The organism is Wolbachia endosymbiont of Drosophila innubila (genome assembly GCF_021378375.1).
Classification (GTDB): domain Bacteria; phylum Pseudomonadota; class Alphaproteobacteria; order Rickettsiales; family Anaplasmataceae; genus Wolbachia; species Wolbachia pipientis.
In genome coordinates, this window is the sequence record NZ_CP076228.1 from 461372 (window position 1) to 1290587 (window position 829216).

General features: G+C 35.2%; 770 protein-coding genes, 25 tRNA genes, 1 rRNA gene, 3 other RNA genes and 129 pseudogenes. 446 read left to right on the forward strand and 482 right to left on the reverse strand.

The genetic code is table 11. The features are described 5' to 3' along the window. Positions 1–255: 255 nt before the first annotated feature. Positions 256–1341, reverse strand: a pseudogene (locus tag J4T77_RS07510) (IS3 family transposase). 577 nt (positions 1342–1918) lie between these two features. Here J4T77_RS07510 and J4T77_RS02320 point away from each other — a divergent pair. Continuing rightward, positions 1919–2830 carry an Rpn family recombination-promoting nuclease/putative transposase gene (locus J4T77_RS02320; RefSeq protein ID WP_015589128.1) on the forward strand — a complete coding sequence of 304 codons (912 nt, stop codon included), beginning with the start codon at positions 1919–1921 and terminating at the stop codon, positions 2828–2830. A 9-nt stretch (positions 2831–2839) separates the two neighbouring features. On the opposite strand, the gene J4T77_RS02325 is transcribed toward J4T77_RS02320, so the two are convergent. From J4T77_RS02325 to J4T77_RS02335, 3 genes and pseudogenes are all read right to left on the reverse strand, one after another. Beyond that, positions 2840–3658 carry a hypothetical protein gene (locus J4T77_RS02325; protein WP_233641165.1) on the reverse strand — a complete coding sequence of 273 codons (819 nt, stop codon included), beginning with the start codon at positions 3656–3658 and terminating at the stop codon, positions 2840–2842. Then, positions 3586–4521 (reverse strand): ankyrin repeat domain-containing protein, encoded by a 936-nt coding sequence (locus J4T77_RS02330; protein ID WP_233641098.1) that lies wholly within the window; start codon positions 4519–4521, stop codon positions 3586–3588. Before J4T77_RS02330 ends, J4T77_RS02325 begins: the two co-directional genes overlap by 73 nt. Before the next feature lie 145 nt (positions 4522–4666). Then, positions 4667–5497, reverse strand: a pseudogene (locus tag J4T77_RS02335) (IS5 family transposase). 50 nt (positions 5498–5547) lie between these two features. Between J4T77_RS02335 and J4T77_RS07515 the strand changes: the two are divergent. Then, positions 5548–6243: pseudogene (locus J4T77_RS07515) on the forward strand (IS3 family transposase); the annotation flags it as partial. 46 nt (positions 6244–6289) lie between these two features. Here the strand turns inward: J4T77_RS07515 and J4T77_RS02350 are convergent. The 3 genes and pseudogenes from J4T77_RS02350 to J4T77_RS02360 all read right to left on the reverse strand — a co-directional run. After that, a pseudogene (locus tag J4T77_RS02350) lies at positions 6290–6670 on the reverse strand (IS4-like element ISWosp8 family transposase); the annotation flags it as partial. Positions 6671–6891: 221 nt separating this feature from the next. Further along, a complete protein-coding gene (locus J4T77_RS02355) occupies positions 6892–7755 on the reverse strand; it encodes a gamma-glutamyl-gamma-aminobutyrate hydrolase family protein (RefSeq protein ID WP_190321222.1) in 864 nt (287 codons plus the stop codon). 218 nt (positions 7756–7973) lie between these two features. Further along, positions 7974–8046, reverse strand: a tRNA-Phe gene (locus J4T77_RS02360). A gap of 79 nt (positions 8047–8125) precedes the next feature. On the opposite strand from J4T77_RS02360, the gene coaD reads away from it, so the two are divergent. Then, positions 8126–8632 (forward strand): pantetheine-phosphate adenylyltransferase, encoded by a 507-nt coding sequence (gene coaD / locus J4T77_RS02365; protein ID WP_006279325.1) that lies wholly within the window; start codon positions 8126–8128, stop codon positions 8630–8632. A 68-nt stretch (positions 8633–8700) separates the two neighbouring features. Then, positions 8701–8892 (forward strand): zinc-finger domain-containing protein, encoded by a 192-nt coding sequence (locus J4T77_RS02370; RefSeq protein ID WP_006279326.1) that lies wholly within the window; start codon positions 8701–8703, stop codon positions 8890–8892. A 16-nt stretch (positions 8893–8908) separates the two neighbouring features. On the opposite strand, the gene J4T77_RS02375 is transcribed toward J4T77_RS02370, so the two are convergent. From J4T77_RS02375 to rpsB, 7 genes are read right to left on the reverse strand one after another with little or no spacing between them, the layout of a single operon-like run. Next, entirely contained in the window at positions 8909–9535 is a 627-nt protein-coding gene (locus tag J4T77_RS02375) for a phosphatidate cytidylyltransferase (protein WP_190321221.1), read from the reverse strand. Beyond that, positions 9525–10220 (reverse strand): polyprenyl diphosphate synthase, encoded by a 696-nt coding sequence (gene uppS / locus J4T77_RS02380; protein WP_006279327.1) that lies wholly within the window; start codon positions 10218–10220, stop codon positions 9525–9527. Before uppS ends, J4T77_RS02375 begins: the two co-directional genes overlap by 11 nt. A 6-nt stretch (positions 10221–10226) precedes the next feature. Continuing rightward, complete coding sequence (locus J4T77_RS07360; protein ID WP_010962657.1) at positions 10227–10490, reverse strand: hypothetical protein; 264 nt, start codon at positions 10488–10490, stop codon at positions 10227–10229. Positions 10491–10495: 5 nt separating this feature from the next. Further along, positions 10496–11053 (reverse strand): ribosome recycling factor, encoded by a 558-nt coding sequence (frr, locus tag J4T77_RS02390; RefSeq protein WP_010962658.1) that lies wholly within the window; start codon positions 11051–11053, stop codon positions 10496–10498. Between the two features lie 7 nt (positions 11054–11060). Then, on the reverse strand, positions 11061–11798 hold the full coding sequence (pyrH, locus tag J4T77_RS02395) for a UMP kinase (protein WP_369800793.1): 738 nt from the start codon (positions 11796–11798) through the stop codon (positions 11061–11063). Between the two features lie 16 nt (positions 11799–11814). Further along, complete coding sequence (gene tsf / locus J4T77_RS02400) at positions 11815–12675, reverse strand: translation elongation factor Ts (RefSeq protein ID WP_070356839.1); 861 nt, start codon at positions 12673–12675, stop codon at positions 11815–11817. Beyond that, the gene (rpsB, locus tag J4T77_RS02405) at positions 12656–13504 is read right to left on the reverse strand and encodes a 30S ribosomal protein S2 (RefSeq protein ID WP_190321220.1); all 849 of its coding nucleotides are present in this window, start codon (positions 13502–13504) and stop codon (positions 12656–12658) included. Before rpsB ends, tsf begins: the two co-directional genes overlap by 20 nt. 191 nt (positions 13505–13695) lie before the next feature. Between rpsB and J4T77_RS02410 the strand changes: the two genes are divergently transcribed. The 11 genes and pseudogenes from J4T77_RS02410 (at position 13696) to J4T77_RS02460 (ending at position 20110) form a co-directional block, all read left to right on the forward strand. Continuing rightward, positions 13696–13772, forward strand: a tRNA-Asp gene (locus J4T77_RS02410). Positions 13773–13909: 137 nt separating this feature from the next. Continuing rightward, the gene (gene yajC / locus J4T77_RS02415) at positions 13910–14281 is read left to right on the forward strand and encodes a preprotein translocase subunit YajC (RefSeq protein WP_190321219.1); all 372 of its coding nucleotides are present in this window, start codon (positions 13910–13912) and stop codon (positions 14279–14281) included. A gap of 80 nt (positions 14282–14361) precedes the next feature. Further along, positions 14362–16182, forward strand: a complete 1821-nt coding sequence (gene glmS, locus J4T77_RS02420; protein ID WP_190321233.1) for a glutamine--fructose-6-phosphate transaminase (isomerizing) — start codon at positions 14362–14364, stop codon at positions 16180–16182. Between the two features lie 227 nt (positions 16183–16409). Further along, positions 16410–16655 (forward strand): annotated as a pseudogene (locus J4T77_RS02425) (PD-(D/E)XK nuclease family transposase); the annotation flags it as partial. A 26-nt stretch (positions 16656–16681) separates the two neighbouring features. Further along, positions 16682–16855, forward strand: coding sequence for a hypothetical protein (locus J4T77_RS02430; protein ID WP_233641023.1), 174 nt, complete (start codon positions 16682–16684; stop codon positions 16853–16855). A gap of 248 nt (positions 16856–17103) precedes the next feature. Then, a complete protein-coding gene (locus tag J4T77_RS02435; RefSeq protein ID WP_173862902.1) occupies positions 17104–17247 on the forward strand; it encodes a hypothetical protein in 144 nt (47 codons plus the stop codon). 37 nt (positions 17248–17284) lie between these two features. Then, on the forward strand, positions 17285–17524 hold the full coding sequence (locus J4T77_RS02440) for a reverse transcriptase N-terminal domain-containing protein (protein WP_233641101.1): 240 nt from the start codon (positions 17285–17287) through the stop codon (positions 17522–17524). Between the two features lie 155 nt (positions 17525–17679). After that, on the forward strand, positions 17680–18006 hold the full coding sequence (locus J4T77_RS02445; protein ID WP_233641102.1) for a reverse transcriptase domain-containing protein: 327 nt from the start codon (positions 17680–17682) through the stop codon (positions 18004–18006). A gap of 32 nt (positions 18007–18038) precedes the next feature. Further along, positions 18039–18827: a group II intron maturase-specific domain-containing protein gene (locus tag J4T77_RS02450; RefSeq protein ID WP_233641103.1), complete on the forward strand. Its 789-nt coding sequence runs from the start codon at positions 18039–18041 to the stop codon at positions 18825–18827. Next, positions 18824–19570, forward strand: a pseudogene (locus J4T77_RS02455) (Rpn family recombination-promoting nuclease/putative transposase). The gene J4T77_RS02450 and the pseudogene J4T77_RS02455 overlap by 4 nt, the downstream one beginning before the upstream one ends. Then, the gene (locus J4T77_RS02460; RefSeq protein ID WP_010082266.1) at positions 19571–20110 is read left to right on the forward strand and encodes a pyrimidine dimer DNA glycosylase/endonuclease V; all 540 of its coding nucleotides are present in this window, start codon (positions 19571–19573) and stop codon (positions 20108–20110) included. Between the two features lie 702 nt (positions 20111–20812). Here the strand turns inward: J4T77_RS02460 and J4T77_RS02465 are convergent. Then, a complete protein-coding gene (locus J4T77_RS02465) occupies positions 20813–23005 on the reverse strand; it encodes a TomO hydrophobic C-terminal domain-containing protein (RefSeq protein WP_233641104.1) in 2193 nt (730 codons plus the stop codon). A gap of 360 nt (positions 23006–23365) precedes the next feature. On the opposite strand from J4T77_RS02465, the pseudogene cifA reads away from it, so the two are divergent. From cifA to J4T77_RS02480, 3 genes and pseudogenes are all read left to right on the forward strand, one after another. Further along, a pseudogene (cifA, locus tag J4T77_RS02470) lies at positions 23366–24790 on the forward strand (cytoplasmic incompatibility factor CifA). 75 nt (positions 24791–24865) lie between these two features. Further along, a pseudogene (gene cifB / locus J4T77_RS02475) lies at positions 24866–28365 on the forward strand (cytoplasmic incompatibility factor CifB). A gap of 1117 nt (positions 28366–29482) precedes the next feature. Beyond that, on the forward strand, positions 29483–32374 hold the full coding sequence (locus J4T77_RS02480; RefSeq protein ID WP_223823063.1) for an ankyrin repeat domain-containing protein: 2892 nt from the start codon (positions 29483–29485) through the stop codon (positions 32372–32374). 121 nt (positions 32375–32495) lie between these two features. Here J4T77_RS02480 and J4T77_RS02485 read toward each other — a convergent pair whose 3' ends face one another. The 8 genes and pseudogenes from J4T77_RS02485 to J4T77_RS02520 form a co-directional block, all read right to left on the reverse strand. Continuing rightward, positions 32496–32711, reverse strand: coding sequence for a hypothetical protein (locus J4T77_RS02485; RefSeq protein WP_190321182.1), 216 nt, complete (start codon positions 32709–32711; stop codon positions 32496–32498). A 134-nt stretch (positions 32712–32845) separates the two neighbouring features. Continuing rightward, positions 32846–34336, reverse strand: coding sequence for a recombinase family protein (locus J4T77_RS02490; protein WP_190321181.1), 1491 nt, complete (start codon positions 34334–34336; stop codon positions 32846–32848). Then, complete coding sequence (locus tag J4T77_RS02495) at positions 34330–34770, reverse strand: DUF2924 domain-containing protein (RefSeq protein ID WP_190321180.1); 441 nt, start codon at positions 34768–34770, stop codon at positions 34330–34332. Before J4T77_RS02495 ends, J4T77_RS02490 begins: the two co-directional genes overlap by 7 nt. A gap of 12 nt (positions 34771–34782) precedes the next feature. Continuing rightward, the gene (locus J4T77_RS02500) at positions 34783–35235 is read right to left on the reverse strand and encodes an ankyrin repeat domain-containing protein (RefSeq protein ID WP_190321179.1); all 453 of its coding nucleotides are present in this window, start codon (positions 35233–35235) and stop codon (positions 34783–34785) included. A gap of 38 nt (positions 35236–35273) precedes the next feature. Further along, complete coding sequence (locus J4T77_RS02505) at positions 35274–35993, reverse strand: ankyrin repeat domain-containing protein (RefSeq protein ID WP_190321178.1); 720 nt, start codon at positions 35991–35993, stop codon at positions 35274–35276. 168 nt (positions 35994–36161) lie between these two features. Further along, complete coding sequence (locus J4T77_RS02510; protein WP_190321177.1) at positions 36162–37319, reverse strand: phage tail protein; 1158 nt, start codon at positions 37317–37319, stop codon at positions 36162–36164. Beyond that, positions 37319–38104: a baseplate assembly protein gene (locus tag J4T77_RS02515; protein ID WP_190321176.1), complete on the reverse strand. Its 786-nt coding sequence runs from the start codon at positions 38102–38104 to the stop codon at positions 37319–37321. The genes J4T77_RS02510 and J4T77_RS02515 overlap by 1 nt, the downstream gene beginning before the upstream one ends. Before the next feature lie 2 nt (positions 38105–38106). Further along, positions 38107–38220 (reverse strand): annotated as a pseudogene (locus J4T77_RS02520) (GPW/gp25 family protein); the annotation flags it as partial. A gap of 60 nt (positions 38221–38280) precedes the next feature. Here J4T77_RS02520 and J4T77_RS02525 point away from each other — a divergent pair. After that, positions 38281–39109: pseudogene (locus J4T77_RS02525) on the forward strand (IS5 family transposase). A gap of 333 nt (positions 39110–39442) precedes the next feature. On the opposite strand, the gene fsa reads toward J4T77_RS02525, so the two are convergent. Both fsa and J4T77_RS02535 read right to left on the reverse strand, forming a co-directional pair. Continuing rightward, a complete protein-coding gene (gene fsa / locus J4T77_RS02530) occupies positions 39443–40084 on the reverse strand; it encodes a fructose-6-phosphate aldolase (protein ID WP_007552982.1) in 642 nt (213 codons plus the stop codon). Positions 40085–40123: 39 nt separating this feature from the next. Then, positions 40124–40465 carry a hypothetical protein gene (locus J4T77_RS02535; RefSeq protein ID WP_190321175.1) on the reverse strand — a complete coding sequence of 114 codons (342 nt, stop codon included), beginning with the start codon at positions 40463–40465 and terminating at the stop codon, positions 40124–40126. A 270-nt stretch (positions 40466–40735) separates the two neighbouring features. Between J4T77_RS02535 and J4T77_RS07520 the strand changes: the two are divergent. Further along, positions 40736–41831 (forward strand): annotated as a pseudogene (locus J4T77_RS07520) (IS3 family transposase). Positions 41832–42311: 480 nt separating this feature from the next. Here the strand turns inward: J4T77_RS07520 and folD are convergent. From folD to J4T77_RS02570, 5 genes are all read right to left on the reverse strand, one after another. Beyond that, positions 42312–43190 (reverse strand): bifunctional methylenetetrahydrofolate dehydrogenase/methenyltetrahydrofolate cyclohydrolase FolD, encoded by an 879-nt coding sequence (gene folD / locus J4T77_RS02550; protein ID WP_010082295.1) that lies wholly within the window; start codon positions 43188–43190, stop codon positions 42312–42314. Then, a complete protein-coding gene (locus J4T77_RS02555; RefSeq protein WP_010082294.1) occupies positions 43174–43749 on the reverse strand; it encodes a UbiX family flavin prenyltransferase in 576 nt (191 codons plus the stop codon). The genes folD and J4T77_RS02555 overlap by 17 nt, the downstream gene beginning before the upstream one ends. After that, complete coding sequence (locus tag J4T77_RS02560; protein ID WP_010082293.1) at positions 43742–44008, reverse strand: DUF2312 domain-containing protein; 267 nt, start codon at positions 44006–44008, stop codon at positions 43742–43744. The genes J4T77_RS02555 and J4T77_RS02560 overlap by 8 nt, the downstream gene beginning before the upstream one ends. Positions 44009–44021: 13 nt before the next feature. Next, positions 44022–45305, reverse strand: coding sequence for an HlyC/CorC family transporter (locus J4T77_RS02565; RefSeq protein ID WP_010962674.1), 1284 nt, complete (start codon positions 45303–45305; stop codon positions 44022–44024). Positions 45306–45393: 88 nt separating this feature from the next. Beyond that, positions 45394–46572: an aspartate aminotransferase family protein gene (locus J4T77_RS02570; protein ID WP_190321174.1), complete on the reverse strand. Its 1179-nt coding sequence runs from the start codon at positions 46570–46572 to the stop codon at positions 45394–45396. Positions 46573–46847: 275 nt separating this feature from the next. Here J4T77_RS02570 and J4T77_RS02575 point away from each other — a divergent pair, with 275 nt between their 5' ends. Then, entirely contained in the window at positions 46848–48020 is a 1173-nt protein-coding gene (locus tag J4T77_RS02575) for an NADH-quinone oxidoreductase subunit D (protein ID WP_010962676.1), read from the forward strand. A gap of 759 nt (positions 48021–48779) precedes the next feature. On the opposite strand, the pseudogene J4T77_RS02580 reads toward J4T77_RS02575, so the two are convergent. The 5 genes and pseudogenes from J4T77_RS02580 to J4T77_RS07530 all read right to left on the reverse strand — a co-directional run. Continuing rightward, positions 48780–48974, reverse strand: a pseudogene (locus tag J4T77_RS02580) (IS256 family transposase); the annotation flags it as partial. Between the two features lie 84 nt (positions 48975–49058). Further along, positions 49059–50390, reverse strand: a complete 1332-nt coding sequence (locus J4T77_RS02585) for a DNA recombination protein RmuC (protein ID WP_190321173.1) — start codon at positions 50388–50390, stop codon at positions 49059–49061. Between the two features lie 173 nt (positions 50391–50563). Next, a pseudogene (locus J4T77_RS07525) lies at positions 50564–51546 on the reverse strand (IS3 family transposase). Between the two features lie 209 nt (positions 51547–51755). Continuing rightward, the gene (locus tag J4T77_RS02600) at positions 51756–52685 is read right to left on the reverse strand and encodes an AEC family transporter (protein ID WP_190321172.1); all 930 of its coding nucleotides are present in this window, start codon (positions 52683–52685) and stop codon (positions 51756–51758) included. Between the two features lie 304 nt (positions 52686–52989). Next, a pseudogene (locus tag J4T77_RS07530) lies at positions 52990–53132 on the reverse strand (N-acetyltransferase); the annotation flags it as partial. A gap of 16 nt (positions 53133–53148) precedes the next feature. Here J4T77_RS07530 and J4T77_RS02605 point away from each other — a divergent pair. Continuing rightward, a complete protein-coding gene (locus J4T77_RS02605) occupies positions 53149–54312 on the forward strand; it encodes a multidrug effflux MFS transporter (protein ID WP_233641107.1) in 1164 nt (387 codons plus the stop codon). Between the two features lie 27 nt (positions 54313–54339). On the opposite strand, the gene prfA is transcribed toward J4T77_RS02605, so the two are convergent. Then, entirely contained in the window at positions 54340–55419 is a 1080-nt protein-coding gene (gene prfA, locus J4T77_RS02610; protein WP_007548640.1) for a peptide chain release factor 1, read from the reverse strand. A gap of 98 nt (positions 55420–55517) precedes the next feature. Between prfA and yihA the strand changes: the two genes are divergently transcribed. The 5 genes from yihA to J4T77_RS02635 all read left to right on the forward strand — a co-directional run bounded on the left by yihA (position 55518) and on the right by J4T77_RS02635 (position 58597). Next, on the forward strand, positions 55518–56111 hold the full coding sequence (gene yihA / locus J4T77_RS02615; RefSeq protein ID WP_010962460.1) for a ribosome biogenesis GTP-binding protein YihA/YsxC: 594 nt from the start codon (positions 55518–55520) through the stop codon (positions 56109–56111). Positions 56112–56115: 4 nt separating this feature from the next. Continuing rightward, on the forward strand, positions 56116–57027 hold the full coding sequence (gene argB / locus J4T77_RS02620) for an acetylglutamate kinase (RefSeq protein WP_010962459.1): 912 nt from the start codon (positions 56116–56118) through the stop codon (positions 57025–57027). A gap of 392 nt (positions 57028–57419) precedes the next feature. Continuing rightward, complete coding sequence (dut, locus tag J4T77_RS02625; RefSeq protein ID WP_190321170.1) at positions 57420–57881, forward strand: dUTP diphosphatase; 462 nt, start codon at positions 57420–57422, stop codon at positions 57879–57881. A gap of 63 nt (positions 57882–57944) precedes the next feature. Further along, positions 57945–58199: a hypothetical protein gene (locus J4T77_RS02630; RefSeq protein ID WP_223823062.1), complete on the forward strand. Its 255-nt coding sequence runs from the start codon at positions 57945–57947 to the stop codon at positions 58197–58199. Beyond that, on the forward strand, positions 58196–58597 hold the full coding sequence (locus J4T77_RS02635) for a hypothetical protein (RefSeq protein ID WP_223823061.1): 402 nt from the start codon (positions 58196–58198) through the stop codon (positions 58595–58597). The genes J4T77_RS02630 and J4T77_RS02635 overlap by 4 nt, the downstream gene beginning before the upstream one ends. A 121-nt stretch (positions 58598–58718) precedes the next feature. Here the strand turns inward: J4T77_RS02635 and J4T77_RS02640 are convergent, their stop codons facing one another. The 5 genes and pseudogenes from J4T77_RS02640 to yidC all read right to left on the reverse strand — a co-directional run bounded on the left by J4T77_RS02640 (position 58719) and on the right by yidC (position 62623). Then, on the reverse strand, positions 58719–58886 hold the full coding sequence (locus J4T77_RS02640) for a hypothetical protein (RefSeq protein WP_167471207.1): 168 nt from the start codon (positions 58884–58886) through the stop codon (positions 58719–58721). Between the two features lie 32 nt (positions 58887–58918). Then, positions 58919–59853 (reverse strand): annotated as a pseudogene (locus J4T77_RS07535) (IS5 family transposase). Between the two features lie 172 nt (positions 59854–60025). Then, positions 60026–60508: a transcription antitermination factor NusB gene (nusB, locus tag J4T77_RS02660; RefSeq protein WP_190321169.1), complete on the reverse strand. Its 483-nt coding sequence runs from the start codon at positions 60506–60508 to the stop codon at positions 60026–60028. After that, complete coding sequence (locus tag J4T77_RS02665) at positions 60508–60936, reverse strand: 6,7-dimethyl-8-ribityllumazine synthase (protein WP_006279647.1); 429 nt, start codon at positions 60934–60936, stop codon at positions 60508–60510. The genes nusB and J4T77_RS02665 overlap by 1 nt, the downstream gene beginning before the upstream one ends. Further along, the gene (yidC, locus tag J4T77_RS02670) at positions 60914–62623 is read right to left on the reverse strand and encodes a membrane protein insertase YidC (RefSeq protein ID WP_095742636.1); all 1710 of its coding nucleotides are present in this window, start codon (positions 62621–62623) and stop codon (positions 60914–60916) included. Before yidC ends, J4T77_RS02665 begins: the two co-directional genes overlap by 23 nt. A 134-nt stretch (positions 62624–62757) precedes the next feature. On the opposite strand from yidC, the gene J4T77_RS02675 reads away from it, so the two are divergent. Beyond that, positions 62758–63273: a TIGR02281 family clan AA aspartic protease gene (locus tag J4T77_RS02675; protein ID WP_006279648.1), complete on the forward strand. Its 516-nt coding sequence runs from the start codon at positions 62758–62760 to the stop codon at positions 63271–63273. 6 nt (positions 63274–63279) lie between these two features. Here the strand turns inward: J4T77_RS02675 and secF are convergent, their stop codons facing one another. From secF to J4T77_RS02735, 13 genes and pseudogenes are all read right to left on the reverse strand, one after another. After that, a complete protein-coding gene (gene secF / locus J4T77_RS02680; protein ID WP_190321168.1) occupies positions 63280–64155 on the reverse strand; it encodes a protein translocase subunit SecF in 876 nt (291 codons plus the stop codon). A 200-nt stretch (positions 64156–64355) separates the two neighbouring features. Further along, a complete protein-coding gene (locus J4T77_RS02685; protein WP_070356769.1) occupies positions 64356–64559 on the reverse strand; it encodes a hypothetical protein in 204 nt (67 codons plus the stop codon). Between the two features lie 181 nt (positions 64560–64740). Next, positions 64741–65004, reverse strand: coding sequence for a hypothetical protein (locus J4T77_RS02690; protein WP_233641109.1), 264 nt, complete (start codon positions 65002–65004; stop codon positions 64741–64743). Between the two features lie 67 nt (positions 65005–65071). Then, positions 65072–66052: a group II intron reverse transcriptase/maturase gene (gene ltrA / locus J4T77_RS02695; RefSeq protein ID WP_233641110.1), complete on the reverse strand. Its 981-nt coding sequence runs from the start codon at positions 66050–66052 to the stop codon at positions 65072–65074. Continuing rightward, positions 66015–66140, reverse strand: coding sequence for a hypothetical protein (locus J4T77_RS07015; protein WP_255717880.1), 126 nt, complete (start codon positions 66138–66140; stop codon positions 66015–66017). The genes ltrA (J4T77_RS02695) and J4T77_RS07015 overlap by 38 nt, the downstream gene beginning before the upstream one ends. A gap of 353 nt (positions 66141–66493) precedes the next feature. After that, positions 66494–67411: a S49 family peptidase gene (locus J4T77_RS02700; RefSeq protein WP_223823098.1), complete on the reverse strand. Its 918-nt coding sequence runs from the start codon at positions 67409–67411 to the stop codon at positions 66494–66496. A gap of 14 nt (positions 67412–67425) precedes the next feature. After that, complete coding sequence (locus J4T77_RS02705) at positions 67426–68829, reverse strand: phage portal protein (RefSeq protein ID WP_190321272.1); 1404 nt, start codon at positions 68827–68829, stop codon at positions 67426–67428. Beyond that, positions 68830–69054, reverse strand: coding sequence for a gpW family head-tail joining protein (locus tag J4T77_RS02710; protein ID WP_077188541.1), 225 nt, complete (start codon positions 69052–69054; stop codon positions 68830–68832). After that, the gene (locus J4T77_RS02715) at positions 69044–70879 is read right to left on the reverse strand and encodes a phage terminase large subunit family protein (RefSeq protein WP_190321273.1); all 1836 of its coding nucleotides are present in this window, start codon (positions 70877–70879) and stop codon (positions 69044–69046) included. Before J4T77_RS02715 ends, J4T77_RS02710 begins: the two co-directional genes overlap by 11 nt. Beyond that, positions 70876–72357, reverse strand: coding sequence for an ankyrin repeat domain-containing protein (locus J4T77_RS02720; RefSeq protein WP_190321274.1), 1482 nt, complete (start codon positions 72355–72357; stop codon positions 70876–70878). Before J4T77_RS02720 ends, J4T77_RS02715 begins: the two co-directional genes overlap by 4 nt. 3 nt (positions 72358–72360) lie before the next feature. Next, a complete protein-coding gene (locus tag J4T77_RS02725) occupies positions 72361–72840 on the reverse strand; it encodes a hypothetical protein (RefSeq protein WP_190321290.1) in 480 nt (159 codons plus the stop codon). 13 nt (positions 72841–72853) lie between these two features. After that, positions 72854–74081, reverse strand: a pseudogene (locus J4T77_RS02730) (DNA modification methylase). A 113-nt stretch (positions 74082–74194) separates the two neighbouring features. Next, entirely contained in the window at positions 74195–74644 is a 450-nt protein-coding gene (locus J4T77_RS02735) for a crossover junction endodeoxyribonuclease RuvC (RefSeq protein WP_038228276.1), read from the reverse strand. Between the two features lie 583 nt (positions 74645–75227). On the opposite strand from J4T77_RS02735, the gene J4T77_RS02740 reads away from it, so the two are divergent. From J4T77_RS02740 to J4T77_RS02860, 24 genes and pseudogenes are all read left to right on the forward strand, one after another. Continuing rightward, positions 75228–75722, forward strand: a complete 495-nt coding sequence (locus J4T77_RS02740) for a sigma-70 family RNA polymerase sigma factor (protein WP_190321275.1) — start codon at positions 75228–75230, stop codon at positions 75720–75722. Positions 75723–75816: 94 nt separating this feature from the next. Further along, positions 75817–76638 (forward strand): annotated as a pseudogene (locus tag J4T77_RS02745) (ATP-binding protein). Positions 76639–76649: 11 nt separating this feature from the next. Continuing rightward, positions 76650–77438 (forward strand): annotated as a pseudogene (locus J4T77_RS07205) (AAA family ATPase). Between the two features lie 37 nt (positions 77439–77475). Next, entirely contained in the window at positions 77476–77976 is a 501-nt protein-coding gene (locus J4T77_RS02760; protein ID WP_190321276.1) for a hypothetical protein, read from the forward strand. A gap of 17 nt (positions 77977–77993) precedes the next feature. Continuing rightward, entirely contained in the window at positions 77994–79211 is a 1218-nt protein-coding gene (locus J4T77_RS02765; protein WP_233641111.1) for an AAA family ATPase, read from the forward strand. 17 nt (positions 79212–79228) lie between these two features. Further along, positions 79229–81277: an AAA family ATPase gene (locus tag J4T77_RS02770; RefSeq protein WP_190321277.1), complete on the forward strand. Its 2049-nt coding sequence runs from the start codon at positions 79229–79231 to the stop codon at positions 81275–81277. A gap of 82 nt (positions 81278–81359) precedes the next feature. Further along, positions 81360–82061 (forward strand): hypothetical protein, encoded by a 702-nt coding sequence (locus J4T77_RS02775; protein WP_233641112.1) that lies wholly within the window; start codon positions 81360–81362, stop codon positions 82059–82061. Positions 82062–82077: 16 nt separating this feature from the next. Beyond that, on the forward strand, positions 82078–84006 hold the full coding sequence (locus J4T77_RS02780; RefSeq protein ID WP_190321279.1) for a DUF4815 domain-containing protein: 1929 nt from the start codon (positions 82078–82080) through the stop codon (positions 84004–84006). A gap of 9 nt (positions 84007–84015) precedes the next feature. Continuing rightward, positions 84016–85194, forward strand: coding sequence for a hypothetical protein (locus J4T77_RS02785; RefSeq protein ID WP_070356855.1), 1179 nt, complete (start codon positions 84016–84018; stop codon positions 85192–85194). A gap of 4 nt (positions 85195–85198) precedes the next feature. Next, positions 85199–85393: a hypothetical protein gene (locus tag J4T77_RS02790; protein ID WP_010962688.1), complete on the forward strand. Its 195-nt coding sequence runs from the start codon at positions 85199–85201 to the stop codon at positions 85391–85393. Continuing rightward, a complete protein-coding gene (locus tag J4T77_RS02795) occupies positions 85390–86820 on the forward strand; it encodes a hypothetical protein (protein WP_190321280.1) in 1431 nt (476 codons plus the stop codon). Before J4T77_RS02790 ends, J4T77_RS02795 begins: the two co-directional genes overlap by 4 nt. Positions 86821–86826: 6 nt before the next feature. Then, on the forward strand, positions 86827–87387 hold the full coding sequence (locus tag J4T77_RS02800) for a hypothetical protein (protein ID WP_155968663.1): 561 nt from the start codon (positions 86827–86829) through the stop codon (positions 87385–87387). Then, positions 87380–88571, forward strand: a pseudogene (locus J4T77_RS02805) (phage tail sheath subtilisin-like domain-containing protein). Before J4T77_RS02800 ends, J4T77_RS02805 begins: the two are co-directional and overlap by 8 nt. Before the next feature lie 11 nt (positions 88572–88582). Further along, positions 88583–89080, forward strand: coding sequence for a phage major tail tube protein (locus tag J4T77_RS02810; RefSeq protein WP_010082216.1), 498 nt, complete (start codon positions 88583–88585; stop codon positions 89078–89080). A 61-nt stretch (positions 89081–89141) separates the two neighbouring features. Further along, entirely contained in the window at positions 89142–89342 is a 201-nt protein-coding gene (locus J4T77_RS02815; RefSeq protein WP_007303020.1) for a hypothetical protein, read from the forward strand. After that, on the forward strand, positions 89326–89607 hold the full coding sequence (locus J4T77_RS02820) for a type II toxin-antitoxin system RelE family toxin (RefSeq protein ID WP_010082215.1): 282 nt from the start codon (positions 89326–89328) through the stop codon (positions 89605–89607). The genes J4T77_RS02815 and J4T77_RS02820 overlap by 17 nt, the downstream gene beginning before the upstream one ends. An 83-nt stretch (positions 89608–89690) precedes the next feature. Further along, positions 89691–89801: pseudogene (locus J4T77_RS07540) on the forward strand (phage tail assembly protein); the annotation flags it as partial. 51 nt (positions 89802–89852) lie between these two features. Continuing rightward, positions 89853–91842, forward strand: a pseudogene (locus tag J4T77_RS07545) (phage tail tape measure protein); the annotation flags it as partial. Continuing rightward, a complete protein-coding gene (locus J4T77_RS02835; RefSeq protein ID WP_022626303.1) occupies positions 91842–92189 on the forward strand; it encodes a phage tail protein in 348 nt (115 codons plus the stop codon). The pseudogene J4T77_RS07545 and the gene J4T77_RS02835, both read left to right, overlap by 1 nt. Further along, positions 92186–92395: a tail protein X gene (locus tag J4T77_RS02840; protein WP_010081876.1), complete on the forward strand. Its 210-nt coding sequence runs from the start codon at positions 92186–92188 to the stop codon at positions 92393–92395. The genes J4T77_RS02835 and J4T77_RS02840 overlap by 4 nt, the downstream gene beginning before the upstream one ends. Then, the gene (locus tag J4T77_RS02845) at positions 92396–93340 is read left to right on the forward strand and encodes a contractile injection system protein, VgrG/Pvc8 family (protein WP_095742647.1); all 945 of its coding nucleotides are present in this window, start codon (positions 92396–92398) and stop codon (positions 93338–93340) included. It abuts the gene before it with no gap. Positions 93341–93396: 56 nt separating this feature from the next. Next, positions 93397–93918: an ankyrin repeat domain-containing protein gene (locus J4T77_RS02850; protein WP_190321281.1), complete on the forward strand. Its 522-nt coding sequence runs from the start codon at positions 93397–93399 to the stop codon at positions 93916–93918. A gap of 54 nt (positions 93919–93972) precedes the next feature. After that, positions 93973–94188: a hypothetical protein gene (locus J4T77_RS02855; protein ID WP_022626301.1), complete on the forward strand. Its 216-nt coding sequence runs from the start codon at positions 93973–93975 to the stop codon at positions 94186–94188. Positions 94189–94203: 15 nt separating this feature from the next. Further along, on the forward strand, positions 94204–95112 hold the full coding sequence (locus J4T77_RS02860) for a patatin-like phospholipase family protein (RefSeq protein WP_010962679.1): 909 nt from the start codon (positions 94204–94206) through the stop codon (positions 95110–95112). A gap of 92 nt (positions 95113–95204) precedes the next feature. Here the strand turns inward: J4T77_RS02860 and J4T77_RS02865 are convergent. The 4 genes and pseudogenes from J4T77_RS02865 to J4T77_RS02880 all read right to left on the reverse strand — a co-directional run. Beyond that, positions 95205–95540 (reverse strand): annotated as a pseudogene (locus tag J4T77_RS02865) (WO male-killing family protein Wmk); the annotation flags it as partial. Positions 95541–95558: 18 nt separating this feature from the next. Next, a pseudogene (locus tag J4T77_RS02870) lies at positions 95559–96886 on the reverse strand (IS4-like element ISWen1 family transposase). 118 nt (positions 96887–97004) lie between these two features. Further along, positions 97005–98237: an IS256 family transposase gene (locus tag J4T77_RS02875; protein ID WP_190321282.1), complete on the reverse strand. Its 1233-nt coding sequence runs from the start codon at positions 98235–98237 to the stop codon at positions 97005–97007. Positions 98238–98253: 16 nt separating this feature from the next. After that, positions 98254–98907: a helix-turn-helix domain-containing protein gene (locus J4T77_RS02880; RefSeq protein WP_190321283.1), complete on the reverse strand. Its 654-nt coding sequence runs from the start codon at positions 98905–98907 to the stop codon at positions 98254–98256. An 81-nt stretch (positions 98908–98988) separates the two neighbouring features. On the opposite strand from J4T77_RS02880, the pseudogene J4T77_RS02885 reads away from it, so the two are divergent. Next, a pseudogene (locus J4T77_RS02885) lies at positions 98989–99819 on the forward strand (IS5 family transposase). A gap of 321 nt (positions 99820–100140) precedes the next feature. Beyond that, positions 100141–101073, forward strand: coding sequence for an Rpn family recombination-promoting nuclease/putative transposase (locus J4T77_RS02890; RefSeq protein WP_190321284.1), 933 nt, complete (start codon positions 100141–100143; stop codon positions 101071–101073). A 341-nt stretch (positions 101074–101414) separates the two neighbouring features. On the opposite strand, the pseudogene J4T77_RS07550 reads toward J4T77_RS02890, so the two are convergent. Beyond that, positions 101415–102258: pseudogene (locus tag J4T77_RS07550) on the reverse strand (IS5 family transposase). Between J4T77_RS07550 and J4T77_RS02905 the strand changes: the two are divergent. The 6 genes and pseudogenes from J4T77_RS02905 (at position 102154) to J4T77_RS02930 (ending at position 105222) form a co-directional block, all read left to right on the forward strand. Further along, a complete protein-coding gene (locus J4T77_RS02905; RefSeq protein WP_233641175.1) occupies positions 102154–102639 on the forward strand; it encodes a hypothetical protein in 486 nt (161 codons plus the stop codon). The pseudogene J4T77_RS07550 and the gene J4T77_RS02905 sit on opposite strands and share 105 nt — an antisense overlap. Beyond that, positions 102599–102772 carry a hypothetical protein gene (locus J4T77_RS02910; RefSeq protein ID WP_233641023.1) on the forward strand — a complete coding sequence of 58 codons (174 nt, stop codon included), beginning with the start codon at positions 102599–102601 and terminating at the stop codon, positions 102770–102772. Before J4T77_RS02905 ends, J4T77_RS02910 begins: the two co-directional genes overlap by 41 nt. A gap of 248 nt (positions 102773–103020) precedes the next feature. Further along, on the forward strand, positions 103021–103164 hold the full coding sequence (locus tag J4T77_RS02915; protein ID WP_173862902.1) for a hypothetical protein: 144 nt from the start codon (positions 103021–103023) through the stop codon (positions 103162–103164). 37 nt (positions 103165–103201) lie between these two features. Continuing rightward, on the forward strand, positions 103202–103546 hold the full coding sequence (locus tag J4T77_RS02920) for a reverse transcriptase N-terminal domain-containing protein (protein ID WP_233641113.1): 345 nt from the start codon (positions 103202–103204) through the stop codon (positions 103544–103546). Continuing rightward, positions 103452–104366, forward strand: coding sequence for a group II intron reverse transcriptase/maturase (ltrA, locus tag J4T77_RS02925; protein ID WP_233641166.1), 915 nt, complete (start codon positions 103452–103454; stop codon positions 104364–104366). The genes J4T77_RS02920 and ltrA (J4T77_RS02925) overlap by 95 nt, the downstream gene beginning before the upstream one ends. A 27-nt stretch (positions 104367–104393) precedes the next feature. Beyond that, positions 104394–105222, forward strand: a pseudogene (locus tag J4T77_RS02930) (IS5 family transposase). Between the two features lie 23 nt (positions 105223–105245). On the opposite strand, the pseudogene J4T77_RS07555 reads toward J4T77_RS02930, so the two are convergent. Together J4T77_RS07555 and J4T77_RS02950 are read right to left on the reverse strand one after the other, a co-directional pair. Beyond that, positions 105246–106296 (reverse strand): annotated as a pseudogene (locus tag J4T77_RS07555) (IS3 family transposase). A 142-nt stretch (positions 106297–106438) separates the two neighbouring features. Then, positions 106439–107959, reverse strand: a complete 1521-nt coding sequence (locus tag J4T77_RS02950; protein WP_190321293.1) for an HlyD family type I secretion periplasmic adaptor subunit — start codon at positions 107957–107959, stop codon at positions 106439–106441. A gap of 265 nt (positions 107960–108224) precedes the next feature. On the opposite strand from J4T77_RS02950, the gene fabG reads away from it, so the two are divergent. From fabG to J4T77_RS02965, 3 genes are all read left to right on the forward strand, one after another. Continuing rightward, positions 108225–108959: a 3-oxoacyl-[acyl-carrier-protein] reductase gene (gene fabG / locus J4T77_RS02955; RefSeq protein WP_190321294.1), complete on the forward strand. Its 735-nt coding sequence runs from the start codon at positions 108225–108227 to the stop codon at positions 108957–108959. Between the two features lie 95 nt (positions 108960–109054). After that, entirely contained in the window at positions 109055–109390 is a 336-nt protein-coding gene (locus J4T77_RS02960) for a TrbC/VirB2 family protein (RefSeq protein WP_070356877.1), read from the forward strand. Between the two features lie 180 nt (positions 109391–109570). Continuing rightward, a protein-coding gene (locus tag J4T77_RS02965; protein WP_233641116.1) for an IS5 family transposase occupies positions 109571–110399 on the forward strand; the annotation gives its coding sequence in 2 pieces (ribosomal slippage) (positions 109571–110085 and positions 110084–110399; 831 coding nt in all). Here the strand turns inward: J4T77_RS02965 and J4T77_RS02970 are convergent. The 36 genes and pseudogenes from J4T77_RS02970 to carA form a co-directional block, all read right to left on the reverse strand. Continuing rightward, complete coding sequence (locus J4T77_RS02970; RefSeq protein ID WP_190321295.1) at positions 110374–111606, reverse strand: M48 family metalloprotease; 1233 nt, start codon at positions 111604–111606, stop codon at positions 110374–110376. The genes J4T77_RS02965 and J4T77_RS02970 overlap by 26 nt on opposite strands. 71 nt (positions 111607–111677) lie before the next feature. Continuing rightward, a complete protein-coding gene (ribB, locus tag J4T77_RS02975) occupies positions 111678–112331 on the reverse strand; it encodes a 3,4-dihydroxy-2-butanone-4-phosphate synthase (RefSeq protein WP_038198925.1) in 654 nt (217 codons plus the stop codon). A gap of 6 nt (positions 112332–112337) precedes the next feature. Then, on the reverse strand, positions 112338–112832 hold the full coding sequence (greA, locus tag J4T77_RS02980; RefSeq protein ID WP_010962740.1) for a transcription elongation factor GreA: 495 nt from the start codon (positions 112830–112832) through the stop codon (positions 112338–112340). 9 nt (positions 112833–112841) lie between these two features. Then, on the reverse strand, positions 112842–114383 hold the full coding sequence (gene atpA / locus J4T77_RS02985; protein ID WP_190321296.1) for a F0F1 ATP synthase subunit alpha: 1542 nt from the start codon (positions 114381–114383) through the stop codon (positions 112842–112844). Continuing rightward, positions 114380–114940: an ATP synthase F1 subunit delta gene (gene atpH / locus J4T77_RS02990; RefSeq protein WP_010962742.1), complete on the reverse strand. Its 561-nt coding sequence runs from the start codon at positions 114938–114940 to the stop codon at positions 114380–114382. The genes atpA and atpH overlap by 4 nt, the downstream gene beginning before the upstream one ends. A 41-nt stretch (positions 114941–114981) precedes the next feature. After that, positions 114982–115332, reverse strand: a complete 351-nt coding sequence (locus J4T77_RS02995; protein ID WP_190321297.1) for a YraN family protein — start codon at positions 115330–115332, stop codon at positions 114982–114984. 23 nt (positions 115333–115355) lie between these two features. Beyond that, positions 115356–115784, reverse strand: coding sequence for a 50S ribosomal protein L17 (gene rplQ, locus J4T77_RS03000; protein WP_007550873.1), 429 nt, complete (start codon positions 115782–115784; stop codon positions 115356–115358). Positions 115785–115791: 7 nt separating this feature from the next. Then, positions 115792–116859 carry a DNA-directed RNA polymerase subunit alpha gene (locus J4T77_RS03005; RefSeq protein ID WP_190321298.1) on the reverse strand — a complete coding sequence of 356 codons (1068 nt, stop codon included), beginning with the start codon at positions 116857–116859 and terminating at the stop codon, positions 115792–115794. Positions 116860–116880: 21 nt separating this feature from the next. Next, positions 116881–117267: a 30S ribosomal protein S11 gene (rpsK, locus tag J4T77_RS03010; protein ID WP_015589137.1), complete on the reverse strand. Its 387-nt coding sequence runs from the start codon at positions 117265–117267 to the stop codon at positions 116881–116883. A gap of 24 nt (positions 117268–117291) precedes the next feature. Next, positions 117292–117660, reverse strand: coding sequence for a 30S ribosomal protein S13 (gene rpsM / locus J4T77_RS03015; protein ID WP_010962745.1), 369 nt, complete (start codon positions 117658–117660; stop codon positions 117292–117294). 59 nt (positions 117661–117719) lie between these two features. Then, complete coding sequence (locus tag J4T77_RS03020; RefSeq protein ID WP_007550178.1) at positions 117720–118361, reverse strand: adenylate kinase family protein; 642 nt, start codon at positions 118359–118361, stop codon at positions 117720–117722. After that, complete coding sequence (gene secY / locus J4T77_RS03025; protein WP_010962747.1) at positions 118358–119686, reverse strand: preprotein translocase subunit SecY; 1329 nt, start codon at positions 119684–119686, stop codon at positions 118358–118360. Before secY ends, J4T77_RS03020 begins: the two co-directional genes overlap by 4 nt. Before the next feature lie 3 nt (positions 119687–119689). Further along, on the reverse strand, positions 119690–120160 hold the full coding sequence (rplO, locus tag J4T77_RS03030; protein ID WP_006279863.1) for a 50S ribosomal protein L15: 471 nt from the start codon (positions 120158–120160) through the stop codon (positions 119690–119692). Between the two features lie 3 nt (positions 120161–120163). Further along, positions 120164–120676, reverse strand: a complete 513-nt coding sequence (gene rpsE, locus J4T77_RS03035; RefSeq protein WP_190321299.1) for a 30S ribosomal protein S5 — start codon at positions 120674–120676, stop codon at positions 120164–120166. 12 nt (positions 120677–120688) lie between these two features. Next, positions 120689–121060: a 50S ribosomal protein L18 gene (gene rplR / locus J4T77_RS03040; protein ID WP_006279867.1), complete on the reverse strand. Its 372-nt coding sequence runs from the start codon at positions 121058–121060 to the stop codon at positions 120689–120691. Between the two features lie 5 nt (positions 121061–121065). After that, positions 121066–121611, reverse strand: a complete 546-nt coding sequence (rplF, locus tag J4T77_RS03045) for a 50S ribosomal protein L6 (RefSeq protein ID WP_007551152.1) — start codon at positions 121609–121611, stop codon at positions 121066–121068. A gap of 16 nt (positions 121612–121627) precedes the next feature. Then, positions 121628–122023 carry a 30S ribosomal protein S8 gene (gene rpsH, locus J4T77_RS03050; RefSeq protein WP_007551150.1) on the reverse strand — a complete coding sequence of 132 codons (396 nt, stop codon included), beginning with the start codon at positions 122021–122023 and terminating at the stop codon, positions 121628–121630. Positions 122024–122044: 21 nt separating this feature from the next. Continuing rightward, complete coding sequence (rpsN, locus tag J4T77_RS03055; RefSeq protein WP_038249595.1) at positions 122045–122353, reverse strand: 30S ribosomal protein S14; 309 nt, start codon at positions 122351–122353, stop codon at positions 122045–122047. Between the two features lie 16 nt (positions 122354–122369). Next, positions 122370–122903: a 50S ribosomal protein L5 gene (gene rplE, locus J4T77_RS03060; protein ID WP_190321300.1), complete on the reverse strand. Its 534-nt coding sequence runs from the start codon at positions 122901–122903 to the stop codon at positions 122370–122372. A gap of 6 nt (positions 122904–122909) precedes the next feature. Continuing rightward, positions 122910–123227, reverse strand: coding sequence for a 50S ribosomal protein L24 (gene rplX, locus J4T77_RS03065; protein WP_190321301.1), 318 nt, complete (start codon positions 123225–123227; stop codon positions 122910–122912). After that, positions 123227–123586 carry a 50S ribosomal protein L14 gene (rplN, locus tag J4T77_RS03070; protein ID WP_190321302.1) on the reverse strand — a complete coding sequence of 120 codons (360 nt, stop codon included), beginning with the start codon at positions 123584–123586 and terminating at the stop codon, positions 123227–123229. The genes rplX and rplN overlap by 1 nt, the downstream gene beginning before the upstream one ends. 13 nt (positions 123587–123599) lie before the next feature. Beyond that, entirely contained in the window at positions 123600–123836 is a 237-nt protein-coding gene (rpsQ, locus tag J4T77_RS03075; protein ID WP_007549925.1) for a 30S ribosomal protein S17, read from the reverse strand. After that, complete coding sequence (gene rpmC / locus J4T77_RS03080; protein WP_006279350.1) at positions 123829–124032, reverse strand: 50S ribosomal protein L29; 204 nt, start codon at positions 124030–124032, stop codon at positions 123829–123831. The genes rpsQ and rpmC overlap by 8 nt, the downstream gene beginning before the upstream one ends. An 11-nt stretch (positions 124033–124043) precedes the next feature. Then, positions 124044–124457 carry a 50S ribosomal protein L16 gene (gene rplP / locus J4T77_RS03085; RefSeq protein ID WP_190321303.1) on the reverse strand — a complete coding sequence of 138 codons (414 nt, stop codon included), beginning with the start codon at positions 124455–124457 and terminating at the stop codon, positions 124044–124046. A gap of 14 nt (positions 124458–124471) precedes the next feature. Further along, entirely contained in the window at positions 124472–125086 is a 615-nt protein-coding gene (gene rpsC / locus J4T77_RS03090) for a 30S ribosomal protein S3 (protein ID WP_010962753.1), read from the reverse strand. Positions 125087–125125: 39 nt separating this feature from the next. Next, the gene (gene rplV, locus J4T77_RS03095) at positions 125126–125473 is read right to left on the reverse strand and encodes a 50S ribosomal protein L22 (protein WP_007549821.1); all 348 of its coding nucleotides are present in this window, start codon (positions 125471–125473) and stop codon (positions 125126–125128) included. A 5-nt stretch (positions 125474–125478) separates the two neighbouring features. After that, positions 125479–125763 (reverse strand): 30S ribosomal protein S19, encoded by a 285-nt coding sequence (rpsS, locus tag J4T77_RS03100; protein ID WP_006279181.1) that lies wholly within the window; start codon positions 125761–125763, stop codon positions 125479–125481. A 3-nt stretch (positions 125764–125766) separates the two neighbouring features. After that, on the reverse strand, positions 125767–126591 hold the full coding sequence (gene rplB, locus J4T77_RS03105) for a 50S ribosomal protein L2 (protein ID WP_015589143.1): 825 nt from the start codon (positions 126589–126591) through the stop codon (positions 125767–125769). 1 nt (position 126592) lies between these two features. After that, positions 126593–126880, reverse strand: a complete 288-nt coding sequence (locus tag J4T77_RS03110; RefSeq protein WP_010962755.1) for a 50S ribosomal protein L23 — start codon at positions 126878–126880, stop codon at positions 126593–126595. Beyond that, positions 126877–127491 carry a 50S ribosomal protein L4 gene (gene rplD, locus J4T77_RS03115; RefSeq protein WP_012673183.1) on the reverse strand — a complete coding sequence of 205 codons (615 nt, stop codon included), beginning with the start codon at positions 127489–127491 and terminating at the stop codon, positions 126877–126879. The genes J4T77_RS03110 and rplD overlap by 4 nt, the downstream gene beginning before the upstream one ends. A 2-nt stretch (positions 127492–127493) precedes the next feature. Beyond that, on the reverse strand, positions 127494–128216 hold the full coding sequence (gene rplC, locus J4T77_RS03120; RefSeq protein ID WP_190321304.1) for a 50S ribosomal protein L3: 723 nt from the start codon (positions 128214–128216) through the stop codon (positions 127494–127496). Between the two features lie 9 nt (positions 128217–128225). After that, positions 128226–128546 (reverse strand): 30S ribosomal protein S10, encoded by a 321-nt coding sequence (gene rpsJ / locus J4T77_RS03125; protein ID WP_190321305.1) that lies wholly within the window; start codon positions 128544–128546, stop codon positions 128226–128228. Positions 128547–128560: 14 nt separating this feature from the next. Further along, positions 128561–129732 (reverse strand): annotated as a pseudogene (gene tuf, locus J4T77_RS03130) (elongation factor Tu). Between the two features lie 78 nt (positions 129733–129810). After that, positions 129811–129881, reverse strand: a tRNA-Gly gene (locus tag J4T77_RS03135). Positions 129882–129885: 4 nt separating this feature from the next. Then, a tRNA-Tyr gene (locus J4T77_RS03140) sits at positions 129886–129968 on the reverse strand. A 114-nt stretch (positions 129969–130082) separates the two neighbouring features. Further along, positions 130083–131282, reverse strand: coding sequence for a glutamine-hydrolyzing carbamoyl-phosphate synthase small subunit (carA, locus tag J4T77_RS03145; protein ID WP_190321307.1), 1200 nt, complete (start codon positions 131280–131282; stop codon positions 130083–130085). Between the two features lie 205 nt (positions 131283–131487). Between carA and J4T77_RS03150 the strand changes: the two genes are divergently transcribed. Further along, the gene (locus tag J4T77_RS03150) at positions 131488–131982 is read left to right on the forward strand and encodes a hypothetical protein (protein ID WP_010962761.1); all 495 of its coding nucleotides are present in this window, start codon (positions 131488–131490) and stop codon (positions 131980–131982) included. Positions 131983–132104: 122 nt separating this feature from the next. Here J4T77_RS03150 and J4T77_RS03155 read toward each other — a convergent pair whose 3' ends face one another. From J4T77_RS03155 to glpX, 7 genes and pseudogenes are all read right to left on the reverse strand, one after another. After that, positions 132105–132350 carry a hypothetical protein gene (locus J4T77_RS03155; protein WP_233641117.1) on the reverse strand — a complete coding sequence of 82 codons (246 nt, stop codon included), beginning with the start codon at positions 132348–132350 and terminating at the stop codon, positions 132105–132107. Between the two features lie 52 nt (positions 132351–132402). Continuing rightward, positions 132403–132606, reverse strand: coding sequence for a hypothetical protein (locus tag J4T77_RS03160; RefSeq protein WP_223823107.1), 204 nt, complete (start codon positions 132604–132606; stop codon positions 132403–132405). Between the two features lie 140 nt (positions 132607–132746). Continuing rightward, positions 132747–132871 (reverse strand): annotated as a pseudogene (locus J4T77_RS03165) (Rpn family recombination-promoting nuclease/putative transposase); the annotation flags it as partial. Then, on the reverse strand, positions 132868–133302 hold the full coding sequence (locus J4T77_RS03170) for a group II intron maturase-specific domain-containing protein (RefSeq protein ID WP_233641118.1): 435 nt from the start codon (positions 133300–133302) through the stop codon (positions 132868–132870). The pseudogene J4T77_RS03165 and the gene J4T77_RS03170, both read right to left, overlap by 4 nt. 126 nt (positions 133303–133428) lie before the next feature. Next, complete coding sequence (locus J4T77_RS03175) at positions 133429–133884, reverse strand: reverse transcriptase domain-containing protein (protein ID WP_233641119.1); 456 nt, start codon at positions 133882–133884, stop codon at positions 133429–133431. Further along, positions 133881–134709: pseudogene (locus J4T77_RS03180) on the reverse strand (IS5 family transposase). The gene J4T77_RS03175 and the pseudogene J4T77_RS03180 overlap by 4 nt, the downstream one beginning before the upstream one ends. 168 nt (positions 134710–134877) lie before the next feature. Next, positions 134878–135795, reverse strand: a complete 918-nt coding sequence (glpX, locus tag J4T77_RS03185) for a class II fructose-bisphosphatase (protein ID WP_190321310.1) — start codon at positions 135793–135795, stop codon at positions 134878–134880. Between the two features lie 123 nt (positions 135796–135918). Between glpX and J4T77_RS03190 the strand changes: the two genes are divergently transcribed. Further along, entirely contained in the window at positions 135919–136356 is a 438-nt protein-coding gene (locus tag J4T77_RS03190; protein ID WP_223823108.1) for a hypothetical protein, read from the forward strand. Positions 136357–136406: 50 nt separating this feature from the next. Beyond that, positions 136407–137207 (forward strand): ankyrin repeat domain-containing protein, encoded by an 801-nt coding sequence (locus tag J4T77_RS03195; protein ID WP_223823109.1) that lies wholly within the window; start codon positions 136407–136409, stop codon positions 137205–137207. Between the two features lie 84 nt (positions 137208–137291). On the opposite strand, the gene ppdK is transcribed toward J4T77_RS03195, so the two are convergent. After that, entirely contained in the window at positions 137292–140027 is a 2736-nt protein-coding gene (gene ppdK, locus J4T77_RS03200; RefSeq protein ID WP_190321311.1) for a pyruvate, phosphate dikinase, read from the reverse strand. 210 nt (positions 140028–140237) lie between these two features. Between ppdK and J4T77_RS03205 the strand changes: the two are divergent. The 7 genes and pseudogenes from J4T77_RS03205 to J4T77_RS03235 all read left to right on the forward strand — a co-directional run. Beyond that, positions 140238–140483, forward strand: a pseudogene (locus tag J4T77_RS03205) (PD-(D/E)XK nuclease family transposase); the annotation flags it as partial. 26 nt (positions 140484–140509) lie between these two features. Then, on the forward strand, positions 140510–140683 hold the full coding sequence (locus J4T77_RS03210) for a hypothetical protein (RefSeq protein ID WP_233641023.1): 174 nt from the start codon (positions 140510–140512) through the stop codon (positions 140681–140683). A gap of 248 nt (positions 140684–140931) precedes the next feature. Beyond that, on the forward strand, positions 140932–141075 hold the full coding sequence (locus J4T77_RS03215) for a hypothetical protein (RefSeq protein ID WP_173862902.1): 144 nt from the start codon (positions 140932–140934) through the stop codon (positions 141073–141075). An 84-nt stretch (positions 141076–141159) separates the two neighbouring features. Further along, a complete protein-coding gene (locus tag J4T77_RS03220) occupies positions 141160–141495 on the forward strand; it encodes a reverse transcriptase N-terminal domain-containing protein (RefSeq protein WP_233641120.1) in 336 nt (111 codons plus the stop codon). Between the two features lie 112 nt (positions 141496–141607). Next, positions 141608–141832, forward strand: a complete 225-nt coding sequence (locus J4T77_RS03225) for a reverse transcriptase domain-containing protein (RefSeq protein WP_233641121.1) — start codon at positions 141608–141610, stop codon at positions 141830–141832. A 32-nt stretch (positions 141833–141864) separates the two neighbouring features. Then, positions 141865–142653 carry a group II intron maturase-specific domain-containing protein gene (locus J4T77_RS03230; RefSeq protein ID WP_233641122.1) on the forward strand — a complete coding sequence of 263 codons (789 nt, stop codon included), beginning with the start codon at positions 141865–141867 and terminating at the stop codon, positions 142651–142653. Then, positions 142650–142775, forward strand: a pseudogene (locus J4T77_RS03235) (Rpn family recombination-promoting nuclease/putative transposase); the annotation flags it as partial. The gene J4T77_RS03230 and the pseudogene J4T77_RS03235, both read left to right, overlap by 4 nt. On the opposite strand, the gene J4T77_RS03240 reads toward J4T77_RS03235, so the two are convergent. The 3 genes from J4T77_RS03240 to J4T77_RS03250 all read right to left on the reverse strand — a co-directional run bounded on the left by J4T77_RS03240 (position 142764) and on the right by J4T77_RS03250 (position 148795). After that, on the reverse strand, positions 142764–143471 hold the full coding sequence (locus J4T77_RS03240; RefSeq protein WP_233641123.1) for a tetratricopeptide repeat protein: 708 nt from the start codon (positions 143469–143471) through the stop codon (positions 142764–142766). The pseudogene J4T77_RS03235 and the gene J4T77_RS03240 overlap by 12 nt on opposite strands. A gap of 13 nt (positions 143472–143484) precedes the next feature. Then, the gene (locus J4T77_RS03245) at positions 143485–146238 is read right to left on the reverse strand and encodes a tetratricopeptide repeat protein (protein ID WP_233641124.1); all 2754 of its coding nucleotides are present in this window, start codon (positions 146236–146238) and stop codon (positions 143485–143487) included. 181 nt (positions 146239–146419) lie between these two features. After that, on the reverse strand, positions 146420–148795 hold the full coding sequence (locus J4T77_RS03250) for a hypothetical protein (RefSeq protein WP_190321313.1): 2376 nt from the start codon (positions 148793–148795) through the stop codon (positions 146420–146422). Between the two features lie 508 nt (positions 148796–149303). Here J4T77_RS03250 and J4T77_RS03255 point away from each other — a divergent pair. From J4T77_RS03255 to J4T77_RS03295, 9 genes are all read left to right on the forward strand, one after another. Next, a complete protein-coding gene (locus J4T77_RS03255; RefSeq protein WP_233641125.1) occupies positions 149304–150329 on the forward strand; it encodes a leucine-rich repeat domain-containing protein in 1026 nt (341 codons plus the stop codon). Continuing rightward, positions 150299–150688: an ankyrin repeat domain-containing protein gene (locus tag J4T77_RS03260; protein WP_233641126.1), complete on the forward strand. Its 390-nt coding sequence runs from the start codon at positions 150299–150301 to the stop codon at positions 150686–150688. The genes J4T77_RS03255 and J4T77_RS03260 overlap by 31 nt, the downstream gene beginning before the upstream one ends. Before the next feature lie 34 nt (positions 150689–150722). Beyond that, positions 150723–151619 (forward strand): ankyrin repeat domain-containing protein, encoded by an 897-nt coding sequence (locus J4T77_RS03265; protein WP_233641127.1) that lies wholly within the window; start codon positions 150723–150725, stop codon positions 151617–151619. Beyond that, positions 151568–151972 carry a hypothetical protein gene (locus J4T77_RS03270; RefSeq protein ID WP_233641128.1) on the forward strand — a complete coding sequence of 135 codons (405 nt, stop codon included), beginning with the start codon at positions 151568–151570 and terminating at the stop codon, positions 151970–151972. The genes J4T77_RS03265 and J4T77_RS03270 overlap by 52 nt, the downstream gene beginning before the upstream one ends. A gap of 8 nt (positions 151973–151980) precedes the next feature. After that, positions 151981–152127 carry a hypothetical protein gene (locus J4T77_RS03275; protein ID WP_010962492.1) on the forward strand — a complete coding sequence of 49 codons (147 nt, stop codon included), beginning with the start codon at positions 151981–151983 and terminating at the stop codon, positions 152125–152127. Positions 152128–152315: 188 nt separating this feature from the next. Further along, on the forward strand, positions 152316–153167 hold the full coding sequence (locus J4T77_RS03280) for an ankyrin repeat domain-containing protein (protein ID WP_233641129.1): 852 nt from the start codon (positions 152316–152318) through the stop codon (positions 153165–153167). A 195-nt stretch (positions 153168–153362) separates the two neighbouring features. Beyond that, entirely contained in the window at positions 153363–154430 is a 1068-nt protein-coding gene (locus J4T77_RS03285; RefSeq protein WP_233641130.1) for a hypothetical protein, read from the forward strand. 99 nt (positions 154431–154529) lie between these two features. Further along, the gene (locus J4T77_RS03290) at positions 154530–154811 is read left to right on the forward strand and encodes an ankyrin repeat domain-containing protein (RefSeq protein WP_233641131.1); all 282 of its coding nucleotides are present in this window, start codon (positions 154530–154532) and stop codon (positions 154809–154811) included. 9 nt (positions 154812–154820) lie between these two features. Continuing rightward, the gene (locus tag J4T77_RS03295) at positions 154821–155033 is read left to right on the forward strand and encodes an ankyrin repeat domain-containing protein (RefSeq protein ID WP_233641132.1); all 213 of its coding nucleotides are present in this window, start codon (positions 154821–154823) and stop codon (positions 155031–155033) included. A 330-nt stretch (positions 155034–155363) separates the two neighbouring features. On the opposite strand, the gene J4T77_RS03300 is transcribed toward J4T77_RS03295, so the two are convergent. The 17 genes and pseudogenes from J4T77_RS03300 to J4T77_RS07560 form a co-directional block, all read right to left on the reverse strand. Beyond that, a complete protein-coding gene (locus J4T77_RS03300) occupies positions 155364–156359 on the reverse strand; it encodes a WD_0033/WD_0034 family tandem repeat-containing protein (RefSeq protein ID WP_233641133.1) in 996 nt (331 codons plus the stop codon). Between the two features lie 397 nt (positions 156360–156756). After that, entirely contained in the window at positions 156757–157050 is a 294-nt protein-coding gene (locus tag J4T77_RS03305; protein WP_233641134.1) for a hypothetical protein, read from the reverse strand. Next, a complete protein-coding gene (locus J4T77_RS03310) occupies positions 157050–157229 on the reverse strand; it encodes a hypothetical protein (protein WP_233641135.1) in 180 nt (59 codons plus the stop codon). The genes J4T77_RS03305 and J4T77_RS03310 overlap by 1 nt, the downstream gene beginning before the upstream one ends. Before the next feature lie 295 nt (positions 157230–157524). Next, positions 157525–157716, reverse strand: a complete 192-nt coding sequence (locus tag J4T77_RS03315) for a hypothetical protein (protein WP_233641136.1) — start codon at positions 157714–157716, stop codon at positions 157525–157527. Positions 157717–157749: 33 nt separating this feature from the next. After that, a complete protein-coding gene (locus J4T77_RS03320; protein WP_233641137.1) occupies positions 157750–157995 on the reverse strand; it encodes a recombinase family protein in 246 nt (81 codons plus the stop codon). Positions 157996–157997: 2 nt separating this feature from the next. Continuing rightward, positions 157998–158425 (reverse strand): annotated as a pseudogene (locus tag J4T77_RS03325) (DUF2924 domain-containing protein). A gap of 33 nt (positions 158426–158458) precedes the next feature. Next, entirely contained in the window at positions 158459–158671 is a 213-nt protein-coding gene (locus tag J4T77_RS07215) for a hypothetical protein (RefSeq protein ID WP_369409704.1), read from the reverse strand. Then, positions 158655–159050, reverse strand: a complete 396-nt coding sequence (locus J4T77_RS03330) for an ankyrin repeat domain-containing protein (RefSeq protein WP_369409705.1) — start codon at positions 159048–159050, stop codon at positions 158655–158657. Before J4T77_RS03330 ends, J4T77_RS07215 begins: the two co-directional genes overlap by 17 nt. 260 nt (positions 159051–159310) lie before the next feature. Further along, positions 159311–159679, reverse strand: coding sequence for an ankyrin repeat domain-containing protein (locus J4T77_RS03335; protein WP_233641139.1), 369 nt, complete (start codon positions 159677–159679; stop codon positions 159311–159313). Then, a complete protein-coding gene (locus tag J4T77_RS03340; protein WP_233641140.1) occupies positions 159661–159909 on the reverse strand; it encodes an ankyrin repeat domain-containing protein in 249 nt (82 codons plus the stop codon). Before J4T77_RS03340 ends, J4T77_RS03335 begins: the two co-directional genes overlap by 19 nt. Positions 159910–160082: 173 nt before the next feature. Further along, positions 160083–161242, reverse strand: a pseudogene (locus tag J4T77_RS03345) (phage tail protein). Beyond that, positions 161242–162003 (reverse strand): annotated as a pseudogene (locus J4T77_RS03350) (baseplate assembly protein). Before J4T77_RS03350 ends, J4T77_RS03345 begins: the two co-directional pseudogenes overlap by 1 nt. A 40-nt stretch (positions 162004–162043) precedes the next feature. Further along, positions 162044–162382, reverse strand: a pseudogene (locus tag J4T77_RS03355) (GPW/gp25 family protein); the annotation flags it as partial. A 122-nt stretch (positions 162383–162504) separates the two neighbouring features. Further along, positions 162505–162831, reverse strand: coding sequence for a phage baseplate assembly protein V (locus J4T77_RS03360; protein ID WP_410543713.1), 327 nt, complete (start codon positions 162829–162831; stop codon positions 162505–162507). A gap of 9 nt (positions 162832–162840) precedes the next feature. Next, positions 162841–163316: pseudogene (locus tag J4T77_RS03365) on the reverse strand (hypothetical protein). A gap of 40 nt (positions 163317–163356) precedes the next feature. Continuing rightward, positions 163357–163818, reverse strand: coding sequence for a phage tail protein (locus tag J4T77_RS03370; protein ID WP_233641141.1), 462 nt, complete (start codon positions 163816–163818; stop codon positions 163357–163359). Beyond that, positions 163819–163962 carry a head-tail joining protein gene (locus J4T77_RS07560; RefSeq protein WP_010962478.1) on the reverse strand — a complete coding sequence of 48 codons (144 nt, stop codon included), beginning with the start codon at positions 163960–163962 and terminating at the stop codon, positions 163819–163821. A 180-nt stretch (positions 163963–164142) separates the two neighbouring features. On the opposite strand from J4T77_RS07560, the pseudogene J4T77_RS03375 reads away from it, so the two are divergent. Then, a pseudogene (locus J4T77_RS03375) lies at positions 164143–165171 on the forward strand (IS110 family RNA-guided transposase). Positions 165172–165356: 185 nt separating this feature from the next. On the opposite strand, the gene J4T77_RS03380 reads toward J4T77_RS03375, so the two are convergent. The 11 genes and pseudogenes from J4T77_RS03380 to J4T77_RS07380 form a co-directional block, all read right to left on the reverse strand. Next, on the reverse strand, positions 165357–165617 hold the full coding sequence (locus tag J4T77_RS03380) for a head-tail joining protein (RefSeq protein ID WP_010082171.1): 261 nt from the start codon (positions 165615–165617) through the stop codon (positions 165357–165359). A gap of 86 nt (positions 165618–165703) precedes the next feature. Next, complete coding sequence (locus J4T77_RS07220; protein ID WP_369409706.1) at positions 165704–166012, reverse strand: major capsid protein; 309 nt, start codon at positions 166010–166012, stop codon at positions 165704–165706. Continuing rightward, positions 166009–166173 carry a major capsid protein gene (locus tag J4T77_RS07225; RefSeq protein WP_369409707.1) on the reverse strand — a complete coding sequence of 55 codons (165 nt, stop codon included), beginning with the start codon at positions 166171–166173 and terminating at the stop codon, positions 166009–166011. Before J4T77_RS07225 ends, J4T77_RS07220 begins: the two co-directional genes overlap by 4 nt. After that, positions 166145–166438, reverse strand: a pseudogene (locus J4T77_RS07230) (major capsid protein). Before J4T77_RS07230 ends, J4T77_RS07225 begins: the two are co-directional and overlap by 29 nt. 7 nt (positions 166439–166445) lie before the next feature. Next, positions 166446–166643 carry a major capsid protein gene (locus J4T77_RS07235; RefSeq protein WP_369409708.1) on the reverse strand — a complete coding sequence of 66 codons (198 nt, stop codon included), beginning with the start codon at positions 166641–166643 and terminating at the stop codon, positions 166446–166448. Between the two features lie 118 nt (positions 166644–166761). After that, positions 166762–167156, reverse strand: a pseudogene (locus J4T77_RS03390) (head decoration protein). Positions 167157–167179: 23 nt separating this feature from the next. Then, positions 167180–167989 (reverse strand): annotated as a pseudogene (locus J4T77_RS03395) (IS110 family transposase). A 468-nt stretch (positions 167990–168457) separates the two neighbouring features. Next, positions 168458–168598: a hypothetical protein gene (locus J4T77_RS03400; RefSeq protein ID WP_233641142.1), complete on the reverse strand. Its 141-nt coding sequence runs from the start codon at positions 168596–168598 to the stop codon at positions 168458–168460. Positions 168599–169037: 439 nt separating this feature from the next. After that, positions 169038–169329: pseudogene (locus tag J4T77_RS03405) on the reverse strand (transposase); the annotation flags it as partial. 539 nt (positions 169330–169868) lie between these two features. Then, positions 169869–171106: pseudogene (locus J4T77_RS07375) on the reverse strand (hypothetical protein). A 1517-nt stretch (positions 171107–172623) separates the two neighbouring features. Then, positions 172624–173809, reverse strand: a pseudogene (locus J4T77_RS07380) (DNA mismatch repair MutL family protein); the annotation flags it as partial. A gap of 195 nt (positions 173810–174004) precedes the next feature. Between J4T77_RS07380 and J4T77_RS03420 the strand changes: the two are divergent. From J4T77_RS03420 to J4T77_RS07385, 3 genes are all read left to right on the forward strand, one after another. Continuing rightward, the gene (locus J4T77_RS03420) at positions 174005–174163 is read left to right on the forward strand and encodes a reverse transcriptase N-terminal domain-containing protein (RefSeq protein ID WP_233641143.1); all 159 of its coding nucleotides are present in this window, start codon (positions 174005–174007) and stop codon (positions 174161–174163) included. Between the two features lie 152 nt (positions 174164–174315). Further along, positions 174316–174522, forward strand: a complete 207-nt coding sequence (locus J4T77_RS07020; protein WP_255717902.1) for a reverse transcriptase domain-containing protein — start codon at positions 174316–174318, stop codon at positions 174520–174522. A 13-nt stretch (positions 174523–174535) separates the two neighbouring features. After that, positions 174536–175366 (forward strand): group II intron maturase-specific domain-containing protein, encoded by an 831-nt coding sequence (locus tag J4T77_RS07385; protein WP_255717907.1) that lies wholly within the window; start codon positions 174536–174538, stop codon positions 175364–175366. A gap of 173 nt (positions 175367–175539) precedes the next feature. On the opposite strand, the gene J4T77_RS07030 is transcribed toward J4T77_RS07385, so the two are convergent. The 11 genes from J4T77_RS07030 to J4T77_RS03480 form a co-directional block, all read right to left on the reverse strand. Further along, positions 175540–175674: a hypothetical protein gene (locus J4T77_RS07030; protein WP_255717903.1), complete on the reverse strand. Its 135-nt coding sequence runs from the start codon at positions 175672–175674 to the stop codon at positions 175540–175542. Next, complete coding sequence (locus tag J4T77_RS03435; RefSeq protein WP_233641144.1) at positions 175640–175927, reverse strand: tetratricopeptide repeat protein; 288 nt, start codon at positions 175925–175927, stop codon at positions 175640–175642. Before J4T77_RS03435 ends, J4T77_RS07030 begins: the two co-directional genes overlap by 35 nt. Then, on the reverse strand, positions 175891–176061 hold the full coding sequence (locus tag J4T77_RS03440) for a hypothetical protein (RefSeq protein WP_233641145.1): 171 nt from the start codon (positions 176059–176061) through the stop codon (positions 175891–175893). The genes J4T77_RS03435 and J4T77_RS03440 overlap by 37 nt, the downstream gene beginning before the upstream one ends. A 93-nt stretch (positions 176062–176154) precedes the next feature. Beyond that, entirely contained in the window at positions 176155–176520 is a 366-nt protein-coding gene (locus J4T77_RS03445; protein ID WP_233641146.1) for a tetratricopeptide repeat protein, read from the reverse strand. A 59-nt stretch (positions 176521–176579) separates the two neighbouring features. After that, positions 176580–176771, reverse strand: coding sequence for a hypothetical protein (locus J4T77_RS03450; protein WP_233641147.1), 192 nt, complete (start codon positions 176769–176771; stop codon positions 176580–176582). Positions 176772–176841: 70 nt separating this feature from the next. Next, entirely contained in the window at positions 176842–177000 is a 159-nt protein-coding gene (locus J4T77_RS03455; protein WP_233641148.1) for a hypothetical protein, read from the reverse strand. A 906-nt stretch (positions 177001–177906) separates the two neighbouring features. Next, the gene (locus tag J4T77_RS03460; protein ID WP_233641149.1) at positions 177907–178137 is read right to left on the reverse strand and encodes a hypothetical protein; all 231 of its coding nucleotides are present in this window, start codon (positions 178135–178137) and stop codon (positions 177907–177909) included. Between the two features lie 791 nt (positions 178138–178928). After that, complete coding sequence (locus tag J4T77_RS03465; protein WP_233641150.1) at positions 178929–179246, reverse strand: hypothetical protein; 318 nt, start codon at positions 179244–179246, stop codon at positions 178929–178931. Beyond that, on the reverse strand, positions 179243–179422 hold the full coding sequence (locus tag J4T77_RS03470) for a hypothetical protein (RefSeq protein WP_233641151.1): 180 nt from the start codon (positions 179420–179422) through the stop codon (positions 179243–179245). Before J4T77_RS03470 ends, J4T77_RS03465 begins: the two co-directional genes overlap by 4 nt. A gap of 123 nt (positions 179423–179545) precedes the next feature. Next, positions 179546–179743, reverse strand: coding sequence for a hypothetical protein (locus J4T77_RS03475; protein ID WP_233641152.1), 198 nt, complete (start codon positions 179741–179743; stop codon positions 179546–179548). A gap of 443 nt (positions 179744–180186) precedes the next feature. After that, the gene (locus J4T77_RS03480) at positions 180187–180333 is read right to left on the reverse strand and encodes a hypothetical protein (RefSeq protein ID WP_233641153.1); all 147 of its coding nucleotides are present in this window, start codon (positions 180331–180333) and stop codon (positions 180187–180189) included. 630 nt (positions 180334–180963) lie between these two features. Between J4T77_RS03480 and J4T77_RS03485 the strand changes: the two genes are divergently transcribed. From J4T77_RS03485 to J4T77_RS03530, 11 genes and pseudogenes are all read left to right on the forward strand, one after another. Continuing rightward, positions 180964–181458 carry a leucine-rich repeat domain-containing protein gene (locus J4T77_RS03485; protein WP_233641154.1) on the forward strand — a complete coding sequence of 165 codons (495 nt, stop codon included), beginning with the start codon at positions 180964–180966 and terminating at the stop codon, positions 181456–181458. Between the two features lie 44 nt (positions 181459–181502). Then, positions 181503–181592, forward strand: a pseudogene (locus tag J4T77_RS07270) (hypothetical protein); the annotation flags it as partial. A 171-nt stretch (positions 181593–181763) separates the two neighbouring features. Beyond that, positions 181764–182897 (forward strand): ankyrin repeat domain-containing protein, encoded by a 1134-nt coding sequence (locus tag J4T77_RS03490; RefSeq protein WP_233641155.1) that lies wholly within the window; start codon positions 181764–181766, stop codon positions 182895–182897. After that, on the forward strand, positions 182894–183367 hold the full coding sequence (locus J4T77_RS03495) for a hypothetical protein (protein WP_255717904.1): 474 nt from the start codon (positions 182894–182896) through the stop codon (positions 183365–183367). The genes J4T77_RS03490 and J4T77_RS03495 overlap by 4 nt, the downstream gene beginning before the upstream one ends. 222 nt (positions 183368–183589) lie before the next feature. Next, positions 183590–183736 carry a hypothetical protein gene (locus J4T77_RS03500; RefSeq protein ID WP_010962492.1) on the forward strand — a complete coding sequence of 49 codons (147 nt, stop codon included), beginning with the start codon at positions 183590–183592 and terminating at the stop codon, positions 183734–183736. 187 nt (positions 183737–183923) lie between these two features. Further along, a complete protein-coding gene (locus J4T77_RS03505; RefSeq protein ID WP_233641156.1) occupies positions 183924–184247 on the forward strand; it encodes a hypothetical protein in 324 nt (107 codons plus the stop codon). Positions 184248–184504: 257 nt separating this feature from the next. Further along, positions 184505–185029 carry an ankyrin repeat domain-containing protein gene (locus J4T77_RS03510; protein ID WP_233640957.1) on the forward strand — a complete coding sequence of 175 codons (525 nt, stop codon included), beginning with the start codon at positions 184505–184507 and terminating at the stop codon, positions 185027–185029. A gap of 74 nt (positions 185030–185103) precedes the next feature. After that, on the forward strand, positions 185104–185520 hold the full coding sequence (locus J4T77_RS03515; protein ID WP_233640958.1) for a hypothetical protein: 417 nt from the start codon (positions 185104–185106) through the stop codon (positions 185518–185520). Continuing rightward, the gene (locus tag J4T77_RS03520) at positions 185517–185852 is read left to right on the forward strand and encodes a hypothetical protein (protein WP_233640959.1); all 336 of its coding nucleotides are present in this window, start codon (positions 185517–185519) and stop codon (positions 185850–185852) included. Before J4T77_RS03515 ends, J4T77_RS03520 begins: the two co-directional genes overlap by 4 nt. Positions 185853–185856: 4 nt before the next feature. Continuing rightward, positions 185857–186039 (forward strand): hypothetical protein, encoded by a 183-nt coding sequence (locus J4T77_RS03525; protein WP_233640960.1) that lies wholly within the window; start codon positions 185857–185859, stop codon positions 186037–186039. Positions 186040–186138: 99 nt separating this feature from the next. Next, on the forward strand, positions 186139–186813 hold the full coding sequence (locus tag J4T77_RS03530; RefSeq protein ID WP_223823112.1) for an ankyrin repeat domain-containing protein: 675 nt from the start codon (positions 186139–186141) through the stop codon (positions 186811–186813). Between the two features lie 239 nt (positions 186814–187052). Here J4T77_RS03530 and J4T77_RS03535 read toward each other — a convergent pair whose 3' ends face one another. The 15 genes and pseudogenes from J4T77_RS03535 to J4T77_RS07565 all read right to left on the reverse strand — a co-directional run bounded on the left by J4T77_RS03535 (position 187053) and on the right by J4T77_RS07565 (position 196104). Continuing rightward, positions 187053–188186 carry a WD_0033/WD_0034 family tandem repeat-containing protein gene (locus J4T77_RS03535; RefSeq protein WP_233640961.1) on the reverse strand — a complete coding sequence of 378 codons (1134 nt, stop codon included), beginning with the start codon at positions 188184–188186 and terminating at the stop codon, positions 187053–187055. Then, complete coding sequence (locus J4T77_RS03540) at positions 188111–188302, reverse strand: hypothetical protein (protein ID WP_233640962.1); 192 nt, start codon at positions 188300–188302, stop codon at positions 188111–188113. Before J4T77_RS03540 ends, J4T77_RS03535 begins: the two co-directional genes overlap by 76 nt. Before the next feature lie 69 nt (positions 188303–188371). After that, positions 188372–189874 carry a recombinase family protein gene (locus J4T77_RS03545; RefSeq protein ID WP_190321318.1) on the reverse strand — a complete coding sequence of 501 codons (1503 nt, stop codon included), beginning with the start codon at positions 189872–189874 and terminating at the stop codon, positions 188372–188374. 2 nt (positions 189875–189876) lie between these two features. Further along, positions 189877–190305, reverse strand: coding sequence for a DUF2924 domain-containing protein (locus J4T77_RS03550; RefSeq protein WP_015588926.1), 429 nt, complete (start codon positions 190303–190305; stop codon positions 189877–189879). Between the two features lie 32 nt (positions 190306–190337). Beyond that, on the reverse strand, positions 190338–190799 hold the full coding sequence (locus J4T77_RS03555) for an ankyrin repeat domain-containing protein (protein WP_233640963.1): 462 nt from the start codon (positions 190797–190799) through the stop codon (positions 190338–190340). 389 nt (positions 190800–191188) lie between these two features. Next, entirely contained in the window at positions 191189–191791 is a 603-nt protein-coding gene (locus J4T77_RS03560; protein WP_010962484.1) for an ankyrin repeat domain-containing protein, read from the reverse strand. Between the two features lie 173 nt (positions 191792–191964). Continuing rightward, positions 191965–193126: pseudogene (locus tag J4T77_RS03565) on the reverse strand (phage tail protein). Continuing rightward, complete coding sequence (locus tag J4T77_RS03570; RefSeq protein WP_233640964.1) at positions 193126–193941, reverse strand: baseplate assembly protein; 816 nt, start codon at positions 193939–193941, stop codon at positions 193126–193128. Before J4T77_RS03570 ends, J4T77_RS03565 begins: the two are co-directional and overlap by 1 nt. A 2-nt stretch (positions 193942–193943) precedes the next feature. Further along, positions 193944–194279: pseudogene (locus J4T77_RS03575) on the reverse strand (GPW/gp25 family protein). Beyond that, positions 194276–194530 carry a PAAR domain-containing protein gene (locus J4T77_RS03580; protein ID WP_190321319.1) on the reverse strand — a complete coding sequence of 85 codons (255 nt, stop codon included), beginning with the start codon at positions 194528–194530 and terminating at the stop codon, positions 194276–194278. The pseudogene J4T77_RS03575 and the gene J4T77_RS03580 overlap by 4 nt, the downstream one beginning before the upstream one ends. A gap of 2 nt (positions 194531–194532) precedes the next feature. Continuing rightward, a complete protein-coding gene (locus J4T77_RS03585) occupies positions 194533–194997 on the reverse strand; it encodes a phage baseplate assembly protein V (RefSeq protein ID WP_015588920.1) in 465 nt (154 codons plus the stop codon). Then, positions 194984–195457, reverse strand: coding sequence for a hypothetical protein (locus J4T77_RS03590; protein ID WP_015588919.1), 474 nt, complete (start codon positions 195455–195457; stop codon positions 194984–194986). Before J4T77_RS03590 ends, J4T77_RS03585 begins: the two co-directional genes overlap by 14 nt. Before the next feature lie 6 nt (positions 195458–195463). Then, positions 195464–195796 (reverse strand): phage tail protein, encoded by a 333-nt coding sequence (locus tag J4T77_RS03595; protein WP_233640965.1) that lies wholly within the window; start codon positions 195794–195796, stop codon positions 195464–195466. Then, a complete protein-coding gene (locus tag J4T77_RS03600) occupies positions 195793–195960 on the reverse strand; it encodes a hypothetical protein (RefSeq protein ID WP_233640966.1) in 168 nt (55 codons plus the stop codon). The genes J4T77_RS03595 and J4T77_RS03600 overlap by 4 nt, the downstream gene beginning before the upstream one ends. Next, the gene (locus J4T77_RS07565; protein WP_010962478.1) at positions 195961–196104 is read right to left on the reverse strand and encodes a head-tail joining protein; all 144 of its coding nucleotides are present in this window, start codon (positions 196102–196104) and stop codon (positions 195961–195963) included. A 180-nt stretch (positions 196105–196284) separates the two neighbouring features. Between J4T77_RS07565 and J4T77_RS03605 the strand changes: the two are divergent. After that, positions 196285–197307 (forward strand): annotated as a pseudogene (locus J4T77_RS03605) (IS110 family RNA-guided transposase). Positions 197308–197492: 185 nt separating this feature from the next. On the opposite strand, the gene J4T77_RS03610 reads toward J4T77_RS03605, so the two are convergent. The 6 genes and pseudogenes from J4T77_RS03610 to J4T77_RS03635 form a co-directional block, all read right to left on the reverse strand. Beyond that, positions 197493–197753 carry a head-tail joining protein gene (locus J4T77_RS03610; protein WP_010082171.1) on the reverse strand — a complete coding sequence of 87 codons (261 nt, stop codon included), beginning with the start codon at positions 197751–197753 and terminating at the stop codon, positions 197493–197495. Between the two features lie 90 nt (positions 197754–197843). Then, complete coding sequence (locus tag J4T77_RS03615; RefSeq protein ID WP_010962476.1) at positions 197844–198845, reverse strand: major capsid protein; 1002 nt, start codon at positions 198843–198845, stop codon at positions 197844–197846. Positions 198846–198921: 76 nt separating this feature from the next. Next, on the reverse strand, positions 198922–199293 hold the full coding sequence (locus J4T77_RS03620) for a head decoration protein (protein ID WP_070356777.1): 372 nt from the start codon (positions 199291–199293) through the stop codon (positions 198922–198924). Positions 199294–199316: 23 nt separating this feature from the next. Beyond that, positions 199317–200329 (reverse strand): IS110-like element ISWpi14 family transposase gene (locus J4T77_RS03625; protein ID WP_076611893.1). Its coding sequence is split into 2 segments (ribosomal slippage): positions 199317–199441 and positions 199441–200329, totalling 1014 coding nucleotides; the frame shifts between segments, so codons are not numbered across the junction. Positions 200330–200758: 429 nt separating this feature from the next. Next, positions 200759–201307, reverse strand: a pseudogene (locus J4T77_RS03630) (S49 family peptidase); the annotation flags it as partial. Between the two features lie 18 nt (positions 201308–201325). Further along, positions 201326–202156 (reverse strand): annotated as a pseudogene (locus J4T77_RS03635) (IS5 family transposase). 111 nt (positions 202157–202267) lie between these two features. On the opposite strand from J4T77_RS03635, the gene J4T77_RS03640 reads away from it, so the two are divergent. The 3 genes and pseudogenes from J4T77_RS03640 (at position 202268) to J4T77_RS03650 (ending at position 203925) form a co-directional block, all read left to right on the forward strand. Then, the gene (locus J4T77_RS03640) at positions 202268–202837 is read left to right on the forward strand and encodes a reverse transcriptase domain-containing protein (RefSeq protein WP_233640967.1); all 570 of its coding nucleotides are present in this window, start codon (positions 202268–202270) and stop codon (positions 202835–202837) included. Beyond that, entirely contained in the window at positions 202815–203015 is a 201-nt protein-coding gene (locus J4T77_RS03645; RefSeq protein ID WP_233640968.1) for a group II intron maturase-specific domain-containing protein, read from the forward strand. Before J4T77_RS03640 ends, J4T77_RS03645 begins: the two co-directional genes overlap by 23 nt. A gap of 182 nt (positions 203016–203197) precedes the next feature. Further along, positions 203198–203925 (forward strand): annotated as a pseudogene (locus tag J4T77_RS03650) (Rpn family recombination-promoting nuclease/putative transposase). A gap of 106 nt (positions 203926–204031) precedes the next feature. Here J4T77_RS03650 and J4T77_RS03655 read toward each other — a convergent pair. Continuing rightward, positions 204032–205420 carry a phosphomannomutase/phosphoglucomutase gene (locus J4T77_RS03655; RefSeq protein ID WP_190321321.1) on the reverse strand — a complete coding sequence of 463 codons (1389 nt, stop codon included), beginning with the start codon at positions 205418–205420 and terminating at the stop codon, positions 204032–204034. Positions 205421–205514: 94 nt separating this feature from the next. On the opposite strand from J4T77_RS03655, the gene J4T77_RS03660 reads away from it, so the two are divergent. The 3 genes from J4T77_RS03660 to J4T77_RS03670 all read left to right on the forward strand — a co-directional run bounded on the left by J4T77_RS03660 (position 205515) and on the right by J4T77_RS03670 (position 208877). Then, positions 205515–207599: a coiled-coil domain-containing protein gene (locus J4T77_RS03660; protein WP_223823114.1), complete on the forward strand. Its 2085-nt coding sequence runs from the start codon at positions 205515–205517 to the stop codon at positions 207597–207599. A 521-nt stretch (positions 207600–208120) separates the two neighbouring features. Continuing rightward, on the forward strand, positions 208121–208372 hold the full coding sequence (locus J4T77_RS03665) for a hypothetical protein (RefSeq protein WP_010081945.1): 252 nt from the start codon (positions 208121–208123) through the stop codon (positions 208370–208372). Next, entirely contained in the window at positions 208362–208877 is a 516-nt protein-coding gene (locus J4T77_RS03670; RefSeq protein ID WP_022626334.1) for an IS110 family transposase, read from the forward strand. The genes J4T77_RS03665 and J4T77_RS03670 overlap by 11 nt, the downstream gene beginning before the upstream one ends. Before the next feature lie 352 nt (positions 208878–209229). On the opposite strand, the gene tsaD is transcribed toward J4T77_RS03670, so the two are convergent. From tsaD to J4T77_RS03690, 4 genes are all read right to left on the reverse strand, one after another. Beyond that, entirely contained in the window at positions 209230–210237 is a 1008-nt protein-coding gene (gene tsaD / locus J4T77_RS03675) for a tRNA (adenosine(37)-N6)-threonylcarbamoyltransferase complex transferase subunit TsaD (protein WP_010962772.1), read from the reverse strand. Between the two features lie 156 nt (positions 210238–210393). Then, entirely contained in the window at positions 210394–210558 is a 165-nt protein-coding gene (locus J4T77_RS03680) for a hypothetical protein (RefSeq protein ID WP_022626335.1), read from the reverse strand. A gap of 118 nt (positions 210559–210676) precedes the next feature. Continuing rightward, a complete protein-coding gene (locus J4T77_RS03685; protein WP_010081987.1) occupies positions 210677–211414 on the reverse strand; it encodes a WD_0702 family putative metalloprotease in 738 nt (245 codons plus the stop codon). Between the two features lie 528 nt (positions 211415–211942). Next, entirely contained in the window at positions 211943–213079 is a 1137-nt protein-coding gene (locus J4T77_RS03690; RefSeq protein ID WP_010081988.1) for a cysteine desulfurase family protein, read from the reverse strand. Positions 213080–213234: 155 nt separating this feature from the next. On the opposite strand from J4T77_RS03690, the gene J4T77_RS03695 reads away from it, so the two are divergent. Continuing rightward, a complete protein-coding gene (locus tag J4T77_RS03695) occupies positions 213235–213933 on the forward strand; it encodes an alpha/beta hydrolase (protein ID WP_010081989.1) in 699 nt (232 codons plus the stop codon). 238 nt (positions 213934–214171) lie between these two features. Here J4T77_RS03695 and J4T77_RS03705 read toward each other — a convergent pair whose 3' ends face one another. Further along, positions 214172–214846: an ABC transporter ATP-binding protein gene (locus J4T77_RS03705; RefSeq protein WP_010962776.1), complete on the reverse strand. Its 675-nt coding sequence runs from the start codon at positions 214844–214846 to the stop codon at positions 214172–214174. A 39-nt stretch (positions 214847–214885) separates the two neighbouring features. Next, the gene (locus J4T77_RS03710) at positions 214886–215347 is read right to left on the reverse strand and encodes a HesB/IscA family protein (protein WP_141456915.1); all 462 of its coding nucleotides are present in this window, start codon (positions 215345–215347) and stop codon (positions 214886–214888) included. Positions 215348–215394: 47 nt separating this feature from the next. Here J4T77_RS03710 and J4T77_RS03715 point away from each other — a divergent pair, with 47 nt between their 5' ends. The 3 genes and pseudogenes from J4T77_RS03715 (at position 215395) to tnpC (ending at position 219135) form a co-directional block, all read left to right on the forward strand. Continuing rightward, a complete protein-coding gene (locus tag J4T77_RS03715; RefSeq protein WP_190321322.1) occupies positions 215395–216594 on the forward strand; it encodes a deoxyguanosinetriphosphate triphosphohydrolase in 1200 nt (399 codons plus the stop codon). After that, entirely contained in the window at positions 216594–217676 is a 1083-nt protein-coding gene (ribD, locus tag J4T77_RS03720; RefSeq protein ID WP_190321323.1) for a bifunctional diaminohydroxyphosphoribosylaminopyrimidine deaminase/5-amino-6-(5-phosphoribosylamino)uracil reductase RibD, read from the forward strand. Before J4T77_RS03715 ends, ribD begins: the two co-directional genes overlap by 1 nt. A gap of 112 nt (positions 217677–217788) precedes the next feature. Next, positions 217789–219135 (forward strand): annotated as a pseudogene (gene tnpC, locus J4T77_RS03725) (IS66 family transposase). 146 nt (positions 219136–219281) lie between these two features. On the opposite strand, the gene rpe reads toward tnpC, so the two are convergent. Then, positions 219282–219959 (reverse strand): ribulose-phosphate 3-epimerase, encoded by a 678-nt coding sequence (gene rpe, locus J4T77_RS03730; protein WP_038198978.1) that lies wholly within the window; start codon positions 219957–219959, stop codon positions 219282–219284. A 94-nt stretch (positions 219960–220053) separates the two neighbouring features. Next, on the reverse strand, positions 220054–220482 hold the full coding sequence (locus J4T77_RS03735; protein WP_233640969.1) for a zinc-ribbon domain-containing protein: 429 nt from the start codon (positions 220480–220482) through the stop codon (positions 220054–220056). Positions 220483–220555: 73 nt separating this feature from the next. On the opposite strand from J4T77_RS03735, the gene dapD reads away from it, so the two are divergent. After that, positions 220556–221386, forward strand: coding sequence for a 2,3,4,5-tetrahydropyridine-2,6-dicarboxylate N-succinyltransferase (gene dapD, locus J4T77_RS03740; protein ID WP_010962782.1), 831 nt, complete (start codon positions 220556–220558; stop codon positions 221384–221386). Between the two features lie 6 nt (positions 221387–221392). Here the strand turns inward: dapD and J4T77_RS03745 are convergent, their stop codons facing one another. Continuing rightward, a complete protein-coding gene (locus J4T77_RS03745) occupies positions 221393–221677 on the reverse strand; it encodes a DUF2610 domain-containing protein (protein WP_010962783.1) in 285 nt (94 codons plus the stop codon). Beyond that, entirely contained in the window at positions 221678–222049 is a 372-nt protein-coding gene (locus J4T77_RS03750) for a hypothetical protein (protein ID WP_022626336.1), read from the reverse strand. A gap of 101 nt (positions 222050–222150) precedes the next feature. Between J4T77_RS03750 and J4T77_RS03755 the strand changes: the two genes are divergently transcribed. Next, positions 222151–223200 (forward strand): class I SAM-dependent methyltransferase, encoded by a 1050-nt coding sequence (locus tag J4T77_RS03755; RefSeq protein ID WP_010962785.1) that lies wholly within the window; start codon positions 222151–222153, stop codon positions 223198–223200. Between the two features lie 192 nt (positions 223201–223392). Here the strand turns inward: J4T77_RS03755 and terL (J4T77_RS03760) are convergent. From terL (J4T77_RS03760) to J4T77_RS03790, 5 genes and pseudogenes are all read right to left on the reverse strand, one after another. Then, positions 223393–223917: pseudogene (gene terL, locus J4T77_RS03760) on the reverse strand (phage terminase large subunit); the annotation flags it as partial. Positions 223918–223937: 20 nt separating this feature from the next. Then, positions 223938–224769: pseudogene (locus tag J4T77_RS03765) on the reverse strand (IS5 family transposase). 57 nt (positions 224770–224826) lie between these two features. Further along, a pseudogene (locus tag J4T77_RS07390) lies at positions 224827–225753 on the reverse strand (phage terminase large subunit); the annotation flags it as partial. A 739-nt stretch (positions 225754–226492) separates the two neighbouring features. Next, entirely contained in the window at positions 226493–228067 is a 1575-nt protein-coding gene (locus J4T77_RS03785) for a penicillin-binding transpeptidase domain-containing protein (protein WP_006280388.1), read from the reverse strand. After that, on the reverse strand, positions 228022–228861 hold the full coding sequence (locus J4T77_RS03790) for a polysaccharide deacetylase family protein (protein WP_190321325.1): 840 nt from the start codon (positions 228859–228861) through the stop codon (positions 228022–228024). Before J4T77_RS03790 ends, J4T77_RS03785 begins: the two co-directional genes overlap by 46 nt. A gap of 122 nt (positions 228862–228983) precedes the next feature. Between J4T77_RS03790 and J4T77_RS03795 the strand changes: the two genes are divergently transcribed. From J4T77_RS03795 to J4T77_RS03810, 4 genes are all read left to right on the forward strand, one after another. Then, positions 228984–230492 carry a YifB family Mg chelatase-like AAA ATPase gene (locus J4T77_RS03795; RefSeq protein WP_190321326.1) on the forward strand — a complete coding sequence of 503 codons (1509 nt, stop codon included), beginning with the start codon at positions 228984–228986 and terminating at the stop codon, positions 230490–230492. 83 nt (positions 230493–230575) lie between these two features. Next, positions 230576–231037, forward strand: a complete 462-nt coding sequence (locus tag J4T77_RS03800; protein ID WP_233640973.1) for a hypothetical protein — start codon at positions 230576–230578, stop codon at positions 231035–231037. Positions 231038–231282: 245 nt separating this feature from the next. Then, a complete protein-coding gene (ftsZ, locus tag J4T77_RS03805) occupies positions 231283–232479 on the forward strand; it encodes a cell division protein FtsZ (protein ID WP_010962790.1) in 1197 nt (398 codons plus the stop codon). Continuing rightward, positions 232479–232877: an EVE domain-containing protein gene (locus tag J4T77_RS03810; RefSeq protein ID WP_190321328.1), complete on the forward strand. Its 399-nt coding sequence runs from the start codon at positions 232479–232481 to the stop codon at positions 232875–232877. Before ftsZ ends, J4T77_RS03810 begins: the two co-directional genes overlap by 1 nt. Positions 232878–232910: 33 nt before the next feature. Here the strand turns inward: J4T77_RS03810 and J4T77_RS03815 are convergent, their stop codons facing one another. Beyond that, positions 232911–233090, reverse strand: coding sequence for a hypothetical protein (locus J4T77_RS03815; RefSeq protein ID WP_022626337.1), 180 nt, complete (start codon positions 233088–233090; stop codon positions 232911–232913). 15 nt (positions 233091–233105) lie between these two features. Beyond that, the gene (locus tag J4T77_RS07395) at positions 233106–233237 is read right to left on the reverse strand and encodes a hypothetical protein (protein WP_255322244.1); all 132 of its coding nucleotides are present in this window, start codon (positions 233235–233237) and stop codon (positions 233106–233108) included. 24 nt (positions 233238–233261) lie between these two features. Here J4T77_RS07395 and ybeY point away from each other — a divergent pair, with 24 nt between their 5' ends. Together ybeY and J4T77_RS03825 are read left to right on the forward strand one after the other, a co-directional pair. Continuing rightward, positions 233262–233714: an rRNA maturation RNase YbeY gene (gene ybeY / locus J4T77_RS03820; protein WP_010082473.1), complete on the forward strand. Its 453-nt coding sequence runs from the start codon at positions 233262–233264 to the stop codon at positions 233712–233714. Positions 233715–233800: 86 nt separating this feature from the next. Beyond that, a complete protein-coding gene (locus tag J4T77_RS03825) occupies positions 233801–234589 on the forward strand; it encodes a succinate dehydrogenase iron-sulfur subunit (protein ID WP_010082472.1) in 789 nt (262 codons plus the stop codon). A gap of 3 nt (positions 234590–234592) precedes the next feature. On the opposite strand, the gene J4T77_RS03830 is transcribed toward J4T77_RS03825, so the two are convergent. Genes J4T77_RS03830 through J4T77_RS03845 form a run of 4 tightly spaced genes read right to left on the reverse strand, consistent with a single transcriptional unit; the run spans position 234593 to position 238026 of the window. Continuing rightward, entirely contained in the window at positions 234593–235729 is a 1137-nt protein-coding gene (locus J4T77_RS03830; RefSeq protein ID WP_070356889.1) for a transcriptional regulator, read from the reverse strand. 42 nt (positions 235730–235771) lie between these two features. Next, positions 235772–236551, reverse strand: a complete 780-nt coding sequence (locus J4T77_RS03835) for a GNAT family N-acetyltransferase (protein ID WP_010082453.1) — start codon at positions 236549–236551, stop codon at positions 235772–235774. Next, entirely contained in the window at positions 236541–237023 is a 483-nt protein-coding gene (locus tag J4T77_RS03840) for a phosphatidylglycerophosphatase A family protein (protein WP_190321329.1), read from the reverse strand. Before J4T77_RS03840 ends, J4T77_RS03835 begins: the two co-directional genes overlap by 11 nt. Positions 237024–237042: 19 nt before the next feature. After that, positions 237043–238026: an NAD(P)H-dependent glycerol-3-phosphate dehydrogenase gene (locus tag J4T77_RS03845; RefSeq protein WP_010962796.1), complete on the reverse strand. Its 984-nt coding sequence runs from the start codon at positions 238024–238026 to the stop codon at positions 237043–237045. 325 nt (positions 238027–238351) lie between these two features. On the opposite strand from J4T77_RS03845, the gene J4T77_RS03850 reads away from it, so the two are divergent. After that, positions 238352–239122, forward strand: coding sequence for a response regulator transcription factor (locus J4T77_RS03850; RefSeq protein WP_010962797.1), 771 nt, complete (start codon positions 238352–238354; stop codon positions 239120–239122). Between the two features lie 51 nt (positions 239123–239173). Here the strand turns inward: J4T77_RS03850 and rnpB are convergent. Together rnpB and J4T77_RS03860 are read right to left on the reverse strand one after the other, a co-directional pair. Next, positions 239174–239523, reverse strand: an RNA gene (gene rnpB / locus J4T77_RS03855) — RNase P RNA component class A. A 157-nt stretch (positions 239524–239680) separates the two neighbouring features. Beyond that, positions 239681–241807, reverse strand: coding sequence for a hypothetical protein (locus J4T77_RS03860; protein ID WP_190321330.1), 2127 nt, complete (start codon positions 241805–241807; stop codon positions 239681–239683). 224 nt (positions 241808–242031) lie between these two features. Here J4T77_RS03860 and nuoE point away from each other — a divergent pair, with 224 nt between their 5' ends. The 3 genes from nuoE (at position 242032) to J4T77_RS03875 (ending at position 244256) form a co-directional block, all read left to right on the forward strand. Next, on the forward strand, positions 242032–242532 hold the full coding sequence (nuoE, locus tag J4T77_RS03865; RefSeq protein WP_010962799.1) for an NADH-quinone oxidoreductase subunit NuoE: 501 nt from the start codon (positions 242032–242034) through the stop codon (positions 242530–242532). Continuing rightward, a complete protein-coding gene (gene tgt / locus J4T77_RS03870; protein ID WP_010082445.1) occupies positions 242533–243747 on the forward strand; it encodes a tRNA guanosine(34) transglycosylase Tgt in 1215 nt (404 codons plus the stop codon). A 191-nt stretch (positions 243748–243938) separates the two neighbouring features. Next, positions 243939–244256, forward strand: a complete 318-nt coding sequence (locus tag J4T77_RS03875; protein WP_190321331.1) for a WD_0736 family protein — start codon at positions 243939–243941, stop codon at positions 244254–244256. Positions 244257–244262: 6 nt separating this feature from the next. Here J4T77_RS03875 and J4T77_RS03880 read toward each other — a convergent pair whose 3' ends face one another. Together J4T77_RS03880 and J4T77_RS03885 are read right to left on the reverse strand one after the other, a co-directional pair. Then, complete coding sequence (locus J4T77_RS03880) at positions 244263–245534, reverse strand: M16 family metallopeptidase (protein ID WP_190321332.1); 1272 nt, start codon at positions 245532–245534, stop codon at positions 244263–244265. Then, complete coding sequence (locus tag J4T77_RS03885) at positions 245531–246151, reverse strand: superoxide dismutase (RefSeq protein ID WP_190321333.1); 621 nt, start codon at positions 246149–246151, stop codon at positions 245531–245533. Before J4T77_RS03885 ends, J4T77_RS03880 begins: the two co-directional genes overlap by 4 nt. A gap of 1002 nt (positions 246152–247153) precedes the next feature. Between J4T77_RS03885 and J4T77_RS03890 the strand changes: the two are divergent. From J4T77_RS03890 to J4T77_RS03930, 9 genes and pseudogenes are all read left to right on the forward strand, one after another. Next, a pseudogene (locus J4T77_RS03890) lies at positions 247154–247906 on the forward strand (cytochrome ubiquinol oxidase subunit I); the annotation flags it as partial. A 48-nt stretch (positions 247907–247954) separates the two neighbouring features. Then, a pseudogene (locus J4T77_RS03895) lies at positions 247955–248786 on the forward strand (IS5-like element ISWpi1 family transposase). Continuing rightward, positions 248783–249478, forward strand: coding sequence for a cytochrome ubiquinol oxidase subunit I (locus J4T77_RS03900; protein WP_233640974.1), 696 nt, complete (start codon positions 248783–248785; stop codon positions 249476–249478). The pseudogene J4T77_RS03895 and the gene J4T77_RS03900 overlap by 4 nt, the downstream one beginning before the upstream one ends. Next, positions 249471–250493 carry a cytochrome d ubiquinol oxidase subunit II gene (cydB, locus tag J4T77_RS03905; protein WP_010962802.1) on the forward strand — a complete coding sequence of 341 codons (1023 nt, stop codon included), beginning with the start codon at positions 249471–249473 and terminating at the stop codon, positions 250491–250493. Before J4T77_RS03900 ends, cydB begins: the two co-directional genes overlap by 8 nt. Positions 250494–250743: 250 nt before the next feature. After that, positions 250744–251628, forward strand: a complete 885-nt coding sequence (era, locus tag J4T77_RS03910) for a GTPase Era (RefSeq protein WP_190321334.1) — start codon at positions 250744–250746, stop codon at positions 251626–251628. Then, complete coding sequence (locus tag J4T77_RS03915) at positions 251621–252445, forward strand: 3'-5' exonuclease (RefSeq protein WP_190321335.1); 825 nt, start codon at positions 251621–251623, stop codon at positions 252443–252445. Before era ends, J4T77_RS03915 begins: the two co-directional genes overlap by 8 nt. A 202-nt stretch (positions 252446–252647) precedes the next feature. Continuing rightward, positions 252648–254627 carry a WD0745 family porin gene (locus J4T77_RS03920; RefSeq protein ID WP_233640975.1) on the forward strand — a complete coding sequence of 660 codons (1980 nt, stop codon included), beginning with the start codon at positions 252648–252650 and terminating at the stop codon, positions 254625–254627. A gap of 436 nt (positions 254628–255063) precedes the next feature. Then, positions 255064–255870 carry a DUF2163 domain-containing protein gene (locus J4T77_RS03925; RefSeq protein ID WP_010962809.1) on the forward strand — a complete coding sequence of 269 codons (807 nt, stop codon included), beginning with the start codon at positions 255064–255066 and terminating at the stop codon, positions 255868–255870. 31 nt (positions 255871–255901) lie between these two features. After that, positions 255902–255988 (forward strand) — tRNA-Ser (locus tag J4T77_RS03930). A gap of 106 nt (positions 255989–256094) precedes the next feature. Here the strand turns inward: J4T77_RS03930 and J4T77_RS07570 are convergent. Then, positions 256095–257021: pseudogene (locus J4T77_RS07570) on the reverse strand (IS5 family transposase). Between the two features lie 359 nt (positions 257022–257380). On the opposite strand from J4T77_RS07570, the gene J4T77_RS03945 reads away from it, so the two are divergent. Genes J4T77_RS03945 through J4T77_RS03955 form a run of 3 tightly spaced genes read left to right on the forward strand, consistent with a single transcriptional unit; the run spans position 257381 to position 260794 of the window. Next, positions 257381–258490, forward strand: coding sequence for an outer membrane protein assembly factor BamB family protein (locus J4T77_RS03945; protein WP_038228167.1), 1110 nt, complete (start codon positions 257381–257383; stop codon positions 258488–258490). Then, entirely contained in the window at positions 258483–259862 is a 1380-nt protein-coding gene (gene lpdA / locus J4T77_RS03950) for a dihydrolipoyl dehydrogenase (protein ID WP_010082459.1), read from the forward strand. The genes J4T77_RS03945 and lpdA overlap by 8 nt, the downstream gene beginning before the upstream one ends. Positions 259863–259864: 2 nt before the next feature. Then, a complete protein-coding gene (locus J4T77_RS03955; protein ID WP_190321337.1) occupies positions 259865–260794 on the forward strand; it encodes a tyrosine recombinase XerC in 930 nt (309 codons plus the stop codon). Here the strand turns inward: J4T77_RS03955 and J4T77_RS03960 are convergent. From J4T77_RS03960 to grxC, 7 genes and pseudogenes are all read right to left on the reverse strand, one after another. After that, positions 260791–260943, reverse strand: a complete 153-nt coding sequence (locus J4T77_RS03960) for a hypothetical protein (RefSeq protein WP_190321338.1) — start codon at positions 260941–260943, stop codon at positions 260791–260793. The two genes, J4T77_RS03955 and J4T77_RS03960, sit on opposite strands and share 4 nt — an antisense overlap. Beyond that, positions 260940–261767, reverse strand: a pseudogene (locus J4T77_RS03965) (IS5 family transposase). Before J4T77_RS03965 ends, J4T77_RS03960 begins: the two are co-directional and overlap by 4 nt. 27 nt (positions 261768–261794) lie before the next feature. Then, a complete protein-coding gene (locus tag J4T77_RS03970; protein WP_223823116.1) occupies positions 261795–263339 on the reverse strand; it encodes an ankyrin repeat domain-containing protein in 1545 nt (514 codons plus the stop codon). 91 nt (positions 263340–263430) lie between these two features. Beyond that, positions 263431–264378 (reverse strand): thioredoxin-disulfide reductase, encoded by a 948-nt coding sequence (gene trxB, locus J4T77_RS03975; RefSeq protein ID WP_190321339.1) that lies wholly within the window; start codon positions 264376–264378, stop codon positions 263431–263433. Beyond that, positions 264365–264964, reverse strand: a complete 600-nt coding sequence (locus J4T77_RS03980) for a peroxiredoxin (RefSeq protein WP_012673206.1) — start codon at positions 264962–264964, stop codon at positions 264365–264367. Before J4T77_RS03980 ends, trxB begins: the two co-directional genes overlap by 14 nt. Before the next feature lie 948 nt (positions 264965–265912). Further along, the gene (locus tag J4T77_RS03985; protein WP_190321340.1) at positions 265913–266782 is read right to left on the reverse strand and encodes a hypothetical protein; all 870 of its coding nucleotides are present in this window, start codon (positions 266780–266782) and stop codon (positions 265913–265915) included. A 115-nt stretch (positions 266783–266897) separates the two neighbouring features. Beyond that, entirely contained in the window at positions 266898–267236 is a 339-nt protein-coding gene (gene grxC, locus J4T77_RS03990) for a glutaredoxin 3 (RefSeq protein ID WP_065094576.1), read from the reverse strand. Positions 267237–267304: 68 nt separating this feature from the next. Between grxC and ribF the strand changes: the two genes are divergently transcribed. From ribF to J4T77_RS04010, 4 genes are read left to right on the forward strand one after another with little or no spacing between them, the layout of a single operon-like run. Next, complete coding sequence (ribF, locus tag J4T77_RS03995; protein ID WP_190321341.1) at positions 267305–268237, forward strand: riboflavin biosynthesis protein RibF; 933 nt, start codon at positions 267305–267307, stop codon at positions 268235–268237. Next, positions 268234–268710 carry a signal peptidase II gene (gene lspA / locus J4T77_RS04000; protein WP_006279329.1) on the forward strand — a complete coding sequence of 159 codons (477 nt, stop codon included), beginning with the start codon at positions 268234–268236 and terminating at the stop codon, positions 268708–268710. Before ribF ends, lspA begins: the two co-directional genes overlap by 4 nt. 29 nt (positions 268711–268739) lie before the next feature. Further along, on the forward strand, positions 268740–270080 hold the full coding sequence (locus J4T77_RS04005; RefSeq protein WP_190321342.1) for a M16 family metallopeptidase: 1341 nt from the start codon (positions 268740–268742) through the stop codon (positions 270078–270080). Continuing rightward, positions 270067–271386 carry a M16 family metallopeptidase gene (locus J4T77_RS04010; RefSeq protein WP_010962819.1) on the forward strand — a complete coding sequence of 440 codons (1320 nt, stop codon included), beginning with the start codon at positions 270067–270069 and terminating at the stop codon, positions 271384–271386. The genes J4T77_RS04005 and J4T77_RS04010 overlap by 14 nt, the downstream gene beginning before the upstream one ends. Positions 271387–271395: 9 nt before the next feature. Here the strand turns inward: J4T77_RS04010 and purN are convergent, their stop codons facing one another. After that, positions 271396–271956 carry a phosphoribosylglycinamide formyltransferase gene (gene purN / locus J4T77_RS04015; RefSeq protein ID WP_190321343.1) on the reverse strand — a complete coding sequence of 187 codons (561 nt, stop codon included), beginning with the start codon at positions 271954–271956 and terminating at the stop codon, positions 271396–271398. A gap of 304 nt (positions 271957–272260) precedes the next feature. Between purN and J4T77_RS04020 the strand changes: the two genes are divergently transcribed. After that, a complete protein-coding gene (locus J4T77_RS04020; protein WP_190321344.1) occupies positions 272261–272677 on the forward strand; it encodes a hypothetical protein in 417 nt (138 codons plus the stop codon). On the opposite strand, the gene J4T77_RS04025 is transcribed toward J4T77_RS04020, so the two are convergent. Then, positions 272670–273200 carry a Na+/H+ antiporter subunit E gene (locus J4T77_RS04025; protein ID WP_010962821.1) on the reverse strand — a complete coding sequence of 177 codons (531 nt, stop codon included), beginning with the start codon at positions 273198–273200 and terminating at the stop codon, positions 272670–272672. The two genes, J4T77_RS04020 and J4T77_RS04025, sit on opposite strands and share 8 nt — an antisense overlap. A 68-nt stretch (positions 273201–273268) precedes the next feature. On the opposite strand from J4T77_RS04025, the gene J4T77_RS04030 reads away from it, so the two are divergent. The 6 genes and pseudogenes from J4T77_RS04030 (at position 273269) to J4T77_RS04055 (ending at position 280061) form a co-directional block, all read left to right on the forward strand. Further along, entirely contained in the window at positions 273269–274597 is a 1329-nt protein-coding gene (locus tag J4T77_RS04030) for an ankyrin repeat domain-containing protein (RefSeq protein WP_233640976.1), read from the forward strand. A gap of 26 nt (positions 274598–274623) precedes the next feature. Next, positions 274624–275453 (forward strand): annotated as a pseudogene (locus J4T77_RS04035) (IS5 family transposase). A 275-nt stretch (positions 275454–275728) separates the two neighbouring features. Next, complete coding sequence (locus J4T77_RS04040) at positions 275729–277141, forward strand: hypothetical protein (protein WP_223823118.1); 1413 nt, start codon at positions 275729–275731, stop codon at positions 277139–277141. Continuing rightward, a complete protein-coding gene (locus J4T77_RS04045; RefSeq protein WP_223823119.1) occupies positions 277108–277251 on the forward strand; it encodes a hypothetical protein in 144 nt (47 codons plus the stop codon). The genes J4T77_RS04040 and J4T77_RS04045 overlap by 34 nt, the downstream gene beginning before the upstream one ends. 122 nt (positions 277252–277373) lie before the next feature. Beyond that, the gene (locus tag J4T77_RS04050) at positions 277374–277568 is read left to right on the forward strand and encodes a hypothetical protein (protein ID WP_010962871.1); all 195 of its coding nucleotides are present in this window, start codon (positions 277374–277376) and stop codon (positions 277566–277568) included. Positions 277569–277601: 33 nt separating this feature from the next. Then, complete coding sequence (locus J4T77_RS04055) at positions 277602–280061, forward strand: hypothetical protein (RefSeq protein ID WP_233640977.1); 2460 nt, start codon at positions 277602–277604, stop codon at positions 280059–280061. Positions 280062–280262: 201 nt separating this feature from the next. Here J4T77_RS04055 and uvrB read toward each other — a convergent pair whose 3' ends face one another. Together uvrB and J4T77_RS04065 are read right to left on the reverse strand one after the other, a co-directional pair. After that, on the reverse strand, positions 280263–282170 hold the full coding sequence (gene uvrB, locus J4T77_RS04060; RefSeq protein ID WP_233640978.1) for an excinuclease ABC subunit UvrB: 1908 nt from the start codon (positions 282168–282170) through the stop codon (positions 280263–280265). A gap of 394 nt (positions 282171–282564) precedes the next feature. Then, positions 282565–282837 (reverse strand): annotated as a pseudogene (locus J4T77_RS04065) (transposase); the annotation flags it as partial. A gap of 133 nt (positions 282838–282970) precedes the next feature. Here J4T77_RS04065 and J4T77_RS07280 point away from each other — a divergent pair. The 5 genes and pseudogenes from J4T77_RS07280 (at position 282971) to J4T77_RS04075 (ending at position 284043) form a co-directional block, all read left to right on the forward strand. Further along, positions 282971–283144 (forward strand): hypothetical protein, encoded by a 174-nt coding sequence (locus tag J4T77_RS07280; protein ID WP_010082315.1) that lies wholly within the window; start codon positions 282971–282973, stop codon positions 283142–283144. A gap of 167 nt (positions 283145–283311) precedes the next feature. Further along, positions 283312–283467 carry a transposase gene (locus tag J4T77_RS07285; protein WP_369408983.1) on the forward strand — a complete coding sequence of 52 codons (156 nt, stop codon included), beginning with the start codon at positions 283312–283314 and terminating at the stop codon, positions 283465–283467. Positions 283468–283472: 5 nt separating this feature from the next. Next, positions 283473–283654, forward strand: a pseudogene (locus J4T77_RS07290) (transposase); the annotation flags it as partial. Continuing rightward, positions 283631–283783 (forward strand): transposase, encoded by a 153-nt coding sequence (locus J4T77_RS07295; protein WP_369408987.1) that lies wholly within the window; start codon positions 283631–283633, stop codon positions 283781–283783. The pseudogene J4T77_RS07290 and the gene J4T77_RS07295, both read left to right, overlap by 24 nt. Before the next feature lie 11 nt (positions 283784–283794). Next, positions 283795–284043 (forward strand): IS110 family transposase, encoded by a 249-nt coding sequence (locus J4T77_RS04075; RefSeq protein ID WP_049749685.1) that lies wholly within the window; start codon positions 283795–283797, stop codon positions 284041–284043. Positions 284044–284387: 344 nt separating this feature from the next. On the opposite strand, the gene J4T77_RS04080 is transcribed toward J4T77_RS04075, so the two are convergent. The 4 genes from J4T77_RS04080 to recG form a co-directional block, all read right to left on the reverse strand. Next, positions 284388–284765 carry a cytochrome c-type biogenesis protein gene (locus tag J4T77_RS04080; protein ID WP_010962876.1) on the reverse strand — a complete coding sequence of 126 codons (378 nt, stop codon included), beginning with the start codon at positions 284763–284765 and terminating at the stop codon, positions 284388–284390. After that, positions 284749–285789, reverse strand: a complete 1041-nt coding sequence (locus tag J4T77_RS04085) for a hypothetical protein (protein ID WP_190321346.1) — start codon at positions 285787–285789, stop codon at positions 284749–284751. Before J4T77_RS04085 ends, J4T77_RS04080 begins: the two co-directional genes overlap by 17 nt. Positions 285790–285791: 2 nt before the next feature. Next, a complete protein-coding gene (locus J4T77_RS04090) occupies positions 285792–286151 on the reverse strand; it encodes a ferredoxin family 2Fe-2S iron-sulfur cluster binding protein (protein ID WP_010082412.1) in 360 nt (119 codons plus the stop codon). 938 nt (positions 286152–287089) lie between these two features. Next, complete coding sequence (recG, locus tag J4T77_RS04095; RefSeq protein ID WP_038199133.1) at positions 287090–289111, reverse strand: ATP-dependent DNA helicase RecG; 2022 nt, start codon at positions 289109–289111, stop codon at positions 287090–287092. 296 nt (positions 289112–289407) lie between these two features. Here recG and J4T77_RS04100 point away from each other — a divergent pair, with 296 nt between their 5' ends. Next, positions 289408–290235, forward strand: a complete 828-nt coding sequence (locus tag J4T77_RS04100) for a hypothetical protein (protein WP_190321383.1) — start codon at positions 289408–289410, stop codon at positions 290233–290235. Between the two features lie 3 nt (positions 290236–290238). On the opposite strand, the gene miaA is transcribed toward J4T77_RS04100, so the two are convergent. Next, a complete protein-coding gene (miaA, locus tag J4T77_RS04105; protein WP_010082478.1) occupies positions 290239–291132 on the reverse strand; it encodes a tRNA (adenosine(37)-N6)-dimethylallyltransferase MiaA in 894 nt (297 codons plus the stop codon). Between the two features lie 75 nt (positions 291133–291207). On the opposite strand from miaA, the gene J4T77_RS04110 reads away from it, so the two are divergent. The 5 genes from J4T77_RS04110 to J4T77_RS04130 all read left to right on the forward strand — a co-directional run bounded on the left by J4T77_RS04110 (position 291208) and on the right by J4T77_RS04130 (position 294822). Further along, positions 291208–291678, forward strand: a complete 471-nt coding sequence (locus J4T77_RS04110; RefSeq protein WP_190321348.1) for a hypothetical protein — start codon at positions 291208–291210, stop codon at positions 291676–291678. A 118-nt stretch (positions 291679–291796) separates the two neighbouring features. After that, a complete protein-coding gene (locus J4T77_RS04115; RefSeq protein ID WP_190321349.1) occupies positions 291797–292384 on the forward strand; it encodes an L-threonylcarbamoyladenylate synthase in 588 nt (195 codons plus the stop codon). 17 nt (positions 292385–292401) lie between these two features. Further along, entirely contained in the window at positions 292402–293223 is an 822-nt protein-coding gene (locus tag J4T77_RS04120; protein ID WP_190321350.1) for an AAA family ATPase, read from the forward strand. A 73-nt stretch (positions 293224–293296) separates the two neighbouring features. Continuing rightward, positions 293297–294091, forward strand: a complete 795-nt coding sequence (locus tag J4T77_RS04125) for a hypothetical protein (protein ID WP_190321351.1) — start codon at positions 293297–293299, stop codon at positions 294089–294091. Positions 294092–294159: 68 nt separating this feature from the next. Further along, positions 294160–294822: a hypothetical protein gene (locus J4T77_RS04130; protein ID WP_010082435.1), complete on the forward strand. Its 663-nt coding sequence runs from the start codon at positions 294160–294162 to the stop codon at positions 294820–294822. Here the strand turns inward: J4T77_RS04130 and J4T77_RS04135 are convergent. The 7 genes from J4T77_RS04135 to J4T77_RS04165 form a co-directional block, all read right to left on the reverse strand. Further along, positions 294819–296315 (reverse strand): proton-conducting transporter transmembrane domain-containing protein, encoded by a 1497-nt coding sequence (locus tag J4T77_RS04135; RefSeq protein WP_010962853.1) that lies wholly within the window; start codon positions 296313–296315, stop codon positions 294819–294821. The two genes, J4T77_RS04130 and J4T77_RS04135, sit on opposite strands and share 4 nt — an antisense overlap. Before the next feature lie 114 nt (positions 296316–296429). Next, positions 296430–296615, reverse strand: coding sequence for a hypothetical protein (locus tag J4T77_RS04140; protein ID WP_187470113.1), 186 nt, complete (start codon positions 296613–296615; stop codon positions 296430–296432). An 80-nt stretch (positions 296616–296695) separates the two neighbouring features. Beyond that, positions 296696–297067: a holo-[acyl-carrier-protein] synthase gene (locus tag J4T77_RS04145; protein ID WP_010082456.1), complete on the reverse strand. Its 372-nt coding sequence runs from the start codon at positions 297065–297067 to the stop codon at positions 296696–296698. Continuing rightward, entirely contained in the window at positions 297064–298332 is a 1269-nt protein-coding gene (proS, locus tag J4T77_RS04150) for a proline--tRNA ligase (RefSeq protein WP_190321352.1), read from the reverse strand. Before proS ends, J4T77_RS04145 begins: the two co-directional genes overlap by 4 nt. A gap of 102 nt (positions 298333–298434) precedes the next feature. Then, positions 298435–298782 carry a hypothetical protein gene (locus J4T77_RS04155; protein WP_095742754.1) on the reverse strand — a complete coding sequence of 116 codons (348 nt, stop codon included), beginning with the start codon at positions 298780–298782 and terminating at the stop codon, positions 298435–298437. Beyond that, entirely contained in the window at positions 298779–299423 is a 645-nt protein-coding gene (locus tag J4T77_RS04160) for a hypothetical protein (protein WP_190321353.1), read from the reverse strand. Before J4T77_RS04160 ends, J4T77_RS04155 begins: the two co-directional genes overlap by 4 nt. A gap of 412 nt (positions 299424–299835) precedes the next feature. After that, the gene (locus tag J4T77_RS04165) at positions 299836–300000 is read right to left on the reverse strand and encodes a hypothetical protein (RefSeq protein ID WP_162829040.1); all 165 of its coding nucleotides are present in this window, start codon (positions 299998–300000) and stop codon (positions 299836–299838) included. 181 nt (positions 300001–300181) lie between these two features. Here J4T77_RS04165 and J4T77_RS07400 point away from each other — a divergent pair. The 4 genes and pseudogenes from J4T77_RS07400 to J4T77_RS04180 all read left to right on the forward strand — a co-directional run. Then, positions 300182–300879 (forward strand): annotated as a pseudogene (locus J4T77_RS07400) (transposase); the annotation flags it as partial. A 51-nt stretch (positions 300880–300930) separates the two neighbouring features. Then, a pseudogene (locus J4T77_RS07405) lies at positions 300931–301437 on the forward strand (transposase); the annotation flags it as partial. A 440-nt stretch (positions 301438–301877) separates the two neighbouring features. Continuing rightward, positions 301878–302405, forward strand: coding sequence for a c-type cytochrome (locus J4T77_RS04175; RefSeq protein ID WP_190321354.1), 528 nt, complete (start codon positions 301878–301880; stop codon positions 302403–302405). A 1-nt stretch (position 302406) separates the two neighbouring features. Then, positions 302407–303168, forward strand: a complete 762-nt coding sequence (locus tag J4T77_RS04180; protein ID WP_010082470.1) for an alpha/beta hydrolase — start codon at positions 302407–302409, stop codon at positions 303166–303168. A gap of 175 nt (positions 303169–303343) precedes the next feature. On the opposite strand, the gene trpS is transcribed toward J4T77_RS04180, so the two are convergent. The 5 genes from trpS to J4T77_RS04205 form a co-directional block, all read right to left on the reverse strand. Then, positions 303344–304342, reverse strand: a complete 999-nt coding sequence (trpS, locus tag J4T77_RS04185; protein WP_190321355.1) for a tryptophan--tRNA ligase — start codon at positions 304340–304342, stop codon at positions 303344–303346. 17 nt (positions 304343–304359) lie between these two features. Continuing rightward, a complete protein-coding gene (locus J4T77_RS04190) occupies positions 304360–304929 on the reverse strand; it encodes a nucleotide exchange factor GrpE (protein ID WP_182282656.1) in 570 nt (189 codons plus the stop codon). 61 nt (positions 304930–304990) lie between these two features. Beyond that, positions 304991–305977, reverse strand: coding sequence for a polyprenyl synthetase family protein (locus J4T77_RS04195; protein ID WP_010962840.1), 987 nt, complete (start codon positions 305975–305977; stop codon positions 304991–304993). Positions 305978–305987: 10 nt separating this feature from the next. Then, a complete protein-coding gene (gene rpsP, locus J4T77_RS04200; RefSeq protein WP_006279266.1) occupies positions 305988–306308 on the reverse strand; it encodes a 30S ribosomal protein S16 in 321 nt (106 codons plus the stop codon). A 401-nt stretch (positions 306309–306709) separates the two neighbouring features. After that, complete coding sequence (locus J4T77_RS04205; protein WP_095742751.1) at positions 306710–308518, reverse strand: peptidylprolyl isomerase; 1809 nt, start codon at positions 308516–308518, stop codon at positions 306710–306712. Positions 308519–308849: 331 nt separating this feature from the next. On the opposite strand from J4T77_RS04205, the gene J4T77_RS04210 reads away from it, so the two are divergent. Then, positions 308850–309452, forward strand: a complete 603-nt coding sequence (locus J4T77_RS04210; RefSeq protein ID WP_190321356.1) for a cell cycle transcriptional regulator TrcR — start codon at positions 308850–308852, stop codon at positions 309450–309452. A gap of 199 nt (positions 309453–309651) precedes the next feature. Continuing rightward, positions 309652–311055, forward strand: coding sequence for a transcription termination factor Rho (rho, locus tag J4T77_RS04215; protein WP_190321357.1), 1404 nt, complete (start codon positions 309652–309654; stop codon positions 311053–311055). Between the two features lie 166 nt (positions 311056–311221). Here rho and J4T77_RS04220 read toward each other — a convergent pair whose 3' ends face one another. Both J4T77_RS04220 and J4T77_RS04225 read right to left on the reverse strand, forming a co-directional pair. After that, the gene (locus J4T77_RS04220) at positions 311222–311698 is read right to left on the reverse strand and encodes an RDD family protein (protein WP_010082496.1); all 477 of its coding nucleotides are present in this window, start codon (positions 311696–311698) and stop codon (positions 311222–311224) included. 22 nt (positions 311699–311720) lie between these two features. Continuing rightward, complete coding sequence (locus tag J4T77_RS04225; RefSeq protein WP_006279799.1) at positions 311721–312257, reverse strand: RDD family protein; 537 nt, start codon at positions 312255–312257, stop codon at positions 311721–311723. A 145-nt stretch (positions 312258–312402) separates the two neighbouring features. On the opposite strand from J4T77_RS04225, the gene icd reads away from it, so the two are divergent. The 3 genes and pseudogenes from icd (at position 312403) to nth (ending at position 315874) form a co-directional block, all read left to right on the forward strand. After that, complete coding sequence (gene icd, locus J4T77_RS04230; RefSeq protein WP_010082497.1) at positions 312403–313821, forward strand: isocitrate dehydrogenase; 1419 nt, start codon at positions 312403–312405, stop codon at positions 313819–313821. Positions 313822–313903: 82 nt separating this feature from the next. Continuing rightward, positions 313904–315205: pseudogene (locus tag J4T77_RS07575) on the forward strand (molecular chaperone DnaJ). Between the two features lie 30 nt (positions 315206–315235). Then, on the forward strand, positions 315236–315874 hold the full coding sequence (gene nth / locus J4T77_RS04245) for an endonuclease III (protein ID WP_010082499.1): 639 nt from the start codon (positions 315236–315238) through the stop codon (positions 315872–315874). Between the two features lie 117 nt (positions 315875–315991). Here nth and dapE read toward each other — a convergent pair whose 3' ends face one another. Further along, positions 315992–317188, reverse strand: coding sequence for a succinyl-diaminopimelate desuccinylase (gene dapE, locus J4T77_RS04250; RefSeq protein ID WP_010082500.1), 1197 nt, complete (start codon positions 317186–317188; stop codon positions 315992–315994). Positions 317189–317230: 42 nt separating this feature from the next. Here dapE and J4T77_RS04255 point away from each other — a divergent pair, with 42 nt between their 5' ends. Next, on the forward strand, positions 317231–318487 hold the full coding sequence (locus J4T77_RS04255; protein ID WP_190321358.1) for an iron-containing alcohol dehydrogenase: 1257 nt from the start codon (positions 317231–317233) through the stop codon (positions 318485–318487). Positions 318488–318657: 170 nt separating this feature from the next. On the opposite strand, the gene J4T77_RS04260 is transcribed toward J4T77_RS04255, so the two are convergent. The 8 genes from J4T77_RS04260 to gltX all read right to left on the reverse strand — a co-directional run bounded on the left by J4T77_RS04260 (position 318658) and on the right by gltX (position 327252). Beyond that, positions 318658–318730 (reverse strand) — tRNA-Met (locus J4T77_RS04260). Further along, entirely contained in the window at positions 318730–320022 is a 1293-nt protein-coding gene (gene purB, locus J4T77_RS04265; protein WP_010962833.1) for an adenylosuccinate lyase, read from the reverse strand. The genes J4T77_RS04260 and purB overlap by 1 nt, the downstream gene beginning before the upstream one ends. Beyond that, on the reverse strand, positions 320019–320252 hold the full coding sequence (locus J4T77_RS04270) for a hypothetical protein (protein WP_233640980.1): 234 nt from the start codon (positions 320250–320252) through the stop codon (positions 320019–320021). The genes purB and J4T77_RS04270 overlap by 4 nt, the downstream gene beginning before the upstream one ends. 6 nt (positions 320253–320258) lie before the next feature. Then, a complete protein-coding gene (rplI, locus tag J4T77_RS04275) occupies positions 320259–320813 on the reverse strand; it encodes a 50S ribosomal protein L9 (RefSeq protein ID WP_190321359.1) in 555 nt (184 codons plus the stop codon). A 7-nt stretch (positions 320814–320820) separates the two neighbouring features. Further along, positions 320821–321096: a 30S ribosomal protein S18 gene (rpsR, locus tag J4T77_RS04280; protein WP_007548890.1), complete on the reverse strand. Its 276-nt coding sequence runs from the start codon at positions 321094–321096 to the stop codon at positions 320821–320823. After that, the gene (locus J4T77_RS04285) at positions 321096–321869 is read right to left on the reverse strand and encodes a 30S ribosomal protein S6 (protein WP_190321360.1); all 774 of its coding nucleotides are present in this window, start codon (positions 321867–321869) and stop codon (positions 321096–321098) included. Before J4T77_RS04285 ends, rpsR begins: the two co-directional genes overlap by 1 nt. Before the next feature lie 48 nt (positions 321870–321917). Continuing rightward, the gene (dnaE, locus tag J4T77_RS04290; protein ID WP_190321384.1) at positions 321918–325247 is read right to left on the reverse strand and encodes a DNA polymerase III subunit alpha; all 3330 of its coding nucleotides are present in this window, start codon (positions 325245–325247) and stop codon (positions 321918–321920) included. Positions 325248–325929: 682 nt separating this feature from the next. After that, on the reverse strand, positions 325930–327252 hold the full coding sequence (gene gltX, locus J4T77_RS04295) for a glutamate--tRNA ligase (protein ID WP_190321361.1): 1323 nt from the start codon (positions 327250–327252) through the stop codon (positions 325930–325932). A 214-nt stretch (positions 327253–327466) separates the two neighbouring features. On the opposite strand from gltX, the gene ligA reads away from it, so the two are divergent. Further along, positions 327467–329455, forward strand: a complete 1989-nt coding sequence (ligA, locus tag J4T77_RS04300) for an NAD-dependent DNA ligase LigA (RefSeq protein WP_010962827.1) — start codon at positions 327467–327469, stop codon at positions 329453–329455. Positions 329456–329493: 38 nt separating this feature from the next. Here the strand turns inward: ligA and dapA are convergent, their stop codons facing one another. The 16 genes and pseudogenes from dapA to hflK form a co-directional block, all read right to left on the reverse strand. Continuing rightward, positions 329494–330375: a 4-hydroxy-tetrahydrodipicolinate synthase gene (gene dapA / locus J4T77_RS04305; RefSeq protein WP_190321362.1), complete on the reverse strand. Its 882-nt coding sequence runs from the start codon at positions 330373–330375 to the stop codon at positions 329494–329496. A 9-nt stretch (positions 330376–330384) separates the two neighbouring features. Further along, a complete protein-coding gene (gene ssb / locus J4T77_RS04310) occupies positions 330385–330867 on the reverse strand; it encodes a single-stranded DNA-binding protein (protein WP_010082448.1) in 483 nt (160 codons plus the stop codon). Between the two features lie 67 nt (positions 330868–330934). Further along, positions 330935–331008 (reverse strand) — tRNA-Arg (locus J4T77_RS04315). 13 nt (positions 331009–331021) lie between these two features. Continuing rightward, positions 331022–331837 carry a hypothetical protein gene (locus J4T77_RS04320; RefSeq protein ID WP_010082449.1) on the reverse strand — a complete coding sequence of 272 codons (816 nt, stop codon included), beginning with the start codon at positions 331835–331837 and terminating at the stop codon, positions 331022–331024. Positions 331838–331841: 4 nt separating this feature from the next. Further along, a complete protein-coding gene (locus J4T77_RS04325; RefSeq protein WP_010082450.1) occupies positions 331842–332450 on the reverse strand; it encodes a hypothetical protein in 609 nt (202 codons plus the stop codon). A gap of 4 nt (positions 332451–332454) precedes the next feature. Beyond that, positions 332455–333894, reverse strand: a complete 1440-nt coding sequence (locus J4T77_RS04330) for a hypothetical protein (RefSeq protein WP_190321363.1) — start codon at positions 333892–333894, stop codon at positions 332455–332457. Positions 333895–334255: 361 nt separating this feature from the next. Then, positions 334256–336001: a type I secretion system permease/ATPase gene (locus J4T77_RS04335; protein ID WP_095742748.1), complete on the reverse strand. Its 1746-nt coding sequence runs from the start codon at positions 335999–336001 to the stop codon at positions 334256–334258. A gap of 690 nt (positions 336002–336691) precedes the next feature. Further along, a complete protein-coding gene (lgt, locus tag J4T77_RS04340; protein ID WP_010962823.1) occupies positions 336692–337483 on the reverse strand; it encodes a prolipoprotein diacylglyceryl transferase in 792 nt (263 codons plus the stop codon). A 6-nt stretch (positions 337484–337489) separates the two neighbouring features. Beyond that, on the reverse strand, positions 337490–337939 hold the full coding sequence (gene smpB / locus J4T77_RS04345) for an SsrA-binding protein SmpB (protein ID WP_007548863.1): 450 nt from the start codon (positions 337937–337939) through the stop codon (positions 337490–337492). Between the two features lie 120 nt (positions 337940–338059). Next, positions 338060–338257 carry a hypothetical protein gene (locus tag J4T77_RS04350; RefSeq protein WP_010082486.1) on the reverse strand — a complete coding sequence of 66 codons (198 nt, stop codon included), beginning with the start codon at positions 338255–338257 and terminating at the stop codon, positions 338060–338062. 40 nt (positions 338258–338297) lie between these two features. Then, a complete protein-coding gene (locus J4T77_RS04355) occupies positions 338298–338837 on the reverse strand; it encodes an ankyrin repeat domain-containing protein (protein WP_223823124.1) in 540 nt (179 codons plus the stop codon). Further along, a protein-coding gene (locus J4T77_RS04360) for an IS5 family transposase (RefSeq protein ID WP_399464107.1) occupies positions 338834–339665 on the reverse strand; the annotation gives its coding sequence in 2 pieces (ribosomal slippage) (positions 338834–339308 and positions 339307–339665; 834 coding nt in all). The genes J4T77_RS04355 and J4T77_RS04360 overlap by 4 nt, the downstream gene beginning before the upstream one ends. 206 nt (positions 339666–339871) lie before the next feature. Then, positions 339872–340601: pseudogene (locus J4T77_RS04365) on the reverse strand (hypothetical protein); the annotation flags it as partial. Between the two features lie 116 nt (positions 340602–340717). Further along, the gene (locus J4T77_RS04370; protein WP_233640981.1) at positions 340718–342211 is read right to left on the reverse strand and encodes a DegQ family serine endoprotease; all 1494 of its coding nucleotides are present in this window, start codon (positions 342209–342211) and stop codon (positions 340718–340720) included. Positions 342212–342214: 3 nt separating this feature from the next. Then, entirely contained in the window at positions 342215–343087 is an 873-nt protein-coding gene (gene hflC / locus J4T77_RS04375; RefSeq protein ID WP_190321365.1) for a protease modulator HflC, read from the reverse strand. A gap of 2 nt (positions 343088–343089) precedes the next feature. Then, positions 343090–344124, reverse strand: a complete 1035-nt coding sequence (hflK, locus tag J4T77_RS04380) for an FtsH protease activity modulator HflK (RefSeq protein WP_190321366.1) — start codon at positions 344122–344124, stop codon at positions 343090–343092. A gap of 453 nt (positions 344125–344577) precedes the next feature. Between hflK and walE1 the strand changes: the two genes are divergently transcribed. The 4 genes from walE1 to J4T77_RS04400 all read left to right on the forward strand — a co-directional run bounded on the left by walE1 (position 344578) and on the right by J4T77_RS04400 (position 347537). Continuing rightward, entirely contained in the window at positions 344578–346101 is a 1524-nt protein-coding gene (gene walE1 / locus J4T77_RS04385) for an actin bundler (protein WP_233640982.1), read from the forward strand. A 441-nt stretch (positions 346102–346542) separates the two neighbouring features. Further along, the gene (cutA, locus tag J4T77_RS04390; protein ID WP_006279213.1) at positions 346543–346878 is read left to right on the forward strand and encodes a divalent-cation tolerance protein CutA; all 336 of its coding nucleotides are present in this window, start codon (positions 346543–346545) and stop codon (positions 346876–346878) included. After that, positions 346869–346943: transfer RNA gene (locus J4T77_RS04395), tRNA-Gln, on the forward strand. Before cutA ends, J4T77_RS04395 begins: the two co-directional genes overlap by 10 nt. A gap of 135 nt (positions 346944–347078) precedes the next feature. Beyond that, entirely contained in the window at positions 347079–347537 is a 459-nt protein-coding gene (locus J4T77_RS04400; RefSeq protein WP_022626355.1) for a hypothetical protein, read from the forward strand. 15 nt (positions 347538–347552) lie between these two features. On the opposite strand, the gene J4T77_RS04405 is transcribed toward J4T77_RS04400, so the two are convergent. After that, positions 347553–347840, reverse strand: coding sequence for a hypothetical protein (locus J4T77_RS04405; protein WP_010962862.1), 288 nt, complete (start codon positions 347838–347840; stop codon positions 347553–347555). A 270-nt stretch (positions 347841–348110) separates the two neighbouring features. Continuing rightward, positions 348111–348311 carry a hypothetical protein gene (locus J4T77_RS04410; protein ID WP_190321368.1) on the reverse strand — a complete coding sequence of 67 codons (201 nt, stop codon included), beginning with the start codon at positions 348309–348311 and terminating at the stop codon, positions 348111–348113. A gap of 638 nt (positions 348312–348949) precedes the next feature. On the opposite strand from J4T77_RS04410, the gene J4T77_RS04415 reads away from it, so the two are divergent. From J4T77_RS04415 to J4T77_RS04425, 3 genes and pseudogenes are all read left to right on the forward strand, one after another. Continuing rightward, entirely contained in the window at positions 348950–350503 is a 1554-nt protein-coding gene (locus J4T77_RS04415; protein ID WP_190321369.1) for a Mur ligase family protein, read from the forward strand. Positions 350504–350509: 6 nt separating this feature from the next. After that, positions 350510–351100: a COQ9 family protein gene (locus J4T77_RS04420; RefSeq protein WP_010082414.1), complete on the forward strand. Its 591-nt coding sequence runs from the start codon at positions 350510–350512 to the stop codon at positions 351098–351100. Positions 351101–351122: 22 nt separating this feature from the next. After that, a pseudogene (locus J4T77_RS04425) lies at positions 351123–351398 on the forward strand (hypothetical protein); the annotation flags it as partial. On the opposite strand, the gene rsmD reads toward J4T77_RS04425, so the two are convergent. The 8 genes from rsmD to J4T77_RS04465 form a co-directional block, all read right to left on the reverse strand. After that, positions 351395–351943, reverse strand: a complete 549-nt coding sequence (gene rsmD / locus J4T77_RS04430) for a 16S rRNA (guanine(966)-N(2))-methyltransferase RsmD (protein WP_010082416.1) — start codon at positions 351941–351943, stop codon at positions 351395–351397. The pseudogene J4T77_RS04425 and the gene rsmD overlap by 4 nt on opposite strands. 122 nt (positions 351944–352065) lie before the next feature. After that, positions 352066–352698, reverse strand: a complete 633-nt coding sequence (locus tag J4T77_RS04435; protein WP_010082417.1) for a WD_0853 family protein — start codon at positions 352696–352698, stop codon at positions 352066–352068. Then, the gene (locus J4T77_RS04440; protein WP_190321370.1) at positions 352688–356416 is read right to left on the reverse strand and encodes a TrbL/VirB6 family protein; all 3729 of its coding nucleotides are present in this window, start codon (positions 356414–356416) and stop codon (positions 352688–352690) included. The genes J4T77_RS04435 and J4T77_RS04440 overlap by 11 nt, the downstream gene beginning before the upstream one ends. Before the next feature lie 142 nt (positions 356417–356558). After that, the gene (locus J4T77_RS04445) at positions 356559–359483 is read right to left on the reverse strand and encodes a TrbL/VirB6 family protein (protein WP_190321371.1); all 2925 of its coding nucleotides are present in this window, start codon (positions 359481–359483) and stop codon (positions 356559–356561) included. Then, positions 359480–361867: a TrbL/VirB6 family protein gene (locus J4T77_RS04450; RefSeq protein ID WP_190321372.1), complete on the reverse strand. Its 2388-nt coding sequence runs from the start codon at positions 361865–361867 to the stop codon at positions 359480–359482. The genes J4T77_RS04445 and J4T77_RS04450 overlap by 4 nt, the downstream gene beginning before the upstream one ends. 9 nt (positions 361868–361876) lie before the next feature. Next, on the reverse strand, positions 361877–364441 hold the full coding sequence (locus tag J4T77_RS04455; protein ID WP_190321373.1) for a TrbL/VirB6 family protein: 2565 nt from the start codon (positions 364439–364441) through the stop codon (positions 361877–361879). Next, entirely contained in the window at positions 364434–366839 is a 2406-nt protein-coding gene (locus J4T77_RS04460; RefSeq protein WP_010962886.1) for a VirB4 family type IV secretion/conjugal transfer ATPase, read from the reverse strand. Before J4T77_RS04460 ends, J4T77_RS04455 begins: the two co-directional genes overlap by 8 nt. Positions 366840–366848: 9 nt before the next feature. After that, positions 366849–367145, reverse strand: a complete 297-nt coding sequence (locus J4T77_RS04465) for a type IV secretion system protein VirB3 (RefSeq protein WP_038199158.1) — start codon at positions 367143–367145, stop codon at positions 366849–366851. 108 nt (positions 367146–367253) lie between these two features. On the opposite strand from J4T77_RS04465, the gene J4T77_RS04470 reads away from it, so the two are divergent. Next, positions 367254–368789 (forward strand): lysine--tRNA ligase, encoded by a 1536-nt coding sequence (locus tag J4T77_RS04470; protein ID WP_010082403.1) that lies wholly within the window; start codon positions 367254–367256, stop codon positions 368787–368789. A gap of 621 nt (positions 368790–369410) precedes the next feature. After that, on the forward strand, positions 369411–369572 hold the full coding sequence (locus tag J4T77_RS07410) for a hypothetical protein (RefSeq protein ID WP_010962888.1): 162 nt from the start codon (positions 369411–369413) through the stop codon (positions 369570–369572). 167 nt (positions 369573–369739) lie between these two features. Here the strand turns inward: J4T77_RS07410 and alaS are convergent, their stop codons facing one another. Then, positions 369740–372373 (reverse strand): alanine--tRNA ligase, encoded by a 2634-nt coding sequence (gene alaS, locus J4T77_RS04480; protein WP_010082404.1) that lies wholly within the window; start codon positions 372371–372373, stop codon positions 369740–369742. 165 nt (positions 372374–372538) lie between these two features. Between alaS and J4T77_RS04485 the strand changes: the two genes are divergently transcribed. From J4T77_RS04485 to gpmI, 7 genes are all read left to right on the forward strand, one after another. Next, positions 372539–372982 (forward strand): PAS domain-containing protein, encoded by a 444-nt coding sequence (locus J4T77_RS04485; RefSeq protein ID WP_065094412.1) that lies wholly within the window; start codon positions 372539–372541, stop codon positions 372980–372982. 98 nt (positions 372983–373080) lie between these two features. Then, positions 373081–373287: a 50S ribosomal protein L35 gene (rpmI, locus tag J4T77_RS04490; RefSeq protein WP_007548610.1), complete on the forward strand. Its 207-nt coding sequence runs from the start codon at positions 373081–373083 to the stop codon at positions 373285–373287. A 20-nt stretch (positions 373288–373307) separates the two neighbouring features. Beyond that, positions 373308–373673: a 50S ribosomal protein L20 gene (gene rplT, locus J4T77_RS04495; protein ID WP_006279340.1), complete on the forward strand. Its 366-nt coding sequence runs from the start codon at positions 373308–373310 to the stop codon at positions 373671–373673. Positions 373674–373685: 12 nt separating this feature from the next. Beyond that, positions 373686–374585 (forward strand): methionyl-tRNA formyltransferase, encoded by a 900-nt coding sequence (gene fmt, locus J4T77_RS04500; RefSeq protein WP_190321376.1) that lies wholly within the window; start codon positions 373686–373688, stop codon positions 374583–374585. A gap of 80 nt (positions 374586–374665) precedes the next feature. Beyond that, entirely contained in the window at positions 374666–376177 is a 1512-nt protein-coding gene (purH, locus tag J4T77_RS04505) for a bifunctional phosphoribosylaminoimidazolecarboxamide formyltransferase/IMP cyclohydrolase (protein ID WP_010082407.1), read from the forward strand. Between the two features lie 805 nt (positions 376178–376982). Continuing rightward, a tRNA-Asn gene (locus tag J4T77_RS04510) sits at positions 376983–377054 on the forward strand. A 33-nt stretch (positions 377055–377087) separates the two neighbouring features. Continuing rightward, positions 377088–378656: a 2,3-bisphosphoglycerate-independent phosphoglycerate mutase gene (gene gpmI, locus J4T77_RS04515; RefSeq protein WP_190321377.1), complete on the forward strand. Its 1569-nt coding sequence runs from the start codon at positions 377088–377090 to the stop codon at positions 378654–378656. Here the strand turns inward: gpmI and fabD are convergent. Continuing rightward, complete coding sequence (gene fabD / locus J4T77_RS04520; protein ID WP_190321378.1) at positions 378648–379628, reverse strand: ACP S-malonyltransferase; 981 nt, start codon at positions 379626–379628, stop codon at positions 378648–378650. The genes gpmI and fabD overlap by 9 nt on opposite strands. Positions 379629–379756: 128 nt before the next feature. Here fabD and rpmE point away from each other — a divergent pair, with 128 nt between their 5' ends. The 3 genes from rpmE (at position 379757) to J4T77_RS04535 (ending at position 382223) form a co-directional block, all read left to right on the forward strand. Next, a complete protein-coding gene (gene rpmE / locus J4T77_RS04525) occupies positions 379757–379960 on the forward strand; it encodes a 50S ribosomal protein L31 (protein ID WP_190321379.1) in 204 nt (67 codons plus the stop codon). A 38-nt stretch (positions 379961–379998) separates the two neighbouring features. Next, positions 379999–380793, forward strand: a complete 795-nt coding sequence (locus J4T77_RS04530) for an NAD kinase (RefSeq protein ID WP_190321380.1) — start codon at positions 379999–380001, stop codon at positions 380791–380793. A gap of 83 nt (positions 380794–380876) precedes the next feature. Then, on the forward strand, positions 380877–382223 hold the full coding sequence (locus J4T77_RS04535) for a hypothetical protein (RefSeq protein WP_190321381.1): 1347 nt from the start codon (positions 380877–380879) through the stop codon (positions 382221–382223). 197 nt (positions 382224–382420) lie between these two features. Here J4T77_RS04535 and J4T77_RS07580 read toward each other — a convergent pair. The 3 pseudogenes from J4T77_RS07580 to J4T77_RS04560 all read right to left on the reverse strand — a co-directional run. Then, a pseudogene (locus J4T77_RS07580) lies at positions 382421–383510 on the reverse strand (IS3 family transposase). Positions 383511–383582: 72 nt separating this feature from the next. Beyond that, positions 383583–384227: pseudogene (locus tag J4T77_RS04555) on the reverse strand (IS630 family transposase); the annotation flags it as partial. A 42-nt stretch (positions 384228–384269) separates the two neighbouring features. Beyond that, positions 384270–384544, reverse strand: a pseudogene (locus J4T77_RS04560) (transposase); the annotation flags it as partial. On the opposite strand from J4T77_RS04560, the gene J4T77_RS04565 reads away from it, so the two are divergent. Next, positions 384440–384739, forward strand: a complete 300-nt coding sequence (locus J4T77_RS04565) for a hypothetical protein (RefSeq protein ID WP_156768666.1) — start codon at positions 384440–384442, stop codon at positions 384737–384739. The pseudogene J4T77_RS04560 and the gene J4T77_RS04565 sit on opposite strands and share 105 nt — an antisense overlap. Positions 384740–385646: 907 nt before the next feature. On the opposite strand, the gene J4T77_RS04570 is transcribed toward J4T77_RS04565, so the two are convergent. Continuing rightward, positions 385647–385719, reverse strand: a tRNA-Gly gene (locus J4T77_RS04570). 180 nt (positions 385720–385899) lie between these two features. On the opposite strand from J4T77_RS04570, the gene J4T77_RS04575 reads away from it, so the two are divergent. From J4T77_RS04575 to radA, 9 genes are all read left to right on the forward strand, one after another. Further along, complete coding sequence (locus J4T77_RS04575) at positions 385900–386520, forward strand: ribonuclease D (protein WP_190321410.1); 621 nt, start codon at positions 385900–385902, stop codon at positions 386518–386520. Between the two features lie 127 nt (positions 386521–386647). After that, positions 386648–386971 (forward strand): thioredoxin, encoded by a 324-nt coding sequence (gene trxA, locus J4T77_RS04580; protein WP_010962901.1) that lies wholly within the window; start codon positions 386648–386650, stop codon positions 386969–386971. A gap of 42 nt (positions 386972–387013) precedes the next feature. Continuing rightward, a tRNA-Ile gene (locus J4T77_RS04585) sits at positions 387014–387090 on the forward strand. Between the two features lie 70 nt (positions 387091–387160). Next, on the forward strand, positions 387161–387817 hold the full coding sequence (locus J4T77_RS04590) for a CADD family putative folate metabolism protein (RefSeq protein ID WP_190321409.1): 657 nt from the start codon (positions 387161–387163) through the stop codon (positions 387815–387817). Positions 387818–387856: 39 nt separating this feature from the next. Then, entirely contained in the window at positions 387857–388243 is a 387-nt protein-coding gene (locus J4T77_RS04595; RefSeq protein ID WP_007548841.1) for a dihydroneopterin aldolase, read from the forward strand. After that, positions 388240–389520, forward strand: a complete 1281-nt coding sequence (gene folP, locus J4T77_RS04600; RefSeq protein WP_138317886.1) for a dihydropteroate synthase — start codon at positions 388240–388242, stop codon at positions 389518–389520. Before J4T77_RS04595 ends, folP begins: the two co-directional genes overlap by 4 nt. Beyond that, entirely contained in the window at positions 389517–389996 is a 480-nt protein-coding gene (locus J4T77_RS04605) for a dihydrofolate reductase (protein WP_190321408.1), read from the forward strand. Before folP ends, J4T77_RS04605 begins: the two co-directional genes overlap by 4 nt. Before the next feature lies 1 nt (position 389997). Continuing rightward, positions 389998–390735, forward strand: coding sequence for a putative folate metabolism gamma-glutamate ligase (locus J4T77_RS04610; RefSeq protein WP_190321407.1), 738 nt, complete (start codon positions 389998–390000; stop codon positions 390733–390735). A gap of 697 nt (positions 390736–391432) precedes the next feature. Beyond that, positions 391433–392776, forward strand: coding sequence for a DNA repair protein RadA (gene radA / locus J4T77_RS04615; protein ID WP_190321406.1), 1344 nt, complete (start codon positions 391433–391435; stop codon positions 392774–392776). Here the strand turns inward: radA and ftsY are convergent. Then, positions 392763–393674 (reverse strand): signal recognition particle-docking protein FtsY, encoded by a 912-nt coding sequence (ftsY, locus tag J4T77_RS04620; RefSeq protein ID WP_010962907.1) that lies wholly within the window; start codon positions 393672–393674, stop codon positions 392763–392765. The two genes, radA and ftsY, sit on opposite strands and share 14 nt — an antisense overlap. Positions 393675–393865: 191 nt before the next feature. Between ftsY and iscU the strand changes: the two genes are divergently transcribed. From iscU to hscA, 4 genes are read left to right on the forward strand one after another with little or no spacing between them, the layout of a single operon-like run. Next, positions 393866–394249 (forward strand): Fe-S cluster assembly scaffold IscU, encoded by a 384-nt coding sequence (gene iscU / locus J4T77_RS04625; RefSeq protein WP_007548853.1) that lies wholly within the window; start codon positions 393866–393868, stop codon positions 394247–394249. A gap of 12 nt (positions 394250–394261) precedes the next feature. Next, positions 394262–394675, forward strand: a complete 414-nt coding sequence (locus J4T77_RS04630) for a HesB/IscA family protein (RefSeq protein ID WP_038199190.1) — start codon at positions 394262–394264, stop codon at positions 394673–394675. Then, positions 394668–395126, forward strand: coding sequence for an iron-sulfur cluster co-chaperone HscB C-terminal domain-containing protein (locus J4T77_RS04635; RefSeq protein ID WP_010962909.1), 459 nt, complete (start codon positions 394668–394670; stop codon positions 395124–395126). The genes J4T77_RS04630 and J4T77_RS04635 overlap by 8 nt, the downstream gene beginning before the upstream one ends. Next, entirely contained in the window at positions 395104–396852 is a 1749-nt protein-coding gene (gene hscA, locus J4T77_RS04640; RefSeq protein ID WP_190321405.1) for a Fe-S protein assembly chaperone HscA, read from the forward strand. Before J4T77_RS04635 ends, hscA begins: the two co-directional genes overlap by 23 nt. Positions 396853–396859: 7 nt before the next feature. Here the strand turns inward: hscA and lepB are convergent, their stop codons facing one another. The 3 genes from lepB to J4T77_RS04655 all read right to left on the reverse strand — a co-directional run bounded on the left by lepB (position 396860) and on the right by J4T77_RS04655 (position 400671). Next, on the reverse strand, positions 396860–397606 hold the full coding sequence (gene lepB / locus J4T77_RS04645; protein WP_010962911.1) for a signal peptidase I: 747 nt from the start codon (positions 397604–397606) through the stop codon (positions 396860–396862). A 948-nt stretch (positions 397607–398554) separates the two neighbouring features. Next, complete coding sequence (locus tag J4T77_RS04650) at positions 398555–399442, reverse strand: aspartate carbamoyltransferase catalytic subunit (protein WP_006280416.1); 888 nt, start codon at positions 399440–399442, stop codon at positions 398555–398557. 203 nt (positions 399443–399645) lie between these two features. Then, on the reverse strand, positions 399646–400671 hold the full coding sequence (locus J4T77_RS04655; RefSeq protein ID WP_010082338.1) for a Fe(3+) ABC transporter substrate-binding protein: 1026 nt from the start codon (positions 400669–400671) through the stop codon (positions 399646–399648). A gap of 497 nt (positions 400672–401168) precedes the next feature. Between J4T77_RS04655 and J4T77_RS04660 the strand changes: the two are divergent. Continuing rightward, positions 401169–401709 (forward strand): annotated as a pseudogene (locus tag J4T77_RS04660) (DUF6444 domain-containing protein); the annotation flags it as partial. Positions 401710–401733: 24 nt separating this feature from the next. Here the strand turns inward: J4T77_RS04660 and J4T77_RS04665 are convergent. Then, positions 401734–402564, reverse strand: a pseudogene (locus tag J4T77_RS04665) (IS5 family transposase). Positions 402565–402957: 393 nt separating this feature from the next. Here J4T77_RS04665 and J4T77_RS04670 point away from each other — a divergent pair. The 6 genes and pseudogenes from J4T77_RS04670 to J4T77_RS04690 all read left to right on the forward strand — a co-directional run. Continuing rightward, the gene (locus J4T77_RS04670) at positions 402958–404397 is read left to right on the forward strand and encodes a hypothetical protein (protein ID WP_190321404.1); all 1440 of its coding nucleotides are present in this window, start codon (positions 402958–402960) and stop codon (positions 404395–404397) included. Next, entirely contained in the window at positions 404390–404647 is a 258-nt protein-coding gene (locus J4T77_RS04675) for a hypothetical protein (RefSeq protein WP_190321403.1), read from the forward strand. The genes J4T77_RS04670 and J4T77_RS04675 overlap by 8 nt, the downstream gene beginning before the upstream one ends. A 383-nt stretch (positions 404648–405030) precedes the next feature. Further along, on the forward strand, positions 405031–405156 hold the full coding sequence (locus tag J4T77_RS07040; RefSeq protein WP_255717880.1) for a hypothetical protein: 126 nt from the start codon (positions 405031–405033) through the stop codon (positions 405154–405156). Next, complete coding sequence (gene ltrA / locus J4T77_RS04680) at positions 405119–405997, forward strand: group II intron reverse transcriptase/maturase (protein WP_233640985.1); 879 nt, start codon at positions 405119–405121, stop codon at positions 405995–405997. The genes J4T77_RS07040 and ltrA (J4T77_RS04680) overlap by 38 nt, the downstream gene beginning before the upstream one ends. Positions 405998–406097: 100 nt before the next feature. Next, a complete protein-coding gene (locus J4T77_RS04685; RefSeq protein WP_233640986.1) occupies positions 406098–406433 on the forward strand; it encodes a hypothetical protein in 336 nt (111 codons plus the stop codon). Between the two features lie 109 nt (positions 406434–406542). After that, positions 406543–407433: pseudogene (locus J4T77_RS04690) on the forward strand (hypothetical protein); the annotation flags it as partial. Here J4T77_RS04690 and plsY read toward each other — a convergent pair. The 6 genes from plsY to recA all read right to left on the reverse strand — a co-directional run bounded on the left by plsY (position 407424) and on the right by recA (position 413563). Then, positions 407424–408002 (reverse strand): glycerol-3-phosphate 1-O-acyltransferase PlsY, encoded by a 579-nt coding sequence (gene plsY, locus J4T77_RS04695; protein ID WP_190321430.1) that lies wholly within the window; start codon positions 408000–408002, stop codon positions 407424–407426. The pseudogene J4T77_RS04690 and the gene plsY sit on opposite strands and share 10 nt — an antisense overlap. A 12-nt stretch (positions 408003–408014) precedes the next feature. Beyond that, complete coding sequence (locus tag J4T77_RS04700) at positions 408015–409481, reverse strand: alanine/glycine:cation symporter family protein (protein WP_190321431.1); 1467 nt, start codon at positions 409479–409481, stop codon at positions 408015–408017. Position 409482: 1 nt separating this feature from the next. Next, a complete protein-coding gene (locus tag J4T77_RS04705; protein ID WP_233640987.1) occupies positions 409483–410826 on the reverse strand; it encodes an alanine/glycine:cation symporter family protein in 1344 nt (447 codons plus the stop codon). A 22-nt stretch (positions 410827–410848) separates the two neighbouring features. After that, positions 410849–411619 (reverse strand): CDP-alcohol phosphatidyltransferase family protein, encoded by a 771-nt coding sequence (locus J4T77_RS04710; RefSeq protein WP_010963007.1) that lies wholly within the window; start codon positions 411617–411619, stop codon positions 410849–410851. After that, complete coding sequence (locus J4T77_RS04715; RefSeq protein WP_007548750.1) at positions 411616–412308, reverse strand: phosphatidylserine decarboxylase; 693 nt, start codon at positions 412306–412308, stop codon at positions 411616–411618. Before J4T77_RS04715 ends, J4T77_RS04710 begins: the two co-directional genes overlap by 4 nt. Before the next feature lie 187 nt (positions 412309–412495). Then, entirely contained in the window at positions 412496–413563 is a 1068-nt protein-coding gene (gene recA / locus J4T77_RS04720) for a recombinase RecA (RefSeq protein ID WP_010963008.1), read from the reverse strand. Between the two features lie 624 nt (positions 413564–414187). Between recA and J4T77_RS04725 the strand changes: the two genes are divergently transcribed. After that, positions 414188–415150, forward strand: coding sequence for a J domain-containing protein (locus J4T77_RS04725; protein ID WP_010963009.1), 963 nt, complete (start codon positions 414188–414190; stop codon positions 415148–415150). Here the strand turns inward: J4T77_RS04725 and J4T77_RS04730 are convergent. Together J4T77_RS04730 and J4T77_RS04735 are read right to left on the reverse strand one after the other, a co-directional pair. Then, positions 415118–416407 carry a bifunctional folylpolyglutamate synthase/dihydrofolate synthase gene (locus J4T77_RS04730; RefSeq protein ID WP_022626401.1) on the reverse strand — a complete coding sequence of 430 codons (1290 nt, stop codon included), beginning with the start codon at positions 416405–416407 and terminating at the stop codon, positions 415118–415120. The genes J4T77_RS04725 and J4T77_RS04730 overlap by 33 nt on opposite strands. Further along, positions 416404–416994 (reverse strand): MlaC/ttg2D family ABC transporter substrate-binding protein, encoded by a 591-nt coding sequence (locus J4T77_RS04735; protein WP_010963011.1) that lies wholly within the window; start codon positions 416992–416994, stop codon positions 416404–416406. The genes J4T77_RS04730 and J4T77_RS04735 overlap by 4 nt, the downstream gene beginning before the upstream one ends. A 116-nt stretch (positions 416995–417110) precedes the next feature. Here J4T77_RS04735 and ssrS point away from each other — a divergent pair. From ssrS to J4T77_RS04750, 3 genes are all read left to right on the forward strand, one after another. After that, positions 417111–417271: non-coding RNA, 6S RNA (gene ssrS, locus J4T77_RS04740), on the forward strand. A gap of 19 nt (positions 417272–417290) precedes the next feature. Further along, positions 417291–417752, forward strand: a complete 462-nt coding sequence (locus J4T77_RS04745) for a type II toxin-antitoxin system RatA family toxin (RefSeq protein WP_190321432.1) — start codon at positions 417291–417293, stop codon at positions 417750–417752. A 54-nt stretch (positions 417753–417806) separates the two neighbouring features. Then, positions 417807–418511, forward strand: a complete 705-nt coding sequence (locus tag J4T77_RS04750) for a DsbA family protein (protein ID WP_233640989.1) — start codon at positions 417807–417809, stop codon at positions 418509–418511. Positions 418512–418540: 29 nt separating this feature from the next. Here the strand turns inward: J4T77_RS04750 and J4T77_RS04755 are convergent, their stop codons facing one another. Continuing rightward, on the reverse strand, positions 418541–418819 hold the full coding sequence (locus J4T77_RS04755; RefSeq protein WP_006279425.1) for a DUF2671 domain-containing protein: 279 nt from the start codon (positions 418817–418819) through the stop codon (positions 418541–418543). A 249-nt stretch (positions 418820–419068) separates the two neighbouring features. Between J4T77_RS04755 and J4T77_RS04760 the strand changes: the two are divergent. Continuing rightward, positions 419069–419718: pseudogene (locus J4T77_RS04760) on the forward strand (O-methyltransferase). A gap of 1 nt (position 419719) precedes the next feature. Here J4T77_RS04760 and J4T77_RS04765 read toward each other — a convergent pair. Further along, positions 419720–420373 carry a glutathione S-transferase family protein gene (locus J4T77_RS04765; protein WP_010081992.1) on the reverse strand — a complete coding sequence of 218 codons (654 nt, stop codon included), beginning with the start codon at positions 420371–420373 and terminating at the stop codon, positions 419720–419722. A 107-nt stretch (positions 420374–420480) separates the two neighbouring features. After that, positions 420481–420597, reverse strand: a pseudogene (locus J4T77_RS07415) (WPE palindromic element domain-containing protein); the annotation flags it as partial. A gap of 232 nt (positions 420598–420829) precedes the next feature. On the opposite strand from J4T77_RS07415, the gene ffs reads away from it, so the two are divergent. The 7 genes from ffs to dnaN all read left to right on the forward strand — a co-directional run bounded on the left by ffs (position 420830) and on the right by dnaN (position 427168). Continuing rightward, positions 420830–420929, forward strand: an RNA gene (gene ffs, locus J4T77_RS04775) — signal recognition particle sRNA small type. Between the two features lie 15 nt (positions 420930–420944). Further along, complete coding sequence (dnaX, locus tag J4T77_RS04780) at positions 420945–422546, forward strand: DNA polymerase III subunit gamma/tau (protein ID WP_010963016.1); 1602 nt, start codon at positions 420945–420947, stop codon at positions 422544–422546. A 3-nt stretch (positions 422547–422549) separates the two neighbouring features. Next, positions 422550–422882, forward strand: a complete 333-nt coding sequence (locus J4T77_RS04785) for a YbaB/EbfC family nucleoid-associated protein (RefSeq protein WP_010963017.1) — start codon at positions 422550–422552, stop codon at positions 422880–422882. Positions 422883–423471: 589 nt separating this feature from the next. Continuing rightward, on the forward strand, positions 423472–424185 hold the full coding sequence (locus tag J4T77_RS04790; RefSeq protein WP_233640990.1) for an acyloxyacyl hydrolase: 714 nt from the start codon (positions 423472–423474) through the stop codon (positions 424183–424185). Positions 424186–424503: 318 nt separating this feature from the next. Then, a complete protein-coding gene (locus tag J4T77_RS04795; protein ID WP_190321435.1) occupies positions 424504–425397 on the forward strand; it encodes an RNA polymerase factor sigma-32 in 894 nt (297 codons plus the stop codon). After that, on the forward strand, positions 425390–425887 hold the full coding sequence (locus J4T77_RS04800; RefSeq protein ID WP_006279310.1) for an invasion associated locus B family protein: 498 nt from the start codon (positions 425390–425392) through the stop codon (positions 425885–425887). Before J4T77_RS04795 ends, J4T77_RS04800 begins: the two co-directional genes overlap by 8 nt. 123 nt (positions 425888–426010) lie before the next feature. Next, entirely contained in the window at positions 426011–427168 is a 1158-nt protein-coding gene (gene dnaN / locus J4T77_RS04805) for a DNA polymerase III subunit beta (RefSeq protein WP_190321436.1), read from the forward strand. A 79-nt stretch (positions 427169–427247) separates the two neighbouring features. Here the strand turns inward: dnaN and truA are convergent, their stop codons facing one another. Beyond that, entirely contained in the window at positions 427248–427985 is a 738-nt protein-coding gene (truA, locus tag J4T77_RS04810; protein ID WP_010963021.1) for a tRNA pseudouridine(38-40) synthase TruA, read from the reverse strand. A 71-nt stretch (positions 427986–428056) separates the two neighbouring features. Beyond that, positions 428057–428179: pseudogene (locus J4T77_RS04815) on the reverse strand (IS630 transposase-related protein); the annotation flags it as partial. Between the two features lie 47 nt (positions 428180–428226). Between J4T77_RS04815 and J4T77_RS07585 the strand changes: the two are divergent. Continuing rightward, positions 428227–428325 (forward strand): annotated as a pseudogene (locus J4T77_RS07585) (IS5 family transposase); the annotation flags it as partial. 138 nt (positions 428326–428463) lie between these two features. Here the strand turns inward: J4T77_RS07585 and J4T77_RS04820 are convergent. From J4T77_RS04820 to J4T77_RS04830, 3 genes are all read right to left on the reverse strand, one after another. Continuing rightward, positions 428464–429222: a cytochrome c1 gene (locus J4T77_RS04820; protein WP_010963022.1), complete on the reverse strand. Its 759-nt coding sequence runs from the start codon at positions 429220–429222 to the stop codon at positions 428464–428466. 368 nt (positions 429223–429590) lie between these two features. After that, positions 429591–430820 carry a cytochrome b gene (locus J4T77_RS04825; RefSeq protein WP_006280242.1) on the reverse strand — a complete coding sequence of 410 codons (1230 nt, stop codon included), beginning with the start codon at positions 430818–430820 and terminating at the stop codon, positions 429591–429593. Positions 430821–430924: 104 nt separating this feature from the next. After that, entirely contained in the window at positions 430925–431095 is a 171-nt protein-coding gene (locus J4T77_RS04830; protein ID WP_010082675.1) for a J domain-containing protein, read from the reverse strand. Between the two features lie 68 nt (positions 431096–431163). Here J4T77_RS04830 and J4T77_RS04835 point away from each other — a divergent pair, with 68 nt between their 5' ends. Continuing rightward, the gene (locus J4T77_RS04835; RefSeq protein ID WP_223823148.1) at positions 431164–432693 is read left to right on the forward strand and encodes an N-acetylmuramoyl-L-alanine amidase; all 1530 of its coding nucleotides are present in this window, start codon (positions 431164–431166) and stop codon (positions 432691–432693) included. Positions 432694–432712: 19 nt separating this feature from the next. On the opposite strand, the gene J4T77_RS04840 is transcribed toward J4T77_RS04835, so the two are convergent. Next, on the reverse strand, positions 432713–432964 hold the full coding sequence (locus J4T77_RS04840) for a J domain-containing protein (protein ID WP_223823149.1): 252 nt from the start codon (positions 432962–432964) through the stop codon (positions 432713–432715). Between the two features lie 169 nt (positions 432965–433133). Between J4T77_RS04840 and J4T77_RS04845 the strand changes: the two genes are divergently transcribed. Continuing rightward, positions 433134–433697, forward strand: a complete 564-nt coding sequence (locus J4T77_RS04845; protein ID WP_022626407.1) for a NifU family protein — start codon at positions 433134–433136, stop codon at positions 433695–433697. Beyond that, complete coding sequence (hisS, locus tag J4T77_RS04850) at positions 433694–434920, forward strand: histidine--tRNA ligase (protein ID WP_010963026.1); 1227 nt, start codon at positions 433694–433696, stop codon at positions 434918–434920. The genes J4T77_RS04845 and hisS overlap by 4 nt, the downstream gene beginning before the upstream one ends. A 20-nt stretch (positions 434921–434940) precedes the next feature. On the opposite strand, the gene surE is transcribed toward hisS, so the two are convergent. After that, the gene (gene surE, locus J4T77_RS04855) at positions 434941–435693 is read right to left on the reverse strand and encodes a 5'/3'-nucleotidase SurE (RefSeq protein ID WP_190321437.1); all 753 of its coding nucleotides are present in this window, start codon (positions 435691–435693) and stop codon (positions 434941–434943) included. 579 nt (positions 435694–436272) lie between these two features. On the opposite strand from surE, the gene J4T77_RS04860 reads away from it, so the two are divergent. Beyond that, entirely contained in the window at positions 436273–436488 is a 216-nt protein-coding gene (locus J4T77_RS04860; protein ID WP_190321438.1) for a hypothetical protein, read from the forward strand. A 272-nt stretch (positions 436489–436760) separates the two neighbouring features. On the opposite strand, the gene ffh is transcribed toward J4T77_RS04860, so the two are convergent. From ffh to rseP, 7 genes are all read right to left on the reverse strand, one after another. Further along, entirely contained in the window at positions 436761–438104 is a 1344-nt protein-coding gene (gene ffh, locus J4T77_RS04865; protein WP_095742798.1) for a signal recognition particle protein, read from the reverse strand. Beyond that, positions 438089–439648, reverse strand: a complete 1560-nt coding sequence (locus J4T77_RS04870) for a proton-conducting transporter transmembrane domain-containing protein (RefSeq protein ID WP_038228212.1) — start codon at positions 439646–439648, stop codon at positions 438089–438091. Before J4T77_RS04870 ends, ffh begins: the two co-directional genes overlap by 16 nt. Positions 439649–439951: 303 nt before the next feature. Continuing rightward, the gene (locus tag J4T77_RS04875) at positions 439952–442834 is read right to left on the reverse strand and encodes an FAD-dependent oxidoreductase (protein ID WP_010963032.1); all 2883 of its coding nucleotides are present in this window, start codon (positions 442832–442834) and stop codon (positions 439952–439954) included. A 45-nt stretch (positions 442835–442879) separates the two neighbouring features. Beyond that, entirely contained in the window at positions 442880–443311 is a 432-nt protein-coding gene (gene fabZ / locus J4T77_RS04880) for a 3-hydroxyacyl-ACP dehydratase FabZ (RefSeq protein ID WP_010082082.1), read from the reverse strand. 4 nt (positions 443312–443315) lie between these two features. Further along, positions 443316–443867, reverse strand: a complete 552-nt coding sequence (locus J4T77_RS04885; RefSeq protein ID WP_190321439.1) for an OmpH family outer membrane protein — start codon at positions 443865–443867, stop codon at positions 443316–443318. Continuing rightward, positions 443868–446204, reverse strand: coding sequence for an outer membrane protein assembly factor BamA (bamA, locus tag J4T77_RS04890; protein ID WP_190321440.1), 2337 nt, complete (start codon positions 446202–446204; stop codon positions 443868–443870). An 8-nt stretch (positions 446205–446212) separates the two neighbouring features. Next, positions 446213–447331: an RIP metalloprotease RseP gene (gene rseP, locus J4T77_RS04895; protein ID WP_190321441.1), complete on the reverse strand. Its 1119-nt coding sequence runs from the start codon at positions 447329–447331 to the stop codon at positions 446213–446215. Positions 447332–447430: 99 nt separating this feature from the next. On the opposite strand from rseP, the gene J4T77_RS04900 reads away from it, so the two are divergent. Continuing rightward, complete coding sequence (locus J4T77_RS04900) at positions 447431–447709, forward strand: FAD assembly factor SdhE (RefSeq protein WP_006279484.1); 279 nt, start codon at positions 447431–447433, stop codon at positions 447707–447709. Here J4T77_RS04900 and J4T77_RS04905 read toward each other — a convergent pair. The 3 genes from J4T77_RS04905 to J4T77_RS04915 all read right to left on the reverse strand — a co-directional run bounded on the left by J4T77_RS04905 (position 447684) and on the right by J4T77_RS04915 (position 450042). After that, the gene (locus J4T77_RS04905; protein WP_190321442.1) at positions 447684–448010 is read right to left on the reverse strand and encodes a cell division protein ZapA; all 327 of its coding nucleotides are present in this window, start codon (positions 448008–448010) and stop codon (positions 447684–447686) included. The genes J4T77_RS04900 and J4T77_RS04905 overlap by 26 nt on opposite strands. A 72-nt stretch (positions 448011–448082) precedes the next feature. Beyond that, on the reverse strand, positions 448083–448361 hold the full coding sequence (locus tag J4T77_RS04910; protein ID WP_190321443.1) for an HU family DNA-binding protein: 279 nt from the start codon (positions 448359–448361) through the stop codon (positions 448083–448085). A gap of 28 nt (positions 448362–448389) precedes the next feature. Beyond that, positions 448390–450042: a 30S ribosomal protein S1 gene (locus J4T77_RS04915; protein ID WP_190321444.1), complete on the reverse strand. Its 1653-nt coding sequence runs from the start codon at positions 450040–450042 to the stop codon at positions 448390–448392. A gap of 139 nt (positions 450043–450181) precedes the next feature. Between J4T77_RS04915 and trmB the strand changes: the two genes are divergently transcribed. After that, complete coding sequence (gene trmB, locus J4T77_RS04920; protein ID WP_012673367.1) at positions 450182–450847, forward strand: tRNA (guanosine(46)-N7)-methyltransferase TrmB; 666 nt, start codon at positions 450182–450184, stop codon at positions 450845–450847. Between the two features lie 476 nt (positions 450848–451323). Here the strand turns inward: trmB and J4T77_RS04925 are convergent, their stop codons facing one another. Further along, positions 451324–451971: a heme exporter protein CcmB gene (locus tag J4T77_RS04925; RefSeq protein WP_010963039.1), complete on the reverse strand. Its 648-nt coding sequence runs from the start codon at positions 451969–451971 to the stop codon at positions 451324–451326. A gap of 106 nt (positions 451972–452077) precedes the next feature. On the opposite strand from J4T77_RS04925, the gene J4T77_RS04930 reads away from it, so the two are divergent. The 3 genes and pseudogenes from J4T77_RS04930 to J4T77_RS04940 form a co-directional block, all read left to right on the forward strand. Then, positions 452078–452470 carry a TraR/DksA family transcriptional regulator gene (locus J4T77_RS04930; protein WP_010963040.1) on the forward strand — a complete coding sequence of 131 codons (393 nt, stop codon included), beginning with the start codon at positions 452078–452080 and terminating at the stop codon, positions 452468–452470. 296 nt (positions 452471–452766) lie between these two features. Then, positions 452767–453727: pseudogene (locus J4T77_RS04935) on the forward strand (transposase); the annotation flags it as partial. Positions 453728–453865: 138 nt separating this feature from the next. Next, positions 453866–454050: pseudogene (locus J4T77_RS04940) on the forward strand (IS4-like element ISWosp8 family transposase); the annotation flags it as partial. A gap of 9 nt (positions 454051–454059) precedes the next feature. On the opposite strand, the gene J4T77_RS04945 reads toward J4T77_RS04940, so the two are convergent. Then, positions 454060–454269, reverse strand: coding sequence for a hypothetical protein (locus J4T77_RS04945; protein WP_010081834.1), 210 nt, complete (start codon positions 454267–454269; stop codon positions 454060–454062). Between the two features lie 130 nt (positions 454270–454399). On the opposite strand from J4T77_RS04945, the gene der reads away from it, so the two are divergent. From der to J4T77_RS04960, 3 genes are read left to right on the forward strand one after another with little or no spacing between them, the layout of a single operon-like run. After that, positions 454400–455725: a ribosome biogenesis GTPase Der gene (gene der, locus J4T77_RS04950; RefSeq protein WP_190321445.1), complete on the forward strand. Its 1326-nt coding sequence runs from the start codon at positions 454400–454402 to the stop codon at positions 455723–455725. After that, positions 455722–456243: a disulfide bond formation protein B gene (locus tag J4T77_RS04955; RefSeq protein ID WP_010963042.1), complete on the forward strand. Its 522-nt coding sequence runs from the start codon at positions 455722–455724 to the stop codon at positions 456241–456243. Before der ends, J4T77_RS04955 begins: the two co-directional genes overlap by 4 nt. Next, positions 456218–456760, forward strand: a complete 543-nt coding sequence (locus J4T77_RS04960; protein ID WP_006279362.1) for a demethoxyubiquinone hydroxylase family protein — start codon at positions 456218–456220, stop codon at positions 456758–456760. Before J4T77_RS04955 ends, J4T77_RS04960 begins: the two co-directional genes overlap by 26 nt. A 498-nt stretch (positions 456761–457258) precedes the next feature. Here J4T77_RS04960 and J4T77_RS07590 read toward each other — a convergent pair. After that, positions 457259–458109 (reverse strand): annotated as a pseudogene (locus tag J4T77_RS07590) (IS5 family transposase). Between J4T77_RS07590 and J4T77_RS04975 the strand changes: the two are divergent. Together J4T77_RS04975 and J4T77_RS04980 are read left to right on the forward strand one after the other, a co-directional pair. Then, positions 458005–458394 (forward strand): hypothetical protein, encoded by a 390-nt coding sequence (locus J4T77_RS04975; protein ID WP_179943772.1) that lies wholly within the window; start codon positions 458005–458007, stop codon positions 458392–458394. The pseudogene J4T77_RS07590 and the gene J4T77_RS04975 sit on opposite strands and share 105 nt — an antisense overlap. Positions 458395–458419: 25 nt before the next feature. After that, positions 458420–459402 (forward strand): annotated as a pseudogene (locus tag J4T77_RS04980) (IS4 family transposase); the annotation flags it as partial. Positions 459403–459592: 190 nt separating this feature from the next. Here the strand turns inward: J4T77_RS04980 and J4T77_RS04985 are convergent. Beyond that, positions 459593–460526 (reverse strand): annotated as a pseudogene (locus J4T77_RS04985) (IS110 family RNA-guided transposase). 219 nt (positions 460527–460745) lie between these two features. On the opposite strand from J4T77_RS04985, the pseudogene J4T77_RS04990 reads away from it, so the two are divergent. Together J4T77_RS04990 and J4T77_RS04995 are read left to right on the forward strand one after the other, a co-directional pair. Next, positions 460746–461150 (forward strand): annotated as a pseudogene (locus J4T77_RS04990) (IS4 family transposase); the annotation flags it as partial. 72 nt (positions 461151–461222) lie between these two features. After that, positions 461223–462053 (forward strand): annotated as a pseudogene (locus J4T77_RS04995) (IS5 family transposase). A gap of 22 nt (positions 462054–462075) precedes the next feature. Here the strand turns inward: J4T77_RS04995 and J4T77_RS05000 are convergent. Continuing rightward, a pseudogene (locus J4T77_RS05000) lies at positions 462076–463003 on the reverse strand (phage terminase large subunit); the annotation flags it as partial. Positions 463004–463859: 856 nt separating this feature from the next. Between J4T77_RS05000 and J4T77_RS05010 the strand changes: the two are divergent. Next, positions 463860–463933: transfer RNA gene (locus tag J4T77_RS05010), tRNA-Arg, on the forward strand. 8 nt (positions 463934–463941) lie between these two features. On the opposite strand, the gene J4T77_RS05015 is transcribed toward J4T77_RS05010, so the two are convergent. Together J4T77_RS05015 and J4T77_RS05020 are read right to left on the reverse strand one after the other, a co-directional pair. Next, positions 463942–464892 carry a complex I NDUFA9 subunit family protein gene (locus J4T77_RS05015; RefSeq protein ID WP_190321452.1) on the reverse strand — a complete coding sequence of 317 codons (951 nt, stop codon included), beginning with the start codon at positions 464890–464892 and terminating at the stop codon, positions 463942–463944. 50 nt (positions 464893–464942) lie between these two features. Next, a complete protein-coding gene (locus J4T77_RS05020) occupies positions 464943–466472 on the reverse strand; it encodes a UDP-N-acetylmuramoyl-tripeptide--D-alanyl-D-alanine ligase (protein WP_190321451.1) in 1530 nt (509 codons plus the stop codon). Positions 466473–466655: 183 nt separating this feature from the next. On the opposite strand from J4T77_RS05020, the gene J4T77_RS05025 reads away from it, so the two are divergent. Genes J4T77_RS05025 through mdh form a run of 7 tightly spaced genes read left to right on the forward strand, consistent with a single transcriptional unit; the run spans position 466656 to position 470470 of the window. Next, positions 466656–467423, forward strand: coding sequence for a hypothetical protein (locus J4T77_RS05025; protein ID WP_070356981.1), 768 nt, complete (start codon positions 466656–466658; stop codon positions 467421–467423). Between the two features lie 16 nt (positions 467424–467439). After that, positions 467440–467697 (forward strand): hypothetical protein, encoded by a 258-nt coding sequence (locus J4T77_RS05030; RefSeq protein ID WP_010082357.1) that lies wholly within the window; start codon positions 467440–467442, stop codon positions 467695–467697. Positions 467698–467700: 3 nt separating this feature from the next. After that, positions 467701–468069 carry an HIT domain-containing protein gene (locus tag J4T77_RS05035; protein WP_010082356.1) on the forward strand — a complete coding sequence of 123 codons (369 nt, stop codon included), beginning with the start codon at positions 467701–467703 and terminating at the stop codon, positions 468067–468069. A gap of 18 nt (positions 468070–468087) precedes the next feature. Beyond that, complete coding sequence (locus J4T77_RS05040; protein WP_006279576.1) at positions 468088–468441, forward strand: NADH-quinone oxidoreductase subunit A; 354 nt, start codon at positions 468088–468090, stop codon at positions 468439–468441. A gap of 3 nt (positions 468442–468444) precedes the next feature. Then, positions 468445–468951: a NuoB/complex I 20 kDa subunit family protein gene (locus tag J4T77_RS05045; RefSeq protein WP_006279574.1), complete on the forward strand. Its 507-nt coding sequence runs from the start codon at positions 468445–468447 to the stop codon at positions 468949–468951. Beyond that, positions 468944–469516: an NADH-quinone oxidoreductase subunit C gene (locus J4T77_RS05050; RefSeq protein WP_006279573.1), complete on the forward strand. Its 573-nt coding sequence runs from the start codon at positions 468944–468946 to the stop codon at positions 469514–469516. The genes J4T77_RS05045 and J4T77_RS05050 overlap by 8 nt, the downstream gene beginning before the upstream one ends. A 3-nt stretch (positions 469517–469519) precedes the next feature. Beyond that, positions 469520–470470: a malate dehydrogenase gene (gene mdh / locus J4T77_RS05055; protein WP_190321450.1), complete on the forward strand. Its 951-nt coding sequence runs from the start codon at positions 469520–469522 to the stop codon at positions 470468–470470. A gap of 33 nt (positions 470471–470503) precedes the next feature. Here the strand turns inward: mdh and J4T77_RS05060 are convergent, their stop codons facing one another. From J4T77_RS05060 to J4T77_RS05070, 3 genes are read right to left on the reverse strand one after another with little or no spacing between them, the layout of a single operon-like run. Further along, positions 470504–471265, reverse strand: a complete 762-nt coding sequence (locus J4T77_RS05060) for a TatD family hydrolase (RefSeq protein WP_190321449.1) — start codon at positions 471263–471265, stop codon at positions 470504–470506. Then, positions 471262–471708: an RNA pyrophosphohydrolase gene (locus J4T77_RS05065; RefSeq protein WP_007548581.1), complete on the reverse strand. Its 447-nt coding sequence runs from the start codon at positions 471706–471708 to the stop codon at positions 471262–471264. Before J4T77_RS05065 ends, J4T77_RS05060 begins: the two co-directional genes overlap by 4 nt. A gap of 34 nt (positions 471709–471742) precedes the next feature. Then, positions 471743–472360, reverse strand: a complete 618-nt coding sequence (locus J4T77_RS05070) for an AAA family ATPase (protein ID WP_022626414.1) — start codon at positions 472358–472360, stop codon at positions 471743–471745. 179 nt (positions 472361–472539) lie between these two features. Between J4T77_RS05070 and rsfS the strand changes: the two genes are divergently transcribed. The 9 genes and pseudogenes from rsfS (at position 472540) to J4T77_RS05125 (ending at position 479542) form a co-directional block, all read left to right on the forward strand. Then, positions 472540–472857, forward strand: a complete 318-nt coding sequence (gene rsfS / locus J4T77_RS05075) for a ribosome silencing factor (RefSeq protein WP_006279567.1) — start codon at positions 472540–472542, stop codon at positions 472855–472857. Continuing rightward, on the forward strand, positions 472848–472991 hold the full coding sequence (locus J4T77_RS05080) for a hypothetical protein (RefSeq protein ID WP_190321448.1): 144 nt from the start codon (positions 472848–472850) through the stop codon (positions 472989–472991). Before rsfS ends, J4T77_RS05080 begins: the two co-directional genes overlap by 10 nt. A 96-nt stretch (positions 472992–473087) precedes the next feature. Continuing rightward, positions 473088–474338: a tyrosine--tRNA ligase gene (tyrS, locus tag J4T77_RS05085; RefSeq protein WP_007548582.1), complete on the forward strand. Its 1251-nt coding sequence runs from the start codon at positions 473088–473090 to the stop codon at positions 474336–474338. Positions 474339–474736: 398 nt separating this feature from the next. Next, positions 474737–475677: pseudogene (locus J4T77_RS07595) on the forward strand (IS5 family transposase). A 724-nt stretch (positions 475678–476401) separates the two neighbouring features. Further along, complete coding sequence (ruvA, locus tag J4T77_RS05105; RefSeq protein ID WP_010082382.1) at positions 476402–476974, forward strand: Holliday junction branch migration protein RuvA; 573 nt, start codon at positions 476402–476404, stop codon at positions 476972–476974. Continuing rightward, entirely contained in the window at positions 476971–477951 is a 981-nt protein-coding gene (ruvB, locus tag J4T77_RS05110; RefSeq protein ID WP_010963048.1) for a Holliday junction branch migration DNA helicase RuvB, read from the forward strand. The genes ruvA and ruvB overlap by 4 nt, the downstream gene beginning before the upstream one ends. A gap of 65 nt (positions 477952–478016) precedes the next feature. Beyond that, positions 478017–478490, forward strand: a complete 474-nt coding sequence (locus tag J4T77_RS05115) for a hypothetical protein (protein WP_223823150.1) — start codon at positions 478017–478019, stop codon at positions 478488–478490. Then, positions 478487–478942, forward strand: coding sequence for a hypothetical protein (locus tag J4T77_RS05120; protein WP_209472508.1), 456 nt, complete (start codon positions 478487–478489; stop codon positions 478940–478942). The genes J4T77_RS05115 and J4T77_RS05120 overlap by 4 nt, the downstream gene beginning before the upstream one ends. A gap of 60 nt (positions 478943–479002) precedes the next feature. Next, the gene (locus tag J4T77_RS05125; protein ID WP_038199418.1) at positions 479003–479542 is read left to right on the forward strand and encodes a DNA-3-methyladenine glycosylase; all 540 of its coding nucleotides are present in this window, start codon (positions 479003–479005) and stop codon (positions 479540–479542) included. Here the strand turns inward: J4T77_RS05125 and purF are convergent. From purF to J4T77_RS05140, 3 genes are read right to left on the reverse strand one after another with little or no spacing between them, the layout of a single operon-like run. Continuing rightward, positions 479524–480909 carry an amidophosphoribosyltransferase gene (gene purF / locus J4T77_RS05130; protein WP_010082377.1) on the reverse strand — a complete coding sequence of 462 codons (1386 nt, stop codon included), beginning with the start codon at positions 480907–480909 and terminating at the stop codon, positions 479524–479526. The genes J4T77_RS05125 and purF overlap by 19 nt on opposite strands. Positions 480910–480934: 25 nt before the next feature. Next, the gene (gene rodA, locus J4T77_RS05135; RefSeq protein WP_010963045.1) at positions 480935–482038 is read right to left on the reverse strand and encodes a rod shape-determining protein RodA; all 1104 of its coding nucleotides are present in this window, start codon (positions 482036–482038) and stop codon (positions 480935–480937) included. Between the two features lie 53 nt (positions 482039–482091). Continuing rightward, the gene (locus J4T77_RS05140; protein ID WP_038199409.1) at positions 482092–483558 is read right to left on the reverse strand and encodes a proton-conducting transporter transmembrane domain-containing protein; all 1467 of its coding nucleotides are present in this window, start codon (positions 483556–483558) and stop codon (positions 482092–482094) included. Positions 483559–483622: 64 nt separating this feature from the next. On the opposite strand from J4T77_RS05140, the gene J4T77_RS05145 reads away from it, so the two are divergent. The 3 genes from J4T77_RS05145 to virB9 all read left to right on the forward strand — a co-directional run bounded on the left by J4T77_RS05145 (position 483623) and on the right by virB9 (position 485363). Beyond that, on the forward strand, positions 483623–483937 hold the full coding sequence (locus J4T77_RS05145) for an NADH-ubiquinone oxidoreductase subunit NDUFA12 family protein (RefSeq protein WP_007548590.1): 315 nt from the start codon (positions 483623–483625) through the stop codon (positions 483935–483937). Positions 483938–483939: 2 nt separating this feature from the next. Then, positions 483940–484395 carry an outer membrane lipid asymmetry maintenance protein MlaD gene (gene mlaD / locus J4T77_RS05150; protein ID WP_190321447.1) on the forward strand — a complete coding sequence of 152 codons (456 nt, stop codon included), beginning with the start codon at positions 483940–483942 and terminating at the stop codon, positions 484393–484395. Positions 484396–484580: 185 nt separating this feature from the next. Further along, positions 484581–485363 carry a P-type conjugative transfer protein VirB9 gene (virB9, locus tag J4T77_RS05155; protein ID WP_010082330.1) on the forward strand — a complete coding sequence of 261 codons (783 nt, stop codon included), beginning with the start codon at positions 484581–484583 and terminating at the stop codon, positions 485361–485363. A gap of 3 nt (positions 485364–485366) precedes the next feature. On the opposite strand, the gene J4T77_RS05160 is transcribed toward virB9, so the two are convergent. Genes J4T77_RS05160 through J4T77_RS05170 form a run of 3 tightly spaced genes read right to left on the reverse strand, consistent with a single transcriptional unit; the run spans position 485367 to position 487344 of the window. Then, on the reverse strand, positions 485367–485963 hold the full coding sequence (locus tag J4T77_RS05160) for a ribonuclease HII (RefSeq protein ID WP_010082329.1): 597 nt from the start codon (positions 485961–485963) through the stop codon (positions 485367–485369). A 6-nt stretch (positions 485964–485969) separates the two neighbouring features. Next, positions 485970–486950, reverse strand: coding sequence for a phospho-N-acetylmuramoyl-pentapeptide-transferase (gene mraY / locus J4T77_RS05165; RefSeq protein ID WP_010963043.1), 981 nt, complete (start codon positions 486948–486950; stop codon positions 485970–485972). A 58-nt stretch (positions 486951–487008) separates the two neighbouring features. After that, entirely contained in the window at positions 487009–487344 is a 336-nt protein-coding gene (locus J4T77_RS05170) for a hypothetical protein (RefSeq protein ID WP_233641173.1), read from the reverse strand. Here J4T77_RS05170 and J4T77_RS07600 point away from each other — a divergent pair. Continuing rightward, positions 487240–488089: pseudogene (locus J4T77_RS07600) on the forward strand (IS5 family transposase). The gene J4T77_RS05170 and the pseudogene J4T77_RS07600 sit on opposite strands and share 105 nt — an antisense overlap. 348 nt (positions 488090–488437) lie before the next feature. Here the strand turns inward: J4T77_RS07600 and J4T77_RS05180 are convergent. The 4 genes from J4T77_RS05180 to rlmB form a co-directional block, all read right to left on the reverse strand. Then, positions 488438–489415, reverse strand: coding sequence for a quinone oxidoreductase family protein (locus J4T77_RS05180; RefSeq protein WP_038199239.1), 978 nt, complete (start codon positions 489413–489415; stop codon positions 488438–488440). Positions 489416–489585: 170 nt separating this feature from the next. Continuing rightward, positions 489586–490122 carry a cytochrome c oxidase assembly protein gene (locus J4T77_RS05185; protein ID WP_010082343.1) on the reverse strand — a complete coding sequence of 179 codons (537 nt, stop codon included), beginning with the start codon at positions 490120–490122 and terminating at the stop codon, positions 489586–489588. Then, positions 490123–490845: a Bax inhibitor-1/YccA family protein gene (locus J4T77_RS05190; RefSeq protein WP_190321412.1), complete on the reverse strand. Its 723-nt coding sequence runs from the start codon at positions 490843–490845 to the stop codon at positions 490123–490125. A 79-nt stretch (positions 490846–490924) separates the two neighbouring features. Beyond that, positions 490925–491689, reverse strand: a complete 765-nt coding sequence (gene rlmB, locus J4T77_RS05195; RefSeq protein WP_038199241.1) for a 23S rRNA (guanosine(2251)-2'-O)-methyltransferase RlmB — start codon at positions 491687–491689, stop codon at positions 490925–490927. 92 nt (positions 491690–491781) lie between these two features. On the opposite strand from rlmB, the gene J4T77_RS05200 reads away from it, so the two are divergent. Continuing rightward, positions 491782–492282 carry a Smr/MutS family protein gene (locus tag J4T77_RS05200; protein ID WP_010082340.1) on the forward strand — a complete coding sequence of 167 codons (501 nt, stop codon included), beginning with the start codon at positions 491782–491784 and terminating at the stop codon, positions 492280–492282. Between the two features lie 348 nt (positions 492283–492630). Here the strand turns inward: J4T77_RS05200 and J4T77_RS07045 are convergent, their stop codons facing one another. Together J4T77_RS07045 and J4T77_RS05205 are read right to left on the reverse strand one after the other, a co-directional pair. Beyond that, on the reverse strand, positions 492631–492762 hold the full coding sequence (locus tag J4T77_RS07045; protein ID WP_010962944.1) for a hypothetical protein: 132 nt from the start codon (positions 492760–492762) through the stop codon (positions 492631–492633). Positions 492763–493164: 402 nt separating this feature from the next. Further along, positions 493165–494199, reverse strand: coding sequence for an aspartate-semialdehyde dehydrogenase (locus tag J4T77_RS05205; RefSeq protein WP_233640994.1), 1035 nt, complete (start codon positions 494197–494199; stop codon positions 493165–493167). A 140-nt stretch (positions 494200–494339) separates the two neighbouring features. Between J4T77_RS05205 and J4T77_RS05210 the strand changes: the two genes are divergently transcribed. Together J4T77_RS05210 and J4T77_RS07605 are read left to right on the forward strand one after the other, a co-directional pair. Further along, positions 494340–494792: a hypothetical protein gene (locus tag J4T77_RS05210; protein ID WP_190321413.1), complete on the forward strand. Its 453-nt coding sequence runs from the start codon at positions 494340–494342 to the stop codon at positions 494790–494792. A gap of 320 nt (positions 494793–495112) precedes the next feature. Further along, positions 495113–496073: pseudogene (locus J4T77_RS07605) on the forward strand (IS110 family transposase). Between the two features lie 213 nt (positions 496074–496286). Here the strand turns inward: J4T77_RS07605 and J4T77_RS05225 are convergent. Beyond that, positions 496287–497561, reverse strand: coding sequence for an APC family permease (locus J4T77_RS05225; protein WP_190321399.1), 1275 nt, complete (start codon positions 497559–497561; stop codon positions 496287–496289). 135 nt (positions 497562–497696) lie between these two features. Between J4T77_RS05225 and J4T77_RS05230 the strand changes: the two genes are divergently transcribed. Continuing rightward, positions 497697–499088, forward strand: a complete 1392-nt coding sequence (locus J4T77_RS05230; RefSeq protein WP_223823140.1) for a hypothetical protein — start codon at positions 497697–497699, stop codon at positions 499086–499088. 5 nt (positions 499089–499093) lie between these two features. Here J4T77_RS05230 and J4T77_RS05235 read toward each other — a convergent pair. The 3 pseudogenes from J4T77_RS05235 to J4T77_RS07610 all read right to left on the reverse strand — a co-directional run. Further along, positions 499094–499923, reverse strand: a pseudogene (locus tag J4T77_RS05235) (IS5 family transposase). Between the two features lie 54 nt (positions 499924–499977). Next, positions 499978–500806, reverse strand: a pseudogene (locus tag J4T77_RS05240) (IS5 family transposase). Positions 500807–501108: 302 nt separating this feature from the next. Next, positions 501109–501285 (reverse strand): annotated as a pseudogene (locus tag J4T77_RS07610) (WPE palindromic element domain-containing protein); the annotation flags it as partial. A 135-nt stretch (positions 501286–501420) separates the two neighbouring features. Here J4T77_RS07610 and J4T77_RS05250 point away from each other — a divergent pair. The 4 genes from J4T77_RS05250 (at position 501421) to J4T77_RS05260 (ending at position 503603) form a co-directional block, all read left to right on the forward strand. Further along, positions 501421–502587, forward strand: a complete 1167-nt coding sequence (locus J4T77_RS05250; RefSeq protein WP_010962950.1) for an aspartate kinase — start codon at positions 501421–501423, stop codon at positions 502585–502587. A 91-nt stretch (positions 502588–502678) separates the two neighbouring features. Further along, positions 502679–502882, forward strand: coding sequence for an IS5 family transposase (locus J4T77_RS05255; RefSeq protein ID WP_007549940.1), 204 nt, complete (start codon positions 502679–502681; stop codon positions 502880–502882). A gap of 193 nt (positions 502883–503075) precedes the next feature. Then, complete coding sequence (locus tag J4T77_RS07305) at positions 503076–503297, forward strand: hypothetical protein (RefSeq protein WP_022626388.1); 222 nt, start codon at positions 503076–503078, stop codon at positions 503295–503297. A 162-nt stretch (positions 503298–503459) separates the two neighbouring features. Continuing rightward, positions 503460–503603 carry a Putative reverse transcriptase gene (locus J4T77_RS05260; protein WP_022626389.1) on the forward strand — a complete coding sequence of 48 codons (144 nt, stop codon included), beginning with the start codon at positions 503460–503462 and terminating at the stop codon, positions 503601–503603. A 223-nt stretch (positions 503604–503826) separates the two neighbouring features. Here the strand turns inward: J4T77_RS05260 and J4T77_RS05265 are convergent, their stop codons facing one another. Continuing rightward, positions 503827–505743: an ATP-dependent helicase gene (locus J4T77_RS05265; protein ID WP_233640995.1), complete on the reverse strand. Its 1917-nt coding sequence runs from the start codon at positions 505741–505743 to the stop codon at positions 503827–503829. Positions 505744–505870: 127 nt separating this feature from the next. Continuing rightward, positions 505871–506299, reverse strand: coding sequence for a WD_0964 family protein (locus tag J4T77_RS05270; protein ID WP_010082321.1), 429 nt, complete (start codon positions 506297–506299; stop codon positions 505871–505873). Positions 506300–506511: 212 nt separating this feature from the next. On the opposite strand from J4T77_RS05270, the gene J4T77_RS05275 reads away from it, so the two are divergent. Genes J4T77_RS05275 through ccmE form a run of 8 tightly spaced genes read left to right on the forward strand, consistent with a single transcriptional unit; the run spans position 506512 to position 513628 of the window. Beyond that, positions 506512–507099, forward strand: coding sequence for an NADH-quinone oxidoreductase subunit J (locus J4T77_RS05275; RefSeq protein WP_010962952.1), 588 nt, complete (start codon positions 506512–506514; stop codon positions 507097–507099). Beyond that, complete coding sequence (gene nuoK, locus J4T77_RS05280; protein WP_010962953.1) at positions 507090–507398, forward strand: NADH-quinone oxidoreductase subunit NuoK; 309 nt, start codon at positions 507090–507092, stop codon at positions 507396–507398. Before J4T77_RS05275 ends, nuoK begins: the two co-directional genes overlap by 10 nt. Before the next feature lie 4 nt (positions 507399–507402). Continuing rightward, positions 507403–509250: an NADH-quinone oxidoreductase subunit L gene (gene nuoL / locus J4T77_RS05285; protein ID WP_190321401.1), complete on the forward strand. Its 1848-nt coding sequence runs from the start codon at positions 507403–507405 to the stop codon at positions 509248–509250. Between the two features lie 3 nt (positions 509251–509253). Beyond that, positions 509254–510696, forward strand: coding sequence for a complex I subunit 4 family protein (locus J4T77_RS05290; protein WP_010962955.1), 1443 nt, complete (start codon positions 509254–509256; stop codon positions 510694–510696). Beyond that, complete coding sequence (locus J4T77_RS05295; protein ID WP_095742783.1) at positions 510693–512057, forward strand: NADH-quinone oxidoreductase subunit N; 1365 nt, start codon at positions 510693–510695, stop codon at positions 512055–512057. Before J4T77_RS05290 ends, J4T77_RS05295 begins: the two co-directional genes overlap by 4 nt. Before the next feature lie 17 nt (positions 512058–512074). Beyond that, on the forward strand, positions 512075–513118 hold the full coding sequence (locus J4T77_RS05300; protein ID WP_190321402.1) for a biotin--[acetyl-CoA-carboxylase] ligase: 1044 nt from the start codon (positions 512075–512077) through the stop codon (positions 513116–513118). Continuing rightward, a complete protein-coding gene (locus J4T77_RS05305; protein WP_010962957.1) occupies positions 513115–513252 on the forward strand; it encodes a CcmD-like small membrane protein in 138 nt (45 codons plus the stop codon). Before J4T77_RS05300 ends, J4T77_RS05305 begins: the two co-directional genes overlap by 4 nt. Further along, positions 513236–513628: a cytochrome c maturation protein CcmE gene (gene ccmE, locus J4T77_RS05310; protein WP_010082373.1), complete on the forward strand. Its 393-nt coding sequence runs from the start codon at positions 513236–513238 to the stop codon at positions 513626–513628. Before J4T77_RS05305 ends, ccmE begins: the two co-directional genes overlap by 17 nt. Positions 513629–513700: 72 nt before the next feature. Here the strand turns inward: ccmE and J4T77_RS05315 are convergent, their stop codons facing one another. From J4T77_RS05315 to J4T77_RS05355, 11 genes and pseudogenes are all read right to left on the reverse strand, one after another. Continuing rightward, the gene (locus J4T77_RS05315; protein ID WP_010082372.1) at positions 513701–514075 is read right to left on the reverse strand and encodes a hypothetical protein; all 375 of its coding nucleotides are present in this window, start codon (positions 514073–514075) and stop codon (positions 513701–513703) included. A 97-nt stretch (positions 514076–514172) separates the two neighbouring features. Beyond that, the gene (locus tag J4T77_RS05320) at positions 514173–514658 is read right to left on the reverse strand and encodes a hypothetical protein (protein ID WP_010082371.1); all 486 of its coding nucleotides are present in this window, start codon (positions 514656–514658) and stop codon (positions 514173–514175) included. 41 nt (positions 514659–514699) lie between these two features. After that, positions 514700–516175, reverse strand: coding sequence for a magnesium transporter MgtE N-terminal domain-containing protein (locus J4T77_RS05325; protein WP_038199255.1), 1476 nt, complete (start codon positions 516173–516175; stop codon positions 514700–514702). Positions 516176–516387: 212 nt separating this feature from the next. Then, positions 516388–516463: transfer RNA gene (locus J4T77_RS05330), tRNA-Ala, on the reverse strand. Positions 516464–516799: 336 nt separating this feature from the next. Further along, positions 516800–517606 carry a reverse transcriptase domain-containing protein gene (locus J4T77_RS05335; RefSeq protein ID WP_255717882.1) on the reverse strand — a complete coding sequence of 269 codons (807 nt, stop codon included), beginning with the start codon at positions 517604–517606 and terminating at the stop codon, positions 516800–516802. Next, positions 517576–517788, reverse strand: coding sequence for a reverse transcriptase domain-containing protein (locus J4T77_RS07055; RefSeq protein WP_255717883.1), 213 nt, complete (start codon positions 517786–517788; stop codon positions 517576–517578). The genes J4T77_RS05335 and J4T77_RS07055 overlap by 31 nt, the downstream gene beginning before the upstream one ends. Beyond that, positions 517788–518111, reverse strand: a complete 324-nt coding sequence (locus J4T77_RS05340) for a reverse transcriptase family protein (protein WP_233640996.1) — start codon at positions 518109–518111, stop codon at positions 517788–517790. Before J4T77_RS05340 ends, J4T77_RS07055 begins: the two co-directional genes overlap by 1 nt. Then, the gene (locus J4T77_RS07060; RefSeq protein WP_255324786.1) at positions 518074–518202 is read right to left on the reverse strand and encodes a hypothetical protein; all 129 of its coding nucleotides are present in this window, start codon (positions 518200–518202) and stop codon (positions 518074–518076) included. The genes J4T77_RS05340 and J4T77_RS07060 overlap by 38 nt, the downstream gene beginning before the upstream one ends. Before the next feature lie 403 nt (positions 518203–518605). Then, positions 518606–519592, reverse strand: a pseudogene (locus J4T77_RS07615) (hypothetical protein); the annotation flags it as partial. Positions 519593–519644: 52 nt separating this feature from the next. Then, positions 519645–520541, reverse strand: a complete 897-nt coding sequence (locus J4T77_RS05350) for a cation diffusion facilitator family transporter (RefSeq protein ID WP_006280506.1) — start codon at positions 520539–520541, stop codon at positions 519645–519647. A 26-nt stretch (positions 520542–520567) separates the two neighbouring features. Further along, positions 520568–520640: transfer RNA gene (locus J4T77_RS05355), tRNA-Val, on the reverse strand. 250 nt (positions 520641–520890) lie between these two features. Between J4T77_RS05355 and J4T77_RS05360 the strand changes: the two genes are divergently transcribed. Further along, positions 520891–524274 (forward strand): peptidase M2, encoded by a 3384-nt coding sequence (locus J4T77_RS05360; RefSeq protein WP_190321429.1) that lies wholly within the window; start codon positions 520891–520893, stop codon positions 524272–524274. 28 nt (positions 524275–524302) lie between these two features. Further along, entirely contained in the window at positions 524303–524449 is a 147-nt protein-coding gene (locus tag J4T77_RS05365) for a hypothetical protein (RefSeq protein WP_190321428.1), read from the forward strand. A gap of 377 nt (positions 524450–524826) precedes the next feature. Here the strand turns inward: J4T77_RS05365 and J4T77_RS07070 are convergent, their stop codons facing one another. The 5 genes and pseudogenes from J4T77_RS07070 to J4T77_RS05385 form a co-directional block, all read right to left on the reverse strand. Further along, positions 524827–524952 carry a hypothetical protein gene (locus J4T77_RS07070; RefSeq protein ID WP_010962996.1) on the reverse strand — a complete coding sequence of 42 codons (126 nt, stop codon included), beginning with the start codon at positions 524950–524952 and terminating at the stop codon, positions 524827–524829. A gap of 436 nt (positions 524953–525388) precedes the next feature. Then, positions 525389–526666, reverse strand: a complete 1278-nt coding sequence (glyA, locus tag J4T77_RS05370; protein ID WP_233640997.1) for a serine hydroxymethyltransferase — start codon at positions 526664–526666, stop codon at positions 525389–525391. A 40-nt stretch (positions 526667–526706) separates the two neighbouring features. Next, the gene (locus J4T77_RS05375) at positions 526707–527927 is read right to left on the reverse strand and encodes an MFS transporter (RefSeq protein ID WP_190321426.1); all 1221 of its coding nucleotides are present in this window, start codon (positions 527925–527927) and stop codon (positions 526707–526709) included. A gap of 135 nt (positions 527928–528062) precedes the next feature. After that, positions 528063–529292, reverse strand: coding sequence for an MFS transporter (locus J4T77_RS05380; protein WP_010962993.1), 1230 nt, complete (start codon positions 529290–529292; stop codon positions 528063–528065). 75 nt (positions 529293–529367) lie between these two features. Next, a pseudogene (locus J4T77_RS05385) lies at positions 529368–530581 on the reverse strand (MFS transporter). 488 nt (positions 530582–531069) lie between these two features. On the opposite strand from J4T77_RS05385, the gene J4T77_RS05390 reads away from it, so the two are divergent. Next, positions 531070–531558: a hypothetical protein gene (locus tag J4T77_RS05390; protein ID WP_006280043.1), complete on the forward strand. Its 489-nt coding sequence runs from the start codon at positions 531070–531072 to the stop codon at positions 531556–531558. Between the two features lie 45 nt (positions 531559–531603). Here the strand turns inward: J4T77_RS05390 and J4T77_RS05395 are convergent, their stop codons facing one another. Next, entirely contained in the window at positions 531604–532797 is a 1194-nt protein-coding gene (locus J4T77_RS05395) for a pyridoxal phosphate-dependent aminotransferase (protein ID WP_012673336.1), read from the reverse strand. 68 nt (positions 532798–532865) lie between these two features. After that, complete coding sequence (hemE, locus tag J4T77_RS05400) at positions 532866–533882, reverse strand: uroporphyrinogen decarboxylase (RefSeq protein ID WP_010082013.1); 1017 nt, start codon at positions 533880–533882, stop codon at positions 532866–532868. 402 nt (positions 533883–534284) lie between these two features. On the opposite strand from hemE, the gene J4T77_RS05405 reads away from it, so the two are divergent. Further along, positions 534285–535103 (forward strand): transporter associated domain-containing protein, encoded by an 819-nt coding sequence (locus J4T77_RS05405; protein WP_007549273.1) that lies wholly within the window; start codon positions 534285–534287, stop codon positions 535101–535103. A gap of 66 nt (positions 535104–535169) precedes the next feature. Here the strand turns inward: J4T77_RS05405 and J4T77_RS05410 are convergent, their stop codons facing one another. Together J4T77_RS05410 and J4T77_RS05415 are read right to left on the reverse strand one after the other, a co-directional pair. Continuing rightward, entirely contained in the window at positions 535170–535544 is a 375-nt protein-coding gene (locus J4T77_RS05410) for a histidine phosphotransferase family protein (RefSeq protein ID WP_158246746.1), read from the reverse strand. Beyond that, a complete protein-coding gene (locus J4T77_RS05415) occupies positions 535529–535822 on the reverse strand; it encodes a hypothetical protein (RefSeq protein ID WP_233640998.1) in 294 nt (97 codons plus the stop codon). The genes J4T77_RS05410 and J4T77_RS05415 overlap by 16 nt, the downstream gene beginning before the upstream one ends. A 133-nt stretch (positions 535823–535955) precedes the next feature. On the opposite strand from J4T77_RS05415, the gene purM reads away from it, so the two are divergent. Next, entirely contained in the window at positions 535956–536993 is a 1038-nt protein-coding gene (gene purM, locus J4T77_RS05420) for a phosphoribosylformylglycinamidine cyclo-ligase (RefSeq protein WP_007549277.1), read from the forward strand. On the opposite strand, the gene purC is transcribed toward purM, so the two are convergent. Next, entirely contained in the window at positions 536990–537712 is a 723-nt protein-coding gene (gene purC / locus J4T77_RS05425) for a phosphoribosylaminoimidazolesuccinocarboxamide synthase (RefSeq protein ID WP_010081959.1), read from the reverse strand. The two genes, purM and purC, sit on opposite strands and share 4 nt — an antisense overlap. A gap of 74 nt (positions 537713–537786) precedes the next feature. On the opposite strand from purC, the gene trmD reads away from it, so the two are divergent. Further along, positions 537787–538497: a tRNA (guanosine(37)-N1)-methyltransferase TrmD gene (trmD, locus tag J4T77_RS05430; RefSeq protein WP_007549279.1), complete on the forward strand. Its 711-nt coding sequence runs from the start codon at positions 537787–537789 to the stop codon at positions 538495–538497. Next, positions 538481–538858, forward strand: a complete 378-nt coding sequence (gene rplS / locus J4T77_RS05435) for a 50S ribosomal protein L19 (protein ID WP_190321424.1) — start codon at positions 538481–538483, stop codon at positions 538856–538858. The genes trmD and rplS overlap by 17 nt, the downstream gene beginning before the upstream one ends. Here the strand turns inward: rplS and J4T77_RS05440 are convergent. Then, positions 538851–539087: a hypothetical protein gene (locus J4T77_RS05440; protein ID WP_233640999.1), complete on the reverse strand. Its 237-nt coding sequence runs from the start codon at positions 539085–539087 to the stop codon at positions 538851–538853. The genes rplS and J4T77_RS05440 overlap by 8 nt on opposite strands. A 48-nt stretch (positions 539088–539135) precedes the next feature. Here J4T77_RS05440 and pstA point away from each other — a divergent pair, with 48 nt between their 5' ends. The 3 genes from pstA (at position 539136) to terL (J4T77_RS05455) (ending at position 543455) form a co-directional block, all read left to right on the forward strand. Beyond that, on the forward strand, positions 539136–540386 hold the full coding sequence (gene pstA / locus J4T77_RS05445; protein WP_007549491.1) for a phosphate ABC transporter permease PstA: 1251 nt from the start codon (positions 539136–539138) through the stop codon (positions 540384–540386). A 6-nt stretch (positions 540387–540392) separates the two neighbouring features. After that, on the forward strand, positions 540393–541190 hold the full coding sequence (locus J4T77_RS05450; RefSeq protein WP_006279487.1) for a phosphoribosylformylglycinamidine synthase subunit PurQ: 798 nt from the start codon (positions 540393–540395) through the stop codon (positions 541188–541190). Positions 541191–541991: 801 nt separating this feature from the next. Further along, positions 541992–543455, forward strand: a complete 1464-nt coding sequence (terL, locus tag J4T77_RS05455) for a phage terminase large subunit (protein ID WP_233641000.1) — start codon at positions 541992–541994, stop codon at positions 543453–543455. A gap of 353 nt (positions 543456–543808) precedes the next feature. Here the strand turns inward: terL (J4T77_RS05455) and J4T77_RS05460 are convergent, their stop codons facing one another. Then, positions 543809–544786: an LD-carboxypeptidase gene (locus J4T77_RS05460; protein ID WP_010081984.1), complete on the reverse strand. Its 978-nt coding sequence runs from the start codon at positions 544784–544786 to the stop codon at positions 543809–543811. Next, entirely contained in the window at positions 544786–545403 is a 618-nt protein-coding gene (lipB, locus tag J4T77_RS05465; protein WP_010081985.1) for a lipoyl(octanoyl) transferase LipB, read from the reverse strand. The genes J4T77_RS05460 and lipB overlap by 1 nt, the downstream gene beginning before the upstream one ends. Positions 545404–545653: 250 nt before the next feature. Here lipB and J4T77_RS05470 point away from each other — a divergent pair, with 250 nt between their 5' ends. The 3 genes from J4T77_RS05470 to J4T77_RS05480 all read left to right on the forward strand — a co-directional run bounded on the left by J4T77_RS05470 (position 545654) and on the right by J4T77_RS05480 (position 547555). Continuing rightward, positions 545654–545887: a hypothetical protein gene (locus tag J4T77_RS05470; RefSeq protein ID WP_190321423.1), complete on the forward strand. Its 234-nt coding sequence runs from the start codon at positions 545654–545656 to the stop codon at positions 545885–545887. A gap of 65 nt (positions 545888–545952) precedes the next feature. Further along, positions 545953–546126, forward strand: a complete 174-nt coding sequence (locus J4T77_RS05475; protein ID WP_231115917.1) for a type II toxin-antitoxin system RelE family toxin — start codon at positions 545953–545955, stop codon at positions 546124–546126. 235 nt (positions 546127–546361) lie between these two features. After that, a complete protein-coding gene (locus J4T77_RS05480; RefSeq protein ID WP_190321422.1) occupies positions 546362–547555 on the forward strand; it encodes a phage portal protein in 1194 nt (397 codons plus the stop codon). A 54-nt stretch (positions 547556–547609) separates the two neighbouring features. On the opposite strand, the gene J4T77_RS05485 is transcribed toward J4T77_RS05480, so the two are convergent. Then, positions 547610–550153 (reverse strand): AsmA family protein, encoded by a 2544-nt coding sequence (locus tag J4T77_RS05485; protein ID WP_190321421.1) that lies wholly within the window; start codon positions 550151–550153, stop codon positions 547610–547612. 3 nt (positions 550154–550156) lie between these two features. Continuing rightward, the gene (murJ, locus tag J4T77_RS05490) at positions 550157–551644 is read right to left on the reverse strand and encodes a murein biosynthesis integral membrane protein MurJ (RefSeq protein WP_010962984.1); all 1488 of its coding nucleotides are present in this window, start codon (positions 551642–551644) and stop codon (positions 550157–550159) included. Positions 551645–551794: 150 nt separating this feature from the next. Here murJ and J4T77_RS05495 point away from each other — a divergent pair. The 9 genes and pseudogenes from J4T77_RS05495 (at position 551795) to J4T77_RS05550 (ending at position 563141) form a co-directional block, all read left to right on the forward strand. Next, positions 551795–551870 (forward strand) — tRNA-His (locus tag J4T77_RS05495). A gap of 187 nt (positions 551871–552057) precedes the next feature. Further along, positions 552058–553992: a tRNA uridine-5-carboxymethylaminomethyl(34) synthesis enzyme MnmG gene (gene mnmG / locus J4T77_RS05500; RefSeq protein WP_010962983.1), complete on the forward strand. Its 1935-nt coding sequence runs from the start codon at positions 552058–552060 to the stop codon at positions 553990–553992. Between the two features lie 8 nt (positions 553993–554000). Continuing rightward, the gene (locus tag J4T77_RS05505) at positions 554001–555668 is read left to right on the forward strand and encodes an aminopeptidase P family protein (protein ID WP_070356957.1); all 1668 of its coding nucleotides are present in this window, start codon (positions 554001–554003) and stop codon (positions 555666–555668) included. A gap of 120 nt (positions 555669–555788) precedes the next feature. Continuing rightward, complete coding sequence (locus J4T77_RS05510) at positions 555789–556154, forward strand: hypothetical protein (protein WP_190321420.1); 366 nt, start codon at positions 555789–555791, stop codon at positions 556152–556154. A gap of 397 nt (positions 556155–556551) precedes the next feature. Then, positions 556552–557196, forward strand: a complete 645-nt coding sequence (locus J4T77_RS05515; protein WP_010962980.1) for an alpha/beta hydrolase — start codon at positions 556552–556554, stop codon at positions 557194–557196. Between the two features lie 5 nt (positions 557197–557201). Beyond that, positions 557202–558008, forward strand: a complete 807-nt coding sequence (locus J4T77_RS05520; protein ID WP_010082068.1) for an SDR family oxidoreductase — start codon at positions 557202–557204, stop codon at positions 558006–558008. A gap of 232 nt (positions 558009–558240) precedes the next feature. After that, positions 558241–559326 (forward strand): annotated as a pseudogene (locus J4T77_RS07620) (IS3 family transposase). Between the two features lie 171 nt (positions 559327–559497). Next, positions 559498–562074, forward strand: coding sequence for a DNA polymerase I (polA, locus tag J4T77_RS05545; protein ID WP_190321419.1), 2577 nt, complete (start codon positions 559498–559500; stop codon positions 562072–562074). Between the two features lie 50 nt (positions 562075–562124). After that, the gene (locus J4T77_RS05550; RefSeq protein WP_233641002.1) at positions 562125–563141 is read left to right on the forward strand and encodes a hypothetical protein; all 1017 of its coding nucleotides are present in this window, start codon (positions 562125–562127) and stop codon (positions 563139–563141) included. Positions 563142–563167: 26 nt separating this feature from the next. Here the strand turns inward: J4T77_RS05550 and J4T77_RS05555 are convergent, their stop codons facing one another. The 4 genes from J4T77_RS05555 to J4T77_RS05570 all read right to left on the reverse strand — a co-directional run bounded on the left by J4T77_RS05555 (position 563168) and on the right by J4T77_RS05570 (position 565560). Further along, on the reverse strand, positions 563168–563947 hold the full coding sequence (locus J4T77_RS05555) for an exodeoxyribonuclease III (RefSeq protein WP_010962977.1): 780 nt from the start codon (positions 563945–563947) through the stop codon (positions 563168–563170). Further along, complete coding sequence (locus tag J4T77_RS05560) at positions 563947–564654, reverse strand: uroporphyrinogen-III synthase (protein WP_010962976.1); 708 nt, start codon at positions 564652–564654, stop codon at positions 563947–563949. The genes J4T77_RS05555 and J4T77_RS05560 overlap by 1 nt, the downstream gene beginning before the upstream one ends. A 253-nt stretch (positions 564655–564907) precedes the next feature. Beyond that, on the reverse strand, positions 564908–565405 hold the full coding sequence (locus tag J4T77_RS05565) for a hypothetical protein (RefSeq protein ID WP_010962975.1): 498 nt from the start codon (positions 565403–565405) through the stop codon (positions 564908–564910). 70 nt (positions 565406–565475) lie between these two features. Continuing rightward, a tRNA-Leu gene (locus tag J4T77_RS05570) sits at positions 565476–565560 on the reverse strand. A gap of 62 nt (positions 565561–565622) precedes the next feature. On the opposite strand from J4T77_RS05570, the gene tldD reads away from it, so the two are divergent. The 3 genes from tldD to J4T77_RS05585 all read left to right on the forward strand — a co-directional run bounded on the left by tldD (position 565623) and on the right by J4T77_RS05585 (position 568575). Continuing rightward, entirely contained in the window at positions 565623–567041 is a 1419-nt protein-coding gene (gene tldD, locus J4T77_RS05575) for a metalloprotease TldD (protein WP_010962974.1), read from the forward strand. Between the two features lie 55 nt (positions 567042–567096). Continuing rightward, positions 567097–567237, forward strand: a complete 141-nt coding sequence (locus J4T77_RS05580; RefSeq protein WP_153296798.1) for a hypothetical protein — start codon at positions 567097–567099, stop codon at positions 567235–567237. A gap of 90 nt (positions 567238–567327) precedes the next feature. Next, complete coding sequence (locus tag J4T77_RS05585; RefSeq protein ID WP_190321418.1) at positions 567328–568575, forward strand: IscS subfamily cysteine desulfurase; 1248 nt, start codon at positions 567328–567330, stop codon at positions 568573–568575. 34 nt (positions 568576–568609) lie between these two features. On the opposite strand, the pseudogene J4T77_RS05590 reads toward J4T77_RS05585, so the two are convergent. From J4T77_RS05590 to J4T77_RS05605, 4 genes and pseudogenes are all read right to left on the reverse strand, one after another. Beyond that, positions 568610–569481: pseudogene (locus J4T77_RS05590) on the reverse strand (Rpn family recombination-promoting nuclease/putative transposase). Next, positions 569478–569867: a group II intron maturase-specific domain-containing protein gene (locus J4T77_RS05595; RefSeq protein WP_233641003.1), complete on the reverse strand. Its 390-nt coding sequence runs from the start codon at positions 569865–569867 to the stop codon at positions 569478–569480. Before J4T77_RS05595 ends, J4T77_RS05590 begins: the two are co-directional and overlap by 4 nt. Next, complete coding sequence (locus J4T77_RS05600; protein WP_233641004.1) at positions 569845–570498, reverse strand: reverse transcriptase domain-containing protein; 654 nt, start codon at positions 570496–570498, stop codon at positions 569845–569847. The genes J4T77_RS05595 and J4T77_RS05600 overlap by 23 nt, the downstream gene beginning before the upstream one ends. Next, positions 570491–571320: pseudogene (locus J4T77_RS05605) on the reverse strand (IS5 family transposase). Before J4T77_RS05605 ends, J4T77_RS05600 begins: the two are co-directional and overlap by 8 nt. Positions 571321–571378: 58 nt before the next feature. On the opposite strand from J4T77_RS05605, the pseudogene J4T77_RS07625 reads away from it, so the two are divergent. Beyond that, positions 571379–572088, forward strand: a pseudogene (locus J4T77_RS07625) (transposase); the annotation flags it as partial. A gap of 119 nt (positions 572089–572207) precedes the next feature. On the opposite strand, the gene J4T77_RS05615 reads toward J4T77_RS07625, so the two are convergent. Then, positions 572208–575006, reverse strand: coding sequence for a WPE palindromic element domain-containing protein (locus J4T77_RS05615; protein WP_190321397.1), 2799 nt, complete (start codon positions 575004–575006; stop codon positions 572208–572210). Positions 575007–575105: 99 nt separating this feature from the next. Here J4T77_RS05615 and J4T77_RS05620 point away from each other — a divergent pair, with 99 nt between their 5' ends. The 6 genes and pseudogenes from J4T77_RS05620 to J4T77_RS05645 all read left to right on the forward strand — a co-directional run. Next, positions 575106–578204, forward strand: coding sequence for a phosphoribosylformylglycinamidine synthase subunit PurL (locus J4T77_RS05620; RefSeq protein WP_233641006.1), 3099 nt, complete (start codon positions 575106–575108; stop codon positions 578202–578204). A 95-nt stretch (positions 578205–578299) separates the two neighbouring features. Continuing rightward, positions 578300–578812, forward strand: a complete 513-nt coding sequence (locus J4T77_RS05625) for a hypothetical protein (RefSeq protein WP_022626376.1) — start codon at positions 578300–578302, stop codon at positions 578810–578812. A gap of 47 nt (positions 578813–578859) precedes the next feature. Next, on the forward strand, positions 578860–579003 hold the full coding sequence (locus J4T77_RS05630) for a hypothetical protein (RefSeq protein WP_182309107.1): 144 nt from the start codon (positions 578860–578862) through the stop codon (positions 579001–579003). Between the two features lie 425 nt (positions 579004–579428). Beyond that, positions 579429–582224: an excinuclease ABC subunit UvrA gene (uvrA, locus tag J4T77_RS05635; protein WP_190321394.1), complete on the forward strand. Its 2796-nt coding sequence runs from the start codon at positions 579429–579431 to the stop codon at positions 582222–582224. A 54-nt stretch (positions 582225–582278) separates the two neighbouring features. After that, positions 582279–582593 (forward strand): hypothetical protein, encoded by a 315-nt coding sequence (locus J4T77_RS05640; protein WP_010082388.1) that lies wholly within the window; start codon positions 582279–582281, stop codon positions 582591–582593. Positions 582594–582820: 227 nt separating this feature from the next. Further along, a pseudogene (locus tag J4T77_RS05645) lies at positions 582821–583081 on the forward strand (double zinc ribbon domain-containing protein); the annotation flags it as partial. Positions 583082–583106: 25 nt separating this feature from the next. Here J4T77_RS05645 and J4T77_RS05650 read toward each other — a convergent pair. Further along, a pseudogene (locus tag J4T77_RS05650) lies at positions 583107–583934 on the reverse strand (IS5 family transposase). 55 nt (positions 583935–583989) lie between these two features. On the opposite strand from J4T77_RS05650, the pseudogene terL (J4T77_RS05655) reads away from it, so the two are divergent. From terL (J4T77_RS05655) to topA, 3 genes and pseudogenes are all read left to right on the forward strand, one after another. After that, positions 583990–584514, forward strand: a pseudogene (gene terL / locus J4T77_RS05655) (phage terminase large subunit); the annotation flags it as partial. Positions 584515–584616: 102 nt separating this feature from the next. Then, positions 584617–584703: a hypothetical protein gene (locus J4T77_RS07630; RefSeq protein WP_458695080.1), complete on the forward strand. Its 87-nt coding sequence runs from the start codon at positions 584617–584619 to the stop codon at positions 584701–584703. 87 nt (positions 584704–584790) lie between these two features. Then, a pseudogene (topA, locus tag J4T77_RS05660) lies at positions 584791–587240 on the forward strand (type I DNA topoisomerase). A gap of 164 nt (positions 587241–587404) precedes the next feature. Here the strand turns inward: topA and trhO are convergent. Continuing rightward, a complete protein-coding gene (gene trhO / locus J4T77_RS05665; RefSeq protein ID WP_010963056.1) occupies positions 587405–588232 on the reverse strand; it encodes an oxygen-dependent tRNA uridine(34) hydroxylase TrhO in 828 nt (275 codons plus the stop codon). A 129-nt stretch (positions 588233–588361) separates the two neighbouring features. Here trhO and J4T77_RS05670 point away from each other — a divergent pair, with 129 nt between their 5' ends. Beyond that, on the forward strand, positions 588362–589960 hold the full coding sequence (locus tag J4T77_RS05670; protein ID WP_190321395.1) for an ABC transporter permease: 1599 nt from the start codon (positions 588362–588364) through the stop codon (positions 589958–589960). A gap of 2 nt (positions 589961–589962) precedes the next feature. On the opposite strand, the pseudogene J4T77_RS05675 reads toward J4T77_RS05670, so the two are convergent. The 11 genes and pseudogenes from J4T77_RS05675 to J4T77_RS05725 all read right to left on the reverse strand — a co-directional run. Continuing rightward, positions 589963–590825, reverse strand: a pseudogene (locus tag J4T77_RS05675) (Rpn family recombination-promoting nuclease/putative transposase); the annotation flags it as partial. Next, on the reverse strand, positions 590822–591178 hold the full coding sequence (locus J4T77_RS05680; RefSeq protein ID WP_233641008.1) for a hypothetical protein: 357 nt from the start codon (positions 591176–591178) through the stop codon (positions 590822–590824). The gene J4T77_RS05680 and the pseudogene J4T77_RS05675, both read right to left, overlap by 4 nt. Beyond that, entirely contained in the window at positions 591126–591398 is a 273-nt protein-coding gene (locus tag J4T77_RS05685; protein ID WP_233641009.1) for a group II intron maturase-specific domain-containing protein, read from the reverse strand. The genes J4T77_RS05680 and J4T77_RS05685 overlap by 53 nt, the downstream gene beginning before the upstream one ends. Continuing rightward, positions 591379–592368, reverse strand: a complete 990-nt coding sequence (locus J4T77_RS05690) for a reverse transcriptase domain-containing protein (protein ID WP_233641010.1) — start codon at positions 592366–592368, stop codon at positions 591379–591381. The genes J4T77_RS05685 and J4T77_RS05690 overlap by 20 nt, the downstream gene beginning before the upstream one ends. 37 nt (positions 592369–592405) lie before the next feature. After that, positions 592406–592549: a hypothetical protein gene (locus J4T77_RS05695; protein WP_173862902.1), complete on the reverse strand. Its 144-nt coding sequence runs from the start codon at positions 592547–592549 to the stop codon at positions 592406–592408. A 248-nt stretch (positions 592550–592797) separates the two neighbouring features. After that, entirely contained in the window at positions 592798–592971 is a 174-nt protein-coding gene (locus tag J4T77_RS05700; protein ID WP_223823152.1) for a hypothetical protein, read from the reverse strand. Between the two features lie 26 nt (positions 592972–592997). Continuing rightward, positions 592998–593243 (reverse strand): annotated as a pseudogene (locus tag J4T77_RS05705) (PD-(D/E)XK nuclease family transposase); the annotation flags it as partial. A 283-nt stretch (positions 593244–593526) separates the two neighbouring features. Then, positions 593527–594690, reverse strand: coding sequence for a 1-deoxy-D-xylulose-5-phosphate reductoisomerase (gene dxr / locus J4T77_RS05710; protein ID WP_070356952.1), 1164 nt, complete (start codon positions 594688–594690; stop codon positions 593527–593529). Positions 594691–594762: 72 nt separating this feature from the next. Beyond that, the gene (locus J4T77_RS05715) at positions 594763–595260 is read right to left on the reverse strand and encodes a hypothetical protein (RefSeq protein ID WP_190321471.1); all 498 of its coding nucleotides are present in this window, start codon (positions 595258–595260) and stop codon (positions 594763–594765) included. Positions 595261–595580: 320 nt separating this feature from the next. Further along, complete coding sequence (locus J4T77_RS05720) at positions 595581–596282, reverse strand: ABC transporter ATP-binding protein (protein WP_015589314.1); 702 nt, start codon at positions 596280–596282, stop codon at positions 595581–595583. After that, positions 596275–597057: an MlaE family ABC transporter permease gene (locus tag J4T77_RS05725; RefSeq protein ID WP_038199265.1), complete on the reverse strand. Its 783-nt coding sequence runs from the start codon at positions 597055–597057 to the stop codon at positions 596275–596277. Before J4T77_RS05725 ends, J4T77_RS05720 begins: the two co-directional genes overlap by 8 nt. Before the next feature lie 910 nt (positions 597058–597967). Here J4T77_RS05725 and rpmF point away from each other — a divergent pair. The 4 genes from rpmF to J4T77_RS05745 all read left to right on the forward strand — a co-directional run bounded on the left by rpmF (position 597968) and on the right by J4T77_RS05745 (position 600429). Continuing rightward, positions 597968–598150 (forward strand): 50S ribosomal protein L32, encoded by a 183-nt coding sequence (rpmF, locus tag J4T77_RS05730; protein ID WP_010962967.1) that lies wholly within the window; start codon positions 597968–597970, stop codon positions 598148–598150. A 10-nt stretch (positions 598151–598160) separates the two neighbouring features. Then, entirely contained in the window at positions 598161–599198 is a 1038-nt protein-coding gene (plsX, locus tag J4T77_RS05735; RefSeq protein WP_038199264.1) for a phosphate acyltransferase PlsX, read from the forward strand. Beyond that, a complete protein-coding gene (locus tag J4T77_RS05740) occupies positions 599191–600147 on the forward strand; it encodes a beta-ketoacyl-ACP synthase III (RefSeq protein ID WP_010962965.1) in 957 nt (318 codons plus the stop codon). Before plsX ends, J4T77_RS05740 begins: the two co-directional genes overlap by 8 nt. A 111-nt stretch (positions 600148–600258) precedes the next feature. Next, the gene (locus tag J4T77_RS05745) at positions 600259–600429 is read left to right on the forward strand and encodes a hypothetical protein (RefSeq protein WP_010082311.1); all 171 of its coding nucleotides are present in this window, start codon (positions 600259–600261) and stop codon (positions 600427–600429) included. A 560-nt stretch (positions 600430–600989) separates the two neighbouring features. Here the strand turns inward: J4T77_RS05745 and J4T77_RS05750 are convergent. The 3 genes from J4T77_RS05750 to mnmE form a co-directional block, all read right to left on the reverse strand. Next, on the reverse strand, positions 600990–602006 hold the full coding sequence (locus tag J4T77_RS05750; protein WP_038199260.1) for an NAD(P)/FAD-dependent oxidoreductase: 1017 nt from the start codon (positions 602004–602006) through the stop codon (positions 600990–600992). A 168-nt stretch (positions 602007–602174) separates the two neighbouring features. Then, positions 602175–602262: transfer RNA gene (locus J4T77_RS05755), tRNA-Ser, on the reverse strand. A 47-nt stretch (positions 602263–602309) separates the two neighbouring features. Then, positions 602310–603836: a tRNA uridine-5-carboxymethylaminomethyl(34) synthesis GTPase MnmE gene (gene mnmE, locus J4T77_RS05760; RefSeq protein ID WP_233641011.1), complete on the reverse strand. Its 1527-nt coding sequence runs from the start codon at positions 603834–603836 to the stop codon at positions 602310–602312. 131 nt (positions 603837–603967) lie between these two features. Between mnmE and nuoI the strand changes: the two genes are divergently transcribed. The 4 genes from nuoI (at position 603968) to infC (ending at position 607278) form a co-directional block, all read left to right on the forward strand. After that, on the forward strand, positions 603968–604450 hold the full coding sequence (gene nuoI, locus J4T77_RS05765; RefSeq protein WP_038199316.1) for an NADH-quinone oxidoreductase subunit NuoI: 483 nt from the start codon (positions 603968–603970) through the stop codon (positions 604448–604450). Between the two features lie 115 nt (positions 604451–604565). After that, the gene (locus tag J4T77_RS05770) at positions 604566–604853 is read left to right on the forward strand and encodes a hypothetical protein (protein WP_010962961.1); all 288 of its coding nucleotides are present in this window, start codon (positions 604566–604568) and stop codon (positions 604851–604853) included. Continuing rightward, complete coding sequence (thrS, locus tag J4T77_RS05775; RefSeq protein ID WP_010962960.1) at positions 604846–606747, forward strand: threonine--tRNA ligase; 1902 nt, start codon at positions 604846–604848, stop codon at positions 606745–606747. The genes J4T77_RS05770 and thrS overlap by 8 nt, the downstream gene beginning before the upstream one ends. A 12-nt stretch (positions 606748–606759) precedes the next feature. After that, on the forward strand, positions 606760–607278 hold the full coding sequence (infC, locus tag J4T77_RS05780) for a translation initiation factor IF-3 (protein ID WP_006279610.1): 519 nt from the start codon (positions 606760–606762) through the stop codon (positions 607276–607278). Between the two features lie 28 nt (positions 607279–607306). Here the strand turns inward: infC and nuoF are convergent, their stop codons facing one another. Next, complete coding sequence (gene nuoF, locus J4T77_RS05785) at positions 607307–608560, reverse strand: NADH-quinone oxidoreductase subunit NuoF (RefSeq protein WP_010962959.1); 1254 nt, start codon at positions 608558–608560, stop codon at positions 607307–607309. Positions 608561–608579: 19 nt separating this feature from the next. After that, positions 608580–608652: transfer RNA gene (locus J4T77_RS05790), tRNA-Lys, on the reverse strand. Between the two features lie 519 nt (positions 608653–609171). On the opposite strand from J4T77_RS05790, the gene J4T77_RS07075 reads away from it, so the two are divergent. Genes J4T77_RS07075 through ltrA (J4T77_RS05800) form a run of 3 tightly spaced genes read left to right on the forward strand, consistent with a single transcriptional unit; the run spans position 609172 to position 610719 of the window. Then, complete coding sequence (locus J4T77_RS07075; protein WP_255324786.1) at positions 609172–609300, forward strand: hypothetical protein; 129 nt, start codon at positions 609172–609174, stop codon at positions 609298–609300. Continuing rightward, the gene (locus J4T77_RS05795; protein ID WP_233641012.1) at positions 609263–609403 is read left to right on the forward strand and encodes a hypothetical protein; all 141 of its coding nucleotides are present in this window, start codon (positions 609263–609265) and stop codon (positions 609401–609403) included. Before J4T77_RS07075 ends, J4T77_RS05795 begins: the two co-directional genes overlap by 38 nt. An 11-nt stretch (positions 609404–609414) precedes the next feature. Beyond that, positions 609415–610719, forward strand: coding sequence for a group II intron reverse transcriptase/maturase (gene ltrA / locus J4T77_RS05800; protein WP_410543714.1), 1305 nt, complete (start codon positions 609415–609417; stop codon positions 610717–610719). 94 nt (positions 610720–610813) lie between these two features. Here ltrA (J4T77_RS05800) and J4T77_RS05805 read toward each other — a convergent pair whose 3' ends face one another. The 3 genes from J4T77_RS05805 to J4T77_RS05815 all read right to left on the reverse strand — a co-directional run bounded on the left by J4T77_RS05805 (position 610814) and on the right by J4T77_RS05815 (position 612488). After that, on the reverse strand, positions 610814–611701 hold the full coding sequence (locus tag J4T77_RS05805) for a replicative DNA helicase (RefSeq protein WP_233641014.1): 888 nt from the start codon (positions 611699–611701) through the stop codon (positions 610814–610816). Between the two features lie 263 nt (positions 611702–611964). Then, positions 611965–612264, reverse strand: a complete 300-nt coding sequence (locus J4T77_RS05810) for a type II toxin-antitoxin system RelE family toxin (protein ID WP_138265064.1) — start codon at positions 612262–612264, stop codon at positions 611965–611967. Next, positions 612240–612488 carry a hypothetical protein gene (locus J4T77_RS05815; protein WP_233641015.1) on the reverse strand — a complete coding sequence of 83 codons (249 nt, stop codon included), beginning with the start codon at positions 612486–612488 and terminating at the stop codon, positions 612240–612242. The genes J4T77_RS05810 and J4T77_RS05815 overlap by 25 nt, the downstream gene beginning before the upstream one ends. A gap of 152 nt (positions 612489–612640) precedes the next feature. Between J4T77_RS05815 and J4T77_RS05820 the strand changes: the two genes are divergently transcribed. Together J4T77_RS05820 and J4T77_RS05825 are read left to right on the forward strand one after the other, a co-directional pair. Then, complete coding sequence (locus tag J4T77_RS05820) at positions 612641–615163, forward strand: hypothetical protein (protein WP_190321390.1); 2523 nt, start codon at positions 612641–612643, stop codon at positions 615161–615163. Positions 615164–615195: 32 nt separating this feature from the next. Continuing rightward, on the forward strand, positions 615196–615453 hold the full coding sequence (locus tag J4T77_RS05825; RefSeq protein WP_233641016.1) for a hypothetical protein: 258 nt from the start codon (positions 615196–615198) through the stop codon (positions 615451–615453). Here J4T77_RS05825 and J4T77_RS05830 read toward each other — a convergent pair. Beyond that, a pseudogene (locus J4T77_RS05830) lies at positions 615428–616257 on the reverse strand (IS5 family transposase). The gene J4T77_RS05825 and the pseudogene J4T77_RS05830 sit on opposite strands and share 26 nt — an antisense overlap. A 58-nt stretch (positions 616258–616315) precedes the next feature. Here J4T77_RS05830 and J4T77_RS05835 point away from each other — a divergent pair. Continuing rightward, a pseudogene (locus tag J4T77_RS05835) lies at positions 616316–616783 on the forward strand (ComF family protein); the annotation flags it as partial. 67 nt (positions 616784–616850) lie between these two features. Continuing rightward, positions 616851–617705 carry an ankyrin repeat domain-containing protein gene (locus J4T77_RS05840; protein WP_182282677.1) on the forward strand — a complete coding sequence of 285 codons (855 nt, stop codon included), beginning with the start codon at positions 616851–616853 and terminating at the stop codon, positions 617703–617705. 1 nt (position 617706) lies between these two features. Here J4T77_RS05840 and murE read toward each other — a convergent pair whose 3' ends face one another. The 5 genes and pseudogenes from murE to J4T77_RS05865 form a co-directional block, all read right to left on the reverse strand. Next, entirely contained in the window at positions 617707–619281 is a 1575-nt protein-coding gene (gene murE, locus J4T77_RS05845) for a UDP-N-acetylmuramoyl-L-alanyl-D-glutamate--2,6-diaminopimelate ligase (protein WP_070356941.1), read from the reverse strand. Further along, positions 619256–620489, reverse strand: a pseudogene (gene metC / locus J4T77_RS05850) (cystathionine beta-lyase). Before metC ends, murE begins: the two are co-directional and overlap by 26 nt. 7 nt (positions 620490–620496) lie before the next feature. Further along, positions 620497–620781 carry a BolA family protein gene (locus J4T77_RS05855; protein WP_190321396.1) on the reverse strand — a complete coding sequence of 95 codons (285 nt, stop codon included), beginning with the start codon at positions 620779–620781 and terminating at the stop codon, positions 620497–620499. A gap of 79 nt (positions 620782–620860) precedes the next feature. Further along, a complete protein-coding gene (dnaK, locus tag J4T77_RS05860) occupies positions 620861–622783 on the reverse strand; it encodes a molecular chaperone DnaK (RefSeq protein WP_010962930.1) in 1923 nt (640 codons plus the stop codon). An 86-nt stretch (positions 622784–622869) separates the two neighbouring features. Beyond that, positions 622870–624633 (reverse strand): Rne/Rng family ribonuclease, encoded by a 1764-nt coding sequence (locus J4T77_RS05865; RefSeq protein ID WP_190321392.1) that lies wholly within the window; start codon positions 624631–624633, stop codon positions 622870–622872. Between the two features lie 149 nt (positions 624634–624782). Here J4T77_RS05865 and rpmG point away from each other — a divergent pair, with 149 nt between their 5' ends. Next, positions 624783–624983, forward strand: coding sequence for a 50S ribosomal protein L33 (rpmG, locus tag J4T77_RS05870; RefSeq protein WP_010082633.1), 201 nt, complete (start codon positions 624783–624785; stop codon positions 624981–624983). A gap of 25 nt (positions 624984–625008) precedes the next feature. Then, positions 625009–625284, forward strand: coding sequence for a helix-turn-helix domain-containing protein (locus tag J4T77_RS05875; protein ID WP_010082632.1), 276 nt, complete (start codon positions 625009–625011; stop codon positions 625282–625284). Between the two features lie 188 nt (positions 625285–625472). Here J4T77_RS05875 and J4T77_RS07635 read toward each other — a convergent pair whose 3' ends face one another. Continuing rightward, on the reverse strand, positions 625473–625601 hold the full coding sequence (locus J4T77_RS07635; protein WP_264374075.1) for a hypothetical protein: 129 nt from the start codon (positions 625599–625601) through the stop codon (positions 625473–625475). Here J4T77_RS07635 and J4T77_RS07640 point away from each other — a divergent pair. After that, a pseudogene (locus J4T77_RS07640) lies at positions 625593–625796 on the forward strand (IS5 family transposase); the annotation flags it as partial. The gene J4T77_RS07635 and the pseudogene J4T77_RS07640 sit on opposite strands and share 9 nt — an antisense overlap. Positions 625797–625818: 22 nt before the next feature. Here the strand turns inward: J4T77_RS07640 and J4T77_RS05885 are convergent. After that, positions 625819–626597, reverse strand: a pseudogene (locus tag J4T77_RS05885) (IS5 family transposase). Between the two features lie 110 nt (positions 626598–626707). Between J4T77_RS05885 and J4T77_RS07645 the strand changes: the two are divergent. Continuing rightward, positions 626708–627419: pseudogene (locus tag J4T77_RS07645) on the forward strand (transposase); the annotation flags it as partial. 223 nt (positions 627420–627642) lie between these two features. On the opposite strand, the gene J4T77_RS05895 reads toward J4T77_RS07645, so the two are convergent. Next, a complete protein-coding gene (locus J4T77_RS05895; RefSeq protein WP_010962934.1) occupies positions 627643–628524 on the reverse strand; it encodes a zinc ABC transporter substrate-binding protein in 882 nt (293 codons plus the stop codon). On the opposite strand from J4T77_RS05895, the gene J4T77_RS05900 reads away from it, so the two are divergent. Both J4T77_RS05900 and ubiB read left to right on the forward strand, forming a co-directional pair. After that, the gene (locus J4T77_RS05900) at positions 628516–629256 is read left to right on the forward strand and encodes a metal ABC transporter ATP-binding protein (RefSeq protein WP_038199232.1); all 741 of its coding nucleotides are present in this window, start codon (positions 628516–628518) and stop codon (positions 629254–629256) included. The two genes, J4T77_RS05895 and J4T77_RS05900, sit on opposite strands and share 9 nt — an antisense overlap. Continuing rightward, the gene (gene ubiB, locus J4T77_RS05905) at positions 629253–630683 is read left to right on the forward strand and encodes a 2-polyprenylphenol 6-hydroxylase (RefSeq protein WP_190321416.1); all 1431 of its coding nucleotides are present in this window, start codon (positions 629253–629255) and stop codon (positions 630681–630683) included. Before J4T77_RS05900 ends, ubiB begins: the two co-directional genes overlap by 4 nt. Before the next feature lie 416 nt (positions 630684–631099). Here ubiB and J4T77_RS05910 read toward each other — a convergent pair whose 3' ends face one another. From J4T77_RS05910 to J4T77_RS05930, 5 genes and pseudogenes are all read right to left on the reverse strand, one after another. Next, entirely contained in the window at positions 631100–631435 is a 336-nt protein-coding gene (locus J4T77_RS05910; protein ID WP_190321415.1) for a transposase, read from the reverse strand. Between the two features lie 167 nt (positions 631436–631602). Continuing rightward, complete coding sequence (locus J4T77_RS05915) at positions 631603–631950, reverse strand: IS630 transposase-related protein (RefSeq protein WP_022626382.1); 348 nt, start codon at positions 631948–631950, stop codon at positions 631603–631605. A gap of 177 nt (positions 631951–632127) precedes the next feature. Next, positions 632128–633279 (reverse strand): hypothetical protein, encoded by a 1152-nt coding sequence (locus tag J4T77_RS05920; protein WP_223823144.1) that lies wholly within the window; start codon positions 633277–633279, stop codon positions 632128–632130. A 2-nt stretch (positions 633280–633281) separates the two neighbouring features. Further along, positions 633282–633809 carry a hypothetical protein gene (locus tag J4T77_RS05925; protein ID WP_223823143.1) on the reverse strand — a complete coding sequence of 176 codons (528 nt, stop codon included), beginning with the start codon at positions 633807–633809 and terminating at the stop codon, positions 633282–633284. A gap of 157 nt (positions 633810–633966) precedes the next feature. Further along, positions 633967–634371, reverse strand: a pseudogene (locus tag J4T77_RS05930) (IS4 family transposase); the annotation flags it as partial. A 218-nt stretch (positions 634372–634589) separates the two neighbouring features. Here J4T77_RS05930 and J4T77_RS05935 point away from each other — a divergent pair. After that, positions 634590–635520 (forward strand): annotated as a pseudogene (locus tag J4T77_RS05935) (IS110 family RNA-guided transposase). A gap of 193 nt (positions 635521–635713) precedes the next feature. Here the strand turns inward: J4T77_RS05935 and J4T77_RS05940 are convergent. Further along, a pseudogene (locus J4T77_RS05940) lies at positions 635714–636694 on the reverse strand (IS4 family transposase); the annotation flags it as partial. 106 nt (positions 636695–636800) lie between these two features. Here J4T77_RS05940 and J4T77_RS05945 point away from each other — a divergent pair. The 6 genes and pseudogenes from J4T77_RS05945 to J4T77_RS05970 all read left to right on the forward strand — a co-directional run. After that, complete coding sequence (locus J4T77_RS05945) at positions 636801–636962, forward strand: hypothetical protein (RefSeq protein ID WP_233641019.1); 162 nt, start codon at positions 636801–636803, stop codon at positions 636960–636962. Beyond that, positions 636949–637847 (forward strand): annotated as a pseudogene (locus tag J4T77_RS07650) (IS5 family transposase). The gene J4T77_RS05945 and the pseudogene J4T77_RS07650 overlap by 14 nt, the downstream one beginning before the upstream one ends. A gap of 32 nt (positions 637848–637879) precedes the next feature. Then, entirely contained in the window at positions 637880–638197 is a 318-nt protein-coding gene (locus tag J4T77_RS05955; RefSeq protein WP_233641020.1) for a hypothetical protein, read from the forward strand. Between the two features lie 12 nt (positions 638198–638209). Then, entirely contained in the window at positions 638210–638482 is a 273-nt protein-coding gene (gene rpsO, locus J4T77_RS05960; protein ID WP_190321287.1) for a 30S ribosomal protein S15, read from the forward strand. A gap of 14 nt (positions 638483–638496) precedes the next feature. Continuing rightward, positions 638497–640770 carry a polyribonucleotide nucleotidyltransferase gene (gene pnp, locus J4T77_RS05965; RefSeq protein WP_233641021.1) on the forward strand — a complete coding sequence of 758 codons (2274 nt, stop codon included), beginning with the start codon at positions 638497–638499 and terminating at the stop codon, positions 640768–640770. Between the two features lie 248 nt (positions 640771–641018). Next, positions 641019–641360 (forward strand): annotated as a pseudogene (locus tag J4T77_RS05970) (DUF6444 domain-containing protein); the annotation flags it as partial. Between the two features lie 28 nt (positions 641361–641388). Here J4T77_RS05970 and J4T77_RS05975 read toward each other — a convergent pair. From J4T77_RS05975 to apaG, 7 genes and pseudogenes are all read right to left on the reverse strand, one after another. Next, positions 641389–642241: pseudogene (locus J4T77_RS05975) on the reverse strand (IS630 family transposase). A gap of 89 nt (positions 642242–642330) precedes the next feature. Next, positions 642331–643161: pseudogene (locus J4T77_RS05980) on the reverse strand (IS5 family transposase). Between the two features lie 26 nt (positions 643162–643187). Beyond that, complete coding sequence (locus J4T77_RS05985) at positions 643188–643781, reverse strand: reverse transcriptase N-terminal domain-containing protein (protein ID WP_233641022.1); 594 nt, start codon at positions 643779–643781, stop codon at positions 643188–643190. Positions 643782–643818: 37 nt separating this feature from the next. Beyond that, positions 643819–643962, reverse strand: a complete 144-nt coding sequence (locus tag J4T77_RS05990; protein ID WP_173862902.1) for a hypothetical protein — start codon at positions 643960–643962, stop codon at positions 643819–643821. A 248-nt stretch (positions 643963–644210) separates the two neighbouring features. Next, on the reverse strand, positions 644211–644384 hold the full coding sequence (locus tag J4T77_RS05995; protein ID WP_233641023.1) for a hypothetical protein: 174 nt from the start codon (positions 644382–644384) through the stop codon (positions 644211–644213). 26 nt (positions 644385–644410) lie between these two features. Further along, positions 644411–644656, reverse strand: a pseudogene (locus J4T77_RS06000) (PD-(D/E)XK nuclease family transposase); the annotation flags it as partial. 296 nt (positions 644657–644952) lie between these two features. Beyond that, a complete protein-coding gene (gene apaG / locus J4T77_RS06005; protein WP_007549064.1) occupies positions 644953–645354 on the reverse strand; it encodes a Co2+/Mg2+ efflux protein ApaG in 402 nt (133 codons plus the stop codon). Positions 645355–645450: 96 nt separating this feature from the next. Between apaG and J4T77_RS06010 the strand changes: the two genes are divergently transcribed. Beyond that, positions 645451–646515: a 5-(carboxyamino)imidazole ribonucleotide synthase gene (locus J4T77_RS06010; RefSeq protein WP_190321454.1), complete on the forward strand. Its 1065-nt coding sequence runs from the start codon at positions 645451–645453 to the stop codon at positions 646513–646515. A gap of 958 nt (positions 646516–647473) precedes the next feature. Here J4T77_RS06010 and J4T77_RS06015 read toward each other — a convergent pair. Next, positions 647474–648667, reverse strand: coding sequence for a bifunctional 2-C-methyl-D-erythritol 4-phosphate cytidylyltransferase/2-C-methyl-D-erythritol 2,4-cyclodiphosphate synthase (locus J4T77_RS06015; protein WP_010963060.1), 1194 nt, complete (start codon positions 648665–648667; stop codon positions 647474–647476). 263 nt (positions 648668–648930) lie between these two features. Between J4T77_RS06015 and J4T77_RS06020 the strand changes: the two genes are divergently transcribed. The 7 genes from J4T77_RS06020 (at position 648931) to J4T77_RS06050 (ending at position 654545) form a co-directional block, all read left to right on the forward strand. Next, positions 648931–649995: an AI-2E family transporter gene (locus J4T77_RS06020; protein WP_010963061.1), complete on the forward strand. Its 1065-nt coding sequence runs from the start codon at positions 648931–648933 to the stop codon at positions 649993–649995. A 129-nt stretch (positions 649996–650124) separates the two neighbouring features. Further along, the gene (locus J4T77_RS06025) at positions 650125–650760 is read left to right on the forward strand and encodes a DnaA ATPase domain-containing protein (RefSeq protein ID WP_190321455.1); all 636 of its coding nucleotides are present in this window, start codon (positions 650125–650127) and stop codon (positions 650758–650760) included. A 205-nt stretch (positions 650761–650965) separates the two neighbouring features. Next, on the forward strand, positions 650966–651136 hold the full coding sequence (locus tag J4T77_RS06030; RefSeq protein WP_007549057.1) for a hypothetical protein: 171 nt from the start codon (positions 650966–650968) through the stop codon (positions 651134–651136). After that, positions 651126–652112: a tyrosine recombinase gene (locus tag J4T77_RS06035; RefSeq protein ID WP_190321456.1), complete on the forward strand. Its 987-nt coding sequence runs from the start codon at positions 651126–651128 to the stop codon at positions 652110–652112. Before J4T77_RS06030 ends, J4T77_RS06035 begins: the two co-directional genes overlap by 11 nt. A 55-nt stretch (positions 652113–652167) precedes the next feature. Beyond that, on the forward strand, positions 652168–652893 hold the full coding sequence (locus J4T77_RS06040; protein ID WP_010963063.1) for a lysophospholipid acyltransferase family protein: 726 nt from the start codon (positions 652168–652170) through the stop codon (positions 652891–652893). A 51-nt stretch (positions 652894–652944) separates the two neighbouring features. Next, a complete protein-coding gene (gene rpsT, locus J4T77_RS06045; protein WP_010081981.1) occupies positions 652945–653214 on the forward strand; it encodes a 30S ribosomal protein S20 in 270 nt (89 codons plus the stop codon). An 80-nt stretch (positions 653215–653294) separates the two neighbouring features. Further along, positions 653295–654545, forward strand: a complete 1251-nt coding sequence (locus J4T77_RS06050; protein WP_010081982.1) for a citrate synthase — start codon at positions 653295–653297, stop codon at positions 654543–654545. A 16-nt stretch (positions 654546–654561) separates the two neighbouring features. Here J4T77_RS06050 and J4T77_RS06055 read toward each other — a convergent pair whose 3' ends face one another. The 3 genes and pseudogenes from J4T77_RS06055 to J4T77_RS06065 form a co-directional block, all read right to left on the reverse strand. Continuing rightward, complete coding sequence (locus J4T77_RS06055) at positions 654562–654735, reverse strand: hypothetical protein (RefSeq protein WP_179943778.1); 174 nt, start codon at positions 654733–654735, stop codon at positions 654562–654564. After that, positions 654735–654919, reverse strand: a pseudogene (locus J4T77_RS06060) (IS4-like element ISWosp8 family transposase); the annotation flags it as partial. The pseudogene J4T77_RS06060 and the gene J4T77_RS06055, both read right to left, overlap by 1 nt. 137 nt (positions 654920–655056) lie before the next feature. Further along, positions 655057–656015 (reverse strand): annotated as a pseudogene (locus J4T77_RS06065) (transposase); the annotation flags it as partial. A 154-nt stretch (positions 656016–656169) separates the two neighbouring features. Between J4T77_RS06065 and J4T77_RS07080 the strand changes: the two are divergent. The 4 genes from J4T77_RS07080 (at position 656170) to J4T77_RS06080 (ending at position 658653) form a co-directional block, all read left to right on the forward strand. Then, entirely contained in the window at positions 656170–656304 is a 135-nt protein-coding gene (locus J4T77_RS07080; RefSeq protein WP_255324782.1) for a hypothetical protein, read from the forward strand. A gap of 32 nt (positions 656305–656336) precedes the next feature. Beyond that, entirely contained in the window at positions 656337–656552 is a 216-nt protein-coding gene (locus J4T77_RS06070; RefSeq protein WP_233641024.1) for a hypothetical protein, read from the forward strand. Positions 656553–656716: 164 nt separating this feature from the next. Then, positions 656717–657019 carry a hypothetical protein gene (locus tag J4T77_RS06075; RefSeq protein WP_010963066.1) on the forward strand — a complete coding sequence of 101 codons (303 nt, stop codon included), beginning with the start codon at positions 656717–656719 and terminating at the stop codon, positions 657017–657019. Positions 657020–657126: 107 nt separating this feature from the next. Further along, on the forward strand, positions 657127–658653 hold the full coding sequence (locus tag J4T77_RS06080) for an acyl-CoA carboxylase subunit beta (protein WP_015589410.1): 1527 nt from the start codon (positions 657127–657129) through the stop codon (positions 658651–658653). Positions 658654–658706: 53 nt separating this feature from the next. On the opposite strand, the gene J4T77_RS06085 is transcribed toward J4T77_RS06080, so the two are convergent. Beyond that, a tRNA-Thr gene (locus J4T77_RS06085) sits at positions 658707–658779 on the reverse strand. A gap of 247 nt (positions 658780–659026) precedes the next feature. On the opposite strand from J4T77_RS06085, the gene mutM reads away from it, so the two are divergent. Together mutM and pdxH are read left to right on the forward strand one after the other, a co-directional pair. After that, on the forward strand, positions 659027–659842 hold the full coding sequence (mutM, locus tag J4T77_RS06090; protein ID WP_010963068.1) for a bifunctional DNA-formamidopyrimidine glycosylase/DNA-(apurinic or apyrimidinic site) lyase: 816 nt from the start codon (positions 659027–659029) through the stop codon (positions 659840–659842). A 16-nt stretch (positions 659843–659858) separates the two neighbouring features. Then, positions 659859–660452 (forward strand): pyridoxamine 5'-phosphate oxidase, encoded by a 594-nt coding sequence (gene pdxH, locus J4T77_RS06095; protein ID WP_151807635.1) that lies wholly within the window; start codon positions 659859–659861, stop codon positions 660450–660452. A gap of 3 nt (positions 660453–660455) precedes the next feature. Here the strand turns inward: pdxH and J4T77_RS06100 are convergent. Then, positions 660456–660532 (reverse strand) — tRNA-Met (locus J4T77_RS06100). 62 nt (positions 660533–660594) lie between these two features. On the opposite strand from J4T77_RS06100, the pseudogene J4T77_RS07310 reads away from it, so the two are divergent. From J4T77_RS07310 to J4T77_RS06115, 3 genes and pseudogenes are all read left to right on the forward strand, one after another. After that, a pseudogene (locus tag J4T77_RS07310) lies at positions 660595–662777 on the forward strand (ComEC/Rec2 family competence protein). A 61-nt stretch (positions 662778–662838) separates the two neighbouring features. Beyond that, positions 662839–664536 (forward strand): hypothetical protein, encoded by a 1698-nt coding sequence (locus J4T77_RS06110; RefSeq protein WP_190321459.1) that lies wholly within the window; start codon positions 662839–662841, stop codon positions 664534–664536. Beyond that, positions 664527–665471 carry an RluA family pseudouridine synthase gene (locus tag J4T77_RS06115; RefSeq protein WP_038227940.1) on the forward strand — a complete coding sequence of 315 codons (945 nt, stop codon included), beginning with the start codon at positions 664527–664529 and terminating at the stop codon, positions 665469–665471. Before J4T77_RS06110 ends, J4T77_RS06115 begins: the two co-directional genes overlap by 10 nt. An 11-nt stretch (positions 665472–665482) precedes the next feature. Here the strand turns inward: J4T77_RS06115 and J4T77_RS06120 are convergent, their stop codons facing one another. The 3 genes and pseudogenes from J4T77_RS06120 to J4T77_RS06140 all read right to left on the reverse strand — a co-directional run bounded on the left by J4T77_RS06120 (position 665483) and on the right by J4T77_RS06140 (position 667956). Then, on the reverse strand, positions 665483–665833 hold the full coding sequence (locus tag J4T77_RS06120) for a diacylglycerol kinase (protein WP_007549043.1): 351 nt from the start codon (positions 665831–665833) through the stop codon (positions 665483–665485). Between the two features lie 97 nt (positions 665834–665930). Beyond that, positions 665931–666710 (reverse strand): annotated as a pseudogene (locus J4T77_RS07655) (EndoU domain-containing protein). Between the two features lie 49 nt (positions 666711–666759). Further along, positions 666760–667956 (reverse strand): phosphoglycerate kinase, encoded by a 1197-nt coding sequence (locus J4T77_RS06140; protein ID WP_190321460.1) that lies wholly within the window; start codon positions 667954–667956, stop codon positions 666760–666762. 825 nt (positions 667957–668781) lie between these two features. On the opposite strand from J4T77_RS06140, the gene J4T77_RS06145 reads away from it, so the two are divergent. The 16 genes from J4T77_RS06145 (at position 668782) to petA (ending at position 684491) form a co-directional block, all read left to right on the forward strand. Next, positions 668782–669303 carry a cytochrome b gene (locus J4T77_RS06145; RefSeq protein WP_190321461.1) on the forward strand — a complete coding sequence of 174 codons (522 nt, stop codon included), beginning with the start codon at positions 668782–668784 and terminating at the stop codon, positions 669301–669303. Positions 669304–669308: 5 nt separating this feature from the next. After that, positions 669309–670337: an NAD(P)H-dependent flavin oxidoreductase gene (locus J4T77_RS06150; protein ID WP_010082023.1), complete on the forward strand. Its 1029-nt coding sequence runs from the start codon at positions 669309–669311 to the stop codon at positions 670335–670337. A 122-nt stretch (positions 670338–670459) separates the two neighbouring features. After that, complete coding sequence (locus J4T77_RS06155) at positions 670460–671677, forward strand: hypothetical protein (protein ID WP_190321462.1); 1218 nt, start codon at positions 670460–670462, stop codon at positions 671675–671677. Between the two features lie 101 nt (positions 671678–671778). Then, positions 671779–672153: a hypothetical protein gene (locus J4T77_RS06160; RefSeq protein WP_190321472.1), complete on the forward strand. Its 375-nt coding sequence runs from the start codon at positions 671779–671781 to the stop codon at positions 672151–672153. Between the two features lie 44 nt (positions 672154–672197). Next, entirely contained in the window at positions 672198–674552 is a 2355-nt protein-coding gene (locus J4T77_RS06165) for a VirB4 family type IV secretion/conjugal transfer ATPase (protein ID WP_233641026.1), read from the forward strand. Beyond that, the gene (locus J4T77_RS06170) at positions 674533–677394 is read left to right on the forward strand and encodes a hypothetical protein (RefSeq protein ID WP_233641027.1); all 2862 of its coding nucleotides are present in this window, start codon (positions 674533–674535) and stop codon (positions 677392–677394) included. Before J4T77_RS06165 ends, J4T77_RS06170 begins: the two co-directional genes overlap by 20 nt. A 526-nt stretch (positions 677395–677920) precedes the next feature. Beyond that, complete coding sequence (locus tag J4T77_RS07090; protein ID WP_255324786.1) at positions 677921–678049, forward strand: hypothetical protein; 129 nt, start codon at positions 677921–677923, stop codon at positions 678047–678049. Continuing rightward, positions 678012–678548, forward strand: coding sequence for a reverse transcriptase domain-containing protein (locus J4T77_RS07095; protein WP_255717892.1), 537 nt, complete (start codon positions 678012–678014; stop codon positions 678546–678548). Before J4T77_RS07090 ends, J4T77_RS07095 begins: the two co-directional genes overlap by 38 nt. Beyond that, positions 678518–678811 (forward strand): reverse transcriptase domain-containing protein, encoded by a 294-nt coding sequence (locus J4T77_RS07100; protein WP_255717894.1) that lies wholly within the window; start codon positions 678518–678520, stop codon positions 678809–678811. Before J4T77_RS07095 ends, J4T77_RS07100 begins: the two co-directional genes overlap by 31 nt. A gap of 32 nt (positions 678812–678843) precedes the next feature. Then, positions 678844–678990, forward strand: coding sequence for a hypothetical protein (locus tag J4T77_RS06180; protein WP_233641028.1), 147 nt, complete (start codon positions 678844–678846; stop codon positions 678988–678990). 169 nt (positions 678991–679159) lie between these two features. Beyond that, on the forward strand, positions 679160–679324 hold the full coding sequence (locus J4T77_RS06185) for a hypothetical protein (RefSeq protein WP_233641029.1): 165 nt from the start codon (positions 679160–679162) through the stop codon (positions 679322–679324). 266 nt (positions 679325–679590) lie between these two features. Continuing rightward, a complete protein-coding gene (locus J4T77_RS06190) occupies positions 679591–680466 on the forward strand; it encodes a tetratricopeptide repeat protein (RefSeq protein WP_010082043.1) in 876 nt (291 codons plus the stop codon). A gap of 290 nt (positions 680467–680756) precedes the next feature. Beyond that, a complete protein-coding gene (locus tag J4T77_RS06195) occupies positions 680757–680957 on the forward strand; it encodes a hypothetical protein (protein ID WP_152550490.1) in 201 nt (66 codons plus the stop codon). Positions 680958–680971: 14 nt separating this feature from the next. Next, positions 680972–681044 (forward strand) — tRNA-Val (locus tag J4T77_RS06200). 52 nt (positions 681045–681096) lie between these two features. Continuing rightward, positions 681097–683799, forward strand: coding sequence for a DNA topoisomerase (ATP-hydrolyzing) subunit A (gyrA, locus tag J4T77_RS06205; RefSeq protein ID WP_070356997.1), 2703 nt, complete (start codon positions 681097–681099; stop codon positions 683797–683799). Between the two features lie 92 nt (positions 683800–683891). Beyond that, entirely contained in the window at positions 683892–684491 is a 600-nt protein-coding gene (petA, locus tag J4T77_RS06210) for a ubiquinol-cytochrome c reductase iron-sulfur subunit (protein WP_190321465.1), read from the forward strand. 18 nt (positions 684492–684509) lie between these two features. On the opposite strand, the gene priA is transcribed toward petA, so the two are convergent. After that, positions 684510–686852, reverse strand: a complete 2343-nt coding sequence (gene priA, locus J4T77_RS06215) for a replication restart helicase PriA (protein ID WP_190321466.1) — start codon at positions 686850–686852, stop codon at positions 684510–684512. 144 nt (positions 686853–686996) lie between these two features. Here priA and J4T77_RS06220 point away from each other — a divergent pair, with 144 nt between their 5' ends. Further along, on the forward strand, positions 686997–688781 hold the full coding sequence (locus tag J4T77_RS06220) for a hypothetical protein (RefSeq protein ID WP_010963093.1): 1785 nt from the start codon (positions 686997–686999) through the stop codon (positions 688779–688781). Positions 688782–688853: 72 nt separating this feature from the next. On the opposite strand, the gene thyX is transcribed toward J4T77_RS06220, so the two are convergent. The 3 genes from thyX to J4T77_RS06235 all read right to left on the reverse strand — a co-directional run bounded on the left by thyX (position 688854) and on the right by J4T77_RS06235 (position 691924). Beyond that, a complete protein-coding gene (thyX, locus tag J4T77_RS06225; RefSeq protein ID WP_010082033.1) occupies positions 688854–689708 on the reverse strand; it encodes an FAD-dependent thymidylate synthase in 855 nt (284 codons plus the stop codon). Positions 689709–689717: 9 nt separating this feature from the next. Beyond that, the gene (gene murA, locus J4T77_RS06230) at positions 689718–690995 is read right to left on the reverse strand and encodes a UDP-N-acetylglucosamine 1-carboxyvinyltransferase (RefSeq protein ID WP_010963092.1); all 1278 of its coding nucleotides are present in this window, start codon (positions 690993–690995) and stop codon (positions 689718–689720) included. A 155-nt stretch (positions 690996–691150) separates the two neighbouring features. Next, positions 691151–691924, reverse strand: coding sequence for a CPBP family intramembrane glutamic endopeptidase (locus tag J4T77_RS06235; RefSeq protein ID WP_416635899.1), 774 nt, complete (start codon positions 691922–691924; stop codon positions 691151–691153). Between J4T77_RS06235 and J4T77_RS06240 the strand changes: the two genes are divergently transcribed. Beyond that, a complete protein-coding gene (locus J4T77_RS06240; protein WP_010082031.1) occupies positions 691833–692057 on the forward strand; it encodes a hypothetical protein in 225 nt (74 codons plus the stop codon). The genes J4T77_RS06235 and J4T77_RS06240 overlap by 92 nt on opposite strands. A gap of 40 nt (positions 692058–692097) precedes the next feature. Here J4T77_RS06240 and J4T77_RS07105 read toward each other — a convergent pair whose 3' ends face one another. The 3 genes from J4T77_RS07105 to acpP are packed head-to-tail and all read right to left on the reverse strand — an operon-like array spanning position 692098 to position 693772. After that, positions 692098–692223: a hypothetical protein gene (locus tag J4T77_RS07105; protein WP_255322260.1), complete on the reverse strand. Its 126-nt coding sequence runs from the start codon at positions 692221–692223 to the stop codon at positions 692098–692100. A 3-nt stretch (positions 692224–692226) separates the two neighbouring features. Continuing rightward, on the reverse strand, positions 692227–693498 hold the full coding sequence (fabF, locus tag J4T77_RS06245) for a beta-ketoacyl-ACP synthase II (RefSeq protein WP_010082030.1): 1272 nt from the start codon (positions 693496–693498) through the stop codon (positions 692227–692229). A 13-nt stretch (positions 693499–693511) separates the two neighbouring features. Further along, positions 693512–693772, reverse strand: coding sequence for an acyl carrier protein (gene acpP / locus J4T77_RS06250; RefSeq protein ID WP_006279836.1), 261 nt, complete (start codon positions 693770–693772; stop codon positions 693512–693514). Positions 693773–693917: 145 nt separating this feature from the next. Between acpP and J4T77_RS07425 the strand changes: the two genes are divergently transcribed. Continuing rightward, complete coding sequence (locus tag J4T77_RS07425; RefSeq protein ID WP_010082029.1) at positions 693918–694925, forward strand: polyprenyl synthetase family protein; 1008 nt, start codon at positions 693918–693920, stop codon at positions 694923–694925. After that, positions 694918–695859, forward strand: a complete 942-nt coding sequence (locus J4T77_RS06260) for an FKBP-type peptidyl-prolyl cis-trans isomerase (protein WP_010963087.1) — start codon at positions 694918–694920, stop codon at positions 695857–695859. The genes J4T77_RS07425 and J4T77_RS06260 overlap by 8 nt, the downstream gene beginning before the upstream one ends. A 68-nt stretch (positions 695860–695927) precedes the next feature. Here J4T77_RS06260 and hslU read toward each other — a convergent pair whose 3' ends face one another. Both hslU and hslV read right to left on the reverse strand, forming a co-directional pair. Beyond that, positions 695928–697418 carry an ATP-dependent protease ATPase subunit HslU gene (hslU, locus tag J4T77_RS06265; protein WP_190321467.1) on the reverse strand — a complete coding sequence of 497 codons (1491 nt, stop codon included), beginning with the start codon at positions 697416–697418 and terminating at the stop codon, positions 695928–695930. A gap of 1 nt (position 697419) precedes the next feature. Then, positions 697420–697974, reverse strand: a complete 555-nt coding sequence (hslV, locus tag J4T77_RS06270; protein ID WP_006280198.1) for an ATP-dependent protease subunit HslV — start codon at positions 697972–697974, stop codon at positions 697420–697422. A gap of 115 nt (positions 697975–698089) precedes the next feature. On the opposite strand from hslV, the gene gshA reads away from it, so the two are divergent. Beyond that, positions 698090–699250, forward strand: a complete 1161-nt coding sequence (gene gshA, locus J4T77_RS06275; RefSeq protein ID WP_010963085.1) for a glutamate--cysteine ligase — start codon at positions 698090–698092, stop codon at positions 699248–699250. Positions 699251–699253: 3 nt separating this feature from the next. Here gshA and J4T77_RS06280 read toward each other — a convergent pair whose 3' ends face one another. The 3 genes from J4T77_RS06280 to J4T77_RS06290 form a co-directional block, all read right to left on the reverse strand. Beyond that, on the reverse strand, positions 699254–700051 hold the full coding sequence (locus J4T77_RS06280; protein WP_190321468.1) for a hypothetical protein: 798 nt from the start codon (positions 700049–700051) through the stop codon (positions 699254–699256). A gap of 70 nt (positions 700052–700121) precedes the next feature. Continuing rightward, positions 700122–701069, reverse strand: a complete 948-nt coding sequence (hemH, locus tag J4T77_RS06285; RefSeq protein ID WP_010082099.1) for a ferrochelatase — start codon at positions 701067–701069, stop codon at positions 700122–700124. After that, complete coding sequence (locus J4T77_RS06290; protein WP_182282735.1) at positions 701070–701891, reverse strand: hypothetical protein; 822 nt, start codon at positions 701889–701891, stop codon at positions 701070–701072. Between the two features lie 113 nt (positions 701892–702004). On the opposite strand from J4T77_RS06290, the gene ndk reads away from it, so the two are divergent. The 3 genes from ndk (at position 702005) to J4T77_RS06305 (ending at position 705687) form a co-directional block, all read left to right on the forward strand. Further along, entirely contained in the window at positions 702005–702424 is a 420-nt protein-coding gene (gene ndk, locus J4T77_RS06295) for a nucleoside-diphosphate kinase (RefSeq protein ID WP_010082097.1), read from the forward strand. A 1433-nt stretch (positions 702425–703857) separates the two neighbouring features. Beyond that, positions 703858–704451 carry a recombination mediator RecR gene (gene recR / locus J4T77_RS06300; protein WP_190321469.1) on the forward strand — a complete coding sequence of 198 codons (594 nt, stop codon included), beginning with the start codon at positions 703858–703860 and terminating at the stop codon, positions 704449–704451. A 15-nt stretch (positions 704452–704466) separates the two neighbouring features. Then, entirely contained in the window at positions 704467–705687 is a 1221-nt protein-coding gene (locus J4T77_RS06305; protein WP_010082095.1) for a KAP family P-loop NTPase fold protein, read from the forward strand. Positions 705688–705732: 45 nt separating this feature from the next. Here the strand turns inward: J4T77_RS06305 and J4T77_RS06310 are convergent, their stop codons facing one another. Both J4T77_RS06310 and J4T77_RS06315 read right to left on the reverse strand, forming a co-directional pair. Continuing rightward, positions 705733–706557: a hypothetical protein gene (locus J4T77_RS06310; RefSeq protein WP_007550761.1), complete on the reverse strand. Its 825-nt coding sequence runs from the start codon at positions 706555–706557 to the stop codon at positions 705733–705735. Positions 706558–706626: 69 nt separating this feature from the next. Continuing rightward, complete coding sequence (locus tag J4T77_RS06315) at positions 706627–707991, reverse strand: pyruvate dehydrogenase complex dihydrolipoamide acetyltransferase (protein ID WP_190321473.1); 1365 nt, start codon at positions 707989–707991, stop codon at positions 706627–706629. A gap of 70 nt (positions 707992–708061) precedes the next feature. Here J4T77_RS06315 and J4T77_RS06320 point away from each other — a divergent pair, with 70 nt between their 5' ends. Further along, on the forward strand, positions 708062–708553 hold the full coding sequence (locus J4T77_RS06320; protein WP_007551030.1) for an SH3 domain-containing protein: 492 nt from the start codon (positions 708062–708064) through the stop codon (positions 708551–708553). On the opposite strand, the gene J4T77_RS06325 is transcribed toward J4T77_RS06320, so the two are convergent. From J4T77_RS06325 to J4T77_RS06340, 5 genes are all read right to left on the reverse strand, one after another. Then, the gene (locus J4T77_RS06325) at positions 708550–709017 is read right to left on the reverse strand and encodes a WBM0748 family T4SS-associated protein (RefSeq protein ID WP_190321474.1); all 468 of its coding nucleotides are present in this window, start codon (positions 709015–709017) and stop codon (positions 708550–708552) included. The two genes, J4T77_RS06320 and J4T77_RS06325, sit on opposite strands and share 4 nt — an antisense overlap. 124 nt (positions 709018–709141) lie before the next feature. Further along, positions 709142–710455 carry a group II intron reverse transcriptase/maturase gene (gene ltrA / locus J4T77_RS06330; RefSeq protein WP_190321099.1) on the reverse strand — a complete coding sequence of 438 codons (1314 nt, stop codon included), beginning with the start codon at positions 710453–710455 and terminating at the stop codon, positions 709142–709144. Beyond that, a complete protein-coding gene (locus J4T77_RS07110) occupies positions 710418–710546 on the reverse strand; it encodes a hypothetical protein (protein WP_255324786.1) in 129 nt (42 codons plus the stop codon). The genes ltrA (J4T77_RS06330) and J4T77_RS07110 overlap by 38 nt, the downstream gene beginning before the upstream one ends. A gap of 414 nt (positions 710547–710960) precedes the next feature. After that, positions 710961–711350 (reverse strand): DUF1284 domain-containing protein, encoded by a 390-nt coding sequence (locus J4T77_RS06335; protein WP_010082044.1) that lies wholly within the window; start codon positions 711348–711350, stop codon positions 710961–710963. Beyond that, entirely contained in the window at positions 711347–711874 is a 528-nt protein-coding gene (locus tag J4T77_RS06340) for a biotin transporter BioY (protein WP_015589442.1), read from the reverse strand. The genes J4T77_RS06335 and J4T77_RS06340 overlap by 4 nt, the downstream gene beginning before the upstream one ends. A gap of 132 nt (positions 711875–712006) precedes the next feature. Here J4T77_RS06340 and J4T77_RS06345 point away from each other — a divergent pair, with 132 nt between their 5' ends. Together J4T77_RS06345 and dapF are read left to right on the forward strand one after the other, a co-directional pair. Further along, the gene (locus tag J4T77_RS06345) at positions 712007–712564 is read left to right on the forward strand and encodes a nitroreductase family protein (RefSeq protein WP_190321389.1); all 558 of its coding nucleotides are present in this window, start codon (positions 712007–712009) and stop codon (positions 712562–712564) included. After that, on the forward strand, positions 712545–713333 hold the full coding sequence (gene dapF, locus J4T77_RS06350) for a diaminopimelate epimerase (protein ID WP_006279822.1): 789 nt from the start codon (positions 712545–712547) through the stop codon (positions 713331–713333). The genes J4T77_RS06345 and dapF overlap by 20 nt, the downstream gene beginning before the upstream one ends. A gap of 8 nt (positions 713334–713341) precedes the next feature. Here the strand turns inward: dapF and sucD are convergent, their stop codons facing one another. The 9 genes from sucD to hemF form a co-directional block, all read right to left on the reverse strand. Continuing rightward, positions 713342–714217, reverse strand: a complete 876-nt coding sequence (gene sucD, locus J4T77_RS06355) for a succinate--CoA ligase subunit alpha (RefSeq protein ID WP_190321388.1) — start codon at positions 714215–714217, stop codon at positions 713342–713344. Positions 714218–714220: 3 nt separating this feature from the next. Beyond that, positions 714221–715372, reverse strand: coding sequence for an ADP-forming succinate--CoA ligase subunit beta (gene sucC, locus J4T77_RS06360; RefSeq protein WP_006279820.1), 1152 nt, complete (start codon positions 715370–715372; stop codon positions 714221–714223). 37 nt (positions 715373–715409) lie between these two features. After that, positions 715410–715610, reverse strand: coding sequence for a 30S ribosomal protein S21 (gene rpsU / locus J4T77_RS06365; RefSeq protein ID WP_006279819.1), 201 nt, complete (start codon positions 715608–715610; stop codon positions 715410–715412). A 199-nt stretch (positions 715611–715809) separates the two neighbouring features. Beyond that, a tRNA-Pro gene (locus J4T77_RS06370) sits at positions 715810–715883 on the reverse strand. A 218-nt stretch (positions 715884–716101) separates the two neighbouring features. Then, complete coding sequence (locus tag J4T77_RS06375) at positions 716102–716788, reverse strand: 16S rRNA (uracil(1498)-N(3))-methyltransferase (RefSeq protein WP_006279818.1); 687 nt, start codon at positions 716786–716788, stop codon at positions 716102–716104. 28 nt (positions 716789–716816) lie between these two features. After that, a tRNA-Glu gene (locus J4T77_RS06380) sits at positions 716817–716888 on the reverse strand. A 68-nt stretch (positions 716889–716956) separates the two neighbouring features. Beyond that, positions 716957–717403, reverse strand: a complete 447-nt coding sequence (locus J4T77_RS06385; protein WP_233641030.1) for a hypothetical protein — start codon at positions 717401–717403, stop codon at positions 716957–716959. Continuing rightward, positions 717387–718199 (reverse strand): hypothetical protein, encoded by an 813-nt coding sequence (locus J4T77_RS06390; protein ID WP_223823128.1) that lies wholly within the window; start codon positions 718197–718199, stop codon positions 717387–717389. Before J4T77_RS06390 ends, J4T77_RS06385 begins: the two co-directional genes overlap by 17 nt. Before the next feature lie 48 nt (positions 718200–718247). Further along, positions 718248–719072, reverse strand: a complete 825-nt coding sequence (gene hemF, locus J4T77_RS06395) for an oxygen-dependent coproporphyrinogen oxidase (RefSeq protein ID WP_190321387.1) — start codon at positions 719070–719072, stop codon at positions 718248–718250. 160 nt (positions 719073–719232) lie between these two features. On the opposite strand from hemF, the gene J4T77_RS06400 reads away from it, so the two are divergent. From J4T77_RS06400 to J4T77_RS07660, 4 genes and pseudogenes are all read left to right on the forward strand, one after another. Beyond that, the gene (locus J4T77_RS06400) at positions 719233–721713 is read left to right on the forward strand and encodes an ATP-binding protein (RefSeq protein WP_190321386.1); all 2481 of its coding nucleotides are present in this window, start codon (positions 719233–719235) and stop codon (positions 721711–721713) included. 90 nt (positions 721714–721803) lie between these two features. Beyond that, positions 721804–722646, forward strand: a complete 843-nt coding sequence (locus tag J4T77_RS06405) for a ParA family protein (protein WP_006280226.1) — start codon at positions 721804–721806, stop codon at positions 722644–722646. After that, complete coding sequence (locus tag J4T77_RS06410; RefSeq protein ID WP_190321385.1) at positions 722643–723494, forward strand: ParB/RepB/Spo0J family partition protein; 852 nt, start codon at positions 722643–722645, stop codon at positions 723492–723494. Before J4T77_RS06405 ends, J4T77_RS06410 begins: the two co-directional genes overlap by 4 nt. A 235-nt stretch (positions 723495–723729) precedes the next feature. Further along, positions 723730–723813 (forward strand): annotated as a pseudogene (locus J4T77_RS07660) (WPE palindromic element domain-containing protein); the annotation flags it as partial. 559 nt (positions 723814–724372) lie between these two features. Here the strand turns inward: J4T77_RS07660 and J4T77_RS06420 are convergent. Further along, positions 724373–724987 (reverse strand): hypothetical protein, encoded by a 615-nt coding sequence (locus J4T77_RS06420; protein WP_010963111.1) that lies wholly within the window; start codon positions 724985–724987, stop codon positions 724373–724375. A 153-nt stretch (positions 724988–725140) separates the two neighbouring features. Between J4T77_RS06420 and J4T77_RS06425 the strand changes: the two genes are divergently transcribed. From J4T77_RS06425 to J4T77_RS06465, 9 genes and pseudogenes are all read left to right on the forward strand, one after another. After that, positions 725141–726645, forward strand: a 16S ribosomal RNA gene (locus J4T77_RS06425). 100 nt (positions 726646–726745) lie between these two features. Next, a complete protein-coding gene (gene sdhC / locus J4T77_RS06430; protein WP_010082037.1) occupies positions 726746–727123 on the forward strand; it encodes a succinate dehydrogenase, cytochrome b556 subunit in 378 nt (125 codons plus the stop codon). Next, positions 727120–727476, forward strand: a complete 357-nt coding sequence (sdhD, locus tag J4T77_RS06435; protein WP_010963113.1) for a succinate dehydrogenase, hydrophobic membrane anchor protein — start codon at positions 727120–727122, stop codon at positions 727474–727476. The genes sdhC and sdhD overlap by 4 nt, the downstream gene beginning before the upstream one ends. Positions 727477–727560: 84 nt before the next feature. Continuing rightward, positions 727561–727854, forward strand: a complete 294-nt coding sequence (locus J4T77_RS06440; protein WP_233641031.1) for a hypothetical protein — start codon at positions 727561–727563, stop codon at positions 727852–727854. A gap of 122 nt (positions 727855–727976) precedes the next feature. Next, positions 727977–728798: a hypothetical protein gene (locus J4T77_RS06445; protein WP_233641032.1), complete on the forward strand. Its 822-nt coding sequence runs from the start codon at positions 727977–727979 to the stop codon at positions 728796–728798. A 112-nt stretch (positions 728799–728910) separates the two neighbouring features. Then, a pseudogene (locus tag J4T77_RS06450) lies at positions 728911–729462 on the forward strand (sugar phosphate nucleotidyltransferase); the annotation flags it as partial. 57 nt (positions 729463–729519) lie between these two features. Beyond that, positions 729520–730349, forward strand: a pseudogene (locus tag J4T77_RS06455) (IS5 family transposase). 26 nt (positions 730350–730375) lie between these two features. Continuing rightward, positions 730376–731119, forward strand: a pseudogene (locus tag J4T77_RS06460) (cupin domain-containing protein); the annotation flags it as partial. Between the two features lie 128 nt (positions 731120–731247). Next, positions 731248–731424: a hypothetical protein gene (locus J4T77_RS06465; protein ID WP_182282794.1), complete on the forward strand. Its 177-nt coding sequence runs from the start codon at positions 731248–731250 to the stop codon at positions 731422–731424. Here the strand turns inward: J4T77_RS06465 and J4T77_RS06470 are convergent. Then, positions 731404–732235: pseudogene (locus tag J4T77_RS06470) on the reverse strand (IS5 family transposase). The gene J4T77_RS06465 and the pseudogene J4T77_RS06470 sit on opposite strands and share 21 nt — an antisense overlap. A 41-nt stretch (positions 732236–732276) precedes the next feature. Here J4T77_RS06470 and J4T77_RS06475 point away from each other — a divergent pair. The 14 genes from J4T77_RS06475 (at position 732277) to rnc (ending at position 747381) form a co-directional block, all read left to right on the forward strand. Next, positions 732277–733374 (forward strand): hypothetical protein, encoded by a 1098-nt coding sequence (locus tag J4T77_RS06475; protein WP_233641034.1) that lies wholly within the window; start codon positions 732277–732279, stop codon positions 733372–733374. 280 nt (positions 733375–733654) lie between these two features. Next, a complete protein-coding gene (locus tag J4T77_RS06480; RefSeq protein ID WP_070357005.1) occupies positions 733655–734884 on the forward strand; it encodes a lipoprotein-releasing ABC transporter permease subunit in 1230 nt (409 codons plus the stop codon). Further along, positions 734877–735608, forward strand: coding sequence for a hypothetical protein (locus tag J4T77_RS06485; protein WP_038199598.1), 732 nt, complete (start codon positions 734877–734879; stop codon positions 735606–735608). The genes J4T77_RS06480 and J4T77_RS06485 overlap by 8 nt, the downstream gene beginning before the upstream one ends. After that, the gene (locus tag J4T77_RS06490) at positions 735605–736825 is read left to right on the forward strand and encodes a hypothetical protein (protein WP_007548692.1); all 1221 of its coding nucleotides are present in this window, start codon (positions 735605–735607) and stop codon (positions 736823–736825) included. Before J4T77_RS06485 ends, J4T77_RS06490 begins: the two co-directional genes overlap by 4 nt. An 88-nt stretch (positions 736826–736913) precedes the next feature. Then, positions 736914–737745 (forward strand): IS5 family transposase gene (locus J4T77_RS06495; protein ID WP_399464107.1). Its coding sequence is split into 2 segments (ribosomal slippage): positions 736914–737272 and positions 737271–737745, totalling 834 coding nucleotides; the frame shifts between segments, so codons are not numbered across the junction. 196 nt (positions 737746–737941) lie between these two features. Next, on the forward strand, positions 737942–738814 hold the full coding sequence (atpG, locus tag J4T77_RS06500; protein ID WP_010081973.1) for an ATP synthase F1 subunit gamma: 873 nt from the start codon (positions 737942–737944) through the stop codon (positions 738812–738814). 18 nt (positions 738815–738832) lie between these two features. Then, a complete protein-coding gene (locus J4T77_RS06505; protein WP_190321057.1) occupies positions 738833–740167 on the forward strand; it encodes a TldD/PmbA family protein in 1335 nt (444 codons plus the stop codon). A gap of 174 nt (positions 740168–740341) precedes the next feature. After that, a complete protein-coding gene (locus tag J4T77_RS06510) occupies positions 740342–740593 on the forward strand; it encodes a cold-shock protein (RefSeq protein WP_006279919.1) in 252 nt (83 codons plus the stop codon). Positions 740594–740628: 35 nt separating this feature from the next. Further along, positions 740629–741855, forward strand: coding sequence for a DEAD/DEAH box helicase (locus J4T77_RS06515; protein ID WP_038199603.1), 1227 nt, complete (start codon positions 740629–740631; stop codon positions 741853–741855). Positions 741856–742058: 203 nt separating this feature from the next. Next, a complete protein-coding gene (locus J4T77_RS06520; protein WP_070357007.1) occupies positions 742059–744365 on the forward strand; it encodes an AAA family ATPase in 2307 nt (768 codons plus the stop codon). A 64-nt stretch (positions 744366–744429) separates the two neighbouring features. After that, complete coding sequence (locus J4T77_RS06525; protein ID WP_038228077.1) at positions 744430–745326, forward strand: class I fructose-bisphosphate aldolase; 897 nt, start codon at positions 744430–744432, stop codon at positions 745324–745326. A 5-nt stretch (positions 745327–745331) separates the two neighbouring features. Then, positions 745332–745403, forward strand: a tRNA-Cys gene (locus J4T77_RS06530). A 121-nt stretch (positions 745404–745524) separates the two neighbouring features. Next, positions 745525–746592: a quinone-dependent dihydroorotate dehydrogenase gene (locus J4T77_RS06535; RefSeq protein WP_190321058.1), complete on the forward strand. Its 1068-nt coding sequence runs from the start codon at positions 745525–745527 to the stop codon at positions 746590–746592. Positions 746593–746682: 90 nt separating this feature from the next. Further along, positions 746683–747381, forward strand: a complete 699-nt coding sequence (gene rnc, locus J4T77_RS06540; protein WP_006279914.1) for a ribonuclease III — start codon at positions 746683–746685, stop codon at positions 747379–747381. Between the two features lie 338 nt (positions 747382–747719). Here rnc and J4T77_RS06550 read toward each other — a convergent pair whose 3' ends face one another. The 3 genes from J4T77_RS06550 to J4T77_RS06560 form a co-directional block, all read right to left on the reverse strand. Further along, complete coding sequence (locus J4T77_RS06550) at positions 747720–748262, reverse strand: hypothetical protein (RefSeq protein ID WP_006279913.1); 543 nt, start codon at positions 748260–748262, stop codon at positions 747720–747722. Positions 748263–748371: 109 nt separating this feature from the next. Continuing rightward, positions 748372–748902 (reverse strand): phospholipase D family nuclease, encoded by a 531-nt coding sequence (locus J4T77_RS06555; RefSeq protein WP_010963125.1) that lies wholly within the window; start codon positions 748900–748902, stop codon positions 748372–748374. An 835-nt stretch (positions 748903–749737) separates the two neighbouring features. Continuing rightward, the gene (locus J4T77_RS06560) at positions 749738–750562 is read right to left on the reverse strand and encodes a hypothetical protein (RefSeq protein ID WP_022626161.1); all 825 of its coding nucleotides are present in this window, start codon (positions 750560–750562) and stop codon (positions 749738–749740) included. Between the two features lie 167 nt (positions 750563–750729). Here J4T77_RS06560 and J4T77_RS06565 point away from each other — a divergent pair, with 167 nt between their 5' ends. From J4T77_RS06565 to J4T77_RS06580, 4 genes are read left to right on the forward strand one after another with little or no spacing between them, the layout of a single operon-like run. Further along, positions 750730–751368, forward strand: coding sequence for an HAD family hydrolase (locus tag J4T77_RS06565; RefSeq protein ID WP_010081930.1), 639 nt, complete (start codon positions 750730–750732; stop codon positions 751366–751368). Then, positions 751368–751865, forward strand: coding sequence for an RDD family protein (locus tag J4T77_RS06570; RefSeq protein WP_010081931.1), 498 nt, complete (start codon positions 751368–751370; stop codon positions 751863–751865). Before J4T77_RS06565 ends, J4T77_RS06570 begins: the two co-directional genes overlap by 1 nt. A 59-nt stretch (positions 751866–751924) precedes the next feature. Next, positions 751925–752401, forward strand: coding sequence for a bacterioferritin (gene bfr, locus J4T77_RS06575; RefSeq protein WP_010081932.1), 477 nt, complete (start codon positions 751925–751927; stop codon positions 752399–752401). A 1-nt stretch (position 752402) separates the two neighbouring features. Next, positions 752403–753020, forward strand: a complete 618-nt coding sequence (locus J4T77_RS06580; protein WP_190321059.1) for an SURF1 family protein — start codon at positions 752403–752405, stop codon at positions 753018–753020. Between the two features lie 30 nt (positions 753021–753050). Here the strand turns inward: J4T77_RS06580 and J4T77_RS06585 are convergent, their stop codons facing one another. Then, positions 753051–754769, reverse strand: a complete 1719-nt coding sequence (locus tag J4T77_RS06585; RefSeq protein WP_190321060.1) for a monovalent cation:proton antiporter-2 (CPA2) family protein — start codon at positions 754767–754769, stop codon at positions 753051–753053. A gap of 5 nt (positions 754770–754774) precedes the next feature. Continuing rightward, complete coding sequence (locus J4T77_RS06590) at positions 754775–755347, reverse strand: thioredoxin family protein (RefSeq protein ID WP_190321061.1); 573 nt, start codon at positions 755345–755347, stop codon at positions 754775–754777. A 108-nt stretch (positions 755348–755455) separates the two neighbouring features. Between J4T77_RS06590 and tmk the strand changes: the two genes are divergently transcribed. Beyond that, the gene (gene tmk / locus J4T77_RS06595) at positions 755456–756046 is read left to right on the forward strand and encodes a dTMP kinase (RefSeq protein WP_010081998.1); all 591 of its coding nucleotides are present in this window, start codon (positions 755456–755458) and stop codon (positions 756044–756046) included. Here the strand turns inward: tmk and J4T77_RS06600 are convergent. The 4 genes from J4T77_RS06600 to J4T77_RS06615 all read right to left on the reverse strand — a co-directional run bounded on the left by J4T77_RS06600 (position 756039) and on the right by J4T77_RS06615 (position 760675). Next, complete coding sequence (locus J4T77_RS06600; protein WP_010081999.1) at positions 756039–756707, reverse strand: hypothetical protein; 669 nt, start codon at positions 756705–756707, stop codon at positions 756039–756041. The two genes, tmk and J4T77_RS06600, sit on opposite strands and share 8 nt — an antisense overlap. A 154-nt stretch (positions 756708–756861) precedes the next feature. Next, positions 756862–758703: an ATP-dependent zinc metalloprotease FtsH gene (gene ftsH / locus J4T77_RS06605; RefSeq protein WP_190321062.1), complete on the reverse strand. Its 1842-nt coding sequence runs from the start codon at positions 758701–758703 to the stop codon at positions 756862–756864. A 12-nt stretch (positions 758704–758715) separates the two neighbouring features. Then, positions 758716–760011 carry a tRNA lysidine(34) synthetase TilS gene (tilS, locus tag J4T77_RS06610; RefSeq protein ID WP_190321063.1) on the reverse strand — a complete coding sequence of 432 codons (1296 nt, stop codon included), beginning with the start codon at positions 760009–760011 and terminating at the stop codon, positions 758716–758718. 184 nt (positions 760012–760195) lie between these two features. After that, positions 760196–760675 (reverse strand): OmpA family protein, encoded by a 480-nt coding sequence (locus J4T77_RS06615; protein ID WP_010081889.1) that lies wholly within the window; start codon positions 760673–760675, stop codon positions 760196–760198. Positions 760676–760950: 275 nt separating this feature from the next. On the opposite strand from J4T77_RS06615, the gene J4T77_RS06620 reads away from it, so the two are divergent. From J4T77_RS06620 to J4T77_RS06665, 10 genes are all read left to right on the forward strand, one after another. After that, a complete protein-coding gene (locus J4T77_RS06620; RefSeq protein ID WP_010963135.1) occupies positions 760951–762372 on the forward strand; it encodes a gluzincin family metallopeptidase in 1422 nt (473 codons plus the stop codon). Positions 762373–762395: 23 nt separating this feature from the next. Further along, positions 762396–763472, forward strand: coding sequence for a rod shape-determining protein (locus J4T77_RS06625; RefSeq protein WP_190321064.1), 1077 nt, complete (start codon positions 762396–762398; stop codon positions 763470–763472). Positions 763473–763674: 202 nt separating this feature from the next. Next, positions 763675–764787 carry a tRNA 2-thiouridine(34) synthase MnmA gene (gene mnmA / locus J4T77_RS06630; protein ID WP_038199627.1) on the forward strand — a complete coding sequence of 371 codons (1113 nt, stop codon included), beginning with the start codon at positions 763675–763677 and terminating at the stop codon, positions 764785–764787. A 1075-nt stretch (positions 764788–765862) separates the two neighbouring features. Next, the gene (locus J4T77_RS06635; RefSeq protein ID WP_233641035.1) at positions 765863–767089 is read left to right on the forward strand and encodes a WD1261 family protein; all 1227 of its coding nucleotides are present in this window, start codon (positions 765863–765865) and stop codon (positions 767087–767089) included. A gap of 59 nt (positions 767090–767148) precedes the next feature. Further along, positions 767149–767655: an inorganic diphosphatase gene (gene ppa, locus J4T77_RS06640; RefSeq protein ID WP_010082061.1), complete on the forward strand. Its 507-nt coding sequence runs from the start codon at positions 767149–767151 to the stop codon at positions 767653–767655. A 44-nt stretch (positions 767656–767699) separates the two neighbouring features. Continuing rightward, on the forward strand, positions 767700–767852 hold the full coding sequence (locus tag J4T77_RS06645; protein ID WP_179943781.1) for a hypothetical protein: 153 nt from the start codon (positions 767700–767702) through the stop codon (positions 767850–767852). A gap of 202 nt (positions 767853–768054) precedes the next feature. Further along, positions 768055–768145, forward strand: a tRNA-Ser gene (locus tag J4T77_RS06650). 176 nt (positions 768146–768321) lie between these two features. Continuing rightward, positions 768322–769467, forward strand: a complete 1146-nt coding sequence (locus J4T77_RS06655) for a SurA N-terminal domain-containing protein (protein WP_190321066.1) — start codon at positions 768322–768324, stop codon at positions 769465–769467. A 97-nt stretch (positions 769468–769564) separates the two neighbouring features. Further along, positions 769565–770185 carry a ferredoxin reductase domain-containing protein gene (locus tag J4T77_RS06660; RefSeq protein WP_190321067.1) on the forward strand — a complete coding sequence of 207 codons (621 nt, stop codon included), beginning with the start codon at positions 769565–769567 and terminating at the stop codon, positions 770183–770185. Continuing rightward, positions 770169–770720 (forward strand): 5-formyltetrahydrofolate cyclo-ligase, encoded by a 552-nt coding sequence (locus tag J4T77_RS06665; protein ID WP_010963143.1) that lies wholly within the window; start codon positions 770169–770171, stop codon positions 770718–770720. The genes J4T77_RS06660 and J4T77_RS06665 overlap by 17 nt, the downstream gene beginning before the upstream one ends. Positions 770721–770756: 36 nt before the next feature. On the opposite strand, the gene J4T77_RS06670 is transcribed toward J4T77_RS06665, so the two are convergent. Together J4T77_RS06670 and J4T77_RS06675 are read right to left on the reverse strand one after the other, a co-directional pair. Then, the gene (locus J4T77_RS06670; RefSeq protein WP_223823035.1) at positions 770757–771065 is read right to left on the reverse strand and encodes a hypothetical protein; all 309 of its coding nucleotides are present in this window, start codon (positions 771063–771065) and stop codon (positions 770757–770759) included. 21 nt (positions 771066–771086) lie between these two features. Next, positions 771087–771791, reverse strand: coding sequence for a hypothetical protein (locus tag J4T77_RS06675; protein WP_223823036.1), 705 nt, complete (start codon positions 771789–771791; stop codon positions 771087–771089). A gap of 136 nt (positions 771792–771927) precedes the next feature. On the opposite strand from J4T77_RS06675, the gene elbB reads away from it, so the two are divergent. Then, entirely contained in the window at positions 771928–772623 is a 696-nt protein-coding gene (gene elbB / locus J4T77_RS06680; RefSeq protein WP_190321068.1) for an isoprenoid biosynthesis glyoxalase ElbB, read from the forward strand. A gap of 175 nt (positions 772624–772798) precedes the next feature. Next, the gene (locus J4T77_RS07335; protein WP_010081942.1) at positions 772799–773107 is read left to right on the forward strand and encodes a hypothetical protein; all 309 of its coding nucleotides are present in this window, start codon (positions 772799–772801) and stop codon (positions 773105–773107) included. A gap of 2 nt (positions 773108–773109) precedes the next feature. Here J4T77_RS07335 and J4T77_RS06690 read toward each other — a convergent pair whose 3' ends face one another. Further along, positions 773110–774657 carry a peptidoglycan D,D-transpeptidase FtsI family protein gene (locus J4T77_RS06690; RefSeq protein WP_190321069.1) on the reverse strand — a complete coding sequence of 516 codons (1548 nt, stop codon included), beginning with the start codon at positions 774655–774657 and terminating at the stop codon, positions 773110–773112. A gap of 20 nt (positions 774658–774677) precedes the next feature. On the opposite strand from J4T77_RS06690, the gene ispH reads away from it, so the two are divergent. The 5 genes from ispH (at position 774678) to hemA (ending at position 783103) form a co-directional block, all read left to right on the forward strand. After that, positions 774678–775607: a 4-hydroxy-3-methylbut-2-enyl diphosphate reductase gene (ispH, locus tag J4T77_RS06695; RefSeq protein ID WP_190321184.1), complete on the forward strand. Its 930-nt coding sequence runs from the start codon at positions 774678–774680 to the stop codon at positions 775605–775607. A gap of 645 nt (positions 775608–776252) precedes the next feature. Beyond that, entirely contained in the window at positions 776253–776522 is a 270-nt protein-coding gene (locus J4T77_RS07435) for a hypothetical protein (protein WP_233641036.1), read from the forward strand. 608 nt (positions 776523–777130) lie between these two features. Beyond that, a complete protein-coding gene (gene htpG, locus J4T77_RS06705; RefSeq protein WP_095742876.1) occupies positions 777131–779026 on the forward strand; it encodes a molecular chaperone HtpG in 1896 nt (631 codons plus the stop codon). Between the two features lie 38 nt (positions 779027–779064). Further along, entirely contained in the window at positions 779065–781830 is a 2766-nt protein-coding gene (locus tag J4T77_RS06710; RefSeq protein ID WP_190321070.1) for a host RNA manipulator TomO, read from the forward strand. Between the two features lie 64 nt (positions 781831–781894). After that, positions 781895–783103, forward strand: coding sequence for a 5-aminolevulinate synthase (gene hemA, locus J4T77_RS06715; RefSeq protein ID WP_190321071.1), 1209 nt, complete (start codon positions 781895–781897; stop codon positions 783101–783103). A 118-nt stretch (positions 783104–783221) separates the two neighbouring features. On the opposite strand, the gene J4T77_RS06720 is transcribed toward hemA, so the two are convergent. The 4 genes from J4T77_RS06720 to J4T77_RS06735 all read right to left on the reverse strand — a co-directional run bounded on the left by J4T77_RS06720 (position 783222) and on the right by J4T77_RS06735 (position 786251). Beyond that, complete coding sequence (locus J4T77_RS06720; protein WP_006279720.1) at positions 783222–783917, reverse strand: inositol monophosphatase family protein; 696 nt, start codon at positions 783915–783917, stop codon at positions 783222–783224. 8 nt (positions 783918–783925) lie between these two features. After that, a complete protein-coding gene (efp, locus tag J4T77_RS06725) occupies positions 783926–784492 on the reverse strand; it encodes an elongation factor P (RefSeq protein ID WP_006279719.1) in 567 nt (188 codons plus the stop codon). Between the two features lie 62 nt (positions 784493–784554). After that, positions 784555–785061, reverse strand: a complete 507-nt coding sequence (gene rimM / locus J4T77_RS06730; protein ID WP_190321072.1) for a ribosome maturation factor RimM — start codon at positions 785059–785061, stop codon at positions 784555–784557. Between the two features lie 14 nt (positions 785062–785075). After that, a complete protein-coding gene (locus J4T77_RS06735; protein WP_190321073.1) occupies positions 785076–786251 on the reverse strand; it encodes an aspartate aminotransferase family protein in 1176 nt (391 codons plus the stop codon). 65 nt (positions 786252–786316) lie between these two features. Between J4T77_RS06735 and J4T77_RS06740 the strand changes: the two genes are divergently transcribed. The 3 genes from J4T77_RS06740 (at position 786317) to recF (ending at position 789515) form a co-directional block, all read left to right on the forward strand. Further along, on the forward strand, positions 786317–787744 hold the full coding sequence (locus J4T77_RS06740; protein ID WP_190321185.1) for a sensor histidine kinase: 1428 nt from the start codon (positions 786317–786319) through the stop codon (positions 787742–787744). Between the two features lie 189 nt (positions 787745–787933). Then, a complete protein-coding gene (gene bcp / locus J4T77_RS06745) occupies positions 787934–788401 on the forward strand; it encodes a thioredoxin-dependent thiol peroxidase (protein WP_010963157.1) in 468 nt (155 codons plus the stop codon). A 16-nt stretch (positions 788402–788417) separates the two neighbouring features. After that, a complete protein-coding gene (gene recF / locus J4T77_RS06750; protein WP_138264925.1) occupies positions 788418–789515 on the forward strand; it encodes a DNA replication/repair protein RecF in 1098 nt (365 codons plus the stop codon). Between the two features lie 667 nt (positions 789516–790182). Here recF and J4T77_RS06755 read toward each other — a convergent pair. The 3 genes from J4T77_RS06755 to J4T77_RS06765 form a co-directional block, all read right to left on the reverse strand. Continuing rightward, positions 790183–790527, reverse strand: coding sequence for a TrbC/VirB2 family protein (locus J4T77_RS06755; RefSeq protein WP_038198436.1), 345 nt, complete (start codon positions 790525–790527; stop codon positions 790183–790185). Positions 790528–790745: 218 nt separating this feature from the next. Next, positions 790746–791099 (reverse strand): TrbC/VirB2 family protein, encoded by a 354-nt coding sequence (locus J4T77_RS06760; protein WP_010081965.1) that lies wholly within the window; start codon positions 791097–791099, stop codon positions 790746–790748. Between the two features lie 17 nt (positions 791100–791116). Beyond that, a complete protein-coding gene (locus J4T77_RS06765) occupies positions 791117–791443 on the reverse strand; it encodes a TrbC/VirB2 family protein (RefSeq protein ID WP_190321074.1) in 327 nt (108 codons plus the stop codon). 136 nt (positions 791444–791579) lie between these two features. On the opposite strand from J4T77_RS06765, the gene J4T77_RS06770 reads away from it, so the two are divergent. After that, positions 791580–792395 carry a YihY/virulence factor BrkB family protein gene (locus tag J4T77_RS06770; RefSeq protein WP_233641037.1) on the forward strand — a complete coding sequence of 272 codons (816 nt, stop codon included), beginning with the start codon at positions 791580–791582 and terminating at the stop codon, positions 792393–792395. Beyond that, positions 792382–793137, forward strand: coding sequence for an SDR family oxidoreductase (locus tag J4T77_RS06775; protein WP_022626173.1), 756 nt, complete (start codon positions 792382–792384; stop codon positions 793135–793137). The genes J4T77_RS06770 and J4T77_RS06775 overlap by 14 nt, the downstream gene beginning before the upstream one ends. 124 nt (positions 793138–793261) lie before the next feature. Here J4T77_RS06775 and J4T77_RS06780 read toward each other — a convergent pair whose 3' ends face one another. Continuing rightward, positions 793262–793435 (reverse strand): hypothetical protein, encoded by a 174-nt coding sequence (locus tag J4T77_RS06780; RefSeq protein WP_167471214.1) that lies wholly within the window; start codon positions 793433–793435, stop codon positions 793262–793264. Between the two features lie 138 nt (positions 793436–793573). On the opposite strand from J4T77_RS06780, the gene carB reads away from it, so the two are divergent. The 3 genes from carB (at position 793574) to J4T77_RS06795 (ending at position 798000) form a co-directional block, all read left to right on the forward strand. Beyond that, positions 793574–797029, forward strand: coding sequence for a carbamoyl-phosphate synthase large subunit (gene carB / locus J4T77_RS06785; RefSeq protein ID WP_190321076.1), 3456 nt, complete (start codon positions 793574–793576; stop codon positions 797027–797029). A 376-nt stretch (positions 797030–797405) separates the two neighbouring features. After that, the gene (locus tag J4T77_RS06790; RefSeq protein ID WP_010082049.1) at positions 797406–797666 is read left to right on the forward strand and encodes an IS110 family transposase; all 261 of its coding nucleotides are present in this window, start codon (positions 797406–797408) and stop codon (positions 797664–797666) included. Next, a complete protein-coding gene (locus tag J4T77_RS06795; protein WP_223823039.1) occupies positions 797617–798000 on the forward strand; it encodes a hypothetical protein in 384 nt (127 codons plus the stop codon). The genes J4T77_RS06790 and J4T77_RS06795 overlap by 50 nt, the downstream gene beginning before the upstream one ends. A 174-nt stretch (positions 798001–798174) precedes the next feature. Here the strand turns inward: J4T77_RS06795 and J4T77_RS06800 are convergent, their stop codons facing one another. The 9 genes from J4T77_RS06800 to J4T77_RS06840 form a co-directional block, all read right to left on the reverse strand. Continuing rightward, positions 798175–799155 (reverse strand): SGNH/GDSL hydrolase family protein, encoded by a 981-nt coding sequence (locus J4T77_RS06800; RefSeq protein ID WP_190321077.1) that lies wholly within the window; start codon positions 799153–799155, stop codon positions 798175–798177. A 140-nt stretch (positions 799156–799295) separates the two neighbouring features. Then, positions 799296–801248, reverse strand: a complete 1953-nt coding sequence (gene rpoD, locus J4T77_RS06805; protein WP_190321078.1) for an RNA polymerase sigma factor RpoD — start codon at positions 801246–801248, stop codon at positions 799296–799298. Positions 801249–801386: 138 nt separating this feature from the next. Further along, the gene (locus J4T77_RS06810) at positions 801387–801698 is read right to left on the reverse strand and encodes a cation:proton antiporter subunit C (protein ID WP_006279706.1); all 312 of its coding nucleotides are present in this window, start codon (positions 801696–801698) and stop codon (positions 801387–801389) included. After that, positions 801695–802114 (reverse strand): Na(+)/H(+) antiporter subunit B, encoded by a 420-nt coding sequence (locus J4T77_RS06815; RefSeq protein WP_006279705.1) that lies wholly within the window; start codon positions 802112–802114, stop codon positions 801695–801697. Before J4T77_RS06815 ends, J4T77_RS06810 begins: the two co-directional genes overlap by 4 nt. Continuing rightward, positions 802107–802634 (reverse strand): DUF4040 domain-containing protein, encoded by a 528-nt coding sequence (locus tag J4T77_RS06820; protein ID WP_015589497.1) that lies wholly within the window; start codon positions 802632–802634, stop codon positions 802107–802109. Before J4T77_RS06820 ends, J4T77_RS06815 begins: the two co-directional genes overlap by 8 nt. A 1-nt stretch (position 802635) precedes the next feature. Continuing rightward, positions 802636–802923 (reverse strand): monovalent cation/H(+) antiporter subunit G, encoded by a 288-nt coding sequence (gene mnhG, locus J4T77_RS06825; protein WP_006279703.1) that lies wholly within the window; start codon positions 802921–802923, stop codon positions 802636–802638. A 6-nt stretch (positions 802924–802929) separates the two neighbouring features. Further along, positions 802930–803175, reverse strand: a complete 246-nt coding sequence (locus J4T77_RS06830) for a monovalent cation/H+ antiporter complex subunit F (RefSeq protein ID WP_007548527.1) — start codon at positions 803173–803175, stop codon at positions 802930–802932. Positions 803176–803203: 28 nt separating this feature from the next. After that, positions 803204–803611 (reverse strand): DNA-directed RNA polymerase subunit omega, encoded by a 408-nt coding sequence (rpoZ, locus tag J4T77_RS06835; protein WP_190321079.1) that lies wholly within the window; start codon positions 803609–803611, stop codon positions 803204–803206. A 60-nt stretch (positions 803612–803671) separates the two neighbouring features. Continuing rightward, positions 803672–803968 carry a helix-turn-helix domain-containing protein gene (locus J4T77_RS06840; protein WP_010081926.1) on the reverse strand — a complete coding sequence of 99 codons (297 nt, stop codon included), beginning with the start codon at positions 803966–803968 and terminating at the stop codon, positions 803672–803674. A gap of 436 nt (positions 803969–804404) precedes the next feature. Here J4T77_RS06840 and purE point away from each other — a divergent pair, with 436 nt between their 5' ends. The 4 genes and pseudogenes from purE to J4T77_RS06860 all read left to right on the forward strand — a co-directional run bounded on the left by purE (position 804405) and on the right by J4T77_RS06860 (position 811474). After that, positions 804405–804896, forward strand: a complete 492-nt coding sequence (gene purE, locus J4T77_RS06845) for a 5-(carboxyamino)imidazole ribonucleotide mutase (protein ID WP_190321080.1) — start codon at positions 804405–804407, stop codon at positions 804894–804896. Between the two features lie 7 nt (positions 804897–804903). Beyond that, positions 804904–806729 (forward strand): annotated as a pseudogene (gene mutL / locus J4T77_RS06850) (DNA mismatch repair endonuclease MutL). Between the two features lie 1235 nt (positions 806730–807964). Further along, positions 807965–810619: a 2-oxoglutarate dehydrogenase E1 component gene (locus J4T77_RS06855; RefSeq protein ID WP_190321082.1), complete on the forward strand. Its 2655-nt coding sequence runs from the start codon at positions 807965–807967 to the stop codon at positions 810617–810619. 243 nt (positions 810620–810862) lie between these two features. Further along, on the forward strand, positions 810863–811474 hold the full coding sequence (locus tag J4T77_RS06860) for a hypothetical protein (protein ID WP_233641038.1): 612 nt from the start codon (positions 810863–810865) through the stop codon (positions 811472–811474). Here the strand turns inward: J4T77_RS06860 and J4T77_RS06865 are convergent. Beyond that, positions 811449–812279: pseudogene (locus tag J4T77_RS06865) on the reverse strand (IS5 family transposase). The gene J4T77_RS06860 and the pseudogene J4T77_RS06865 sit on opposite strands and share 26 nt — an antisense overlap. Before the next feature lie 124 nt (positions 812280–812403). Between J4T77_RS06865 and J4T77_RS06870 the strand changes: the two are divergent. After that, complete coding sequence (locus J4T77_RS06870) at positions 812404–812568, forward strand: hypothetical protein (RefSeq protein WP_223823041.1); 165 nt, start codon at positions 812404–812406, stop codon at positions 812566–812568. Between the two features lie 130 nt (positions 812569–812698). On the opposite strand, the gene J4T77_RS06875 is transcribed toward J4T77_RS06870, so the two are convergent. Together J4T77_RS06875 and J4T77_RS06880 are read right to left on the reverse strand one after the other, a co-directional pair. Then, a complete protein-coding gene (locus tag J4T77_RS06875) occupies positions 812699–813295 on the reverse strand; it encodes a TIGR02217 family protein (RefSeq protein WP_138265061.1) in 597 nt (198 codons plus the stop codon). 190 nt (positions 813296–813485) lie between these two features. After that, on the reverse strand, positions 813486–814244 hold the full coding sequence (locus J4T77_RS06880; RefSeq protein WP_190321083.1) for a DsbA family protein: 759 nt from the start codon (positions 814242–814244) through the stop codon (positions 813486–813488). Positions 814245–814500: 256 nt separating this feature from the next. Between J4T77_RS06880 and J4T77_RS06885 the strand changes: the two genes are divergently transcribed. From J4T77_RS06885 to J4T77_RS06895, 3 genes are all read left to right on the forward strand, one after another. Continuing rightward, positions 814501–814653: a hypothetical protein gene (locus tag J4T77_RS06885; RefSeq protein WP_010081826.1), complete on the forward strand. Its 153-nt coding sequence runs from the start codon at positions 814501–814503 to the stop codon at positions 814651–814653. Between the two features lie 16 nt (positions 814654–814669). Then, a complete protein-coding gene (locus J4T77_RS06890) occupies positions 814670–815743 on the forward strand; it encodes a Fic family protein (RefSeq protein ID WP_233641039.1) in 1074 nt (357 codons plus the stop codon). 87 nt (positions 815744–815830) lie between these two features. Next, positions 815831–817309: a UbiD family decarboxylase gene (locus tag J4T77_RS06895; RefSeq protein WP_038198474.1), complete on the forward strand. Its 1479-nt coding sequence runs from the start codon at positions 815831–815833 to the stop codon at positions 817307–817309. A gap of 697 nt (positions 817310–818006) precedes the next feature. On the opposite strand, the gene ubiA is transcribed toward J4T77_RS06895, so the two are convergent. From ubiA to J4T77_RS06920, 5 genes are all read right to left on the reverse strand, one after another. Next, complete coding sequence (gene ubiA / locus J4T77_RS06900; protein WP_190321085.1) at positions 818007–818864, reverse strand: 4-hydroxybenzoate octaprenyltransferase; 858 nt, start codon at positions 818862–818864, stop codon at positions 818007–818009. Positions 818865–818867: 3 nt separating this feature from the next. Further along, positions 818868–819266, reverse strand: a complete 399-nt coding sequence (locus J4T77_RS06905) for a ribosome-binding factor A (RefSeq protein ID WP_006279769.1) — start codon at positions 819264–819266, stop codon at positions 818868–818870. Positions 819267–819275: 9 nt separating this feature from the next. Further along, positions 819276–821600, reverse strand: a complete 2325-nt coding sequence (gene infB, locus J4T77_RS06910) for a translation initiation factor IF-2 (protein WP_190321086.1) — start codon at positions 821598–821600, stop codon at positions 819276–819278. A 9-nt stretch (positions 821601–821609) separates the two neighbouring features. After that, entirely contained in the window at positions 821610–823172 is a 1563-nt protein-coding gene (gene nusA / locus J4T77_RS06915; protein ID WP_070357032.1) for a transcription termination factor NusA, read from the reverse strand. A gap of 88 nt (positions 823173–823260) precedes the next feature. Continuing rightward, on the reverse strand, positions 823261–826335 hold the full coding sequence (locus J4T77_RS06920) for an efflux RND transporter permease subunit (RefSeq protein ID WP_190321087.1): 3075 nt from the start codon (positions 826333–826335) through the stop codon (positions 823261–823263). 207 nt (positions 826336–826542) lie between these two features. Here J4T77_RS06920 and J4T77_RS06925 point away from each other — a divergent pair. Next, positions 826543–827373, forward strand: a pseudogene (locus tag J4T77_RS06925) (IS5 family transposase). A 54-nt stretch (positions 827374–827427) separates the two neighbouring features. Then, positions 827428–828150, forward strand: coding sequence for a hypothetical protein (locus J4T77_RS06930; protein WP_190321088.1), 723 nt, complete (start codon positions 827428–827430; stop codon positions 828148–828150). A 3-nt stretch (positions 828151–828153) separates the two neighbouring features. Here J4T77_RS06930 and J4T77_RS06935 read toward each other — a convergent pair whose 3' ends face one another. Further along, positions 828154–828891 carry a type I glutamate--ammonia ligase gene (locus J4T77_RS06935; protein WP_010963182.1) on the reverse strand — a complete coding sequence of 246 codons (738 nt, stop codon included), beginning with the start codon at positions 828889–828891 and terminating at the stop codon, positions 828154–828156. Positions 828892–829216: the final 325 nt, after the last annotated feature.

The following is an 829216-nucleotide window of genomic DNA, read 5'->3' on the forward strand; positions in this document are numbered from 1 at the left end:
GGTCTTTGGCATCTCTTAGCATAGATCCCTTACTTAACCATCATACCGCGATTCATTCGCAGTATCTCAAAGCATAGATCCCGCTAACACGTAGCGGGATGACGATTGTCGTTTAGCCATAAACATTAAGAAATTTACCAAATAAAAAAAAGGCAAAAGAAGCCCCGTGGTGGTTGGCTATTTACTATGTACTAAAATATCGGCGTTTTTTTTGACCTTATCCAGAAAAAGTGGAGAGAAAGTTTGGAATGTTTTTCACAAAGAGAATGATGAATCAAAATGCTCAGGAATGCAATAGTTAATAGTGACGTTGTTTGTTATAAAAAATTTCTATGTATTCAAATATTGCAGTTCTAGTTTGTTGAGCAGAGTGTTGTGAAGTATCAATAAGTATTTCTCTTTTCAATGAGCTAAAGAAGCTTTCCACAACAGAATTGTCGTAACAACAACCTTTATGACTCATCTATGTTTTTTATGGATAAGAGATATTGATAACCTTGCAAAGTATATTGTGAACCTTGATCACTATGTAATAGTAGATTTTTGGCAGGTTTACGCTTGTTAACGGCCATTAATAAAGAGTCCATAACCAATTGTTTATTTATTGAACTGCTCATTAACTACCATGCGTGAATATAGATCGATTATTGTTGCCAAATATAGCCATCCTTCTTTGGTTTTTATATAAGTAATCCCATACTTTATTTGGTTGATCAACAATAAAGTTTTGATCTAGTATATTGGGAGCTACAGCTCTATTATCTGTTTGTTGTTTTTTAATTTTAAACTTTCTTCTCAGTATAGCCCTGATGTCATTTTTCTGCATAATACTTTGCACCGTTTTCAAATTGCAACTTTTACCCAAAGCCTTCAATTCAGCATGAATTTTAGGAGCTCCATATCTACATTTAGAAACTTGATATATTTTTTGAATAGCTGCGAGTAGCTCTTTATTTGCTGATTCTCTACTGCTTATTTTTCTTGTGGTCCACTTATAGTAGCCACTAGCAGAAAATCCTACATAATTCCTGTACTTTATAGCAGTTACTATATAAAAAAATATTTTACTCTTTTTGACTGGCCAGGGCTTTTTTTTTAATGTCTCTTTCCCTTGTTACTCTTGCTTTGTAAATCAAACCTCTCTTTGTCATAAGGTGCTACATCTGGAAATGCATTTGCCGCCGACTTTTTTTCGTTGTGTTTCTTTATCCATTTTCCTAATACACTATCCCTTATTCCTAGATCTCTTGCTACTTTTGCAACTGGTTGACCTACCTTTCTTTGTTCATTTGCCAGTTTAACAGCTTCCAATTTGAATTCTGCTGTATATTCTCTTACCATTTCTAATCCTCCAAAATTTTATTTTACCCAAAAAAACTCTTTTCTTTCTCTCCACTTTTTCTGGGTAAGGTCAATTCGGAACTCTATTTCTTTTTTACGATCTTTACTTTTATTCTTATTGTTCATATAATATACCCTTCACTAATAATAAATTATTTTTAAATGTTTACTGTTATTTTCTTAGCAGTATTGGCATAAAGCCATAGCTTTTGGGTGAAGTCAAATCAAATTTTCAATTTTTTTTTTGTTTATTTTTATGAAAAGGTAGAAGATATTAATAGCTGCTAATTTCTTTAAACGATGTTGTCGTAGATTCGTATTTTTATACACCAAAAAGGGTATCTTTGATGTCTCCTACAGCTCCAAACTCATAGCATCCATTTGCCGGCCTTTTAAGGCGCTTTATAGAAGGGTTAATAAAAGATGTAAAAGGACGTCTAAGGTGCGTAGTAGCATTCTAAAGCCATCTATGGGAAACATTTTTTTCATCAACGCATTCAAAACTTAAAAAAATAAAAAACTTGAACATTTCTTCAGAATTATGTATAATTATTAATGCTTTTTAAGGTTCTTTCTTATGACTTTTTCTAAGTTTCTTGATCCCAAAAATGATGTATCGTTTAAGCGTATCTTCGGTACTGAAAAAAATAGAGATATCCTTATTCACTTCCTCAATGATATTCTTGGCTTTACTGGTAAAAATGAAATAAAGGATATAGAGTTTTTAAGTACTATTCAAGACCCCGATATCGCCGCTAAAAAGCAAAGTATTGTTGATGTTCTCTGTAGAGATTCTACAGGTGCTCAATACATTTGCGAAATGCAGGTCGCTAAAACTAAAGGCTTTGAAAAACGTGCCCAATACTATGCTGCTAAAGCTTACTCAAGGCAAGCTGATAAAGGTGACCAGTATCATAACCTTAAGGAAATTATCTTCATTGCTATAGCAGATTGTGTACTGTTTCCTAATAAATCTGAGTACAAATCAAAGCATACTATTCGAGATGAAGACACTAATGAGCATGATCTAAAAGATTTCTATTTTATATTTATTGAGTTGCCAAAATTTCCAAAGAATAAGGAAGATCAGTTGGAAAATATAGTTGAAAAATGGGTTTATTTTTTTCGATATGCAGATGAGACTAGTGAAGAAGAGCTGGAAAAAATAATAGGTAGTGATGTAATAATTAAAAAGGCCTATGAAGAGCTAAATAGATTCAACTGGTCAGAAAAAGAATTTATTGCCTATGAACAGGAAATAAAACGTATTCTTGATGAACAGGCTGTCCTCGCTCAAAAACTTGATGATGCTACTGAAAAAGGTAGAGAAGAAGGTAAAGAAGAAGGCATCCAAATCGGACATGAAAAAGGCAGAAAAGCAGAGAAAATCGAAGTGGCAAAGAACTCACTTAAGGCCGGTGTCTCTATTGATGTTATCGCTCAAATTACCGGCCTTTCGATAGATGAAATTCAAAAATTAAGGAATTAATACTTTACCTTAACCTCTAGCTTGAGTTAAATGACATTGAACAGAAGTATTATTTAGATAACTTTTAGGCTCCAAGCTTATTTGTTGTTCTTTTACGTCACTCACTTCTAATCTGCTTAACATTTGTTGCATTAATTGATTTATTACTGGGTCTATTCTTCTATTAAATTCAGCCATAAACTTATCAAACTTTTTCGGACTTAATCTACCGGGATCTCCGGGTTCTCTACCAGGCAATGCTTCCTCTGCGTATGATTTTAAAATCCCTGAAATTTCATTAAATTCACCACTCCTAATTTTTTCATTAATCTTCTCAAATAATTTCTCAAAATTAATATCTAAGCAGTGCATTTTTATACCACCTTTCGATTCAGCTTGCTTCTCTAATACTTCCTTGAACGACTTTATAATATCCGATGTGTAAAAAAGAGCCTTTACAGGATTAACATCAGAAAACTTAGGAAGAGGACACTTTTTATCTAGAAAAGCTTGTAACAAGAAAAACATCAAGCTAGCATTATTACTCGCACAAACTTCACGACTAAATTGGCTAGTATATTGGATATTTGGGTTTCTTACTGTATCAGAATGATTGGAGCTACTTCCTGCTGTACCAGAACGGCTAGAGCTATTTTCTGAAAATGAAGGCAACGCAGCCCTTAAAGGGGAAGAGATAAACTGAAAAACACCTTTAACAGCATCTATCCATGAAGACGGCTTACTTGCTCCGCTTGTAGCTCCTATTTTGTTATAGCCTATTTCGTCACTTTGCGATGAATTGTCTGATGCATTATCATAAGATAGATCACACTTAGCTTCTTTTGTAATACTATATTGTACATCACGCTTCTTGCGAGTAGATCCACAATCCTCAATTTTCCATTGACATGGACTATCTTTGCCCCTGGCCTCCAAGTAAATACTCTCCTTCTATCCCTATCATGGCTAAGATAATCACTAGCAGGATATAAATACTCATTAAAATAAGTGCTTTTTATATATATGTTGTTATCTTCAGGTTCAAATTTCCATTGACATGAACTATCTTTGCCCCCTGGCCTCCAAGTAAATACTCTCCTTCTATCCCTATCATGGCTAAGATAATCACTAGCAGGATATAAATACTCATTACTATAGTAAACACTTTTAATACATACCTCCGATGAAAATACTGCATTCTTTACTGACTCTGGTAATTCTCCTTTTATCCTTTCAAGCTCAGATTTTTTTTCCGAATGAACATTATGGTAATTACTCATCTCCATAATTCTTTTTACATAACGGGCTAACCTAAACTCCGCATTCTCTACACCTTTAACTTCAATACTAGCTCCAATATTGAGAAGATTTGTAACTTCACTAATATTCCCACTTTCTACAGCAGCAAATAAAAGTCTATCATACTCACTTTGCTTTGGTCCTAAAAAGTTTACTACTTCTGACTGACGAGAGGTATTTGCTACATCTAAAGGTTTTCCACCATCCTTATTTTTAGCTCCAATGTTAGCCCCCTTATCTATAAGAAATCTAATTATCTCTAAATGACCTCCTTCAGCAGCCCTATGCAAAGATGTGTAACCATCACTATCTCTAGCTTCAATATTAGCCCCTTTCTCAAGAAGTTCTCTAACGTCACTAAGGCGTCCTGCTCCTGCAGCACTAACTAATAAATCATCATTGTTTAAAGTCATTTGTCCCTCCACATTTATAAAAACTTACCTAACTTAACTAAGCAATCACACTATAACAAGCCACTCTTACCCTGAGCTTTTTTCTTTCCTCAAGCAACACAGAAAGGACCATCTTCCCTCAGAGGTTGTCCGGAAACTAGTAAATTCAAGCATATTCCCTCTTTAACATAACCCTACTCATAGCTAGGTATATGAAATTCTCAGTGGATGTTGTGAGTAAATCATACTCCTTCGATAGCCTTCTATTCCTATTAACCCAAGCAAAAGTCCTTTCTACAACCCATCTTCTTGGCTGTACTTTTTAAACCCTTGTTCTCTTGTTGGTAGTAGCTCAGGTGGCGTATCTTTGTGCACCCAAAATCTACATGGAGGCCTTTTAACAATTTCAATATCTATGTCATATTCTTCCTTTATGTGATTCTTTAAATTTCTTCCTTGGTATCCCATGTCAGCCCACATTTTTTAACTTTAGTATATTTTGTTCTCATATTGTTTAATGCTATTTTAATACCATCTCTATCATTTTCGTTAGCAGCGCCTACGTAACAACCTAGTATAAAACCCTGAGTGTCTGTAATTATATGCCTTTTTCTACCCTTTACTTTTTACTTCCATCATAGCTTTGATCCCCCTTTTCTGTAGTCTTTACAGATTGACTATCTACTATACAGGCACTCGGCTGCTCATTCTTTCCTATTTTTCTTCTACTATATTTTGTAATTTCATAATTCATTTTCTCAAAAATTCCCTGCTTCTTCCATTGCCTGAACTGCTCATACACAGTCTTCCATAGCGGAAAATCATTTGGTAAATACCGCCATTGACACCCTGTACGCAATACATAGAAAATTGCTTCTAATATTTCTTTTTTGCTATACTTTGGCAGCCTTCCTCCTTTCTTGTATGATACTCTGAAGTGTTTTTCTATTCTTGCCCATTCCCTTTCGCTTAGATCTGTTGGATACTTTTTTCTCATCTTTACCCCGTACTAAAATTTCAGATATTATAGCCTTTTACTTGTTTCCGGACAACCTCTTAGCAGATATTCAAAAAATATATCAAGCTTCTAAATGTAGATATGGAGCTCCTAAAATTCATGCTGAATTGAAGGCTTTGGGTAAAAGTTGCAATTTGAAAACGGTGCAAAGTATTATGCAGAAAAATGACATCAGGGCTATACTGAAAAGAAAGTTTAAAATTAAAAAACAACAAACAGATAATAGAGCTGTAGCTCCCAATATACTAGATCAAAACTTTATTGTTGATCAACCAAATAAAGTATGGGATTACTTATATAAAACCAAAAGAAGGATGGCTATATTTGGCAACAATAATCGATCTATATTCACGCATGGTAGTTAATGAGCAGTTCAATAAATAAACAATTGGTTATGGACTCTTTATTAATGGCCGTTAACAAGCGTAAACCTGCCAAAAATCTACTATTACATAGTGATCAAGGTTCACAATATACTTCGCAAGGTTATCAATATCTCTTATCCATAAAAACATAGATGAGTCATAAAGGTTGTTGTTACGACAATTCTGTTGTGGAAAGCTTCTTTAGCTCATTGAAAAGAGAAATACTTATTGATACTTCACAACACTCTGCTCAACAAACTAGAACTGCAATATTTGAATACATAGAAATTTTTTATAACAAACAACGTCACTATTAACTATTGCATTCCTGAGCATTTTGATTCATCATTCTCTTTGTGAAAAACATTCCAAACTTTCTCTCCACTTTTTCTGGGTAAGGTCAGTTTCCATTTGGTTCAAACTCGGATACAATTTCCCCAGAGCTGGGTAATCTCATACCAGAACCATCTGCTGCAATAAGTCTATAGCCTCTCCAACTCAGGTTCATCCTGATAGGCTGTTTGGATGCTTAAATTCTTGAAAAAGCCTGTATGGCAAATCTTATACCTTGCTTTAGAAAAAGCTTGCTTTGAGGGTACATGTCAATGGCTCCATAAGTTCACATTCTATTCCCAAACTTTTTTTAACTAACTTTAAAATCATAGAAAATACTGTCGAAAAAGGAAGTTTTCTTGTTCGTGTAAAACTCAACACAATGGATTTTCTGAAAAGTTTTCGAGTATATTGCATTTTTAATTTGTAAGATAAGATCTTTTCCTTTTTGCATGCCTCACCTAAAAAAGACACATTTTAAACTTTTTTGTTGCAATAAAATAGAAACAAAAGTGCTGTCCCTTGCACTCTTTGGATAATTTAATGATAAAAAATTTGGAGAGAAATTTTATACACTATCGCTGATATTTTTCCTTAAGTTGACGCCATTGCCTGAACGGATACATGACAAATCTATCGTTTATCAAATCGTCGGTAAGCCTAAAGCTATAGCCATTAAGCACGATAAAGAAAATCATTCATAATCGCTATAGCAACTAGTGTAGACACTTGACGTTCCTTGTGATTTGATAAATAGAGGTTTTTATCTGACTTCACAACAAGGGCTTCTGGATGACTTTGAAAGTGAACATTACCATGCTTATCTTCAATAGCCTCTATTACCCCCTCACTGGAAAATGCTGCAACTTTATATCCAAGTGACTCCAATTTTCTTCTATTTTCTGGTGTATTACTTACTGCTCCTGAATGAGCATCTGGAAAATATGTTGAAAACCAGCCATTTTCATTAGGTATTAGGAATTTGGCTACTACTTCTGCTAAACGACTATTTGGAACGATCTTTATCTGCTGGAGAGGTAGATCCTCTTTCTGTGGATTAGGTGCTGATTTTAAATGAGATCTTCGTTTCTCTTCATCACTCACAACACTCACTACTTCAATTCCCTTTGCATTCATTATGCCTTCACATATGCCAAGTAAATGAATTGCAGGGTTATCATCCACTATTTTTACAATTGCTTCAGTAACAAGCTGGCGACAAGGAGTGGGTGCTGAGTGTAAATTATCCGGAATAAATATTCTATTTATTTTGTGCTCTTTAACAAACTTTGCAACTTCAACTTTTATTCGGTCTAATGTTAGCTTCTTTGCCAATGTTTCATCTTGTTTTGCAAAGATAAGCGACTTTTCTTGGATTTCTTTTAAGTTAATTATTTTATTGCAGTCAATGAGTACGGTTTTAACTCCAAAGTTATTAAACATCTCGTAGATATTTTGAGATAGCCCAAGCTCATGTGCTTCTTCCGTTTTCAACAAACCAACAACTATGTCATTATTTACTGTATTTTCTGCCGTCAAGACAGTTGACGCTGGTTCTTCTTTTCTGGTTACATGTTGAGATGCCGGTTTTTCACTAACGCCAGCATAAGTAATATTGCTTAATAATAGAACTATAATTAATAAGATATTAAATAGTTTATTATAATATTTATATACTATGACTTGCCTCCCTAATATTTATATTACGATATAGAGTATTTTATAACAAAAAGGCAAGTTTGCCAAGAAAGAGAAGGTGGCCTGAGCAGGAATCGAACCAGCGACACAAGGATTTTCAGTCCTTTGCTCTACCAACTGAGCTATCAGGCCAACTGTATACTTTTATTTTTAGATAAAAAATGTTATCATGTCTATCAAAAGTTTTTAAAGTAGTTTATAAAAATAAAGGATGAACATTAATGACAAAATAGGAATCTACCCTGGCACATTTGACCCTATAACTTTTGGGCATCTTGACATAATCAAAAGAGCGTGTAAACTAGTCGATAAATTAATAATAGGAGTTGCAGAAAACGTTAATAAGCATACTGCCTTTGACACAAAGCTACGCACAAGCATGGCTGAAAATGAAATCAAAGGGCTAGGAATTGATGCAGATGTTATATCTTTTAATGGGTTGCTAGTGAAGTTTGCCAAAGAGCAGAATGCTTCTGTTATTATTAGGGGATTAAGAGCAGTATCGGATTTTGATTACGAGTTTCAAATGAGCTGGGTAAATTATAAACTTCTTCCTGAAATCGAAACCATATTTCTTCCTGCTTCTGAAGATACTCAATTTATCTCATCAAGCTTTGTAAAGGAAATAGCAAGATTAGGAGAAGATGTTAGCAAATTTGTATCAAAAGGTGTTCAAAACGAATTGATTAACCTGAATAGGATAAAAAATGGAGAATAGTGCTTGTTGTTTTTTATTTCTGAATGGGTATATTCAATATATAAAATGTTATAAGCTAAAGGAGCAGCATGTCAAAAGTGAGGGTTAATAATAGAAAAGTTTGTTGTCATGGTGATGAGAATGATGAGGGTTCCGGCCATCCATTAATATATTTAGATATGGGAGAAGAAGAGGAAATAGCCTGCCCTTATTGTGAAAAGACGTTTGTCCATGACTGCACTGTAGAAGCGGTTGGGGAGCTGACTAGGGATGAGCTCTAATGGCACTTCTGCAGACTTAGCTTATGTAAATAGCAATAAGAGGGGCAGTAAAAATGAAACTGTCCATACGGTCGAGCACTCCCCCATGGCCAGGTATCATATTTCCACTATCTTTAACACCGTAAGCTCTTTTAACAAGCGACTCAGTGAAATCGCCAAGTTGCGCTAGAATAGCAATTGCAAGGCCAATGATTGGAGAATAAAAAATTGAAAATAGACCAAAAAATATTGATCCAAAAATTGTGCACACTACTCCAGCTAAAATCGCACCAAGAAGTCCTGCCCAAGTTTTTCCAGGGCTAATAATTGGGCAAATTTTAGCTCCACCAAAATTCTTGCCAAACAGGTAGGCAGTAACGTCAATTCCCCAAATGGTTAAGACGAACCATACTAATGCGTATTTTCCCTGTGGTAGATTATATAAATATATTAATGAGGCGCTTGGTAGTGCAATCAATAATAATGCAAAAACGTATAAAATTTTGTTTCCCTGGGTTAGATTATACCATTCAAAAGAAGATAAAACTGCTATCGAAAAAATCAATAGGTAAAACGATAAATCACTGAAATATGTAGCAAAGAAAAATATGAATAATATTACTATTGAGGACAACATTCTAATTATAAAATTATTATCTACCATATTTTTTCTCTCTTTTTGTATAATCTTCTAATGCTTTACTCAAATCTTGACAAGAAAAATCAGGCCATAAAGTATCACAAAAATACAATTCAGCATAAGCTGCTTGCCATAATAAAAAGTTGCTTAACCTTTTTTCGCCGCCAGTGCGAATTAATAAATCCAATTTTGGCAAATCTTTAGTATATAGAAATTTTTCAAATTCCTCTTCTGATACATAAGCAATATTTTCTTTTATAATATTGCTTATAGCTTGTGTAATTTCTTGCTTTGCTCCGTAACTGACTGCCACAGTGAGTAATAAACCATCGTTCTTATGTGTCATTTCTTCTGCTTTTTTAATTTGATCCAATATTTTACTGGGTAACAGACTTAAATTGCCAATAAAATTCAACTTAATGTTACAATTGTAAATGAAATTGACTTTATCTTCATTAGTTAAAACGGAGTAAAATAAATCAAATAGACAGTCAGTTTCGTTTTTAGGTCTAAGCCAATTCTCCATAGAGAATGCATACAAAGTTAAGTAGGGTATAGTTAAGTCCGTACAATACTTGGCAATATCGTATGCAACTTCACTGCCCTTTTTATAACCATCAATTTTTACCCTTCCTTGATTGTTCGCCCATCTACCATTACCATCCATAATAATTGCTAAATGTTTCGGTAAAGATTCTTGATTCAACATTTAAATTTAACCTAATTTTGACTTGAGTGAAATTTTTTGGATTTCAATGGACACCTGGAAGGTGTCAGCTACTTGCATGACAGGAAGAGAGTTACTGTAGTGACACCAATAGTTGATACTTGAATGCAAAATTGGTGTCATCCCAGTGCTCCGACACTGGGATCCAGGAAATTTGATTTCAAACAAGTGCATCAGATAGTTGTATAGTAAAGACTGGATTCCAGTGTCAAACACTGGAATGACATCATTTGCTATGTAAGCTTTCTCCATATCATTTAGTGATTCAGTATATCCTTTTCTTTGATGGACAATTCACCATCAATCTTTTTTATATTATCATCAGTAATATTTTGTATTTCCTTCTTAGCACCATGAAAATCATCTTCTGAGATTTCTTTATTTTCCTTCATTTTTTCTGTTTCTTCCATAATATCTCTACGTATATTTCTAATGGCAATCCGTGCATTTTCAGCAAACTGATGCAATAATTTCACTAATTTTTCACGGGTTTCTTGTGTCAAGTCCGGAAGAGCTATACGTATGGTGCTACCCTCGACAACAGGATTTAAATTCAGGTTAGCATTTAATATAGCGTTTTTCACTTCACCTACAACACTAATGTCCCAAACTTTAATTGATAGGGTTTTGTTATCTATAACCGAAACGCCTGCAACTTGATTTAACTTTTGATGCCCACCATAGATGTTTACAACTATACCATCAAGCAAAGATGCACTAGCTCTACCAGTGCGTACGCCTTTAATATCATCATGAAAGGACTGAATAGTTTTTAGCATTCTTTCTTTTGTTTTAGCTTTTATTTCATTTAACATAAATTACCTACTGTTTACAATCTGAAACTATAGTATAAGTACCTTGACCCTTAATAATATTGACTATTTTTTCTCCCTTCAAAGAAAAAACTATAATTGGAATAGAATTCTCACGAGCAAGTGAAATTGCTGATGCATCCATAACTTTTAAATCACGAGTCAATAAATCCGTGTAAGAAAGCCTATCATACATTACAGCATCCTCATTTTTTTTCGGATCAGCGGAGTATACACCATTTACTTGCGTACCCTTTAGAATAACATCACAATTCATTTCAACAGCACGTAAGGCTGCAGCTGTATCTGTAGTAAAAAATGGGTTGCCTGTGCCTGCTGCAAAAATTACCACTCTACCTTTTTCTAAATGACGAATAGCTTTCCTTCTGATGTAAGGTTCGCATACAGTGGCCATGGGTATTGCAGATAATACCCTAGAAGCTACTAAATTTTTTTCTAAAAAGTTTTGTAAAATTAAAGCATTGATTATAGTTGCAAGCATTCCAATATAATCACTGCTTGCTCTTTCACAACCACTTAAAGACGCAGATGTGCCACGAAAGATATTACCACCACCAACAACAATACATACCTGAACTCCAAGATTACAAACTTCAACTATGCCTTTAGATAACTCACCTATAGTCTCCATATCGTGACCAAATTGCTTTGATCCCATCAAAGCCTCACCAGAGATTTTAAATAACACCCTGGAATATTTTATTTCGCTTTTTTCATTTGTTGAAATAAACATTTTTTGCTATTTAATCTGCATCACCCAAAACAAGTAACTTGTAATTAGAGAGTTTAACAGCACTCAACTCGCTTGATTTTATAAAATCAGAAATCTTCATCTTATCATCCTTTATAAATTTTTGCTCCAGTAAAACAACTTCTTCATAGTACTTAGCCATTCGTCCATCTACTATTTTTTTTGCTACTTCTTCAGGTTTATTTAAGCTCCTCACTTGCTCTTCAATTATAGAACGTTCGTTGTTCAACTTCATTTGATCTAAATCATCTATAGACAAAGCTTCAGGCTTCATAGCAACTACATGCATAGCTATTTGTTTCCCAATCTCTTGTAGCTTCGCCTTATCACCAGATGATTGCAATGCAATTAAAGCACCAATCTTACCTAAGCCACACACATCACCATGTACGTAGCCAGCAATAACTCCATCCTTAGCTTCTAAGTAACAAAGCTTGCTTAACTCTAGCTTCTCACCAAGAACTGACGTACCATTCATAATAGCTTCCTGCACTGTGCCAATGCTTTCATACTTGGCATTTTTTAACTCATCAACGCTAGTACAGCGTTCTTGATGAGCAATGGATGCTAAATTTAAAACTAACTCTATAAATTTCTCATTCCTTGCGACAAAATCGGTTTCGCAATTGAGTTCAATCAATACACCACAATTTTCAGTCAAACACATAGCAACGAGCCCATCTGAAGCTACTCTATCAGATTTTTTGTCAGCTTTAGCAAGACCTATTGTACGTAACTTATCAACGGCTTTCTTAATGTCACCATCACATTCTTCTAATGCTTTTTTACAGTCACTTAAGCCAAGCCCTGTTCTATCACGTAATTCTCTTATATCATCTGGATTCATCTTCATTTGTTACTACCTCCCTTTCTTCTTCTTTGTAAACTTTACTACGTCTCCTTTTAGTTTGCACAATACCATCTTCTTTTTCTTGAATAAACTCATCACCCCTTATATCATCAATCTTAACTCCAGATTTTGCTAGACTAGACTCTATTCCAGCTAATATAGAGTCGGTAGCTAATTTACAATAGAGCTCTATTGATTTTCTTGAGTCATCATTTCCAGGTATTAGATAAGTAATACCATCTGGATCAGAATTAGTATCAAGTATTGCAACTATTGGAATTCCTAACTTCTTAGCCTCCTTAACCGCTATATGCTCTTTATTAGTATCAATGATGAATAAGATATCAGGAATTGCTCCCATTTCTCTAATACCGCCAAGCGCCTTATCAAGCTTTTGCTTTTTCTTTTCAATGTTTCCCAATTCTTTCTTTGTTAAAATGCTATCCTCGTCATTTAATATTTTCTCATATTGCATCAAGGTTTTTATCGAAGAAGAAACAGTGCCCCAATTAGTAAGCATACCACCAAGCCAACGATGATTCACATAATATTGACCACAACGAATCGCTTCACTTGCAATAATATCACAAGCTTGAAACTTTGTACCAACAAATAGAATGCGACCACCTTGAAATGCAACGTCATATAAAGCCTTCATGGCCACCTGTAGCAATGGTAGTGTTTTTCGCAAATCAATTATATGTATACGATTTTCTCGATGCACTCCATATATGTATGGAGCCATTTTTGCGTTCCAGCGACTAATTTTGTGACCAAAATGTACACCAGATTCAGCTAAATCACGCACAGTGACTTTAGGCAAATTTGTCATATATCATTCCTCCAAATAGTTTATCTTCCATGGCATAACCCTAATGGGACTACTTGTACAAGCCATGTGTGAAATTAAATTATTTACATAGTAATAGAAAAGACAGCAAAGCGCAAACAAAAAATATTGACAAAGGGCAACATGTTTATTAGCTTTAAAGTTGAAGCCCGAAAATGCTAAAAAGAAATTAGGGGGGTGTAGCTCAGTTGGTTAGAGCGCATGCCTGTCACGCATGAGGTCGTGAGTTCAAGTCTCATCACTCCCGCCATATTAGTTTTAGCATAACTTGGAATTCGCAGTATTATTGCCGGTATTGAGAAACGCCTTCACCAAACTTGACATGGCATGGTATTGTAATTAATACTTAAATAGGTTTGTTTTTATCATTAACAATTAGGATTAAATATGCTCATTTCTGAAGTTTTTGCAGCAGATGCAACTAGCAATACATCAAGTATCGGCGCATCTTTTGCTAGTTTTATTCCACTGATTTTAATATTTGTGGCATTTTATTTTCTCATTATTCGCCCGCAACAAAAAAAACTAAAAGAACATAGAAAGATGATAGATCAAATAAAACGTGGTGATACAGTCATTACTTCTGGTGGAATAATAGGTGAAGTTAATAAAGTTGATGAGGCAAATGCACAATTTATAATAGAAATAGCACCAAAAGTTGAGATAAAAGTTCTAAAGTCCGCTATATCTGAGGTTTTAAGCAAAGAAACTCAAAAAGTAGCAGCTAAACCAATTAAAAAGGTAAAATCGAAAGAATGATAAAAAGAATATAAATCAACCAGTAATAAAGGCAAAAATGCTTAACATGTTTAGAAAAAAGTTTGTTTGGTGATCCATTTGTGTGCGGAATATTTGGTGTAGTAAGTAGCGGTGATTCAGTAATACCAACCTTACTAACTGGGTTACAAAAATTGGAATATAGGGGATATGATTCCTCAGGTATAGCAATCATAAATAACGAAGGTAAGATAGAAGTCAAAAAATCAGAAGGTAAAGTCGAAAGGTTATGTGAAGTTGTTGATGACAGCAAGATGTCTCACAGTACAGTTGGTATAGCACATACTCGCTGGGCTACACATGGAGTCCCAGGCCTTAAAAATGCTCACCCCATTCGTACAAATAATGTTGTTGTTGCTCATAACGGCATAATTGAGAATTACAATCTGCTAAAAAAGGGTCTAGAAGAAAGGGGCATGTCATTCCATACTGACACTGACACAGAGATCATACCAAACATGCTAACCTTATATCTTGATGAAGGATTGTCGCCAATTGATTCTCTATCTAAGTGTTTAAACAACTTACATGGCTCATTTGCCTTGGTCTTATTATTTGCAGAATATCCAGACGCCTTATTTGTTGCGAAGAGAAATTTGCCTTTAGCAATAGGCTATAACTGTAACACAGTGTTTGCTGCATCTGACTCTAATGCTTTAAGTGCATTTGTGGAAAGAATATCGCATTTGGAAGATGATGACATTGCAGTGATAAAATCTAGTGGAGTTAGTATATACAACAATGGTACACAAGTTAAACGCAGTATAGAAAATAGTAGTCCAAGTGATTTTCTAATTAGCAAAAATGGTTACCCTAGCTTCATGTTAAAAGAGATTTTTGAGCAACCGCGTGCATTAAACAAAACAATAAATCAATTTTACAAGCAATATAAAGAGGTAATATTTGCTAACAAAAAATTGTTTTCTGAGCTGAGTTACATTACTATAGTTGGATGCGGGTCATCTTATTTTGCTGGGCTAATAGCAAAGTATTGGCTGGAAAATGTCGCTCAAGTTCGAGTATATCTAGAAATCTCATCAGAATTTAGGTATAGCAACGTCAAGCTGGAAGAAGGCAGCATTGGGTTATTTATCTCTCAATCTGGTGAAACTGCAGATACCATAGAAGCGCTGCGTTATGCAAAATCACAGAAGCAAACAATCATTAGTATAACTAATACATTTAGCAGCAGCATTGAAAAGATCTCAGATATTGTGTTACATACTCTTGCTGGGCCAGAAATTGGTGTTGCTTCAACAAAAACCTTTTCTGCGCAACTTGCAACTTTAGCATGCTTTGCCGTGGAGCTTGGAAAAATAAAAGGTGTACTGGGTGGAGAGAGAATAAAACAGCTAAGCAACGCTATTAACTCTATTCCCGAGTATGTTGAGCACGTTTTGAATGTGATGAAAATACAACATATATCGGACAGTATATTAGAACACAATAACGTTATTTTAATCGGCAGAGGAAGTTCATACGGAGTTGCAATGGAAGGCGCATTGAAAATAAAAGAGCTTTCATATATCAATACAACTGGTATTGCAGCGGGAGAAATGAAGCATGGTTCTATTGCTTTAATAGACTCTACTGTGCTTGTTATAGCAATTATCCCTTATGATGATTTATTCTTTAAAACGCTATCTAATATACAAGAGATTATTGCAAGAAAAGGCAAAGTAATTGCCTTCAGTGATAAACAAGGAGCGCCATTCCTAAGGGGAGTTTGCGCAGATGTGGTGCAACTTCCAGACACTGATAATTTTATCTCTCCAATCATCTACAGTGTTGCTATGCAATTCCTTGCTTACTTTACTGCAGCAAAAAAAGGGTTAGATGCAGATTGTCCAAGAAATTTAGCTAAGTCTGTCACGGTTGAGTAGTCCATTTAAAGTTAAAGCTAAACTTCTAATTAAGGTGACCAGACTGCATTCTGTGATTTTTAGCAAAACACGATACACAATCGTCATTCCGCTACTTGTTAGCGGAATCTATGCCGAGATACCGCGGCGGTATGACGGTTCGCGGCGGCATAGCTATCTTCAAAAATATGGTTGAATAGTTGTTAATAATAGTGTATAATTATTAATCTTTTCTCAGTATTTTTACTATGGCTCTTTCTAAATTTCTCGATCCAAAGTTAGATTTAACATTTAAGAAAATCTTTGGCACTGAAAAAAATAAGAATATTCTTATCCATTTTTTAAACGATATTTTAGGATGTACTGAAGTCAACACTATACAAGAAGTAGAATTCTTAAGCACCATTATGGACCCTGAAATTGCTTCTGATAAACAAAGCATTGTTGATGTTCTTTGCAGAGATTCTAGTGGGAACAGGTATATAATTGAGATGGTGCGACCTGAAAGCCTTCGGTCATATTGTTTATAAAAGGAGAGGAATTCATTCAGAAAGAAACTGAAAGGATTCTAAAGCTTATTGAGCCAGATGTTTTGCCATCTGAGTCTACGCATCAGTGCGAATTGGGTAACCAGTTGGTGCTGAGCGACGCGGACAATGAACCTCCTCTTGATAAAGAAGATGCTCAATCGTGAGAGAAAGCATAAACTACAAGCATCATGTGGTTGGAGGGCTAGGCTTAGTGGTATGGTGAACGTAAGTGAAGCTTCATAAGTATCGTAACGATTAAAGAGCTAAAGATGCTGATAAGCTCCGACCAAAAGGTAATGTGACATTTTTCATTTCTGGATGTACGCAAATAATAATTCCACCGGTATAGAGAAGCCACCTAACCCACTATTGTATGACAAAAGGAACAGGATAAGCCTGTATTTTCGCCTATATGGCAGGCAACCCGCAAGGAATGCTGATGGATGTGCAGGTAAAGGATAATGGAGAAAGCGAATGCCATTTTGTAACGAAATGGATAGAATTTGTAACATTAATTCGCGTGAAAACGAGCAGACTTCCATTTGGTCCTTCATGACAAGAAACTTTGTTAACCACTTAAGGTAGGAAAGCAGATGATTACAAGTACAACTGTAAGTGCACCTACCAATAACTCCGAAGCATGGAACCAGTTACCCTGGAAGAAATGCCAAAAAGTTGTTATGAGGCTACAGAGGCGTATTGTTAAGGCTGTCCAACAAGGCAGATGGGGTAAGGTGAAAACTTTACAACACCTTCTCACACGCTCTTTTAGCGGCAAAGCTTTGGCGGTTAAGAGAGTAACTGAAAACCAAGGAAAAACACAGCAGGTGTAGATCGTCAAATATGGTCAACTTGCAACACAAAATTTCAAGGAATAAAGCTATTAAAACAAAGAGGATACAAACCTTCTCCGCTAAAACGGATATACATCAGTAAGTCTAATGGCAAAAGAAGACCTCTTGGAATCCCTACGATAAAAGATAGAGCCATGCAAGCATTATACTTGTTTGCTTTGGAACCGATAGCTGAAACGATCAGTGATCGTCACTCTTATGGTTTTAGACCAAAAAGATCCTGCGCAGACGCTACTGTGGCTTGCCACTTGTTACTGGCAAGCCGTAACCAACTACAATGGATACTCGAAGGTGATATTAAAGGGTGTTTTGATAACATTAACCATGAATGGCTCATGAAGCATATTCCTATGGAGAAGAAAATTCTTCATAGCTGGTTAAAAGCTGGCTTCCTAGAATCAAAAACTCTGTATTCCACAACTGCAGGTACCCCACAAGGTAGTATCATCTCTCAATACTAGCAAATCTAGCCCTAAATGGACTTGAAAAATCATTGGAAAGTCAATTTGGTAAACTTGGCAGTAAAAGAAGAAGCAAAATCAGAAGTGGAGTAAATGTAATCAGGTACGCAGATGACTTTATCATTTCAGGAATCACACGTGAAGTACTGGAAAATGAAGTAAAACCTCTAGTATCGTCCTTTCTTCAGGAGAGAGGTCTTATCCTTTCCGAAGAGAAAACAAAAATTACATCTATTACAACAGGGTTTGACTTTTTTGGTTGTAATGTACGCAGGTATAATAAGAAGTTAATTATAAAACCTTCAAAAGAAAGTATTAAGAAACTTAATAAAGCACGTACATTGATAAAGGCAAACATAGCGAACACTCAGGCCGTACTAATCAAGTTGCTCAATTCCCTATTAAGGGGATGGGAAAATTACTACAGCCATGTGTGTGCGAAAAGAGCTTTTAACAAAATAGACCATGAAATTATGTGTGCTCTATGGAAATGGGCAAAGAAAAGACATCCTCGTAAAGGATTACGTTGGATAAAGAATCGTTACTTCAAGGTAATGAAACAACGCCAATGGGTCTTTGCTGCACCCATATGCAAGAACAAACCGAAAGAGATAAGGTATTTAAGACTGCTTAGGTTGATTGATATACCTATCAGACGACATGTTAAAATCAGGGCGGATGCAAATCCACTTGACTTAAAATGGAAAAAGTATTTTGATGAAAGAGTGAAACAAACAAAAATGTTAGCAAGCTCTTTCTCAAGAGAAGGTTCTCTGCTGTTGGTGTCACCATTAAGAATGATGTTTTCTGAGGAATCATGAAGGACAAGCCGGTTCGAGAAAAGAAGGACTTAGATAAGGGGCTCAAGCGTAGTGTGGAGAAACCTGCATGCTGCGTTTCTAAGGGAGGGAGTAGTAGCAATACTACTTCCTTACCTAACCAGGTCGCTAAAACTAAGGGCTTTGAAAACGCGCACAACTTTATGCTGCTAAGGCTTACTCAAGACAAGCTGATAAATCTGGTAAATACGTTGATTTAAAGAAGATTTTCTTTATCGCGATTTCAAATTGTACCTTATTCCCTGATAAGCTTGACTATATATCTAGCCATACCATAAGAGATGAAAACCAATGAGCATGACTTAAAAGATTTTCAATTTATCTTCATAGAGCTGCCAAAATTTCCTAAGAGTAGAGAAGAACAACTAGAAAGTGTAGTAGACCGTTGGCTATTTTTTTTCAAATATGCAGATGAAACAACGGACGAAGATCTCAGAAAAATTGCGGAAAAATCACCAATAATAAAGCTAGCATATGATGAATTAGATAAGTTTCACTGGAATGAAAAAGATCTAATAACTTATGAAGAAAGAATAATGGATCTGCGCAAAGAAGAAGCCATTCTTGAATACAGACTTGATCTTGCTAAAGAGGAAGGTAGAAAAGAGAGGGAAATTGAAGTCGCAAAGAATCTACTTAAAGCAGGTGTTTCTATTGATATCATAGCTCAAACTACTGGTCTTACAGCTAATGAAATTAAAGACTTAAGCTCTTTGGATGTTTAGATGAACATCTTTGTACTAGATGAAAACCCAGAGATTGCGGCAAAAATGTTATGTGATAAGCATATAGTAAAAATGCTATTAGAAACTGCTCAGTTACTGAGTAATGTTTTTTCAATAGCATTAAAAGTGCCAAATCCTTTAGTCAGCATCACAGACCAGAATATAGAAGTTCCATATAAACTTACTCACAAAAACCACCCTTGTTCTCTATGGGCTAGACAATCCAAAGGGAACTTTTTCTGGTTAATAAAATACGGAAGGGAGCTGTGCAAAGAGTATACTTGGCGATATAAAAGAAAACATAGATCAGAAGAAGTTATAGATTGGTGTGATAGTAATAAGAATTTGCTTGTTTTTCAATCAACCGATATAAAGCCTTTTGTACAGGCGTTACCAGATCAATATAAGTCTAGTCATTCAGTAAAAGCTTACAGAGAGTACTACCTAAAAGAAAAGATGAGGTTTGCTAAGTGGGAAAAGGGTAGAGAAGTACCGGATTGGTTGCTAAGCAGAATCGTACGTCTGAAAAGCCGCAAATAAAAAGAACGCCTTAATTAGTAGAGAGGAAGGTGCATAAAAACTAAAACATCTTCTCACTTTAACTCTTAATTAGATTTGAGGTAAATCATTAAAATCTCCACTCTTTTAACTGAGTCTGATAAAATTTAAAAACGGCAGTTTATTGAATACTTTACATGATTAAACCATTAAAACTCTTCAATTTTACTGAATTGATGGTAATTTCAAGGTATTTGCTGCTCAAATTTAGATACATGCTAATTTCTCTATTATAAATACTTAAATTATAAACTATTTACTCTTTAATTTTGGTTATTAGTACTGCGATCCAGAGGTATTCCAACATCACTCACTTCAGAAGAGCAAAGTACTCTGATAATCTGGAATTTCAAAGTAAGGTCTCGATATTACTTCTTTTATAACCTAACGAAAATCTGAGTTCAGAACATAAAACCAGTCCCTTAATATAACTACTTTGCTGTTCCCTTACTATCATTTACAAAGAAGCCCTTATATTTTTCTACTAAATCTGGTCTTTTCTTCATCTATATCTCCTTCTACACCTAGAACTCTATTCGCCAATTCCCTATTCTCTAGAGAAATAAGTAATGCTCTATATCACCGTCAGAAATTAATCTGCCGCACCGAGAACTGATAGACCTTTTTATCTTTCCCATTATCTCTTTTCTTGGGGTGAGTAAAACAATATATTTTTCCACATAGTTATAAGCTGGGAACCATAAAAACAGCTTCATGATCAGCCATTTTAAAAGTTCGATCAAGTTCAATATTCCTAAGCGTTGTACTTGCCTTATATGAACAATAACATCCCAATGTAAGGAAAGTTAATGCAGTCAAAGCAAGTGAAATAGATATTCCTAAATGAGACATTGTTAAACTTGTGCCAACAGCAAATACTCCAGATAATATAAGAGAAGCAGAGGCATAAATTATTTGCTTTCTACTCTGAGCTCTTGCTTCTGAGAATTGAGATTTTACTGCTGAACTTTGTTCAGAGACTCGAGATAGGTTGCTAGTCCTTTTACTATAACCTTGTTTTACATTAACACCCACAGACTCAGTGGCAACTTTTGAATCCATCTCATCCTGGATTGATATATCAATATTTTCCGGCTGTTCATTAGCTAGAATAAGCTCATCATGCAAATTTTTTACAGAGCAAAAATGTAAGAGATCGATACTAAAGCTTTCTTCAATGCCTTTTAATCGTTTATTCTCTCCCTTTAATTGTTTTATATTTCCTCGTAATATACTATTTTCTAATAGCAATTCCTCACATTGTTCCCCTTTTGCATCTATCTCTTGTTCCAGCTTTACTAGTTTAATTTCACAGTCTTTACATAACTCAGCTTTTCCTTCCGGTACATCTGCATCCTCCACTTGTATACACGAATCTTTGGTTTCTCTTTTTGTCTTTTCCGCTCTTAACAAAGACCCATAATCATCTTTTAACTCATTTATTCTTTGCATTAATCGTTGATTGCTCTCATTCAGCCCATTTATAACTCCCTGCATCTTTTCTTCTTTATTAAGTAGCAATTCCTTTTCTTCTTTCGCTGTAGCAAATTTTTCCTTAAGTTCATCATTTTTTGCTAGAAAATCTTTATTCTCTTTTTCAAGTTTATCTACTTTTTTCTCTAACTCTTGAATACTGTTATCTAAGGATTCATTCGTCTTTTCAAATCTCTTCAATCTTTGTTCAAGATACATGCTTTTAGAATCACTTTGTAGTAATCTTGTACCAATATCTACGAGCATTTCTTCTACAAAATCCATAAACTTTTTGAAATGTCTCTCATGAACTATCACTTCTGCACTTAGTGTAGTATTACCCAGCTTTTCCACAATTTCTTGGATTTTTTTTAAACTATTGGATAATAGCTCCATTCGTTCAAAAATTTTAGTTACTTTACTTACGTTCAATTCATCACTCAGATCTGCATTACTAGTATAATTCTCACCAGTGGTAACTAGGTTAGAAAGTGTTCTATCACCACTAGAGGCAACTTGCTCTTGTCTATAATTTGTAGAAGTTCCTGTTGGACTAGTACCATTTTTCTGATCTTCTCTACTGCTTTCATTCGTAAAGCGCTTCACTCCCATTACCCTCCTAACATTCTCTCCAAGTTCTTCTCTTTCGATTATAATACGAGATTCATTTTTTTCATAGTTAATTTTATCATATAATTGTTCACATTCTTTGTAGGACGATATTGGTTGTAGCGTCTTCTTCTTTACTTCTTCATCGTAGAAAGCTCTCAGCTTATCATTTGATAATATTGCTATAGCTTCTTTTACATCAGGATGCAATTGAGAATGCCCATTTTTGCATGAATGAACACGGTTCAGTAGAAAAATCTTAACAGAGTGTTGCTTGTATTCCATAATTTCCTCTAATGTAATCCCCATAACTTTTTCTTGTGATTCTATGTATCCTAGAGCTTCTTCAAAGTCTTGTCTGTTAGAGGTGAGAGGTTGAGCTTTTTTTAACTTTTTGATCTCACTATCTTTTGGATGCACACCATTAACTTCAATAACAGGGATAACACTTGCAGAGTCAATCGCATTTAACACAATACTACAATCATCTTGATTTTTTAGGAAAGCTTTTAGCTGTTTTTTAAAGTTCAATAAATTACTTAATTTATCTTCATTAGTTTTAGATTTTTTGATTTGATCATAAACGTTTCTGGCTGCTTGGTTATTCTCTTTATCAGTCCTTATTTTACTTTCTAACTTACCAAGGAGTTTGCTCAGTGGTTTTTTAAGTTTCTTATAATCGTTAACAAGCAGTTCTCTTATCCGTCTTTCAAAATCTCCTTTTTCTTTGAATCTCAAAACAGTATATAGATCATCTTCAGCCCTCTGCTGATCGGATTTTGTATTTACAACCATAACCTTACACTAACAGATACTGCTGAACAGAACTTAAGGGCGAAGTTAAAACACACTTAGTTAAAGTCATAAGCACTTCTCCAATTAATCTTACTAATATTCTTCTGGAAAACAACATATCTACTGACCTTATTCTTGGGAATATAAATAGAAAAAGTGCATCACCTATAGTCTCCAGAAAACCTGGTGTTAGCTGTCAAATTAAGATTTCTAGAAAATACTCAATAATTCCAGACAGATTTCTCTAGGCCTGACCAGAACGTTTGGGTATCAAATAGGTCTTTCTGGAGTAATTAGGTGTTGTAACTTAGTTACAAATTTAGTACCATAGCGTTGTTTTCATGATATAGGGAGGTTTAAATGCCAATAGAAACAAAACGTCAGGCTGAAGTGCTTAAAAAGCTACAAGATGTGATAAAACATACAGATCGTGACATTGCGGCTGGAAGAAAGTTAGCTATTAAAAGGTGAGTCGAGACCTATATAGAGTATATCAAACTTTTTAAGGATGATAAGCTGGAATTCTTATATAATGTTTTTCGAGATGAAGGTTGTTGGTTAGGTACAAGGTTAAATAATACTGTTTTAGGTCAGAAATTGACTGAAGAGAAAATAGGAGAAATCGATAACCCATTACCAAGGTATGGTATGGCATCTAGGTACTGTATAACGGGCAAGATAGGTGATTTTTTCAACAAACAGTTTGTACTCTCTAGAGGTCAATTTACTTCAGAAGAGGTAGATAGTCAAGGTAATCCGATCAGTGATCAATATGTAAGAAACATTCTGCTATCATCCATGAAGAGAAATGGTCCTGTGTTTGATTTCTGGATCGATAGAGAATCTGGGGAATTAAAGAAGTATGATGCAGTAGAAGGTTTTGACAGTGCTGTAAAACTTAAGTGGAGCGAAGGGGTAGAGTATTTTTATAATCAGTTAGAGGAAAAAGATAAGGAGAAGAAGCTTACAGAAGCTATTGTTGCTCTTTCTCGTCCTCAATCTGTTGAGAAAGACGCTCCTATTTTAGATTTTTGTGTAAGGAATATAGGCGATAAAGATACTCTTTTACAGAAATTATTGCAGAAAGATAAGGGAGTATATTCCCTTCTTGCTGAATTAATAGAGTCATGTTTTTTTGATACGGTTCATGATTTGGTACAGTGCTGGTGTTATAAAGGCGTTTCAGCAGGAGGAGACTGTTCGGACAAGATATTCTCACAGCAAGACTATGAACTTTTTCTTTATTCACTTTCAAATGTGATGTTGAAAAATCCTGAGTTAAGTGTTCAAGCTAGATCCCTTATTATGGAGATTTGGAAATGTGAACGCTTTGCTGAATACAGAGAGACCTCTGTTAATACTTCTAATTATACAGTTCCTATAAAGAGTGTACTTGGGGGATTAATCATTAATTGGAAACGAGAAGATGTTTGTAAGCCCGATAGGGAAATAGAGAAAGAAGAAATATTAGATATGATTTCATTTGCCAAAGGTTGCTTTCCTGAAAAGTTTGACCTTTTTAAAGAAGTCATGATAGAAAATCTTAGAATATGTGGTAGGGAAGGAAAGAGGAAAGGTGTAGATTACGGCAAGTTTGCAGAAGAGTTATTTCTTCAGTTAGAGAAAGTAACTTTACCTTCTGTAGGTGATGGTCCTTGGAATAATTTGCGGTCTCAATCTAAGGTATCTTTGCCACTTGATGGTTCTGGTGATGGCCCACAGTCTGAGTTTGAAGCTCCTAGTGTGAGTGGTATTTCTGGTTCTCATAAGAAAAGAAGAATCTAGTCTACTCATTAATGTGAGTGGTTTTTCTGGTCTTAGCAAATAGAGAGGTGCTTTGTGTCTTTAATAAGAAGTTTAGTGGATGGAGATCTTGATGGTTTTAGACAAGAGTTTGAATCCTTTTTAGATCAATGTCCATTTTTCTTGTATCATGTAAGTACAGGACGTTTCCTTCCTGTATTCTTTTTCAGTATGTTTGCTACTGCTCATGATGCTAATATCTTAAAAGCAAATGAGAGAGTGTATTTTCGTTTTGATAATCATGGTATTGATACAGGTGGTAGAAATAGAAATACAGGGAACCTAAAAGTCGCTGTTTATCGTGACGGACAGCAAGTTGTCAGATGCTACAGTATTTCTGATCGTCTTAATAGTGATGGGTTAAGGTTCAGTACAAGGGAAAGAAATGCTCTAGTGCGAGAGATTAGAGGGCAAAATCCAAATTTAAGGGAAGAAGACCTAAATTTTGAGCAATACAAAGTATGCATGCATGGAAAGGGCAAGAGTCAGGGAGAGGCGATTGCAACAGTATTCGAGGTGATTCGTGAAAAAGATTCTCAAGGTAGAGATAGATTTGCTAAATATTCAGCGTCTGAGATTAGCCTTCTTAGGCATATAGAACGCAATAGGCTTAATGGGATTAATGCGCCTGCGCCACGCAGTTTGTTGACAGTTAAGGAAATAGGAAGTATACGACTCAATCAAGATCAGAGAGTACAGCTTGGTCATTTGGTCAATTTTGTGCAAGTTGCACCGGGTCAGCAAGGGATTTTCAGTTTTATGGAAGTGCTAGCAAGTAACCAAAGAATAAATATAGAACGTGGAATAAATGAAGGAATTTTGCCATACATAACTCGAATCTATCGTAGTTACCTAGGCAGCCTACAAAATGACATTCAAAATCGCAGTCAAAAGTTTGAGAGTCACGGATTTTTCTTAGGTTTGTTGGCAAATTTTATTCATCTCTACACAATAGATATTGACCTTGACTTGTCTCCTGGAAATTCATATGTTGCTTTTCTTATATGTCATCAGGCAGAGAGAGAAAACATTCCTATCGTTATTAATGTTACTAGATGGAGGACATCGTCTGATATTGCATTAAACCGCGCTAGAGCTGATGCTAAAAGATTACATGCTTCTTCATTTATATCTATTCACACTGAATCAAGAAATGCTGTTTGTATTGGATTAAATTTTAATCTGAATATAGATCCTTTTAGTATTGATACAGTAGAGTTTTTAGAGAATAGATTTCCTTTGGTACAAAGATTATTTGAGTGTTTGGAGGATGAAGGAATTAGAGAAAATATTAGAGATTTCTTGCTTCAACATCTTCCTAACGAAATACCAAGAAATGCAGAGAATTATAACAGAATATTTGATTGCATAACTGGTTTTGCTTTTGGGAATAGTATTTTAGAAGAGTTCAGATTAGTAAACGCAGTTCAACAACGTGTAAGAAAGTATATATTTAGATATGGTGATGAGAATCATGCTTTAACCATGGTCTTCCATACTCAAGGTTCTGATATAGTTATACTTCATATTAGAGATAACAACGCTGTACAACAAGGAGCCATCAATTTACAAGATCTTAATGTTGACGGAAATAATGTTCATGTACGGGAAGTTTCATGCACACTTAATAATCAACTTGGCCTTAATATTCATACAGATAACCTTGGTTTATATCACAATTACCAAAATAATAATCAAATAATTTTCTTGGTGGTAATCTTGTGCAAGTGCCTAATGCTGGAAATGTGCATAATGCTTTAAATCAAGTTATGAATGATGGCTGGCAAGATAGATTTCAGCATCAAGAATTATTTAGAAACATTTCTGCAGTATTAATGCCAGAAGATACGCATGGCAATATGATAATAGATGTAAATAGCAAAGATAAGTTTCGCTCTATACTACATGGTACATTTTATGCTAGTGATAATCCTTATAAAGTGCTTGCTATGTATAAAGTTGGTCAAACATATAGTTTAAAAAGGTGGCAGGAAGAAGAAGGAGAAAGGGTAATACTTACAAGAGTTACAGAACAGAGACTAGGTCTTCTATTATTAAGACAACCTACAGCAGATACTCACCCAATTGGATATGTATTAGGATTTGCTGATAATGCAGAAGAAGTAGAACAGGAGCAAGACGAGGCAAGGTACAAAATAACAGAATTGATGAGCAAACAAAGGGGATATTTGCCTATTACTTCTGGAAATGAGGTGGTTTTGTCTTATGCTGTATTTAATAGAGGTGCACAGAGAGCAGAAGACTTTATATCTCTTCCACAACAAGCAGTGTATGTACATAGACTTGATCGTCGTGGTCATGACTCAAGACCAGAAGTATTAGTGGGACCTGAAAGTGTTATTGATGAAAATCCACCAGAAAATCTATTGTCAGATCAAACTCGTGAAAATTTCAGGCGCTTTTACATGGAAAAAAGACCAGGACAGAACTCGATTTTTTTGCTTGATATAGATGATAATCTGCACGTTCCATTTAGTTACTTGCAAGGTACTAGAGCACAGGCAATAGAAACATTAAGGTCAAGAATAAGGGGAGGTGGTACTTCTACAGCACAAGGAATATTACAACAAATAAACACTATCCTTCGTAGAAACAACGCTCGTGAAATAGAAGATGTGCATAATCTACTTGCACTAGACTTTGCAACAGAAAATCAAAATTTCCGTTATTGGCTACAAACTCATAACATGTTTTTCGCTGCACGACAATATACTTTCCATGATGATCGATCTAATCCAACTAATGATCGTCATGATTTTGCAATAACTTCAGTAGGAGTCGATGGAAATCAAAATGATCCAACAGGTAGGGACTTATTAAGTAGTAACATAGATAACTTTAAACAAAAAGTAGATTCGGGTGAAAAAGATAGATTAACTGCTATTATTAATGTAGGTAATCGTCATTGGGTTACATTAGTTATTGTCCACCAAAATGGAAATTATTATGGGTATTATGCTGATTCACTTGGTCCAGATAGTCGTATTGACAATAATATTCGAGGAGCTTTAAGAGAATGTGATATTAGCGATGATAATGTCCATGATGTTTCCGTTCATCAGCAAACAGATGGCCATAATTGTGGCATATGGGCATACGAAAATGCTAGGGATATTAACCAAGCTATTGATCAAGCTTTACAGGGAAATAGTAACTTTGGAGAGAAAGGCGAAGGTATTATAGGTTATATACGTGGTCTTCTTAGTGCAGGAATTGGAAATGACACTAGACAACCTCAAAGAAATGAACAATACTTTAGAAATCGGAGAAGAAATATTTCACAATTATTCCAAAATGATTCTCTATCTTCTCCTAGGGGTAGGTTGATTCAAGGTCGTCCAGGAATTCAACATGAAATTGATCCATTACTATTACAATTTTTAGAACTCCAATATCCACAGCGTGGAGGTGGGGGAGCATTGCAATTAGGCGGAGAAAGAGTGATATCAATTGATTTTGGTCCGCAATCTGTATTGGATGAAATTGATGGAGTGAATAGAGTTTATGATCATAGCAATGGTAGAGGCAGTAGGTAGAGGTTAATAGGTGAATGAAGTATTTCTTTACTCCATATTTACGCGTTGGTTGTAATGGGTCTTTTAATTTATTTCTGCATATTTTTTTTGGGGGGTTGTTTATTAACAATAATATAGAAAATATTAATAAAGCTTTTGTCCATAAAGCACATTCATGAGAGCGATATTTTCTTAAAATCAGCTAGCTTTAGATGCTGAAGTTGTGTACCGTTTAGAATAACTTCCTTAATTTTGGATATAAAATAATTTAAACGTAAGATCCACTGTAAAAGATAAGATTTAATTTGGAAGAAAAATTGATGTGATTAGAACTTGACCTTACATAGTATAGGAATATTTTTTATAAAAAGAACAATATCCATTTGAAATGTAAAATTATCATAAATTTTTCTTTTTGTTCTCAAATGAATTACTATTAATTTAGTATTATATATTGCTAATAACTTAAATAATCCAACCATTTCCAGCAACAAAAACCGCTACCCGTGAGAACATTTTTCTTTGGGATGGGATGGTCTACCATATGTACCATACGAACTTTTTAATATAACAATTTAACTATACGCTAAAACTAGCTATATTAGCCCATTTCATCCATATCTACATACGAACTTTTTTGCCTAAGCTTATTGAAATAATTTAAATCTTCTATTTTTATAACCTTATTTTTACGCGGCTTGTTCTCACAAATATACGACCTTTTTTGCAATCTTAGGAAGAGTCAATAATTCAATTCCTTATAACACTAGCTAGCATGGTATCTTCACTAAAATATTTTTTTAAAAAGTTAGTTGACTTATAAATAATTCTCTACTAATACTAGCATATGTTTGTTTATTCTGCTGAAGTGGCTCCGCAGGTTACTGTATAAGCTTCAGCAGTTTTTGTACTCCTTTAAAGCATCATATTCCTATATATTAAATATAGCTGGTGTTCTCAATTTTGTTGATCTATAGTAAAATTGGCTAAAACTTCCAGTAATAAACAACTTTTAACCTAGCAGTACTCACCATAAAAACTTAACAAAAATATGTAGTAAAAAGATTATGTTGAAATTAACTTGACACATACTACACATTCTATATAATATATTCTATATCTAGAGCTAGGATGTAATATGGATACAGGGTCAGTAAAATATATTGCAGAACCTATCAGTGAACAAAGCAAACACACTGATGAGCAAAAACTGAAGTGTGACCTAAGTGCTGGACAAGAGTTTTCAGAAATAGGTAGCCCAAAAACAGAAGCAACTGGATTACCAGTAGATAGTTATTATGAATTCATTAAGCGAGGTTTATTTTCGGCTGATAGAAGTTTGGTAGATGATAAAAAATACTTAGAGGATTTAATAGATGAGTGGCTTATTCATGCACCTAACTTAGGACTGGAAGAGAGTCAAAAAAAGTTAAATCAAAAATTACTCAATAGTATTATAAAAGATTTTAATATGGGAAATTATGACTCATTTTCAAATCTTAAGCAGTTTTTAGAAAGTAACGGGAAAAATAAAGACCTGAAGTACGTTCTTAATCTAAAAAGAGGGCATCTAGGAACAACAATATTGAACGTGTTTCTCGAATACGACGAAATTATTCCTTCTCTTCTCAAAGCTGGTGCTGATCTAAATATGCAGGATAATAAAGGTAAAACACTTTTGCATGATACTGCTATTTATTCTAGTGGATATGAAGATCTTGGGTATCTCTTAGATGCAAAAGCTGATCCAAATATACAAGATGAAAAAGGTAACACACCTTTACACTATTATGCTGCTAAGTGTAGTGATCAAAGCAGAAAAACTATGGATTTGCTCATAAGCAAAGGAGCTGATTTAAGCATAAAAAATAACGATGGAAAAACTCCACTGCAAGTTGCAATTGATAATAACAACATTATAGGATGTTTATTAACTAATAGTCAAAAAAAATTAAGAGAGCAACTAGGTAAAATGCTTCTCGCTACAAGTTCTGATGAAGATTGGGATAATGCTTATGATCCAGAGGTTGAAAATCTAAGAAAGTTTTTAAATCAATATGAAAATGACAACGACTTAAAGATAGTTTTAAATGTTAAGGATGATAGTTCAGTACTTCTTGATTCGCCATCTCGTCAATTTCCTAATGTAAAAGCCTTGCTCTTAAAAGCAGGAGCAGCTGATTTTATAGGTAAAAAACAAGACAATTATGAAAAATGCGATAGTTTTTTATCAGAGATTTATCAAATAAATTACCTTGCTAAACGCAATGAGTTTTTAAGTAAGGTAGTAAAAGCTAAAAGCATGATTGAATTACAAGAAGTTGTAAATGAGATTATAGCTTCTGGAATGAGATTAAATTTTGCTAAAGACAAAGATTATTACTTTGCAGATCACGTACTAGAAAAAATTGCTCAGCTAGAAGGAAGCTATGGAATTGCCAGTGATATAGTATGTACATTAATATCAAGAGGAGCAAAGTTAAAAAGGTCAGAAAGTTTAAAAGTCATTGATACAACAGAATTAAAGTTCAAAGCTCATAAGGCTAATATGATCAGTGCTCATTTAGAGTATGTTAGTAATACTGAGGAATTTTTTAGAATTGCAAAGGCTGCTACCAGCGGTCAACTATATGATGGAAAAATCGATAATAATGTATTTTACTTAGAATACTCAGAGGATAGTATAATAGATGTTGCAAGAATCACAGATAGAACAAGAAATCTGGAACTAATTCAGGAATCATATAGAAGGGATATAATAAAAATTGGCAAAAGTAAGATGGAAATTATAACCGAAAACGGCATAAGGTATTACACAGATCTTACAGAAGGCAGCGATATAGTATTAACTTTCTATACTAGTTTGGGAAATGTAGATGTTAGACTGTATCCTGACGTACAGGATAAAAGCAAAATTATAGTAAAAGTGAGTAATAGAGAGGAAATATTAGAAAAATTCAAAGGTTGCGAAGAAGAGTTAGGCAATGATTGCGCGCTTGGCAACTACTGGGTCTACGATGCTATTGAACAGGGATATTTTGAAAGGTCTGGAAAACTTTGTCAATATTCCCAAACAGTTAGTTCATCTGCTAAAACTGTAAATAAAAAGCAACAACTATTACAGGATTTACGCAATATTGAGTCTAACATTGTAAAAAAGGAGAAGAATTTTGACATAAAAACCCACCTGATAGACATCTTTAAAACTTTATCTAGGTTCTATGAAGAAAAAGGGGATATTTCTAAAACAGACTTAGCTAAAGTAGCAGAAAAGGAAAGTAAAAAATTGGGGTTAGAAGGTAAATACAACTGGAGTAAGATTTTTGGTTTAGAGGGAGGAATTATTGAAAAGGCAGAAAAACAAGGTGATAAAGAGCAAAAATCAAACATACCTTATGACTTCTATTTAGAGCACGCAATCAATAATGGAAGCTGTTTTTTTGATTCATTCAGGCAAAGTCTAGAACAACAGAAGGGAATCAAAGTTACTGTAGAGCAGTTAAGGAATGAGTGTAAGAGATTTGCGCAAGACAATCCTCCAGAGTGGTTTATAAGTAAAATTGGCAATGACTTTGATGAGGTTGAAGGTGAGTTCGTAAATCGTAGAATTACGTGTAACCAATATATCAATAGCATTGGAAAAAATGAATTTTGGGGACGTTCCGATATCGAGGGCAGAGTACTTTGTGGTAAGTATGGTGTGAAATTGCATGTTGCAGAGAGTAATCCATTAAATGCTACTGGTGAGCAACAAGATCCATACTTGCATCAACTAATAGATAGTTCAGGATCAAGAAGTTCAGGTGAGTATAATAGGATAGATTATGATGACAATAATGTCTTACATATAGTAAATGGAGGCCATGATCATTTTCAACCCCTACTTTATAGAAATAAGGTCTTGGCAAAACAAACGCAAGAACAAAAATATTCCTTATGCTATTCAAGCTTGCCAAGCTGTAGTATGGATGAGTTAAAGATAGAAAAAGTATCTCATCAACAGAAGGCACTGCTTGTAAGTAGACCATAGCTTTGTATACAAATTGTTACACAGCAATGATGGGAGAAATTTATTTAATAAGTTAAAAAGGAAACTATTTTATTTAAAAAGTTTACTTAATGTTTATGGATTTTTAAGTACACTCTCAGATTCAAAAGGGGCTATAGATTGCTCCACATGTACTACTTTCTGGAGTTGTGTGCTGAAGTTTAGAGTATTGCCTTTTTTGATGTTTAAAGAATTTTCCTCCAGATCTACTATTAAAATATGCAGCTAAAATTGGATCATTTTCTACCATTGTTGCACCTAATATGCTAAAATCTTCATCACTTGTATTGATATTTTTACACAATTGATTTTGTAACATTTATTTGCTCTTCTATATCAATTTCAACATCTTTTTATGTGGCCCTTTGTAGTAGCTCCTTTTGCAATAACCTTTTTTAATTTTCTGTCACATACTTTTTTCGATGTTTTTTCATATTGTTGTTTTTATAAACGTTACGACGCTAAGCCGTAAAACTTCTCCATCTGCTCACTCCACAGCATCGGTATTTCTCTTAAATCAATCAATTTCAAATCTCTTGGCTGCTTTCCATTTACTATGTCTTCTTTAATCTTCGGCGCTAAATAATTTAACCTTAAAATTTGTTGTATTCGTCTTGTACCTATATTAATTTTGGTACTCAGCTCCTTCACACTTGCATATTTTCCCTCTTCTAGCTGACGTTTCCACAAATGAGCTCTTACCACTGCTTTCAGTAGCGCATTGTTTGTTTTTGCTTCTGGTTCTACTACTGTGCATTTGTTTCCTTTCTTTTTTAACCACATCGATATAAATTCTACCTTATCCTCTGAACTCATTTCTATTCCATCTTCTTTTACCATTACTCCTTTTATTAACTTTTTCACTACTTCTTTCTGTTTTCCAAAACTTAAATTTTGCCACTCTTCCGCTTTTTCTCCCAATTTTCCATATAGCTGCTCTGTCCTCCTAATTACTTCTTTTTCTACTTCTCCAGCAACTATTGTTCTATTTACTGATTCACAATTCTTTCCTCTTAAATGATTGTTGCATACGTAATATCGATATCTCTTATTCTCTTTTTTTGCATACGTCAACGTCATGTTTACATTACAGCTCTTGCACTTAATTATTCCCCTAAGTAGCGCTTCCTCGTATTTCGCCTTTCTATATGGTTGATTCTTTATCAATTCCTGCGCTTTTTGCCATTTTTCTCCCCCTATTATTGCTTCATGCTTTCCTTCATACTCTTTCTCATAATGTCTTATCTTTCCCATATATATTGGGTTTGTTATTATTCTTCTCACCGTCGCTTTTTTAAAGATATCTGCTTTCGTTCTGTAACCTTGACTATTTAGCTCCCTTGCTAGTTCTGCCATTGACTTCAGCTCCAAATATCTTTCAAATATATGCCTTACTACTTTCGCTTCTTTCTCATTTATTATTAATTCCTTATCTTTTACATCATATCCAAGCGGCAAAGTTCCTCCCATCCATAGACCTTGTTCCTTTGATGTCGCTATTTTATTTTTTACTCTCTCGACTATCATCTCTCTTTCTAGTTGTGCTGCACCTGATAACACTGTTTGTACAAATTTTCCCATTGGCGTATTATTGTCAAATATCTGCGTTACTGCTACAAAATTTACTCGATGCCTTCTAAAAAATGATGTTACTTCGATGCTGTCTTTTGTTTCCCTTGATAGTCTGTCTAGTGTGTACACTACTACACAATCTACTTCTCCTCCTTTAACATCTTCAAATAATTCCTTTATCGCTGGTCTTTCTAAATTTTTCCCTGAATAGCCACCATCATCGTACCTTTTTACCAATGCTACCCAGCCTTCTTTGCTCTTTACGTACTTCTCACATGCTACTCGTTGCGCATCTAAACTGTTAAACTTCTGCTCTAGTCCATCCTCATTTGATTTTCTCGTATATATCGCACATCTTACCTCTTTCAGCACTCTTTCTCCTTATCTCTCATTCCAAATAGAAGCGGCCCATTGTAGCTCATTCCCATTATTTTTCCGGCTACTGCTGATAATGATGTGAAAAATTCTTCTCGGTAGATTAAACCCTTATCTGTTACCATTACTGCATGCGTCTCTTCTCCTCTCTCTAGTATTAATTCTGTCCCTTCTACTGGTAATTTATCGCTACTTATTCTTTTTCCTTTCTCTAGCCGATCTGCCAGATACTCTAGTCTTTTTGTCCCCTTTCTTGACATTTCTCCATATACTTTTTCCTGCATTCTATAAGCTAATCTTGGTATCAGATATTTCTTTGAATGTTTAGGTGCTTCTTCCCCATATACCTTTTTCCATATTTTTCTCAGCTCATCCAAAGGTTTTCTCTCTAAATTCATTACTTTCTTTTCTATTTCTTCCTTTCTTTCCATATTTTCAGCCTCTCATAATTTCTCAAATAACTTTTCTATTCTGTCTGTTTCTTTCTCCAATACTTCAGTTACTTCTTTACTATTTTTCGCATAATCCATTGCTGTCATTCCGAACTTATCTTCTTGCTCTATTTCTGCTCCTGCTTCCACTATTTCTTTTTCTTCTACCATACATGCAAGGTGCAGCGGTGTGCATTTATTTCCATATTCTTCCGCATTTACATTCCCTCCTGATTTTATCAATTCTCTCACGATTTCTAGACGTTTCTCCGTTACCGCTAGGTGCAGTGCTGTATATCCTCCTACATCTGCTGCATTTACATTCACTCCTTTTTCAACTAATACCCTCACTGTTTTTGCGTCTACTGCATAATGCAGAGCTGTTCTGTCTCTTGCATAAATATTTTTATATGAGTTCTCTAATAATTCTTTTGCTGATTTATTAAATTTTCCAAGCTTTAACATAATCCACCTCACCTTTTCTTTAAAATCAAGTCACCTTTTTAAGCCTTTCTTCCTACTACATTTTCTGCCTCATCTATCATTTCGTTCACTTTGCTTATTATCTTGCTTGCTAAATTTTTACATTCTTCCTTTATTAACGATTTGTCTCTCTTCCTTATTTCTTCTATCTCTATTATTTTTAACTCTGGTAAATAACTCCCATTCAACATGTCTGCTATTTCTCCCACTAGCTTCTCTATTCCATAGCACGTCAGTTCTCTACTTTTTGTTACTCCTCCTTTTTCTCTCAGAAATTTGCTCGCCTTTTCACTCTCTTTGCTGTCACATAGACAATACTTTTCACTTTCCCATATGTAATACATTGGTGTTGCACCGTACTTATTCAGTTGATTAACTTCAGCTCCCGCTTTTACTAGCTCTTTTATTATTTCAACTTTTGCTCCTCCTATTTTGCACGCAGAGTGGAGTGGCGTACATCCACTGACATATTGAGTGGCATTTACTTCTGCTCCCGACCTTAGCAGCACTTTTACATTTTCTAAACTCTTTGCGAATACTGCACAGTGTAGAGGTGTATAACCATTTTTATCTCTTGCATTTACCTCTGCTCCTTTTTTTATTAATAATCTCACTGTTTTGTAATCAGAGATTTCTACTGCTTGATGCAAGATCGTCTCTCCTTCTTCATTTCTTTTATTAATGTCTTTAAATCCGTTACTTGATACTTCTTTAAAAAACTTACTCTTGCTAAAACTCATTTCATACCTCACAAAATTAGCTTTTCTAGCGTTAGATAAATTTCTTATGTTTACCTGCTGCTATTCAAGTCATGTCCTTTTTAGCATAAGAAAGCAAGTCTTTTTCTTTTTATTTCATACACTTTTACCTATTATTAATATAATATATGAGGATCTAAATATAAGTATTTAACTTATTACACATATTGCTTGACTATCTTTCCAACTTCTGTGCAAATGTCGATGTTCGTGCCACTTCAGTACTCCCGGGTAAAATACTAAAATGTAATTTTCTAATTCGTGTATTGAGTCTTTTTGCTCTAAATCTAATTCACTTTCAAAATGAATATTGTGCTCTGCTATACCAAATCTTATAACTTTTTGATTGGTAAAATCTTCTACCTTGTAATGGTGAGTAACGCTAAACCTTTCTAAAATTGGCTTGTGTTTTAAATTCCAATATTGCCCTGAAAGTTTATCGCTTCCCAATACAAATTTATTTCCTCTTTCCTCTACACTACCAACTGGAAAACATGCGTTTATTTCTCCTAAATTCCAACTGTTGTCTGATAAGACTATCTGTGCTTTTGCAAACTTTATTTCTGGCAATAAGCTCTGTGGTAATGGATGTAGTGCTTTTAAGTTATACCACTGATGATTTCTTTCATAGATGCCTTTGTAATCCTTCGTGTGAGGCTCTGTTTCCCCAAGCACTGCTACATCTAACCGATATATGTCATTACTAAATGCTTGCTCATAATGGTTACGTAGATAACTCTCTATAACCTTAATTGATTCACCACTAAACCTGAAAAAATTTACTCTTCCAAACGATAATACTGGTCCATCTTTTTCAATTTTTATCCCTGAGTAATCCGATAACAAACTTCCAAAAAAGCTTTCATCTAAAATAAATCTGCTAACATTATAGTGATTATTGAAAATCCTCATTAGCCGCGATCTTGCTGGTAGTGACAATTTTGCTAGCTCTACTACTGCATCTACAAAAAAGTCATTAGGTACATCTTTTATTCCTATCTGTAATTCAAAAAAGTGCTTGCCAGGTGGTTCTTCGATAATTGTAATGTCTTCTATATTTGCCCATTTTAGCGCTATTTTTAGTGATGCGGGTGTTCCTCTCAGTCTTTGAAATTTTACTCCTTCTACTACGGCTTTTCTTCTATCTTTTACCCAGCGCAGTATTCCTTCTAAGCCATATTCTTCTATTATCCACGGCAATGTTTCTTCTTTAAGACTAAACTTAAATCCTTTTTGGATATCAACCTTATAATCTGTTGCATCTACTAGCGCTTTTTCCTGTTTTGTTGCATTTGGTGGCAATAACATTACTCAACCTTTAAATTTCTCAAATTTGCACATTCATTTCCCATAATCACAACATCTTCTTTTGGCTCGATTAATTCTACGTTTTCTACACCCTCTACAAATAGGTTTGCTATTATCCAAGATCTTGTCACACTCCACCCTAATCTTTTTGCTAATTCAAACTTCTTAATAAGCTGCTTCTTGATTTCCTCCTTCGATATTATAGGACTTATGCTCATTCTGCTATGAATATCTATTTCCATAATATTGCAGCCAATTACTGTTATCGTATCGGTTAAAACCCTTATATCATCTCTAGTAACCTGCTTTTTTACAATTTCAAGTAGTTCTTCTGACACCATGCCAGTTGTTGTTGATAAGATTGAAATTTGTACTTTCCCTGGTATAGGTGATTCTACTAATGCATCTTTTACTCTACTATCTGCCGACAGTGCATGATAACGATAATACTCTTTGCTTCCTCCTGTTGACCACCCCTTTATTTTTGCTTTAATTCTTTTTCTAAATCGTTCGTCCTCTTCTTCTTTCTGCCTCTCCACTCCATAAAACTCAGCTAAATTATCAAGATCTTCTCCTGTCGCAAACTTAAGTAAATTACTCTTTACTGCTTCGTTTATCCTTTGTCTCAGCAAAAGCTCTCTCCAGGCTGCTACTTCTAATACCTTCATCGCTGAGTCACTTTCTACTAATGCCGTAAAACTTTCATCTCGACTTATTAATTCTTCTTTCATACGTGAAAAGATTTCTTCGAAGTTCAGTGGCTCAATAATGTTAGTCTGCTGCATCTTTATACTACAACCTCATCGAAGCGAATCTTTTTCCCCATTGGTACGTACAACCCTTCCAGGTCAAGCGTTACTTTTCCCTCTTTTACTTCTGTCATTTTTACTTTTTCTAATTTAGAGGTTGTCCGGAAACAAGTAAAAGGCTATAATATCTGAAATTTTAGTACGGGGTAAAGATGAGAAAAAAGTATCCAACAGATCTAAGCGAAAGGGAATGGGCAAGAATAGAAAAACACTTCAGAGTATCATACAAGAAAGGAGGAAGGCTGCCAAAGTATAGCAAAAAAGAAATATTAGAAGCAATTTTCTATGTATTGCGTACAGGGTGTCAATGGCGGTATTTACCAAATGATTTTCCGCTATGGAAGACTGTGTATGAGCAGTTCAGGCAATGGAAGAAGCAGGGAATTTTTGAGAAAATGAATTATGAAATTACAAAATATAGTAGAAGAAAAATAGGAAAGAATGAGCAGCCGAGTGCCTGTATAGTAGATAGTCAATCTGTAAAGACTACAGAAAAGGGGGATCAAAGCTATGATGGAAGTAAAAAGTAAAGGGTAGAAAAAGGCATATAATTACAGACACTCAGGGTTTTATACTAGGTTGTTACGTAGGCGCTGCTAACGAAAATGATAGAGATGGTATTAAAATAGCATTAAACAATATGAGAACAAAATATACTAAAGTTAAAAAATGTGGGCTGACATGGGATACCAAGGAAGAAATTTAAAGAATCACATAAAGGAAGAATATGACATAGATATTGAAATTGTTAAAAGGCCTCCATGTAGATTTTGGGTGCACAAAGATACGCCACCTGAGCTACTACCAACAAGAGAACAAGGGTTTAAAGTACAGCCAAGAAGATGGGTTGTAGAAAGGACTTTTGCTTGGGTTAATAGGAATAGAAGGCTATCGAAGGAGTATGATTTACTCACAACATCCACTGAGAATTTCATATACCTAGCTATGAGTAGGGTTATGTTAAAGAGGGAATATGCTTGAATTTACTAGTTTCCGGACAACCTCTGAGGCATATGAAGTGGATTATGTCAATGAAGAACTAAGAAACTGGTTCTTCTTTTTTTCTATAGCTTTAGGTTTACCTACAATTTGAAAAACAACAAATTCGTCATTCCGCTACTCGTTAGCGCCGCGGCGGTATGATGTAGGGAAACCTTTCTTGGGTTAGCTATAAAGTTAAAATTCGACCAGGGCAGCCGCAATAAGGTAGCAAACGCCATCATGTCTTTAGGAGAGTTTGCTAATGAAGGCTCTTAAGTTGACGCCATTGCCTGAACGGATACGCCAATTTTTATGTTCATTTGTAACCGTCTATTATTTTACACCCCAGTCTTTTTCAAATATTGCTAGCCCTTGGTCAGTAAGTGGGTGATTAATTAATTGTCTAAGTACTTTTGCTGGCACAGTAATTGAATCAGCACCAAGCCTTGCAGCTTCTATTACATGCGCTGGGCTTCTCACTGATGCAACAAGAACTTTAGTATCAAAACCGTAATTAGAATATATAGTACATATATCTTCTATTAGCGATAAGCCATCATAGCTTATATCATCAAGGCGACCAACAAAGGGGGAAATAAAACAAGCACCGACCTTAGCGGCAAGGAGTGCTTGTCCAGGAGAAAAACATAATGTGATGTTAACAGGTATTTTATGCTCTGTCCATAACTTTTTACAAGAAATTAATCCTTCATGTGTAAGAGGTAATTTGATCACAACATTATCAGCAATTTTTGCTAAATTCAGACCTTCTGTGATCATCTCTTCATGGCTATCTGCAACAACTTCAACACTAACAGGCCCTTTTATAATAGAGCATATTTCACGCACTAAATCCTCGTATTTATCTTTACGCCCGGACTTTGCTATTAAAGAAGGATTAGTTGTTATGCCGTCAATGAACTCCTTTAGTCCTTTAATTTCATTTAAATCAACGCTATCAAGAAAAATTTCCATATTAATCTCCTATAAAAAAAATACCCTTGCAAAATCTTGTCATCCTACCGCTTGACTTACAACCTTATGAACTTTCTGCGTTGTAAACATCAAACAGCCGATAACACAACTGTACAAATATTGAGACATAAGAGTAATTTGTACCAAGAAAAAAGATGTCATCCCAGTGCCCAGACCCCTTAGACAATGTACCATCTTTTGATTTTGTCTATTCTGGGCGGGGTTTTCAAGTTCTTTGATCTTAAATACTACATCTACTTTATCAAGAGCAATGTTGACTTCTTTTACTAATGTTCTAATAAGACTACGTTTGGCTTGCCAATCTAGGTCCGATTTAACACTAGAATAAAAGCCCTTTATGCTATTTGTAATAAGATTCATTTTCTGCCGTATTCCCTTTTACCTTTTTCTTCTCTCCTTCAATCTCTTTTAAACGTTACTTCATTTTTTTTATTGCCTGCTTAAAGTCTTCCTTACTTATAGTTAGTGCATACTTTGTTGCCGTAAAAACTTCTGGTACCCAAACAATTGTAATAAGTATACACAATCTTTGTCAACTATTTTCGGCACTGGTATATTGACCTTACCCAGAAAAAGTGGAGAGAAAGAAAGGAGTTTTTTCGGGTAAAATAAAATTTTGGAGGATTAGAAATGGCAAGAGAATATACGGCAGAATTCAAATTGGAAGCTGTTAAGCTGGCAAATGAACAAAGAAAGGTAGGTCAACCAGTTGCAAAAGTAGCAAGAGATCTAGGAATAAGGGATAGTGTATTAGGAAAATGGATGAAGAAATATAACGAAAAAAAGTCAGCGGCAAATGCATTTCCAGGTAGAGGTAACATGGCTCCTTACGACAAAGAGAGGTTTGATTTACAAAGCAAGAGTAACAAGGGAAAGAGACATTTAAAAAAAAGCCCTAGCCAGTCAAAAAGAGTAAAATATTTTTTTATATAGTAACTGCTATAAAGTACAGGAATTATGTAGGATTTTCTGCTAGTGGCTACTATAAGTGGACCACAAGAAAAATAAGCAGTAGAGAATCAGCAAATAAAGAGCTACTCGCAGCTATTCAAAAAATATATCAAGTTTCTAAATGTAGATATGGAGCTCCTAAAATTCATGCTGAATTGAAGGCTTTGGGTAAAAGTTGCAATTTGAAAACGGTGCAAAGTATTATGCAGAAAAAATGACATCAGGGCTATACTGAAAAGAAAGTTTAAAATTAAAAAACAACAAACAGATAATAGAGCTGTAGCTCCCAATATACTAGATCAAAACTTTATTGTTGATCAACCAAATAAAGTATGGGATTACTTATATAAAAACCAAAGAAGGATGGCTATATTTGGCAACAATAATCGATCTATATTCACGCATGGTAGTTAATGAGCAGTTCAATAAATAAACAATTGGTTATGGACTCTTTATTAATGGCCGTTAACAAGCGTAAACCTGCCAAAAATCTACTATTACATAGTGATCAAGGTTCACAATATACTTCGCAAGGTTATCAATATCTCTTATCCATAAAAAACATAGATGAGTCATAAAGGTTGTTGTTACGACAATTCTGTTGTGGAAAGCTTCTTTAGCTCATTGAAAAGAGAAATACTTATTGATACTTCACAACACTCTGCTCAACAAACTAGAACTGCAATATTTGAATACATAGAAATTTTTTATAACAAACAACGTCACTATTAACTATTGCATTCCTGAGCATTTTGATTCATCATTCTCTTTGTGAAAAACATTCCAAACTTTCTCTCCACTTTTTCTGGGTAAGGTCAGATACTATAAACTATAAAAAAATTTCTCCGATAGTTCATATAGCAAGTAAATTCACAAAATGAAGACTATTATTTTTATTACAGGTGTATCTACGGTTGGAAAATTAAGTTTGGCTCATATATTAGGTTCAAAGCTTTTTATGCCTAGAAACTTTGCAATTCCACTAACTATAGCTAACCCAAGAAAGGTTTCCCTACGTCATACCGCCGCGGTATCTCAGCATAGATTCCGCTAACGAGTAGCGGAATGACGAATTTGTTGTTTTTCAAATTGTAGGTAAACCTAAGCCATTTTAGCTATACTTGTAGAGAAAAAAGAATAGATGATGATCCTAAATATTTAATAAATTTGACTACTGAGGAATTTCAAAAATCTCAATTTTTTATTAATTGTGATATGGTACATTCTATCTTCATATAGCTTTCCTCTTCATACCTCAACTAATGAAATCAGAAGCATCAACTCCCTTTTGCAAGCAAGCAGCAATAACAGTGTTCATCATTAGAAATGCAATGGTCATTGGGCCAACGCCCCCGGGTACTGGGGTCATAGCTTTGGCTTTCCCTTTTATTCCTTCAAAGTCAACATCACCTACAAGCTTTCCTACGTTAACGCTATTTATGCCAACATCGATCACTATTGCACCTTTCTTTATCCAGTCTGCTTGAACAAAATTTGGCTTTCCGACTGCTGCAACTACTATATCCGCTTTAGAGCAATATTCAGCTAAATCCTTGCTTTGTGAATGCAAGATGGTGACAGTGCAGTTTTCTTGCAATAGCAGGTAAAACATTGGCTTGCCCACGATATTTGACCTACCAATTACCACTGCGTTTTTACCGGAAAGGTTCTCTTCAATTGACTTAATTAAATGCAAAGAACCTTTAGGAGTGCAAGGTATAAGGCAGTTTTTTTCACCTTTAACTAATTTGCCAACGTTTTCATCATGAAAGCCATCTACATCTTTTTCAACACTTACTGTATTAATTACTCTGCTTGCACTAATATGATTTGGTAAAGGCAATTGCACTAAAATGCCATGCACAGATGGATCTTCATTTAATTCATTGATTTTTTCAATTAATTCATCTTCTAAAATATTATTAGGCAAAACAATGGTCTCAGAACTTATGCCTATTGATTCTGCTTTTTTCTGTTTGTTGCGAACATAAACCTGACTTGCTGGATTGCTACCTATGAGAATTACTTTCAGGCAAGGAAAAATGTTATACTCTCTCTTTAAAATATCAATTTTTTGTGATAGCCTCTCACATAGGTCGTTTGCTATTTTTTTACCATCAATAATAATTGTCACTTCCTTGCCACTCCTTAAAGTCGGGTAATTTGATATCAAATAAATCCAATACTTTGCCAACAGAATGATTAATAATATCATCCAACGATTTCGGTTTAATATAAAAAGCAGGCACTGGTGGAGCAATAATTGCTCCCATCTCCGTTAATTTTAACATATTTTGTAAATGCCCAAGATGCAGTGGTGACTCTCGCACCATAAGAACTAACTTTCTTCTTTCTTTTAGCGTTACATCTGCAGCCCTTGTCAATAGATTGGAAGTAACACCTGATGCGATTTCAGACATTGTCTTCATAGAGCATGGTGCTACAATCATCCCTGAGGTTTTAAATGAGCCGCTTGCTATTTTTTCTCCAATCTTTTCTTCAGAATAGTAAAAATCTGCAAGTGATGTAATATCTTCAAGTTTTTCTTTAATCTCGTGAGCTAAAGTTACTTTCCCAGCACGACTTATCACTAAATGAGTTTCATAATCGACGTCTTTCAACGCTTCTAAAATACGCACACCGTAAATAGAACCAGATGCTCCACTTATTCCAATTACAATTCTGCTATTCACTTAACTCTTCTTCGTAGCTCATTCCCAATGCACGTTTATAGGTATCAAGCAATATTTCTTGTTCCTCTCTGTCATCATCATCCATCTTCCTCAGCCTAATAATTTGTTTCATCACTTTTATATCCCAACCTTCATCTGCGGCTTTTGCATATACATCACGAATGTGATCTTGCACATCCCTCTTTTCTTGTTCAAGTTTTTCGATTCTCTCTATGTAACCCTTCAACTCTTCAGCCGTTATTTTTACTGTATCTTCCATGAAACTCCACTAATTAATTGCTGCCACTAATATTACCAATTTTTACTTGCACTTCAACAACAGTAATAATATTTTTATCTTTTTTTAAAATCTTAAAGCGAAAACCATACATGGAAAACTCCTCGCCTTCGTCAGGAATGCGCTCTATTTCATTCACAATCATACCTGCTAGAGTTGTAGCTTCTTCATCAGGGAGATTCCAGTATAACTGCCTGTTAATGTCCCTAATAGTAGATTTTCCTTCTATGTGATACATATTATCAGATATTTTCTTTATAAAATTCTCCGTAATCAAATCATGTTCATCCGAAATTTCTCCAACTATTTCTTCCAGTATATCCTCAAGAGTTACAATTCCCTGCAGTGCTCCATACTCATCAATAACAAATGCAAGGTGTTTCCTGTTCTTACGGAAGTTGTGAAGTTGCACGCTGAGCGGTGTACTTTCTGGTATGAACCAAGGCCTTGACATAACTTGGGTAATGTCAACTTCTTCCGCTTTATTATTCTTTTCACGCAAAGCATTTATTAGAGCTTTCACGTGAATTACACCTACAATGTTATCTGGTTCCTTCTGCCATAAAGGTACTCTACTGTGACTGCTGGTTAAAATCTCTCTTATTAACTCTTCTTTATTCCGATCTATATCAAGAGAAAATAGGTTTCTTCTATGGGTCATAATTTGTGATATCTCTGTCTCAGCCAAATCAAGTATGCTGCTTAGCATATCTAAATCCTGTTGCAACATAGTTCCTTCACTGCGGTGAAGAGTAATCATATTACGCATTGCATCCGCTGCAGATATCACTTCCTTATCTTTATGCAGCCCACATAATTTTAGGATGAGGTTAACAATAAATTGAATACCTAGTGTCAATGGAGAAAAAATCTTTACAAAAAACAATACAAAATAAGCAGAAAATGATGCAAATTTTTCAGGATTTTGAATAGCATAAGTTTTTGGTAGAACTTCGCAGAACAATAAAATACAAAATGTCATTATAATTGTTGATAGGAGAATGCCCTCATTTCCAAAAAGATTGATAAATATTGCTGTAAATAAAGCAGAGCAAGTAATATTAATAATTGTATTGCCGAGCAATACCGTTCCTATTGTCAATTCTTTCCTATTTAATAAGCGATCTATTACCCTGGCTTTTTTGTTACCGTCTAGCTTTAGCTTATTAACTCGAGAACGGCTAATTGAGGTTAAGCCTATTTCTGCTCCTGAGAACAAAAACGATAAAACTAACAAAACAAAAATTGCTGATGATACTAAGACCAATAACCAATCCATTAAAGTACGATGTTATTGTGATAAAAAATAAAATTAATTTTACATGTTATGAGAGGCATTTGCAAGCCTGAATTTATATTGCCGAATTTTATATACCTTTAATCTTAAAAAACAAATCATAAAGCATATTACACGCTGCGTTCACATGCTCATCCTCAATGATAAGTGGTGGGGTTACCCTTACTACTTTGTTGTTTAAAACCCTAGTTATTATTAAACCTTTATCAAGAGATCGACTAATAATTTTATCAGCTACAAGAGTTGCTAGTTCTATTCCTATTAGTAACCCTTCTCCACGAACTTCTAAAATCATCTCAGGAAATTCTTTAGCTAAAAGCAACAGCTTTTCTTTTAAATATTTACTAATTCTTTTAACATGATCAAAAAAGCCTTCTTTTAGCATTATATCGAGCACTGCATTACCAACAGTCATGGCAAGTGGATTGCCACCATAGGTTGATCCATGAGTTCCTGGAGTAATTGCTTCTGCTATATAATCTTTCACTAAACATGCAGCTACAGGAAAACCGTTACCCATAGCCTTCGCACAGGTTAGCATATCAGGTTCAATGCCGACATTTTGATAATGAAATAAAGAACCGATGCGTCCATATCCGCACTGCACTTCATCAAAGCACAAAATTATTCCTTGAGCTTTTGTTATTTCCCTTACTTTTTGAAGATATTCTACGTCTAGTGGATATACTCCACCTTCGCTTTGTATGGGCTCTAAAAATACAGCAGCTATTTCATTGTTGATTTTTTCTTCTAATGCTTTAATGTCATTTCTTGGCACTTTATCAAAACCAGAAAGGAGCGGAGCAAAACCTTCGCGTGATTTTTCATTGCCTCCAGCAGAAATTGCAGCAATACTGCGGCCATGAAAGCCTCCTTCAATTGTAATAATACGATTACGTTTTGCTTGCCCTTTTGAATAAAAGTAACGACGAATAAACTTAATTGCAGCTTCTGTTGCTTCAAGCCCACTTGAGCAGAAAAAAACTTTATCTGCAAAAGTAAGGGTTGTTAAACGCTCGGCAAGCCTTTCTTGCTCGGGAATAGTGAAAATGTTAGAGCAGTGCCATAATGAGCTCGATTGCTCTTTCAGCTTATCTGTAATGTATGGATGACAATGCCCTAAAGAAGTTGTAGAAATACCTGCAGCAAAATCTAAATATTTTTTACCATCTTTATCAAAAAGATATGCCCCTTCTCCCCTGACTATAGGAGTGTCAAGTCTATTATACGCATTAACAACATGATCCATTTTATAAGTATTGTGGTATTATCTATACTATACCTGAAATGAATCCATTAACACAAAGCTTTTCCTTTAACCTCTTATGCTACTTCAACTAAAAATTTGGCTAATGCAAACCTTTTTTGTCATTCTATAGCTAAAGTGACTTGGTTTTATCAACACTTATTAGCCATTGTAAAAGTTTTTGTTTCTATTGAATGATAGTTGTAGCCTATGCAAGAAGTTTATTGACTTTGAGCGCACTTTAGCCTATACAATTTTAATATCTTAAACTACTGGACATGCCCGATCTAAAGACAATGATGTTAAATTTTGGACCTCAGCACCCAGCTGCACATGGAGTGTTGCGTCTTGTTTTAGAGATGGATGGTGAAGTGATCGAGAGGGCAGATCCCCATATTGGGCTTTTGCACCGCGGTACTGAAAAATTAATAGAACATAAAACGTATCTTCAAGCTTTGCCTTATTTTGATCGCCTTGATTACGTATCACCAATGTCACAAGAGCATGCATATTCACTTTGTGTGGAGAAATTGTTGCAATGTGAAGTGCCAATTAGGGCAAAGTATTTACGTGTCTTGTTTTGTGAACTGACGAGAATACTAAATCATTTACTGAACGTTTCTTCTCAAGCACTTGATGTTGGAGCAATGACCCCTCTTTTATGGCTCTTTGAAGAAAGAGAAAAAATACTGGAATTTTACGAAAGAGCTTCAGGTGCAAGGTTTCACGCAGCTTACATCAGGCCAGGTGGAATTGCAGCAGATGTTCCAGAAGATTTGATTGAGGATATTGCAAAGTTTATAGAGCAATTTCCAAAATATATAGACGATGTTGATGAACTTTTAACAGAAAATAGGATATGGAAGCAACGCACTGTAGGAATTAGTGAAATATCAATTAAACAGGCACTTGATTGGGGCTTTAGTGGCCCAATGTTGCGCGCTGCTGGGCTTGCTTGGGATTTGCGAAAAAGCCAGCCATATGAGATATATGATCAACTAGATTTTGATATACCGATCGGCCAAAATGGCGACTGTTATGACCGTTATCTAGTTAGAATGGCAGAGATTAGGCAATCTATCAGTTTGGTGAAGCAGTGCATAGAGAAAATGCCTGAAGGGCAAATAAAAACTGAAGATAGAAAAATTTCTCCACCGTCAAGAGCAGAGATGAAAAAATCTATGGAAGCTCTGATTCACCATTTTAAGCTCTATTCAGAAGGATATCACGTACCAGAAGGTGAGGCTTACGCAGTTGTTGAGGCACCAAAAGGTGAGTTTGGAGTGTATATAGTTTCAGATGGTACCAATAGACCTTATAGGTGCCGAATAAGAGCACCTGGCTTTGCGCATTTACAAGCCTTAGACTTTATGGCAAAAGGACACATGCTTGCTGACGTTGCAGCAATTATTGGCTCACTCGATATAGTTTTTGGTGAGATTGATAGGTAATCATTGGTACCCGTTCAGGCAATGGCGTCATGCAAGTAGCTGACACATAACTGTACGAACATTTGTTTGCAAAGGCAGTATGTTAAGTGTTATAGCCGATTTTGCCTCAAACACAAAGGCAGTGCCTTGACTACTTGGATCCAGAAAAATTGATTGTGTACTATACAACATTTTTGATCAAAAGCGTAACCGTTCACTGTTAGACTGCATTCTGTGATTTTTAGCAAAACATGATCTTTCATTTGAGCTTCCTTCAATTTAAAATAAATACAGAAAATTGCTGCCTATAGCTAAACTGACTTAGATTTACCAACAATCGTCATCCCGCTACTTGTTAGCGGCTAAGAGATACCGCGGCGGCATAGCTATCTTCAAAAATATGGTTGAATAATTGTGTGTATAATTATTAATATTTTAAACACTTTGGCTATGGCTTTATCTAAGTTTCTCGACCCTAAGCTGGATTTAACCTTCAAAAAAATATGTAAGGTCAAGAACTGGCGCGCCTACTTTAGGGTTTGGTGGCTGATCCATTGTTTTCACAATAGGCCTCAATCCAAATTCCCATGTTAACGTTTCCAGCTCCCGCCTCGTCAAACGCAGCATCCGCACTACGCTTTCCTAGCAGATTCTTTACCAAAGTTTATAACATATTGTGCTGGTGATGCTTTCGGTTTGTAATACCTTATTCTATAGTCTGAATATAGACCCAGCGTTTTGTATATCCATTCGCTACTCCACTTCTTCCAACCAAACCCTCTCTTCACTTTCAGTTAATAAGTGATTTTCTATTTCACCTTCCAAACTTGCCTCCAGCAGCTTTTTTATAAATGGTGTAAATGCTCCATCCCTTCCTGTTAATGGTCTGCCTTCCCTTATTGATGACAGTATATTTGCTTCCAGTTCTTTGTAATCTACCAAACCGGTAGTTCTGTTTACTACTTTCTGACTCATTGTCAAACCTCCATTTTTTTTATATCAATTTATTACTTTTTTTTTGGTTTGACACACTTTTTTGAACATTCCCTGTTAAGATGCCTAATCTACTTTCAGCTCCTCAGTATGTAAACTGCGTGGTAAAGACTCTAATTCCTTTGCAGCACTTAAACTTTTATTTTTTGCATGTATACCAAGCTTATTGAATTCTCGAGCAGCAGGAAACACCCTTGCTTCAAGAGAGCCAGCAGTTTTATTATAATGATCAACAGCACTTTTTAAGCTCCTGCGCAAATTATCAAAGTTTTCACCCATTGTGCAAATGCGCTCATATAAAATATGACCTAGTTCACTGATTTTCTTTGCGTTTTCAGCTATCATCTCTTGCTTCCATCCATACGCTATTGCTCTCAGCAACGCAATTAGAGTGATCGGTGTTGCAATGATCACTTTTTTTTCCACTCCAATCTCTATCAAAGCAGGCTCATATTCCAGTGCTGCGCTAAAAACCCCCTCCCCTGTTAAGAAAAGCACCACAAGTTCTGGCGTATTTTCAAATTGATTCCAATACTCTTTTTTACCCAAATCATTTATGTGTTTTTTTATTGCCAGGGAATGATTCTTTAATTTCTCCTTTTGTATTTGCAAATCATTTTGTGATATAGCATCCATGTAAGAATCAAGCGGCACTTTAGCATCTATTATTATTTGCTTTCCAGATGGCATTTTGATTATTAAATCAGGACGCAATAAATTATCCTCGTTTTTATCAACCACTGACGGCTGAGTAAAAAAATCGCAATATTCAATCATTCCCGCCATTTCTACCACCCTTTTGAGTTGCATTTCACCCCACTTTCCTCTGATGTGAGGCTTTCTCAAGGCATTAGCAAGGCTGGAAGTTTGGTTCATCAGCGCTCCAATTTGCTCCTTTAAACCTTCATAGGCCCCTACCCTCTCTTTTTCCAGCTCGCGTATTTCATTATCAAATTTTTCTAATTTTTCTTTTATTGGAGTTACAACTTCGTTGATCGTTGCTTGTCTTTTTTTGAAATCGCTTTCCGTTTCTTTTAATTTACTATCGATTACTTCCTTTGCTAAGTTCAGAAAATTATTGTTATTTGTCTGCAAAGCATCAAGAGAGAGCGCTTTAAAAGTGTTTGTTAATCTCTCCTCTGCTTTTGTTAGTAATTCTATTTCCTTTTTCTTTTCCTCACGTTCTTTTTGCAGAGTTACTTCAAGTTCTGCTTTTTTGACCCTTAAATCAACTATTTCTTCATTCTTCGTAAGCAAAGTTTGCTTTGTTTCTTGAAGTTCTTGCTCTAATTTACATAAATTACCCTCAAGGTTTGCTTTCTTTTCGCTCAGTTTTTTTACGATAATGTAGAAAAATAGTAATAGAGAGACAACCAGAGCTATAGTATTGAAAAGCATCAGAATAAAAAAGCTGTATTTACAATTCTATATGATTTTTGTGTGTATAAGAAAGAAAAAAGGAGCACCTAAAGAGGTGACCTTACCCAGAAAAAGTAGAGAGAAAGTTAAGACGTTTTTATCATGAGAATAAATTGTGCAGGAATGCAATAGTTAATAGTAGAATGTCTACGTTATTTGTTATAAAAGATTTCTATGTATTCAAATATGGCAGTTCTGGTTTGTTGAGCGAGAAGTATCAATAAGCAGCTCCCTTTTAAGTGAACTTTTCTGCAACAGAGTTATCGTAACAACAGCCCTTATGGCTCATGCTGGAAATGATGTTTTTTGTATTCAATAGAAATTGGTAATTTTGAGAGGTATACTGTGACCCTTGATCGCTATGTAACAGCAGATTTTTATCGGGTTTGCGTTTATCAACGGCCATCAATAAAGAATCTATAACTAATTATCATGTTACTCATTAACCACCATGCGTGAATATAGGTCAATTATTGCCGCCAACAACCTTCTTTTAGTTTTATGTAGGTAATCCCAAACTTTATTTGGCTGATCAGTAGTAAAATTTTGATCCAATGTGTTCGGAGCCACAACTCGGTTGCTTATTTGCTGTTTTTTATTTTTTGAACCTTCGTCTAAACTTGGCTTTAATGCCATTTTCTTGCATAACACTTTGTACTGTTTTAATTTTTGCCTAAAAGCTTTTAATTCAGCGTGAATTTTAGGGGCTCCATATCTGCATTTAGAAGCTTGATGTATTTTTTGAATATCTGCTAGAAGCCCTTCTTTTGCTAATTCTTTACTGCTTTTTTCCTTAGCAACCCATACCACCAGTACAAAACCCTACATAGTTCCTGTGTTTTATAGCAATTTCTATATAAAAGAATACTTTACTCTTTTTCTTTGCCCAGGGCTTTTTTTAAGATGTCTCTTTCTCTTATTAGCTCTTTTTTTAGATCAAATCTTTCTTTGTCATAAGGAGCCTTTGCCTGGAAATGCGTATGCTCCAGACATTTTTCCATTATATTTTCTTACTTAACATACTGCCATCTATACCTAGATCTTTTGCTATTTTTGTACTTGCTTGACCTGTTTCTTTAACCAGCTTAACAGCTTCTAATTTGAATTCTGCTGTATATTCTCTTCTATTTGTCATATTTTGAAAAAACGTTTTATTTTACTCCAAAAACGTCTTAACTTTCTCTCTACTTTTTCTGGGTAAGGTCAATTTACCGCCGCGGCGCTAACTAGTAGCGGGATGACGGGTTACCAAATTGTAGAAGTTGCTTTAGCTATAAATTCAAGTTTTATCAATGTCTTGTGTTGTTACCCAAATAATGGTTGTGCAAGCGCTTAATTTTTTGATCAAAAAGGAACAAGTTTAGTAAAAAATAATGATATTATTAGTGGAACATAAAACAGTCCCACTGCAGTACTGATTAGAAGCAACAGAGTAGCTTTATCTGGTTGATAATTCAAAATATTAGCAAGTATTATACTGGACCCAGAAACTGGAATAATAGCCAGCAACATCAGTGCTTTATATATGCTCTCATCGTATATACCTATAACATGCTTGTCTAAAAGGACAATTCCTAAAACAAACAGTGGCCAGAATACGTACTTTGCTGTAATAGTGATCAAAGCAAGCTTCCAATCTATTTTAAAGCTTGCAATATTCGCAATGCTCACTCCAAGTAGCACCATTCCTAATGTGACAAATGTACTTCTAATATTCATCATAACATCTGTTAAAAAAGTAGGTATTTGTATATCGTATATACTTAAAAAGAAGCCCAGAACCATCGCATAAAGCGAAGGAAGTTTGAACAACTTTAATATGCATTCTTTTGCGGTATAAATACCATTTGCAGCTATGTAAAATCCTAAGCTGTTTTCAAATAGCGCCATTCCTATATAACAAACAACATATACAGATACTGAATCTTCATCAAATAAAGCCATGGCAATCGGCAGGCCAAAATAACCCATACTTGTGCTGCCCGAGCTAAATGCTAATATGTTTCTTGTGTTATCCTTAAATAAAAAAGAAGAAAGATAATACACTGATAAGGACATAGTGCTACCTATAAACCATATCAAAATCGGCAGAGAAATTACTTTTAAGTTAACTTCTGTATGAGAGACTCCATATAAAATCACTATTGGATTAGCTATATAAAAAAGTATTTGAGATATAGTGTTTCTATCAACTTTAAGATATTTTCCTGCTAAGTAACCAATAAATATTGTAATATAAATAGGTAATATTTTGAGAAAAAGAGTAAGGAACATACTAGCCTATTGTAATATTTTTGATTGATAAAGTGACATTAGATCTTAAGGTGTTGTAAAAGTAAACAAAATTTATTTTCCAATTTATCCAGCTCATAGTTAATTAAATTAGTGCCAAAATTTGTTTTTACATAGGACTTAAGAATGACATTTGTATGATAAAATTATGTTAAGTTTCTGTAAAGCTTCTTGCATATTTTTGAATAATGACATATTTACTAAAAATTAAACTGCTTGTAGTAATTTAGACGGACTGTTGAAAAAGTAAGAGGAAATAAGTAAAGTTAGGACAGAGAGTAAGAGCTTTAACATAGTTGTCATATTTTTCTTTAATTAACCCTAGTGTCCAATTTATCCACCATTCCTTCACATGAGGTGTTTCTAACCATTTTAATAACAGTAAAAAATGTTTTCTTTCAACGCTTTAAATGTGATATTTTTATTCATTAATTAAAAATCTCAAATGTTACTACCATTTCTGTTAATCCTGTCTCTCATTGCCAAGTTCATTGAAATTGACATTTCCGTACCTAGTTTTCCTGATATGGTGCACTATTTTAACGTACCGGAAGGCATAATTCAATTAACTATTGCTTATAATTTCCTAGGCTTTTGCATAGGAGGGTTGTTTTTTGGTCCATTGTCTGAATGCTATGGCAGAAGGAGAATTATGATCATAGGTAACACTTTGTTATTAATCGGCGCTGTTGGTTGTGTTTTTGCACCGTCGATTTTTTGGCTTTTAATCTCTCGCTTTGTTCAGGGCATTGGTGTTAGCACATCTGTAGTTGTGTTTGCAATCGTTGCAGACAGCTACAAAGGCGACGAAGCGGTGAAATTTATTGGAATCATGAATTCTGTTCTTACAGTTGTCATGGCAATTGCGCCAGTGTTAGGCAGTTTCATCAATGAAATTGTAGGATGGCGTGGTAATTATGCAACTGTTGCAATACTTTGTTTGATCTCTTGGGTTTTGCTGCTTTTAGCGTTACCAGAAACAAAAAAGAGCCGCGATATTTTCAGTTTGAAAAAAACGATGAAAGATTACAGAAAACTACTATCTAATCCGAGGTTTGTTACGTTGTCTTTGATGTCAAGCCTCTTTTCTGCTGCGTATATGTCATTCATTACTTGTGGACCTTTTCTGTATATGAAGACTTTTGGTTTATCTAGCACTATTTATGCACTACATCAAGGTGCAATAGTTGGGTGCTTCTCACTCATCAGTCTATTTGCTGGCAAAATCTTGCAGAAACTTGGAGCAATAAAGTGTGTAATTTCTGGTACGAGCGTGGGTGCTATTGGGTCTCTATTGCTTGTAATATTCAGTATAATTGTACCCCACTCTTTCTACTTAGTAACACTGTCTATGATTATTTTTTCTATCGATTGTGCAATTTTCCAGCCAGTGATTTTTAATGCATCAATAAATGTTTTCCCTGAAATTAAAGGCACAGCTTCTTCTGCAGTCTCGTTCATTAGAGCTTTTATCATGGCTATTTTTATCGGCTTAACAAGCTACATTTACAATGGTCAAACAATTAGTGTAGCTGTTCTTGTTTTATCCGCGATAGTACTAGAACTTGTTTTTACTGTCTATCTATTGCGTTTAAAAGATCCTATGTAATTAATAAAGATATTCCATTGTAGGCTGCTAACTTTCCCCTGCCAATCTTTCTGCTTCATTACGTGAGATTAATGCCTCAATAAATTCATCTAGTTCGCCTTCTTTTATAATCTGCTCTAGCCGATGTGAAGTTAGATTAATTCTGTGGTCTGTTATTCTTGATTGTGGGAAATTATATGTTCTTATGCGCTCGGAACGATCACCAGAGCCAATCTGACTTTTCCTCATTGTTGACCTTTCCATTTCTTTTTTTTGTCTTTCAATTTCGTATAGCCTTGCCCTCAATACTTTGAGCGCTTTAGCTTTATTTTTATGCTGCGATTTTTCATCTTGCTGTATCACAACTATCCCTGTTGGCAAGTGGGTGACCCTTACTGCGCTGTCAGTTGTATTCACTGATTGCCCTCCAGGACCACTGGATCTATAAACATCTATTCGTAAGTCTTTTTCTTCTATTTTAAAGTCAACTTCTTCTACTTCAGGTAATATCGCAACAGTAGCGGCAGAGGTATGCAACCTTCCTGAAGATTCAGTTTCTGGCACTCTCTGTACTCTGTGCACTCCTGATTCAAATTTCAACCTTGCAAAAACTTCTGTTCCATTAATGAGTGCAGAAGCTTCCTTATATCCACCTATACCTGTATTAGAAATGCTTATTGGCTCGAACTTCCAATTTCTTCTTTCTGCATATTTTTGATACATACGAAATAACATTGCTGCAAATAATGCTGCTTCTTCTCCGCCTGTACCTGCTCTAATTTCTAATATTGCATTTCTTGAGTCATCTTCATCTTTGGGCAATAATGCTAACTTTAATTTTGCTTTTATTTTTGGTAATAATACCTTGTGCTTTTCGAAAAATTCTTCTTTTGCTAACTCTTTTATATCACCTTCGCTGTTTTCATCTTTCATTATTTCTTCTAAGTCTGAAATTTCCTCTTTCAGCGTGTTATATTCATCAATTATCTTGATTATTGGCCTGAGCTCAGAGTATTCCTTTGAAAGGGTAATGAATTCTTTTTGACTTAAATTGGTAGGATTTTCCAAATTCCTCTCTATATCATTAAATTTTTTCTTTAAGTCTTGTAAATTATTTTCCATATCCATATAGCACAGATCTAGCTAAGTAATATATACTGAAATAAAAAATTTCTTATATCAAGCAATAACACTATAATATACCTACTACCTTCTAGTTGAATATAATGGCAAAACAGATAACATCAAACTGCAATTTCATATTTGGAGCTTCGGATATAAAATCATTACCAAATGAGTCGGCTCCAGAGATTGCGTTTGCTGGTAGATCAAATGTAGGAAAATCCAGTCTGATCAACTTACTGATAAACAGCAAAAAAGCTGCCAGAGTTTCCTCTAAACCTGGATGCACTAGACAAATAAATTTTTACTCTATGTACGATGATAAGTTCAGACTTGTTGATCTACCAGGGTATGGCTACTCTCATGCAGGCAAGGAGGAAATTATACAATATTTAAACTTAATTGAGTATTATCTAATTCAAAGAGAAAATCTAAGAAGAGTGTTTGTGTTGATAGATAGCAAGGTAGGATTAAAAGAAATAGACAAAGACTTCATTTATTGGTTAATATATAATAACATTAACTTTAACATTGTGCTAACAAAAATAGATAAAGTAAGTCAAAAAAGCTTAGGTGCTGTTATAGAAGATATTCAAAAATGGATTAATAATGAGAATGTGTCAATTCATCAAATGAGCATCCGTGTTAAGCATAAAATAACCAAGGTAAGAGATGAGTTTTTCAAGTTTACAAGATAAAAAAATGAAGAGTAGTGAATTTTTAAAGGGTGAGGTGTCATTTGAACAAAAAGCAGAAATATTACTTGAAGTGCTATCTAACATACCTAGCTTTGTAGGCGAGACTTTTGTCATTAAATGCGGTGGTACAATAATCTTAGATGAAACACTATTTAATACTTTTGTGCATAATGTTGTCTTGTTGAAGCAGCTTGGTATAAATCCGGTAATAATTCATGACGGAGAATATGAAATTAACTCAGTGTTAAAAATGCTGGATATGAACAGTAAGTTTGTGAATGGTATCAGACTTACAGACAAAGACACTATGAAAATCATTGAAATGGCACTGTGTGGTTCAGTTAATAAAAAAATTGTTCAGTATATAAATTCTGCTGGTGGTTCAGCTATTGGATTATGTGGAAAAGATGGTAACTTAATTAAAGCCGAAAAAATAACCGCTACGCTTAGAGAAGATAGATCAAATAATATCGAAAAGATATTAGACATGGGGTTCATCGGTAGACCCACTGAAATCAATCCTGATATATTATTTTTTATTGAAGAATCAGATTTTATACCAGTTATTGCACCAATTGGTCATGGAAAAGATGGGGAAACATATCATATTGATGCCGATAGCACTGCAAGCGCAATCGCAATCGCAGTTTCTGCATCTAAAATGATAATCTTGAGTGACACAGATGAAGAAATAGATAAAATTGGTGGCAGGAAGATATCTGTTAAAAATTTAAATGCATCGATTGATTGTGGGAAAATTAAAGGGGAAAAATTTATTGAAAGGCTTATGGCATACGTTAAAATGGCGGAGGAATGTGCTGGAGTTGTTCACATAGTTGATGGTAGAATATCTAACATTATGCTTGATTTATTTACTGAGAGTAATTCAAGCATATCGATTGTGAGTGATTTATAGCTATACTGCTTGCAACTACACGAATACCAAGAGGGTGTCATTCAAGTAGCTGACACTGGAATGACAACAATCTACGTCATACCGCGATTCATTCGCGGTATCTCTAGATCCCGCTAACAAGTAGCGGGATGACGGTTGTCAGGGTGTCATCCCAGCGCCCAGACACTGGGATCCAGAAGACTTAATTTCAACCAAGTGGCTGCATAATAAGGACTAGATTCCAGACTGGAATGACATCATAGAGGCACTGGGATGACAAAAAAAGGAGCACTGAACTTGTCAAGGAATTTTATGGCCTAGCGTCACGCGCTGGAATGACATCATTTACATTTATCACTTTTGCAGATACAATTTACATGCTATAATTGAGTCTTCATAGATGGTAAATTGGAGTGCAAAGAAGTAAAATTAAAGTAGAAATAAAAAGATTATCACACGGAGAAGGCTTGTCTCTTCCATGTTATGCAACTACGCAGAGTGCTGGCATGGATCTTTATGCTGCATTGAATGATTCTGCTGTTTTAAATCCACTTGAAAGATTACTTATTCCAACTGGAATTGTGATTGCAATACCAAACGGTTTTGAGGGGCAAATCCGCCCACGTTCTGGTCTTGCTGCAAAACATGGAATCACTGTCTTAAATTCTCCGGGCACTATAGACTCTGATTATCGAGGTGAAGTTAAAATTTGTCTAATTAATCTAAGTAATCAGCCATACGAAATAAAAAGAGGAGATAGAATCGCACAAATCCTTATTTCTCCTGTATCTCAGGTAATTTGGGATGACAGAGAAGAATTCTGCGCAGAAGAAACCGGTCGCAATGCAGGGGGCTTTGGCTCAAGCGGCAGGTAGCTTACGAAAAAGCTTGACTATGACAGTTTTTTTATTTAAGCATATTAATATTTGAGGTCGTTTATGCTAACTTTCAAAAATCACTGTGGTCAATTCCACAAAACAAATACTGCACTTGTTGCACTTACTTCTTTGTATGTCATAGGCGCAGCAGTAGCACTTTCAGCACCATATTGGGTGTCTTCAACTTGCACGCTTGCTCCACTTGCAGCTTTTGCAGCTACACCACTTGGAATCGGTATATTAGCAATTGTTGCTGTTGCACTGGTTAGTTCAGCAATTACGCTATCAGCAAAAACAATGAAATATCTGAGTTGAGAGCTCCGAAGATTGTTGTTAATAACGATAGAAAAAACGGTAAAGAAACAGCATTGCTAGTAACAAAAGACACATTTAAGGAAATGGCAAGGAATAACCAAGTTAAAGATGAAGAAGGTAAGGTAGAAAAGGGTAAACATTATATAGCCTTCAGCTTAGAAGGCAAGAACTACCGTATTATTGTTGATATTAATCAGCTTACCAATACGCTAGGCAATACTTTACTCTTCGAGATAGGTTCACTAAAAGAGAAAAACGATGAAGGTAAGTTCGAGGCAGTAAATGAAACAAAGTGGAATAAAACATTAGGTTTAGACAAAGATGGTGCTAAAGGGGTTAACACTTATTTAGGCTCACTTATTGTTGAACAAGTTGCTTCTCAACAACAGACAGTATAGCCAAGTGAAATAAAAGAGGTAGATTAAGTCTGCCTCTTTGTTTTTTTTGATTTTTAGTGTTACGCGCATAACTGCATGGATGTTGCGATTCTCAAGGCAACGTATCTGTTTAGATGCATGGCTAATGCTGAAACAAAAATTCCAGTGTTCCCTTTCTTGTCATCCCAGTGCTTGACACATAACTGTACAAACATTCATTTTTGAAGGTAAATTGCACAACAGATAATGTCATTCCAGTGCTCCCTTTCTTGTCATCCAAGTAGCTGACACTGGGATGGCTTTGTTGCATCACACTTTATGAGATGGTGATTTATGGTAAATTCATGTAACTATCTCAAATTTAGCCATACCAATATCAGTGAATTTATTAAGCAAATAGCATTTAGTTCTTTTTCTCGATTTATCTCAGATTTATTCCTAAAACTAAATCCGAATATTTGCTTTAATCTTGAGAAAAACCCTTCAATATAAGATCTTTTCCCATAATTTACTTCTTTTTTTCCATTCTTTCATGCCATCTTCACCGTATAATTTTATTAACCTAATAGCAGCATTCCTGTCAGACATATAATCTATTTCTGGATGTTCTGCCGCATTGTTTATTGGTGGAATTTTTGTCTTTATATCATATTCGTTACACAACTTATAAAACTTGTGCCTATCACATGCCCTATCTGCATATAGTACTTTTATGACATACTGAAAATCGACTTCTTTTAGCAAATCACAAGCTCCATAGTGATCAGCCGTTACTGTATTTTACAGCTATGGCTTTTTTGCTGTTTGTATTCAACATTACATGCAATTTTCTTGTCTGTTCATAGCTGCGATACTTTCTATCTTCGCTATTTTCTTTGCTATGACCAGGAGTGTTGTTGTATATACTAATTCCTGTACTGTCTATAGCAATTTCGATATCTTCCATATTATTTTCTGCAATCATTGATCTTAATATTGAGTTTCTTAAACCTTCTTGATGATTGTGAATAGCTGATAACTTGCAAATTTTTCCCAATTTGCTCAAGGTATCCTGCTATAAACCCAACTGTTTGCCTCAGGCCTATTCTAAATAAACAAGTTATTATGTGCACCAAAATTACAACTTTATCGCTATAAATATTGTTGCCACCTGGTATTTTTGGACCATTCTCGTACCACTTTTCTATGGCTTCGTTGATATAATGAAAAATATTTCCTCTTTTTTCTAGAAATTTGTTATATTCGCTATGGTTACTGACCCTCATTTTTTGTGGCATATTTTTTCTTTCAAGGTTAAATGGCTATTTTATAATGAATTTTGTCAGTAGCCACCAGATTTTTTCAGTTGCTATGCAACAAAGCCATCCCAGTGTCAAGCACTGGGATCTGGTAGACAATGTTCATACAGCAGCTACTCGGATGACACCTTGTGCTTGCTGGCTATAATTGCTAAGGATTTTTATTTAATTTAACTGCATCTTTTGCCTTATCCAATAACCCATTAATAAAACCAATTTCGCTTGGTTTATCAAGTAAATCAGATGCAATGTTAGTATATTCATTAATGACAACTGGAACTGGCGTATCACAATTAGCTAACTCACATATTGCAACACGCAAAATAGATAAGCTTATAAGATTTAACCGTGAAAGGGACCAACTTTGGTGTAAATAAGACTCTATTATTTTATCATATTCTTCACTGCTTTTTATAACCTTATATAACAAGTTTTCTAAGAACTGATGTTCAAATTCTTCACATTCAAATATATCTTTCAACTTATTTATGTAGTCCTTAAGCTCACAATTTTCCAGTTTAAAAGTGCTTTTGTTGTAACCTACGAAAATATTTGAATAAGCAATTTGTACAGCAAGAAATCTTGCCGTGCTTCTTTTTATGCGCCACTTTTTATCTACTGGTTTTTCCTCCATTATTTTAATTTATTGTGTAAATCTATCATACGCAAAACAGTTGAGGCTGCATGGCCACCAACGTTCTTTTTGTTTTTATCAGCTCTAACTAGTGCTTTATCTTTGCTGTCAGCGGTAATTACACCCATACCAAGGGGTATTGCATAATGCATAACAACCTCATTTAAGCCTTCAATTACTCCTTTACAAACATATTGATAATGATCGGTTTCACCGCGAATTACGCACCCAAGAGCTAAATAACCATCATAATTAGTATGCCCACTCTTGACTGCAAAAAGAATTGTAGCTGGTATCTCAAATGTACCAGGAACCTCAACTACATCGTAACTGGCATTACTGCCTTTTAATTTATCAATTGCACCTTCAAGCAAAAGGTTCGCTATTTCAGTATAATAAATCGAATTAACTATTAGTATTCTCGACATTTACTACCACTTTTTTTGTTAAAAACAACTTTATTAATGACTGTTGAATTAGAGTTATAATATTACTAAATATCCAATATATTACCAGGCCGGCAGGAAAAGAAGAAAAAATAAAGACAGAAATGTAAGGTAAAAACTTCATAACATTTACTTGAATATCATCTTTACTGGTTTGATCTTTCTCACTTAGCTTCTGCTGAATTATCATGGTGGCACCGAAAATTATAGGTAAAATGCCTATAGAAATAGGAAAGTTATAATTAAACAACCCAAATAATGTAAAGATGTTCGTTGGGTCAGGAGCTGAAAGATCCTTAATCCATAAAAAAAAAGGAGCATGCCTCATCTCTATAGTAACAAATAATACTTTATATAGAGCAAAAAATACCGGTATTTGTATTAGCATGGGAAAAATGCTCGACATTGGATTTACGTTGTTTCTCTTAAACAATGCAATTGTCTCTTTATGCTGCTTTAAGCTGTCATTTTTATACAACTCTTTTATACGAGTTAATTCAGGCTGCAGGCTTTTTACCTTAAACATCGAAATATATGATCTATTAAATAAGGAAAGCATCAAAAGTTTGATTACTAAAGTCAGCAATAATATTGCTAAGCCAAAATTTTTTAAAACGAAGTTAAAATATTCAAGCAGTAAAAACACTGGTTTAGTTATAAAGTAAAGAACACCAAAATCTACAGCTTTATCAAACAGGGGTATATTGAGAGTGTCCTTATAAGAATCCAGTAAATTCAACTTTTTTGCTCCAGCAAAAAAATAATTCACATTAGAAACGCTTGCACCAGGAAGTATGCTCTTGTAAGGTTTGACAAAATCTACTTGGAATTTATCAGTATTATTAACGTTTGTGTGTTTAATGCTTACATTTATTTTATCAGATTTTTCAGGTATGATGGCTGTGAGCCAGTATTTATCAGCAAAACCAAACCAATTTTTTTCACTCGTGCTTGCTTTTATTAAATGTTTTTTGGAAATATCCTTATATGTCCACTCCTCTAGTTTATTATCAAATGCACCCAGTACTCCTTCATGGGATATCCAATAAGATTCGTTGATATTGTCACGTTTACGGTTAATTTTACCATAAGGAACCAAAACTACATTATCCTTTGTATTATTTTCAACAACTTGCTCAACTTTAAACATGTAATTATCGTCGAGGTTAATTTTCATTCTAAATAAAATGCCATTCTCATTGTCCCAAGATAAATTGACCTCTTTTTGATTAAGTTTATCTGCTCGCCAGACTGCTTTAGAATCTGGAACTTTAATCTTGTTACTCGGATCGAGCCACCCAAATTCTGCAAAATATACATCTTTTGATTCTGCAGGTGACAGTAACACCACTTGTGGAGAAGAAGAACTCGGTTCTAAGTGGTAATTAGTTAAAATTAAGTCATCAAACCTTGCACCTTTCAGAGAAATTGATCCTTTAATCATGTTATTGGTTAAACTAACCCTCTGTTCTCGAGTAGAATTAATAATTTCAGAACGATTTTGGTATATTATAGGAGCAAGGTCGTTAAAAGATTCGATATGTTCAATATTTTCAATCAATGGCTGGTTTTGGTTTGTACTAAAAAAATTATCATAAATAATACGCCAAGACACCATGATTAACATGGAAAGGATAGCTGCCAAAATTAAACTTTTTGCTTCTGACATGAAATTAAATCAAACATATCTTCTTAAAGTGTATACTAAATATTGTACTAAAACAATGAAATTTACTTATTTTTAATAATAACTTTTAACGCTGATCTTTAAAATTTATTTTAATAGCTTCAAATTTTAACAATATGAACGCGGTGAAAAATCTAGTTATTTGGTTGCTAATAATAGCCACTACTGCAATGCTTATTGATTCACAAAGGGACAAACTAAGCGACAGATTTCTCAGTACTTTTTTACCATATAAAGGAAGAATTCAAAATAGCGGTCAGAATAGTGGAAGTATTGAATTTACGAAGTCATATGATGGACACTTTTATATTCAGGCTCAAGTCAATGATCGCAATATAACGTTTTTGCTTGATACTGGAGCAACCGATATTGTTCTATCACAAAAAGACGCATTACATGTTGGTATTAACTTACAAAATGTTCAGGATTTTAAAATATATGAAACTGCGAAAGGTCAAATAAAAGCTGGAGTGGTTCAAATACCTCAAGTTAAAATAGGAAATTTTTTGATTAATGATGTACAGGCAAGCGTTAACACTCATTCTATGTCTCATTCACTACTTGGAATGAGCTTTTTAAGGTATTTTCATTTCACTATAAGAGATAATAAGTTGATATTATACCGCGACTAAACACTTCTACAATCTACTTATCAAAGCTCTGTAGGTCAATATAGGAGCAGAAATAAATATTGCAGAACAAGTGCCAATCAAAATACCAAAAAAAATGATCAAGCTGAAGTCTCTCACTGCATCTGTGCAGATTAATACCAAAGGAAGAGCAGCAAGAAGGGTTGTACCAGAAGTTAATATAGTGCGAAATAATGTAGCGTTGATACTTGCATCTACTACCTCACTCATCCGCCCACTTTTACCACTCCTGCGATACTCTCGAATCCGATCATATATAATTACTGAGTTATTGATTGAATAACCAATGACAGTAAGGAGAGCTGCAACTGATGAAATATTAAACTCAATGCCAGTTAAGCTAATAAAACCAACAGTTAAAATCACGTCATGAATCAGTGCTGTTATTCCACTGAATCCACATTGCCAATTAAATCTAAACCAAACGTAAAAAAATATTCCAACAATCGCGATCAACATGGATAACATTCCTTCAAATATATGTGTTGAGCTTATTTGTGGGCCAACATAGTCTATTTTACGACAGCTTATTGAGCTCCCCAGCTTTTCTTCTAGTATGCTTTTTATCTTTTTGATTTTATCTTCATCTCCTTCATCTTTAAAACGCATGACTAAATTATCACCCGCTTTTGAACTCTGCACTGTAAAACCATTTTCTTTTAATGCATCGAGAATAGAGTGATTCTCATCTGAAGATTTTATCTCTATCAAAATTCCGCCTGCAAAGTCTATGCCTAAGTTCACTCCACGCAGCACAACAGTGAATATTGAAAAGATGATAAGAATAATGCTAATTAATGCAGTCAAATCCCTATATTTACTAAACTTGATATCGAGGTTGTCTGGAATGAGTCTAAGTGCCATGCTATTTACTTAAACTTGAATTTTATATACTTTTCAAAAAATTCACTAGTTTATTCTGTGATTGTTTGATTATGTCAATTTTTCCATCAGTTAATTCTTGTCTGTCAATTAAGTTCTATCTAGCTTGCATACTACCATTTTGAAGTACATTACAAAAGCGAAATACTGCCAATTTGGCCCATCATTTTATCTCTGCAAGCTTATCCCCCCCTTGCTATGTTAGCAACGCAACCTAAGCTAGGTTCCTTCATAGCAGTGTTAGGTACACTGCCATATCTTTCAAAACTTTCATGCTCTATAGCTTCCTCAACACTTTTTCCTCCTAAAAGACAGTTTTCCCCTAAACTTTTTCCCCTATTTTTTAACTCATTAAGCCTTGCTCTGTTTTCCCCATCAATCTCCACTTTTATTTTATTGCTGCCTTTCTCACTAGGACTTAGATAAATACTTATCTCTCCTACCTCAGTAGTAAAAGGTCTGGTAGAGACTCATGACCTTGAAACCAGCGATTTGGTCTCATAACCATAGTCTCCCCAAAAGAACCGTGCTTGCGGATTTCCCGCACACGGCTCCACAATACAGCGTTCACACTAGTGCTCCTGTGTATAAAACATATACCTTTGGTTTTGGTAATGGATTTACTTTTAAATAGTGTATAAATTGTTCCCAATCCATACTTTTCTTTTGACTACGTCGGTTTATCCACTTAAATGCTAACTTTGTTACCGGTCGATAGAATTGAATCAAACACCGATAATTTCCGCTAACTCCGAAGTAGCTATAGTGTCCTGTTAGTTTGGCTTTAAGTTTCTGCCACCAATCTTTGAAACAGATACGACTTCGTACCATCTTCAACCATTCTTTGATTTCTTTAATCTTTCTGGCTAGGCTTATTTTTTTGAAGTTTTCTGCTTCATCATAAGTTTACCATTACGACTTTTCCACAATAATGTGTAAATCCTAGAAAGTTGAAGCTAGCCGTCCTACGTTTCTCTCTTTCTGCTTGATACCATTCTTTCTTACCAAACTTTACTATTTTTGTTTTATTTTCAGCTATTTCCAACCCAAATTTACTTAGTCTTTGTTTCAGTAATTCTAGAAATTCTTTTGCGTCTTCTTCCCTCTCGCAGCCAACTACAAAATCGTCGCAAAACCTTATTAGCTGTAAATATCCTCTGGCTTTTGGCTTAAATTTCTTTTCAAACCATAAGTCCAGCACATAGTGTAAGTATATATTAGCTAATACAGGGCTTACTATACCACCTTGTGGTGTGCCTTGATCGGTTGCTTTATAACATCCAACTTCGACTATTCCTGCCTTTAGAAATCGTTTTATTAACCACAATAAATTTGGGTCAGCTATTCGTTCCCTTAGACAATTCATTAGCCATTTATGTTGAACATTATCAAAGAACTTCTTGATATCCACTTCTACAATATAGTTAATTGGTTTGTGCATAACTGCTTTATCTAGAGCGTTTATCGCCTGATGACAATTTCTTCCTGGTCGAAATCCATACGAGCTGTCCATAAAGTTTGCTTCATAAATATTTTCTAATATCTTCTTTAGCATTACCTGTACCAACTTATCTTCCGTTGATGGTATTCCGAGACCGCGCTTCTCTTTGCTCCCGGCTTTGGGTATGTATACCCTTTTCACTGGTAGCGGTTGATATTGTTTTCTCTTCATACTATCCACTAGTGTTTTAAGTTTCTCTTCTAGATTTTCTCCATAAGCTTCCACTGTCACACGATCTATACTACAAGCCTTGTTGCGTTTTAGTTCCTTATAACACTCTGCAAGATTCTCTTCATTAATCAAATGAACTAATGATGTAAATTTTACTCGCTTATCTTGCTTAGCCCTTACTGCTATCTGGTTTAGTTTTCCTTGCATACTCCTCTAATCTCTGTTGTATTGGTATAGCAATCCCTATACCAGTCACTATATTGCTAACCGCTTCCCTTGTATGTGGCTTTCCCACACTCCGAGTACTATCAATTAGTCCGACTTCCTTTGCATCTTCCTCCAGTCCTCGCCTTTATTGACTTGTTCCAGAGTACCCTTACAGGAATACAAAGGATCTCCCAAGTTCACGTAAGGTCCATCTCAACACATGACGCGGCCTTCGATCCCGATGAGGTGAGTAATATCTTGCCTTAGCGTTATTACCCATGTTGCCTTCCACCAAATGTAAAGTGTCAGCCCCCATGACGCGTGAATTACGGGACTCAATACCTTCACTTTCGTTGCACCCTATGTTGTCCATTCCATTAGCTTTACTACGCTCGTTACCTTACGCAGCATAATGGTTTGTTCCAGGTTGCCGGCTAAGCTTTACCCGTGTTGGATTTTCACCAACTGTTCCTTACGCACTTCTTGGCGCACACATAATAACCCTCCTTTTTCAATTAATTCACTTGAGTCTTGAATTGGCTGTTCTTGTTTATCTGTTGTGTTTAAATTCATACTGTAACTCCTATATTGATTGATAAATTCAGAATATATCATAATTCCATCGGCAAGCCCTACTTCTGTTGCATTTTCTCCAAAATATAGCCCTGCCTCTGTTGATCGAATCTTTTCAATTGAAAGACCTCTGTTCCTTGCTATTAGCTGCACAAACATTTCATATAGTCGGTCTACTTCTTTTTGTAAGCTTTCCAGACTTTCAGACGTCATTGGCTCATGCGGATTTAAATCATTCTTTCGACTACCAGCAAAGATTGTGGTGTACTTAATACCTTGCTTTTCATCAAACCTACTTTGATCTATATGACTTGCTATTACTCCTATACTACCAACACCAGAAGTTCTGCTCACAAATACCTTTTCGCTACTCGAAGCAATTGCATACGCAGCAGAATACGCATCGTCATTTGCTATCGCTATTATCCTCTTTTTTCCTCTTGCACTATAGATAAAATCAGCTAAGTCAAATACACCGTTTACCTCTCCTCCTGGACTATCTATATCAAGCAGAATAGTTTCTATATCTTTGTTTGATAATGCTTCTTCTATTTCTTCTTGAATTTTCTCATATGATGTCATTCCCAGAAAATCGTCAAAAGCTCCTGGTTTTTTGGTCAAAATTCCATGTATTGCTATTACTGCTGTTTTTTCTATATTCTGATTTACTGCATGTTTTATATTTTTAAAGATAGGTTGTTTTCCTTTATATAGTGACAACAAGTCAAAGCTTTTTTGCTCTATCATCATCGGCCTACATAGCCAATTGGTTTGTAAAATTTCCATAAAGTAAACGAGATTTATTTTTTTTGTGTCCTGACATCAGAATCAAAGAAAAGGTTGAGAGAATCAGCACGCTTTTGATCTTCTGCTATTTCTTGATCAATTTCTTCTACATCGTAACCCATTTCTGACACTACTTCTGACCTACTCTTAAATCCATTTCTTACTGCCATTTGCTGTGCTTGCTGGTCTTTCAGTGGATCTACCCAATCAAATCCCTGTGGTATCCATTTTACATCTTTAAATATTTGATTATCTGTTGTAGAAAGCTCTCCAGATAAAGTGGCAAGTTCTAGCCATCTACTCCATACTGGTCTGCAAAATTGGAATACTATAATGTTATGTTGCAGCATAGCGCATCTACGACGAAACTCTATTAATCCTGCTCTGATTGATGAATAATTAACTCCTGTTAAATCTCCTGTTAGCTGTTCATATGTTATCCCTGTACCAATCGCTATTGCCCTCAGTTGCTGTCTCATAAATGCTTCATAACTTCCCCCAACATCAGACGGCTCTGAAAATTTTATGTCTTCTCCTGGGTCTAAAAGCTGCATTGTTCCAGGTTCCAGTCCAGATAGTGCTACTCCTTGCTCATTACTTTCACCTTCTCCTAAAATATTTGCTTCTGGATCAAGTCTCGTAATAAACCCTGCAAACATCGCTGCTGTCTTTTTTCTCACTAATTCTGCATCATCGTATTGATCAAGCTCATAAAGCTTTAGCAGTATATTAGAAAGCCATGGCTCTCCTCTAATTTGCCCAGATCTTAAAGGTTTGTAGATATGTAAAACATCATTTGCCGGTACTCTCACTGATTCTCCAAACGTACTTTCACCAGGGTGTTCTTTAAATAGGTAGTATGCTTCTCTTTGCCCAAGCCTGTTAAACTCAATCCCGTTTCTTATTACATTACCATTTCCTAAAGTTTGATTTGTTTTATTATCTAAATGTTCAGACTCAAGTACTTGCAGTTGTAATGGTACAGAAAATCTATCTTCCAGCTTTCTCGTTCTTAAACGTACAAAACATTCTCCTCCCTCTATCATACTTCTGCATACTAGAGCTTGTAATCCATAAAAATCACTCACTCCGCTACTGTCTGCTTCATCTGTCCATTTCAGCCATAATTCTTGCACCTTCTTTCGAAATTCTCCATCCCTTGCTTTTGATTGCGGTTTTATTCCTGTTCCAATAGAGTTACTTACTATTGTATCAATGATATTTGCTGCATATGGGTTTTTTCTCACCATATCACGTGATCTACTACGTAAAGTTTCAAGGCTTTGAGACAGCAAATTGTTTATACTTCCTAACTCTGGTTGAAAGTGAAAAAATCTTCTTCCTGAGCCTGCTGCATCCCATGCTGAGCTTTTTATCTTTGGTTTGTTAAATAATTGCTTGAAGGTTTTTAGCAGCATTTATAAAATTCCTTTACTCGTTGAAAAAACAATTTTCCTCTTTGGCCTCATGCCTGCAACTTTTAACTCAGCCTTAATTCGTTGTCTTAAATTCAATAAATCCTTTATTTGAACTTCCCCGTACCGCACAACATGGTCACCATATGCAATTGATACCACTCGTTCTCCGCTTTGCAGTTTTTGAATTGCTTTCTCAACTTGAGTTAAATATTCTTCACTGTACATTTTGACTACTAAGCCATTTACTCTGTCTTAATTTTTTGGGCTTTTTGCTTTCCATTTTTCCACTCAAACTATTCCATTTACTCTCTGGCCATCTATCTATTCCCAGTGCTATCGATGCTGCTCTTGCGTAAATTCGGCAATCTAGTACTTCATTTCTTTCTCTTACCTTTTGCCACTCTTGTTTGGTATAACCTTTTACTACTTTGCTGACTAATTGCTCTGCCGTTAGCTGCTTAAAATATTCAGGTGCATACTCGGGAAAATGACAATATCCTGGCGGTGTTTCTTCACCATCTTTTAAAATATTAAGTAATTGAAAAAGCTCTGACTTTAATATTGATACTCCTACTGGCCAGAGCTTTATTCCTCTTTTTAGCTTTTGACCACCAACTGTTATATCTACTCTACTTGGGCTGCTAAGTGGTACTAGTGCTTTATTTACACCTTTGACTGCCATTACTCTTCCAGAGCCTTGATGACCTCTTACCCAATTATACACTTCCTGCGTTGCATACCCGGCATCAACTGCCATCATACTTATCATATATTCAAGACCATTTTTACCGATAAAATGATGATTGAGGAGCTCCGAAAGCTTTTTCCATACTTCTCCACTTCCTGTATCTCCTTCAAATACTTGGTAGTCTATTGACCAATTTTCACGGCTTTTTCCCCATGCTACAACTTCTACTTCTAAGCGGTCTTTTTGAACATCTACTCCTGCTGTCAAAACTACTTCGCCTTTTGGTACTGTGCCAATCTGAAAAAATTCTCTCCTGTTAAATAATTGCTTCCAGTCTGGTACTTCTCCTTTATCTACCCAGGTTTCTCCAAGCGTTGTGTTGATCCAAACTTTCAGTAATTGTTCACTTTCCTTTGCATGCAGAAAATCCTCTACTGCTTGTTGCCAACTATACCAGCCAACTGGACTATAAAGACTTGAAAGATGAAATCCTTTTTTCTCACCTTTTACTCTATTAGTAGGTCTCCATTCTCCACGCTCAAGCATCTCTGTCTTTTGATGATTTTCTATTTTGCCGCTACATTCAGTGCAGACATAATGTGCTGTTCTTGAGTCGTTGTTTTCCCATTTAATTTGTGACCATTTTAGAACTTGATAGTAATTACAATACGGACATGGTACAAAAAAGTACTGCTTATCTGTTGCTTCAAATTCTTTCTCAATTCTGCTTATTCCATGAATCGTTGGTGTTGATACTAAAAAAATCTTTCGCCGTGCAAATGTATTAGTTCGAGCAATACTGAGCAGCACTGGATCTCCTTCACCACCTGAATCTCCTGGATAGGCGTCTATTTCATCAAGAAAGAGATATTTTACTGGCATAGATCTCAGTGCTACACTGCTATTTGCTCCGGTTATTACTACTATTCCACCTGGAAATTCCTTACTTTGTACAGTATTGCCTGAGTCTCTTGACCTTGGGTCTTTTACTTTACTCTTTAAACATGGCGTACTCTCTATTAACGGCGCAAATCTTCCTTTTGACCAACGCTTTCCCATTTCAACTGTTGGCTGCACAACTAACATTGGACCAGGAGTCTGATCTATAATATAGCCTATCCAATTGTTACCAGCTTCTGTTCCTCCAATCTGCGCTCCTTTCATGAATACTACTTTTTCTGCTGGTGAGGACGGAGAAAGTGAATCCATGATTTCTTTTAAATAAGGAGTTCTTTCTGTTCTCCATTTACCTGGCTCTGATGCTGCAGTTGGCGCTAAAACTCGATACTCATTCGCCCACTCTGACACTTTAAGTAGTGGATCTGACTTTAAACCTTCAGAAAAAGATGTAGCATATATCATATCGCTAGCTCTTCACCATCATTAGATGATACCTCAACATCACTTAAAATAGAACTGCACTCACTTGTTTTCTCACTTTCGAATTCAATAAACATTTTCTTTTCAAGTGCTTCTTCTATGTACTTCTGAGTTAAATTACTCATTGCTATTGCAGCTATGAGCGCAACTATTCCCACCATTACCGCAGCTATAATGTTAGGGTAAATTCCCACTATCACTATTGCACATACTGTTATAGAAACACAGACGATATTGATATATTTCTTTATTTTTTTGTCTGCTATTTTCCTTTCTTCAAAATATTTATTGCTCAATAAATGAAATGTTGGAAAGTTCTTCTGTCTTCCAAATAACACTATTTCCTTCTCTTTGCTCAGTAATTTTATTAATTTTGCGTTGTTCGTTATTATTGCATACTGAAAAACATCCGTGGCATCTGCTCCTCTCTTTAGCAACAACTTTACTACGTTAAAGTGACCATGCTTTACAGCAACATAAATTCCCGTTTTTCCACTCTCATCTACAGCATCTATTTCAACTCCTTCACCAAGAATACCGTCTATTAGGTCTTCATATCCTTTTCTGGCAGCTAAATGAAGCAAACTGTTTTTATCAGCTCTGTATCTATTACTTGCTAAAATCTTTACTATATCTAATCTATTTGCTTCTTTTGCATAACAAAATGGTGTCTTGCCATTATCATCCTTAATTAAAGGATCTATATCTTCTCGCGTTAGTAAAACTTCTATTGTTTTCAGCCTTTCAGCATAATGTAGTGGCGTTTTATTTTCATAATCTTGTAAGTTAACCCCAGCATTAGGAACATTTATTAAGCATCTTACAATATCTAAACATAAGTCCCTTTCGTCGTAATTACTACTACTTATAGCTACGTGCAAAGAAGACAATTTCATTGCATTTCTGCCGCTGCCAACTACATTAACATTCGCACCAAGATTTGAAAGTAATTTTACTACTCCTAGCTTCTTGTTGTTTACTGCATAATGAATTGCTGCATGATTTCTCGCATCAAGAACATCTTTGTCCGCATTTCCTTCTCTAATTAAAATTTCTACTATTTGTTCATGCCCAGCTCCTGCCGCTAAGTGTAACGGTGTATGTAGTAAAGCATTCTGCTCATTAACATTAGTCCCTTTGTCGAGTAAAAACCTTACAGCATTTGCTTCATTCAACATCGCAGCTAAGTGAAGTAAGCTATCTTTCTCCAATCCATATTTGTGATTGATTAGTGCTTGTAATATCTCTTCTCTTGCACAATCCAGCGCACTTTTACCATTATCATCAGTGATCAGTAGATTAATATTTTTCCTATTTAGTAAGAGAGCAACCATACTAAGCTCGTTAATTTCTACTGCATAATGTAGTGGGGTTTTCCCATTTAATCCTCTAACATTTACATCCACTCCTGGTTGATTAATAAGACACTTTATTAATTCTAAACTTAAGTTAGCAGACATTATTTAAAACTTAATATTAGATAATTCTTGTAATGAGTTTGTAATCTCTTCGGTTAGCGCCATATGAATCTTTTCAGTGTCACTCAGTGATGCAAGCAGTGCTGAAACTCTATTTGGAATATTAAGCAAATTATTACGTATAACTCTTGCTACATTAAATGCATCGCGCTTTACTTCCTCTACTGCTACAAGTTCACCAATCTCAGCCTTAGCTTTCGCCTCAAGAAGTTTACCTCGTTCCATTTCATTTTTTATTCGAGTTTTTAGCAACATCGTGGAAAGGTTACTTGTATTTTCGTTTTCTGGATTTTTCCTCCTAAGTGGCTGACTTGGATCTCTTATTGCCGCTACTGCTTCATTTGCTTGTTCTCTATTTACCAAACCATTCTCCAACTCAATTATTCCTTTTTTTACTAAATAACAGACATATTGCTTTGAAACTCCTATCTCTCTTGCCCATTCCGTTTGTGTGATCTTTTCCACTTCTTTTGCCCCTTTATTGCTGTTTTTCTTCTTGAATTTGTGCAAAAGTTTTGCCAGTACCAGAAAGAATTGCTTCCCTACCTGTGTATACTTGCCAACGTTTTATCGTTACATCTACAAATTTTGAATCTAGCTCTATTGTTCTGCAAATTCTTCCTGTTCTCTCACATGCAATCAGTGTGCTGCCAGAACCGCTAAATGGATCAAGTACAGTATCCCCAGGTCTGCTGCTATTAACTATTGCTTTCTCCATTAGCTCTACTGGCTTCATTGTTGGGTGCAGTGAGTTATGTATTGGCTTATCATAAAACCATAGATCACTTTGATTTCTACCTCCATGCCACTCACGTTTAATTGCCGCTTTTCCATCCATAGAGCATTGCTTCGTATTGTCTTTGATAATCAGACCTGCCTAGCGTAAAATGATTCTTTGCCCAAATGATAAATGTTGACCATTTTCCTCCTGCTTCCTCAAATGCTTTTTGCAGCGTTGAAAACTCTGATGATGATATGCAGATGTAAATTGCTCCTTTCGTATATGCTAAAATATTGGAACAGATGTCGTAGAGAAAAAGCTCATACTTTTCACCTTGATTATCATTCAATATTTTTTTATCTTCTCTCTCCCGGCTACTACCATAATCAACGTTATATGGAGGATCACAAACAGTAATATCTGCCATTTTATCATCTAATACTGCTTTAAATGATTCAACTACGCAGCTATCACCGCAATAGATTCTATGATCACCTAAAATCCATAAATCCCCTGGTTTTGCTATTTCTACCTTTTTATCAATTAACTCCAAAACTCCTCTTTCTACTTCTTCTTTTCCATCAAAATCATCGAGAAAACGTTGAACTTTTTCCAATTCAAATCCAGTCATTTTAAGATCAAACTGCAAATCTTCTAACTCTTGAATTTCCACTTTCAAAAGCTCATCGTCCCACTTTGCCCAGTTAGCTGATTGATTTGCCAGTAACCGAAAAGCTTTAGTTTGTGGTTCATTTAAATTATCACTTAAGACCACTGGAATACTCTCCATACCAAGTTTTCTTGCTGCTTTAAGTCTTAAATGACCATCAACCACAGTTCCATCGCTTTTTGCAACTATTGGTATACGAAAGCCAAATTCCCTGATTGAAGCGCACATTCTATTTACTACATCATCATTTTTACGAGGATTACGCTTATATTCGACGAGGTTTTCAACAGGATAGTAGTGGATTGCTAAATTCATATAACTTAAATCCTTAATAATTAAAAAGTTAATATTCAAAATATCTCTGACGCTAAAGAAGGCCTGGGGTTGAACCCACCAAATCCGCCATTCTGGCTGAAAGGACCCACTTTTTATGGATTTTTCGTCTTATTAATATCTTTACTAATATAGAACATTAATGCCAAAGCATCGGCCTCATTATCATCTCTAGGTGAAAAACTTTTTTCACGTATCGCTTCAATAACTTCACTCTTACTTGCATTGCCTTTGCCTGCTATAAAGCGTTTTATAGTTTTAACATTAACACCTTGGTAGGGAATATTGTTCTCTTCACACCAAGCAGACAGCACTGCAAGAAACCCACCGTAGCAATGGGCTGCATCAGTTCCTAAATGTCTTCTCACCTCCTCAAAGTACACTGCAGAAATGTCTTTCAAAGAATTGAGCCAATTGCAAAAGTTTAAGAAACACATTCCACCTCCGCTGAAACGACTACCATGAAAGCTTTTGCTCCCACTTTCAATTATTCCATCTGTTAGAATTGCCCAGCCTGTTTGCTTGCCGAGATCTAGCGTTAAGATTGACGTACAAAAACTCCTTTGTGTAATTAAAGTTCAATGCCCTGTATAATATATATGTACGATGACTCGCAAATTCGTCCGCAATTTTGAAAAAAAAATTAAAAAAAATTTCATATCCTGCCATTTGAGTTTTTACTTATCTTAATAATTATTTTACATAACTTATATTACGCCAATATTTATATTATTATATTATCATATATTATATTTTACCTGTATTTAAATATATATATAATATATATAAGACTTCAGTAATCCGTAAATCCTCTTCACTGGCCGATTTTAGCCACTTAACTTTAGAAACGGCTTTTAGGAATAGAACATAAAAAAGACAATATTATCAATAACTTAACGATTACTGCTTTCTGAAATACTAATTAGTAATTCAGAAATTAGGTACGAAATTGGTAGTTTTTTACCTATGAAAAAGTAGCTTCAGTAGTGTATCAAAACGTTTAAATCTTATTTTAATTTTTAAAGATTTTATTCTTTTAGATAAAAAAATTATTACTACTTTTTTATAATAAATTAGTCATACAAAGTCTTGGTAAAAATCTCTATTCATGAAACTTTTGGAGTTTTTATGAAGAATTCTTATCAAGGAATCGATTCTACAATTGTTAAACATGTGAGATTTCAAGCTTCGCGCCTTAAATCCAAAAGCTGTTTTATTAACGAAAGTCTCGAAGATATAGAACAAGAGCTTTTTTGTCAGGTTTGGCAATATCTTAACCGGCACGATGAGAAAAGAAGTAGTTTTAGTACTTTCGTTGCTAGATTAGCTAATTATTGTGCTCGCAATATGTTACGCAATCAGTTATGTCTAAAACGTAATATAACTTTTGATGATATAAACGACGATATTCCAGATCATAGGAACTCGGAAATCGAAGCGATAATTCGCACTGATATAAATAATATAATTTCAACTTTGTCTGAAAAAGATAGTAATTTATGTCAATTACTTAAGGTATTTACTATTACTGAAGTTTCTGTAATAACCAAAATACCAAAGACAACTATCTATCGCACACTAGAACGAATACGCAATAAATTCTCAGTTTTAGAGAAGTTATAAGCTCTCGATTATATTTGCTCAAAAATTTTTTTTTGCAAATTGCGGACGAATTGCCTAGGTCATCGTACATATATATTTAGGTACTGGGAGAAAAATGAAAATAATGAACAGCAATGAACGGCTAAAAGTTCAAACAGGTATAAAAATGGTCATCTTTGGTCCTTATGGTATAGGTAAAACTAGTCTCTTAAAGACCATAAATGAACCAACACTTTGTCTTGATTTTGAGGCAGGTTTACTTGCCGTTCAAGATTGGCAAGGGGATTCTGTAAGTATTCGTACTTGGAATGAGGCAAGAGATATTGCATGTCTCATAGGTGGTCCTAATCCTGCGTTAAAATCTGACTCAGCGTATAGCCAAAGACACTATGAGCATGTATCCAGTAAATACAAAGAGCTTTCTTCAGAGTTTCTCAAGTATCGATGTGTTTTTATCGATAGTATTACAGTAGCCTCTCGTTTATGTCTATTATGGGCAAAAATGCAACCTGAAGCTTTTTCTGAAAGATCAGGAAAACAAGATATGAGAGCTGCTTACGGGTTACTTGCTCAAGAGATGATGGCTTGGCTCAATCAGTTTTAACATATTCCAAATAAAGACATCATTACAGTTGGAACTCTTGGACAATACCTCGATGATTTCAATCGCTCGACTTGGCTACCTCAATGTGAAGGAGCTAAAACTGCAAGTGAAATTCCTGGGATAGTTGACGAAGTAATTAGTATGGTTGGAATCAAGAAAGATGATGGTACAGAGGTTCGTTCATTTGTCTGTCAGACGATTAATTCTTGGGAATATCCTGCTAAAGATCGAAGTGGTTGCCTTAATATGGTTGAAGAACCGCATCTAGGAAAACTTCTTAAAAAAATTAAAACTAAAGCTTTTGCAATTCAACCTGTCACGCCCAACATATAGGAGGTTATTATATGCTACAAAACTTTTTAACTATTGGTCAAAAAATTCCTTTTTTCAGTGTGAAAGAATACTTGGACGATCGATCGCCAACACCAGAGGATATAATCTCACCAAGAATTTTAACAAAAAGAGGCTTATTGGTACTGGGTGGCCCACCTAAAATCGGCAAAAGCGACTTTTTGATTTCATGGCTCGTTCATATGGCTGCAGGTGTTTCTTTTCTTGGTATGGCTTCAAATAGACCTTTAAAAATTTTCTACATGCAAACTGAAATTGAATATGAATATATGAAAGAACGTTTGCAATAACTTGATAATGAACTTTTGAATGTAGCTGCTAACAACTTAATCATTACGCCAAAAGTGCACTTATCATTTAATCATGATGAAATAAGTGAAATTAAGGAGATTGTAAATGAACGCTTTAAACCTGATGTTTTGGCCATAGATCCATTACGTAGCATCTTTAGCAGTGAATATGGGAATGAAAATGATAATAGTGCTATGCTGTTCTTTCTGCAAAAGACTCTTGAGAAGCTACGCAGTGCTGTCAATCCAGATGCTTGTATTGTACTCACTCATCATACAAAAAAATTATCGAAAAAGATGCTCGAAGAAGATCCATTTCAAGGCCTAAGTGGTGCTGGATCTTTACGTGGATTTTACAGTACTGGTATGGTGATGTTTGCTCATGATGAAGAAAGCAGTGCACGCCAGATAGTATTTGAGCTTCGCAATGGTGAACGCGTGCCAAACAAACTTGTCGATAAGATAAATGGTCATTGGCAGCTAATGGAATAGCTAACTTTCACTTTAAAGTCAACTTATAGGAGAGCGTATGCTACAAGATTTTTTAACTGATTTTAATAATGCAAAACTGCAGAACAATTTAATACCGAAAGGTACAATAGTCAAGGTAAAAATGGCAATAAAGCCTGGAGGTTATGAAAATTGGTTCACTAAAAACTACACTACTGGCAGTATCTATTTAAATGTAGAATTTACCGTCACTGAAGGCTCATATGCAAAACGCAAGATTTTTCAGATTATAGGTATCAAAAATGGCAAAGCAGAAGGTGAAGAAGACATCTGGGGAGAATCTGGACGTTCTATGCTGCGTAGTATTTTGGAATCATCCAGAAATATTCATGCAAATGACACTTCAGAGAAAGCAGTGACTGCTAGAAGAATAAACTCTATAGCTGATTTCAACGATTTAGAGTTTACAGCAAAAGTAGGCATTGAAACTAATAATACATACGGAGATAGAAATAGGATTACTACAGTTATTACTCCAGAATTACAAAAAAGTTTTCAAGATGATTGGTTGCCATTTTGAAGTATGACGAAGGAAAGTTGTGGGCTGCTGTTATTACTAGAGCTATTCAGGATGCAGCAGGAAAAAACCCTAAACTTAAAAAAGAGGCTTGTCAATGGATTCGCTCACGATCTTTTGAAACTGTTTGTGAGCTGGCTAATCTTGACTTTAAACGTCTAAAAAATATGTTGAACAAATTTGGAATAAACAAGGAGAATTTTATGGATTTTTCATCTAAAAATGCTTTGAAAATAAAATCATTATTAATTAATAACATCAAAGATTGTTTATCTTATTTGTTACCTGAAGGCAAATCTTACCAAGATAAATTCTATATTGGCAGTAGAAATGGAAATAAGATAATAGTTGAAATGGAAGGAGAAAATGCAGGAAATTGTTACAACCTGATCGAAGAAAAGAAAGGAAATATAATAGACCTTTGGACTTTAGTTAAAGGTAATATAGATTCTGCTGAAACATGGTTGAACGGTAAAGATGAAAGAAGTTCCATATTACAAGAAAAACAAAACGAAGAAAAAGCATTTTCTGTAAACCATTACTTAAACGATAAATCACCAATGCCAAAAGATATAATAGGCCCAAGAATTTTGACACCAGGTGGTCTTTTGGTCATAGGTGGTACTCCAAAGATTGGCAAAAGTCATTTTCTTCTTTCTCTATTAGTACATCTGGCAGCAGGAAGATCATTTCTTGGCATGAAGCCTACAAGACCACTAAAAATATTCTATCTACAAAACGAAATGGAATATGATTACATTAGAGAACGTATACAACAACTCAACAAACTTCCTCATTTAGCAACAGAAAACTTAGTTGTGACGAACAAGATGAATTTGACCTTAAATGAAGAAGGTATAGAAAAAATAAAAAATATGGTAGAGGAAAAGTTTGATTTAGTTGTGATTGATTCTCCTTATAATTCCGTTAACTATGGTCTGCAGCATGCAATAGAAAAACTGCGTTCCAAGATTAATCCTATGGCTGGAATAATCATCATAAATCACACCAAAAAAGTATCTACCTCTACATTGGAAAAGAATCCATTTCAAGCTCTCGTTGGTGCTAACGCTTTAAGAAGTTTTTATACATCTGGAATAGTAATATTTCAACCCAATAAACGTACAAATATCTTACAAGTAGTATATGAACTTAGAAACGGTAGATCTATACCAACAAAATTCATCAATAAGATTAATGGATGTTGGAAAACTGCTAACGTTATAGCTAGAACATAAAAATTCTTCAGGTAGGTATGGATATTTATTGTTCACAAAGAAATGGACATTATAAATTATTAGGGAAGAAAGAACAATTAAGAACTCAACTCCTATCAAATATAAGGTCATGTCTTTCTTATTTACTGCCAAGAGGAACTTTTCGTGGTGATAAGTTCTATGTAGGTGATCTACAAGGCAATAAAGGACAAAGTATGATAGTGGAGTTAACTGGCAGTAAAGCCGGATTATGGCATGATTTTTCTACCGAAGAAGGAGGAGATATTTTTGATCTTTGGGCTGCTGTTACTGGAAAAAATCAATTTACTGATACGATAGAAGATATTGCTAAGTGGATTGGTTATTCGGAAAAAAATAACACTCTGGGGCAACCAACGGCATCATGGAACTATTACGATGAAAGTGATCAAGTGATTGTTACAGTTTATCGTTATAACACTGATTCAGGAAAAAGATATCTTCCTTTTGATGTAAAAAGGTCTAGTTTTACTCTACCAGAGACCAGGCCTTTATATAATATTCCAGGTATCGTGAAATCTGATAAGGTGATTTTAGTTGAAGGTGAAAAGTGTGCAGATGCTCTGATAGAGCAAGGTATGACTGCCACAACTGCAATGTTAGGAGCAAATGCACCAATAGAAAAAACAGACTGGTCACCACTTAAGGGCAAGCATGTTATTATTTGGCCAGACAATGATGAACCAGGTAAACAATATGCTGAGAAAGTTGTGAAAAAGCTTACTTTTCTTAGTGTTTTATCACTTACTCTTCTTGAAATACCGGAGAATAAACCAAAGGGATGGGATTCAGCTGATGGTATAGAAGAAAAGATGAATATTCCTGAATTCATTGAAAATAACTCGAAAAAAATCATCGTTAAGCAATTGCTTAATATTCAAGAATGGAGCGTAGAACGTTTTATAGGTCCAGTACCGGAGCAAAAGTTTCTTGTTGAAGGGTTATTTCCTTTAGGAGTGACATCTATTCTAGCTGCAATGGGAGATACTGGTAAAGGTATGCTTCTGCTTGATTTAGCACTGAAAGTTGCGAGTAGAAAAGATCAGCCATGTGGTTTTGGTCCTTTAGTTACTGAACATGGATCTGTTGTAATATTCTCTGCAGAAGATGATATGAGTGAAATACATCGTCGTTTAGAGCGTCTTGACTCACAATGCGAGAGATTAAAATATAAGGATAGGCTCTTTATTGTACCATTACCAAATGTTAGTGGATCACTTACAATCATAAAGAGTGTTTCAGGTAAAGTTATAGAGACTTCTCCTGAATTTGAATTGATAACAAAACAACTTAATAAAATAAAAAACTTAAAATTAATCGTATTTGATCCACTTGCATCATTTGTGCACGCTGATTTAAATACTGACCCAGCCGTAGGCGATTATTTGATGTCTTTATTATCTGATTTAGCAGGTAGCACTGGAGCATCAATAATTACTGCTCATCATATGAGAAAGCCAAAAAGTGAAAAACCTATATCGACTGTTGAGCAAGCACGTGATGCCATTAGAGGTACATCTGCTCTTGTTAATGGTGTTAGGTGTTCATACGCTTTTTGGTCTGTGGAAGATGCAGCTAAACCGACAATTTTTAAATCAATAGGAGAATCTGTAAGACAGAACGCATTATTTTATGGAGCAATTGTTAAAGCAAACGGTTTGGCTGATCGCACTTTACGCACTTATTTAAGAAATGAAGAAACAGGATTGTTAGAGGACATAACTGAAAGATTAAGAATAAAAAATATGAACGAAAAAGATTCAAAGCAGCATCTTATAACTGCAATTACACGAGCAGCAATTTCTGGACATCCATTTACCCATACAGGAAGTACAGGAGTGTATAAACAGCGGCATAGACTACCTGAGGAGTTTCACAGTATAGGAAGAGATAGAATGGAGCGTATAGTTCAAGAGCTGTTACAAACACGGAAGCTGGTTAAGGGAATGGCTACTGGTTCAAAAGAAGATAAATGGCTTGACATTCCTAGCGGACCATTTGCTCGCGGCGTTGGAAAGTTTAGCTGTAGAGCTGAGCTATTCTCCTAAAAAATTTTTCTGATATAAAAAAATATTTTGATTTTTGCGGACGAATTTTGAACTCACCGTACATATATAATATAGGGGGAAAATGTCAATACTCACACAGTCAGGAAGAGCAGCAATAGCAGCCAGCATCAAAAAGCAATCTATCTATCTTGCTTGGGGAACAGGTGATTCAAGTTGGGAAAGTAGCCACAAAGTAGAAAAAACTTTCGTTAAGGGTGAAATAAAATTTGATCATCAACCTATTTTTGATCGTCAACCTATTAAAGATGTGAAGGTTTTTACAGGGCAAACAACTTATCAGCCAAGTATTGACTATACAGTTAATGGCAGTACTGGTGTAATAAAACTTACGGAAAATAGCTCTATTCCAGTAAGTGATAAAGTTACTGTAGAGTATAGTGAAAGCACACCACCAGAGCTGATAACTTCTGAAAAACTGCTCAATGAACTTGGCAGATGTACTGCAGACGAAGTGCTATTCTGCACAGGTGATGAAAACGGTGAACTTATAACTCCATCTGGAAGGTTTAGGCCCTCAAATGTACCAACTAATAATCTCTATCTCAAATTTACTTTCGATTTCACGGATGCAGCAAATCAAGTAATCAGAGAGCTAGGGGTTATGGTTGGTACTAAAATAAAAGAAGAATTACCTGAAGGACAGAGATATTTTGAACCTCAAGATATAGAAGAACATGGGATTTTATTGATTTTGGAACATACCGTACCACTTATCAGAACTGCTGCAACTCGGGAAACTTTTTCATTTGTTGTAACTTTTTGAATTTTTCTAGCATTAAATGACTTTAAACGCCTATTATAACCGCTTTAATCCTGACAAAGAATACGAAAAAAGCTTGTTTCTAGCAGGAAGAGGTCTACAGTCTGCAGAACTAAACGAGACTCAGGAGTATGCTCTCTCTAAGATTAAAGGCATAGGCGATGCAATATTTCGTGATGGTGATGTTATAACAGGAAGCAATTGTATTATAGATAGAGAAACTGGTAAAGTTACACTTGAGGGAGGAAAAATCTATCTGCGCGGTGCAGTTAGAAAGGTTGAAAAAGAAGAATTTGTTATTCCACTGAGTACCACAGTTCGCATAGGTGTTTATTATGTAGAATCTACGATTACAGAACTTGAGGATGAAAACCTTCGTGATCCTGCTATTGGTACAAGAAATTATCAGGAAGTAGGAGCTGCAAGGCTTAAAGTTTCCACCATTTGGGGTTATCAAGCAGAAGGTCTTTCTCCACGTTTTTCTGAAGGAGAGTTTTATCCAATCTATAACATTGAAAATGGAGTATTAATAGAACATTCACCACCTCCACAAGCAAACATAGTAACTACTGCTCTTGCTCGTTATGACAAAGAAGCAAATGGTTCCTACGTCGTAAATGGTCTTGAAGTAATGTTCCTGCAAAAGGAAGAGGGAGAAGGAGGAAAAAAAATATTTGTGATTAATGAGGGCAAAGCTCATGTTGATGGCTATGAGATTGAACTTCCTCACAGTATTCGTGTTTCTTTTGATGAAGATCCGGATATAAAATCAGTTGAATCAGAACCACATACTTTTCAGCCAAATAGCCAAAGAGTAATGGAACTGAAGGTTAATGATTTTCCAATAAGTGAAATTAAAAAAGTAGATATAACTGTTCAGAAAACCATTACTGTTACTCATGGTTCATACTCTGGAGCTATTGATCCGATACCTGACTCTGCAGTACTTGAGATTATTCAAGTTAAACAAGGCAATGTTATTTATGAAAATAGTATAGATTACAAATTAAACGCAGGAAACGTTGATTGGTCATTACCAGGTAAAGAACCAGCTCCTGGAAGTAGTTATCAAATAACCTACCGCTGTCGTACTCATGTAAGCCCTGAAGATATAAGTGAACAGGGATGCAAAGTAAAAGGAGCAGTTGATAACAGCTTGGTTCTGATTGATTACACCTGGAAAATGCCCCGCTATGATTTAATTACTATCGATAGCAAAGGAGTGGTAAGAAGAATAAAAGGAATTTCTCACCCTTGGCGACCATCAATGCCTAGAGCGCCTAGTGGACAACTTTTGCTCTGCTACATTCATCAGACGTGGAAAAAAGGCGAAGGGGTAAAAATAGTGAATAATGCTATTCATGCTGTACCGATGAATGAGCTTGAAGCAATGAAAAAAGGAATAAATGATCTTTATGCGCTGGTTGCAGAGGAACGTCTACGCAATGATGCAAATTCAAGAGAACCTACCACCAAAAAAGGAGTATTTGTTGATTCATTCTTTGATGATGATATGCGCGATCAAGGAATTTTGCAGTCTGCAGCAATAGTAAATAAGGAACTAATTTTACCAATAGATGTAACGATTGCTGATATTGATGGAGGAGAAAAAACTTATTTGTTGCCATATGAACTTGAACCGGTACTGGAGCAGCTTTTACAGACCAAAGGAGAAAAGATCAATCCATATCAAGCTTTTGACCCAGTCCCGGCAAAAGTTACCATGAACAAAAATATAGATCACTGGACGGAGGTTACTACGAATTGGAAAAGTCCAGTAACCAGAGTGTTTAATGTTAAAGAAACAACAGAGCTGCTGTCAAGTACCTCATACGAAACTGAATTTATGCGAGAAGCAACTCAAAATTTTGAGATTGAAGGTTTTGCAACTGGTGAAAAGCTTAAGGAAGTAAAATTTGATGGCCTAAGCATTCAACCCATACCATAGAGGAAAAAAGTGGAAAATCAAGGACGAATAAGTGGAAAGATAAAAATCCCAGCAAACATTCCAGCAGGTACTAAATTAGTACAGTTTTATGGGGATAAAGGAAGCTATGGAGAGGCAACTTATACTGGTAAAAAAACTATTACCATAGAAGAAAGAAGAAGAGTGATCGCAGCAAGACGAGTTGATCCTTTAGCCCAAACATTTACGCTAAATGAGAGCAGACACATAGGAGGCGTGGAGCTATGGTTTGTAAATAAAGGCAAAAAACGTGTTGTTGTTCAGATTAGAGAAACAGCAGTGGGAATGCCCTCGCAGACTGTCATTGCTGAAAGCTATATTGAGCCAAAAGATATAAAGATAGATGGCACAGCAACACGTATAACTTGGTCTCCTGTCTGGTGTGAATCTAGCAGAGAATATGCAATAGTTTTGCTAACCGATGATGCAGATACAGCAGTAAAAATAGCAGAGCTTGGCAAATATGATGTAGTAAATAGCCGCTGGGTAACGAGTCAGCCATATCAAGTAGGAGTATTACTATCATCAAGTAATGCAAGCACCTGGACTCCGCATCAAAATTTAGATTTAACGTTTCGACTACTAGCTGCAAAATTTAGTGAAAATTCTCATGTTATTGATCTTGGTAAAGTCACTGCAAACAACGTATCAGATTTAATAGTTTTAACAAATGTTGAAAAAGTAGCATTTGATACCAATGTAGAATTTATCTTAACAGATGAAGAAGGGAAAGAAAACTTTTTGTCTGATAATTTGCCGCTCGCGCTGCGTGAAAGACTATCTGGAGAGTTAACAGTAAAGGCAAATTTAAAAGGTGCAAAAGAAAAAAGTCCTGTTCTCTATCCTGGGTTACAGCTAGTTCTAGGTAATCTTTCAGAGTCCGGAGATTATGTTACAAGGAGCATTACAGCAGGTGCTAACACTAAGATAACAATTACCTATGATGCGCTAATACCTGGCACTGCAGATGTTAAAGCATATGTGGAACAAAGCGTCAAAGGATGGCAATTAGTAAATTTAACATCAGGAAAACCTATTGGGGAAAATTGGGTGGAGAGAACTCATGTACTAACAAACTTTAATAGCAATGAAACAAGGGTAAAATTGGTTTTAAGTGGAACGGTTATTTATCGGCCAAAGGTAAAAAACTTGCGGGTTGTTATAACGTAAGAAAATGCCAAATGATGAAACGAGGCGCGGATATCCTTTGCCACACCCAGAGAATATTGCAGTGGAAGATGTAGTACGTATTCGCAGAGCTATAGAAAAAGTAGATGAGGATATGAGTAATAGAGAAAATAAACATAATCAACTTAAAAGTAATTTTGAACGATTTAGATTTGAAACTTTTTTGAATTTTTGGGAATGAAAGAAGCAATAGAAGCGTTACATCAAAGGATAAAGGATTTAGCAGTAAGTAGCACACCTGATCAACTGGCATATCTTGCAAAATCGCTGGAATTGATAGCAGATAAAAAAGCTATTTCTGATATTGCGCAAATGACTAAAGTAAAAGAAATAATTGATGCACTACAAAAGAGGCTTAAGGATTTAGCAGAAAACAGTACACCAGATCAATTAGCATATCTTGCTAAAGCATTGGAATCAATAATCGACAAAAGTGCAGTTTCTGAAATTGTACAGATGACAGATGGTAAGCTAAAAGAACTTCTTGATAGTGCAAAAAAACACTTAACTGATCTGGATAATAAAAAAGCTAGTTCTTTAGCAGTGATCTCTGAATCAGAGAAGCAGTTATTAAAGAGAATTGATGAAAAAGGAACAACAAATTTATCGCTACTTGATACGAGAAAGAATGCCAATATTGCAGCAATAAGTAGCATTAGTAACAGTCATAAAGATGGTCTTAAAGGTTTAGTGAATAACTTCCGTACTGTTAATGATGTGCCAAGTGGCTCATCAATTATTAGGGAAATAGAAACTCGAATTGAAAACATCCTGAATGAGGTAAAAACTCGGGATGAACAGTTAAAAGCGTCTCTTATAAATGAAATAAGAAAGCGCAACATGGTTGAACCAGGGTCATTACCTTTCTTATTTGGTGTACTTGGCAGAAAAAATAATTATTTTGGCCACGGAACTTTTACGACAGAGCTTGGAAAGTGGAGTAGTGATATAACAAAAACTGACTATATGTTACAACTACTAGCAGGTAGCCATACGTACAATACAGATTACGTTAGTTTTTATCGGCCAAGACAACTAAGTTTTATAGAGGGAAGTAAAGGAACATTTATTTACGGAGAGTTATGCACAAAAAGTTTTTCGGGTAGTTATGATGAGATATACTATTACCCGTATGCTGCACTTGGAGTAGTATTTGTAAAAAATACAACCAATGTGAACATAAATAAGACAATGGAATTTGTTGGATCATCGTATTCGAGTACGGAGTATGGGGGAGCAGGATTATTTGTGGGAACTCCTGATAACACTAATTCTAATAAATCAAGTATTTCAAAAATAGTATGGAAAAATGTTTACCAATACACGAGTTCTGGTAGCAAGTTAGCCGGATCTGGTAATGTGGAGATTCCAGCAGGAAAAACAGTTGCAATATTACTTTACACATCATCTTATCTGTATTCCAGAACACAAGTTAGTCAAGGTATGCTTGCATCAAATTATGTACACAACTATGGTCAATTTATTCAGTGGGGAATTTATAACATACGTAGCAATTTTCTCACCACAGAGCTTGAGGTAGATGTGGAAAGGACGCTCAGGGGTTGGCAATGTCCAGGATTATCTAACACGTATGAGATTTGGAGGTAACAAACAATGTCTATCTACATTAGATTTGAAAATGATAAACAAGTAGAAACAACAACACTTGAAAGCAAGCCAACTGAAAATGATTGGTATGAAGCACCAGAAGATTTTGATTGGCAAAAAAGCTATTGTTTAACAGAAGGAGGAAAAATTGCTCAGCGTACTAAAGAAGATATACAAAAGGAGTTACTGGATAATGCGAAGCTTTGTGCATTTGATAGTATGCGTTTCTATTATGATAATCATACTCACCAATATGCAGGTCATTCTCACCAAAAAGCTAAATCTTATGAGATTCAAGCGGAAGCCGCAAAAAGCATTCTAGCAGCACCAGAATCTATAGATGAAAAGGATAAAGAAATTATAGAACCTTTAGCAAAAGTCCGTGGTATTACGGTTATTGAAATGGCAAGAATAATTGAGGAAAAAGTGAAAAAAGCAGTAAAAGCAATAATTAAATGTGAAGAGCTTGAAGATTTAGCCAAAAGAAAGATTGAAGAAGCCAAAAGTGAAAATGAGCTACAGACTTTGCTAGATGATTTCAGGAAAAAAATACAAAGAAATGGCTGAAGAATTTTTACATGGCGTAAATGTTATTGAGGTAACCTCAGGAGCAAAGACAGTACGTACACAGCTAAATCATCAGTGATAGGTGTAATTGGTACTGCACCTGAAGCAGATGAGCAAAAATTTCCGCTAAATAAAAACCAGTGTTAGTTGCAGGAAGCTTAAAGGAAGCAGCAAAGCTCGGAAAGAGTGGCAGTTTACCTTCTGCAATAAATGGAATATTTTCCCAGATTGGTGCAACAGTAGTAGTTATTCGAGTTAAAGAAAGTGAAAACAGCGATCCAAAGCTCAAAGAAAGTGAAACTATTCAAAGTATAATCGGTGGAGTTGATAAAGAGACTGGAGAATATCAAGGGATAGAGGCATTCCTCAGTAGTGAAAGTATAGTTCATGTTGCTCCAAGAATATTAATTGCACCTCAGTTTACTCATCAGTTACCTGAAATAGATGGAGTAAATTCAGTAGTGAGTGCTTTAATTTCCATAGCAGAAAAATTAAGAGCAATTATTGTTGCAGACGGACCAAATACTAATGATGAAGAAGCAATAAAATGGAGAAAAAGTGTAGGCAGCTCAAGAGTTTACGTTGTTGATCCATGGGTTAAGGTATTTATTGAAGGAAAAGAAGGAACCTTGCCAGCAAGCCCATTTGTAGCTGGTTTAATAGCAAAAGTAGATAGCGAACAAGGATTTTGGCACTCACCTTCAAATAAAGAGATAAATGGTATTGTTGGAACAAGCAGGCCTATTGATTTTAGCTTAGGTTATGCAAATTGCAGAGCAAACCACTTAAATGAAAATGAAGTAACAACGATAATTCATCAAAACAGCTATAGGCTTTGGGGAAATAGAACATGTTCAAATGACTCAAAATGGGCTTTTCTATCAGTAAGGCGCACTGCAGATTTAATTAACGATAGTTTACTTCGAGCTCATCTCTGGGCAGTTGATCGCAATATCACCAAAACTTATATAGATGATGTGATTGAGGGGGTGAATTCTTACCTTGCAAGTTTAAAAGCGCAAGGAGCAATTATCAGTGGAAAATGTTATGCAACTCCCGAACTCAATACACCGGCAAATATTGCAAGCGGAAAAGTGTCTTTTGATTTTGAGTTTACACCGCCATATCCAGCTGAGCAAATAATATTCAGATCCCATCTTGTAAATAATAGTGTAATAAGTTAGGAGAAAGCGAAGTGTTACCCAAAATACTGAGAAATTTTAACGTATTTGTAGATGGTCGTGGTTATGCAGGAAAAATAGATGAAATAACCTTGCCGAAGCTTACCATAAAAACCGAAGAGTACAGAGCTGGTGGTATGGATATTCCAATAAATATTGACATGGGCATGGAAAAGCTTGAAGCAGACTTTACTTTTGCTGAGTATGATTCAGAACTATTTAGACTTTTTGGCTTGATAGATGGAAACTCAGTATCTTTAACGCTCCGTGGAGGAATGCAAGGTAATGATATTGAAGCAGTAATAATCAATTTAAGAGGCATTTTTAAAGAGTTTGACTTTGGCAACTGGAAACCTGCTGAGAAAGCAACGCTGAAGTGTACTGTAGCTGCCCATTATTATAAACTTACTATAGGTGGTAATGAATTAATAGAGATCGATGCTGAAAATATGATTAGAAAGATAAATGGCGTTGATCAAATGGCCTTGCTACAAACGATTCTAGGGATCTAATATGATTGACAAAATTACATAAAAATGTTAAAATATAAGAAGTTGTAGGTATATAGTTAATATGGATTCTAAAGCTCATACAAATTCCATAGAGCAGCTAACTGGTTTACTTGTTAGTGTAGCACAATCTCAAGACAAGTCCGTTTTAAAGTTATTAACTGAATTAATGGAAGAAGAAATTGAAGATATGGAATTATCTAAGATTGCTGACGAACGCTATAAAGAAAAGAGGGTTAAACATCAAGATGCCTTCTGGGATTAAGCCTTACAATATAGACTATTCAGAATCTGTTATAAAGAAAGACATTCCGGCTCTTCCAGCAAAAGTAAAGTTAATGATTAAGAAGGCAATAATGGAGCGTCTAACAGTTGATCCAATTGGACTTGGAAAGCCATTAAAGCATAACTTAAGTGGACAACGTAGTCTACGGGTGAGTACCTATCGTATACTTTATTATATAGATGTACCAGAACATACAGTAGTTATTACTTCAATTGAACACAGAAAAGATTCTTATCAAAGCTAATCCTATTTATAGCACCATACAAAGAAATTAGTTATGTAAAAGCCGATATAGACTTTTATTTAATTAACTTTTTAAGGAGGAACATGCAAGCTATAACACTTAATAACCCAATAACAGTTGATGGAATTTCTGTCTCAGAACTTACTGTTAGACGTCCAAAAGTTAGAGACTATCTTGCAATTGAACGCTTAAATGGTAGTGACCTTAGTAAAGAAGTAACTTTGACTGCCAATTTGACATCAGTTGCAAAAGAAGCATATTTGAAAAAGAGAGATGCTTTGCATTCATTTAATGAAGAAGTAAGAAAAAGTGGAAGAAATATTAAGTACTTAGTAAGTGACCAACATAAACTTGGCTCTTCTATTGAAGTATTAAAAGGTAAGTATGGTAAGCTTGGATCTGCAATACGTAGTCACCAAAGTTTTTTAGCAAGCAAAGCACATTTTAAGTCACAAATTATAGAGACTATTGGGCTAGGGCTAACGCTTGCAGCTCCAGTTAAAGTTGCAATTGACTTTGAAAGTGCTATGGCTGATGTTACAAAAGTGGTAGATTTTAAAAAAGGAACGGATGAAGCAACTAAATTTGCAAAGAAGTTAAAAGAGATGTCACGTACTATACCATTATCAGCCGCAGAACTGGCACAAATAGCTGCAAGTGGTGGTCAACTTGGTATCAAGAAAGAAGATCTTTTTATGTTTACAGAAACAGTGGCAAAAATGTCTACAGCATTTGATATGTCTGCAGAGCAAGCAGGTGATTCTATAGCTAAACTCTCTAACGTTTATGGAATTGATGTTAGTAAAATGGAATACGTTGGTAATGTAATCAATCACTTATCAGATAACACTGCTGCCAAAGCAAAAGATATGGTTGAAGCTCTAGCAATAGTTGGTGGTACTGCAAAACAATTTGGTCTTGACATCAAGGAAACAAGTAGTTTAGTAAATGCCTTCGTTAGTTTAGGTAAACAACCAGCAAAAGCTGCAACTGCTATAAATGCTCTACTTAGTAAACTTCAGACTGCTGAAGAACAAGGAGGGGATTTTAAAGCAGCATTAGAGCAAATGGGCATAACTGCAGAAGAAATAGTACAAAGAATAAGCGAAAACGGCGAAGAAGCATTACTCTACTTTTTTCAAGCTCTAAAGAAAATGGATAACCAGGAACGTTCTACAATCCTTATGAAACTTTTCGGTCAGGAATATCAAGATGATATTGCATTATTAGCTGGAAGTTTTAACAAATACGAAGATGCTATAAGGTTACTATCTGACACAGAAGAGTACAAGAGCTCGTTGCAGAAAGAATTTCAAAACCGTGTAAACACCACAGCCAGTAAATTACGACTTCTTCGCAACGCAATAGCTGAAGTTGGTATGAACCTGGGTTCAGTGATGCTGCCTACTTTAAAATCTATAGCTGAATTTTTACAAGAAAAAACTAGAAGCATAGCGTTATTTGCAGAAAAATATCCAACTTTAACCAAAGCAATCATGGGTACTGTAGCAGCCTTGATAAGTTTAAAAGTTGTAGCAGTGGGACTAGGATACGGATTTACATTGCTAGGAAGTACGATTTTTAGTCTGAAAGCAAACCTACTTGGAGTATTTTCATTTTTATCAGCTACAGTTTTTCCTGCAGTAGTAACAGGACTAAGAGCAGTAACACTCGCTATAATGAGTAACCCTATAGGACTTTTTAATTACTGGACTTGTCACTGGCGCAGCACTTGTTATAACTAACTGGCAAAAGGTAAAAGACTTTTTCTCTAGCTTTTGGAAATCGATAATAAAACCCATAGAAGAAGCTTTTTCATGGATAGGTGAAAGTATATTTGGAAAAGTATTGGGAAATAGCCCACTGAAAGAGTTTGAAAAAAGAAAAACTGAAGTAAAAGCAGTGCACACTCCCCTAAAAAGTAATATTCTCAACAGTGGAAATCCTGTGCTAGGTAACAGTATAATTAAAGAATTTTCAAAGAGAAATAAAAATAGCTTCAGAGTCAAAAGCCTTATTGAGGAGAAAAAGTTTACAGAGAGCGATAAGATATTTGCAAGGAGTAAGTTTGAAAATAAAGAACAAAATAAAACTCAGAACATCACTAATAATTACACTATCAGCATTAAAGCAGAACCTAACCAAGATGTTCGTAGTCTTGCAGATGAAGTAATAAAAAGGATAAGAGAAAAGTCACGTGATGTTTTATTTGATACGGTAGAGACATTTTATTGATGCTATCTCTTGGTCCGTATAAGTTTGCTCCCACAAGTTTAAAGTATAGCAGAGAAAATCGTTGGAGCACGATTGAGTGTATTGAAAATATGCCACTATTACAAAATATCGGTCAAGGTGTAGAAAATATAGATTTAGAAGGAATGATTTATCTGCATAATCTCAACGTGCTAAATCAATTAAAGAGTGTGAAAGAAACTGAAAAACCACATATTTTAGTAGATAGTTTAGGTAATATTTTAGGACAATTCGTAATTACTAGGTTAGAAGAAAAGCAGATGTATTTTTTACCTAATGGACTACCGAGAAAAATTGAATTTAGTTTGAGTTTAAAAAGCTATAGATGACTATATACTATGTGAGTAAAGAAAATGAGATGTTAGATCTGATTTGCTGGAAACATTACGGATTTACTGATGGAGTAGTGGAATTAGTACTAGCAGAGAACTTGGGTTTGGCAGAATACGGAAGCTTTTTGCCCGCAGGATTAAAGATAAAGCTTCCTACTATTAAGAAAATAGTACAAAAGTCAAAATTAAAGGTCTGGGAATAAATGCAGCCAGATTTTATAATAGATAAATGTGAATCAATTAAAGATAGAGTTATATCATTGCACCTTACAGATGAATCAGGAATAATAGATGATGTAGTTGAAGTGTGTGTTGATTACAGGGATGAAGACATAGATATTCCGAATGAATTGAACATAGCACTAGGTTATAAGGAATTTGGAATCTTTCCAATGGGTATATATACAGTCAACGAAGTGACTATACAGGGTCCACCTAAGACTCTACTAATCAAAGCTCATGCAACAAATTTAAGAATATCTTTGAAGGCAAAAGTATCAAAAGAATGGCGCCAAATTACCATAGAAAACTTAGTAAAAGAAATAGCCCAAAAACATGGATATGGATACAAAGTCGCTGAGGAATTTAAGGATGTATTGATACCCCATATTAATCAGGCAGATGAAAGTGATATAAGTCTGTTAACAAAGATCGCAACAGAGCGTGAAGCAATGGCAAAATTAGCTGGTGGGTATATATTATTTATTTCAAAAAACATGGCAAAATCAGCCACAGGAAAAGCTTTAGGAACAACGACTATTAGACCTCAAGATACAATTAACTGGAAAGTGCATTTTACCGTACGTGATAAGTATAATTCAGTAGTGGCAAAGTGGCATAGCTATGAAAAGGGCGAAACTATTAAAGAAACAGTTGGTAGCGGTGAGCCAAGTTATATTATGCTGGAACTTTACTCAAATGCAGAGTCAGCACTAAGTGCAGCAAATGCCAAGTTGAAACAATTGAAGCGTAACAATGAAACTTTAGATGTAACTATGCCTGGTAATCCTCAAATTTTTGCAGAAGCTAAACTTAATCTTCTAGGTTTTAATCAAGCGTTAGATGGTGAATGGATAATTAATAGAGCGGAGCATACTTTAAATAGCTCGGGTTACCTTACTATGTTGTCAGCATCTTTGAGTAAGTAATGTTAAGAAAAAAATGAGTAATGATCTATTTAATATTAAGAAACTGTGTGCCAAATATGAAAAAAATAAAGTATAATGAAAGAGATAAACTACATTTCGTATGGTTCATACTATTAATAGTATGCGTTGTTATTACTTATTGCTATCAAAAATCTAAAGCTACAGATAATTATAACAAAACATTACAAGTGGCTACTAGTAATTGCAACTTAGGAATAGTAAAACTTTTAGTAAAGGATATGGCTCCAAACTTGAGTGGAACAACGTTACATTGTGCAGCAAGAAAAGGATGTTTAGACATTATCAGATTTTTAATAGAAGAGGAAAAAGTAAATATAAACGCACTTGATAGAAATGCATTTAAAAGAATAGCTTTACATCACGCTGCAGGTAAAGGACACCTAGAAGTTATTAAGTTTTTATTGGAGAAAGGCGCAAATCCTAATATTAGAGATATAGATGGAAAAAACCCAAGAGATGTAGCTGTGCTAAGATCACGGCACAATAAAGATAAACCATACGATGAAATTATACACTTGCTCTATAATGCTGAAAAAGAACATGAATCTGAGCAGTAATATTTCGTAACCGGAAACAAGAAGTAGTTGAAAGATTACACAGTTAGGAGAAACATGCAAAATCAAAAAATCCCACTAGCAGTAATTATCACTATGGTAATACAGACCGTAGCAACAATTTGGTGGCTCGCTAAGCTTGATTTAAGAGTACAAATTCATGATCAATTTATAGAACGAAATCACGGACTAATGGAAACAGTTTATCGCCTCGAGGAGCGGGTAAAAAACCTCATTGAAGAAGTTAATGAGCTTGAGCAAAAACACAAATAACAACTAAATTTCACAGTGGTAAAATACATTTTATCCGTTGATGGAGGTGGAATTAGAGGAATCATTCCTGCCATTATTCTCGCAGAAATAGAGCAAAGGACAAGAAAAACGATTGCTGAAATCTTTGATCTTATGGCAGGTACTTCAACCGGTGGGATTGTTGTAGCAGGATTATGTAAAAAAGATAAACCTCAATATTCTGCTAATGATTTAGTCGAGTTCTATCGGGAATATGGACCATATATTTTTAAGTCTTCATTTTTTAGGCGATCAATACTATCTTGGTTTAACTGCGCACAATATCCACATAAAAATATTGAATCTGTACTGGATAAATATTTTGGAGAGGATATTCTAAAAAACACTTTAAGTAATGTGTTGATTACGAGTTACGATATTCAGAATAACTGCCCATTTTTCTTTAAAAGCTGGAAAGAAGGTAATATTAAGCTGAAAGATGCACTCAGAGCTGCAACTGCAGCACCTACTTACTTTGCACCTAAATATTTAAAAGTCAACCAAAAGGAAATGGTATTAGTGGATGGAGGGGTGTTTGCCAATAATCCAGCAGCTTGTGCATATGCAAGTGGTAAGAGGTTATTTCCAAATGATGATATTCTACTGTTATCGATAGGTACTGGAAGAACAGATAGAAGCATAGCTAATTCAAGGAGATTTGGAAAGATAGGTTGGATAAAACCTCTGTTGAACGTAATGTTTGCCTCAAGTTTAGATGCAGTAAATTACCAACTTGATCAAGTTATAGCTGATAAATATATACGCATACAATCGCAATTGAAAATAGCATCACCTGACATGGATAATATTACATCAAAAAATATCAAATCTCTTCAGCAAGAGGCAAATGCAATGATAGAGGACAATCAGGAACTGATAGATAAATTCTGTGATGTTTTATCTTGATACGTAGAAATGCCAAAAAAATTCTGCAGAGCTAAATAAGGGTTTAGAATAGTTAATATATTAACTACTTTTACTTATATCTTAAACACAATTCAATTTTCACACTCACCTAACTCATCAACAGTTAGGCCACTTGCTCGCAAAATAACATCAGTAGAAACACCCGCCTTCACTAGATTTTTTGCAACCCTGATTTTCTCTGCTTTTTTAACTTTTTCCTTGCCACTTTTCATATCTTCAGATAGAGATTTGACTAATGATTCTTGTTCTCTGTACTCATCCATTAAACTCAATAGCTTTTTGCTTTCTCTTGTTTTAGGTAGCAGAACTTTAATATTCACTGATAATCCTTCTGCTATTTGATATAATTTATCAAATGATATGGCAGTGTATCCTATTTCATATTCGTGTATTTCGGGAACGTTCAAAGAAGCATACGCGTCAAGTTAAGAGATTGTAAGTAAATTCAGGGAAGTTAAGGTAGATACTCTAGTTTTTCTGTACTTGTCTTTTAATGAAAATCGAGACCAAGTTATGGTAAGCTTTTTAAGAAAAACTTTCAAACTATTAACTTTATTCTTTAGTGCTAAAAATAACTCTATAACCCGCCTTTTTAGCTCAATAAATGCCTTTGTTAAGCTAAGTTCTGTATTCTTTTTCACTTCTGTGCAACCAACTATGCCGTGAAATATAAGAATTGCGCACAATTTAGCATATAGTTCACATAATACTCTGCATGGCTTTCCTTTTAGCTTATCAAGTCTGATATGGCTTTTATACAATTTAAATAATAACTCAATTTGCCACCTTACTCTGTAAATCGTTAATACTTGCTCAGCACTAATTTTATTTTCTGGAACATTAGTTATAAATATTGACCAGTTCAACAATTTTTGATTTCTTTTAGAGGATGTATATCCCTGCGATCTTGCTAATCTATTAGCTTTCCTTCTTCTGGCCATAGACTGTTCTTCAGTTAGTTTCTGACATATAATTCTTACTCTAATTTTTGCTTCTTTTCCTAACAATACCTCGTTTTCTAAAAATAACTTATCCTCTAAACATTCTAATAACTCCATTTTTTGATTTGTTTCTACATCATATATGTTGGTATCGGATTTATAACGACTTATGAAATAAGCTCCTATTTCATTGATTTGTTTAAAAGAACTTGGCACAAAATAACCGAGATCAGATATTAGCAAATCATTGCTTAATATATTACTTAAATGTTTCCTATATCCCTGGTCTGATCTTACTCCCTCCGTTAAATTAAGTTGGTCTATTATCTGATTCATGTAGTCGAAAACTAATTGTAACTTTATTCCAGATTTAGTATTGCTTTCATAGCCACTGTAGCTAGTACCATAACCTTTATACATCTCTTCCATACTGTTAGGTAGAGTAATATAGCTACTGTCCAATAATTTAACACTATTAAATTGCTGTAAGATTTTGCAATCAACTTGCAAGATATTTTTGAAGAGAAGCACAGATTCATTATACATCCTTTTCATAAATTCCACTGCTTCTTCAGTAAATCTAAAATCAAACCTTGTTTTGTTATATCTATCGAGTCCTCGTTTAGTAATTGACACATTGTTTCTACGCTACAATTATCAACCCCTATATTACCCAAGACCATGGCTTTTACGAACGATGAACCTTTTAGCTTTCTCTTTCTTTTTATAAACCTTGTTGTAATTGAGATTTTGTCTGCTTTTTCATTAAAAAATTCTTTGAGCTTTTTTGATAAGCTAGTTATTTTATTCATTGGTTCTCTCACTAAAAGTATTTCTGGGAGAACTTATACCTTATTATTCTATCTCTTTCATACCTTTATTTCCTTAACTTGACGCGTATGGTTCAAAGAAGTGTGTCAAACGGCATTTTTAATTCAACTCAATTTTTAACCTACCAGGAAAAAAGATATCAAGTTGAGACATAGTTAAAGCCCAATTAGGGAGAGCCATAATCCACTTTTGCTCTACTTTTTTTATAGCACAATATACCTGTTTGTACAAGGCATTTGTGCTGGTAAATGAACCCTTAGTTTTAGTAAATTTCCTGATTTGTCTATGCAACCCTTCAATTGGATTAGTGGTGTAAATCAGCTTCCTAACTGGCCCAGAATACTTAAAATAACTGGATAAGTTTTCCCAATTGTTCTGCCAGGATTTTATAACTAAAGGATACTTTTCTCCCCATTTTTCTTCCAGCTCAAGCAGATAATTCTCAGCAATTTCTTTACTTGAAGCACGATATATTTTTTTCAGATCATTCATGAAAACTTTTACATCTTTACTGGATACATATTTCAGTGAATTCCTTATCTGATGCACTATACATAGCTGCACTTCTGCACTGGGAAATACACTATTTATAGCTGTAGGAAAGCTTTTTAGTCCATCAATGCAGGCAATTAGAATATCTTCTACTCCTCTTTCTTTGAGGTCATTTAGAACTCCCAACCAGAAGGTAGCTCCCTCACTTTCAGCCAAATAAAAACCTAATACTTCTTTTCTGCCATTTTGATTTATACCCAATATATTATACATGCATTTACTTACGCAATGTCCGTCCTCCTTGACCTTAAAAAACATGCCATCCATGAACACTATTGGATACACTGATTGCAGTGGACGGCTGTGCCATTCATTGATTATTGGTAGCAGTTTATCAGTAATACTGGATATCTCTGCTGCTGATATTTTATGGTCATATATTTCCTCAACGTGTGAAGCTATGTCTCTGTATCCCATGCCACTGGCGTATGTACTTAAGACCTTTGCTTCAAGTTCTGGATGTAGGCTTGTTTGCCTTTTTTTGACTATTTGCGGTTCAAAGTTTCCCTCCCTATCTCTTGGTGTTAGCAGCTCAAATGAACCTGCACTCGTGCGTAAAGTTTTTGCATTTCTCCCATTTCTTCGGTTATTTTCTTCACTTTTAGCTGACATGTGGCTTTCTATTTCACCTTCCAGACTTGCCTCTAGCAACCTTTTTATAAACGGTGTTAATGCTCCATCTCTTCCTGTCAATGGTTTTCCTTCTCGTATAGATGACAGGATATTTGTTTCTAATTCTTTATAATCTACCAACCCATTAGTTCTATTTGCTTGACTCATATCAAACCTCCTTTTTTTATATCAATTTATTACTTTTTTTTTCGGTTTGACACACTTCTTTGAACGTTCCCTGTATTTCCTTGAGTGTTAAACCAACTTTGTTTGCTAAATCTTCCTGAGTATACCTTTTTATCAATCTCCATTCTCTTATTCTTTGTCCTATTCTGTAATATATAGAATCAGTGCAGATTTCTCTCTCTGTACTATCATACTCGTAAATAGATAAGCCCGTTGCTTGGAAAATTATTTCAACAGAAACTCCTGCTTTAACTAGATTCTTTGCCACCTCTATTCTTGCCACTTTTCTACTATTTTCCTTGCTAGCTTGTGCAGATGTAATTAATGAATAAACTACATCTTGATTCCCAATTTTCTCATACTTTTCTACTAGATCTAATATCTCTTTCCCCTCACTCTCGAGATAACTGTCTTCATTTGATACAGGAATAAGATCCATAATGCTAACTGATAGTGCTTCTGCGATGCTATATAACCTTCTGATTGAAATTTTATGCTTTCCTTTTTCGTAATGGAGTATTACCCAGTATTTTACCCCGATTTTCTCCGCTAAATCTTTTTGAGTATACCCTAGCTTTAACCTACGATTTCTTACTTTCTCTCCTACTTTGCGGTCTAAAGAATCAGTATAGTTATCGTTGCTAGCGGTCATTCTTTTGCGTAACCTGCTATAAGAGGTTGTCCGGAAACAAGTAAAAGGCTATAATATCTGAAATTTTAGTACGGGGTAAAGATGAGAAAAAAGTATCCAACAGATCTAAGCGAAAGGGAATGGGCAAGAATAGAAAAACACTTCAGAGTATCATACAAGAAAGGAGGAAGGCTGCCAAAGTATAGCAAAAAAGAAATATTAGAAGCAATTTTCTATGTATTGCGTACAGGGTGTCAATGGCGGTATTTACCAAATGATTTTCCGCTATGGAAGACTGTGTATGAGCAGTTCAGGCAATGGAAGAAGCAGGGAATTTTGAGAAAATGAATTATGAAATTACAAAATATAGTAGAAGAAAAATAGGAAAGAATGAGCAGCCGAGTGCCTGTATAGTAGATAGTCAATCTGTAAAGACTACAGAAAAGGGGGATCAAAGCTATGATGGAAGTAAAAAAAGTAAAGGGTAGAAAAAGGCATATAATTACAGACACTCAGGGTTTTATACTAGGTTGTTACGTAGGCGCTGCTAACGAAAATGATAGAGATGGTATTAAAATAGCATTAAACAATATGAGAACAAAATATACTAAAGTTAAAAAAATGTGGGCTGACATGGGATACCAAGGAAGAAATTTAAAGAATCACATAAAGGAAGAATATGACATAGATATTGAAATTGTTAAAAGGCCTCCATGTAGATTTTGGGTGCACAAAGATACGCCACCTGAGCTACTACCAACAAGAGAACAAGGGTTTAAAGTACAGCCAAGAAGATGGGTTGTAGAAAGGACTTTTGCTTGGGTTAATAGGAATAGAAGGCTATCGAAGGAGTATGATTTACTCACAACATCCACTGAGAATTTCATATACCTAGCTATGAGTAGGGTTATGTTAAAGAGGGAATATGCTTGAATTTACTTGTTTCCGGACAACCTCTAAAATCTCCTTTAGAAGTTTGAGATAGAAATTTTGCTAGCATATTGTCACCTTTGTTGAAAACTAGTATATTAAATGCCTATGCTGTGACAAGATAAAATGGCACATCTAAAATAGGAGACCACCAAATTCATGGCATCCATTTCCTGAGGCGCTTTACAGAAGGGTTGATAAAAAAGGACGTAAAGTAGAGGATGCTATTCTAAGATGATCTCTAACAGCCGTTTAAAAAATAAAAAACTTGAACATCCCTTCAGAATTGTGTATAATTGTTAATGCTTTTTGGGTTTTCTCCTCATGGCTCTTTCTGAGTTTCTTGATGCACGCAACGATTATGCTTTTAAAAGAATATTTGGCACCGAGAAGAATAAGGATATCCTCATGCATTTCTTGAACGATACTTTAGGCTTTACTGGTCTGGCTGCTATTCAGGATGTTGAATTTTTAGCTACTATTCTAGACCCTGAGATTGTTGCTAAAAAGCAGAGCATTGTTGATGTTCTTTGTAAAGATTCTCAAGGCTCCAGGTACATTATAGAGATGCAGTTCACTAAGACCAAAGGCTTCGAAAAACGTGCCCAATACTATGCTGCTAAAGCCTACTCGAGTCAGGCAGATCAAGGTGATGATTATCACAACCTCAAGGAAATTATCTTCATAGCTGTTGCTGATTGTATTATTTTTCCAGATAAAGCTGAGTACAAATCAAACCATACTATTCGCGATGAGAATACTAATGAACATGACTTGAAGGACTTCTATTTTGTATTCATTGAACTACCAAAGTTTACAAAGACGAAAGAAGACCAACTAGAAAATGTAGTAGAAAAGTGGTGTTATTTTTTTCGGTATGCAGCAGAAACAAGAGAAGAAGACCTAGATAAAATAGTTGGTAGTGATGTAATAATAAAACGAGCTTATGAAGAGATGAATAAGTTTAATTGGTCAGAAGAAGAATTACTAGCATATGAGCAAAGGAAAAAACGTTTAATGGATGAGATAGCTGCTTTCGCTCAAAAATTTGATGAGGGTGTTAAGGTTGGCGAAGAAAGAGGCATTAAAATCGGTCATCAAAAAGGCAGAGCCGAAGGTATTCAAATCGGTGAAGAGAAGGGCGAACAACAGGCTAAAATTGCTGTGGCTAAAAATTCACTTAAAGCCGGTGTCTCTATTGATGTTATAGCTGAAATCACCGGCCTTTCCATCGATGAAGTTCAAAAGTTAAAATAGTCACACTTCACCTTAGTCTTAAATCTCTAGTTCTTTAAATTTCCCCATGAATGGCTACTCAAGAGTCTAAAGAACTATCTAAAATAGCAATAAAAATCACGCATAATATTATACAAACTAACACCATAATAAAATCCTCATACTCAGCCTTCCACATCAAAGCTACAATTTGATACGCAAAACACATTATCTATGTTTTTCATCTCTTCCACGACCATTCATTTTCCTCTCTTTTCTTCTGCTCTTGAGAAGCATATTTACCAAGGACAGAATTTCCTGTAGTATCAAACCCACTCGGCTTTGTTGCATCACGCTTTATGAGATGGTGATTTATGGTAAATTCATGTAACTATCTCAAATTTAGCCATACCAATATCAGTGAATTTATTAAGCAAATAGCATTTAGTTCTTTTTCTCGATTTATCTCAGATTTATTCCTAAAACTAAATCCGAATATTTGCTTTAATCTTGAGAAAAACCCTTCAATATAAGATCTTTTCCCATAATTTACTTCTTTTTTCCATTCTTTCATGCCACCTTCACCGTATAATTTTATTAACCTAATAGCAGCATTCCTGTCAGACATATAATCTATTTCTGGATGTTCTGCCGCATTGTTTATTGGTGGAATTTTTGTCTTTATATCATATTCGTTACACAACTTATAAAACTTGTGCCTATCACATGCTCTATCTGCATATAGTGCTTTTATGGCATGCTGAAAATCAACTTCTTTTAGCAAATCACAAGCTCCATAGTGATCAGCCGTTACTGTATTTTACAGCTATGGCTTTTTTGTTGTTTATATTCAACATTACGTGCAATTTTCTCGTTTGCTCATAGCCACGATATTTTCTGTCAGTGCTATTTTCCTTGCTGTGTGTTGTTGTATATACTAATTCCTGTACTGTCTATAGCAATTTCGATATCTTCCATATTATTTTCTGCAATCATTTATCTTAATATTAAGTTTCTTTTGATGCTTGTGAATAGCTGCAAATCTCTTCCTATTTGTTGCAAATACCCTTTTATAAACCCGACTGTTTGTCTTAAACCAATTCTAAAGAAACTGACGATTATATGCACCAAAATCACAACTTTATCACTATAAATATAGTTGCCGCCCTGCATTTTTGGACAATTCTCGTACCAATTTTCTATGGCGTCATTGATATAACAAAAAATGCTTCCTCTTTCTTGGAGAAATTTGTTATATTCATGGCAGTTACTGACTCTCATTTTTTGTGGCATATTTTTTCTTCAACAGTTAAATGGCTATTTATAATGAATTTTGTCAGTAACTGCCAGTTCTTTTCACTTGAGCGATGCAACAAAGCCATCCCACTCTCAGAAGATAATTCCATACTAGGGTTGTGTTGCTCTGAAGCATGCGCTTCACCATTTTTGTTAACTGACATGTTATCTAGACTACGCTTAGCAATACCTAGATCATTCTTAGCTTTACCTAAAGCCAGTAAAATATCAGGATCTTCGAGATGGTGCGACCTGAAAGCCTTCGGTCATATTGTTTATAAAAGGAGAGGAATTCATTCAGAAAGAAACTGAAAGGATTCTAAAGCTTATTGAGCCAGATGTTTTGCCATCTGAGTCTACGCATCAGTGCGAATTGGGTAACCAGTTGGTGCTGAGCGACGCGGACAATGAACCTCCTCTTGATAAAGAAGATGCTCAATCGTGAGAGAAAGCATAAACTACAAGCATCATGTGGTTGGAGGGCTAGGCTTAGTGGTATGGTGAACGTAAGTGAAGCTTCATAAGTATCGTAACGATTAAAGAGCTAAAGATGCTGATAAGCTCCGACCAAAAGGTAATGTGACATTTTTCATTTCTGGATGTACGCAAATAATAATTCCACCGGTATAGAGAAGCCACCTAACCCACTATTGTATGACAAAAGGAACAGGATAAGCCTGTATTTTCGCCTATATGGCAGGCAACCCGCAAGGAATGCTGATGGATGTGCAGGTAAAGGATAATGGAGAAAGCGAATGCCATTTTGTAACGAAATGGATAGAATTTGTAACATTAATTCGCGTGAAAACGAGCAGACTTCCATTTGGTCCTTCATGACAAGAAACTTTGTTAACCACTTAAGGTAGGAAAGCAGATGATTACAAGTACAACTGTAAGTGCACCTACCAATAACTCCGAAGCATGGAACCAGTTACCCTGGAAGAAATGCCAAAAAGTTGTTATGAGGCTACAGAGGCGTATTGTTAAGGCTGTCCAACAAGGCAGATGGGGTAAGGTGAAAACTTTACAACACCTTCTCACACGCTCTTTTAGCGGCAAAGCTTTGGCGGTTAAGAGAGTAACTGAAAACCAAGGAAAAAAACACAGCAGGTGTAGATCGTCAAATATGGTCAACTTGCAACACAAAATTTCAAGGAATAAAGCTATTAAAACAAAGAGGATACAAACCTTCTCCGCTAAAACGGATATACATCAGTAAGTCTAATGGCAAAAGAAGACCTCTTGGAATCCCTACGATAAAAGATAGAGCCATGCAAGCATTATACTTGTTTGCTTTGGAACCGATAGCTGAAACGATCAGTGATCGTCACTCTTATGGTTTTAGACCAAAAAGATCCTGCGCAGACGCTACTGTGGCTTGCCACTTGTTACTGGCAAGCCGTAACCAACTACAATGGATACTCGAAGGTGATATTAAAGGGTGTTTTGATAACATTAACCATGAATGGCTCATGAAGCATATTCCTATGGAGAAGAAAATTCTTCATAGCTGGTTAAAAGCTGGCTTCCTAGAATCAAAAACTCTGTATTCCACAACTGCAGGTACCCCACAAGGTAGTATCATCTCTCCAATACTAGCAAATCTAGCCCTAAATGGACTTGAAAAATCATTGGAAAGTCAATTTGGTAAACTTGGCAGTAAAAGAAGAAGCAAAATCAGAAGTGGAGTAAATGTAATCAGGTACGCAGATGACTTTATCATTTCAGGAATCACACGTGAAGTACTGGAAAATGAAGTAAAACCTCTAGTATCGTCCTTTCTTCAGGAGAGAGGTCTTATCCTTTCCGAAGAGAAAACAAAAATTACATCTATTACAACAGGGTTTGACTTTCTTGGTTGTAATGTACGCAGGTATAATAAGAAGTTAATTATAAAACCTTCAAAAGAAAGTATTAAGAAACTTCTTAATAAAGCACGTACATTGATAAAGGCAAACATAGCGAACACTCAGGCCGTACTAATCAAGTTGCTCAATTCCCTATTAAGAGGTTGTCCGGAAACAAGTAAAAGGCTATAATATCTGAAATTTTAGTACGGGGTAAAGATGAGAAAAAAGTATCCAACAGATCTAAGCGAAAGGGAATGGGCAAGAATAGAAAAACACTTCAGAGTATCATACAAGAAAGGAGGAAGGCTGCCAAAGTATAGCAAAAAAGAAATATTAGAAGCAATTTTCTATGTATTGCGTACAGGGTGTCAATGGCGGTATTTACCAAATGATTTTCCGCTATGGAAGACTGTGTATGAGCAGTTCAGGCAATGGAAGAAGCAGGGAATTTTTGAGAAAATGAATTATGAAATTACAAAATATAGTAGAAGAAAATAGGAAAAGAATGAGCAGCCGAGTGCCTGTATAGTAGATAGTCAATCTGTAAAGACTACAGAAAAGGGGGATCAAAGCTATGATGGAAGTAAAAAGTAAAGGGTAGAAAAAGGCATATAATTACAGACACTCAGGGTTTTATACTAGGTTGTTACGTAGGCGCTGCTAACGAAAATGATAGAGATGGTATTAAAATAGCATTAAACAATATGAGAACAAAATATACTAAAGTTAAAAAATGTGGGCTGACATGGGATACCAAGGAAGAAATTTAAAGAATCACATAAAGGAAGAATATGACATAGATATTGAAATTGTTAAAAGGCCTCCATGTAGATTTTGGGTGCACAAAGATACGCCACCTGAGCTACTACCAACAAGAGAACAAGGGTTTAAAGTACAGCCAAGAAGATGGGTTGTAGAAAGGACTTTTGCTTGGGTTAATAGGAATAGAAGGCTATCGAAGGAGTATGATTTACTCACAACATCCACTGAGAATTTCATATACCTAGCTATGAGTAGGGTTATGTTAAAGAGGGAATATGCTTGAATTTACTAGTTTCCGGACAACCTCTAATAGTGACGTTGTTTGTTATAAAAAATTTCTATGTATTCAAATATTGCAGTTCTAGTTTGTTGAGCAGAGTGTTGTGAAGTATCAATAAGTATTTCTCTTTTCAATGAGCTAAAGAAGCTTTCCACAACAGAATTGTCGTAACAACAACCTTTATGACTCATCTATGTTTTTTATGGATAAGAGATATTGATAACCTTGCGAAGTATATTGTGAACCTTGATCACTATGTAATAGTAGATTTTTGGCAGGTTTACGCTTGTTAACGGCCATTAATAAAGAGTCCATAACCAATTGTTTATTTATTGAACTGCTCATTAACTACCATGCGTGAATATAGATCGATTATTGTTGCCAAATATAGCCATCCTTCTTTGGTTTTTATATAAGTAATCCCATACTTTATTTGGTTGATCAACAATAAAGTTTTGATCTAGTATATTGGGAGCTACAGCTCTATTATCTGTTTGTTGTTTTTTAATTTTAAACTTTCTTCTCAGTATAGCCCTGATGTCATTTTTCTGCATAATACTTTGCACCGTTTTCAAATTGCAACTTTTACCCAAAGCCTTCAATTCAGCATGAATTTTAGGAGCTCCATATCTACATTTAGAAACTTGATATATTTTTGAATAGCTGCGAGTAGCTCTTTATTTGCTGATTCTCTACTGCTTATTTTTCTTGTGGTCCACTTATAGTAGCCACTAGCAGAAAATCCTACATAATTCCTGTACTTTATAGCAGTTACTATATAAAAAATATTTTACTCTTTTTGACTGGCTAGGGCTTTTTTTAAATGTCTCTTTCCCTTGTTACTCTTGCTTTGTAAATCAAACCTCTCTTTTTGTCGTAAGGAGCCATGTTACCTCTACCTGGAAATGCATTTGCCGCTGACTTTTTTTCGTTATATTTCTTCATCCATTTTCCTAATACACTATCCCTTATTCCTAGATCTCTTGCTACTTTTGCAACTGGTTGACCTACCTTTCTTTGTTCATTTGCCAGCTTAACAGCTTCCAATTTGAATTCTGCCGTATATTCTCTTGCCATTTCTAATCCTCCAAAATTTTATTTTACCCGAAAAAACTCCTTTCTTTCTCTCCACTTTTTCTGGGTAAGGTCAAGAAGCCTATTGTCTAATTATGTACCTAAATTTTATTACGGCACTTTCACTACTACTTTAACGAGTGAGCTACCTTTCTATAAAAGACCTATCGACTGTTGCAATTATAGGCGTAAACAAGAATGATAAAAGAGTACGAGATTGAGTAACTATGTACACTTCTGCTGGCATACCAGGGTATAGGTATACGTTTTTAAACTGAGCAAGCTCTGGTTTTGGTATCACTACACGTACTGAATAATAACGCCCTAGTCTTGGATCATCAAGAGCGTCAGGAGAAATATGGCTTACTATACCACTAATTAAACTTAAACGACGTGCACTGTAAGCACTTAACCGGACTTTAACCTTTAGCCCTTCTAGCCCATCAATAGAGACTATGTTGCTATCTTTCTTTTGTGCCGACAGTACCTCTTCTATGTTTCTGGTCTGAATTTTAGCATCTATTATTAGGTCATCATCCGATGGCACTACGCTCATGATCGGAACTCCAGATTGTATAACACCACCTTCAGTATGGTATCTTATATCTGTGACTATCCCATCTTGAGGCGATTTAATTATTGTACGTGCTAATGAATCTTCAGCAACCATCAGCCTCTCTTTCAAGTCTGCAATAGACGTACTAACTTCCTTAAGTTCAGCGTTTGCTCTTTCTTGAGAATCGTTTCTCACGTTTATAATTTCTAATTCGTTCTCTCCAATTTTTTGCTGCACTTGAGATATTGCAGAACGGTAATGTCCAACTCTGCCTTCAATTTCAGCAAACTGCTTTTCTAAAGCTAAAATGTGTGGTTTGCTTATATGGCCACTATCAAGTAATTGTCTTTTTGTTTCCAACTCCTCAGTTATCAAGTCATATTGCTTATGAGCTGCATTTAGTTGAAAGTTTAGCCCCGCTAATTCATCATTTAACTGCTTTATACGTTGTTGCAGTATGTCTGTTTTTCCCAATATGCTCTTTCTCTGAGAGTTGAACAACTTTACTTGATTCTTTATCGCTTTATTTACAAGTTCATCGTGAGATAATTTTTTAACCTCATCAGGAAACTCGAGCGTGTCCAAATCTACTCTGATTGCAAGAAGCCTTGCTTCTGTTGCTAAAAATGATAAGAGCTTCTCTTTGATAATACTTAAATTCGCCTTCTCGTTAACATCACTCAACAAAACTAGAGGCTCATCTTTTTTAACTGCTTGGCTCTCTTTGACTAAAATTTTGCTTATTATTCCTCCACCCAAGTGTTGAACTATTTTCTTATTTGAAGATACAATAACTTCTCCACTTGCATGCACCGCACCGTCAATTGGAGCTATAGCCGACCAAATACCACCTATCCCAAAAAAGATAAGTATTACTACCAGACCAAAAAATAGTGGTCCCCATGTTACTCTCAGAACTTCATTTACGTTATTACTTTCACGTTTTAAAATAAAATTTATCATCGCATCAATCAATGCGAACGTCTTATCCAAAAATTTTGGGTACTTCTTCTTTTTATTTTTTGCTCCTTGCATATTTATATTATCACTATGGCCAATCAAGCCTGTCAAAGAAAACCCAGTGCTAAGCTTTTTTAACTTACTGATCATAATACTACTGTGAATTTGTGTTAACTCAAGATAACACACAAAAACAAAGAATCTATAATTTAAGCATTCCATTTAGACTGTAGAGCACCAGAATAAACTATTTAGTAACAATTCCTGCATAACTATGTTTTTAAAATTTTTTGACGTTTAACTTTATTATAACTTTTCCTTTATTTTGTGAATATCTGAGTTACTTATATTATGTAAGAAATCTATTGCCAACTAGTCAATATTCTGTTAGGAATTAAGATAATATAAAGTTATTATGTTTGGATTGGAAAGCAGAAAGTTCCTGATTACTGGTGCATCAGGCGGAATAGGGCAAGCAATTGTAAAAATTATGCACAAAGCCGGAGCAACTTTATGTGTTTCTGGCACAAAAAAAGAAGCACTCGAAGAAGTTGCTAAACAATATGAAAAAAATATGCACGTACTCCCTTGTGATTTATCAAATGCTGAGGAAGTAAATCAACTAGTAAACAGAGCAAGTGAGTTGATGGAAGGCTTTGACGGACTTGTATGCAACGCGGGCATTACGCAAGACAGTTTATTATTGAGAATGACAGATGAAACATGGCAAAAAGTAATTGATATTAACTTGAGTTCTACATTTAAGCTGAGTAGAGAAGCATGCAGGAAACTAATTAAGAATAATTGGGGAAGAATTATAAATATTTCCTCAATAATAGGGCTGACAGGAAACGCCGGGCAAGCAAATTATGCAGCGTCTAAAGCTGGAATAATAGCTATGAGCAAATCTATAGCAAAAGAAGTTGCAAGTCGTAATATAACAGTAAATTGTATTGCTCCTGGGTTTATAGATACTAAAATGACTGAAGTTTTAAATGAAGTGCAAAAGGGAAAAATATTAGATAATATTCCAATGAAAAGAATGGGAACAGGGGAAGAAATAGCAGCAGGGGTCTTATTTTTAGCAAGTGATGAAGCAAAATATATAACAGGGCATGTGCTTAACATTAATGGTGGGTTATTTATGTAGCAACACTTATGTATGGACAAATTATAATTTTTACTTTAAAATAAAAATATGTGTAGGTGTAGGTTTACGTTAATTTATTATTTAGAGGCAAAAAAATGAGCTCTATAATGGAATTTTTTAGTGTTTTTTGCGTAGTATTGCTTTTCTCTTTCTCAGGTTATGCAGCTGACCCTGATATGGATGACACAACTAAAGTAATATGCAATATTATTGGTTATGTTTGGGGGATAGGCGGTCCACTTATGACGGTAGTAATAATTGGTGCAGCTTTGCTTGCAATATTTGGCAGGATGCCGTGGCCAGCCCTCTTTGCTCTTGGCATGTTCTGTGGTGTATTTTTTGGCGCTAAAACTATCATAACGAAAATTATGCCCAATGTAAGCGATGAAGCAAAAGCTATGTTGGAAAATTGTGGAAAGAGAAACCCATAAAAGTACAGAAATGCTTTTTTGTTATCCATTAAATCGCTTCATATCTTCAACTTGCAACAAATAAGGGCTATCTTTTGGTAAAGTTTTAACAGCTAGCTCAGCATATTTTGTAAATTGCTTTAGAGGTTGTCCGGAAACAAGTAAAAGGCTATAATATCTGAAATTTTAGTACGGGTAAAGATGAGAAAAAAGTATCCAACAGATCTAAGCGAAAGGGAATGGGCAAGAATAGAAAAACACTTCAGAGTATCATACAAGAAAGGAGGAAGGCTGCCAAAGTATAGCAAAAAAGAAATATTAGAAGCAATTTTCTATGTATTGCGTACAGGGTGTCAATGGCGGTATTTACCAAATGATTTTCCGCTATGGAAGACTGTGTATGAGCAGTTCAGGCAATGGAAGAAGCAGGGAATTTTTGAGAAAATGAATTATGAAATTACAAAATATAGTAGAAGAAAAATAGGAAAGAATGAGCAGCCGAGTGCCTGTATAGTAGATAGTCAATCTGTAAAGACTACAGAAAAGGGGGATCAAAGCTATGATGGAAGTAAAAAAGTAAAGGGTAGAAAAAGGCATATAATTACAGACACTCAGGGTTTTATACTAGGTTGTTACGTAGGCGCTGCTAACGAAAATGATAGAGATGGTATTAAAATAGCATTAAACAATATGAGAACAAAATATACTAAAGTTAAAAATGTGGGCTGACATGGGATACCAAGGAAGAAATTTAAAGAATCACATAAAGGAAGAATATGACATAGATATTGAAATTGTTAAAAGGCCTCCATGTAGATTTTGGGTGCACAAAGATACGCCACCTGAGCTACTACCAACAAGAGAACAAGGGTTTAAAGTACAGCCAAGAAGATGGGTTGTAGAAAGGACTTTTGCTTGGGTTAATAGGAATAGAAGGCTATCGAAGGAGTATGATTTACTCACAACATCCACTGAGAATTTCATATACCTAGCTATGAGTAGGGTTATGTTAAAGAGGGAATATGCTTGAATTTACTTGTTTCCGGACAACCTCTAAAATCTCCTTCAATACAAGCCTTTTTTGTCAAAGCAAAATAATGCATTGCCGTATCAGCGTCACATTTATATGCAACGCTTAAATATTTCCAGACAAAAGCGTTATTTGGTTCTACATTCAAAATCTGCTCCAGGTAAAAAATTGCCTTTTTTGCATCACCGTGTAATAATAAAGTATGAGATAATGCAAGTTTCACTAAATAACTGTTTTTCTCAGATAAATACCTAAGCGATTCCTCATACATTTTTATTGCTTCACTTAAATTTCCAGCCTTGTATAGCATTTCTGCTTTTAATTCATATAGGTATGGGTCATTGCGTGACTCTTGAATCAATGAATTAACTTTAGCAATAGCCTCCTCTATCTTTCCTTGCCTATAGCAAACTATAGCATTTACATACTCAGAATTATCTTCATATTTATTAGATAACACATGAATAGGAGCAAAGAAAGAGTCTAGCTTTGCAACCACACGCTCAAACTTTAGTAACTTATCCGCAAAAATTGGTTTTACGTTGTTTTTGACCTTATAATTCTGTACAGCAAATATACGTTTCTCACTAAGTGGGTGAGTACGGAAATATTCCTCGGTATTCTCATGCTCAATACTTTTAAAATAATCAAAAATCTCTTTCATACCTGAATTATCATAGCCAGATTCATCAAGGTACCTTAAAGCATAGCTATCTGCTACACTTTCTTGCTCTTGAGAATAGTTAAAAAATAGCCTTGAACTGAGTGCTACACCACTAAGCAAAATTGCACCAGCAACCTGAGGGTTAATGATAATACTAGAAACTAATCCTACCATATAACTAATCATTGCTATCGATTGAAAATAACCCATAGCACTACTCATTTGCAATATATGACCAGCAGATATGTGAGCAATCTCATGTGCTAATATACCAAGCAAGACATAAGGTTTAGCCGAATATCGTAAAAGCCCTAAATGAATGAAGATACTGTTATTGTTAATTACAAAAGCATTAATCGAACTGTCATTAATTACAAAAACTTTCACTTGATCATGATCAATATCTGCAGCAGAAAATAAAGGTTGCGCTAGCTCTTTCACTATTGCTTCCACCTCACTATCTCTAATAATGTTAATAGAGTAAGCATTATTATAATATGCAAGAAAGAACAATAAGGTCAAAAACTTAGCAATTCTAAACATGAAAATTCTGTGCTTGTATAATTTACAGGAATTTTATATTTTAACACTTAAATTATACAAATTTATAAACGCTAGTTTAATTTTTTAACGTAACTGATAAGTTTGTCGATGGTAGTTAACTTAATTTTATGTTGTTCAGCAAATTTAAGCAACTGAGGTAAGCGCATCATAGAGCCATCATCATTCACTAATTCACACCCTACAGCTGCATGATTAAGACCAACCAACTTTGCTATTTCAACACTTGCTTCAGTGTGACCATTGCGTGCTAAAACCCCGCCTTCATTTGCAATAATAGGGAAAACATGCCCTGGAGTAATAATATCGTCCTTAGTACTCTTTTCATCAATGGCAGTAAGTATCGTATGCGTTCTATCATGAGCAGAAACACCTGTTGTAATGCCATAACGCGCATCAATTGACGTAGTAAATGCAGTATGAGGAGTAAGCTTTTCATCTACATTGCTCTTCCTCATAAACTCAAGATTTAGTTTACTCATATGAAGCTTTGTCATAGCTAAAAATACAATACCAGTACCGTATCTAACCATAAAAGCCATATGTTCTGGTTTTACTTTTTCAGCTAAGACAACCAAATCACCTTCATTCTCTCTACTTTCATCATCAACTAAAATGAACAATTTACCGGAACGAGCATCCTCTAATACATCTTCCACAGAAGAAATACCGGGTAGACTCATTGAAGCATAAGTGGCCTGTACCATAATAATTTACTTAAATTCAATCTTAACTATTTTATACAATTTCTCTCCATTTGGCACTGTCACTTCCACATACTCACCGACTTTTTTGCCGATTAAGGCACTCCCGAGTGGTGAACTAGTAGATATTAACTGCTTTGAAACATCAGCTTCATATTCGCCTACAACCTTATAAACATATTCCACTTCACCGTTATTATCACTTAACATTCTTAATGTCACAGTTGCACCAAATATTACTGAATCACCAGACAAATTTTTTACTTCTATTACTTCCGCATGTGAGAGCTTACTTTCTATCTCCATTATACGGCCTTCAATAAAACCTAACCTTTCCCGTGCAGCATGATACTCTGCGTTTTCAGACAAATCACCTTGATCACGAGCATCAGAAATAGCTTGTATAACAGAAGGCTTTTCTTCCTTTAATTTTTCAAGTTCGGCTTGCATATTCTCAAAACCTTCCCTCGTCATAGGAAATTTATTAATAATAGATGAAGCCATAATTACCACCTAAACGCAATTAAATTGAGTAACAAAATTACTCACAATATTAAAAATATCACCTTTTATATCACCATTCATGTCATTTGACAACTTTTTTAAAACCCCAGGGTGTACAGTACGAAAATAATTAACAAGATCATGTTCAAATTTATTAACGTTACTTATTTGTATTTTACTTAACTGATTATACAGGTTAGAAAAAATATACATCAGCACTACTTGCTCTTCTATTGACATAGGTAAATGTTGTTTTTGCTTTAATAACTCAACAAGATATTTACCCTTATTCAAGGATAATTGAACACTAGCATCAAGATCAGAACCAAATTTTGCAAAATCTTCTAATTCTCTATACTGAGCTAAGCTTAGCTTTATAGAACCAGCAACTTTTTTCACAGACTTTAATTGTGCAGCAGAACCAACCCGCGAAACCGACAAACCTATATTTACTGCAGGTCGAAATCCTTTATAAAATAATTCAGACTCAAGAAAGATCTGCCCATCGGTAATTGAAATAACATTTGTTGGCACATATGCGGATACATCACCAGCTTGAGTTTCGACAATTGGCAAAGCAGTTAAAGAACCCTGCCCTTTTTTATCAGACATTTTAGCAGCTCTTTCAAGCAAGCGAGAATGTACATAGAATATATCTCCAGGGTAAGCTTCACGACCAGGAGGACGTCTGAGCAATAAAGACATCTGCCTATATGCCACAGCATGCTTAGATAAATCATCATATATAATCAAACAATGCATTCCATTGTCACGGAAAAATTCCCCAATAGTGCAACCAGCATAAGGTGCTAAAAATTGCATAGGCGCGCAGTCAGATGCACTAGCCACAACTACAGTTGTATACTCTAATGCTCCGCTTTCTTTCAGCTTATTTACCACTTTTGCTACTGTTGAAATTTTTTGCCCAATAGCAACATAAACACAGTAAACTTTTTGACTTTCGTTTACCTCATCGTTAATCTTCTTCTGATTGATAATAGTATCAAGCGCAATAGTAGTTTTACCAATTTGTCTATCACCAATAATTAATTCACGCTGCCCTCTACCTATTGGAATTAGCAAATCTATAATTTTAATTCCTGTTTGCAGTGGCTCATGCACAGACTTACGATCAATAATGCCTGGCGCTTTAGATTCTATATCCATTCTGTTTTTGGCTCTAATTTCCCCACCGTCGTCCATAGGATGGCCCAACGCATTTACAACTCTCCCTAACAATTCATGCCCTACAGGCACCTGCACAACATCACCACTACATTTTACAACGTCCCCTTCTTTCACATCACGGTCATTACCAAGCACAACTATTCCAGCCGTATTATGATCTAAATCGAGAACTATTCCTTCTACACCACTTGCAAAAAATACCTTTTCACCGAATTTTGCTTTTTCCAGCCCATAAACCAATGCGATACCATCTGTTACTGAAATTACTTCACCTATATTTTCCCGCTTTATAGGATTATCAAACGTCTCAACCTTTTCTCTTATTATACTTGCTATCTCAGAAACATTCATACTGTTCTTCATACAAAATTCCTTACTTTTAATATTTCCATTTTACTTAAGTCAACTAACCTATCCAAGTAACTTTTTAGCGAAGCATCGATCAAATTAAAACCATACCTAACTACGAAGCCACCTAGTATAGAAGGGTCAACCACATTGCTTACTTTTATTATTTTACCAAGAAAGCTCAAAGATTCAGTAATTATTTTTATATCAGATTCCTTTAAAGTTTCTGCTGACTTTATAGTAATTTCGAATTCATTTTCATTTTCTCTTGCAAGACTTAAGAATTTTTCTAATATAAGGATCAATAAACTAGAGCGTTTATTTGCAAATATAACCATAATAAATTTTACTAAATTCTCACTTAAGTGCTCATTTATAGAAAGCATCACTTCTTTTTTGTGTGCAAAAGAAATCATAGGATGAGATAGGTACACAAAAACATCACGTTGATCCTTAAAAAAAGCCAACAAAAATTCTACTTCTTTCCTTATAATACCTAACCTGCTTCCTGAGACATGAAATAGCACTCTAGCGTAAGATGAAACTAAATTATTGTATTGGGTCTTTTTCATATTAAATCCAGTAAATCTAAATTAATTCAGCTACAAATCTTTCATTCTTCAATCCAAGCATTTTTTATATAAACAGGTCTTCTCTTTAAGGAAAGAAAATATAAATCATATCTGACTGAATAATCTAAAAAACTAAGGTTTTTACTTAAGAAATACTTAGAAGAATTTATAATAGACTGACATTGAAGATGAGATATCGGTATTTCTTTTCCAAGTAAACTTGTTTTAACTTCTATAAAAATCAGCTCCTTTTTTTTAGATACAATTAAGTCAATTTCACCGAACTTACAACGGTAACGGCGTTTTATAACATTATACCATTTCAGTTTTAAATATACTAAACCTAATAACTCGCCAAAGTAACCTACAAAGTAGCGTAACCTACTTACCACAAGAAGAACAATTATGATAACAATTAACTTTGTGTAACTACTTTGCCTCCTTCTTTATTTTTACTATAAACCTTACCTCTTGCTGCAATATCCCTATCAACCAGTTCTATCACTGCCATTGAAGCGCAATCACCCTTTCGAGTGCTAAATTTTATTATTCTAGAATACCCACCTTTACGATCTTGATAACGGCTGGCTAAGACGTTTAATAACTTATCAACTGCTAACTTACTATTATGAAGGCGTGAAAGCAAAAGTCTTCTACCATGTAAAGTATTCTTATTCTTAGCAATTGTAATAAACTTTTCGACATATGGACGAAGTTCCTTAGCTTTTGGTAAAGTAGTTACAATCTGCTCATGGTTAATTAATGAGATAGATAGATTCTTTAACGTCGATAATCTATGTTCAGTACAACGAGATAGTTTACGTTTTTTTATTCCATGTTTCATATATCACCTAATCTTCATCAGTATGTTGTTTAGCCAACTCATCTATATCCTTAGGTGGCCAGTTTAGCACATTCATACCCAAAGACAAGCCAAAATTAGTCAAAACTGCCTTAATCTCATTCAAAGACTTTCTGCCAAAATTAGCAGTTCTTAACATTTCACCTTCTGCCTTTTGTACAAGATCACCTATATAAGTGATGTTTTCGTTTTTCAGACAGTTATGAGACCTGACAGATAATTCCATTTCATCTACCTTACGCAATAAGACAGGGTCATAACCCAAATCTTTAGCACCACTAGACGAAGAAACCTGCGATTTTTTATAACTTACATCAGAACTAATAAAGGGCTGAAGTTGCTCCTGTAATATTCTTGCAGCAGAGTCAACAGCTTGACTCGGAGAAATTGTACCATCAGTTTCAATTGACAATATCAGCTTATCCTTATCAGTCACTTGGCCAACACGACTGTTCTCTACCCTGTACGAAACCCTGTTGACAGGGCTATACAAAGCATTAACTGGAATAAAACCAATTAAATCCTGTTCACTCATAAGCTTCAAAAGTTCATTTTCTTTATATTTAGTTACAGGAAGATAACCTTTTCCGCTAGCCACATATATGGTCATGTTAAGCTCCACATTTTGCCCCAGCGTACATATTAACAAATCTTTATTAACAATAGAGCATTGATCATCAGTTTCTATCATCCCAGCTAATACCTGGCAAGGCCCTTTAGCGTTTAAATTTAAGCATTTATTAGAAGCACCATTTAATTTACACCTCAACATACCCATATTTAATACTATATCAGTTACGTCTTCTCTTACCCCTTGAATTGAAGTGAACTCATGAGTTACACCTTCAATTTTTATTCCATAAACAGCACTACCTTTAAGAGAAGATAACATTACACGTCTTAATGCATTGCCTAATGTTAAAGCAAAACCACTTTCCAACGGTTCTAGCACTATATCACTTTTTTCACTTGAATCATCTGATATTACCTTAACTGAACTAGGTTTAATCAATTTATCTAAATTGCTACAGAGAGAAACATCATTATTATAATACATAAAACAACCTTTTCAAATATCCTATACTCTTCTTTTTTTTCTTAACCTGCACCCATTATGAGGAATTGCGGTTTTATCTGCAATTGAAGTCACAGTCAACCCACAGCTCTGAAGTGCTTTAACCGCAGCTTCGGTACCAAAGCCAGGGCCGCGAATTATTACAGAGACAACCTTCATACCAAATCTCTCCATTGCGTTCTTCGCAGCAGACTCCGCAGCCTTACCTGCAGCATAAGGTGTGGATTTTCTCGAACCTGAAAAACCACATGCACCCACAGAAGTTTGACATAGCGTATTACCATGAACATCAGTTACATTTACGAAAGTATTATTAAAAGTTGCACGAATATGGACAACACCAGTAATAAACTCCTTCTTACTCTTACTAACCGTTTTGACTTTTTTCATTAAAACTCACAATAATAATAAATTTTATTTTTTCCCAGCAATAGGCAACCGAGATCTACCTTTACGAGTCTTAGCATTAGTATGAGTCCTTTGCCCTCTCACAGGTAAACCTTTTCTATGTCTCACCCCTCTATAGCATCCCATTTCCACTAAAGATTTTATGTTCATAGCCACTTCTTTTCTGAGCTCACCTTCTATAACATAATTTTGTCTAATGAAACCGCTGATCTTTTCTATATCTTCATCTCGTAATTCTGAAACACGTTTGCGCTTATCAACTTCGCAAGCGTGACAAATTACATTCGCAGTAGCAATACCTATACCATATATATAAGTTAATGCAAAAGGAACACACTTCCTCACTGGAATATTTATGCCTGCAATACGTGCCACTGATACCTCGATACTTTATTAATAACAACTCTTAATTTATACCATAAAACAACTCAGAGTCAAACCAAATTACAAGAAATTTTACTTTCAATCTCTTGCGTCACCTCATCAACACTCAAATTAGCGTCAATTGTTAATAATTTGCCTTTATAATACTCGCGTAAACCTTTCATTTGAAGGTGATATTCACTTATTCTCTTATTAATTGCAGACATATCAGCATCATCAATTCTTTTCTCTAACCTCGTACTTTTACATTTAGCACAAGTAGTACTCTTAAAAGAAGATACACTATATATGCTTTTACAGTCCAAACACGCGAGACGATTTTTTAACCTATCGATTGCAATATTATCGTCAAGCTGCAGCTCAACTACAATGTCAACATCCCTATTATATTTTTCTTGCAAAACTTGAGTCAAAAAATGAGCCTGGTTTAAATTTCTCGGAAAACCATCTAATAAGCAATTATCATCCACTAATGCAAGCTGGTCACGTAATAATCCACATATAATTTCATCTTGAATTAAATTACCAGATTCCACGGTACCCTTTATTTTTTTACCTAACTCACTACTGCTAGATATAATATTCCTTAATAAATCCCCTACTGAAATTAATTTTAAATTATATTTTGCTATTAACAAGCTTGACTGAGTACCTTTACCAGAACCTGGAGGACCAAAAATCGTAATGATCATCTTACTTTCCTCGTTTTAGACTCATATTTCTTTATCCAGTTGTCGTACCTATTTGAAAAAATATAAGATTGTATTTGCATAATAGTATCAGTAATAACGTTCACTATAATCAGTAAGCTCGTCCCACCAAAAATAAATGGTATATCATAATAATATCTCATAACTTCAGGTACAGTACATATGACTACCAAATACGCAGAGCCAATGAATGTCAACTTAAAAACTATATCTTGAAGGTAATCAGAAGTATGTTTCCCAGGTCTTCTACCAGGTATAAAACCACCATTTTTTTTAAGAAAATCTGCGTTTTCCTCTGGATTAAATATAAAATTGGTATAGAAAAAATTAAAAAATACTATCAGCACCAAATAGGCTACAATATATACTACTTTATTTGCCATAAAGTAATTCAAAATAAAATCAGAAAAAGCGTGCCCCTTATAGAAATTTGCAATTGAAATAGGTGTCAATAAAATTGCATTAGCAAAAATGGTTGGTACTACACCAGATAAATTAATCTTCAATGGAATATAAGTAAAATCGTCATTATGTAATCTTTTAAATTGCTTTTTAGGATGTTGAACAATAACCTTTCTATAAGAAGACTCTACAAAAATGACTAAGAGTAGCAGCAAAAAAAACAATACCAAAACAAAAAGGATAATAAATAACGATACGCTACCGTTTTTATTTAACGTTAACAAAGATGACAAAGCGCTGTGTAACTCTGATATTATACCCGTGAAAATGATTAATGAGATACCATTGCCTATACCGCTAGCGCTAATTCGTTCACCAAGCCATATTAAAAGCATAGTTCCACCTAAAAGGCTGAAAACACCTATTGTACGAAACATAACACCAGGTTCGATTACAACCAATACCCCTTCCCTATTCATCCCTTCCAATCCAACCAAAATTGGAATTGATTGAAATACACAAATTACTATGGTCAGATAGCGTATATAAGAATTCATCTTTCTACGGCCTGACTCTCCATCATTCTTAACTTCCTTCATTCCTTTAATCGCAGAAGAAAGTAACTGAATAATGATAGAAGCCATTATATATGGCATAACGTTCAATGCTAGAATTGTCATTCTAGCCAATGCACCACCAGAAAATAAATTAAATACTCCAAAAACGCCTGAGCCATCTTTGGGAAATATATCATTAATTACATCAAGATTAATTCCAGGAATAGGCACATAAGTACCCAAGCGATAGCAAATTAAAGCTATTAGCGTAAAAAATATACGCTTTAATAAATCGCCTTTATATAACAACGTAGGATCCAAGCTATTAAATGCTGATTTATTGCCCATGACTTACGATAGTATTTCCACACTACCACCAACTGAAGCTACAGATTTTTTTGCAGCTTCTGACGCAAAATCAACATGAAACACAAATTTTTCGCTCAACTTACCTTTATTAAGAAGTTTAATTTTATCCTTAATAGACTTTATAAAACCTAATTTATACAGCCTCTCCTTATCTATAACAGAGTCTTTCACTATTTTTTTAGCTTCCATTAAGCGCTGTATATCGCCAACATTAATTATAGAGTATATGCTCCTACGTATAGGCTTAAAACCTCTTTTAGGCAAACGAGTATATATAGACTGTTGTCCACCCTCAAAACCATTTATAGAAACTCCACTTCTAGCCTTCTGCCCTTTATGCCCTCTACCGGATGTTTTACCTTTACCACAACCGATACCTCTACCCAGCAACTTAGGCTTCTTTTTCTTAGATAATTTAGTAAATATAGAGTTTAATTTTACAGCATTATTCATACTTTACCTGTTTCCAACTATCTCGCTAATCTTTTTGCCTCTTTTGCTTGCTACCTGACGAGGAGATAACATACTATCAAAAGCCTTAAACACCGCACATATAACGTTATGAGGATTACTTGATCTAGTGGATTTAGCTACCACATCCTTTATACCTAACACCTCAAAAACTGATCTAATCGCTCCACCAGCAATAATACCTGTTCCGGCTCTTGCGGTTCTTAAAACTATCTCACCAGAACAAAATTTAGCTTTAATATCATGATGCAAAGTTCTACCTTCACGCAAGTACACTCTAATCATTGATTTCTTTGCAGCATTTACAGCTTTGACTCTTGCTTCAGCAACTTCTGCGTGCTTACCTATTCCACACCCTACCCTACCCTTCTCATCGCCAACAACAACCAAAATTGAAAATGAAAATCTTCTACCACCTTTGGTAACCGTTGTCACTCTTCGTACCGAAACTAAAAGCTCTGATAAATCATTATTATTTTGTAAATTCTTTATAGCCATATTCAAAACCTTCTAAAATTCAAATCCAGAACTTCTTAAAGCCTCAGCAAATTGAGAAACTAATCCTGTGTATTTATACGCTCCACGATCAAACGTAAGCTGCTGCTCTAATTTCATGCCAGACAGACGCTCAACCATTAAAGAAGAAACCTGTTTTATAGTTTCAGCGTTGACTTTCCCTTTACATACATCCTTAATTTTAGCATCCAAAGTAGAAGCTGAAGTGAGAGTTATTCCTTTTACATCATTAATTAACTGGACATAAAAATGCCTATTAGATTTAAATATGGATATACGTAAACGTTCAGCGCTCTTGTCAAGCTTCGCTCTATTACGTAACTTCCTTTTTTCAGAATTACTTAAAAAATTATACGATCTTTTCATTTTTATTACTTCTTTTTACTTACAACCTTACGCAGCATAAATTTGCCTTTTATTACAACACCCTTACCTTTATAAGGATCATATTTTCTAATTTTGCATATATCAGACGCCACCATATAGACCTTCTGCTTATCCATACCACTAACTACTAAGTGAGTTGGCTTTATGCACTTAATCTCAACATCTTTAGGCACTTTATATTTAACATTATGGCTATAACCAAGATATAAAGTCAAATACTTACCATCACACTCTGCCTTATATCCCACACCGTTAATCTCAAGATTAACAGAAAAACCATCAACCATGCCGTTAATGATATTATTAATATTACTCCTATAAGTGCCCCACATAGGCTTTATTTTATCATAATTATCTTTATCTTGATCAACAGAAAGCAATAGCTGATTATCAATAATCTGACACACAACATCCCTGATCAAGCTAACTTCCTTTTCAGCCTTAGCACTCTTTATTAACATACTACCATTATTATATTCAACTGAAACACCAGCAGGAATATTGATAGGAGCAGCACCTATACGAGACATGAATTTCTCCTATTATTTAAAATACACGACACAAAACTTCTCCACCAACCTTTAATTTATGTGCATTATAATCAGTCATCACTCCTTTGGGTGTCGATATAATAAAAATACCAAGACCATTATATGCTTTAGAAATGTCCTTATACTTAGAATAACGACGACAACCAGGCTTTGACACCCTAACTATGTCACTAATTACAGGTGACTTCTCATAATACTTCAATTTTACAATGAAAGAAGGTAAGTTATCTACAACTTGCTTTTCATAATCAAGGATATACCCTTCCTCTTTTAAAATCTCCAATATAGAAGAATTCATCTTAGAAAATAGTACCCTTGTTGCCCTATGCATTGCCAATTGAGCATTACGTATCCTTGTTAAAAAATCACCAATACTATCAGATAACGCCACAATATACTCCTTATATTATATTTACCAACTAGACTTTGTAACTCCTGGAATTTGCCCAAAAGAACATAAATCACGCAAAACAATTCTACATAAACCAAATTTTCTATATACTCCTCTTGGTCTCCCAGTTAAAGCACACCTATTTCTAATTTTGGTTTTAGAAGAATTTCTAGGCAATTTTTTAATTAATTTATTTTGAGCTGTAAACCTTTCTACAATAGACAAATTCTTATTATTTATTATAGATTTCAATTTTTCTCTTTTTTTTTTATATTGATCGCACAACTTTATTCTGCGAAGATTTCTTTCTATCATAGATTTTTTTGCCATATATTTCTCCTCTCAATTAATCAAAAAAAGGAAATTTAAGAGCCAGTAATAATTCCTTTGCTTCCTTATCACTAACTGCACTTGTTATAATATTAATATCCATACCTCTAATTTTACTTATTTTATCATAGTCTATTTCTAAAAACGAGATATGTTCCTTTATACCAAAGGAAAAATTACCATTACCGTCAAATTGCTTCACACTAAATCCTCTAAAATCTTTTTCCCTTGGCAAAGCAATATATATCAATCTTTCTAAAAACTCATACATTTTATCTCTACGCAAAGTTACTTTGCAACCTACTGTAGCACCTTTTCTGATCTTGAAGCCAGAAATAGATTTTTTTGCAAAAGTTGATAAAGGCTTCTGCCCAGCAATCAAATATAGGCTATCAAGTGGTTCATTTATTGCTTTACTATCTGTAGCAGCATCTCCAATGCCCATATTGATACACACCTTGACAAGTTTAGGCACTTGCATTATATTGCCGTAATTAAACTTATCCTTCAAGGACTTTACTATGCTATCTTTATACAATTCTTTAAACATATCAACCTAATCTATCACTTCTCCAGAAACTTTTGCAAAACGCACTTTTCTACCGTCTATAACCTTAAACCCCACTCTAGTTGGAGTTTTATATTTAGGGTCCAATGTTGCAACGTTGGATATATCAATAGCTAACTCTTTATTTAATATATCACCACTACTACCAGCTTTTGGTTTAGTATGTCTCTTATGCACATTCACTCCAGAAACAATTACTTTCTTTTTAGCATCACGTGCTATAACTTTGATTACCTTACCAATTTTTCCCTTATCTTTACCAGTTAAAACTATAACGTCGTCACCACTTTTTATTTTAGCACTCATTATAAAACCTCAACAGCTAATGACATTATCTTCATAAAAGAACCAGATGATAACTTTTTTACCGGACCAAACACCCGAGTGCCAAATGGTTCACCTTGATCGTTAATCAAAACTACAGCATTGCTAGAAAAACGAATTACAGAACCATCAGATTTCCTAATAGGGCTTTTCACCCTCACCACAACTGCTCTATATACTTTTCCCTTCTCAACTTTCCCTCTTGGAGTAATGGATTTAGTAGATACAATAACTGTGTCACCTATAGATGCAGACTTTCTACCACCCAATAAACCAATACAAAGCACTGCACGCGCGCCAGAATTATCAGCTACTTCCAACAATGTATTTTTTTGAATCATATAAATATCCTATTCAATGTGAGCTATTAACAATAACCCATTTTTTAGTAGTAGAAATAGGCTTGTGTTCTTGTATTAAAACCTTGTCCCCTTCTTTACAACTATTATTCTCATCATGTGCTGTATACTTCTTGTATTTTTTTATAACCTTTTTATACAGCTCATCCTTATACACTTGTAATACCGAAACCTTTACAGTCTTATCACACTTAGCCTTAGTTACAGTACCACAAAAAACCTTTTTAGGCATTCTTTTCCTCTCTTCTTCTTTTATTTAATGTAGTTAAAATACGAGCTATGCTCTTTCTTATTAAGCTAAAACGCGAAATATTGTTGCACTGGCCCAGCTTCTTTTGAAAAACCAAATTAACAAACTCTTTTCTCAAATTCACAAGAATTTCATGCAATTCTTGCGAAGACCTCGATTCAATGTCAGCTATATCCATTGCAACTCCATTTAATTATGATTAGATACAAATTTACACTTCATAGGAAGCTTAGCAGTTGCCTTTTCAAGCGCCAATCTTGCTAAATGCATGGGAACATCACTGCTAATTTCAAACAACATTCTACCGGGCTTAGCTTTAAATACCCAAAACTCAACACTACCTTTCCCTTTACCCATACGCACATCCGCCGGCTTTTTACTAACAGGGATATCAGGAAAAATTCTTATCCACACTTTACCAGAGCGTTTTAATGTTCTAGATATTACACGCCTTGCAGTTTCAATATGCTTAGATTGAATCCTACCTGCTTCCATAGCCTTTAGACCATAATCCCCAAAAGATAATGTGCTACCACCTTTCGTGTTACCCTTAATTCGTCCTTTAAATACTTTTTTATATTTACTTTTTTTAGGAATAAACATTTCAATATACCTAATTAGTTACCAATATAAACCCAGACCTTAACTCCTATGATGCCATATATAGTTTTTGCTTCAGCAAAAGCATAATCTATATTAGCACGTAAAGTATGCAAAGGCAAACGGCCTTCTTTATACCACTCAGTACGAGCTATCTCAGCTCCGCCAAGGCGCCCAGAACAACTTACTTTAATACCTCTAGCACCCATCCTCAAACAACTTTGAATAGCTTTTTTCATCGCTCTTCTAAATGAAACCCTTTTTTCTAACTGCTGTGCAATGCTGTTTGATATTAAAACTGCATCTATTTCAGACCTTTTAACCCCTACTACATTCACTTCCACATTATTTTTTACTTTTTCAGCTATCTTTTGCTTTATCTTCTCAATATCCGAGCCTTTCTTACCTATTATCACTCCAGGTCTAGAAGAATGTATTATTACAGATACCAAATCGATCGTACGCTCTATAATTACTTTAGAAACACCAGCATGCTTAAAAGATTCATTTATATAACTGCGAATAGATAAATCTTGATGCAACCCTTGTTTATAACCCTTCTCAGCATACCAAATAGATGACCAAGTATTAATTATTTTTAACCTAAATCCTTTAGGATTAACGTTTCCCATATTTTTGCACTTTCCTTATTAATTTTCTATTTTTATGAATCATATAATTTCCCCCAACTTTACAGTTATATTACTATAACGTTTACTAACTCTATTAGCTCTACCCATAGCTTTTGGACATACCCTACGCAAAGTAAGAGACTTACCTATTAAAATTTCTTTTATATATAAATTATCGATATCCAATCCATAATTTTGAGCATTAGCAATCGCAGAATTTAATACCTTCCTTATAAGACCTGCAGCTTTCTTTTCACAAAATCTTAATTGCACAGTGGCAAAAGAAACTTTTTTATTACGTACTAAACCAGCAACCAAATTCAATTTACGAGGAGTTGATTTTAAAACCCTAGAACCAGCTTTAACTATTACATCTCTGTTTTTCATATCAATTACCTTCTTGTCGCCTTTTTATCACCACTATGCCCAGTAAATTTACGAGTGGGTGAAAACTCACCAAACTTATGACCTATCATATTCTGATCATTAACATTCACAGGAATGTAATCCTTACCATTATAAACAGCAAACTTTAAACCTAAACAATTAGGAAGAATTACAGAGGCCCTGGAATGAACTTTTATAGCCATGTTAACAAACCCCTTGTTTAAAGCATTATTCACCGACTTTAATATAGAAGGATGACAAAAAGGAGGCTTCCATGCAGATCTACTCATAAACTAACCTTTCAATTGTTTTATATACTTATCACTAGATTTATTTCTCCTTCGAGTTTTCTTTCCTTTTGTTGCAACACCCCAAGGAGTAACAGGATGACGACCACCAGAGGTTTTTCCTTCCCCGCCTCCATGAGGATGATCAACTGGATTCATTGCAACTCCACGTACAGTAGGTCTAATCCCAAGCCACCTACTTCTCCCAGCTTTACCCAACTTTCTATTCTTATGGTCAGGATTAGATACTACACCAATAGTAGCCTTGCAAGAAGATAAAATCAACCTAATTTGACCAGACCTGAGTCGTAATAAAACATATTGGCCATCACGACCAACGATTTGTGCATAACAACCAGCAGCTCTAGCAATCGCAGCACCATTACCTGGCTTCAGCTCAACATTATGAACGAAAGAACCAACAGGTATATGCTTGAGTAGTAAACAATTCCCTGGCAAAATATCAGCATCATTCCCAGCTGTAACAACATCACCTGGCTTCATACCTTGAGGAGCTAATATATAAGACTTAATATCATCTTCCTTATATGATATTAACGCCAAAAACCCACTTCTATTTGGGTCATACTCTATTTTTTCAACTATACCTTGACCACTTCTATTACGCTTAAAATCTATCACTCTATACTTCTTTTTGTGACCACCACCCCTATGACGAGTTGTAATTCTACCATGATTATTTCTTCCACCACTGGACTTTTTACCGGATGTAAGAGACTTTTCTGGCTCATCTTTTGATAAACCAACTTTACTTACTAACACAGTCCCACGAGAAGACGGAGTAACAGGATTAAAAAATTTCATACCCATACTAAACGCTCATTATATCTAATTTTTGACCATCCATCAAAGAAAAATAAACTTTCTTTTTCTGTTTTTCACAACCAACCACACCCCTAAAACGCCTATATTTAGGCTTAATTCTAACAACATTTATAGAAGAAATTTTAACATCAAATAGAGACTCTATTGCCAACTTTATTTGACGCTTATTTACATTTACAAAAACATACAAAGAATATTTATTAAACTTCTCCCTCAAAAAAGAGGCCTTTTCTGTAATTATAGAAGATTTTATTATATTATTATATTTGATCATAACAATCTACCTTCAAGATGCTTTAAAGTATCTTTTGTCAACATCACGCATTCGTGATTCAATATATCAAAAACATTTAACCCAATAGGTTTGATTAAGTCTACATAGTGCAAGTTTTTAGCCGCACGCAACAAATCATCTCCATAATCACCAACTATCAAAAAGGAAGAAAATTTAAAATTTTTAATACATTTACACATTTCAGACGTTTTCTTCACATCAATATTTAAATTATCCAGAATAATTACTTGATTATTTAAATACTTTAGAGATAAAGCAATTTTTAAACCAAATTTGCGTACCTTCTTATTAAGAGAATAAGTATGACTCCTCACAACAGGGCCGAAAATAATCCCACCACCTCTAAATTGAGGAGATCGCAAGCTCCCTTGTCTTGCCCTACCGGTACGTTTTTGACCATAAGGTTTAGCTGTTGTACCAGAGACATCACTAATACCTTTTGTTTTATGAGTACCAGCTCTTCTCTTCGCTAATTGCCATCTCACTATATCATGCAAAATACTCAATTTTTGCTTAGCAGAAAATATCAAAGGATTGAGCTGAGCAGTACCTACATTATCATTAGATAGATTAACTAAATTACATTCCATAACTAACTTACCAAATTACTAGCATCATCATTTATATCTAACAGTAAACCTACCGGAAAAGGAACATCTTTATGTAAAGATTTTTTAACTGCATCTCTTACAAAAACATAGGAATTTTTAAACCCAGGAACATTATTACCCTTCACAGCAATTATACTATTTTCATGATCAATGGATAATATCTTCATATTTTGTGCAGTTATCCTGCTGTTACCTAAATGACCAGCCATTTTCTTTCCTTTGAATACTCTACCAGGATCCTGACATTGGCCAGTGGAACCTTGTGATCTGTGAGCAATAGAAACACCATGAGATGCCCTAAGCCCACTGAAATTATGCCGCTTCATCACACCAGCAAATCCTTTACCTATAGAATAACCCGTAATATCAAGATATTGACCAACCACAAAATGATTGATTCCCACTTTTTTACCACATTCTATTCCCGACAGGTCATTTAATCTACTTTCGTATAACTTACATTTATTATTTATACCCTTTTTCTTTAAATATTCCAACTGAGGTTTTGCTATATTTTTAAAATCTCCTGTGCCTAAAATGACTGAATTATAGCCACATTTATCTTGTCCTTTTATATCAATAATATGAGTTTCGCTGAGATGCAATAAAGTTACAGCCATGCGACTATTGTCAGAATACATAGCAGTATGACCAATATTCATCATTAGCAAACCAATTCTCCTCAGCGAATTTATTCTCTTCATTTCCTTCTCCTAAACCTTAACTTCCTTGACTTTTAAATCCACTTCTACGCCAGCAGAAAAAGATAAACCTGTAAGCATCTGCATCATAGTAGGAGTAAGATCATGTAAAACAATCAAACGCCTAGAAGTTCTCATTTCAAACTGTTCACGAGATTTTTTATCAACGTGAGGAGATCTATTAACAATAAATTTAGAATCTTTCCTTGGCAACGCAATCGGACCAGATAATTTTGCACTGGACCGCTTTAATTCATCAACAAATTTTCGAATACACTCCTCCAATAAAGAACAATCGAAAGCCTTAATGTTAATATATATATCTTGCTTCATCTTAGTTACTACACTCACTCCAAAATTTCAGAAACAACACCAGAACCAACAGTTCTACCGCCTTCTCTTATCGCAAAACGCAATCCCTTATCCATTGCTATCGGTACTTGCAATTCTACTTCTACACTCACATTATCTCCTGGCATTACCATCTCCTTCCCATCTAGCAATTTTATGCTCCCAGTTACATCCGTTGTCCTTAAATAAAACTGTGGCTGGTAATTCGCAAAAAATGGTGTATGCCTTCCTCCTTCCTCTTTCTTTAATATATAAACCTCCGCCTTAAACTTTCTATGCGGTGTTATCGTCCCCGGTTTCGCTAATACTTGCCCTCTCTCCACTTCTTCTCTTTTTGTTCCTCTTAACAATATTCCTACATTGAGTCCTGCACTTCCCTTATCCAGCAACTTCTTAAACATCTCAACACCTGTGCATATCGTCTTTTGCGTCGCTTTCAGACCTATTATCTCTATCTCTTCTCCCGTCTTTATCTCTCCCTTCTCTATTCTTCCTGTTACCACTGTTCCTCGCCCCGATATCGAAAATACATCTTCGATTGGCAATAAAATGGTAAATCCACAGGCCTTGGTGGAACCGCTACATATTCATCTAACTTTTCCATCAATTTATCTATTGATTTCTTTCCATATTCGCTGCTGTCATCCTCCAGCGCCTTGAGCGCTGAACCAACCACCACAAGCACTTCATCCCCTGGAAATCCGTATTTACTCAGTAATTCCCTCACTTCCATTTCTACTAAATCTATCATATCAGCATCAGCAACATCAGCTTTATTTATATACACCACGATATATCCAACACCTACCTGCTTCGCCAGCAATATATGCTCTCTCGTTTGTGGCATTGGCCCATCAACCCCCGACACTACCAATATCGCCGCATCCATCTGTGCTGCACCTACTATCATGTTCTTTACATAGTCAGCGTGTCCAGGACAATCAACGTGTGCATAATGCCTTTTCTCTGTCTGATACTCAACATGCGCTGTTGCTATCGTTATCCCCCTCTTCCTTTCTTCTGGCGCTTTGTCTATCTGATCGTACGCTACAAAATTTCCATAATGCTTCGTTATCGCCGCTGTTAACGTCGTCTTTCCATGATCCACATGTCCTATTGTTCCCACATTTACATGCGGCTTTCCAAATGCTTCCACTATTGCTGTCATAATTTAAACTTTTCTACCTAAAATACAAATACATCAATAAATAATATGTTGATTTTATAAAAATACAACAAAAAAAAGAGCGGATAGTGGGAATCGAACCCACGTCACTAGCTTGGAAGGCTAGAGCTCTACCATTGAGCTATACCCGCACAATGGAGGAGGTAGGATTCGAACCTACGCACGCTCACGCGGACAGATTTACAGTCTGTTACCTTTAACCACTCGGTCACTCCTCCGCAAAAATTTGTTAAGAGAATACTATTTTAGCATCTTAACTTAAGCTCTTATTGTATTTAATACTAAACGCCTAAAATTAAAAAATCAAGCAATAAAACCTACCCTGATTAAAATCATGCAGATTTCATTTTATATAACACAATATTGCCAATAAAACGCCTAAACAAATAATGCGAATCATGCGTACCTGGCGCTTCTTCTGGATGATATTGCACAGAAAAGACTAGGTAATCTTTCATCATTATTCCCTCTACACTATTATCAAATAGAGAAATGTGAGTAATTTCAACATTACTTGGAAGAGAAGCTGAATCAACAACAAAACCATGATTTTGGCTAGTGATCTCAACTTTTCCACTAATTACATCATAAACTGGATGGTTACTCCCTCGGTGACCTATATCCATCTTGATGGTCTTTGCCCCCAAAGTAATCGCAAGTAATTGATGGCCCATGCATATGCCAAAAATTGGTATTTTAGATTTTATAATAATGTCTATTTCTGAAACTACACTTTCTCCTATTTCTTGCGGATCACCAGGACCATTTGAAAGCACTATACCATCTGGATTCATACTCAACACTTTTTGAGCAAAACCTGTGCTTGGTCTGATTAATTCAACTGTACAACCAAGTTCTATTAAGCGTGAAATTATACTGATTTTTACGCCAAAATCAACGATTACAATCCTATATTTTGCATTAAGGTCAATAGCTCTATCTGATGTCATTCCAGTGCGTGACACTGGAATCCATATATTTTTTGCTGGATCCGAGTAGTCAGCTACTTGGATGACAAAGTGCTCCGCTAGTCTATTATTTTCAAAACTGTTATTTAAACTAACCTTATTAGTTATTTCTATCCCATTTACAGGTTTGTATTCCTTCAATTTGTCTAATGCATGCGCCTTACTCGATGAGCATATCATTCCATTTTGAGATCCATGTTCTCTCAAATGTCTTGTTAAAGCTCTAGTATCAACTCCTGATATCCCAATCACGTTATTTTTCTCTAACCAATCATTTAAACTGATATATGAAGAAGGGTGGGACATAGAAGAAAGTTCACGCATAACCACACCACTTGCAAAAATTTTCTTTCCTTCATTATCTTTATGATTTATTCCAATGTTACCAATATGAGGAAAAGTGAACGTTATAATTTGATCGGCAAAAGAAGGATCAGTTATAGTATGCTGATAACCGGTCATACCAGTGGTAAAACAAACCTCGCCTATGCACTTGCCTTTTTTACCTACTGATTTTCCCCAAAAGCACTTGCCATCTTGTAAAATTAAAACTGCGTCCTGCACTTCATTATCTATTTAACTGATTCAAAACAGTATACAAGAATTTCAAATAATACGTAACTCTTTCTAAAATTCCAAATTTAACCACGAAGCAGCAAAAAATAACATGAAAAACTTTTAATACAATCTTTCATATAAAATATATAGTTGACTACCTTCATATTTCGTATTAGATATAGGTAAATCATAAGTAAAGTGGAGGGTAATAATGAACACTGGTACAAATCAATCAAAAAAAATAAATGAGAAGTGGTTAGCTGGAGGAATTGGCGCGCTATTATTTGTAATGATGCTACCGTCGATTCTTCTTTTAGCAAAAATAGCTATAGGGCTAATTATGGTTTCAGTTGCAGCAATAGCGATAAAAGTTGCCTTAAAAACAATATCTAATGCTTTAGAGGATAAACAGGCAGATCAAAGCCAAGCGACGCAACAAACAACACAAAGTAAAATTATAAACCTGGCTATTGGATTAACATCTATATTCGTAGGAGGATTATCACTATTCATTATAGCACAAACTGGCTTAATTGCAGCATGTGCAGCTATAACTGCTTTAGCTCTACACGAATATGTTAAAAATCAAGAAATAGGAAAAGAGATAAATGATAAATTCGATAAGGTAGCTGACGATACAATCAATTTTATTGTTAGCAGTGTTGAAAAACTTATTCCAACAAAGCCGCCAGGCATAACAGCCTAAACTGTCTCCGTTCAGGGCATAAGTGTTACAAGTAGCATTATATAAAGCGATTAATGGCATCCTCCTGATAATAGAATAATTGTATCTGTTCAGGGGCATCGCAAATATTGAAGCAAAAGTGGTCAGTACTTACTATACGAATATTGTGATTTGAATCCACTAGGGAGGATGTCATCCCAGTGCCCAGACACTGGGATCCAGGAATTTTGATTAGAGATTAAATTGGTGAGTATAAAAGTAGCTAATCCTACGTTAAAATACAACGTTTTTAATGGGACTGCGTAAAAGGGCTGGATTCCAGTGTCAAGCACTGGAATGACACCTTTGTGTTTGAGGCAAAACCTGCTATAACATTTCTTCGCAAACAAACGTTCGTACAGTTATGTATCAGCTACTTTCATGGCACCATTTGTTGTAAACTCACATTTCTCTATGATTATCTTTATTTGCCGCTTTCCCGAACGGATGCTCTACAGTTATTTCCTCATTAATAGAGCGAGGTGCACCGGAACCAGGTACAACGATATTCTCGTGCGATTGCATATCCTTCTTTTCCTCACATGGTGTTTGCTTAATGAAATGTGCTGCTAAAACTTCATGTAAAGCTTTACCTTTTATAAGCACAGCCTCGTTTTGCTTAGCTAACTCTAAAATTTTCTTTGGTTCAACATCTTTACCGTCAATAGTTGATTTTTTAATACTAACTTGACCTAAATTTATATTTAGAACAACAGTACAGTTAAGGTCTTTTCCAGATTCATCTTTTGGTTAGGTAAGGAAGTAGTATGCTACTACTCCCTCCCTTAGAAACGCAGCATGCAGGTTTCTCCACACTACGCTTGAGCCCCTTATCTAAGTCCTTCTTTTCTCGAACCGGCTTGTCCTTCATGATTCCTCAGAAAACATCATTCTTAATGGTGACACCAACAGCAGAGAACCTTCTCTTGAGAAAGAGCTTGCTAACATTTTTGTTTGTTTCACTCTTTCATCAAAATACTTTTTCCATTTTAAGTCAAGTGGATTTGCATCCGCCCTGATTTTAACATGTCGTCTGATAGGTATATCAATCAACCTAAGCAGTCTTAAATACCTTATCTCTTTCGGTTTGTTCTTGCATATGGGTGCAGCAAAGACCCATTGGCGTTGTTTCATTACCTTGAAGTAACGATTCTTTATCCAACGTAATCCTTTACGAGGATGTCTTTTCTTTGCCCATTTCCATAGAGCACACATAATTTCATGGTCTATTTTGTTAAAAGCTCTTTTCGCACACACATGGCTGTAGTAATTTTCCCATCCCCTTAATAGGGAATTGAGCAACTTGATTAGTACGGCCTGAGTGTTCGCTATGTTTGCCTTTTTATCAATGTACGTGCTTTATTAAGAAGTTTCTTAATACTTTCTTTTGAAGGTTTTATAATTAACTTCTTATTATACCTGCGTACATTACAACCAAAAAGTCAAACCCTGTTGTAATAGATGTAATTTTGTTTTCTCTTCGGAAAGGATAAGACCTCTCTCCTGAAGAAAGGACGATACTAGAGGTTTTACTTCATTTTCCAGTACTTCACGTGTGATTCCTGAAATGATAAAGTCATCTGCGTACCTGATTACATTTACTCCACTTCTGATTTTGCTTCTTCTTTTACTGCCAAGTTTACCAAATTGACTTTCCAATGATTTTTCAAGTCCATTTAGGGCTAGATTTGCTAGTATTGGAGAGATGATACTACCTTGTGGGGTACCTGCAGTTGTGGAATACAGAGTTTTTGATTCTAGGAAGCCAGCTTTTAACCAGCTATGAAGAATTTTCTTCTCCATAGGAATATGCTTCATGAGCCATTCATGGTTAATGTTATCAAAACACCCTTTAAGAGGTTGTCCGGAAACTAGTAAATTCAAGCATATTCCCTCTTTAACATAACCCTACTCATAGCTAGGTATATGAAATTCTCAGTGGATGTTGTGAGTAAATCATACTCCTTCGATAGCCTTCTATTCCTATTAACCCAAGCAAAAGTCCTTTCTACAACCCATCTTCTTGGCTGTACTTTAAACCCTTGTTCTCTTGTTGGTAGTAGCTCAGGTGGCGTATCTTTGTGCACCCAAAATCTACATGGAGGCCTTTTAACAATTTCAATATCTATGTCATATTCTTCCTTTATGTGATTCTTTAAATTTCTTCCTTGGTATCCCATGTCAGCCCACATTTTTTAACTTTAGTATATTTTGTTCTCATATTGTTTAATGCTATTTTAATACCATCTCTATCATTTTCGTTAGCAGCGCCTACGTAACAACCTAGTATAAAACCCTGAGTGTCTGTAATTATATGCCTTTTTCTACCCTTTACTTTTTACTTCCATCATAGCTTTGATCCCCCTTTTCTGTAGTCTTTACAGATTGACTATCTACTATACAGGCACTCGGCTGCTCATTCTTTCCTATTTTTCTTCTACTATATTTTGTAATTTCATAATTCATTTTCTCAAAAATTCCCTGCTTCTTCCATTGCCTGAACTGCTCATACACAGTCTTCCATAGCGGAAAATCATTTGGTAAATACCGCCATTGACACCCTGTACGCAATACATAGAAAATTGCTTCTAATATTTCTTTTTTGCTATACTTTGGCAGCCTTCCTCCTTTCTTGTATGATACTCTGAAGTGTTTTTCTATTCTTGCCCATTCCCTTTCGCTTAGATCTGTTGGATACTTTTTTCTCATCTTTACCCCGTACTAAAATTTCAGATATTATAGCCTTTTACTTGTTTCCGGACAACCTCTTAATAGATTTACAATACTAGAAAACATTTCACACCTCTATTGTTATAAGTAAACTTGATTATATCTTAATGCTAAATGTTGTAAAGCTAAAATTAGAAACTAAAAAAGCTAACATAAGTTCTGCATTGTTTGCAGCTTTATCAGCTTATTAGGTAGAATTATTAAAGAACTAGTTGAACATATGTTATCAACTCCATCCACAAGTTCTCCGCTTGTTACTCCAGTTGCAATAAACACTGATTCACCTCTTGCCATATCTTTTACGGTGTAGATTTTTTCTGGGTCATGGATATTTAAATTTTTTGCTCTTTCTTTTAATTGATCCGTGTCAAATATTAATCTTCCCTCCATCTGCCCACCGATTGAACTCAGCGCTGCAGCCGCAAGCACCCCTTCTGGTGCCCCTCCTATTCCGATATACATATCATGATTGCCATTTACTAGTGAAACTACGGCTGCAACATCGCCATCATCTATTAGTTTAATTTTTGCTCCTAATTTCCTGATTTTCTCTATTAATTCATTGTGCCTTTCACGTTTAAGTACAGTTACCACGAGATCATTCACTTTGCATTTTTTTGCCTTGGCTAAATTGTCTAGATTCTTTTCAATGCTATTTTTTAGTGAGACTACACCCTCTGGAAGATTTTTTCCTACTGCTATCTTTTCCATATAAACATCAGGTGCATGTAAAAAATTACCTTTTTTCGTTGCAGCAAGAACGGACATTGCCCCTGATTTGTAATGAGCACAAATCGTAGTGCCTTCAAGTGGGTCAACGGCAATGTCGATTTCAGGACCATTTCCAGTGCCAACCTTCTCGCCAATATATAGCATCGGCGCTTCATCTCTCTCACCTTCACCAATTACGATAGTACCATTTATTTCCATTGAATTTAATACTGTACGCATTGCATCAACTGCAACCTGATCAGCCTTTTTTTCATCGCCGAAGCCTGCTAGTTTATATGCAGCAAGTGCTGCAGCTTCGGTCACTTTAACTAATTTACAAGCTAAATCTTCCATCATTTGCTCGAGAATCATAAATAAAGAATCCAATATATATCATGCAACTTTAGACTGCAATATGTCTTGACTGGTTGTGGGAAAGTTGCTGTAATAAACTAACATATAGTAGTAGGTTTAGTTATGGTATATAGTAATGATGATATTAGAGAGTTGTATCGAAAGATAGCTACAATTGTAAAATATGATGATAAGGGAATTGCTAGTCTTAAAGATTTGCAAAAGGAACCAAAGTGGAAAGAAGTTAATTTCCAAGATAAATGTGAAGGAGACAATTCATTAGAAGACTTACTTCTAAAACATGCAACCAAAAATAACAACACACGCGTTAAGGATTTTCTCCTCCAAAATGGGTGTAAACCCCTTCAACAAGAGCAAATAACCGCAGCGATAAACAAGGAAGAAGAGGCACCTAATGTGGAAGAGAATAGAGCAGACAGTAATGAAGTAGATTCTAGTAACTCCATAAACCCTGGTATGACTGCTGAAGTACTTTACGGGCAACTAATACAAGGAAAAAAACAAATTCGGCAATTTTTGACTCGTTTGCAAATGCTGTAAGAGAGTCCAATATTACCGGCGATCGTAGCGTATTTCTAGATGTTGTAAAATTGTTTACAGATTTAGATGCTGTAATCCATCTTACAGATACTGCTTCCAGGACTATATTGGATATAGCTGCAATAACAAAACAAGCTGACGTTGTTAAGGTACTTTTGGATAGTGGCAAATTTAATGAAGAAGAAAAATTGCATGCCTTGAATTCTGCTATTGTTCAAGGTAATGTCCAAGAAGTTGAGCTAATTTTAGGTTACGTGAGTCCTGCAAACAGGAAAGAGGCTTTAGAAGTGGCCATACAGGTAGGTAAAACTGAAATTGTTAATGCGTTCTTGAATAGTGGTAAGCTTAATGAAGAAAACAGAGCAAAACCTTGCAGCAGTAATGGGAACATTGGTAGTAGACCTATAGCAACAGTTCCTCTAACCAGTACCAATGGTGATAATCATAATAACAAAAACAAAACGCCTGTAATACCAGAGGAAACAAATACTAAGCAAACTGCCACACCAAATAATGATAATAAAGCTAACGGCTTCGTAGATGCTCAATTTTCTATGCCAAATGAACAAGAAACTAAATATAAAGAGAGCAAAAAGGATTTTTACACCTCATTGACAAAAGATGTTGTTGGAGTTGTTATTACAGGATTATTCATTACTGCTGCTGTAATGGTTCCATTTGTAGCTGGTGCAGTAGTTTGCAGTGTCATAGCTGCTTTGGTTGCAATATACACCGGGTTGCATGTAAAAAATTCTACATTATCAAGTTATAGGGAGATGAGAGAGAATGAAGTTGAACGTGTAACAGGATGTCATCCCAGTGCCCAGACACTGGGATCCAGAAAGCCATAATAAAAACTAGATCCAGCGTCACGCGCTGGAATGACACCCTCTGGTGGGCTCAAACCATATGAGTAGCCAACACTGCCACTATACTTACCTAGCAAATTTAGATCTAACACTAAACTGTGCTGCCACTAACTTTGCAATCGGTACTCTATAGGGTGAGCATGAAACATAATCCACCCCTGATTCGATGAGAAACTCTATAGATTTTGGATCTGCTCCATGCTCTCCACATATACCCAGTTTTATTTCTTTTCGGGTTTTTTTGCCTCTTTCAATGGCCATCTTGATTAACTCCCCTACCCCTTCGATGTCCAGCACTTCAAATGGGTCGTTTTCGAATATGTTGCTTTCCTTATAAGAATCGAGGAAATTAACTGAATCATCTCTTGAAAGTCCCATGGTTGTTTGCGTTAAATCATTAGTGCCAAAACTAAAGAACTCTGCATGTTTTGCTAACTTATCAGCAATCAGTGCTGCTCTTGGTAGTTCTATCATCGTTCCAATTGAATAAGCCTTGTCTGATGTCATTCCAGCGCGTGAAGCTGGAATCTGCGTCTGGATCCCAGCTGAGATAACAGAGGATTCTTTCTTTGCTAGCTCGCATATCAGAATAAATTCTTTCTCGCTCATGATAAAAGGAATCATGATTTCAGGCTCCACTTCTATCTTCTTTTCTTTCTTTAATTCACTTGCAGCACTAAGTATTGCCCTAATCTGCATGCTATATATTTCAGGATGAGAAATAGCAAGTCTACAACCTCGATGGCCAAGCATTGGGTTCTTTTCTGATAACTGTGCTATTTTATTTTTTACTGACTCAACTGACTTACTAAGTGATTTGGCAATTTTTTCTATAGTAGACTGATCATTGGGTAAAAATTCATGCAAAGGTGGATCAAGCAACCGTATAGTGACTTCCCTGCCCTCCATAATAGAAAATATTTCTTTGAAATCAGACTTTTGCATTTCTTCTAGTTTAATGAGCGCATTTGCCCTTTCATTTTCATCGTCAGCTATTATCAACTTTTGAATGAATTCGATTCTATCACTAGCGAAAAACATATGTTCTGTGCGACATAAGCCTATACCTTCTGCACCGAATTCTTTTGCAATTTTTGCGTCTTTTGGAGTATCAGCGTTCGCTCTCACTTTGACCGTTTTGATTTCACCTATCCAGTTGATTACCGTTTTGAATTCTTGCGATAATTCAGGTGAAATTGTAGGGAGAATGCCAAGCATAACCTCCCCTGTTCCTCCGTTGATGGTAATTGGTTCACCTTTATTTACTTTTGTATCCCCTACAGAAAAGAAAGTTCCATCTTTATCGATATAAAGTCCACTCACACTGCAAATGCATGGCTTACCCATTCCACGGGTTACAACAGCAGCATGCGAGGTCATCCCTCCCCGTGCTGTTACTATGCCACTTGCAGCATTCATTCCATTAATATCTTCAGGACTCGTTTCTGACCTTACTAAAATCACTTTTTTGCCCTGCTCTGCAGCTTTTTCAGCATCACTTGCACTAAACACTACATATCCAGAAGCAACCCCTGGAGAAGCCGGCAGCCCCTTCCCTATTACTTTTTGGTCACTCTTAACGTCAAGAACTGGATGCAATAAATTGTCAAAGGTTTTTGGATCAATTCTCAATATTCCTTCTTCTTTTGTAATCGTTCCTTCGTTTACCATATCAACTATTATGCGAATAGCAGCTTCAGCCGTGCGCTTGCCAGACCTAGTCTGCAAAATCCATAACTTACCGTCCTGCACAGTAAATTCGATATCCTGCATGTCTTTATAATGCCTTTCAAGTTTTTCACATACCACGCATAATTCTCGGTAGACACTTGGCAGCAACTTCTCCATGGTGTTTTTTTGCTCTCCGTCAATTGGCATAGGAGTATAAACACCAGAAACCACATCCTCACCCTGAGCATTAATCAGAAATTCACCAAAGTATTTTTTTTCTCCAGTTGAAGGATTTCGTGTAAATATCACACCAGTTGCAGAATTATCATTTAAATTACCAAAAACCATTGCTTGCACGTTGACCGCTGTTCCAAGGTTTTCAGGAATATTATGTATTTTTCTATAGGAAACAGCCCTATCATTTTTCCAAGAAGCAAATACTGCATTCACTGAGCTGAGCAATTGCTCTTCAACGTTCTGCGGAAAATGTTTTCCTGTTTTTTCATGTACTATCCTTTTGAAATTGTTAACAATTTCTTTTAAAACATCAACATCAAGATCAGCTAAGCTTTTTGCTCCACTCTTTTGCTGCTTATTATCAACAACATCTTGAAATAGGTGATGATCAAGCTGTAGTACAACATTGGAGTACATCATGATGAAACGGCAGTAGCTATCGTAAGCAAAACGTTCGCCACTTTTTTTTGCAAGCCCAACAACGGTTTCATCATTTAGACCAACATTTAAAATAGTATCAAGCATGCCCGGCATTGAACTAACACTACCAGAGCGTATGGAAACTAATAAGGGATTATTTAAATCCCCAAATTTACAACCGATGTCATTTTCAAGCATCGCCATGTAGTTTTTGATTCCACTACATATGTCATTCCAGTGCGTGACCACATTTTTTTCTGGATCCGAGTAGTCAGCTACTTGGATAACAGAAGATCTATTGTCTTGATAATAGACTTTGCAAGCAGAGGTGGAAATTGTGAAACCAGGTGGAACAGGAATGCCAACATTGCACATTTCTGCTAAATTTGCCCCCTTTCCTCCCAGCAGATTTTTCATTTCTGCATTGCCTTCGCATTTACCCTGGCTAAAGTAATGTATTAACTTTTCCCCCATCATTTTCTCCGGATTTTCACTGATAAACACATTGTACATATAGCTCCAATAAACCTGTGAGAACTTGAAACCTTAGGATAATAAATTTTACAAAATTTTGCAACAACGTTCCTTACAACAACATCAGTAAAGTTAACAAAAAAGACGACAAATTATTGAATTATTATTAATAAGAATATATAATATAAAGATACATTTAAAAATTTTTTTATGGCTCTTTCTAAATTTCTCGACCCCAAGAATGATGTTGCGTTCCGGCGTATTTTTGGTACTGAAAAAAATAAAGACATCCTCATTCACTTTCTCAATGATATTTTGGGGTTCACTGGCAAAGATGAAATAAAAGAAATAGAATTCCTCAGCACTATTCAAGATGCTGAAATTGCCTCTAAAAAACAAAGTATCGTTGATGTTCTTTGCAGAGATTCTAGTGGGAACAGGTATATAATTGAGATGGTGCGACCTGAAAGCCTTCGGTCATATTGTTTATAAAAGGAGAGGAATTCATTCAGAAAGAAACTGAAAGGATTCTAAAGCTTATTGAGCCAGATGTTTTGCCATCTGAGTCTACGCATCAGTGCGAATTGGGTAACCAGTTGGTGCTGAGCGACGCGGACAATGAACCTCCTCTTGATAAAGAAGATGCTCAATCGTGAGAGAAAGCATAAACTACAAGCATCATGTGGTTGGAGGGCTAGGCTTAGTGGTATGGTGAACGTAAGTGAAGCTTCATAAGTATCGTAACGATTAAAGAGCTAAAGATGCTGATAAGCTCCGACCAAAAGGTAATGTGACATTTTTCATTTCTGGATGTACGCAAATAATAATTCCACCGGTATAGAGAAGCCACCTAACCCACTATTGTATGACAAAAGGAACAGGATAAGCCTGTATTTTCGCCTATATGGCAGGCAACCCGCAAGGAATGCTGATGGATGTGCAGGTAAAGGATAATGGAGAAAGCGAATGCCATTTTGTAACGAAATGGATAGAATTTGTAACATTAATTCGCGTGAAAACGAGCAGACTTCCATTTGGTCCTTCATGACAAGAAACTTTGTTAACCACTTAAGGTAGGAAAGCAGATGATTACAAGTACAACTGTAAGTGCACCTACCAATAACTCCGAAGCATGGAACCAGTTACCCTGGAAGAAATGCCAAAAGTTGTTATGAGGCTACAGAGGCGTATTGTTAAGGCTGTCCAACAAGGCAGATGGGGTAAGGTGAAAACTTTACAACACCTTCTCACACGCTCTTTTAGCGGCAAAGCTTTGGCGGTTAAGAGAGTAACTGAAAACCAAGGAAAAAACACAGCAGGTGTAGATCGTCAAATATGGTCAACTTGCAACACAAAATTTCAAGGAATAAAGCTATTAAAACAAAGAGGATACAAACCTTCTCCGCTAAAACGGATATACATCAGTAAGTCTAATGGCAAAAGAAGACCTCTTGAATCCCTACGATAAAAGATAGAGCCATGCAAGCATTATACTTGTTTGCTTTGGAACCGATAGCTGAAACGATCAGTGATCGTCACTCTTATGGTTTTAGACCAAAAGATCCTGCGCAGACGCTACTGTGGCTTGCCACTTGTTACTGGCAAGCCGTAACCAACTACAATGGATACTCGAAGGTGATATTAAAGGGTGTTTTGATAACATTAACCATGAATGGCTCATGAAGCATATTCCTATGGAGAAGAAAATTCTTCATAGCTGGTTAAAAGCTGGCTTCCTAGAATCAAAAACTCTGTATTCCACAACTGCAGGTACCCCACAAGGTAGTATCATCTCTCAATACTAGCAAATCTAGCCCTAAATGGACTTGAAAAATCATTGGAAAGTCAATTTGGTAAACTTGGCAGTAAAAGAAGAAGCAAAATCAGAAGTGGAGTAAATGTAATCAGGTACGCAGATGACTTTATCATTTCAGGAATCACACGTGAAGTACTGGAAAATGAAGTAAAACCTCTAGTATCGTCCTTTCTTCAGGAGAGAGGTCTTATCCTTTCCGAAGAGAAAACAAAAATTACATCTATTACAACAGGGTTTGACTTTCTTGGTTGTAATGTACGCAGGTATAATAAGAAGTTAATTATAAAACCTTCAAAAGAAAGTATTAAGAAACTTAATAAAGCACGTACATTGATAAAGGCAAACATAGCGAACACTCAGGCCGTACTAATCAAGTTGCTCAATTCCCTATTAAGGGGATGGGAAAATTACTACAGCCATGTGTGTGCGAAAAGAGCTTTTAACAAAATAGACCATGAAATTATGTGTGCTCTATGGAAATGGGCAAAGAAAAGACATCCTCGTAAAGGATTACGTTGGATAAAGAATCGTTACTTCAAGGTAATGAAACAACGCCAATGGGTCTTTGCTGCACCCATATGCAAGAACAAACCGAAAGAGATAAGGTATTTAAGACTGCTTAGGTTGATTGATATACCTATCAGACGACATGTTAAAATCAGGGCGGATGCAAATCCACTTGACTTAAAATGGAAAAAGTATTTTGATGAAAGAGTGAAACAAACAAAAATGTTAGCAAGCTCTTTCTCAAGAGAAGGTTCTCTGCTGTTGGTGTCACCATTAAGAATGATGTTTTCTGAGGAATCATGAAGGACAAGCCGGTTCGAGAAAAGAAGGACTTAGATAAGGGGCTCAAGCGTAGTGTGGAGAAACCTGCATGCTGCGTTTCTAAGGGAGGGAGTAGTAGCAATACTACTTCCTTACCTAACCAATTCCTTAGCTTCTTCACACAACTTTATAGCTTCTCCATAAAGAAGAATTCTCTCATTAGGACCATTAGTAGCATTACCTAGATTATGCTTAGCTTTACCTAAAGCCAGTAAAATATCAGGATCTTCGAGATGCAATTCCTTAGCTTCTTCATACAACTTTATAGCTTCTCCATAAAGAAGAATTTTCTCATTAGAACCATTAGTAGCAATACCTAGATTACGCTTAGCTTTACCTAAAGCCAGTAAAATATCAGGATCTTCGGGACGCAATCCCTTAGCTTCTTCATACAACTTTATAGCTTCTTCATAAAGAAGAATTCTCTCATTAGAACCATTAGTAGCAATACCTAGATTATGCTTAGCTTTACCTAAAGCCAGTAAAATATCAGGATCTTCGGGACGCAATTCCTTAGCTTCTTCATACAACTTTATAGCTTCTTCATAAGGAAGAATTTTCTCATTAGAACCATTAGTAGCAATACCTAGATTATGCTTAGCTTTACCTAAAGCCAGTAAAATATCAGGATCTTCGGGACGCAATTCCTTAGCTTCTTCATACAACTTTATAGCTTCTTCATAAAGAAGAATTTTCTCATTAGAACCATTAGTAGCAATACCTAGATTACGCTTAGCTTTACCTAAAGCCAGTAAAATATCAGGATCTTCGGGACGCAATCCCTTAGCTTCTTCATACAACTTTATAGCTTCTTCATAAGAAGAATTCTCTCATTAGAACCATTAGTTTTCTCAAAATTAGAACCATTAGTTCTTCATACAAGATAGCTTCTTCATAAGGAAGAATTTTCTCATTAGAACCATTAGTAGCAATACCTTTACCTAAAGCCAGTAAAATATCAGGATCTTCGGGACGCAATTCCTTAGCTTCTTCATACAACTTTATAGCTTCTCCATAAAGAAGAATTTTCTCATTAGAATCATTAGTAGCATTACCTAGATTATGCTTAGCTTTACCTAAAGCCAGTAAAATATCAGGATCTTCGAGATGCAATTCCTTAGCTTCTTCATACAACTTTATAGCTTCTCCATAAAGAAGAATTTTCTCATTAGAACCATTAGTAGCAATACCTAGATTACGCTTAGCTTTACCTAAAGCCAGTAAAATATCAGGATCTTCGGGACGCAATCCCTTAGCTTCTTCATACAACTTTATAGCTTCTTCATAAAGAAGAATTCTCTCATTAGAACCATTAGTAGCAATACCTAGATTATTCTTAGCTTTACCTAAAGCCAGTAAAACATCAGGATCTTCGGGACGCAATTCCTTAGCTTCTTCATACAACTTTATAGCTTCTCCATAAAGAAGAATTCTCTCATTCGGATCCTTAGCTTCAACACCAAGATTAAAATAAACTTGACTTAGAAAAAAATTCATAGAGCTATCCTCACCTAGATAAGAAGAATCTCTTTGTAGCAGTTCCTTTCTATCTTTTAAAGACTTACTTATCAGACTAAGAATAGATTCTAAATCTTTTCCTTCAACAGCTTTTAATTGTGAAGATAACGTATCGTGAATTGTTGCACCTTCGCCATTAATAATAATTTGTAAAATTTCTATTGCCTTCATAACGTGTTCCTGGTTCTCTTTTGCAATCTTAACACCCGTAGAAAAAAATGACTTTGATAAAGAAACAATACTCTCTATTTTAGATCTTTTATCCCAATTTAGACATATTCTGGTAATGTCTTCATGTTCTGAATTATTAAGATATCCTTCCAGCTGCTTCGCAGCTTCTTTCAGGCTACCATGATGTTTTAGCTCAAACGCAGCCACTACAACCTTTTTTTCTAAATCATATATAATCAAATCTATCCGATCACCTAGTATATTACTTTCTGATGAAACCAGATAGTTACTCTTATTTGTAATAAATAGACCTTGAATTAACGCTTTAAAGGTAGCTTCATTTGTTATCACTGTAATAGTGTTTTGCTGTTCTATACGACGACTATCATAGTCAATTGATTGTACAGTTTCTTGTAATTTATTGCATATTTCCTCTATGGATTGAGTATTGCCCTCTATGAATTGACCCAACTTCCCTGTATCAATGGTGTTAAGTATTTGTGTAATTACATGCTCAGAACACTTCCCATCTACCCCCTCGTTTAGGCTAATATCAGCTCTAATCTTTCGGCAATTACTCGGATCTCCTCTGTTTACTACTATATCAACTTTTAACACAAAATTAACACCATGGCTAGTTAAATTAGGAAATATATAATTTTCTCCTGAATTGCGGGTTTCTTTTCTTGGAACATCAACGATATTTAACATGATAGCTTTATTACTCCTATTCATCTTAAGAAGAAGTGTGACACCCCCATTACTTTGACAAACCGAAGCGTACATACTTAACGTCCTAATATCTTCCTTAATTATGTGATCTTTAAGTAAGTGATTTGCCAATATTAACCGACTGAAGGAATAGTGATTTTTGCTTTCACAGTTAGAAATAGAATAATACAGACTTTCTGCTGATTTCTCTAAGGATGTAGTAAACTCTTCGCCTTTTTTTTCAGCCTCGTAGACTTCATAAAGAATTTGTACGATACTCCCCGGTCTACTAACTTCCTTCTCGTATACTAACACTGTCTCTGTATCATGAAGAAAGCTTATACATGCTACTATGACATTTTGCTTCTCAGATCTTAAAATGGCAGGATGATAAAAATAGCCCTTGTCTTCTACTTGCTTTCTGGCCCCATCGGGACTTATATCTCTCGATTTGAACTCAGCAATCACTGAAATCGCCTCAGAATCTTTTTTACGTAGAAACAGTATTAAATCCGCATATCCTCGACCAGCTGTAGGCTCAATGTAATAATCAAGTATATATCTTTTACAACATAACATTAGGACACCACAAGCAAAGCCGTGCTGTGCCGCTTCTGTTTTATATTCGGGATTATTCATATCAATTTTACGATATAACTCCTTAAGACACTTAAATAGTTTCTCTACTCTTTCAACATCTTGAACCTCTCTACCACCAGGCTCTTCCTGCTCCTTTAAGATTTCTCCCAGTAAAATTTGCTGATCTATGTGACCAACTTCATACCAACATTCTAACTCATTTGGACCCATCCTTTCAAATTCAAATTTAGCTTCACCATCAAACATTTTAACACTAGCCCTAATACTTACTGCATCGCTCCCTATGATTGAAAAACAAAAATCCACTGTTAAATTTGTAAAATCAAAATCCCATTGTGCTGCACTAACAACTTCACCCCACAAATTAGTGTAAGGCAAAGCAGCAACTCCACCAATAAGAGAATAAAGAAAAAACAACGACTTACTAGTAGAGTTAACCTTAGGAATTGTTTTTAAAATTTCATTAAACTTTTTCTCAAACTCTTCTGGTGTTGTGACCAATAATTCTATTAATTCACGTTCTGATTGCTGTGAATCAGCAGCCGGTACAGGATTTCCTACTAACATAAAACCTCCCTATTTATATAAAAACTTAGACTGTATTAAATTCTTTGTATACTGACAGATAACAGTACTTTTCGGTAAGTATATACCTCCACAATTTTTATCATTAACACTATCACTTTTATGGTATACAATTCCAGACATGACAGACAAGCTCAACATATAGACTGTGTTCACCGATAACTCACCTATGCATACTAGAGCTTTCCTCATTTGACAGTGATTTACTATCATCATACCTGGCATCTTCCGCTCTCACTGCTTGCATACTACCATCAGGATTACCAGACGATCTAGACAATTTTACTTCTGGCTTCTCTATACATCCATCACTAACTCTTGGTCTTTTTTTTTGCCGTTCCTCATTTTCCCCTTCTACAGGATTAAGAGCCCTTTCTAGTTCATTGTAGATAACATTATCTTCTTCATCCTTTTTCAGTATATTTCGACACTGACTTAGGAATTTATCACGTTGTTTCTCAGGTAAATTAAGCCACTCTAAAAAACTTTCAACTACTTCCTGCTTTCCATCTCGCATACCACTAACGCAAAAATTTCTTCCCCACATCCCTCCAAATACTAATTTCAGTTTGAGTTTGTCGATTTTACCTTTTTTATCCTTATCATCAGGCAAGCACCAATTTAAAAATTCATCAGCTGAAGTACTATTTCCTTCACGAATAAATCTAGCACAAATGTTGCATCCCCTGCGATCGATAATTCGTTCCTTAAATTTAACTTTCTTATCATCAGGCAAACTAACCCATTCAAAAATGTCACCAAATTTCGCAACCAATTCACCATGAGCGCAACTATTCAAGATGATATCAGTTATTTCTTCTACATTATCAAGTAACATCAATTCTCGTGATTTGTTGATTTTTTCCTGATTTTGAGGAAAACACAAATTCACAAATTCATCAGCCAATTCCTCGCTACCTTGAACAATAAGACTAACACAAATACCGCACCCCTTAGAAGAGAATAACTCTTCCATTAATCTCTTTCTTTTTTCCTCATCAGGAAGGCATTTTTCAATAATAAGTTTTAAATCCAATCTATCCTTTCCATTCCAAGAAGTTACTAATGAGTAAATATTATTCCTAATATAAAAAATTATAGCTTGCTTTTCTTCAAGGGTAAAAGAATCGAAAAGTCTTTTAATGTTATCTTCACTTAGTTGAAATAAAAACAGTAAAACATTTTTTTCTAATCCGTTAATACGCTGCAAACCCTTATCTTCTTTGAGATCTAAAAATCCTATAAAAAGTTGCTCATCCTCTTTTGCAGCAATGTCCAACAACAGACGCTGATAATCGCGCTGTAACAGATCATCAGGCACTTCCTCCAAAAAACAATTGTGCTTATGATTTAAAAAGTAGCTTAAAAAATAATAAGGAAATCCCTTTTTTATTCTGGAAGAATCAAACTCCCTGTTTTCTACTTCTTGAAGTAGTCGATCAAAAATATTAGTATAATTCATAGTCGGCTCAGTATTAAAACAATTTTTACCTGCAACAACTACTGCTAAATTTACTAAAACTCCTCCCAAATTTTCTGTTTGTTCTTCTGTTAATCCGCAAGTGGGTAAATTATCTAAAAAGTATTTTATTGCTGACTCAGTTCCATATTCTACTGCTAACTCAAGCCCAGATATGTAATCTACTACTCCCATCACACTACCAATCGTAGAAGCCCAGAATTTTGCCAGATGTGGTACATCTCTCTTTTCACCATACTCTCCTTTTTCTTTTTCTCCTAAACTCCCCCATGACTTTTCTACACAATCTTTAAGACAATAAAGACACGCTAGCTCGTACATTTGCTTAGCACCTAAAAAGTCACCATCTATGAGAGATTTTGCTGTTTCTTTTTTATCAACCATTACATCTTCCGTCCAACGCAAAAAATCTTTCCCAGACAAAACACTACCTAAATTTGAAACATCGAAAAAATAAATATGCTGCTCGAACCACTCTAATACTTGCAGATATGAGGGTCTAATTAATTCCATCAATTTAGTGCTTCCTGATGGATCCTGTTCTTGCTTTACAGCACTTGGCAACCCCTGCGTTACTTGAACAGCCTTCTCCTTAATCTTCATTGGATTTGATGGCTCTGGCTTCACTTTACTAGGCTCAACACCTTGTTCATCAGTCTTCATTGGACTTGATGGCTCTGGCTTCACTTTACTAGGCTCAACACCTTGTTCATCAGTCTTCATTGGACTTGATGGCTCTGGCTTCACTTTACTAGGCTCAACACCTTGTTCATCAGTCTTCATTGGACTTGATGGCTCTGGCTTTATGCTATCAGATATATCTTTCATGATCTTTTTATAGATGAACTCAATTCGCGATTCTTCTAAAGATTTAACTTCTTCCTTCAATTCTTCAAGTAGTTTGACTGAAAGACCCTGCTTGTTTATTTTCACAATGAGCCAATCCATAAGCGTAATAACACAACCCTTCATAAATGGAGTTGATAATTCTTGTTTAGTAACTTCCGAACTAATTCTTACTTCCTCTGAGCAGCTCCCTGAAGACTGTGTTTTTGGCATATAAACCCCCCTTTTATTTTAACACTCGCATTAAGCTTACGTTCATTATGATAGTAAAAAAAATCAGTAAAACAAGTATTTTTTATGAAAGAAACAATTGTTTTAATTGGTATATATTTCAATACTCTTTATTATTAAATTAATAATACGATCATTTTTGCTTAATGAAAAACAACCACCGTGAGAACTAGTTTTCTTGGAATGCATTGGTCTACCGCTAGATCCGTGCGAACTTTTATTTATAATAATTTTACTATATCGCAAAGTCAGCTATTTTAGCCTACTTTTGCCACATTTAGGTACGAACTGATTTGCCTAACTTTGTTGTAACAATTTTACGCTTTTATTTTTGAAACACCCCTTTTACGTAAAAAGCTCTCACAAATATACGTACTATTTTATGTTTTTAGAAAAAGTCAATAATTAGATTTTTTGTGATGCTAATTGGCTTACATTTTTATTGAAAATATTTTTTAAAAAAGTGGTTGACTTATAGTTTAGCTGTCTTATGCTAGTATTAGCATGTTTGTTATGTAATGTTTATATGTTACATGATAGTATTAATATGGAGGGTAAAATGGACTTTTCTCAATATGTCGAAGGTGACGCTTTAGCATTATCTCACACCACAATAAATACAAGCGAATTGGTAATCTTTTTACGGAGTAGGACATACATTACAAAGCTTTCTTTACGGTATTGCAATATTGATGACACAGATGCAGAGGTCTTAGCTGGTGGGAGTCTTTCACATCTTACTTTACTTAACTTAAATAGTAACAATATTGGTGACAGAGGTGCAGAGAACTTAGCTAAAGATAATCTTTTAAATCTTACTTCACTTGACTTACAGTTTAACAAAATTAGTGACGGAGGTGCAGAGGCCTTAGCTGACGGTAATCTTTCAAATCTTACTTCACTTAACTTACAGTCTAACAATATTGGTGACGGAGGTGCAGAGGCCTTAGCTGATGGTAATCTTTCAAATCTTACTTCACTTAACTTACAGTCTAACAATATTGGTGACGGAGGTGCAGAGGCCTTAGCTAATGGGAATCTTTCAAATCTTACTTCACTTAACTTAAGTGGTAACAATATTGGTGACGAAGGTGCAGAGGCCTTAGCTAACAGTAAGCTTTTAGGTTGTACTAAAATTAACTTAGATGGTAACAATATTGGTGACAAAGGTGTAGAGGCCTTAGCTAACAGTAAGCTTTTAGGTTATACTAAAATTAACTTAGATGGTAATATTGGTGGCCAAGGTCCAAATGGCTTAGTAGAGTTCTTAGCTGGCGGTAAGGCTTTAACTCTTGCTTTACTTAACTCAGATGGTAACAATATTAGTAACAATATGAAGGACTTAGTTAACGTACCAAGAAATAGACAGGGATGGACTTCTTTACATTATGCTGTTAAAAATGGCAATGTAGGTAAAATAAATGATCTAATAAAAGGAGGAAAAATGTTGATGCACAAGATGAACAGGGATGGACTCCTTTACATTTGGCTGCTACCGGAAGTTATACAAAGGTAGTAAATGCTCAAATGTACGGGGATGATATTCATGCTAGAGAAATCGGAAGTGAGGAACCTATATATATTAAAGCATGCAAAAATATTATAGAGTCTTTCCTAGACAAACTATTAAACATTAAAGTAGTAGGAGCTTTAATAAAAGGAAAAGCAGAGATTAATGCAAAAGATAATCAGGGAATGGCTCCTTTACATTGGGCTGTTAAAGTTGGTCATATAAATGTAGTAAATGGTCTAATAAAAGGAAAAGCAGAGATTAATGCAAAAGATAATCAGGGAAGGACTCCTTTACATTGGGCTGCTCTAATTGATCGTACAAGTGCAGTAAAAGCTCTAATAAAAGGAAAAAGCAGAGATTAATGCAAAAGATAATCAGGGAAGGACTCCTTTACATTTGAGTATTCAAATTGGCAGGACAGATGTAGTAAATACTCTAATAGACAAAAAAGCAGAGATTAATGCAAAAGATAGACAGGGAAGGACTCCTTTACATTTGAGTGTTCAAATTGGCAGGACAGATGTAGTAAATACTCTAATAGACAAAAAAGCAGAGATTAATGCAAAAGATAATCAGGGAAGGACTCCTTTACATTTGAGTATTCAAATTGGCAGGACAGATGTAGTAAATACTCTAATAGACAAAAAAGCAGAGATTAATGCAAAAGATAGACAGGGAAGGACTCCTTTACATTGGGCTGCTAGCAAAGGTGGTATAGAGGTAGTAAATGCTCTAATAGAAAAAGGGGCAGATGTTAATGCAGTGAATAAGTATGGAGATGCACCTCTGCGTTTTGCTGCTCGAGATGGCCATATAGATATAGTGAAAGCTCTAATACAAGGAGGTGCTAATGTTAACGCAAGAAATAGTGACGGTACTCCATTACATACAGCTTATGGCCATGAAGAGATAGTAAAACTTCTAATAGAAAAAGGGGCAGATGTTAATGCAGTGAATAGTAATGGAGATACACCTCTGCGTTTTGCTGATCGAAATGGCCATATAGATACAGTGAAAGCTCTAATAAATTACGTAACAAAACTAGAAGCTGCTGATCTGTATGTTAGTCAAAAGAACTTAGAAGAAAAGAATAGATTGATAGGTGATTTGCACGATCTACACAGTAGTTATCCACAACATCTTCAAAACTGTAAAAAAGAAGTCAAAAAGATTGAAAAAGAAAGTCAGGAACTACATTCCTTTTTGAAAAAAAAAAGTGATATTAATGAACTAATTAGTGTGTGGAAAGGAATGCAGACATACAGAATCAGATTGATAATCACGATAACCTAAAAGAGCAATATCCAGAATACGCTCATATTTTAATTAATAAAGCTAATGAAGTGAAAAAAGAAATTTTTCTGCACAATCATAAGCCGCTAATTGATGCTTTATCAGCACATTATAAATGTGATATAAAAACAATGACATTTGCTGGTATAGAAAACTTTTTTAAAGTTGTTCACAGGGATGATTTTAAAGAAAAGCTAGGAAATGGAGGAATAACTCTGAAAAACTTTGTAGATTTAAAAAATGTTAAAAAGAGAGATGATGTTCCTAAGTTAGGAGTAATTGCATTTAAGCATGGGTGTCAATTAAGTGAACCAAGGGTAACAAGAGTAATTGATCAGGCTCTTTCTCTCTAATAGGATCATTGAGCAAACTGTGGGTTCATGGTAGGAAAAAATTGACCTTACCCAAGAGAAGAAGAAAGAAAAATTTTCATAATAAAAGTGTTTTTTTAGAAGGAGCAGTAATGACACAAGGAAATTGGGACTCTGACAAAAATTTTGCAGGGTAGCTTGTTATATAGCTAAAAAGAACCAAATAGCAGATTCACAATGTCAGTGAAGTTTATGAAGTTAGAATGGGTATAGAAGGAAAGAAAACACAGATCTCTAAAAAATATCAAAGTTAGAAAAATTATTCTTGCATTAGTTTTTATTTGTGCTATGTGTTGTACATAACATCTTTGTAGAATGGGGGGGTATGTTAACTAGAGATATTTCAAGTCCTGAGCAGGTTTTTAGTGGAGCAGAAATAAGCGAAAAAAAAGAGCTATTAAAAAAGCTAGAAGAGAAATCAAATACTCGACAAGGGCAGTCAGAAATAGGCGGATCGTTTGATGATCAATATGAGTTGATTATAGAATATCTGTTGCAGATTCCACCATCTAATGATCGGTTAGAAATTTTACGAAAGCAAGGACATTCACAGAGTAACATAGATGAAATGCTTAGTCAGGGGGATTCTTGGTATACTCAATCAACCATATCGTCATTTCGAAGTTATAATAGTCCACCGTCTTTAATGGATAGTAAACATTCACTGAGTAAACAGGTACCTGTTTGGTCCGCTTTAGATCATAATCTCACAGAAAGTCAAAAGAAGTTAAACATAGAGTTACTAAATGTTTTAAAGTATCTAGAATGGCATGATGAAGGTGCTCTTTTTGATTATGATAATGGTCAGATCGATGAGCTTGAAGAATTTTTAAAAAATAATAGAGGCAATCCAGATCTAAAAGCCGTTCTAAATGTCAAAAGAGGAGAATCTGGGTCAACAGTATTGCATGCGATTGCGGGAGCTCATATAGGTGCATCTTACCGTCAAGAAGACCGACCTATAAATTTACTCTTAGAAGCAGGAGCCAGTCCAAATATACAGGATGATAAAGGAGAAACACCTTTGCATCGCGCTTCTGCTATGGGCTATGATAAAAATATATATTCTCTCTTAAGGGGAAATGCTGACCCCAATATATGTGATGGACAAGGGAAAACTCCACAACAAACTGCAGTTGATAATCATAATTACCATGTTGAAAGGTGTTTTTACTGACAATCAAAAAGTTGCGAAAAAGAATTAAATAATATACTTAATGAACATCGCTACAAAGAAGGCAATTTAGGCTATATTGTTACACTCACTCTATTTCAGTTTCTCAAAGATCTAGAGGAGTTTTTACATGAACATAAGAATAATAAAGACCTAAAAGTAGTTTTAAATACTCGGGACATAGCAGGAAAGTCAGAAGTGCTGGAACATGTAAAAAATGCTTTTTCCGGCTTTCAAGCTGCTGATGAAATAAAGAAATTACTTTTGGAAGCGGGAGCAAAAGAGTTCACGTATGAAAGGAAAAAATGCTTACCTAAATCTGGGGTTTTGTGGGGTAATATAATACCAGCTCAGAAGGAAAAGCTAAGTAGATCCTTAGGTATTTTATCTGAAATTCAAGACATAAATCAATTGGAAAAATTCGTGAAGATAGCTATCAAGTCTGGAGTGCGACTTAATTATCGTTTCACCGTTCCTTCACCTTTTGAAGGTTATAGTTTCACAGATTATGTGATAAAAAGAATTAGTGAATTAGAAAAGTATCCTAAAGTTGCTAGTGGTATAATATGTCAATTGGTATCAAAAGGAGCAGTGTTTGGTAGCCCAGAGAGCATTGATGTAATTGATGAACTGGGATTAGAATGCAAAGATCACAAAGCCAATATGATAAAAGCTTTTGAAGGTTACATTAATGATGCCCATAGGTTTATTAAAGTTGCGAAAAGTGCAACCACTAGTAAATTGAATGATATAGCAATAGGTAATACTACTCTTTACTTAGAATATTCGGAGGAGAGCAAAATAGATATTGCAAAGATCACCGATGGAGCGAGAAGTTTATGGTTAACTCATGAAAATGCAGGATATGAAAGAAATATAGTAAAGATTGGTGAAAGTGAGGTGGAAATTATAACGCAAAATGGTAAAAGGCATTACACAGACCTTACAGCCAATAGTAATATAGCATTGATTTTCTGTACCTCTTTTGGAGAATTAGAAGTTAGATTGTATTCTGATAAGCAAAATGAAAACAGGATTAGGGTAGAAGCAAGAGATCAAGGGATGTTGAAAAAATTAAAAGATTGTGGAGAAGAAATAGGAAAAAATTGCTCACTTGGTTATCACTCAGTTTATGATGCTATTGAACGTGGGTACTTCGAAAAGCCTGCTCCATCTTCAAGAATTGTCCAGGAAGAAAAATTACAAAATGGTAAATGGGCAGATCAAGTACGATATACAAGAAAAAATGGAGCACAAATTCGATAGTACTAAGCTTTGTAGACAAAAACGTTGGTATGGTTTTTACTGCTTCAAAAAGGTTTTACTTTATTTTTTATTTTAATAATAATATTTTTAGGAGGGTTTATGCACACATCTAAACTTACTGCAGCAGAGAAAGATTTAAATAGCAAGCTATTTTATGCTGTAGAACAAAATAACCTTGATAAGGTTAAAGAGCTTATTAGAAATGGGGCTGATATTCATGCTAGAGAAATTAGTAGTAAAAAAGCTATACACATTGCTGTTAAGAAAGGGAACAAAAATATCGTAGAGTTTTTCTTAAATGAAGGGATAAGCGTTAACGATACCAATAACAGCGGTTGGACACCTCACACTATGCTGCCTTTGGTGGTGAGTTGGAAATAGCAAAACTTTTTGGTTGCTGATGGGGCTAATGTTCGTGCTGAAAACGCTTATGGTCAAAAGCCTATAGATTTAATTCATTATGGTAAAGATGATGGATATAAAGGCATTATGGAACTTCTTCTAAATAAAAGAGGAGGAAAGGTTAATGATATTGATAAAGAGGGTTGGACACTCCTACACTATGCTGCCTTTAATGGTAATTTGGAAACTGTAAGGTTTTAATTGACAAAGGAGCTAGCATTCATACTAAAAACAATCGACGTGAAACGCCTTTAGATCTCGCTAGAGAAGGAGGAAGTACGGAAGTTGTAAATATGTTAAGCAGTATAAATACAAAAGTGACAGATGTATCGGTATCTCAACTCTCTATACCAAGAAAAAGGACTGTATGAATTGATATAAGCAAAAAAGGGAGGATGTTTCTATAGGTTATACACGTCAAGTTATTGTTAAAAATAGCAGTAGGACTAACGGAGGTAATTCTTAGTTAATAGTTTAAGAAATCTTCTAAAGAGGTTATCTTGTTGTTTATGATTTTTTGAGCATAGCCTTTTATGCTAGATTCAAAGAAGACTGAATAGGCTGCTCCACACTTTCCACTTTTTCTAGCTTCGTGCTGGGCTTTAGCACATTATACAACGCAAAGCTCAGACACACCAATCCAGCTATTCCCACAACCGCTGCTATTACAGGCATTTTCATGATATACAATGCAACACCGCTTGCCAATAACACTGCACCAACAACACCAGCTACAATTGGTTGAATTGCCTTTTTTGATGATTTTTCGTCTACAGAATTTCCTTTACTATCAAAATATAGTTCAGTTGGAGATGGGATATCAGGCTCTTCTTCTGTTAAAGCATTTTGAGCTTTCTCACTGGTTTCAAATATTAGCTCGCTATCTTTATTAATATCTCCACGCAATTGAGCTGTAGCTTTACTTTCCCATGTTAAATTATCTGTCAACTTCTCTCTTGATTCTGTATCAGTTTTGATTAATTTTCTTTTATGCTTTATTTCTGTTAATGATTTTCCGTTCTCAGCACTTCTAGATTTGCTATGAGAGCACGATTGCGTTTGATCTCTTTTCACAACTTCAGTAAAAGTGGTTGTAGAAATACTGGAACTTTGTGTCTGATCTATATCATCTTTTGTTAAAATATTTTTAGCTTCTTCACTGCTTGCAAGCATAGGTTCATGTATTTCAAGATCTTCACAGTCTTTATTGATATCTTCACAGCTAGTTTCAGCATTACCACTTACAGGTTTAACTTCTATATTAAGACTTTCTTTAAATTCCTTGAGAGTTGCTACAATTTCTTTACAATTTTGTTTATTAGCATAATCAATTAGTGTATAGCTTATCTTCTGGCTATTTGCTTTTTCTTTTATCATTTTCTGGTCGAGGATTTCTTTCAAAATACCGTTTTCTTTAGAAACTTCTAAAACTGCCCTAACAGCTTTGCTATTTCTGAAATACAGTATGCTAGTACCGTGTAGGTTGTTTTTTTGAACACCCAGAATTTCTCCGGTTAAATTCGTCATTCAGAAGATCTTTTAAAATTTTTCGTTTTGCTGCTTCTTGTAAAACGTCTCAAAAGCTTGATTATTCTTAGAGATATAGCATAACACGGTAGCGTAAATACTCCCTTCCTCCCTTCTTCACTATAAAAGGTATTTTTGTTGTTAAAATTTTCTGTAATGTATCATCATTAAATTTTCAGCAATGCTATTCTCATTTTCGTCCTTCTCCAGAACATAAAGGACTTTTTTCCCTAGATTTTCTATTTCTTGCTTCAGGTATCAAACTTACCTTTCTCTTTTTCTGTTAATCCACATAATTTATCAGTACGCTCTTTTTCTTTACTGGCATAGTATTTCCCTTCGTATAATGTTTGTTTTATAAGTTAGTTGCGTTAATAACGTATTAATTGTGTGATTTTTAAGACGCTAATTTGTAAAATTTTTCCATTTGCTCACTCCATAGCATCGGTATTTCCCTTAAATCAACTAACCGCAAATTACTCGGTTGTCTCCCATTTACTATGTCTTCTTTGATCTTTGGTGCTAAATAATTTAATCTTAAAATTTGTTGTATACGTCTTGTACCTATATTAATTTTAATGCTCAGCTCTTTCACACTTCTATATTTTCCTTCCTCTAGTTGACGTTTCCAAAGATGGGCTCTTACCACTGCTTTCAGTAGCGCATTGTTTGTTTTCCTTCTGGCTCCCACTACTGTGCATTTGTTCCTTTCTTCTTTAAATTCATTGGTATAAATTTTTCCTCTGACTCAGAACACACCTCATTCCATCTTCTCTTACCCACACTGTTTTTTATTAATTTCTTCACTGCTTCTTTCTGTTTTCCAAAACTTAAATTTTTCCATTTTTCTTTTTTTTGCCTTTTTCCCAATTCTCATATAAGCATTCCGCTCTCTTCATTACTTCTTTTTTCCACTTCTCCGGCTACTACTGTTCGGTTCATCGACTTGCAACCTTTTCCTCTGAAATGGTTATGCATATATAATATCGATACCTTTTATTTTCTTTTTTTTGAGGTAATAATCAGCGTCATGTTTGCTTTGCAGCATCTGCATCTTATCATCCCCTTTAGTAGCGCCTCTTCATATTTTTACACTTCGATATGATTCGCTGTGTTCTGTGCTTTTGCCATTTCTTCTACTACTATTATTGCCTCATGCTTTCCTTTATACTCTTCTCATAATGTATTTTTCCATATATATCAGTTTGTTATTATTCTCCTCACTGTGGCCTTTTAAAAGGTATATACAGTTTGCTTTCGTTCGATATCCTTCTCTGTTTAACTCTCTGCCAATTCTGCCATTGATCTCAGCTCCATATCTCTCAAATATGCTTTTATTACTTTTGCTTCTTTTCATTTATTATTAATTCCTTCTCTTTTACATCATACCCTAGTGGCGCATTCCTCCATCCACCAATCCTACATCTTCAAATAATTCCTTTATCGCTGGTCTATTTAAATTACTTCCTGAATAGCCTCCATCATCATACCTTTTGGCTAATGCTACCCACCCTTCTCGGCTTTTTATATATTTTTTACATGCTACTCGCTGTGCATCAAGACTATTAAACTTCTGCTCTAGCCCGTCTTCATTTGATTTTCTCGTATATATCGCACACCTTACCTCTTTTAGCATTCTCAACTTACCTTTTTATCACGCATCCCAAATAATAAAGGACCGTTGTAGCTCATTCCCATTATTTTTCCGGCTACCGCTGATAATGACGTAAAAAATTCTTCTCTGTAGATTAAACCCTTATCTGTTACCATCACTGCATGCGTTTCTTCACCTCTTTCTAATATCAACTCCGTTCCTACTGCTGGCAGTTTATCGCTACTTATCCTTTTCCCTGTTCTAGCCGATCTGCCAGGTATTTTTAGTCTTTTTGCTCCTTTTCTTGATATTTCTCCATACGCTTTCTCCTGCAACCTATACGCCAATCTTGGTATCAAATATTTCTTTGAGTTTGTAGGCGCTTCTTCCACAAAGACCTTCCTCCATATTTTTCTCAGCTCTTCCAACGCTTTTTCTCTAAATTCAATACTTTCTTTTCTATTCCTTCCATCCCTAGCTTCTGAATTTAAAAAAAAGTTGCGGCTCATAGCACTTTTTCATCCATAGTTTCTAGCTCTTTCACCTCTTCTTTTGCTACTATCACGCCTGCTGCTGTACTTTCCGATACAACTCTTATTCTTTCTATAAATTCCCTCTGTTTATTTGCCATTTTTACGTTCTCTAACACTTCTTTTATCTCTTTATTATTTCTCACATAATCCATTGGGGTCTTGCCAAATTTATCTTTTTGTTCCACATTCCCTCCCGCTTTTACTAGCTCTTCTACTATTTTTTATCTCTGCTACCATGCACGCAAGGTGTAACGCGGCAAATTTGTTACTTCGTTCCACTGCGTTTACATCGACTCCTGCCTTTATCAGCTCTTTTGTATTTTCTAGACGTTGCCCCATCACTGCTAGGTGTAGTGGTCTATATTTCCCGGCATCTGCTGCATCTACATCTGCTCCCTTTTTGATTAATAATTTCACTTTTTTCGGATCTGGCATTCCCACCGCGTAATGTAGTATCGTCCTTCCTTTTGTGTCTTTTTTGTTAATATTTTCTATTGAGTTATCTAATACTTCTTTCCACGACTTATTAAATTCTTCTCTTTCTTTCTTACTAAATTTTACCATAAGTTCCTCAGCTATTAATGCAATATAAAGTGGCTCCAATTTGGCTCACTTTAGCGCTTAGCAAACTTTGTTTGTTTACCAGCTACTTTTTCACTTAGGGCTATTTTGGCATAAAAAGCAAGTTTTTTTTACAAAATATACACATTTTTTCAGCATATTATATTAAGATATAAATCTATATATTTAATCTGTTAAATAATAGCAATTCCTCTCCTGCTGTTGCCAGCTTTTCTCTTCTATTTTTCCATATATTTAGCCTCTTATTTCCTCACAAAAAGTCTGCAAACATCTACAGCCCTTTCCTCCACATCATTTAGCTTCTTTCCACCATTTACCACCTGCTTTTCCGATACCTTACTTATTTTTTCCATTAACTCCCTCTGTTTGTTCACTATTTTTCCTCCTTTTTTCTTTAATACCTCCCTTGTCTCTTCATCACTTGCGTAATACATTGGGCTAAATCCTGATATACTTACCAGGTTTATTTCTGCCCCTGCTTTTATTAACTCTTCTACTATCTTTTTTCCACCTACCATACACGCTAGATGTAGTGCCGTATTTCCATCTTCTTCGGTTGCGTTTATATCTGCTCTGGCTTCTATTAATTCTTTTACGTTTTCCAGACGCATTCAAGCGCTGCTGAGTGCAGTGGTGTATAACCTTCGTTATCTCTTGCATCTACATCTGCTCCTTCCCATATCAGCCAGTTTACTTTTTCTCGTCGACATTTTGCTGCTCGGTGCAACATTGTTTCACCGTTTTCATTTTTTCTATTTATATGCTTTTTAGACAATTTGCCTGCAAGCAACTCTTGAAATAATTCATTAAAATCATCCCTTTCTTCTTGACTAATCCACATGATGTACCTCACTATAAAACTTCCTAACTTCTAGCGTTTGGTAAATCTTTTTTGTTTACCTACACCTACCTAATTTATAGCTGTTTTGGCATGAAAAAGCAACTTCTTTTTTTCAAAAAACACACATTTTTACCGAATATTAATGTAGTGTATGAAGATATAAGTATATGTATTTAACTCATTAAACATACGACCTGTTTTCTTCCCAACTTCTGTTCAAATGTCGATGTTCGTGCCATGTTAGTACACCTGGGTAAAACACTAAAATGTACCTTTCTAACTCATGTATTGAATCCTTTTGCTCTGAATCTAAATCGCTTTCAAAATGAACATTGTGTTCTGCTAAACCAAATCTTATAACTTTCTGGTTGGTAAAATCTTCTACCTTGTAGTGGTGAGTAACGCTAAACCTTTCTAAAACTGGTTTATATTTTAAATTCCACAGTTGTTCAGATAGTTTGCTACTTCCCAATAAAATTTATCCCCTTCCTCTTCTATACTAGTAACCGGAAAACATGCGTTTATTTCCCCTAAGTTCCAGCTATCTGATAATACTATTTGTGCCTTAGCAAACTTAATTGCCGGTAATAAGCCCTGTGGTAGCGGATATAGCGCTTTGAAGTTATACCACACATGATTCCTTTCATAAATACCGTTATAGTTCTTAGTATGAGGCTCGGTTTCTCCAAGTATTGCTACATCTAGGCGATATATATCATTGCTCAAAGCTTGTTCATAATGATTGCGTAGATAGTTCTCTATAATCCTAACAACTGGACCACTAGACCTGAAAAAATTTACTCTCCCAAATGATAACACTGGTCCATCTTTTTCGATCTTTGTACCAGAGTAGTCTGATAATAAGCTGCCAAAAAAGCTTTCATCTAAAATAAATCTTCCAATATTATAGTGGTCATTGAAAAGCCTCATTAGCCTCGATCTTGCTGGCAATGATAGTTTTTGCTAGTTCTACTACTGCATCCACGAAGAAGTCGTTCGGAACATCTCTTATCCCTACCTGCAACTCAAAAAAGTGTTTTACCGGGTGGCTCTTCAATGATCGTAATATCTTCTATATTTGCCCACTTTAATGCTATTTTCAGTGAGGCAGGTGTGCCACGCAGTCTTTGAAATTTTATTCTTCTCTTATCGCCTTTCCTTTGTCTTTTACCCAACGCAGAATTTCCCCCAATCCATATTCTTCTATTATCCACGGTAGTATTTCATCTTTAGAATTAAACTTAAATCCTTTTATCCTGCTTGGATCAACTTTGTAATCGATAGCCTCTACTATGGCTCTTTCTTCTTTTGTGCTATTAGGTGGAAGTAACATTAGCTTTTGCCCATTAATTCGATTTCTAGCTTGCCTAAACAAACGCACTCATTCCCCAGTACCACACACACAACATCTTTTCTTGGCTCTATTAATTCCACGTTTTCTACCCCTTCTACAAATAGATTTGCTATGATCCATGATTTTGTCACCTTCCATCCCAATCTTTTCGTTGCTTCAAATTTTTCGATAAATTTCTTCTTCACCGTTTCAATAATATCCGGTCTTTTAATGCTAATTTTGCTGTGGATATCTATTTCAATAATATTGCAACCAACTACTGTTATCGTATCTGTCAATACCCTTATATCATCCCTGGTGACTCGCTTTCTTACAATATCAAGTAGTTCTTCAGATGCTATGCCATTTGTGGATAACTCCGTGGATAAAATCGAGATCTCTACACTCCCTGGCACTTTTTGATTCAACCAGCGCATCCTTTACTCTTCTATCTGCTGAGAGTGCATGATATCGATAATGTTCTTTACTTCCTCCAGTTGACCAGCCTTTTATTTTGCCTTGATTCTTTTTCTAAATCGTTCATCTTCTTCTCCATCTTGCCTCTCTGCTCCATAAAACTCAGCTAAATTATCAAGTTCTTCCCCTCTTGCAAACTTCAGTAAGTTGCTCCTTGCCGCTTCGTTTATTCTTTCTCTCAGCAAAAGTTCTCGCCATGCTGCTACCTCTAAAATCTTTATTGCTGGGTCACTTTCTACTAATGCCGTAAAACTTTCATCACGACTTACTAATTCTTCTTTCATCCGGGAAAAATCTCTTCAAAGTTCCTCCATCTCTATACCATAATCCCATCAAATGAATATTTTTCCCATTTGGTAGATAAATACCATCTAATGAAATATTGACCCTTTCCTTCTTTCACTTCTGTAATTTTTACTTTTTCTAACTTAAATCTTTGCTCCAACTTTTGTAGAGCTTCTGCTATACTGCTGCATAGATTTCCAAGTTCAATCCTATTAATTGGCTTATCTACTAATTCAAATGCGTCTTGACTCATAATCCTTCGCATAACACGTGATCTATCGGCGTGGTCAGTATGTCAACTATCGATTGCTTTAGATGGTTTAATCGCTCAATTCGCTTTCCCGTGCTAGCATTCGGCCTCTCATTCTGCAAATACATTTTTGCTATCACCCCATCACATGAAACCACACGATACCCAGTCACCTGCTCTTGTTATGCCAATATCATTAACAAATACATATTTGATTCTCCTACTTTCAACGTTATTTTATCCACTACATCTATCTTAAGATGGTTGATTCTTTTCTTTGCTCATATGATAACTTTGTCCCATCTTGAAATTTTACACTATTTATTTCCTTTTTATTCTCCGGAGGGATATTTCTCCCTGATATAATGACAACTCTCCATATGGCGATAATACTATTTTGCTCATCAATATTCGGCGCAAACCAACTTCTATCTTCTCCTGCTCTTGCCGTTACCCACGGAAGCCAATCCGTTAAAAATTCCCCTATTTTTACCCGCACTCTTGCTTTTTCATAATCTACTTCTTTAACTAAACCTATACGAATAATGTTCGCTAACTTCCTATTCAGCTCTGAAATTGCAAAAAATTATGCTCTAACATTTTCGCCAACACTTATTGTATGTGGTATGATACCAGTTTCTAACCACATTGATTGACCTGTATGTAGCTCGTGAACCCATTCGACCAACCACACCAAATATGCATCCAACTCTGGTTTAAAAATCATCCCCCTCCTGCTGATATAAATTCACCTGCTGAAACATTTTCCACGTCCCAAGTATTCTTATTCACTACCCTTGCAATTTCCGCTGCCAGTGACCTTACCACTACCTGAGAATCCTCAACTGTTCCATCAACTACCACTCTTACCTCAAATCTTGCCCTCAACGCTAATTCCTCAGTCCCCGGATCTTTCCCTGGTTCTAAACTTGCAAGCTCTACAAATGCTGCTGGCGCTATTATTTCCCTACGTATTGCTGGATACACTTCGCACGTTTGTATTGCTGGGATTTCTTCTTTTAGCGTTTTACAAATCTTCTGATGTAGATCTCTCCAAAACATACGCTCTTAAATAAAATTAAGTTCATGGTCAAAATACTTCTCAAATACTCTCTACTTCATTAGAGACTAACTCTTTCATTGTTTCCCGAGCATGGGTATTTATTTTAATTTCATCTATTGGCAAAGACGTGGTATACCTTCGTCTGAAGATTCCTATATGACCATTTTTCATTGTTGCTATAAATGCTCCTTCATACGTACGGCTTCCTACTTTTGCTCCTATCTTTGTCTGTTTTATACTCCCAAGTTTTGCTACTCCTATCCACTGCGAACTGAGCTTTACTACTGACCATAAGCGCTTTCTATTTGCTTTATCCACACTTAACTTTTTTCTCATTGCTTTTTTTGGTATTTGTTTTTCTTCGCTAACTTGTTTGACAGTTTGTGACCTTACCCATAGTGCTGTTTTGTTTAGTGCCCTCACCGTTGCTTTTTCCACTTTTTTCCTTTCAGCATCTATACTTTGTATAATACTACCGGTGACTTCGATGTTAATACGCATCTACACCCCTGACGCTTGAATTTTCCATAGCATTCCCGAATTGTCCCTAAGTGGTGGTGAATATACTTTGTACTTACGCTTATCAATAATAAAGATATCTCCTTGTATCTTGTCAAAAGCATCTGATGTTTTAAGCTTAAGCATTAGGTGGAGAAGGGAAGAACTTTGAATATCTCCTTAGATATAAAATCTGTGTGGTAGACAAGAGTTCCCTTCTCAAAAGTATAGGCTGAACGGTATCGTAGAAAGACCTAAATGGTTATAATTCTGTACCCACAAGGTTAGCCTTACTTTTCATTTTAATAGTAACGTATGGAGTTATATATGATCAACAACTTTTGGGTATAGACATATCAAAAAGATCGCTTTGATGTTTCTCTTTCATTCATAAGCAACAAAGGAAAACGTGAAACCAGGAAAAGGAGTTTCAAGAATAATGATCATGGGTTTCAAGGTTTACTGAGCTTTCTACAAAAGCATAATGTAGAACAAGTAAAAGCCTGCATGGAAGCTACTGGTTGTTATAGTGAAGCCTTAGCTGAATTTCTACACAATACTGGACATTTTGTGAGTGTTGTTAATCCAGCTTGTATAAGATTTTATGCAAAAAGTAAGCTTATACGACAAAAGAATGATCAGACTGATGCAGAGATAATTGCCGATTATTGCCAAAGACAGGAACCTATTCGTTGGGCACCACCTTCTCCTGAGTTAAAGAAATTAAAAGCATCTTTATCGTTGCTCGGCTGCGTTAAAAGATGAATTGACATTAGTAAATAACCACTTAGAAAAAAAAAAAGAGAGACTGCCTAAAGAAGTTGCAAATGCTTGGGAAGACCTTGCAATGAACATAAAACAAAAAATAGAAAGAATAAAAAAACTCCTTACGTGAACTATTAAATAAACACAAAGAATTGTTGGAAAATTTTCAACTTCTATTGACCATTCCAGGAATAGGAGAAGAATCAGCAGTAGCTATTTTGGCTGAAGTTCCTAACATAAAAGCTTTCAAGGATGCCAGGCAATTGGCAGCATATGCTGGAGCTATACCACGAAATATAACGTCAGGTACGTCTGTACATGCCAAGCCCAGATTAAGTAAATCCGGTTCACGAACATTATGTAAGGCAATGTACTTTCCTGCCATAGTAGCTAAGAATCATAATCCTACTATTATGACTTTTTGCAAAAGGTTAAAAGAGAAAGGCAAGCATAACATGGCCATTGTGGGAGCTGCAATGCGTAAGTTACTCCATATTGTTTTTTGGTGTTTTAAGGTCAAAGAAGGCTTTTGATCCAGATCATATCAAAAACTACAGAGCTAGGAGTTTGGCTGAAAGTTTAGTGCTTTAAAATCAAAAAACGCTCCAATTATGTAAAATAGTATCTTACACAAATTTTGTAACTGGTTAGTGAATATGTTGATAAGTAAATTAATTTTATACGTACAAAAAAGCGGAAATTTACTTATCAACATATTCACTAACTATAATCTGTGTACCGTTACACAAAATGTGAATTGGAAGTATTTTTTAATTTTATGATACAGCTTGAACAATTTTTGTAATTTTTTTGTTGACTTGCAAGACGGTATCTACTACTGGCTGCAATACATCGAATATACTCACCTCCAAAATCAATATCTCCCCTACAAATTGTCCTTCACCAATCTCGTATAATTTATCTGGCTGTTGTTTTAATATTTGCACCATATATGACTTATCCTTTGATTCATACAACGCTTGCTGCCCTAGATGTGCAAAACAATCTGCAAATAATCTTTTAATATCTCTAAACATAATTTTTAGTTGCTTTTATTCTTTAGTTGATATAATGCTTCCTGTTCGGGTATTAAAACAATCTGCACTTAGCTTTACCTCACCTGTTATGCAGCAAGTTTTACAAGTATACCTGGGCGATGGCACATTGGTAGAGGGTTTGATTGGGTATGAAGGTCAGTCCCTCTATCAAATCTTCTTGGCTCTTGTTTTGCATAGAGCGGTTGTCCTAGTGTATTTACCGTTTCATTAAAGTCCGCTGGCGCAAAGTAAGTAGTAAATGTGCTTGCTGTACCAAGTGGAAAACAGTGACCTGTATCTTTCTCAATAAATCTTCTCACGGTTCCTTCAGGATCAGTTGCTTGTCCTCTGTATTCCTCAAATGTTATTCCACAAAACGTAAATCCTGATCTCATATCATTCCGAAGCGCTGCTCCTTCTTGCCATCTTTCATATGCTTCTTTTTTACTTTACTATGCGAAGTTAATGCATCAAAAAATTCAGGGCTTACCAAAGCATGTACTCCTGTCATATATTCACCACTTAGATTATCTTCTATATGCCGGAGTACTTCCATACACCCGCTTTACATCTGTTGTTGCTATTCCCAGTGCAAAATTTACTACTTTTGGCGTAATTTCAAATTCGTTGTAAAGATTTAACAATTCACTGCCATCAGCGTCCAGAATAATCCCCTTTCAACGCCCCCATTCGCAAATGTTCTAACGTTATCGCGTGCTTGTTCCTCATCAATTCAGATGATCTGTTACCACGTTAGCCAACGCTTTCAGTTCATTCTCTGACCCAAATGCCCTTATCCCTTGCACTTCCTCAGGTAACACTACGTCATCATGGGGGAATATGTGGTATCGTAAACGTTCTTATTTTTCGTTTTCCACGTTTTCCCCACTGTTGCTGGTGCTCCGGAACTTGCGTTGGTAATAGGCTCAAAACACCGTTTTGCTCTTCTATCGTAATATGTCGGAATCTTACCGATCTACTTGGAAATAAATTTAAGCTTTCTGTTCGACCATAATTTATCGGCAATATGTTTATTGCTTTAGTTAGTCCGTCATACTAAATGCTGAATTTGTAAATGGATTTTGCATGTTTTTCCCCTTTAATGCTGTAGATGTTTGTTGGCTTTTAAGCCCTTTGCGAATGATTAAGATGTTTGCTGGGCTTCTAAACCCCTTTTGCGGATAATGATGCCTCGTGCTTCAAAGTTGCTTTATTGCTGCAGCTTTCTGCTCTTCTGTTATATTTGCTGGCCACACAACTGCATGATCTGCTAGCATTGCTATACGTGTAATGATTACTGCTTTGGTATTTTCTTTCACGTTTTTTACATCACTTGCTATCACTCCTATAGCTGTTTGCGTACCATCTGTTGCAGTTGGATTGATAACTAATTACATTATCTTCAATATTACAGCCAAACTTCTGTACCCAAGCTTAGGTTTTGCCCTTTGTTACTGTTATTTGGTCTCTTGAGTATAGATTTGATGCCTCATACTTTAATAGGTCACCAAGGTTATTTTGTTCGGTTATACAACTCATAAATGTTTCTCCTATGATTGTTGTCAATAAGAAATTTCATATTTTGTAAAATCTTTGAAAATCCAGTTGTTTTAAGAGTATAGAAAATAGTTGTGAGAAACTTCCTAGCAGTAGCAATAATAGCCTTAGCAGAACCACGCTTTTTTCACACGCTCGTAAAAACTTTTCAGATAAGGACTATAACGTATAGCAATCCAAGTACACTGTACTAAAGAAGTACGCCCAATTTTTGATCCACGTTTAGTAATTCTTCCAATTGTGCATTGTTGATTGGATTGAAAACTCGCGGTACAACTCCAAAATAAGCTGTAAGTTTTTCAGGATTACTAAAATCATTAATATCACCAATTGTTTTTCAAGTGACTTCCTGTTTTTCAAATCTTTATTCCGTGGTTTTAATCTTTATTCCGTGGTGAAAAGTCCATGTATTTTTATTGATTAAGATACCCGTGATTTTACTAACTGATCTCTTGTTTTAAGAAGAGAAGCTAACTGTTGGCATTGTTTGCTCTTGCATTTTGCTTCAGGCAACATATCTTTGCTGAAAAAAAAGCAATAGCTCTTGCATCATGTTTATCTGTTTTTGTTCACAGAACGACGAACCTTCAAATTACGAGGCAAGCACAACAACGCTTAACGTAGACACTTCATCATAAAAAGAAACAGCTATTTCCCGTTGCCTCTAAGGCTGCTTCATCTGTTTCTTGAAGATTTTGATAAAATTACCTAAATCCTGTAAGCGAAAACGTTTTAACATACTCTGGTTTTTCACCAATTTCTAAGTAGCAAGCAGTGAAACTATTAGTATGTAAATCAACACCTATGTAACGCATAAATCTTCTCCCCTTATTGAATACTCCAACATATCAGAGTAGAATATTACCGGTTGGTCCATTCTCTATACGCGGTCACTAAATTTTATAGGCCGCACGATGGTTTTCGGTGGCAGGGGCGATTAATCCTCCTTCACGAGGTCTTTTTCCTATACTGCAAAAAAGCAGAAAGGGCCTCTAGAAACATTTTCAATCTGCCACCTATCCACTCTGAAAGGTATTATCTTCTCATGCTTCCAACCAAGCAATAACTATTCATACCATCTCATGGTGTTTACCGCCGCTTTTGTTAGTGTTATATACGGCGGTTACAAGATTTGTTTACCGCGGTGTTTAAAGTTGCTATACGTCGCGGTGAAGCTTTTATAATTGGCTATTCTGGCCCGGACTTGTTTACCGCGGCATTTGTAGTGCTGGTACCTAAATTTCTCAAATGCCAGATTGCGCTCGGTTCTTGCTACCGCATCATTAAAATCTTCTGATGAACTTTGTGGTATTGTGCTGCAGTATCTCTGTCTTCTTCGTTCTCTCCGCCAGTATCGACATTAATATCTCTTGCTTGTTTGCGTTTACATCCTGCTCAATAAATTCTCCTATCTTCTCTGGCATCTTTGACAAATTACACAATCTTATTACCTCTAATACTTCGCTTGGGCACCTCTCATAACCTTATTCGTTTTGATTCTTCCATTAACTCATCAGCATCGATGGTGGCCCTTATAGTTAAATTCAGCTTTACTCATATTGTTTCTCCTATCTATAAATTCAGAATATGTTATCACTTCATCAGCAAGTCAATCTCTATTGCTTTCTCACCAAAATATAGCCCTGCTTCCGTTGATTTGATTTTTTTTTGCTACAAGCTCGACGAAATAGATTCCTATTTCTTTGCGGCTCATGCGGAAAGAGGTTGTTCGACAAAATTCCGGCATATTCCCTCTTTATATCGCCCAGGGCGGGATGTTGTGAGTAAATCATACTCCTTCATCCTTCTGTCCCTGTGCTTAAGCAAAAGTCCTCCACATCTTCTTGGCTGATTCTATCATTTTTCGTTAGCAGCGCCTATGTAACAACCTATAAAAACCCTGAGGTGTCTGTAATTATATGCCTTTTCTACCCTTTACTTTTTTTTACTTCCATCATGGCTTTTGATCCCCTTTTCTGTAGTCTTTACAGATTGACTATCTACTATACAGGCACTCGGCTGCTCATTCTTTCCTATTTTTCTTCTACTATATTTTTGTAATTTCATAATTCATTTTCTCAAAAATTCCCTGCTTCTTCCATTGCCTGAACTGCTCATACACAGTCTTCCATAGCGGAAAATCATTTGGTAAATACTATAGAACCAACTTTTCAATACATTCATCAGCAGACCAATTGTTTTGCAACAATATCCAACCGAGAAACTCCTGCTTTAACCAAACCAGCAATTTTTTTTTTTCTGATTTTTACTTTTTTTTTTGACTAATTTTGGATAAATTTACAAAAACATCCTACGTAACTCTGGGATCATTAATCTTTTTATATTCTAGCACTAGATTTAATATTTCTCGGCCTCATTTTTAAAGCCGATTTTTCTCCTTTGATGCAATGAGATCGGTGGTAATACCCACTGACAATGCACCTGCTATAGCGTACAACCTTTTGATTGAAATTCTACGATTCCCTTTCTCATATTGCAGTATTACCCAGTATTTTTACACCAGCTAAATCTTTCTGAGTATACCCCCTCTCTAACCTCCAATCTTTTTCACTTTTTTCCCTACTTCATAGTCTAGAATTTTTCCACGCAAAGAACCATACATATAATATTTTCTACTATAGCTCAAAGGGCTCCAGATATAATAGCCAGACTCTGAACCTTTAAATTGATGAATTAAAGTGCCCTACAAGTTTCTTTACTATTTTTCACGTACTTTGTCTGCCCATGAAAACAATTTTTTCACTTACTTCCCTTCTGCTTTTCAATCCATATGTTGCACCTAGTGAAATTACCTCTCTACTGCTTCTTTAAGTTTACTCCTCAAAGAGACAGTTTTTCCTATTTCTTCTCTTTTTTTGTAATTCAGCCCACATTTCCTTGTTTTCTACTCTCAATTGTACTTGATCATATTTTTTACATCGTGGTACAATATAATATTTAGCTTACCAATGCTTGTAGGGAAATTCTAATATAATAGAGCTTTCATCTGACATATCGATATAGTTTCTTATACCTTCTTCCTTTCTCACTTTTAACCTCAACTGCATCATTTGCCAATTTTTAAAATATTACTTCCCAATTTACTTCAGTATTTTGGCTACCTCTACCTTGCTATCATCAGAAAAATTCTATATACGATGTTGTTGTATCTATCTCAACATCTATTAATTCTCTTCTTGCACAGCACTCACCAGCCTCTAGTTCTTCCCCAGTCTCTATCTATCTGTGGCTGAACTTCACGCTGTAGCTCATTATAGATTTCACCTATTAGTTTATTCTGCAATAAAAGTATCATGAAAATCTGCACCACTTAGCATTAATTTGACGCATTATCTTTTTTCGATCAGTCTTATCAAATTTATGAAAATGCACCAATACTACATACTCTGCAATGCTCCATTCCCCATCGTTATATGCATTTATTCTTGCTCAAGAGGCTAGTACTTGGTCTATAAGTTTTGTTGCAATTCATTTATGTTCTTTGCCTCTACCACAGCACTCTTAAACCAGCTCAACTTTTCACTTTCGCTTGCACTTGGCTTTATTTTTTGCAAAGATGAAGCAAATGGGTTTAACATTTCCGGATAATCTGCTTGATCGCTCACAGGTTTTGTGCCATATATGTAATCAAGTCCTTTTCCGTAGTTGATTTTGTTTTCGCGAACGTTTTTGTAGGAAAAGGCACCTCTCCAAGCTTTTAGCCTTATTAATTTTGCTTACAAAAGCTATTACAACTAAGACCACTTAATATTCCCGACTTATCGCTTGTAGAAGTGAGTTGCTGGCTAGTACGACCAATTCCTACAATAGCATTTAACATCTCACCTTTTGATAATTTATCAAGATCAACGTTTAACTCATAGATGCCTCCTTCCTTATCACCAAAAAGGTACAATTATTTTATTAACCATATTAGCCTCCGCTATTAAATATACTTTCTAAGTGTATAACGAACTTTATTACTCAGTTGTTATACACTATATTACTTATTATAAATTATAGTGGTAAAGATTTGCAAATATTTTCTTCCATAACAATCCACTTTCTTAAAACTAAAATAGCCCCAATTTTGTGATGATAATGGTCAAAACAATTTAACGCTTACTAGGCTCTTTTGTTACTGGCGATCTTCTTTTGACGGCTCTAAACTTCCTCCAGGGTTGGTTGTGTGACATTATTATTAATGTTGCATTTTTATTAATGCTTTTCTTATAATCTCCTTTCACCTCAATATGTACACCGATTTGCTTTTTCCATTTCACCAATTTTACGTTCAAGTACTTCACTTTCAGTCTCTTTGTAAGTCCTCATTATTGGCTCTCCTGAGCTTTCTCTCAAAGCAACTTCTATGTTTCCTTAACACACATACAATCATTGCTACTGCAGAATCGCTACCCTTCTATAACTTCTCAGGATCATCCATTTCTCTACCTAAAAATCCTTCCTACTCCTGCATGCACTGTGATTTTAGCAATTCCCTGAGCTTGTGGCCTTCATGTACTGCACTTAGAAATGTTTCCATTATTTCAATGATCAAGTAGAGCTTTGCCTTTGCTTCATCATTCCTGGAATTTATTTTTCTTTACTTTTATTATTCATATAATTTACCCCTTCACTAACAACAAACTTTTCTTAGATATTTACTGCTGTTTTCTTATCAGCATTGGCATAAAGCCATAGCTTTTTGCGTGAAGTCAAATCAATTTTAAATCTTTTACATCAAAAAAAAAAGATAATATATAACTATTTTTATTTTAAACTTGTTGAATTTCTGTCCAAAAGAGAGGGGCCCTGTTATTTGCAAAATAATATCGGTAGAAATTCCTTTTTAACTAAATCTTTTGCAATTTTCATCTTTCGTTTTCACTTTCTTTTCAATTTGTATGCTTTTCACAGAGATTTTATTAGCACATACTGCAATTTTGACTCTCAATTTCTTTTGTATCAATTAAATTCGGTAATTCATTTTCCACTTTATCATCTGCATCCTCTGTTAGTTCAAGTAGGTCCATGATATTAATCGATAATGTTTCCGCTATTGCATACAATTTTCCAGTGGAATAGCCACACGTCCTTGTTCATAGTTGCTTATTTCGTCACGTGTTGTACTCATTTTCTTGCTAAATCTTTTGAGTATACCCTCCTCACACTATCCTCCACTCTTATCTTCTTTTCCTATTTTGCAATTTCTCAATCGAAATTTTTTCGTGTTCCTTTTTCATATTGTAGTACTATTTGATATGTTACGCCGATTTTCCCGCCAAATCTTTTGAGTATATCTCTTCGCTAATCTACGATTTCTTACCCTGTCCTATTGCTTTGTAGTCTAAAAGCTAGAGCAGTTATTCTTCTTTTCTCACATCTTATACTTCATAATCAGAAGAACTATTACGTATACTTAATTGGGAACCTTTTTGACAAACTGAATTCATCTCCTTTCAAACAATTTTTCTATATCACTTAGTTTCATTTCTATGTAAGTTGGTCTTCCATGGTTGCATTGCCCAGCATACGGTGTTTCTTCCATTCGTCTCAGTAGCTCATTCATTTCCTCTAACTTCATTTTTCTCCTGCTCGAATCGATCCATGACGCGACCGTGGCCAGCATTTTGTTCACCTTATCCTCTATTGGCAACATATCTTCCATTTCTGTTAATCTATCTACTACTTCAATTAGCATCTTTTTATATCTATTGTTCCAAGATTGCAGGTATTTTCTTTCACCCTTACTTTATCTTCTGATTCTATTTCAATGCAAAACCCATTTCAAAAGCTTATCTTTATACATTTCAACCATCTCCATTCCTGCTTGGTTTTAATCTCAACTATTTCAGGAAGAAGAAGCTTTTGCCTTTTATGCTTGATTTTTGTTTTAAGCACTCATAGATCAACCTCTCATGGGCTTGCGTGCTGGTCTACTATAATTAATTTGCCTTTAGCCTCAGCAATAATGTAAGTATTGTAGACCTGACAGCGTGCATATCCTAGAGGATAATCCTCTATAAAATCAATTTGCTCCTTTCTAGGGCAATAGTCTCCGCTTGTAGTAGGAATCTCTGTGTATCAGTATAGTCAAAATGATTCTGACCGTTCTGATAAGCCTTTTTCTCCTGCATTTGGCAAGTTGAATTCTTTCATTAGCTGATTCTCAAAAAGGACTTGGCCTCCTTCCGTAAAATTCTTTTTGACCCTTTACTTCTCTGCTTTTTCCATTATTACACACTCATTATTCCTTTGACTTTCACTAACATCAAAAGGTGAACCACTCAGTTCTTCTCCAATACCTTGACACCCCTAGATTCATTAATATCACTCACTGAAGAGGTACCCTATTCTCATTAACAACGCTTTTATTATCCCTCTTCTCACTATTTCATATTAACCTTTTATTCTGAAATCTTACTTGATTTATTTGGATGCACATTTACATCTAATACTTGATCGTATGGTATACCTAAGTGCAGCACTGCCAAAAGGATACCTCCCACTTGAATAAAAATCTTGATACGCATATCGAATTGCACCAATAACGTAGATTATCCTTGATTGGCCTTCCATTAACAAACGTATAGATCTGAGGTTGACTTACCGCGGTTGATAGTTGGTTTGAAGTGCGACCTTGAAAGCCTTCGGTCATATTGTTTATTAAGGAGAGGAATTCATTCAGAAAGAAACTGAAAGGATTCTTAAAGCTTATTGAGCCAGATGTTTTGCCATCACTGGAGTTCACGCATCAGTGCCGAATTGGGTAACCAGTTGACTCCGAAGCATGGAACCAGTTACCCTGGAAGAAATGCCAAAAAGTTGTTATGAGGCTACAGAGGCGTATTGTTAAGGCTGTCCAACAAGGCAGATGGGGTAAGGTGAAAACTTTACAACACCTTCTGCAACACAAAATTTCAAGGAATAAAGCTATTAAAACAAAGAGGATACAAACCTTCTCCGCTAAAACGGATATACATCAGTAAGTCTAATGGCAAAAGAAGACCTCTTGAATCCCTACGATAAAAGATAGAGCCATGCAAGCATTATACTTGTTTGCTTTGGAACCGATAGCTGAAACGATCAGTGATCGTCACTCTTATGGTTTTAGACCAAAAGATCCTGCGCAGACGCTACTGTGGCTTGCCACTTGTTACTGGCAAGCCGTAACCAACTACAATGGATACTCGAAGGTGATATTAAAGGGTGTTTTGATAACATTAACCATGAATGGCTCATGAAGCATATTCCTATGGAGAAGAAAATTCTTCATAGCTGGTTAAAAAGCTGGCTTCCTAGAATCAAAAACTCTGTATTCCACAACTGCAGGTACCCCACAAGGTAGTATCATCTCTCCAATACTAGCAAATCTAGCCCTAAATGGACTTGAAAAATCATTGGAAAGTCAATTTGGTAAACTTGGCAGTAAAAGAAGAAGCAAAATCAGAAGTGGAGTAAATGTAATCAGGTACGCAGATGACTTTATCATTTCAGGAATCACACGTGAAGTACTGGAAAATGAAGTAAAACCTCTAGTATCGTCCTTTCTTCAGGAGAGAGGTCTTATCCTTTCCGAAGAGAAAACAAAAATTACATCTATTACAACAGGGTTTGACTTTCTTGGTTGTAATGTACGCAGGTATAATAAGAAGTTAATTATAAAACCTTCAAAAGAAAGTATTAAGAAACTTCTTAATAAAGCACGTACATTGATAAAGGCAAACATAGCGAACACTCAGGCCGTACTAATCAAGTTGCTCAATTCCCTATTAAGGGGATGGGAAAATTACTACAGCCATGTGTGTGCGAAAAGAGCTTTTAACAAAATAGACCATGAAATTATGTGTGCTCTATGGAAATGGGCAAAGAAAAGACATCCTCGTAAAGGATTACGTTGGATAAAGAATCGTTACTTCAAGGTAATGAAACAACGCCAATGGGTCTTTGCTGCACCCATATGCAAGAACAAACCGAAAGAGATAAGGTATTTAAGACTGCTTAGGTTGATTGATATACCTATCAGACGACATGTTAAAATCAGGGCGGATGCAAATCCACTTGACTTAAAATGGAAAAAGTATTTTGATGAAAGAGTGAAACAAACAAAAATGTTAGCAAGCTCTTTCTCAAGAGAAGGTTCTCTGCTGTTGGTGTCACCATTAAGAATGATGTTTTCTGAGGAATCATGAAGGACAAGCCGGTTCGACTAACCAATTCCTTAGCTTCTTCACACAACTTTATAGCTTCTCCATAAAGAAGAATTCTCTCATTAGGACCATTAGTAGCATTACCTAGATTATGCTTAGCTTTACCTAAAGCCAGTAAAATATCAGGATCTTCGAGATGCAATTCCTTAGCTTCTTCATACAACTTTATAGCTTCTCCATAAAGAAGAATTTTCATTAGAACCATTAGTAGCAATACCTAGATTACGCTTAGCTTTACCTAAAGCCAGTAAAATATCAGGATCTTCGACGCAATCCCTTAGCTTCTTCATACAACTTTATAGCTTCTTCATAAAGAAGAATTCTCTCATTAGAACCATTAGTAGCAATACCTAGATTATGCTTAGCTTTACCTAAAAGCCAGTAAAATATCAGGATCTTCGGACGCAATTCCTTAGCTTCTTCATACAACTTTATAGCTTCTTCATAAGGAAGAATTTTCTCATTAGAACCATTAGTAGCAATACCTAGATTATGCTTAGCTTTACCTAAAGCCAGTAAAATATCAGGATCTTCGGGACGCAATTCTTAGCTTCTTCATACAACTTTATAGCTTCTTCATAAAGAAGAATTTTCTCATTAGAACCATTAGTAGCAATACCTAGATTACGCTTAGCTTTACCTAAAGCCAGTAAAATATCAGGATCTTCGGGACGCAATCCCTTAGCTTCTTCATAAACTTTATAGCTTCTTCATAAAGAAGAATTCTCTCATTAGAACCATTAGTAGCAATACCTAGATTATGCTTAGCTTTACCTAAAGCCAGTAAAAATATTTGGATCTTCGGGACGCAATTCCTTAGCTTCTTCATACAACTTTATAGCTTCTTCATAAGGAAGAATTTTCTCATTAGAACCATTAGTAGCAATACCTAGATTATGCTTAGCTTTACCTAAAGCCAGTAAAATATCAGGATCTTCGGGACGCAATTCCTTAGCTTCTTCATACAACTTTATAGCTTCTCCATAAAGAAGAATTTTCTCATTAGAATCATTAGTAGCATTACCTAGATTATGCTTAGCTTTACCTAAAGCCAGTAAAATATCAGGATCTTCGAGATGCAATTCCTTAGCTTCTTCATACAACTTTATAGCTTCTCCATAAAGAAGAATTTTCATTAGAACCATTAGTAGCAATACCTAGATTACGCTTAGCTTTACCTAAAGCCAGTAAAATATCAGGATCTTCGGGGACGCAATCCCTTAGCTTCTTCATACAACTTTATAGCTTCTTCATAAAGAAGAATTCTCTCATTAGAACCATTAGTAGCAATACCTAGATTATTCTTAGCTTTACCTAAAGCCAGTAAAACATCAGGATCTTCGGGACGCAATTCCTTAGCTTCATACAACTTTATAAGCTTCTCCATAAAGAAGAATTCTCTCATTCGGATCCTTAGCTTCAACACCAAGATTAAAATAAACTTGACTTAGAAAAATTCATAGAGCTATCTCACCTAGATAAGAAGAAATCTCTTGTAGCAGTTCCTTTCTATCTTTTAAAGACTTGCTTATCAGACTAAGAATAGATTCTAAATCTTTTCCTTCAACAGCTTTTAATTGTGAAGATAACGTATCGTGGTGTTGCACCTTCGCCATTAATAATAATTTGTAAAATTTCTATTGCCTTCATTAACGTGTTCCTGGTTCTTTTAGACATATTCTGGTAATGTCTTCATGTTCTGAATTATTAAGATATCCTTTCCAGCTGCTTCGCAGCTTCTTTCAAAACTACCATGATGTTTAGCTCAAACGCAGCCACTACAACCTTTTTTCTAAATCATATAATCAAATCTGTCGATCACCTAGTATATTGCTTTCTGATGAAACCAGATAGTTACTCTTATTTAATAATAAATAGACCTTGAATTAACGCTTTAAGGCCTTGGCTTCGTTTGTTTATCCACTGTAATAGTGTTTTGCTGTTCTATACGACGACTATCATGTAGTCAATTGATTGTACAGTTTCTTGTAATTTATTGCATATTTCCTCTATGGATTGGTATTGCCCTCTGTGAATTGACCCAACTTTTCCTTATCAATGGTGTTAAACCATTTGTGTATTACATGCTCGAACACTTCCCATCTACCCCCTCGTTTAGGCTAATATCAGCTCTAATCTTTCGGCAATTACTCGGATCTGTTTACTACTATATCAACTTTTAACACAAAATTAACACTATGGCTAGTTAAATTAGAAATATATAATTTTCTCCTGAATTGCGGGTTTCTTTTCTTGGAACATCAACGATATTTAACATGATAGCTTTATTACTCCTATTCATCTTAAGAAGAAGTGTGACACCCCCATTACTTTGACAAACCGAAGCGTACATACTTAACGTCCTAATATCTTTCCTTAATTATGATCTTTAAGTAAGTGCGATTTGCCAATATAACCGACTGGAAGGAATAGTGATTTTGCTTCTCACAGTTAGAAATAGAATAACATGTAAGACTTTCTGCTGATTTCTTAAGGATGTAGTGGGAACTCTCTTTGCCTTTTCAGCCCGTAGACTTCATAAAAGAATTTTGTAATGATACTCCCCGGCCCAATAACTCTCCCTTCTCGTATACTAACACTGCCCCTGTATCATGAAGAAAGCTTATACATGCTACTATGATATTTTGCTTCTCAGATCTTAAAATGGCAGGATGATAAAATAGCCCTTGTCTTACTACTTGCTTTCTGGGTCCATCGGGACTTATATCTCTCGATTTGAACTCAGCAATCACTGAAATCGCCTCAGAATCTTTTTACGTAGAAACAGTATTAAATCCGCATATCCTCGACCAGCTGTAGGCCCAATGTAATAACTCACATATATCTTTTACAACATAACATTAGACACCACAAGCTAAAAGCCGTGCTGTGCCGCTTCTGTTTTATATCTTCGGGATTCATATCAATTTTACGATATAACCCCCCAAGACACTTAAATAGTTTCTCTACTCTTCAACATCTTGAACCTCTCTACCACCAGGCTCTTCCTGCCCTTTAAGATTTCTCCCAGTAAATTTGGTTGATCGTGACCAACTTCACCAACATTCTAACTCATTTGACCCATCCTTCAAATTCAAATTTAGCTTCACCATCAAACATTTAACAAACAAAAATCCACTGTTAAATTTGTAAAATCAAAATCCCATTGTGCTGCACTAACAACTTCACCCCACAAATTAGTGTAAGGCAAAAGCAGCAACTCCACCAATAAGAGAATAAAGAAAAACAACGACTTACTAGTAGAGTTAACCTTAGGAATTGTTTTTGCCGTTCCTCATTTTCCCCCTTCACAGGATTAAGAGCCCTTTCTAGTTCATTGTAGATAACATTATCTTCTTCATCCTTTTTCCGGTATGTTCGACGCGGCTTGCGATTTATCACGTTGTTTCTCAGGTAAATTAAACCACTCTAAAAAACTTTCAACTACTTCCTGCTTTTCCATCTCGCATACCACTAACTTACCAAAAATGAGCGCAACTATTCAAGATGATATCAGTTATTTCTTCTACATTATCAAGTAACATCAATTCTCGTGATTTGTTGATTTTTCCTGATTTTGAGGAAAACACAAATTCACAAATTCATCAACCAATTCCTCGCTACCTTGAACAATAAGACTAACACAAATACCGCACCCCTTAGAAGAGAATAACTCTTCCATTAATCTCTTTCTTTTTTCCTCATCAGGAAGGCATTTTTCAATAATAAGTTTTAAATCCAATCTATCCTTTCCATTCCAAGAAGTTACTAATGAGTAAATATTATTCCTAATATAAAAAATTATAGCTTGCTTTTCTTCAAGGGTAAAAAGAATCGAAAAGTCTTTTAATGTTATCTTCACTTAGTTGAAATAAAACAGTAAAACATTTTTTTTTCTAATCCGTTAATACGCTGCAAACCCTTATCTTCTTTGAGATCTAAAAATCCTATAAAAAGTTGCTCATCCTCTTTTGCAGCAATGTCCAACAACAGACGCTGATAATCGCGCTGTAACAGATCATCAGGCACTTCCTCCAAAAACAATTGTGCTTATGATTTAAAAGTAGCTTAAAAATAATAAGGAAATCCCTTTTTATTCTGGAAGAATCAAACTCCCTGTTTTCTACTTCTTGAAGTAGTCGATCAAAATATTAGTATAATTCATAGTCGGCTCAGTATTAAAACAATTTTACCTGCAACAACTACTGCTAAATTTACTAAAACTCCTCCCAAATTTTCTGTTTGTTCTTCTGTTAATCCGCAAGTGGGTAAATTATCTAAAAAGTATTTTATTGCTGACTCAGTTCCATATTCTACTGCTAACTCAAGCCCAGATATGTAATCTACTACTCCCATCACACTACCAATCGTAGAAGCCCAGAATTTTGCCAGATGTGGTACATCTCTCTTTTCACCATACTCTCCTTTTCTTTTCTCCTAAACTCCCCATGACTTTTCTACACAATCTTTAAGACAATAAAGACACGCTAGCTCGTACATTTGCTTAGCACCTAAAAGTCACCATCTATGAGAGATTTTGCTGTTTTTTTTATCAACCATTACATCTTCCGTCCAACGCAAAAATCTTTCCCAGACAAAACACTACCTAAATTTGAAACATCGAAAAAATAAATATGCTGCTCGAACCACTCTAATACTTGCAGATATGAGGGTCTAATTAATTCCATCAATTTAGTGCTTCCTGATGGATCCTGTTCTTGCTTTACAGCACTTGGCAACCCCTGCGTTACTTGAACAGCCTTCTCTTGATGGCTCTGGCTTTATGCTATCAGATATATCTTTCATGATCTTTTATAGATGAACTCAATTCGCGATTCTTCTAAAGATTTAACTTCTTCCTTCAATTCTTCAAGTAGTTTGACTGAAAGACCCTGCTTGTTTATTTTCACAATGAGCCAATCCATAAGCGTAATAACACAACCCTTCATAAATGGAGTTGATAATTCTTGTTTAGTAACTTCCGAACTAATTCTTACTTCCTCTGAGCAGCTCCCTGAAGACTGTGTTTTGGCATATAAACCCCCTTTTATTTTAACACTCGCATTAGCTTACGTTCATTATGATAGTAAAAAATCAGTAAAACAAGTATTTTTATGAAAGAAACAATTGTTTTAATTGGTATATATTTCAATACTCTTTATTATTAAATTAATAATACGATCATTTTGCTTAATGAAAACAACCACCGTGAGAACTAGTTTTCTTGGAATGCATTGGTCTACCGCTAGATCCGTGCGAACTTTTATTTATAATAATTTTACTATATCGCAAAGTCAGCTATTTTAGCCTACTTTTGCCACATTTAGGTACGAACTGATTTGCCTAACTTTGTTGTAACAATTTTACGCTTTTATTTTTGAAACACCCCTTTACGTAAAAAAGCTCTCACAAATATACGTACTATTTTATGTTTTTAGAAAAAGTCAATAATTAGATTTTTTGTGATGCTAATTGGCTTACATTTTTATTGAAAATATTTTTTTAAAAAGTGGTTGACTTATAGTTTAGCTGTCTTATGCTAGTATTAGCATGTTTGTTATGTAATGTTTATATGTTACATGATAGTATTAATATGGAGGGTAAAATGGACTTTTCTCAATATGTCGAAGGTGACGCTTTTAGCATTATCTCACACCACAATAAATACAAGCGAATTGGTAATCTTTTTACGGAGTAGGACATACATTACAAAGCTTTCTTTACGGTATTGCAATATTGATGACACAGATGCAGAGGTCTTAGCTGGTGGGAGTCTTTCACATCTTACTTTACTTAACTTAAATAGTAACAATATTGGTGACAGAGGTGCAGAGAACTTAGCTAAAGATAATCTTTTAAATCTTACTTCACTTGACTTACAGTTTAACAAAATTAGTGACGGAGGTGCAGAGGCCTTAGCTGACGGTAATCTTTCAAATCTTACTTCACTTAACTTACAGTCTAACAATATTGGTGACGGAGGTGCAGAGGCCTTAGCTGATGGTAATCTTTCAAATCTTACTTCACTTAACTTACAGTCTAACAATATTGGTGACGGAGTGCAGAGGCCTTAGCTAATGGGAATCTTTCAAATCTTACTTCACTTAACTTAAGTGGTAACAATATTGGTGACGAAGGTGCAGAGGCCTTAGCTAACAGTAAGCTTTTAGGTTGTACTAAAATTAACTTAGATGGTAACAATATTGGTGACAAAGGTGTAGAGGCCTTAGCTAACAGTAAGCTTTTAGGTTATACTAAAATTAACTTAGATGGTAATATTGGTGGCCAAGGTCCAAATGGCTTAGTAGAGTTCTTAGCTGGCGGTAAGGCTTTAACTCTTGCTTTACTTAACTCAGATGGTAACAATATTAGTAACAATATGAAGGACTTAGTTAACGTACCAAGAAATAGACAGGGATGGACTTCTTTACATTATGCTGTTAAAAATGGCAATGTAGGTAAAATAAATGATCTAATAAAAGGAGGAAAAAATGTTGATGCACAAGATGAACAGGGATGGACTCCTTTACATTTGGCTGCTACCGGAAGTTATACAAAGGTAGTAAATGCTCAAATGTACGGGGATGATATTCATGCTAGAGAAATCGGAAGTGAGGAACCTATATATATTAAAGCATGCAAAAATATTATAGAGTCTTTCCTAGACAAACTATTAAACATTAAAGTAGTAGGAGCTTTAATAAAAGGAAAAGCAGAGATTAATGCAAAAGATAATCAGGGAATGGCTCCTTTACATTGGGCTGTTAAAGTTGGTCATATAAATGTAGTAAATGGTCTAATAAAAGGAAAAGCAGAGATTAATGCAAAAGATAATCAGGGAAGGACTCCTTTACATTGGGCTGCTCTAATTGATCGTACAAGTGCAGTAAAAGCTCTAATAAAAGGAAAAGCAGAGATTAATGCAAAAGATAATCAGGGAAGGACTCCTTTACATTTGAGTATTCAAATTGGCAGGACAGATGTAGTAAATACTCTAATAGACAAAAAAGCAGAGATTAATGCAAAAGATAGACAGGGAAGGACTCCTTTACATTTGAGTGTTCAAATTGGCAGGACAGATGTAGTAAATACTCTAATAGACAAAAAAGCAGAGATTAATGCAAAAGATAATCAGGGAAGGACTCCTTTACATTTGAGTATTCAAATTGGCAGGACAGATGTAGTAAATACTCTAATAGACAAAAAAGCAGAGATTAATGCAAAAGATAGACAGGGAAGGACTCCTTTACATTGGGCTGCTAGCAAAGGTGGTATAGAGGTAGTAAATGCTCTAATAGAAAAAGGGGCAGATGTTAATGCAGTGAATAAGTATGGAGATGCACCTCTGCGTTTTGCTGCTCGAGATGGCCATATAGATATAGTGAAAGCTCTAATACAAGGAGGTGCTAATGTTAACGCAAGAAATAGTGACGGTACTCCATTACATACAGCTTATGGCCATGAAGAGATAGTAAAACTTCTAATAGAAAAAGGGCAGATGTTAATGCAGTGAATAGTAATGGAGATACACCTCTGCGTTTTGCTGATCGAAATGGCCATATAGATACAGTGAAAGCTCTAATAAATTACGTAACAAAACTAGAAGCTGCTGATCTGTATGTTAGTCAAAAGAACTTAGAAGAAAAGAATAGATTGATAGGTGATTTGCACGATCTACACAGTAGTTATCCACAACATCTTCAAAACTGTAAAAAAGAAGTCAAAAAGATTGAAAAAGAAAGTCAGGAACTACATTCCTTTTTGAAAAAAAGTGATATTAATGAACTAATTAGTGTGTGGGAAAGGAATGCAGACATACAGAATCAGATTGATAATCACGATAACCTAAAAGAGCAATATCCAGAATACGCTCATATTTTAATTAATAAAGCTAATGAAGTGAAAAAAGAAATTTTTCTGCACAATCATAAGCCGCTAATTGATGCTTTATCAGCACATTATAAATGTGATATAAAACAATGACATTTGCTGGTATAGAAAACTTTTTTAAAGTTGTTCACAGGGATGATTTTAAAGAAAAGCTAGGAAATGGAGGAATAACTCTGAAAACTTTGTAGATTTAAAAATGTTAAAAAGAGATGATGTTCCTAAGTTAGGAGTAATTGCATTTAAGCATGGGTGTCAATTAAGTGAACCAAGGGTAACAAGAGTAATTGATCAGGCTCTTTCTCTCTAATAGGATCATTGAGCAAACTGTGGGTTCATGGTAGGAAAAAATTGACCTTACCCAAGAGAAGAAGAAAGAAAAATTTTCATAATAAAAGTGTTTTTTTAGAAGGAGCAGTAATGACACAAGGAAATTGGGACTCTGACAAAAATTTTGCAGGGTAGCTTGTTATATAGCTAAAAAGAACCAAATAGCAGATTCACAATGTCAGTGAAGTTTATGAAGTTAGAATGGGTATAGAAGGAAAGAAAACACAGATCTCTAAAAATATCAAAGTTAGAAAATTATTCTTGCATTAGTTTTTTATTTGTGCTATGTGTTGTACATAACATCTTTGTAGAATGGGGGGGTATGTTAACTAGAGATATTTCAAGTCCTGAGCAGGTTTTTAGTGGAGCAGAAATAAGCGAAAAAAAAGAGCTATTAAAAAAGCTAGAAGAGAAATCAAATACTCGACAAGGGCAGTCAGAAATAGGCGGATCGTTTGATGATCAATATGAGTTGATTATAGAATATCTGTTGCAGATTCCACCATCTAATGATCGGTTAGAAATTTTACGAAAGCAAGGACATTCACAGAGTAACATAGATGAAATGCTTAGTCAGGGGGGGATTCTTGGTATACTCAATCAACCATATCGTCATTTCGAAGTTATAATAGTCCACCGTCTTTAATGGATAGTAAACATTCACTGAGTAAACAGGTACCTGTTTGGTCCGCTTTTAGATCATAATCTCACAGAAAGTCAAAAGAAGTTAAACATAGAGTTACTAAATGTTTTAAAGTATCTAGAATGGCATGATGAAGGTGCTCTTTTGATTATGATAATGGTCAGATCGATGAGCTTGAAGAATTTTTAAAAAATAATAGAGGCAATCCAGATCTAAAAGCCGTTCTAAATGTCAAAAGAGGAGAATCTGGGTCAACAGTATTGCATGCGATTGCGGGAGCTCATATAGGTGCATCTTACCGTCAAGAAGACCGACCTATAAATTTACTCTTAGAAGCAGGAGCCAGTCCAAATATACAGGATGATAAAGGAGAAACACCTTTGCATCGCGCTTCTGCTATGGGCTATGATAAAAATATATATTCTCTCTTAAGGGGAAATGCTGACCCCAATATATGTGATGGACAAGGGAAAACTCCACAACAAACTGCAGTTGATAATCATAATTACCATGTTGAAAGGTGTTTTTTTACTGACAATCAAAAAAAGTTGCGAAAAGAATTAAATAATATACTTAATGAACATCGCTACAAAGAAGGCAATTTAGGCTATATTGTTACACTCACTCTATTTCAGTTTCTCAAAGATCTAGAGGAGTTTTTACATGAACATAAGAATAATAAAGACCTAAAAGTAGTTTTAAATACTCGGGACATAGCAGGAAAGTCAGAAGTGCTGGAACATGTAAAAAATGCTTTTCCGGCTTTCAAGCTGCTGATGAAATAAAGAAATTACTTTTGGAAAGCGGGAGCAAAAGAGTTCACGTATGAAAGGAAAAATGCTTACCTAAATCTGGGGTTTTGTGGGGTAATATAATACCAGCTCAGAAGGAAAAGCTAAGTAGATCCTTAGGTATTTTATCTGAAATTCAAGACATAAATCAATTGGAAAAATTCGTGAAGATAGCTATCAAGTCTGGAGTGCGACTTAATTATCGTTTCACCGTTCCTTCACCTTTTGAAGGTTATAGTTTCACAGATTATGTGATAAAAAGAATTAGTGAATTAGAAAAGTATCCTAAAGTTGCTAGTGGTATAATATGTCAATTGGTATCAAAAGGAGCAGTGTTTGGTAGCCCAGAGAGCATTGATGTAATTGATGAACTGGGATTAGAATGCAAAGATCACAAAGCCAATATGATAAAAGCTTTGAAGGTTACATTAATGATGCCCATAGGTTTATTAAAGTTGCGAAAAGTGCAACCACTAGTAAATTGAATGATATAGCAATAGGTAATACTACTCTTTACTTAGAATATTCGGAGGAGAGCAAAATAGATATTGCAAAGATCACCGATGGAGCGAGAAGTTTATGGTTAACTCATGAAAATGCAGGATATGAAAGAAATATAGTAAAGATTGGTGAAAGTGAGGTGGAAATTATAACGCAAAATGGTAAAAGGCATTACACAGACCTTACAGCCAATAGTAATATAGCATTGATTTTCTGTACCTCTTTTGGAGAATTAGAAGTTAGATTGTATTCTGATAAGCAAAATGAAAACAGGATTAGGGTAGAAGCAAGAGATCAAGGGATGTTGAAAAAATAAAAGATTGTGGAGAAGAAATAGGAAAAATTGCTCACTTGGTTATCACTCAGTTTATGATGCTATTGAACGTGGGTACTTCGAAAAGCCTGCTCCATCTTCAAGAATTGTCCAGGAAGAAAAATTACAAAATGGTAAATGGGCAGATCAAGTACGATATACAAGAAAAAATGGAGCACAAATTCGATAGTACTAAGCTTTGTAGACAAAAACGTTGGTATGGTTTTTACTGCTTCAAAAAGGTTTTACTTTTTTTTTTATTTTAATAATAATATTTTTAGGAGGGTTTATGCACACATCTAAACTTACTGCAGCAGAGAAAGATTTAAATAGCAAGCTATTTTATGCTGTAGAACAAAATAACCTTGATAAGGTTAAAGAGCTTATTAGAAATGGGGCTGATATTCATGCTAGAGAAATTAGTAGTAAAAAAGCTATACACATTGCTGTTAAGAAAGGGAACAAAAATATCGTAGAGTTTTTCTTAAATGAAGGGATAAGCGTTAACGATACCAATAACAGCGGTTGGACACCTCTACACTATGCTGCCTTTGGTGGTGAGTTGGAAATAGCAAAACTTTTGGTTGCTGATGGGGCTAATGTTCGTGCTGAAAACGCTTATGGTCAAAAGCCTATAGATTTAATTCATTATGGTAAAGATGATGGATATAAAGGCATTATGGAACTTCTTCTAAATAAAAGAGGAGGAAAGGTTAATGATATTGATAAAGAGGGTTGGACACTCCTACACTATGCTGCCTTTAATGGTAATTTGGAAACTGTAAGGTTTTTAATTGACAAAGGAGCTAGCATTCATACTAAAAACAATCGACGTGAAACGCCTTTAGATCTCGCTAGAGAAGGAGGAAGTACGGAAGTTGTAAATATGTTAAGCAGTATAAATACAAAAGTGACAGATGTATCGGTATCTCAACTCTCTATACCAAGAAAAAGGACTGTATGAATTGATATAAGCAAAAAAGGGAGGATGTTTCTATAGGTTATACACGTCAAGTTATTGTTAAAAATAGCAGTAGGACTAACGGAGGTAATTCTTAGTTAATAGTTTAAGAAATCTTCTAAAGAGGTTATCTTGTTGTTTATGATTTTTTGAGCATAGCCTTTTATGCTAGATTCAAAGAAGACTGAATAGGCTGCTCCACACTTTCCACTTTTTCTAGCTTCGTGCTGGGCTTTAGCACATTATACAACGCAAAGCTCAGACACACCAATCCAGCTATTCCCACAACCGCTGCTATTACAGGCATTTTCATGATATACAATGCAACACCGCTTGCCAATAACACTGCACCAACAACACCAGCTACAATTGGTTGAATTGCCTTTTTGATGATTTTCGTCTACAGAATTTCCTTTACTATCAAAATATAGTTCAGTTGGAGATGGGATATCAGGCTCTTCTTCTGTTAAAGCATTTTGAGCTTTCTCACTGGTTTCAAATATTAGCTCGCTATCTTTATTAATATCTCCACGCAATTGAGCTGTAGCTTTACTTTCCCATGTTAAATTATCTGTCAACTTCTCTCTTGATTCTGTATCAGTTTTGATTAATTTTCTTTTATGCTTTATTTCTGTTAATGATTTTCCGTTCTCAGCACTTCTAGATTTGCTATGAGAGCACGATTGCGTTTGATCTCTTTTCACAACTTCAGTAAAAGTGGTTGTAGAAATACTGGAACTTTGTGTCTGATCTATATCATCTTTTGTTAAAATATTTTTAGCTTCTTCACTGCTTGCAAGCATAGGTTCATGTATTTCAAGATCTTCACAGTCTTTATTGATATCTTCACAGCTAGTTTCAGCATTACCACTTACAGGTTTAACTTCTATATTAAGACTTTCTTTAAATTCCTTGAGAGTTGCTACAATTTCTTTACAATTTTGTTTATTAGCATAATCAATTAGTGTATAGCTTATCTTCTGGCTATTTGCTTTTTCTTTTATCATTTTCTGGTCGAGGATTTCTTTCAAAATACCGTTTTCTTTAGAAACTTCTAAAACTGCCCTAACAGCTTTGCTATTTTTCTCTGAAATACAGTATGCTAGTACCGTGTAGGTTGTTTTTTGAACACCCAGAATTTCTCCGGTTAATTCGTCATTCAGAAGATCTTTTAAAAATTTTCGTTTTGCTGCTTCTTGTAAAAACGTCTCAAAAGCTTGATTATTCTTAAGAGATATAGCATAACACGGTAGCGTAAATACTCCCTTCCTCCCTTCTTCACTATAAGGTATTTTTGTTGTTAAAATTTTCTGTAATGTATCATCATTAAATTTTTCAGCAATGCTATTCTCATTTTTCGTCCTTCTCCAGAACATAAAGGACTTTTTTTCCCTAGATTTTCTATTTCTTGCTTCAGAGTATCAAACTTACCTTTCTCTTTTTCTGTTAATCCACATAATTTATCAGTACGCTCTTTTTTCTTTACTGGCATAGTATTTCCCTTCGTATAATGTTTGTTTTATAAGTTAGTTGCGTTAATAACGTATTAATTGTGTGATTTTTAAGACGCTAATTTGTAAAATTTTTCCATTTGCTCACTCCATAGCATCGGTATTTCCCTTAAATCAACTAACCGCAAATTACTCGGTTGTCTCCCATTTACTATGTCTTCTTTGATCTTTGGTGCTAAATAATTTAATCTTAAAATTTGTTGTATACGTCTTGTACCTATATTAATTTTAATGCTCAGCTCTTTCACACTTCTATATTTTCCTTCCTCTAGTTGACGTTTCCAAAGATGGGCTCTTACCACTGCTTTCAGTAGCGCATTGTTTGTTTTTCCTTCTGGCTCCACTACTGTGCATTTGTTTCCTTTCTTCTTTAAATTCATTGGTATAAATTTTTCCTCTGACTCAGAACACACCTCTATTCCATCTTCTCTTACCCACACTGTTTTTATTAATTTCTTCACTGCTTCTTTCTGTTTTCCAAAACTTAAATTTTCCCATTTTTCTTTTTTTGCCCCTTTTTCCCAATTCTCATATAAGCATTCCGCTCTCTTCATTACTTCTTTTTCCACTTCTCCGGCTACTACTGTTCGGTTCATCGACTTGCAACCTTTTCCTCTGAAATGGTTATTGCATATATAATATCGATACCTTTTATTTTCTTTTTTTGAGTATGTCAGCGTCATGTTTACTTTGCAGCATCTGCATCTTATCATCCCCTTTAGTAGCGCCTCTTCATATTTTTTGCCTCGATATGGCTGATTCTTTATTAATTCCTGTGCCTTTTGCCATTTTTCTTCTTCTATTATTGCCTCATGCTTTCCTTTATACTGCTTCTCATAATGCCGTATTTTTCCCATATATATCGGATTTGTTATTATTCTCCTCACTGTGGCCTTTTTAAAGATATCTGATTTTGCTTTCGTTCGATATCCTTCTCTGTTTAACTCTCTTGCCAATTCTGCCATTGATCTCAGCTCCATATATCTCTCAAATATATGCTTTATTACTTTTGCTTCTTTTTCATTTATTATTAATTCCTTCTCTTTTACATCATACCCTAGTGGCACATTCCCTCCCATCCATAATCCTTCCTCTTTCGATGTTGCTATTTTATTTTTTACTCTCTCTACTATCATTTCTCTTTCTAGCTGTGCCGCTCCTGATAACACTGTTTGTACAAATTTTCCCATTGGTGTGTTGTTATCAAATATTTGCGTCACTGCTACAAAACTTATCCGGTGCCTTCTAAAAAATGACGTTACTTCTATGCAATCCTTCGTTTCCCTTGATAACCTGTCCAACGTGTATACTACCACGCAGTCTACCTCTCCGGCTTTTACATCTTCAAATAATTCCTTTATCGCTGGTCTATTTAAATTACTTCCTGAATAGCCTCCATCATCATACCTTTTGGCTAATGCTACCCACCCTTCTCGGCTTTTTATATATTTTTTACATGCTACTCGCTGTGCATCAAGACTATTAAACTTCTGCTCTAGCCCGTCTTCATTTGATTTTCTCGTATATATCGCACACCTTACCTCTTTTAGCATTCTCAACTTACCTTTTTATCACGCATCCCAAATAATAAAGGACCGTTGTAGCTCATTCCCATTATTTTTCCGGCTACCGCTGATAATGACGTAAAAAATTCTTCTCTGTAGATTAAACCCTTATCTGTTACCATCACTGCATGCGTTTCTTCACCTCTTTCTAATATCAACTCCGTTCCTACTGCTGGCAGTTTATCGCTACTTATCCTTTTTCCCTGTTCTAGCCGATCTGCCAGGTATTTTAGTCTTTTTGCTCCTTTTCTTGATATTTCTCCATACGCTTTCTCCTGCAACCTATACGCCAATCTTGGTATCAAATATTTCTTTGAGTTTCTAGGCGCTTCTTCCACAAAGACCTTCCTCCATATTTTTCTCAGCTCTTCCAACGCTTTTTTCTCTAAATTCAATACTTTCTTTTCTATTCCTTCCATCCTAGCTTCTGAATTTAAAAAAAAGTTGCGGCTCATAGCACTTTTTCATCCATAGTTTCTAGCTCTTTCACCTCTTCTTTTGCTACTATCACGCCTGCTGCTGTACTTTCCGATACAACTCTTATTCTTTCTATAAATTCCCTCTGTTTATTTGCCATTTTTACGTTCTCTAACACTTCTTTTATCTCTTTATTATTTCTCACATAATCCATTGGGGTCTTGCCAAATTTATCTTTTTGTTCCACATTCCCTCCCGCTTTTACTAGCTCTTCTACTATTTTTATCTCTGCTACCATGCACGCAAGGTGTAACGCGGCAAATTTGCTACTTCGTTCCACTGCGTTTACATCGACTCCTGCCTTTATCAGCTCTTTTGTATTTTCTAGACGTTGCCCCATCACTGCTAGGTGTAGTGGTCTATATTTCCCGGCATCTGCTGCATCTACATCTGCTCCCTTTTTGATTAATAATTTCACTTTTTTCGGATCTGGCATTCCCACCGCGTAATGTAGTATCGTCCTTCCTTTTGTGTCTTTTTGTTAATATTTTCTATTGAGTTATCTAATACTTCTTTCCACGACTTATTAAATTCTTCTCTTTCTTTCTTTACTAAATTTTACCATAAGTTCCTCAGCTATTAATGCAATATAAAGTGGCTCCAATTTGGCTCACTTTGGCGCTTAGCAAACTTTGTTTGTTTACCAGCTACTTTTTCACTTAGGGCTATTTTGGCATAAAAGCAAGTTTTTTTTACAAAATATACACATTTTTTCAGCATATTATATTAAGATATAAATCTATATATTTAATCTGTTAAATAATAGCAATTCCTCTCCTGCTGTTGCCAGCTTTTCTCTTCTATTTTTTCCATATATTTAGCCTCTTATTTCCTCACAAAAAGTCTGCAAACATCTACAGCCCTTTCCTCCACATCATTTAGCTTCTTTCCACCATTTACCACCTGCTTTTCCGATACCTTACTTATTTTTTCCATTAACTCCCTCTGTTTGTTCACTATTTTTCCTCCTTTTTTCTTTAATACCTCCCTTGTCTCTTCATCACTTGCGTAATACATTGGGCTAAATCCTGATATACTTACCAGGTTTATTTCTGCCCCTGCTTTTATTAACTCTTCTACTATCTTTTTTCCACCTACCATACACGCTAGATGTAGTGCCGTATTTCCATCTTCTTCGGTTGCGTTTATATCTGCTCTGGCTTCTATTAATTCTTTTACGTTTTCCAGACGCATTCCAAGCGCTGCTGAGTGCAGTGGTGTATAACCTTCGTTATCTCTTGCATCTACATCTGCTCCTTCCCATATCAGCCAGTTTACTTTTTTTCTCGTCGACATTTTTGCTGCTCGGTGCAACATTGTTTCACCGTTTTCATTTTTTCTATTTATATGCTTTTTAGACAATTTGCCTGCAAGCAACTCTTGAAATAATTCATTAAAATCATCCCTTTCTTCTTGACTAATCCACATGATGTACCTCACTATAAAACTTCCTAACTTCTAGCGTTTGGTAAATCTTTTTTGTTTACCTACACCTACCTAATTTATAGCTGTTTTGGCATGAAAAAGCAACTTCTTTTTTTCAAAAAACACACATTTTTACCGAATATTAATGTAGTGTATGAAGATATAAGTATATGTATTTAACTCATTAAACATACGACCTGTTTTTCTTCCCAACTTCTGTTCAAATGTCGATGTTCGTGCCATGTTAGTACACCTGGGTAAAACACTAAAATGTACCTTTCTAACTCATGTATTGAATCCTTTTGCTCTGAATCTAAATCGCTTTCAAAATGAACATTGTGTTCTGCTAAACCAAATCTTATAACTTTCTGGTTGGTAAAATCTTCTACCTTGTAGTGGTGAGTAACGCTAAACCTTTCTAAAACTGGTTTATATTTTAAATTCCACAGTTGTTCAGATAGTTTGCTACTTCCCAATAAAAATTTATCCCCTTCCTCTTCTATACTAGTAACCGGAAAACATGCGTTTATTTCCCCTAAGTTCCAGCTATCTGATAATACTATTTGTGCCTTAGCAAACTTAATTGCCGGTAATAAGCCCTGTGGTAGCGGATATAGCGCTTTGAAGTTATACCACACATGATTCCTTTCATAAATACCGTTATAGTTCTTAGTATGAGGCTCGGTTTCTCCAAGTATTGCTACATCTAGGCGATATATATCATTGCTCAAAGCTTGTTCATAATGATTGCGTAGATAGTTCTCTATAATCCTAACAACTGGACCACTAGACCTGAAAAAATTTACTCTCCCAAATGATAACACTGGTCCATCTTTTTCGATCTTTGTACCAGAGTAGTCTGATAATAAGCTGCCAAAAAAGCTTTCATCTAAAATAAATCTTCCAATATTATAGTGGTCATTGAAAAGCCTCATTAGCCTCGATCTTGCTGGCAATGATAGTTTTGCTAGTTCTACTACTGCATCCACGAAGAAGTCGTTCGGAACATCTCTTATCCCTACCTGCAACTCAAAAAAGTGTTTTACCGGGTGGCTCTTCAATGATCGTAATATCTTCTATATTTGCCCACTTTAATGCTATTTTCAGTGAGGCAGGTGTGCCACGCAGTCTTTGAAATTTTATTCCTTCTCTTATCGCCTTTCCTTTGTCTTTTACCCAACGCAGAATTTCCCCCAATCCATATTCTTCTATTATCCACGGTAGTATTTCATCTTTAGAATTAAACTTAAATCCTTTTATCCTGCTTGGATCAACTTTGTAATCGATAGCCTCTACTATGGCTCTTTCTTCTTTTGTGCTATTAGGTGGAAGTAACATTAGCTTTTGCCCATTAATTCGATTTCTAGCTTGCCTAAACAAACGCACTCATTCCCCAGTACCACACACACAACATCTTTTCTTGGCTCTATTAATTCCACGTTTTCTACCCCTTCTACAAATAGATTTGCTATGATCCATGATTTTGTCACCTTCCATCCCAATCTTTTCGTTGCTTCAAATTTTTCGATAAATTTCTTCTTCACCGTTTCAATAATATCCGGTCTTTTAATGCTAATTTTGCTGTGGATATCTATTTCAATAATATTGCAACCAACTACTGTTATCGTATCTGTCAATACCCTTATATCATCCCTGGTGACTCGCTTTCTTACAATATCAAGTAGTTCTTCAGATGCTATGCCATTTGTGGATAACTCCGTGGATAAAATCGAGATCTCTACACTCCCTGGCACTTTTGATTCAACCAGCGCATCCTTTACTCTTCTATCTGCTGAGAGTGCATGATATCGATAATGTTCTTTACTTCCTCCAGTTGACCAGCCTTTTATTTTTGCCTTGATTCTTTTTCTAAATCGTTCATCTTCTTCTCCATCTTGCCTCTCTGCTCCATAAAACTCAGCTAAATTATCAAGTTCTTCCCCTCTTGCAAACTTCAGTAAGTTGCTCCTTGCCGCTTCGTTTATTCTTTCTCTCAGCAAAAGTTCTCGCCATGCTGCTACCTCTAAAATCTTTATTGCTGGGTCACTTTCTACTAATGCCGTAAAACTTTCATCACGACTTACTAATTCTTCTTTCATCCGGGAAAAAATCTCTTCAAAGTTCAGTGGTTCGATAATATTTGGCTGCTCCATCTCTATACCATAATCCCATCAAAATGAATATTTTTCCCATTTGGTAGATAAATACCATCTAATGAAATATTGACCTTTCCTTCTTTCACTTCTGTAATTTTTACTTTTTCTAACTTAAATCTTTGCTCCAACTTTTGTAGAGCTTCTGCTACTGCTGCATAGATTTCCAAAGTTCAATCCCTATTAATTGGCTTATCTACTAATTCAAGTAGTCTTGACTCATAATCCCTTCGCATAACACGTGATCCTATCGGCGTGGTCAGTATGTCAACTATCGATTGCTTTAGATGGTTTAATCCTTCCAATTCCTTTCCCGTGCTAGCATTCATGCCTCTCATTCTGCAAATACATTTTTGCTATCACCCATCACATGAAAACCACACGATACCAAGTCACCTGCTCTTGTTATGCCAATATCATTAACAAATACGCTATTTGATCCCTGAGTTAGTTTCTCCCCTAGAGTTAAGATATCTCCTTTTCGACACACAGATCTACCGTTTACAAAAACATCGCTGCTTCCACTCATACAAACATGTGCTGGTATTCCACTGCAATAATCCCCTATACAAACCACAGCTTTAGCCATACTTAATTAAGGTCGATTCTCTTTGCTTTGAGTTTTATGCCTCTCTTGGTAATCTTCATACTTGATTCTCCTACTTTCAACGTTATTTTATCCACTACATCTATCTTAAGATGGTGCTTTTCTTGCTCATATGATAACTTTGTCCCATCTTGAAATTTTACACTATTTATTTCCTTTTTATTCTCCGGAGGGGGATATTTCTCCTGATATATTGCTGGTAATACTACCCCTAATGACAACTCTCCATATGGCGATAATACTATTACTTGCTCATCAATATTCGGCGCAAACCAACTTCTATCTTCTCCTGCTCTTGCCGTTACCCACGGAAGCCAATCCGTTAAAAATTCCCCTATTTTTACCCGCACTCTTGCTTTTTCATAATCTACTTCTTTAACTAAACCTATACGAATAATGTTCGCTAACTTCCTATTCAGCTCTGAAATTGCAAAATTATGCTCTAACATTTTCGCCAACACTTATTGTATGTGGTATGATACCAGTTTCTAACCACATTGATTGACCTGTATGTAGCTCGTGAACCCATTCGACCAACCACACCAAATATGCATCCAACTCTGGTTTAAAATCATCCCCTCCTGCTGATATAAATTCACCTGCTGAAACATTTTCCACGTCCCAAGTATTCTTATTCACTACCCTTGCAATTTCCGCTGCCAGTGACCTTACCACTACCTGAGAATCCTCAACTGTTCCATCAACTACCACTCTTACCTCAAATCTTGCCCTCAACGCTAATTCCTCAGTCCCCGGATCTTTCCCTGGTTCTAAACTTGCAAGCTCTACAAATGCTGCTGGCGCTATTATTTCCCTACGTATTGCTGGATACACTTCGCACGTTTGTATTGCTGGGATTTCTTCTTTTAGCGTTTTACAAATCTTCTGATGTAGATCTCTCCAAAACATACGCTCTTAAATAAAATTAAGTTCATGGTCAAAATACTTCTCAAATACTCTCTCTACTTCATTAGAGACTAACTCTTTCATTGTTTCCCGAGCATGGGTATTTATTTTAATTTCATCTATTGGCAAAGACGTGGTATACCTTCGTCTGAAGATTCCTATATGACCATTTTTCATTGTTGCTATAAATGCTCCTTCATACGTACGGCTTCCTACTTTTGCTCCTATCTTTGTCTGTTTTATACTCCCAAGTTTTGCTACTCCTATCCACTGCGAACTGAGCTTTACTACTGACCATAAGCGCTTTCTATTTGCTTTATCCACACTTAACTTTTTTCTCATTGCTTTTTTTGGTATTTGTTTTCTTCGCTAACTTGTTTGACAGTTTGTGACCTTACCCATAGTGCTGTTTTGTTTAGTGCCCTCACCGTTGCTTTTTCCACTTTTTTCCTTTCAGCATCTATACTTTGTATAATACTACCGGTGACTTCGATGTTAATACGCATCTACACCCCTGACGCTTGAATTTTCCATAGCATTCCCGAATTGTCCCTAAGTGGTGGTGAATATACTTTGTACTTACGCTTATCAATAATAAAGATATCTCCTTGTATCTTGTCAAAAGCATCTGATGTTTTAAGCTTAAGCATTAGGTGGAGAAGGGAAGAACTTTGAATATCTCCTTAGATATAAAATCTGTGTGGTAGACAAGAGTTCCCTTCTCAAAAGTATAGGCTGAACGGTATCGTAGAAAGACCTAAATGGTTATAATTCTGTACCCACAAGGTTAGCCTTACTTTTCATTTTAATAGTAACGTATGGAGTTATATATGATCAACAACTTTTTGGGTATAGACATATCAAAAGATCGCTTTGATGTTTCTCTTTCATTCATAAGCAACAAAGGAAAACGTGAAACCAGGAAAAGGAGTTTCAAGAATAATGATCATGGGTTTCAAGGTTTACTGAGCTTTCTACAAAAGCATAATGTAGAACAAGTAAAAGCCTGCATGGAAGCTACTGGTTGTTATAGTGAAGCCTTAGCTGAATTTCTACACAATACTGGACATTTTGTGAGTGTTGTTAATCCAGCTTGTATAAGATTTTATGCAAAAAGTAAGCTTATACGACAAAAGAATGATCAGACTGATGCAGAGATAATTGCCGATTATTGCCAAAGACAGGAACCTATTCGTTGGGCACCACCTTCTCCTGAGTTAAAGAAATTAAAGCATCTTTATCGTTGCTCGGCTGCGTTAAAAGATGAATTGACATTAGTAAATAACCACTTAGAAAAAAAAGAGAGACTGCCTAAAGAAGTTGCAAATGCTTGGGAAGACCTTGCAATGAACATAAAACAAAAAATAGAAAGAATAAAAAAACTCCTTACGTGAACTATTAAATAAACACAAAGAATTGTTGGAAAATTTTCAACTTCTATTGACCATTCCAGGAATAGGAGAAGAATCAGCAGTAGCTATTTTGGCTGAAGTTCTAACATAAAAGCTTTCAAGGATGCCAGGCAATTGGCAGCATATGCTGGAGCTATACCACGAAATATAACGTCAGGTACGTCTGTACATGCCAAGCCCAGATTAAGTAAATCCGGTTCACGAACATTATGTAAGGCAATGTACTTTCCTGCCATAGTAGCTAAGAATCATAATCCTACTATTATGACTTTTTGCAAAAGGTTAAAAGAGAAAGGCAAGCATAACATGGCCATTGTGGGAGCTGCAATGCGTAAGTTACTCCATATTGTTTTTGGTGTTTTAAGGTCAAAGAAGGCTTTTGATCCAGATCATATCAAAAACTACAGAGCTAGGAGTTTGGCTGAAAGTTTAGTGCTTTAAAATCAAAAAACGCTCCAATTATGTAAAATAGTATCTTACACAAATTTTGTAACTGGTTAGTGAATATGTTGATAAGTAAATTAATTTTATACGTACAAAAAAGCGGAAATTTACTTATCAACATATTCACTAACTATAATCTGTGTACCGTTACACAAAATGTGAATTGGAAGTATTTTTTAATTTTATGATACAGCTTGAACAATTTTTGTAATTTTTTTGTTGACTTGCAAGACGGTATCTACTACTGGCTGCAATACATCGAATATACTCACCTCCAAAATCAATATCTCCCCTACAAATTGTCCTTCACCAATCTCGTATAATTTATCTGGCTGTTGTTTTAATATTTGCACCATATATGACTTATCCTTTGATTCATACAACGCTTGCTGCCCTAGATGTGCAAAACAATCTGCAAATAATCTTTTAATATCTCTAAACATAATTTTTTAGTTGCTTTTTATTCTTTAGTTGATATAATGCTTCCTGTTCGGGGTATTAAAAACAATCTGCACTTAGCTTTACCTCACCTGTTATGCAGCAAGTTTTACAAGTATACCTGGGCGATGGCACATTGGTAGAGGGTTTGATTGGGTATGAAGGTCAGTCCCTCTATCAAATCTTCTTGGCTCTTGTTTTGCATAGAGCGGTTGTCCTAGTGTATTTACCGTTTCATTAAAGTCCGCTGGCGCAAAGTAAGTAGTAAATGTGCTTGCTGTACCAAGTGGAAAACAGTGACCTGTATCTTTCTCAATAAATCTTCTCACGGTTCCTTCAGGATCAGTTGCTTGTCCTCTGTATTCCTCAAATGTTATTCCACAAAACGTAAATCCTGATCTCATATCATTCCGAAGCGCTGCTCCTTCTTGCCATCTTTCATATGCTTCTTTTACTTTACTATGCGAAGTTAATGCATCAAAAAATTCAGGGCTTACCAAAGCATGTACTCCTGTCATATATTCACCACTTAGATTATCTTCTATATGCCGGAGTACTTCCATACACTTACGCTTTACATCTGTTGTTGCTATTCCCAGTGCAAAATTTACTACTTTTGGCGTAATTTCAAATTCGTTGTAAAGATTTAACAATTCACTGCCATCAGCGTCCAGAATAATCCCTTTCAACGCCCCCATTCGCAAATGTTCTAACGTTATCGCGTGCTTGTTCCTCATCAATTCCAGATGATCTGTTACCACGTTAGCCAACGCTTTCAGTTCATTCTCTGACCCAAATGCCCTTATCCCTTGCACTTCCTCAGGTAACACTACGTCATCATGGGGAATATGTGGTATCGTAAACGTTCTTATTTTTCGTTTTCCACGTTTTCCCACTGTTGCTGGTGCTCCGGGAACTTGCGTTGGTAATAGGCTCAAAACACCGTTTTGCTCTTCTATCGTAATATGTCGGAATCTTACCGATCTACTTGGAAATAAATTTAAGCTTTCTGTTCGACCATAATTTATCGGCAATATGTTTATTGCTTTAGTTAATTCCGTCATACTAAATGCTGAATTTGTAAATGGATTTTGCATGTTTTTCCCCTTTAATGCTGTAGATGTTTGTTGGCTTTTAAGCCCTTTGCGAATGATTAAGATGTTTGCTGGGCTTCTAAACCCCTTTGCGGATAATGATGCCTCGTGCTTCAAGTTGCTTTATTGCTGCAGCTTTCTGCTCTTCTGTTATATTTGCTGGCCACACAACTGCATGATCTGCTAGCATTGCTATACGTGTAATGATTACTGCTTTGGTATTTTCTTTCACGTTTACATCACTTGCTATCACTCCTATAGCTGTTTGCGTACCATCTGTTGCAGTTGGATTGATAATCTTAATTACATTATCTTCAATATTACAGCCAACTACAGTACCCAAGCTTAGGTTTTGCCCCTTTGCTACTGTTATTTGGTCTCTTGAGTATAGATTTGATGCCTCATACTTTAATAGGTCACCAAGGTTATTTTGTTCGGTTATACAACTCATAAATGTTTCTCCTATGATTGTTGTCAATAAGAAATTTCATATTTTGTAAAATCTTTGAAAATCCAGTTGTTTTTAAGAGTATAGAAAATAGTTGTGAGAAACTTCCTAGCAGTAGCAATAATAGCCTTAGCAGAACCACGCTTTTTTTCACACGCTCGTAAAAACTTTTCAGATAAGGACTATAACGTATAGCAATCCAAGTACACTGTACTAAAGAAGTACGCCCAATTTTTGATCCACGTTTAGTAATTCTTCCAATTGTGCATTGTTGATTGGATTGAGAAACTCGCGGTACAACTCCAAAATAAGCTGTAAGTTTTTCAGGATTACTAAAATCATTAATATCACCAATTGTTGCAACAAAAACTGCTGCAGAAATCGCACCAATACCTTTAATGCTGATGAGATTATTAAATCCAGGAAGCTGCTGAGCAAAAGCTATAATTTCCTTTTCAAGTTTTTTGAGACTTTCTCGAATGACTTCCAGATTACTGCTAATCACTTCAATCTCAACCTTTTCCAAGTGACTCCAATCATGTTTACCAAGAGAGCATTCAAATCCCGCTTTGATTGTCAGTACTTCCTTTTTAATCTTTATTCCGTGGTAATTGAAAAGTCCATGTATTTTATTGATTAAAGATACCCGTGATTTTACTAACTGATCTCTTGTTTTAAGAAGAGAAGCTAACTGTTGGCATTGTTTGCTCTTGCATTTTGCTTCAGGCAACATATCTTTGCTGAGAAAAAAAGCAATAGCTCTTGCATCATGTTTATCTGTTTTGTTCACAGAACGACGAATAACTTCAAATTGCAAGGGAGCAACCACAACAACGCGCTTAACGTAAGGTGACACTTCATCATAAAAGAAACAGCTATTTCCCGTTGCCTCTAAGGCTACTTCATCTGTTTCTTGAAGATTTTTGATAAAATTACCTAAATCCTGTAAGCGAAACGTTTTAATATACTCTGGTTTTTCCTGTTCTAAGTAGCAAGCAGTGAAACTATTAGTATGTAAATCAACACCTATGTAACGCATAAATCTTCTCCCTTATTGAATACTCCAACATATCAGAGTAGAATATTACCGGTTGGTCCATTCTCCTATACGCGGTCACTAAATTTTATAGGCCGCACGATGGTTTTCGGTGGCAGGGGCGATTAATCTCCTTCACGAGGTCTTTTTCCTATACTGCAAAAAGCAGAAAGGGCCTCACAAACATTTTCAATCTGCCACCTATCCACTCTGAGAAGGTATTATCTTCTCATGCTTCCAACCAAGCAATAACTATTCATACCATCTCCTTAATTGTTTTACCGCCGCTTTTGTTAGTGTTATATACGGCGGTTACAAGATTTGTTTACCGCGGTGTTTAAAGTTGCTATACGTCGCGGTGAAAACTTTATAATTGGCTATTCTGGCGGACTTGTTTACCGCGGCATTTGTAATTGCTGGTACCTAAATTTCTCAAATGCCAGATTGCGCTCGAGTTCTTGCTACCTGCATCATTAAATCTTCTGATGAACTTTGTGGTATTGTGCTCAGTATCTCTGTCTTCTTCGTTCTCTCCGCCAGTATCGACATTAATATCTCTTGGGCTTGTTTTGCGTTTACATCCTGCTCAATAAATTCTCCTATCTTCTCTGGCATCTTTGACAAATTACACAATCTTATTACCTCTAATACTTCCTTGCGGCACCTCTCATAACCTATTCGTTTTGATTCTTCCATTAACTCATCAGCATCGATGGTGTGGCCCTTATAGTTAAATTCAGCTTTACTCATATTGTTTCTCCTATCTATAAATTCAGAATATGTTATCACTTCATCAGCAAGTCCAATCTCTATTGCTTTCTCACCAAAATATAGCCCTGCTTCCGTTGATTTGATTTTTTCCGTGGAAAGATTCCTATTTCTTGCTACAAGCTCGACAAACATCTCATATAGGCGGTCTACTTCATCTTGTAAGCTTTCCACACTTTCTGATGTTATCGGCTCATGCGGATTTAAGAGGTTGTTCGGAAACTAGTAAATTCAAGCATATTCCCTCTTTAACATAACCCTACTCATAGCTAGGTATATGAAATTCTCAGTGGATGTTGTGAGTAAATCATACTCCTTCGATAGCCTTCTATTCCTATTAACCCAAGCAAAAGTCCTTTCTACAACCCATCTTCTTGGCTGTACTTTAAACCCTTGTTCTCTTGTTGGTAGTAGCTCAGGTGGCGTATCTTTGTGCACCCAAAATCTACATGGAGGCCTTTAACAATTTCAATATCTATGTCATATTCTTCCTTTATGTGATTCTTTAAATTTCTTCCTTGGTATCCCATGTCAGCCCACATTTTTTAACTTTAGTATATTTTGTTCTCATATTGTTTAATGCTATTTTAATACCATCTCTATCATTTTCGTTAGCAGCGCCTACGTAACAACCTAGTATAAAACCCTGAGTGTCTGTAATTATATGCCTTTTTCTACCCTTTTTACTTTTTACTTCCATCATAGCCTTTGATCCCCCTTTTCTGTAGTCTTTACAGATTGACTATCTACTATACAGGCACTCGGCTGCTCATTCTTTCCTATTTTTCTTCTACTATATTTTGTAATTTCATAATTCATTTTCTCAAAAATTCCCTGCTTCTTCCATTGCCTGAACTGCTCATACACAGTCTTCCATAGCGGAAAATCATTTGGTAAATACCGCCATTGACACCCTGTACGCAATACATAGAAAATTGCTTCTAATATTTCTTTTTTGCTATACTTTGGCAGCCTTCCTCCTTTCTTGTATGATACTCTGAAGTGTTTTTCTATTCTTGCCCATTCCCTTTCGCTTAGATCTGTTGGATACTTTTTTCTCATCTTTACCCCGTACTAAAATTTCAGATATTATAGCCTTTTACTTGTTTCCGGACAACCTCTAAAGGGTGTTTTGATAACATTAACCATGAATGGCTCATGAAGCATATTCCTATGGAGAAGAAAATTCTTCATAGCTGGTTAAAAGCTGGCTTCCTAGAATCAAAAACTCTGTATTCCACAACTGCAGGTACCCCACAAGGTAGTATCATCTCTCCAATACTAGCAAATCTAGCCCTAAATGGACTTGAAAAATCATTGGAAAGTCAATTTGGTAAACTTGGCAGTAAAAGAAGAAGCAAAATCAGAAGTGGAGTAAATGTAATCAGGTACGCAGATGACTTTATCATTTCAGGAATCACACGTGAAGTACTGGAAAATGAAGTAAAACCTCTAGTATCGTCCTTTCTTCAGGAGAGAGGTCTTATCCTTTCCGAAGAGAAAACAAAAATTACATCTATTACAACAGGGTTTGACTTTCTTGGTTGTAATGTACGCAGGTATAATAAGAAGTTAATTATAAAACCTTCAAAAGAAAGTATTAAGAAACTTCTTAATAAAGCACGTACATTGATAAAGGCAAACATAGCGAACACTCAGGCCGTACTAATCAAGTTGCTCAATTCCCCTATTAAGGGGATGGGAAAATTACTACAGCCATGTGTGTGCGAAAAGAGCTTTTAACAAAATAGACCATGAAATTATGTGTGCTCTATGGAAATGGGCAAAGAAAAGACATCCTCGTAAAGGATTACGTTGGATAAAGAATCGTTACTTCAAGGTAATGAAACAACGCCAATGGGTCTTTGCTGCACCCATATGCAAGAACAAACCGAAAGATAAGGTATTTAAGACTGCTTAGGTTGATTGATATACCTATCAGACGACATGTTAAAATCAGGGCGGATGCAAATCCACTTGACTTAAAATGGAAAAGTATTTTGATGAAAGAGTGAAACAAACAAAAATGTTAGCAAGCTCTTTCTCAAGAGAAGGTTCTCTGCTGTTGGTGTCACCATTAAGAATGATGTTTTCTGAGGAATCATGAAGGACAAGCCGGTTCGAGAAAAGAAGGACTTAGATAAGGGGCTCAAGCGTAGTGTGGAGAAACCTGCATGCTGCGTTTCTAAGGGAGGGAGTAGTAGCATACTACTTCCTTACCTAACCAGGTCGCTAAAACTAAGGGCTTTGAAAAACGCGCACAACTTTATGCTGCTAAGGCTTACTCAAGACAAGCTGATAAAGGTGATCAATATCAGGGTCTTAAAGAAATCATTTTTATAGCTATTGCTGATTGTATTCTCTTTCCTAATAAATCTGAGTATAAGTCAGATCATGTAATGTTAGACAAAGATAGCTATGAACATGATTTAAAAGATTTTTATTTTACATTTATTGAGTTACCAAAATTTCCTAAAACTAAAGAAGACCAATTGGAGAGTATAGTTGAAAAATGGATCTATTATTTTAAATATGCAGATGAAACTAGCGAAGAAGAATTGGAAAAGATAATAGGTAGTGATGTAATAATTAAAAAGGCATATGAAGAACTAAATAGATTCAACTGGTCAGAGAAAGAATTTATTGCCTACGAACAGGAAATAAAACGTATTCGTGATGAACGGGCTGTTCTTTAACAAAAACTTGATGATGCTAAAAAGGAAGGAAAAATTGAAGTTGCAAAAACAATGCTAGCTAATAATGTTGATGTCACCACTATTGTTAAGTTTACTGGCCTCTCCATGAGTGAGATCAAAGAATTGCAGAATTAAGTGGACCCGCAAACGGTTACACGAAATAATGCTGCAGCCTGACCAGGTGATAAGTACATTTAGCCTATTTATCTTTATACTTTCATGTCAATTTTATAAATCAAATTTATTTCTGTGAGTAGCTACAATTTAAAGACCTTGCTTCATCAATGTAATGGAACAAAACCTTTTTAGTAAGTTCAAAACCCTCTAAAGTCTCTCCTTCGCATCTTGCTGTAATGCAGTTTTGCGTATTTGATACCCTAAGAAGCCACCAACCTTTATTATCGGTTACCTTAACACCATCAAGATCTGAAAATACAATATTTTGCTGCTCCAGTGTTTTCTTTATTGACTCAATTATTTGAAACTTTTTCTTATCTTTCACTACAATCTTCACTTCATGAGTGATATATAACTTCGGTAAATCCTCAATCACCTGAGATAGGCTTTGGTTTTTCTTAAGCAAAATGTCAACTGCTTTAACAGCAGAATATAGCCCATCATCAAAACTTAGCTCAGAAAAGAAGAAGTGCCCGCTTAATTCACCAGCAAACTTTGCCTCTTCCTCTACCATCTTCTTCTTAACTAGTGAATGTCCAGTAGCACAGGTGATAACTTGCCCTCCTAACTTGCTAACAAAATCATGCACTTTCATACTCATTTTTACGTTAGCAATAACTTTGCTTTCTGGATATTCCTCCAACACTTCACGTGCAAAAATTATAAATAAATGGTCATTGGAAACAACGTTGCCTTTATTATCAATTAAGCGCACCCTATCGCTATCGCCATCTAGCGCAATGCCAAGATCACATCCATATTCCTTCACAATGTCAATTAATTGAGCAAGATTTTTTTCCTCTATGGGATCTGGATCATGCAGTGGAAATGCCCCATCTATAGAGTTATTGGTTACGATGTGCGTATGACCAGGCAAGATCTTTTCAATATACCTTATAATTCCACTTGCTGGACTATTTCCACAATCCCAGGCTATTTTTAATTTCTGTGTAGTATCGTTCTTCACTGCACTTTTCAATATGCTAATGTACTCACTATATATATTTATGTTAATTAAGCTTCCAATTCTTGTGCTGTTTTTAATTGGACTGCTTATAATTTCCTTCATTTCTTGATCTGAGAAGACTTTTTTATTACTAAAAAATTTAAAGCCATTATATTCGCTGGGGTTATGAGAGGCAGTTATTATGATACCAAGATCCGCCTGTGTGATTTGTGTTGCAGCGTAAAGCATAGGTGAAGAGCATAGCCCAACGCGTATAACATTTGCACCGGATAAAGTTAAGCCCCTAATTAATTCTCTTTCTATACCTGGTGAATCTATTCTGCTGTCGTAGCCGACACAAACACTAGCTACGGTTTGGCCAAACTTTCTACCTATCTCGTACCCATCATTAATCTGCAAATCTTTGCCTACTATACCTCTAATATCGTATTTTCTTATAATGGTATTGTCCATACTGTACTTCTTGAAGTGACTACTATATAACATTTTGGCCAAATGCTCAAGTTTATTTATTCAACAATTAGTTGATTTTTTAAAGAAATCTGTTAGTATTATAGTATATTTTTTAAAATGTAAAATTATGCCACAGGAAAACGAAAATGTATTTATAGCTGAAAGTCAAAGTTTAGATGTAGATGAACAAAAGAAAAATGATACTTTAAATGTCATTGAATCTTGCAACGATCTTCAGGATTTTATCAAAAGACTGGAGGAAGAAAATTTAATCTGGTACTTTATTGGTCCTTTACGCAAAGATGAGAACATTACAGGACAGATAAATTTAAAGTGGGAAAAGGAGTTCCAAAAATTTGAGCAATCAATAGACGCAATGCATAAAGAACTTAAGTCGTCTCTGCCTGGTCAAAATTTCTTAGTGTATCCAACAAAGGATAATGACTTCAAAATTAGATTTGAAAATGAAGAAAAACCAATAGAAATTAGCAATATTTTTAGGACCAGCAGTGAAGGTAAGGTTTATAACATATCTTCAGGGAAAGATAGTCAAATAACTGCAACCAAAAAAGGCAGCGAAAGGCACTATGATTTTACTAGTTCAAGCTCATGTGAAATGACCATTAATTGGCAGGCTAAGGATTCTGAAGGTAACAGCATAGACTGTAGCATGACCGTAAAATTGGATTCTGGTGGTATACAGAGTGTTATTGGTGAGCCAAAATTTGGAGGAATAACGAGTTCAGAAGAAGTATTAAAGTTAGTTGGACAAAATAAAGAAGTTTTTATCAACGGAAAAACTCTGTATCAAGCTTTTACTGGCATATCCAAGAGTGTAGACGATCAGCAAGTACCAGCAGAGGAAATATTTACAAAAGATCTACATATATCACCACAGTCACCTACATCAAGCAGCAGTGGGTATTCCTCTCCTAGCACACCTTCTTCACGTAGAAGTTCTATATCCACCAGCAGTGAATTTAGTGATGAAGATGAAATATTTGAGGATGATATGTCTGGTGATGAAGAAGAGTATGAGCAAGAAGGATTAAAAGATGAAGTTGAGGAATTAGAGGAAGAAAAAGAAACATTTGCTAAATATTTTGCAGTGCAGGCAAAGCAGCTTGAGGATCTAAGATTAGAACGTGACTCCTTGAGAGATAAAATCAATGAACAACAGCGAGCGATATTTGAAAGAGGTCAAAGAATAAAGGAACAAGAGGAAGAACTACAGGATAAAAATGATGTAATAAAGAACTTAAATGATCAGTTGAAAGATAAGGAAGGTGAAACAAATGAGGCAAATAAAGAATTACAGAGAAAATTGAAGCAAAGTGAAGCTAATTTAACTGTACTAAAGGAAAAGAATGCAAATTTGGAGAATGACCTGAAGAAAATAGTGGAAGGTTTAAAGGATGATCATAAAAAGCAGTTGGCAGAACAGTTAATGGAAACAAAAAAGGAAAACAATACATTGGCTGAAACGGCGAGCCAATTGTCTAAAGAATTAAATGAATTACAGAGAGAAAAGGAAGATTTAGAGAGGGAAATTCGACAACTTGAACCTGGAAGATCACTTGCAGATGAGCTAAGCGAAGAAAATACGAAGAGGGAAATAGAAAAACTTCAATATCAACTTAAGGAAAAGGAAGGGATGTTAACGTGTACACAGGAAGAGCTGGCATCTGTCAAAGAGAGTCTAGAGCAACTGCAGAACATATTACAGCAGGAAAAAGGTCAGGCAACTCAAACTGAAGTTGAATATGAAAGTAGAGGAACAAGCATGCAGCAGCAAGACCAAGGTATACAAGCTGTAAACAACAACTCAAGCAGAACAGCTAGTGGGTTAAGACAAGAAAACAAAAAATTGACTAGAGACAAACTAACTATATCTGAACAATTAAAACAAAAAATAAGAGAGATTGACGAGTTAAAGAAAAATTTAAAGCAACTGCAAGAAGAAAATAAACAACTAAAACAAGAAGTTACCAAAAATGCAGGAGTTGATGCATCATCTTCAACAGGTCAAAAAGAAGCTAAAGAAGCAAAAGTTATACCGCAAAACATTATGGATTGGCCTGTTCCAATTCCAGATGATAAACCGGAAGAGCAGAAAACTCCATTAGAGCCAATCAAGGTAAATACAGAATTATCAGATCCAAAATCAATCCCTGCTGAGGGTCCGGAAAAATCTCCTCCTCTTTCAAAATGATGAGTTTTGCTTCTATAGCTGACCCAAGCAACACGTCATCCCGCGATTTATTCGCGTTATCTCAGCCGCTAACACGTAGCGGGATACTTAACCGTCATACCGTGATTTATTCACAGTATCTCTTAGCCACTAACAAGCAGCGGGATGACAGCAATCCTACGTCATGCCGCCGCGGTACCTCTAGATCCCGCTAACTAGTAGCAGAATGACGAATTTTTGTTTTTCAAATTATAGCTAAACATACTGTAATTGCTATTGAATGATGGAGAGACATACTCCATTATTTTAGCACGAAGTAACAAATTCAATGAATTGGTTCTTCAAAAATAATTTAAACTTTTACAGTAGGTCATGAAATATTATAGCGATCTCATTAAAAGAAACTTTTATAAGTATCGTTGATGAGAAAGGAAAAGTTGTTAAGGAAGAAGTTGTTGCAAGCGAAAGTAAGGCAATAGCAAATTAGCCAAGGCAAAAAATACGAACCCATAGGAATAGAAAGTGGATAGTTGTCAATATCAATGTGCAAAGAGTTAAGGAGTTTTGGATTACCAGTAATTTGTGTAGATGCAAGGCATATGGCAGCAGCGTTGTCTGCAAGAATCAATAAGAATGATAAAAACGATGCGAGGGGTATAGCGCAGATGATGAGAAGTGTTAGTAAAATCAGTTGTCAAATTAAAATAGCGCTTGGAAGCAGAAGACAGCTAATGTGTAGCAAACAGCAGGTTATTGGAACAATAAGAGGGTTGTTGAAGATACATGGTCGGTAAAGGATCAAAATTTGAAACTTTCGCTTTAAGAATACAAGAGGCAATAAATAATTTGGATGAAATCAGTAGGAGTTCAATTGAAGCGTTAGTTTGTAGTTTAGAAGCAATAGAAAAGTCATTAAGAAAGCTTGACAAAATGCTTTCAGAACAAGGTGAAAAAGACGATGATTGTAAATTGTTAACTACTGTTCCAGGAGTGGGGATTATAGTAGCAATGACGTATAAAGCTGCAATTGATAACCCACATAGGTTTGAGAAATCTGATACAGTTGGAGCATATATAGGGTTGACACCAAGGCAATATTCTTCTGGAGAAGTTGATCGGCATGGCAGCATATCAAAGATGGGACCAGCGGAATGTAGAAGTATGTTATATGAAGCTGCACAAACAATGCTTACAGTTACCAAGAGGACATTTAAATTAAAAAACTGGAGTTGCGAAGAAAAAAGGAATGAAAAAAGCAATTGTAGCAGTAGCAAGAAAATTAGCTGTAATTATGCATAGGATGTTGGTTGATAAAACAGAATTTTATTATCAATAAACATCAAAAGAGCATAGGACAATAATTTTATTGAAAATAAAGATAGCAATGCCGATGGAAGGGACAAGCAAGAACTTAGTTAGACTTCGTGGTAAACATGTTACCGTCCACTTCCGCCTAACAAGTATAATGCGGCTTGACAAGTTTATTGTCATCTCAGACCGCGGAGAGAACCATATGCTACTTTTCACTTATGTAAAATTACCAAGGATTATGGAGAAGATATGCTGTTTTGATTTGTGTGAAAATTATTGTTGACTTATGTGCAATTAGAGAACCTAAGTCACTTTAGCTATAATTCAGAATTGAGAGCTTTTAATAACTCTCTAACTCCCACTTAGGTCTTGGTGCAAAATTAAGTGGATCTATATAATTTTTCTGTAACCTTTCAATTCCTGTCCATCCAACCATAATTGCATTGTCTGTACATAGGTCGTTAGGGGGAAAAAATATGTTTAAGTTTATGTGTTGTTTTAATTTTTCTCTCAAGAAATTATTTGCTGCAACTCCGCCGGTAATCACAAAGTCATTGATTTTGATATTTAAAGATTCGGCCATAATAATTGCATTACTAACCCTGTCCAGCAGTATGTCACTAATACACTCTTGAAACGAAGCACATACATCACACACATCTTGCTCGCTCATTTTAAGTTCTTGTACTAAGTTTTTTACTGCTGTTTTAATCCCAGAAAACGAAAAGTTACATCCAGAACGTTTTATCATTGCCCTTGGCAGTTTGAATCTTGTGCCATTGCCTTTTTTAGCCAACTTTTCAATTAATGGGCCTCCTGGGTAGCTTAAACCCAGCATCTTAGCAACTTTATCAAATGCTTCTCCTAGTGAATCATCGAGCGTTTCTCCAAGTTTAATGTATTTACCTACATCCTGTGCAATTAAAAATTGACAGTGACCACCTGATATTAGTAGGACTAAAAATGGAAATTTTACCTCATGCAGTAACCTAATAACCAATGCATGCGCTTCTAAGTGATTCACTGCAATGAATGGTTTTTGTGCTACATGCGCAATTGCTTTAGCCATCATTGTACCAACTATTAATCCACCTATGAGTCCTGGTCCTGATGTTGCTGCAATTGCATTGAGGTCACAAAAGTTAAGGTTAGATTTTTCCACGGCGCTTTTTATTAGACCACTTAAATGCTCCATATGAGCACGTGAAGCTATTTCAGGGATCACCCCACCACGTTTTTTGTGTTCTGCTTGGGAGAGAATTTCGTGAGCAAGGACTTGCTTGTCACTATTTACAATCGCTACTGCAGTTTCGTCGCAGCTTGTTTCAACAGCTAAAATGGTTTTCATGTATATTTAGTTACTGTATTACCAAAACTATACTTTGAAACGCTGTAGAAGTTAACTGCAAAGTTAACTTCTATAGCTAAAAGATTTACCGACAACCGTCATTCCGCTACGTGTTAGCTGATGAGATACCGCGCACAACTGTACGAACATTCATTCTTAAAGGTAAACTGCACAGCAAATGGTGTCATTCCAGTGCTTGACACTGGAATCCAGCCTTGCCGTAATCTCATCAAGAACGTTGTGTTTTAACATAAGATCAGCCACTTTTATGCTCACCAACTTAGTGCCCAATCCAAATTCCTGGATTCCAGTGTCAAGCACTGGAATGACACCATCTACTACTCAAATTACCTGCAAATTGCAATGTTCGTACACCAAAAGAATGAATTGCGGTATGACGGTTCGCGGCGGCATGACGTAGGAAAACCTGCACTATAAGCTAATCATCATCTCCAAATATAGAGCTAATTTTTTTGCCCCCAGGAGAAAATTTATTAGTCCAACTGCTTTGCACTTTGGTTACGTCTTTAGTGGCAGTTTTATTGCTGTATTCCTTGATTTCCTTATCTATTCTCTCCATCATTTGTGAATCAAGGTAGCTCTTTTTCCATTGGCCAGTAGCAAGGAACACTTTGTTTAAGTCTTGAGTGCGGATTAAGTATTCTTTATCTTTAGGGTAAACCTCCTGCGCCCAAGCAAATAGCTCAAAATAGCGTGCAAATAATTCAGATGCACGTGATTTTGCAGTTTGATAAGCCTGTATCTCCTTAAATATAACTTGGCCGATAATTTTCTGCACAAGAATATTTGCTTGCTTTAGGTTCTGCTCAATATCCTGGTAAACTTTATGGAGAAATTCCTGTTCCAAACTTAAGTTCAGTTCATTTTCAACCATGTGTGAAAGTTCATGCACTATAATGTATGGGTTTGACTTCCTCAGTACAATAACATATCTATTTACACTGGAAGACCTGATTGTCTTACACACTCCCTCTTCCATATCCACTAATCCCTCTTGGTATATTTCAAATGAGAGCCTGTTTTGCTTTATTAGTGATAAAGTGAGGTTTAATGTGTTTCTAAACTTCTCAAATTGATAGAGATATTCGACATACCGTATTGCATTTTCACTGCTTCCTACTTGAGTTGCTTGTTTTATTAAATTCCTGATTAGCATACCTTATTATTAAAGGAATTCTTTTTATACTCAAGAATTGATTGGCTACAAAGTGTTTTTAGGAAGCCTGATTGCATAGCTAAAGTAATTCATGTTTACTGATAACCGTCATACCGCTGCTTGTCAGCGGGATCTATGGTGAGATACCGCGAATGAATCCATAGCTGTACGAACATTCATTTTTGAAGGTAAATTGCACAGCAAATGGTGTCATTCCAGTGCTCTTTTTTTGTCATCCCAGTCTGGGATCTATTTTGCATGTAACTCCAATTGTGTTTTGGCATAAAACGCGACACTTATTAGACTTATTTGCAAGCAAAGTTTGCTAGATCCAAGTAGTCAGGACACTGGAATGACACCATAGGGGCACTGCCGTCATAAAGGAACCAGTGTCAGCTACTTGGATGACAGCTAGCCTAACAACCGTCATCCCGCTGCTTGTTAGCGGGATCTAGAGATACCGCGGGGTTGTAAAGTAATTTTTTACATCTAATGCTCGGCCAGTGCCTGCATGATACCACGTATTATCTATACCAAGGTGTTCTGCTTGTAGATATTATACCAACAATCCACTATTTTTTTTATGTCTTGTGGTTTAGTTTCTGGACCTATACTGATTCTAATTGAACACTCTGCTTGCTCTTTTGTTGCCCCCATTGCAAGCAAAACATGGGAAGGCTCAACTTTTCCAGAAGAACATGCGGAGCCATTACTAACTGCAATATGATTCAAGTCAAAATGCATAAGCTGCACATCACTCTTTACTCCTGGCATATAAATAAAACTTGTGTTTGGCAGCCTCTTAGAGTTTTTACCGAAGATTCTTATGTCACTGGCAAGATTTAATAATTCACACTCTAATTGATCACGTAGCTCCTTTACTTCATCCATTTTTGATAGAAGGTCTGGAATATTTTGCAGTGCAGCAGAAAGGCCTGCAATCGCAACAATATTTTCCGTACCACCACGAAATCCCTTCTCTTGTCCACCACCTATTATAATAGGTTCTATCGCAAGTTCTTTATTGAATATTAAAACTCCACTGCCTGCTACACCGCCAAATTTATGGGCGGATAAAGTGAGTAAATCCACTCCTAAATCTTCCATATTAACTTTAATTTTCCCAACACTTTGAGCAGTGTCAGTGTGGCAAATTGCTCCAAATTTGTGGGCTATTTCAGCTATTTCCTCAATAGGTTGAATAACTCCGGTTTCGTTATTTGCCATCATAACTGAAACTATTGCTTTGTTTCCTTTAAGTTCGCTTAGAATTTTTTCTAGCTCTAAAAAGTCAACAATGCCCTCCTGATTAACAGGTATTATATATGGATTACATGCAGAATTAAGAATTGAAGGATGCTCTATAGCTGAAATTATATGCAGGTAGCCTGCTATTCCTCTCATAACAAGGTTATTCGCTTCAGTTGCACCAGACGTAAAAACTATTTCTTTATCACTTGAGACGCCAATAGCACCACGTACGTTATCTCTTGCATCCTGAAGAATCTTCCTCGCTTCTTGTCCTCTTTTATGTAGTGATGATGGATTGAGCGTTTGTTTTAACAAGACCTCAAATATACTTTTTTTTACATTTTCACTAATTGGAGCAGTTGCATTGTAATCAGCATATACGCAACCACTATTTTCTAAAGAGAATGGACTCATCTGTCACTTAAATAAGTTTACCATCAACTATAGCCATAACTATGTACGTTAGCTTTAACACGATAAAAAATTTATTGCAAAAACAGCGAAATTAATACATAATTAATAACTCACGTCATTAATACCTGTCAAGCGGGTTCTTATTAGGGGTTACCATGGTTGAAGTTTTTTTGAATAATGCAACAAGAAAGATAGAAGGTGAATACCACCAAAGCAAAGATGCCAACGCGCCGGTTGTGCTGGTTTTACATCATCATCCTCAATATGGTGGTAATATGGATAGTAAAATTGTACATAGTACATATACGTCTTTTATCGATAACAATTTTTCTGCATTGAAAATTAACTTTCGTGGTGTGGGAAAATCTACCGGAACTTTTGATAAGGGTATAGGAGAATTAACTGACGCTGCGGTAGCCATTGATTGGCTTCAGGAACATAATCCTAGCAATGTTCCAATTTGGATCGCTGGTTTTTCTTTTGGAGCATGGGTGGCTATGCAGCTAACAATGCGCCGCCCTGAGATAGTGGGTTTTATTGCTCTTTCTCTTCCGGTAACTAAGTACGATTTTTCTTTTCTTTCTCCCTGTCCAGTTTCTGGGCTTATAATACAAAGCAGTAATGATACAATCTCAGAAGAAAGCGATGTAACAGAATTAGCAAAAAGGTTGATAAATTCAGTAAGAAGTGATCACATGAAATACTATATAATAGATGATACTAATCACTTTCTAAAGGATAAAGAAGAGGAAGTGACTCAAATCGTGGACAATTATATAAAACTGCGCTTGAATAGTGCAACTATTTCTTTTCAAAAGGTCAAAAAAGAGGTAAGGGTAAAAGAATATGCCTAATCTTTACAAACAAGAGAAATGAGTGTAGTAATATAAATGAAAAGGTTTTGTTATGTTTAAAAAGCTATTATTTTTTGTTTTAGCTGTGTTTATGTTATCGGGGTGTTCCCTAAGTAAACAGCGTAAGTTAAAAAGTCCGTGTATAAAAAGCAATGAAAGCATTTCATGCGAGTTGTACTCTGTTAATGATCATTGGTTAGATAAGTATAAGGCATAGAAATTGTGCTATTTTTCCTATTCACAACTTCACTAATGATCGATCTCTCAATTGGAAAATGCAGTCTGCCTTTTCTGCAAGGAGATGATTGTGTGTTACTATAAGCATAGAGCTGTTATTTTCCTTTACGTATGAATGTAGCAGTAAAAACACGTTAAAAGAATTTGTTGGATCTAAGTTTCCTGTTGGCTCATCTGCAAGTAAAAGCTTTGGAGAATTTACAATGCTTCTTGCAATTGCAACTCTCTGCCTTTCCCCACCCGAAACTTCAGATACCATGCTACTTGCTTTGTTTTCCAGACCAAATTTTTCCAACATTGCTTGCGAATTTTTTTTTGCTTCAGCTTTGCTTTTTCCTGCAATGAGTTGAGGAAGCATAATATTTTCCAACACCGATAACTCTTGTAACAAATAGTGAAATTGATAAACAAAACTAAGAAAATTTCTTCTTACATGAGTTTTATGCTTATTACTGGCTTGTGTGCAATTTATTCCATCTATCGTAACTATACCTGAAGTTGGCTTGTCCAACAAGCCTGCGATTTGCAATATAGTTGTTTTCCCTGCACCTGAATCGCCAATCAGCGCTACTACTTGCCCTCTTGTGACACTTAAGTTGATATCCTTTACAACAGCAGAATTGTTCTTGAAGCTTTTATCTACGGAAGTTAGTTCTAGTGCTACATTACCACCCATGTTTAAAAAATCCAGAAGGCATCTAAGTTTTAGTAATAATTAAACCGAAAAACTGTTACCACAGCCACATTGAGACTTAGCAAAGGCATTCTTTATTTGAAAACCAGAACCACTAAGATCCTCAGTATAATCTATAACTGAGTTATTTAAAAATTTTGCTGAACAATTATCAACCATTAATACAGGGTTTCCATTTTCATCATTAATTACTATATCTTTACCTTTTTTGCTAAAACTGGAGTGGCTTCTATAGTCCTCACTTTCTTCATAGTCATCATCTTCGTCTTCGTCATCAAACTCATCATCGTAATCATCGTCTTCATCATCCAAAGATAGATTTTTATTCATTTGATCCATAAGAAAATTGTATTTGAAGCCAGAACATCCACCACCTGAAACTGCAACCCGTAAAATGGAACTCTTATCCCCTTCCTGCTCTGCAAGAGAGTGGATTTTTTTTAGTGCATTATCAGTTAAGTTGATGTTGTAATTTGTTGACATAGTAACCATCGTTTATTATTGATAACTTATTATAGTAGAAATTTTACATGTCAAACAATAACTTTCTATTAAATTATGCATGTTTTCCAAGCAAAACAAAAGGGAGATACTTCAAAGAGCCAGAAGATGAGAATCGCAGCTGCTTTCAGCGTGATAGGGACCGTATCATTCACTCTAATGCGTTTAGAAAATTGGAGTACAAAACACAAGTTTTTATCAATTATGAGCACGACTACTATCGCACTCGGCTTACTCATAGCCTTGAAGTTGCACAAATTGCAAGGTCCATTGCGCGTAGACTTGGCTTAAATGAGGATATCACTGAATGCATAGCGCTCGCACATGATCTTGGTCATCCTCCATTTGGTCATGCAGGTGAAGATGCTCTAAAGAAATCAGTTCAAGATTTGAATCTTGATAACGAGAAGTATGAGTTTGATCATAATGTTCAAGCTATAAGGATTTTAACTTACCTCGAACAAAAACATGCTGATTTTGATGGTATGAATCTAAGTTGGGAGGTGATTGAAGGAGTTGCAAAACATAACGGTCCCTTGCTTGGTCAAAACGCGGAGTCTTCTACAAATAATCAGCTGTTATTAGAATACAACAAAAAATATGATCTAAAACTTGAAGAATTTTCAAGCATTGAAGCGCAAATTGCTTCAATTGCCGATGATATTGCTTACAGTGTTCACGATCTTGATGATGCACTCAGGGCGAATTTAGTAACCATCGAAGATTTGCTGAATGTTCCTTTAATTGAAAAAATGTTTAAAGACATAAGGAGCAGATATTCAGAATTGCCTCAGAGCAAACTCATACATGAATCACTGAGTGGAACTATAGGAACTATGATAAGTGATGTTGTTTCTCAGACTGAAAGAAATATTGAAGATCACAAAATAAAAAGCGTAGAAGACGTAAGAAGTCTAAATAAAATGCTAGTCACATTTTCACCAGAAGTTGCGAATGCTACAAAAGAAATGAAAAGATTCAACATGGAGAAAATATACAGAAGCTATAAACTGAGTAGAACGATGAACAAAGCAAAACGCATAATACAGGAACTCTTTCAATGTTTTTATGAAAACCCAGGATTACTTCCCACAGAGTGGAGCAAACTCGCTTGTGAATCTCAGCGTTCAGTAATAATATGTGACTATATCTCAGGTATGACAGATAGATTTGCTATACACGAGCACAGAAGAATTTTTGATACCTCATACGAAATGACTTCTTTCTAATGACTGATGATCATTTCATGTCAATTGCATTAAGGCTTGCAGAAAAAAATCTTGGAAATGTTGCACCAAATCCTGCTGTCGGGTGTATTATTGTAAAGGATGGTACAATTGTTAGTGAGGGATACACAGGGATTGGTGGGCGTCCGCATGCGGAGGTAGTCGCTTTGCAAAACGCTAAAGATTCAACTCATGGCGCAACTATATATATCACTCTTGAGCCATGTTGTCATCACGGAGTCACGGGGCCTTGCACTGCAAAAATCATAAAAGCTAGCATAAAAAGAGTAGTAATTGCAACTATTGACCCAGATAGTAGAGTTTCAGGCAGAGGCATGAAAGCTCTGAAAGAAGCAGGAATTGAAGTTGAGCAAGGTATTATGCAAAAAGAGGCAAAAGAACTGAATGTCGGTTTTTTCACCACTAAAGAATTACATAGACCATTTATAGCTTGCAAAGTCGCAACAACTCTTGACGGAAAAATCGCAACATTTACAGGCGATAGCAAATGGATAACAAGTGAAAATACGAGAAACTGGGTGCATGAGCTCAGAACGAAATATGATGCAATTATGATTGGCAGCAATACTCTTATTAATGATGATCCACTCTTAACTTGCAGATTACCAGGACTCGGAAGTAGATCGCCAATAAGGCTAATTATAGATAGTCAAGGGAGATTAAAGGAAGAGCATAACATTGCAAAGACTGCAGACAAAGTAATAACTTGGGTCATCACAAATAAAGAAGTAGAGAAAAAAATAAAAAACATTAACTACTTAGTAGTTAATTCAAGCAACGCAGGTAAGGTTTGCCTAAAGGACATGGCATTAAAACTTGTTTCAGAAATTGGTATAACAAGATTATTAGTTGAAGGTGGAGGAGTGTTAATCACAGAACTATTAAAGTGTAATTTAATCGACAGGTTGATAATATGCCGCAGTGGTAAAATTTTAGGCAATGATGCCACTCCTTTTGTAGGAGATTTAGGGATTCAATTCATTAACAACTGTTATCAGTTTAAAAAAACAAAGATAATAGAGTTTAGTGAGGATATAGTTGAGGTTTGGGATAGGTTGTCATAATCCTTACATACTCAAACAGTAAAAAAAAGGTATCCGTTCAGCGGAGCGGTAAAATAAAAAGTAGACAAGGAGTGCTAAAAACATAATATCACAAGTAGTATGTGTGGTAAATATGTCTGATCTACTAGCTAGTCTTCTCAAGCTCTGTGAAAGCTTTAAAATAGAGATAGAGCAACTAAAAGCAGAGATAAAGAGGTTAGAGATAGAAAACGAAAATTTTAGATCTGAGAATAAGGCGCTAAGAATCGAAAATGCTGAATTGAAAGAAAGACTAGGTCTGAATTCACAAAATTCATCGATACCGAGCTCAAAAGAGTTATACAAGCTAAAGAAGAAAAAGAAAAAAAGTGACAGGAAAATAGGGGCACAGATTGGGCATGAAGGAAAGTATCGCCCTAAAATGGAAGCAGATGAAGTGGTGAAAATAGAGTTCTTGCGAGTGCGGAGGAGAAATTGCGATATCGAAAGAGCCATACATTCATCAAAAAGTTGATTTGCCAGCTTATGTTGTGGAATACCAATGGCCGCTGTTGCAAGTGTGGAAAAAGAAAAAGTAGCAGGCTACCAGAAGGTGTTACTGCGGATACATTTGGTCCAAAAGTTAAGTCAACAATTGCGGCGCTGAGCGGATTTTACAAGAACTCGAAAAGAGAAGTAGCAAATATTATAAAAAATATTTTCAACCTGGGCATCAGTGTTGGTAGCGTGTCAAATAGCGAGGCTAGAGTTGCAGAAAAATGCCAAGAAGCATATGAGCAAATCGAGCAAGAAGTAAGTAAAAGTGAAGTTCTGCATATCGATGAAACGAGCCGTTATAACAAAGGTAAACTTGGTTGGTGCTGGATGTTTGCCAGTAATACAGCAAGTTTTATAAAATTGACAGAGTCAAAAGGAATGAAGGTTTTACAAAATAGTAAGTTCTGCAATCGCAATAGCTTACGACAGGTACGCAGCATACAACTACTTTGCCGATAAGAATAGGCAAATCTGTTGGGCACATTTATCAAGAGATTTTGAAAGATTAGCACATAGTTGAAGTTAAAGTTCTGGGCTGTTACTTAAGAAACGTAGCCACTGAATTATTTGCACTAAAAAAGGCCTTGCTAAAAAATGAGATAGATGTTTTTAGATTTACCAGACGTGCCAGAAAATTGCGAAAACGTACAAGGTATTACTTGAAGCCGTTTACCTGAAGCAATTGGAGCTTCTCGAGTTGCAAAGAATATTTTGAAATCTGAAAGAATGATGTGGAAATTTTTAGATGACCCAGAAAACATTCCGCTGACAAACAACCATGCTGAACAGCAGATACGGCATTATGTCGTTTATCGCAAAAATTCATATTTTACCCAATCGAAGTGGGGAACTTGAACGGATAATTTCATTATACTTGACATGGAAACAAAGGGGTCTCAATCCTTTCCAAAACCTCTTATCTATCATCTCTCACACCGCTTAGCTGAACGGATACAACCCAAGAAAGGTTTTTCTACGTCATACCGCCGCGGTATCTCAGCATAGATTCCGCTAACGAGTAGCGGAATGACGAATTTGTTGTTTTTCAAATTGTAGGTAAACCTAAGCCACTTTAGCTATATAGGATTACTACGATGGATTTTTAAGATAGTTTATGGCCTTCTTAATATCTTCAGCCTTGAATATCGCCGATCCCGCAACTAAAATATCTGCACCTGCTTTTATTATATCAGCTGCGTTAAAAAAGTTAATTCCACCATCTACTGAAATTTGTGTTTTAAGGTTACGCTCTTGTATCATTTTTTTTATAGTAGATATCTTGTTCAACTGTGAATGAATGAATTCCTGCCCTCCAAAGCCAGGGTTGACTGTCATAATCAGCACAATATCTAGCTCATGTATTATATATTCAAGCACACTTGGAGAAGTTGAAGGAACAATTGAAACTCCAACTTGAATCGGTTTTTTTTCGTCGTTTACATTTTTGTATGACTTTATCTTTCTTATCAACCTCTCAAGGTGTGTCTCTGCTTCTGCATGTACAGTGATAATATCAGCACCAGCATTTATAAAGCTTTCAATGTGGTTACCAGGAGATTTGACCATTAAATGCACATCAAAAGGAAGATTGCTATATTTACGTATTGCAGAAACAACGCTAGGACCAATTGTAATATTTGGAACGAAATTCCCATCCATAACGTCTATGTGTATGTAATCCACACCTAAATCGCTAATTTTTCTTACTTCTTCCCCTAATTTTGCAAAATCTGCTGAAAGTATAGAAGGTGCAATTTTAATACTCATGAGCTGCCTTTTTTGCTAAAAAATAACTTATTTTCAAAACTCTGTCACCCTAAGCACCATCTGAGTAGCTAGAGACCGATATCGGTATGCCTATTTAACTAGATCTTAAATTAGATAAAAAAAGGTAGTCTTGATAAAACTTATTTACAGCAAGTTTTTTTACATTTGGACTTTCTGTTTGTTCTTTTTTGTACCCTAATTTATAGCTTATTGAATCCTTGTATAAATTGATCGTTTTGTATGCTTTGTTCATCTCTCTAGGAAAGATGCCGTTAGCAATTACGACGCATAACCCTGTAGCTGTTGCAAAAGCTAGAGTGGTAAATGCTAGATTTTGTAAAAAATTCCTTCCACTAACTTTTTTTTCCTGTATATTAGCAGAGTGCGATTTGTTTGACACTTCTTCTAGATATTCATGCCATATGTGATTGCAGTTCGTACATTTTACCTTTCTTCCAGACGCGCCAATTTGCTTAGGAGATACCAAGTAAGTTTTAGTACAACTATTACATTGTATTTTCATAGCACTTACATATAAGTAGTAACAAGCCCAAATGATACGAGCTACAAATTTAATATCAATATATATATAACAAATGGAAGGTTTGCAACTAAAAAAAACACAGAGTGAGATAAAAGATATTTGGAAAAATAGAGAAAAATTTAATGACTGTAATCTAAAGAAAACAGCAAGAATAGCAATTAAAGAGGTAATTGAGCTCCTTGATAGTGGCAAAATTAGAGTAGCAGAAAAGCTATCAAGTGGAGAATGGGTAGTACATAAGTGGATAAAGCAAGCAATATTATTACATTTTCTCACCGAAGAAAATAAAATAATAGATAATACCAATTGCTGGTTTGATAAGATCGGTAACAAGTTTAGTGAATGGAATGAGGAGAAATTTCGCCGGTTAAAAATTAGAGCAGTTCCTGGGTGTTTTGTTCGCCGATCTGCTTATATAGGTACAAATGTTGTTCTAATGCCAAGTTTTATCAACGTTGGTGCATATGTTGATTCAGGAACAATGATAGATACCTGGTCAACGATTGGTAGCTGTGCGCAAATAGGAAAAAACTGTCATATTTCTGGTGGAGTGGGAATAGGTGGAGTTCTTGAGCCTATTCAAGCTTCACCTGTCATTATAGAAGATAATTGCTTTATTGGAGCACGTAGCGAAGTGGCCGAGGGTGTGGTAGTGAGAGAAGGATCAGTCCTTGGCATAGGCGTGTTTATTGGGGCATCAACAAAGATTATTGATAGAGAAACTAGCAAGGTATTTTACGGCGAAGTGCCACCTTATTCTGTAGTGGTACCAGGATCTATTCCATCTAAAAATAATATTTCAACCTATTGTGCAGTCATAGTAAAAAAAGTGGATGAAAAGACGAGATCGAAAATCTCTATAAATGAAATATTGAGGGATTAAACTATCTTACTCCTTGTCGTCACTTTTTTTATCATTATTACTAACCACAGTAATGGCATACGCGCATAACTCTGAGAAAGAGACTCCATTTTCTTGAGATAGTTTATATAATTTTTGTAGACTTTCTTTTACTTTATTAGGGATATTCCCTCCACGTTCTTTTACAAGCCAGGAATCTTGATGATGAATTGGATGAGCATCGCTTTTTGGATTTCCTATATATATTGCAAAAGGTGAACTTTGCCCTTTGAAGTCACATTGTACAGTAAATTTTTTTATAGATTCGGCCATTTAAAGACCTCTACTTTTCTTTTTGGTCGATTTTATAGCAGGTGGAAGAGGTGGTTTCTTTATAAAATCTTGTCTATTGACAACACTTTCTCTACCTTCCAAAGCTCGGCGAACATCAGCTCTGCTTAATTGCGACTCTTTTGCTACCTTCATTCCATGCTTTGCCATAATATTAGCACATGCTAGTACTTTTTTTACCAATTCTAGATCACCATTTAGCATTTGAACTAGCACTTGAAACACTTCCGCTAAAGTTAGCCCATCAGCATTTATAACCTTGTTTTCTATAAAATTGACAGCTTCTTCAAATTTGTATTCAATACTATCATCTTGAGGTATAAGGGCAACATAATCGGTGTTTTTGTCGTCCATAACTGAAGCACTATTACTCACAAACTTAAGTTTATACTATATATATAAATACTCTACTATTTTATATTATGGCACGCTATAGTTAAACATTTATTAATAACATGCTCACTTATATACACGAATTAATTGACAAAAGTCAAGGATCAATATCCATCAGTGATTTCATGAATGCCGTTTTGTACCATGAAAAATACGGCTATTATACAAGTAAATTACCGCTTGGTAAGGATGGTGATTTTACTACCGCACCTGAGATCAGCCAATTATTTGGTGAAGTAATTGCAGTTTGGATAATGCATACATGGGAAAAATTAGGAAAGCCATCAAAATTTTCTCTAGTTGAACTTGGGCCAGGCAAAGGAACACTCATTCACGATATAATAAGAGTCACTAAAAAATACAGCAGCTTTTTTAATTCAATGTTGATCCACTTAGTTGAAATAAGCCCTACTTTACGGAAGATACAAAAGGAAAAATTAAAAAGCTTAGATGTTAATTGGCACAAAAATATTGACAACCTACCAGAACAACCAACCATTTTTTTAGCAAATGAGTTCTTTGACGCTCTTCCGATAGATCAGTTTGTATATCATGATGAGGGGTGGTATGAAAATATGGTGACAAAACAAGATGATGGCAGTCTCTTGGTGTCATGCCAGTGCGTGACACTGGAATCCAGAAAAAAAGAATCATGGATTCCAGTGTCAGCTACTCAGATGACAAATGGAAAATTTTTTAATGGTGCAGTGGTGGAAATATGTTCAGTTGGGGTTGAAATATTAAAAAAACTTGAGAAGAAGATATATAATAATAAAGGAGCTGCTTTGATTGTAGATTACGGTTATGTATACCCCGCATATAAGAGCACTTTGCAATCGATAAAACAACATAAGTATGCTAATTTTCTTGAGAATGTTGGTAATAGTGATATTACCGCACTTGTGAACTTTCAAGCGTTAAGAGATCCATTAAAGCATGTAGATTGTGAGATTTTAACTCAAAGGGAATTTTTATATCTTTTTGGCATAAAAGAAAGAACCCAGGCTTTAATGAAAAGCGCAAGTGATGAACAAAAGAATAGGATCTTTAGTGAATTCTTAAGGTTGACTGAAAATATGGGCACTCTTTTTAAAGCAATGCTATTGATATAGCTAACCCAAGAAAGGTTCCCCTACATCATACCGCCGCGATATCTCAGCATAGATTCCGCTAACGAGTAGCGGAATGACGAGCTTATCGTCATGCCGCCGCGAACCGTCATACCGCTGCGGTATCTCAGCCGCTAATAAGTAGCGGGATGACGGTTGTCTCCTAGCTGTCATCCCAGTACTGGTAGACTCAAATCACAATGCTCGTATAGCTGCAACCCTGGAGGTACTGTTTCTCACCCACTGCAAATATTGCACGGTACTGTCCACTTGGTCGTCGTGGCGCGTTTCAGGAAACATTAAAATCTCATACTCAAAATCGTTCAGCCATACTGCTTGATGTGGCAGAAAAACCTTGCCAGACTCTATAATCGGAACAATTTGATGAAATCGAGTGAGCTTGTCATCATGTGGCACTATTTCAATAATCGGTAAATCACTGTTTGTCTTTAGCTCTTGCACCAATTGTTGACCACTTGTTTTTGCTTCGATTAAAATTGCGTGTGGCGTCCATCTTGCAGCTAGTGACAAAACCTGTTCTTTAAGCTTTGGATACTCAAGCTTTGCGCGATATACGTCGAGTAAATAGAATTTATTATCTATTTTTGCCCAGGTGGTGCAGACACTAAAGTTGCTCATGTTACTTGTTGAAACCGCAGTATCCCAACTTTGTGTTATATGCGAGAGATTATCAGGAAATTTTTTATAGCGTTTCAGAGGTTGTTCGGAAACTAGTAAATTCAAGCATATTCCCTCTTTAACATAACCCTACTCATAGCTAGGTATATGAAATTCTCAGTGGATGTTGTGAGTAAATCATACTCCTTCGATAGCCTTCTATTCCTATTAACCCAAGCAAAAGTCCTTTCTACAACCCATCTTCTTGGCTGTACTTTAAACCCTTGTTCTCTTGTTGGTAGTAGCTCAGGTGGCGTATCTTTGTGCACCCAAAATCTACATGGAGGCCTTTTAACAATTTCAATATCTATGTCATATTCTTCCTTTATGTGATTCTTTAAATTTCTTCCTTGGTATCCCATGTCAGCCCACATTTTTTTAACTTTAGTATATTTTGTTCTCATATTGTTTAATGCTATTTTAATACCATCTCTATCATTTTCGTTAGCAGCGCCTACGTAACAACCTAGTATAAAACCCTGAGTGTCTGTAATTATATGCCTTTTTTCTACCCTTTACTTTTTACTTCCATCATAGCCTTTGATCCCCCTTTTCTGTAGTCTTTACAGATTGACTATCTACTATACAGGCACTCGGCTGCTCATTCTTTCCTATTTTTCTTCTACTATATTTTGTAATTTCATAATTCATTTTCTCAAAAATTCCCTGCTTCTTCCATTGCCTGAACTGCTCATACACAGTCTTCCATAGCGGAAAATCATTTGGTAAATACCGCCATTGACACCCTGTACGCAATACATAGAAAATTGCTTCTAATATTTCTTTTTTGCTATACTTTGGCAGCCTTCCTCCTTTCTTGTATGATACTCTGAAGTGTTTTTCTATTCTTGCCCATTCCCTTTCGCTTAGATCTGTTGGATACTTTTTTCTCATCTTTACCCCGTACTAAAATTTCAGATATTATAGCCTTTTACTTGTTTCCGGACAACCTCTCAACCACTCTGGTTTAATTATACCACTTGAAAGCGGCAGAGGGTTTTGTTGATATTGAGCAGCAAAAGCGTAACTCCCAAGTTCAGCTTTTATTATCTCAACTTCTTCTTTTCCTCCATCGAGGGGATATAACAACTGACCTTCTTCTCTTGAATATAATATCCTTACAGGTGACGCTGGTTTATTATATAATCGCCTGGTCGCACAGTGCTGAGCTACTCGGATGACAGGAACGGGAGGCATTGGCTTTTGATTGAATAAATAACCTGCTTATTTTCAGAAATCATTGGCAAACAAATATGATGCCATATGTTTTTTGGCTTGGAGAGAAGGTGTCCAGTTAAGTCCTCCTGGTGTAGCCTGTGCATTACAAGAACGATGACTCCTTTTTTTCTATCGTTCAGCCTGGTTACTAAAGTCTGATCAAACCAGTTTGTGGCACGCTTTCTAAGCGTTTCACTCAAAGCTTGAGCAGAACTGAGCGGATCGTCCACAATGATAAAATCACCACCTTCACCAGTTAGTGTTCCACCAACTGATGTTGCGATTCTGTATCCTCTCTGCACTGTTTGAAATTTATATTTGGTATTCTGGTCTTTGGATAGTTCTATCTCTGGAAATAGCGCTCTATACCAACTAGACTGCATCACGCACCTGGTGTCGAGCGAGTGCTTTTCGCTGAGCCGCTGAGAATAACTTGCAACTATTATTCTCGCAGTTGCCCAGTATCCATGCGGGCCACGCAACGCTTATGCACATGGACTTCATCGAGCGCGGAGGCATATTGAATATTATTCGTTTCACTTCACCAGCGCTCGCTGCTTCCAGCCTGTCTGCTATGACTTTTATATACTGATAATCGTTATACTCACACCCCGGCACTACCGTTTGAAAGCACAGTTCAATGAATTTTAGAAAGTTCATGATATAATGTTGAAACCAACGCGTGACGCTGGGATGACAAAAAAAGGAGCACTGGAATGACACCTTACTTAACCGTCATACCGCGATTCATTCGCGGTATCTCAAAGCATAGATCCCGCTAACACGTAGCGGGATACTTAACCATCATCTACACCGTCATACCGCGATTCATTCGCGGTATCTCAGCCGCTAACAAGAGATCCCGCTAACAAGCAGCGGGATGACGATTGTCGTTTAGCTGCAAACGTTAAGAAATTTACCAAATGAAAAAAAAGGCAAAAGAAGCCCTGGGGTTATTATCCGCTTTAAAATATTGGCGTTTTTTATGTTTTAAACGCTTGACAAGCAAGATTAAGCTGCTTTTAATTGCAACTAACTTACGCTGCAAATGTTTAAGAAATTTACTAAGCAGAAAAAAAGACAAAGAATCCCCGAGTTAGCTAGTCTTTTACTATCTCTGTCGAGTATTGGCATTTTTTGATGTCTTGTAACGCTTTATAAGCGCGTTCAGCTTATTTAGATAAAAATCTAGATGTAGATGAAGTTTTGTAAAGACATACAGTATCTATACACTGCAAAAAATTGAACATAAGACGCCGATACATTAAGTAATCCTTACCTTTTAATCTGCAGATTGGCGAAAGCAAATACAATAGCTTCACTATCATGATAAGGGCGCTGGCGAAGGGTGTTAAGTAAGTTTTTTCGTTTCTATTCCCAATAAAAGTTTGTTATATGGTTATGCAAGAAGTTTAATACTCATAGTTTCAAGCATATACTGAAATATTTCATTAGCTATAGCAACATCTTGGCGTGGGGCTTTGCCGTGTTCTATAAACACAGAGATTGCATAGCGCGGGTTATGGTAAGGGCCATAGGCGATAAATAACTTATGACTTTCGCCCTTAGAGTTTATTTCTGGTGTACCGGTTTTGCCAGCAATTTGTATACCGCTTAGCCCTTTCTTATAGGTTCCAGTTTTAGAATTCACCACGTCAAACATAGCTTTTCGAACTATGCTAAGATGCTCACAATCCACATCAATATCGGGAAAATCTTGTATCGTTTCATTCATCTTAATGCGGGGAATTACCTCTTTTCCTGTTGCAATCCTCGCTGCAAGAACTGCAAGCTGTAGTGGTGTTGTAAGCATATACCCTTGTCCTATAACTAAGTTGATAGTGTCACCTAAATACCACTGCGAATATAGCTTTCGTGTACGCCAATCTCTATCTGGCAACAACCCTGGAGCTTCTTCTTTAAACGTTCCAATCAGTGGCCCACTTCCAATACCAAATTTTCTGGCCATTTCTACTAGAGAGTCTACACTTATTTTTTTCCCTATATTATAAAAGTAAGTGTTGCATGATAATGCCATTGCCTCATTTAAAGATACATACCCATGGACTTTGCTTTTCAGACAACGAAATTTCCGCTCACCTATTTTCATATAGCCCTTGCACGAGAATTTCTCTTCTGGTGTTATTATCCCGTCTTTTAAACCCGCAAGCGCAACTATTACTTTAAATATTGAACCAGGTGGAATTTGATATGATAACGCACGATTCACGAGCGGCAATGAAGGAGCATTCAAGCTCTCCCAAGTCTCATTTGATAGCCTGCTAGCAAAAAGATTATTATCGTAAGAAGGTGAATTATATAATGCTAAAATTTCTCCATTATTTACATCAATTACCACTGCGGAGCCTTGGTGATCTTTAAATACCTCTGCGGTTTTCTCTTGCAGATTAATATCAATTGTCAGTTGTACATCTTGTCCGTCTTGTTGTGGTATGCTTGATAATTCTTTTATGACGCGTTTTTTAGAATTTATTTCCTGCTCAGATTTTCCTGACTTGCCTTTCAATATATGATCATATGTATATTCAATACCGCTGATTCCTACTTCGCTTATGCCTTGCTGTCTTTTTGTATATCCGATTACATGAGAACACATTGAACCAAACGGGTAATAACGTTTATAAAGAGCAGTTATTTTTTCTGACGATTTTGCTATTTTAGACTCGACTTCTGATAATGTCTGCAAATCAACTTCCTTACCAGAACCATCAAACAAAACAACATACGAAATTTTGTTTACCGCAAGTTCAATGCTATTCCTATCTAAAATTTTGCCCCGCTTAGGCATAATAGTAGCAACTCTTATTCTATTACTATTAGATAGTGCTTCGTACTTTTGTCTGTTTCGTATTTGTAAATTATATAACCTGCAACTAAAAACCGCAGAAATGGTAAGCTGAATACCACCTAATATGAATGCTCTGCGGTTAAAGACTTTGTTTTTTGTCCACATAACATTCCTTCAAAACACACTTTTTTCCCCTCTTTTATTGTTACACTTCTGGCTTTTACCGTATTACAAACCCTTTTTTCCCACTCACTTAAGGTCACAAACTTATAACCTGATTTTTTTAGTATTTTAATAATATGAGGTAAAGCTTCAATTGTGTTTGACCTGTTATTGTGATCATGAAACAGTATAACTGCTCCATTATGTACATTACTTAAAACTCTTTCAACTAAAGTTTCTGGCTTATCACCTTGCCAATCTAGCGAATCAACTGTCCATAATATTGAATACATATTTAATTGATCAGTATTTTCAATCAGATTATCGTCATAACATCCATATGGCGGACGAAACCATTTTACATCTTGTTTTATTGCATTTTTAATTGCTGTATTTGTCTTTTCCAATTCTTGCAATTGTTCCTCACTTGAAAGTGATGTCAACTTCCTATGCGACCAAGAGTGATTGCCTAACTCATGACCTGATTCATGAATTTTCTTTACTATTTTAGACGTTTTTTCATTTATACGTTCACCAAGCACAAAAAATGTTGCTTTTGCTTCATAGCTTTCCAGAACATTAATAATATCGTTTACTCTATTGTTAGACGGTCCATCATCAAACGTAAGCGCAACAAACTTATCGTCGTTATTCAATAATTTTTTTATATTACTTAAATTTCTATATGATAGATCTAGATTACAACTGAGCCCACAGTATGGTAAATTAAAATTACAATCACTACAAAAAGCCGTACTTGAATATAGTAAGAAAAAAGTGATTATCCTTATAAACATTTGTAATCAGCAAAGTGATAGAATACTACACTTTTTTGCTAAGTTAAGCCATCTTTAATTGCTGTAGCCTTTACTTCATCGCTTCTTTAATATATTGTATTAATAATTTTATATAATATATTATGATTGCAAATATAAATACCGTTGCGCTTCAGGGAATTAGCACAGTAAATGTCAATGCACAAATTCATATGGCAAATGGTATTCCAGCTTTTAATATTGTTGGATTGCCAGATAAAACTGTTGCGGAATCCAAAGAACGCATCAGAGCAGCGTTAAATTCAATCAATCTACTACTACCTCCAAAAAGAATTACAGTTAATCTCTCCCCTGCGGATTTACTGAAAGAAGGTAGTCATTATGACTTGGCTATTGCTATTGGACTACTTGTTGTAATGAATGTGATACCAGTTGAAAAAGTTCAGTCTTATATCATTATGGGTGAGCTTGCCCTTGATGGCAGAGTTATTCCAGTTTCAGGAGTGCTGCCAACAGCGATCAATGCAAAACAGGCAAATAAAGGAGTAATTTGCCCAAGGGGAAATGGAGTAGAGGCTTCATGGGTAAAGAATGTTTCAATTCTAGCTATAGAGAAATTAACTGATATTATCAGACACTTTAAGGGTGAGCAATTAATTCAGCCAGTAATTTTTAAATATAGTGATGCACCCAAAGAAAAAAGATTGGTTCCCGATATGAAGGATATTAAAGGCCAAGTTGTTGCAAAAAGAGCAGCTGAAATTGCAGCAGCAGGTGGGCATAATATGCTTCTTGTTGGCCCTCCTGGTACTGGAAAATCAATGCTTGCTAAGCGCTTTATAGGATTGCTGCCTGATTTAACCGAACAGGAGATGATTGATGTTAATATTATTTCCAGCATAACAAAAACTGGTAATGAAATATTCAAAGTAACTCGCCCCTTTCGTGAACCTCATCACTCATGTTCCATGCCAGCAATGATAGGAGGAGGAAAGAATGCAAAACCCGGAGAAATTACCATGGCTCACAATGGCGTGTTATTTCTTGATGAGCTACCTGAATTTCCAAGACTCGTGCTTGATTCTCTGCGCCAACCACTTGAAGATAGAAAAGTTACCGTTGCAAGGGCAAATGCTCACATAACCTACCCTGCCAATTTTCAACTGATAGCTGCAATGAACCCTTGCAGGTGCGGTTATTTAGGTGATGCAAGCAGATCGTGCAACAAAGCTCCAAAGTGTGGCACAGATTACAAAAACAAAATATCAGGCCCATTGCTTGATAGAATAGACATATGCATTGAAATGCCAAACGTTAGCATACTCTCTCCTGAAATCTCTGTGGAGGGAGAAAGTACTAAAATTATAAGAGAAAGAGTGATAGCAGCAAGAAAAGCTCAAACTGAGCGCTATAGTGAATTAAATATTCGTTGCAATTCAGAAGTAAGCGGTGAAGCATTTAATAAATTTACTGAACCAGATCAGGCAGGGTTAGAATTGCTAAAATACGTACTGAAAGAAAATTACATTTCCAATCGAGGCTACACACGCGTATTAAAAGTTGCAAGAACTATTGCAGATCTTGCAAAAAGTGAAGAAGTAAAAAGAGCACACATTGCTGAAGCGCTCAATTACAGAATAAAGGTATATTAAAAAATCAGTTTACTTGACAGGCAATTTTTTTTACTATATGCTTCCTTAATGAAATTTTAACATTCTATTGAAGGAGTAGAGTTATGGCATTAACAAGTTATAAGTATGGAAAAGAGGATAGCATTTTTCATGCTATTTCAAAAGGATATATACAAGCTGAAAAATACTGGAAAATTCCTGGTGCTGCTGGTGGAGCTGGTCAGTACGCTATGCATAATAAAGGGAGAACAGCATTATTTTCGCTTGCAGTTGCAAGTGTTGTCTTTACAGCAATGCATATGAAAGCAGGCTTTGTTAGTGCAGCAGAAGCTTCTGGGTTTCTTGCTAAGACTGCCAGTTACTTTGTTGGAACAAATCAAGCAATAGCTGCTTCATTACCTGGATTTATCAGAACAGGTGTTGCTGGTCAGATAGTTGCGGGTGCCATAATGGCAATTGCTGCAGTTGCTGCAGTTGCTGCTGTTTATGGAACATATCAAGTTGCCTCAAAATTAAAAGATGTTGCAGTTGAAGAATCGAAAGAGAAAGATCAGATAACACAATAATCTTCAACAAAATAAAAAGGGATAGGTTTCTGTCCCTTTTTATAAACGTTTTCTATTTTTTGCATCGGTTAAGTGATGTCATCTAAGAATCTAGTTATTATAATTAACGGCACTTATTAGTATAAATGTTAAGAATAAGTAAATCCCGTTTACTATTTACGCCTATAGAAGTGAAAAGTATTTGCATATTATTAAAAAAGCGGTAACTTATTATCAAGTGAATTCGCTAAATTTGAGTAATTTAAATGTCTATTGATCTTAGTCTGCCGGAGTTGCCTATATTACACCCAAGGATTACCGTTGTGGGAGTGGGTGGTGCTGGTGGAAATGCTGTGAATAACATGATCCAATCTAATTTGCAAGGAGTGAATTTTGTTGTCGCAAATACCGATGCTCAAGCACTAGAAAAGTCGTTATGTGATAAAAAAATTCAGCTTGGCATTAATTTAACTAAGGGGCTTGGTGCTGGTGCTTTGCCTGATGTTGGCAAAGGTGCAGCAGAAGAGTCAATTGATGAGATTATGGAGCATATAAAAGATAGTCATATGCTTTTCATCACAGCAGGAATGGGCGGTGGTACTGGAACCGGTGCAGCACCGGTAATTGCAAAAGCAGCCAGAGAAGCAAGAGCCGCAGTTAAGGATAGAGCGCCAAAAGAAAAAAAGATATTGACTGTTGGAGTTGTAACTAAACCGTTCGGTTTTGAAGGTGTGCGCCGTATGCGCATTGCAGAGCTTGGACTTGAAGAACTGCAAAAATACGTGGATACACTTATTGTCATTCCAAATCAGAATTTATTTAGAATTGCAAATGAAAAAACTACATTTTCTGATGCATTTAAACTTGCTGATAATGTTCTGCACATTGGCATCAGAGGAGTAACTGACTTGATGGTCATGCCAGGGCTTATCAATCTTGACTTCGCTGATATAGAAACAGTAATGAGCGAGATGGGCAAAGCGATGATCGGCACCGGAGAGGCAGAAGGAGAAGATAGAGCAATTAGTGCTGCAGAGGCTGCAATATCTAATCCATTGCTTGATAATGTATCAATGAAAGGTGCGCAAGGAATATTAATTAACATTACTGGTGGCGGAGATATGACTCTGTTTGAAGTTGATGCTGCAGCCAATAGAGTGCGTGAAGAAGTAGATGAAAATGCAAATATAATATTTGGTGCTACTTTTGATCAAGCGATGGAGGGAAGAGTTAGAGTTTCTGTTCTTGCAACTGGCATTGATGGTCGCAATAATAAATCAGAAACTTCACCTATAAGTCAGAGCGAAGACTCAGAGAAAGAGAAATTTAAGTGGCCATATAGTCAAAGTGAAAGTACACAAGACAAAACACTGGAAACAAAACCAGCTGAACAGGTAAGCGAAGGAGCTAAGTGGGGCAGCAATATCTATGATATACCAGCTTACTTAAGAAGAAAAAAATAATGCAATTTTGGCTACTTAAGTCAGAGCCAAGTGAATACTCATGGCAAAAAATGGAAAAGGAGCAGGTAGTTGAGTGGGATGGTGTGCGCAATTATCAAGCTCAAAATTACATGAAAATTATGAAAGCAAGCGATCTTGCGTTTTTTTATCATACAGGTAAAGAGAAAGCAATACTTGGAATCGTTGAAGTATTTAAAGAGTATTATCATGTTAATGATCCCAAGTTCGGATTAGTGAATGTAAAGTTTTTGAAACTTTTAAATAACCAAGTAACGTTAAATAATATAAAACAAAACCCACTTTTGAAAAATATGACTATATTAAAACAACCACGTTTATCAATTGCCCCAGTTTCGGAAATTGAATGGAATGAAATAATAAGGATGAGTGATGTGTAATACCTGTCATTTCAGTTCCTAAATGATGTCATCTCAGCACACAACGCACAGCTGTATGAATATTTGTCTCGAAGGCAGTGCATTAAACGTTATAGCCGATTTTGCATCAAACACAAAGGTGTCATTCCAGTGCTTGACACTGGAATCCAGCCTTAATGCAACCACATTAAAGCCGTTGTGTTTTAATATAAGATTAGCTACTTTTATATTCACTAACTTGATGTCTAATCAAAATTCCTGGATCCCAGTGCCTAGACACTGGGATGACATCCTTCTAGTGTACAATATTCGTACAGTTGTGTACATGACACAAGGGTCTATAACTCTTCTTTTTTGGATTCCAGTGTCAGCTATTTGCATGACACCCTTACTGATGTGTCACTCATGTTAGAAGTAAATATTCTTGACAAGAAATGGTGCAGCATTATAGAAAATCCTAAAAATTTTGTATTAGGTGTCATCAATGCTTCTCTAAAAGAATTAAAAATAGACCACTATAAACCAAATATATCAATAGCTCTGGCTGATGATGACTTGCTACATCAACTTAATTTAAAATTTAGAGAAATGGATAAGCCAACTAACGTACTATCATTTCCGTATGAACAATTGTCTAATGAGTGCGATTTAGGAGACATAGCAATTTCAATAGACACAATAAAAAGAGAATCGCATGAGTATTATATACCCATTCTTGCTCACATTGCACACATGTTAGTGCATGGATTACTGCATTTACTTGGTTATGATCACCAAAAAAAAGATGAAGAAATTATAATGAAAAATCTAGAAAGAGAGATTTTAGCTTCGCTTGGCTACAATATGTGTGCGATTTAAAAGGAATTTAATAAAAATATAGTAGATGATAATAAAATATGTTATCTACAAAGGGTTTTAGCTATAAACAATAAAAGGTAAGTGATATGGTTCAGTTTTCTTTGCCAAAGAATTCTAAAATTAATCAAAAGGGCAAAATTTATCCTATTCCTGCTAGAGCAAAAAACATCAGAAGATTTCAAATTTACCGTTGGTCTGCTGATGACGAGAAAAACCCTAGAATAGACACATTTTTTATTGATATGGATAGTTGTGGCCCTATGGTACTTGATGCATTAATAAAAATAAAGGATGAAATAGATTCGACTTTAACTTTCAGACGTTCTTGTAGAGAAGGCATATGTGGATCTTGTGCCATGAATATTGACGGAACCAATACTCTTGCATGTACTAGATCTATACATGATATAAAAGGTGACGTAAAAATATATCCATTACCTCACATGTATGTAATAAAGGACCTAGTCTCGGATTTGAGCCAATTTTATGAGCAATACAAATCAATTAAACCTTGGTTACAAGCAGATAAGCCTGCCCTACCAAATAAAGAATACTCTCAATCTTCTGAAGATAGAAAAAAATTAGATGGCTTGTCCGACTGTATATTATGTGCTTGCTGTTCGACTGGTTGCCCAAGCTACTGGTGGAATAGTGATAAATTTTTAGGACCAGCAATACTATTACAAGCTTACAGATGGATTGCTGACAGCCGTGATAATAAGACAGGTGAAAGACTTGATGTTTTAAACGACCCATTCAAGTTGTATCGTTGTCATACAATAATGAATTGCACAAAAACTTGTCCTAAAGGACTTAATCCAGCAAGAGCAATAGCGAAAGTAAAACAGCTCATGGTAGAGAGAGAAGGAGTTTAAGTATTATCTTTTGCATTCTTCGTAAGAGAACAGCAAACCTTCCGAAGCGTAGGGTATTGTTAATACCCTGAACGCTTTTCCGTTTGTGAAGTGCATCGTATCATCGTACGATTCAAATAATTTTTTGAACAACTCATGTCTTTGGTTACTAATAGTTTGAAAATCCTCTTTTTCTAAAAGCTTTTTAGATTCGAAGAGGTAAAGCATAACTTCGTGATAAGTTGGGTAAGATGCCAAAAATTTTGGGTCAAATTGAAAGGTTTTTATAAAAGCATTATTATAAAATTTTAGCTTTTGATTCTTACTATATATTACTATAGCAACCGGTAACCTCTCAAGCAAGTTTTTCTGTGTAGCTAAATAACTGTTTAATTCAGTATATAATTTCTCTGCATCACTAACATCTTTCCCATACATTACTATGCTACCAGAAACTTGTATTGGAATTTTAACAAAATCGAAAACCTTAGGTTCGTTCTTATAAGTTATGACATGTCTTCCTGGTTTTGTGCTATGAGCGCTACCGGTAATAGCAAATTTCTTAGAACCATCTACATATTTATCATAAAACAAGTTATAAAATTCCACCTTTCTACTCTTGTTATATCTTAGTATTGGAAATGGTAAAGAGTTGAAAACGTTTTTATAGCTCTCCACTTCCTGTGTAAGCTTACTATTTTCTAACTCAAGTCCGTTAGCCTTTATCTTACAGTCTGAGACATTCCTTATCCATAACAGCACACCTATCACATTGTTAGAATCATCTATTATGCTTCTACCGTAACATATGCAATAAACCTCACTGTCTTTTGACTTTAAATCTAGAGTAAAAGATTTATTTATTTCCTTTGCCTCAACAAAATTTTTGATTAAGCTTTCTGATTGCTCAAAAAAATTCACAAACTCATTAAATGAGTAAAAAACAGTATTAAGCAAAATTAGTAAATTGGGAGAGAACTTTTCTATACGTTTTTTTGCATCCCAAATATAAAACCCATCATTCACAGTATCAATTAAATTATTTATGATAACATTTTGATGCTGTAAGTTCTTAATCTTATTACTAATTTTTAATTTAGAATAAGAGAGAAAGAATAATATTAGAATCAATATTAAAACCACTTCATACAAAAAAAACATAGCACTTTTAAAACAAATGTAAAAATTTGTAACCGCTCAGAATTATGCTGAAGAGGTATATAAGTAAAGATTGCCTAACATTTGAAAGCCCAATCTCTTATAAAGGTTCACAGAAGATTTCATACAATGTGCTACTATATATTTGCATTCAAGCTGTTTAGCTATCTTTATTCTTTCTAAAACCATTTGGGTACCTATTCCACGATTCCTGTAAATTGGTAAAACTCCATCACTATAAAAACCAGCTACGCTATCTTGAACATAAAGACCGCATGTCCCAATAATTTCATTATTTAGTGTTACAAGAAAAAATCTTAATCTTGAGTTCTTATCATCATAATTTGATAATCCGCGAAAAAATGTGCTGACAATTCCAACGCCATGATAAAAAATTTTAGAAGTGTGTAGATCTAACTGTTCTAAGAGGTTGCTACCATTCACAGCATTTAACCTCAAGTTTGGAATAACATCAGCAGGTAAAAAGTAATTTTTCATATTAAGTAAAGCTTTTTTTTGTGTGCTAACGTGTTTTATTTCACACTTTTCTAAAATATCTCTTATTTTCATATGTGAATTTATTACCCATGTTGCTTCTATATCTCTTGTTCTGAGATAATCTAGAGTTTTTTGTATAGAAAGCTCGGTACATTGATCTCCACAGAACACAAAATTAAATAATGACTCCCTGGTACCATTTATTGTAAATATGATGTTATCAAATTCATCGTGTACTTCCCACTCAGATAAATTCGCTGTGTACAGTATATAATCCTTTAGATTTTGAACAATTAAGCTTGAATAATAAATTTTTTTATCCTGCATACACCAACAATAAACAATAAAAGGCTCCTATAAGAACACAGGCTAAAATTGCAGCTATAACGTCATCTAGCATAATACCTAAAGGACCTTTGGTATTTTTATCGATTAAATTTATAGGCCACGTTTTTATTATATCAAAAAACCTAAAAGAAAAAAAGCACAACAACAATGAAGAACAATTCATCTCTTGGCTTAACAATATCGAAACTAAAAGTATCGTCAGCAATTGACCAACCACTTCGTCAATTACTACCTCTTTTGGATCACATGAAGTCTTGTAATGTTTTATATAATTACCTGTAGACCATAATCCAATTAAGAATAAAAAAGAAATAATTGCTGCACCTAAAATTTTGTTGCTCAGGATTACAGGAACAAGCGGAAAAGAAGCCAAACTACCCACAGTACCTGGCATTTTTTTTACTGTTCCAGACAGCCACCACGTTGACATTAATTTATATAAAAATTTCACAATATATCCAAATACAAAATTAACTTATAAGCACAGAAAGAGTATCCTCTATAGAGGCGCTTTCATACAATAATCTATAGACCGCTTCACATATAGGCATTTTTATCTTTAGCTTTCCTGCTAAATTAAATATGGACTCAGCAGTGCTAAAACCTTCAATCACTGACTTGCCTTCTGACAAAATCTGCTGAACATTAAAGCCATTGTCACTATTACCTATTTTAAACCCAAAAGATAAGTTTCTTGAATTCAAGGATGTGCATGTCATAATTAGGTCACCCAGACATGCTGGCCCAAGTAGTGTATTTATATCCACACTACCGTCACCAATTTTTGCTGAGTATAAAGCCTTAATTTCGCTCATACTTTTCGTAATCAATGCTGCATGAGCATTAAACCCAAGTTTACTACCTAGAACAATCCCACACGCTATAGCAAAAACGTTCTTTAACGCTGCACAAATCTGTACTCCTATAATGTCGTTACTAAACTCCAATTTAACATTTTCTTGTTGCAGCTCTGATACTAGCTTTGAACCTAATGTGTTATTTTGGCATGCAAGAACCATTGAATAGGGTAATTTTCTTGCAACTTCTACAGCAAAGCTAGGACCTGAAAAAATAGCAATAGGATTGTTAGGTAAAATTTCATTTACTATTTCACTAGGTAATTTTAATGTAGACTTTTCTATTCCCTTACAAGCTAAAATTATTGCTACATCTTTTTTCAGATTACAATTATGCAATTGCTGACATACCTTCCTCAGAGACTGAGTGGGAACAGCGAGGATTGTTACTGAAGCATTAATTATGTCTTCAATAGCCAATTTTACTGACACATTATCAGAAATTCGACAACCGGGTAGCTTGTCACTTTCTCTTTTCCCGTTGATTGATTCAAATGTAGTTTCATTGTGAGTCCACAAAATCACATCTTTCTTACTACCTAATGAAATTGCGATTGCTGTACCCCATGCACCAGCACCTAAAATTGATATTGCCACACAATATTCCTGAAAATATTACTTATACTTTAAAATAGTAGGATAAGTAAATTAAAAATATAACACAGACATATAGAATAGTTAAATATTTATTAACCGAAGTATTCTTTTAATAATAGTAACTTTAATTCAATATTTACTAAAAATATTATTACTATCATGGTATGTCTATTATATTTTAGATCTATTTATATAACTTTGGAACAATATATTTACTATTAATTAATAAGTGTAATTTTGATCATTTGTTAATAAAAATTTGATTTATTACTTTCCTTAGTTATATATATTACTAAAATTATAAATTATTTATGGGGTGTAAAATATGCGTATATTATTAATTGAAGATGATCAAGTAAGTGCAAAGACTGTAGTTAACGCCTTAACTTCTGATGGACACTTCTGTGACGTTGTTACTTCTGCACAAGATTATAACAATAATATGGTTTCCTCAAACGGAGATTACTATGACCTAGTTATTTTAGATATACACTTACCTGGTGATATTGACGGATATGATATATTGTTAAGACTAAGAAGTGCAAAAATCAAAGTTCCTGTCTTAATACTTTCATGCATATCCGCTGTCAATCACAAAGCTAAAGGACTCGGGTATGGTGCCGATGATTACTTAACCAAGCCATTTCATAAAAGCGAGTTATTAGCTCGAATTAAGGCCATAGTGCGTCGTACTAAAGGCCATCCTGAATCGGTGATAAAGATTGGTAATATAAATATCAATTTTGATCACAGGGTTGTTGAGGTGAAAGGTAAAACGGTTCACCTTACTAATAAAGAGTATTCTATGATAGAATTGCTAGCACTGCGTAAAGGAACAGTACTAACAAAAGAAATGTTCTTAAATCATCTTTACAATGGCTTGGATGAACCTTCAGATAACAAGATAGTTGATGTTTTTATGTGCAAATTACGTAAGAAACTTGAAAGTGCAAATGATGGAAAAAGCCACATAGAAACCGTTTGGGGCAGAGGGTATGTTCTGAAAGAGTATATTGATGATGATGAATATTCTAATGTTAATGTAGGCGAAAGTAGTGATGGCTATCAAGCAGAACAAGTGAAGGACAACGCATGAAATGCCTACACATTTAAATATAGCATGGCTTATATCGCACGTATCATGTGAACGCCTAGGTGAAATATAAGCCGAGTTCTGTTTATGTAGCTATTTATCTGGAGTAAATGTTACCATTTACCGCATGCGATTTACCCGAGTAGATATGAGGAAAACATAAAATCTACTTCTATTTAATCTTGCTCCTAGTGTTGGTTACTCGACTACCAATGTTGCCATTGCCATGGTGTGCTCTTACCACACCTTTTCACCCTTACCTAAAAATATTTTAGGCGGTAATTTTCTGTAGCCCTATAACTGGAGTTACCTCCGGCGGGCATTACCCGTCACTATTTTTCCTTGGAGCCCGGACTTTCCTCTGCTATGTTTATCACACAACAGCAGCTACTTATTTCACCTAGGAATTATACTTTAACATGAAAATCACAAAAGCAAAAGACAATTTCCTAACAGTCTACATATTAAAAACATTTAGACAAATAGCTAAAGGTGATATTCCGGCACATCATCACTATCCCAAGATAAGCTTTTTTCACTTTTAGACTCCGCTTCAGTTAGTCAAGAGCCTGGTCCACCGCTTGAAGACGATGAGCTACTTCTTGATCGACTACTACTTTCTACTGATATACTATTTAGCACTGTTTCAGATTGATATATAGTTCGCATTCTGTTACCAGTGGTAAAAATTTCTTCATCGCTACTTGAAGATGATCGCCTTCTATAACCCAAATCAGTTAGTTCTAATACAGGAGCAGCATTACGACCCTTAACATATCTATATGCTATGAATCCTATAATTCCAACAATACCTATTGCTCCAACCAAAGATCCCCCTATCATTCCTGCCTTATTAGACCCTATAGCAAGTTGAGTAGGTTGTGGTGAAGAAGTAGACTGAGGAAGTAAAGTCGTGGTGAATATAGGAGTTGTTGACTCTTTTGTTCTAGTACTTGGTATACTAAATACTGTTTGTGTAGTTTTCTCTGAGCTTGTTGTTGGCGCAGTTGGTTCCACTGTTACTGTGCTTGTTTGAGTCGTTGACTCTGTTGAAGGTTTATTCGTTGTAGAAGTAGGTGCAACGGCTTCTGTTGTTGGCTTCACTGTTACTGTACTTGTTTGAGTCGTTGACTCTGTTGAAGGTTTACTCATCGTAGAAGTCGACGCACCAGTCGCTGCTGTAGATTTTACAGTACTTATTTCAGTTTCCGAAGGCACATTAGTTGACGTTGCAGTAATCGTGGTTGCTTGTGAAGTAGCAGTTGTTTTTGTTGCTGTTGTTGGCTCCACTGTTACTGTACTTGTTTGAGTCGTTGACTCTGTTGAAGGTTTATTCATTGTAGAAGTAGGTGCAACGGCTTCCGTTGTCAATTTAGTAGTCTTCACAGCGTCGGTTTCTGCTGTGCTAGTAATTGCAGCAGTCGGCGTCTTCTTAGAAGTCACAACCGTTTCTGCAACAGTTATAGGAGCCACGGTACTACTAGAAATAATATCTGGCGTTAATCGACCGTTAATGATATTAACAAAATCACTGAGAGTTTTGATGCTATTTGCCGGTATTATTGTTGCTTCAGAAGATTTTCCAGAGCCGTTTTGATTAAAAGTTACAATATTTTCTCCACTTACCGCAGTTACGATAAAACCACCCTGACCGTTGCCTTTAATATATAATTGCTCTATAGGATCTGTAAATTGATAGATAGGAAAATCTGACACTGATCCATTTTTAAGTAGAGTTGCTATATGTAACCTCTGCTCATTAGCTGATTGGTCATTTTCAAGAAAAGCAACTAGATCATTTCCTTCCGTTTGTTCAACATACTGCAAAAAGCTTATTTCATGTTCTCTAGAAAGAGATAGTGCTTTATTATCTATTTGACCTTTTCGATTACCAAGTAAAAAGCCATTAACTCTATCCTTCAGACCCTGAATCACTTTAGCCATATCAAATTTAAAAATACGTGTTTTTCTCACCTCTTGATTTTCCTTAGTAATCCTTTTGCTCACTTGCGAATAAAGCATCGTGTTTCCATTTAATGCCAATTGCCCCTGATTATCAAAATTGAACAATTTTCTTTCTGTAACACCTTTTTCTCCAGTCAATACCTTAAATTTTCCGCTCTCGCTTGACTTTAAGTACCAAGAAACTAAAGTTTGATCCTTTAAGTTATGGGCGATTACAATTACGTCACCATTACCAACTTTCACTGCTCTTGGTTGAAAGTAACTATTGCCCACATTTGCAAGACTATTATTATCAATATTCTTTTGTAATTTTCTTTTATCTAAATGTTCAACTGAAGGAGTATTAACTGATTGTTTAATTCCGTAAGTGTTAAAAGATAAGCCTTTAACGCATTTTTCTCCTTCTTCGCTAATTCCTTCTTCAGGAAAGATAACTCCAACTTTATCTATTTCAGCTGAATCTTCTATTAATGTGAGAGATAATTGATCTTTGAATTCATTTGCTACGCTGATATTTGTACCACATTCGTATGTTTTTGATTGATATAATGGACTAATAAGTAATTTTACTTTACTGCTCCCATTACCATTATCTTGATAGCTGAGTCCGTAAGCAACTCCATTCCCCTCAATTAATTCTACGTTTGTTGGATTAAAACCTATCGCTTCTTTAATTTCCGGTGTATTTGAGTTGATCCCGAGCAATCTTCTTAATATAGACATAATTTTATTTAAAATATTAATAAAATGCTATTATGATTACTCCTGTGTGTTAATGTCAATGAAAATTTTAACTAAAATTAAAAAATTAATATAATATTTTATACTAAAAGGTAAATATAAGCTTGAAGAGGGCTAAGAAGCTTTATGCTATTTCTCAAAAAACCAACAATTGCAATCATTGGTTCTACAGGTATAATCTGTTAAAGTTCACACGAGTCTCATGAATGATAGAAAAAGAAGAGCAGTTTAGTTTTACATCAGAAAACCTCAAGAAAGCGGGAAAGTTTATAGAGATGTATCCCAAAGGTAGAGAAGGTAGTGCTGTTATGCCTTTACTATATCTGGTTCAAGAGCAATGCGGATGGGTTTCTGAATCTGCTATGCGTTATGTTGCTGATATGCTGCATATTCCACATATTCGTGTATATGAAGTGGCAAATTTTTACACCATGTATAATTTAAAACCAGTAGGCAAATATCTAATACAAATTTGTAGAACAACTCCTTGCTGGTTGTGCAATAGTGAAGAAGTTTTAAATACCTTTAAAAAAAAACTTGGAATCAATATCGGTGAGACTACTAAAGATAATTTGTTCACTTTAAAAGAAGTTGAATGCCTAGGTGCATGCGTTAATGCTCCCGTTGTGCAGATCAATAATGACTTCTATGAAAATCTTACTCCTGAGAAAGTAGAAAACATCATAACAGAACTTTCAGGCAAATAGATGAAAGAAGAATTTTCATTCAAGAGAATCAAGCAATCAGGTTCTGCAAGAGTTGGAACAATTAAAACTCCAAATGGAAGCGTAGAAACCCCCGCTTTTATATTCTGCGCAACAAAAGCTGCAATTAAAGCTGCAGATATTGAAAGAATAAGTGAAGCTGGTACCCAAATCATACTTTCCAACACCTATCACCTAATGCTTCAACCAGGAGAGAATACTGTTGCAAAACTTGGTGGTTTGCGCAAGATGATAGGATGGAATGGGCCAATGCTAACTGACTCAGGTGGATATCAGATATTTAGCTTAGGCCACGGATCAGTTTCGGAAGAGATAAAAGGAATAAGAAAAAAACAAAAAACTTTGATCAAAATTAATGAGGATGGGGCAATTTTCCGTTCTTACATTAATGGTAAAATTTATTGCTTAACTCCTGAAAAATCTGTACAAATTCAACAGAAATTAGGTGCAGATTTAATCCTAGTTTTAGATGAATGCACTCCATTTCACGTAAGCAAAGAATACACAGCAAAATCAATGCTCATGAGCCACAGATGGGCTGAACGTTCTTTAAATGAATTTGAAAAAAACAATAATGGCAAGCAGGCACTGTATGGAATTAGTCAAGGCGGAGTGTATCAAGATTTACGTAGAGAAAGTTGTGATTTTATCAACGATTTGCCATTTTTTGGTCAAGCAATAGGTGGATCACTTGGTCAAAGTAAAGAGCAGATGCATGATGTAGTTTCTTTCACTATGGACCACCTGAAAAAAGACAGGCCTACTCATTTGCTTGGTATTGGTGGAATTGTGGACATCTTTCGCGGAGTAGAGCTTGGAATTGACACGTTTGATTGCGTGCATCCAACCCGCTTAGCAAGGCATGGTGGCGCACTTGTTAAAGTAAAAAACAGAAATTCTATTTCTTCAAAGTGCAAAGAGCATATTAATTTGCGGAATCAACGATTTGAGCTGGACAACAACCCAATTGAAAGTGACTGTTTATGTTTTACCTGCAGAAAACATTCAAGAGCTTATATACACCATTTACTGAAAGCTAAAGAGCTCCTGGCTTACACGCTCGTTACCATTCATAATATTTTCTTTATGAATAAGTTAATGGCATCAATAAGGCAGGCTATATTAGATGATAGGCTAGATCGGGAGAAAAATAATTGGATTAGTGAGACACCACTACACTGTGAATTATACACCTAGTTCATATTTTTCTACGCTTATTTTATATTCCCTAAAACAGAAAAAGCCTTCCTCTTCCTACTCTTTCTTCCTTGGCTAATCCATAGTTAGCGTTTTTTGCACATGTGCGTTGCATTTGTTAATCTTCTTTAAAAACTTGACAATACATGACAACACTGGTATGTTAAAAATATAGTTTTTGTGAGATATTTATGGCTAACAATAAAGAAAAACATCAAATAGCGTTTTGCGTTTCAGCCGTTACATTCTTAGCTGGGTTATCATTAATCGCAACTGCAATTGCAGTGGGTACCGTACCTGCTATAGCTGCTTGTCTAGTGATAGGAGGAATTTTGACTGTCTTGTCTGGTGTGCAAGCAGTAGAAAGCTATTTATTTTTACGAAACAGCGAGAAAACTTTGAATAAACTGATAAGTAATATACGCGATGAACCAGAAAGCAAACTTTTTATAGAAAGGATTTTGCAACCGTTCATTGAATTTTTTAGTGAGCTTAAGCAACATAATTAAAGTACACTAAGCTTTAAGCATAGAAACCACTTTATCGTAACTTGGCAATGATTCAATTTCTCCAATTGCAGCTAGAGTGGTTTTTTCATGCTGAGATAACAATTCTTCTGCTGCTTTTTTTACGTTAGCAGTGGTAATTGCACTAATTTTTTCTATTAATTCATTTTTACTGATGTACCTATTATAGTTACCGTAGTAGTGTCCCAATGTTTCAGCACGTGAGCTAACACTTTCGCGTGACATTAAAATTTGGGATTTTACTCGCTCTTTCACTCTATTTACTTCTTCTTCCTTCAGATCATCTGTAGACAACTTCTTCAACTCTGTCGTTATAGATTTTAAAAGCTTATCTAAGTTACTACTGTCTGTACCAGCAAAAATGGAAAATATTCCTGTATTAGTATAGCTGGAATTAAATGAATAAACAGAGTAAGCTAATCCCTGCTTTTCCCTTACTTCCTGAAATAAACGTGATGACATTCCGCTCCCTAATATAGAATCAAGCACTTGAAACGTGTGATATTTATCGTCATGGCGAGAAACACTAGGTAGACCAATTAGCAAGTGTACCTGATCTAATTTACGATGTTCTAAATACTCACCACCAGTACAGCTCGCATTTTGGCTTTTTTTCAGCTTTTTAGAATGAATCTTTGAGAGAAAATCTTTGGTTAATGCAACAACTTCTTCATGTTCAACATTTCCTGCAACGGCAAATAGCATATTCTCACCAAAGTAATGCTCATTTATGTAATTATCTAGATCTCCTCGAGTAAAAGATTTTACAGTATTTTGCGTGCCTAAGATTGACCTACCAAATGGTTGGTCTTTATAAGCTGCCTCAAAATATTTGTCGAAAATAATGTCACTTGGTGAATCATTAGTTTGAAAAATCTCTTGTATTACAACACCCTTCTCACGTTCCAATTCATCTTCTGGAAACGTGGAATTCATCAATATATCTATTAATATATCAATACCAGTTTTTATGTCTTTCTTGAGGACTTTTGCATAATAGGTGGTGCTTTCCCTACCGGTGCTAGCGTTGAAAACTCCACCTATGTCATCAAAAGCTTTTGCAATTTCAAAGGCAGTTCTTGTCTTCGTCCCTTTGAAAGCCATGTGTTCTAAAAAATGGGATATTCCATTTTGCTTTGCACTTTCTGCTCTACTGCCAACACCAACTCGTATGCTTAAAGCTACGGAATCAATATCACGCACCTGCTCAGTTATTATGCGCAGACCATTATCTAATTTTGTTACCCGGGGTATATTCATCTCATATATTCTTCTAAGTTCTCTTCTGCAAAATCCCAATTAATCAAATGATCAAGGAAAACTTTTATGTAGTCAATTCTACGGTTTTGACAATCTAAATAATAGGCGTGCTCCCACACATCCATAGTGAGTAGTGGCACTTGGCCATAAATTATTGGCAAATCTGCATTTGGAGTCTTGGTGATTTTGAGCTTTCCTAACCTACCTTTTTCGAGCACTAACCATACCCATCCACTGCCAAACTGGCTTACTCCATGACTCGAAAATTCTTCATAAAATTTATCAAAGCCACCGATATCGTCTTGAATTTTTTTTGCTAGAAGACTACCATCTTTAGGCTTACCACCACCATTTTTTTTCATTGAATTCCAATAAAAAGTATGGTTCCAAACTTGTGCTGCATTATTAAATATAGGCAAGTTGCCGCTATTACCATGCACTTTTGTTATTAATTCCTCAATTGTTACATGTTGATAATCCGTATTTTCAACTAGCTCATTGAGTTTATTTAAATATCCTTTATGGTGCTTATCATAATGAAAATTTAAGGTTTTTGCAGATATATAAGGCTCCAAAGCTGTTTTATCGTATGGTAATTCAGGTAAAGTAAAACTCATAAAAACCTCTTTATTTCTAACCTACTTGGATGGTAGGGCAATATATGCTTTTGTGCAACATATAATTAATAGCTAAAACATTTAGATATCTATTGCATTATTCTAAATTATACTACAATAACGATTATCATATAAGCCATAGAAATGGATTAAATACAAAAGTTACTTAACACCCTTCGCCAACCCCCTTATCATGAAACTGAAGCTATTGTATTTGCTTTCGCCAATCTGCAGATTAAAAGGTAAGGATTACTTAATGTATCGGCGTCTTATGTTCAATTTTTTACAGTATATAGATACTGTATGTCTTTACAAAACTTCATCTACATCTAGGTTTTTATCTAAATAAGCTGAACGCGCTTATAAAGCGTTACAAGACATCAAAAAATGCCAATACTCGACAGAGATAGTAAAAGACTAGCTAACTCGGGGATTCTTTGTCTTTTTTTCTGCTTAGTAAATTTCTTAAACATTTGCAGCGTAAGTTAGTTGCAATTAAAAGCGGCTGAATCTCGCTTGTCAAGCGTTTAAAACATAAAAAACGCCAATATTTTAAAGCGGATAATAACCACGGGGCTTCTTTTGCCTTTTTTTCATTTGGTAAATTTCTTAATATTTATGGCTAAACGACAATCGTCATCCCGCTGCTTGTTAGCGGGATCTATGCTTTGAGATACCGCGAATGAATCGCGGTATGACGGTGTAGATGATGGTTAAGTATCCCGCTGCTTGTTAGCGGCTAAGAGATACCGCGAATGAATCGCGGTATGACGGTGTAATGATGGTTAAGTAATTCGTCATTCCGCTACGTGTTAGCGGGATCTAGAGATACCGTGACGGTATGACAAGGGAGAACAGTTGTATTCCTGCACAATTTATTCTCATGACAAAAACGTCTTAACTTTCTCTCTACTTTTTCTGGGTAAGGTCAATTTTGTGAAAAAATGGATTGAATTATAGGTAGATTTGGCTATTATTTGTAATACATGGGTATTGGATAAAATGTTTGAATTTAGTTCTGTGCTGCTAGCTCGAATTCAGTTTGCCTTCACAATAGGCTTTCACATTATATTTCCTGCTTTCACGATCGGGCTTGCAAGTTTTCTAGCCTTTTTGGAATGGTGTTGGCTTAAGACTGGTGATACACGTTTCCGTGATGTTTATAAATTCTGGATCAAGATTTTTGCCGTTGCTTTTGGCATGGGAGTGGTATCTGGAGTTGTAATGTCATATCAACTTGGTACCAATTGGTCGATTTTTTCTGACCGCATAGCCAATGTTCTCGGCCCTCTATTTTCCTTTGAGGTTTTAACAGCCTTTTTTCTGGAGGCATCTTTTTTGAGTATTATGCTATTTGGATGGAATAGAGTAAGTTCTCGTATGCACTTTGCTTCTACTTGTATTGTTGCAGTGGGAACGCTTATTTCAGCTTTTTGGATTATTGCGGCCAACAGTTGGATGCAAACACCCGCTGGATTCACGATTGGTGAGAATGGTCTCCTATATCCAACCATGTGGTTAGAGATTATTTTTAATCCTTCTTTCCCTTATCGCTTTATTCATATGGTAACAGCAGCCTATCTTACAACAGCTTTTGTGGTTGGTGGTGTAGGAGCATTTTATCTTTGGAGAAAACGACATGCTCCTCAAGCAAGAATTATGCTTGGTATGGCAACCATTATGGTAGCTTTAGCTGCACCATTTCAGCTGTTCATGGGAGATAGGCATGGATTAAATACACTAAGAGGTTGTCCGGAAACAAGTAAAAGGCTATAATATCTGAAATTTTAGTACGGGGTAAAGATGAGAAAAAAGTATCCAACAGATCTAAGCGAAAGGGAATGGGCAAGAATAGAAAAACACTTCAGAGTATCATACAAGAAAGGAGGAAGGCTGCCAAAGTATAGCAAAAAAGAAATATTAGAAGCAATTTTCTATGTATTGCGTACAGGGTGTCAATGGCGGTATTTACCAAATGATTTTCCGCTATGGAAGACTGTGTATGAGCAGTTCAGGCAATGGAAGAAGCAGGGAATTTTTGAGAAAATGAATTATGAAATTACAAAATATAGTAGAAGAAAAATAGGAAAGAATGAGCAGCCGAGTGCCTGTATAGTAGATAGTCAATCTGTAAAGACTACAGAAAAGGGGGGATCAAAGCTATGATGGAAGTAAAAAGTAAAGGGTAGAAAAAGGCATATAATTACAGACACTCAGGGTTTTATACTAGGTTGTTACGTAGGCGCTGCTAACGAAAATGATAGAGATGGTATTAAAATAGCATTAAACAATATGAGAACAAAATATACTAAAGTTAAAAAAAATGTGGGCTGACATGGGATACCAAGGAAGAAATTTAAAGAATCACATAAAGGAAGAATATGACATAGATATTGAAATTGTTAAAAGGCCTCCATGTAGATTTTGGGTGCACAAAGATACGCCACCTGAGCTACTACCAACAAGAGAACAAGGGTTTAAAGTACAGCCAAGAAGATGGGTTGTAGAAAGGACTTTTGCTTGGGTTAATAGGAATAGAAGGCTATCGAAGGAGTATGATTTACTCACAACATCCACTGAGAATTTCATATACCTAGCTATGAGTAGGGTTATGTTAAAGAGGGAATATGCTTGAATTTACTAGTTTCCGAACAACCTCTAAAGCATCAACCTGCTAAGATTGCTGCAATGGAAGGTATATGGGAAACCGAAAAAGGGGCTGGCTTACTTTTATTTGCTTATCCGGATCAGCAAAATGAAATTAATCACTACGAGATAAAAATTCCTAATCTTGCCAGCTTGATCTTAACACATGATTTTTTAGGAGAAGTAAAAGGATTAAAGGAATGGAAAAAAGAAGATAGACCACCTGTAGTATGGGTATTCTGGTCCTTCCGTATAATGGTTGGAGTTGGAATTTTAATGATCATAATTGGGTCAGTAAGTGTTATACAGTATCTTCGTGGCAAATTATTCCAAAGTTGTTTCTTACATGGATGGTGGATATCAATGATGCCGTCTGGGTTCATAGCGTTACTTGCAGGTTGGTTTACTACTGAAATTGGCCGTCAACCTTACACTGTATATGGAATTATGCGCACAATTGAATCATTTTCATCTGCGATTACCGGTCCTCAGGTTGCATGGTCTTTGATTGCATTTATCGTTATGTATACCCTTATATTTGGAGCAGGTAGTTACTATATTCTGAAACTTATATACAAAGGAATTCCTGTCATTAAAGAAGAAGAGCAATTTTATAAACACGGTATTGGAGCTTCAGTGATTGATGCTGGTACATCTGGAAAGGACAACAATCATGTTTGATTTTTCTTCCTTAATTAATTTACCCCTAATCTGGGGATTACTAATTGCCATAGCTGTTTTACTGTATATTTTAATGGATGGGTTTGATTTAGGTATTGGTATTTTACTTCCTTTTGCACCGTCAGATAAATGCCGTGATCACATGATAAGCTCAATTGCACCATTTTGGGATGGAAACGAAACATGGTTGGTATTGGGTGGTGGAGGGTTGTTTGCTGCTTTTCCTCTTGCATATTCAATATTAATGCCTGCTTTTTATATTCCAATCATTATTATGCTGCTTGGCCTTATAGTGCGCGGAGTATCCTTTGAGTTTCGTTTTAAGGCAGAAGGAAAATACAGGCGATTATGGGATTATGCCTTTCATTTTGGGTCACTTGGTGCTGCATTTTGCCAAGGCATGATTTTAGGTGCATTTATACATGGTGTAGAAGTAAACGGACGCAACTTTTCTGGTGGCCAATTTGATTGGGCAAGTGCTTTTAGTGTAATGACAGGCATTGCTGTGATATTTGGATATGCACTTTTAGGTTCTACATGGCTCATAATGAAGACAGAAAATATAACACAAGAATGGGCACGCAAGGTTGCTTCTTATACGCTTGGTTTTGTAGGTATTTTCATGGGACTAGTGAGTGTAGTGACACCATTTTTAAATGAACGTATTAAAAACTTTTGGTTTAGCATGCCAAATTTTTATTATTTATTTTCTATTCCATTACTCACATCTTGGCTATTTTTCATGCTGTGGTTTGATCTTCAGAATACTAAACGGGAGTACCGTCCATTCTTTCTCAGTATTGCTATTTTTTTTATGGGATATTTAGGTTTAGGAATTAGTATCTACCCATGGATTATACCTTTTCAATATACCATTCTGGATGCAGCTGCTTCTGGGCCAAGTTTATCTTTAATGCTCATTGTTATAATACCGCTTTTACCAATCATTTTAACTTACACTGGTTATTGCTATTATGTCTTTCGTGGAAAATCAAATTATGAACACACATATTAAGGAGTTAGTGACCTTATGGTTAAAACGTTACCCTTAAATCAAGCAGTTGTTCAGGCAATGGCGTCAACTCAAGAGCCTTCATTAGCAAACCCTCTTATGGATTTTCTGAAAAGTTTTTGAGTATATTGTATTTTTAATTTGTAGAATAAGTTTTTTTCCTTTTTGCATGCTAACCAAAAAGGGTTCTGTCATCCTTCTTGTCATATAAGTAGCTTGACGCGGGCATTCAGTTTTCTTTATAATTTTCTTTGTGAAAGAACAAAGATGCTTATTTGTAACCATAGCTGGCTTACCAAATGCTGGGAAGTCTACATTAATTAACAGCATCATAGGCAAGAAAATTGCAATTGTCACCCCTAAAGTGCAAACAACAAGGACGCAAATAAGGGGTGTTGCAACATGCAACAACACACAAATTGTCTTTACTGACTCCCCAGGAATTTTCTCAGCAGAAACAAAACTTGAAAAAGCTTTAGTCAAATCTGCATGGTCGGCAGTTAAGGATAGTGACATCACTTTGTTGCTTGTTGATGTAAGCAATTATTTGAAAAATATAGAAAGAATTAAGACTATATTTATGCGGCTGCAGCGCACAAAAGGCAGATGCATTTTGGTTATCAATAAAACTGATTTGGTAAAAAGGCCTGAATTAAAGATGGCGCATGAGCATCTGAATTTGCTTTATAAATTTGAAAAGGTTTTTATGATATCAGCATTAAAGAATGATGGACTTTCTGATTTGATGAATTACTTGTCTGAAGTTGCATCGGTGAGCCCCTGGTTTTATGAAGAAGATCAAATAACCGATTCCTCGACAAATTTTTTATCAGCAGAAATTACGAGAGAAAAATTATTCTTGAACTTGCGTGAAGAATTGCCATACTCTACAGCTGTTATAACTGAACAATTTGAGGAAAAAAAAGATAAGAGTTTAGTCATCAAACAGATCATATTTGTGTTGAAAGATAGTCATAAAAAAATAGTACTAGGAAAAGATGGCAGTAATATTAAAAAAATTAATATCGAAGCGCGTGCTGAACTAGAAAAATTATTTGAGTGCAAGGTACACCTCTTTTTATTTGTGAAAGTGCGACCTTGGATCGACCGTCCGGAGGAGTATATAGGCAATGCTTAATTCTTTATTGGTATTTGATATTGAAACTATACCAGATGTAAATTCCTGCAAAAATTTACTCAATATTAGTGATGATAGTAGTGTAGAAGAGAAGAGGGATGCATTAACAAAATATCATCTTGAAATAACAAACGGGCAAAACTCTTTTCTGCGTCAGCCTTTTCACCTTGTTGTAGTTATTAGTTTTTTACTTTGCAATATAAGCTACCAGAGTGGTTATGAGGTGTTCACACTGCAAGAAATAAGATCTGGAGGCACACTAAATTCCAGTGAAAAGGAGCTAGTGAAAGGATTTTTTAACTACATATCAGAGAAAAAGCCAAGATTAGTTTCGTTCAACGGACGCACTTTTGATATACCAGTGCTGAAGTATCGTGCTATGGTCCATGGCATTCAAGCAGAATATTTTCATAAAGCTGGCGATAAGTGGAATAGTTACAATCAGAGATATAGCAGTGATTGGCATTGTGATTTGCTTGAATCCCTCTCTGATTTTGGAGCTTCTGCGAGAGTAAAAATGAACGAAGTTTGTGCAGCATTTAATCTTCCTGGTAAGGTTGGAGTTGATGGGTCACAAGTTATGGACTTATACGATAGCGGCAAGATACAAGAGATTCGAGATTATTGTGAAACAGATGTAATTAACACTTATTTGATTTACTTAAGGTTCATGCATCATCAGGGAAGGATTACTACTGAAAGCTACAACAAAAGTGTGGAAGAGCTACTTTTAGAGTGCGAAAAAAAAGAATACCTAAAGAAATTTAAAGAAGAATGGCAAATAACTTGTGGTGGAAATTTTACTTCCATAGAATAAATAGTCGAGTTATAATGCACTAACAAGCGAACCTCTCTACTAAATTTTGGTTAATATACACGTTGAGCATATTAAGAAAGTTGCTTTTAAGGTATTGCATTTTACTTTTATTTTTGTTATAAGGTTGCTTTAAGTTGAATTTTCAACATTTTTATACTATTTACATTTAAGATATGATTTCGAAATTTTTTGGGGGCACTTCATGAAAAAGTCTATGTATACTAGAACTGCTCTAGTTTCTTTATTAACTTTATGTTCTTTCAGCAGTTTTGCAGCTGACTTTCCTGATGAGAGTATGAAGGAAATAAAAAAGCAAGAGAGCACAAAAACTTCTGGAAAAGTGGAAGTTATGAAAACATCAAATAAAAAACTGAAAGAAAAGATGGACAGAATATGTAATGCTGATCCAAGAAAAAAAGCTGAAGAGCTTAAGAAAAAAGAGGAGCTAAGATTAGCAGCCGAGCAGAAGAAAAAAGAGGAGATCAGGCTAGCAAATGAGAAAAAAGCAAAGCTTATAGAGGATTCAAAAGCGAAAGCTCTAAACGCTAAGAATTCTAATATAGAAAAAGGTAAAGTTTCAAAAACTAAGCGTTCTAAAACTAAGAATGCTAAAGTTGAAGCTAAAGATGTAAAGAAGGATATAAAAGTTGTTAACAAAAATACAGAGGAAAAAGGTAAGGCAAGTCCTGTTGTTTCAGTTGGTGGAGTTGATATTATCGATACCAATCAAGGGCAAAGTAATTTAAGAATAACTTTTGGTGGTGTTGTTGATGCTCAAGGTTATGGCAAAGCTGGACCAAGTGGCGCAGATTATAAACGTTATAACGTTATGCCAAACAGATCTACAGAGTATTATAATGCCACTTCAGATATAACAAGAGGAGCAAATCCAATATTCTATAAAGGAATAGGAAATATTGGTGATTACAGCAACGATATGGGTATGATTGCTGATGCAATATTGCACCTCAGAGCAGAAAATAAGAATGAAGATTTAGGTCTTCTTTATGGTGCTGACGTGCAGTTTCATGTTCCAGTGACCGAAGGTAAGGGAGCTTCACAGGGTGTTTATGCTGCAAAAGGCAGAAGTGCGCATGTGTTTGTTAACTCAAAATATGGTGACGTGAAGCTTGGTTACCAATTTGGTCCTGAGGCTCTGATGAGGCTTGATGCAACAAGAATTGCGACTGTTGACGGAGCTGCAGATAGTGACTGGTTCAGAAAAGTGAACTTAGAAGGAAGCGCTGCTAGCTTTCCATTTTATGTAACACCACGTCTTTACACTGAAAGTTTTTCGAGTGAAAGTGAAAAATTCTCTTTCCGCATGGCAGGGAAATATAACAAAGGCGTTATGACTACACTGCCATTTAGAGTTGCTTACTACTCACCAAATTATATGGGCGCAAGATTTGGTATCAGCTACTCACCTCGTTATGATAGTGGTTTGTTTACTGTAAAAGAAACAGTTTCAGAAGATAAAGGCGATAAGATAGAACATAAGGAAACGATAAAGCATGTCGGCCCAGACTATGAGCACATAGTAAGTGCTGGTGCATCATATGAATATGACTTTGATAAACATAACATAAAAGTTAAAACTTCTGCAGTTGGTGAATATGGCTTTCCAAAGCAACCAAGTAAAGATAAGCATCTTTATAAGGAATTTGTGGAGTATAATGACCTGATGGGTGTTAATTTTGGTGTAAGCGCTGATTATAAGATTAATGAAGATCAAGGCGTAAAGTTTGCTGCCTCTTTTGCATACTTGGGCAAATCTGGTCAACCGAAGGGTATTAAAAAATTAATTGGTAATACCTACACGGAAATTGATAGTAAAGATGATACTGATGGCAAAAGAGTGGAAGGGCTGAAAGCTCAATTTGGTAAAGATAGTATAGATACCATGTATTGGACTGTAGGAGCTGGGTATCAACATGAGAATATCTACACAAGTTTGACGTATTTTGGCAGCAGAATGAATGACAAAGATATGCTTCATGATGGTGCACTTGGCGTTCAATATGATCTGTCTCCTGCATGCAGTAAGAGCAAATTTGTTCCTTACGCAGCTCTCCATTATTTTATGACTAACGAAACAGGTAAGCTGAAAGATGAGTCTGATGCTGATGTACCTTCTAACCAAGGAATTCTCCTTCTTACTGGTGTGAAGTTTTCTTTCTAACCAGCCAGTACACACCACAGTTAACTGTGGTGTATTCTTGTCTGTTAGTGTTTATTTGTCGATCAAATAAACATATGGTGTCCTCTCTCCTGTCATCCCAGTGCGTGACACACAACTGTACGAACATTGTGATTTGAGGACACTCCACCAAGAAGGATGTCATCCCAGTGCCCAGACACTGGGATCCAGCTTTCCATGCAACTTCATCAAAAGCGTTTGTTCAGCATAAGATCAGCCACTTTTTATGCTCACCAAATCAGTTTGCTTACTTACAAGCAAAATTTCCTGGATTCCAGTGTCAAGCACTGGAATGACACCCTATGGTCACCGGAATGACGCTTTATGGCTACTTAGATGATGAGAAAAGAACACACTGCCCTTATTCTACTGGCCGTATAGCTACTTTCAAATTTAATCAATTAAGCAGGAGGCCCCTATGCAAACCACACTAAAAAATCATTTAGCTGGAGAATTACTTACCACCGCTACGTGCTGGAAATTAAAGCTCGCAGGTGGAGAAGTAATGGGATTCACTGACTATGATGAAGATTTAAATATTGATAATATACTCTATAAATCTTCAAGTGGATTTACAGCCAGTAGTATAATATTAAACAGCGATTTGAAAACTGATAATCTAGAAATTGAAGGGATATTAAATAGTGCTGATATTAAAGAAGAAGATGTTTTATCAGGAAAGTACGACTTTGCAAACATTGAAATATTTCTTGTGAATTATAAAGACTTGACCCAGGGAACAATGAATCTACATTCAGGAATTTTTGGTAAAGTGACATTAAGTAGTGGAAGATTTATTGTTGAAATTAGAGGGCTTTCAGCAAAGCTTGAGAGAAGCATAGCAGAATTATACTCTCCTGCATGCAGAGCACAATTTTGCGATGATAAATGTAAAGCCGATACTAAAAAATTTAGTAAAATAAGTACAATCACTAAAGTAATAGACGAAAGAAGATTTGAAGACACGAATTTAACTGAGAGTGATGAATATTATAAGCACGGAGTAGTAAAATTCTTTGGCTCAATAGCGTTTGAAGGTGTAGTAAAAGAATATAAAAATAAAGTAGTTACGTTGTTTACTTCGCCTCCATACCAAATTTTTGCTGGAGATAAATATTCAATACTCGCAGGTTGCGATAAAACATTTCCAACTTGCAGAAGCAAGTTTAACAATACTGTGAATTTTCGTGGTGAACCCTATATACCAGGTTTTTATATTGTTTAGCAGTACAATTTTCAATATTATGAATAAGCATGGAAAGGTGGCTGAGTGGTCTAAAGCACACGCTTGGAAAGCGTGCACATATGAAAATATGTCGGGGGTTCGAATCCCCCTTTTTCCGTATGTTACTTCTAGAATAGTATAAAACCCCCGGTCGCGCACACAACTGTACGAACATTGTAATATGGTACAATGTTACAACTATGCGGTGGTAATTTACGATAAATTCATGTAGCCATTTCAAATTTAGCCATACCAATGTCAGTAAATTGATTAAGCAAATAACACTTGAGTAGCAGTTCCTTCCCACGATTAATTTCAGATTTGTTCCGAAAATTAAACCCGAATGTTTGTTTCAGTCGCGAGAAAAAACTTTCTACATAAGATCTTTTTCCGTAGTTTGTTTGCCTTTTCCACCTCTTCATTCCATCTTCGCTGTATGACTTTATTAGTCTAATTGCAGCATTTCTCTCTGCCATACTTTGGATGCTCTGCTGCATTGTTTTTTTGGAGGAATTTTTGTCTTTATGCCGCATTCATCACACAATTTATAGAGTTTATGTCTGTCATATGCTCTGTCTGCATATAGTGCTTTTATGGCATGCTGAAAATTAACTCCTTTAAGTAAATCGCAAGCTCCATAGTGATCAGACCGTTACTGTATTTTGCAGCTATGGCTTTTTTGCTGTTTATATTCAACATTACATGCAATTTTCTTGTCTGTTCATAACCACGATATTTTCTGTCAGCGCTATTTTCCTTGCTGTGTGTTGTTATAAATGCTGATGCTTGTGCTATCTATGGCAATTTCGATATCTTCCATATTATTTTTATCAATTCTGCAATCATTGATCTTAATATTAAGTTTTTTTTGAAGCTTGCGAATAGCTGATAACTGCTAAATCTCTTCCTATTTGTTGCAAATATCCTTTTATAAACCCGACTGTTTGTCTTAAGCCAATTCTAAAAAGATTAACGATTATATGCACTAAAATCACAACTTTATCACTATAAATATAGTTGCCGCCCTGCATTTTTGGACTATTTTCATACCAATTTTCGATAGCTTTATCGATGTAACGAAAAATATTTCCTCTTTTTTCTAGAAATTTGTTATATTCATGGCAGTTACTAACTCTCATTTTTTGTGGCATATTTTTCCTTAAGCGGTTAAATGGCTATTTTATAATGAATTTTGTCAGTAGCCACCAGATTTTTTCAGTTGCGATGCAACAGAGCCATCCCAGTGTCAAGCACTGGGATGACAGGAAAAGAGGCTATTTGGATGACATCTTTCTTCTTGGTATAAATTACTTTTATATCTCAATGTTCGTACAGCTATGCACGTTGCCGCATAGTGGATGAGGTGTACTACCTCTAAGAGTATACATTATCTCACATAATAATATAATATTTCGTTCATAAATCAACGTTTTTAACATGCAGCAAGAACATTTCCGTTGTAATTAAGGTTCTTAAGATGTATATTAATGAATCTTGTTTTCAATAAATAATGAAAGTAATAATTGTCATGATAATGTTATTGTGTAGCAGTTACACAATGGCAAGCGAGAGAATAAGTCTAGTGGATAAAAAACTATCTCAAGGATATGTAGCTCCAGTGCTTACAGAAGATAGCGTTATTTTATCAGACAAGCACGGCGCTTTATATTCCTTTGATATTGATAACTCAAAGGCTATGAATTGGAAATTACACCTCTCACACAGAAAAAAAATTAGTAACATGAGCCTATTGCGTCACAGAGGAAACGTTTTCTTTATAGTGGATAACGTTCTACACACAATAGATGCAAAAACCGGCGAGATTCAGTGGGAAAAAGAATTGAGAGCTCCAGTAAGAGGGAAAGCAGCAGTAATAAACAATAAATTGGTAGTATTGACTATTGATAATTATCTGTACGTGTTTGATATAAAAGATGGCAGCTTCGTTTGGACTTATCAAAACGGCATCAATGAGGTTCGAGGTTTGTATTCCATATCGCCAGCAATTTCTAATGATAAAATAATAGCACCATTTTCAAATGGTGAGTTAATAGCTTTTAATGAAGACGGTAAAAAATTGTGGAGCCAAAAATTGGCTACAAACCTTTTGGATACACAGCTCACAGATGTAACTACTACACCGAGAGTGCTTGGCGATACTTTAATAGCTACAAATAATTCTTATATTTATAGCATTGACGTGAAATCAGGAAATATTTTATGGTCAAAGTCACTGCAAGTAAAAAGTGTATCAGACATTGAGTCATATTATAGTCCTCTTATTCCTGCAGAGAAACAAAAAGAAGGCGGAAGAATTTTTATAGTTACTAAAGACGATAAAATAATTGGCCTGGATATAAAAAATGGAGAAACAGTCTGGGCATCTGATTTAATAGAAAATACGCAATTGTTTGCTCCAATTATGCATGCCCATACACTGTGGGTGACAAGCAATAAAGGTTCAATGTTTGCTTTTCCGGGATCTGAAAGTGCAGGAAAGGTAGTCAAAGTACCTGGTAATGTGTTTCACACTCCAGTGTTTACTCGCAATAAGATATATGTAACAACTGAGGGAAAAGGTGTTTATTCTTTAGAAAATAGGTTTGTTTTTTATGACTGATTATGATTTAATTGTTATAGGTGGTGGCCCAGGAGGCTATAAGTGTGCTATCGCTGCTGCAAAACTTGGATTGAAAGTTGCCTGCATAGATAAAAATAGCATTTTTGGTGGTACATGCTTGCGAGTTGGATGCATACCTTCCAAAGCACTACTTCATTCTTCCTATCAGTATGCTCACACGAAAAATGATCTGTCGAAGCTTGGCATAAAAATTAAGGATGCAAGTTTCGATTTAAAAGAAATGCTAGGCTATAAGGACGCCAGAGTTCAGGAACTTGGAAAAGGTATAGAATATCTGTTTAACCTTCACAAAATCACTAAAATCAATGGGCTTGCTTCTTTTGACCAAGGTAATCTTGAAGTTTCAGTTGAAGGTAAGGTGCTGAAGACAAAAAATATAGTAATTGCAACCGGTTCTGACGTTATTTCTTTGCCAGGAATTAATATCGATGAGAAAAGTATTATTTCATCAACTGGTGCATTATCTTTAACTGAAGTACCAAAAAAACTTGTCGTAATCGGAGCCGGGGCAATAGGGCTTGAAATGTCTTCTGTATGGAGGAGGCTAGGGTCTGAAGTCACTGTAGTAGAATTTTTTGACAGAATCGCTGCAGCAATGGATGGAGAATTAAGTAAGTCTCTACTTTCTAGTCTACAAAAACAAGGAATAAAATTTTTACTTAGCACTAAAGTTGAGGAGATAAAACAAAGTAGTAATTCTTTGAGTGTGAAAGTTTGCTCTGTAAAAGATAATCAAACAAACACTATAGAGGCGGATAAGGTATTGGTGGCAGCAGGACGCAAACCATGCACTGAGAATCTTGGTATTGATGAAAAAATAGAAAAAGATAATCGCGGTTTCGTTCAAGTTAACAACAGATATGAAACTAATGTGAAAGGAATATTTGCTATTGGTGATGTGATCGGTGGAGCAATGCTTGCTCATAAAGCAGAGGAAGAAGGAGTGGCAGTTGCAGAGATAATAGCAGGACAGTCACCTCACGTTGATTATGGAATCATACCATCTGTCATTTACACTCACCCTGCGGTTTCTTCGATTGGTAAAACCGAAGAGGAACTCAAAAATGCTGGCCGTAAGTACAAAGTTGGTAAATGTCAATTTGCTGCAAACGGCAGAGCAAAAATCACTGATGATGCTGAAGGATTCGTGAAAGTGCTGACTTGTAGCAGAGCAGATACAATACTAGGTGTGCATATCATAGGAGCATACGCTGATACGCTAATCAACGAAGCAGCAGTTGCAATGGCATATAGCGCAGCAGCAGAGGATATATACAGAATTTGTCACTCTCATCCTGATATAAATGAAGCCTTTCGAGATGCGTGCATCGATGCTTTCTTTAAAAAATAATTGTGGACCTCGGTTCAATCATTGAAAAATGGTATGAGTGGCTGAGGTGCAACAGATCTTATTCACCAAACACTTTAGAGTCATACATGAGGGACTTGAAGGATCTTATAAGTTTCCTAAATACTCACATTGGTGGAGAAGTAAATGTCGGCACTTTGGAAAAATTGAGCGTACCTGAGTTAAGAAGTTGGCTTACCTCTCGTTACGCAAGAGGTGTAAACGCAAGATCCAACACTCGAGCACTCTCAGTAATCAGAAATTTCTTCAAGTACATAAAAAATAACCACAATATAGACAATGAAGCTGTATTTTCCTTATCAAGGCCAATTCAGAGAAGAACTTTGCCCAAAGCATTATCAATACCTGATATAAAAACTTTATTGAAAGAAATGAAACTATCCGATCTGGGCGAATCTTGGGTGGTAAAAAGAGAAATTGCGATTATCGTCCTGCTATATAGTACAGGCTTAAGAATCAGCGAAGCGTTGAACCTTAGGGTTAGTGATATTAGCAATGAAAGTTTAATAGTAACAGGTAAGGGAGATAAACAAAGGCAGGTATTCATTCTTCCGGTAGTAAAAAAGTGTATACAAGAATATGTAAAAGCCTGTCCTTATCTTGGCACTAATAATGAAACACAATATCTTTTTTTGGGAGTAAGAGGAAAAAAATTGGGAAGAACTTATGTGGCCAATCGTTTGCAAAAAATAAGGAGAATGTTAAATTTACCAGAAATTTTATCTCCACATGCATTTCGCCATAGTTTTGCTACTCATTTGCTTCAGGAAGATATTGACATAAGATCAATACAACAACTGCTTGGTCACTCAAGCCTGGAAACTACTCAAATTTACACTCACCTCAATTATCAAGATGTTTTTAACATGTACAAAAATTTTCAGCAGGGCCTGGAGAAGAAATCAAAACTTTAACTTCGTTCTAAACCACCAAGCTGAGTGCTTTCAACATCACTAAGTATTGTGTTTGCTTTATATAAACTACAACATCCTAATAAAAAAAAAGCCAGTGCAACTGCTGTAAAGAAAGCACTTAGAGGTTGTCCGGAAACTAGTAAATTCAAGCATATTCCCTCTTTAACATAACCCTACTCATAGCTAGGTATATGAAATTCTCAGTGGATGTTGTGAGTAAATCATACTCCTTCGATAGCCTTCTATTCCTATTAACCCAAGCAAAAGTCCTTTCTACAACCCATCTTCTTGGCTGTACTTTAAACCCTTGTTCTCTTGTTGGTAGTAGCTCAGGTGGCGTATCTTTGTGCACCCAAAATCTACATGGAGGCCTTTTAACAATTTCAATATCTATGTCATATTCTTCCTTTATGTGATTCTTTAAATTTCTTCCTTGGTATCCCATGTCAGCCCACATTTTTAACTTTAGTATATTTTGTTCTCATATTGTTTAATGCTATTTTAATACCATCTCTATCATTTTCGTTAGCAGCGCCTACGTAACAACCTAGTATAAAACCCTGAGTGTCTGTAATTATATGCCTTTTTTACCCTTTACTTTTTACTTCCATCATAGCTTTGATCCCCCCTTTTCTGTAGTCTTTACAGATTGACTATCTACTATACAGGCACTCGGCTGCTCATTCTTTCCTATTTTTCTTCTACTATATTTTGTAATTTCATAATTCATTTTCTCAAAAATTCCCTGCTTCTTCCATTGCCTGAACTGCTCATACACAGTCTTCCATAGCGGAAAATCATTTGGTAAATACCGCCATTGACACCCTGTACGCAATACATAGAAAATTGCTTCTAATATTTCTTTTTTGCTATACTTTGGCAGCCTTCCTCCTTTCTTGTATGATACTCTGAAGTGTTTTTCTATTCTTGCCCATTCCCTTTCGCTTAGATCTGTTGGATACTTTTTTCTCATCTTTACCCCGTACTAAAATTTCAGATATTATAGCCTTTTACTTGTTTCCGGACAACCTCTTATTATCCCTGGATAATCTTCTATTACTAAACATGCAACAACAGTATATACTCCAAGCAATATAAAACATGCAGAAGCGTAGTTGCTCAGTTTTCTACCAGAAGAAATTGCTTGCGAGGATTTTTCGTTTTTATTACTACGGAGCAGTCTATTTTCTGATGAAAGCCTATCTCTTTCTTCCCTTACTTGTTTCAAATCTCTTTTTAATCGTGAAATTTCGACAGTGTCGCTTGCTCTTCCATACACAATTCTATTAAGTCGAGTTACTTCACTATTTAGATCATTGATTTTTGTTTTTTGAGCCGATTTTTCCTGCCTTAAATCTTCTTCTAACTGTGAAATTTTGTTAATGCCTCTCGTTCTTTCGCGTACGACCCTATCCAGCTCTCGTTCTTTTTCTATGAGTTGAGCTTTCGTTCTTTCAAGTTCACCTTTAAGTTCTTGTATAACTTGCTCAGAACCTACCGGTATATCATTCGTACTTGCCAAAGGTTGTAATGTATTTGCAGGAAATTTTTCATTTAGATAATTTGTAATAGATTCGATTGGATTATTAACACCCCTCAATGCAGCAGTAACAATTGCATGACTCATGAAGCAATTATCTTCTACTAATTTTTTTACATCATCTAAATCTTTTTTATTAATAGTAGCGGTTAATCGCTCTGTAATGGCTTGTTCAATTATTTGCTTCACCCACGAATTTTGCTCTATAGCTTGTATTGGCTTTATTTGACTAAAATCTAGCTCTTCATGTTTTAAAAGTTTTGTCAATACTTCTTTGTTATCTGATGTTATTCCTTGTAAACATGATTGAATAATTAAGCTAAGCGGCGTTTCTATTTCTTCATTTTGGCTTCTTTTCCAGCAATTAGGGTTAAACTCTTGATTTAATGGTCTTTTCGCTTGGTAAATGTTTCTGCTAGAAAGAGCACCTAACAACTCGTTTGCTTTTTGTGCTTTTTTAAATTCTAATTTTATTACGCGCTCAAATCCTCTTGTAATACAATCTTTAGAGCTTTTATATTCATAATTTTTGATATCAGTTTTTATATCTGGGTGCGTGAGCAATATTTTTACCACATCTTTAGCCCCAATTTGACAAGCAATATGTAAAGCTGTGTCTTTGCGTATATTAGATGTTGTTATAAATCCTGATATTTGAATTTGTGTACTAAGATCATATCTCGTCCGTGTTGTAGACACAGATTGCTTACTCTGAGCATTAATATTGATACTTCTGTTTTGTATAAGCAATTTAGCCATTTTCTCTAACGTAGCCTGTCCATTACCGCTGACAGCGCAGACATTGACAATAGACATCAAAGGTGTCATGCCCTCCTTATCAAACGCATTAACATCCGCACCTTCTTTCAGAGCTTGTTTAAAAGCTTCCGGGTTTTCGTTATCAATAGCCTTAAATAACTTTTGTGTTGGTTCATCGAGCTGTCTTGAAGTTGTCTGATTATATCTATAACCATTAGTATTTATCCCATCCCCTCTATAAAGCATATTAAACCTACCTAATAATTTACTAATATAATTATGAAAAAGAAAAGGAAAAGGAAAATTGCAAGCGATTTATTCAAAATCCTAGAATTAACTACGACTCTAAAAACTTTTCTGCATCAAGCGCAGCCATGCATCCTGTTCCTGCTGCAACTACTGCCTGACGATATACCTTATCTTGAACATCACCTGCAGCAAACACTCCTGCCCTACTAGTTAAAGTTGTTCCAGGTTTTGTAATGATGTAACCCTGCTCATCCATTTCAACAAAGCCTTTAAAAATACCCGTATTTGGTGCATGCCCGATTGCAATGAACACTCCATCCACTTTTAATTCTTGGGTTTTATCGATCTCTGCTGATTGAATCGCAATACCAGCAACCCTTTTTGGATTTTCTTCTCCAAGAATCTGCTCTACGGTATGGTTCCACATTACTTTTATTTTATCATTTTTAAAGAGCCTATCTTGCATTACTTTTTCCGCTCTTAATTTATCACGCCTGTGTATTAATATCACTTCTTTGGCAAATCGAGTTAAAAATATTGCTTCTTCAACAGCAGTGTTTCCACCACCAATCACAGCTACAACTTTATTCCTAAAAAATGCACCATCGCAAGTCGCACAAGCTGAAACCCCATAACCCTGAAATTTCTTTTCACTTTCTAAACCAAGCCACTTCGCTTGCGCACCAGATGCAATGATAATTGCATCTGAATAGTAGTCATTGATATTACCAGAAGATCTAAATCTATACTCATTAAAGTCCTCAAGTTGTTCAACGCTTTTTATCTCATCATCTATTATTTTTGCTCCAACCTTTTCTGCATGAAACCTCATTTGCTCCATTAGTTCTGGACCCTGTATTGAAACAAAACCAGGATAGTTTTCAACATCTGTAGTAATTGTAAGCTGACCACCAGGCTGCATTCCCGTTACTACAATTGGCTCTAAGTTTGCACGTGCTGCATATATAGCGGCAGCATAACCCGCTGCCCCAGATCCAATAATAAGAACTTTTGTACTAAATTTATAATTCTTCACTGTATGAGTTTAGATAATCAGCTACTCCTTCATCGCTTGCCTGCATTGCTGGCTTACCTTTCTTCCACCCTGCTGGACATACTTCACCATGCTCCTCATTATGTTTAATTGCATCAACGATTCTAACGAATTCATCGATATTACGCCCTAAAGGCAAATCATTTATCGATTGATGACGTACAATAAATTTATCATCAATAACGAAAGTTGCTCTCAGCGCAATTGAGTCATCATATAAGACCCCATAGTCTCTTGATATAGACTTTTTGATATCAGACACTAAAGTGTAGCTAATCTCTCCAATACCACCATCATTAACTGGAGTGTTTCGCCATTTATAATGTGAAAATTTTGAATCTACACTTATTCCTATCACTTCAACACCACGCTTTGCAAACTCATTTATTCTATTATTGAGCGATATCAATTCAGTTGGGCAAACAAAAGTAAAATCAAGTGGATAGAAAAAAAGGACAGCATACTTATTTTTTATGCGCTTACTCAGACAGAAATCATCAACAATTTCTCCGTCAGAGAGAACAGATGAAGCAGTAAAATCGATAGCAGATTTTGTTACAAGATTCATAATTAACCTATTCTTTTAAAATAACTTTAATTTTACATCTTGATAAACTTATATGCAAGTTTTCTTTGGTTTTAGTCCTATAAAAACTTCCTAAAATAGCTCTTCTTTTTTACCGATAAGATACAATCCAGGTTGGAATACTGAGTTGGTGAGTATAAAATTCTACGTCATGCCACCGCGAACCGTCATACCGCCACGGTATCTCAGCCGCTCACAAGTAGCGGGATGACGAGCTTATCGTCATGCCACCGCGAACCGTCATACCGCCACGAACCGTCATACCGCGATTCATTCGCGGTATCTCTAGATCCCGCTAACAAGTAGCGGGATGACGGTTGTCGTTTAGCTATAAATGTTAAAAAATTTGCCAAACGAAAAAAAAGGCAAAAGAAGCCCCGTGGTTGGCTAATTACTTACATTATACTTTCAAGTATGGCGTTTTTTTATTCTAAACGTTTAATAACCGCGATTCAGTTGCTTTTAAGCCGCAACTAATCTAAATTATAAACATTAAGAAATTTACTAAACAGAAAAAAAGGCAAAAGAAACCCTAGGGTAGCTAGTTATTCACTATCCATTTTTTAAGTTGGCGTTTTTTTATGTTTTAAATGCTTTATAAGCGCATTTTAGCTTATATTAGGTAAAAACCTAGAAGCTTTATAAAGACATAAGGTGCACATAGTGCAAAAAATTAAACATGAGACGCCAGATACGTGAGTTTTTTTGTCATTTAATCTGTACAGAGAAGATAAATAAATAGCTTCAGTTTTATGATAAGGGAGTTGGCGGAGTTTGTCAAGTAAGTTTTTCGCTTCTGCGGGCTACTTGAATAACGGCTACAATGTTCATACAGCTATGTACATAGCTGGAATCCAAAAAAAGAACCAAGTAGCCAAGCTACTTGGATGACAGAAGGTAATATAAGAAGTCTATTGGCTCTCGTATACCTTAGTGAAACTTAACAAGTTTATCTATAGTTTTAGTGATGATTCTTGGAGTATCCGGAGAAACTGCTGAGCTCAGCCTATTTAGTCGCTCTATAGCAAACTCGCTGTTCTCATTTGTTATGAAATCACATAAAATATTTTCTATATCCTTAGTAACACTTTCATGCTTCCTCAGAGGATGATTATGTGGATACCTATTGATGGTTCTGATGCTAGAATACTCAACAAAAGCTTGATCCTTAAAAGCAAGTTGTCTCAATTTCTCTTTGAATTTTCCTTCTTCCTCTTTTGCTAAAAGGCGAGACTTTATCAGTGATTTTATAATCAAATTTATAGCTTGATGCATTTCAGAATGCACTATAACTTTAATGGTATTTTCTTCTACTATACAATCATAAATACTTTTTTCGCTCTTTAGTGACTCTATAAGCGTTCTGCTATTTTGTGAATTCAATTCCAAATTCTCTTCACTCATAGGAGTTATTATGAAGGTGTTCTTACTCACTCTGATGTTAAATTGTGGAGAGCCTTCAGAAAAGGAAGCTACATCCTTAAATTCAAGTGCATGATTGTATGCAGCAAAAAGGGTGTGTGCTATAACACTACTGGGCACCTTCATTCCATGTTTACTCAGGTGGTTCAATACATTTTCAACCTCATGATATGTAAAGTCTGTATCTTTTAGCAATTCAACAGCTTCTATGCCGTTGTGTTGTTTATACTCTATTCTCACTTCTTCTGTAAAAAGTGTTTTAGCTGCTATATGTTTATCAAGCACTGTGAAAATCTTGATGAAATTCTCTAAATCTTGTTTGTTAACTAATTCGATACTAATTAAGTTTCTGCTAATAATTGAAATATTTTTTGTCATTTTTTCCCACTAAAAAAACTCACTGAATGAATTGTATTTTTAATTCATTAAGAATTGTTTAAAGTGAGCATACTAGTTTTCATTTACGTATTACACGACAAAACAAGATAAAAAGTTACATAAAATCATCATGTGGTATAACACACTCTCCACATTCATCATTGCTGTTTGTGTAGGTTGTGACATCAGTGTGATTGTCATTATTATTTAGCATATCATCCAACTTTCCTTCTTTTTCAAGATCCATCAATTTGTCACACCCCCCCATGTGCTTATCGTTGATAAAAATCTGTGGAACTGTTCTAACGTTATACTTTGATTTTATGTCGTTAAATAGATCTGAGTTTTTGAGCACATCAATTTCTTCATACTTCACACCTTTTTTATCTAGTAAATCCTTTGCCCTTATGCAGTATGGACAGCCCTTCTTTACATATATCACAACATTTTTCACAATTTATCTCCGTAGCTTACTAAAATATAGTTATTATATATAAGAAACATGTAAAAACATCAAATTGTATGAAAATTATTTATAATTGTGAGCAAGGAATAGAAAATAATATAGCACTAACCTTCGGAAATTTCGATGGCATTCATTTAGGACACGAGTTTGCAATTTCTACTCTAAAGAAGGTAGCACAAGAAAGAGGATTACCCTCTGCAGTTTTAACTTTTGAGCCTCACCCATCAACTGTTTTATTTGGTAGAAACAATTTTAGGTTAATAGACCAAGAACAAAAAAAGGAACTAATCAGCAGCTATGGTATAGATTACTTATATATTATTAATTTTAATAGAGGTTTTTCTGAGGTTAGCTGCGATGACTTTATCAGTGAGATTTTAATAGATAAATATGGCGCTAAACACATAATTGTCGGAGAAAATTGCACTTTTGGTCATAAACGATTGGGTAATATATTAACTCTAGAGAAATATTCTGAAATATATGGATACTCTTTGACTAAATCAGAGCCATTAACAATTGACGGCAAAATTTGCTCTTCTTCTTCAATAAGGGAGTATGTACAAAGGGGCGAAATAGAAATTGCTAATAAATTGCTCGGCAGGCCTTATCAAGTTTCTGGTGTTGTGACAAAAGGTGCATGTAGAGGTAGAGAAATAGGATTTCCAACCATAAATATTCCTATAGAAGATTGCATGATAAAACCTAAGTTTGGCACATATTACGCTAGAGTGACTTTTCCTGATAGTAATCCAAATTGGTTATATGGAGTAGTCAATATTGGTATGAGACCTACTTTTAAGGATCTGAAAAAGCCTATAATAGAAATGCACATATTCGATTTTGATGAAGACGTATATAGTCATAAAGTCAATATACAACTTTTAAAATTCATAAGGTCAGAAAAAAAATTCCATAGTATTGAGGAGTTAACAAAACAGATAAATTATGATATACTTAAAGTTTATAGGTTAAAGGCAAATTTATGAAAAAGTTATGCTTAGTTGTTATATTAATTATAGTATTGATTGACCAAACGAGCAAATTGTACATAAACTCATTGATTGATGAAGGAGAATCAATTGAGATCGCTAGTTTTATAAAACTAGTTGAAGTTTGGAATTCAGGTATTAGTTTTGGAATGTGTAGCGCTTTACCACATGGCGGTTTCTTTTTTTCAGCATTTTCAATACTAATAATTGGTATACTTGCATATTTGATATACAAGTCTGACGATCAGTCAACTTACCTTGGTTTTTCTCTGATGATTGGTGGAGCAATCGGAAACGTAGTTGATAGGATCTATTGGGGAGCTGTATATGATTTCATATATTTTCATATTGATGATTGGTATTGGCCAGCCTTTAATTTAGCAGATTTATCTATAGTTTGTGGAATGTTTACATTGTTATATAAGTGGTATATATACGATATGCTTATTTCTAAACAAAATGAGGAATAAAATAATTGTTTTTATATTAGGTCGAAATAATGCTTCATAAGTTTTTTAGTTTTCTTATACTACCTGTACTTTTTTTTACTTACCCAATTTCTTCGAATGCTTTAAACATAGAGCACAACATAAAATATACTAAACTCAGTAACGGACTAGATGTTTATGTTGTTTCTAATCATCGGATTCCAGCCGTTTTACATGCAGTAATATACAAAGTTGGGGGAATGGATGATCCAATCGGCAAAGCAGGATTGGCTCACTACTTTGAACATTTAATGTTTGAAACTACAGGGAAGTTCACAGATATAGAAGCCACTATGAGTAGCATTGGGGCTCAATTTAACGCATTTACCACTAAAGAATATACCTGTTATTTTGAGTTGATCCCCAAAAAAGATTTACCACTTGCAATGGAAGTTGAAGCAGATAGAATGGGCAGCTTTAATGTTACTCAAGACAAAATAGATAGAGAAAAAAACATCGTATTAGAAGAAAGAAAGATGAGATTTGATAACCAACCTCATAACTTGTTATGGGAAGAAATGGATAGTGCATTTTACCGTACTGGCTATGGTAGGTCTGTTATCGGCTGGGAGAGCGATATCAAAACTTACAATTTGGATGACATAACGAGGTTTCATGATAACTATTATCACTCCGGCAATGCAATATTACTGATTGTGGGTGATGTGGAACTTGATGAAGTAGTGAAATTAGCAGAAGAAAAATATGGCGAAATTAAAGCTAAGCCTGTAATGAGAAATTACCCAAATCAGGATCCAGTGCATAATGCAGATCTATCGGTGACCTTAGAGAGCACTGAAGTAAAAGAATCAGTTTTATATTTTCGTTATCGTGTTCCCTTATTTGATCACATAAATGAAGCCTCTGCTGCTCATTTAGCGGTTGACATTTTAGGTGGCGGCAAATCCAGCAAACTGTATAAAGATTTGGTTTTAGATAAAGATGTGGCAGTATCAGTGTTTGCTTATTATAATAGCCTAGCTTTTAGTGATGGCTACATTGATATTATGATAATTCCAAAAAGTGGCGCTAATTTAGATATTGTTGAAAGAGAGTTAGATAATGCTATTAATGGCTTCGTATCTAAAGGGGTGACGAGCGAGGAATTACAAAGCTCAAAATATAGGTATAAGGCAGCACAGTTTGATAATCTATCTGACTTAACTCATATAGCGATGTTCTATGTGCCACACCTTGCACTTGGTATTCCACTTGATGAAATAGATATTTCATATAGCAAGATTAATGATGTCAATCTAGAGGATGTAAATAATAAAATCCGTGCTATTTTTTCTGCTAATAAGTTAATTGGTCGTTTATTACCAAAAAGAGATAATAATGAGAATAAGTAAAATTATATTTCTATTTTTTTTCTGTCTAGGCTTTAATTTACAAGCAAGTGGTAACCTAAATATAGAGGAGGTCACTACCCGTAAAGGATTTAAGTTTTTATTTGTAGAAAATCATGATTTGCCAAAAGTTTCACTAAATATATCGTTCAAGGATGCAGGTTATGTGTATGAGAATAAGGAAAAACAGGGGCTTGCTTGGTTTACTTCTCTTGTAATCCAAGAAGGGGCAGGAAAAAATGATGCCAAAGATTTTGCGAAAAAGCTTGAAGATAAAGGGATTAGTTTAAATTTTATTGCTGATTTAGAAGCATTTAGGGTTTCATTAAATACTTTGTCTGACAATCTAGAGGAAGCAATTTCATTACTGAGCGATACTATAATGCGTCCTAAAGTTGACCCTGAAGGGTTGAATAGAGTTTTCGAGAAAGCCAAAGTTGATTTTAATAATCTTGAAAAAAATCCTTATTTTGTTGCTGGAAAAGAATTAGATACGTTATTGTTTAAAAAACATCCTTACTCAAAAAGTGTGTACGGTACTCTTGATACTATAATGAGCATTACTAGAGACGATGTTTTAACATACATAAAGCGTAATTTTGCTAAAGATAACATAGTTATCAGTGTTGCTGGTTGTACAAAAAAAGAAGAAATTATTACGCTATTAGATAAATATTTATCTAAATTGCCGTCAAAAAGATCAAAAGTTAGAAAAATACCTGTAAAAAATAATTTTGGTTCTGCAGAAAGTAAGAATATTTTTATGGATATACCACAGAGTGTGATACTTTTTGCTCAAAAAGGTATAGCTTATGAAGATCCTAATTATTATAACGCTGGTGTCTTAATTGATGCACTTGGTGGCATGAGGCTGAATTCAATATTAATGACAGAACTGAGGCAAAACTTGGGTATTACTTATGGTGTTTATGCAAGTATTATTTCCAATAAACATGGAAATATTATATCTGGATTTATAAGTACTGATAGTTCTACTGCTGGCAAAGCTATATCAGCAGTAAAAGATACATTTAGCAGAATAAAAAAGCAAGGAATTGACGAACAATTGTTCAAGGATGCAAAAATTGGCTTGGTAAATAATCTTGTCCTTTTCCTGTCCAATAACACAAATACAGCAACGCTGCTAGATAATATGCAGATAAATGATCGTGATGTTAACCGTATAAATAATTATGCGAATATCATTAATGATGTTAAATTAGAGGAAGTAAACGAACTGGCAAGTTCTTTACTGGAACCTGAAAATTTATTTTTTGTTGAAGTTGGAAAAAACGCTCAAGGTCAATAATTATTACAGTCATATATCTTCTGCTATTGACCTTACTGCTTCTACATAACACTTATGCTCCTCAGCTAGAATGCGTTCTGAGAGGCTTTGAATATCATCAGCTGGTAACACTGGTACAACAACTTGAGCAATTATGGCTCCAGCATCAACTTCAGGAGTGACATAATGTACAGTACAACCTGTAATTTTTACACTTGCTTTTAGAGCTTGCTCTTGAGCGTTTAGGCCTTTAAAAGACGGAAGTAAAGAGGGATGAATATTTATCACCTTGTTATGCCATTTACTCAGAAAATCAGCTTTGAGAATTCTCATAAACCCTGCAAGGCAAATTAAATCAACCTTATGTTGAACAAGTATTTCGTGAATTTTACCAGCATCAAGCGGTTTATCTTTAACAATAAACGCTGAGATTCCTGCTTGCTCTGCTATTTTCAGACCAGCAGCTTCGCTATTATTTGTGATAACACATGCAACTTCTGCGGAAAAATTCTGATCTTGACATGCTTCTATTAAGGCCTGCATATTCGACCCCCTACCTGAAATTAGTATTCCGAGTTTTATCTTTTTCATTATAGCACAGTTAGTTTAGAATTTAGTTAATACTAACAAAACAGCTCAAAAGGAAAACTTATTTTATAGCAAAGAAGGCAGACTAAACTCTTTACATAAGTGGACCTCTAATTTTGGACCTCACTGGACAACACAAAATAACGAATAGCCCCATGTACCCAGCTAAAACTAGCTTTAATGCTTAGATATTGTGCTATTTTTGTATAATATACTATTATAAGTATATATTTTTGTAATCGCGTTATTATTTATTTAACAAAGTATTAGTATAATTTATTACACTGGATTAAATGGAGAAAGTTCAATGAGTAAATTACCGAACAATGCAAAAATAGGTAAATCTCAGGTTACTCAGTGGGAGGTAATAAAAAATTGTGAATATGCTGATAATTGCTTGTCAAAAATAGTAACTTTGTACGTTATTAGAATAACTCAGCTATCAGATTTTTATACGAGTGACGAACCTGAAATTAACACTGTTTTAGCAAGAATAAGCGTGACAAGTGAAAATGTATTTTTAAACAAGGCTACTACTATTGAAGTTATGGAAGGTATTTTTCCGTATAAATTCAACAGCAAGAAGAGAAATAACGTATTAAGGTTAGAAGATTTGTATAATTATTTATGTTCTATTGTTAACAATAGCCTTCCAAAAGAAATGCTTGAAAGTCTTGTAAGGGAATATAAGGATGCTATTAACTTATTTAAAGCAATTACTTAACTGAACGTAGTATTTTTAAGATTTTATTTTCTATTTCAGAAATGCCGCTTTCAAGATCTTTATCTATCAAATACATGGTAGAGAAATATGTTTTCTGCTTACTTTCAACATTGATAGTTAAAGTTCCGGGAGTTATTGTGACTGAATTGGCAAATAACGCAATGCTTTCATCATTATGCCCTTTGCATTTTCTTAGAATAATGATTGGCTCAAGCTTAGATTTGAGTTGTAGCACCTTTTTTGTTACATAAACACTTGATAAAATGATTTGGTACATTAACCATGGTATATAACTTACTAACTTATAAAACGACAGTCTACTCGTACTATTTAAAATCTGGCTAAGAGCTCTTTCAGCGTTTATCAACCTTCTAAAGATAAACGATGTGAATATAGAGGAAAACACTCCACAAAAAATAAAAAACGGCTCAAAATAACCAGACAATACAGTCCATAGAACAAATAAAATTATAAATGACAGAGAAAAAAACTTGATTTCCTTCCTAAAGTTGAGGTTTTTCATAGTCTGTAATATAACTTAAATGACTCTTTAAGGAAAGATAATAACGAATATTTAGGTTCTTGACTTCTATGTTAAAAGATATAACAACTAAGTTATGTATTTTAAGTGAGGAAGTTATGAAATATGACAAATTTATGGAAATATTAAAAAAAATAAATGACCTTTCAGATTTGAGCAAGGACAATATAGTTGAAAAAATAAAAGCTAAGTTACAAGAAGAAGATCCAAATTTATGTCAAGAGTGGGAAAAGAGTAAACCTGACAACGATAGTGGATCTGGCATAAATTACATATTTACTATATCTCGTGGTCAAAATTCTAAGGAAGTCAAATTGTTACATCTTGCTTCTTATTGGAACTGTGCAAATGTAGCAAAAGCTCTGATTGAAAACGGGGCAGATATTAATGCAGAACATGATAATAAAATTACTCCTTTACATATTGCTGCTCACTATGGCCACGAAGATGTAGTAACCATTCTAACTGGAAAAGGAGCAATTGTTGATGCAAAAAATGGTGATGGATGGACTTCTTTACATTTTGCTGTTGAAAAGAACCACGAAAATGTAGTAAACACTCTAATTGGAAAAGGAGCAAATGTTAATGCAGAAAATGATAAAGGATGGGCTCCTTTACATCTTGCTATTACAAATGGCCACAAAGAGATAGTACAAGTTCTATCAAAAGCAGAAGGAATCAACGTTGATGCAAAAAATAGTGATGGGTGGACTCCTTTACATCTTGCTGCTGCAAATGGCCGCGAAGATATAGTAGAAACTCTAATTGAAAAAGGAGCAGATGTTAATGCGAAAGATCATTATAAATGGACTCCTTTAACATTTGCTTCTCAAAAAGGCCATGAAGTGGTAAAAGGAGCTCTATTAAAGGCACAAGAGAACATCAAAGCTTTGCATTCAGCTGTTAAACATAATAATGAGGAGGAGGTGAAAAACCTATTAAATAAAGGAGTAAACGTTAATGCAAAAGATGATGATGGATGTACTCCTTTACATCTTGCTGCCAGAGAGGGCTGCGAAGATGTAGTAAAAACTCTCATTGCAAAAGGAGCAAATGTTAATGCAGAAGGTATTGTGGACGAGACTCCTTTACATCTTGCAGCCAGAGGGGGCCATAAAGATGTAGTAGACATTCTAATCGCAAAAGGAGCAACGGTTAATGCACAAAATAATAAAAGATATACTCCTTTACATATTGCTGCTGAAAAGAACCACATAGAAGTAGTAAAAATTCTAGTTGAGAAAGCAGATGTTAATGCAGAAGATATTGAGGACAAGACTCCTTTACATCTTGCTGCTGCAAAGGGCCATAAGGATGTAGTAGAAACTCTAATTGCAAACAAAGTAAGAGGTTGTCCGGAAATAAGTAAAAGGCTATAATATCTGAAATTTTAGTACGGGTAAAGATGAGAAAAAAGTATCCAACAGATCTAAGCGAAAGGGAATGGGCAAGAATAGAAAAACACTTCAGAGTATCATACAAGAAAGGAGGAAGGCTGCCAAAGTATAGCAAAAAGAAATATTAGAAGCAATTTTCTATGTATTGCGTACAGGGTGTCAATGGCGGTATTTACCAAATGATTTTCCGCTATGGAAGACTGTGTATGAGCAGTTCAGGCAATGGAAGAAGCAGGGAATTTTTGAGAAAATGAATTATGAAATTACAAAATATAGTAGAAGAAAAATAGGAAAGAATGAGCAGCCGAGTGCCTGTATAGTAGATAGTCAATCTGTAAAGACTACAGAAAAGGGGGGATCAAAGCTATGATGGAAGTAAAAAGTAAAGGGTAGAAAAAAGGCATATAATTACAGACACTCAGGGTTTTATACTAGGTTGTTACGTAGGCGCTGCTAACGAAAATGATAGAGATGGTATTAAAATAGCATTAAACAATATGAGAACAAAATATACTAAAGTTAAAAAATGTGGGCTGACATGGGATACCAAGGAAGAAATTTAAAGAATCACATAAAGGAAGAATATGACATAGATATTGAAATTGTTAAAAGGCCTCCATGTAGATTTTGGGTGCACAAAGATACGCCACCTGAGCTACTACCAACAAGAGAACAAGGGTTTAAAGTACAGCCAAGAAGATGGGTTGTAGAAAGGACTTTTGCTTGGGTTAATAGGAATAGAAGGCTATCGAAGGAGTATGATTTACTCACAACATCCACTGAGAATTTCATATACCTAGCTATGAGTAGGGTTATGTTAAAGAGGGAATATGCTTGAATTTACTAGTTTCCGAACAACCTCTCAGATACTTTACAAGAAAAAGTGGGATAGAGGCAAAAGCAAATATTAATAAGGATAATTTAAGAAAAGCGCATACTAGAGTTTGAAGAAGCAGTAAAAATAAAAAATATTATTGAAAGGTTAAATAGCATATGATATAATATATATATAGTGTAAAAATGTAAATAATTTTATTGACATCTTTACATTAATAGTTCTTAAATATTTAGCACTGTAGAATTAAATTATTAAGTTCTGTGAGGGAAGTAAAAATGGTGGAAAGCTTTTCAGGTAACAACAAAGGCAGTAATTTTATTGAGGAGGCAAAAATAATGGAAAATTTTTCAGATAATAACGGAAACGGTAGCTCAATCTTCCAAGGAAAAATCAGGGAGCAAGATTGCTCTGCAGAGCAGAAGCTAAATGAACTAAAAGCAGCCATAGAGGAGCTTACCAGACAAGATTTGCTCAGGAGGCTCGAGTGTGAGCGTCAGGCTTCTAGTTGTATCGATGAAATATCATCTCAAGGAGAGCTACATATCGGAGAAGGTGATGATGAGGATTACTTCACTGGTGAAAAAGAAAGAGTACTCGGAGATTTCTGGAATTTCTTTGAATCTCTCTTCAACCTTTTTGAAGTAGATGTAGATGATCCGAAAATCTACCAAATGCTCAAGGAGAAGGAAGAAAAAAACCTGATTGCTGCGATAATGAAGTTTTTGCGTGATAAGCTTAAGGAGTTAATCAAGAAGATTTTTGCACGCGATTTAAGTTTCAATCAGAAGTTGGACAAAGAGATAAAAGAATTGCAGGAAAAATTAGGCAGTGGTGAGTTATCAGAAGAAGAGTTTGCAAGGGCGTTAGAAAGATTAACTGCATTGCAAGATCTGAAACTCAGGTTACAAATGGCCGTTGTCGGATGGATTGTTACAATGTTCGCAGAGATGTTTGGAGTTGAGTTGGCGGCTGCGGTAGAGGCATCTACAGAAAAAGAAGATAAAAAAGCAGAAAAAACATCATTAGAAACAACTAAAGAAGTTTGCGAAAACGTAGAAATGAAAGTGGATGAAAGAGAAAAACCTAAAGTGCCAGTTTTCCTTTTTGAAATTTCACCAGGATTTGTAAGACCGGTTGTTCTGAGCAAACCAGAACTTGAAATTGTGTCAGATCCTTTGAAACATCCATTGCGTCTTGCTGAGCTTGAAAGAAAATATCATGAAAATTCACAAAAACCAGAAAAAGTGAATGAAGAGAAAAAAGCGAAGCCTGAACCGAAGAAAGAGGTGTGTCCACCGAAACTTCCAGACAAGAAGCCTGTGGCAAGTGGGATAAAAATTAATTTTAATAAAATAAAGAATATTGGTTTCCGAGAAAGGGATGCGAATACTAGTGTTAATGGAAGAGGAACCACGCCACCCACTAATGGACAAAGAAACAAGCTTGATAATGGGAAGAAAAACGAGTCTGCTAGTTATGCAGCAAGCCGTCTGAATGGTAATGTTAATAAGAAAGAAGCGGATAACCTTTACACCGAACTTGCAAAAGAACTTGCCAATTTTAAAATAGGTGTTTGGAATGGTGCTGAGAATGAAGGTTCTGTGAATGATGCTCAATCACCAAGAGGATTGACTAATGATGTAAAAGTTGAGAAATGTGTAGAAGGTCAATCAGTAAGAAAGACATAATCGTGAAGGTAGTTAGATCCCAGTGTCTGGGCACTGGGATGACACCCTCTTCGATGGAAACCAGCGTCAGCTACTTGGATGACGCCTCACCATGTCATTCCAGTGCGTGACGCTGGAATCCAGGAGTATAAAAATGACGAATAAAATTTATACTAAAAAATATAAAAAAAGTGCTTGCACTACATTTATTTTTAGTATATTAGTTGCATAATATTTTTACTTAAGGGTCAATATGTATAGTAATAATGATAAAAAAGATAGCGATAAAGGGTTTACTCCAAGCAGCAGGTATGAAAAGTATAGCGGTTCTAATCCGGTAATGCTTGAGGCACGTGAAAGACAGAGACGTGAAAGTAGCAAGCCTGGCTCGCAAATGGAGAGTAGTAGCTCTACTAGTGCTGGTAGTAGTAAAGGTAAAAGTAAGTAATGTTGTTTCATCATAATTTTAGTAGGGGGAGTTATGGGTAATTCTACAAAAGAGCTAGTTAACGCATTTAACTTAAATAATTATGGTATCGATAAGGTCAATACTAATTTTACTGTAGAAGGTAAAAGGATTGTTGGTTTATTTGCTAGTGGTACTAATACAAAAGAATATCTGCGAAGAATAAGAGAGGAGATAATAAAGCAGCACTACAGTGATGGAACTGAGGTAGCAAGTGAATATTATAACTTAAACTATTTTCCATTTGTTCTAGATGCTAATCTTGATAAAGAGGATTTAGGTAATGGCATAGTGAAAGTAAAGCTTGCAGATTCTACAGATAATCGAGTAATTCGTAACTTGAAGGTTCATTTTGCTAATGAGTTTGAGGGGGCTGTGAGATCTAAAGTGGCTGCACTTCTACAAGAATTAGTAGGAATAACGAAGGAACAAGCATATGAATGGGTCAATGGAACTGTTGGAACAGGAGCGATAGGTAGTCCTTATCTATACTGTATAGCTTTTAGCAACGAGTACCTCGAAAAAAGGTATAATTCGAGGATTTTTGAGCTATTGAAGAGTCTTTATATCAGTGAATTTAACTCAAGATTAGAGGCGTGTGGTCTTAAGAGTTCAAACTTTTATGAATATAAAGATGGTATGTTATACATTAAAAATGTGAGTGATAAGGTAGTCAGGAGTGTAACAGAATATGTTAAAGGGCGAGTAGCGCTTGATTTTAGAACTCCAGGCAGCGTAGAGTCTAAAGTTAAAAATTGTAAAAATGTTTTGAGTGAACTAATTCTTAAAGCGACAGGAAAGTTTGTTGACGGGTATGATTATGATGACTTTACAAACAAAAACAAAATAAAGAATGGGCATAGTTTTGCTCTTATACCTTTTATAGAAGAGAATGGTCAGTTGAAATCTTTAAGTTCTAGGGATGCATCAAAGATTAAAGGAGGAATATTTAATGATTTTCATTGTATAAGTGATATTAGAGGCAAAACTGCAAATCCACAATTTGCTAATTGTAAAGAGCCAGTTTATGCTTTCTCTAATAAGCAGATTGCTCAGTTACTTCCTAAAATTATGGGGTCTCCAATTGCATATAATCAAATAAACGGACGTTTTGAATTTGCAGTTGATCTTGAGAATTTTAAGAGACGTAGCTCGAGTCGATCCTCCTCAACGGTAACTTCTCCACTCAATTCTCCTACACATGCAGAGCGACCAAGAACACCGCTTGAACAAACTGGAGCTAGGTTTTTTGAATCTAGAGGAGACAGAGATAGTGGTCTTGATGATTCACCTCCACAACTTAAGGATTCTGGTTCTTCAAGTGGTGGTCCAAGTTCTGGCTTAACTGAATTGTCATCACCGACACAGAAGTTTCCCAAGCGAAGTCGTGGTGAAGGGTTAGAGAGGCTTCTCAGGCAAGGATCAGAAAGAGAGGAAGGAAAAGGGGGGCTGTTTCAGTTGGTGCCGGGGGAAATAGATTCAAGTCAATCCACTGGTGATCAATCACAGCTATCTTTGAGTAGATCATCATCGATTTCTTCTCCTATAGCATGGGATGATTCAACATTCTTAAATCCTGAGGTTTCTAATGAGGAACCTAAAAAACAGCAAGTTACTAAGGAAAAGGAAGAAGAAAAGTTGTTTAAAGCATTGCTTTATTGGTTTAACTTAAATAATTATGCTTTGGATCCTCCTCATACTAACTTTATTGTAAAAAATGGGAAGATTGCTAGTTTAATTGATGATAGTGTTGATGTAAAAGAGTATTTAGAGGAGATAATAGATAAAACGAAAGAAGAGTATTGTGTCAATAAGGAAGAAGCCTATGATCTCAATGAGTTTCCATTTCAATTTCTTTCTAATTGTGAGAAAAACCAAGAAACAACAGTTGTTGCTAATATAAGTCGTGGTGCCTTACTTAACTTAAAAGAACTTTTTAGTCGGGAGCATGAGGGAAAAGTAGAAATAAAAGATATCGACATTAACATCGTCGAAAAGGCAGTGAAATCTGAAAAGGACAAATGGGTAAATTTTCAGGTGCAAGAACATGGGTTATCCCCTAAAAAAGCAATTAAAACCTGTTATCCCGATGAAAGCGTATTAGAATATATTTCAATTACAAAAGACAAAGGTGGATACTGGATTAACCGTGATTATGATGGTTCGGAAGTAGAGTCGTTTAGGAAAGAGCAATGGCCTGCTAAAGGTACGTCAAAAGCTGAAAAGATGAAGTCCGAAGATAATAAAGGCAGCGGTATCTCTTCAGCGGAGGCGACTGATGCTGAAAACGTAAGCTCTAAAGCTGAGGCAACAACAAGTGGTTATGAGTCTATGGATTGTGAGAATACTAGAGGAGGATCGCCAAAACGTACTCTAGAGTTGAGTGTGGGAATGGAAGAATTGACAATATCCACAGACCTGTATGCCACTAAGGCCGAGCAGCACTCTTCCATAAAAAAATTTAGAAGCAATTGATCTAATCCACCGCTCTCAGCCACCTAAGCGTTTTATTAGGGTTAGGGCAAAGTCCCTGACCCTAAAGGCACTGGTGTTAGTTTTTCTCATCCATTGTAGATATTGCGCGGTACTAAATGTTTAAAAAGTATTAATATAAAAATATCAATAAAATTATTTATATTTTTATACTATGCACATTACATCATGTGTTATTTAACCTTACAATAATTTTTTTATTCTTGCTGCTTCTTCAAATTCTAAATTTTCAGCATGCTCTATCATTTGCTTTCTCAAATCATCCTTATTAGTATTTACTTTCGGTTCTGCTATTGCCCTCTCCTGTAAGGTGTTTGATATAGGTTTTATTATAGTCTTTGGGACAATATTGTGCAATATATTATGTTCTTCTTGTTTTTTTTTTCTTCTTTCGGTCTCTCTTAATGCGCGGTCCAGAGAACCAGTGATTTTATCTGCATACAAAATTACTCTACCTTCAGCATTACGCGCAGCACGACCAATCGTTTGAATTAATGAAGTTTCCGATCGCAAAAATCCTTCTTTATCAGCATCCAAAATTGCAACCAACCCACACTCTGGAATATCAAGACCTTCCCTCAGCAAGTTAACACCTACTAAAACATCGATTTCTTTAGATCTCAATTTGTATATAATTTCTATTCTCTCCAGCGCAGCAATATCAGAATGCAAATAACTCACTCTCATATTCATTTCACTCATATATTCAGCTAAATTTTCAGCCATTTTTTTCGTCAATGTAGTGATTAAAACACAAAATCCCTTCCCTATTGTCACTTGTGCCTCATGAATTACATCATCAATTTGACTCTCTATTGGTTTTACAATGCAGATTGGGTCCGTAAGCCCTGTTGGACGGATAACTTGCTCTATAAATACATTACTGGTCTTTGCCAACTCATACTTTCCGGGAGTGGCTGAAATGTAAACAGTCTGCGGCCTAACTCCCTCCCACTCTTCAAATTTTAATGGACGATTATCAAAAGCGGAAGGGAGCCTGAAGCCATAGTCAATCAATTTCTTTTTACGCGCCTCATTACCACTGTACATCGCACCAACCTGAGGAACGGTGACATGACTCTCATCAACAAATAAAATTACGTCTTTAGGTAAATATTCAAACAAAGTAGGTGGTGGATCCCCAGCTTCCATTCCATAGAGATAACGCGAATAATTTTCAATACCTTTACATATTCCTGTTGTTCTCATCATTTCGATATCAAAATTAGTGCGTTGCTCGAGGCGCTTTGCTTCAACAATCTTGTTTTGCGAGTAGTAATAATCCAAGCGTTCATGCAGCTCTTTTTTGACTAGTTCAATTGCCTGCAACAAAGCCTCACGCGGGGTTATGTAATAGCTATTTGGAAAAATGGTGATTTTATTTACGCCTTTGGTAACATTGCCCGTTATAGCATCAACTTCAGAAATTTCTTCTATTTCATCGCCAAATAACGATAAACGCCAAGCTTTATTTTCATAATGGGAAGGAAATATATCAACAATATCGCCGCGCACTCTGAAATATCCTCTCTCAAACCTGGCATCAGAGCGCTTGTATTGAAGATCAGTTAAGTTGCTCAGGAAATCATTAATACGAATTTTATTTCCAACACTAAGCGGTATGATCATGCTGCGGTAGCTCTCAGGCGAACCAAGACCGTATATGCAGGAAACACTGGCAACTACGATCGTATCCCTGCGCTCCAAAAGGGAGCAGACGGTGGAATAACGCAGCATCTCAATTCTTTCGTTAATTGCAGAATCTTTTTCGATATAAGTATCAGTTTGTGGTAAATAGGCTTCAGGTTGATAATAATCATAATAAGAAATGAAGTATTCAACAGCATTATGGGGAAACAATCCTTTCATTTCCTCATAAAGCTGTGCTGCTAAAGTTTTATTGTGTGCCATAATTAATGCAGGCCTGTTTGTCCTTGCAATAACATTTGCCATAGTAAAAGTTTTCCCAGAACCAGTAACTCCAAGCAAAACTTGGTCTCTTTTATTGCTATTTAGCCCCGCAATTAAACTATCGATTGCCTGCGGTTGATCTCCAGCAGGTTGAAAATGTGTAGTGATTTGAAATTTCATAGACTTTACTTACTATCTTTGATTCATTGCATAGTGAACACTATATTGCTTTTAAGATAAGTTGTATAGCTATCGTAAAGCCATAAAACATTAACCAACAATGTCATGCAAGTAGCTGACACTGGAATCTTGTTTCAATGTTAAACAAAATACCATAGAATTCAAGAAGACAATTCCTAAAAAATCCCTACATCCAAAAAAAGGCAAAATGCTGCTTGAATAAGCTAAATTTTTTTAGATGCAAAAACAATAAAACATAGTTGATACTAAATTATAGTACTCCTATGACAACGTTACAAAAATTAAGGAAATGGATAGCTCTGATCAATTGGAATAGTATTTTCAGGTACCGGTGGTCAATATGACATTTTTAAAATAAAGATTTAGAACCTGTTTAAAATCTTCTCAATAGAAGAGAAATGAAGGAAAGAACGACCATTTGCAGGCTAGTGTTAAGTTTTCGCTCGCAATTTTTCCACAATCGTCTGCATTTTTCTAACCAAGCGAAAGATCGCTCTACAACCCATCTTTGTGGCAATACAGCAAAGGAATGTAATTCACTTCGTTTTATTACTTCTACAGTTGCTCCAATAATCGTTTTTATTTGAGTTGCAAAATTTTCTCCTGTATAACCTGCATCGACCAGTATATTTTTAACTTCCGAGAGGTTTTCTTTTGCGCTTTCAACCATTCTCACAGCACTGCTAACCCCAGTTGTAAATTAGAAAAAATAGAAAAGGTAAGGAAATAGGGTAAACTCCGAGGTATTTGATATTCATTCCTAAAATAGGAGGTTACCAATGAAAGAGAAAGTAACAGAAATCTTTTGTATAGTCGATGATTTTTGCAATACAGTCGATGAAAATTTTGCAGAAAAACTTCTACCAAGTGGCAAAAAACCAACCAGGACGCCAGAGATTACGCATTCAGAGATTTTTACCATAATATTGCTATATCAAGTGCGACAATTTTAAAATTTTCTATGTGCATTATTTGAAATTATTATACGAATCAGCGTTTCCAAAATTGCCATCCTATAGTAGGTTTATCAGGCTAAAATCGCAGGTTTTATGGTATTTAGCGCTCTTAATGCAATGGTTTTGCGAACAGTCAAAAGTGACAGGGATTTCGTACATAATCTATCGCTGTTTGCCATCCAAAAAGGACCTCGAGAAACAAAGTTTTCAAAGGGTTGGCAAAGATTGGAAAGACTACTTATGGGTGGTTTTTCGGTACATCTAGTAATCAACGAAACTGGCGAAATTCAAGGGGTTACGGTGACAAAAGGCAACGTTGATACCTGTGCCAAATTTAACTCAGAAATTGACTGGATTATTGTTTAGAGATAAAGGATATATCAAAAAAGATCTTTTTCACGAATTATTCGATAGAGGGTTAAAGCTTGTAACCAGTATAAAAAGGGTATGAAAAACTCATTAATGGTGCTAAATGAGAAGATTTTGTTAAGAAAAAGATCGATTATTGAGACAGTTTTTGGCTCTCTGAAAAACAAATTTGAGATTGAGCATACTCGCCACAGATCACCGATAAATTTTTTGGTACACATTTTTTCTACGCTTGTTTCATATTCCATGCAGCCGCTGCATTTCTAAGCTTTACTTCGTTGGCTAATCCGCAACTGGGGTATATAGGGTTGACACCAAGGCAATATTCTTCTGGAAAAGTTGATCGGCATGGCAGCATATCAAAGATGGGACCAGCGGAATGTAGAAGTATGTTATATGAAGCTGCACAAACAATGCTTACAGTTACCAAGAGGACATTTAAATTAAAAAACTGGGGTTGCGAAGAAAAAAGGAATGAAAAAAGCAATTGTAGCAGTAGCAAGAAAATTAGCTGTAATTATGCATAGGATGTTGGTTGATAAAACAGAATTTTATTATCAATAAACATCAAAAGAGCATAGGACAATAATTTTATTGAAAATAAAGATAGCAATGCCGATGGAAGGGACAAGCAAGAACTTAGTTAGACTTCGTGGTAAACATGTTACCGTCCACTTCCGCCTAACAAGTATAATGCGGCTTGACAAGTTTATTGTCATCTCAGACCGCGGAGAGAACCATATGCTACTTTTCACTTATGTAAAATTACCAAGGATTATGGAGAAGATATGCTGTTTTGATTTGTGTGAAAATTATTGTTGACTTATGTGCAATTAGAGAACCTAAGTCACTTTAGCTATATATAAAAGGTTTAAGTGGTTGTATTGATGTATCTTTGTATTAAAAAACACCCAATAAGCAGAGTTGTAAGTGGAATAAACCACAAAATGTAAGTGCTAGGTGGTACGATTATAATTGAATTGCCGTAAGAATTTTTTAACTCTGAGATTATCTCTTCATCAGTGTATCCATCATTGATTTTTTTACGAATTGCTTCTCGCATATCATACGCGATCTGAGATCCAGATTCAGACAATGATTCGCCAGAACATATTGGACACCTTATTATTTCAAATAAACTGGTTGCTCGTTTTTCCATGCTTTTATCTCTGAGTTTATTATCCAGAGTAAAAGCGTTTACGCCTGAGTGGAATATCAATATGAAAAGTAAGCTAATTACTATTCTCATTCTTGGTTAATTGGATTATTTTACTGAGTTGGTTCATAAAATCAGTGATGGATAACTTTCCAATAAAGCTTGACCCTACATCATCATCGTACTTTATTGAAAATCGAATGCCATTATCAGTTGTTTTTTCTGATAAGGAAGGTACTAATTTTTCGAACGCATCTGAAGTTTTTGAGTCACCAATCATAAACGAGATTAATTCTTTATAATTTGATATAGCCACGTTGATTTTGTCTTTAAATGAATATGTAACTAAGTTGTAATTGTTTACCCCACCATCTGCAGCAAAAGAAAAATTATTACTTTGAATCAAAAATTTCTCTATATTGAAATTAATTCTGGAAGCCGAGATGTCGTTTACAAATTCATAATCAAATTTAATGTCGATACTAAGGTAACTTTCAGGACTTGCAGTATTTTTATACCGATAAGTATACAAATCAAATCCTAGCTTAGCATTTCCACTCAGTTCTTTATCGAGGTGAAATTGAATGTAATTGCTTTTATCATTCACTTCAGTTATAACACTTTGCTGATTTTCTAAAACATCACATTTTAATCCATAATCTTCGTAACGAAGTGTATCTATATAGTCTATCACGGTACTATTTTTGTTGAATCGCAATGAAGATGGTAAATCGTTTAGTCTAACAACAAAGTGGCTGCTATCGTTTGTGTGGCATTTTATATTCTTTTTCTCATCACCATGAACAGCAATATTGACTTCATTGCTTGGTATGTAGATATATACTGATTTATCAAACAATCTATTTTTTATCAATAAAGCATCAGATGAGATGGTTAATTGCTCATTGGAAAATTTTGGGTTTGTCACACGAAAAATTAGGTTAGAAGGAAATCCACTAAAATCATGTGAAATATCAAATTTTTCGTCGTTAATGTATAGTATTGTTTCAGCTAAAAGATTTTTTACCTTACATGCAGAAAAATACCAAAAACCAATATACGCTACAGGAATAAACAAAAGTAAAGAGATGATAATATAGATAAAAATCTTACGCATAGCTAATCACTCCCCTGTTTATCCAATGATATATTTCTTGTACCCCTTGGTATGGTTACACACAAGCCGTCGATATCTTTTGTGATTTTTATTTGGCACCCAAGTCTTGATGTCTCTGTTAAGCCGAAAGCTAGGTCTAACATATCATTTTCCTCATCAGATATAGGGTTATGTATTTCTACAGCATTATAAAACTTTGGATCAACAATTACATGGCATGTAGAGCAAGCAAGAGAACCTTCACATGCACCTTCAAGCAGATCTGGATCACTTCTGTGGGCTAAATTGAGCAGAGTTTCTCCCTCTGCAGCTTCATAGCTTTTCTTACTCCCATCAGGTAAAATAAAAGTAACAGATGGCATATTATTCCTATTAAAATCCTTACTAATTTCTCTATATCCTACAGGTAATAACTAATATTTGCAAACTCTTTACAATTCCAGTGCCTATTTTTTGTTATCCAAGTAGCCGACACTGGTTTCCAGAAAAAAGGGTGTTATGCAAGTAGCTGACACTGGTTTCCATCCAAGACGGCAGTGCCCTCTTCTTGTCATCCTAGTGCCTTCTTCTTGTCATCCCAGTGCCCAGACACTGAGATCCAGGAATTTTATTAAGTTAGTAAGCATAAAAGTATAGCTAACGCGAGCTCTACGTCATACCGCCGCGGTATCTCTAGATCCCGCTAACACGTAGCGGGATGACGAACTGCTATACCGCCACGAACCGTCATACCGCGATTCATTCGCGGTATCTCAGCCGCTAACAAGAGATCCCGCTAACAAGCAGCGGGATGACGGTTGTCGTTTAGCTGCAAACGTTAAGAAATTTACCAAATGAAAAAAAAGGCAAAAGAAGCCCTGGGGTTATTATCCGCTTTAAAATATTGGCGTTTTTTATGTTTTAAACGCTTGACAAGCAAGATTAAGCTGCTTTTAATTGCAACTAACTTACGCTGCAAATGTTTAAGAAGTTTACTAAGCAGAAAAAAGACAAAGAATCCCCGAGTTAGCTAGTCTTTTACTATCTCTGTCGAGTATTGGCATTTTTTGATGTCTTGTAACGCTTTATAAGCGCGTTCAGCTTATTTAGATAAAAATCTAGATGTAGATGAAGTTTTGTAAAGACATACAGTATCTATATACTGCAAAAAATTGAACATGAGACGCCGATACATTAAGTAATCCTTACCTTTTAATCTGCAGATTGGCGAAAGCAAATACAATAGCTTCAGTTTCATGATAAGGGGGCTAGCGAAGGGTGTCAAGTAAGTTTTTTCGTTTCTGTGGGCTACCTGGTTTTCCTACTGAAATTTTGAAAAATGTAATCTACTCCTATATTCAAATATATCAAGCAGTAATTCAAAATCAGCCATTGCGCCTTTTGCGTTATTATACGCGAGATTGAGCAGCTCTTTGTCCTGATATAAATCAGCAAATTTAAATTCCATACATCCTGATTGTTTTGTGCCTAAAATATCTCCACTGCCTCTTAGCATCATATCCCTTTCAGCAATGTAAAATCCATCTTGTGACTCACACATGATCTTTAACTTTGAAGATGAGCTTTTACTTAAATTATCGTATAATAATACACAAAAAGATGGCTTGTTTCCTCGCCCTACTCTGCCTCTTAACTGATGCAATTGTGATAACCCAAATTGCTCTGCATTTTCTATAATCATGATGGTTGCATCTGGCACATCTATACCAACTTCTATCACAGTGGTTGCAACAAGCAGAGAAAATTCATTCCTTTTGAAGGAAAACATAACTTGATCTTTCTGCTCCTGAGTCAATTTTCCGTGTATTATCCCGACTTTATCAAGAAATGTTTTTTGTAATTCCTGAAAACGCATCTCTGCTGCAGCAATATTGGTCTCTTCGTTTTCTTCTATATATGGACAAATCCAATATGCTTTTTCGCCCCTGTTTATAGCACCTTTTAGCTTTTCAATAACATCTGGCACCCTACTAATGTTCATAGTTACAGTTTTTATTGGCAATCTGGATTTTGGTTTTTCTTTCAAAATTGAACATTCAACATCACCATACATAGCTTGCTGCAAGGTTCTTGGAATGGGAGTTGCAGTAACGAAAAGTATATCGGCATTTTCTCCTTTTCCTACCAAGCGATTTCTCTGCATCACTCCAAATCGCTGTTGTTCGTCTATGACTGCAAGCCCTAAATTTTTAAATGTAACGTTAGCTTGAAATAGTGCATGAGTGCCAATCACTATATTTAAAACACCACTTGCAAGTTCGTTCATGATAATCTTTCTTTCCTTGCGCGAAGTTTTACCAGTAAGCAGCGCAACTTTTATATCGGTACAGGATAAAACTTCCTCAATCCAATTATAATGTTGCTCCGCCAAGATAGTAGTCGGTGCCATTAGAGCTGCCTGCATGTTGTTTTCTACCACATTTATCATTGCAAAAAGTGCAACTACGGTTTTGCCACTACCAACATCACCTTGCAGCAAGCTTATCATGCGATACTTGGATTTTTGTCTCTCTGAGATCTCATCTATTGCACGAGTTTGATCATTTGTTAATTGAAACGACAATTCATTTAAAACTTGCTCTTTGTATTTACTCAATATTATAAATTCTCTTCCCCTTTCTTTCACATGATTTTTTCTTGCAAGTTTCAGCGCTAGCTGATACGCAAACAATTCATCATAAGCAAGCCTTTTTCTACAAACCTCAGCTTCCACCAATGAGCTTGGTCTGTGCAACTTTATGATGCTTTCCCTCCAACTTAACCATTTTTTTTGCTTGATTAATGTATCATCTATCCACTCTGGTAAATCAGGCAATTCCTTTAGATTAGAGCTTATTATGTTCCCAATGCGCTTATTGGTAATGCCACGGCATAATTGGTAAACTGGCTCTATGCAAGCTATTTCTTTAAATTGGTTGATGTCAAGCGACACGTAATCTGGATGAGTAATTTGCCAATGTTCAGCAAATTTTTCGAGTTTGCCACTGATGATCACATTCGCTCCAATTGGAAATAGTTTATATAAATACTTAACTGAGTAATTAAAAAAGACTATGAATATATACTGACTCTCACTTTCAACGACTATTTTATATGGTCTGCCTCTAAAAGTGGGCGACTGATGCTCATAAACTTTTGCAATGAAAGTTGTAAATTCTCCAACTCGAGCATCAGATAGTAACTTGCTTCTATCCACATAACTAAGTGGCTTATAAAACAGCAGATCCACCACCTTGTCCCCACCACAAAGTTTAGGCAATATTGCGGAATGGAACTTAGGTATATTCTCCAGCCTGCTATTTAGAAAAATCTGATTGCTCATTGAGATTCATACATGTGTAAAACTGTTATAGAGCCTTTTTAAAATCTTGTCACCTTATGGTCAGGTATGCACTATAGCTAGCACAGCTCTCTAACGTTATACCGCGATTCATTCGCGGTATCTCAGCCGCTAACACGTAACGGAATGACGAATTTGTTGTTTTTAAAATCGTCGGTAAGCCTAAGTTACCCCTAACTATATTTGCTATCATAGGGCTTATAGTAGGTATTTTATTGACTAATTAATCATTTTTATGTATTATTATACCGTTAGCAGTCTATATCAAGGTATTAATGATGAACGGCTCTACACCAAAAGAAAAGGAAAATCCAATAGTTACACTAAGAGCTCAAGCAGAAAAGTTTGGTTTTAGCAGGTTGAGGGCTGGTAAAGATAATGCTGAAGCGAATTCTGGTGCAACTATGTACGTAGATCTTCCAAGAATGAAACTTGTTATTCAGAACAAAGTTATAACAAAAGAGCTTGTTGATGAATTATATAATAAACATACCAACCTCATTTCAAATGACAAAAATAAGTACCGCCAATTTGTAAAACAAGTTTTTACAGAGCTATTTGAATATGCTGAAGCAGAAGTTCCAAATGATTCTATTCTAGAAGAACTAATCACTAATTGTAACCAGGCTGCTTATGTGGGTGCATTGTATGGTAAAGGAGGACCTATCCTTCATTTAGCTGAAACATATGGGTTATTGTTTCAGTCTAATCATGTAATACATATTAACTGTAGTGATCCAAGTCATGCGGCAATCAGAATTGAAGAAAAAATTGCAGTTCGCACTTTTGCAGAACTGGAAGAAGAATTCTGTAAATTGGATAGCTCGCTAGAATTCACACTTAAGTCTCAAGGTGATAAAAATGTAACATATGAAGATGGTAAATTGTCACTTACTGTTCCTAAGAGACTGAAGGACTATAATATAGGTGATAAAAACTTGTTTGACGTTATAAAAGAGTGTTTTCAGAAATTTTGCGAGAGGCTTGGATTTTTTAAAATAAAAATAGAGCATGGCTTGGATAAGCCACCAAAAGTGAACAGCCATCTGGAAAATATGGAACCGCCCATTCATAGCAATGAGTATGGAAATACACCTGGAAACTAACAATTAAAATATTTCAAGCGCTGTTAGCTCATTTGCACAATCAATGACTTCAGAACTTGGGAACTGGTTTTTAAACCAAGTGTACTGGCGTTTTGCGTAGTGTCTTGTGTTTGTTTGAGCAATCTGTATCGCTTCGTCTAAAGTAATCTCACCTTTCAAATACTTTACAATTTCTGGCACTCCATGTGCTTTCATAGCTGGCAAATTTGGAGCTAAGTTCATACTAAGTAGCTTTTTTACTTCATCAATTGCTCCATTTTCGATCATTTTGATAAAACGAGAATTTATTTTTTGGTATACATCCTCACGTTTAGGCAAAATTGTATATATCTTAAAATTATCGAATAAAGGAGGCTGTCTATTTTCTTGCCATACAAAGATTGTCTTACCAGTTTCAGTGATAACTTCAAGTGCTCTTGAAAGACGGTGCGAGTCATTAATACAGATTTTATCTTGAACTTTTGAGTCTTTGCTTAATACTAATTTATAGAACTCCTCTTTACTTAAATTTTTCCTGAGCTCACTTACGTTTTTTCTCACTTCCTGACTTATTTGTGGCATTGATGATAAGCCTTTGATGAAACTGCTGATGTAAAGCCCGCTTCCTCCAGTGATGATAGGTATTTGAGCATTTTCTAATGCGTGATTAACTTCTTTTTCTAAATCCTCTAACCATAGACCCACGGAATAATTTTCTTTTGCTGAAACATAACCATATAATTTATAAAATTCTTCTTGCTTTAGTGGTTGAGCAGTAATTATGGGAATTTCTTTGTATACCTGCTTTGAATCACAATTTATTATACTAATATTTCCATATTTTTCTCTCAGGTTATCGCATAATTCTGATTTACCTGAGGCCGTAATTCCTGTAATAATTACTATATTATTTTTCATTTATATTAATTTAATTAACATATGATAAAGTGTAGTAAAAGTTTGGATTCTACAATCTAAAGTTTGGAGATTTTTATGGCAGAAAACAACGACAATAATTCATTTACTAAGCGTTTCACAAACAGGACTCCTGGCGGTACAGGGGAAGGTTTTTCCAGTAAGTATTCGTCTCAAAATACCAAAGAACGGGCATTAGGGGAAAAAGGAAAAATTTCTGAATTAGCAGGCAAAAAAACCGAATCCAAGGAAGCTTTTTCTGAAAGTGGCGGCATAAAAAGTAAAAGCAGAACTGTCAATGAAAGATCTTTTGCTGATGCAACAAAAAGAAGTAGGTCAGATCTTATATACTTAGTCCGTGGTAAAGATCGTGGAAAATCAGCGTGGCATTATGTATTAGTTGATAAAGAGAAAAGAGAAATGTTTCTAGCAAAAAGCAGAACTGGCTCTATAGATGTTGCAAACTATGGAGAGATTTTGTATTCAGGATGGGGAGAGGATCCACCACAGGCAATAATTGATAAAGTCAATGAAGAGTTTGGGTTGTAGCAAATCTGCATAACAAATGGTAAGCTGCGTTGCATTACGTTTACAAAAACTAGCAGTTACTATATAAGATACAGTGCAACAAAACTGATCTAGTTGTTATGAATAAGTTTTTAGCTATATGGTATCTAAAATAATAAATGCAATACAGAACAATTTATTAGTGTGTTTTCCAACAGAAACAGTGTATGCTCTTGCTTGTAATGCACTAGATAATGAATCTATAGGAAAAATATATCAGATAAAGAAACGCTCTCAAAATAAACCACTGTCTATATTTGTTAGTGATATTTACAATTTGACAAAAATAGCAAAGGTAAAGGAAAGATATATTGATTTAATAAACCACTTTTCTCCTGGACCAATTACCTATATTTTACCACTTAAAAACAACAACATATTGCCAAACGAATTCTTTAAAGATAGTATAGGTATCAGAATTCCTGAGCATCCTATTGCAATTTCAATACTAAACAAACTGAAAGTTCCAATAGTTGCAACTAGTACAAATATTTCAGGAAAAGAAAGTGTATGTAAGGCAAACGGTATACCACAATCCATTAAGCAACATTTATCTGTAGTGATTGAAGATGACGAACTAGTTTCTGGTATAGAATCTACTATTATTGACTTAACCGAAGATAAGATTAAGGTTTTAAGGGAAGGTGCAATTTCATTACAAACAGTAAACAACGCATTTTCAAACTAAAATCTATAGGAGAAAGAATGAAAAAAGTAATAGGCCACAACCAAGCCAAAAAAAAAATAATGAACAACTTATCTGTTCAGTCTTGGCTGATCTGTGGTAAAAAAGGTATAGGAAAAGCAACACTTGCAAAATCCTTCTCCAATTGGTTACTCATAAAAAACTATAATGAAGTAGCATTGGACTTACACATTGTTGAAGGTGATACTATCGGAATAGAAAAAGTCAGAGAAATGAAAAACTTTCTACACTTAAGTCCCATTCAATCAGAACACAAAATAGCTATAATAGATAGCTTAGAGGCAATGACTAATAACGCTAAAAACGCAATATTGAAAATATTAGAAGAGCCGCCAAAAAATTCTAAGATATTTATAATTAGCCATAAGCCATATGATATACAAACCACTATCCGGTGTAGGTGCTTTCAGCTAAATTTACTCCCATTAACTTATGATGAAACAAAGCAAGTTGCTTCATCTCAATGTAAATTTGATAATCAAACGTTTGACGAAATGATTACTTTATTTCCTGAAATGCCAGGAATGATAATAAATACAATAAGTAGTGATGCTTATGAAGCATACAAATGCTTTTATAAATTTCTTCATGATTTAAAGAATCCCAATATGATTAATAAAGTAATTAATAGCGAAATCGAACTAGAACTAGCATCATATATAATTCAGGCCTTCATTTTAGAAAGCATAAAGAGAGAGGTAAATGGTGTTGAAATTCTGCTAAGTCAGTGGAAAAAAATAGATGAACTTTTCGTTGCCGCAAAGCAACTCCACTTAGATAAAAAGCATGTTTTAGCTAATGTAGTTAATATCATGACATAAGTTTACAAAGTATAATACTTTTAACATAAATTCATGATAAAATTCTGTTAATTTAATACTCGAAGTATATAATTTGACTGATAATAAATTAACTGTATGGCAATCAATAGAAGTTTTGACGAAAGCCATATTGAACATGCAGAAAAAATTAAGCTTAATTAAGAATATAGCTTCAGATCAAGACATAACCCTAGAAAAAGGAAAGGAGTTGTTAAGTGGCATTTATGAAGCAAATTTTAAGCTAAACAAGACAATCAATATAGCTACTTTGCCAAAAATTGGCTATCATATGCTAAATGGTGAGCTTGTTGTACGTAATCATATTACGGAAGAGGAAGTAAAGATTCTTGGAGATTTTCATTACCTTAAAGTCGTAAAATCCGATCATGATAATTATAAATTAACGTTTTGTAATTTTTTAGGTAATGAGTTTTTTGAATATAAAAAGTATGATCCACAATATTCTGGTATTTCAGATGAATATAAATTTGTGGATTTTGGTAGTGTAAAAAAGACTCATAATCTAAAATTTAAGGAATACATTGGTCATGCACCTAAATTTTTTGCTGCAGAAGGGCCTATTGAGCCTGGATCCCAAAACCATGTAATTGATCTATTTGAGCTAGTCAAAAGTGGTAAAGGTAGAAAAGTGGGAACCTTTGCTGATGAATTTGGTTATTTTGATGATCAAAATAAATTACATTATTATAATTATCACAAAAGTGTAGAAAGTAATACTTATGATCCTGAAAATTTCAGTGTAAAAATGATAAATATAGATGTGAGCAAAATCGATAAATTCTACCTCATTGCAGAACAAGGTGATATAATCATTCATCCTATTTGGGAAAATTTAGACATATTTTAAAGTTTTTTTTAGAGTATCTAAGCTTATTGTTATTATAATGATCCGATTAGGTCTGGTAGTATTGTGTTATGGAAGATAAATTGCTTGAATCAGTAAAAAACAAAAGTTATTTCAGTAAAGCAGTCGAATGGTACTGCCATAGGTATCTGTTTTGTGTAGCAGAAAGATCTTGGATGGCATTAATAGTATCGCTTCTCCTAGTATGCTTATGTTTATTAACATTAAACATATACCTGTTATTTCCTATTAAAAAAGATTTAAATTTTGTGAAGTATATGAATCACACAGAAGATGAGTTCTCTGCAATGCATAAGCTTAGTTTCAGTAAAAAGGAAGATGAATACACTTCCACAGCGAGGTACTTAATAAGTAAATACATTGAAATATACGAGTCCATTAAGATCGTTGAACCGAAGTACCAAGAAAATTTTATAAGAAACAATTCTATACATAAAATCTATCAAGGCTTTCAGGAAAAAACGAATAATGAAGCTGGTAATTTGTCTTTATCTAAAAGAAAAATCGCCAACATAAATGTAATAACATTATCTATTGATCGATCGACCAAGGACTTAGTTACATTTGCTGGAAATGCTACTGTAGTTTTTACAACCGAGCAAAATAAGGAGGATACTGTGGAGATTAGCTTCACTTTGTCGAATATAAAAGCAACTCTGGCTGGTATAATACCATTTAAATTTATTGTTAATGGTTATAAATACAGATTTTAAAATATTACTTGGTAGCTAAAAAAAATAACCAAAGTGCACATAGCAGTAATAACTGGAGGTAAAACTAGAAGAATTGGTGTTTTTTTAATAAAGTAATTCTGAGAAGGTTTTAAGAAAAAGGCGTTGTAAATTATCGGTAAAAAGTACAGAGCGTTGAGTATAGTACTAACAATTAACACTAGAGTTACAAACACAGAAAGTATTACATTGCCAGAGTTGAAAACAGCTTGAAAAATGAGAAATTTACCCCAAAAAGTCGGAGCAGGCGGCACCCCTATCATAGACAATGCACCTATAGCAAATGCTGTCATGCTAATTGGCATACTGCGTCCTATACCGTAAATCTTATCTATATATTTCTCACCTGCTCTCGTTATTATTGCTCCGGCAACGAAAAACAAAGTGATTTTTGCAAATGCGTGGCAAACTAATTGAAAAATTGCAACCCTCATGCTGAGATCACTAAAAATTGAAGCGAATAATATAATATACGACAATTGAGAGATGGTAGAGTAAGCAAGCAATTTCTTTAATTCTTTTTGCTTTAGTGCAATCAATGATGCAGTAATAATAGTAAATCCAGCAGCGTACGGAAGCCACCCTCCAGCAAACCAATTTTGCTGCACAAAACGTTGCATATTATCGACGCCGAAAGTGTATAATATAACTTTTATGATGATGAAAACTCCGGATTTCACAACAGCAACAGCGTGCAGTAGTGCACTCACAGGAGTTGGTGCAACCATTGCTTTTGGTAACCAAAAATGCATTGGCATTAATGCAGCTTTTCCTATTCCGTAAATCAGCATAGCAAAACACACTGCAATGAAAGTGATGAGTGAAGTATCAAATTTGAATATTCCACCGCTTACAAAGTCTAAAGTATGAAATTCATGATATAAAAGGCCTATTGCAGGAAAAAATAATACCAAAGAAGAGAAAAATAGCACGCCAAAGTAATAGCGTCCTGCAATCATTGATTCATTTGTTGAGTTGTAAGTAACCAGAGGGTATGTACTAATAGTTAGAAGCTCATAAAAGACAAATGTAGTGAGCAAGTCTCCAGAAAAAGCAATAAACATTGCACAGCCAATCGATATTGAAAAAAAGCATAGAAAACTTGAGTGATTGCTATCAGCATAGTTATTCTGCATATAACATATTGCATATATACTGGTCAGCACCCATAAAAACGATATTAATAAACTGAATATTACTCCGGTAGACTCTAGCTTTAAACTAATGTGCAAATTATTACCAAAATCCATGAGAATAAATTGAGAATGATCACCATATACCCAATATAAAGTGCACAGACACGTATACGTAAACAGAAGTACAGAAGAAGTGACAGTAATACTATTGTTCACTCCGGGCCATTTACCAGTAAAAAAAATAACTAACGCACTTAAAAGTGGAATCAACGCAGTAATTAATAAATAATTCTCAGTAATTGAAAATGGTAAGGAAAGAGACGTTAAAACACAGTCCATTAAATAATTCATCTTTTTGTTTAGGTAAAGCTAGAATTATACTAAAATCATAGAAAAACCGCTATGTTTTTTTGGCAAACTAGTCGTTTGTGTATGCTATAGCTATACTGCGATTCATTCCACAACTGTACGAACATTTGTTTTTGTTAAACACAACAAAGATGTCATCCCAGTGCCCTGACTACTTGGATCCAGGAAAGTTTGCTTGTGAGCAAGCAAACTAGCATAGAAAAACGTTTTCGATGAGATTGCAGAAAACCAGTGTCTGGGCACTGGGATGACAAAGGAGGACAGTGTCAAGCACTGACCATTTGCTGTGCAGTTTACCTTTAAAAATGAATGTTCATACAGTAAGCCATAAGATGACAAAAGAGTAAACTTTATCTGTGTGAGCTATAGACGCAAATTACAACAAATGCAGTAGCGTAATCTCCATCGTCACTTAAAGAAAGATGAATTTTGGAGATAAAATCCTTGCTAACGGTAAGATATGGCTTGCCTCTTACATCATTGTATATTTCTATATCTTTCATTGTAATACCCTGACCACTACCTCGTGCTTTAACAAAAGCTTCTTTTGCTGCAAAGCGTTTAGCAAAATACCTTGCTCGCATTTCTTGACTATTATACTTTCTACTTAGCTCTATTTCCTTTTCAGTGTAGATTCTATTGAGAAATTTTTCCCCGTATTTTTGTAATATTCTCAATATTCTTGGTATATATACTATGTCAGTGCCGATACCGTGTATCATTTTGCGCTAAAGTGATTTATTGCTTCCTCAATCTGCATTTCCTTTACCTCTCCAGTTGCTCTATTTTTTACTTCAACTATATTTTCACTTACTGCTTTCTTTCCGACAATTATTTGCCACGGCAAGCCTATCAGATCCATTCTAGAAAATTTTACTCCTACACTCCCTTCCGTATCATCGTAAAGCACTTCATCGCTCTTCAAAGCTTTGTATATTTTATCTGCAGCCTCCGTTACTTTCGTTTGTAAATTGATTAAACCAATTCTGAAAGGAGCTACCTCCTCCGGCCAGATAATTCCCTTATCATCATGAAAAGCTTCTATTATCGCACCAACAAGTCTTGAAACCCCAATGCCATACGAACCCATATGTATATTGACATTTTTTCCATCTTGAGAAGTAACACTTGCCTTCATAGGCTTTGAATATTTGTCGCCAAAATAAAAAATATGCCCTATTTCAATACCTTTACTAACATTTAACTGCTCTTGTGATATAGGGCAAGTCTCAGGATCATGCATATCATCTGCAACTGCGTATATACTCTTTAAACTTTCAATATCTTCACTCTCTAGTAGTTCAGAAAATTTATTGTCATAATATAAAGTGCTCTCACCAGTATTTGCCAATATATGAAACTCGTGGCTCAAATTTCCTCCAATTGGCCCCGTATCAGCTCGAACTCCAATTGGAGTAAATCCCATGCGTTTGAAGATTTTTATGTAAGTTTTGTACATCAAATTATATGAATTCAGTGCACCTTCGTAATCTACATCAAAACTGTATGCATCCTTCATCAAAAATTCCCTGCCCCTCATAACACCATAACGTGGTCTTACCTCATCACGGAATTTCCATTGAATTTGGTATAAACAAAGTGGCAAATCTTTGTAACTTTTTACCACATCTCTAATTAAATTAGTTGCTATCTCCTCATGCGTTGGACCAAAAAGCATATCTTCCTCATGCCTATCCTTTATGCGTAGCATTTCCTTACCGTAATCATCGTAACGCCCTGATTCTCGCCAAAGACTTGCTGGTTGCACACAAGGCATTAATGCTTCAATAGCACCGGATTTGTTCATTTCATCTCTGATAATATCTTCAATATTCTTAAGCACTAAGAGACCAAGTGGTAACCACGTATAGATGCCAGATGCTATCTGCTTTATTAAACCTGCACGCAAAGAATATTGATGGGAGATAATTTTAGCATGGGCAGGCTTTTCCTTTAGAGTTGGCAGGTAATATTTGGATAAGCGCATATAATAGATCTGATTGTATTAAGTAACCTTAATACAATCAGACCTGTAGGTAAACTTATTTTGAAAAGGAAGGGAAGTGCATGGCTGACCATTTCATAGTTATCATAGTCCTTGTACAACATTTTCCTTTTGGCATCGCAACGCTTTTCCACCAAACTGTGCTATGCGATCCTCAACAGAAAGAGGAGGTGAATCTTGCACCTCATTATCCACTGAGTCAACATTATTTACTTGTGGTGAATCAACACACGAACTTGGCGGTACCGGTGACTCCTCTTCACTATCTGAGAATTGCATGACTGCTGCTCTCTCCTTAAGTCTCTTTGTCCAATCTGAATCATTATCATCCGACTTCTTTCTCTCTGCTTGCTCCCTATCTATTCTTGCAGCAAACTCTTCTGGTGTTTCTTTTTTGTCAGTGCCCCCACTATTTTCTAATTTTGCTTTCAATTCATTTGTAAAATTTTGTTGCTGCCCACTCTTTTTAACGTAGTACCTCCTCTTATCTGTTCAAACAGAGTAGAATGATTATTATTCTCAGGTTCACCAGCCTTCTTCGGTGCATCATTCTTAGGTTGCTCCGTACGCTTGGAAGCTGTAAAAAAATGCGGAGGCGGGGGTGGTAGTGCAGCATCTTGTGGCAATGGAGGAGGTGGCGGCGGTAGACTTGGATTTGGTTGTGTTCCAAACGTTACTGGAGGTGATTGAGGAGTAGGTACATTTGATTTATTCTCCAGATTAGTACAATTTTTACACACAAATTTTTGTGGTTCTTGAGATGGAGTATGGCCGAATTTCTGTCCATTAAGACCTACTTCTTTCTTATTATCATCTCTAGAAATAGCCAGTTTAACAAGATATGTCACTGAAATAAGTGCAACAACCGTAGGAACAGCAAAAATTGCTAAAGGAACTGCTGCAATAGGACCAGAACCAGAAACTGCTATAATAACATAAGGAAGATATTGACCAGATATGAAACTAAATATAGATAATAATGAAACAGCAATTAAAGGTTTCCATATAGTCTGCTTAGTTTTAGTAAGCTCCTGACTATCTTTTAGCAATGAAGAATTATTGAATATCATCATTTCTTTGCCTCACTTGTTAACGATAATTTAATAATAACCCAATTAATAATTTCTGTCAATAATTAATTATGAAAAACAAAGTTGCAATTTGAATAGATAAGCTATAAGTAATATACGACCAGCAATAGCCATACAATAGACTTCTTGTATAACCCACACTAAGTAGAAAAAAGGTGTCATCCAAGTAGCTGACACTGCTCTCCTTTGTCATTCCAGTGCTTGACACTGGAATGACACCGAAGGGGCTACTGCCGTCTTGGATGGAAACCAGTGTCAGAACTAGTTAACCATGGGGCTTCTTTTGCCTTTTTTTCCATTTGGTAAATTTCTTAAATATTTATGGCTAACATGAAGCTAAGTACGAACTTTGTTAAACATAACAAATGGTGCCATTCCAGTGCTCCTTTTTTTGTCATCCCAGTGCTTGACACTGGGATCCAGTTTTCCATATAATCTCATCGAAAATGTTGTAACCACTTTCTGTGCTAGTTTGCTTGCTTACAAGCAAACTTTCCTGGATCCCAGTGTCTGGGCACTGGGATGACATCATAGGGACACTGGGATTACACCCTGACAATCGTCATCCAGCTACTTGTTAGCGGCTAAGAGATACCGCGAATGAATCGCGGTATGACGGTTCGTGGCGGCATGACGATAACCTCGTCTCACTGCCATTAAGTTAAGGAAAAAAGATAGATTTTATGGGATAATGATGTATACCAATAAGTTTAAAGGTAGTATGAGTAAAAAAGGCAGTAATAAAATTTATTCAAAATGAATTGGCAAGTCTAGAATTTATAGAATCCCATAAATCATCTTCAAAAGATTTTATGAGAAAGAGGAAGTTATCTTTTATTGACATATTTATCTTAATTTTAAGAAAAAGTGTAAAGTCGCTGCAAGTAATACTAAACGAATTTATTTTATATAGGAAAAAAGACTATACCGTTACTGCTAGTGCTTTTAGTCAAGCAAGAAAAAAAATGAAACACAGTGCATTTTCAGAAATTAACGAAGGTGTGGTTTCCTTGTACTACCAAGACCAAAAATTTAAAACTTGTTTTGGCTTTAGAGTGTTAGCTCTTGATGCCTCCAAAATCATTTTACCAACAAGCGTTGAAATAAAAAATGAATTTGGCTCAAGAAAAATACGTAACCAAAAACCAAAAGATTTAGGTGATTATGCAAGTGCAACCTTTGCGGTTTGTTAAGATGTGCTAAATAATGTTGCCATAAGGTCAGTGTTAGATAGAGGTAACACTCATGAAATTAACTTAGCAGATGGAATGCTTAAAGTTGTAAATACTAATGACTTACTGATTTGTATATTTATCTTATAAATTTCTTTCTAGCCTTACAAAAAGAAAAATTGCTTATGTCATTCGATGTCCCAGATCATCTTTTAATGAAGTGAATGCTATGTTTGAAGAAAAAAGCCCATCTAGTGTTGAGGTTACCATATGTGCTCAGCGTAAGATAAAACAAGAAAATAGTGGAATAACGCTTCAAAGTGGTACTGCCATCTGGTGAAATTGAAGTGTTAGCTACATCATTAATGGATGAACAAAAGTTTCAAACTGGAGGATTTAAGGAGTTATATTTTTTACGCTGGGGAGTTGAGACATTTTTTGCAAAACTCAAAGGAAGACTAAGTCTAGAAAATTTTACAGGAAAAAGTGTTGAGTCTGTTAAACAGGATTTTTGGTCAGCTATCTTTATTAGCAACCTAGAAAGTGTTATGACAGAAGATGTAGAAGAAGCGTTGAATATGGACTTAACCGATGATAAGCTTAAGAGGAGCATTAACAAATCTGTCTCATTTAACGCGATCAAAAACTTGGCTTTCGACATTTTTGCTACGGAATCAGATACTGACTGCATTATGGATCAATTATCAAAGCTATTTTTGATGAACACTTTGGCGGTAAGAAAGGGAAGGAAAGTTGATCGTCATAAGGTACCTTATCTTCGTTCGTTCAATTACCAAAAAAGGGTTAGAAAACACATATTTTGACTAGAGGTAGTATTCATATCTTCTGATAATAACTGGGTAGCTTATTGCCATAGCTCCTGTAAAATGACTTCTAAACAAACTATTTCTTAAGTAATTTACACTTCAGAGTTTATCTGCTTTAAAGTTTACTCTATTCTGTTTCAGTATTTGTCATAAATCCTTAATTATTTCTGACTTTTTAGTTCAGTTTTTAACCATTCTTTCCTTAACTTAATGGCAGTGAACCTCGTCATCCCGCTACTTGTTAGCGGGATCTCTTGTTAGCGGCTGAGATACCGCGAATGAATCGCGGTATGACGGTTCGCGGCGGTATGGACGTAGGAAAACCTTTCTTGGGTTAGCTATAGAGACTCTCATCTTTGGCGAGCTTCAAGGTAATTGGTTGCTATTTGCGAAAATATTCGCATAATTTAAGTAACATTACTTAATAAAAATTAACTATGGAGCTTAATAAGATTGCAGCATCGATTTTACTTTCTGGGCTAATCATTATGATAGTTAGTAGTGTAGTTGATATGCTTTACAGTCCAGAAGAATATAAGATTGAACACCAAACGATAGTAGCTGCTGGCAGCAATGAGTTCCAGCAAAAAATCGAGCAAGTGGCGCTTGATATTGGAGCGCTCATGCAGAATGCTAGCTTTGAGAAAGGTAAATCAGCAGCAAAAAAATGTATAGCCTGCCATAGTTTTGAGAAAGGTGGAATGAATAAAGTAGGACCAAACTTATGGAACATAGTTGGAAATAAAAAGGCCCATCTTGGTAACTCATTCAATTACTCAAAAGCAGTGCTTGAAAGAGGTGGAAAATGGGGGTATGAGGAGCTATTTGCCTTTTTAAAGAACCCAAAAGCCTATATAAAAGGTACACGTATGGCATTTGCAGGTATTTCCAATCCACAAGAAATTGCAGATCTAGTTAGTTATTTGCATCAATTGAGTGATAGCCCGGTTGCTTTGCCAAAGTAGTATGGATTATTGTAAATTGTTTGATGGAAATAATGGTCACATAGCATATCGAAAGCTACAAGGAAAGAAAGCTTCTGTAGTTTTTTTCGGTGGATTTGCATCCAATATGGATGGAACTAAAGCAACTGCTATTTACAAATTTTGCCAAGAAAATGACGTAGCACTTGTGCTATTTGATTATTTTGGTCACGGTCATTCAAGTGGTAATTTTATTGATTACACGATAAGTGATTGGCAAAAAAATTGTGCTAAAGTAATGAGTGAATTAACTAGCGATAAACAAATAATTATAGGTTCAAGTATGGGAGGATGGCTGATGTTGCTCACTGCCCTTCAATTTCCAGAAAAAATTGCAGCACTAATTGGTATATCGTCTGCTCCCGATTTTACTGAAGATTTGATATTCAAGCAATTGTCAGGCAAGCAAAAAGAAGAACTAGATTCTAAAGGTGTAATAGATTTTACTTCAGAGCATTGTACATACAAAATAACTAAAAATTTGATCGCAGATGGCAGAAAGAACCTTCTTTTAAACAAAAAGACAATAGATATAAACTGTCCTGTGCGCTTGCTGCATAGCATTAATGATAAAGATGTTCCTTATCAAACTTCATTGAATTTAGCTGAAAAAATTAAGTCAACCGATGTTGAAGTACACTTAATAAAATCAGCAGAGCACAATATGTCTGACAATCATTCACTGGAAGTTTTATTTAAGACCATTAGAGAATTTTGTAACCAGACTGCATTCTGTGATTTTTAGCAAAACACGATTTTTCATTTGAGCTTTCTTCAACTTAAAATAAATACAGAAAATTGCCGCCTATAGCTAAACTGACTTAGATTTACCGACAATTTGAAAAACCGTCATCCCGCTACGTGTTAGCGGCTGAGATACCGCGGCGGTATGACGGTTCGCACCATCACACTTTGGAACCTTACAGATATTGAGCAAATCCAATAATATCCTTGATTTCTTTTATATTATGGGTTGCAATTTCTGCTGCTTTCTTTGTGCCTTTTTTTAATATTTCATGTAAATGGAATTGGTCTTTTAAAAGATCATTCATTTTCTCACGTATGGGTGATATAACACTGATAATTAAATCAGCTAACTCTTTTTTGAAGTGCTTCATGTCATGTTTGTTCACTTCTTCACATACTTTTTTCACATTTACATTACTAAGCACTGAATAAATGTTTATCAAATTGCTTATTTCTGGTCGGCACTCTAAAGTAGCAAAGCCTAGAATTGAATCTGTTTTTGCTTTTTCTATTTTTTTGACAATTAAGTCATCCGTATCATCAAGGTTAATGCACGAATGTTCTGAAGGATCAGATTTACTCATCTTGCTTGTACCATCTCTTAAGCTCATTATCCTTGATGTGCAATCCAAAGTTAAGATTTCAGGTACGATGAAATGATCCAGCTTATAATGATTGTTAAAAGCTGATGCAATATCACGTGCAAGCTCCAAATGCTGTTTTTGATCATCACCAACAGGAACGTATTTAGTTTGATACAACAATATATCTGCAGCCATAAGTACTGGATAACTATATAATCCAAGAGAGGCTTTTTGTTTATCGCTGCCAGCTTTATCTTTAAATTGAGTCATGCGATTAAGCCAACCAATTGGTGTATAGCACCCAAGCAGCCAGCCCAGTTCTGCATGACCATTAACTGTGGACTGATTAAAAATAATGGACTTTTCTGGATCTATTCCACATGCAATATAAGCTGCTGCTGTTTTGAAAATATTACTTTTTAATTCACTTGCGGGAAGCTTATTTGCTGTGATTGCATGTAGGTCGACAATACAAAAAAGAGATTTGTATTTATCCTGTAAGTCTATCCACTGTTTGATTGCACCAAGATAATTACCTAAATGTAGTACGCCACTTGGCTGGATACCTGAAAAGACAATACTTGTCATTATACATTTACCTCACGCTAATCGTTTCCACAATCAGCAGATTTCTTAGAAAGAATAACCATTGCAGGGCGGAGCAACCTATTTTTGATAGTATAACCAGTTTGTAGTACCTCTACAATGGTGCCAGGCTCTTTTTCATTGTCTTCTCTTTCCACAACAGCTTGGTGTAAATTACTATCAAAAAGCTCACCAAGTGGGTCTACTTCCTCTATTCCATGTTTTTTTAGATCATTTATAATTTTTTGATAAGCTACTTTAATCCCCTCATGAACAGGATCACCGTCTTTCAAAATTTCCATTACTCTTTTTAAATTGTCGCACGAGTCGATCATATCACGTGCAAGTTTTGTGACTGCGTAGTCACTTGCATCGCTAATTTGCTTTTGCATTATACGTTTGACGTTTTCATTATCTGCAACAGCACGGCGTAAATGATCTTCAAGCTGAACTGCACGTTCTTTTAATGTATTGAGATCTTCATTTAAATCATCAGTTTGCTTATGGTTATCACTTTGTTGGTCGTCACCTTTCTGCCTACTTACCATATCAGCAAACTTCTTCTTTTTCTCCTTACTGCTATCTGACATATCATTACCCTTAAGAATCTAATAAATATATAACAATTAATCTGAAAATATCAAGCGCCAGCTACATTCGTCTTTCTATGCTTGCATTTAAAAAGTTAATTAAAGTAGTTTTATAAAAAGAATCAGAAAAAGTACTAATATCATTTTGTGCCATATTAATGTAGTGTCTAGCTTTTTCCATAGAAAGCTGAATGGCATTATGGTGATTAATATAGTGTAATGCTTGGTCAAAATTGTGTCTAGCTGAAGAAAAGCATTTTTCCCAGAATTTTTGCTCTGCTGGACTGCCCTTTTCGTATGCTATAATAGCAGGTAAGGTGACTTTACCTTCGAAAAAGTCTTTTCCGACTTGCTTTCCAGAAGTGCCTTGATTAGCAGTATAATCGAGCATATCATCAACTATTTGAAATGCCATACCAAAATTAAAACCAAAATTCTTTAGCCTCTCTGTTTCGTCATTTGTTGCACCAGATACTGTTGATGCAGCTTCACAGCATGCAGAAAATAAAGATGCTGTCTTTTCTCCAATGATATCAAAATAATTTTCCCTGACTGTGTGGGGGTCAAAGCGTGCTGTCATCTGCTTTATTTCACCCTTCACAAGTAAATGCGATGCTTTAGATAAAATAGAGAGAATATTTAAATTTCCACACTCTATAAGCCATCTAAATGCTAGAGTCAACAATAGATCACCAACTAAAATGCTTGATTTATTTCCCCAAATCTTATTCGCTGTTTTAACTCCATGGCGTGCCTCACTTTCATCGAGCACATCATCATGAAGTAAAGTAGCATTGTGTATAAACTCTACCGATGCAGCAACGTTGATCCTATTCTCCCCAGAATAGTTTAGCATTTTACATATAATAAAAACTAGTTTAGGCCTTATTTTTTTTCCACCTGACCTAACAAGATGAGATATAATATCAGTAGCAAGCTTAGCATCTTCATCATTGACATTTTTGAAGACAAAGTCATTCATAGCTGACAAATCAGAAGATACAATATCGTCTAATTTATCGCTGTTTGTTAAATCAGTATTTAGCATTTTAAGAGACTTATGCCTCTTGCCCTTGTGCTTTCTCGTTCTCTACTTTCTTCTTTTCTGTTTTCTTTGGTTCTGTTTCTAAAGTTACTATGCCTTTTTTGATAAACCACAGTACTCTTTCAGTTGCCTGCGCGCCTACACTTAGCCAATGTTTTAATCTATCAGCTTTCACCACAACACGATTTTTATTGTCTTTTGGTAACATTGGATCATATTGTCCTATTTTCTCAATAAAACGCCCATCTCTTGGTGCTCGTGAATCAGCTACAACTATCCTATAAAAAGGGCGTTTCTTTGCGCCAAACCTCGCCAACCTTATTTTAACTGCCATGTTAACCTTTATTCATATATTAGCCACAATTTTATACAATGAGCCGTTTTAAGTCAAATGAATTATACAGCTTTTGCACCTTATAATATAATTACCAATAATGTAGGGCAGTGCCGGGCGCACAGCTATACGAACATTCATTTTTGAAGGTAAATTGCACAGCAAATGGTGTCATTCCAGTGCTTGACACTGGAATCCAGCCTTTTTTTAATCATTAAAACGTTGTATTTTAACATAAAACGGCTACTTTTATGCTTACCAACTTAATAAAATTCCTGGATCCCAGTGTCTGGGCACTGGGATGACATCCTTTCTAGTGAAGATTGCTCTCAAATCGCAATGTTCGTACAGTTGTGTGTCTGGGCACTGGATGCGTTTGAAGCAGCTTATAAGATTTTTGATTATATATCATCAAGTATAGCGTGATTAACTTCGACTTTATACTTTGATTCCAGATAGCTAATTAATTGCTCTTTTAGCGATATCATCACACGTTTTCCGGTGTCAAGCGTGTTTAATTTGCCATTTGATGAATGCATTTCTTTTAGAACACCTATTATAATTTCATTATTGTATTGAATAGGATCTGTCACTGAACCAGTTGTTTTCATATTGAAAATCTCTTCTACAAAAGAAAAGGGGTAGTTTTGTTGATCCACTTTATTGCGGTGCATCTGCTGACCTTTAACTAATTCCACACCTTGAATTTCTTCCAAATCTGTTTTTTCTCTTAGTTGAACTGCAACCTCTTGCCCGAATTTAAACATTCTTTCTTTTATAAACTCACTACGCCAAAGCTCTACCGCTAATGCCTTGCCTTCTTCAAAACTTTGCAATTTGGGTGGAAAGATATCGACGATTTTTACACTAACAACGGCGTCCCCAACGCCCTTAAAATAACCTTTCTGATCCTTTTCTCGCGAAAAAATGAAAGAAATCAAATCACCAGAATCTCCTACGTTATTACCGCTTTGATCTTTTCCACTCGCATCTACTGGACCAATAGTTTGTATAGGTAAATTATATTCACTCAATATTTCTTCAATTTCTGAACCATTGTATATCTTATAGTTCACTTGGTTTATGAAATCATTGACTCTTTCAAAAGACTTTTGGTTAGTTAGAACTGACTTTATGTCTTTTTTTAAATCAACTAAGTCTTCATCAGAGATTTGATGCGCACTTTCCACTTTTACTATGTGCCAACCAAAACTGCTTGCTAAAACTTCACTTACTTCACCTACTTTAAGAGCAAATACCTTCTCTCTCACGTCTTCTGGTAAAAAATCCTTAGTTATATTATTTACTCTAGTTTCCTCAAGTTTTGCTTTGCCAAACTCTTCTACTATCTGTTCAAAGCTTGTTTTACCCTCCTCAAATGCTCTTCTTGCTGTCTCAGCTTCTTCTTTGGTAGAAAATATTGCATTGAATATATCTCTTTGATTTTTAAGTTCTTGTTGTTCTATTATACCATCAACTTCTTCATCTGAGATCTTGATTTGATCTTCAAAATACTTTTGGCCTAGGGAAATATATTGCGCAGTTCGATACTCAGGATAATAAAAATGGGATTTATTTCTTTCGTACAAATCAAGTAAGGCTTGATCATCTGGTTCAGGAATGTTTGTAACTGCATCTTCAGTTATTTTAACAATATCAACTACTCTAGTTTGGTAGCGACTTTTGTATATCTGCTCATCAATTTTCTCGCCAAAAGTTACTGGATAATTATCTTTAAATAATGAAGTCATGAACATCATTGCAGGCAGGACTTTCTCTAGCTTTGCTATATACTCTTTCTCTGTCATATGCAGGTCATTTAGCGTTTCATAGAATTTATTTTTGTCAAATTCACCTTTATCATTTTGAAAGTATTTGGTGTTTTTAATATGGTTTTTTATAGATTCTTCTCCAACTGTCAACCCCAGCTCACTAGTTAGGTTAAACAATAGTTTTTGCTCTATAAGTGCGTTAAGCAAATCATATTTCAGCTTTTTTACTTGTTCTCTACTCGCATCAGATCCAGAAATTTGTTTTCCATAATTTTGATATAGCGACTTATACTCATCTGACGTTATAACTTCTTTTCCAACCCTAGCTACCTCTTCTTTTTCATCATCACCTGATAAAAGGTTGCCAATTCCCATGAAGATTAACAAGCAAGCTAAAAGGACAACGGTTACTTTAGTGAAAAAATTTTTAACATTCATTTTAAACCCAGTTAATTAATGATTAATTATAGAATAGTGATAATTTAATGCTTGTAAACCTGTTGCTTTATTAGCTAATATATATAATATTACAATATATTAACTTAAAATTTAACTCTCTAATCTTAAATAGGAACATATGTTTAACTGAGTTATACTATACCTTAGGAAGGGGAAATATTTTGTTTGAAATATGCTTAAAGGTAAGCGCATTTAATTAACTTAAGAGGTGGGAAGTGACAAACAAAAAGTTATTGAATGACAAAATTAATGCTTTTTTAGTTTTAATAGTTTATATTTTAGCTCTGTATAACAGTAAGGGATACTTTAAATGGGAGATGCTTTTTTGATGTCAATGGAATCTTCTAAGGGCAATAACGATAGAAATAAACAGTTTCTAGTGCAAATAGCTGCTTGGTTAGTAGACAACACTGGTTTAACTTTTAATCAAATAGCACAATGTTGCAGATTGGCCCTTGAAGAAGTACAAGACATAGCTGATGAGGAAATAGAAGTAGAAAAATATAACCCTATTATTTCTGGAATAATTACTGAAAAAGAAATCGATGATTGCAAAAAAAATCCAAATCGTGTACCAAATTTGATTATAAAAAATATAAAAAAAAGGAGTAAAGCGATTGGTAGCATTCTTGGCTTTGCCTCTACGGCAAGACGTAGAGATAAACCTGATGCGATTTATTATTTAGTAAAAAAATTTCCTATCTTGGACAATAACGTTATAGTTAAATTAATTAGTACAACAAATTACACAGTTGAGCAGGTAAGAGATGGATCTCATCATAACATGCAAAATATAAAACCCCAAGATCCTGTACTACTCGGCTTATGTAGTCAAGAAAATTTAGAAGCAGAAGTGGAAAAAGCAAAAGTAGAAGAGGAGAAGCAAGAAAGGTTAAAAAAATATAAAGAATAGCTATTGAAAATCCTCAAATTTTTGTGTTTTGTTAACATTAAATTAACTTGACTTGCTAGTGTTTATTAGTATAATGTAAGTAAAGTACGGGGTTTAATGATAATTAAGCTTAATACGCACTGAAACTAACTCAGCCTAATTTATTATCTTATAGTCACATTTTAGGTTAGTAAGCATCAATTAAAATTTTTGGAGGATTATGACAACAATCAATGAAGATGTTTTGGCAAAAGGAAAGGTTACAGCTCAACCTGAAAAAAGTGAGCAAATTTACAATAACGATACAGTAAAACAGATGGTCAATGAAGGTACTGAGAAAAACAGAAAAACATTAGATCTGAGCAAATTAAAAGAGAAAACAGCAGAAGAATTGTTAGAGTTAGCTGAAGAAAGAAAAATTTCAACTAACGGTAAAAGCAATGGTAGAATGCTAAAGCAGGAAATAATATTCAGCTTAATGAAAAAAATGAGTGAAGAAGGAGGCATAACCACAGGGAGTGGAATAGTGGAAATATTGCCTGATGGTTTTGGTTTCTTACGTTCAGCAAGTGCAAATTATGCCCCAAGTACCGATGATGTTTATATTTCTAACGGGCAAATAAAGAAGTTTAATTTACGTACAGGAGATATGGCATATGGAGAAATAAGGCCACCTGGTGATAAAGAGAGATATTTTACTTTAACTAAGGTTCAAAGTATAAACTCTACTGAAGTAAGTGAATTAAGAAAGTACGTCCATTTTGATAATTTGCTTCCTCTTTATCCTGAGGAAAGCATAGTACTTGAGTGTAATAATGGTGATGATAAAAAAGGCTTAAGCATGCGTGCTATAGATATAGTAGCTCCTCTTGGAAAAGGGCAAAGAGCGTTAGTAGTTGCTCCACCTCGCACAGGAAAAACTGTATTGCTTCAGCAAATGGCTAACTCTATAGCTATAAATCACCCTGAAGTAGAATTAATAGTGTTACTTATAGATGAAAGACCTGAAGAAGTAACAGATATGATACGTTCTGTAAAAGGTGAGGTAGTAAGTTCTACATTCGATGAGCCTGCTTACCGTCACGTACAGCTTGCTGAAATAGTAATAGAAAAAGCTAAAAGAATGGTTGAGCATAAAAAAGATGTGGTAATTCTACTTGACAATATTACTAGACTTGCACGTGCTTATAATGCGGTTATTCCTTCGTCTGGGAAAGTTCTAACTGGTGGTGTAGATTCAAACGCACTGCAGAGACCAAAACGCTTTTTTGGAGCAGCTCGTAATATTGAGAATGGGGGTTCTTTAACTATAATCGCCACAGCTCTTATAGAGACTGGTTCAAAAATGGATGAAGTTATTTTTGAAGAGTTTAAAGGTACAGGAAATGCTGAGATCATACTTGATAGAAAACTTTCTGATAAACGTATATTTCCAGCTATTGATATTACAAAATCCGGAACAAGGAAGGAAGAGCTATTAGTTGATAAGGCTATACTAAATAAAATATGGGTGGTGCGTAGGATACTCAATCCTATGGGACCCGTTGAAGCAATGGAATTTTTACGTGACAAACTACTTTTAACAAAGAGCAATGCTGACTTTTTTAACTCCATGAATCACTAAAAGTAAGCCAGTTATGATGGATATGCTGAGCAAAAAGTAAAACGCTCTTATAGCTAAAATAATTTGGATTTACCAAAATATATTTATAGTTAAGTTGGCAATTTACCTTAAGTTAGCGCGTGACACTGGAATGACACCCTTGGTGGCAGACAGCTAAAGGAAAATATCAACTAGGTTTATAATCTATCACTACCGTGTTTGCAATTTTGTCGTGAAAAGCTTGTTTATGTTCATCACCTACTGCACATACTAAAACTAAGATTAGTATAGCTAAGAATAAAATGGGATTACAAAGTGATATGCAATAAATTATAAAAAGAGCTATAGTCCTTTTCATTGCTTGCATTGTAGTGATTGACTCAAATGTATCTTTGTCTTTTACACGCATGCTAAATAACAAGTGTCCTGGAGTGCCGCCAAATTTTACTAGCATGAATATATGAAATATACATGGTATCATTAAAAATAAAGAAAATACAATCGTGGTGATTACAATTATTGCACCCATGATCCCTTGTATTGCGTGTGTAAGTGAGAAATCCACCGCCATTAAACCAAATGGTATTGCGATAAATAAAATACAATCAACTATAAATGCTAGAGTACGTCTTGTCATCGTTGAGTAGTTTACTTTTTTATCCATGTACTACCTATAAAGAAAAATATCAACTAGATTTATAGTCTATCACTACTGTTTTTGCAATTTTATCGTAAAAAGTCTGTTTGCGTTGATCAAATACTGCAAACAAAAATAAAATTAGCACAATTAAAAGATATAGAAAAGTATAACCATGATAATGCAGATGAAGCAAAAAGCGAAAAATAATCCAGATGCTTCCCTTAGAAATACATCTTATTGTTGCTTGCATAAGGGTAACATTTGTAAATGTATTAGCATCTTTAATATGCATACCACACAATAGTTTTCCTGGGGTACCACCAAGTTTTGTTACCATTAATATTTTGGATATTGTTAGTACTAATGTTGCGACCACTGTAGAAACTATAAATGGTATTTCTGTTGCTAGTTGTGCAAGTTCCTGAAAAGAGTCTTTATCTTGATCTTGTAATGATACGATGAATACACCATAGATAAAACCGAAGATAAAATGAGGGGAAAATATGATGAGGTCAAGTATTTCTGCTACAATACGCCTTGTAAATCCTACATAATTTACTTTAACATTTATTTCAGTATTCATAACCCCACCTATATTTCATAATATCATCATATGATATAAAAATACGTTATTAAATAACCGTAAATATACTAATTTGGGTAATATTAGCTACTTGTGCCACTCTATTATTTAAATTAATATTAAATCATTTATAACTAGGGAAGTTATGTCAACACTAATCACAGTTGCATATGGCGACGGTATCGGACCAGAAATCATGGAAGCGGTGCTGTCGATATTGCGCGAAGCAGAAGCGGAAATCTCAATAGATATTATTGAAATAGGGGAGCGTGTTTACAGTAAAGAATGGTCTCACGGAATTTCTCCAAGTGGTTGGGAATCAATTGAAAGGACAAAAATATTATTAAAATCTCCGACAACAACTCCTCAAGGTAAAGGGCACAAAAGCTTAAACGTTGCACTCAGAAAAAATCTAGGGTTGTATGCAAATATCAGACCATGCATTTCATATCATCCTGTTATAGAAAATAAATTCGATAAGTTTGATATCGTAGTGATACGTGAAAATGAAGAGGACGTTTACACCGGAATAGAGCATAGGCTCACTGGTGACTCTTACCAATGCACTAAAATTATTACTAGATCTGGCTCAGAGAAGATATGCAGGTACGCTTTTGAATATGCAAAAAAACACAACAGAAAAAAAGTAACTTGCCTGACTAAAGATAACATCATGAAAATGACTGACGGAACTTTCCATGCCGCGTTTGATCGCATTGCAAAGGAATACCCAGATATAAAGGCAGAACATTATATAGTTGATATTGGAATGGCGCGTGTTGCAACAGAACCGGAGAATTTTGATGTTATAGTAACCGAGAACTTATATGGCGACATATTATCAGATATAGTCGCACAAACCTCTGGATCTGTGGGGCTTGCCGGAAGTAGTAACATCGGGAATGAATACGCAATGTTTGAAGCAGTGCACGGTTCTGCCCCTGATATTGCAGGAAAAAACATAGCCAATCCTTCTGGTCTTTTAAATGCTGCAGTGCATATGCTAATTTACATAGGTCAAGTGGGTACTGCAAAACTAATCTACGATGCATGGCTCAAGACTTTGGAGGATGGAATACACACTGCCGATTTATATAAGGAGAAAAGAAGTAAACAGAAAGTTGGTACAAAAGAATTTGCAGAAGCTGTTATAGACAATCTAGGAAAAAAACCGAAAACATTATCTGAGCTTATAATTGGCAGTGATCCAAATAGTAAAGTGGATAAAATACAGGATAATTATGAACAGGATTATAAGATTAAAAAACTAGTGGGTAGCGATATAACGCTTGCCTGGAGTAAGCCGGCTGACTTTGACCAAATAGTGAAGTTGTTTGAAACAAGTAATCCGCAGATTATAGCAATATATTCAAAAGGCCTTGCGATTTGGCCAGGAAGTTCAAAGTCTTCAAGTGACCAAATAACCTGCAGGTTCATTGCAAATAATGAAATTACAAATAGTGATGTGAATAACTTGCTAATCAAATTTGAGGAACATAATTTTGATGTGGTGAGAATGGATAAGTTGTATTTGTATGATGGGAAAGAGGGTTTCTTCTCTTAGTGGTTGCTTGATATTTTTATGCTTGTGTGAAACATTAAATATATTATACTAATAGTATCGTGTATTTATGTGAGGTGTAGTAATGAGTCAACATTTTAAGTTAACTGGTCAGGAGTTTTATGATAATAATGATCTGTTTAACGTACTAGAGATAAAAGCTGAACAAATTGTAGGTAAGGATTATCAAGCTCTTAGCAAGTTTCTGAAAAAACAATATAATAAATTGATACTTGTAAACCATCCTGACAAAGGTGGAGACAAAAATAGATTTGATCAGATTTATAAAGCTTATCAAGAGCTAAAAAAGTACATTGAACCTTTAGAGTCAGGAAATCCTTGTGTTAAAGTCAGTGTTGGTGCTGAAAGTGATGGGCGTTTAACGGCAAGAGGAGAGTTTCACTATAGGAGAAGTTTGTTTAATAAGCTAAAAATAAGTTGAGAGAAAGATGCTGTAGGTAAAGATTTTGATGGATTGATTTCTATACTAAAAAGAAGTGACTATTCGTTTAAAAAAGATCTAGAAAAATGCATGAAACTCCAAGCTCAAATAAATAGGATTTTGCAAAATCCAAATTTAGATAATTTTAAGAAGAGTGTAGAAAGTACAAAATTAATGAAAGAGCTGTATCAATATATAACAAAGCCAAGCATATAATTATTCAATTATATTACTCCTCTAGAAGAAAAGAGAAGCCTAGTTAAAGAAGATAAGAAAGCATTAGCGTTGAAATTTATAGAGCGTAAAAATGCTCTACTGCTTGTCCCAAAAATAAGTCTTCTGCCTTTAGCTCTATTAACTACAGTTACTATAGGTTGCTATTTTTCATGGTGGATCATAGGATTTAGTATCATTGCTGGTAATGCCTCTCATTTATTAGTAAATTATTATATGAAAAAGTATAAAAATTCAGAAATTTCCACTGATGAATTCATGAGTAAAATAAACTATATCACGCTAGGCAATAAGCTTCTTATCAACTATCCTTTAGCTGCTTTTTCTGTTTATCTACTTACAACAAATTTCATTGCTAATAGATTAACTGTTGGTGGAACCATACTTGGTTCACTATTGTTATTGGCGGCAGTATTAATTGAAATGTTAGCTCCTGTTTTCTCAAAAGGCTGTGAAATATATGCTGAAAAGCACACAAAAGATTTACTAGAAGAGGATCCAAGAGATAGGGTACAAAAGGAAACTGACCTGTTAGGATGGTATGATCCACGAAAACTGTTAATGCCAATTGTTATGCCTCTTATTAAAAAGTGTTTTGCGGAAGTGGTAAGCGAATTTGCTGAGAGAAATTTTGATGAAGTGAACACTAATGTGTCTGATGTTAATACTGAAGGACTATCTAAGCCTCAAGGAATTGAATTTGCACAGTAACCAGTGTAGTATAGGCTTTTAGCTCTATGCATGGACTCAAAAAAAGTAGAATTGATATTTGAAAAGTTTCAAGAATCAAATTCTGCACCAAAAATAGAGCTAAATTATATCAATCATTATACGCTTCTGGTCGCAATAGTTTTATCAGCACGGACGACCGATGTAAGCGTTAACAAAATTACAAGAGAACTTTTTAATATCGCTGATACGCCAGAAAAAATGCTGAATCTTGGGCAAAACGAGCTAAAAAAACGTGTAAATAGTATCGGTTTATATAATTCCAAAGCAAAAAATATAATCGGGCTCAGCAAAATATTGATTGAGAGGTACAATAGCAAAGTGCCTACTGATTTCGATGATTTGGTGTCTTTGCCGGGAGTGGGAAGAAAGAGCGCTAATGTGTTCTTAAATTCGGGGCTTGGCATTCCAACATTGGCAGTTGATACTCACGTTTTTAGAGTGAGCAATAGAATTGGGCTTGTGAAAGAAAAAGATGTGTTTAAAACAGAGCAATCTCTTTTAAATGTGGTTCCCAAAAAATACCTGCTTTATGCTCATCATTGGCTAGTTTTGCATGGTAGATATGTTTGCAAAGCACAGAAACCTTCGTGTGAAACGTGCATAATTCATGATTTATGTGAATTTGAGTGCAAAAGGTATAAAGTCTAGTATTTCTTCTTTTGTCATCCAAGTAGCTATAGAAACGAAAAAACTTACTTGACACATTTTGCTGGAATGACACCAGTTGTTATTCAGACAACAGTTATGCAAGAGATCTGATTACATCTAAGCTAACAATGGACCACTAGATATATTACTAACTACGTTGACCTGATTCAATATTTTATTAGTGGGATTGAAATAATTTTCTATAAATTCCTTATATATAGCTGTTAACTTGTGTATATCGTTTACTGATACGCATTCGTTTATCTGATGTGCAGTTTTGTTGATTATACCAAATTCAATCACTGGACAAACATCTTTGATAAACGCGGCGTCAGATGTGCCACCACTTGTGCTAAGTATAGCATCAATGTTGGTAACCTTACTTATTGCATCAAGCATAATATCAGTATTTCTATCGGGAGTAGAGAGGAAAACGTCCCTGCTGCTATGCATAGAAAGTTTATAATCGTTAGTTACACTGGAGCATATTTCATCAATCAGCTTATATAAGCCACCCGGTGTTTGTTCATTGTTATATCGAATGTTAAAACGTGTAGTTGCTGAGCCAGGTATTAGATTGCTAGTATTATTTCCAACATCGATAGTAGTAACTTCGCAATGTGAAGGCTGAAAATATTTATTACCATGATCAAAAGTAGTATTTTTTACCTTACTCAATATCGATATTACCTTATATATTGGATTGTCTGCTAGGTCTGGGTAGGCAACGTGCCCTTGTTTTCCATGGCAAATTAATTCAAATGTTACAGAACCTCTTCTGCCTATTTTTATGGTATCACCTAATTTCTCACTACTGGTTGGTTCGCCAACCACACAAAAATCTATCTTTTTCTGCTTATTTTTCATCCATTCCAAAACTGCCTTTGTTCCATATTCTTCCATGCTTTCTTCAGCACTGGTAATCAATGCACTTATTGAACCATTAAATTGAAACTTCTCTGCAATCAAATTTACCATAGCAGCAATAAATGCAGCTACTCCGCTTTTCATATCAGCGGCCCCTCTTCCATATAGCATTCCATCCCTCACTTCTGGTTTAAATGGACCAAATGCCCAATCTTTTAACTGACCCGGTGGTACAACATCAACGTGCCCAGCAAAGCACAAATTTGGTACTCCATTTATATATTTCGCATAAAGATTTTTAACTTTATCACCAAATTCTAAAATCTCACAATCAAAGCCGCTCTTCTTGAAGATTGTTGCTATATACTCTATTGCCCCGCTGTCTTCTGGTGTTATACTCTCAAAAGAGATCAATTTCCTAGTTAGCTCTACAGGGTCAATTTTCATGTCAATCTTAAAATACTTATACTGCTATATTGTAAACACTCTATGCACTATTTAAAACAAATATTACATCAAACCGAACAAACTTTTCTAAGGGAAGTAATAACAGATTACCACCTTGCTGATGATATCTATGAAATATGCACACAACACGGAAATGACATCTTTCTAGTTGCAGATGAAAATACAGCAAAACTTTTAAACAAAAACGTATTTAATAAAATTTCTCATTTAATTATTCCAACCCCACCTGCCATTCCAGTGTCACGCACTGGGATGACATCAAGTAGAGAAATGACACCAAGCAGAGCTGCCTCTCTTGAAACCGTAAATCTAGTGAGAAACAAAGTAAAAGACAGTGACTTAATAGTTGCATTTGGTAGCGGCACCGTTAACGATATCTGCAAATATGCAAGCTACCTCGAGAAAAAAGATTATATATCCTTTCCAACAGCCGCTTCTATGAATGGATATACATCCGCAAATGCTTCAATATTAGTAAATGGATATAAAAAATCGTTCAAAGCACATCTTCCAAGAGCAATATATATAGATATAGACATACTTGCCAATGCGCCACTGCGCCTCACATTAAGCGGATTTGCAGATTTCATTTGTCGTTCAACAGTTCAGGCTGACTGGCTACTATCTCATTTGTTGCTTAGCACAGAATACAATGAATTACCTTTTACACTTGTTCACGATTTGGAGCAAATTTTGCTAAGAGAATATACGGCGCTTACTAAAAGAAGTGGAAAAGAGGTCCTATTACTTATGGAAGTTCTACTAATTTCAGGACTTGGAATGGTGATGTCAAAAGGCAGCTATTCTGCAAGCCAAGGAGAGCATATGATAGCTCACGCAATGGAAATGGTAACAAAAGATTATTCCTCACTACATGGTGAAAAAATTGCTGTCACAACGATTACTATGGCTAATTTACAGGAAAAGATATTATCAATACAAAACCCGATTATCAAACCGACCACTTTAGATGTAAAACATATAACTCAGTACTTTGATAATATCGAATTTGTAAGAACTTTTGAACAGAAGCAAATTATGCAGCAAAAAATCCAAGAGATTATTTGTAAAGAATGGCATAATATTTCCAGTTTAATTAAGCAAAATTTACTACCTGCAAAACACCTGCAAAAAATATTTGAAGATCTATCAATTCCACACTTACCAGAGCACCTCAATTGGAATAAAGAACAATATTGTAAAGTGGTCGATTTTGCGTTTACAACAAGAGATAGATTCACCTTTCTTGACTTAGCTAACTGCATAGAAGAAAGTTAAGTTTTGTAGTGAAATTCTGTCATTTAAAGAGATCATAGGCCAAAAGCTAAACCCTTTTCACAATCTCTTATCCATTGTCTCCTCACCTGAGTGGATATACAACTCATTCCAAGTAACTGACACTGGGTTTCACCAATAGCACTGCTTTGCTAAACATAGTTTAGTTCGAGTGGCTGAGGAGGGACTTGAACCCCCGACCAAGAGATTATGATCCTCCTGCTCTACCAACTGAGCTACTCAGCCTAATTAAAAACCTTATTATACACACGATCTATATGTTTCGTATAATACTTCAAATCAAACAAAGATTCAAGTTTTTCCGAGTTAATAACCTTAAGTAAGGGTTTATCTTGTTTCAATTCGGCCAGAAAATCACTGTTGTTTTGTTTCACTTTCATTGCATTGCTCTGAACAATTTTATACGCCTCTTCCCTCGCCAAACCACTATTTACTAACTCAAGCAATACACGCTGTGAGAAAACTAAACCTTTTGAAGAATTTAAGTTCTTTTCAATGTTTTCCTTATTGATCACCAATTTATCTATCAAATCTGTTAATCGCACTAAAGCAAAATCCATTGTTATACAAGCATCAGGAGCAATGCATCTTTCCACAGACGAGTGTGATATATCACGTTCGTGCCACAATGCAACATTTTCTAACGCAGGAAAAACATAACTGCGTATTAAACGTGAGAGTCCAGTCAGATTTTCACTTAAAATAGGATTACATTTGTGTGGCATAGCAGAGCTTCCCTTCTGCCCAGTGGAAAAATGCTCAGAAATTTCGCCGATTTCAGTTCTTTGCAAATGACGAATTTCAACAGCAACATTTTCTATTGAACTTGCAATTACTCCCAAAACTGAAAAGAACATGGCATGTCTATCACGAGGAATGATTTGAGATGATATGGTTTCAGGTATGAGTCCCATTTCTTTCGCTACATATTCTTCAACAAACGGATCAACATTTGCAAAATTGCCTACTGCACCTGATATTTTACAAATTGAGATCTCTTTTTGCGCGCTAATTAATCTCTGATAATTGCGTTTAAATTCAGCATAAAATCTGGCAAATTTTATTCCAAGAGTTGTTGGTTCTGCATGCATTCCGTGACTGCGTCCAACACAAACAATATCTTTATAGTCCTCAGCTTTTTTTTTCAATGCTGCAAGTAAATTTTTTAGATTCTCGAGCAAAATATCACAGGACTCTTTCAGTTGCACCGCAAGGCATGTATCCAAAACATCAGAACTTGTCATTCCATAATGAAGATAACGAACATCAACTCCCGCTTTTTTAGCAATATATGTCAGAAAAGCTATAACATCATGTTTTACAATGGATTCAATTTCGTTGATACATTCAACATCAAATTCAATAGCACCAGAGAGGTTCTCAGCAATATTATTCGGAATCACTCCTAACTTTGCTTGAGCTTCACACGCTAATTTTTCTATTTTAAGCCATATATTAAATTTATTATTTTCCTCCCAAATGGAAGACATTTCTTTTCTGCTATAGCGGGGAATCATTTTTGATTTATTCCAATAATGGTGTCATTCCAGTGCGTGACACTGGAATCCAGATATAAAAGTATTTGCAAATTATTCAATGGACAACGGATTCTAGAAGCATAAAATAATGTCCATGATGAAATAAACTGGATCCCAGTGTCACGCACTGGGATGACATGAGGGAAGCACTGGGATGACACCAGCTTAGCCATGGCAGAAATTTCTTTACGACTATAACAAGGGATCATCTTTGATCAGCTATCATCACCATCAGTAGCTTCTTTATTCGCATCTTGCTCTGCCTCTTGTTGCTCAGACTTCTGATTTTGCAATTTTACTTGCCTTAGCTCATTTGCATCTGTTTCGGATTTCACGACGTATATAGTAATTGGTACTACTACTTCACTATGTAATTCTACGTTTACTTGGTATTCACCCAAGTTTTTGATGCTTACTCCACCAAAAGATAAACTACGGTGATCTATCACATGTCCTTCTTGTAGTAAAATTTTCGCAATTTCACGTGTTGTTACAGAACCAAAAATTTTACCATCCTCTGAAGCTTGCTTTATTAATACCACAAACTTATCATGTAGTGACAACGCAAGCTCTTTTGCTACATTTAATCTTTTTATATTCTCTTCTTCCAGTAATAAACGTTGCTCCTCTAGCTTTGTTAAATTTTCCTTGGTAACTTTCACCGCTTTTCTTTGTGGAAAAAGAAAATTACGTGCATAACCTGGTTTAACTTTGACAACTTCACCAAGCTTACCTAAAGTCCTTATATTTTCCTTTAAAATTATCAACATAAATTACCTAAACTTTTTTAGTACAGTAAGGAATAAGAGCTAAAAAACGTGCCCTTATGATCGCTAAGCGTAACTTCCTTTGTTTTTTTGCACATACGCCTGTTAATCTTCTAGGTAATATCCTACCATAGTCAGAGGTAAACTTGGATAATAAATCTATATTCTTATAATCTATGTCTTCATCTTTAGACGCAGCAAGAGGGCAAACTTTAGAACGCCTAAAGCCAGTCCTATTATTTACAGATACGTAAGAATTATTAAAACTATTTCGTCTTTTCATCATTATGCGCTTTGCTCCTCAATTTGTTTATTCATCATATGAGATTTACCTTCAAAAATTTTATCAACCTGCACAGGAAAGTGGCGAATAACGTTCTCATTAAGTTTCATTCTACGCATAAATTCATCCAGAATGCTTGCAGTAGAACTTATGCACATTATACAATAATGACCGCTCTTCATTTTATTTTTGTGATATGCAAAATCCAAAAGACCCCAATGTTCATACTTGATTAATCCTGATGCTTCAATGTTTTTCAAAAGCATTTCCAACGCTTTGCTCGATTGAGTTGGACCGTTTATTCTAAAATCTTTCAAAGTATCTTGAAAAATCTTTATTAGATGTTCTGAAATATTTCTCTTCAAAGCATTTACTGCGTTATGGATAAACGCACTTTTAGTACTGCCTCCTAGAAATTTTGTAAAATCTTGCGTTATTCCTAAATCTTTTAGGTCATCTTTCAACTCTTTATCGATTTTTGACTTCACTTCTTTCAAATTTGAAAGATCTTCTTCTAATTCAACCCATAAAATTTTTGTAAGATCTTCCAAGAAATCAGAGTAAGCAACTAGACTTTCTTTAATGTCCTCAGCACGCACTTCTAACTCTTGTTTTGTAAGCTTGTCATTTCCTTTTTTCAGAATATCCCTGATTTGCTGGAACATAATATCTGCTTTAATATTTTTCAATGAAACAGCTAGCTCTTGGACCATCTCCTCTACTTCTTGCTGTAACAATCCTTGTTGTGCTATAAAAGTAAATTCATAAAGATTCACTATATCTTCCTTTAATACCGATTAAATATTTCATTATATAAAGCTTTTTTATATAAGCAAGTTATTTGTATTAATTTCTACGCATTTAATCCAGCTTAAATTAGATATTTCATAAATTACTTGAGGAGCAATTGAGTATGCACCTGGTAATAAGATGCTCACTTTATGTTTTTCGAGAAGAAGTTTTAGCATTATTTTGGTTCTGCCTTCATCTTTCAATATTGTGTTTAATTCCATAGCGGCTTTTTGCGAATCCGTGCACTCAGTGGTGAGAACTAATTCTTTTATTGTAGAAGTGACTCTTTTTGTAAACTCAGATATATCCTTGCCTGCTAATCTTGTTGTATTTTCCGAAGCTTCAAGATCAATTATCACAAATGTTCCTGGTGAAAATAAATCTCTTTTTTCTTCTATTATTTCATTATTGTAGAATGCTATTTCAGAAACGTTATGGGGATCAGAAAGTGTGAGGATAACAAACCTTCCACGCTCTGAAGTTCTCATACGTGCATTTAATATTACCCCAGCAGTTTTTGCTGTTCTATTTTCTCCGATAAACCCAATATTTAACTTTTCCAGAAGAGTTCTAAATTTTTCAAGCGGATGATTAGTTAAATAAAATCCTAGTGAAAATAACTCATGTTCTAATTTTTCCTCTTCATCAAAATCTTCCACATTCTCAAGTTTCGGTTTGAGGACATCAAGACTACCAAACAAAGCAGCTTGACTTGATTCTCTATCCTGTTTGTTTTTATTTGCAAAGTAAATCAGCGTGTCCATTGACTCATATAGCTGCTTTCTGTTCTTATGCACGCTATCGAATGCTCCGGATTTAATCAGGCTTTCTAGCGCTCTCTTATTTATTATATGACCTGAATTTTGAATGAATTCCCATATGTCCTTACAAGCGCTTGAACGTACGTTCACTATTCCTTCCGCTATAGAAAAACCAACATTCCTCAAGGCAGCAATACCATAACGTATGCGTTCATCCTCTATTGAGAATTCAGCTTGAGACTTGTTTATATCAGGTGAAAGAACGGTAACGCCACTAAACTTTGCTGCATGATAAAATAAATTCAGTTTATCTCTATCATCAATATTCAGATTCATTAGTGCTGTAAAAAATTCTAATGGATAATTAGCTTTAAGGTAAGCCGTTTGATAAGATATCACCGCATATGCTGCAGCATGAGATTTATTGAACCCATAACCAGCAAATTTTGCAACAAGGTCAAAGATATAACTTGCCCTGTTGTAATCAACGCCATTCTTCGTTGCCCCTTGGATGAAAAGTTCACGTTGTTTATCCATCTCTTCCTTGATTTTCTTACCCATAGCACGTCTCAGCAAATCTGCTTCCGCTAAGCTATACCCGGAAAGAATACGGGCTATTTCCATCACTTGTTCTTGGTAAATTATTACCCCAAATGTCTCTTTTAATACTTCCTCAAGTAACGGATGAATATAATCTGGCTTTTCAAGTCCGTGTTTTCTTGCAACATAAGTTGGAATGTTATCCATAGGTCCTGGACGATAAAGGGAAATTAAAGCGATAATATCTTCAATGCAGTCCGGTTTTAGTTTAATTAAAGCTTCTCTCATTCCCGAACTTTCAAGCTGAAACACTCCAATTGAATCACCGCTTGAGAGTATCTCATAGGTTTTTTGGTCATTTAAAGGAACTGAAGAAATATCAATCTTTTTTCCATCACGATTAATTAAACGACATACATGATCTATTAGCGTTAGCGTACCAAGCCCAAGAAAATCAAATTTTATTAGCCCAGCTTTCTCCACATATTTCATGCTGTATTGAGTGATTGGCAAAGCCGAATTTGGATCATAGTACACAGGAACAAAATTTTCCAACTTTTGATCACATATTACAATTCCAGCAGCATGAGTTGAAACGTGACGATATATTCCTTCGAGCCTTAGCGATATATCAAGAAGCTTTGCAATTACCTCATCACTATCCCGCTCTTTCTGCAGGTTTTGATCAAACTCTATCGCTTGTGATAAAGTTACAGGATTTACTGGATTAAATGGAACCATTTTAGATATTTTATCCACTTGAGAGTAAGGCATTTGCAATACTCTACCAACATCACGCAATACTGCCCTTGCCTGCAATTTACCAAAAGTGATTATTTGAGCAACATAACCGTACTTTTTCTGAACATAATCAATAACCAGGTCCCTTTTCTCTTGGCAGAAATCGATATCAAAGTCAGGCATCGATACACGATCAGGATTCAAAAATCTTTCAAATATTAGGCCAAACTTTATTGGATCAAGGTCTGTAATCTGCAAGCCCCAAGCAACAATTGATCCAGCACCAGAGCCTCTTCCTGGACCAACTGGAATGCCATTTGCTTTGCTCCAACGAATGAAATCAGAAACTATCAAAAAGTAGCCAGCGTAGTTCATCGAAGTTATCACACTCAGTTCGTAATTCAGCCGATCGTAGTATTGTTTAAGGTCTATGTCTGTCTCATTCGCAATACGGAATTCTAATCCTGCAACTGCCTGCTCCCTCAGTTCTTCATTCTCAGTTTTATTTTCTCGACAAGGAAATTTAGGCAAAATAGGCTGCCTGCTTCTTGGCATGTAAGAGCACCGCTTAGCTATCACTAAAGTGTTATGAATTGCTTCGGGAATGTCGCTGAACAGCTCCTCCATTTCTGCCACAGACTTGAAGTAATGCTCGGTAGTTAACTTCTTTCTGTTATTCTCCAGGGCATAACTCCCCTCCGATATACACGTTAATATATCATAAGCCTCATAGTCAGACCTATTTGGAAAAAACACATCGTTCGTTGCAACTAGTGGTATATTGCGCTGATAAGCAAAGTCTATCAAAGCTTCTTCAAGCTCTAGCTCTTTATTCAGCCCATGACGCTGCAATTCAACATATAAATGACCATTAAATGCTGAAAGCAGTTTTTCAACCGTTTCTTTATCTTGCCCCAACAATAGTTGAGCCAAACATCCACCGGTTAAAGCGATCAGACCCGTACTTAAATTCAATAGCTCATCAAAATCAACGTAAGGAATATCGCTGTTATTCTTGCGCTTTCTAAAAGACTCACTCACCAAAGTGACTAAATTAGTGTACCCTTGCTCATTTTTTGCAAGCAATAATATAGGTAAATTTTGTTCTGAATGTTTAACTATAATATTGCATCCTATTATTAGCTGTATTCCCCTACTTGCCGCATATTCTGCAAATTCAAGTGAGCCAAACAAGTTACCTGAATCAGTAATTGCAACCGCTGGCATTTTATTTCGCAAACAAAGGCCGATCAGCTCCTCAATTTTAACCGAGCTTTCAAGCAGCGAATAAACACTATGAACACGCAAGTGTATGAACATAAAAAACTTTAGATCAACAAAAAAGGATAACATTAATTTACTCATGAGAACATAATTTTCATGAGAACAAAAGCCTATAAAATTCTAAAATTAAAATACAAAAACTTACTTGACAAACTCCGCCAGCGCCCTTATCATGAAACTGAAGCTATTGTATTTGCTTTCGCCAATCTGCAGATTAAAAGGTAAGGATTACTTAATGTATCGGCGTCTCATGTTCAATTTTTTGCAGTATATAGATACTGTATGTCTTTACAAAACTTCATCTACATCTAGATTTTTATCTAAATAAGCTGAACGCGCTTATAAAGCGTTACAAGACATCAAAAAATGCCAATACTCGACAGAGATAGTAAAAGACTAGCTAACTCGGGGATTCTTTGTCTTTTTTTCTGCTTAGTAAACTTCTTAAACATTTGCAGCGTAAGTTAGTTGCAATTAAAAGCAGCTTAATCTTGCTTGTCAAGCGTTTAAAACATAAAAAACGCCAATATTTTAAAGCGGATAATAACCCCAGGGCTTCTTTTGCCTTTTTTTTCATTTGGTAAATTTCTTAACGTTTGCAGCTAAACGACAACCGTCATCCCGCTGCTTGTTAGCGGGATCTCTTGTTAGCGGCTGAGATACCGCGAATGAATCGCGGTATGACGTAGGGATTGCATTAGCTATAATTCTTTAGTTTTCACTTTTCTTTTAACCTTGCAATGATATTTTCTTTGCCGATAAAAATTAATAGTTTAGCGAGCTCTGGTCCTGTTTCTGTTCCTGTTAAAGCTGAACGCAACTGCGTAAATAGGTTTTTTGCCTTTATATCCACTGTTTGTCGAATAGTTTTGACCCATTCTGACAACGTGTTTTCATTACAATCACCTTGGGGCAATGCATTGAACGCAATTTTTATAAGCTCCTTATCAAGAATCACAGGCTCTATATCAGATTTGCATATTTTCCACCACTTGGCCACCTCAGAAAACCTTTCTATATTGTTCCTTATAAAATACCAAAACTCTGAGGAGCCCACTCCAATTTGATTTAAACGGTCTTGCACCATTTCAAATAGCATTTGTTGCAGCACTTTGCTATTTAGCTTATACATTTCACTCAAGCTGAATTGTGCAGATGCTGAGCTAAATTTTTTAATGTCAAATGAATCAATCAAAGATTGCATACAGGCGCAAGCTTCAATTGGATTGGATGTTCCAAGCTTCACTAAATAACTAACTAGTGCCATCGGTTCAATTTCATCTTCTTTTATAGATTTGATATCCAGCCCGCCTTTCCGTTTCGATATCTTGCTATCATCAAAATGTAGCAAAGACAGGTGAGCAAATGTAGGGATTTTCGCTTTTAATGCTTTAATCATTTGGATTTGCACTGCGGTATTAGTTACATGATCTTCCCCGCGTACAATATGAGTTACATTAAAGTCAACATCATCAGTAACAGAAGGTAACATGTATGTGTAAATTCCATCTTCTCTTTTTACCACAGGGTCGCTGACGCTACTGGTTGCAATATTTATTTCACCTTTAACTTCATCATTCCATTTTACAACTTCATTTCTATCCAATTTAAATCTAAAATGTGGTCTTCGTCCTTCTTGCTCATAACGAATTTTCTCTTGCTCAGTTAGAAGTAACGCGCTTCTGTCATATACCGGGGGAAATCCTTGTTTTAACTGCAATTTTCGTTTAATGTCTAACTCTTCTCTTGTTTCATAGCATGCATAAATATGCCCTTCTTTTATTAACTGCAAAAACACCTCATTGTAACGCTCAAAGCGCTCTGATTGCTTAAAACTTGCATCCCAATCTATGCCAATCCATTTTAGGTCTTCTATGATATCATTTATATATTTGACATCTGAACGCTGAAGGTCAGTATCATCAAAACGGAGTAAAAATTTTCCGTTTTGATTGCGTGTGTACATCCAACAAACCAAGGCAGTTCGTACGTTTCCTACGTGGAGGTAGCCAGTTGGGCTTGGAGCGAATCTTGTTAGCATTTAAATAGCAATATTGTTTACTCTAATTTATTTTAATTTTATATAAATATATGGCTAGAGCAAGCGAGATCTGCTAATACAATTGAGCAAGAGAAGAATAAGTATGGCTATAGCATTGTGGCACCTTTGATATTTGATGGATTAAGACCATATGATAAATTCAAGAAAATTCACAGCTTGACGACAAAGGCTAATGTAGCATTATATTGGTATCATGACTAACTTAGAAAAGATGAGAGAAAAACTGCAAGATCAAATAAATTATCATAATGTTTTGTATCACCAAAAAAATAAGCCAGAAATAAGTGATGCTGAATATGATGAACTGAAGAAAAAGTTAGCTGAAATAGAGCCAGAAATTTATGCAACACAAGATAGTGTTGGTGCTCCACCTGATGAGAGGTTTTCTAAGGTGGAACATCAAGAACCTATGCTTTCCCTTGAGAATGCTTATGATGAACAAGGTGTAGAGAAATTTTTGTCTAAAATAAAGAGGTTTTTAATTGAGGACAAAATAGAGATATTATGTGAACCAAAAATTGATGGGTTGTCGTTTTCTGCAATTTATGAGGATGGAAGATTTGTTAAAGCTGCAACTCGAGGTGATGGTTTTGTAGGGGAAGATGTCACTCACAATGTTGCAACAATAAAAGGCTTTCCTAAGTTTTTGCAAGGTGTGCAAGGAAGACTAGAAGTAAGAGGTGAAATATACATCAGTAACAGCGACTTTTTAAAGTTAAATGAAAACGATGAATTTGCCAATCCTCGAAATGCAGCCGCTGGTTCTCTAAAGCAATTGGATGCAAACATTACAGCAAGCAGACCTCTTAGATATTTTGCTTATTCTTTGATTGGTGGAGCAGAGAAAAGTCAAAGTGAGGTACTAAATAAGCTTGAGGCACTTGGTTTTTGCGTAAATGAGCATCAGTCCTTAACGAGTAGTTTAGATGGAATGCTGAAGTTCTATAATGAAGTCTATAACTGTCGCTATAACTTGGATTATGATATTGATGGGATAGTCTATAAAGTAAATGATTTGGTACTACAAAATCGTCTAGGGAATACTCACAAAGCACCGCGCTCAGCACTTGCATACAAGTTTTCTGCGGTTTATGCAAAAACAAAGTTAAACAAGATATTTATACAGGTGGGCAGAACAGGGGTTTTAACTCCAGTTGCAGATTTAGTGCCAGTCAATGTTGGTGGGGTGCTAGTTAGTAGAGCAAGTCTGCATAACCAAGATGAGATAAAACGTAAAGACATAAGAGAGGGAGATATTGTAACAATCAAAAGGGCAGGTGATGTAATTCCCCAGATCGTTGAAGTAAGCAGAGATTCTCGTCTTCCAAATACACCTGAATTTGTGTTTCCTGAAGTATGCCCTGAATGTGGTAGTAAAGTACGTCAGGTTGAGGGAGAGGCAGCAGTAAGATGTCCTGAGGAATTTGCCTGTAAAGCTCAAATGATAGAAAAACTAAAGCATTTTGTATCGAAAGATGCATTTGACATTGTTGGCCTTGGTGATAAGCAGATAGAGTTTTTTTACGACCTTGGTCTGATAAAACAAATCCATGATATTTTTACTTTAGAAGAAAGATTGGATGAATTTAATCTGGAAGAACAGTCTGGTTGGGGCGAGAAATCTATAGCTAATTTGTTAAATTCTATACAAAGCAGAAGGGTAATAACTCTAGATAGGTTTATATTTTCTTTAGGTATTAGATTTATTGGCCAAGTTGCAGCAGAATTGCTTGCAGATTATTATGTTTCTTATAATAACTGGTATAATTCGATGATTGAACTGTCATTAGATAATACTGAGCTAGTAGGTATAGATGGCATAGGAAAAAAAGGGGCTGAATCTTTGGAATCATTTTTTTCTAAGGAACATAACATCAAAATGTTAAATGATCTTACTGCTTGTCTTCAAATTCTTCCTGTGAGCTCCAACTCTAGTAACTCTGTTTTAAATAATAAAATTATAGTGTTTACTGGTAAGCTACTTGCTATGAGTAGAGGAGAGGCAAAAGTAAGAGCCAAAACTCTGGGAGCAAAGGTCAGCTCACATCTTTCTGCTAAAACTGACTACCTAATTGCAGGAGAAAAACCAGGATCCAAATATAAAAAGGCAGTGGAATTAGGTGTAGAAATTTTAGATGAAGACCAGTGGCATAAAGTGATAAGTTTGGGAGTGTTCAAATGAAACTTGGATTGTATATTAAATCAAAGTTGCAAGACTATTTAGAGAGTAGCCAATTCTTTCCATCCAAGAATCATTTTATTGACTTGCCTCAATTTTTCAACAGAAGGCAAGTCTTCTGTGCTGAGCGGTAGGCGGACAGTTTGATGTTCTATGAGCCCAATATCATGCAAAAGTGCTTTAGTGGGTATTGGGTTGCTGGCAATAAATAGGGCTTCGCAAGCCTGTTGCCAGATATCTGCCTGAGGGTTCCTGCCATTGAGGCACTTCTTAACATATTCATGTGCTACATATGGCCAAACATTGGAAGCAACGGAAACCAAGCCAGCCGCACCATAAGCGGCCATATCGGATATCATATTATCATCTCCACAAAAGACCTCAATATTTGGTGCAACTTTCTTATACTGAGCTAAAGTATCAACAGTGCCACTTGAATCTTTGATAGCCCAAAATTTTTCGTGGCTGGATAAGTTGCGTACAGTTTCAGCGTGAAGATTTATTCCTGCTCTTGATGGAATATTGTAAAACATAACCGGCACATGTGCTTTCTCAAGCAGCTTTTCAAACCATAAAGTCTGCCCCATAATTCCGGGCTTTGCATAAATGGGAGTTGTCATTAGATAGCCATGAATAGGCATACCCTTGCAAAAATCAAGCCATTCAAGAGTCTGATATAGATTCACTCCTGGTACGCCAATTATAATTTTCGTATTTAATTTTAGCTTACATACGAATTCAACTAATGTACGCTTTTCAGAATCAGTAAGCGATAGGCTCTCACCTGTGCTACTCAGCAACACTACGCCATTTTCAGCTTTAACTTGCATTGTCAGTAAACGCTGCAAACTGCTATAATCTATACTATCTCCATTGCAATTAAAAGGAGTAACACAAGCAGTCCATAAAAATGTAGATTTCAATTTAAATTGTTAAAATGGTATTTCATCGTCGAGTAGTTCATCTTTTATATCGTTGTCAAAACTTTCGTGTTTATCTTTTTGTTCTGTTTCACCTTGTTTGTATTCACTTGGCTTGTAATCAGAATTTGGCGCACTATTTCGTGAATCCAAGAGAGTAAGAGCGCTATTAAAATTATATAGAACCACCTCTGTTGTGTATCTTTCACCACCGTTTTGGTCAGTCCATTTTCTAGTTCTCAAAGAACCTTCAACATAAACTTTACTGCCTTTACGTGCAAAATCTTTGACGATTTTTACTAATCCTTCACTAAAAATTACGATATTATGCCACTCTGTCTTTTCAGAGCGCATACCGGAAAGTTTGTCAGTCCAACTTTCAGACGTGGCTATTGAAAAACTTGCCATTTCTTTTCCATTTTGTGTAGTCCTAATTTCAGGATCTTTTCCTAAATTACCAACTAGTATGACTTTGTTTATGGTACCACCAGACATAATTATGCTCTAAATAAATCCTTTTATTATCTTATGTGAAAATACTATTGTCAAATTTAATTAAAAGTGCGCTTGGAGGGATTCGAACCCACGGCCTTTGCCTCCGGAGGGCAACGCTCTATCCAACTGAGCTACAAGCGCATATATATTTAAGTTATTTAATAGATAAGCCATCCAAGTCAAATTTTTGTTTTGGATAAAGCGTAAACATAATACTCCCATATCCAAAATATACATTTTGAGAATCATTCGCATGCTTTTTTATTGCTTTTTGATCTACGGTCCATACAAAAGTTACATAATTTTCAGTGACTGAGTGCACTTTTAAATCCTTAGTATTTATAAACAGTTTTCCATTTACCCATATTTTCCATGTATCGGGAGAAAGATATAAAATTGAGTCTAAACTCACTACCTTACCGTTGAAATTATCTGATACTTCCTCTTTTGCAGCTCTTGAAGATCGTAAATTGAACTTTTCCATTTCATTGACCATTCTATTAACTGGCTCTTCATCAAAAAAAATGCTTTTTACGTTACTATATTGTGACAAAACGTCAAAGTCACTTTCCACTGCTTCTCTTATTATATCGTCCCGATCTGTATAGCTTAGTTTTTGATTGTTGATAAAGAAACACTCTTTTGCACGCAAATTTGCTATATCAATAAAATCGTCGATTTCTTGATTGCCAACTTTAAGAATACTTTCAAAATATCTTTTTTCTATCATCATTCCATACTGAGAATGATGACAAACCATTTCATCATTACCTTGTTTTTCTATATATACGCATAAATTTCCACTATTTAATCCTAATATTTTATGCTCAATAAAATCTTCATTGCCAATATATTGTCGGCAAGAATACTCCTTACAAATTTCTATGCTTTCTATGATATCTTCACAACTGCAATATGCATTAACATTGGAAATGAGTAGCGTAAAAATAAAAAACAGCTTTATGTTCATCACCTTATCTACTTAATATAGTATACCAATCAAAGACTATATTAGCTCTCACTATCTCTATCATATTACCATTCAAAATCTGATTCATAGTTGCAGCATCAATATTTCTCTGCTTATTTAAAATAAGAGATTTGATCATAACATAACCTGGCAGATTTGGAATAGACTGTAGAAATAAAAAAATATGCTTATCGCTGATTGAGCTTAAATTTAGGATCACTTCACTTTTTATTACTTTTGTGCGTTCACTTTTGTTGTGGAGCTCAACTTCTTCGGGTATAGAAATTGATATTTCAGGTTCTAATATATAGTACTTTTTATATAACTTGCTAAGCTCGAAATTTAAATTTGCAATGTATCTGCTACTATGTAAATTTGAAGAGGAAATTTTTTTCCATAAATCTAGGTTTTTATTTAGAACAACTTCCTTTTTTTGAATTCCAGTAATCTGTAAATTAATAGAACGTATTTTATCAATCGCAATTTGGTTTTTATTATAAATCTTTTCGTTATAGATAACAACATATGTTAATAACCCTATTAATCCAACAGATAATAACAAATACGATATAAACTGAATTGTAGCTTTTCTTTTTAATTGAGAGATAGTCATTAATCTACATTGCCTCTCCTATTTCAACATCAATAGATAGATTTTGCTCTTTAGCAGCAGGTAAGCTAGAAATATTAATGTCATAGGTACGAAAATTATCGTTTAAATTTTTTCGTAGTTTCTCGTATTGATGAGAAATATTTTTACCGGATTGAAAATTAAACTTTAAAGTTGTGGTAATATAACTTTTTGCCTCATTATAATTCCATTCAAATGATCGAAGCTCTATACCTGGTATTTTTAACTTTTCTACATACTTAACTTGTGTAAGAGGAGAGTATTCTATTTTTGATAAAATATTATTGATATTAATAAAATCATAAATTTCATCTATTTTTTTTACATTATAGCTTTGGCTAAGTTTTGTTAATTGGTTATTTAAGGTGTTCTGCTTTGCTGATAAATTATCAACGACATTGAAATTTGAATACAAATTTAGCAAACAAAGGGTGTTTGTTATAACTAAAACCAGGGCGAAGTATAGAAAAATTCGAGGAGAGTTTAAATAAAGGTAATTGAATAGATAAAATTCTTTAGTTTCCTTTGTATTAAAAATAGCTGCTAATTTATTCTTAAAGCTATGAAACAAAATTATGGTATCGCAAAAGTTATCTTTTTCACTTATAGCTAGTTCTGCTCCTAATAGTTTGCCTAACTCATATGGAGTTAATATGTTCACACTGTTCTCTGAAAAATTTATGACTGATAAACTAGCTTTGATATCTTCTGACACTATGATACAAAGGTCGATAGGGTTATTTTTTTCAAACCCAAACTTAGTTAAGGATCGAATAGTATCTTGCACTTCCTGATATATTCCACCAGCGATAATTCCTGGTAAATTATCATTAGTAAATGATGTTAAGCGCGTAAATACCATTTTATTCTCTTTGAGAACCACTTGTCTATAGCCTCCCGTTTTAGTTGCAGCAACTATAATTTTCCAATTATTAGGATCTTTATGTAGAATCTTTTTTGTTATATTACTTATTTCTATAGGAAACATTAATATTCCCTTAAAGTTGGAGCCTATCTCAATAAACACATTCAACCAATATTCTACTAAATGCTTTGCTTTTGATGAAACAAGAAGATAGCACCAGTTTTGATTGAATTTGTTTGGCTTCTCAACAAAAAAAACTGAACTTATGTCATTATTACGAGAAAAATGCTCCATCTTTGTTTTTGCTGATAGATAGGCACTAATCTTGTTTGCCCTTGTAATAAACTGTAGCGAGTAATTTTGATCTGCATGATTAAGCACCAGGTATAAAGGTGCTTTTTTATCTGACGAAAGACATGAAATTAAATCAGAAACTGCTTTATCGTTTTTGCCCTTAACAAAATACCTTTTATTTAAAGTATTATTTTTAAAATATAGTAACATTATGCCTTCTTCTCCAATAGAAAGCATAAACTTACTTTTGGATTTTGAACTAAACATATTAACAAAGCATATACTTATCTAGAATTAAAAAGGCAATTTATTGAAATTCATTAAACGTTAGAGGGAAATATTGTTATAAATTTTCGCAGCAACATTATTTATATTATAATTTTTTTATAAAATTACCACTAATATTAAGTTATTTAGATAACAAATTAAGAAAATTCATTAAGACGAATTTGTTGTTTTTCAAGTTGTAGGTAAACCTAAGCCACTTTAGCTATATCTGCCGATTGACTTTAATTAATAAGAGTTATTAATCTATTTACTATTCTTGTAATATTATTTCTAATGGTAAAGAAATATATATTTTTCTGGAACAGTTGTTATTTCAGATACAGAATTTATTGTAAGTAAACTAACCATTTGCTGAAGAGCGCTCATCTTCTGTGGTACTTGATGATGGAGCAACTAATTTGCTCAAAATCTCATCTTTTGGTCCCATAGCGTAAATGATACCATCTGACATGAGGATCACCTTATCAACTACGGACAATAACGGTAGCTTGTGAGTGATGATAACAGTAGTAGTATTTTGTTTTCTTGCAATGCCAATTGCATTAATTAAGCATGCCTCTCCATTGCTATCTAAGTTAGCGTTTGGTTCATCAAGTACTAAAAGTTTTGTGTGACCATAAAAAGCTCTGGCAAGTCCAAGAAGCTGTTTTTGGCCGCCAGAGAGCGTTACTCCTCCAGGACCTCCTATTGTTGTATCATATCCATTTGGTAAGCTTAGTATTAGTTCATGTATTCCTGCAATTTTTGCTGCTTTGATTATTTCTTCAGGATTTGGATCTGGCCTCATGCGAGCAATATTAGCTTTGACACTAGTGTTAAATAACTCAATATCCTGAGGTAAGTAGCCAACATAATTACCAAAATTTTCTCGATTCCAAGTATATACATCAGCGCCATCTAGTCTGACTACACCAGATATTGGCTTCCATACACCAACAGTTAATTTTGCGATAGTGGATTTACCAGAAGCACTTGCACCAATAACACCAACTACATCTCCAGGATCTATAATGAATGATATTCCTTTTACTGTCGGCTTATTGCTTCCATAAGGAGTAAAAAATACTCTATCAAATTCCAATTTTCCTTCAGGTTCTGGTAGAGCCATCGTTTGCTCTCTTTTTGGCGATGTTAATATAAGTCTTTGTAGCCTTCCATATGACATTCTAGCCTGATTTAAAAACTTCCAAGTATGAACCGCAGCGTCAAATGGTGCTAATACTCTACCCATTAAAATTGAAGCAGCGATGATGCTACCGGCAGTCTTATGAGCTGTGATTGCAAGTAATGCACCTGTTCCAATTACTGATATTTGCAGAGTTGAGCGCAAAAATTTAGTGATTCCAGTAATTACATTAGAGCGATTTTGTGCTTTAATTTGCATTGCTCGGTTCTGATCATTTCGTTTACACCAATCAGAGACTATGAATTCTGACATGCCCATAGCTTCAACCACTTCTGCATTTCTTGTTGCAACATCTATAGCATTGATATTCCGTATAGTTTCTTCGTTGGTTTCTTGTAATATTCGTTTAGTGGCAAGTTCATTCCATATTGCCATAGAGACTAATATAATAATTCCAGTAATAGCTATAAACCCCGTGGAGGTATGTATCATGAAAATCACAACAAGGTAAATTAACGACCATGGAGTATCAAACAGTGAGAATATACCATTTCCTGTAATGAAATTTTTTATCACTCCGAGATCTCGTATTGCTTCACCACTTGAAGTTGAGCTCTGCACTGACGTTAGCCTGATTGACCTTACTATCAGATCTGGTGTTGCAGTTTTATCGATCCAATCACCTATTTTTGCCATGGCTAAATATCGACAAGTTTCAAGCATTGCAGAACATGCAAATGCAGATAAAGTGATAATTGTCAGCATAGTTAGTGTTGATACACTTTCGCTCGATATCACCCGATCAAGCACTTGAGAGATATAAAGTGGTAGGAATAACATTAATAAATTGATTCCCGCACTAAACCAAAAGATAAACCAAAATGCACTTTTGCATTTTTCTAGGCAAACATATAGAGTACTTTGCTTCAATTCTTTTTTTATTGATGGCGTAATTTCCACAATCTTCCTCTTAATTTGATTACATGCACCATATACAATTTTTATTACAAAAATATTAATAACGGTAGTTAGCTTACTTTAAGTGAGTAAAATATTAATATATGTGAATAGGAAATATAAACAATGGTAAAAAGAAGTATAGTTAATATTTCCTTCATTGCCTATAGCGAAGCTACGTCATACCGCGATTCATTCCATAGCTGTACGAACATTCATTTTTGAAGGTAAACTGCATAGCAAATGGTGTCATGAAAGTAGCTGACACTGGGATGGCTTTGTTGCATCGCTACTTATGAAAGGCTAACTATAATTAGGATTATAAGCAACTTATTGAAAATCTTGTTTTTTTGCAATCAATCTGATCAAATTTAAGAATAGTAATTTGTTATTTATATTAATAAATTTAATTCTATTGAAAATAGCTAAAGCATTGAAATTCTTGAATTTTAGCCAGATTAGTGAGTGGTAGTGAAATTTCTTTTACTCAAAATTAGGTATTCACTGACCGTTCTTGTTATAAATACCAGAATAATAAGCTACTGATATTCTCCACCTTTTTTATCTTTAATCCATCATAGCTAGCGATGCAACAAAGCCCACCGATTCATTCTACTGCAACGCAGAAAATTCGTACAATTGTGCATAATGTGGGGCTTCTGGCTACATTTTTCTATTGAACTCACCTTTTCTCTATGTGACAGATTTCGTATTAAATTTTAAATTTAATGCGCCTAGATATACAAGCATTCCTAGCAAAACCATAGGTATAGAAAGCAACTGCCCCATAGTTAAATCAAGCCACAAATAGCCAATTTGATAGTCTGGTTCGCGAAAAAACTCAACGAAAAAACGTGCTATTCCATACCACATAACTGCAATACCAGTTAACGCACCGTGATACAGTCTTATTCTAGTTAAGAAAAACAGTGAATTTGCAACTGCAAAAAGTAGCAGTCCTTCAAAAAGTGCCTCATAAAGCTGGCTTGGATGATGCAGCAAATTATCACCACTCTCTGGAAATACCATACCCCATGGCATAGTTGTAACTCTGCCAAATAACTCTCCGTTTATAAAATTGCCTATGCGACCTAAAAATAAACCTATGGGAACTCCGCAAGAAACTAGGTCCAGTGCATAAAATGTAGGGATATTATGTCTTTTACACGAAATTATTACTGCAAGCAAAACTCCTATAGCACCACCATGAAATGACATCCCTCCTTCCCAGGTCTTCAATATCTCAATAGGGTTGCTTATATAAAGAACTGGATCATATATCAATACGTAGCCAAGTCTACCTCCAAGGATAATACCTACAATAGTGGCTGTTAATAACGAATCGTAAAAATTCTTAGTAAATATTTTTTGGTCATCTAGCTTATGTAAATACCAATATGCAAACACTATACCCAAAACGTAGGCTAAGGAATACCAATATATAGAAACAGGACCGATGCTGAAAATTACTGGATTTAAAGACATATTTTGCTATAAATTATTCTTAGACAATCTACTTTTTTCACGATCCCACTCTCTCTGTTTTATGGTTGCTCTCTTATCGTAGAGTTTTTTTCCTTTTACAATGGCAATTTTAGTTTTTGCAAATCCTTTATCGTTAAAATAGACCGAAAGCGGCACAACAGTTATCCCAGCAGTCTTGATTTGACCAATTAGTTTATTTATCTCCTTTTTATGCAAGAGTAATTTACGTTCCCTTTTTGGTTTATGATTTTTTCGGTTCGCAGCTTTATATTCTGCAATATGCATATTGTGCAGCCATACTTCGCTATTCTTTTCAACAACGTAGGCGTCGGAAATATTTACTTTTCTTTCTCTTAGCGATTTAACTTCACTGCTTAATAAGACCATACCCGCTTCAAATTCTTCTAAGATGAAATATTCAAACCTTGCTTTCCTATTTTCTGCAATAACTTCCATATCTAAAGATATCTTTAAGCTTCAATATATTACAGAGTTTTTGACTTAATTCATAATAAAACAGTTATCCCAATAAATATAAGGTGCCAGGCTAGTCTGATAGCAACAGGATAACAAAAATCAAGTAAGTGCTTTTTCTGTCTCTCTAGGCACAGGTTCCTTTACTTCTTTCATTTCAGGTTTAGGCTTTGACATTATATATTGACCAGCACCAACTATGAGCGCAGATCCTGCAGCTAGTCCAATTATTGCTGGTACAGATAGGGCAGTAGCAAATGCAAGTGCAACACCAACTATCACTGCAGTTACAAAACACACAATAACACCTTTTACAATTGCATTTTTTGCAGATTGTTCTTTATTCTTTCACAATTGCATTTTTTCCAATTTGTTTTTCTTCCTTTTTCTCTGGAAGCTGCATTACATCTTTATTTTCAGTAAGATCCTTTGGCGTTTTTTTATTCTCATTTTTTAACGTTTGCTTTTTTTCCGCTTCCTCTAAAAGCTGAATTATACCTTGATCTTTAGTGAGGTCTCTTGGCGTTTTTCCATCAACATCTTTTAATGAAGGGTCTGCTCCAGCTTCTAGCAGAACTTTTACTATACCTTCGTGGCCATTTTTAGCAGCAAGATGTAAAGGAGTACGTCTATCACCATTTTTTGCCTTAACCTTTGCTCCTTTTGCGATTAGAGTTTTTACTACATCTTCGTGGCCATTTGCAGCAGCAACATGCAAAGGAGTCCATCTATCAGCATCCTTTATATTAACATCTGCTTTCTCAACTAGAATTTTTACTACCTCTATGTGGTTCCCTTCAGCAGCAAGATGTAAAGGTGTACATCTATCATCATCTTCTGCATTAACATTTAGAGGTTGTCCGGAAACTAGTAAATTCAAGCATATTCCCTCTTTAACATAACCCTACTCATAGCTAGGTATATGAAATTCTCAGTGGATGTTGTGAGTAAATCATACTCCTTCGATAGCCTTCTATTCCTATTAACCCAAGCAAAAGTCCTTTCTACAACCCATCTTCTTGGCTGTACTTTAAACCCTTGTTCTCTTGTTGGTAGTAGCTCAGGTGGCGTATCTTTGTGCACCCAAAATCTACATGGAGGCCTTTTAACAATTTCAATATCTATGTCATATTCTTCCTTTATGTGATTCTTTAAATTTCTTCCTTGGTATCCCATGTCAGCCCACATTTTTTTAACTTTAGTATATTTTGTTCTCATATTGTTTAATGCTATTTTAATACCATCTCTATCATTTTCGTTAGCAGCGCCTACGTAACAACCTAGTATAAAACCCTGAGTGTCTGTAATTATATGCCTTTTTCTACCCTTTACTTTTTTACTTCCATCATAGCTTTGATCCCCCCTTTTCTGTAGTCTTTACAGATTGACTATCTACTATACAGGCACTCGGCTGCTCATTCTTTCCTATTTTTCTTCTACTATATTTTGTAATTTCATAATTCATTTTCTCAAAAATTCCCTGCTTCTTCCATTGCCTGAACTGCTCATACACAGTCTTCCATAGCGGAAAATCATTTGGTAAATACCGCCATTGACACCCTGTACGCAATACATAGAAAATTGCTTCTAATATTTCTTTTTTGCTATACTTTGGCAGCCTTCCTCCTTTCTTGTATGATACTCTGAAGTGTTTTTCTATTCTTGCCCATTCCCTTTCGCTTAGATCTGTTGGATACTTTTTTCTCATCTTTACCCCGTACTAAAATTTCAGATATTATAGCCTTTTACTTGTTTCCGGACAACCTCTGATATAGATTTTATTATACTCTTTGGCATAACATTTGCAACATACTTTATCTATAAATGGAAATTATTATACTTGCAGCTAGACACAATTTGAAATAATTTACACTATAAAGTTAAGGAACGAGATCCCAGATACAAGTGTCTGGGCACTGGGATGACAGGAGGGGGGGTTGGAATGACACCAGTATGGTTATTAATTGAATAAATAACCTCCTTATTTTCAGAAATCATTGGCAAACAAATGTGATGCCATATGTTTTTTGGCTTAGATAAGAGGTGCCCAGTTAAGTCTTCCAGGTGGAGCCTATGCATCACAAGCACAATTACTCCTTTTTTTCTATCGTTGAGTCTCGTTACTAAAGTCTGATCGAACCAGTTTGTGGCACGTTTTCTAAATGTTTCACTCAAAGCTTGAGCAGGGTTAAGCGGATCATCCACAATAATAGAGTCACCACCTTCACCGGTTAATGTTCCTCCAACTGATGTTGCGATTCTGTATCCTCTCTGCACTGTTTGGAATTTATATTTAGTGTTCTGGTCTTTGGATAGTTCTACCTCTGGAAATAGTTCTTTATACCAATCAGATTGCATTATGCACCTGGTATCAAGCGAATGTTTTTCACTAAGCAACTTAGAATAACTTGCAACTATTATTCTTGCAGTTGCCCAGTATCCATGCGGGCCACGCAACACTCATACATATGGACTTCATTGAACGCGGAGGCATATTGAATATTATGCGCCTTACTTCGCCAGCATTCGCTGCTTCCAGCCTTTCTGCTATGACTTTTATGTACTGATAATCATTATACTCACATCCCGGCACCACTGTTTGAAAGCACAGTTCAATGAATTTTAGAAAATTTATATTATCCATATGTGTATTTTAGTGAATGGAATGTAGACTTTAATAGTTTTGATTTGTCTTGTAAGATTGAGGTGTTACAGTGACAGGCTTACAATGCTGCTAATTTAGTAAATAACCTACGAGTGCTATTTCTTCAACTTTATCGAAGTAAAGAATTGATTTCCATTGCGGTAAATGAGCAACATTATTGAATCTTTACCGTTTTTCTTTACTGCTGAATCAACTTGTTTTTGAAAATCATTAGTATTTTCTATATCGGTTCCATCTAATTGGATAATAATGTCTCCTTTTTTAATACCACGCAACGTGGCATTACTGTTACTATCTACATTGGTAACTATCACACCTTTTGTAGGTACATTATTTTTACTTTCTTTTGATTCTTTTGGCAGATTTGAAACAGTTAAACCGGTTACATAATCAGATGTTGATTTATTTTCTTCTTGATTGTTATCTTGGCCATCATTTGTAGATTCTCCGATCACAACTTTAATATTAACCTCTTTGCTCTTTCTAAGTAACTTAACTTGCACTTTTTTCTCAGGTCCAGCTCTTGAAACCATTTGAGGTAATTGTGTCATTCTATCGATTTTTTTACCGTCAAATTCTAATAATATATCACCTACTTTAATCCCACCTTTTTCTGCAGGACTATCCTTTACTATACTTGCAACCAATGCGCCTTTTATATCTTTTAAACCCAAGGACTCAGCAAATTCTTTCGTTATAGGCTGAACTTGCACACCAAGCCAACCATGTTTTATTTTCTTGCCACTTTTTAATGTGTCAATAATTGACATAGCTAAATTAGATGGTATGGCAAAACCTATACCCACGTTGCCGCCAGACTCAGATGGAGAATAGATAGCAGTATTAATACCTATAACTTTTCCATTTAAATCAAATAACGGTCCTCCAGAATTACCCCTATTAATTGCAGCATCAGTTTGAATAAATTCATTCATAGTGCCAATACTAATGTCCCTGGACCTTGCAGATATAATTCCTGTGCTTACAGAGCCACCCAAACCAAATGGGTTACCTATTGCCATAACCGTATCACCAACCCTTGCTTTATCAGAATCACCAAATGCAACAGAAGAAAGATCTTTATTAGAATTAATCTTAAGCACAGCAAGATCAGTTCTTGCATCATAGCCTAAAACTTCTGCTTTGAAATAAGTATTATCGTTCATAGTAACTGTGATATCTTTGGCGTTTTTAATAACGTGATAATTGGTTACTATAGTTCCACCTTTATCTATAATAAACCCAGAACCAAGCAACACCACCTCTTTGTTAACACTAGGGCCCCTATCCATAAAAAACTGATCAAAATGCTCAAAAAACTCTCTAAAATCATCAAAAAAATTATTTCCTGGCATAGATGGAACTCTAGTTCTGCTGTTATTTTCTTGTTTGATGATTTGTTCGCTTGAAATATTTACAACCGCAGGAATGAGTTCTTCCACTAAATCGGCAAGTCCTTGATTACAGTTGCATGCAGTAGTGCTAGCATCAACGACCTTTTTTGCATTCCAATCAAACATATTAGCATACGAAGAAAACGCAATTAGAAAATATGCAAATATAGATAAAATAAATGCCTTACTTTTCATAGACTATTTCCACCCCTTATTTAAAATATCTAAAAAGTTATTGTTTGGTGAAAGTACAAATTTAGTATTATTTTCGGCAAATGATTTACTGTAAGCGCTCATAGAGCGATAAAAGTTAAAGAACTCTTCATCGACCTTAAATGCCTCATTATAAACTCTAGTTGCTTCAGCATAACCACGGCCCCTTATTTCGTACGATTCTTTTACTGCACTGGAGATAATTTCCCTTTTTAATTTATCAGCTTTTGATCTAACTTCCTGCCCAGCTTGCTCTCCTTCTGCTCTAATTTCTTTTGCTTCTTTTTCCCTTTCAGTTTGCATACGGCGAAATATTGCAGAACTATTTTCTTCTGGTAAGTCTGCTCTCTTAATTCTTACATCTATTATTTCTATGCCAAATTTTTCAGCTTCAGAATAAACTCCACGCTGAATCAATTGCATAACCTCTGATCTTTTTTCATTCAACAAGCTAATCAACGAAAATCTGCCTATATTTTCTCTTATGTGTGCTTCTATAACCGGATATAATCTTCTAACCAGACCTGATTCATTCCTCACAGCCTGGTAAAAAGTAACAGGATTTGTTATTTTATATTTTGCATACGCATCTACTATAATACGTTTTTGATCCGCTGTTATCACTTCCCTTGGGATCTTATCAGGACTTAAATCTAAAACTCTTTTATCAAGAAACTCTACACTATTTATGAATGGCAACTTAAAATATAAGCCACTTTCCCTAACATCCCTTACAACTTTACCGAGTTGTATAACTATCGCTTGCTTTGTTTCTTGCACAACAAATATTGAATTAAATAAAACAATCAGTAAAACAACAAATACAGAAACAAAAACAATTTTAATATTACTACTCATGGTTATTTTCCTAAATTTGTAAGAGGTAAATAAGAAAACATACCTTTCAGATCATCAGTTACAACAACTTTGTCTACCTTACTGAAAATATTTTCCATAGTTTCAAGATAAATACGATTCTTAACGAGAGAAGGATTCTGTCTATATTCCTCATAAAGAGATAAAAAGCGATTTGCATTACCTTTTGCTTCATTTATTATTTCATTTTCATATGCTTGTGCATCTAATTTTATCTTTATCGCTTCACCCTTTGCTCGAGGTATAATATCATTATTATAAGCATATGCTTCGTTTATAGTACGCTCTTTGTCTGCACGAGCACTTTGTACATCTCTAAACGAACTGATTACTTTTTCTGGTGGATCAATTTTTTTCATTTGAACAGATAAAATCTCTATACCCATTTGGTATCCATGAAGAATCTGCTGCAATAGAATTCTAGTATCTCTAGAAATTTCTGGTCTGCCTTGACCAAGTGCAAAAGAGATCGTATTTTTACCTATTATTTCTCTCATGGCACTTTCAGCAGCATTTTTAACACTGAAACCGGGTTTGTAATCCCGCACTTTGAATAAATAGTCCTTAGCATCTCTAACGCGCCACTGAACCTCGAAGTTAACGTTGACTATATTTTCATCTCCAGTTAGCATCACGCCTTCACCGCGATCTGTATCTCGCCCATAAGAACTACTTACCCCAATTTCTTCACGATTTACTTCCTTAACGTTCACTTTAAAAACCTTGCCAATAGGGTAGGGGAAGTGATAACGCAAACCAGGTGTTTCTGTATTAGAATATTTACCAAAGGTAAGTTCTATACTTTCTTCACTAGGATGGACAATATAAAATCCAGTGCAAGCATAGAACAGCAAAATAATGAAAATGATGAAATAAGGTTTTTTGCCCCTGTTTCTGGTTAATCCATTAAGAAAGAACCTTATATCAGATACAGCTTTACTTAAAATATCTTCATTATTAGGAGTTTTGTTCCCTACCGGTTTCTTTCCCAAATTCCAAGGATTATTATCATCAAACATAATGATTGATTCTATAATTAATACGCTAATATTACTTCTTTAATAAGAAAATGCAAACATAAATTGCTATTTTATTTACAAATTAATCATCAGGATGGAAAACATGATCGTACACTTCCTTTTCTCTATGTAATATGGTCGACTCTATGGAATTTTCTGGCTTTTTTTTGAATTCTTTGTTGTCACTCTTTAAGTGCACTACGTCTTTGTGAAAATGGGAATTATACCTAAATAGTAAAGCTATTATTATTAAAGTTATAACAGCCAAAAAGATGAGTGTTCTTTTTCTATACTTCATAAATGCTGCAGCTTCTTGACCTAATTTTCTATGTTACCACAAAACACGTCAAGCGAAATTATTTGAAGACAAATAAATACTGGCAATCAATTTAACACTAACTTAAGAATCAAGGAATACAATTATAATATATTTAATTAATAGTGAGGTTTAAAATGTTACATAATGAAAAAAATTCAAATTCTGTTGGAACTCAACAAAACCAACCAGAAGATAGTTTTGATTTGAATAAAACGATGCAAAATCTACCAAATTCAGATATTGCTAATGATCACAAGAAGCTAAAAGAAAGAATGACTGACCTGTTAAAAGGAGATACAGAATTCTCTAAGATGAAACAAGGAGATAAGATTCTTGTAGTAAGTACAGCAAGTGGATTATTTACGGCAGTACTACCACTTTTGGCAGTTGGTGCAACACTTGCTATACCGGGTGCTATAGTTGGTCTTGCTTTATATTTCGCTGTAAAAGTCGCTGTAAAAGCAGTTCAATCTGGATATAAAGGGCTCAAGTGGTCAGCAGAAAAAACAGTTGATGGGGCGAAATATACTGCTGGGAAAGTTAAGGACGCATCAACATACGCTGCCGGAAAAGTTAGAGATGGTGCTATGCATGTTAAAGATAAGGTGAAAGAAGGTTATGAACATTCAGTAGATTCACTGAAAAAAGGCGCTAGTTTTGTAGGCGAAGGAGTGGCAAATAAGTTCCATAAGGCATCTGGTGAGACGGACTATTTAGATAAGGTAAAAAGGTTTACTCCAGATGCAATTAAGAAATCTGACGAAATAAGAAATGATATGAAAGCAATTTTTGCTGATAAAGGAAATAATTCTGGGTTAGTGAAAAATATACTTTCTGGAATATCGTCAGAAATTGATTTAAAAATGGCAGAGAAGGCAAAATCAGGGGAGATTGAACATACTTCTGGATGGCAAGCACAGAAAGAATTCATTAATAATTTAAATGAAAAAAGCTTGCATAACTTGTTAATACAAAGGTCATTACCTAAAGGTAGTTATTTCATCGACAGTGTTTTCTCTGAACATCACGATGAAATTAAGAAGGTTATTAAAGAATGTAGAAAAAATCATTTGTACTCAAGCGTAAGCAATATGTTTGACAGAGCAGAGAAAAAAGCTAACAGGCCTTCTGTCAAAAGTTTAACTAGGTCTGTGTCATCATCATTCTCTTCACTGGGAAGAAAAGGCTCTGAACAATCTAACAGCTTGTCAAAAAGCAATTCACTAAATTCTATAGGAACTGAAAGTACTGCTACTGTCTCTGATTCAGATTCTCAGAACTTTGCAACAGTCCGTAGAAGCAATTCATCTAGTAGCTTAACTCCTAAGCTTACTCCAGTTGCTCCACCAGAACTACCTAGAAGCGCCTCATTGACTAACTTAAATGGACAAAGTTCTTTCAGTGAAGATGTTCTCAGTGATCCTATTGTGGAGCAAAACCTGGATAGTTTGAGTAACAGGACTCTCACTCACAGTAATTCTACTGATAGTGGAATGGGTTCTGGTTCTTCTACGCTAACAAGAAAACAAGCTCTTCCTTTAAAAGAAGAATTTGACAGAGAACTCGAAGAAAAGTTGGCAAAACGACGCGCATCTCTAGATCAACCTAGTGCAGAACCTGTCAACTCAAGAGCTACAGCAACTCCAGGAACAGTGTAATAAGTAAAACTTCTACCTTCTCCAAAAGGATGTTACTCAATGAGTAACGTCCTTTTTTTGTTTTTAAACTATAGAAAAATCCTAGATCCCAGCGGTATGCGTACAACCGTATGAACATTGTGATTTCTCTGCTAGGAAAGGTGTCATCCGAGTAGCTGACACTGGGATCCAGGAAAGTTTGCTTGTTTACAAGCAAACTAGCATAGGAAGTGGTTACAACGTTTTCGATGAGATTATATGGAAAACTGGATTCCAGTGTCAAGCACTGGAATGACATCACAGGGGCACTGGGATGACACCTTTACGTTTGAGGCAAACTAGCTATAACACTTAACATACTACCTTTGCAAACAAATGTTCATACAGTACGCGCTGGCGTTATTTTCTCTTGATGAATAAATCTCGGTAGAGTATAGTAGCAATGCATTTATGTAGCTACTAATGAATAATTTAGTTTTGGTTTATACAACTTTTTCAAATTTTGAGGAGGCTAAAACTGTTTCTGAAGAATTGTTAAACGAGAAATTAATTGTATGTGTAAATATATTTCCCGAAGTGAATTCTCTGTATTTATGGGAAGGTAAAATTAGTAATAGTTGTGAAGTAGTGGCAATTATGAAGAGCAGGAATGATCAAGTTGATAAAATTGTAGAAAAAATCGAAGCAATGCATTCTTATGATCAGCCAGCTATTGCTGTGATGCCCATAGAAAAAGCAAATAAATCTTTTACTAATTGGGCTAATAGTGTTATTGATGTAAGTAGTATTGGGGTGTAGCCAAGTGGTAAGGCAGCGGTTTTTGATACCGCCACGCGAAGGTTCGAATCCTTCCACCCCAGCCATATTGAAGTGGGTGTGAAATGATATCACTTTTCTATAAATTAAGATTATTGAATTATATATTAGGTAGTCTAAAAGATATAATTGTGAAACTGTTTCTCTTCACAATGTATCTTTACACATTCAGCATTGTGCTCATGTTTCTCAGCAATGGTTTTTGGTATGCTGTAGAATTTTGCTCTTTCAAAAATGCGTTTTACCGTTTGTTTCAATATTGCAAGTGGTATTATGAAAATAGGGAAGATCTCGGTTACGGAATTTCTATTCGAATATTAGTGGCGTTTCTTACTCCGCATTTTCTCTATAAATTATTACTTGGCACAGGCTGGAAGTCCTTTTTAAAGGAAAAGATAATACAGATACTCAACACAAGAAGAAAAAAGGGTAGTGAGTTCAGTAACAGTAGCAAACCAAGTGGCAGTAGTTATAGTGATAAGAATAATTACAGCAATAACAGTGGTAACAATGAGCGTCAAGCTCAAGATGCAAAGCGAAAAGTAAACATGATAAAGCAGCTATTAATCAAAGATATAGAGGCAACTATAGATAGGAGATTGAATTATATTTTTTTCGGTAAAAGGAGTAAACCTCATTAAGTATATAAAAAGGCTTTATCTAGTAAGGCTTTTTAAGGTTGGCTGTATTTTATTTTTTACGTATACCGGATCACAATCAGCCAATATACATGTGTGCACAAAATCTTGACTAAAGTCTGACAACCAAGAAATTGCCTTACGTTTTTCTACCAAGCTTTCTGTTTTTTTACAGTTACTTGCTGCATCAATCATTGCCTGCGCTATTACTGATTTCCACAGCAAATAATACCTTTGTATATCATCTGACGTACTATTTGTTTCATAGTGGTTAAAAAATTCTTTAAAATTGAAATTGTTTGACATAATGATACCTCTTTGGATTGAAATTTGAAATGATTTGAGTTTATGTCGCCACAGCAGATTCCGCTAACAAGCAGCGGGATAACGAATTACTTAACCGTCATTACACCGTCATACCGCGATTCATTCGCGGTATCTCGCTAACAAGCAGCGGACCGTCATACTGCCGCGGCGCTAACAAGCAGCGGGATGACGGTTGTCAGGCCAGCGCCCCCATGATGTCATTCAAGTAGCTGACACTGGTTCCTTTATGACGGCAGTGCCCCTATGGTGTCATCCCAGCGTTCCTATGATGTCATCCCAGTGCCCAGACACTGGGATCCAGGAATTTTGATTGGACACTGGGTTGGTAAGCATAAAAGTGTTATGTAAAATACAACATTCTTGATGGGATTGTGTGAAATGCTGGATCCCAGTGTCTGGGCACTGGGATGACACCATAGGAGGCTGCTTGGATGACAAAAAAAGGAGCACTGGAATGACAGCAATCTACGTCATACCGCGATTCATTCGCGGTATCTCAGCCGCTAACAAGAGATCCCGCTAACAAGCAGCGGGATGACGATTGTCGTTTAGCCATAAATATTAAGAAATTTACCAAATGAAAAAAAAGGCAAAAGAAGCCCTGGGGTTATTATCCGCTTTAAAATATTGGCGTTTTTTATGTTTTAAACGCTTGACAAGCAAGATTAAGCTGCTTTTAATTGCAACTAACTTACGCTGCAAATGTTTAAGAAGTTTACTAAGCAGAAAAAAAGACAAAGAATCCCCGAGTTAGCTAGTCTTTTACTATCTCTGTCGAGTATTGGCATTTTTTGATGTCTTGTAACGCTTTATAAGCGCGTTCAGCTTATTTAGATAAAAATCTAGATGTAGATGAAGTTTTGTAAAGACATACAGTATCTATATACTGCAAAAAATTGAACATGAGACGCCGATACATTAAGTAATCCTTACCTTTTAATCTGCAGATTGGCGAAAGCAAATACAATAGCTTCACTATCATGATAAGGGCGCTGGCGGAGTTTGTCAAGTAAGTTTTTTGTTTCTATTGAATGACAGTTGTAACCTACGAAAGAAGTCTGTTGTAATTTGTACGATATCTTTATAAAATGGTTCGCATAAGTTATCTAGCAGTGCAACTAAACAAATACAAAAATCAAAACGTCGCGGTTTTTGGTCTTGGTAAAACTGGTTTATCCGCCATTAACGCTCTAACAAAGAGTGGTGCAAGAATATATGCATGGGATGATCATGAAGAGCAAATAGCAAATGCAAAAATGATGTATAAAAAATGTAATTTTATTCATCCCAAGGAATACAATTGGCATGAGATCAGTGCATTGGTTTTAAGCCCTGGAGTGCCAACAGAGCCACATTGGATAGTAAAACTTGCAAGGAGATTTGATTGCAAAATAAAATCAGACATTGAGCTATTTCTTGAAGCTAAAACTACGAACCAGAAGGTAATAGGCGTCACAGGAACAAATGGTAAATCAACCACTACATCACTAATAGGGCACATATTAAAATCTGCAGGGAAAAAAGTAGCTATTGGTGGAAATTTAGGCATTCCTGTTTTGGATCTAGAAAGAGATGCAGAAATTTATGTAATCGAACTCTCCTCTTTTCAATTGGAGTTGATGAATGAAATTAACGTGGACATTTCAGCACTGCTCAATATTACACCAGATCACATAGATAGGCATGGAAGTATGGAGAACTACATAGCAACTAAATTAAAACTGATAAACGGTAGTGAGGTTGCCGTAATAGGATGTGACAATGAGATTACTGCTGATATATTCAACAAATTCACTGGAGACAAAATTCCAATCTCAGTAACATATTCCCCGATGTCATTCCAGCGCGTGACGCTGGAATCCAGAAAAGAAAAACCATTGCCAACTACTCAGATGACAGAGGGTGGTGCAAGAGATCTAATATCATTGGCAGGTAACAATTTGCTTGATTATAGTGAACAGATTACTGGTATAGATCGAAATTATCTGGATCCCAGTGTCAGCTACTTGGATGACAAAAGGGGCACTGGGATCCAGAAGATCTCGTTAAAACTAGAGAATCATAGCTTATCAGTAAGCGACGTGAAAATAAACCTAATATCCAACGCAGAAAACATAGCAGCCACATATGCCGTATGTAAGGTACTTGGAGTAGATAGCAACACTATTATCAATGGAATCAAGTCCTTTTCAGGACTGAGGCATAGGAATGAACTGCTTGGGAAAATAAGAAATGTGTTTTTCGTGAACGATAGCAAAGCAACTAATGCAAAATCGAGCGAAAAGGCGATCTTATCTTATGAAAACATAAATTGGATCGCTGGTGGAAGAAGCAAAAAAGGTGGAATAGAATCATTAAGCAAGCATTTTACAAGGGTTAGAAAAGCTTTTCTTATTGGAGAATCAACCGAAGCTTTTGCAAATGTTATGGAGAATAAAGTAGATTATGTTAAATGTTGCAATCTAGAAGATGCATTCAGATTGGCTTTTGAAGAGGCCTTAAATAGCGCAGAAGAAGTAACAATATTACTTTCTCCCGCGTGTGCTTCTTTTGATCAATGGAAAAATTTCGAGGAACGTGGTGAAGCATTTTGTAGAATGTTTGAAAATCTCAGGTACAATCACACATGCTGTTTAGTATGATGTTGCGTGGAACAAAAGTTAATAATAGATAAGCTAATTAGGGTTATTCCATTTGAAGGGATAAGCGATGAAACCCTATTAAAGGTGTGCACTGACCTTAATCTAGCTAATAGCTTTTGCAAATTTCAGAATGGAATATATAGCGCTTTGGAGCACATAGCAGAGGACTTAAATAGCTCAATGGAAGCTGAATTAAGAAATTCTAATTTAGAAGATATGAAAGTGCGAGAGCGAGTAAAGTTAGCTATTCAAATACACCTTTCAAACTATGCTAAGCTACCGAATTATAGAGAACTTTTAAAAAATGTTTTATCATTCTCCGTATCACCAAAAAATACATATTTTTCTAGTAAACTTTTATACAGAACTATTAGTGCGATTTGGTATGGCATTCATGACCAATCAACAGATTTTAACTACTATACAAAAAGAGCAATATTAGCTGGAGTGTACTTAAGTACGATACTTTTTTTTATCAATGATTATTCAGAAGATTTTGTGGATACTTTATCGTTTCTTGATAACCGTATCAACAATGTCATGACATTTCAAAAATTCAAAACTCGCTTAAAAGGAATCATAGGAAATTTCTTATAAGCTATTGATTGTTGGTAGAAAAGTACTTGAGCACGATCCTGAAAAGGTTTGTGAAAATAAAAATATTCATGCTGATCATAAAGAACATTTAGTTTATTGTGAGGATAATAATGGTACAACAAAATACACCAGTTACGAAGAAAAAGAAAATAAATTTATTGAAGAAGCACATGAATATTTAATAGACTCTGAATTTAATAAAAATTTTGATCTAGGGCAGTACAGAATAAGTAATTTCTCCGGAAACTTGACGAAAATAGAACTGGAACTCATCAATGAAAAGTATATGCAAGTTTAAGTTGATAGAGAAAGAAAAATTATTCTTGCTATACCGTAAATACGTTCCAAGATTATACTAAAGTCTTTATTGCACTCAAAACCTTCGTTTTTCCTAATCTCTAGAATTATCAATGCATCATCACTTAACCAGCCTGAGTTAGCTAGTCCATTCAACGTTGATTCAACTAGATTGCTATTGTAAGGTGGGTCTATAAAAACTATGTCGCATTTTGAAATAGGTTTTGGTAAGCAGTTAGCACTGCAGCAAATTAGCGTAACATTGTCCGTAATTCCAAAATCTTCTGCTGTTTTTTTAGGCAGTTGCAAATTGTAATAATCTGAATCCACCATGAATGCATGTTTAGCGCCGCGAGAAAGCGCTTCAAATGAAAAAGAGCCACTTCCGCAGAACAAATCAAGTACATTCAAGTTATAAATAGGTTTTCTTGAGGAAAGTATACTAAATATTGCTTCTCGAACAATACTCATAGTTGGTCGTGCAGCTAAATGCTTACCTGTAGTTATTTTTCTTCCGCGATATTTGCCTGCAATGATGCGTAGCATATTAAATAAGCTCCAAAATAATTAATTATTTATACTATATGATTAATGTCAATATGGCTTTAGCAGTTTAATAGAGAGAAGCTATCGAGTCGCTTGTAAGAAAAACACAAACACAAGACTCATCAGTTATCTTTTTCTGATTTGCCTGCTGCATTAATTGCTTGACCAATCTCATCTTGTAAATCATCATGATCATTTTTTTCATCATGATTTAGCCCTTCAATTCTGCTTTCTAACTCTAACTTAATTATAGTATTGATTTTATCTATATTATCAAGAAAGCCTCTACACTCTTCTTCACTATACTCTTCACCAGATGCTTTTTTTTCAATAAATAGGTTTTTAAATCCTGCTAGATCAGAATTCTGATCGGTATTTAGTACAACATTTCTCTCTATGAAGCTAAGATCTGACAGCAGTAAGCTAACCTCTAACAGATCTTCACTTTTCACGCTTTTAAGGTCTTCAAGACTTTCTAAAATACTAAACACCTTAATCCTTTCTTGTACAATCTCTTTGTCTTCCTTATCAAATTCAGACAATAAACTATGATTATCTACAAATTTCTCACTCAAAGCTTTATTCAATTTAGCAAAATTGACATCCTTGTCAAGTGATGTGTTATCCCGCAACAAGTCTACCCTTGCCCTACGCGCATTTAAAATGTCGTCGTAGTCATTTAACTTTATGTTGCCATCTTTGTCTTGCTGCAATTTATAATAATCAAGGCCTTTGAAATTTTTATTAGTCTTCATCTTCAATCCTCTTCTCATCTCCTTTTGCATCTGGTTTCCTCATTGGTTTCGGTAATTTCCTTTTACTGTCTTCTCGATTTCTTTTTTCCTCTCTTTCAGCACGTTTTTTTATAGCTTCCTGGGTATTCATTTCAAAAAGTGCCTTAACGTACTCTTCTGGATTTTTTGGTTCTTTAAATAAAGGCTTAAGATTATAAATTTCGTCTTTTCGATCTCTTTCTTCTTTTCTTCTAGCTCTTTCAGCACGTTTTTCTACAGCTTCTGGAGTGTTCATTTCAAAAAGTGGTGAGAGGTTGTAAACTTTATCTTGATTTCTTCTGCCTTCTCTTTCAGCACGTTTTTCCATACCTTCAAAAGCAGATCCAAAATCATCAATTTCATCTGAACCTTTTGGTTCCGTGCCTAAATTTCGTGTCACTTCATTTGATTGATCAGGCTTATCTTCTTCTGTTGGCTGATCATGCTGTAGTTGATTAGGCTTGTCTTCTTGTTCTGTGCTTAGTTCTCGTACTACCTTATCTGGCTGACCTCCCCCTCGTAGTCGAAGAGGGTCGCCTTCTTCTAGTGGCTGATCATGGTTATCTCTTACTAGTTCCGTGCCTAACTCTCGTTCTACCTTATTTGATTGATCAGGATTGTCTTTTTCTGGTTCTTTCTTACGGCCGATAGTGTAATCATGAAGCTTCTCTAAGAAATCTCGCCTATATTCTTTTGCTCTATAGAGTAGGTTATGATCATAGCCATGCTTTCCTATAGAGTCAAGACCATGCTCCCAAGTAAACTTCATAGCATCTTCTATTGTATAGCCCAAATGTGATCCTACGTATCCTTTATAATAATCTAAATATTTACCGATCCTTCTGTGTGTAATATCTTCCTTATCAACTCCAAATGCCCTGTAAATTTTTTCCTCGAGCTTATCAACATCATTTTCAGGCGATGTTGCAAACTTCGTTGCTTCAATAGTAGCACCTACAAATTTACGTGGCACATCAATAGCGTATTTCAGCACTCCTCCAACTCTTGGTACTCTCCCCAGCAGATTAGCTGCACCTCCGGCTAATCTATCCGGTAAATGAGTAGCCCAACTGCCTAAAGACTCAAGTCCTCTACCAGCAAAATTTTGCCACTGCTGTTTGAATCCTTCCATTATGCCAGTCAAAGGCGATGCCTGATACATACTAGATATATTGTAAACGCTGAATCCACCACCAGCGATACTTGAGCCCATTTGTTGTACGAACGTGCGTAAGGAGAACATTAAAAATGAAAGCAAGAATAGTATAAAGATTTCCCCTGCATTGATTAAATAACCTCTCTGTATGTCTTGCACCCTTTGGTAATCGCTATTTTCTTGATAATTTTTGCAATCCTCACAATCTTTACATTTCTGACAGTATTCACTGTTGGGATCCTTATATAAATCATGAAGTTTCAGTATTCTACAACCTTGTTTTTCTACCGCACTCCGCACTAAAGATCTTATTTCATTAATTATTTCCCTATAACTATTGCATTTATTTATATCTTGACAGTAGCGTTTTATTATTTCACTAACATCACCTATCCTTTTCTCTATATTGTTGATCAGTAATATAATGTCAGCCCTCTCTGATGCATGAGATAAACTATTTGTTAAGCGCACTAGATCTTTTTCACTACAGCCATTACTAACTACCATATCACTTTCTGCAATATAGTGGTCTGCTGGATTATCTTTAGTTCCAGGAATTGGATTAAAGAAAGGATAATCTATATAACGAAACCCTTTTATATGTTCACCATTTTTATCTTTAGGGTAATCTGGTGGAAGCGGGATATATCCAGCACCACCAGTAAATTTTATTGTACCACCTTCTCTGCTTATCTTTTCTATACCTTCTATACTTTTATCTATGTTAAGAGAAGAAGCTTCTCCAAGAGTGTAAGGTACAAAAATTTGCCCTGGGGTCCAACCAAAGTACTGCTTATCAACGATACAAAAACCGCCAAACACCCATTTTGGAGCACATAACTTTACCTCGAACCATTTATTGTAGCATACAGTAAAACCTAGTTGTCTATAAAAGGTGTTCATTATCATTGAAGCCAACAATGACAAGAGAGTAAATATCATAATCGATTGTAAACAAAAACTGATGCAGAATTTTATCCAACCTTCAAATAGACTTTTCAGCGGTGAAAATAAAATAGAAATTAGAAACAGTGGCATGATAGCTATAAGAAAAGCTATACCCATAAAGCCAGAGAGAAATATTATGTAAGCATACACGCACAACAAGAAGTATAGTACAATCCCTATGAAAATTGCCGGTATCATAAGAAGGCTTGCCCACATTTGGTAATGTAAAAACGCTGCAAACTTTTTCCAAACAGAATAAGCAAAAAATTTATTGAACATGTCCTCCATGAAGCTAAACAACTTAGCTTCATCTCCTTGAGCAATACTTCCGGTGTTCATGTTGGGAGCAAAGTTAGTAATTACACTTATCAATTGTTCAAGACCTTTAACGAATAAAACAAGAAAATGATCATAGAAAAATCTAAAACTTCCAGGAGATATAAGCACTATTACTAGAGTGATTTTCATCATTCTGATGAGCATATCATGCTTAGTTTCTCGTATCATGCCAAAAAGATAAAGAAGCGATGAAATCATTACAAATAGAACAAGCAAGGAAAGAACAAAATTGTGAAAGCTCGTACTTTTTTCAGCTATATTTTCGAACATAGCTTGTGCAACTGCAGGATCATTGCTATTAAAATGTTCTTTGCAATTTTCGTTAATCAATAATACACATTTTAGATAGTTATAAATGTAATCAAAAAACCCAAAACTACTTGGCTGCTGCACTCCACTTAAGAACTCAAAAGAGTAGCCACCTACATTATCTAAGTAATATCTATCTAATATTTTTACATATATTTTCCATCCCTTTTTTAACTTCAACTCATTACAATTTCTGTCCTTTAATTTAGTGTTATCTCTGTCTAAAGTAAAAAATCCATTGTCGCCCTCTGCTGTGGAGTTATAACCTAGATGTACAGTAGGATATTGAGGATCGCGCATTAACTTTAGATTTTCGTTAGGATCATCTTTCCCCGTTTGAAACAAAAGATAAGCACCATGACCGTTGGTAAACCAACATGGAGCACCACGTGATACTGTATTTGCACTATCATCTTCATTAATGCACTTGCAATTTACAGTGCAACTTGCATTAGGCTTACTTGAAAATTTTTGTATGCTAGGTTTATAATCATTACAAACTAAGTGAAAATTAGGTAAACTATTATCACTTTGTTTACCTTCAAATTTAGTTGCATATTTTAACTGCTCCAAGCTTTGTAAGGTATAACTGCCTTTTTTAGATTCCTTCTTGTTATTATTACTCCAAGATGTCCATGTACCATTAACTCGCACTTTTAAACTATCTCCATTGGTTTCGAGTCCGGTATCCTCCCACTTCACCACTTGGTTATGGTGAAAACCATAATTAATTTCGCCAGTTTCAGGATCAATAACTTCTCCATCTCCTGGAATAAACGCATCGTGGTCGCTTGAAAAATGAGCGCTTACTGCAATAGGTTTAGGACCAAAATAGTCAGCAGATATACACCTTGGAAAAGGCATATCGTTTTTACTACAACCTGTGATCAGCACATAAGCTGCAAGAAGTAATACCCTAAACCAACATTTGCCTAAACGTGATTGCATATCTAAACTTTTTCCAAATACAGAATAAATTTCTAAAACTTTACTTAAAATATCTTTTTAATTAGTTACTCCATAATATCATTTATATCTTACTCCTCTCCATTTTCTTCCTTGTTTTTAGCTTTAGCACTAGGATCACTTCTTATTGTTTCATCAGAATTTTTTGCTGATCTGATTGTTTTAATGTTTCAGGTCTATCACTCGTTGTTTTATCAGAACTTCCTTTAGAATCTTCTTTTTTGTCTGGTTGCTTTGGCGTGTTAGGTAATTTAGCCTCAATTTTTCCCCGATCTTTACTCATTTTCTGCTTGATACTCTGTATCATACTTTGGGTCTTATCATCAAGGCCAACGGTTGACAGCATAGCTTGCGATGCGCTCTTAGCAACTGTACCAACACCGCCAGTAACTCCATAACCAGAGCTAAATAGTGTTTGTACCATAGTTTCCGATATAGAAACAAAAGCTTCCATTGCACCGGCAATAATGAGGTATATAAACGCCTGGATTAGGTCTATAGGTAATGCTGCAAAGTGTCCACCAGCCCTTTCTCCGGTACTGAGTGCAACATCAACGCTAGTGCCAGGACTGTATCCAAGAGGCAGTATTGATTTCATCAAGCACAGATCATACGATAAGAAATTTACGCTAATTAAACATTGATAGCATACAGAAAAATTTGTGAGGTTATATAAAACTGAATACATCAACTGATTTAAAAGAGATAAAAATGAAAATAAAATGACTGGTTCTAATGAAACATGAGCCAACGTTTTTATCCAATTATCAAACAAGGGTTTAGTCTTTTGAAATAGAATAAATACGATAAATAAAGGTGTTAATGACAGTAAAAACGCCACTAGAACAGTAGATATTACATATTTAAACGTAGCGCTAATAATGCATTTTAAGAACATAAAAGTAGCGTAGAGTATTGCCAAAAATGCAATAAAGCCAAAAGGACCAGAGAGCATCAATGATAAAAACTTTAACCAAGTTTCTGCTGTGAATAATACTCCTACTGTCAAGTCTAAGAATGCAAATTTTCTCCCCCCTTCCCCTATATAGCCAGAAAAGCTATCAACCAAATAAGTGCTACCATCTATAAAAAGTCTGGATAAAGTTGTACCAAAAAGTTCCCAGCTTCTATCGCTAAAGGCAAAAGCTATAAATGCTATCTTGAACATTCTTACAATGAAATCAAATTTACTTAGCTGTATTGTTCCAAGCATATAGCCAATGACAGTAAATATAACGTATAGAGTAAGTAAAGCTCTTACCCCCTGAAGAAGACCTCTTGCATATCCTTTGTATGAATCTTTAACGCTGTCCCCAATTACTTCTTCTTTTATAAATTTAAATACCCCGTTTACATTCGATGAAATAAAATCATTAATTTTTCTTTTGACAAATAAAGTTACACTATACTTATTGTTTTCGTAATATTTGCCATTTTTGTCCGTAATGTCATCTTTCTCTACGTTGCTTACATTGATGCCGAAATATATCTTCTTAGGTTTGCATTCATCTGTTATAGGTTTTTTGTCTTTGCATTCATCTGTTAAAAGACCTCCATCTATTATATAATATACCTTATCCTTTGTTTTATCTAAGTGCTCTACTTTTTTGAAATCATTAGTCTTTGGAGCAGATGGATCCCCTGGCGGGTTATCACCCAAATACACATACAGTTTTTCACCATTGATATATTCACACGATCTAGTCACTTTAACATGGTACCCGCCCCTATTAGCTCCATAGTAACCATAATCTGCTATAGCAAGCATCACACTACTACCATATTTTACATTGTCATTTACTGCATAGTCACTATTTAATTTCAGAGAAAAATCCTCGAAATTGTCACTAATTTGCGAACACACATTATCCTTTCTTGCACCTACTTCATTATCTGGAAGACATTGCATACCTTTATCAGTATCTTGATCACCAAGATCACCAATTTTTGCAACAAGAGCCTCAGCCCAAGATTTATCATCTTCAGTAAAACTACCTGCTTTAACATTCCCTTCCATTTTTTCTAGATAAGAATACATATCACATTTATTTCCTTTATCGTACTTCTTATACCTTATAGAGGAGACACAGTTCCGTTCTCCTGCTCGACCTGAATCATAGTTCCATATACCTTTTCTAGTATAGCATATATTCTGATAGTAACAATTAAGCTCATAAGAACTGTACTTTTTTTTCTCATCCAAACTACAGTTTTTTCCATCACATAACTCATTCAATCCTATTTTAGCTCGGCGTAAATCGAACAGCGAGCCATGTATCCATGGTTCGTTGTTTTTAACATAACCTTTATTAAAATGTACCTTATTATCATATGGAGTGTACCCATTGCCAACTAGCACTTTGCTTTCCTTTGCTTTTGTTTTATCAAGAGGTAAAAATTTTATTTTATTTCTCTTTCCATCCTTGCCCTCACAAAAAAATTCCTCTCCCTCTTGCTTGCTAACATTCAATATTTCACTTTCTGACACTTTTTCACCTCCTTCTTCAGCTCTATAACAATTGTCATCAAAGCTGATACCTTTCCCTCCTGGATTGTCATAATCAATTGTTATTTTTCTGGGAACTAAGCTAAAGCTTAACTTATCACCAGGATTTACTTTAATTCCAGTGTCTACATAACGTCTATTGCTGCCAAATCCTTTACCACCGCACAATTCGTTTTTATTTACGCCTTTTTCATCAACGCCATAATTATTAGGCACATCGTTAATATTTGCAGCTTTACTATAATTTGGTTCTGAGCCATCAGCACAAAAGCTAACTGGCACAAGTACTTTCCTTGGATTTTTGTCTTCTTTAAAAGGGCAAAAATTTACTGATCCATCGAGGGTGAATTTGATTTCCTCACCCTTACTAATTACTTGACCAGAATCAACCCAATGAATTTTAACTTCTTCACCAGCTTTATGAACTGGAACATCCACGTTAACACTAGTGTTTCTGCTCTGCAACCCAGGTTCGACACAATCCATGTTACAACCAGTGATTGCAAGACACAGTATCAACAATAGTGATCTTTTACTTATCATTGCTGTCTTCCTGGTGGTGGTATCTGAGGCGTTGACCTTTGAGTCCCTTGTGGTATTTGAGGTCTTGACGTACCTGACTGTTGAGAAGCACCTCCTCTTTCTCTTCTTTGAACGCTTTGTTCATCTAACCCTACTGTTCCCATTAAGCTTTGTTGATACTGTCTTCCAGGTTCGCTTGCTACATAAGCACCAAACAACGAGTCAGATATTGTCGAAGAAGCTTCAACTAAAGCTTTCATAGCGTGTCCCAAAATAACAAAAGCCATCATAGCGGTAATATTAGGTGTATATTTGGAAGCATAACCATAAAAAATACAAGGGTTAAAAATCTTTAAGTTAATATTAAGTATACATGTAGAGCAGACCTCAAAATCAAATATTGAATACACAATATAATCCATAACCTGGCTTATCAGTGATATAAAAATTAAAAGCACTACTGGATGAATCGCAAATCTTGCTAAATTTTTAACCCAGTTGTGAAACATCTGCCTAGTATACGCAAATAAAAGACAAATAATAAAAATAGGTGCTAAAGAAAGCAATAACGCAACTATTGCTATAGATGTAATAAAAGAAAATAAGGCATTAAAAATAGATAAGCTCACTGTGATTAAACCCCAAATCACCAAGCAAAAAGATACAATGCCCAAAGGGCCAGAAAATATAAGAGATACTATTAACAATACTGAATGCGATGACAAGAACCTATTGAGCGGCAAATCAAGAAACTCAAAAACATTTGAAGTAGTGCCTCTAAAATTTGCTATTTCTATTAGTTGTTTTGGAGTGTTAATAAATATAGAGAATGCGTTGTTATAAAAAAAGTCCCAGCTATTATCCTGCAATAGCTGGGCGATGATTCCTATCTTTACGCATATAATTAAAAACTCATATATAGAAATATGAGTTAATCCAAAAAAGTAATAAAGAGTATATAAGATTATATATAGTACTAATAGTGATATTATAGTAGATCTAATGGTATTTGTTCTGCTTGATTTTATAAAACTTTCGTAAAGAGACTTTACAGGACTAGTATCAGAGTGAATTGCGTTAGGGTCTTTATAATTAGAGCCGAAAAATGCAGTTTTCACTTTTTCATCAAAGAAATTATATATTGCACTAAAAGTTTTTGTAGGTGGCTCTTTAGTTGTTAGGTTAATACTAAATTGACCTTCATTTTTGTAATCGCAGCCATGGTCTCTTATTCCGTAATATATGGTGCCTGTTTTGTCTTTTAATTTTCCTTTCAAGTTTTCCATGTCATGAACTTTGCTGATATCTACAGATATATCCGCTTGATTTTCACCAGGCTTATGCTCAGGGAATTTATCGGAAACACTTATATACAAGCTATTTTCCAGACTATGGTTCTTCGTTACTCTTATGTTGAACCCGCCTTTGTCATTTGTATTGTAGCAGCTCTTGTCATTTCTGCTACATAGACTAAAAGTTAAACTTGGTATTTGATGGTCATTCTCCATCCTATGATCACAACTAGTACATAAACCACCACCTGGAATGTGTTCAAGAGTTTCATTATCCATACCAACTTTTAGAAATGTAATGTCAGTTTTTACCTGTTTTCCCTTTAATACGTTACTAATAATTTCAGCAACAACAGATTCACCACTAGAATTTAAAGCATTGAATAGCTCAATTTCTATATTATTATATTCAATATACACGCAATCCTCGCCTCTACGACCAGAAGAAAATTTACATATACGTCTACAGAGTGAATTTAAAATGTGCGTATCTATCTTACTTGCACTGCTCTCTGAAAGCTTACTGCAATCTATATTCTCTCCTTGTTTTATAGAGTTAATAATATTTTCAATTTCCTTTTTTCTTTCATCTTGATCTAACTTCGAAAACCAGTACTCTCTTCCACTCAACCATTGCGCATCGCCTATTATATATTTATTAGGACATATCTCATCCTTGCCACCTTGGCATTTCTCTTGATTTAAAACATGTGCAAAATGTTCCGTTTCTTGCTCGCTACACTTTTCGTCGATTTTCAAATACCTGATTTTTGTCTCACTCTCTTTATCTTTACACACTTTACTTCCAATCACACTAAAGCTTATCGTATCGCCTTTTTTAAGTGCAAATGGTAATGCAACGTCATTTCTCCCAGGCCCAATTGCAAAATCTGCATACTGCTTAGGACAAAAATTAACCTTACTAGGCACTATATCAATCTCTGTTACTCTTATTCTATCTGAGATATTAACACCAGAATCAACCCATTTCTGCTCTGTTGACACTATATCTAGTTTTTCACGCAAACCTGATAAATTTTCTGGCTTAATACAGTGATGTTCCCCGCAGCCTGACAGAAAAAAAAACGGTATTATCAGCAAAAATTTTAGCATAAATCCAACTCATTCAGTGCTTTTGTTAACACTCTCGGAGCTACTAGAACCAGAACCTCGAGATTTACTCTTGTCTCCACCACTCAACTTCTTAGCAGCAGCATCAGCAACTCCAGCAACACCCCCAGCAGCAGCTTTGGCAGCAGATAAAGCTTTGCCCACTATTTGTCCAGGTGTCTGACCTGAGCCAAGTGCTGCTCTATGGTTACCAGCAAGTTCAGCAGCCATGCCAGGAAGAATGTTTAAAAAGTGGTAAAAGAGGAATAATACTAAACACAATTTTAATAATTCTCCGATGAGAGAGCTGCCAAACTCCATGTATGTAAAGTCGAATAGACCAAGTATGCTGCTCTTTTTAAAGCTATAATTTTGCATCATACATGCAAGAGTAGTTTCATTTTTATCACATTCCCCATCTTTCAATTTAAACCACTGTTTTTTCTTACTATATGAGATTTCTGCTTGTTTCTTTTCATATGACTTGTCCGGTTGTTCATTTTTATATGACTCGTCCAGTTCAAAATTTAAATTTTTAAAATAGATTTTATCACATGCTATGAACATAAAGGACAAAAACGCAAAAAGGATAACCGGGTATAAGCTATAGGTAATCAACTCTTTCACCCAGCCTTCAAAATATCCTTTGGTGTGTTGGAATAAAACCATAGGAATGAACAAAGGTGATAAAATGATGATTACACTTAAAGCAACTAGAGATAAAATAAATACATAGCACAGCCACAAAATAGCCATCATCATCAGAACGGCCATAAATATACAGACAAGAGCTACTAAAATTTGTCCACCAGCAAAAATAATACCGATTACCGAACCTGCAACTAATAAGACAGGAGCAGCACCAAGCAAGACTGCTAACGTTGCAACACCTCCAGTACCAATTTTGCCACCAATTCCATCTAAAGGGGCACCTAAATAAAATAAAATTCTACAATCAAGCCTATCCCAAGGTGCAAGATAACTGTAAGATACCCTCTTTCCTGCACGAGTATATTCATAATCTGTACCTGCTTTATAATTACATATGCCTTTACTTTCAGATGATGCTTTTAGCACTATCTCTGACAAACCATTTGAGAGACGAGTTAATTCTCCATAATAATGAGACATGGTACTGCCTGTTGTGAAGTAAATCACTAAAGCGAATTTTATGATCAACATATACATTTCTTGAGGCCTCTGAACTCCACCAGACATGGCTTTTATAGAGAACAGTATTAAAGCTAAAACTAAAACAGCAGTTACAGTGTTTTTCAGCCTTTTCTGTGCTACAGATATAAAACTCTCACCATTTGGTGCACCTTTACCTGCAACTAAATTATCTAACGATTCCTTAATGCATTGCACTATCATAGAAGTTACGGGAATAGGAGCTAATGATTTACTCCCTGCCTGGTTATAACAAGCTTCAGAAACATACGAGCTAAAACAGCCAGCATTATCATAACCTACAAAAATTTTCCCCCCTTGTCCGTTGAGTCTTTTTTCTTTAGATCTGATAATAGTTTTATAGTCATCATTATTACCAATAGGAACTTTTTCCTCTCCTGTACCATCTTTATTTTTGAATATCATCACAGATTTTTCACACATAGGAGCAAGTGGGTCAGGTGGCAATTCCGTGCACCCCATATCAATCCCTTGCGGCCAAGGAGTCATTTCGATACCAAGCATGCTAACACTGGCTAACTCCACACATAATCTGCCCGTTTTTCTCACTGCTTTGAATGTAGCTCCATGTATGGGTTCGCTCTGTCCTGCTTTGAGAACTCTACATTCCAGACCACCATCAACCTTCGAGGACCATGACCCATCTACGTATCCCGTGTCTTTCTCCCTGACATCAAAGTCTATGTATCCAGGTTTTCCTCTGGAATTAAAGTCTACCTTATTAAAAAGATTACCAAAAGTTAAAGGGTTTCGATGACATACTTCTATATATTCACTGTATTGCACACCATTTTTTGGCCAGTAATAACTCTCTGTACTCTCCTGAACGTTAGAATTTAAGGCTTCTTTTTCTGCTCTTTTCCCGTCATAATCTTTTTTGTTCACGTCTTCCCGAGCTTTATTTTGCAAACAAGAAAAATATTCCTCTTCTGTTTGGTAATTTTCATTGGTGCAGCCACTATAACCTGTGTCTTCTAATTTAAAATTTTTGTATTTTCCATCATGATCACGTGCAACTGGGTGTTTAACAAAACTATGTTCACAAACAACAAGCCCTCCTATCGCTTTCCAGACTCCAACAATTGCAGCTATCATTCCAACAATAACAAGAGCGGTAAACAAACCAGCAGAAGAAACGATCAAAACAATGCCAGTAAATATTGCGCCAACAGCAATCGCTATTCCAGCAAGTGCTGCAGCTGTTTTAAACGCTCCACAATCAGGATTAGAGGCACGACTAAAACTGCCAGTGGAATTAAATCTGCTAACAAATTCTGTCTTGTCAGTACCACTTACTCCATCTGCAAGCACTGGATATGAGAGTAAAAAGTCTATATTTAGTAAAAATATCGCAATTAATAGCAATGACAGCTTAGTCTTAAACATTTTTTACCTTCTGATAAAATATAGGCAACCATACTTTTGGGTTGTCCCCAACTTCATTTAATATATCGTGTAACAATAGAACACTTTCTGCACGTCCGGATAATACGTTGATTATATCATCCAGGCCTTTTAAGTCTATTCTAGCTACTACAGCATTGACTCCTTGTTTCACCAAAAAGAATCTAGTACTCGGATCTGTGTGCTTAATTAATATATATTCACGTTCAGTTAACATAAAAACATCCCGATAGACACTAGTAGCTTTCAGATTTGGTAAAAAAATCTGTGTCGCTGTTTGTTGTACAAGCGTATCGCTAATAGTACTTTTACTTGCATCCTCAACACTCTGAGTAGCAAAAATCACAAAAGCATTTAGTTTTCTCAGTACCTTCAACCAGTCTTTTATCTTGGGTGCAAAAACTGGATTATCTATTAACGCCCATGCCTCATCAAGAACGATAATAGATGGAGTGCCATCAAGAGATATACTAATCCTATGAAATAAATAAATCAAGACCGGTCCAAGAGCAACAGGATCTTTGAGCAAGCTAGCCATCTCAAAACCAAATACTCTTGCTCGTGAAAAATCTAGCAAATCTTCTTTATTGTCAAATATTGCAGCATGAGAACCATTATCATGCCACATAGATATTGCCCCAGCTAGAGTATCAGGACCTGCAAGCCCTAAAAACGGTACGAGGTTTCTCAAGAATCTGTCTTCTTTTCTTAATTTAAAATTTCCTTCAATTGCATCATTAATTCGTGCAATATCTTCTGAAGTAAATTTATCATTATATACCGAAATTAAAGACTTTATCCACTCCATTAAAAATGTTCTATTATCAGAGGTATCATCAAGTTGTAAAGGATTAAAATTTGTTTTAGTTCTTGGTTCTATTACAGTATAGATACCACTAAGTGCTCTTAAGAAAATCTCTGCACCGCGATCTTTATCAAAAAAGAATATCCTTGGAGAAAACTTCATCGCTTGGGCACACAGGAAATTCATTAAAACAGTTTTACCAGCACCAGTTGGGCCAATTATCATAGTGTGTCCAACATCCCTTATATGAAAGTTGAAAAAAAATGGAGTACCAGATGTCGTGTCAAAAACTGTAACGGCATCTCCCCAGTGGTTATTGAATTTATTACCAGTAGGATAATTATGTTGAGATGCAAATCCAGCCAAATTAAGACTACTTATTGTAGCTTTTCTCACTATATAATCGAAATTACCAGGAATTTGCGCCCAAAATGCTGGTTCAAGGTTAACTCTCTCACGTATAGGGTAAACACCGCAATTAGAAAGCTCTGATTCTACCAACGACAGAGCGTTATCCAATGATTTAGGACTTTTTTCTATACATAAAATAGTCAGGTGATGTTGACCAAACGCAATCTTACCACTCATTGCGTCATCAAGCGCTTGAGAAATTTCTGCTATTTGAGAAATAGCTTTATCTGCAGACTGTATCATTCGATTTTGCTGTATCTGCATTTTTCCAATCGCCATTTGCCTGTTTATAAATTGAAAAGATTGCGTAATTATAAACTCGTAAGGAAGTTGTAAAAACGAATCAAGCATTCCTGCAGAAGTATGATTTCCATATTCTTTGATACTAATTATTCCAGCATATTTACTCTCATTATGAGTCACAACCTGTATCATCTTACGGCCAAAGAATAACCTATGTACTGGTAAGTACCTTGATATTTCAGTTCTTAGCGGAAAAAGCGTATTTGTAACGAATCCACAATTTACGATTCTAGATAGAAACTCCATTATTTCGCAGAACAAACCATCTGGAGTTTCTTTTACTCCAAGAATTTTAGGCGAATAATTTCTAAGGCTTGTCACTACACGATTTGTCGTTTCCTCTAAATCTTCATACGTGGCACGTATATCACTTTCCCAAGCATGTTTTGAAGTTACATGTCCGAATTTTTTTAGTAGATGTGACAAAAATTCTACTCCTTTTGTGTCCGCTCTACGGATAATCGTAATGTATAGGTCATTAATAAATGATTGCCTTGTTGCGTGTTTTTCTCTCCATTTTAGATTTACGTGATTAGCGAAAAAATTCGGCAAACCTTGACTTGCAAATTCATCAGAAAAAATATTTTTCTTACGTCTGATAGTATGAAAATACAAACTAAATGCCGGAGATGAAATGCTTCTTAGCATCTGATTCCTGATGTTGTTCTGTATGACTAAATCCTCGTCATCGGCAGTTTCAAATGCAAAACCACTTAATTTTATAACCTTAACCAACCAGTTTTCTTTTGTCATCAAGGTTGTGCTATTCCAATAGCAAGAATAAGGAATAAATTCAGCAGCGTGAACTTCCCTGTTCAGAGTAGATTTATTCTTTGATTGAATAGCCCTAAACCTCAGCATCACACAACGTTAAGCAATATCATAAGAATTGGCTCCATGGTAAAAACGATTTAAACATTTCGAGCACTTTTCCAATTTTACCATAAATAATTCAATAAACAACGGTTCTTTTGCAGAAGCTATATAACCAAGTCCATGTATACCTGGTAACATTAAGAGAATCACTCTTAAATCATTTGAATTAATGAAAATTAGCATGCAAATCAGGACGTTTAATATTGCAAACATATAACTCACACCAAAGAGCATTGCAGGTCTTGTAAGACCTTTAAATAATTGATCTGTTTGTATACTACCTGTGGACATATCTTTAACCTTCTAATAATAGCTCTAACACTAATACTATATCATTATATTAAAAATCCATTGAAACTAGTAGCACTTTAAGTTAAGATACATTATTTAATCCCGATAATGACAAATTGGCCATTTCAAGAAGCAGAAAAAATATTGCAAGAGTTTCCTAATAAAAAAGAAATAATATTTGAAACTGGTTATGGACCCTCTGGTTTACCCCACATAGGAACCTTTGGAGAGGTTTTCCGCACTACAGTTATTGTAAATGCATTAAAAAAAATAGCTCCTGGTATAAAAACCAAAATCATTGCAGTTTCAGATGATATGGATGGTTTGCGAAAAATACCAGATAATGTGCCAAATCAAGAGATGCTAAGAGAGCACTTAAATAAACCATTGACTATGATACCTGATCCATTTGGCACTCATCAGAGTTATGGTCATCATATGAATTCATTGTTGTGTAAATTTCTTGATATGTTTGAATTTGAATACGAGTTCAGGAGTGCAACAGAGTGTTATAAATCTGGCGTTTACGATGAAAAACTTTTACTCTTACTGAAAAATTATGATAAAGTGATGGACGTAATGCTTCCATCATTTCGGGAAGAAAGACAGCAGACTTATAGTCCATTCTTGCCAATATGCCCAAAAACTTCTCAAGTTTTACAAGTTCCAGTAATTGAAACAAATACAGAGAAAGGAACAATCACATATGAAGACCCAAACGGGGAAAAAATAGAAGTTCCAGTGACAAAAGGAAAATGTAAACTGCAATGGAAACCTGATTGGGGAATGAGGTGGGCCGCATTTGGAGTAAATTACGAAGCTCACGGAAAAGATTTAACTCCATCTGCTGTGCTTTCAAGTCAAATATGTGAAATACTTGGAGAAAAGCCACCACTTCTGTTTTGCTACGAGCTTTTCCTTGATAAAGAAGGAAAGAAAATATCAAAATCAAAAGGAAATGGCATTTCAATTGAAGAGTGGCTAACTTACGCACCAACAGAGAGCTTAGCATTGTACATTTTTCAGAGTCCTAAAAAAGCTAAACGTTTATATTTTGATGTGATACCAAAATCAACTGATGAATATTTAGAATTTGTAAAGCGTTATCATGAGAACAAAGAAAAGGATATAAATAATCCTGCTTGGCACATTCACCAGGGCAATGTTCCCAGTATAGAAACTTCAGGCATAAATTTCTCACTACTTTTAAACCTAGCAGCAGCTTGTAATGCTGAAAACAAAGAGATCCTATGGGGTTTTATATCCTCTTATGCACCAAACGTTACACCAGAAAATAATAAAATGCTTGATAGACTTTCAGACTTTGCAGTAAAGTATTATCACGATTTTATCAAGCCAACAAAATCATATAAAACTCCAAATGAAAAAGAAAAAGCAGCGTTACTAGATTTGAAGGACACTTTACATTCTCTATCTACAACTGCTACTGCTGAAGAAATTCAATCTCAGGTATTTTCTATTGGAAAAAAATATGATTACACCAACTTACGTGACTGGTTTCAGCTATTATATGAAACGTTACTTGGCCAAAAAACCGGTCCAAGAATGGGATCTTTCATAAAGCTTTACGGAATAGGTAATACGATTTCTCTCATAGAAAGCGCTACTAAATGTATACTTTAGAGTTTACCTCCTTTCATTTGAGCTCTTTAGTTTTAATAAGAATTCCTTGACAAACTCCGCTAGCCCCCTTATCATGAAACTGAAGCTATTGTATTTGCTTTCGCCAATCTGCAGATTAAAAGGTAAGGATTACTTAATGTATCGGCGTCTTATGTTCAATTTTTTGCAGTATATAGATACTGTATGTCTTTACAAAACTTCATCTACATCTAGATTTTTATCTAAATAAGCTGAACGCGCTTATAAAGCGTTACAAGACATCAAAAAATGCCAATACTCGACAGAGATAGTAAAAGACTAGCTAACTCGGGGATTCTTTGTCTTTTTTTCTGCTTAGTAAACTTCTTAAACATTTGCAGCGTAAGTTAGTTGCAATTAAAAGCAGCTTAATCTTGCTTGTCAAGCGTTTAAAACATAAAAAACGCCAATATTTTAAAGCGGATAATAACCACGGGGCTTCTTTTGCCTTTTTTTTCATTTGGTAAATTTCTTAATGTTTGTGGCTGAACGACAACCGTCATCCCGCTACTTGTTAGCGGGATCTCTTGTTAGCGGCTGAGATACCGCGAATGAATCGCGGTATGACGGTTCGCGGCGGCATGAGAAGATAAGGTTTATACCTTGTCATCCCAGTGCTTGACACTGGGATCCAGCTTTCTTTATAAATTCACCAAAAGTGCTTCATTCTATAACGCAAAACCCATACTCACCAAATCCAATGCATTACTTGCAATTAAGTTTCCTGGATCCCAGTGTCTGGGCACTGGGATGACACCATCATAAAGGAATCAGTGTCAGCTACTTTCATGACACCATTCTTTTTCCTGGATCCAAGTAGTCGAGCTACTTGGATGACAGCTAGCCTGACAACCGTCATCCCGCTACCTGTTAGCGGGATCTATGCTAAGAGATACCGCGAATGAATCGCGGTATGACGGTGTAGACGATGGTTAAGTATCCCGCTGCTTGTTAGCGCCGCGGCGGTATGACGGTTCGTGGTGGTATGACGTAGAGTGCTTAGAAGCTGTTATTTTGCTATAAATGGCTGTAATGGCATCATCTATTTTATTGCTATCACAGCCTGTTTGTGCAAGTTCAGCATTCCCACCACAGTTCTTTTTAACTGCTATGGATATTAGTTCTTTTGCGCTAATCTTATTGATTAAGTCTTTACTTACTTTAATAATCAAGACTGTTTTATCTTTTTCTGTTGCCGTAAAAGCTATTACCGTTTTTGGTTTTTGTTGCTGCAAAACAAACTCTCTTATTACATTTGCTGGAATATCAGTGAAAGTGTGGCTTATAAAATTTATTCCATTTATTTCGGTGCTTTTTATATTCTCTGCACTCACAAGCTTTTTATATAGGTTTTTTATTTTGGTTTCGGATTTTTTGTGTTCTTGACTTAAAATACTTAATCTGCTTGTTATTTCACTCACTGGCGCTTTTACGAATTCTGCAACTTTTTTTAAGTTAATTTCATTATCACGTACATAATTGATTGCTTCCTGACCAGTTAAAGCTTCAATTCTCCTCACTCCAAAAGCAACAGAACTCTCTGTTACTATCTTAAACAAACCAATTTCTCCAGTATGTTCAACGTGTGTGCCACCACACAGTTCCCTTGAATCTCCAATCTTCACTACTCTTACTTGGTTGCCATATTTTTCACCGAATAACGCCATAGCTCCTTCGTCTATTGCCTGATTCATGCTTTGAATTTTTGTAGATGCGGAAAGATTTTCTCTGATTAGAGAGTTTACCATATCCTCTACCCAAAACAACTGATCTTGAGTCATTTGAGTGTTATGGCTGAAGTCGAATCTCAGTCTATCTGGTGCAACTAGGGAACCTTTTTGAGTGACATGATCACCTAGAATTTTTCTGAGTGTAAAGTGCAGAAGATGTGTAGCTGAATGATTTCTTCTTAAGGTTTGCCTTCTTTCCTTGTCAATGCTTGCTGCAACTGTGTTACCTTTACAAATTGAACCGAACTTAACTATGCATCTGTGCAAATATAGGTCATTAACCTTATTGGTATTCTCGACTATAATAATACTTCTATCAGATTTGATCAGACTGCCAGTATCTCCCACTTGTCCACCTGACTCGCCATAAAAAGGTGTTTTATCAAGTATAATGGTTATCTTTTCTCCCTCCTTTGCAGAATCAATTACTTCATTTTTAGAGGAAACTATAGCTAGTATTTTCGCATCACTTACTTCATTGAACTCATAACCAACAAATTTTGTTTTGCCAAATTTATTGATCAAATCAAACCATACTTGCTCAACAGATTTTTCACCAGATCCAGCCCATTTAGCACGTGCTCTCTCTTTTTGTTCTCCCATTGCATCATCAAAACCCTTCTGGTCAAAATTTATTTTTTTCTCTTTTAAAATATCAAGTGTAATATCCAAAGGAAATCCGTAGGTGTCATATAGCTTAAACGCTGATTCTCCAGGCAAAGTATCGCCCGATTTTAAATCTGTAGTGAATTTCTCCAGGAGATTGATACCTTTCATCAAAGTGTCTTTAAAGTTTTCTTCCTCTGATTTTAACGTCGTTTCTATTAAGCTTTTAGCTCTGACTAATTCAGCTCCCATATAAGCCGAACTCGTGCTATCTATCAACACTGGAAAAATACGATGGAGTAGGGAATCATTATATCCAAGCAGGTGAATATAACGTGTGGCTCTCCTAATTAATCTGCGTAATACGTAATTCCTGCCCTCATTTCCAGGAAGCACTCCTTCTGCGATGAGAAATGCAGCCGCGCGAAGATGATCTGCTATGATCTTATGCGCTATTTTATTTTCCGTTCTTCCACAGTACTCTTGTGATTTACTTATCAGAGCAGAAAATAGATCAATATCATAGTTATCATGGACGTTTTGCATAACAGCCGCTATTCTTTCAAGGCCCATTCCAGTATCGATGCATTTTTTTGGCAATTTGTGTAAATTACCTTCTTCATCTTTGTTAAACTCCATGAATACCAGATTCCAGATTTCAACAATTCTATCGCCCTCTTGTAAATTAGGACTCCCATGGTCATAAAAAATTTCAGAACATGGACCGCACGGACCAGTGCTTCCCATACTCCAAAAGTTATCATCCGTTGTAATTCTTATGATTTTATCACTTGAAAAGCCACTTATCTTACGCCAAATCTCGTACGCCTCATCATCAGTATGGTAGACGGTTATGGATAGTCTGTTTTTATCAAGAGATAACTCTTTAGTGATAAATTCCCACGCAAATTCTATCGCAGTTTCCTTAAAGTAATCACCGAAGCTAAAATTTCCGAGCATTTCAAAAAATGTGTGATGCCGAGTTGTATAGCCAACATTTTCCAGATCATTGTGTTTACCGCCTGCTCTTAGGCACTTTTGACTTGAGACAGCACGTTTCATTTCAGTTTTTTGAGCACCAGTAAAAATATTTTTAAACTGCACCATACCAGCATTTGTGAACATGAGCGTTGGGTCATGTTCTGGAATCAAAGGAGAAGAAGAAACCTGCTCGTGGTCATTATTTACAAAAAATTTTATAAATCTTTCTCTGATTTCGTTTAGCTTCATCGTTTTTATTGAGGTTATCTATAAATAATAAGTTGTAATGGAAATAAAATCAATACCACTCTCTAGATCTCAGAACTTCTAGTGACATGCACCTTGTGGTAAGAAAAAATCAATATATTCACGATAAATTTACCTCATATCTGTGTTTTATATGTGGAAATTGGAATGGAAATTTATGTAGGCAAAGAAAAAAGAATAGCAAATGTGGTGACTCAACACTGGAATGACATAAAAAGATCAGACAGAGATTGGCCAGAAAGGCATGAAATAGACACTGCAGAAATAATGGAATCATGGCAGCATTGTTTTGTCATTGAAGTCAAGGATCAAGGTTATATTTGTGAAAATGCAGGAGAAAAGGCTGTTGAATTCTATGGTTTTGAGAAAAAGACGCGCATTGATAATAAGTATGCAATTGATGCACCATTTTTGCGACTATATAAAATAGATGCAGTTATTGATAAACTTGATACTGTAATAGAGAGTAAATGCCCGATCAATGAAGAGGAAGAAAGTGAAAGTGTTAAAATGAGGCAAGTATTGTTGCCACTTGGGAATAAAGAAGGTATAACACACATATTGGGCGTAATTACTTTTAAACTCCTTTAATATACAATTTTAATTTGATTCTTTAATAAAATTATTTATACTAATGCTTAATTACTATTAAAGAACTCAATAGTAGTGCTTGTAAATTTATTTGGAATATGAAGAAAATAAAATTAAAAACCAAATCTTCTGTGAAAAAGCGCTTTCACCTTACAGCTAAGGGTAAAGTTATTTCTACTCAGTCAGGCAAAAGGCATGGCATGGTAAAGAGAAGTAAATCTAATATTCGTAATCAGCGCGGTACAACGATTCTTGGTAAATCTGACTCGCGTATAGTTAAGCTTCATATGCCTTACGGTATTTAACAAAATGGAGGTAAAATAAAATGGCTCGGGTAAAACGTGGAGTCACTACTCACGCTCGTCATAAAAAAATATTGAAACTGGCAAAGGGTTATAGAGGGCGTGCAAAAAGCTGTTATAGAATTGCATTACAAAGAGTTGAAAAAGCACTGCAATATGCTTACAGAGACAGAAGAACCCGTAAACGTGATTTCCGTAGCTTATGGATAATACGTATTAATGCAGCAGCAAGAGAGCATGGGCTTACTTATGGTAGGTTTATGCATGGTCTTACACTTGCCGGCATTGATTTAAATAGAAAAATTCTTGCTGAGATGGCAGTTAATTATAAGGATGATTTTGCCAAATTAGTAGAAACTGTAAGTGGTAAATTAGCGGAGAATTCTTAAAGCAAAAACACCATGAGAATTATTTTCATGGGATCACCAGGATTTGCTGTTAATTCTCTGAGCTTGTTACTGAAATCAAAGAGCGAAGTGGTGGTAGTATACACCAAGGCTCCAAAACCTTCGGGGCGTGGACAGAAGCCAACGAAATCTCCAGTACATGTTATCGCTGAAGAAAGTAACATAGAGGTATGTACTCCTATCTCTCTAAAGTTCTCGGCAGAGCAAGAAAAATTTAGAAATTTCAAGCCAGACGTTGCGGTTGTTGCCGCGTATGGATTGATACTTCCAAGAGAAATTTTGAATATTCCTAAATATGGTTGTATTAATATTCATCCTTCATTACTACCAAGGTGGCGTGGTGCAGCCCCGATACAGCACACAATTTTAGCAGGAGATCAAGAAACCGGGGTTAGCATTATGCAATTGGATGAAGGATTAGATTCCGGCACTATTTTAAAACAGGAAAAATTTCTTATCGAAAAGAACGATAATTACAAGACATTGCATGATAAATTATCTAAGCTAGGCAGTGATTTACTGCTGAAAGTGCTAAACGAAATTGAAAAACAGCTTCCCTTAAAACAGAACGATAACGATGCATGTTACGCTGACAAAGTGGAAGACTATAAAATTTATGCAAGTGATGCTTGTGAAGTTGCTTATAGAAAAGTTAAAGCGTTTTACCCAAAAGCATTCATTAAGATAGAAAATAAACGTATCAGGATACTTGATGCTGACTTTGAAGCTCTCGCTTCAGAACAAGGTAAGATTGTTAACGATAATATGCACATAAGTTTAAAAGGTGGCACTTTAATTCCTAAAGTTGTACAAATGGAAGGGAGAAATCCTTGCAGTATTGAAGATTTTATTCGTGGCTTGAAATCAAGCATGGTAAAAAAATTTATAGAATAGGCTGCTTTAAATTAGTGTAGAAATGTAATAGCTAAATTTCCTTTTCTTAGATATAATCTTAAAAAACTTTCCATATAAAAATGAAAATAAAAAGAGCTTTAATATCAGTATACGATAAAACGAATATAATTGATCTTGCATCGTTTTTAACGCAGCAACAAATAGAAATTCTTTCAACGGGCAATACTTATAAAGTGCTATCTAGTGCAGGAATAAAAACACAAGAGGTCTCAGATTACACACAATTTCCAGAGATACTGGGTGGTAGAGTAAAAACTTTACACCCCAAAATTCATGGAGGCATACTTTGCAATAGAGAAAAACACAAAACGGAAATACAAAATCTAGGTATTGAGCCAATAGAACTGCTTATAACTAACCTATACCCATTTTGGGAGACAGTAAGTAGCGGCTCAAATGAAGAGCAAATTATAGAACAAATTGATATCGGCGGAGTGGCGTTAATTAGAGCTGCAGCAAAAAACTTTCGTTTTACTTCAGTTATTTCTAGCATTCAAGACTATGAAGCACTGAAAGCTGAGATGATAGAAAATAACAATAAAACAACATTGGAATATAGAAAACACTTAGCAACCAAAGCATTTGCTCTCACTGCACACTACGATTCTAATATTCACAGTTGGTTTTTATCCCAGAGTAAAAATAATGAGTTACCAGAGTTTTTTGCTCTATACGGGCATAAAGTACAAGAACTCAGGTATGGTGAAAATCCCCATCAAAAAGCTGCATTTTATAGTAATCAATTTACAGAATATCCGTTGGAAAAACTACATGGAAAAGAGTTGAGTTATAATAATATAGTAGATATAGAATCCGCACTTAACATAACTTCTGAATTCGAAGAACCTGCAGCAGTGATAATCAAGCATAATAACCCATGTGGCGCTGCTATTGGTAATAATGCTTTGGAGGCATATGAAAAAGCTCTATCGTGCGATGAAGTAAGCAGTTTTGGTGGTATAGTTGCCTTAAACCGGGAGATAGATTTAAAGCTAGCAGAAAAATTAAACGAGATATTTTTGGAAGTAGTGATAGCACCATCGGTAAACAATGAGGCACTAAAAATTTTACAAAGAAAGAAAAATTTAAGAGTGATTATTCATAAATCTTTTCAACAAAATGTGAAATACCAAACTAAAAATGTTGTTGGTGGGTTTTTGGTGCAAGAAAATAATGACCACACAATAAAAGCAGAACAAGTAACAGAATGCACTGCAACAGACAAAGAAAAAAAAGATCTTATTTTTGCCTGGAAAATATGTAAGCATGTGAAATCCAACGCAATAGTTATAGCAAAAGATGGTTGTGCTATTGGCATCGGTGCAGGGCAAACAAGCAGAATAGATAGTGTGAACATTGCAGTGAAAAAAGCAGGTGAAAAATGTAAAGGTGCAGTGCTTGCTTCAGATGCATTTTTTCCATTCCCAGATAGCATAGTAGAAAGTGCAAAACATGAGATTACAGCTATAATTCAGCCCGGCGGCTCGCTGAAAGATCAAGATGTGATAAAAGCTGCAAATGAAAATAAAATTGCTATGTTTTTCACTGGCGTTCGCAGTTTTTTCCATTAGGCTTTGTGTCTTATCGTCATACCGCCACAAACCGTCATACCGCGATTCATTCGCGGTATCTCTCAACATAGATCCCGCTAGCGGGATGACAAATATACCGCCGCGGCGCTAACAAGAGATCCCGCTAACACGTAGCGGGATGACGAGCTTATCGTGCTGCCACGAACCGTCATGCCTCTGCGAACCGTCATACCGCGATTCATTCGCGGTATCTCAGCCGCTAACAAGCAGCGGGATGACGGTTGTCGTTTAGCCATAAATATTAAGAAATTTACCAAATGAAAAAAAGGCAAAAGAAGCCCTGGGGTTATTATCCGCTTTAAAATATTGGCGTTTTTTATGTTTTAAACGCTTGACAAGCAAGATTAAGCTGCTTTTAATTGCAACTAACTTACGCTGCAAATGTTTAAGAAGTTTACTAAGCAGAAAAAAAGACAAAGAATCCCCGAGTTAGCTAGTCTTTTACTATCTCTGTCGAGTATTGGCATTTTTTGATGTCTTGTAACGCTTTATAAGCGCGTTCAGCTTATTTAGATAAAAATCTAGATGTAGATGAAGTTTTGTAAAGACATACAGTATCTATACACTGCAAAAAATTGAACATAAGACGCCGATACATTAAGTAATCCTTACCTTTTAATCTGCAGATTGGCGAAAGCAAATACAATAGCTTCACTATCATGATAAGGGCGCTGGCGGAGTTTGTCAAGTAAGTTTTTTTGTTTCTATGGGTCAGTTGGACTTAAAGTCTACACAAAAAACGTTTACAACCAACGTTCAACATGGTAAATTAAAAACGGTTTATTCCTCGGTAGCTCAGTGGTAGAGCAGTTGGCTGTTAACCAATTGGTCGCTGGTTCGAATCCGGCCCGGGGAGCTCTTCTCTGTGAAATTCTAGTGTTGATTTTATATGAACATTAAATCAGTGGTTTTATGTATACTAGATGGCTGGGGAAATGGAATAGAGAATAATAAATACAACGCTATCAGCAACGCAAATCCACCCTGTTGGCAATATATTAGCTCTAATTATCCAAAATGCAGTTTATCCGCCTGTGGAGCTGATGTGGGGTTACCTGGTGGTCAAATAGGTAACTCAGAAGTTGGCCATATGAATATTGGCAGTGGTAGAGTGGTAATACAAAGCCTTCAGCGCATTAATCAAGAGATTGGAACAATAGAAAACAATGTAAATCTACAAAGTTTTATTAATGATCTAAAAAGTAAGAACGGAGTATGCCATATAATGGGATTGGTGTCCGATGGTGGTGTTCATTCGCATCAAAAGCATATTTCAACTTTAGCAAATAAAATATCACAGCATGGAATAAAAGTGGTGATACATGCATTTTTAGATGGCAGAGACACATTGCCAAATTCAGGAAAAAAATGCATTCAAGAATTTACAAAGAGTATAAAGGGAAATGACACAAGAATTGCTACTGTTTCTGGGCGTTACTATGCTATGGACCGTGACAACAGGTGGAAGAGAACAATCGAAGCTTATGAGGCTATCGCATTTGCAAAGGCACCTTGTCATGATAATGCAGTATCGTTGATTGAGAATAACTATCAAAATAACATAACTGATGAGTTTATCAGGCCCGCAGTAATAGGTGATTATCAAGGTATAAAACCAGAAGATGGAGTGCTGTTGGCTAACTTTCGTGCTGATCGAATGATACAATTAGCAAGTATTTTGCTTGGCAAAACAGATTACGCTAAGGTAGCAAAATTCTCTTCAATTTTAAGTATGATGAAGTATAAAGAAGATCTCAAAATTCCTTATATTTTTCCTCCTACTTCTTTCGCTGATACTCTAGGACAAACAATAGAAGACAATAAATTACGACAATTACGTATCGCTGAAACCGAGAAATACGCTCATGTGACTTTCTTTTTCAATTGTGGAAAAGAAGAACCTTTCTCTGGTGAAGAAAGAATACTCATTCCCTCACCAAAAGTTCAAACTTACGATTTGCAGCCCGAAATGTCAGCCTTCGAGCTCACAGAAAAGCTTGTAGAAAAAATTCACTCCCAAGAATTCGCACTGATAGTTGTAAATTACGCTAATCCTGATATGGTAGGGCATACAGGTAATATAAAAGCAGCCGAGAAAGCTGTGCTAGCTGTAGATGATTGTCTTGCGAAAGTGCTGAATGCTGTTAAAAAGTCAAGCAACACCGCATTAATTGTTACTGCAGACCATGGTAACGTGGAATGTATGTTCGATGAAGAAAATAATACACCTCATACAGCACACACTCTAAATAAAGTGCCATTTATTGTGTCTTGCGATAATCTAAAACTAAGAGACGGAAGGTTATCTGACATTGCCCCTACTATTTTACAGCTACTTGGAATTAAAAAACCAAACGAAATGACAGGCAGTTCGTTGATTTCTTGCATTACCCTCTGTCATTCCAGCCAGGCAGCGTTATGCACCGGAATGACATCAAATAGATGTGTTTTAACTTAATCCAACTTTTAAATTTTTCGCTGTTAGTACTAATGATTCATTAAAGAAGCTGTCAATATCACCAATACTATCTATATTTTTTGTACTGATAGATTGGTCAATTCTTTTGACCAAATTAGATAAAACTTTATTAGGGCCAATTTCAACAAATTTGTTAATGCCACGGCTTGACATATACAAAACCATTTCTCTCCATTTCACTCTGCTTACAACTTGCTTGGGGAGTAAAGTTTTTATAACTTTGGGATCACTCTCCTCTTTAGCTGTAACATTTGATATCAAAGGAACTATAGGACGGGTTATTTTAATACCCTTCAAAAACTCCAAAACTTTTTCATCAGCAGGTTTCATAAGAGATGAATGAAAAGGCCCACTAACCTGTAATTTAATTAGTTTCCTCACACTCGAGTTTTTGAATAAATCGGGTAACATTTCAAGAGCTTCTCTAGTGCCACTTATAACCACTTGTCCGCCACCGTTATCGTTTGCAATTTCACAAATTCCGTCAATTTGAACTGATTTCAATATATCTTCCACTTCATTTATCTCTGCTCCAAGCAACGCAACCATTCCGCCTTTACATTTCAGTGAAGCTTCATGCATTGCTTCGCTGCGAACTTTCAGCAGCTTGATTGCAGACTCAAGCGTTAACGCTCCTGCAGCACACAGCGCTGTATATTCGCCAACTGAATGCCCACAAACATATTTAACATTGTGATCAGTGAAAAGAGATTTGCCAAACACATGCTCCATAACACGTAGCATTGCAATTGATACTGCCATTATAGCTGGCTGAGCGTTTTCTGTAATGGTTAATTCTTCAATAGGACCGTTGAAGATTAAATGAGACAGCTTTCCATCCAATATGCTATCTACTTCATTAAATACTTGTCTTGCAACAGAAAACTCACTACATAAGCTCTTTCCCATTCCTACAAACTGAGAGCCCTGACCGGGGAAAGCAAAAATCATGATAGTTATTATTTATTCCTTATTAAATATACTACTTTATTTATTTTTTGTCAATATTTTAGAATAATGATTGACTTAGTGAATTAAGTTCACTAGAATATTAGCTGACTAAAAGTTTATAAACAACAATGAATTATCATAAAATTATTATAGTTATGACAGACGGTCAAGAGTTTGAAACTCGTTCCACTTATGGAAAGGAGGGAGATAGGGTAAAACTTGATAGAGATCCTCTTACTCACCCTGCATGGACTGGAAGTTTGACAAGCGGGTTAACAAGTAAAACTAGCAAATTAGCTAAGTTTAACGGTAAATATGGAAGCATTTTCTAATTCTCCTCCTCTTTAAGTTTTAGAGAGTTTACTGAAGCATGCATAAATACAAAAATATAGGCTATGTTGCTTTTCCATCACCAAAATCGCAGGAAGTATCTAAACTATTAAAGAAACTTAATTTTATCAATATAACAGAAGAAAATAAGTCCGAAATCGATCTATTGATAGTTGTTGGCGGTGATGGCTTTATGCTACGCACTTTGCACAATTACGTCATAGAAAATAAAAACATGCATGTGTATGGGATAAACACTGGCAATGTTGGGTTTTTGATGAATAAATGCTTTAGCTGCAGTGAAGATTTAATTGATCATATAGAGCATGCAACTTCAACTCAGTTAACTTTGCTAAAAATGGAAGCAACAGACACAAGTGGCAAGAGATATCATTACATAGCAGTAAACGAAGTATACGTTTTTAGAAAAGCGAACCAAATAGTAGAGATGAATATTACTATTAATGATAAGCTAAAAGTAGAAAAATTTAGAGGGGACGGAGTAATATTATCTACCCCCACAGGCAGCACTGCATACAACTTCTCTGCCGGTGGCCCAATCTTGCCGCTAAATTCAAATTTACTTGCACTCACTTCTATCAATAGCTATTACCCAAGGCATTGGAATGGAGCGTTAATATCAAACGATACAATCGTACAAATTGACATTAACGACACAAAAAACCGTCCAGCACTTGTAGTATCAGATTACAAGGAGTTTCATAATATATCACAGATAAAAATACAAAAAGACCACGAAAACACAATAACTTTGCTTTTTGACAAAGATTACCCTCTGAATGAAAGAATCTTTGATAGACAATTTCTATACTAATAATTATCCGTAAATTGGTATTTACTATATCTTAATAATTATAGCGTAATCAATGCAGCATAGTAATTAATTTTGGAGTGAATATGCCTGGACCAGTAAATGAAGAACAAACAGTAACATTAATTTCTTCCACATCAATAAGTGAAGATGACAAGATAACACCAGGAATTTTACCAACACCAGCACTTAGGACAAGTACTCCGAAAAAAAATGATGAAAATACAGCTTTAGAAGCTTTGTTAGAGGAAGAATTTAAAGAGAAAAAAAACAGCAATGCTAATTCAAGAGATCCGTTAACTCTTGAGATTCAAGTATCACCTCCTTCCCTAGAAGAAACAAAAGGTGAAGAAACTCATGTTGACGTGCCACAAAATTCAACTCTAAGCAGATCCCCTTCTCAAGAGACAGTATTTGATGATCCTGATAAAACATTTACACGGTTAAGCAGAGAATCAAGTAACAAACTTAGCAATGTACCTTCAACTTCTCCACCATCATATAAGACAGATGACTCTGAAGAGTCTTTGTCACTAAATTCTGATGTAGGTGGCACAACAAATAAAAAAACAAACAGATTCTTGCCAAGAGCAAAGTATTCCATGCAGCAGAAGGGCTTTATAATTTTTACTGCAAGTGCTATTATACTCAGTATATCTGCAGCTTTATTATATTTACAAGATAAAGCAAAATTTATTGCATTTTTTACAAACAGCCCAAAATATATCACTATACCAGTTATCGCACTTGCTGCATTGCTTGCAATTGGTCCAATATTTTTTGCAACAAGGCAATTTATAGATACTGAAGAACATTCCATTCAAAAAAAAGATGCGGATAAAATTTTAGCTGAGGTGTTGGAGCACCAGCCAAAAGATAAAGCTATAAAATCTGTAAGACTGGAATATAGCAATAGCACTCATTCAAATTTTGTACTTAATGCTTGGGAAGCTAAACAAGGCTTCACTAACATTGACGAAAAAGTAATTACTAGAACTAATAAAATAAAATCAGTAATTAACGACAGACCAATATTTACTGCATTATTTACTGGTGTAGTTGCTGCAAATATAGCGTTTCCTCTAGGGCTACTTGCAACACATGGTGTTAATGGTGTACAAAAATTTTACCAAAACCCTTTGACTAATAACATAGGATTATCATTACTTATAGGTTCTGGTATACTTGCATTATCAATTATATGTCTTGGCGTGCATTATTATAGAAAAATAAATTGCACTAACCTTATATATTCTGAAGAAGAGATTGATCCTAAAGATGTTAATGGGAAATTCATTGAGGAAATAAAACGAGAAAGAACAAATGTTCTTGGGGAAAATCACAATAAAGACGCTAAACGCAGCAGCTTAACGCTTGAGCAAGTTGTGGTTCAATCTCATAATTGTAAGGATATTGTTTATAGTGTCGGTTAATAAAATGCATGATATAGCTAGTGCAGCCCTACGTCATACCGCTGCAGACCGTCATACCGCGATTCATTCGCGGTATCTCTAGATCCCGCTAGCACGTAGCGGGATGACGATTGTCAGGGTAGCACCTCCCTCCCCTGTCATCCAAGTAGCTGACTGACCTTACCCAGAAAAAGTGGAGAGAAAGTTTGGAATGTTTTTCACAAAGAGAATGATGAATCAAAATGCTCAGGAATGCAATAGTTAATAGTGACGTTGTTTGTTATAAAAAATTTCTATGTATTCAAATATTGCAGTTCTAGTTTGTTGAGCAGAGTGTTGTGAAGTATCAATAAGTATTTCTCTTTTCAATGAGCTAAAGAAGCTTTCCACAACAGAATTGTCGTAACAACAACCTTTATGACTCATCTATGTTTTTATGGATAAGAGATATTGATAACCTTGCGAAGTATATTGTGAACCTTGATCACTATGTAATAGTAGATTTTGGCAGGTTTACGCTTGTTAACGGCCATTAATAAAGAGTCCATAACCAATTGTTTATTTATTGAACTGCTCATTAACTACCATGCGTGAATATAGATCGATTATTGTTGCCAAATATAGCCATCCTTCTTTGGTTTTTATATAAGTAATCCCATACTTTATTTGGTTGATCAACAATAAAGTTTTGATCTAGTATATTGGGAGCTACAGCTCTATTATCTGTTTGTTGTTTTTTAATTTTAAACTTTCTTTTCAGTATAGCCCTGATGTCATTTTTCTGCATAATACTTTGCACCGTTTTCAAATTGCAACTTTTACCCAAAGCCTTCAATTCAGCATGAATTTTAGGAGCTCCATATCTACATTTAGAAACTTGATATATTTTTGAATAGCTGCGAGTAGCTCTTTATTTGCTGATTCTCTACTGCTTATTTTTCTTGTGGTCCACTTATAGTAGCCACTAGCAGAAAATCCTACATAATTCCTGTACTTTATAGCAGTTACTATATAAAAAATATTTTACTCTTTTTGACTGGCTAGGGCTTTTTTAAATGTCTCTTTCCCTTGTTACTCTTGCTTTGTAAATCAAACCTCTCTTTGTCGTAAGGAGCCATGTTACCTCTACCTGGAAATGCATCTGCTGCCGACTTTTTTTCGTTGTGTTTCTTTTATCCATTTTCCTAATAAACCACCCTTTATTCCTAAATCCTTTGCTATTTTTGTAATTGTTTGACCTGCCTTTCTTTGTTCATTTGCCAGTTTAACAGCTTCCAATTTGAATTCTGCCGTATATTCTCTTGCCATTTCTAATCCTCCAAAATTTTATTTTACCCAAAAAAACTCTTTTCTTTCTCTCCACTTTTTCTGGGTAAGGTCAGTCTGTCCAGGTTCCAAGATCGGTGTCAAAAATTGCTCAAACCATCCATTAAAAACATCCATATTACAGTGGCCTTCAAAGGTTAACGGAACAACTATCTTTCTTCCACTTAAGGCTGCAACCATACTGATTCGTTGAGTTTTCTTTCCAGATTTTAAGGCATAAAACCGCTGTCCTTTCTGGCAATATCCGTAGTTCGGTGTTATCAATGCCAGACTCATCTATATACACTAAGTTTTTAGGTTCTTTTGTCGCTATAATTTTCAAAAATTCAGCACGTTTTTCTTCGTTTCTTTCCTTGTATCCATATGTCTTTTTTTGCGCGTAAATCCAATTTTTTTAAGGGCTCGATAGATCGTTTGGATACTAACGTTGTTCCAAAGTTTAGCCATTTCCGATAGAGTCTTTCCTCCGTGTTCTCTGGCAAATTTGGCAAAGGTATCCCAGTCGGTAATTTTGTGATTGTAACCCCCATTTCCAAGTTTTTTTGATTGAAAGTCTCCTGTTTCTTTTCTTCTTTGCTGCCACTCCCATAAAGTAGTTCGTCCAATCTTAAATCTTGCTGCCACTGTTTCTCTGCTTTCTCCTTCGTCTAGCGCTTCCATTGCTTTTTTTCTTAAATCATAACTATATGCTGCTGGCATTCAACCTCCTTATCATCATCTACCCTTATCCTATCACATCCGGACTTTTATGGAAAGAGCTATATTTTTATCAATTCTGCAATCATTTATCTTAATATTAAGTTTCTTTTGATGCTTGTGAATAGCTGCAAATCTCTTCCTATTTGTTGCAAATACCCTTTTATAAACCCGACTGTTTGTCTTAAACCAATTCTAAAGAAACTGACGATTATATGCACCAAAATCACAACTTTATCACTATAAATATAGTTGCCGCCCTGCATTTTTGGACAATTCTCGTACCAATTTTCTATGGCGTCATTGATATAACAAAAAATGCTTCCTCTTTCTTGGAGAAATTTGTTATATTCATGGCAGTTACTGACTCTCATTTTTTGTGGCATATTTTTTCTTCAACAGTTAAATGGCTATTTATAATGAATTTTGTCAGTAACTGCCAGTTCTTTTCACTTGAGCGATGCAACAAAGCCCACTGGGATCCAGGAAAGTTTGCTTGTAAGCAAGCAAACTAGCATGGAAAGTTTATACTAAATGAATGTTTTTGATGAGGTTGCACAGAAGCTGGATCCCAGTGTCAAGCACTGGGATGACATCATCCTTTTTTGGATTCCAAACTGGAATGACAGCAGTCCTACGTCATACCGCCGCGGTATTTCCAGATCCCGCTAACACGTAGCGGGATGATGGTTGTCAGGGTGTTGTCCAAGTAGCCTCCTTCTTCTGTTATCCAAGTAGCCTCTTTCTTGTCATCCCAGTGCCCAGACACTGGGATCCAGGAAACTTAACTTTACACCAGGTAATAAGAACTGGATTCCAGCGTCACGCGCTGGAATGACAGCAGTCCTACGTCATACCGCGATTCATTCGCGGTATCTCAGCCGCTAACAAGAGATCCCGCTAACAAGCAGCGGGATGACGGTTGTCGTTTAGCCATAAATATTAAGAAATTTACCAAATGAAAAAAAGGCAAAAGAAGCCCCGTGGTTATTATCCGCTTTAAAATATTGGCGTTTTTTATGTTTTAAACGCTTGACAAGCGAGATTCAGCCACTTTTAATTGCAACTAACCTACGCTGCAAATGTTTAAGAAATTTACTAAGCAGAAAAAAAGACAAAGAATCCCCGAGTTAGCTAGTCTTTTACTATCTCTGTCGAGTATTGGCATTTTTTGATGTCTTGTAACGCTTTATAAGCGCGTTCAGCTTATTTAGATAAAAATCTAGATGTAGATGAAGTTTTGTAAAGACATACAGTATCTATATACTGCAAAAAATTGAACATGAGACGCCGATACATTAAGTAATCCTTACCTTTTAATCTGCAGATTGGCGAAAGCAAATACAATAGCTTCACTATCATGATAAGGGCGCTGGCGGAGTTTGTCAAGGGATTTTTGACGAAATGATTTTGAAAGCAAAGAGCGGGAGAAGGGGTTCGAACCCTCGACCTCAACCTTGGCAAGGTTGCGCTCTACCAACTGAGCTACTCCCGCAATTAAATTAACCTAAATTTACTTAATTATAGGCATATACAGCGATTTGTAAACCCTGTGTACACGAAAAATGTGAGAGCCCATAAATTTGCGTGGTTCCTTCTATGATCTTTTCGTATACTTAAGACTCATTTTTGATTATCATAGGTTTTCAATTGTGCCAAAAAATGTATTAATTTTATGGGAATATTTTTATATAAAGACGACTTGCCAGCTAGTTCAATACCAGATGATATAAGGTCTATAGCTGTTGATACCGAGGCAATGGGGCTACTTCATAGCAGAGATAGATTATGCCTTGTGCAGCTCTCTTTTAATGATGGCAACGCTCACTTAGTTCAACTCAAGAACGATTATACAGCGCCAAATTTAAGAAAAATATTAGAGGATAAAAATATAACTAAAATATTTCACTTCGCGCGATTTGATGTGAGCATAATACGTTATTACTTGGAAACTTGGGCACTTCCGTGCTATTGCACAAAGATAGCTTCACGTTTAGTTCGCACTTACACAGATAATCATAGCTTAAAAGAGTTGTGCTTAGAGCTGCTTGATACCAAACTAAATAAGCAGCAGCAATCTTCTGATTGGGGAAATGAAAATTTAACAGACAAACAAAAAAGTTATGCTGCATCTGATGTTTTGTATCTCCACAGTATAAAGGAAAAGCTAGACTTAATGCTGGAGCGTGAAAATAGAAAAGAATTGGCCCAAAAGTGCTTTGAATTTCTTCCTACTCGTATTGAATTAGACTTAATGGGTTGGGAAAACGTGGATATCTTTAACCACCAGATGTAATAGAAGTTTTTTGTTTGTGCAAAACACTTTAGGGCAATTTTTCAAGCTCTGCGGTAAGAATTTAGTTGATTAACTGCTAATAGATACGCTATATTTTACAAGCAATCGTTTTAAGTTTAGGTATTTTATGAGTGATGATATTACACCGGTAAATGATCAAAATTTCAAATCTGAAGTCACTGACTATAAAGGGTTTGTTCTGGTAGATTTTTGGGCAGAATGGTGTGGGCCATGTAAAAGTCTAATGCCGCGTATTGAACAGTTGGCTAAAGACAGAAAAGGCAAGATTAAGATCTGCAAGTTCGACATAGATGAAGGGACTGAAGTGCCAAGTAAGTATGGGGTTCAATCTATACCTACTTTGATTATATTTCAAGATGGTAAGGAAATTGCACGCAAAATTGGTGCAACAAATGATCTGCTAAGTTGGGTTGATAGTGAAATAAGCTAATAGACAAATTTGCTTTTGTGTGTATTATAAATATTGATAAAAGGGATTGTAGCTCAGTCGGTTAGAGCAGTTCGCTCATAACGAATTGGCCGTAGGTTCGAGTCCTACCAATCCCACCATTGTTAGCATGATCGTAACAATGAGAAAACTATAGTATATGAACTATATATTAATGTAATGGGGGAAATGATGGAATTTACTAAGTCTCTAAATAACAAGTTAGATGAATTGCACTTACTAAATCATCCATTCTACCAATCATGGAATACAGGAAGCTTAAGCTTGCAAGCTTTACAAACCTATGCTAAAAAATATTATCACCATGTTGCTGCGTTTCCTCGTTACATCAGTGGTATACATTTTCTGTGCCCAGATCTAAAAATGCGACAGGTTTTACTTGGTAATTTAATAGAAGAGGAACAAGGTGATGAAAATCATCCAGAGTTATGGAAACGTTTTGCTGAAGGGCTTGGCGTTGCGCGATCTGATCTTCGTGAAAGTGCACAGATTAAGGAGACACAAGAATTAATTGATGGTTACTTTGACATTGTAAGATCAGGTTTTGCAGCAGGTCTTGGAGCCTTGTACGCTTACGAACGTCAAACTCCAGAGGTTTCCAAGTCTAAAATTGAAGGTTTAAAAAAACACTATTCAATAAGTGATGAGCGTTCTCTTCAATTTTTTACGGTCCATATGCATGCTGATGAATGGCATTCTGAGGAATGTGCAAATCTTATTGAAGATCTAGATGAAAAAGAGCAAGATAAAGTTATGCAGGGTGCTCAAAAGGGAGCAAGGCTCTTGTGGGGTTTTCTTGATGGAATGATGAATGCTAGCGTGTGTTAGTAGTTGTAAGTAGCTCAAACTCAGTGATGTTGGAATGCAATGTCTGCATGTAATCTTCTTATATCTGACTTACGGCTTTGGGTTCATTTAGGCTATAGTGCAGAAGAGAAGTATCATTCTCAATTAGTTAGTGTTAATATTGATTTTACCTTTAAATCCCCCCCTTTAGGACTTACAACTGACCGGCTTGAGGATACTATATGCTACTTGGAGGTAGTTCAGAGTATTCAATCTCTCGTTCAAAGCAAGCAATTCAACTTAATCGAGCATTTAACTCATGATATATACAGGACCATTAATAACCTTGTGATGCAAAAAAAGCTTATTATTTCTTCTATAGGCGTAACTATTCACAAAGTTGCACCACCTGTCCCCAGTGTGCATGGAGGTGTTTTCTTTACTTATCGTAATGCGTTGCAAGAATGATTTACATTTCTGTTGGCTCAAATATAGGAAATCGCTTTTCCCATTTACAAAAGGCTGCTCAGTTACTGCAGGAGCGCTATTTTAAAAATTTAAAATCTTCAATTATTCTGGAAACTAAGGCTATTTTACCAAATGATGCTTCACCTGGGTGGGACAGGCCATTTCTAAATATGGTTGTGTATGGAAGTTGTTCTTCTTCTCCTGAAGAGCTGTTAAAGGGCCTTAAACAAATTGAATGTGACATTGGCCGTCTGCAGGTCTATGAAAAATGGGCACCTCGCGTTATTGATTTGGATATTTTGTTATGGGATGACCTGACACTTGATACACCCTACCTTAAGATTCCTCACCCAGAATTGATAAACAGACCATTTTTGCTTCACTTGATGACAATGCTGAACCCTATGGCAGTAGTTAACAAAACGTTTGGTACTGTTAACCCTAACATTAAGGATTGCTTTTTAAGGAGTTTTACGCTTTCACCAGAGCTTGTAGGTATTGTCAATATTACTCCTGATTCATTTTCAGATGGTGGTCTTTATTATGATGCAGATCAAGCAACCAAGCAGGCACTGCGGCTGTTATCAGATGGTGCAAGCATAGTTGAACTTGGTGCTCAATCAACAAGACCTGGCTCCTCAATACAAACTCCAAAAGCAGAATATGCACGCTTAAAACCAGTGCTTGATAATCTCAATCAGTATATGAAAGTTGGTGACATTAAAGTCAGCATTGATAGTTTCTGGCCAGATGTTATTTTGAATGTTTTGGAGCACTACAACATTGCCTGGGTAAACGATCAGAAGGGAGATCTAGATGATAATACCTTAAAAGCGATTGCTAGCAGTGGATGTAGTATCGTTATTATGCATTCACTCTCCATACCACCACATAGTGACAACATTATCCCAAGTGACATTGATCCAATTGATACCATAAATAATTGGGCAGAAAGGAACATTAATAGATTACTAGCTCTAGGTTTTGATCAAAGCTCGATCATTATTGATCCTGGTATTGGTTTTGGCAAATCTATGTACCAGAATATCCAGATTTTACGCAGTATAGAAACGTTACAAAATTTTGGCTGCAAAGTTCTGGTTGGCCATTCTAGAAAGTCATTTATTTCTTCTTTTTCTACAGAACCTGTCTTTAACCGAGATTTAGAAACAATTGCTACATCATCTGTATTACACAACAAGGTTGATTTCCTTCGAGTGCATAATGTGCGTGATCACATGCGATTTTTTGTAGCTCAAGCTGCTTTACAGGGATGATAGTTATCGGAATTATGGCTGTTGATCCCAAGGGGGTAATTGGAATAAATAATGGATTGCCCTGGCATTATCCAAGTGAGTTAGATCATTTTCGTCAGGTGACTGAAAAACAAGTTATTGTTATGGGGAGAAAGACATTTGAAACTATGCCTCAAGACATATTAGGGAATCGTATCCCTGTTGTTTTTTCTCGTGACAAATTAAATTCTTGTTTTAACAGAGGAGTAAAATGCACTATTATTTCTTCTATGCAAGAGTTTTTGTCAATCCAAAGTAATTCTAAAGTCTTCATGATTGGTGGAGCACAAATAGCGCATCTTTTTTTGGAGTATGATCTAATCTCAGAATTTACCATAACAGAAATTCACAAACCCTATAAAGGTGATGTATATTTCAACTTAACACTTCTTGATGGATGGCATAAAACTATTCTCACCAAAACGAAAGATTATACTATATGCAAGCTGACACGTTAATATGCATGTTGAAGCAATTTATACCCACCGCATTGAATGTGGAGAAGTATTAGAGCAGGTTCTTGATCGCTATGTTTCAGAGTTGCTAAGAGAGGAAGTTGTTCTTGCTATCACATCAAAAATCATTTCTATTTGTCAAAAACAAGTGGTTTGCAAAACTGCTTGTTCTAAAGAAGAGCTAATCAAAAGAGAAGCTGATGCAATTGTTGATGTAGACCATAATTCTTACGGCATCTATTTAACAATCAAAGACAATATCTTAATTCCATCTGCTGGTATTGATGAATCAAATGGTAATGAAATGTATATTTTATACCCAAAGGATGTTCAGAAAACAGCTCTATCAATATGGAACTATCTCAAGACAAAACACTGCATAAAATATCTTGGTATTTTGATTACAGATAGTAACATAACACCTATGCGCCTTGGGGTTACGGGCGTTGCTCTTGGTTGGTGTGGATTTGAACCATTTTATTCCTATATAGGCAAGCCAGATCTTTATGATCAACCACTGCAAGTAACACAAGTCAATCTTCTTGATGCGCTGGCAACGTCTGCTGTTTTAGTTATGGGAGAAGGGGCGGAGCAAACACCAATGGCAATAATTAGTGGCGCACCAAAGATTCACTTTCTTACTCGTCCGCCAACTACAGAAGAAGAAAAAAGTGTGAAGATATCTATGGAAGAGGACCTTTACTCTCCTCTCCTCATGCGAGCCCGCTGGTTAAAGAGTTAAAGAGGAACTTAAAAATTTGCTATTAGACTTCTTACATAACCATATAACATTGGGAATAGAAACAAAAAACTTACTTGACACCCTTCGCCAGCGCCCTTATCATGATAGTGAAGCTATTGTATTTGCTTTCGCCAATCTGCAGATTAAAAGGTAAGGATTACTTAATGTATCGGCGTCTTATGTTCAATTTTTTGCAGTGTATAGATACTGTATGTCTTTACAAAACTTCATCTACATCTAGATTTTTATCTAAATAAGCTGAACGCGCTTATAAAGCGTTACAAGACATCAAAAAATGCCAATACTCGACAGAGATAGTAAAAGACTAGCTAACTCGGGGATTCTTTGTCTTTTTTTCTGCTTAGTAAACTTCTTAAACATTTGCAGCGTAAGTTAGTTGCAATTAAAAGCAGCTTAATCTTGCTTGTCAAGCGTTTAAAACATAAAAAACGCCAATATTTTAAAGCAGATAATAACCACGGGGCTTCTTTTGCCTTTTTTTCATTTGGTAAATTTCTTAACGTTTGCAGCTAAACGACAACCGTCATCCCGCTACGTGTTAGCGGGATCTATGCTTTGAGATACCGCGAATGAATCGCGGTATGACATAGGGAACCCTTTCTTGGGTTAGCTATAGATTTACTTCGCATATTCAGCTAATTTTTATTACAATTACAACAAAATAATTTTGGCTTTGATGAAAACTGTATATGTATGTCAATCCTGTGGTCACAGCACTGGTAGGTGGGTAGGGAAGTGCATCGCATGTGACAATTGGGATACAATTGTTGAGGAAATAGCAGTAAAAACGGGCAAAAGAAGTATATCTGCACCAATTTTAATAAAGACGTTATCGGGTAGCGAAATTATCACTCCAAGTCGTTTTTTAACAGGAATAGAAGAATTAGATAGAGTTTTTGGTGGGGGTATCGTTCAAGGTGCTAGCATTTTAATTGGTGGCGAACCTGGTATTGGAAAATCCACCCTTTTGCTTAGAATTGCAGCTAATGTTGTGCAACTTTCCTCTTTTGAATGTCTTTATGTATCCGGCGAGGAGTCTTTAGAGCAGGTGAGTCTCAGAGCAAAGCGTCTTAAGATAAATGAACCTAAAATTAAGCTTTTATCTACAGTGTCTTTAACTGATGTAGTAGCAACAATAAAGGAAAACAAAAGTATTAAATTCTTAGTAATTGATTCTATACAAACAATGTATGATAGCAGAATTACATCGGCACCAGGAACTGTAACTCAGGTTCGTACTTGCGCACATGAATTAACTATTCTTGCGAAACAATATGGTGTTTCTCTTTTAATAGTTGGTCATATAACTAAGGATGGACAAATAGCTGGACCCAAAACTCTGGAGCATATGGTGGATACGGTATTATATTTTGAAGGTGAAAATAGCAATCAATATCGCATTTTGCGTACTATTAAAAATAGATTTGGCCCTGCAAATGAAATTGGTGTTTTTGAGATGTCTGAAGCAGGACTTGTGCCTGTTGATAATCCATCATCATTGTTTCTGATGGCCCATGACAGAGAAGTAGTTGGCAGCGCCGTATTTGCAGGAATTGAAGGTTCAAGACCAATTTTAATGGAAGTGCAAGCATTAATAGCAGGGACTAATATGGCAACCCCAAGAAGGGCAGTAGTTGGGTGGGATATTAATAGATTGGCTATGATCATCGCGGTGCTAAATGCTCGTTGCAAAATATTTTTGCATGATAAAGAGGTATACCTAAACATTGCAGGGGGACTCAAAATACAGGAACCATCGGCTGATCTTGCTGTTGCTGCTTCCCTTATTTCAAGTATAGTAAATTTACCGCTGCCAACTTCTTCAATAATCTGCGGTGAAGTTGCACTTTCAGGAGAAATTAGGAACATCTCGCATGCTGATCTCAGACTAAAAGAAGCACAAAAGTTAGGATTCAAAAAAGCAATTATGCCTAAAAATGGTAACTATTCTTCTCATGATATTGAAATAATCAAGCTTGGTCACGTAAGGGAATTAAGAGAAGTCTTTAATTACAATTAAATAACGCTTCAGCAAATTCTTTGCTAGTAAACTCCCTTAAGTCCTCTATATTTTCGCCAATTCCTATAGCATGTAACTTTATCTTATAAGCTTCTGCAAGTCCAATTACCACTCCGCCCTTAGCAGTGCCATCTAACTTTGTTACGATTAGCCCGGTAACATTAACCATTTTGCTAAATGCTTCTAATTGGCTATAAGCATTTTGGCCGGTAGTTGCGTCAAGAACTAAAATAACGTCATGAGGGGCAGTGTCATCCAATTTCTTTATCGTTCTATATATTTTTGATAACTCCTCCATAAGGTTCACATTATTTTGCAGCCTTCCTGCTGTGTCAATTAGAACAACATCAACGTTATCTTTTATAGCTTGACTTACAGCTCTATATGCCACACTTGCAGAGTCGCTACCGTACTCTCCAGTAACAATCAAGCAATCAGAACGTTCTGCCCAAATGTTTAATTGTTCACTAGCAGCAGCTCTAAATGTGTCGCATGCAACAAGCATAACGGATTTTCCCATTTCCTTATATTTATATGCGAGCTTACCTATAGTCGTGGTTTTACCGTTACCATTTACTCCGCATACCATTATTATATGTGGTTTTTTGTTTAAAATTAGCGGTTGCACAGCAGGGTTCAATATCGATTCTATTTCGCTCATTAGCTGCTGTGTGATGGTATTATACTCAACTTCCTTGTCAAATTTGATGCTTGTGAGCCTATCGATAATCAACTTGGAAGTTTTATGACCAATATCCATACTAATTAGCAATTCTTCTAATTCATCTAAAAGTGACTGATCTAATTTTTTTTTGCCAGAAAAAATACTTTTCACCCCGTCGCTAAAGCGAGAAGAAGTTTTTAACAGGCCCTGATAAAGGTTACTAAACAAACTCAAGGGATACTCCTTTTTAAATTATAAACTTAATTACAATATAAAGAATGACATGCACTACGCGAATTTGTAAAGTAAAATGCACTCAAAAACTACAATTTTACCTTACAAAAATTACACTTTTTGAGTGTATTTTACTTTAGTTTTTAACCTAAATATGTTATAATGTAGAATAGCGGTTCACAGGTAATTTTATGAGTTATAATGAGAAAATTTTAGATCATTACGAAAATCCAAGGAATGTTGGCTCTCTGGATAAAAATGATCCAAATGTTGGTACTGGCCTAGTTGGTGCACCATCGTGCGGTGATGTAATGAAATTGCAGATAAAGGTCAATGACAAAGGTGTTATTGAAGATGCAAAATTTAAAACTTTTGGTTGTGGTTCTGCCATTGCTTCAAGTTCCTTGTTAACAGAGATGATAAAAGGAAGAACCATCAGTGACGTTACACAGATAAAGAATACTCAAATAGTGGAAGAGTTGTCTTTACCTCCAGTGAAGATACACTGTTCGGTACTTGCTGAAGATGCTATAAAGGCTGCTATTCATGACTATCAAAGTAAACAAAAGAATTAAGAAGCTACGAACATGGGTGAATATCAAGAAGTAGGCGGAGGTGAAACTGTAAAAAAGAATAAAAAACTTATCACTATAACTGCGGAAGCAGTAGAAAGGATAAGGTATTTATTGGACCAAAAGAAGCATACTAACCTTGAGAAACCGGAAGAAGCAATAGGAATAAGAGTGCTAATTAAGCAAAAAGGATGTTCTGGTTTAAAATATGATATTGAATATGCATATGATACTCGTCCTTTAGAGTCGGTAATTGAAGAAAACTGTAGTGATGGCCAAAAAGTTAAAGTGTTGATCGACCCAAAATCCGTCATGTTTATTCTTGGCTCTGAAATGGATTATGTAGAAGAAAAATTTTCATCGGGTTTTGTTTTCAAAAATCCTAATGAGAAAGGAAAATGTGGTTGTGGAGAGAGTTTTCATGTCTAGCAACTATTTTGCATTGTTTGAAATTGAACCAGCTTTCAATATCAGCTTTGATGAGTTAGAGAAAAAATATATTGAGCTAAGCAGGACTGATATAAATGAAAGACAGTCCCAAAACATGGAAAATATTAACAGAGCTTATCAGATACTAAAGTCACCGCTAAAACGTGCTGAGCATTTGCTGGATTTTTTTAATGTGAAAAGCCAAAAGGACCACTTAAATTCTGAAATATTAAGTGAATCAATGGAAATAAGAGAGTACTTACTAGACTGCGACGATCTACAATTTGCAAGTAGGATGATCGATGAAAAAATAAAAGGTTGCATTAAAAATCTAATTAACACTTTTGCTGTAAAGAATTTTGATAGAGCTGCTACACAAGTCTTAAGATTGAAATATTTATACAAGTCATTTGAGGAGATGAAGAAAAATGCAACCAATTCAAATTTCTGAACCAAATTCAAATGAAGTAGTTTTTGGTATAGATCTTGGCACTACCAACTCTTTAATTGCTATGGTAAATAAAGCTGGCAACGTGGAGATATTTAAAGATGAACAGGGAAGAGAGCTATTACCTTCTATCATTTCATGTGAAAATAATACATTGAAAACTGGCTATGATGTTGGCTCAAATGCAATCCACTCAATAAAACGTTTAATGGGTAAAAGTGTTAAAGATTTGAACAAGATGGGTGTTTATTTTGAAATAGATAACGAAAGTGAAAAAGTTATTAGAGTAAAATATTCGGAGGAAAAGTATCTTACTCCTGTTGAGATTTCTGCTGAGATATTAAAAGCTTTATGTGAGAGGGTAAAAAAGTCTAAGGGGCTGGAAGTAAAAAAAGCAGTAATTACTGTGCCAGCTTACTTTGACGATTCAGCACGTAACGCAACTAAATATGCAGCAAAATTAGCTGGCATAGAAGTTCTTCGCCTCGTTAACGAGCCAACCGCTGCAGCGCTTTCTTACTCCATTGAAAAGAACAATAACAGTGGAATATATGCAGTTTATGACCTTGGTGGTGGAACATTTGATATTTCGATATTGAAATTGCATCAAGGAGTGTTTCAAGTTCTTGCAGTTGGTGGTGATACCAAACTCGGCGGTGATGATTTTGATCATTTGCTGAGTTCAATTGTGATTGATAAGTATAGAGAAAAGACGGCTAAGCAACTAAATTCCTTACTTATCGAATCACACTCTGTGAAAGAGTACCTAAGCAATCACACTATAGGTATCTTCGAATTTAATGTTAACGGCAAGCCATTTGAGTGCGAAATTACCAGAGAAGAATTCGAGCAGGCAATCAGTTCTTTGGTCAATAAGACTATCAATATAGTCACTCGTACTATAAGTGATATAGATCTTAAAATTGATGATATAAAAGGAGTAATTTTAGTTGGTGGTGCAACTAGAACACCATTGGTTCAAAATTCACTAGTCAAACTCTTTGGAAATAAAGTACTAAATGACGTGGATCCAGATAAAGCAGTTGCCATTGGGGCAGCTCTGCAGGCTCATGATTTAACTTCGAGCTCAAAAGATAGGAATATTCTCCTGGATGTTTTACCTCTATCACTTGGCATAGAAACTATGGGAGGCATAGTTGAAAAAATCATACCAAGAAATACGCCACTGCCAGTTTCAGAAACAAAAGAGTTTACAACTTATATTGATGGGCAAACAGCAATGAAAATTCATGTTTGTCAGGGAGAGCGTGAAATGATAGAGGATAACAAATCTCTAGCGCAGTTTGAACTAAAAGGTATACCGCCACTGCCTGCAGGTTCTGCAAGAGTTGAAATAGAATTTACAGTTAACGTTGACGGAATCTTGACTGTTACTGCAAGAGAAAAAACTACTGGAATTGAGCAGACAGTTAAAGTAAATTCAAGTTTTGGCTTGAGTGAAGCTGATGTTCAAAATATGGTTAACCAGTCAATAAACAGTTTTGACGAAGATATGAAGGCTCGTTCCCTTGCAGGTGCTAAAATTAATGGAAATAAACTCATACACTTGGTTGAAAACAATAATAACCTTTCCACTGATCAAAAGTTGAAAAACCTATTACAAAATGCAAAAAACGCTTTACAAGGCAATGACTTGAATGAAATTAACAACACTATCGCCGAGTTAGAAAATTCTTCTTTAGAGTTGTGTGAATTAACAAATAGGTAGAAAAAGCTTACACAACCTTGTGCAATACCCTATTTAATCTCAAAGCAACAGGTAACCTGAAATTAAATGGTAACCAATCGACCTTTCCTAATTTAAATGATAAACCAACTATGCTTACACGCCCAATGATATTTTCCATTGGTACAAAACCAACTTCAGGAAACCTACTATCTAAAGAATTATTTCTATTGTCTCCCATAACGAAAAATTGATCGTTAGGTACATAATAAACCGGAGTGTTATATGATAGCTTATTAGAAATGTCATCTACCAAAATCTCATGTTCCTTGCCACTTAAAAGCGTTTCTATATATCTTGGTATGTTACGATTTGACTCATAATCAAAAAAACTTTCAATTTGCCTTCGCTCTACTTTCTGATCATTTAGGTATAATTCTCCCTCTATCATTTGCACTTTGTCACCTGGTGTTCCTATTACTCGCTTAACAAACCTGATGCTGTCATTTCTTGTGGGTTTGAAAACTACTATGTCGCCACGCTTTGGAGGGGTATAAAAAATCCTGCCGCTAAAAATGTTTGGAGAAAATGGAAAGGAGTGTTTACTGTAACCGTATGAATATTTACTAGTAAAAATGTAATCCCCTTCAAGTAGGGTGCTTTTCATTGAACCAGAAGGTATATGAAATGGCTCGAATAAAAAACTACGTATTGATAGCGCAATCAACAGTAAAAAAAACAATGAAGATAAAAATCTTCCCGTTCTTATCACCCAGTTTTTGCTTAGTTCTTCCAACTTTTCCAACTTTGTTTTGCTTATAGATTAAGCTTATTATAATACATAAATTAAAAAATGGTAATATGAAATTTTACTTGTGAATGTTATTCCTCTATTCAAAACAATTTTGAAAAGGCGGTTCATTTCTTTCAACGGTGTCATCCAAGTAGCGTGACACATAACTGTACGAACATTGCAATTTGCAGGTGGCAGATGAAAGTAGCTGATGCACATCTGTACGAACATTTGCTTTTGTTAAGGTAATATGGTGTTATGAAAGTAGCTGACACTGGAATGGCTTTGTTGCATCGCTACTTATGAAAGGCTAACTATAGTTAGGATTATAAGCAACCTATTGAAAATCTTGTTTTTTGCAATCAATCTGATCAAATTTAAGAATAGTAATTTGTTATTTATATTAATAAATTTAATTCTATTGAAAATAGCTAAAGCATTGAAATTCTTGAATTTTAGCCGGATTGGTAAATGGTAGTGAAATTTCTTTTACTCAAATTTAGGTATTCATTGACCGTTCTTGTTATAAATACCAGAATAATAAGCTACTGATATTCCCTATCTTTTTTATCTTTAATCCATCATAGCTAGCGATGCAACAAAGCCCACTGGAATCTAGGTTGTAACCGTTCACGGATTGTGAGAATGAATAAAGAACTAAGCAGTCGTAACTTTTGGAAGGGATTTTGGCCATTGAGACGTGATGTCAAAAATATCGACAACATTCTTTCCACAAATCTTTCTCCATGTTCCGACCAGGTGAAAAAGCTGTTTTTACGATAGCCGTCTAATTTGCCGTTCTGCAAGGTTGTTGATTGACTTCAGGCTTTCGTAAAAACTTCCACACCATATCCTCGGCCTTAACATCTTAATGGCCATTCTCAAACCATTTACAAGCCTTGTCATTTCATGCCCCCCCTTTTTGCATTAGTTGTGTAGCATCTTTTAATATTAGCAAGGCCTATAATAGTGCAACACTGCCTTACGTATTGCCAATCCAAATTCTACTTGCTGTAAAATAACACAATCTGCTACATCGCTGCTAATCTCAATCCCTCTGTTTATTGGCCCTGGGTGCATAACAATCGCATCTGGTTTTGCGTATGATAGCTTTTGTGAATCAAGTCCATACAAATAAAAATATTCTTTCTCTGAAGAACTATTATTCATGCGCTCTTTCTGCAATCTCAAAAGCATAATTACGTCAGCATCCTTTATACCTTCAATTAATGAATAATGGACTGAATCTACTTCAGGAAAATGCTTACAAATCAAAGTTGGTGGTGCGACCAAGTTTATCTCTGCTCCAAACATTTTTAGCAATCTTATATTTGATCTTGCAACTCTACTGTGCAGAATATCTCCACATATCACAACTTTGAGGTCCTTTATTTGCTTTTTGTGATTGCTGATTACAAGATAGTCTGCAAGAGCTTGAGTTGGATGTTCACTACTTCCATCGCCTGCATTGATTAGCGAGCAGTTAACATACTTTGCCAGTGTATTAATGATACCACTACTTTTATGCCTGATTATTATGTAATCAGGATTCATTGCATTTAATGTTTTGATCATGTCTTTTAGATCTTCTCCCTTGTTAATAGAAGAAGATCTTATTGGCAAAGTTACAACATTTGCTCCAAGGCTTTTTGCTGCTATTTCAAAAGACGCAAGTGTACGCGTTGAATCTTCAAAGAATAAATTTATTACTGTCTTATTTTCCAAGATATGACTATTTGCAACTTCTTTTTTAAGGTACTGGTTGGCCAACTTAGTTATATTTTCTACATCATCGACTGTAAGGTCTGAGATGTTTAACAAATTCCTTCTCTTGTTCATAGTTTCCTTTTCAACTACTTGAACCTATTCTACTTTCTTATTACCTTTTTTCAATAGACTTCTTGTGCAGCAATTGTTTTGGTGAAAGAACGGAAAAAGATAGTAAAGTCAAAATTAAGTTAGAAGGAAGAAAAAGTTCAGCGAGTCAAGAGTAAGGTATATTAGCATAAATCTTTCATCCCAATGTTTAGTGGCGCTGGGGATTACTTCCACTTACACTCATCCGCTATCATAACAGCCTCAAAAAGATGCTTCTCAAGTTCACTTAGAGGCAAATCACTTTGTGAATAATTTCCCCAAGATTTTAGTATATCGGAAGTTTCAACGCCTTCAATAATAGGATATTCTTGGTTTTTTTTAGCGTATAACTCTTGAGCCTGCTTGCTTACTAAAAATTCCAATAAGACTATAGCATTTTCCCTGTTTTTTGCGTTTTTTGTTACTGCTGCACCACTGATGTTTACCATTACACCGTGATCGTTGCGATTAGGAAAAAAAGCCCCTAGCTTGTCTGCAACATTCTTTTTATTTTCTGATGAAAGAATTCTCGCAAAGTAGTAGCTGTTTACTATTGCAACATCTCCCTCACCCGCTGCTACGGCGTAAATTTGATCAGTATCACCACCACTTGGTTTTCTTGCCATATTGCTCACAATTCCGCTTACCCATTCTTTCGTCTTTTCAAAACCATTATTTGCAATCATAAAAGCAATTAACGATCTGTTATATGGACTTGTAGAAGAACGCACTAATATTTTTCCTTTCCATTTTTCATTTGCTAAATCTTCATAAGTACTTAAGTCCTTAGGGTCTACTGACTCTTTATTGTAAACCAATATCCTAGCTCTTTTTGTAAGACCAAACCAATAATCTTCACTGTCTCTAAATCTTGCAGGTATAACACTTTTTAAAACCTCTGAATCTACTTGAGATAAAAGTCCTCTTTTTTTTGCTAGAATTAAGTTGATTGCATCAGCAGTCAAAAATAAGTCAGCTTCACCACCGTTTTCCATTCGTGAAAGTAGCTGAGAATAATCATCAATGATGTAACGTACTTTAATACCTGTATTTTTCGTGAATTCATCAAACAAAGTACGTACTAATTCTTCTTTGCGCGATGAATAAACATTTACCACTTGTGAGTCATTAGTTCCGTCGTTTCTGTATAAATAAGTAATAACTATCAATATAATTGCTATTAAGGATGTGAATATAAAGGCTTTTTTCATATTGGATAAAAAATAACTTCTTTCAGTTAAAGTTACCAAGATGGTACAACTTTAGCAAGTGTAAAGTTCGTTAGATAAATCATAAAAACTTCCTTGACAAGCTTCGCCAGCCCCCTTATTATAACACTGAAGCTATTTATTTATCTTCGCAATCTCTGCAGTGGATTAATGACAAAAAACTTAATGTATTTGGCGTAAATCATGCTTAATTTTTTGCACTATGTGCACCTTATTTCTTTATAAAATTTCTAGGTTTTTACCTAATATAAGCTGAAATGCGCTATTTAAAACATTAAAAAACGCCAACTTAAAAAATGGATAGTGAATAACTAGCTACCCTAGGGTTTCTTTTGCCTTTTTTTCTGTTTAGTAAATTGTATCCGTTCAGCGGAGTGGTAGAATAAGGTAGACAAAGCAAGATAATAAAGATAATCATAGAGCAAAAGTGAGGTAATGTGGTAAACCTTTGAGAACTTTGCAAAAATTTACAGCAAAAAATAGAAAAACTGAAAGCAGAGATAGAAAACTTAAAAGCAGAAAATAAAGCTTTAAAGATAGAGAACGCTGAATTAAAGGAAAGGCTCGGTTTAAATTCAAAAAACTCATCCCTGCCCAGCTCAAAAGAGCTATACAAAATAAAAAAGGACAAGCCAAAAAGCGAAAGGAATGTTGGCGATCAGGTTGGGCATAAAGGAAATTTTCATGCCACAATGGAAGCGGATAAAGTAGTAAAAATAGAGTTGCCTAATATTTGCGAATGCGGAGGAGAGCTTGTAATATGCGAAAAACCTTATGTTCACCAAAAAGTTGATCTTCCGGAAATTAGGCCTTATGTAGTAATTGGAACATGGTCGTTGTTGGAGATGCAGAAAAAGAAAAAGTAGCAAGTTACCAGAAGGTGTTACGCCAGATACATTTGGTCCAAGGGTTAAGTCTATAATTGCAGCACTCAGCGAATTTTACAAAAACTCAAAGCGTGAAGTGGCTAGTATCATAAATGACATTTTTAATTTGAACATAAGTGTTGGCAGCATATCAGAGGTTGTCCGGAAACTAGTAAATTCAAGCATATTCCCTCTTTAACATAACCCTACTCATAGCTAGGTATATGAAATTCTCAGTGGATGTTGTGAGTAAATCATACTCCTTCGATAGCCTTCTATTCCTATTAACCCAAGCAAAAGTCCTTTCTACAACCCATCTTCTTGGCTGTACTTTAAACCCTTGTTCTCTTGTTGGTAGTAGCTCAGGTGGCGTATCTTTGTGCACCCAAAATCTACATGGAGGCCTTTTAACAATTTCAATATCTATGTCATATTCTTCCTTTATGTGATTCTTTAAATTTCTTCCTTGGTATCCCATGTCAGCCCACATTTTTTAACTTTAGTATATTTTGTTCTCATATTGTTTAATGCTATTTTAATACCATCTCTATCATTTTCGTTAGCAGCGCCTACGTAACAACCTAGTATAAAACCCTGAGTGTCTGTAATTATATGCCTTTTTCTACCCTTTTTACTTTTTACTTCCATCATAGCTTTGATCCCCCTTTTCTGTAGTCTTTACAGATTGACTATCTACTATACAGGCACTCGGCTGCTCATTCTTTCCTATTTTTCTTCTACTATATTTTGTAATTTCATAATTCATTTTCTCAAAAATTCCCTGCTTCTTCCATTGCCTGAACTGCTCATACACAGTCTTCCATAGCGGAAAATCATTTGGTAAATACCGCCATTGACACCCTGTACGCAATACATAGAAAATTGCTTCTAATATTTCTTTTTTGCTATACTTTGGCAGCCTTCCTCCTTTCTTGTATGATACTCTGAAGTGTTTTTCTATTCTTGCCCATTCCCTTTCGCTTAGATCTGTTGGATACTTTTTTCTCATCTTTACCCCGTACTAAAATTTCAGATATTATAGCCTTTTACTTGTTTCCGGACAACCTCTAAGTGGTGAAGACTATCAGGATCTACAAGATTTTTGTGATACGCTCACTGTAAGTAAAGTTCGTTATATTAATGAGCAGATAGCAAAAGGAAAGAACAAAACTTCTTTTGTTAAAAAACTAGCTGATATTGCAAAAGACGATCAATTAGCTCAGGAACTGCGCAATAAGCCACTGTCTAAATTTAAAGAAGAAGTTGGTGGATTGAAACAGGGACTGCATCGAAGTAATAAGGCAACTGCGATACCGACCAATTATCAATACAGCGATGTTCCGAGTGACTTCGAAGCAGAATTTAAACAAGTACAAGATTATTTCAGAACTAGGGGATATTGATGACTATTAAGACAAGTGCAACATATTACAGAACAACATTATTGTCGCAAAGGCTGATTGAAACTGTTTTGTTTTCAAGTCCACTCTTAGCTTATACTGGCCCTGGTGCTAATGATATTCCAAATCGCTATTCTGGACAGGATCATTTTTTAGTCCAGCCTCCTTTTATTCCTACAGCAGGAGGGTTAATCGATGATTTGGAATTTCTTACACATCATGATGACTTAAAAATTCACAAAGTTAAGCAAAAAACTATGAGAATTGACTATAAGAGAGTTTCTGGCTTGGCTGAAATTTTTGTCGATGACGTCAAATTTTTATTTAACCGCGATCAGTTCCCTAGCAATGTACCAACCAGTTTAACATCATTCATGGAGCGCGGTGAGCGCGTTTATCAGGAATTATTAATGCAGGTGATTAGGTCAATAAATGATTATCAATTTAAGACGATAGCATCACGTGGGTTTATCTGCGCTGGCTCTACTGAAGATAGTATGTATGACTGCATAGAAGGAGAGGTACGTACACTTATCGATTATATGATTCGTGTTAATGGTGGTGTACTTAGAACTTCAAGACTTGTAGGTTCAATGCCAAACTCTGCAATTGGAGTTTTGCGTACGAAATCAGGATTAAATTACACGCAAGCGCCGAAAAGCGATATGTTTCTTAGCGACACTAAAAACATGCTATCACCACTGACATTTGATTGTGCTGATATTTATATCGATACGTCAACTTATTTTCATAAGGCAGGTCCGGCATCTAAAGACAAGTTAACAATAAAAGAAATTGTTAAAGAGATGGATGAATATTGTTCTATGACTGTGACTTTTGGTTTTTCTGGGTCAGTAGACATAGAGGTAGATAATCGTTTCAATCCTGTCTTTAAAAAAGGAGATATCATTCAACTAGAGGGCAAAGAGTGGCTAGCACGAGATAGGGATGAAATACCATCAGGAGTGCCAATAGCATTCACTGTAATGAAGGATAGCACGAATGCTACTGTACAGGTGTCACCAGGTATCACCTATGGTGTTGATGTTCCGGAGAAAGAGTATTTAATAGGCGCTAAAGGAAAAGTTGTCGGAAATCACTGTAAAGCATTCTTCTGGTGGCAACCGGCTTCAATATTTAAGATTGGACCAGTGCCTGCACCTTCAACTAACAAATATCTTTACAAGGAAATATCTGCTCCAAATGCTGCTTTTGGACCGACAAAAAATAATGCAATGTCGTTTTTGGTAGACAGCCAATATGTACTCATGAATACCCCATATGAATATGGTGAACTAATGGCTTACATGTATTCAGATTTCTTTCCGTTTTTTGTTGGAACTTTGATATTACCACCGAAATCACCAAAACCAGAAACTTATATTAAGACGATCAAAAATCTTTCTACTGCTGATAAGAAAGACGATAAAAAAGATGAGTGAGATAAAGACTTATGATGATAATTTCTCCAATTTACTTGTGGAAATACAAGGAATGCTTGGGATTAACTCGCGCCGTGATGCTTCTGAGCATCATGGTACGCTCGATTTGGTAAAGAGGCTTTTTTGGGAAGCTTTTGATCAGTTGCATGAAAATTACTATTGGCTGGGCTCTGATGTTATCCGGGAGTTTGAATTAGAGCCCGGTCAAACAGTTGGTGGTGGCTATTTGTGTGCGCCAAGAAGTGCGTAAGGAACAGTTGGTGAAAATCCAACACGGGTAAAGCTTAGCCGGCAACCTGGAACAAACCATTATGCTGCGTAAGGTAACGAGCGTAGTAAAGCTAATGGAATGGACAACATAGGGTGCAACGAAAGTGAAGGTATTGAGTCCCGTAATTCACGCGTCATGGGGGCTGACACTTTACATTTGGTGGAAGGCAACATGGGTAATAACGCTAAGGCAAGATATTACTCACCTCATCGGGATCGAAGGCCGCGTCATGTGTTGAGATGGACCTTACGTGAACTTGGGAGATCCTTTGTATTCCTGTAAGGGTACTCTGGAACAAGTCAATAAAGGCGAGGACTGGAGGAAGATGCAAAGGAAGTCGGACTAATTGATAGTACTCGAGTGTGGGAAAGCCACATACAAGGGAAGCGGTTAGCAATATAGTGACTGGTATAGGGATTGCTATACCAATACAACAGAGATTAGAGGAGTATGCAAGGAAAACTAAACCAGATAGCAGTAAGGGCTAAGCAAGATAAGCGAGTAAAATTTACATCATTAGTTCATTTGATTAATGAAGAGAATCTTGCAGAGTGTTATAAGGAACTAAAACGCAACAAGGCTTGTAGTATAGATCGTGTGACAGTGGAAGCTTATGGAGAAAATCTAGAAGAGAAACTTAAAACACTAGTGGATAGTATGAAGAGAAAACAATATCAACCGCTACCAGTGAAAAGGGTATACATACCCAAAGCCGGGAGCAAAGAGAAGCGCGGTCTCGGAATACCATCAACGGAAGATAAGTTGGTACAGGTAATGCTAAAGAAGATATTAGAAAATATTTATGAAGCAAACTTTATGGACAGCTCGTATGGATTTCGACCAGGAAGAAATTGTCATCAGGCGATAAACGCTCTAGATAAAGCAGTTATGCACAAACCAATTAACTATATTGTAGAAGTGGATATCAAGAAGTTCTTTGATAATGTTCAACATAAATGGCTAATGAATTGTCTAAGGGAACGAATAGCTGACCCAAATTTATTGTGGTTAATAAAACGATTTCTAAAGGCAGGAATAGTCGAAGTTGGATGTTATAAAGCAACCGATCAAGGCACACCACAAGGTGGTATAGTAAGCCCTGTATTAGCTAATATATACTTACACTATGTGCTGGACTTATGGTTTGAAAAGAAATTTAAGCCAAAAGCCAGAGGATATTTACAGCTAATAAGGTTTTGCGACGATTTTGTAGTTGGCTGCGAGAGGGAAGAAGACGCAAAAGAATTTCTAGAATTACTGAAACAAAGACTAAGTAAATTTGGGTTGGAAATAGCTGAAAATAAAACAAAAAATAGTAAAGTTTGGTAAGAAAGAATGGTATCAAGCAGAAAGAGAGAAACGTAGGACGGCTAGCTTCAACTTTCTAGGATTTACACATTATTGTGGAAAAAGTCGTAATGGTAAACTTATGATGAAGCAGAAAACTTCAAAAATAAGCCTAGCCAGAAAGATTAAAGAAATCAAAGAATGGTTGAAGATGGTACGAAGTCGTATCTGTTTCAAAGATTGGTGGCAGAAACTTAAAGCCAAACTAACAGGACACTATAGCTACTTCGGAGTTAGCGGAAATTATCGGTGTTTGATTCAATTCTATCGACCGGTAACAAAGTTAGCATTTAAGTGGATAAACCGACGTAGTCAAAAGAAAAGTATGGATTGGGAACAATTTATACACTATTTAAAAGTAAATCCATTACCAAAACCAAAGGTATATGTTTCTTTATACACAGGAGCACTAGTGTGAACGCTGTATTGTGGAGCCGTGTGCGGGAAATCCGCAAGCACGGTTCTTTTGGGGAGACTATGGTTATGAGACCAAATCGCTGGTTTCAAGGTCATGAGTCTCTACCAGACTAGACAGGTTAAAAAACAAGAAAAACAATAAAGAAATTCTTAAGGCTTGGTATGACGTTCAAAATGGTTATGAAGACGATGAAAGTCAAAAAATAGTTGATGATTTTATTTCAGAAGTAAGTATTCCTTTAATGAGAAAATTATTGAGTATTACTTCTCAATATAGTGAACAAATTGTGCTGACGTTAATGAAAAATATTAGCTCTATAAAGTTAAATAAATTACAATGTTGTGAGCTGGTTCAGCACATGAGAAATAAACTGCAGGAGCATGATTTAGATGACCAAGAAAGTTTACTCGAAAACATCGGAAAAAAAGTATTCTTAGAGCTATTAAATCGAGATCTACTCGAGACAGATTTTTCTCTCAAGGATTCATCTTTGGATGGAGCTAAGAGAATAGCTAATAAGATAATAGAAGAAGAAGTAGCAGAATTTAAATTAAAGGCTGAGAAGACTATTGAAGGTCAGATAATTAGCATGTTAGATGGGTTAAGAATGCTCCCAAGAGAAAAAAGATGTTATAGGGTATATGTAGAACTCAGTAAAAATAACGAAAATGATAAGGAAAAAATAAAGAAAATTTTGCAAGAAAGGTTAAAAGTAACAAAAGCAGCAATGGATGAAATGTTAAAAAAAGGAGCTTCACATAAGCTAGAGTTAGAAATTGAAAGTGTATATGAAGGAAATAAAGATCACGTTACTCAACTTTATGAAAAAATAAGAGAAACAAAAAAGGAATTCATTGAAGATGGTCTTTTAACACCTCAAGAAGTAGAGAATATAACAAAAGCAAAAATCATAGACTTAAACAAAGAGGACAAAATCATACCGTCAAGCAATTTGTCTCGTAGTTTAAGTGTCAATAATTTGGCAGTACATTATCTATAAAATTTATACTCTTTACCTTGCAGAAGATTCACAATATTTCTGTGGTGTTTTAGGAAGACCAGTGCTCCTATAATTAGTAATGTTAAGAACAAATTCCTCTGAAAAAAAAAGGACCATGCTACAGCCGTTGAAGTAGCACTGAGTGAAGCAAGGGAAGAGTATCTAAAGGCAAGAAAGACTATTATCCAAATTATTACGAATACTAAAGTAATATCGATGTTAAATGCTATCAGTATCCCTAGAGTGGTTGCAACGCCCTTTCCTCCACTGAATTTTAGCCAAATAGGAAACATGTGTCCTAAAACTGCTAAAATTGCAGATACATATATATAAAAATCGTTATTATCACAAAATTGTTGTGCTATATAAACGGCAATAAATCCCTTAAAGGAATCCAGAAATAATGCCAAAGCAGCAAGAAATTTATTTCCCCTCCTTGCAACGTTTGTAGCACCAATGTTTCCTGAACCTACTTCTCTTAAGTTTATCCCTTTTATTCTTGTAATGATTAAGCTAAACGGTATTGAACCGAGTATGTAGGACAGTATAAGGACTACATACTTTTCCATTATACCAAGAACCTAATTAATTTTATTATTCCTCAGCCTTTTTAGGTAGCACTGAACTTCATCGTTAATCTGATTACTAAACAGTATAAGCGCTGTCATATTGATGAGAGCTAAACAAGAGAATAAAGTTCCACCGATATTGGCAATAGCCATTATATCTTTAGAAAGACCAGAGAAAAACGCCACAATTATTACCGCTATGCGGTATATCACTATACTTTTTGCACCGAATAAATATAGCCACCCCATTTCACAACAATATACAAACGAAATTACTGAAGAAAATGCAAACAAAGGAGCAGCTACTGTTAGAAGGATAGGAAACCATGGAGAAACTGTCTCAAATGCTTTGTGAGTAATTAATATTCCCTCACCAACACCTGTTTGGTATGCACCTGTTATTACTATTGTTATTCCTGTTAAACAGCAAATTAACATTGTGTCAAAGCATGGTTCTATCATAGCGACTAGACCAGTTCTTACTGGTTCTTCATCTTTAGTTGTTGCATGAGTAATTGAAGCAGAACCAACACCTGCTTCGCTGGCAAAGATTGCCCTTTGAATTCCAGCAACAAATGCTCCTACCATCCCTCCGCCAACAGCATTGAAATCTATCATAGTGGAAAATAATATTTTCAACGTATAACCAAGGTTATGAATATTAAATGCAATAATAATAATACAACTCAAGATATATATAAGTGACATAATAGGCACTAGTGCAGAAGATACTCTAGCTATCCTTTTAATTCCGCCAATAATCACTAGAGCAAGCAGCGCAGAAATTATGGAAGAAAGAAACCAAGAGTGACCATCTACCCAACTTGAATAGCCAGATAATATTGAAACCATTTGGTTGGTTTGAAACGCTACACTTCCACCAAGACCTGATAATACAAAGAATACTGCATACATGGCAGCCAGCACAATACCAAGTTTTTTAAATCCAAATTCCTCCAGACCATTCCTTATATACTGAAAGGGACCACTAAACAATTGGTCCTGATCTTCTGTTCTATGTCTAAACGCCAACGTTACCTCAGCAAATTTTGTTGACATACCAAAAAAACCTGTAATCATCATCCAAGGCACCGCTCCTGGTCCACCCATTGAAACTGCAATTGCGACTCCAGCAACAGTTCCAAGGCCTACTGTGCTTGAAAGTGCAGTCATAAATGCCTGAAAATGCGTAATATGACCATCATGGTGATTCGTGTCATATTTTCCACATAAAATAGCAAACGCATGCTTAAACATTCTTATGTTGAGAAATCCAAAACGTAATGTTAGAAACACATAACCAAAAACTAGTAGAAGGATTATAAATGGCACGTAAAGGATCTTGAAAAACAGTACTTCATTCATGAAGTTATTTATTCCATTCAACACAGCGTCATAACTTTCGTAAAAACCTGAAACAGCGTACACATCATTAAACAATAGGCAAAATAACACCATACAAAGCAATCTATAAATCATGTTAATACCCTTTAGAATTGTAATAAGAATCTATTGTATTCAAAACTTCCCTTCTTAGTAGATATATTGCAACAGCATTTGGAATCATAAGGCACATAAACAAACTGTCACCTAGATAAGATATAAATTCTATATTCTTTGACATACAGCTGATATACACTGAAACCACTATAAGAATTTGGAACGGTATCAGTATTTTTTTACTACCAAATAAATACAGCAAAGCAACTTCACAGTAGTAACAATAAGCTATTATTGTGGAAAATGCAAAGGAAAACATCATTAGCGGAAAAACTAACTTGCTGAACAAGGGCAAAGCTGTTGAAAATATCGAACTAATTAGTGTAATATCACCCACGTTATCAGTGCTATGCATACCAGTGATAATTATCACAATACCAGTCAAAAATGAGATTAATATTGTGTCTATAAGTGGTGCAATCATTGCAACGCACCCAACTTTAATTGGATCTTCTTCTTTTACAGCTGAATGTGCTATAGCTGCTGTTCCGGTACCTGCTTCGTTAGCAAACACTGATCTTCTCACTCCGGCTATTAATCCGCTCAATACTCCGCTTCCTATAGCTGATTTATTGAAGATATCTTGGAATATTATGGATAGAGCATTCAGCAAATTACTTCCGTTTACATAAATTAAATATATACACATACCCACATATAGCACTATCATAATTGGTGCTAAGCTCGTTGAAACGAAAGCAATGCGCTTTATCCCTCCCAATATTACAATAAAGACAAGCAGGGATATAATAATGGATGCGTTGTATTCTAGGAGGTTATTTGATAGTACTGCTATTTGATTTGCTTGAAATGGTATACCGCCCAAAATCATTGCAATAAGTAGCATAATCGCATAAGTGAAGGCAAGAAATCTACCAGTTTTTGCAAATCCAATTTTTGCAAGCCCGTACTTCATGTAATAAAAAGCCCCGCCAGTTGTATTTTCAGAGCGATAAGTAAATGCAAGCACCACCTCGGCAAACTTTATCGACATACCAAGTATTCCGGTAATTACCATCCAAAAAACTGCACTTGGGCCCCCTATTGTGATAGCTATTGCAACTCCTGATATTGTTCCAAGACCAACTGTTCCTGAAATTACTGTTGCAAACGCTTGAATATGAGTGATTATGCCATTGTTGCTGTTATTACACTTTAGATTGAATAGCGTCTGTATTCCATATTTAAGTAACCTAAAGTTAATGAATTTGAACTGGGCAGTACAAAAGATTCCAGTTGCAATTACCCAAATAATTATAAATGGAATGTTGAATATCTTTATATACAGAAATGAATTTAATAGTTCACTTATCTTCAAAATCATGCAGTTTTCTATTTTTTGTTAGCTAACGAGTTTTATATGTAAAATATATGTAAAACCCGATGCTTATTGGAATAGTAAGTGTATACACTATACCTAAAATTGGTAGAGTCATCCAGGGCTTACTGATGAAAAATACAATAAGTACTCCAAAAAATGACACAAATATATAGGATAGGCTTTTGGGAATATAAATATATTTTGCAGAGAAAGTTGGAATGTGACTTATCGAAAAAAATGAAATGGCCAGAAAGTAACAAGCTACGTTTCTTGTGTTAAAAAATCGCTCTATGAGAAGTAAGTATTCACTCTCATGAGATTGAAAGGTAATAATTATTGGTAACAAAGAAAGTAAAGCACACACTGGAGCTGGAACACCAGAAAAGAAAAATTTTTCCCAGTATGGTTGTTCTGAGTGTAGCGAAACATTAAATCTTGCAAGTCTTATTGATATGCAGATTACGTATATCATTACTAAAATCCAACCTATGACTTTGATTTCGTTTAGCTTCCAAAAATACAAAAGAAATGCAGGCGCTGCACCAAAATTTAGAAAATCTGCAAAAGAATCAAGCTGGGCTCCAAAATCGCTAGTTGATTTTAGAATTCTAGCTATTCTGCCATCCATTCCATCTATTATTGCTGCAATGATGATAAAAATTACTGAGAATTCCCATTGTTCATTAAATGTAAATTTAAGTGAAGTGAGACCAGAACATAAACCCAATAAAGTTATAAAGTTTGGGAATAATTTAGTAATAGGTAAGAATCTACTGTTACTTCCCTCGTTATTCATATAACGTCAAAAGTAAGCTTCTCTTGAACGTTTTCCTTATTTAAGTTTGCTATAATTGTTTCACCACCAATAACAGTTTGCCCTTCTGAAACTCTGACTTCTGTATCAGCAGGAACATAGATATTCACTCTACTGCCAAACCTTATAATTCCAAACCTTTCACCTGCTTTTACGTTCTGGGATATTCCTAAATTACAAACGATACGACGTGCAATTAATCCAGCTATTTGCTCCACAATAATTTCTTTCCCCTTTTCGTATTCAATTACAATAACCTGCTTTTCATTTTCATTACTAGACCTATTGCTCATTGCGGATACAAACTTGCCTTTTTTATAACTCATTTCCTTTATCGTACCAGATATTGGTATACGGTTCACATGGACGTTCAAAACACTTAAAAATATGCTAACAAGCGTAAACTTCTTCTCCTCTCCGTTTTCTGCTGATAAAGGATAATTAACTTCTTCAATTTTTGAAATCACACCATCAGCAGGACTTAATATAAGATTCTTATTGTTTGGCACAGCTCTTGCTGGATCACGAAAGAAATAAGTACACAATAATGTCGGAAACAAGCACGTAACGCCAAACCCCCAAGATATAGAGAATGCTATACACGTTACTATAAAGGAAACTACTATAAATGAATAACCTTCCCTGTTTATATTAGGTAAACCAAAACACATAATCTTATTAACAATAACCTATTGTTAACAATTTATCATTTATAATTTCTCATGAAAAGCTTTTTTTAACTGCTTCAGCAAAGTCTTTTTGATACAAGGTAACATTACAGATTGTTATATTAGCACATAGAATTACCGTCATACTGTAACAACCCGTCCAACACAAAATCTAATGCCTAAGTTTAGATCAGAAAACTGATTCTTCTAAAAGTTGCTCACTATCCTCGTCTATTATGATAGAATTATCATGATTTCTGAGTAAATCTCTGATTTTCGTTTCTATTTCATTTGCGACTTCTTTGTTTGTTTTTAGGTAAGTTTTTACATTCTCTCTTCCTTGCCCAAGACGTGTGTTGTTATATGAATAGTAAGCGCCTGCTTTTTCAAGCACACCAAGCTTTGCTCCCATATCTATTATTTCTCCGAGTTTTGATATACCTTCATTGTACATTATATCAAATTTCGCTTCTCTAAATGGAGGAGCAACTTTATTTTTTACAACTTTAACTCTTGTTTCATTACCTGTAATATTTTCTTTGTCTTTTATTACACCAACTTTTCTTATATCAAGCCTTACAGAAGTATAGAATTTTAATGCATTTCCACCCGTGGTAGTTTCAGGATTTCCATACACTACTCCTATTTTCATACGAATTTGATTAATAAATATCAATATACAGTTCGCTTTTGAAACGGCAGAGGTTAGTTTCCGTAGCCCATGACTTAGAAGCCTTGCTTGCAGCCCCATATGTTGATCACCCATATCACCTTCAATTTCAGCTCTTGGAGTTAATGCTGCGACAGAGTCAATAACTATCACATCAACCGCACCAGAACACACTAAATACTCAACAATATGCAACGCCTGCTCTCCAGTGTCTGGTTGTGAAATCACTAAATCATCAGTGCTTACCCCAAGTTTACGAGCATATAAGACATCCAATGCATGTTCTGCATCGATAAATGCGCATGATCCTCCTTTTTTTTGTGCTTCAGCAATCACGTGCAAGGCAAGAGTGGTTTTACCAGAACTCTCGGGGCCAAATATTTCAATTATACGCCCTTTTGGCAGACCTCCAACACCTAGAGCCGAATCAAGCGCAATTGATCCTGTGGATATTGTGTCTATTTTTTCTACAGGGTTTTGCTTCAACTTCATTATTGCACCTTTACCGAATGCTTTTTCAATCTGGCTTATTGCGTTATCTAGCGCTTTTTGTTTATCACTATTTCTTTCTTCTGGGTTACTTGCCATAGATCATTTATTAATTTATATAATTCTCTATGATAATCAAACGCGAATAACCTGCCAAGGTTTTTCTAGTATTTATGTATTATTTCAATGAAAAATATTAACGTTTTCATAAAGCAGATATTTGTTTGCCTTCGTTAGTAACACACTATACTTTAGTGTACGAACGTTGCAATTTGCAGCATAGCAGGTGATGTCATCCAAGTAGCCAACACTGAAATGACTAAATTCGAAATGGCTACATGAATTTATTGTAAATTACTACCGTATAAGGTGCGATGCAACAAAGCCATTCCAGTGTCAGCTACTTGAATGACACCTCTTAGATGGGTCAGCTACTCAGATCTGCCATGAAAACTGCAACCCTAAATGTTGGAGCACTGTCGTACACTAAGCGCTGTAATGACAATTTTAGTCGCTTCATACACTTATCATGCTAGTCATAACAGAAATAATTTTTACCAAAGATATTTATGAAATAATTGACATAGTTTGGAAATATGTATATTATAGAACATTAATAGTTAGTTAATTTGTAGGTGTAATGTAGCTAGAAATGTTTTGAATGAAAATGAGTACCACGCTTTAAAGCAGTTGTTTTTAACATTTAATATTCAAAAGGAGGATGTGGTAAATTCTGACATTAAGAATATTAAGAAAAAGCTTAGTCAACAATACCGTAAATTATCGTTAAAATATCACTCAGATAAAAACCCAAACAATAAAGAAGCGGAGGAGAAATTTAAGGTTATTGCATTAAATAAGCCATTTTTTGAAGAATTTATAATAGAGCCATTGGAGAAAGGTCTCAATAAAAGAAATAATTTAATAAAAGAATTACGCGGTAAGTTGTGGAGTCGCAGTTATGAAGAATTGCAAAAATACTTAGATGATAAGTGCAGAAATAAACTCTATAATAAGCAGCAGTCAATTAACAATAATGTAACTGCTTATGTAAAATATTCTTCTTATTCAAATCTCTTAGGAGTTCTTTTAGTATCCTTCACATCAATTGCATTTTTAATAATTAATGGTATTTCTTCTAATGTACCAATAGCAGTAGATTTTCTTGCTCCCTTGTTAGCAGGATCTATTTTAAATCTAGCTGTTAAGAGCATTTATACTAGAAATGGGAAAGAGTTTAATCATCAGACTAATATTTTATTATTGTTTAACTTTGACCAAGAATGCGAAAATTTTTCAAAGAGTGATAGGACTAAATTAAAGTGGCTAAAAAATTCAGTTATTTTGAGCAACACAATCTGTACATCTTTAATGTTTTTCGGTATGGGATTAGATTTAGTTGCCAACGGCTTTGGTATAACTAACTCTATGATGTTATCCGGCTTATTACTTTCATTACCATTCACGCTTTTAATTGTTACTTCACCTATTTTAAATGCTGCAAGTAATTATATTCTCAAAAAGACAGCTATAAATTCAATTGAGGAGCAATTTAAAGGTGATGATCAGTTTATAGAAGTCGATAACGAAAAGCCAAGCAGTACTATGAGCAATCAAAGTTATTTCCCCATCGATCAGTTAATATCATCAAAGTTAGCTATTCTCCATAGCGAAGTCTCTAGCTAGGAACAATGAGCCACAGATTAGTATGGTTTTGACGTTTTGGGTAGAGGCTTTTAATATGTGATTTGATATTGCATCGCCAATTGATTCACATTCAACTGCTTTTATTCCTATGTTATTGGCTTTTTCCCTAATCAAATTTGTATTTGTTGCTTTAGGTTCAGACTTAACACAAACCGCACATAGTAGCTTGATATATGGCTTTAAGTGCTCTAAGAACTCTTCCACATTTCTGTTACTAGTAACACCAAAAACCATATAAATACCTTCAGCAAAATTATCTTTTACCCACTGAGATAGTACTCTAGCACCATCATTATTGTGTGCACCATCTAAAAATAATTGCCAATCTTTCGGTAGTAGGAAAATTAAATTACCTTCTTTTATAGACTCTAGCCGTGCAGGCCAATAAGTGCACTGTAAACCTGAAGTGATATCCTCTTCTCCAATATCAAATTCATACTTTCCACTTAAAATACTACATGCTGCAATAGCATTGCCTGCATTAATCACCTGATGATCACCCTTTAAAGATGGCAAAGGAAATTCTATTGATTGAATAGCTGATTGAAAAACCATTTTGTTGTTCTTTTTTTTGCAATTCCATTCAAGACCTCCTCTATACAAGGGAGATTTCTTATTTATTGCGTGGTGTTCTAGCGTGTTCACTATAGATTTTTCTTGCGGTGCTATTACGCAAGGAACATTAGGTTTCATTATTCCAGCCTTTTCACCTGCTATAATTTCTACAGTAGGGCCAAGATATTCCGTATGATCAAGTGCAATGGAAGTAATTATTGTTAAAATCGGATTATCTATAACATTTGTTGCATCAAGCCTTCCACCCATACCCACTTCAACTAAAGTTATATCGGCTTTATGACGAGAAAAAGCTAAAAAAGCTGCAATAGTTGCAGCTTCAAACAGAGTGATAGGTTGTTCTGCAATTACTGCACGACATTCTTCTAATAAGCTATATAATTCATTATCGTCGATATAGCTGCCGGCTATCACTATCCTCTCATTAAAACTCACTAAATGTGGAGAAGTGTATGCGTGTACCTTATACCCTGCTGCTTGCATTATATATCTTATAAATGCTAGTGTTGAGCCTTTCCCATTAGTTCCAGCTATATGAATTACGGGAGGCACTTTTTTCTCGGGGTTATCTAGTTTGCTAAGAAAGCCTTTTATGCGATCAAGAGAAAAATCATTCGGCCTGCTACCAAGTGGCTTAGGCCAATGAGGCATATATATCATGGATTGTTATTGCATTTTAATTCAGCTATAACGCTTGCTATGCCATGCGTGTCGATTTTTTCACTAAATTGATAACGTTGATTAATAGCAATACTTATTCCACTCATTACAACATCACTTATCAAGAAAGAACTGTTATTTTTAGTAACTTTAAAATCAATATTTGTAAATTCTTCATCACCGTAAGAAAATCTTGTACCAATTAAGCAAGTTTCATCGTCAACTGCTTTTGTACTCATTATGATCATTTCACTATCATGCATGTATTTATATAAAATTTTAACGCACAAACGCGTAAGATACACTTCATACTCTCTTAAAAAATCTTCTTTTTCTTTTTGTTTAACTAAAGCCCAATGTTTTCCTATGACGAATTGCGATATTCCTTTGAGGTTAACATTGTTTTGAATGACCTCCTGAAGCTTTTTTTGCACACATTCCCGGTTTTTTTTATTCTCCTTTGTAGATATACCATCCACTTGTTGCTTCATAGTATGCACAAAAATTTTGTGATCTGTACAATTAGTGTAAGCACTTGAAGAAATTACAATAAAAACAATGATAGTTAAAACTTTAGTAATGTTCATAAGATATATTTATTAGCTATGATACTTAGAATGCAAAGTTTAATAAAGATTAAATAATAATCGCTAGCTTTAATATATCTATAGACACACCTTGTATAAATCATCTACAATTAATTAAGGGTCTGTTCTATGCGTTATGAGTTAAGTTAAATTTCCCGAGAGATAATTTCTAGTCGAGGGAATTGCCTCTATTAATTTCGTTGAAATTGATACGTGATGCCCACCTTAACTTTAGTCTCAGGAATCTACTAAGGCTGACGGTAGATACGGATCCTATTTTGATTGGTTTAACATTTATGCTTCATCAATACAAAGAACAGGGTGTTTTCCTATGTTTGCCTAATGAAGTATTCCAAATTGTAATTGATGTTGAAAGGTATCCTGATTTTGTTCCTTGGTGCAAAGCCGTTTATATAAAAGAAAAAATTAACAACCAAATGGTTGTGGATCTCCTCGCAGCTTTTCATGGAATTAAAGGTAGATATACATCAGAAGTTACTTCTCTTTCTCCAAGTGGAACAAATGAAGGTTGGATAAAAGCTGTATCATCAAATGGAATATTTAAACATCTATACAATGAATGGCAATTCATTCCCATAGATGAAAATAAAACTATGGTAAAGTTTTATATAGAGTTTAAGTTTAAGTCCAACTCATTTTCCACTTTATTAAACTCAGTATATAAGTATACACAAAGTAAAATAATTGCTGCATTTAAAGATAGGGCTGAAAGCCTTGCTAAACAAAAGTTATTTTGACATTATTAATATAAATGTATAATTTTTTTTAGTAAGTTAAGTGTTTATATTGTAATGATTTTTAGACTATTGTTTTTATTAATTTTCATAAGTGTTAATTCTTATGCAGTTGTTAAGCAAGATTTATCCGATAACCAATACATTCAAAAAAAACCCAATGAAATAACATCAAATGAGCTATTATCGCTATTACCTAATGATAAATTATTAGGAGATCCAAAAGCACCAATTCTAATGATAGAATATGCTTCATTAACTTGTTATCACTGCTCTCTTTTTCATAGGAATGTTTTTCCTAAAATTAAAGAGAAATATATAGACACAGGTAAGATGTTATATATATTTCGTCATTTTCCTTTGGATTACAGAGGGCTAAAGGCTGCAATGCTAAGTCATTGCTACGAAAAACAAGAAGACTACTTTAATTTTAACAAAGCTGTTTTTAACTCAATAGATTCGTGGAATTACTACAATTTAAGTGATTTGACTTTACTACAAAGAATTGCTGCACTAAGCAACTTAAAGCAAGATGCATTTAACCAATGCATTAATGATAAGAAAATAATGGATAAAATCGTAAATGATAAATCACTGGCAATTAATAAACTTGATATCACAGCCACTCCAATATTTTTCATCAAGCTTAACGATGATAAATCATATATAGAGCATAATAAAGTTAAACATGGAGGGTATAAAGAGCTGAAATATTTCACTAATGTGATAGATGAATTATATGGAAAAGCTATAGTGAAGTAATATCACTGTAGCTTACCATATAAAAGACTCTATGCTGAGTCATTGTTTTTCACTACTGTTTGTTGTTTTTTACGCTCAAACTCTCTTTTTTTACTGTGCCAAGTGTAGTAATACATAGCGATTTTATTCTCTATTAATACTATTGTCCCATCATAAAACTGAACCATATCCATAACTTTTCTCTGAGCTTCATCAAAACGTTCTTTATACTTTTCACGATAAGCTGGATTATGTAGTAACATAACCCCTTCATTCTTGTTAGATTTTTTGTTTAACGTTTCAACTTCACCAGCAATAGTATAAGACATATAACCCCCTCTAATTGATTATAAAAATTATATTTTAAAAAGAGAAATGCGCATAAACAATCCCTTTAATTCTAGCATAATAATCGACTGTTTATTATACTAGTTAACTATAGTACGATATATAATAATTTTGTCACTTAAAATTTTATACTATGAAATAATAACTTAAAATAAATGTTTTTATTATTTTAAACTATATTATTATATTTATAAATTGTGTATGAATTAAGTCTCCCTAATTTATAATATATGCGTAATAATTTTAGTATAAAATTGTCATACATAAGAAATCTATTTGCAAAAGAATATAAAAAAAAATAGAAGAATATTGTATTCTTGAAAAAAAGCAACATATTCAAATTGGCCCTGAAGAAGGAAAGCTATTAAGTTTATTTATAAAAATCCAAAAAATCAAAAGTATTGTTGAGATTGGCACGTTATACGGTTACTCGTCGATTTGCATGGCAAAAGCTCTACTAAAAGACGGTCATATATATACAATAGAAAATAATCCTCAACACTCAAGAATAGCAAAAAAAAATTTTAGTGCTTTTAATCTAAGTGATAAAATTACTCTAATAGAAGGCGATGCACTGGAAAAAATTAATGAATTATCAGCAAAAGCACCATTTGACATGATATTTATTGATGCTGACAAAAGTAGTTATCCTAAGTATTTAGATTGGGCAGAGTCATACATTAAACAAGATGGGCTAATCGTTGCAGATAACACTCTACTGTTTAACACAGTATTTTTAGAATCGCCTCCAAAAGAAGTATCAGAAAAATCATGGCATGCCATGAGGGAGTTTAATAATAGATTATCAGATGAAAAAAAATATTTCTCTATATTGATTCCAACTGATGAAGGAATGACTGTAGCTTTAAAGCTAACATAAGTTAAAAATCAAGGTCAGCATAATGTTTAGGAGGGATTAAACCAGAAATCCTCTCTAATAATATCTCACGAAAACAAGGCTTTGATTTAACAATGGAGTACCATTCTTTTAAAATTTTACTTTTTTCCCATGGAAAACTACTTACATAATCCATTACGGAAATATGCGATGCTAAAGTAATATCAGCTAAAGTGAACTTATCAGTTGCAAGCCAAACGTTCTTGTTAATTAAGTGTTCGGTGTATTCCATATGGCAAGGCAGGTTATGCTGAGCTGCATGAAGAAATCTAGAGTCAGGGCTGCGGTTAGTAATTACTTTTTCATTCATAATATACTTAGTAACTTCATTGTAAAATTTGTTATCGAACCAATTGATTAGAGCGCGTATTTTAGACTTAATAATAGTGGATGAACCAAGTAATTTGACGTCGCTATTGTAAGTCTCTTCTATATATTCACAAATGGCATTACTATCCGCTATTACAAAGTTATTATCTATTAACACTGGTACTTGCCCGGTTGGATTGATCTCCATAAATTCATTCCGCTTTTCCCACGGATTTTCATACACTAGATCACAGCCTAATTTTTTTTCTTTTAGAAAAGCTCTAACTTTTCGTGAAAATGGACAAAGAGGAAAATGATATAAAATTATAATGTTCCTCTTTTGTTATACCAATATCCTTTTTTTGTTACTCTATGGCTTGACCTACAACTGTACGAACTTTCTTTGTAGTCCACAGAAGTTTGCGTAGCAGGTAGTGTCATGCAAGTAGCTGACACTGGAATCCAGTTCTTGTTATACAATTGCCTAGTGCGCTCATTTACAGTTAAGTTTTCTGGATCCAAGTAGTCAAGCACTGGGATGACATCCTTTTCGGTAAAAATTGCTCTTATATCACAACATTCATACAGCTGTATGCCTAGGCACTGGGATGACATAAATAAGCGCTGAAATGACATAAATAAACATTGGAGTGACAATCTTGTAGTGACTTGCATGACAACTAACTTTTTGTTTACTTCAAAATAGCACTGTAAAAAATTTAACATATCAAATTATAGAGCTAATATAGGATATACCTTGCTAAATAAAAAAAAAAGTATAATATTTTATAAGGTATGCAGGCAAAAACTCTGTAATTTGGTCAGATCAGAAATGAAGCAGCCATATCAGAACCTTTTTGGGTTGCATACCTATTTCATTATTTGTTTTATCCGAGGCTATGAATATAGCATTAAAACATCGTCCTAGTAGCTTCAAAGATCTAGTAGGTCAAGATATATTAGTGCGTGTATTAGAAAATGCTTTTATTTTAAACAAAATCCCACAATCTATACTGCTCTCTGGTAGTAGTGGAGTTGGTAAAACCACCACTGCAAGGATAATAGCTTTATGTTTGAATTGTTCCCTGGGGCCAATTTTTGAACCTTGCGGATCATGTGAAAATTGTCTAGCAATAAAAAATTCAAGCCATCCAGATGTAATTGAAATCGATGCAGCAAGTCACACTAGCATTGACGATATTAAAGTAATCCTGGGAGATATTTGCTATTCACCTATAAGCTCTAAATTCAAAGTCTACATTATAGATGAAGTACACATGCTATCTAGCAGTGCATTTAACGCATTACTTAAAACCCTAGAAGAGCCACCATCTAGTGTAAAGTTCATTTTAGCAACTACGGAAATAAAAAAGATACCAATAACTATTATTGCACGTTGTCAAAGATTTGATTTACACAACATTCCTGTAGCTAAAATAGTGGAACGTTTAAATGATGTTGCACAAAAAGAGAGTTATTCCATTGAAAAGGGAGCATTAGAATTAATTGCACGACACTCTGGAAATTCAATGCGTAACGCCTTGTTTTTGATGAATCAAGCAGTGCTATATAGCAAAGATGGTGCAATATCCACTAAAAATGTGACAGACATACTTGGCCTAGTGGATAAAGATATTATATTCGATCTATTAGGGGCAATATTAGAAGGTGATTTACAGAAAGCTCTATCAGTGTTTGACAAGGCGGTAAAAACAGCAAACCCACTTAGTATTTTTGAAGGTCTATTGCAAACAATTCAGTTAGTATGCCGTTTTTTGATTACAAAAGAGATTGATAATGCAGTTACAGAGCATGAAAAGAATAGGATAAAAGATTTAAGTATAAAGAGATCTTTAATATTTTTTTCGAGATTGTGGAAGATGTTGCTTAAAGGTATTCAAGATATAAAAACTTCAACATGCAACGATGTTGCTGCTGAAATGATGTTAATTAGCCTCTGTTATCTTTCTGATCTGCCTTCTCCGGAACAGGTGATCAAAAAAGTTCTTTCGCAGAATGTAGAGCAAGGAAATAGACAGGGCAGACCTGTTGCACCTTCCCCCTCTGTCATCCAAGTAGCTGACTACTCGGATCCAAAAAAATATGTGGAAAGTAAACAACAACCCCACTCTGTCATCCCAGTGCGTGACACTGGGATCCATGTGGAAAATAAACAACAAAATTACGATTTTGATAAGATTTTGCAACTATTAAGGCGAAGTAACCAAATTTATCTTTACAAACAACTGTGTAATAATCTACAATTAATAGATTGTAAACCTGGATATTTAAAATTAAAAGCTGTATCTAAGTTGGATAGTAATTTTTGCAATGATTTAAAAAATTACTTAAACCAGGTGACTCAGCAAGAGTGGGTTGTTGCAGTTGATACAGGTTATATAAACAGGGAAGTGAGTAATTTAAATTATGCACCTGCAGTTAAGGATATCCTTGACACGTTTAAAGGTGCAAAAGTAGTTAATATAGAAAATAAGGAGTAAGTTGTGGATTTTAGTCAAATAATGAAACAAGCGCAAGAGATGCAAAAAAAGCTTGCAGAAGCTCAAGAAAAATATGTTGGAAAAGAGTTTCAAGGTATTTCTGGTGGTGGCAAAGTTTCTGTATTAGTGGAAGTCATAAAAATAGGTAGCTATAAAGCTAAAAAGGTGAACATAGACTTAGAACTTATGAGAAATGAGGAAAAAGATATAGTAGAGGATTTAGTAACAGCAGCGTTTAATGATGCCGTTAAAAAAGCAGAAGAAGATATGGCGAATGCAACTTCTGATCTTGCAGGTATGATGGGTTTACCATCTGGGTTTAAACTTCCTTTTTGAATTTACTACTGAAGTTTCTTTTAGTGTAAGTATTTTTTTTCTAATATTCCCAACGCTAGTACTTCTTCATATAATGTACCTATACTAGCATAGCCCTACGTCATACCGTGATTCATTCCACAACTGTACAAACATTGCAATATGGCACATAGTAAACGATGTCATTCCAGTCTGGAATCCAGCCTTGCCGTAATCTCATCAAGAACATTGTGTTTTAACATAAAACGGCTACTTTTATGCTTACCAACTTAATAAAATTCCTGGATCCCAGACTGGGATGACAAGAAGATGGTACTTGGATAAGAGGCATTGCCCTCCTGGTAGGCCCAAATTGCAATGTTCGTACAGTTGTGGATTTCTCATCCGCTAACAAGCAGCGGAATGACGAGGTCTTTCGATAGTAAATCTTACCTGTGTTAGCTATACCAAAAAATCAAAAGTCGTATTTATTCATTAATAAAATCTTTGTCTTTTCCTAAAAATTAGTTAAAATGTAGAATATTTTGTGTTATTAAGTTAGCACTTGACTTAACTTTAGTTGTTACTTAGACTGCTAAAGTGGAATTTTAATTTTTTTACGAGGACAATTATGCATTATAAAAAGTTTTTTTCAGCAGCCGCTTTAGCAACGTTGCTAAGTTTATCAAATTCTGCTTTTTCAGATCCTGTTGGTCCAATAAGTGATGAAGAAACTAGCTACTACGTTCGTTTGCAATACAACGGTGAATTTTTACCTCTTTTCACAAAAGTTGATGGTATTACCTATAAGAAAGACAAGAGTGATTACAGTCCATTAAAACCATCTTTTATAGCTGGTGGTGGTGCATTTGGTTACAAAATGGACGACATCAGGGTTGATGTTGAAGGAGTTTATTCATACCTAAACAAAAATGATGTTAAAGATGTAACATTTGACCCAGCAAATATTATTGCAGACAGTGTAACAGCAATTTCAGGATTAGTGAACGTGTATTACGATATAGCAATTGAAGATATGCCTATCACTCCATACATTGGTGTTGGTGTTGGTGCAGCGTATATTAGCACTCCTTTGGAACTCGCTGTGAATGATCAAAAAAGTAAATTTGGTTTTGCTGGTCAAGTAAAAGCTGGTGTTAGTTATGATGTAACTCCAGAAGTCAAACTTTATGCTGGAGCTCGTTATTTCGGTTCTTATGGTGCTAATTTTGATGGAAGAAAAACAGATCCTAGAGATGCAACCAAACAGGTTATTGATGCAGGCGCATACAAAGTTCTTTACAGCACTGTTGGTGCAGAAGCTGGAGTAGCGTTTAATTTCTAGTCTATCTCAGTCTTGTTATCCCAGTGAGTTTTTTCTTGCCATCTAAGTGGCATGACACTGGGATCTAGAAAAAAGAAATGTGGATTCCAGTGTCAAGGCACTGGAATAACACTATTTGCTATGTGTTTAAGCTATAACGTTTACCATTGTACTGGTAGAATATCATCTAAGGTTACATAATGTTATCCAATTAGCTAACACTGCGGCCTACTGTCTCCAAGAAATTAGATGGAAAATTTGTACTTTTTTCAAATCAAAGCTTGAATTTTTGCTGGAAAATCAATATATTATATGCATGAAGTTTTGATTTAAGTTGTTATGTTGACCTCAATGGCAAACTTATGTGTCGATAGCAGAACCAATCTCATGCAATATATTGCTAAGGTGCAAAAATTTCCTATGCTGTCTCAAGAGGAAGAGGTACGATTAGCAAAAAATTGGAACCAATATAAGGATGTTTCTTCTGCTCATAAATTGATTACCAGCCATTTGAATTTGGTAGTGAAAATTGCAATGAAATTCAAAAATTATGGGCTATTGTTGATGGACCTGGTTATGGAAGGAAATATGGGTTTAATGCACGCAGTGAAAAAGTTTAATCCTGATTTAGGGTTTCGTTTTTCAACTTATGCAGTGTGGTGGATTGAAGCTTCAATAAAAGACTTTATATTGAAATCTTGGTCGTTTGTGAAAATAGGCACAACGCAAGCACAAAGAAGATTGTTTTTTAGTTTACGTAAAATAAAAAAAAGAATTTTACAGTATACAAACAGGGAAACTTTAAATAATGAAGAAATAAAAGCAATATCTAATGAGCTTTCTGTATCCGAAGGAGACGTTCTGCAGATGAATTACCGTATGGCTTGTAAGGATCAGTCGCTAAACGATTGCATAAAAATAGGTGATGACTCTAAAAGGGAGTTGCAAGATATGATCCCATGTAACTTGGTCAGTCAAGAAGTAACCTATCAGAATCATGAAGAAAAAGAATTAAAAGAAACAATTTTAAACAATGCACTAGCGAGTCTCAACGAAAGGGCAAGAGACATTTTTATCAGTAGATATTTGTCTGAAAATATTCAAACTCTGGATGAACTTAGTAAAAAATATTGTGTTTCAAGAGAAAGAATAAGGCAGTTGGCTGAGCAGGCGATGGCTAAGGTAAAACAATATATACAATCTGAAAGTTTGAAATTTGGTTTGCATGCGTAGTTTTTTTATATTTCTAATATTTTTTTCGATAGGCGCTTTTGCATCGGTTAGTGATGTACAATTGAAGGAAAAATATAAAGATTGGCTCGTGTATACTGCATTGGAAGATGGAGAGAAAGTATGTTATATTGTATCCTATCCTAAAAAAAAAAGCGAATATTATACAACCAATCGCAAGCCGTATGTAATGGTTAGTTATGTTGATAAAAAAGCAGATGAGGTAAGCGTTACCTCTGGTTTTCAGTATGATAAGGAGCCTGTAGCTCTCAATATCGACAAAAAAATTAAATATACACTGCCCATAATACAGGGAAGTTTTGCGTGGGCAGAGCATACAAAAATAGATCAAGATCTCATTCTAAAAATGAAGCAGGGATTATCAATGGTAGTTAATGGAAAAACAAAAACAGTGACCATTGATGATACTTATTCCCTACTTGGTTTTCAAAAAGCGTATCAAAAAATGCATGATTTATGCCATACAAAGTAAATTATTGTAACAGAATACCCAGCTATAGTATAAACTAGACTACTCTTTCAATGGAAATATAAATAGCACTTTACTTTATATGGGATGTGGATATCATTTAAAATATATTTTTGAGAGTTAGCAATGTCAGAGGTTGCAGGTGTAGATACAGAAATCAAAAAGCAAAATTCTGTGTGCGAGCAGATGCGTTTTAGCGTGAGCCGCACAAGTCTTTTAAATACATTATCCAGAGTAAGTAGAGTGGTTGAAAGGCGTAATGCAATAGATGTTTTGGCGTGTATAAATATCAAAGCACAACACGGCAGCATAAAATTAATGGCAACTGATCTTGACATTTCAATGTTTGCCTCACTTGCTGCAACCGTATTAACAGAAGGAGAAGTAAAAATTTCAGCGCATACTTTACATGACATAGTGAAGAAGTTACCCGCTGATTTGGATGTCAATTTTGAAGTAAACAACCAAGGAAAATTATTGATGTCTTGCGGAAATGCAAACTTTTCTTTACCGAATGTAGTTTCAAGCAGCTTTCCTGCTCTTGAAGAAGACAATTATAAACATGATTTTACTCTACTAAATACAGACCTGATAGACTTATTAACTAAAACAAAATTTGCTGTATCACTAGATGATACAAGGTATAATTTAAATGGAATATATCTACATACAGATGAGCAATTTCTGTACTGCGTTGCAACTGATGGCCATCGTTTATCATGTATAAAGAGGCCAAAGCCTGGGAACATCAATGGCGAATTTGGTGTGATCATTCCACGTAAAACTGTTATGGAGCTGTTAAAAATATTGGACGATTGTAATGAAATTAAAGTAAAACTCTCAGACAGAAAAATCAAGTTTACATGCGGTGAATATATTCTAATATCAAAATTAATAGATGGAACTTTTCCAAATTATAAAGCAGTTATTCCAGCATCTCAAGATAAGCATATGATTATTGAAAGTAAAAAACTTTCAGACGTTATAGATCGAGTTTCCGTTGTTGTATCTGATAAAGTAAAATCTATTAAATTCTCACTACAAGAAAAGCTGCTAACTCTGCATTCAAACTCCCAAGAGTGCAGTGATGCAACTGAATCCATAGAAGTGGACTACAATGAAGCCCCTATAGAAATAGGGTTCAACTCGCGTTATTTACTTGATGTTCTATCCTGCATAAAAAATAAATGTAAGTTTAGCTTAGCCGATGGTAATAGTGCTATAATTATCACTGATGAAGACGATTCAAGTGCATTATATGTAGTAATGCCAATGAGAACTTAAACTCGTCATCTCGCTGCTTGTTAGCGGAATCTGGAGATACCGTGGCGGTATGGCACTTATTTCACTAGCTTTTATTAAATTAGTAATCTATCTTTACCAAATATAAGCCAAAAGGTGGTGCAGTAACTCCAGCGGCACTTCTTTTGCATTGGTTTAATATATTTAGCATTTCTTGCGGATTGGTTCTATTTTTTCCAAATTCAACTAAAGTACCCACAATAATCCTCACTTGGTTATGTAAAAAGGAAATAGCAGATATTTTGATGTGTATATGATTCCCATTTTGTATTATATCGATATCATCAATTGTTCTTATCGGATTTGCGGCTTGACAATCTTTTGAACGGAAACTTGAAAGGTCATGTTTTCCAAGTAGATGTTTAGCAGCTTCACGCATAATATTTACATCAAGTGGGCTAAACACTTGCCATACATAACCCGTCTCCAGAGCGGCAGGAGCATAGCGATTAACTATTCTATATTCGTAATATCTTTTTTTTGCTGAAAACCGTGCGTGAAAAGCATCATCTACAACTTCTGCATTAAGCACGACTATAGGAATTGATTTTAAATGATAGTTTATTGCATTCCTTATTCTATAAAGCTCAAATTCCTTTTCCATATCAAAATGAGCAACTTGTCCTAAAGCATGAACTCCTGCATCAGTCCTGCCACCACAGTACAAAGTAACTTTCTCACCACTAAAATTAAATATAGCATTTTCTATCTTCTCCTGGATTGAGTTAGCAGAGTGTTGCTGTTTTTGCCAACCAGAGAAATTACTACCATTATATTCTACCGTTATTTTGTATCGCACTGCATTATATCAAGCTCTATCTAAAATAGTCATTTTCTATCTTAACATAATTTATGGTCAAGCCTACAGTGCTGCCACTCCCATAAAGTAGTTCGTCCAATCTTAAATCTTGCTGCCACTGCTTCTCTGCTTTCTTCTTCGTCTAGCGCCTCCATTGCTTTTTTTCTTAAATCATAACTATATGCTGCTGGCATTCAACCTCCTTATCATTATCTATCCTTATCACATCCGGACTTCTATGAAAAGAGCTATAAATCGTGAAAAAGAACTGCTCATTAAGTGCTGTTTGCTTAATAAATTTACTGACATTGGTATGGCTAAATTCGAAATGGCTACATGAATTTATCGTAAATTATTACCGTATAAGGTACGATGCGACAAAGCCATCCCAGTGTCAGCTACTCGGATGACACCGTCATAAAGGAACCAGTGTTAGCTACTTGGATGACAACCATTGTGCTTGAGGCAAAATTGACTATCACTTCTTTTTATAGAGCTTGCTCCAAACTTTGTTGTTAGTTAATACAAAAAACACTGTTAAAATTATAAAATACGCCACTACTTTTAATCCAAGTTTATGCCGGCGCTCTAATTCTGGCTCTGCTGCCCATTGTAAAAAATTTATCACATCATACGCCATATTTTCAACTGTGGCTTGCCTTGCACCATCATATTCCACCATTCCTTCAGAAAGTGGTGGCGCCATAGCTAATCTGCCTGTTGGAAAATACGAATTAAAATATAAATCATTTTCATCGTGTTCGCCGTTTTGATAGCCTGTTAACAATGAATAGACATAATTTGCACCATCATGCCTTGCTTTAATAATTAATGATAAGTCTGGTGGGACTGCACCATTGTTGCTTGCTGCAGCTGCTTCTTTTGTATCAAAAGGCGCAATAAAATAATCCGAAGGTACTCCAGGTCTGTCAAACATTTCACCCAAATCATTCGGACCATCTTTAACTTGATAAGAAGCTGCTATTTGTTTTACATCTTCTTCAGAAAAACCGACATCTTGCAAATTACGAAATGCTACCCTATTCATTGAATGACAAGCAGCACAGACTTCTTTATACACTTTATAGCCACGCTGAATTGACTCTCTATCGAAAGATCCGACAATTCCATCAAATTTCCAGTCTATTTTCTTATTTGGTGATGATTTAAATTCTTCTGCAGATATAAGACTAGATAGAAATAACATGCAGAAGATTGCAAATACATTAGATCCCATGCATAACCACTGTTTTAGTAAATTTCGAATTGATGTCATGCAAGTAGCTGACACTGGAATCCAGCTTATTTCATCACTGACATTATGGTTATCATGCACTCCTAGAATCTGTTGTCCATTGCATGATTTGTAAGTATTTTTATACCTGGATCCCAGTGTCAAGCACTGGGATGACAACGGAAGATAGTGGAATGACACTGTGTGTTGTATACAACGTTCATACAATTGTGTACATGATGCTGGAATCCATTTATTTTTTTTCTGGATCCCAGTGTCAAGCACTGGGATGACAAAAGAGGGCTCTGGGATGACAGAAGAGAGCTCTGGGATGAAAGAGAATTTTGTAAGAGATCTGCTTTGAATTGACATCACCTCATCTCCGGCACAGAATCACTTAAGGTTTTTGGTGGTTCTTTTGGCTTTTCATACTTACTAAGCAGTGGTAAAACTATCACAAAGTATGCAAAGTAATAAAGAGTAGATAGCCTACTCATAGTGATGTAAGGCTCTTTTACCTCTTGTCCTCCAAGCCAGGCAAGAAGTACAAAATTTATTGCAAAAACCCAAAAAAATTTCTTAAACACCGGGCGATAAGCACCACTTTTAACTTTTGATTTATCAAGCCAAGGTAACAAAAACCACACTAAAATAGACGCAAACATGGTAAGCACACCAGTAAGTTTATCTGGAATTGAACGTAGCATTGCATAAAAAGGTAAAAAATACCACTCTGGCACTATATGTACCGGAGTGACCATAGAATCAGCTTCTATATAATTGTCTGGATGCCCAAGATAATTGGGAGCATAGAAAACAAATGCGAACAAAACTACAAAAAACAGACCAAAAGTTATGCAATCCTTGACTATATAATAAGGATAGAGAGGGATGGTATCCTTATCTGATTTTACCTCCACTCCACTTGGGTTACCAGAGCCAAACCTATGCAGAGCTATCACATGAAGCATAGCTAAAGCAATAATAACAAAAGGCAGAAGATAATGCAGAGCGAAAAAACGGTTAAGTGTTGGGTTATCCACTGAAAAACCACCCCATAACCATATAACTATTTTATTGCCAATTAAAGGTATAGCAGAAAATAAGTTGGTTATAACTGTTGCACCCCAGAAACTCATTTGTCCCCAAGGCAATACATATCCCATAAAGGCAGTTGCCATCATTGCAAAAAATATAAATATTCCAATAAACCACACCATCTCTCTCGGTCTTTTATAAGATCCGTAATATAATCCACGCATTATATGAACATAGACTACCATAAAGAAAAGCGATGCTCCAACAGCGTGAGTGTAGCGTATTAACCACCCGTAATTCACATCTCGCATTATGCGCTCTACACTATTAAACGCATAATCAACATGCGGAGTGTAGTGCATAGCAAGAAATATACCTGTTATTATTTGTAAAATCAGCGCTATACCAGCCAAAGAGCCAAAGTTCCAAGCATAATTTAAGTTTTTTGGCACTTGGTAAGAAGCAGTGTGTCTTAGAAAAGAAAATATAGGCAATCTATATTCTATCCATCCTAATATGCCTTTTTCTTCTTTTATTGTTTCTTTTTTGTTATCTTCCTGCATAACTTAAACCTTTCTGAACACATGTCCATTGCTACTTTTATCTTATTTTTTTATTGTAGCAACTTATCCTTTACGCACAAATAAAAACTTTAAAGCAATATTAATTACCTCTTCAGCAACCTGTCACGTGCTGCGTTTAATTTTTGTGCAAAATATTCCGAGCCTCCTTTATCTGGGTGAACTAATTTCATTAAATTTTGATATGCTTTATTGATTTCATTTTGGTTCGCTCCAGAATCTATTCCTAGCACTTTAAATGCTCCATCTCTGAACATGTTACTACTACCAGACTAGTATGATTTTGTCTTGTAAATTTATTCAACAACCCTATTCTAACTATATAATGAAAAATTATCTACAAAGTGTTTATGAAGATGGTATGAAAATCCAACTATCTAAAGTCAACAAATATTTATTAGTTTTACTGATTACTGTCTCAGCATTTCTCATATCTGGGCAAGTATCCAGTTCAAGCAATATCGAGAATGATTTTCAAGATTTACAAGAAAAATTACCATTATTGAAAGATCAGGATTTGTTATTTTTAGATCCAGCTTCAGCTTTAAATTATGGTGATAGGGCAGGTAAAAAAGTGTTAATGGTTATAGTTCACCATACTGAAACATCAACACTAAAAGGTACAAAAGATACGCTGAATGCTAGAGGATTGTCAGTTCATTTTATTGTCGATAGGGATGGCAGCATCACCTTAATGGTTCCATTAGAGAAAGAAGCATGGCATGCTGGTATTAGTTATGCAAGAGTTAAGGTAGATAGTAAGCTTGAAGAGTTACGGAAGCTTAACAACTATTCTGTAGGTATTGAAATTGTAAACACAGGACTTGAGCCTTTTCCGGAAGAGCAAATGAGATCTGTTAAAGAGCTGATTTTATACCTTATGGAGCGTTTTAAAATTAAAAGGGATATGATATTTAGTCATTCTGAAATAGGAACTATAGTGTATGATCCAGAGCTTGGCTATACAATGCGTAAACCAGATCCACACAAATTGTTTGATTGGGAGTTATTAGAGAAAAATGAAATTGGATTGCACATAAGTGACAGAATAAACCCTAAAGATGCTAAACACAAAATGGGCAAAACATTGTATAAAGCAGGTGATAGAAATGAAGGTATTTTGAAATTAAAACAAAGGCTGAACAGATTTTTCTATAAGATAGAACCTTGGAATGATAAGAAAGGTAATGTAATTTTTCCTGATAATAATGCTGATTACTCAGATGAGTTTGATGAGAATTTTGTATGGGTTATTTATCAGTTTTCAATACATAATTTACCAAGAGAAATTAGAAAAGATCTACCTCTTAAACTAGAACAAGCAGATATATTTCCTGAATTCTTTAGTGAATATAGTCATGGCATTTCTTCTAGTTATCTAACCTTTAGTGAAAAAATTAAATCGACTCTACAACCATGTTTAAGCAAAGTAGATTATGAGAATTTATTATCTTCTCTTGCACAATATGAGAATAACATTTCTCCTGATGCATCTACCACTTTAATGTACAAAATTAAGTTATACTATGATTCTTATTTAAGATATCGCATATGGTCTTCACTCTATAAACCATTTAAGCTTAATGTATTGGAAGAGTTAGAGATTTTAAAGAGTGGAGTGTTATCTTTAAAATCACTAGATAGCTCTAAAGCTGCAGAAGTTTCCAGTTTAATTGATAGCTTTAAAGTAGATATTTCTTTAGAATTTCAGGGTTTTGAAAAACAGTGGTTTCAGGAGTTTAAGAATGCTTGGAGACAAGAATTTATACCTTCCCTGGAAGAACAGATAACATGGACTGCACTACATGAAGCAATATTGGAGTATTTAGAAAAAGCAAAGGAAGAAATTCGTTAAACGAAAACTTTTTTTAAGATCACTTTTTTAACAATTTATCACGTGCCGCATTTAGCTTTTGCGCAAAATATTCCGAGCCTCCCTTATCTGGGTGAACTAATTTCATTAAATTTTGATATGCTTTATTGATTTCATTTTGACTTGCCTCAGGATTCAGCCCCAGTATCTTTAATGCTTCATCCTTGGACATGTTATCACCAGTGTAATTTTCAGTATAACTTCTACTGCTACTAAATTCGTTCAAAAACTTACTCAATATAGAGTTCATCATGAAACTCATATTATTTTTTTTTGTCAGGAAAAGAAAAAATATAACAACGCTAGGCAAGACAAATGTAATTACTATGAATACTAAAAAAAGAAAAAAGATGAATGACATGTATATTTTTTTATCATTTTATGATTAAATAGTAACAATTATAATTGTCATGGTAAATAACATGTTCATCCAGATTGAAGAAACACCAAACCCAAATACGCTAAAATTCCTTCCTGGATTTGAAATTTTAAACGAAGGAGAAACTGCTGATTTTTCAAATGCGAATGAGATAAAAAATTCTAAACTAGCAGCAAATCTTTTTCAAATAGAGCATGTGGTAAGAGTATTTTTCGGTCATGATTTTATTTCAGTAACAAAATTGGATGGAATTAATTGGGATATATTAAAAGTAGAAGTTTTAACTACAATCATGAATCACTTTACTTCTGGTGGAAAAGCACTAGATAAAGAAGAAGTGAATGATCCAGATGAAGAATTTTTTGATAAAAATGATATAGAAATTGTAAATAGAATAAAAGAATTGATGGAAAGTCATATCAAACCTGCAGTTGCTCAAGATGGTGGCGATATCAAATTTCGTGGCTATAAAGATGGAATAGTTTATGTTGAGTTGCAAGGAGCTTGCTCTGGATGCCCAAGTGCTGCAATTACTTTAAAGCAAGGAGTGCAAAATATGCTGAGCTACCACATACCAGAGATTGCAGGTATAGAGACCACACTATGACTAATCAAACGGTTAGAGGAACAAAAGATCTCCTGTTTGATGAATGGTACAAGTTTAAATACATAGAGCAAACAGCAAACAGAATCTCAAGTTTATACGGCTTTTTGCCCGCCCAAACTCCAATATTTGAGTGCACGGAGGTTTTTACAAAAACCTTAGGTGATAGCTCAGACATCATCACTAAAGAGATGTATAGCTTCAATGATAAAGGGGGAAAGAGCATAACTTTACGTCCTGAGTTCACTGCAGCGATTGTCAGGCTACTCATTGAAAAAAAACTGCAAACACCGATAAAATTATTCTCAACAGGACCTGCATTTCGCTATGAAAGACCGCAAAAGGGAAGACAAAGGCAATTTCATCAGATAAATTTTGAGGTTTTTGGCATAGAAGATCCAAAAGCTGATATTGAATTGATATCACTCGCTCAGCACTTACTAACTGAATTTGGCATCAATAAAAATGTAAAGCTGGAAATCAACTCTTTAGGTGATGGTGAAACAATAACTAAATATAGAGAAGCTTTGATCTTATACTTTACAAAGTATCAAAATGATCTATCAGAAGATAGCAAAAATAGGTTGATCAAAAATCCACTCAGAATACTGGATTCCAAGGATGAGAAAGATAAATCAATAATTTCTGATGCGCCTAAAATCAGCAATTATTATACGAAAGAGTCCTCAGATTTCTTTGAACAAATACTAAATGGATTAACAATTCTTGATATACCTTATACCGTAAACAATAAACTAGTTCGAGGTTTGGATTATTATTGCCACACAGTGTTTGAGTTTGTTACAGAGGATTTAGGTGCACAAGGGGCAGTTTTTGCCGGTGGAAGATACGATAATTTAGTATCTTCAGTAGGTGGAAAACACACTCCAGCAATAGGATTTGCAGGGGGTATTGAGCGCATAATGGAGTTAATCAATTATTCTCCGAAAGAAGAGCGACCTATTTACCTAATTCCAATCGGTAGAGAGGCTGAAAAACATGCTTTAACACTTGCAAATGAATTGCGCAGAAATGGTTTATATGTAATCTATGAATATAGCGGAACGCTCAGAACCCGAATGAAAAAAGCAAATCAAGCAAATGCTAAAGCTGCTTTAATCTTTGGCGATGAAGAATTGAGTAGTAAAACTTTAAAGATTAAAAACATGGATACAGGTGAAGAAAAAATAATTGCTCGCGATAACACAATAGAAAATATCTATTAGGAGCAATGCAAATGTTTTTCTCAGTCAGCTATAGAAGAAAATTCGTCTGCACAAGAATTTTTCATAGTATTCAAAGTATCATAATCTGTAAAATCTAATTTTACCGGTGTAATAGTAATAAATCCTTCTTTTATTTTATTTATACTACCACTGCCTGAGTGCTCTCGAGACCAATTTAAGCTAAAAGAGCCATTCGAATTTTCAGTAAAAGTTAAATCCCCATCAATGTTATATTCACCTTGTTCAGCAAATTCTACTCCTTTTACTTTTTCCGTAGCAGGAAAATTTACACTCATCACTATGTTTTTAGGCCAACCAACCTTAACTAGCTTGGCAATAACCTTTGGTGCAAAAACCTTTGTATTGTGCCAGTCTATTTTATCATGATAAACTTGGCTCAGCGCAATAGAAGGTATAGACCTTGCAGCACCTTCCATTACAGCACCAATTGTTCCTGAATAACAAATATCGTCCCCGACATTTGATCCAATATTTACTCCGGACAATATTAAGTCTGGTTTTTTATTCATAACTTTATTTAGCGCAATAATGACACAATCTGCAGGAGTACCAGACACACTAAATTCCCTTTCACTATGTTGTTTTATTCCAATAGATTGTTTCACTGGATAATCAAGAGATCTTGCAGCTCCGCTTCTATCAGTATCTGGTGCCACTATCCATATTTCTGACGCAAAATTCCGTGCAACCTCTTTGAGTAATTTTATTCCTTCACCTCCAAAGCCATCATCGTTTGTTATCAATATTATCATATACAATACTCAGCTATACAGCTCCAAATTATGTAAACCACTGGCTGTAAATAAACTCATGAGGCTTTAAGTTTCTTTGCATAACTGTGGACTGTAACAAAGAACCTGCTGTAAATCAATAGATTTCTTGCACAGGCCATAACTGTCATTACAATAGAAACGAAAAAACTTACTTGACAAACTCCGCCAGCCCCCTTATCATGAAACTGAAGCTATTTATTTATCTTCTCTGTACAGATTAAATGACAAAAAAACTCACGTATCTGGCGTCTCATGTTTAATTTTTTGCACTATGTGCACCTTATGTCTTTATCAAACTTCTACCTACATAAGCTGAAACGCGCTTATAAAGCGTTTAAAACATAAAAAAAACGCCAACTTAAAAAATGGATAGTGAATAACTAGCTACCCTAGGGTTTCTTTTGCCTTTTTTTCTGTTTAGTAAATTTCTTAAATATTTATAGCTAAACGACAACCGTCATCCCGCTGCTTGTTAGCGGGATCTAGAGATACCGCGAATGAATCGCGGTATGACGTAGGACTGCTGTTATTCCAGTCTGGAATCCAAAAAAAAGGATGATGTCATCCCAGTGCCCTGACTACTTGGATCCAGTTTTCTTTACAAATTCACAAAAAGTGCTTCATTCTATAACGCAAAACCCATACTCACCAAACCCAATGCATTACTTGCAATTAAGTTTCCTGGATCCAAGTAGTCAGGGCACTAGGATGACAAGAGAAAGAGGCTACTGGGATGACAGCTACCCTGACAATCGTCATCCCACTACGTGTTAGCGGGATCTAGAGATACCACGGCGGTATGACGGTTCGCAGCGGTATAGTAACTCGTCATCCCGCTGCTTGTTAGCGGGATCTCTTGTTAGCGGATGAGATACCGCGAATGAATCGCGGTATGACGTGTTGCTTGGATCAGCTATAGTATTTCTTAAAATTAATAATAAATTTCTTGGCTAGCAAGAAGCTGTAAATTTTTTTGCGAGACCTAAGCCGCTTTTGATATAGCTAAAGGTTTACTGATGATTTGTCTCATTCCACTACCTGCTGACTTACTTTCTGCTTAGCATATCCATCAAATCAGATTCTTTGAGTTTACTATGGTCAACTTTACTGAACTTATTTACCATAGAGCTCATTTGATTATACTGCTTAATTAGAAGATTAATGTCAGTTACAGTTGTTCCGGACCCCTTAGAAATTCTAAGTCTTCTTTTGCCATTTAAAATATCTGGATTTTGCCTTTCTTTTTCAGTCATTGAGTTTATGATGGCTATATATTTTTTCACTTTATTGTCATCTGGCACACTGCTACTTAGCTTTTTTGTAAATGAACTAGGAATGAATTTCATTATGTTGCTAATGCCATCCATTTTACTCAGAGTTTTTAACATTCCCACTAGGTCGTTTAGGTCGAATTTACCTTTTTTCACTTTCTTTTGTAACTTATCAATTTCTTCCTGACCAACAATCTCAGCAGCTTTTTCAACCAATGAGACAACATCACCCATGCTAAGTATCCTTTTTGCAATTCTATCGGGATAAAAATCATCGAGGTCACTTAATTTTTCACCACAAGCAATAAATTTAATTGGACAATCGGCGATCATTTTCATAGAAAGAGCAGCACCACCACGTGCATCACCATCAACACGGGTGAGAATAATGCCGGTTACACCTATTACCTCATTGAATGATTTGGCAATGTTGACCGCATCCTGGCCTATCATTGCGTCGGCTACTAAAATAACTTCTGCAGGTGAAGCTATTTCCTTTACGGCTTTCAACTCATTCATCATATTATTGTCAATATGAAGCCTGCCTGCAGTGTCTAGTATTAATACATCATAATTATCGTTCTTTGCTATTGCTATTGCCCTTTTTGTAATTGTAATGGGCTTCTCATCTATTACTACAGGTAAAGTTTGCACATCTATTTGTTTACCTAGCACTTCAAGTTGTTTCTGGGCAGCAGGCCTATAAATGTCTAAAGAGGCAAGCATCACTTTTTTCTTTTGCTTTTTTAGTTTTAAAGCAAGCTTTCCTGAGGTAGTTGTTTTACCTGCACCTTGTAAGCCCACCATCATAATCACAGCAGGGGGTTTAACTGCTAGATTTAAGTCACTTTTCTCTGATCCGAGAACTGCAACTAAATTATCCTGTACAATTTTAATTATCATTTGTGCTGGAGAAACACTTTTTATGACTTTTTCCCCAATCACTTTATCTTTAATGTCGTTGATGAATTTTTTTGCAACTTCAAGTGAAACGTCAGCTTCAATTAAGGCTATGCGTATTTCACGCATGGCAAGATTAAAATCATCTTCAGAAATGATTGACTTTCCTCTCAGTTTACTAAATACAGAATTTAAACTTTCAGTTAACGATTTAAACATAATAGCATTAGTAGAATACTCATTAAAAAGAGAGAAGAAGCTGAAACAAAACTCACTGAGTTATAACTCAGCACTTCTTTAAGTTTAGTAATATTATTAAAGTATAAACCAACAAGTGGATTAGTCAAGTTTTGCACTACGCTGGCAAACATTTCTCTAGTTTTAGAGACTAACTGATTGAACAGCAAGATAATATAGGGTATGAAAGCTCTAAAAATCCAATCAACATCCATTTTAAAATTTACTCTCGGGTAAAATAACTTGCGTAAAGGAATAAACAATAAAGTGGTACATAGTAATAAATTAAATTGCGACCAAATATTTTTTGTGTTGTACACAAAATCGAAAATCGAAGGTTTATTGTAAATAGGTAAGTAAGGATTGCCAGCGATTACGCATATAAATGCTAAAATAATCATAGTCATTTTGCTTCCTCTCTCTGCTAAAGGTTTTGACTTACTTTTTGCAATAAATAAGTAATAAAGAAACTTTAGCCCCACGCTTAAATGAAGCAGCAAATTTAGAAGCTTATATAAATTTTTATACCCTTTTAAGGCAACAGTGTTCATTTCAATTTCAGCTGTGATATATGATTTACTGATAAATCCAACGGTTCCAGGAAATGCAGCCATTGTAAGTATTGCGATTATAGCACACATGCCTTCCACTGACATCAGTTTACCCACTCCATTAAAACTAATTGTTTTTGTTTGTGAAATAATCGAATTACTGACCACAAACAATAATGATTGATAAACAAGAGAGAAGATTATATGCAGTATCAAAATTGGTATTGCTTTTTCCGAAGGACTGAGCAAACTTCCTGCAATAATCAGCAAGCCCATTTGTCCTACAACGTTATAGCATAAAAATCTGCGAATATTTTGCTCAAGAGAAGCAAATATAATGCTGTAAATTGCAGTGATGGCGCCTACAAGCGCTAATATTTCAGTACAATCTTGCCATAGGTTATAAGTGTGTAAAAGCATCACTAAAAAAGAGACTTTAGTGGTAAATAAAGAGAGATATGTGGTGCCATGTAGCGATGCAGCAGGATATGCATCAACAACCCAAAATGAAAAAGGAAAACAAGCGCAGTTTATCAATAAACCCAAAATTATCAGGTTAGTGCTTTGAAGTGCCAATCCTGCTATTAATATAACTCCAACGAAAAAGTGTACACAAGCGTACCTTATTGCAGGTCCACTATCTCTACAGCTAGCTGCGATAATAAAAAATGCACTGATGGTCATTAATTCACAGAATATTATAACCAATATCATATGTTCAGATAAAACTGCATAAAGTGAACTAATAGTGTAAGCAGCAAAAGATAGCATCTCTGAAAAAGTCAAATTTTGTGCTGGTAGAACAGCTAAAAATGCAACTGATAAAAAAGATATTAGTATGGTACGAAAAGATAAATCAAAATCTAGAATTGGGAGAGACCAATTTACTGCAATGCTCAAATTTTCAGGTAATTTTAGGACTATAACTATTAATACAGTCAGTAGAAGTAACAGTGACGATTTATAAAGTTGCACAATAATTAAAACCAATATGGTTTATGCTATCTCAATATATGAATAAAATCAATTTGCATATTAACCACTAATTAAACTAATTATCATATAATTATATCAGAGTTTAGAGGGTTATAGAGAAACCGGTCAGATTAGGTTTTTAATCTAATCTGACCGACAGCTTTAATAGTGAGGTAAGCTTTAATATAGCACTCCTAATTCATAACGCTACACTCGTGCATAATTTATTTTTAATTTGTGCACGAGCGTTAGTAAATTATTTACTTTTTGAAATAAAATTTGGCATCACTTTAATATTGAGACTTAGTAAACCTCAGTAGGTCTGCCAGTTGGGCCCATAAGAATTATTTGCTCGCCTTCTCTTAAGTGTCTGCATAAATTAGTGGAGCCGCCGATTTCCAGCACAATAGTGGAAATAATTCCTTTTTTTTTGTCTACTTCAGTGCCGGTTACGGCTATACCTTCCATAGCAAGGTTTGTATTATTGGCTTTTCTGCCATTGGTTTCAAAATTTTGCAATCTAAAGAATTGCCCAGGCTTAAAATTCTTTGCCGCAAGTGGTGCTTTGATCACTATTTCCACAACTTTGTCTGTTAAATATTGAACTTTTATAACCTTTGCAGTGAATTGCTCTTTGATTCTATTAAATAATTCTTTATTAGCCAAGTCTTCAACACTTGACCACGCATTTTTTTTCTGGCCCACAACATCACACACTGGAATGACAGAAACGAAGCTATTAACTCCACTCAAAAGCTGAGAAATAATAGGGTAGCCGTTTTTAGCACTTGCCATAGCTTTCACGACGCTGCCACTATACGAAGGGTGAAGATCACCAAAAAAGCTGATTGTTTTATTGCCTTGCTTATACACTAATATTCTATCTTTATTTTGCATTTTAGGAGAAAATATTGGGTCTATTTCTTTTCCTGATGAATTCAAATGAGTAAAATACCCATTACTTAATTTAAAATGCTTTTTATCTTCTGTTGCAATAACTGTATTTGGCTCAGTACCTGCTGCTATAAAAATAGAACGTGCTTTTATACGTTTGATTTCGCCGGATTTTGTGTCTATCAGTTTTATTAATTCAGCATGGTTATATTTATCCGTCACAACTTCAACTGGCTCTAAGTTTTCAATAAAGTAAATTCCTTCTGACAGTGCATTTTGCACCTCTTCGCTATTTAATCGATAACTTGGTGAATCTTTTAGCTCTTTTCTATATATAACTTTCACTCCCCCGAGGCTCTGCATTAACTCTAATATTTTTATTTCTCTATTCTCTTTTTTTGCTAACTTTTGCTTTTCTCGGATCAATTGTGCGTGCGATATAAACTCATTCGCAATTTCGCGCTCTTCTTCTGTCCAATCTTTTTCAACACAGTCCTTTCCATACTTATCAACTAATATCTCATAACGAAGAAGAAATTTTTCTACTTGAATTGGATAATACGCTAAAGCTTCAGTGGCAGTGTCAATCGCAGTAAGCCCCGCCCCTATGACAACTATCGGCATACGAACTTGCAGATTTGCTATAGAATCAAATTTAAGAGCGCCAGTCAGTTGTAACGACATCAGAAAATCAGATGCCATGCGTACTCCACGAGCTAGTATGTTTTTTATTTTGATCATTCGTGGCTTACCAGAGCCAAGTGCTAGGGCGATGTGATCAAAACCCAAGTTGAACGCGTCATCAGCATTAATCGTGCCACCAAAACGAATGCCTCCATAAAGTACGAAATTCTCACGTCTTTCCAGCAGTAATCTAATAATCTTTAAGTAATTCTTATCCCACCGAGAAGTAATGCCATATTCTGCCACCCCACCAAACCCTCCTGCCGTGCGTTCACTCAATTTTTCGTGTTTGAAATCTTTAATTAGCTGGAAATTATCGATCAAAGGTTCAATCTTTAGTCCATCAATGGTGATAACGTTATGCCCATCATTCAACAAATGATGAGCTAAATTAAAACCAGCAGGACCAAGGCCTACAACTAGAACGTTTTTTCCGGTGTTTTCTCTTGGCAATGAACGCTGAAAATTTAAAGGATTCCAACGGCTGAGCAGAGAATATATTTCAAATCCGTACGGTAAACTGAGCACATCATCCAGAATCCTTGTTTCAATTGCTGGCACATTTACGGGTTCTTGTTTTTGATATATGCACGAATTCATGCAGTCATTGCATATTCTGTGTCCAGTAGCCGCGCATAATGGGTTATCTATCATCACAATTGCAAGACTTGCTATGCTGTACCCTTCGCTTTTCACCAGATTCATTTCTGATATTTTCTGCTCTAGTGGGCAGCCGTGCAGTTCAACTCTAAGTGGAGACTTTTTGAAAGTATTGTCATCATTAATTAGCCCCTTTGAGCAGCTATCCTTACTTTGCTTATGACAAAATATGCAGTAGTGAGCATTATCCAATGCTTTATCTAAACTAGCCTTTTCACTTGTTAGGTCAAAACCGTATCGTCTTTTTACTTCATTTGAATACAGCACTTCAACTTTGTCTACTTCTTTTTTAGAAAATGGTATGAGGTTTTCGTGGTCAATTTTTTTATGTATGCTAAATAATATACTCTGTTTATTTTTTACTCTCCACACTGCATATTGTGCCGCAAGTTCTATTTCCTCTTTGTGATTTTCTTTATCTTCAAACCAATGCATCACCTGCTCAGCAAAATTTTTTTCTGTTGTTGGCAAAGTGAGAAAATGACTTAGTTTGTTAGTAATATCTATATTCGCCACATTAGTGTATTTCTTCAATGCATAGCGTTGGACAAATAATCTTTTGCACTTATATATTACAGCAAAGTCGTTGTGCTTTTTCTTTAGCTCCTCTATTTCTTTTTCAACATTAAAAAGTTTTGCAATAAATTCATCAAGTAAATATGAGAGGTCTATAATGAGCTGGCTATCTGTCATCCAAGTAGCTGACCGTTCTTCTTGTTTTCTAGATCCCAGTGTCAAGCACTGGGATGACGGGGGGTGACACTGGGATGATGGGAGGTGACACTGGGATGACATCGAAGAAGAAGCTGCTTTTTCTCTTGCTTCAATTAATGAACAAAACAAGCTCTCATCACATGATTTAATATAATTCAAAAATGTCTCATCTAATTTTGTTAATCCATTGCGAGTATATAGATTCGAAAATGAGATTTTGAAATTCAGCTTCATTGCTATACTATAAAGTGTACATGCTGTTTCTTACAGATGAAGATTTTATTTATTTTGCAATACTGCTGAGATTGTTGCTTCTGCAACTTTTTCTTCGCTAACAGATGCAATACACCTAAATTTGTATACACCTAAACACACACTTTGAATGTTAGCTTGAAGAATCAATGTGTCCCCTGGAGTAACTAGCTTTCTGAATTTTGCATTTTCAATGGATCTCAAGTAAACAACTTTATTTTCTATTGTTTCTTTACCTAGAACACATATAGCAGATGCCTGAGCTAGAGATTCAATTATCAAGACTCCTGGCATTATCGGATGACCAGGGAAGTGGCCAATAAAAAATGGCTCATTGAAAGTCACATTTTTGATTGCTTTTATACTTTTACCAGGATCACACTCTATAACTCTATCTACTAAGAGAAACGGATAAGAATGTGGTAGTGTTTTTATAATATCACTGATATTAAATTGCATAAGTCTATTCAATGCCTTTTAAAGCAAATTCAGGTATTTCCTTGTTTATATTGTTTAATACCACATCTGATAAATCAACTTCATCCATGGAGTATAAAACTTGGTTCTTTTTTGAAATAAATAGTACCAAATCTATGTTGTTTTTTTCTGCCGTTTTTTTAGTGACTTCTTTTATCTTGTTAAAAACACTCTCTACTGCTTCTCTATAGCTTTCTTCTAAATGTAACATTTTTTTAGCATAATTATCTCTAACATTTACAGTGTGCTTATTAAATTGTCCTGTCTTTTCCTTTTTTGCTTCTTCTGACAAAAGGTCAAATTCTTCTTTTGATGGCTTAAGTTTTTCTAACTCATTTTCAAATTCTTGTTGTAATCTAGAATTCTGCTCCTTTATTTGTTGTTGTATATTTTGCAGAGCAAGAGATTCATTGATGACTTTTTCACTATCGATAATTGCAGCCTTTGTGTTCTGAGGTTGATATCCTACAAACTTATACCCCACAAATAAGGAAATAATTAAGGCAATAACTGATATAAATAACTGTATATATTTCATTCAAATCCCCGCTTCAATAGAAAATTTAACATTTGGTGATGGTATTATATCATAAGATTCCTTTACTAAAGGAAACCCGAAATCCAATCTAAGTCTACCAAAAGGAGAAAGCATTGAAAAGCCAAAACCTGGTGACACTCTCACAAGCTTGCTATCATAGTATTTCCCTTCATACTTCTTATTTTTATCATCTAAGCCAAAAAGTGTTGCATAGTCAACAAATAGTGAGCCTTTGATACCAGCATAGTCATATAGTTTTGGTAGAGGAAAATCCACTTGCTGTGTTAGATTAAAATAAGTTTTGCCTCCTAATGAGCTTTTATTTTTGTCTTCTGCTCTTGGTCCAATACCGGAAAGGTCAAACCCTCTAATCTCATTACCCCCTTTAAAAAAGTGCTGGCCAATGTTTAGATTTTCATCAGTATAAGAAAAAATATGACCTGCCGCCATCTTAAAGCGTAGCGTTATATCATCGTCAATTTTGCTTAATATAGGGTGCGTATAAAAAGATAAGAATTCAGATTTCAGGAAATTCACGTTTCCTCCCAATCCTGAAATATCCTGACTTAAGCGCAGTAAATACCCTTCTTTTGGAGTATAGAGGTTATCCAGTTTATTATATGCCAACGTGTATCCCACTGATGAAATCTGATGTTTACCTTTTCGGTCCAGTATTATTTCAGAGATATCGGTGTCTTGTCCACCCTTATTATCCATGTGTATATGATTATACTTATAAGAATAGCGAAGGGAATTAGTTAAGTTCTCTGTGACTTTATATGATAACTTTGTAAAAAATCCCATATCGCAACTATCAAAAGTAGTGTTTGGTTTATCTTGTTTTTCATAAAATACACCCATGCCTAGTGACGTATCAGAATCGTTAAAATTATTTTCAACAAACTCTAAATCAGTAGAAAATACGTATTGACTTTTTTCAAGAGCAAAAGAGAGCTCTTTTCCAGTACCAAATAAATTACGGTCTTTGAGGTCAATTTTAATCAATGCTCCACCAGGAAGAGACACACCTCCTCCCAAATACAACGAAGTAGTGTTTTTTTCTTTAACACTTAAGTCAAGATTTACTGCATTATCATTAACTGCATAACTATTTACTTTCACTGTTTCAAAAAAATCACTACTCATTAGTTTTTTACGTGACTTTTGAATCTCAGATATATTGTACGCATCACCTTCTGCTACACTTAGCTTACTTCTGATCACTTTATCTAAAGTGCGATCGTTACCATCAATTGTAATTTGATTTATATAAATCTTTTTACCCGGCAGCACTCTGTAGGTTACATCTACAACATTGTCACGTTGTGCATACTCTGGATTAACTTTTGCAAATATATATCCTTTCTCATTTAAATATTTGTTTATTTTTTCTACTGTATTATTAATTTTAACTCTATTAAATATCTTACCGTTTTCCTCTGTTATAAAATCCAATATTTCTTCTTTTAGGCTCAAATCCTGAATTTCAGTTTCAATATTAACCTCATTATTTCCAAATAAATACTGCTGTCCTTCGTCAATCAAAAAAGTTAACTCTGTTTGATTGTTATTATCAATCTCAACAATTGGTTGAATATTATTTTGAATATATCCTTTAGATGAATAAAAATGATCGAGCAATTCTGTGTTAATCAATAGATATTGCGGTGAATAATGATTTCCGCCTTTAAAAATAGCTCTAAATAACTTACTAAATATGTCATTACTATGTCTTTTGATAACTTGCTCTAGCTCATTTTCAGAAAAGTTTTTGTTGCCTATAAATCTTATATCCTTAATTTTAGAGGTTTTGCCTTCTTTTATTTTAAAAATTAGATTGACTCTATTGCCATCAAGCTTATTCAGGTCATATTCAATTTTAACACCAATCTTACCGTTATTTCTATAAGTAGTGACTAAATTCACTAAATCGTTTTGCAATTTTGTTTCAGTTAAAATAGTTAGCGACTTTGATTGAATCACATTACTTAGCAGCTCTTTGCTGTTAAATAACTTATTGCCTTTTAACACTACCTTGTTAATCAGTGGATTTTCTTGAATTTTTATTACTAAATTTTTTTTATCATCTATGTAAGCATTAACACTAGCAAATAACTTTGTTTTATATAGATCTTTTATAATTGAGTCTATATCATCGTCGTTTATATAATCACCAGATTTTAGTTTTATATAGAACCCTATTGTCTGGTTGCTTACCCTCTCATTACCAATACATTTGACATCTTTCACCTGCACTTTTTCCGCAGTTCCTAAAGCAACAAGCAGGGCAGGAAAAGAAATAAAAACCACTACCAGTATATAAAATAGCTTTTTCATATTTTATTTCAAAAAAGATCCCTAATATCATTTGACATTCCAGTTGCCATAAGCAAAAACAACACTAAAGCACCAAAAATAGCTGCATATTTTTGACATTTCAAGCTTAAATCCCTACGTATAACCGCTTCTATGATATAATGAAATAAATGCCCACCATCTAGCAGTGGTATTGGCAGCAAGTTAATTGCAGCTAAATTAGCTGAAATGATTGCCATAAAATATAGAACCATAATAAATCCCTTTTTAGCTGATTGTCCTGAATATTTTGCGATTTTTATTGGTCCACCTATTTCACTTGCACTCCTCTTACCAACAATAATTTGAAAGATAGCTTTAATCGTTAAGCACATAGTGTGGTAAGTTTCACTTACTGATAAGCTCACAGCCCCAAGAAAAGACGACTGCTTTAATGTATTGACTGAAATAATCCCTATAGTTTCTCTTTCTATTGTGTTGCCAAAAACGTCTTTGCCCTTGATTATTAATGGAGTTAAACTGGTCCTGTGCTTCTCATTATTTCTGCTATACTCAATCTCCATTCTTGTTTTAGGATTCGACATTATCACACGTGAAATATCTTCAAAGTATTTTATTTTATGCTCATTGATTTGTGTAATAGTGTCACCTGGCAACAAACCAGCTTGCTTAGCTGCACTACCTTCGATTACATTTTCAATCACCGGTGGAGTGCGATAATAACCTGCTATGCTAAAAAATATTGTAAAAGCTATAACAGCAAATACCATGTTTGCAAAAGGCCCTGCAAAAACTACTGCTGCTTTTTTATGACGCGGTTTTGTATGAAATGAATACAATTTTTCTTCTTTCGTTAATTCTTGTTGATCAGCTGGGACACTCGCTGCATTAGTATCTCCTAGCATTTTAACATAACCACCCAATGGAACAACGCTTAATTTCCATCTAGTTCCAGACTTATCGTTAAAACCAAAAATTTCAGGACCAAAACCTATGGAAAAAGATTCAACTTTAACTTTGCATGCTTTGGCAACAACATAATGCCCATATTCATGCACGAATACTATGACAGAAATTATTAAAGAAAATGATAAAAAATAATATATTCCATCGCTAAATTGATGGATAAGATTAGAAATTAATTCCACCTGTATATTTAGATCTTAACAAAATGTTAAGTATATTAAAATGCGCCTCGCTTGACAAGTATTTAGTTTAACTTTTAAATTAAAAAAAGTTTAATTGTAATGACAGATACCTCACTACTCAGAAGAAAATTAATATATAGAAGCTGGCATAGGGGTTGCAAAGAAACCGATATACTTTTAGGGCATTTCGCATTGAAATATCTTGATAAATTTTCCTTAAGCGAACTAATCGAATACGAAAAAATAGTTGATCTTGATGATTACGAATTATATTGTTACATAACTCGTAAGACAAACCTCCCTCCTGGCTTGAATAGTCAGATAGTCAATTTAATTGCTTGCTTTATTGAAGCTAATCCTTTATGCACTCAAGATTAGTGATAATCTTATTTACCTTATCTAGTACCTCAGTATATTCTATTCTTTTCTCGTTTCTATACTTTTCGCGCTCTTGATTTACTTCATCTAATCGCTTTGTTAATTCTAAAATTTTATCCTCAAGAATTAGTGCTGCAAGTAAGAAATTTAATGCATCCGAACCCTTACCTCCAGTTTTTTGAGATACAGAACTAACTAACTTGTCAAAACTATTAGCAAGGCGTAATAAATGATTCTCCTTCCCACTTTCGCAAGATATTTTATATGTGTTATTACGTATAACTATTTCTACTACTTGCATATGGTGCTAAAAATTTCTATCGTACAGTATAAACTCAAACCCCTACTTTCATCTTATTTATGGTATAAATTTTTATTCATTTATCAAATCAGATAATTTTTTACTGCTACGAAAATATGTTTTAAAGTATTGATTCTTTGTAAACTTCTGTAACATTAAATGGCTTGTTTCTTTCAAGTTATAACTTCTAACTGAAAAAGAACCAAACCCCCTAATTTCAACTCTATTATGATGTTTCAATGTGCTTGAAAGTATCCCAAAAAATCTATCAACTATAGCTGCTATAACAATCTTATCTAAAAAAAGATGTCTTTTTGCTACCCTCGCTATTATATCAGACTTTGTTGCCATTTATATGAACCAAAATAAGTAAACCTTATCACTTAGCAGATAATGCTATGTTATATTCTTCAACACCCAATACTTCAACTTCTATTTTTTCTGATATAGAGAATTTTTTATTCTCTGGTAAATGCTCTTGATCTATTAGAAGGGTTACATCGTTCTCAACTTCAACGACTAGTCCATTATCTTCTCTCTTATCTACAATAACCTGTATTTTATCACCTACCTTAACTTTCTTTATCAGTTCTTCAAGAGGATCATACTCTATTTGTTTTATTCCAAGATAAATTCTTGCCCGATTCACGTTAGCCCTTATTACTTTTGCTTCTATTTTATCACCTACATTATACTTCTTTATCTCATCTGAACCATTTTTAGACCAACTAAAATCTTTCACATATATTGTCCCTTCTACGTTCTCATCTATTTCAGAAGCACCGAAAGCAACAGATACATATGAGCCGGTATTATTCTTCACTTCACCAGAAACAATAGAACCAGGAGGATATTTATTGATAAATACTTGCCAAGGGTTGTCTACACACCTTTTCATGCTTAAACTCATCCTACTCTTAGCAATGTCAATACTGAGAATTTTTACATATACTTCTTGTCCCCTTGTTACGAGACTACTAACTGGTAAATTACTCTTAACCCAAGTTATTTCTGACGAGTGCACTAAACCTTCAATTCCAGATCTAAGCTCAACAAATAATCCATAATCTTCTATGCTTGTTACATAACCCTTATGCACACTATCAACTAGATATTTTGACTCTGCATCTTGCCAAGGGCTATCTTCTAGCTGCTTCACACCCAAGGAAATTTTAGCATTTTCCTTATCTATTTTTATAATTTTAACTTTTATAGTCTGACCACAAGTAAAAACTGCAGACGGATGACTTACCCTACTCCAAGAGATATCTGTAATATGTAACAATCCATCTATAACTCCCACTACATCTGATTCATGAATACCGACAAATACACCGTAATGAGTGATACTTTTTATTTTCCCTTCTATTATATCGCCTTCATTTAAAGATTCTAAAAATTTAATTTTTTCACCAGCGTGCAATTTTTCTAACACCAGCTTTCTTGATACTACAATATTGCCCTGCTTCTTATCCATTTTAAGCACGATGAACTTTTGTTCAGTTTCAATAAGGTGCCTCGCATCTTTTACTTGCTTCAAATCCACATGACTCAGCGGTAAAAAAGCGCTTATTCCGTCACCAAGATCAACAATAAAGCCACATTTAATTGAGCGTTTAATAACTCCGCTTACTTCAGCCCTTGTAACTGTATCTTCTTCCAACTTATTCCATTTTTCGTCCCTAATTGCTTTTTCACGACTAAGAACAACATTACCATGATAATCTTCAATTCTTTCCACATAAACTCTGATTTTCGAGCCAATAATGACCTCATCATTACAACCGAGTTCCTTGATCAGAATTCTCCCGTCAGATTTTAAACCAATATCAACCACAACGTCGTTAGGGTTTATTCTTGTAATTACACCTTCTACCACATCTCCTTCTTTAATTTTGTTAACAAAAGAATCTTCAAACAAGGTATTATCTTGATCCTCAAATTGGCCTTGACATATCTCTTCTATAAATTTGTTTGATGATAGCTTTCTGATAGTAACCGGTAGATTTACGACTGGATTATTATTATTCATACCTTTAACTTAAACTTTATTAGAACTCATATATTATATAATATTAACAATTATTGACAAGTAATTTTTCATTAACTCATTTCGAGAATTGTTTAAGCTATATAAAATATAGTGAGAAAATTATATATGTATCAAGAATATGCTATTTAAGAATAGCAAGTGGATTAGATCGTTCTCCAGAAGGTCCAGGCTAAAACCTGATGTTGATGAAATATTGGAAAAATATTCTATTCAAAACAGCAAGGAATCTATAGAGAAAATTGTAAATTCACAAAAAAGAATATGGGTAGAAATAGGCTTTGGCAACGGTGAAAATATGCTTTACCAGGTGCTCAATGAACCTGATCTATTATTTATAGGATGTGAGCCCTACTTAAAGGGGGTTTCTCGCTTGCTAACAAACATAGAAATACAGAACATAAAAAATATTTTAATGTGGACAGAAGATGCAAGAGAATTGATTGCAAATTTTCCTGATAACAGTGTTGAAAGATTCTTTATTCTCTTTCCAGATCCATGGCCAAAAAGAAGTCACAATAAAAGACGATTAATTAATACGGAATTTTTAAATTTATTAGCAAAAAAAATACTTATAACAGGGGAAATATTCATTGCAACCGATCATCAGGACTATGCAGAGTGGATAGCATCACATATAAAGCAGTGTAACTCTTTAATCTATAGGGAAGACGATTTCACAAGTTATACTCTTACAAAATACCACAGAAGAGCGCTCAAAGATCAGCGTAAAGTGAGGTTCTTTAAAGTAAGTGTTATTAATAATTTGCAGACTATGGATCAATAGAGTTTTTGCATATCTCTTTTACGTTAACTATAGATTAAAAATAATAAAAAAAGAGGGAGAAATAGAGTAAATTCCTTTAACTACTTCTCCTTATGAAGGAATAGACTTCTTGCATAACCCAAACTAAGTAGAAAAAAGGTATCATCCAAGTAGCCCCTTTCTCGTCATGCCGCTGCGAATCGTCATACCGCCGCGGCGCTAACACGTAGCGGGATGATGAGGCTTATCGTCATGCCACCGCGAACCGTCATACCGTCACGGTATCTCTTAGCCGCTAACAAGTAGCGGGATGACGGTTGTCAGGTTAGCTGTTATCCCAGTTTTTGACACTGGGATGACAACGAAGGGCTACTTGGATGACAGGGAAGGATGCTGGAATGAAGGTTTTTCAAATTGTCGATAAACCTAAATCTATAATAACTATTTGCCTTTTTTCTAGGTTATGCAAGAAGTCTACTGAATAACAGTAAGATTTTTCAATCCTGTTCCACAGCAAATTTTAGTGCCATGTGAGTAGTTATGGTGCTGTTAACAATCAAAATAACAAAAACTAAGATGGTGATTAGTAGTGTATAAATATTCAAGGATAAATTTTCAAATTGAGTTAGCATTTTAAAATACACAAAGGTTGGCATTATCATTGGCAAAACAAGAATTTGCGATACTCCTGATGCTAAGTTGTTTTGACCAATCATCAATGCATTTCCAGTAGCTGAAATATTAGTGATTATCAGCGTATTAAATAATAAAGACACTCCAACTGCTATTGAGTGTTCAATACTATTGCCTAGAATTGCAAAGCTGAATATGGAAGAAATTACTGAAATCGGTAATCCAAATAATAACCAGTGAGCGAAAATTTTATAAGCAACTATAAGCCTAGAAGAGAGTGGCTGTACAAAGATTTGCTCTAATATTCCATCATGATAATCAGATGTAAACAAATTATTTGTAGAAATCTGCAAAACAAATGTAGCACATATCCATGTTAATGTTAACATAACTTCTTGTTTATTGTTGTTTTTAAGTGTAAATGAAGATAAACTTAACATTATGATAAAAATACATACTATATAGGTAAAGTTCTTATCATCTATTACTAATTTTTTTACTGAGTCGATCATACTAGGCTTTTAAATGTTTATTATAAATTATAGTGTTTACTTTGAGGTAGTATAATTTTTTGTTCATAAATTATATAGGTTTTATTATTTTTTTGATAATGCAATTATGGAAAAGTTACCAAAAATAAAGTCACCAGAAGATTACACTCCTTCAGAAGATGAAGAATATATGAGCGTAAAACAACTGGAATACTTCAGCTTAAAGTTACAATCAATACTCGCTGAGTTAGAGAAACAAGAACTAGAAGATAATAGTATTGATACATACTATTCTGATGAAGATAGTGGAAACGAGGAATTAATCAAGCGTCGAAAAGATAGAAAAGAAAAAATTAAGGAGGCGTTAGAAAAAATAAAATTAGGCACTTATGGTTACTGCGATGGAACAGGAGAAGAAATAGGAGTCGAAAGACTTAAAGCTAATCCGCTTGCTATATATTGTATTGAAGAGCAAGAGAGAGTAGAAAAAGAAAAGAACGTGTACAACATTAACGATTAATTTACACATAAGTGGTGAGCCCATTGGACTTCAAGAGGAGCAAGAGGCGCTGAAGTATGTTATGCTATAAAGAAAGTGGAAAATTGGACATTCTCAACTTGACTCCTGCAGATTAAAAATTAAGTTGTATCCGTTCAGGCAATGGCGTCAACTTAAGGAAAAATATCAGCGATAGTGTATAAAATTTCTCTCCAAATTTTTTATCATTAAATTATCCAAAGAGTGCAAGGGACAGCACTTTTGTTTCTATTTTATTGCAACAAAAAAGTTTAAAATGTGTCTTTTTTAGGTGAGGCATGCAAAAAGGAAAAGATCTTATCTTACAAATTAAAAATGCAATATACTCGAAAACTTTTCAGAAAATCCATTGTGTTGAGTTTTACACGAACAAGAAAACTTCCTTTTTCGACAGTATTTTCTATGATTTTAAAGTTAGTTAAAAAAAGTTTGGGAATAGAATGTGAACTTATGGAGCCATTGACATGTACCCTCAAAGCAAGCTTTTTCTAAAGCAAGGTATAAGATTTGCCATACAGGCTTTTTCAAGAATTTAAGCATCCAAACAGCCTATCAGGATGAACCTGAGTTGGAGAGGCTATAGACTTATTGCAGCAGATGGTTCTGGTATGAGATTACCCAGCTCTGGGGAAATTGTATCCGAGTTTGAACCAAATGGAACAACAGGCACCATTGGCAATTTGTTTGTTGATTTGTGTACTTCATTGATTTGCAGTGCTCGTCTTGCAGCTTGGAATATAGGTGAACAAACGTTGGCGGCAGAGCAATTACCCGAAGTTATCACTCAAATGCGTTTATTAAATCAAGAGAAATTATTATTTATCTATGATCGTCTTCAGTAAAATTCATTCAGCAGCATTATAATTTGGAAGTAGATTTTATTTTTCGCTTGCAAAAAAGAAATTATAGTAAGCTATGGGAACGCTGGCGAATTAGATTTTGATTTTATATTAGAAAATGAAAAGCTAAAAAATAAAATGAAAGGACAGAAAGTAAGAGTTATAGTGCTGACATTAGCCAACTGAGAAACAGAGTTTTTGACCGAGACTTTGGAGCAAAGCTTATGTGTTAAGGTGGCACATAGAGGAGTGCTATAAACGACTCAAAGTAGGAGCAGAGTTAGAGAATTTTTCTGGAGAGGCTGTATTACAAGAATTTTGGGCAAACTTGGTCATGTGCAATATATTATCGCTTCATATGTGTGATGCACAAGGGCCTTGGAACCCAGATCAAATTACTGATACCAATTCCCACTGCACAATAAACGGATAGATAACAATGGAAAAAAAAGCCATACTATTGCCTTTCTTTCTCACTCCACAATTAAATAACTCTACAATATCGCTTATTTGATTCACTAATAATGAGAATTGGTATGAGTATCGTTTAAATTTTTCAGTTTTATTTGGTGTAATGAGGCAGAAACTCTATCAGGTACTTATTGCGCCAAAAAACTTTCAAGCCCTTTTTAAGTATACGCGCTAAAGTTAAAATCCGACCGGGACAGCCGCAATAAAGTAGATAAGCCTAAACGCCATCATGTCTTTAGGAGAGTTTGCTAATGAAAGTTCTTAAGTTGACGCCATTGGCTGTTCCGATTCGTTATATGACATAAGAGCATCATATATTTCATGCAATGTATTTGAGATGTTTTTTTCCATATGTTGATTAATATGCCCATATATTGTCGTCTCTTCCGAATACTCTGTATCTTTATGTATATGATTTTGTTGCTTTAATTCTTCTCTATCTACACTCTCTATTTGCTCTGACACTAGCATAACTACCCCATATTTTACATAACGAAATAAAAAATTCTAACTGTAGTATGCTTATATAATCTACGAAGTCGATAGTTAAATTGAAAAGTTTCGGTTATAATTTACTTCATATAGAACATGCCCTTGAATTATGCTAAAAATCGCCATAGTAGGCCTACCAAATGCTGGAAAATCGACCCTATTCAACAGATTAGTAGAAAGAAAAGCAGCAGTAGTGAGTAACATTCCAGGAGTGACAAGGGATAGGCAAGAGGGAATGGGGAGAATTAGCGATTTGGAGTTTAAAGTTATAGATACAGGAGGATGGAACGACCAAACTAATTTTTCACTACAAGTTATTGAACAAATCGAATTTTCTTTATCCAATTCAAACATAATTTTCTTTCTTGTTGATGCAAAAGTGCAAAATGAGCGAAATGAAGAGTTTGCAAAGTGGCTGAAGAGAAAAATAAATAAACCTGTAATACTAGTAGCAAATAAATGCGAGAGTCATAAATCCGAAAATGTTGATTATTTGCAGTTTTTTGATTTTCTTGGCCCGGTGTATATCTCTGCCGAGCATAATCTTGGCATGGTTGATCTTTATGATGCATTAGCTGGTGTTATTGAAAATTTTAACGAGAACACTGAGTTACCTAACAATGAACTGAGTAGGCTGAGGATCGCGATCATCGGCCGTCCGAATGTTGGAAAATCAACTTTTTTAAATGGTTTACTTGCAGAAAACAGACTAATAACAAGTTCAGAGCCAGGTACCACACGTGATTCTGTGGATATTACATATGATCATGATGGAGAGTTAATTACTCTAATTGACACTGCCGGAATCCGCAGAAAGGCGAATGTTGTAGATGGCTTAGAATCAAGATTTGTTGAGAAAAGCATGGAATCAATCAAGCGCTCTCATGTGGTAGTTTTAATGCTAGACTCCCTAGTTGGTATTGAGCAGCAGGATTTATCAATTGGTGAAGCTGCAATTAAGGGAGGGAAAGGGATTATTGTTGTTTTAAATAAGTGGGATTTAATAGGTAAGGATGACAGAAGCAGGTTAATAAAATTTGTCAAACAACAGGAAGTAACCAGGTTATTCTTGGAAGTGCCAACTATAACAATTTCTGCGTTAAAAGGCATGCGCTGCGGTGATGTGATAGATAAGTGTCTTGAAGTGAGTGAATCCTTGAACAAGAAGATCAGCACTGCAAAACTGAATAAGTGGCTCATAGATGCTGTAGGAAAACATTCTCACCCTCTTGTAAAAGGCAAAGCAGTTAAAATGAAGTATATCGCTCAAATTGGTACTAAACCTCCAGCTTTTTCTTTGATATGTAACATACCTGAAAGTGTTGATGAAAGTTACAAACGCTATTTAATTAACGATCTCAGAAAAAATTTCTTTGCAGACGGTGTGCCAGTTAGATTGCTTTTGAAAAAAAATAAAAATCCCTATGTAAAATGAATACTTTGCTTTATACTTTCAGGGATAATTTACTTAAAGTTATGTGTAATAATTCCAGAATTCCTGCAATCTTTCTGCTGTCGAGTGCCGCTGCTCTAATTTTTGCATATGTGCTAGAATATTTTTTCAACATGCTGCCATGCAAGTTATGTACATACGAGCGAATAGTTTACTATATCGCTGGATTACTTGCAGTAGCGTGCATGCTTAAAGACAACAAAATTCTAATCTATGCAATGTTTTGCAGCTACCTCATAGGTGCAGTAATATCTTTTTATCATATAGGTCTTGAACTTCACTTATTTCATGATGTTTTAGGTTGTACAGAGCAAGCAAGTAGTAACGTTAGTATAGAAGAGCTCAGAAATAATCTACTAAATCCTAATTACTCTCCATCTTGTGACAGACCTCATTACGTTCTAGGTGTTTCCTTAGCAACATGGAATCTAATTTATCTCATAGTAGCTCTGTTCGTATCAGGTAAGGTGTATTGTGGAGAAAGAAAGAAATCTAAATAATTTAAGGTACAGCAACAATCAGTTCTTGCAACAGGCAATTAGAGTAGATCACGCTGGAGAATATGGAGCTATTTGCATTTATTCTGGTCAAAAATTTATTCTTAAGAAATCTTCTATAATCAATGAAATAATTGAAATGGAAGAGCAGGAAAAAAAGCATTTTCACTATTTTAATGAGAAAATCAAAGAGCAAAAAGTTCGTCCTACTGTTTTGTTGCCTGTTTGGCGTGTTTTAGGAGTGTCGCTTGGCGTTGCAACTGCCATTATGGGCAAAAAAGCTGCTATGGCTTGCACTGCTGCAGTTGAAGAAGTTATCGGGGAGCACTACAAAGAGCAAGTTTCACATTTAGAAGATGGGGAATTAAGAGAAACTATAAGTAAATTTCGCGACGAGGAGTTAGAGCACAAAGATATTGCAATTCAGCACAATGCTGAAAGCGCATTTGGCTACAACATTTTATCATCATTCATAAAAACAGGCTGCAAAACTGCTATTTACTTGTCTAAGTTAATTTAACTAAGCAGCTTTCTTAAAGTGTTTTAAATGTTCTGATAACAACAGAAACCAGGAAGGAATTCAAGTGTAACAATTATTTTATAACTATATTTACATATCACCATTATTAATAAATAATTAGTATTTGTAAATTAAATACATCTAAAGTATAGACTGCAAAGGAGGCAAAAGTGCGTTTTAATTTAGAAGAGGGAAATGCTCTTATGTAATACCTGCCACAGGTTCACAACTGTACGAACATTCATTTTTGAAGGTAAATTGCACAGCAAATGGTGTCATTCCAGTCTGGAATCCAGAAATTTTGCTTATAACTGAGCTGATAAGCTAAAGGTAATTGTCTTACACTAAAACAAACGTTTTTAATTAAGTTGCATAGAACCAGTGTCTGGGCACTGGGATGACACCCCACTGGTGGTCCAAACTACAACGTTCGTACAGTTGTGGATTCCAGACGGCTTTGTTGCATCACGCTTTATGAGATGGTGATTTATGGTAAATTCATGTAACTATCTCAAATTTAGCCATACCAATATCAGTGAACTTATTGAGCAAATAGCATTTAACAAGTAGTTCCTTCTCTCTATTTGTCTCAGATTTATTCCTAAAACTAAACCCGAATGTTTGTTTCAGTCGCGAGAAAAAACTTTCTATATAAGATCTTTTTCCATAACTCATCTCTTTTTTCCACTTCTTTATACCATCTTCATCATATGACTTTATGAGCTTGACTGCAGAATTTCTCTCAGCCATATAGTCTAACTTTGGATGCTCTGCTGCGTTGTTTTTCGGAGGAATTTTCGTTTTTATACCATATTGATTACACAGCTTATAGAGCTTTTCTCTGTCATATGCCCTATCTGCATATAGTGCTTTTATGGCATGCTGAAAATCAACTTCTTTTAGCAAATCACAAGCTCCATAGTGATCAGCCGTTACTGTATTTTACAGCTATGGCTTTTTTGTTGTTTATATTCAACATTACGTGCAATTTTCTCGTTTGCTCATAGCCACGATATTTTCTGTCAGTGCTATTTTCCTTGCTGTGTGTTGTTGTATATACTAATTCCTGTACTGTCTATAGCAATTTCGATATCTTCCATATTATTTTCTGCAATCATTTATCTTAATATTAAGTTTCTTTTGATGCTTGTGAATAGCTGCAAATCTCTTCCTATTTGTTGCAAATACCCTTTTATAAACCCGACTGTTTGTCTTAAACCAATTCTAAAGAAACTGACGATTATATGCACCAAAATCACAACTTTATCACTATAAATATAGTTGCCGCCCTGCATTTTTGGACAATTCTCGTACCAATTTTCTATGGCGTCATTGATATAACAAAAAATGCTTCCTCTTTCTTGGAGAAATTTGTTATATTCATGGCAGTTACTGACTCTCATTTTTTGTGGCATATTTTTTCTTCAACAGTTAAATGGCTATTTATAATGAATTTTGTCAGTAACTGCCAGTTCTTTTCACTTGAGCGATGCAACAAAGCCCACTGGGATCCAGTTTCACCTTGTGATGGTGTCATGAAAGTAGCTGACACTGGTTTCCATCCAAGACGGTGTCATTCCTTACTATTACCCACAAATATAAATGGACTAAAAAGTAAAATATTACAATATTAAAGTTTGCAAATATTGAGGGTGTAAAATGGCAAGTAAAAGTAGTGAATGGGCTAAAAATGAATTTGGAGATAAAAGGTTAACTGAGCGATTAGTAAAGATTGCTGATATGTTTGACAAAATTACCTGAAAGTTAGATTAATCAAGCATGTGAAAGTTGGTCAGAAGCAAAAACAGCATAACGTTTTTTTTTCAAAATGAGAATGTAAAAGAAAGTGATATTTTAGCTACACATATTAATAAGACGGTTGAGAGAACAAAAGCTCACAAGAGGGTTCTTGTCATTCAAGATACCAGTTACATTGTATATAATAACCATAAAAAAACAAGCGGATTAGCAAATTTGTCCAGTTATGATACTGCAAAAGGTATTATAATGCATACAGCTCTTGCCGTTAGTATAGAAGGTTTGGTACTAGGGATACTAGATCAAAAAGTTTATTCAAGACCTGAAGAAACTGAGAACCTTAAAAAAAAGAGCGATCGCATTGAAGATAAAGAAAGCGTAAAGTGGTTGGAAACTTTAAGAAAAACAAATAATATTATTGATCCAACTCAAACTGAGACTATAACTGTATGCGATAGAGAAGCAGATATATATGACTTTTTTGAGCTTGCACATAATCTTAATTCGGCAGTGCTAGTTAGAGCATGCAGAGATAGAGCAGTAAATAGAAAATCTCGATATCCTGAAAAAGGTGAGCAGAAGTTATGGGCATTTATTAAATCCTCTCATTGTGCAGGTACGGTAGAAGTTGAAGTTCCTGTAAAAGATAATAAGCCAAAAAGAACAGCACGTTTGGAAGTTAGATTTGGAAAGTTTATGATGAATCCATCTAAGAATAATATTAGGCATAAGACGGAAGAACTACCTAAATTACCACTTTATGCAGTTTATGTTGTTGAGAAAACTCCCCTCCCTTAAAAAAACCGCTAGAATGGATGCTATTAACGAATCTTTCAGTTAATACTTTCGATGAAGCTGTTGAAAAAATTAGTTGGTATCAACTATGTTTTTAAAAATTTTTTATTTGTGTAATTTTGCAAATTATATGGGCAATAAAACCCGTTTGTCATAGAAATAGAATTTTATATCAAACAGCTACCACAGCAATTTCTGCTTAAGCTAATGAATATGTGCTTTAAGTCTGTGTGGACGCACATATTCATTAGCCAATTTCAGTTACCGTTGTGAAGATTTTTAAGTATGCAAATTAATTGCTTCTTTAAGTCTTGTATTAGCAATTACTATAATTTTACGCATTAGGGCTGTTATAGCCACCATCTTCTTCTTACCACTTTCAACAAGCTTAGAATAAAAGGCGCCAAGTATAGATTTTGACCTTGTAGCAGCCATAGCGGCTGTAAAGAGCTTTGAACGAACGTTACTTCTACCACCTGTAATCCTTCGGTAACCAACAGCTTTACCACTTTCTTTTGGATGCGGTGCAACTCCGGCAAGACTTGCTACTTCTTTTCTATTTAAGTAACCAAGCTCTGGCATTAAACACAAAAAAATCTTGTGATAACTTTTCCAGGAACTGTTTTAAGAATTTTTTTGGCGTTGTTGTAATTCGCGGCTTTCATCAATAATCTTTTGTATAGTATCATTGAGTTCGTTTATTTGACTATCGAAAAACTCAATGGTCTTTTGACAGCTTTCTTTTATATGATCATTTTCCGGTGCTTCAAGTCTGCATTTTTCTTGAGTTCTCATTTGCGTAATATCATCACGACGTTGACAAAGTGCAGCCAAAGTTGATTGTTCTGTAGAGGTAGGTACAAATAGAGAGATAGTTCTATGGCGTTCAAATCCATATTGAGCAAGAGCTCTTGCATCTAGACTTTGCTAAAGTTCCGTGAGATAAAATAAAGCTTTTTACTTTACGAGTATTAGCTCGATGCACGGCAATATTTTTGTCGGTAAGAAAATGTGATAAGCCAAGCTCATATTTCCCTGTATTTTCTAAAGTCACTAAAGCATTAGGTAGAATATCTGAAAACTCTTGAAATAATTGTTGCCAACCAGAAGCATTATTATCAAATTCGACAGCATTCTTCTGTTTGTGAATTGCAACGATATTTTTAAATTTTCCGATGTCAATGCCAATAAAATTTTGATAAGATGTAACCATAATAAACCTCGATAGTTTTAGTTAATTTAAGATTGTAAACGGGTGCATATATATGTCCCAAGCAACTATTCAAACGTATCGAGAGATAGGGCTAGCGTACCTTGATACCAACGGTTGTAATACCAATTTCCTTTCGGTCGCGCCCGCCCGCTATTCCTAGTGAGCAGGGTTATCTTTCTCTCTTATCTCTTTTATATCACGTTTTTAACTTACAATTCCCTTAGATGGAAAATAGAGATATTACATAAAATTTTAAATCCGGTCTCAAAGTTGAAGAATGTAGGCTTGGAATAGCAGAAAGACTAATGAGATATCTAACAGTTATGAGTATTATTGCTTGGAGGATCTTCTTTATTACATCAATTGCAAGAGCTAACCCAACATTACCATGTACTACCTTATTAGCTGAAGAAGAATGGAAAGTTTTATACGTTAAAATACACAGAAAACCATGTCCAAGTGTAGTTCCCAACATAAAAGAAGCTGTTTCATGAACTTGGAGGCCATTTAGCAAGAAAAAATGACCCAAAACCAGGACCAATTACTCTTTGGAAAGGATATAAACGTCTCTTTGATTTAGCAGAAGGATGGCGACTTGCTCACGAACTTTATATTTGTGGGTAATAGTAAGATTTGAGAGGTTGTCCGGAAACAAGTAAAAGGCTATAATATCTGAAATTTTAGTACGGGGTAAAGATGAGAAAAAAGTATCCAACAGATCTAAGCGAAAGGGAATGGGCAAGAATAGAAAAACACTTCAGAGTATCATACAAGAAAGGAGGAAGGCTGCCAAAGTATAGCAAAAAAGAAATATTAGAAGCAATTTTCTATGTATTGCGTACAGGGTGTCAATGGCGGTATTTACCAAATGATTTTCCGCTATGGAAGACTGTGTATGAGCAGTTCAGGCAATGGAAGAAGCAGGGAATTTTTGAGAAAATGAATTATGAAATTACAAAATATAGTAGAAGAAAAATAGGAAAGAATGAGCAGCCGAGTGCCTGTATAGTAGATAGTCAATCTGTAAAGACTACAGAAAAGGGGGATCAAAGCTATGATGGAAGTAAAAAGTAAAGGGTAGAAAAAGGCATATAATTACAGACACTCAGGGTTTTATACTAGGTTGTTACGTAGGCGCTGCTAACGAAAATGATAGAGATGGTATTAAAATAGCATTAAACAATATGAGAACAAAATATACTAAAGTTAAAAAAAATGTGGGCTGACATGGGATACCAAGGAAGAAATTTAAAGAATCACATAAAGGAAGAATATGACATAGATATTGAAATTGTTAAAAGGCCTCCATGTAGATTTTGGGTGCACAAAGATACGCCACCTGAGCTACTACCAACAAGAGAACAAGGGTTTAAAGTACAGCCAAGAAGATGGGTTGTAGAAAGGACTTTTGCTTGGGTTAATAGGAATAGAAGGCTATCGAAGGAGTATGATTTACTCACAACATCCACTGAGAATTTCATATACCTAGCTATGAGTAGGGTTATGTTAAAGAGGGAATATGCTTGAATTTACTAGTTTCCGAACAACCTCTCAACCACTCTGGTTTAATTATACCACTTGAAAGCGGCAGAGGGTTTTGTTGATATTGAGCAGCAAAAGCGTAACTCCCAAGTTCAGCTTTTATTATCTCAACTTCTTCTTTTCCTCCATCGAGGGGATATAACAACTGACCTTCTTCTCTTGAATATAATATCCTTACAGGTGACGCTGGTTTATTATATAATCGCCTGGTCGCACAGTGCTGAGCTACTCGGATGACAGGAACGGGAGGCATTGGCTTTTTGATTGAATAAATAACCTGCTTATTTTCAGAAATCATTGGCAAACAAATATGATGCCATATGTTTTTTGGCTTGGAGAGAAGGTGTCCAGTTAAGTCCTCCTGGTGTAGCCTGTGCATTACAAGAACGATGACTCCTTTTTTTCTATCGTTCAGCCTGGTTACTAAAGTCTGATCAAACCAGTTTGTGGCACGCTTTCTAAGCGTTTCACTCAAAGCTTGAGCAGAACTGAGCGGATCGTCCACAATGATAAAATCACCACCTTCACCAGTTAGTGTTCCACCAACTGATGTTGCGATTCTGTATCCTCTCTGCACTGTTTGAAATTTATATTTGGTATTCTGGTCTTTGGATAGTTCTATCTCTGGAAATAGCGCTCTATACCAACTAGACTGCATCACGCACCTGGTGTCGAGCGAGTGCTTTTCGCTGAGCCGCTGAGAATAACTTGCAACTATTATTCTCGCAGTTGCCCAGTATCCATGCGGGCCACGCAACGCTTATGCACATGGACTTCATCGAGCGCGGAGGCATATTGAATATTATTCGTTTCACTTCACCAGCGCTCGCTGCTTCCAGCCTGTCTGCTATGACTTTTATATACTGATAATCGTTATACTCACACCCCGGCACTACCGTTTGAAAGCACAGTTCAATGAATTTTAGAAAGTTCATGATATAATGTTGAAACCAACGCGTGACGCTGGGATGACAAAAAAAGGAGCACTGGAATGACACCTTACTTAACCGTCATACCGCGATTCATTCGCGGTATCTCAAAGCATAGATCCCGCTAACACGTAGCGGGATACTTAACCATCATCTACACCGTCATACCGCGATTCATTCGCGGTATCTCAGCCGCTAACAAGAGATCCCGCTAACAAGCAGCGGGATGACGATTGTCGTTTAGCCATAAATATTAAGAAATTTACCAAATGAAAAAAAGGCAAAAGAAGCCCCGTGGTTATTATCCGCTTTAAAATATTGGCGTTTTTTATGTTTTAAACGCTTGACAAGCGAGATTCAGCCACTTTTAATTGCAACTAACCTACGCTGCAAATGTTTAAGAAATTTACTAAGCAGAAAAAAAGACAAAGAATCCCCGAGTTAGCTAGTCTTTTACTATCTCTGTCGAGTATTGGCATTTTTTGATGTCTTGTAACGCTTTATAAGCGCGTTCAGCTTATTTAGATAAAAATCTAGATGTAGATGAAGTTTTGTAAAGACATACAGTATCTATATACTGCAAAAAATTGAACATGAGACGCCGATACATTAAGTAATCCTTACCTTTTAATCTGCAGATTGGCGAAAGCAAATACAATAGCTTCAGTTTCATGATAAGGGGGCTAGCGAAGGGTGTCAAGTAAGTTTCTATATAGTATTTTCTAAAATAAATAGACTTCTCGCATCCAATTTTGGCAGCGCGCGACACACAACTGCAATGACAAGGTGTCGCAAGATAAACATCATATTCACACGAAGTACTTGACTTCACTTGTACTAAGAAGCATTTTATATATGTTGTGTGCCCGTAGCTCAGCTGGATAGAGCAACAGCCTTCTAAGCTGTGGGTCGTAGGTTCGAATCCCACCGGGCACACTCTTTTATCAATACTTTCTATAAATCTTCAAGTACTCTGGCACCACATTTTCAATTGCTAATGGTCGAACCTTCATTGTTTCAAGGTCAACTGACTTTTCGATTGAACTATTCATCATAACTTTCACCTGATCTTGAGTAAGCATAGGGTTCGTATCTCCGGTTATTGGTTTTAGCAGCATAGAAATAATTTTATTTTCTAAAAAGAAAGCTATTAACTTTGCCATTGGAAAAGATACATTGATCAACAAACACTTTCTGTTAGTAACATTCAGAATAAACTTCAATAAGCTTTTGAAAGAGTAAACCTTTGGTCCACCCATGTTATAAATTTTCTTGTCTTGCTTATTAAAACTGATAATACGATATACCACTTCAGCTAAGTCTGTTACACATATTGGCTGAAATTTAGTTGTTCCATTGCCAATTAGTGGTAAGAAAGGAAGAATAGTTGCTAATCTTGCAAATTTATTAAAGAAGTTGTCTTCTTTACCAAATACAAGGCTTGGCCTAATTATTATTGCTTTTTGAAATGCTGAAGTTACAGCTTTTTCACCTTCCAATTTACTTTTGGCATATTTTGACAACTTGCTATTTTCTATTCCCATAGCAGAAAAATGTATCATCATAGGTACATTTTTCATTTTTGCAGCTTTTGCTATCCTTTCAGCTATTTTAACGTGAACAGCGTAAAAATCGTGCTTTTTTGCTTCATATAATATTCCCACTAAGTTTATAGCTACATCACATTCTTCCATACCATCCAGAATTGATTTTTCATCAAAAAAATCGCCTTTAAATATTGATATTTGTCCTAAATTGCCACACAATTTTAAACAAGCAGCTTTTTCCTGATTACGAGTGAATATCTTTATTAAATATCCTTCTGCTGCCAAGCGTCTTACGATGTGTTTCCCTATAAACCCCGTTCCACCAAAAATAATTACACGTTTTGTCACAATTAAAGTTCCTAATAATTTGTTACTGTAAATTAATACAATGATTTCGCTTAATATTTTATTACGAATTCCCGTACAATAAGATCCATTTTCATTCTTCGTGAGCCTTTAACTAGAATTGCGTCATTATTCTGAATAATGTTAGCTAAATCACTTTTCAATTGATTAGAATCATTAAAATGCGTGCCTCTTATATTATCTGGCAAAAGCTCATGCAATTCTAACATAAATTTACCAACTGTATAAACTTTATCTATATTATTTTCTGTGATAATCTTAACCAAATCTGTATGAAACTCTATGCTTTCATCACCAAGTTCCAACATATCACCAAGCAAAGCTACTTTTCTCTGATTAGAATATGTACTCAAAGTTTTTATTGCAGTTTTCATCGAAGCAGGGCTGGCGTTATAGGAGTCATCAATTAAATGTATATATTTTTTATTGCATTTGACCTTATGAATATTGCCTCTACCTTTCGCTACACTAAAATTCTTAAGTGCAAGTGGTAATTTTGATAAATCAAGTCCAAGGCTTTGCACAACTGCTGCAACAGCAAGTAGCGAATAAGCAAAATGCTCACCTTGTACACGTAAATTACAGTTTATAATTTGATTATCACTCAGCCTGATTTTTAAACTTAATCTATTAGCAACTCGGTTTGATGTCATTCCAGCGCGTGACGCTGGAATCCAGTCTTTATTATACAACCGTCTGATATGCTCATTTGCAATTGAACTTCCTGGATCCAAGTAGTCAAGCACTGGGATGACAGAAGATAGTGCTGAAATGACAGAAGATTCATCGTTTCTTATTAAGTTTAGTAAACAAACTTCAGCATTTTTATCTTTACCGAAGCTTATTACATTTCTATTGGCGTGTGATGAGAGATAATCATAATATTTATTATCTCTGCTTAAAACCAAAGTACCGTTATTTTTCATACCATACAGAATTTCTAACTTCGCTTGTGCAACGTCAAATAGTGATGAAAAATTTTCAGTATGTGCAGGTTCGATGTTGGTAATAACTGCAATATTCGGATTACTAATTTTTGATAATTCTTTTATTTCACCAGCTTTATTCATTCCCATTTCAAGAATTAAGTACTGGCAGTTTTTTGGAGCTTTCAGAATTGTCAAAGGCAATCCTATATTATTATTTAAGTTACCTTCGTTTGCATGGGACACTCCATATTGCGATAAAACAGTGTGTAGCATATCCTTTGTAGTGGTTTTTCCGACACTACCTGTAACTGCAATAACTTTAGCATCAATAAGAACATTTCTAATGTAATATGATGCCATATCGTGCAAAGCTTTCAGGGTATCTTGTACAATAATGAGAGGGAAACTTTTATATTTACCCTCACTCACTATTGCAGCGATAGCCCCTTTTAAAAACGCTTCATGCAAAAAATTATGGCCATCAAAATTCTTTCCCTTGAGGGCAATAAATAAATCACCTTTTTTTATGCTTCTTGTGTCCGTTGAAATATTTGAGCTATGTATCCAATTACAACCATTTACGTCTCTTCCGCCAGTTGCATCAATGATATTATTTGTGTTCCATTTAAACATAATTTAGAGTATTCTTTATAATAAATTGAACAATAAAAGTAGCGAAAATACTACATGTTTTAGACAATGTGCAAATAATGGTTGCAATTCCTATAATTCTATCTTATAATGGATATAGAAGTTTAAATTTTTTCGTCTATAATTAAAATGTATTTAGTTGTAGAAAGTACCTTGGGGGTATGTATGTTCACAGGAAAAAATGAAAAATCTACTTCTATACTAGCTAAAGTTGGTAATGCAGCTTCGGGAGTAGGAAGTTTTCTGGGTAGAGGTGTAAAAGTTCTAGTCAAGGGTGCAGTGTACCCTATATGGCCAAAGAATTGGTTTAAGTCCTGGGATGAAATGCGGCATGACATAAAAAATGGCGGACGTTCTATTATTGGCAACCCACTTGAAGAATATGATCCACCTATAGAAACCACACAAGCTAGTGAGGATCTTGGTGTCCAAATAATGGAGCAAAAGAAAGGAACAGGAAAGGTAACTTTTTTAGCATCAAGGACTCTGACAGGGGATATACCCTATTTGACGCCAGAACGATTAGGTGAAATAAAGCAAAACCTGCCAAATGTAACTATCTTTAAAGAAGAAAATAAAATTGTAATTGAAGTTGATGTTAAAAAAATAATTGAAGACATTAAATATAAAGGAAAGAGTCCAGAGGAGATAAAAAAGCTTGCTATTGAAGAAATTAAACAAAAAGTTGACGGTAACCTTAAAGATCTAGCAAAAATTACTGGTGGAGAATTTAAAGTTCACACAGACTTAAAATTGCTGTATGGTATTGCAGAAAAATTGTATAAGGAATATGATAATCAAAAGCAGTCATCAGACAAAGTTGTGAAGTCTGATGTTGGTCAGCCTTCAGAAACTATAGCTTCAGGTGAGAAAAAATGGGCGCAAGAAGCTATAAAAGCAGGTAAGTCGCAAAGTTGTGGAATGCAAAAATAAGTTATAGGGGAGTATTATGAGTGAAGCTAAAAAAATAGAGGAAAGACATCATAGTCTAACTGTTCCTGGGGATATGTATCACTTACAACCAGGAGTTATTACTGGAAAAAGGGTAAGTGGAATAGAACCCTTTTTGAAAGAACAGCAGGACATGGTAAAAGTAAGGGAACTTGTAAGCTCTTTAAATCTTGAAGATGCTTCTGGTGATGCGATAAAACCACTATCTACACCTAATGTAGAGAAAAACGAAGAAAGAGGGAAAGGTCGCTCTTAAAATATGAGCAATGAAGTTTATGATAGCGATAACATCTTTGCTCAAATATTAAGAGGTGAGTTACCTTGTGAGAAGGTACATGAAAATGAAAATGTACTAGCTTTTCATGATAAGTACCCTGACGCACCAGTTCATATTTTAGTTATATCAAAAAATCAATATATTTCATATGATGATTTCATTCTAAAAGCTCCTGAAGAGGAAATAGCGGATTTCTTCAAAACTGTAAGAGAGATAGCACACAAATATAATCTAGAAAAAACAGGATATAGATTAGTCACTAACTACGGTGAAAATGGAGAGCAGGTTGTACCACACTTTCACGTGCATATTTTAGGTGGTAAAAAGTTAGGAAAGCATGTAAACTCATAGTGTTATATGTTTTGTTAAATGAGCGAATATTTAACCATAGTAATCTTTATCTGCGTATCAATTGTAGTATCTTTTGCTTTAGGTATATTGCCTATGTTTCTTGCAGTGAGTAAGCCAGATGGTGAAAAGCTTTCCACATATGAGTGTGGCTTCAATCCACTATCCAGTGCAAGGAAAAATTTTGACATTAAATTTTACCTAGTTTCAATATTATTTATAATATTTGACTTAGAAATTGCTTTTCTTTTTCCTTGGGCTGTTTCTTTATCTAAGATAAGCTATGGTGGATTTTGGTCTATGATGGTATTTCTTGCAATACTCACTATAGGTTTTATCTATGAATGGTGTAAAGGTGCATTAGAGTGGGAGTAGTTTATGACAAATCAAATTCTATCTAATGATGACTGGGGTCGTTATAAAAAAGAAGGGTTTCTTGTCACTAAATTTGGTGATTTAACAGATTATGTAATGAATTGGGCAAGGTCTGGTTCATTGTGGCCAATGACATTTGGTCTTGCATGTTGCGCAGTTGAGATGATGCATACTGCATCCAGCCGTTATGATCTTGATAGATATGGTATAATGTTTCGTGCAAGCCCACGTCAATCAGATGTGATGATTGTTGCTGGCACACTAACTAATAAAATGGCAGCAGCATTGCGCAAGGTTTATGATCAAATGGCAGACCCGAAGTATGTTATTTCCATGGGAAGTTGTGCAAATGGTGGTGGTTATTACCATTACTCTTATTCAGTAGTCCGAGGCTGTGATAGAATTGTGCCAGTTGACGTGTATGTCCCTGGATGCCCACCAACCGCTGAGGCGTTGCTATATGGAATGCTATGCCTACAAAACAAAATAAAACGGACTCGGAATGGATAAAACTGCAAAGTATATACAAAAAAAGACCAAATGCGAGTGCATTCAAAAAGATGATGGCATTATTGTAATATATTCAACTTTAGATGAAATTGAAAAGTACCTATTCTTTCTACGTGATGATGAAAAGTGTAGGTTTGAACTATTAGTTGATATTTTTGGGGTTGACTATCCAAATAGAGAGAAGCGTTTCGAGCTAATATACAATCTACTCAGCATTGTGCATAATATTAGAGTACACATAAAGCTTCAGTTATGTGAAAGCGACATGCCTCCAAGTGTAGCGAAGATATTTAGTACGGCTTTGTGGTTTGAGCGTGAAGTGTTTGATATGTATGGAATAGAGTTTTCTGATCACCCTGATTTGCGTAGGATTCTAACAGACTATGGATTCAAAGGTCATCCAATGTTAAAAGATTTCCCTCTCACTGGTTATGAGGAAGTAAGATATGATATAGAGACAAAAAAGGTTGTGTATAATCCTATAGATTTACCGCAAGATTTTCGTATGTTTGATAGCTTATCGCCTTGGGAAGGTAAAACCATAAAAGTAAATACAAAGGAGTAGAAAATGACAGTACAAAGAAAAAAAATATCTTTAATCGGTGCAGGAAATATCGGTGGAACTCTCACCCATATGATTGCACTAAGGGAACTCGGTGATGTTGTTTTACTTGATATTAGTGATGGAATACCACAAGGTAAAGCACTCGACATAGCAGAATCATCCCCTATTGATGGATTTAATGTCAATATTACTGGCACAAATAGGTATGAAGATATAAAAAACTCCGATGCAATTATAATAACCGCTGGCATCGCTAGAAAACCTGGAATGAGCAGGGATGACCTCCTGCAAACCAATGCTAAAGTAATGAAGGAGGTTGGCGAAAATATTAAAAAATATTCTCCAAACGCGTTTGTAATAGTGGTTACCAACCCTTTGGATGCCATGGTTTCAGTGGTGCATAAATTTTCAAACTTTCCAACTAATATGATTGTTGGCATGGCAGGAGTGCTTGATTCTTCCCGTTTTCGTTACTTTCTTGCAAGTGAGTTAAATATCTCAGTTGAAGATATATCTGCTTTTGTGCTTGGAGGACATGGCGACACTATGGTACCACTAATCAATTGTGCTTCAGTTGCTGGAGTTCCACTTACTCAAATTATCGATATGGGTCTTATCACACAGAAAAAAGTCGATGAAATAGTTGAACGCACTCGCAATGGCGGTAAAGAAATAGTTGATCTGCTTAAGTCTGGATCTGCATACTACGCTCCTGCATCTTCAGCTATATGCATGTTAGAATCATATTTAAAAGGTAAGAGGCGCATATTACCATGTGCTGCTTACCTTAATGGTGAATATGGTGTAGAAGAGTTGTTTATTGGTGTTCCTGTAATTATTGGAAAAAACGGAATTGAAAAGATCCTAGAAGTTAAAATGAATGATAGTGAACAAGAAATGTTTAATAAGTCTGTAAACTCGGTGAGAGAGCTGGTGAAATCTTTAGGTTCATAAGCAAATTAATGGTTTTATAGAGCTTCTTTATAGCTAAAACAGCCTAAAAAAGTTGCTTGTGGTTACCTTCGCTACTTGTTCTGGTGACTCATTCCACAACTCTGCCAAACAATCAACAACGTATTTCACCATTGCTGGTTCATTCTTTTTTCCCCTATAAGGCTCAGGTGATAGATATGGTGCATCAGTTTCGACTAAAACACGCTCGCGTGGTACATTTTGTGCAATTTCTCTGAGTAAGCTCGCATTTTTAAAAGTAATAATTCCAGAAAATGAAATATATAACCCCAAATCTATAGATTGATAAGCAAGTTCTTTAGAGGAAGCAAAGCAGTGCATTACTCCACTAAAAGCACCGGCTTTCATTTCTGACCTTAACATATCGATCATCTCATTATCAGCGCTTCTTGTGTGAATAACTAAAGGTAGTCCAGTTATTCTTGACGCTTCTATATGTAATGCAAAACTTTTTTTCTGATTGTCTTTGTTGTCAGATTTATAAAAATCTAACCCGGTTTCACCGATACTAATTACCTTTTGGTTCTTGGTAAATTCAACTAATTCATCAACATGTATACACTCACCGTTTTCTATAGCAGCATCAAGCGGATGTATACCAACAGAGGAGTAGACCTGATCATAGGATGAAGAAATTTTTAATAACTTAGGAACATCGTCAATGCTTACGCATATGTTATGCAAAACCTTTACACCATTTTGCTCTGCCCTTGAAATTACTTTTGGTATTTCATCGTCAGAAAAATAAATCAAGTGGCAATGAGAATCTACTATCATGAGCTTATTGTTGAGGCTTTTATTATAGAAGAAAACTCTTCTATCACTGTTTTATAAACTTCTTTTTTAAATGATATAGCACTGGCTACTAAACTATCTATACCTTGCCAACGCCACTCTTTGAACTCTGGATGACCAGTATAATTAATATCAATGTCCTCATCCTCTCCGCAAAACTTCATTAAGAACCACCTTTGCTTTTGACCAGAATATTTTCCATTCCAGCATATTGGTATAACTTCTTCAGGCAAGTTGTAGTATATCCAATCCTTGCTTTTAGTTATAACCTTTACTTTATTAGTACCAACCTCCTCTAGCAACTCACGTAACGCTGCTTGTTCCAGTTCCTCACCATCATCAACACCTCCTTGTGGCATCTGCCAGTAAGAATCGCTATCAAAGCGTTTTCCAATAAAGGCATGTCCTTGTCTGTTAAATAGCATTATGCCAACACAAGGACGGTACTTATCTTTCTGCTCAACCACGAGTACGCTCTGTTTTTAAATGATTTGTTACAGAAGTTTTAATTAATTTTCCATTTTTTTCTTTCTTCATCTCTTCAACAATTTTCTTTGCAACTTCCTTTGCACTCAAGTTCGAGTTATCAATTTCAAGCGAACCCTCAGGTATAAATAGCCTTTTCCCTTCAATTTTCTTTATAGCAAAATCCGGATCAGTAATTTTATTTTCCTGATATCTCTCTTCTGATTGGACACGTCTTACTAGTTTTTCATTATTACAATGTAATACTACAGAAAAAATTTCCATGTCCATTTTTTTACTTAAATTTACCACTGAGTTATATAATCTTTGGTCATAGGGATCACCCTCTATCAATTCATTTGTAAATATATAATGTTTTGATTTTACGTAGTGTTTTTCCAGTATTGCTAATACATTTTCCCTAACTGCAAAAATTTTTTCCCATAGGTCATCTGGAACTTCAGCGTTTTGTAATTTAACAATATCAAATATAATATTATTGAATAGATTATTGCTTACTATTACTGCACCAATGATTTTACACAGTTCCTTTGCAGTAGTAAACTTACCACTGCCTGGAAAGCCGATTAAGTAGATGAGAGTCTTGCCCATAATGAATACTAGTAAAAAGCTATTTTCAATTATATAAAAAGTATATACATTGTACATGCTAAAAACATGATGATAAAATAGATGCAGGTAATACCTTTAACAAGTAGTTGCGTTGAAAATAGTTCATATTTAGAAATTTTGAGTATATAATTATAAATGAATCATATAACCTGTAAACAATGCTTAGCGATATGGAATCGATAAGAAGTACAATTGAAGAGATAATAGATCAAAATAAAGGTCATGATATAGTAACTTTTGATGTGCAGAATAAAACCGTTATTGCAAAATATATGATTATTGCATCTGGTGATTCAAGCCGTCACGTTAAAGCTTTAGCTGAGCACGTAATAAAAAGCCTCAAGCCACATGATAAAATAGATGTAGAAGGTATGGATGAAGGCAATTGGGTAGTTTTGAATTTTCAAGGCATAATGGTTCACATATTCAGGCCGGAAGTAAGGGAGTATTATAAAATAGAAGAGTTATGGAACTGATTGCCTGGATAGCTGGTGCACAACTGCACAAACGTTGTAATTTTGAAGGCAACTCCTGCACAGGTAGTGGTGTCATGAAAGTAGCTGACACTGGATCCAGTTTTTCATGCAATTTCATCGGAAACGTTGTATAGTGTGCTTGTTTATAATTAAGTTCCAGTGTCTGGGCACTGGCTTCTCTATTAGGGTTACCTTCGGCATTAATGACAGGATAGACTGGGGTTTATAAAATGAAACACGCATCTGAATTTTTAAATTTCATCCAAGAAAGAGGGTACCTATACCAATGCACAAACATTGAAGGACTAGATCAATTATTATTGCAGAGCAATTATATAGTTGCATACATTGGGTTTGATTGCACAGCACCAAGTCTTCATGCTGGTCACCTAATTCAGATTATGATGCTCTGTCACCTACAAAAATTTGGTTATAAGCCGATAGTCTTACTTGGAGGTGGCACAACAAAAATTGGTGACCCATCCTTCAAAGATAAAGCAAGAAGCATCTTGCCTGTAGAGAACATCAATCAAAATACATCCAGTATAAGGAGAATATTAGAGAAAATGGTATCTTTTAATGACAGCAAGACTGGTGCAATGATAGTAAATAACGCAGATTGGTTGGATAACATAAAATACATAGATTTTTTGCGTGATATAGGAGCTTATTTTTCTGTAAATCGTATGCTAAGTTTTGATAGTGTGAAAACCAGGCTGGATAGAGAGCAAACCTTAAGCTTTCTAGAATTTAATTACATGCTATTGCAAGCTTACGACTTTATTGAATTAAACAAAAAATATGATTGTCGTCTGCAGATTGGAGGGTCAGACCAGTGGGGAAATATAGTAAACGGAATTGAACTTGGAAAAAAGTTGAATTTACCTGAGCTATTTGGCCTTACCATGCCTCTTTTATTAAATGCACAAGGAAAAAAAATGGGCAAAACTGAAAGTGGAGCAGTGTGGCTTGATGATAATATGCTAAAGCCTTACGACTACTGGCAATATTTTCGCAACGTTGATGATCAAGATGTTGGACGTTTTTTAAGATTGCTCACTGATGTGCCAATTGATGAGATTAGAAAATTAGAGTCTTTAAAGGATCAAGAAATAAATGAAGCAAAAAAGGTCTTGGCAACAGAAGTGACAAAAATATGTCATGGTGACAAAGAAGCGGAACTTGCACAATTTGCTGCAATTTCTGCTTTTGAGAATGAAGATAGCTCACTACTTCCTGATTACATCATAAAAAAAGAACAAGTTGCAAGCGGCATATCCTTAGTAGACCTACTACATGACACCGGTTTTGAACCTTCAAAAGGCGCTGCAAAGCGTTTAATACAGGGCAACGGATGCAAGATTAATGATAATGTTGTAAACAATATTGATCATGTAATAAATTTCGAAAGCTTTAAAGATCAGCCATTTATAAAATTATCTGCAGGAAAGAAACGCCATATAAAAGTTGTGGTAGATTAGGTCTCGAAGTAAGAAAACAAATTTTATACAAGTGAGAAATTAGATATGGAGCAAATTTTCAAAATTCGAGAATTATGTATAAAACAACTGGAAAGATAGTAGAAAGCGAAATTCTATTATATATAGCTAAAGTGGCTTAGGTTTACCTACAATTTGAAAAACAACAAATTCGTCATTTCGCTACTCATTAGCGGAATCTATACCGCGAATGAATCCATAACTGTACGGACATTGCAATTTGGGCCTACCAGGAGGGCAATGCCTCTTATCCAAGTACCCTCTTCTTGTCATCCAAGTAGCCGACACTGGGATGGCTTTGCTGCATAGCAACTGAAAAAATCTGGTGGCTACTGACAAAATTCATTATAAAATAGCCATTTAACCTTGAAAGAAAAAATATGCCACAAAAAATGAGGGTCAGTAACCATAGCGAATATAACAAATTTCTAGAAAAAAGAGGAAATATTTTTCATTATATCAACGAAGCCATAGAAAAGTGGTACGAGAATGGTCCAAAAATACCAGGTGGCAACAATATTTATAGCGATAAAGTTGTAATTTTGGTGCACATAATAACTTGTTTATTTAGAATAGGCCTGAGGCAAACAGTTGGGTTTATAGCAGGATACCTTGAGCAAATTGGGAAAAATTTGCAAGTTATCAGCTATTCACAATCATCAAGAAGGTTTAAGAAACTCAATATTAAGATCAATGATTGCAGAAAATAATATGGAAGATATCGAAATTGCTATAGACAGTACAGGAATTAGTATATACAACAACACTCCTGGTCATAGCAAAGAAAATAGCGAAGATAGAAAGTATCGCAGCTATGAACAGACAAGAAAATTGCATGTAATGTTGAATATAAACAACAAAAAAGCCATAGCTGTAAAATACAGTAACGGCTGATCACTATGGAGCTTGTGATTTGCTAAAAGAAGTCGATTTTCAGTATGTCATAAAAGTACTATATGCAGATAGGGCATATGACAGAGAAAAGCTCTATAAGCTGTGTAATCAATATGGTATAAAAACGAAAATTCCTCCGAAAAACAACGCAGCAGAGCATCCAAAGTTAGACTATATGGCTGAGAGAAATTCTGCAGTCAAGCTCATAAAGTCATATGATGAAGATGGTATAAAGAAGTGGAAAAAAGAGATGAGTTATGGAAAAAGATCTTATATAGAAAGTTTTTTCTCGCGACTGAAACAAACATTCGGGTTTAGTTTTAGGAATAAATCTGAGACAAATAGAGAGAAGGAACTACTTGTTAAATGCTATTTGCTCAATAAGTTCACTGATATTGGTATGGCTAAATTTGAGATAGCTTCATAAATTTATTGTGCGTTACCTACTATCCGAAGAGCGATGCAACAAAGCCCATGCACTGGAATGACAGCAGTCCTACGTCATACCGCGATTCATTCGCGGTATCTCTTAACATAGATCCCTTACTTAACCGTCATACCTTAACATAGATCCCGCTAACAAGCAGCGGGATGACGGTTGTCGTTTAGCTACAAACATTAAGAAATTTACCAAATAAAAAAAAGGCAAAAGAAGCCCCGTGGTTGGCTAATTACTTACATTATACTTTCAAGTATGGCGTTTTTTTATTCTAAACGCTTAATAACCACGACTCAGCTGCTTTTAAGCTGCAACTAATCTAAATTATAAACATTAAGAAATTTACTAAACAGAAAAAAAGGCAAAAGAAACCCTAGGGTAGCTAATTATTCACTATCCATTTTTTAAGTTGGCGTTTTTTAATGTTTTAAATGCTTTATAAGCGTATTTCAGCTTGTGTAGGTAAAAACCCAGAATTTGATAAAGACATAGAGTGCACATAGTGCAAAAAATTAAACATGAGACGCCAGATACGTGAGTTTTTTGTCATTTAATCTGTACAGAGAAGATAAATAAATAGCTTCAGTGTTTATGATAAGGGGGCTGGCGGAGTTTGTCAAGTGGTTTTTTAGCCACGTTTCCCTGTTATAATGTTCGTTTGCTTGACCTAAGATCCAGGAGTATTTAAACTGAACTCTATATAGTGTTAAAAATGATAGGAAATCTAAGCGGAATAGTTGATGAAGTGCGCAGTGATCACATAATCCTGAATGTGAATGATGTTGGCTATATGGTGTATCTTTCAGCCAAAACTTTAAATGCATGTTCCATCGGAAGTAGAGTTAAATTACTTATCGAAACCTATGCAAATAACAGAGAAAATGTCGCTCAGCTATATGGTTTTATAAGCAAAGAAGAACAGCAGTGCTTGAGGTTGCTTGTCAAAGTAAGCGGCGTTAGCTATAAAACTGCAATGTCAATTTTGGGCAAATTAACTCCAGAACAGCTATTTTTGGCAATTATGAATGAAGATAAAGTAGCACTCAAGATGAGCGGACTTGGCCTGAAACTCATAAATCGAATCATCACTGAATTGAGTGGCAAAGTGAGTAAACTAGAAATAAATAACAATAATTTTCATCCAATTAATGAAGATGCCCTTTCAGCATTGATCAATCTTGGGTATGAAAAAATGAAAGCTTATGATACGATAAAAAAATACAGGCCAAATCTGGACACTAAGGATATTATTCGCATGGCGCTTAAGGAGCTTTCAATACTATGAAATCAATATCGTGCGGTAAAGAATATACTGAAGATGTGCGCAATATCAACATCAGGCCTGAACAACTTGATGATTTTGTCGGGCAAAAAGACTTAATACAAAATTTAAAAGTGTTTATAAACGCTGCACAGACGAGAACTGAAGCTTTAGATCACGTTTTATTATATGGTCCTCCAGGGCTTGGCAAAACAACTTTAGCACAAATTGTTTCTAAAGAATTAAGAGTTAGCTTTCGCGCAACTTCTGGTCCTTTACTTAGTAAAGCTGGAGATTTGGCCGCAGTGCTTACCACTTTAAATGCAAAAGATGTTCTATTTATCGACGAAATTCATAGATTAAATCGCAGCATCGAAGAAGTTTTATATACTGCTATGGAAGATTTTTGCCTGGACATATTAGTAGGTGAAGGTCCATCTACTCGCACTTTAAGGATAGATCTACCACCATTTACGCTAATTGGAGCAACAACACGGCTTGGATTACTTTCTGCGCCACTCAGAGATCGTTTTGGCATTCCTTTGCATCTTGAGTTTTATTCCTTTGAGGAGCTGGTTAATATTATAAAAAGAGGCGCAAGAGTTCTTTCTGCTGAAATTGAAGAGGATGCAGCACGGGAAATTGCCTGCCGTGCGCGCGGCACTCCAAGAATTGCTTTGAGGTTACTCAGAAGAATAAGGGATTTTGTTGAAGTGAAAGATGATAAAAAAATTACTTATGAAGTCGCTGATTCTGTATTACTAAAATTGGGTGTAGATAAAATGGGACTCAATAAACTTGATATGAATTATCTAAGATTTTTATTCAACACTTCAGGCCCTGTTGGAATTGACACCATATCTATTGCGCTATCCGAAGATGTTGGCAATATTGAAGAAACAGTAGAACCTTATTTAATCAAAATTAGTTTTGTAAAGCGCACACCAAGAGGGCGCGTTCTAACCGATCAAGCAAAGGAGTATTTGAGCTTTCAACATTAAACATCATAATTTATATTGACTAATTGGCATGGTATCTATATGCTAACATTTATATATTAAAAATAATGGAGGCATATATGTTAACTAATAGCACTGAAACTGTATCTTTAATTGAAACTTCTTCTAATCTAAATATCAGTCCTTCTGATAATAATTCGATTTCGGATACTAAAAATGTACCTAAATCAACACTAGATGAGAACGTACCTAAATACGTCACTCTTAATAATGCAGAAGAATGGAATGAGTTCTTTATAATGCAGAACAACACTTCTACTAATACCACTAATAAAAAGAAACCAAAACCTTATATTCATAAGGATAGTAATGGTATATGTACATATACTGCTCGGGATGAGAATAAATATGGTGGTAAGAACATTATAGGCAAAATTGCTGAACAAATTAAAGAAGAGATATCTAAAAATATAGAAAATAATGATATAGAATTTATAAAACTTAAAGAAAGCAAAAATGAAGATAATATTATTGAGCCTGCCGTAAGAATTGCGATAGGTAGTAATACAAAAGAAGCATGAGTGACATTCTAAATAACGATTTGTGTAAACAATATGGCGTGAAAGCAATTACATTATTGCTACCTCAAAGTAAAGCAAGGGGGCTAAGTTGCCGGGTTGATGAACATGGAACAAGAATTTATGAAGTAGCTAATGGGTCATATCAAATGACTTTAAAGTGGAATGCTCAAGGAAAAGAATGTAATATTAAAATTAATATTCATGATAATGGCTCCGTAGAACTTATTGAGGGTAATGGTGTTACTATGGAGCAATTAGCTGCACACAAAGAAGTAAAAGTAGGAAGGCAATATGAAGCAAAGCCTTTACATGAAGTGTTAGCATCACAATTGCCACAAACACAATTACAACAAAGCTCTGAAGAAGTAAAATTTTTGGAGCAGCATTCAACAAATGTAGAAGACTTGAGCGGCGCATCACAAAAGCATCAAGCTCCTGCTGCTTCAAAATAGGTAAAGTAGTGAAAATTCAGTATAAGTTGCTTGCATCTGCAAGTAACTTATACTTTTATGATGAGCAACACAATACTACCAAGAAATTTCTACGAGCGGCCAACTTTGGTTGTAGCCGGGGAGTTACTAGGAAAGATGCTGAAATTTTCTAACTTTAGTGGAATAATAACCGAAGTTGAAGCCTATATAGGAATGAGTGACCCAGCTTGTCATGCAGCTAAGGGTTATACTAACCGAACCTCAGTAATGTTTGGTATGCCGGGGTTTTCATATGTGTACTTTATATATGGAATGTATTACTGTTTAAATATTGTAACAGAAGCAGAAGGGTTCCCAGCAGCAGTGTTAATACGGGGATTAAAGCTCATTGAACCGCTTGAGGCAAATTTAGGTGGGCCAGGAATATTGTGTAAAAGATTAAATATTACAAAAGAACATAACAAACAGGACCTTACTATAAGCCACGAATTTTGTGTTTATGAATCTCACCTCAAACCAGATTATGTGTGCACTCCGAGAATCGGAATTAGTAAAGGCCAAGAGAAATTTTGGCGGTTTAAAAACTTAAGATCTTGCGTAGACTATTTGCCAATTGGATAATCACCAGTGAAACAAGCATCACAATATTGTGGTGTAGCATTGTTACGCACTTCTCCTTTAACCGCCTGATATAATCCATCAATACTCAAGAAGGCTAGGCTATCTACTCCTATAACTTCCTTAATTTCCTCTACAGATTTATTTGCAGCAATTAAATCTTTGCACTCTGGCGTATCTATTCCATAAAAACAAGAATGCTTAATTGGTGGGCTTGAAATTTTGAGGTGAATCTCTTTTACTCCTGCATCCTTTAGCATAACTATTATATTTGTTAACGTACTACCACGCACTATACTATCATCTATTAAAATTATGTTTTTACCTTTCAAAGTGTGCTTATTAGCATTGAATTTTAATTTTATTCTAACTTTACGTACTTCAGCGGTTGGTTGTATAAAAGTTCTTCCTATGTAATGATTACGAATTATTCCCAGTTCCATAGGTAATCCTGAATGCTTTGCATATCCAATAGCTGCAGGTATTCCAGAATCAGGTATTGGTACAACCATATCTACATTGTTTTTTGGTGGGCTCTCTTCTGCAAGTATTCTTCCTATTTCTTTTCTTGTATCGTATATAGACCTATTCTCCATTATGCTGTCTGGTCTTGAAAAATAAACGTATTCAAAAATACAAAAACTTGATTTTTGCTGTGGGAAAGGAAACATTGAGGCTAGCTTACTACCCGAACTGATGGTAACTAATTCGCCTGGTTCTATTTCTCTAACAAACTCTGCATTTATTATATCAAGAGCACAAGTTTCAGATGCAAGAACGTAAGAACCGTTTAACTTTCCTAAAACAAGAGGCCTGATTCCAGATGAATCACGTACTCCAATAACTACTTCTTGATTGATTGCAACAAAAGAATAAGCACCTTGTATTTGCTTTAATGCATATATAAAACTCTCTAAAAAGCTATCTTTTTCACCGCTTGCTGTCAGATGCACTACTACTTCTGTATCAATATCTGACTGAAAAACGCACTCTTGTTTAATCAATTGTTCGCGTATCGGAGAAATATTAATTAAATTACCATTATGTGCTATGGCGAAATCCCCAAATTTGCCACTTTTGCTAAACATGGGCTGCACTCCAAACTTATTACCACTTGTTGAGTATCGAACATGACCTATTGCACAATCTCCAGGTAAGGATTTCTTTATTTCATCTATATCATCAAATACGCTGCTCACTTGACCTTGAAAGTGATAAGAGTGCAGCTTATCGTTGTTACTGGTTACTACGCCAAAAGACTCTTGACCTCTATGCTGCAAAGCGTGGAGAGCAAGTATAGAGTTAAAAGCAGCACTTTGGTTGCAACTTATGCCAAATACCCCACATTCCTCACGCATTTCATCTAGCATAAAAACTATTAAGTAAAATTTAATTTTACTTTAGCATAGGTAAAATACAAGCATTTTGTTGTTCATCTGCTTTTATTGCCAGCAATAATCCTATGCATATTAAGCTTGCAGCAGTTGTACTTCCTCCATAGGACAGAAATGGCAATGGGTCGCCTATCACAGGTAAGAGGCCCATTGTCATTCCGATGTTTATAAAGAAATGAGCACTAAAAAAGGCGAAAATGCCGATAGATATCGACTTAGAAAAATAATTTTTCGACCTATAAGCGATAGAGAAAATTATGCCAAGTAATGAGGTATAAAGCAAAATTAAAGCCATGCTACCTAAAAATCCCCATTCCTCACTCAGCACTGCAAAAGCAAAATCTGTACGTTTCTCCGGCAAAAATCCAAGTTGAGTTTGACTTCCGTTAACAAAGCCCTTACCAAGCAAACCTCCTGAACCAATAGCTATCTGAGATTGCTGCGCATTATAACCTATTCCAAGTGGATCCACTGATGAATCCAAAAACGACAATATCCTTTGCTTGTGATAAGGACGTAAAAAAGGCCAAATAGCCGGTACTGCAAAAATGCCAAGCGTTCCACATATTACCGAATGAGATCTTTTTATTATTGCTGTGAATATAATTGATATCCCTATAAATAACATTATCACAGCTGTGCCTAAATTAGGTTGCTTTAACACCAAGAACACGGGTAAGAAAATAATTATAAGTGCCTTAAGCAATCTTTTAAATTCCATCATTTTATATACACTCTGCTTATCAAAATAGCGAGCAAGCGCAAGTATTAAGCCTACTTTTGCAAATTCTGATGGTTGCAAACTAATTGATCCAATTCTTATCCACCTTGTTGCACCCATTATGTGTGAGCCAAAAAAATTCACTACTAATAGCGAAATCACTGCTGCTACATAAAAAAAGTAGGCGTGCTTCAAATAAAAATCTAGCTCTATGAATGACATAGCTATAGCAAGTAGGAAAAAGAAGGAGAATATGACCAATTGGTGAATCGCAAATGGCACCCACTTTCCTCCAGCAGAAGAGTATTGAACAACAATGCCAACGCAAAACAGCGCTATCACGTTAATGACTAACAACCAATGAATCTTCTTCAGTCTATCCACAATAAAGACCTTATAACCTTAAAGTATAGTAAAATATGAAACAAAGATAAAAATCAAAAAACCAACTTCTCAACTACTAACCGAATTGGAGTGCTATATATTCCAGTTACTACTGTTAAAACTGCCATAAACAATAGACAGAAAAGCATAGGAAATGGCACATCATTAATTTTGTCCGGTGTCATTCCAGTGCGTGACGTTGCATCATTTTCAAAATACATTTTCTCTACCATCTTCCACATATATATCAATGCAAGGAAAGAGCCAGCAGCAAATGTTACAAGGGAAATCCACGCATGAGATTCGATAATTGCTTTCATTATATACCACTTGCTTACAAAGCCATTTGTTAAAGGCACACCGATTAATGCTAAACTGAGTAGAGTGAACGCAAGTGCTGTATAAGGCATTGATTTCTTGAGTCCCGATAAATTCTCTATTTTTGTTGTATCAAATTTGTAAGAAATACATCCTGCAGCCATAAATAAAGATGTTTTTATTATGCTGTGGTTTACTATGTGAAGAATTGCTGCAAATACACCTGTTTTTGAGTTAAAACTCAGTGCTAAAATTATATAACCAATTTGGCTAATACTAGAGTGAGCAAGCAGTCTTTTTATGTCTTTTGCGGTTATTGCAAATATCGACCCAAATATAACAGCGCAAAGTGCGAGGATAATTATCACGTTGCTTAGTGATGGTTTAAATAAGAAGAAATTTTGATGAAAAACAGTATAAAAGATTCTGATGAAAACATATATCATCACTTTTGTCACTGTGCCTGAAAAGAATATGCTAATGAAACTTGGCGCCTCACTATATGCATTAACCAGCCACCTGCTTAATGGAAACAGTGCCATTTTGATTGAGAGACCAATAAAAATGAACAACGTGCCAAGTTTTATGATGTTGTTATCGTGTAATGGAACTATTCTTTCAGCCATGTCAGACATATTGAGCGTTCCAGTCATTGAATACAAGAGCCCGATGCCAAATAAATAAAATGTTGCGCCTATTGTTCCACTAATTAGATATTCAAATGCTGCAACCAAAGCTTTTTTATCCCTTCCCATTGAAACTAATACATAAGAAGAAAGAGATGAAATTTCCAAGAAAACGTAAAGGTTAAATATGTCGTTTGTTACTAGAATCCCGAGCAGTCCGCTTAAGCACAGTAGAAATAGAGAGTAAAAACCAGTGATTTTGTTTTTGCTAATTTCTTTTTCGTTAATATAAAAGCTATAAAGCACGCTAATCAGCGCTATAAAATTCACCAAAGTTAGAATCAAGGAGTTTAACACGTCGATTCTTAACTCTATTCCATACGGAGGAGCCCAATTTCCAAGGTGATAAGTTATAATTTCACCTTTATATGTTTTAATGAGTAGTATTGATGAAATGATAAGAGTGATTGTTGTTGCAATAAAAGAAATAAACCAAGATACCTTGTGTTTCTTGGCAAGAAAGCAAAACATTGATGCAATTATTGGTATAATAACTTGTAAGATTGGTAATTGCATTAAATTGTTGTTAATATATCGTTAAAGTATTAGTATATATAATACTTTTTGTTTTAATACCCTTATGTTATCTAAAATTTGTAACGCAATAAAACGCCTATTACGAAGAGAAGATAAATTTGTAGGAAGAGATGAAAATGGAAATTCTTACTATGAATCAAGTAAAGGAAAAAGGTGGGTTATGTATAGCAGTGTCTCTGAGCCTACAACAGTGCCTCCGGAATGGCATATATGGCTTCACTATACTGATAATGTAGTACCAGTTAATAATAAAAAAAGAAAAGTAAAACATACTCCTAATTTAACGGGTACAAAAGATGCATACTATCCAAACCAAAAAGTGAAAAATTACTATAAAAGCTGGAGTCCTGATAACTAAAGATGCGAAGGTCAAATATACTTGAAATAACCGCTGGATTATTTGTATTAATTTTCACTATTTTTCTGATTTTCTTTGCTATTGATAAGCTATCTTACATAAAGAAAAACTATAAGGATTGCAATAAAATATATGGTCTTTTTGCTAACGCTAACGATATAGGAGTTGGTGATAGTGTCAAGATCTCTGGTGTAGATGTTGGAAGCATAACTGGTGTATCACTTGACAAAGCTACCTACGTAGCACGAATCGATATGTGTATAAGCAAAGACATAAAATTGCCAATTGATAGTTCAGCTCTGATCACTAGCAGTGGAGTTGTTGGCAGTAAATTTGTTAATATATCACCTGGATCAGATATTAAACTAATCTTGCATGGTGGTAAAATAGAGTATACTCAAGCTGAAGCAAATATGGGTGGAATAATGGATAGAATTCTTGGTATGTTTACAAAGTGAAAATGGCAGGATTCCAAGTATATCCGTTCAGGTAAAGCCTCCTGTAGTTCTAAAGTATTTAAGGAGTTTGCCTTATTTCTTGCCTTTTCTACCGCTTGCTTTGGGGTTTATAGTATAGAAAGTGCCTTAATAGTTGCAGTGCATGTCTATCAATGATAAAATGAAAATTAATTTATTTTGATATTATGATTGGTTTACTGTTTGCCGTACTGTTGTTCCTCTGTGGTAGTGATGCACTTGCAAAACAGGAGCCACGTTCAATAGCTGGAGATAATCACATAAAGGTGATAAATTATAACCCACAAGCTATACATAAGTATACGGGTTTTTATGGTTATCAGTCCAGTATATTGTTTGAACCAGGGGAGGTAATACAAAACCTTTCAATGGGTGATTCAACTGGTTGGCAACTCCTTCCTCAAGGTAATAGATTGTTTATTAAGCCTATAGATGATATTGCCGATACTAATGCAACTATAATTACCAATAAAAGAGTTTATTACTTTGAACTTCATGCTGAAGAAGCAACTGGACTAGATGATCCAAGATTAGCATATGAAGTAAGGTTTCTTTATCCACTATTTAGCAGTGATGAGATTTACACAACAAATAACGGTGATATCTTCGAACAAGCTAGTCATACCATTATTCCTGATATCAATGATATTGAAGTTGTAAAGAAGGGATTAAATTTTAATTATTCCATCTCGCACGTCAAAGGTAGTCAGTCAATAATACCAATTAAGGTTTTTGATGACGGAAAATTTACATATCTACAATTCAATAAAATAAACTCTGATTTTCCGGCAGTTTTTATGGTTGATTCTGCAGGATATGAGTCTTTAGTAAATTTCCGTACAGTTGATAACTACCTGATAATCGAAAGGGTAAGTTCAGTGTTTACCTTAAGGAATGGATCGAGTACAGTTTGCCTATTTAATGAAACCATACCTTTCAAAAAAGGGTAAAGGCTATAATGCCCGAGATATGGGTGCAAAATTTTTTCTATGATGTTCTGTAATTCCATAAAGGCCAATAGCGTTAAGGTGCTCTTTTGTCCCATACCCTTTATTTTTATACCAATTATATTCAGGATGCTTATTATGCAATTCTTGCATAAGCCGATCTCTCGTAACTTTTGCAACGATTGAAGCTGCTGCAATTGATGTACTCAAATTATCACCATTTACTATGGATTTCACTTGCCATTTCACTTCAGGTGGTTGATTACCATCAACTAGTACATAATCTAATTCTAGGTCCAAGTCTATCAACGCACGTTTCATTGAAAGCTTTGTTGCTTGCAAGATATTGTATGAATTTATTTCTTCTACGCTTGCCATTCCTATACCAAATTTTGCAACGGATGTTATTTTTTCATATAGGACTTGCCTACATTGAGGAGTCAACTTTTTCGAGTCGTTGATTCCATCAATAATTGTATTTCTATCAATAAACACTACGGCTGCGGATATTACTGGACCAGCTAGCGGACCTCTTCCAACTTCATCCACTCCTGCTATCACTCCTGATAATTTATTTTCTAATGTAAAGTCTGGGTATTTCATAGGTTTTTATAATAAGAAAGTTATAGTAAAAACTGAACAGATAATAGAAATTATCCAAAATTTCATAACGATTACATTTTCTGACCATCTCTTCTTCTCAAAGTGATGATGTATTGGTGCCATAAGAAAAACTCTTTTTCCTTCTCCATATTTAAACTTTGTATATTTAAAATATGATATCTGAATAATAACAGATAGAGTCTCTATTACAAAGATTATTCCAATAATGGCAAAAAGCATTTCTCTTTTAATTAGGACACTAGTTAACCCTAAAGCCGCACCTACCGACAAGCTACCAACATCACCCATAAATATTTTTGCTGGATGTGTGTTAAACCACAAGAAACTTAGAATAGCTCCTATAAATGCAATGCAGAATAAAGTAATATTCATATCTGCCTGAGTTATATATGCAATTAGCCCCAAAAAAGCAAAGGAAGTGATAACTTGAGTTGCAGCAAGGCCATCCAAACCATCTGTGAGATTCACAGCATTAGAAGAGCCGACAATTACAAACGCAGCAAACGGAACATATAGATAGCCAAAATCTATTATTACTCCTTTAAATAGGGACGTTTTTGTAAAACATTCAGCAGAGTATAGCTTAAGTATAAACACACCAACCAGAGCAACAATAAACTGAATAAGTATTTTGGTTTTTGCACTTAAACCTCGATAGTGATTTGTCTTCAATTTTAAATAATCATCAATAAATCCAAGTAGAGCAAAAAATAGAGTTATCAATATCAGCAGCAAAATTTCTGGTGTTAACTGAGCCCAGAGTAAAATTGGTAATAAAGAAGAAATCAGTATTATTATTCCGCCCATAGGTGGTACATTCTTTTTTGTTATTAAATGACTTTCTGGTCCACATGATCTAATTGGTTGCCCATCTTTGCTTATTTTTTTTAGAAGCTTTATAAAATAGGGAAAAAGAATAAATCCAAAAACAAATGAGGTAAAAAATACTTTTGTAGCTAAGATCATCTGCTTACTTAAATTGACTAAGTGTCATACCACCTATAGCTAATAAAGTCAACTTCTGTCATCCTATAGCCTGACCCACAACTGTACGAACATTGTGATTTGGGCCCATCAGTAGGGTGTCATCCCAGTCTGGAATGGCTTTGTTGCATCGCTCAAGTGAAAAGAACTGGCAGTTACTGACAAAATTCATTATAAATAGCCATTTAACTGTTGAAGAAAAAATATGCCACAAAAAATGAGAGTCAGTAACTGCCATGAATATAACAAATTTCTCCAAGAAAGAGGAAGCATTTTTTGTTATATCAATGACGCCATAGAAAATTGGTACGAGAATTGTCCAAAAATGCAGGGCGGCAACTATATTTATAGTGATAAAGTTGTGATTTTGGTGCATATAATCGTCAGTTTCTTTAGAATTGGTTTAAGACAAACAGTCGGGTTTATAAAAGGGTATTTGCAACAAATAGGAAGAGATTTGCAGCTATTCACAAGCATCAAAAGAAACTTAATATTAAGATAAATGATTGCAGAAAATAATATGGAAGATATCGAAATTGCTATAGACAGTACAGGAATTAGTATATACAACAACACACAGCAAGGAAAATAGCACTGACAGAAAATATCGTGGCTATGAGCAAACGAGAAAATTGCACGTAATGTTGAATATAAACAACAAAAAAGCCATAGCTGTAAAATACAGTAACGGCTGATCACTATGGAGCTTGTGATTTGCTAAAAGAAGTTGATTTTCAGCATGCCATAAAAGCACTATATGCAGATAGGGCATATGACAGAGAAAAGCTCTATAAGCTGTGTAATCAATATGGTATAAAACGAAAATTCCTCCGAAAAACAACGCAGCAGAGCATCCAAAGTTAGACTATATGGCTGAGAGAAATTCTGCAGTCAAGCTCATAAAGTCATATGATGAAGATGGTATAAAGAAGTGGAAAAAGAGATGAGTTATGGAAAAAGATCTTATATAGAAAGTTTTTTTTTCGCGACTGAAACAAACATTCGGGTTTAGTTTTAGGAATAAATCTGAGACAAATAGAGAGAAGGAACTACTTGTTAAATGCTATTTGCTCAATAAGTTCACTGATATTGGTATGGCTAAATTTGAGATAGTTACATGAATTTACCATAAATCACCATCTCATAAAGCGTGATGCAACAAAGCCATCCCAGTGTCAGCTACTTGGATGACAAGAAAGGGAGCACTGGAATGACAGGAGAAGGGGGGCTACTACCGTCATAAAGGAACCAGTGTCAGTTACTCGGATGATACCTTTTTCTACTTAATTTGGGTTATGCAAGAAGTCTATTCGCGGTATAGATTCCGCTAACACGTAGCGGGATGACGGTTGTCGGTAAATCTAAGTCAGTTTAGCTATATGCTTTTAATTCCCCCAAAAGGAGAATTAAATATGTGAAGTTCTAGTTGATATGACTTAATGAATGGTTAGTTTAAATTACTAATTTATTTAAGAGATTTTGATAATATTTAACCCACTCGCTTTTCTATTTTCCATATCACGATGTGCTTGAATTATTTCATCAAATTTATATTTTTTATTGATCCGTACAGTTAAAAGTTTTTTTCTTATCATCTCGAAGATTTCCATTGTGGTAAGCACTAATGTGAATCTATCATGCTTATAATGGTATATTGAGGTTCCAGTTGCAAATAACGAACGTGAACTAAGTAAAGAAAAACTAATAGGAGCGTTACCTGATATCTGCCCATAGGAAACGTATATGCCGAACCTGCCTAAAGATTCAAAAGAAAGCTTGCTTGTAGCGTAACCTATAGGGTCATACACTGCACCTACTCCTCTGTTTTGCGTAATCTCCATAACTTTAGAAACGAAGTCTTTATCATTGTAGTTTATTGCGTATGTGCAGCCACTTTGTAAAGCTATCTTCATTTTTTCATCAGAGCTTACAGAACCTATCACTACACCTTTTTTATCCTTTGCCCATTGGCATATTATTTGTCCTAAACCACCATTAGCCCCATGAACTAGCACGAAAGCACCAGGCCTAACTTTATAAGATTGATTAACTAAATAGTGAGCTGTCATACCTTTAAACAGCACTGCAGCAGCAACTTCATCAGATATGTCATCTGGAATTTTTATCAGATATTTCTGGTGTATAATGCGCTTTTCACAATATGCCCCTGGAGGAGCTGTGCAATATCCAACTCTGTCTCCAACCTTCAATCCATCACTGATTTTTTTACCAAGCTTTTCAATAACTCCCACTGCTTCTACCCCAAGCACTGATGGTAAATTTTTAATTTTGCGCGTACCTTTTCTGTGCTCTAAATCATAACGATTTAAGCCGATAGTTGTGTGACGTACTAAAACTTCCTCGCCTTTTGGCTCACCTATACTCTTATCTACAAATTCTAATACTTCTGGTCCCCCAGTTTTTTTAATTTGTATAGCTCTAACCATGATGAATATTAAGATAAAAACTTTGATTATGTTATCTAACAATTAATATTTTGCAAAGTTATTGTTTTCACAATCAATAGACTTCTTGCGTTACCTCCTGTCATTCCAGTGTTAGCTACTTGGATGACACCCTATTGATTACTGAAATGACACGGTTTGCAAACATTCTGTTACTTAAGCTTAAAGAACGTGTATGATAGTGTTATTTCGCCCAAATCTTTTGTATTACTATCAAGCATTATCTCAGGATCTATATAGAAAGATACGGGCATAGCTGCTTTTTGTTTTGGTAGCAACATTTGCTCTTCAAAACAAAAGCATGCAACTTTATTGAAATACTTACCTGCTTTGAAAGGCGTAACATTATACACCGCCATACCAAATGAAGGCTGATCAGATAGATTTTTTGCGTAATAAAACGCTAAACTTTGTTCTCCTATGTTTACGTCAACGTAGTTAGTTTCTGATTTAAACTCCCAAGGTAGATCGGACATTATATCAGCATTGAAATGGACCCTGATCTTTTGGTTAGTTATATTTGTTGTTGTGTTAGTTACTTTTCTTATTGTGCCACCATACCCAGTAGCTTTACAGAAAATGCTATATAGAGGTACCGATGCATATGCAAGACATATCATCGACACAACTAAAGATACTAAAAAGAAAACTATAGAATTCTTACTGCCTTTCCTTAAAAAGGAAAACATCTAATCCCTATTGTTGAACAAGTTAAGTAACCTGAGTAGATTGAGAAATATATTAATAAAGTCAAAATAAAGATTAGTTGCACCGAGTATTGCCAATTTAGTAGTAGCAACTTCTGATCCGTCATTATGTTTATAATAAACGTCCTTGATTCTTTGAGCATCATACGCAGTCATTAAGGTAAAGACTATTACTGATATGAACGATATTGCAAAGTGGAGAGGACTACTTCCAAGAAATAAATTTACTATAGACGCAATGATTAACCCCCAAACTCCCATAATCAAGAAAGAGCCCATACTTGTAAGATCTCTTTTTGTAGTATTGCCATATAAAGCCATAGAGCCAAACATGATTGATGTAATGAAAAACGCCCTTGCTATATTTTCTGCAGTATAAACTATAAAAACATAAGATAAGGAAAGCCCCATTAACACTGAGAACGAGAAAAATATAGTAACGGCAGACTGAGCACTTAGGTGTTGAATTCTATAAGACATGTAGAACACCAATGCAACCGGAGATAACATTACCACAAGCGATAGAACGGGATTAGAATAAATTGCTTGAAAAAGACCAGAAAATACTGTTAAAAATGCAACAAGCCCTGTGACGCCCAAAGCTAAAGCCATGTAATTATATACTTTAGTTAGGTAACTTCTAAGCCCAGCACTATAATAAACGCCTTGAGAGCGAATATCCTGTTCATTTCTCATATAAGACATAATATAACTCCTTTTATCCATTACTTAACACATTATAATATAAAACCATATTTTTATCAAGTGTTTTTATTATAAACAGCTATGCGCTGGCATTTGTTTTAATATAAATAGAATATAGGCCTATTGCTGCTGCGTTTGAAACATTTAAACTGTTAATTGCATTTGACATTGGGATTTTTAAAAGATAATCACAATTTTCTTTAACTAACCTCCGCATTCCTTTCTCTTCAGAACCAAAAATAATTACTCTTTTTTTCTCAAAACTCTTTATTTCATCTATATTTTCTTTAGCATTGCAATCAAACCCGTAACACCAGTAGCCGACCTTTTTTAAATACTGCATAGTTTTTACTATATTTGTAACGTATATTAGCGGAACAATATCTAAAGCCCCACTTGCTGCTTTTGCAATAGATGCATTTTCACTCGGTGAATGGTTATGTGGTAAAACCAATGCGTCGACATTAAAACAAGCTGAAGTTCTTAAAATTGATCCAATATTGTGCGTGTCAGTGACTTGATCTAAAATGACTATAGTAGAACTGTCGTTTGAGCTTTCAGCTACTTCTTCGATGCTTAAGTTATAAAGAATAGGGGCAACATTTAAAGCAATTCCTTGATGGTTAGCACCTTTGGGTAAAACGTCATTAAGTATTTTGTTTTCTACTAATCGAACTTTAATACCCTTACTATTTGCATATTGCTTAATTTCTTTTTCGTGTTCTCTATAGAAATTTTCTGTTACTAACAGTTCTATACACCGCCTATTTTTATTCTTCAGTGCTGACATGCAGGTGTGCTTTCCATACAGCCAAAAATTCTCATTAGTTTTTGACGATTTCATCGTATTATTGAAAATCGGGTTTTTATAGAATAAGCAACATTTTACTATGTTTGAATATTGTTGTAAAATTATACAATTCGATTAATGCGTTTATGTCGGACGATGAGTTGGATTGGCAAAAAAATGTTAAGCCAATAAAATGTGGAAAAGTTACTTTGAAAGTTGATCATAAAGTAAATATAAAGTCTATGGTTGATAAAGGTACCTCCGACTTACAAGGGAATTTTCTTAATACCAATAATAGTAACTCATCATTTTGTCTTGACCAAAACACAAAATCAAAAGTTGATAGGGGTAAATATTTTATAAGCGATAAGCTCGATTTGCATGGCTATAATATAGAGGATGCTTACTGTAAATTGATAGATTTTATTATCAAAAATTATCGAGCAGGAAATAGATGTTTATTGGTAATTACGGGATACGGCAGTGCAACAAACAAAACAGACACTATAAAGAGTAACTTAAATAAATGGTTAAATGACACTAAAATCCAGCATATGGTTCTATACTACCAACAAGCTACGAAAAAACATGGTGGTAAAGGGGCTTTTTATGTTTTATTAAGAAGGAATAAAAACCTTGAGTCCTGATACTTAAAATTCCTTTTAAGCCTTAATTTTTCTTGTATAACCATACAGTGTTCGGCAGCGCGTGACGCACAACTGTGCGAACATTGTGATTTGGGTCTCCCAGGAAGGATGTCTCCCAGTACCTCTTTTCCCGTCATCCCGCTACGTGTTAGCGGGATCTCATTTCACTTTATGAGGGTGTCATCCGAGTAGCCCCTTTCTCGTCATCCCGCTACGTGTTAGCGGGATCTCATTTCACTTTATGAGGGTGTCATCCGAATAGCTTGACTACTTGGATCCAGATTGGATACTGAGTTGGTGAGTATAAAAGTATAGCTTCTACGTCATACCGCCGCGGTATCTCAGCCGCTAACAAATAGCGGGGTGACGAGTTACTATACCGCTGCGAACCGTCATACCGCGATTTATTCCATAGCTGTACGAACATTCATTTTTGAAGGTAAACTGCACAGCAAATGGTGTCATTCCAGTGCTTGACACTGGAATCCAGCCGGCTTTGTTGCATCGCTAGCTATGATGGATTAAAGATAAAAAAGGCGGAGAATATCAGTAGCTTATTATTCTGGTATGTATAACAAGAACGGTCAGTGAATACCTAAATTTGAGTAAAAGAAATTTCACTACCACTCACTAATCCGGCTAAAATTCAAGAATTTCAATGCTTTAGCTATTTTCAATAGAATTAAATTTATTAATATAAATAACAAGTTACTATTCTTAAATTTGATCAGATTGATTGCAAAAAAAACAAGATTTTCAATAAGTTGCTTATAATCCTAATTATAGTTAGCCTTTCATAAGTAGCGATGCAACAAAGCCATTCCAGCGTCACGCGCTGCCATGTGATATACAATTTCCTTCGAATTACAACGTACGTGCGCTCTATATGCACTTGATTGACAAATGCTCTCTTATCAAAATCTCAAGAATCTGCACTATATTTAATGCTGCGCCTTTGCGCAGGTTGTCAGCCACTATCCACATATTTAATCCGTGCTCAACAGTATTGTCTCTTCTAATACGCGATACATATACAGCATTCTCCTGTACAACATCAATTTGAGTTATGTATTCACTATCTTCACGCCTGTTGTACACTAAAACTCCACTATCTTCGGCTTCACTTAGCACTTCACGAGCTTGTTCTTCAGTGATATGTTGATCAAATTCCACATTTACTGCCATAGCGTGACCGATAAAGACGGGTACCCTTACACAAGTTGCAGTAACTTTTATATCTTCCTCTAAAATTTTTTTTGTCTCCTCTTGCATTTTCCATTCCTCTTCTGTAGAGCCATTTTCCATGAATTCTCCTACATGGGGAATGCAATTGAATGCTATTTGCTTAGAGAATATCTTGGGTTTTTTAGCTTCGTTCATAAAGATTTTTTTTGTCTGGTCATAGAGCTCATCCATTGCTGCTTTGCCTGCACCAGAAGTTGATTGATAAGTTGAAGCAACGATTCTCTTTATTTTTGCTTTTTGGTGTAATAGATGTAGTACTAGCAGCATCTGTATTGTAGTACAGTTTGGATTGGATATTATGTTGTGGTTTTTATATTCCATAATTTTTTCTTTATTAATCTCTGGAATAATGAGTGGCACACCCTCTTTCATTCTAAAATGGGAACTGTTATCTATCACGACGCATCCAGCCTGTGTTGCAATTGGTACATACTCTTCAGAAACATGAGATCCAGCACAGAAAATGGCTACATTAGTTCCAACGAAGTCATAATCCTCAAGGCATAAAACTGTTAACTCTTTGTCACCAAAGCTCACCTTCTTCCCTTCTGATTTTTTCGATGCAAGTGCAATAACGCAATCTATCGCCTCATCTTGAAATTCAGCAAGCGTGCTTAATACCTCACGCCCTACTCTTCCGGTTGCTCCAATAACAGCAATTTTGTATCTCATATAGATGAACCTCTAATTTTAAAGTTCTATTATATTTTTACTGACAAAATTTACAATTGTTTTAATATTTTTACCTTGCAATTAATTGTAATTTAGCTATTATTATGCAATATTAGTAATATTACATAATGAAATGGAAGATGAGTAAGGAATACGATGAAACTAAGGTTAAACCTGCAATGTCTACACCTCAAGGGCCTGAAGGAACCAATGGATCAAAGGCCCAAAGTGTTCTTTCGAATAAAAGAAAGCCTACAATAAATTTTGATGATAAAAAGTATGGTGTAAAAACCTCTAAAATAGACCAACAGTCTCTAAACAAAAGACAAGAATCTTCAAAGCTAAGAGATCCCTTAAGGTCAATACCAATAATAAGGAGATTTTTAGCAAGGATTTTCACACCTGAAAAAATAGAAATCATCAGTAACCCTATATATGACAACATGGAAGCATATAAAAAATCGCAGGAAGATTACCCTAGTAAGATAAAAGATGAAACTAGTATAGATGATGAACACACAAAAGAAGTAGATAGTAAACTTGAGAAGGGTAATGTTGAACAAGTGGACAACAAGAAAAGTCGTAGTTCATAAATATCAATCATTTAAAAATTATCTCTAGTTATAACATTGTATCTGTTCAGATGCATGGCTCATGTACAAATATTGAAACAAAAATTCCAGTGCTCCTTTCTCGTCATCCCAGTGCGTGACACTTGTATCTTTATGATGTGAGGCATTAGAGCTAAAATACCTCACAGGGAGGGTGAAGCTGATGCGACACTAATGCCATTAAGCCAGATTTTGCTTCCCTCCCATAGAGTTAAAGACTGAACAGTATCTTTTGGAATTATATCCCGTATTACAAGGTTAGTCTAAACTCTCAGTTTATTTATAGTCTTGGAGGCAATTTTATGCAAGTAAATGCTATTTTGGGTGTGGATATTTCAAAAAAGAAATTTGATGTTTGTTTGTTAGTGGACAGTAAAAAACGACACAAAGTCTTTCAAAATAATCAAGATGGTTTTGCAAAACTTGTAGTTTGGTGCAATGGCCATGGAGCAAATCTTACTCATTTATGTCTTGAAGCAACTAGTTGGTATGGAGAAGATTTGGCTACTTTTATGCACGATTTAGGACATAATGTCAGTATAGTAAACCCAGAAAGCTTTTGGCAAAAGTGAGCTGCTCAGAAATAAGACAGATAAATCAGATGCAGCTATGATAGCTAGATTTTGTATCGCCAACAAACCTGCTCTTTGGAAGCCCATTGCACCTGAAATGAGGCATTTGAGGGAGCTTTACCGTTGCATGCAATCGCTAAAAGATGATAAGGTGCAACAGACAAATCGCTTGGAAAACAAAAATATGCATTCCAGTTGCAAAGAAGCTATATCTAAAGTAATTTTGGCAATAGAGGAGCAAATTATTGTTCTCGAAAAAGAAATTAATGAGCATATAAATAACTATCCACATCTAAAAAATATGGTGGAAAACCTTAAGACTATAAAAGGTATAGGATATCTTACTGCTGTTGCTGTTGTCGCAGAAATGCCATCAGTTGATAACTTTGACAATGCTAAACAATTTACAGCTTTTGCTGGTCTAAATCCAGGACATTATCAATCGGGATCGTCAGTAAGTAAGAGAAGTTGCATATGCAAAATAGGATCTGAGCGTATTCGAAAAGCTCTTTACATGCCAGCTATAGTAGTCAAAAACCATAATAATCATTTTCAAAAATTTTGTCAGCGTCTAGCAAGTAAAGGCAAATGTCCAAAAGTCATAGTTCTTGCGTTAATGCGAAAATTAATGCATGTCTTTTTTGGTATTCTTAAAAATAATCAACCATTTAATTGTAATTTTGTTGAATAATTTGTTTGACAGCAGAGACAGTATCTGGGATCCAGATTGGGCACTAAGTTGGTAAACACGAAAGCGATTAATCCTTTACAACGTTTTTGATGGAACTGCGCGAAAGAACTGGATGCCAGTGTCACGCACTGGCATGACACCCATTTCTTCCTATAGTTGTCTTTTCTCGTCTACCTTATTTTGCCACTCTGCTGAACAGATACATAACATTTGCTATACAGAAACTCTGCGATACCAAAATAAATAAAGAGGTACGCCACTTGCAGTGAATAAGCTTGCGATCAGCAAGGTATTCACAGAAGTTTCAAATATTACCCAGCAGCAAAAGGTTGTTGCTATACTGCCAATTAAAAATTTGTAACAACTCTTTTCTTGCACAATAACTTTGAGAAAAGCAAGACTGCATGCAAGGTAAACAAATAAAAATGAAACTACAGAAAAGTCGATAATTGATGTGATCTGCTTAGCAAAATTGTTGCTTGAAGTGAGGATTAGTAAAGTTGCAGTTCCAACTGAGCTAGTTGTTATGCCCCAGAAAGGAGAACCGTGCTTGTTTCTTTGAGCAAAAAACTGTGGCATCAGTTTATCTTTTGCAAGGCCAAGGGCCACTTGTCCACTAGCTAGTACCCAAGCGTTTAAAGTACCAACACAAAAAATGAACGCAGTTATAGAAATAATCAAGTGCCAATTGCCAGAGGCCATAATTTTTATTGCGTCAACATATGGTGCTCTTGAACTTGCTAAATCATTGCCATTTATTAATCCCATAATTGCAAGATTGTTGATAAAATACACAACAGCAACAGAGATTGTTCCAAGTACCACAGCTCTTGGTATTGTTCTAGCTGGATTATCAACTGACCCTGCAGGTGCTGTTGCCAATTCAACTCCAATAAAACCCCATAGAGTAATAAGTGTAGAACGGGCAAGAATCTGCGATGTTGTAAGATTTGATATTTCTTCACTTATGATGAAGTTATTTCTATCAAAAAAAAACAATGCTGCTATAGGTATTACAAGCAATACAGAAATTTTTATCACCGTCAATAAAAACTCAACACGTCCAGCAGTAGCTACTCCTCTAAAATTTATTAGTGTAATAATTGTAAGTAATAACATCTCTAAAAACAGATGTACGTTTTGAATATCTTCATGGAAAAATGGTGTAAGATAACCAACACCCACAACTATTACGGCTGTTGTGCTAACCCATGAGCTCACCCAATACGTCCAACCAACAAAAAAAGCTGCAGCAGGGCCAAAAGCATGCTTTACATAGACGTGAGGGCCACCCGTTTCCGGAAATTTTGCGCAGAGTGAGGCAAAAACTAAAGCAAGAGATATAGCACCAAGCCCTGATATTATCCAGCTTATAAGGCTATACATGCCATATGGAGCAAGGCTAATTGGAAGCATAAAAATTCCAGAGCCAATTTGGCTGCTAATCACTAAGGCAAAAATAGCCCAAAAACCTATTTTATTTGACACAATAATTCTTATCTAAATAGATTAACAATATACCCTAAACTCAGAAATTTCAATTGATCTTTTAACATAAAAACTTGCATTTTTTTCAATTTATTCCTAAAATAGATTATATTAACAGATTATTAAGAGGGGGTTATGAATCCGAGATTAAAAGCATTTTTGGTTGTTTGTAGTATTATTGCATTTTTGATTGCACTTTTGTTTCTCGTGTATTATTTAAATCTTCTTGTTAACTATATCCTTGACTCGATTCTAGTTCGTCCCTTTGAAAGATTATACAAAAACTTAATTGTTGATGGTCTTTATGCCTATTTATCTACAAGCACTTCTAGCCCTGCACTAGCATTTTTGGCTACAGGTTTTATTGTTATTGCTGCGTTTATTTGCCTGAATAAAATGCTTCTTCCCTTGCAAGAGAAGATCATAAACAACTATACCTCCTTTAAAAACAACAATATTGATAGCAATAGCATGTTGTTTGAGGTTTATAAAGATCCAACAATAAAATTAAAGGACAAAATCTTATTCTTCAGTATACACTTGATATATTACCTACAGCTTCCATTTTTGTATATTGCATCAAAGGTATCAGCTCTACGTGGGTTTCTTATATTTAATTTTGGTTTATTATTGTTAAATTATGCACTGCTAATTCCAGTAGCACTTCTTGAGTTAATAAAATATCCATCAGTAAAACTCTTTTCACCTTTGGGTTTGAATGTAAAGCAGCTAAGCTTTTTGTTTAATGTAAGTGATGTGGGTACTAGTAGTCAGAGCGTTCATACTAGAAGTTTTCAGCAAAGCGTTATTGAATGTGCCAAAAAATTAAAGGAAGAACATGGTACGCCGTTAAATGAGTTGGATGAAGAGTTTAAAAGTTATATAAGCGGTTTAACAAGTCAGCAAAAACGAATGATAGAACCTTATCTAAGATTGGATGGTTATGAAACTGGGGAGTGGGTAAATTGGGCAGATTCACAAACCGGATTGACATTGACACAGGCTATAAATTTAGTTTTAATTGCGGCAAGAAAGCAAAATGCAGATATAGAATTATTGAAGTCTATATTACTGGTTCGCTTTGAGGAAAGTAATCGCCAATGTGGTCCTGGAATGCTCAACCGTATCATTTATGCATTAAGTGGTCTTAAAGCGGAAAATAATTTTGCAGCTCAACTAGAGCCTCAGCCAATAGGAAAGTTGGCTAGTGATGCTACTAAAAGATTTCTTGAGAAATATGTGGATAAGCACTACCATAAAATAAAAGTTTTGAAAGAAAATTTTGATAATTTGTATTCACCAAGTTCTGGGGTGGATTTGAGCAGCGTGAGTGATGAAGTAAAGGATGGCATTTCTTATACAAGAGATGCTATAAAAGAATTTGTGTTTAAGGAATTATATGTAAAGTTTTATAACGACTATGGAGAACATATTCGGAGAGGGCAAATAAAACAAAGGCTAAGAGAATTAATAACAGATGAAGTCATAGATGCAGCAATATCTTATAAGAGGTTGTTCGGAAACTAGTAAATTCAAGCATATTCCCTCTTTAACATAACCCTACTCATAGCTAGGTATATGAAATTCTCAGTGGATGTTGTGAGTAAATCATACTCCTTCGATAGCCTTCTATTCCTATTAACCCAAGCAAAAGTCCTTTCTACAACCCATCTTCTTGGCTGTACTTTAAACCCTTGTTCTCTTGTTGGTAGTAGCTCAGGTGGCGTATCTTTGTGCACCCAAAATCTACATGGAGGCCTTTTAACAATTTCAATATCTATGTCATATTCTTCCTTTATGTGATTCTTTAAATTTCTTCCTTGGTATCCCATGTCAGCCCACATTTTTTTAACTTTAGTATATTTTGTTCTCATATTGTTTAATGCTATTTTAATACCATCTCTATCATTTTCGTTAGCAGCGCCTACGTAACAACCTAGTATAAAACCCTGAGTGTCTGTAATTATATGCCTTTTTCTACCCTTTACTTTTTACTTCCATCATAGCTTTGATCCCCCTTTTCTGTAGTCTTTACAGATTGACTATCTACTATACAGGCACTCGGCTGCTCATTCTTTCCTATTTTTCTTCTACTATATTTTGTAATTTCATAATTCATTTTCTCAAAAATTCCCTGCTTCTTCCATTGCCTGAACTGCTCATACACAGTCTTCCATAGCGGAAAATCATTTGGTAAATACCGCCATTGACACCCTGTACGCAATACATAGAAAATTGCTTCTAATATTTCTTTTTTGCTATACTTTGGCAGCCTTCCTCCTTTCTTGTATGATACTCTGAAGTGTTTTTCTATTCTTGCCCATTCCCTTTCGCTTAGATCTGTTGGATACTTTTTTCTCATCTTTACCCCGTACTAAAATTTCAGATATTAGAGGTTGTTCGGAAACTAGTAAATTCAAGCATATTCCCTCTTTAACATAACCCTACTCATAGCTAGGTATATGAAATTCTCAGTGGATGTTGTGAGTAAATCATACTCCTTCGATAGCCTTCTATTCCTATTAACCCAAGCAAAAGTCCTTTCTACAACCCATCTTCTTGGCTGTACTTTAAACCCTTGTTCTCTTGTTGGTAGTAGCTCAGGTGGCGTATCTTTGTGCACCCAAAATCTACATGGAGGCCTTTTAACAATTTCAATATCTATGTCATATTCTTCCTTTATGTGATTCTTTAAATTTCTTCCTTGGTATCCCATGTCAGCCCACATTTTTTAACTTTAGTATATTTTGTTCTCATATTGTTTAATGCTATTTTAATACCATCTCTATCATTTTCGTTAGCAGCGCCTACGTAACAACCTAGTATAAAACCCTGAGTGTCTGTAATTATATGCCTTTTTCTACCCTTTACTTTTTACTTCCATCATAGCTTTGATCCCCCCTTTTCTGTAGTCTTTACAGATTGACTATCTACTATACAGGCACTCGGCTGCTCATTCTTTCCTATTTTCTTCTACTATATTTTGTAATTTCATAATTCATTTTCTCAAAAATTCCCTGCTTCTTCCATTGCCTGAACTGCTCATACACAGTCTTCCATAGCGGAAAATCATTTGGTAAATACCGCCATTGACACCCTGTACGCAATACATAGAAAATTGCTTCTAATATTTCTTTTTTGCTATACTTTGGCAGCCTTCCTCCTTTCTTGTATGATACTCTGAAGTGTTTTTCTATTCTTGCCCATTCCCTTTCGCTTAGATCTGTTGGATACTTTTTTCTCATCTTTACCCCGTACTAAAATTTCAGATATTATAGCCTTTTACTTGTTTCCGGACAACCTCTTATAGCCTTTTACTTGTTTCCGAACAACCTCTAAGATAGACGAGATAGAAATTCCTGCAGAACCACTTACTTATCTTGAAAGAGTAAAAACATTTTTTGGAGGTCATGCAAGGTCTTCTGCTGCTTAGTGGTTTAGTTCGTGCTATATAGCTAAACTGACTTAGATTTACTGACAATTTTAAAACAACAAATTCGTCATTCCGCTACTAGTTAGCGGAATCTATACCGCGAATGAATCCATAGCTGTACGAACATTGTGATTTGAGAGCAATTTCCACAAGGGAGGGTGTCATTCCAGTGCTTGGCACTGGAATCCAGCCTTTATTATGCAGCCACTTGGTTGAAATTAAGTCTTCTGGATCCCAGTGTCTAGGCACTGGGATGACACCATTTGCTGTGCAATTTACCTTCAAAAATGAATGTTCGTACAGCTATGGAATGAATCGTGGTATGACGCGTTAGCTATAGCTTTGTCTTCCCTTTTCTGAATGGCTTGCAAGCTGCTATCTCTACAAAAACTATATTTTTCTTCAGAAGAGAGTTATATTGTAACTATGGACAAAATAATCATAAAAAAATTTGGTGGGACTTCGCTAACTGATTTAAACCGAGTTGCAAATTTGATAAAAAACGATATTGAGAAAGGTTGTAATGTAATCGTTGTTGTATCTGCTGTTGCAGGATTTACTGACCAAATGGTTTTTCAGGCTAGGCAAATCTCAAATTTAAGTTATAGACAAGAGTTATCAGAGTATGACGTTATGCTTTCAGCAGGAGAACAAATCTCTTGCGGTCTATTAGCTATCACTCTCCAATCGATCGGAGTTAATGCTAAATCGTGGCTTGCCTGGCAGTTACCAATTGTAACTGATGATTTTTATTCTGAGTCTAAAATAAAAACAATAAAGATTGAACGTGTGAAAAGATCTTTTGCTGAGGGTTATACTGCTGCGATCATTGCTGGTTTTCAGGGTATAAATGATGATAGAATCACTACTTTTGGAAGAGGAGGCTCTGATATATCAGCAGTTGCCTTCGCGGTAGCCTTTGGTGTTAGAACTTGCGAAATTTTTACTGATATTGATGGAATATATACAGCAGACCCGAGAATTGTTCCAAAGGCACGCAAGCTCAAATTTATCTCTTACGATGAAATGTTGGAAATGTCGTCATCTGGTGCTAAAATACTGCATAATCGTTCAGTACAACTTGCAATGAAACATAACATTAAAGTGCAAGTGCTATCCACTTTTAAGGAAGTAGAAGGCACCACAGTGCTACACAAAAGGGATGTACTAGAGAGATACTTAATTACTGGAATAACTTATAGCACTAATGAAGCTCTTGTAACTTTCACTAACCTTGCAAATAACTTGCGTACTTTAAGAGATATAGCAGGAGCAAACGTTAAAATTGATATGATACATGGGTCAAGTTTTGTTATCTCCAAATTTGATATTGATTTAATGGAAAAGTTACTGAATAAGAATGAAAATTATGCTATAAACGATAATGTAGCTAAAATTTCAATAATTGGTATTGGTGTTATGTCTAACACTGAAGTGATGCACCGCACACTCAAGGTTTTAAGCGAAAAAAAGATAGAAATACTTGCTATCACAACATCTGAAATCAAAATCAGTATAATTGTTCAAAAAGAATGCGCTGTAGCTTTAGTCAAAGATTTACATACTGAGTATGAGCTTGATATGCAGCACTAGGATAGGCTTGACGTCCAGTTGTCTAAGAGTATGTCTTAAAAAGGAATGAGGAAAAAAATATGATAGTGTAAGTAAAAAATAGGAGGGAAAATTGTATCCAAGTGATATAAGTGATAAGGAATGGGAAATTTTGGAGCCACATGTTGCACAAGGAAAGATAGGGAGGCCAAGAAAGCACAATATCAGAACAATTATTAATGCAATAAGGTATATAATGAGAGGTGGTTGTCAATGGAGAATGCTGCCGAAAGATTTTCCTCCATGGAAGACGGTGTATGACTATTTTCTCAGGTGACGTAGTAATGGCAAATTGGAAAAAATACATAATATGCTAGTAAAAGAGGTAAGAAAAATGTTTGGTAAAAATGAAACACCTTCAGTAGGAATAATTGACAGTCAATCAGTAAAAACCACTCAAAAAGGGGATCCAGAGGATATGATGCTGAAAAAAAATAAAGGGTAGAAAACGTCATATTGTTGTAGATACAGTGGGCTTAATTATTGCGGCTGATGTTCATAGTGCAAGTGTTCAAGATCGTGATGGTGCTCTAAATCTTTTCACTCAAGCTAAATACAAGGCTCCAACTTTACGTAAGTTTTTTGCTGATCAAGGATACATAGCAAAACCGCTGTTTATTGGAGACAGGATACGATTACCAAGAAAGCTGTTGATGTTACAGGATTTTTCGACAATCTGGACCACAATTTAGCACTGCAGGCTATCAAGAAGCACACAGACTGCAAATGGGTCATACTGTATGTTGAAAGGTGGATGAAATCCCCTATTCAGCAAGCAGATGGCAGTAAGGTAGTTAGGGAAAAAAGGAGTTCCGCAAGGAGGTTCAATAAGCCCAATCATTTCAAACATATTTATGCACCATGCATTTGATATATGGATGAAACAAAATCACCCAACAGTACCATTTGAAAGATATGTGGATGATGCGATAGTGCACTGCAGAACTAAAAGACAGGCAGAATTTATGCGAGCAGCAATTGAAGAAAGATTGGCATAATGTAAGCTAAAATTGCAACCTGATACCAATGCCATTCCAAAACTCCATCATTATACTGCCTTAGTATAACCTTCTCACTTCTATTGTCTATTTGTTTGTTATGTAATAGAAATTGGTATGAGATTGAAGAATTAAGTGTGAACGGTTACAGAATTTTTGCCAGGAGAAACATATAGTTAAAGTAATTCAGATTTGTAAGATATGTTTATCTGCAATTATAGCTTCAACAGTAGGCAATGTTGCTTTTAATTACCTCAACATTTTCTCTTGGCAATTCTTTAATGAACCGAGAAGTGCGCATCGGTTGCCACTGGTTGTTAATTTCCCTCCTATCTGCACATGAAATGATTAACCTTTCTTTGGCTCTGGTTATGCCAACATATGCGAGTCTCCTTTCTTCTTCTAAAGCTTTACCACTTTTGTCATCAAAAGATCTTTGATGAGGAAATAATCCCTCTTCCCAACCAGGTAGAAACACGCACGGGAATTCAAGTCCTTTGGCTGCATGAAGAGTCATAACATATACGGTGTCATCGTTATTCATATTATCCACTTCCATCACCAGACTTATATGCTCCAAGAAAGTTGTGGCATTATCGAAATTTTTTAAAGATGAGATGAGCTCTTTAACATTTTCTATTCGTGCTAAGCCTGTTACCTCATCATTTTCAAGCATTTCAATATATCCTGATTGGTTTGCTACGATTTTAACGAATTCATGCAGTGGTTTTACGCTTACTATTTCTTCCCAAGCTTTAATTTTATTTAAAAAATCGTTGAGTGAGAGTTTAATTCTTTCGGTTACCTGATTACTATTAACTAATATTTTTGCTGCCTCAAAAAAAGAAATTTTGTTATCCTGAGCAGTCGTGTATATTTTCTTTAGAGTTGTAGCTCCTATGCTTCTTTTTGGCCGATTTACTATCCTTTCGAAAGCTAAGTCATCGTTATTGTTTGTAACAAGTCTTAAATATGCAATTATATCCCTGACTTCCTGACGTTCGTAGAATTTTACGCCACTTATAATCTTGTAGGGAATTGAATATTTTATAAAATACTCTTCGAGAACTCTAGTTTGAAAAGTGGCCCTTACCAGCACTGCAATGTCACTAAATCTGTATTTATTGAGTTTCAATATCTGTTCGCTTATGAACCTTGCTTCAGCTTTCCCATCCCATAATTTTATTAGATTTACCTTTTCCCCTTCAATGTTTGTTGTCCACAATTTTTTTTCTAAGCGAGTCTTATTGTGATTGATAACATATGACGCAGTTGCAAGTATGTGAGGTGTTGACCTGTAGTTACACTCTAGTTTAACGGTTTTTGCATTTTTAAAATCATCAGAAAACTTCAAAATATTTTCAACTTCTGCACCACGCCAACTATATATCGACTGGTCATCATCTCCTACACAGCAAATATTTGAGTGCTCTTTTGCAAGGTATTTTAGCCAAAGATATTGTATCGCATTTGTATCTTGATATTCATCTACCATAACATATTTAAACTTGTTTTGGTAGTAGGGCAGAACTTCGGTCTTTTGATTAAAGAGCTGTATGTTATATAGCAATAAGTCACCAAAATCGACAGAATTAAGGAATTTCAACCTTTCCTGATACTGGTGATAGACTTTGAGTGCAGTTACATATACTGGCCTAAATGATTGAATATCTTCCACTTCAGATGGCAATAAGCACTTCTCTTTCCATTGCTGAATAATATTCATAATGGTCTTACATTTTTCTGATAGGTAATCAGGATTTATTTCATTGATAATATTTTTTATTACCTGTAATTGGTCATCCACACCAATGATTGTAAAATTGGGGTTTAAGCCCACAATTTCTGCGTGCAGGCGCAAGATTTTTGCTGCAATTGCATGGAAAGTGCCAAGCCATGGTATGTTTGTGCCCGTTAGCTCAAGTACCCTTGATACCATCTCATTTGCTGCTTTATTTGTAAATGTAACTGCTAATATCTCATCAGAATAAGCGTGACCGTTTCTAATTATGTGTGCTATTCTTGAAGTAATCGTTCTTGTTTTTCCCGTCCCGGCTCCTGCCAGTATCAAAACTGGTCTATCTATGTTAGTTACAGCTGATTGTTGTTCTGGATTTAGCAGTGAGAGATAATCGTTCATCGTAGCCCTATAGATTATAACTTCGTAAAGTTAAACCTATGATTGAAATATTGTAAAGGTTTTATTGAATAGAACAGTTAAAGAATGCTTCACTCAAGTACTACATATTTAAACGTAGGTTTTACATCTATTTTGTTTTAGTAGTTTCAGGTGTATGTCGAGTAACAACAACTTGATTTGAGGTATTGGCACCAGAACTTCTGCTTGTTGGGTGGATAAGTGGAGTTTGGAATGGCTTATATGTACGGTTTAGTTCCTTCATTTCTATTTCTTCAACTTCAACAAGGGGTTTTTCTTTTGGGGTATAGCGATTATGCGTTGCAGGTCGTTCAGTGAGATTTTCATATGTTTCTTTCAACCAAGTTCCGATATCATACATAAATCCATACGCTTTTTCTTTAAATTCTCTCAATGATCTACTGAAACTTGCTAGTGTGTTATTAAAGTAAATTGTCATATAGTCTCTTGTGGTGTATTGATAACTTTCTCCATCTAGTCTGCTACTTTGTGCGTTAGAACTATTGTTGCTTTTAAAATAACCAAATATGTTGTACATTTTGAGTCGCCATTAATTACTAACATACACATATTATATATTGATAAATTAAGGACTTAGTGTATTGATTAAGCACTTAGAAAGCGCTCTGTATAATAATTTAAAATGGAGCTGGAGCTTTGTAGTACAATGTTTTCAAACGTTTAATATAATATTGACTTTACAACGATAGTCACTTTAAATTAGTAACTATTGTTGCAGTTCAAGTATCAATGCCTTTTTTCTTTTATTTTTTTGCAATTCTTAGCATTTTATCTGCTGTATGCGTAATTAGTGTAAGAAATCCTGTGCATGCAGTATTATTTTTAATTTTCACCTTCGTTAACTCTGCAGTGCTTTTCATTCTCCTTGGAGCTGAATTCATCGCTATGATGGTACTGATAGTATACATCGGTGCAGTTGCAGTGTTGTTCCTCTTTGTAGTTATGATGCTCGATATTGACTACATAAGATTGCGCCAGGGTTTTGCGAAGCATTTCACTCTTGGTGCTATATTGTGTGGTGTGTTTTTTTTGATTATCAGTTTTGTAATCCGCAGCTCAACGCTGAATATAAGTAATGTTATAAACTATAATGCCAATAACGTGAAAGCTATCGGTAATTTGCTCTACACTGACTACATGTACGCTTTTCATCTTTCTGGAATTTTGCTACTTGTTGCAATTGTCGGTGCAATTGCTCTTACTTTGCAGGACAAGAAAAAAGGAGTTAAAAAACAGAATGTATTAAAGCAATTGACGCAATCTTCATCTGTAAAATTGGTTAAGGCTAAATTTGGAAAAGGAGTGGAATGGAAATAGGATTAAATCATTTTTTGATAGTTGCTGCTATTTTGTTCACTGTTGGGGTGTGCGGTATTTTCATCAACCGTAAGAGCATAATCAATATATTGTTATCAATAGAAATATTATTGTTGGCGATTAACATCAATCTAGTTGCTTTTTCTGCCTTTATGAATGATATAGTTGGGCAAATTTTTGTGATGTTTGTGTTGACTGTTGCGGCAGCAGAGTCAGGAGTTGGGCTTGCAATATTGGTTGTATATTATAGAAGCCGTGGCAATATAGATGTTGAACAAGCAAATTTAATGAAAGAATGAAAGTATGATGGATATACTGAAATTAATAGTATTTTTGCCACTTTTTGGTTCGCTATTTGCAGCACTTTTTAGAAAAAGTCAGTTAGTTACAACGGCAGGGATTGGAATATCTGCAGTTTTATCTTGGTATGTTTTTCTCACCTTCTCTGAAAATTATCACTTGAGTTTATTTCCTTTGTTTTCATTGAGCATCTTAAAAGTAAATTGGGCAATTAGTGTGGATGCTCTCTCATCCTTAATGCTTATTGTTATTACCACCGTTTCACTGGTAGTACATCTCTACTCTATCGGTTATATGGAGCATGATAAGGGGAAGTCGAGGTTTTTTTCTTACCTATCGCTATTTACGTTTTGCATGATTGTGCTGGTTGTAAGCGATAATTTCGTGCAGCTTTTTTTTGGCTGGGAAGGGGTTGGCCTATGTTCTTATTTACTCATAGGATTTTGGTTCCAAAAATATTCTGCAAATAATGCAGCAATTAAAGCATTTGTTGTGAATAGGGTAGGAGACTTTGCACTATTGATTGGAATCTTTCTTATTTATTATACATTTCACTCTTTGAATTTTACTGAAGTTTTTGACACAACTGATCTTCTTGGCACGCAGAACATTAGGGCATTCTGCTGTGAATTCAAAGTAACTCATATAATATGCATATTACTTTTTATTGGCTGTATGGGTAAATCTGCACAGCTTGGTTTACATGTTTGGTTGCCAGATGCAATGGAAGGGCCAACTCCTGTTTCTGCACTTATTCACGCAGCAACGATGGTAACAGCAGGTATATTTTTAGTAGCAAAGTGTTCTCCATTGTTTGAGTTATCAAATGTGGCACGAGAATTAATAGTTATCGTTGGAGCACTCACTGCTTTTTTTGCAGCCACCGTTGCAATTACTCAGAACGATATAAAGAAAATAATTGCTTATTCAACCTGCAGTCAACTTGGTTATATGTTCATGGCATGTGGGCTTTCTGCTTACAATGTTGCTATTTTTCATTTAATGACACACGCTTTTTTTAAAGCTCTACTATTTCTTGGTGCTGGCAATGCGATTCATGCAATGCATCATGAGCAAAACATTCAGAAAATGGGAAATTGCTGGAAGAAAATCCCTTGCACTTACGCTCTCATGTGGATTGGATCTCTTGCGCTTTCTGGGATATTCCCATTTGCAGGTTTTTATTCAAAGGATTTGATAATTGAACATGCTTATAGCACGGATAGCTTTGCTTTTGTAATAAGCTTAGTTGTTGCATTCTTCACAGCGTTTTACTCTTGGAGGTTATTGCTTCTTGTGTTCCACAGCCAAAAACAAAGTAAAATTAATATACATGAGGCACCAAAGATTATGCTTATACCATTACTGATACTCGCTTTTGGATCAGTATTTTCTGGAATATGGGGAGCAAATATTTTGAACATAACTAGTAATGCGTTTTGGAAATCAAGTTTAGTGATGATTGATGAGCATGGAGTTCATAATTTCTTTATAAAACTACTGCCAACCTTAGCAAGCCTAAGTGGAATAGCACTTGCGTACCTAATTTACCAATATCAAGTAATTAGGCAAATTAAGAGTAAATTTTTACTTAAGTTTTTGCAGAATAAATGGTACTTTGATGAGGTGTATGAGTTTGTTATAATTGCACCGATAAGGTTTATATCTAGGCTTCTATGGAAGTTTGATGTTAAGGCTATTGATTCATTTGGACCAAATGGTGTTGTAAGGTTGGTTAATGAATGTTCAAAAAGTTCTATAAAGTTACAAACTGGTTATATATTTGATTATGCATTTATTATGTTTGTTACTCTAATAATCGGTGCTTTATATATTATTGGAATTAAATAGAAGGTGTTGTTACTTAGTATATTCTTGCTTCCACTGATAGGAGCGTTGATTTTATCCTTAATCAGGATTAATCATCAATCTATACACTTAAGATTCCTTGCTCTATTTTTTGCTGTACTTCCATTTTTGCTTAGCATTGTAGCTTGTATAGAATTTGATTATAACAATGCGGACTTTCAGTTTGTCAGCTACCCAATTAGAAATGTTGGAATAGGGATAGATGGTATATCGTTGCTTTTCCTTCTGCTTACAACTTTCTTGTTTGTAATTTGTATACTCTACAACTGCAAAATGAGTTATACGACCCTAAAAGCCTATATGGCATTGTTTCTACTGCTTGAGAGTTTTGTAGTCGGTTTTTTCGTTTCACTGAATGCTATAAGCTTTTATGTGTTTTTTGAAGCTGTTTTAATACCAATGTTCTTTATTATTGGCATCTGGGGAGGAAAACACAGGGTATATGCAACGTTTAAGTTGTTTCTTTATACATTAACTGGCTCATTATTATTTCTACTTGGATTGGTTTACATCTATAACATTTTTGGAACGTTTAATATACAAAAATTAGCTACATTAGTGCCAAGCCTTGATCTTGAAGTGCAGTCATTGCTGTGGATTGCATTTTTTATTTCTTTTGCAATAAAAGTACCGATGTTTCCATTTCACACTTGGCTTCCTGATGCACATGTGCAATCACCAACTTCTGGATCTGTGATTTTAGCTGGCTTGCTTATTAAAATGGGGGGATATGGATTTTTAAGGTTTTCTATTCCAATGCTTCCTCAGGCAAGTTTGTATTTTTCAAATTTCGTTGTTGTGCTGAGCATTATTGCGGTGATATATGCTTCTCTAGTTGCGTTTGCTCAAGATGATATAAAGAAGTTAATAGCTTATTCTTCAATAGCACATATGGGGATCGTTACTGCTGGCCTCTTTTCATTTTGTGAGGAAGGAGTACTGGGTAGCATATTTCAAATGATTAGTCATGGCCTTATTTCTGCTGCTTTATTTTTATGTGTTGGAATGCTATATACTCGAACTGGAACTTTGGAGATTGCAAAATATTTTGGCATAGTAAACACAATGCCAAAATTTGGTTTTATGTTCATTTTATTTTCAATGGCTTCAATAGGGCTACCTGGAACATCTGGGTTCGCAGGTGAGTTTTTGGCTATGGTTGGAATGTTTAAGAGCATAGGGTTTTTTACAGGATTTATCGCACTTGGCACTATTTTAAGCGCAGTTTATATGCTGAATTTATGTAAGCAAATAATATGGGGGGTTAGCTATTCTAAATTATTAAATAACCGTTTGGATAGCATAGAATTTTCTGTCTTAATTCTGCTTGCAGTGTTTGTTATTTTGCTTGGATTTTACCCAACCCTTGCACTGAATTATTTGAAGCCATGTATGGCAAATTTGTTAGTCAAATATAATGCGCTATGAATTATATACAGATATTGCCGGAAACGTTCTCTATTATCTCCTCGTTAGTGTTGCTGCTGCTTGGGATTATATTTAACCGCAGAACTATCAACTTATTAGCACTTGGCTGCACAGTGGTAACTTTGATTATTTTAATTCTTTCGGCAGAAAACAATGAAATTTTTCTCTTTAATTCGTTGTTAAAACTCAATTTATACATCAGGTCAGCCCAAGGGTTAATTCTCAGCACAGGAATTTTAATACTTTTGATGCTGAATTTATCAAAATATGACTATAAGTATGAATTTTCAATGCTGATTCTTTTTGCGCTATTTGGCATGATAACTTTGGTTTCAGCAAATAGTCTGATTTCTTTTTATTTAGCTTTTGAGTTGATGAGTATATCTTTGTATGTTCTTGCGAGCTTTAATAAAGATTCGATTTATTCATGTGAAGCAGGAGTGAAATATTTTACACTCAGTGCATTATCTTCCTGCATTATGCTATATGGAATGTCGCTGCTTTATGGATATACAGGACAAGTCAATTTCTCTGAGCTCGGTTCATTCTTGCAAAACCATCAGATAACTTATGGAATAGTTTTTGGGTTAGTCTTTGTCCTAATTGGTTTGTGTTTCAAGCTTGCTATTGCTCCTTTTCATATGTGGGCTCCAGATGTCTATCAAGGTGCACCTACCATAGTAACTGCGTTTTTTTCTACGGCCCCAAAAGCTGCACTTGTAACATTTTTAATTCGATTGATGAATGAAGAGTTAGTAAATGTAAAAAGTTATGTTCAGCCTATTTTCTTATACGTTTCAGCATTGTCTGTTCTTATCTCAGCTTTTGGGGCCTTACGTCAGCAAAACTTAAAAAGGCTGCTTGCTTACAGTTCAATTGGTCACATTGGTTTTATATTTGCTTCACTTTCTATTTTTACACAAGCAGGAACAGATAGTGCCTTAATGTATCTGGTGATATATATCATCACAAGCATAGGGCTATTCTCATATCTTGTACAAATTGACGATGAAGATTGTGATATTGCAAATTTATCTGGTATAGGGAAGAAACGCCCAATTGTAGCATTTCATCTTTCTGTACTGTTACTCTCGATGTCGGGAATACCTCCACTTGCAGGTTTTATCGCTAAATTTTTTATATTCAAAAGTTTAATAAATTCTGGCTTTATCAGCCTGTCTTTGACCCTTGTGGTGGCGAGTGTTGTATCGTGTTACTATTATCTAAATATTATAAAAGCTATGTATTTCGATAAAGCTAGTGGTAATAAGGTTGCTTATTCTAAGGGCCTATTCATTATCACTTCGGTGGCTTCGCTGATCAACCTCGTTCTTTTCTTGTACGTTTTACTCACTCATTGAACTAAAGGGCTGACAAGGTGACCCCTGAGGGTTTTCATATTCATCATTACAAAAAAGTTTCAAGCACTAATAAAGAAGCGTTGGATTTAATTGATAAAGGAATATCAAATGAAACTATTATTGTTGCTGATAAACAAACAGAAGGCAGGGGGCGCACCGGAAAAAACTGGATTTCTCCAGAGGGTAATTTTTATGCAAGTTTGGTAATAAACCTTTTTAACGATTATCTGAATGAAAGCCAGCTTTCGGTGTCATTCCAGCGCGTGACGCTGGAATCTAGAAATCAAGAAGAATGGTCAAGCACACAACTGTACAAACGTTGTGGTATTCCCACCAAGGATGATGTCATCCGAGTAGCCTGGCACTGGGATCCAGAAAACTTAATTACAAATGGGCACATCAGGCAACTGTGTAATAAGAACTGGATTCCAGTGTCACGCACTGGAATGACACCACATACCACCTGCAAATTGCAATGTTCGCATAGTTATGTGTCAAGCACTGGGGAAAATACTGGGATGATAGAAAGAGGTTTAATGAATCAAGTTAGCAAATTAACAGAATTGACTTTTGTTACTGCTCTTGCTGTTGGAAATGCTATACTGTCATTTATAAATGGTCTAAATCTCCAGTATAAATGGCCAAATGACATTCTAATCGATGGCAAGAAAATAAGTGGAATATTGCTTGAAAAAAGATCCAATTCGAATTGGCTCATTATAGGAATTGGAATTAATGTCAGTCATGCACCACTTCCAGGAACAACGTGCATTAGCAATTACGGTGAGTCTGTGTCTAACATAGATCTGTTAAAGAAATTAATAATAAATTTTAATAAGCTAAGAAAGCAATGGCTACTTGATGGGTTTTATGCTATAAGAGAAATGTGGTTAAAAAAAGCATTCAAAATGAATGAGCAAATCAGTGTAAAGTTAGCTGACAAATTGTATGAAGGAATTTTTGCTGATATAGATAAAAGTGGTAAATTGGTGTTGCAGCAAAAGGATGGAAGCTTAATTTATTTTGATGTAGGTGAGTTATTTATTGATAATGCATTATGAATACATATGTAATTTTTGCTTACCTTATTAGTTTCACGCTGATTGCTGGAGAGCTAATTTTTACCATTTCTTGTTATACTAAAAGTAAAAAAATTCTAGAAAGCCTGAAAGATAATCATGAAGAAGAAACATAAGCGATTACTTATAACTTCAGGAATTTTCTGCTTTTTAAGTTGTGCAGTTTTTTTTATTTTAACAACGCTCAAAGAAAATATCTCATTTTTCTATACAGTAAGTGAGGCAATAGTTTTACCAAATGGTCAAAAACTAATCCGTGTTGGTGGAATGGTTGTTGAAAATAGCGTGATACGCAACGAAAGTGAAGTGATTTTTCAAATGACAGATTTTAATAAGAGCGTTATGGTGAAATATCAGGGAATACTTCCACCAATGTTTTCAGAAAAAAGTGGTGTTGTTGTGCAAGGTAAAATGTTTGATAATAGTACTTTTCTTGCAGATACAGTGTTTGCAAAACATGATGAGAACTATATGCCGAAAGTTTTAAAATAGATTCCTTAACCTGGCTGTATTGAAACGGTATGTAGAGAGAGTCACAGCCTAGAGACTATTACTCTTTCCAGTTTAACCCCAATCTGGTTCATTAATGGTATTGTTTTCTAATTCCTCTACTTTTGTCTGTAAGTTATTCAGGCTCTGTACTAAACCACTATTTTCATTACCAACCTTTGTAATTAGCTCGTCAAGCTTACTCCTTTCTTCTGTTAGCATGTCATTTAATTGACTGATAGAGTTGCTATTGTTATGCAATACATCATCCAATTCAGGAACGAATTTCGTGTTCAGCTCTGCGATTAATTTATCTAAAGCTTTGTGGACATAACCAAGCTGCGCTGGATTTCGCGCAACTGTTTCATCATAACCTTTAGGTTTGGTGTTAACTTCTATTTTGCTTATTACTTTAAGTTCGTTTTTGCTTTCTTGTTTACTATTATTCATGCTAACTCCTATAAAAAATTATAATTTTAAAATCAATTCAGCTACATTGAAGTGGTATGTGGAAAGAGTAACAGCTAGCAAGCTATTACCTTTTTTATTAAAGCAACCCGTTCTCTTCGCCAGTAGCATGAGGGAATATGGAAGCTTCTGCAATGCCTGGCTGATCATCACGAAATTCCTGAAGCTCATCTCGAAGAGTTTGAAGTTGACTTTTTATTTCAGTTGTATTGTTCCCTATATTTGATATAGTTGTTGACAGTGGCTCCACTATGCCAGTTGTAATGTTACTGCTTAAACTTGTGTTATACTCATTAATACTGTCTATCAAGCCATCATAAACCTTTTTAAGGTATGTTATAGCTGCGGCTGTTTGCTTCATTTCCGCTATAGGTATTTTTTCCAGTGGCTGATTTATATCAAAATCTAACTCCTTAGCACCTTTTTCTTTATTCTGAATTTTTACTGAATCTATACTTGGTTTTACAAAATCTGGTTTTGTAAAAACCGGGCTCTCAAGTTTTAGTAATTTACTTTGGTCTGAAGGCTCGTCACCAAAATATAATTCTACATTGTTTTTACTCATAATAAGTTACCTCCTATAAAAAAATTGATTTTCATAAATTGCTACCATACAAGTAGCATTGAATCGTTATTGTTTTCTACTATTGTAAAATCTGGAGCTTCTGCAATGCCTGGCATATCGTCCTTGATTTGCTTGAGCATCTCAATCATTTCCTTGTTCTGTTTACTCTGCTCGTCAAGTTTCCCTTTTAATGCATCAATAATAGCTTTAGACTGATCTTGATTGCTGAGATCACCGATCACAGCTGTCACTTTCTCATAAGGCAGTTTGTGAATGATGTCTTTAAGCTCTTCTGCGCCTACGTTATCCAAAAGTTCTTTAAACTGCTCATTAGACATATTGCGAGCAAAAGCTTGAAGTTTGTCTGGGTTGTCAACTAAAGACTTAATGATAATCTGAATCTTATTAGAATCAGTTAAATCCTGAGCAATTGCTTCGAGTTTCTCAGGATCAAGCTTATTAACTAAGTCTTTCAGTTGTTCTTCTTGCAGACTATTTACTAAAGCTTTCAACTGATCACCTTCTAATTCTTTGGAGAGTATTGTCAAGTGGTGCTCAGCCAAGTCTTTTGCAAGCACTGTAAATTGCTCGTCATTTAAAGTTTTAATAAGTGCTTTGAACTGATCCACTTTTAAGTGAGGTAAAATTTCTTTTACTTGCTCTGAATTTAATTTTCTCACTAGAGCTTCAAGCTGAGTATCATTTAAAATAGGAACAATTATTTGTAACTTTTCTGGATTTAGTTCCTGAGCGAGGGTTTTTAGCTGGTGATTGGTTAGATGATCCACTAAAGCTTGGAGTTGTTCATCTGTTAAGTTCTCTGCTAAGGCCTGCAACTGGCTTGAGCTCAGTTCAGGAATTATTTTTTGCAGTTGCTCGTTACTAAGAGTATTGGCAAGAGTTTTTAGTTGGCCGTCTGTTAGGCCCTGAATAAAAACTTTAGTAAACGCGTTTGATAGCAACAGTAGCACATCTCTTATATGTCTCTCACCGTAGTATAACATAATGTCTTGTAATACCTCATTGTCAGGTGAATCGATTATATTTCCTGCCTCGTCTGAAAAATAATATTTATTGTTGCCAGTATCTGAATCTTCCCATGTTACATATTTGTATTCCAATTTTTTTGATTTAATAGAACTGCTACACATAGTTTTGAAAGGCTGCACAAGCTCTCTTGTATATGATAACTTAGCCAACTCATTACCGTAATATACAAATGTATGGTTACTTTTTACATAATCTAAGTTAGAATCACTTTTATAATCTTTGGCTACCAGATTTCCTTCATTTTCTTCCTCCAGACATATGTAACTGTCTAGGCAAGAACTGCTGCAAAGTTTTATAGGCAATAAGCCTAGTACTACATCGTTTTTATCATCCAGCGATACAAGCTCAACTTTTTTAATAGGCATTGTAGGATCATTACCTTCAGGCCACTTTATCCTTGTAGTCGGGGTTTTTCTAAACACCTCTTTTCCAGGTATCATCTTAAAAACATGCTTTTTTCCACTCATAGGCGTTACCAATAAATTAATTGTTAGTATTCTAACATTTATTGATTAATTTATTGTTAAGTTAGTATATATTACAATTGTAATAACCAACATTACTTGTGTAGAGAAAAGTTACGAAAAGAAATAGAGATTTTCAGGGAAATAGTATAAAATCCTCATAGATTAAAATAAGCTGCTTTGACAGGTTTTGTGGCGGCTAGAGCTGTATAGACTGGTGGAGGCAAGCGGGATCGAACCGCTGACCTTCTGCGTGCAAAACAGATGCTCTACCAGCTGAGCTATACCCCCAGGTAATTCTTGCTTAAAGCATAAATCACTCAGGCTGAAATGCAAGAAATATTTATCTATTAGGCTATTGCTAAATAGTGTACAAGTTCTGCAGGGTGTATACACTTCTCTATTTTTTTTGTCTCCTTAGCGTTATACGTCACACCATCCAAATAAATCTGTGAACTGAAAATTAACAAGAAGTTTTCCTTTGGAAATTTTTTTAAATTATTCATAGATTTTTTTAGTCTGGTAGAGACTCATGACCTTGAAACCAGCGATTTGGTCTCATAACCATAGTCTCCCCAAAAGAACCGTGCTTGCGGATTTCCCGCACACGGCTCCACAATACAGCGTTCACACTAGTGCTCCTGTGTATAAAGAAACATATACCTTTGGTTTTGGTAATGGATTTACTTTTAAATAGTGTATAAATTGTTCCCAATCCATACTTTTCTTTTGACTACGTCGGTTTATCCACTTAAATGCTAACTTTGTTACCGGTCGATAGAATTGAATCAAACACCGATAATTTCCGCTAACTCCGAAGTAGCTATAGTGTCCTGTTAGTTTGGCTTTAAGTTTCTGCCACCAATCTTTGAAACAGATACGACTTCGTACCATCTTCAACCATTCTTTGATTTCTTTAATCTTTCTGGCTAGGCTTATTTTTGAAGTTTTCTGCTTCATCATAAGTTTACCATTACGACTTTTTCCACAATAATGTGTAAATCCTAGAAAGTTGAAGCTAGCCGTCCTACGTTTCTCTCTTTCTGCTTGATACCATTCTTTCTTACCAAACTTTACTATTTTTGTTTTATTTTCAGCTATTTCCAACCCAAATTTACTTAGTCTTTGTTTCAGTAATTCTAGAAATTCTTTTGCGTCTTCTTCCCTCTCGCAGCCAACTACAAAATCGTCGCAAAACCTTATTAGCTGTAAATATCCTCTGGCTTTTGGCTTAAATTTCTTTTCAAACCATAAGTCCAGCACATAGTGTAAGTATATATTAGCTAATACAGGGCTTACTATACCACCTTGTGGTGTGCCTTGATCGGTTGCTTTATAACATCCAACTTCGACTATTCCTGCCTTTAGAAATCGTTTTATTAACCACAATAAATTTGGGTCAGCTATTCGTTCCTTAGACAATTCATTAGCCATTTATGTTGAACATTATCAAAGAACTTCTTGATATCCACTTCTACAATATAGTTAATTGGTTTGTGCATAACTGCTTTATCTAGAGCGTTTATCGCCTGATGACAATTTCTTCCTGGTCGAAATCCATACGAGCTGTCCATAAAGTTTGCTTCATAAATATTTTCTAATATCTTCTTTAGCATTACCTGTACCAACTTATCTTCCGTTGATGGTATTCCGAGACCGCGCTTCTCTTGCTCCCGGCTTTGGGTATGTATACCCTTTTCACTGGTAGCGGTTGATATTGTTTTCTCTTCATACTATCCACTAGTGTTTTAAGTTTCTCTTCTAGATTTTCTCCATAAGCTTCCACTGTCACACGATCTATACTACAAGCCTTGTTGCGTTTTAGTTCCTTATAACACTCTGCAAGATTCTCTTCATTAATCAAATGAACTAATGATGTAAATTTTACTCGCTTATCTTGCTTAGCCCTTACTGCTATCTGGTTTAGTTTTCCTTGCATACTCCTCTAATCTCTGTTGTATTGGTATAGCAATCCCTATACCAGTCACTATATTGCTAACCGCTTCCCCTTGTATGTGGCTTTCCCACACTCCGAGTACTATCAATTAGTCCGACTTCCTTTGCATCTTCCTCCAGTCCTCGCCTTTATTGACTTGTTCCAGAGTACCCTTACAGGAATACAAAGGATCTCCCAAGTTCACGTAAGGTCCATCTCAACACATGACGCGGCCTTCGATCCCGATGAGGTGAGTAATATCTTGCCTTAGCGTTATTACCCATGTTGCCTTCCACCAAATGTAAAGTGTCAGCCCCCATGACGCGTGAATTACGGGACTCAATACCTTCACTTTCGTTGCACCCTATGTTGTCCATTCCATTAGCTTTACTACGCTCGTTACCTTACGCAGCATAATGGTTTGTTCCAGGTTGCCGGCTAAGCTTTACCCGTGTTGGATTTTCACCAACTGTTCCTTACGCACTTCTTGGCGCACACATAAACTCACGTGCTTTATTTTGTGCTTCTGAGAGCAACATTTCCCTTGGGGGAGTAAATCTAATTTCTGGATCAGGATGAATACCCTCTAGCGTGCTTAACATTCTATAGATAATACCGGTGAAGCAAGTGTTAGGAATTCGCTCTTTTCTAGAGAAAGTTTGGCTATCAATTAAATTAGAAATCAATGCATCCTTTTTACTCTTAACGGCTTCTCCGTCTCCATCATTGCAAGCCCTTAAAACTAAAAGCAGAACCTGCCCACCTGTAAAGCCGGAGCTATGCTTTTGATCATCTTTGCAAAAGTCATCTAAAAATGCAATTACTCTTCCTTTATCCTCATCACTAAACTCATATGAATTGTTTATATATCCAATGAATTGAATATATTCATCATTTTTGATTACGTCTTCAGGTACTTGTTCACTATACTTACCTTTTAATTTATCAATATTTTTAATGATATCATCATTTAATTGATGGGGCAGTCAATGTTCAAGCTTAACATCAAAACTATTAACCATACCACGTAAATTCTCTTTTATACCTTCCAAAAAGAAATTTATAGAAGCTTTAAGCAGCGTAAATGGGTTAAAATCTTTTGGCCTTAGTTCACTCTGCAATAAAATTAATAGCATTGTAAGTGGTATAGTTCCCAGTAACGAAATAAGCAAGAAAGTGGTAGTGAAAGTTAGATATGTTATGAAAGCAGAAAACAAGAGGAAGGCTGCTACCTTGATTGTATTGTTTTTAAAAAATATTTCCCAATATTCCCTTTTGCTCATTTTTTGCTGTTTTGCCGTTTTTATTTCTTTGTAGATATAAAGAGTTTTAATTTCAGACCTGAAGAACATAGTACCAAGAGAAAAAAGAACATTAACAGGATTAGTGATAATGCTTAACGAGACAAAAGCTCCAAAGTAGCTAACAAATTTTAGCTTACTAGAATCCTTTGAAGGAAATTGTATTTGAGAAATACCTATCATAGCTTACCTTCAACATCATTACACTCTAGTAATAGCATAATAATTTAAAACGTCAATGTTTAAGTATCTTATTATCCGCACACTCATCGTATTCGATCTCGACTGTAGAGTGTGCTATCTCGAACTTATCTAGCAATATTTTTTTTATTTCATATAAAACATTGGTGTGCTGCACATTTTGCTTTATTTTAGCATGCATGGTAATTATAAAATAATTATCAGACAGCGACCATGTATGTATGTGGTGCACATCTATCACTTCAGGTAATTCTGATGTGATCTTACTTTTTATCTCTTCAGCAGATATACCCTCAGGCGTACCTTCAAGGAGTATATGGCAAGAATTTTTGAGAATTTTATAGCCGCTATTTAGAATTATCACACTAACAAATACTGATAAGATTGGATCTACTATTTGCCATCCAGTAAGCATGATAATTATAGATGCAAGTATAGCAGCTACAGAACCTAAAATATCTCCTATAACGTGTAGTACAGCACTTTTTATGTTTATATTGCTCTCGCATTTACTATGTAATATAAAAAAGACTATTATGTTAGAGACAAGACCGAGTGTAGCAATTATTAACATTACTTTCCACTCAACATTGACTGGAAAAATAAACCTCTTTATTGACTCAATTATAATGATTACTGCAATGAGGAATAGAGTTAAACCATTAACAAATGCTGCAATTATCTGCAACCGATGATATCCGTATGATCTCTGCAAATCGGATTTCTTAGCTGAAAACCTATGTGCTAACCAGCTTAAAACCAAGGCAAAGAGGTCAGTGAGCATATGCCCTGCATCTGATAATAGAGCAAGCGAATGTGAAATTATTCCACCTACTATTTCCATAAACATTGTTATCGCAACTATTATTATGGAATAGATTAAGCGCTTGGACTGCGCTGCTGAGTGTTTACCGTTATGCACTGCTGTCATATAAAATCTTTTCATAAACAAAAACGTGGGTAACACTGGGTTCGAACCAGCGACCGCTTGCACGTCAAGCAAGTGCTCTACCAACTGAGCTAATTACCCATCGTGGTTTTAGTATAGTGCTTTGGTGGAATGAAAGTCAATAAACCACTTTGCTTTTGTCCTTGTCCAATGTGATTCCGGAATATAGCTGTATAGAATTTCAGCCATATTCTAAATTATACATATTAAGTTAACTATCTATACTTTATTTATTAAGATATAAATTATATTAATACAGAGATTTACGTTTTTTTTAGGGAAATTACTTTATGCTTGATATTGAAAGATCAGCAAATTAGAGGTTAAAATTATGACAATTAGTCAACAAGTAAATAAAAATATAACTAAAGCAGAATATTTCAACAATAACGGCAAAGGGTTTAATTCGCCACATGTTATAGAAGTTGAAGATTTAAATATTAAAGTAGAGGTTTATTCTCACAATTTAAGAGCAAGTAAAGTTGCTAACATTGAAAGTGAGATAAGAGAAACAGCTACTAATTTTAAAAACGCATTCGAGTTAGAACGCGGCAGTTCAGAACAAACATTTAAAATTTACATGTTTGATGACAAGGATGATTACACTCACCTTGGCGGAAGCGAGCGTTTCGGTTCTTACCTTGGAGACGAAGGTGGTAAATGTTACTACAAAGGGAAAGCTGACGTTTTTGCTGAAATGTACGTCTACCAGCAAGGTGGCATTCATAACCTTCAGCATGAATTTGCACATGGTTTAACTTACTTGGCTACAGGAGGCAAATCTTTACCTACAGTATTAATGGAAGGAATTGCAGACTACTTTGAGCATCATTCAGATCATAAATTCAATTCTCAAGGATCAAGTATCGACAAAACTGAAGCTGCAAATTTGGATTTAGATAAAATTTTAAGTTTAGAATACTCAAAGGACAGCGAAGCAAATAGCTTGGTTTATAAAACAGGTCATGCGTTGATAATGTACTTACAGGAAAAAGATCCTAGTTTATTAAGAGACTACCTAGATGCTTTACGTCAAGGTAACTCAGATGAGTCAAAAAGTTTCTTGAAAGACATAAAAGGACACGATACTGACTTCAAAAGTTGGCTTGCTGAGAATGATACAGAAACTGCAATGGAACATCTCAACGCTTTGCAAGTTACAAAAGGAGATTTCATAGCAATTGGTCAAGAAATAGTGGGTGGAGAAATTAAAAACGTATCCTACTATAAAGCAAATATAGAAAAAATGGATGGAGAAAACGTTGGAAGTTTTTCTCCTGTAGAACACGTTGCATTTTATGATGTTGCTCGTGCTATAAATAGGGCAACAAATGATACACTTGATATATCAAAGGAATATCATTTCCTCAAGGTAGTAAAAACTTCCGATGGACAGGATAAACTAACTTACTCTGACCAACAAGGTAATGAGTACCGAAACAGTCTAGAGTATAAAAATCAGGCTTTTAGAATGCTATCAAAGTATGATGAAAATTTAAAGAAAGCTTATGATGATGCATTAAAAAATCTGGATGAGCAGAAGCAAATGGAATATCCCAAGATAAATAAAGAATATAGCGAAGGGAAGATTTCTTACGAAGAGTATTCAGACAAATATTATTCAATTCCCTCCAAATATGAGGAATTAAAAAGTACCTTACTTGATAAAACCATAAACACTGGCTTAGAACAAGTAAAAGCGACTAAGAACATCGACGTAGAAAAGATGTTAGGAGAGATGATCAACATCGATTCAAACTTGAGAGGTACAAATCATATTGATCTACAAGAAGGTAAGATTTTTTCTATGCAAGCTCATGGTCAAGGAGATATGGGTGCACTGTCTATATATGACGGAAATACAAAGCTTGGAGAATTATTGAGCGAATCAGGATTTTTTAAGCAAGTTGAAGGCCAAACTAAAGAAACTTTCGTTTTTGAGGATATATTGCACAACTTAAATGTTTCATACGAAGGCGGTGCTTACATGGCAGTTACAAAAGAAAATGGTCATTATAAAGCTTCCCTAATAGATGGCAGAACAGTTGAACGCGATGAATACTTTGATGAAGCGCATTTACATGAAAATGAATTGTTGCATCCTAGCACTGGACACATCCAAAAAGATTTAGATTCTCTGCTTCTTAGAGGTACCAAAATTTTGAATCATCAGGATTCAGAACATGCACAATATTCTGATGAGCAAAAGGCAAATGGAGTAATCGTGGAAAAAGGAAAATTACTGGATAATAAGGGAACAGATAGGACAGACGATGATGTATATGAAGCTGTCGTAAAGCAAGGAGACGAGCGCTTACATGAATTTAAAAATATGGGCTTTTATATTACCGAGAAAGGTGATCTATTTATTCATGACCATGGAGCAAACGTAAGGTTTCAACTACCACAAAGTATTACTCACCTAAAATTAGTGGAAAAAGATGGAGCATATAAGCTTGTTCCGGTGACGAAAGATGGGAATGAACATCCAGTAGGTATGCCAAATATATCAGACGAATATAGATATATAGATCCAATATTTGCACATGAATATGAAAAGAGAGATTATTCCCATAAACATGTAAATGTGGGCCTTATAAACTTAGAGAAATATGGCTCTGGCAAACTTTTTGCTATAAAGTACGACCCAAATGATTATCACATACAAAGAAACTCCAGCGGTGAAATAGTTAGAATAAAAGATCAAACATATTTCACTAAAGTAAAATTGTTTGATGGTGATGAAGAAATTGGAATGTTGTCTAATAACTTTCACAATTTCAAAGGGAAAATATTCTTTTCTGCTGACTACAACTACAGTTATAACGATTTCCTAGCATCTGTTTCTCCTCAAGTTGAAATTGAAGATATGGGAAATGGAAGTAAAAAAATAACTTTTGATCAAGGCAGTGGCGATATCGGTGATACTAATAGAGGCTACACGGACTATCAGAGAATATTTACAAAAGAGAAACAAACCGAAAGTCCAAAAGGGCAAGTAAGTGAAACTAAGACAGAAGTTCATAGTACTACTAATGTTGTTGCACAAGCTGCTGAAGAGAAAACTGCATCAAACGACAATAGTGAAATGCAGTCTGATCAGCCACAAATTCCAACAAGGGCAAAAAGGTCAGCTTCAGTGGAGGAGAAAGAGCAAGAACAGGTAGTATTAAAAGACACAATTCTCAAAATAGAAAAGAGCTACGAGCAGGACTCAGAAGGGAAGCATAAGGCAAATGTAACGATAAATTATAATGATGTGAAAGCCTTGTATGATAGAGCGGAAGGAGCAGAAAAGCAATCTGTGTTAGATTTTTGGAACAAACTGCACACATCAGATTATAAGGTTGGTGCTTTGCCGGAAGACAAATACTATTTTGAAAAAGGCAAATTCGTAATCCACGATAGTGGCACAAAGAAGCTTATAGTGTTACCTGAAGATAAGGTGTCCATCAAGATAATGAAGGATGGTGATAGTTATAGTTTAGCTATATCAAGTGGTAATGGCAAAGTAATAAACAGCATTAGTAAAATAGATAATCCAAATTACGAATTGCTGTCAGATTCAAGTCATTTCAATTCAGGGGAGCAAGATAATATTGTATTATCAGATCAATATCACGAATATAATCTTTATCTAGAGAATGGTTTTGTGAAAATGTTCGATTGCGCAAGCGATCACATTTATCACGACCACAACTCGGCCTATATCTAATACATACAAGGAGGGCAGTGCCCTCTTCTTGTCATTCCAGTGTCAAAAGCACTGCCGTCTTGGATGGAAACCAGCGTCACGCCATGGAATGACAGGGTTTGTCATCCGAGTAGCCCCTTCGGTGTCATCCCAGTGCCCAGACACTGGGATGGCTTTGTTGCATCGCTACTTATGAAAGGCTAACTATAATTAGGATTATAAGCAACCTATTGAAAATCTTGTTTTTTTGCAATCAATCTGATCAAATTTAAGAATAGTAATTTATTATTTATATTAATAAATTTAATTCTATTGAAAATAGCTAAAGCATTGAAATTCTTGAATTTTAGCCGGATTAGTGAGTGGTAGTGAAATTTCTTTTACTCAAATTTAGGTATTCACTGACCGTTCTTATTATAAATACCAGAATAATAAGCTACTGATATTCTCCATCTTTTTTATCTTTAATCCATCATAGCTAGCGATGCAACAAAGCCCGCTGGAATCCAGCCTTTTCATAATCATTAAAATGTTGTATTTTAACATAAAACGGCTACTTTTATGCTTACTAACTTAATAAAATTCCTGGATCCCAGTGTCTGGGCACTGGGATGACACCCTACTAGCAGAAGTTACTCTCAAATGTTTGTTCATGTTAGCTACAAACATTAAGAAATTTACCAAACGAAAAAAAGGCAAAAAAAGCCCCAGTCATTGTCTATTTTCAGTATTGGCGTTTTTTAAGTCTTAAACACTGCAATTTAGCTGCTTTTAAATGCAACTCATCTTAGTTTAAATGTTTAAGAAATTTACTAAGTAGAAAAAAAGGCAAAAGAAATCCCGTATTAGCTAGTTGTCATTCTCTAATCCTGCAAATTGGCGTGCTATACTGTCTTAAACGCTTTATAAGCGCGTTTCAGCTTATATAGGTAAAAACCCAGAAATGTTGTGAAGACGTAGGGTGCGCATAGTGCAAAAAATTAAAAATAAGACGCCAATTACGTAATACTGTTGTCGTTTAATCTGCACAGATTGAAGATAAATGAATACCTTCAGTTTCATGATAAGAGGGCTGGCGAAGGGTGTCAAGTAAGTTTTTTCGTTTCTACCAGCTACTTGGATGACACCACATAAATTAATAAATAGGAAAATTACTACAAATCCTTTCAACTTTAGCTTTTACTGCTTTTTCGACACTTGAGCTATTTCCGCTGATTAATCCTTGAATTACTTCATTTATTAGACCAGCTATCTCTTTAAAATTTTCTGCCTCAAGTCCGCGTGTTGTCTCAGCAGGGGTGCCAAAACGGAGCCCTGAACTGATGGTCGGCTTTGCTGTATCAAATGGTACAGAGTTTTTATTACAGGTAATACCGGCTCTCTCAAGGCTATCTACAACGTCTTTTCCAGTTAATTTCTGCGATCTTAAGTCAACTAGCACTATATGAGAGTCAGTGCCACCGGTTATAATGTCAAGTCCATGCTTTTGCAATTCTTGAGCCAGCACTTTCGCATTTTCCACGACTTTCTTGCTATAAGTCTTAAACTCTGGTGCTAATGCTTCTTTAAATGCAACAGCTTTTGCAGCTATCACATGCATAAGTGGCCCGCCCTGCAATCCTGGAAAAACTGCGGATTGAATTTTTTTGTGTAATGCTTCATCATTGGTCATCACTATTCCACCACGAGGACCACGCAAAGTTTTGTGAGTCGTGGAAGTCATAACATGTGCATATTCAGCAGGGGATGGATATTCGCCCGCTGCAATAAGCCCTGCATAGTGAGCAATGTCTGCAAGCAAATAAGCACCAACTTTATCTGCAATCTCGCGAAAGCGTTTGAAGTCCATTTTTCTTGGATAAGCAGAAGCACCAGCTATGATCAATTTCGGTTTATGCTCCAGCGCCAGCTTTTCTATCTCATCCATATTGAGCAGATAAGTGTCTTTATTCACTGTATATTGAATTGACTTAAACCATTTACCAGAAAGGCTTGGTGCCGCACCATGAGTTAGATGCCCACCGCAACTCAGTGATAATCCAAGTATTGTATCGCCTGGAGTAAGCAGCGAAGCAAATACCGCCTGGTTTGCCTGAGAACCAGAATGAGGTTGAGCGTTTGCAAATTTAACACCAAACAACTTACAAAGTCTTTCTATAGCCAGACTTTCAATTTTGTCCACATGCTCACAACCACAGTAATATCTTTTACCTGGATAACCTTCTGCGTATTTATTAGTCAGAAAAGAGCCTTGTGCCTCCATTACCGCTTTGCTTGCAAAATTTTCTGATGCAATTAATTGCAATTGTGATTTTTGGCGTTGTAATTCTTTTTCTATAGACTGATAAACCTCGTTATCAAAAGACTTTAAACTATTTTTAGAGCCACAGATTTTTTTTAAAACACTCATCATAGATCAAACCTCGCTTTAATTTTAAGATGCATAAGCAATTTTAAGACTGCTTATCCTGCTTTTTTAACCATAAGAGCCCAAAAACAGCTATCAGCAAACATACAGGAATAATAGATGTTGCTTTTATCAGCAATTCAGCACTATACACAGGATTTCCTTGTATCACTGTCCTATCCCAACACAAATCTATTATTTTTGCGATCCCAGTGTGAAAAAAATAGCCAAAAACCATGACTATCATATTTGACACAGCTGTAGTTAATCCTATTAAGTTATTATTTACATAACTTAATGCTTTGTACAGTGTTACTATTTGATATCCAGAAGCGAAACCTATAACAAGAAGTGCAGGCAATACAATATACAATCCGCCAGCCTGTGTAAAAAGTAAAAGGAAACTAGCAATCATTGCAAAGGAACAGACAATAATAACTTCATAATGTCTATTTGGATATTTTTCTAATATGTGAGCAAAAGAGAGCAATCCAGCTGCAAATCCTACATATATAACAGAAGAAATTGAAGACGCTAGACCACCGGCCATTTGATATACCTCACATAAAAAAGCTTTTGTCCAAGCATCAGCAAAACCTTCTAGTGGACCTACCATTAAGCCACCAAAAAAACTAATTAGAATGATATATTTATTGAAAAGCACAGTTTTTAGATCCTTCATGCTAATTTTTTCTTTTCGAAAGTCGTAAGCATTGTAAGGAATAACTAAAAATAAAGATAAAGCGAGTAAGAAACCAAACCCTGAAAGAATATAAATTACGTAATTCCAACCAAACTCATCAAGCAAAAGTTCTATTGGTAGACCACCATATATTGCCCCTAATAGCCCTATAATAACAGATATGCTTGCCATTTTTGCTGATTTTTCTCGCGGAAAATACATACTGGCAACTTTAAATACTCCTATTACTGACGCAGACGAGCCAATCCCAACAATTATTCTACCTAATACTGAATAATACCACTCATCAAAGCACACAAGAGGTAATGTTCCAATAGATACCAAGACAGCACAAATAGGTAAAACAATTTTTGGACCGAATCTATCAAAACAAAGACCAACAGGGATATGAACTAGTGTAAATCCCACATAGTAGAGACCATTAAATTGCCCTAAATCTGCAATGCTTATATTAAATTTTGTTATTAATACAGGCGCAATTATGTTTGGCATGACACGTAACACATACTGGTATGCATAGAAAAGAGATACTATCAACCATACAAAAAAATTACTTTTCGACATACCTACCACCTAATAAAACCCAATTACAATTAAAACAAAAATATCAAAGTAAAATAAAGTATTATATTTCATAATAACAAGAGCCTTAAATTAGTACATCTAACGATTTTATCATACGAGCCTTCGATAAATTATCTACTTATTACAATCAACTTCTCTAAAATCTTTATTTTTTAACCATAAGAGCCCAAAAACAGCCACCAGCAAACATACAGGAATAACTGATGTTGCTTTTATCAGCAATTCAGCACCATACACAGGATTTCCTTGTATTATTGTTCTATCCCAACACAAATCTACTATTTTTGCGATCCCAGTGTGAAAAAAATAGCCAAAAACCATAACTATCATGTTTGACACAGCTGTAGCCAGGCCTACTAAGTTATTATTTACATAACTTATCGCTTTGTAAATGGTAACTACCTGATATCCAGATGTGAAGCCAATAATAAAAAGCGTAGGTAATACAACATACAAGCCACCAATCTGAGTAAAAAGCAAAAGAAAACTAGCGATCATTGCAAATGAGCATGCAATTATTACTTCATAATGCTTATTTTTATATTTTTCCAATAAATAAGCCAAAGAGAATGATCCTGTTAACATTCCTATCAATATTACGGAAGAGAGAGAAGATGCCAAGTCTTCATTCATTTTATATACTTCAAAAAAGAATGCTTTCACCCAACCATCGGCAAAACCTTGCATTGGACCGACCATGAGTCCACCAAAAAAGCTAATTAGAATAATATGCTTGTTGAAAAGTATGTTTTTTAAGTCTCTAATGCTAACTTTTTCCTGTTGAGCATTGCTTTCAGGCGTTACTAAGAACAGCAACAGAGCAAGTAAACACCCAAATGCTGAGAATGTATAGATAACATAATTCCAGCCAAATTTATCGAGTAAGAAGTCTAAAGGTAACCCGCCACATATCCCTCCCAAAATTCCTATAATTATAGATAAGCTGGCCATTCTTGCTGATTTTTCTTGCGCAAAATACATGCTTGCAACTTTAAAGATTCCAATTGCCGAAGCGGATGACCCAATTCCCACAATTATTCTTCCAATTATTGAATAACTCCACTCATCAAAGCATATAAGCGGTAGTGTTCCGGTAAATGTCAAAACGGTACAAGCAGGTAAAACAAACTTTGGTCCAAATCTATCAAGGAAAAGACCAATAGGTATATGAGCTAGCGTATAGCCTACATAGTATAACCCACCAAACTGGCCAACATCTGCAATACTTATGTTAAATTTTGTTATTAATTCAGGCGCAATTATGTTTGGAATTACGCGTAATATATATTGGTATGCATAAAACAGTGACGTCAACAACCAGATTAAAAAATTCCTCTGCAACATGAATCTCAGCTAAAGTTTAGGATTATAGATACTTTAGTTATAAAAAACAATACTATATTAATCATCTAAATCTGCTTAGCTCTTTTTACAGCTTATAACTTTAAGTAACCAAAAGCCTATCATTCCTATTAGTAGGCATATAGGTATTATTAACATAGACTTAACCATTACATCAGTTCCATAAAATGGCTTTCCATCGATAATTTCACCGTTCCAATAAAAATTCATTATATTTGCAATAATGACGTGAAAAAAATAACCAAAACTCATAACTATGGAATTACCTACAGATCCTGCACTTGCTACTGCTTCGTTTTTTACACAACTTACAACTTTAGCAGTAAAAACAATTTGGTATGCAGAAGCAAGACCAATAATGAATAGTAATATACATGCCAGGAGTTCACTAATATTGCATATAAAAAGTAATAAGAACACAATTATCATGGCCATAGCACAAGAAATTATTATTTCATAGTGCTTGGTTGGATTTTTTGCTAATATGTAAGGAAGTAATAAATGCCCAAAGCCAAAGCCTATTAGTATCCATTTTGAAATGCTATATGCAATGTGTCTATCTACAGCGTAATCTCATGCAAGAATGTTGCGGACCACGCATCTGCAAAGCCTTCTAATGGTCCAACCATAAAACCGCCAAACAAACCTATCAATAAAATATCTTTATTAAATATAACTTTGCTTAAATTTTTAATATTTAATTCTTCGTCTGAGGTGCCAACTTTAGGTATAGATATAAAGGTAGTTAAAGCAAGCAATAATCCAAGCATTATACACACAGTAAATAAATAATCCCACCCAAACTTATCAAGTAAGACATGTAATGGTTTGGTGGCAAATACACCACCTGAAATGCCAATAATAACCGATATGCTGAACATCATGGCAAATTTTTCTCTATGGTAATAGATTCTTATTATTTTAAAGAGTCCAAGTACTGAAGCAGAGGATCCAATACCAGTAATTATTCTTCCAATAATAGAATAACTCCAATCATTAGAACTGACTAAAGGTAAAGCACCTAAAGATGTTAATGCAATACAAATCGGTATAACAACTTTAGAACCAAATCTATCTAAAAGAATACCTACAGGAATATGTGCTAACACATAACCTACATAATACAGTCCACAAAATTGTCCTATTTCTGTTGTTCCTATATTAAACCTTACTACCAATTCAGGAATTATAATATTTGGAATTACGCGTAATATATATTGGTATGCATAAAACAGTGACGCCAACAACCAGATTAAAAAATTCCTCTGCAATACTTTACCCCAAAGCTAGCATTATAGATACTCTGTTTATAGAAAACAATATTTTTATGAATACTTATTTTAATTTACCGGAATTTTATACAGTTGAACTCATAGCCAACATAAGTAGTTTATGCATTAACTAAATTTTCCAGGTTCAAGTTTGGATGATGGAAAAAGTTCACTTTTTCTATTTTTAAAAGAGACCTTTTATTTTACTTATAATTTTTTCTACCATATCTACAACTGGCTCATGAATAAGGTATATGAAAAAAATTACACCACAAATGATAAGTATATTTATGATTTTACCCTTATTCATCTTTATCTTGAGCTTCACTTTTGTTACAAGATCCATTTTATTTATGTTTTTATTTCATGCTGACAATTATATCTTAAATACCATAATTTTCAGTAAAATTTGACTTCAGAAGTATTCTATTAATTCAATATTAACCTTTTTATGTGTAAAATAGTTAATATAATATTAAAGCAGGCTGATGAATATAAGCACGATAGATAATACGCTGCAAAATTACATAACAAAATACATTGAACAAACATTCGCTACACACGTGCTAGGCAATAGATACGACAAATTGTATAGGAAACTTCTAAGTGGTATAGAAGAGATAATAAAGCTTGCTGTAAATGAAGCAAAACACTACGATGAAAATTTAGAAGATCTATATAACGATTCAAGATTTAATAAGAAATTTATTCAAGCTGTTGCTAAACATCAGGTGTCGGAATTTTTAAATACTTATCCGAAAAGAAAAGAAATTGTTGCAGAATTTTACAATGAACATCACATTAACGAAAGTGATTTAAAGACTCTGGAAAAGGGGAAAGATTTAGTAAATAAAATAAATAACATTAACTTACTGCAACAAAATGAAAAAAATGAGGAATTCAATATTAGAAAGACACTTGCTCAATCAATAAAAATGCCTTCCATAGAAAAACACAAGTTAGAACATTCAAAATAACCTTGGCGAAGTATGGCAAAATATACAACTTATGGATAGTCTATTTCATTTTAACTCCTGGCACGCTTTAGTAATACTATCACATCCAATTTCTAATTGTTCCTGAGAGGTTGCATAAGAAATTCTGATAAAATTTTCTAGACCAAATGCAATTCCTGGAACCACAGCAACCAAATGATCTCCCAGTAAGTATTCAGTAAAATCTAAATCATTATTTATTATCTTACCACTTTTTGTGCTTTTACTGAGCAATCCTTCACATGAGACAAATAAATAAAACGCACCTTGTGGAACAGACGCTGATAATCCCGGGGCAGAATTTAGCTCTTTCACCATAAAATCTCTACGACTCTTAAAAATCCTTGTTCTTTCTTTCAAAAAACTATGATCACCGTTTAATGCTGCTGCTGCTGCTGCTTGTGCTATCGAATTTGGATTAGAAGTGCTTTGAGACTGCAGCGTAGAGATAGCTTTTACCACATCACTTCTACCTGCAATATACCCTATTCTCCAGCCTGTCATTGCGTAGGCTTTTGATACTCCATTGACTACAAAAACTCTATCATAAAGCTTCGGCTCAACCTGAGCGATAGTAAAAAACTTTTCGTCGTATATTATATGCTCATAAATATCATCTGTAACGACATTCATATGTGGATATTCAAGCAATATTTGTGCTATGTCTTTCAATTCATCACATGTGTACACAGCTCCTGCAGGGTTGTTCGGTGAGTTAAGAATTAACCATTTAGTTTTTTTAGTTATCCTGCTTTTCAATAATTCCGCTGTCAGTTTAAAATTTTGTTTGCATTCTACTACAACTGGCAAGCCGCCAAAAAGACTTACCATATCAACATATGAAACCCAATAAGGAGCTGGTATAATAACTTCATCTCCAGAGTTAATTGTTGCCATGAACAAATTGAATAACACCTGCTTAGCACCTGTACCAACACAGATTTGGTTAAGCGTGTACTCGAGGTTATTATCCTTTCTTAACTTATTAATTATTGCTTCTTTCAGCTCACGCGTTCCATCAACAGCAGTATATTTAGTCTTACCTTCACTTATTGCTTGAATAGCTGCTTTTTTTATATGATCTGGAGTATCAAAATCCGGTTCTCCTGCAGCTAAAACACAGATCTTTTTTCCTTCATTTTTCAACTTATTTGCCTTATCAGTTACAGCAATCGTAGGTGATGGTTTTATTAGGAACATTCTTTTTGCAAGGTCTGACATATCTTACTGAAGCTAAATTCAAATGATAAACCCCGTACAACAAAAAAGCTAGAATTTTGTGTATTGTATTAGTAGCTTTTTACCAGGTTTACCAATGCAGCAATATTTTCAACTGGAGTATCAGGGAGTACTCCATGTCCGAGATTAAATATGAAGGGTAAATCTCTAAAGCAATCTATTATACGTTTTGCTTCTTTGATTGCTTCCGTTTTATTATAGGCTAAAAGATTAGGATCAAGGTTTCCTTGTAGAGGGATATTTAGATTCGCTTTCGCCCATTTTATTGGAACATTATAATCTATACTTACTGCAGATACACCTGTTTGTTCGCAGTAATCTTTATAAAGATTTCCAGCAGACCTTGGAAAACCTATTATTGGAAAATCAGAAAATCTATCCTTTATTGCCAAGATAATTCTCTTTGTTGGTTCGATAACATATTCTTTAAACAATGGTTCCGATAACGCACCAGCATTACTGTCAAATAGCTGAATAACATCTGCTCCAAATTCTATCTGTTTAATTAGATAAATAATCGTTACTTCCGTTATTCGTTCAATTATTTCCTTCAAACACGAAGGATAAAAATTTAATACTTTGGAAAAAGTTTTGCTGCTCCTACCTTCTATGATGTATGAGGCTACTGTCCATGGTCCACCAGCAAATCCTATGAGAGATTTTTCTTTTGGTAATTGGCTTCTGACTTTTTTTATAGCGTTTAGAATTGGTAAGGTTTTAGTTTCAATTTCTTGTGGACCCTTCAATTCCTTAGGACTTTCCACGGGTTTTATTATTGGACCTACACCGCGTACGAAATTCACGTCACAACCCAAAACATCAGCTATTATTAAAATGTCTGAAAAAATTATCGCCGCATCCATGTCAAATCTTGTCACCGGCTGTAACGTCAATTCTGTCACTAAATCTGTGTTGTAGCATATCTCCATAAAATTATTCATATTTTCTACTGCTTTGCGGTACTCAGGAAGAGACCTGCCAGCCTGACGCATTAGCCAGATAGGCACTCTTCCACCCGGCTCATTTCTCTTAATAATTTTCGCTATTGTTGTTTTGCCGCTTTCCAATCTATTCTATTTATTCTTTTGTATATTAAAGTATAGTAATAATAATAGTTCTATCAATAACTTGTTACTAACTTAAAATTCAGTAAAAATTGGCGTTGTTCAACTTGTGGATAAATATGTGAGTAACTTTCGTATATTATTGATTTTCTGTTATGATTTATGTGTATAAGTAAGGTGTTTAGAGTGTTAGTAATTTTCTTTTATGGAAAATACTTTACCATCATGCATTGTTACACAACTATGTATATGTTGTTGAAAAAGTTGTTGATCAATTGTTGGTATTTTATATCAACAAATAATTCACAAATTAATTTGACATTATTCACATGCTTATTAAACATTTAATAACAGTTTTCTTGATAAATCTAATCTGAAAACGTTTTTGCCATTACAGGGAATAAATTGAGTAAAAAAAGAACCTTAGTAGAAAAAATAGCATATAGAATTTTTCTCTTCCTTTTCAAAAAAGCTTCTGTGTTGAAAAAGTGTGCGACTGAGGCATTAATGAAAGATCTGCCAGACCTTAATATATTTAATGGTCTATTAAAATTCCGCGATTGTGGTATAATGGATATAATGACTCCACGTACAGAGATATGCGCAGTAGACATTGAGTCAAGCGAGCGTGAAATAATAAAGAAGATAAAAAACACTTGCCACACTAAAATACCAATTTATAAAAATAACTTTGATAACGTAATAGGCTTTTTTTATGTAAAAGATGTTATTTTTAATAGGGATAAAAATTTTAATCTGAAACATATTATACAAAGCGTAATATTTGTTCCACCCTCGATGAAGACAACTAATCTTTTTGTTAGGATGAACTCTTCTAAATCATGCTTAGCTATCGTATTGGATGAATATGGTGGAACTGATGGTTTAATTTCAATGACTGATCTTATAGAGGAACTAATACCAAACATTGATAGTGAAAACGAAATAAATTCAGAATATACCATTACTGAATTGTCTCAAAATAAGTTTGAAGTATCAGCAAGGGCTCTTATAAAAGATATAGAAGAGGATCTAAAAATAGAATTACGTGACCCTGAAGAAGACTATGTTACACTTGGTGGTTTGATTCTTTCGATTGCTGGTAAAGTGCCTTCTGTAGATGAAGTCATTAAATATAAAAATGGTATGAAGTTTATCATCAAAGATGCAAATGAGCGCTACATTAATAAAATAGTACTAGACTTAAGTGATTACAAAAATTAGATTTGGTACCCCTTGTCGGGGAATGCCTTGACACGAAGAAAAAGTTGTAATAACCAAATATGCAACTCAAGTTATAGTTAAACCTATTTCCAGCAAATTATTTTCGCAAGTATAATGCATTTCAGTGTTATAGTACTCTAATAATAAAGAGGTCATATAGATATTAATATCTTTTGTATTTAAATTAGTGTCATTTTTTTTGATTAATTTGTCTACTAATGATTTGCTTATTGGTTTGTGTTCATTTAGAATTTTTATAGTTAATAGCATTTTATCTTCTGTTTGACTCAGTAAAACAGATACTAGTTCAACTTCCGCCACTGCACTGGCTATAGTTAGCACCATATTAGAAATTATCTTATTTATCTTTTCAATTAAATCTTCCTTATTTTTTGCAGAGTATGCGTCTATTTTCCACGTAAGCTTTACTTTTTTTTTAATAAATAATTTTCGATATTAGATTTGGTCTTATCAAAGCTATAATTATCCATTGAAGAAGAATATGCCTGCTTCATAACTTTATGTTTATATATTAAATCATCGGAGCTTTCTTTAAGAAACAACAACGCTTCCTTCTGCGCATCAGCGTCATTCTTATCTATTACTTCAAGCTCTTCTACGCCAAACGTTATTCCATTCATAGAGTTAGCAAAGTCATGAAGCAGCCATCCTGATAGCAGTTCCGTTATTAACAGTATGTTTTTGGTATTTTCGTTCATTGGATAATTATAAATGATTTAAGTTACCCTATATTGGTAAGTATATAATAGTCAATTAAGAGAAAGTTTCGTTGCACTTTTTATATCAAGGCATTAATATAGTATTAACAATTTTAAAATTTATAAAAGGATTATGAATACTTATACCAGATCGGGAATAGATATTGAACTATATAATAAGTTAATAAAAGAAGTCAAGCCTATTGCTCAAGAAACTACTAGAGAAGAAGTAATCAGCGAAATAGGTTCATTTTCTGCGTTATTTGATTTTGCTGCACTAAGTAAGAAGTATGACCATCCAGTACTCGTTTCCTCAACTGATGGAGTAGGTACGAAACTGTTGATAGCTCAAGAAGTGAATAAACATGATACTATAGGTATAGATTTAGTTGCAATGTGTGTAAATGACTTACTTGCACAAGGAGCAACGCCTTTGTTTTTCCTTGATTACTTTGCAACAGGCGTTTTGACCAAAGATGTTTTATTATCTGTGGTTAAGGGCATTGCAGAGGGGTGCAAGCAAGCTAAAATAGCATTGGTTGGTGGGGAAACTGCAGAAATGCCTGGAATGTATGGTAATAATCACTATGACCTTGCAGGGTTTGTGGTTGGTGTAGTTGATCGAAAGCAAATTCTTCCAAACTGTAGTATGATGAAAGCAGGTGATTATATAGTTGGCTTAGAGTCAAGTGGAATTCACTCAAATGGGTTTTCTTTAGTGCGCCATGTTTTCAAAAGCTTAGGTATAAATTATAACGATACATCTCTATGGAATAATAAATCTTGGAGTGAAATACTACTTGAACCAACAAAAATATATGTTGATTCTTTGCTGCCTATCATGTCACAAGTAAAAGGTATTGCGCACATCACGGGTGGTGGTTTGGTAGACAATATTCCGCGAATTCTTCCAAAAAACTTATTTGCAAACATAGACATTAATTCCTGGAAATGGCCAGATATATTTTTATGGCTAACAAAGGAGGGTAAAATAGAGAAGAAAGAAATGCTAAAAACATTTAATTGTGGTATTGGTATGGTATTGATCGTAAGTTCTGAGAATATGCAAAACGTGAAAAATCATTTCCAAAAACGTGGAGAAAAAATTGAAATTATTGGAAAACTTGATGAGGCATGTAACCCTCCACTTGATAGAGTAGTATTTAGTTAACCTAACTTTACTGACAGTCTTTTTGCAACTTCTAGGTATGCTTCCTTTAAATCTCCTAAATTCAAACGAAAGACATCTTTATCTAGCTTTTTATAAGTATTTTTATCCCATAATCTGCAGTTATCAGGGCTAATTTCATCAGCTAAAACGATTTTAGTACTGTCATTTATTAATCTGCCAAATTCTAACTTGAGATCAACTAAATATATACTTGCATTTGAAAATAGGTGAACTAATATTTCGTTGATTTTTAAAGTTGTAGTTTTAACTTCATCCATTTCTTTGCTAGATAGCCAATCAAAATACAGTATGTGATTTTCACTTACCATTGGGTCGGCTAGGTCATCATTTTTGTAAAAAAAATCGATTATAGGAGATGCAAGCCTCTCACCTTCTTTGATATTAAAACGTTTGCAAAAGCTGCCAGCTGCGACATTTCTAACTACTACCTCAAGAGGTATTATCTTGAGTTTTTTGACTAGCTGTTCTCTTTCGTTTAGAGTTTTTATAAAGTGTGTGCTAATTTCTGCTTTCTCAAGCTTTTCCATGATAAAAGCACTAATATGATTATTAATTATTCCTTTACCATCGATTATTTCATATTTTTCCTTATTGAATGCTGTAACATCATCTTTAAAGTGCTGTATGACAATTGATAAGTCTTCAGTTTCAATAATGGCTTTCGCTTTACCTTCGTATATCGTTTTATTCAGTGACATGTTTAATTTAACTATATATTATATCAATTTACTATTCTTAGAGTATAGCCCCAAATAACTTAAAATAAACCTTAATGGCATTCAATGTTACAATATTAACCATATTCCCAGAAATGTTCCCGGGGTTTTTGAACTATTCTCTTGCCGGAAAAGCGTTAGAAAAAAAAATATGGAACCTTGAAGTAATAAATATTCGTTCTTTTGCGAAAGATAAACATTCAACTGTGGATGATGTTCCATATGGAGGTGGAGCAGGAATGGTTATGCGTTCTGATGTAGTTGGTGATGCAGTAGATAGTATGCTCTCTGTTCATAAAAACACTAAGTTTATTTACATGACTCCATCTGGAACTAAGTTTAATCAGAATATTGCCAGAGAATTATTAGAGTTTCCTCATATAACAATATTGTGTGGTCGATTTGAAGGTATTGACCAAAGGATAATTGATGCGTATACTCCTTATGAGTTAAGTATTGGAGATTATATACTTTCAGGAGGTGAGCCAGCTGCAATGGTGGTTCTTGATGCATGCATTAGACTTCTTCCAGGTGTAGTAAATAATACCGATAGTATTACTGAAGAAAGTTTTAATTATGGTGGTGGTGTACTTGAATATCCTCAATATACTAGACCTGAGCAGTGGAAGGGATATAAAGTACCTGAGGTTTTGTTATCTGGCAATCACAAAAAAATAAGTGATTGGAGGCAGAAGCAGTCTCATGTTATAACAAAAAAGCGTAGGCCTGAATTATTGAGTGGAGAGATAAATGACAAATTTACTTAAAAAATTTAACGAACAGCAAATGCAAGTGTTAGCTAAAGAAATACCAGAATTTCGTCCTGGCGATGATTTGAAGGTCACTTTTAAAGTAGTTGACGGTACAAGTGAACGTATACAGATATTTGAAGGTGTATGTATATCAAAAAGGAACCGCGGGTTACATTCTTCTTTTGTAGTCAGAAAAGTGAGCCATGGAGAAAGTATAGTGTCTCAGTTTTTTGTTTATTCTCCTGCACTGGTTTCAGTGCAAGTGACAAGAAAAGGAAAGGTTCGTAGAGCAAAACTGTATTATCTGTGCAAACTATTTGGAAAAGCTGCAAGGATCAAAGAGCGTACTACTTATGTTAAAAAGAAATCTAAGTAGATACAATAGGGAGTGATGTCAATTGTGTCATCTCAGAACTCTCTCTTGTCATCCCAGTGCGTGACACACAACTGTACGAACATTGTTTGCCTCCCGCTGTGGTGTCATCCCAGTGCTCCGACACTGGGATCCAGCATTCATTATTCTCCTTTTGGTTTGTGCTTTCATGGAAAATGTAAAAATTATTTGCAGGCAAAGCCTGCTGGATCCCAGTGTCAGCTACTTGCATGACAAAAAAGGGGAAAGTTTTTTCAAATCCTCGTGTAAAGAAAAGTAAATGAGTATAAAGAAAAAATTCCTTAAATTACTTCAGTCAAGGCGTGTACATGCTCGTATAAAAAGGAAAAATAAAAAGAACAGAGCGCTACGCTTTTGTTCTTTCACGGCACTAGTTATCTCACTTGGCTGTCCTGTGTGTATATTGCTCAGTATATTGGTTAACTCTTACAGTGCCTTAACAGTAACGAAAATTTTATTGCCAGTTGAAATAAATGCTGATCTTGCTTTGGCGAGTAATCCTAGTGATTTGCGGTATAAGTCCATTGGCTTACTCAACGATTCTTTACGTAAGGTGTTTGGAGGAACTGATTTTAAAGACGGTGACGAAATTTTAAGTCGTAATTCTTACAAAGAACTAGAGAAATTTTTTCGTAAGAAAGTAAAAGATAGTGGTGAATATGAGATCTGGTTTACCGCGTCAAGTATAATTAATTCAATAAATAAAGATAAATATTTGAATGATCGTTATGCTAAATTACTTGATTGGCTAAAAGAAAAGAGGAGAGTGAAAAAATTTTTTAATAAGTCTTTATTCCTTAAATCTGACTCTCGTGAACCTGAAAATGCAGGGATTTTAGGAGCGTTTATCGGTTCATTAATGACAATTATAGTGTGCCTAGCATTAGCATTACCAATAGGAATTATGTCGGGCATCTGTCTTTACGAATTTATGCCTAAAAATAGGCTAATGACTAATATTGTAGAAATTAGCATAAATAATCTTGCTGCAGTGCCTTCAATAATATTTGGTGTAGTGGGCTTAACTCTCTATCTTGGCATATTTGGGCTACCACGCTCTTCACCACTTGTTGGTGGAATGACTCTTTCATTTATGATGTTACCTAATATTATAATTGCAACAAAAAATGCCTTTGCGAATGTTCCTATTACGATAAAAGATGCAGCGTTTGCGCTCGGTGCACCTCACATCAAGGTGATATTAGATCACTCTTTACCGATTGCGTTACCAAGAATAATACATGGTACTGTGCTTGCAATTGCAAGGATTTTAGGTGAATCTTCTCCTTTACTTATGATGGGTATGGTGGCATTTATTGCTGATACACCTACGTCCTTTTTCGATCCGGCGACTGTTCTACCTGTGCAAATATACATATGGTCAAGCAATCCTGAAATTGCATTTGTTGAACTTGCTGCTATCGCAATTATAGCTTTATTATTGGTGTTATTTGCGTTAAATTTAGTAGCAAATTTTGTAAAAAGGAAATTCGAATTTTTTAATTTTTAGCAATTCATGAAAATCACAGTCCTATCTGGTTATGGCTTAAATTGCGAAAAAGAAACTGCATTTGCATTTATGGAATGCAGCAGAAAACTTGGTATTGGTAATATTGAAGTAAAAATCGTTCACATTAACGATATCATAGATAATCCAGGTGAACTGAAATTAAGCAATATACTTGCAATTCCAGGGGGTTTTTCCTATGGTGATGACACTGGTGCTGGTAATGCGTTTGCTTTACGTATTAAAAACAACTTGTTGGATGAGTTTCAAGAGTTTTTATCTCAGGACAAGCTGATTATAGGAATATGTAATGGTTGTCAGATATTAGTAAAATTAATTCCAGAATTCTCTAGTCTAGCTTTAATCCATAATGATATAGGCAATTATCAATGCCGTTGGATTAGAGTGAGAGTTAATTCAAAGAGTAATTCTGTTTGGCTACGGGGTCTGAGTGAACTATATCTCCCTATTGCTCATGGGGAAGGCAAATTTTTTATGGATCAAGATATTTTGAACCAATTGATTGAGAGCAATTCCACCGCATTACGTTACATTGATAAAAATGGCAACTATGCTAACCTACAATTTCCTTACAATCCGAATGGATCTACATACGACCTAGCAGCTTTATCAGATAAAAGTGGAAGAGTGCTAGCTTTAATGCCCCATCCAGAAAGGGGAATATTTTTTACCCAGCAAGATAATTGGCCCCTTGAAAAAGAAAAGAGCAAGCGTTTAGGTGTTGCTGTGCCAAAATATGGCGATGGAATGCTTATATTTGAAAATGCACTAAAGTATTTTTGTTAAAATTTATTGATAGGGATTTATGGTCGAAATTATCCCTGATATTGCAAAAAACTTGCTTGACAAGCCTTGCCAGTCCCCTTATCATGAAACTGAAGCTATTTATTTATCTTCTCTGTACAGATTAAATGACAAAAAAACTCACGTATCTGGCGTCCCATGTTTAATTTTTTGCACTATGTGCATCTTATGTCTTTATAAAATTTCTAGGTTTTTACCTAATATAAGCTGAAATGCGCTTATAAAGCATTTAAAATATCAAAAAACGCCAACTTAAAAAATGGATAGTGAATAATTAGCTACCCTAGGGTTTCTTTTGCCTTTTTTTCTGTTTAGTAAATTTCTTAAACATTTATGACTAAAGGTTAGTTGCGTTAAAAAGCAGCTAAATCGCGGTTATTAAGCGTTTAGAATAAAAAAACGCCATACTTGAAAGTATAATGTAAGTAATTAGCCAACCACGGGGCTTCTTTTGCCTTTTTTTTATTTGGTAAATTTCTTAATATTTATAGCTAAACGACAACCGTCATCCCGCTACTTGTTAGCGGGATCTATGCTTTGAGATACCGCGAATGAATCGCGGTATGACGGTGTAATGATGGTTAAGTAATTCGTCATTCCGCTACTTGTTAGCGGCTGAGATACCGCGAATGAATCGCGGTATGACGGTGTAATGATGGTTAAGTAATTCGTCATCCCGCTGCTTGTTAGCGGGATCTAGAGATACCGCAACGTCTCACCTATAGCCTTCAGTGCTCCTTTTTTTGCCATCCCAGCGTCACGCGTTGGTTTCAACATTATATCATGAACTTTCTAAAATTCATTGAACTGTGTTTTCAAACGGTAGTGCCGGGGTGTGAGTATAATGATTATCAGTATATAAAAGTCATAGCAGACAGACTTGAAGCGGCAAATGTTGGCAAAATGAGGCGAATAATATTCAATATGCCTCCGCGTTCAATGAAGTCCCTGTGCGCTAGTGTTGCGTGGCCCGCATGGATACTGGGAAATCAGCCAACTGCAAGAATAATAGTTGCAAGCTACTCTCGGCTGCTTAGCGAAAAGCACTCGCTCGATACAAGATGCATAATGCAGTCTAGTTGGTATAGAGAGCTGTTTCCAGAGGTAGAACTATCCAAAGATCAGAATACCAAATACAAATTTCAAACAGTGCAGAGAGGATACAGAATCGCAACGTCAGTTGGAGGGACGTTAACAGGTGAAGGTGGTGATTTCATCATCGTGGATGATCCACTGAGTCCCGCCCAAGCTTTGAGTGAAACGTTTAGAAAGCGTGCTACAAATTGGTTTGACCAGACTTTAGTAGCCAGGCTCAACAATAGAAAAAAAGGAGTAATTGTTCTTGTGATGCATAGGCTACATCAAGAAGATTTAACCGGGCACCTTCTCTCCAAACCGAAAAACATATGGAACCATACTTGTTTACCGATGATATCTGAAAATAAGGAGATTATCTATTCAATCAAAAAGCCAGCGCCTCCTTTTCTTGTTCCTGTCACCCGAGTAACTACAAATGAGTACAAAAGCTGGATTACAGCATCAAGTGCTAGAATGACACCACCCGTAATATTATACTCAAGAGAAGAAGGTCAGTTGCTATATCCCCTCGATGGAGGAAAAGAAGAAGTTGAGATGATAAAGGTTGAACTTGGAAGTTACGCTTTTGCTGCACAATATCAACAAAACCCTCTGCCACTTTCAAGTGGTATAATTAAACGAGAGTGGCTGAAGCGCTATAGAAATTTTTCTGATAGTCTCTCATATGTCACTCAGAGCTGGGACACTGCAGTTTCAACAAGCAGCATGAGCAACTTTAGCGTCTGCACCACCTGGACAAAAGTGGGCAATAAATTCTATTTACTCGATGTATATCGCGCAAAGCTTGAGTATCCAAAGCTTAAAGAACAGGTTTTGTCACTAGCTGCAAGATGGACGCCACACGCAATTTTAATCGAAGCAAAAACAAGTGGTCAACAATTGGTGCAAGAGCTAAAGACAAACAGTGATTTACCGATTATTGAAATAGTGCCACATGATGACAAGCTCACTCGATTTCATCAAATTGTTCCGATTATAGAGTCTGGCAAGGTTTTTCTGCCGCACCAAGCAGTATGGCTGAACGATTTTGAGTATGAGATTTTAATGTTTCCTGAAACTCGACACGATGATCAAGTGGATAGTACCGTGCAATATTTGCAGTGGGTGAGAGATAGTAGCTCTAGGGTCGCAGCTTTACGGGCATTGTGATTTAAGCCTACCAGATCCAAGTAGTCAGCTACTTGCATGACACCCTGACAACCGTCATCCCGCTACGTGTTAGCGGGATCTAGAGATACCGCGAATGAATCGCGGTATGACGGTTCGTGGTGGTATGACAGTTCGTGGCGGTATGACGGTTCGCGGCAGCATGACGATAAGCTCGTCATCCCGCTACGTGTTAGCGGGATCTATGCTAAAAGATACCACGGCGGTATGACGTAGAACTGCTGCTTGTTAGCGGATGAGATACCGCGAATGAATCGCGGTATGACGGTTAAGTACGTGTTAGCGGCTAAGAGATACTGCGGCGGTATGACGTAGAGCTCGCGTTAGCTATAAGATTAGCTAACATTCTGCACGTCCATAAAAAACAAACCTTCTTTTTCGTCTTGAACGCTAATAATAGCGTGAGTGTTAAAAGGTAAAGGATCATTTGTATGTCCATGGCCTACCCCTTTCATAGTAAATACAGGAAAGTTAACACTTTTTGCAAACCTTTCTTTTACAACTTCAACAAGGTTATCGTTATAGCAGTTAACGAAATCCCCAAAGATTACTGCATGTACTCCATCAAAGATGTGAGCTTGTTTTAGGTGATCTAAACTGCGCTCTATTGCGTATGGGTAGACTCTTATGTCCTCTAAAAATAGAATTTTACCTTTCGCATTTATTTGCCAAACAGTTCCTATACTGTTTTCAACTAAAGTCATATTACCACCGATGATTTTAGACTTTAATCTGCCATCTTTTAGTCTAATGCCATTATTTATCATCTTTAGCTTATCAAATCTGATAGAATCCCGCTTGTTAAGAATTAACTCTTTCAATTTTTCAACAGAGCTTTCAGAAACGGAGTTATTTACTATCATTTCCAACATGGTGCCGTGAAGAGTTTGCCAATCATATTTAGCTTGTAGATGGATGTGCAAGGCAGTTATATCGCTATAGCCTATGAGGATCTTTTTGTTTTGAGCAATCCTTTCTTTTTTATCATTGGGTAACTTTTCTAGATAGGGAATTAACCGAGAAGCCCCTTCTCCTCCTCTGATACACCAGATTATTTTACTATCACCGGTTAGTGCACTAACCAAATCATTTGCTCTGAATTCATCAGAGTTGGAATAAAATGGGTTATCATTACTATATATTTTCTCCGAAATATGGGGATTAAAATCCAAAGCTTCTACATATTCTTTTATAGTAGTCAGATCTGATTCTTTTCCCTTGGAGGAAGGAGCAATAATATCAACTTGGTCCATTGCATGAATACCTGTGTTAGCACATAAAGTGAGAATGAAATATAAAAGGTAAACAATCATTAAAATATCTTATAAAACTCTTTTTTTAGTATATCATCCAATTCAGAGAGTGGAACTTTCACTCCTAGTTCTTCCATTGACGTGACGCCATAACCTTGCAACCCACAAGGAATAATACCCTTATAGTGAGAGAGGTCTGGAAAGACGTTAAGCGCTATGCCATGATAAGTTACCCATTTTCTTAAGCGAATACCAAAAGCTGCAATTTTTTTTTCTACTCCGTTATGGTTTACCCAAATGCCTATTCTATCTTCTCTAAACTCTCCAAGTATATTAAATTGCTTTAAAACATTTATGATCCACTTACTTAGATCTCTAATATATAGCTTTATATCGCATTTGTTTCTTTTTTTAAGGTTTAACATTAAATATATAATGCGCTGTCCTGGACCATGATATGTGTGTTTACCACCCCTTCCTGTTTTATATATGGGAAATAGTTTTTCAACAATATCATCAGCTGTTGCACTGATTCCTGCAGTATAAAGTGGAGGGTGCTGGAGTAGCCATACCAATTCGTCTGCTGAATTATTGTGAATTTGTTGAATTTTCTCTTCCATGGATTTTACAGCACAGTTATAATCAATAAGCTGATTAGATATTAGCCATTCTGTCATATTCTATTTCTTTTTTTTAGTATAGCAGTTCGTTTTTTCCTGTTATTCCAGTGTGTGACACTGGGCGCAGCCTTTCTTATTCCTAATATACTTAATACTAACTTCTGTGCTATTTCTCCTTAACAAACATAGTACATGACAAATGTTTAATTATTTGTCAACACAGGTCCTCTTTACGTATAGGCAACTTTTTTTATTGAAAAATTCAGAAAAATGTTGTATAATTATTAGTAGATTTTAGGTAAAATATATGGCAAACTCAAAATTTAGCATAACTTTCAACAACGAAATTTCAGAGTGTCTTGCTGGACTGGCTAAAATAAGAAATAAGTCCATTAAAGAACTAACAGAGAAGCTAATACAAGAAGCAATTGAAAATGAGGAAGATAAAATACTAATTGAGCGTGCTGCTAAACGTAATGTTTCAAGTGTAAAGAAAATTAGAAGTGAGGATGTAGACTGGAATACAATATTATCTTCATAGAAAGCGTTCTTGAGAAAGACCTTCCAGCTCTTCCAAAAACAATAAGATTAAGGATCATAAATGCGATAAATAAGCGCCTTACAGTTGATCCCATTAACCTTGGTGAGCCATTATATTACAGATTTAAAGGACAAAGAAGATTAAGGGTAGGTGATTATCGCGTTATCTATTCCGTAAATATTATAAAATATGAAGTGGTTATCACAGAGATAGGACACAGAAAAGATATTTATAAGTAAGTACATCATATAAATATTAAATATATTTTTACTCCTTCCTGATTCATTTTCTACCTTAGGTGGCTTCGCTCAGCTCAAAAAAAAAGCTCATTCTTTTTGCTACCCCTTATTGTGCCTGCCATTTAACTACTGTGTAGAGATTGCTCTCAAACATAATGTTCGTACGTTAGTATATCCTTCCTGTGACACCAATTGATATAATTCTACCACAAATTCAATTTTTTAGGAGGCATATATGAATCTCAATATTTTTCAAAGAAAAAAAAGCGCAGTATTTACTAAATATTCTGCTTTGCAGCTAATGATGGAGCCAAGTTGGAGTAAGCGTGATTATGTAAGTTTTGCTGAGGAAGGTTACATAAAAAATGTTATTGCCTTTCGAGCAATTAATATGATTGCAAGTGCTGCATCTTCGGTACCTTTTACTCTCTGCCAGCTTACTGAACAGGGAAAATCGCAATTAAAAGCCCATCCATTACTGAAATTACTTTATTCTCCTAATCTAATGACATCAAAATCGGAATTTATTGAGGGGATTGTAACTTATCGGTTAGTTAACGGCAATTCTTATATATTGATGGTTGAGTCACAGAATAGTAGAAAACCACCAACAGAGCTTTATCTTCTGCGCCCCGATAGGGTTGAAATTGTTCCAGGGAGAAATAACGTTCCTTATATCTATCGTTATACCATAAATAACAACAGTTATGACTTTAAAGTTGATAAACTAACTGGATGTTCAGCAGTGTTGCACTTAAAGACCTTTAATCCTTTGAATGATTGGTATGGGTTATCACCAATTGAGGCAGCTGCATATAGCATAGATCAACATAATCAGGCGGGTGCTTGGAATCAAGCGATGTTGCAAAATGGGGCAAGACCAAGTGGTGCAATAGTTGTAAAATCAGCAAAAGATGGAAGTGGTGGAAGTTTAAGTCAAGAGCAGTACCAACGCTTAAAAGCACAGATAAATGATCATTATTCAGGTTCTATAAACGCTGGAAGACCGATATTGCTTGAAGGAGGCTTGGAGTGGAAAGAAATGAGCTTATCGCCAAGGGATATGGATTTTATTGAGTCCAAACACAGCTCAGCTCGTGATATTGCGCTAGCTTTTGGCGTTCCACCGCAATTGCTTGGCATACTGGGTGATAACACTTATAGCAATTTAGTCGAAGCACGCTTATCCCTCTGGGAGCAGACGGTTTTACCAACGCTAGAAAATATTATCTGTCACCTGAATTCTTGGCTGACACCAAGATTTGGTGAAGATCTGTGCTTGTCGTATGACAAAGATGCAATAGAAATTCTCATGGAAAAAAGACAAAAGTTGTGGAAATACGTAGAAAACGCAAGCTTCATGACGCTCAACGAAAAGAGAGAAGCATTTGGCTTGCCACCACTGCCAGGTGGTGATGAGTTAGGTTAAGTTTGTATCCGTTCAGATGAGTTTATTGTCCCCTAAACCGTACACCTAAGTAAATTAACTATTTTTCTTGCCAACCAGAGCGATGAAGATTTGGTCTACATCAAAACTCATCTTAGGACGCCAAATAGGGCCATCCAAATGCATATCGATATAGATTGGATTACTATAATTTGGTGGTATGAAAAAGAACCTGAATATAGAAGCTAAAGCGAAGTTAGATAAGGTTAAATTAGAAGAGATCGATCCTGATGCTTGATCAATCCCGAACTGTAAACTAGTTGAACATATACCACTCTTAATACTTGCTTTTCCGCTAATATTTTCAAAAAATGTCTTGCCATTATATATATCAACATAAGCAAGTGTGGAAATTTCAGATTTATTCTTACTGCTTAACAAATTAGTGATAAATGAATTGAAATCTACATTAGTAACTTCTACTCCTTGCGCTTGTAAGTTTACATCTCCTGATAAGTTACTAGCCCAATCATGAAAACTTTTTCCTTGAGTTTTGATTTCACCATTTAAGCTTACCTGACCATTTACATTGTCAATTCCTATAACCTTACCAATCTTTTTAGTGTCCAAATTTACAATAGAAAATCTTGTATTTATTGAGTCTGATCTTAAATAACCCTGAAAAAACACTTGCCCGCGTTCTAATACGTAACTTGCCTGCCTGATAGTGATAGTGTTGTTTCTCATTACCGCATCCAAATTAAAATCTTTTAAAACATTCTGCTCGGTTTTAAATTCTGCAGTATTGATTTGCACATTTGCATCAAAGCCTTCTTTATCATCCAAAAAATCAAGCTGCTTTGTTGACCATTGAATTTGATCTATCTCATTTCTTGAATTTCTTTTCGTCTCTACTAAATTTGGTAATGTAATAATTTTTCCATTAAATTTACTGCCCGTAAGGTTAACATCTAATAAAGGGTTGGCGTATTTTTGATCTGCTAATATTTTTGCATTACCGGTAATATCGAAATCTTCTCCAGATAGTTTTATTTTATCTGCAACTAGCTTACCTTTTTCCATTTTCAGCAAAAAATCCAAATTTTTAATTTTCGTATCATTCAATGTAAGGTTATTAACACGGGCCTTTATATTTGTATCATACTGAAAATTTTTCAGCCATTGCATTTTAGGTAAACTGCTAAATAATGAATGATCATATTTATCTGCATCAAGATTATGCATGCTAAATTCACCATCGATCACACTGCGTTTTTTTGTGTGGCTTACTCTAATTGATCCTTGCAAGGATTCCTTATTATTTAGCAGTCTAATGTCTGAGATAGATAATATTCTTGGTGCAAGGTGCAGTTTAGAACTTAGTGTAAATTGATTTTTCTGGTTTTCTTTCATCTTTATAGAAGGGAAAAAACATGAAATGAATGACTCAAAATCATTTCCTTCGACTAATAAATCACCGTTGAATTCAGATAGGACATTATTGTTTGAGATCTCTCCTGATAAGTAAGATATATTATTGATTCCAGGAAATTTAAGAAGCGTATTAACTTTTACTTTGCCATCAGTGGATTTTAGTACAGCACGGAAATTGTCCAATATTTTGTTTTGATATTGAATGTTAGAAGCTTCCATATTAAAATTTAAGCTCAAGTTCTTTGGCACAACTGCTCTAAAACATTCCAGAAGATCCTTCATATTCATTGTTCTTTGTGAATCATTTTGTATGGAATCTAAATCAACTTTACTGAAGCTAATATTGAAATTAGTGTGATTGCCTTTTCTATCATTTTGTATTGTACCGCTGGCTTGCATGCTTTTGGAATCAATTTTTAAGTCAGTTGCCGTAAACTCACTTTCATTAAGACTTATATTGGATGATATCTTGATATTTTCGCTAGGAATAACACAAGAGAGAAAGCTAAGATTAATGATTTTTGCTAAATCACTCACAGAACCGGAACTGTTATTAATTGTTAATGTTAAATTACCCTGGAGTTCTTCTTGATTTCTATTACCTGTAAATAGCAAATTTACAAAATTTGATTCAACACTAATGTGTACATTCCTTTTTGTGATATTAACCTTTCCTGAAAAATCGTAATTATTATCACCTACCTTTACTTTACCAAAAAACTGCTTATTTTTTTTTACAGCAACTTCCTTTATGTTAACAATATCAGCGAAATCATTCTTGAAACTTACTTGGCTGTCTTTTATTACTATATCGACTGTGTTACCACTGGCGTTTGTATTTATAATATTAAGTAAATTTTCTTTGTTGCTTTTCATGCCAAACAATGTGATTGACTTTGGTTGCAACGAAAATAAAAACAACGATAGGAATGATGGCCTTATTTCAATTTTTCTTACACTAATTAAATCTGACAACTTTTGCTCTTTATTTTCGTTGTATTGTACGTATACATTATAAATAGTGAGCTTTGGGGTAATCAACGAAACTTTAATTTTTCCCCCAATATGCACTTTAGCATCATACGTCTTCTCTAACTCTTTTATGATATATTTCCTGTAGCCACTCCAATCCTTAAAAGTTGCAGCAACATGCATGAGAATTAATAGCAGTGAGATTGATAATATAGCATATAAAGAAAGTCTCATAATTTACACATGCTTAAAGTTTCCCTTAAATATTAAATAGAGAATACCAAAATAAACAATAACACTCAAAGCTATTAAAGTCGTTAAATAAACAATACGAGCCAACATTTTATCAAAAAATAATCCTGCCAACAAAGAATTAAAAATATAAAGGGCTATTGACATGACTGCCGTTGCTACAAAAATTTTCATGACATTTAACAATAACGCTTGGCTAACCTTATACATTTTATTTATTGTTAAATAACTAATTAATAGAATAGAGTTTATCCAAGTGGAAACGGAAGTAGCAATAGCAATCCCCGTATGCTGATACTCGTTCATTAACAAAAGGTTTAGCACTACATTAATTCCAAGACACATTAGCGAAAATATGGTTGGTATTTTCAGATTGCCTTTAGCAAAAAATGTAGGTAGCAATACTTTATTTATAATAAATGCAGGTAAAGAAAGAGAAAATGCTATTAAAGTGGGAACAGTTTGCTGCACTGCATAATGATCAAACCGGCCGTAAGAAAAAAGGGTAAGTAAAATTATGTCGGGAATAATGATAAAGGCAGCAGTTGTTGGCATAATTAACATTAATCCTATGTTGAGAGCCTTGTTCTGTATTTTGACTATATTTTCAGTATTATCCACCTGTTTTGAAATTAAAGGAAGAAGCACTGTACCAATTGCAGTACCGATTATTCCCTGCGGTAGTTGATTTAGTCTATCGGCATAATATATATAGGACACCGCATTTGGTATAAAACTCGCCATGATTGTATCAATCCATAAGCTTATTTGAGTTACACAATTGTTGATAATTGCAGGTATCACACGCTTAAAAAATAACCTTACTTCATTGCTTAATTCAAGGCTAAAAGAAAAAGCTGCCTTTAACTTGTATGCACTAAATAGTATCAAAAGTAGCTGGAAAATTCCTCCTATAAGGACAGCTATAGAAAGGTTGTGCGCTGGAGTTTTTACGTAAGGCACAAACAAACTGATGATTAAACAGAGATTCAAAACGATTGGTGCAATAGCTGTTGAAGCAAAATGCTGCTTTACTTGCAGCATTCCACCAATAAGTGATGCAATTGAAACAAAGATTATGTAGGGCATCATAATTCTTGATAAAGTAACAGTAAGGGTAAACTTACTTTGGTCAAATCCAGGAGCAAAAATTTGAATCATATAAGGGGAGAAAGTTTGCATGATAAGGCAAAAAATTACTAAGATAATAAACGTAATGGATATTACACTACTTGCAAAATTAAATGCCTTTTTATTATCATATGATTCTGTCGAATATAATGGTATGAATGAGGTAGTGAACGCTCCTTCTGCAAAAAATGCTCGAAATAGATTGGCAAAACGAAACGAAGAAAAAAATATGTCTGCAAGAGAGTTCGCACCAATAACCGTAGCAATCAATACATCTCTTATTAACCCTGAGATCCTTGAAATAGCCGTAAAAAAACTAAATGTGAAAATACTTTTAAACATACCACTACTTCATTAGTGTCAATACAATTAACTATAATGGTAAAAGTATCAATGAAAATATTTATTGGCTAAACTTAAAACCCTCTGCAAAAGGAGAGTTAAATAATCAATTGACTATTTGCGCTCTTATGTTAGAAATTTTATATCTTGGCGGGCGTAGCTCAGTTGGTAGAGCGTCAGTTTGTGGTACTGAATGTCGCCAGTTCGATCCTGGTCGCTCGCCCCACTAAAACCCGATAATTTGAAAAACCGTCATCCCGCTGCTTGTTAGCGGGATCTAGAGATACCGTGACGGTATGACGTGAGTTAGCTATACATTGGCCACTGATGATTGAAATAGTTAATTACTGTAAAATTTGACATTAACCGCTAATAGTTAGAATATTAGTAGAGTAAGAATTACTCAAGAAGGCATGCATAAATATGATGTAGTAGTAGTAGGTGGTGGTCATGCAGGGTGCGAAGCTGCTGCTGCTGCAGCTCGCCTTGGTGCAAACACGCTGCTTATAACTCATAAAATTTCAACTATAGGGGAAATGTCCTGCAATCCAGCAATCGGAGGAGTTGCAAAGGGCGTTGTAGTCAGGGAAGTTGACGCTCTTGATGGAATAATGGGAAGAGCAATCGATCAAGCAAGTATACACTCAGTCATTTTAAATAGCAGCAGAGGTGCAGCAGTATGGGGCCCGCGTGCACAGGCAGACCGAAAATTATACAAGCAAGCAATACAGGAAATTATTCTAAATTATAATAATTTGACGGTAAAAGAAGAGTCGGTTGACGATTTTCTTATAGAGAGTAATAACAATGGAGAATTGTGCATTAAAGCTGTAATAACAAGCTCAGGGGAGCATATACTGACAAGTAAAGTCGTTCTAACTACAGGGACTTTTCTGCGGGGTGTGATTCATATAGGAGAGCAGGTAACTCCTTCAGGGAGAATGGGAGATAAGCCTGCAGTAGAACTTGCAAATACGTTGAAGAAATATAATTTTAAATTAGGTAGATTGCGTACTGGAACTCCACCGAGGCTTGATCGTGGCACTATAAACTGGTCAATATTGCAAGAACAAGTGGGTGATAATCCACCTGTGCCGTTTTCTTATCTCACAGAAAAAATTAACCAACCTCAGGTATCATGCTTTATTACCCATACTAATGAAAACACGCATAAAATAATTAGAGAGAATCTGCACAGGTCAGCTTCTTCGTATTTGGATGATATTATAGCACCAAGATACTGCCCATCAATTGAAGTTAAAGTTAATAAATTTGCAGAAAAAAGTAGTCATCAAATATTTCTAGAGCCAGAAGGCCTGGATGATGATACTGTATACCCGAACGGAATTTCAAATTCATTGCCTATTGAAGTGCAGCGTGAAATGATAAAGAGTATCAAAGGACTTGAAAACGCAGAAATACTAAGGCCTGGATATGCAGTTGAGTATGACTATATTGACCCACGAGAGCTGTTTCATACTCTTGAAACTAAGAAAATTAAAGGCCTATATTTTGCTGGCCAAATTAATGGCACCACTGGATATGAAGAAGCAGCAGGGCAAGGAATTATTGCCGGGATCAATGCAGCACTTTCTGCATCTGAAAAAAAAGAAAGCTTTGTTCTTCATCGCACAGACTCATATATCGGCGTAATGATAGATGATCTAGTCATCAAAGGGGTGATCGAACCTTATAGATTATTTACCTCGCGTGCAGAATATAGGCTAGCTATCAGGTCAGACAATGCAGATAGAAGATTAACACAAAAAGGTTATGATATTTCCCTTGTTTCGCATGAGAGATACTCTGTTTTACAGAATAAACTTGAATCCATTAAGCAGCTTGAAGAGAAGTTAGGGAGTCTGACGATTACTCCTGAGCAGCTTAGGTCTTATGGTATCAAAATATCTTATGATGGGATAAGAAAAACGGCACTAGATTTACTTAGCTATCCAAACATCGACTGGAATAAATTACAAGAAATATGGCCGGAGTTAAGCAGCGTCACGCGCTGGAATGGCAAAATGGGACACACCAAAGCGGATAATAGAGCTAAGAATGAAATATGCGAAGCGGTTGAAATTGAAGCAAAATATAAACCCTACCTAATAAGACAAGAAGCAGATATGAAGTTTTTACGAGAGGAAATTAACACTCAAATTCCAATCAACTTCAACTATTCACAAGTTAAAGGCTTGTCAAGTGAGGTAATAGAAAAGCTACAAACAATAAAACCAGCGACGATTGGCATTGCAAAGCAAATACAAGGCATCACTCCCGCAGCGATAGTGAGCATATTAGTGTATTTGAGAAACAGGAAAACGAAAGTAGCTGCTAGTTTTGCGTGAGGCATTCCATGTCAAAAATCAAAGAATTTCGTTCTTTTATGCACGAAATAAACGTTGATGCATTTGTGTTACATACTAAAGACGAATATTTAAATGAGTATTCAGAGGAGCTAACAAAGCTGTGTGGCTTCACAGGAACAAATGGGCTGCTTATTGTCACAAAAAACAACAAGTGCCAATTTTTTACAGATGGACGCTATATCACACAAGCTCACAATCAGCTCGATCAGGGCAATTTTCAAGTATATAATATACAAGAAGAGGATCCACGCGAATGGATAAAAGCAAACTTAACATCGACTGCCTCACTAGGTTATTATTTGCAATATTTTACCATGGAAGATATAAGAAAGTATGAGAATATCTGTAAATTAATACCCTGTTTAGCTGGAAAAAAAAGTGACTATCGAAAACAAGCAGTGGTTTTACATTCTATTAAATATGCTGGTGAAAGTAGTAAGGACAAATGTGAAAAAGTCGCTAAAAGTATAGATAAAGAAGCTGAAGCAGTGCTTTTAACTGATCCAAATTCAATTTCATGGTTATTAAATTTAAGAAACGAAAATGCTAAATATACTCCATGTATATTGGGTCGTGCTATATTGTATAAAAGCGGTAATGTTGATTTGTTTATTCAAGATAAAGAACATTCAACTATAGAAGCAAATTTAGGCAATCATATAAATATTTTTGATATCAGTGAGCTAGAAAATTCGCTGCACAAGCTAAATTCAATAGTTATAGATCCAAACACAACTCCAATGAGTATCATGGCTGTAATAAAAGATAAACAGGTAGCTGAAAGAGAGGATCCTTGTTTAATTTATAAAGCAGTAAAAAATCAAACTGAAATAGCTGGGGCTATAAATGCGCACATCAGAGATGGAGTGGCAGTTACAAATTTTCTACATTGGCTTGAAAGTAATGTTGGTACAGAGCTTGAAGCTGAAGAAAGGATTTTAGAATACAGAAAAGAGCAGAATTTGTTTAAACAATTGAGCTTTCCAACAATTTCTGCATTTAATGAGAATGGGGCAATAATTCACTATCGTGCAAGCAGTAAGACGAATAAAGTAATTCAGAAAGATGGACTGTATTTGATTGACTCTGGTGGCCAGTACCTTGACGGCACAACTGATGTGACAAGAACTGTAGTAGTTGGTAATCCGACCAATGAGCAAATAACCCACTATACAATAGTACTCAAAGCTCACATTGCTATAGCAAGTGTCGTCTTTCCCCCCGGCACTACTGGTGGAGAATTGGATATATTGGCACGTACGCATTTATGGAAATTTGGAATGGACTATATGCATGGTACAGGGCATGGAGTAGGAAGTTACCTATCAGTACACGAAGGACCACAAGCAATATCAAAAAGTAATAAAGTGAAACTCACGCCAGGGATGATACTTTCCAACGAACCTGGCTATTACATTCCGGGAGAGTATGGAATAAGGATTGAAAATCTGATGTATGTCAACAGACAAGAAAACGGCTTCTTAAACTTCAAACAACTGACCTCTATTCCATATGATAGAAGACTAATAAATGTGCAAATGCTTACTAAGGATGAAATTGAATGGATAAATGGCTACCATCAATTTGTCTATAAAAACTTAGAAAATAGCGTCAAAGATAAGGAGTGGTTAAAGAAAGTATGTGACCCTTTATAAGCAAAGGAGCATTTTTTATTATTTAAAAAGTATTAATGCAATTGTGATGAGTATTATATATTGTTTTTAATTTAAAAACAATATATAATAAAGAACCGGTATTTTCAAGTAGGTGTAATTATGACAAGTAAAGTGCAAGAAGATGAATTTATGAAGCAGTATATGGATACTTGCAAAGAGCAAATAGAAAAATTAGCCAAGGATCCTGAATTGCTTAATCAGACTTTAAAACCATTTATGCAAATGTCTCAGCAGCTTATGGCTGGCGGTATGTTAGAAGGTGATATGCCTAACATGATACCTGATTTGGACAGCATGGATGCTAACAAGATGATTGCTCAGATGAAGGAAATGATTGACTACATAAGAGGTAACTATAAGGAACTAATGAAAGAGCGCAGCTCGCAAATTCAAGAGCTTGATGAATCCAGTAAGAAGCTAAGAGGTTTAGTTAAAAAATTGATAGAAAAGATCGAAAGTAAGTAAATAACATCTGGATTTCTGTCATTCTATATACAACTTTCTAGTTGGACGGTAAGTCGAGGTCAATTGTTGATGTCATGCAAGTAGTGTAGCTACTTGCATAGCATTTATACCAATTTTCGTAAATAAATAAGGTACGTTGCTTAAGGCTGCAGTTATAGTGAGGTATTTTTTCTAGTTTGTTTTCTTATTTCTGAGGTTTATAGCTAAGGTTTTCCCTACGTCATACCGCGATTCATTCGCGGTATCTCAGCCGCTAACGAGTAGCGGAATGACGGTTTTTCAAATCGTCGATGAACCTAAGTCACTTTATCTGTAGTATCGGGAACGTAATTGCACATTGGTTTTACAAATTTGAAAATTAGTGTTAAATAAAAATATAAACGCAAAAGGAAAAGAAATGATTGAACTTAAAGGCCCAGAAATTTGTGCAGGCGGAAATAAGAAAAATTTGATTATTTTTTTACATGGTTGGGGCTCAAGTGGCGATAATTTCATTCACCTTGCTAAAGTTATGAGCAAGTTTTTACTGGGTTCATATTTTACAGTACCCAATGCTCCGTTTGAAAGAGAAATAGGTGATGGTTATCAGTGGTTCAGCTTGGAAGATCGTAGTGAGGAAGCGCTATATAATGGAGTAAAAAATGCTACATCAATTGTAAATCATTTCATTGATACAAAATTAAAGGAGCTTAATTTAAAAGATACGCAACTTTCTTTAGTTGGATTTTCTCAAGGAGCAATGCTTGCAATACATACAGCTCTCACCCGCTCTCAATCCTGTGCATCAGTTGTTGCATACTCTGGTAGGTTTCTTTCACCTTCAAAAACTGCACCAGAGATCAAATCAAAACCTAACATATGTGTTATCCATGGTGATGCTGACGACGTGGTACCTTTTTCGTCCCTCGACTTAGCGGTTAAAGCTCTGAAAGAAAATGGAGTAAATGTTGAAGGACACCCAATTCATGCATTAGGGCATATTATTAATGAAGAGGGAATAAAATTAGGAGTAGAATTTATCAAGAAGAATTTTAAAAATTAATTTTCATGCACTTGTTTTGCTTTGGTTATGGATATGTAGCTAAATTTTTATCGAAAAAATTACTGAACTTAGGTTGGAAAGTCAGTGGCACATCAAGAAGTAAAAATATACAAGATGTAATCCTCTTTAATTATGAGAAAGTTAGTCAAGATCTGCTTAAAAGCGCAACGCACGTTTTAATTTCTATTCCTCCAGATGGCGATGATGTTGTGGAGAGATACGGTGATTGCCTGCAAAATGTAAAATGGTTCGGTTATTTGTCTGCAACTAGCGTCTATGGTGATCACTCTGGTAATTGGGTGAATGAGGAATCTGAAACAAAACCTATAGAAATCAGAGGAGAAAAGCGCCTTAGATCTGAAAAGAGGTGGCTGAATAGCAGATTGCCTGTACATATTTTTCGTTTAGCTGGAATATACGGTCCTGGTAGGAACGTGTTAATTGACTTGCAGCTTGGCAAAGCAAGGAATGTGAAAAAAGAAGGGCATTTTTTTTCTCGTATTCACGTTGAAGATATATCAAATATTTTATTTTCTTCCATGCAAAACATAAAACCTGGTGAAATATACAATTGTGCAGACGATTTACCCACTACACAATCTGAAGTGGTAATATATGCGACCAAACTTCTCAATGTTAGCCCTCCAGAACCAATTGAGTTACCAGATTATGCACAGAGTTTTTATTTAGGATCAAAGAGAGTAAGTAATGTTAAAATTAAAAAAGATCTTAATGTCTCTCTAATTTATCCTAACTACAAGGTGGGATTAGAGAGTTTGCACGTAAACAAAACTGAAATCACATCAGAATGATAGATAGGCTTATTGTCACTGCCATTAAGTTAAGGAAAGAATGGTTAAAAACTGAACTAAAAAGTCAGAAATAATTAAGGATTTATGACAAATGCTGAAACAGAATAGAGTAAACTTTAAAGCAGATAAACTCTGAAGTGTAAATTACTTAAGAAATAGTGACCTTACCCAGAAAAAGTGGAGAGAAAGAAAAGAGTTTTTTTGGGTAAAATAAAATTTTGGAGGATTAGAAATGGCAAGAGAATATACGGCAGAATTCAAATTGGAAGCTGTTAAACTGGCAAATGAACAAAGAAAGGCAGGTCAAACAATTACAAAAATAGCAAAGGATTTAGGAATAAAGGGTGGTTTATTAGGAAAATGGATAAAGAAACACAACGAAAAAAAGTCGGCAGCAGATGCATTTCCAGGTAGAGGTAACATGGCTCCTTACGACAAAGAGAGGTTTGATTTACAAAGCAAGAGTAACAAGGGAAAGAGACATTTAAAAAAAAGCCCTAGCCAGTCAAAAAGAGTAAAATATTTTTTTATATAGTAACTGCTATAAAGTACAGGAATTATGTAGGATTTTCTGCTAGTGGCTACTATAAGTGGACCACAAGAAAAATAAGCAGTAGAGAATCAGCAAATAAAGAGCTACTCGCAGCTATTCAAAAATATATCAAGTTTCTAAATGTAGATATGGAGCTCCTAAAATTCATGCTGAATTGAAGGCTTTGGGTAAAAGTTGCAATTTGAAAACGGTGCAAAGTATTATGCAGAAAAATGACATCAGGGCTATACTGAGAAGAAAGTTTAAAATTAAAAAACAACAAACAGATAATAGAGCTGTAGCTCCCAATATACTAGATCAAAACTTTATTGTTGATCAACCAAATAAAGTATGGGATTACTTACATCAAAACCAAGGAGGGATGGCTATATTTGGCAGCAATAATTCTCACGTATGGTAGTTAATGAGTAGTGCAATAAATAAACAATTGGTTATGAACTCTTTATTAATGGCCATTAATAGGCGTAAACCTGTTAAAAATCTACTGCTGCACAGTGACCAAGGTTCACAATATACTGCGCAAGGGTATCAATATCTCTTAGCTGTAAAGAATATAGATGAGTAATAAAGGCTGTTGTTACGACAATTCTGTTGCAGAAAGCTTCTTTAGCTCATTGAAAAGAGAAATACTTATTGATACTTCACAACACTCTGCTCAACAAACTAGAACTGCAATATTTGAATACATAGAAATTTTTTATAACAAACAACGTCACTATTAACTATTGCATTCCAGAACAATTTGATGCATCATTCTTTTTGTAAAAAACATTCCACACTTTCTCTCCACTTTTTCTGGGTAAGGTCATATGTGTACATCCCCATCATGAATGCTATTTTCGGTAAAATCTCTTACAACGCTCAAAAGCAGAAAAACAAAAACTTGATTTTCTCAGCTAAATAGTGGACCATCAAAAGCACGCATAAATATCTACAATGAAAGAAAAAACTTTCACAATCATCGATGGCTATGGTTTTCTTTTCAGAGCTTACTATGTACTACCTCACTTAATTACCACAACAGGAATGCCAATAGGTGGTGTATATGGCTTTCTGAATATGGTTCTTAAGTACATTGCCCATTCGGACTACTTAACTATAGCACTTGATGCAGGGAAAAAGAATTTTAGGCACAATTTATATCCTGAGTACAAAGCGAACAGAGTAACGCCTCCTGAGGATCTAACTCCACAGTTCACCATACTGAGGGAAGCGGTAGAAGCTTTTAACCTCAGCTATGAAGAGATTGAAGGTTATGAAGCAGATGATATAATTGCAACACTAGCTGCAAAATACGCCAACCACCAAGACTTTAAAGTGGTAGTCGTTTCATCAGATAAAGATTTATTTCAACTCTTGAACCACAATATTTTAATATTCGACCCCATTAAAAATATATATATAGATGAAAAACAAGTAATAGAAAAATTTGGCGTAAACTCACACAAGCTTCTTGATTTATTTTCTCTAACTGGTGATGCATCTGACAACATTCCAGGCGTTCCGGGAATAGGTCCGAAGACTGCAGCTAAATTACTAGATGAATTTGATTCATTGAATAATATTATAGAGAACATTGATAACATCGAGCAAACGAGGATTCGTAATATTCTTGCTGAACATAAGGAAAAAGCGCTAATTTCAAGAGAACTTTTATCACTATGCGAAAAAGTAGACCTTCAACATGATATTGCAAAATGTGAAGTTCGCCCTCCAAAGATGGAAAAACTATTATCCTTTTTAAAGAAGTATGAATTCAATTCCTTGATAGGGAAAGTGGAAAAGCTTTTTTCCTATAGTGGGTCTAGCACAGAAGAAAAAATAGAGTATAGTAGTGAAGAGTTAGAGAAATTTTTAGAGCATTGTAGATATGAAGGCAAAATTGCAATTCATTACCACCTTGAAAACAATGTATTAAGTCTATCTTATAGCGAAAGTAATATTTTTTATATAGAGCAAGACAGCATACAAGATGCACTCATTATAATTAACTTAACTTTGCTCTCAAATGGAGTGCTTAAAATAATACATAACATTAAAGAGATCAGGAAAATCTTCCCTGCAATAGAGAAGATGTTAGATTCAGTTGATGATTTGATGATAATGTCGTATAGCTTGGATACAGGAAAGCATGATCACAGTATTCCAAACATAGTTGCGCATAATTTGAGTGAAAATGCAGAAATTTTCTCGGCAAAAACTTTAATAGCAATTCATGAAAAGCTAAAGCAAAGGTTATTTCAGGAAAAATTGCTCACAATTTACGAGCGCTTCGATAAGCCACTTATGAAAGTAATATTTGATATGGAGAAAAATGGGATATTACTGAACATACAAAAATTACAGGAGCTGTCCGATAAATTTCAGCAGGTAATTGCCGTGCTTGAAGATGAGATATATAATTTGGCAGGAGAAAGATTTAATATTGCTTCGCCAAAACAATTAAGTGATGTTTTATTCAACAAAATGGGGCTTAATAAAAAGAAAAAGTCAAAAAAATCTGGATCGTATAGCACCAATTATGAAGTTCTAGAGGCACTCGAAGAAGAAGGGGTAGAAATCGCAAGTAAAATCTTAAATTGGCGACATTTAAGTAAATTAAAAGGCACCTACACTGATGCATTAATAAAGCAAGTTGATCCACTTGATGGTAGAATACACACAAGCTTTTCAACGACTGCAACTGCAACTGGAAGGCTGAGCTCCAGCAATCCTAATTTACAGAATATTCCTATCAGAAGCGAAGAGGGAAATCTTATCAGACAAGCATTTATTGCGCCAAAAGGGCATAAGATAATTTCTGCTGACTATTCGCAAATAGAATTAAGACTCCTGGCACACGTTGCAAACGTTGCAGCATTTAAAGAAGCTTTTGCAAACGGACAAGATATTCATGAGATCACCGCAAGGCAAGTTTTTGGAGTGCAAGAAATAGATGAGCAATTAAGACGCAAAGCAAAATCCATCAATTTTGGAATTATATATGGCATTAGCCCATTTGGTCTTGCAAAGCGGCTTGGAATTACCATTGCGGAAGCTGCTGAATACATTAATTACTATTTTTCCTGTTACCCAGAAATAAAGGCCTATATGGAAAAAGCAGTGTCTATCGCAAGATTGCATGGTTATGTAGAAACTTTGTTTGGCAGGAGATGCTTTGTAAGAGACATAAACAATACAATTCCTTATATAAGACAATTTGCAGAAAGGGCAGCAATAAACGCACCACTGCAAGGAACCGCTGCTGATATAATAAAACGTGCGACAATTCAGCTTTTTGACCAATTGAAAGTAGGTAAAATAATCCTCCAGGTTCACGATGAACTACTGGTTGAAGTAGAAGACGAAAAGGTGCAAGAAACAGCAAAACTTATAAAAGATATAATGGAAAATGCAATAGAAATTTCTATACCACTTGAAGTAGAAATAAAAATTGGCGACAACTGGGGTCTAAATTCCCTTAATTATGACTTAAACATCGTGAATTCTAGGAGTATAGATTATTTGAATTAATATGAAAAATATGCTACAATTGAAGTATAGTAAATGTGAGTAACTCAGTTATGACAAAAATATTAACTCCACAAACAAAGAATTTGGAACCTTCAAATCAGGTAACTAACAAAGATGAGAAAATTTTTGAAAAAGAGGAACATCAGGTAATCTATGATTACTTTGTAAAAGTATTAGAAGGTAAAGCCGAATTAAAGGAGAACAAAGAAATAACTGATTATTTTATATCAGCTTATAAGGACATACTACTTAATAATGTCAATCCAAAAGATATAAAACCACTCAGTGAAGAGAATTTTTCTCAGTTTTTACTTTCTATGTTTAAAGAAATTAGAGAGCAAGGCTTAGCTAGAGAAGAGAAATTAAATAATGATAAAATACAACAAATAATAACCAAGTGTGTAGCTGATATACGTGGTACAGAAGCTAAAGATTCATCCATAAAGTTTGTATTGGAAATGCTGCTGCTAATTGGAGGGATCAAAATAGACCCGAAAAATATTTCTGGCTCCTTTATGGATGGGATGAAAGAAAAAATACCATTCTTAGGTAAAGACAAGAAAGAAGAGGATGAACCACCACTCAGTGATGAAGAGATGGTAACAACGTTCTTAAGCAAGATCTTTTTTCCTGTCCTTCTTTCCACTATTCCAATGTTAATTTTTGGTCCTACTACACTCGGAGTAGTTTTTACTGCTATCGGCACAATATTTGCCATAAAAGGAGGAGTGGAGGTTCTTTTTTCAAATAACAAAAAAGGTACTTTGTATGACCCTAGCTCACAAGATAAAGATGATACAGAAAAGAGAGCAAAACTGAATGGAAAAATTCTCGAGGGCATTGATGATATTTTAAAAACCCCAGTTACAGAAGTTGAGAAAGGCACCTCTGTTTCTGAACAAATTTCCCAAGGAAAAGAAAAGAGTGAACAACAGCCTGTTCCTGAGCAAATTTCCCAGGTAGGAAACGAAAAAAGTGAGCAGCACGATCAATCTTGGACAGGAAAGGAAAACAAACGAAGGGAAAAACCACAGAGCAGCAAAGGTAAGACTACTCAGGTTTGCTAAAAGTGAATTGTGTAAGAGATCTGCTATTATTCTATAGCACATACAACAGGAGTATGGTCAGACGGATTTTCTAGCTTACGCAATCTATCATCTATGTAGCATGTTTCCAATTTATCTACAGCTTGTGGTGATAACAGCATATAATCTATTCGCATTCCTTGATTATTTCTGAGTGAATTGCCTTGATAATGCCACCAAGTGAATTGTTGCAAATTTGGGTGAGATATTCTAAACGCATCTTTAAACCCAAGATTCAAGATCGCTCTTAACTTCTCACGTTCTCTTATATGAAAGCACACTTGGCCATTCAATAAGTTTGAATCAAAAACATCAATTTCATCCGGTGCAATATTATAATCGCCAGCTATAATAGTTAACTCTTCATTCTTCAACAAAGTGCTCATCCTTTCATATAGGTTATCAAAAAACTTGAGTTTATATTCAAATGCGTGAGAGTCCGGGCTTTGACCGTTTGGCACGTATACACTTCCTACCCTTATCTTACTATTGGTATACTTTATCACGCACTCTATATAACGTGCTTCTTGATGACTTTCCACAATGTCAATTTTAAACTTCTCCAGTATCGGATATTTAGATAAAACACAAACGCCATTTCTTGCAACTTGTCCATAGATAGCATATTCATATCCTAACTTTTCTATCTCCGCATAAGGAAATTGCTCTTCCGTACATTTTATCTCTTGCAGCAAAACTATATCTATCTGACTATCAACTATAAAACTACAAAGTTGGTTAACTCTTTTACGTATGGAGTTTACATTCCAAGTTGCAATCTTTAGCATCAGCAATCCTTATTAATTATATCAATTAAACTCTCCCCAGTAGGCAACCTCGATGTTATAATTTTTTTCCACTTGATTAACTTTAAACTATCAGCAATGTTTTTACTCATGGTATATGCAACTGTATTATTCATCACATGAGATAGCCCACTTTTTAGAACTAATGAACAAAATACCCTTGCTGTCTGTGAGGAAAAAAAAGCAACACTACCAATTTTACCATCCAACAGTAAATTTTTACACCTATTAGTTAGACTCCTTTTAATGATTGTTTTATAGAGTACAACTTCTCTTACGTTAAAATCTTCTTCAGATAATCTCTTTTTTAGGTCACATGATACTTCTTGTCCTCTTATATATAAGAACTTTATTGCACTTGAATAGTGAGCTTTTATGAATGATATCAGACCATCAACGTTGCTGTCTGCTGAGATTATATCAGAAAATCCCAAATTTTTTGCAGCCTGCATGGTTGAATTACCAACTGTAATAATCGGAAAGTCATCCACTTTGCATATTTGACTAAAAGCCTTTACACTGTTTTTACTTGTGGATATTACAACGTCAAATTCGTGTGCAGATATATCAGGATTTAAGTACTTTATTGTGAATACTGGTTCTATATAAACTTTGTATCCATACTTTCTCAATATATTTCTTGTATTGAACGAATCCAATAAAGGCCTCGTTAATAAAATAGACTTCATTCTGATTTATTTCACTACTAGTAAAATAGTACCCTTTATACACAAATTACTGAATAAAAACTTTTATTTTGATAGCTTGAGCAATTATTCAAGTAATTTATGTGGAAGTAGGAGTACTAAGCGCTCCTACCCCAATAAGCCCACAATTTCTGCTTACACTTTTTTGACGCTAATTACATCGAACTCTTTTGAATGGCTTCCTTCAGTGGAATTATATAGCTAATATTCCTGTATAAGTTAAATAAGTTAATACTTAAGCTTGTACTCTTGCAGTATTTGAAGAGAGATTCTCAAGGACGTTTTTTGTCTGTGGTTCACTAATCATAGTTTGAACGATATTAGCTGCCATAATAACACAGCCTAGAATAAAAAAAGGCGTAGAAACAAAATAAATAACAGAAGACTCAAAAAGCGACATAGATGCAATACCTCCTATTAGAAATGAAGCACTGGATGCTATATCAAGATAGATCTTTGTTAACTTTTTTTGTCCTGGAGTGTTTTTTATGCCAGATTTCTTATTAAGATTCTGTTGTCGGGAATGATCATTTAGTGACCATATATTTAAAGCAAACGAAAGTGCACTGAATATAGTGCCGGCAATACTAAAATACAGACTTAAGACAGGAATATTCAAGACCAATGCCGCTATGTATCCAATGAAAGAGATAGTAGATAGTGTAGTAACTAAGCGTTTCGAGTAAGTTCGTACCTTCTTTCTGTAGGCTAACTTATCTTTTTCACCATACATAGCATAAATATTACCTAATATGTTATATTATAACATTAATTAATTCAATAAGCAATATGGAAGCTAAGAGTGCCCGAGAGAAGACTTGAACTTCCACAACTTAAAAAGTTACTAGCACCTGAAGCTAGCGCGTCTACCAATTCCGCCACCCGGGCTTTTTATAGTTTACTATGTTAAAGTTAAATAATATACTTAAACAATTTTTAGTTCAAAGGTAATGCCAAATCTAGATCAAATATTTTTTGCTCAAAACAATGTTAATATTAATAACGTATATAAAATAGTCAATAACGCTTTGAGCAATAGCGATGGTGGTGAGCTGTTTCTAGAATTTTGCCAGTCGGAGTCCCTGGTTTTTGAGGATAACATATTAAAACACATGGACTTGAATACTAGAAGGGGATTTGGTTTAAGGTCTTTTTGTGAAGATAGTACATCTTTCGTTTGTTCTTCTGAGATCAGCGAAAAAGAAATTAGTAATGCTGCTTCTATGGTAAAAAGCTCAGTGTCTTTAAACAAGACAAATTCAATAAATTTAAACGAAGAGACAAAAAGCCTATATTCGAGGATTAACCCTATAAATGAAATGGATCTGAATTCAAAGATTAAGCTACTCAATGAGGTTAATGAGTATGTAAGGTCCAAAAATAACTGCGTGAAGCAAGTAAAAATAACTCTAAGTGGAGAATGGCAAGTTGTACAAATAATAAAGGGTGATCACAGATTAAGCGATATCAGGCCTCTGGTACGTTTTAATGTGCTAGTCATTGTAGAAAAAGATGGCCGTACCGAAAGAGGTTCTGCAGGGCATGGTGGAAGGGACTCTTATAGTAAGTTTATTTCTGAGAAAAAGTGGAAAGAAGTTGCAAACCAAGCGTTAGAACAAGCACTGGTAAATCTTGAAGCAATTCCAACTCCAGCCGGAGAAATGACAGTCGTTTTAGGTCCAGGCTGGCCAGGAATATTGTTACACGAAGCCGTGGGTCATGGACTTGAGGGCGACTTCAATCGCAAAAAAGTCTCAGCATTTTCAAATTCTGTGGGTAAACAAGTAGCAGCTAGTGACATCACAGTAGTTGATGACGGAACTCTGCCCAATTTGCGCGGCTCTATCAGCGTAGACGATGAAGGCACTCCACCCAGTTATAATATATTGATAGAGGATGGGATCCTAAAAGGATACATGCAGGATCATATGAACGCTAAACTCATGGGTGTAAGCCCAACTGGTAATGGTAGAAGAGAAAGTTATAAAGAAGTTATTATGCCGCGCATGACAAACACCTATATGTTGCCCGGAAAGTATACACCGAAGGAAATAATATCTAGCGTAAAGAAAGGTCTATATGCAGTAAATTTTGGTGGTGGGCAGGTTGATATAACGTCAGGAAAATTTGTTTTTTCATCTTCGGAAGCTTACCTAATAGAAAATGGCAAAATTACACAGCCAGTAAAAGGAGCAACACTAATTGGTGACGGTCCAACAGTGTTGAAAAAAGTATCTATGGTTGGTAATGACTTAAAGTTAGATCCTGGTGTTGGCACATGCTCGAAAGATGGACAAAATGTGCCCGTTGGAGTTGGTCAGCCGACACTCAAAGTCGACGCAATAACTGTTGGTGGAACTGAGATATAGATAAGGGCTAAAACGGATTCCAGCGCACGGCGCACAGCTGTACAAACATTATGATTTGGAAGCAATTGCCACCAATAGGGTGTCATCCCAGTGTCTGGGCACTGCCTTTGTGTTTGAGGCAAAACTGGCTATAACATTTAACACACTGCTTTCGCAAATAAATGTTCGTACAGTTATGTGTCAGCTACTTGGATGACACTTTTGTACTTGATGCAAGATTATATCTTGAAAAAATTAAGTTTTAATGCTATAAAATAATTGTAAATTTTGTCTCCGTGGTAGCTTTATGAATGTTGAAAGTAAAAAAATACACGATGTTAAAATAAAATTACCAATATTTCTTGATTATCAATCTACTACTAAAGTAGATCCCCGTGTTTTAGAGGTGATGATACCTTACTTTGGTGAGTTCAGCAATGCACACTCTCGCAGCCATTCATTTGGTTGGACTGCTGAAGAAGCAGTGGAAAAAGCAAGGAAACACATCGCTGATCTGGTGAACGCAGATAGCAAAGAAATTATCTTTACCTCAGGTGCAACTGAGTCAAATAATACGGCAATCAAGGGCGTTGCTCACTTTTATAAAAATAAAGGAAATCATATAATCACTGTCTGCACGGAGCATAAGTGTGTTCTGGATTCTTGTCGGCATCTGGAAAATGAAGGCTTTAAAGTTACATATTTGCCTGTTAAGCAAAACGGAATTATAGATTTATCAAAGCTTGAGGAAGCAGTTACTGATAAAACAATTTTGATTTCAGTAATGATGGTAAATAATGAAATCGGAGTAATTCAGCCTGTAAAAGAGATTGGTAAAATATGCAGAAAGCATAATATATTTTTCCATACAGATGCAGCTCAAAGCTTTGGAAAAGTTCCAATTGATGTTAATGAGATGTGCATTGATCTTATGAGTCTCTCTAGCCACAAAATTTATGGACCTATGGGAATAGGCGCATTATATGTACGTAGAAAGAATCCTCGTGTTAGGCTGATGCCACTAATTAGTGGTGGTGGACAGGAAAGAGGCATGCGTTCTGGAACAGTTCCAACACCTCTTGCAGTTGGTTTTGGTGAAGCGGCACGTATTGCTAGAGAAGAAATGAAAAAAGAAACAACTAGAGTGAAAGAATTAAGGGATATTTTGTATAACAAGATAAAAGAAGCGTTTCCTGATATCGTTTTAAGTGGTGATTATGAAAATAGCATTCCTGGCAACCTAAACTTGAGCTTTCCCTATGTTGAGGGTGAGTCTCTCATCATGGCAATCAAGGATTTAGCAGTAAGTTCTGGTTCTGCGTGCACGTCTGCGTCTCTTGAGCCTTCCTATGTAGTACGGTCGCTAAATAATGGCCATGACCTTGAGCATTCATCAATTAGATTTGGCCTAGGCCGATTTACAACTAGAGAAGAAGTTTTGTATGCAGCAGATCTTGTTGCTAAAAATGTTGGCCGACTGAGAGAAATGAGCCCACTTTGGGAGATGGTACAAGAAGGAGTAGATTTGAACACCGTGAAATGGGACTCTCATTAAATGTATCCGTTCCAACTGCAAATGCACTTTGAAATTACTCTGTACCGTTCACACTTAATTCTTCAATCTCACTAATAGAAAGGCCAGTAAACTTAACAATAGTGTTGACATCAACATTATTAGCCAGCATTGCTTTTGCGACTTCAATTTTCCCTTCAATTTTCCCTTCAATTTTCCCTTCAATTTTCCCTTCAATTTTCCCTTCAATTTTCCCTTCAATTTTCCCTTCAATTTTCCCTTCAATTTTCCCTTCAATTTTCCCTTTCTCTATACCTTTTTGTATACCTTTCTCTTCAGCAAGATCAAGTCTGTATTCAAGAATGGCTTCTTCTTTGCGCAGATCCATTATTCTTTCTTCATAAGTTATTAGATCTTTTTCATTCCAGTGAAACTTATCTAATTCATCATATGCTAGCTTTATTATTGGTGATTTTTCCGCAATTTTTCTGAGATCTTCGTCCGTTGTTTCATCTGCATATTTGAAAAAAAATAGCCAACGGTCTACTACACTTTCTAGTTGTTCTTCTCTACTCTTAGGAAATTTTGGCAGCTCTATGAAGATAAATTGAAAATCTTTTAAGTCATGCTCATTGGTTTTTTCATCTCTTATGGTATGGCTAGATATATAGTCAAGCTTATCAGGGAATAAGGTACAATTTGAAATCGCGATAAAGAAAATCTTCTTTAAATCAACGTATTTACCAGATTTATCAGCTTGTCTTGAGTAAGCCTTAGCAGCATAAAGTTGTGCGCGTTTTTCAAAGCCCTTAGTTTTAGCGACCTGGTTAGGTAAGGAAGTAGTATTGCTACTACTCCTCCCTTAGAAACGCAGCATGCAGGTTTCTCCACACTACGCTTGAGCCCCTTATCTAAGTCCTTCTTTTCTCGAACCGGCTTGTCCTTCATGATTCCTCAGAAAACATCATTCTTAATGGTGACACCAACAGCAGAGAACCTTCTCTTGAGAAAGAGCTTGCTAACATTTTTGTTTGTTTCACTCTTTCATCAAAATACTTTTTCCATTTTAAGTCAAGTGGATTTGCATCCGCCCTGATTTTAACATGTCGTCTGATAGGTATATCAATCAACCTAAGCAGTCTTAAATACCTTATCTCTTTCGGTTTGTTCTTGCATATGGGTGCAGCAAAGACCCATTGGCGTTGTTTCATTACCTTGAAGTAACGATTCTTTATCCAACGTAATCCTTTACGAGGATGTCTTTTCTTTGCCCATTTCCATAGAGCACACATAATTTCATGGTCTATTTTGTTAAAAGCTCTTTTCGCACACACATGGCTGTAGTAATTTTCCCATCCCCTTAATAGGGGAATTGAGCAACTTGATTAGTACGGCCTGAGTGTTCGCTATGTTTGCCTTTATCAATGTACGTGCTTTATTAAGAAGTTTCTTAATACTTTCTTTTGAAGGTTTTATAATTAACTTCTTATTATACCTGCGTACATTACAACCAAGAAAGTCAAACCCTGTTGTAATAGATGTAATTTTTGTTTTCTCTTCGGAAAGGATAAGACCTCTCTCCTGAAGAAAGGACGATACTAGAGGTTTTACTTCATTTTCCAGTACTTCACGTGTGATTCCTGAAATGATAAAGTCATCTGCGTACCTGATTACATTTACTCCACTTCTGATTTTGCTTCTTCTTTTACTGCCAAGTTTACCAAATTGACTTTCCAATGATTTTTCAAGTCCATTTAGGGCTAGATTTGCTAGTATTGGAGAGATGATACTACCTTGTGGGGTACCTGCAGTTGTGGAATACAGAGTTTTTGATTCTAGGAAGCCAGCTTTTAACCAGCTATGAAGAATTTTCTTCTCCATAGGAATATGCTTCATGAGCCATTCATGGTTAATGTTATCAAAACACCCTTTAGAGGTTGTTCGGAAACTAGTAAATTCAAGCATATTCCCTCTTTAACATAACCCTACTCATAGCTAGGTATATGAAATTCTCAGTGGATGTTGTGAGTAAATCATACTCCTTCGATAGCCTTCTATTCCTATTAACCCAAGCAAAAGTCCTTTCTACAACCCATCTTCTTGGCTGTACTTTAAACCCTTGTTCTCTTGTTGGTAGTAGCTCAGGTGGCGTATCTTTGTGCACCCAAAATCTACATGGAGGCCTTTTAACAATTTCAATATCTATGTCATATTCTTCCTTTATGTGATTCTTTAAATTTCTTCCTTGGTATCCCATGTCAGCCCACATTTTTTAACTTTAGTATATTTTGTTCTCATATTGTTTAATGCTATTTTAATACCATCTCTATCATTTTCGTTAGCAGCGCCTACGTAACAACCTAGTATAAAACCCTGAGTGTCTGTAATTATATGCCTTTTTCTACCCTTTTACTTTTTACTTCCATCATAGCTTTGATCCCCCTTTTCTGTAGTCTTTACAGATTGACTATCTACTATACAGGCACTCGGCTGCTCATTCTTTCCTATTTTTCTTCTACTATATTTTGTAATTTCATAATTCATTTTCTCAAAAATTCCCTGCTTCTTCCATTGCCTGAACTGCTCATACACAGTCTTCCATAGCGGAAAATCATTTGGTAAATACCGCCATTGACACCCTGTACGCAATACATAGAAAATTGCTTCTAATATTTCTTTTTTGCTATACTTTGGCAGCCTTCCTCCTTTCTTGTATGATACTCTGAAGTGTTTTTCTATTCTTGCCCATTCCCTTTCGCTTAGATCTGTTGGATACTTTTTTCTCATCTTTACCCCGTACTAAAATTTCAGATATTATAGCCTTTTACTTGTTTCCGGACAACCTCTAAGACAAACAGTCGGGTTTATAAAAGGGTATTTGCAACAAATAGGAAGAGATTTGCAGCTATTCACAAGCATCAAAAGAAACTTAATATTAAGATAAATGATTGCAGAAAATAATATGGAAGATATCGAAATTGCTATAGACAGTACAGGAATTAGTATATACAACAACACACAGCAAGGAAAATAGCACTGACAGAAAATATCGTGGCTATGAGCAAACGAGAAAATTGCACGTAATGTTGAATATAAACAACAAAAAAGCCATAGCTGTAAAATACAGTAACGGCTGATCACTATGGAGCTTGTGATTTGCTAAAAGAAGTTGATTTTCAGCATGCCATAAAAGCACTATATGCAGATAGAGCATGATAGGCACAAGTTTTATAAGTTGTGTAACGAATATGATATAAAGACAAAAATTCCACCAATAAACAATGCGGCAGAACATCCAGAAATAGATTATATGTCTGACAGGAATGCTGCTATTAGGTTAATAAAATTATACGGTGAAGGTGGCATGAAAGAATGGAAAAAAGAAGTAAATTATGGGAAAAGATCTTATATTGAAGGGTTTTTCTCAAGATTAAAGCAAATATTCGGATTTAGTTTTAGGAATAAATCTGAGATAAATCGAGAAAAAGAACTAAATGCTATTTGCTTAATAAATTCACTGATATTGGTATGGCTAAATTTGAGATAGTTACATGAATTTACCATAAATCACCATCTCATAAAGTGTGATGCAACAAAGCCATCCCAGTGTCTGGGCACTGGGATGACACACCCTTTTGGATGGAAACCAGTGTCAGGTACTCGGATGACACCATTTACAACCACTCTCCTACCCTTTCTAGCTGTTTATAGCTGTTAAATCTCAGGAATTTATCAAAATATGGAGAGGCAATAAAGGGTGTGGAATTACTTAAATAGTTAGATAAAAAACCAGGCAGATCATTTTTTAATTCTTGCATTTTGTATCTATAATTTTGTATAGAAATAACTTTTATTTTATCATAATCAAGTTTCCAATAAGCAAGTTCTGAGACTTCTCTTTTTGTTATATGTTCTACCGCTAAGGCTTGTAAAATTAATTGCGGAAAAAATCCCGACATTACTTCTTCATTGGAAGGTGGTGTACCAAGCTTATAGTCTATAATTGCCACTTGCCCACTTGGTAGATACTCAACTCTATCACATCTTGCTATCAGTGAAATTTCTTGTGGCTTATTTGTCATCCAAGCAGTTTCATACTGATCACAAGAACCAGTTTCACGCGCTGGAATATGAAATATCGGACAGGAAAAGTTCTTTTCCAACTCAACATAATTGCTTCGAGTTTCATCAAATTCGACAAAAGATTGAATTATCTTTTGTAGTCTTACCCACCACATATTTGAAAAATTAAACTGACTAGTCGAGAATGCTTCTCGTGCAATGCTCATTGGAGATTTTTTGTTGCGTAAATATCTTGCAAGAATGTTGTGTACCATAGTGCCAAATTCCAATATCGATGGCTTGAAATTCAAGTCTCTTAATTGTTTAAGACCCAGTATATATTCAACGTAAAATGAATAAGGATTACGAATTAGCTTTTCTATTGCACTGCAAGACATCACCTGCATTTTTTCTTTTCTAACTTCGGTTTGAGGTTTTGGCATAGGCTGAGTACATGGAACAGTACATTCAGGCGTATTTAATATCCTTAGCCAATCACGATACGGCTGCTTCCCCTCCTTGAGTAGAATTTCCAAACGCTGCAATAGAATTGGCTTTCTATGGCTTAGCGATCTTGTAATATAAACCTTACTTGCACAAAACAAATTGTGTAAAGTATAAAAAAAATACCCCTGCTCTTCTTGTGCAGAAGGAAGATTAAATTTTTCTCTCGTAAGTGCATTCAAAAGCGGACTTTGAAAGCTTGGCGCTTCATTAAATCCAGCAAGTATTACAACTTTGTTGTGATATAAGCTGAATTTATTCAAGTCACTTGCTACAAAGAAAAACTCTTTCTCTAAAAATAAGGTCAGAATTTGGCTATATAACTCTAAGGAGCATTTAATTCCTACACCCTCACATGCATTTGAGAAATTACAGGTAAAATTACCTATTTCACTATTTAGCTCTGAAAAATTTATACCAGATAATATATTAATACACTGCAAATGAGTTGCTACCACATCGAAAATAGAGCAATTTATAGAACGAAGTAAAGGATTAAATATAACCTCTAACTTACTGATAATAAGTAATATATCTTCTTTGTATTTTAGCTTTTTATGGGCATTGATAGCATTTATAATATCGCTCAGACCATTTGTACTAAAGTTGCGTAATATCTCTATTTCAAATTCAGATAAAATCCGAGTGTACTCTTCTTGAGTGTAACCAAAAGTCACTAGCCTATGTTTAAGGAGCGAAAGTAATGACACACTGCTCCAATTTGAGGTCAAAACTTCGATACTATAAAGCAGAAGCGTTATATAAGGGTAATTTTCCGGTATGGCACTGTGTTGCCTTGATAAACATGCTATACGAGCTGCAAGTAATTTATCAAAGACGACCAAAGAAATGTTTTCATAACCTTCATTTTCTATAATTAATGATGTCACTTGTGCTTCTTCCTCTCTGGAATCACAAGTGATGACTTCAATATTGCCAACATGTCCACTACTAACTTTGCTTAGATCGGCAGTTGTATCAAAGACGTAATCTAGATATTCCTCAGGACTTCCTGTTATCCCAGCCCTTTCTTCTGTCATCCAAGTAGCTGACACTGGGATCCAGTTTTCATTATACAGCCACCTGGTGCGCTCATTTAAAGTTAAGTTTTCTGGATCCCAGTGTCTGGGCACTGGAGAACACGCTTCTGGCAGAAAACTCACATCCCTTCTATCCACTTTTAAATAATCGAGCAGATCTTTCAGGCAATATTGATAATGTTTTTTATCAAGCGATTTCCAGTCTTTCTCTTTAATTTTCAAATTCAAGTTAGGCAAAATTATTTTTCCAAATGGCAGATCATATATAGCCCTAATTAACGACTTATCCTTTCCAATTCCAACAAAGATTATATATTGGTCTTTTTGTAAAGAGATTATCATATTGTTTATGTAATCACTCTTATGTTTTAATATATCTACTACTTCTAAATCTTTTAAAGTTTTACTCCAAGTCTCAGTGAGTAAGCTTATGAAATTCTCTATTTTTTTTGAATGTTCATCAAATTGATAACAATCCGTTGTTTGGGTAGATTGAATTTTATCAAGCAGTGATGGCAGGCTATAAGCTAAATCAATTGGAAAATTATCATTATTTTTTCTATTCCACTCCAATATGAATTGAATGAGTAGCAGTGTCCTTTTTGTTGGCTTGATAACTTTAACCCTATCAAGATTTAATATTAAATCTTCCTCATCAATATTCTCTAGCGAAACTATCTCTGGCAAAATTATGCATTTTTTAGCGTTATGATTCTTGAATGCACTCAGCAGCGCTATCACATCCCTCTTGCAAGGAAGTATGATTTTTACTTCAGGAATTTTTTCTCTTTCATATTCAGAAAATATGTGCTGAACCAGCACATCAAAAAGAGATTCATCCACATTAACGGTAAAAACTCTTCCCACTAACAGTAACAATTAATACAATATTTTATTGTATAGAAATTATTCAAAATATAAACGTGCTTGTATGCTATTATATATTAAAATTTTTTATAACATTACATGGCAAACATTAGAATAGAAGTTTTAAATAAATGCGAGCAAATTGGCTGCAGATGGTTAGTCAACGTTTACTCGATTTACATACGCAAAGAATTACCATCCAAATTATATGAAGAAATTTGCGGGCTATTTTATAATAAAGTCATACAAGACTGCCGTTATTATTCCTACAATGAAAACCTTGAAGAAGTTCCGTATGATTTCATAGAACCACAAGCAAAGTGGGGCTTGGAAATAAGCTTCCTACCTGGCATGACCGATAATGTAGGCAACACAGTGAAACAAATTGTTAGAGAGTATTTAATAAGCAAAGGCTATATCGACCAGCCTGTCATCCCAGCCCCTTCTTTTGTCATCCCAGTGCTTGACACTGGGATCCAGAAAGAGAAAACGCAGATTCCAGCGTCACGCGCTGGAATGACACCAATTGAGATCAAAGCAAGAAGTTCAAAATTGATTCTAAGTCAAGGAGATTTACCAACCGAAGATGATATAAAACAAGAGTTCAACCCCATCACTGAGTATTGCACACTTATCTGTAAAGAAAATAATAACTATAGCTGGGAATATTATGGTAAATATAAATCATTAAATACCCACTCCGGTGTCATTCCAGCGCGTGACCAGGAAAAAAAAGAATGGATCCCAGTGTCAAGCACTGGGATGACAGAAAAAAAGGCTGGGATGACAAAAGAGAGCACTGGAGTGATATCAAGTAGTAATGGGGCTAAATCTGTTGATTTAAATGTAAGTGACCAAGAACTTGAGAAAATCAGCAGAGATGGAATCGATGGTAATGGCACTTTAGGGCTCTCGCTGGCAGCAATGAAAGCTATAAAGGATTACTTTAAAAAACTTGGTAGAAATCCATATGATATTGAACTTGAGTCTCTGGCACAGACTTGGTCTGAACATTGTAAACACAATATTTTTTGCTCCCCTATTGATGAAATAAAAGACGGTCTATATGCTCATTATATTAAGCGTGCAACGCGTGAGATAAATTCTGACATATGCGTGTCAGTTTTCTCCGACAACGCAGGAGGAATAATTTTTGATGACGATTACTTGATTGTAGATAAAGTTGAAACTCACAATAGCCCTTCAGCTCTTGATCCATTTGGTGGAGCAATGACCGGAGTGCTTGGAGTTAATCGCGATATAGTGGGTTTCGGGAAAGGCGCAGAGCCTATAATGAATACCTATTACTTTTGCTTTGCCAAAGAAGCAAAAGGCAAATTTTATAGGGATAAAGAGCGCACTGATGAGATCTTACCGCCAAAATATATAATGAAAGAAGTGATTCGCGGTGTTAATGTTGCTGGTAATTGCTCTGGTATTCCAACACAACTTGGATCGGTATATTTCGACGATAGATTTTGTGGCAAGCCATTAGTTTTTGTCGGAAGCATTGGAATTATTCCACGCAATATAAATAATGCACCTTCACACATTAAAGGACCAAAAAATGGCGATAAGATTGTAATTATTGGCGGAAGAGTTGGAAGAGATGGAATTCACGGTGCAACGTTCTCTTCAGAGGCTTTATCGGGAAATAGCCCTTCAACAATTGTGCAAATTGGTGACCCTATAACACAAAAAAAATTATCCAATGCCGTCATAAAAGCAAGAGATCTTGATCTTTATAATGCAATAACGGATAACGGAGCAGGTGGGCTGTCGTCGTCTATTGGTGAAATGGGAAAAGACGGATTTGAAGTTGATTTGAGCAAGGTTCTCCTTAAAAACGATGGTATGGCTCAGTGGGAAATATGGATATCAGAATCACAAGAGAGAATGACCTTAGCAGTGCCAGAAGAAAATCTCCCTATGTTTAAGCAAATCATGAAAAAACATGATGTGGAGGTTTGTGTGATTGGAGAGTTTAATGAGAGTGGTAAAGCTGTTGTTAAATGTCCTGAAGGGACAGTAATAATGGACATCGAAACTGAATTTCTGCATGATGGTAATCCCAAAGTGCATTTACAGACGAAACCGTGGTCTAAGGGGCTTCCAGCGCTATGCGCTGGAATGACAACAAGTTCGCCTTCTTTAGCAATTGAACTAAAAGAAATGCTGAGCAGACCAAACATTTGCAGCAAAGAGTTCATAGTGGTGCAATATGACCATGAGGTTCAAGGGTCGTCAGTGCTGAAACCACTGCAGGGCAAGGGAAGAGTGTGCAGTGAAGCTATTGTTTCAAGGCCAATCCTTTCTTCAAATAAAGGTGTTGTAAAATCGCAAGGATTTGGCTCAAGTTATGGAGAAATTGACACCTACCACATGGCAGCATGTGCAATTGACACCGCGATACGCAACTATGTAGCCGCAGGAGGAAATATAAATCATCTAGCGTTGCTCGACAATTTTTGTTGGTGTGATGCTTATAATCCAGAAAGGTTGTGGCAACTAAAGAAAGCTGCAGAGGCTTGTTACGACTTCGCAACTGCATTTAAAACACCATTCATATCCGGAAAAGACAGTATGTTCAATGACTTCAAGGGATATGATGAAAATGGCGAGAAAGTGATAATCTCTGCACCACCTTCATTACTCATCTCAGCAATTGGAATTATAGAAAATATTGAAAATGCGGTATCGCTTGATGTAAAAATGCCAGGGGACTTGATATATGTGCTTGGAGAAACACTTGATGAACTTGGTAGATCTGAATATCAGTTATATAGTGGAATAGGTAATAACAACGTACCAAAAGTTGATGCAAAGAGCGCTAGGAAGTTGTATGAGCGTTACAACCAGGCAATAAAAGATGGCATAATTGCCTCTGCAATTGCACCAAACTTAGGCGGATTAGTTATTGCTCTGGCAAAATCGCTAATTGCAGGAGACCTTGGTGCTGAAATCGATCTTTCACTAGTCCCAATAGGAAAAATACAAAATACAGACATAATAAACAAGATAATAATGTTTTCTGAATCGCAAAGTAGAATTTTGGTTACTATTGCACCACAAAATCAGAAGAGGTTTGAAGAATTGTTTGAAGGTGCAGTTTATTCATGTATTGGCAAAGTAACAGAGAAAAAGGTGCTAAACATAAAGGATGTTTTAAAAGTAGATCTGAAAGATGTGGCATGCTAATATAAAATATTTTTCTTATTATGCTAAATAACTCTTTTACTATATGTAATGTTTATTTAGAATGAATGTATGTTATTAATTTTGGGTAGGTAATTATGTCTATTTTATCGATACTCCTGTTTATCAGTCTTTCTTTACTCAACACTTCAAATAAATTGATGATATGTGCTGCCTTATTTGTGGGAGCTGCTTTAGTTGTAAATTCAATGGTTGAATTTTATGGCAGAAGCAAAGCTACGTACAACTTAATAGTGTGTACAGCGCTATGTTGTGTTTTTAAATGGCAAAGTTTTAATTTGATGATATTGATTTCATATACTGCAATTTTAGTATCTCTTCTCTCAAGCATAATTATTTTTGAAAAATTGAAGTCCAAGTTGAATTTTCATATGGCAAATTTCATTACTTTAATTATAGCATCAGTGGTTGATAGTGCCGTTGTATGTGTTGGATTACTATACAAATTTTCTGCAGGTAAATGCCTATCAATATATACTAGAGACTTAATTTTTAAGTTTTCTTATGCGTCAGTATTGAGCATCTGTTTGTTTGTAGGAATGTATTTATTTTGCTTGGCAAACAAGAAGTATTTTAAGATTTCCACATAACCTGTTTTCTGATATAGCTAAACTGACTTTGGGTCCTAGGGGTGTATTTGGTGCGTAACAACAGTTTAGAATTTATAGGTAGCCTAAACCCACAACTGTACAAACATTATGATTTGAGCCTATCAGGGGGGTGTCATTCCAGTCTGGAATCCAGAAAAAAGAATGGTGTCATCCCAGTGCTTGACACATAGCTGTACGAACATTCATTTTTGAAGGTAAATTGCACAGCAAATGGTGTCATTCCAGTCTGGAATCCAGAAATTTTGCTTATAACTGAGCTGATGAGCTAAAGGTAGTTGTCTTACGCTAAAACAAACGTTTTTAATTAAGTTGCATAGAACCAGTGTCTGGGCACTGGCCCACTGGTGGGAATTGCTCCTAAACTACAACGTTCGTACAGCTATGTGCTTGACACTGGGATGACATCATAGGGGCACTGGCCTACTTAACCGTCATACCGTCGCGGTATCTCAGCCGCTAACAAGTAGCGGAATGACGATTTATCAAACGCTGCCTAATTTTCCGTAACAGTTGAAAAAATCCATAGAAAATCAATATATCACTATAAATTCACGTATTTTGAGGCTATAATGGTTAATACGTTATATGGTATAATATGGACGATTTTATCAGAGTTAAGGGCGCAAGGGAACATAATCTGCAAGGTGTAGACGTCAATATACCGAAAAATAAGCTAGTTGTTATAACTGGGCTAAGTGGTTCTGGCAAGTCTAGCCTTGCATTTGATACGATTTATGCAGAAGGCCAACGCCGGTACGTTGAAAGCCTGTCAGCTTACGCGCGTCAATTTCTCAACATTCAGGATAAACCAGATGTTGAGTCGATTACAGGTCTCTCTCCTGCAATATCTATCAACCAGAAATCGATCTCAAAAAATCCAAGGTCAACAGTTGGAACTGTTACCGAAATTTACGATTACTTGCGCTTAGTATATGCACGAATAGGAGTTCCTTATTCACCTGCAACTGGATTACCAATAACAAAACAAACGGTGTCTCAAATTGTAGACACTATAATTGCGTTACCTTTAGAAACTAAGATATATATACTTGCCCCTGTTGTGCGTGGTAGAAAGGGAGAACATCTTAAAGAGATATTGGAAATTAAAAGACAAGGTTACGTAAGGTTCAAAATAGATGGTGAAGTGTACAATGTAGATGACTTGCCTAAACTCGATAAGAACAAGAAACACGACGTTTTTGTGGTTGCAGATAGAATATCAATATTGGGCGATATAGGAAATCGACTGCCAAGTAGTATAGAATCCGCACTAAAACTTGGTAATGGTCTAATGTATGTAGAAATAGTAAACCTACCTGACAACCATAATTCCGAGTATAAAAATGGTCAAATTCTGACTTTTTCAGAGAATTTTGCATGCCCCGAGTCTGGTTTCACTCTTGAGGAAATAGAACCAAGATTATTTTCTTTTAACAGCCCTTACGGTGCATGTGGTTCGTGTAATGGGCTTGGTAAAAAACTAAGTGTTGATATAAAGCTAATAGTACCGGATGAAACTCTTTCAATATCTGAGGGTGCTTTAAAGCCAGTGGGATCAATGTTCCGCCAAGTGCACACAGGTTATGGATTTCTAAAAAGTGCAATTCTATCACTGGCTGAAAACTACAAATTTAACCTTGATATTCCGTGGAAGAACATAGATCAAGAAGTAAAAGATATGATACTCTTTGGCTCTAATAAATTTCAAGGTTTGATCAGTATCTTGGAGAACCAGATGGATTATGATGAAACACTTGTTGAGCGATATTGCTCTGTCACTCACTGCAGAGAATGCACTGGCTATAGATTGAGAAAAGAAGCGCTTACAGTAAAAATTGATAGCAAACATATAGGTGAAATATCAGGGCTTAGTATCGATGAATCCCTTAAGTGGTTTGAAAATTTGCCAGACAAGCTCACAGAACAACAGAAGCAAATCTCAAATAAAATACTAAGTGAAATAATCAAGAGGCTAACATTTTTAAAGAATGTAGGGTTGAATTACCTAACGCTTGATCGAGAATCTAGCACTCTCTCTGGCGGTGAGAGTCAGAGGATCAGACTTGCTTCGCAAATTGGCTCAGGATTAACGGGGGTTTTATATGTTCTTGATGAACCCTCGATTGGCCTTCATCAATGTGATAATGATCGGTTAATTGCCACACTAAAAAACTTAAGAGACATGGGTAACACTGTAATCGTTGTTGAGCATGATGAAGATACAATAATGGCTGCTGATTATGCGATTGATATTGGTCCTGGAGCTGGCGTAAATGGTGGAAAAGTTGTTGCAGAAGGAACACCAGACCAGGTGCAAAGAAATTCAGGGAGCATAACAGGGCAATATTTGAGTGGAGAGAAAAAAATTTTAATTCCAAGGAGAAGAAAGCAAGCAACTCAGTTCATAAAAGTAATAAATGCATGTGAAAATAACTTAAAAAATGTAAACGTTAAATTTCCTATAGGGAATCTTATTTGTGTTACTGGAATATCAGGAGGGGGAAAATCAAGTTTAGTCATAGAAACGTTATATAAATATTCAGCACATAAGATACATCATTCGTCTGCAAGGTATAGTCAGTGTGATAGAATAGAAGGCCTTGAATATATAGATAAAGTTATAGAAGTTGATCAGTCGCCAATTGGTAGAACTCCTGCGTCAAATCCAGCAACATATGTTGGTATGTTCACTCATATAAGAAATTGGTTTGCAGGTCTTTCGGAGTCAAAAGCAAGGGGATATAATATAGGCCGGTTTTCATTTAATACCAGAGGGGGAAGGTGTGAGGCTTGTAAAGGTGATGGGCACTTAAAGATAGAGATGCATTTTCTACCGGACGTTTATGTGAAGTGTGAGCAATGTAAAGGGCGAAGGTATAATCGGGAAACATTGGAAGTTACTTATAAAGAAAAATCAATCTCTGATGTGCTTGATATGACGATAGATCAGGCTTGTGATTTTTTTGAAAACCTTCCAATGGTAAAAGAAAAGTTGGTTTCTTTGCAGGAAGTAGGGCTTGGCTATATAAAACTCGGACAGTCGTCAACAACGTTGTCTGGGGGTGAAGCACAACGAATAAAGCTGTCCAAAGAGCTATCAAAACGATTTACCGGAAGAACATTGTATATTCTTGATGAGCCAACAACTGGATTACACTTTGAAGATATAAATAACTTACTAAAAATACTCCATAGATTAGTCAATCTGGGAAACACTGTTATAGTTATCGAGCACAATTTGCACGTTATAAAAACTGCAGATTATATAATAGACATCGGACCAGAGGGCGGAATAAAAGGCGGAGAAGTGATTGCTACTGGAACTCCAGAAGAAGTGGTAAAAATTCCAGAAAGTGTTACAGGCAGGTATCTTAAAACGTATTTATTATAAACTATTTCTTAATTATATTAGGCTAGGTTGCATATTTATGATTTGGAGATAAGAATGTCAGTATATCGATACTTTAGAAGGTACGTTGAATATGGAGTTGTACCTGCTAAGAAAGCAGAAGATAACACACTAGTTCCAGAAAATAGTTTCTATAAATCTGTACGTTACGTTGATAATGTGCTAGGACCTGTGAAAGATGTAATTTGTGGAGTTGAGAGTAAAGACAATTATAACAAGTATTATCAAGATAATGATAAACGTGGGTCACAGGGCAGAGAAAGTGTATTCATTGTGTGCACTTGGTGCTATTTTAGCAGCCAACATAATATTGCAACCTTTATGTTTGATACTATAACTAAAGTGACTTAGGTTTACCGACGATTTGATAAACGACAAATTCGTCATCCCGCTGCTTGTTAGCGGGATCTAGAGATACCGCGGCGGTATGACGTAGGAAAACCTGACTTGCACTAGCTACAGCACCCAGCAGTGGCTCAGTTTGAACTATATTGAAATGGAATAAAAAGTGAAAGAGTGTAAGCTTAAGTTACTTTAGCTATACTATATAAATTATTTTATAATATATTTAATGAGTTGTGAACCTTCTCTTACTAAAAAAAGCTACAAATCTCATATTTCCAAGCGTATGCGTAAGTTGCGAATGTATCATTGATGAAAATCTTAATCTGTGTAGTGAATGCAACAAAAAAATCAATTTTCTAACTAAGCATTACTGCAATGTTTGTGGCGTAGTAATCTCAGACAATATTTATACGTGTGGTAAGTGCATCATCAATCCTCCACCGTTTAAAGTATTAAGATCAGTTTTTGCTTATGATCAACATAGTAGAAACATGAGAGGTTGTCCGGAAACTAGTAAATTCAAGCATATTCCCTCTTTAACATAACCCTACTCATAGCTAGGTATATGAAATTCTCAGTGGATGTTGTGAGTAAATCATACTCCTTCGATAGCCTTCTATTCCTATTAACCCAAGCAAAAGTCCTTTCTACAACCCATCTTCTTGGCTGTACTTTAAACCCTTGTTCTCTTGTTGGTAGTAGCTCAGGTGGCGTATCTTTGTGCACCCAAAATCTACATGGAGGCCTTTTAACAATTTCAATATCTATGTCATATTCTTCCTTTATGTGATTCTTTAAATTTCTTCCTTGGTATCCCATGTCAGCCCACATTTTTTTTAACTTTAGTATATTTTGTTCTCATATTGTTTAATGCTATTTTAATACCATCTCTATCATTTTCGTTAGCAGCGCCTACGTAACAACCTAGTATAAAACCCTGAGTGTCTGTAATTATATGCCTTTTTCTACCCTTTACTTTTTACTTCCATCATAGCTTTGATCCCCCTTTTCTGTAGTCTTTACAGATTGACTATCTACTATACAGGCACTCGGCTGCTCATTCTTTCCTATTTTTCTTCTACTATATTTTGTAATTTCATAATTCATTTTCTCAAAATTCCCTGCTTCTTCCATTGCCTGAACTGCTCATACACAGTCTTCCATAGCGGAAAATCATTTGGTAAATACCGCCATTGACACCGTACGCAATACATAGAAAATTGCTTCTAATATTTCTTTTTTGCTATACTTTGGCAGCCTTCCTCCTTTCTTGTATGATACTCTGAAGTGTTTTTCTATTCTTGCCCATTCCCTTTCGCTTAGATCTGTTGGATACTTTTTTCTCATCTTTACCCCGTACTAAAATTTCAGATATTATAGCCTTTTACTTGTTTCCGGACAACCTCTGAAACGCTATAAAAAATTTCCTGATAATCTCTCGCATATAACACAAAGTTGGGATACTGCGGTTTCAACAAGTAACATGAGCAACTTTAGTGTCTGCACCACCTGGGCAAAAATAGATAATAAATTCTATTTACTCGACGTATATCGCGCAAAGCTTGAGTATCCAAAGCTTAAAGAACAGGTTTTGTCACTAGCTGCAAGATGGACGCCACACGCAATTTTAATCGAAGCAAAAACAAGTGGTCAACAATTGGTGCAAGAGCTAAAGACAAACAGTGATTTACCGATTATTGAAATAGTGCCACATGATGACAAGCTCACTCGATTTCATCAAATTGTTCCGATTATAGAGTCTGGCAAGGTTTTTCTGCCACATCAAGCAGTATGGCTGAACGATTTTGAGTATGAGATTTTAATGTTTCCTGAAACGCGCCACGACGACCAAGTGGACAGTACCGTGCAATATTTGCAGTGGGTGAGAAACAGTACCTCTAGGGTTACGGCTGTACGGGCATTGTGATTTGAGAGCAATTTCCACAAGGGAGGATGTCATCCCAGCGCTCCTTTTTTTGTCATGCAAGTAGCTGACACTGGAATCTAGCTTCTCGTTGCTGCTGCGATCATATACTATTGTAATGAGCCTTCAAAGTCACTTAAAAATAGCAACGTCCAAGGGTTTTCTGAAAAGGCCCCACAACCCGGTTCGTAAAATTCACAAGAACCATTAAAATATTTTTTTACTTTTCATTGTATATTTCTCAACATATTATCTTTAAGTACTAAAATAATTAACAATATGGCATTATTAATAGTTGAATCACCTGCGAAAGCAAAGACAATAGGTAAATATTTGAGTAAAGAGTTCAAAGTAGCTGCATCCTTTGGACATGTGAGGGATCTTCCAGCAAAAAACGGTTCTGTCGATCCGGATAATGATTTTACTATAAAGTATGAAACCATTGAAAAAGCAGAAAAGTATATAAAAGAGCTAGTAAAAGCCGCAAGCAAAACATCAGATATATATCTTGCAACAGACCCAGACAGAGAAGGGGAAGCAATGGCTTGGCATGTGATAGAGACATTAAAAGAAAAGAAAGCAATCAGTAATGAAAACAACATTTATAGAGTAGTCTTTAATGAGATAACAAAAAGAGCAGTACAAGAAGCAATAAAAAATCCACGTGAAATTAATATGGATTTAGTGCGTGCACAACAAGCACGTAGAGCTTTGGATTATCTAGTTGGATTTAGTTTGTCACCACTGCTGTGGACAAAATTGTCGGGAAGCAAGTCTGCAGGGCGAGTGCAGTCTGTTGCATTAAAGATTATATGCGAACGAGAAGATGAAATTAGTAAATTTATAACACAGGAGTATTGGAGCATAAAAGCAGAAATGCAAAATAGCAAAGATGAGGCTTTTTTTGCTATGCTAAGCCACTATGACAATAAAAAGCTAGAAAAATTTGATATTAAGAATGAAGAAGAAGCAAAGAACTTAGTCAGGGAGATTGAATCAAGGCAATATGCTGTAAGCACAGTAGAACGCAAGCAAGTTAAGAGAAACCCGCTTCCTCCGTTTATTACTTCAAGTCTTCAGCAAGATGCAGTGAATAAACTGTATTTTAATGTGAAAAGTGTTATGCGCATAGCGCAAAATTTATATGAAGGTATCGATATTGGTGGTGAAACTGTAGGGTTGATAACTTACATGCGTACAGATGGGTTTCATATTGCAGATGAGGCTATAAACTCAATTAGAGGGTCAATTAAGTCATTATATGGTGATAAATATTTACCGCAGTCTCCTCGTAAATATGTAAAAAAGGTCAAAAATGCTCAAGAAGCACATGAAGCAATTCGTCCAACTGATATCAATAGAACGCCGGGTAGTATTAAGGATTACTTAACGCCAGAGCAATTTAAATTGTATGATTTAATCTGGAAAAGGACCATTGCAAGTCAAATGGAGTCGGCGATTCTTGATCAAGTGGTAGTCGAAATTAGTTCTACTGACCAGAAAGTAATTCTGCGAGCAAGTGGATCAAGTATATTCTTTGATGGTTTTTATAGAGTCTACCAAGATAACATAGAAGCCGAAAATGAAGGCCTGCTACCTGCCATGAAGGAAGGGGAAGCGTGTAAGCTGATTTCAGTTGAGCCAAAACAACATTTCACTCAACCGCCACCTCGTTATAGTGAAGCAAGTATCGTAAAAAAATGGAAGAAATCGGTATAGGTCGACCATCAACTTATGCAACAATTATTTCGGTATTACAAGATCGTGAGTACGTTTCATTGGATAGCAAAAGATTTATTCCAAGCAGCCGCGGTAAAATCGTTACTATATTTTTAGAAACTTTTTTTCAGCGTTGTGTAGAGTATGATTTCACAGCACAAATGGAAGAGAAGCTTGATTTAATTTCAAATGGACATGCAGATTGGAAAAAAGAATTAGGCCACTTTTGGGTGCCATTTTTTGGTCATGTAAACTCTGTCAAGCAAATGACGCATGATGAAGTTTTCAGCGGCATTCACGATTTGGTAATCGATTGGTTTTGTTCAGAAGAAGGAAGAAAAGAGGTGAATACGAAATGCCCTGCTTGCTTAGGTGGCATATTGAAATTGAACTTTGGAAAAGCCGGGGTGTTCCTTGGATGTTCTAACTATCCTGAATGCAACCATACAAAAGAAATTACAGGTAGTAACGACAATTCAGAATATCCAAAAAGTTTAGGTATAGATGATATAACAAACCAAGAAGTGATGATCAAAAAGGGTCCTTTTGGACTTTATCTGGAGTTTAATAACGAGTTAAAAAAGAAAAAAACGGTTTCCATACCAAAAGATATAAATGTTAATGAGATTGATCTGAGCACCGCTACTCAGTTACTTTCCTTGCCAAAAGTAATCGGAGAACACCCTGAAACCGGAAAGGAAGTAAAAATAGGCCTTGGGCGATTTGGGTACTATATTTTCTATGATGGTAGATACTTTTCTCTTAAGAAAAGCTCCAAAGAGGTGCTGAATACAGAATTGAGCGAAGCTGTACAAATTATTGCAAACAGTCCACGCAAAGAGTTAAAATCTCTCGGGGTTAATGAAAAGGGAAAAGAAGTTTTTATCTGCAACGGTAGGTACGGATTCTATATAAAATGCGGTAAAACAAACGTTGCTTTGGGCAAGAGTGCAGATATTGAGAGTATAGATCTGGAGAAGGCTTTAGAGTTGATTAAGGGTAAGAAATAGACTTCTTGCATAACCATATGCTCTTTATTGTCATTCCAGCGCGTGACGCTGGAATCTAGAAAAAAAGAACCTGGATGCCAGTGTCTGGGCACTGGCATGACACCCTTTCTGGTAGAGGTTGCTCTCAAATCACAACGTGCATACAACTGCAGCAGTATGATGTTTTATTTATTATAGCTATAACACTGAAGTTTACAATCAGAACAAACCACTTGGCCACGTGGAACTGATTTCAGTTTATCAGTTGAAACTTGATTTGAGCAGAATATGCATTTTATTGTGTTGCTTGGAGTAAGTGAGTTATCAACAGCAATTCTATCATCAAAAACAAAACATTCTCCTTTCCAATTACCATTTTTATTATAAGTTTTTTCAAGGTAAGAAAGAATGCCGCCTTTAAGATGGTAAACATCACTAAATCCAAGGCTTTTCATATATGCTGTAGATTTTTCGCATCTAATCCCACCAGTGCAGTACATAGCCACTTTCAGGTCTTTACTCTCAGAAAATGACTCTGTCCACTGAGGAAACTCACGGAAACATTGTGTGTGTGGATTAATTGCATTCTTAAACTTGCCTAATTTCACTTCATACTCGTTTCGTGTATCTATTACTAAAACGTCAGGTTGAGAAGTAAAATCATCCCAATGCTCTGGATCAACATATTTACCCCTAAGGGAAATATCAAGATTGCTTACACCAAGATTCACAATCTCTCTTTTTAATTTTACCTTCATCTTGCTAAATGGTTGATATTCTGCTGCACTCTCTTTCCATGTAAGGTCCCTTAGCCTATAATCAGAACGTAGAAAATCGAATATTTTATCAATTGCGTTTCTTTCACCAGATATTGTTGCATTAACACCCTCTTCTGCAAGGAGTATAGTGCCCTTTAACTCAACGTTGTTGCATGCAGCTTTTATTTCGTCTTTCATGTCATAATAATTAGAGAGTTCTACAAAGTGATAGAAAGTTGCAATGACGAAGCTCATGATTATTGACTTATCAACTAAAAACATGATATACAAAATTATAAAGATATTCAATAGTACGGCTGTTAATTACTGGATATCTTCAGTTTTTACATATAACATTTTAATATAAAATATAGATTCAAATTAATGTTTTTAAGAGTATTTAAAAATATATTCTTATTTTTAGTAAGCATATTATTCGTCTGCCCAATATTATCATTAATATCAATCTTATTTACAGATTCAGCGAATTCCGAATGGGTAATCAGTACACTTTTTCCTGAATATATACTGAGTACGTTAATTTTGATGGTAGGAGTAGGGGGAATATCTTTCATATTTGGAGTAATTCCAGCTTGGCTCACCACATTTTTTTCATTTCCTGGAAGTAAAATTTTTGAGATTGCTTTGTTCTTTCCGATATCGATTCCTGGATATATAGTAGCGTTCGTCTATGTAAATACGCTAGAGTTTTCAGGTCCGGTGCAGAGCTTATTAAGAGACATTTTAGATTGGAGCAAAGGTGACTATTGGTTTCCTGAAATAAAATCCCTAGGTGGTGGAATATTAGTAATGGGATTCAGCCTATATCCATACGTTTATATGTTAGTTCGCTCAAGTCTAAAGAATGTTAGTAACTCAGTCACTATTGCGTCAACGCTTGGGTTCTCCTCATTGAAGAGCCTGTTTTCTGTTATCATACCCTCCATACGCCCATCAATTATAGCTGGGTTGTCTTTGGTACTAATGGAAGTAATTACAGATTTCGGCACACCACAGTTTCTTGCTATCGATACTTTTACGACAGGAATATATCGCACCTGGTTTTTACTGCATGACAAATATTCAACTACTGTTTTAGCAGTTGCAGAATTAATTTTCGTTGTGATACTAATAGCTATCGAAAAAAAACTACAAAAAAAAGGAATATCTTACTCTTCAATCAATACCAATTCGGACTATCACAACAAACGGAGTATAAGTGGCGCTATGCCGTTGATCTTTCCTTATCTTATGTGTGTATTGCCGATCTTAATAGGTTTTATTTTGCCAATGATTCCGCTCATATATTGGAGCATAGAGAAGGGGTTTTTCATATACGAAGCAAGATTCTATAACATAATAGCAAATAGCATTAGTTTATCATTTATCACCGCATTAATCTCAATTAGCATTGCAATAATGATTGGATATACGGCGCGTAAAAATAAGGTAATCAACAATATAGCGCGTCTCATTTCTTTAGGCTACGCAATTCCAAATGCAATTATCGCAATTAGTATAATAATATTTTTAAGCAGAATATCCTCTTTCATTACTCAATATGTTGTGGAAATTAGCTTGGTAGGAACTATTGGCGCATTAGTTTACTCATATTTATTTCGTTTTTTTGCTATATCTTTCAAGGCGGTAGAGTCAGGGCTCAAAAAAACACCAAATGAAATTGAGTGGACTGCATATACTATGGGTCATGGACCTATTTCCACATGTTTGAATGTTCATATCCCTCTCATCAAGAAGAGTATATTATCGGGATTTTTGCTCGTATTTATGGATACTATCAAAGAGCTCACAGCAACACTCATTATAAGACCATTTAATTTTGAAACTATATCAACTAGAATATATGAACTTGTAAGCGATGAGCGCTATAGAGAAGCTGCCCCATTTTCGTTAATAATAGTTATAATAGGCTTAATCTCTACAATAACCTTATTTACACTTGATGATAAGGATAAAAAATAAACGTAACCGTTCACACTTAATTCTTCAATCTCACTAATAGAAAGGCCAGTAAACTTAACAATAGTGTTGACATCAACATTATTAGCCAGCATTGCTTTTGCGACTTCAATTTTCCCTTCAATTTTCCCTTCAATTTTCCCTTCAATTTTCCCTTCAATTTTCCCTTCAATTTTCCCTTCAATTTTCCCTTCAATTTTCCCTTCAATTTTCCCTTCAATTTTCCCTTTCTCTATACCTTTTTGTATACCTTTCTCTTCAGCAAGATCAAGTCTGTATTCAAGAATGGCTTCTTCTTTGCGCAGATCCATTATTCTTTCTTCATAAGTTATTAGATCTTTTTCATTCCAGTGAAACTTATCTAATTCATCATATGCTAGCTTTATTATTGGTGATTTTTCCGCAATTTTTCTGAGATCTTCGTCCGTTGTTTCATCTGCATATTTGAAAAAAATAGCCAACGGTCTACTACACTTTCTAGTTGTTCTTCTCTACTCTTAGGAAATTTTGGCAGCTCTATGAAGATAAATTGAAAATCTTTTAAGTCATGCTCATTGGTTTTCATCTCTTATGGTATGGCTAGATATATAGTCAAGCTTATCAGGGAATAAGGTACAATTTGAAATCGCGATAAAGAAAATCTTCTTTAAATCAACGTATTTACCAGATTTATCAGCTTGTCTTGAGTAAGCCTTAGCAGCATAAAGTTGTGCGCGTTTTTCAAAGCCCTTAGTTTTAGCGACCTGGTTAGGTAAGGAAGTAGTATGCTACTACTCCCTCCCTTAGAAACGCAGCATGCAGGTTTCTCCACACTACGCTTGAGCCCCTTATCTAAGTCCTTCTTTTCTCGAACCGGCTTGTCCTTCATGATTCCTCAGAAAACATCATTCTTAATGGTGACACCAACAGCAGAGAACCTTCTCTTGAGAAAGAGCTTGCTAACATTTTTGTTTGTTTCACTCTTTCATCAAAATACTTTTTCCATTTTAAGTCAAGTGGATTTGCATCCGCCCTGATTTTAACATGTCGTCTGATAGGTATATCAATCAACCTAAGCAGTCTTAAATACCTTATCTCTTTCGGTTTGTTCTTGCATATGGGTGCAGCAAAGACCCATTGGCGTTGTTTCATTACCTTGAAGTAACGATTCTTTATCCAACGTAATCCTTTACGAGGATGTCTTTTTCTTTGCCCATTTCCATAGAGCACACATAATTTCATGGTCTATTTTGTTAAAAGCTCTTTTCGCACACACATGGCTGTAGTAATTTTCCCATCCCCTTAATAGGGAATTGAGCAACTTGATTAGTACGGCCTGAGTGTTCGCTATGTTTGCCTTTATCAATGTACGTGCTTTATTAAGTTTCTTAATACTTTCTTTTGAAGGTTTTATAATTAACTTCTTATTATACCTGCGTACATTACAACCAAGAAAAGTCAAACCCTGTTGTAATAGATGTAATTTTTGTTTTCTCTTCGGAAAGGATAAGACCTCTCTCCTGAAGAAAGGACGATACTAGAGGTTTTACTTCATTTTCCAGTACTTCACGTGTGATTCCTGAAATGATAAAGTCATCTGCGTACCTGATTACATTTACTCCACTTCTGATTTTGCTTCTTCTTTTACTGCCAAGTTTACCAAATTGACTTTCCAATGATTTTTCAAGTCCATTTAGGGCTAGATTTGCTAGTATTGGAGAGATGATACTACCTTGTGGGGTACCTGCAGTTGTGGAATACAGAGTTTTTGATTCTAGGAAGCCAGCTTTTAACCAGCTATGAAGAATTTTCTTCTCCATAGGAATATGCTTCATGAGCCATTCATGGTTAATGTTATCAAAACACCCTTTAATATCACCTTCGAGTATCCATTGTAGTTGGTTACGGCTTGCCAGTAACAAGTGGCAAGCCACAGTAGCGTCTGCGCAGGATCTTTTTGGTCTAAAACCATAAGAGTGACGATCACTGATCGTTTCAGCTATCGGTTCCAAAGCAAACAAGTATAATGCTTGCATGGCTCTATCTTTTATCGTAGGGATTCCAAGAGGTCTTCTTTTGCCATTAGACTTACTGATGTATATCCGTTTTAGCGGAGAAGGTTTGTATCCTCTTTGTTTTAATAGCTTTATTCCTTGAAATTTTGTGTTGCAAGTTGACCATATTTGACGATCTACACCTGCTGTGTTTTTTTCCTGGTTTTCAGTTACTCTCTTAACCGCCAAAGCTTTGCCGCTAAAAGAGCGTGTGAGAAGGTGTTGTAAAGTTTTCACCTTACCCCATCTGCCTTGTTGGACAGCCTTAACAATACGCCTCTGTAGCCTCATAACAACTTTTTGGCATTTCTTCCAGGGTAACTGGTTCCATGCTTCGGAGTTATTGGTAGGTGCACTTACAGTTGTACTTGTAATCATCTGCTTTCCTACCTTAAGTGGTTAACAAAGTTTCTTGTCATGAAGGACCAAATGGAAGTCTGCTCGTTTTCACGCGAATTAATGTTACAAATTCTATCCATTTCGTTACAAAATGGCATTCGCTTTCTCCATTATCCTTTACCTGCACATCCATCAGCATTCCTTGCGGGTTGCCTGCCATATAGGCGAAAATACAGGCTTATCCTGTTCCTTTTGTCATACAATAGTGGGTTAGGTGGCTTCTCTATACCGGTGGAATTATTATTTGCGTACATCCAGAAATGAAAAATGTCACATTACCTTTTGGTCGGAGCTTATCAGCATCTTTAGCTCTTTAATCGTTACGATACTTATGAAGCTTCACTTACGTTCACCATACCACTAAGCCTAGCCCTCCAACCACATGATGCTTGTAGTTTATGCTTTCTCTCACGATTGAGCATCTTCTTTATCAAGAGGAGGTTCATTGTCCGCGTCGCTCGGCACCAACTGGTTACCCAATTCGCACTGATGCGTAGACTCAGATGGCAAAACATCTGGTTCAATAAGCTTTAGAATCCTTTCAGTTTCTTTCTGAATGAATTCCTCTCCTTTTATAAACAATATGACCGAAGGCTTTCAGGTCGCACCATTTCAATCACATACCTAGCCCCACTAGAGTCCCTGCAAAGAACATCAACTATACTTTGCTTATCAGAGGCAATTTCAGGATCCATTATAGTACTGAGGAATTCCACTTCTTGTATAGTATTTATCTCGGTAAACCCTAAAATATCATTCAAGAAATGTATGAGAATATTCTTATTTTTTTCAGTGCCAAATATTTTTTTGAAGGTTAAATCCAGCTTAGGGTCGAGAAACTTAGATAAAGCCATAGCCAAAGTGCTTAAAAATATTAATAATTATACACTATTATTAACAATTATTCAACCATATTTTTGAAGATAGCTATGCCGCCGCGAACCGTCATACCGCCGCGGTATCTTAGCATAGATCCCGCTAACAAGTAGCGGGATGACGAATTACTTAACCGTCATACCACCGCGAACCGTCATACCGCCGCGGTATCTCGGCATAGATTCCGCTAACTAGTAGCGGAATGACGATTGTGTATCGTGTTTTGCTAAAAATCACAGAATGCAGTCTGGTTACATTACTCTAGCTATACGCAACAACTTTACTTTCAACAATTTTGTGAGCAATAATACGACTTTCATAATCAATATTTATTATATCAGATAGTGAATTAATATCAGTATAACTACCAAAACTTTCCATTGTTGATTCCACTACCTCTACTATTTTTAAAAAGCCGATTCGTGACTTCAAAAATTCATTAACAGCTATTTCATTTGCAGCATTGAGCACAATACTGTTTGTTTGTGGAGCAGAAGAGTTTAACACTGCCATGCTAAGCTTTAGCGCAGGAAAACGCTTATGGTCTGGTTCTTGAAAGGTCAATTTTCCTTGCTTTGTTAAATCTAATTTACGATTTAAAGCTGATCTTTCCGGCCAAGATAGAGCATATGAAATAGGAATTGCCATGTCAGTTTCTGCAAGCACAGCAAAGTTGAACCCATCCTTATAAGTTACAATTCCATGTACTATTGACTCAGGATGCACTATTGCTTCAATTTTATCCGGGCTGATATTAAACAAGTTATGTGCTTCTATTATCTCTAGTGCCTTATTCATCATTGTTGCGCTATCAACCGAGATTTTCTTTCCCATATTCCAAGTGGGGTGACTAAGCGCCTTATCTACCATAACATTTCTTAATTGCTCAAGGCTATAATTTAAGAATGGTCCACCAGAAGCAGTAAGTATGATCTTTTCTACGCATTTGTCGTCATTTTGCAAAATTTGAAAAATTGCATTGTGCTCAGAGTCAATAGGGATTATTTGTACATTTTTTTCTTTAGCTTTTTTGAGTAATAACTTTCCACCGCAAACAATGCTTTCTTTGTTTGCCAATGCAATGACTTTGGTACCGCTTTCTATAACTTCCATAACTGGCCCAAGGCCTGCAATGCCAACTATTGCAACAACTGAGAGATCAACAGGTATGGTAGCAATATTTGTAGCACCAATTGCTATTTTTACATCTGTACCAAGTAAACTTTCTTTCAAATCTTTGTAAAGCCTTTCATCGGAGATAGCAACATATTTTGCATTTAGCAGTTTTGCTTGGTGTGCCAGTAGAGCAAAGTTCGAATGGGCACTTAGTGCTTCCACTTGGTATTCTTCTTTTCTCTTTGAGAGCAAATCTACAGTCTTTTTTCCAACACTTCCTGTTGATCCCAAAACTGAAACCTTTTTCACTAAGACAAACTCATAACAACAGCAACTTTTCTTATTAGGCCTTCTTCCAATTATTCAATAGTTTTTAAGTGTTTAACCAAGTTCATGTCCGTGGTCATCGCCAACAGATGGTGAAGGACCAGGTGAAAAAGATTGACCATGGTGATCACCTGCATCATGCATGTCTTGCAAACCATCAGCATTATGAGCTATTTCGTTATTGGTATGAGGGTAATCATCTGAGTGATGTCCATCATCACCATGAGCCATATCCATTTCTTCTGATGGCATATCTTCCCCACCTCCACCTGAAAAATATTCTGCAAGGCCTTCAAGAAGTTTTATGCCAAACATATTACCTGACTTTCCAAACAATGTTACTAGACTACTGCCACTCACCAAACCTTCAAACACGTTACTATAAGCAGCAATTGCTCCTTCATGAAAGTTGAACAACCATTTCATTCCATCGACAACTGTTGAAACAGAGTCACTATGACCAAGACCAAAACCACTTTTCTCACCAGCAGCCTCTTGGTGTTGCTGCTGCGCTTGCCATTCTGCAATGTTTGGACCTTGAGCTTCACTCATAAATTTTTACTCTCAATCTTAAGCTATTATTTTATCACAAATATTGCAAAATATCAATAGAGCTTTTGAATATAGCTAATACAAACAATTTCTGTCATCCTATATATAGCTAAACTGACTTACGACAATTTGAAAAACGACAAATTCGTCATTCCGCTACTAGTTAGCGGAATCTATGCCGAGATACCGCGAATGAATCGCGGTATGACGTGTTAGCTATAGGATCCAGTTTGAAAAAAATCTGAATTCCAATGTTCACTACCTTTTACAAAGTTAAAACTTAAAAATATGACTGTTAGCAATAGTGTATATATCTTTAGCTATATATAATGAATGAATTTTTTTATATATTCGTTATTAGTATTTTGTATTTCCTGAACAGTTCCATGGGAAATGATCTCCCCTTCATATAATACTGCTATTTTATCAGCTATTTTAAATGCGCTATGAATATCATGTGTAATCGTGATAATTGTAGGGTTAAGATCTCTAGATAATTTTATTATTATCTCGTTTACTATATCTGACATAATTGGGTCCAATCCTGAAGTTGGTTCATCCAAAATAATGATTTCTGGATTGTGTGCAATCGCCCTTGCAAGTGCCACTCTTTTTTTCATTCCACCTGATAGCTCTATTGGAAACATATCTGCTATGCTTTCCTCCAGTCCAACATCATTTAACTTCTCGATTGCTAGCTGTTTTGCCTCTTTTTTGCTGATATTAAAGCGCTTTTTATAATTAAAAGATATATTTTCCCACACTGTAACGTAGTCAAATAAAGCGGAATTTTGAAATAAACCCCCAAATTTATTTTTGCTTTTACTATTTATTTTAACAGACCCTGAGTCTGGAGCAAGCAAGCCGATAATTGTTTTTGTTAATACAGATTTGCCGCTTCCTGAGCCACCAAGTATGACTAATGATTCCCCTTTTAATATATCAAAATTTAGATCTTTTAGTACTGTCCTATCATCAAAAGATAAGCTTAAGTTCAATATTGATATTATGGGGTTACGCATGTATCAAAGTAATCATGTAGTTTGCTAAAATGATCAGTATGGACGATAAAACAACAGTTGATGTTGTAGCAACACCTACTCCTCGTGCACCTTCTTTGCAATGGTAACCGTAATAGCAGCTTGAGACAGAAATTATGGCGCCAAATGCAGTTGCTTTTATTAGCCCAGTTATAAAATCATACGTATTAAAGAACTGAGCTGTGTGTTTAATGTATATATTTAAATTGTGGTTAAATTCGAAGACTGCAGTGATGCATCCTCCAAATATTCCTATTAAATCTGCACATACTGTAAGTATGGGAAATACTATGATTGACGCTAAAATCCTTGGTGCAATTAAATATTTGAAAGGGTTGATGTTCAAAGTTGTAAGGGCATCTATTTGCTCGGTGATGCGCATCGTACCAATTTCTGCTGCAACTGATGATCCAACCTTTCCTACCATTATTAAGCTGATCAAAACTGGTCCTAACTCTTTAATGATAGTGATCGTAACAAGTTTGGGTATTATCTGTTCTTGGTTAATTAATGGGTCACTCAAGCTACTTTGTAAAACTATCGCCGCTCCTATAAAAACTCCAGTGAGCCCAACAATTGGCAGAGAGAAAAAGCCTATCTCTATAATTTGTCTTGCTATGTTGCTAAAATAATATGGTGGCACAAGGCAGTGGTATAGAGATTGAATAAAAAATATGAATGCACTACCAAGCCTTAACAAAAAATTGATAAAGTACCTACCAATTATTCTAACACTATTTATATCAAAAAAGCTCACTTTGTATTCATTTTAGCTAGAGGTTAGTCTTACTGATTTTATTAAAATTTTTATTAACTTTATCGCAAAGTATAGCTGAGATATGTTTTAAGTTCAATATACTTGATGTTTTAATTTAAAGCTTAACCCAAGAAAGGTTTCCCTACGTCATACCGCCACGGTATCCACAACTGTACGAACGTTGTAGTTTGGGAGCAATTCCCACCAGTGGGCCAGTGCCCAGACACTGGGATGGCTTTGTTGCATCGCTACTTATGAAAGGCTAACTATAATTAGGATTATAAGCAACTTATTGAAAATCTTGTTTTTTTGCAATCAATCTGATCAAATTTAAGAATAGTAATTTGTTATTTATATTAATAAATTTAATTCTATTGAAAATAGCTAAAGCATTGAAATTCTTGAATTTTAGCCAGATTAGTGAGTGGTAGTGAAATTTCTTTTACTCAAATTTAGGTATTCACTGACCGTTCTTGTTATAAATACCAGAATAATAAGCTACTGATATTCCCTATCTTTTTTATCTTTAATCCATCATAGCTAGCGATGCAACAAAGCCCACTGGGATCCAGCTTCTATGCAACTTAATTAAAAACGTTTGTTTTAGCATAAGACAACTACCTTTAGCTCATCAGCTCAGTTATAAGCAAAATTTCTGGATTCCAGACTGGAATGACATCATCTGTTGTGCAATTTACCTTCAAAAATGAATGTTCGTACAGCTATGGATTCATTCGCGGTATAGATTCCGCTAACGAGTAGCGGAATGACGGTTTTTCAAATTGTAGAGCCACTTTAGCTATAGAACTCAATTACATAAGCAAACCTTACTTATTTTACTATCCCTGTTTACTTCCTGTAAAAAACATGTTACTAATGAATTGAATTTTGTAGTAGAATGGAGGAAGTTTTGGCAGTTCCAAAAAGAAAAAAGTCAAAGTCAAGGCGTAATATGCATCGTTCTCATCATGCTATTGAGCCTAAGAATGTTGTGGTATGTTCAACAACTGGGGAATTCATGTTGCCTCATAACGTAGCAGTTGATGGCAGTTACAAAGGAAAACGGGTTTTCATTAAGCAACAGGCAGAGTGACTATTATGATATGTTATCTACGGTCAATAATAATATAGTTATTGCACTTGACGCTATGGGGGGCGATTTTGCGCCTCTTTCCGTAATTCATGGTGCTGGTTTTTTTTTAGACAACCTTGTTGACCCAGGCATTAAAGTTTTTTTTCATATTTATGGAGATAAGGAAGAAGTATCTCCTTTGCTTTTGAAATATAAAAAAGTAAGTAACAATTCTGAATTTACTCATTGTTCTGACAATGTCCTTGCAAATGATAAGCCATCTTTTGCGCTGAGACATCGTAAAGACTCAAGTATGAAAGCTGCAATTGTTGCAGTGAAAGAAGGTAAAGCTTTCGGAGTGGTATCTTCAGGCAACACCGGAGCGTTGATGGCAATTTCCAGATTTATTTTAGGAACATTACCAAACATTTATCGTCCTGCTATTGCCTCTATCTGTCCAACTAAGACAAAAAGCTTCGCTTTGCTTGACCTTGGTGCAAATGTTGATTGTAATGCCGACTCATTATTTCAATTTGCGTTAATGGGTAGTATATTTGCAAAAATAGCATTAAAAATTGACAATCCTGAAGTTGCTTTGCTAAATATCGGCACAGAAGAAGTTAAAGGTAATGACTCAGTGCGCGGCGCTTTTGAGTTGCTTAAAAACGCTCCAGGCATTAATTTCAAAGGGTATATAGAGGCAAGTGAATTTTTAGAGGGTAATATAGATGTGATTGTTGCTGATGGTTTTGTTGGCAATGTAATGCTCAAAACGGCTGAGGCAACCGCTAGTACCTTTATCAATCTAATAAAGCAGGAAGTATTCAATTCGTGGATAGCGAAAATGCTTGTTGGTATATTGTTAAAATCCAAACTAAATAAAGCTTTAACGCGTTTTAATCCCAAAATTAGAAGTGGAGCTATGTTTTTAGGGCTGAATGGTATCATCATTAAAAGTCATGGAAATTCTGATGCTATTTCTTTTGCCCATGCCATAAAATTTGCAGTAAATGCAATTAGTGAAAATTTAAATCAAAAGATAATTAACGGGGTAAGTCATATTGAATAAAAGTTTCATATTAAGCACTGGATCTTACCTACCAAGAAAAATGTTGAGTAACAACGAAATTGCATCGATAGTTGAGACGAGCGATGAATGGATAAGGCAGAGAACAGGAATAGTTCAAAGGCATATAGCAGATGAAGGAGAACTAACGTCAGATCTAGCTGTAAATGCAGCAAAAAGTGCTATAGAAAAAGCTAAAATTTCAGTAGATGAAATTGACTTGATTATAGTTGCTACAACAACTCCTGATAAAACTTTTCCTAGCTGTGCAACGATTGTACAAAGTAAGTTAAAATGTAAAAACGCATTTGCTTTTGATGTACAAGCAGCATGCTCTGGTTTTATATATGCAGTTACAGTTGCTGATTCGCTCATAAAATCTAACAATAGAATTAAATATGCATTGGTTATAGGTGCTGAAATAATGTCTAGGATTGTTGATTGGGAAGATAGGTCAACTTGTGTACTCTTTGGTGATGGTGCTGGTGCAGTGGTGATGAAATCAGAAATGGGTAGAAGCGGCATCATATCAACAAACTTATACTCTGACGGCAATGTGGACATACTATGTACGAACGGAGGGATATCCTCAACTGGTGATTCTGGAAAAATATGCATGAATGGAAGAGAAGTGTTTAAACATGCAGTGGATAAGTTAACAGCCTCAGTAGAGGAAACTCTGAAATGCAATAATTTGAAAATCACTGATATTGACTGGTTAATTCCCCATCAAGCAAACATTCGTATTATTGAAGCAGTAGTAAAGAAATTAGATTTTCCTATAGAGAAAGTGATTAATACCGTTGATAAGCATGCAAACACCTCAGCGGCATCAATTCCACTGGCCTTAGACTATGCAATACAAGAATCAAAAATAAAATCAGGAAATCTGGTACTGCTGATTTCAATAGGTGCAGGCCTGACCTGGGGTTCCGTGTTGCTGCACTATTAGACTTCCTGCATTACCTCCTGTCATCCAAGTACCCTCTTTGTCATTCCAGTGCCTCTTTCTCCTGTCATCCCAGTGCCCTGACTACTTGGATCCAGAAAAAAGAATGGTGTCATGAAAGTAGCTGATACTGGTTTTCATCCAAGAGGGTGTCATCTCAGTGCCCTGACTACTTGGATCCAGGAAAGTTTGCTTGTAAGCAAGCAAACTAGCACAGAAAGTGGTTACAACATTTTCGATGAGATTATATGGAAAACTAGATCCCAGTGTCAAGCACTGGGATGACAAAAAAAGGAGCACTGGGATGACAGCAGTCCTACGTCATACCGCGATTCATTCGCGGTATCTCTAGATCCCGCTAACAAGCAGCGGGATGACGGTTGTCGTTTAGCCATAAATATTTAAGAAATTTACCAAATGAAAAAAAAGGCAAAAGAAGCCCTGGGGTTATTATCCGCTTTAAAATATTGGCGTTTTTTATGTTTTAAACGCTTGACAAGCGAGATTCAGCCGCTTTTAATTGCAACTAACTTACGCTGCAAATGTTTAAGAAATTTACTAAGCAGAAAAAAAGACAAAGAATCCCCGAGTTAGCTAGTCTTTTACTATCTCTGTCGAGTATTGGCATTTTTTGATGTCTTGTAACGCTTTATAAGCGCGTTCAGCTTATTTAGATAAAAATCTAGATGTAGATGAAGTTTTGTAAAGACATACAGTATCTATATACTGCAAAAAATTGAACATGAGACGCCGATACATTAAGTAATCCTTACCTTTTAATCTGCAGATTGGCGAAAGCAAATACAATAGCTTCAGTTTCATGATAAGGGGGCTAGCGAGGTTTGTCAAGGAAGTTTTTCTTTTCCGTGAATTCCCTTTGAGGTTGAATATTGAAAATTAACCGGAGAGTTGTGGATTACTTTGTATATGTCATAACAAGCCATGGCGCTCTCAGCAAAACCATTTAGTATTAATTTTAGTTTGCCTGAATAAATAGCTATATCTCCGATTGCATATATCCTATCTCTACTGGTTTTAAGTGTAGCTGGGTCGACAACTATGCGGCTATGTTCTAACTGTATACCCCAATTGTTTATTGGACCAAGATTCATTGACAATCCAAAAAATGGCAGCAAAAAATCAGCGGATATTTCTTTTTCTTCCTTAGAGGCAATGTTTTTTACTATCACTGCGCTCAACTGCCCATTACCTCCTGCTAGTTCGTGTAATTGATATGGCACTACCAGTTCTATTTTTCCATCAATTTCAAGTGATTCTAATTTATTTCTAGTTTCAGGAGTGCAGCGAAATTCCTTTCTCCTATGTATCACATAAATTTTCTTCGCAACTTTAGAAAGTTCTACAGTCCAATCAGCCGCAGAATCACCCCCACCTGCAATGACTATAGTTTTGTCCTGAAAATCAGAAATTTTATTTACACTGTAAAATACAGATTTATTTTCATATTCTAATATACCACTTAAGGGTGGACGGTTAGGTTCAAACATTCCGTTACCTGCAGCAACAATAACGGCTTTGCATTTTACCTCTGTACCTATGTTCGTTATGACAGTAAAGCTTTCACCTTCGTTATTTGAAATCTTTTCCACTTTTTGACTTAAATGGTAAACAGGCTTAAATGGCGAAGATTGCTCCATTAGTTGCTCAATTAATTTTTGGGCAGTGATTACAGGATAACCAGGTATATCATATATTGGCTTTTCTGGGTAAAGAGCTGTGCATTGTCCTCCTGCTTGATCCAAAACATCTATTATATGACATCTCATATCAAGCATTCCCGCTTGAAAAGCAGTGAATATTCCAACAGGTCCTGCACCTATTATTACTATATCGGTTTTCATATTCAGATCGTGATCTATTTATAGATATTAGCTTTCTTTGCTAACAAGGTCAATTTACAAAGGGATGTATTTTTAAAAGATGTGGCTAGATTAGACAAGATTTCCAGCGTTATGAACCACATAGTCCAAATAAGCTCTAAAAATCAGCTAGCATAGCGAGATGCTGTGCGGACGGAATGGGATTCGAACCCATGGTACGCTCATCACGTACGTCAGTTTTCAAGACTGGTGCCTTAAACCGCTCGGCCATCCGTCCATTTCTTTTCTATCACAACATTTGATTTTAAGCAATCTATAAAAGCTTTACTTGCCCACGCAAAAGTTGCTAAACACACTACTCAATATTTCCTCAACATCAATAATTCCAATCACCGCACCAAGTTCAAATGCAGCAAGCCTCAAATCTTCAGATATCAACTCAATTGGATTATCGATATTAAAACGTTGTAAATGTTCCAGTGCTTTCTTCATGTGATTCCTATGTCTTTGCCGAGTGATTACAGGAGTGTCTCTATCATGCCCAAATTTTTCCTCTGCCTTCTCTTTTATGAGAGAGATCAATTTGTTTGTACCTATTTCCTTTAGAATAGAAATGGGTAAAAGATCTATGCCATTAATTTTTATATTGTGATTATTGATAACATCGTCAGCTTTGCTCAATACATAAATGGTGTCATTTTGGTCTGATGTCATGCAAGTAGCTGACACTGGAATCCAGCTATGAACATTGTTTTCAGCACATGTTTCTAGAATCCATTGTTTATTGCATAATTTGCAAGTATTTTTATATCTGGATCCCAGTGTCAAGCACTGGGATGACACCGTTTGTTGATTACAATATTTGCATAGTTGTGTGTCAACGACAGATGGTATATTGCCTGTGGCTTGATAATTGACATCGTGTCGTTGTTCAAAAGGAAATAGCTCTATTCTTAAATCAGCTTCAAAAGACCTCTTTTTCGCTCGACTTATACCTTCTAATTCTATTGGATCTGAACTTTCACGAATTCCAGCAGTATCAGAGAGAATGATTGGGTATCCGCCAATGTCAATATGAGCTTCAAGTATATCTCTTGTTGTGCCTGCATATTCAGAAACAATAGCAATATCACGCTTGGCTAAGAAATTAAACAGAGTTGATTTACCGACATTTGGTTCACCAGTTATTACAATATGTAAACCCTCACGCAACCTTTCGCCCCGTCTATTATCATTTAAATGCTCTTGTATCAACTGCACGAGAGATTGCACTTCATTATTAATTTTTTCCAATTCACTTTTTTCTGCCCAAATGTCCTCTGGAAAGTCTATATATGCTTCGATTTTGGATTGTATCGTTATTAATCTTTGCCTCCAATTGCTGTATAGTCTCTCCAATTCTCCTGATATCTGCTTAATCGCTTGTTTAGCTTGCATTTTTGTCTCAGCATCAATTAAGTCTGCAATCCCTTCTATTTGCGTTAAGTCAAATTTACCATTTAGAAAAGCCCTAAGTGAGAATTCTCCAGGCTTGGCCATAACGAAAACTTTTGATAATTCCTCCAAGATGATTTTTATAACTGCCTTGCTTCCATGCACTTGTAACTCTATAACGTCCTCGCCAGTGAAACTGTTTGGAGCAGGGAAATAGATGATTATTCCATTATCTATCAATTGACTGGAATCATCATATAGATCAACTAAAGTAGCAAATCTTGGTTTAATTTCTTTCTTAATATGAAAATGATTTAAAGCTTTAAGCGCGTAGTTGCCTGAAATTCTGATTACTGCAACTCCTGACTTACCAAATACGGTCGATAAAGCGAAAATAGTTTCATTTGTGTTTGTCATTATTTATATAAACTACTTAGCAATATTACACTTAAGAAACCAAAATACCTAAAAAGTCACCCAGGTGAAAATATTTATTTTGAAAACTGATAATATGATTTATAATGACTGACACAAGTTTTAAATATTTTATGCTCAAGAAATTAGCTTGGTACTGGTCTTTTGTAGAGTTAATTAAAGGGTTTGTTATTACATTAAAATATATGTTTAAGCCAAAGGTTACTTTGAGGTATCCTATGGAGAAGGGCCCTTTAAGTCCAAGGTTTCGTGGTGAGCATGCGTTGCGTAGGTATCCAAACGGTGAAGAACGATGCATAGCTTGTAAATTATGTGAAGTTATCTGCCCTGCTCAAGCAATAGTTATTGAAGCAGAGGAAAGAGAAGACGGTAGTCGCCGCACCACGCGCTATGATATTGATATGACAAAATGCATATACTGCGGACTTTGCCAAGAGGCATGTCCAGTTGATGCAATTGTTGAAGGTCCTAACTTTGAATTTGCTACTGAAACAAGAGAGGAGCTAATGTACAATAAAGAAAAGTTATTGCGTAATGGTGAAGTTTGGGAAGACGCAATTGCACTCAGGTTAAAAAAGAATAGGCCTTATTATTAATGTTCAGAGCTTATAACCCTGTTATCCATTATGATTTAGGGGCAGTGCCCACTAGGGGTGGTGTCATCCCAGTAGCTGATACACAACTGTACGAACATTTGTTTGCGAGGGCAGTATGTTAAATGTTATAGCCTGTTTTGCCTCAAACACAAAGGTGTCATCCCAGTGCTTGACACTGGGATCCAGTAAAATTGATTGTGAACAAGCACACTATGCAACATTTTCAATGAAATTACAAAAAAGCTGGATTCCAGTGTCAAGCACTGGGATGACACCATTTGCTGTGCAATTTACCTTCGAAAATGAATGTTCGTATGGCTATGTGCGTGACACTGGGATGACACCGTTGGAAGAAGCAAATCGCCTTCAAGCTACATGTCCGTATAGGTTTATTTATGGTTAGGGTTACTTTTTCAACCGAACAAAAAGTAAAAGAATACAGTGGTAAAGTCACTGGCTTTGATATATTACAACCGGATGCTTTGAAAGAAGTAGTTGCATTGAAAGTAAATGGTGAGCTATATGACCTCTCACGTGAAATTGAAGCTGATGCAGAGATAGAGGTGATACAACTGAGTGACGAAGTGGGTTTAGATATAATAAGGCATGATGCTGCTCATATAATGGCGCAGGCAGTGAAAGAGCTATTTCCTAATACTCAGATTACTATCGGCCCAACAATTCAGGACGGTTTTTACTATGATTTTGCTACAGATCGTACCTTCACTACGGACGATCTTACCGCAATAGAAAAGAAAATGAAAGAGATTGTAAAAAGTAACCACAGATTTGTTCGAGAAGTTTGGACTCGCAAGCAGTCAGTTGATTTCTTTAGTGGTATAGGCGAAAAATATAAGGTTGATATTATCTCATCCATACCAGAGGGTGAAAACCTAACTGTTTATAGGCAAGGTGATTTTGTTGACCTATGCCGTGGTCCGCACTCACCATCAACCGGTAGAGTTAAAGCGTTTAAACTTATGAAAGTAGCGGGTGCATACTGGCGTGGTGATTCTAAGGGCCCAATGTTGCAGCGAATATATGGCACAGCATGGGGAAATAAGGATGAATTAAACGCTTACCTTGAGTGCCTCAAAGAAGCAGAAAAACGTGATCACCGCAAAATTGCTAAGGATATGGATTTATTTCACATTCAAGAGGAAGCTGTTGGGCAGGTTTTTTGGCATGAACAAGGATATATTCTATATAATGTTCTTGAGTCTTACATCAGAAAGAAGCTAATAAATAATGGCTATTTTGAGGTAAAAACTCCTATTTTAGTAAGTAAAGAGCTGTGGGAAAGATCTGGACATTGGGATAAGTTTCGTGAAAATATGTTTATTGTTGACGAATCTGAGAATAAAAAGTTAGCAATAAAACCCATGAATTGTCCTTGTCATGTGCAGATTTTTAATTCTCACACCAGGAGCTACCGTGATTTACCAATACGTATGGCAGAGTTTGGCACATGCCATAGAAATGAAAGCTCAGGCTCATTGCACGGACTGATGCGAGTGCGTGGTTTTACGCAAGACGATGCACACATTTTTTGTATGGAAGAACAAGTGAATTCTGAGACTATAAAGTTTTGTGACCTTTTAAAAGAAGTATATTCAGAGCTTGGATTTAATGAAATTTCTGTGAAATTTTCAGACCGTCCAGATATTAGAGCAGGTAATGATGAAGTGTGGGATAGAGCTGAAAAAGCGCTGCTTGAAGCCGTTAAAGAAGCGGGCTTGAGTTATAAACTTAACCCTGGTGAAGGTGCATTTTATGGTCCAAAGTTAGAGTTCGTTTTGAAAGACGCAATAGGCAGAAATTGGCAATGTGGAACATTACAAGTTGATTTCATTTTACCAGAACGTCTGGGAGCTTTTTATATAGGGGCAGATGGGCACAAGCATCACCCTGTCATGTTACATAGGGCAATTCTTGGGACTTTTGAGCGTTTTATCGGAATTTTGATAGAAAATTATGCAGGAAAATTTCCAGTTTGGCTTGCTCCAACGCAACTTGCTATTCTGACCATTACAAATGAAGCTGACGGTTACGCCACAGAAATTAGCAATATTTTAAAAGAACAAGGTGTGAGAGTCAAGACTGATTTGACCAATGAAAAAATTAGTTATAAGATACGTTTGCATAGTTCAAACAAGGTTCCTATATTGTGGATTGTAGGCAAAAATGAAGTTACAAGTAAAACTGTGTCAGTAAGAAATTTAGGATCGGAAAGACAGGAGTCTTTTTCTTTGGAAAAGGCTAATGAATCGCTGTTAAAAAGTATTAATTTGAATTAAGGGAGTTAAAGTTTGCAAGTTAAAAAGAACAATAAAAACAGAATTAATGGATTTATCACAGCTAAGGAGGTACGCTTAGTTGATCATAGTGGTGAAATGGTCGGAATCGTGCCAATAGAACGAGCTTTGGAATTTGCACAGGGTGTTGGTTTAGACTTGGTGGAAATTGCACCTGATTCAACCCCTCCAGTATGTAAAATTCTGGATTATAGCAAGCAAAAGTATGATATAAAAAAGAAAGCAAGTGAAGCAAAAAAGAAACAAAAAACATTAACTATAAAAGAAATTAAACTGGGTCCCAATATTGGTGATCACGATTACGGAACAAAATTGCGTCAAGCAAGAGACTTACTTGCCCACGGACATAAAATTAAAGTCACAATGAGATTTAGAGGGAGAGAGCTTATAAACACTGAAGTTGGACTGGAAAAATTAGAACGGCTAATTCGAGACACTGAAGATATCGCAAAGGTAGAATTGGCACCTAAAAGAGAAGGGAATCAATATTTTTTAGCTCTGGTTGCTAAGTAGCAAAACGGCTTAAGAAGTATAAGTAAAGTTAAATTATCGCTCTCTCTTTGATAACATGGCGAAAATGTCTTATTAATCCTTGAATCGGCCAAGCTGCAGCATCGCCAAGTGCGCAAATTGTATGTCCTTCTATTTGAGTTGTAAGGTCAAGCAGCTTATCTATTTCATCAGGCTTAATATCTCCTGCCACCATCCTCTTCATAATCCTCCACATCCATCCAGTACCTTCACGGCATGGTGTGCATTGTCCACAGGACTCATGCATATAAAAGTGTGATAACCTCTCTATTGCAGCTATTATATCAGTTGATTTATTCATCACTATTACAGCAGCAGTACCAAGCCCTGATTGTGCAGTTCTTAATGAATCAAAATCCATTTCAATAGTATCACATATAGATTTTGGAATTAATGGCACTGAAGACCCACCAGGTATTACAGCAAGTAAATTATCCCAACCTCCTCGCACTCCACCTGCGTATTTTTCAATTAATTCACGTAATGGAATTCCGAGCTCTTCTTCAACATTACACGGGTTGTTTACGTGCCCTGAAATACAAAAGACCTTGGTACCAGTATTATTTGGTTTACCAAGAGATGCAAACCATTCTCCTCCGCGATTCAGAATATCTGGAACCATGGCTATAGTTTCAACGTTGTTTATTGTGGTTGGGCAGCCAAAAAGTCCAACACCTGCGGGAAATGGAGGCTTCATGCGAGGAAAGCCCTTTTTTCCTTCAATTGATTCGAGTTGAGCTGTTTCTTCCCCACATATGTAAGCTCCTGCGCCCCTATGGATAAACACATCAAGATCATAACCTGATTTGCAGGCATTTTTTCCAATTAAACCTTCTTTATAGGCTTCCTCAAGTGCTTTTTTTAGAACTAAATATTCATTATAAAATTCACCCCTGATATAAATATATGCAACTGATGCGCTGATCGCTTTGCCGGCCAGGAGAATTCCCTCAAGTAACTTATGTGGCTCATATCGCAATATATCTCTATCTTTACATGTACCAGGTTCTGACTCATCTGCATTGACTACTAAATATGCTTTTGGGAGATTTTTGGGCATAAAGCTCCACTTAAGGCCGGTGGAAAATCCTGCACCCCCTCGACCTCTCAAACCAGATTTCTTTACTTCATCAATGATCTTTTCTGATCCTAAATCCAGTAATTCCTTTGTTTTTTGCCAGCTACCACGTTTTTTTGCACCCTCAAGTAGTGGAGTTCCTTTACCATTTAGGTTGGTGAATATTTTGTCTTGTTCTTTTAGCATGTTTTTCAAAATTTGTGAGTGATCCCGACGCGATTCGAACGCGTGACCCACTGATTAAAAGTCAGTTGCTCTACCGGCTGAGCTACGGGATCATTTCATTTTTCAGCTATACTAAACATCAATACAGTTTTTATCCGTTTTAATCAAACTAAAATTTTCATGTATGGTTAAATAAATTATATAATATACTGCGTTAGTGATAATTTAGTGTGCGCCAAGAAGTGCGTAAGGAACAGTTGGTGAAAATCCAACACGGGTAAAGCTTAGCCGGCAACCTGGAACAAACCATTATGCTGCGTAAGGTAACGAGCGTAGTAAAGCTAATGGAATGGACAACATAGGGTGCAACGAAAGTGAAGGTATTGAGTCCCGTAATTCACGCGTCATGGGGGCTGACACTTTACATTTGGTGGAAGGCAACATGGGTAATAACGCTAAGGCAAGATATTACTCACCTCATCGGGATCGAAGGCCGCGTCATGTGTTGAGATGGACCTTACGTGAACTTGGGAGATCCTTTGTATTCCTGTAAGGGTACTCTGGAACAAGTCAATAAAGGCGAGGACTGGAGGAAGATGCAAAGGAAGTCGGACTAATTGATAGTACTCGGAGTGTGGGAAAGCCACATACAAGGGGAAGCGGTTAGCAATATAGTGACTGGTATAGGGATTGCTATACCAATACAACAGAGATTAGAGGAGTATGCAAGGAAAACTAAACCAGATAGCAGTAAGGGCTAAGCAAGATAAGCGAGTAAAATTTACATCATTAGTTCATTTGATTAATGAAGAGAATCTTGCAGAGTGTTATAAGGAACTAAACGCAACAAGGCTTGTAGTATAGATCGTGTGACAGTGGAAGCTTATGGAGAAAATCTAGAAGAGAAACTTAAAACACTAGTGGATAGTATGAAGAGAAAACAATATCAACCGCTACCAGTGAAAAGGGTATACATACCCAAAGCCGGGAGCAAAGAGAAGCGCGGTCTCGGAATACCATCAACGGAAGATAAGTTGGTACAGGTAATGCTAAAGAAGATATTAGAAAATATTTATGAAGCAAACTTTATGGACAGCTCGTATGGATTTCGACCAGGAAGAAATTGTCATCAGGCGATAAACGCTCTAGATAAAGCAGTTATGCACAAACCAATTAACTATATTGTAGAAGTGGATATCAAGAAGTTCTTTGATAATGTTCAACATAAATGGCTAATGAATTGTCTAAGGGAACGAATAGCTGACCCAAATTTATTGTGGTTAATAAAACGATTTCTAAAGGCAGGAATAGTCGAAGTTGGATGTTATAAAGCAACCGATCAAGGCACACCACAAGGTGGTATAGTAAGCCCTGTATTAGCTAATATATACTTACACTATGTGCTGGACTTATGGTTTGAAAAGAAATTTAAGCCAAAAGCCAGAGGATATTTACAGCTAATAAGGTTTTGCGACGATTTTGTAGTTGGCTGCGAGAGGGAAGAAGACGCAAAAGAATTTCTAGAATTACTGAAACAAAGACTAAGTAAATTTGGGTTGGAAATAGCTGAAAATAAAACAAAAATAGTAAAGTTTGGTAAGAAAGAATGGTATCAAGCAGAAAGAGAGAAACGTAGGACGGCTAGCTTCAACTTTCTAGGATTTACACATTATTGTGGAAAAAGTCGTAATGGTAAACTTATGATGAAGCAGAAAACTTCAAAAATAAGCCTAGCCAGAAAGATTAAAGAAATCAAAGAATGGTTGAAGATGGTACGAAGTCGTATCTGTTTCAAAGATTGGTGGCAGAAACTTAAAGCCAAACTAACAGGACACTATAGCTACTTCGGAGTTAGCGGAAATTATCGGTGTTTGATTCAATTCTATCGACCGGTAACAAAGTTAGCATTTAAGTGGATAAACCGACGTAGTCAAAAGAAAAGTATGGATTGGGAACAATTTATACACTATTTAAAAAGTAAATCCATTACCAAAACCAAAGGTATATGTTTCTTTATACACAGGAGCACTAGTGTGAACGCTGTATTGTGGAGCCGTGTGCGGGAAATCCGCAAGCACGGTTCTTTTGGGGAGACTATGGTTATGAGACCAAATCGCTGGTTTCAAGGTCATGAGTCTCTACCAGACCTTTATTCTTCTCAGTACCAAAGATACGCTTGAACGCGTAATTGTTTTTTGGATCTAAAAACTTTGATAAAACCATAAGAAATCCACTTAAAAACCATTAATATTATACACTATTTTCCGCGATCTTTCAACTTAATATTCTCCCTGTATTTACTTGATATGGCACTGTAACCTTTCCGGTTGATCCACTACGGTTTTTTGCAACATTTATCTCTAAGTCGTTATTAGAATCAGCCTTGTAATAATTTTCTCTGTAGAGTAATAACACTAGATCAGCATCTTGTTCAATACTTCCTGATTCGCGTAGGTCTGCTAATTGTGGTCTTTTATTTTGTCTGTCTTCTACCTTACGGCTTATTTGTGATAATGCTACAATAGGAATATTAAAGTCTTTTGCTATATTTTTTAAAGTTCTACTGATTTCTGTTACTTCAAGAGTTCTATTTTCGGTTACTTTCGATCCTCTGAGTAACTGTAAGTAATCAATGTATATGCATTTCATTTTATATTTTCTGCAAATTAATGAGATTTTTTTCTTTAGGATATTTAAATCCATATTTCCTGAATTATCGACAAGAATATTTAAAAAAACTATTTGATTTATCCCTTTATGTAAAAGTTCTGTGTTTTGTTTCTTGATAATATTGTTTATTGTCTCATTGACTTCAATACTGATCATTCTATTGATTAACTGATTTGCTGACATTTCAAGTGAGAAAAAGCAGACATATTCTTGATTTTTCAGTAATTTTGCAGCTTGCAGAGCCATGTGTAGTGCTATTGAGGTCTTGCCAATTGAAGTACGAGCTGCAAGCACTGTTAATTCTCCTTCTTTTAAGCCACCAGTTATAGTATCAAGTCTAGGTATTCCTGTTGTTATTCCTTCTATTTCATTGTTGTTTGCAAGTAGTTTATTAATGTAGCTTTTATAAGCTTCAAAATAATCAATAATTGGCTTGATGTCTTCATCAACATGTGGCATTTGGTCGATCCTGACCACTCCTTCCTGATCCATTCTCTACCTTAAACCGGAGGCTCCTCAAACTCTAAATCTTGTTTTCGTCGCCTCTCCCCTAATTATATATTATATATATAATAATATATAATATATAATTTATAGGGGGGTAACCAAAAAAATGAACTTTCTTTGAGCTGAGCGAAGCCACCTAAGGTAGAGAATGGATCAGGAAGGAGTGGTGTATAAAATTATATATATAAAATCTTTAAGATTTTCTGTATAATTTACTCATGTAACTTGATAAAAAAGGAAGATAGAATCTACTGAAGAGTATATGTATCGATTATCTTCAAAGCCTCTTCATAAATGGTGTCTCTATGCCCTACTGCAACAATAGTTACTGCATGCTTTACAGTATTTACGCTATATATGATGCGATAATCACTAACTCTTAGCCTTCTGTGCCCTTTAAAGCTGTGGTGTAATGGTTTACCAAGGTTCAATGGATCGACTGTAAGCCGATCATGTATTGCGTCTACAACTCTTGACCTTATCGTTTTTGGAAGGTCCGGAAGATTTTTCTTAAGAACGTTCCTTAAGAAGATAATAGTGTATTCCAATCTACATCCTCACTTCTAACCGTCTCTGCACCTTCAACGTCATACTCGTTAGCAACCACAGATAGTAAAAAGTCTTCCATTTCACGATCTATTGCTTCTTTAAATAGCCTTTCTGCTAATTCTTGAGTTGGCTGCTTAGTGAGCTCAACTAGCTTAGCAAAGTGCTGCAAAGTTTCTTTACTGAGAGCTATGTTAGTGCTTAAGTTTGCCATATGCTTTACCAAAGTTCTACTACTGTAACAATTATACAACATTTTTCTGAACTTTTCAATAAAGAAAGTTGATGATATGTAAAGAGAATTTTGTGCACCTGTGTTAATAAATTATTAATAATTTGGCATATACTGGAACTGGCTTTTGCTGATGTTAGGGAGAAATGACACAAAAGTTAATACTAAGTATAGTATTGCAAGATATTATCAAGAATAAGGAAGGTATGCCAGCTAGTGGGTACTGGATGTATTTTTATGATAAAAGAAGTCCAACTACTCTTCGTAATGCCTACTACAAGAACCAGGAGGGAAATGTCGTACCGGCACCAAACCCTTTGCAGCTTGATGAAAACGGTGCTTTACCTCATAAGTTGTACTACTTTGTCGACGTTGATGATCCTGAAGATCGTTATACCGTAGAACTGAAGTGCAATTACGGTAATGCTGCAGCTCCTGAACTCATCTTTCATGATCTACCGTACTTTCAAGAACAATCCAAAGCAGATCCAGCTACATCTATATTATCTGATAACTTATTTATTGATGGTCAATTTAATATTGGTCTACAAATTAATGATAGAGGGCAGGGATCTGGTTATGTTTCACCTGAATTTTCGCAGGTGCCAATTGCTGGACTATCATGGCAGTTTTTAAGATCTTATGCTGATTCAGTACCGATACAGGATAGAACTGATGTAGACAGGATTTTCATTAAAGACATTACCGAAGCTGAAAGGATCGATGAAGGCAATCCTCGTTTTTATTTGAACGTTATTTGCGAAAAACCTAGCGAGACAACGCCACCTCTGCAGAAAGCTGTAACATTTAGGAGCTCTAATGTGTTATGGGGTACTGATGCCAGAGCTTGGCTGAAGTTCTATGCTTGGAGAGGTGGTGATGATATAATAGTTAATTTACTGGCAATTCGTGATTTTGGTTCAAAATCATCAACACCGCCACAAGTTATGTCAATTGATCAATTTTTAATTGATTCTGATACTCCGAAGGTTTATTACACTAGTTTAAGTTTGCTTGGCTTTGTAATACCTGCAGATATTGGCGATGATCAAAGTTTGACATTGAAGTTTTTGTTACCACCGAATCGAGCATTTAATTTTAAAGCGACAAATTTTTATTGTGCAGAAGCCTCATTGCCAATACATGCAGTTGATTTTAAATACCCAACACAAAATTCTGATTTAGCAAAATCTAATTTATTATTTTCTTCATTTCGAGCAAATAAATATAGCATTGATAACAGTTACAATGAGCTAGTTTTTACAATTGATGGTCTTAAGTTTGTAGATAATATTGGTGAAATAGTTTCCTACCCAAAAGGAGCAAAAGTCGACGAGGAAAAGATAAATCTGCTCAAGTGCGATGGTCGCACACTTGATTCAACAGGTATTAGTCCGCTCGGCATTGAATACAAAAGGCTATATAACAAGCTAGATCATGCTCCAATTACATTTGATATGCTTAAAACCAAAGACATACCAAATTGGTTTAATGCAATATCAAGTGAGTATATTAAGAAGTTTATTGCGGATAATAATGTTAAAGTTAAATTCGAGGGAGATGGAGTAGTAAATCCGAAGCCCGAAGGTGATGATATAGGTCATCTATGGCTAGAAACTACATTCTATGCTAATTCAGATGTTAACTATGATTTTCAATATGTTGCAGCAGCAAATAGCATAGACCTTACTACTTGTTGTCATACGTTTGACATTACCACTAATTACTTAAGTAGTGGCATTCTAATGACTAATATGAATTTAAGGGAGATAAAATTTGCGGGTTCTGGTTCTGATTTTCCAGGTTATTTTCAAACTATAACTAAATTAAATTCAATTTATAATTATACAAATAATGTTGTGCCATACAATAAAGGTATTGATAAAATAACTGAGCAAACTAAAATAAATTACTCTGTTAAAAAGAATTTTTTTTATTTGACAGTAAGTCTTAATTATCAACAATTTCCGTATCCTTCCGGTTTATGTGGATTTTTTAATCCAGTTAATTTTAGTAGTAGAGTTTATGATATTGGTTTTCCTTTAAATATACCATCGGTTAGCGCTACTTTTTTGCAACACAATAATAATACTACTAGTACTTCACAAAGTTACTTTTTGTTTTCACCATGGTTTGTGTATTCAATGGCTTCAGTACATGGTACAAGTATTAGTTCTAGTGGTGGAGATTACCCTAGTTTCATTCATGGTGATTCTAGTGATTTATTAATGAAGTCATGGGGTGATTACGTTATTTACAAACAATCAGCAACGGACAAGAGAACACCAGGAAAACCGAATGTTCTGTTTGCTGGTAAAAATTCAGTGATAACCTATGCTATACAGCATAAAGCTTTGTTTACGCAAAGATGCTTGTATGTCTTGAAATTTAAAGAAGTGAAAGCAGGAGACTTTATAGGTCTTAAAACATCTCATAACACCCAAACTGGTAACAATTTTAACACAGTAATATGGTGGAGTGTTGATGGTGATGGAAAAGCACCAACTAATGTTACCGCCAAAGAATTTAGAGAAGTCAAAGCAACAAAAGATACGACACCAGAGCAACTCGCAGACATGATTGCCAATGATATTAACAATAAGGGAACAACTATATTCCACATTCCTAATATCACTGACGATAAGTGTGACTACTACATAAGGTGCTAACATGAAATAAATTTAAAAATAGGAGAAAAAACATGATTGAACAAAACAGTAAAATCGATGAAATCGATATTGAAATCAGTGAAAAAAATGCTGAAATCGATCATTTTTATGAAGAAACTTTAGAAAAAACGAAAAATATCATCGATGAGGCGATAGCCAAAGGGTATACGCTTGGTGATGATGATCGTAAAGTTTTAGAGCTGGTAAAGGCTAATGAGAAATTTGCTGAAAAAGTTCTAAGAGGTTGTTCGGAAACTAGTAAATTCAAGCATATTCCCTCTTTAACATAACCCTACTCATAGCTAGGTATATGAAATTCTCAGTGGATGTTGTGAGTAAATCATACTCCTTCGATAGCCTTCTATTCCTATTAACCCAAGCAAAAGTCCTTTCTACAACCCATCTTCTTGGCTGTACTTTTAAACCCTTGTTCTCTTGTTGGTAGTAGCTCAGGTGGCGTATCTTTGTGCACCCAAAATCTACATGGAGGCCTTTTAACAATTTCAATATCTATGTCATATTCTTCCTTTATGTGATTCTTTAAATTTCTTCCTTGGTATCCCATGTCAGCCCACATTTTTTAACTTTAGTATATTTTGTTCTCATATTGTTTAATGCTATTTTAATACCATCTCTATCATTTTCGTTAGCAGCGCCTACGTAACAACCTAGTATAAAACCCTGAGTGTCTGTAATTATATGCCTTTTTCTACCCTTTACTTTTTACTTCCATCATAGCTTTGATCCCCCTTTTCTGTAGTCTTTACAGATTGACTATCTACTATACAGGCACTCGGCTGCTCATTCTTTCCTATTTTTCTTCTACTATATTTTGTAATTTCATAATTCATTTTCTCAAAAATTCCCTGCTTCTTCCATTGCCTGAACTGCTCATACACAGTCTTCCATAGCGGAAAATCATTTGGTAAATACCGCCATTGACACCCTGTACGCAATACATAGAAAATTGCTTCTAATATTTCTTTTTTGCTATACTTTGGCAGCCTTCCTCCTTTCTTGTATGATACTCTGAAGTGTTTTTCTATTCTTGCCCATTCCCTTTCGCTTAGATCTGTTGGATACTTTTTTCTCATCTTTACCCCGTACTAAAATTTCAGATATTATAGCCTTTTACTTGTTTCCGGACAACCTCTGATTATAAATTTCAAATTTTTTGATAATTTGAATTACGTAAAAATCTATGCAAAGTGGATACACCAAGCTAATCAGGATACATTTCAGAACGCAGAGATCATAATCCCTATACCGTTACATAAAATGCGCTTGTTTAAACGTAAATATAATCAAGCAGCACTGCTTGCAAAAGAATTGAGTAAGTTGTCCAATTTATCCTATACGCCATTTGCAATAAAACGCCTTCGCCATACTGCGCCTCAAGCTGGTCTTTCACTTAAACAGCGTGAAAAAAATTTAAAGAAGGCTTTTAAAACAAGCAACAAGAAAATTATCGAAAATAAAATCGTGATATTAGTTGATGATGTGGTAACAACCGGAGCAACTGTAAGATCTTGCTCTCAGGAAATTTTAAACTCCGGTGCAAAAGAAGTGAGAGTGCTATCACTTGCAAGAACGGTGAATGATTGTGAGGCTATTACATAAAATCTTGGCTTGCTTTTACTATATCCATAAAATTATAATTTATAGTTGAATAGTTGTTGGGGAGCGTATGAGTATAAAAGAGCAAGAAATTGATGCTATATTCCAAGAAATAGAGCAAGAATCAAAAGAAAGTGACATAATTGAAGAAATTAAGCAAAAGCTGCTCGCATGTAACCAAGATACATACAATCAGTGGAAAAGACTTAATTTTCACATAGATCATTTATTTGAAATACGGCAAGAGATTACCCATGCTTCTAGGTATTATACTACTGCGTTAAACATTGCTGCTCATAAAGGCTTAGTAAAAACAGTAAGACGTCTACTGGAGAAAGGTGCAGAGGTTAGTACACGCGATGGTGGTGGACACACTGCTCTGCATTGTGCCGCTAGCAGCGGTAATACGGAAATAATAGAATTACTACTGGAGCAAGGAGCACATATTCACTCATGTTCTAAACTTGGCTCAACACCGCTGCATTTTGCTGCTACTAATAATCATATAAATGCAGTGAGGTGCCTGTTAAATAAAGGAGCTAGTCCTTTAGCACTAGATAATAATAATTCCATTCCCAGTATGTTTGCTACAGACAAAGAGGTGATTGCTGTCTTGGAGAAAGCAGAAGAAGAGAAGCATAAGGAAAATGCTGCTGCTTTAAAGAAAGCAGAAGAAGAAAAACATAAGAGAGAAATGGAATGTAAGAAAAAAAGGCAAGCAAAAATGATTGCTGTAGGTGGTATTGCAACTGCATTGATAGTGGCGGGTATTGGATACATTGTTGAATTACCTATACTAGTAACTATTGGTATATCTGTATCCATTGCATTAGTATCTGTTTGCATTGCGTACGTAATGTCAAAACCTAACACTAAAATGGAAGGAACAGAGAGCTCTGTACAGGAAATTGGTCAGAGTATATAGGTCAAGATAAAACTTTACTTTTAATAACTTCAACATCACTAAACTCAAAGGTTTGATTCCCTATGATTTGAAATTTCTCATGTCCTTTTCCTGCAACCAGCAGAATCATACCCTCGTTATAGGCAATATCTATGCCTTTTTCTATGGCTTCTTTCCTGTCCCCTATCTCCAGTGCACTAGGACAATATAGCAAAATATCGTGGCGAATTTTTGCAGGATCTTCATCACGCGGATTGTCATCTGTGATTATTACTTTGTCTGCATACATTTGTGCTATTTTACCCATTTCTGAACGCTTCTTCCGATCACGATTGCCACCGCATCCAAAAACTAGGACTATTTTTTTGTTGAAGTGCCATTTTAAAGACAACAGGGCTTGTTTAAGCGCACTTGGAGTGTGTGCGTAATCCACGAATGCAAAAGGTTTAACTTTTTCCATTCTTCCTGGTGGAGAAACGAGTTTACCTATAGATATTTCTCTGTAATTCAGTCCAGACGAGGTAACTATACCAATTGCACACAACAGATTATATGCTTGAAATTGCCCCAAAACTGGAAAAAACATGTTATAAATTTCATCGCCAATTTTAATTGTAAGGTATTGACCATTAGGGGTTGGTGTTTGCTCTAATAAAGTAATATCAGAACCTGTTTTTCCATAGGTGATAACTTTGTTGCTGCGTTTTTCAGCTATTTTAAGCAATGCATGGTACTCATTTATATCCGCATTTAAAATTACTGTTTCTCCCTCTGGTAGTACCTCATAAAATAACCTTTTCTTAGCCTCAAAATACTCATCGATACTCTTATGATAGTCCAAATGATCTTGCGAGAAATTAGTAAAAGCTGCAGCAGTGAACCTAAGTCCATGAATTCTGTATTGGTCAATTCCATGGCTTGAAGCCTCTAATGCTAATTGTTCTACGTTCTTACTATTTATACCACATAATGTGGAATAAAGGTCATCTGCGCCTGGAGTGGTAAGATTATCGCTATTATCTTCTCTGTCATTATTGATGCATGTTCCAAGTGTTCCAATAGACGCAGCATTATAGCCAGAGTTTTGCCAGATCTGGCGGCAAAATTCTACTACTGAAGTTTTACCATTTGTACCAGTTACAGCAGCAACATATTTGGGCTGTTTGAATTGATAAAACCTGCTGACTATTTCTCTGTATATTTCTTGAGGGTTTGGGTGGTCAAGCACTGCAAAACTCGGAGTATTTGTCATGCAAGTAGCTGACACTGGAATCCAGTTTTTATTATGCAATTGCTTAGTGTGTTCATTTGCAATTAAATTTTCTGGATCCAAGTAGTCAAGCACTGGGATGACATCTTTTTTGGTTCCTTGTATGACAACGTCTACACAGTCGTGTGCGTGATACTGGGATTCAGTAGGAAAAATCTGGATACATGCTGGTTTTCTAGATTCCAGCGTCACGCGCTGGAATGACACCGCAGACACACAAACAAAAAGATAACCTTCCTTTACTCTATTGGGATTACATGTAACGCCCTTGATTTCAATATCAAAGTTAACATCAATAATGTTATGCAGTAATTCTCTCAGTTTCATCTGCCAGTTTTAGTGTTCAAACATGGCAACCTTGCTAGTGCAGCATTTAAATCAGAGATTAAATCTTCAGGATCTTCCAGTCCACAAAATATCCGTATAAAACTTCCACCATAATCTGAATTCATTACAGATCTTGACATAGATCTACGATCTATTGGTAATATCAAACTGTCGCATCCTCCCCAAGAAGCACCGATACCAAAAATTTTCATGTGATCAACCATGCAGCTTAGTTCTTCACATGAATATTCTCTATCTAGTGCTATACTGAATGTGCCGCTTGCTCCTTTGAAGTAACTTTTCCATAATTCGTGTTGAGGATGGGAGGGAAGTGCTGGATACAAAACTTTTTTGATTTTTGAATGTTTTTCTAGCCACTTTGCCACTTCCATTGCTGTATTTTGGTACCTTTTCATACGTGTGTACAATGTTCTAAGTCCCCTATGTGCAAGGTAGCAGTCGTGCGATTGAATGGTTACCCCATAATTTTTATAGCTCTCATAAAGCAATTTAAAAATTTCACCTTCAGCAATAATAGCCCCCATCACTAAATCTGAGTGACCGGCTAGATACTTTGTCACCGCATATAGTGCAACATCAACTCCATAATCAAGCGGCTTAAATAACAAAGGAGTGGCCCATGAATTGTCACAAACGGTCACAATTTTATGTTCCTTAGCAACTTTTACTATATGCTCTATATTCGAAATCTCAAACGTTACAGAACCAGGAGTCTCGATCATTATCAATGAAGTATTACTCTGAATTAAATCAGTTATATCCTGTGTTGGATCATAAAAAGTTACTTCTGTTCCTCTTTTTGGTAGCTCATTTTCTGCAAACCTCCTAAGCCTATAATAACTATTATCTTGAATTAAAACGTGCGAGCCTGCTTTAGCGAAAGTTAGAATAGCAAAAGTAAGTGCAAATAGTCCGGAAGGATAAATAAGCGCTTGTCCACTCCCTTCAATTTCAGCCAGTGCATTTGAAAGATAATGAACAGTAGGAGTACCAACATTACTGTAGCTATAATCCCTTGCAACACCATCGTTGATTACATCGTATATACTTTCTCCATTTGCTGCATTTAAGTAGTCCTTGTAAGTAGGGAATAATATGGTAGAAGAATGATAAACTGGCGGGTTCATGGAACCTTTATAGTCATTAAATTTTCTTCCTGCTTTAACTAATATAGACTCTTCCTTCACATTTTTATTATTTATTTTTTAAATTGTACTCATCTTGCGTATACAAGTGAAGAGAAATTGCATGTATTAGCTCTATCTCACCCTTCAATAACTCATAAATCAACTTGTGTCTTTTTAGAACGCTCATTCCAATAAAGCCGTCAGATATTAATATTAATTTAATGTGCGAAGGTAATGTTGAAGATGAAGCAAAATAATGATCAGTATGCTTTGCTGATTCATCGATAATGTTGATATCAATTACATCTATCGAATCGCGTATCTTTTCTTCTATTGCCTTAATAATGTCCATAATGGTTTCTTTAAGCAACAATATGCTCCTCCTGTCATCTCAGTGTCAGCTACTCGGATGACAGGAAAAGTGATCACAATTATTTATTCTCTTCTTTATTATCTATGTCTTGATAATCAGAATCTACTACTTTTTCCTCTTTATCATTTGGATTTCCTTCTGATGAAAAGCCATTTTCAGCACTATTTTGTTGAGATGTTTGATACATAGCTTCTCCAAGTTTCATAGATAATTGAGAAAGATTAGTAACTTTCTGCTGTATTGAATCAGCGTCATCAATGTTATCAGATTTACTAACTTCTTTTAATTCGTTAACTGCATTTTCAATAGCAGATCTATCTTCTGGTGAAACTTTATCACCATACTCTGTCAGAGACTTTTCTGTAGAATGGACTAAGCTATCCGCTTGATTCTTCACTTCAATAAACTTTTTGCGCTTTTCATCTTCTTGCGCTTTTTCTTCAGCTTCTTTTACCATGCGATTTATTTCATTATCAGATAAACCACCTGAAGATTGAATGCGTATTTTTTGCTCTTTTCCAGTAGCTTTATCTTTTGCAGAAACGTGTGCTATTCCATTTGCATCTATATCAAATGTCACTTCAATTTGTGGCCTTCCGCGCGGAGCAGGAGGTATCCCTTCCAAACTAAACTGACCGAGTAGCTTATTATCAACTGCCAGTTTTCTTTCACCCTGATGCACCTTAATTGTAACAGCTGTTTGGTTATCTTCTGCAGTTGAAAACACCTGAGATTTTTTAGTAGGAATTGTAGTATTACGCTCAATAAGTGGAGTGAATACTCCTCCTAGAGTTTCAATACCAAGAGAAAGTGGGGTCACATCAAGTAGTAACACATCTCTTACATCACCTTGAATGATCCCCGCCTGTATTGCAGCTCCAATTGCTACAACTTCATCAGGGTTAACTCCTCTATGTGGATCTTTGCCAAAGAATTCTTTAACTTTCTCTATGACTTTTGGCATACGAGTCATGCCACCAACAAGAACCACTTCGCCAATTTGACTAGCAGATAAACCAGCATCCTCAAGAGCTTTTTTACAAGGAGCCATAGTTCTTTCGATTAAATCATTCACTAAGCTTTCAAGTTTTGCTCTCGTTAATTTCATATTTAAGTGTTTTGGACCACTTGCATCAGCTGTAATAAACGGTAGATTTATTTCCGTTTCCATTGCACTTGATAATTCAATTTTCGCTTTTTCAGCAGCTTCTTTGATTCTTTGCATAGCCATTGGATCATTTTTCAAATCAATGCCATTACTTTTCTTGAATTCATCTAGTAAATAACTCACTACTCCATTATCAAAGTCTTCACCTCCAAGATGGGTATCACCGTTTGTTGCTTTCACTTCGAAAACTCCATCACCTATTTCAAGTATTGAAACGTCAAATGTACCACCACCAAGGTCATATACTACTATTGTGTGCCCATGTTTCTTATCAAGACCATAAGCAAGTGCTGCAGCAGTCGGTTCATTTACTATTCTGAGTACATTTAATCCGGCAATTTTTCCTGCATCTTTTGTTGCTTGACGTTGAGAGTCGTTGAAGTATGCTGGCACTGTTATCACAGCATCTTTTACTTCCTCTCCAAGATAAGCTTCTGCTGCCTCTTTCATGTTTTGTAGTATAAATGCACCAATTTGACTAGGAGAATATTCTTTATTATCAGTTGTTTTAACCCATGCATCACCACTTTTTGCTGCAAATACTTTGTATGGTACACTTAGATTTTTCATCTCAGGATCACTATATTGACGGCCTATTAATCTCTTAGTAGCAAAAAAGGTATTACTTGCATTGGTGGTTGCTTGCCTTTTTGCTGGAGCACCAATCAACCTTTCTCCTGAAGAAGTCAATGCAACTATAGATGGAGTAGTTCTTGCCCCTTCTTTATTTTCTATTACCTTTGTATCCTTGCCCTGCATTATTGCAACACAAGAATTTGTTGTTCCGAGATCTATGCCTATTGCTCTTCCCATAATGAGTACCCCATTGTAAATATTATCTGATATAAGAATATATAAGTATAGGGCTCATTAATTACAAGCCCAATTTAGGTTTCTAATTAGTTATTAGAACTTAAAAGGCGCGAAAGCCACTTAGTCAGCCAAAAATTGCCTCGTAGTTTATTTGAATTATCAGCTTCTTCATTGCTGCTATCCCCAATTTGGTATCCAGAGTTCTGTAATGGCTTATAACCGTTTAAATTAACATCATCTCCTTGTTTTAAAACAAATGTATTTACATCTAAACTGTTATCAATACTAACGTTCAATGTAATATTAAACTCTTTTTCGATTGTAGAAACTGTATTGCGTTTGTTATTAAAAATGTGCGCTATAACTGCACTGTGTGCTACTAAATCAAAAGACTTATTTCGATTCTTGTTAGCAATATGTTGTAAATCCCTTAGTATTGATGAAACAATTACTTCGTTTGATTTTACTCTTCCAGTACCTTTGCAGTGTAAACACTCTGTAGTATTAATTTCTTGTATGTTTGGTTTAATTCTTTGCCTTGAAAATACCATTAAACCAAAGTCATTTATGTAGCTAAATTGAACTTTAGCTTTATCATCTTTAAACGCTTGCTTTATAGCAGACTCAACAGCTCTGCAATACTGATATTTCAACATATCAATAAAATCGACTACTATTAATCCTGATAGGCCCCTAAGATTCACCTGTCTTGATATTTCAGGTACTGCTTCCATGTTGGTTCTATAAGCTGTTTCTTCTATGCTATCTTCTCCTGTCATCTTTCCTGAATTTACGTCTATTGAAACAAACGCCTCAGTTAAAGTTATTATCAAAGACCCACCAGATGGCAATTCTACTCTATTGCTATATAACTCAGAAATTTGATCTTCGATTCCGTAGTAAGTAAAGATCGGAGCATAACCTCTATACAATCTATAGCGCAACTTACTACCTTTTAGTGCATTATTAGCATATTGCCTAACTGCCTCAAAAGCTTCCTTTCCAGACACTATAACTTCTATACCATCGCTACAAAAATCACGAACAGATCTCATAATTACATCTGCTTCATTGTAAATTAATGATGGAACGTTTACAGAGAAGGCATTTTTTTGAATGCTCTGCCATAATGAGGATAAGTAATTGTAATCCTGCTCAATTTCTTTCTTATTTTTTCCTGAACCAACAGTTCTTACTATTAAACCTGATCTTTTTGGCAAGTTTATTGAACTCAGCATCTCCTTTAACTGCTTTCTGACATTAGCATCTTCAATTCTGCGGGACACTCCACCTTTGCTCATGGAATTTGGCATGAAAACACAGTATCTACCCACTAAAGTTATGTATGTTGTAAATGAAGCTCCTTTATTGCCTCGTTCCTCTTTAGTTAGCTGGACCAATACTTTTTGATTTACTGAAATAACATCTTGTAATTTGTATTTTTTATATAAAGGTACCTCTCTTACAAAACCACTACCTGATCCGTTGACATTCTTACTAGCTGCAGAATCTGAAGAAACATTTGCTGAGGCTTCTTCTATACAATCGTCATTTGAGTAGCCCTCAAAGATAGTTTCCTTTTCTTTTTCTGGAATGTTGAAGTAATCTAGAGATATCTCGGAAAAAGACAAAAAACCTTGCTTATTTTTCCCATATTCAATAAATACGGCTTGCAAAGAAGGCTCTATACGCTTTATATAAGCAACGTATATATTACCTCTTAATTGTTTTTTTTCCTTGAATTCTTGTTCAAATTCTACAACCTTGTTATTAATTGACAAGGCAACTCTTACCTCATTAGAACAGATAGAATTTTCTATCAATAATACCCTTTTACCACTATTTGTCACTTATTTACCGTTTGCTTTTTATTCTGAAGTTAACTTTATGCTACTTAATGCACTGTTGATTGTCAAGGATTTTGCAATCTGCATTATTCGATTGACTTTTAGTATTTTGCGTAATAAACTCGCATAGAATTTATTATATCATTATAAGTATGGCGAAAAAAAATGCTTCTTTGCTCGTTAAGTTAGTCAGCACTGCAATCAAGATAACAAAAACTGGTGAAGAAAAATCAACTGGCTATTTTTATGTAAAAAAGCGTAATCCAAAAAAGCTCACCAAAAAACTGGAGTTTAGGAAGTATGACCCAGTAGTCAGAAGGCATGTGTTATTTAAAGAAGAAAAACTAAAGTAATTTTTTTATAAGGAATTTTATTATTATGCAAAATTTACAATTAAGTTATCCTATAATAGTAGAGTTGGGGGATGTGAAAGATACAAAACTGAAATTAATAAAGGTCATTGCACAATTAATAAGTAAGAAGTACACAACACAGAAAAAAGCAGCAAACGCTCTAAAGATTGATCAACCTAAAGTATCTCAAATCAATAGGTCAAAAATCGAAGGGTTCTCCTTAGAATACTTGCTTAACTTATTGATTGTATTGGGCCAAGACATAAACGTAAGAATAAAGCATAATTCTAAACCTGCATAATATGGTATCCGTTCAGCGGAGTGGCAAAATAAGGTAGACAAGATAAATCAATCTCGGTGTCAAGCACTGGGATGATAAGGTATAAACCTTATCGTCATGCCGCCGCGAACCGTCATACCGCGATTCATTCGCGGTATCTCTAGATCCCGCTAACAAGTAGCGGGATGACGGTTATCAGGCCAGCACCCCTACGATGTCATCCCAGTGCTTGACACTGGGATGGCTTTGTTGCATCGCTCAAGTGAAAAGAACTGGCAGTTACTGACAAAATTCATTATAAATAGCCATTTAACTGTTGAAGAAAAAATATGCCACAAAAAATGAGAGTCAGTAACTGCCATGAATATAACAAATTTCTCCAAGAAAGAGGAAGCATTTTTTGTTATATCAATGACGCCATAGAAAATTGGTACGAGAATTGTCCAAAAATGCAGGGCGGCAACTATATTTATAGTGATAAAGTTGTGATTTTGGTGCATATAATCGTCAGTTTCTTTAGAATTGGTTTAAGAGGTTGTTCGGAAACTAGTAAATTCAAGCATATTCCCTCTTTAACATAACCCTACTCATAGCTAGGTATATGAAATTCTCAGTGGATGTTGTGAGTAAATCATACTCCTTCGATAGCCTTCTATTCCTATTAACCCAAGCAAAAGTCCTTTCTACAACCCATCTTCTTGGCTGTACTTTAAACCCTTGTTCTCTTGTTGGTAGTAGCTCAGGTGGCGTATCTTTGTGCACCCAAAATCTACATGGAGGCCTTTTAACAATTTCAATATCTATGTCATATTCTTCCTTTATGTGATTCTTTAAATTTCTTCCTTGGTATCCCATGTCAGCCCACATTTTTAACTTTAGTATATTTTGTTCTCATATTGTTTAATGCTATTTTAATACCATCTCTATCATTTTCGTTAGCAGCGCCTACGTAACAACCTAGTATAAAACCCTGAGTGTCTGTAATTATATGCCTTTTTCTACCCTTTACTTTTTTACTTCCATCATAGCTTTGATCCCCCTTTTCTGTAGTCTTTACAGATTGACTATCTACTATACAGGCACTCGGCTGCTCATTCTTTCCTATTTTCTTCTACTATATTTTGTAATTTCATAATTCATTTTCTCAAAAATTCCCTGCTTCTTCCATTGCCTGAACTGCTCATACACAGTCTTCCATAGCGGAAAATCATTTGGTAAATACCGCCATTGACACCCTGTACGCAATACATAGAAAATTGCTTCTAATATTTCTTTTTGCTATACTTTGGCAGCCTTCCTCCTTTCTTGTATGATACTCTGAAGTGTTTTTCTATTCTTGCCCATTCCCTTTCGCTTAGATCTGTTGGATACTTTTTTTTTTCTCATCTTTACCCCGTACTAAAATTTCAGATATTATAGCCTTTTACTTGTTTCCGGACAACCTCTAAGACAAACAGTCGGGTTTATAAAAGGGTATTTGCAACAAATAGGAAGAGATTTGCAGCTATTCACAAGCATCAAAAGAAACTTAATATTAAGATAAATGATTGCAGAAAATAATATGGAAGATATCGAAATTGCTATAGACAGTACAGGAATTAGTATATACAACAACACACAGCAAGGAAAATAGCACTGACAGAAAATATCGTGGCTATGAGCAAACGAGAAAATTGCACGTAATGTTGAATATAAACAACAAAAAAGCCATAGCTGTAAAATACAGTAACGGCTGATCACTATGGAGCTTGTGATTTGCTAAAAGAAGTTGATTTTCAGCATGCCATAAAAGCACTATATGCAGATAGAGCATGTGATAGGCACAAGTTTTATAAGTTGTGTAACGAATATGATATAAAGACAAAAATTCCACCAATAAACAATGCGGCAGAACATCCAGAAATAGATTATATGTCTGACAGGAATGCTGCTATTAGGTTAATAAAATTATACGGTGAAGGTGGCATGAAAGAATGGAAAAAAGAAGTAAATTATGGGAAAAGATCTTATATTGAAGGGTTTTTCTCAAGATTAAAGCAAATATTCGGATTTAGTTTTAGGAATAAATCTGAGATAAATCGAGAAAAAGAACTAAATGCTATTTGCTTAATAAATTCACTGATATTGGTATGGCTAAATTTGAGATAGTTACATGAATTTACCATAAATCACCATCTCATAAAGTGTGATGCAACAAAGCCCACTGGGATCCAGGAATTTTATTAAGTTAGTAAGCATAAAAGCAGCCATTTTATGTTAAATACAACGTTTTGATGATTATGAAAAAGCTGGATTCCAGACTGGAATGACACCATTTGTTGTAAACTCACTTCTTCTTGATTTGTAGAACAATAAAACAGTAAGCTAAAAGGGAACTTATTACTCAACAAAACAAGACTTAAAATTTTGTGCAATGCTATTGATTATAGCTAGATATGCATCTTTTCCAGGCTCTATGTCTGATCCAATAGGATCAAGAACTACCATTTTTGCGTCATTAGAAAGGGCGTTAGGCTTTATGCTATCTTCCTGTGAATGAGCAAATATACATTTAACGTTTTCTTCCTTCATTATCTTTTTTAGCTTCATTAAACTCTTCATACCTATGTAAGAATCCTCTTCTATGGAAAGAATAGCGCTTGGATGATTTAGACCGAAATATTTTTCAAAATATTGATAAGCATCATGAGTAACGATGTATTTTTGATTTTTAAAATCATTCAGTTCTTTCATGATTTCTTTTACTTCTTGGTCTATTTTTTTTATAGCTTTTGTTGCATTAGAACTGTATCGATGGGAATTTCCTTTATCTATGTCAGACAATGTTGCACTTATAGAAAGTATCATGCTCTTTGCATTTTCGGGACTCAGCCACATGTGTAAATCTTTTTCATCTTGAATGTGAGTGATTTTTCTAGAAAATGAATGTGGCCGAGTAGGAAGTAGGTTGATTGCCTTTGACAATTGCACTAGTTCTTTATTATTTTTGGCGAAAGTTTGAACAAACGTCTCTAAGTTATCGTCAACATAAAATATAACGTCACTTGATTCTAAATTACTCGCATCAGATGGCTTTAATATATAATTATGTGCAGATGTTGCATAGCCAAGCAATTCCGGTTCTAAAATCCCTTCTGTAACAGAAGCTACAAGTGAGTGGATAGGTTTGATTGTAGCTACAACTTTTAAATTGGATGAAAAGGCAATATTATAGTATAGTGTAAGTGAAAGTAATAGAAAAAAAGCCAGTAAATGTCTCATATAAACGTTGAGAAGAAGTTAAATTTTGTCAATAAATTGAATAATGTCAATAATCGTGTTCTAAAAATAGAAAATCTTGCTCTCGCATATGATGGTAAAAGAATCCTTGACAATATCAATATGTTCATGGAAAGAGGAGACATAATTACAATACTTGGTCCAAATGGTGGAGGTAAAACCTCTTTAGTGAAAGCAATTGCTGGTATAAATAAAAATTATACTGGAAATATTGTGTTAGCTGAGAACACAAAAATTAGCTACATGCCGCAAAATTTTAGTATTAGTAATTTGATGCCAATAACAGTTGAATATTTTCTTTTAAATAGCTCCTTGAAAAGACTAAAGAAAAATCAATCCATTATTACAGAAACGATAGAGTTGGCTGGTATCGGTAACATTTTGAAAAATCAAGTGTTAGAAATTTCTGCAGGGCAAACACAATTATTACTGCTTGCACGTTGTTTAATTGCAGAGCCTGACTTGATCATTCTAGATGAACCAGTTAGTGCAATGGATATTAACGCGCGGGCTAAATTTTATGATATTATAAATAAAATAGCAAAAAAACGATTGGTATCGATTCTTATGACTTCTCATGATCTTAACTCTGCTCTACCATCCTCAGATTACATAATTTGTATAAATAATACTATCTATTGCCAAGGCAAGCCTGATGAGATTATGAAAAATAGAACCCTAAATGAAATATTTAGCAGTTACGCAGCGAAATGATTCAAAATATTTTGCGTCTTCTGCACATAACTACGGTGCTGACGCGTTACAATATATTACCTTATTTACTTCCACCATCAAAAAAATCAATAAATAAAATACAAGGCCACAAGCTAAAGTGTGCTCTTGAAAAATTAGGTCCGGTGTTCATTAAGTTTGGGCAGTCTATCTCATCACGTACTGATGTTTTAAATGAGGATATAACAAATAACTTGTTATTGATATGTGATAGATTGCCATCATTTTCACATAAAATAGCAGTTAAAACTATAGAAAGTGAGTTTAATTGTAAATTGAGCGACATTTTTTCAAGCTTTTCTGAAAAGCCAATTGCAGCAGCATCGATTTCTCAGGTGCATAGAGCGGTTACAACTGAGGGTAAGGAAGTTGCTGTGAAGGTTTTAAGGCCAAATATTGAGAAAACATTCTCAAGGGATATAAAAATGCTTTCTTGGCTTGCAGAAATTGCAGAAAAATTTAGCGAACAATCAAAAAGGCTGAGGCCAATTGAATTAGTCAAAACTTTTGCTGAAATTTGCCGATTAGAGTTAGATCTACGTTTTGAAGCTGCTCACTCTTCGGAACTAAAGGAAAACACAAAAAATGACAGAGGTTTTTACGTACCTGAAATAGATTGGAATAGAACTTCGAAAAAGGTTTTAACATTAGAATGGATAGAAGCAACGCCAATATACGAAGTTGAAAAACTGAATAATCGTAAGCAAATAGCTATCAATCTTATAGAATCGTTTTGCAATCAAGTATACAGGGATTGTTTTTTTCATGCTGATATGCATCCTGGAAATCTAATGGTTGATAGTAATAACAATATTATTGCCCTGGATTGTGGAATCATGGGTAGAATAGATCGTGAGACATGCTATTACGTTATAGAGATACTCAAAGGCTTTTTAAATCGGGATTATGATCACGTTGCAAAAATGCACTTTAGGGCTGGTTATGTTTCATCACAGCATAGAAATTTTGTCACAGCTTGCAGGGCAATAGGTGAACCCATTATTGGGCAGCCTATACAGAAGATTTCATTTGCTAGTTTACTTGCTCAGCTATTAAAAATAACTGGTGATTTTAATATGAAAGTTCAAACACAATTGTTATTGCTGCAGAAAACTATGATTTTACTGGAAGGGACATGTAGAAAGATCTACTCAGAAATCAATATGTGGAAAGTAGTTGAAGCGTGGATAAGCAGTCAACATGAAAATAAAATAGGGTATAGGGAAAAAATTAGAAGTTCTTATCCTGTAAAAACAATCCAAGGGATATTTAGCCTTATAGAAAAATTAAACCTAATAGCTGATAAAAAATTAGAAAACATCCAAATTAAAAATAAATCAAATGGAAAAGTCTATTTTTTATTGTGGTTTGTAATTATAATTCTAATCGTTAAACTTTTAATTTCTTAAACTATGGGAAAAAACTGCGTCAAATCCAATTTTTATTCAACTTAATTTTTAATCTGCAGGAGCCGAGTTGAGAATGTCCAATTTTCCACTTTCTTTATGTATCTGTTCAGCAGAGTGGCAAAATAAGGTAGACGAGAAAAGACAACTATAGGAACAAATGGGTGTCATGCCAGTGCGTGACACTGGCCTCTTGTTTCAATGTTAAACAAAATACCATAGAATTCAAAAAGACAATTCCTAGAAAATTTCTACATCCAAAAAAGGCATAAGTTATGTTAATGCTGTTTGAATGAGATGATATAAAGATAAGCCAAATTTTTACAAAGAAAACATTTCAAGCAGCAAGACACCTTTGATTGAAAGAGAGCACCAAATTTATGGGGTGAGTAACTGCGCTATTTCAACTATAGTATTTTCTAAAACGAATGATAAACGTCTAAAATGGTATTACCAACTAAAAGGTGTAAGTCTGTACATTGATGCATTAGAGGTCTGAGGCAACTTTTGATGGTGTGCCAACAATGCTCTATCGGATTTAGATCAGGTGAATATGTTGGAAGATAAAGCAAATGACAGCCAAAAAACTCTATTAATGACTTTGTTTTGGGAGTTTTATGGAATGTAGCATTATCCATAACTATGGTTGTATCACGCTGTAATTGTGGAAGTAATCTTCGCTCTAACCATACATTAAATATATCTTTATTACACCCTCCTGTGAAGGTCATTGGTGCAATAAACTTCTCATCCACCTATTATACTCACTCTTTCCCGCTTTTTTCCTGGAACATCAGCATATATTTTTTCTCCTCTTGGAGCTCGTGCATATTCTCGGTATAGTCTATTATCAACTCCTGCTTCATCTATATATAAAATGCTACAGTGGTCTATTTTTGAGACTTTATCGATAAATTGCTGCCTATCTTCTTGATTGCGCTCTTGATAGAATGTGACTTTTTTTAAAGGTTATTTTCAGCTGTCTTAATCTATACCAAATTGCACTTATCCCAAAGCCAAGGTTTTGTTTCATTTCTGCTAGTGTGTGATCTGGGTGTTTTTTGACATATTCTTTGAGTATTTCTGGATCTATTTTTCGAATAAAACCAGTACTTTTTACCGCTTTGAGACCTTGGCCAGTAGCTTTCTTTTTTAGCCATCTATATAGTGTTGCTATCCCTATCTCAAAAACCTCTGCAACTTCAACCTTTGACTTTCCTTTTTCTACCAAAGACACTGCTTTTTCCCTTAAATCTACACTATATACCATCGCTTTCCCTACTTTAAAAAAACATATTATACCTTTATCATTCGCTTTTGAAAATACTATAGTTAGCGGAATGACGGTTTTTCAAATTGTCGGTAAATCTAAGTCAGTTTAGCTATAATTTCCTAAATTTGCTCACAATCTCTTGACTTGACACATATGTTTTTTTCCCAAATGTTACTATCTTCCTCCTTTTCCTTTCTCAATTTGTGCAACCATTTCCTTTACATTTGCATGCGTGAGAAGGGAATTTTTGCTGACATGAGATTTTGGATCAGATTTTGCTGTTACGTGTTTCGTTGCAGATCTTTTATTCTCTGTTAGAAATGAATGAGATTGTTTTTTCTTCACACCGATATCCGCTTGTGCTGCTGGAGTGGTTTTGCTTTCAGCAAGCTGTACATTAGCATTTCCTTTTGCTTGATTTTGCTCAAATTTTTCTTTTAATGCCTTTACTTTACTGCCCATCTCGCGATTAGCTCCTCCTTTCATAGTAGCTGCTGCTACTTTTGGTATCGCCTTACCAGCAGCTTTTTGTGCTGATTTCCTATTGTCTTGATTTTCAGATTTTAGTGGTACTCTTTCAGCTGATTTTTTAAGAATTACTCCTACTACTTTTGGCTCTGTGCTTACTTTTTGATTAGCACGGCTTAGATTTTTAGGCTTTGGCGGTACTGCAGGTTTATCTTTGATTACCACTTTCGATTCTTGTCTAACTTCTTGACCAGTAGTAAACATTTTTTTTGGCACTTGCGGTGGTTTTGGTGGTACGAGGGATTGAGGTTGTTGTTTCTGCTTACGTTCTCTTTTTGCTTCTATATGTTCTTTAGGAACTGTTGCATAAATTGGCTCTTCTTTGGGCGATTTTGAACTCTGCGAATTTTCTATTAAAATTTTACTCTTCTTCTCTTGATAATTTGATATCTCTTTGTATACAGACTCTTCATTTAATGAACTTCCATAGCCTGAATCTTCTCTCTGCTCATATAAAGGATTTTCCTTTTGCTTTTTCTCTTGATAATTTGATATGTCTTCATATTCAGACCCCTGATCTAATGAACTTTCATAGCCTGAATCCTCAGAAGGATTTTCCTTAGCATCAGGCATACTAAAACTATTAGCTCCTTTTAGTAAAGAAGATGTAGACTTTGCCTTGCTTTCTCCATCTGAGGATATTTCTGATTTAAAGCGTACCTTCCTCGAATCTGGAGCAGCCGGAGGTGCTGTTGTTGGTCGCTTTATTTGCCTCATGCGATTACCACCTAATTTTTCTTTCGGCTGTTCTTCTTTTCGCAGCTCAAAAGTACCTTCCTTTTGCTTTCTACCTTCCAAACTCACTTCGTCGGCTGTTCTTCTTTTCGCAGCTCAAAAGTACCTTCCTTTTGCTTTCTACCTTCCAAACTCACTTCGTGTGATCTATCTTTTCCTTGACTCTTTTCACTTTGTTCTAAATTTAAAGAATCTTTTAAAATATTATTTTTTCTGAAATCTTTTTCTAATTGTTCCAAGAGATCAATTTTTTTTAAAATTCTTGTATACTTAGCTGCTGTTTCTAAAGTGAAACTTGACAACTCATCATTTACAAAATTACTTATACTACTGTTCTTGGTTGGAAAATTTTTTCCCAAAATTCTATTCATTAATGTTTTAAAAAGACCTAATGGCTGTTCTACATAATTGTTCAAGTCAGTATATATAACAAACTCAGCTATACCTTTTGCCTCACCTGTAAAACCTTCTAATGCATGAGATAAATCCCTTAACGTTTTGTTATATTGTTTCTCTGCATTTCCTAGCTTTACAGCTTTGATCAGAGAATCGAGATTTTTTTTATAGTTCTCACTTTTAAATGGATTATTCATACTAATTACAGCTCATTATTTATTAAAATATAGATCTAAAATATTAAGATCTAGTAAATATTACTTTTGTAATTCATGTAGAACTATAGCTATAATAAGTAAGATTTCCCTACGTCATACCGCCGCGGTATCTCCAGATCCCCCTAACAACTTACTATTACCCACAAATATAAAGTTCGTGAGCAAGTCGCCATCCTTCTGCTAAATCAAAGAGACGTTTATATCCTTTCCAAAGAGTAATTGGTCCTGGTTTTGGGTCATTTTTTCTTGCTAAATGGCCTCCAAGTTCATGAAACAGCTTCTTTTATGTTGGGAACTACACTTGGACATGGTTTTCTGTGTATTTTAACGTATAAAACTTTCCATTCTTCTTCAGCTAATAAGGTAGTACATGGTAATGTTGGGTTAGCTCTTGCAATTGATGTAATAAAGAAGATCCTCCAAGCAATAATACTCATAACTGTTAGATATCTCATTAGTCTTTCTGCTATTCCAAGCCTACATTCTTCAACTTTGAGACCGGATTTAAAATTTTATGTAATATCTCTATTTTCCATCTAAGGGAATTGTAAGTTAAAAACGTGATATAAAAGAGATAAGAGAAAAGATAACCCTGCTCACTAGGAATAGCGGGCGGGCGCGACCGAAAGGAAATTGGTATTACAACCGTTGGTATCAAGGTACGCTAGCCCTATCTCTCGATACGTTTGAATAGTTGCTTGGGACATATATATGCACCCGTTTACAATCTTAAATTAACTAAAACTATCGAGGTTTATTATGGTTACATCTTATCAAAATTTTATTGGCATTGACATCGGAAAATTTAAAAATATCGTTGCAATTCACAAACAGAAGAATGCTGTCGAATTTGATAATAATGCTTCTGGTTGGCAACAATTATTTCAAGAGTTTTCAGATATTCTACCTAATGCTTTAGTGACTTTAGAAAATACAGGGAAATATGAGCTTGGCTTATCACATTTTCTTACCGACAAAAATATTGCCGTGCATCGAGCTAATACTCGTAAAGTAAAAAGCTTTATTTTATCTCACGGAACTTTAGCAAAGTCTAGATGCAAGAGCTCTTGCTCAATATGGATTTGAACGCCATAGAACTATCTCTATTTTGTACCTACCTCTACAGAACAATCAACTTTGGCTGCACTTTGTCAACGTCGTGATGATATTACGCAAATGAGAACTCAAGAAAAATGCAGACTTGAAGCACCGGAAAATGATCATATAAAAGAAAGCTGTCAAAAGACCATTGAGTTTTTCGATAGTCAAATAAACGAACTCAATGATACTATACAAAAGATTATTGATGAAAGCCGCGAATTACAACAACGCCAAAAAATTCTTAAAACAGTTCCTGGAAAAGTTATCACAAGATTTTTTGTGTTTAATGCCAGAGCTTGGTTACTTAAATAGAAAAGAAGTAGCAAGTCTTGCCGGAGTTGCACCGCATCCAAAAGAAAGTGGTAAAGCTGTTGGTTACCGAAGGATTACAGGTGGTAGAAGTAACGTTCGTTCAAAGCTCTTTACAGCCGCTATGGCTGCTACAAGGTCAAAATCTATACTTGGCGCCTTTTATTCTAAGCTTGTTGAAAGTGGTAAGAAGAAGATGGTGGCTATAACAGCCCTAATGCGTAAAATTATAGTAATTGCTAATACAAGACTTAAAGAAGCAATTAATTTGCATACTTAAAAATCTTCACAACGGTAACTGAAATTGGCTAATGAATATGTGCGTCCACACAGACTTAAAGCACATATTCATTAGCTTAAGCAGAAATTGCTGTGGTAGCTGTTTGATATAAAATTCTATTTCTATGACAAACGGGTTTTTATTGCCCATATAATTTGCAAAATTACACAAATAAAAAAATTTTTAAAAAACATAGTTGATACCAACTAATTTTTTCAACAGCTTCATCGAAAGTATTAACTGAAAGATTCGTTAATAGCATCCATTCTAGCGGTTTTTTTTAAGGGAAGGGGAGTTTTCTCAACAACATAAACTGCATAAAGTGGTAATTTAGGTAGTTCTTCCGTCTTATGCCTAATATTATTCTTAGATGGATTCATCATAAACTTTCCAAATCTAACTTCCAAACGTGCTGTTCTTTTTGGCTTATTATCTTTTACAGGAACTTCAACTTCTACCGTACCTGCACAATGAGAGGATTTAATAAATGCCCATAACTTCTGCTCACCTTTTTCAGGATATCGAGATTTTCTATTTACTGCTCTATCTCTGCATGCTCTAACTAGCACTGCCGAATTAAGATTATGTGCAAGCTCAAAAAAGTCATATATATCTGCTTCTCTATCGCATACAGTTATAGTCTCAGTTTGAGTTGGATCAATAATATTATTTGTTTTTCTTAAAGTTTCCAACCACTTTACGCTTTCTTTATCTTCAATGCGATCGCTCTTTTTTAAGGTTCTCAGTTTCTTCAGGTCTTGAATAAACTTTTTGATCTAGTATCCCTAGTACCAAACCTTCTATACTAACGGCAAGAGCTGTATGCATTATAATACCTTTTGCAGTATCATAACTGGACAAATTTGCTAATCCGCTTGTTTTTTTATGGTTATTATATACAATGTAACTGGTATCTTGAATGACAAGAACCCTCTTGTGAGCTTTTGTTCTCTCAACCGTCTTATTAATATGTGTAGCTAAAATATCACTTTCTTTTACATTCTCATTTTGAAAAAAACGTTATGCTGTTTTTGCTTCTGACCAACTTTCACATGCTTGATTAATCTAACTTTCAGGTAATTTTGTCAAACATATCAGCAATCTTTACTAATCGCTCAGTTAACCTTTTATCTCCAAATTCATTTTTAGCCCATTCACTACTTTTACTTGCCATTTTACACCCTCAATATTTGCAAACTTTAATATTGTAATATTTTACTTTTTAGTCCATTTATATTTGTGGGTAATAGTAAGGAATGACACCGTCTTGATGGAAACCAGTGTCAGCTACTTTCATGACACCATCACAAGGTGAAACTGGATCCCAGTGGGCTTTGTTGCATCGCTCAAGTGAAAAGAACTGGCAGTTACTGACAAAATTCATTATAAATAGCCATTTAACTGTTGAAGAAAAAATATGCCACAAAAATGAGAGTCAGTAGCCATGAATATAACAAATTTCTCCAAGAAAGAGGAAGCATTTTTGTTATATCAATGACGCCATAGAAAATTGGTACGAGAATTGTCCAAAATGCAGGGCGGCAACTATATTTATAGTGATAAAGTTGTGATTTTGGTGCATATAATCGTCAGTTTCTTTAGAATTGGTTTAAGACAAACAGTCGGGTTTATAAAAGGGTATTTGCAACAAATAGGAAGAGATTTGCAGCTATTCACAAGCATCAAAAGAAACTTAATATTAAGATAAATGATTGCAGAAAATAATATGGAAGATATCGAAATTGCTATAGACAGTACAGGAATTAGTATATACAACAACACACAGCAAGGAAAATAGCACTGACAGAAAATATCGTGGCTATGAGCAAACGAGAAAATTGCACGTAATGTTGAATATAAACAACAAAAAAGCCATAGCTGTAAAATACAGTAACGGCTGATCACTATGGAGCTTGTGATTTGCTAAAAGAAGTTGATTTCAGCATGCCATAAAAGCACTATATGCAGATAGGGCATATGACAGAGAAAAGCTCTATAAGCTGTGTAATCAATATGGTATAAAACGAAAATTCCTCCGAAAAAACAACGCAGCAGAGCATCCAAAGTTAGACTATATGGCTGAGAGAAATTCTGCAGTCAAGCTCATAAAGTCATATGATGAAGATGGTATAAAGAAGTGGAAAAAAGAGATGAGTTATGGAAAAAGATCTTATATAGAAAGTTTTTTCTCGCGACTGAAACAAACATTCGGGTTTAGTTTTAGGAATAAATCTGAGACAAATAGAGAGAAGGAACTACTTGTTAAATGCTATTTGCTCAATAAGTTCACTGATATTGGTATGGCTAAATTTGAGATAGTTACATGAATTTACCATAAATCACCATCTCATAAAGCGTGATGCAACAAAGCCATCCCAGTGTCAGCTACTTGGATGACAAGAAAGGGAGCACTGGAATGACAGGAGATGATGGAGTGACAGGGAGTAATACAAAAAGTTTCGTCATCCCCATTGAATCGGCTTTAAAATCGATGTTCAAAGTTGAAATTTCCCTAGAAGATGCGGGGAAAATCAGAAAAGGTCAGGAAGTTGTATTAAATAACTTGCGTAATTTAAAGAATCATGATATTTGTTGTACGGTGGTGGGTAGTGTACCTATTGCAATCTGCAGTTTTATTTATGGTTGTGTGAAACCTATTCGTGTTTTTAATATTTAAAATGAGGTTTAGATGTCGATAACATCCGAAAAGAAAAAGAGTTTGATAAATATATATGCAATTAAAGGAGATGATACAGGCTCATCTTTTGTACAATGTGCAATTTTGACCGAGAGGATCAGTAACTTAACTGAGCATTTTAAAGTGCACAAGCATGACCATCACTCTAAGCGTGGTTTACTTATATTGATAGGTAGAAGACGCAAGCACTTAAATTATATAAAGCGTAAATTTAGTAATGAAGCCTATCAGGAATTAATAGAGAAGTTAGGCATTAGAAAATAATCGAGGAATTTAATATGTTTAAAATTATAAAAAAATCTATAGAGTGGGGTGGTCGTGCCTTATCTTTAGAAACAGGAAAAATAGCACGCCAAGCTCATGGTTCAGTAGTTGTAAATTACGGTGATACTTCTGTTTTAGTAACTGTTGTACGTAAAAAGAAGGAAGAAAGCGTTGATTTCCTACCTTTAAATGTGCAGTTTATCGCAAAAAGCTATGCCATGGGTAAGATCCCTGGCGGGTTTTTTAAAAGAGAAGGCAAGCCATCTGATAGAGAAACTTTAATCTCAAGAGTAATAGATAGAAGTATAAGACCACTATTCCCAGAAGGATTTCATGATGAAATTAGTGTGGTGTGCAATCTATTAACTTATGATACAGTCAATCCTCCTGAAGTGCCAGCATTGATTGGTGCTGTTGCAGCTCTTGCAATTTCTGGTGTTCCCTTTCACTTTACTATAGCTGGAGTGATGGTTGGTTGTGATAAAAATAATAACTATATACTCAACCCTTCTGTTCAAGAGATGAAAGCAAGCAGCTTGGATCTGTTTTTGTCTGGTGATGAAAATTCAATTTTAATGGTTGAATCAGAAGTGAAAGAGCTCTCTGAAGAAAATGTTTTTAATGCAATAAAATTTGGCCATGAACACCTTAAGCCTGTCATTAAGCTCATAAAAGAGTTTGCTGATACAATTGGCAATAAACCTGAGAGCTTTGCCCCTATTGATGCATCAGATATAACACAAGAGCTCGAAAAATACGGTAAAGATTTTGAAAAAGCATATTCGCAAACAGTAAAACAAGAGCGAGTTCAAGCTCTAGAAGCGATCAGAGAGAATATATTGAATACTCTTAAAGAAACTGGAAAAGACGAAAAGTTAATTACGTATGCAGTAAAAAACTTTGAAAGATCTTTAGTACGTGAAATAATTAGGAAGAAAAGTGTAAGGATAGACGGTCGTAAGCATGATGAGATACGTCAGATAGAAGTTGAAGTTGATATTCTGCCCAAAACTCACGGTTCTGCACTATTTACAAGAGGCAATACTCAGGCACTGGTTGTTACTGCTCTTGGCACCACTCAAGATGAGCAAATTGTGGATGATATTGAAGGGGATAGACGTGAGCATTTCATGTTGCATTATAACTTTCCCTCATTTGCTGTTGGAGAAACTTCTGCTGCGCGTGCACCAGGAAGAAGAGAAATCGGTCATGGCAAACTTGCTTGGAAAGCAATTCATCCTGTTTTACCCGATAAGTCTGAATTTCCTTATACAATAAGAGTAGTGTCCGAAATTTTGGAGTCTGATGGTTCTTCTTCTATGGCAACAGTTTGTGGGACTTCTCTTGCTTTAATGGATACGGGCGTGCCAATAAAGGCCCCTGTTGCTGGAATTGCTATGGGTCTCATCAAAGATAAAGACGAGTATGTAATACTTTCCGATATACTTGGTGATGAAGATTATCTTGGTGATATGGACTTTAAAGTAGCAGGAACTAGTGAAGGGGTTACGGCGCTACAAATGGACATGAAAATTTCTGGTATAAGCTTTGAAATTGTTGAAAAATCTTTAGAACAGGCAAAAGCTGGAAGATTACATATTTTAGAAAAAATGAATGCAGTGATTTCAGAACACAGTGATGATGTCAAAGACCATGCACCAAGGATGTTATCATTTTACATAGATAAAGACAAAATTTCTGCTGCTATAGGTTCTAAGGGGAAAAATATACGCAGTGTGTGTGAAAGAAGTAATGCAAAAATTGAAATAGGAGATGATGGTAAAGTTTCTGTTTTTGCTACGAGTGGCACTGAAGCTGAAATTGCAAAGAGTATGATGATTGATTCAATAACAGAACTAGAACAAGGTTCTATAGTTGATGTCAAGGTTGTAAGAATAGAGAAGTCTATTGTAGAGCTTGAATTTCTTAATGGCAGAAAAGGAAAAATGCACATAAGTGAAGTAGCTAATGAACATATAGATTCTATAGAGAGCGTACTTAAACAAGATGATACTTTCAAAGCACTAGTAATTGACTTTGAAAAAGGTGGGTGTCCAAAGTTGTCAAGACGTCGGGTTGATCAAGAGACGGGAGAGTTTTTTGAAGGTGAGCTTTACAACGAGGAAAGGAAAGATGGTCCAAATGACAGGGATAATTATTACAATAATTCATTTAGTAGAAAACCTGGAGGAAGTCACCATAAGAGGCCTCCTCGTCCTCATTCTGGTTTCAGCAACAGAAATAGGCCGAAATTTGGTAATAATGATTCATCATCAGGTTTTTATTAAGAGTAAACTTCTTGCGTTACCTCTCGTCATTCCAGTGCTTAACACTGGAATGACACCCTTTCTGGTGAAGGTTGTTCTCAAATCACAATGTTAGTACAATTGTGGTGTTAGCTATAGCTAACCCAAGGTATCTGTTCAGCGGAGTGGTAGAATAAGGTAGACAAAGCAAGATAATAAAGATAATCATAGAGCAAAAGTGAGGTAATGTGGTAAACCTTTGAGAACTTTGCAAAAATTTACAGCAAAAAATAGAAAAACTGAAAGCAGAGATAGAAAACTTAAAAGCAGAAAATAAAGCTTTAAAGATAGAGAACGCTGAATTAAAGGAAAGGCTTGGTTTAAACTCGAAAAATTCATCTCTACCGAGCTCTAAAGAATTGTACAAAACAAAAAAGGACAAGCCAAAAAGCGAAAGGAATGTTGGCGATCAGGTTGGGCATAAAGGAAATTTTCATGCTACAATGGAAGCGGATAAAGTAGTAAAAATAGAGTTGCCTAATATTTGCGAATGCGGAGGAGAGCTTGTAATATGCGAAAAACCTTATGTTCACCAAAAAGTTGATCTTCCGGAAATTAGGCCTTATGTAGTATAGCATTTCTCATAATAGTCCGAACAGGTCATAGGAAGGCAGAATCAACAGCACGACGAAAGGATTCGAATAGAGGAATGTTTTTCCTGGCTCTGTTTTTTATAGCAAACCAATGATGCTCAATTTTGTTGAAATCTGGAGAATAAGGCGGCAGATACAAAATTTCTGCACCAACCCCTTTAGCAAGCTCGATAATCTTATCAGACTTATGAAAAGTAGCATTGTCAAGAATGACAGTCTGTCCAGGTTCCAAGATCGGTGTCAAAAATTGCTCAAACCATCCATTAAAAACATCCATATTACAGTGGCCTTCAAAGGTTAACGGAACAACTATCTTTCTTCCACTTAAGGCTGCAACCATACTGATTCGTTGAGTTTTCTTTCCAGATTTTAAGGCATAAAACCGCTGTCCTTTCTGGCAATATCCGTAGTTCGGTGTTATCAATGCCAGACTCATCTATATACACTAAGTTTTTAGGTTCTTTTGTCGCTATAATTTTCAAAAATTCAGCACGTTTTTCTTCGTTTCTTTCCTTGTATCCATATGTCTTTTTTTGCGCGTAAATCCAATTTTTTTTAAGGGCTCGATAGATCGTTTGGATACTAACGTTGTTCCAAAGTTTAGCCATTTCCGATAGAGTCTTTCCTCCGTGTTCTCTGGCAAATTTGGCAAAGGTATCCCAGTCGGTAATTTTGTGATTGTAACCCCCATTTCCAAGTTTTTTTGATTGAAAGTCTCCTGTTTCTTTTCTTCTTTGCTGCCACTCCCATAAAGTAGTTCGTCCAATCTTAAATCTTGCTGCCACTGTTTCTCTGCTTTCTCCTTCGTCTAGCGCTTCCATTGCTTTTTTTCTTAAATCATAACTATATGCTGCTGGCATTCAACCTCCTTATCATCATCTACCCTTATCCTATCACATCCGGACTTTTATGGAAAGAGCTATAAGAGGTTGTTCGGAAACTAGTAAATTCAAGCATATTCCCTCTTTAACATAACCCTACTCATAGCTAGGTATATGAAATTCTCAGTGGATGTTGTGAGTAAATCATACTCCTTCGATAGCCTTCTATTCCTATTAACCCAAGCAAAAGTCCTTTCTACAACCCATCTTCTTGGCTGTACTTTAAACCCTTGTTCTCTTGTTGGTAGTAGCTCAGGTGGCGTATCTTTGTGCACCCAAAATCTACATGGAGGCCTTTTAACAATTTCAATATCTATGTCATATTCTTCCTTTATGTGATTCTTTAAATTTCTTCCTTGGTATCCCATGTCAGCCCACATTTTTTAACTTTAGTATATTTTGTTCTCATATTGTTTAATGCTATTTTAATACCATCTCTATCATTTTCGTTAGCAGCGCCTACGTAACAACCTAGTATAAAACCCTGAGTGTCTGTAATTATATGCCTTTTTCTACCCTTTTTACTTTTTACTTCCATCATAGCTTTGATCCCCCCTTTTCTGTAGTCTTTACAGATTGACTATCTACTATACAGGCACTCGGCTGCTCATTCTTTCCTATTTTTCTTCTACTATATTTTGTAATTTCATAATTCATTTTCTCAAAATTCCCTGCTTCTTCCATTGCCTGAACTGCTCATACACAGTCTTCCATAGCGGAAAATCATTTGGTAAATACCGCCATTGACACCCTGTACGCAATACATAGAAAATTGCTTCTAATATTTCTTTTTTGCTATACTTTGGCAGCCTTCCTCCTTTCTTGTATGATACTCTGAAGTGTTTTTCTATTCTTGCCCATTCCCTTTCGCTTAGATCTGTTGGATACTTTTTTCTCATCTTTACCCGTACTAAAATTTCAGATATTATAGCCTTTTACTTGTTTCCGGACAACCTTTAATATCACCTTCGAGTATCCATTGTAGTTGGTTACGGCTTGCCAGTAACAAGTGGCAAGCCACAGTAGCGTCTGCGCAGGATCTTTTTGGTCTAAAACCATAAGAGTGACGATCACTGATCGTTTCAGCTATCGGTTCCAAAGCAAACAAGTATAATGCTTGCATGGCTCTATCTTTTATCGTAGGGATTCCAAGAGGTCTTCTTTTGCCATTAGACTTACTGATGTATATCCGTTTTAGCGGAGAAGGTTTGTATCCTCTTTGTTTTAATAGCTTTATTCCTTGAAATTTTGTGTTGCAAGTTGACCATATTTGACGATCTACACCTGCTGTGTTTTTTCCTTGGTTTTCAGTTACTCTCTTAACCGCCAAAGCTTTGCCGCTAAAAGAGCGTGTGAGAAGGTGTTGTAAAGTTTTCACCTTACCCCATCTGCCTTGTTGGACAGCCTTAACAATACGCCTCTGTAGCCTCATAACAACTTTTTGGCATTTCTTCCAGGGTAACTGGTTCCATGCTTCGGAGTTATTGGTAGGTGCACTTACAGTTGTACTTGTAATCATCTGCTTTCCTACCTTAAGTGGTTAACAAAGTTTCTTGTCATGAAGGACCAAATGGAAGTCTGCTCGTTTTCACGCGAATTAATGTTACAAATTCTATCCATTTCGTTACAAAATGGCATTCGCTTTCTCCATTATCCTTTACCTGCACATCCATCAGCATTCCTTGCGGGTTGCCTGCCATATAGGCGAAAATACAGGCTTATCCTGTTCCTTTTGTCATACAATAGTGGGTTAGGTGGCTTCTCTATACCGGTGGAATTATTATTTGCGTACATCCAGAAATGAAAAATGTCACATTACCTTTTGGTCGGAGCTTATCAGCATCTTTAGCTCTTTAATCGTTACGATACTTATGAAGCTTCACTTACGTTCACCATACCACTAAGCCTAGCCCTCCAACCACATGATGCTTGTAGTTTATGCTTTCTCTCACGATTGAGCATCTTCTTTATCAAGAGGAGGTTCATTGTCCGCGTCGCTCAGCACCAACTGGTTACCCAATTCGCACTGATGCGTAGACTCAGATGGCAAAACATCTGGCTCAATAAGCTTTAGAATCCTTTCAGTTTCTTTCTGAATGAATTCCTCTCCTTTTATAAACAATATGACCGAAGGCTTTCAGGTCGCACCATCTCAATTATATACCTGTTCCCACTAGAATCTCTGCAAAGAACATCAACGATACTTTGTTTTTTAGAGGCAATTTCAGCATCTTGAATAGTGCTGAGGAATTCTATTTCTTTTATTTCATCTTTGCCAGTGAACCCCAAAATATCATTGAGAAAGTGAATGAGGATGTCTTTATTTTTTTCAGTACCAAATATTTTTTTGAAGGTTAAATCCAGCTTAGGGTCGAGAAACTTAGATAAAGCCATAGCCAAAGTGCTTAAAAATATTAATAATTATACACTATTATTAACAATTATTCAACCATATTTTTGAAGATAGCTATGCCGCCGCGAACCGTCATACCGCCGCGGTATCTTAGCATAGATCCCGCTAACAAGTAGCGGGATGACGAATTACTTAACCGTCATACCACCGCGAACCGTCATACCGCCGCGGTATCTCGGCATAGATTCCGCTAACTAGTAGCGGAATGACGATTGTGTATCGTGTTTTGCTAAAAATCACAGAATGCAGTCTGGTTACAAATAAACTATTTTGACAGTTAATGGGGTCTAGTTTTGATGTATGGACTATCCAAAGAAAAGGGTGGTATCATAACTTCAAAAACTTTTATGCTTTCTTCATTCAGAAATTCATACTTACCCTGCATTATTCCTGACGGTACATTTAAGTATGTTCCACTTGTGTATTTAAATACCTCTCCAGATTTTATCACAGGTTGTTCTCCGATAACACCAACTCCGGCAATTTCATTTACTTTTCCCTTATAATCTATTATTTGCCAATGACGACTTAACAATTGAATAGTTGATTGGCTTTTGTTTTTTATCTTAACGTTATACATCCATACATAGCAATTTTCATAAGGAATGGATTGCTCTTCAATATAAATTGGTAAAACTGTAACTTCAACAAAGTTGGTAGTTAGTGTGTATTCTATCATTATAAAATATTCATGATAAGAAAATAGTATTTTAATTATATACTTTTTTCATAGATTTTTCAAGTATACTTTAATTAGGAAATATCAATTTATAGTATGAATGAACCAGATGCGCTGAGCAAAAAAGTAATAGGAATAATAGGTGGTGGACAATTAGGTAAAATGACTGCTATCGCTGCAACAAAACTTGGACAAAAAATACATGTTTTTGCCAGTGCTAAAGACGATCCAGCTTGTTCTATTGTTGATGATTTCACAATAGCAGATTTCTCTGATAAGAAAGCGCTTGAATCTTTTGCACAGAGTGTGGATTTGGTCACTATTGAGTCTGAAAATATTCCATGTAGTGCAATTGATATCGATGTAAATTTTTATCCGGGTAAAAAAGCGTTACACATTGCGCAAAATAGGCTTAGAGAGAAAGATTTCATTAGAAGCTTGAGTATAAAAACTGCTGAATACAAAAGTATACAAAATTATAATGAGCTACTGAAAAGCAGTAGAGCTTTTGGCTATCCAACAAGGCTGAAAACAACAGAAATGGGTTATGATGGAAAAGGGCAATATGTGCTTGAGAATGATTCTGAAATGAAGCAATTTGCTTCCTTTGATTGGAATACAGAGTACATTCTTGAAGCAAGTGTTGATTTACTGAAAGAGGTTTCAATAGTCGTTGCAAGAGATAAAAACGGTAAAGTAGCTTTTTTTCCTATAGCAGAAAATTACCACGTTGATGGAATACTTGATACTTCAACAGTGCCAGCTAAAATAGATAGTAAATTAACTCAAGAGGTACAACGAGCTGCAAAGAAAATAGCAAATGCGCTTGATGTAATAGGAATTCTGGCTATTGAATTTTTTGTTACTAAGGATAACGAATTGTTAGTTAATGAACTAGCTCCAAGACCTCACAATTCTTGCCACTGGAGCTTGGATGCATGTAACGTTAGTCAATTTGAACAGCTAGTTAGGATAATATGCGGGCTACCTATGCAGGAAGTAGTATTACGCTTTCCTTGTATGACGAAAAATATAATAGGTAATGATATATATGATTCTCATAAGTATTTGAGCAACGAAAAAGCTAGTTTAACCATATATGGGAAAAAAGAGGTTAGGGATAAGCGTAAAATGGGACATGTCAATATAGATTTAAGTTAACAGTTTTTCTACGTCATACCGCCACAACTGTACGAACATTGTGATATGATGAGATGTTACATAGTAAACGGTGTCATTCTAGCACCTCTTTTCCCGTCATCCCGCTGCTTGTTAGCGGGATCTCATTTCACTTTGTGAAGGTGTCATCCCAGCACCTCTTTTCCCGTCATTCCGCTGCTTGTTAGCGAGATCTCATTTTACTTTATGAGGGTATCATCCGAGTAGCCCCTTTCTCATCATCCCGCTGCTTGTTAGCGGGATCTCATTTCACTTTATGAAGGTGTCATTCGAGTAGCCTGACTACTTGGATCCAGGAATTTTATTAAGTTGGTAAGCATAAAAGTGGCTGATCTTATGTTAAAACACAACGTTCTTGATGAGATTACAGCAAGGCTGGATTCCAGCGTCAGCTACTTGAATGACAGCAGTCCTACGTCATGCCGCCGCGGTATCTCTAGATCCCGCTAACAAGTAGCGGGATGACGATTGTCGTTTAGCCATAAATGTTTAAGAAATTTACCAAACGAAAAAAAAGGCAAAAGAAGCCCCGTGGTTGGCTAGTTACTTACATTATACTTTCAAGTATGGCGTTTTTTTATTCTAAACGTTTAATAACCGCGATTCATCTGCTTTTAAGCCGCAACTAATCTAAATTATAAACATTAAGAAATTTACTAAACAGAAAAAAAGGCAAAGAAAACCTAGGGTAGCTAATTACTCACTATCCATTTTTTAAGTTGGCGTTTTTTGATGTTTTAAATGCTTTATAAGCGCATTTTAGCTTGTATAGCTAGAAATTTGATAAAGACATAAGGTGCACATAGTGCAAAAAATTAAACATGAGACACCAAATACGTTGAGTTTTTTTGTCATTTAATCTGTACAGAGAAGATAAATAAATAGCTTCAGTGTCATGATAAGGGGGCTGGCGAAGGGTGTCAAGTAAGTTTTTTCGTTTCTATTTCCAATAAAAGTTTGTATGCAATAACACAGAAGCATGCACTGCTATTCCTTCATTTCTTCCAATATAACCTAATTTCTCTGCAGTGGTTGCTTTGATATTTACAAATTCATCATCAATTTCTAATGCTTTTGATATGAATTTCTTCATTTCTACTTTGTAAGGCGATATTTTAGGCTCTTCACAAACTATAGTAATATCTAAATTAGACACGCTGTACCCTTTTTCTTTTGCTTTTTTAGCAGCAAAGTCAAGAAAGTGAGATGAATTGCAATCTTTCCATTCAGAGGAACTAGGAGGAAAGTGCTCTCCTATGTCGCCACATCCCAGTGCTCCGAGTATTGCATCAACGATTGCATGTATTGCAACATCACCATCAGAGTGCGCTTCTATTGCCATGTTGTGTTCAATTTTCACACCGCAAATTTTTATAAAGCTTTCAGCACCATTTTGAACTTTAATGAACTTATGTATATCATAACCGGCTCCGACACGAAATTTTGGCTCTTCAAAAAGAAGCTTTGCCATATTGATATCCTCTTTTGTGGTTAACTTAAAATTGCTTTTCTCACCTTTAATAATCGCAACATGTTTTTTGTGCTCTACCATTAGTGATGAATCGTCAGTAAATTCTTTGACTGATTGATGGCATGATAATAATTCTTTGAAATTAAAAATTTGAGGGGTTTGTATGGCTCTGAGCTTTCCTCTTGAAATCGTAGATTCAATAAAACTATTACTCACCAATGACATAGTGTCTTCAACTTCTATTGCTGGAACTACTCCTGTATATTGATCATTAATCATAGATTCAACCAAGTTATCTATCAGAACATCTGACACAAAAGGCCTACAAGCATCGTGTATAACTACAAAATCTGGGTTAATTTTTTGTAAGCTTTCAAGCCCTAGTTTAACTGAACTTTGCCTGTTTTCTCCTCCGTATACAGGGCTTAGTAATTTAGTGTCTGTAATTAGTGATATAGCTTTCTCATAGAAACTTTCATGGTCTCTATTAATTGCTATTCTTATGTAATCTATATATTGGTTAGCCAGAAATCTTTTAATTGTATGAAATAAAACAGATTTACCTGCCAGTTTTATATATTGCTTAGGAATCGTAGAATTGCATCTACTGCCTACTCCCGCTGCAACTATTAATGCTGCTATTTTGTATTTCTTAGCGCACATATTTCTTTTTGTAGAAGCTTTCCTCTCTATCCAAGATTCTTTCCGAAAAATAAAATTTCTGACATCATATAAAAGTTACTTCCCCTATTAACTAGCATAATTATAATAGCAAAAGAGATATTTAGAGAGCTCAAAATCTATCTTTGCCTGCGGATTAAACAACTAAATTTTAGTAAAAAATGATAGTATTACAAATCGTAAAATACTTTCAACATAGGAAAAATAAATTGCATATTTTTCAGTAAATTAGCTATGCTAAACACATGCAAAAACGTCATATAACTATTTGTTTCATACTGCTTTTTATAATAGGGATGTTATTCCTGATGCGTCCTATGATTTTTCCATGTTTAATATCTATTATTATTGCATATTTGTTTAATCCGCTAGTAGTCAAGTTTGAAAAGTATAGAATACCACGTTCATGTTCTGTAATTTTTATAATACTTATTTTATTAATAGCTTTTATACTAGTCATAACATTTGTTTTACCTATTATATATGTTCAAATTACTTCAATATTAAATTTCTTAGTGAGTAAAGTGCCTTCATTAAAGTTTAAAGTAATCCCCTCTGTATTAGAATTTCTTAATATGAAAATCGAGGATAGCTTATTTGATCATTTATCTAAAAATCTAGCAGAAAATTACAGCAACTATGTATCTTATTTCATGAATGCTCTTGATATTGCTAGTAACTTTATAATCCAAGTGTTAAGTTCAAGCTTTAACACGGTATCATTAATGGTGATTACTCCTGTAGTGTTTTTCTATATATTACGTGATTGGCCTTTAATTATAGAAAAAGCTAGTAAATTAATCCCTATTCCTTACAGAGGAAAAATTGCAGATTATTTTTCCAAAGTGGATTTCATTATATCTAATTATCTAAAGGGGCAGGTAAATGTATGTATTGTCATGATGGTCTTTTACTCTGTGAGTCTGAGCATAATTGGATTGGAACACTCTATTGTTATTGGAATTTTATCAGGAATGTTAACGTTCATACCTTACGTAGGGCCATTATTATATACCATTATTGGGTTTTTGAGCGCTATCACTCAATTTAGTGGATGGTTTGAAAGTGCTGCTGTTTTGCTATTATTTGGTGTTGGACAATTAATAGATTCAAATATATTAGTTCCTTTATTAATAGGAAAAAAAGTTCATATACATCCAACTGTAATTATTCTGGGAATTACTATATGCGCTTCATATTTTGGATTTACAGGTATATTACTTTTTATTCCAATAATAGCAATGTTCAATGTATCAGTAGAATATGCAATCAATAAATATTTTAAAAGTGAGCTTTATAAAAACGGCTAACAGACCTTTTGCATAATCAATTTATGGTAAGAGGAGAAATGAGCCCAGAATACCTGACACATTTGAGGAGCGTAAGTAAATTTCTGCGCAAAAATTACTACCAGAAAGAGGTTACGTAAGAGGTTCAACGTGCAATTAAATTTATTTAACAACAATCAAGCTGATTATAGCCGGCAAAATTACATCATCTTAGATGAAAATAAGCACGTATATAATTCGGTAGTTAATGATTTATCTTGGAAATGTCTGATTCTTTTTGGACCTAAAAGCTCCGGTAAAACTCATCTTGCTCATATTTGGCAATCAATAAACGATGCAATCTTTATCAATGTGAATAACTTCGTAAGCGAGATTAGGTATAGCGATGCTTTTATTTTAGAAGACGTACAAAACATTAAAGATGAAGCCATGTTATTACATTGTTACAATTACATGAAAGAAAACGACAAGAGGCTGCTAATCACTTCTTCAATTTCACCAAAAAAGCTTAACTTCAAACTAAGAGATTTAAGTTCTCGAATATTATCAACTATCAGCGTAAAAATTTTGCCTGCAAGCGAGGAATTATTAAGAATTATGCTAATAAAACGATTTTCAGATAAACAGTTAAAAATTGATTTAAAAGTGATTGATTATATTTTAGCAAGAATAGAACGTTCTTTCTATAGCATTGATAAAATTATAGAAAAGATAGATAATGAATCTATAGGGTCAAATGTGACCGTTCCTTTTATTAGCACTTTATTAAAAAAAGATGCCATTTGATTTCTTCTTTTGTAAAGGTGTATATTAAAAATTTATTAACACCCATAACACTAACGTAATTGGAATCTCTACCTGTCCATGTTAGAATTATAATCAATGTTATGTTATAATAAATATAGATAGATACAGCTAAGAAGTATTCTATATTTATAGTAGAGCTCACTTTATAAGGTGTTTTTTATAGATTTAACGTTATAATTTAACTATGATAAGAGTAAGATTAAATTTAAGAAAAAGGTTAAAGCAAAAGTTTGTGATGTTCACTCTATTGATAAATGCTTTATTTGTCTCATATTTTCTCATAAGAAACACAGGGAACACTTCTAATCAAATTATAGCCAAAGAAATAAATATAGGAACTGATAATGAAAAATAAACAGTCGCAAAATAAAAAAGAAAATCTTTACATAACATATTACATAGATGCTTTAGCTTCAGAGAGGTCCGCTGCACAAAATACTCTGGAAAGTTATCGTTCGGATTTACACCAGTTTGAAGAATTTTTATTGGAAAGCGGCACTACCTTGGTTGGTGTAAACAAAACCAATATTAAAGATTATGTGAAATCTTTATGTACACAAAAAAAATATAAAAGTAGCTCTATATCAAGAAAAATATCCGCTATGAAAAATTTTTACAAGTGTCTATTTAATGACGGAATAATAGATTTTAATCCAGCGCCGGCTAATGATGCTGAATTAAAGAATCCAAAAGTTTCTCGTCCTTTGCCTAAGTATTTAAGTGTCGAAGAAATATTTTTGCTAATGGACACAGTGAGAAAATCAGCAAGCGAATCGAATAAAGAGATAAGCAGTAAAAGGCTATGTGCGATTTTAGATATCCTTTACTCTTCTGGAATGCGTGTTTCTGAACTAATTAGTATGAAATTATGTGAAGTGTCACATTTAATAAACAGTAATAACAAAGAATGCTATATAATAATAAAAGGAAAAAGTGGTAGAGAGAGGCAAATTCTTTTTAATGAACAAGCATTGCAGAGCCTTAGAAATTATTTATCAGTTCGTGATAATCTGATCTCTAAAGAAAAGGAATCCGATTGGCTATTCCCAGGTGATAAACCTAATAAACCAATTACAAGGCAGAGGGTCGGTCAATTAATGAAGGAGTTGGCAAGAAAATGCAATATTGATGAAAATAAGATCTCTCCACACGCGGTTAGGCATTCTTTTGCTACCCATCTACTAAATAGCGGAGTAAATATTGTGTTGATACAGAAAGTTCTTGGCCATACTAACCTTTCTACAACACAAATATATACTCATATTGCTAACGAAAAGTTAAAGGACAAATTAGCTGATTCGCATCCTATTACTCAGATGATCAATAATTAAATTTATTGTTTTTAATTTGTAATAAAGTTAAATTTAAATAAATTTATGTGAGTTTGTGATTTCAAGTTTATTGTTTAATTTCTTTCTTATATTATGGGAGGTATTCTATACTTTCATTACTCTCCCTGTAATTTTCTTTTCTGAGTGTGTAATAACCATTTTCCTCGTCTGTTCGGTGAGAGTTGTATTATTCATGCTGCGTTTATTATGTGGCATTAAATATGAAGTGAGGGGAATGGAAAACATCCCTAAGCAACCTTTTATCATTGCATCTAAACACCAATCTCCATTTGAAACATTTATTTTTATACTACTATTTAGAAAAGCGGTTTTTATTTTAAAACGTGAATTGAAATGGATTCCATTCATTGGTTTGCATCTTATAGCGCTGAAAATGATTTTTATTAACCGTTCAGATGGTATCAGTTCTATACGCCATATAATCAAACTAGCAAAAATGCGTATAAAAGAAAATAGAAGCATAATAATATTTCCTGAAGGTACAAGAACAACTATAAACCAAAATATAAAATATCAACCAGGTATTGCTGCTTTATATAGCGTATTATCTGTTCCTGTGTTACCGGTTGCTTTAAACACTGGTTTGTTTTGGCCAAAAAGCATACTTTCTCTGAGAAAGAATCCCGGAAAGGCAGTAATAGAAATATTGCCCCCAATATATCCTGGGTTAAACAAAAATGAATTCTTGCAAAGTTTAGAAAAAATTATTGAAGAGAGAAGCAGTAGATTAACCATAGGAAAAACTGATATTGCAAATTAACAAAAAAACTTTATAATTAAAAGAAAAGTACAGTATTTTAGGTATTAATATATGGCAAATCATAAGAGTGCTAAAAAAATGATAAAGGTAATAGCAAAGCGCACTTTAATAAATAAGATGCGGAAAAGTAAAACTCGCACTGCTATTAGAAATTTGGTTGATATAATCAAGTCTGGCGACAAAGAAAATGTTGTTCTGGCATTTCGGAATGCTGAATCTAATTTACACAAGTGTGTGAATAAAGGTGTTATTCATAGGAATACCGCTGCGCGTAAAATAAGTCGCTTAAATGCAAAAGTAAAAGCATTGATGACCGCTTAATACGGTTAATGTAAAGTTAACTGTATTAATATATACTCCTCAGTTTGTATATTCTGTATAAAATTTAAGTAGCTTAAGTGATGGATAAAAAAGTGCTATTAGAACTAAGTAATGGATTAAAAATCGAGCTACCTGTATTAAGCGGAACAACAGGTCCTGATGTGTTAAATATCAAGGATTTATATAAGATGACAGGATTATTCACTTACGATCCAGGGTTTGTTTCTACAGCTTCATGCTCTTCTACAATTACATTCATTGATGGAGATGAAGGAGTTCTTAAATATAGGGGACATAATATAGCTGATTTGGCAGAGAATAATAATTTTACTGCTGTGATTTATTTATTGCTCTATGGTGAATTACCCAGTTCAGAGCAACACAAAAAATTTCTTCTCAAAATACAAGAATCATCCAAAGTATCAGAGCAAGTTACAAATGTAATTAAAGCATTTCCAAAAACTGCTCACCCTATGTCAATCTTAGTTGCATGTTTTGCAAGTTTGTCAGCATCTTATCATGAAAAGCATGGCAACAATGTCAATGGTGAAGACCTAGATTTTGGAATTTCTGCAATAGCGCAAGTTTCCACAATTATTGCAATGATTTATAGGCATATCAACAATCAGGAATTCATAAATGCTAACAATGAATTAAGTTACAGTGAAAATTTCTTAAAGATGATATTTGGCGATGCTGTTGATAATGATAAAAGCGCCCTTTTTGCAAAAGCTCTGGATAAAATATTTACTCTCCATGCTGATCATGAACAGAATGCTTCTACGGCGGCTGTCAGATTGGTGGGATCGGCTGGTTCTAATCTGTTTGCAAGCCTCTCTGCAGGAGTTGCTACACTTTGGGGACCAGCACATGGTGGAGCTAATGAGGCAGTTATAAATATGCTAAAAGAGATAGAGCAAAGTGGAGATATAGATAAATTCATCGAAAAAGCTAAAGATGATAAAGATCCATTTAAATTGATGGGATTTGGACATCGTGTTTATAAAAATTATGATCCGCGCGCGCGTATATTGGAAGGCGCTTGCCATGAGGTTCTAAGTAAACTAGAACAAAATAATGAACTGCTTAAAATTGCAAAAAAACTTGAAGAAATAGCTTTAAAGGATGAATATTTTATCGTGCGTAAGTTATATCCAAATGTTGATTTTTACTCAGGTATAATAATGAATGCTATTGATATCCCCTCAAATATGTTCACGCCTATTTTTGCACTTGCAAGAACCACTGGTTGGGTTACTCAGTGGTATGAAATGATAAATGATAAAGAAACTAAGATCTGTAGACCAAGGCAACTCTATTTTGGTAAATAAATTTATTTTCACTTCATTAGACTTCTTGCATAACCCAAACTAAGTAGAAAAAAGGTGTCATCCGAGTAGCTGACACTGGTTCCTTTACGACGGAAGTGTCCAGAGGTGTCATTCCAGTCTGGAATCCAGAAAAAAGGATGGTGTCATTCCGTATCCGTTCAGCCAATGGCGTCAACTTAAGAACTTTCATTAGCAAACTCTCCTAAAGACATGATGGCGTTTAGGCTTATCTACTTTATTGCGGCTGTCCCGGTCGGATTTTAACTTTAGCGCGTATACTTAAAAAGGGCTTGAAAGTTTTTTGGCGCAATAAGTACCTGATAGAGTTTCTGCCTCATTACACCAAATAAAACTGAAAAATTTAAACGATACTCATACCAATTCTCATTATTAGTGAATCAAATAAGCGATATTGTAGAGTTATTTAATTGTGGAGTGAGAAAGAAAGGCAATAGTATGGCTTTTTTTCCATTGTTATCTATCCGTTTATTGTGCAGTGGGAATTGGTATCAGTAATTTGATCTGGGTTCCAAGGCCCTTGTGCATCACACATATGAAGCGATAATATATTGCACATGACCAAGTTTGCCCAAAATTCTTGTAATACAGCCTCTCCAGAAAAATTCTCTAACTCTGCTCCTACTTTGAGTCGTTTATAGCACTCCTCTATGTGCCACCTTAACACATAAGCTTTGCTCCAAAGTCTCGGTCAAAAACTCTGTTTCTCAGTTGGCTAATGTCAGCACTATAACTCTTACTTTCTGTCCTTTCATTTTATTTTTAGCTTTTCATTTTCTAATATAAAATCAAAATCTAATTCGCCAGCGTTCCCATAGCTTACTATAATTTCTTTTTTGCAAGCGAAAAATAAAATCTACTTCCAAATTATAATGCTGCTGAATGAATTTTACTGAAGACGATCATAGATAAATAATAATTTCTCTTGATTTAATAAACGCATTTGAGTGATAACTTCGGGTAATTGCTCTGCCGCCAACGTTTGTTCACCTATATTCCAAGCTGCAAGACGAGCACTGCAAATCAATGAAGTACACAAATCAACAAACAAATTGCCAATGGTGCCTGTTGTTCCATTTGGTTCAAACTCGGATACAATTTCCCCAGAGCTGGGTAATCTCATACCAGAACCATCTGCTGCAATAAGTCTATAGCCTCTCAACTCAGGTTCATCCTGATAGGCTGTTTGGATGCTTAAATTCTTGAAAAAGCCTGTATGGCAAATCTTATACCTTGCTTTAGAAAAAGCTTGCTTTGAGGGTACATGTCAATGGCTCCATAAGTTCACATTCTATTCCCAAACTTTTTTTAACTAACTTTAAAATCATAGAAAATACTGTCGAAAAAGGAAGTTTTCTTGTTCGTGTAAAACTCAACACAATGGATTTTCTGAAAAGTTTTCGAGTATATTGCATTTTTAATTTGTAAGATAAGATCTTTTCCTTTTTGCATGCCTCACCTAAAAAAGACACATTTTAAACTTTTTTGTTGCAATAAAATAGAAACAAAAGTGCTGTCCCTTGCACTCTTTGGATAATTTAATGATAAAAAATTTGGAGAGAAATTTTATACACTATCGCTGATATTTTTCCTTAAGTTGACGCCATTGCCTGAACACTTACCTAATGATGAAGCTATCGAAAACATAGCAAAGAGACTTCAAAAATCTATAGACGATGCAAAAAAGCACAAGGTCATGTTTAGTGTTGATGTATTCCAAGGAGAAAAAAGTCATCAATAATAGATTATTCGATACTGATCTTATACCACCTCATGGAGCAAGATAAAAATGTTACTGAGACTGGAAAAGAAAAACTACGGCCTCTTATGTTAGAAATGTTTAATCTAGTTTCAACAGGCACTGATGTGAGCCAAGAAGTTCGGAGATTATTGCCAGAAGATATACTGAAAGAACGCGGCGAATATTTGTCACGTCTAAAACAAATTGTAAGTGATAGTATTGAAAATGACAAAAAAAAGGAATTGTAGTAGAAAGAGATAATAAATTTTATTATGTACAGTGTCCAGAAAAAAGTGTGATCACTCCTGCAAAATTTATGAACTCCCCGGAATTTAAGGACTTAGAATATGGTGCATTGCGAATAGGAGAAGGAGATAATCTAATCTGAATAAAAAGCTGGCAATATCATGATATGCAAGGCAAAGTAAAAATGACCTTTAGGGTAGGCGATGAAAAGATCGAAATGATTTTATCTTCTGAAAAAGCTGAAAGTTTTGGTAAAATAATGGTACATATGGATGACAAAAGTTGTGAAATCTTCTCAAAGTACCTAAAAGAGCTAGAAAAAGAACCTCGTATAAGCAAGGTTGTTGAAGCTGCTAAAAGTTTTGCACAAACGAAAAGCAGTGCAGTTAGTCCACCTCTTTCTAATATGAAAAGAGTTGACACATCGCAACATTTTCAAAGTAGTGACCATGAATCACCAGAGCATTAACAATTATCATACATACATTGTTGCATATAGCAATAGTGTATGTGTATAGTTAGTAGGGTTTGTAAACTTAATAAAGTCTACAACTAATTTGAAAACTACTTTATTGTATGCAAGACTTTAAAATACTAGAAAATCTAAAAACCAAAGCACTAGAAGCTGAAAAAGGAGGCGGTTCTGACAGGATTACCAAACAACATGAAAAAGGGAAATTAACTGCTAGAGAAAGGCTCAGTATATTGCTCGATGAAAGTTCTTTTGCAGAATACGATAAATTCGTAAAACATCATGCAAATGATTTTGGCATGCAAAATGCTAATTTTTTAGGTGATGGGGTAGTGATTGGTCATGGTACTATTTATGGCAGAAAAGTTTTTGTTTATTCTCAGGATTTTACTGTCTTTGGTGGTTCACTTGGTGCGTCACATGCAAAAAAAATATGCAAAATTATGGATATGGCAATTAATGCCAGAGTTCCAATTATCGGACTAAATGATTCTGGTGGAGCCAGAATTCAGGAAGGAGTAAATTCTCTTGCTGGTTATGGAGAAATTTTTCAAAGAAACGTAAATGCATCGGGTGTTATACCACAAATTTCTTTAATTATGGGCCCATGTGCAGGAGGTGCAGTTTATTCCCCAGCATTAACTGACTTTACTTTCATGGTGAAAAACAGTTCATATATGTTTATAACCGGGCCAGATGTAGTAAAAAAGGTTACCTACGAAGATGTAAGTTTCGAAGACCTCGGTGGAGCAAAAATTCATACAAGCAAAACAGGAGTAGCGGATTTTGCATTCAATAATGATGTTGAAATGCTGCTAAAAATGCGTGAATTCTTTACTTTCTTACCAGCAAATAATCAAGAATCACCAAAATCTGCACCAATCTGTAATGATGTTGACGACATTGATGAATCCTTAAACACTCTAATTCCTACCAATCCTAATACTCCTTATGATATGTATGAACTCATTGAAAAAGTTTGTGATGAAAGGAATTTCTTTGAACTGAAACCTGATTTTGCTCGTAATATCATAACTGGTTTTGGTAGAATTGGAGGAAATACTGTCGGTATTGTTGCAAATCAACCTATGCACCTTGCAGGATGTTTGGATATTGATTCTTCAAGAAAAGCTGCGAGGTTTGTAAGGTTTTGTGACGCATTTAACATTCCGATCATCACACTTATTGATGTTCCAGGATTTTTGCCGGGTACAAATCAAGAATACAATAATATAATACAACACGGAGCGAAACTGCTTTACGCTTACGCTGAAGCGACCGTGCCGAAAATTAGCCTTATCACTAGAAAAGCGTATGGTGGTGCATACATTGTTATGAATTCGAAACATCTAAAAGGTGATATAAATTATGCCTGGCCAACTGCTGAAATAGCTGTGATGGGCCCTGAAAGTGCAGTTGAGATTATATTTCGACACGAAAAAGATCAGCAAACGTTAATTAAAGAATATAAAGAAAAATTTGCTAACCCATTTTTTGCTGCATCATATGGATACATTGATGACATTATAGTGCCAAGTAAAACAAGGTATCACTTTTGTAAAGCATTAGAGCTACTCAAAAACAAGAAGGTAGAAAGGATATGGAAAAAGCATGACAACTTACCTCTGTAACTTTCTTCTAAGCCTTGCTTACAAGTTATGCAATATTATAAGTATAATCAGTGTGCCGTTACCAAGACTCGAACTTGGGACCTCGTCATTACCAATGACGTACTCTACCACCTGAGCTACAACGGCAAGTTTATATATTATGATAATGAATAACACAAAAAAGAATAAGGAAAAAGAAGAGGAGAAAAAAAGATTAGCGAAAGCTTTAAAGCAAAATATTTTGAAAAGAAAAAAGCAGCAACAGAGTAGACAGAGAACCCTTTCAAAACTCGTTTGTGGTGAGGAATTTTTAGGAGAAAGCACCGCAGAATACTCGAATGTATTTGAGAACGACAAAATTACCATCAGAAACTTAAGTTTTGAAGGAGGTATCATGCCAGAACTACCGGAAGTGGAAGTAATCTCTAATTTTTTGCTTGATAAAATTAAAAACAAGCAAATCAGTAATGTTATAGTGAATAATTGGAATTTACGTGCCCCAATAACAAAAAATATTGATGATATGCTAAAGGGCAAAGTCATACGCAACATCAAGCGTAGAGGTAAGTATACCATCTGGAATACAGATGGTAGTGTGGCTGTAATCATACATCTTGGCATGAGCGGAAAGCTTATATATGCTGACCACGATCAAATGCGGAATAAGCATGATCACGTGGTATTTTTATTTTCTGACAATACTTCAATAATTTTTAATGACCCAAGAAGATTTGGATTAGTTATCGTTTTAAATAAAGAACAAGAAACGGATTTTTTTAGCGATTTTGGAATAGAGCCCCTCACGGATGAATTCAGTGGAGACTATTTACAGGAGTTGCTGAAAAACAAAAAAGTGAATATCAAATCAGCGTTAATGGACAATAAATCAATAGTTGGCGTAGGCAACATATATGCTTCTGAGAGCTTGTTTAGAGCCCGTATATCACCACTCAGGTCAGCAAAAAACTTGACCTATAGAGAGTGCGAAAAACTTGCTGCTGAAATAAAAAATACTCTGAGTGATGCAATTGCTGCAGGTGGTTCAACACTGAAAGATTATGCACAGCCATCTGGATCTGCTGGATACTTTCAAAATAACTTTTACGTATATGGTAAAGTTCAAAAACCTTGCAAGATTTGCAATAATATCATAACACTTATACGACAAAATGGCCGTAGCACTTATTTTTGCAACGCGTGCCAGAATTAAGATTTTATTTTTTGATATGATATTTTCACTTGAAAAAGATCCATTTGATTTGTTTTCAAAGTGGTACAAAGCAGTACTTAATTCTCCGTGTGAACAACCAGCTGCAATGACGCTAGCAACTTGTAGCAAAGACTGTATTCCATCTGCAAGAGTGGTATTACTAAAGGAATATAGCAAAGAAGGTTTTGTGTTTTTCACTAACGTAAACAGTAAAAAAGGGAAAGAATTGACTGAGAACCCCAAAGCTGCGTTAGTGTTTCATTGGATAGAATTTGCTAGGCAAGTGCGAATTGAAGGAGAGGTTAAACTTCTAAACGATGAAAGAACTGACAAATACTTCTCTTCTCGAGCGCTGGGTAGTCAAATTAGCGCATGGTGCTCAAAACAATCGAGCATTCTGAAAGATTGGCAAGATTTTGAGCAAGCTATAAAATTGAAGGAAAAAGAATTTCACAATACACAAGTTTCTCGTCCTGATTTTTGGGTGGGATTTTGCGTAATCCCAAAAGTAATTGAATTTTGGCAAGAAGGTGAATATAGGAAGCATATTAGATTTAGATACACTCTTGTTGAGGGAAGCGATTGGAAAGTGGAACAACTATATCCTTAAAAATGGTTGCGGGAGTAGGATTTGAACCTACGACCTTCAGGTTATGAGCCTGACGAGCTACCGAGCTGCTCCATCCCGCGTCGTTGCTTATTTAGTTATTATATATACAAATAATGAAAAAAGAAAAATAAAATTTCACCACATGCAAATATCGACACACTTATTAACTTTTCTTGACATAATAGTTAGTTATATACGTAACAATCTGCGCAATGAACAATATAACTTGATACTGTGGTTTCCTGTTCTTCAGTGTGCAGGAATTTTAACATATTTTTCCCTAAGTTTTGAACCAAGCTGCATATCTATTTTTCTTTTGCTTTTACCCACACTAATTTTGATTGCAATATTATACAGAAAGTACGCAATATTATGCATTGCTTTAATTGCAGTGCTCATAGGATTTACAGCCAGTAAATTAAGAACAGCTTTAGTTGATACTCAAATTCTTGATAAAGAGAGGTATGTAAAAAATATCGTTGCCACAGTGAAGGATATTAACGACAGGGGCTCATATAAACAATTTCTGCTTTCTGTTGAAAAATCCCCTACTATCTCAAAATCCTCTCCTGTCATCCCAGCGCCCCCTTTTGTCATCCCAGTGCCCCCTTTTGTCATCCCAGTACTTGATACTGGGATCCAGAAAAAAAAGATATGGATTCCAGCGTCACGCGCTGGAATGACACCGGATAGAGCTCTAGATAACATCAGAATATCAGTTAGAACCAAAGTGGAAAAAGGCATTAAAACAGGCGATCAAGTAAAATTATCAGCAAAACTCTTCCCTCTAAAGATTGCACCTTCGGAGTATGCATACGATTTTGCAAGAATAGCATATTACCAGAAAATAAGTGCAACAGGTTTTGCAACAAGCAAAATAGCCCTACACAAAAAGGCTGAAGCAAGGCAATTTCTAGAGTATATAGAATCTTTCCGTCAATACATTTATGAAAACCTGCAGCAAAATATCAAAAAACCACATGCGGATATAATCTCTGCATTACTGATCGGTAAAAAAGATGGCATAGATCAAAAAACTATGGACGCGATACGAGATTCAGGTATAGCACATTTGTTTGCCATATCTGGTTTGCATTTATCATTTGTTGCTGGTCTGTTTTTTGTAGTGTTTCGTAATTTATTCGCAATATCTGAAACTTTGACTCTTAAGTATAACACCAAGAAAATATCTGCATTCCTTACTATCTTGCCAACCACGTTTTATTTATTGATTATCGGTATGCAAATTTCTGCTCAGCGTGCCTACATTATGGTGATTTAGTACTCGTTGCAATAATGATAGAGAGAAAGTATCGAGGGTTAATAGCAATTGCGTTTGCTGCTTCAGTGATACTCTCAGTAGAACCAGAAGCAATTTTAAAGCCTGGCTTTCAGATGTCATTTTTTGCTGTTTTGGCACTGGTTGCCAGTTATCAAATTAATGCTAATAAGTTGTTCAAAATAAAAATAATGAAATATTTTGTGTCGATAATGATCAGCTCAGTAATAGCAAGTTTAGCAACTGTTCCGTATACGATATATAATTTTAATTATTTTTCAATTAGTGGCATTATCACAAATTTAGTTGCTATACCAATAGTTACATTAATTATTATTCCACTTGGAATAATCTATGTTTTGTTGATTCCTTTGGGTGTTGAATGGATTATAGCGCCATTTATAGAGCGCCCAATTGACAGCATTTTGTATATAACAAATGCAATCGCTAGTCTTCAGTATTTGGTTATTCCCATTCGTACTTTTCCTGCCTCATCAATTATTATAATAACATTTGGGTTATTGTGGCTGTGCTTGTGGGAAAGAAATTGGCGTTTCTTCGGAATTTTCTTTATTGTGCTGGGTATTTTCTCTAGTGCTATGTATAGAACTCCTGATATCTTGATAAATGCTGATAATGTTGCTGCAAAGGAGAGTGATAACTTACTATATTCTCTCACCAGAAAAAATAGGAACTTTGTTGTCAAAACATGGGCGAAGCAAAATGGGCAGAACCAAATTTTGAATCATAAAAAATACAATAACTCAGATAAAAGGCTAAAGTGTAACGATTATGGCTGCATATATAATAAAGGAAATAATAAATTAGTGCTGCTAGCTTATAAAAAAGAAGATATTTCAGAAAATTGTGATAAAGTTGATTTAACAATTCAATTAAGTGAATTCGACTATTCAGCTTGCAACGCTAAAATTATTAAACATGCTGATCTAGAAACGTATGGCACACATTCTGTTTGGTTAACAAATCGTTACGTAAAGATTAATACAGTGCGCTCCAATAGGCCTTGGCACATGTTGAAAAATTAAGAAACTTGATTTTAAGGTTTGGTTAACGTATACCTAAATAAGTTTAAACTAGAAAAATGTTATGGTTACAGACACTCAAGATCCTTTCAAAGACTATTTTGATTTTTTAGGATTTAGAAAACTTTCTGACCAGCCCAGTAGAATTTTGAGCTCTATAAGAAAGTATTCTGGTACTATATCGATAGCAAGTACCATTGCTACTCTTATAGCATTTACTGCCTTTTCTATTCAGCCTGTTACAGTAAGTATTGCTGGGTTTGCGTTCACGCCAGCACCTCTTGCCTTTATTCCTCTTATAGTTCTCTTATTTACTGCTGTTATAAACTTTATAAATACACAAAAAATAAAAGAGAATGAAATAGATAAAAAAATAGGAAACTATCAAGTTGATGAACAGTACAGCCAGATTGCTCAAGAAGCTAAAAAAATTGAAATTGTAACAAATTTAGATAAAAAGGGGGAAAAGCTTTCAATAGTTTTACCAATTTCTAAGACGCAGAGAGAAATACTAGAAGATATAGAAGCAGAAAATAGAAATAGGATTCTCTTGTTTACTGGATCATATGTATTTGGTACTACTATAGTAGTTTCAGCAATATCACAATCCATTAATGCTCCAATAATATTAATAGCTTTATTAGTCGCTATTCTTTTATGCATCATATCAACACTTAGCAATCTAATAAGTAATAGCGTGGATCATGAAAATCATACTATTAGAAAACACAGTTCTTTAGGTCTTCTATTTCCATACTGGTCTGGAAAGGGCATGGTTGTATCAGTAGTAGAAAATAAGCTTGGTAAAAGGGAAAATGAACTAATATCTCTAATGAAAAAACTACTTAGTCCGCTTTGCAACTCATTTGACAGTAACCTTAAAAAAGCTTGCGATTTACTTGATAATAGTCTTTTAAAGCCTGCAAATATTAACATTAAAGAAACGCTTGATCACCTAAAAAAAATCAGAGAAGACATCAAAAAAGATTTAGATTGGCTACATGCAGAAATTTCAGAAGTTTTAAACAACACTAAAGAATTGACAAAAAAAGCACATTCACTAGATATTGAAGGTACTTTTTCTAGGTTAGAGAATGCTATTAAAATTGCTGAAGATAAAATTGAACGATTTGAACCAAGCCGCTTTGTAGGCTGGCTTCAATCAACTACGCAGTCTAATAATAACGAGTTCCTTAGCATGCTAAAAAAGTTAAAAGAGGATACAGAAGAGGAAAAAACGGAATTGAAGGAGCAATTAAACGTAGTAAGGAATGAATTAGAAGAAATAAAAAAGAAGCAAGCTCAACCAAGTACGCCTGATTTAGAAGCTAACAATGGAAATAATACTAATAAATTATTAGTATTAGAAAATAAAGTCAAAGAACTACGTGACACAGTTAGAAAGTTAGAGCTGGAAGCAGAACAAAATAAGCTGCAGCAAAAGAAGGAAAAGTTAGAGCAAAAAAAATCTGAACAAGAAAAAACAGATGAATGGAAAGAAAAAATCAACGGCAAACCAAGTGAATTCTTATATTATTTATTAGAATCTATTAAGCTGGAAGAAAAAGATAATAAAGAAAAAAAGGTTGAGGCAACATTACGAGATTTTGATAATAAAGTTACAATCTACTGGAAAGATGGCTCTCAAACAATTTGCCATATTAAAAAACAAGGTGATCTGCAAATTGAGTCTAGTGCAACAATGTTTACAGACCCAAATGTTCAAGCAGCATGGGAAATGGCGCGGGGTAAATCACTATAGATTACTCAATAATAACCTTAAGTGTTAATAATGATAAAGAGAAATTAAGGTTAGACACCTATATAGCTGAAAAATGCAACATATCACGCAGCAAAGCGCAAAGATTGATACAAAATGAGCAGGTGAAATTACTTGGCACACCGATAATTAATAATGACTACATAGTAAAACCAGATGAAGAATATGTGGTGCATCTCGTTCAACCTGACATATCCACATCAATTGAGCCTAATTATGACATAAAACTTAATATCGTCTATGAAGATGAGGACATTATAGTTCTGAGTAAACAAAGTGGATTAACAGTGCACCCAGGTGCTGGGACAAACAATGATACGCTTTTGAACGCAGTTATCGCTCACCTTAATGTAAGACCAGGAATTGTTCATAGACTCGATAAAGATACTAGTGGGCTAATGGTAATTGCAAAAAATGAAGCAGCCCATAGTTTTTTGTCTGAATTGTTATCGAATCGCAAAATAAAGCGGGAATACTTAGCAGTAGTTTGGGGAACATTATCTTCTCAGCAAGGCACGATAAAAACTAACATTGCTCCCAAACGCGGTAATAAAGAAATGATGTGTGTAACAAAAATCACAGGCAAATTAGCAATCACTCACTATTTAGTGCAAAAAGTTATAGGACAAGTAAGCCTCGTTAAATGCACTTTAGAGACAGGCAGAACACACCAAATTCGAGTCCACATGAGCCACATAGGACATTCCATAGTTGGTGATCAAGTTTATGGAAAAAATAGTAGTAAAAGCACAAAATATGCTAAAAACTCTAGTTTCATTCGTAATTTCAATAGACAAGCACTACATGCTTATACACTGGGCTTATACCACCCAAAAAGTAAGGAATACATGGAATTTGTCTCTGATTTACCGCAAGATATAAAAACTTTAATTGGTGAGTTTGACAACATATCTTAATAACATTCGTATTAACCTATCAATATTATCATCCATGTTATCAGGAAGTTAATTAATGAAAGAAAAACTGCTGCACTACCTAGATCTTTCACCTTTTTTGAAAGTATGTGTTGTTCACTGGAAATACGCTCAATTGTCGTTTCAAAAGCAGTGTTAACAATTTCCACAATTAACACCAGGAATAGGCTGCTTATCATTACTGCACGTTCTAGATTACTTACATCCAAAACAAACAAAATTGAGACACATACTATAAAAAGCAGTAACTCCTGTCTGAACGCAATTTCTGATATAAAAGCTGATTTTATTCCTTCACAAGAGTATTGAATTGCTTTTATTAGACGAATAATGCCCTTCTTCATTATTATTCACAAAACCCTTTAATCAAAATTTTAACTCATTTAGATTTGCTACACCCTATAGCATTTTTATCATTTGTTCACCCTATTGGTTTTGAAATTAAGATTTACCGCAACTACAATAAGTACTCTTATCATCACATTTTGGTGTTAAGTCAGGATAGAACGTGAGTATAGCATCATTCTTTCTTACAAACACTGATTGATAATTGTCATCTTCCATTTCATATAGACACATTCCATCTTTTCCTAATTCCTTAAACGCCTTAGTTGCAGAAATTATCGGCATGAAGGTTATATGTGTATCCATTTGGGCATTTAACTTTCACTTCCCCATCCTTACCCAAATATTTCATTCCAAATGTATAAACCGGCGGCTTAATATCTGATTCATTGCACAGGATTCCAACTGCCCATTTATCCTCTTGAGCTTCAACATATCTACCTACAAAATGCATACCACCTAATTTATCGTTTGGCTCACCACAAAAAATATGTCCAAACCCTATAGTTTCTTTTTCACTTCCACTATTTGTAAACCAAATGTTAGCCAGTTCATCTTTAAGTAACTCCAAATCCGCATCTGGCGTAATCACTTATATATTCCTTTCACTACTTCTTGATGCTGCGGACAACTAAGTAAAATTTTGAAATCTTCTTTATCTGGATGTGCTCCCCAATCTCCACAAACTTTCAACACTCCTCTATCGAAGTCAGTTAATTCTGAAACGGTGGCTGGTTGTGAACTGAAAAATGGTTCAAAATTGACTTCAACATTTTCTTCTACATAGCCGGTGTGAAAATAATGATCCTTAATATAAAAAATAAATCCTATTATTGGTATTATTAAACACAAAATTAGTTTAACTGTCTTCGACATAATCACGTTCACAAAAAAGCTAGCCTATAAGAAATAATTTAAAAAAGTTTTAATCTAATCGTTTTTGCAGAGCAGCAACTCCCGGCATTTCATCGCCACTTAACCAATCTAAAAATGCTCCTCCACCAGTGGAAACATATGTAAAATCCTTATCGGCAAGGCCTGCAGCGCTTATTGCAGATAGACTATCGCCTCCCCCTATTATGCTGGTTAACTTTCCTTTGTGCGTTAAGTCACTTACGATTTTCATTACCCCTATTGTACCGCTTGCAAAAACTGAATGTTCAAAAACACCAATAGGTCCATTCCACAGCAGAGTCTTACTGCTTGCTATTATACTGCTTATTGTACTCAAAGTTTGTGATCCGATATCCAAAATTATATCACCGTCCAAAATGGACTCAGTTCTTCTTGAAATACTAGTGCTGTAATCAGAGTTTACTGCAACCAGAACGTCTTCTGGCACAACTATTTTGCAATTGTTTTTATTTGCTGTTTCAAGAATATTATGCAGAAGGTCGTCAACACCATTTTGAAAGAAAGATTTCCCTATATTTACTTTGCTAAATGACAAAAAATTATTGGCTATTGCACCACCTAGAACTAGGTAATTAACCTTTTCTGTTAGCTTCATAAGCACTTTTATTTTAGTTGATATTTTAGCTCCCCCAACTATCGCAGTAATAGGTTTAGCTTTAAACGATACAGCTTTTTCAAGATACTTTAGCTCATCTTGCAAGCAAAACCCTGCATAAGAGGGTAAAAATTCTGTAATGCGTGAAATAGAAGCGTGAGCTCTGTGAGAGCAAGAAAATGCATCATTTACATATATATCCGCTAGAGATGCTAGTTGTTTGGCAAAATTTGAGTCACTTTGCTCTTCCTCTTTATAAAATCTTAGATTCTCTAGTAATATTATATCTCCTGCATCCATAACACTTACTGCTCTTTGTACTTTTTCACCAAAGCAATCGTCAATGAATTTCACTTTTTTATTTAGTAACTGCGATAAAGTGTCAATTACATTTTTTAGCGACAGATTATTGTCTCTGGCCTTTGGGCGTCCAAAATGTGATATAATAATAATCTTTGCACTCGCATTCACTAAATACTGAATAGTAGGCAATGCTCTCAAAATACGAGTGACGTCACGAATTTCTCCATCTTTTATAGGAACATTGAAGTCAACTCTGAGTAAGACGGTTTTATTGTGAAGATCACAATTTTCTATACTAGGTATATTCATTACAAAATTGAAGCTATAAAGTCACTATACAGCAGTTTGATCTAAAGTAAAGTTTTAAGCTTACGAACGTTTAAGGAAATTTGCATGCCAAACGCTTGACACTGGAACCTTATCGTCATGCCATCACGAACCGTCATACCGCCGGGTATCTCTTAGCCGCTAACACGTAGCGGGATACTTGACCTTTACAGGGATGACGATTGTCGTTTAGTCATAAATATTTAAGAAATTTACTAAACAGAAAAAAAGGCAAAAGAAGCCCCGTGGTTGGCTAATTACTTACATTATACTTTCAAGTATGGCGTTTTTTTATTCTAAACGCTTAATAACCGCGATTTAGCTGCTTTTTAATGCAACTAACCTTTAGTCATAAATATTTAAGAAATTTACTAAACAGAAAAAAAGGCAAAAGAAACCCTAGGGTAGCTAATTATTCACTATCCATTTTTTAAGTTGGCGTTTTTTGATGTTTTAAATGCTTTATAAGCGTATTTCAGCTTGTATAGGTAAAAACCTAGAAATTTGATAAAGACATAGAGTGCACATAGTGCAAAAAATTAAACATGAGACGCCAGATACGTTGAGTTTTTTTGTCATTTAATCTGTACAGAGAAGATAAATAAATAGCTTCAGTTTCATGATAAGGAGGCTGGCGGAGTTTGTCAAGTAAGTTTTTCGTTTAATCCGTTTCTTGATTTAGGTGCCCTTGACTTCCGGCTGGGTCGAATTTGTATAGCTACATTGTCGGTAAATCTAAATTGCTTTAATGATTTTGATTGAAAAATAGTTTTTCTATTATATAAATGCTACTTTAGGGTAATCAAAATGGGAGACGATAAATATAGCCTAGGTTTAAGAGTTATCCATTGGTTGATGGCTGTTTTTATTATCGGTATGCTTTGTTCTGGACTTTATATGAAAAGCCTGCCACTTAGCAATGAAATTAAGTTCAACATATACGCTATTCATAAGGCTTGCGGTATCACTATTCTTGGATTAATCATAGTACGCATATTTTTTCGCGTCTTTACTTATGTTCCACCACTTCCAGCAAATTTTTCTCGGTTTGTAATCAATATAAGTAAAGCAGTACACTTTGGTTTATATTCTTTGATGGTGCTAATGCCACTATCTGGCTATGTCATGTCTTCTGCTTCTGGCAAACAGATCAAATATTTTTTTCATATCCCTTTGTTGATTAATCAAAACAAAGATCTAGCTAACACGGCTAACGAGCTACATTCGATGCTTGCATATTTTATGGTACTCTTTATAATCTTACATATACTTGGCGCCTTAAAACACACATTTATAGATAAACAAAACATTTTTAAACGTATGATATAGGTTATATGTTAAGTAGCCTCTGGAAAAAAGGAACAGATTTTCTTAGCAGTGAGTTTGCTATAATGGGTGGTGCTATGAGCTGGGTTTCAGAGAGAAACTTGGTCTCAGCAATCTCAAACGCTGGTGGTTTTGGTGTGATTGCATGTGGTGCAATGTTTCCAGACTTGCTAAAAAAAGAAATCATAGAGACGCAGCAATTAACTAACAAGCCATTTGGTGTAAATCTAATTACTATGCACCCAAAGTTGAGTGAGTTGATAGATGTGTGTATTGAAACGAAAGTGAGCCATATAGTGCTTGCCGGTGGACTGCCAACAAAGCCTAATATAGAAAAAATCAAGGGTGCAGGCATTAAAGTTATGTGCTTTGCACCAGCATTAAGCCTTGCGAAAAGGTTAGTAAAAATGGGAGTAGATGCATTAATAATAGAAGGAATGGAAGCAGGTGGGCATATAGGTCCAGTTAGCACTTCTGTTCTTGCACAAGAGATATTGCCTCATTTTAAAAATGAACAAATACCAGTGTTTGTTGCAGGTGGAATAGGAAGAGGTGAAATGATAGTTAATTACCTGGAAATGGGAGCAAGTGGCTGTCAAATAGGTACATTATTTGTCTGCACTAATGAGTCAATTGCCCACAAAAATTTTAAGGAAGTGTTTATTAAATCGGCCGCACGTAATGCAATACCTTCTGTACAGATAAGTGCTGATTTTCCTGTAATTCCAGTAAGAGCTATAGCCAACAAAGCAAGCGATGACTTTATGAAGCGTCAAAAAGAAGTTATTGATGAATACCAAAAGGGACAGATCTCAAAAGAAGATGGGCAGCTTGAAATAGAAAAATTCTGGGCTGGAGCTTTAAGAAGAGCAGTAATTGATGGAGATGTTGAAACGGGATCTTTAATGGCTGGCCAAAGTGTTGGCATGGTTGATAAGGAAAAGCCTGTAAAAGAAGTAGTGGATATGTTAGTTCAACAAGCAAAGAATCATATTAATAGCAAATCTGTAGAAGTAGAAAGCCCAGAAAGCAAATAGTTAAGCGACCTTCCAATAAGCAAGTTGCCGCAATTATTTATAATATGGCATAATTGCCCAGTTTTAATGTAAAATTAACGCTAAAGAGGTATCTATACATTTTGTTATGTATGGAGGAGTCTATGCTAAGTTCTAAAAAAGATATTAACCAACAATTGCACGACACTATATACAAAAAGGTAACAAAAGAAAATCATAAATATGGAAGCCCACAAAAGGGAGATGGAACTATCAAAAAATGCATAGAGTTGTTCAAGGAAGGAGCTAGTCTTGAGGTATTAACTGAATTAGAAAAATCGCTGAGAGAACAATTAGAAAAATCACCAAAAAAACAAGAGGAATATCAAAAACATTATAAGTATTATATCGAAAACTTTCTTCCTGCATTGAAAGATGAAGTAATAAAATCAGAAGAACTAGCTGTACCTACAGTATTTAACAATGAAAGAGAACAATCACAAAGACCACAAACAATAAGAGGAAAAATAGTAAAAACAATTTTGGATATTACTAACAGGAGCAGCAGTGTAAGCTCAATACCAAATGCTGTTGAAGAAAATATTGAAGATCAAATGCAGCTAAAACATATTGAAGAGCAAAACAACACACAAGAAACACCCTTGAATGTAGCTGAGAAAAAAAGTGGTGATAATAAAATACTTAGTAATTCAGATGTTGCAGAGGAAGTGTTTGAAAAATATAGCAAGGTTGTGAAAGAAATAGAGGAGAAGAAAACTTCTAAACTCAGTAGTGGCAATGACTCAGATAGTGGAATAGACTCACCTAGAACGAGTAAAGAAAGTTTGAAATCACCAGTAAGTAGCAGAAGGAGCAGTTTAACTTTAGTAACAAGCACTTCATCTGAGGAAAGTTTAAACTCAACATTGAGCTCTGTTGAAGGAGATAATGGCTTGCAACCAGAGGGTGGAGAAAAAACTGAGTTATTAGAATCAAATTTGGAATCCCCAAAAGAAAACGAGACTCAAGTGCAGCCAGAGCAGACTGTAAAAAAAGAGCCAAAAATGCAAGAAAATGAAAACTCAGATGGTCAAGCAAATCCAGATCAAGTTAAGAAAGATATCCTACTTAAAAACCAACCCAATAACAGAAATCTTCACGTTGCACTTGTAGCAGGTTGTGCTCTCTCCACAATAAGGTGCATTGTTGCAGGAGCAATGACATCAGGATTGATAGGAGCAGGACTACTTGCTATGGCTGCAGTGTTTGCTATAGCAGCAGTAGCTGAATTGCATTCAAACTTCCTATCAAGTAAATTAACATCCATTAATGTGAGTCCTCTTGTTGATGATAAAGAGCTTACAGCATGTTCACGTCTGTAAAAATTAAATATGTGTTACTTGTAGTGGATAAGTGAATTCAGTTCTTGCCTATTGATATAAAAGTTGTTATATTTAAGAAATGTTTAAAAGGTATTTAGTTGATGCGCATTCAATTGAATAAAGTTTTGGTTTTTATAGCCTTATTAAGTTTCATTTTTGCATCATATTCTAGCGAAGCAAGTTCGGCGAGTGATGAATTAAAGGGTATACAAGAAACGGTAAAAAATTTTATTTCTTCATTTTCAGTTAAAGATACTGTAGAAAATATGAATCCTTCAACAATCATAGGGTTGTGTATAGCTGCAGTGATACTTGCAGTAGTGTTCAGAGGTCTAATCTTTTTTATGATAATGTTTGGTGTACTGGTCCTGATGTTCGGTAGTACAGAAAAGGCAACAGACTACTTAAAAGAAAAATTTAACTTTGCAAAAGATATAAAATTACAATCCGATAGCGAAAAAAAAGATAAAAATTAAGATAGTATTTTTATCTTTTTTAATTATCTTTATTGAATATGCATATGCAGTTAAAAGTACCAACAGTTAACTCTAAGCTTAAAAAAAAGAACAACTTAGCATTACTAGAAAGCATTGATTTAGATTTTGTTCCTTATGCTTGTCATTACGATGAAGAAACCATACTAACAAAACAGGGAGAATTGTTAAAAATAATCAAGTTAGAAGATTATTCTTCTGTTGATAACTACAGCGACCTCAGAACTGAAATTAGAAAAAGCATATCAAAAAATATTAATAGCCTGTGTTTTACCGCTTGGATTCATACCGTTAGAAAGCGCAATAAACTGAGCTTGAAATGGAATAAAACTGAAGACTTCTCTGACAACCTACATTCAACGTGGTTTAATAAACTAACTGATAGTAAATTACAGTATATAAATGAACTATACATTGTAATATTGTTTAGCGATTTTGGCAAGCATACTAATAATTCGTTTTTTTTCAATAGAATAAAGAATAAGCATAAGTTGTCTTTACAAGGAAGCCATCAGGAGTTGCAAAAGATAACTGACGTAATTCAAAATGATTTAGGACCTTTTGGAGCTAAAAAACTGAGTCTAAGGTTTAGTGAAGGTAAAATATATTCTGAAATGATAGAATTTCTCCACTATATTGTTACATTAACGCACAAAGATTATCCAATACATGAAAGGGACCTGTCGCAATATATTAGAAATTTTAAAATAGCTTTTGGTTTCAATACGTTTCAAACAATATTTGAAAATCAACAGAAATTTGGCTCTATTTTCAGCATAAAAGAATACCGGGAAATCTCTTTAGGTAATATAGATAGATGCTTGCAGCTTGAATCTGAATTTATCATTACAGAAATAATGATATTTACTAGTAATAACAAAGCAATAAAAGAATTTAAAAAACAAATCAACATGCTGCAAATTAGTGAGGATAATACCTTACTTAAAAGCTCAGGAATTGAAGAAATAATAGAGCTTGAAAAGACCTCTAGTATAGACTTCTGCCAACAGAAAATTATTTTTACAATATTTGCAGATGATAGGAATAAGTTAGCTGAAAGTATTAGTGATTTATCTTCTATAATGTCATTAGTTGGCTTCATGATGTTTAGAACTGATTTACATATGGAAAGTCATTTTTGGGCACAACTTCCAGGCAATTTTGCTTTTATTACGCAACCGAAAAATATCTTAACAAAATACGCTTGCAGCTTTGCTATGCTGCACGATTTTACGTCAGGTACATTAAAAGGAAGAAGGTGGAAAGAAGCGGTAATGATTTTTTTTTCAAAAAAAGGAAATCCTTACTTCTTTAATTTTCATGGAAAAAGAAATAATGGCCATACTACGATACTCGGAGCTCCAAATTCAGGCAGAACTTCACTCATTAATTTTCTATTATCAGAATCAAGAAAGTTTAACCCAAGAATTGTCATATTGGATAACACTGGAAAATCAATAATTTTTACTAAAGCAGTGAGTGGTAAATATTACATAATCGATCCAAAATATAAGGACAAAAGCCTAAAATTTAATCCACTAAACATTGAAGATAGTGCTTCCAATCGCAATATGTTGGTTGAACTGATCAGAAGAATGGTAGCCGATACGAGCTTGGTGGACGTAGAAGAAAAGATAAGAAAAATTGTGGATTCTATATTTGCTATACCCAAGGAATCACGTTCTATTTCACAAATTTCTGAGGTGCTCTTGCTCCTTGGGGGTAAGATAAGTAGATGGTGTGACGATGGTGATTTTGCTTACTTATTTCAAGATGGTGATGAATCAGATATTGACTGGGAAACAAAAATTATATCTCTCAACACCGCAAACCTTACAAAACAAAAGGAATGTATGTCCGTGATACTTTACTATTTTTTATATTCTTTTGAGGCAAAATGTGATGGCTCGCCTGCAATACTTGTTTTGGATGAAGCATGGGAGATAAGTAATATTTTTCCTACAGAGAAAGAGTTTGATAACTGGATGCAAAGAATGACGGAACTAAATGTTGTAGTAATCCTAAGTACTGAGAATTTAAATCTCGCATTTGCTAGCAAATTTACTCAATATTTAGATAAACATGTTGATACAAGAATCTTGATGCCGAACGTCAATGCAAATAGATTATACATGAAGGCATTTTCTCTATCGAAAGAGGAGCTGAATATAATTCTGCAGACGCCAACACAGGAAGGTTTATTTTTGATAAAACAGTACAAAGGATTAGTAACCTTAAATCTGGATTTGAAGGATATGCAAGAAATACATGTACTTTCAGCTAACAAAGAGACTATAAAGTATATGTATGAGGCAATAAAAGAAAAAGGAGAAGAAGTTAATGAGTGGTTACCGGTATTTTATGAGAAGTGTAAGGCTTAATTTCTTATTGATATTTTTTTTGATACTTGGTCTTTCGTATCAAGGATATGCTGATTGTCCAACATTTGTAGAAAGTAATACTTGGTGGGAAGCAATAGTTGGTGGAGATTGGGTAAAGGAAATTAAGGTGCAAGCAATAAAAGATCAAGGAGTTGATGGTTACTTTAATCCCAAAATTAGAGTATGTGCTTATGATGGACAAAGTTATTGTTATGACTTACAAAGTGGGGAATCCTGCCGCCAGATATATGGAACGCAAGGTACAGGAGCTGGAGTTTCTGCTGCAGCTTTTATCGACTGGGAAGGAGATAAAACAAAAGCTGGAGGAGAAATTGCTCGGGGTCTTAAATGGGAATGGGCAGACGGTGTTACTGATGAGGAAAAAAGAAGATTCGCTAACTCTCCTAAAATATGTGCTTGCAGTCAAAAAGGGGCTTGTATGTCAGGAATTTCTTCATGGGGTTCTAGAGTATTTTCGGGTGAGAATATTTTCCGTCTTGGGGAGATGGAAAAAGTCTGTGATACCTGCTACCAAACGGCAGTAAAATGTGCTCCTGTTCCACTTGCACCTGGCCCCCCTCCATTTTGTGAACAACTTGCAATGTCGCTTCCACAAGTTAGAATTGTTCCTATAACAGATAAAGACAATGATTACTTTAATCCTAAGGTTAAGGTAATCATTGGTGATCTGAAAGGAAGAGACGGAGAGATTGGAGAAAAATTAGATTTCCCTAAAGGGTATGGAGAAAATAAAGCTGAGTGGCGCTCTATTTTAGACAAAAATGGCATCACGTACTACTTCAAAACTTATAGAGAAAAAGATAAGCTCTGCGCTGAATACCTTGGAACTCAAAGTATAGATGAAAACAATCCACAGTTCATCCGCTGTTTTCCTGCACTACCTGCTCCAGAACCTGAGATAGTGGAGATAGTAAATGCAAATACATTGAAAGTAGAAATGAAGATGAGTGAGAGCGCTTGTGCTAAAGCACATGGAACCTATAGTAATGGTTCCTGTACTTTTAATGTTAATACTGACCTCAACCATCCTATAAACATTGGCCCCCTATCTTTAAAAGTAGTAAAACCAGCAATAGTAGCAAAAACAACTGATAGTAATATTGATAATATTATAGAAGGTATATTAGAAAGTAATCCGCAACAATTTAAAGTTCTGAAAGAATATGGCTATGTTCCTGATGTGCAAATTAAATGTTCTAAAGGCGGAAGTTTTTATAGTTTTAATGATTTTGAGAAAAAGTTAAAAGACAAATCTATTCAATGTGAATTTAATAACTCTGGGCAGCCGGAAATAGAAGTAAAGTATAAAGGAAATTCTAACAGTAAAATGCTTTGTCTTTCTGGATGGCAGCCAGAACCAGAGGAGTTTGTTCTTAAAAGAGAAAATAAAATAATACCACTAAAATTAATGGGAACAAGATATACTAAATACAATGCTGTTTACTCCAAGGAATCAAATCAGTTCTATTATCTTCCAAGCAAGGAAATAGTTTACCCTTTGAAAGAAACTCAAGAGAGGTTGGATAAAATAATATTTAATAAGCAAGAGTATGTTTTCTTCCCTGATGAAAATGAGCAGAAGAAGGAAGAATGCAGTTATTGTGTGAAGAAAGATAGCAAAATAGACGAAAAATTAAAATCTGGTGAAGGACTGAAAGTAGTATACAAATTGACGGATGTAGAGCATAAAGAAGGATGTGAGCAAGGTGATGATGGTTGCATCTGCTTTGATGGAAAGTGTAGCCGTTCAAAACAATATTTGAATAAAAATGAAGATGATAAGCCATTCTACTTAAGGTATGAGGAAGTGGATTGTAAAGATAAGGATGGTAAAGTATTAAGAGATGAAAAAAATGAAGTACGAAAGTGTACACAATTAAAAGATCAACTGATTAAAGCAAACAGAACAGAGGTTTTTTACGCTGATAAATTGTGTAGGTTCGATTTAGAAGGTCTCAAAAAGAAATTAAAAGAAAAATTAAAAGAGATAATCAAGGAACATCTGAAAAATAAGAAACCAGATCTTGAAAAAAATAATGAAAAATCCTATGATCATAAAAATAAAGATGTTTATACAGATGACTTATCAATAAAATTTGATCGTATTAAAATAGAAGCGTGGGGAAGTGGTGAAGCAGGTCATATACAAGGTAGTGGCTGTGACAATCAAAAATGCCATTCTACTGAAAGCAGAGTAGGGATGCCAGGAGATTATATTAAAGCTAAACTGAAAATCGATCCTAATTATCCTATAATTAAGGTGCAAGTCACAGAGGGAGGGGGTAACCAGGAAAGTAACTTCTCAGATAAGGACGGGGGACCTATTTTCATAGAAATGTGCAATTCGCAGAAGCAACATTGCCAGCAACTGATTACTGTTGCAGGTGGAGGTGAGTATAGAATATACGGTGGTAAGGGTTATGAGGAAACAGTAATTCATAAGCAAGATTTAAAGCTAGAGGAGAAAATTGTAAAGGCAGATAAACTGAAGTCTACACAAGACAATCAAATAGCATATATAGAAAATGGTGAAATCAAGTATGAAACAGTAGAGTGTGGAAGTGGTTTGAGAAGCAGTAGATCTGGTGCAGGTGGCTGCATTAATAAAAGCAAAGGAATTTATGGTAAAGGCTCTCCAGGGTATGTGAAGATTAGACCTATTATAAAGGAATTTGACGAAGAAGAAATAAATGCTGCTATTAAAAAAGTAATAGAGGATCTATACGATCTTGAAACTATGACTGATTTTTGGGTAGGGGATCTTAACGTGAATATAAGTGGGATAATTAAAGAGGAAGTCAAAAAAGAATTATCAAGGTAAAAAGATATAGCTCTGGAAATGATGCTCTTGTTTTAATAATTAATTAAAGTAAAGCATGTAGTAAATGGTGTAATTGCTGTATCTTAACAAAAAGGTATAACGAATGTAGGAGGGTGCTTTATGTGTGCGCCAAGAAGTGCGTAAGGAACAGTTGGTGAAAATCCAACACGGGTAAAGCTTAGCCGGCAACCTGGAACAAACCATTATGCTGCGTAAGGTAACGAGCGTAGTAAAGCTAATGGAATGGACAACATAGGGTGCAACGAAAGTGAAGGTATTGAGTCCCGTAATTCACGCGTCATGGGGGCTGACACTTTACATTTGGTGGAAGGCAACATGGGTAATAACGCTAAGGCAAGATATTACTCACCTCATCGGGATCGAAGGCCGCGTCATGTGTTGAGATGGACCTTACGTGAACTTGGGAGATCCTTTGTATTCCTGTAAGGGTACTCTGGAACAAGTCAATAAAGGCGAGGACTGGAGGAAGATGCAAAGGAAGTCGGACTAATTGATAGTACTCGGAGTGTGGGAAAGCCACATACAAGGGGAAGCGGTTAGCAATATAGTGACTGGTATAGGGATTGCTATACCAATACAACAGAGATTAGAGGAGTATGCAAGGAAAACTAAACCAGATAGCAGTAAGGGCTAAGCAAGATAAGCGAGTAAAATTTACATCATTAGTTCATTTGATTAATGAAGAGAATCTTGCAGAGTGTTATAAGGAACTAAAACGCAACAAGGCTTGTAGTATAGATCGTGTGACAGTGGAAGCTTATGGAGAAAATCTAGAAGAGAAACTTAAAACACTAGTGGATAGTATGAAGAGAAAACAATATCAACCGCTACCAGTGAAAAGGGTATACATACCCAAAGCCGGGAGCAAAGAGAAGCGCGGTCTCGGAATACCATCAACGGAAGATAAGTTGGTACAGGTAATGCTAAAGAAGATATTAGAAAATATTTATGAAGCAAACTTTATGGACAGCTCGTATGGATTTCGACCAGGAAGAAATTGTCATCAGGCGATAAACGCTCTAGATAAAGCAGTTATGCACAAACCAATTAACTATATTGTAGAAGTGGATATCAAGAAGTTCTTTGATAATGTTCAACATAAATGGCTAATGAATTGTCTAAGGAACGAATAGCTGACCCAAATTTATTGTGGTTAATAAAACGATTTCTAAAGGCAGGAATAGTCGAAGTTGGATGTTATAAAGCAACCGATCAAGGCACACCACAAGGTGGTATAGTAAGCCCTGTATTAGCTAATATATACTTACACTATGTGCTGGACTTATGGTTTGAAAAGAAATTTAAGCCAAAAGCCAGAGGATATTTACAGCTAATAAGGTTTTGCGACGATTTTGTAGTTGGCTGCGAGAGGAAGAAGACGCAAAAGAATTTCTAGAATTACTGAAACAAAGACTAAGTAAATTTGGGTTGGAAATAGCTGAAAATAAAACAAAAATAGTAAAGTTTGGTAAGAAAGAATGGTATCAAGCAGAAAGAGAGAAACGTAGGACGGCTAGCTTCAACTTTCTAGGATTTACACATTATTGTGGAAAAGTCGTAATGGTAAACTTATGATGAAGCAGAAAACTTCAAAAATAAGCCTAGCCAGAAAGATTAAAAGAAATCAAAGAATGGTTGAAGATGGTACGAAGTCGTATCTGTTTCAAAGATTGGTGGCAGAAACTTAAAAGCCAAACTAACAGGACACTATAGCTACTTCGGAGTTAGCGGAAATTATCGGTGTTTGATTCAATTCTATCGACCGGTAACAAAGTTAGCATTTAAGTGGATAAACCGACGTAGTCAAAAGAAAAGTATGGATTGGGAACAATTTATACACTATTTAAAAGTAAATCCATTACCAAAACCAAAGGTATATGTTTCTTTATACACAGGAGCACTAGTGTGAACGCTGTATTGTGGAGCCGTGTGCGGGAAATCCGCAAGCACGGTTCTTTTGGGGAGACTATGGTTATGAGACCAAATCGCTGGTTTCAAGGTCATGAGTCTCTACCAGACTAAGATAAATCGAAGCATTTTTGTGGAAATAAAGCGAAATATGGAAGACAAAAGATAAATGCATTCTGAAAGGCTACACAGCATGTTCGTCCCGCTAATTAATAATATCTTTATTATTGTATGAGATAGGTAATTTAGCATTTATGAATTTGTAATGTGTTGCATATAGCTCAAAGAAATAAGGTTTACTGGTTACACGCTGCAGCCAATGCCACAACACTAGGACCTATGTTTATCTGCATGTTAATTTGCGTTGTGATTTTATGGAGGTCTTCTGTTACCTATGCTAGTGAAAATTTGGAGATACAGAAGGCCTTTGATAGTGTTGTCAAGCATATAAAAGCTGATAAAAAATATAAAGATCTTGATGTTATTGAGAGAAAAAGTGATAAATTTAACATCAAAATTGCGCAGAATTCTGGCAAGAGTTTTGACATATACTCTACTTTAAAAAAAGCAAAAGATTCCTTTGAATCAGGAGATAATGAAACAGCTATTTCTCTCCTTAATCAGATCATTGCAAAGTTTCCTTATCATAAAAATGCTTTAATTGGATTGGGAAATATTTATTACGCTAATAAAGAATACAAAAAAGCTGTAGAGATTTACACAAGACTGTTAAAAGAACACCCTAGTAACCCTTACATATTAAAAAATTTTCTGACGATAATCTCACAATATAATCCTGATCTGGCGTTGAGTGAAATGTTAAAATTGTATGATATACATAAAAATTATGCTCCTTTATTAGCAAATTTAGGTATGATCTATATGAAAAAGGAGGATTATGTAAAAGGTAAAGAGTATATGATAACTGCTATTTCCCTCGATGAAAACAATATTTTTTATACTTATAATTTAGCTGTTATTCTAGATAAACTTTCAGATTTTCAAAATGCTACAATATTCTACTTAAAATTGTTGAACATGGCTACAACTTCGAAAGATGTGAGTGAAAAAATACCTTTATACAAAGTGACAGCAAGACTAAAATTTATAAAACTTCACAGCACGCACTCAAAGATTTCATAAAAGCTTATAGCTCACCTAAATCTAATTTATCGTATCTGTTCAAGGGAGTGGCTAATGTGCAAATATTGAAGCAAAGTGTGTGAAACACAGATGTACGAACATTTGTTTGCAAAGGTAATTTACACAACAAATGCATAACTGTACGAACATTGTGATTTTGGCCCATCAGGAGGGTGTCATCCCAGTGCTTGACACCGGGATCCAGGAATTTTATTAAGTTGGCGAGCATAAAAATAGCTGTTTTATGTAAAAATACAACGTTTTAATGATTATGAAAAAGCTGGATTCCAGTGTCAAGCACTGGAATGACACCATTCTTTTTTCTGGATCCCAGTGTCGGCTACTTGGATGACACCATTTATTGTAAGGACTTACCTCACATTTACTCTATGATTATCTTTTTAGATCACCTTGTCTACCTATTTTGCCACTCTGCTGAACGGATACAATTTATTGCTATTTTTGTTTACAATAATAATATTGAGCTATAGAATTAGATCTAAAGGGGCAATTAGCTCAGCTGGTAGAGCATCTCGTTTACACCGAGGAGGTCGGCAGTTCAAGTCTGTCATTGCCCATTTGCTTAACTGAATGTTAGTATTATTAATTACTTCAATTAAAGTATAGAAAATGCAGGATAATATAGTACCAATCTCAATAGTAAAAGAGCTGGAAGATTCTTATCTTTCCTACGCAATGAGCGTTATCATAAGCCGGGCTATACCTGACGTGCGGGATGGATTTAAACCTGTTCACAGGCGCATATTATATGCAATGTCAAGAGCTGGATTCGATGCCGGTAAGCCATATAAAAAGGCAGCTCGTATAGTTGGGGATGTAATGGGGAAATATCACCCACATGGTGATGCAGCTATTTACGATTCCTTGGTTAGAATGGCCCAAGATTTCTCTCTTCTTTTACCACTTGTTGATGGGCAAGGTAACTTTGGTTCGATAGATGGAGATCCACCAGCTTCAATGCGATACACAGAAGCAAGACTTCAAAAAGTGTCGCACTTTTTACTGAATGATATTGATGAAGATACAGTTAATTTTAGGCCAAACTACGATGGAAATGAAACAGAACCAGTTGTGCTGCCTGCAGAGTTTCCGAATCTATTGGTAAACGGTGCAAGTGGTGTTGCAGTTGGTATGGCAACCAATATTCCTTCTCATAATCTTGGAGAAATAATAGATGCTTGTATATTATATGTAAATAATCCTGAAGTTACTTTGGATGAGTTACTTGAAGTGATGCCAGGGCCGGATTTTCCAACTGGGGGAACAATTCTTGGAAGGTCTGGAATAAGATCAGCATTTGCAACTGGTCGTGGATCAATTGTTGTGCAAGGCAAGACTCATATAGAAGATCTGCCACAAGATAGGCAAGCAATAGTGATTGATGAAATACCTTACCAGGTAAATAAAGTAAAATTAATTGAGAAGATAGGTGAGCTTGTAAAAGAAAAAAGAATTGATGGTATAACAGAAATTAGGGATGAGTCCGATAAGTCTGGTATTAGAGTAGTAATTGACCTCAAAAGAAATGCTGAAGCAAGTTTTATACTTAATCAAATATTGGGGCTAACTCCACTAAGAAGTAGTTTTAGTGTTAACACTTTAGTGCTCAATAACAACAGGCCTGCTTTGATGTCATTGAAAGAAATCATAACTGCTTTTGTTGATTTTAGAAAAGAAGTATTAATCAGGAGAACAGAATTTCGTCTAAGAAAAACGAGGGAAAAAGCTCATATATATATAGGGCTCTACATTGCGGTCCTCAGCATAGATGAAGTGATAAAAATCATCCGCGGTGCAAAAGATCCTGCGGAAGCAAGTAGAGAACTTTTAAATAAAGAATGGAAAACTTCGAATGAAATCAATACTATTATCGAGTTGATTTCAGATAGCGCAAGCTTTTTGAAAGATGGAGTGTATAGATTAACTGAACTACAAATTAAAGCTATCCTTGATATGAAACTGCAGCGTTTAACAGGCCTTGAAAAAGACAAATTAGAAGCTGAGCTAAGTTCAATGATCAACCTGATAAAAGAATATATAGCTTTTCTTGGCTCAGGAGAGAAGTTGATGAAAGAAATAAAAAACAATCTACAAGAAATAAAGAACAGATTTGCTGTGCCGCGAAAAACTTCAATAGAAGAGTCAGACGCGGACATTGAAGCTGAAGATCTAATTCCACAAGAGGATATGGTGATAACCGTAACTATGAATGGTTATATCAAGCGTGTAAAACTTTCTCACTACAGAACTCAGCGTCGTGGTGGAAAAGGAAAGCTAGGACAGGGATTAAAAGAAGAGGATGTAATCACAGAATTATTTGTTGGAAATACCCATACTAGCTTTTTATTCTTTTCTAACATTGGTCGAGTTTATAGATTAAAAGTTTATAAGTTACCTCTTGCAGAGCCAACCGCACGTGGAAGAGCACTTGTTAACATATTTCCGCTTAGCGATGGTGAAACTATAACTAATATCATGCCATTGCCAAGTGAAAATGACGAAAATCAAAACATAGTTTTTGCTACTGCCTATGGAAACATAAGGCGTAACTCCTTAGCGGACTTTCACTATATTCCAAGCAATGGAAAAATAGCAATAAAGCTCGATGAAGGAGACAAATTAGTATCGGTTAAGGTATGTAATGAAATTGACCATGTTTTACTTTCAACAACGCTTGGAAAAAGTATCAGATTTGTTGTAAGTGATGTGCGTCAATTTAAGAGTCGCAATTCAGATGGCGTAAGAGGTATCAAACTTGTAAAGAATGACAGCGTGATATCCATGACCATATTAAATGGGATAGGTGTAGCAACAGAAACAAAAGAACTTTACTTAAAAGTTCCACTTGCAAAAAGACTGGGGACTGCAATTAATAACTCCATTGATTCTAAATTGGAAAAGACTTTGAATGATTTAGGAATAGATAACGAATTATTCTTAAAACTTGCAGTGAATGAGGAGTTTATATTAACTATTACTGAAAATGGCTTTGGTAAAAGAACTTCTGCGTATGAGTATAGAGTAACTAACAGGGGTGGTGTTGGTATCACCAATATTCTTACTACTAGCAGAAACGGTAATGTTGTTGCTAGTTTTCCAGTTGAGCAGGGTGATAATATAATGCTTATTACAGATAAAGGAAAGTTAATTCGCATTTCGGTCAATGAGATTAGAATTGCAGGACGCAGCACTCAAGGAGTCACTCTGTTTAAAACAGAAAGTAGAGAAAAAGTGGTGTCAGTAGCGAAAATTGAAGATCCTGATTCCACTGAAGATAGTATTTTTGAAGTTGAAAACTCTATCGCTTCTTAACCGTAGTATAGGTTAAACAAAAAGCGCAAGTTTTTGTTGATTAATACGCAGTATTTAAATTAAAATATATACTTATGGCTAAGTAAAGATCAATGGACAAAAAATTAACTAAAAATAAAAAACCACTGGCAGACAAAGAGGATAAAAAAACACCTCCTGTTAAAGGTCTTACTAAAAATAAGAGTAGGAGAGATTTTATAACATTAACTACATGCGCTATGGCAGGTATAGGAGCTGCAAGCGGACTTTGGCCACTGGTTAAATCTATGAATCCTTCTGCTGAAGTTCTAGCAACTTCCACAGTGGAGGTGAATTTGTCTGGAATTCAGGAAGGACACGGAGTAAAAGTAAAGTGGCAAGGTAAACCAGTATTCATTCGTAGACGCACAAAGCAAGAAATTGAGGCTGCAAGAGCTGTGAATGTGAAGAGCTTGAGGGATCCTCAATTAGATGAGCAGAGAGTATACGAAGGAAAAGACGAATGGTTAATTATGCTTGGAATATGTACACATCTTGGGTGTGTACCGGTTGACCACGCTACAAGAGATGGTAATGGTTGGTTCTGTCCTTGCCACGGTTCATATTATGATACATCAGGTCGAGTAATTGGGGGTCCTGCACCGAAAAATATGGCTGTACCTGATTATTTTTTTCCCAGTGAGAATGTTGTGGTAATTGGCAAGAAGGCTTAACGAATATAAATAAACTCGTTAAAAAAAACTCACAGGATCAACATCTATTATCACTGCAATACTCGAATTCAAGTTACAATTTTTAATCCAATATTTCAGCTTTTTTTGTATGGATAGACTATGCTTATTGTGTATTTTTAATAATACCCTATACCGATACTTATTATTTAAAAAATTTATCGCTGCTGGTGATGGGCCAAGAATTTCAAATTCCTTTTTGTCTACACCTACATTTTTTTCCTGGATACAAATAGTTGAGCTACTTGAATGACAGAGAAGAGATTTTACTATTTCATTCGCTGCTTTTTGTGTTGCAATCTGATTCTTACCACAGATTATAAGCGCTATTAATCTGCTAAATGGTGGCATTTTGGCTTCGCGTCTTGACTTAAGTTCGATTTCATAAAATGAGTCTCTTTTTTGATGCAGCAATGCTTTTATTATTGAATTTTCAGGATTATTGGTTTGCACTATTACCATTCCTTTTTCATTAAACCTTCCTGATCTGCCTGCAACTTGGTGCAATAATTGATACGTCTTTTCCGCTGCTCTCAAATCAGAATTTTCGAGACTCAAATCTGCATTCATTACTCCAACCAAAGTTAATTTGGGAAAATTGTGCCCTTTAGCAATTATTTGTGTGCCGATTATAATGTTCACCTCTTCTTTCAATATCAAGTCAATTACGTTACTAACCGACTTCTGATCGCTGCTTATCATCGCAGTTTTTGCGTTTGGTATTAATTTCACCATTTCTTCAAGCAACCTTTCAATTCCTATGCCGTAGAGGGACAATGGCTGTTCACTTTGGCAATTAGAGCATTTCTCTGGAAGTTTTAATTGATAAGAGCAATGATGGCACAAAAGAGCATTTTTTTTCTTGTGATATGTAAGCCAAACAGCACAATTTAAGCAGGAAATTTTATATCCACACTTTTTACAAATTGCCAGTTGTGCATACCCTCTGCGGTTTAGAAAAAGCATAACCTGCTGTTTTTTCTCTATGGTTTGTTTGATGCTTTCAAAAAGCTCAGAGGAGATCCATTGCTTGTTGTTCCTCATATCTACTACTTTAATGAGTGGCAATTCTGCACCACCAAATCGTTTAGTTAGCTTTACATGATTGTAATTCCCGTTTTTAACATGATGAATCGTTTCAAGCAGTGGAGTAGCTGATGATAAAATAATCGGAATATTTTCAAATTTGGCTAAGATTATCGCCATATCTCGAGCATTATATATAATTCCCTGTTCTTGTTTAAAAGATGAGTCGTGCTCTTCATCAACGATAATCAATTTTAGGTTTTTATAAGGCAAAAAAAGTGCTGATCGTGCACCAATAATTATCTGCGCATTTCCACTTGCTATATTGAGCCAATTATTCCGGCGAGTTTTTGGAGTGAGTCCTGAGTGCCATTCAACTAAGTTTTTTGATATCTGACCGCGAACACGATTTACCAATTGTGAAGTTAAAACAATTTCAGGTAGGAGGATTAAAATTTGTATATTACCTTCTCCTGATGTCATTTCAACATATTCTGGTGTCATACTAGTACGTGGCAAAGACGGTATGCTAAATGTTACAGTGGGTTTTGCCTTGAGTATAAAGGTGTCATTCCAGCGCTTGACACTGGAATCCAGGAATTTTGATTGTAAATTAGGTATTGGTTTTAAGTTAAAATAAACATTTGTAATGAGGTTATATGAAAAACTGGATCCCAGTGTCAGGCTACTCGGATAACACCCTCTTGGTAGACCCAAATCACAATGTTCGTACAGTTGTGTCTCTGGGCACTGGGATGGTAAAGTCTGAGCAGCATTTGGAATGGCAGTGTAATTCTTAATCAATTGTGCAATCACAGAGAGATAAACTTCCGTTTTTCCAGATCCTGTCTCACCATCAAGCAAAGTCACTGAATACTCATTCAAACTGCTGATTATTTTATCACTAGCTACCTGCTGTTCAGGGCTTAATTGGCAACTTATTTCACTTATTTCCTGCTTCTGCTTAGCACAAACCAATTTATCTATGTGATTTACTTTTAACACTCCTCCCATTATCACTTTGGCAAGCATACCAACAGGTATTAAGTTATACTGCGCAACCCACTCTGCAAATGCGATCAATTTTGGTCTAATATTTGGTAAATCAATTTTTTGCTCAATAAATTTTAATTCTCGGTTACTTTTATCACTGTATTTCCAAACTATTCCGATTAAGCGTTTTTTGCCAAATGGCACCACTACGTAATCTCCAAGTAAAATCTCAGTATTTTCCTCAATTGCATATGAAAATAACTGATCAATTGGAAGTGGTAGTAATACGTCAACTGTTTTTGCCATAGTGATTGAGTTTAACATTGTTTTAAAGAGCTTGTAACTTTATTAAGCTTGGCAATATAGATGAATCGGTACAGAGAAAATCTTAACGTTTAACACATTTCTCATAGTACAGACCGTATGATTGATAAATAAAATGATTTATAGAATTTGTGGAGGCTACCAATGGTCAACGACAAGATTACTTTGAACTTTGAAATAGAAAAAGGCGAACCTATAGATCGATACTACTTTTCTGCACATATAAAGCTTACAGATGAAAGCAAAAATCTTTTGCGCGAGAAGCTTGGCAGTACAATTCAATTCGATAATCTAGATGATCACTTCAATCTTAACCATGAGAATTTTTATATCTACTACAATAAATATAGTGAGCACAATGGCAGAAGTGAGCTACACGTTAGGGATGATAACGGTAAATATTTAACCTCCAATCTTCCACTTAATTACTATGGATTCTCAATGGAACTATCACCTGACGGAGCGTCAATTGCAGATTATGGTTTTTATCCTCTGTATGCAATCTATAACCCAAATCACTATGATAAAGCAAAGGAAAAAGTATTTGATGATCACGGTGAATTGTCACCAATTGCATCAAATGTGTTAGATAATTTTTTAAGCAACACAAATAGCTTAACCACACAAGATATATTACAAAATGTATTCTCACAACTGCAGAAGAAAGCTGATGAAGAAGCAGAAAGATTGGCAAGAGAGAGAGAAGCAGAAAGACAAAGGGAGGAAGAGTTAAATGAAAAGAACGAGGAGTTAAAAGAACTTGTAGAAAAGGATGAGATTAAAATATTCAAAGTGGTAAAAGGTAATGATTTAGGTAATGGGCATTCAGCAGTAGTTTTACAACTTGATGGGGAAGAAGGTGACAAGATACCTCTCGACTCTAGTAAATACTACATAGCAGAGTATAGACACCACCCAGAATGGGAAGGCGATGAATATTTAAATTTTGTTAGCCCTGATAGTGATATGCTGGTTAATTATGAAAACTTATTTTTTGTGCTCAATCAAAGCTCCTACTCAGACTTTGAAAGTGGGTTTTATTCAGAAAACAGAACCGATCCCCATAATTATGCTAAATATTCAAAGGAACCATATTTGAGTGGTGACCAGCTATCTGAAAAATTATCTAATGAATTGGAGGAAGATAGCAATCAGATAGGTACTGAATTTACAATTGATGATGAGCAAGTAGACGAAGAAGTTGTGGTAGAGAGTGAAGCCAAGTCTGGGGAGAAAGGAACGGTTGGTGAGGATAACGCAAAAAATACTATACAGGAAGAAGAATCTAACTATATAGATCAAATGCAAGCGGATGATAGCAGCAGTTATAAACCAGCTTTGCAAAGCAATCGTGATGATTATGCTGATACGAAAAAAGCTCTGCAGGAAAAATTGCATGGAGATGAAATACACAAGCAAAGTAATGAGAAAGCTCAAAAAGATATAGAAGTAAAAAAAGTAACTGTGGAAACTGACAGTAGCAGTAATAAGACTGAAAAACAAACAAAACCAACAGAAGATGAACAAGAAACTGTTATGGCAAGTGTGATAGAAAATATGGATAAAAATTCTGATATTGAAGCAGAAACTTCTAACAGTGTTGCAAATTCACAACATCCCTTAAAAATAAAGACAGGAAGTCCTCTTGAAGTGGGAAAGTATAAGGTGGAGCTGCAAGTGACATATGATGATGTAAAGAATTTTTATGATACCGTACGTGGTAAATATCATGCTGGCGATGGATATAACTACGAACAAGTAATGGTTTTATATAATGAAATTGTTAGGCCCGCTCACAATCATCATTACGAGCTGTTTACTCTTGATGAAGCACATGTTGCTAATGATCACCTATTTATCAAGGGTCAGGATTTTGGAACTCTAAATGATTTTAATGAGATGTTCTATAAAAGTGATGAGTTAATGTGATGTAAAAAGCAAGATTCAATCTGGTGAACGAGAGTTAACTGACAGAGGAGATTGATACGTATGCCTTTATCTTTAAGATTGTTTATCAAGTATAGACATCAGCTCGCCCCATTCTCTTTTACCAATATTACTTTCTTCTCTAGTAACGTTTTCCCCTTTAATTAATTTGCGAATTATTTCTAGACCAGTTCTTGAAATACAGGCTGATTCTAGGCAATATTCAACAAAGGCATTGTAGGCCAGTGGAACCCATTTTTTTATTATATCCAGCATAACTTCTGCATAAACTCTGATTTCATATTGGGCATGCTTATCAGCTCTAAGCTTCAAAAAATGAAGGAGATTATGCAGATCTATTTTCCAATAAAATTGCGTGTAGTAATTAAGCATTAGGTTAGTTCTGGCAATTTCTCTTGCAAGCCCCTGCTCAATAAATTTTTCATAATGAGAATATACTAAATTAGAGTCATTTATTAGAGAATCTATTATTTCCTTTGAGGTATCTGGATCAAAAGCTTCCCCGCTACCTTGTTTATTATTGTCAGATTGTTTTGCAACTTGTTCTGGTTTAGGTGTATAAAATTCATTATCAAGTATTGAATACCTTGCTGAATATTCATTCACATTTGCAGTTCTATGCCTTATCCATTGCCTTGCAACAAAAATTGGAAGTTTCACGTGAAACTTAATTTCACACATTTCAAATGGAGTTGTATGATGATGTCTCATTAAATACTTTATAAGTGCTTCATCCTGACTTATCTGTTTTGTTCCCTTGCCATAAGAAACACGAGCAGCTTGAACTATAGCGCTATCAGAGCCCATATAATCCACTACTCGAATAAATCCATGGTCTAATACCTTATGTTCTTCATATAAGATTGCATCTATTTCTTTTACTATAGTTCGTTTGGTTGCTTCATTCATAAAATATCCTCAAGACGAAATGGAGATATCAGCTCCACATGAATTGAGTTTTTCATGCATTGCTTCATATCCTCTCCATAAATGATGTGAATTGTTTATTATAGTTTCTCCACCGGCTACCAAAGAAGCAAGCACCAAAGCTGCTGTTGATCTTAAGTCAGTAGCATATAGATTAGCTCCAGATAAGCTTTTTATTCCACTTATAGTAGCTTTGCTTTTCTCGATGCTGATATTAGCACCTAACTTTCTCAATTCATCTGCATGTGTAAATCTGTTTTCAAAAATGTTCTCTTCAATTACTGATATCCCATCAGCGATGCACATTGCAGACATCAGTTGTGGTTGCATATCACTGGGAAAATTGGGATATGGATCTGTCGCAACGTTAGCAGACTTAATAGAGCCATTTTTTCTGGAAATAACAATGCCTCCATCATACAGTTCAACCATAGCTCCTATAGTCTCCAACTCATTTGTAATACACCTTATATCAGATAGATTTATTCCTTCCAACTCCAACTTACCACCGGTTATTATAGCAGCTAGTGCATAGGTGCCTGCTTCTATGCGATCTGGTATTATTTTATGAACACATCCATTTAGTGCTTCAACTCCTGTTATTATGACCTTTGTATTATCAATTTCAATATCAGCACCCATTTTCTTCAGAAAATCTATTAAATCAAGAACTTCCGGCTCAGTTGCAGCATTGTTTATTGTTGTCACTCCTTCTGCAAATGTTGCTGCCATTATTACATTTTCTGTTGCGCCAACACTTATTTTCTCAAATGTGATTTCTTTTCCTTGTAGCTTTCCTTTCACTGTTGCAATTATATTATAGCCGTCAATTTCAATTTTAGCTCCCATTTCTTCTAATGCTTTAATATGCATATCAACGGGACGCTTTCCAATGTTGCATCCACCAGGAAATGCTGTTCTCGCTTTGCCAAATCTGCTAAGCATTGGACCCAATATTAGAAAAGAAGTTCTTAGCTTACTTGCGGTTTTATATGGCATCACGTGATTGTTGATATTGCTGCAGTCAATTTTCAAAGTATGGTTCGCTTTATAATTTTTATTGTGCATAAAGTTCACTTCTGCTCCAAGACTTTCAAGCAACTTAGACATTAGATGCACATCAATTAAATCAGGTACATTATGCAAAATTACCGAGGAGCTACTTAATAGACTTGCTGCCATTATTGGTAAAACAGCATTTTTTGAGCCATTAATCTTGATTTTTCCGACCAAAGGTTTGTAGTTATTTCTTATTAATATCTTGTGCATTTAATTAGATATAAAGTATAATTCATTAGTTTATTGAAGTCTTACTAAGTATAATAGATTGACCGTAAAAGGCAAAATTTGCTTTTTCTTCCTCATCATCCCAGTGTCATGCTACCTGCATGACACCTGATGCGAATTGCCCCCGAAATTTTATACTATGAATTACTCAAATGACGCTCTCGAGCTTTATCAAACCAAATAACACCAATTGCAACAATGAAATAACCAGCTGCTCCTAATGTAAGGCGAATTACTGCATCGAAAGTTGACAGAGGAGGAGACGGCATTAGAATGCTCAAAACACTATACACAAGATTATTTGTTGCATGAGCAATAGTTACTGGCCAAATCGAGTTGTCTTTTTCAAACAACCAGGTAAACATTATAGACATTGCACAAATATAAAGGGTATAAGCACAAATAGTCGGGAATGTAAAGCCATCCTTCCACAAAGCTGAGCCAGCAACCACATAAGTTGGTATGTGCCATACTGACCAAATAATACCGACAATAATTGCTCTGATATAAAAATTTGATATTTTGCTTTTAAGATTTTTCAAAAGATAGCCACGCCAACCAATCTCTTCACCAAGAGACATAATGATCCACATCACAAAGGTTGATAATAAAACAAATAACATCACTAATGGACTCAAAACTGCACTCAAATCCTTTACACGGTCTAACGTAAAAGACTCTCGGAAAAATGAAAAACCGCAATAAATTGACAAAAGACCATTGGAAATTAGCATACTTACCAGAATAAGTATAAACCCTAATAGACAGTTTTTTGGCGAACTAAGTTTAAAAAGATCCCTTACCTTCTGTTTATTATAAATGGTTAGCAAAATTGCAACTGAAGCCGGAACAAATGTTGTTAATAATGTTATGTCTTTGAAAGGTAAGCACCAAGCTATAATGCACGTCAAAAAATATGTAATTACAACAAATAATGTACAATTAATAGTGGTTAAATTCATGCATACGCCCATCAATTCCTTTTCTGCATTATTGATCTTTATTCATAAATTGTCAATAAAATACTTCTTCAGGGATGAATAGAATATTTTTTCTTTTTGAATTGCTATTGATAGTTTAATTTTTATATGTATTCCCTTTCACAACCGTTTGTCATCCCAGTGTCACGTGCTGGGATGACAGTAGGAGAGCTGCTTGCATGACAAGAGGAGGGTACTGGAATGACAAGAGGAAGACACTGGGGTGACATCAACTAAACTTGTCCAAATATGAGCGATGCATTAGTGCCACCAAAACCAAACGAATTAGAAAGTGCATATTGAATTTTATGCTCCTGAGCTTTAAACGGTACAAAATTTAAATCACATCCTTCTGAAGGCTTGTGTAAATTTAAGGTTGGCGGAATAATTCCATTATTTAACGCAAGAATACTGAATATTGCTTCAACGCTCCCTGCAGCACCAAGTAAATGTCCTATAGAAGATTTAGTTGAAGAAACAGGTATTTTATAAACGTAGTCACCGAATAACTGTTTCATTGCTATTACTTCAATTTTATCTCCAAGTGGCGTTGAAGTTCCATGTGCATTGATATACCCTACTTGATTGGGATTAATTTGTGCACTCTTTAAAGCAAGCTGCATTGCCTTAAATGCGCCTCTTCCTTCTGGATGTGGTGCTGTAATGTGGTGCGCATCTCCTGTGAGTCCGTACCCAACCAGTTCAGCATGTATTTTTGCCCCCCTTTTTTTCGCATGTTCGTATTCCTCCAGCACCAATATACCTGCTCCTTCACCCATAACAAAACCATCGCGTTCTTCATCCCATGGCCTTGAAGCTTCTTCCGGTTTATCGTTAAATTTAGTTGATAACGCCTTCATAGATGCAAAACCTGCAATTCCAACTCTACACAGTGCACTTTCTGCTCCACCTGCAATCATAACATCCGCTTCACCAAGTTTTATAGTTCTTGCTGAGTTTATGATTGCATGCGCACCTGTTGCACATGCGGTTACTGCTGAATCGTTTGGACCTGTAAATTCGTATTTAATAGAAATATGGCCAGATATCAAATTTATTAGACTTGCAGGGACAAAAAATGGACTGACACGTCTGGGCCCTTTTTCCTGCATGGTAATAACATTTTCCTGAATTGACGGAAGACCACCTATACCAGAGCCAATAGTCACACCAACACGTTCCCGATTGATATTTTGGCTTTCCAAAATTAATGAATCATCTACTGCCTGAATAGCTGCTGCAATACCGTAATGGATAAAACGATCTGTCCTTTTTGAGTCTTTTTCAGAAATATAATCTAGTGGATTGAAATGGTGCTCAATGTTGTCTGATTGCAACGGCACCTGCCCTGCAATTTTGCAAGCAAGATCAGAAGAGTCAAATCTATCCGTATTGATTGCTTTTATGCCAGACTCACTTTTTATTAGCCTTGACCAAGTGTTGTCAACATCTGCCGCTAGTGGAGTGATTAAACCAACACCAGTGACTACTACTCTTCTGCTCATTTAACACTAACTATTAGCCTTTTTTATTATTAATGTACTCAACTATTTGCTCCATAGTTTCCATTTTTTGTGCGTCTTCATCTGGAATTTCTATTCCAAACTCTTCTTCTGCTGCCATGATGATTTCAACTGCATCTAAGCTGTCTGTACCATGCTCCGAAAGCTTTGAAGAGCTGTTGAATTTCTCTACATCCTTACTAATATGCTCTAGTATAATCTTTTTCACTTTTTCTTCTATGTCTTCTCTAGTGCTCTTTGCTAGTTCGCTATTCACATTTCTTACCAAAAAAATAACCTATTCTTTGATGTTATAAAAAATTTTTATGTTTGCAATATCTTTTATAACTGGTAAACTACAGTAAAGTTTTCTACTGCCTTAGTTGGCTAGCGTTACGCGCTAAACAATTAACAATTCAAAAATGCTAGACGAAACAACAAAAAATTTGCTTATTGTAGAAGTAAATAAGCTCTTACCCGAAAATAGCGAGAATAAGCTTATATCAGCTATGCGTTATATACTCCTTGCTCCTGCAAAACATATACGCTCCTTTTTAGTCGTAGCTTCATCGCGAGTGTTTAACGCGGAAGCTAAAAAAGTAATATCAGTTGCTGCAGCAATTGAATTTGTTCATGCTTACTCTCTAATTCACGATGATTTACCGTGCATGGACAACAGTGATACTCGCAGAAGCCAGCTAAGCTGCCATAAAAAATTTGATGAAGCAACAGCAGTGCTTGCCGGAGATGCACTACTTACTCTGGCTTTTGAGGTATTATCTTCGTTAAATGAGAAACGCTGTGAGATCATAAAAGTTCTTTCTCAGGCAATAGGAATTAGGGGAATGGTGGGAGGACAGGCTTTAGATATTAACAGTGAGCATATAGATTTTAGCCCCCAACCCTCTGTCATTCAAGTAGCGGACACTGGGATCCAGAAGGCTTTGCCTACAAGCATTTCGTGCAAAAAGCCATGCGATAGTGGAGCTGAACATGAAATGGATTCCAGTGTCAGCTACTTGCATGACACCCTTTCTACCTTAAAACTACAACATTCGTACGGCTGTATGTATGACGCTGGAATGACGTCGGGCCAAGCTGATAAAATAAAAGAAATTCATTTGATGAAAACCGCAAAACTATTTGCAGCTTCATGTGAAATAGGTGCTATAATAGGGGGTGCTACAGACAAGCAACGTAAAGCGTTATATAACTATGGAATAAATCTAGGGCTTATCTTTCAAGCTAAGGATGATATTGAAGACTACGAACAAGATAAAACAAATAATCTTATGTCTGTGCTTGGTAAAAGTGAAGTAGAGGACTATATAGACGGCCTCTTTAAACAAGGCTTGGATAATTTGAGTGCGCTTTCAGGGGATACTAATTATTTATATGATTTATTGAATCAAGTAAAGAAAGATGGTTAGAAAAATTATATTACAAATGCTTATTTCCGTAGTAATGATTCTCACTTTAACTTCTGCTTTTGTGTTTACTATTGTCTATATAAACAAAGGTAAACCGGAAAAAAAGGACAAGCTTTATGAGATAAATGCCACGCATGGTGGTTTGATACAGACGATAGCACATTACCTAGTGAAGCCAATACTTGAATCAGCACTTGACCGCTATATTGAAAAGCATGGGCTGACAGAATATTTAGAAGAAATAACGCAGCAAAAGGAAGAAGATTCAATAAATTTTTATGAAATTACTGAAGGCAGTGGCAGCAAGGCTTTTTGTGGCCTGGAAGTCCTATTGCAAATATATAAAATTTCTAATAATAACTCAGCAACACTCCCTAGCAAAGTTTCTGATGTTACTTTGAAAATAGGTCAAGATGACCTAAAAGAAGTGAGTTTAGGGGTAATAGGTATGAAAGAAGGCGGAGAGCGTGTAGTTACTATTGCCAATGAGAACAAAATGAATTTTAATTCTTATTACGTCAAACTGATCGAAGTAAAGGATAAATATCCCGACTCAGTAAATAATCTGATGGTTTTTAATGACTTAATTAACAAGACTGGAAAACAAGTAAGGTGCGGTGATGAGATATCGGTTAAATATAGCGTAAAGGAGCATAATGGGGAATATATAGTCAAAGATCAAACAGTGCAATTTAGGGTTGGCGATAAAAAAATACCACTTGCTATAGAGCTTGGAGTTGTGGGAATGAGAGCTGGTAATAAAAGAACTATTCTTTCTCCGCCTGACCTTTTGACTATTACTGACGATATGTTAATAAAAGACATAGATTATGATGAAGAAAATATCTCAATAATTGACTTAAGCTTAGATGTTAAGCAAGAGGTCGCAGCACACCATTCTACTGTTGAAAAACAGCCTAAAGAATATAGCTGAAATTTTAGGTCTACTGGCTAATCTTCTGAACACTCTCTATACTACTTAAAGTAGGCTTTTCGTTTTTCCTAAAGTATAAACTTAGATAAATCAAGCTGCTTCGAAATTGACTCAAGTTTATCTTTTACATACTTGCTGTCTATAATGAATTTTTCGCTATTTTTCTCAGAAGCAATGAAACTTATTTCATCTAAAAGCTTCTCCATGATAGTGTGAAGCCTTCTTGCGCCTATATTTTCCACTTGCCTATTAACTATAAACGCTATTTCAGCTATGGTTTTTATACCATCATCAGTGAACTCAAGTGTCACATTTTCTGTTTTCATTAAAGCTATGTACTGCTTTAACAAACTAGATTCTGGTTCCTTTAATATTCTTATTAAATCCTCTTGAGTAAGTGCCTTAAGTTCTACCCTGATCGGTAATCTGCCCTGCAATTCCGGTAAGAGGTCAGATGGTTTAGACTGATGAAAAGCACCAGATGCAATAAATAATATATAGTCTGTTTTTACATGGCCATACTTAGTTGTAACAGTTGTTCCTTCAAGTAATGGTAACAGATCGCGTTGCACTCCTTCTCTGTTTACTTCACCTTTTACTTCTGTACGCGCTGCAATTTTGTCTATTTCATCCAAAAATACTATACCGTCATTACTAACAAGATCAATGGCTTCTTTGATTATCTTATCTTCATCCATTAGCCTTTCACTTTCTTCATTAATTAATATTTCACGCGCTTCTTTTACCTTCACCGTAATAGTTTTTGTTTTTTTGCTCCCGTTAAACATCTTGCCCATTATTTCTGTTACATTCATCACACCAACTTGCCCACCTGGCATGCCTGGTATATCGAAAGTAGGTAACATACTCTTGCTCTCTCTGACGTTAATAGAAACTTCTCCGTCCTCAAACTCTTTATTCCTCAACCTTTCTCTAAAAATTTTTTTACTCTCTTCGGTTGCATTTTCGCCTACCATAGAGTTTACTATTGTTTTCTCAGCTAAAATTAAAGCCTTTTTAGCTAAGGCTTTACGGGCTTTCTCTTTAACTAAAACTATTGCTGCATCAACTAAATCGCGTATTATCGAATCAACGTCACGTCCAACGTACCCTATTTCAGTAAACTTCGTTGCCTCAATTTTTATGAACGGTGCACCGGCAAGTTTTGCTAAGCGACGAGCTATTTCAGTTTTACCAACCCCTGTATGACCGATCATCAATATATTCTTAGGTATGATTTCATCACGCAATGGAAATGGAACCTGATTGCGACGCCAACGATTTCTGAGCGCAATAGCAACAGCACGCTTTGCATCATCCTGTCCGATTATGAATCTGTGCAATTCTTTAACTATCTTCTGTGGTGGCAGGTCATCTAACAAAACTTGAGTGCTGTCATTAACTTGAACATCGCTGTCATTTGAATCAAAACCACTCTTAGTATCTTTATAGAGGTTATCTTTTTCATCGTAGGTGTCACTACTACAAGACCGCCCTTCTGAAAGGGTTATGGGCTGATTGGAAAAATTGGTGCATAAAGTTTTTTGCTTGGAAGACATATCACTCCTCTATCTTTTCAATAACTACATTATGATTTGTATAAACACATATATCGCCAGCTATCTTCATAGCCTTTTTCGCAATTTCCTCTATTGATATTCCTTTAATGTCAATTAAAGCTCTTGCTGCAGATAGAGCAAAATTTCCCCCAGAGCCAATAGCTGCGACTCCATCTTCAGGTTCAAGAACATCACCTGTTCCCGTAATTACTAATGAAATAGATTTATCTGCAACGATCATCATAGCTTCTAATTTCCTCAGATATTTATCCATTCTCCAGTCTTTTGCAAGTTCAACACATGCTCTCATTAATTGCCCTGGGTGCTTGTCAAGTTTAGATTCTAATCTTTCAAAAAGAGTAAATGCGTCGGCTGTTGCCCCGGCAAATCCAGCAATTACGGAATCACCAGAAAGACGCCTAACTTTTTTTGCTCCAGATTTTATAACAGTGTGGCCCAGTGAAACTTGTCCGTCACCTATTACTACTACACTTTTATCTTTTCTAATTGATAATATAGTAGTGCCATACATTTTATTGTTATCGTGTTGAATCATTTTTCTATCACTTTAAATAAGAATCTCATTATACTTTAATCTTTAGTCAAATTTACTAAATACGTTCAACTATAGCTTATAATATAATACCTTCCTTATAACATTTAAAGTGCAGATGCAAAACATAATTCACCCAGATTTGGAAAAAAGTATAAATAATTGGTTCGAAGCAAAATTTAATGGCCTTACATCGCCATTTTATAGCTCTATAGATCTTAGAAACTCTGGCTATAAAATCGTTCCAGTAGACGCTAATTTATTTCCTGCGGGGTTCAATAACTTAAGTGAAGAATCAAGAACGATGGCAGCAAGATTGATAAAAAGCTATTTTAAAAGACATCAATACAAAAAGGTTCTTATAATACCGGAAAATTATACACGCAATAAAATGTATATAGAAAACGTATTTGTTATAGAGAAAATACTACAACTCGCAGGTTTTGAGACTAGAATTGGCCTTTTATATAATGAAGTATACAATTTAATAGAACAGTATGAAACTGTTGTGAAAGAAAACTCTCTGCTAAAGACAACTTCAGGATTTGTGCCTGATGTTATTATACTGAACCGTGATATGACGAGCCACATTCCAGACACGCTGAAAGACGTAAAGCAAGATATAGTACCAAGCCCACTATACGGTTGGCATAGCAGGCAGAAATTTAAGTATTTTGAAATCTATCAAGAATTAGCATCTGAGTTTTGTGGCAAATTTAAAATAGACCCATGGCTAATTTCTGTGCTTACAGAGAGCTGTGATGGAGTTGATTTTGATGATGATTTGTCACTAGGAGCAGTAGCAACTAAAGTTGACCAAATATTATCTCTAGTGCAAAAAAAATACGAAGAATATAAAATAAAAACACAACCTTACGTTTTTATCAAAGCAAGCAATGGCACATATGGGATGGGCATTATAACAGCAACAAGTGGAGAGGAAATATTAAACCTCAATAAAAAAAAGCGTCATAAAATGAAAAAGATAAAAGAAGGAATAGCAATCAATAGCGTTATTATACAAGAAGGTGTACCAACCATTGACATGTTTAAAAGCAGTTCTGCAGAACCGCTAATATACTATATAGGAGATACTTCAACATGTTACTTATACCGATGTAATAGCAGAAAAGATGTATATTCTAGCTTGAATGCCACTGACTGTGAGTTTCATGATGTTAGCCAGGTTGTAGAAGGTAAAATTCTATCACTTTGGAGTATTGTTAGCAAATTAGCAGTACTAGCGTTGGCAGTAGAAATAAAATCTTTTCATCCCTAATTCTTATACCTCTACAGTGCTGTCATTAGAATGACCGTTTATATTATGAACATCATCAAGTTCAGTGGAAGGATCATCATTGACAGGTTGATTAAACAACTTATCAAGTTGAACTGCAAGAAATACTGCACTATATATTATGCTGACTGTTATGCTTAAGTTGAAATTATAGATTATACCACCACCCAAGTTTATTGGTATAGTTGGAGTTTCTATCCTTCTTAATATGAAGTTTAATAAACCTAACGACAAAGTTAATGTGCTGATAATAAGGTTCTTCTTACACTTAGCAGACTTTTCAGGATCCTTATTATCCAGATATTTCTTGCATGTATAATAATAGCTTATAGGTTCTGAAATGAACAAAAATAGGATCGTTGATGTTGAACTAATATAACTTGTTACATCTGCATTACCTCTAGCCAAAAAATGGATGACTTTCAACATCATCAATGCTTCTATGGTGCTGCTTGCAAGATTAGCCGATTTACCCACAATTTTTGCCAGCTCTTTTTTACTCTCAGGGTTTCTGTAATCCTTAATTAGATCCTGTAGAGTAAATGCAGAATGGGCAATGTATAGAATAGATGTCGGAAACTTTACTAGTCGAGCAACATTCCGTATAAGAAAGATATTGGATCTATTATTGTCAATGAACTCGCAGCAAAATTGCAGTGAAATCTTACACAATAGGGCTGTTAAACCTGTTGTGATGCAGATTACCTTCCTGAAATCATGATCATAAATATCATGCACCCTTTGTGCGAGTATGTTAGATTTCTTTTTTAGCTTGTTTGGCATGAAATAATTAATAACTTCCTGTTATTCTGTCACATAAAATCCTAAAAGAAAAGCCCTATGAATCAGGACTTTAAGGGAGATTTATGCACAAATCGGCTAAGCATTTTATAAACAAGGGATCGGTACTGAGAGTTGGCACACGAAAGTAATATCCATCCTTGATAATTGCTTTATATTCTATATCAAGTTCAACTAGAGTTTCTGAATGCTCAGAAACAAAAGATATAGGTGATAGAACTACAGGTACACCATCAGCTTTTGCGCGTAATAGCTCACTTTCAGTGCTTGGCTCTAGCCATTTTACAGGACCAATCTTACTCTGATAACATATTGACCAATCTAAGTTATTGATAGCTAACTTTTCTACTATTAACTCTACGCTTCTTTCTACCTGTGAAGCGTAAGGGTCGCCCTTTTTAATGATACTAAGAGGTAAGCTATGGGCTGAAAATAGGACTCTTGGTTTACCGATTTTTCTAGCCAATTTATAGTACTTAGCTATCAGATTAGTGTGAGCTTCAATAAAATCTTGGTTATCATAATAACGGTGAATCATTTTTGTATTGCATTTTAGGCCATACCGTTTAGCATTTTTTTGCCAATTCTCGATGGATGACAGAGTTGTGGTAGTTGAATATTGTGGATACAGTGGCAGCAGAATTACTTCGTCAGGATCAAACTGTTTTACACTTTCAATAACTTCGTCAGCAAATGGACGCCAATAGCGCATGCAGATGAATACCTTGTGTACATGGTTTCTATTTTCGTTTAATTTTAGTTCTGAAGCATTAGCTTGCATTTTTGTATTCTCTAGAATTGGCGATTTACCTCCAATTTCCTCGTATATTTTTCGTGCAGTATTTTCTCGTTTCGCAGATATAAACTTTGCTAAAAGAAACCGAAAGGGATTCGGTAGATTGATTATTCTCCTGTCATAAAAAAGGTTGAATAAAAAAGGACGGACCGCATTTAGTGAATCAGGCCCGCCAAGATTAAATAAGATAACTGCCTTTTTCACCTACGCACTACTACAACAAGTTACTTCTGGGGTGCCTATAAAATTAGCTACACACTCATCAAATTTAGTTATAGGCACTAAATTTCTTACACTGGCATACAATAAGTGGCCTGATCTCTTCAGGTTACTCTTGGTGGATGTGAAGTTCCAATCGAAAAATGTATCGACAAAAAGACTTGGTACCGTTTCAAGAAGTTCAACAGCAGCTAAAGATAGCATTATACAACTTTGCAGGACATTCAGAAGAACCTTGAGGGGAAAAAGTAAAACTTTAACGAAAAGAGAGGTGCTACTTGTTTCATCCAGTAGTCGCCCTGAGTTAGGCGAATTATACTCGGTGTGTTTTCTATTTTGATCAAAGATAGGAAATTTTATAGTATCTTTCTTAAATTCCGCGTCTATTTCTTTTCTACTATGGTTAGTGATTTTTTCCATTAACTTCTCACGCAGATGAAAAGTTCTGACAATAAAACATGTGGCAATCATTAAGGAAGCACATAAAAGTGCGCATTGCATGAGGCTCATACTGCCTAGCATAGCTGGCAGTGCAAAACAAACAAGCGGTGCTATGATTGTCATTTCAAGAAATGGAATAGTGTTTCTTTTCATTGCAAAGGCAGCACCTTCTTTTAATTTTGTATTATGATGTGAACTATATTCCAAATAACTTAAAAATGCCAGACTAAAAGTCAAAAACCCTTTTGTTCCACAAAAAAGTGATGACTTAAAGTTACTTACTAATTTTTTAGTAGTAGATTTAGCTTGTTTTTTAGTGGTAGGCTCAGCTTGTTTAGTAGTGTTATTTTTACAACATTCACCCATACAATACCTCCTTGATGGTTTATTCTTAACTATAAATAAAAAACTGCTTTTATCAAATCAAAATTTACAATAAAATAAATCTATAAATATACTATTTTATATAAGGAAATAATATGGCAATTGAGAGAACACTTTCGATATTAAAACCTGATGCAGTAAAAAATAATATTACAGGCAATATAAATTCCTACATCGAACAATCTGGGCTGAAAATCACAGCACAAAAAATGATGTTACTAACAAAAAAACAAGCAGAGCTGTTTTATGAAATTCATAAAGATAGGCCTTTTTTTGGGGAATTAGTAGAGTTTATGACCTCTGGTTCTGTGGTAGTTCAAGTTTTAGTTGGTGAAAATGCAGTAAGTAAATACAGACAAATCATGGGAGCTACCGATCCAAAGCAGGCAGATAAAGGCACAATCAGGGGTGATTTTGCTGATGATATTAGTGAAAATAGAGTTCACGGCTCAGATAGTCTAGAAAATGCTCGTAAGGAGATAGCTTTCTTTTTTGCTGAATGTGAGTTGGTGTAGTCAACTCAGATTGGCGTCATCCAAGTAGCTGACAACATAGAAACGAAAAAACTTCCTTGACAAACCTCGCCAGCCCTCTTATCATGAGACTGAAGCTATTGTATTTGCTTTCGCCAATCTGCAGATTAAAAGGTAAGGATTACTTAATGTATCGGCGTCTTATGTTCAATTTTTTGCAGTATATAGATACTGTATGTCTTTACAAAACTTCATCTACATCTAGATTTTTATCTAAATAAGCTGAACGCGCTTATAAAGCGTTACAAGACATCAAAAAATGCCAATACTCGACAGAGATAGTAAAAGACTAGCTAACTCGGGGATTCTTTGTCTTTTTTTCTGCTTAGTAAATTTCTTAAACATTTGCAGCGTAAGTTAGTTGCAATTAAAAGCGGCTGAATCTCGCTTGTCAAGCGTTTAAAACATAAAAAACGCCAATATTTTAAAGCGGATAATAACCCCAGGGCTTCTTTTGCCTTTTTTTTCATTTGGTAAATTTCTTAATATTTATAGCTAAAGTAATTTAAAAGTCCGTGAAGGGTGTCATGCCAGTGCTTGACACTGGCATCCAGTTTTCCATATAATCTCATCAAAAATGTTTATTTTCTAGCTACTTTTATACTTATCAATCCAGTATGCTTACTTACAATTAAAATTTCTGGATCCCAGTGTCTGGGCACTGGGATGACAGCTAGCCTGACAACCGTCATCCCGCTACGTGTTAGCGGCTAAGAGATACCGCGAATGAATCGCGGTATGACGGTTCGCGGCAGTATGACGTAGAGCTCACGTTAGCTATACTTTTATGCTTACAAACTTAATAAAATTCCTGGATCCCAGTGGGCTTTGTTGCATCGCTACTTATGAAAGGCTAACTATAATTAGGATTATAAGCAACTTATTGAAAATCTTGTTTTTTTTGCAATCAATCTGATCAAATTTAAGAATAGTAACTTGTTATTTATATTAATAAATTTAATTCTATTGAAAATAGCTAAAGCATTGAAATTCTTGAATTTTAGCCGAATTAGTGAGTGGTAGTGAAATTTCTTTTACTCAAAATTAGGTATTCACTGACCGTTCTTGTTATAAATACCAGAATAATAAGCTACTGATATTCTCCACCTTTTTTATCTTTAATCCATCATAGCTAGCGATGCAACAAAGCCATCCCAGTGTCTGGGCACTGGGATGACAAAAAAGGAGGCACTAGGATGACAAAGGAGAGCTACTCGGATGATACCTTTTTTCTACTTAGTTTGGATTATGCAAGAAGTCTATTATAATCAGGCTTTAAGTGTGCGGAAGTAATTTTTTGCGTTAGAGTAAAAAATTTTTTCTATAGCTAATCAAAGTGGGATCAAGAGAAACTTACCACTTTCTTTACAAAGGGTTTGATGTTACCATTTGACTGCCTATTCTGAATTTATTGAATGAACGTTAACATAAAGAATCTAGTTCATGCTTTCTCTAAATTGCCAAGTTTAGGGCCATCATCATCACGCAGGTTAGTTATACATTTACTCCAAAACAAAGAAAAAGTTATGCTACCACTTGCATCTTTGATTAAAGAGCTAGCAGATCTTATAATAGAGTGTGAAGTTTGCGGAAATCTAGATACTAAGTCACCTTGTTCTATTTGTACTAACCCAAAACGTGACACTAAGTTACTGTGTGTAGTAGAAGAATTAGGTGATCTATGGGCGTTTGAAAAAGGAAATATATATTCAGGTTTATACCATGTTTTGGGTGGCAGATTGTCTGCAATAAATGGCATAGGTCCAAAAGAACTCAACCTTGACACTATTCTGAAAAGAGTGACAGAGTCTAAAATTGAAGAGATAATTATCGCAATTAATCCGACATTAGAGGGCCAAGTTACTGCACAATATATAATTGAATTGCTAAAAAATTTGGATGTGAAAATATCACGCCTTGCTTGCGGCATACCAATGGGCGGAGAAATTGACTATCTTGATGAAGGAACGCTGAGGATAGCACTTACTTCAAGACAAGAATATGAGTAAAATATAAAATAAGACATGTGCTTAAAAAAACTTATATCGCTAATAACATTCAAAAAGAAAAAAATAGTGCCACCACTTAAAGTGGTGGCTTGGGAAAATAACCACCTAAACTATAAGCAATTTTCAGGTAAATTCAACACTATAATTAAAACAATTGATCAGTCTTTTACAATAATATCTTTGGAAGGATATGATGGATGGGGCAAGACGTTTTTTTTGAAAGAATGGGTAAAAGAGTTAAAACAGCAAAATGAAATTGCAGCTTATTATAGTGCATGGGATATCAATGCATTGGACCAACCACTGCCTTCTTTTTTAAATTTCCTATTTGAAGATTTATTTGTATCGTATAAAGTAAAAAGAAGTGTTATACAACAGTTCAAGAACATAAACCAAGAGCTATTTTCTCTAAACACACTAGGAAAGCTGATCAGTAAATCTCCACTTGCTATGCTTTCAGTATTTCTTGATGCTGCAAAAGAGGCTGATAAAAAAGACATAGGTTTTGTCTTGAGTGAATTAAGTCTTCTCCAAAGAAGAAAAGAGAGTACTAGAGATTTTAAAACACAGTTAGCGGATGTGGTTAATAAAATCAGAAAAGACAAAAACATTTATATAATGGTGGATAATCTTGATGTGTGCCGTCCTAAATTCGTTGTCGATTTTTTGGAATCTATAAAGTATATGCTTGATGTGGAGGGGCTGGTTTTCATTATTTCTGTAAGTAAAGATAAGAGTAATGTACAAAGAGCAATCAGCACAATACTTGGACCAAATTTTGACCTAAAATCTTTTACTGATCTCTCTTTACATTTGCCAAAACAACCGATAGAAAAATTTACAAAAGAACTATTTGAAAATATTAAATTACCGAAAAAGTCAAAAAATTTGATTGTAGATAGTTTTATATTTTATGCAGAAAGCCTGTCACTATCGTTAAAAACAATAGAATACTGCGTAAAAAAAATAAAGCTGTGTCTTCTGAATCACACAAGAGAAGAATTACCTGATCCGAATTTGTTTTCATTTTTGGTAATACTGCAATCGATAAATATTGATATATATGAGGAATTAGGTTTTTCATATCAAAGAGCATTGGAAAAAATTGAAAATGAATATAAATCTTTAGTTCTAAATGGTCAAGAAGAATGGGAAAAACTTAAAACCTCTCTAGAAACTGCTTTTGCAGAGAGGGAGTCAAAAATTAACAAAGCTATAAAGGATATACTATTTTGAAAAGATACCCTACCTTTACATATACAAAGATAGGGTAACATTTGATTAACGCCCTTTTACTATGTCATTACCTTGTTCAAACTTTCTGATTAATTCGCTTACATTGACATTAGATAATTTTTTACCTGCAGATTTGTCATTATGTGAAGCATCAGGTTTACGAAGGTCTTCCTTACTGTTACTCCTAGTAATATTACATCTAACAATGTTTGAATTATTAGACTTATCGCTTACATCTGAAATATTGCTTTTTTCACTACATGAAGACGAATTACTCGACATATTGCCTAAGCTAAAGAGCTTTTTACCTTGATAGATTGGATTCCAATCAAGTGGATTATAAGTTTTTTTGCTAGTCTCAACCTTTTGGTTATTTTGCTGTTTAGGAGAAAAACCAAGTTTTTCTCTTTCTTTCTTGCTTAGCGTTTTGAGAAATTTTACGGTTTCTAATTCATCAGTTGCTTGTACTTTATGTAAATCAAAGCTTTTTTGATGGTTATCCTGCTTAACATTTTCCATCATTTTATCTTTTATTGTTCTATCCTCATCATCAGAAGTGCTGCTACTAATATCACTGATACCACTATCCCCTGAATTGCGGCGTTGTTTGTTAGGAGTGCTATGAATGTTGTCTTCCATGAGTTTTTGCATTGTTGGGCCAAATGTTCTTCCAAGATTGCTACTCACTGTTTTATTACTATCATTTGCTTGAGAATGAGGTACATTTCGCTCAAAAATTGCTTTTATTCCAGCAAATTTAGCTTGGGAAGATTTCGGAGGAACAGGTGGGGCAACCATGCCTTTTGAGTTAATCTTTCCTTCATTTTGAGGAAAAATTTTTGGATTATTTTTTTCTACTGTAGTATTCATTTTTTTACCTCTAAACCTATTAACTAATAAAAGTATAAACTTAGAGGTATTAATTTTGTAATAACAATGCTAATAGATTACCGCAGTTTCAATAAGCATCACCAGAGGATTCTCTATATAATGCTTAAAGGCATTTAAAAACTTTGCTCCGAGTGCCCCATCAACTGCTCTATGGTCAACAGAGAGCGTTACTGTCATTATTTCTGCTATTTCTATTTTCTCATTCATAACAATTGGTTGTTTTTTAGATGCACCAACTGCCATAATGCAAGATTGCGGCGGATTGATTATAGCACTGAAGGCTTTTATACCAAACATCCCTAAGTTGGAGATAGTAAACCCTCCTCCTTGAAACTCTTCAGGTTTCAATTTTCCAGATCTTGCTCTGCTTACTAAATCTTTCACTTCTTTTGATATAGATAAAATACCCTTTTTATCAGCATTTTTTACTATAGGAGTAATTAGCCCATCTTCAAGTGCCACAGCGATTGAAATATCTATATTTGAATATCTCAGTATTTTATTATCTATCCACGAAGAATTTATATCAGGAAATTTTTTCATGCTGAAAGCTGCAGCTTTTATGATTAGATCATTAATTGTTACTTTATTGTTTTCATCTGCTGAGTTAATCTCGTTTTTTAACGATATTAACTTATCAACCTGGCAGTCTACAGTTAAATAAAAATGTGGAACATTCTGTTTTGATTCAGTCAGGCGCTGTGCTATCACTTGGCGCATGTTGCTTACTTCAACTATGGTATCTTTCTCAGGACTTTCAGTATGTATACCACTGCCTAAAAACTCCAACACATCAGCCTTAATTATGCGACCATATGGTCCTGTACCTTTTAATTGCTGCACATTAACCCCTTCATTTTGAGCTATTTTCTTAGCTAATGGGCTTATTTTTGTTCTACCTTCTGCATAACCCTCTGTCATCTGAGTAGCTGACACTGGGATCCATTCTTCTTTTCTAGATCCCAGTGTCAAGCACTGGGATGACATTGAGGGGTTGGATTCCAGCGTCACGCGCTGGAATGACACCGAAGAATGACTTATTGGCTTTCCGTTTAAATCTTGGTGTTCTGATTTTTGATTATCAATAGCACTTTTTGTCACTTCCTTTTTAACTGCACTATTGATGGAAGTTGAAGTATAGTTGTTAAGTGCACTTTCATCTTCTCCTTCTTCCAGCATTAAAGCTATTGGTTGATTTACAGGCACGCCACTTGTTCCTTCTGTTACTAAAATTTTTGCTAAAACTCCTTCATCTATAGATTCAAACTCCATTATGGCTTTATCAGTCTCTATCTCAGCAATTACGTCGCCTACTTCAACTTTGTCTTGTTCTTTTTTATGCCACTTTATAATTTTTCCTCCAGCTTTGCTCATTGTTGGTGAAAGAGCAGGCATTAATATTTCTATAGGCATTGATTTTGCATTTAAAGATCTATTCAATTTTTAATTTACTCTTTATCTTATGTCAACCTAATCGTGAATTATGATGAATAAGTCTGTTACACTATCCCTCACGTTATCCCAGTGCGTGACACTGGGATCTTGGTTCAGTACTATTATCCTATTGTTTTTATTATTTAGCCATAGCTTGTTTGCTAACAACTTTGTTTCAACCAAATCAAATAAGATCAACATGAGAACGGGGCCAGGGTTTCACTATCCTGTAAAATGGATATACACTTGCAAAAATCTGCCCCTGAAAGTGATAGAAGAGTTTGAGAGTTGGAAAAAGGTCTGCGATATAGATGAAGACTGCGGATGGATAAAAGGCAATCTTCTTAGTGATAAGCGCTACGCGATTGTAAAAGAAGATACTTATGGATATCAAAAACAGAGTGTAGACAGCAAGATTACTATGAAAATAGACAAGTTTGTTGTGATGAAGATAGAAAAATGCAACGAAGAATGGTGCTTTCTTTCCACCCCAAAACGCAAAGCATGGGTACAAAAAAAACATATATATGGGGTTGATTAGGTTGACAAAAGATCTGAATTAACACTAGTTTCTGGGCCTTCTGTAGCATGCTCTTCAGATGAAGCAGAGGGTTCTTGAGGCTCTGGAGACTGTACAGGGCTATCACAGAAACTCCTTAACATCTCCTCAGCGGATGAATCTAAAATTTGTACAATAGACTTTTCACTCTGCTCTTTTAGCGATTGATCCACTCTAGAAATCAACTCAGAAAACTCGCTACCTGATTTTTCAGCTTCACTTTTTATTTTACTTTCTATGCTTGCAATATTACCTTGGTCAATTTCTTCTTTTGTTATGTTGAATGACTTTGCAACATCTTGATATCCAATCTTGCAATTTCCACAACCAATTATGCAAAAAGTAATAGAATCAGATATTTCGCTTGCAGCCCAATTATGTATAGTGTAAGCCAAATAATTGTCATAGTATTTAATGCTAAATTGTTGTTCTATTAACTCAGAAATTTTATTCTTTAGAGGTCTGGTAGAGACTCATGACCTTGAAACCAGCGATTTGGTCTCATAACCATAGTCTCCCCAAAAGAACCGTGCTTGCGGATTTCCCGCACACGGCTCCACAATACAGCGTTCACACTAGTGCTCCTGTGTATAAAGAAACATATACCTTTGGTTTTGGTAATGGATTTACTTTTAAATAGTGTATAAATTGTTCCCAATCCATACTTTTCTTTTGACTACGTCGGTTTATCCACTTAAATGCTAACTTTGTTACCGGTCGATAGAATTGAATCAAACACCGATAATTTCCGCTAACTCCGAAGTAGCTATAGTGTCCTGTTAGTTTGGCTTTAAGTTTCTGCCACCAATCTTTGAAACAGATACGACTTCGTACCATCTTCAACCATTCTTTGATTTCTTTAATCTTTCTGGCTAGGCTTATTTTTGAAGTTTTCTGCTTCATCATAAGTTTACCATTACGACTTTTTCCACAATAATGTGTAAATCCTAGAAAGTTGAAGCTAGCCGTCCTACGTTTCTCTCTTTCTGCTTGATACCATTCTTTCTTACCAAACTTTACTATTTTTGTTTTATTTTCAGCTATTTCCAACCCAAATTTACTTAGTCTTTGTTTCAGTAATTCTAGAAATTCTTTTGCGTCTTCTTCCCTCTCGCAGCCAACTACAAAATCGTCGCAAAACCTTATTAGCTGTAAATATCCTCTGGCTTTTGGCTTAAATTTCTTTTCAAACCATAAGTCCAGCACATAGTGTAAGTATATATTAGCTAATACAGGGCTTACTATACCACCTTGTGGTGTGCCTTGATCGGTTGCTTTATAACATCCAACTTCGACTATTCCTGCCTTTAGAAATCGTTTTATTAACCACAATAAATTTGGGTCAGCTATTCGTTCCCTTAGACAATTCATTAGCCATTTATGTTGAACATTATCAAAGAACTTCTTGATATCCACTTCTACAATATAGTTAATTGGTTTGTGCATAACTGCTTTATCTAGAGCGTTTATCGCCTGATGACAATTTCTTCCTGGTCGAAATCCATACGAGCTGTCCATAAAGTTTGCTTCATAAATATTTTCTAATATCTTCTTTAGCATTACCTGTACCAACTTATCTTCCGTTGATGGTATTCCGAGACCGCGCTTCTCTTTGCTCCCGGCTTTGGGTATGTATACCCTTTTCACTGGTAGCGGTTGATATTGTTTTCTCTTCATACTATCCACTAGTGTTTTAAGTTTCTCTTCTAGATTTTCTCCATAAGCTTCCACTGTCACACGATCTATACTACAAGCCTTGTTGCGTTTTAGTTCCTTATAACACTCTGCAAGATTCTCTTCATTAATCAAATGAACTAATGATGTAAATTTTACTCGCTTATCTTGCTTAGCCCTTACTGCTATCTGGTTTAGTTTTCCTTGCATACTCCTCTAATCTCTGTTGTATTGGTATAGCAATCCCTATACCAGTCACTATATTGCTAACCGCTTCCCCTTGTATGTGGCTTTCCCACACTCCGAGTACTATCAATTAGTCCGACTTCCTTTGCATCTTCCTCCAGTCCTCGCCTTTATTGACTTGTTCCAGAGTACCCTTACAGGAATACAAAGGATCTCCCAAGTTCACGTAAGGTCCATCTCAACACATGACGCGGCCTTCGATCCCGATGAGGTGAGTAATATCTTGCCTTAGCGTTATTACCCATGTTGCCTTCCACCAAATGTAAAGTGTCAGCCCCCATGACGCGTGAATTACGGGACTCAATACCTTCACTTTCGTTGCACCCTATGTTGTCCATTCCATTAGCTTTACTACGCTCGTTACCTTACGCAGCATAATGGTTTGTTCCAGGTTGCCGGCTAAGCTTTACCCGTGTTGGATTTTCACCAACTGTTCCTTACGCACTTCTTGGCGCACACATTTTGTCAACTACCTTTGTAGATTTAAAAGGGCATTTTTACATATTCCATATGGCTGCCAGTTGCACCCCTCACATGCGTACTCGAATTTCTCTAAAGACATTTTCTCCCTAATCTTTTCTACCGCTTCACTCCAGGTCAAAGTCTCGCCAATTTTAATTCCTAAAATTTCCATATGCCTTCTATCTAGCTCTAAAACTTTAGCTTGTTCGGTGCATTTACCTTGTTTAGTCTGGTTTGGGCAAGCACTACAAATACTATCAAGGTTACCAACTACTTCGATTTGAGTACTAACCACTTCACTTGCTATCTTCCTATAATTTTCTACAAAACCCTGAGAATACCCATATCCCCGAAACGCGAGGGTGCACATAAAATGATGAGGGCGAAATTTTATCATTTTTTCAAATATTGCAAAGCTGCTACAAGTAGAAAAATTTTTATCAAACCAGGAAGGATAAATGGTAAAACACCCACCATTATTGCTTGTCCCAGACCCAAGTAAACAGCAAGCCAACTAACACCACAAATAAAGATTACAACTGTACCAGCCAGACAACTTAAAGAATTACACACAAATGATTTATATTTAGAGTTCAGTAATTCATTTACTTTGCTCATTACCATAACAGCAGCTAAACAGCCAATTAAATATCCACCTGTTGGTCCAAGGAGAGCGTGATAACCACCAGAAAAATTTGCAAGAACAGGCAATCCTGCTGCACCAAGTGATAGATATGTAAGCACAGAATAGAATGCTGTTCTGCGGTTAAATTTAAGCCCAATAAGCATTACTCCTAAAGTTTGCAATGTGATAGGCACAGGCTGCAATGGTATACTTATTTGAGCCATCAAGAATAAAAGTAAAACGCAAGACAATATTTCAGCCAGTGTTGACCTGCTGCTAGATTGTGTTATAAACATACCTTCCCAATAAAAATAACTTATTAAATGTAATATATGTGTATGAGAGGTTTTGCAATTTAAATTTTGCTTATATTGTGCTACAATGAATTATTTATGCACTATTAAATTAAAAATGATGATAAATTAAAAATGATGAGTAAACAAGATCTATTATCGTTGATGAAAGCAAGACACAGCGGACGTTCATACGATCCTACAAGAGCAATATCTCAGGAAGACATGGATATTTTAATGGAAGCTGTAAGGCTGACTCCCTCATGTTTTGGTGATGAACCCTGGAGATACGTAATATGCAACAAACAGAACAATCAAAGCGCATGGGAAAAGCTGCTAAATTGCCTTGATGAATCTAATCAAAAATGGGCAAAAGATGCACAAGTGTTAATCATATCTTTAAGCGCTAAGAATTTCCGCAAATCTGATAAAGGTGAAAATTTTTGGGCTAATCAGGATACTGGTGCAGCGAATTATGGACTTATGTTACAAGCTGCAGTTATGAACTTAATGGCCCATCAAATGGGTGGATTTGATAGAGATAAAATAGTGAAAGAGTTCAATATACCCAATGACTTTAACGTAATGTCAGTGATAGCGGTTGGTTACGAAGAAGAGGGTGCTGAAACAAGTAAGAAGAAAAGAAGACCAATAGAAGAAATATTTTTTTATGATGAGTGGCCAAAATTCTGAAAATTTTATCAAAATGCACGGCACTGGTAACAATTTCGTTATCATAGACTCACGTTCAACAAACAATTTAGACTGGAACCATAGACAAATTGCTGATCAAAGCAGTTGTGATCAAGTGATAATTATAACAATGTCTAATGCTGCAGACTGTTTTATGCATATCTATAATGCTGATGGCAGTCGAGCTGAAATGTGCGGAAACGCAGCACGCTGTGTTGGATATTTGATAATGTCAGAAAAAGGTGCTGAATACTCCATTATTGAGCTAACAAGCAAACGCATTTTAGAGTGTTTTAAAGTGGGTGATAAATCCATAAAGGTTAACATGGGTAAACCTTTGCTAAAATGGCATGAAATTCCCTTATCTACTGAGTGTGACACTCTTCACTTACCTATAGAGCTTGAAATGCTAAAAGATCCTGTTGCAGTAAATATTGGCAATCCTCACATAGTTTTTTTTGTTGATAACATAAGTGAAATACCATTGCGAAATTTAGGACCAAAGCTAGAAAATCACGCATTATTTCCTCGGAAAATTAATGTTAGTATTGCACAAGTTGAAAAGTCTGGAGAAATAGCTTTAAGAGTTTGGGAAAGAGGTACAGGCATTACTGCATCATGCGGTAGTGCAGCCTGTGCAGCACTTGTTGCATCCACACTACGTGGATATCTGGTTGCCCAACAGACTTCAGTAAATTTACCAGGAGGCAAGTTATTAATCGAATGGGCAAATAACGTATTCATGACCGGTGATATAGGGTTTTTGTGACCCTAATTCTAGTGATGCATTACTTCCAATACCTTCTTACCAATTACTGCAGGGGTTTCAGCAATTGCAATTCCAGCGCTCCGCATAACTTCTAGTTTTGCACCAGCACTTCCACCGCTGGAAGAGATGATTGCTCCAGCGTGTCCCATACGTCTTCCTGGAGGTGCCGTTTGGCCTGCTACAAAACCAACGATTGGCTTTTTAGTTTTTTCTGTTTTCACAAAATGTGATACATCTTCTTCTTCGTTTCCACCTATTTCACCAATAACTACGATACCATGAGTATCGTTATCTTTTAAAAAGAGCTCCATACAGTCGACAAATGTTATACCATGAACTGGATCCCCCCCAATTCCGATACACGTGGATTGACCAAGACCAACAGCGGTTGTTTGTGCTACTGCCTCGTAAGTTAAAGTTCCGGAGCGAGACATAATTCCTATGTGTCCACGCTTATGGATATGGCCAGGCATAATTCCTATTTTGCATTCTTCAGGGGTAATAATTCCCGGGCAGTTGGGACCAATCAATCGACTTTTTGAGCCGATAAGCGCACGCTTAACTTTCACCATATCAAGCATAGGAATGCCCTCTGTAATACAAATTATCAATTCTATTTTTGCATCTATTGCTTCAAGTATTGCAGCAGCAGCAAATTTAGCAGGTACATATATAACTGTAGCATTTGCACCGGTTTTTTCTTTGGCTTCTGCTACAGTATTAAAAACCGGTAAATTAAGGTGAGTGCTCCCACCCTTTCCAGGAGTTACACCTCCCACCATTTTCGTTCCGTAATCAATTGCTTGCTCTGAATGAAATGTGCCTTGTGCGCCAGTAAAACCCTGGCATATTAATCTTGTATCTTTGTTTACTAAAACGGACATGCTTTATTTTACCTCTTTTACTATCTTTTGCGCAGCTTCATCTAGCTCATCTGCAGCAATAATATTTAATCCTGACTCTTCTAAAATTTTTTTTCCTTCTTCAAAATTAGTACCTGATAATCTAACCACTAGAGGAACTTTAATGCTCATTTCTTTTGCAGCCGCAACAATTCCACTTGCGATAATATCGCAACGCATTATACCACCAAATATGTTAACCAGAATTCCTTTTACGTTGCTATCAGACAATATGATTTTAAATGCTTCAGTTACAGTTTCTTTACTCGCTCCACCACCAACATCCAAAAAGTTAGCAGGCTCTGCTCCGTAGTATTTTATTATATCCATTGTTGCCATAGCAAGACCTGCACCATTTACCATGCAACCAATACTGCCATCCATTTTGATGTAACTGAGCCCATACTTTGAAGCCTCTATCTCTTCTTTCACTTCCTCATCATAATCACGAAGTTCCATAATTTCTGGGTGACGATATAAAGCATTATCATCGAAATTAATTTTTGCATCGAGCGCAATAAAATCTCCAGAATTTGTTTCAACCAGTGGATTAATTTCAATTTGGCTCGCATCAGTTGCAATAAACGCATCATATATTTTTTTTGCAATGTTCGATATCTTTTCTATTTGTTCTGGACTCAAATGAAAACTGCTGCTTAACTTGCTGCTATCAAAACTTGTAGCAGGATCAATATCAAATTTCACAATTTTTGCAGGAGAATTTTTTGCCACTTCTTCGATGTCCATTCCACCTTCTGAGGAAAATATGAATATTGGCCTACTGAGCTTCGGGTCGATTACCAGGCTTAAATAATACTCTTTCTTAATGCTTGAGCCTTCTTCAACGTACACTTTTCTTACTTGCTGCCCGCTTGGCCCTGTTTGATGAGTAACTAAAGTCATACCAATCATGTCCTTTACAAACTGTTGAGCTTCTTCAACTGACTTTGCTAGCTTTACGCCACCGGCTTTACCCCTACCACCTGCATGAATTTGAGCTTTAACTACAAACACGTCAGATTTTAATTGACTTACTTGAGTCTTTACTTCTTCTGCAGATGTAGCAACAAAACCTTTTGGCACTGGGACATTAAATTTATGCAAAACTTCTTTCGCTTGATATTCGTGAATATTCATAAAATAACCAATGATAAACTATTAACTTGAGTACAAACTACCAACCATAACGTTGCCTTCTGCACTCTTGTTGGTACCTCTTTTTTTTAGCTTCAGCTTTCTTTTTAGCTCTTTTTTCTGATTTTTTTTCATGATATTGTTTTTTCATTTTCAACCCTCTTCCTTCCTTTTGAATTGTTTTTTTCAATACTGGAAGAGCTCTGTCTACATCACCATAATGGACTGATACTTCTATCAAACTCTATACCTCCTTCGGTAATCATTTCAAAATCTATTTATAAATTAGAAAATTAACATTGTCAATTATTTTATAAACTTGAGCGTTAAAATGTAATATGCCATAATTTACATGGTAAATAATGTCATTCCAGTGTCAGCTACTTGCTTACTGATGGAGATTGCTCTTATGTTACAGCGTTCTTACAACTATACTAACATCGGGGCGGAGAGATTTGAACTCCCGACCCTTTGGTCCCAAACCAAATGCGCTACCAGGCTGCGCTACGCCCCGACTTCTTTACTCAGAGTATCAATAACTCAGGCAAAATGCAAGATTCATTTGTTTACTTTAGAAAAAATATAATATGAGATTTAATATTATCTTAGAATATGTTTTTTATTAGCTCCTCTTTAACAACAGACTGCTTCGTAGAAAGTCTACAGGGTTTTTGTGCGCGCAACACTGAACCAGATTTCTTTATGACCCAAACCTTAGTCATATTTAAAAATCTAGCTACACCAATTGGTGAAAGTGAGTGCAGCAACTACAGCAGTATCGACCCTTAAAATTCTTTTTCCTAGACTCAATTTTTGACAAAACTTATCGGCAAGATCAAGTTCATAAGATGAAAAACCACCTTCAGGGCCAACAATAATAGCAACATTTTTTTTGCCTTTCAGCACTTTGTCAGCTTTACCTGTTTCATCACACAAAACAAAATTTTTACTCTGGGAATCAGGTAACTCACAAAAGTTAATAGGAGGCAAAATCTCTGGTATACTTATCCTACCTGATTGTTCCGCTGCTTCGATTGCTTGTAATTTTGCTCTACTTAGGTTAATATTTTTTACCACTGTACGTTCCGTTGAAATAAATTGAATGCAGATTACTCCCATTTCAGTTGCCTGTCTTACTATGTTGTTCAAAGCAGCACTTTTTACCATGGCACAATACAGGTATAAATTTTCCTCATATTGCTGTTGTTTAGTGCATTCTTTGGGTGTAACTTCTGTCAATTTACGCGATATATTAACTACTTCTCCTAACCATTCTCCATCTTTTCCATTAAAAAGAGAGAGATTATCATACTTCTTAAGCCGCATTACATTGCAAATATAGTGACTTTGTTGTGGATTAAGTGCTAAACTCACGCCTTGTGATAAAGCTTCTTCAACATAGAGCCTAATTTTTCCCATTCAAAACTTTAATTATATTCTACTTGAGTGACTCTTACGGGATTTGAACCCGTGTTACCACCGTGAAAGGGTGGTGTCCTAACCACTAGACGAAAGAGTCAACTTGAATCTAACTAGGTTATATCGATTACATATATAAAGTCAATTCAATTATTTTGAATCACATAGTTAGAGGGATATATCAGTAATCTTATATCGACAGCCTCCTATTACTCCATGCTCAATACTCACTGAACCTATCTCAGATTTAGGAGCTAATTCTAATTGTTGTTCAACTTTTGTATCGGAATCATAGCCAGAATCGTAGCCAGAATCTCTACGCTCATATTTCTGCCTTATTTCTTCTACACTAAAGCCAGCCTTGGTCTTAATTTTTTGATCATTAGTCTGTTGCTGACTTATCGACTTATTAGCACTTAGCTCATTTAGCTTCACTTGCCAATCATTCACTTTATCTTGCACTAACCCATGGCAAGTTCCAGAATTAGCTTTTATGTCTTTTGCTTTTCTTTCTGCTCTTTTCTTGGACAAATCTACCCTAGCATAAATAGGTTCTGACGACTGTTCTGGCTCTTTCTGTTTTAGGCTAGTAGGCTTTTTATTCTGAAAGATCATCTATAGTGCAATAAATAGGTTCTTCTGATATACTCAAATAACCACTATCTTCCAATGATAAATTTTCAGTGGATTTTTTATGTGAATCATATATTTCAGCATAAATAGATTCTTCTGATACACTCAAATAACCATTCTCCCCTAATGAGTTACTAACCTTAGCATCATACACCTCAGCGTAAATTGGCTCTTTTGAAGGCAAAGCATCATAATTAGTGCTCTTTGGCTTATACTCAAAAGTTCTAGAAGGTTTTTGAGGTGGTATTACATTGTTGTTCACCTCAGCGTACATAGTTATTGGCTCATATTCAGAGGTTCTAGGAGGTTTTTGTTGTATAGCTTCAACATTCAAATCATCTGTAGAATAATACTCTGCGCCTTTTCCTAGTAAAAAGGAAACTGTGGGGTGAAGAATTATCTCTGCTGGTAAGTTTTTCTCACTATCCAATTTTAGATTTTTTGATTCTGCTAAACTCTCAATAACACGAATTATAACATTCTTTCCATTCTCATCTATTGAGTGGATATCAGCTCCACGATTAATCAGCAATTCCATTATTTTGTGATCTGTAGCATGTCCTAAAGCCTGATTTAAAGCTTGATTATTATTTATATCAAATGATCCTGTATTCTTGAGAGACATAGTCTTTGAAAAGAATTTTCTAAAACTATTTAATGCATCATAGAGAATTAGAGTCAGTTTAACACCTTTTATGTCATTGTTTTTGACAGATTTAATTAAAAAATTATCTATTATGCCTATGATTATACCCCCTATATAAAAGCTCACTACCATGGTACAATTTTAAACTATGATGATTTATTTTCTACTAATAGCAGCTCTCTATAACCACTTAACAAGTGGTGGCATTGACATCATAATTGCATCTGGATTGCCGTCAGTCATTAAACCAAACCTTGTGCCACGATCGTATAACAGATTGAATTCTACATATCTGCCACGTTTTATTAATTGATTTTCTCGTTGTTCTTTTGTCCAAGATTTTTGTATATGTTTACGTATGATGTGCAAATAAATTTCCAAAAAGGCTTCACCTACTGCTTTTGTGAACTCAAAATCGTTTTCCCAGTTGCTAGAACTCAGATTATCATAGAAAATGCCACCAATACCACGCGGCTCTTTTCTGTGTTGTAAGAAAAAATAGTTGTCACATTGCTCTTTAAATTTTGGATAATATCCGGTGTCAAATCTATCACATGTCATTTTGATTGATTCATGAATATACTTGCAATCTTCTTCATTTTTATATATTGGCGTAAAATCCATTCCTCCACCAAACCATTGTTTTGAAGTATATATCAGCCTTGTGTTCATATGTGCTGCAGGGATAAGGGGCGATTGCATATGAGACACTAAAGATATACCGCTTGCCCAGAACTCTCCGTTACTTTCACTTGCACCAGGAATTTCATTAATGGCTAAATCTGCAAATTTTCCGTGTACTTTTGAAACGTTTACTCCAACTTTTTCAAAAACATTACCAAAAATAATTGTAGATTCACCACCTCCACCACCTGGGCGATCCCACTTTCTCTTTTCGATTTTTGGCTCTGCGGATGATTGTTTTTCAATTAATAAGAAAGATTCTATAATCTTATCTCTTAGTGCACAGAACCATTTAAATGCTTGTGTTTTTTGTTTTTCCATAATATCCTCTTGCTAGCTTATTAACATTGTTATATCTGATATTTAAGGAACTTAATTAGATTTGGATGATAATTATCTATCAAAGACGTTAATAAATCTATAATAATTAAATCAATATAATAGAACATTTTCGTATGTACAACAATGCCAAGTAACAATAATGAATAAAAGATACATAGATAACAAAAAAGAGAACAGGGTTGACTTCATACTAAGAAATTATGGAATGTCAATTGTTGTGATGGCAGTTATTATGCTCTTACCTCCAGTAGCAATATCGATACTCTACTTTTTTGATATATATAGTCAGCATATTAATATAGAGATTAATTTATTAGTTAGCATTCTAACAACTCTCTTTATGATGTATAATGTAAAACGCTACAGATACCTACTTAATACTATAGAATTTCAAAATGCAATATTTGCAAATGCACTAAATCATAATACAGAATTTTGCCTTATTTTACATAAAGATGAAGGTATTATTTATGCTGATGCAAGGTTCTACGAAAGGTTTAAAGATCATATAGATGATGACATTACGTTAGACAAGATTCTTGAAATAGGAGATGTTTCAGAAGCAGACAAAAAAGTACTCTATCATGCACTAAAAAATAACTCTTCTGTACAGGTATGCATTTCCTTAAACAAGAAGAATAGAGTATCTAACTTTCTTTTGCTCTTTGAGCCGATACCAGATAATCCCCAAATTGCTATAAATAGTAATAAGATTTTAAATTTATCATTAGTGCCAATAGCAAGGCCAGATGGGTATTTTGTATTAAAAGCAACACAGATAAACAAGGAGCAGATATATGAAGAGTTAATAGAAAAACACAGCATAGGAACTTACATTGCAAATGCCAAAGGGGTGATTTTATCTGTAAATAAAAGATTTTTAGACATATTTGAACTAAAAAAACTGGAAAAAGGTAGCTCAATCAGTGATTTTATATCTCAATCTAAATATAACAATACAACAACCGATAATGAAATTTTGTTTTTTACTATAAGTGGTATTCCATTCAAGGCTTATATGAGCACTGCTATATTTTGTGATAAATACAACCATAGCTATATATATGGCTTTATAACACCAACCGAATCAAATATTGTTGATTATCAATTACACCCTTGTTTTGCAAATTCATCAATTGCTATTGCACAATGTGACATAAACGGCAACTTTATAAAGAAAAATACGGCACTAATAAAGCTTGCAGGGTCAGATAATAATTCAATCTTTACGTTGATATTGGATAGTTATCATGTGAAAATACGTGAATATTTTTCGAGTAATAGAATAAATAATGCGTCTTTTGATGTACAGCTCAACGGCGGTAATAACATAAAAATATATTTCAATAAGTTTCTTCATAATAAAATGATCTTCATACTTTGTTATTTTATTGACAATACTGAACACAAAAACCTAGAGATAAAGCTTGAGCATTATCAAAAGATGCAAGCTATAGGGCAGTTAGCAGGTGGTATTGCGCATGATTTCAACAATATATTGACTGGGATAATAGGATTTTGCGATTTGCTTTTACTCCAACACTCAGCTGGTGACCCATCTTTTGGAGATATAATACAGATACAGCAAAATGCAAAGCGTGGATCAAATTTAGTAAGACAATTGCTTGCTTTCTCAAGAAGACAGACCTTGCAGCCAAAAATTATTGATGTAAATAATACTATAGCTAATCTTTATGAAATGATAAAAAGATTAATAGGTGAAAATATAAAATTTAATATTTATTATGGTAGAGACTTGGGTGCTGTTAGGGCTGATCAAGGGCAATTAGAGCAAGTTATACTTAACTTAGCAGTCAATGCTAGTGCTGCTATGGAAAAGGGCGGAGAATTAACTATACGAACCTTTAATCAAAAGATTGACTCATTAAATTCTACACCTCAGGATATGTTTTCTCCAGACAAGGAAGCGATTGAACATGGAAATTATGTTGTGATTGAAGTAATTGATACTGGATGTGGAATGACGAGTGATACAACTGAAAAGATCTTTGATCCATTTTTTTCTACCAAAGATATTACCTCTGGTACAGGTCTTGGCCTCTCTACTGTATATGGCATTATTAAACAAACTGAAGGATACATCTATGTTGCTAGCAAAGTAAATCATGGAACTAAATTTAGCATATTTTTGCCCATGGTTTACATATCAGATGAAAATGATAGAGAGGAAGATAGTGAAGAAACAGAAAAACCGGTAGTAAGTGAAATTAAAGGTAATGGTATAATTTTATTAATCGAAGATGAAGATTCAGTAAGGGAATTCATCTCTAAAGCACTCAAAAGAAAAGGATTTGATGTAATAGAAGCAAGCATAGGCAGCGAGGCGCCAGAAATAATCAGTAAAAAAAGTCAACATATAGATCTTATAATCACTGATGTAATCATGCCAGAGGTGAGCGGCCCAGAAATAGTTAAAGAAGCATTGACCCATAGGCCAAATATCAACGTTATTTTTATTTCTGGGTATGCAGAAGATGCTTTTTTAAAGAGTGATGACATCAATATAGAAGATTTTCACTTTTTGCCAAAACCATTCACTCTGAATGAATTAGGAAACAAGGTTCAAAGTGTGTTACACAAAGCAAAAAAGACAGTCTAATTTTAGTGTGGTTAGCAACAAAAAAATTTTCTAATGCAAAAGTTTCTTGCATATATACAATAGAATTATTTTATACATAAGATAAAAGGCGTGAGCAAGATTATTGCAATAGTAAATCAAAAGGGTGGAGTTGGCAAAACCACAACTAGTATAAATTTGTCGACAGCCTTTGCTGCTGTGGGAAAAAGCACTTTATTGGTAGATCTTGATCCTCAAGGAAATGCTAGCACCGGACTCGGGATTTCTTATCGTAGTAGGGAAGAAAAAAACATATACAAAATACTACTAAGCAGCGAAAATAAATTGATAGAATCGGCAATTTTCAATATAAAGGAAATTCCGAATTTATCGCTAATTTCGTCAGTAGTTGATTTGTCAGCTGCAGAAATTGAATTATCGCAACTTGAGCGAGGAAAATTCGTACTAAAAAGCGCATTGGAGAAGATACGCGATAATTATGAGTATATAATCATCGATTGCCCTCCATCACTTGGGCTTCTGACCATAAATGCTTTGACTGCTGCTAATTCTATTATTGTTCCTCTTCAGTGTGAATTTTTTGCTCTGGAAGGATTAAGCCATTTAGTTAAAACTGTGGAGCTAATAAAAAGGAATAACCTAAACCCTTTTTTGGCAATAGAAGGGATAGTGTTAACAATGTATGACAGGCGCAACAAACTCAGTGAACAGATTAAAAACGATATTTGCCAGTATTTAAATGATAAAGTATACAAAACTATCATCCCATTGTATGAGACTGTTATTCCACGTAACGTACGGTTATCAGAAGCGCCTTCTCATGGAAAACCCGCTATTGTGTATGATCTTAAGTGTCCTGGTGCACAAGCATATATAAGTTTGGCAAGGGAAATTTTAAAAAAGCACGCGAGCAGTTGTAAGGAGAAGAAACTAGTAAGCGAGGGCGTAGTATGAAGGATGATAGACGCCTCGGCAGAGGTCTTGCCGGCCTCATAGGCGATAATTATGATAATAAAGAAGATCGACAAGAGCATTTGTCTATTTCATTACTGCACCCAAGCAAATTTCAACCGAGGAAACATTTTGACGAGGAGTCATTAAGAGAACTTGCAAATTCGATAAAGAAAAGTGGCATTATACAGCCTATCGTGGTACGCAAAGATTCAAATGATGATGGTTATGAAATAATAGCTGGAGAACGTCGTTGGCGAGCAAGCAAGATTGCAAATCTTGATAGTGCACCGGTTATCATAAAAGATCTGAGCGACAAGGAATGCTTGGAAGTATCCATTATTGAAAACATACAAAGGCAAGATATTAATCCAATAGAGGAAGGTGAAGCTTACAGAAAACTGATAGATGAGTTTTTCTATACACATGAGGAATTAGCTTCAGCTATAGGCAAAAGCCGCAGCCACATAACCAATATGATTCGGATGTTGTTGCTCCCTGATAGGGTGAAAACAATGATCAATGAGAAAAAATTGTCTATGGGTCATGCAAGAGCGTTGATTAATGTTGAAAATGCAGAAAGTATTGCAGAAAAAATAGTTTCTCAGGGCTTAAGCGTTAGACAAACTGAAAAACTGATAAAGGACCTACATCAAAACAACAATCAAAAAGAGCAGAGATATACTAGAAATCAAGATATGACAGTAATAGAAGGCGCTATATCTTCTCAACTTGGTTTAAAGATCAAAATTAATGACAACAATTCTAAGGGTAAAGTTATGATACGGTATGATAATCCAAATGAATTGGATTTGATATTGAAAATTTTGAATAGGAAACTTGAGGCATAGCTAGTAGTTGGCTAGCAAAGCAACAAACCAATATCAACTGTTGGTGTCATGAAAGTAGCTGACACTGGAATCCAGGAATTTTATTAAGTTGGTAAGCATAAAAGTATAACTTCTACGTCATACCGCCGCGGTATCCGCTAACAAGCAGCGGGATGACGATTGTCAGGGTAGCTGTCATCCCAGTGCCCTGACTACTTGGATCCAGGAAAAAGAATGGTGTCATCCAAGTAGCTGACACTGGGATCCAGAAGACTTAATTTCAACCAAGTGGCTGCATAATAAAGGCTGGATTCCAGTGTCACGCACTGGGATGACACCCTAGTAGAAATCGTTTTTGTAATTGCAACATTCGTGCAATCTTTAGCCATAAATATTAAGAAATTTACCAAATAAAAAAAAGGCAAAAGAAGCCCTGGGGTTATTATCCGCTTTAAAATATTGGCGTTTTTTATGTTTTAAACGCTTGAAAAGCAAGATTAAGCTGCTTTTAATTGCAACTAACTTACGCTGCAAATGTTTAAGAAGTTTACTAAGCAGAAAAAAAGACAAAGAACCCCCGAGTTAGCTAGTCTTTTACTATCTCTGTCGAGTATTGGCATTTTTTGATGTCTTGTAACGCTTTATAAGCGCGTTCAGCTTATTTAGATAAAAATCTAGATGTAGATGAAGTTTTGTAAAGACATACAGTATCTATATACTGCAAAAAATTGAACATAAGACGCCGATACATTAAGTAATCCTTACCTTTTAATCTGCAGATTGGCGAAAGCAAATACAATAGCTTCACTATCATGATAAGGGAGCTGGCGAAGGGTGTCAAGTAAGTTTTTTCGTTTCATCCGATGCGCTGCCAAAAGCTATGCAAAAAGTCCAATGAGTTAACTCCCATATATCCTGAGTAATTCTTGTGCATTAGCTTTGATTAGGATAGGGCATTTTCTATCATTTAATAGGGAACGCAATATTTCAGTTGCACCTTTAATGTCGTTATTATGTATCTTTACTACAGCGATAGCTTCTTGGCTTGAATAAGGATACACTGTGCTTGATTCTAAATTATCAATTTTGTCTTTATTTATTTTTTCACCGTTGGAGTGAAGTAAGCTCATTACTTCTAAATATTGTGCTAACTCACGCAAAACATTAGGAGCATCTTTATCATCTGCCAAATCATTATAAATAGATGCTGTGTCTGTTGGCATTGAATCTGAGATATGATTGAATGCGCGTTCAAAATTTGCTAAATACTCCCAATTTGAATCTATTTCTTCTAGCAGCGGCTTATTATCTTTTTTTAAGAATAATACTTCGTAAAACTTGTCACCTGCAGTTATAGATTGTTTTGTGTTATCAATGTTGCGCAATAAGTATAATGTGATGCCAACTAACATTGGCGCGAGTGCAAGCAGAAAGATGTATTTTTTCATGGTAATATTCTGAATAGTTATATATTTATACATTAATGCTTTTGATTTGCAAAAACATATTGACATAGTGATTATATCACATAATAATATTCTTAAAGTTGTTTGAATAGTTGGAGATTAAAATATTTCTAAAGTAGAAATAAAGACAGCAGTATTAAGCTAAATTATTTTTTGTCGGATTTATCCGATGTACCCTCAACCTTTTATAGGTTGAAGTCTAAATTTGAGAGTTTGATCCTAGCTCAGAATGAACGCTGGCGGCAGGCCTAACACATGCAAGTCGAACGGAGTTATATTGTAGCTTGCTATGGTATAACTTAGTGGCAGACGGGTGAGTAATGTATAGGAATCTACCTAGTAGTACGGAATAATTGTTGGAAACGGCAACTAATACCGTATACGCCCTACGGGGGAAAAATTTATTGCTATTAGATGAGCCTATATTAGATTAGCTAGTTGGTGGAGTAATAGCCTACCAAGGCAATGATCTATAGCTGATCTGAGAGGATGATCAGCCACACTGGAACTGAGACACGGTCCAGACTCCTACGGGAGGCAGCAGTGGGGAATATTGGACAATGGGCGAAAGCCTGATCCAGCCATGCCGCGTGTGTGAAGAAGGCCTTCGGGTTGTAAAGCTCTTTTAGTGAGGAAGATAATGACGGTACTCACAGAAGAAGTCCTGGCTAACTCCGTGCCAGCAGCCGCGGTAATACGGAGAGGGCTAGCGTTATTCGGAATTATTGGGCGTAAAGGGCGCGTAGGCGGATTAGTAAGTTAAAAGTGAAATCCCAAGGCTCAACCTTGGAATTGCTTTTAAAACTGCTAATCTAGAGATTGAAAGAGGATAGAGGAATTCCTAGTGTAGAGGTGAAATTCGTAAATATTAGGAGGAACACCAGTGGCGAAGGCGTCTATCTGGTTCAAATCTGACGCTGAGGCGCGAAAGCGTGGGGAGCAAACAGGATTAGATACCCTGGTAGTCCACGCTGTAAACGATGAATGTTAAATATGGGAAGTTTTACTTTCTGTATTACAGCTAACGCGTTAAACATTCCGCCTGGGGACTACGGTCGCAAGATTAAAACTCAAAGGAATTGACGGGGACCCGCACAAGCGGTGGAGCATGTGGTTTAATTCGATGCAACGCGAAAAACCTTACCACTCCTTGACATGGAAATTATACCTATTCGAAGGGATAGGGTCGGTTCGGCCGGGTTTCACACAGGTGTTGCATGGCTGTCGTCAGCTCGTGTCGTGAGATGTTGGGTTAAGTCCCGCAACGAGCGCAACCCTTGTCCTTAGTTACCAGCACGTAATGGTGGGCACTCTAAGGAGACTGCCGGTGACAAACCGGAGGAAGGTGGGGATGACGTCAAGTCATCATGGCCCTTACGGCCTGGGCTACACACGTGCTACAATGGTGGCTACAATGGGCTGCAAAGTCGCGAGGCTAAGCTAATCCCTTAAAAGCCATCTCAGTTCGGATTGTACTCTGCAACTCGAGTGCATGAAGTTGGAATCGCTAGTAATCGTGGATCAGCACGCCACGGTGAATACGTTCTCGGGTCTTGTACACACTGCCCGTCACGCCATGGGAATTGGTTTCACTCGAAGCTAACGACCTAACCGCAAGGAGGGAGTTATTTAAAGTGGGATCGGTGACTGGGGTGAAGTCGTAACAAGGTAGCAGTAGGGGAATCTGCAGCTGGATTACCTCCTTAGGCTTTGCACATAATTTACCATTTTTAATGATGGTGTTGTTATGTGCTATACTGCTGTCTTTACTTCTACTTTATTTTAATTTCCCGATAACGGAATTTTATGAGTGATAGACCTCTTTCTCCACATTTACAAATATATAAAGTACAAGTTACTAGTTTTTTCTCTATTATGCATAGATTGACTGGTATCTTGCTATTCCTTTTATTAATGATACTTTCTTGGTATTTCATATTACATGTTTACTTTCCTGAGTTACTTATAGTAAGGTACTTAAATGCATTATTATTCACTCCTGTTGCTAAATTAGCTTATGTCTTATGTTTTATAAGTTTTGTATATCATTTTCTTAATGGTATTCGTCATTTATTGAGGGATGTTGGGCTTAATTTAGAAATTACTGGCGTTTCAAGGAGTGCTATACTGCTGACAGTAACGCTACTTCTTTCTACTATGGCTTTTTTATTTATGTTTATATGAGCCAGTCTGGAAATTCAGTACATCATTGGTGGGTTCAGCGTGTTTCTGCAGTAATTTTACTGTTCCTGTTTCCTTGGTTTATCTATTCATTTTCTTGCACATTTTATACTGATAGCTCTTTGTCTTTTAGTGAAAAATTTATTAATCACCCTCTAGAGCTTTTATTTTTTGTTGTATTGTTGTTTTGCATTTTTTGGCACGCAGTTCTTGGAATGCAGGTAGTATGCGAAGATTATATACACAGCGTACCTTTGAGGATTTTTACAATTACATGCATAAAGTACTTATCAAGCATTACTTATATAACCCTCGCTTTTACAATCTTTATCTTCTACAGGCATATTTTCTTGTAAAATCACCGGTGCTGTGTTAATATATTATTAGTGTACTAGTTTTATTATTGAACTATAGCATTATAGCGATTTTGGTTTGACAATATGTTTGAAGCATTAAAAAAGGGAGCAATAGATCTTACACTTAAAGCAAAAGGTCTGCTTACTTCACCTGAATCTCAAGTTTACGTCGAAGACCTTAGAAAGGTAATGATGTATGATGGAAGGAAATGCCAGTATCCAAAAAATTATGATCAAATTGTACAGTCTGCTAAAATCATAGAAAACAGGGATATGCATGGAAATGCTATACTAGATAAAGATAAAAATCCAACCTATAAACTTTTGTATGGTCAAAAGATGAGAATGGAGAACAACCAAGTTTCAGATTATCTTTAGTTACCAAAGATAAAGATAATGATAGATCTTATTTTACTATCAATTATATAGACAATCAGGGTAAGCAAATTCCGATAAATGAGTTGCATAAGTCATATTTTGAGCCATTAGGCTTTTCGAGAATGGATTTGAAAAAACACGTGCCAATTTTTGAAGCTGAAAAAACTAAGGATCCTCAATATCCATTTGAATTAACTAATTCTTCTGTGCTAACTAAAGAGGTAAAAAATAAAGAAGGTAAAGTTCAGGAAGTTGTTGATGAAAAAGGAAGAAATGGAGAATTATTATACACTAGTGATTACAAGAAGCTAAGCACCCATTTTTCAGAAATTAGAGATCAGAATGGTAATCTAGAGCTAGATAAAAGTCTTATATCTGTTCCTATCGTTTTTGCTACAAGTTTAGCTAAAGTTTGTACTAAATTGTTGACTTCTCTTCCTATAAAGTTAGGGGAGCATTTAATAAGCGAACAAAACCCAATTGCAAAGTCTTTTGGTTATCTTTTATTTACTCCTGCAATGGCAGTAAAAAATTTAGTGGATATGGGAGCTACCATACTTAAGGCTCCAATTTTATTGTTTGTAGCAAATGAGAAAAAATATGGTGATGCTTACTACACCATGTGGAAACACCAACTGAAAGGATGTTTGGAAGAAGCAAAAAGTGACTTTAATGTTATTAAAGGTGAAGAAAGGCTAAAGCCGGATCATGGGAATCGTGATTCACTAGTGGGCACATGGGATGAGCTTAACGCTAGAAGGCCAAAGAAACAAGGGGATGATAAAGAAGTTAGCAAGAGTAATGAAATACTAAAGAGTCCTGAGGAAGAACAAAATAAGGGTAATGAAATATTAAGTGATAAAAGAAAAGGTCATGTTGAGGAATTACAAAATAGAAGAAATTCACAGCAAGGGCAAGGCGCTACACATGATCACTCTCATTAGCAATTACTTTAAATCAACATTTACTTTCTTTATTAACTATTCCACAACAAAAACTTGCATGTATTTTGCCCTCAGTATAAGATATTAATTATTTAATTAATATCTTAACTAAATGCGCCCTGTAATATTGTGTGGTGGTAGTGGTAGCAGACTTTGGCCTTTATCTAAGCCAAAGCAATTTCAGAAAATATTTAGTCAGAACACTATGTTTCACAACACTTTGTTGAGGCTAAAAAGCGATTATATGCCGCCCATAATTGCTACAAATATACAGTACGAGTCATTAGTGATGGAGGAATTGCATGCACTGCAAGAATATAAAGTGATTTTCGAACCAGTGAAAATTGGAACAGCAGCGGCAATATTAATTGCTGCACTTCTCTGCAATGAAAACGAGACAATGTTAATTCTGCCTTCAGACCATTTTATAGGTGATTTGAATAGTTTTTATGCTTCTACTCAAAAAGCGTCTAAGTTAGCCTCTGAAACTAACTCTATAGTCACTTTTGGGGTTAAGCCTCATGAATTCAATTCTGAATACGGCTATATAAATGCAGTATATGATCAGAAAGAAAAATGTCATATAGTGAAAGATTTTACAGAAAAGCCCGAGCGTAAGTTAAGTAACGATCATTATTGGAACTCTGGAATATTTGTGTTTAGAGGTTGTCCGGAAACAAGTAAAAGGCTATAATATCTGAAATTTTAGTACGGGGTAAAGATGAGAAAAAAGTATCCAACAGATCTAAGCGAAAGGGAATGGGCAAGAATAGAAAAACACTTCAGAGTATCATACAAGAAAGGAGGAAGGCTGCCAAAGTATAGCAAAAAAGAAATATTAGAAGCAATTTTCTATGTATTGCGTACAGGGTGTCAATGGCGGTATTTACCAAATGATTTTCCGCTATGGAAGACTGTGTATGAGCAGTTCAGGCAATGGAAGAAGCAGGGAATTTTTGAGAAAATGAATTATGAAATTACAAAATATAGTAGAAGAAAAATAGGAAAGAATGAGCAGCCGAGTGCCTGTATAGTAGATAGTCAATCTGTAAAGACTACAGAAAAGGGGGATCAAAGCTATGATGGAAGTAAAAAGTAAAGGGTAGAAAAAGGCATATAATTACAGACACTCAGGGTTTTATACTAGGTTGTTACGTAGGCGCTGCTAACGAAAATGATAGAGATGGTATTAAAATAGCATTAAACAATATGAGAACAAAATATACTAAAGTTAAAAAAATGTGGGCTGACATGGGATACCAAGGAAGAAATTTAAAGAATCACATAAAGGAAGAATATGACATAGATATTGAAATTGTTAAAAGGCCTCCATGTAGATTTTGGGTGCACAAAGATACGCCACCTGAGCTACTACCAACAAGAGAACAAGGGTTTAAAGTACAGCCAAGAAGATGGGTTGTAGAAAGGACTTTTGCTTGGGTTAATAGGAATAGAAGGCTATCGAAGGAGTATGATTTACTCACAACATCCACTGAGAATTTCATATACCTAGCTATGAGTAGGGTTATGTTAAAGAGGGAATATGCTTGAATTTACTAGTTTCCGAACAACCTCTTAAAGCAAAACGCTACATAGATGAGATTAAAAAATCTGCCCCGAATCTTTACAATTTATGTTTTAAATATTTCACACCGCAAGAGAGATTTCTGTATTTAAAACAACGAGATTTTGCAGGAATTGAAGGCATATCCATTGATTACTTGGTGATGGAGAAAGCAAAAAACGTTGCAATGATAGAAGCTAATTTCGATTGGTTGGATGTTGGAACTTGGAATTCAGTTTTAGAATTGAGTGAGAAGTTTAGTAAAGAACCGGCATCATTTCAGCATGTGATTAGAGAAAAAGAACCAGTTTCAACGACAGAAAGTAATAAAAATTTATTGAGTGGAGCTTGTAAGCAACCAAACAAAAGTCTAATTTCATTTATTCATAAAGTTAAGAAAGTAAAGGTGATAAGGAAAGAAGTTAAACCATGGGGATTTTGTAGTATAATTTTAATGAGCGAAAATTTTCTTATAAAATATCTTTTTATCAATCCATTAAGCTGCACTTCTAAGCAATTCCATCACTATAGAGATGAATACCATATAGTGCTATCAGGAGTTGGATATGTTAGTTTAGAAGACAAAGAATATGCTATAGCAAAGGACCATATGATAGAAATCCCAAGGGAAGTTTCCCATAGGATTGAAAATAGAAGCACAAGCTTTCCACTTGAAATAGTTGAATTTCAGATAGGAGAGCATTTATCTGATAATGATATAGTGAGATTGGATGATGTATATGGAAGAATATGGTAACGCCATAAATGCATTTGTTGGCAATTTATAATATGGGTATAGCTGCTTTATGTAAAAAATAATATTTACTAAATCTTAATATTTTAAACCTATACCCATATTTTAATAAATAATGAGTTGTAATTAATATGAAGGATCCATTTAAAAGTGACAATTATAGAGAAAATCTCGGTTTCCTTAAAGAAGCTATAAAAGCAAGAGATGAGTTAGTAACTATTAGACATTATAATAAAACGGTAAGGGATTTATCTCAGGCATTAGAGGTTGTTCGGAAACTAGTAAATTCAAGCATATTCCCTCTTTAACATAACCCTACTCATAGCTAGGTATATGAAATTCTCAGTGGATGTTGTGAGTAAATCATACTCCTTCGATAGCCTTCTATTCCTATTAACCCAAGCAAAAGTCCTTTCTACAACCCATCTTCTTGGCTGTACTTTAAACCCTTGTTCTCTTGTTGGTAGTAGCTCAGGTGGCGTATCTTTGTGCACCCAAAATCTACATGGAGGCCTTTTAACAATTTCAATATCTATGTCATATTCTTCCTTTATGTGATTCTTTAAATTTCTTCCTTGGTATCCCATGTCAGCCCACATTTTTTTTAACTTTAGTATATTTTGTTCTCATATTGTTTAATGCTATTTTAATACCATCTCTATCATTTTCGTTAGCAGCGCCTACGTAACAACCTAGTATAAAACCCTGAGTGTCTGTAATTATATGCCTTTTTCTACCCTTTTTACTTTTTACTTCCATCATAGCTTTGATCCCCCTTTTCTGTAGTCTTTACAGATTGACTATCTACTATACAGGCACTCGGCTGCTCATTCTTTCCTATTTTTCTTCTACTATATTTTGTAATTTCATAATTCATTTTCTCAAAATTCCCTGCTTCTTCCATTGCCTGAACTGCTCATACACAGTCTTCCATAGCGGAAAATCATTTGGTAAATACCGCCATTGACACCCTGTACGCAATACATAGAAAATTGCTTCTAATATTTCTTTTTTGCTATACTTTGGCAGCCTTCCTCCTTTCTTGTATGATACTCTGAAGTGTTTTTCTATTCTTGCCCATTCCCTTTCGCTTAGATCTGTTGGATACTTTTTTCTCATCTTTACCCCGTACTAAAATTTCAGATATTATAGCCTTTTACTTGTTTCCGGACAACCTCTTAAAGCGTTTTACAGATAAGGCAGAAGATGTAGCTAAGTTTGTTATACGTAGTGACTCAATTGATTATGTAAAATCGATGAATGGAAAGCCATCAGATCTTAAGATATTAAAGGAAATATTGAATAGAATCTCGGGAAGAAATGTTCCAGTTAAGAATATAAGTAGTTTTATTGATAAATTACCTCCTCCTACTTCAATGACAATCTTTGAATATCTAGAGGCTTATCGTAAAATTTCAGGTTTGGAGCAAGTTGAAAGAGGAAATATTGCAATAGCTCCAGAAAAGCCAGAACGCAGTTTTCTAAAAGAAGATAGACAAGTAGAAGTTAATTATAATGATTCAGGCCATGGAAATTCATTAGATGAAAAGCCTGGATACAAAGAGATATCAAATTATCAAGAGAAGAAGAGTAAAATTTTAACAGAAAATTCACAAAGTTCAAAATCGCCTAGAGAAGAGCTAATTTATGTAACAGTTCCTAAAGAACATATGGAAGCAAAAAGAGAACTTAAACAAAAACAACAATCTAAACCTCCAATATTGCCAAAACCATCAATAGCACCCCCATTGCCAAAAAAAATGTTTACTGCTGGTCAAGAAGTTAGACAAAAACCAAAAGTAGTAGGAACTGTTCCTAAATCAACTAAAGATAAACCTGAATTACCACTAAAACTTAAAAAGTTAGGTCATACTGATCAAAAATCAAGCACAAAGCTAGAAATGGTAGTATCTTCTATGGAAAAAGAAATTAATTATAATATCGATATTAAAGTACAAGAGATAAGAAAAAAATTCAAACAAAATCAAGCAAAAGAAAGTCCTAATGCGCAAACTATTGAAAGCAGGACCCCTCCTGTTGCACAAGTGAATATAGATGTGGAGAAAAAAACTAGGCCATCACCAAAAGTTGCTTCCCAATCTCGCTTATTTCCAATGAGGGATGAAATATCTCAGATGAATCCCTTATCAGCAAAATCTGATCCGAGACCTCATGTTAGCAAAAATGCTCTTCTCACAGATGTAAATGTAAAGCAACTAGTTGTACAATTTGAAAATTATGGAAGGAAAGAATTATAACTTATTGAATAAACCCAATAATATTCTTGATTTTTTCTATGTTATAAAAGCACAAGCTCTCCACTTGAAATAGTTGAATTTCAGATAGGAGAGCATTTATCTGATAATGATATAGTGAGGTTGGATGATGTATATGGAAGATTTTGAAATTCTAATGTTAAAGATACTCTATAAGTCTGCTAAATTTAAGGAAGCAAAAATCTCTAGTTTTTAAATAAAGAAAAGTCTACAATTATACGAAGTTTCAAAAATATAATGTCTAACCTCAAAATATTTTGTAATGTCCATTGCCTTTGAAATTACTATGGCTGCTTGCTATTTGCGAGCAAGAAATGCCAGATTTTGCTCTATAATGACTTTGTTCTCTATTATCGGCATTGCCCTTGGAGTTGCAACACTAATAGTGGTGATGTCTGTGATGAACGGATTCAGAGCAAAGTTGCTTGACTCAATACTTGGCATTGATGGCCATATTAACGTTTATTTTGATAGGAACATAAATTCAGATTACTACGCAGTTTCAAAATCTATTGAGAGAATTCCTGGTATATTAAAAGCTACTCCTATGACCAATGATCAAGTTATTATTGTAGCAAATGGTAAAATTGCAGGTAGCGTAGTGCGAGGTGTGTCAACTAAAGATTTGCTTGATAGTACTGCCGTTACAAATAATGTAATTATAGGTGATGTAAAAAAATTTGATGAAGGGATAATAATAGGAGCACGCTTAGCAGAAGTTTTGAACATTGACTATGGCGACGAAATTACGTTTATATCATCTGAAGAATTTGATGCATTACTTGGTGAAATGCCGCGAATGAAAAAATATAAAGTTATAGCAATATTTGATATGGGTATGTTTGAGTATGATAATACCTTGATATATATGCCTCTAAAATCAGCACAAGCCTTTTTTAATTATAAAAATAGCATAAAAAATATAGAAGTACTTGTAGACGACGTTACTAGAGCTGATAAGCTGGCAGATGCTATAGAAAAAGAAATAGGAATGGAAGCTGAAAGTTGGCAATCACAGCAAAGCCATTATTTTAGTGCTTTAAAAACTGAAAGAAATGTGATGTTTTTAATTCTCACTTTGATTATAGTTGTAGCAGCGTTTAATATTATCTCAAATTTAATGATGATAGTGCAAGAAAAGAAATCCGCGATTGCAATTATGCGTACATTTGGTGCAACAAGTGGAAGCATTATGCGTATATTTTGCGCTTGTGGTCTATTAATCGGTTTTACGGGAACTTGTCTTGGCTGTATTATAGGTGTCGTTTTTTCTCTCAATATCGAAAGCATTAGAGTGTTTTTAGAAAACATTACTAACGTCAAGCTGTTTGATCCTATGATATACTTTTTTTCAAGTTTGCCAGTGATATTAGTACCCCAAGACGTAGTAAATATTTCTGCACTTGCGTTACTCTTATCATTTTTAGCGACAATTGCTCCTGCGTTGCAGGCAGCTGCACAAGATCCTGCGGAGATACTACGTTATGAATGATACTCAGCAAAAGTACATAGGTTGGTTCTTAATTGTATTGTTATTTACCGGTTACATCACAATAAATAACATAATCTTTTTAAAAATAAATCAGCAAGAGAGTGAAAACAATGTGAAAGCTTTAACGGAAAACATGGATGAATTTAGAATGTTGCTTGAAGTTAATCAATCTAGAATAGAAAAAAAGATATTTGACCTCAAGAGAAGTCAGCATACTCAATGTGAGCAAGGTGATAATAACTCAAGATGTAAGAACCTTGCAAAATTGCTATTACTTGTGGTTAAAATGAAGAATTCGTTATTGCGAGAAGCAAAATTTGATAACCATATAAATTCAATAAAGCCTTTGATATCAGAGCTTGACGATCCAGAGATAGAAAATGCAGTAGATGAATTAGAAAATTTGAAAGAGATAAATACCTTACACGAATTGAAGTTATCTTTTGAAAAAACTATTGATACTATCGATTACAACAAAAGTACATTGTCTAAAAAAATCATTTCAAACTGGATAAAGGTAGACGACCGAAATGATCCATTAAGAGTAAAATTCGCAGAAATTGAGGAGTCAATAAATGATAATGATTGGCAAAATATAACTGTTACAGTAAGCAATTTAACGCATTCAGAATTCAAGCTATGGCTGAATAAATTGAATGGTTTTATTGTAGCTTCTAAGAATATTTCAACAATATATCATCACTTATTACAATATATCTCATGATTTATTTTATAATTTTCGCTTTTTCGTTTTTATTTGGTATATGGGTCAAGGTAAGTGGTGAAGTAATAAAATTGGAATTAGGCAATTACACTATAAGTATTGATCTATATTTCATTATTTTTACTTGTGTAGTTTTATTATTTTTATTAATTACACTTGTACGCTTTTTTTCCTCCATTTCATCAACATTTGCCAACATAAGAAATAGAAGAAGGGATAGGGAAGAATTGCTTCTCTTTGAAGCTTTCTTTAGCATAGACTTAGACAATATAGAGAATGCCCAAAAGCTAGTTAAAAGTCTGAGTGAGGAGAGCGATAGGTTGTCTTTAATAAAGCTCTTTAACTCAGGTAAGACGGGAAATTACAGCTTTTTCAGTAACGGTTTAACAAATATTGCAAATAAAAATCGTAACTTAGCTCTACTTCTAGCCAATAAGCTGATTGTCCACCTCAAGCAAGAAAAAGTAGTCTTTCAAAAATTTATAGAATATTGCTCTAGTTCAATTAACGATAAAATGCTATCTATTCCCTTTCAAATAGAGCATTGCATATTGAAAGAAGATTGGATTAATGCAATTTTGAGGTTGAAGGAAGCAGTTAAGTCCAATATTTTTCTCCCCTTTGATCATAAAGAAATGTTTGCAGTGTTTTATTGCGCTTTAGCAAAGCAATATGAAAGTAAAGGAAATTTTAAGGAGGCTATAAAGTCTTTATTTAGAGCACAACGTTATAGTGCAATTTTTCAGCCCATCAATTATTTAAAGGCAGAATTATATATTAAACTTGGAAAAATCAGAAAAGCTTCTGCAGTGCTAGAGGCAGAGTATACAGTAAATCCTACTCCTCAGTCAGCTAAAATGTACATCAATTTAAATAGTAAAGGTGCTGAAAGACTATACAACTTACGCCCTGATTATTATTTTAGTTACTGTTTACTTGCTTTGTCCTCAATGAGTTCAGGTAAATATGATCTTGCAAGTCAATATTTAGATACTGCTATGAAAAAAGCTAATTACATGTCAATCTACTTTATTGTAATACAACTCAAGGTTACATTGCAAGAACACGACAAGGTAATTTATTGGCTAAACAAGATGGGCTCAGAAGCTTTGCCTGATCCAGGCTGGAAATGTAAAAATTGTAACAGGGAACTAGAACAATGGGATCATAAGTGTTCAAGTTGTAATAGTTTTAATTGTGTTTATTATATATTATAAAATTCCACAAAGTGTAGAAATTACCATTAGAGGTTGTCCGGAAACAAGTAAAAGGCTATAATATCTGAAATTTTAGTACGGGGTAAAGATGAGAAAAAAGTATCCAACAGATCTAAGCGAAAGGGAATGGGCAAGAATAGAAAAACACTTCAGAGTATCATACAAGAAAGGAGGAAGGCTGCCAAAGTATAGCAAAAAAGAAATATTAGAAGCAATTTTCTATGTATTGCGTACAGGGTGTCAATGGCGGTATTTACCAAATGATTTTCCGCTATGGAAGACTGTGTATGAGCAGTTCAGGCAATGGAAGAAGCAGGGAATTTTTGAGAAAATGAATTATGAAATTACAAAATATAGTAGAAGAAAAATAGGAAAGAATGAGCAGCCGAGTGCCTGTATAGTAGATAGTCAATCTGTAAAGACTACAGAAAAGGGGGGATCAAAGCTATGATGGAAGTAAAAAAGTAAAGGGTAGAAAAAGGCATATAATTACAGACACTCAGGGTTTTATACTAGGTTGTTACGTAGGCGCTGCTAACGAAAATGATAGAGATGGTATTAAAATAGCATTAAACAATATGAGAACAAAATATACTAAAGTTAAAAAAATGTGGGCTGACATGGGATACCAAGGAAGAAATTTAAAGAATCACATAAAGGAAGAATATGACATAGATATTGAAATTGTTAAAAGGCCTCCATGTAGATTTTGGGTGCACAAAGATACGCCACCTGAGCTACTACCAACAAGAGAACAAGGGTTTAAAGTACAGCCAAGAAGATGGGTTGTAGAAAGGACTTTTGCTTGGGTTAATAGGAATAGAAGGCTATCGAAGGAGTATGATTTACTCACAACATCCACTGAGAATTTCATATACCTAGCTATGAGTAGGGTTATGTTAAAGAGGGAATATGCTTGAATTTACTAGTTTCCGAACAACCTCTTAGGCTACTTTCACATTGATATTGCTGAAGTTAGAGCACTTTCTTAATATAATCCTTATCTCCAAACAATAAACCTGCAAGTTTCTTAGCTAGACTTGGTTTTAATGTCAAAAAAACTTGCTTTTAGACACTAACAGTTATATATTTTAATAAATCAGGGTTGTATACAAAATGAAGAGCTTAAAGGAATTATCCTTAAGAATTAAGAATATTAGGTCTGTACAGAAAACCACGAAAATAATGCAAATGGTTTCTGCAGCAAAGTTGTTACAAAGCCAAAAGAAGTTATTAAATTCAAAATTATATGTATCTAAGCTGCATAACATTATTTTTTCATTAATGCTATCAGTTGATCAAGAATTACTGGCAAAAATTCTAAATGTCAGTAACGACGGTTCTTACCTAGTATTCATTATTGCGTCTGATCGTGGCTTGTGCGGCAACTTTAACTCTTCTATTGTCAAATTTAGTCAAGAGCGTGTAAATAAGTCAATCGCAAATGGCAAAAAAGTAGATATTGTATTTCTTGGTAAAAAAGCTTTTGATGTAGGTAAAAATAGATTTGACTCTAAAAGTATCTTAAAAATTGAAAATAGTAAGGGAATCACGTTAAAGCACGTAGAAGCTTTGGTTGATGGTATAGATTTAAGTAAATACGATAAAGTTAAAGTTTTTTATAGTAAATTCTATAATACCTTCACGCAAAAACCAATGTTGGAAACAATAAAACCATGGAGTAAAGACTCATCCTTGATTGATAGCTCTCTGGCTGGTCCAACAACAGATTACGGCTATGAGTATGAACCACAAAATATTGAATTTATTTTAAAATCTTTGGTTCAAGATTACGTTGTAATTGCTCTTTACTCTGCTTTACTTGAAAGTGCAACGAGTGAGAATAGTGCTAGAATGGTTGCTATGGAATCAGCAAACAGAAACACTAAAGAGATACTGAACAAATTAGCATTGCTTTATAATCGTTCTCGTCAAGCAGCGATTACGACTGATTTAATTGAAGTTATAGGTGGTGCAGAATCTTTATAGAAATCTAAGGAATAGAAAATGAATATATTAAATATTGCAGCAGATATTACTAAACTAATAAAAAAGCAAAATCAAGATGCGGAAGTTACAATATATGAAACTAATAAGACTTCAGTTTCTCAGCGTCTATCAAAAATTGAGCAAATATCACAATCTAAAAATTGCACTGTAGGAATCAGAGCTATAGCAGGTAAAAACAAAGCTGCGTATATTTCTACAAACGATTTGAATAATCTGAGTGATACAGTAAGCCAAGTGGTAGAAATGGCAAAGAATGCGCCAGAAGATCCTTGCATTAATTTTGCTGTAAATGGTAGTAATTATATCTCTTCTGCAGATTTAAGTATCTCAGATAATAATGTTGTAACCGTTGATAACCTAAAAGAAATTGCTGAAGCTGCAGAAAATTCAGCTCTTGCACATAAGAGTATCACTAATTCTGAAGGAGCCTCTTCTTCATACGCTTTAGTGAATACAGTATTATCGACTGTTTCTGGTTTTATTGGCTCGTTTAGTAAATCAACCTTTGCTAATCAGGTCTCTGTTGTTGCTGGAAGAGAAAGTGAAATGAAGGTTGGTTACGATTATGATATAGCATGTAATTTTAGTGATTTAAAGTTGCCAGAGTTAATGGGAAAAGAAGCAGCAAAAAGAGCAGTTGATCAATTGAATTCACGTACAATGAAAACTGGTAAATTTCCAGTTATTTTTGAAAAAAGAGCAGCAAAAGGGCTAGTAAAAAATTTTGCTTCTGCTATAAATGGGAGCAGTATTATAAGCAACAGTTCTTTCTTGAGGGGTAGTTTAAACGCTCAGATTTTCAACGATAGAATTAATATTATCGATGATCCATTGTTGCCAAGAGGCATAGCATCGAGACCATTTGATGGAGAAGGGATAACTAGCAAGAAAAATATATTTGTAAAAAACGGAATATTACAAAATTGGATTTTAGACTTATACTCGGCTAGAAAATTAGACTCAGAAACAACCGGAAGTGCAGCTCGTGCAAGTAATGCTGCAGTTATTCCTGCAGCTAGTAACCTCTACATTGAGAATGGTGATGTATCGTTTGAAGAATTAATTCAGGAAGTGAAAGAGGGAATATATGTAACTGATTTATTTGGTTTTGGTGTCAATTTAATCAATGGCGATTACAGCCAAGGCGCTTCCGGATTTTTTATAGAAAATGGAAAAATAACGTATCCAATACATGAGATTACCATTGCTAGCAATTTGAAGGATATGTTTAGCAATTTAGTCGTTGCAGATGATCTAACTTTTTGTGGGCAATTTAATTCACCAACGATTAAAGTTAGCGAAATGACGGTTGCAGGTTCGCTTAACGATTAAAAAATTTATTTGCATCAAGTACAACAATTGTGTATTATTGTCATGTAATGTTAAGAATAGACTATGGAGTATAAAGGTTTAGTTTCAATAGCTAAGCTTAAAGCATTCTCAATCGTAATTTCAAAGTTTTTCATCACATTAGTAATGTTAGTTAATAATTTAGGAGTTGTTTAAATGGAATTTGGTAATGTAAAATGGTTTAATGCCGAAAAAGGCTATGGTTTCATCAAGCCAGAAGGTAAAGGGGGTGACGTTTTTGTACATATTAGCACATTGGAACGTTCGGGAATAAGACCTGAGGCACTTAAAGGAGAGAATAAAGAGAAGGGAATAAAAGGAGAAAGGGTGAGTTATGAGGTTAAAGAGGAGCGCGGTAGAAACGGAGAAGATAAAAAATCTGCAATAAATTTAAGATTGGAAGATTAATCTATTATGAAGTCTTTTAACAGGATTAACGTATTGTGAATAATTTTCATGAGATGGGTCTCCCAGCTTCGCTTAGACAAGCTCTAGATAAAAATAATCTTTTCGTCCCAACTCCGATTCAAATACAAGCGATTCCCTTAGCGCTACAAGGTAAAGATATTCTCGGATCTGCTCAAACGGGGACTGGAAAAACTTTAGCATTTGCTATTCCGTTGGTTGCTAAGTTGCTGAATGAGCCTAACACTGGTTCAGCTTTAGTCATCGTGCCAACCAGAGAGCTTGCGCATCAGGTAACAAATGAGATAAGAAAACTCTTATCTCAAAATTCTGCACTAAGGGTCGCTTTGTTGATTGGTGGTGAGCCTATTTTTAGGCAGCTAAATCAGCTTCAGAAAAAACCACAAATTGTAATAGGTACTCCTGGTCGTATTATAGACCATATTGAGCGTAAAACTTTGATTACTCGCAATGTTAGCGTTCTTGTGCTTGATGAAACGGATCGTATGTTTGATATGGGCTTTGGAGTTCAGATTGAAGAAATTATGAAGCATTTGCCTAAAATAAGGCAAACTCTTATGTTTTCTGCAACTCTTCCTGGAGATATAGTAAAACTTGCTGAGAAGTACCTTAATCGACCAGAACGTATTTCTGTTGATTGTGAGGTTACAACTTCTGTAAAAATTAAGCAAGAAATTGTTTATGCATCAGAATCAGAAAAATATGAAAAGCTTGTTACACAACTATGTCAGCGCGAAGGATCAATCATTATCTTTGTCAAAACAAAGCGAGGAGCGGATCAGCTAGCTAACAGATTGCACAAAGATGACTATAGCGCTTTAGCAATTCATGGTGATTTAAGGCAGCACAAGCGCGAAAGGGTCATTAATTCTTTTCGTCGTGGCCGTAATCAAATCATGGTTGCAACAGATGTTGCTTCTCGCGGCCTTGATATTCCCCACATTCAACATGTTATCAATTATGATGCACCACAATCGCAAGCTGACTATATTCATCGTATAGGTAGAACTGCACGCGCTGGAGCTGAAGGGTATGCGCTATCTTTTGTTACACCTCAAGATAAGAGAAGACTGCCTGCACTGGCAGACAAAGAAGGAGAGCTAAATTTTGATTGTAGTGTGCAATTTAAAAAACGTAACAGCAAAAAGGTCTTTAAAAGGCCAAGTACGTTAAAGACTAAATACGGTAGAAAAAAGATCAATGCATTTAAGAAGAAAAGCAGAGTACTAGAAAAAGCGTATTAAATAGGATTTACCTACAATTTGATAAGCGTAAAACTCGTCATTCCGCTACTCATTAGCGGAATCTATGCTGAGATATTGCGGTGCTATGACGTAGATCCAGAGTGGGATTCAAATTGGCTACAGCGAACTGCTGGATTTCAATTTTTTTAATAATTGTGTGCTATTCATTATATATGAGTTCCCACTTTTAAAGAGAATAGGAGATGATTTCCAAAAACTTAGAGGCAAGTTTGAATAGAGCACTATTCATTGCTTCTAATTTTAATCTTAAATATGCGAAAGTAGAACATTTATTGCTGGCGTTAACTAAAGACGTGGATGTAAATTACGTTTTATCAAGATGTAATATCAGAGCCGATGAAATCATCAGTATGGATAACATTCTATCAAGATGCAATATTAAGGCTAATGATTATAATAATAATATAAAAGGGTTTTTACAAAGCAGTTCTGAATTGATTATCAGTGGAGTTAAACCTAGCTCAATGTTTCAATGCATAATACACAGAGCAATAATACGGGCTCATAGCTTGGGGAAAAAAGAAATAAATGGAGCAAGTGTTCTAGTAGAAATTTTGTCTGGGCAAGATTTATACGTTGAAGATCTATTGCAGAAACAAAGTGCGAAAGATTCCAATTTGATTTACCACATATCTAACATGAAATACTCTAACGATATAGATGAATACACCACTAATCATAAAGTAAAACTTGATAAAAATAATGATGCTCCTACTACAGTAAATAAAGGTGAGCTACTAAAAGATGAGGAAATTCTACAAAGTTATTGTAAAAATTTAAATGACTATGCAAGAAGCAAAAAAATAGATTATGTTATTGGTCGTGATTATGAATTAAATCGCACTATAGAAATATTATTGAGGCGTAGAAAAAACAACCCTTTATATGTTGGAGATCCAGGTGTTGGCAAAACCACAATAGTTGAGGGTTTGGTACTCAAAATCATTGAAAACAGTGTTCCAAGTGCGCTCAGGTCCAGTATAATTTATGCTTTGGATTTAGGGTCACTCCTTGCAGGGACACGCTATAGAGGTGATTTTGAAGAGAGAATAAAATCTATAATAAAAGCGATTGAGGCAAAACCAGGTGCTATCCTTTTTATTGACGAAATACACACTATCATTGGAGCAGGTTCTACAAGTGGTAGCTTTCTTGATGCAGGTAACCTACTCAAACCTGCGCTTGCAAGAGGTACACTGCGTTGTATAGGTGCAACTACATATAGAGAATACAGCAATAGTTTTGAAAAAGATAAAGCATTAGCGAGGAGGTTTCAAAAAATTAATGTTAAGGAATCTTCTGTTAACGAAACGATAAAGATACTAGATGGTATAAAGCACTACTATGAAGGGTATCATGGAGTATATTATACAAAGAATGCCATTAGGTCTGCGGCTGAACTTTCGCATAAGTATATTACTGGGCGAATATTACCTGATAAAGCGGTTGATGTTATTGATGAGGCAGGGGCATATTGTAAATTGCTAAGAAACAGGGGTAAAATTGTAAATAGTAGAGATATTAAGAATACCATTACTAGAATTACAAATGTGCCTTGCGGATCTGAATCTGATGATTTGCAGAAAGTAAAGTCTTTAAAAGCTAATCTAGAGAAGGTGATTTTTGGCCAAGAGCAGGCAATAGAATCTCTTGTTAATTCTATTAAAATTGCTAAATCTGGGTTGAGAAATTACAATAAGCCTTTAGCAAATTATCTTTTTGCAGGGCCAACCGGTGTTGGTAAAACCGAGCTAGCAAAACAATTAGCAGAAAGCATGGGCATGAATCTTATACGCTTTGATATGTCCGAATATATTGAGTCTCATACGATATCAAGGATGATTGGTTCTCCTCCTGGATATGTAGGTTATGATCAGGGTGGATTACTCACAGAGTCTGTATCTAATAATCAATATAGTGTTGTGCTGCTTGATGAAATTGAAAAGGCTCATAGCGATATCTATAATATATTGCTACAAATTATGGATTATGGTTGCGTTACAGACACTTACGGACGTAAAGTTAACTTTTCCAATATAATCTTAATTATGACAACTAATGCAGGAGCAGCTGAACGCAGCAAAAGTTTTGTTGGCTTTGGGCATAAAAAATTTAACACTGGTGATAGTGAAAAAGCGATAGAACAGGTTTTTAGCCCTGAATTTCGTAATCGTCTTGATGCGATTATTTCTTTTTCTGACTTAAATGCGGATATAATTCTGCATATTGTAGATAAATTTATTCAGGAACTGAAAAAGCAGCTGACGCAAAAAGGCATAAACTGCTTGGTAGAAGATGAAGTGAAATCTTATCTTGCACAAACAGGTTATAGTAAGGAAATGGGAGCACGTCCGATAGAGAGACTTATTGAAAAAGAGATAAAAAGTTACTTAGCGGAAGAAATACTGAATCGTAAATTAATAAAAGGAAAGAAATTAAGAATCTATATGAATAAAGTAGAAAATAAAATTGCTTTTGATATAGTTTAAAATCCTTGTATTGAACTTCATCTTTGTTACAATCTATAACTTAAATTCAATTTGAATTATAGTGATAAGTGATAAAGTAAAACAAGTCCTAAGCTACTACGAAAGTGAAAACCCTGGGGTAAAAGCAAATCTTACTCGTATTCTCATGCATGGAAAGCTTGGCGGCACTGGCAAGTTAGTGATTCTGCCAGTAGATCAAGGATTTGAGCATGGTCCAATTAAAAGTTTTGAAGTTAACCCTGATGCTTATGACCCACATTATCATTTTCAGCTTGCGGTTGATTCGGGAGTAAGTGCATATGCTGCTCCACTTGGTATGATTGAAGCTGGTGCTGCAACTTATGCTGGAATGCTCCCACTTATTTTGAAACTTAATAGTTCCAACTCTTTACATTCAAAGGATCTAACCTCTGATCAGGCAATAACCTCTTCTGTGAAAGATGCGCTGCGTTTGGGATGCTTAGCTGTCGGATTTACTATATATCCTGGTTCTGCTAAGTGTTTCGATATGATGGAGGAAGCCCGTGGAATCATAGCTGAAGCCAAATCTTATGGACTTGCAGTAGTGCTATGGTCTTATCCACGAGGTGAAGGGATTTCCAAAGAAGGTGAAACAGCAGTTGATGTTATTGCCTATGCTGCGCACATGGCAGCTTTGCTTGGCGCTAATATAATAAAAGTAAAACTTCCAACTAAATATTTGGAAAGGGAGAAAATAGAAACAGAAAATATTGAATCATTATCTAAAAGAATTGAATATGTTAAAAGGTCTTGTTTTGCAGGGAAAAGAATAGTAGTTTTTTCTGGTGGTGAATCGAAGGAAGTAGATAACATATACAATGAAGCGAAAGAAATTAAGCAGGGTGGCGGTAATGGTTCAATCATTGGACGTAACACTTTTCAACGCAAAAGGGAGGAGGCTTTATCTATGCTAAAAGATATAATGGATATCTACACATAAAAAACGGCTGGGTGGCAGAATGGCTTATGCGGAGGACTGCAAATCCTTTTATACCGGTTCAATTCCGGTCCCGGCCTCTTTCATTCTCTATATCTTGTAAAAGTTAACAGTAGCTTTAAGTGTGTAACCTATAGAGAAAGCTTGTCCATAGTAAAATCAATTTCTTTTCAAGTTATGGTTATACTCTTATAGCGTTTCATGGTAAAAAATAAACTAAAAATAAGCAAAGTGTTTTACAAACGTAATTTACTATTTTTACTACCGCCCGAAGTTGCTCACTCTTTGGCAATTATGGCATTAAAGAAAATGCCTTATAAGAATCCTATAGAGCTACCAGAATCTTTGAGTGTGAATTTTTTTGGTAATAAGCTCAGAAGCCCCGTAGGTCTGGCTGCAGGTTTTGACAAGAATGCAGAAGTTATAAGGCCTATGCTCTCATTTGGTTTTGGGTTTATTGAAACTGGTACTGTAACTCGTAATCCACAATATGGAAACAAAAAGCCAAGAATTTTTCGGTTAATTAAAGATCAAGGGGTAATTAACAGATTGGGATTTAACAATAAAGGAATAGACTATTTTCTTAAACAAATAGGTGAAACCAAGCTTGATGACTGCATTTTTGGCATCAACATAGGAAAAAACAGTACATCAAAGGACCAAATCAGCGATTATGTTGACTTAATAAAGATAGTATATGGAAAGAGCAATTATATAGTGCTGAACATCTCATCCCCAAACACGCCTAATTTACGCAATCTGCACAATAAGCAAGAATTATCGGAATTGTTGAAATCCGTAACTCTAACCCGAAAATCAATTGATAATTCTAAATCCATACCAATAATATTAAAAATCTCACCAGATGTAGATCAGCAAACGAAAGAAAATATCGCTGAGCTTGCGTTGGAATATAAGATTGACGGATTAACAGTAAGCAACACTACGGTAAGTAGAGATAATCTGCATTCTCACCATAATGAGAGTGGTGGGTTGAGTGGCAACCCGCTGTTTAAACTTTCAACCGAGTTATTGGGCGATATGTACAAATTTACTAAGGGCAAAATATTATTGATAGGGTGCGGAGGAATCTCAAGTGGTGCTGATGCATATAAAAAAATAAAGGCAGGAGCTTCTTTGGTGCAGTTGTACACTGCTCTCATATACCACGGACCTCAAGTTGTAAACAAAATTAATCTAGAACTTGCAGAACTAATAAGGAGAGATGGATTTAGTAACATTAATGAGGTGGTGGGTTGTATACATTAATTTTGAAAGTTGGTGGTATTATTTTAATAAAATAAAACTAATTCTCTGGTATAAAGGTGGTAGAAAGTGCTTTTCTTTTAAATAATGGGTATGAAGAGTTTGAATGATGCAATATCTAAGATCATTGATTATAAATTTACAAATTATGCAATATTAGAAGAGGCACTAACTCACCCAAGCGTAAATAAAAGGAATAGCAAAAACCAGATTGTAAGCTACGAAAGACTAGAGTTTTTGGGCGATAGTGTTTTGAATATGGTTGTATCTGCCACACTGTTTAAACTATTTCCTGAAGAAAAAGAAGGAGCATTGGCAAAAAGAAAGACGGATTTAGTTTGTGGCAACACCATTGCTAATGTTGCTAAAGAAATAAAATTAGGCAGCTTTATCATCATGAATAATAGTGAACGCTGCAATGGAGGGAGATGTAACTTAAAAAATTTAGAAAACTCGCTTGAAGCACTAATAGGTGCAATTTATATTGATGGCGGGCTTGAAAATGTTGAAAAATTTATTATCCAATATTGGGAAAAGCTAGCTAAAGGCATGCTTGACCCCCCTCAAGATCCTAAAACCTCACTGCAAGAGTGGACTCAGAAAAACAAATTGCCTTTACCAGAGTATGAGCTTGTAAAACAAACTGGACCAGCGCACAATCCTGAATTTACTATATCAGTTTGCATAGAAGATTATGGTAAAGTTTCTGCATGCGCTTCTAGTAAAAAGATTGCTGAACAAAAAGCTGCTGAGTTGATGCTAGAAAAAATTGGAAAAGACGCTTCAGTGTAGGCAAAATAGGCATTAATGTAAATTTTAAGGAAGCTAATAGCGTTTAGGGTAAATGGTCAATTTAAGGAGAAGCATAGTATTATTCATAAAAAAGTTGATTTACCAAAAATCAAGCCTTATGTAGTGGAATATCAATGGCTGTTGTCGGAGATGCGGAAAAAAAGAAGTAGCAAGTTACCAAAAGGTGTTATGCCAGATACATTTGGTCCAAGAGTTGTTTTGTGAAGTTGACAGAGTCAATGAGAATGAAAGTTTTAAAAAATAGCATATTTTTTAATTATAAAAATTTGATATTAACTGTTGTTGGTTGATTGAGTAAAAACCAGTGAATGGTCACGTTAAAACATATTTTTAAATTTCTGCCAAAATCCTGGTTTATTATCATTAACCTTTGTAAATGTTATATTTAAACTGTATTTCGGATCATTTGGCACGTCGTATTTTATGCTAAATGTTGAAACTTTATCGTTATTGTAAATATGTACATCATCATATGATAGCTTTGTTGTGTAACACTTTACATACTTTTGCTTATCATGCACTAAATCACCTGACTCCCTTTCTAGTTCCACAAATTTCGTTTTTTTCTGACATTCCTTCATTTTTATTAAATCCTTATCTAGTGATATTGAAACTGGCAACGTATTTCCAGCATATTCTTTAGCTAAAAGTTCACTTTGAGGATACATTTTTATTTCCCTGCCAAAATGTGAGTCTATGAAATTATTACTCCAAAATTTATCGCCAGAATGCACGTACTCATCAGTAGCATACGGCACCCCACCATAATTGCATTGAACTTTGTAATCTCCAACACCGTTGTTTTGAAAAAAATCATGAATAGCAGTGTAGCTACCGGCAGCATCATTTATATAATCCATTACTTTATTCCTTAAATTTTTAGTTCATTATATCATAATCATTATGCCAATCAATCAAAAAAGCTCTCCCTTGCTGTTTTTAAAACTGATTTTGAGCAAGCGCTCTCGATTAGTTGGGAGCGTATTTGTAAGATTGTGACATTCGTGCCTCCCAGTTTTTCACATACTGCTGAATCAATTCAGGATAATCTGTAATAATTAATAAATTTTCAGCATTTCCTTTTTTAGCTGTCTTACTAAGGTTAAATGACCCTGTGATGACTTTTTGATTGTCAGCAATCATTATCTTATTATGAGCAATCTTTGGCTTATCATCGATCCAAATTGGTACTCCACCTGAAAATAATTCATTTATAACACTATATTTTGAGTAGAGTTGCGATTTATCTAAGATGACTTTAACATCAACACCGCGTTCTTTAGCATTAATCAAAGATTTTGCAACTGTTCCAAGAGTAAATGTATATTCTTGAACTAAGATAGATTTTTTAGACTGATCTATTACGTTGATTATCGGTACAGCACAATCTTCTCCAGGTGAAAAGCAAACCGTAGCTTTTGGGCAGGGCGAAAATATAAAACCCGCATAGTAATACAGAGAAAAACACATTAACAAGAATAAAAAGTGAAAAAGCCTCACAACAACCCACCCCCGGATATACGGCAATAGGCTACATTATAATTTAATCACCTGTCAATAGACTTCTTGCATAGTTTTTGGCAACAACCGTTAGAAACGAAAAAACTTACTTGACAAACTCCGCCAGCCCCCTTATCATGAAACTGAAGGTATTCAGTTATCTTCATCTGTGCAGATTAAACAGCAAGAAAACAACGTAGTTGGCGTCTTATTTTTAATTTTTTGCACTATGTGCACCTTATGTCTTCACAATATTTCTAGGTTTTTACCTACACAAGCTGAAACGCGCTTATAAGTCGTTTAAGACAGTATAGTACGGCAATTTGCAGGATTAGGGAGTGACAACTAGCTAACACGGGGTTTCTTTTGCCTTTTTTTCTGCTTAGTAAATTTCTTAAACATTTAAACTAAGGTGAGTTGCATTTAAAAGCAGCTAAATTGCAGTGTTTAAGACTTAAAAAACGCCAATGTTCTAAAATAGATATTAGCTGGGGCTTCTTTTGCCTTTTTTTTCGCTTGGTAAATTTCTTAATGTTTATAGCTAACATGAAGCTAAGTACGAACTTTGTTAAATACAACAAATGGTGTCATCCCAGTGCTCCTTTTTTTGTCATCCGAGTAGCTGACACTGGGATCTATTTTGCATGTAACTCCAATTGTGTTTTGGCATAAAACGCGACGCGTATTAGACTTATTTGCAAGCAAAGCTTGCTAGATCCAAGTAGTCAGGGCACTGGGATGACACCCTGACAATCGTCATCCCGCTACTTGTTAGCGGATGAGATACCGCGGCGGTATGACGGTTTGTGGCGGTATAATGAAGCTTGAAAGCGGATCACCTTTCACGACCCGTGTTTACTTCATTCACTTTAGGAGTATTAACAGGCGTTATTGCCGGGTTTTCAAGCTTTGTTGCCTGCTTCAAACCCTCGCTTACACTTTTGTCCTTTAAAATTTCATCAAGCTGCTTACTCTTTTGTTGCTCTTCGTTATTTGACGTATCTCTTTGAGCATCTTCTTTCATGCCACGAGCATTCTCTACATCCTTTTCACCTTCACCTAAAAATTTTTCTAATATTTTCTTAACAAAGCGCTTCAGAAGACTCAAAAACCCTTCTTCTTTTTGATTTTCTTGTGGTTGAGGCGTGTTATCTTTTTTGTCCGGCTCAGTGTTGAGCTTCTCTTTTACAGAACTCTTGCTTACTGAGGGATTAACGGTTTGTGAATCGTGCTCTGATGCTGTTTGCACAGAAGCTTCAGTAGTCTTTTTTTGTGTATTATGTTCAAGGTCTTTAACTGCTGTTGTAGTTTTTCTCGGAGTGTCTTGGAGTTTTTTGTCACTTTTTGGCTCTGCAACTTTTTCACTTGTGAAGATGCCCTTCCCTTTATATTGTTGGTCAAGCTCAGCAATTCTTTCAAAATCTTGACGTACTTTTTCATCTGCACGTCCTTTTTGACTTTCAAATTTCTGACTCAATTCTGCAACGTTTTTCATTTTGTTCTCAAGCTCCTTACTTTTCACAGCTTTTAGAGCCTCTGTTCCTTTTGCGATATAATTAACCTTCTTTTCTAATGAGGTACCTTCTGGAAAAGCACCTGGAGAACGTTCAAAAACATCTTTAAACTTTTTTTCAACACTTTCTTTAGATGTCTGGGCCATACCTGTTACCTATTAAAACATATCATATAATCAGTATATTAGCTAATTATATAAAAAACAGTTAACATAACTTGTGGTAAAAAGTGTTTATCAAGGGCGTCCTATTTATATCTTTTTCATTAAAATGCTATTTACTTATTAAGTTAAAATGTATAATTATATAAGAGATGAAAGATAGCTCATTAGCAGTAGTATTCGATTGGGATAATACCTTAGTTGACACTCAAGATAATATTTTTAATGCTATTAAGCATACCATAAACTCAATGGGGTATAGTAATAAAGCTGCTGATAGAAATTCCCATGAGTCGAGAAAGAGCTATATGGTCAATTTATTTGGCGATCAGTGGAAAAAAGCGAATCAGATATATCAACAATATTTAGATGATGCACTATTGCAAAACATTGCTTTGAATCAAGGAGTAGAGAAAATGTTGCAGACACTGAAAAGCCACAATATTTATCTAGCAATAGTAAGTAATAAGAAAAATACTAATTTACGTAAAGAAGTTGCCTATTTTAAACTAGATTCCTACTTTGAAAGAGTGGTTGGGTCATGCGATACTGCAGAAGATAAACCATCTGCAACCCCACTGCTATTTGCACTAGAAGAGAGTACGTTGCCTATAAATAGAGAAAATGTGTTTTTCGTTGGTGATAGCATCACAGATGTTCTGTGTGCACAAAATGCCAATTGTTTACCTATTATATACGGTCAATCAATAAGCGGTTATGAAGATTTGTTATGTTTTCAACATTTTGATAAACTTACAGATTTTATAATAAAGTATTTAGAAGATAGGTAATGACCACTGTTACAGAGATTGCCAGTATAATAAGACGCTTTTGCGCATATTTGATAGATAGAGCAATTTTATTAATTCCAAACTTATTAATCAGACTATTGTTAAAGAATTTTCCGTTAATTTCATCTATGTGTATAGATTGCAGTTACTTCACATATTTTATATCTTCAAAAGCCCAAGCAACTCCTGGTCAGCAATTAATGAACATACATACCATAAGCTTGGACGGTTCTAAAATAGATTTGAGTTTAGCATTTGATAGAAGCATTTCTCAGTTTTTTCTTTCTCTATTATATAACATAATAGTTATCCTCATCGAGCTTTTCCAAGAACAGGACGTGTTAATAAACGCCTTCGATATATTAATAGTGCTACTCACTATATTAACGGTGCTGCTCACTCTTTGCTGGTATCTAGTTGCTTGCTTCTCTAAGAAAAAACAGACATACCACGACATGCTATTTAATACGGTTGTTATCAAAGGAAATATTAAATGAGTTGCTATAACTATCGTTATCATATAAATTATGCTGATGAATTGAACTAAGGGAAGATTATGAATGAAGAGATAGTAAAACATTTGAACAAATTATTGACCAATGAGCTAACTTCTGTACGCCAGTATCTTTTGCATTTTGCGATTCTCAAAAACAATGGAATTAATAGATTTGCAGAAAAGGTAAAAAATGAGCTTAACGAAGAACTTGAACATGCAAACAAGTTGGCAGAAAGAATTTTGTTATTCAAAGGAGTTCCAAATTTTCAGGATACAAACGAAATATCAAAGCATGATGGAAAGTTTACAAAAGACACAATACGGAAAATCTTAGAAGCTAATTTGAAATTAGAGGGAAAAGGTATTAAGGATATCAAAGAAACGATTTCTATCGCTGAGAAAGAAAAAGATTTTGTTAGTGTAATGTTATTAGAAGAGATGTTAAAAAATGAAGAAGAGCACTTCCATTGGATTGAAAAACAGATTGACCTTATTGAACTAATGGGTGTTGAAAACTATTTAAGAACACAAATATAGAGTGTTAAAAAAAATAGTATTTATTTTAATTGTACCTTGCTTGCTCCTTTTTTTATTAGGATTATGGCAAGTATTCAGATTGAACTGGAAGAATAATATTATCAAAAATATGAGTCTTCCTGTTGTTCATCTGTTGCCCAATAACGACCTTGAAAAATTTAACTATAGGCATGTCAAGATTGATGGGATTCTAAGTGACATAGAACTATATGTTTTTGCAGGGCAACACGGCTATCACGTGCTGTCTCCTATGTTGCTCACCACTGGACGTTACATGTTGGTGAATAAAGGAATAGTCAGAGAAAAAAAGGAGAAAAAAGTAAAAATTGAAAAAGTAGTTGCAGATGGAATTTTATATTGCGATAGCAATAAAAGTAAAAATTGGTTTATCAAGAACGATACTGCTTCGAATACATGGTTTACCCTGAGTACAGAAGAAATTTCCAATGAGTTAGGTATTGAGCTAGAGAAGTGTGTATTGTGGCCGAACAATTTTGGCAGCAAAGTAGCTATACAGCCAATGAAGCATTTGGAATATGCAATCACTTGGTTTGCACTTTCCTTAATTTGGTTGATTATGTGCGTAATTTACTATAGGCAAAACCTCAATAAAGCTTGAAGCTTTCTGTACATAAAATTAGAGAAGTAGTTATTCATCTTTATCACTACCAAGGTCTTTTAACATACTGTAATTGCCTTTTCTGAATCTACTTTTTAAAGACGTAACTCCACTTTCGCTAATACCACTAAGGCTCAGTGCAGCTCCACCTAGCTGCAATCCTATCTCAGATGTTTCAGGAATAATTTTACTAGCTCCTAGATCTCTATAAACCTCCACATTACCCAGATCTGGTAAGCGTATTACAATATTTACATGCGGAAAATTTGCTGCAACTAAAGAAACAACTTTTTTTATAGTAACTTCATTCCTTATTGAAATAACGAGAGCTTGAGCTCTTTCTATTCCTACCGATTTTAAAATTTCATATCTTGTAACATCTCCAAGATATATAGGAAAACTATCACTTTTTCCTTCTTTGACTATTTTCGATTGAATATCTACAACAACGTAACTTAAATGCTCTGCCGTAAGCATTTTTGTTACCATATATCCCACTCTACCAAATCCAGCAACTATCACATGGTTATAAAGATCTTGTGTATCTGTTTCAACAGCTTCATCATCTAATATTGTTTTCTCAGTGCTAAATGAGTTTGCTATCCAATCTCCAAGCCCCGATAAAAGAGGAGTGAAAGCCATGGTTACTGTAGTTATCATCATAAGTACTTGAGCGATTTCACTTGGTAGCACATTTAGCTCATCTGCTAAGCGAAACAAAATAAACGCAAATTCACCGCCTTGTGAAAGCAGTAACCCAGCTTGTATAGCAGGTGCACTCTTAAACCCAAAAAATCTACACAATATATATATAATAGATGTTTTTAAAACGATAAGGATAATCGATAATAAAGTAATTAGTGGTAACTTATTGAGTAAAAGTTCGGTATTGATGGACATACCAACAGTCATGAAAAATAAGCCAAGAAACAAATCTTTAAATGGCAATACTGCGTGTTCTACTGAGTGTCTATATTCTGTTTCTGCAACTAACAATCCAGCAACAAATGCACCTAATGCTAACGATAAATGGAATTGCTCAGTAATAAATGCTGCTCCTAATACTATTAAAAGCGTTGTTGATATAAAGATCTCATTACTTTCCATTTTAGCAATAACCGAAAATAAAGGTCTAAGCAATAATCTACCAGTTATAAATATCAGCACTAATGCAATAGCTGCTTGCACCAATGAACCTGCCAATGAGCTTATCAGGCTGTGCTCAGAATTGCCAGTAAGTAAAGGTACCAATACTATTAATGGTACCACTGCAAAATCTTGCATTAATAGCACTGCTATCGACAACCTACCAACCTGACTTGCTTGAGAACCTTTTTCTTGCAGAACCTGCAACACTATTGCTGTTGAGGATAGCGCAAGCCCACCACCAATAACTGTTGCTATATTCGTATTCACTCCGAAAGCAAGAGCGATGCACCATATTGCTACCATGGTAACTATAACTTGAAGAGAACCGAACCCAAATACATGAATACGCATAGCGATCAGGCGTTCAAATGTCAATTCAAGGCCTATAATGAATAATAGAAAAACTACACCAAATTCTGCAAGATTATCCATTGCTTCAGCTGAGTGTATCAGATTAAATCCGTGAGAACCAATAACTGCACCTGCAACGAAGTAACCAAGCACTGGACTAATATTCATTTTCCAAAATGCTATGACTATAAACACAGCAGCAGAAAGCAAAATTATAATATCAAACAAATGCTGAGAGCCACTGTGCATGATATTTAACCTGTAGAATTAGACCATTTAATTGAGCAGCCAATACTTGATTTTTGGTCAATTGGAGAATTACCAGTTTCTGCAATAAATTTCATAGCTTGAAATAAGTCACTACTTCCTACTTCATAGCTTTGAACCTTTTCTTTTTTTGTGTCGTTAAAACGTCCACGATAGCAAAGGTTTAAATTGGAATTAAAGCCGAAAAAGTCAGGAGTGCAAACAGCCCCGTATTCTTTAGCTATTTTCTGTGTACTATCAATTAAATATGGAAATATAAACTTATTTTCCTTGGCAAAATTAATCATATTTTCAAAGGAATCTTCTGGATATTCATTTACATCATTTGGCATTATTGCAATGGTGTTTACCTGATAATCTTTTTTCAATTGATCAACATCGCTTACCAGATTGCTAATAATTGACTGAACGTAAGGACAGTGATTGCATATAAACATTATAATAAGACCATTTTTTCCACAACAGTCACTTAATGCATAATATTTATTGTCTACTCCCAAAAGATTAAAATCTTTTGCAGTAAAACTAAAATCGACTTTAAGAGTATTCAGAGCAACCATAGACTATTATTATACCACATGTAATTTACGGTCTTATTATTTAAATGTCAAACGGTTTCTATGTATACTGTTTGCATATTCTTTTTTAGCATTATAATTATAAAACTTATGTTCATAACTTTCGAAGGAATAGACGGCTCTGGTAAAACAACACAATCTAAGCTACTTGCAAATCATTTTAAGCAAATTCGCGGCGAAAATAATGTGGTATTGACTCGAGAACCAGGTGGCACTAACTTTGCAGAGAAGGTAAGAGGAGTATTGTTAACGAATAATATTGATTCTATTTCTGAACTCTTGCTACTTATCTCGATGAGGCGCGAACATATGAAAAAATTAATATTACCAGCTCTTGCAGAAGGAAAAATAGTGATTTGTGATCGGTTTATTGATTCAACTATTGCATATCAAGGATATGGGTTTGGAGTTGACTTAGGGCTAATAAGGGACTTACATAAGCTAGTGGAAATTAAATATCCAGATATTACATTCATTCTAGATATTGATGTTAAAGTTGGGTTAAATAGAGCAAAAGACAAGAATAAATATGAAGAAATGGATGTTAATTTTTACAATAAGGTCAGAAAAGGATTTCAGGAAATAGCCATAAAAGAGCCCGTTAGGTGCAGTGTTATCACTGGAATTGAAACAAAAAATGATAATCACGTACACAATGAAATTATTGATAAAATCACCTAGCTTGTGATAGAAAATTATCAATTTCAGGTAACATTATTTCATATGAATAACTTTTTGTTTGAGTAGCTAAAAAATCCTGTATTTTGTCTGGATCTTCTTCACTTATCATCTTATATGCCCTTGCGAGGTTCATTAATTCACTTCTATTTTTTTTATTGCTTACTTCAGTAATAGTAAAAAATTGATCAAAATGGTCTAAGAGGTCTTTATTTTTTATTGAAGACACAATATCGTCAATTTCTTTCACATATAATGCAAGTTTGTGTGCTTTACTACGATCTTCAAAACAAAGATTAACAAGCACGTTACGAAACCTATCTTTCGTAGTACTTCTCACTTCTGCTAATAAGGATTTAATATTTTCTTGGCAATGCACTCTCTTTACCGATTCAGCCGGTTCAACCATACCAAGAACATTCTTTACCAAAGATTTTTCTTCACAACTAAATATGAACATGTAATAACCCATCGATAAAGTGAAGAGCAAGAACATAGCCGGAAGTAAAAACGGAGCTAATACATTTTGTGACGCAGGGAAAATAAACCAGGTAACAGTTGCTATTGACACAGTTACAAATAATCCTGATAAACATAATTGTGCTTTTCTTCTATAATTCTGATCAATAACTGTACTTACACCAATAGAAGCTATATCAATCATTACTCACACCTCATTAAACATTAATACTAACTGAATGATAGCATTATTGTGATGAAAATGCAATATTATGAATATTTTAATATAATTTATATTGACAGTTACAATTCTGAATGTTTTATTGCAGCGTTAGCTGATTAGCATTTTTAAGATGAGGTCAACTCTCATAGAGAGAGGATTTTTTTACTTTCTCATTCTTCTCATTTTCTTCTCTAACAATTTTTTTTCCGTTTAGTATATCCTTTATTTCATCTCCTGTTAAAGTTTCAAACTCCAGTAGATTTTCAGCAATAAGCTCTAAGCCTTTCTTATGCTTGGTCAAAATGTCTTTTGCTTTTTCATAGCAAGAAGATATGATTTTTTTCACTTCTTCATCTATGAGCTTTAGCGTATCTTCAGATGTCATATGAGGATGTTGTGGATCTTGCTGCTCACGATTGTGATACACTAGCCCTATCTCATCATTCATTCCACATTTTTTTACCATAGCACGTGCTATGTTAGATGCTTGTCGTATATCAGAAGACGCGCCACTTGTAACTTTATCGTAGCCAAAAATTAACTCTTCTGCTGCCCTGCCACCCATGGCAACAGTTATATCTGCTATCAGCTTTTCTCTTGTGTGGGACACTCTATCTGTTTCCGGTAGTCTCATAACTAAACCTAAGGCCATACCTCTTGGAATGATTGTTGCCTTGTGTATAGGATCAGAAGCAGGCATATTAACCGCAATTATCGCATGACCAGCTTCATGGTATGCAGTCAGTCTCTTTTCCTCTTCTGTCATAATTAGGGATCGTCTTTCTACGCCCATCATTACTTTATCACGTGCATATTCAAAATCATCCATGGTAACAATTTTCTTGTTTCTTCTTGCAGCGATAAGTGCAGATTCATTCACCAAATTTGCTAGATCAGCCCCTGAAAAACCTGGTGTTCCTCTTGCAACTGTTTTCACGTTTACATCTGGTGCTATTGATATTTTCTTTATATGAGTATTTAATATCTTTTCACGCCCATTTATATCGGGTAAAGAAATAGTAATCTGTCGGTCAAAACGACCAGGTCTAAGCAGTGCTGGATCTAAGACATCCGGACGGTTAGTCGCAGCAATTATTATTACACCTTCATTAGACTCAAAGCCATCCATCTCAACTAATAACTGATTTAATGTTTGTTCTCTTTCATCATTGCCGCCACCAAGACCAATGCCACGATGTCTACCCACCGCATCTATCTCATCTATAAAAATTATACAAGGAGCATTTTTCTTGCCTTGATCAAACATATCACGAACACGGCTCGCACCAACACCAACAAACATTTCAACAAAATCAGATCCAGAAATGCTAAAGAATGGCACATTAGCTTCTCCTGCAATTGCACGAGCAAGTAAAGTTTTACCAGTTCCAGGAGAGCCAATTAAAAGGCACCCTTTTGGTATTTTTCCACCTAATATTTGAAATTTTTGCCTTTGTTTAAGGAAATCAACGATCTCTACTAGCTCTTCTTTTGCTTCATCAATTCCAGCAACATCATCAAATGTTACTTTTTTTCCACTAGTCATGAGTCTAGCCCTTGACTTGCCAAAGCTTATAGTGCTGTTGCCTCCCGCTTGTGTTTGTTTAAGAAAGAATAGCAAAAAGCCAATAAAGATAAATGTTGGGACCCATGAGATAAGTAATCCACCAATTACGTTCATGGCAGAATCTCCAGTTGAAAAGGAGAATCTCACTTTTCTATCATGTAAATTTTTTATTAGGTCGCTATATATGACACCGCTTGAATTGAAACTTGAACCGTCCCTGAACTTGCCTTCAATGCTCTGGTTTTTTATGACAATATTTTCTACATCATTGTCTCCTAGTCTAGTTAAAAATTCCGAAAAAGGTATAATTGTTTTACTTTTACCTACATTTCCGCTAAATTGAATATAAGCAACTGAAATAAGAACAATAATTACTAACCAGATCAATAAGCCTTCTAAAAATTTTTTCATTTCTATTTCTAACTAAATACTAATCAAGCTTACCAAATTTTGTTTTATCGTGCTATTAATAATGCATTGAACCTTATCGTCATTGGTATTTTTTCCGTTATAATTTACATCAGGATAAGCAAGCACCTTGCTATCTTTTTGTACTGCAGGCAAAGAGTAGAAAACTTCAGGGCAGCAGTTGTAATCCTTCAGAAATTCAGGAACTTTTTGTGTTTTTTTTAATGGAGCGATGATAACTGAACACCCTTGATTTCCGAGTATTGTGCAGCTAAATCTGTTATCCCATTGGGTAGGTTCATTTAAAGGTAGGTTTACGGTAATTTCTTGTATCCTTGACGATTCTCTAATTATTAAGATATTTTCTCCATACTTTCTTATTTTACACCCAGAAAGTGTACAGTTAACATTACTATCCTTTTGCAATATTCTATTAAATATTGCAATGAGGCTGCTGTACCTTGGTTTATAATGTTTACTGGCAATTGCCATTATAGAGTAAAGAAGAAGCCTCAAGGCTATTTCCTCTGGCAATTGATAAAATTCACTTAGTTTAATTTCAATATAACCAAGATCATGCACATTAACGCAGTCATTAAACGCAAGGCGTGTGTAGTGCATCAACGCTTTTGCAGCTCTTTTCATATGAAGGGCTGTGAGGCATATTCGCTCTGTTAAAATCTCTTGATTATCACTTGCTTTAAGTAAGTTACGGTATAAAGTTCGTCTGTATTTTAAGTCATGATTGCTTCTATCTTCGATCCATTTTAACCGATGAAGCTTAGCGTACTTTTCTATTTCACTACGACTAAAATTTAACAATGGCCTAAATATATAAATACCATTTAGGAAAGACTTGTAGTCCATTGATGATAATCCATCTACGCCACTACCTCGCTCTAATCTTAACAAGAACGTTTCTGCTTGATCATCTTTGTGATGAGCAACAAGTAAATATTTAACATTATTATTTTTACACCACTCTGCTAGTAACTTATACCGTGCTTTTCGTGCCTGTAACTGAATATTGCCTTTAATATTTTGCTTCTCCCAATTTAATATGAACGATTCCTTTGCTCCAAGTTCCTTTGCATAACTTACAACAAAATCAGCTTCTTTTTGAGACTCTGGACGTAATCCATGATTTACTGTTAATGCTATAGGAAGTGAAAGCTTGTTTTTTTTTGCCCAGTTAGTCATTAAGTGCAGTAAGACTATACTATCTACACCACCTGATACTGCAACTGCAACTTGATTGTTATAGAAAGCAAAACTATTAACCACATTTTGAAATAATAACTCTAATTCCATTATGTCTCTTGATGGCCAGAAAGGTCAGATCTCTTACGTCATACCGCGACTTATTTGTGGTATATATAGATCCCGCTAACAAGCAACGAAATATGATAAGTTTGTCCTTTTTTGTCTACCCCAGTGCCCTTTCTTTATGTCATCCCAGTGTTTGACACTGGGATCCAGGTTTTAATGCAAGAAACTATTTCTTTATTCCAGAAAATGAAAATTCCACTCTACGATTTTTAGCATGCTCTTTTTCATATTTAGAATTTCTAGAATCATCTTTTACATTAACCAAAGGCTCAGTTTCACCTTTAGAAGCAGTTTTTATTCTGTTTTCTATGTAAGGTGTACAACTAACCATAAATTTTTTAGCTGCATCAGCCCTTCTAGCGCCTAGCGCAAGATTATATTCATGAGAACCACGGTTGTCAGTGTGACCAGTTAAAGTAACCTTCGCGTCAGGGTTATCTTGTAACACCTCCATTACGTCAAGTAATGCATCTGCACTTACTTCAGCAATACTAGATTCATCATAACCAAAGAAAACCCTTTTATCACCTATCTGCTTAACAACAGAATTTATTTTATTTGTTGTATTTGCTCCTTTTTTTGGGCAAGAACTTACACCAGTAAGTAATAAACAAAAACAGCACATTATAACCAGTCTACTCCACATTACTAAACCTCCATAAATTTTAAATAGTGCGTAACTTTAATTTCAGTAGCTAATATCTCTCCATATTGTAATATAGTCAAGAGAAATAAAATACTAAATACTTTTTCTACAGCCTTACAATTAATTTTCCTATAATATGCTGGACTCTGAGTAGAAAAATCCAATAAAAGAATAAAAAGTACAATTTTTTATTGTACTTTAAGCAAATATACTTTTAACTTTATTATTAATCTATTACGGTATTAAACAGATGTTTTCTAAAATAATGAACAAATATGCAATCTTATAAGTTTTTAGAGGAAGTATTATATAGGGTAAAGAATATCGAAAATACGCTAAAAGTACTAAACCAAAGCCAATTGAATATAGAGGACAAAGTTGAACAAATGAGTCTTCTAGAAGAAATCAGACATGAAATTATCTCTCATGACGCAATAAAGGAATCATTAGCAGATGCTCTTGGTAACAAAAAAAGTGCAAATACTCAGCAGCTAAAGTTAATAGAGAGAATACATAAAAGCAACAGTGCTGTTCCTATTGATTTAGTAAAGTCTTTATCCAAAGCTAAGGTTGAATGCCAAAATTTATGGAAGCTATCTCATTCTGAAACCAGTAACTTAGAAAAACTAAAAGAACGTTTTACTGATTTAATCACACTCATTCGCGAAGTAGCTTCTATAAAATCGCAGCAATTAAAATGCTCAAAATACGACTCACTGCTTGCTGACTATGACTCTGATATCACAGAAAAGAATATAAGGGAAGTATTCCCCAAGGTAGGCAAATTTTTTAGCGAAAATGTAGATAAAATAATTGAAAAGCAGAAAAAGGATAAGGTTACTAATATACAAAAAGTTGCTACTCAGAAACAGATTGAACTTGGCTCATTATGTTTACAGCAAATGGGTATTGCACTAAATGAGATTCGTACTTCTTATTACTACCCTATAGATTATGATGAATCTGATTTTTGTTATGGTTTATTTTCACTTTTACGGCATAGTGGTTATGCAATTTATCAAAAATGTTTAGCGCAAAATTCTATAAGTAGTCCAATTACGAGACATGTTATGTATGAAACTCAAGGGTTATTCATGGAAAGGATGATTGGAACATCCAGAGAATTTATTGAGTTTATTCAACCACACATAAAAGAGAAATTTGCTATAAAAGGCAAAACTAACGAGAAAGTTAGCAGTGTTGAAAATTTGTACTTGATTTTCAATGAAATAAACCTTTCTTCTTTTTTAAAAAATGCAGATGAATTTAGTCTGTTAGCTCATATTATGTTGAGAACTAGGTTAGAACAAGATATAATAAATGGTACATTGGAAGTCAAAGACCTGCATGATGCGTGGCTGGAAGGTATGAAGCACTATAAAATTCCAGTAAAAGCTGAAAATGAGCTAAACACTTATTTTCAAGATGAATATTGGGCAAGCGGTGTTATGGGCTACTTTCCTATAAAAATTATTGCTTTAATTGCTGCTGTGCAGATTTTCTCTTGCGTTAAAAAGAATCATTACGAATCATTAAGTGCTATAATAAAAGGAGATTTTAGTTTACTTATCAGTTGGTTATCTCAAAATATATACAGTGCAAAGTGTGGCCTGGAACTGCTAAAAAAAGTAACAGGTAAGGGTTTAGACGTTGAGTGTGTTACTTACTACTTATCTGAAAAGTATAATTTGTCTTAATAAATGGTTTTCTTGAGTTATGTATGAATTTTGTTCGAAAATTAACCGGAAAGTTTTATAGCCTTTTTACTTTCAAAGGTTTGTTTGCTAGCGATATTGCTATAGACCTTGGTACTGCAAACACTTTAGTTTATCAGAAAAATCAGGGAATAGTGCTTGATGAGCCTTCAGTTGTAGCAAGAATAAAAGAAAAAGGAAGTTACGTTCCTTATGCTTTTGGTAAAAAAGCTAAAATGATGCTTGGGAAAACGCCTGGAGAAATAGAGGCGATAAGGCCCTTAAAGGATGGAGTTATTGCTGATTTTAAAAGTGCGGAAGAAATGCTAAAATATTTCATACACAGTGCAAACACAAAATTCACTGTTAATAAACCTAATATTATCATATGCGTTCCATCTGGATCCACGCCAGTTGAAAGGCGTGCTATACAAGATGCAGCAGAAAGTGCTGGTGCAAATGAAGTATTTTTAATTGAAGAACCAATGGCTGCAGCAATCGGAGCTGGGCTCCCGGTTACTGAACCTGAGGGTTCTATGATTGTTGATATAGGAGGCGGTACAACTGAAGTTGCAATTATTTCTTTAGGCGGAATTGTTTATTCACGTTCTGCCAGAGTAGGTGGCGATATTATGGATGAGGCAATAAAGTCATATATTCGTGAAAATCATAAATTATTAATCGGTGAAACAACCGCTGAGAAAATTAAGAAAAGCATAGGTTCAGCCAGTCTGCCAGGTGAAAATAACAAAGAGGGAATGATAATTAAGGGCAGGGATTTAGTGAGTGGCATGCCAAAAGAAATGCTTTTATCAGAATACCAAGTTGCAGAGAGTTTAATAGAGCCTGTACATCAGATAATTTCTGCTATTAAGACTGCGCTGGAGAGCACTCCACCTGAACTTTCTTCTGATATAGTCGATAGAGGAATAGTTTTATCCGGTGGTGGTGGATTATTACGTAATCTAGGTAAAGTTATCAGTGAAACAACAAAATTACCGGTTCGTGTTGCAGATGACCCACTTTGTTGTGTTGCTCTGGGTAGCGGAAAAGTGCTTGAAAACATGGATTATTTTGGCCATGTTTTATTTAAGCAGGATTAAATTATTTTTAAAGGTAGTTCATCGAATTTTATAGCAAATTTTACCTCAAGCATAAAGATGTCATCCAAGTAGCCAACACTGGGATCCAGAAAAATTGACTATAAACAAGTATGCTGTTTCGATGAAATTGTGTAATAGAAACTAGATTCCAGTGTCAGCTACTTGCATGACACCAAGTTTGTGTTTATAAATTAAGGCGATTATGCTAAAAGAATTTGAAATAGAACCTCTGCTAAAAGATAAAGCTCCGCACCAGACCAAGGCTGTTGTTGCAATGTCCGGGGGAGTTGATAGCTCCGTTGCTGCAGCACTGCTACATAACCTTGGGTACAAAGTGGTAGGTGTGACTCTTCAACTCTATGGCACCGACGGTAATGCTAACGCAAGAAAGGGCGCATGCTGCGCTGGACAGGATATTTATGACGCTAAGCGTGTAGCTGAAAGTGTTGGCTTTCCTCACTATATTTTAAACTATGAGGAAATATTCAAAAAGGAAGTAATAGAGGATTTTGCGAGTACCTATATGCGTGGGGAAACTCCCATACCATGCGTGAGATGTAACCAAACGGTAAAATTTCGTGATCTATTGCAAGTTACAAAAAATCTTGGTGCGGATGTGCTCGTAACAGGACATTACGTGAGAAGGTTAGAAAAAAATGGTGAGGTAAAGTTGTGCAGAAGCATTGATAAAAGTAAAGATCAAAGTTATTTTTTGTTTGCTACAACTCAAGAGCAATTGAAGCTTTTGCGATTTCCACTAGGTGGGTTCTATAAAAGTGATATAAGAAAATTAGCAAAGTATTTCAGCTTACAAATTTCTGAAAAGCAGGACAGTCAAGATATATGCTTTGTTTCCGAAAGCTATAGTAAAACAATAGCTAAATTAGCTCCACAATCTGTACAGAAAGGTAAAATAGTGGATGTTAATGGAAAAGTGCTAGGCGAGCACAGTGGCATAGTAAATTTTACAGTGGGGCAAAGAAAGGGCTTGGGTATCGCACACAATGAACCTCTTTATGTGATAAAAATTAATACAGAAAATAATGAGGTTATAGTAGGTCCGATCAACGTATTAATGCAAAAAAAAATATTGATCAAGGAGTTAAATTGGTTAGAACAACCAAAGGAAGGTATGGAAGTAACTGTGAAGCTGAGATCATCACATGTGGGAAGTTTAGCAACAATACATTCAACTGACGAAAAAAATAAAGCCTGTGTCATTTTAAACGACGATTACTTTGGCATCAGTCCAGGTCAAGCCTGTGTAGCGTATAAAGATGAGCAAGTTATCGGCGGTGGATGGATATGCTCTTAACTAAAAGCTTTAATGCAGAGTGTAAACATACAATAGACTTCTTGCATAACCATATAACAGAAACGAAAAAACTTGCTTGACAAACTCCGCCAGCCCCCTTATCATGAAACTGAAGCTATTTATTTATCTTCTCTGTACAGATTAAATGACAAAAAACTCACGTATCTGGCGTCTCATGTTTAATTTTTTGCACTATGTGCACTCTATGTCTTTATCAAATTCTGGGTTTTTACCTACACAAGCTGAAATACGCTTATAAAGCATTTAAAACATTAAAAAACGCCAACTTAAAAAATGGATAGTGAATAATTAGCTACCCTAGGGTTTCTTTTGCCTTTTTTTCTGTTTAGTAAATTTCTTAATGTTTATAATTTAGATTAGTTGCAGCTTAAAAGCAGCTGAGTCGTGGTTATTAAGCGTTTAGAATAAAAAAACGCCATACTTGAAAGTATAATGTAAGTAATTAGCCAACCACGGGGCTTCTTTTGCCTTTTTTTCGTTTGGTAAATTTCTTAATGTTTGTAGCTAAACGACAACCGTCATCCCGCTAGCGGGATCTCTTGTTAGTGGCTGAGAGATACCGCGAATGAATCGCGGTATGACGGTTCGCGGCAGCATAAAGATAAGTTTCGTCATCCCACTGCTTGTTAGCGGGATCTGGAGATACCGCGGCGGTATGACAGTTCGTGGCAGCATGAAGATAAGCTCGTCATCCCGCTAGCGGGATCTCTTGTTAGCGCCGCGGCGGTATGACGTAGGATTGTTGTCATTTCGCTACTTGTTAGCGGCTAAGAGATACCGCGGCGGTATGACGGTTCGTGGCAGCATAAAGATAAGTCTCGTCATCCCGCTACGTGTTAGCGGGATCTATGTTGAGAGATACCGCGAATGAATCGCGGTATGACGGTGTAGATAGTATCCCGCTGCGTGTTAGCGGGATCTCTTGTTAGTGCCGCGGCGGTATAGCTATACCTTTTTCTACTTAGTTTGGGTTATGCAAGAAGTCTAATAACATTTATTGCTATTTTGCGATGTATCCCTTATACTATAAAGTAGAACATTATAGGTTTCAGCAATGATAAAAGAAATTGAAGAACTAATAAAAATTGTTGATAAGGGTAATTTATTAGAGACGTTATTTATTTTTTTAGGTAGCTTTCAACATGCTAACTTAGATTGTTTTATGGATCACAGAAATCATTTTGGTTTGTCTAAATTCATTAGAAAAAAAGAGGAACCATTAGATAAATATTTTAACTTAAAATTTAGCCTACAAGGGCTGTTTTTAATTTATGTTCAAGCTTATCAAATTCTAAGTGAAAACAATAACCTGAATACTAAAGATGTCATAGATAAAATATGTGAAGTTATTAAAGGATCTAAGTTAAATGAAGATATAAAAGGAGTAGTAGGTGGAAGAAAATTAGATTTACTTAACATCTTAGCAAATCCAAAGAGAGAACCAATATTTAAAACAGAAGAAGATTTTGAAAATAAAGTACTCATTGGTCTTAGAAAGTTACTAAGTGAAGGAAATACATTAAACAAATATGACAGAGAATTTGCATTAAATAAGTGCGTTATCAGCAGCTATTATTCCATTCATGACATAAAAGTAGATAAAGATATAGCATTGTTCTTTTCTTTGGGTAGTCACTACTATAAAGAACTTTCGTCACCTAACAAAACAGTAAAAAGAGAAGTATTAGAGATATGTGAGAATCAGTTAATAAAGAGCTATATAATATTCTTAGCTAGCGCACTACACATGATCAGATTATCAAGTGGAGATAAATGTACAATCGACCATGCGAATGTGGATCAGCAAGAGAAAGCATTGAAAATGGATGGATTAATATGTCCTATAAATAAAAAAAACACCCTAGAGCAACTGTTAAAAAACCAAAATAGTGATGAATTTGAACAATTAGTAACGAGCCCTGATAATATATACTACTCAGTGCTGCAAGAAGAGAATGAATGTAGGCCAAATCCTATCACCAGCAAGAAAAAAGAAAAAGACCATAAAAACACAGTCTGTAAACTTATTTTAGGTATGTTTGTATTATCTGTTGGGTTATATGTTGCTGATTATTTCTTTATGGAGCAAAAATTATTTAATCCAATAAAAGGTGTCCTACCACAGGATAATTTTGCTAATCTAGTAATTGCTGCAGGGCTTACTATCGTAATAGTATATGCTTTATTTCAATTATCACAGGAACCACCACTTTCAACAGTCAATAAGATGACGAATGAAAATTTAGGACAGCCCGTGCAAAATAAGTTTAGAATTACATAAATGTAGCAACTTAAAAGCATATATTGTATAATGCTTATTCTCAAGTTAAGAGGTAATTTATGGATTTAAGTAAAATAACAGCAGGACCAAATGCGGTGAATGTGGTAATTGAAATAAGTGCGAATGCTGAGCCTGTAAAGTATGAATTTAATAAAGAGTTTAGGTTGTTACAAGTTGACAGATTTTTATCTACCTCAATGACTTATCCTTGCAATTATGGGTTTGTACCAAATACCTGCGCAGGTGATGGTGATCCTGTGGATGTTTTGGTGCTAACTCAATTTCCCTTAGCATCTAGTGTTTTAATATCGGTGCGTCCAATAGGCGCATTACTCACTAAAGATGAAAAAGGAGAAGATGAGAAAATATTAGCAGTGCCTGTTTCCAGTGTTGATAGCTATTATGACAATATAAAGGACTATTCTGACTTATCTAAAAGCCTACTAGATAAAATTACTCATTTCTTTTCTCATTATAAAGATCTGGAAAAGGGAAAAACGGTAGCAGTTGGAGAATGGGTTGGTGTGGAAGAAGCAAAGAAAATCATTGAAAAAAGCAGAAATTAGTTTTTATTGATTTATAGCTAAAGTGGCTTAGGTTTGCCCACAATTTGAAAAACAACAAATTCGTCATTCCGCTACTTGTTAGCGGAATCTATACCGCGCACAACTGTACGAACATTGCAATATGGCACATAGTAAACGATGTCATTCCAGTGCGTGACACTGGGATCCAGACTTTCCGTAAAAACGTTATATTTTAACATAACACTTATATGCTCACCAACTTAGTGCTAATCAAAATCCTGGATCCCAGTGTCTGGGCACTGGGATGACAAGAAAGGGAGCACTGGAATTTTTGTTTCAGCATTAGCCATGCATCTGAACAGATACAAATATTGCAATTAAAAGCATTAGACAGGTGGTAGAGGTCTTGGTATTATATAATCTTTAGGTTCTAAATTTGGAAGGGTGGCCGAGCGGCTGAAGGCGGCGGTTTGCTAAACCGTTATACGACCCAAAAGTCGTATCGAGGGTTCGAATCCCTCTCCTTCCGTATACTGTTTTTAGCACGGTTTAAATTCGCTATATTAGCATGTTTTTAGCCTATTTACCAGCGTACCTGATTTTGTTGCAATGGTTTTTATTTCCATTGCCACTGAGATCACTATTAAAAAGTTGGCTAGCATTGACTCAGTATTTATTATAGAATTGGTTGTTAACTTTACTTGTATGTATAAAATACTAATTTTACTGTTGATAGTGTTGCCACTTAGGTTGCTTGCAACCGAGATTGAAATTGTTGCAGATGTAAATGGTGAACCAATTTCAAATTTAGATATCGAAAAACGCATCAACTTTATAAATTCATTGTTTGGCACTCAAAGTGTTAATCAAAAAGAAGCAAAGCCTCAAGTGCTTAGGGAGCTAATAGACGAAATTATCATTATCAATGAAGCACAGAGGCTGAATATAAAATTGAGCAACGAGGAGTTAGATAATGCTATTATGTTATTTTTAACCCAAAGTTTTAAATTTAAGGCTAATGAAGTTGATCAATACATAGAGAAGCATAATATAGATCTTGGTATTTTAAGAAAACAAATAAAATGTCAGTTACTGTGGAGCAAAATTATTGAAGTAAGAATTGTGCCATTTATTAATATAAGCGATAAAGAAGTAGATGATGTAAAAAGGCAAACAGAAAAGCCGGATTATCTTATCACGTTCCAAGAGTTTATAATTCCTGATCAAAAAGACAAGGACGTTTATGGTATAGCTGAAGATTTAGTAAAAAAATTACGCAACAGTGATAACCCAGAATCTCCAATAAAGATGCGTAAAGCAACAGTTAATTTAAGTCAGCTAAAAGGAAAACTCAAGAGCGTTTTAGAAGGATTAGAAACCAGCGACATAGCAGGTCCATTCAGTTTCAGTGAAGGTTACTCCGTTATAAAAGTAATAGATAAAGTACAACTTAATCATGCACTGCTGGAAAGCACTTTAAAATTAAAACAGATTGTGGTTGAAGGTTCAGAAAGTTTATTAGATAATCTCAAGGAGCAAAAGGTCAGTTGTTTAAATTTTGATAAATTGGCAGATAATTTTAAGCTGCCAAACGCAAAAGAATTTGAAATAAAAATGCGAGATTTAAATCCTGATTTACAGATTTTATTTAGTAAAACAAGTGTGAATGAAATAGTAGAATTGAGAGAAAATGGCACTGCAAAGTTGATGATGTTGTGTGATATCAAGAGTAATGTAGCGGGTATAGAAGCAATCAAACAGAAAATGTACCAACAAAAGATTATGATACAAAGCAACTTGTTATTAGATGATATGCGTAAAAATGCAGCTATCAGTTATCGGTATAGTTGAAGTCAGAGAGTGTTCTTGTCTTTGTGTATAGAACTATATAAATTACTTTGTTCTATAAAATTTCAAAAAATTTGAACAAATGCAGTTAAAATAGCACATGAAGAATATAATGCTAATTGGTGGTGGAGTTGGAAATGCAGTGTTATTTTCGATAGGGAAGGCATGTCTTGAAAATAATAACAAGGTTTTGTACTTTGCTGGCTATAAGAAGTTAAGTGATGTATTTAAACGAGCACTGATAGAGCGTGCATCAAATGCAGTAATTTGGGCATGTGAAGAAGGATTGATAGAAACAAGCAGAGATCAAGATAAATCCTTTCATGGTAATATAGTTGATGCAATAGTCTCTTATCAACAAGGAAGATTAGGTATTAATTTGAACGTTATAGATAAAATTATCACTATTGGTTCTGACAAAATGATGAAAGCTGTGAATGAAGCTAGAAAAACAATTTTAAAGCCATATCTGAAATCAGGCCACATAGCGATATCATCAGTTAATTCTCCTATGCAGTGTATGATGAAAGAAATCTGCGCTCAGTGTGTGCAGCAACATATAAATGCGAAAACAGGAGAAAGGAGTTTTGTTTATAGTTGCAGTAATCAAGACCAGGATATGGGGTGTGTTGATTTTGACTTTTTAAGTGAGCGCTTGAAGCAAAATAGTTTACAAGAAAAACTTACTGCAAAATGGATAGATCATGTTCAAAGATATTAAACAGCACAAAAAGGAAATAAGAGAGCAATATAGAGCTATAAGAAAAGATATTGATGAAAGTTATTCCAGTTATGCGGCAAATTCCCTTATTAATCTCTTTAATCAGAACTTAAGCTACGTTAAAGGCAAAACAATAGCAGCTTACATTCCAATGGATGAGGAAATAGATGTTGTGCCTTTGATGCATAGTTTACTCGATTTAGATTATAAAGTAGCAATTCCTAATAAAAATAAGTTACTAAAATTTGAGGAATGGAACAAAACAAATGAAGACGTAATTCCCGACACAATCATTACTCCTGTTATTGCTTTTGATGATCATTTTAATAGATTGGGTTTTGGCGGTGGTTGGTATGATACAATGATAGAAAAACTGCGGCCACTTGGAAAAATATTTATAGGTGTAGCCTATGAGAAACAATATTGTAAAGATTTACCTGTAGAAAAACATGATCAAAAATTGGATATTATAATCACTGAGATGTGTGTTAGATGTGGAAGTGGATTGCTCAAAAAAGTGGATAAAAAAGAATAGATCTCTACCTTTTCCATTCCCTCCCTCTCCAAGCCATCAGAGGGTTTTGGTTTCTCCTGTACTCGCTTGTTCAGAACTTGGACTATCTAATTGAGGAACTGGTGACTTCATTTGGTTAACTTTATCATTAACCATTTTTTCTACCTCCTCTATTTTACCCTCACCAATGGCCATAATTTTAGATTGAAATTTCTCCATAAGTTCCTCAAGTGCTTCCTTATCACTTTCATAAGTACTAGTACCTTTTTCTCTAAGCTTTTTCATGTCATCTTCTGAAAAATTTTGAATAGTTCCATTCTTTACTAACTCTTGTATAGCAGATCGCTGCCCTTCATTTTGAAGCATGCCTATGACCTTTGCTTTACTCTAGGCGTTTTTTATTTTTTCACCTTCTTCGGACATATTATAGCCTATAATCTCTTGAGCCAAACTGTTGTATAATTTACTAAAGTTATCTTTTTTTGGCCCAACCTCAGGCAATTTATCCCCTAAATTTTTAGATAAACTTTTCACTGCTTTTCCTGCATCAATCGCACCTTCTTTTATTTTTTCCCCTGCCTTTACTATACCTATTCCTGCATAACGTGCTCCAATACCTACAAGTGCTATTAATGTAGCAAGCACAATAAGTGGAGAAAATGCTGCTCCTAATACCATTACGGCAGAAGCTATTCCAATTTTTTTATTTGCAGATGCTGATTTAAAATAATTGACTAGATTGTCCAGTGGACCTTTATTATTATTTATAACATTACTTATTGCTTGCTGATTAACAGATTTTAACGCCTCTTCTATTATTTTTGAGTCAACATTTTCAGAAGTTAAACCTTCAAGCGCTTCTTCAATGAATTTTATAAATAATTCTTTGTTGACCTCCTTTTGCAAGCCTTGGTCATTAATCGCTAAACCTAAATCTTTGAGGTTCATCCCTTTAACTTGTTCTGATAGGGTTGTAAATAACTCTTTTTTCCCCTCTTGTGAGGATTGTGCAATACTTTCTATTATATCTGAAATAGCTTTTCTTAGTTCTGGATAGTCAGTGTCAAAAAACATACTATTGCTAGATTCCATATTCAGCTTCGTTGATTATAAATATGCCTAATTATACATACTAATCATTAATTATATTATAATTGATATAACACACCCCTTTCCAAATATAGAATTTGTATTAAAATATCTAGATTATATGAAATCAAGGTACTTTATGGGTGAAAAAAAATTAAAAGCTGCTGTGGTCTTATCAGGGTGTGGTCACCTTGACGGTGCAGAGGTAAGAGAAGCGGTTTTAAGTTTGCTTGTGCTTGATCAGCAGGAAGTGGATGTTAAATGCTTTGCACCTGATATCAATATCACACAAGTTATGAATCATAGAACAAAAGAAAAAAGGAATGTACTTGTGGAAGCAGCAAGAATCGCAAGAGGCGAAATATATGACTTAAAAGAAGCCAAAGCTGAAAATTTTGACATGCTAGTTGTACCTGGTGGATACGGGGTTGCGAAAAATTTATCTGACTTAGCTGAAAGTAAAGACATGGTGACAGTAATGCCTGAATTTGAAAGATTAGTTTCAGAATTTTTTGTTACAAAAAAGCCAATAGGAGCGATATGCATATCTCCAGCCATCATTGTTTCAATTTTAAGTAGCAAGATAGGTAAAGAAGAAAGTAAGGTTAAGGTAACTATAGGAGATGACAGAGAACAGTTGATAGAAAGGCTTGGCGGCGAGCACATAAAATGCGATACAGAGTTATCAATAGAAGACGAAGAACATAATGTATTTTCCTGTTCTGCTTATATGCGTAGCGACGAAAGTACATACTCTGTATATCAAGGGATAAAGCATATGATTGACAGCATGGTAAAAAAGATTAAAAAAAAAACTAAACAGCCATTCCTATAAGGTGTACTAAATAAGACTTCTCTATTAATCACACAATTAACTGTTGAATTTTACATTTCTAGCTGTATTATGGCTACGTAGCTAAAGTAACTTAGGTTTATCGACGCTTTACTACTTGTTAGCGGTGTGGTGTAGTGGCCATATATGTTTAGTTCTTTTTTTTAAGGTATTTTGTATGTCAGATCTTTTCTATATTGAAACTACGTGTTGTGTGGACGGTCAGTGTGATGTCTATACAGGGGAAGTGAGTTTTAATGATGTCATGTTAGGCAAGTTCAGTCTAAATTCGTGCAGCGGGAAAGAAGCTATGATAAATCTAGACATTATTACATTCGATATTAATATCGCTATTGATGGTCAAAATGGAAAGACAATAAAAAAAGACCTTAAAGGTCTTGAATTTGTAACTAAAGATGATGGTTCTTGGTATATTAATAAGGATTTTGGTGATGATAAATTTGAAGTTGTAGTAAAGCAATCATAATTTTACATCTCAGGTGTAACATTTAGTATAGGCGCTATTCTATTTATAATGTTCTTTACTATAGGCGCAGCAATTATTCCCCCGGTATGGTGCATCCCTTGAGGCTCATCAATAGCAATTAGCACTATGTACCTTGGGTCAAGCATAGTTAGCACTCCTATAAATGATGCTATGTTTGCATCTTTGCTATATTTACCATCTACAACTTTTTCCGCCGATCCAGTTTTTCCTCCTATTGAATATGCCTTTATTTTTGCTTTTCTGCCAGTGCCATCTGTTACTGCTGCACGTAATAATTTTCTCATTTCCCTGGAAGTTCTTCTTGAGATAATTTGCTCTCCTATACTTCTTTTATTCAATATCAAGGTTGCGTTATGAAATATCCCATTGTTGATTAATGCTGCTGCAGTTTGTGCAAGATGTATAGGAGTTACAGCTATGCCATAACCATAAGATGCTGTTATTAAAGTGGTTTCACTCCATTTATCCGGGATTATCGGTGTGGATTTTTCTGGTATTTCTATTTTCAAAGGAGAAAATAGCTTCATAGCTTTAAAGTATTCTACCTGTTTTTCAATACCTAGTTTGACTGCAATTTTTGCTGCACCAATGTTGGATGATTTTACAAATATATCTTGCACAGTAATTTTTGGAATTTTAGATTTATGAAAATCCTGAATTTTATACTTTCCGATGGTGATTGGTGTTGATACGTCATATAAATCGCTAGTTTTTGTAGCGTTCGCATCAAGCGCTGCGGCTATTGTAAAGTATTTTAATACCGACCCCATCTCATATACCCCAAGACTGGCGCGATTAAACTTTTGTACGTCTTCTGCCTTATTCTGTAAGTTGGGATTAAAATCAGGTAGGCTGACCATCGAGATAACTTCACTATTTCTCACATTTAAAACAATTCCTACTCCGCCAAGTGCCTGATATCTGCTTACAGCTTTAGTTAGCTCTTCATGCACTATGCTTTGCACTCGTGTATCTAAGGATAGTATTATGGGCTTTTCTTGCTCATTGTTTTTACTTATATACGCCTCAACTCCTGCAATACCATTGCCATCTATGTCAGTGTAACCAAGCACGTGTGAAAATAAATTACTGTGAGGATATATACGCTTTATGTCGTCATCAAAATTTACTCCTGGTACACCAGCGTTTTTGATCGCTAGTAATTCTTTTGGAGTCAAGTGCCGCTTTATCCAAGCAAATTTCTTTTCTGAAGTAAGTACTCTATATAAGTTCTTGTATTCGAGGTCATGCAAAGTAGAACACAGTTGTGCTGCTATACTTTCCGGATTCTTTACTTTGGTTGCATCTATATATAGTGATGTTGTGGGCACATTTGTTGCTATTACCACTCCATTTCTATCTAAAATATCAGGTTGTTTATGTACTATATTATCTTTTCTAAAATTTTCTGAAGTAGTAAGTTGATCAAATGTTAAAGAGAATATGCGAAAAATAATTATTATATAAAATATAAATAATGGTACTATAAAACACAGTGAGCGGAGCTTATTTTTAAGTAATGCTTGCATATTTACTTGATTTGACAAAAATGGAAATCATCTTAGCTGAACCACGAGGTTTTTGTGCCGGGGTAAAAAGAGCTGTGGACATATTAGCTATTACTTTAGAAAAATACAAAAACGAGCGCCAAGTTTATGTGCTACACGAAATTGTTCACAATAAATATATAGTAGAGGACTTTAAGAAACAAGGAGTGGTTTTTGTAAGCAGTATCGAGGAAATTGAAGATAATGAAGGAATACTGATCTTCAGCGCGCACGGAGTATCAAAAAATATAGAAGATGAGGCAAAAAGAAAGGGTATTCAAGTGATTGATGCAACATGTCCTTTAGTCAACAAAGTGCATAAAGAAGCAAAAAGGTATGAAAACAGTGGTAAAGAATTAATTCTCATTGGGCATGAAAACCATCCAGAAGTTAAGGGAATTAGGGGAAGAGTAAACAATCCTGTCACTTTAGTGCAAACTTTGCAGGATGTATATGATTTAAAGGTTAAAGATCCAGATAATTTGTCTTATGTTACACAAACTACGTTAAGCATCGACGATACCCGTGACATTATTGCTGCCTTGAAATTAAGGTTTCCAGGCATAACAGGTCCAGATTTAAAGGACATATGCTATGCAACGCAAAACAGACAAAATGCTGTTAAAAAGCTAGCTGAAATTGTAGACATGGTATTAGTTGTAGGAAGTAAAAATAGCTCAAATTCAAACCGCTTATTAGATCTGTGCACTGCCAGAGGAAAAAGAGCCTACTTGATTGATAATTACAGCTGTGTGAATAAAAGCTGGTTTCAGGGCGTAGAAAAGATAGGAATCACCGCAGGTGCTTCCGCTCCTGACATATTAGTTGATGAATTAATAGACTACCTAAAAGTAAACCTGAGTGTAAAAATTTCAGTTATGCCAGGTGGTATTACTGAAAATGTTCAGTTTAAAATACCGAATCTGGTTTAAAACACAACTTATCTACTAAACTTCTCTTGAAATCACACAAACCAGCATCTATAGCTAAGACGTCATACCGCGATTCATTAGACTTCTTGCATAACCATATAACAAACTTTTATTGGGAATAGAAACGAAAAAACTTGCTTGACAAACTCCGCTAGCCCCCTTATCATGAAACTGAAGCTATTGTATTTGCTTTCGCCAATCTGCAGATTAAAAGGTAAGGATTACTTAATGTATCGGCGTCTTATGTTCAATTTTTTGCAGTATATAGATACTGTATGTCTTTACAAAACTTCATCTACATCTAGATTTTTATCTAAATAAGCTGAACGCGCTTATAAAGCGTTACAAGACATCAAAAAATGCCAATACTCGACAGAGATAGTAAAAGACTAGCTAACTCGGGGATTCTTTGTCTTTTTTTCTGCTTAGTAAATTTCTTAAACATTTGCAGCGTAGGTTAGTTGCAATTAAAAGCGGCTGAATCTCGCTTGTCAAGCGTTTAAAACATAAAAAACGCCAATATTTTAAAGCGGATAATAACCACGGGGCTTCTTTTGCCTTTTTTTTCATTTGGTAAATTTCTTAATATTTATGGCTAAACGACAACCGTCATCCCGCTGCTTGTTAGCGGCTGAGATACCGCGAATGAATCGCGGTATGACGGTTCGCAGAGGCATGACGATAAGGTTTATACCTTGTCATCCCAGTGCCCAAACGCTGGGATCCAGTTTTCTTTACAAATTCACCAAAAGTGTTTCATTCTATAACATAAAACCCATACTCACCAAATCCAATGCATTACTTGCAATTAAGTTTCCTGGATCCCAGTGTCTGGGCACTGGGATAACAAAGGAGGACGTTATTCCAGTGCCAAGCACTGACCATTTCTGGTCTCTTAAATTGCAACTAATCTAAGTATTAAAAAATTTACCAAACGAAAAAAAAGGCAAAAAAAGCCCGATGGTTGGCTAGTTACTTACATTATACTTTCAAGTATGGCGTTTTTTTATTCTAAACGCTTAATAACCGTGACTCAGCCGCTTTTAAGCCGCAACTAATCTAAATTATAAACGTTAAGAAATTTACTAAACAGAAAAAAAGGCAAAGAAACCCTAGGGTAGCTAATTATTCACTATCCATTTTTTAAGTTGGCGTTTTTTGATGTTTTAAATAGCGTATTTCAGCTTGTGTAGCTAGAAATTTGATAAAGACATGAGGTGCACATAGTGCAAAAAATTAAGCATGATTTACGCCAAATACATTAAGTTTTTTTGTCATTAATCCACTGCAGAGATTGCGAAGATAAATAAATAGCTTCAGTTTCATGATAAGGGGGCTGGCGAAGGGTGTCAAGGAAGTTTTTCGTTTCATCCAATGCGCTGCCAAAAGTTTGTTATGCAAGAGATCCCATAAATTGGGTGTCATAATAACTACACCCACATTAATTTTGGTGTACGTGACCTTGAAAGATCGTGATTCAATACTTAAATTATTAGGGTAGTAGGCAAATAATGGAGCTCAAAATGCATAATGTACAAGAAACTGAAAATTTAAAATTTGACGCTGAGGTAGGGAAAGTACTGAATATAGTGATTCATTCACTTTACACCAATAAAGACATTTTTCTGCGTGAATTAATATCAAATGCATCAGATGCATGTGATAAGTTGCGCTATGAATCTCAACTAAACCCTAATTTGCTAGATTTGAGTGACGAATTAAAAATCACTATCAGCTCCAATAAAGATAAGAACGAGCTATATATCACTGATAATGGCATTGGAATGAATAGACAGGATTTAATAGACAATCTTGGTACAATTGCAAGCTCTGGTACGCAAAAGTTCTTGGATGCGATTAAGAATAGCAAGGATTCAAGCCAAACTGTGGAGCTGATTGGGAAGTTTGGTGTTGGTTTTTACTCAAGCTTTATGGTTGCATCAGAAGTAATAGTAGAATCGAGAAAAGCTGGAGAAGAGGAGTCTTGGATCTGGCAATCCAAAGGAGATGGGGAATATTCAATCAGCAAGTCAGATAATCAAGTCCCTCGCGGAACCAAAATTACGCTCATTATGCATCCTGAAGAAAACGAGTTTTTAGATAAATTTCGTGTTGAAAATATTGTCACTACTTACTCTGATCACATAAATTTTCCTGTTGAATTTATAGACGAAGAAGGAAAAAGTGAAAAGTTAAACAGTAAGGCTGCAATTTGGACTAAGCCAAAAAATGACGTTACTCAAGAGGAGCACAACGATTTTTTCCGCAGTGTTGCCCACGTTGGCGGGGAGCCCTGGATGATATTGCATAATAAAAATGAAGGTGCAATAGAATATACAAATTTGCTTTATGTTCCTTCTATAAAACCTTTTGATTTATTCCATCCAGATAGACGTTGCTCTGTTAAGTTATATGTAAATAAAGTATTTATCACTGAAGATAATGTACAGATCATACCGCAGTATTTACGTTTCTTGAAAGGTATTGTTGATTCACCGGACTTACCTCTTAATATCAGCAGAGAAACGTTGCAGAATAATCGTGTTGTTGAGCAAATCAGGAAATCCCTCACTAAACGCGCGATATCAGAGCTCGGTAAAAAGGCAAAAGAGAATTTAGAGGAGTACACAAAATTCTGGACCAATTTTGGTGCAGTATTAAAAGAGGGTCTTTGTGAAGCTATGCCAACTGATGAGAGAGAAGCGCTGCTCTCGATTTGCAGATTTCATAGCACTGGTGATGAGAAATTAGTCAGCATTGATGACTATATAAGCAGAATGAAGCCTGAGCAGGAGCATATCTATTATCTCACTGGAAATAGCTTGGATTCAGTGAAAAACAGTCCGCAACTTGAGGGATTCGTCAGTAAAGGACTAGAAGTGCTCCTATTTGTTGATCCAGTTGATGACTTTTGGACTAGTGTAATTCATGAATACAAAGATCAGAAAATCAAGTCTGTAACCCGTGCAGATGTTGATTTGGAAAAATTCTCTTCAGAAGAAGATAAGACAGATGAAGAAAATAAATCGAATGAAGAAAAAACTGAGGAAACTATACTGCAATATTTTACCACAGTGCTTGGAGATTCAGTAAAAAGCGTAAAAATTTCCAAAAAATTGACTGATAGTCCCGTATGCCTAGCGGTTGATGAAGGTGCTATGGATCTTCGCATGGAGCGTTTTTTGCGTGAACAAAAGCAGCTAAATTACCGCACGCCAAAGGTGCTTGAAATTAATACTAAGCATCCTGTAATAAAGAGTATAATGAAATCTTATGCTGAAAGTGGTGAAAATCCAACATTGGAAGACATGATTCATTTATTATTTTACCAAGCTTGCATCGTGGAAGGTGAAGAGATGGATGATGTAAGTCTGTTTGCTAAGAGATTGAATAATTTGCTTGGCAAGATTTCTGTTTAATGCTATACTTAGCTTAGCTGCTAGTTAGGAGGTAAAACATGTTTGGTTCCAATTTTAGAGACTTTGTATCACAGGATACAACTTCACAGGGCCAATCAAATTCTGAAAGATTAATCAAAAGTTGGCATGGTTTTGAAAAACCAGATTCTGAAGATTCAGGTATTGAAGAAGAGTTTGAAGTTTTAGATAGCGAAAGTCAAGAGATACCAGCTACTCCATGTAGCACACCCTCTGAAGATCTAAGTTTAGAGAATGCAATACTTGCAAACTTTCCTGATGGTTGTGATAGGTCGTTTACCGTAGAATCAAAAGATGAAGGTTCATTTGATATCATTCCTAAAAGTTTAACTTTCGCTGAAATAACAAATATCCTAAATCAAGCTATACAAGAAGATAATTGTGAAGAACTAGACAAGGTTGTACAAAATATTGAAGATTATGAAGGCAGGTCTATTACGCTGGATAATGTAAATTTAAAGAGTTTTTGTGAGCAACAACTTAACTTAGATTTACAAGATAGAAGCGATCATCAACATATATACTCAAATGTACTATCACAGTATAAATTTGATCAGGAGAATTTTGAGTGTGATTATTCAGTAAAAGAATTGGTATTATTGGCAATTGCAGCTAATGACAAGCTAGTAGAGCAATATCAGGATTTTCTTTTTGCTGAAGAAAATTTAAGTCTTTTACCTGTACTTGTTGGTGGTCAAAAATATATTGAAGCTTTTATAGAAAAATTCCATGGTACTGATGGAGTTTATGGAAGATTAAAAGGTCAAGCTATACAACTTGTCGAACCTAATAAGATTGACTTTTTCTCAGTTATAGCACTAAGAAAAGAGCAAGAATTACTAGAGACAGTTTTTGTCGAATACGTTTTAAGAGATTTTGGACAGGTGTTAAAAACAAGTAAACCTAATCCTTTGTATGGTGCGCTTGAAACAGCATCTCTGATCAAAAATGAAGAATTCATCACGATAGTGCTAGATGTATTTGAAAGATATATTAATGAGCTAACTAAAAAAGCCTCAACAGAAGAGTTATTAAAAAAGAGCTTTGCTACCTTGTTAGAAACTGCGATAAGCCAGGAACACACATCTGTCATTGAATACCTGTGCAAACGATACACTAATAGTGCAGATCGTGCCATTTACGATGTATATGAACAAGCATTTGCAGATGATAAAGTTATTACAATACTAAGGCAACAAATCCTGAAAAACATAGGAGCTCGTGGCAGAAAAGAAATTTATGATTTAATTCTGAAAACTGCATTGGATGCTGGTAATATTGCATTTATCGAGCACTTGTGTGAAAAATGTGCTAAATGCAGCAATGATGTTATTAATTATCTTAATCATAAATCTAAAAACAACGAGTTCGATGAAATATATGAATCAATTCTGATTGCATTGTCTAATACTGAAAGTCAAGAGATTATAGTCAGTGTTCTAGCTCATGTTCAAATTTATCAAAGCATACTCAATAATAAACAGCAAGTAGTCAGGCAAACCATACAAAATATACTGAGAAATGCAATAAAAGAAGCTAGTTATGGAGTTGTTGTACCCTTATATCAGCATGTTGACCTAAAATTCGCAGCTCTTCAGGCAATATGCAAGGAAGAATTTGAGAAAGCTTTACCAGTAATTGCAGAACAGCTTGAAAAAATAAGTATGGAACTTTCTTCAAGTATGACTCGTAATGAGTATCAAAAAAATAGAGATACTTTGAGTCATCTATATCTAATTAGACATTTGTTAGAAAGTAGTAAATTAATCAATACTTCCAGTAAAGCAAATATACAGACACAAGCGAATACACAAGTTAATAAAAGAAGCAGCAGTGATAATGCAGTATCACCTGTTATAAAAGGCGATACGGCTGTAGTAAATGAAGAGAATAACAATCAACCAAGCAGTCAAAGAAACCCAAAATCCAAAAGTGCTGGCAGTCAACAGACAGAAAAAAATGTTCTTGCAGGGGAGGAAGAAAATGCTATCTTAAATAACACAGGGGTTTCAACGCAGGAGCCTTTAATTAATAATTTTGAGGAAGGTGAAATCAAAAAAGGCAGCGGAAAAAAAGGTGTTAAGCAACTTGCCAGTCCTGTTAAGAAAAAGATTGATGGACTTATAAGCAAAACCAGTACTAACTCAAGAGAAGAACTCGAAAATATTCTAAAAAGTAACTCTCCTACTCTTGTACTACAATATGTAAAAAATAAAGACGGTCCCTTTAAGGGTAAAGTAGAAGAAATTAAAAAAGAAATTAAAAACCATAATACAAAACAAGGTAATGTTAATATTTCACTGAACAACGATTTGCCAAATTCAGGAGACCAATCTACAAGTTCTAATAATACCGGAAGCAATAGTACACTTACCACAACTCCAGAAATTACGGGTTGTGAAAAGAAGTTGGGGGTAAGTGAAGTTTCTTCGAATGCTGACAATGTGTCTACAATTGGAGGTGTTATTAACAGTAAGGAAAAGCCTGCAGCAGTAGAAAAAACTAGTGCTATAAACAATCAATCAACCTCTATTACTGCAACACAAAATACGCAAAAGAGTAAGTGGCCTACCATAGCTACATGGACGTTAGCAGTAGCTGGAGTTGTTTCAGGAGTAGCTATTGCAGTTTATTTGGAAATGCTAGCTGCAGGAATAGCAGTTGGAGCTTGTTGTCTGGTTGCCGCTGCAATTATATACTGCTGTACACCTAAAAGCCAAGTTGAAAACAACAAGGTTGACAAACCTTTCAACACGGGGAAAGTACCTACTGCCGTACATGTATAATAAATATAGTAGTTTACCATTTAATAATTTATTATAATTATGTTAATTATCGGTAAATAAGGACTTGGTAAACTACGAAGAAATATTCTTGAATAAAATAAAAGATATAAAAGATGAGGGGCGCTACCGTGAATTTACGCACTTTGCGTCATTACCAGGTAGGCTCCCCCACATTATGGACTATGAAAGAAATAGGGAAGTAATAGTCTGGTGCAGTAATAACTATTTGGGAATGTCACAAAATGAGAGTGTAATTGCCGCTATCCAAAATTCATCTGTTGGTGCTGGAGGAACAAGAAATATATCTGGTACAACAAAAGAGGTTGTTGAACTTGAAAAATCCTTAGCTTGTTTGCATAAAAAAGAGGCTGCTTTAACTTTTGCTTGTGGCTACCTCGCTAACCAGACAACACTTAGCACTTTATCGTCTGTTATTCCGGGCGTAGTAATTTTTTCAGACGAGAAGAACCATTCTTCGATGATAGAAGGCATAAAATCAGGAAAAAGGCCAAAACATATATTTAAACACAATGATGTTAATCATCTAGAGCAGTTACTCAAGTCTATAGACAAAAAGACACCAAAAATAATAGCACTTGAATCCGTATATTCAATGGATGGTGATGTAGCTCCGCTTAAAGAAATATGCGACCTGGCAGATCAACATAATGCAATTACCTATTTGGATGAGGTGCACGCAGTTGGCATGTATGGTTCACATGGTGGCGGAATTGCAGAAAGAGAAGGTCTGATGGATAGAATAACCGTTATTCAAGGTACACTATCAAAGGCTTTTGGAGTGATGGGTGGGTATATAGCGTCTTCAAAGAGCTTGGTAGATGTAATAAGAAGTTCCGCTCCAGGATTTATTTTTACCACTGCTATGTCGCCTGTTTTAGCAGCGGCAGCAAAGGCAAGCGTTGAGCACCTAAAATCGGGCAACATTGAAAGGGAAAAGCAAAAGCAAGTCGTTGAAAAAGTAAAAAACTCACTGAGAAATGCAGGAATTAACTTCATTCCAACAGAAACTCATATAATTCCAATAATAATTGGCAACTCAGAGTTATCCAAAAAAGCATCAAAATTATTATTTGATGAGTATGGAATATATGTTCAACATATAAATTACCCGACAGTTCCAAGAGGAACTGAGCGTTTCCGTATTACCCCTACACCTTATCATACCGATGAAATGATAGAGCATTTAACAGAATCTCTTGTAAAAGTTTTCGAAAAGTTGTCTATCTCTGTAGCCTGTTTATGCTATAGCTAGTACAGCCCTACGTCATACCGCGATTTATTCGCGGTATCTCAGCATGGATTCCGCTAACAAATAGCGGAATGACGAGTTTTACGCTTATCAAATTGTAGGTAAACATAAATTACTTTAGCTATAGTTTTATATCTCCAGCAATGATTAGCCCGTTGTCTTCCGTTAGCCTTCCACCGCTTTCTTGCAGAAAAAGTCTACCGAGCAAGGCTTTATATTTGTTAACTCCAGAGTAAATTATTCCACTGTGCCTTCCTGCCGCAAGGTATGCAAAGCCTAAAATTGTTGAACCTATGGAGCGTACATTACTATTGCCAGGCAGCAATTTATTTAACAAATTACCACTTACATCTATTAGACCCCCTTCACGGCTTTTCACTCGCATTTTTACATGACGAGATCTAAAATCCTCAAGAAAAGCACCTTTCTTTTCTTCTGCCCAAAAAGTTTCTCTAAGAGCCGGAGCATCAATTACAGCTGCCACAACTTTATTTTTATGAATGAGACAGACTGATACTGCAAAATAAACCATGCAACTAGAAAAGTTCTCCCTGCCCTCTATAGGCATAATAAACCAGGTATAAGTGTTATCTTTTACTTCTTGATCAGTATCATCTTCAAAAATAAAACCATAGTCTCGTTTGTAGTCGTGCAAGCAATCGTATATGGTTTGCTTGGATTTTGAATAAGTTTTATTAATAAAGTCTGCTGATTTAACATTAGAAATTTGCAATTCATTAAAATCGCGCATAAGCTGCTTGGAAGCATTACGCACAGAATCAAGCATCACATTAATTCGTGGTGATGAGAGGGACATTCTTCCTTTTACTCTTTCACTCTTTCATAATAGCTGTCACCTGGAGTATATACTACAATTTTATCCTCTTCTTTTATAAATTGAGGCACGTTAACGCGCATTCCGTTTTCCAAAATTGCAGGCTTATAAGAAGCAGTAGCAGTTTGTCCTTTAATAACAGACTCTGTTTCTTTCACAGCAAGTGTAACATAATCAGGCACATGCGCAGAAATTATTTTGTCTTGATAAGCTACAACTTTAATTTTCATGTTATCCTGTAAATAAATTTTTTTTTCTCCCAATAAGTCCAAATTTATAGTGATTTGCTCGTAATTACTTGGATGCATAAGATTTACAATGTTTCCTTCAGTGAAAAGGTAAACATATTCCTCTTCATCTAAAATTGCCCTTCTGATTGTTGCATCAGAACGAAATCTTTCATAGTGTTTTGCTCCGGTTTTGATGTTTTTCATTTCGGCTTGTATGTATGCACCACCTTTACCAGGTTGAGTATGCATAATACCTACAACCAAAAATAATCCGCCGTTATGTTCCAACACCTGACCTGGTCTGATATCGTTAGCTCTTTCTGCCATAATTACATTTTCAATTTGATCTTATAATTATAAATAGCTTTATATAAATATCAAAGTCTTTATTAGTCAATAAATTCTGGTATATTTAATACTATATACCTCCCCTTTATATTTATATGTGGAAATATCTCTTTAGTGAAAGACAGCATAATACGTTTTTTTGTGTTGATAACTAAAATTTCTAATATATCCCCTGAGCCGAAATTATACACAGATTTTACATAGCCATATAATTCATTACTTTTCAGCCTTACTTCCATATCTACAAGGTCACTTTGGTAAAATTCATCCTCATCATTTAGCTCTGGTAACTTGCTTCTTTCTATATATAGCTTCTTATTCCTTAAAAGCTCTGCTTCATTACGGGAATTTACTCCGCTTATTGTAGCTATTACTAAATTATCACCTATGACGGATACTGAGTCTATTTTATAATTCTCATCACCACTTATTAGCTTACCATATAAGGAGATATTTTCAGGCTTTTCAGTAAAGGTTTTTACTTTAACAGCTCCTTTAATTCCGTGAGGAGAGGTAATAATTCCTAAGCATACCAGATTGTCGTTCATATTAATGCAAGTATCTAATCAGAAGATTTCTCAGATAAATATTGAGTCAAAATCTCGATGCCTTCATCAATCTCTTTTTCAGTGATAATGAGTGGAGGTAAAATTCTCACAACGTTATCTGATGTTACCCCAGCAGTAAGCAAGCCGCGATGACTTAACTCTTCTGCAAACTTTTGATTGTCTGCTTTCACTTTTATTCCAAGCATTAACCCTTTCCCTCTTACTTCCTCTATTATTGGAAATTTACTTGCTAAGTCTTCTAGTTTATTTTTTAAGTATCTACCTCTAATTTCAACATTTTTCAAAAAGCCGGGGCTGAGCAATTCTTCGAGCACAGCATTACCTACTGAGGTTGCAAGCGGATTGCCACCAAAAGTGGAACCGTGCATACCGACCGCCATATATTTAGCAGCATTTTCAGTTGCAAGACAAGCCCCCAGCGGAAACCCCCCGCCTATTCCCTTTGCAAGAGCACATATATCAGGTTCCACTCCTATATGTTCGTATGCGAATAATTTTCCTGTCCTACCAGCACCGCATTGTACGCAATCAAAAAATAACAATATGTCATTTTCATCACACAGCCTTCTTAGTTCTTTCATAAAGACTTCATTCATTACTTTGATACCACCTTGCCCTTGTATTGGTTCTATTAATATAACGCCTATACCACTTGAAATTGCTTTCTTTACGCTCTCAATATTGGGCTCGATGTTATCACACCAATCAATGTAGGGATTTAGTAATTCAGAAAATTTCTGTTTATCGTTTGTAGCACAAGTTAAAAAGGTTCTTCCATGAAATGCACCATGAAATGTTAAAATTCTGTGACGATTTTTATTGCCTTTTCCATTTTGATAGATCTTAGCAATCTTAAGTCCACATTCTACTGCCTCTGATCCAGAATTTGAGAAAAATACAGTGTCAGCGAAACTATTGTTTATTAATTTTTCTGCAAAATTATTGGCAGCAGGTATATTATAGGTATTTGATATATGCCATAATTTTTCTCCTTGCAATTTAAGAGCACTAATTAATCGCGAATTAGTGTGACCTAAGCTACTAACGGCTATTCCGGAGTGAAAATCTACGTAGCGCTCACCATCAACATCATATAGGTAGATACCTTTGCCATGAGAAAAATTTATATTAACAGGAGAATAAACTGGCAAAATAGGAGAAATTGTCATAAAATATTATATGCTAAATTTTATTATTAATAACATAAAAACCGTTGTTTCACAATAAGAAGGATATGTATAAGCTAGGTAAATTGATGTTTTCTGCGTTGAAGAAAAACAAATACACAAAAGTTATTGTATTACTCTCATCGATCTTTATGATTTTATTCAGTGTGATATATTGTAATCATTTACTAAGGAGTAATTTCCTTTCTTCTTACCGTGATTCAAGTGTAAACTTAAAAAGCGTACTGGAAAATGGCATAATAAAAAAATACCATTATTTACTAATAGAAAAGCATCACATTAAATACAAAAATTTTGACTACATAAACCAATTAGTAAAACTACGTGCTGAATTATTACAATCAGTGAGCAAAGTAAAGGATTTCAGCTTAATACTGTATGATCAAAACGGCAGAATAATATTCAGTAATTTTAACACTCAAGATTATGATTATGAACAGTTACTTACAAACGATGAAATTGATAAACTATTAAGTAACCAAGAAATATTTTATACTACAGGAAATACATTAACTTCTATTTTCCCTATATTCCATGAAAATAGCGTTAAACCGTCGTTTTTTTTGAAGATTCTTCGAAACTACAATAATTCTTATGTTATAGCATATGGCCTGTTTTTAACATTTTTGGGCCTATTATTAATAATCTTAATATTAATAATGTTCTATTTGCACTTTTCTAATACCCAAATGCTAGCCAAGCAACATAAAACTAACATTGAATTACAGCAGATAAAAGAGACATTAGAGCAAGAAAATGCAAACAAGCTAAAGTTTTTTGCAAGCGTTACACATGAATTACGCACACCTCTTAATGCTATTATTGGATTTGCAGAGTTGATCAAAAATGAAACTTTAGGTTCAATGGATAACTCTCAATACAAGGAGTATGCAGACGATATATATAATGCAGGGACACACTTACTTGCCTTAATTAATGATGTGTTAGATTTTTCAAAAGCTGAATCAAGTAGTTTAACAGTAGAAAAAGTGAAGTTTAACCTGAACAAAATAATAGATTCATGTGTAAATATGCTATTGCCTAAATTAAAAGAAGCCGGGATTAATTTAAAAAAAGAGATGACTAATAAACAATTATTAGTCATTGCAGATCCCAAGAGAATGAAACAAGTTATAATAAATTTATTATCAAACTCAATCAAGTTTACTCCCAAAGATGGTTTAATAAGAATGGTGATAAAAGAAAATATAGAAAAAAACTTATTAACTATTGAGTTTTATGACAATGGAATAGGAATAATGCAGCAGGACATATATAAAGTTATGTCTGTTTTTGGCCAAGCAGATTCGGGGTATAGAAACGAAGGTACGGGCATCGGATTGCCGCTAAGCAAGAAATTAGTAGAGTTAATGGGTGGAACTTTTGACATTAAAAGTGAAGCAAAACTTGGTACTACGATAACATTGAACTTCTTTTATGAAGAACAAACATGTGAAGATTTGATTGATTTTTAATAAGATCTATTTGATATGGCCTTACATCAGACGAAAACCACACTTTATCAAGAGCGGCAAGCCGAGAAGGTAGGCAGAAATTCATCAATAAGCCCCCATCAAGAATCTTATCTGTTAGCTATATATAAAATTTGATACTCTGACTACAATATACTACTATAGATGGAAGTGTTATTAATGGAGCAAGGTATGGAATTAGCAGTAGGAAATAATGCACCCGATTTTAGCTTGCCAGCAGATTCTGGTGAAAATTTATCACTGAGTGAATTTTTTGATAAAAAAAATGTAGTTCTTTATTTTTATCCTAAAGACGATACTCCGGGTTGTACAATGGAGGCAAAAGGCTTTAGAGATAAAATAGATGATTTTTCTTTCCTTGACACAGTGATAATTGGTGTATCAAAAGATAGTGTTAAGTGTCACACTAACTTCAAAGCAAAATATTCTCTGCCGTTTTCTTTAGTTTCTGATGAGAATGCTGAAATGTTGGGAAAATATGGTGTTTGGGTAGAGAAAAGTATGTTTGGCAAAAAGTATATGGGAATAGAACGCACTACTTTTTTAATAGATAAAAAAGGTAAAATAGTGAAGATCTGGAAAAATGTAAAAGTTAGTGGACATGTTGATGAGGTTCTGGAAGAAGTAAAGAGAATATAAACTAAAGAATAGGTTAATGGCTACCCATTGCTACATAAAAAAGCTGAAATTACATAATTTTCGTAGCCACTCAAACTTTGAACTGGATTCAGATGATAGCTCAGTTGTAATAACTGGCAAAAACGGTATTGGTAAAACTAATATACTTGAAGCAATCTCGTTGCTTGCTAAAAGCAATGGAATGAAAAAAGCAAAAGCCAGTGAGATACAAAATAGATTCAGTAATGAAGATTGGGTAGTGCACTATGATTTTTTTAATGGAATGGATTTTAATTCAATTGGTATCGCAAAGAGTTTTGATAAGAAACTAATACAAATTGATGGAAAAACGCAATCGAGTTATTCATCTTTGTATAAGATATCCAATGTAATATGGCTGATTCCACAAATGGACTATGTTCTTCTTAATTCTCCAAGTGACAGATTAAAATTTTTAGACCGTATAGTCTCACTGTTTGAGGAAAATTACACTTGCTGCTACATGAAACACAGAAAAGCTAAACGTGAGCGAAGTAAACTGTTGAGAGAGAACACCTTGGACGAAAATTGGCTCTCTAGTCTTGAAAACATAATGGCCGTTAATGCAGTTAGTATTTTACGTATGCGATCGTCTGTTTTAAAGACACTACAAGACACAATTGATAACCATTCCAGTGAGTTTTTTCCGAAGGCAAGTTTGAAATTCAGCAGCCAGCTAACTTTGGACGATACTGCAGAATATTTTCAGAATCGTCTAAAGGAAAACAGAGAAAAAGATTCATTGACTGGTAGAGTAACCTTTGGTGTGCATAACGATAATTTTCGGGTTTTTTGTCAAAAAAGAAACGTACCAATAAATCTGTGCTCCACTGGAGAACAAAAGTTATTACTGCTTTCTATTATTTTATCCAGTGTAAAAGCAAGGTGTATTCATTACAATAAGGCACCACTTCTTCTACTTGATGATATAATGTCTCATCTGGATAAACATTACAGAAAGGCGTTAATGGAGGAAGTGTTAAGTATTCAATGTCAAACTTGGATAACTGATGTAAATCAAGATAATTTCAATAGCTATCTTTATTCTTTCAAGTTTTTTGAATTATCAAATGAATTAAATGCAAAACTTCCTTGACAAACCTCGCCAGCCCCCTTATCATGATACTGAAGGTATTCAGTTATCTTCATCTGTGCAGATTAAACAGCAAGAAAACAACGTAGTTGGCGTCTTATTTTTAATTTTTTGCACTATGTGCACCTTATGTCTTCACAACATTTCTGGGTTTTTACCTATATAAGCTGAAACGCGCTTATAAGTCGTTTAAGACAGTATAGTACGCCGATTTTGCAGGATTAGAGAGTGACAACTAGCTAACACGGGGTTTCTTTTGCCTTTTTTTCTGCTTAGTAAATTTCTTAAACATTCAAACTAAGGTGAGTTGCATTCAAAAGCAGCTAAATTGCAGTGTTTAAGACTTAAAAAACGCCAATACTGAAAATAGACAATGACCAGGGCTTCTTTTGCCTTTTTTTTCGTTTGGTAAATTTCTTAAATATTTATGGCTAAACGACAACCGTCATCCCGCTACTTGTTAGCGGCTGAGATACCGCGAATGAATCGCGGTATGACGGTTCGCGGTGACATGACGATCAGCCTTGTCATTCTAGCGCGTGGCGCTGGAATCCAGACTTTAACTGATATGATTACAGAAAGAGAATTTATTAGGTAGTTATAGACACTGAAAGTGGTAAAACTTACCACTTTCAAGTAAAGAAAACTACGTTTACGCCTTCTATAATTTCTATGGATTATTCACTACTGCACCGTCTTCACAAATCACACCTCCTGGTGTTATTTTTGAAACGACTACAGGAGCGCCAAAAAACACAGCAGTAAATGCACCGAGTGCAAAAAGCGCTGGCCATGGCATTCTGCCAAATATCGCAAGCAAAGCTGCACCTATTATCACTATTGTGATCATCGGCCCACCTATGCCGTGAGTATAGCCTATTATCTTGCATATCACTGATGATGTTATATCACTTTCATCAACAAAAACGGTGTTGGTGGTGCCACCACTAGTATTAGCATTTGCATCAAACGCAAAGGAGAGAATTAACGCCACAAGTAGAAGAAAATTTTTCATTACGCCTCTCCTATAATTTCTGTTTCATGTTTGATTATCTATCGCTTTGATTAAATTTAAGTAAATGGTGAGGGTTCTAGTAAATTTGTCATCCTATCAGTTTATAAAAATTCCCGGATCTCAGTGTTATTCACTTGGACAACATTTATACAATTGTGGAATAATGGTGCTCCTTTAAGGAGCACCATTTAGCTAATGTTTTTCTGAAATTTTAGTGCCTAGTTGCATGTATTTGTTGTTGCATTCCATACTTTACCATCAGGGCAAGCAGTTGCACCATTTTTACAAATCACACCGCCTGGTACTATTTTTGAAACAACTACAGGCGCACCAAAAAACACAGCAGTAAATGCACCGAGTGCAAAAAGCGCTGGCCACGGCATTCTGCCAAATATTGCAAGCAATGCTGCACCAATTATTACTATTGTGATCATCGGTCCACCTATGCCGTGAGTATAGCCTACTATTTTGCATATTGTATTTGACGTTGCGTCATCAGTAACACTGCTAGCAAAAGCATTATCAAATGCAAAGAAGAGAATTAACGCCACTAGTAGAAGAAAATTTTTCATTATGCCTCTAATAATTTCTATGGCTTATTCGCTACTGCACCGTTTTTACAAATCACACCTCCTGGTGTTATTTTTGAAACGACTACAGGAGCGCCAAAAAACACAGCAGTAAATGCACCGAGTGCAAAAAGCGCTGGCCACGGCATTCTGCCGAATATTGCAAGCAACGCTGCACCTATTATCACTATTGTGATCATTGGTCCACCTATGCCATGAGTATAGCCTATTATCTTGCATATCACCGATGATGTTGTATCATTTGTATCAACAAAAGTAGTAGGAGAAGCATTTGCATCAAATGCAAAGGAGAGAATTAATGCCACAAGTAGAAGAAAATTTTTCATTATGCCTCCGATAATTTCTATTTAATGCTGGATTATCTACCATTTTGATTAAATTTAAGTAAATGGTGAGGATTTTTTTGCTTAAAAGTATCCTTTATTTCATTTAGAATACTTTTCTTGGTTCGTTTATATTACAGTGCTACAGAAATTTTACAGCATCGTTTATTGTCTTTATCGTGCTTTGATTGACACAATTTATAATGATGGAGTGGAGCATGCAGGGTATTTATCATTTTTAATTCTGTTATCAATATTTCCTTTTCTCATCGTTTTAATGGCTGTGGCGTCAACATTTGCAAATTTTTTAGACCAGTACAACATTGGCTGGGTATTTATCATTGATAACATGCCACAGGATATTTTATCATCTTTGATGCCGCGTATTAGGGAGATAATATCAGGCCCGCCGCAAAGCTTACTAACTTTAGCAATTGTAGGTGCTGTTTGGGCCGCTTCATCGACAATTGAAGGGCTTAGAACAATACTCAATAAGGCCTATAAAGTTCCGGTTTCGCCGCCTTATATATTAAGAAGAGTACTAAGTATATTACAATTTTTAGTAATCACGCTTATTATAACTCTAACTATAGTGTTTTCTACACTAGTACCAATGCTAATTGATTTTTCCTATCAGGGACTAAGTTATACTAGGTATTTACTTATTGAATTTGTACTTTTCACAGTAGTCTCTTGGCTATATTTTATGTTGCCAAACATAAAACAAAATTTATCAGACGTATTTCCTGGATCTTGTGTAGCTGTTATTCTTTGGACGATTTCTGCTTCAGCTTTTAAGCAATACTTAAAAGCTTCCTTTGACCAACTGGATTTGATATATGGAAGTTTAGGTGGTGTGGTAGTGTCATTACTATTTTTTTATATGCTAAGTTTGATTTTTATATATGGAGCAAAATTCAATTTTCAGCTAAAATATTTCAATGAATCTCGCTAAGGAGAAAGAAATGGGTAAGTTAGAAGGTAAAGTAGCTTTAATCACCGGAGCTTCAGGTGGAGTAGGCTCTGCTGTTGCAAAAAGGTTTATAAGAGAAGGTGCATGTGTGATTCTGATTTCAAGATCTCTTGATAATCTCAAGCCACTATATAATGAAATTGAAGAGCTTGAAGAATTTAAAGAAGGCTCTGTGAAACTAATTCAGCTTGATCTTTTAGACTTTGAGAATGTAAAGATACTGACAAACATGATAGAAAGCCTGAAATTATCAGAATCTGGAGCACTTGATATATTAGTTGCGTGTGCTGGAATTTTAGGCAAACTGAACCCCATTCATGACTGTGAGATTGAAGAGCTACAGAACGTAATGAATACAAATTTTACTGCCAATTGGTACTTACTAAAAAACTTAGATCCAATGCTAAAAAAGTCTAATGCTGGAAGAGCGATATTCATGACCTCAGAAGTGACACTTTCTCCTTCCTCTTATCCATATTGGATGCCGTATGCTGCAAGTAAAGTTGCACTAGAAATAATGGTGCAGATATATGCATCTGAGACAAAACATACAAAATTATGTGTAAATGCTGTATACACGGAAGGACCTGTGGGTAGTGAGCAGGCATTTCCTGGATCTGAATTGGTGTCACCTGATAAACTAACAGATAAATTTGTGGAATTAGCTTCTGAAGACTGCAGCATATCAGGAAAAATCTTACCGCTCAGCAAATCTCCCGAATAAATTACCATAGTATCTGCAAAGATACCGTTAAGCCCACAATTGTATGAACATTGTGATTTGAGAGTAATCTCCACTAGGAAGGATGTCATCCCAGTGCCTCTATGGTGTCATTCCAGTCTGGAATCTAGTCTTTATTATGCAGCCACTTATTTAAAGTTAAGTTTTCTGGATCCCAGACTGGGATGACACCTCTGGGCACTGCCGTCATAAAGGAACCAGTGTCAGCTACTTGAATGACATCATTTGCTGTGCAATTTACCTTCAAAAATGAATGTTTGTACAGCTGTGTGTCAAGCACTGGAATCTGCCACGCAAATTGCAATGTTCGTACAGTTATGCGTCAAGCCTAAAAGTAATTAGCTAATAGGTTTAATAAAAATTCACATATACAGGAAAGATTGGTAACATTACTTGAATAGAGACCGTTATTGTAATTATGCCGAAACGCACAGATATAGAATCTATATTAGTAATAGGAGCAGGCCCAATAGTTATAGGTCAGGCATGCGAGTTTGATTATTCCGGAACGCAAAGCTGTAAAGTATTAAAAAGCGAAGGTTATAAAGTCATTTTGGTTAACTCCAACCCCGCAACTATAATGACAGATCCTGAGTTTTCTGATGCGACGTATATTGAGCCGGTACTGCCTGAAATCATAGAGAAAATTATAATTAAGGAGAGGCCAGACGCAATATTGCCAACAATGGGCGGGCAAACAGCGCTCAATTGTGCAATAAAACTTGCAGATGATGAAGTGTTAGACAAATACAACGTAGAATTAATAGGGGTAAATAGAGGAGCAATAAAAAAAGCAGAGGATAGAGAGTTATTCCGTCAGTCCATGGATAGAATAGGACTGAAATACCCCAAAAGTATCATTATAAAAAATCAAGAACAAATAAAAAAGGCTTTGGATTACGTTGGATTACCAGCAATCATTCGTTCATCATTCACTCTTGGTGGTGCAGGTAGTGGCATAGCATATAATAAAGAGGAGTTTTTCAATATCGCAGAAAGTGCTCTCAAAATTTCGCCAATAAATGAAGTTCAGATAGATGAATCAATTATCGGCTGGAAAGAGTATGAAATGGAAGTTATCCGCGATTGTAAAGATAACTGCATAATAATCTGTTCGATAGAAAATGTTGATCCGATGGGAGTGCACACCGGAGATAGTATTACGGTTGCTCCTGCTTTGACTCTGCGTGACGTAGAATACCAACAGATGAGAAATGCATCTATAGCAGTGCTGAGAGAAATTGATGTTAGTGCCGGTGGTGCAAATGTTCAATTTGCAGTGAATCCTAAAGAAGATGGAAGCCTCGTTGTGATTGAGATGAATCCAAGGGTTTCTCGCTCTTCTGCACTTGCTTCGAAAGCAACAGGCTATCCTATTGCAAAAGTTGTAACTAAACTTGCTATTGGCTATTCGCTCGACGAAATACGTAACGACTGTGCTCCAATAATACCAGCAGCATTCGAACCAGTGATTGATTATATCGTCACTAAAATTCCTCGATTTGAGTTTGAGAAATTTAAGGGGACGAATTGTGAATTATCAACCTCCATGAAATCAGTGGGAGAAGTGATGTCTATAGGCCGCACTTTTAATGAGTCACTACAGAAAGCTTTCCGTTCACTTGAAACTGATTTTACAGGACTTGATGAAGTATTTCCTGAGAACATTGATATTGATCACATAAAATCTCAATTAGCAAAATTGCTACCAAACAGATTACTGATTGCTGCTGACGCAATGCGCCACGGAATTAGCATAGAAGAAATAAATTCGATTACAGGATATGACTTATGGTTTCTGCAAAATATACAGCAAATTATATTAACTGAACAAAAAATCAAGGAAAATGGATTTCCTGGAACTGCGTACGAAATGTTAGAGCTGAAAAAAATGGGATTTTCAGATGCAAGATTAGCAAAGTTAAGTAATAGACCTACCTCTGTCATTCCAGTACCCTCTAATGTCATCCCAGTGCGTGACACTGGGATCCAGCCAGCGTTACACGCTGGAGATCGAGTAAAACAAATCGAAGAAATAAGAAAAAAATTTGGCATTAAACAAGTTTATAAACGCGTAGACACCTGTGCAGCTGAATTTGAATCGAGCACTGCTTATATGTATGGCTGCTATGAGGGTGATGTTGAAAATAAAACGGAATGTGAGGCGAATATTTCTGACCGAGAAAAGGTTGTCATTTTAGGAAGTGGTCCAAATCGCATTGGTCAAGGTATTGAGTTTGATTATGCATGCGTACATGCAGCTTCTGCCGCCAAAGAAATGGGGTATGAAACAATAATGATCAACTGTAATCCCGAAACTGTCTCAACTGACTACGATACCGCTGATCGTTTATATTTTGCACCACTCATTGCAGAGGATGTGCTTGAAATACTAAGTAAAGAGCAAGAAAATGGCACACTGGTTGGTGTAATAGTTCAAATAGGCGGTCAAACACCTTTAAAGTTAGCCAAAGTGCTTAACGAGAGAGGTTTCAAAATTCTGGGAACTTCGTTTGATTCTATTGACCTTGCAGAAGATCGCATGAGGTTTAAAAGCCTTGCTTTGCAACTTAATTTAAAACAACCTGAAAATTCTATCTGCCATTCAGTAGAAGAAGCGTTAACCAACGCAGAAAAGGTGGGGTTTCCACTAGTAGTCAGGCCATCATATGTCCTCGGCGGTCAGTCTATGTCGATTAGACACGATACTCAGAGCTTTAAAGAGTACGTCTTAGATCAAACTAAAATCTTTGAGCATGGTTCGCTGCTTCTTGATAAATTTTTAGTCAATGCAGTTGAGGTTGACGTTGATGCTGTATGTGATGGGGAAAAAGTTTTCATTGCAGCGGTCATGGAGCATATTGAAGAGGCTGGTATCCACTCTGGTGATTCAACATGCTCAATACCGACAAATACATTGAGTGACGAAGTAATAAAAGAGATCGAGCTCCAAACTGAGAGAATAGCATTAGCATTAAAAGTGAAAGGTCTGATAAACATTCAGTTTGCTGTTCAAGAGAATAGACCTCTTGCAGAACCTGTTTGTGATGAGAAATCTTTAGGAAAAGTGCAGATGAGCACCACAGAATACTCGAATGTATTTGAGGAGCGCAGACAAGCTTTGACGACAAAATTGCCTTCAGAAATCGAGTTATGCAAGAGGTCTAGTGATGTATACATACTTGAAGTGAATTTAAGGGCTAGTCGAACCGTTCCTTTTATTTCCAAGGTAATCAATATTCCTATTGCAAAGCTTGCCACTCAGGTTATTTTGGGTAAAAAATTGAATCAGGAAAACAAGCCTTTCAATCATTTTGCAGTTAAAGCTGCTGTTTTTCCATTTACCCGCTTTGCAGGAGTTGATACTTTACTTGGTCCTGAAATGAAATCAACAGGAGAAGTGATGGGAATTGACTCATCATTTGAAGCTGCACTTGCAAAAACGCACATGGCTGCAGGATACAAGTTACCAACAGAAGGAACAGCTCTGGTTTCAGTAAAAGATGATGATAAAAAGTATATATTGCCAGTTGCACGAATGTTGAAAGAACTGAGTTTTGAAATATATGCCACCAAAGGCACAGCTTCGTATCTGAACAATAACGGCATTGCTGCACAAGCTGTAAATAAAGTAAGAGAAGGCAGACCCCACATAGTTGATATGCTCAAAGATGGAAAAATAAATCTAGTGATTAATACTTCAAAAGGTGTAAAGTCAGTCTCAGACAGCAAAGATATCAGGAGAACTGCTATTTTGCAAAATATAGCTTACAGCACCACAGCTTCCGGAAGTAAAGCGTTAGTGCTTGCAATTCAATATGTAAAGAATAGCAAACTGGAAGTGAAATCATTACAGCAGATACAAAACGTTTAAATATCAAAACTAGAATAATTCACTCTCAAAATGCTAAAGAGAACATAATAAAAAGATGGAAATTTTGAAGGAAATAGTATACCTAAAGAATCAACTAGCGTAATTGAACAGCCAAATGCTGCAACGAATGCTCCACAATCTCACCTAGAGGACACTTCCCTTATATGTTAAGAACAAGTCTTTATAAATATCAAAGTAGTGAGATTAAAGACACACAGAGAAGAGGAATCGTCACGCCCCTTGATTATAAGAATCGTTGTTCAGCAAGGTTCTCTTCTCTGGTTTATTATACTGAAAGTTCCGAATAACTGATTGAGCTTTTAGGCTCGTATATAAGGCTGGAAAATGCAGTATATGTTATTATTACGGAGGAATTATGAATTCATCAAACATTATTGCTGGCATTGATGTTAGCAAAAGTAAATTAGATCTCCACATTCACCCACTTGAGCATTATAAAATATTTGAAAACAATGTACAATCCATTGATGAAATGCTGGACTTTTTACGTTTGCATAATGTAACCAAAATTGGTCTTGAGGCAACTGGTGGATACGAAAAATTATGTGCCTATACTTTACTAAGCAATGGTTTTGAGGTGTACGTCATTCAACCAAGGTGGGAGAGACTATGCTAAAAGCCTTGGTATTACTACAAAAACTGATAAAATAGACTGCAGTATCATCTCACGTTATATTAATAATACAGATATGCGTGTTACTCCTTTAACAGTTAGTAATGGTAATATTGATTGCTTGAAACAAAAATTATCTCGTAGAAACCAACTTGTAGAAATAGCAAAAATACAAAAAACCCAAATCCAACAGGTAACTGATACATCTATAATCAAACAAATAGAGGAACTTCTTGCAATTTTACGTAATCAAATTAAAACTTTAGAAGATGAAATGATTACATTTATCGATCAAAACCAAGAGCTTAAAAGAAAATATATATCAATAATTATATAGTAGCGGGATGACGGTTTTTCAAATTATCGGTAAATCTAAGTCAGTTTAGCTATAGGCAGCAATTTTCTGTATTGATTTTAAATTGAAGAAAGCTCAAATGAAAGATCGTGTTTTGCTAAAAATCACAGAATGCAGTCTGGTTACTATTTAAAAGGATATGTTCAAAAAACTGTGTCAAATCAACTCATACACTTCATGACCAACTTCATGATGAAGTTCCGCAGTTGGATGGAAATAATCAAAAAAGAAATAATCCTTTAGTGTTTCTTTGCTACACCCAGGGTTATAGTGAACGTCAAGTTCCCCTTTAAATATCAACTTTAAGAGTATTTTTATATTTTCTTTAAATCTCCCAACTTGGTCTGCAATGTTCGATGTGCATGCATCTTGACAATTTAAACCTTTGCTCTTGTATTCGCTAAACATACTTCTCATTTTAGAGTTAAGATCAAATGCTTTTATTTCAAGATTTGTACTTTTCTTCATATAATCTAAGCCTTTAGCCAGTTTTGCATTGAAACTCTCCGTGAGCTTTGTAGCTAGTTCCCTTGCTTCTTCATCTCTATTAAAAGCTGGTATTGAGCCAACTTCAGGTGCATTTGCAACAACTACATGCTTAACACCATGTTCATTTAGAACCTTAAGTGCATTACATATTTCACTCACTGCTTGTTCCAACACTTCTTCCGCTTTAGTATCGTCATAAGCAGTGGCAACCATAACATCATTTCCGCCGATTATGATGCAAAATAAATCTTCTTTACCTATATCTGGATGATGTTTAATTACCGCATCTAGCTGGTTAGCTAAACGAAATTTATTGAAGAAATAAGAAAAAATAGGGTCAAAAATTTCAGATGCTGTTGCATATGAAACTGCGTAATTCTGACCTTGCTGTTCGTGGCATCTCCCAAAAAATGAATAACTCCACCCAGGTTTAAATTCATCTAAATCTAAATATTTTGCTATATATTCAACAGCAGTAGGGCCATTGCTAAAAGATCTTCCTTGATAAAAAGGATCATCAAATTTTACGCTTTTTGCAAAGGATAAATTATTTAAAATTCCAATGATTGCGCCATTATCGGATAAGCTATCACCCAGAACATAAAAATTTCTATACTTTGAATTAGAATTGTCATTTTTGTTTGTCATAATATTTACCGTAGATTAGCATGTTGTTTCATTAGATTCATAGAAAAAGAAAAATAGCGGTGAAATTATACAACTTTGGCCTAACTTGCTCTCCACTTTTTCCGGGCAAAATCAGCTTCTTCTTAACTTGACACGTATACTTAAAAGAACCCTCTAAGTTTTCTAGCACGGCTTGGATGTTTCAACTTGCGCAGTGCTTTTGCCTCTATTTGCCTAATTCTCTCACGTGTTACATTAAAAACTTTTCCTACTTCTTCTAAGGTATGTTCCTTCCCATCTTTACCAAGGCCAAAACGCATTCTTAAAATTCTTTCTTCCTTTGGTGTTAAAGTTGCAAGAACATTGGTTGTAATGCCACGCAAGTCAGCAAGTATTGCAGCATCCTCTGGCCTGGAGACTCGCTTGTCTTCTATACAATCACCAAAGGTACTACTATCATCTTTTCCTGTTGGAGCTTCAAGACTTACTGGATCCCTTGCTATTTTCATAACTTTGCGTATTCTTTCCAGTGGCATTGTCAGTTCTACACTCAATTCCTCTAACGTCGGCTCTCTTCCCATCTCATGAGTCATCTTTCTTAATGCTCTGTTGATTTTACTGATAATTTCCACCATATGAACTGGTATTCTAACTACTTTAGACTGCTCAGGTATTGCTCTAGTGATTGATTGTCTTACCCACCAAGTGCCATAAGTTGAAAATTTATATCCACGTTTGTAATCAAACTTATCCACGGCCTTCATAAGACCAATATTGCCTTCTTGTATCAAATCAAGCAGATCAAGGCCTCTTTTTGAATACTTCTTAGCAATGGAAACTACTAGCCTTAAGTTAGCCTTAATCATTTCTTGCTTTGCTTCAGAGACTTCTCGTTCGTGTTTTTGTATTCTCTTGATTAGCTCCTTAAATTCTTGTACGTTATCTTCCTGTATATGCTGCTTAATACCGTTCAAGGTACTAGCTATATGTTCAGAGTTATCGTCTATAAACCTTAAAAATTTGTTTTTTAATTCACCTGTAAAAGAGGACTGATTTTCATTGATCTTTAAAAGACTTACCTTTTTCAATTCGTGCTTTAAAAGCACGTCATCATAAACTTTATAGAAACTTTCTCTATCGATATCGTATTTTCTAGCCTCAGCAATAAGATTAGCCTCTTCAAGCGTAATGGATCTATTTATCTTATAAAGTTCTTGTGTAATTCTGGCAACAGCAGCATCACTTAACTTAATTTGTAATGCTATAGACCATATTTGATTATACAAATTTTCTAGCTCATTAGAGAAATTTTTAGAATTTTTTCTTAATATCAACGCTTCATTTGTTAAAGTAATTATCTCATCCAATGCAACTATGACCTTTGGCAATAAGTCACTTTCCATTTCAAGAATAGAAACATTTAAATTGACTGAACTTATATCTTCATTATTACCGTCTTTCTCATCATCACTTTTTTTACTATCTTTCTCATCATCACTACAGTACTCAGCATCTTCAGAAACATCCTCAGAATCCTCAACATCTTCAGCACTTTCTTCACTCTCTTCACTTTCTTCTTTGGGTACCACATTAAAATCAGAGTTATAAATTGCATCCAGATCTATAATTTCTCTCAGTAAGAGAGCTCCATTACTTAAATCATCACGCCATACTTTTATCACCTTTAATGTTACTGATGTTTCAATTATTGCACGTAACATGTTATGCTTTTCAGATTCAATTTTTTTTGCTATCTCGATTTCATCTGCCCTTGATAAAAGCTTTACGGAGCTCATGTCTTGTAAATAAATCCTCACTGGATCATCATTTTGTACTAAAGTTGCAGTAACATTTGGCGATGTGTCATCATCATCAAGTTTACTATCATCACTGTTGGAAGGAATATCTTCTTCATCTTCGCTACTTTCAAGCACATTAATTCCGGAATCCTGCAATAAAGATATAGCATCATCTATAAAGTCAGACGAAAAATTTTCATCTGATAATTTATCATTTATATCATCAAAGGTGATAAAACCACCCTTTTTTATACTCTTAGTTACCAGATCTTTGATAATTTTTTTCTTATCTTCTGCATCATTAATAGTTGACATCATTACCTTTATAGTTTATAATTTTATTTCTTATTAACAAACAAACTTACAACGAGCAAGTCTATAATTTTACTTTTAACTTGTGGCTATTTGTTACTTCATATAGTTTAAGATACTGTTAATTTATGTACACTTGTCTTAATCAATTGTTCCATACTTTTCTTCCATTTTTACTGCTATGGATAATCCAACTGAAAATGTTGCAATTCCAACCACTATAGCAGTAAGCATTAAAACATGGGGTATAGGATTGCTATATGAATAAAAATTTGAAACCAATATAGGAGGCAAGGAACTTTTTATATATCCTAGAGATATGTAAAATAACAAAACAGATGCTTGGAAGACGCTTACCCCTATCATTTTCTTGATTAAATTTTTATCGTTTATAATAATATATAAACCTAGCACCATTAATACAATAATAATCGTATAATTATATAAAGTCATTGTTTTTTCCTACGAGCAAAATTTATATATATAATTAACATAGAGGAGCAGACAGTAAATGCTACACCTAATTCCACCAAAAAAATACCTAATTTTTGACCGGTTCTATTATTGGTTAACAAGATATCATAAGATAAAAAATTTTGGCCAAGTAAAGTTGTTGCAACGCCCGTTCCTCCATAAATTAAAATACCTAACACGTTAGTCAATCTAATCACAGAATAAGGTATTGCTTTTAGAGTTGTAGATACACCAAATAGCATTGAATATAATATTATCCCGGAGGCAATAATTATTCCTGCTTGAAAACCTCCACCCGGAGTGTAATCACCGTGAAATTGTATGTATAAACCAAATAAAATGATAAAAGGTATCATCAAAAATGTTACTGCATTTAATATCGGATCTTTAATCATTTTCTTTTTCTTCTTTTAATATCAACGTTATACAAAGCGCAGCAGTAAAAACTACTATAGTTTCTCCAAACGTGTCATAACCACGAAAGCTTGCCAAAATAGCTGTCACTATATTAGGAATACCGGTAGCTTTTTCGGTATTTTCCACATAATAAGGAGCAACATGCAAGTGGATCGGAGCATTGTGGCTGCCAAAATCTGGCAATTGAATCATAAAATATGACAAACATACAGCCAGAAATAACATAAAAAAAAGCGTTATAGGGTTATGAGATAGATTTACTTTATGATTCTTTATCAAGGAGAGTGCTGCAAACGTAAAAACTGTACTGAGCCCCGCACCAACAGAAGCTTCAGTAATTGCAACATCAGGTGCATTCATAATTAAGTATATAAGCGCAATCAGTGAACTAAATACACACATTAGAACAGCACTTACGACTAAATGTCGCGAGAAAACTATAAAAACCGTAACTGTTAGTAACAACAAAAGTAACACTACATTTAATATTTCTAACACCTTAGCCTTCTTTAACAGTTTTTTTCTTAACTTTATAATGAGTGCGCGCTAAAATATAGCTATTAGTTGAGTTAGCTACCCATATTATAAAAATTAATAATACTATTTTAACAGTATTGATTGAAAATCCATTCTGCAAAGCAAAACCAATTAACAATAACGTTGCACCGCTAGAATCTGTAATACCTGCTGCATGTAACCTAGTATAGAAATCAGGAAATCTGATCACCCCTATATTTGAAATAATTATCAAACAAATACCTAAAAATATGAAAATGGATCCTATCATAAATTATCAAAACAACATTAATCTCATTAGTGCTATAGTTGATATAAAGCTAACGCTAGCATACAACAATGCTATATCAATTAAAAAAAAATTATTCAGAATGATTGATATTGCTGTTATAAGTACAACTACTTGCGTTGAGAAATTATTGAACGCTAAAACCTTATTGTACACATCATTTGACTTAGACACTATGCAACACAACATTACACTCATACAGAACAACAGTGTATAGATAGCAATGCAAATCATTTAAAGACTATGTGACTTCAGTAGATTTCTAAACGGATACTTCTTCATCGCCATCTTGATCATTTATTTCATCATCTATTTCACCATCCACTTCATAATCTTGGCTTTCTTGACTTGCATCAAGATCTGTGTTATCAGAAAAATTTAATAAATTCGCTAGCTTACTTGTATTACTGCTGTAAACATTATTCATATTTCCTTTCATGTATTCCTTGCATCTACCTACCAAAAGGCTAAACAGCTCATGAGTATCCACCTGTTTTCCTGCTATTTCATGTAAGGAAACTATGGTATTTTTATGACCCTTAAACTTAGCTGCTTGAATTGGATTACTTGCCCCTGTATTTAAACCATGTGTTCTTTGACTTGCCAACAGAACCAATTTGAAACGGTTACTTACCCGTTCTATACACTTTTCTACAATAGACTCAGCCATAAGATACTACCTTAATAAGTTTTATACTATATCACAAAAAACAAGTTGTCAACTTTGTATCTATTGCGATTCAACTTCATGTTTTACTTTTTCTGCCTCAGATTTTATTTCTTGGCTTTCTGTCATCGTGATTGTTATCTCATGATCAAGTTTTTTTAGAAATCCTAACAATCGCTCTAAAGAAAAACCATCTATTTTACCATTTTTAATTTGCGATACCTTTGGCTGATCAATACCAAGTTTCTCAGCTGCAAAAGCCTGAGTCCAAGCATTTTTTTCTATAATTTTATTTATTATATAAAGCAACTTTGTTTTTATTCCTGCACTGTCTAAGTTATTTAACGATATTATTTCCATAATTCTTACACTCACATATCAATTAACTTTATTAAATATTATAGCATAATATTTAATATACCAAGATATTAATATCATGTAACTTGTCAATAATTATATGATATCAATATTTAAAACTTTAAGTTGATTATATATTAATATTTTTATCAAATTTCTAGTAATTTTAAATTACCATTTTACCATCAGTCTATCTGAAAAAACCATTTATAGAAAGAACAAGCTAAGATTACAAAGCTTGAAATACAAAAATAATTATTTTATAAATTTATCTTACATAAGAAGTTTATATCTCTATATCTTAATATAAATATTTATTTAAATTTTTAAAATTTCTATTTTAACGAGAATTCTATATATTATATTTATAATATAATTTAAATATTTGTTGCTTTTTAGCTGGAACATTATTTAGTTAGTAAGTAAAATTGTGTTGAATATGACAAAAATAAAAAAAGATGTTGCTGTTATTATGGGAAGTGAGTCAGATTACACCACTATGGTCCATACTGTTGATATGTTAAAAGCATTAGAAGTTTCACATGATATATTCATAATATCTGCACATAGAACACCAGAAAGGCTCTTCAATTTTGCTAAATTTGCACAAGAAGAAGGTTTTAAGGTTATTATAGCTGGTGCAGGAGGTGCAGCTCATTTACCTGGTATGGTTGCGTCACTAACTTGTTTACCAGTTATCGGCGTTCCTGTGCATAGTAAACAATTAAATGGGCTGGACAGCCTACTCTCTATAGTTCAAATGCCAAAGGGTGTTCCAGTTGCAACCATGTCTATAGGGGAAAATGGAGCACATAATGCTGCCATTACCGCCGTATCTATATTGTCAATTTCTAACAGTGAAATTGCAGGTAGGTTAAAAAAGTGGAGAGAGAAGCAGACCAAAGAAGTAAAAGAAAAACCAGTTTCATAATAAATCTATGGCAATAATTCTTTTAGACACAAAAACCATAAACCGTATAGCAGCGGGGGAGGTGATAGAAAGGCCAGCAAGTGTAGTAAAGGAATTAGTGGAAAATGCAATAGATGCTGGAAGTTTAGAAATAGAGATTAAAATAGAAAGTGGTGGGCGTAACCTTATTATTGTGACAGATGATGGTAACGGAGTAGAAAAAACGATTTAGAACTTGCGTTTATGCGCCATGCTACTTCAAAATTGAGCGACAATGAGTTGATAGAAATCAAGCATCTTGGCTTTAGAGGAGAAGCTCTGCCTTCAATAGCAGCAGTAAGTAGGATAAAATTATCGTCTAAGGCAAGAGAAGCAAATGAAGCATGGTCTATAAGTTATGAGGGTGGAGAGAAAATAGGGGAGCAAACTCCTTACTCTTTATCACAAGGCACACATATTGAAGTACGAGATTTATTTTTTGCCACTCCAAATAGACTAAAATTTCTAAAAACTGAAAGAGCAGAAACTCAAAGCATTGTTGATATTGTAAACAACCTAGCAATGATTAACTATCATATAGGGTTTACTCTCACTTCAGGTAATAAAAAGCTCTTAAAATACGCTAAGCAGACTTCGTTATTTCATAGATTGTGTGAAGTAGAAGAAGAATTTCAGGGCAATTCTTTGGAGATCAATGAAGAAGAAGACGGCATTAAACTTACGGGACACATCTGTAAGCCGATCGTCAATCGTGGTAAGTCCACTCAGATCTATACGTTTGTTAATGGAAGGCCAATTAAAGATAATTTACTTATTGGCGCAGTTAGGTATGCATATCATGATTTTATTCCAAGCGATAGGTATCCTTTTGCAGCGTTACATTTAGAGATACCTTATGATCAAGTAGATGTAAATGTGCATCCAAATAAGTCAGAAGTAAGGTTTCAGAATAAGAAGCTCATATATGAGATAATGACAAGAGGATTAATTAAAGCATTGTCAAGAAGGATAGGCACTTTTCCAGCGCATGACCAGAAAATGGATTCAACATTGCCGGATCCTTTTGATAAACCTAATGTTCAAAAAGAATTTTATGAAAAAAGACCAAGTCCTTTTAAAAATCAACTAATAAAAGAATTTGCTTCTCCAAATGAAAAAGCAAAAGGCTTATCAGAACAGTCAAAATCGTTTGATTATACCGGCATACAGAAATTTCCATCACAAGCGGAGACTATGGTTCTAGAAAAAAAGGTGTTAGAGCAAGTTGATTTGATAGAGAGCCACCCGCTCGGGTTTGCACGCTGTCAGGTCTATAATACTTACATTATTGCCGAGGTAAGAGATAAATTGATTATAGTCGACCAGCATGCAGCCCACGAAAGGCTAGCATATGAATGCTTAAAACAAAAATCAAGTGTAAAAAGACAAAAACTACTTCTTCCTGAAACGGTTGAAATCAAAAATCAAGCCGGAATGGAGATGATTGAAATCTATAAAGATAAGTTATTTGAAATGGGTTTTGATATTGAGATCAAACCAGAAAATAAAGTGATAGTAAAAGAAATCCCTGCAATTTTGGGAGCAATAGATGTGAAAGAGATGCTAATTAATATAGTCGATAGATTAACGGAAATAGAAGATACATTGCCAGTAGAAGATAAAGTGAACAAAATATTGGCCACTATCGCTTGTTATGGATCAATTAGAGCGGGTAGAAAAATGAGATTAGAAGAAATGAATGTGCTGCTTAGACAAATGGAAAAAACCCCATATTCCGGGCAATGCAACCACGGAAGACCAACTTATATAGAAATGAAACTCAGTGATATTGAAAAACTTTTTGAGCGTAGGTAATGAGGTTGCCATAAATATGTAAGTGCTCCTTTCTCGTCATCCAAGTAGCTCATAGAAACGAAAAAACTTCCTTGACAAACTCCTCCAGCGCCCTTATTATAGTATTAAGGGTATTTATGACTCAAAACTTGTTTTTGACCTGCAGGCTCAATGACAAAATTCAGTAAAAAACTCAGGGTATTTTTTGGCGGATTACATAAAATTATAGCGGCTGCATGTCTTTTAAATTTTTTCTACATTCAGCCAAACCGCGCTTAAACTAAGCGTCAGCACATTATTACAGCGCCACTTACAGTAATATAGAGTCAAAACTCGCTACTCGGGGCTTCTTTTGCCTTTTTTTCGTTTGGTAAATTTCTTAAATATTTATGGCTAAAGTAACTTAAGTTCACCGACAATCGTCATCCCGCTACGTGTTAGCGGGATCTATGCTTTGAGATACCGCGAATGAATCGCGGTATGACGGTTCGCGGCGGCGTGACGATAAGCTCGTCATCCCGCTGCTTGTTAGCGGATCTATGTTAAGGTATAGTAGGGGATCTATGTTAAGAGATACCGCGAATGAATCGCGGTATGACGGTGTAGATGATGGTTAAGTAATTCGTCATCCCGCTGCTTGTTAGCGGCTAAGAGATACCGCGGCATGACGTAGGATTGTTGTCATCCCGCTACGTGTTAGCGGGATCTATGCTTTGAGATACCGCGAATGAATCGCGGTATGACGGTTCGCGGCGGTATGACGTAGAAGCTATACTTTTATACTCACCAACTCAGTATCCAATCTGGATCCCAGTGTCGGCTACTCGGATGACACCATAATAAAGTGAAACTAGATTCCACCTTCACGCGCTGGAATGACACCCTGACAATCGTCATCCCGCTACGTGTTAGCGGCTAAGAGATACCGCGGCATGACGTAGGATTGCTGTCATCCCGCTGCTTGTTAGCGGGATCTATGTGAGATACCGTGAATAAATCACGGTATGACGGTTCGCGGCGGTATGACGTAGAAGCTATACTTTTATACTCACCAACTCAGTATCCAATCTGGATCCCAGTGTCGGCTACTCGGATGACATTATAGGGGCGCTGGCCTGACAATCGTCATCCCGCTACGTGTTAGCGGGATCTATGTTAAGAGATACCGCGGCGGTATGACGTATAGAAACTAAAAAAGTTCTTTTTTAAAAAACTTAAGTTATACTTATAAGTATTTGATACTTTTTATAGTGATTATGTCGAGTTTAAGCTGCCTTTATGGTGATAATGCAGAATTTGTGGAAGAAATGTATAGCCGTTATTTGCAGGGTGATAAATCAATCGGGGAGGATTGGTATAGAATTTTTTCAAGCAATTTAGAAGTTAATAAAGCGGAGACCTGCGGTGCACAACATGTAACTAAGGTGGATGATTCAGTTTCTAGTTTAGCAAATTTTTTCAGATCTTACGGTCATTTTTTTGCGGATCTTAATCCGTTATTACCCAATGTGAATAAGGAAGTAGATTATCAGAAATATTCGAATCTATATCCGGCAAGTGACGCTGGAATCTATAGAGATATTTACTGCAAGAACATCGGTTTTGAATTTATGCATATCTCCTCTTATGAGGAGAGGATGTGGCTGCAGGAAAAGATCGAAAATCAAACCTATACGCTGAGTTCACAAGATAAAAAGGAAATACTGAGGCACTTGATCGAATCTGAGATGTTCGAGCAATTTCTCCATATGAAATTTCCTGGATATAAACGCTTTTCTATTGAAGGTGGAGAATCAGCTATCGTTGCAATTGAAAAAATCATTAGTGATTCTACGGTTTTTGGTATTGAAGAAATAGTCCTTGGCATGGCTCACCGCGGACGACTCAATGTTCTAACCAAAGTGATGGGGAAAGAATATGCGGCAATGCTGTCTGAATTTCAAGGCAATCTTGCATACCCAAGTGGTCTTGAGGTGTCCGGTGATGTTAAATATCACCTTGGTTACTCTTCTGATCGAGCACTTTCAGGTGGCAAAAAAATACATTTAAGTTTATTCCCTAATCCATCTCACCTTGAAGCGGTAAATCCGGTTTTGGCTGGAAGAATAAGAGCAAAACAGAATATAAGATCTGTGCTTGGCATATCAATTCATGGTGATGCGGCTTTCATCGGTCAAGGAGTGGTTGCTGAAACTTTAACCTTAAGCAATATTGAAGGCTATAAAGTGGATGGCATTGTGCACATTGTCATTAATAACCAAGTTGGTTTTACTGCTAACCCATGTTGCGCACGATCCTCTTTTTATTGCACTGATATAGCAAAATCAATAGAAGCTCCAGTGTTTCACGTCAATGGAGATAACCCGGAAGCTGTGAGTTTTGCTACAAGTCTGGCGATGGAATATAGGCAGAAATTTAAAAAGGACGTAGTAATTGACATAATGTGCTACCGCAAATATGGCCATAATGAAGGTGATGAACCGAATTTCACTCAGCCACTTATGTATAAGGCGATATCAAAGCATAAAACTCCTGGAACATTGTATGAAGAAAAATTGACTGCAGAGAAAGTATTAGATGGCGATGAAGTAAATAAATTGCGCAGTGAATTCAGGGCAAAATTAGATAAAAGTCTTGCTGAATCAGCGGCTTACACTCCAAAAAAAGCTGACTGGTTCGGTGGAGTGTGGTCAAAATTAAGAAGAGCAAAGCTGAACGATTTGAGCGAATACTACACGGATTCTGGTGTTCCGCCAGATGAGCTGAAAAAATTAGGTGTGCGTATAAATAGCAATATCCCAAGTAACTTTAACATTAACAATAAGGTTAGAAAAATACTCGATGGCAGAATAGACAGCATAAATTTTGGTAGTAATATAGACTGGGCAACTGCCGAAAGTCTTGCGTTTGCATCACTGCTCACAGAAAGAATAGGAGTGCGTTTATCAGGACAAGACTCTGGTCGTGGAACTTTCTCGCACCGTCATTCAAGGCTTGTTGATCAGGTAACAGAAGAAGCATTTATTCCGCTAAACAATATAAATGAAAAGCAAGCTCACTTTGAGGTCATAGATAGCGCACTATCTGAGTATGCTGTAATGGGCTTTGAATATGGATATAGTCTTGATTCTCCGTATTCACTGGTGCTCTGGGAAGGACAATTTGGTGATTTTGCAAACGGTGCGCAAATTATGATCGACCAGTTTATCGCATCTGCAGAAACAAAGTGGTTGCGATCAAGCGGTCTAGTTTTATTGCTGCCTCATGGTTATGAAGGACAGGGACCTGAGCATAGCTCCGCACGTATAGAGAGATTTTTGCAACTCTGCGCAGAGGATAATATGCAGGTAGTTAATTGTTCCACTCCGGCGAATTACTTCCATGTCTTACGCAGACAAATGCATAGAGACTTTCGTAAGCCTCTGGTAGTGTTTACACCTAAATCGCTACTGCGCCACAAAAGAGCAGTATCTAACCTATCTGATTTTGAAGGAAAATTCCTCACAGTAATTCCAGAATGTAGAACAGGTTTAGTTTCGAATGATAAAATACGTAAAGTTGTAATATGCAGTGGTAAAGTTTATTACGACATATGTGAAGCACAAAAAATAAACGATATAGCAGTAATACGTTTGGAGCAATTCTATCCTTTTCCTGCAGATAAACTAAGTAATGAACTTGAAAAGTACAAAAACGCTGAAATTATATGGTGTCAAGAAGAACCAAAAAATATGGGAGGATGGTTTTTTGTCAACCCATTGATAGAAGAAGTGTTATCTAATCTCGATATCCAAGCAAAAAGACCTAAGTGTATCGCAAGACCTGCTGCTGCATCTCCTGCATGTGGTTATGTTAGTGTTCACACTCAGCAGCAGGAGGAGATTTTAAAGCAGGTTATGCAGGGGATCTAGCACAATTGTGCAAATATTGAAGCGAAAGCTGGCAAGCGAACATTGTTCATCAGATCTTGACGCTGGGCACTGCAGCCAGGCGCAATAGAAAACGCATTACACCAATAAAGCCCTTTTGGTACTCAAGCAAATATAAAAGATTTTTATTCTATTAAAAAAATTTAATTTTTATTAAAATTTTCATTTATTTTTATTTAAAAAGTAAACATTATTAATATTTACTTTAATTAATATAGGATATATATGAATACAAAAATATTTGAGATGTTAATAAGGAGAACTGGTCTACGCAGAGATAGCAAAGCTGAGATCATACAGTTAAATAGAAATGAAAAAGCTTTTGTAGATGAGGATAAAGAATCTATCGAATTAGCTGAGGCCATTTTTGAAGAGAATAATATGTTTCGTTTCCGCAAATCAGGTCCTGCTATGGATTACATTTTGCACAAATTAATAAATGATAGGAAGCTTTTCGAGGAAATGAAAGATAGAGGTACAAGTATAATACGTCTTTTTTCTTTGTTATCAATGTATCATGGTCGTCTCAATTGCTGTGTTATAAGAAAAGGAGGGTGTATTACTGAGTGTGGCATACTTGATTACGCTGGCACCTATCCAGAACTAGTGCCTTTAGAGGACTTTATACTTATTGAGCCTTCCTCGTACCTCGAGTACATTGTGTTTGACAATGAGAATATCAGAAATAGGTTAGCTGAAGACTTAACTGAAGATAAAACAAAATTAGATATCTTTTTGAATGGAATTTTAGCAACAAAGAATTCGGATTTAGTATTATCTTGTATTAGAGGTTGTCCGGAAACAAGTAAATTCAAGCATATTCCCTCTTTAACATAACCCTACTCATAGCTAGGTATATGAAATTCTCAGTGGATGTTGTGAGTAAATCATACTCCTTCGATAGCCTTCTATTCCTATTAACCCAAGCAAAAGTCCTTTCTACAACCCATCTTCTTGGCTGTACTTTAAACCCTTGTTCTCTTGTTGGTAGTAGCTCAGGTGGCGTATCTTTGTGCACCCAAAATCTACATGGAGGCCTTTTAACAATTTCAATATCTATGTCATATTCTTCCTTTATGTGATTCTTTAAATTTCTTCCTTGGTATCCCATGTCAGCCCACATTTTTTTAACTTTAGTATATTTTGTTCTCATATTGTTTAATGCTATTTTAATACCATCTCTATCATTTTCGTTAGCAGCGCCTACGTAACAACCTAGTATAAAACCCTGAGTGTCTGTAATTATATGCCTTTTTCTACCCTTTACTTTTTTACTTCCATCATAGCCTTTGATCCCCCTTTTCTGTAGTCTTTACAGATTGACTATCTACTATACAGGCACTCGGCTGCTCATTCTTTCCTATTTTTCTTCTACTATATTTTGTAATTTCATAATTCATTTTCTCAAAATTCCCTGCTTCTTCCATTGCCTGAACTGCTCATACACAGTCTTCCATAGCGGAAAATCATTTGGTAAATACCGCCATTGACACCCTGTACGCAATACATAGAAAATTGCTTCTAATATTTCTTTTTTGCTATACTTTGGCAGCCTTCCTCCTTTCTTGTATGATACTCTGAAGTGTTTTTCTATTCTTGCCCATTCCCTTTCGCTTAGATCTGTTGGATACTTTTTTCTCATCTTTACCCCGTACTAAAATTTCAGATATTATAGCCTTTTACTTGTTTCCGGACAACCTCTTAACAAGATAGAGGTTCTTAATGAGGAAGATAGATATTTTGTTAATCTCTTACAGAAAAACGGCATGCTAGACTACATCTTAAACAAAGATGATACAACACTTGCAAAATCAACTCTAAAGGAGTTGTTGAAGCTTTCTATTTTGCAGGAAGAAAAAAGCACTGAGTTAGAATCTCCCCAAGCTTCAAGTGTAAATGTTAGCAAAGCTCAGCAACATTGTAGTATATAGCTGGTGATAAAGTTTAAAATAATTGCATATACTGAGGCTCATTTAGGTATAGAGCCTCAGTGGTGCTTAATTTTTCAATTTATGGTAGACTAGTAGCCCTACTATGATGTGGATCTATGCTCGCTTATAACTAAAATTTCACTTCCACCAAGGGGATATTATTCCAGCTATTGCTTCCATAGTCATCAATAGAAGCGTTTAAGTAATCTGTATCAAAGCGCACGGGCACATCAAATTCGAAGCTCGCAGTGATTATTGCATCTTTTACTGGCGGTTTCATGAATGTTATTTCTCCCGTTGAATAATTTACTGAATATTCACTCTCTTCTTTACCATTTAAATAAATCTTTACTGTCCCATGCACTGGCTTTTTGATCATACGTATATGCTTATCTTCCCCACTTACATAAGTTTTGATTAGCTGAAAAGTCGTTTTTTTGTTATCTCCTATACCAATCTCTTGGTTGATGGCTATAAAATCCGACCAATCCTTAAAACGAAACCCTATTGCTTTACCTTTTCGTGCATGAAAAAATGTTATTAGTTCTAGTAGCTGCTCGTTTGATCTGACCCCGTAAGCTATGTTGTATCTAGTGCGTGCATGAGACCAATTGATGTTGCGCTGTTCACAACCATTGTGAGTTGTTACAACGTCAGTGGAAAATTCCGGTCCTCCAGTGGAACCATAAGATATATTTTCTGGAAATCTAATTTCTGTGAATGACATATGTCCTCCTGTGAAAGTAAAATAGTTTGGTTGAAGAAAATGTTGTAATTTGAAAGCGTTTCACATAGTAAATGACGCTATGGAAAGTGGATGAGATTACTGAGTTAAACTGCTGTTACACCCACAATTGCTATACTCAGGTTCATTTGAGTTGTCAAGCAAAAAAATAAAATTTTATGGCAAACTGTAACTAGCCTTGCTTGTGACTTAATTCATCTACTTTTTTGCGTAATACATTCAAATCAGTTACTCCTACAAACAGGCTATCTCCAATTATTAAAAAAGGTGTACCACCTACTCCCAAATCTCTTACTAGAAGCCTACTGTTGTTTATCATTTGCTCAATTTTGTCCGCGTTATCTTTTATGGAATCATTAAAATCGTCCTCATCAATCCCTATGTTTTTCACTATATCCAATATGCTTTCGTCTGAAAATTCTCCTTTGTGACTTAAAGCAGCATGGTGAAAATCGAAATATTTTTCTTTATCGAGAAAATAGACAGCTAAAGCACTTTTTGCTGCCTTTAAAGAAGCGTTACCAAGTATTGGAGCATCCCTAAAGATATACTTAATTTTGCCGTCGTTAATTAACTGCTTTATATCATTCTTTATAGCTTTGCAATGTCCACAAGAATAGTCAACGAAGCCTACAGCTATAACACTACTATTTTCATTTCTGGAGTAAGGATAAGTAAGGTCAAATATTTGATCCTTGTATTGTGAAATTTTACTTTTGGTTACATTATCTCGAGCAGCGTAACTACTTTTAATCGACTCCTCTTTGAGAGTTTTTACGATCTTATCAAAATTTCTGCTTATATAATTATCTAATTTCTCACCTATATAATCATCGTTTAGCATTTGGCTGCGATTTGAAAGCCAATTGTTTATTATCGGCAAGCTTGCTATTGCTATTATTAAAATTAATAAAAACGATATTCTAGACATACAATTTATTTAAAAACCTACAATATAAAACTTTTAGTACACATTTATCTATATATTAAAAGAAGCATCTAATGTTAATATATAAAAACATTTATATCAAGTGTATTTTATAACCAGTTTTGCCTCAAATGCAAACTTTACACAATAAAACTCAAGCACATTACCACAAAGTTCATCAGAAGACTTGGTAGCAGAGGCGCGCGGAGCGTAGATTTAAGTTGTTTCCGCTGTGTATAATTTTCCGCGGAATAAACATATGAACGAGCCAATAATTGGTAGAGAAAAAGAAATAGCTATTCTACAAGACAAACTTCTTTCTCAATCAGCCGAATTTATTGCTGTTTATGGTCGGCGTCGTGTAAATGTTGTATTATCTGCATTTTATCAGCATAATATAGAAGTAATGTAATGCAGATATTATGCCGATGCCAAATTATACGATTACTTCTAAAATTGCTAGTTGTCTTATAAGGATTGAAGCAGCAAAAGAAAAAGTGTTACATTTGCCGCTCACTGTATCAATGCTTTTGTCTCTTCGTGAAACTGCACGGCTTTATACCACACACTATTCTACTATGATTGAAGGAAATCGACTTGAACCTAAACAGATTGAAGAGGTTTTAAGTGGTAAAAGCCACTTTCCAAAATATAGGAGAGATGAAAATGAGGTTAAAGGATATTATGCAGCTTTAACTCAAGTTGAACAATGGGCAGCAAGGAGAATACCCATTACTGAGAAAGCTGTTCAAACACTACATGCTCTAGTAATAGCAAGTGGAAAATCTAAAATAAAATCAACACCTTATCGTGATGGTCAAAATGTTATCCGCGATAGTCTTACACGTGCAATAATTTATATGCTACCTGAAGCAAAGGATGTACCAAAGCTCATGAGCAGTATGATTGATTGGATTCGTAACAGTGAGCAAGTGCCTTGCCCAATTATTGCAGGTATTGCGCATTATCAATTTGTAACAATTCACCCTTACTATGACGGTAATGGTCGTACTGCAAGATTGTTGACTACATTAATTTTACACCTTGGTGGGTATGACCTAAAAGGACTTTATTCATTGGAAGAATATTATGCTAAGAATCTAGGAGCTTATTATGAGGCAATCAGTGTAGGTCCATCGCACAATTATTATATGGGACGAGCTGAAGCAGATATCACTAAGTGGGTGGAGTATTTCGTAGAAGGTATGGCAAATTCATTTGAGAACGTTTTACAACGTATAAATGAAGAAGAATACCACACTGATCAGACTGATCTTATACGTAAGCTTGATCCTAAACAACGCAAAGCTCTTGAGCTCTTCCAGGAGTTTTCCGCTATTACAGCTAGTCAGGTTGGCGAACTATTTAATTTTAAGCCTCGTACCAGTGCGCAACTTTGTAAAAAGTGGGTGGAAATGGGGTTTATCAAGATTGTAGATTTTTCCAATAGAGGAAGGAAATACAAACTTAGTAAGCAATATGAAGATTTGATCTCAAATTAACTGAAAGCTCGCTAGACAGTGCATAGGTCAAATTTCAATAAAGTGCTTGAAAACTAGATATAAACTTAAAATTTTAAAAACTGGAATATGTACAACAACTTACGCGACTTCATCAAAGCCTTAGAAGAAAAAAAAGATCTGATTAGGATTAAGGAGGAAGTTTCAACAGTTCTTGAAATGACAGAAATTCATCGCAGAGTTTTGTCAAGCAAAGGGCCAGCGATCATTTTTGAAAATGTTATCACAGAAAATGGCAAAAATTCGATTCCAGTTTTGGTGAATTTATTTGGTACTATTAAGAGGATTGCATTGGGGTTGAACATAAATCCTGATGAACTAAGAGATCTTGGTAAACTTTTAGCATTTTTGCAATCACCTGAGCCGCCAAAAAACTTTAAGGATGCTATAAAAATGTTTCCTTTGTTGAAAGTCGTGTTATCGATGCGAAGTAAAGTCGTGAGCAAGGCTCCATGTCAAGAGGTAGTGCTAACCGGAGATGAAGTGGACCTAAGTCTACTGCCCATTCAAACATGCTGGCCAAATGAACCTGCACCACTTATCACCTGGCCGATTGTGGTAACAAAAGGACCCACGAAAGAAAAGCAAGATAATTTTAATCTTGGAATATATCGTATGCAGGTTATAGATAAAAAAACAACACTAATGCGTTGGCTTGCACAAAGAGGTGGCGCAACTCACCATAAGCGTTGGAAGGAAGAAGGCAGAGATATGAAATTTCCTGCTGCTGCTGTGATCGGTAGTGATCCTGCAACGATTATTGCTGCGGTAACTCCAGTGCCAGAAACATTGTCAGAATACCAATTTGCTGGACTACTGCGAAAGAAGCCGCTTGAGCTTGTAAATTGTAAGACTATTCCACTTCAAGTGCCAGCTCACGCAGAAATCGTTCTGGAAGGCTATGTGAGTTTGGATAGCTATCAAGACGAAGGGCCATACGGAGACCACACTGGCTACTATAATTCTGTTGAGCAATTTCCTGAATTTAATATTACTGCAATTACTATGCGCAAAAATCCAATTTATCTCAGCACTTTCACTGGCAAGCCACCTGATGAACCATCGATTCTTGGTGAAGCACTCAACGAAATTTTTGTGCCCATTCTTATCAATCAATTTCCAGAGATAGTGGACTTTTATCTGCCACCGGAAGGTTGCTCATATAGAATAGCGGTAGTGTCGATAAAAAAATCCTATCCAGGGCAGGCAAAAAGAATTGTTATGGGCATACTTTCCTTTCTAAAGCAATTTTTATACACGAAGTTTATTATCGTTGTTGATGATGATATAAATGTACGTGATTGGAAGGAAGTGATGTGGGCAATGTCAACAAGGATGGACCCTGTGCGTGATACAATCATGATAGAAAATGCACCTATTGATTATTTAGACTTTGCTTCCCCTGAAAGTGGACTTGGAGGTAAGATGGGATTTGATGCGACAAATAAAATCCCGCCTGAAACCAAACGAGAGTGGGGAAAGAAAATTGAGATGAGTGAGGAAATAGTAAGGAAAGTCGCGGAGAAGTGGGAGGAATATATGGACTAGACTTCTTGCATAAAAGCAGAAAAAAGTTTGGCGTTTTTTATAATGCCGCATTAACTGATAATTGTGATTTAAGTTCGTCACAGTGCCCTTTTTTTGTCATCCTATAGCTATACCGCCGCGGTATCTCTTAGCCGCTAACAAGCAGCGGGATACTTAGGGATGACGGTTGTTGTTTAGCTATAAATATTAAGAAATTTACCAAATGAAAAAAAAGGCAAAAGAAGCCCTGGGGTTATTATCCGCTTTAAAATATTGGCGTTTTTTATGTTTTAAACGCTTGACAAGCGAGATTCAGCCGCTTTTAATTGCAACTAACCTACGCTGCAAATGTTTAAGAAATTTACTAAGCAGAAAAAAAGACAAAGAATCCCCGAGTTAGCTAGTCTTTTACTATCTCTGTCGAGTATTGGCATTTTTTGATGTCTTGTAACGCTTTATAAGCGCGTTCAGCTTATTTAGATAAAAATCTAGATGTAGATGAAGTTTTGTAAAGACATACAGTATCTATATACTGCAAAAAATTGAACATAAGACGCCGATACATTAAGTAATCCTTACCTTTTAATCTGCAGATTGGCGAAAGCAAATACAATAGCTTCAATTTTATGATAAGGGGGCTGGCGGAGTTTGTCAAGCAATTTTCGTTTCTGCGAGTACCTGAGTTTATTGACTTCATTAGAGCCAAAACTCTTGAGACCTAGGTGATAATTCTATCTAAAAGGATGCCAAAAAAGAGAAGCAACCCTACGTAGGAATTATTTTTAAATATGGACATGCATTGACTGGGATCGTCAGGATTGAAATTTTTGTATTGGCGGTGAAATATGAACCCTACAGCAAGTAGAGCAATATAAAAAATGTTATTTAATGATGATAAGATACCAGCATATAGCCACGTCATAAGAGATATTAAATAAAATCTTTTCAACCAAGATTTTGTTGTATCACCAAAATATAATGCGGTAGATTTCATCCCGAGTTTTTCATCATCTTTTTTATCTTGATGGGCGTATATGGTGTCATAGCTAAGTGTCCAAAAGACGCATCCTATATAAAACAGCAAGGATTCTATACTGATCTGGTTTATTATTGCTGCTGAGCCCATGAGCGATCCCATATTGAAGGTAAACCCTAAGAACAATTGTGGCCACCAAACATACCGCTTTAATAAAGGGTAAGTAGCTATCATACACATTGAGATTATTCCAAGTATGAGTGTAGTTTTATTAGTTAATAATAAGATTACCAGGGCAATAGACAGTAACAGTGAAAGTAAAGCTAAAGCCTGCTTTATGTTTAATGCACCACTTGCAAGTGGCCTATATTTTGTTCGTTCAACGTGCGCATCTATTTTTCTATCGAAGATATCATTGATTATGCACCCTGCGGGTCTCATTAAAAATGCACCTATAGTAAACAAAACAAGGAGAAAAAGAACCTGATACGATAGAGAAGTTGAGGCTAAAAGAATACCGCTCAAACTGGGAAATAGCACAAGCCACAAACCTGTTAAACTGTGCAACCTCATTAATGAAAAGTAATGGTTGAAATACATTAATTAAGTATGATTATGTAATATTTTGCTTACATTAACAAAATTATCGAACGCTAAATCAGGCTTGAAAACTAACTCAGGTATAAATCGCAAATCAACATAACACAATATAGATTTACGTATTGACCATGCAGACTGGTTCATTTCATTAACAACAGTGTTAATATCACAATTATTCTCAGAAGGATCTCCAGTGCGTCTTTTTTCTGGATCTAAGTAGTCAGCTACTTGAATATTCAATGAAGATAACACAATATATACATCTGCTTTTTTCAAATCTTTACTTAATTTTACGTCAGATACCGCTACATTTTTATTGAACACCTTACCTTCCATTAGAACTCTTGATATTGCTCTATGCAATACCGATGCTATCTTTAGGTTTCTAATTTCCTTTTTCATATCCAGCTACTATAACACCCTTTCTTCTTGCACTAATTGATAAGCTTCCAAAATATCTCCAACTTTAATATCGACATTACCCTCTAGTGATACTCCGCATTCAAAGTTTACACCTACTTCTTTAACATCATCTTTAAATCTACGTAGTGCTTTTAACTTTCCTTCATGCACCAATTTGCCACCACGCATTACCTTAATTAAAGAATCTTTTCTTATGACTCCATCACTTACGTAACATCCAATGATATTACCAGCTTTAGATACGTTAAATATTTGCCTCACAGATGCAAAGCCAACACGAACCTCTCGTGTAACAGGCTTTAACATTTTAGTTAAATACATTCTCATGTCGTCAATGAGCTCGTATATTATGTTATAAGTATGTATTTCTATACCTTTTTGTTTTGCCAAGTCCCTTATTTTTGAGTCCACTTTTACATTAAAAGCTAAAATTACTGCACTTGATGCTTCTGCAAGCAGCACATCTGAATCTGTTATCCCTCCTACTGCTTTGTGTAGGATATTTAATTTCACTTGGTCTTTACCGAGTTTATCAATTGAACTTGATATTGCTTCAATAGAACCAGTTACATCGCACTTTAAAACTACAGATAGTTCTTCTGTTTCGCTGTTATTACGACTGAATATATCTAAATTATTGTCGCCCAAATCTTCTTTCTTTTTCTTGATTAACTCTAGCCTGTATTCAACAATTTCACGCGCCTGCTTTTCAGAATTTACAACAACAAATTTATCTCCAGCATTTGGTACACCATTTAGACCAGTAATTTCAATTGGAGCGGAGGGTAGTGCTGCTTTTTCTCTTTGACCGAGGTGATTAACCATACTACGTACTTTGCTGTATGTTGTACCAACTACCAATATATCACCAACCTTTAACGTTCCTTCCTCAACTATCAATGTGGCTGATATTCCTTTCGCTTTATCTATTTTGGATTCTATTACCCATCCAAGTGCTCGACAATCTTCTATTGCTTCTAGCTTCATTAATTCAGCGATTAACAAAATCGCCTCTTCTAGTTTATCTAAATTAGTTTTCTTTTTTGCTGATACTGGCATAATCATAACATCACCACCAAGCCCTTCAGGGATGAGATCATATTGAGGCAAACTATTAATTATTTTTTCTACATCACCAGGCTCAGATTTATCAATTTTATTAATAGCAACTATAATGGAAACATTTGCTGCTTTTGCATGATTTATTGCTTCAACTGTTTGTTTCATGATTCCATCGTCAGCTGCAACTACTATTACAACTATATTAGTAATATTGGCACCACGTGCACGCATCGCAGTGAACGCTTCATGTCCTGGTGTATCAATAAAGGTAATTTTTTGCTTATCTTTTGTCGTTATTTGATAAGCACCTATGTGTTGAGTTATGCCACCTGACTCTCTTTCTGCAACATTAGATTCACGAAATGCATCGAGCAATGAGGTTTTACCATGATCGACGTGTCCCATAAAAGTGACGATTGGTGGTTTAGGTTTTTTAGGCAGGCTTTCTCTGCCTTCTATAAAAAATAAATCTTTTTCTCTGTTGGTATCGCTCACTCGTTTAGCCGTATGATTAAATTTTTCCACTATTTCACATGCTATATCTGGATCCACCAGATTATCTACTCTATAACTCTCACCGACTTCTTCTTTGAACATTTTTAGCACACTCTTGCTATCTTCTGCCATGCGAATAGATAACTCCCTGATAGTTATTTTGTCTGGTATAATAACTTCTCTTGATATATTTTTACCCTTAGTAAACTTTGACTTTCTACCTCTTATACCAAACCTTTGCTTAAATACAGGGGGTTGTTCAGTTTTTTCATCTATTGCCTGTGCAATTACCAGTTTAGAATGCTTAGAATATATATCTTTGTTGACTTTAAAAGACTTTTTATCGTTGTCCTCATGGTCAATACTATCTTCTTTTGGTTCAACTAAGTGGGTATTACTTAAAACTTGCTTATTTATTTCCTTAGATAAAGCGTCCGCTTCATTTTTCTCGTCAATCTCTTTATTGCTGTCTTCTTTTGCTGTTTTCTCTTTTTCTTCTCTCTGATTTCTTTCTTTCAGCAAAGCAGCATTCTGCACAGCATTAATGCGAAAAATTTGTTCTTTCTCTGTTAAAGAACATAATTTACTCTCGTCAAATAAATTATGTTCTTCTGCATCATGAGATTTTTTTCTTCTTTTTTTTACTACTGTAGCTCCAGTACTTGGGCTAGCTGAAGAGTTTAAATTGAGGTCTAATTTAAGCTTGCTTAAACCTTGGAGCGTTAATTTTTTATCACTGATATCTTCATTATTCATATTATTTTATTATATTAATCCAAGCTTTTTACGTGCTTCTATGATTATTGAATCTACTGTATCTTTTAGATCTTCTTTGCTATCGGATGAGGAAGAGAGTATGCTGCAAAACTCATAACTTGATAAATCTGCTATGTCCTCTAAAGTCTTAATATCATGCTTACTAAGAGCAATTTTATTGTCTATTGATAAAGTTAAATTGATTACATCATCCTCCATACCTAAACTTTTTAGCTCTTCTATTTTTCTATCATTTTCTGCTTTCAGGTACTTATTTGCTCTATTGTGAAGTTCGTTTGCAATATCTTCATTAAAGCCCTCTATTGAAGCAAGCTCTTTAATTGAAGCGCTAGATATGTCTTCTACACTTGAAAAACCTTCTGTTACCAATAGCTGACCCATAATCTCTTCTAAGTTTAAAGCTTCAGCAAATAAAGCTGAACATTGACTAAGTTCTTTACTTCGCCTTTCTGATTCTTGCTGAGTGCTTAATATCTCAATTTTCCATCCAACAAGCTCTGAAGCTAATCTTACATTCTGGCCCTTTTTTCCTATCGCTAAACTCAATTGATCTTCAGCAACTATTAACTCTATGCAATTTTCATTTTCATCAATAATAACCTTCGATACTTCTGCAGGAGTAATGGCTTTAATAACGAATTGACCCAAATCTGAGGAGTAATTTATAACGTCAATTTTTTCACCATTTAATTCGTGTATAATAGTTTTTATTCTATCTCCCTTAACTCCAACACAAGCACCTACTGGATCAATGTTCTTGTCGGGAGAGAAAACGGCAACCTTAGACCTTGAACCAGCATCTCTAGCTATACCTTTAATTGTCACTAATCCGTCAGCAATTTCTGGTATTTCTTGATTTAATAATGCCTCCAAAAAGCCTTCATGAGTCCTAGAAAGAATAATTTGACGTCCATCATCAGAGCGCTTAACAGTCTGTATGTAAGCTTTAACCTTATCACCTTCACGAAATGATTCACCACCAGTTAAATTTCGCAATGGAAGATATGCCCTAGTGCCATTTATGTCTATAATAAGATCTGAATATTCTACTTGTTTAACAATACCATACCTTATTTCTCCCACTTTATCTTTAAACTCCTCATATTGCTTTTTTGACTCTTCATCTTTAATTACTTGAGCAATCTTTTGCTGGGCAATTCTTGCTGAAGCAAGATCAGTGTTAAGAGAGAGCAATTCACTAACAGTATCTCCAACTTTTGCATCTCCTTTTATTAATTTAGCTTGTGTAAGCGTAATTGATTCACACTCAGTATTCTCTTTTTCATTTGATTCATCATCAATAACTTTTAGTTTTCTATATGAAGTAACTTTGCCTGTGTTTCTATCTATATCAACTACAATTTTACTTTTGCTACCATATTTTTGATGAGCCACTGCTTCTATAGCACTTTCTAGTGCCTTTATTACAACATCAAAATCTAAACCTTTTTGAAGTGAAAGCTCTCCTGCTGTTTTTATTACATCAAGGCTTCCAACTATATTATTCTTGTTACTTTTCTGCTTAACACTGCTTTTACGATTAGCAATCATAATAAATAAATCCAATGTAATTAGTTATAATTATAGCTCCAACGGGCAAAGAACACTATCTTAAATGTTAAATGATTGCTAATTTAAGTCAAGTTTTTTCATGTTTTTGTATAACAAGCAACGCAGGAGTAAAGAATAAAGTTAAAACCGTTGCAGCCAATATTCCACTTGCTATGGTTGTTGAAATGTCAACCCACCACTGGCTTGATGGAGCATCATATGTGATTTGTAGCGTAAAAAAATTGATATTTAACCTGGTAATCATCGGTATTAAACCAAGAACTGTGGTTGCAACGGTAAGCAATATTGGCCTAACGCGAGAAATTGCAGCGTTTATTACACATCGCTTGATGTCATTTTTGTGTACCTTAATTTGATGATGAAAGGCATCAAGCAATAGTATGTTATTATTCACTATAATTCCTGCCAAAGCAATTATCCCCACTCCACACATAACAACTACGAAAACTTGTTGGATAAGAAAGAAAACAAAAAACACACATGTTGTGGATAAAAACACTGCTGTCATTACGATAAATGTATGGTATACATTATTAAACTGTGTCACTAATACCAATATCATTAGTGTAATCGCTAATATAAAAGCCTTTAACAAAAATGCTCCTGATTTTTGTTGATCTTCTTTGTCGCCTTTAAAATCAATTTTTACTCCCTTGTTCCAATCCTGGGCAATAGAATTCTGAATGAACTTTACTCTTTCATCAACAAGATAGCCAGTATCAATGTCAGCAGAGATTGTCACTGTGCGTAATCCATCAATCCTGTTTAGTTTGTTTACCTTTTTTTCGGGAGCATATTTTACTATGTTGCTCATAGGATACGGGCCATTAACTGTATTGATAAAAAGATTGTCTATAGTCTTCATATTGCGGTCCTTTCTGGGGAAACGGAGTACAATATCGATTTCTTCATCCGTGTTATTTGGTCTATATTTTCCAATCAATACTCCATTTGTAACCATCTTTATAAAATCGCCAATGGTTGCAACACTTACTTCAGAGCTTGTAGCCTTACTCTTATCAACACTCATATTCCACTCTATTTCAGGTGCTGATCTGCTATCTTGAATATTTATAAACCCGGATGAAGGTTGGTTCATAATTTCTAGAATTTTCTCTGCTGCTAAATTCAAACTGGATACACTCCCGCTGAGGTTAATTTGTATTGGCTTGTCAGCCGACGGTCCTGGCTTTTCCTCTTGAACATTAATTATTATTCCTTTCATGTCTTGCACACTGCTCCTTATATCATTTAGTATGTGCTTAGCTTTGCGCCTGAAGCGCCAATCCATAAGTTCTAGTTGTATTCTGGCGATAACGTTGTCTGAAAATGCTCCTGATCTAGCATAAGAAACATGAATTTCTTTTTCAATGCTCAAAATGCGTTCTTCCACTTCTTTGAGTATCAGATCTCGTTCTTTGGCTGATAAGCTTTCTTTTGCTTTAACACTGATTAAAATATTATCTGAATCCACTTTCGGAAAAAACTTTACTCCAGGACCAAAAGTAAAGTACAGCACACTAAATGAAAACAAAACGAATACAGTAGCACATACGAATTTTTTAGGATGATCCAAAACCTTCTCTAGCATGCGTACGTAAGCTCTTATTATAGGCCCAGCATTTTTTATTTCACCACTTTCTATAGCACTCATTTTTTTTATTTCTTTTTTTGAAGTTATCGAAGGCTTACCAAATATTGCACCAAGTGTTGGTATAAAAACCAAAGCCATAATGAGCGATCCAGTCAAAGTTAGGATTATTGTAATTGGTATGTACTGCATGAATTTACCAACAGTATCAGGCCAGAATAATAGAGGAAAAAACACTGCTAATTTAGTTAACGTTGATGATAGAACCGGATAAAACATATCACGAACTGAAGTGTAAAAAGCTTCTACTTTGTCCATTCCGCAGATCATCTTTCTATCGGCATATTCGCTGATCACAATTGCATCATCAATCAGCATGCCAACAGCCATAATTAAACTGAAGAGCACAACGATATTTAAGGTTATACCCATAAAGTAAAGAGCTATTATCCCAATGAGAAAGGAACCGGGTATCGAGAGTGCCACAAGAATAGCAATCCTTGTTCCCATAGAAAGCATCATTATGATCAATATTAACAACACAGCAAATATTATGCTGTTTTCCAAGTCATCAAGCACATCGCGGACGTTTTTTGACTGGTCGTTTAAGTACATCACTTTTAAATTTTCAGGTAATTGATCTTTTGCCTTATCCATTAAGTATTTTACTTGATTTACTGTGTCTATTATGTTTTTTCCGTTACGTTTTGAAATTCCTAGCACGACACTAGGTAATCCATTAATGCGAGCAAATCCTTGGTGATCCTCAAACCTAGGGTATACTTTTGCTATATCTTTGATCCTCAAAACTGCATCGCCTTGAGATCTAATAGGAATATTCATAATATCTTCTATATCTTTTAATAACCCTGATATTTTAATCGAATATTTACCGGTATCATTTTCCAGTGACCCAGCTCCCACTAGTCTGTTATTGCTTGATATAGCTTGGAATATTTCGTTTGATTGAATGTTATATTTTGTTAGAACTGTGGGCTCAACTATCACTTCCACTGTTTCTTTACGCATACCTGCCACTTCAACTTTGAGAACATTTGGCAGAGATTCTATTTCTTTCTTTAGCTTGCGTGCTATTTCAGTTAAGGCTCTTTCTGGCAAATTACCAATTAAGCCGACATTGAGTATCGGAAATAAGCTCAAGTTTATTTCATTGATTATCGGAGATTCCGCTTCAACAGGTAACTTCGATTTTATGTTTGAAAGCTTTGAACGGACATTATCGAGCACTTTTTTATTATCATGCTCTGTTCCAAATTCGAGTATCATGTGAGCACCATCATTAGTTGCAAAAGCTCTCAATTCTCTTACACCTTCGATGGATCTTAGTTCATTTTCTATAGGAAGCACTAATAGCTTTTCACTATCTTGAGCAGAAATCCCAGGAAGTCCAACAAACACGCTGATTATAGGAATCTGTATACCAGGATTGCTTTTCCTTGGCATTTTTACATAAACGTATGAACCGAAGATAAAAATTACTATAAGTAATAATACCACCGCCCTGTTTCGCTCTATGAGTAAGCTCTGCATGTTGAATGTTAGCTGAATATGTGCGTTTGTACAATATTATAGTCGAGATACATTGCATATTAATTAATCCTTGTGTAGCTTTAAAACTTTATGCAAATAATTAAAATTTTTGCAAAATTGCAAGTATAAGAAAATTTCTGTATAATAAGAGGTTGTCCGGAAACAAGTAAAAGGCTATAATATCTGAAATTTTAGTACGGGGTAAAGATGAGAAAAAAGTATCCAACAGATCTAAGCGAAAGGGAATGGGCAAGAATAGAAAAACACTTCAGAGTATCATACAAGAAAGGAGGAAGGCTGCCAAAGTATAGCAAAAAAGAAATATTAGAAGCAATTTTCTATGTATTGCGTACAGGGTGTCAATGGCGGTATTTACCAAATGATTTTCCGCTATGGAAGACTGTGTATGAGCAGTTCAGGCAATGGAAGAAGCAGGGAATTTTTGAGAAAATGAATTATGAAATTACAAAATATAGTAGAAGAAAAATAGGAAAGAATGAGCAGCCGAGTGCCTGTATAGTAGATAGTCAATCTGTAAAGACTACAGAAAAGGGGGGATCAAAGCTATGATGGAAGTAAAAAGTAAAGGGTAGAAAAAGGCATATAATTACAGACACTCAGGGTTTTATACTAGGTTGTTACGTAGGCGCTGCTAACGAAAATGATAGAGATGGTATTAAAATAGCATTAAACAATATGAGAACAAAATATACTAAAAGTTAAAAAATGTGGGCTGACATGGGATACCAAGGAAGAAATTTAAAGAATCACATAAAGGAAGAATATGACATAGATATTGAAATTGTTAAAAGGCCTCCATGTAGATTTTGGGTGCACAAAGATACGCCACCTGAGCTACTACCAACAAGAGAACAAGGGTTTAAAGTACAGCCAAGAAGATGGGTTGTAGAAAGGACTTTTGCTTGGGTTAATAGGAATAGAAGGCTATCGAAGGAGTATGATTTACTCACAACATCCACTGAGAATTTCATATACCTAGCTATGAGTAGGGTTATGTTAAAGAGGGAATATGCTTGAATTTACTAGTTTCCGAACAACCTCTAATTCTAGAGCAGTATTTGAGAGGTTATTATGGTGGCAATTCTAAATATAACAAAAGGCAAAAATAAAGTTATTGTGTCTGGATTAGCTGGAGCTTTATCAGCTTTAATATTTTTAACAGCAATCCACATTGCCGCAAAGATAGCCATTATCGTTTCTGCTGCTGCAGTTACTTACTTATTACTTTCGCTGATTCATAAAATAAGAACTAAAAAAGAACAGCCTGCTGAAATTACTGGTGTTTCAGGAGATGAAGGTGAAGAAAAAGGTACCGTAAAAGAACCAAAAAGAACTGAAACTGAGCTAGCAGAAGAAATAATAAGGAAAAGAGCAGAAGAGTGCATGGAGAAAGGATCACTTGGTGGCCCTATAAATGCGTTTGGCGAACCAATTCTTGATGAATTTAAGAACACTGAAGGCAGTCATTCTGCTGATTATACAAAAACTATGGTAGTACCTGAGAAAATTATTCTTGACATGTCAGATGATAGAAATCCTGCACAAAATAACTCTAGCTCTATAAAGAATCAGATGAAATCTCTCCCTGAACACATGGATGTATCTGGTAATCCACTTCCTGAGCAGCCACCGAGCAACCTTACCAATATAGGGCTTGGATCATCTAAAAGTACGCAGAAACTATCTGCTGCAGACTTGCGATTACAGTATGGGAATGTAAATAATGATGTGAGGAAAGTGCTAGAATGGCCAATTACCTCAAAGGAGTTTAATGGGTTAGGGTTTAACAGGTAGTTGCTATATCAAACTCTCCATCTTATATTGAGGATCAGATGCAATGCCATACACTCTATTTGGCGGAGCAATTTTGTTCTCTATACCAAAAACTATACCTTCAATTATTGCTGTGAGTACTTTTTCAAGGTTACAATCTGTTCCAGGAACACGGTGCTCTAGGCGGCATCTTTTGGAATCGTTGCCAAAATAGGGAATTCTTATCGCAGCAGTTCTGTTATTTACTCCCCAACTAATCGTAGTTGGAGTGTGAATATCCGGATACTGAAATCTTAAATATGAATCATCATTTGGAGCAAAAAACAACATATGTTTTTTCATCATTGCACATAATCCACCAATACTATGAATCAGATAGTCACTGTACTTTTGCTCATTGATATAAAATAAGTTACCGTTATTTGAATTCACGAGATTAACATGCACATTTAATGCACTGCCTGCTCTATCCAAATAAGGCTTTGCTTTAAAAGAAACATTCCCACCTAGTTTTTGTGCTGTTTCAGTAAGTGATTGTTTTGCTAACTCAAAATGCTTAATTAAATTGTAGGAGTTCGTATAACAACCACTTTTTATCTCATACTGATGTGTAGAATTCTCCTTCTCGCAAGAAAATTCAAGAGATGCTATTTTATTTTTGATGCTATTCAGAAATAAGTATTCTTTTTCTATTCCTTCAATGTAAAACTCTAGTTCAATACCGAATACAGCATAACAACTCAAATTACTTAATATAATCATAAATTTGCTTCAGTAAATCTATATTAGGCTAGCTATATTTATATGAATACTTTACTTATTTGCCAGTAAATTTAACATCTTATTTATACATAATGTATTACTGTTTTTAATAGCATGCTTCTAATCCTCGATACAAGCGACATTTACAAATTGATCATTTTTTTGAAATAAAAATGATCAATTTTAATGTTTTTATACCCTTTACAACCCATCAAAAAATCACCATAATTTTTAGTATGTATTAAGTAGTATTAGCTTTTCATTTTGCAGTAAGCTATTGATTATCTTATATTTTCTAATTATTGCTTTTTTCTTGGTGTGGTAT

Bases quoted from the DNA above. Each gene is read 5' to 3' on its own strand.
- ubiB (WP_190321416.1), top strand. From the start codon at position 629,253: ATGATTCAAAATATTTTGCGTCTTCTGCACATAACTACGGTGCTGACG.
- J4T77_RS06260 (WP_010963087.1), top strand. From the start codon at position 694,918: ATGGTTAGAAAAATTATATTACAAATGCTTATTTCCGTAGTAATGATT.
- nusA (WP_070357032.1), bottom strand. From the start codon at position 823,172: ATGATTGCTAATCGTAAAAGCAGTGTTAAGCAGAAAAGTAACAAGAAT.
- J4T77_RS02675 (WP_006279648.1), top strand. From the start codon at position 62,758: ATGAACGCGGTGAAAAATCTAGTTATTTGGTTGCTAATAATAGCCACT.
- J4T77_RS06565 (WP_010081930.1), top strand. From the start codon at position 750,730: ATGAAAGATAGCTCATTAGCAGTAGTATTCGATTGGGATAATACCTTA.
- J4T77_RS05295 (WP_095742783.1), top strand. From the start codon at position 510,693: ATGAATTATATACAGATATTGCCGGAAACGTTCTCTATTATCTCCTCG.
- J4T77_RS03215 (WP_173862902.1), top strand. From the start codon at position 140,932: ATGGCAGGCAACCCGCAAGGAATGCTGATGGATGTGCAGGTAAAGGAT.
- J4T77_RS05680 (WP_233641008.1), bottom strand. From the start codon at position 591,178: ATGAAATTATGTGTGCTCTATGGAAATGGGCAAAGAAAAAGACATCCT.
- ccmE (WP_010082373.1), top strand. From the start codon at position 513,236: ATGAAGAAGAAACATAAGCGATTACTTATAACTTCAGGAATTTTCTGC.
- J4T77_RS03315 (WP_233641136.1), bottom strand. From the start codon at position 157,716: ATGAAAAGAAGCAAAAGTAATAAAAGCATATTTGAGAGATATGGAGCT.
- hslV (WP_006280198.1), bottom strand. From the start codon at position 697,974: ATGATTCAACACGATAACAATAAAATGTATGGCACTACTATATTATCA.
- J4T77_RS06110 (WP_190321459.1), top strand. From the start codon at position 662,839: ATGGTTACAGACACTCAAGATCCTTTCAAAGACTATTTTGATTTTTTA.
- J4T77_RS04840 (WP_223823149.1), bottom strand. From the start codon at position 432,964: ATGATGAACTCTATATTGAGTAAGTTTTTGAACGAATTTAGTAGCAGT.
- J4T77_RS06290 (WP_182282735.1), bottom strand. From the start codon at position 701,891: ATGGGTGAATGTTGTAAAAATAACACTACTAAACAAGCTGAGCCTACC.
- J4T77_RS06600 (WP_010081999.1), bottom strand. From the start codon at position 756,707: ATGATTGATATAGCTTCTATTGGTGTAAGTACAGTTATTGATCAGAAT.
- lipB (WP_010081985.1), bottom strand. From the start codon at position 545,403: ATGACAGAATGGCTAATATCTAATCAGCTTATTGATTATAACTGTGCT.
- J4T77_RS03685 (WP_010081987.1), bottom strand. From the start codon at position 211,414: ATGCTAATCAGGAATTTAATAAAACAAGCAACTCAAGTAGGAAGCAGT.
- J4T77_RS05415 (WP_233640998.1), bottom strand. From the start codon at position 535,822: ATGAACGAAAATACCAAAAACATACTGTTAATAACGGAACTGCTATCA.
- J4T77_RS06340 (WP_015589442.1), bottom strand. From the start codon at position 711,874: ATGTTTATAACACAATCTAGCAGCAGGTCAACACTGGCTGAAATATTG.
- J4T77_RS07225 (WP_369409707.1), bottom strand. From the start codon at position 166,173: ATGGAAGTACTCCGGCATATAGAAGATAATCTAAGTGGTGAATATATG.
- J4T77_RS06155 (WP_190321462.1), top strand. From the start codon at position 670,460: ATGCTAAGTTCTAAAAAAGATATTAACCAACAATTGCACGACACTATA.
- J4T77_RS05040 (WP_006279576.1), top strand. From the start codon at position 468,088: ATGAGCGAATATTTAACCATAGTAATCTTTATCTGCGTATCAATTGTA.
- J4T77_RS05030 (WP_010082357.1), top strand. From the start codon at position 467,440: ATGAGTGAAGCTAAAAAAATAGAGGAAAGACATCATAGTCTAACTGTT.
- J4T77_RS06905 (WP_006279769.1), bottom strand. From the start codon at position 819,266: ATGAAAAAGGAAATTAGAAACCTAAAGATAGCATCGGTATTGCATAGA.
- J4T77_RS03885 (WP_190321333.1), bottom strand. From the start codon at position 246,151: ATGAGTTTTACTTTACCTGAATTACCATACGATAAAACAGCTTTGGAG.
- rplE (WP_190321300.1), bottom strand. From the start codon at position 122,903: ATGTTTAAAGAATTGTATAAAGATAGCATAGTAAAGTCCTTGAAGGAT.
- J4T77_RS02960 (WP_070356877.1), top strand. From the start codon at position 109,055: ATGAGCTCTATAATGGAATTTTTTAGTGTTTTTTGCGTAGTATTGCTT.
- J4T77_RS03945 (WP_038228167.1), top strand. From the start codon at position 257,381: ATGAAAGTAATAATTGTCATGATAATGTTATTGTGTAGCAGTTACACA.
- J4T77_RS06505 (WP_190321057.1), top strand. From the start codon at position 738,833: ATGAATATATTAAATATTGCAGCAGATATTACTAAACTAATAAAAAAG.
- cutA (WP_006279213.1), top strand. From the start codon at position 346,543: ATGAATAATTTAGTTTTGGTTTATACAACTTTTTCAAATTTTGAGGAG.
- J4T77_RS03800 (WP_233640973.1), top strand. From the start codon at position 230,576: ATGGCATTAACAAGTTATAAGTATGGAAAAGAGGATAGCATTTTTCAT.
- ispH (WP_190321184.1), top strand. From the start codon at position 774,678: ATGGAAATCATCTTAGCTGAACCACGAGGTTTTTGTGCCGGGGTAAAA.
- recG (WP_038199133.1), bottom strand. From the start codon at position 289,111: ATGAGCAATCAGATTTTTCTAAATAGCAGGCTGGAGAATATACCTAAG.
- rpsC (WP_010962753.1), bottom strand. From the start codon at position 125,086: ATGGGAAACGTTAATCCTAAAGGATTTAGGTTAAAAATAATTAATACT.
- J4T77_RS06875 (WP_138265061.1), bottom strand. From the start codon at position 813,295: ATGTCATTCACAGAAATTAGATTTCCAGAAAATATATCTTATGGTTCC.
- J4T77_RS06420 (WP_010963111.1), bottom strand. From the start codon at position 724,987: ATGTCAATATGTTTTTGCAAATCAAAAGCATTAATGTATAAATATATA.
- J4T77_RS05750 (WP_038199260.1), bottom strand. From the start codon at position 602,006: ATGAAAACCGATATAGTAATAATAGGTGCAGGACCTGTTGGAATATTC.
- J4T77_RS05805 (WP_233641014.1), bottom strand. From the start codon at position 611,701: ATGGATCAGGAAGGAGTGGTCAGGATCGACCAAATGCCACATGTTGAT.
- J4T77_RS05690 (WP_233641010.1), bottom strand. From the start codon at position 592,368: ATGATTACAAGTACAACTGTAAGTGCACCTACCAATAACTCCGAAGCA.
- J4T77_RS03005 (WP_190321298.1), bottom strand. From the start codon at position 116,859: ATGTATTATAATAATGATGTTTCTCTCTGTAGCAATTTAGATAAATTG.
- J4T77_RS05145 (WP_007548590.1), top strand. From the start codon at position 483,623: ATGTTATCTAAAATTTGTAACGCAATAAAACGCCTATTACGAAGAGAA.
- J4T77_RS05170 (WP_233641173.1), bottom strand. From the start codon at position 487,344: ATGCACCAAAATCACAACTTTATCACTATAAATATAGTTGCCGCCCTG.
- purN (WP_190321343.1), bottom strand. From the start codon at position 271,956: ATGAAAAAGATAAAACTCGGAATACTAATTTCAGGTAGGGGGTCGAAT.
- tgt (WP_010082445.1), top strand. From the start codon at position 242,533: ATGAAAGAAGAATTTTCATTCAAGAGAATCAAGCAATCAGGTTCTGCA.
- ribF (WP_190321341.1), top strand. From the start codon at position 267,305: ATGAAAATTATTTATAATTGTGAGCAAGGAATAGAAAATAATATAGCA.
- J4T77_RS03150 (WP_010962761.1), top strand. From the start codon at position 131,488: ATGAACACTGGTACAAATCAATCAAAAAAAATAAATGAGAAGTGGTTA.
- ligA (WP_010962827.1), top strand. From the start codon at position 327,467: ATGACTAACTTAGAAAAGATGAGAGAAAAACTGCAAGATCAAATAAAT.
- walE1 (WP_233640982.1), top strand. From the start codon at position 344,578: ATGTTACATAATGAAAAAAATTCAAATTCTGTTGGAACTCAACAAAAC.
- J4T77_RS02480 (WP_223823063.1), top strand. From the start codon at position 29,483: ATGGATACAGGGTCAGTAAAATATATTGCAGAACCTATCAGTGAACAA.
- uvrA (WP_190321394.1), top strand. From the start codon at position 579,429: ATGGACGATTTTATCAGAGTTAAGGGCGCAAGGGAACATAATCTGCAA.
- J4T77_RS04465 (WP_038199158.1), bottom strand. From the start codon at position 367,145: ATGTCCACAGGTAGTATACAAACAGATCAATTATTTAAAGGTCTTACA.
- rplI (WP_190321359.1), bottom strand. From the start codon at position 320,813: ATGTTGATAATTTTAAAGGAAAATATAAGGACTTTAGGTAAGCTTGGT.
- J4T77_RS06855 (WP_190321082.1), top strand. From the start codon at position 807,965: ATGTCGAGTTTAAGCTGCCTTTATGGTGATAATGCAGAATTTGTGGAA.
- J4T77_RS03785 (WP_006280388.1), bottom strand. From the start codon at position 228,067: ATGTGGACAAAAAACAAAGTCTTTAACCGCAGAGCATTCATATTAGGT.
- J4T77_RS04860 (WP_190321438.1), top strand. From the start codon at position 436,273: ATGTCATCCCAGTGCCCTGACTACTTGGATCCAGTTTTCTTTACAAAT.
- rplC (WP_190321304.1), bottom strand. From the start codon at position 128,216: ATGAAGAGAATAAATTCGCTGAGGAGAATTGGTTTGCTAATGATGAAT.
- rplV (WP_007549821.1), bottom strand. From the start codon at position 125,473: ATGAAAAACAGAGATGTAATAGTTAAAGCTGGTTCTAGGGTTTTAAAA.
- J4T77_RS05270 (WP_010082321.1), bottom strand. From the start codon at position 506,299: ATGTACAACATATTTGGTTATTTTAAAAGCAACAATAGTTCTAACGCA.
- J4T77_RS02715 (WP_190321273.1), bottom strand. From the start codon at position 70,879: ATGATATATGCTACATCTTTTTCTGAAGGTTTAAAGTCAGATCCACTA.
- J4T77_RS04955 (WP_010963042.1), top strand. From the start codon at position 455,722: ATGAATACTTTGCTTTATACTTTCAGGGATAATTTACTTAAAGTTATG.
- J4T77_RS02575 (WP_010962676.1), top strand. From the start codon at position 46,848: ATGCCCGATCTAAAGACAATGATGTTAAATTTTGGACCTCAGCACCCA.
- ndk (WP_010082097.1), top strand. From the start codon at position 702,005: ATGGCAATTGAGAGAACACTTTCGATATTAAAACCTGATGCAGTAAAA.
- J4T77_RS07335 (WP_010081942.1), top strand. From the start codon at position 772,799: ATGTCAGATCTTTTCTATATTGAAACTACGTGTTGTGTGGACGGTCAG.
- J4T77_RS03545 (WP_190321318.1), bottom strand. From the start codon at position 189,874: ATGCTAAAAGAGGTAAGGTGTGCGATATATACGAGAAAATCAAATGAA.
- J4T77_RS04085 (WP_190321346.1), bottom strand. From the start codon at position 285,789: ATGCGTAAGATTTTTATCTATATTATCATCTCTTTACTTTTGTTTATT.
- rplB (WP_015589143.1), bottom strand. From the start codon at position 126,591: ATGGGTATGAAATTTTTTAATCCTGTTACTCCGTCTTCTCGTGGGACT.
- J4T77_RS04750 (WP_233640989.1), top strand. From the start codon at position 417,807: ATGATTTTTAGACTATTGTTTTTATTAATTTTCATAAGTGTTAATTCT.
- mnmE (WP_233641011.1), bottom strand. From the start codon at position 603,836: ATGACAAACACAAATGAAACTATTTTCGCTTTATCGACCGTATTTGGT.
- infB (WP_190321086.1), bottom strand. From the start codon at position 821,600: ATGAATAATGAAGATATCAGTGATAAAAAATTAACGCTCCAAGGTTTA.
- rimM (WP_190321072.1), bottom strand. From the start codon at position 785,061: ATGAACGACAATCTGGTATGCTTAGGAATTATTACCTCTCCTCACGGA.
- rpe (WP_038198978.1), bottom strand. From the start codon at position 219,959: ATGAGTATTAAAATTGCACCTTCTATACTTTCAGCAGATTTTGCAAAA.
- J4T77_RS04975 (WP_179943772.1), top strand. From the start codon at position 458,005: ATGCACCAAAATCACAACTTTATCACTATAAATATAGTTGCCGCCCTG.
- J4T77_RS04415 (WP_190321369.1), top strand. From the start codon at position 348,950: ATGGTTCGCATAAGTTATCTAGCAGTGCAACTAAACAAATACAAAAAT.
- J4T77_RS05625 (WP_022626376.1), top strand. From the start codon at position 578,300: ATGTCTATTTTATCGATACTCCTGTTTATCAGTCTTTCTTTACTCAAC.
- J4T77_RS03810 (WP_190321328.1), top strand. From the start codon at position 232,479: ATGCAATTTTGGCTACTTAAGTCAGAGCCAAGTGAATACTCATGGCAA.
- J4T77_RS02875 (WP_190321282.1), bottom strand. From the start codon at position 98,237: ATGAGTCAAGCAAATAGAACTAATGGGTTGGTAGATTATAAAGAATTA.
- J4T77_RS05485 (WP_190321421.1), bottom strand. From the start codon at position 550,153: ATGAGACTTTCTTTATATGCTATATTATCAATCTCACTGCTATTAATT.
- J4T77_RS05395 (WP_012673336.1), bottom strand. From the start codon at position 532,797: ATGTCAGACCTTGCAAAAAGAATGTTCCTAATAAAACCATCACCTACG.
- gpmI (WP_190321377.1), top strand. From the start codon at position 377,088: ATGAACATTAAATCAGTGGTTTTATGTATACTAGATGGCTGGGGAAAT.
- J4T77_RS06655 (WP_190321066.1), top strand. From the start codon at position 768,322: ATGTATAAAATACTAATTTTACTGTTGATAGTGTTGCCACTTAGGTTG.
- J4T77_RS04945 (WP_010081834.1), bottom strand. From the start codon at position 454,269: ATGCTAGTGTCAGAGCAAATAGAGAGTGTAGATAGAGAAGAATTAAAG.
- purH (WP_010082407.1), top strand. From the start codon at position 374,666: ATGAAAATAAAAAGAGCTTTAATATCAGTATACGATAAAACGAATATA.
- J4T77_RS06160 (WP_190321472.1), top strand. From the start codon at position 671,779: ATGCGCATTCAATTGAATAAAGTTTTGGTTTTTATAGCCTTATTAAGT.
- rsmD (WP_010082416.1), bottom strand. From the start codon at position 351,943: ATGCTACGCATCATTGCAGGCAAATATCGCGGAAGAAAAATAACTACA.
- J4T77_RS02495 (WP_190321180.1), bottom strand. From the start codon at position 34,770: ATGGAAAGAAAGGAAGAAATAGAAAAGAAAGTAATGAATTTAGAGAGA.
- J4T77_RS06670 (WP_223823035.1), bottom strand. From the start codon at position 771,065: ATGCTTCAAAATGAAGGGCAGCGATCTGCTATACAAGAGTTAGTAAAG.
- J4T77_RS05520 (WP_010082068.1), top strand. From the start codon at position 557,202: ATGCACTTGTTTTGCTTTGGTTATGGATATGTAGCTAAATTTTTATCG.
- rpsT (WP_010081981.1), top strand. From the start codon at position 652,945: ATGGCAAATCATAAGAGTGCTAAAAAAATGATAAAGGTAATAGCAAAG.
- J4T77_RS03755 (WP_010962785.1), top strand. From the start codon at position 222,151: ATGCTCACTTATATACACGAATTAATTGACAAAAGTCAAGGATCAATA.
- mutM (WP_010963068.1), top strand. From the start codon at position 659,027: ATGCCAGAACTACCGGAAGTGGAAGTAATCTCTAATTTTTTGCTTGAT.
- J4T77_RS02565 (WP_010962674.1), bottom strand. From the start codon at position 45,305: ATGGATTGGTTATTGGTCTTAGTATCATCAGCAATTTTTGTTTTGTTA.
- rplO (WP_006279863.1), bottom strand. From the start codon at position 120,160: ATGAATAATGCTGTAAAATTAAACTCTATATTTACTAAATTATCTAAG.
- J4T77_RS03860 (WP_190321330.1), bottom strand. From the start codon at position 241,807: ATGTCTATATTAAGAAGATTGCTCGGGATCAACTCAAATACACCGGAA.
- ruvB (WP_010963048.1), top strand. From the start codon at position 476,971: ATGAAATCAATATCGTGCGGTAAAGAATATACTGAAGATGTGCGCAAT.
- J4T77_RS03835 (WP_010082453.1), bottom strand. From the start codon at position 236,551: ATGCAGGATAAAAAAATTTATTATTCAAGCTTAATTGTTCAAAATCTA.
- J4T77_RS06930 (WP_190321088.1), top strand. From the start codon at position 827,428: ATGGTGGCAATTCTAAATATAACAAAAGGCAAAAATAAAGTTATTGTG.
- J4T77_RS06660 (WP_190321067.1), top strand. From the start codon at position 769,565: ATGAAGAATATAATGCTAATTGGTGGTGGAGTTGGAAATGCAGTGTTA.
- bfr (WP_010081932.1), top strand. From the start codon at position 751,925: ATGAATGAAGAGATAGTAAAACATTTGAACAAATTATTGACCAATGAG.
- rplX (WP_190321301.1), bottom strand. From the start codon at position 123,227: ATGAGTGCTAAAATAAAAAGTGGTGACGACGTTATAGTTTTAACTGGT.
- J4T77_RS03585 (WP_015588920.1), bottom strand. From the start codon at position 194,997: ATGTTAGAGCATAATTTTGCAATTTCAGAGCTGAATAGGAAGTTAGCG.
- purB (WP_010962833.1), bottom strand. From the start codon at position 320,022: ATGATTCCCCGCTATAGCAGAAAAGAAATGTCTTCCATTTGGGAGGAA.
- tyrS (WP_007548582.1), top strand. From the start codon at position 473,088: ATGAAACACGCATCTGAATTTTTAAATTTCATCCAAGAAAGAGGGTAC.
- J4T77_RS03920 (WP_233640975.1), top strand. From the start codon at position 252,648: ATGAAAAAGTCTATGTATACTAGAACTGCTCTAGTTTCTTTATTAACT.
- tsf (WP_070356839.1), bottom strand. From the start codon at position 12,675: ATGAAGATGAATCCAGATGATATAAGAGAATTACGTGATAGAACAGGG.
- elbB (WP_190321068.1), top strand. From the start codon at position 771,928: ATGGGTGAAAAAAAATTAAAAGCTGCTGTGGTCTTATCAGGGTGTGGT.
- J4T77_RS02510 (WP_190321177.1), bottom strand. From the start codon at position 37,319: ATGTTATTGCCACCAAATGCAACAAAACAGGAAAAAGCGCTAGTAGAT.
- J4T77_RS04485 (WP_065094412.1), top strand. From the start codon at position 372,539: ATGGAAATTTATGTAGGCAAAGAAAAAAGAATAGCAAATGTGGTGACT.
- J4T77_RS03925 (WP_010962809.1), top strand. From the start codon at position 255,064: ATGCAAACCACACTAAAAAATCATTTAGCTGGAGAATTACTTACCACC.
- J4T77_RS07425 (WP_010082029.1), top strand. From the start codon at position 693,918: ATGCTAGACGAAACAACAAAAAATTTGCTTATTGTAGAAGTAAATAAG.
- J4T77_RS06710 (WP_190321070.1), top strand. From the start codon at position 779,065: ATGTTTGGTTCCAATTTTAGAGACTTTGTATCACAGGATACAACTTCA.
- J4T77_RS05205 (WP_233640994.1), bottom strand. From the start codon at position 494,199: ATGAGATACAAAATTGCTGTTATTGGAGCAACCGGAAGAGTAGGGCGT.
- J4T77_RS05360 (WP_190321429.1), top strand. From the start codon at position 520,891: ATGACAATTAGTCAACAAGTAAATAAAAATATAACTAAAGCAGAATAT.
- trpS (WP_190321355.1), bottom strand. From the start codon at position 304,342: ATGACAAGTATTGTCTTTTCAGGTATCCAGCCAAGTGGCGTACTACAT.
- J4T77_RS05035 (WP_010082356.1), top strand. From the start codon at position 467,701: ATGAGCAATGAAGTTTATGATAGCGATAACATCTTTGCTCAAATATTA.
- J4T77_RS05160 (WP_010082329.1), bottom strand. From the start codon at position 485,963: ATGAAATACCCAGACTTTACATTAGAAAATAAATTATCAGGAGTGATA.
- J4T77_RS03255 (WP_233641125.1), top strand. From the start codon at position 149,304: ATGCTAGTATTAGCATGTTTGTTATGTAATGTTTATATGTTACATGAT.
- hflC (WP_190321365.1), bottom strand. From the start codon at position 343,087: ATGAGTAGTAATATTAAAATTGTTTTTGTTTCTGTATTTGTTGTTTTA.
- J4T77_RS07030 (WP_255717903.1), bottom strand. From the start codon at position 175,674: ATGAAGAAGCTAAGGGATTGCGTCGAAGATCCTGATATTTTACTGGCT.
- J4T77_RS03590 (WP_015588919.1), bottom strand. From the start codon at position 195,457: ATGTTTTGGAGAGATCTACATCAGAAGATTTGTAAAACGCTAAAAGAA.
- J4T77_RS05620 (WP_233641006.1), top strand. From the start codon at position 575,106: ATGGCAAACATTAGAATAGAAGTTTTAAATAAATGCGAGCAAATTGGC.
- J4T77_RS03020 (WP_007550178.1), bottom strand. From the start codon at position 118,361: ATGATCATTACGATTTTTGGTCCTCCAGGTTCTGGTAAAGGTACTCAG.
- J4T77_RS05180 (WP_038199239.1), bottom strand. From the start codon at position 489,415: ATGGTTAGAGCTATACAAATTAAAAAAACTGGGGGACCAGAAGTATTA.
- J4T77_RS02855 (WP_022626301.1), top strand. From the start codon at position 93,973: ATGCAAAATCAAAAAATCCCACTAGCAGTAATTATCACTATGGTAATA.
- J4T77_RS06840 (WP_010081926.1), bottom strand. From the start codon at position 803,968: ATGGAAATAATATCGTTAAATAACTTAGACAGTGCAGGAATAAAAACA.
- J4T77_RS05900 (WP_038199232.1), top strand. From the start codon at position 628,516: ATGTCTCATATAAACGTTGAGAAGAAGTTAAATTTTGTCAATAAATTG.
- mnmA (WP_038199627.1), top strand. From the start codon at position 763,675: ATGCTAAAAGAATTTGAAATAGAACCTCTGCTAAAAGATAAAGCTCCG.
- J4T77_RS05825 (WP_233641016.1), top strand. From the start codon at position 615,196: ATGATTGAACAAAACAGTAAAATCGATGAAATCGATATTGAAATCAGT.
- J4T77_RS05250 (WP_010962950.1), top strand. From the start codon at position 501,421: ATGGACAAAATAATCATAAAAAAATTTGGTGGGACTTCGCTAACTGAT.
- J4T77_RS05380 (WP_010962993.1), bottom strand. From the start codon at position 529,292: ATGTTGCAGAGGAATTTTTTAATCTGGTTGTTGACGTCACTGTTTTAT.
- recA (WP_010963008.1), bottom strand. From the start codon at position 413,563: ATGGCAAGTAACCCAGAAGAAAGAAATAGTGATAAACAAAAAGCGCTA.
- J4T77_RS07280 (WP_010082315.1), top strand. From the start codon at position 282,971: ATGAAAGAGAAAGTAACAGAAATCTTTTGTATAGTCGATGATTTTTGC.
- J4T77_RS02820 (WP_010082215.1), top strand. From the start codon at position 89,326: ATGCCTTCTGGGATTAAGCCTTACAATATAGACTATTCAGAATCTGTT.
- sucC (WP_006279820.1), bottom strand. From the start codon at position 715,372: ATGAATATTCACGAATATCAAGCGAAAGAAGTTTTGCATAAATTTAAT.
- priA (WP_190321466.1), bottom strand. From the start codon at position 686,852: ATGTTAAACTCAATCACTATGGCAAAAACAGTTGACGTATTACTACCA.
- rpsK (WP_015589137.1), bottom strand. From the start codon at position 117,267: ATGAAAAAAGTCAAAACGGTTAGTAAGAGTAAGAAGGAGTTTATTACT.
- J4T77_RS06760 (WP_010081965.1), bottom strand. From the start codon at position 791,099: ATGAAAAATTTTCTTCTACTAGTGGCGTTAATTCTCTTCTTTGCATTT.
- J4T77_RS06310 (WP_007550761.1), bottom strand. From the start codon at position 706,557: ATGAATACTACAGTAGAAAAAAATAATCCAAAAATTTTTCCTCAAAAT.
- hflK (WP_190321366.1), bottom strand. From the start codon at position 344,124: ATGTTTGATGATAATAATCCTTGGAATTTGGGAAAGAAACCGGTAGGG.
- fsa (WP_007552982.1), bottom strand. From the start codon at position 40,084: ATGGAAATTTTTCTTGATAGCGTTGATTTAAATGAAATTAAAGGACTA.
- J4T77_RS03555 (WP_233640963.1), bottom strand. From the start codon at position 190,799: ATGCCAGATCCGAAAAAAGTGAAATTATTAATCAAAAAGGGAGCAGAT.
- J4T77_RS06220 (WP_010963093.1), top strand. From the start codon at position 686,997: ATGGTCAACGACAAGATTACTTTGAACTTTGAAATAGAAAAAGGCGAA.
- J4T77_RS05125 (WP_038199418.1), top strand. From the start codon at position 479,003: ATGAGCAACACAATACTACCAAGAAATTTCTACGAGCGGCCAACTTTG.
- J4T77_RS03880 (WP_190321332.1), bottom strand. From the start codon at position 245,534: ATGAATATACCCCGGGTAACAAAATTAGATAATGGTCTGCGCATAATA.
- J4T77_RS06240 (WP_010082031.1), top strand. From the start codon at position 691,833: ATGGTTAGCAAAATTGCAACTGAAGCCGGAACAAATGTTGTTAATAAT.
- rplS (WP_190321424.1), top strand. From the start codon at position 538,481: ATGACAAATTTACTTAAAAAATTTAACGAACAGCAAATGCAAGTGTTA.
- secF (WP_190321168.1), bottom strand. From the start codon at position 64,155: ATGGCACTTAGACTCATTCCAGACAACCTCGATATCAAGTTTAGTAAA.
- J4T77_RS06885 (WP_010081826.1), top strand. From the start codon at position 814,501: ATGAACGAGCCAATAATTGGTAGAGAAAAAGAAATAGCTATTCTACAA.
- J4T77_RS04700 (WP_190321431.1), bottom strand. From the start codon at position 409,481: ATGATTTATAGATTGCTTTGTATGGTGTTATTTTGCCTATTGTTTAAT.
- J4T77_RS02320 (WP_015589128.1), top strand. From the start codon at position 1,919: ATGACTTTTTCTAAGTTTCTTGATCCCAAAAATGATGTATCGTTTAAG.
- J4T77_RS04210 (WP_190321356.1), top strand. From the start codon at position 308,850: ATGGGAGATGCTTTTTTGATGTCAATGGAATCTTCTAAGGGCAATAAC.
- J4T77_RS04030 (WP_233640976.1), top strand. From the start codon at position 273,269: ATGTTAAAAGATATAACAACTAAGTTATGTATTTTAAGTGAGGAAGTT.
- trmD (WP_007549279.1), top strand. From the start codon at position 537,787: ATGGCATTCAATGTTACAATATTAACCATATTCCCAGAAATGTTCCCG.
- J4T77_RS02780 (WP_190321279.1), top strand. From the start codon at position 82,078: ATGACTTTAAACGCCTATTATAACCGCTTTAATCCTGACAAAGAATAC.
- carB (WP_190321076.1), top strand. From the start codon at position 793,574: ATGCCGAAACGCACAGATATAGAATCTATATTAGTAATAGGAGCAGGC.
- J4T77_RS06665 (WP_010963143.1), top strand. From the start codon at position 770,169: ATGTTCAAAGATATTAAACAGCACAAAAAGGAAATAAGAGAGCAATAT.
- J4T77_RS06145 (WP_190321461.1), top strand. From the start codon at position 668,782: ATGGGAGACGATAAATATAGCCTAGGTTTAAGAGTTATCCATTGGTTG.
- J4T77_RS02850 (WP_190321281.1), top strand. From the start codon at position 93,397: ATGAAAAAAATAAAGTATAATGAAAGAGATAAACTACATTTCGTATGG.
- J4T77_RS06790 (WP_010082049.1), top strand. From the start codon at position 797,406: ATGAATTCATCAAACATTATTGCTGGCATTGATGTTAGCAAAAGTAAA.
- J4T77_RS06870 (WP_223823041.1), top strand. From the start codon at position 812,404: ATGCTAGACTACATCTTAAACAAAGATGATACAACACTTGCAAAATCA.
- ppa (WP_010082061.1), top strand. From the start codon at position 767,149: ATGGATTTAAGTAAAATAACAGCAGGACCAAATGCGGTGAATGTGGTA.
- J4T77_RS05600 (WP_233641004.1), bottom strand. From the start codon at position 570,498: ATGCTTGAATTTACTAGTTTCCGAACAACCTCTAAAGGGTGTTTTGAT.
- J4T77_RS03710 (WP_141456915.1), bottom strand. From the start codon at position 215,347: ATGTCAACAAATTACAACATCAACTTAACTGATAATGCACTAAAAAAA.
- J4T77_RS05560 (WP_010962976.1), bottom strand. From the start codon at position 564,654: ATGAAGTCTATTTTATTAACGAGGCCTTTATTGGATTCGTTCAATACA.
- sucD (WP_190321388.1), bottom strand. From the start codon at position 714,217: ATGTCCGTTTTAGTAAACAAAGATACAAGATTAATATGCCAGGGTTTT.
- rpoD (WP_190321078.1), bottom strand. From the start codon at position 801,248: ATGTCAACTATTAATGATGCAGAAGATAAGAAAAAAATTATCAAAGAT.
- J4T77_RS03560 (WP_010962484.1), bottom strand. From the start codon at position 191,791: ATGTGGATTAGTCAAGAAGAAAGGGATGATTTTAATGAATTATTTCAA.
- J4T77_RS03735 (WP_233640969.1), bottom strand. From the start codon at position 220,482: ATGAAAATACAATGTAATAGTTGTACTAAAACTTACTTGGTATCTCCT.
- rpmE (WP_190321379.1), top strand. From the start codon at position 379,757: ATGAATTATCATAAAATTATTATAGTTATGACAGACGGTCAAGAGTTT.
- rplD (WP_012673183.1), bottom strand. From the start codon at position 127,491: ATGGAATGTAATTTAGTTAATCTATCTAATGATAATGTAGGTACTGCT.
- J4T77_RS04530 (WP_190321380.1), top strand. From the start codon at position 379,999: ATGCATAAATACAAAAATATAGGCTATGTTGCTTTTCCATCACCAAAA.
- apaG (WP_007549064.1), bottom strand. From the start codon at position 645,354: ATGATAGAATACACACTAACTACCAACTTTGTTGAAGTTACAGTTTTA.
- J4T77_RS06765 (WP_190321074.1), bottom strand. From the start codon at position 791,443: ATGAAAAATTTTCTTCTACTTGTGGCATTAATTCTCTCCTTTGCATTT.
- J4T77_RS02835 (WP_022626303.1), top strand. From the start codon at position 91,842: ATGCTATCTCTTGGTCCGTATAAGTTTGCTCCCACAAGTTTAAAGTAT.
- purC (WP_010081959.1), bottom strand. From the start codon at position 537,712: ATGTCACTGAATAAAACGATATACGAAGGTAAAGCGAAAGCCATTATT.
- J4T77_RS02775 (WP_233641112.1), top strand. From the start codon at position 81,360: ATGTCAATACTCACACAGTCAGGAAGAGCAGCAATAGCAGCCAGCATC.
- J4T77_RS05115 (WP_223823150.1), top strand. From the start codon at position 478,017: ATGGAGGCATATATGTTAACTAATAGCACTGAAACTGTATCTTTAATT.
- rplP (WP_190321303.1), bottom strand. From the start codon at position 124,457: ATGTTTATTCCTAAAAAAAGTAAATATAAAAAAGTATTTAAAGGACGA.
- nuoF (WP_010962959.1), bottom strand. From the start codon at position 608,560: ATGCTAAAAGAACAAGACAAAATATTCACCAACCTAAATGGTAAAGGA.
- J4T77_RS03400 (WP_233641142.1), bottom strand. From the start codon at position 168,598: ATGCCAGAGAAGATAGGAGAATTTATTGAGCAGGATGTAAACGCAAAC.
- J4T77_RS03595 (WP_233640965.1), bottom strand. From the start codon at position 195,796: ATGAGAAAAAAGTTAAGTGTGGATAAAGCAAATAGAAAGCGCTTATGG.
- J4T77_RS06920 (WP_190321087.1), bottom strand. From the start codon at position 826,335: ATGCAGAGCTTACTCATAGAGCGAAACAGGGCGGTGGTATTATTACTT.
- J4T77_RS06585 (WP_190321060.1), bottom strand. From the start codon at position 754,769: ATGCACAGTGGCTCTCAGCATTTGTTTGATATTATAATTTTGCTTTCT.
- J4T77_RS02440 (WP_233641101.1), top strand. From the start codon at position 17,285: ATGATTACAAGTACAACTGTAAGTGCACCTACCAATAACTCCGAAGCA.
- J4T77_RS02485 (WP_190321182.1), bottom strand. From the start codon at position 32,711: ATGTTACAAAATCAATTGTGTAAAAATATCAATACAAGTGATGAAGAT.
- J4T77_RS03655 (WP_190321321.1), bottom strand. From the start codon at position 205,420: ATGTTATATAGTAGTCACTTCAAGAAGTACAGTATGGACAATACCATT.
- J4T77_RS05390 (WP_006280043.1), top strand. From the start codon at position 531,070: ATGAATATAAGCACGATAGATAATACGCTGCAAAATTACATAACAAAA.
- J4T77_RS05045 (WP_006279574.1), top strand. From the start codon at position 468,445: ATGACAAATCAAATTCTATCTAATGATGACTGGGGTCGTTATAAAAAA.
- hslU (WP_190321467.1), bottom strand. From the start codon at position 697,418: ATGTCTTCCAAGCAAAAAACTTTATGCACCAATTTTTCCAATCAGCCC.
- J4T77_RS05670 (WP_190321395.1), top strand. From the start codon at position 588,362: ATGTTTTTAAGAGTATTTAAAAATATATTCTTATTTTTAGTAAGCATA.
- J4T77_RS03580 (WP_190321319.1), bottom strand. From the start codon at position 194,530: ATGGCTAAAGCTGTGGTTTGTATAGGGGATTATTGCAGTGGAATACCA.
- J4T77_RS04590 (WP_190321409.1), top strand. From the start codon at position 387,161: ATGGAATTTACTAAGTCTCTAAATAACAAGTTAGATGAATTGCACTTA.
- secY (WP_010962747.1), bottom strand. From the start codon at position 119,686: ATGGGCAATAAATCAGCATTTAATAGCTTGGATCCTACGTTGTTATAT.
- J4T77_RS04450 (WP_190321372.1), bottom strand. From the start codon at position 361,867: ATGCTAAAATTTTTGCTGATAATACCGTTTTTTTTTCTGTCAGGCTGC.
- J4T77_RS02800 (WP_155968663.1), top strand. From the start codon at position 86,827: ATGTCTATCTACATTAGATTTGAAAATGATAAACAAGTAGAAACAACA.
- J4T77_RS02600 (WP_190321172.1), bottom strand. From the start codon at position 52,685: ATGTTCCTTACTCTTTTTCTCAAAATATTACCTATTTATATTACAATA.
- fabG (WP_190321294.1), top strand. From the start codon at position 108,225: ATGTTTGGATTGGAAAGCAGAAAGTTCCTGATTACTGGTGCATCAGGC.
- J4T77_RS04130 (WP_010082435.1), top strand. From the start codon at position 294,160: ATGGAAGATAAATTGCTTGAATCAGTAAAAAACAAAAGTTATTTCAGT.
- tsaD (WP_010962772.1), bottom strand. From the start codon at position 210,237: ATGAAAACCATTTTAGCTGTTGAAACAAGCTGCGACGAAACTGCAGTA.
- atpG (WP_010081973.1), top strand. From the start codon at position 737,942: ATGAAGAGCTTAAAGGAATTATCCTTAAGAATTAAGAATATTAGGTCT.
- J4T77_RS07360 (WP_010962657.1), bottom strand. From the start codon at position 10,490: ATGGAGAAAGCTTACATAGCAAATGATGTCATTCCAGTGTTTGACACT.
- thrS (WP_010962960.1), top strand. From the start codon at position 604,846: ATGGTTAGGGTTACTTTTTCAACCGAACAAAAAGTAAAAGAATACAGT.
- J4T77_RS04705 (WP_233640987.1), bottom strand. From the start codon at position 410,826: ATGATTTTGAAGATAAGTGAACTATTAAATTCATTTCTGTATATAAAG.
- J4T77_RS03245 (WP_233641124.1), bottom strand. From the start codon at position 146,238: ATGTTAGTAGGAAATCCTGTACCGGCTGCTGATTCACAGCAATCAGAA.
- J4T77_RS03335 (WP_233641139.1), bottom strand. From the start codon at position 159,679: ATGCGTCTGGAAAACGTAAAAGAATTAATAGAAGCCAGAGCAGATATA.
- lspA (WP_006279329.1), top strand. From the start codon at position 268,234: ATGAAAAAGTTATGCTTAGTTGTTATATTAATTATAGTATTGATTGAC.
- J4T77_RS03450 (WP_233641147.1), bottom strand. From the start codon at position 176,771: ATGGAGAAGCTTATAAAGTTGTATGAAGCTAAGGAATTGCGTCCCGAA.
- J4T77_RS06590 (WP_190321061.1), bottom strand. From the start codon at position 755,347: ATGGTTGCTCTGAATACTCTTAAAGTCGATTTTAGTTTTACTGCAAAA.
- J4T77_RS06440 (WP_233641031.1), top strand. From the start codon at position 727,561: ATGTTTGAAGCATTAAAAAAGGGAGCAATAGATCTTACACTTAAAGCA.
- glpX (WP_190321310.1), bottom strand. From the start codon at position 135,795: ATGGAAGATTTAGCTTGTAAATTAGTTAAAGTGACCGAAGCTGCAGCA.
- hscA (WP_190321405.1), top strand. From the start codon at position 395,104: ATGCAACCAATTCAAATTTCTGAACCAAATTCAAATGAAGTAGTTTTT.
- J4T77_RS02330 (WP_233641098.1), bottom strand. From the start codon at position 4,521: ATGACTTTAAACAATGATGATTTATTAGTTAGTGCTGCAGGAGCAGGA.
- greA (WP_010962740.1), bottom strand. From the start codon at position 112,832: ATGGCTTCATCTATTATTAATAAATTTCCTATGACGAGGGAAGGTTTT.
- J4T77_RS05985 (WP_233641022.1), bottom strand. From the start codon at position 643,781: ATGATTACAAGTACAACTGTAAGTGCACCTACCAATAACTCCGAAGCA.
- rpsN (WP_038249595.1), bottom strand. From the start codon at position 122,353: ATGGCAAAAAAATCTATGATAGAAAGAAATCTTCGCAGAATAAAGTTG.
- J4T77_RS04845 (WP_022626407.1), top strand. From the start codon at position 433,134: ATGTTCATCCAGATTGAAGAAACACCAAACCCAAATACGCTAAAATTC.
- J4T77_RS06280 (WP_190321468.1), bottom strand. From the start codon at position 700,051: ATGCCAAACAAGCTAAAAAAGAAATCTAACATACTCGCACAAAGGGTG.
- glyA (WP_233640997.1), bottom strand. From the start codon at position 526,666: ATGATGAGTGTTTTAAAAAAAATCTGTGGCTCTAAAAATAGTTTAAAG.
- J4T77_RS06080 (WP_015589410.1), top strand. From the start codon at position 657,127: ATGCAAGACTTTAAAATACTAGAAAATCTAAAAACCAAAGCACTAGAA.
- J4T77_RS04745 (WP_190321432.1), top strand. From the start codon at position 417,291: ATGCTTCATCAATACAAAGAACAGGGTGTTTTCCTATGTTTGCCTAAT.
- rplT (WP_006279340.1), top strand. From the start codon at position 373,308: ATGGCTCGGGTAAAACGTGGAGTCACTACTCACGCTCGTCATAAAAAA.
- trhO (WP_010963056.1), bottom strand. From the start codon at position 588,232: ATGAGCTTCGTCATTGCAACTTTCTATCACTTTGTAGAACTCTCTAAT.
- lgt (WP_010962823.1), bottom strand. From the start codon at position 337,483: ATGTCTTTAAATCCAGTAATTTTCAGCATCGGTCCTGTTTCTATATAT.
- uppS (WP_006279327.1), bottom strand. From the start codon at position 10,220: ATGTTGAATCAAGAATCTTTACCGAAACATTTAGCAATTATTATGGAT.
- J4T77_RS03665 (WP_010081945.1), top strand. From the start codon at position 208,121: ATGTGCAAAGAGTTAAGGAGTTTTGGATTACCAGTAATTTGTGTAGAT.
- J4T77_RS04435 (WP_010082417.1), bottom strand. From the start codon at position 352,698: ATGAAGACTAATAAAAATTTCAAAGGCCTTGATTATTATAAATTGCAG.
- tilS (WP_190321063.1), bottom strand. From the start codon at position 760,011: ATGGAATTAGAGTTATTATTTCAAAATGTGGTTAATAGTTTTGCTTTC.
- J4T77_RS03795 (WP_190321326.1), top strand. From the start codon at position 228,984: ATGATTGCAAATATAAATACCGTTGCGCTTCAGGGAATTAGCACAGTA.
- J4T77_RS03745 (WP_010962783.1), bottom strand. From the start codon at position 221,677: ATGGCCGAATCTATAAAAAAATTTACTGTACAATGTGACTTCAAAGGG.
- J4T77_RS05505 (WP_070356957.1), top strand. From the start codon at position 554,001: ATGTCAAAAATCAAAGAATTTCGTTCTTTTATGCACGAAATAAACGTT.
- murE (WP_070356941.1), bottom strand. From the start codon at position 619,281: ATGAAACTGAGAGAATTACTGCATAACATTATTGATGTTAACTTTGAT.
- sdhC (WP_010082037.1), top strand. From the start codon at position 726,746: ATGAGTGATAGACCTCTTTCTCCACATTTACAAATATATAAAGTACAA.
- J4T77_RS02905 (WP_233641175.1), top strand. From the start codon at position 102,154: ATGCACCAAAATCACAACTTTATCACTATAAATATAGTTGCCGCCCTG.
- fabZ (WP_010082082.1), bottom strand. From the start codon at position 443,311: ATGCAATTTAATATCAGTGATATTATAAAAACACTACCACATTCTTAT.
- J4T77_RS05070 (WP_022626414.1), bottom strand. From the start codon at position 472,360: ATGGGCAAGACTCTCATCTACTTAATCGGCTTTCCAGGCAGTGGTAAG.
- J4T77_RS04635 (WP_010962909.1), top strand. From the start codon at position 394,668: ATGTCTAGCAACTATTTTGCATTGTTTGAAATTGAACCAGCTTTCAAT.
- J4T77_RS05550 (WP_233641002.1), top strand. From the start codon at position 562,125: ATGACAAAAATATTAACTCCACAAACAAAGAATTTGGAACCTTCAAAT.
- J4T77_RS02605 (WP_233641107.1), top strand. From the start codon at position 53,149: ATGTTACTACCATTTCTGTTAATCCTGTCTCTCATTGCCAAGTTCATT.
- J4T77_RS03640 (WP_233640967.1), top strand. From the start codon at position 202,268: ATGGAGAAGAAAATTCTTCATAGCTGGTTAAAAGCTGGCTTCCTAGAA.
- J4T77_RS02770 (WP_190321277.1), top strand. From the start codon at position 79,229: ATGGATATTTATTGTTCACAAAGAAATGGACATTATAAATTATTAGGG.
- J4T77_RS05795 (WP_233641012.1), top strand. From the start codon at position 609,263: ATGCAAGGAAAACTAAACCAGATAGCAGTAAGGGCTAAGCAAGATAAG.
- J4T77_RS04080 (WP_010962876.1), bottom strand. From the start codon at position 284,765: ATGAGAATAGTAATTAGCTTACTTTTCATATTGATATTCCACTCAGGC.
- J4T77_RS06030 (WP_007549057.1), top strand. From the start codon at position 650,966: ATGATAAGAGTAAGATTAAATTTAAGAAAAAGGTTAAAGCAAAAGTTT.
- uvrB (WP_233640978.1), bottom strand. From the start codon at position 282,170: ATGAAATTTCAAATCACTACACATTTTCAACCTGCTGGAGATCAACCG.
- coaD (WP_006279325.1), top strand. From the start codon at position 8,126: ATGAACATTAATGACAAAATAGGAATCTACCCTGGCACATTTGACCCT.
- tldD (WP_010962974.1), top strand. From the start codon at position 565,623: ATGCCAAATCTAGATCAAATATTTTTTGCTCAAAACAATGTTAATATT.
- J4T77_RS03445 (WP_233641146.1), bottom strand. From the start codon at position 176,520: ATGAAAATTCTTCTTTATGGAGAAGCTATAAAGTTGTATGAAGAAGCT.
- J4T77_RS05840 (WP_182282677.1), top strand. From the start codon at position 616,851: ATGAGTATAAAAGAGCAAGAAATTGATGCTATATTCCAAGAAATAGAG.
- thyX (WP_010082033.1), bottom strand. From the start codon at position 689,708: ATGAATGAAGCAACCAAACGAACTATAGTAAAAGAAATAGATGCAATC.
- J4T77_RS05060 (WP_190321449.1), bottom strand. From the start codon at position 471,265: ATGATAGTAGATTCTCATTGCCACTTGATTTATTTTTCTGACGATGAA.
- J4T77_RS06895 (WP_038198474.1), top strand. From the start codon at position 815,831: ATGTACAACAACTTACGCGACTTCATCAAAGCCTTAGAAGAAAAAAAA.
- mnhG (WP_006279703.1), bottom strand. From the start codon at position 802,923: ATGATAGGATCCATTTTCATATTTTTAGGTATTTGTTTGATAATTATT.
- radA (WP_190321406.1), top strand. From the start codon at position 391,433: ATGAAAACTGTATATGTATGTCAATCCTGTGGTCACAGCACTGGTAGG.
- J4T77_RS04655 (WP_010082338.1), bottom strand. From the start codon at position 400,671: ATGAAAAAAGCCTTTATATTCACATCCTTAATAGCAATTATATTGATA.
- icd (WP_010082497.1), top strand. From the start codon at position 312,403: ATGTCAACACTAATCACAGTTGCATATGGCGACGGTATCGGACCAGAA.
- hisS (WP_010963026.1), top strand. From the start codon at position 433,694: ATGACTAATCAAACGGTTAGAGGAACAAAAGATCTCCTGTTTGATGAA.
- J4T77_RS04445 (WP_190321371.1), bottom strand. From the start codon at position 359,483: ATGATAAGTAAAAGATCACTATTGTTGATACTGTGTCTTGCAATCACT.
- J4T77_RS04910 (WP_190321443.1), bottom strand. From the start codon at position 448,361: ATGGCAACAAAGTCTGATATAATAGCGAGGGTAGCAAAAAGACATCTT.
- iscU (WP_007548853.1), top strand. From the start codon at position 393,866: ATGAGTTATAATGAGAAAATTTTAGATCATTACGAAAATCCAAGGAAT.
- yihA (WP_010962460.1), top strand. From the start codon at position 55,518: ATGGCAAAACAGATAACATCAAACTGCAATTTCATATTTGGAGCTTCG.
- J4T77_RS04370 (WP_233640981.1), bottom strand. From the start codon at position 342,211: ATGAAAAGTAAGGCATTTATTTTATCTATATTTGCATATTTTCTAATT.
- J4T77_RS04795 (WP_190321435.1), top strand. From the start codon at position 424,504: ATGTTGACCTCAATGGCAAACTTATGTGTCGATAGCAGAACCAATCTC.
- J4T77_RS03705 (WP_010962776.1), bottom strand. From the start codon at position 214,846: ATGGGTGGTAATGTAGCACTAGAACTAACTTCCGTAGATAAAAGCTTC.
- J4T77_RS05585 (WP_190321418.1), top strand. From the start codon at position 567,328: ATGAATGTTGAAAGTAAAAAAATACACGATGTTAAAATAAAATTACCA.
- J4T77_RS02880 (WP_190321283.1), bottom strand. From the start codon at position 98,907: ATGACCGCTAGCAACGATAACTATACTGATTCTTTAGACCGCAAAGTA.
- J4T77_RS02515 (WP_190321176.1), bottom strand. From the start codon at position 38,104: ATGCAGCAGACTAACATTATTGAGCCACTGAACTTCGAAGAAATCTTT.
- J4T77_RS06015 (WP_010963060.1), bottom strand. From the start codon at position 648,667: ATGTGCGCTAAGAAATACAAAATAGCAGCATTAATAGTTGCAGCGGGA.
- J4T77_RS04090 (WP_010082412.1), bottom strand. From the start codon at position 286,151: ATGCCATCTGTTACTTTTATTTTACCTGATGGGAGTAAGAAAAGCTAT.
- J4T77_RS07220 (WP_369409706.1), bottom strand. From the start codon at position 166,012: ATGAGATCAGGATTTACGTTTTGTGGAATAACATTTGAGGAATACAGA.
- tmk (WP_010081998.1), top strand. From the start codon at position 755,456: ATGTTCATAACTTTCGAAGGAATAGACGGCTCTGGTAAAACAACACAA.
- J4T77_RS02700 (WP_223823098.1), bottom strand. From the start codon at position 67,411: ATGGAAATTTTACAAACCAATTGGCTATGTAGGCCGATGATGATAGAG.
- atpA (WP_190321296.1), bottom strand. From the start codon at position 114,383: ATGAAGAACAGTATGAATGTTTCTGAGATAGCAAGTATAATAAGAGAA.
- J4T77_RS05770 (WP_010962961.1), top strand. From the start codon at position 604,566: ATGTTAAATGTTATAGCCTGTTTTGCCTCAAACACAAAGGTGTCATCC.
- frr (WP_010962658.1), bottom strand. From the start codon at position 11,053: ATGTTAAATGAAATAAAAGCTAAAACAAAAGAAAGAATGCTAAAAACT.
- J4T77_RS02845 (WP_095742647.1), top strand. From the start codon at position 92,396: ATGCAGCCAGATTTTATAATAGATAAATGTGAATCAATTAAAGATAGA.
- cydB (WP_010962802.1), top strand. From the start codon at position 249,471: ATGTTTGATTTTTCTTCCTTAATTAATTTACCCCTAATCTGGGGATTA.
- yidC (WP_095742636.1), bottom strand. From the start codon at position 62,623: ATGTCAGAAGCAAAAAGTTTAATTTTGGCAGCTATCCTTTCCATGTTA.
- J4T77_RS03320 (WP_233641137.1), bottom strand. From the start codon at position 157,995: ATGCTAAAAGAGGTAAGGTGTGCGATATATACGAGAAAATCAAATGAA.
- ltrA (WP_233641110.1), bottom strand. From the start codon at position 66,052: ATGCAAGGAAAACTAAACCAGATAGCAGTAAGGGCTAAGCAAGATAAG.
- J4T77_RS06720 (WP_006279720.1), bottom strand. From the start codon at position 783,917: ATGTCCCTCTCATCACCACGAATTAATGTGATGCTTGATTCTGTGCGT.
- J4T77_RS06690 (WP_190321069.1), bottom strand. From the start codon at position 774,657: ATGCAAGCATTACTTAAAAATAAGCTCCGCTCACTGTGTTTTATAGTA.
- J4T77_RS05320 (WP_010082371.1), bottom strand. From the start codon at position 514,658: ATGAGTAAAAACAATGTAGAATTATATTTTGGTGACGAGCCTTCAGAC.
- J4T77_RS05715 (WP_190321471.1), bottom strand. From the start codon at position 595,260: ATGAGTGAAGCTCAAGGTCCAAACATTGCAGAATGGCAAGCGCAGCAG.
- ffh (WP_095742798.1), bottom strand. From the start codon at position 438,104: ATGTTTAAATCGTTAACTGAAAGTTTAAATTCTGTATTTAGTAAACTG.
- J4T77_RS04460 (WP_010962886.1), bottom strand. From the start codon at position 366,839: ATGCTGAGGTTTAGGGCTATTCAATCAAAGAATAAATCTACTCTGAAC.
- J4T77_RS02740 (WP_190321275.1), top strand. From the start codon at position 75,228: ATGAAGAATTCTTATCAAGGAATCGATTCTACAATTGTTAAACATGTG.
- rplF (WP_007551152.1), bottom strand. From the start codon at position 121,611: ATGTCTCGTATAGGTGCTGCTCCTATCAATATTCCTGCTGGTGTTTCA.
- nuoL (WP_190321401.1), top strand. From the start codon at position 507,403: ATGATGGATATACTGAAATTAATAGTATTTTTGCCACTTTTTGGTTCG.
- J4T77_RS04685 (WP_233640986.1), top strand. From the start codon at position 406,098: ATGATGAAGCAGAAAACTTCAAAAATAAGCCTAGCCAGAAAGATTAAA.
- J4T77_RS03615 (WP_010962476.1), bottom strand. From the start codon at position 198,845: ATGCAAAATCCATTTACAAATTCAGCATTTAGTATGACGGAATTAACT.
- J4T77_RS05190 (WP_190321412.1), bottom strand. From the start codon at position 490,845: ATGTCTTATATGAGAAATGAACAGGATATTCGCTCTCAAGGCGTTTAT.
- J4T77_RS06345 (WP_190321389.1), top strand. From the start codon at position 712,007: ATGATGAGTAAACAAGATCTATTATCGTTGATGAAAGCAAGACACAGC.
- J4T77_RS04830 (WP_010082675.1), bottom strand. From the start codon at position 431,095: ATGTTCAGAGATGGAGCATTTAAAGTGCTAGGAATAGATTCTGGAGCG.
- J4T77_RS02375 (WP_190321221.1), bottom strand. From the start codon at position 9,535: ATGGTAGATAATAATTTTATAATTAGAATGTTGTCCTCAATAGTAATA.
- J4T77_RS04320 (WP_010082449.1), bottom strand. From the start codon at position 331,837: ATGAACATAAAGCTGTTTTTTATTTTTACGCTACTCATTTCCAATGTT.
- J4T77_RS03220 (WP_233641120.1), top strand. From the start codon at position 141,160: ATGGAACCAGTTACCCTGGAAGAAATGCCAAAAGTTGTTATGAGGCTA.
- J4T77_RS03535 (WP_233640961.1), bottom strand. From the start codon at position 188,186: ATGTTCTGGAGAAGGACGAAAAATGAGAATAGCATTGCTGAAAAATTT.
- lpdA (WP_010082459.1), top strand. From the start codon at position 258,483: ATGACTGATTATGATTTAATTGTTATAGGTGGTGGCCCAGGAGGCTAT.
- rho (WP_190321357.1), top strand. From the start codon at position 309,652: ATGACAACAATCAATGAAGATGTTTTGGCAAAAGGAAAGGTTACAGCT.
- rplR (WP_006279867.1), bottom strand. From the start codon at position 121,060: ATGAAAAGATCGTATAATTTTTTAAGTAATTCTGAAAAAAGGAAGTTA.
- yajC (WP_190321219.1), top strand. From the start codon at position 13,910: ATGCTCATTTCTGAAGTTTTTGCAGCAGATGCAACTAGCAATACATCA.
- ribD (WP_190321323.1), top strand. From the start codon at position 216,594: ATGACTGATGATCATTTCATGTCAATTGCATTAAGGCTTGCAGAAAAA.
- J4T77_RS06490 (WP_007548692.1), top strand. From the start codon at position 735,605: ATGATTTATTTTATAATTTTCGCTTTTTCGTTTTTATTTGGTATATGG.
- J4T77_RS06740 (WP_190321185.1), top strand. From the start codon at position 786,317: ATGTATAAGCTAGGTAAATTGATGTTTTCTGCGTTGAAGAAAAACAAA.
- J4T77_RS05120 (WP_209472508.1), top strand. From the start codon at position 478,487: ATGAGTGACATTCTAAATAACGATTTGTGTAAACAATATGGCGTGAAA.
- J4T77_RS04025 (WP_010962821.1), bottom strand. From the start codon at position 273,200: ATGAAAAACCTCAACTTTAGGAAGGAAATCAAGTTTTTTTCTCTGTCA.
- J4T77_RS06020 (WP_010963061.1), top strand. From the start codon at position 648,931: ATGCAAAAACGTCATATAACTATTTGTTTCATACTGCTTTTTATAATA.
- J4T77_RS06010 (WP_190321454.1), top strand. From the start codon at position 645,451: ATGAATGAACCAGATGCGCTGAGCAAAAAAGTAATAGGAATAATAGGT.
- argB (WP_010962459.1), top strand. From the start codon at position 56,116: ATGAAGAGTAGTGAATTTTTAAAGGGTGAGGTGTCATTTGAACAAAAA.
- J4T77_RS06570 (WP_010081931.1), top strand. From the start codon at position 751,368: ATGACCACTGTTACAGAGATTGCCAGTATAATAAGACGCTTTTGCGCA.
- J4T77_RS05510 (WP_190321420.1), top strand. From the start codon at position 555,789: ATGACAAGTAAAGTGCAAGAAGATGAATTTATGAAGCAGTATATGGAT.
- J4T77_RS05450 (WP_006279487.1), top strand. From the start codon at position 540,393: ATGAAAATCACAGTCCTATCTGGTTATGGCTTAAATTGCGAAAAAGAA.
- ftsZ (WP_010962790.1), top strand. From the start codon at position 231,283: ATGTCTATTGATCTTAGTCTGCCGGAGTTGCCTATATTACACCCAAGG.
- J4T77_RS02890 (WP_190321284.1), top strand. From the start codon at position 100,141: ATGGCTCTTTCTGAGTTTCTTGATGCACGCAACGATTATGCTTTTAAA.
- J4T77_RS05080 (WP_190321448.1), top strand. From the start codon at position 472,848: ATGGAACTGATTGCCTGGATAGCTGGTGCACAACTGCACAAACGTTGT.
- J4T77_RS03620 (WP_070356777.1), bottom strand. From the start codon at position 199,293: ATGAGTTGTATAACCGAACAAAATAACCTTGGTGACCTATTAAAGTAT.
- J4T77_RS05265 (WP_233640995.1), bottom strand. From the start codon at position 505,743: ATGAACGATTATCTCTCACTGCTAAATCCAGAACAACAATCAGCTGTA.
- J4T77_RS05025 (WP_070356981.1), top strand. From the start codon at position 466,656: ATGTTCACAGGAAAAAATGAAAAATCTACTTCTATACTAGCTAAAGTT.
- J4T77_RS06625 (WP_190321064.1), top strand. From the start codon at position 762,396: ATGAATTTTGTTCGAAAATTAACCGGAAAGTTTTATAGCCTTTTTACT.
- J4T77_RS02570 (WP_190321174.1), bottom strand. From the start codon at position 46,572: ATGGATCATGTTGTTAATGCGTATAATAGACTTGACACTCCTATAGTC.
- nusB (WP_190321169.1), bottom strand. From the start codon at position 60,508: ATGGAGGAAAAACCAGTAGATAAAAAGTGGCGCATAAAAAGAAGCACG.
- J4T77_RS05460 (WP_010081984.1), bottom strand. From the start codon at position 544,786: ATGATTGTTTACCTTTTATATTTCATTCTCACTTTATGTGCTAACACA.
- J4T77_RS05720 (WP_015589314.1), bottom strand. From the start codon at position 596,282: ATGCGTAACCCCATAATATCAATATTGAACTTAAGCTTATCTTTTGAT.
- J4T77_RS06890 (WP_233641039.1), top strand. From the start codon at position 814,670: ATGCCAAATTATACGATTACTTCTAAAATTGCTAGTTGTCTTATAAGG.
- J4T77_RS04835 (WP_223823148.1), top strand. From the start codon at position 431,164: ATGAAAAATTATCTACAAAGTGTTTATGAAGATGGTATGAAAATCCAA.
- J4T77_RS04565 (WP_156768666.1), top strand. From the start codon at position 384,440: ATGCACCAAAATCACAACTTTATCACTATAAATATAGTTGCCGCCCTG.
- recR (WP_190321469.1), top strand. From the start codon at position 703,858: ATGAACGTTAACATAAAGAATCTAGTTCATGCTTTCTCTAAATTGCCA.
- J4T77_RS02705 (WP_190321272.1), bottom strand. From the start codon at position 68,829: ATGCTGCTAAAAACCTTCAAGCAATTATTTAACAAACCAAAGATAAAA.
- J4T77_RS06170 (WP_233641027.1), top strand. From the start codon at position 674,533: ATGAGAAGTGTAAGGCTTAATTTCTTATTGATATTTTTTTTGATACTT.
- J4T77_RS03850 (WP_010962797.1), top strand. From the start codon at position 238,352: ATGCGTATATTATTAATTGAAGATGATCAAGTAAGTGCAAAGACTGTA.
- J4T77_RS03530 (WP_223823112.1), top strand. From the start codon at position 186,139: ATGCACACATCTAAACTTACTGCAGCAGAGAAAGATTTAAATAGCAAG.
- J4T77_RS05440 (WP_233640999.1), bottom strand. From the start codon at position 539,087: ATGCAAGTAGCTGACACTGGGATCCAGCAGGCTTTGCCTGCAAATAAT.
- gltX (WP_190321361.1), bottom strand. From the start codon at position 327,252: ATGCTAACAAGATTCGCTCCAAGCCCAACTGGCTACCTCCACGTAGGA.
- rpmC (WP_006279350.1), bottom strand. From the start codon at position 124,032: ATGGATATAGCTGACATTGAATCGAGGTCTTCGCAAGAATTGCATGAA.
- J4T77_RS04735 (WP_010963011.1), bottom strand. From the start codon at position 416,994: ATGAACATTACTAAAGTTTTAACTATCATTGTTTTTATTGTAATTTCT.
- J4T77_RS05325 (WP_038199255.1), bottom strand. From the start codon at position 516,175: ATGAGTGGAAAAAAGCATGTTTTTAAGATGATACCTGGAAAAGAGGTG.
- J4T77_RS03370 (WP_233641141.1), bottom strand. From the start codon at position 163,818: ATGCGTATTAACATCGAAGTCACCGGTAGTATTATACAAAGTATAGAT.
- J4T77_RS05990 (WP_173862902.1), bottom strand. From the start codon at position 643,962: ATGGCAGGCAACCCGCAAGGAATGCTGATGGATGTGCAGGTAAAGGAT.
- J4T77_RS03570 (WP_233640964.1), bottom strand. From the start codon at position 193,941: ATGGAGCAGCCAAATATTATCGAACCACTGAACTTTGAAGAGATTTTT.
- atpH (WP_010962742.1), bottom strand. From the start codon at position 114,940: ATGAAAAAGACCCAATACAATAATTTAGTTTCATCTTACGCTAGAGTG.
- J4T77_RS03690 (WP_010081988.1), bottom strand. From the start codon at position 213,079: ATGAGTCCATTCTCTTTAGAAAATAGTGGTTGCGTATATGCTGATTAC.
- J4T77_RS02950 (WP_190321293.1), bottom strand. From the start codon at position 107,959: ATGATCAGTAAGTTAAAAAAGCTTAGCACTGGGTTTTCTTTGACAGGC.
- J4T77_RS03420 (WP_233641143.1), top strand. From the start codon at position 174,005: ATGAGGCTACAGAGGCGTATTGTTAAGGCTGTCCAACAAGGCAGATGG.
- J4T77_RS06120 (WP_007549043.1), bottom strand. From the start codon at position 665,833: ATGAAGAAGGGCATTATTCGTCTAATAAAAGCAATTCAATACTCTTGT.
- J4T77_RS05375 (WP_190321426.1), bottom strand. From the start codon at position 527,927: ATGTCGAAAAGTAATTTTTTTGTATGGTTGATAGTATCTCTTTTCTAT.
- J4T77_RS05555 (WP_010962977.1), bottom strand. From the start codon at position 563,947: ATGCTAAAGATTGCAACTTGGAATGTAAACTCCATACGTAAAAGAGTT.
- J4T77_RS06635 (WP_233641035.1), top strand. From the start codon at position 765,863: ATGATAAAAGAAATTGAAGAACTAATAAAAATTGTTGATAAGGGTAAT.
- J4T77_RS06385 (WP_233641030.1), bottom strand. From the start codon at position 717,403: ATGATCTTTCAGAATAAAAAGCCTACTAGCCTAAAACAGAAAGAGCCA.
- J4T77_RS03455 (WP_233641148.1), bottom strand. From the start codon at position 177,000: ATGGCGAAGGTGCAACACCACGATACGTTATCTTCACAATTAAAAGCT.
- J4T77_RS03190 (WP_223823108.1), top strand. From the start codon at position 135,919: ATGGTATATAGTAATGATGATATTAGAGAGTTGTATCGAAAGATAGCT.
- rpsS (WP_006279181.1), bottom strand. From the start codon at position 125,763: ATGAGTAGATCTGCATGGAAGCCTCCTTTTTGTCATCCTTCTATATTA.
- nuoK (WP_010962953.1), top strand. From the start codon at position 507,090: ATGGAAATAGGATTAAATCATTTTTTGATAGTTGCTGCTATTTTGTTC.
- J4T77_RS04925 (WP_010963039.1), bottom strand. From the start codon at position 451,971: ATGATCGACTCAGTAAAAAAATTAGTAATAGATGATAAGAACTTTACC.
- fabF (WP_010082030.1), bottom strand. From the start codon at position 693,498: ATGAGCAGAAGAGTAGTAGTCACTGGTGTTGGTTTAATCACTCCACTA.
- J4T77_RS06880 (WP_190321083.1), bottom strand. From the start codon at position 814,244: ATGTCTAGAATATCGTTTTTATTAATTTTAATAATAGCAATAGCAAGC.
- J4T77_RS06055 (WP_179943778.1), bottom strand. From the start codon at position 654,735: ATGAAAGTTCTTAAGTTGACGCCATTGGCTGAACGGATACGGAATGAC.
- J4T77_RS07100 (WP_255717894.1), top strand. From the start codon at position 678,518: ATGGCTAATGAATTGTCTAAGGAACGAATAGCTGACCCAAATTTATTG.
- J4T77_RS05915 (WP_022626382.1), bottom strand. From the start codon at position 631,950: ATGGTATATAGTGTAGATTTAAGGGAAAAAGCAGTGTCTTTGGTAGAA.
- der (WP_190321445.1), top strand. From the start codon at position 454,400: ATGCTAAAAATCGCCATAGTAGGCCTACCAAATGCTGGAAAATCGACC.
- mnmG (WP_010962983.1), top strand. From the start codon at position 552,058: ATGCATAAATATGATGTAGTAGTAGTAGGTGGTGGTCATGCAGGGTGC.
- J4T77_RS06815 (WP_006279705.1), bottom strand. From the start codon at position 802,114: ATGATTAAAGATCCGATATTAAATGCAGTAACATTTTTGATGATACCT.
- J4T77_RS04055 (WP_233640977.1), top strand. From the start codon at position 277,602: ATGGGTAATTCTACAAAAGAGCTAGTTAACGCATTTAACTTAAATAAT.
- J4T77_RS04175 (WP_190321354.1), top strand. From the start codon at position 301,878: ATGGAGCTTAATAAGATTGCAGCATCGATTTTACTTTCTGGGCTAATC.
- ssb (WP_010082448.1), bottom strand. From the start codon at position 330,867: ATGTCTGGTGGTACCATAAACAAAGTCATACTAGTTGGTAATTTAGGA.
- J4T77_RS06755 (WP_038198436.1), bottom strand. From the start codon at position 790,527: ATGAAAAATTTTCTTCTACTTGTGGCGTTAATTCTCTCCTTTGCGTTT.
- J4T77_RS06445 (WP_233641032.1), top strand. From the start codon at position 727,977: ATGGATTTGAAAAAACACGTGCCAATTTTTGAAGCTGAAAAAACTAAG.
- J4T77_RS03915 (WP_190321335.1), top strand. From the start codon at position 251,621: ATGCTTAATTCTTTATTGGTATTTGATATTGAAACTATACCAGATGTA.
- J4T77_RS06375 (WP_006279818.1), bottom strand. From the start codon at position 716,788: ATGGGAAAAATTAGGCTCTATGTTGAAGAAGCTTTATCACAAGGCGTG.
- J4T77_RS06810 (WP_006279706.1), bottom strand. From the start codon at position 801,698: ATGACTTTATATAATTATACGATTATTATTGTATTAATGGTGCTAGGT.
- J4T77_RS06165 (WP_233641026.1), top strand. From the start codon at position 672,198: ATGCAGTTAAAAGTACCAACAGTTAACTCTAAGCTTAAAAAAAAGAAC.
- J4T77_RS04145 (WP_010082456.1), bottom strand. From the start codon at position 297,067: ATGATACACGGTATCGGCACTGACATAGTATATATACCAAGAATATTG.
- J4T77_RS04005 (WP_190321342.1), top strand. From the start codon at position 268,740: ATGCTTCATAAGTTTTTTAGTTTTCTTATACTACCTGTACTTTTTTTT.
- J4T77_RS04190 (WP_182282656.1), bottom strand. From the start codon at position 304,929: ATGTCAGATAGCAGTAAGGAGAAAAAGAAGAAGTTTGCTGATATGGTA.
- polA (WP_190321419.1), top strand. From the start codon at position 559,498: ATGAAAGAAAAAACTTTCACAATCATCGATGGCTATGGTTTTCTTTTC.
- J4T77_RS06675 (WP_223823036.1), bottom strand. From the start codon at position 771,791: ATGGAATCTAGCAATAGTATGTTTTTTGACACTGACTATCCAGAACTA.
- J4T77_RS03790 (WP_190321325.1), bottom strand. From the start codon at position 228,861: ATGTTTATAAGGATAATCACTTTTTTCTTACTATATTCAAGTACGGCT.
- J4T77_RS05315 (WP_010082372.1), bottom strand. From the start codon at position 514,075: ATGAATAATAGTAAACAAGAAAGCAAAAACGAACTTAAAGTAATAAGC.
- purM (WP_007549277.1), top strand. From the start codon at position 535,956: ATGAATACTTATACCAGATCGGGAATAGATATTGAACTATATAATAAG.
- J4T77_RS04675 (WP_190321403.1), top strand. From the start codon at position 404,390: ATGAGTGAGATAAAGACTTATGATGATAATTTCTCCAATTTACTTGTG.
- J4T77_RS03480 (WP_233641153.1), bottom strand. From the start codon at position 180,333: ATGAAGGGTTGTGTTATTACGCTTATGGATTGGCTCATTGTGAAAATA.
- J4T77_RS02920 (WP_233641113.1), top strand. From the start codon at position 103,202: ATGATTACAAGTACAACTGTAAGTGCACCTACCAATAACTCCGAAGCA.
- dnaN (WP_190321436.1), top strand. From the start codon at position 426,011: ATGTCAGAGGTTGCAGGTGTAGATACAGAAATCAAAAAGCAAAATTCT.
- prfA (WP_007548640.1), bottom strand. From the start codon at position 55,419: ATGGATATGGAAAATAATTTACAAGACTTAAAGAAAAAATTTAATGAT.
- J4T77_RS04630 (WP_038199190.1), top strand. From the start codon at position 394,262: ATGGGTGAATATCAAGAAGTAGGCGGAGGTGAAACTGTAAAAAAGAAT.
- nuoE (WP_010962799.1), top strand. From the start codon at position 242,032: ATGATAGAAAAAGAAGAGCAGTTTAGTTTTACATCAGAAAACCTCAAG.
- J4T77_RS02815 (WP_007303020.1), top strand. From the start codon at position 89,142: ATGGATTCTAAAGCTCATACAAATTCCATAGAGCAGCTAACTGGTTTA.
- trmB (WP_012673367.1), top strand. From the start codon at position 450,182: ATGCTATTTAAGAATAGCAAGTGGATTAGATCGTTCTCCAGAAGGTCC.
- J4T77_RS05335 (WP_255717882.1), bottom strand. From the start codon at position 517,606: ATGGCTAATGAATTGTCTAAGGAACGAATAGCTGACCCAAATTTATTG.
- J4T77_RS02370 (WP_006279326.1), top strand. From the start codon at position 8,701: ATGTCAAAAGTGAGGGTTAATAATAGAAAAGTTTGTTGTCATGGTGAT.
- J4T77_RS03600 (WP_233640966.1), bottom strand. From the start codon at position 195,960: ATGCGTATTAACATCGAAGTCACCGGTAGTATTATACAAAGTATAGAT.
- J4T77_RS04715 (WP_007548750.1), bottom strand. From the start codon at position 412,308: ATGTGTTTTGGTTTACCTAATATAAACAGGGAAGGTTATTCATTTATA.
- J4T77_RS06520 (WP_070357007.1), top strand. From the start codon at position 742,059: ATGATTTCCAAAAACTTAGAGGCAAGTTTGAATAGAGCACTATTCATT.
- J4T77_RS04325 (WP_010082450.1), bottom strand. From the start codon at position 332,450: ATGACTATCTCTCAATTAAAAAGAAAAGCTACAATTCAGTTTATATCG.
- J4T77_RS06410 (WP_190321385.1), top strand. From the start codon at position 722,643: ATGAAGGATGATAGACGCCTCGGCAGAGGTCTTGCCGGCCTCATAGGC.
- mraY (WP_010963043.1), bottom strand. From the start codon at position 486,950: ATGATCTTAGCTACAAAAGTATTTTTTACCTCATTTGTTTTTGGATTT.
- J4T77_RS05185 (WP_010082343.1), bottom strand. From the start codon at position 490,122: ATGTTTTCCTTTTTAAGGAAAGGCAGTAAGAATTCTATAGTTTTCTTT.
- J4T77_RS04820 (WP_010963022.1), bottom strand. From the start codon at position 429,222: ATGGGATCTAATGTATTTGCAATCTTCTGCATGTTATTTCTATCTAGT.
- rpmG (WP_010082633.1), top strand. From the start codon at position 624,783: ATGGCGAAAAAAAATGCTTCTTTGCTCGTTAAGTTAGTCAGCACTGCA.
- J4T77_RS04610 (WP_190321407.1), top strand. From the start codon at position 389,998: ATGCATGTTGAAGCAATTTATACCCACCGCATTGAATGTGGAGAAGTA.
- ruvA (WP_010082382.1), top strand. From the start codon at position 476,402: ATGATAGGAAATCTAAGCGGAATAGTTGATGAAGTGCGCAGTGATCAC.
- J4T77_RS02465 (WP_233641104.1), bottom strand. From the start codon at position 23,005: ATGGTTGTAAATACAAAATCCGATCAGCAGAGGGCTGAAGATGATCTA.
- J4T77_RS03110 (WP_010962755.1), bottom strand. From the start codon at position 126,880: ATGATCAAATATAATAATATAATAAAATCTTCTATAATTACAGAAAAG.
- rpsE (WP_190321299.1), bottom strand. From the start codon at position 120,676: ATGGCTATAAAGAATTTACAAAATAATAATGATTTATCAGAGCTTTTA.
- J4T77_RS02970 (WP_190321295.1), bottom strand. From the start codon at position 111,606: ATGTTTAGAATTGCTAAGTTTTTGACCTTATTGTTCTTTCTTGCATAT.
- proS (WP_190321352.1), bottom strand. From the start codon at position 298,332: ATGCGCTTATCCAAATATTACCTGCCAACTCTAAAGGAAAAGCCTGCC.
- pdxH (WP_151807635.1), top strand. From the start codon at position 659,859: ATGATATTTTCACTTGAAAAAGATCCATTTGATTTGTTTTCAAAGTGG.
- J4T77_RS07435 (WP_233641036.1), top strand. From the start codon at position 776,253: ATGAATCGCGGTATGACGGTTCGCAGAGGCATGACGATAAGGTTTATA.
- ribB (WP_038198925.1), bottom strand. From the start codon at position 112,331: ATGGTACAGGCCACTTATGCTTCAATGAGTCTACCCGGTATTTCTTCT.
- J4T77_RS04400 (WP_022626355.1), top strand. From the start codon at position 347,079: ATGTTTCTCAGCAATGGTTTTTGGTATGCTGTAGAATTTTGCTCTTTC.
- J4T77_RS04575 (WP_190321410.1), top strand. From the start codon at position 385,900: ATGGGAATATTTTTATATAAAGACGACTTGCCAGCTAGTTCAATACCA.
- J4T77_RS06335 (WP_010082044.1), bottom strand. From the start codon at position 711,350: ATGATAAAATTTCGCCCTCATCATTTTATGTGCACCCTCGCGTTTCGG.
- J4T77_RS05875 (WP_010082632.1), top strand. From the start codon at position 625,009: ATGCAAAATTTACAATTAAGTTATCCTATAATAGTAGAGTTGGGGGAT.
- J4T77_RS06315 (WP_190321473.1), bottom strand. From the start codon at position 707,991: ATGCCTATAGAAATATTAATGCCTGCTCTTTCACCAACAATGAGCAAA.
- rpsR (WP_007548890.1), bottom strand. From the start codon at position 321,096: ATGATGAAAAGACGAAATAGTTTTAATAATTCTTACGTATCTGTAAAT.
- petA (WP_190321465.1), top strand. From the start codon at position 683,892: ATGGACAAAAAATTAACTAAAAATAAAAAACCACTGGCAGACAAAGAG.
- J4T77_RS02640 (WP_167471207.1), bottom strand. From the start codon at position 58,886: ATGCAACAAAGCCATCCCAGTGTCAGCTACTTGGATGACAAGAAAGGG.
- J4T77_RS07055 (WP_255717883.1), bottom strand. From the start codon at position 517,788: ATGCTAAAGAAGATATTAGAAAATATTTATGAAGCAAACTTTATGGAC.
- J4T77_RS03830 (WP_070356889.1), bottom strand. From the start codon at position 235,729: ATGTTTTTTTTGTATGAAGTGGTTTTAATATTGATTCTAATATTATTC.
- dapD (WP_010962782.1), top strand. From the start codon at position 220,556: ATGGAAGGTTTGCAACTAAAAAAAACACAGAGTGAGATAAAAGATATT.
- efp (WP_006279719.1), bottom strand. From the start codon at position 784,492: ATGGCAGAAAGAGCTAACGATATCAGACCAGGTCAGGTGTTGGAACAT.
- J4T77_RS03330 (WP_369409705.1), bottom strand. From the start codon at position 159,050: ATGGTAAAATTTAGTAAGAAAGAAAGAGAAGAATTTAATAAGTCGTGG.
- J4T77_RS03485 (WP_233641154.1), top strand. From the start codon at position 180,964: ATGATAGTATTAATATGGAGGGTAAAATGGACTTTTCTCAATATGTCG.
- J4T77_RS04710 (WP_010963007.1), bottom strand. From the start codon at position 411,619: ATGAATAACGAGGGAAGTAACAGTAGATTCTTACCTATTACTAAATTA.
- gshA (WP_010963085.1), top strand. From the start codon at position 698,090: ATGCAAAACATAATTCACCCAGATTTGGAAAAAAGTATAAATAATTGG.
- J4T77_RS02445 (WP_233641102.1), top strand. From the start codon at position 17,680: ATGCAAGCATTATACTTGTTTGCTTTGGAACCGATAGCTGAAACGATC.
- ubiA (WP_190321085.1), bottom strand. From the start codon at position 818,864: ATGTATTTCAACCATTACTTTTCATTAATGAGGTTGCACAGTTTAACA.
- J4T77_RS02535 (WP_190321175.1), bottom strand. From the start codon at position 40,465: ATGAATCTTATTACAAATAGCATAAAGGGCTTTTATTCTAGTGTTAAA.
- J4T77_RS05695 (WP_173862902.1), bottom strand. From the start codon at position 592,549: ATGGCAGGCAACCCGCAAGGAATGCTGATGGATGTGCAGGTAAAGGAT.
- J4T77_RS04330 (WP_190321363.1), bottom strand. From the start codon at position 333,894: ATGTTTAGTTCAAAATCCAAAAGTAAGTTTATGCTTTCTATTGGAGAA.
- J4T77_RS06480 (WP_070357005.1), top strand. From the start codon at position 733,655: ATGTCCATTGCCTTTGAAATTACTATGGCTGCTTGCTATTTGCGAGCA.
- J4T77_RS06935 (WP_010963182.1), bottom strand. From the start codon at position 828,891: ATGATTATATTAAGTAATTTGAGTTGTTATGCTGTATTCGGTATTGAA.
- J4T77_RS04100 (WP_190321383.1), top strand. From the start codon at position 289,408: ATGAACGGCTCTACACCAAAAGAAAAGGAAAATCCAATAGTTACACTA.
- J4T77_RS03970 (WP_223823116.1), bottom strand. From the start codon at position 263,339: ATGCTTTATAGAGGGGATGGGATAAATACTAATGGTTATAGATATAAT.
- J4T77_RS04180 (WP_010082470.1), top strand. From the start codon at position 302,407: ATGGATTATTGTAAATTGTTTGATGGAAATAATGGTCACATAGCATAT.
- J4T77_RS03380 (WP_010082171.1), bottom strand. From the start codon at position 165,617: ATGTTTAGAGATATTAAAAGATTATTTGCAGATTGTTTTGCACATCTA.
- ppdK (WP_190321311.1), bottom strand. From the start codon at position 140,027: ATGGGGGAAAAGTTAATACATTACTTTAGCCAGGGTAAATGCGAAGGC.
- J4T77_RS06075 (WP_010963066.1), top strand. From the start codon at position 656,717: ATGCAAGGCAAAGTAAAAATGACCTTTAGGGTAGGCGATGAAAAGATC.
- dapE (WP_010082500.1), bottom strand. From the start codon at position 317,188: ATGAAAATTGACCCTGTAGAGCTAACTAGGAAATTGATCTCTTTTGAG.
- rsfS (WP_006279567.1), top strand. From the start codon at position 472,540: ATGCTTAGCGATATGGAATCGATAAGAAGTACAATTGAAGAGATAATA.
- bcp (WP_010963157.1), top strand. From the start codon at position 787,934: ATGGAATTAGCAGTAGGAAATAATGCACCCGATTTTAGCTTGCCAGCA.
- J4T77_RS03875 (WP_190321331.1), top strand. From the start codon at position 243,939: ATGGCTAACAATAAAGAAAAACATCAAATAGCGTTTTGCGTTTCAGCC.
- J4T77_RS06390 (WP_223823128.1), bottom strand. From the start codon at position 718,199: ATGGTAGTGAGCTTTTATATAGGGGGTATAATCATAGGCATAATAGAT.
- folP (WP_138317886.1), top strand. From the start codon at position 388,240: ATGATTTACATTTCTGTTGGCTCAAATATAGGAAATCGCTTTTCCCAT.
- J4T77_RS04875 (WP_010963032.1), bottom strand. From the start codon at position 442,834: ATGAAGCTGAATTTCAAAATCTCATTTTCGAATCTATATACTCGCAAT.
- murA (WP_010963092.1), bottom strand. From the start codon at position 690,995: ATGCACAAGATATTAATAAGAAATAACTACAAACCTTTGGTCGGAAAA.
- dnaK (WP_010962930.1), bottom strand. From the start codon at position 622,783: ATGGGAAGAGCAATAGGCATAGATCTCGGAACAACAAATTCTTGTGTT.
- J4T77_RS04220 (WP_010082496.1), bottom strand. From the start codon at position 311,698: ATGGATAAAAAAGTAAACTACTCAACGATGACAAGACGTACTCTAGCA.
- J4T77_RS04455 (WP_190321373.1), bottom strand. From the start codon at position 364,441: ATGTTTAAGACTAAGCTGTCATTGCTATTAATTGCGATATTTTTACTA.
- J4T77_RS02500 (WP_190321179.1), bottom strand. From the start codon at position 35,235: ATGTTAAAGCTTGGAAAATTTAATAAATCAGCAAAAGAATTATTAGAG.
- dapF (WP_006279822.1), top strand. From the start codon at position 712,545: ATGAGTGGCCAAAATTCTGAAAATTTTATCAAAATGCACGGCACTGGT.
- bamA (WP_190321440.1), bottom strand. From the start codon at position 446,204: ATGAAAAAGCTATTTTATATACTGGTAGTGGTTTTTATTTCTTTTCCT.
- sdhD (WP_010963113.1), top strand. From the start codon at position 727,120: ATGAGCCAGTCTGGAAATTCAGTACATCATTGGTGGGTTCAGCGTGTT.
- J4T77_RS04800 (WP_006279310.1), top strand. From the start codon at position 425,390: ATGCGTAGTTTTTTTATATTTCTAATATTTTTTTCGATAGGCGCTTTT.
- rpsJ (WP_190321305.1), bottom strand. From the start codon at position 128,546: ATGAAGCAAGATATATATATTAACATTAAGGCTTTCGATTGTTCTTTA.
- J4T77_RS05050 (WP_006279573.1), top strand. From the start codon at position 468,944: ATGGATAAAACTGCAAAGTATATACAAAAAAAGACCAAATGCGAGTGC.
- J4T77_RS05140 (WP_038199409.1), bottom strand. From the start codon at position 483,558: ATGCAATTACCAATCTTACAAGTTATTATACCAATAATTGCATCAATG.
- plsX (WP_038199264.1), top strand. From the start codon at position 598,161: ATGTTATCTACGGTCAATAATAATATAGTTATTGCACTTGACGCTATG.
- J4T77_RS04915 (WP_190321444.1), bottom strand. From the start codon at position 450,042: ATGAATAATAATAATCCAGTCGTAAATCTACCGGTTACTATCAGAAAG.
- rpsB (WP_190321220.1), bottom strand. From the start codon at position 13,504: ATGACAAATTTGCCTAAAGTCACTGTGCGTGATTTAGCTGAATCTGGT.
- purF (WP_010082377.1), bottom strand. From the start codon at position 480,909: ATGCTAGATGAAATGCGTGAGGAATGTGGGGTATTTGGCATAAGTTGC.
- purE (WP_190321080.1), top strand. From the start codon at position 804,405: ATGACAAAAATAAAAAAAGATGTTGCTGTTATTATGGGAAGTGAGTCA.
- J4T77_RS04755 (WP_006279425.1), bottom strand. From the start codon at position 418,819: ATGTCTTATACTATTGCTGGTGAAGTTGAAACGTTAAACAAAAAATCT.
- J4T77_RS03715 (WP_190321322.1), top strand. From the start codon at position 215,395: ATGTCAAACAATAACTTTCTATTAAATTATGCATGTTTTCCAAGCAAA.
- fabD (WP_190321378.1), bottom strand. From the start codon at position 379,628: ATGATTTTTGCTTTCCCCGGTCAGGGCTCTCAGTTTGTAGGAATGGGA.
- J4T77_RS04050 (WP_010962871.1), top strand. From the start codon at position 277,374: ATGTATAGTAATAATGATAAAAAAGATAGCGATAAAGGGTTTACTCCA.
- surE (WP_190321437.1), bottom strand. From the start codon at position 435,693: ATGATAATATTGATAACAAACGATGATGGCTTTGGAGGTGAAGGAATA.
- J4T77_RS05020 (WP_190321451.1), bottom strand. From the start codon at position 466,472: ATGTTTAAATGGAACACAAATAATATCATTGATGCAACTGGCGGAAGA.
- J4T77_RS06305 (WP_010082095.1), top strand. From the start codon at position 704,467: ATGTGCTTAAAAAAACTTATATCGCTAATAACATTCAAAAAGAAAAAA.
- J4T77_RS04255 (WP_190321358.1), top strand. From the start codon at position 317,231: ATGCACTATTTAAAACAAATATTACATCAAACCGAACAAACTTTTCTA.
- dnaX (WP_010963016.1), top strand. From the start codon at position 420,945: ATGAATATAGCATTAAAACATCGTCCTAGTAGCTTCAAAGATCTAGTA.
- htpG (WP_095742876.1), top strand. From the start codon at position 777,131: ATGCATAATGTACAAGAAACTGAAAATTTAAAATTTGACGCTGAGGTA.
- J4T77_RS04120 (WP_190321350.1), top strand. From the start codon at position 292,402: ATGAAAAAAGTAATAGGCCACAACCAAGCCAAAAAAAAAATAATGAAC.
- J4T77_RS04730 (WP_022626401.1), bottom strand. From the start codon at position 416,407: ATGATATATATGCCTCATTGGCCTAAGCCACTTGGTAGCAGGCCGAAT.
- J4T77_RS07395 (WP_255322244.1), bottom strand. From the start codon at position 233,237: ATGCAAATAGCTGACACTGGAATCCAAAAAAGAAGAGTTATAGACCCT.
- mlaD (WP_190321447.1), top strand. From the start codon at position 483,940: ATGCGAAGGTCAAATATACTTGAAATAACCGCTGGATTATTTGTATTA.
- mdh (WP_190321450.1), top strand. From the start codon at position 469,520: ATGACAGTACAAAGAAAAAAAATATCTTTAATCGGTGCAGGAAATATC.
- J4T77_RS02795 (WP_190321280.1), top strand. From the start codon at position 85,390: ATGAAAGAAGCAATAGAAGCGTTACATCAAAGGATAAAGGATTTAGCA.
- J4T77_RS07095 (WP_255717892.1), top strand. From the start codon at position 678,012: ATGCAAGGAAAACTAAACCAGATAGCAGTAAGGGCTAAGCAAGATAAG.
- J4T77_RS06465 (WP_182282794.1), top strand. From the start codon at position 731,248: ATGAAGGATCCATTTAAAAGTGACAATTATAGAGAAAATCTCGGTTTC.
- J4T77_RS03550 (WP_015588926.1), bottom strand. From the start codon at position 190,305: ATGGAAGGAATAGAAAAGAAAGTATTGAATTTAGAGAAAAAAGCGTTG.
- murJ (WP_010962984.1), bottom strand. From the start codon at position 551,644: ATGTTTAAAAGTATTTTCACATTTAGTTTTTTTACGGCTATTTCAAGG.
- fmt (WP_190321376.1), top strand. From the start codon at position 373,686: ATGAGAATTATTTTCATGGGATCACCAGGATTTGCTGTTAATTCTCTG.
- J4T77_RS06860 (WP_233641038.1), top strand. From the start codon at position 810,863: ATGAATACAAAAATATTTGAGATGTTAATAAGGAGAACTGGTCTACGC.
- J4T77_RS07560 (WP_010962478.1), bottom strand. From the start codon at position 163,962: ATGCTTAAGCTTAAAACATCAGATGCTTTTGACAAGATACAAGGAGAT.
- J4T77_RS03750 (WP_022626336.1), bottom strand. From the start codon at position 222,049: ATGGACGACAAAAACACCGATTATGTTGCCCTTATACCTCAAGATGAT.
- J4T77_RS05925 (WP_223823143.1), bottom strand. From the start codon at position 633,809: ATGAATAATCCATTTAAAAGTGAGAACTATAAAAAAAATCTCGATTCT.
- J4T77_RS06550 (WP_006279913.1), bottom strand. From the start codon at position 748,262: ATGGATTATATAAATGATGCTGCCGGTAGCTACACTGCTATTCATGAT.
- J4T77_RS04670 (WP_190321404.1), top strand. From the start codon at position 402,958: ATGACTATTAAGACAAGTGCAACATATTACAGAACAACATTATTGTCG.
- J4T77_RS03825 (WP_010082472.1), top strand. From the start codon at position 233,801: ATGGTTCAGTTTTCTTTGCCAAAGAATTCTAAAATTAATCAAAAGGGC.
- J4T77_RS06320 (WP_007551030.1), top strand. From the start codon at position 708,062: ATGATGAATAAGTCTGTTACACTATCCCTCACGTTATCCCAGTGCGTG.
- J4T77_RS03280 (WP_233641129.1), top strand. From the start codon at position 152,316: ATGTTAACTAGAGATATTTCAAGTCCTGAGCAGGTTTTTAGTGGAGCA.
- J4T77_RS06795 (WP_223823039.1), top strand. From the start codon at position 797,617: ATGGTTTTGAGGTGTACGTCATTCAACCAAGGTGGGAGAGACTATGCT.
- J4T77_RS02585 (WP_190321173.1), bottom strand. From the start codon at position 50,390: ATGCTTTTCAATACTATAGCTCTGGTTGTCTCTCTATTACTATTTTTC.
- gyrA (WP_070356997.1), top strand. From the start codon at position 681,097: ATGCAGGATAATATAGTACCAATCTCAATAGTAAAAGAGCTGGAAGAT.
- recF (WP_138264925.1), top strand. From the start codon at position 788,418: ATGGCTACCCATTGCTACATAAAAAAGCTGAAATTACATAATTTTCGT.
- smpB (WP_007548863.1), bottom strand. From the start codon at position 337,939: ATGGAAGTTATTGCAGAAAATAGGAAAGCAAGGTTTGAATATTTCATC.
- J4T77_RS06560 (WP_022626161.1), bottom strand. From the start codon at position 750,562: ATGGCCCAGACATCTAAAGAAAGTGTTGAAAAAAAGTTTAAAGATGTT.
- J4T77_RS04905 (WP_190321442.1), bottom strand. From the start codon at position 448,010: ATGCAAGTAGTAGAAATAGTTATACGTAATAACACATATAAAATATCT.
- J4T77_RS03610 (WP_010082171.1), bottom strand. From the start codon at position 197,753: ATGTTTAGAGATATTAAAAGATTATTTGCAGATTGTTTTGCACATCTA.
- J4T77_RS06620 (WP_010963135.1), top strand. From the start codon at position 760,951: ATGCAATCTTATAAGTTTTTAGAGGAAGTATTATATAGGGTAAAGAAT.
- J4T77_RS06070 (WP_233641024.1), top strand. From the start codon at position 656,337: ATGGAGCAAGATAAAAATGTTACTGAGACTGGAAAAGAAAAACTACGG.
- J4T77_RS02460 (WP_010082266.1), top strand. From the start codon at position 19,571: ATGAACATCTTTGTACTAGATGAAAACCCAGAGATTGCGGCAAAAATG.
- J4T77_RS07565 (WP_010962478.1), bottom strand. From the start codon at position 196,104: ATGCTTAAGCTTAAAACATCAGATGCTTTTGACAAGATACAAGGAGAT.
- J4T77_RS02505 (WP_190321178.1), bottom strand. From the start codon at position 35,993: ATGAGTTTTAGCAAGAGTAAGTTTTTTAAAGAAGTATCAAGTAACGGA.
- nuoI (WP_038199316.1), top strand. From the start codon at position 603,968: ATGCTCAAGAAATTAGCTTGGTACTGGTCTTTTGTAGAGTTAATTAAA.
- J4T77_RS06830 (WP_007548527.1), bottom strand. From the start codon at position 803,175: ATGATTTGCATTGCTATCTATACACTGTTGTTCTGTATGAGTGTAATG.
- J4T77_RS03660 (WP_223823114.1), top strand. From the start codon at position 205,515: ATGCCACAGGAAAACGAAAATGTATTTATAGCTGAAAGTCAAAGTTTA.
- J4T77_RS05640 (WP_010082388.1), top strand. From the start codon at position 582,279: ATGTCAGTATATCGATACTTTAGAAGGTACGTTGAATATGGAGTTGTA.
- ltrA (WP_233640985.1), top strand. From the start codon at position 405,119: ATGCAAGGAAAACTAAACCAGATAGCAGTAAGGGCTAAGCAAGATAAG.
- J4T77_RS05260 (WP_022626389.1), top strand. From the start codon at position 503,460: ATGCACCATGCATTTGATATATGGATGAAACAAAATCACCCAACAGTA.
- J4T77_RS04535 (WP_190321381.1), top strand. From the start codon at position 380,877: ATGCCTGGACCAGTAAATGAAGAACAAACAGTAACATTAATTTCTTCC.
- plsY (WP_190321430.1), bottom strand. From the start codon at position 408,002: ATGGAAAAGTATGTAGTCCTTATACTGTCCTACATACTCGGTTCAATA.
- J4T77_RS02435 (WP_173862902.1), top strand. From the start codon at position 17,104: ATGGCAGGCAACCCGCAAGGAATGCTGATGGATGTGCAGGTAAAGGAT.
- J4T77_RS02690 (WP_233641109.1), bottom strand. From the start codon at position 65,004: ATGGTACGAAGTCGTATCTGTTTCAAAGATTGGTGGCAGAAACTTAAA.
- J4T77_RS04825 (WP_006280242.1), bottom strand. From the start codon at position 430,820: ATGCAGGAAGATAACAAAAAAGAAACAATAAAAGAAGAAAAAGGCATA.
- J4T77_RS04160 (WP_190321353.1), bottom strand. From the start codon at position 299,423: ATGATGATATTCAATAATTCTTCATTGCTAAAAGATAGTCAGGAGCTT.
- J4T77_RS06535 (WP_190321058.1), top strand. From the start codon at position 745,525: ATGGTAAAAAATAAACTAAAAATAAGCAAAGTGTTTTACAAACGTAAT.
- rpmI (WP_007548610.1), top strand. From the start codon at position 373,081: ATGAAGAAAATAAAATTAAAAACCAAATCTTCTGTGAAAAAGCGCTTT.
- J4T77_RS04440 (WP_190321370.1), bottom strand. From the start codon at position 356,416: ATGCAATCACGTTTAGGCAAATGTTGGTTTAGGGTATTACTTCTTGCA.
- J4T77_RS02630 (WP_223823062.1), top strand. From the start codon at position 57,945: ATGCTAACTTTCAAAAATCACTGTGGTCAATTCCACAAAACAAATACT.
- J4T77_RS04470 (WP_010082403.1), top strand. From the start codon at position 367,254: ATGACAAATTGGCCATTTCAAGAAGCAGAAAAAATATTGCAAGAGTTT.
- J4T77_RS03300 (WP_233641133.1), bottom strand. From the start codon at position 156,359: ATGACGAATTTAACCGGAGAAATTCTGGGTGTTCAAAAAAACAACCTA.
- J4T77_RS06400 (WP_190321386.1), top strand. From the start codon at position 719,233: ATGAATAAAAGATACATAGATAACAAAAAAGAGAACAGGGTTGACTTC.
- rpoZ (WP_190321079.1), bottom strand. From the start codon at position 803,611: ATGGCTGAGTCTATTGTAGAAAAGTGTATAGAACGGGTAAGTAACCGT.
- terL (WP_233641000.1), top strand. From the start codon at position 541,992: ATGAACTTTCTAAAATTCATTGAACTGTGTTTTCAAACGGTAGTGCCG.
- J4T77_RS04010 (WP_010962819.1), top strand. From the start codon at position 270,067: ATGAGAATAAGTAAAATTATATTTCTATTTTTTTTCTGTCTAGGCTTT.
- J4T77_RS05820 (WP_190321390.1), top strand. From the start codon at position 612,641: ATGACACAAAAGTTAATACTAAGTATAGTATTGCAAGATATTATCAAG.
- rpsO (WP_190321287.1), top strand. From the start codon at position 638,210: ATGTCGATAACATCCGAAAAGAAAAAGAGTTTGATAAATATATATGCA.
- ftsH (WP_190321062.1), bottom strand. From the start codon at position 758,703: ATGAAAAAATTTTTAGAAGGCTTATTGATCTGGTTAGTAATTATTGTT.
- J4T77_RS05565 (WP_010962975.1), bottom strand. From the start codon at position 565,405: ATGTATGGTGAAAAAGATAAGTTAGCCTACAGAAAGAAGGTACGAACT.
- J4T77_RS03670 (WP_022626334.1), top strand. From the start codon at position 208,362: ATGGTCGGTAAAGGATCAAAATTTGAAACTTTCGCTTTAAGAATACAA.
- J4T77_RS03505 (WP_233641156.1), top strand. From the start codon at position 183,924: ATGTTAACTAGAGATATTTCAAGTCCTGAGCAGGTTTTTAGTGGAGCA.
- virB9 (WP_010082330.1), top strand. From the start codon at position 484,581: ATGATTGGTTTACTGTTTGCCGTACTGTTGTTCCTCTGTGGTAGTGAT.
- J4T77_RS04020 (WP_190321344.1), top strand. From the start codon at position 272,261: ATGAGTAAATTACCGAACAATGCAAAAATAGGTAAATCTCAGGTTACT.
- J4T77_RS06775 (WP_022626173.1), top strand. From the start codon at position 792,382: ATGAATCTCGCTAAGGAGAAAGAAATGGGTAAGTTAGAAGGTAAAGTA.
- J4T77_RS03985 (WP_190321340.1), bottom strand. From the start codon at position 266,782: ATGACAAAAAATATTTCAATTATTAGCAGAAACTTAATTAGTATCGAA.
- J4T77_RS06035 (WP_190321456.1), top strand. From the start codon at position 651,126: ATGAAAAATAAACAGTCGCAAAATAAAAAAGAAAATCTTTACATAACA.
- alaS (WP_010082404.1), bottom strand. From the start codon at position 372,373: ATGAAGCTAAACGAAATCAGAGAAAGATTTATAAAATTTTTTGTAAAT.
- pstA (WP_007549491.1), top strand. From the start codon at position 539,136: ATGAGTATAAAGAAAAAATTCCTTAAATTACTTCAGTCAAGGCGTGTA.
- J4T77_RS04405 (WP_010962862.1), bottom strand. From the start codon at position 347,840: ATGTCAAACAATTTCAATTTTAAAGAATTTTTTAACCACTATGAAACA.
- J4T77_RS02710 (WP_077188541.1), bottom strand. From the start codon at position 69,054: ATGTACAGTGAAGAATATTTAACTCAAGTTGAGAAAGCAATTCAAAAA.
- J4T77_RS05855 (WP_190321396.1), bottom strand. From the start codon at position 620,781: ATGGACATTATTAAGGCAATAGAAGAAAAGATACGCGATTCGATAGAT.
- J4T77_RS06485 (WP_038199598.1), top strand. From the start codon at position 734,877: ATGAATGATACTCAGCAAAAGTACATAGGTTGGTTCTTAATTGTATTG.
- J4T77_RS02560 (WP_010082293.1), bottom strand. From the start codon at position 44,008: ATGGAAGATACAGTAAAAATAACGGCTGAAGAGTTGAAGGGTTACATA.
- J4T77_RS04270 (WP_233640980.1), bottom strand. From the start codon at position 320,252: ATGATCCCTTGTTATAGTCGTAAAGAAATTTCTGCCATGGCTAAGCTG.
- J4T77_RS02760 (WP_190321276.1), top strand. From the start codon at position 77,476: ATGCTACAAGATTTTTTAACTGATTTTAATAATGCAAAACTGCAGAAC.
- J4T77_RS06140 (WP_190321460.1), bottom strand. From the start codon at position 667,956: ATGAATATACCTAGTATAGAAAATTGTGATCTTCACAATAAAACCGTC.
- J4T77_RS04900 (WP_006279484.1), top strand. From the start codon at position 447,431: ATGACAGATACCTCACTACTCAGAAGAAAATTAATATATAGAAGCTGG.
- J4T77_RS05230 (WP_223823140.1), top strand. From the start codon at position 497,697: ATGAATCCGAGATTAAAAGCATTTTTGGTTGTTTGTAGTATTATTGCA.
- J4T77_RS06735 (WP_190321073.1), bottom strand. From the start codon at position 786,251: ATGACAATTTCTCCTATTTTGCCAGTTTATTCTCCTGTTAATATAAAT.
- J4T77_RS04205 (WP_095742751.1), bottom strand. From the start codon at position 308,518: ATGAATGTTAAAAATTTTTTCACTAAAGTAACCGTTGTCCTTTTAGCT.
- J4T77_RS05745 (WP_010082311.1), top strand. From the start codon at position 600,259: ATGAAAGTAGCTGATACTGGTTTTCATCCAAGAGGGTGTCATCTCAGT.
- J4T77_RS04790 (WP_233640990.1), top strand. From the start codon at position 423,472: ATGCATTATAAAAAGTTTTTTTCAGCAGCCGCTTTAGCAACGTTGCTA.
- hemF (WP_190321387.1), bottom strand. From the start codon at position 719,072: ATGGAAAAACAAAAAACACAAGCATTTAAATGGTTCTGTGCACTAAGA.
- J4T77_RS02790 (WP_010962688.1), top strand. From the start codon at position 85,199: ATGCCAAATGATGAAACGAGGCGCGGATATCCTTTGCCACACCCAGAG.
- J4T77_RS05350 (WP_006280506.1), bottom strand. From the start codon at position 520,541: ATGACAGCAGTGCATAACGGTAAACACTCAGCAGCGCAGTCCAAGCGC.
- J4T77_RS04650 (WP_006280416.1), bottom strand. From the start codon at position 399,442: ATGAACAAGAGAAGGAATTTGTTAAACATCTCAGACCTTACAGTCGAT.
- ybeY (WP_010082473.1), top strand. From the start codon at position 233,262: ATGTTAGAAGTAAATATTCTTGACAAGAAATGGTGCAGCATTATAGAA.
- J4T77_RS04195 (WP_010962840.1), bottom strand. From the start codon at position 305,977: ATGCTAAATACTGATTTAACAAACAGCGATAAATTAGACGATATTGTA.
- J4T77_RS07105 (WP_255322260.1), bottom strand. From the start codon at position 692,223: ATGTCACCCCAGTGTCTTCCTCTTGTCATTCCAGTACCCTCCTCTTGT.
- ltrA (WP_190321099.1), bottom strand. From the start codon at position 710,455: ATGCAAGGAAAACTAAACCAGATAGCAGTAAGGGCTAAGCAAGATAAG.
- J4T77_RS02665 (WP_006279647.1), bottom strand. From the start codon at position 60,936: ATGTCGAGAATACTAATAGTTAATTCGATTTATTATACTGAAATAGCG.
- rpsP (WP_006279266.1), bottom strand. From the start codon at position 306,308: ATGGCAGTTAAAATAAGGTTGGCGAGGTTTGGCGCAAAGAAACGCCCT.
- J4T77_RS04115 (WP_190321349.1), top strand. From the start codon at position 291,797: ATGGTATCTAAAATAATAAATGCAATACAGAACAATTTATTAGTGTGT.
- J4T77_RS05340 (WP_233640996.1), bottom strand. From the start codon at position 518,111: ATGCAAGGAAAACTAAACCAGATAGCAGTAAGGGCTAAGCAAGATAAG.
- J4T77_RS06615 (WP_010081889.1), bottom strand. From the start codon at position 760,675: ATGTGGAGTAGACTGGTTATAATGTGCTGTTTTTGTTTATTACTTACT.
- pnp (WP_233641021.1), top strand. From the start codon at position 638,497: ATGTTTAAAATTATAAAAAAATCTATAGAGTGGGGTGGTCGTGCCTTA.
- trxA (WP_010962901.1), top strand. From the start codon at position 386,648: ATGAGTGATGATATTACACCGGTAAATGATCAAAATTTCAAATCTGAA.
- J4T77_RS04110 (WP_190321348.1), top strand. From the start codon at position 291,208: ATGGCAGAAAACAACGACAATAATTCATTTACTAAGCGTTTCACAAAC.
- miaA (WP_010082478.1), bottom strand. From the start codon at position 291,132: ATGAAAAATAATATAGTAATTATTACAGGAATTACGGCCTCAGGTAAA.
- dnaE (WP_190321384.1), bottom strand. From the start codon at position 325,247: ATGTTCATACACTTGCGTGTTCATAGTGTTTATTCGCTGCTTGAAAGC.
- J4T77_RS04225 (WP_006279799.1), bottom strand. From the start codon at position 312,257: ATGAATACTGAAATAAATGTTAAAGTAAATTATGTAGGATTTACAAGG.
- J4T77_RS05515 (WP_010962980.1), top strand. From the start codon at position 556,552: ATGATTGAACTTAAAGGCCCAGAAATTTGTGCAGGCGGAAATAAGAAA.
- rnc (WP_006279914.1), top strand. From the start codon at position 746,683: ATGAAGAGTTTGAATGATGCAATATCTAAGATCATTGATTATAAATTT.
- J4T77_RS03695 (WP_010081989.1), top strand. From the start codon at position 213,235: ATGGTTGAAGTTTTTTTGAATAATGCAACAAGAAAGATAGAAGGTGAA.
- rplN (WP_190321302.1), bottom strand. From the start codon at position 123,586: ATGATTCAAAAAAATACATTGTTGGAAGTAGCTGATAATTCTGGCGCG.
- J4T77_RS02840 (WP_010081876.1), top strand. From the start codon at position 92,186: ATGACTATATACTATGTGAGTAAAGAAAATGAGATGTTAGATCTGATT.
- J4T77_RS05210 (WP_190321413.1), top strand. From the start codon at position 494,340: ATGAGTAAGGAATACGATGAAACTAAGGTTAAACCTGCAATGTCTACA.
- J4T77_RS06510 (WP_006279919.1), top strand. From the start codon at position 740,342: ATGGAATTTGGTAATGTAAAATGGTTTAATGCCGAAAAAGGCTATGGT.
- J4T77_RS03540 (WP_233640962.1), bottom strand. From the start codon at position 188,302: ATGCCAGTAAAGAAAAAAGAGCGTACTGATAAATTATGTGGATTAACA.
- J4T77_RS05895 (WP_010962934.1), bottom strand. From the start codon at position 628,524: ATGAGACATTTACTGGCTTTTTTTCTATTACTTTCACTTACACTATAC.
- J4T77_RS03980 (WP_012673206.1), bottom strand. From the start codon at position 264,964: ATGAATCTTGTAACAAAATCTGCTATCGATTTTACTGCTTCATCTGTT.
- nth (WP_010082499.1), top strand. From the start codon at position 315,236: ATGGACTCAAAAAAAGTAGAATTGATATTTGAAAAGTTTCAAGAATCA.
- J4T77_RS04930 (WP_010963040.1), top strand. From the start codon at position 452,078: ATGGAAAAGTTACCAAAAATAAAGTCACCAGAAGATTACACTCCTTCA.
- J4T77_RS03290 (WP_233641131.1), top strand. From the start codon at position 154,530: ATGCACACATCTAAACTTACTGCAGCAGAGAAAGATTTAAATAGCAAG.
- rpsQ (WP_007549925.1), bottom strand. From the start codon at position 123,836: ATGCCTAAAAAGGTTTTTTGTGGTACTGTAACTAAGGCTAAGTGTGAT.
- rplQ (WP_007550873.1), bottom strand. From the start codon at position 115,784: ATGAAACATGGAATAAAAAAACGTAAACTATCTCGTTGTACTGAACAT.
- J4T77_RS04595 (WP_007548841.1), top strand. From the start codon at position 387,857: ATGTCTGCATGTAATCTTCTTATATCTGACTTACGGCTTTGGGTTCAT.
- J4T77_RS05470 (WP_190321423.1), top strand. From the start codon at position 545,654: ATGGCAAACTCAAAATTTAGCATAACTTTCAACAACGAAATTTCAGAG.
- J4T77_RS03250 (WP_190321313.1), bottom strand. From the start codon at position 148,795: ATGCCAAAAACACAGTCTTCAGGGAGCTGCTCAGAGGAAGTAAGAATT.
- J4T77_RS06050 (WP_010081982.1), top strand. From the start codon at position 653,295: ATGGATAAAAAAGTGCTATTAGAACTAAGTAATGGATTAAAAATCGAG.
- J4T77_RS06150 (WP_010082023.1), top strand. From the start codon at position 669,309: ATGTTAAGTAGCCTCTGGAAAAAAGGAACAGATTTTCTTAGCAGTGAG.
- J4T77_RS05065 (WP_007548581.1), bottom strand. From the start codon at position 471,708: ATGCTATTTAACAGACAAGGACATGCCTTTATTGGAAAACGCTTTGAT.
- J4T77_RS04605 (WP_190321408.1), top strand. From the start codon at position 389,517: ATGATAGTTATCGGAATTATGGCTGTTGATCCCAAGGGGGTAATTGGA.
- J4T77_RS03340 (WP_233641140.1), bottom strand. From the start codon at position 159,909: ATGTGGATTAGTCAAGAAGAAAGGGATGATTTTAATGAATTATTTCAA.
- J4T77_RS03490 (WP_233641155.1), top strand. From the start codon at position 181,764: ATGAAGGACTTAGTTAACGTACCAAGAAATAGACAGGGATGGACTTCT.
- J4T77_RS06800 (WP_190321077.1), bottom strand. From the start codon at position 799,155: ATGACAAACAAAAATGACAATTCTAATTCAAAGTATAGAAATTTTTAT.
- J4T77_RS05305 (WP_010962957.1), top strand. From the start codon at position 513,115: ATGAATACATATGTAATTTTTGCTTACCTTATTAGTTTCACGCTGATT.
- J4T77_RS04885 (WP_190321439.1), bottom strand. From the start codon at position 443,867: ATGAAATATATACAGTTATTTATATCAGTTATTGCCTTAATTATTTCC.
- J4T77_RS02720 (WP_190321274.1), bottom strand. From the start codon at position 72,357: ATGTCTGCTAACTTAAGTTTAGAATTAATAAAGTGTCTTATTAATCAA.
- J4T77_RS05955 (WP_233641020.1), top strand. From the start codon at position 637,880: ATGCAACAAAGCCATCCCAGTGTCAGCTACTTGGATGACAAGAAAGGG.
- J4T77_RS05275 (WP_010962952.1), top strand. From the start codon at position 506,512: ATGCCTTTTTTCTTTTATTTTTTTGCAATTCTTAGCATTTTATCTGCT.
- J4T77_RS02915 (WP_173862902.1), top strand. From the start codon at position 103,021: ATGGCAGGCAACCCGCAAGGAATGCTGATGGATGTGCAGGTAAAGGAT.
- J4T77_RS04040 (WP_223823118.1), top strand. From the start codon at position 275,729: ATGGTGGAAAGCTTTTCAGGTAACAACAAAGGCAGTAATTTTATTGAG.
- J4T77_RS05480 (WP_190321422.1), top strand. From the start codon at position 546,362: ATGAATCTCAATATTTTTCAAAGAAAAAAAAGCGCAGTATTTACTAAA.
- J4T77_RS04045 (WP_223823119.1), top strand. From the start codon at position 277,108: ATGTGTAGAAGGTCAATCAGTAAGAAAGACATAATCGTGAAGGTAGTT.
- J4T77_RS04135 (WP_010962853.1), bottom strand. From the start codon at position 296,315: ATGGACTGTGTTTTAACGTCTCTTTCCTTACCATTTTCAATTACTGAG.
- rlmB (WP_038199241.1), bottom strand. From the start codon at position 491,689: ATGAAATCGTCAAAAACTAATGAGAATTTTTGGCTGTATGGAAAGCAC.
- J4T77_RS05200 (WP_010082340.1), top strand. From the start codon at position 491,782: ATGTCGGACGATGAGTTGGATTGGCAAAAAAATGTTAAGCCAATAAAA.